This is a genomic window from Geomonas sp. RF6 (assembly GCF_021044625.1).
GTDB lineage: Bacteria > Desulfobacterota > Desulfuromonadia > Geobacterales > Geobacteraceae > RF6.
The window spans coordinates 3,740,027-4,662,772 of sequence record NZ_CP087999.1 but is presented as its reverse complement, the minus strand read 5'-3'; the positions used below and the strand labels follow the sequence as shown (position 1 = coordinate 4,662,772).

Annotated in this window: 746 protein-coding genes, 10 tRNA genes, 7 pseudogenes and 5 riboswitches (2 of these 768 only partly in view); of the genes and pseudogenes, 255 read left to right on the top strand and 508 right to left on the bottom strand. The window is 61.2% G+C overall.

Annotated elements, in window-relative coordinates:
- The 5 genes in view from LPW11_RS19860 to LPW11_RS19840 are tightly spaced (at most 39 nt apart) and all read left to right on the top strand, a layout consistent with a single transcriptional unit that may run on beyond the window.
- Positions 1-531, top strand: the 3' portion of a protein-coding gene (locus tag LPW11_RS19860) for a branched-chain amino acid ABC transporter permease (protein WP_230995601.1). 399 nt of this gene lie to the left of the window's left edge; only the last 531 of its 930 coding nucleotides appear in the window; its start codon lies beyond the left edge, outside the window; the stop codon is at positions 529-531.
- A 39-nt stretch (positions 532-570) separates the two neighbouring features.
- Entirely contained in the window at positions 571-1,344 is a 774-nt protein-coding gene (locus LPW11_RS19855) for an ABC transporter ATP-binding protein (RefSeq protein WP_230995600.1), read from the top strand.
- 32 nt (positions 1,345-1,376) lie between these two features.
- Positions 1,377-2,081, top strand: a complete 705-nt coding sequence (locus tag LPW11_RS19850; protein WP_230998333.1) for an ABC transporter ATP-binding protein — start codon at positions 1,377-1,379, stop codon at positions 2,079-2,081.
- Between the two features lies 1 nt (position 2,082).
- A complete protein-coding gene (locus LPW11_RS19845; RefSeq protein ID WP_230995599.1) occupies positions 2,083-3,024 on the top strand; it encodes a DMT family transporter in 942 nt (313 codons plus the stop codon).
- Positions 3,021-3,626, top strand: coding sequence for a MarC family protein (locus LPW11_RS19840; RefSeq protein ID WP_230995598.1), 606 nt, complete (start codon positions 3,021-3,023; stop codon positions 3,624-3,626). Before LPW11_RS19845 ends, LPW11_RS19840 begins: the two co-directional genes overlap by 4 nt.
- Before the next feature lie 477 nt (positions 3,627-4,103).
- On the opposite strand, the gene LPW11_RS19835 is transcribed toward LPW11_RS19840, so the two are convergent.
- Entirely contained in the window at positions 4,104-5,549 is a 1,446-nt protein-coding gene (locus tag LPW11_RS19835; RefSeq protein ID WP_230995597.1) for an aminotransferase-like domain-containing protein, read from the bottom strand.
- A gap of 192 nt (positions 5,550-5,741) precedes the next feature.
- On the opposite strand from LPW11_RS19835, the gene LPW11_RS19830 reads away from it, so the two are divergent.
- The 7 genes from LPW11_RS19830 to LPW11_RS19800 all read left to right on the top strand — a co-directional run bounded on the left by LPW11_RS19830 (position 5,742) and on the right by LPW11_RS19800 (position 11,187).
- The gene (locus LPW11_RS19830; protein WP_230995596.1) at positions 5,742-6,011 is read left to right on the top strand and encodes a DUF2917 domain-containing protein; all 270 of its coding nucleotides are present in this window, start codon (positions 5,742-5,744) and stop codon (positions 6,009-6,011) included.
- A 52-nt stretch (positions 6,012-6,063) separates the two neighbouring features.
- Positions 6,064-6,552: a YbaK/EbsC family protein gene (locus LPW11_RS19825; protein WP_230995595.1), complete on the top strand. Its 489-nt coding sequence runs from the start codon at positions 6,064-6,066 to the stop codon at positions 6,550-6,552.
- Positions 6,549-7,502, top strand: a complete 954-nt coding sequence (gene rarD / locus LPW11_RS19820; RefSeq protein ID WP_230995594.1) for an EamA family transporter RarD — start codon at positions 6,549-6,551, stop codon at positions 7,500-7,502. Before LPW11_RS19825 ends, rarD begins: the two co-directional genes overlap by 4 nt.
- Positions 7,499-8,401, top strand: a complete 903-nt coding sequence (locus LPW11_RS19815; protein WP_230995593.1) for a DMT family transporter — start codon at positions 7,499-7,501, stop codon at positions 8,399-8,401. Before rarD ends, LPW11_RS19815 begins: the two co-directional genes overlap by 4 nt.
- Positions 8,391-9,095 (top strand): AzlC family ABC transporter permease, encoded by a 705-nt coding sequence (locus LPW11_RS19810; protein WP_230995592.1) that lies wholly within the window; start codon positions 8,391-8,393, stop codon positions 9,093-9,095. Before LPW11_RS19815 ends, LPW11_RS19810 begins: the two co-directional genes overlap by 11 nt.
- Positions 9,088-9,414, top strand: coding sequence for an AzlD domain-containing protein (locus LPW11_RS19805; RefSeq protein WP_230995591.1), 327 nt, complete (start codon positions 9,088-9,090; stop codon positions 9,412-9,414). The genes LPW11_RS19810 and LPW11_RS19805 overlap by 8 nt, the downstream gene beginning before the upstream one ends.
- Before the next feature lie 129 nt (positions 9,415-9,543).
- Positions 9,544-11,187 (top strand): methyl-accepting chemotaxis protein, encoded by a 1,644-nt coding sequence (locus tag LPW11_RS19800; protein WP_230995590.1) that lies wholly within the window; start codon positions 9,544-9,546, stop codon positions 11,185-11,187.
- 207 nt (positions 11,188-11,394) lie between these two features.
- Here the strand turns inward: LPW11_RS19800 and LPW11_RS19795 are convergent, their stop codons facing one another.
- From LPW11_RS19795 to LPW11_RS19785, 3 genes are all read right to left on the bottom strand, one after another.
- Positions 11,395-12,192 (bottom strand): ABC transporter ATP-binding protein, encoded by a 798-nt coding sequence (locus LPW11_RS19795; protein WP_230995589.1) that lies wholly within the window; start codon positions 12,190-12,192, stop codon positions 11,395-11,397.
- Positions 12,189-13,094, bottom strand: a complete 906-nt coding sequence (locus tag LPW11_RS19790) for an ABC transporter permease (RefSeq protein ID WP_230995588.1) — start codon at positions 13,092-13,094, stop codon at positions 12,189-12,191. The genes LPW11_RS19795 and LPW11_RS19790 overlap by 4 nt, the downstream gene beginning before the upstream one ends.
- A gap of 65 nt (positions 13,095-13,159) precedes the next feature.
- Positions 13,160-14,149 carry an ABC transporter substrate-binding protein gene (locus LPW11_RS19785; RefSeq protein ID WP_230995587.1) on the bottom strand — a complete coding sequence of 330 codons (990 nt, stop codon included), beginning with the start codon at positions 14,147-14,149 and terminating at the stop codon, positions 13,160-13,162.
- Positions 14,150-14,412: 263 nt separating this feature from the next.
- Here LPW11_RS19785 and LPW11_RS19780 point away from each other — a divergent pair, with 263 nt between their 5' ends.
- The 3 genes from LPW11_RS19780 to LPW11_RS19770 all read left to right on the top strand — a co-directional run bounded on the left by LPW11_RS19780 (position 14,413) and on the right by LPW11_RS19770 (position 19,294).
- A complete protein-coding gene (locus LPW11_RS19780) occupies positions 14,413-14,847 on the top strand; it encodes a hypothetical protein (protein ID WP_230995586.1) in 435 nt (144 codons plus the stop codon).
- Positions 14,848-15,095: 248 nt separating this feature from the next.
- Entirely contained in the window at positions 15,096-16,826 is a 1,731-nt protein-coding gene (locus tag LPW11_RS19775) for an MASE3 domain-containing protein (RefSeq protein WP_230995585.1), read from the top strand.
- A 737-nt stretch (positions 16,827-17,563) separates the two neighbouring features.
- The gene (locus tag LPW11_RS19770; protein ID WP_230995584.1) at positions 17,564-19,294 is read left to right on the top strand and encodes an aldehyde ferredoxin oxidoreductase family protein; all 1,731 of its coding nucleotides are present in this window, start codon (positions 17,564-17,566) and stop codon (positions 19,292-19,294) included.
- A gap of 141 nt (positions 19,295-19,435) precedes the next feature.
- Here the strand turns inward: LPW11_RS19770 and LPW11_RS19765 are convergent, their stop codons facing one another.
- From LPW11_RS19765 to gap (LPW11_RS19725), 9 genes are all read right to left on the bottom strand, one after another.
- Positions 19,436-19,606, bottom strand: a complete 171-nt coding sequence (locus LPW11_RS19765; protein WP_230995583.1) for a hypothetical protein — start codon at positions 19,604-19,606, stop codon at positions 19,436-19,438.
- 34 nt (positions 19,607-19,640) lie between these two features.
- Complete coding sequence (locus LPW11_RS19760) at positions 19,641-19,829, bottom strand: hypothetical protein (RefSeq protein ID WP_230995582.1); 189 nt, start codon at positions 19,827-19,829, stop codon at positions 19,641-19,643.
- Between the two features lie 240 nt (positions 19,830-20,069).
- A tRNA-Leu gene (locus LPW11_RS19755) sits at positions 20,070-20,156 on the bottom strand.
- Positions 20,157-20,240: 84 nt separating this feature from the next.
- Positions 20,241-21,230: a sigma-70 family RNA polymerase sigma factor gene (locus tag LPW11_RS19750; RefSeq protein WP_230995581.1), complete on the bottom strand. Its 990-nt coding sequence runs from the start codon at positions 21,228-21,230 to the stop codon at positions 20,241-20,243.
- A 714-nt stretch (positions 21,231-21,944) separates the two neighbouring features.
- A tRNA-Leu gene (locus LPW11_RS19745) sits at positions 21,945-22,031 on the bottom strand.
- Between the two features lie 90 nt (positions 22,032-22,121).
- Positions 22,122-22,538: a preprotein translocase subunit SecG gene (gene secG / locus LPW11_RS19740; RefSeq protein ID WP_230995580.1), complete on the bottom strand. Its 417-nt coding sequence runs from the start codon at positions 22,536-22,538 to the stop codon at positions 22,122-22,124.
- A 66-nt stretch (positions 22,539-22,604) separates the two neighbouring features.
- Complete coding sequence (gene tpiA / locus LPW11_RS19735) at positions 22,605-23,360, bottom strand: triose-phosphate isomerase (RefSeq protein WP_230995579.1); 756 nt, start codon at positions 23,358-23,360, stop codon at positions 22,605-22,607.
- 56 nt (positions 23,361-23,416) lie between these two features.
- Positions 23,417-24,613 carry a phosphoglycerate kinase gene (locus LPW11_RS19730; protein WP_230995578.1) on the bottom strand — a complete coding sequence of 399 codons (1,197 nt, stop codon included), beginning with the start codon at positions 24,611-24,613 and terminating at the stop codon, positions 23,417-23,419.
- 291 nt (positions 24,614-24,904) lie between these two features.
- Positions 24,905-25,900, bottom strand: a complete 996-nt coding sequence (gap, locus tag LPW11_RS19725; protein WP_230995577.1) for a type I glyceraldehyde-3-phosphate dehydrogenase — start codon at positions 25,898-25,900, stop codon at positions 24,905-24,907.
- Between the two features lie 267 nt (positions 25,901-26,167).
- Between gap (LPW11_RS19725) and LPW11_RS19720 the strand changes: the two genes are divergently transcribed.
- From LPW11_RS19720 to LPW11_RS19680, 9 genes are all read left to right on the top strand, one after another.
- A complete protein-coding gene (locus tag LPW11_RS19720; RefSeq protein ID WP_230995576.1) occupies positions 26,168-28,219 on the top strand; it encodes an ATP-binding protein in 2,052 nt (683 codons plus the stop codon).
- Positions 28,220-28,470: 251 nt separating this feature from the next.
- Positions 28,471-29,241, top strand: a complete 771-nt coding sequence (locus LPW11_RS19715; protein ID WP_230995575.1) for an MBL fold metallo-hydrolase — start codon at positions 28,471-28,473, stop codon at positions 29,239-29,241.
- 461 nt (positions 29,242-29,702) lie between these two features.
- Positions 29,703-30,998: an adenylosuccinate lyase gene (purB, locus tag LPW11_RS19710; RefSeq protein WP_230995574.1), complete on the top strand. Its 1,296-nt coding sequence runs from the start codon at positions 29,703-29,705 to the stop codon at positions 30,996-30,998.
- The gene (locus tag LPW11_RS19705) at positions 30,991-32,076 is read left to right on the top strand and encodes a mechanosensitive ion channel family protein (RefSeq protein WP_230995573.1); all 1,086 of its coding nucleotides are present in this window, start codon (positions 30,991-30,993) and stop codon (positions 32,074-32,076) included. The genes purB and LPW11_RS19705 overlap by 8 nt, the downstream gene beginning before the upstream one ends.
- A complete protein-coding gene (gene purL / locus LPW11_RS19700; protein ID WP_230995572.1) occupies positions 32,066-35,050 on the top strand; it encodes a phosphoribosylformylglycinamidine synthase subunit PurL in 2,985 nt (994 codons plus the stop codon). The genes LPW11_RS19705 and purL overlap by 11 nt, the downstream gene beginning before the upstream one ends.
- Before the next feature lie 139 nt (positions 35,051-35,189).
- Complete coding sequence (locus LPW11_RS19695) at positions 35,190-36,014, top strand: phosphoribosylformylglycinamidine synthase subunit PurQ (protein ID WP_230995571.1); 825 nt, start codon at positions 35,190-35,192, stop codon at positions 36,012-36,014.
- Between the two features lie 161 nt (positions 36,015-36,175).
- Positions 36,176-37,597, top strand: coding sequence for an amidophosphoribosyltransferase (purF, locus tag LPW11_RS19690; RefSeq protein WP_230998332.1), 1,422 nt, complete (start codon positions 36,176-36,178; stop codon positions 37,595-37,597).
- Entirely contained in the window at positions 37,594-38,142 is a 549-nt protein-coding gene (gene pyrE / locus LPW11_RS19685; protein WP_230995570.1) for an orotate phosphoribosyltransferase, read from the top strand. Before purF ends, pyrE begins: the two co-directional genes overlap by 4 nt.
- 432 nt (positions 38,143-38,574) lie before the next feature.
- On the top strand, positions 38,575-39,201 hold the full coding sequence (locus LPW11_RS19680; RefSeq protein ID WP_230995569.1) for a YkgJ family cysteine cluster protein: 627 nt from the start codon (positions 38,575-38,577) through the stop codon (positions 39,199-39,201).
- 137 nt (positions 39,202-39,338) lie between these two features.
- Here the strand turns inward: LPW11_RS19680 and LPW11_RS19675 are convergent, their stop codons facing one another.
- The 3 genes from LPW11_RS19675 to LPW11_RS19665 form a co-directional block, all read right to left on the bottom strand.
- The gene (locus LPW11_RS19675; RefSeq protein WP_230995568.1) at positions 39,339-39,539 is read right to left on the bottom strand and encodes a cold-shock protein; all 201 of its coding nucleotides are present in this window, start codon (positions 39,537-39,539) and stop codon (positions 39,339-39,341) included.
- A gap of 299 nt (positions 39,540-39,838) precedes the next feature.
- A complete protein-coding gene (locus tag LPW11_RS19670; RefSeq protein WP_230995567.1) occupies positions 39,839-40,975 on the bottom strand; it encodes a trans-sulfuration enzyme family protein in 1,137 nt (378 codons plus the stop codon).
- A gap of 67 nt (positions 40,976-41,042) precedes the next feature.
- Complete coding sequence (locus LPW11_RS19665; protein WP_230995566.1) at positions 41,043-42,176, bottom strand: trans-sulfuration enzyme family protein; 1,134 nt, start codon at positions 42,174-42,176, stop codon at positions 41,043-41,045.
- A gap of 73 nt (positions 42,177-42,249) precedes the next feature.
- A riboswitch (SAM riboswitch) is annotated at positions 42,250-42,355 on the bottom strand.
- Between the two features lie 200 nt (positions 42,356-42,555).
- Here LPW11_RS19665 and LPW11_RS19660 point away from each other — a divergent pair.
- Positions 42,556-43,722, top strand: a complete 1,167-nt coding sequence (locus LPW11_RS19660; RefSeq protein ID WP_230995565.1) for a PAS domain S-box protein — start codon at positions 42,556-42,558, stop codon at positions 43,720-43,722.
- Between the two features lie 375 nt (positions 43,723-44,097).
- Positions 44,098-44,595, top strand: coding sequence for a MucR family transcriptional regulator (locus LPW11_RS19655; RefSeq protein WP_230995564.1), 498 nt, complete (start codon positions 44,098-44,100; stop codon positions 44,593-44,595).
- 409 nt (positions 44,596-45,004) lie between these two features.
- Here LPW11_RS19655 and LPW11_RS19650 read toward each other — a convergent pair whose 3' ends face one another.
- Both LPW11_RS19650 and LPW11_RS19645 read right to left on the bottom strand, forming a co-directional pair.
- Positions 45,005-48,238 carry a PAS domain-containing hybrid sensor histidine kinase/response regulator gene (locus tag LPW11_RS19650; RefSeq protein WP_230995563.1) on the bottom strand — a complete coding sequence of 1,078 codons (3,234 nt, stop codon included), beginning with the start codon at positions 48,236-48,238 and terminating at the stop codon, positions 45,005-45,007.
- Between the two features lie 212 nt (positions 48,239-48,450).
- Positions 48,451-48,536, bottom strand: a tRNA-Leu gene (locus LPW11_RS19645).
- 138 nt (positions 48,537-48,674) lie between these two features.
- Between LPW11_RS19645 and LPW11_RS19640 the strand changes: the two genes are divergently transcribed.
- Positions 48,675-48,750 (top strand) — tRNA-Ala (locus LPW11_RS19640).
- Between the two features lie 68 nt (positions 48,751-48,818).
- Here the strand turns inward: LPW11_RS19640 and LPW11_RS19635 are convergent.
- The gene (locus LPW11_RS19635; protein ID WP_230995562.1) at positions 48,819-49,448 is read right to left on the bottom strand and encodes a cytidylate kinase-like family protein; all 630 of its coding nucleotides are present in this window, start codon (positions 49,446-49,448) and stop codon (positions 48,819-48,821) included.
- Positions 49,449-49,587: 139 nt separating this feature from the next.
- On the opposite strand from LPW11_RS19635, the gene cysE reads away from it, so the two are divergent.
- Entirely contained in the window at positions 49,588-50,409 is an 822-nt protein-coding gene (gene cysE, locus LPW11_RS19630; protein ID WP_230995561.1) for a serine O-acetyltransferase, read from the top strand.
- 6 nt (positions 50,410-50,415) lie between these two features.
- Here cysE and LPW11_RS19625 read toward each other — a convergent pair whose 3' ends face one another.
- The 4 genes from LPW11_RS19625 to LPW11_RS19610 all read right to left on the bottom strand — a co-directional run bounded on the left by LPW11_RS19625 (position 50,416) and on the right by LPW11_RS19610 (position 55,071).
- Positions 50,416-52,050: a methyl-accepting chemotaxis protein gene (locus LPW11_RS19625; RefSeq protein ID WP_230995560.1), complete on the bottom strand. Its 1,635-nt coding sequence runs from the start codon at positions 52,048-52,050 to the stop codon at positions 50,416-50,418.
- Between the two features lie 126 nt (positions 52,051-52,176).
- Entirely contained in the window at positions 52,177-53,151 is a 975-nt protein-coding gene (locus LPW11_RS19620; protein ID WP_230995559.1) for a hypothetical protein, read from the bottom strand.
- A 118-nt stretch (positions 53,152-53,269) separates the two neighbouring features.
- Entirely contained in the window at positions 53,270-53,851 is a 582-nt protein-coding gene (locus tag LPW11_RS19615; protein WP_230995558.1) for a superoxide dismutase, read from the bottom strand.
- Between the two features lie 281 nt (positions 53,852-54,132).
- Positions 54,133-55,071, bottom strand: a complete 939-nt coding sequence (locus LPW11_RS19610; RefSeq protein ID WP_230995557.1) for a phosphatase PAP2 family protein — start codon at positions 55,069-55,071, stop codon at positions 54,133-54,135.
- A 524-nt stretch (positions 55,072-55,595) separates the two neighbouring features.
- Here LPW11_RS19610 and LPW11_RS19605 point away from each other — a divergent pair.
- The 7 genes from LPW11_RS19605 (at position 55,596) to LPW11_RS19575 (ending at position 67,028) form a co-directional block, all read left to right on the top strand.
- Positions 55,596-56,834: an efflux RND transporter periplasmic adaptor subunit gene (locus LPW11_RS19605; RefSeq protein WP_230995556.1), complete on the top strand. Its 1,239-nt coding sequence runs from the start codon at positions 55,596-55,598 to the stop codon at positions 56,832-56,834.
- Entirely contained in the window at positions 56,835-57,557 is a 723-nt protein-coding gene (locus LPW11_RS19600; RefSeq protein WP_230995555.1) for an ABC transporter ATP-binding protein, read from the top strand.
- Complete coding sequence (locus tag LPW11_RS19595; RefSeq protein WP_230995554.1) at positions 57,554-58,783, top strand: ABC transporter permease; 1,230 nt, start codon at positions 57,554-57,556, stop codon at positions 58,781-58,783. Before LPW11_RS19600 ends, LPW11_RS19595 begins: the two co-directional genes overlap by 4 nt.
- A 485-nt stretch (positions 58,784-59,268) precedes the next feature.
- Positions 59,269-60,822 (top strand): TolC family protein, encoded by a 1,554-nt coding sequence (locus tag LPW11_RS19590; protein WP_331001586.1) that lies wholly within the window; start codon positions 59,269-59,271, stop codon positions 60,820-60,822.
- Positions 60,823-61,666: 844 nt separating this feature from the next.
- A complete protein-coding gene (locus LPW11_RS19585; RefSeq protein WP_230995553.1) occupies positions 61,667-63,631 on the top strand; it encodes an MraY family glycosyltransferase in 1,965 nt (654 codons plus the stop codon).
- Positions 63,632-63,755: 124 nt separating this feature from the next.
- Complete coding sequence (locus LPW11_RS19580; protein ID WP_230995552.1) at positions 63,756-64,616, top strand: hypothetical protein; 861 nt, start codon at positions 63,756-63,758, stop codon at positions 64,614-64,616.
- A 354-nt stretch (positions 64,617-64,970) separates the two neighbouring features.
- On the top strand, positions 64,971-67,028 hold the full coding sequence (locus LPW11_RS19575; RefSeq protein ID WP_230995551.1) for a YjbH domain-containing protein: 2,058 nt from the start codon (positions 64,971-64,973) through the stop codon (positions 67,026-67,028).
- A 635-nt stretch (positions 67,029-67,663) separates the two neighbouring features.
- Here LPW11_RS19575 and LPW11_RS19570 read toward each other — a convergent pair.
- Positions 67,664-68,239, bottom strand: a complete 576-nt coding sequence (locus tag LPW11_RS19570; RefSeq protein WP_230995550.1) for a flavin reductase family protein — start codon at positions 68,237-68,239, stop codon at positions 67,664-67,666.
- A gap of 291 nt (positions 68,240-68,530) precedes the next feature.
- Positions 68,531-68,725 (bottom strand): 4-oxalocrotonate tautomerase DmpI, encoded by a 195-nt coding sequence (gene dmpI / locus LPW11_RS19565; RefSeq protein WP_230995549.1) that lies wholly within the window; start codon positions 68,723-68,725, stop codon positions 68,531-68,533.
- A 135-nt stretch (positions 68,726-68,860) separates the two neighbouring features.
- Between dmpI and LPW11_RS19560 the strand changes: the two are divergent.
- A pseudogene (locus tag LPW11_RS19560) lies at positions 68,861-69,178 on the top strand (peptide chain release factor-like protein); the annotation flags it as partial.
- A 4-nt stretch (positions 69,179-69,182) separates the two neighbouring features.
- Here LPW11_RS19560 and LPW11_RS19555 read toward each other — a convergent pair.
- Positions 69,183-70,091 carry a selenium metabolism-associated LysR family transcriptional regulator gene (locus tag LPW11_RS19555; protein ID WP_230995547.1) on the bottom strand — a complete coding sequence of 303 codons (909 nt, stop codon included), beginning with the start codon at positions 70,089-70,091 and terminating at the stop codon, positions 69,183-69,185.
- A gap of 123 nt (positions 70,092-70,214) precedes the next feature.
- On the opposite strand from LPW11_RS19555, the gene LPW11_RS19550 reads away from it, so the two are divergent.
- The 3 genes from LPW11_RS19550 (at position 70,215) to LPW11_RS19540 (ending at position 73,195) form a co-directional block, all read left to right on the top strand.
- Positions 70,215-70,952: a rhodanese-like domain-containing protein gene (locus tag LPW11_RS19550; protein WP_230995546.1), complete on the top strand. Its 738-nt coding sequence runs from the start codon at positions 70,215-70,217 to the stop codon at positions 70,950-70,952.
- A 72-nt stretch (positions 70,953-71,024) separates the two neighbouring features.
- The gene (locus tag LPW11_RS19545) at positions 71,025-72,038 is read left to right on the top strand and encodes a transglutaminase-like domain-containing protein (protein ID WP_230998330.1); all 1,014 of its coding nucleotides are present in this window, start codon (positions 71,025-71,027) and stop codon (positions 72,036-72,038) included.
- A gap of 257 nt (positions 72,039-72,295) precedes the next feature.
- Entirely contained in the window at positions 72,296-73,195 is a 900-nt protein-coding gene (locus LPW11_RS19540; protein WP_230995545.1) for a hypothetical protein, read from the top strand.
- 314 nt (positions 73,196-73,509) lie between these two features.
- On the opposite strand, the gene LPW11_RS19535 is transcribed toward LPW11_RS19540, so the two are convergent.
- Positions 73,510-74,775, bottom strand: coding sequence for an OmpP1/FadL family transporter (locus LPW11_RS19535; RefSeq protein ID WP_230995544.1), 1,266 nt, complete (start codon positions 74,773-74,775; stop codon positions 73,510-73,512).
- 236 nt (positions 74,776-75,011) lie between these two features.
- Between LPW11_RS19535 and LPW11_RS19530 the strand changes: the two genes are divergently transcribed.
- Positions 75,012-75,815, top strand: a complete 804-nt coding sequence (locus LPW11_RS19530; RefSeq protein ID WP_230995543.1) for a class I SAM-dependent methyltransferase — start codon at positions 75,012-75,014, stop codon at positions 75,813-75,815.
- Here the strand turns inward: LPW11_RS19530 and LPW11_RS19525 are convergent, their stop codons facing one another.
- The 11 genes from LPW11_RS19525 to infA all read right to left on the bottom strand — a co-directional run bounded on the left by LPW11_RS19525 (position 75,816) and on the right by infA (position 92,381).
- Positions 75,816-77,750, bottom strand: coding sequence for an HD domain-containing phosphohydrolase (locus LPW11_RS19525; protein ID WP_230995542.1), 1,935 nt, complete (start codon positions 77,748-77,750; stop codon positions 75,816-75,818).
- 78 nt (positions 77,751-77,828) lie between these two features.
- Complete coding sequence (locus LPW11_RS19520) at positions 77,829-79,904, bottom strand: PilZ domain-containing protein (protein WP_230995541.1); 2,076 nt, start codon at positions 79,902-79,904, stop codon at positions 77,829-77,831.
- 283 nt (positions 79,905-80,187) lie between these two features.
- Positions 80,188-82,299: a sensor domain-containing diguanylate cyclase gene (locus LPW11_RS19515; RefSeq protein WP_230995540.1), complete on the bottom strand. Its 2,112-nt coding sequence runs from the start codon at positions 82,297-82,299 to the stop codon at positions 80,188-80,190.
- 134 nt (positions 82,300-82,433) lie between these two features.
- The gene (locus LPW11_RS19510; RefSeq protein ID WP_230995539.1) at positions 82,434-83,810 is read right to left on the bottom strand and encodes a TatD family hydrolase; all 1,377 of its coding nucleotides are present in this window, start codon (positions 83,808-83,810) and stop codon (positions 82,434-82,436) included.
- Between the two features lie 21 nt (positions 83,811-83,831).
- A complete protein-coding gene (locus LPW11_RS19505) occupies positions 83,832-86,612 on the bottom strand; it encodes a hybrid sensor histidine kinase/response regulator (protein WP_230995538.1) in 2,781 nt (926 codons plus the stop codon).
- A 467-nt stretch (positions 86,613-87,079) separates the two neighbouring features.
- Complete coding sequence (bioA, locus tag LPW11_RS19500) at positions 87,080-88,444, bottom strand: adenosylmethionine--8-amino-7-oxononanoate transaminase (protein WP_230995537.1); 1,365 nt, start codon at positions 88,442-88,444, stop codon at positions 87,080-87,082.
- Between the two features lie 33 nt (positions 88,445-88,477).
- Positions 88,478-89,218, bottom strand: a complete 741-nt coding sequence (gene bioD / locus LPW11_RS19495; protein WP_230995536.1) for a dethiobiotin synthase — start codon at positions 89,216-89,218, stop codon at positions 88,478-88,480.
- On the bottom strand, positions 89,206-90,192 hold the full coding sequence (bioB, locus tag LPW11_RS19490) for a biotin synthase BioB (RefSeq protein ID WP_230995535.1): 987 nt from the start codon (positions 90,190-90,192) through the stop codon (positions 89,206-89,208). The genes bioD and bioB overlap by 13 nt, the downstream gene beginning before the upstream one ends.
- Before the next feature lie 339 nt (positions 90,193-90,531).
- Complete coding sequence (gene epmA / locus LPW11_RS19485; protein WP_230995534.1) at positions 90,532-91,443, bottom strand: EF-P lysine aminoacylase EpmA; 912 nt, start codon at positions 91,441-91,443, stop codon at positions 90,532-90,534.
- Between the two features lie 2 nt (positions 91,444-91,445).
- Positions 91,446-92,009 carry an elongation factor P gene (efp, locus tag LPW11_RS19480; RefSeq protein WP_230995533.1) on the bottom strand — a complete coding sequence of 188 codons (564 nt, stop codon included), beginning with the start codon at positions 92,007-92,009 and terminating at the stop codon, positions 91,446-91,448.
- A 153-nt stretch (positions 92,010-92,162) separates the two neighbouring features.
- Complete coding sequence (gene infA / locus LPW11_RS19475) at positions 92,163-92,381, bottom strand: translation initiation factor IF-1 (protein WP_230995532.1); 219 nt, start codon at positions 92,379-92,381, stop codon at positions 92,163-92,165.
- A gap of 245 nt (positions 92,382-92,626) precedes the next feature.
- On the opposite strand from infA, the gene LPW11_RS19470 reads away from it, so the two are divergent.
- The 6 genes from LPW11_RS19470 (at position 92,627) to LPW11_RS19445 (ending at position 98,393) form a co-directional block, all read left to right on the top strand.
- On the top strand, positions 92,627-93,019 hold the full coding sequence (locus LPW11_RS19470; RefSeq protein ID WP_230995531.1) for a hypothetical protein: 393 nt from the start codon (positions 92,627-92,629) through the stop codon (positions 93,017-93,019).
- Positions 93,012-94,319, top strand: a complete 1,308-nt coding sequence (gene rlmD, locus LPW11_RS19465; RefSeq protein ID WP_230995530.1) for a 23S rRNA (uracil(1939)-C(5))-methyltransferase RlmD — start codon at positions 93,012-93,014, stop codon at positions 94,317-94,319. The genes LPW11_RS19470 and rlmD overlap by 8 nt, the downstream gene beginning before the upstream one ends.
- 21 nt (positions 94,320-94,340) lie before the next feature.
- Positions 94,341-95,372: a tetratricopeptide repeat protein gene (locus LPW11_RS19460; protein ID WP_230995529.1), complete on the top strand. Its 1,032-nt coding sequence runs from the start codon at positions 94,341-94,343 to the stop codon at positions 95,370-95,372.
- Between the two features lie 16 nt (positions 95,373-95,388).
- Positions 95,389-95,682 (top strand): HU family DNA-binding protein, encoded by a 294-nt coding sequence (locus LPW11_RS19455; RefSeq protein WP_269145426.1) that lies wholly within the window; start codon positions 95,389-95,391, stop codon positions 95,680-95,682.
- 142 nt (positions 95,683-95,824) lie between these two features.
- On the top strand, positions 95,825-97,519 hold the full coding sequence (locus tag LPW11_RS19450; RefSeq protein WP_230995527.1) for a Na/Pi cotransporter family protein: 1,695 nt from the start codon (positions 95,825-95,827) through the stop codon (positions 97,517-97,519).
- A complete protein-coding gene (locus LPW11_RS19445) occupies positions 97,494-98,393 on the top strand; it encodes a Ppx/GppA phosphatase family protein (RefSeq protein ID WP_230995526.1) in 900 nt (299 codons plus the stop codon). Before LPW11_RS19450 ends, LPW11_RS19445 begins: the two co-directional genes overlap by 26 nt.
- Positions 98,394-98,643: 250 nt before the next feature.
- On the opposite strand, the gene LPW11_RS19440 is transcribed toward LPW11_RS19445, so the two are convergent.
- From LPW11_RS19440 to LPW11_RS19375, 14 genes are all read right to left on the bottom strand, one after another.
- Positions 98,644-99,066: a fasciclin domain-containing protein gene (locus LPW11_RS19440; RefSeq protein ID WP_230995525.1), complete on the bottom strand. Its 423-nt coding sequence runs from the start codon at positions 99,064-99,066 to the stop codon at positions 98,644-98,646.
- A gap of 280 nt (positions 99,067-99,346) precedes the next feature.
- Positions 99,347-99,682: a phage holin family protein gene (locus LPW11_RS19435; RefSeq protein WP_230995524.1), complete on the bottom strand. Its 336-nt coding sequence runs from the start codon at positions 99,680-99,682 to the stop codon at positions 99,347-99,349.
- A 120-nt stretch (positions 99,683-99,802) separates the two neighbouring features.
- Positions 99,803-100,918 (bottom strand): HD-GYP domain-containing protein, encoded by a 1,116-nt coding sequence (locus LPW11_RS19430; protein WP_230995523.1) that lies wholly within the window; start codon positions 100,916-100,918, stop codon positions 99,803-99,805.
- Positions 100,905-104,228, bottom strand: coding sequence for a response regulator (locus LPW11_RS19425; protein ID WP_230995522.1), 3,324 nt, complete (start codon positions 104,226-104,228; stop codon positions 100,905-100,907). Before LPW11_RS19425 ends, LPW11_RS19430 begins: the two co-directional genes overlap by 14 nt.
- Before the next feature lie 615 nt (positions 104,229-104,843).
- A complete protein-coding gene (locus tag LPW11_RS19420; protein ID WP_230995521.1) occupies positions 104,844-105,551 on the bottom strand; it encodes a 4'-phosphopantetheinyl transferase family protein in 708 nt (235 codons plus the stop codon).
- Positions 105,548-106,543, bottom strand: a complete 996-nt coding sequence (locus LPW11_RS19415) for an NAD-dependent epimerase/dehydratase family protein (protein WP_230995520.1) — start codon at positions 106,541-106,543, stop codon at positions 105,548-105,550. The genes LPW11_RS19420 and LPW11_RS19415 overlap by 4 nt, the downstream gene beginning before the upstream one ends.
- Positions 106,540-108,177, bottom strand: a complete 1,638-nt coding sequence (locus LPW11_RS19410) for a fatty acid CoA ligase family protein (RefSeq protein ID WP_230995519.1) — start codon at positions 108,175-108,177, stop codon at positions 106,540-106,542. The genes LPW11_RS19415 and LPW11_RS19410 overlap by 4 nt, the downstream gene beginning before the upstream one ends.
- Positions 108,174-109,085 carry an alpha/beta fold hydrolase gene (locus LPW11_RS19405; RefSeq protein ID WP_230995518.1) on the bottom strand — a complete coding sequence of 304 codons (912 nt, stop codon included), beginning with the start codon at positions 109,083-109,085 and terminating at the stop codon, positions 108,174-108,176. Before LPW11_RS19405 ends, LPW11_RS19410 begins: the two co-directional genes overlap by 4 nt.
- Before the next feature lie 113 nt (positions 109,086-109,198).
- On the bottom strand, positions 109,199-110,242 hold the full coding sequence (locus LPW11_RS19400) for a 3-oxoacyl-ACP synthase III (RefSeq protein WP_230995517.1): 1,044 nt from the start codon (positions 110,240-110,242) through the stop codon (positions 109,199-109,201).
- Positions 110,243-110,297: 55 nt separating this feature from the next.
- Positions 110,298-117,275, bottom strand: a complete 6,978-nt coding sequence (locus LPW11_RS19395; RefSeq protein ID WP_230995516.1) for a polyketide synthase — start codon at positions 117,273-117,275, stop codon at positions 110,298-110,300.
- Positions 117,276-117,277: 2 nt separating this feature from the next.
- Entirely contained in the window at positions 117,278-124,243 is a 6,966-nt protein-coding gene (locus LPW11_RS19390) for a type I polyketide synthase (protein ID WP_230995515.1), read from the bottom strand.
- Positions 124,240-125,898, bottom strand: coding sequence for a PfaD family polyunsaturated fatty acid/polyketide biosynthesis protein (locus tag LPW11_RS19385; protein ID WP_331001584.1), 1,659 nt, complete (start codon positions 125,896-125,898; stop codon positions 124,240-124,242). Before LPW11_RS19385 ends, LPW11_RS19390 begins: the two co-directional genes overlap by 4 nt.
- Positions 125,899-126,230: 332 nt before the next feature.
- Positions 126,231-126,905, bottom strand: a complete 675-nt coding sequence (locus LPW11_RS19380) for an arylesterase (RefSeq protein ID WP_230995514.1) — start codon at positions 126,903-126,905, stop codon at positions 126,231-126,233.
- A 167-nt stretch (positions 126,906-127,072) separates the two neighbouring features.
- On the bottom strand, positions 127,073-127,624 hold the full coding sequence (locus LPW11_RS19375; RefSeq protein ID WP_230995513.1) for an acyloxyacyl hydrolase: 552 nt from the start codon (positions 127,622-127,624) through the stop codon (positions 127,073-127,075).
- Positions 127,625-127,811: 187 nt separating this feature from the next.
- Between LPW11_RS19375 and LPW11_RS19370 the strand changes: the two genes are divergently transcribed.
- Complete coding sequence (locus LPW11_RS19370) at positions 127,812-128,366, top strand: DNA-3-methyladenine glycosylase (RefSeq protein ID WP_230995512.1); 555 nt, start codon at positions 127,812-127,814, stop codon at positions 128,364-128,366.
- 162 nt (positions 128,367-128,528) lie between these two features.
- On the opposite strand, the gene LPW11_RS19365 is transcribed toward LPW11_RS19370, so the two are convergent.
- Positions 128,529-129,149: a lytic transglycosylase domain-containing protein gene (locus LPW11_RS19365; protein ID WP_230995511.1), complete on the bottom strand. Its 621-nt coding sequence runs from the start codon at positions 129,147-129,149 to the stop codon at positions 128,529-128,531.
- 417 nt (positions 129,150-129,566) lie between these two features.
- On the opposite strand from LPW11_RS19365, the gene LPW11_RS19360 reads away from it, so the two are divergent.
- The 7 genes from LPW11_RS19360 to LPW11_RS19330 all read left to right on the top strand — a co-directional run bounded on the left by LPW11_RS19360 (position 129,567) and on the right by LPW11_RS19330 (position 140,760).
- Positions 129,567-131,381, top strand: coding sequence for an AMP-dependent synthetase/ligase (locus tag LPW11_RS19360; protein ID WP_230995510.1), 1,815 nt, complete (start codon positions 129,567-129,569; stop codon positions 131,379-131,381).
- A gap of 50 nt (positions 131,382-131,431) precedes the next feature.
- A complete protein-coding gene (locus LPW11_RS19355; protein ID WP_230995509.1) occupies positions 131,432-133,819 on the top strand; it encodes a 3-hydroxyacyl-CoA dehydrogenase/enoyl-CoA hydratase family protein in 2,388 nt (795 codons plus the stop codon).
- A 46-nt stretch (positions 133,820-133,865) separates the two neighbouring features.
- Positions 133,866-135,038: a thiolase family protein gene (locus LPW11_RS19350; RefSeq protein WP_230995508.1), complete on the top strand. Its 1,173-nt coding sequence runs from the start codon at positions 133,866-133,868 to the stop codon at positions 135,036-135,038.
- Between the two features lie 29 nt (positions 135,039-135,067).
- Positions 135,068-136,846 carry an acyl-CoA dehydrogenase family protein gene (locus tag LPW11_RS19345; protein ID WP_230995507.1) on the top strand — a complete coding sequence of 593 codons (1,779 nt, stop codon included), beginning with the start codon at positions 135,068-135,070 and terminating at the stop codon, positions 136,844-136,846.
- 144 nt (positions 136,847-136,990) lie between these two features.
- Complete coding sequence (locus tag LPW11_RS19340; protein ID WP_230995506.1) at positions 136,991-139,012, top strand: heterodisulfide reductase-related iron-sulfur binding cluster; 2,022 nt, start codon at positions 136,991-136,993, stop codon at positions 139,010-139,012.
- A 34-nt stretch (positions 139,013-139,046) separates the two neighbouring features.
- Positions 139,047-139,823 carry an electron transfer flavoprotein subunit beta/FixA family protein gene (locus LPW11_RS19335; protein WP_230995505.1) on the top strand — a complete coding sequence of 259 codons (777 nt, stop codon included), beginning with the start codon at positions 139,047-139,049 and terminating at the stop codon, positions 139,821-139,823.
- Positions 139,824-139,848: 25 nt separating this feature from the next.
- Positions 139,849-140,760: an electron transfer flavoprotein subunit alpha/FixB family protein gene (locus LPW11_RS19330; protein WP_230995504.1), complete on the top strand. Its 912-nt coding sequence runs from the start codon at positions 139,849-139,851 to the stop codon at positions 140,758-140,760.
- A gap of 73 nt (positions 140,761-140,833) precedes the next feature.
- On the opposite strand, the gene LPW11_RS19325 is transcribed toward LPW11_RS19330, so the two are convergent.
- Entirely contained in the window at positions 140,834-143,506 is a 2,673-nt protein-coding gene (locus LPW11_RS19325) for a PAS domain S-box protein (protein ID WP_230995503.1), read from the bottom strand.
- 643 nt (positions 143,507-144,149) lie between these two features.
- Here LPW11_RS19325 and LPW11_RS19320 point away from each other — a divergent pair.
- From LPW11_RS19320 to LPW11_RS19265, 12 genes are all read left to right on the top strand, one after another.
- Positions 144,150-144,320 carry a hypothetical protein gene (locus tag LPW11_RS19320; protein ID WP_230995502.1) on the top strand — a complete coding sequence of 57 codons (171 nt, stop codon included), beginning with the start codon at positions 144,150-144,152 and terminating at the stop codon, positions 144,318-144,320.
- Between the two features lie 170 nt (positions 144,321-144,490).
- The gene (gene mutM / locus LPW11_RS19315; protein ID WP_230995501.1) at positions 144,491-145,303 is read left to right on the top strand and encodes a bifunctional DNA-formamidopyrimidine glycosylase/DNA-(apurinic or apyrimidinic site) lyase; all 813 of its coding nucleotides are present in this window, start codon (positions 144,491-144,493) and stop codon (positions 145,301-145,303) included.
- 545 nt (positions 145,304-145,848) lie between these two features.
- A complete protein-coding gene (locus LPW11_RS19310) occupies positions 145,849-146,484 on the top strand; it encodes an outer membrane beta-barrel protein (RefSeq protein WP_230995500.1) in 636 nt (211 codons plus the stop codon).
- Between the two features lie 154 nt (positions 146,485-146,638).
- Positions 146,639-146,836, top strand: coding sequence for a Flp family type IVb pilin (locus tag LPW11_RS19305; RefSeq protein WP_230995499.1), 198 nt, complete (start codon positions 146,639-146,641; stop codon positions 146,834-146,836).
- Between the two features lie 101 nt (positions 146,837-146,937).
- Positions 146,938-147,321, top strand: a complete 384-nt coding sequence (locus LPW11_RS19300) for a TadE/TadG family type IV pilus assembly protein (RefSeq protein ID WP_230995498.1) — start codon at positions 146,938-146,940, stop codon at positions 147,319-147,321.
- 27 nt (positions 147,322-147,348) lie between these two features.
- Positions 147,349-148,215 carry a Flp pilus assembly protein CpaB gene (cpaB, locus tag LPW11_RS19295; RefSeq protein ID WP_230995497.1) on the top strand — a complete coding sequence of 289 codons (867 nt, stop codon included), beginning with the start codon at positions 147,349-147,351 and terminating at the stop codon, positions 148,213-148,215.
- Between the two features lie 92 nt (positions 148,216-148,307).
- Positions 148,308-149,768 carry a type II and III secretion system protein family protein gene (locus tag LPW11_RS19290; RefSeq protein WP_230995496.1) on the top strand — a complete coding sequence of 487 codons (1,461 nt, stop codon included), beginning with the start codon at positions 148,308-148,310 and terminating at the stop codon, positions 149,766-149,768.
- Positions 149,747-150,868, top strand: a complete 1,122-nt coding sequence (locus LPW11_RS19285) for a pilus assembly protein TadG-related protein (RefSeq protein WP_230995495.1) — start codon at positions 149,747-149,749, stop codon at positions 150,866-150,868. Before LPW11_RS19290 ends, LPW11_RS19285 begins: the two co-directional genes overlap by 22 nt.
- A 113-nt stretch (positions 150,869-150,981) precedes the next feature.
- Positions 150,982-152,139, top strand: coding sequence for an AAA family ATPase (locus tag LPW11_RS19280; RefSeq protein ID WP_230995494.1), 1,158 nt, complete (start codon positions 150,982-150,984; stop codon positions 152,137-152,139).
- 9 nt (positions 152,140-152,148) lie between these two features.
- Positions 152,149-153,456, top strand: coding sequence for a CpaF family protein (locus LPW11_RS19275; RefSeq protein WP_230995493.1), 1,308 nt, complete (start codon positions 152,149-152,151; stop codon positions 153,454-153,456).
- Positions 153,457-153,461: 5 nt separating this feature from the next.
- Positions 153,462-154,409: a type II secretion system F family protein gene (locus tag LPW11_RS19270; protein ID WP_230995492.1), complete on the top strand. Its 948-nt coding sequence runs from the start codon at positions 153,462-153,464 to the stop codon at positions 154,407-154,409.
- A 12-nt stretch (positions 154,410-154,421) separates the two neighbouring features.
- A complete protein-coding gene (locus LPW11_RS19265; protein ID WP_230995491.1) occupies positions 154,422-155,333 on the top strand; it encodes a type II secretion system F family protein in 912 nt (303 codons plus the stop codon).
- 130 nt (positions 155,334-155,463) lie between these two features.
- Here LPW11_RS19265 and LPW11_RS19260 read toward each other — a convergent pair whose 3' ends face one another.
- On the bottom strand, positions 155,464-155,790 hold the full coding sequence (locus LPW11_RS19260) for a hypothetical protein (protein WP_230995490.1): 327 nt from the start codon (positions 155,788-155,790) through the stop codon (positions 155,464-155,466).
- 207 nt (positions 155,791-155,997) lie between these two features.
- Between LPW11_RS19260 and LPW11_RS19255 the strand changes: the two genes are divergently transcribed.
- A complete protein-coding gene (locus tag LPW11_RS19255) occupies positions 155,998-156,675 on the top strand; it encodes a Bax inhibitor-1/YccA family protein (RefSeq protein ID WP_230995489.1) in 678 nt (225 codons plus the stop codon).
- 78 nt (positions 156,676-156,753) lie between these two features.
- On the opposite strand, the gene LPW11_RS19250 is transcribed toward LPW11_RS19255, so the two are convergent.
- The gene (locus tag LPW11_RS19250; RefSeq protein ID WP_230995488.1) at positions 156,754-157,581 is read right to left on the bottom strand and encodes a CvfB family protein; all 828 of its coding nucleotides are present in this window, start codon (positions 157,579-157,581) and stop codon (positions 156,754-156,756) included.
- A gap of 294 nt (positions 157,582-157,875) precedes the next feature.
- Between LPW11_RS19250 and LPW11_RS19245 the strand changes: the two genes are divergently transcribed.
- Both LPW11_RS19245 and LPW11_RS19240 read left to right on the top strand, forming a co-directional pair.
- Positions 157,876-158,595 (top strand): creatininase family protein, encoded by a 720-nt coding sequence (locus LPW11_RS19245; RefSeq protein WP_230995487.1) that lies wholly within the window; start codon positions 157,876-157,878, stop codon positions 158,593-158,595.
- A 120-nt stretch (positions 158,596-158,715) separates the two neighbouring features.
- Positions 158,716-159,138, top strand: coding sequence for a hemerythrin family protein (locus LPW11_RS19240; RefSeq protein ID WP_230995486.1), 423 nt, complete (start codon positions 158,716-158,718; stop codon positions 159,136-159,138).
- A 542-nt stretch (positions 159,139-159,680) separates the two neighbouring features.
- On the opposite strand, the gene LPW11_RS19235 is transcribed toward LPW11_RS19240, so the two are convergent.
- Positions 159,681-159,986 carry a thioredoxin family protein gene (locus LPW11_RS19235; protein ID WP_230995485.1) on the bottom strand — a complete coding sequence of 102 codons (306 nt, stop codon included), beginning with the start codon at positions 159,984-159,986 and terminating at the stop codon, positions 159,681-159,683.
- 23 nt (positions 159,987-160,009) lie between these two features.
- Between LPW11_RS19235 and LPW11_RS19230 the strand changes: the two genes are divergently transcribed.
- Positions 160,010-160,363 (top strand): molybdenum cofactor biosynthesis protein MoaE, encoded by a 354-nt coding sequence (locus LPW11_RS19230; RefSeq protein WP_230995484.1) that lies wholly within the window; start codon positions 160,010-160,012, stop codon positions 160,361-160,363.
- 56 nt (positions 160,364-160,419) lie between these two features.
- On the opposite strand, the gene LPW11_RS22550 is transcribed toward LPW11_RS19230, so the two are convergent.
- The 5 genes and pseudogenes from LPW11_RS22550 to LPW11_RS19210 form a co-directional block, all read right to left on the bottom strand.
- Positions 160,420-160,527 carry a helix-turn-helix domain-containing protein gene (locus LPW11_RS22550; protein WP_230998328.1) on the bottom strand — a complete coding sequence of 36 codons (108 nt, stop codon included), beginning with the start codon at positions 160,525-160,527 and terminating at the stop codon, positions 160,420-160,422.
- Between the two features lie 131 nt (positions 160,528-160,658).
- Positions 160,659-160,961: pseudogene (locus tag LPW11_RS22545) on the bottom strand (hypothetical protein); the annotation flags it as partial.
- Positions 160,894-161,073, bottom strand: a pseudogene (locus tag LPW11_RS22540) (sigma 54-interacting transcriptional regulator); the annotation flags it as partial. The pseudogenes LPW11_RS22545 and LPW11_RS22540, both read right to left, overlap by 68 nt.
- A 48-nt stretch (positions 161,074-161,121) precedes the next feature.
- Positions 161,122-161,547 (bottom strand): DUF1634 domain-containing protein, encoded by a 426-nt coding sequence (locus LPW11_RS19215; RefSeq protein WP_230995483.1) that lies wholly within the window; start codon positions 161,545-161,547, stop codon positions 161,122-161,124.
- Positions 161,544-162,383, bottom strand: a complete 840-nt coding sequence (locus LPW11_RS19210) for a sulfite exporter TauE/SafE family protein (RefSeq protein WP_230995482.1) — start codon at positions 162,381-162,383, stop codon at positions 161,544-161,546. The genes LPW11_RS19215 and LPW11_RS19210 overlap by 4 nt, the downstream gene beginning before the upstream one ends.
- A 143-nt stretch (positions 162,384-162,526) precedes the next feature.
- Here LPW11_RS19210 and LPW11_RS19205 point away from each other — a divergent pair, with 143 nt between their 5' ends.
- The 3 genes from LPW11_RS19205 (at position 162,527) to LPW11_RS19195 (ending at position 165,609) form a co-directional block, all read left to right on the top strand.
- The gene (locus LPW11_RS19205; protein WP_230995481.1) at positions 162,527-163,147 is read left to right on the top strand and encodes a TetR/AcrR family transcriptional regulator; all 621 of its coding nucleotides are present in this window, start codon (positions 162,527-162,529) and stop codon (positions 163,145-163,147) included.
- 318 nt (positions 163,148-163,465) lie between these two features.
- Entirely contained in the window at positions 163,466-164,278 is an 813-nt protein-coding gene (locus LPW11_RS19200; RefSeq protein ID WP_230995480.1) for a hypothetical protein, read from the top strand.
- A gap of 425 nt (positions 164,279-164,703) precedes the next feature.
- Positions 164,704-165,609 carry a sensor histidine kinase gene (locus LPW11_RS19195; protein ID WP_230995479.1) on the top strand — a complete coding sequence of 302 codons (906 nt, stop codon included), beginning with the start codon at positions 164,704-164,706 and terminating at the stop codon, positions 165,607-165,609.
- 67 nt (positions 165,610-165,676) lie between these two features.
- Here the strand turns inward: LPW11_RS19195 and LPW11_RS22535 are convergent, their stop codons facing one another.
- On the bottom strand, positions 165,677-165,859 hold the full coding sequence (locus tag LPW11_RS22535) for a Rossmann-like domain-containing protein (protein WP_442899796.1): 183 nt from the start codon (positions 165,857-165,859) through the stop codon (positions 165,677-165,679).
- A gap of 92 nt (positions 165,860-165,951) precedes the next feature.
- Here LPW11_RS22535 and LPW11_RS19190 point away from each other — a divergent pair, with 92 nt between their 5' ends.
- Entirely contained in the window at positions 165,952-166,284 is a 333-nt protein-coding gene (locus LPW11_RS19190; protein ID WP_230995478.1) for a hypothetical protein, read from the top strand.
- Positions 166,285-166,775: 491 nt separating this feature from the next.
- A complete protein-coding gene (locus LPW11_RS19185; protein ID WP_230995477.1) occupies positions 166,776-168,410 on the top strand; it encodes an ABC1 kinase family protein in 1,635 nt (544 codons plus the stop codon).
- A gap of 208 nt (positions 168,411-168,618) precedes the next feature.
- Here LPW11_RS19185 and LPW11_RS19180 read toward each other — a convergent pair whose 3' ends face one another.
- The gene (locus LPW11_RS19180; RefSeq protein WP_230995476.1) at positions 168,619-170,052 is read right to left on the bottom strand and encodes a cytochrome-c peroxidase; all 1,434 of its coding nucleotides are present in this window, start codon (positions 170,050-170,052) and stop codon (positions 168,619-168,621) included.
- 1,330 nt (positions 170,053-171,382) lie between these two features.
- Here LPW11_RS19180 and pal point away from each other — a divergent pair.
- The gene (gene pal / locus LPW11_RS19175; protein WP_230995475.1) at positions 171,383-171,982 is read left to right on the top strand and encodes a peptidoglycan-associated lipoprotein Pal; all 600 of its coding nucleotides are present in this window, start codon (positions 171,383-171,385) and stop codon (positions 171,980-171,982) included.
- A 117-nt stretch (positions 171,983-172,099) separates the two neighbouring features.
- Positions 172,100-173,965: a tetratricopeptide repeat protein gene (locus LPW11_RS19170; protein ID WP_230995474.1), complete on the top strand. Its 1,866-nt coding sequence runs from the start codon at positions 172,100-172,102 to the stop codon at positions 173,963-173,965.
- A 156-nt stretch (positions 173,966-174,121) separates the two neighbouring features.
- Here the strand turns inward: LPW11_RS19170 and LPW11_RS19165 are convergent, their stop codons facing one another.
- The gene (locus tag LPW11_RS19165; RefSeq protein ID WP_230995473.1) at positions 174,122-174,412 is read right to left on the bottom strand and encodes a J domain-containing protein; all 291 of its coding nucleotides are present in this window, start codon (positions 174,410-174,412) and stop codon (positions 174,122-174,124) included.
- Between the two features lie 170 nt (positions 174,413-174,582).
- On the opposite strand from LPW11_RS19165, the gene LPW11_RS19160 reads away from it, so the two are divergent.
- From LPW11_RS19160 to LPW11_RS19145, 4 genes are read left to right on the top strand one after another with little or no spacing between them, the layout of a single operon-like run.
- Entirely contained in the window at positions 174,583-175,935 is a 1,353-nt protein-coding gene (locus tag LPW11_RS19160) for a TolC family protein (protein ID WP_230995472.1), read from the top strand.
- Positions 175,932-177,026, top strand: coding sequence for an efflux RND transporter periplasmic adaptor subunit (locus LPW11_RS19155; protein WP_230995471.1), 1,095 nt, complete (start codon positions 175,932-175,934; stop codon positions 177,024-177,026). The genes LPW11_RS19160 and LPW11_RS19155 overlap by 4 nt, the downstream gene beginning before the upstream one ends.
- Positions 177,027-177,035: 9 nt before the next feature.
- Entirely contained in the window at positions 177,036-180,242 is a 3,207-nt protein-coding gene (locus LPW11_RS19150) for an efflux RND transporter permease subunit (protein WP_230995470.1), read from the top strand.
- Between the two features lie 13 nt (positions 180,243-180,255).
- Complete coding sequence (locus tag LPW11_RS19145; protein ID WP_230995469.1) at positions 180,256-180,477, top strand: YgaP family membrane protein; 222 nt, start codon at positions 180,256-180,258, stop codon at positions 180,475-180,477.
- A gap of 255 nt (positions 180,478-180,732) precedes the next feature.
- Here the strand turns inward: LPW11_RS19145 and LPW11_RS19140 are convergent, their stop codons facing one another.
- Positions 180,733-181,179, bottom strand: coding sequence for a response regulator (locus tag LPW11_RS19140; protein ID WP_230995468.1), 447 nt, complete (start codon positions 181,177-181,179; stop codon positions 180,733-180,735).
- Entirely contained in the window at positions 181,172-182,548 is a 1,377-nt protein-coding gene (locus tag LPW11_RS19135) for an ATP-binding protein (RefSeq protein WP_230995467.1), read from the bottom strand. The genes LPW11_RS19140 and LPW11_RS19135 overlap by 8 nt, the downstream gene beginning before the upstream one ends.
- 534 nt (positions 182,549-183,082) lie before the next feature.
- Between LPW11_RS19135 and LPW11_RS19130 the strand changes: the two genes are divergently transcribed.
- Complete coding sequence (locus LPW11_RS19130; protein ID WP_230995466.1) at positions 183,083-183,484, top strand: response regulator; 402 nt, start codon at positions 183,083-183,085, stop codon at positions 183,482-183,484.
- A gap of 93 nt (positions 183,485-183,577) precedes the next feature.
- On the opposite strand, the gene LPW11_RS19125 is transcribed toward LPW11_RS19130, so the two are convergent.
- The 4 genes from LPW11_RS19125 to LPW11_RS19110 all read right to left on the bottom strand — a co-directional run bounded on the left by LPW11_RS19125 (position 183,578) and on the right by LPW11_RS19110 (position 189,803).
- Positions 183,578-185,134, bottom strand: a complete 1,557-nt coding sequence (locus LPW11_RS19125) for a response regulator (protein ID WP_230995465.1) — start codon at positions 185,132-185,134, stop codon at positions 183,578-183,580.
- Positions 185,135-187,039, bottom strand: a complete 1,905-nt coding sequence (locus LPW11_RS19120) for an ATP-binding protein (RefSeq protein ID WP_230995464.1) — start codon at positions 187,037-187,039, stop codon at positions 185,135-185,137.
- A 1-nt stretch (position 187,040) separates the two neighbouring features.
- The gene (locus LPW11_RS19115; RefSeq protein WP_230995463.1) at positions 187,041-187,565 is read right to left on the bottom strand and encodes a YfiR family protein; all 525 of its coding nucleotides are present in this window, start codon (positions 187,563-187,565) and stop codon (positions 187,041-187,043) included.
- A 120-nt stretch (positions 187,566-187,685) separates the two neighbouring features.
- Positions 187,686-189,803, bottom strand: coding sequence for a TonB-dependent receptor plug domain-containing protein (locus tag LPW11_RS19110; RefSeq protein WP_230995462.1), 2,118 nt, complete (start codon positions 189,801-189,803; stop codon positions 187,686-187,688).
- Between the two features lie 474 nt (positions 189,804-190,277).
- Here LPW11_RS19110 and LPW11_RS22375 point away from each other — a divergent pair, with 474 nt between their 5' ends.
- The gene (locus LPW11_RS22375; protein ID WP_269145425.1) at positions 190,278-190,469 is read left to right on the top strand and encodes a response regulator; all 192 of its coding nucleotides are present in this window, start codon (positions 190,278-190,280) and stop codon (positions 190,467-190,469) included.
- A gap of 545 nt (positions 190,470-191,014) precedes the next feature.
- Here LPW11_RS22375 and LPW11_RS19105 read toward each other — a convergent pair.
- The 6 genes and pseudogenes from LPW11_RS19105 to LPW11_RS19085 form a co-directional block, all read right to left on the bottom strand.
- Complete coding sequence (locus LPW11_RS19105) at positions 191,015-191,419, bottom strand: response regulator (RefSeq protein WP_230995461.1); 405 nt, start codon at positions 191,417-191,419, stop codon at positions 191,015-191,017.
- A gap of 59 nt (positions 191,420-191,478) precedes the next feature.
- Entirely contained in the window at positions 191,479-194,472 is a 2,994-nt protein-coding gene (locus tag LPW11_RS19100) for an ATP-binding protein (RefSeq protein ID WP_230995460.1), read from the bottom strand.
- A gap of 398 nt (positions 194,473-194,870) precedes the next feature.
- Entirely contained in the window at positions 194,871-195,275 is a 405-nt protein-coding gene (locus LPW11_RS19095) for a response regulator transcription factor (RefSeq protein ID WP_230995459.1), read from the bottom strand.
- Positions 195,276-195,324: 49 nt separating this feature from the next.
- Entirely contained in the window at positions 195,325-195,801 is a 477-nt protein-coding gene (locus LPW11_RS19090) for a sensor histidine kinase (protein ID WP_230995458.1), read from the bottom strand.
- A gap of 42 nt (positions 195,802-195,843) precedes the next feature.
- A pseudogene (locus LPW11_RS22530) lies at positions 195,844-195,957 on the bottom strand (hypothetical protein); the annotation flags it as partial.
- On the bottom strand, positions 195,930-196,394 hold the full coding sequence (locus LPW11_RS19085) for a response regulator (protein ID WP_230995457.1): 465 nt from the start codon (positions 196,392-196,394) through the stop codon (positions 195,930-195,932). The pseudogene LPW11_RS22530 and the gene LPW11_RS19085, both read right to left, overlap by 28 nt.
- A gap of 174 nt (positions 196,395-196,568) precedes the next feature.
- On the opposite strand from LPW11_RS19085, the pseudogene LPW11_RS22525 reads away from it, so the two are divergent.
- From LPW11_RS22525 to LPW11_RS19055, 6 genes and pseudogenes are all read left to right on the top strand, one after another.
- A pseudogene (locus LPW11_RS22525) lies at positions 196,569-196,769 on the top strand (ATP-binding protein); the annotation flags it as partial.
- Positions 196,770-196,894: 125 nt separating this feature from the next.
- Positions 196,895-198,682: a circadian clock protein KaiC gene (gene kaiC, locus LPW11_RS19075; protein WP_230995456.1), complete on the top strand. Its 1,788-nt coding sequence runs from the start codon at positions 196,895-196,897 to the stop codon at positions 198,680-198,682.
- A 23-nt stretch (positions 198,683-198,705) separates the two neighbouring features.
- Positions 198,706-199,011 (top strand): circadian clock KaiB family protein, encoded by a 306-nt coding sequence (locus LPW11_RS19070; RefSeq protein WP_230995455.1) that lies wholly within the window; start codon positions 198,706-198,708, stop codon positions 199,009-199,011.
- 21 nt (positions 199,012-199,032) lie between these two features.
- Positions 199,033-199,389: a circadian clock KaiB family protein gene (locus tag LPW11_RS19065; protein ID WP_230995454.1), complete on the top strand. Its 357-nt coding sequence runs from the start codon at positions 199,033-199,035 to the stop codon at positions 199,387-199,389.
- Between the two features lie 75 nt (positions 199,390-199,464).
- The gene (locus tag LPW11_RS19060) at positions 199,465-201,237 is read left to right on the top strand and encodes a GAF domain-containing protein (protein WP_230995453.1); all 1,773 of its coding nucleotides are present in this window, start codon (positions 199,465-199,467) and stop codon (positions 201,235-201,237) included.
- 456 nt (positions 201,238-201,693) lie between these two features.
- Complete coding sequence (locus tag LPW11_RS19055) at positions 201,694-202,341, top strand: PEP-CTERM sorting domain-containing protein (RefSeq protein WP_230995452.1); 648 nt, start codon at positions 201,694-201,696, stop codon at positions 202,339-202,341.
- A 70-nt stretch (positions 202,342-202,411) separates the two neighbouring features.
- Here the strand turns inward: LPW11_RS19055 and LPW11_RS19050 are convergent, their stop codons facing one another.
- Positions 202,412-205,798 carry a hybrid sensor histidine kinase/response regulator gene (locus tag LPW11_RS19050; RefSeq protein ID WP_230995451.1) on the bottom strand — a complete coding sequence of 1,129 codons (3,387 nt, stop codon included), beginning with the start codon at positions 205,796-205,798 and terminating at the stop codon, positions 202,412-202,414.
- Positions 205,799-205,949: 151 nt separating this feature from the next.
- Here LPW11_RS19050 and LPW11_RS19045 point away from each other — a divergent pair, with 151 nt between their 5' ends.
- Positions 205,950-206,339 carry a response regulator gene (locus LPW11_RS19045; protein ID WP_230995450.1) on the top strand — a complete coding sequence of 130 codons (390 nt, stop codon included), beginning with the start codon at positions 205,950-205,952 and terminating at the stop codon, positions 206,337-206,339.
- 164 nt (positions 206,340-206,503) lie between these two features.
- Here the strand turns inward: LPW11_RS19045 and LPW11_RS19040 are convergent, their stop codons facing one another.
- The 16 genes from LPW11_RS19040 to LPW11_RS18965 all read right to left on the bottom strand — a co-directional run bounded on the left by LPW11_RS19040 (position 206,504) and on the right by LPW11_RS18965 (position 225,810).
- Positions 206,504-207,418: a GGDEF domain-containing response regulator gene (locus LPW11_RS19040; RefSeq protein ID WP_230995449.1), complete on the bottom strand. Its 915-nt coding sequence runs from the start codon at positions 207,416-207,418 to the stop codon at positions 206,504-206,506.
- On the bottom strand, positions 207,415-209,370 hold the full coding sequence (locus LPW11_RS19035) for a PAS domain-containing protein (protein WP_230995448.1): 1,956 nt from the start codon (positions 209,368-209,370) through the stop codon (positions 207,415-207,417). The genes LPW11_RS19040 and LPW11_RS19035 overlap by 4 nt, the downstream gene beginning before the upstream one ends.
- 270 nt (positions 209,371-209,640) lie before the next feature.
- The gene (locus LPW11_RS19030) at positions 209,641-209,973 is read right to left on the bottom strand and encodes a c-type cytochrome (protein WP_230995447.1); all 333 of its coding nucleotides are present in this window, start codon (positions 209,971-209,973) and stop codon (positions 209,641-209,643) included.
- A gap of 59 nt (positions 209,974-210,032) precedes the next feature.
- Positions 210,033-211,334: a phenylacetate--CoA ligase family protein gene (locus tag LPW11_RS19025; protein WP_230998326.1), complete on the bottom strand. Its 1,302-nt coding sequence runs from the start codon at positions 211,332-211,334 to the stop codon at positions 210,033-210,035.
- Positions 211,335-212,144: 810 nt separating this feature from the next.
- A complete protein-coding gene (locus tag LPW11_RS19020; RefSeq protein ID WP_230995446.1) occupies positions 212,145-212,885 on the bottom strand; it encodes an ABC transporter ATP-binding protein in 741 nt (246 codons plus the stop codon).
- A gap of 96 nt (positions 212,886-212,981) precedes the next feature.
- A complete protein-coding gene (locus LPW11_RS19015; RefSeq protein WP_230995445.1) occupies positions 212,982-213,731 on the bottom strand; it encodes an ABC transporter ATP-binding protein in 750 nt (249 codons plus the stop codon).
- Entirely contained in the window at positions 213,724-214,683 is a 960-nt protein-coding gene (locus LPW11_RS19010; RefSeq protein ID WP_230995444.1) for a branched-chain amino acid ABC transporter permease, read from the bottom strand. Before LPW11_RS19010 ends, LPW11_RS19015 begins: the two co-directional genes overlap by 8 nt.
- A 176-nt stretch (positions 214,684-214,859) precedes the next feature.
- The gene (locus LPW11_RS19005; protein ID WP_230995443.1) at positions 214,860-215,744 is read right to left on the bottom strand and encodes a branched-chain amino acid ABC transporter permease; all 885 of its coding nucleotides are present in this window, start codon (positions 215,742-215,744) and stop codon (positions 214,860-214,862) included.
- 3 nt (positions 215,745-215,747) lie between these two features.
- Positions 215,748-216,854, bottom strand: a complete 1,107-nt coding sequence (locus LPW11_RS19000) for an ABC transporter substrate-binding protein (protein ID WP_230998325.1) — start codon at positions 216,852-216,854, stop codon at positions 215,748-215,750.
- A 243-nt stretch (positions 216,855-217,097) separates the two neighbouring features.
- Positions 217,098-218,237, bottom strand: a complete 1,140-nt coding sequence (locus LPW11_RS18995) for an ABC transporter substrate-binding protein (RefSeq protein ID WP_230995442.1) — start codon at positions 218,235-218,237, stop codon at positions 217,098-217,100.
- Positions 218,238-218,613: 376 nt separating this feature from the next.
- On the bottom strand, positions 218,614-219,045 hold the full coding sequence (locus tag LPW11_RS18990; protein WP_230995441.1) for an ACT domain-containing protein: 432 nt from the start codon (positions 219,043-219,045) through the stop codon (positions 218,614-218,616).
- 140 nt (positions 219,046-219,185) lie between these two features.
- Positions 219,186-220,487 carry a phenylacetate--CoA ligase family protein gene (locus LPW11_RS18985; protein ID WP_230995440.1) on the bottom strand — a complete coding sequence of 434 codons (1,302 nt, stop codon included), beginning with the start codon at positions 220,485-220,487 and terminating at the stop codon, positions 219,186-219,188.
- Between the two features lie 202 nt (positions 220,488-220,689).
- Positions 220,690-221,268 (bottom strand): indolepyruvate oxidoreductase subunit beta, encoded by a 579-nt coding sequence (locus LPW11_RS18980; protein ID WP_230995439.1) that lies wholly within the window; start codon positions 221,266-221,268, stop codon positions 220,690-220,692.
- Complete coding sequence (iorA, locus tag LPW11_RS18975) at positions 221,258-223,018, bottom strand: indolepyruvate ferredoxin oxidoreductase subunit alpha (protein ID WP_230995438.1); 1,761 nt, start codon at positions 223,016-223,018, stop codon at positions 221,258-221,260. Before iorA ends, LPW11_RS18980 begins: the two co-directional genes overlap by 11 nt.
- A 396-nt stretch (positions 223,019-223,414) precedes the next feature.
- A complete protein-coding gene (locus LPW11_RS18970) occupies positions 223,415-224,320 on the bottom strand; it encodes a hypothetical protein (RefSeq protein ID WP_230995437.1) in 906 nt (301 codons plus the stop codon).
- Between the two features lie 281 nt (positions 224,321-224,601).
- Positions 224,602-225,810, bottom strand: a complete 1,209-nt coding sequence (locus LPW11_RS18965) for a hypothetical protein (protein WP_230995436.1) — start codon at positions 225,808-225,810, stop codon at positions 224,602-224,604.
- Between the two features lie 660 nt (positions 225,811-226,470).
- On the opposite strand from LPW11_RS18965, the gene LPW11_RS18960 reads away from it, so the two are divergent.
- Positions 226,471-227,886 carry a S10 family peptidase gene (locus tag LPW11_RS18960; protein WP_230995435.1) on the top strand — a complete coding sequence of 472 codons (1,416 nt, stop codon included), beginning with the start codon at positions 226,471-226,473 and terminating at the stop codon, positions 227,884-227,886.
- A 167-nt stretch (positions 227,887-228,053) separates the two neighbouring features.
- On the opposite strand, the gene LPW11_RS18955 is transcribed toward LPW11_RS18960, so the two are convergent.
- From LPW11_RS18955 to LPW11_RS18925, 7 genes are all read right to left on the bottom strand, one after another.
- Complete coding sequence (locus tag LPW11_RS18955; protein ID WP_230995434.1) at positions 228,054-228,674, bottom strand: PEP-CTERM sorting domain-containing protein; 621 nt, start codon at positions 228,672-228,674, stop codon at positions 228,054-228,056.
- A gap of 71 nt (positions 228,675-228,745) precedes the next feature.
- Positions 228,746-229,483 (bottom strand): PEP-CTERM sorting domain-containing protein, encoded by a 738-nt coding sequence (locus tag LPW11_RS18950; protein WP_230995433.1) that lies wholly within the window; start codon positions 229,481-229,483, stop codon positions 228,746-228,748.
- Positions 229,484-229,985: 502 nt separating this feature from the next.
- Positions 229,986-230,672: a type 1 glutamine amidotransferase gene (locus LPW11_RS18945; protein WP_230995432.1), complete on the bottom strand. Its 687-nt coding sequence runs from the start codon at positions 230,670-230,672 to the stop codon at positions 229,986-229,988.
- A gap of 195 nt (positions 230,673-230,867) precedes the next feature.
- Positions 230,868-232,775 (bottom strand): biosynthetic arginine decarboxylase, encoded by a 1,908-nt coding sequence (gene speA, locus LPW11_RS18940; RefSeq protein ID WP_230995431.1) that lies wholly within the window; start codon positions 232,773-232,775, stop codon positions 230,868-230,870.
- Between the two features lie 41 nt (positions 232,776-232,816).
- Complete coding sequence (gene nspC, locus LPW11_RS18935) at positions 232,817-233,947, bottom strand: carboxynorspermidine decarboxylase (protein WP_442899828.1); 1,131 nt, start codon at positions 233,945-233,947, stop codon at positions 232,817-232,819.
- Positions 233,948-233,970: 23 nt separating this feature from the next.
- The gene (locus LPW11_RS18930; RefSeq protein ID WP_230995429.1) at positions 233,971-235,176 is read right to left on the bottom strand and encodes a saccharopine dehydrogenase family protein; all 1,206 of its coding nucleotides are present in this window, start codon (positions 235,174-235,176) and stop codon (positions 233,971-233,973) included.
- 112 nt (positions 235,177-235,288) lie between these two features.
- On the bottom strand, positions 235,289-235,834 hold the full coding sequence (locus LPW11_RS18925) for a helix-turn-helix domain-containing protein (protein WP_230998324.1): 546 nt from the start codon (positions 235,832-235,834) through the stop codon (positions 235,289-235,291).
- A 434-nt stretch (positions 235,835-236,268) separates the two neighbouring features.
- Between LPW11_RS18925 and LPW11_RS18920 the strand changes: the two genes are divergently transcribed.
- Positions 236,269-236,901: an OmpH family outer membrane protein gene (locus LPW11_RS18920; RefSeq protein WP_230995428.1), complete on the top strand. Its 633-nt coding sequence runs from the start codon at positions 236,269-236,271 to the stop codon at positions 236,899-236,901.
- A 75-nt stretch (positions 236,902-236,976) separates the two neighbouring features.
- Here LPW11_RS18920 and LPW11_RS18915 read toward each other — a convergent pair whose 3' ends face one another.
- The 8 genes from LPW11_RS18915 to LPW11_RS18880 form a co-directional block, all read right to left on the bottom strand.
- A complete protein-coding gene (locus tag LPW11_RS18915) occupies positions 236,977-237,933 on the bottom strand; it encodes a metal ABC transporter solute-binding protein, Zn/Mn family (RefSeq protein WP_230995427.1) in 957 nt (318 codons plus the stop codon).
- A gap of 227 nt (positions 237,934-238,160) precedes the next feature.
- Positions 238,161-240,248 (bottom strand): glycogen debranching protein, encoded by a 2,088-nt coding sequence (locus LPW11_RS18910; protein WP_230995426.1) that lies wholly within the window; start codon positions 240,246-240,248, stop codon positions 238,161-238,163.
- 195 nt (positions 240,249-240,443) lie between these two features.
- Positions 240,444-241,154 (bottom strand): 6-phosphogluconolactonase, encoded by a 711-nt coding sequence (gene pgl / locus LPW11_RS18905; RefSeq protein ID WP_230995425.1) that lies wholly within the window; start codon positions 241,152-241,154, stop codon positions 240,444-240,446.
- Entirely contained in the window at positions 241,148-242,677 is a 1,530-nt protein-coding gene (gene zwf / locus LPW11_RS18900) for a glucose-6-phosphate dehydrogenase (RefSeq protein ID WP_230995424.1), read from the bottom strand. The genes pgl and zwf overlap by 7 nt, the downstream gene beginning before the upstream one ends.
- A gap of 51 nt (positions 242,678-242,728) precedes the next feature.
- Positions 242,729-243,745, bottom strand: a complete 1,017-nt coding sequence (gene gnd / locus LPW11_RS18895) for a phosphogluconate dehydrogenase (NAD(+)-dependent, decarboxylating) (RefSeq protein ID WP_230995423.1) — start codon at positions 243,743-243,745, stop codon at positions 242,729-242,731.
- An 8-nt stretch (positions 243,746-243,753) separates the two neighbouring features.
- On the bottom strand, positions 243,754-244,215 hold the full coding sequence (locus LPW11_RS18890) for an RpiB/LacA/LacB family sugar-phosphate isomerase (protein WP_230995422.1): 462 nt from the start codon (positions 244,213-244,215) through the stop codon (positions 243,754-243,756).
- Positions 244,215-246,305, bottom strand: a complete 2,091-nt coding sequence (gene tkt, locus LPW11_RS18885) for a transketolase (RefSeq protein ID WP_230995421.1) — start codon at positions 246,303-246,305, stop codon at positions 244,215-244,217. The genes LPW11_RS18890 and tkt overlap by 1 nt, the downstream gene beginning before the upstream one ends.
- Positions 246,306-246,553: 248 nt before the next feature.
- Positions 246,554-247,342, bottom strand: a complete 789-nt coding sequence (locus tag LPW11_RS18880; protein ID WP_230995420.1) for an SDR family NAD(P)-dependent oxidoreductase — start codon at positions 247,340-247,342, stop codon at positions 246,554-246,556.
- A 362-nt stretch (positions 247,343-247,704) separates the two neighbouring features.
- Between LPW11_RS18880 and LPW11_RS18875 the strand changes: the two genes are divergently transcribed.
- Entirely contained in the window at positions 247,705-248,181 is a 477-nt protein-coding gene (locus LPW11_RS18875) for a ferritin family protein (RefSeq protein WP_230995419.1), read from the top strand.
- Between the two features lie 15 nt (positions 248,182-248,196).
- Here LPW11_RS18875 and LPW11_RS18870 read toward each other — a convergent pair whose 3' ends face one another.
- From LPW11_RS18870 to LPW11_RS18815, 12 genes are read right to left on the bottom strand one after another with little or no spacing between them, the layout of a single operon-like run.
- Positions 248,197-249,465 (bottom strand): glycosyltransferase family 4 protein, encoded by a 1,269-nt coding sequence (locus LPW11_RS18870; protein ID WP_230995418.1) that lies wholly within the window; start codon positions 249,463-249,465, stop codon positions 248,197-248,199.
- Between the two features lie 57 nt (positions 249,466-249,522).
- The gene (locus LPW11_RS18865; protein ID WP_230995417.1) at positions 249,523-250,776 is read right to left on the bottom strand and encodes an O-antigen ligase family protein; all 1,254 of its coding nucleotides are present in this window, start codon (positions 250,774-250,776) and stop codon (positions 249,523-249,525) included.
- A gap of 7 nt (positions 250,777-250,783) precedes the next feature.
- A complete protein-coding gene (locus LPW11_RS18860) occupies positions 250,784-251,872 on the bottom strand; it encodes a glycosyltransferase (protein ID WP_230995416.1) in 1,089 nt (362 codons plus the stop codon).
- Positions 251,869-252,927 (bottom strand): glycosyltransferase family 4 protein, encoded by a 1,059-nt coding sequence (locus LPW11_RS18855; protein ID WP_230995415.1) that lies wholly within the window; start codon positions 252,925-252,927, stop codon positions 251,869-251,871. Before LPW11_RS18855 ends, LPW11_RS18860 begins: the two co-directional genes overlap by 4 nt.
- A complete protein-coding gene (locus LPW11_RS18850) occupies positions 252,915-254,084 on the bottom strand; it encodes a glycosyltransferase family 4 protein (RefSeq protein WP_230995414.1) in 1,170 nt (389 codons plus the stop codon). Before LPW11_RS18850 ends, LPW11_RS18855 begins: the two co-directional genes overlap by 13 nt.
- Positions 254,081-255,247: a glycosyltransferase family 4 protein gene (locus LPW11_RS18845; protein WP_230995413.1), complete on the bottom strand. Its 1,167-nt coding sequence runs from the start codon at positions 255,245-255,247 to the stop codon at positions 254,081-254,083. Before LPW11_RS18845 ends, LPW11_RS18850 begins: the two co-directional genes overlap by 4 nt.
- Entirely contained in the window at positions 255,240-255,800 is a 561-nt protein-coding gene (locus LPW11_RS22425) for an acyltransferase (RefSeq protein WP_331001581.1), read from the bottom strand. The genes LPW11_RS18845 and LPW11_RS22425 overlap by 8 nt, the downstream gene beginning before the upstream one ends.
- Positions 255,775-256,974, bottom strand: a complete 1,200-nt coding sequence (locus tag LPW11_RS18835; RefSeq protein ID WP_230995412.1) for a hypothetical protein — start codon at positions 256,972-256,974, stop codon at positions 255,775-255,777. Before LPW11_RS18835 ends, LPW11_RS22425 begins: the two co-directional genes overlap by 26 nt.
- Positions 256,975-256,990: 16 nt before the next feature.
- Complete coding sequence (locus LPW11_RS18830) at positions 256,991-258,214, bottom strand: GumC family protein (protein ID WP_230995411.1); 1,224 nt, start codon at positions 258,212-258,214, stop codon at positions 256,991-256,993.
- Positions 258,215-258,234: 20 nt separating this feature from the next.
- Positions 258,235-259,278 (bottom strand): SDR family oxidoreductase, encoded by a 1,044-nt coding sequence (locus LPW11_RS18825; RefSeq protein WP_230995410.1) that lies wholly within the window; start codon positions 259,276-259,278, stop codon positions 258,235-258,237.
- A 25-nt stretch (positions 259,279-259,303) separates the two neighbouring features.
- Positions 259,304-260,584: a nucleotide sugar dehydrogenase gene (locus LPW11_RS18820; protein ID WP_230995409.1), complete on the bottom strand. Its 1,281-nt coding sequence runs from the start codon at positions 260,582-260,584 to the stop codon at positions 259,304-259,306.
- A gap of 46 nt (positions 260,585-260,630) precedes the next feature.
- Complete coding sequence (locus LPW11_RS18815; RefSeq protein WP_230995408.1) at positions 260,631-263,243, bottom strand: SLBB domain-containing protein; 2,613 nt, start codon at positions 263,241-263,243, stop codon at positions 260,631-260,633.
- Between the two features lie 337 nt (positions 263,244-263,580).
- Here LPW11_RS18815 and LPW11_RS18810 point away from each other — a divergent pair, with 337 nt between their 5' ends.
- The 4 genes from LPW11_RS18810 (at position 263,581) to LPW11_RS18790 (ending at position 269,415) form a co-directional block, all read left to right on the top strand.
- On the top strand, positions 263,581-265,461 hold the full coding sequence (locus tag LPW11_RS18810) for a [Fe-Fe] hydrogenase large subunit C-terminal domain-containing protein (RefSeq protein ID WP_331001580.1): 1,881 nt from the start codon (positions 263,581-263,583) through the stop codon (positions 265,459-265,461).
- A gap of 750 nt (positions 265,462-266,211) precedes the next feature.
- Entirely contained in the window at positions 266,212-267,441 is a 1,230-nt protein-coding gene (locus tag LPW11_RS18800; protein ID WP_230995407.1) for a hypothetical protein, read from the top strand.
- A gap of 253 nt (positions 267,442-267,694) precedes the next feature.
- Positions 267,695-267,862, top strand: coding sequence for a hypothetical protein (locus LPW11_RS18795; protein WP_230995406.1), 168 nt, complete (start codon positions 267,695-267,697; stop codon positions 267,860-267,862).
- A gap of 425 nt (positions 267,863-268,287) precedes the next feature.
- Complete coding sequence (locus tag LPW11_RS18790) at positions 268,288-269,415, top strand: DUF3300 domain-containing protein (RefSeq protein WP_230995405.1); 1,128 nt, start codon at positions 268,288-268,290, stop codon at positions 269,413-269,415.
- 89 nt (positions 269,416-269,504) lie between these two features.
- Here the strand turns inward: LPW11_RS18790 and LPW11_RS18785 are convergent, their stop codons facing one another.
- On the bottom strand, positions 269,505-272,837 hold the full coding sequence (locus tag LPW11_RS18785) for a PAS domain S-box protein (protein WP_230995404.1): 3,333 nt from the start codon (positions 272,835-272,837) through the stop codon (positions 269,505-269,507).
- A gap of 232 nt (positions 272,838-273,069) precedes the next feature.
- On the opposite strand from LPW11_RS18785, the gene LPW11_RS18780 reads away from it, so the two are divergent.
- Together LPW11_RS18780 and LPW11_RS18775 are read left to right on the top strand one after the other, a co-directional pair.
- The gene (locus tag LPW11_RS18780) at positions 273,070-273,309 is read left to right on the top strand and encodes a DNA-binding protein (protein ID WP_230995403.1); all 240 of its coding nucleotides are present in this window, start codon (positions 273,070-273,072) and stop codon (positions 273,307-273,309) included.
- 49 nt (positions 273,310-273,358) lie between these two features.
- Positions 273,359-273,658, top strand: coding sequence for a hypothetical protein (locus tag LPW11_RS18775; RefSeq protein WP_230995402.1), 300 nt, complete (start codon positions 273,359-273,361; stop codon positions 273,656-273,658).
- A gap of 100 nt (positions 273,659-273,758) precedes the next feature.
- On the opposite strand, the gene LPW11_RS18770 is transcribed toward LPW11_RS18775, so the two are convergent.
- The 5 genes from LPW11_RS18770 to LPW11_RS18750 form a co-directional block, all read right to left on the bottom strand.
- Positions 273,759-275,681 (bottom strand): PAS domain S-box protein, encoded by a 1,923-nt coding sequence (locus tag LPW11_RS18770; protein ID WP_230995401.1) that lies wholly within the window; start codon positions 275,679-275,681, stop codon positions 273,759-273,761.
- A 51-nt stretch (positions 275,682-275,732) separates the two neighbouring features.
- The gene (locus LPW11_RS18765; protein WP_230995400.1) at positions 275,733-276,224 is read right to left on the bottom strand and encodes a chemotaxis protein CheW; all 492 of its coding nucleotides are present in this window, start codon (positions 276,222-276,224) and stop codon (positions 275,733-275,735) included.
- A 357-nt stretch (positions 276,225-276,581) separates the two neighbouring features.
- Positions 276,582-279,143 (bottom strand): glycogen/starch/alpha-glucan phosphorylase, encoded by a 2,562-nt coding sequence (locus LPW11_RS18760; RefSeq protein ID WP_230995399.1) that lies wholly within the window; start codon positions 279,141-279,143, stop codon positions 276,582-276,584.
- Between the two features lie 218 nt (positions 279,144-279,361).
- The gene (locus LPW11_RS18755; RefSeq protein WP_230995398.1) at positions 279,362-280,288 is read right to left on the bottom strand and encodes a GGDEF domain-containing response regulator; all 927 of its coding nucleotides are present in this window, start codon (positions 280,286-280,288) and stop codon (positions 279,362-279,364) included.
- A gap of 188 nt (positions 280,289-280,476) precedes the next feature.
- A complete protein-coding gene (locus LPW11_RS18750) occupies positions 280,477-281,274 on the bottom strand; it encodes a hypothetical protein (RefSeq protein ID WP_230995397.1) in 798 nt (265 codons plus the stop codon).
- A gap of 284 nt (positions 281,275-281,558) precedes the next feature.
- Between LPW11_RS18750 and LPW11_RS18745 the strand changes: the two genes are divergently transcribed.
- Positions 281,559-281,960, top strand: a complete 402-nt coding sequence (locus tag LPW11_RS18745) for a bacteriohemerythrin (RefSeq protein WP_230995396.1) — start codon at positions 281,559-281,561, stop codon at positions 281,958-281,960.
- Between the two features lie 338 nt (positions 281,961-282,298).
- On the opposite strand, the gene LPW11_RS18740 is transcribed toward LPW11_RS18745, so the two are convergent.
- From LPW11_RS18740 to LPW11_RS18705, 8 genes are all read right to left on the bottom strand, one after another.
- Positions 282,299-283,105 (bottom strand): hypothetical protein, encoded by an 807-nt coding sequence (locus tag LPW11_RS18740; RefSeq protein ID WP_230995395.1) that lies wholly within the window; start codon positions 283,103-283,105, stop codon positions 282,299-282,301.
- A gap of 403 nt (positions 283,106-283,508) precedes the next feature.
- A complete protein-coding gene (locus LPW11_RS18735) occupies positions 283,509-283,745 on the bottom strand; it encodes a hypothetical protein (protein ID WP_230995394.1) in 237 nt (78 codons plus the stop codon).
- Between the two features lie 18 nt (positions 283,746-283,763).
- The gene (locus tag LPW11_RS18730) at positions 283,764-284,144 is read right to left on the bottom strand and encodes a response regulator (protein ID WP_230995393.1); all 381 of its coding nucleotides are present in this window, start codon (positions 284,142-284,144) and stop codon (positions 283,764-283,766) included.
- A 40-nt stretch (positions 284,145-284,184) separates the two neighbouring features.
- Positions 284,185-284,406 carry a hypothetical protein gene (locus tag LPW11_RS18725; protein ID WP_230995392.1) on the bottom strand — a complete coding sequence of 74 codons (222 nt, stop codon included), beginning with the start codon at positions 284,404-284,406 and terminating at the stop codon, positions 284,185-284,187.
- Between the two features lie 290 nt (positions 284,407-284,696).
- The gene (locus LPW11_RS18720) at positions 284,697-285,521 is read right to left on the bottom strand and encodes an A/G-specific adenine glycosylase (protein WP_230995391.1); all 825 of its coding nucleotides are present in this window, start codon (positions 285,519-285,521) and stop codon (positions 284,697-284,699) included.
- Positions 285,518-285,814, bottom strand: a complete 297-nt coding sequence (locus LPW11_RS18715) for a Smr/MutS family protein (RefSeq protein ID WP_230995390.1) — start codon at positions 285,812-285,814, stop codon at positions 285,518-285,520. Before LPW11_RS18715 ends, LPW11_RS18720 begins: the two co-directional genes overlap by 4 nt.
- Positions 285,805-286,347 (bottom strand): nitroreductase family protein, encoded by a 543-nt coding sequence (locus LPW11_RS18710; RefSeq protein WP_331001579.1) that lies wholly within the window; start codon positions 286,345-286,347, stop codon positions 285,805-285,807. Before LPW11_RS18710 ends, LPW11_RS18715 begins: the two co-directional genes overlap by 10 nt.
- Positions 286,348-286,349: 2 nt before the next feature.
- Complete coding sequence (locus LPW11_RS18705) at positions 286,350-286,589, bottom strand: hypothetical protein (protein ID WP_230995389.1); 240 nt, start codon at positions 286,587-286,589, stop codon at positions 286,350-286,352.
- Positions 286,590-287,018: 429 nt separating this feature from the next.
- Here LPW11_RS18705 and LPW11_RS18700 point away from each other — a divergent pair, with 429 nt between their 5' ends.
- On the top strand, positions 287,019-287,711 hold the full coding sequence (locus LPW11_RS18700) for a carbonic anhydrase (RefSeq protein WP_230995388.1): 693 nt from the start codon (positions 287,019-287,021) through the stop codon (positions 287,709-287,711).
- A 48-nt stretch (positions 287,712-287,759) separates the two neighbouring features.
- Here LPW11_RS18700 and LPW11_RS18695 read toward each other — a convergent pair whose 3' ends face one another.
- A complete protein-coding gene (locus LPW11_RS18695; RefSeq protein WP_230995387.1) occupies positions 287,760-288,155 on the bottom strand; it encodes a DUF309 domain-containing protein in 396 nt (131 codons plus the stop codon).
- A 127-nt stretch (positions 288,156-288,282) separates the two neighbouring features.
- Between LPW11_RS18695 and LPW11_RS18690 the strand changes: the two genes are divergently transcribed.
- Positions 288,283-289,332 (top strand): hypothetical protein, encoded by a 1,050-nt coding sequence (locus LPW11_RS18690; RefSeq protein ID WP_230995386.1) that lies wholly within the window; start codon positions 288,283-288,285, stop codon positions 289,330-289,332.
- 37 nt (positions 289,333-289,369) lie between these two features.
- Positions 289,370-290,098 (top strand): class I SAM-dependent methyltransferase, encoded by a 729-nt coding sequence (locus LPW11_RS18685; RefSeq protein WP_230995385.1) that lies wholly within the window; start codon positions 289,370-289,372, stop codon positions 290,096-290,098.
- Here LPW11_RS18685 and LPW11_RS18680 read toward each other — a convergent pair.
- Genes LPW11_RS18680 through LPW11_RS18670 form a run of 3 tightly spaced genes read right to left on the bottom strand, consistent with a single transcriptional unit; the run spans position 290,052 to position 292,438 of the window.
- A complete protein-coding gene (locus LPW11_RS18680) occupies positions 290,052-291,047 on the bottom strand; it encodes a polyprenyl synthetase family protein (protein ID WP_230995384.1) in 996 nt (331 codons plus the stop codon). The two genes, LPW11_RS18685 and LPW11_RS18680, sit on opposite strands and share 47 nt — an antisense overlap.
- Before the next feature lie 37 nt (positions 291,048-291,084).
- The gene (locus LPW11_RS18675; RefSeq protein WP_230995383.1) at positions 291,085-291,810 is read right to left on the bottom strand and encodes a hypothetical protein; all 726 of its coding nucleotides are present in this window, start codon (positions 291,808-291,810) and stop codon (positions 291,085-291,087) included.
- Positions 291,800-292,438: a hypothetical protein gene (locus LPW11_RS18670; RefSeq protein WP_230995382.1), complete on the bottom strand. Its 639-nt coding sequence runs from the start codon at positions 292,436-292,438 to the stop codon at positions 291,800-291,802. The genes LPW11_RS18675 and LPW11_RS18670 overlap by 11 nt, the downstream gene beginning before the upstream one ends.
- A gap of 236 nt (positions 292,439-292,674) precedes the next feature.
- Here LPW11_RS18670 and LPW11_RS18665 point away from each other — a divergent pair, with 236 nt between their 5' ends.
- The 3 genes from LPW11_RS18665 to LPW11_RS18655 all read left to right on the top strand — a co-directional run bounded on the left by LPW11_RS18665 (position 292,675) and on the right by LPW11_RS18655 (position 295,184).
- Entirely contained in the window at positions 292,675-293,763 is a 1,089-nt protein-coding gene (locus LPW11_RS18665) for an ornithine cyclodeaminase family domain (RefSeq protein WP_230995381.1), read from the top strand.
- Between the two features lie 14 nt (positions 293,764-293,777).
- A complete protein-coding gene (rocF, locus tag LPW11_RS18660) occupies positions 293,778-294,668 on the top strand; it encodes an arginase (protein ID WP_230995380.1) in 891 nt (296 codons plus the stop codon).
- Between the two features lie 75 nt (positions 294,669-294,743).
- A complete protein-coding gene (locus LPW11_RS18655; protein WP_230995379.1) occupies positions 294,744-295,184 on the top strand; it encodes a thioredoxin family protein in 441 nt (146 codons plus the stop codon).
- A 143-nt stretch (positions 295,185-295,327) separates the two neighbouring features.
- Here the strand turns inward: LPW11_RS18655 and mobA are convergent, their stop codons facing one another.
- On the bottom strand, positions 295,328-295,960 hold the full coding sequence (mobA, locus tag LPW11_RS18650; protein ID WP_230995378.1) for a molybdenum cofactor guanylyltransferase: 633 nt from the start codon (positions 295,958-295,960) through the stop codon (positions 295,328-295,330).
- A gap of 307 nt (positions 295,961-296,267) precedes the next feature.
- On the opposite strand from mobA, the gene LPW11_RS18645 reads away from it, so the two are divergent.
- Both LPW11_RS18645 and LPW11_RS18640 read left to right on the top strand, forming a co-directional pair.
- Positions 296,268-296,909: an acetate uptake transporter gene (locus LPW11_RS18645; RefSeq protein WP_230995377.1), complete on the top strand. Its 642-nt coding sequence runs from the start codon at positions 296,268-296,270 to the stop codon at positions 296,907-296,909.
- Positions 296,910-297,185: 276 nt separating this feature from the next.
- Positions 297,186-297,893, top strand: a complete 708-nt coding sequence (locus tag LPW11_RS18640; RefSeq protein WP_230995376.1) for a PilZ domain-containing protein — start codon at positions 297,186-297,188, stop codon at positions 297,891-297,893.
- Positions 297,894-297,914: 21 nt separating this feature from the next.
- On the opposite strand, the gene LPW11_RS18635 is transcribed toward LPW11_RS18640, so the two are convergent.
- The 9 genes from LPW11_RS18635 to LPW11_RS18595 form a co-directional block, all read right to left on the bottom strand.
- Positions 297,915-298,286, bottom strand: coding sequence for a J-domain-containing protein (locus LPW11_RS18635; protein WP_230995375.1), 372 nt, complete (start codon positions 298,284-298,286; stop codon positions 297,915-297,917).
- A gap of 100 nt (positions 298,287-298,386) precedes the next feature.
- Positions 298,387-299,442, bottom strand: a complete 1,056-nt coding sequence (locus LPW11_RS18630) for a serine/threonine protein kinase (RefSeq protein ID WP_230995374.1) — start codon at positions 299,440-299,442, stop codon at positions 298,387-298,389.
- Between the two features lie 396 nt (positions 299,443-299,838).
- Positions 299,839-300,447: a CheB methylesterase domain-containing protein gene (locus tag LPW11_RS18625; RefSeq protein ID WP_230995373.1), complete on the bottom strand. Its 609-nt coding sequence runs from the start codon at positions 300,445-300,447 to the stop codon at positions 299,839-299,841.
- Entirely contained in the window at positions 300,444-300,842 is a 399-nt protein-coding gene (locus LPW11_RS18620) for a response regulator (RefSeq protein WP_230995372.1), read from the bottom strand. Before LPW11_RS18620 ends, LPW11_RS18625 begins: the two co-directional genes overlap by 4 nt.
- Positions 300,843-300,871: 29 nt before the next feature.
- Positions 300,872-302,596, bottom strand: a complete 1,725-nt coding sequence (locus LPW11_RS18615; RefSeq protein WP_230995371.1) for a hybrid sensor histidine kinase/response regulator — start codon at positions 302,594-302,596, stop codon at positions 300,872-300,874.
- A gap of 98 nt (positions 302,597-302,694) precedes the next feature.
- Positions 302,695-307,926 carry a trifunctional serine/threonine-protein kinase/ATP-binding protein/sensor histidine kinase gene (locus LPW11_RS18610; RefSeq protein ID WP_230995370.1) on the bottom strand — a complete coding sequence of 1,744 codons (5,232 nt, stop codon included), beginning with the start codon at positions 307,924-307,926 and terminating at the stop codon, positions 302,695-302,697.
- 108 nt (positions 307,927-308,034) lie between these two features.
- Positions 308,035-309,642 carry a sensor histidine kinase gene (locus LPW11_RS18605; protein WP_230995369.1) on the bottom strand — a complete coding sequence of 536 codons (1,608 nt, stop codon included), beginning with the start codon at positions 309,640-309,642 and terminating at the stop codon, positions 308,035-308,037.
- Positions 309,643-309,674: 32 nt separating this feature from the next.
- Positions 309,675-311,261 (bottom strand): transporter substrate-binding domain-containing protein, encoded by a 1,587-nt coding sequence (locus tag LPW11_RS18600; RefSeq protein WP_230995368.1) that lies wholly within the window; start codon positions 311,259-311,261, stop codon positions 309,675-309,677.
- A gap of 29 nt (positions 311,262-311,290) precedes the next feature.
- Entirely contained in the window at positions 311,291-312,649 is a 1,359-nt protein-coding gene (locus tag LPW11_RS18595) for a serine hydrolase domain-containing protein (protein ID WP_230995367.1), read from the bottom strand.
- 979 nt (positions 312,650-313,628) lie between these two features.
- On the opposite strand from LPW11_RS18595, the gene LPW11_RS18590 reads away from it, so the two are divergent.
- The 4 genes from LPW11_RS18590 to LPW11_RS18575 all read left to right on the top strand — a co-directional run bounded on the left by LPW11_RS18590 (position 313,629) and on the right by LPW11_RS18575 (position 317,801).
- A complete protein-coding gene (locus tag LPW11_RS18590; RefSeq protein WP_230995366.1) occupies positions 313,629-313,832 on the top strand; it encodes a hypothetical protein in 204 nt (67 codons plus the stop codon).
- A gap of 105 nt (positions 313,833-313,937) precedes the next feature.
- The gene (locus LPW11_RS18585) at positions 313,938-314,492 is read left to right on the top strand and encodes an HD domain-containing protein (protein ID WP_230995365.1); all 555 of its coding nucleotides are present in this window, start codon (positions 313,938-313,940) and stop codon (positions 314,490-314,492) included.
- Between the two features lie 245 nt (positions 314,493-314,737).
- Complete coding sequence (locus LPW11_RS18580) at positions 314,738-316,648, top strand: SpoIIE family protein phosphatase (protein ID WP_230995364.1); 1,911 nt, start codon at positions 314,738-314,740, stop codon at positions 316,646-316,648.
- A gap of 61 nt (positions 316,649-316,709) precedes the next feature.
- On the top strand, positions 316,710-317,801 hold the full coding sequence (locus LPW11_RS18575; RefSeq protein ID WP_230995363.1) for an AAA family ATPase: 1,092 nt from the start codon (positions 316,710-316,712) through the stop codon (positions 317,799-317,801).
- 61 nt (positions 317,802-317,862) lie between these two features.
- Here LPW11_RS18575 and LPW11_RS18570 read toward each other — a convergent pair whose 3' ends face one another.
- The 6 genes from LPW11_RS18570 to LPW11_RS18545 all read right to left on the bottom strand — a co-directional run bounded on the left by LPW11_RS18570 (position 317,863) and on the right by LPW11_RS18545 (position 323,581).
- Positions 317,863-318,243: a TraR/DksA family transcriptional regulator gene (locus LPW11_RS18570; protein ID WP_230995362.1), complete on the bottom strand. Its 381-nt coding sequence runs from the start codon at positions 318,241-318,243 to the stop codon at positions 317,863-317,865.
- Positions 318,244-318,319: 76 nt separating this feature from the next.
- On the bottom strand, positions 318,320-318,481 hold the full coding sequence (locus LPW11_RS18565; protein WP_230995361.1) for a hypothetical protein: 162 nt from the start codon (positions 318,479-318,481) through the stop codon (positions 318,320-318,322).
- 110 nt (positions 318,482-318,591) lie between these two features.
- The gene (locus tag LPW11_RS18560; RefSeq protein ID WP_230995360.1) at positions 318,592-319,161 is read right to left on the bottom strand and encodes a YcbK family protein; all 570 of its coding nucleotides are present in this window, start codon (positions 319,159-319,161) and stop codon (positions 318,592-318,594) included.
- 77 nt (positions 319,162-319,238) lie between these two features.
- Positions 319,239-319,315, bottom strand: a riboswitch (cyclic di-GMP riboswitch).
- 80 nt (positions 319,316-319,395) lie between these two features.
- Positions 319,396-319,992 (bottom strand): hypothetical protein, encoded by a 597-nt coding sequence (locus LPW11_RS18555; RefSeq protein WP_230995359.1) that lies wholly within the window; start codon positions 319,990-319,992, stop codon positions 319,396-319,398.
- Between the two features lie 17 nt (positions 319,993-320,009).
- Positions 320,010-321,932, bottom strand: coding sequence for a M1 family metallopeptidase (locus LPW11_RS18550; protein ID WP_230995358.1), 1,923 nt, complete (start codon positions 321,930-321,932; stop codon positions 320,010-320,012).
- Positions 321,933-322,252: 320 nt separating this feature from the next.
- Positions 322,253-323,581, bottom strand: coding sequence for a porin (locus LPW11_RS18545; RefSeq protein ID WP_230995357.1), 1,329 nt, complete (start codon positions 323,579-323,581; stop codon positions 322,253-322,255).
- A gap of 569 nt (positions 323,582-324,150) precedes the next feature.
- Between LPW11_RS18545 and lexA the strand changes: the two genes are divergently transcribed.
- From lexA to dinB, 3 genes are all read left to right on the top strand, one after another.
- Positions 324,151-324,756: a transcriptional repressor LexA gene (gene lexA, locus LPW11_RS18540; protein WP_230995356.1), complete on the top strand. Its 606-nt coding sequence runs from the start codon at positions 324,151-324,153 to the stop codon at positions 324,754-324,756.
- A gap of 4 nt (positions 324,757-324,760) precedes the next feature.
- Complete coding sequence (locus LPW11_RS18535; RefSeq protein ID WP_230995355.1) at positions 324,761-325,006, top strand: hypothetical protein; 246 nt, start codon at positions 324,761-324,763, stop codon at positions 325,004-325,006.
- Positions 325,007-325,154: 148 nt separating this feature from the next.
- Positions 325,155-326,390, top strand: a complete 1,236-nt coding sequence (gene dinB / locus LPW11_RS18530) for a DNA polymerase IV (protein ID WP_230995354.1) — start codon at positions 325,155-325,157, stop codon at positions 326,388-326,390.
- Here the strand turns inward: dinB and LPW11_RS18525 are convergent.
- Both LPW11_RS18525 and LPW11_RS18520 read right to left on the bottom strand, forming a co-directional pair.
- Positions 326,387-327,742 carry a putative sensor domain DACNV-containing protein gene (locus LPW11_RS18525; protein WP_230995353.1) on the bottom strand — a complete coding sequence of 452 codons (1,356 nt, stop codon included), beginning with the start codon at positions 327,740-327,742 and terminating at the stop codon, positions 326,387-326,389. The two genes, dinB and LPW11_RS18525, sit on opposite strands and share 4 nt — an antisense overlap.
- Before the next feature lie 668 nt (positions 327,743-328,410).
- Positions 328,411-329,694: a nucleotide sugar dehydrogenase gene (locus LPW11_RS18520; RefSeq protein WP_230995352.1), complete on the bottom strand. Its 1,284-nt coding sequence runs from the start codon at positions 329,692-329,694 to the stop codon at positions 328,411-328,413.
- 307 nt (positions 329,695-330,001) lie between these two features.
- Between LPW11_RS18520 and mutS the strand changes: the two genes are divergently transcribed.
- Positions 330,002-332,620 carry a DNA mismatch repair protein MutS gene (mutS, locus tag LPW11_RS18515; RefSeq protein WP_230995351.1) on the top strand — a complete coding sequence of 873 codons (2,619 nt, stop codon included), beginning with the start codon at positions 330,002-330,004 and terminating at the stop codon, positions 332,618-332,620.
- 16 nt (positions 332,621-332,636) lie between these two features.
- Positions 332,637-333,860: an N-acetylmuramoyl-L-alanine amidase gene (locus LPW11_RS18510; protein WP_230995350.1), complete on the top strand. Its 1,224-nt coding sequence runs from the start codon at positions 332,637-332,639 to the stop codon at positions 333,858-333,860.
- 243 nt (positions 333,861-334,103) lie between these two features.
- Here the strand turns inward: LPW11_RS18510 and gltX are convergent, their stop codons facing one another.
- The 20 genes from gltX to LPW11_RS18410 all read right to left on the bottom strand — a co-directional run bounded on the left by gltX (position 334,104) and on the right by LPW11_RS18410 (position 355,125).
- Positions 334,104-335,501, bottom strand: coding sequence for a glutamate--tRNA ligase (gene gltX / locus LPW11_RS18505; protein ID WP_230995349.1), 1,398 nt, complete (start codon positions 335,499-335,501; stop codon positions 334,104-334,106).
- 77 nt (positions 335,502-335,578) lie between these two features.
- Positions 335,579-335,764: a DNA gyrase inhibitor YacG gene (locus tag LPW11_RS18500; RefSeq protein ID WP_230995348.1), complete on the bottom strand. Its 186-nt coding sequence runs from the start codon at positions 335,762-335,764 to the stop codon at positions 335,579-335,581.
- 79 nt (positions 335,765-335,843) lie between these two features.
- A complete protein-coding gene (locus LPW11_RS18495) occupies positions 335,844-336,488 on the bottom strand; it encodes an SPOR domain-containing protein (RefSeq protein ID WP_230995347.1) in 645 nt (214 codons plus the stop codon).
- A 10-nt stretch (positions 336,489-336,498) separates the two neighbouring features.
- Entirely contained in the window at positions 336,499-338,163 is a 1,665-nt protein-coding gene (gene argS / locus LPW11_RS18490) for an arginine--tRNA ligase (RefSeq protein WP_230995346.1), read from the bottom strand.
- Positions 338,160-338,315: a hypothetical protein gene (locus tag LPW11_RS18485; protein ID WP_230998352.1), complete on the bottom strand. Its 156-nt coding sequence runs from the start codon at positions 338,313-338,315 to the stop codon at positions 338,160-338,162. The genes argS and LPW11_RS18485 overlap by 4 nt, the downstream gene beginning before the upstream one ends.
- Before the next feature lie 77 nt (positions 338,316-338,392).
- Positions 338,393-339,001: an FtsB family cell division protein gene (locus LPW11_RS22370; RefSeq protein ID WP_269145354.1), complete on the bottom strand. Its 609-nt coding sequence runs from the start codon at positions 338,999-339,001 to the stop codon at positions 338,393-338,395.
- Between the two features lie 2 nt (positions 339,002-339,003).
- Positions 339,004-339,939 (bottom strand): UDP-glucuronic acid decarboxylase family protein, encoded by a 936-nt coding sequence (locus LPW11_RS18475; RefSeq protein ID WP_230995345.1) that lies wholly within the window; start codon positions 339,937-339,939, stop codon positions 339,004-339,006.
- A 71-nt stretch (positions 339,940-340,010) separates the two neighbouring features.
- Positions 340,011-341,354: a UDP-glucose dehydrogenase family protein gene (locus LPW11_RS18470; RefSeq protein ID WP_230995344.1), complete on the bottom strand. Its 1,344-nt coding sequence runs from the start codon at positions 341,352-341,354 to the stop codon at positions 340,011-340,013.
- Positions 341,355-341,428: 74 nt separating this feature from the next.
- Entirely contained in the window at positions 341,429-342,253 is an 825-nt protein-coding gene (gene rsmA / locus LPW11_RS18465) for a 16S rRNA (adenine(1518)-N(6)/adenine(1519)-N(6))-dimethyltransferase RsmA (RefSeq protein ID WP_230995343.1), read from the bottom strand.
- Positions 342,253-343,281 carry a tRNA (adenosine(37)-N6)-threonylcarbamoyltransferase complex transferase subunit TsaD gene (gene tsaD, locus LPW11_RS18460; protein ID WP_230995342.1) on the bottom strand — a complete coding sequence of 343 codons (1,029 nt, stop codon included), beginning with the start codon at positions 343,279-343,281 and terminating at the stop codon, positions 342,253-342,255. Before tsaD ends, rsmA begins: the two co-directional genes overlap by 1 nt.
- 447 nt (positions 343,282-343,728) lie before the next feature.
- Entirely contained in the window at positions 343,729-345,045 is a 1,317-nt protein-coding gene (locus LPW11_RS18455; RefSeq protein WP_230995341.1) for a PhoH family protein, read from the bottom strand.
- A 115-nt stretch (positions 345,046-345,160) separates the two neighbouring features.
- A complete protein-coding gene (locus LPW11_RS18450) occupies positions 345,161-346,285 on the bottom strand; it encodes an aminotransferase class V-fold PLP-dependent enzyme (protein ID WP_230998322.1) in 1,125 nt (374 codons plus the stop codon).
- A gap of 78 nt (positions 346,286-346,363) precedes the next feature.
- Positions 346,364-347,404 (bottom strand): DHH family phosphoesterase, encoded by a 1,041-nt coding sequence (locus LPW11_RS18445; protein WP_230995340.1) that lies wholly within the window; start codon positions 347,402-347,404, stop codon positions 346,364-346,366.
- A gap of 329 nt (positions 347,405-347,733) precedes the next feature.
- A complete protein-coding gene (locus LPW11_RS18440) occupies positions 347,734-348,117 on the bottom strand; it encodes a hypothetical protein (RefSeq protein ID WP_230995339.1) in 384 nt (127 codons plus the stop codon).
- A gap of 224 nt (positions 348,118-348,341) precedes the next feature.
- Complete coding sequence (locus LPW11_RS18435; protein ID WP_230995338.1) at positions 348,342-350,972, bottom strand: A-adding tRNA nucleotidyltransferase; 2,631 nt, start codon at positions 350,970-350,972, stop codon at positions 348,342-348,344.
- The gene (gene amrB / locus LPW11_RS18430) at positions 350,972-351,772 is read right to left on the bottom strand and encodes an AmmeMemoRadiSam system protein B (RefSeq protein WP_230995337.1); all 801 of its coding nucleotides are present in this window, start codon (positions 351,770-351,772) and stop codon (positions 350,972-350,974) included. The genes LPW11_RS18435 and amrB overlap by 1 nt, the downstream gene beginning before the upstream one ends.
- Positions 351,773-351,918: 146 nt before the next feature.
- Positions 351,919-352,494 carry an SMC-Scp complex subunit ScpB gene (gene scpB / locus LPW11_RS18425; RefSeq protein WP_230995336.1) on the bottom strand — a complete coding sequence of 192 codons (576 nt, stop codon included), beginning with the start codon at positions 352,492-352,494 and terminating at the stop codon, positions 351,919-351,921.
- The gene (locus LPW11_RS18420; RefSeq protein ID WP_230995335.1) at positions 352,479-353,282 is read right to left on the bottom strand and encodes a segregation and condensation protein A; all 804 of its coding nucleotides are present in this window, start codon (positions 353,280-353,282) and stop codon (positions 352,479-352,481) included. Before LPW11_RS18420 ends, scpB begins: the two co-directional genes overlap by 16 nt.
- A gap of 90 nt (positions 353,283-353,372) precedes the next feature.
- A complete protein-coding gene (trpS, locus tag LPW11_RS18415; protein ID WP_230995334.1) occupies positions 353,373-354,353 on the bottom strand; it encodes a tryptophan--tRNA ligase in 981 nt (326 codons plus the stop codon).
- A 91-nt stretch (positions 354,354-354,444) separates the two neighbouring features.
- Complete coding sequence (locus LPW11_RS18410) at positions 354,445-355,125, bottom strand: site-2 protease family protein (protein WP_230995333.1); 681 nt, start codon at positions 355,123-355,125, stop codon at positions 354,445-354,447.
- A 296-nt stretch (positions 355,126-355,421) separates the two neighbouring features.
- Here LPW11_RS18410 and LPW11_RS18405 point away from each other — a divergent pair, with 296 nt between their 5' ends.
- The gene (locus LPW11_RS18405) at positions 355,422-356,057 is read left to right on the top strand and encodes a hypothetical protein (protein WP_230995332.1); all 636 of its coding nucleotides are present in this window, start codon (positions 355,422-355,424) and stop codon (positions 356,055-356,057) included.
- 563 nt (positions 356,058-356,620) lie between these two features.
- Here the strand turns inward: LPW11_RS18405 and LPW11_RS18400 are convergent.
- The 12 genes from LPW11_RS18400 to LPW11_RS18345 all read right to left on the bottom strand — a co-directional run bounded on the left by LPW11_RS18400 (position 356,621) and on the right by LPW11_RS18345 (position 371,221).
- Complete coding sequence (locus tag LPW11_RS18400; protein ID WP_230995331.1) at positions 356,621-359,593, bottom strand: AAA family ATPase; 2,973 nt, start codon at positions 359,591-359,593, stop codon at positions 356,621-356,623.
- Complete coding sequence (locus LPW11_RS18395) at positions 359,587-360,852, bottom strand: metallophosphoesterase family protein (protein ID WP_230995330.1); 1,266 nt, start codon at positions 360,850-360,852, stop codon at positions 359,587-359,589. The genes LPW11_RS18400 and LPW11_RS18395 overlap by 7 nt, the downstream gene beginning before the upstream one ends.
- Before the next feature lie 539 nt (positions 360,853-361,391).
- On the bottom strand, positions 361,392-362,171 hold the full coding sequence (locus LPW11_RS18390; protein ID WP_230995329.1) for a dienelactone hydrolase family protein: 780 nt from the start codon (positions 362,169-362,171) through the stop codon (positions 361,392-361,394).
- A 122-nt stretch (positions 362,172-362,293) separates the two neighbouring features.
- The gene (locus tag LPW11_RS18385) at positions 362,294-363,850 is read right to left on the bottom strand and encodes a 4Fe-4S binding protein (RefSeq protein ID WP_230995328.1); all 1,557 of its coding nucleotides are present in this window, start codon (positions 363,848-363,850) and stop codon (positions 362,294-362,296) included.
- Positions 363,851-363,865: 15 nt separating this feature from the next.
- A complete protein-coding gene (locus LPW11_RS18380) occupies positions 363,866-364,747 on the bottom strand; it encodes a DUF362 domain-containing protein (RefSeq protein WP_230995327.1) in 882 nt (293 codons plus the stop codon).
- A gap of 708 nt (positions 364,748-365,455) precedes the next feature.
- Positions 365,456-365,821, bottom strand: a complete 366-nt coding sequence (locus tag LPW11_RS18375) for a hypothetical protein (RefSeq protein WP_230995326.1) — start codon at positions 365,819-365,821, stop codon at positions 365,456-365,458.
- Between the two features lie 17 nt (positions 365,822-365,838).
- Positions 365,839-366,354: a DUF1456 family protein gene (locus LPW11_RS18370; RefSeq protein WP_230995325.1), complete on the bottom strand. Its 516-nt coding sequence runs from the start codon at positions 366,352-366,354 to the stop codon at positions 365,839-365,841.
- A gap of 55 nt (positions 366,355-366,409) precedes the next feature.
- A complete protein-coding gene (gene pap / locus LPW11_RS18365; RefSeq protein ID WP_230995324.1) occupies positions 366,410-367,897 on the bottom strand; it encodes a polyphosphate:AMP phosphotransferase in 1,488 nt (495 codons plus the stop codon).
- Positions 367,898-367,922: 25 nt separating this feature from the next.
- The gene (locus tag LPW11_RS18360) at positions 367,923-368,393 is read right to left on the bottom strand and encodes a CYTH domain-containing protein (protein WP_230995323.1); all 471 of its coding nucleotides are present in this window, start codon (positions 368,391-368,393) and stop codon (positions 367,923-367,925) included.
- Positions 368,394-368,701: 308 nt separating this feature from the next.
- The gene (locus LPW11_RS18355; RefSeq protein WP_230995322.1) at positions 368,702-369,574 is read right to left on the bottom strand and encodes an NAD(P)-dependent oxidoreductase; all 873 of its coding nucleotides are present in this window, start codon (positions 369,572-369,574) and stop codon (positions 368,702-368,704) included.
- Positions 369,575-370,337: 763 nt separating this feature from the next.
- Positions 370,338-370,994, bottom strand: coding sequence for an endonuclease III domain-containing protein (locus LPW11_RS18350; protein WP_230995321.1), 657 nt, complete (start codon positions 370,992-370,994; stop codon positions 370,338-370,340).
- Complete coding sequence (locus tag LPW11_RS18345) at positions 370,991-371,221, bottom strand: hypothetical protein (protein ID WP_230995320.1); 231 nt, start codon at positions 371,219-371,221, stop codon at positions 370,991-370,993. Before LPW11_RS18345 ends, LPW11_RS18350 begins: the two co-directional genes overlap by 4 nt.
- 253 nt (positions 371,222-371,474) lie before the next feature.
- Here LPW11_RS18345 and LPW11_RS18340 point away from each other — a divergent pair, with 253 nt between their 5' ends.
- Positions 371,475-372,401 (top strand): PHP domain-containing protein, encoded by a 927-nt coding sequence (locus LPW11_RS18340; RefSeq protein ID WP_230995319.1) that lies wholly within the window; start codon positions 371,475-371,477, stop codon positions 372,399-372,401.
- Here the strand turns inward: LPW11_RS18340 and LPW11_RS18335 are convergent.
- The 9 genes from LPW11_RS18335 to LPW11_RS18295 all read right to left on the bottom strand — a co-directional run bounded on the left by LPW11_RS18335 (position 372,328) and on the right by LPW11_RS18295 (position 381,971).
- The gene (locus tag LPW11_RS18335; RefSeq protein WP_331001578.1) at positions 372,328-373,014 is read right to left on the bottom strand and encodes an MgtC/SapB family protein; all 687 of its coding nucleotides are present in this window, start codon (positions 373,012-373,014) and stop codon (positions 372,328-372,330) included. The genes LPW11_RS18340 and LPW11_RS18335 overlap by 74 nt on opposite strands.
- Before the next feature lie 3 nt (positions 373,015-373,017).
- Positions 373,018-373,956 carry a GTP-binding protein gene (locus LPW11_RS18330; RefSeq protein WP_230995318.1) on the bottom strand — a complete coding sequence of 313 codons (939 nt, stop codon included), beginning with the start codon at positions 373,954-373,956 and terminating at the stop codon, positions 373,018-373,020.
- Between the two features lie 14 nt (positions 373,957-373,970).
- Positions 373,971-374,843 (bottom strand): hypothetical protein, encoded by an 873-nt coding sequence (locus LPW11_RS18325; protein WP_230995317.1) that lies wholly within the window; start codon positions 374,841-374,843, stop codon positions 373,971-373,973.
- A gap of 13 nt (positions 374,844-374,856) precedes the next feature.
- A complete protein-coding gene (locus LPW11_RS18320; RefSeq protein WP_230995316.1) occupies positions 374,857-376,065 on the bottom strand; it encodes an SPOR domain-containing protein in 1,209 nt (402 codons plus the stop codon).
- A 255-nt stretch (positions 376,066-376,320) separates the two neighbouring features.
- Positions 376,321-378,420, bottom strand: coding sequence for an elongation factor G (gene fusA / locus LPW11_RS18315; protein ID WP_230995315.1), 2,100 nt, complete (start codon positions 378,418-378,420; stop codon positions 376,321-376,323).
- Positions 378,421-378,590: 170 nt separating this feature from the next.
- On the bottom strand, positions 378,591-379,355 hold the full coding sequence (locus LPW11_RS18310) for a type III pantothenate kinase (protein WP_230995314.1): 765 nt from the start codon (positions 379,353-379,355) through the stop codon (positions 378,591-378,593).
- Positions 379,356-379,494: 139 nt separating this feature from the next.
- Complete coding sequence (locus LPW11_RS18305) at positions 379,495-380,484, bottom strand: biotin--[acetyl-CoA-carboxylase] ligase (protein ID WP_230995313.1); 990 nt, start codon at positions 380,482-380,484, stop codon at positions 379,495-379,497.
- Entirely contained in the window at positions 380,481-381,311 is an 831-nt protein-coding gene (nadC, locus tag LPW11_RS18300; protein WP_230995312.1) for a carboxylating nicotinate-nucleotide diphosphorylase, read from the bottom strand. Before nadC ends, LPW11_RS18305 begins: the two co-directional genes overlap by 4 nt.
- A gap of 87 nt (positions 381,312-381,398) precedes the next feature.
- A complete protein-coding gene (locus LPW11_RS18295; RefSeq protein WP_230995311.1) occupies positions 381,399-381,971 on the bottom strand; it encodes a DUF4124 domain-containing protein in 573 nt (190 codons plus the stop codon).
- Between the two features lie 272 nt (positions 381,972-382,243).
- Between LPW11_RS18295 and LPW11_RS18290 the strand changes: the two genes are divergently transcribed.
- Complete coding sequence (locus tag LPW11_RS18290; RefSeq protein ID WP_230995310.1) at positions 382,244-383,263, top strand: cytochrome c3 family protein; 1,020 nt, start codon at positions 382,244-382,246, stop codon at positions 383,261-383,263.
- A 403-nt stretch (positions 383,264-383,666) separates the two neighbouring features.
- The gene (locus tag LPW11_RS18285; protein WP_230995309.1) at positions 383,667-384,377 is read left to right on the top strand and encodes a hypothetical protein; all 711 of its coding nucleotides are present in this window, start codon (positions 383,667-383,669) and stop codon (positions 384,375-384,377) included.
- Between the two features lie 199 nt (positions 384,378-384,576).
- Here the strand turns inward: LPW11_RS18285 and LPW11_RS18280 are convergent, their stop codons facing one another.
- Together LPW11_RS18280 and LPW11_RS18275 are read right to left on the bottom strand one after the other, a co-directional pair.
- Positions 384,577-384,828 (bottom strand): hypothetical protein, encoded by a 252-nt coding sequence (locus LPW11_RS18280; protein ID WP_230995308.1) that lies wholly within the window; start codon positions 384,826-384,828, stop codon positions 384,577-384,579.
- 307 nt (positions 384,829-385,135) lie between these two features.
- Complete coding sequence (locus tag LPW11_RS18275; RefSeq protein ID WP_230995307.1) at positions 385,136-385,297, bottom strand: hypothetical protein; 162 nt, start codon at positions 385,295-385,297, stop codon at positions 385,136-385,138.
- A gap of 383 nt (positions 385,298-385,680) precedes the next feature.
- Between LPW11_RS18275 and LPW11_RS18270 the strand changes: the two genes are divergently transcribed.
- On the top strand, positions 385,681-388,641 hold the full coding sequence (locus LPW11_RS18270) for a GAF domain-containing hybrid sensor histidine kinase/response regulator (protein ID WP_230995306.1): 2,961 nt from the start codon (positions 385,681-385,683) through the stop codon (positions 388,639-388,641).
- A 69-nt stretch (positions 388,642-388,710) separates the two neighbouring features.
- On the opposite strand, the gene LPW11_RS18265 is transcribed toward LPW11_RS18270, so the two are convergent.
- The gene (locus LPW11_RS18265) at positions 388,711-389,412 is read right to left on the bottom strand and encodes a hypothetical protein (protein WP_230995305.1); all 702 of its coding nucleotides are present in this window, start codon (positions 389,410-389,412) and stop codon (positions 388,711-388,713) included.
- 346 nt (positions 389,413-389,758) lie between these two features.
- Between LPW11_RS18265 and LPW11_RS18260 the strand changes: the two genes are divergently transcribed.
- Positions 389,759-390,514, top strand: a complete 756-nt coding sequence (locus LPW11_RS18260; protein WP_230995304.1) for a DUF72 domain-containing protein — start codon at positions 389,759-389,761, stop codon at positions 390,512-390,514.
- Between the two features lie 88 nt (positions 390,515-390,602).
- Here the strand turns inward: LPW11_RS18260 and LPW11_RS18255 are convergent, their stop codons facing one another.
- The 13 genes from LPW11_RS18255 to LPW11_RS18195 all read right to left on the bottom strand — a co-directional run bounded on the left by LPW11_RS18255 (position 390,603) and on the right by LPW11_RS18195 (position 406,309).
- Entirely contained in the window at positions 390,603-391,355 is a 753-nt protein-coding gene (locus LPW11_RS18255) for a zinc ribbon domain-containing protein (RefSeq protein ID WP_230995303.1), read from the bottom strand.
- The gene (locus LPW11_RS18250) at positions 391,333-392,307 is read right to left on the bottom strand and encodes a GYF domain-containing protein (protein ID WP_230995302.1); all 975 of its coding nucleotides are present in this window, start codon (positions 392,305-392,307) and stop codon (positions 391,333-391,335) included. The genes LPW11_RS18255 and LPW11_RS18250 overlap by 23 nt, the downstream gene beginning before the upstream one ends.
- 512 nt (positions 392,308-392,819) lie before the next feature.
- Positions 392,820-393,287 (bottom strand): hypothetical protein, encoded by a 468-nt coding sequence (locus LPW11_RS18245; RefSeq protein ID WP_230995301.1) that lies wholly within the window; start codon positions 393,285-393,287, stop codon positions 392,820-392,822.
- A 67-nt stretch (positions 393,288-393,354) separates the two neighbouring features.
- Complete coding sequence (locus LPW11_RS18240) at positions 393,355-396,492, bottom strand: efflux RND transporter permease subunit (RefSeq protein WP_230995300.1); 3,138 nt, start codon at positions 396,490-396,492, stop codon at positions 393,355-393,357.
- Positions 396,493-396,542: 50 nt separating this feature from the next.
- Entirely contained in the window at positions 396,543-397,925 is a 1,383-nt protein-coding gene (locus LPW11_RS18235) for an efflux RND transporter periplasmic adaptor subunit (protein WP_230995299.1), read from the bottom strand.
- A 446-nt stretch (positions 397,926-398,371) separates the two neighbouring features.
- The gene (locus LPW11_RS18230; protein ID WP_230995298.1) at positions 398,372-399,646 is read right to left on the bottom strand and encodes a TolC family protein; all 1,275 of its coding nucleotides are present in this window, start codon (positions 399,644-399,646) and stop codon (positions 398,372-398,374) included.
- 209 nt (positions 399,647-399,855) lie between these two features.
- Positions 399,856-400,974 carry a two-component system sensor histidine kinase NtrB gene (locus LPW11_RS18225; RefSeq protein ID WP_230995297.1) on the bottom strand — a complete coding sequence of 373 codons (1,119 nt, stop codon included), beginning with the start codon at positions 400,972-400,974 and terminating at the stop codon, positions 399,856-399,858.
- A gap of 117 nt (positions 400,975-401,091) precedes the next feature.
- Positions 401,092-401,673 (bottom strand): M23 family metallopeptidase, encoded by a 582-nt coding sequence (locus LPW11_RS18220; protein WP_230995296.1) that lies wholly within the window; start codon positions 401,671-401,673, stop codon positions 401,092-401,094.
- A gap of 3 nt (positions 401,674-401,676) precedes the next feature.
- Positions 401,677-402,093 (bottom strand): heavy-metal-associated domain-containing protein, encoded by a 417-nt coding sequence (locus LPW11_RS18215; RefSeq protein ID WP_230995295.1) that lies wholly within the window; start codon positions 402,091-402,093, stop codon positions 401,677-401,679.
- Between the two features lie 378 nt (positions 402,094-402,471).
- Positions 402,472-403,077, bottom strand: coding sequence for an NUDIX hydrolase (locus tag LPW11_RS18210; RefSeq protein WP_230995294.1), 606 nt, complete (start codon positions 403,075-403,077; stop codon positions 402,472-402,474).
- Between the two features lie 402 nt (positions 403,078-403,479).
- Positions 403,480-405,735, bottom strand: coding sequence for a tectonin domain-containing protein (locus LPW11_RS18205; protein ID WP_230995293.1), 2,256 nt, complete (start codon positions 405,733-405,735; stop codon positions 403,480-403,482).
- Between the two features lie 76 nt (positions 405,736-405,811).
- On the bottom strand, positions 405,812-405,988 hold the full coding sequence (locus tag LPW11_RS18200) for a hypothetical protein (protein WP_230995292.1): 177 nt from the start codon (positions 405,986-405,988) through the stop codon (positions 405,812-405,814).
- Positions 405,989-406,171: 183 nt separating this feature from the next.
- The gene (locus LPW11_RS18195; RefSeq protein WP_230995291.1) at positions 406,172-406,309 is read right to left on the bottom strand and encodes a hypothetical protein; all 138 of its coding nucleotides are present in this window, start codon (positions 406,307-406,309) and stop codon (positions 406,172-406,174) included.
- Positions 406,310-406,949: 640 nt separating this feature from the next.
- Between LPW11_RS18195 and LPW11_RS18190 the strand changes: the two genes are divergently transcribed.
- The 3 genes from LPW11_RS18190 (at position 406,950) to LPW11_RS22420 (ending at position 410,077) form a co-directional block, all read left to right on the top strand.
- Complete coding sequence (locus LPW11_RS18190) at positions 406,950-407,240, top strand: metal-sensitive transcriptional regulator (protein WP_230995290.1); 291 nt, start codon at positions 406,950-406,952, stop codon at positions 407,238-407,240.
- Between the two features lie 291 nt (positions 407,241-407,531).
- Complete coding sequence (locus tag LPW11_RS18185) at positions 407,532-409,874, top strand: heavy metal translocating P-type ATPase (RefSeq protein ID WP_230995289.1); 2,343 nt, start codon at positions 407,532-407,534, stop codon at positions 409,872-409,874.
- 2 nt (positions 409,875-409,876) lie between these two features.
- Positions 409,877-410,077 (top strand): heavy metal-binding domain-containing protein, encoded by a 201-nt coding sequence (locus LPW11_RS22420; RefSeq protein WP_331001577.1) that lies wholly within the window; start codon positions 409,877-409,879, stop codon positions 410,075-410,077.
- A gap of 9 nt (positions 410,078-410,086) precedes the next feature.
- Here LPW11_RS22420 and LPW11_RS18175 read toward each other — a convergent pair whose 3' ends face one another.
- Both LPW11_RS18175 and LPW11_RS18170 read right to left on the bottom strand, forming a co-directional pair.
- Positions 410,087-410,533 (bottom strand): phosphate-starvation-inducible PsiE family protein, encoded by a 447-nt coding sequence (locus LPW11_RS18175; protein WP_230995288.1) that lies wholly within the window; start codon positions 410,531-410,533, stop codon positions 410,087-410,089.
- Between the two features lie 53 nt (positions 410,534-410,586).
- Positions 410,587-413,316, bottom strand: a complete 2,730-nt coding sequence (locus tag LPW11_RS18170) for a cation-transporting P-type ATPase (RefSeq protein WP_230995287.1) — start codon at positions 413,314-413,316, stop codon at positions 410,587-410,589.
- 219 nt (positions 413,317-413,535) lie between these two features.
- Here LPW11_RS18170 and LPW11_RS18165 point away from each other — a divergent pair, with 219 nt between their 5' ends.
- The gene (locus LPW11_RS18165) at positions 413,536-414,351 is read left to right on the top strand and encodes a glycosyltransferase family 2 protein (protein WP_230995286.1); all 816 of its coding nucleotides are present in this window, start codon (positions 413,536-413,538) and stop codon (positions 414,349-414,351) included.
- A 74-nt stretch (positions 414,352-414,425) separates the two neighbouring features.
- On the top strand, positions 414,426-415,946 hold the full coding sequence (locus LPW11_RS18160) for an ArnT family glycosyltransferase (protein WP_230995285.1): 1,521 nt from the start codon (positions 414,426-414,428) through the stop codon (positions 415,944-415,946).
- Between the two features lie 70 nt (positions 415,947-416,016).
- On the opposite strand, the gene LPW11_RS18155 is transcribed toward LPW11_RS18160, so the two are convergent.
- A tRNA-Met gene (locus LPW11_RS18155) sits at positions 416,017-416,093 on the bottom strand.
- A 463-nt stretch (positions 416,094-416,556) separates the two neighbouring features.
- Here LPW11_RS18155 and LPW11_RS18150 point away from each other — a divergent pair.
- The 16 genes from LPW11_RS18150 (at position 416,557) to LPW11_RS18075 (ending at position 432,524) form a co-directional block, all read left to right on the top strand.
- Complete coding sequence (locus LPW11_RS18150; RefSeq protein ID WP_230995284.1) at positions 416,557-416,949, top strand: NADH-quinone oxidoreductase subunit A; 393 nt, start codon at positions 416,557-416,559, stop codon at positions 416,947-416,949.
- Positions 416,922-417,584 carry an NADH-quinone oxidoreductase subunit B gene (locus LPW11_RS18145; RefSeq protein WP_442899794.1) on the top strand — a complete coding sequence of 221 codons (663 nt, stop codon included), beginning with the start codon at positions 416,922-416,924 and terminating at the stop codon, positions 417,582-417,584. The genes LPW11_RS18150 and LPW11_RS18145 overlap by 28 nt, the downstream gene beginning before the upstream one ends.
- A gap of 34 nt (positions 417,585-417,618) precedes the next feature.
- A complete protein-coding gene (locus tag LPW11_RS18140; protein WP_230995283.1) occupies positions 417,619-418,314 on the top strand; it encodes an NADH-quinone oxidoreductase subunit C in 696 nt (231 codons plus the stop codon).
- The gene (locus tag LPW11_RS18135; RefSeq protein WP_230995282.1) at positions 418,311-419,426 is read left to right on the top strand and encodes an NADH-quinone oxidoreductase subunit D; all 1,116 of its coding nucleotides are present in this window, start codon (positions 418,311-418,313) and stop codon (positions 419,424-419,426) included. The genes LPW11_RS18140 and LPW11_RS18135 overlap by 4 nt, the downstream gene beginning before the upstream one ends.
- A gap of 5 nt (positions 419,427-419,431) precedes the next feature.
- The gene (nuoH, locus tag LPW11_RS18130) at positions 419,432-420,421 is read left to right on the top strand and encodes an NADH-quinone oxidoreductase subunit NuoH (RefSeq protein ID WP_230995281.1); all 990 of its coding nucleotides are present in this window, start codon (positions 419,432-419,434) and stop codon (positions 420,419-420,421) included.
- Between the two features lie 155 nt (positions 420,422-420,576).
- Positions 420,577-421,017 (top strand): NuoI/complex I 23 kDa subunit family protein, encoded by a 441-nt coding sequence (locus LPW11_RS18125; protein WP_230995280.1) that lies wholly within the window; start codon positions 420,577-420,579, stop codon positions 421,015-421,017.
- Positions 421,014-421,544, top strand: a complete 531-nt coding sequence (locus LPW11_RS18120; protein ID WP_230995279.1) for an NADH-quinone oxidoreductase subunit J — start codon at positions 421,014-421,016, stop codon at positions 421,542-421,544. The genes LPW11_RS18125 and LPW11_RS18120 overlap by 4 nt, the downstream gene beginning before the upstream one ends.
- The gene (nuoK, locus tag LPW11_RS18115) at positions 421,538-421,858 is read left to right on the top strand and encodes an NADH-quinone oxidoreductase subunit NuoK (protein WP_230995278.1); all 321 of its coding nucleotides are present in this window, start codon (positions 421,538-421,540) and stop codon (positions 421,856-421,858) included. The genes LPW11_RS18120 and nuoK overlap by 7 nt, the downstream gene beginning before the upstream one ends.
- A gap of 34 nt (positions 421,859-421,892) precedes the next feature.
- On the top strand, positions 421,893-423,389 hold the full coding sequence (locus tag LPW11_RS18110) for a monovalent cation/H+ antiporter subunit D family protein (protein ID WP_230995277.1): 1,497 nt from the start codon (positions 421,893-421,895) through the stop codon (positions 423,387-423,389).
- Positions 423,389-423,637, top strand: coding sequence for a hypothetical protein (locus LPW11_RS18105; RefSeq protein WP_230995276.1), 249 nt, complete (start codon positions 423,389-423,391; stop codon positions 423,635-423,637). The genes LPW11_RS18110 and LPW11_RS18105 overlap by 1 nt, the downstream gene beginning before the upstream one ends.
- Positions 423,627-425,477: a Na(+)/H(+) antiporter subunit D gene (locus tag LPW11_RS18100; protein ID WP_230995275.1), complete on the top strand. Its 1,851-nt coding sequence runs from the start codon at positions 423,627-423,629 to the stop codon at positions 425,475-425,477. Before LPW11_RS18105 ends, LPW11_RS18100 begins: the two co-directional genes overlap by 11 nt.
- Positions 425,478-425,576: 99 nt before the next feature.
- The gene (locus tag LPW11_RS18095) at positions 425,577-427,199 is read left to right on the top strand and encodes a complex I subunit 4 family protein (RefSeq protein ID WP_230995274.1); all 1,623 of its coding nucleotides are present in this window, start codon (positions 425,577-425,579) and stop codon (positions 427,197-427,199) included.
- 153 nt (positions 427,200-427,352) lie between these two features.
- On the top strand, positions 427,353-428,774 hold the full coding sequence (locus tag LPW11_RS18090) for an NADH-quinone oxidoreductase subunit N (protein WP_230995273.1): 1,422 nt from the start codon (positions 427,353-427,355) through the stop codon (positions 428,772-428,774).
- Between the two features lie 256 nt (positions 428,775-429,030).
- Complete coding sequence (locus LPW11_RS18085; protein WP_230995272.1) at positions 429,031-429,603, top strand: REP-associated tyrosine transposase; 573 nt, start codon at positions 429,031-429,033, stop codon at positions 429,601-429,603.
- Positions 429,604-430,308: 705 nt separating this feature from the next.
- On the top strand, positions 430,309-430,530 hold the full coding sequence (locus LPW11_RS18080) for a hypothetical protein (protein ID WP_230995271.1): 222 nt from the start codon (positions 430,309-430,311) through the stop codon (positions 430,528-430,530).
- A 332-nt stretch (positions 430,531-430,862) separates the two neighbouring features.
- Positions 430,863-432,524 carry a RecQ family ATP-dependent DNA helicase gene (locus LPW11_RS18075; protein WP_230995270.1) on the top strand — a complete coding sequence of 554 codons (1,662 nt, stop codon included), beginning with the start codon at positions 430,863-430,865 and terminating at the stop codon, positions 432,522-432,524.
- On the opposite strand, the gene LPW11_RS18070 is transcribed toward LPW11_RS18075, so the two are convergent.
- The 3 genes from LPW11_RS18070 to LPW11_RS18060 form a co-directional block, all read right to left on the bottom strand.
- A complete protein-coding gene (locus LPW11_RS18070) occupies positions 432,511-436,905 on the bottom strand; it encodes a PAS domain S-box protein (protein WP_230995269.1) in 4,395 nt (1,464 codons plus the stop codon). The genes LPW11_RS18075 and LPW11_RS18070 overlap by 14 nt on opposite strands.
- A gap of 164 nt (positions 436,906-437,069) precedes the next feature.
- Positions 437,070-437,357, bottom strand: a complete 288-nt coding sequence (locus LPW11_RS18065) for a hypothetical protein (RefSeq protein ID WP_230995268.1) — start codon at positions 437,355-437,357, stop codon at positions 437,070-437,072.
- A gap of 117 nt (positions 437,358-437,474) precedes the next feature.
- A complete protein-coding gene (locus tag LPW11_RS18060; protein WP_230995267.1) occupies positions 437,475-437,981 on the bottom strand; it encodes a DinB family protein in 507 nt (168 codons plus the stop codon).
- 404 nt (positions 437,982-438,385) lie between these two features.
- Here LPW11_RS18060 and egtD point away from each other — a divergent pair, with 404 nt between their 5' ends.
- Together egtD and LPW11_RS18050 are read left to right on the top strand one after the other, a co-directional pair.
- The gene (gene egtD, locus LPW11_RS18055; protein WP_230995266.1) at positions 438,386-439,447 is read left to right on the top strand and encodes an L-histidine N(alpha)-methyltransferase; all 1,062 of its coding nucleotides are present in this window, start codon (positions 438,386-438,388) and stop codon (positions 439,445-439,447) included.
- Between the two features lie 18 nt (positions 439,448-439,465).
- Entirely contained in the window at positions 439,466-442,888 is a 3,423-nt protein-coding gene (locus LPW11_RS18050; RefSeq protein ID WP_230995265.1) for an IscS subfamily cysteine desulfurase, read from the top strand.
- Here the strand turns inward: LPW11_RS18050 and LPW11_RS18045 are convergent.
- The 5 genes from LPW11_RS18045 to LPW11_RS18025 form a co-directional block, all read right to left on the bottom strand.
- Positions 442,816-443,220 (bottom strand): PQ-loop domain-containing transporter, encoded by a 405-nt coding sequence (locus LPW11_RS18045; protein WP_230995264.1) that lies wholly within the window; start codon positions 443,218-443,220, stop codon positions 442,816-442,818. The two genes, LPW11_RS18050 and LPW11_RS18045, sit on opposite strands and share 73 nt — an antisense overlap.
- A gap of 199 nt (positions 443,221-443,419) precedes the next feature.
- On the bottom strand, positions 443,420-443,743 hold the full coding sequence (locus LPW11_RS18040) for a type II toxin-antitoxin system PemK/MazF family toxin (RefSeq protein WP_230995263.1): 324 nt from the start codon (positions 443,741-443,743) through the stop codon (positions 443,420-443,422).
- Positions 443,737-443,991: an AbrB/MazE/SpoVT family DNA-binding domain-containing protein gene (locus LPW11_RS18035; protein WP_230995262.1), complete on the bottom strand. Its 255-nt coding sequence runs from the start codon at positions 443,989-443,991 to the stop codon at positions 443,737-443,739. The genes LPW11_RS18040 and LPW11_RS18035 overlap by 7 nt, the downstream gene beginning before the upstream one ends.
- A 58-nt stretch (positions 443,992-444,049) precedes the next feature.
- Positions 444,050-445,561 (bottom strand): ABC transporter permease/substrate-binding protein, encoded by a 1,512-nt coding sequence (locus tag LPW11_RS18030; RefSeq protein ID WP_230995261.1) that lies wholly within the window; start codon positions 445,559-445,561, stop codon positions 444,050-444,052.
- Positions 445,558-446,307 (bottom strand): ATP-binding cassette domain-containing protein, encoded by a 750-nt coding sequence (locus tag LPW11_RS18025; RefSeq protein ID WP_230995260.1) that lies wholly within the window; start codon positions 446,305-446,307, stop codon positions 445,558-445,560. Before LPW11_RS18025 ends, LPW11_RS18030 begins: the two co-directional genes overlap by 4 nt.
- Before the next feature lie 226 nt (positions 446,308-446,533).
- Between LPW11_RS18025 and LPW11_RS18020 the strand changes: the two genes are divergently transcribed.
- Positions 446,534-446,893 (top strand): hypothetical protein, encoded by a 360-nt coding sequence (locus LPW11_RS18020; RefSeq protein ID WP_230995259.1) that lies wholly within the window; start codon positions 446,534-446,536, stop codon positions 446,891-446,893.
- Positions 446,894-447,522: 629 nt separating this feature from the next.
- Positions 447,523-448,887, top strand: a complete 1,365-nt coding sequence (locus LPW11_RS18015) for a hypothetical protein (RefSeq protein ID WP_230995258.1) — start codon at positions 447,523-447,525, stop codon at positions 448,885-448,887.
- A gap of 91 nt (positions 448,888-448,978) precedes the next feature.
- Here LPW11_RS18015 and LPW11_RS18010 read toward each other — a convergent pair whose 3' ends face one another.
- The 10 genes from LPW11_RS18010 to LPW11_RS17965 form a co-directional block, all read right to left on the bottom strand.
- On the bottom strand, positions 448,979-450,127 hold the full coding sequence (locus LPW11_RS18010) for a glycosyltransferase (RefSeq protein ID WP_230995257.1): 1,149 nt from the start codon (positions 450,125-450,127) through the stop codon (positions 448,979-448,981).
- Between the two features lie 118 nt (positions 450,128-450,245).
- Complete coding sequence (locus LPW11_RS18005) at positions 450,246-451,301, bottom strand: glycosyltransferase family 4 protein (RefSeq protein ID WP_230995256.1); 1,056 nt, start codon at positions 451,299-451,301, stop codon at positions 450,246-450,248.
- Positions 451,302-451,365: 64 nt separating this feature from the next.
- Positions 451,366-452,619, bottom strand: a complete 1,254-nt coding sequence (locus LPW11_RS18000) for a hypothetical protein (RefSeq protein ID WP_230995255.1) — start codon at positions 452,617-452,619, stop codon at positions 451,366-451,368.
- An 11-nt stretch (positions 452,620-452,630) separates the two neighbouring features.
- The gene (locus LPW11_RS17995; protein WP_230995254.1) at positions 452,631-453,821 is read right to left on the bottom strand and encodes a glycosyltransferase family 4 protein; all 1,191 of its coding nucleotides are present in this window, start codon (positions 453,819-453,821) and stop codon (positions 452,631-452,633) included.
- Positions 453,822-453,859: 38 nt separating this feature from the next.
- Complete coding sequence (locus LPW11_RS17990; protein WP_230995253.1) at positions 453,860-455,062, bottom strand: CDP-glycerol glycerophosphotransferase family protein; 1,203 nt, start codon at positions 455,060-455,062, stop codon at positions 453,860-453,862.
- Between the two features lie 4 nt (positions 455,063-455,066).
- Complete coding sequence (gene tagD, locus LPW11_RS17985) at positions 455,067-455,531, bottom strand: glycerol-3-phosphate cytidylyltransferase (protein ID WP_331001576.1); 465 nt, start codon at positions 455,529-455,531, stop codon at positions 455,067-455,069.
- Between the two features lies 1 nt (position 455,532).
- A complete protein-coding gene (gene rfbX / locus LPW11_RS17980) occupies positions 455,533-456,795 on the bottom strand; it encodes an oligosaccharide flippase family protein (RefSeq protein ID WP_230995252.1) in 1,263 nt (420 codons plus the stop codon).
- A gap of 109 nt (positions 456,796-456,904) precedes the next feature.
- The gene (locus tag LPW11_RS17975) at positions 456,905-457,648 is read right to left on the bottom strand and encodes a tyrosine-protein phosphatase (protein ID WP_230995251.1); all 744 of its coding nucleotides are present in this window, start codon (positions 457,646-457,648) and stop codon (positions 456,905-456,907) included.
- Between the two features lie 17 nt (positions 457,649-457,665).
- Positions 457,666-459,954 (bottom strand): GumC family protein, encoded by a 2,289-nt coding sequence (locus LPW11_RS17970; protein ID WP_230995250.1) that lies wholly within the window; start codon positions 459,952-459,954, stop codon positions 457,666-457,668.
- Positions 459,955-460,069: 115 nt separating this feature from the next.
- Complete coding sequence (locus tag LPW11_RS17965; RefSeq protein WP_230995249.1) at positions 460,070-461,122, bottom strand: polysaccharide biosynthesis/export family protein; 1,053 nt, start codon at positions 461,120-461,122, stop codon at positions 460,070-460,072.
- An 867-nt stretch (positions 461,123-461,989) separates the two neighbouring features.
- Between LPW11_RS17965 and LPW11_RS17960 the strand changes: the two genes are divergently transcribed.
- From LPW11_RS17960 to LPW11_RS17945, 4 genes are read left to right on the top strand one after another with little or no spacing between them, the layout of a single operon-like run.
- On the top strand, positions 461,990-465,844 hold the full coding sequence (locus LPW11_RS17960; protein ID WP_230995248.1) for a PAS domain S-box protein: 3,855 nt from the start codon (positions 461,990-461,992) through the stop codon (positions 465,842-465,844).
- On the top strand, positions 465,805-466,950 hold the full coding sequence (locus LPW11_RS17955) for a sensor histidine kinase (RefSeq protein ID WP_230995247.1): 1,146 nt from the start codon (positions 465,805-465,807) through the stop codon (positions 466,948-466,950). The genes LPW11_RS17960 and LPW11_RS17955 overlap by 40 nt, the downstream gene beginning before the upstream one ends.
- A 16-nt stretch (positions 466,951-466,966) precedes the next feature.
- Entirely contained in the window at positions 466,967-467,416 is a 450-nt protein-coding gene (locus LPW11_RS17950; protein ID WP_230995246.1) for a response regulator, read from the top strand.
- Positions 467,416-470,241 (top strand): hybrid sensor histidine kinase/response regulator, encoded by a 2,826-nt coding sequence (locus tag LPW11_RS17945; protein ID WP_230995245.1) that lies wholly within the window; start codon positions 467,416-467,418, stop codon positions 470,239-470,241. The genes LPW11_RS17950 and LPW11_RS17945 overlap by 1 nt, the downstream gene beginning before the upstream one ends.
- 5 nt (positions 470,242-470,246) lie before the next feature.
- On the opposite strand, the gene LPW11_RS17940 is transcribed toward LPW11_RS17945, so the two are convergent.
- On the bottom strand, positions 470,247-472,322 hold the full coding sequence (locus LPW11_RS17940; protein ID WP_230995244.1) for a PAS domain-containing protein: 2,076 nt from the start codon (positions 472,320-472,322) through the stop codon (positions 470,247-470,249).
- Positions 472,323-472,627: 305 nt separating this feature from the next.
- Between LPW11_RS17940 and LPW11_RS17935 the strand changes: the two genes are divergently transcribed.
- The 7 genes from LPW11_RS17935 (at position 472,628) to LPW11_RS17905 (ending at position 480,965) form a co-directional block, all read left to right on the top strand.
- Complete coding sequence (locus LPW11_RS17935; protein WP_230995243.1) at positions 472,628-473,044, top strand: response regulator; 417 nt, start codon at positions 472,628-472,630, stop codon at positions 473,042-473,044.
- A 145-nt stretch (positions 473,045-473,189) separates the two neighbouring features.
- Complete coding sequence (locus LPW11_RS17930) at positions 473,190-474,041, top strand: STAS domain-containing protein (RefSeq protein WP_230995242.1); 852 nt, start codon at positions 473,190-473,192, stop codon at positions 474,039-474,041.
- A 2-nt stretch (positions 474,042-474,043) separates the two neighbouring features.
- Entirely contained in the window at positions 474,044-474,439 is a 396-nt protein-coding gene (locus tag LPW11_RS17925) for an STAS domain-containing protein (RefSeq protein ID WP_230995241.1), read from the top strand.
- Positions 474,423-474,830 carry an anti-sigma regulatory factor gene (locus tag LPW11_RS17920; protein WP_230995240.1) on the top strand — a complete coding sequence of 136 codons (408 nt, stop codon included), beginning with the start codon at positions 474,423-474,425 and terminating at the stop codon, positions 474,828-474,830. The genes LPW11_RS17925 and LPW11_RS17920 overlap by 17 nt, the downstream gene beginning before the upstream one ends.
- Positions 474,830-475,804, top strand: a complete 975-nt coding sequence (locus LPW11_RS17915; protein ID WP_230995239.1) for a SpoIIE family protein phosphatase — start codon at positions 474,830-474,832, stop codon at positions 475,802-475,804. The genes LPW11_RS17920 and LPW11_RS17915 overlap by 1 nt, the downstream gene beginning before the upstream one ends.
- The gene (locus LPW11_RS17910) at positions 475,779-476,894 is read left to right on the top strand and encodes a sensor histidine kinase (RefSeq protein ID WP_230995238.1); all 1,116 of its coding nucleotides are present in this window, start codon (positions 475,779-475,781) and stop codon (positions 476,892-476,894) included. Before LPW11_RS17915 ends, LPW11_RS17910 begins: the two co-directional genes overlap by 26 nt.
- A 129-nt stretch (positions 476,895-477,023) precedes the next feature.
- Positions 477,024-480,965, top strand: a complete 3,942-nt coding sequence (locus LPW11_RS17905) for a PAS domain S-box protein (RefSeq protein ID WP_230995237.1) — start codon at positions 477,024-477,026, stop codon at positions 480,963-480,965.
- 251 nt (positions 480,966-481,216) lie between these two features.
- Here the strand turns inward: LPW11_RS17905 and LPW11_RS17900 are convergent, their stop codons facing one another.
- Positions 481,217-482,233: a sulfate ABC transporter substrate-binding protein gene (locus LPW11_RS17900; protein ID WP_442899793.1), complete on the bottom strand. Its 1,017-nt coding sequence runs from the start codon at positions 482,231-482,233 to the stop codon at positions 481,217-481,219.
- Positions 482,234-482,815: 582 nt separating this feature from the next.
- Here LPW11_RS17900 and LPW11_RS17895 point away from each other — a divergent pair.
- Positions 482,816-483,652: a universal stress protein gene (locus tag LPW11_RS17895; protein WP_230995236.1), complete on the top strand. Its 837-nt coding sequence runs from the start codon at positions 482,816-482,818 to the stop codon at positions 483,650-483,652.
- A 167-nt stretch (positions 483,653-483,819) separates the two neighbouring features.
- On the opposite strand, the gene LPW11_RS17890 is transcribed toward LPW11_RS17895, so the two are convergent.
- From LPW11_RS17890 to LPW11_RS17820, 15 genes are all read right to left on the bottom strand, one after another.
- Positions 483,820-483,896: transfer RNA gene (locus LPW11_RS17890), tRNA-Pro, on the bottom strand.
- Position 483,897: 1 nt separating this feature from the next.
- Complete coding sequence (locus tag LPW11_RS17885) at positions 483,898-484,218, bottom strand: MerR family transcriptional regulator (RefSeq protein WP_331001575.1); 321 nt, start codon at positions 484,216-484,218, stop codon at positions 483,898-483,900.
- Positions 484,219-484,252: 34 nt separating this feature from the next.
- Entirely contained in the window at positions 484,253-484,531 is a 279-nt protein-coding gene (locus LPW11_RS17880) for an integration host factor subunit alpha (protein ID WP_230995234.1), read from the bottom strand.
- Between the two features lie 91 nt (positions 484,532-484,622).
- Positions 484,623-487,028, bottom strand: coding sequence for a phenylalanine--tRNA ligase subunit beta (gene pheT, locus LPW11_RS17875; protein ID WP_230995233.1), 2,406 nt, complete (start codon positions 487,026-487,028; stop codon positions 484,623-484,625).
- Positions 487,029-487,086: 58 nt separating this feature from the next.
- Positions 487,087-488,103 (bottom strand): phenylalanine--tRNA ligase subunit alpha, encoded by a 1,017-nt coding sequence (gene pheS, locus LPW11_RS17870; RefSeq protein WP_230995232.1) that lies wholly within the window; start codon positions 488,101-488,103, stop codon positions 487,087-487,089.
- Positions 488,104-488,338: 235 nt separating this feature from the next.
- On the bottom strand, positions 488,339-488,692 hold the full coding sequence (rplT, locus tag LPW11_RS17865; protein WP_230995231.1) for a 50S ribosomal protein L20: 354 nt from the start codon (positions 488,690-488,692) through the stop codon (positions 488,339-488,341).
- 119 nt (positions 488,693-488,811) lie between these two features.
- Positions 488,812-489,009, bottom strand: a complete 198-nt coding sequence (gene rpmI, locus LPW11_RS17860) for a 50S ribosomal protein L35 (protein WP_230995230.1) — start codon at positions 489,007-489,009, stop codon at positions 488,812-488,814.
- A gap of 88 nt (positions 489,010-489,097) precedes the next feature.
- Positions 489,098-489,616 carry a translation initiation factor IF-3 gene (gene infC / locus LPW11_RS17855; RefSeq protein ID WP_230998317.1) on the bottom strand — a complete coding sequence of 173 codons (519 nt, stop codon included), beginning with the start codon at positions 489,614-489,616 and terminating at the stop codon, positions 489,098-489,100.
- An 11-nt stretch (positions 489,617-489,627) separates the two neighbouring features.
- Positions 489,628-491,538, bottom strand: coding sequence for a threonine--tRNA ligase (gene thrS / locus LPW11_RS17850; protein WP_230995229.1), 1,911 nt, complete (start codon positions 491,536-491,538; stop codon positions 489,628-489,630).
- A 76-nt stretch (positions 491,539-491,614) separates the two neighbouring features.
- Positions 491,615-491,689: transfer RNA gene (locus LPW11_RS17845), tRNA-Val, on the bottom strand.
- Positions 491,690-491,823: 134 nt separating this feature from the next.
- A complete protein-coding gene (locus LPW11_RS17840; RefSeq protein ID WP_230995228.1) occupies positions 491,824-493,152 on the bottom strand; it encodes a hypothetical protein in 1,329 nt (442 codons plus the stop codon).
- A 128-nt stretch (positions 493,153-493,280) separates the two neighbouring features.
- Entirely contained in the window at positions 493,281-494,051 is a 771-nt protein-coding gene (locus LPW11_RS17835) for a glycosyltransferase family 2 protein (protein WP_230995227.1), read from the bottom strand.
- On the bottom strand, positions 494,048-495,115 hold the full coding sequence (locus tag LPW11_RS17830; RefSeq protein WP_230995226.1) for an NAD-dependent epimerase/dehydratase family protein: 1,068 nt from the start codon (positions 495,113-495,115) through the stop codon (positions 494,048-494,050). The genes LPW11_RS17835 and LPW11_RS17830 overlap by 4 nt, the downstream gene beginning before the upstream one ends.
- Entirely contained in the window at positions 495,112-495,309 is a 198-nt protein-coding gene (locus LPW11_RS17825) for a hypothetical protein (protein ID WP_230995225.1), read from the bottom strand. The genes LPW11_RS17830 and LPW11_RS17825 overlap by 4 nt, the downstream gene beginning before the upstream one ends.
- A complete protein-coding gene (locus LPW11_RS17820; RefSeq protein WP_230995224.1) occupies positions 495,299-496,357 on the bottom strand; it encodes an NAD-dependent epimerase/dehydratase family protein in 1,059 nt (352 codons plus the stop codon). The genes LPW11_RS17825 and LPW11_RS17820 overlap by 11 nt, the downstream gene beginning before the upstream one ends.
- A 314-nt stretch (positions 496,358-496,671) precedes the next feature.
- Here LPW11_RS17820 and LPW11_RS17815 point away from each other — a divergent pair, with 314 nt between their 5' ends.
- Positions 496,672-498,105: a DUF6056 family protein gene (locus tag LPW11_RS17815; RefSeq protein WP_230995223.1), complete on the top strand. Its 1,434-nt coding sequence runs from the start codon at positions 496,672-496,674 to the stop codon at positions 498,103-498,105.
- Between the two features lie 33 nt (positions 498,106-498,138).
- Here the strand turns inward: LPW11_RS17815 and LPW11_RS17810 are convergent, their stop codons facing one another.
- The 41 genes from LPW11_RS17810 to rnr all read right to left on the bottom strand — a co-directional run bounded on the left by LPW11_RS17810 (position 498,139) and on the right by rnr (position 542,752).
- Positions 498,139-499,251, bottom strand: coding sequence for a glycosyltransferase family 9 protein (locus tag LPW11_RS17810; protein WP_230995222.1), 1,113 nt, complete (start codon positions 499,249-499,251; stop codon positions 498,139-498,141).
- Positions 499,252-499,344: 93 nt separating this feature from the next.
- The gene (locus tag LPW11_RS17805) at positions 499,345-501,090 is read right to left on the bottom strand and encodes a hypothetical protein (RefSeq protein ID WP_230995221.1); all 1,746 of its coding nucleotides are present in this window, start codon (positions 501,088-501,090) and stop codon (positions 499,345-499,347) included.
- A gap of 17 nt (positions 501,091-501,107) precedes the next feature.
- Entirely contained in the window at positions 501,108-502,145 is a 1,038-nt protein-coding gene (locus tag LPW11_RS17800) for a class II aldolase/adducin family protein (protein ID WP_230995220.1), read from the bottom strand.
- A gap of 11 nt (positions 502,146-502,156) precedes the next feature.
- Positions 502,157-502,906, bottom strand: a complete 750-nt coding sequence (locus LPW11_RS17795; RefSeq protein ID WP_230995219.1) for an HAD family hydrolase — start codon at positions 502,904-502,906, stop codon at positions 502,157-502,159.
- Entirely contained in the window at positions 502,906-504,951 is a 2,046-nt protein-coding gene (locus LPW11_RS17790; protein WP_230995218.1) for a hypothetical protein, read from the bottom strand. The genes LPW11_RS17795 and LPW11_RS17790 overlap by 1 nt, the downstream gene beginning before the upstream one ends.
- Position 504,952: 1 nt before the next feature.
- Positions 504,953-505,552, bottom strand: coding sequence for a hypothetical protein (locus LPW11_RS17785; RefSeq protein WP_230995217.1), 600 nt, complete (start codon positions 505,550-505,552; stop codon positions 504,953-504,955).
- Positions 505,549-506,247: a glycosyltransferase family 2 protein gene (locus tag LPW11_RS17780; RefSeq protein ID WP_230995216.1), complete on the bottom strand. Its 699-nt coding sequence runs from the start codon at positions 506,245-506,247 to the stop codon at positions 505,549-505,551. The genes LPW11_RS17785 and LPW11_RS17780 overlap by 4 nt, the downstream gene beginning before the upstream one ends.
- Before the next feature lie 4 nt (positions 506,248-506,251).
- Positions 506,252-507,919, bottom strand: coding sequence for an NTP transferase domain-containing protein (locus tag LPW11_RS17775; protein WP_230995215.1), 1,668 nt, complete (start codon positions 507,917-507,919; stop codon positions 506,252-506,254).
- Between the two features lie 60 nt (positions 507,920-507,979).
- Positions 507,980-508,120: a DegT/DnrJ/EryC1/StrS family aminotransferase gene (locus LPW11_RS17770; RefSeq protein ID WP_230995214.1), complete on the bottom strand. Its 141-nt coding sequence runs from the start codon at positions 508,118-508,120 to the stop codon at positions 507,980-507,982.
- Positions 508,121-508,133: 13 nt separating this feature from the next.
- Positions 508,134-509,120: an NAD-dependent epimerase/dehydratase family protein gene (locus LPW11_RS17765; protein ID WP_230995213.1), complete on the bottom strand. Its 987-nt coding sequence runs from the start codon at positions 509,118-509,120 to the stop codon at positions 508,134-508,136.
- A complete protein-coding gene (locus LPW11_RS17760; RefSeq protein WP_230995212.1) occupies positions 509,101-510,150 on the bottom strand; it encodes a hypothetical protein in 1,050 nt (349 codons plus the stop codon). Before LPW11_RS17760 ends, LPW11_RS17765 begins: the two co-directional genes overlap by 20 nt.
- Before the next feature lie 2 nt (positions 510,151-510,152).
- Positions 510,153-510,986, bottom strand: a complete 834-nt coding sequence (locus LPW11_RS17755) for a methyltransferase, TIGR04325 family (protein WP_230995211.1) — start codon at positions 510,984-510,986, stop codon at positions 510,153-510,155.
- Complete coding sequence (locus tag LPW11_RS17750) at positions 510,983-511,879, bottom strand: glycosyltransferase (protein WP_230995210.1); 897 nt, start codon at positions 511,877-511,879, stop codon at positions 510,983-510,985. The genes LPW11_RS17755 and LPW11_RS17750 overlap by 4 nt, the downstream gene beginning before the upstream one ends.
- Entirely contained in the window at positions 511,876-512,736 is an 861-nt protein-coding gene (locus LPW11_RS17745; protein ID WP_230998316.1) for a glycosyltransferase family 2 protein, read from the bottom strand. Before LPW11_RS17745 ends, LPW11_RS17750 begins: the two co-directional genes overlap by 4 nt.
- A gap of 5 nt (positions 512,737-512,741) precedes the next feature.
- Positions 512,742-513,686, bottom strand: coding sequence for a methyltransferase domain-containing protein (locus LPW11_RS17740; RefSeq protein WP_230995209.1), 945 nt, complete (start codon positions 513,684-513,686; stop codon positions 512,742-512,744).
- Between the two features lie 54 nt (positions 513,687-513,740).
- Positions 513,741-514,700: a hypothetical protein gene (locus LPW11_RS17735; RefSeq protein ID WP_230995208.1), complete on the bottom strand. Its 960-nt coding sequence runs from the start codon at positions 514,698-514,700 to the stop codon at positions 513,741-513,743.
- Positions 514,701-514,763: 63 nt separating this feature from the next.
- On the bottom strand, positions 514,764-515,465 hold the full coding sequence (locus LPW11_RS17730) for a class I SAM-dependent methyltransferase (protein ID WP_230995207.1): 702 nt from the start codon (positions 515,463-515,465) through the stop codon (positions 514,764-514,766).
- Positions 515,462-516,745, bottom strand: a complete 1,284-nt coding sequence (locus tag LPW11_RS17725; protein ID WP_230995206.1) for an ABC transporter ATP-binding protein — start codon at positions 516,743-516,745, stop codon at positions 515,462-515,464. The genes LPW11_RS17730 and LPW11_RS17725 overlap by 4 nt, the downstream gene beginning before the upstream one ends.
- A gap of 64 nt (positions 516,746-516,809) precedes the next feature.
- Positions 516,810-517,637: an ABC transporter permease gene (locus LPW11_RS17720; RefSeq protein ID WP_230995205.1), complete on the bottom strand. Its 828-nt coding sequence runs from the start codon at positions 517,635-517,637 to the stop codon at positions 516,810-516,812.
- Positions 517,638-517,681: 44 nt separating this feature from the next.
- Positions 517,682-518,443: a glycosyltransferase family 2 protein gene (locus LPW11_RS17715; RefSeq protein ID WP_230995204.1), complete on the bottom strand. Its 762-nt coding sequence runs from the start codon at positions 518,441-518,443 to the stop codon at positions 517,682-517,684.
- Complete coding sequence (locus LPW11_RS17710) at positions 518,440-519,237, bottom strand: glycosyltransferase family 2 protein (protein ID WP_230995203.1); 798 nt, start codon at positions 519,235-519,237, stop codon at positions 518,440-518,442. Before LPW11_RS17710 ends, LPW11_RS17715 begins: the two co-directional genes overlap by 4 nt.
- A 3-nt stretch (positions 519,238-519,240) precedes the next feature.
- Positions 519,241-520,224, bottom strand: a complete 984-nt coding sequence (locus LPW11_RS17705) for a class I SAM-dependent methyltransferase (RefSeq protein ID WP_230995202.1) — start codon at positions 520,222-520,224, stop codon at positions 519,241-519,243.
- 51 nt (positions 520,225-520,275) lie between these two features.
- Complete coding sequence (locus tag LPW11_RS17700) at positions 520,276-521,319, bottom strand: glycosyltransferase family 2 protein (protein ID WP_230995201.1); 1,044 nt, start codon at positions 521,317-521,319, stop codon at positions 520,276-520,278.
- Positions 521,316-522,155, bottom strand: a complete 840-nt coding sequence (locus tag LPW11_RS17695; RefSeq protein ID WP_230995200.1) for a decaprenyl-phosphate phosphoribosyltransferase — start codon at positions 522,153-522,155, stop codon at positions 521,316-521,318. The genes LPW11_RS17700 and LPW11_RS17695 overlap by 4 nt, the downstream gene beginning before the upstream one ends.
- The gene (locus tag LPW11_RS17690; protein WP_230995199.1) at positions 522,152-523,891 is read right to left on the bottom strand and encodes a glycosyltransferase family 39 protein; all 1,740 of its coding nucleotides are present in this window, start codon (positions 523,889-523,891) and stop codon (positions 522,152-522,154) included. Before LPW11_RS17690 ends, LPW11_RS17695 begins: the two co-directional genes overlap by 4 nt.
- On the bottom strand, positions 523,854-524,732 hold the full coding sequence (locus LPW11_RS17685) for an ABC transporter ATP-binding protein (RefSeq protein ID WP_230995198.1): 879 nt from the start codon (positions 524,730-524,732) through the stop codon (positions 523,854-523,856). The genes LPW11_RS17690 and LPW11_RS17685 overlap by 38 nt, the downstream gene beginning before the upstream one ends.
- Positions 524,732-525,616: a hypothetical protein gene (locus LPW11_RS17680; RefSeq protein ID WP_230995197.1), complete on the bottom strand. Its 885-nt coding sequence runs from the start codon at positions 525,614-525,616 to the stop codon at positions 524,732-524,734. Before LPW11_RS17680 ends, LPW11_RS17685 begins: the two co-directional genes overlap by 1 nt.
- Complete coding sequence (locus LPW11_RS17675; RefSeq protein ID WP_230995196.1) at positions 525,613-526,416, bottom strand: ABC transporter permease subunit; 804 nt, start codon at positions 526,414-526,416, stop codon at positions 525,613-525,615. Before LPW11_RS17675 ends, LPW11_RS17680 begins: the two co-directional genes overlap by 4 nt.
- Before the next feature lie 81 nt (positions 526,417-526,497).
- The gene (locus LPW11_RS17670; protein ID WP_230995195.1) at positions 526,498-526,878 is read right to left on the bottom strand and encodes a hypothetical protein; all 381 of its coding nucleotides are present in this window, start codon (positions 526,876-526,878) and stop codon (positions 526,498-526,500) included.
- Positions 526,879-526,939: 61 nt separating this feature from the next.
- On the bottom strand, positions 526,940-527,149 hold the full coding sequence (locus LPW11_RS17665; RefSeq protein ID WP_230995194.1) for a type IV pilin protein: 210 nt from the start codon (positions 527,147-527,149) through the stop codon (positions 526,940-526,942).
- Between the two features lie 221 nt (positions 527,150-527,370).
- Positions 527,371-528,744: a sigma-54-dependent transcriptional regulator gene (locus tag LPW11_RS17660; protein WP_230995193.1), complete on the bottom strand. Its 1,374-nt coding sequence runs from the start codon at positions 528,742-528,744 to the stop codon at positions 527,371-527,373.
- Positions 528,745-528,799: 55 nt separating this feature from the next.
- Positions 528,800-530,407 (bottom strand): two-component system sensor histidine kinase NtrB, encoded by a 1,608-nt coding sequence (locus LPW11_RS17655; protein WP_230995192.1) that lies wholly within the window; start codon positions 530,405-530,407, stop codon positions 528,800-528,802.
- A 3-nt stretch (positions 530,408-530,410) separates the two neighbouring features.
- The gene (locus LPW11_RS17650) at positions 530,411-531,628 is read right to left on the bottom strand and encodes a type II secretion system F family protein (protein WP_230995191.1); all 1,218 of its coding nucleotides are present in this window, start codon (positions 531,626-531,628) and stop codon (positions 530,411-530,413) included.
- Positions 531,629-531,864: 236 nt separating this feature from the next.
- Complete coding sequence (locus LPW11_RS17645) at positions 531,865-532,962, bottom strand: type IV pilus twitching motility protein PilT (protein WP_230995190.1); 1,098 nt, start codon at positions 532,960-532,962, stop codon at positions 531,865-531,867.
- Positions 532,963-532,977: 15 nt separating this feature from the next.
- The gene (gene pilB / locus LPW11_RS17640) at positions 532,978-534,684 is read right to left on the bottom strand and encodes a type IV-A pilus assembly ATPase PilB (protein ID WP_230995189.1); all 1,707 of its coding nucleotides are present in this window, start codon (positions 534,682-534,684) and stop codon (positions 532,978-532,980) included.
- Between the two features lie 33 nt (positions 534,685-534,717).
- On the bottom strand, positions 534,718-535,608 hold the full coding sequence (locus LPW11_RS17635) for a shikimate dehydrogenase (RefSeq protein ID WP_230998315.1): 891 nt from the start codon (positions 535,606-535,608) through the stop codon (positions 534,718-534,720).
- Positions 535,605-537,470 carry a glycosyltransferase family 117 protein gene (locus LPW11_RS17630; RefSeq protein ID WP_230995188.1) on the bottom strand — a complete coding sequence of 622 codons (1,866 nt, stop codon included), beginning with the start codon at positions 537,468-537,470 and terminating at the stop codon, positions 535,605-535,607. Before LPW11_RS17630 ends, LPW11_RS17635 begins: the two co-directional genes overlap by 4 nt.
- Positions 537,467-538,489 carry a lysylphosphatidylglycerol synthase transmembrane domain-containing protein gene (locus tag LPW11_RS17625; protein WP_230995187.1) on the bottom strand — a complete coding sequence of 341 codons (1,023 nt, stop codon included), beginning with the start codon at positions 538,487-538,489 and terminating at the stop codon, positions 537,467-537,469. The genes LPW11_RS17630 and LPW11_RS17625 overlap by 4 nt, the downstream gene beginning before the upstream one ends.
- A 114-nt stretch (positions 538,490-538,603) precedes the next feature.
- Positions 538,604-539,563 (bottom strand): bifunctional riboflavin kinase/FAD synthetase, encoded by a 960-nt coding sequence (locus tag LPW11_RS17620; protein WP_230995186.1) that lies wholly within the window; start codon positions 539,561-539,563, stop codon positions 538,604-538,606.
- 73 nt (positions 539,564-539,636) lie between these two features.
- Positions 539,637-540,473, bottom strand: coding sequence for a twin-arginine translocase subunit TatC (gene tatC, locus LPW11_RS17615; RefSeq protein WP_230995185.1), 837 nt, complete (start codon positions 540,471-540,473; stop codon positions 539,637-539,639).
- A gap of 74 nt (positions 540,474-540,547) precedes the next feature.
- Positions 540,548-542,752: a ribonuclease R gene (gene rnr / locus LPW11_RS17610; RefSeq protein ID WP_230995184.1), complete on the bottom strand. Its 2,205-nt coding sequence runs from the start codon at positions 542,750-542,752 to the stop codon at positions 540,548-540,550.
- 240 nt (positions 542,753-542,992) lie between these two features.
- Between rnr and LPW11_RS17605 the strand changes: the two genes are divergently transcribed.
- The 5 genes from LPW11_RS17605 (at position 542,993) to LPW11_RS17585 (ending at position 549,608) form a co-directional block, all read left to right on the top strand.
- Positions 542,993-545,095 (top strand): transglycosylase SLT domain-containing protein, encoded by a 2,103-nt coding sequence (locus tag LPW11_RS17605; RefSeq protein ID WP_230995183.1) that lies wholly within the window; start codon positions 542,993-542,995, stop codon positions 545,093-545,095.
- A gap of 78 nt (positions 545,096-545,173) precedes the next feature.
- Positions 545,174-545,608, top strand: a complete 435-nt coding sequence (locus LPW11_RS17600) for a MarR family winged helix-turn-helix transcriptional regulator (RefSeq protein ID WP_230995182.1) — start codon at positions 545,174-545,176, stop codon at positions 545,606-545,608.
- A gap of 14 nt (positions 545,609-545,622) precedes the next feature.
- Positions 545,623-546,885 carry a TolC family protein gene (locus tag LPW11_RS17595; RefSeq protein ID WP_230995181.1) on the top strand — a complete coding sequence of 421 codons (1,263 nt, stop codon included), beginning with the start codon at positions 545,623-545,625 and terminating at the stop codon, positions 546,883-546,885.
- Positions 546,886-546,908: 23 nt separating this feature from the next.
- Positions 546,909-547,988, top strand: coding sequence for an HlyD family secretion protein (locus LPW11_RS17590; protein ID WP_230995180.1), 1,080 nt, complete (start codon positions 546,909-546,911; stop codon positions 547,986-547,988).
- 132 nt (positions 547,989-548,120) lie between these two features.
- The gene (locus LPW11_RS17585) at positions 548,121-549,608 is read left to right on the top strand and encodes a DHA2 family efflux MFS transporter permease subunit (RefSeq protein WP_230995179.1); all 1,488 of its coding nucleotides are present in this window, start codon (positions 548,121-548,123) and stop codon (positions 549,606-549,608) included.
- 88 nt (positions 549,609-549,696) lie between these two features.
- On the opposite strand, the gene LPW11_RS17580 is transcribed toward LPW11_RS17585, so the two are convergent.
- Positions 549,697-549,981, bottom strand: a complete 285-nt coding sequence (locus tag LPW11_RS17580; protein WP_230995178.1) for a peptidylprolyl isomerase — start codon at positions 549,979-549,981, stop codon at positions 549,697-549,699.
- A 438-nt stretch (positions 549,982-550,419) separates the two neighbouring features.
- Between LPW11_RS17580 and LPW11_RS17575 the strand changes: the two genes are divergently transcribed.
- Positions 550,420-550,908 carry a hypothetical protein gene (locus LPW11_RS17575; protein ID WP_230995177.1) on the top strand — a complete coding sequence of 163 codons (489 nt, stop codon included), beginning with the start codon at positions 550,420-550,422 and terminating at the stop codon, positions 550,906-550,908.
- A 183-nt stretch (positions 550,909-551,091) separates the two neighbouring features.
- Here the strand turns inward: LPW11_RS17575 and LPW11_RS17570 are convergent, their stop codons facing one another.
- The 13 genes from LPW11_RS17570 to LPW11_RS17510 all read right to left on the bottom strand — a co-directional run bounded on the left by LPW11_RS17570 (position 551,092) and on the right by LPW11_RS17510 (position 565,456).
- Positions 551,092-551,811 (bottom strand): pyridoxine 5'-phosphate synthase, encoded by a 720-nt coding sequence (locus LPW11_RS17570; protein ID WP_230995176.1) that lies wholly within the window; start codon positions 551,809-551,811, stop codon positions 551,092-551,094.
- Complete coding sequence (gene glmM / locus LPW11_RS17565; protein WP_230995175.1) at positions 551,804-553,168, bottom strand: phosphoglucosamine mutase; 1,365 nt, start codon at positions 553,166-553,168, stop codon at positions 551,804-551,806. Before glmM ends, LPW11_RS17570 begins: the two co-directional genes overlap by 8 nt.
- A gap of 61 nt (positions 553,169-553,229) precedes the next feature.
- Positions 553,230-553,604: a hypothetical protein gene (locus LPW11_RS17560; RefSeq protein WP_230995174.1), complete on the bottom strand. Its 375-nt coding sequence runs from the start codon at positions 553,602-553,604 to the stop codon at positions 553,230-553,232.
- Positions 553,601-554,353: a diadenylate cyclase CdaA gene (gene cdaA, locus LPW11_RS17555; RefSeq protein WP_230995173.1), complete on the bottom strand. Its 753-nt coding sequence runs from the start codon at positions 554,351-554,353 to the stop codon at positions 553,601-553,603. Before cdaA ends, LPW11_RS17560 begins: the two co-directional genes overlap by 4 nt.
- A gap of 39 nt (positions 554,354-554,392) precedes the next feature.
- The gene (gene folP, locus LPW11_RS17550) at positions 554,393-555,238 is read right to left on the bottom strand and encodes a dihydropteroate synthase (RefSeq protein WP_230995172.1); all 846 of its coding nucleotides are present in this window, start codon (positions 555,236-555,238) and stop codon (positions 554,393-554,395) included.
- On the bottom strand, positions 555,235-557,067 hold the full coding sequence (ftsH, locus tag LPW11_RS17545; RefSeq protein WP_230995171.1) for an ATP-dependent zinc metalloprotease FtsH: 1,833 nt from the start codon (positions 557,065-557,067) through the stop codon (positions 555,235-555,237). The genes folP and ftsH overlap by 4 nt, the downstream gene beginning before the upstream one ends.
- A gap of 161 nt (positions 557,068-557,228) precedes the next feature.
- Positions 557,229-558,590 carry a tRNA lysidine(34) synthetase TilS gene (gene tilS, locus LPW11_RS17540; protein WP_230995170.1) on the bottom strand — a complete coding sequence of 454 codons (1,362 nt, stop codon included), beginning with the start codon at positions 558,588-558,590 and terminating at the stop codon, positions 557,229-557,231.
- Positions 558,587-559,483 (bottom strand): ATP-binding protein, encoded by an 897-nt coding sequence (locus LPW11_RS17535; RefSeq protein WP_230995169.1) that lies wholly within the window; start codon positions 559,481-559,483, stop codon positions 558,587-558,589. Before LPW11_RS17535 ends, tilS begins: the two co-directional genes overlap by 4 nt.
- Positions 559,476-559,991, bottom strand: a complete 516-nt coding sequence (locus LPW11_RS17530) for a hypothetical protein (RefSeq protein WP_230995168.1) — start codon at positions 559,989-559,991, stop codon at positions 559,476-559,478. The genes LPW11_RS17535 and LPW11_RS17530 overlap by 8 nt, the downstream gene beginning before the upstream one ends.
- A 297-nt stretch (positions 559,992-560,288) precedes the next feature.
- Complete coding sequence (gene opp4C / locus LPW11_RS17525) at positions 560,289-561,137, bottom strand: oligopeptide ABC transporter permease (protein ID WP_230995167.1); 849 nt, start codon at positions 561,135-561,137, stop codon at positions 560,289-560,291.
- 2 nt (positions 561,138-561,139) lie between these two features.
- Positions 561,140-562,120, bottom strand: coding sequence for an ABC transporter permease (locus LPW11_RS17520; RefSeq protein ID WP_230995166.1), 981 nt, complete (start codon positions 562,118-562,120; stop codon positions 561,140-561,142).
- Between the two features lie 16 nt (positions 562,121-562,136).
- The gene (locus LPW11_RS17515; protein ID WP_230995165.1) at positions 562,137-563,765 is read right to left on the bottom strand and encodes a peptide-binding protein; all 1,629 of its coding nucleotides are present in this window, start codon (positions 563,763-563,765) and stop codon (positions 562,137-562,139) included.
- The gene (locus LPW11_RS17510) at positions 563,762-565,456 is read right to left on the bottom strand and encodes a tetratricopeptide repeat protein (RefSeq protein WP_230995164.1); all 1,695 of its coding nucleotides are present in this window, start codon (positions 565,454-565,456) and stop codon (positions 563,762-563,764) included. The genes LPW11_RS17515 and LPW11_RS17510 overlap by 4 nt, the downstream gene beginning before the upstream one ends.
- A gap of 228 nt (positions 565,457-565,684) precedes the next feature.
- Between LPW11_RS17510 and LPW11_RS17505 the strand changes: the two genes are divergently transcribed.
- The 5 genes from LPW11_RS17505 (at position 565,685) to LPW11_RS17485 (ending at position 571,592) form a co-directional block, all read left to right on the top strand.
- The gene (locus tag LPW11_RS17505) at positions 565,685-567,235 is read left to right on the top strand and encodes a bifunctional aminoglycoside phosphotransferase/ATP-binding protein (protein WP_230995163.1); all 1,551 of its coding nucleotides are present in this window, start codon (positions 565,685-565,687) and stop codon (positions 567,233-567,235) included.
- Entirely contained in the window at positions 567,232-567,477 is a 246-nt protein-coding gene (locus tag LPW11_RS17500; protein ID WP_230995162.1) for a hypothetical protein, read from the top strand. The genes LPW11_RS17505 and LPW11_RS17500 overlap by 4 nt, the downstream gene beginning before the upstream one ends.
- Positions 567,477-570,710 carry a SpoIIE family protein phosphatase gene (locus LPW11_RS17495; RefSeq protein ID WP_230995161.1) on the top strand — a complete coding sequence of 1,078 codons (3,234 nt, stop codon included), beginning with the start codon at positions 567,477-567,479 and terminating at the stop codon, positions 570,708-570,710. The genes LPW11_RS17500 and LPW11_RS17495 overlap by 1 nt, the downstream gene beginning before the upstream one ends.
- Before the next feature lie 93 nt (positions 570,711-570,803).
- Positions 570,804-571,142: an STAS domain-containing protein gene (locus tag LPW11_RS17490; protein ID WP_230995160.1), complete on the top strand. Its 339-nt coding sequence runs from the start codon at positions 570,804-570,806 to the stop codon at positions 571,140-571,142.
- Between the two features lie 24 nt (positions 571,143-571,166).
- Positions 571,167-571,592, top strand: a complete 426-nt coding sequence (locus LPW11_RS17485) for an ATP-binding protein (protein ID WP_230995159.1) — start codon at positions 571,167-571,169, stop codon at positions 571,590-571,592.
- Positions 571,593-571,595: 3 nt separating this feature from the next.
- Here the strand turns inward: LPW11_RS17485 and lgt are convergent, their stop codons facing one another.
- The 8 genes from lgt to LPW11_RS17445 form a co-directional block, all read right to left on the bottom strand.
- Positions 571,596-572,369, bottom strand: coding sequence for a prolipoprotein diacylglyceryl transferase (lgt, locus tag LPW11_RS17480; protein WP_230995158.1), 774 nt, complete (start codon positions 572,367-572,369; stop codon positions 571,596-571,598).
- A gap of 284 nt (positions 572,370-572,653) precedes the next feature.
- On the bottom strand, positions 572,654-573,166 hold the full coding sequence (locus tag LPW11_RS17475; protein WP_230995157.1) for a DUF4124 domain-containing protein: 513 nt from the start codon (positions 573,164-573,166) through the stop codon (positions 572,654-572,656).
- Between the two features lie 74 nt (positions 573,167-573,240).
- Positions 573,241-573,585 (bottom strand): histidine triad nucleotide-binding protein, encoded by a 345-nt coding sequence (locus LPW11_RS17470; RefSeq protein ID WP_230995156.1) that lies wholly within the window; start codon positions 573,583-573,585, stop codon positions 573,241-573,243.
- 140 nt (positions 573,586-573,725) lie between these two features.
- Positions 573,726-574,484, bottom strand: coding sequence for a TlyA family RNA methyltransferase (locus LPW11_RS17465; RefSeq protein ID WP_230995155.1), 759 nt, complete (start codon positions 574,482-574,484; stop codon positions 573,726-573,728).
- A gap of 73 nt (positions 574,485-574,557) precedes the next feature.
- Positions 574,558-576,396, bottom strand: a complete 1,839-nt coding sequence (locus LPW11_RS17460) for a UbiD family decarboxylase (RefSeq protein ID WP_230995154.1) — start codon at positions 576,394-576,396, stop codon at positions 574,558-574,560.
- A gap of 381 nt (positions 576,397-576,777) precedes the next feature.
- Positions 576,778-577,950, bottom strand: a complete 1,173-nt coding sequence (gene nifS / locus LPW11_RS17455) for a cysteine desulfurase NifS (RefSeq protein ID WP_230995153.1) — start codon at positions 577,948-577,950, stop codon at positions 576,778-576,780.
- On the bottom strand, positions 577,947-578,801 hold the full coding sequence (nifU, locus tag LPW11_RS17450) for a Fe-S cluster assembly protein NifU (RefSeq protein ID WP_230995152.1): 855 nt from the start codon (positions 578,799-578,801) through the stop codon (positions 577,947-577,949). The genes nifS and nifU overlap by 4 nt, the downstream gene beginning before the upstream one ends.
- Before the next feature lie 295 nt (positions 578,802-579,096).
- A complete protein-coding gene (locus LPW11_RS17445; RefSeq protein WP_230995151.1) occupies positions 579,097-580,521 on the bottom strand; it encodes a phosphoglucomutase/phosphomannomutase family protein in 1,425 nt (474 codons plus the stop codon).
- A gap of 256 nt (positions 580,522-580,777) precedes the next feature.
- On the opposite strand from LPW11_RS17445, the gene LPW11_RS17440 reads away from it, so the two are divergent.
- Both LPW11_RS17440 and LPW11_RS17435 read left to right on the top strand, forming a co-directional pair.
- Positions 580,778-581,071, top strand: coding sequence for a PxxKW family cysteine-rich protein (locus tag LPW11_RS17440; protein ID WP_230995150.1), 294 nt, complete (start codon positions 580,778-580,780; stop codon positions 581,069-581,071).
- Positions 581,072-581,243: 172 nt separating this feature from the next.
- Positions 581,244-581,699, top strand: coding sequence for an NUDIX domain-containing protein (locus LPW11_RS17435; RefSeq protein WP_230995149.1), 456 nt, complete (start codon positions 581,244-581,246; stop codon positions 581,697-581,699).
- A 64-nt stretch (positions 581,700-581,763) separates the two neighbouring features.
- Here the strand turns inward: LPW11_RS17435 and LPW11_RS17430 are convergent, their stop codons facing one another.
- The 35 genes from LPW11_RS17430 to secA form a co-directional block, all read right to left on the bottom strand.
- Positions 581,764-584,160, bottom strand: coding sequence for a putative bifunctional diguanylate cyclase/phosphodiesterase (locus tag LPW11_RS17430; protein WP_230995148.1), 2,397 nt, complete (start codon positions 584,158-584,160; stop codon positions 581,764-581,766).
- Entirely contained in the window at positions 584,160-585,008 is an 849-nt protein-coding gene (locus LPW11_RS17425; protein WP_230995147.1) for a menaquinone biosynthetic enzyme MqnA/MqnD family protein, read from the bottom strand. The genes LPW11_RS17430 and LPW11_RS17425 overlap by 1 nt, the downstream gene beginning before the upstream one ends.
- Positions 585,009-585,265: 257 nt before the next feature.
- A complete protein-coding gene (gene gcvH / locus LPW11_RS17420) occupies positions 585,266-585,658 on the bottom strand; it encodes a glycine cleavage system protein GcvH (protein WP_230995146.1) in 393 nt (130 codons plus the stop codon).
- Positions 585,659-585,661: 3 nt separating this feature from the next.
- Positions 585,662-587,002 (bottom strand): acetyl-CoA carboxylase biotin carboxylase subunit, encoded by a 1,341-nt coding sequence (accC, locus tag LPW11_RS17415; protein ID WP_230995145.1) that lies wholly within the window; start codon positions 587,000-587,002, stop codon positions 585,662-585,664.
- A 146-nt stretch (positions 587,003-587,148) separates the two neighbouring features.
- Positions 587,149-587,622, bottom strand: a complete 474-nt coding sequence (accB, locus tag LPW11_RS17410) for an acetyl-CoA carboxylase biotin carboxyl carrier protein (RefSeq protein ID WP_230995144.1) — start codon at positions 587,620-587,622, stop codon at positions 587,149-587,151.
- 153 nt (positions 587,623-587,775) lie between these two features.
- Positions 587,776-588,843 (bottom strand): M24 family metallopeptidase, encoded by a 1,068-nt coding sequence (locus LPW11_RS17405; RefSeq protein WP_230995143.1) that lies wholly within the window; start codon positions 588,841-588,843, stop codon positions 587,776-587,778.
- 21 nt (positions 588,844-588,864) lie between these two features.
- Entirely contained in the window at positions 588,865-589,308 is a 444-nt protein-coding gene (gene aroQ, locus LPW11_RS17400) for a type II 3-dehydroquinate dehydratase (protein WP_230995142.1), read from the bottom strand.
- Positions 589,308-589,670, bottom strand: a complete 363-nt coding sequence (locus LPW11_RS17395; RefSeq protein ID WP_230995141.1) for a roadblock/LC7 domain-containing protein — start codon at positions 589,668-589,670, stop codon at positions 589,308-589,310. The genes aroQ and LPW11_RS17395 overlap by 1 nt, the downstream gene beginning before the upstream one ends.
- On the bottom strand, positions 589,660-590,739 hold the full coding sequence (locus tag LPW11_RS17390; RefSeq protein WP_230995140.1) for a tetratricopeptide repeat protein: 1,080 nt from the start codon (positions 590,737-590,739) through the stop codon (positions 589,660-589,662). Before LPW11_RS17390 ends, LPW11_RS17395 begins: the two co-directional genes overlap by 11 nt.
- 1 nt (position 590,740) lies before the next feature.
- Positions 590,741-591,823 carry a 3-dehydroquinate synthase gene (aroB, locus tag LPW11_RS17385; protein ID WP_230995139.1) on the bottom strand — a complete coding sequence of 361 codons (1,083 nt, stop codon included), beginning with the start codon at positions 591,821-591,823 and terminating at the stop codon, positions 590,741-590,743.
- Between the two features lie 416 nt (positions 591,824-592,239).
- The gene (locus LPW11_RS17380; protein ID WP_230995138.1) at positions 592,240-592,773 is read right to left on the bottom strand and encodes a shikimate kinase; all 534 of its coding nucleotides are present in this window, start codon (positions 592,771-592,773) and stop codon (positions 592,240-592,242) included.
- A complete protein-coding gene (gene aroC, locus LPW11_RS17375) occupies positions 592,774-593,955 on the bottom strand; it encodes a chorismate synthase (protein ID WP_230995137.1) in 1,182 nt (393 codons plus the stop codon).
- A gap of 242 nt (positions 593,956-594,197) precedes the next feature.
- The gene (locus tag LPW11_RS17370) at positions 594,198-594,995 is read right to left on the bottom strand and encodes a hypothetical protein (protein WP_230995136.1); all 798 of its coding nucleotides are present in this window, start codon (positions 594,993-594,995) and stop codon (positions 594,198-594,200) included.
- Between the two features lie 73 nt (positions 594,996-595,068).
- On the bottom strand, positions 595,069-598,023 hold the full coding sequence (gene pilQ / locus LPW11_RS17365) for a type IV pilus secretin family protein (protein ID WP_230995135.1): 2,955 nt from the start codon (positions 598,021-598,023) through the stop codon (positions 595,069-595,071).
- Between the two features lie 12 nt (positions 598,024-598,035).
- Positions 598,036-598,590: a pilus assembly protein PilP gene (locus LPW11_RS17360; RefSeq protein WP_230995134.1), complete on the bottom strand. Its 555-nt coding sequence runs from the start codon at positions 598,588-598,590 to the stop codon at positions 598,036-598,038.
- Positions 598,565-599,170 (bottom strand): type 4a pilus biogenesis protein PilO, encoded by a 606-nt coding sequence (locus LPW11_RS17355; RefSeq protein ID WP_230995133.1) that lies wholly within the window; start codon positions 599,168-599,170, stop codon positions 598,565-598,567. The genes LPW11_RS17360 and LPW11_RS17355 overlap by 26 nt, the downstream gene beginning before the upstream one ends.
- A 71-nt stretch (positions 599,171-599,241) precedes the next feature.
- A complete protein-coding gene (locus LPW11_RS17350) occupies positions 599,242-599,784 on the bottom strand; it encodes a PilN domain-containing protein (protein ID WP_230995132.1) in 543 nt (180 codons plus the stop codon).
- A complete protein-coding gene (pilM, locus tag LPW11_RS17345; RefSeq protein WP_230995131.1) occupies positions 599,781-600,833 on the bottom strand; it encodes a type IV pilus biogenesis protein PilM in 1,053 nt (350 codons plus the stop codon). The genes LPW11_RS17350 and pilM overlap by 4 nt, the downstream gene beginning before the upstream one ends.
- Before the next feature lie 19 nt (positions 600,834-600,852).
- Positions 600,853-601,059: a helix-turn-helix transcriptional regulator gene (locus tag LPW11_RS17340; protein ID WP_442899792.1), complete on the bottom strand. Its 207-nt coding sequence runs from the start codon at positions 601,057-601,059 to the stop codon at positions 600,853-600,855.
- A gap of 275 nt (positions 601,060-601,334) precedes the next feature.
- Positions 601,335-601,970: a pilus assembly protein PilX gene (locus LPW11_RS17335; RefSeq protein ID WP_230995130.1), complete on the bottom strand. Its 636-nt coding sequence runs from the start codon at positions 601,968-601,970 to the stop codon at positions 601,335-601,337.
- Between the two features lie 59 nt (positions 601,971-602,029).
- Positions 602,030-603,226, bottom strand: a complete 1,197-nt coding sequence (locus LPW11_RS17330; RefSeq protein WP_230995129.1) for a PulJ/GspJ family protein — start codon at positions 603,224-603,226, stop codon at positions 602,030-602,032.
- A 5-nt stretch (positions 603,227-603,231) separates the two neighbouring features.
- The gene (locus tag LPW11_RS17325) at positions 603,232-603,663 is read right to left on the bottom strand and encodes a prepilin-type N-terminal cleavage/methylation domain-containing protein (protein ID WP_230995128.1); all 432 of its coding nucleotides are present in this window, start codon (positions 603,661-603,663) and stop codon (positions 603,232-603,234) included.
- Positions 603,635-604,120, bottom strand: a complete 486-nt coding sequence (locus LPW11_RS17320; protein ID WP_230995127.1) for a pilus assembly FimT family protein — start codon at positions 604,118-604,120, stop codon at positions 603,635-603,637. The genes LPW11_RS17325 and LPW11_RS17320 overlap by 29 nt, the downstream gene beginning before the upstream one ends.
- 290 nt (positions 604,121-604,410) lie before the next feature.
- Positions 604,411-605,043, bottom strand: a complete 633-nt coding sequence (locus tag LPW11_RS17315; protein ID WP_230995126.1) for a pilus assembly protein PilX — start codon at positions 605,041-605,043, stop codon at positions 604,411-604,413.
- A 15-nt stretch (positions 605,044-605,058) separates the two neighbouring features.
- Positions 605,059-606,183 (bottom strand): PilW family protein, encoded by a 1,125-nt coding sequence (locus tag LPW11_RS17310; protein ID WP_230995125.1) that lies wholly within the window; start codon positions 606,181-606,183, stop codon positions 605,059-605,061.
- 18 nt (positions 606,184-606,201) lie between these two features.
- Entirely contained in the window at positions 606,202-606,618 is a 417-nt protein-coding gene (locus tag LPW11_RS17305; protein ID WP_230995124.1) for a type IV pilus modification PilV family protein, read from the bottom strand.
- A complete protein-coding gene (locus LPW11_RS17300; RefSeq protein ID WP_230995123.1) occupies positions 606,590-607,081 on the bottom strand; it encodes a prepilin-type N-terminal cleavage/methylation domain-containing protein in 492 nt (163 codons plus the stop codon). Before LPW11_RS17300 ends, LPW11_RS17305 begins: the two co-directional genes overlap by 29 nt.
- On the bottom strand, positions 607,082-612,409 hold the full coding sequence (locus tag LPW11_RS17295; protein ID WP_230995122.1) for a pilus assembly protein: 5,328 nt from the start codon (positions 612,407-612,409) through the stop codon (positions 607,082-607,084).
- A gap of 326 nt (positions 612,410-612,735) precedes the next feature.
- On the bottom strand, positions 612,736-613,524 hold the full coding sequence (locus LPW11_RS17290) for a prepilin peptidase (RefSeq protein WP_230995121.1): 789 nt from the start codon (positions 613,522-613,524) through the stop codon (positions 612,736-612,738).
- A 303-nt stretch (positions 613,525-613,827) separates the two neighbouring features.
- The gene (locus LPW11_RS17285) at positions 613,828-616,497 is read right to left on the bottom strand and encodes a valine--tRNA ligase (RefSeq protein ID WP_230995120.1); all 2,670 of its coding nucleotides are present in this window, start codon (positions 616,495-616,497) and stop codon (positions 613,828-613,830) included.
- Between the two features lie 226 nt (positions 616,498-616,723).
- Complete coding sequence (locus LPW11_RS17280; RefSeq protein WP_230995119.1) at positions 616,724-617,920, bottom strand: response regulator transcription factor; 1,197 nt, start codon at positions 617,918-617,920, stop codon at positions 616,724-616,726.
- 121 nt (positions 617,921-618,041) lie between these two features.
- Positions 618,042-619,232 carry a serine hydrolase domain-containing protein gene (locus LPW11_RS17275; RefSeq protein WP_442899791.1) on the bottom strand — a complete coding sequence of 397 codons (1,191 nt, stop codon included), beginning with the start codon at positions 619,230-619,232 and terminating at the stop codon, positions 618,042-618,044.
- Positions 619,233-619,375: 143 nt separating this feature from the next.
- Positions 619,376-619,783 (bottom strand): DUF2914 domain-containing protein, encoded by a 408-nt coding sequence (locus tag LPW11_RS17270; protein WP_230995117.1) that lies wholly within the window; start codon positions 619,781-619,783, stop codon positions 619,376-619,378.
- 53 nt (positions 619,784-619,836) lie between these two features.
- Entirely contained in the window at positions 619,837-621,018 is a 1,182-nt protein-coding gene (argJ, locus tag LPW11_RS17265; RefSeq protein WP_230995116.1) for a bifunctional glutamate N-acetyltransferase/amino-acid acetyltransferase ArgJ, read from the bottom strand.
- 213 nt (positions 621,019-621,231) lie between these two features.
- Positions 621,232-624,105 (bottom strand): preprotein translocase subunit SecA, encoded by a 2,874-nt coding sequence (secA, locus tag LPW11_RS17260; RefSeq protein ID WP_230995115.1) that lies wholly within the window; start codon positions 624,103-624,105, stop codon positions 621,232-621,234.
- 256 nt (positions 624,106-624,361) lie between these two features.
- Between secA and mnmH the strand changes: the two genes are divergently transcribed.
- A complete protein-coding gene (mnmH, locus tag LPW11_RS17255) occupies positions 624,362-625,390 on the top strand; it encodes a tRNA 2-selenouridine(34) synthase MnmH (RefSeq protein WP_230995114.1) in 1,029 nt (342 codons plus the stop codon).
- Positions 625,391-625,402: 12 nt separating this feature from the next.
- Here the strand turns inward: mnmH and LPW11_RS17250 are convergent, their stop codons facing one another.
- From LPW11_RS17250 to rfbB, 14 genes are all read right to left on the bottom strand, one after another.
- On the bottom strand, positions 625,403-626,278 hold the full coding sequence (locus LPW11_RS17250) for a DUF2156 domain-containing protein (protein ID WP_230995113.1): 876 nt from the start codon (positions 626,276-626,278) through the stop codon (positions 625,403-625,405).
- Between the two features lie 225 nt (positions 626,279-626,503).
- Positions 626,504-626,956 carry a universal stress protein gene (locus tag LPW11_RS17245; RefSeq protein WP_230995112.1) on the bottom strand — a complete coding sequence of 151 codons (453 nt, stop codon included), beginning with the start codon at positions 626,954-626,956 and terminating at the stop codon, positions 626,504-626,506.
- 704 nt (positions 626,957-627,660) lie between these two features.
- Positions 627,661-628,461, bottom strand: coding sequence for an inositol monophosphatase family protein (locus LPW11_RS17240; protein ID WP_230995111.1), 801 nt, complete (start codon positions 628,459-628,461; stop codon positions 627,661-627,663).
- A gap of 11 nt (positions 628,462-628,472) precedes the next feature.
- Positions 628,473-628,907, bottom strand: a complete 435-nt coding sequence (locus LPW11_RS17235) for a ferritin family protein (RefSeq protein WP_230995110.1) — start codon at positions 628,905-628,907, stop codon at positions 628,473-628,475.
- Between the two features lie 71 nt (positions 628,908-628,978).
- Positions 628,979-630,139, bottom strand: a complete 1,161-nt coding sequence (locus LPW11_RS17230) for a Na+/H+ antiporter NhaA (protein WP_230998313.1) — start codon at positions 630,137-630,139, stop codon at positions 628,979-628,981.
- Between the two features lie 239 nt (positions 630,140-630,378).
- On the bottom strand, positions 630,379-631,917 hold the full coding sequence (locus LPW11_RS17225) for an ammonium transporter (RefSeq protein ID WP_331001574.1): 1,539 nt from the start codon (positions 631,915-631,917) through the stop codon (positions 630,379-630,381).
- A gap of 30 nt (positions 631,918-631,947) precedes the next feature.
- The gene (locus LPW11_RS17220) at positions 631,948-632,286 is read right to left on the bottom strand and encodes a P-II family nitrogen regulator (RefSeq protein WP_230995109.1); all 339 of its coding nucleotides are present in this window, start codon (positions 632,284-632,286) and stop codon (positions 631,948-631,950) included.
- Between the two features lie 310 nt (positions 632,287-632,596).
- On the bottom strand, positions 632,597-634,774 hold the full coding sequence (locus LPW11_RS17215) for a two-component system response regulator (protein WP_230995108.1): 2,178 nt from the start codon (positions 634,772-634,774) through the stop codon (positions 632,597-632,599).
- Positions 634,768-637,197 carry a hybrid sensor histidine kinase/response regulator gene (locus LPW11_RS17210; RefSeq protein WP_230995107.1) on the bottom strand — a complete coding sequence of 810 codons (2,430 nt, stop codon included), beginning with the start codon at positions 637,195-637,197 and terminating at the stop codon, positions 634,768-634,770. The genes LPW11_RS17215 and LPW11_RS17210 overlap by 7 nt, the downstream gene beginning before the upstream one ends.
- A 126-nt stretch (positions 637,198-637,323) precedes the next feature.
- The gene (locus LPW11_RS17205; RefSeq protein ID WP_230995106.1) at positions 637,324-638,010 is read right to left on the bottom strand and encodes a type 1 glutamine amidotransferase; all 687 of its coding nucleotides are present in this window, start codon (positions 638,008-638,010) and stop codon (positions 637,324-637,326) included.
- Positions 638,011-638,056: 46 nt separating this feature from the next.
- Entirely contained in the window at positions 638,057-638,458 is a 402-nt protein-coding gene (locus LPW11_RS17200) for a response regulator (RefSeq protein ID WP_230995105.1), read from the bottom strand.
- A 217-nt stretch (positions 638,459-638,675) separates the two neighbouring features.
- Positions 638,676-639,671 carry a sugar nucleotidyltransferase gene (locus LPW11_RS17195; RefSeq protein ID WP_230995104.1) on the bottom strand — a complete coding sequence of 332 codons (996 nt, stop codon included), beginning with the start codon at positions 639,669-639,671 and terminating at the stop codon, positions 638,676-638,678.
- Between the two features lie 98 nt (positions 639,672-639,769).
- Positions 639,770-640,315 (bottom strand): dTDP-4-dehydrorhamnose 3,5-epimerase, encoded by a 546-nt coding sequence (gene rfbC, locus LPW11_RS17190; RefSeq protein ID WP_230995103.1) that lies wholly within the window; start codon positions 640,313-640,315, stop codon positions 639,770-639,772.
- An 86-nt stretch (positions 640,316-640,401) separates the two neighbouring features.
- A complete protein-coding gene (rfbB, locus tag LPW11_RS17185) occupies positions 640,402-641,505 on the bottom strand; it encodes a dTDP-glucose 4,6-dehydratase (RefSeq protein ID WP_230995102.1) in 1,104 nt (367 codons plus the stop codon).
- A gap of 1,040 nt (positions 641,506-642,545) precedes the next feature.
- Between rfbB and LPW11_RS17180 the strand changes: the two genes are divergently transcribed.
- The 4 genes from LPW11_RS17180 to LPW11_RS17165 all read left to right on the top strand — a co-directional run bounded on the left by LPW11_RS17180 (position 642,546) and on the right by LPW11_RS17165 (position 646,498).
- Positions 642,546-643,106, top strand: coding sequence for a tetratricopeptide repeat protein (locus tag LPW11_RS17180; protein WP_230995101.1), 561 nt, complete (start codon positions 642,546-642,548; stop codon positions 643,104-643,106).
- Between the two features lie 135 nt (positions 643,107-643,241).
- A complete protein-coding gene (locus tag LPW11_RS17175) occupies positions 643,242-644,666 on the top strand; it encodes a nicotinate phosphoribosyltransferase (protein WP_230998311.1) in 1,425 nt (474 codons plus the stop codon).
- Positions 644,667-644,678: 12 nt separating this feature from the next.
- A complete protein-coding gene (locus tag LPW11_RS17170) occupies positions 644,679-645,302 on the top strand; it encodes an isochorismatase family protein (protein WP_331001573.1) in 624 nt (207 codons plus the stop codon).
- Between the two features lie 131 nt (positions 645,303-645,433).
- Positions 645,434-646,498 (top strand): 3-deoxy-7-phosphoheptulonate synthase, encoded by a 1,065-nt coding sequence (locus tag LPW11_RS17165; RefSeq protein WP_230995100.1) that lies wholly within the window; start codon positions 645,434-645,436, stop codon positions 646,496-646,498.
- Positions 646,499-646,791: 293 nt separating this feature from the next.
- Here LPW11_RS17165 and serA read toward each other — a convergent pair whose 3' ends face one another.
- The 6 genes from serA to trpE form a co-directional block, all read right to left on the bottom strand.
- Entirely contained in the window at positions 646,792-648,387 is a 1,596-nt protein-coding gene (gene serA / locus LPW11_RS17160; protein ID WP_230995099.1) for a phosphoglycerate dehydrogenase, read from the bottom strand.
- 82 nt (positions 648,388-648,469) lie between these two features.
- The gene (locus LPW11_RS17155; protein WP_230995098.1) at positions 648,470-649,084 is read right to left on the bottom strand and encodes a phosphoribosylanthranilate isomerase; all 615 of its coding nucleotides are present in this window, start codon (positions 649,082-649,084) and stop codon (positions 648,470-648,472) included.
- Positions 649,085-649,164: 80 nt separating this feature from the next.
- A complete protein-coding gene (trpC, locus tag LPW11_RS17150; protein WP_230995097.1) occupies positions 649,165-649,965 on the bottom strand; it encodes an indole-3-glycerol phosphate synthase TrpC in 801 nt (266 codons plus the stop codon).
- Positions 649,966-650,074: 109 nt separating this feature from the next.
- The gene (gene trpD, locus LPW11_RS17145; RefSeq protein ID WP_230995096.1) at positions 650,075-651,133 is read right to left on the bottom strand and encodes an anthranilate phosphoribosyltransferase; all 1,059 of its coding nucleotides are present in this window, start codon (positions 651,131-651,133) and stop codon (positions 650,075-650,077) included.
- A gap of 9 nt (positions 651,134-651,142) precedes the next feature.
- Positions 651,143-651,730, bottom strand: coding sequence for an anthranilate synthase component II (locus LPW11_RS17140; RefSeq protein ID WP_230995095.1), 588 nt, complete (start codon positions 651,728-651,730; stop codon positions 651,143-651,145).
- 12 nt (positions 651,731-651,742) lie between these two features.
- Positions 651,743-653,218 carry an anthranilate synthase component I gene (gene trpE / locus LPW11_RS17135; RefSeq protein ID WP_230995094.1) on the bottom strand — a complete coding sequence of 492 codons (1,476 nt, stop codon included), beginning with the start codon at positions 653,216-653,218 and terminating at the stop codon, positions 651,743-651,745.
- Positions 653,219-653,556: 338 nt separating this feature from the next.
- Here trpE and htpG point away from each other — a divergent pair, with 338 nt between their 5' ends.
- The gene (gene htpG / locus LPW11_RS17130) at positions 653,557-655,491 is read left to right on the top strand and encodes a molecular chaperone HtpG (protein ID WP_230995093.1); all 1,935 of its coding nucleotides are present in this window, start codon (positions 653,557-653,559) and stop codon (positions 655,489-655,491) included.
- A gap of 1,049 nt (positions 655,492-656,540) precedes the next feature.
- Here htpG and LPW11_RS17125 read toward each other — a convergent pair.
- The 13 genes from LPW11_RS17125 to LPW11_RS17065 form a co-directional block, all read right to left on the bottom strand.
- Complete coding sequence (locus tag LPW11_RS17125) at positions 656,541-657,110, bottom strand: YSC84-related protein (RefSeq protein ID WP_230995092.1); 570 nt, start codon at positions 657,108-657,110, stop codon at positions 656,541-656,543.
- Between the two features lie 153 nt (positions 657,111-657,263).
- Positions 657,264-659,444 (bottom strand): PAS domain-containing sensor histidine kinase, encoded by a 2,181-nt coding sequence (locus LPW11_RS17120; protein ID WP_230995091.1) that lies wholly within the window; start codon positions 659,442-659,444, stop codon positions 657,264-657,266.
- Between the two features lie 168 nt (positions 659,445-659,612).
- A complete protein-coding gene (locus LPW11_RS17115; protein WP_230995090.1) occupies positions 659,613-661,127 on the bottom strand; it encodes a PAS domain S-box protein in 1,515 nt (504 codons plus the stop codon).
- A 1-nt stretch (position 661,128) separates the two neighbouring features.
- Positions 661,129-662,466, bottom strand: a complete 1,338-nt coding sequence (locus LPW11_RS17110) for a hybrid sensor histidine kinase/response regulator (RefSeq protein ID WP_230995089.1) — start codon at positions 662,464-662,466, stop codon at positions 661,129-661,131.
- Entirely contained in the window at positions 662,459-663,511 is a 1,053-nt protein-coding gene (gene cheB, locus LPW11_RS17105) for a chemotaxis-specific protein-glutamate methyltransferase CheB (RefSeq protein WP_230995088.1), read from the bottom strand. The genes LPW11_RS17110 and cheB (LPW11_RS17105) overlap by 8 nt, the downstream gene beginning before the upstream one ends.
- A 61-nt stretch (positions 663,512-663,572) precedes the next feature.
- Positions 663,573-665,801: a hybrid sensor histidine kinase/response regulator gene (locus tag LPW11_RS17100; protein ID WP_230995087.1), complete on the bottom strand. Its 2,229-nt coding sequence runs from the start codon at positions 665,799-665,801 to the stop codon at positions 663,573-663,575.
- Between the two features lie 304 nt (positions 665,802-666,105).
- Complete coding sequence (locus tag LPW11_RS17095) at positions 666,106-667,962, bottom strand: HAMP domain-containing methyl-accepting chemotaxis protein (protein ID WP_230995086.1); 1,857 nt, start codon at positions 667,960-667,962, stop codon at positions 666,106-666,108.
- Between the two features lie 51 nt (positions 667,963-668,013).
- Positions 668,014-668,634 (bottom strand): chemotaxis protein CheW, encoded by a 621-nt coding sequence (locus tag LPW11_RS17090; RefSeq protein WP_230995085.1) that lies wholly within the window; start codon positions 668,632-668,634, stop codon positions 668,014-668,016.
- On the bottom strand, positions 668,627-670,111 hold the full coding sequence (locus LPW11_RS17085; RefSeq protein WP_230995084.1) for a CheR family methyltransferase: 1,485 nt from the start codon (positions 670,109-670,111) through the stop codon (positions 668,627-668,629). The genes LPW11_RS17090 and LPW11_RS17085 overlap by 8 nt, the downstream gene beginning before the upstream one ends.
- Positions 670,112-670,115: 4 nt before the next feature.
- A complete protein-coding gene (locus LPW11_RS17080) occupies positions 670,116-670,604 on the bottom strand; it encodes a chemotaxis protein CheW (protein WP_269145350.1) in 489 nt (162 codons plus the stop codon).
- Between the two features lie 203 nt (positions 670,605-670,807).
- Positions 670,808-671,941: a non-hydrolyzing UDP-N-acetylglucosamine 2-epimerase gene (gene wecB, locus LPW11_RS17075; RefSeq protein ID WP_230995082.1), complete on the bottom strand. Its 1,134-nt coding sequence runs from the start codon at positions 671,939-671,941 to the stop codon at positions 670,808-670,810.
- Positions 671,942-672,008: 67 nt separating this feature from the next.
- Complete coding sequence (locus tag LPW11_RS17070; protein ID WP_230995081.1) at positions 672,009-672,515, bottom strand: hypothetical protein; 507 nt, start codon at positions 672,513-672,515, stop codon at positions 672,009-672,011.
- 93 nt (positions 672,516-672,608) lie between these two features.
- Positions 672,609-674,060: a lipase maturation factor family protein gene (locus tag LPW11_RS17065; protein WP_230995080.1), complete on the bottom strand. Its 1,452-nt coding sequence runs from the start codon at positions 674,058-674,060 to the stop codon at positions 672,609-672,611.
- A gap of 249 nt (positions 674,061-674,309) precedes the next feature.
- Between LPW11_RS17065 and LPW11_RS17060 the strand changes: the two genes are divergently transcribed.
- The 5 genes from LPW11_RS17060 (at position 674,310) to LPW11_RS17040 (ending at position 679,732) form a co-directional block, all read left to right on the top strand.
- Complete coding sequence (locus LPW11_RS17060; RefSeq protein WP_230995079.1) at positions 674,310-674,732, top strand: thiol-disulfide oxidoreductase DCC family protein; 423 nt, start codon at positions 674,310-674,312, stop codon at positions 674,730-674,732.
- Positions 674,729-676,120, top strand: coding sequence for a lipase maturation factor family protein (locus tag LPW11_RS17055; RefSeq protein ID WP_230995078.1), 1,392 nt, complete (start codon positions 674,729-674,731; stop codon positions 676,118-676,120). The genes LPW11_RS17060 and LPW11_RS17055 overlap by 4 nt, the downstream gene beginning before the upstream one ends.
- A 436-nt stretch (positions 676,121-676,556) precedes the next feature.
- Positions 676,557-678,050: an aldehyde dehydrogenase family protein gene (locus tag LPW11_RS17050; RefSeq protein WP_230995077.1), complete on the top strand. Its 1,494-nt coding sequence runs from the start codon at positions 676,557-676,559 to the stop codon at positions 678,048-678,050.
- A 127-nt stretch (positions 678,051-678,177) separates the two neighbouring features.
- Positions 678,178-679,338, top strand: a complete 1,161-nt coding sequence (locus LPW11_RS17045) for an acyl-CoA dehydrogenase family protein (protein WP_230995076.1) — start codon at positions 678,178-678,180, stop codon at positions 679,336-679,338.
- A gap of 238 nt (positions 679,339-679,576) precedes the next feature.
- Positions 679,577-679,732: a hypothetical protein gene (locus tag LPW11_RS17040; RefSeq protein WP_230995075.1), complete on the top strand. Its 156-nt coding sequence runs from the start codon at positions 679,577-679,579 to the stop codon at positions 679,730-679,732.
- A gap of 401 nt (positions 679,733-680,133) precedes the next feature.
- On the opposite strand, the gene hcp is transcribed toward LPW11_RS17040, so the two are convergent.
- Entirely contained in the window at positions 680,134-681,831 is a 1,698-nt protein-coding gene (hcp, locus tag LPW11_RS17035; protein WP_331001572.1) for a hydroxylamine reductase, read from the bottom strand.
- A 284-nt stretch (positions 681,832-682,115) separates the two neighbouring features.
- Here hcp and LPW11_RS17030 point away from each other — a divergent pair, with 284 nt between their 5' ends.
- Both LPW11_RS17030 and LPW11_RS17025 read left to right on the top strand, forming a co-directional pair.
- Entirely contained in the window at positions 682,116-682,640 is a 525-nt protein-coding gene (locus LPW11_RS17030) for an HPP family protein (RefSeq protein ID WP_230995074.1), read from the top strand.
- 382 nt (positions 682,641-683,022) lie between these two features.
- Positions 683,023-683,538: a hypothetical protein gene (locus LPW11_RS17025; protein ID WP_230995073.1), complete on the top strand. Its 516-nt coding sequence runs from the start codon at positions 683,023-683,025 to the stop codon at positions 683,536-683,538.
- A gap of 102 nt (positions 683,539-683,640) precedes the next feature.
- Here LPW11_RS17025 and LPW11_RS17020 read toward each other — a convergent pair whose 3' ends face one another.
- The 3 genes from LPW11_RS17020 to LPW11_RS17010 all read right to left on the bottom strand — a co-directional run bounded on the left by LPW11_RS17020 (position 683,641) and on the right by LPW11_RS17010 (position 696,636).
- A complete protein-coding gene (locus LPW11_RS17020; RefSeq protein ID WP_230995072.1) occupies positions 683,641-684,072 on the bottom strand; it encodes a hypothetical protein in 432 nt (143 codons plus the stop codon).
- 31 nt (positions 684,073-684,103) lie between these two features.
- The gene (locus LPW11_RS17015) at positions 684,104-690,889 is read right to left on the bottom strand and encodes an MBG domain-containing protein (RefSeq protein WP_230995071.1); all 6,786 of its coding nucleotides are present in this window, start codon (positions 690,887-690,889) and stop codon (positions 684,104-684,106) included.
- An 89-nt stretch (positions 690,890-690,978) separates the two neighbouring features.
- Entirely contained in the window at positions 690,979-696,636 is a 5,658-nt protein-coding gene (locus LPW11_RS17010) for a pilus assembly protein PilY (protein WP_230995070.1), read from the bottom strand.
- A 291-nt stretch (positions 696,637-696,927) separates the two neighbouring features.
- Between LPW11_RS17010 and LPW11_RS17005 the strand changes: the two genes are divergently transcribed.
- On the top strand, positions 696,928-698,451 hold the full coding sequence (locus LPW11_RS17005) for a C13 family peptidase (protein WP_230995069.1): 1,524 nt from the start codon (positions 696,928-696,930) through the stop codon (positions 698,449-698,451).
- Between the two features lie 2 nt (positions 698,452-698,453).
- Here the strand turns inward: LPW11_RS17005 and LPW11_RS17000 are convergent, their stop codons facing one another.
- The 6 genes from LPW11_RS17000 to LPW11_RS16975 form a co-directional block, all read right to left on the bottom strand.
- On the bottom strand, positions 698,454-700,751 hold the full coding sequence (locus LPW11_RS17000) for a methyl-accepting chemotaxis protein (protein ID WP_230995068.1): 2,298 nt from the start codon (positions 700,749-700,751) through the stop codon (positions 698,454-698,456).
- A 157-nt stretch (positions 700,752-700,908) separates the two neighbouring features.
- Positions 700,909-702,147 (bottom strand): dicarboxylate/amino acid:cation symporter, encoded by a 1,239-nt coding sequence (locus tag LPW11_RS16995; RefSeq protein WP_230995067.1) that lies wholly within the window; start codon positions 702,145-702,147, stop codon positions 700,909-700,911.
- Positions 702,144-702,905: a L,D-transpeptidase family protein gene (locus tag LPW11_RS16990; RefSeq protein WP_230995066.1), complete on the bottom strand. Its 762-nt coding sequence runs from the start codon at positions 702,903-702,905 to the stop codon at positions 702,144-702,146. Before LPW11_RS16990 ends, LPW11_RS16995 begins: the two co-directional genes overlap by 4 nt.
- Positions 702,906-702,967: 62 nt before the next feature.
- Complete coding sequence (locus LPW11_RS16985) at positions 702,968-705,358, bottom strand: ATP-dependent DNA helicase (protein WP_230995065.1); 2,391 nt, start codon at positions 705,356-705,358, stop codon at positions 702,968-702,970.
- Between the two features lie 247 nt (positions 705,359-705,605).
- Entirely contained in the window at positions 705,606-705,872 is a 267-nt protein-coding gene (locus LPW11_RS16980) for a hypothetical protein (protein ID WP_230995064.1), read from the bottom strand.
- A 16-nt stretch (positions 705,873-705,888) separates the two neighbouring features.
- Positions 705,889-707,007 carry an alpha/beta hydrolase gene (locus tag LPW11_RS16975; protein WP_230995063.1) on the bottom strand — a complete coding sequence of 373 codons (1,119 nt, stop codon included), beginning with the start codon at positions 707,005-707,007 and terminating at the stop codon, positions 705,889-705,891.
- Positions 707,008-707,162: 155 nt separating this feature from the next.
- Here LPW11_RS16975 and corA point away from each other — a divergent pair, with 155 nt between their 5' ends.
- From corA to LPW11_RS16965, 3 genes are read left to right on the top strand one after another with little or no spacing between them, the layout of a single operon-like run.
- Positions 707,163-708,137 carry a magnesium/cobalt transporter CorA gene (gene corA / locus LPW11_RS16970; protein WP_331001571.1) on the top strand — a complete coding sequence of 325 codons (975 nt, stop codon included), beginning with the start codon at positions 707,163-707,165 and terminating at the stop codon, positions 708,135-708,137.
- The gene (locus LPW11_RS22415; RefSeq protein ID WP_331001570.1) at positions 708,124-708,228 is read left to right on the top strand and encodes a Loki-CTERM sorting domain-containing protein; all 105 of its coding nucleotides are present in this window, start codon (positions 708,124-708,126) and stop codon (positions 708,226-708,228) included. Before corA ends, LPW11_RS22415 begins: the two co-directional genes overlap by 14 nt.
- 14 nt (positions 708,229-708,242) lie before the next feature.
- Entirely contained in the window at positions 708,243-709,112 is an 870-nt protein-coding gene (locus tag LPW11_RS16965; protein ID WP_230995062.1) for a nitroreductase family protein, read from the top strand.
- On the opposite strand, the gene LPW11_RS16960 is transcribed toward LPW11_RS16965, so the two are convergent.
- Both LPW11_RS16960 and LPW11_RS16955 read right to left on the bottom strand, forming a co-directional pair.
- Positions 709,093-709,866, bottom strand: a complete 774-nt coding sequence (locus LPW11_RS16960) for an SIR2 family NAD-dependent protein deacylase (RefSeq protein WP_230995061.1) — start codon at positions 709,864-709,866, stop codon at positions 709,093-709,095. The two genes, LPW11_RS16965 and LPW11_RS16960, sit on opposite strands and share 20 nt — an antisense overlap.
- A gap of 51 nt (positions 709,867-709,917) precedes the next feature.
- Positions 709,918-711,126 carry a M20 metallopeptidase family protein gene (locus tag LPW11_RS16955; RefSeq protein WP_230995060.1) on the bottom strand — a complete coding sequence of 403 codons (1,209 nt, stop codon included), beginning with the start codon at positions 711,124-711,126 and terminating at the stop codon, positions 709,918-709,920.
- Positions 711,127-711,852: 726 nt separating this feature from the next.
- Here LPW11_RS16955 and LPW11_RS16950 point away from each other — a divergent pair.
- The gene (locus tag LPW11_RS16950) at positions 711,853-713,142 is read left to right on the top strand and encodes a hypothetical protein (RefSeq protein WP_230995059.1); all 1,290 of its coding nucleotides are present in this window, start codon (positions 711,853-711,855) and stop codon (positions 713,140-713,142) included.
- Positions 713,143-713,162: 20 nt separating this feature from the next.
- Here the strand turns inward: LPW11_RS16950 and LPW11_RS16945 are convergent, their stop codons facing one another.
- The 4 genes from LPW11_RS16945 to gap (LPW11_RS16930) form a co-directional block, all read right to left on the bottom strand.
- Positions 713,163-714,551, bottom strand: a complete 1,389-nt coding sequence (locus LPW11_RS16945) for a sugar transferase (RefSeq protein WP_230995058.1) — start codon at positions 714,549-714,551, stop codon at positions 713,163-713,165.
- 392 nt (positions 714,552-714,943) lie between these two features.
- Entirely contained in the window at positions 714,944-715,624 is a 681-nt protein-coding gene (locus LPW11_RS16940; protein ID WP_230995057.1) for a hypothetical protein, read from the bottom strand.
- On the bottom strand, positions 715,621-717,402 hold the full coding sequence (locus LPW11_RS16935) for an AAA family ATPase (protein WP_230995056.1): 1,782 nt from the start codon (positions 717,400-717,402) through the stop codon (positions 715,621-715,623). Before LPW11_RS16935 ends, LPW11_RS16940 begins: the two co-directional genes overlap by 4 nt.
- A gap of 109 nt (positions 717,403-717,511) precedes the next feature.
- Positions 717,512-718,546 (bottom strand): type I glyceraldehyde-3-phosphate dehydrogenase, encoded by a 1,035-nt coding sequence (gene gap, locus LPW11_RS16930; RefSeq protein ID WP_269145349.1) that lies wholly within the window; start codon positions 718,544-718,546, stop codon positions 717,512-717,514.
- A gap of 304 nt (positions 718,547-718,850) precedes the next feature.
- Here gap (LPW11_RS16930) and LPW11_RS16925 point away from each other — a divergent pair, with 304 nt between their 5' ends.
- Positions 718,851-719,492, top strand: a complete 642-nt coding sequence (locus tag LPW11_RS16925; protein WP_230995055.1) for a hypothetical protein — start codon at positions 718,851-718,853, stop codon at positions 719,490-719,492.
- A 10-nt stretch (positions 719,493-719,502) separates the two neighbouring features.
- Complete coding sequence (locus LPW11_RS16920) at positions 719,503-719,994, top strand: YMGG-like glycine zipper-containing protein (RefSeq protein ID WP_230995054.1); 492 nt, start codon at positions 719,503-719,505, stop codon at positions 719,992-719,994.
- A 433-nt stretch (positions 719,995-720,427) separates the two neighbouring features.
- Here LPW11_RS16920 and LPW11_RS16915 read toward each other — a convergent pair whose 3' ends face one another.
- Positions 720,428-721,876 carry an aminoacyl-histidine dipeptidase gene (locus LPW11_RS16915; RefSeq protein WP_230995053.1) on the bottom strand — a complete coding sequence of 483 codons (1,449 nt, stop codon included), beginning with the start codon at positions 721,874-721,876 and terminating at the stop codon, positions 720,428-720,430.
- Between the two features lie 152 nt (positions 721,877-722,028).
- Between LPW11_RS16915 and LPW11_RS16910 the strand changes: the two genes are divergently transcribed.
- Entirely contained in the window at positions 722,029-722,220 is a 192-nt protein-coding gene (locus LPW11_RS16910) for a hypothetical protein (protein WP_230995052.1), read from the top strand.
- A gap of 64 nt (positions 722,221-722,284) precedes the next feature.
- The gene (locus LPW11_RS16905; protein ID WP_230995051.1) at positions 722,285-722,719 is read left to right on the top strand and encodes a DoxX family membrane protein; all 435 of its coding nucleotides are present in this window, start codon (positions 722,285-722,287) and stop codon (positions 722,717-722,719) included.
- Here the strand turns inward: LPW11_RS16905 and LPW11_RS16900 are convergent.
- Positions 722,706-723,305, bottom strand: a complete 600-nt coding sequence (locus tag LPW11_RS16900) for a hypothetical protein (RefSeq protein WP_230995050.1) — start codon at positions 723,303-723,305, stop codon at positions 722,706-722,708. The two genes, LPW11_RS16905 and LPW11_RS16900, sit on opposite strands and share 14 nt — an antisense overlap.
- Positions 723,306-723,496: 191 nt before the next feature.
- Here LPW11_RS16900 and LPW11_RS16895 point away from each other — a divergent pair, with 191 nt between their 5' ends.
- Positions 723,497-724,513: a hypothetical protein gene (locus LPW11_RS16895; RefSeq protein WP_230995049.1), complete on the top strand. Its 1,017-nt coding sequence runs from the start codon at positions 723,497-723,499 to the stop codon at positions 724,511-724,513.
- Here the strand turns inward: LPW11_RS16895 and LPW11_RS16890 are convergent.
- The 17 genes from LPW11_RS16890 to LPW11_RS16810 all read right to left on the bottom strand — a co-directional run bounded on the left by LPW11_RS16890 (position 724,448) and on the right by LPW11_RS16810 (position 750,339).
- The gene (locus LPW11_RS16890; protein ID WP_230995048.1) at positions 724,448-725,161 is read right to left on the bottom strand and encodes a UbiA family prenyltransferase; all 714 of its coding nucleotides are present in this window, start codon (positions 725,159-725,161) and stop codon (positions 724,448-724,450) included. The two genes, LPW11_RS16895 and LPW11_RS16890, sit on opposite strands and share 66 nt — an antisense overlap.
- Before the next feature lie 2 nt (positions 725,162-725,163).
- Positions 725,164-726,534 (bottom strand): alkaline phosphatase family protein, encoded by a 1,371-nt coding sequence (locus LPW11_RS16885; protein ID WP_230995047.1) that lies wholly within the window; start codon positions 726,532-726,534, stop codon positions 725,164-725,166.
- On the bottom strand, positions 726,512-727,639 hold the full coding sequence (gene eboE, locus LPW11_RS16880; protein ID WP_230995046.1) for a metabolite traffic protein EboE: 1,128 nt from the start codon (positions 727,637-727,639) through the stop codon (positions 726,512-726,514). Before eboE ends, LPW11_RS16885 begins: the two co-directional genes overlap by 23 nt.
- Positions 727,615-728,418 (bottom strand): TatD family hydrolase, encoded by an 804-nt coding sequence (locus tag LPW11_RS16875; RefSeq protein ID WP_230995045.1) that lies wholly within the window; start codon positions 728,416-728,418, stop codon positions 727,615-727,617. The genes eboE and LPW11_RS16875 overlap by 25 nt, the downstream gene beginning before the upstream one ends.
- The gene (locus LPW11_RS16870; protein ID WP_230995044.1) at positions 728,415-728,717 is read right to left on the bottom strand and encodes a hypothetical protein; all 303 of its coding nucleotides are present in this window, start codon (positions 728,715-728,717) and stop codon (positions 728,415-728,417) included. Before LPW11_RS16870 ends, LPW11_RS16875 begins: the two co-directional genes overlap by 4 nt.
- Positions 728,659-729,870, bottom strand: coding sequence for a 3-dehydroquinate synthase (locus LPW11_RS16865; protein WP_230995043.1), 1,212 nt, complete (start codon positions 729,868-729,870; stop codon positions 728,659-728,661). Before LPW11_RS16865 ends, LPW11_RS16870 begins: the two co-directional genes overlap by 59 nt.
- A gap of 18 nt (positions 729,871-729,888) precedes the next feature.
- A complete protein-coding gene (locus tag LPW11_RS16860) occupies positions 729,889-731,034 on the bottom strand; it encodes a cycloartenol synthase (protein ID WP_230995042.1) in 1,146 nt (381 codons plus the stop codon).
- On the bottom strand, positions 731,031-731,810 hold the full coding sequence (locus LPW11_RS16855; RefSeq protein WP_230995041.1) for a YdjY domain-containing protein: 780 nt from the start codon (positions 731,808-731,810) through the stop codon (positions 731,031-731,033). Before LPW11_RS16855 ends, LPW11_RS16860 begins: the two co-directional genes overlap by 4 nt.
- A 193-nt stretch (positions 731,811-732,003) precedes the next feature.
- Positions 732,004-732,687 carry a PEP-CTERM sorting domain-containing protein gene (locus tag LPW11_RS16850; RefSeq protein ID WP_230995040.1) on the bottom strand — a complete coding sequence of 228 codons (684 nt, stop codon included), beginning with the start codon at positions 732,685-732,687 and terminating at the stop codon, positions 732,004-732,006.
- Between the two features lie 86 nt (positions 732,688-732,773).
- A complete protein-coding gene (locus LPW11_RS16845) occupies positions 732,774-742,904 on the bottom strand; it encodes a PKD domain-containing protein (protein WP_230995039.1) in 10,131 nt (3,376 codons plus the stop codon).
- 267 nt (positions 742,905-743,171) lie between these two features.
- On the bottom strand, positions 743,172-744,371 hold the full coding sequence (locus tag LPW11_RS16840; protein WP_230995038.1) for a BatD family protein: 1,200 nt from the start codon (positions 744,369-744,371) through the stop codon (positions 743,172-743,174).
- Between the two features lie 583 nt (positions 744,372-744,954).
- The gene (locus LPW11_RS16835; RefSeq protein ID WP_230995037.1) at positions 744,955-745,761 is read right to left on the bottom strand and encodes a hypothetical protein; all 807 of its coding nucleotides are present in this window, start codon (positions 745,759-745,761) and stop codon (positions 744,955-744,957) included.
- Positions 745,758-746,558 carry a VWA domain-containing protein gene (locus LPW11_RS16830; protein ID WP_230995036.1) on the bottom strand — a complete coding sequence of 267 codons (801 nt, stop codon included), beginning with the start codon at positions 746,556-746,558 and terminating at the stop codon, positions 745,758-745,760. Before LPW11_RS16830 ends, LPW11_RS16835 begins: the two co-directional genes overlap by 4 nt.
- Positions 746,559-746,831: 273 nt before the next feature.
- Positions 746,832-747,830 (bottom strand): VWA domain-containing protein, encoded by a 999-nt coding sequence (locus LPW11_RS16825; RefSeq protein ID WP_230995035.1) that lies wholly within the window; start codon positions 747,828-747,830, stop codon positions 746,832-746,834.
- A complete protein-coding gene (locus LPW11_RS16820) occupies positions 747,817-748,419 on the bottom strand; it encodes a hypothetical protein (protein ID WP_230995034.1) in 603 nt (200 codons plus the stop codon). Before LPW11_RS16820 ends, LPW11_RS16825 begins: the two co-directional genes overlap by 14 nt.
- 1 nt (position 748,420) lies before the next feature.
- Positions 748,421-749,344 carry a DUF58 domain-containing protein gene (locus LPW11_RS16815; protein WP_230995033.1) on the bottom strand — a complete coding sequence of 308 codons (924 nt, stop codon included), beginning with the start codon at positions 749,342-749,344 and terminating at the stop codon, positions 748,421-748,423.
- A 2-nt stretch (positions 749,345-749,346) separates the two neighbouring features.
- A complete protein-coding gene (locus LPW11_RS16810) occupies positions 749,347-750,339 on the bottom strand; it encodes an AAA family ATPase (RefSeq protein WP_230995032.1) in 993 nt (330 codons plus the stop codon).
- 248 nt (positions 750,340-750,587) lie between these two features.
- Between LPW11_RS16810 and LPW11_RS16805 the strand changes: the two genes are divergently transcribed.
- On the top strand, positions 750,588-750,857 hold the full coding sequence (locus LPW11_RS16805) for a CopG family ribbon-helix-helix protein (protein WP_230995031.1): 270 nt from the start codon (positions 750,588-750,590) through the stop codon (positions 750,855-750,857).
- Positions 750,858-750,964: 107 nt separating this feature from the next.
- On the opposite strand, the gene LPW11_RS16800 is transcribed toward LPW11_RS16805, so the two are convergent.
- On the bottom strand, positions 750,965-751,918 hold the full coding sequence (locus LPW11_RS16800) for an HD-GYP domain-containing protein (RefSeq protein ID WP_230995030.1): 954 nt from the start codon (positions 751,916-751,918) through the stop codon (positions 750,965-750,967).
- A gap of 201 nt (positions 751,919-752,119) precedes the next feature.
- Between LPW11_RS16800 and LPW11_RS16795 the strand changes: the two genes are divergently transcribed.
- The 5 genes from LPW11_RS16795 to LPW11_RS16775 all read left to right on the top strand — a co-directional run bounded on the left by LPW11_RS16795 (position 752,120) and on the right by LPW11_RS16775 (position 755,868).
- The gene (locus LPW11_RS16795) at positions 752,120-752,680 is read left to right on the top strand and encodes an Ig domain-containing protein (RefSeq protein ID WP_230995029.1); all 561 of its coding nucleotides are present in this window, start codon (positions 752,120-752,122) and stop codon (positions 752,678-752,680) included.
- Between the two features lie 35 nt (positions 752,681-752,715).
- The gene (locus LPW11_RS16790) at positions 752,716-753,129 is read left to right on the top strand and encodes a fasciclin domain-containing protein (protein ID WP_230995028.1); all 414 of its coding nucleotides are present in this window, start codon (positions 752,716-752,718) and stop codon (positions 753,127-753,129) included.
- A gap of 20 nt (positions 753,130-753,149) precedes the next feature.
- The gene (locus LPW11_RS16785) at positions 753,150-753,539 is read left to right on the top strand and encodes a hypothetical protein (protein ID WP_230995027.1); all 390 of its coding nucleotides are present in this window, start codon (positions 753,150-753,152) and stop codon (positions 753,537-753,539) included.
- A 166-nt stretch (positions 753,540-753,705) separates the two neighbouring features.
- Complete coding sequence (locus tag LPW11_RS16780) at positions 753,706-754,911, top strand: benzoate/H(+) symporter BenE family transporter (RefSeq protein WP_230995026.1); 1,206 nt, start codon at positions 753,706-753,708, stop codon at positions 754,909-754,911.
- A 210-nt stretch (positions 754,912-755,121) separates the two neighbouring features.
- Positions 755,122-755,868 (top strand): 3-oxoacyl-ACP reductase family protein, encoded by a 747-nt coding sequence (locus LPW11_RS16775; RefSeq protein WP_230995025.1) that lies wholly within the window; start codon positions 755,122-755,124, stop codon positions 755,866-755,868.
- A 60-nt stretch (positions 755,869-755,928) separates the two neighbouring features.
- Here the strand turns inward: LPW11_RS16775 and LPW11_RS16770 are convergent, their stop codons facing one another.
- Together LPW11_RS16770 and LPW11_RS16765 are read right to left on the bottom strand one after the other, a co-directional pair.
- Complete coding sequence (locus tag LPW11_RS16770) at positions 755,929-756,324, bottom strand: DUF6632 domain-containing protein (RefSeq protein ID WP_230995024.1); 396 nt, start codon at positions 756,322-756,324, stop codon at positions 755,929-755,931.
- A 407-nt stretch (positions 756,325-756,731) separates the two neighbouring features.
- Positions 756,732-758,105, bottom strand: coding sequence for a phospholipase D-like domain-containing protein (locus LPW11_RS16765; protein ID WP_230995023.1), 1,374 nt, complete (start codon positions 758,103-758,105; stop codon positions 756,732-756,734).
- A 317-nt stretch (positions 758,106-758,422) separates the two neighbouring features.
- Between LPW11_RS16765 and LPW11_RS16760 the strand changes: the two genes are divergently transcribed.
- The 3 genes from LPW11_RS16760 (at position 758,423) to LPW11_RS16750 (ending at position 760,141) form a co-directional block, all read left to right on the top strand.
- Complete coding sequence (locus LPW11_RS16760) at positions 758,423-758,725, top strand: putative signal transducing protein (protein ID WP_230995022.1); 303 nt, start codon at positions 758,423-758,425, stop codon at positions 758,723-758,725.
- 115 nt (positions 758,726-758,840) lie between these two features.
- A complete protein-coding gene (locus LPW11_RS16755) occupies positions 758,841-759,440 on the top strand; it encodes a hypothetical protein (protein WP_230995021.1) in 600 nt (199 codons plus the stop codon).
- A 95-nt stretch (positions 759,441-759,535) separates the two neighbouring features.
- Positions 759,536-760,141 (top strand): HD domain-containing protein, encoded by a 606-nt coding sequence (locus LPW11_RS16750; RefSeq protein WP_230995020.1) that lies wholly within the window; start codon positions 759,536-759,538, stop codon positions 760,139-760,141.
- 2,053 nt (positions 760,142-762,194) lie between these two features.
- On the opposite strand, the gene LPW11_RS16745 is transcribed toward LPW11_RS16750, so the two are convergent.
- Positions 762,195-762,271 (bottom strand) — tRNA-Met (locus tag LPW11_RS16745).
- 258 nt (positions 762,272-762,529) lie between these two features.
- Here LPW11_RS16745 and LPW11_RS16740 point away from each other — a divergent pair.
- The 9 genes from LPW11_RS16740 (at position 762,530) to LPW11_RS16700 (ending at position 769,475) form a co-directional block, all read left to right on the top strand.
- Positions 762,530-762,892, top strand: coding sequence for a cupin domain-containing protein (locus tag LPW11_RS16740; RefSeq protein WP_230995019.1), 363 nt, complete (start codon positions 762,530-762,532; stop codon positions 762,890-762,892).
- A 23-nt stretch (positions 762,893-762,915) separates the two neighbouring features.
- The gene (locus LPW11_RS16735; RefSeq protein ID WP_230995018.1) at positions 762,916-763,743 is read left to right on the top strand and encodes an SCO family protein; all 828 of its coding nucleotides are present in this window, start codon (positions 762,916-762,918) and stop codon (positions 763,741-763,743) included.
- A 72-nt stretch (positions 763,744-763,815) separates the two neighbouring features.
- Positions 763,816-764,763 carry a cytochrome c oxidase subunit II gene (coxB, locus tag LPW11_RS16730; protein WP_230995017.1) on the top strand — a complete coding sequence of 316 codons (948 nt, stop codon included), beginning with the start codon at positions 763,816-763,818 and terminating at the stop codon, positions 764,761-764,763.
- Positions 764,764-764,918: 155 nt separating this feature from the next.
- On the top strand, positions 764,919-766,556 hold the full coding sequence (gene ctaD, locus LPW11_RS16725) for a cytochrome c oxidase subunit I (protein ID WP_230995016.1): 1,638 nt from the start codon (positions 764,919-764,921) through the stop codon (positions 766,554-766,556).
- Positions 766,531-767,136, top strand: coding sequence for a cytochrome c oxidase subunit 3 family protein (locus LPW11_RS16720; protein ID WP_230995015.1), 606 nt, complete (start codon positions 766,531-766,533; stop codon positions 767,134-767,136). The genes ctaD and LPW11_RS16720 overlap by 26 nt, the downstream gene beginning before the upstream one ends.
- A 10-nt stretch (positions 767,137-767,146) precedes the next feature.
- The gene (locus tag LPW11_RS16715) at positions 767,147-767,410 is read left to right on the top strand and encodes a cytochrome C oxidase subunit IV family protein (RefSeq protein WP_230995014.1); all 264 of its coding nucleotides are present in this window, start codon (positions 767,147-767,149) and stop codon (positions 767,408-767,410) included.
- Positions 767,411-767,465: 55 nt separating this feature from the next.
- The gene (locus LPW11_RS16710) at positions 767,466-768,329 is read left to right on the top strand and encodes a COX15/CtaA family protein (RefSeq protein ID WP_230995013.1); all 864 of its coding nucleotides are present in this window, start codon (positions 767,466-767,468) and stop codon (positions 768,327-768,329) included.
- Entirely contained in the window at positions 768,326-769,234 is a 909-nt protein-coding gene (locus LPW11_RS16705) for a protoheme IX farnesyltransferase (RefSeq protein ID WP_230995012.1), read from the top strand. Before LPW11_RS16710 ends, LPW11_RS16705 begins: the two co-directional genes overlap by 4 nt.
- 49 nt (positions 769,235-769,283) lie before the next feature.
- Entirely contained in the window at positions 769,284-769,475 is a 192-nt protein-coding gene (locus tag LPW11_RS16700; RefSeq protein WP_230995011.1) for a putative signal transducing protein, read from the top strand.
- Between the two features lie 3 nt (positions 769,476-769,478).
- Here the strand turns inward: LPW11_RS16700 and LPW11_RS16695 are convergent, their stop codons facing one another.
- Positions 769,479-769,874, bottom strand: a complete 396-nt coding sequence (locus LPW11_RS16695; RefSeq protein ID WP_230995010.1) for a pyridoxamine 5'-phosphate oxidase family protein — start codon at positions 769,872-769,874, stop codon at positions 769,479-769,481.
- Positions 769,875-769,980: 106 nt separating this feature from the next.
- Entirely contained in the window at positions 769,981-770,175 is a 195-nt protein-coding gene (locus LPW11_RS16690) for a ferredoxin (protein ID WP_230995009.1), read from the bottom strand.
- A gap of 439 nt (positions 770,176-770,614) precedes the next feature.
- Here LPW11_RS16690 and LPW11_RS16685 point away from each other — a divergent pair, with 439 nt between their 5' ends.
- The 3 genes from LPW11_RS16685 to LPW11_RS16675 are packed head-to-tail and all read left to right on the top strand — an operon-like array spanning position 770,615 to position 776,082.
- The gene (locus LPW11_RS16685) at positions 770,615-773,893 is read left to right on the top strand and encodes an efflux RND transporter permease subunit (RefSeq protein ID WP_230995008.1); all 3,279 of its coding nucleotides are present in this window, start codon (positions 770,615-770,617) and stop codon (positions 773,891-773,893) included.
- Positions 773,886-775,022: an efflux RND transporter periplasmic adaptor subunit gene (locus LPW11_RS16680; RefSeq protein WP_230995007.1), complete on the top strand. Its 1,137-nt coding sequence runs from the start codon at positions 773,886-773,888 to the stop codon at positions 775,020-775,022. Before LPW11_RS16685 ends, LPW11_RS16680 begins: the two co-directional genes overlap by 8 nt.
- 22 nt (positions 775,023-775,044) lie before the next feature.
- Positions 775,045-776,082 carry a rhomboid family intramembrane serine protease gene (locus LPW11_RS16675; RefSeq protein ID WP_230995006.1) on the top strand — a complete coding sequence of 346 codons (1,038 nt, stop codon included), beginning with the start codon at positions 775,045-775,047 and terminating at the stop codon, positions 776,080-776,082.
- A gap of 50 nt (positions 776,083-776,132) precedes the next feature.
- Here LPW11_RS16675 and LPW11_RS16670 read toward each other — a convergent pair whose 3' ends face one another.
- Positions 776,133-776,675, bottom strand: coding sequence for a hypothetical protein (locus LPW11_RS16670; protein ID WP_230995005.1), 543 nt, complete (start codon positions 776,673-776,675; stop codon positions 776,133-776,135).
- 222 nt (positions 776,676-776,897) lie between these two features.
- On the opposite strand from LPW11_RS16670, the gene LPW11_RS16665 reads away from it, so the two are divergent.
- Entirely contained in the window at positions 776,898-778,004 is a 1,107-nt protein-coding gene (locus LPW11_RS16665) for a CapA family protein (RefSeq protein ID WP_230995004.1), read from the top strand.
- Between the two features lie 218 nt (positions 778,005-778,222).
- Here LPW11_RS16665 and LPW11_RS16660 read toward each other — a convergent pair whose 3' ends face one another.
- From LPW11_RS16660 to LPW11_RS16630, 7 genes are all read right to left on the bottom strand, one after another.
- Positions 778,223-778,618: a response regulator gene (locus tag LPW11_RS16660; RefSeq protein ID WP_230995003.1), complete on the bottom strand. Its 396-nt coding sequence runs from the start codon at positions 778,616-778,618 to the stop codon at positions 778,223-778,225.
- A gap of 292 nt (positions 778,619-778,910) precedes the next feature.
- Positions 778,911-780,389 (bottom strand): dihydrolipoamide acetyltransferase family protein, encoded by a 1,479-nt coding sequence (locus LPW11_RS16655; RefSeq protein ID WP_230995002.1) that lies wholly within the window; start codon positions 780,387-780,389, stop codon positions 778,911-778,913.
- Between the two features lie 9 nt (positions 780,390-780,398).
- Positions 780,399-781,385, bottom strand: a complete 987-nt coding sequence (locus LPW11_RS16650) for an alpha-ketoacid dehydrogenase subunit beta (RefSeq protein WP_230995001.1) — start codon at positions 781,383-781,385, stop codon at positions 780,399-780,401.
- Positions 781,378-782,355, bottom strand: coding sequence for a pyruvate dehydrogenase (acetyl-transferring) E1 component subunit alpha (gene pdhA / locus LPW11_RS16645; protein ID WP_230995000.1), 978 nt, complete (start codon positions 782,353-782,355; stop codon positions 781,378-781,380). Before pdhA ends, LPW11_RS16650 begins: the two co-directional genes overlap by 8 nt.
- Complete coding sequence (locus LPW11_RS16640) at positions 782,348-784,288, bottom strand: aconitate hydratase (protein ID WP_230994999.1); 1,941 nt, start codon at positions 784,286-784,288, stop codon at positions 782,348-782,350. The genes pdhA and LPW11_RS16640 overlap by 8 nt, the downstream gene beginning before the upstream one ends.
- A gap of 43 nt (positions 784,289-784,331) precedes the next feature.
- Positions 784,332-784,751 carry a QcrA and Rieske domain-containing protein gene (locus LPW11_RS16635; RefSeq protein ID WP_230994998.1) on the bottom strand — a complete coding sequence of 140 codons (420 nt, stop codon included), beginning with the start codon at positions 784,749-784,751 and terminating at the stop codon, positions 784,332-784,334.
- A gap of 101 nt (positions 784,752-784,852) precedes the next feature.
- The gene (locus tag LPW11_RS16630; RefSeq protein ID WP_230994997.1) at positions 784,853-785,194 is read right to left on the bottom strand and encodes a DUF488 domain-containing protein; all 342 of its coding nucleotides are present in this window, start codon (positions 785,192-785,194) and stop codon (positions 784,853-784,855) included.
- Positions 785,195-785,690: 496 nt separating this feature from the next.
- Here LPW11_RS16630 and LPW11_RS16625 point away from each other — a divergent pair, with 496 nt between their 5' ends.
- Complete coding sequence (locus LPW11_RS16625) at positions 785,691-787,100, top strand: Do family serine endopeptidase (protein ID WP_230994996.1); 1,410 nt, start codon at positions 785,691-785,693, stop codon at positions 787,098-787,100.
- A gap of 47 nt (positions 787,101-787,147) precedes the next feature.
- Here the strand turns inward: LPW11_RS16625 and LPW11_RS16620 are convergent, their stop codons facing one another.
- The gene (locus tag LPW11_RS16620) at positions 787,148-787,582 is read right to left on the bottom strand and encodes an MOSC domain-containing protein (protein ID WP_230994995.1); all 435 of its coding nucleotides are present in this window, start codon (positions 787,580-787,582) and stop codon (positions 787,148-787,150) included.
- 177 nt (positions 787,583-787,759) lie between these two features.
- Here LPW11_RS16620 and LPW11_RS16615 point away from each other — a divergent pair, with 177 nt between their 5' ends.
- Together LPW11_RS16615 and pta are read left to right on the top strand one after the other, a co-directional pair.
- Positions 787,760-788,971, top strand: a complete 1,212-nt coding sequence (locus tag LPW11_RS16615) for a molybdopterin molybdotransferase MoeA (protein ID WP_230994994.1) — start codon at positions 787,760-787,762, stop codon at positions 788,969-788,971.
- 124 nt (positions 788,972-789,095) lie between these two features.
- Positions 789,096-790,097, top strand: a complete 1,002-nt coding sequence (gene pta / locus LPW11_RS16610; RefSeq protein ID WP_230994993.1) for a phosphate acetyltransferase — start codon at positions 789,096-789,098, stop codon at positions 790,095-790,097.
- A gap of 135 nt (positions 790,098-790,232) precedes the next feature.
- Here pta and LPW11_RS16605 read toward each other — a convergent pair whose 3' ends face one another.
- Entirely contained in the window at positions 790,233-790,619 is a 387-nt protein-coding gene (locus tag LPW11_RS16605) for a response regulator (RefSeq protein ID WP_230994992.1), read from the bottom strand.
- 259 nt (positions 790,620-790,878) lie between these two features.
- Between LPW11_RS16605 and LPW11_RS16600 the strand changes: the two genes are divergently transcribed.
- A complete protein-coding gene (locus LPW11_RS16600; protein WP_230994991.1) occupies positions 790,879-791,820 on the top strand; it encodes a hypothetical protein in 942 nt (313 codons plus the stop codon).
- 2 nt (positions 791,821-791,822) lie between these two features.
- Here the strand turns inward: LPW11_RS16600 and LPW11_RS16595 are convergent, their stop codons facing one another.
- From LPW11_RS16595 to LPW11_RS16585, 3 genes are all read right to left on the bottom strand, one after another.
- Positions 791,823-792,851 (bottom strand): phospholipase D family protein, encoded by a 1,029-nt coding sequence (locus LPW11_RS16595; RefSeq protein WP_230994990.1) that lies wholly within the window; start codon positions 792,849-792,851, stop codon positions 791,823-791,825.
- A 144-nt stretch (positions 792,852-792,995) separates the two neighbouring features.
- Positions 792,996-793,712, bottom strand: a complete 717-nt coding sequence (locus tag LPW11_RS16590) for an MBL fold metallo-hydrolase (protein WP_230994989.1) — start codon at positions 793,710-793,712, stop codon at positions 792,996-792,998.
- A 122-nt stretch (positions 793,713-793,834) separates the two neighbouring features.
- Entirely contained in the window at positions 793,835-794,473 is a 639-nt protein-coding gene (locus LPW11_RS16585) for a response regulator transcription factor (protein WP_230994988.1), read from the bottom strand.
- Positions 794,474-795,131: 658 nt separating this feature from the next.
- Between LPW11_RS16585 and LPW11_RS16580 the strand changes: the two genes are divergently transcribed.
- Together LPW11_RS16580 and LPW11_RS16575 are read left to right on the top strand one after the other, a co-directional pair.
- Positions 795,132-795,599, top strand: a complete 468-nt coding sequence (locus LPW11_RS16580; RefSeq protein ID WP_230994987.1) for a hypothetical protein — start codon at positions 795,132-795,134, stop codon at positions 795,597-795,599.
- A 253-nt stretch (positions 795,600-795,852) separates the two neighbouring features.
- Positions 795,853-796,455 (top strand): methylated-DNA--[protein]-cysteine S-methyltransferase, encoded by a 603-nt coding sequence (locus LPW11_RS16575; RefSeq protein ID WP_230994986.1) that lies wholly within the window; start codon positions 795,853-795,855, stop codon positions 796,453-796,455.
- Between the two features lie 28 nt (positions 796,456-796,483).
- On the opposite strand, the gene LPW11_RS16570 is transcribed toward LPW11_RS16575, so the two are convergent.
- The 3 genes from LPW11_RS16570 to LPW11_RS16560 all read right to left on the bottom strand — a co-directional run bounded on the left by LPW11_RS16570 (position 796,484) and on the right by LPW11_RS16560 (position 800,065).
- Positions 796,484-796,903, bottom strand: coding sequence for a UPF0158 family protein (locus tag LPW11_RS16570; RefSeq protein ID WP_230994985.1), 420 nt, complete (start codon positions 796,901-796,903; stop codon positions 796,484-796,486).
- A 100-nt stretch (positions 796,904-797,003) separates the two neighbouring features.
- A riboswitch (cyclic di-GMP riboswitch) is annotated at positions 797,004-797,080 on the bottom strand.
- 92 nt (positions 797,081-797,172) lie between these two features.
- Positions 797,173-798,792 (bottom strand): glycerol-3-phosphate dehydrogenase/oxidase, encoded by a 1,620-nt coding sequence (locus tag LPW11_RS16565; RefSeq protein ID WP_230994984.1) that lies wholly within the window; start codon positions 798,790-798,792, stop codon positions 797,173-797,175.
- Between the two features lie 445 nt (positions 798,793-799,237).
- Positions 799,238-800,065, bottom strand: coding sequence for a response regulator (locus tag LPW11_RS16560; protein ID WP_230998307.1), 828 nt, complete (start codon positions 800,063-800,065; stop codon positions 799,238-799,240).
- Between the two features lie 311 nt (positions 800,066-800,376).
- A riboswitch (cyclic di-GMP riboswitch) is annotated at positions 800,377-800,453 on the top strand.
- Positions 800,454-800,523: 70 nt separating this feature from the next.
- On the opposite strand from LPW11_RS16560, the gene LPW11_RS16555 reads away from it, so the two are divergent.
- A complete protein-coding gene (locus LPW11_RS16555) occupies positions 800,524-802,773 on the top strand; it encodes a hypothetical protein (protein ID WP_230994983.1) in 2,250 nt (749 codons plus the stop codon).
- A 186-nt stretch (positions 802,774-802,959) separates the two neighbouring features.
- Here LPW11_RS16555 and LPW11_RS22520 read toward each other — a convergent pair whose 3' ends face one another.
- The 3 genes from LPW11_RS22520 to LPW11_RS16545 are packed head-to-tail and all read right to left on the bottom strand — an operon-like array spanning position 802,960 to position 803,610.
- A complete protein-coding gene (locus LPW11_RS22520; RefSeq protein WP_442899827.1) occupies positions 802,960-803,124 on the bottom strand; it encodes a hypothetical protein in 165 nt (54 codons plus the stop codon).
- Positions 803,125-803,136: 12 nt separating this feature from the next.
- Positions 803,137-803,265, bottom strand: a complete 129-nt coding sequence (locus LPW11_RS22515; RefSeq protein ID WP_230994982.1) for a nitrous oxide-stimulated promoter family protein — start codon at positions 803,263-803,265, stop codon at positions 803,137-803,139.
- Between the two features lie 39 nt (positions 803,266-803,304).
- Entirely contained in the window at positions 803,305-803,610 is a 306-nt protein-coding gene (locus tag LPW11_RS16545) for a hypothetical protein (RefSeq protein ID WP_230994981.1), read from the bottom strand.
- A gap of 309 nt (positions 803,611-803,919) precedes the next feature.
- Here LPW11_RS16545 and LPW11_RS16540 point away from each other — a divergent pair, with 309 nt between their 5' ends.
- A complete protein-coding gene (locus tag LPW11_RS16540; RefSeq protein ID WP_230994980.1) occupies positions 803,920-805,263 on the top strand; it encodes a lipase family protein in 1,344 nt (447 codons plus the stop codon).
- Positions 805,264-805,547: 284 nt separating this feature from the next.
- Positions 805,548-805,964: pseudogene (locus LPW11_RS16535) on the top strand (IS30 family transposase); the annotation flags it as partial.
- A gap of 710 nt (positions 805,965-806,674) precedes the next feature.
- Here LPW11_RS16535 and LPW11_RS16530 read toward each other — a convergent pair.
- From LPW11_RS16530 to LPW11_RS16460, 15 genes are all read right to left on the bottom strand, one after another.
- Positions 806,675-807,709, bottom strand: coding sequence for a tyrosine-type recombinase/integrase (locus tag LPW11_RS16530; protein ID WP_230994978.1), 1,035 nt, complete (start codon positions 807,707-807,709; stop codon positions 806,675-806,677).
- 413 nt (positions 807,710-808,122) lie between these two features.
- The gene (locus LPW11_RS16525) at positions 808,123-808,626 is read right to left on the bottom strand and encodes a JAB domain-containing protein (RefSeq protein ID WP_230994977.1); all 504 of its coding nucleotides are present in this window, start codon (positions 808,624-808,626) and stop codon (positions 808,123-808,125) included.
- Between the two features lie 13 nt (positions 808,627-808,639).
- Positions 808,640-808,984: a hypothetical protein gene (locus LPW11_RS16520; RefSeq protein WP_230994976.1), complete on the bottom strand. Its 345-nt coding sequence runs from the start codon at positions 808,982-808,984 to the stop codon at positions 808,640-808,642.
- Positions 808,985-809,064: 80 nt separating this feature from the next.
- Positions 809,065-809,937 carry an ArdC family protein gene (locus LPW11_RS16515; protein ID WP_230994975.1) on the bottom strand — a complete coding sequence of 291 codons (873 nt, stop codon included), beginning with the start codon at positions 809,935-809,937 and terminating at the stop codon, positions 809,065-809,067.
- A 118-nt stretch (positions 809,938-810,055) separates the two neighbouring features.
- Entirely contained in the window at positions 810,056-810,250 is a 195-nt protein-coding gene (locus LPW11_RS16510; RefSeq protein ID WP_230994974.1) for a hypothetical protein, read from the bottom strand.
- Positions 810,251-810,384: 134 nt separating this feature from the next.
- Positions 810,385-810,579: a hypothetical protein gene (locus tag LPW11_RS16505; RefSeq protein WP_230994973.1), complete on the bottom strand. Its 195-nt coding sequence runs from the start codon at positions 810,577-810,579 to the stop codon at positions 810,385-810,387.
- 298 nt (positions 810,580-810,877) lie between these two features.
- On the bottom strand, positions 810,878-811,414 hold the full coding sequence (locus LPW11_RS16500; RefSeq protein ID WP_230994972.1) for a hypothetical protein: 537 nt from the start codon (positions 811,412-811,414) through the stop codon (positions 810,878-810,880).
- Positions 811,411-812,253: a hypothetical protein gene (locus tag LPW11_RS16495; protein ID WP_230994971.1), complete on the bottom strand. Its 843-nt coding sequence runs from the start codon at positions 812,251-812,253 to the stop codon at positions 811,411-811,413. Before LPW11_RS16495 ends, LPW11_RS16500 begins: the two co-directional genes overlap by 4 nt.
- A gap of 30 nt (positions 812,254-812,283) precedes the next feature.
- Positions 812,284-812,880 (bottom strand): hypothetical protein, encoded by a 597-nt coding sequence (locus tag LPW11_RS16490; RefSeq protein WP_230994970.1) that lies wholly within the window; start codon positions 812,878-812,880, stop codon positions 812,284-812,286.
- Positions 812,881-813,132: 252 nt separating this feature from the next.
- The gene (locus LPW11_RS16485) at positions 813,133-814,128 is read right to left on the bottom strand and encodes a hypothetical protein (RefSeq protein WP_230994969.1); all 996 of its coding nucleotides are present in this window, start codon (positions 814,126-814,128) and stop codon (positions 813,133-813,135) included.
- A 271-nt stretch (positions 814,129-814,399) separates the two neighbouring features.
- Positions 814,400-815,461: an HNH endonuclease gene (locus LPW11_RS16480; protein WP_230994968.1), complete on the bottom strand. Its 1,062-nt coding sequence runs from the start codon at positions 815,459-815,461 to the stop codon at positions 814,400-814,402.
- 64 nt (positions 815,462-815,525) lie between these two features.
- A complete protein-coding gene (locus LPW11_RS16475) occupies positions 815,526-816,269 on the bottom strand; it encodes an HNH endonuclease (RefSeq protein ID WP_230994967.1) in 744 nt (247 codons plus the stop codon).
- Between the two features lie 39 nt (positions 816,270-816,308).
- Complete coding sequence (locus LPW11_RS16470; protein ID WP_230994966.1) at positions 816,309-816,653, bottom strand: nucleotide pyrophosphohydrolase; 345 nt, start codon at positions 816,651-816,653, stop codon at positions 816,309-816,311.
- A complete protein-coding gene (locus LPW11_RS16465) occupies positions 816,650-817,570 on the bottom strand; it encodes an HNH endonuclease (protein WP_230994965.1) in 921 nt (306 codons plus the stop codon). The genes LPW11_RS16470 and LPW11_RS16465 overlap by 4 nt, the downstream gene beginning before the upstream one ends.
- A 14-nt stretch (positions 817,571-817,584) precedes the next feature.
- Positions 817,585-818,178 (bottom strand): thermonuclease family protein, encoded by a 594-nt coding sequence (locus tag LPW11_RS16460; RefSeq protein WP_230994964.1) that lies wholly within the window; start codon positions 818,176-818,178, stop codon positions 817,585-817,587.
- Positions 818,179-818,341: 163 nt separating this feature from the next.
- On the opposite strand from LPW11_RS16460, the gene LPW11_RS16455 reads away from it, so the two are divergent.
- The gene (locus LPW11_RS16455) at positions 818,342-819,121 is read left to right on the top strand and encodes a ParB/RepB/Spo0J family partition protein (protein ID WP_230994963.1); all 780 of its coding nucleotides are present in this window, start codon (positions 818,342-818,344) and stop codon (positions 819,119-819,121) included.
- Between the two features lie 90 nt (positions 819,122-819,211).
- Here LPW11_RS16455 and LPW11_RS16450 read toward each other — a convergent pair whose 3' ends face one another.
- From LPW11_RS16450 to LPW11_RS22405, 7 genes and pseudogenes are all read right to left on the bottom strand, one after another.
- Positions 819,212-819,721, bottom strand: coding sequence for an HNH endonuclease (locus tag LPW11_RS16450; protein ID WP_230994962.1), 510 nt, complete (start codon positions 819,719-819,721; stop codon positions 819,212-819,214).
- 1,021 nt (positions 819,722-820,742) lie between these two features.
- A complete protein-coding gene (locus LPW11_RS16445) occupies positions 820,743-822,182 on the bottom strand; it encodes a DNA primase family protein (protein WP_230994961.1) in 1,440 nt (479 codons plus the stop codon).
- Positions 822,183-822,237: 55 nt separating this feature from the next.
- On the bottom strand, positions 822,238-822,711 hold the full coding sequence (locus LPW11_RS16440) for a hypothetical protein (protein WP_230994960.1): 474 nt from the start codon (positions 822,709-822,711) through the stop codon (positions 822,238-822,240).
- A gap of 141 nt (positions 822,712-822,852) precedes the next feature.
- Complete coding sequence (locus tag LPW11_RS16435; RefSeq protein ID WP_230994959.1) at positions 822,853-823,638, bottom strand: hypothetical protein; 786 nt, start codon at positions 823,636-823,638, stop codon at positions 822,853-822,855.
- A 365-nt stretch (positions 823,639-824,003) separates the two neighbouring features.
- A complete protein-coding gene (locus tag LPW11_RS16430; protein ID WP_230994958.1) occupies positions 824,004-825,755 on the bottom strand; it encodes a retron Ec67 family RNA-directed DNA polymerase/endonuclease in 1,752 nt (583 codons plus the stop codon).
- Positions 825,756-825,959: 204 nt separating this feature from the next.
- The gene (locus LPW11_RS16425) at positions 825,960-826,964 is read right to left on the bottom strand and encodes a site-specific integrase (protein ID WP_230994957.1); all 1,005 of its coding nucleotides are present in this window, start codon (positions 826,962-826,964) and stop codon (positions 825,960-825,962) included.
- Positions 826,965-827,063: 99 nt separating this feature from the next.
- Positions 827,064-827,246, bottom strand: a pseudogene (locus LPW11_RS22405) (DUF6538 domain-containing protein); the annotation flags it as partial.
- A 317-nt stretch (positions 827,247-827,563) separates the two neighbouring features.
- Between LPW11_RS22405 and LPW11_RS16420 the strand changes: the two are divergent.
- The 7 genes from LPW11_RS16420 (at position 827,564) to LPW11_RS16390 (ending at position 833,421) form a co-directional block, all read left to right on the top strand.
- A complete protein-coding gene (locus LPW11_RS16420) occupies positions 827,564-828,847 on the top strand; it encodes a tyrosine-type recombinase/integrase (RefSeq protein ID WP_230994956.1) in 1,284 nt (427 codons plus the stop codon).
- Positions 828,844-829,608 (top strand): hypothetical protein, encoded by a 765-nt coding sequence (locus LPW11_RS16415; protein WP_230994955.1) that lies wholly within the window; start codon positions 828,844-828,846, stop codon positions 829,606-829,608. Before LPW11_RS16420 ends, LPW11_RS16415 begins: the two co-directional genes overlap by 4 nt.
- A 110-nt stretch (positions 829,609-829,718) precedes the next feature.
- On the top strand, positions 829,719-830,003 hold the full coding sequence (locus LPW11_RS16410; RefSeq protein ID WP_230994954.1) for a hypothetical protein: 285 nt from the start codon (positions 829,719-829,721) through the stop codon (positions 830,001-830,003).
- A gap of 199 nt (positions 830,004-830,202) precedes the next feature.
- A complete protein-coding gene (locus LPW11_RS16405) occupies positions 830,203-830,904 on the top strand; it encodes a hypothetical protein (protein WP_230994953.1) in 702 nt (233 codons plus the stop codon).
- Entirely contained in the window at positions 830,901-832,154 is a 1,254-nt protein-coding gene (locus tag LPW11_RS16400) for a DnaB-like helicase C-terminal domain-containing protein (RefSeq protein ID WP_230994952.1), read from the top strand. The genes LPW11_RS16405 and LPW11_RS16400 overlap by 4 nt, the downstream gene beginning before the upstream one ends.
- Before the next feature lie 368 nt (positions 832,155-832,522).
- The gene (locus LPW11_RS16395) at positions 832,523-832,747 is read left to right on the top strand and encodes a hypothetical protein (RefSeq protein WP_230994951.1); all 225 of its coding nucleotides are present in this window, start codon (positions 832,523-832,525) and stop codon (positions 832,745-832,747) included.
- A gap of 311 nt (positions 832,748-833,058) precedes the next feature.
- A complete protein-coding gene (locus LPW11_RS16390; RefSeq protein WP_230994950.1) occupies positions 833,059-833,421 on the top strand; it encodes a hypothetical protein in 363 nt (120 codons plus the stop codon).
- Positions 833,422-833,890: 469 nt separating this feature from the next.
- Here the strand turns inward: LPW11_RS16390 and LPW11_RS16385 are convergent, their stop codons facing one another.
- From LPW11_RS16385 to LPW11_RS16370, 4 genes are all read right to left on the bottom strand, one after another.
- Positions 833,891-836,986 (bottom strand): DEAD/DEAH box helicase family protein, encoded by a 3,096-nt coding sequence (locus LPW11_RS16385; protein ID WP_230994949.1) that lies wholly within the window; start codon positions 836,984-836,986, stop codon positions 833,891-833,893.
- A complete protein-coding gene (locus LPW11_RS16380; protein ID WP_230994948.1) occupies positions 836,977-840,396 on the bottom strand; it encodes a site-specific DNA-methyltransferase in 3,420 nt (1,139 codons plus the stop codon). Before LPW11_RS16380 ends, LPW11_RS16385 begins: the two co-directional genes overlap by 10 nt.
- A 259-nt stretch (positions 840,397-840,655) precedes the next feature.
- Positions 840,656-840,732, bottom strand: a tRNA-Arg gene (locus LPW11_RS16375).
- Positions 840,733-840,786: 54 nt separating this feature from the next.
- Positions 840,787-841,302, bottom strand: a complete 516-nt coding sequence (locus LPW11_RS16370; protein WP_230994947.1) for an adenine phosphoribosyltransferase — start codon at positions 841,300-841,302, stop codon at positions 840,787-840,789.
- A gap of 275 nt (positions 841,303-841,577) precedes the next feature.
- Here LPW11_RS16370 and LPW11_RS16365 point away from each other — a divergent pair, with 275 nt between their 5' ends.
- The gene (locus LPW11_RS16365) at positions 841,578-841,787 is read left to right on the top strand and encodes a hypothetical protein (protein WP_230994946.1); all 210 of its coding nucleotides are present in this window, start codon (positions 841,578-841,580) and stop codon (positions 841,785-841,787) included.
- 15 nt (positions 841,788-841,802) lie between these two features.
- Here the strand turns inward: LPW11_RS16365 and LPW11_RS16360 are convergent, their stop codons facing one another.
- The 12 genes from LPW11_RS16360 to LPW11_RS16305 all read right to left on the bottom strand — a co-directional run bounded on the left by LPW11_RS16360 (position 841,803) and on the right by LPW11_RS16305 (position 851,571).
- Positions 841,803-842,807 (bottom strand): sigma-70 family RNA polymerase sigma factor, encoded by a 1,005-nt coding sequence (locus LPW11_RS16360; protein ID WP_230994945.1) that lies wholly within the window; start codon positions 842,805-842,807, stop codon positions 841,803-841,805.
- 30 nt (positions 842,808-842,837) lie between these two features.
- Entirely contained in the window at positions 842,838-843,488 is a 651-nt protein-coding gene (locus tag LPW11_RS16355) for a protein-L-isoaspartate(D-aspartate) O-methyltransferase (protein WP_230994944.1), read from the bottom strand.
- Between the two features lie 59 nt (positions 843,489-843,547).
- Positions 843,548-844,294, bottom strand: a complete 747-nt coding sequence (gene surE, locus LPW11_RS16350) for a 5'/3'-nucleotidase SurE (protein ID WP_230994943.1) — start codon at positions 844,292-844,294, stop codon at positions 843,548-843,550.
- A gap of 376 nt (positions 844,295-844,670) precedes the next feature.
- Complete coding sequence (locus LPW11_RS16345; protein WP_230994942.1) at positions 844,671-844,967, bottom strand: SemiSWEET family sugar transporter; 297 nt, start codon at positions 844,965-844,967, stop codon at positions 844,671-844,673.
- Complete coding sequence (locus LPW11_RS16340) at positions 844,964-845,710, bottom strand: RNA methyltransferase (RefSeq protein ID WP_230994941.1); 747 nt, start codon at positions 845,708-845,710, stop codon at positions 844,964-844,966. Before LPW11_RS16340 ends, LPW11_RS16345 begins: the two co-directional genes overlap by 4 nt.
- Before the next feature lie 17 nt (positions 845,711-845,727).
- Positions 845,728-846,357, bottom strand: a complete 630-nt coding sequence (locus LPW11_RS16335; RefSeq protein ID WP_230994940.1) for a DedA family protein — start codon at positions 846,355-846,357, stop codon at positions 845,728-845,730.
- A gap of 111 nt (positions 846,358-846,468) precedes the next feature.
- Complete coding sequence (locus tag LPW11_RS16330) at positions 846,469-847,308, bottom strand: L,D-transpeptidase (protein ID WP_230994939.1); 840 nt, start codon at positions 847,306-847,308, stop codon at positions 846,469-846,471.
- A gap of 158 nt (positions 847,309-847,466) precedes the next feature.
- Complete coding sequence (gene meaB, locus LPW11_RS16325) at positions 847,467-848,411, bottom strand: methylmalonyl Co-A mutase-associated GTPase MeaB (protein ID WP_230994938.1); 945 nt, start codon at positions 848,409-848,411, stop codon at positions 847,467-847,469.
- Complete coding sequence (locus LPW11_RS16320; protein ID WP_230994937.1) at positions 848,408-849,346, bottom strand: enoyl-CoA hydratase/isomerase family protein; 939 nt, start codon at positions 849,344-849,346, stop codon at positions 848,408-848,410. Before LPW11_RS16320 ends, meaB begins: the two co-directional genes overlap by 4 nt.
- A gap of 339 nt (positions 849,347-849,685) precedes the next feature.
- Positions 849,686-850,090, bottom strand: coding sequence for a cobalamin B12-binding domain-containing protein (locus LPW11_RS16315; RefSeq protein ID WP_230994936.1), 405 nt, complete (start codon positions 850,088-850,090; stop codon positions 849,686-849,688).
- 207 nt (positions 850,091-850,297) lie between these two features.
- Positions 850,298-850,825: a cob(I)yrinic acid a,c-diamide adenosyltransferase gene (locus tag LPW11_RS16310; RefSeq protein WP_230994935.1), complete on the bottom strand. Its 528-nt coding sequence runs from the start codon at positions 850,823-850,825 to the stop codon at positions 850,298-850,300.
- Positions 850,825-851,571, bottom strand: coding sequence for an enoyl-CoA hydratase/isomerase family protein (locus LPW11_RS16305; protein WP_230994934.1), 747 nt, complete (start codon positions 851,569-851,571; stop codon positions 850,825-850,827). The genes LPW11_RS16310 and LPW11_RS16305 overlap by 1 nt, the downstream gene beginning before the upstream one ends.
- A 158-nt stretch (positions 851,572-851,729) precedes the next feature.
- On the opposite strand from LPW11_RS16305, the gene LPW11_RS16300 reads away from it, so the two are divergent.
- Positions 851,730-851,804: transfer RNA gene (locus tag LPW11_RS16300), tRNA-Val, on the top strand.
- Positions 851,805-852,223: 419 nt separating this feature from the next.
- On the opposite strand, the gene LPW11_RS16295 is transcribed toward LPW11_RS16300, so the two are convergent.
- Positions 852,224-856,240: a toll/interleukin-1 receptor domain-containing protein gene (locus tag LPW11_RS16295; protein ID WP_230994933.1), complete on the bottom strand. Its 4,017-nt coding sequence runs from the start codon at positions 856,238-856,240 to the stop codon at positions 852,224-852,226.
- Between the two features lie 156 nt (positions 856,241-856,396).
- Between LPW11_RS16295 and LPW11_RS16290 the strand changes: the two genes are divergently transcribed.
- Positions 856,397-856,543 carry a hypothetical protein gene (locus LPW11_RS16290; protein WP_230994932.1) on the top strand — a complete coding sequence of 49 codons (147 nt, stop codon included), beginning with the start codon at positions 856,397-856,399 and terminating at the stop codon, positions 856,541-856,543.
- Between the two features lie 633 nt (positions 856,544-857,176).
- Here the strand turns inward: LPW11_RS16290 and LPW11_RS16285 are convergent.
- The 7 genes from LPW11_RS16285 to LPW11_RS16255 form a co-directional block, all read right to left on the bottom strand.
- Entirely contained in the window at positions 857,177-862,369 is a 5,193-nt protein-coding gene (locus LPW11_RS16285; RefSeq protein WP_230994931.1) for a trifunctional serine/threonine-protein kinase/ATP-binding protein/sensor histidine kinase, read from the bottom strand.
- 4 nt (positions 862,370-862,373) lie between these two features.
- Positions 862,374-862,778, bottom strand: a complete 405-nt coding sequence (locus LPW11_RS16280; RefSeq protein WP_230994930.1) for a response regulator transcription factor — start codon at positions 862,776-862,778, stop codon at positions 862,374-862,376.
- A gap of 350 nt (positions 862,779-863,128) precedes the next feature.
- A complete protein-coding gene (locus tag LPW11_RS16275; protein WP_230994929.1) occupies positions 863,129-865,477 on the bottom strand; it encodes a methyl-accepting chemotaxis protein in 2,349 nt (782 codons plus the stop codon).
- 36 nt (positions 865,478-865,513) lie between these two features.
- On the bottom strand, positions 865,514-867,175 hold the full coding sequence (locus LPW11_RS16270) for an ATP-binding protein (protein ID WP_230994928.1): 1,662 nt from the start codon (positions 867,173-867,175) through the stop codon (positions 865,514-865,516).
- A 9-nt stretch (positions 867,176-867,184) separates the two neighbouring features.
- Positions 867,185-867,631 carry a response regulator gene (locus tag LPW11_RS16265; protein ID WP_230994927.1) on the bottom strand — a complete coding sequence of 149 codons (447 nt, stop codon included), beginning with the start codon at positions 867,629-867,631 and terminating at the stop codon, positions 867,185-867,187.
- Complete coding sequence (locus tag LPW11_RS16260) at positions 867,624-867,986, bottom strand: sensor histidine kinase (protein WP_230994926.1); 363 nt, start codon at positions 867,984-867,986, stop codon at positions 867,624-867,626. The genes LPW11_RS16265 and LPW11_RS16260 overlap by 8 nt, the downstream gene beginning before the upstream one ends.
- 49 nt (positions 867,987-868,035) lie before the next feature.
- Positions 868,036-868,989, bottom strand: coding sequence for a PAS domain-containing protein (locus tag LPW11_RS16255; protein ID WP_230994925.1), 954 nt, complete (start codon positions 868,987-868,989; stop codon positions 868,036-868,038).
- Positions 868,990-869,214: 225 nt separating this feature from the next.
- On the opposite strand from LPW11_RS16255, the gene LPW11_RS16250 reads away from it, so the two are divergent.
- The 3 genes from LPW11_RS16250 to LPW11_RS16240 all read left to right on the top strand — a co-directional run bounded on the left by LPW11_RS16250 (position 869,215) and on the right by LPW11_RS16240 (position 872,779).
- Positions 869,215-869,724: a hypothetical protein gene (locus LPW11_RS16250; RefSeq protein WP_230994924.1), complete on the top strand. Its 510-nt coding sequence runs from the start codon at positions 869,215-869,217 to the stop codon at positions 869,722-869,724.
- A gap of 198 nt (positions 869,725-869,922) precedes the next feature.
- Positions 869,923-870,918, top strand: a complete 996-nt coding sequence (locus tag LPW11_RS16245; RefSeq protein WP_230994923.1) for a glycosyltransferase family 2 protein — start codon at positions 869,923-869,925, stop codon at positions 870,916-870,918.
- 1,264 nt (positions 870,919-872,182) lie between these two features.
- A complete protein-coding gene (locus LPW11_RS16240; RefSeq protein WP_230994922.1) occupies positions 872,183-872,779 on the top strand; it encodes an NYN domain-containing protein in 597 nt (198 codons plus the stop codon).
- A gap of 564 nt (positions 872,780-873,343) precedes the next feature.
- On the opposite strand, the gene LPW11_RS16235 is transcribed toward LPW11_RS16240, so the two are convergent.
- From LPW11_RS16235 to LPW11_RS16215, 5 genes are all read right to left on the bottom strand, one after another.
- Positions 873,344-875,632, bottom strand: a complete 2,289-nt coding sequence (locus LPW11_RS16235) for a FecR family protein (protein WP_230994921.1) — start codon at positions 875,630-875,632, stop codon at positions 873,344-873,346.
- Positions 875,633-875,834: 202 nt separating this feature from the next.
- A complete protein-coding gene (locus LPW11_RS16230; RefSeq protein ID WP_230994920.1) occupies positions 875,835-876,545 on the bottom strand; it encodes a hypothetical protein in 711 nt (236 codons plus the stop codon).
- A gap of 681 nt (positions 876,546-877,226) precedes the next feature.
- A riboswitch (cyclic di-GMP riboswitch) is annotated at positions 877,227-877,301 on the bottom strand.
- Between the two features lie 79 nt (positions 877,302-877,380).
- Positions 877,381-878,226, bottom strand: a complete 846-nt coding sequence (locus LPW11_RS16225; RefSeq protein ID WP_230994919.1) for a L,D-transpeptidase — start codon at positions 878,224-878,226, stop codon at positions 877,381-877,383.
- A gap of 87 nt (positions 878,227-878,313) precedes the next feature.
- The gene (locus LPW11_RS16220; RefSeq protein ID WP_230994918.1) at positions 878,314-882,765 is read right to left on the bottom strand and encodes a translocation/assembly module TamB domain-containing protein; all 4,452 of its coding nucleotides are present in this window, start codon (positions 882,763-882,765) and stop codon (positions 878,314-878,316) included.
- Positions 882,762-884,525 (bottom strand): autotransporter assembly complex protein TamA, encoded by a 1,764-nt coding sequence (locus LPW11_RS16215; RefSeq protein WP_230994917.1) that lies wholly within the window; start codon positions 884,523-884,525, stop codon positions 882,762-882,764. Before LPW11_RS16215 ends, LPW11_RS16220 begins: the two co-directional genes overlap by 4 nt.
- 423 nt (positions 884,526-884,948) lie before the next feature.
- On the opposite strand from LPW11_RS16215, the gene LPW11_RS16210 reads away from it, so the two are divergent.
- From LPW11_RS16210 to LPW11_RS16200, 3 genes are all read left to right on the top strand, one after another.
- Positions 884,949-885,461 carry a GNAT family N-acetyltransferase gene (locus LPW11_RS16210; protein ID WP_230994916.1) on the top strand — a complete coding sequence of 171 codons (513 nt, stop codon included), beginning with the start codon at positions 884,949-884,951 and terminating at the stop codon, positions 885,459-885,461.
- Positions 885,458-886,594: a M20 family metallopeptidase gene (locus LPW11_RS16205; RefSeq protein ID WP_230994915.1), complete on the top strand. Its 1,137-nt coding sequence runs from the start codon at positions 885,458-885,460 to the stop codon at positions 886,592-886,594. Before LPW11_RS16210 ends, LPW11_RS16205 begins: the two co-directional genes overlap by 4 nt.
- Positions 886,595-886,738: 144 nt before the next feature.
- Positions 886,739-888,004 carry an exo-beta-N-acetylmuramidase NamZ family protein gene (locus LPW11_RS16200; protein WP_230994914.1) on the top strand — a complete coding sequence of 422 codons (1,266 nt, stop codon included), beginning with the start codon at positions 886,739-886,741 and terminating at the stop codon, positions 888,002-888,004.
- Between the two features lie 12 nt (positions 888,005-888,016).
- Here LPW11_RS16200 and LPW11_RS16195 read toward each other — a convergent pair whose 3' ends face one another.
- Complete coding sequence (locus LPW11_RS16195; RefSeq protein WP_230994913.1) at positions 888,017-888,706, bottom strand: metallophosphoesterase family protein; 690 nt, start codon at positions 888,704-888,706, stop codon at positions 888,017-888,019.
- Between the two features lie 168 nt (positions 888,707-888,874).
- Here LPW11_RS16195 and LPW11_RS16190 point away from each other — a divergent pair, with 168 nt between their 5' ends.
- From LPW11_RS16190 to LPW11_RS16175, 4 genes are all read left to right on the top strand, one after another.
- On the top strand, positions 888,875-889,333 hold the full coding sequence (locus LPW11_RS16190; protein WP_230994912.1) for an AAA family ATPase: 459 nt from the start codon (positions 888,875-888,877) through the stop codon (positions 889,331-889,333).
- 1,872 nt (positions 889,334-891,205) lie between these two features.
- The gene (locus LPW11_RS16185) at positions 891,206-892,132 is read left to right on the top strand and encodes a 4Fe-4S dicluster domain-containing protein (RefSeq protein WP_230994911.1); all 927 of its coding nucleotides are present in this window, start codon (positions 891,206-891,208) and stop codon (positions 892,130-892,132) included.
- Entirely contained in the window at positions 892,125-893,426 is a 1,302-nt protein-coding gene (gene nrfD / locus LPW11_RS16180; RefSeq protein ID WP_230994910.1) for an NrfD/PsrC family molybdoenzyme membrane anchor subunit, read from the top strand. Before LPW11_RS16185 ends, nrfD begins: the two co-directional genes overlap by 8 nt.
- The gene (locus tag LPW11_RS16175; protein WP_230994909.1) at positions 893,426-894,703 is read left to right on the top strand and encodes a cytochrome c3 family protein; all 1,278 of its coding nucleotides are present in this window, start codon (positions 893,426-893,428) and stop codon (positions 894,701-894,703) included. Before nrfD ends, LPW11_RS16175 begins: the two co-directional genes overlap by 1 nt.
- Before the next feature lie 146 nt (positions 894,704-894,849).
- Here the strand turns inward: LPW11_RS16175 and LPW11_RS16170 are convergent, their stop codons facing one another.
- On the bottom strand, positions 894,850-895,773 hold the full coding sequence (locus tag LPW11_RS16170; RefSeq protein ID WP_230994908.1) for a transposase: 924 nt from the start codon (positions 895,771-895,773) through the stop codon (positions 894,850-894,852).
- A 503-nt stretch (positions 895,774-896,276) separates the two neighbouring features.
- On the opposite strand from LPW11_RS16170, the gene LPW11_RS16165 reads away from it, so the two are divergent.
- Positions 896,277-896,459: a hypothetical protein gene (locus tag LPW11_RS16165; RefSeq protein WP_230994907.1), complete on the top strand. Its 183-nt coding sequence runs from the start codon at positions 896,277-896,279 to the stop codon at positions 896,457-896,459.
- A gap of 71 nt (positions 896,460-896,530) precedes the next feature.
- Here the strand turns inward: LPW11_RS16165 and LPW11_RS16160 are convergent, their stop codons facing one another.
- The 7 genes from LPW11_RS16160 to LPW11_RS16130 all read right to left on the bottom strand — a co-directional run bounded on the left by LPW11_RS16160 (position 896,531) and on the right by LPW11_RS16130 (position 910,421).
- A complete protein-coding gene (locus tag LPW11_RS16160; protein WP_230994906.1) occupies positions 896,531-899,041 on the bottom strand; it encodes a GGDEF/EAL domain-containing response regulator in 2,511 nt (836 codons plus the stop codon).
- Between the two features lie 65 nt (positions 899,042-899,106).
- The gene (locus tag LPW11_RS16155) at positions 899,107-901,308 is read right to left on the bottom strand and encodes a hybrid sensor histidine kinase/response regulator (RefSeq protein ID WP_230994905.1); all 2,202 of its coding nucleotides are present in this window, start codon (positions 901,306-901,308) and stop codon (positions 899,107-899,109) included.
- Between the two features lie 157 nt (positions 901,309-901,465).
- Entirely contained in the window at positions 901,466-902,521 is a 1,056-nt protein-coding gene (gene cheB / locus LPW11_RS16150) for a chemotaxis-specific protein-glutamate methyltransferase CheB (protein WP_230994904.1), read from the bottom strand.
- Between the two features lie 101 nt (positions 902,522-902,622).
- Positions 902,623-905,025, bottom strand: a complete 2,403-nt coding sequence (locus LPW11_RS16145) for a hybrid sensor histidine kinase/response regulator (RefSeq protein WP_230994903.1) — start codon at positions 905,023-905,025, stop codon at positions 902,623-902,625.
- A 67-nt stretch (positions 905,026-905,092) separates the two neighbouring features.
- Positions 905,093-907,840, bottom strand: a complete 2,748-nt coding sequence (locus LPW11_RS16140; protein WP_230994902.1) for a PAS domain S-box protein — start codon at positions 907,838-907,840, stop codon at positions 905,093-905,095.
- Between the two features lie 24 nt (positions 907,841-907,864).
- On the bottom strand, positions 907,865-908,920 hold the full coding sequence (locus LPW11_RS16135) for a chemotaxis protein CheW (protein ID WP_230994901.1): 1,056 nt from the start codon (positions 908,918-908,920) through the stop codon (positions 907,865-907,867).
- 64 nt (positions 908,921-908,984) lie between these two features.
- Positions 908,985-910,421 carry a CheR family methyltransferase gene (locus LPW11_RS16130; RefSeq protein WP_230994900.1) on the bottom strand — a complete coding sequence of 479 codons (1,437 nt, stop codon included), beginning with the start codon at positions 910,419-910,421 and terminating at the stop codon, positions 908,985-908,987.
- Between the two features lie 322 nt (positions 910,422-910,743).
- On the opposite strand from LPW11_RS16130, the gene aroC (LPW11_RS16125) reads away from it, so the two are divergent.
- From aroC (LPW11_RS16125) to LPW11_RS16110, 4 genes are all read left to right on the top strand, one after another.
- Positions 910,744-911,829: a chorismate synthase gene (aroC, locus tag LPW11_RS16125; RefSeq protein ID WP_230994899.1), complete on the top strand. Its 1,086-nt coding sequence runs from the start codon at positions 910,744-910,746 to the stop codon at positions 911,827-911,829.
- A 402-nt stretch (positions 911,830-912,231) separates the two neighbouring features.
- Positions 912,232-912,942 (top strand): phosphoadenylyl-sulfate reductase, encoded by a 711-nt coding sequence (locus LPW11_RS16120; RefSeq protein WP_230994898.1) that lies wholly within the window; start codon positions 912,232-912,234, stop codon positions 912,940-912,942.
- Positions 912,943-913,087: 145 nt separating this feature from the next.
- Positions 913,088-913,891, top strand: coding sequence for a sulfate adenylyltransferase subunit CysD (cysD, locus tag LPW11_RS16115; RefSeq protein ID WP_230994897.1), 804 nt, complete (start codon positions 913,088-913,090; stop codon positions 913,889-913,891).
- Between the two features lie 93 nt (positions 913,892-913,984).
- Positions 913,985-915,538, top strand: a complete 1,554-nt coding sequence (locus LPW11_RS16110) for a sulfate adenylyltransferase subunit 1 (RefSeq protein WP_230994896.1) — start codon at positions 913,985-913,987, stop codon at positions 915,536-915,538.
- A gap of 84 nt (positions 915,539-915,622) precedes the next feature.
- Here the strand turns inward: LPW11_RS16110 and LPW11_RS16105 are convergent, their stop codons facing one another.
- The 4 genes from LPW11_RS16105 to LPW11_RS16090 form a co-directional block, all read right to left on the bottom strand.
- A complete protein-coding gene (locus LPW11_RS16105) occupies positions 915,623-917,725 on the bottom strand; it encodes an ATP-binding protein (protein WP_230994895.1) in 2,103 nt (700 codons plus the stop codon).
- 49 nt (positions 917,726-917,774) lie between these two features.
- On the bottom strand, positions 917,775-918,845 hold the full coding sequence (locus LPW11_RS16100) for a porin (RefSeq protein ID WP_230994894.1): 1,071 nt from the start codon (positions 918,843-918,845) through the stop codon (positions 917,775-917,777).
- Positions 918,846-918,929: 84 nt separating this feature from the next.
- Complete coding sequence (locus tag LPW11_RS16095) at positions 918,930-919,502, bottom strand: L,D-transpeptidase (RefSeq protein ID WP_230994893.1); 573 nt, start codon at positions 919,500-919,502, stop codon at positions 918,930-918,932.
- 345 nt (positions 919,503-919,847) lie between these two features.
- Entirely contained in the window at positions 919,848-921,008 is a 1,161-nt protein-coding gene (locus LPW11_RS16090) for an acyl-CoA dehydrogenase family protein (RefSeq protein WP_230994892.1), read from the bottom strand.
- A gap of 96 nt (positions 921,009-921,104) precedes the next feature.
- Between LPW11_RS16090 and LPW11_RS16085 the strand changes: the two genes are divergently transcribed.
- Positions 921,105-921,980 (top strand): DMT family transporter, encoded by an 876-nt coding sequence (locus tag LPW11_RS16085; RefSeq protein WP_230994891.1) that lies wholly within the window; start codon positions 921,105-921,107, stop codon positions 921,978-921,980.
- A 20-nt stretch (positions 921,981-922,000) separates the two neighbouring features.
- Here the strand turns inward: LPW11_RS16085 and LPW11_RS16080 are convergent, their stop codons facing one another.
- On the bottom strand, positions 922,001-922,746 hold the 3' portion of the coding sequence (locus LPW11_RS16080; protein WP_230994890.1) for an endonuclease/exonuclease/phosphatase family protein. It continues 331 nt past the right edge of the window; the window shows 746 of its 1,077 coding nt (coding positions 332-1,077); the start codon falls outside the window, past its right edge; it ends in the stop codon at positions 922,001-922,003.

Genomic DNA, 922,746 nt, shown 5'->3' with positions numbered 1-922,746 from the left:
GTGATCCCGATGCCGATCTTAGTCTGGGTGGTGGCGATCCTCGCCATCATCTTCGTGACCTTCCTGCAGTCCTCCCGTTTCGGCAGGGCGCTGAAGGCGATACGCGAGGACGAGATCGCCGCCGAGGCGATGGGGATCAACCTGCCGCGCTACAAGGTGCAGTCCTTTGCCATCGGTACCTTCCTCGCCGGGATCGGCGGGGCGCTCTATGCGCACTTCCTGAGCTACATCAACCCCTCCGACTTCGGCTTCCTGAAATCGGTCGACATTCTGAGCATGGTGGTCCTCGGCGGCCTCGGGTCGATCCCCGGCACCGTCTTTGGCGCCGCGATCCTGACCGCAGCGCCGGAGTTCCTCCGCTTCATGTCCCAGTACCGGATGCTCGTCTACGGCGCGCTCCTTGTCTGCCTCATGGTGTTCCGCCCCAACGGCCTTCTCGGGGGCGTGAACTTCACCGGCCTTCTCATGCGGGCCCTCGGTCGCAAGGCGCACGAGACGCTCCCCCACATCGTGGAGCGCAACGAGCTGTAAGCGGCCCCGGCCGTCACATCAACAAGCAGGGATTTCCGTATGGCTACAATACTTAACCTCGATAAAGTGACTATCCGTTTCGGCGGCCTCGTGGCGGTCGACAAGGTCGACCTCGCCGTGGAGGAGGGGAGCATCCAGGCCCTCATCGGGCCGAACGGCGCGGGAAAGAGCACCCTCTTCAACCTGATCACCGGGATCTACACCCCGACGGAGGGGAAGATCAGCTTCAGCGGCAGCCAGATCAGCGGCAAGAAGACGCACCAGATCGCCGCCCTCGGCATCGGGCGCACCTTCCAGAACATCCGCCTCTTCAACGAGCTGACCGTGCTGGAAAACGTGCTGATCGGAGCCCATACCCAGGGCACCTGGGACCTCATGGGCGCCATCATGGCACCGGCCCCCTGGGTGAAGAAGCAGGAGGCGGAGCTCGTGAAGCTCGCCATGGAGTGCCTCGGCCGCGTCGAGCTCGCCGGGAAGGCTGCGGAGCTTGCCTCCAACCTCTCCTACGGGGAGCAGCGCCGCCTGGAGATTGCCCGCGCCCTGGCGCTGAAGCCGCGCATCATCCTCCTCGATGAGCCGGCTGCCGGCATGAACCCCTTCGAGAAGCAGATCCTCATGGACATCGTGCAGAAGATCAGGGGGACCGGCATCACCGTTTTCCTCGTGGAGCACGACATGAAGTTCGTGATGGGGATCTCCGACCGGATCACCGTTCTCGACTACGGCGTTAAGATCGCCGAGGGGAACCCGGACGAGGTGCGCGCCAACCCGAAGGTCATCGAGGCCTACCTCGGCAAAGCGGCCGTCCACTAGGGACCAAGACCAAGATCGCAAAGGATCAGATGATGCTCGTCGTTGAACAACTCTCGGTAAATTACAAGGCGATCAAGGCCCTCAAAGGTGTCAACTGCGAAGTGAAGCAGGGTGAGATCGTAGCGCTGATCGGTGCCAACGGCGCCGGGAAGACCACCATTCTCAACACCATCTCGGGGATCGTCCCGGCGGCCGCCGGCAAGATCTCCTATAACGGAAAAGATATTACCCAGGTTCCCCCCCACGAGATCGTGAAGATGGGGATCTGCCAGGTTCCGGAAGGGCGTCGCGTCTTCTCCAAGATGAGCGTTCTGGAGAACCTGGAGATGGGTGCCTATTCCAAGAGCGACAAGAAGATGATGCAGGACGGGATCGAGCGGGCCTTTTCGCTCTTCCCCCGCCTTGCCGAGCGCAAGAAGCAGCTCGCGAAGACCCTCTCCGGCGGGGAGCAGCAGATGCTCGCCATGGGGCGCGCCCTGATGACCAGCCCGAAGCTCCTCCTCCTGGACGAGCCCTCCATGGGGCTTGCTCCGATGCTGGTGGAGAAGATCTTCGAGATCATCGGCGAGATCAACAAGACCGGGACGACGATCATGCTGGTGGAGCAGAACGCCCACATGGCGCTCTCCATCGCCAACCGCGCCTACGTCCTCGAGACGGGCGAGGTCGTCCTGAAAGGTGACGCCAAGGAGCTGGCAGCTAATCCCGAGGTGCGCAAGGCTTACCTTGGAGAATAGGGTGCCTGAGGCAACCGTACATAAACCGCTGGTGAACCCCTACCTTGCAGTCCTGGTAGGGGTTTTTGCCGTCTCCTTCTCGGCGCTCTTCGTGCGGCTGTGCACGGCGCCCCCCCTCATTATCGCGAGCTACCGGCTCCTTTTCACCTTCCTTCTCCTGGCGCCCACCACTGTTGCCGGGCGCCTTCGCGGCGTGCGAGCGATGAATCGCCGGCAGCTCCTCCTGTGCGCCGGAAGCGGCGCCTTCCTGGCGCTCCACTTCGTCACCTGGTTCACCTCGCTCAAATACACAAGCGTCGCCAGCTCCGTCGTCATCGTCACCACCCAGCCCGTCTTCGTGCTCCTCGGCTCGTGGCTCTTCTTTGGAGAGAAGGTGCCGCGCATGGCCGTCTTTGGCGGGATACTCGCCCTCTCCGGCAGCTTCGTCATCGGGGCGGGGGATTTCAAGATCGGGATGGATGCCTTCTGGGGGGACGTGCTGGCATTTGCCGCAGCAATCTTCGTCTCCGGCTACATCCTGATCGGGCGGCGGCTGCGGGGGAGCGTGGAGCTCTCCGGGTATACCTTCGTGACCTACGGCGTGAGCTCCGTCGTGCTGGTCGCGGCGACCCTCTTTGCGAAGATCCCTTTTTACCCGTATCCCGCTGCAGACTGGGTACTCGTTCTTGCACTGGCGGGCGTGTGCACAGTCCTTGGCCACACGACCTTCAACTGGGCGCTACGCTACGTGCAGGCGTCGGTCGTCTCCGTCAGCATCCTCGGCGAGCCGCTCGGAGCAATCCTTTGGGCCTCGATCTTCCTCCATGAGACCCCGACCGCGCGCCAGCTTCTCGGCGGGGCGCTGATCTTTGCCGGCCTCTTCATCTTTACCAGGGTCTCGTCCCGCTACTCAAAGAGTGCGGCGGTGACTGGAGCCTCCTCCGCCACGACGGAGGCATCATGAACATGTACGTAAACTTCTTCATCAGCGTGTGGATCAAGTTCTTCTTCCTCCTCACCCCCTTCTTCGTCCTCTCCGTATTTCTGGCGATGACCCAGGAGATGGGAGGGGAGGGGAGGCGCAGGCTGGCGGTCCGCGTCACCTTCGCCGTCTTGCTCGCCTGTTTCATTCTCTATTTCTTCGGCAACCATCTCTTCACCCTCTTCGGCATCACCCTCGACGCTTTCCGCATCGGCGCCGGCGCCCTCCTTTTCCTTTCGGCCGTGCAGATGGTGCAGGGGGAGGCGGTCGCGCCTGGAGAGCGGCAGGACGACATTTCAGTCGTGCCGCTGGCGATCCCGATCACGGTGGGGCCGGCGACGACCGGTGCCTTGATGGTCATGGGTGCTGATCTGCAGGAGTACTGGCAGGTGACGGCGGGATGCGGTGCGCTTGCCGCAGCGGTGTTGTGCATCGGGATAATTCTGTACTGCGCGCAGGCGATAGAGCATGTGATCGGGAGGAAGGGGATAACGATCATGAGCAAGCTCACCGGCCTCATGCTCGCCGCGATCGCCGCTCAGCTGGTCTTTACCGGGATACGGGGTTTCCTGGGGATCCACTGACTATCTCCGGGCTCCGGGGAGATGGCGGCTGCGCCGCCAACGTGGGCGGAGATGCCTGCGCTCCAGCGTGAGGCCCCGGGGCAGTGAAGAGATATCTCAGTGCCAACGAAGAGCTAAATCCCCCCTGTCCCCCCTTCGCGAAGGGTCTTCCGGGAATTCTGGGGAACGCGCTACAAAGAATCCGGGTGCGCCCACGCTGGAGCGTAGGCATCTTGCCTGCGATGGCGGCGCAGCCGCCACAGACCGCGCGGCTGGCGCCGCGGTACAGGCTGGGAAGCCTGTGCTCCAGCGCGGCGCCACTAGTGTCCCCTCACGTCAACGGAAGCGACCGGGCTGAATTCCCGGAATTCCCGGATGAACCTTCGCAAAGGGGGGAACGTTGGGCCTTCTGCAGTGCTTCGTGGCAATGTACCGACCCCGGAATTGCCGGAGGAGCCTTTCAAGGGGGAGGGACAGGGCGGGGATGGGGTGCGCCCCTCAACTCTCCATCGCTGCGGCAAATTTCCCGAGCGTTTCTATCGCCCGTTCCACCCTATCGGACCAGTATCCGGCATTGAGGCGAATGCAGTTGCGGTACTTCTGCATCGCCGAGAAGACCGGCCCCGGCGCGATGGTGATACCCGCCTTCAGCGCCTGCTCGTACAGGACGAGGGAGTCGACGTATTCCGGAAACTCCACCCACAGCACAAACCCCCCTGCAGGATTGGTGATCTTCGTCCCTTCAGGGAAGTAGCGTCCGACCGCCTGCGCCATGAGCGAGGTCTGCCGGGCGTGGATCCGCCTCAGGGTCCTCAGGTGATGGTCGTAGCCGCCATTTGCCAGAAACTCCGCTATCGCCAGTTGCGGCGGGGTGGCGTCGGCTATCGTGGTGATCCCCTTCAGTCTCTCGATCTCCCCCTGAAAGCGCCCCGGCGCGATCCAGCCGACCCGGTACCCCGGTGCGAGCGTCTTGGAAAAGGAGGAGCAGAGCATCACCAGCCCCTTCTTGTCGTACGACTTCGCCACCCGCGGCCGCTCGTGCGAGAAGCTGAGGTCGCCGTTCAGGTCGTCCTCGATGAGAGGGACGTCGTGCGCGGCCAGGAGCTCCACAAGCTCCTTTTTTTTGTCGTCCGGCATGAGACTCCCCAACGGGTTGGAGAAGTTGCTCACCACGAGGCAGGCGCTGATCTTGTTGTGCTCCATGGCGTAGCGCAGGGTGTCGATCCTCATCCCGTCCCGCGGATGGGTCGGTATCTCCAGCGCCTTCAGGCCGTAAAGCTCCAGTGCCTGCAGGAAGTTGTAGTAGCTCGGCGACTCGATGGCGACGGTGTCACCGGGGCGGCAGACGGCAAGGAGCGCGAGATTGACCGCTTCCATGCAGCCGCAGGTGGTGACGATCTGGTCCGGGGTGAGGGTGCAGCCGGTGGAGACGAGACGGCGGGCGACCTGCACCCGCAGCTTCTCGCAACCGGGAGGGCTCTCGTAGGAAACGCTCTGCTCCCGGTAGCGGCGCGCCTCGGTGGAGAGCATGCGGTTCAGCCTGTCCACCGGGAGGTGCTCGGGATTGGGGATCGCCGCGCCGAGCGGGACGAGGGAGGTGTCCCGCATGTCGCGCATGATCATGTTGGAGAGCTCCTTGATGCTCACCTTCGTCGGCTGCGAGCGCGGGGACGAGACCCCTGGCTCGGCAGGGATGTTCCCGAGACGCGCCAGCACGTAGTACCCTGACTGCGGACGTGCCTCGATGAGGCTGCGGTCCTCCAGCAGCCCGTACGCCTCCATCACCGTGTTGATGCTCACGTTGAGCTGACGGCTCAAGGCCCGCACCGAGGGTATCCGCGAGCCGGGGCCGAAGGTGCCCTCTTCGATGAGGTGGGCGACCTGCCCGGCGACTTCTTCATAAAGGGGCGTTTTCGAGCCGTTGACGCTGCAGTTCTTTTCCATGGGCCACATCCTATCGAGTCGGCAAGTCTTGCGACAGTAACAGTTGCGCGAATAAAAATAGGGTACAGTGTCGCGATTGTCAAACTGTTATGGTGACAATTGTAATTTAATGTATCTGTTATTTTTCGCAAGGTACTTTATAGTATCCATCATCAAAGGAATAGCCGCTTCGGTGAAGCGGAAGGGGGAGTCATGGAAATCGGACTCGATGATGGCGCTGTACTGGGGATTGACGGAAACAAGGAAGTGAGGGCCCTGCGCTGTCTGGCGGGATGTCTCTACCTGACGCGGAGCGGGGACCCGTGTGACTACGTACTCACACCGGGGGAACAGATCGAGGTAACCGCCCGTGAACACATCGTCGTGGAAGCATGGGGGGATGCCCGGTTAAAATGTATCGCCGCGGCAGCGATGCCGCACCGTAAACCTGCCGAGGTGTGGCACCTGGTGGGATCCGCCTAGCTCAGCGCCAGGCCCCGCCGCCAATTGCAATTTGATCTCTTTTGGAGTTGATATGGAAGCACAACTGAGCAGGAGCGCGCAGCGCGTGCAGGATGCCCTGACGGCTCTCGGGCTTTCCTGCCGCGTGGAGGAGCGCTCCGAGAGTACCCGCAGCGCGGAAGAGGCGGCGCAGGTTGTCGGCTGCGATGTGGGGCAGATTGTAAAATCCCTCCTTTTCCGCGGGACGGTCAGCGGCAACCCTCTCTTTGTCCTTGCCAGCGGTCGCAACCGCGTCGCAGAGGCGCGCCTCGCCGAAATAGCCGGAGAGCCGATCGCAAAGGCAAATGCTGCTTTCGTGCGTGAGAAGACCGGCTTCGCCATCGGCGGGGTCGCCCCCCTCGGGCACCCGGAAAAGCTTCCGACGGTAATAGATGAGGACCTGCTGCAGTACCAGGAATTGTGGGCAGCGGCGGGGACGCCGGCGGCCCTCTTTCGGCTCACGCCGCAGGAGCTCTCAGTCATAACAGACGGTCAAATCGCCGCTATCAGGGAGAGTGCATGAGTACCGGTGCAACTGAGGCCGGCTTGACCGCTGCGCAGGAAAGCAGACGCGGCGTACTCTGCGGCCTTGCGGCATATCTCGTGTGGGGCTTCTTTCCGCTCTTTTTCAAGCTCGTTTCCCACATCCCGCCGCTGGAGGTGGTGGCGCACCGGATCGTCTGGTCGATGCTCTTTCTGGCCGTACTGGTGACGGTCAGCGGTCGCTGGGGTGAGATCCGCAGCGCGTTTCGCGTGTGGAAGACCTTTGCCACGCTCTGCTGCAGCACGGTTCTCATCGCCGCCAACTGGCTTATCTTCATCTATGCGATAGGGAAGGGGGAGGTGCTGCAGTCGAGTCTCGGCTACTTCATGAATCCCCTGGTCAACGTCCTGCTCGGCTTTTTGCTCCTGCGCGAGCGGATGCAGCGCTTGCAGGCGGTGAGCCTTCTCCTTGCGGTCGTCGGTGTCGCAGTTTCTGCAGTCACCCTCGGCGCAGTCCCCTGGATCGCCATTCTCCTCGCCATCACCTTTGGGCTGTACGGCCTTCTGCGCAAGACAGTGGCCGTCGACTCGCTGGTGGGGCTCTCCATGGAGACCTTCCTCGCGGGGCCGATGGCGCTGGTTCTTCTGGTTAATCTGGGGCTCACCGGGCGCGGCGCCTTTCTCGCGGGACCTGCAGCCGACACCGGCGTCCTCATCCTTTGCGGGGTGGTGACGGCCGTCCCGCTCCTTTTCTTTGCTGCCGCCGCGCGCCGCCTGAGGCTCATGACCATGGGCTTTCTGCAGTACATCACTCCGAGCCTCCACTTCCTGCAGGCGGTCTGGCTTTACCACGAGCCCTTCACTGCTGCGAACCTCGCATCGTTTCTCTGCATCTGGAGCGGGCTCGCGCTTTACTCGTGGTCGGCTATCTCTACTGCCCGGCGCGACATCGTCCTCCGTAACGTACCCGCGGAGGCGCCCCAGGAATGAAAGACTCCACCAAGGGGAGCATCTACGCGCTCCTGGCCGTGCTCCTTTTCGCCACCCTCGGAACGACCTTCAAGCTCAGTGTCTCCCGCCTCGACGGTTACAGCGTCACGGTGTACATGGGGAGCTTCGCGGTCCTGGCGCTCTTTCTGAACCTTTTGCGCACGGGGGAGGCGGGCGGGGTCGTCGCCGAATTTCGCAGGATGCCGCTCTTTTTCATCCTCACCGGCGTCATCGGGCTCGGTGTGCAGCAGCTTCTGTGCATCAAGTCGTACGAGCACCTGCCCGCCGCCCAGGTCGTCATCCTCACCTATACGTATCCCCTCATGATGATCGTGCTGGCCCGCCTGGTGTACCGCGAGCACTCCTCGCTGCGCTCGGTCGCCTTTGTGCTCCTCGGCTTCATGGGAGTCTTCATTCTCGTCTCCGGCGGGAGCCTGCGCGGGTTCGAGATGAGCTCGGGGGTCCTTCTCTCCCTTGCCTGCGCCTTTACCTTTGCGCTCTTTTGCGTCCTCATCAAGCATGCCCGCTTCCATGTCGGTATCGGGATGTTCCTGTTCAACCTTTTCGGGCTCCTCTTTCTTCTTCTCCTTATGCCCTTCTACGGCTTCACCTGGCGCATCGGGGCCGTCGATCTCCTGATCCTCCTCTACATCGGCGTCTTCCCCACAGCGCTCGCCTTCATCCTCTGGAACCGCGCCCTGCAGCTTACCAGGACAAGCCACAGTTCGAACTTTGCGCTCCTCACTCCGGTTCTGTCGCTCGTCTTCATCACCCTCTTTCTGCGGGAGGAGATCGTCCTGTCACAGGTCGTGGGTATGTCGATCATCATCGGGGCAGTCTTTCTGAACCTGAACTTCGGTGACCCTGTCGCGACTGTGGAGGGGAATCTTGGTCAGTGAGCGTCACTGCGTCGTGCGGGACGGCCTTGGCGCCGCCTGGCCTGTCTGTCTCGGCTATCTCCCCATCGGGCTCTCCTTCGGGGTGCTGGCCCAGAAGGCGGGGCTCGGCCCGCTGCATGTCCTTTTGATGTCCGTGCTCGTCTTTGCCGGCGGTTCACAATTCATCGCCGTCGCCATGATCGGCAGCGGGGTCTCGGCAGTCACCATCGTCGCCACGACCTTCGTGGTGAACCTGAGGCATCTTCTTATGAGCTCCGCCATGTCCGTGCATTTTCCCGGGATCAGCAGGCGCTTTCTGGCTCTCTTTGCCTACGGGGTCACCGACGAAAGCTTCGCCGTCAACATGGCGCGCTTCAGGGGGGAAGGGTGGGACCGGTGGCGTGCCCTAACCATGAACCAGGCCGCGAATGCCTGCTGGGTTGTCAGCACCGTCGCCGGCGTCTACATCGGTAACCTCGTCCCCCCCGGCGCCTTCGGCATCGACTACGCCCTGACCGGCATGTTCATCTGCCTGCTGACCTTCCAGTTCCGGGAGAGGCTGCACATCATCACTGCAGTCGTCGCCGCCGTCCTCTCCGTATCCTTCTCCCTGATCTTCCAGGGAAACGGACACATAATCGCGGCCTCCTGCGCCGCCGCGACTATCGGCTTTCTGATAAAGAGACATTCAAGAAAAAGGAAGGTGCATGCCTGATATTCATTACGTACTGCTGATCGTGGGGATGGGGCTCGCCACGTATCTCCCGCGCATGCTCCCGCTGACCCTCCTTTCCCGCAGGCAACTCCCCCGCTGGCTCACCGACTGGCTCGACCTCGTGCCGGTCGCCATACTGAGTTCCCTTGTGGCGCCGGTGCTGGTAACCACCGGCACGCCGCGCACCTTCGATCCGTCGCGCCCCGATCTCCTGGCGGCGATTCCGACCCTCTTCTTTGCCCTCAAGACCCGCTCCCTTGCCGGGACCGTCATCGTAGGGATGGCGCTGTACTGGCTCCTTGGTCTTGTGCTGCGCTAACCCCACTCCGGAGCATGTCTCCTCCATCCCCCTATCAAAAATCCGTTTACACCTCATTAAGTTCTCAAGGTGCCGGCGCTTACGACGATATCTTCTGAATCAGGCTCAGGAAGATAGAGGAGAGGCGTAATGTACAGTTGGATGAATCTGAAGGTGAAGACGAAGTGTCTGGTGCTCGTTGCGTTAGCTGTTGTCACCATGGCTGCGCTGGTGGCCGGGGGGCTCCTCAAGATGCAGGGGATGGCCCGGAGCGAAGAGGATATGAGTGCTGCCGTCCGGCATGTCGGGCTCCTGAACGACCTGAAGGGGCATCTCTTCTCCATGCGGCTCGATGTCGCCCGCATCCTCCTTGTGAAGGATCGCTCAAAGGTCGAGGAACTGGCTCAGGACCTCGAGGTGCAACGGAGCAAGATCGTCGACGGAATCGCGGAGTTCAAAAAAAGCGAACTGGAGCCGAAGGAGAAGGATCTGATAGATATCTTCGCGGCTGGAAGTGAGGCGTACCATGCCGAGGCGGTGAAACTGTCCCGCACCGTGGCAGGGCACCTGGGGGATCCGGCGAAGCGTGAGGAGGACCTGGCCTATGCTACACGAAACATAACTCCGCTGAGCGAGAAGCCCACGAAGGCAATCGTGGAACTTGTGCAGTACAACATCGACGCAGCCGCCGCGACCTACAGGTCCGATCTTTCCGGTTATCACTCATCCATCACCTGGACAGTAGCCATCGGGGCAGCGGCGGCTCTTCTCCTTTGCGCGCTCGGCGTCCTGATTGCCAACTCCATCAGCCGGCCCCTCAGGAGCGTCTTTGGCACCCTGACGGAGGTGGCAGCGGGGGACCTCACCGCCCGATCTTCAATAACGACACGGGACGAGATGGGGATGCTTGCCGGAGAGGTAAACCAGATGGCGCAAACGCTCATGGGGCTCATGCAAAGAGTGGCGAGCAATAGCAGGGCCGTCGCCTCTGCCGCCAGCGACCTGCACGACACCTCGGAGGTCATCTCCAACGGGGCCGACGAGGTCGCCTGCCAGACGGGCACGGTGGCGACTGCCACCGAGGAGATGGCGGCGACTTCCGGTGACATCGCCCAAAACTGCCACCTTGCCGCGGTGGAAGGGAAGGGGGCAACCGCCTCCGCCGAGGCCGGTGCCGCCGTGGTGAAAGAAACCGTGCAGGTTATGTCCCGCATCGCGACAAGGGTGAAAGCGTCAGCCGCTACCGTGGCGAGTCTGGGGCAGCGCAGCGACCAGATAGGCGAAATTGTCGGCACCATAGAGGACATAGCGGACCAGACGAATCTCCTGGCGCTGAACGCCGCGATAGAGGCCGCGCGAGCCGGTGAGCAGGGGCGCGGTTTTGCCGTCGTCGCCGACGAGGTACGTGCGCTTGCCGAGCGGACCACGAAGGCGACGCGGGAAATAGGGGAGATGATCCGCTCCATCCAGGCGGAAACGCGGGATGCCGTGCAGGCGATGGAGGAAGGAGTGCACGAGGTCGGAGCCGGGACGGTGGAGGCGGAGAAGTCGGGGGCGTCTTTGCAGGAGATCCTCGAGAAGGTGTCCGGGGTGACGCTGCAGATCGCCCAGATTGCCACGGCGGCAGAGCAGCAAACGGCGACGACGGCGGAGATCTCCAGCAACATCACGCAGATCACCGGCGTCGTGCAAAGGACCTCCAGTGGTGCCCATCATTGCGCGGGCGCGGCAAGTGACCTTGCAACCCTCGCGGAGGACCTGCAGAGCCTGGTGGGGAAGTTCAAGCTGGCGTAGAAAGGGGTCATGCTTTACGTTGTTGTATGTAGCAATGTAGGCCGGAATAAGCGCAGCGTTTCCGGCAAAAAGCGGCATTGCAGGATCACCAGAGTCTGCCGGGAACGCCTCCGGCTTATCCCGGCCTACATTACATCTGCTGAATGATAAAAAGGCGCCGGAGGATTTCCCTCCGGCGCCTTTTCTCTCTCAAAGATCCCGTTTCTCTCAGTCCTCCGAGAGTAAGGTCCGGTCGTTCTCGAAGCTCTTGTGGCGGATTTCGTGGAACTTCTCGATGAGCCGCTCGACGGTGAGCTCCTTTTTCGCCTGCCCCTCGACGTCGAAGATGATTTCCCCCTTGTCCATCATGAGGAGCCTGTTTCCAAACTCGATGGCGTGGGTCATGTTGTGGGTGATCATCATCGCGGTCAGCTTGTATTCCTCGATGAACTTGTTCGTCAGTTCCAGGACGATCTCCGCGTTCTTCGGGTCGAGCGCCGCGGTGTGCTCGTCCAGGAGAATCAGGTCCGGCTTCGAAAGGACCACCATCAGGAGGGTCAGCGCCTGTCTCTGACCGCCGGAGAACATGGCCAGGTTCTCCTTCATGCGGTCCTCAAGCCCCATCCTGAGCTGGACGAGCTCGGAGCGGAAGAGCTCCCTCTTGGCGTGGTTGAGGCTGCGCTTCAGCCACTTGAACCCCTTGCGGTAGGTGATCATCATGTTGTCTTCCAGGCTCATGTTGCCGGCGGTCCCCAGCAACGGATTCTGAAAGATGCGGCCGATGTACTTCGCGCGCTTGTACTCCGGCTCCCGCGTCACGTTCCGGTTGTTCAGGTGGATGGAGCCGAAGGTCGGCGTTATCGTCCCGGCGATCAGGTTGAAAAGCGTCGACTTCCCTGCTCCGTTGGAGCCGATAACGGTGATGAAGTCCCCTTCTTTCACCCTCAGGTTGATGTTGGAGATGGCCTGGTTTTCGTTCACCGTCCCCTGGTTGAAGATCATCGATACGTCTTTAAGCTCGATCATTTGCTCACCACCCCCCTGGACGGTTTCTTCAGTTTCCTGCTCTGGGTCGCGACAAGGAGGATGATGATCAGGATACCCTTTATGAGGTTCAGGTCGTTCGGTGTCATCTTCACGAGATAGCCGTAGTAGCGCCCGACGTAGAGGACTCCGTGGAAGCAGATCGAGCCCAGGAGCGCGCAGAGGGTCAGCACCGAGATGCGGTTGCTCTTCATGATCAGGAACTCGCCGATCATGACGGAGGCGAGGCCGGAGATGATGATCCCCTGGCCGAGACCGACGTCGGCAAAGCCTAAGTACTGCGCGGCGAAGGCGCCTGAGAGGGCCACGAGACCGTTGGAGAGACCAAGGCCGATTGCCTTCAGCGTCTTCGGGTCGACCCCCTGGGAGACAACCATCTGCTCGTTGTTCCCCATCGCCCCGATGGTGAGACCGAGGTCGGTGCGGAAGAACATGTCGAGCAGCACCTTGATGATGATCGCCACGATCACGAAGAAGACGAGGACCTGGTACTCTTCGGGGACGATTCCCTCGAGCCTCGCGGCAACGAAGGTGAGGACGGTGTCCTGGTTCAGGAGCGGGACGTTGGCGCGGTTGCCGAGAACCCTGATGTTCACCGAGTAGAGCATCGTCATGGTGAGGATGCCGGCCAGCAGGTTCGGCACCTTCAGGTGGTTGTGGATGAGGGCGGTGGCGTACCCGGCGATGACACCGCCGGCAAAGGCGATCAACAGAGCAACCCAGAGGTTTATCCCGGAGAGGATGCAGGTCGCCATCAGTGCAGCCCCCAGCGGAAAGGAACCGTCCACCGTGAGGTCAGGGAAGTCGAGCACCCGGAAGGAGATGAACACCCCGAGTACCATGATCCCGTAAATGAGTCCTTCTACGAAAATCCCTTCGATCATAAAAACGCTACTTCCTTACCTTGGACTGGCGACAGGCGCCCAAGCGGGCGCCGTCGCTGTTTTCACTACTTCTTGGTGAGCGCGCCGTTCTGTACCACCTTGTTGGCGGTCTTCACGAGATCCTGCGGCACGGCAAGGCCGAGCTTCTTCGCCACGTCGAGGTTGATGAGGAGGTCGACGTCGGAAGCCTTGGTCATGAAGCGGGTCGGCATCTGCTCAGGCTTTTTCCCCTTGAGGATAGCGGCGACCATCTGGCCGGTGACGCGCCCCATCTTGTAGTAGTCAAAGCCCCAGGCGGCGAGGACCGGGAACTTCTCTGCGGAGCTCGGGTCCGCGGACATGACCGGGATCTTGTTTTTCATTGCAACGTCGGTGACCGCGCTCAGGGCGGAGACGACGGTGTTGTCGGTGGAGATGTAGAGGGCGTCGACCCTTCTCACGATCGCCTGTACTGCCTGCTTCACCTCGGAGGACTTGGAGACGGTCGTCTCCACGAATTCGATGTTGAGATCCTTGCACGCCTGCTTCACGACGCCGGCGAGGACCACCGCGTTCTCCTCGGAGCTCGTGTAGATGTGGCCGAGTCTCTTCACCTTCTTCATCTTGAGGAGAAGCTCGATCTGCTGCTTTACCGGGGTCATGTCGGAGACGCCGGTGACATACTTGCCACCCTTCGTGAGGGACCTGACGAGGCCGGCCTTGACCGGGTCGGTGACGGCGGAGAATACCACCGGAGTCGTTTTCAGTGTGTTGACCAGCGCCTGCGCGGTCGGGGTCGCGATGCCTACTGCGACGGCCACTTTCTCGGACTGGAATTTGTTGGCGATGGAGGCTGCCGTGTTGGAGTCGCCGTTGGCATTCTGCAGGTCGAACTGCGCGGAGATCTTCAGCGCGGCGAGCTCGTCCTGGAGACCTTTCTCAACGGCATCGAGGGCGGGGTGGGAGACGATCTTGGAGACGCCGATGAGAGGTCTCGAAGCATCTGCTGCAAAGACGGAGGATACGGAGAGGGCAACTGCAAGTACTGCTGACGCCAGGCTTACTCTTTTTCTCACTGGTCAACTCCTATCACCATTGTATTTTCCATGCCGTCGCAAGTTCGCGCCGGAAGGAATTGAATTGAAAGCATGGGAGAATAACACTGCGATTCACGCTGCGTCAACGGCTTTGTCGGTCACAGTTAACAAAAAGTTGTCGCCCCCAAATCACTGGAGACTGTTTTCCAGTTTTTATTGGTGGACTAGCAGAAGTTGTGATAGTATTCATGGGCTTTTATGACTTCTTCTTAACCTCCATCTTCAGACAAGGAGAAAGTGTGATGCAATGTAGTGCTTTTAAATATGGAGCAACGATCATTCTTCTAGCATTTGCGCTGGCCGGGTGCGGCGGCGGAGGCGGGGGTGCCGGGCAGACAGCAGCCGGAACAGCGCCTGCTATCTTCAACCTCCAGTACACACCAAATGCGACCACCGTAAATACCGTCACCAGCGTCGGTTGGCGCTTCGACTTCAGCGATCCGGACGGCGACGTTTCCACCGGTACCTACACCGTGTACAACCCCAGCGGCGCGCAGGTCTTTTCAAAGACGATCACCCTCACAATCCCTTCCGGCAAAACGGTCGGCACCTACAACGGCACAACCACCAACGTCATGTTTCTTACGCCCGGGACGTACACCGCCAGGATGTACCTCACCGACAGCGCCGGCTCCGATTCGAACTCCCTCACCGCGACCTTCAACATCACGCAGTAGTGGACCCACTGTCGGCAGGGAGTTGTGCGATCCGGTGCTGGACATGCCGCGAGTGCCAACAGGGCGCGCGGACGGGACGGCTTTACCCCTTGATTCGAAGGCAAAGGTGAAGGCACAATAGAGCACGGCCAGTTGCCGGCGGGATCCGGTATGGCATCTGGAGGGAGGTTGCCGGACGGTATCGGCCGACGACTCCGCGTCCCGCAATGGGAAACTTTCTATAGCGACCAGGCATCAGAGGTATTGGCGTGGAGTACACCGAGACAACCGAAAAGAAAGGAAGCTTCACCTACTGGATCTTCATGGCCTGCGTCGTCGTCGGCCTCTATTTCACGAGGTCGTTGAGCTATCTCCTCTTTCACAGCATCGTTGAGCTCTTCAGCATAATCGTCGCCGCTTCCGTCTTCATCATCACCTGGAAATCGGTTCGGTACATAAAGAACCCATACCTCCTCATGGTCGGAGTCGCCTCCCTCTTCATCGGGATACTCGACCTGCTGCATACCCTCTCCTTCAAGGGGATGCGGATATTTCTCGACTACGATTACTACGCGAACCAGCTGTGGGTCTCGGCGCGCTTCCTGGAGAGCCTGACGCTCCTTGCCGCGTTCAGCCTCCTGTACACGAAAAAGAGGGTCGACATGCGTGCGGCCATCCTCGGCTACGCGCTCGTCACCTTCTTCCTGATCGCCAGCATCTTCTACTGGAAGATCTTCCCCATCTGCTTCATCGAGGGGCAGGGGCTCACCCCCTTCAAGGTCTACAGCGAATACGTCATCTGCGGCATCCTTATCGCCAGCCTCTTCCTCCTGATGAGAAACAAGGACCGCTTCTCCGCAGCGGTGTACAGGCTCCTCTTCTTTTCCATCGTCTACACCATTGTCTCAGAGCTCTGCTTTACCCTGTACACCGACAACTACGGCATCGCCAACATGGTCGGGCACTACTTCAAGCTCTTCTCCTTCGCCGCCATTTATCAGGCGATAGTTTCCACCGGGATCGAGGAGCCGTACGACCTGATCTTCAAGGAACTGCACGAGACAAACAGGGCTCTCGAGGAAGAAGTGGCGCGCAGGCAGAAAGTGGAGGCGGCGCTCAAGGAGAACGAGGAAAAGCTGCAGGCCTACAACGAAGAGCTGCAGGCGCGCAGCGAGGAGCTCCAGGACCGCAACGTGGAACTTGCGCACCTCTGGGACAAGTCGCGGCAGTCGGAGGAGGCTCTGCAAAAGCTGAATGAGGTGCTCGACAAGCGGGTAGCGGAACGTACCCAGGAGCTGCGCGAAAAGGATCATCTTCTGATGCAGCAAAGCAGGCTCGCTGCGATGGGAGAGATGATCAACAACATCGCCCATCAGTGGCGCCAGCCGCTCAACTCTCTCGGGCTGCTCGTCCAGGAGATTCCCCTTCTGGTAGAACTGGGGGAGGTCGATGAAGCTGCCGTGACGCGGAACTCCGCGAAGTCGATGGAGCTCGTGAAGCATATGTCGCAGACGATCGAGGACTTCAGGAACTTCTTCAGGCCGGACCGTGAAAAGGTGGTCTTCCACATCTCGCACGAGGTCCGCAGGACGCTCTCCCTCATCGAGGGGAGCCTCGAAGGGAAGGGGATCAAGGTCGAGGTCGTTGTCAATGACGATGCCGTGGTCACCGGCTTCCCGAACGAGTTCTCCCAGGTGCTGATCAACATCATCAACAACGCCCGGGACGCACTGGTAGAGCGCGAGGTCGAGGACCCGAGGGTGGTGATCACCGTCGGCACGGAAGAGGGGAGGGCGATTGTTACTATCGCCGACAACGCGGGGGGGATCCCCCAGGAGATCATGGGGAAGATCTTTGCCCCCTACTTCACCACCAAAGGACCGCAAAACGGCACGGGAGTCGGTCTCTTCATGTCCAAGAACATCATCGAGCGAAGCATGGGCGGCCTTCTCACCGTCCGCAATGTGGAGGAGGGCGCAGAATTTCGCATCGTCGTCTGAATCCCCTCGCAGGTCACCTCCTGATTTTCCGCCCCCCGTCACAGTAACGCCATGGAGCCGGTTTCTCAGCATCCCCAACGGTGCTACACGATTGCCCGGTTCGATTCCCTTCCCTGTCTCATGGCACTGTGCTGCGTGAGAAGGTCATTGGGCGGGTCCGGCATCGACATCACAGACCGCAGCAGACGCCGGATGTCGGGGACCGGTGTCAGGAGATGCCAAACGTCAGCTAGCACGTAAGCATCAGCACATTGGCTGAAACTTAAGTCTTCTTTTCCCAAACTCTCACGATAAGAACCTATCCATATTGCCGCTCCCCCTTTACCTTCACTGTGTCGGGACGTGTCTACTGAAGCTCTCAAAGCAGAGTCACTGTTACTTCTCACCGGTCTCCCTCAAAAATAAATCTCCACTCAGTAACTTCACCAGACACCATTACCGCGAAAGTCACAGTGAGTGATATTGCCATCCTGTGAAGTCACCATGCGCATCCACCTCTGTCAAACACTTCTTACAATGCTTCTGCCTCTTTCTGCTAGCACAACGCCGTGGGTTGACTGTTACAGCCTGCTGCGCCCTAACGTCCCGCGGCATAAAGGTTTTGCTGTTGCATGGGCAAATGACGTGGAGTATCTTAGAAGCTGTACTAAGTTCCATGCGACCTTTTTGGAGGAGGGAAAACCGTGCGGTGGCGGCCCTGGCGGGTGCTGGAGCCGCCGACAGGAAGGAGATGGAAAATGGATAAGATTTATCGCGTCAACATGACGGACCAAACCTGCAAGCTTGAAACCGTTCCCGCCGAATGGGCTCCACACGGCGGGCGCGGTCTGACATCCACCATAGTGGCCGCCGAGGTGCCGCCGACTTGCGACGCACTCGGACCCAACAACAAACTCGTTTTTGCTCCGGGCCTTCTGACCGGTACTGCAGCCGCTCAAAGCGGACGCCTCTCGGCAGGGGCAAAGAGCCCCCTCACTGGAACGATAAAAGAGAGTAACGCAGGGGGGACTGCCGCTCAGCAGCTGGCACGGCTGGGGATAAAGGCAATCATCATCGAGGGGAAACCCGCCGACAACAAGTGGTACAGCCTCCACGTCACCAACAGCGGCATCACCGTTCAGGAAGAGAACGAACTGGTGGGGAAAGGGAATTTCGCCGTAATCGAGGCATTGGAAGGGCGCCTCGGGAAGAAAATCGGTGTGATCAGCATCGGCCAAGCCGGTGAGTTCCTCATGACCGCATCGAACATTTCCGTGAAGGACCCGGACTCCAAGATCCGTAGCCACGGCCGTGGCGGGCTCGGCGCAGTCATGGGGTCGAAGCGGATCAAATTCATATCTGTAGACGACGCCGGCGCTCCGGGCGTGGTGGTGTCCGATCCCGACAAGTTCAAGGTTGCGGCAAGGACCTTCGCGAAGGCACTTCTCGACCACCCCGTCTCCGGGCAGGGACTCCCGACATACGGCACGAACGTCCTCGTCAACATCCTGAACGAGGCGGGCGGGCTACCGACCAGGAACTTCACCACCGGACAATTCGAATTCCACGACAAGATCTCCGGCGAGACGATGCACGACATCATCGCCGCCCGCGGTGGCAAGACGAAACACGGCTGCCATCCGGGGTGCGTCATCCAGTGCTCGCAGGTCTACCCGGACCCGGAAGGGAAGTACCTGACCTCCGGTTTCGAATATGAGACCATCTGGGGGCTCGGTGCGGACTGCTGCATCAACGAGCTCGACGACATCGCGAAGGCCGACAACATCATGGACGACATAGGCGTCGACTCCATCGAGACGGCCGTCATGTTCGGCGTCGCCATGGAGGCGGGGATACTCCCCTTTGGGGACGGGAAGGGGGTGCAGCGGCTCCTCACGGACGAGATCGCCGTGGGGACACCCCTTGGCCGCATCCTCGGTAACGGCGCCGGCTCCGTTGGGCGCACCTACGGCGTGGTACGGACTCCTGTGGTGAAAAACCAGGGTATTCCTGCCTATGACCCGCGGTCGGTGAAGGGGATCGGTGTTACCTACGCAACGAGCACCATGGGTGCCGACCACACCTCCGGCTATACCATCGCCACGAACATCCTGAACGTCGGCGGTCACGTCGATCCGCTGAAAAAAGAAGGGCAGGTGGAACTCTCCAGAAACCTCCAGATTGCCACCGCTGCTGTCGACTCGACCGGGATGTGCATCTTCGTCGCCTTCCCGGCACTGGATATCCCCGAGTGCCTGCCGGCCCTGATCGACATGCTCAATGCACGCTTCGGGATCAACCTGACCGGTGACGACGTCATTGCGCTCGGGAAGTACATCCTGAAGACCGAGCATGAGTTCAACAGGAAGGCGGGGTTCAACAACGCCCACGACAGGCTCCCCGAATTCTTCAAGTACGAGCCGGTCGCGCCGCACAATGCCTTGTGGGACTTCAGCGACGAGGAACTGGACGAGTTCTGGAACTTCTAGCCCCGTCCTGATCCGCTCCCGGCGCTGCGGTGGAAGCAGTGCCGGGAGCTCCCTGCATCACGATCTCGTCGCACAAAACAGAAAAGCCCTCGGCGGTGGCCAAGGGCTTTTCTTTACTTCTTCTTCCGGTACCGGCCCGGATCAGTGGCAGGCACTCCCTTCCTGTGAATTGAGGAAGTGAATCACGTCGAGCAGGTTGATCATCCTGCGATAGATGACGTTCTTCTCCCGGATATCCGGTGCCTCATTCAATGCATCCTTCAACTGCTGGTATTGCTCGTTGGCGAGCGCCAGCGCCTTCCTGTTCTTCAAGGGACATCTTTCTTGCCGCTCGCGGCCTGGAGCCTCAGACGCCACCACAGGAGCCGTTGAACTCGACGCTGCCGATGCTGCCTTCGCTGTCGAAGATTTCTTCCTGGACCGAGCCGCAGGAAAAGATGATTTTCTCGCTCACGAGATACCTGCTCTGGCGCTCAACGGTGTGGCTGACAGCGTGGCTGTGGCAGTCGACGCAGGTGCGGGTCTTTCTGGTCATTCTCTTTCTCCTCACGTCTTTCATATGGCGCAACCGTGCGACGGAGCTAACGGCATCCTGGCAACATCAGGTTGCGGTTGGAAGATGGTGTAAGTGCGTCTCTCTGGCACGGCAGGGATGCTCTACCGCAGGGGGCAGGGGGTGGGCGAGGAGCGCAGACTCTTTTTCAAAGTGCCGGAGGGCACACAAAAAGCCCGGCTTTTTAGGCCGGGCTTCGAAGGATCTTTCTGTGTTTCTGGATGGTGCCGAAGACGAGACTCGAACTCGTATGGGCTGTTGCCCGCCACCCCCTCAAGATGGTGTGTCTACCAATTCCACCACTTCGGCGCGAAGAATCAAGTGTGTAACACAGGGCTGATGCCGAAGTCAACAAAATAATTTTCCCGAGGCTCCGTTCCCCTCTTTGCTCCTTCAGTTGCAGGAGCAGGCCATCGGCTGGCGCGGGGCGTCGATGAGGGACCGCAACTTCTGCAATGCCTTCGCCTCTATCTGGCGGATGCGCTCCCGGGTGACGCCGAAGCGCTGCCCAATCGTATCCAGCGTCTGCGGTTCCTCGTCGTTCAGCCCAAAGCGAAGCCTCAGGACTGTCCTCTCCGTCTCCGAGAAGGTCTCCAGTAGGTCGGCCACTGCACGGAAGCTGCTGGCGTCCTCGGAAAGGGTCGCAGGGGAGGCGGTCGAGGTGTCTTCCAGCGTCTCCATCAGGCTCTGGTCGGTATCCTCTCCGCGGGGGACATCGAGGGAGTACGCCTTCCTCATGTACACCATCAGCTTCCGCACGTTCCCTTCGTCGCAGGAAAGTTCCGCGGCGATCTCCCTGATCGACGGCTCTCGCTTCAGTTTCACTCGCAGGGCTGTGGCGACGCGATTCATCCTGCTCACCTCTTCGGCTATGTGTACCGGAAGCCTCACGGTGCGGGACTGGTTCACCAGGGCCCTTTCCACGGCTTGCCTGATCCACCAGGTCGCATAGGTGGAGAAGCGACATTCCTTCTCCACCCGGAAGCGATCCACCGCCTTCATGAGCCCCAGGTTCCCTTCCTCTATGAGGTCGGCAAAGGGGAGCCCCCTGTTCATGTACCGCTTGCTGATGCTGACCACGAGCCGCAGGTTCGCCAGGATCATCTTTTCACGCGCGCTCTTGTCTCCCAGGGCAATTTTCCGGGCAAGTTCCCTTTCCTCCTCTGCGGAGAGGAGCTTTGTCCTTCGGACCTCCAGGAGGTAAAGCTTGATGACGTCGTTGCACCCTTCCATCTCCGGGGCGATCTCTTCCACGTCATCACAGAGGACCTCTTCCGCTTCTTCGGAAAGTTCATCCGCCACGAGCTCCAGATCCTGCTCCGTATCGACGAAAAAGGGGAGCCTCTCGCCGATCACATCCTCATTGATCACATTGCATTCCATACGTCACCTCCCGTCGGTTTTGGACACAGGATTATTTCAGGATGCGTGCCAATGTGCAGATGGGCGATTTGCTTGAGGAGAGGGAGGGGAGGGGGTGAGAAAAATGGATCAGGGCGGGGGATGAGTCGGATTTTGCGACAGGGATGCTCACCTTAGCAAGAGGCCTGCAGTGCCCCCCTTTGAGCAGCCTCGACCCGTGAATTCTGGGGAACCCATAGTCTGTTTCAACGAAGCTCGGCACGAGACCTCGCGTCCCCCCCTTTGCGAAGGGGGGACAGGGGGGATTTGACTTGGCCAGGACCGTCCTACGAAGTGCGCAATCGCTGTGGTCTCAAGCATTTCTTGATTCGAGTGTGCAAAAAAACCGGTGGGGCCTGTGTCGTAGATCTTTAGACTGCCGCAGCACTGTGGTTCGACGACCGAGATGTACTGTTAAAGCTGCGGTTCTGGAGGAGTTGTTCGTATGGTACCAACAAAAAGCAAATCCCCCCTGTCCCCCCTTCGCAAAGGGGGGAACATTGGGCCTTCTGCAGTGCTGCGTGGCATTGGACCCACGCTCCCCCGGAATTCCCGGATGAACCTTCGCAAAGGGGGGAACGTAGCGCGAAAGGGGGGCAGGCGTGCCATACTCATGCAAAGCTGGCGGGGTAGGACACAGAACGAAAACAGCCCGGCTGGTAGGCCGGGCTTCATTACTTTTTAGCGATTTCTAGATGGTGCCGAAGACGAGACTCGAACTCGTATGGGCTGTTGCCCGCCACCCCCTCAAGATGGTGTGTCTACCAATTCCACCACTTCGGCATCAAGTGAACCACTTTATATCATTACGTTTATCAGGAAGTCAATGAAAAATTTGGGACGCTTTTACTTTTTTGCTGCTTCCCGAAAATCCTACTTTGCTGCGGGTGCTGCCGGTGCTACCGGGGTAGTTGCCGGCTGTACCGGTGCGGTGTTCGGCTTCGCAGGTACGGCGCCTGGGCCCGCAGGGGTTGCCGGCTTCTGCTGCAGCGGAAGCCCGCCCATCGGGGCAGGTTTCGCCTTCGGTGCCGTGCGGGAAGACATGATGGAGGAGCCGCCACCCTGACCGGAAAGGTAGGCGAGGGTCAGCGAGGTAAGCATGAAGATGACAGCTGCACTGGTCGTGAGCTTGCTCATGAAAGTGTTGCCACCACCGGCGCCAAATACAGACTGGCTGCCGCTGGCACCGAAAGAGGCGCCCATTTCGGCACCCTTACCGGACTGCAGCAGTACAATTACGATGAGTGCGAAACAAACAATGACGTGCAGTGTTATCAGTACGTAAATCATTAAGGCAATTACCTCCCGAAAATTCGAATACCTCTTTTAGCACATCGCTTTCGAAAAACAAAGCGATTATTCATTGTAGCGTACGATTGAGGCGAAGGTGTCTCCCTTCAGGCTGGCGCCGCCAACAAGCGCCCCGTCTATGTCCGCGCATGCCATGAGCCCCTTGGCGTTGTCCGGTTTCACGCTTCCGCCGTAGAGGATGCGGGTGGCATCGGCGGTCCCCCTGCCGAAGATGTCGGCGAGCACCCCCCTGATGAAGGCGTGTGCCTCCTGCGCCTGCCCTTCGGTTGCGACCTTCCCGGTGCCGATGGCCCATACCGGTTCGTAGGCGACGATGACAGGCTTCACCACCTCTGCAGGGAGGTCGGCCAGTCCGCCACGGATCTGCCTTTCCAGCACCTCGAAGGTCTTTCCTCCCTCGCGCTCGTCGAGCGTCTCTCCTATGCACATGATAGGGATCAAGCCCCCCTTCAGCGATGCCTTCATCTTCTTGTTCACCGTCTCGTCCGTTTCGGAGAAGTACTGGCGCCTCTCCGAGTGCCCGATGATGGTGTGGCTGCACCCTGCATCGAGGAGCATGCGGGGGGAAACCTCGCCGGTAAAGGCGCCTTCCTCTTCCCAGAAGACGTCCTGGGCGGAGAGGGCGATGTCGGTCCCGGAAAGGGCGGTCTTAACAGTCGGCAACACGGTGAAGACCGGTGCCACGATGATTTCCACCTGCGTCACTCCCTTCACCTTGCTCGCCAGCTCGGTGATGAGGGCGAGGGCTTCGTCTTTGGTCTTGAAAAGCTTCCAGTTGCCGGCAATTACGGGCTTTCTCATGGTACCCCTCCTTTGGTAGTTGGTGCAGTAAATGGAATCAGTGTGCTGGTGTACGACTACTTCCCCTTTTCCTCAAGCGCCTTTACGCCGGGAAGGATTTTCCCTTCCAACAGTTCCAGGAATGCGCCCCCGCCGGTGGAGATGTAGCTCACCTTGGAGGCTGCGCCCGCGCGGTTTACCAGCACGTCGGTGTCTCCGCCGCCGACGATGGTGAGGGCGTTGGTGCCGGTCACGGCGGTCACCATGTCGAAGGAGCCCTTTGCAAAGGCATCCATCTCGAAGACCCCCATCGGGCCGTTCCACACGATCGTCTTTGCGTCCTTCAGCGCCTCGGCGAATTCCTTCACCGACTCGGGCCCAATGTCGAGGGCCATCCAGCCGTCGGGAATCTCGTCGACGGAGACGGTTTTCTTTTCGGCGTTGGCGTCGAATTTGTCCGCCACCACGCAGTCCACGGGGAGGTAGAACTTGATCCCTTTCTCCTGTGCCTTTTTGTAGGTGTTGAGAGAGGTGTCGATGAGGGTGTCCTCGACGAGGGAATTGCCGACGCTCTTGCCGAATGCTTTCAGGAAGGTGAAGGCCATGCCGCCGCCGACGATGATCTTGTCCACCTTGTCGCAGAAGGCGTCGAGCACCTCGATCTTGCCGGAGACTTTGGCGCCGCCGAGGATCGCCACCAACGGGCGCTCAGGGTTTGTCATCGCCTTCTCGAAGTAGTTCATCTCGTTTTTCATCAGGAAGCCCGCGGTTACCACCGGGAGGTAGCCGGTGATCGCTTCAACGGAGGCATGGGCGCGGTGCGAGACGGCAAAGGCATCGTTCACGTACACCTCGCAGTTTCCTGCCAACGCCTTGGCGAACTCCTGGTCGTTCTTCTCCTCACCGGGGTAGAAGCGTACGTTCTCCAGCATCACCACTTCACCGGGCTGCATTGCGTCGACGATCCCTTTGACTTCGTCCCCTATGCAATCGGGAGCGAGCTTCACCTCTTTTCCGATCAGTTCCGACAGGCGTTTCGCGGCCGGCGCCATCGAGTACTTCGGGTTCTTCTCACCTTTGGGGCGCCCGAGGTGCGAGGCGATCACGACCTTCGCGTTCTGTCCGAGCACGTAGTTTATGGTCGGAAGGACCGCACGGATCCTGGTGTCTTCGGTGATGTTGCGGCTGTCGTCCAGCGGTACATTGAAGTCGACCCGCATAAAGATCTTCTTCCCTGCCAGATTCCCGATTTCATCGATGTAGCGGATTGCCATAGTGCCTCCTTTGACTGTACTTCCTTATAGGAATTTCGATAGCATAGCATGGTTTTGCTTTTGTGGTGCTTGAGAGGTTCCAGCTCCACCGGCTCCCCAGAAGGGGGAGGGGAGGCATGTAGGCAGGTAGGCCGGGATAAGCCGCAGGCGTTCCCGGCGTCGGCGCAGCCGATAGGTGGCGCAGCAAATTGCCGGAAACGCTGGGCTTATTCCGGCCTACATCTATTCTTCCATCAAACAACAAAAAGGGGGGAAGTTTCCTTCCCCCCGGAGGTGACTTTGAGACATCTTCTACAGGAGGATCTTCATGAGGTCGATGAGCCTGTTGGAGAACCCTGTCTCGTTGTCGTACCAGGAGATCACCTTCACCATGTCCCCGTCGATGACCTTCGTGGAAGGGGCGTCGACTATGGAGGATAACTTGTTTCCGTTGAAGTCGATGGAGACGAGGGGCTCTTCGCAGAAGCCGAGGATGTTCTTCAGCGCCCCGTCGGAGGCGGCCTTCAGCGCGCCATTTATCTGCTGCGCATCGGCCGGCTTGCTGAGGGTGCATACGAGGTCGACGACGGAGACGTTGGGGGTCGGGACCCTGATCGCCATGCCGTCCAGTTTCCCCTTCAGTTCCGGGAGAACGAGGGAAACCGCCTTTGCGGCGCCTGTGGTCGTGGGGATCATGGAAAGCGCTGCGGCGCGGGCACGGCGCAGGTCCTTGTGCGGCAGGTCGAGGATGCTCTGGTCGTTCGTGTAGGAATGCACCGTCGTCACGAGACCCTTCACGATGCCGAAGTTGTCGTGCAGCACCTTCGCTACCGGTGCGAGGCAGTTCGTCGTGCAGGAGGCGTTGGAGATGATGTGGTGGTTCGCCTTGCTGTAGGCGTTGTGGTTTACGCCCATGACGATGGTGATGTCCGGATCGGTGGCCGGAGCGGAAATGACAACCTTCGCCGCCCCTGCAGTCAGATGCTGCGCTGCCTTCTCTTTCGAGGTGAAAAGACCGGTCGATTCGATAACCACATCGATCTTCTGGTCCTTCCACGGCAGTTCCGCAGGATTGCGGATGGCGAAGATCTTGATCGGACGGTCGTTCACGATGAGCTCGTCACCTCTGGCGGCGACTTCCCCCGGATACGTCCCATGAACGGAGTCGTACTTTAAGAGGTGGGCCAAAGTGGTCGCATTGGTAAGGTCGTTTATGGCGACAAACTCAATGTCCCGCTCGGTGGCAGCAGCCCGCAATGCAGAGCGCCCAATCCTGCCAAAGCCGTTGATCGCTACTCTCAATGCCATGTGCTCCTCCTTCTCTTAATTAAGTATTCACTCACAATCGTCCATAGTATACAGGAGGGTCTAGTGCAGTCAATTTTTTTATTCAAGGAAATCGCGGCCATGCCGATGCCGTATACGGGGAAAGTCTTGAGCGCATCTGGGAAAAAAGTCACCGAAAAATTATTTTTGGGGCACCGTCTACATTAAAAAATTGACTTCTCTTTCCTCAAAAACTATGCTGGACTGTCGGCCCAAATCCCTTTTAGAGAGCCAGAAAACAGCCCCTCGATGAAGATGACCCTTGAAAGACGAATCATCTTATTCTCCTTCCTCATCCTCTTTCTGACCATATCCGCCAGTGCCGGCCTCGATATCATGGCCGTCAAGACGGACTACGTCGACTCCCTCAATCTGCGCACGCAGAGTCTTGCGAGGGCGGTAAAGGGGAATATCGAGAAGGTGCTGAACCTCGGGGTCGATCTGAAGGACATGTCCGGGGTCTCGGACAAGTGCCGGGAGACGATCGAGGGGAATCCCGACATCGCCTACTGCGTCATCACGGACCAGCACGGCGAGCCCCTTCACGCCAACGATCCACGCTTTCTCGCATTCCCCCGCACCGCCGTGCAAAGCCTCAGCGTCTTCCGCTCCCAGCTCGCTATCCGCGTCGACGGCAGGGAGCTCAGGTTTTACGACACCTCCGTCCCGATCGTGATGCCGGAGGGGCGCCCGGTCGCCTTCGTGCATGTCGGCTTCCAGGAGTCGGTGGTCACCGGGAAGGTGTGGGGGATGATCTACCGCACCGCGTCCCTTCTCTTCCTCTCCCTCGTGGTTGCCTTCTCCCTCGTCGTCTTCTTCGTGAAGAAGTACGTCATGCGCCCGATCTCCACCCTCTTGAGCGGTGTGAAGCAGATCTCGGAAGGGGCCTTCGACACCCAGATAGGGGAGGTGCAGGTTTTCGAGTTCAACGAGCTGGCCCGCAACGTGAACATCATGAGCCAGTTCCTGCAAAACCGCGATACGGAGATAAAGAAGAATTATGAGGACATGCAGCACACACTCGTGGAGCTGCACGATTCCTACAGCAGGCTGGAGAGCCTCTCCGCCGATCTCGAGCGTTCCGAGGAGCTGTACAAGAGACTGATGGAGGACTCAAGCGACGCCATCGTCGTCCTTGGCGCGGAAGACTCGGTGCGCATGGTGAACAAGATGGCGGAGGAGTTCTTCGGCTACAGCGCGAAGGAGCTCATAGGTCTGCCGCTGACAAAGATGCTCCTCCTCCTGAACATCAGCAACATCCCGAAGTTCCAGCGCATCTTCAAAGACGCCGCGGCAGGCGCCCACGTAGCCCAGGAGATGCAGCTCGTCAAGAAGGGTGGGGGGGTAATGGTGGCGATGCTGCACGCGACCCGCATCAGGAGCGGCAGTGAGGAGCTCGTGCAGGCGATCTTCCGCGACGTCACCCGCGAGCGCGAGATCATCGTGAACCTGGAGAAGAGCTCCGCCGACCTTGCCAGGCTGAACCGGATGAAGGACTCCTTCCTGGGTCTTGCCTCCCACGAGCTGAAGACCCCGCTCACCATCATCATGGGATACTCCGAGCTCATCTGCACCGACATGGCCGACAAGGTGGACAAGACTGTGCTGGAGATGGTGCTGAACATCGCCAACGCCGCCTCGCGTCTGGACAACATCATCAAGGACATGGTGGACGTCTCCATGATCGACGAGAAGCGGCTGCAGCTCAAAATGGAGGACGTCCAGCTGAACCGCCTCATCGAGGGGGCGGTCAACGAACTGCGCTTCTTCTTCTCCATGCGCAAGCAGGAGGTCGTCCTCACCCTCGACGAATCGATCCCCTCCATCCGCGGCGACGCCTTGAGGCTCATGCAGCTTCTCTCCAATATCCTCGGCAACGCCATCAAGTTCACACCGGACGGCGGGAAGATCACCGTCTCCAGTTCCGCGAAGTACCTCCTGCGCGGCCTGCCGGGGAACCAGGGTGCCACCGGGAAGGAGCACCATCTCTTTCTGGAGATCGCCGTCACCGACACCGGGATCGGCATCGACCGGGAGGACCAGCTGCGCATCTTCGACAAGTTCTACGAGGTCGGAAACATCCAGGAGCACAGCTCGGGGAAGGTCGCCTTCAAGGCGAAGGGGGCGGGGCTCGGCCTCTCCATCGCGAAGGGGATCGTGGACATGCACGGCGGGGAGATCTGGGTGGAGAGCACAGGGTACAGCCCGGAGCGGATGCCCGGCTCCACCTTCCACATCCTTTTGCCGCTCAACCCGAACCTCGGGGACTCCACCGTCGACTACACGAAGCTGCTCGGTTAACCATTTCTAGTCAAAATCACCTTGAATCTCCCCCCTCTTTCCTTTATAAAAATAGGGTTTTGACTCCCCGCATCCTCAGATAGTGTCTACAAGACGGGATCGGGGACACGACATGCATCAAGGCCTATTCCGACAGCAGCTTTTGTCTTCCCCGTAAAACTTTTCTCTGCTTCTGTTTATTCATCTGTGACTCTGGCAAAGCGGACCGGCTCTTCAACTTCCCGCTTTTTTCTTTTTGTTTAGGAGGGACCATGCGGCTTTGCCTTCTGGCGAGCGGCAGCAAGGGGAATTCCCTTTTCCTTGAAACCGATTCCTGCCGCCTCCTGGTCGACGCCGGACTCTCCGCCCGGGAGACGCAGTCGCGCCTTGCCGCCATCGGGGTCTCCTCCTCCGATCTGGATGGCGTCCTCATCACCCACGAACACACCGACCACACCAGCGGAGCGGGGGCTCTGGCCCGTCGCCTGAAGATCCCCCTCCTGATGACCGGCGCCACCTACCGGGCAGCGCAGCACACCGTGAAGAAGGTCGACCTGATCGAATTCGAACCGGGAAACTCGTTCACCTTCAAGGGTGTTTCCATCGATCCCTTTCCGGTCACTCACGACGCCTGCGATCCGTGCGGCTTTGTGGTGGAGAGCGGCGAGGGGAAGATCGGTTTTGCCACCGACCTCGGCGTCGCCACGCGACTCGCGCAGCTGAAGCTGAAAGAGTGCCGCGCCCTCGTCCTCGAGTTCAACCACGACGAAAGGATGCTCCAGGACGGGCCGTACCCCTGGCATCTGAAGCAGCGCATCCGCTCGCGCCACGGGCATCTTTCCAACGCCGAAGGGGCCGCCCTCCTGGAGGAGCTCCTGCACGACGGGCTTGAGGGGGTTTTTCTCTCCCATCTTTCCGAGACGAACAACCTCCCGGAGCTGGCGCTTGCCGCGGCGACGAACCTGCTGTCCGGGCAGAACGTGTGCTCGCCGGAGGTCTTCGTGGGGAGCCAGGGAGTCCCGAGCGGGGTACTCGACATCTAGGGGCCTTTCGGCGTAAACTGCTTTTTTGGTCCGCAGATTACGCAGATTAGCGCAGATTACGATCTCGGCGATTCAACTTATTCTGTCATCTTGCAACAGCGACGCACGGCCAGCGGAACTAACGATTTAACTGCAAAAGCAATTTACGAAAAGATGAGGTTTTAAAATCTGCGGAAATCTGCGTAATCTGCGGACAACCTGCAGTTCCAGGTGCGGTTTTATCCGCAGATTACGCAGATTAACGCAGATTACGATCTCGCTGATTCAAACAGTCTCTGCAATCTTGCGACAGCGACGTGCGGCCAGGGGAACTAATTTAGCTGCAAAAGCAATTTACAAAAATGTGAGGTTTTAAAATCTGCGAAAATCTGCGTAATCTGCGGACAACCTGCAGTTCCAGGTTTTAAGGGTTCCGCGTAATCTGCGGAGAAAACACATATTATTCCGAGGAGGAAGCAGTTTTGATCGAACGTTACAGCCGTCCTGAAATGACCCGTATCTGGGAGCCCGAAAACCGTTACGCCAAGTGGCTGGAGATCGAGATCTACGCCTGCGAGGCCCACGCGCAGATGGGACGCATCCCGCAGGACGCCGTTGAGCGGATCAAGAGCAAGGCGAGCTTCGATGTCGCCCGCATCGACGAGATCGAGCGCACCGTCAAGCACGACGTCATCGCCTTCCTCACCTCCGTCGCCGACTACATAGGCGACGACTCCCGCTTCGTCCACCTCGGGCTCACCTCCTCCGACGTTCTCGACACCTCCTTCGCCATGCTCCTTTGCGAGGCGGCCGACCTCATCATCGACGACGTGAAGCGTCTCATGGAGGTCATCAAGAAGCGCGCATTCGAGCACAAGATGACCCCGCAGATGGGGCGCTCCCACGGTATCCACGCGGAGCCGGTCACCTTCGGCCTCAAGATGGCGCTCTGGTACGACGAGATGAAGCGCAACCTGAAGCGCCTGGAGGCGGCCCGCGAGGTCATCGCCTACGGCAAGATCTCCGGCGCGGTCGGCACCTTTGCCAACATCGACCCGCAGGTCGAGGAATACGTCTGCGCGAAGGCGGGGCTCAAGCCTGCTCCCTGCTCCACGCAGGTCCTGCAGCGCGACCGTCACGCGGAATACTTCACCACCCTCGCCATCGTCGCCTCCTCCATCGAGAAGTTCGCCGTGGAGATCCGCCACCTGCAGCGCACGGAGGTCCTGGAGGCTGAGGAATTCTTCTCCAAGGGGCAGAAGGGCTCTTCCGCGATGCCGCATAAGAGAAACCCGGTCCTCTCCGAGAACCTCACCGGTCTCGCCCGCCTCGTGCGCGGCTACGCCGATGCGGCGATGGAGAACCTGGCGCTCTGGCATGAGCGCGACATCTCCCACTCCTCCGTCGAGCGCATCATCGGCCCGGACGCCACCGTCACCCTCGACTTCATGCTGAACCGCGCCATCGGCCTCATCGAGAACCTGGTCGTCTACCCGGAAAACATGATGAAGAACCTGAACCTGATGCGCGGCCTCATCTTCTCCCAGCGGGTCCTCCTGAAGCTCGCCGAGGGGGGCGCTTCCCGCGAGCAGGCGTACGCTCTCGTGCAGAGAAACGCCATGAAGGTGTGGGAGGAGGGGAAGGACTTCCAGACCGAGCTCCTGAACGACGCCGAAGTCACCTCCTTCATCTCCGAGGAGGAGATCAAGGACGCCTTCGACATGAACTATCACCTGAAGCACGTTGACACCATCTTTACGAGGGTATTTGGTGGATAGACTGCTGTACTATCTGAGGATGACCGAAGAGGACGGCCTCTTTTTCTTCTGGACGAAGGAGATCCTGATCGCTCTCGGGATCTTCTTCCTCTTCTTCGGACTCTCCAGAATCGTGCGGACGGTGCTGATGCACAGCGCCCCGAGATTCGCCGCACGGCTCAGGCTGGACGAGGACGGCAAGGTGCTGGGGCAGATCACTGCCCCGGCATCGCTCCTTGTCGTGTGCGCCGGGCTCTACCTCGCTATCAGGGAACTTCCCCTGTCGCCGAAGGTGCACCTCGTCGCCGGCGGCGCGCTCTTCGTGGTGAACGTCATCATCATCACGATCATCGTGACGCGCATCACGGACGAGATGCTCGCCCGCTTCGCCCGCCGGGTCGGAACCGACGATCTCACCCTCCAGCTCATGCCCCTCGCCGAGAAGCTGGTGACGATCTTCCTGATCGGCATGGCGCTCATCATCACCCTGAAGCACTTCGACTACGACATCCTCTCGCTGGTGACAGCCCTCGGGATCGGCTCCCTCGCCATCGGTCTCGCCGCCAAGGACACCTTGGCGAACATGATCTCCGGCTTCACCCTCATGCTGGACCGCCCCTTCAGGATCGGGGATACCATCAAGCTCGCCGCGGGGCAGACGGGGGACGTGATCGACATCGGCCTGCGCAGCACGCGGATCAAGAGCCCTGACAACTCCTACCTGATCATCCCGAACTCCGAGCTTTGCAACACCACGATCGTCAACATGGCCTTTCCCGATATACGGACAAACGGCAAAGTCACCCTGGGGGTAGCCCTCGACACCGATGTGGAGAGCGCCAAGCGTCTCATGGTGGAGGCCGCCACGGCCCTTTATCCCGAAGTACTGGCCGATCCCGCACCAAACGCCTTCTTCGTCGCCTTCGGGGAGTCTTCCATCTCCCTTTCCCTTATCTTCTGGGTCGCCAGCTACCGAGATCTCTTCGGTATCACCGACCGCATCAACTGCGCCATCCTCAAGAGCTTCCAGGAGAACGGCATAACCATACCGTCGGCCCGGACGGTCATTCTAGAAAAGGAAGTAAAACATGCCCCATAGGATTGAAATCGCCCTGAAGGACGGGGTTCGCGACCCGCGCGGGGAGCGGATCAAGAGGGAGATCGAGCATTTCCTTAACCTGCCTGTCAACGCCGTACGCACCGTCGATGTCTACACGGTCGATGTAGCCTTGAGCGACGAGGAGCTCGCAGCCGTCGCCGCCGGTCCTTTCTGCGACCCGGTCATCCAGGACTACAAGATAGACTCCCCGAGCGCCTCCGGGTTTGACTACCTGGTCGAGGTCGGCTTCCGCCCCGGCGTCACCGACAACGTCGGCCGCACCGCTGGCGAGGCGATCTCCTACCTCACCGGCCGCCCGCTGCAGGCAGGGGAGGGGGTGTACACCTCCGTGCAGTATCTCCTCTCCGGCGGCGTCTCCGCGGCCGACGCAGAAAAGATCGCCACGGGGCTTCTGTGCAACACCCTCATCCAGCGCTACCGCATCGTCGATGCGAAGGAGTTCGCTGCCGAGGGTGGCATCGCCCCTTACGTGCCGAAGGTGACCGGAGAGACGAAGGCCGAGGTCGCCGTGGTGAACCTCGAGGTGAGCGACGATGAGCTCATGCGCATCTCCAGGGAAGGGGTGCTTGCCCTCACCCTGGACGAGATGAAGATCATCCAGGCGCACTACCGCGACCCGGAGGTCCTCGCCGCCCGCCAGTCCCTCGGACTCGGCGCCGCGCCGACCGACGTGGAGCTGGAGGCGCTGGCCCAGACCTGGTCCGAGCACTGCAAGCACAAGATCTTTTCCGCGACCGTCGACTACCAGGACGGCACCGGCAAGAGAGAAGAGATCAAGTCCCTCTTCAAGAGCTTCATCCAGAGGACTACCGCCGACGTGCGCGCCGCGCTGGGGGACAAGGACTACTGCCTCTCCGTCTTCAAGGACAACGCTGGCGTCATCCGCTTCAACGACGACTGGTCCCTCGTTTTCAAGGTGGAGACGCACAACTCCCCCTCGGCGCTCGACCCGTACGGCGGGGCACTCACCGGGATCGTCGGCGTGAACCGCGACCCGTTCGGCACCGGGATGGGAGCACGACTGATCTTCAACACCGACGTCTTCTGCTTTGCCGATCCCTTCCTGAAGAAGGAGCTCCCGAAGCGCCTGCTCCATCCGCGCCGCATCTTTGAAGGGGTGGTTGAAGGTGTGGAGCACGGCGGGAACAAGAGCGGGATCCCCACGGTGAACGGCTCCATCGTCTTCGACGAGCGCTTCGCAGGGAAGCCCCTGGTCTTTTGCGGCACCGCCGGGATCATGCCGGCGAAGATCGGCGACCAGCCGGCGCACGAGAAGAAGATCGTCCCGGGCGACCTCATCGTCATGACCGGCGGCAGGATCGGGAAGGACGGCATCCACGGCGCGACCTTCTCCTCGGAGGAGCTCTCCGAGAGCTCACCGGTTTCCGCGGTGCAGATCGGCGACCCGATCACCCAGAAGAGGATGTTCGACTTCCTCATCAGGGCGCGCGACAAGAAGCTGTACCGCTTCATCACCGACAACGGGGCAGGGGGGCTCTCCTCCTCCATCGGCGAGATGTCCGGGGAGTGCAACGGCTGCGACCTCGACCTCTCCCGCGCACCTCTCAAGTACCCGGGTCTCGCTCCCTGGGAGATCCTGATTTCCGAGGCGCAGGAGCGCATGAGTCTCGCGGTTCCGCCCGAGCAGATCGACGAGTTCCTGGAGATGGCGAAGCGCTTCGGCGTGGAGGCGACTGTCCTCGGGACCTTCACCGATTCCGGCATCTTCCACATCCGCTACGGCGAGAAAACCGTCGCCTACCTTCCCCTTGCCTTCATGCATGCGGGGCTTCCGCCGATGCAGATTCCGGCGGTCTGGGAAGCGCCGGTCCACGAGGAGCCGCAGATCGAGCCGGCACAGGACTACACAGCCGATCTCACGGCGCTCCTCTCTTCTCTGAACATCTGCTCCAAGGAGAGCGTGGTGCGCCGCTACGACCACGAGGTACAGGGCGGGAGCGTGGTGAAGCCGTTCACCGGCGTCACCAACGACGGTCCTTCCGACGCCGCTGTCGTCCGCCCGATCCTCGACTCCTTCGAGGCGGTCGTCGTCGGCCACGGCATCGCGCCGCGCTACAGCGACATCGACGCGTACCACATGGCGGCGAACTCCATCGACGAGGGGCTTAGGAACTATGTCGCCGTCGGCGGCTCTCTCGATCTCGTCGCCGGCCTGGACAACTTCTGCTGGTGCGATCCGGTCCTTTCCGAGCGCACCCCGGACGGGCCGTACAAGATGGCGCAGCTCGTGCGCGCCAACCAGGCGCTCTACGACTACTGCACCGCCTTCTCCATGCCGCTCATCTCCGGGAAGGACTCCATGAAGAACGACTTCTACGACGGCAACGTGAAGATCTCCATCCCGCCGACCCTTCTTTTCTCGGTCATCGGCAAGATGGAGGACGCCCGTCTCGCGGTCACCATGGACGTGAAGAAAGCTGGCGACGCCGTGTACCTCCTCGGGGCCACCGCGGACGAGCTCGGTGGCTCCGAGTACCTCGCAGCGAAGGGGTACGTGGGGAACTCCGTGCCGAAGGTCGACGCGCAGGCAGCACTCGCTACCTACCGCGCCTACAGCGAGGCTCTGAAGAAGGGGCTGGTGGCTTCCTGCCACGACCTCTCCGACGGCGGTCTCGCAGTGGCAGCAGCCGAGTCCGCTTTTGCCGGCGGCTTCGGCATGAGCCTCGACCTCGGGAAGGTTGCATTCAGCGGTGAAGGGAAGAGCGACGCGGTACTCCTCTTCTCCGAGTCCGCCTCCAGGCTTCTGGTCACCGTCCGTCCCGAGAAGGCGGCGGCATTCGAGGCTGAACTCGCCGGGACGACCTTTGCAAGGATCGGCGAGGTAACCGACGGGAGCACGCTGGAAATTTCCGGCCTCGGCGGCGCGAAGGTAGTGAACGCGGAGCTTTCTACGCTGAAGGATGCATGGCAGGCGCCGCTCCGGGAACTCTAAAATACATAAACAGCCAATCCGCCGATTACGCAGATCTTCGGCAGATCAAGTGAATCGCGAGCGATAGTAATCTGCGTAAATCTGCGTAATCTGCGGACAAAGCCTTAAGTATTCGGCGGAAATAAAGGAATTGAATCAGATGACAATAGCAAAAGCGCTGGTCATAACGGGAAACGGCACCAACTGCGAGAACGAGGCGGCGCACGCCTGCCGGCTCGGCGGCTTCGACGAGGCCCGCATCGCACACATCTCCGAGCTCATGTCCGGTGAAGTGCGGCTCGACGACTACCACTTTCTGAACCTTACCGGCGGCTTCCTGGACGGCGACGACCTCGGAAGCGCAAAGGCACAGGCGCACCGTCTGCGCCACGCTGTCGTGGAAGGGAAGTCCGAGCGCCTCATCGACCAGTTTCTGCGCTTCATCGAGGACGGGAAGCTCATCCTCGGCGTATGCAACGGCTTCCAGCTCCTGGTGAAGATGGGAATGCTCCCCGCCATCGGCGGGGACTACCTGAAGCAGAGCGCGACCCTTACCTACAACGCGAACGGCAGGTTCCAGGACCGCTGGTGCTACCTGAAGTGCGACACCGCCTCCCCGTCCCTCTATACAGCCGGGATCGAGAAGGGGATCTACCTCCCGATCCGGCACGGCGAAGGAAAATTCCTCGTCGATTGCGAGGCGACGCTGGAAAAGATTGAAACCGGGCACCTTTCTTGTCTAAAATACTCTGACAAGGAATACGACGCTCCCACCATGGAGTTCCCCGAAAATCCCAACGGCTCTACCAACGCCATCGCAGGTATCTGCGACGAAACAGGCCGCGTCATGGGGCTCATGCCGCACCCGGAAGCATTCGTGCACCGCACACAGCACCCGCGCTGGACGAGGGAAGAGCTCCCCGAGGCAGGCGACGGTCTCATCTTCTTCAAGAATGCAGCAGACTACGTAAAGAAGCACTTTTAGCATCAAAGGCGGTTGCACGCGGACACCGGGAGCAGTAATCCGGAATGTCCCGTGGAGAAGCTTTTTCAGGTTCTAGATTTTTTTCTATGTCTCTTCCGGAGCGGGCGGAACTACTCCTCCCGCTTTCGAGCGACATGCAAGGAGCTATATACGTGGAAGAAATGTTGATGCGCAGGCCCGAAGAAGAGTGTGGAATCTTTGGCGTCTTCGGCCATCCCGAAGCGTCCAATCTCACCTACCTGGGCCTTTACGCCCTGCAGCACCGCGGACAGGAGAGCTGCGGCATCGTCTCCTCCGACGGCGCGAACCTGCACGCCCACAAGAGCATGGGGCTCGTGGCGGACGTGTTCGGAAACCAGGAGATCTTCAAGTCGCTCCCCGGCAACTCCGCCATCGGCCACGTGCGCTACTCCACCACCGGCTCCTCCGTGATCAAGAACGTGCAGCCGATCATGGTCGACTACTCGCGCGGCTCCATCTCGGTAGCGCACAACGGCAACATCGTGAACGCGCAGATCATCAAGGACGAGCTGGAGGCGTACGGCTCCATCTTCCAGACCACGATGGACACCGAGATCATCGTCCATCTCCTCGCCACCTCGAAAGCGAGCTCGCTCCTCGACCGGCTGACCGACGCGCTGCAGCGGCTCCAGGGCGCCTACTGCCTCCTTTTCCTCACCGAGACGAGGATGGTGGCGGTGCGCGACCCGAACGGCTTCCGCCCCCTCTGCCTCGGAAAGATCGGCAACGGCCACGTCGTCGCCTCCGAGAGCTGCGCGCTCGACCTTATCGACGCGGAGTTCGTGCGCGAGATCGAGCCGGGTGAGTTGATCTTCATCGAGAAGGACGGCACCGTGCAGTCGCACTTCCCCTTCAAGAAGGTCACCCCGACCCCCTGCATCTTCGAGTTCGTCTACTTCGCGCGGCCCGACTCCACCATCTTCGGGAAGAACGTGTACTCGGTGCGCAAGGAGCAGGGGAGGCAGCTGGCTCGCGAGCACAAGGTGGATGCCGACATCGTGATCCCCATCCCCGACTCCGGCGTTCCCGCCGCGCTCGGCTACGCCGAGGAGTCCGGCATCCCCTTCGAGCTCGGTCTCATCCGCAACCACTACGTGGGGCGTACCTTCATCGAGCCGCAGCAGTCGATCCGCCACTTCGGCGTAAAGATCAAGCTGAACCCGGTGCGCGAAGTCCTGAAGGGGAAGAGGGTGGTGGTGATCGACGACTCCATCGTGCGCGGCACCACCTCGAGAAAGATCGTGAAGATGCTGCGAAACGCCGGCGCAAAGGAGATCCACGTCCGCATCTCGTCGCCGCCGACGAGCTACCCCTGCTATTACGGGATAGACACACCGAACCGCAAGGAGCTCATCTCCTCGTCCCACTCCATCGACGAGATCCGCCGCTACATCACCGCCGATTCCCTCGGGTACCTCTCCGAAGAGGGTCTGATGCAGTCGGTCGGAATCGAAAATACCTTCTGCACCGCTTGTTTCACCGGGGGATACCCGGTCAAATTCCCGCGACTCGCCCAGGAGCCGCAGCTTGCCTTATTTGATAAAGAGTTGGAGGAGCAATGACAGAAAAAGAGCGGTTAAAGAAGATCATCATCGAGTTGTCGTACGAGAAGCGGAAGGTCACCCTTGCCTCCGGCAGGGAGAGCGACTTCTACTTCGACGGCAAGCAGACCACCCTGCACCCTGAAGGGGGGTACCTCACCGGAAAGCTTTTCTTTGAAGCAGTCCGCGATGTCGAGGGGCTCGGCGGGGTAGGGGGGCTCACCCTCGGTGCCGATCCTATTGCCACGGCGACCTCTGTGGTCAGTTTCCTGGAAGGGAAGCCGGTTCCTGCTTTCATCATCAGGAAAGAGCCGAAAGGTCACGGCACAGGAGCATGGCTGGAGGGTAGAAAGAACCTCCCTGCCGGCACCCAGGTCGTCATCGTCGAGGACGTGGTAACGAGCGGCGGATCTTCGCTGAAGGCGATCAAGAGGGCAGAGGAAGAAGGGCTGAAGGTCCTTGGCGTGGTAACCCTCGTCGACCGTGAGGAAGGTGGTCGCGAGAATATCGAGAAGGAAGGGTACTGGCTGAAGTCGATCTTCACCAAGTCCGACATTCTCGCCTAGAGCGGCCTCGGATCAAGCTTGGCGCAAAAGCGGCGGTTCTCGAACCGCCGCTTTTGCTGTTTTTACACGACGCACTCTGCGCACTTCGAAGACCCGCTAACTTTCCAGTAACCGCTACACGACAACCCGCGTCCCCCCCTTTGCAAAGGATCTTCCGGGAATTGTGGGGAACGCGCTACAAAGAATCCGGGTGCCCCCACGCTGGAGCGTAGGCATCTTGCCTGCGATGGCGGCGCAGCCGCCACAGACCGCGCGGCTGGCGCCGCGGTACAGGCTGGGAAGCCTGTGCTCCAGCGCGGCGCCACTAGTGTCCCCTCACGTCAACGGAAGGACCGGGCTGAATTCGGGAATTCCCGGAGGAACCTTTGCGAAGGGGGGATACAGGGGATTTTCCTTGGTAATCGCTGCGTTATGAATAAGATGATTGCAAAATTGGAAGCACTGCTCGGACAGGTGGATGCCTGGTTCTCCCGCTGCATGGAGCTTTACCCCCAGTCCATCGCCTGCGGCAGCGGCTGCTCGTCCTGCTGCCGCTCCCTCTTCGACATCACCCTGCTCGACGCGTACTACCTTAAGCTCGGCTTTGACGCCCTTCCGGAGGAGACGAAAAGGGGTGTCCTGGAGAAGTGCGAGGCGCGGGTTGCGCAGATGCGGCAGGAGTGGCCCGACTTCGAGCATCCGTATTTCCTGAACTACCGCCCGGAAGAGGATTGGTACGCGCTGATGCCCGAGGAGGACGAGACGCCGTGCGTTCTGCTGGGGGAGGATGGAAGGTGCCTCGTCTACCGGCACAGGCCGATGACCTGCCGGCTGCATGGCATTCCCCTCATCGATGTAAGCGGGGAAGTGATGCACGAGGAATGGTGCACCATGAACTTCCTGGACGAGGACCCACTGAAGCTGCAGGGGCTTGCTGCACCGTTTGACGGGATGTTCAGGGAAGAAGTCGCGCTCTTTCGCCTCTTCACCGAGAGGTTCCTCGGCGAACGTTTCAGCGAGATCGACACCTTCATCCCGACAGCGCTCCTGATAAATTTCGACTCCATGCAAAAGCGCTGAAGAGAGGGGAAATGAGAAAGGCCCTGATGGAGCCTCCAAACTTTAGCGGTCGGCGACGTATCAGGGCCTTTTATTTCATGCACAAAAAAAGCTCCGGAGAGAAGCTCCGAAGCTTTTAGATAAGGTATGTGTTGCTCTTAGCCGCGGGTAACGTTGGCTGCCTGGAGGCCTTTCGGACCTTTGACGATTTCGAAGCTTACGCTCTCGCCTTCGGTGAGGGTTTTGAAGCCGTCGCCGTTGATAGCGGAGAAGTGTACGAATACGTCCTCGCCGTTCTCCTGCTCAAGAAATCCAAACCCTTTGCTGTCGTTAAACCATTTTACAGTTCCGTTTACCATTACCTTACTTCTCCCATATTACTTCTTGTTGGTTTGATCCGAGGGACATCCAAGGATGCGGCACTTTATCAAATTCGTCAGTTAGATGTCAAATATAAATTTGACTCAATGACAAAAAATTTTCGATCCTGCGTAAGCTGGCGATATTGTATACAAAAGCCCGCCAATAAAGCGCCCTGCTTTGCATGGATGACGGGATAAATGTAGGCAGGGATAAGCCGCAGGCGTTCCCGGCAGCAGTTGTCGAACCGGCACCTGCCGGAAACGCTCCGCTTATTCCGGCCTACATGGACGGTCTGTTAGCCGTTCAGTACCCGGTCGAGGTCGGCCATGAGGTCGGCGGGGTCTTCCAGCCCGACCGACAGGCGCACCAGGGTGTCCTTTATCCCGCGCGCTTCCCGCTCCTCGGCGGGCATCGAGGCATGCGACATGCGGGCGGGGTAGGAGAGGATGCTCTCGACCCCGCCGAGACTCACCGCGAAGGCGCAAAGTTTCACCCCCTCCAGAAGCCTCTTGGTCAGGATGTACGACTCCAGCTCAAAAGAGAGTACGGCGCCGGCGCCGCTTGCCTGCTCGCGGTGCACCTGGAATCCCGGATGGCTCGGGAGACCGGGGTAGTAAACCTTCGTGACACACTGCTGCGACTCGAGCCACTGCACGATCTGCCCTGCCGCCGACTGGCTCTGCTCCATTCTCACCTTCAGCGTCTTCAGGCCGCGCAGCACCAGCCAGGAGTCCTGCGGCCCGAGCACCGCTCCGAATGCGTTCTGGATAAACTGCAGCCTCTTACCCACCTCCGGATCAGCGGTCACCGCAAAGCCGCACACCACGTCGCTGTGCCCGTTGAGGAACTTCGTGCCGCTGTGCAGCACGATATCGCAGCCGAGCTCCAGCGGGCGCTGCAGGTACGGGGTCATGAAGGTGTTGTCCACGATGGTGAGGAGCCCGTGCCTTTTCGCCAGGGCGGCCGCCTGCCGCAGGTCGGTGATCTTTATGAGCGGATTCGACGGCGTCTCCAGGTAGATCGCTTTCGTATGGGGGAGGATCGCCGCGCCGATGGCGGATATGTCGGTGGCATCCACGAAGGTGACCGTGAGCCCCCAGCGCGCGAAGAGGGTGGAGAGCGCGCGGAAGGTGCCGCCGTACACATCCTCGCACACTACGAGATGGTCGCCGGGGGAGAAGAGGAGAAAGGTGGAGGAGATCGCCGCCATCCCGGAGGCGAAGGCGAGCCCTGTCGAGCCACCCTCGAGGGATGCTATCGCTTCTTCCAGCGCTTCCCTCGTCGGATTGCCTGAACGTGCGTAGTCGAACCTGCCGAAGTGGTCCATCGACTGCTGCGCAAAGGTGGAGGAGTGGTAAAGCGGGTGGCACAGCGACCCGTATTCCGGATCGACCGCGGGACCGCCGTGGATTAGTTGTGTCGCGAATTTCATCATTCCCTCCTTGAGGAGATGTATCAGTACTCAGATCCACCCATGCCGAGGTGCAGCGGATGAAGGCTCACTCCAGTGCCTTGGCCAGATCTGCGATCAGGTCGTCTTTGTCCTCTATACCGACGGAAAGGCGCAGAAGGACGTTGTTTATCCCGAGGCGTTCCTGTTTTTCCGGCTCTATGTCCGCGTGGGTCTGCACCTGCGGGAAGGTGATGAGGCTCTCCACACCTCCGAGGCTCTCCGCAAAGGAGATGAGCTCCGTCTTCAGCAGCAGCCGCTCCACCAGTTCGGGCTCCGTCACCTCGAAGGCGATCATCGCGCCGAATCCCCGGCTGATCCGTTTCATGAGATCGTGCCCCGGGTGCTCCGGAAGCCCCGGGTAGTAGACGCGAGCTACCTTCGGGTGGTTCACCAGAAAGTGTGCGATGGCGTGGGCGTTTTCCTGCTGCCTGTCCAGCCGCACGGAGAGCGTCTTCATACCGCGGATGGTGAGGAAGGAATCCTGCGGACCGAGGACCGCCCCCCCCCCGTTCTGGTGGAAGTAGACCCGTTCGGCTAGCTCTGCGTCCTTCACCGCGACGAGACCGCAGATCGTGTCGTTGTGTCCCGCAAGGTATTTGCTGCCGCTGTAGAGGGCGATGTCGGCGCCGAGATCGAGGGGGCGAAGCAGGTATGGGGTCAGGAATGTGTTGTCCACGATGCTGAGGATGCCGCGCTTCTGGCACAGGGAGGCGAGGGCGGCCACGTCGGCGATCTTCAGGAGCGGGTTTGTCAGGGACTCCACGAAAAGCGCCGCCGTCTCCGGACGAATGGCGCGGGCGACCTCTTCGGTGTCGCTCGTGTCGACGTAGCTGAAGGTGAGGCCGAAGCGCTGGAAGATCTTCTCGAAGAGCCGGTACGAGCCGCCGTACAGGTCTTCGGTGACGATGATGTGGTCCCCCTGCTTGAAGAGGAGAAGGAGGGTGGTGATGGCCGCCATTCCGGAGGAGAAGGCGAAGCCGCGGCATCCTCCCTCGAGACGGGCGAGCCCCTCCTCGAGCGCCTCCCTTGTGGGGTTCCCGGATCTCGAGTAGTCGTATCCGGTACTCTGCCCGAGGCCGGGGTGCCTGAAGGTGGCGGTCTGGTAAATGGGGACGGTCACGGCGCCGGTCCTGCTGGCCCGGTCGAGGCCGATCTGTGCTGCCTGCGTGGCGATCTGCATTCTGTGCTCCTCCAAAATGAAAAGTCCCCATCCGGGGGCGGAAGGGGACTGTCTTGGAGAGATGGTCCGCGCTTCCTTATCTTCCGAAACGTTGCCGTTTCGCAGGATTTGGCACCTTCCCCTGCGGGGAGGTTGCCGCGACGTCACAGGGCCAGTCCCTCGGTCGCTCTAGATAAGTACGTGCTATGTGTGCCGCTTCGGGTGCGGCGATGGGTATAACTAATACTTTATTGCCGTATCGGCGTCAACCTAATTTTCTCTGAAGAGGCGCGCAGATGCTGTGCGCCATATTCAGCTCCATTCTTGTCTATGAGTGAGCGTGCTGTATATCTTATTAACAATGTCTGCAAGCGCGCCGTATTCAGTGCAAGGGGGGAGCATGCGAGGGGCGGGGAGAGATGGCAGGGGAGCTGACGCATCGGGCCGGGGTGCTTCCGGCGTCGTGCATCTCCGGCTCTACCTCGCGGATAATGCACCCGCCTCCACCCGCGCTCTGGAGAACGTGCGCGCCATACTGCTGCAAGTCCCCCCCGAGCAGTACACCCTGAAGATCGTGGACGCCCTCACCTTCCCCGCGGCTGCGCTCGCCGACTGCGTCTTCACGACGCCTGCTCTGGTGCGTGCCACCGAACCCTTTGCTGTAGTCACCGGCATCTTTGCCGAGCCGAAAGAGGTGCTCCGTCTTCTTTATGCTAAGGATGAAGAACGGTTGCCTGCGGCGCAGGAGTCGGAGGAGGCGAGGCTAGCCTTAGCGCGACGCGTCACCGAGACGAAGAACGAGCTGCAGGCACTGGTCGGGGAGGGGGTGGACATGGTCCTCGATCCGGCAGCTGCGGTCCCCATCATTCTTCCTTCCGCACAACAGGCGGTGCACGATGACGCGCAGAACTTCAGGCGCATCTTCGAGGAAGCTCCCCTGGGAATGGCCCTCCTCTCCCACGATTTCACCTTTTTGCGCATCAACCATCGCCTCTCAGGCATAACCGGGCTCCCTCCCTGCGAGCTTCTCAAGATGCAGCTCGGCGATCTTACCGGTGAGCAGGGGGGGACGGCGGAGGAGCTGAAGCTGACGGGCGGGCGCCCCTGCGAGAGCGGATTTTGCGAGGGGGAGACGCTGTACCGCAAGAAGGGAGGGGACCAGGTGTGGCTCCGATTTTCCGTCGGGCTCGTGCAGCATCCCCGGGAGGGGCAGAGCTATTTCCTATTGATGGTCCAGGATGTGACCGGCATGAGGAATGCGGAGGCGGAACTTTTGCGCTACCATAGCCGCCTTGAAGACCTGGTACGTGAGAGGACCGCTGAACTTGCGGCTGCCAACAAGAAGCTCATGAAGGAGATCGAAGAGCGTCTGGAGGCAGAGGACGCTGTCCGCGCCCTCAACGAAGAGCTTGAGGCACGGGTGCGTGAGCGTACCGCCGAGCTGGAGGAAAGTAACAGCCAGCTGGAAACGATGAACAAGTTCTTCGTCGGACGCGAGTTGCGCATGGCCGAGCTGAAGAGGCAGATCTTCGCACTTGAAGAGGAAGTGCGGAACCTGAAACAGTGAGAAGTTGACTGACACAATCACCGGCCGTTTCCTATAAAAGCCCCTCCCTGATCCTCTCGTCCAGATAATCTTTGCGACACCCCGGCTCGTTTATCTTTACCTCTCTTACCGTGGCAGGTCTTCTTCAATTTCCATTGGTGGCGAGGCCTGCATCAGGGCTTAGGCAACACACATTGTAGTCTCATAGTTCCTCCAGGAAGGAGAGGAGGTACGATCATACGCTCTGCTGTAACTGGCGTTCTCTTTGAGAAACACGATATAAAACCTGTAGCACTCAGAAAGCCATAATCGTTTTGCAACAAATCGTGTTGACAATCCTGTGAAACACAGGAATAATCGAGTCAACTGGATTTTTATGATACGGAGGAACACTCGATGGCAACTTTGGTAGAAATTGCGGCTCAGATAGTGGCATCCCATGCTTCTAGTACACCTATGACATCCGAACAACTCATCTTTGAGATTGGGAAAGTGCACAATGCTTTAAAGAATCTCGAGGCTGGCCAGCCTATGGAAGGTCCGGAAGAAGCCAAGCCTTCACTGACAGTAAAGGAAGCATTTAGAAAGGGAGAAGTCGTCTGCATGGTGTGTGGCAAGGGCGGGTTCAAGACGCTTGCGCGTCACCTGAGTACTGCGCACAACATGAAGCCGGGGGAGTACAAGAAGCAGTTCGGCATCCCCAGCAAGCAGCCGCTCTCGGCCAAGAGCTACTCCGAGGCGAGAAGGAAGATGGCGCAGGACAGAGGGCTTGCCGCGAACCTCGCCAAGGCGCGTGAGGTGAGGATGGCCAACATCGAAGCGAAAAAGGGTGCTCCCGCCAAGCCGGCAAAAACGAGGACGAGGGTAGCCAAGCAGAAGGCGGCCACGAAGTAGGTCTTTACGCCATCGTTACACAAGAAAGCCCCTGTCTTGACGGCAGGGGCTTTCTTTGTTGCGGCTGCGGAGCTGGAAGGGATCTGTGAAATGTGCCAACGAGGAGCAAATCCCCCTTCAAAAAGGTCCATCCGGCAATTCCAGGAATTCAGCCCGGTCGCTTCCGTTGACGTGAGGGGACACTAGTGGCGCCGCGCTGGAGCACAGGCTTCCCAGCCTGTACCGCGGCGCCAGCCGCGCGGTCTGTGGCGGCTGCGCCGCCATCGCAGGCAAGATGCCTACGCTCCAGCGTGCGGCACCCGGATTCTTTGTAGCGCGTTCCCCGGAATTCCCGGATGAACCTTCGCAAAGGGGGGGACGCGAGGTCTTCTGAGGCGCTGCGTGAAACATCCTACGGCTTCCCCGCCGTTCACCGCTGCCGCTCTTTCAGGAGAACGGCTAGGGAGCTTTTCAGGTCCTGGATGCTGTATGGCTTCGCGATGACTCCCGCGAAGCCGAAGTGGCGGTGATTGGCCATGATGGCGTCTTCGGAATAGCCGCTGGAGGCCACCGCCAGTGCCGTTGGATCGATCTCCAAAAGGCGCTGCACAGCCTCGCGCCCTCCCATCCCCCCCGGCACCGTCAGATCCATAATAACAGCACAATACGGAGCCCCCTCCGCCTGCGCTGACCGGTACAACTCGAGGAGCTCCCTGCCGTCCTTGCATACCGTCGTCCGGTATCCGAGAAAGTCGAGGGAGTCCTTCGCCAACCCGCGGATGGCAGCATCATCGTCCATGACCAGCACCTTCCCGAAGGTCTGCGGCTCGACCTGTGGCTGCTGCACGACCTTCGGCACTACCCCTTCCTGGGCCGGAAGTGTGATGGCAAAGGTGGTGCCATGGTTCTCCCTCGAATAAACCTTCAGCTCCCCGTCGTGCTTTTTGATGATGGAGTAGACGGTGGCGAGCCCCAGGCCGCTCCCGCTTCGTTTCGTGGTGAAGTAGGGGTCGAAGATCCGCTGCCGGTGTTCCCCGCTTATCCCCACGCCGGTGTCCTTCAGGGTGATGCGGATCTTTTTCTCGGTCGTCTCCGCGTCCAGCGGAAGGACGTTTTCCGCCCGGATCACCAGGAGTCCTCCACCGGGCATCGCCTGGTCTGCGTTTATGACCAGGTTGCTGATAACCTGTCCCATCTGGACCGGATCTATCTCGGCCGGCCACAGGTCGCTCGAGATGTCGAAAGTGCAGCGCACGTTGGACCCGGTGAGCGCGAAGGTGGCGGAGTCCCTGATGATCTGTGCAAGGCAGGTCAGCTTCTTTACCGGGGTCCCCCCCTTGGAGAAGGTCAGAAGCTGCTGGGTAAGCTCTCGCGACCTCTCCGAGGCCTGCTGGGCGCGCTCAAGGTACGGCGCTGCCAGCTCGTCCTGCGACATCTGCATTCTGGCAAGGGAGATGTTCCCCATGATGCCGGTGAGGAGATTGTTGAAGTCGTGCGCGATGCCGCCGGCGAGAATCCCCAGCGATTCCAGCTTTCTTGCCTTGAAGAGCTCCTCCTCGATCGCCTTCTTTTCGGTGACGTCCCGGAAAACCAGCACCACCCCGAGGATTTGCCGCTCCCTGTCGAGGATGGGGGCCACCGAGGTAGCGATGGTGCGCCGCGTCCCGTCCCGCGCCACCAGCACGGTATGCTCGGTGTGCTCTACCGGGCGTCTCGTCCGGAGTACCTGCGCGGCAGGGCTTTCCGCCAGCGGCTCTCCGCTCTCCTCATGCACGACCCGAAACACCTCCGAGAGGGGGAGCCCTGCCGCCTCCACCTGGAGGTACCCGCACAGTTCCTCGGCAACGCGGCTAAGGAGCACCACCCGCTCCGAGTTGTCGACGGTGATGACGCCGTCGCCGATGGAGCGGAGTGTCACCGCAAGCCGCTCCTTTTCGCGCTCAAGCTCGTGTCTCGAGCTCTTCAGCTCGGTGACATCCGCGATGCACCCGACGAGTGCACGCAGCGATCCGTCCGGCTCCACCATTCGCCGCCCGGAGATGAAGCCGAAGAAGTCGCTGCCGTCCTTGCGCCTGTAGCGGCGCTCCGCCGTGACGCAGCGCATTCTCCCGGTTATCATGTCGTCGGTGGCTCGTATCCCTTCCTCTGCTCCTGCAGGGTAGAGCCAGTCGATGTAAAGCGTCCCCATCATCTTGTCGAGTGAGCAGCCGAACATCTCTGCGAGCCTCTTGTTCCCGAAGATGATCCTCCCTTCGGTGGAGAGGAGGATGATGCCGACCTGGCTCGCGTCGAAGATCAGCCGGAGCCGTTCCTCGCTTTCCCGCAGCTCCTGTTCCACCTGCTTCCGTTCGGTTATATCTTCAAAGACGCCGAGGAGCCCCACGACGCAGGCGTTGGCATCGTGCAGGGGGATCTTCGTGGTGTCGATGACGACCTCTCTTCCGTCCCGCCGCAGCAGGGACTCTTCCCCGTGGATCCGCGGCATGTCACGCACCATGACATCCCGGTCTCCCTGCCGGTACCTCTCGGCGACCGCGGTCTCCAGCGGGAGTTCGAAGTCGGTCTTTCCGACGATGTCGGCAGGGGAGGGGAGCCCTGCATAGTCGGCGAACTTCTGGTTGCAGCCGAGGTAGACCGACCGGGTGTCTTTCCAGAAGATCGCCTGCGGCACGGTGTTGATGATGAGAGAGAGCATCCGCTCCCTTTCGCGCAGCGCCTCTTCGGCGCGCTGGTGATTGGCGATCTCCTCCTCCAGCATCGTGGCCTGCAGCTGCAGTTCCTCCTGGATGGCGATCTCCTCGGTAATGTCCAGGACCGCGCCGACGACCGCCAGTGAGGAGGGGTCTCCCCAGGGGACGCGGCATTTTTTCACCGAAAGAACCCGCATCGCCTGATCAGCCCGCCTCGCGCGCGCCTGGAAGGAGGCGGAACCGAGGTGCTGGAGCTGCAGGTCGGTGTTCGCGTCTTGCCGGCAGTACTCCTCCGGGAAAAATTGCGCGGGGTCGGCGCCGGAGAGATCTTCTTTCGCCCGCCCGAGGAACTTCGCGAAGGCGCTGTTGCAGAGGATGAATTTCCCCTCCTGGTCCTTTACGAAGAGGGGGTGCGGTATCGCTTCGGCAAAGGTCGTCAGTTTCGCGCGCCCCTCGCACCGTTTGCACTCCGCCTGCTGAACGACGGCGACAAAACCTTCCGCTCTGCCGTCGGAGCCTTTGACCTCCCTCAGCGCCAGGCGCAGGAGGAGCTTTACGCCACCTTTCTGCTGCAGAGTCCAGTACGCCTCCCCCTCTGCCACGGCCGCAGACTGGGTAAAGGCGACCTCAAGGCCGCAGGCAGCACTCGGCAGGTCGAGCAGCCTGCGCCATCTCTCCACCTCTTCCCTTACAAGGAGGGTGTCATCGCACCTCGATCCCACAACTTCCTGCGCACTGTAGCCGAGAAGATGCTCCGCGCCGCTGTTGAAGCGGGTGATGACGCCGTCACTGTCTGTCGCGATAATGGCGGATTCCAGCAGAGAGACCGCTGTCTCCAGCTCTCTCTTCGCCTGGAGGAGTCCCGCTTCGGATCGTTCCAGCTCGCGGATTCGCTCCTCCATGCGCTGCAGATCGGCCTGCAACTCGTCGGGGTGCACCCCTTCGTCTCGAATGAGATAATTCCCGTGCTGCATATCTGTCCTTCATGCCTTGGCGCCGGGTTACTCGGCGCGAGATCGGAAAAGTGCGGCGCATTGCAGCGTTGCTGGCGGCGCCTTTCCTATCTATCGACGGGAAGGAGAATTACTGTAAGAAAAAGGATCGGCGGGGCAGGGGGAATGGGAGGGAGGCAGATGCCGGAACGAAAAAAGGCCCCGCGGGAGCAGAGCCTTTTCACACTATTTTATGGTAGCGGAGGCCGGGGTCGAACCGGCATGCACTTGCGTGCGGTAGATTTTGAGTCTACTGTGTCTGCCATTTCACCACTCCGCCACAGAAGGGGGGCCGGCAGGAACGAGGAGGGAGTATAGCGAATGGCGTATGGTAGGTCAAGCGGGAAAATTAATGGGTATGCGTGAAAAAAAACGTTGACTCGGAAAAGGCCCTCTGCTATAAACTCCTAGTCATCACGGGGCTGTAGCTCAGTTGGGAGAGCGCTTGAATGGCATTCAAGAGGTCGTCAGTTCGATCCTGATCAGCTCCACCAAATAAGCCAGAAAAGGGTTTGCGGCAATTGCCACGAACCCTTTTTTTATTTAAACCTCCCCATCCTCGTTACCCCCGGATCCTGCGAGCCATGCCGACGATGGTGTCGATCGCCAGGGGAAAGCCTGCCTTTTCCGTATCGATGCAAAGGTCGAAACAGAGACAGGTTCCCCATTTCTCTCCGCTTATCTTTTCGTTGAATTTCCTCCTCGCCTTGTCCGATTCCGTGATCATCTCCTCTGCCTTTTCCGCCCGGTTGATCCGGTACAGCTCCATGATGCGCCGGAGACGGACGTCGTGCGGCGCGTGGAGAAAGACGTTCAGCACCCCCTCGTGCCCCCTGAGGAAGTGGTACCCGCCGCGCCCGACGATGACGGCGCTCTCCTCCGAGGCGATCTTTCTGATGATGCGGGCCTGGCAGCTGAAAATCTGCTCGTCGTAGATCATCGGAACCGGCGGAGGGAAGTACCCGGCGTCGGGCGCACCTACGCAGACGGTCTGCAGGAAGGACTCCACGAAGGAGGAGACCCTCTCGTCCCTCTGTGCCAGCACGGCGGGGTCCTCGTTGAGAATCGTCGCGACCTCGGCGAGGATCTCCCGATCGACGTACCGCACCCCCAGAATTCCCGCCACCTCCTGGCCGATATAGGCGCCGCCGCTTCCCAGCTGCCGTGATATCGTTACCACTACGCGGTTCATTGCGACCTCCCGATCCTCTTCTTCTTATGTCCACGCCTTCATTATAGCCCCGTTGGCAGCGTCAGGCGCATGCCATCTCTTTGCTGTTGTCCCCTCCGTCGTCTTTTGGTGAAATAGTAGGATCGGAGAGGGGATCCGCATGAGAGGTGGCGCCATGATAGGGGAAAGGAGAGAAGGAGATTCGCTGTGGGACGGGCTGGTGGAGGAGGTGCGGGGGATGGCGTCTGCTGAGCCGGCGCTGGCAGGGTATCTCTACCTGAATGTTCTGGAGCACGCCGGGTTCGAGGATGCCCTTGCCTTTCTTCTGGCTGGGAAGCTTGGTGCCCCCCACCTGCCTGCGGTTACGCTGAGGGAGATCTTTCAGGAGGGGATGCGCGACGATCCGGGGATCTCTTTGGCCGCACGGGCCGATCTCCTGGCGGTGCGGGAGCGCGATCCTGCGGCCCGCGGCGTGGCGCACCCCTTTTTGCACTACAAGGGGTTCCATGCGCTGCAGGCGTACCGGGTGGCTCACTGGCTGTGGGGAAAGAAGAGAGAGGCGCTCGCCTACTACCTGCAGAACCGGATCTCCGAGGTCTTCGCGGTCGATATCCACCCCGCGGCGCTGATAGGGGAGGGGATACTGATCGACCACGGCACGAGTGTCGTCATCGGCGAGACCGCGGTAGTCGGGGATAACGTCTCGCTGCTGCACGAGGTTACCCTTGGCGGTACCGGGAAAGAGACGGGGGACCGCCACCCGAAGGTGGCGAGCGGCGTCCTTATCGGGGCGGGGGCGAAGGTGCTGGGAAACGTGAAGATAGGGGAGGGATCGAAAATCGCAGCGAGCAGCGTCGTCCTTGCCGACGTACCCCCGCATACCACTGTCGCGGGGGTGCCGGCAAAGATCGTGGGGCGCCCCTCCACCCTGCAGCCGGCCCTGGCCATGGACCAGGGCTTCGCTCTCGATTTCAGCATCTAATAGCGCCTACGCCACCTTGAACCACGCTGCGGTGTGCTCCAGGTCTGAGGAGAGCTTCGCCAGGATCTCTGCGGATTCCTGGATCCGGTCCGCGGACGACTCGGAGGACCGGGTGCCGTTGGCGATCGTCTCGATGCTCGCCGAGACCTGGGAAGTGACGCCGGACTGCTCCTCCGTCGCTGCAGCGATGGTGTGAATCATGTCCATGCTCTTTGTCGACGCCTCCACGATCCGCTCCAGCGCCCAGCTCGCCTCCTCCGCCTTGCTGAGCCCGCCGGCCGCCTCCTTCCTGCTGCTCGACATGGAGCGCACCGCCATTTCGGTGTCGCTCTGGATCGTCCTGATCATCCTCCCGATCTCTTTTGTCGCCTTCGCCGTCCTTTCCGCGAGGGCGCGCACCTCGTCCGCCACCACCGCGAAGCCGCGGCCGTGCTCCCCGGCTCGTGCCGCCTCGATCGCCGCGTTCAGCGCGAGGAGGTTCGTCTGATCTGCCACCTCTTCGATCGTCGCCACGATGTCACCGATCTGGGTGCTCGAGGCCCCGAGCTTCCCGATCGTATCGGAGGATGCCTCCATCGAGGCGGCAATCTTGCGCATCTCCGACATGACCTGCGCGACGGTGCTGAGGCCGTTCCTGGCCGCATCGCTCGTCTCGCGCGATGCCTCGGAGGCTTTCTCGGCACTGGAGGCGATATCCAGAAGGGTCTGGGACATCTCCAGCACCGCACTTGCCGCCTGCTCAGTCTCGGACGCCTGCTCGTGGGCGTTTCGGTTCATGCTCTGGGTGGTGGCGAGGAGCTCACGGGACTTGTCGGAGAGGGTCTCCACCAGCGTGTTCACCTCACCCGAGAAGCCGCGCAGCTTTTCGATGATCTTTTTCAGCGCCAGGAATATCTGCCCGATCTCCTCCGTGCTCTTTACGTTGATGTTTTGCCGCAGGTCCCCTTCGGCGACCTTTTCCAGCGACTTCAGTGCCCACCAGAGCGAGCGGCAGGTGACTTTCCGCACCATGAAGTTGGTGAACCATCCCCCGATGATGAAGAAGGAAAGGATGAGGAAGATGATGATGTTGCGCGACGTGGTGTAGAGGGTTTTCCCCTCATTGGCGACCGCGCGTGCTCCTTCGGCAAGTACCTTCCCGTCCCGCTCCAGGAATTCCGCCGCCTTGTCGTAGGCGCCTTTGCCGGCTCTCGCCTCTGCCAGCGCCTCGCCACCTTTCCCCTGCCGGGAAAGCTCGACGATCTTTCCGTGCGCTCCGAGATACGCGTTCCACGCCTCGCGAAAGCCGGAGACGAGCCCTCTCTCCTCGCTGGAGATCCCCTTTGCCTCGTAGGCTGCCACCCCCTTCGCCACCCCTTCTATCGCTTCCGCCATGGCGCGCTCGTAGCCCCCCTTTTCCTGCACCGGAGCGTAGATGTGGAGGACCTCCAGGGCGCGTACCTTTTCGGTCCCCTCCTTCAAGTCATCGACGAGCGCTGCCGCAGGGAGGCACTTCTCCGTCATTTCGCTCAAGTTGTGGCTGACCCTTCCCAACGTGGCGATGGTGAAGATCCCCAGGAAGAGACTGAAGGTCATGAGGATGAAATAGGTGGAGAGTAATTTCTTGGCGAGACCGAGATTGTAAAACCATTGCATGAACATGACTGCCCCTTTCCCTGCGCGATAAAGTCTCATGAGCGGCTAAGGCTCACTGCACTCATCGACATGGTATACAGAATCTTTAGCGCTTCCTCGGTTTGGCAGGGGAGGGGGAAAAGAAGGGGTGGGTCAGAAGAGGTAGCCTACTCCGGCGACTATGACGTCGCTGTCGCGGTCGTAATTGGTGACGATGCGGTTCCAGGAGAGTCGCGCGTCGATTCGGCAGGAAAAGCGGTAGGTGCCGCTCAGGGTGACGATGCCTGCGATCCTCTCCGCATTGAGGTCGCGATAGCTCTCTATGTCGAAGTAGGCACCCGCTCCGACGCCGATCCCGAAGCGGTTGTCGAAGAGATCGTCGGTGGCCCACAGCTGCGTGATGAGGCCGTCTCGGCGCACGAGGCGGCTGTCTCCCTCAAAAAGAAAGGAGATGCTCCCCTCGAGGTGAGGCACGAAACGGTGGCGCAGCTCGACCTCGGCAGCGACGGAGTTTTGGGAGTCGAGGCTGTTGACGATCGTCTGGCCGAGCATGACGGTGATCTCATTGTCCGGGATCTCGAGGGGGGCACCCGACGACTCACGCTCCCGGCCATCGGAAGGGAAGCGGTAACCGACTCCGGCAAGAGCCGTGATCGTGTCGATGCTGCCGCCGAGAGCGAGGTAGTTCCCCTGTAGCTGGACAAACCAGTTCCGTTCGCTGTACCAGGCAGCTGAAAGGGAAGTGAGGGCTTTGAATCCGTGGTCGTTGCGGTACCCGGTCGGTGAACCTTCGGCGGTGATGGTGTCGAAGTAGAGGTAGGGGCCGACTCCTGCCGAAAGTTCCAGACGGTCGGCTAGCAGAGGGAGGTGAGCCCACGCCTGCGGGGCGTAGCCGTCGCGATGGTGCCCGGACAGGTGACCCTCGTTAAGATAGGACATCCCCAAGGAAAGGCTTTTCAGGAGCCTGTGCCGATAGTCGATCTGCCAGGAGTAGGAGCTCTTTTCAGCCTCGGCGGAATCGCTGACGCCACCGAGAAGTGCCAGCTCGTTCGCGTGCGCAGGTGCGCTCGCCGCCACGGGGAGGATGGTGCAGCAAAGGACGGCGAAGGTGAGGAGGGCTCGCTTCATGCGGCTCCTGGTTCGTGCGGCGGGTAGGTGCGGGAAAAAAATTGGCCCTCCTGGCTGGGGAGGGCCACTCTCGGCACTGGCTATGCCGGCTGGCTCCGGCATGCCCTCGCCACTTAACCTACTTCAGACGGGCCTCGGCGGCCTGCCACTCGATGGTGTTGAAGAATGCGTTGATGTAGTCCGCCCTCTTGAGGCCGAAGTCGGTCAGGAAGGCGTGCTCGAAGACGTCCATGATGAGAATAGGGGTACACCCTGCCGGATGTCCGGTGTCGTGCTCGTTGATCCAGAAGTTGAAGAGCCGGCCTGTAGTCTGGTCCTGATAGAGGATCGCCCAGCCGATGCCACGGGTCGCCCCGGTGGCCCTGAAGTCCTGCTCCCATGCCTCCTTGCTGCCGAATTCCTGGTGCAGCCTCGAGGCGAGCGTGCTGTCTGCGTTCAGCGGGGTCTTTCCCCCCAGGTTCTCAAAGTACAGTTCATGCAGGCGCATCCCGTTGAATTCCCACCCAAACCGGCGCTTCATCTCTGCGAATTCCGGCGTGGCACTCTTCCCCTCTTTGGAGAGACGGCTCAGGGAGTCGTTCAGGGTATTGGTGTTGGTGACATACCCCTGGTAAAGGGTGAAGTGATTCTTGAGGAGCGTTTCGCTAAAGCCTGTCATACCGATGAGCTTGCTGTAGTCCTTCGCTTCGTACGCTGCCATGACTTTCCTCCCACTTGGTGATGATGCCAAAAGGATAAAGGGTGGTAGCCGTTCCCCGGAGGGTACGTGGAAGTGCGGTACAGGAAGTGGGGATCGCCGGGGGCCCGGCGTCCGGAACCGCATATAGTGTACCGTCGCGGGGGAGGGTGTCAATTAAGAGGAAAAAGGGGAGAGGGGAGAGATGAGCCGGGTCCGTGGGAGCGGTAGGCTACATTGGGGAAATGGAAACCGCACCACCTGGCCCTCTGACTGCCGGAGGGGCGGGTGGTGCGGGGGGGGTACTAGAAGTTGTATCCTACCGTGAGCCCCGTCATCTCCTTGGTTACCTGCGGTGCTATGGTGAGGCGGCCGAGGAGGGGGTCGTTGTCCTTCTTGTGGAAGGAAAGTATGGCCTTGCCGGTGAAGTACCCGAGCGCGCCGCCGAAGAAGACGTCGGAGGCCCAGTGCTTGTTGTCGTAGACGCGTGCGAACGCGGTAAGGGTCGCGAGGCCGTAGGCGATGGGGGGGACGTACCTGTTGTCGGCGTACTCGTTTGCAAAGACGGTCGCTATGGCGAAGGCGTTTGAGGTATGCCCGGAGACAAAGGAGCCATTCTTCACCTTCCACGCCGGGCCGTCGAAGGTCATCGGGCCGTCACCCGTCTCCGGACGGTGCCTTCCGGAGAGGTTCTTTATTCCGCCTGTAAGGACGGAGGAGATCGCGTAGCTCTCCAGTGCGAGGAGGGACGTCCTGCGCGCCTTCATGTCGTCCCCGAAGACGCCGTAGAGGTAGAAGCTGCCGACCATCGCAGGTGCATAGAGGGGGTCGCCGAAGGCGTTCCCGACTTTTGCGAGGCCGTTTGCCACGGAGTTCTGGTTACTCTGTGCGAAGTCCCTGATGGAGCGGTCCGCGAGGAAGAGCCCCGAGGTGATCCCCACGACGGCTCCCGCCTTCGCCCAGTCCCTGGCGTCCCAGTGCAGCGGCGAGGTGATTACCCCTCCTGCGTCGGTAATGACCCCTTTCAGATACTTCCCGTTGATGCGGTAGAGGTCGGAAGTAGACGGCGCGGTTTCCATGTCGGTTGCCGAAAGGGACGCGGCTGCACCCTCATCCACAGTGGCGGTGGCTGCCGCACGCCCTTCCGTAGCCGCCACGACTTCATTCCCCTTCTCCTGCGCCGCTACCTGCGTCTGCGCGGCATGTGCCGGGAGCGTGCCGAGGGAGCCGATCAATAAAGCCAATGCACTCCATTTTCTTACCCTTACCATTTCCTTATACCGTGGCGAGCCCTCATTGTGCTGCCCCCTTCCTGGAGTTGCTCCTTTAGCCTGGTTGGGCGAAAGGGCACAGCGCCCCTTGCAAGGCCTTATCCAAAAAACAGCTACTTAGCGGGTGAAGTTCAAGTATTCCTTTAGCCACACCCGGTGTGAACCTTCAAAAGCAGCACCGGCGCGGGCTCGTGGGGGATGAGGGCCGATGACAAATTTTTGCAGAAGAGCCATTTTTCTTGCACATTCGTCCATTACCTTTCCTGCACGACTCCGGGGAGACCAGGAGTCGCCGTCGTATCTGCGTCAAAAAAGTGGCTAACTCGTCAATTCCCTTAGGTGTTGACAATATCGCTCCTTATTCTGTATAGGATGCAGTGGCCTTATCCGACACTGCTCCCGACGTGGGACGGTGTGGGGCAGGAGCTACTCTGGCGTCCTCTTCCGGTGAGGAAGAAATCGAGGTATCTGGACGCAGAGGAAAGGTGAGGTTTTACGTGAAAAAGATCGTGGGATTCGCCGTCATTTTGGTGCTGGCACTTTCGGTAAGCGGCTACCACTACTTCAAGGAGCCGCCGAAACCGCAATTCAAGTTTCAGAAGGTGGAGCGCGGAGATATCGTCTCCACCGTTTCCGCTACCGGCACCCTCAATGCGGTGGTCACCGTCCAGGTCGGTACCCAGGTCTCAGGTACCGTCTCCAGACTCTTTGTCGACTTCAACTCGCCGGTGAAAAAGGGGCAGGCGATCGCCCAGATCGACCCGTCCCTCTTCATGTCCCAGGTGGAGCAGTCCACCGGTAACGCCCTGAACGCAGAGGCGACCCTTGCCAAGGCGAAGGTGACCCTTGCTGACGCGAAGAGGACACTCGGCCGCAACCGGCAGCTCCTCGAGCAGGGGATCATATCGCAGAGCGACCTCGACGCGGCCCAGACAGCGTACGATTCGGCCCAGGCCGGCGTGCAGGCGGCGCAAGCCCAGCTCGTGCAGAGCTCGGGGGCGCTGAAGCAGGCGCAGACCAATCTGCGCTACGCCACCATAAAGTCACCGGTCGACGGCATCGTCGTCTCCCGCAACGTCGACGTCGGTCAGACCGTCGCCGCCTCCTTCCAGACCCCGACCCTCTTCACCATCGCCCAGGACCTCACCAAGATGCAGATCGAGACGAGCGTCGACGAGGCGGACATCAGCCGCATCAAGATCGGACAGACCGCGAACTTCACGGTCGACGCCTATCCCGAGCGGCAGTTCGTGGGGAAGGTCATGCAAATCCGCAATGCGCCGGTGGTGACGCAAAACGTGGTCACCTACGTCACCGTCATCACGGTGGACAACAAGGACCTCCTCCTCAAGCCGGGGATGACGGCGAATGTCTCCATCGAGACGATGAAAAAAGAGGACGTGCTGAAAGTCCCGGCGGCTGCGCTGCGCTTCAAGCCGAAAACGGACGAAAAACAGGCCCGCAAGAAGGGGAAGGACGCATCGACCTCGCAGCGCGGCAGCACCCATGCCGCATCGCAAAAAGGGGAGCGAAAGATGCCGGAGCGGCCGCAGCAGAAGGTTTTTGTGCTCGACGCAGACGGCAAGCCGAAAGCGGTCTCGGTGGTAACCGGTATTTCCGACAACAGCTTCGTGGAACTCGTGGAGGGGGCGCTGAAGGAGAACGACGACGTCGTGGTGGAGCAGATACTCCCGGCGAAGAAGCAGGCGTCGATGCCGATGGGTCCGAGGTTCTAGATGGAACTCGTCGAGGTTAGCCGGATGAACAAGGTGTACGCCATGGGCGACCAGGAGGTGCACGCCATGCGCGACGTCTCCTTCACGGTGGCGCGCGGCGAGTTCGTCTCCATCATGGGGGCGTCCGGGAGCGGGAAGTCGACCTGCATGAATATCCTTGGCTGTCTCGATGTCCCCACTTCAGGGAGCTACCACCTGGAGGGGGTGAACGTACGGGAACTCTCGCCGAACGATCTGGCCGAGATCAGGAACCGCAAGCTCGGCTTCGTCTTCCAGGGCTTCAACCTCCTGCCGAGAACGACGGCGCGGGAGAACGTGGAGCTTCCGCTCGTGTACGCCCGTGTCCCAGCCAAGGAGCGCCGCGAGCGGGCACGTGCCGCTCTTGAGCGGGTGGGGCTGGCGGGGCGCGAGGGGCACTTCAGTAACCAGCTCTCCGGCGGGCAGCAGCAGCGCGTGGCGATAGCGCGGGCGCTGGTAAACGAGCCTTCCATCATCCTCGCTGACGAGCCGACGGGAAACCTCGACTCGAGGACGACGCTGGAGATCATGGGGATCTTCCAGGAGCTGAATCGCCAGGGGATAAGCCTCATCATGGTGACCCACGAGCCGGAGGTGGCGACCTTTACCTCCCGGCACATCGTCTTTCGCGACGGCGAAATCCTCTCCGATACGCCAAACAGTGCGCCGCGCCTCGTCGGGGCTCCGGAGGTGAGAGTTTCGTGACGACCTTCCTGCAGAGCCTCCTTATCGCCATCCGCGCGCTGCGCGTGAACAAGATGCGCAGCCTCCTCACCATGCTCGGCATCATTATCGGTATCGCCGCGGTCATCGCCATGGTGGCGATCGGCTCCGGCGCGAGCAAGATGATCTCCGACCAGATCTCCAGCATCGGGAGCAACCTGCTCCTCGTCCTTCCCGGCTCCATGACCAGTGGCGGCGTGCGCACCGGTAGCGGCGGCACGCAGACCCTCACCTACGACGACGCAAAGGCGATAAAGAGCGAGTGTCCGTCGGTTGCCGAGGTGGCGCCTACGCTGCGCGGCGGCGGCCAGGTCGTGTACGGGAACCAGAACTGGTCCACCGTCCTCATGGGGGTGACCCCGGCAATGCTCACGGTGCGGGACTGGCCGATCTCCGCGGGGCGCAACATCACCCAGTCCGACGTCGACGGCGCCACCAAGGTCTGCCTGCTGGGGCAGACCGTCGCCGACAACCTTTTCGGCAGCGCCGACCCGCTCGGGAAGATCATCCGCATCAGAAAGATCCCCTTTACGGTGGTCGGGGTGCTGGACCGCAAGGGGCAGTCACCGCAGGGGCAGGACCAGGACGACATCATCTATCTTCCCCTCACCACGGCGCAGAGAAAGCTCCTGGGGACCCAGTTTCCGGCGTCCGTCGGCGCCCTCATGGTGCAGGCGAAGAGCGCGGAGGTCCTGAAGCAGGCCGAGGAAGAAGTGACCGCACTCCTGAACCAGCGCCACCGCATCGGCCCTTCCCGCGAGATCGACTTCACCGTACGCAACCTCTCCGAGCTCCTCGCCGTCTCCGAGCAGGCCTCGAAGGTCCTGGCGATGCTTCTTGGCTCGGTCGCCTCCATATCTCTCCTGGTTGGCGGGATCGGGATCATGAACATCATGCTGGTATCGGTCACCGAAAGGACGCGCGAGATCGGGATCCGGATCGCCATCGGCGCGAAGAGACGCGACATCCTGCTGCAGTTTCTTACCGAGGCGGTGCTTCTCACCACCATGGGGGGGATCATAGGGATACTCTGCGGCATCGCCGGTGCCGCCGTGGTGGCAAAGGTCATCGGCTGGCCGACCCTCATCTCCCCTGCCACGGTGATCATCTCTTTTGGCTTCTCAGCTGCGGTCGGCGTCTTCTTTGGCTTCTACCCCGCGCGCAAGGCGGCGTCACTGAACCCCATCGACGCCCTGAGATATGAATAGGTTCATCCGGGAGTTCCGGGGGAGCTCGGTACATTGCCACGAAGTACTGCAGAAGGCCTAACGTTCCCCCCTTCTGGAAGGCTCTTCCGGGAATTCTGCGGGAGCGTGGGTACATTGCCACGAAGCACTGCACAAGGCGTAACGTTCCCCCCTTTGCGAAGGGGGGGCAGGGGGGATTTTATCTTCAAGTCTCCTCCAGAACCGCAGCCCGTCTGACAGTACATCTCGGTCGTCGAAACCGCCGTGCTGCGGCAGTCTAAAGATCAACGACATAGACCCCACCAGTTGTTTGCAAAGTGGAGTCAAACAAATTGCTTGAGACCACAACAGTTGCGCACTTTGCAGGACGGTGCCGGCCAAGTCAAATCCCCCCTGTCCCCCCTTCGCAAAGGGGGGGACGCGAGGCCTCATGCCGCCTTTCATTGAAACATACTACGGCTTCCCCGGAATTCTCGGATGAGCCTATGAAATAGGGGAGGGTGGACGTGACCGATACCCGCTGCATCTACCGCATCCTCCGAGGAATGAAAATGAAGCACTCCCGCAAGCTGACACTTCTTCTGGGCGCCTCCCTGCTTCTTTCTGCCGGCGCCGCTTCCGCGCAGGAAGGTCCGGTCAACCTGACGATAAAGGATGCGATCCGGCTGGTCGTGCAGCAAAATCCCGACGTCCGCATAGAGCTGTACAACCCTGCCATCGCCGAGGCCGAGCTGCGCCGCGAGCTCGCCATCTTCGACCCGGTACTGTCGCTGCAGGGCGCCTACACCAGGACGACCAACCCCAATTCCAATACCATCAATTTCGGCATCCCCCGCCAGGACCTGGTGCAGCTCGACGCGGGGGCGTCGAAGCTCCTCTCCACCGGCGGCACGGTCGGAGTAACCTTCAACAACAGCTGGACGAAAACCAGCGGCATCCCCTCTGCGGTGGTTTCCGATTACTACCAGTCCGACCTCCTTCTCACGCTCAGCCAGCCGCTCCTGAAGAACTTCGGGCGGGAGTTGACGGAATTGAACATAACCGTGGCGCGCTTCAATAAGGAAGGGTCCCTCGACCGCTTCAGGACGCGCCTTTCCGACACGGTGGCGCAGCTGCGCAACGACTACTTTACGCTGTACACCCTCCGCGAGGACCTGGAGGTGCGACGTACGTCCCTTGCGCTGTCGCAAAGGATCCTTGAAGAGACCCGCGCCCGCGTGAAGGCCGGGGTTCTCCCGGCCATGGAGATCCTCAGCGCGGAGTTCAGCGTCGCCACCCGTGAAAAGGATGTCATAGATGGGGAGCGTCTCCTGAGGGACCAGATGGACGTCCTGCGCTACTCCCTGCAGATTCCTGGCACCTCTGACATCGTCACCGCCGATCTTCCGGAGAAGGCGGAATATCTGGTGTCGGAGGACGAGGCGCTGAAGCGCGCCCTGGCGGCGCGCCCTGAGCTCCAGGCGCAACGGGTGGCTGTGCAGGTAAACGACCTGCAGCAGCGGGTGGCGAAGAACAGGATTCTTCCCGACCTGACCCTGAATGCGAGCGCTGGACTCTCCGGGCTCGATCCGAGCTACTCCAGGGAGATCGGGAACCTGGCGACCGCGCAGCAGCCGACCTGGAGCGTGGGGCTGCAGCTGAACTACCCCCTGGGGAACCGCGCCGCCAAAAACGAGTACACGAGGACGAAGCTCCTCCTCGAGCAGGCGCAGACCCAGCTGAGGAGCCAGGAGTCGGCGGTGTCGAACGAGGTGAGGGCGGCGATCAGGGCACTGAGAGCGAGCTACAAGCAGCTGGAAGTGACCGAGCGGGGGCGGGCGTACGCCGAGGAGCGGCTCCGCTCCTTCATCAAGAAAAACGCCGTCGGGCTCGCTACCACAAAGGATGTCTTCGATGTGGAGAACGACCTCGTGACCGCAAAGGGAAACCAGATCAGGGCGCTGGCGGACTACAACAACGCCATAACGCAGCTGTGGCGTTCCACCGGCGAAATCCTCGAGAGGCAGGGGGTTCGCGTCACGGAGCAGGACGCGGACGCGCTGTATCAGAAGAACAGGTAGCAACCAATCAAGTTAACGCTCTGCTACTACCTCCTCCCTTTGCAAAGGTTCTTCCGGGACTTTTGGGGAACGCGCTACAAAGAATCCGGTTCCCCCACGCTGGAGCGTAGGCATCTTGCCTGCGATGGCGGCGCAGCCGCCACAGACCGCGCGGCTGGCGCCGCGGTACAGGCTGGGAAGCCTGTGCTCCAGCGCGGCGCCACTAGCGTCCCCTCACGTCAACGGCAGCGACTGCGCTGAATTCCCGGAATTCACGGAATTCACGGATGAACGTTCGCAAAGGGGGTAACACCTGGTCTCGTGCCGCGCTTTATCGAGACGTACCCAACCGTCAGAGTTCCGGATGGCCGATGTCTTCCGCGGCTCGCACCTCGTAGTACTTCGTAGGCCGGGATAAGCCGGAGGCGTTCCCGGCGTCGGCGCCAGCCGATAGTTGCCGGAAACGCTTCGCTTATTCCGGCCTACATTTCGACACGTCCAATAAATGAAGAAAAGGGAGACAGCTGCCAGGCCGTCTCCCTTTTCTTTTCCCCTCTCTGTATGACCCGTCATAAGCCACAGTCGACTAGTACCTTCCTTCTTCGCTGCAGTATTAGATCTATTTCACATGAGCGGTCGCAGTATCAGGAAACGCGTGAATACAGTATGCAACCGCAGCTGCATTGTAAAATCTTAACCGTATTCGTCGGATAGCTGACAAAAAAGAGCTAAAGTCGCATAGAACCTCGCCGAAGACTCTTTATAAGTGACGGATAAGTCACTGTTAGTGATTTTTTAAAGAGGGTTTAAGGTAAACCACTGGTTTTAAGAACTATCGCCGGTTCAGTGGTGGAGGTTATTCAGAATGGCGCCGATTTCATACTTCTATGTCTGTCTTGCAGCGTTATTTACGTCGCTGATCATGATCCCACCCGTCTCGAAGATGGCGGTGCGGATCGGTGGCATGGATTGTCGCGACGCCCGCAAGCTCCACGACCGAGAAGTGCCCCGACTGGCCGGAGTCGCCATCTTTTTCGCCTTTCTCCTCGCTTTCATCGTTTTCATCCCGTGGCGGCAGCAATCCCTCGGCTTCGCCTTCGGCGCCCTGATAATCTTTCTCACCGGCCTCATAGATGACCTCATCACCCTCTCGCCGCGGCAGAAGTTTCTCGGTGAAGGTCTGGCAGCTCTCGCGGCAGTCCTCATCGGCGGGATACGCCTCGACTCCCTCGGCAACGTCCTCGGCACCGGCGAACTCGCACTCGGCGCACTCGCCATCCCCTTTTCCGTCATCGCCATCGTAGGGATCATGAACTCCATAAACCTGCTCGACGGCCTCGACGGCCTGGCAGGGGGGGTGACCGCCATCTGCACCGTCGCCTTCGGGGTTCTCGCCTACAAGTCCGGCAACGTGTGGCTCCTCGGCATGTCCGCCGCACTGGTCGGCGCACTCTTCGGCTTCCTGAAATACAACACCTATCCCGCCCGCGTCTTCATGGGGGACTGCGGCTCCCTCTTTCTCGGCTACTGCATGGGGATCTTCGCCATAAGCCTCATCAACGGAAGCGCGGGGAGATACTCGGAGATGACCTCCTTCATCATCCTTGCGGTGCCGATCCTCGACACCCTCTTTGTCATGTTCAACAGGGTCAGGAACGGCAAGGGGGTCTTCTCGCCGGACCGCACCCACATCCATCACCGTCTGCTGAACACCGGGATGCAGCACAAGTCGGCCGTGGTTACCGTCTACTGCCTCAGCCAGATGGCCAGCGTCATGGCTCTCTTCACGAGGAAGCTCCCTGACTTCGCGCTCGCCACCACGCTCCTTGTCGGCGCGCCCGCCCTCTACATCGCCTTCAGGATGCTGATGGCCACCCTCATGCGTCACGGCATTCACACGAGGCGGATCATTCCTTCCCTGTGGGAGGCGCGCACCAGGGCGTGCCGCCGCGCCGTTTATCTCTCGCGCTACCTGCGGGCGACCATAAAGTATCTGACGATCCTCGTGCTCCTTATGTCGGCACTCATCCCGGCGCAGAAGGGGCTGGTTTCCCCGTCTATCGCGGCGATTCTCCTGGCGCTCTCCCTGATTCTTCTCCTGATCACGGGAGACTACTGCAACCGTTTCCTCGTCTTTACCCTCTACTTCGTCGGCGGTTTCCTCGTCTTCTCGCTGGACAACGTTGCACGAAACGAAGTCTTCCTCGGTGTCAGGGTCGTCCTCTTTTCCCACGCCATCTTCCTGGTTCTCTTCGTCCTGGAGGGACTCGAAGTACTCCTGCGGCGTAAAAAAGGGATGCTGGTGAGTTCGGGGCTCGAGTACCTGATCCTTCTCATGGTCCTCACCGTCCCCTTCCTGCCGCAAGCGATGCTGAGCCAGTACCACCTCCTCACGGTGGTGGGGAAATCGATCATCCTCTTTATCGCCTACAAGATGACGCTGACGCGCAGGGCGACCGCGAGCCGCAGCCTCGTGGTGGTTACCCAGCTCGCCCTTCTTGCCTACATGGTGCAGGTGGAGACGGTCTGCCTCCTCGTTCTCTTGGGGTATGGGGTGAAGGTGGGTTTCCTGGAGCAAAGGGAGAAATGGCAAAGGGTCCTCCACTTCCGGCCGCTGCGCCCGTACCGGATGCAGCTGGTGCGCTGGCAGAGGCGCTCTGCCGCCGTATGGCACCCCGAGGCGATATACCGGGTGCTCTGGTGGTTCCAGCTGCAGGATGGCGAATTCGACACGATCGCTGAGCGCCACGGTGCGGGGAGCGGCACACCTGCCCCGGCCGGCCCGATGTGGCAGAAGCGCTACCCGGTTAATTACCGCTCGAGCAGATAGATGAAGCGGCGCGCCGCGACGAAGGTGCGACCGCAAAGATACCGACCCCTGCAGAGCCTTTGGGCGTCGACGGGATCATACACACAGGTGCGAAGCACCAAAAAAACCAAGGAGGCAGGACAAGATGAAAAAAGGATATTTGAAACAACTGGTAGTAGGCGGCTTCCTCCTCGGGAGCCTCGCGGGTCTTGCTGCGTGCGGCTCCGACTCCGGCTCCGCTGTTGGCGTGACCCCCACCGGGAAGGTCGTAAAAGGGCCGGTCTCCGGCGCCTCCGTCCGTGACAAAAATGGTAACGTCTTTGCCACCACCGACGCAAACGGGGTCTTTGCAATCACCGCACAGGGGCCGTTCACCACTACCGGAGGGACCTACATCCCCCTCAACGCCGACGGAACCGCCGGGACCGCTGTCGCCGCTCCCCCGCTGAGCGCTCCGGCTGGGTACTCCCAGATCACCCCGCTCTCCACCATCGTCGCTTCCGCCCCCGCGTCGCAGCAGGCCGACGTGGAAACGCAGCTCGCCGCTGCTCTTGCAAAGATGGGTGTGAGCGATCTGAAGACTGCTGACTTCTCTGTCAAGACCGACGCCAATTCTGCAGCAATCGTCTTTGCCGAGGCCGTCGGGGCCGTTCTCTCGACCGCTGCCAACACCTCCGCAGCGAGCGACGTAAAGAGCGCGATCAACAGCGCCGTTACCTCTGCTCTGATCTCTGCAGTGCAGACCCTCTCCACCGCCAGCGCACCGACCGCTTCGCAGATCACCAGCGCCATCACCACCCAGGTGAGCACCGCCATCACTTCCAACAGCGCGATCGTCAGCGCGGTCCCGGCCCTGGTCAGCACCATCAGCGCCGCCACGACTGCCGCAGCAACCGGCGCCAATGCGCTCCCGGCCGGGGCGCTTCCGGTCCAGAGCGGCACCGGCGGAACGGGTGGAACCACCGGCTCCACCGGCGGAACCGGCGGCACCAGCGGGATCAAGTAAGGTCGGCCCGCTCGACAACTTCAAGGGGGGAGCCTGAGCTTCCCCCTTTTTTTAACCCAGGTTCTCCGCATCTCGTTCCCAAGCTCCAGCTTGGGAACGCGCTTTGCCCCTGGAGGCTCCGCCTCGCAAGGTACGGGCGTTAAAGTTTGCCGCTGACGCGGATGCAAAGCCGGAGCTTTGCACCCAGGTACGTTCCCAAGGTGGACCTTGGGAACGAGACTCGCTGACTCTTCCGCTGAAGGAAGTACATCCGCGTGGCGGGATCAGATATCAACAGAAAAGTCGGCCGCAGCGGTTGGGGAGGGACGACTGCTGCGTCGCCGTCGATCTCAAGTACAAAAGGATTTCCGCCAGATGATCAGCAGATGCCACCATAATCTCGTCGCACTTCTCAGCGGGGTAGCGTTCCTCCTCTTCCTCATCCCTGCCTTCGCTGGTGCAGAACCGTTTTCCAATACCCTCTCCATGCAAGGGTACAGCGGTCTCCTGAACATCCCCGATGCAGGTGTCGTGCAGGAAGGGCATATGGTCCTTTCGTACTCCAACCAGAAAAATGTGGAATGGCCGAAGCAGGTGCCGTACGGTGACAACTACTTTTTCAACGTCGGCTTCTTCTCCATCGTCGAGCTCGGAGGGCGGCTGACAGAGGCGCCCGGGCTCATGCGCGACCTCTCTGCAAACGTGAAGGTGAAGGTCCCGTTCATCCCGAAGGGGTACTACCTTCCCGATGTGGCGTTCGGTCTGGCCGACGTCGGTGGGGGAGCATCCTGGTTGCAGACGAAGTATGCCGTTGCCACCGAGACCCTCGGGCCCCTGCGCGCCACGATCGGATACGGCACCGGGCCGGACCGGATGAAGGGGGTTTTCGGAGGCGCCGAAGTCACGCTGTGCGACTGGGTGCACCTCCTCGCCGAACACGATACCCGCGACACCAACGCGGGGGTGAAGATAAGCACGCCGGGGCTCTTCCGTCGCGACATAAAGCTTCAGTTCACCGCCAAAAGCGCACTGAACCGCAATCCGGGCAACATCGACCTCGCCTTCTCGCTCGACTTCCCACTTTCTCTGAAGGAAAAAGCGCGGGAGGGGACGAAGCGCCGTTTTGAGGCGCGCCATCCTGTGGCGCGGGCGACCGGGGAAGAGGGGGGCGACCAGCAGGCGTCGGAGGCAGCGCCAGCCGATGAGAGTTCACTCTCCGAACTGCAAAAGAGGCTCACCGCGACCGGGCTGCAGGACGTGCGCGTCGGAATCATCGACAGGCACAGGGCCGTCATCGTCTACGAGAACAACGTCTTCAACCACAACGAGCTCGATGCCCTCGGCGTCGTCTTCGGGAGCGCTGCAGAGATCCTCGGCAACGGCATAGACCACGTCAGCGCAGTCATCGAGCGCAAGGGGATAAAGGTGATGACGGTCTCCGCGCCTCTCTCCGACCTGCAGGACTTCTTCTACGGAGACGAAAGAAAGCTGAAGGAGTCCCTTGCCACCGGCACGGAGGCCGACCTTGCACAGGCCCGCTTCGTGGACGGGAAGACGATCTCGTCATACTTCAAGCCGACCGTTGTCCTCTGGCCCGGGCTCACCACTTTCGTGGGTACCGAGGTGGGGCTTTTCGACTACCTCCTCTCCCTGAAGGCGGACCTCTTCGTCACACCGTGGAAGGGGGCGATCGTGAACGTGCGGGGCGACATCCCGCTTAGCTGGAGCGAGAACCTGGAAGATGGCAAATTGTACCGGCGGGCGCGTCACGACCCCCGGCTGGAGCGCGCCATGCTCTTCCAGGCCGTGAAGCTCACCCCATCTCTCTACGCCCAGGCGGGGGTAGGGAAGATCTACGGGGACATCAACGGCACGCTGAATGAGATGATGTGGACCTCTCCCGAAGGGAAGCACCGGTTCAGGCTGAAGCAGGCGTACGGCGAGAATTCCGAAACAAACGCGAAGAGTGAAGTATATCTCGGCTCATACCGCTACTACTTCAGCCCGCTCAACGTCTTCCTGGAAGGGACGGCCGGGCGTTTCTGGGAGCAGGATACGGGGGGGACGGCGGAATTGAAGCGCTTCTTCGGCGACACCGCGTTCTCCGCGTACTACAAGAATGCCAAGACGCAGGAAGGGAAGCGTTGGCAGGTCGGGGGGGTCCAGATTTCGTTCCCCCTCACACCGCGCAAGGACATGAAACCGCTGTATGCACAGCTGCGCGGCACGGAAGAATGGAGCTACTCGCAGGAGACGGTCATATCCACAGGAGGGCCGAACTCCGTGCTGCACCAGTCGATCGGCATCAATCCGGAGGCATCGGTGAACCTGCAGAATGTCTACTTCAACAGGGATCGCCTTAACAGGAGCTACCTCCTGGAGAATCTGCAGCGCATGAGCGAGGCGTACGAGAAGTACCGGCCGAAGGAATAAACAGGCAGGAATATCTAAGAAAGGTTCTTCCTGGAATGGTGGGGAGCCAGGAGTACGCCTCCATAACCGCTGCACGAGGCCTCGCGTCCCCCCCTTTGCGAAGGCTCATCCAAGAATTCCGGGGAAGCCGTAGTATGTTCCAATGAAGGGCCGCAGGAGGCCTCGCGTCCCCCCTTTGCGAAGGGGGGACAGGGGGGATTTGACTTGGCCAGACCGTCCTGCAAAGTGCGCAACTGCTGTGGTCTCAAGCATTTTTTTGATACCAGTTTGCACAAAATTGGTGGTGGCTATGTCGTTGATCTTTAGACTGCCGCAGCACGGCGGTTCGACGACCGAGATGTACTGTTAGACGGGCTGCGGTTCTGGAGGAGACTTGAAGATCAAATCCCCCCTGCCCCCCCTTTGCGAAGGGGGGAACGTTAGGCCTTCTGCAGTGCTTCGTGGCGATGTACCCCCGCTCCCACGGAGTTCCCGGATGAATCTGGGCGAAGGGGGGAACCTAGTAGCATGGCCTCGCATCTTGGAGGGGCAACAAACTCTCGGTCCTGGGAAACTCCCAGATGAAGCAAAAAGAGCGGACGCCTCGGGTGAGGCGTCCGTTTCTGTATCAACGCGCGGAGCGGGGGAGGGGAGTGCTACTTCATGAGCTCCTTGCCGATGGTGAATCCCTGCCCGATGGTTTCGCCGAGGCCGTAGTAGGTGCGGGTGGCAGGGCTGTAGGCGACGGGGCGAAGGAGTTTTGCATCCGGCACGCCACTCTCATTGAGGATTGAGGGATCCGCCTTCACGTCAACGATCTCGCCGATGAACTGCGTGTGAATCCCCACCTCAACGATCTGGAGGAGGCGACACTCGAATACCAGGGGGAATTCCGCCGCGTACGGCGCGTCCACCAGATCGCTTCTCACGGGAGTGAGCCCGGCGGAGGCGAACTTGTCGGTGTCGCGGCCGGATGCGATGCCGGCGAAGTCTGCTGCCACGACCTGCGCTTCATTCGGGACATTGACGGTGAAAGCCTTCCGCTCCACGATGGCGTTGTAGCTGTGCCGCGACTTGCGCAGCGAAATGGTAAGGGCCGGCGGATCGGAGCAGCAGGTGCCCCCCCACGCTACCGTCACCAGATTCGGCTTGCCATCGCTGTCATAGGTCCCGACGAGCCACACCGGGGCCGGCGCCCCCATCGGCTTTGCCCCCAAAGATTTCTTCTCCATCCTTTTCTCCTTTATTAGATATTCATCCGGAATTCAGGGAACGGGTTCAGCCTCAGCCCGTCTTCTGCGAGTAGAACGGGAGCTCAGGCGTCCCCTCCCTTTCAAGGGGAGGGACAGGGTGGGGATGGGGTCAGAGGTAAGGGGCGACCCCCATCCCCCTCCTGTCCTCCCCCTTGAAAGGGGAGGGACGCGATGCCGACGGCCTAGCTTAAATGTCCGCCCTGGGAATCTCCCGACGAGCCCATGAAAGAGGCGGAGCCGCAGGGAGTTCTCCGCCTCGCAAGCCTCACCCTACTTCTTCATCAATGCGGAGAGCTGGGTGCCGCCGACCCCGATGTTGTCCCTCTCCAGTTCCTTGATCAGCACGATGAACTTCTCCTCCGGGATCTTCGTGGCGGCGCTCGCGGCGCTGGTGAGGCTCTTCACCAATTCGGCTTTCTTTTCGCTGCTGTCCAACATCCCGATATCGACTGTAATAACTGGCATTTTGCACCTCCTCTGCAAGCTGTGATTTCAAAGCGCGCACTTTAGCAAAAGATTATGTGAATGTAAAAATAAAGTCACGGGCACATCTGTGCTATCATCGCGCCGGCTAATATTCAGTGACAGGAAGTGAGCATGATCGAGATAAAGGACAGTGATATCAGGGTGGAGTTCTATCGGGCCTCCGGCCCCGGCGGACAGCACCGCAACACCACCGATTCGGCGGTGAGGATAAGGCATCTCCCGACAGGGATCGTTGCGCAGGCGACCGAGAGCAGGTCGCAGGCGCAGAACCGCGAGGTGGCTCTGGAGCGTCTCCGCGAGATGCTGCGCAAAAGGGCGATGAAGGTGAAGAAGAGGATCGCCACGAAGGTCCCACGGGGCGTGAAGGAAAAGAGACTGAAGGAAAAGAAGGTGGTTTCGGAAAGAAAGAAAATGCGGGGGAGGGTGGAATGACTTCCTACCCCGTCGCCACAGTCGCACCTGCTCCTTCTTCCATGATCGCTACAAAGGCGCGGGCCGCTGGGGAGAGTTCCCTTCCCTTTCTCTTTGCGAGAAAGAATTCCCGTGTGATCGTCAGACCCTCAACACGAACCTGAACCAGTGCACCCTGCGCCAGTTCCCGCTCCACCGACTTCGCGGAGACGAAGGAGACTCCGAGGCCATTGAGTACCGCCCGCTTTACAGCCTCGTTGCTCCCGAGCCGCGCAGCTATCTTTAGCGATTCCGGCTCGATGCCGCACCCCCGCAGCGTCTCAAGGATCGCCTTCCCCGTCCCGGACCCCGCCTCCCGCATAACCAGCGGCGCAGAGCATAGATCGCTTGCAGCGATGACTGCATCGCGCCAGCGGTGATCTCCAGGTGCGATCAAGACCACCTCGTCCTGCGCGAGCGGAGCAAAATCGAGAGCGTCGTCCTCGAAACGGGCGCCGACGACTGCAATCTCCACCTCTTCTGCGGCCACCATAGCGAGCACGCTGCGGCTGTCCCCTTGCAGGACCGTGACCGTGATCCCGGGAAACCTCGCACTGAGAAGCGGAAGGAGAGTGGGGATAAGATACTCCCCGGGGATGCTGCTTCCGCCGATCTTGAGCTCGGCATCCTCCACACCTTTGAAGCGTGCTAGTGCTACCGGAATTTCCCGAGCGGCATCCACGACACGCTTTGCCCTTTCCATCAGCACCTTTCCCCCCGCCGTGGGCAAGGCTCCTTTCCCGGTCCTGTCGAGGAGCTTGAGGCCGAATTCATTCTCGAGAGCGGAGATGTGCTGGCTTACGGTTGACTGGGTAATGAAGCAGCTTTCCGCCCCTTTCGAAAAACTCCCGCTTTCCGCCACCGCCAAAAATACTTCCAACTGTTTCAGGTTCATAGGTTCCTATCGTCATTGTCAATGAATGCAATCGGTTCTATCGAATTTATCCATTTGACTGAGGTGAGTCAATAGATTATTAATTTCTCTCACAAAAATGGCTTTGGTAAAAAGGGAGGCTGAATGACATCGCTCAGGACTGTACTCACGTGTGCAGTTGCAATCGTAATGCTCTTTGCCGCTTCCGTGGTCTGGGCAGCAGAGTTCCGCGTCATTTCCACTGAAGGTTTGAAGGAGATGATGGACTCGAGGCGCGACTTCACCCTTGTCGATGCGCGGACCCCGGTGGAGTTCAAAGAGGCGCACATCGTCAACGCCATCAACATCCAGGAAGACGATTTTGATGCCGCGCTCTCGTCACTCCCCAAGGACAACGACGCGCAGCTCGTCTTTTACTGCAACGGCGTCAAGTGCGGCAAGAGCAAGAAGGTGGCGCAGAAGGCGCAGGCGGCGGGGTTTCGGAACCTTCTTCTCTACAGCGAAGGATTCCCGGTCTGGGAAGAGAAGGGGATGCCGATCGTCACAGGTCCTGGCTACGACAAAAAGATCAAGACGGTGAGGGTCGCCCCGAACGACCTTGCGACACTCCTGAAAGAGAAGCAGGCCGAGTATGTGCTGGTGGACGTCCGCGAGCCGAAGGAGTTTACCGGCGGGCACATTCCGGGCGCCGTCAATATCCCGCTCGGGACCTTTGCCGCCAACTCCGGAAGCCTGCCGAAGGATAAAGGGATCATCGTGTACTGCAATACCGGAAAGAGAAGTGCAAAGGCGTACCGCAAGCTGGAGAAGTTGGGATACGACGCGCTCCTGGAAGCAACGTACGTGGACTGGAAGGATGCCGGACTCCCCATTGCCAAATAGGAGCCTGATGGCCGGTGATGAAAGAGAGGCCGCATGAAATCGAAGACAAGAGGAGAAAGTAAAAAGATGGTGATGAAGAAATTGCTACTGATGCTGGTTGCCTTGGCAGCCGTTGCAGCCGCACCTGCCGCGTGGGCGGGAAGCCGCAGTGGAGTCGTGACGGTGGAGGTGGACCTCTCCAAGCAGCCCGCCGGTAAAGAGGCGAAACTCTGGGTGCCGTATCCGGTTTCCGACCAGAACCAGACGATCAGTGATGTGAAAGTGACGGGAGACTTCGCGTCATCCGCCGTCTACACCGACGGCGCGACCGGTACGCCGATCCTCTTTGCCCGCTGGGAGGAGGCTGCTGCCAGCCGCAAGCTGGCATTCTCCTTCAAGGTAGAGCGTCAGGAGATCCAGATGCGTAACCTCTCCAGCGCCGAGCCTCAGTGGAACAAGGGGGACTACGCGGAGTTTTTGAAGCCGACGACCTTGGGGCCGACGGACGGTGAGGTGCAGAAGCTCTCCGCGAAGATCACCAAAGGGAAAAAGACCGTCCTGGAGAAGGCCCGCGCCATCTACGACTGGACCTGCGAAAACATGTACCGCGATCCTGCCACCCGCGGCTGCGGCAAGGGCGATGTCTGCCAGCTTTTGAAGACGCCGGGCGGGAAGTGCACCGACATCTCGTCAGTTTATGTTGCGTTGGCACGCGCTGCAGGTGTGCCGGCGCGCGAGGTCTTCGGCGTGCGCCTCGGGAAAAAGGCTGAAGAAGACATCACCGGATGGCAGCACTGCTGGGTCGAATTCTTCCTCCCCGGCACCGGGTGGGTCCCGGTCGACCCTGCCGACGTGAGGAAAGCGATCCTCGTGGAGAAGCTGCAACTGGAAGACGCGAAGACGAAGGAGTACCGTGAGTACTTCTTCGGCGGGATCGACCCGTATCGGGTGAAGATCGCCTCCGGGCGCGACATCGTGCTGAATCCGCGCCAGGCCGGAGCCCCCCTCAACACCTTCGGCTACCCCTATGCTGAAGTAGGTGGCGCAGCTCTCGACTTCTACGACCCGAAAACCTTCATCTACCAGATACGCTACAGCGAGAAGTAAGGATAAGGGGACAGGCACGAGTCTGTCCCCTTTTTCGTAGGCCGGGATAAGCCGCAGGCGTTCCCGGCGTGGCGCCAGCCAACCATATGATGCAGCACAGTTTGCCGGAAACGCTCCGCTTATTCCGGCCGACATCGAACCACACTTCTGCACGTCGCCCCCCAATACCTCCTCTTCCCCTTTTTACCCTTGTCTCCGCCTCCCGATTGCGTTATTAGATACAGGTTTGTCTGTGACTTCCCCCCCAGGAGGGTACCATGAAGCTCCGCACCATCTTCACCGCTTTCGTCATCACGGCGTCTCTGACGTCCTCTTTCGCCTATGCCGAAACGACTCCTGCCGATGCTCCGGCGACGGAGACCATAGCGACTCTCACGAAGGAAAACCAGGAGCTCCAGGAGAAATTGAAGGTGCTGCAGCAGTGCAGCATTACCTCGTCCGCCCTTGCAGTCAAAACCTGTGCGCGCCTGAAAGAGATCGCCGCCGATGTCCGGCAGCAGCGTCAGGGAATGGCCGACTTCGAGGGGTATGTGAAGTGGATGTCCAACAACATCGCCGGGTACAACAAGTACCTTGCCGCAGGCTCCGCCGCCGCCGGCTTTGCCAAGGTCCTCCCAATCCCCTATGCAGGACAGGCCTCAGGCTTCGCCAAATTCGTCTCAAATGCCGCCATCTCCCTCAGCAACGCCTCGGTATCGATCAATAACTATCTCGGAACCTCGCAACGCTTCATCTCCGGTGTCGATGCACTCGATCCTGCGAAGGGGGTGAGCCCCGCGAAGGTTTCTGAACTGGTGCGGCTGGCGGACGGTGAGCTGCTCAAATCGATGCTGGAGGTGCAGCAGCGTCTTGCCGCCACCTCCGAGCTCTCCTCTTCGTCTCTTGCGTTCCTGGAGAGTATCAATCACTACATCGGCTCCACCGACGAATACTGGGCGAAGACAAAGTCGCTGGTGAAGTCGGGGGAGACGGACAAGAAGGAGAAGGGGTTCCTCGCGGACAGTATTACAGCGCTAAGAAACAGGGCGCAGGGGTTCAACGGCCGGTTCAAGGTCTTTGCCGACACGGTACAGAAAGACACCCCGCTGGTGAAGTCGCTCATGGCGTATGAAGAGTTGATGCGGGATCTGGAGCCGAAGGTGGCGAAGGCGAAGTAGGCCGCGCCCCCACCGCTGCGCTTAAACGTTTCGCACCACTTGGAGATCTCCGTCGAGCCTAAAGAGACTGTTTCCTCTGGTAGAGCAGGAACTAAGGCGTCCCCTCCCTTTCAAGGGGAGGGACAGGGTGGGGATGGGGTAGAAGCTGGTTCTGCAGAACCCCATCCCCCTCCTGTCCTCCCCCTTGAAAGGGGAGGGACGTATTGCCAGCAGTCACGTTGTTTGCCGTCCGCTCAGTGAAGTTCGAAGAGACAAAAAAAGACGCCCCCGATGCGAGGGCGTCTTTTTTTCGTCTACGTCTGCTGCTCCAGCGGTTACCGGAACGGGTAGGTCAGGCTGAAGCCGAAGAGATGGGCGTCGGTGTTGTACGTGCCGTTTGCCTTCAGACCGGCGGGGAGGGCAGGGTCCATGTCGTTGTCCTTGGTGCGCTCAAGAAGCTTCTGGTAGCCGTAGGCGAGCGCCACCCGGAACTTCTTGATCTGCATGTCGGTGCCGACGGTGAAGATGTGGGTGTCGGCATCGGGAATCGTCGGGTCGAAGGTGCTGTCAGGCACGGGAGTGCTGCCGTACACATAGCCGGCCAGCAGCGAGACATTGGGGTTCAGCTTGTACTTCGCGCCGACGTTGGCGCCCCATGCGTCGCTCCAGTCACGCCTCGTGACTGTCCTCGTCGGGGTCGGCGTGTCCACTGTGATGGCGAGTTCATCAAAAGATGACCACCCCTCCCAGCGGAATCCCGCCTCCACGATCAGCGGTTCGGTCACCCGGTAGGCGATGCCGCCTGTCAGCTGCTGCGGCAGCTTGATCTTGCTGTGCCCCGGAGCGTTCACGATCTCCGTGCCGGTAGCGAGAATCTGCGCCTGTCCGGTGCCGTCGACGTCCACATCGACCTGGCTGCGGTAGGAAAGGCCGACGCTCAGGTCCTTGTTGATATCGTAGGCGACGCCGACGTTGTAGCCGACACCGGTACCATCACCTTCAAACTTGTTCGAGGCATCGGTGAATACCCCGGGGGCAACCGGCACGAGGAGGCGCTTTTCCAGCTTTGCGTCCAGAAAGACCACGTCCACACCGGCGGCGAAGGTGAGGGCAGGGGTGATGCGATAGGAAACGACGGGGTTCACGTTGTAGGTGGTGAGCTCCGACTTCGTGGCGAGATAGCGCCCCTCCCACTCGGTCCCCCAGTTTGTCTTCAGCCCGAAGGGGTTGAACACCCCGAGCCCCACGCTCCACTTGTCGTTGAGCTTGCTGGTGACGTACAGGGTCGTCGGGTAGTTCAACTTTGCGTCAGGCTCGTATTCTGTGCCGGTGGTGGAGCTGCGGAATTCGCGACTGGTGCTGATCAGCGTGCTTCCGAAGAAGACCTGCGTGCCAGGGAGCTTGTTGATAAGTGCAGGGTTGTAAAAGACGGCACTCGGATCGTCCGCGTGGGCTGTGACTGCATTTCCCTGCCCCAGGGCAGACGCCCCTTGTGTGAAAACCGCAAATCCTGAGGCGTGGGCCGTGGAAAAGCTGCCGATGGCGGCAAGCATGGGTGCTGTCAGCAGCGCTGCGACGAGCGCCCTTTTCTGAACTTTCATAATCTCCTCCTGAAACTAGCACTGCAAATTGAAAAGGTGTGGCGGGTGTATCTCCCTACATTTCGATTCGGCCGTTACCGGGGAAACTTGAGGCGAAAAAAGATACCATCGTCCGCGCTCCCGTGTAAAGCTCTAATTAAGATGTACGGGAACGGCTATTGTTCCGCCATTGAACAGGATGAGGATCTGTGCTAAGAATGACCGGATACAAATTCCAAACCTCTTGCGGAGAAAGAATGACCTCGAAAAAGTACATTATGGAGGGCTCGGACGAGTCCAAGCGTCTCGACGTGAAGACGGACAACGCGGTAACGGAGAGGCAGGCTCTATGGGCGGGGATCGCTCCGGGGATGCGCGTGGCCGATATCGGGTGCGGCGCGGGTAAGACTACGTACAAGCTGCACGAGCTGGTTCAGCCGGGTGGCTCGGCGCTGGGGATAGACATCGCGGAGCAGCGGGTGAGCTATGCCAGTGCGAACTACGGCGACACCGGCGCCACTTTCGTCTGCCGCGATGCGCGCCAGCCGCTGGACGATCTCGGCACCTTCGACTTTATCTGGGTCCGCTTTCTCCTCGAGTACTACCGCGCCGAGAGCTTCCAGATGGTACAGAACATCTCCCGCATGCTGAAGCCGGGGGGCACCCTCCTGCTCATCGACCTCGACCACAACTGCCTGTGCCACTACGGCCTTTCGGAGCGGATGGACCGGGCGATCCACGCAGTCATGGGGATACTGGAGTCCAGGATGAACTTCGACCCCTACGTCGGGCGCAAGCTCTATTCCTACCTGTACGATCTCGGTTTCAACGACATCGACGTGAACGTCTCCGCCCACCACCAGATCTTCGGACCGCTGAAGGTGTCGGACGACTTCAACTGGACCAAGAAGGTGGAGGTCGCCGCCCGCAACTCAGGGTACGACTTCGCCGAATACCCCGGCGGCTTCGAGGAGTTCCTCCTGGAATTCCAGACCTTCTTCGCCGACCCGCGCCGCTTCACCTACACCCCGATCATCTGCTGCAGAGGGGTGAAGGGGTAGTTACATCGACTGCACGAGCTTGAGGTTGTGCCCCTGTGTCCTCTTCTGGTGGTAGCTGATCAGCGCCTCGACGATTCTCCCCTCGAAGTGGCTGCCGCTCCCCTCCCGAAGCAGGCGGTACGCCTCGGCCGTCGGCATCGGGTCGCGGTAGTGGCGCTTCGAGGTGACCGCCTCGAAAAAGTCGGCGACCGTGATGATCTTCGCCCCCAGCGGAATATCCCTTCCTTTCAGACCTCTCGGATAGCCGGTCCCATCGATCCTTTCATGGTGGGCGCCGGCAATCTCCGGCACCTGGCTGTAGATACCCTCGAAATTAACCTGGTCCAGAATGTCGCGCGTCTTGTAGCTGTGCGTCTTCACGATCTCGTACTCCAGGTCGGTGAGGCGCCCGTTCTTCTTGAGGATTGCGTCCGGCACCCCGATCTTTCCGTAGTCGTGAAGAAGCGCCGCCACCCTTATCATCTCCTGCTCCGCAGCTGACAGCCGAAGCTCCTGGCAGATCCCCACCGCGTACTCGGTGACCTTCTCAGAATGGCCGGCGGTGAGGGGGTCCCTCGCGTCGATGGAGGCCGCCATGACCTTCAAAAAGGAGCTGAACTGGCGGAACTTGGCCTCCATGAGGTTCGCGTTGTGGATACTGATGCCGATCATCGGGGCGATCCCCATGAGAAGGCTGATGTCGCTGTGTACCAGGGGGCGCTTCGACTTCGGGTTGTCCACCGCGAGGACCCCGATCGATTCCCCCTCGCTGATGATGGGGCAGCAGATGAAGGACTCACAGCCGAGCTTCTTCACAAACTCCATGCTGCGCAGGGAGAGGGTCCCCTCGAGCTCGTTCACGTCGTTCACCAGGAAGGGCTTCTGGTCGCGGTAGCAGACGACGAGGACCCCCTGCGATTCGGGGCGGTTCAGGTGAAAGGTCGTGGTGCTGAGGACGCTGAAGGACTTCTCCGGGTAGCCGAAGCCGGCGCGGAAAACGAGGCGGTCCTTCTTCTCGTTGGCGAGGAGGAGCATCCCCCGGTCGAAGTCGAGGCGCTTGCCGAGGACCTGCACGACGCTCGCAAGGATGTCGTCGATACTCGTCTGCCTGCTGATTATCTGGCCGACCTCGTTGGTGACGAGGGCGTTGTTGTAGTTGATGTTTATCTGGTCCACCAGATGGTCACTCGCGCCGTTCAGGCTCTCGAGGTTCGCCAGGAGCGCCCGCTTTTCACATCTGAGCGCGAGGGTGGAAAAGAGGAAGGTGGTGGCGAGAGAGGCGGGAACGACGGTGCCCAGGGCGAGGTGGGGGTCGAAGCGCATGGCGGCCATAAAGAGAAAGAGAGAGGCGAGGGCGGTCGCGTTGCGGGTCATCTCCCAGAAGCTTGACCGGGAGCCTTCCCAGGAGACGACGTAGCGGCAGAGGCTCGCCCCCTTGAAGACGCACTCGGTGTGCTCCACACGCGGCAGCTTGATTCCGAAACCTGTGGCCACCGCCTCGAAAAAGCCGATACGGTTCTGGCACTGGAAGTAGCGCTCCTGGGTCCCGGGGCGCGGTGTCACGGTGATCTCCACCTTGTTGTGGGCGAGCTTTTTGGAGCAGTAGACGGAAGATCTGACGAAGTTTCTGTTCACGGCGGCGCCGACCATCTCGTACGCCTTCGTCGGCCCGACCAGTCCCAGAAAGTACTGGCGCATGACCCCTATGGCGTCGGGGGATGCTGCGTAGCGCCCGGCCTCCCGGGCGATGTCGGGGTTTCCGATCATCTTCTGCAGACGGTCATGGAAGAGGTTGATCTGCTTCTGGGAGAACCAGTGCCCCTGGTCCGCCACTTCGTAGGGGGTCATCTCGGCGGCTTCCAAAAGCTCGCTGATATTCACGAAGTGGTAGCGGCTCTTGATGAGCTTTATGTAGGTATTTACGATCCTGCTGTTGTACAGCGGGGCGTCTTCCATGGAACGTCCTCACAACCGGTTATTTCATCGATCTGTACGCTCCGCCTCGACCTCTCCGAGAGCGCGCCTGCCGCCATCTCAGGGGAGCTTCTTCTTGCCGGAACGCGTCAAAAGCTGCGTCATGTACTTGTAGAAATCCGCCCCGCTGTGGGAGATGTTGAGCGCCCAAAGCACGTACTGCTTCTCGTAGCTCACCCCCTTGGCATCTGCGTACGTCGTCGGATAGATGAGGATCGGAAGCTCGTTTTGCTCGTACTTCACCGTCAGGATCCCGAGGACCTGGTTCAGCACCTCCGTGCCGAGCTCGTCCCCCTCCAGCACGATGATGTGGATGCAGTTCGTCAGGTCCGAAAGGTTCAGCCCCATGTCGGAGAGGTTGATGAGGACGACAGCCTTCAGGACGCCGTCCTTCTTGAGAGCGTAGATGTGGCGCTCCATCTGGAACCCGAGCTGCCGGTATTCGCGGGTGAGTTCGTCGCAGTCGAGGGTATCGGCGTCGAGGTGCAGGGCGTGCAGCATGAGCCCTCCCGAGCTGTGCTCGTAGAAGACCTCCAGCTCCATGAGGTCCGCTGGCTGCGCCTTGGCGAGGCTCCACCCCCTGGAGAAGGTCCCCCCGCCGAGGGTCCCCCTCTGGTAGTGCAGGTAGGCGAAGGTGTCGATGGAGCACCCTTTCTGATCCTTGATGAGCCTCGCTGCCGTGCCAAAGACGCGGTTCGGGAACTTGTTCTCAGGCCGGTAGTAGCACACCACGAAGCTCATGTGCGCCGAGTAGAGGTTGTGCGAGTCGTTTATGGAGCGGGCCAGCTGGTTCAGGACCACGAGACCGGCGTTGTTCGACTCGGAGCGGTTCGCGGCGTGGTGGTGGATGAGCCAGCTGTTCTTGTGGAAGCGCAGCATCGCCATGTGTCCGAGGATGGCGCCGCGCTCCTGGTAGAGGAAGTGACGCGCAATGCTCGGGTGCTCCGTGTACAGGCGGTGGTAGGTCTCCTTGAGCTTCTCCTTATTGGCTTGCACGAAGGCGTACTTCTTCGGGTAAATGAAGCCGGTCTCGAAGAAGAACTGCCACAGGTCGTCCAGGTTCACCTTGTTGCACAGGTAGGAGTTGCGGTCCTTCGCCAGGTACAGGAGGGCCAGGAGACGCACGTGGTCGTTCACGTCCATGTCGAGGAGACTGAGGCCGCACTTGACCCAGCTTTCGTCCGTCCCGCTTTTCTGCACCGAGCGATACACGACCTGCACCACGCACCGCGCGGAGAAGCTGTTGGCGATGTTCAGCTCCACGTCGGGGATCATCATCCCCGGCATGAGGACGGAGGTCTCTTCATCCTCGCACACCGCGAAGCCGGAGCCGGAGAGGTCGAGGACCTTCAGATCGGTGATCTTGTTGCTGAAAGGGTGGCGGAAGATGATGTTTGGCAGCGGCACCAGCTCTTCGCGGATGGCGCGCATCTCCTTCGCGCGAAAGCGGCTCATCTGGGAGGTGGTGGGGGAGAGGACGTACGTTCTGGCCTTCTGGCCGAAGCTTTCGGAGATGATGCGGCACTCCGCGGAGTAGAGGGTGAGCCCGTCGCGAGAGAAGATGATGCTGACCGGCGCCTCCGGGTTCACCCACTCGAAGCGCTGCGGGCGTTTCGCCGAGACCTCGATGCGGAAGGCGACCGCGCTGAAGTCGAGGAGGGTGCCGTCGAAGAGGACGCCGTTTTGTATCAGCCTCGCCTCCACTCCGTCGCACAGGTGTCGGCGCACCTTTCGGTAGCTCACCTCCCGGCACGTCTCCGGCAGGCGGAAGGAGATCCCTTTTTCGCTCATGCCGGTGACGGTCGGCTCCACGACCACGAGCTTCGAGCCATCGATGATGAAGAGGTTTTCGAAGGTCGTTCCCTTCGTCTTGTGCGGCACTTCGGCAGGATCGATCCAGGCGCAGTCGAGCCAGTCGTCCTGGCAGGGGAGGGGCTTTGCCTCCAGGGAGACAACCTGTGAGAACCTGCTGTGTCTGAAGTTCACAAGGAGCGTGCCGTCCTGGAAATTGATGTAGTTAAGGCGGTTGATGAGCTTTTCCCGGCTCAGTTCCTTGTCGCTTTCCTGGGGAAAGTCGATCAAGGATCCGGGACGTACCAACTGTAAAACCCTGCGCGCGCTCTCCATAGGTTCCATCACATGTACTCCGCTTCCAAATATTCTGTTATAGCGTAACTGAAATCAAATATTAGCATTATGTAATCCAGTGAGGATTCAATCGGAGTGATGGCTATTCAAGCGCGGTGGAATACTAACACAGAATGCTTTGATCTTTCATCAATAAAAATACAGAGTGATGGCAAAAACCACCGATTTTTAATCAGTAAACGGTAAAAAGGAGAGAATGAAGGGAGCGGCACTGTGAGAATGGGGCGGTAGAGGGGAGAGAGGTATCCAAAAGTGCAGGGAAAAGGACCTTTCAGCTTTTTCTGCTGCCATCCGAGCTCGCGAGGTAGAGAGGGGGAGCGACAGGCGCCAAGGGGGGTGCAGAAGGAGCTGGGCGCAGCGCCGCATCTTCCAGCACCGGCGCCGGGGTCGCGGCGACCACCCGGTTGCGCCCTCTTCCCTTCGCCTCGTAGAGCGCGACGTCGGAGGCGTGCAGGAGCGCCTCGATAGAGCGGCCGTCCTCCGGGAAGGTGGCGATGCCGAGGCTCGCGGTGACGGTGCCCAGGGGCATCAGTTCCTCACCGTGGAACTTCTCCCGCTCCACCTCCGCGCGGATCCTTTCCGCCACGACGATCGACTCCATCTTGCTGGTGGCAGGTAGCACCGCGCAGAATTCCTCCCCGCCGAAGCGGGCGACGATGTCCATGTCCCTCAACGTCCTCTTGATGATCCCGGCGGTCTTCACGAGAGCCTGATCCCCTTCCAAGTGACCGCAGATGTCGTTGTACGCCTTGAAGAAGTCGAGGTCGATGAAGACGACGGTGAGGTTCAGGTTCTGCCTGAGGCTGCGGTTCAGCTCCTCCTCGAGGCGGCTTTGCAGGAAGCGCCGGTTGTACAGCCCGGTGAGGGGGTCGGTCACGGAGAGCTGCTCGAAGCGGCACGACTCCTCCATGAGGAGGTATCGCTCGATGATCAGGGAGGCGAGCCCGGCAAAGGAGGTGAGGAGCTGCAGGTCCGATTCGGTGAAGGGGGAGAGGTTCTTCTTGTCGGAGAGGTTGAGCACCCCTATGATCTTGTCCTTCAGCTTCAGCGGGATGCACAGGAGCGATTTCGACTTGAAGCGGGGGCGGTTTGCCATCCCGACCCGGTCGTCCGTCTCCACGTCGTTAACAAGGAGCGGCGTGCCGCTTTTGGCCACCGACCCTGCGATCCCCTTGCCGACCTTCAGCGTCAGGCACTTGGCCACGTTCAGGCTCATCCCCTTGGTGAAGACGATATTCAGCGAATCGCCCCCTTTGTCCATGAGCATGATCGACCCCTGCGTCGCGCCGAGCAGGTCTGCGGCGATGCCTAAGGTGATCTGGTAGAGCTCTTCCTTCGAGTTGGCCACGAGGAGGGTGTTGGTAAGAGTGCTCAGCTTCCTGCACAGCCCCCCTACCTGGATCTGCTCCATCTCCTTCTTGATCTGCATGAGGCGGCTGCCGACCCGGCTGGTTATGAGCTCTATCTGCAAGAGATCCGCAGGGAGGAGCTTGCGGTCGAAGAGGGCGAGGAAGCCGAAAAGCTCCTCCCCTTGCTGCAGCGGGAAGCACGCTCCCCAGCGCGCCCTCACCGCGGGGAAAAGCGGGCCCATCTCCTCGAAGGGGAGGCATTTCTTGAGTCTGTCCCCCCGGGCGAAGGCGAGGAACTTGACGGCAGGTATGGTGTCGAGCACTGTCGGGAGTCCCCACAGTCCGGTCACCGAGAACTTCTGCCCGTCGTCGTCTCTCAGCACGAGAACCATGTCGGGGAAGTCGAAAAATTCCCCCAGCGTCTCCGCCGCAAGGGAGATCGTCTCCGCCATCGTGCGTGCCTCGTCCATCATCCCCAGCACGCGGACGCTCCGGGAGAGCCGCTGCGCGAGAAGGGGGGACTGGGACGCGGTGCCGGAGACGGTTTCCCGCTCCTCCGCCGTCACCTGGGCGAGGCGCTTCTGTATCTCGTCGGCAATGCGCTCCATCTCCTCGATGCTGGAGACGGGGAGGGATTCGGCATGGTTCAGGAGAGAGAAGAGATCGAGACTGGTGCTGCGGCAGGCAGCGGAGAGCTGCCACAGGTCGAGCGTTTCGTCCCTGACACCGTCTGCCAGAAGGACGTAGCGTCCGCCGAGCCAGCGGAAGGGGAGGGCAAAGCACAAAAGCCCCCCGCTGTGACGGTAGACACCCGGCTGCTGCACGTCGAGCTGGGAGTAGTGTTGCTCCAGAAGGAAGTGGCGGGTGACCTCGTGGCAGAGGGGGTCGTGCAGCGACTGCGCGCAGGGGGCGGGTGTGACGGGGAGGGCGTTGCCGCAGCTGAAAAGGGTGAGGGTATACGGCGCCAGAGACGGATAGCTCCTCAGCTCCTTCAGAAGGTCTTCCGGCTGATTGTGTGTGCTTACTCCACCCATTCCCGAGCTGCCCCCAGCGCGATGCTGTGCGAAATTTTATTAACCTCTTTTACGCCACATTTTAATTTTGCTCAAGGGAAATTAACGAGGAGAGGGGGAGAAATGGTGATATGGCGTAAAAATCCCCGCAAAACTCACCCCACCTCCGCGCATTCGCGTTCCCTGAATTCCGCTCCCAGGCTCTCCGCCAGCGCCTTCACGCGCCCGATATCGAGTCCCGGCACCGCCACGGCGCTCGCCACGACGCGCTTTATGTGCTGCGTCCCCTCCCGGATAAAGTCGCATACACCCTCGAATCCTGCCGCTCCGTAGGGGGTGCGGCAGAGCCGGTCGTATGTCTCGGCGTCGCAGGCGTTGAGGCTCACCGAGATCGTGTCGATGAAGGGGGCGATCTCCGGCAGGATGTTTCTCCCATGCACGATGTTTGCCTGACCGTCCGTATTGATGCGCACTCGATAGCCGCGCCTCTTCAGTTCGGCCCCTACTTCCTTCACCAGGTCGAGGCGCAGGAGCGGCTCGCCGAAGCCGCAGAAGACCACCTCGTCGAAATCGGGGTACTTCCCGACCTGCGCCATCACCTCGTTGAAGTCCGGCTCGTGCGAGAGCTTGAGCTCGTGCCCCTTGACGATCAGCTCCTCGAATTTCGGGCAGAAGGTGCAACGGTTGGAGCAGCGGTTGGTGATGTTCAGGTAGAGGGAGCGCCTGATCATGTAGGCGATGGTGTCCTCACTCTCCTTTGTCCCGATCCGGAAGAGCCTGCGCGTGTTCAGCGAGGTGATGCGCGCGACATCCTCCACCGAGAGTCCCTTCACCTCGGCCACCCGCTCGGCGGCGAGCGCCACGAGGGCCGGTTCGTTTCTCTTCCCCCGGTGCGGCACCGGGGAGAGGTACGGTGCGTCGGTCTCCACGAGGAGGTGCTCCATCCTCACCCCGGCCACGACCTCCCTCAAGGGATGGTTCGAAGGGTAGGTGACGGTGCCGGGGATGGAGATGTAGAATCCCATCTCGATGCACTCCCTGGCCATCTCCAGGTCGCCGGAAAAGCAGTGCAGCACTCCACCCACCTCGTGCGCATGCTCTTCCTTCAGGATCGTCATGATCCGGTCGTGCGCGTCGCGGTCGTGGATGATGAGGGGGAGGGAGAGCTCCCGCGCCAGCCGGATGAAACGGCGAAACACCTCCTCCTGCGCGTCGCGGGGCGAGCGGTCCCGGTAGAAGTCGAGCCCCACCTCGCCGATCGCCACCACCTTCGGGTGGGCAAGGGCCAGCTCCCTGATCTTCTGGTAGCACTCCTCGGTGACTCCGGCGGCATCGTGGGGGTGGATCCCCACGGAGCAGTAGATCCCGTCGTAGGCGGCAGCAAGCTCCACCGCCTGAATGCTCGACGGGAGGTCTGCCCCGACCGCCATGATGGTGTTGACACCCGCCTGACCGGCGCGCTCCAGCACCTCGGGAAGATCCTCGGCAAACTCCTCACCGTATATATGTGAATGGCTGTCTATAAGCTCCATCTCTGCTCCATGGGGGGCCGGCTACTCCTGCCGCGCCGCCCGGTTTGTCAGTTCAAGCTTCCCAAATACCTGTTGCAGGGCGGTGGCCATCTCCTCGTAGAGGAACGGCTTCGGGATGACCCCGCAGAAACCGTACGCCTCCGGATCGGCCATGACCGGATCGTCGGAGTACCCGCTGGAGACGAACGCCTTCAGTCCCGGATCGAGACTCCTCATCCTGCGGACCGCCTCCTTCCCCCCCATCCCCCCCGGGATGGTGAGATCCATCACCACCGCGGTGAACGGCTCCCCCGATCGCAGCGCCTCCGAGTAGAGCGCAATCGCCTGTACCCCGTCCTTGGCGTAGACAACCTCGAACCCCATGCGCCGCAAGGTGCGCCCGGCGATGAAGCGCACGGCCTCCTCGTCGTCCATGAGAAGGACCTTGCCGTTGCCGGAGAAGGGGAGGGGGGAGATCGCCTCCGCCCCGGACGGGGGGGCGTCGCACGCCGGGAGGTACATATGGAAGACCGTCCCCTTCCCCAGTTCCGACTCCACCGTGATGCAGCCGTCGTGCTTTCTGACGATGGAGAAGGCGGTGCTGAGTCCGAGCCCGCTCCCCTTCTGCTTGGTGGTGAAGTAGGGGTCAAAGATCCGCTTCAGGTGGTCCGGGTGAATGCCGTGCCCGCAGTCCCGAATGGAGATCTTCACGCAGCGCCTCCCCTTCAGGTGCGCCGGGACGTGATCCGGCGCGTCGGTATTCTCGCACACCACCACGATGGTACCACCATCCGGCATCGCCTGGTCAGCGTTAATGACAAGGTTCTGCACCACCTGGCTGATCTGCCCCACATCCACTTCCACGTTGGATAGGTCGGCAGGGATATCGTAGATGCAGGAGACGTTTGAGCCTCGGAGTGCAAAGGCGCACGTCTCCGTTATGAGCTCGCCGACAGTGGCGCTCTTTTTGACCGGCGCGCCGCCGCGGGCAAAGGTGAGAAGCTGCCGCGTCAGGTCGCGCGCCCGGAGCGAAGCGTTCTCCGCCTCACCAAGGAGATGGTACGTCTCCGCATGCTCCGGGGTGAGCATCTTCGATAGGGAGATGTTGCCGAGGATGGCGGCGAGGAGGTTGTTGAAGTCGTGGGCGATCCCGCCTGCGAGAAGGCCGATCGATTCGAAACGGGTGTTCTTTTCCAGCTCCTCCTCGAGCTTTTTGCGCACCGTGATGTCCCGCGCCAGGACAAGAATCGCCGGCTGGTCCTGAAAGGTGAAGGGGATGGTGGCTACGTCGACGTCGGCGACGGTGCCGTCCAGAGCCACATAGCGCTCCTCCATGGAGAGGGGGGCGACGCCGTCCTCGGTGACCGTGCGGACCCGCTCCCGCTCCGCCTCACGGAAGTCGGGGTGGACGAAGTCGGAAAACTCCCTGCCGAGCACCTCGTCGGGCTCAGTCGCCCCGAGGAGCTTGACCCCTGCCCTGTTGCCGAAGACAAGGCGCCCGCCGATGGTGATGTAGATCGCGTTGGTGGAGAGCTCCACAAGGTTCCGGTAGCGCTCCTCGCTTTCCAGAAGGGCGGCCTCGCTCTTTTTCTGCTCGCTGATGTCGCGCCAGACGGTGACGATGGAATCGAGACCGAGGCGGTCCTTGAAGATGGAGCAGGAAATCCCCGCCGGGAAAGAGGAACCATCCCCGCGCAGGAAGGTGATCTCGCCCGTGCAGCTGCCTTTCTCCATCAAGGCATCGAGGTGCGGGCGCAGTCTCGGGTCGGTTCGGTCAATGATCCCGTCTGTGCCGATGGAGCAGATTTCCGCCTCGCTCCTGCCGAGCATCCTGCAGGCTGCCGGGTTGGCGGCGAGTATGGTGCCGTCGGGGCGGCAGAGCTGGATGCCGTCGAGGCTGTTTTCAAAGAGGGCGCGGAAGCGTTTTTCGCTCTCGCCGAGCATCTCCTCGGCAAGCCGTTTCTCCGTCGTGTCCAGGGCGATGCCGCAAACGATCTCCACCTCGCCAAGGTCGTCCAGCAGGGGAAATTTCACCAATTGGAAGAGACGACGCCCCACATTGGATTCCACGTAATCCTCTATATGACAGGCACTTCTCGTGTCGAGGACGGTCTGGTTCGATGCGTTGCAGCGGGCGGCGAAGTCCTTTGCCAGGATGTCCTCCGGCTTGCGCCCGAGCGCCTCCTTGCGGCTGACTCCGGTCACCTCTTCCCACCCGCGGTTCACCAGGAGGTAGCGGTGCTCGCGGTCGCGGGCAAAGACAGGAACGGGCGCGTGCTCGAGAAGCGCCGACATGAACTGGCGCATCGCCTTCAGTTCCTCGTCTACACGCTGGCGCACAATCATCTCCGACTGCAACTGCTCGTTTGCCACAGCGAGATCGAAGGTGCGGTCGGCGATCTTCTGCTCGAGCTCGTCGTGCGCCCTTTGCAGGTCGGTGATGTCCTCCATGATGAGAAGGACTGCGGAATCATGCGAGTCGAGCCGCTCGACCGTTACCTGGAAACGCCCAGTCCCCGTTGCCGTCGTCAGGTTCAGCTGGAGGGAGATTTCGCCGACATTCTTCGCGCGGAAAGAGGAGAGCTCGTGCGAGAGTTGGTCGAAATGCCTCTGTATGAGGGGCTTTTCGTCGGAAGTGGCAAAGAAAGTCCTTGCTGCGGCCTGGTTGATCAGCACGATCCGGTCTTGGTCGTCCAGAATGAGGACTGCCTCCCGCATCCGGTGAAAGACGCGTTTGAGCAGGTCGTAGTCACCTTTACCGTGTCCAGCGCCGTCGCGCATCGCCGCGCACTCCCCCTGTCGACAATCAGAGAGCATTTCCATAGCAGTAACTCCTGGAAGTGTGTCTAATGAGCCGTCAAGCATCTTAATGTACGGAGGGAGAGGAATCTATAAAAAAATATCGATTGCGAAAATATGAGGCGAAGGACTGTCAAAGGAGGGTTCGTGGGAATCATAGAGCATTGGCATGGAGGGAGAAGAGGGAGGCTATGACAGTGATGCGGCGACAACAGTGAAATACAAAGAGGCATGACATGAAGTATTAGAGAGCTGCAACGATAGGGGCGTGGGATGTAGGGGCAGCGGCTTGCGCCGCCAACGCAGGCAAGATGCCTGCGCTCCAGCGCCGGGGCAACGCAGGTCGGTGCCGGGAAACGGGTAGCCGGGAGTGGAGACGAACAACCCGCGCTGGAGGATAGGCTTCCCAGCCTGTCCCGCGGCGGCAGCCGCGTAATCTACAGAGGCCACGCTGCTACAGGAGACCGCAGCGCCAGGACCCGATCCTTCTGCTACTCCGTTATGGCCACAATGGAAGCCTCTATCCCATCCATAAGGATCTTCAACTCCTCCATAGAAATAGAAAGCGGCGGGAAGACGACAATGATATTCCCCAGCGGCCGCAGGAAGAGACCGTGTTTGCGCGCCTCGAGGCACACCTGCACCCCGACCCGCTCCTCCCAGTGATACGGCTCACGGCTCTCCTTGTCCCGCACCAGCTCGATTCCGCCGATCATCCCTTCCTGCCTCACATCCCCGACGTGCGGCAGCCCCGCGAGTCCCTGCAGCCGCTCCGAAATGTACGCGATCTTTTGCGGGAGGCTCTCCAGCAGCCGCTCCGAGGCGAAAAGGTCGAGGCTCGCGAGAGCTGCGGCGCAGGCGATCGAATTTCCGGTAAAGGTGTGGCCGTGGAAGAAGGTTTTCATCTCGGCGTAGGAGCCGAGGAAAGCGTCGTACACCCTTTTGGTGGTCACGGTAACCGCGAGCGGCAGATATCCTGCGCTGATCCCTTTGGAGAGCGCCATGATGTCGGGTGTTACCCCTTCCTTCTGGCAGGCGAACATGGCGCCGGTGCGCCCGAACCCTACGGCGACCTCGTCGGCGAGCATGAGGACCCCGAACCGGTCGCAAAGCTCCCTGACACCTTTCAGGAATCCGGGGGGCTGCACGATCATCCCTCCCGCCCCCTGCACCAGCGGCTCTATGACCAGCCCCGCGAGTTCATGGGCGTGCGACTCCATCAGGCGCTCCAGTTCCTGCAGGCAGAGCATGCCGCAGGTGGAGGAGTCACGCTCCTCGCAGAGGGTGCACCGATAGCAGTAGGGGGAGGGGGCCTTGATGGTCGGGAAGAGAAGGGGGGAGTAGACCTCGTGGTACAGATCGATCCCGCCCACGCTCATGGCACCGACGGTGTCGCCATGGTAGGCGTTGGCGAAAGAGATGAAGCGGGTGCGCTCGCGCTGGCCGGTCAGCATCTGGTACTGAAAGGCCATCTTCACCGCGATCTCCATGGCGGTCGAGCCGTTGTCGGAGTAAAAGACCTTGCACAGGCCGTCGGGGAGGATCTCCACCAGCCGCTTCGCCAGGACCGCCGCCTGCTCGCTCGCCAGCCCGAGGAGGGTGGAGTGCTCGAGGCGGTCGACCTGAGCCTTTATCGCCTCGTTGATCTCCTTTTTGCAGTGGCCGTGCACATTCGTCCAGATGGCGGCGACGCCGTCGAGATAGCGGTTGCCATCGGAATCGATGAGGTAGGACCCCTCGCCGCGGGTGATGACCAGGTTGTCGGCGCTTTCCCACTCGCTCATCTGGGTGAAGGGGTGCCAGACGTAGTCGCTGTCGTATTTTCTCAGGGTGGCGGTATCGAACTCGTGTGCCATGTCCTATTTCCTTATGAGGGGGTACCGGTTCGGCTATGCGAGGAGGGCGGCAAGAAGCCTTTCCGTCTCCGGTTTCCCTGCCAGCTTTCCTGCCAGCTGTTCCACCACCTCGCGGTCATCCCCCCCTGCGACAGCAGGGAAGACGCCGAGTAAGGGTGCCGTGGAGAGTTCCGCGATGAGCGGGGCCGCCGTCTGCTCTGCCTGATCGGGGGCGGCAGGGAAGCGGTTTATGACGACGCCGGCGACGTCGAGCCCAAGTTGCGACGCGCTATAGGTGGTGAGAAGGGTGTGGTTGACGGTGCCGAGATTGGGGCGCGCAACGACCAGGAGCGGGAGCTGAAGCATCCTTGCGAGGTCCGACATCAGAAACGAGCGGTTTATCGGGACCATCAGCCCCCCTGCGCCCTCCACGATCACGAAATCGTACTGTGCACTCAGCCTCTCATAGGCGGCGGCTATGACAGCCGGCTCTATGGTGATGCCGTCCAGTGTCGCTGCAACGGAAGGGGCAAGTGGCGCTTTCGCCAGGTACGGCGCTGAGTCCGAGGTGAGGGGAATCCCCGCACCCCAGCAGAGGAGCCCGGCATCAAGTGATACGAGGGCGCCAGCGCGCTCCTCGCAGCCGCTGGTAACCGGCTTCATCACTCCAACCGAGATGCCTGAAAGGTGCAGCAGTCGCGCCAGCGTGGCCGACACGATGCTCTTGCCGATGCCGGTGTCCGTGCCGGTAATGAAGATACCGCGCCCGGAACCGCTCCCTGCTAATGTTCGCACAGTACCGTCTCCAGCCCGAGGTCGGAGAACATCTGGCGATCGGTATCGACAGAGCGTCCAAGCGTGGTGAGGTAGTTCCCGATCATGGTGCCGTTGGCGCCGGCGAAGAAGATCCAGGACTGCAGGTCCCTCAGGTTCTTCTCCCTGCCGCCGCAGACGGTGATTCTCTTTCCAGGGAGGATCATGCGGTAGATCGCGATGGTCTTCAGGCAGTCCAGGGCGCTGATGTGCGAGGCGCCGGCAAGGCGGGTCCCCTCGATGGGGTTCAGGAAGTTCAGGGGGACGGAGTCGACGTCGAGCTCCTTCAGCGTAAATGCCATCTCCACGCGCTGCGCCGCGGTCTCGCCCATGCCGAAGATCCCGCCGGAGCAGACCTTGAGCCCGACGCTCTTTACAGCGCGCACAGTTTCCACGTCATCGGAATAGGGGTGGGTCGAACAGATCGAGGGGAAGAAGCTTTCCGCGGTCTCGAGGTTGTGGTGGTACGTTTCCATCCCCGCGTCCTTCAGCGCCTGGGCGGTCTCCACGTCGATGATGCCGAGCGAGCAGGAAGGAAAAATGGAGGTCTCGCTGCGGATGCGGCGCAGGGCGGAGAGGACCTGGTCCAGTTCCTTCCCGGCGATGGTGGTGCCGCTCGTGATGATGCCGAAGCATGCGGAGCCGTTCGCTTCGGCGGCGCGGGCCGACTGCACCATGCGCTCCTCCTCGACGAGGGGGTAAACCGGCGCATCGGTCTTGTGGTGGGCTGACTGCGCGCAGAAAGCGCAATCCTCGGCGCAGCGGCCGGATTTGGCGTTGATTATGGAGCAGAGATGGACGGTGTTGCCGACAAAGTGCTCCTTGATGCGGCTGGCGCCGCGGAAAAGATCAAAAACCTGGGAACCGTGCACCTCGGAGAGCGCGACCGCCTCCTCGAAAGAAATCTCGCCCCCCTTGAGGATGCGCTGCGTGGCCCTGCTGATAAAGTCTTCCATTTAAATCCTCCTGCCGGGTGATTTATCATGGGCGACGGAGACTTGTCAACCTAATGTGAAGAGATGTGGTTGACAACTGAAGGGGCCGGAGCTGAGGGTAAAGGAAGGTTAATCCAGGATTCCGCGGCACGGGTCTTACATTCCACGAAGCACCGCAGGAGACGTAAAATCCCCCCCCCTTCGCAAAGGGGGGAACGTTATGCCTTCTGCAGTGCTTCGTGGCAATGTACCCACGCTTCCCCGGAATTCCCGGATGAACCTTCGCAAAGGGGGGAACGTGAGGCCTCGCGTTCCTTGAGGGGTGACCATTCCCTTAATTTCCCTAAAGAGCCGATCTATCTACAGCTCTTCCTGCGTAAATGCCACGACGTCGTCAATCCTCTCCGCATCAAGAATCGTCATCACCAGCCTGTCGAGACCCAGCGCGATCCCTGCCGACTGCGGCATATCGGGGAGCTCCTGCAGAAATCTTTCCGGCAGCGGGTACACCGTCTTTCCCTCTGCTCCACGCAGCGCTGCTTCCGCCACGAAACGCTCCCGCTGCTCCTTTGCATCGGTGAGCTCGGAAAAGGCATTGGCAATCTCCACCCCTGCGATGTACAGCTCGAAGCGCTCCGCGACCTCCGGCTCCCCTGCCTTCAGGCGGGCGAGCGCCCCGCGGCTGGCTGGGTAGTCGTAGATGAAGGTGGGGGATCCGAACCCGAGCTGCGGCTCTATCCGCTCCACCATAAGCTCGTCGAAGAGCCCCCGCTCCAGCGCCTCAGAGGCACTCACATCGGTGTAGCGGCGAAAGGCCTCCGCCACGCTGATTCTCTCCCAGCGCCCGCTGAGGTCGACCGTCGCGCCGCGGTAGACGATACTCTCCGCGCCCGCCGCCGCGCGCACCAGCGCCTCGCATTCCTCCATCAGGTCGAGGTAGTCCGCGTCGGCAGCGTACCATTCCAGCATGGTGAATTCGTTCAGGTGCAAGGTGCCGCGCTCGCCGTCGCGCCAGCAGCGGCAGATCTGGAAGAGGCGAGGGTACCCGGCGGCGAGAAGGCGCTTCATGCACAGCTCGGGGGAGGTCTGGAGGAACCACCCTGCGGAGGGGATGGCGTCGATTTGCGCCTCCGGTGCAGGCGCAGGAATGCGAAAAGGGGTCTCAACTTCGAGATACCCCTTTTGCAAAAAAAAGTTCCTGACTCTTTGCAAGATGGCGCACCTCCCGGCAAGCGCGTTGCGCCGCCGGGAGAGCGCCCAGTTTCCTGTCATTTCTACCCTTTCACCCTCGTGGAGTACTCGCCGGTACGGGTGTCGATGACGATGAGCTCATTTTCCTCAATGAAGGGGGGGACGCGCAGCACGTAGCCGGTCTCAACCGTAGCCGGCTTGGAGTCGCTGCCGGAGGTGTCGCCCTTAACCCACGGGAGGGTCTCCACGACGCGCAGCGTCACGAAGTTCGGGAGCTCGATGCCGATCGCCTTTTCCCTGAAGAGGAGAACATCGACCGGGAGGTTGTCGATCAGGTAGTTCTTGGCGTCGCCGAGCACGTCTTCACCCATGTGGATCTGCTCGAAGGTCTCGTTGTCCATAAAGCAGTAGTGCTCCTCTTCTTTGTAGAGGTACTGCATCTTGCGATCTTCCAGGTGAGCCGGCTCGAAGGTCTCGCCAGAACGGTAGGTGCGGTCCATGGTAAGGCCGGTCATCATGTTCTTCAGCTTCGTGCGGTAGAGCGCCTGGCCCTTGCCCGGCTTCGAGAAGTCAAAGGCGGTGATGATATACGGCTCGTTGTCGATGGTAATCTTCAACCCTTTTCTGAGATCTGCAGCAGTGTACATGTAGCTATTCCTTGTTAGTCGTGGTTTTTTAGAGAATTACACGGCAGCCCGCGCCGGTCGCAGAGGTGCCGTCCATATTCCATCATATCCGAAGTTGGAAAGTAAGCGGATTGAATTGCCTGCGGTCTGCCAGGTGGTCTATGCTCTGGAGGGTTATTTGGCGCGATAGGTTATGCGGCCACGGGTCAGGTCGTACGGGGAAAGCTCCACGGTCACCTTGTCTCCCGGAAGGATCTTGATGAAGAATTTCCGCATTTTACCGGAAATGTGCGCCAGTACCATGTGGTCGTTCTCCAGCTTCACCTTGAACATCGCGTTCGGAAGCGGCTCGATGACCGTTCCTTCTACCTCTATAGCTTCTTCCTTGCTCATTTTAACTCCTGCCCCTTTGTGTGGCGTCTATTTCATAACAACCATACACTTTACAAAAATGTTTTAAAAAAGGCAAACGGTTTTCTCTCCAATCTCCGTTTTTATTATTCCTTATGCCTATTTACAGAATATCTATAACATGTTAAAACGGTGGTGATTTTCCGGAGGCGCTAATGAACGCGGGGCGCCGAACGGTTCCGCTCGCTCCGGAGGACCTGCACCATTTTCCAAGGATACTACCAGGCATGAATAAAGCTGCACACGAAATAACCCTCGCAAACGGAATTACCGTGCGATTCACCCACAAGGCGCGCCGCTACTTCGGCGACTATCACCAGGTGCGGCTGGAAGTGCGCTGCGACGTCGCCGTCACTCCCGAGATGTTTGCCGACGAAGCGTCCTTCAAGGATGCCGTTGCAAAGATCGGCTCCGTCGTGGCGTACCAGCGGGTAGAGGAGCAGATGGGAGTGCCGACCGCCGGGGTGGAGGAGTGCGTGCAAAAGCTTGTCGAAAGCTTCAGCGCCACCGCGCTTCGCTACTTCGAGACCGCGGAGTTTCCCAAGAGGCTCGTGCACTCGGAGCTTGGGAAGGCGTTGCGCCCGAGGCGGCACCTCATGCCGATGCTCTCCAATGCCTGAGCAGAAGATAAGGATCGAAAAGCTCTGCTACGGCGGCGCCGGTCTCGGGAGGATCGAGGGGAAGGCGTGCTTCGTCCCCTTCAGCGCCCCCGGCGACGAGGTCGCAGTGACTGTGGCGCGGGAGAAGAAGTCGTACATGGAGGCGGGTCTTTCCTCCATCGTCGTTCCCGCCCCTTGCCGGGTGGAGCCCCCGTGCCCGATCTTCGGCGACTGCGGCGGCTGCAACTGGCAGCACGTCTCCTATCAGGAGCAGCTGGCACAAAAGACGGAAATCTTTGCCGACACCCTGAGGCGCCTCGGTGGGATCGAGGGGGAGGTGGTCCTCCCGACAGTCGGATCGCAGCGGCAGTACGGCTACCGCTCCCGGATCCAGCTGAAGCTCGCGACCCGGGGGAGCGAGACCTACCTCGGCTTCTTCCGTGGGAGCAGCCACGAGGTTGTCGACGCCCCGATGGGGTGCGCCATCAGCGACAAGCCCTTGAACGATGCTGCGCTGGAGCTGCGCAAGGTAATAAGCCGGCTCCCCGAGAGGGTAGGGGTGACCGGTATCGACATCGCCACCGGGAGCGACGGAGCGACGATCGCCATCCTGCACGGCTCCGCCGCCTCCGAGGGGGGACTGGCAGACGCCCTCCTGAAGGCGCGGGAGGAGCTCCCTTCCGTCACCGGCCTGTTCCTGCGCGGAGGGGCCCGCAAGGTGTTCGGTATCGAGGAGCTTTCCTACACGGTGCCGCAGGGGTTTCTCCCCGCTCTTCCTGAAACATCCCTTTCCTTCGCCCGCGGCGGCTTTTCGCAGGTGAACTACGGGCAGAACCTGCAGCTCCTGCGCACCGTGTGGGAGTGGGGCGCCTTCACCGGCAGCGAGCGACTTCTCGACCTGTACTGCGGCAACGGGAATTTCTCCGTTCCCCTGGCGCGATACGTGGCTGAGGTCATCGGAGTCGAGGGTCACGCACCCTCCGTGGCCGACGCCCGCAAGAATGCCCAGCGAAACGGCATCGGCAACGCGACTTTCATGGTGCTGGACGCGGCCAAAGCGGTAAGGCGATTCCTCTCGGAAGAGGAAAATTTCGACCTCATCATCCTCGACCCGCCACGCAGCGGCGCAGCAGGCGCCGCAGAGATCGCCGGGCTCGGGGCTCCAACCATCATCTACGTCTCCTGCGATCCTCCCACCCTGGCCCGCGACCTGCGCATCCTCTCCGACAACGGCTACACGGTGGAGCGCTCCCAGCCGGTGGACATGTTTCCGCAGACGTATCACCTTGAGAGTGCCACGCTTCTGAAGCGCCGGCACTGAATCCACTACACGGGGCACAGCATGTTTCTAGGGAAGCTATTCAAGAAGGACTACCGCCACTATATGACCCAGGGGGAGAAGTTCCTCTCGCAGGAGCGTTACGCCGACGCCCGCTGCTCCTTTCAGGACGCGCTGGAAAGGTGTCCCGCCGATGCTCAGGGTGAGCGCGCCGAGATCGAGGGGCGGCTGCAGGAGACGGGGAACCGCCTGGCGCAGCTGAACCTCATAGAAGGGGATGGTGCCCTGAACGGTGGGGAGCCCGCGAAGGCACAGGAGTATTTCAACCTCGCGCTTCAACTGGCACATGACGCGGAAATAAGGGAAATCGCTGAAAAAAAGCTGAAGGGTCTGCAGAAAGTGAAGGCGGAGCCATTAAGTAATAATCATAATCACCATGCCGGCCACGCCGGAGGGTGCTCTTCCTGCAAGGGTCACGGCTCCGAACATGAGGAAATTCAAGACGTTGCACCGATGGGTCTCTCTGCCGAGGATACCTTCCACCTCCTCGTCCAGCCGCTGCCGGGCGATCTGCCGACCCGATACTCTGCACTGGGAAAGGAATTTGCAGAGGCGTACCTGCTGATCCACGACGGTAACGACCGCGACGCGTTCCCGATCCTTCAAGAATTACACAGGAATTCCGCCAGCGACGTTGTAATGTACGAGCTTGCTCTTATAATGTTCAGAGCCGGCCGCCTGGGGGAATGCAAGGATCTGCTCGATCGGGCGCTGGCGGCCAACCCCACGAATCCACTGTGTTATCTGTCCCTGGTTCAGCTGGCCATGACAGGCGAACAATTTCCGGAAGCGCTTTCCATTTTGCAGCGCATGCTGGAGCTCGACATCCTCACCGACCAGGCCAGCCTGATGATCGGAGATGTACACGCCGGTTCCGGCGACCACGAGGCTGCGCTGGCCCAGTGGTCGGAGTCACTCACCATCCCCACCATGGCGAAGTCCGCCGCGGAGAGGATCGTGCCCCTTCTGAACGAGCTGGGACGTGGTCAGGAAGCGCAATTTGTCGCCAAACGATATCTGAAAGGTTGCTGCTGAGGAAATTACACGTTTTCTGGAGGTAGGGACGATGAACAAATCGGAGCTTATTGAATCTCTTGCTGCCAAGAAGGGGCTTTCATTTAAGAAAGCGGAAGAAGTTGTCAATGCCATCTTCGCATCGATGACCGACGCCCTCCTCAGCGGCGACCGCATAGAGATCAGAGGTTTCGGCAGCTTCGTAGTGAAGGCGTACGATGCGTACACCGGCAGGAACCCGAAGACAGGCGAGTCCATATCGGTACGAGAAAAGAAGCTCCCCTTTTTCAAGGTCGGCAAGGAGCTGAAGGAAAAGGTCTCGGGATACTAGCCGCTTTCCCGTACCGTCCCGTTTTTGCCACTTTACTCCCATCTTTCGGTGTATGCTGATTCTGGCGTTCCACAAGGTGCACGGGCTGGCGCCGCCTGAAGGAGGCGGCCCATAGCGCCGCAAGCACAACGCTGACTAAATCATGCCTACCATCCCCTGGTCCTACATCACCGAGGCGCTGGGCGGGCTCGCTTTGTTCATCCTCGGCATGCGGACGCTGTCGGAGGGTCTGCAAAAAGCGACCGGCGAGCGTCTCCGGCGTCTTCTCGAAAGGGGTACCGCGAACCGGCTGACAGCCCCGCTGCTCGGAAGCTGCCTCGCGTCCCTGCTGCAATCTGGAAGCGCCGCCTCCATTCTGGTTGTCGGCTTCGTAAACGCCGGTCTCCTCTCCCTGTACCAGGCTCTCGGCGTCCTTCTCGGGACGAGCATCGGCACCTCCATCGCCATTCAGTTCATCGCCTTCAGGGTGAGCACCCTGGCACTCCCTGCGATCACCCTCGGGGTGGCGCTCTCTTTCTTTTCCCGCAGCAGGAGACTCACCTATATCGGACGGCTCCTCCTTGGGGCCGGACTCGTCTTCTTCGGTCTTGCCATGATGGAAGGTGCATGCCTGCCGCTGCGCGAGAGCGCTCTCTTTACGGAGGTGCGCAGAAATCTCCTCTCCGTCCGCTTCTTCGCCGTCCTCTCCGGCGCACTCATCACCTTCGTGACGCAGTCCGGCAGTGCGGCGCTGGGCCTCGTCATCGCCCTTGCCTCCGGCGGCGCCATCTCCTACGAGGCCGCCATCGCCATGGTGCTCGGCGAGGTCGCCGGCGCTTCCGTGATCCCCATCATCGCCTCCCTCGGCGGAAGCAGCACCGCCAAGCGCACCGTCATCCTGTACTTCGTGATCAACAGCATCGCCATCGCGCTCGCACTCGTCTTTTTCCCCCTCTTTGTGCGGGCTGTGCGTCTCGTTTCCCCCGGCGACGCCCTGGAGCTGAAGATCCCGTCGGAGTCCCTCGATCTCCTGAGTTTCACCCTGCGCCCCTACGTAGCTCGGCACCTGGCAAACGCCCACACGATCTTCAGCCTCGCCACCGCGGTCCTTTTTCTTCCGCTGATCGGTTTTTTCGCACGCAGTGCCGACGCCTTTCTCCCAACCAGGCGCTCCGACCACGAGGCGCGCCCCCGCTTCATCGACAACAGGGTCATCAAGACCCCGACGATCGCGCTGGCGCAGGCGTGGAACGAGCTTGGGCGCATGGTGCAGATCGCGGCGACGACGTACCGGGAGCTGGTCTCCCAGTTTCACGATTTCGATCCGAAGCTTGCAGCAAACCTGAAGGAGAAGGAGGTCGTTCTCGACGTGCTGCACCGGGACATCTCGCACTTTCTCATCGCGGTGTCGCGCGAGCCGCTCGGTCCCGAGCGGGCGGTGGAGATCCCTACCATGCTGCAGCTCGTGAACGACGTGGAGCTCATAGGGGACGAGTGCGAGGATCTCATCGACTACCTGTTGCGCAAAAAGGAGGAACGCCTCCACTTCTCCGGCTCGGCGATGGGGGAACTCATCGAATTCGCCAACAAAGCGGGGGACGCGCTCTTCCTTGCGGAGCGGGTCCTTCTGGAAGACAGCCTTGAATCGCACACCGAGCTGAAAATGGAGCTCGCCGCCCTCGAGGAAGCTCTGCAAAAGAGCCATATGCAGCGGCTCAAAGCGGGGAGGTGCACCGTCGTCGCCGGTCTTCTCTACGGCGACATGATCGCCGCCTTCAGCAAGATTGCCCAGTTGTCCTTCAGCCTTATCAACCAGAAAAGAGGTCTCACCGATGTCTCATCCCATAGCCGCGATTGATCTTGGAACCAACAGCGCGCGCCTTCTGATTGCAGCAACAGATCCCTTCCGCCAGCTTCACCTGATTCGGCAAATCACCCGCCTCGGCGGCGGATTCACCCGCGAGTTCGGGCTCTCCGCGGAGGCACAGGAGCGCTCTCTGCAGACGCTGCGGCGATTCGCTGCGGAGATGGCTGCCCACGGCGTGAAAAAAGTGCGAGGGGTGGCGACGAGCGCGGTGCGCGACGCAGCGAACGGCGCCGCCTTCTGCGAGCGGGTCGCAGCGGAAACCGGCATCTCGCTGGAGGTGATCGACGGGACCGAGGAAGCGCTCCTCACGCTGAAGGGGGTCTGCTCGGTGGTGGAGTGCAGCGGCGATCTCTTCGTTTTCGACCTTGGCGGTGGCAGCACCGAGTACACCCTCTCCCGCGGCGGTGTCCCGATCTTCTCCCGAAGTTTGCCAGTGGGGGTCGTGCGCCTCACGGAGGGGAAGGAGGGGAGCGCCCAGATGCTGGAGAAGGTCTCGCGGGAGCTTGCAGGGCTGCGCAGCGAGCTGGAAAGGGAAGGGGTGCTGGAAGCGGCGACCTCCGCGACGCTGGTCGGTACCGCAGGCACGCCGACGACCCTTGCCGCAATCCAGATCGGGATGACGGACTACGATTACCGTCGGCTCAACAACTTTGTCCTGGGGATAGGAGATGTGGAGGCGATCTACGAGCGGCTTCTCCCGCTGACGCCGCAGGAGCGCTTGCAGGTGCCGGGACTGGAGCCGGGACGTGAGGACCTGGTGGTCGCAGGGCTCCTCGTGGTGCTGGAGACGATGCGCAGCTTCGGTTTCCCTTCCCTTACCGTCAGCGACTATGGACTCCTGGAGGGACTCATTCTCAGCATGTGAGCCCCTACACCAGTCAGACCAGTCAGACCAGTCAGACCAGTCGGACCAGTCGGACCAGTCGGACCAGTCGGACCAGTCGGACCAGTCGGACCAGTCGGACCAGTCGGACCAGTCGGACCAGTCGGACCAGTCGGACCAGTCGGACCAGTCGGAAGAGTCGGAAGAGTCGGAAGAGTCGGAAGAGTCGGAAGAGTCGGAAGAGTCGGAAGAGTCGGAAGAGAGGGGGGTGTTCGCCCCCCCCCCGGAAGAGTCAGCAGCAGCCGCAGTACCAGCCGGAGAACTGAGGGAGGAAGACGTTGTCGATGACGTGGATGACACCGTTGGAGCATTCCACATCGGGCCGCACATACTTCGCGTTATCGATGACGGGACGCCCTTCCTCAAGATGCACCGTGAGGGACTTGCCGCATTCGGTGTAAAGCGATTCGTGGGCGCCGATATCTGAGCTCATCATCTTCCCGGTCATGAGGTGGTACAGGAGGATATTGGTAAAAGTCCCTTTGTCCCGCGCCATCTCGTCCACATTCACGCGCCGGAACGCCTCGTCGTTCGGTGCAAAAAAGGTGAAAGGTCCTGCCTCCTTCAGCTTGTCCGCTAGTCCGGTAGTATTCAATGCCGCGATCAGCGTACTGAAAGAACCGTCTTCAGTGAGGGTTTCAAGAATGTCCTTCATGGCCTGCCTCCTATCTCCCACCTAAGGAGTGAATCCTGCCCACCATCAATCTGTCTTTCGTATCGAAATTTATGTATCCCAGGATTTAACACAAGTTTAGGCACGTCAAAAATAATAGTCAAGGTGATACTGGACTCTATCAAATACAGACGGAGGCGCCAATTCTTGCCGAAGATACAGAATTAGCGTCGACTAATTCAATGGCGCGTACGGCTGCTTAGCCTTTTTGTGAGGAGAAGAACGCGGGAGCGAAGGCGATGACGGCGTGCGGGAGGGGGGTCTACATGGCAATGATCCCCAGCATGAAGCTCACCAGGGAGAGGACCAGGCTGAAGAGGAGAGCCCAGATGAACCCTTCAACCTTGAAGCCGGGGACGATGGCGCTGGTCAGCATGATGAGAAGTGCGTTGATGACGAAGGTCAGCAGCCCGAGCGTGAGGATGTTGAGGGGAAGGGTGAGAAGAAGGAGGAGCGGCCGGATGAAGGTGTTCACCAGCCCGAGGATCAGTGCGGCCAGAAGCGCCGCGGAGATCCCCGACAGGCGCACCCCCGGCAGGAGATACGCAGTGATGATGATGGCAAGAGCGGATATGAGCCACCGAATCAAAAAGGACATCCTTACCTCCTACGACGTCCCTGCCTGAAAACGCTGCACATACCACAATTTTACCTGCATTCACGCCGGGTGCAGCGCGCTGGAGTACGTCGTCCCCGATCCGGAGATGGTCTCACCTTGTCACGTCATGGCTAGAAGCTCCAGGACCGACGGGGAGCCCGCCGCATCGTCGCTGTACTCCTGCTTGATGTCGGTAAAGATCGACAGGTTGTCCAGGAAATGGCGCAGGAGCGTCGGGTCGAAGAAGACGCCGTCCCCTTCCTCCATGATCTGAAGGGTCTTCTCGATGCTGAACGCCTTCTTGTACGGACGCTCGGAGGTCAGGGCGTCGAAGATGTCCACCACCATGACGATGCGGCCATAGATGTGGATGTCGGTGCCGGACATCCCTCTCGGGTAGCCGCTGCCGTCCCACTTCTCGTGGTGCTGCAGGGCGATGATCTGACCCGCTTTCAGCACCGGGAAGTTTTGCGACTCGGAGAGGATCTTCCCTCCGATCTCGGTATGGAGCTGCATGATCTTCGTCTCGGAGTCGTCCAGGCGCCCCGGTTTCAGGAGGATGCGGTCCGGAATCCCGATCTTCCCTACATCGTGCAGCGGCGCCGCATGGCGCAGGAGGTCGCATTCCTCCGCGGGAAGCCCCGCCAGCCGCGCCAGCTCCTTGCTCATCTCGCTCACGCGCTGGATGTGCATCCCGGTCTCCAGATCGCGGAATTCCGCCGCGCGCCCAAGCCTCAGCGAGATCTCGAATTCGGCGCGCTGCGACTGCTCCAGCGCTCCTTTCAGGGCGGAGGTCTTCTTGATGACCTCCCCCTCCAGGATGTTGTTCATGTCGTGGGAAAGGTCCGAGAGCTTCTTGCTGCGCAGATGGTTCATCACCCTCAGCTTCAGCTCCTCCGGGTTGTACGGGCGTGCCATGAAGTCGTTCGCCCCCATCCCCAGCGTGCGCAGCACTTCCGACTTGTCGGAGGTGATGACGATGACAGGTATCTCCCGCAGGTGCTCATTCCCCTTTATCTGGCGCAGCGTCTCAAATCCGTCCATGACGGGCATGTCGAGATCGAGGAGTACGATGTCCACGTCCGGGGATCGCTCCAGTGCGGCGAGAGCCTCCACCCCGTTGTGCGCGCCGATGAAGACGAATTGACCGAGGTCCTGCAGGATGAGCTTCACCATCCTCAGGTTCATCTCCACGTCGTCGACGGCGAGGACCGTCACCGAATCAAACATGTTCATCTGCCATCTCCTTCTCCTGGGCCGTGGCCTCCCTGAAGAGCACGAAATTCTCCCTGAACGCGGCCGCCTTCTGCTGCAAGCCGCCGAGATCGCCTGAGCGGGCCAGTCGCTCCATTTCCTCCGCCAGCGCGAACATCTGCTCTGCGCCGATATTCCCTGTCACGCCCTTGAACTTGTGGGCGACCTTTCGTGCTGCCTCACAGTTTCCCGCCGCAAGCGCCGTGTCCAGATCGCTGAAACCTTCATCCACCGTTTCCAGGAAAAGGGTGACGAATTCGGCGACGAGCTCCGTGTGACCTCCGATCCGCTCCAGGAAAGCATTGCGGTTGAAAAGGACAGTACCGGCGCCACCGTTCTCCTCCTTCTCCGGAAGCCTCTTTGACTCCGGTGAGGGAAGAGGCTGGCGGCGTCCGGTTATGCGGTCCAGCACCCCCATCACCTCCTGGGCCTTGAACGGTTTGCTGAGGTAGTCGTCCATCCCCGCGGCCCGGCACTTTTCCCGGTCCTCTTTCAGCACATAGGCGGTCATGGCCACAATGGGGGTGCGCACCGGCCCTCCGCTCTCCAGCTCCCTGATGGCGCGCGTCGCCTGCAGCCCGTCCATGACCGGCATCTGCACGTCCATGAGGACGAGATCGAAGTCCCCCTCGTTCTTCCACACGCTGACAGCCTCTTCGCCGTTTCCGACGATCGTCACCATGTGCCCCTGACGCGTGAGGATCGTCTCGATGAGGGTCTGGTTTATCGCCACATCCTCCGCGACGAGAACGCGCAGGCGCCCCCGGTCCTCCTGCACCGTGTGCCTCGTTACAGGCCCCTCGGAGTCGCGCAGGGCAGGAGGGGAGGCCATGAGCTTCAGCAGGAGCTCGTGCAGCTCACCGTGCACCACCGGCTTCGTGAGGTAAGCATCGACGTTCAGGGCGCGGCAGCGCTGGGAGTCGCCGCGCACGCCGACGCTCGGCATGAGGATGCAGCGGACGGCGTCGTAGGAGCGGTTGCTGCGGATTGTCTTCACCAGCTGCCACCCGTCGCACCCCGGCATCTGTACGTCAAGAAGTGCGAAATCAAAGGGTGCCGAGGGAAGGGACTCCTCGAGCTTCTGCAACGCCTCGGAGGCATCGTGGGCTACTTCCACTTCGATCCCCCAGCGGGAAAGGAAGTGGGCGAGCATGCTGCGATTGACGATGATGTCGTCCACCACGAGGGCGCGGCGGCCGGCGAGCGGAACTGCCGGTGCGGGCTTTTGCTGGACCTGCTGGAGGCCGAAAGCCGCGGTGAAGGTGAAGGTACTTCCTTCCCCTTCCTTGCTCGTGACCGTGAGCTCTCCCTGCATGAGCTTAACCAGGCGATTGCAGAGGGAAAGGCCGAGTCCGGTGCCGGAGTAGGACTTTGTGGTGGAGAGGTCCCCCTGTTCGAAGGGGGCGAAGATACTCCTGAGCTTGGCCTCCGGTATGCCGATGCCGCGGTCCTGGACACTGAAGGAGAGGATGCAGGAGTCTTCCCCTTCCTGTACGACAGAGGCGCTCAGGAGAATCTCCCCCTTCTCGGTGAACTTTATGGCATTACCCACCAGGTTCAGGAGCACCTGGCGCAAGCGCCCAGGGTCGCCCACCAGCGCATCGGGAACCTCCGACGATGGGTCGCAGAGGAGCTCCAGCCCCTTTTCGGACGCCTTCGGGGCGAGGGTGCGCAGCGCCTGTCCCAGCGTCGTTCGCAGCAGGAAGGGAAGCTTGTTGAGCTCCACCCGGCCAAGCTCCATCTTGGAGAAATCGAGTACATCTTCGATTATGGCGTTGAGCGTTTCTGCGGAAGTCTTCACCGCGTTCAGGTAAAGCTGCTGCTCCGGGTTCAGCTCGGTGCCGAGACAGAGCTCCGTCATCCCCATGATCCCATTTATGGGGGTGCGGATCTCGTGGCTCATGTTGGCCAGAAAGGAGGTCTTTGCGTTGCTGGCAGCCTCGGCTGCATCCTTTGCAGAAATAAGTTCCTGTTCCAGCAGCTTTTTCCTGGTTATGTCGCGGTTGGAGCCGCGCACACCGCCATAGCTTCCGTCCTGCAGGATTACGGGGCGGCAGGTGTGGCCGAGCCAACGGGGTTCTCCGCTGCGGGTGACGATGCGAAACTCGATTTCATGCTCCGCACTGGATGAGGCATTGTCGAGGCAGGTTCTAACGTTTTGCAGCAGGATCTCGCGATCCTCCGGATTGACGATCTCGAGGGCCAGTTCTTTCCTTTCGTAGAAGGCCTCGGCGGGATAGCCGGTGATGCCGAGGCAGGAGGGAGAGCAGTAGACGAATTGCCCCTCCGGATCGACCCAGAATTCCCAGTCAGTGGTGAAGTCGCTGAGAAGGCGGAACTTCTCCTCGTTTTTGGAGATGGTGGCATAGAGGCGCTCCTGCTTCTTTTCGAGCCACATGATGAGGGCAAGCCCCGCCAGCACCATCGCGGAGATGATGATGCCTGTGCTCACAAGGACGCTCTTGCGCGCTTCGACGGAGCTGAAGATATCTTCCTCTGCTCGTTGCACAAGCACAGCGAGAGGGTAGTGCCCGAGGCGCCGGTACGCGCACAGCCGGGGAATCCCGTCGATGACGCTTACCACGCGCGCCACGCCGGCAGCGGGCTTTTTCGGGTCGAAGTAGGGACGCTCAGGGGGGGCCATGGCCAGCTTCCTCGTGCCAAAACCGGCAGAGCGCGCCCGGACGACCCGATCTTTCCCGATAAGGGTGAGAACGCCGCGGGGGCCGACATCGAGGGTGGCGAGGTAGCGGCAGAAATATCCTGCATCGACGGTAAGGACGACGGCACCGTGCATCGAGGGTTCGCGGCCGGAAAGCTTGCGGCTCAGATCGAAGCACCAGCGACCAATCTCGGCATCATGGAACGGTTTGCTGATGAAGAGGTCATCGTTTCGGCTGTCGCCATGCACCCGCAACGCCTCGTCACTTGCGAGATTACGCGCGCTGCGGCGCTGCTTGGTGCTGTGCAGGACCTTCCCCGACCTGTCCGCCACCAATGCCTCGACAATGAGCTCGGAGTACTCGTGACGGGCATGGAACTTCAGCATATCGGTGAAGTTGCTGCTGCCGCGCAGATGTTCGTCGCGCAGCTCGAGAAGGAGTGCGTCCAGATGCGTAAAAGTGCTGTCTACCTGCTGTGCGACGGCGCCGGAGAGGTTTCTTACGTCGACTTCAGCTGCAGCGCGGGTCTGACGCCGGTCGTGGTCGATCTGCAGCAGAAGGGCGACCCACAGGCCGACAATGGTGACAAGGCACCCGGTCCGGTACACCACTTTTTTCAAGGAATGCATGAGAGGCTCGTTTTATATAAAAGGGGTACAAGCTGAAAGACTGGGACAACAGCAAGGCGACACTGTGTCGGGGCAGGAAAAACAGAAATAGCATTAGCTTATACCAATAGTTTCTTCTCCTGCTTACGTTCCTTATCGGCTAGAGGGTGGAATAGTACAGTGAATATTTCCTCAGGATTGGCGCGAAAGAGAGAAACAGGGAGAACATTTCCACGAAGCACTGCAGGAGACCTGGCGTTCCCCCCTTTGCGAAGGTTCGTCCGGGAATTCCGGGGAACGCGCTACAAAGAATCCGGGTGCCCCCACGCTGGAGCGTAGGCATCTTGCCTGCGATGGCGGCGCAGCCGCCACAGACCGCGCGGCTGGCGCCGCGGTACAGGCTGGGAAGCCTGTGCTCCAGCGCGGCGCCACTAGTGTCCCCTCACGTCAACGGAAGCGACCGGGGTGAATTCCCGGAATTCCCAGATGAACCTTCGCGAAGTGGGGACAGGGGGGATTTGCTTTTTACGGCTACGAGTTGAAGAAGGGAATGTGTCGCAAGATACCAATGATATGTGAGGGTCTGGATACTACAGGAAAAGGGGGGGCATCTGTCGAGCGGGATTCCTGCGAGTCTCAGGAGTGGGTGAAAGAGCGGACTTCTGCTATCTCACCCTCTACAGCGAGTGCGGCGCAGTAGCCGGGTGGGACGGAGAGGTCGGCAAGGCGCCATGTGGAGGCTTCCTCCGGGGCCGTGCGATGCGAGACCAGAGCCGCGGGGAAGCCGGGCAAAAGGGTGACATCGAAAAGATCGCAGCGCTGCGAAAACCCGCTGCCGGTCCCTTTGAGGTAGGCTTCCTTGCGGGTCCAGCAGCGGTAGAAGGCGTCGAGCTGTTCACTGGGGGGGAGGGTGAAAAGGTCGCGTTGCTCGGAGGCGGAGAAAAAGCTCCGTGCCATTGGAGCGAAATCCAGGTCCTGGCGGACCAGCTCCAGATCGACCCCGACCTCCCGCCCGGTAGTGACGGCGGTGAGTATAAGGTCTCCTGAGTGGGAGGTGTTGAAACGAAGATCGGTGGCGGCGTCAGACAGGAAGGGTTTTCCGTGGGCAGTCACGTCCAGGCGCAGAGAGCGCGGGTGGATGCCGAGGTAGCTGGAAAGCACCTCCCGCACGATCCCTCTCCCGGCAATGAAGCGCCTCCTCTTCTCCTGATCTATCAGCCGGGCGGCGCGGAGATCTTCGTCTGGGGAAAGGTGTTGACGGAAGGTGGCAATGGCGGAGGCGTCCGCTGCAAGGTTTCCCCGCCAGAGGTGGACCGCTCCAGGCTCCGGCGGCGCACTTTTCACCGGCCGGCTCCCGAGAGCCACTCCTGGAGACGCTGCAAGCCTTCTTCCAGCGAGACCTCGGGCACATAGCCGAAGTCGCGCCGGGCGGCGGAGATGTCGAACCAGTGTGCGGTGGAGAGCTCACTCGCCACAAAGCGGGTCATGGGAGGCTCCCCTGCCACATTAAAGGTCCGCCAGATCCCCTCACACACCTTCCCGGCCAGGGAAGCAAACCCGGGGGAGATCGTGCGCTTCACGGGCTCTACCCGTGCAGCTGCAAGAATACGGTTCACCATCTCCCAGAGGGGGATCGGCTCGTCATTGGTTATGAAATACGCCTTGCCGTCCACGGCGGAGCCGGGGGCGAGGCGGTCTGCGGCAAGGAGATGGGCGCTGGCGGCGTTGTCGACGTAGACGGTGTCGACGAGGCAGGGGCGGTTCCCGATGCGGCGCAGCTTTCCTGCGCGTCCCTTCGCGACGATGCGCGGAACCAGGTGGTTGTCACCCGGTCCCCAGATAAGATGCGGCCTCAGCGCCACCACGGCCAGCTCCGCCGAGCGTGAACTCAGCACCAGCTGCTCTGCGAGCGCCTTGGTATGAGGGTACGGCGCCTTGAAGGTGGCGGGGTAGGGGAGGGACTCGTTTCCGCCCTCGACATCGGTGCCGTCGAAGACGACGCTCGGCGAGCTGGTGTAGACGAGGCGCCCGATTCCTTCCTTTTTGCAGGCGGCGACGACATTTTCGGTCCCGGTGACGTTGGCGCGGTAGTATTCGTCAAACTCTCCCCAAATGCCGGCTTTCGCCGCGACGTGAAAGACGACGTCGCAGCCACGGGCGGCGCGGGCGACAGCATCGGCGTCGGAGATGTCTCCGCGCACCTGCTCGGCGCCGATCGTGGCGAGCTCGGGGTAGTCGCCGCGGGAAAAGGAGCGCACCGCGTCGCCGCGGGCAACGAGCTGCCGCACAATCGCGTTTCCCAGAAATCCGCCACCACCGGTCACAAGCGCTTTCACCTTACCCTCCTCGCAGCCCACACCGCGAGCTTCTCGCGGAAAATCTTCGCGTTGTGCCGGATGTCGACCGGAAACGCCGGGTGAAAGAGTATCGTCTCGATGGCGTGGGTGTGGATGTGCTCCTTTGCGATGGCCAGAAGCTCCTGCTCCAGCACCTTCCGTTCCGCCTGCACCCCTTTCTCCAGTTCGACGCACAGGACGGGACGCTGTTCCCCCTTCGGTCCGATCCCCACAAGAGCAGTGCGAAAGACCATCGGATGGGTGTTGAAGACCGCCTCGCACGGAATGGTGAAGAGAGTCCCGGCGCGCGTCTCCACCCGGTGCGATTTGCGGCCGCAGAACCAGACGCGGCCGTCCTCGTCGCGCCCTCCGAGATCTCCCATGCGGTGCAGGAACCCGCCACCCTCGAGATCGACGATCTTGGAGGCGAGGTTCGAGTCCGGGCGGTTGAAGTAGTTCCTGGTGACCTGCGCCCCTTGGACCACGATCTCCCCGATCTGTCCGACCGGAACCTTCAGCGAATCGTCCCACACGTTGATCGGCTCGTCGCTGATCTCGATGACCTCGAGGCGCACTCCCGGAACCGCTTTCCCGACGCAGACGCCCCCCCCGGCCTCCGTAATGGCGCGGGTGGAGCCGAGGATCTCGCGGCTGCCTATGGAGCAGACCGGAAGCGCCTCAGTCGCGCCGTAGGGGGTGAAAATCTCTCCCTCCTCCGGCAAGAGGGAGCGGAAGCGCTCCAACACAGGTGCGGGGACCGGCGCGCCGGCGCAGATGACGCGGCGCAGCGTCGGGAGCTTTATGCCGTGCTCCGCGCCGTAGCGCCCGACGCGGTTTATCAGCGCGGGGGAGCCGAACATGGTGGTGACGCCGTGCTTCTGGATCGCGCCGATGATGTTGGGAGGATGGACGGAGCCGGGACGGGTGAAGTCCATCTCCGGGATCACCGCGGTCATGCCGAGCGCCGGTGCGAAGAGGGCAAAGAGGGGGAAGGTGGGGAGGTCGATCTCGCCCGGCTTGATGTCGTAGATGTCGCGCAGCGCCTCCACCTGGGCGGCAAAGTTGCCGTGGCTGTAGACGGCCCCTTTGGGGCACCCGGTGCTGCCGCTGGTAAAGAGAATAGCGGCGCTCTCGTCGTGCTGCGTCGGTGCGAGCTCGAACGGTGCGTCTGGCGTCCCCTCGATGAGCTCGGCGAGCGTCTCACCCTTCCAGAAGATGCGGCGCCCCACGGTGACGAACGACTGCAGACTTTCCTTCCCCCACCCGAAGAGGGCGCGGGCCGCGTGCGCCTTCGGGATGCCGATGAAGGCAGCGGGCTGGGCCTCGGCTATACAGGTCTTCAGATGTTTCACCCCGATTCCGGGATCGATGAGAACGGGGACGGCGCCGGCCTTGAAGAGGGCGAAGGTGAGGGCGAAGAGATCGGGGCCGGGTGTCACCATCAGGACGGTGCGCACACCGCGGCCAATGCCGTGGCCGACCAGTGCGTGCGCGATGCGGTCGCTCAGCCGGTCCAGCTCCCTGAAGCTCAGGGTCCTGTTTTCCTTCAGGAAGATGATGGCCGGCGTCTCGGGCTGCAGGCGGGCCATCTCCGGGAGGTGGGCGGCTATGTTTACTCTGCTCGTTCCTGTCATGGCTGCATCTTCACCTTTGCCAGGTCGGTACGGGCGAGGAAAGAGGAGATAAGTGGAACGACCTCCTCCTTCATGTCCTCGAGGACATAGTGCCCGGCGTCCGGATAGCGGTGCACCTCGGCCCCCGGGAAGCGCCTCTCCCACTCGGCGAGGAAGTGGCGGTCGAAGACGAAGTCGAGCTCTCCCCAGAAGATCGCCACCGGCAGGTCGCGGAACTTTTCCAGATTTGCCGCCACCTCGTTTATCAGGTCGAAGTTGCGGTCCCCCGCCTTCAGCGGGATGTCCTGCACAAACCGCAGGGTGGCGATGCGGTTTTGCCAGGAATCGTACGGGTACTGGTATGCCGCGCGCAGCTCGGCCGGCATGGGGTTTTTCTTGCAGCCGACGATCGATGCACCGACGCTGAAGGCGTTGAAACCGCGCACCAGAAGCGTTCCCAGGAGCGTGTCGCGGCAGATCTTGAGCCCCAGCGGGAATTTCTTCTCCTTCGGAAGGGGGAAGGCTCCGGTGTTGAGGAGGACGATCCTGGCGATCCCCTCGGGGTGGCGCGCGGCGTAGGCCATCCCGATCATCCCACCCCAGTCGTGCAGGACGAGAGTGATTGGCTCCGAGAGACCAAGGTGGTCGATCAGCCGCTCCAGGTCGTCGACCCGCCGCGGCAGCGTGTAGTCGTAGGCATCGTCGCCGGGCTTGTCGGAAAAGCCGCAGCCGATGTGGTCGGGTACGATGCAGCGATATTGATCGCGCAGGGCGAGGACCAGGTTGCGGTAGTACAGCGACCAGGACGGGTTGCCGTGCACCATGACGACAGGGTGCCCCTGGCCTTCATCGAGGTAGTGGTAGGAGAGGCCCCCAAGGTCGAGGGTGCGCCCGGTGAAGGGGTAGTATTTCCTGATGTCAAAGCTCATGCAGTCGGATCTGTCTTCTTTCTTCCCGAACCCGGGAATGTGGTCAAGTACTGTAGGCCGGAATGTAGGCCGGAATAAGCGAAGCGTTTCCGGCATGTGAAGGCGCTGGAATGCTACCAGTCAACCCCGAGCATGAGGCAATTCAACCCGCTCCCGATCCCGAGAAACGCCACCTTGTCGCCCGGGGCAAGAACCTCGCGCTCATCGGCGAGCGCCGCCGTGATGGGGAGGGAGACGGTCCCAATGTTTCCCAGGAACTCGTAGGTGGTGAAATCCTTCTCCAGCGGAATGTCGAGCGTCTTCAGGATGGAGGTCTGGTGCGCCGAGCCGACCTGGTGGCATATCACGCGGTCGACCTCCTCCACGCTCCAGCCGACCTCCGGCAGGAACGCCTGCCAGGTACGCTGTCCGAGCTCCACGCCGAAATTCATGACGTTCACCGCGTCGGTGCTCATGGTCTGCTGGTAACCGCCGTTCCCGTCCGGGGTCATTCCCCACAGGCAAAGCGCATGGTGCTGCGGCGCCGCCACGGTCACGCCGCCGCGCAGCCGTCGCCTCTTTTCCGAGGAGAATGAGCCGTCGGTGAGAAGGACGGCGACCGCTCCGGATCCGCCGGTGAGGGTCGCCAGGGAGGTGGCGAAATTCGGCATGCTGCACGATTCGAGCATCCGGGAGATGGTGATCTCGTTGATCTCCCGGGCGCTCTCGCAGGAGACGACGAGTCCGGCCCGGATCTGCCCGAGCTCGATGCGGTTTGCCACCTCCAGAATCCCGTTCAGAACCCCGATGCACGCGTTGGAAAGGTCGAAGATGGCGGCATTTCCTCCCACCCCGAGGCCGTCGGCGACACGGCACGCCGTGGCTGGCTCGAACTGCTCCCGGCACACCCCGGCGTAGATAAGGGCGCCGATATCGCTCGCATCCACGCCCGCTGCACGGAGCGCCTTCTTCCCTGCCGCAATCGCGCCGCGCGAGAGTGGATACCCTTCCCCCCACCAGCGCCGCTCGCGGATCCCGGTGAGTGCCTGCAACTGCCCCGGCGCCATGTGGAGGGTGCGGTACAGCGGCTCCAGGCGCGCCTCCAGCTCGGAGGAGCTGACCACCACCGGAGCGAGCTCGAAGCCCAGGGCGTCGATATACACTTTTGAGTATTTCATGTCTTACCTCATCTCCACCGCGCATCGCGTAAGCGGTGGACGGTCCCGACGGCGTTTACCCTGCCTGCACTGCGAAGTCCTTCATCTGGTAGATCGGTCGACCGTCCACCGAGAGGAGGCCGTCGGCGACGATGATCCTGTTGACGTCATCGACGGCGGTGATGACCGCCTCAACCGTGACCTTTCCGTTCGTCGGTACGACCTGGCCGCGGTAGACCCAGCGGTGGCGGCTGCCGAGAGCAAGCGCGACATTGACTCCTTCCTGCCATCCCCAGCGCTTCACCGCTGCGAGCCTCACGAGCTGGAGGAATGATTCGAGCCCGAGCGAACCGGGGGTGACCGGGTCCTCGTAGAAGTGCGCCTTGAAGAACCACTCCTCCGGATTTACCTGCTTCGTTCCCCTCAGGTACCCCAGCTCCTTCGGGCCGCCGTCAGCGATGAAGAGCTCCACCGTGTCGATCATGCGCAGCTGGGTGTCGGGGAAGGGGGGCGCGGCGGGGTAGGGGAGGCTTTCCCCCCTCTCCAGCTCCTGCGCGGACGGCTGATAGTGGGCGGCATCGCGTATGCCGACCTGGTTGGCGAGGGCATCCTTCGAGAAGAAGCCGAACATCGTCTCCCCGTCGTAGACCACACCGTCGCGGTCCTCCACGCGCAGCGTGAACTCCTGAATGATCATGCCGCCGCTGGTGGCGACCTTGGTCATCGTCGCATAGGCGGTGAGGATGCCGGAGTGCGGCGTCACCCGCCGATGCTGCACCGCGTTCCCCCCGAGATTCCTGAAGGAGATGTCGGTGGGGGAGGTCAGGGCCGAGCCGACGTAGGCGGCGAGCCAGCCGCACGGCTGCAGGGCGGCCTCGAGAAGGACGGCAAAGGGCATGAGAGGCTGCCGGTCCGCAGCGAAGTACCAGGCATCCGCCGGGACCAGGTATTGGCTCTCCACCTTCGCGCCGGCGACCATCTGCCACGGCTCGCCGGTGACGGAGGTGACTCGGTCCATGAACTGGAACGGGGGACCGGGGAGGCGTGCGATCTTCCTGCCGGAGTCGAAGATCCGGTAGCGGTCGCCGAATCCTTCGCTCGGCTTGCCGTTGCTGTAGGCGAGGATCTGCTCCTTCGTGTAGAGCGCAGGCTTGAAGCCGTGCGGTTCCGCAGGGGGGACATTCGTCGCGATGGCGGCTCCCCCTTTGCCGCGCCAGAGGTCGGTGAGGATCTCCCTGTTGCTGCCGCTCAGGCGCACGGACATGCTGGTGATCTCCACGATCGGCCTGCCGTCGGCGTACATGAGAGCATCGACAATTGCGTACGGCTCCGGCCCGTAGCCGAGCTCCCGCACGTTCACCTCGTAGGCGACGACGCGGGTCGTTTCCAGCACCTGGCCGCGGCAGCAGAGCCTGCTCGCCACGCCGGGGACCGGTACCCACGCGCAACCGTCCGTCTCGGAGACCCATCCCATGCGCAGCAGGAAGATACGCAGCGTGTGCAGGCAGCACTCGTACATGAGCGTTCCCGGCATGACCTTGTCGTCCACGAAGTGGCAGGTCAGGAACCAGTCGTCCGGGTGAATGTCAGCCTCCGCCCTAATGTAGCCGAGCTGGTAGCGTCCCCCCCTAGGGACCAGTTCCATAACCCGGTGCACGAGCTGCATCCGTCCGGACGGGATGGTGAGGGGGCGCTGCAGCGGCAGAGGGGCGAAGAGCGGCCCGAAGCAGCCGGCGAGGTCGCCTTTTCTCAGGCTCTCCAGCTGCTCGAAGGAGTAGCTCTCCTTCTGCTGCATCGCCACGAGCTCGGTCCAGTCCGCCGGGAGCTTCCCGGTGCGCGGGCGCAGATCGATGGCGCCGTGCACGATTCCTTTACCGGCGGCGAGTTCCGCCTCCGAGAAGAAGCCGGCGCAACCGTCGCGCATGGAGAGGAGGGGGGCGCCGTCCACCGTTGCCTCGAAATGAAAGCGGAAGAGGTAGGTGTCCCCCTGGCGGAAGAAACGCTCGATGTGGATGTCGTAGCGGATCGTCTCCCCCGGGCGCGGCAGCTCACGGTGGAAGGTCACCACCGCGTCGAGGAGGCGGTACACCGCGAGCCCCTTGGTGATGAAGTCGATACCGAGGTAGCCGGAGAGGAAGAGGTCAGCCTGTCCCGCCTCCACCGCGATGCAGGTGGGGATGCGCCCGCCGTCCAGGTACCAGGCGCCGGGGTGGATGTCGTGCTCGGTGACGACCTTGCCGCGCGTCATGGAGCGCGGCTCTCCCTCGACGGAGACGATCCGGTCCACCAGCATAAGCGGCTCATCGGGGAGGCGTACCCGGGTGGGGTAGCTGTCGACCTCGGCAAATTCGGGGCCGAGCATACGGGAGACGGAGCCGATGGCGAACTCAAGGCACATGGCGCGGTCGTAGGCGCACTCGCGAGGCGCCTGCGGCGCGGGCGCTGTCGAGACTGCCGGCTCCGCTGCGGCGGGGAATCCCGCTGCGAGCGCCTCCGTGCAGCGCGCGAGGGTGTCCGCAAAGGAAAGATAGGCCGCATGGGCCTGCATCCGCGCCTCTTGTGCAGCCGCAAAGCCGGAGAAGAGAAGATCGACCGCAGAGGACACTACCGGTGCCGGTGCCGGTGCAGCAGGCGCCACGGCAGGGGACGTCGCTGCGACCACACTCACCGCTTCGTTGCGGGGGACGGAAGGGGAGGGGGTGAGTATCTCAGCAGGACTCTTCGCAGCTGCAGCAAGGGGAACTGGCTGCTGAACCTCTCGCACGGCAGGCGCTGCAGCGACGGGCACAGCTTCAGCGGCCTGCTGCGCGCGTGCCTCACGAGGGGCGGAAGCGCGGCCGGGGAGCTCGGGAGAGAACGCACCGCCGCCGGTAGCGACCTTTACCAGCAGTCGCGGCTTCTCTTCGCTCACGGCGACCGGTGCCGGGCGCCGGTCGGCAAAGAGGGGCTCAAGATCCACCGGCACCCTCTCGGCAACGAGCTGGGCGAGAAGGCGCAAAAGCGCGGAGTTCCCGTCAACGCCCGGAAGGCTCACGGAGCGGGCGCAGTGCGGCTGGTCGCGCAGAATCCTGCCGATCATCCTGCTGCAGGAGCCGCCCGGTCCCATCTCCACGAAGTGGCGCACGCCGTCCTGGTACGCTGCGCGTACCAGCCGCGGGAAGTCGATGGTGCCGACAGCCTGTGCCAGTATGGAATCTGCCGCACTGTCGCGGCTGACGTCGTAGCGCCCTCCGCGTGCACCGCTGTAAAAGGTGATGTCGGCTGGCGGGGTTGTCGGGAAGAGGTGCAGATCCCGGTAGGCACGTGCCACCTGCTGCGCGACTTCGCAGTGCACGGTGGTGACCCCTTCCAGCGGGAAGAAGCGGCAGCCGAGCATCGCCACGAGGTGCTTTACCCATTTGGCGTTCCCGCCGATGACGCACTCCTCGGGGGTGTTCACGATCAGGAGGTACACCTGCGAGGTCGTGCGCAGAGCGCGGCGCACCTCGCGCACCGTCACGTCGACTACACCGATACTCCACTCAACCTCTTTCCCCTCCGCCCCCCAGGCGCGCTGGGCGGCGCGGCATTCGCCGGCGAGGTCTCTGGTGAAGAGGGTCGAATGCTCCATGCGGGCGAGCATCGCGTCGCGGTCACGCCAGGTACGGGTGGCGAAGAGCCCGGCAGATTCACCGAGGCTGTAGCCGATGACCGCCTCAGGGCGCACCCCGAAGGTCGCCATAAGGTCGCTGTAGACGCACCCGGTGGCGACCTGTCCAAAGATCACCGCCTGGTGGTCCTCGTTCAGCTCGGCCGTAGTGGCGCCGTTCCAGAACTTTGCCGCCTGGAACTGACGTGCAAGGTACAGGTTCTCCGCGTCCTGGCGACGGAAGACCTCGGGCCAGCGCGCCGAGATATCGAGCCCCATGCCGGGGAAGTGATTTCCGGAGCCGGGAAAGACGAAGGCGACCTTGCCGTCCCTTCCGATAGGGCGCGCGGAGTAGAAGACACGGTCGCGCAGGGATGGGTGGCAGAAGCTGTTGTCGAGCTCCCCCCCTGCCGCGACGAGGCGCTCCCCCTGGTCCAGAAGGGCTTCGAGCTCCTCGCGGTTGCGCGCCACGAGACCTGCCGCCTTCATCTGCTCCTTCGCCCCGTTCTCCCGGTGCCACTTCGCCGCCAGGGTGGTAAGGTCGGCATGCGCCTCCTCCCGTGCAAAGCTTCGCAGCCTTCCAAGCGCAGAGACGACCTCCGCCTCCGTATCGCCGGTGACGGTGAAGAGTGCCTCCGTCCCGCGCCCAGCCGGAGCGGAGACTTCGAGTTCGCGGCGTTTCTCGTCGCACCCTTCGAGTACCACGTGGCTGCAGGAGCCGTCGATCCCGAAGACGCTGACGCCGGCGCGACGGGGGCCGTCGGCGCGGTTTCTGAGCCAGTAGCGCGGGGTGCGCGGCAGGTACAGCGGGCCCTCGCCGGAAAGCTCTGCCACTGGGGTCTCAACAGGGGTAGGGGGGATGATCTCCTGGTAGAGCGCGAGGGCGCCGCGCACCAGCGAGGTGAGACCGCAAGCGGCGCCGCTGTGACCGATCAATCCCTTGACGCTGCTGACGGCGCAGCTTCTCGCCGCGGGGGATCCGCCATAGAAGCGGGCCAGCGCCTTCGCCTCCATGCGGTCCTCATCGAGATTTCCGCTGCCGTGGGCCTCGACCAGCGACACGGTGGCAGGGTCGACCTGGGCGTCGCGGTAGGCCCGCTCGAGCGCGTGGGCGTAGGCCTCCTCGCCGGGGAGAAGGACTTTTCCACCAGCGGAGCCGATTCCCTTGACGACTGCATAGATGCGGTCGCCGTCTGCCTGCGCGTCCTCCAGTCTCTTCAAAACGAGAGCCGCGGCGCCTTCACCGGCGATGCTCCCATTGGCCTGCTCGTCAAAGGGACGTGCCGTGCCGGAAGCGGAGAGGGGACGGATTTCGTGGTGCCCGAGGAGAGCGCGCACGTCTCCCGCAAGATCGACGGCGCCGACAAGGGCACGGTCGAGCTCCCCCGCCTGGAGCATGCGCACGGCACTCTCCAGCGCCCGGATCCCGGAGCCTTCATCGTTGGAGAGGGTAAAGCTCGGCCCCCCCATGCGGAATTCGCGGGCGATGCGGCTCGCGACGATGCTGCCGAGCGCTCCCATGGTCCGGTTCGCGGTAAGGGGAGGGGAGAGGGTGTCCTGCAGGTTTGCCGTCCACGCCTTCATTTCCTCTGCAGAGAGGTGCAGTCCGAGATCCTCGGCCCACCCCTGCGCCTCTTCCGGAAGGGTCCAGCGGAGCGAGAAATTGGTGCTGTTGAGATCGAGGGCGATGCCGACGAAAACCCCGCACTTCAGCTTCTTCTCGCGCCCGAGGCCGGCATCCGCCATCGCCGCGGCAGCACTTTCGAGCATCAGGAGCTGCTGGGGGAGCATTTCCTCCATCTCGCGGGGGGCAATGCGGAACTCGTCGGCGGCGACCGTCACCTCATCGACGAAGTGCCCGCGGCAGCCCCCTTCCTTCAATCCTTCTTCTCTGAACCAGGCGCTTTCCTGTGCGCCCCACCAGTCGGCGGGGTGAGCCGGCTTTACCTCGCCCCCACCAAGCACCCGCTCCTGGAATTCGCGGAGGGAGTGGTGAGAGCCGAAGCGCGCATCGAGGCCAACGATCGCCACGTCACACGGTTTGGCTGAGCGGACCGGGACAGCTGCGGAGCTTTCCTGCGGCAGGTACTCCTCGACGAGCAAGTGGGCATTTATGCCGCCGAAACCGAACGCGCTGACTGCGGCGCGGCGTGGCGTGCCGGAGTTGCGGCGCTGCCAGGGACGCTCCGATTTGAGCACCTGGAAGGGGCTTTCCTGAAGCGCAATGGCGGCGGGAGGGACGCTGAAGTTGGCGGTGGGGGGGAGGGTCTCTTTTCCCATGGCAAGAAGCACCTTGGTGAGAGCTGCGGCACCCGCCGCGGTGAGGAGATGCCCGATGTTGGACTTAACAGACCCGATGACGCAGCGCTCGCCGGCCGGAGAGGCGCCGTTCCAGAGGGACTGGAGGCTGCCGAATTCGGTGGCATCGCCGACCTGGGTGCCGGCTGCGTGGCACTCCACCAGATCGACGTCCTGCGGCTGCCACCCTGCCTGCGCGTACGCGCCGCGCATGGCCCGCAGCTGCCCCTCGGAAATGGGGGCGAGGAGGCTTCCCCCGACGTCGTTGGAGAGCCCTATGCCGCGGATCACGCCGTAGATGCGGTCGCCGTGGGCGACGGCGTCCTCGGTACGCTTCAGGAGGAAGAGCCCTGCCCCTTCGCCCACGACAAGGCCGTCGCCGGCCGCGTCAAAGGGGGAGCAGATGCCGCGGCGCGACAGGGCGCGCAGCTGCGAGAAGCCCATCTGGGTGTAGAGCGGGTCGGGACGGGAAACGCCGCCTGTGAGCATGGCATCGGCGCGCCCGGAGAGGAGCTCGTCCACCGCAAGCTTGATGGCGTAGAGGGACGATGCACAGGCGGCGTCGAGGGTATAGCTCCCACCACCAAGCCCAAGGGCGTGTGCGAGGAGGCCGGCGGGAAGGCCGGCGACGTAGCGGTTCAGCGCGTTTTTACTCTGTCTCGGCGTGGAGCGCCCGAGGAGCTTCTCCTGGAAGGAGCGCCCCAGAAAGTCGCGGGCCAAGAGCGCGGACGACTCGGTAGGGAGCGCCAGATTGCCGATGATGACGCCGACCCGTGAGCGATCGACGGGGGAGTGGACCGCATCGTGGAAGGCGCGGTTTCCGGCATGGAGGAGCAGGTGGAACAGGGGATCGAGCCCATCCAGGAGCGCCGGGTCTAGCGCCAGCCCTTTGAGCTCGGAAGAGGGGGGGAGCGCGTCGATGAGGCAGGCGCGCCGGGAATAGACCTTGTCCGGCGCGCCCTTTTCATCGCTGAAGACGCTGTCTACGGGGACCCGCCATTTGCCGGGAGCCACCTCGCGGGAGGCGCTTTTGGCGAGGCGGATATTTTCCCAGAAGGAGTCGAGGTCGGGAGCATCGGGGAAGATCCCGCCTATACCTACGATTGCTACGGAACCGCGTTGCTGCATGCTCAAGCTGCCCCCAACTGTGCGGAGCCCGCGGTGGTGAGGCGGTTACGCTGGAAGGCCTTTTCCAAGGCAGGATCGATGACGCACTCGTAGTCCTCGAGGCGCGCGATGAGCTTTCCGGTGCTGCGGTCGAGGAACTCGATGTCCGCGCAGGCGGTGCGGTTGCTCTCCGAGGTAACCCGGATAACGACCTGCGCCCCCTCCTTCGGGAAGGACTCCTGGAACTGGCGGTAGCGGCCGGCGAAGCAGGGGAGGGAGGCATGGCCGAAGCGCTGGAAGCTCCAGAGGATCATGAGCTGGAAGGCGCAGTCGACGACGAGCGGGTCGGTGAGCCAGTTGCTGCGCAGCGGCTGCTTGATCCATTGTGAAGGAGAGGGAGCACCCTTCACCGCGGCTGCTATCCCTGTCCCGGAGCAGCCGTCGACCTGCTCGATGCCGTGCAGGTCCGGGCCGTGGAAGAGGCGCTCGGGGTTGTAGATGAGGCCGCCATGGGGAGCGTAGGGGGTAGCGGGCATCTCGGTGATCGAGCGGATCCCTTCCGGAAGCCTCGCCGCAAGAACGATCTCGGCACGGGCGTGAAGAACCGTGCGCCCGTTCTTGCCGGTGCTGCACAGCTCGACCGGGACGAGGTGGAACGAATCGCGCTTCGTGGAGCGCCCCGCGAGAACCTGGAGCTCGAAGGGGGTCGACTCGTCGAAGGTGACCCCTTTGCAGATGCGCAGGTCGTTGAAGCCGTGCAGGCGCAGCCCGGGGGTGCGGTGCATCGCGCCGTGGGCCAGCCACTCGGCGATCACCGCCATAGGAAGAACGGCTTTCCCGTCCATGACGTGGGAGCGCAGGAAGGGGTAATTTTCCACGGAGAGGGTGAGGGTAAAGGCCTCCTCCAGCGTACTTTCTGCCTTTGCGGGGCGCTTGGCAACTGCCGGTGAGGCGGTCGCCAGGGCAACGATCTCCACCGGAGCGCCGGCGGCGGCGACTTCGCGCACCAGGAATTCCCCGCCGGCGGCGAGATCGATAAGTCCGATCCCCTCGGAGGCGAAGACCTTTTTGAGCGGTGCGCTTACCATTCCGCCATCCCACGGCCCCCAGTTGAAGCTCACGCAGCGGCATCCGGGACGGCGGCGCGCCTCGGCCTGGGCGAGCTTGTTCAGCACTTCGTTGGCAACCGCGTAATCGACCTGGCCTATGCGGCCAAAGCGCCCGGTGCTGGAGGAGAAGAGGGCAATGAAGCGGAGATCGTCTTCGCTGGTGGCGGCCAGCAGCGCACGCAGCCCGTCGACCTTCGTGCGGTAGACCTGTGCGAACTGCTCCCGGGTCTTGTCGACAATAAGGCGGTCGGCAAGGACGCCTGCCCCGTGGACGACGCCGCGCACCGGTCCGTGGGAGGTCCTGATCTCTGCGATGGTAGCCTCGACCGCTGCGGCGTCACGGATGTCGACGGCACGGTACAGGACGCTCCCCCCGGCGGCAATGATGCGGGAGAAGGTGGAGCGGAGCTCGCGACCGGCCATAACGGAGCGGTATTTTTCCTCGATCTCGCGCGGGTGCATCTTCCCGGGGGTGTTGGCCATGATGGCGCGCTTCATCTCGGCTTCCTCGCGAAGGCTCGAGAGCCATACCGGCTCCGGGAGGGGCTCCGGGGTGCGCCCGAGAAGAACGAGACGCGCCTTGTAGCTTCTGGCGAGCGCTACCGCAGTCTCCGCGGTCACGCCGCGCCCGCCGCCGGTGATGACGACGACGTCACCTTCCTGCAGGGGAGGCTCTGTTGCGGAGGGTGCCGGCGGAAGCGAAGCGAGGGAAAGTCCTACACGACCGGCGGCGCTTATGCCTACCTCGACGGGTCCGTCGCGCAGGACTTCGGCTGCTGCCCCCCTGGCGGCCTCGGCGGCATCGGGGAAGGTACCGAGGTCGATCGCCTTGCAGGAGACCTGCGGCCATTCGCGGGCTGCGGTTTTCAGGAGCCCTGCCAGTCCGCCGGAGAGGGGATCGACGACCGTGCTACCCTCGGCAAAGCCGAAAGAGCCGTCCAGCCGCGAGATGGTCACGCAGCGTGCGCCGCCGTGCGGTGCTGCCTGGTTCAGGGCGCCTGCTGCGTTTTGCAGCAGGAGAAAGGCGCTTTCGAGGAAATGGTCATCGGTCCCGGCTGCGGGTGCGCAGATAACGAGGGTGCGCAACTCCCCGGCTCCGGCCGAGGGGGGCGCATCATTCGGGTTCACGTGACGCACGGTGAGGCCGGTGGCGGAGAGGGCAGTGCAGAGTTCCGCGCTGAAGGGGGAGCCGTCATCAGTGACCCAGCACTCCCCGTGGGTAGCAATGGAGGATGCGGCCGGGGTGAGTTCGAGCGGGACAACGACGGCGCTGCTTCTTTCTACCGGGAGGACCGAATCGGCGGCGAAAACGGGCGCCGGGACGACCTCCTCGGTGACTGCGGGGGACGCCTCGACTTCGGCAGGAGCCTCCGGTGCCGCAGCCGCACTTTCTGCGGCGGCCACGGGCGGTGCTGCGGCGCCGCCGGAAAGGTGCCCGACGATATCCCCGAGCGTTCTCAACTCCCCAAGGTGCTCCGGTCCTATGGCGGGGGCGCCGGGAAGGGTCTCCTGCAGAGTGGAGAGGATCTCCACGCGCTTTATGGAGTCGATGCCGAGATCCGCGTCCAGAGCCATGTCCAGCGCCAGCATCTCTGAGGGATACCCCGTCTTCTCGCTCACGACAGAGAGAAGGGTTGCAGCCAGCGCAGCCGCATCAAGGGACGCAGACGGCGCCGTAGGTGCCGCGGCCGCAACCGGCGCAATGGCGGCGGGGTTCGACCTTTGCACCGCGGAGGATGCACCTGCGCAGAGATAATCCGCGATCTCGCCGAGCGTGCTCAAAACCCCGAGGTGTTCCGGACCGACGGCCGGAGCCTGCGGGAGGCGTTCCTGGAGGGAGGAGAGGATCTCCACCCTCTTTATGGAGTCGATCCCCAGGTCCGCGTCGAGCGACATGTCGAGCGCCAGCATCTCCGTGGGATAGCCCGTCTTTTCGCTCACGACGGAAAGAAGCGTGTCGGTAACGTGCGCATGCGGCAGTGCAGGCGCGGCTGGGACACTCGACAGTGCGGCAGCGGCGGGCACCGCAGTCGAAGCGGCCTGCGCCGCTCCCGGGCCGGCGAGATAGCCGACGATCTCCCGCAGCGTGTGCAGCGTCCCGAGGTGCTCGGGCCCGATGGTCGGGGCATTCGGGAGGCGCTCCTGCAGGGCGGAGAGGATCTCCACGCGCTTGATGGAATCGATGCCGAGGTCGGAGTCGAGACCCATGTCGAGCTCCAGCATCTCGCTAGGGTAGCCAGTCTTCTCGCTCACCACGGAAAGGAGGGCCTCTGTCACCGCGCCGTTGTCGACGGCAGGAGCCGGTGCAGCGCTCGCCGCCTGCGAAACGGCTGCAGCTGCAGGTGCGCCGGCAGAGAGGTGCGCCGCTATTTCCCCTAGGGTGTTCAGCGCGCCGAGATGCTCCGGCCCGATCACCGGTGCGCCGGGAAGACGCTCGTGCAGGGCGGAGAGGATCTCCACACGCTTTATGGAGTCGATGCCGAGGTCGGCATCCATCCCCATGTCGAGCTCCAGCATCTCGATGGGATATCCGGTTTTCTCGCTCACTACCTCAAGGAGAACTTTAACTGTCTGATCGCTTGCGGCAGGGGGTGCTGCAAGAGGAGCCGGTGCGGGTGCGGCTGCGACCGGAGGAGCCTGGACCGGAGGCGCAGATGGAGGCGGCGCGACGGAAAGGGAGACCGGAACGGCAGGCGCAGCTACGACGGTCGGCGCCGGGGCCGCTTGGTATGTAACGGCGGAAGATATTTGAGCTGAGGGGATAGCGAAGCGCTGTTGCTGCTCGAGAAGCGCCTGGAAATTGCGGGCAGCGGTCTCCTGCCCCTCGAGGAAGAGTCGGTGCAGGCGGGCGGTCTCTTCTTGCATCTTCTGCAGCAGGGAAAGTGCTTCGCGCGTCGCCTGCAGCGCCGGAGCTGCCGGTGCGGCGACATACTGCGCCTGCGGAACCGGAGAAGGCGCGGGCGCGGCGGCGACAGTCGCAACGGGCGCCGCCGGCGCCGGAGCGGAAACCGCAGCCTGCGCCGCCGGTGCGGCAGGAGCATGAACCGTAGGGTGAACCGGTTCCCTCTTGGCACGGGGCTTCACATAGTTCGCTCCGGAAAGGGGAATGGTGAGAAGCGGCTTCTTCCCCGTCTCCGGCGCGACGAAACCTGCATCCCAGCGGGAGAGCTTGACGGTGTAGCCGTGAGCGGCGAGCTGGCCGATGGTGCGCGCGAGATCGGCGATCCCGGCGCGTCTCCCCGCGGAGGCGTCGACGGCGAGCGCCAGGTGCGGCCTCTTCCCGAGGATCGACTGCACGAGCCCGGTGAGGCGCGCGCCGGGTCCGACTTCGAGGAAGGTGCGCACGCCGGCTGCATACATCGCCTCGATCTGGGCCACGAACTGCACCGGCTTGGCAAGCTGGGCGGCGAGAAGGGCTTTCGCGGCTCCCGGCTCGCTCGGGTAGAGCGCGGCGGTGGTGTTGGCGTACACCGGCACCTTCGCGGGCTGGAAGGCGATCTTCTCCAGCGCCACCAGGAAAGGTGCGGCGGCATCGGCGACGAGAAGGCTGTGGAACGCAGCGGAGACCGGGAGTTTCTTGCAGGTCACCCCCGCCTTGCCGAAGACTTCGCCGGCGCGGTCGATCTCCTTCGTGCTCCCGGAGAGGACGGACTGGGTTGGGGCGTTGCGGTTGGCGATGACCAGATCGAGCTTTTCCCTCATCAGGAGGTCCTGGACCAGTTCGACCGGGGCCGAGACTGCAAGCATCCCCCCCTTGTCGCCGCTCCCTTCCCCCATGAGGGTGCCGCGCAGCCGCGAGAGGGCGTGCAGCGCCTCTTCATCGAAGCACCCTGCGGCGCAAAGAGCGGTGAGCTCGCCGAAGCTGTGTCCGGCGACGGCGTCAGGCTCCATCCCGAAGGAGCGCAGCACCTTCAGCGCACCGAGACTGGTGGCGCCGATGGCGGGCTGGGCAGCACTGGTGGCGCGCAGCGCCTCTTCCTGCTGAGCGCGCGTCTGCGGATCGAAGGGGGAGGGAGGGTAGATAAGGGCGCCGAGGGCGGGGAACCCTTCACTGGCGGCATCGAGGGTATCGAGAAGCTGCGGGAACCGGCAGGCGAGATCGGCGAGCATACCGGTGTACTGCGATCCCTGCCCCGGGAAGAGGATCCCCACTTTCCCTTTCGGCGCGCCGCAGGCGAAGAAGGCGCCGTCGGGGGTACTCCAGTCGGTAGCGGGCTGCTTGGCAAGGAGCGCCTTCGCGTTGGCGACGAGGGTTGCGAGATCCGTCCCTTTCCGCTCCACGACGAGCGTCAGGCGGCAGGGGGCGAAGGCGTCGAACCTGGCGCGGGAGGCTGCGGCAAAGGCACGCACTGCGCCCCAGGCGCCATCGACAGGTACCGTGGAGAGGGCGCCGGAGATCGCGGATGCGTCGCTCCCGGAGAAGGCGAGGATCTGCGTGTCGCCGTCCCAGGCGGTGGCGGGGTCGGCCCCCAGGTACTCCTCGAGGACGACGTGGAAATTGGACCCGCCAAAGCCAAAGGCGCTGACTGCAGCGCGGCGCGGGCTCGTGGAGCTTGCGATCCAGGGGCGCTTCGCTGCCGGAAGATAGAAGGGGGTCCGCCCGGCGCTGACCTCGGGAAGGGGCTTTTGCACCTTGATGGTCGGCGGGATCGTCCTGTGGTAGAGGGCAAGGGCCGCCTTGATGAGGCCGGCGGCGCCTGCCGCAGCCTTCGTGTGGCCGATCTGCGACTTTACGGAGCCGAGGGCGCACCACGGCTGGTCCGTCTCGCCATACACCTCGCGCAGCGCATTGACCTCCACGCCGTCGCCGACCCTCGTGCCGGTGCCGTGCGCTTCAATGAGACCGATGGTGTCGGGAGTAACGCCCGCGCGCTCGTAGGCATCGAGAAGCGCCTTCTTCTGCCCGGCGGCACTCGGGGCGTAGATGGCGTCCCCCTTCCCGTCGCTGGAGGACCCGACGCCGCGGATCACGGCGTAGATCCTGTCGCCGTCGCGCTCCGCATCCTCAAGTCTCTTCAGGACGACGATGCCGAGACCCTCGCCGAGAGTCGTTCCGTCGGCGGAAGAGTCGAAGGGCTTCGCGTCGCCGGAGGGGGAGAGCGCCGGGGTCTTGCTGAAGCACATGTACATGAAGATGTCGTTGAAGGTGTCGATCCCGCCGGTGACGACGATGTCGGCTTTCCCCGAGGCGAGTTCCATCCCCGCGAGGTGGAGCGCGCTGAAGGATGAGGCGCACGCGGCGTCGACAACGCAGTTCGTGCCGCCGAGATCGAAGTGCTTGCTGACGCGCCCGGCGACCACGTTCCCGAGGAGACCGGGGAAGGAGTTCTCCTGCCACGGCACGTACGACTCGGAGATGCGCTGTACCACGTCTTCGGCGACGGCGTCGCTGACTCCAGCATCCTTCAGCGCCGAGCGCCAGATCGGGTGCCCGAGGCGCGCGCCGAGGGGGATCACCAGCTCGAGCGTTCCGGTGACACCGAGGATGACGCTGGCGCGGCTCTTGTCGTAGCTCCGCTCCGGGCCGTATCCCGCGTCCTTCAGCGCCTGCCCGGCGGCCACGAGGCCGAGGAGCTGCGAGGAGTCGATCGCCTCCAGCACGTTCGGCGGGATGTTGAACTCCATCGGGTTGAAATCGACCGGCGAGAGGAAGCCGCCGCGGTGTCCGTAGGTGCGGTCGGGGCTTTTCTGGTCCTTGCTGAAGTAGTCCTTTAGCTGCCAGTGGGTCTGCGGGATTTCGCTGATGGCGTCAACGCCGTCGGTTATATTGGCCCAGTACGCCTCCTTGCTCTCGGCCTGGGGAAAGAGGCAGCCGATGCCGATGATGGCGAGCGGGGCGGAGGGTGTGCCGGAAGGGCGGTTTGCGTCGGTTTTTTTCACCCAAGGTACTCCTTGATTCGTGCGAGTTCGAGCGGTTCCAGCTTGAGTGCCTCGGGGTCGACGGGGACCCCCTGGCAGCGCAGGATGTTTGCGCGGGTAATGGTGGCGGCGCCGTGCAGGATGTTCAGCGCCACCGGAACGACGTGGCGTCCGGCGGCGGGCTCCATGAAGGAACCGGCGACCCACTCGTTGAAGGCGCCCATGGCGGGGCCGCACCAGACCTGGTAGTCGATGCGGCGGCCGGGGACGCCGTCTTTTGCCCAGTGGGCGGCCTGGCCGAGGTACCAGCGGAAGACGAGCGCCATGCGGTGCTTCGGGTCGCGGTCGCCGCGCTCCGCCTGGCTCGGGTCGCGCTTCAGGAAGAACGCGCGGGTATCGTCCCAGACCTTGTCCAGCGACGCCTGGAAGAGCGTCTTTTCCAGCTTCTCCCGCTCGGCGGCGGGGATGTCGTCTATGCCGCGGTAGCTGCGGTAGATCTCGTAGAGCTTCGCGGCGCGCATGGGGAACATGGTGCCGCGCTTCAGGACCTGTACGGTCACCCCCATCTCGAACATGTCGGCGGCGGGGGCCATGGTGACATCTGCCTGGCGCGTCTCGGCGAGCATCTGGCGCACCGTGTCGGAGGTGCCGGATTCAACACAGGCCTGGTTTACCGAGCCGGTCATGAGGTAGGCGGCGCCCATGGCAAACGCTGCGGCGGCCGAGGCCGGCGTGGAGATGCCGCCGCCGAGCCCGACGCGCAGCTTCTGCCGGTAGCGGTGCTTCTCCTCCATGCGCTGCGCGAGCGAAAGGATTGTCGGGAAGAGCGCCATCGCCGGGCGGTTGTCCGTGTGGCCGCCGGAGTCCGCCTCTGCGGTAACATCCTGCGCCATGGGGATCTCTCCCGCCATCTGCGCCTGCTCTGCCGTGATGATCCCGGTTTGCACCAGTTCATGGAGAAGCGCCTGCGGCGGAGGGGCGAGGAATTTCGCTCCGAGCTCCTCTCGCGAGACCTTGGCGATGATGCGATTGGGGGTGCAGATCGTGCCGTCCGGGCGGCGGGAAATGCCATGCACCCGGAAGCGCACCAGCGGCAGGGTAAGGTCGAGAAAGGCTGAAGCCTCGATCAGTCGCACGCCCTTTCGTATATACATCTCCACGAGGGCCTTCTCAAGCTCCGGGTCGTGGGGGGAATGAATCAGGTTGAAACCGTAGGGAAGATCCCCGAGGGAGGCGGCGAGGCGGTCCACGGTGGCCTCGACCTGCTCGAGGGGAAGACCCGCGGCACCGAAGAAGCCGAGCATCCCGGCGCGACCGAGCTCCTCGGCGATCGCTGCGGAAGCGATCCCCTTGGCCATGGAGCCGCCGACGTAGGGGAGAGCGAGCCCGAGATCCCTGCAGAAGGAGGGGTCGCCGAGCTGCTCTATCGGGCAGGGGGGTGCGTATCCCGCGACAGGCGCACCGCCGTCGCTTTTACCGCCCAGTAAAACGGCGCCGTCGACGCGCGGGACGAGGCCGTCGTCCTGTTGCACGAGGTAGAGCGGGTGGCGCACCTGGCGCAGCGCTTCTTTCAGGGAGAGTGCAGCAGCGGATGTGGCGGTCTCGGCTGGACGCCACCAGCCGACTGTACCATTTGTTGCAGGAAGACCGATCGGGTCGGTAGACAGACGGTTCAAACGGGAATCTCCTGTTGCCGGCGTATACATCTTGGGAAAGTGCGATGCCAGAGGGGACGAAGCGACACAAGGGGCTGGGCCGGCCGAGGCAGGTTTCCCCAAATACCCTTGGCTGATTTGGAAGGGGGATCTCGGCTAAGCTATGCAGATACCGCCCGATTAAACACGACACTTTACATGAAAATCCTAAAAATGGCAAGGTAAGACACTCTCTCTTTGCCCATTCTAATCGTTGTAAACGGAGAGCTGGCGGGGGTCCGCGAGGAAGGGGGGGGCCTTCGCCTGCAGGTGCGAAGGCCGATTCGCGGTGGCTATAAAGATCGCCGGGGGAATCAGTGCTCGACCTTCGCCCTTTTGATGGCCTGGGCGACGTAGGGATAGACGGTGTCGGTGACGACCCGGTACCCCTGAGGCAACGGATGGATCCGGTCCCCCTGGTTCAGGGCAACCTGACCTGCCACCCCCTCCAGGAAGAAGGGGACCAGGATGAGGTCGTGATGGCGGGCGAGGTCGCTGTACACCGAGTAGAAGGCTTCCGTGTAGTTCTTGCCGAGGTAGCTGAACATCTTCATGCCGGCGAGGACAACGGTGATCTTCTTCTCCTTCAGGGTCTGGACGATCTGCTCCAGGTTTTTCTTCAGGATTTGCGGGTTGGTGCCGCGCAGCCCGTCGTTGGCGCCGGTCTCCACGATTACGATGTCGGGGCGAAGCCTGAGGATGGAATCGAGGCGGGCCAGCGCCCCGGTGCTTGTTTCCCCGCTGATGCCGGCGTTGATGACATGCCAGCGGTACCCTGCGCTATGCAGACGCTTCTCCAGCTGTGCCGGGTATGCCTCTTCCTTGTTCACACCGTAGCCTGCGGTGAGGCTGTCCCCGAGGGCGACGATGGTTCCTTCGCTTGATGGGGTTGCCGCTGGAGACGGTGTCGCCCCGTGCGCCTCCGGCTTCAATAGTCCTGCACATATAAAAAGGGAGGCGATCGCTCCCAGTATGGCGAGATGGGCCATGGCTTTCCTCCATTTGCTATCGGGGGCCCGGAAGGTGCGGGCCGCGTTTCTAATGATACGCCAAAGAAGCTGCCGGCTGCAATCCCCGCTCAAAATGGGCTCCAGACACAAAAACGCCTGCCGAAGGGAGCGCGGCAGGCCTTTTGTGCCATCGAAGCGGAGGTCACCTAGAGAAAGTGCCAGCTCACCCCGAACATGTGCAGGTCGTAGCCGGGATTTCCGGGGCCGTACATGCCGCCGTTGGAGGTGTGCTGGGCGCGGTAGCTGATCCCTAGGCCGTTGTCGAAGATGTAGGAGACGCTTCCGTGCCCCTGGAAGAGACCGAGCCCCCCGAAGTTTTGCTTCCCGAACCTGTCGCGACCGAGCACCGCGAAGTCGGGGCCAATCTCGAACTGGAATCCGCGCCCGTTCCTGTCGAAGGCAAGGCTCGGACCGAATGAGCCGACGAAACTGGTGGTATGCCCGCCGTATAGCGCGCCGAGTGCGAGGTTGAACTTGGTGGAGACCCCCCAGCCGCTCGCACCGCGCCAGTGCCACGGCAGGCCATACTCCGTGTACACCTCGTATTGGTGGAAATATTCGTCCTTTTCCGTCATGGAAAAGCCGTAGCGCACTCCGACCGCCTGCCACCCCTCGTCCGCCGCATGTCCCGGCACAGCCAGCGAGACGATCAGAAGAAGCAAAAGGGGGATAAGGAATAGGTTTTTGCCGTGCTTCATGAGGTCTCTCCCGGGTATCATTGAGCTAAAGCGTCCAAACTCATTCTAATGGCCCATTATTTGCTGTCAATGACGACCCGGAAAAGGAGTGGCTTTATGAGGAGGAACGGGGGGAAGGTGGGGTAGGGAGTATTGCTAACTTCAATGCCGGGAACGCCTTCGGCTTATCCCGGCCTACATGGTAGACATGAGTCCAAAACTTCCATCTCATTTTTATGAGCGGGACGCGGTGACGGTGGCGCGCGATCTGCTCGGCCAGTACCTTTGCCGCCCGGTGGACGGCGTGCTCCGCATCGGGAAGATCGTGGAGACTGAAGCCTATCTCGGCCCGCACGATCTCGCCGCCCACTCCAGCAAGGGGCTCACCGCGCGCACCAGCGTGCTCTTCGGCCCTCCCGGACACGCCTATATCTACCTTATCTACGGGATTTACTGCTGCCTGAACGTCGTTACCGACCAGGAGGGGAGTGGTTCCGCAGTGCTCCTGCGGGCGCTGGAGCCGGTGGCGAATATCGCGGCGCGGACGCAGGGGCCGGGCCTTCTCTGCAAGGCCCTTGCTATAGACAGGTCGCTGAACAGCTGTGACCTGCAGGGGGACGAGCTTTTCCTGGCGCCCCCTCCGAAGGCAGAGGCGTTCTCCATAGTGGAGGCGCCGCGCGTAGGCGTCGACTACGCCGGTCCCTGGGCGGAGCGCCTGCTGCGCTTTTACGTTCGGGGAAACAGGTTCGTCTCCAGGAAGTAGCTCCCCCGGCAGCCGATCGATGACACCGGAAGGTAAGCCGGCATAACTTGTAGGCCGGGATAAGCCGCAGGCGTTCCCGGCGTCGGCACCAGCCGATCGATGCCGGCCGGGAATGCCGGAAACGCTCCGCTTATTCCGGCCTACATTTCACATCGATGAAAATTACAGCCCGCCCCTATCGACTTCAAATACCGAGGAACTGTCCAGTTCCACCACCTGCGTCTCCGGCGCTGTCGACGCTGCGGCGAGTTCTACCTTTCCTTTCTTCCCGGAAAGCGCTTCCACGGCGGGTGGGGGGGCCGCAGACTCCTTCAGTGCCGCCACCTGCGTCACTTTTCCTTCCTTCTCATCCTTTTGGATCCGCTGCAACTGCTTGAAAACCCGCCTGGCGTACCGCTCCCTCTTTCCCGGTGTCTGGCTGTTGTAGCACCCGATGGCCTGCCAGTTGTACCCGTACTTCTTCACGCATCCCGACAGTATCATCGCGCCGGTCTTGATGTTTGTGCAGGCATTGCCGAGGGAATTCCAGCGCTCGGTGCCGAGGGTGGGGGCCCAGATGGAGTTGATCTGCATCACACCGTAGTCAAAGGTGCCGTTGGTGTTCTTATTGATCGCTGCGGGGTTGTAGTTCGATTCGACTTTGGCGATGGCTCGAAGTATCTGAGGACTGATGCTGTATAGGCTACCTGCTTCATCGAAACAGAGTGTATCTGCCTTGGCGGCTGCGGTTGCAAGAAGGACTGCTGCTACGGCTATTGCTGCACTCTTTATCCATTTCCCCATCAATAAACGCTCCCATTGGTTGGACACCTCGGTTTATCCATGATGTCTGCTCGATCAGGTCCGTCATGCGGTATGGCCAGATGTTGCGGCGTCGTGTGTAGCGCAAAAAATCTTCCGCATGTTACCACACCTGGATCGAATATATCCAGCGATGTCCAAACACGGGCAAAAGGCGCGCCAATCCTGCCGCTACGGCTTTTTGTGTTACACTTGGGCGAGAAATTTCCGGGAAGGGGGCGACGCACGAAGCTGATATTCCGGACGCCGCCCACGCTCCGTCCCGCTCTGGTGCAATGATGCGCAAAGGAGTATCGTGTAAGTATCGCCGTCGCGGCAACTCCGCCGTTTGACAGGGGAAATCCGCCGCCGGCTCACACTGATTTCCCACATTCCACTGTCGCCACCATCGGGCTTCTCATGGAACGCATCCCTTTCAAATCTCTTCCTGACGCGTTGCGCAAGCAGGCGGAAAAGTATGCCCAGAAGCCTGCCCTGAAGTACCGCAAGCAGGGAGAGTACGTCACGCTGTCGTATGCCGCCTTCTACGACAGGGCGCTTATGGCGGCGCGCGGCCTGCGCAAGGTCGGTGTGGCGCCGGGTGACCGGGTGGCGATACTGTCCGAGAACCGGGTCGGGTGGGTGATCGCGGACATGGGGATATTGTGCGCCGGGGGGGTAACCGTCCCGATTTACGCCACCAACACGCCGCACCAGATCGAATACCACCTGAACCACTCGAACTCAAAAGTCGTCTTTGTCTCCGGGAAGTTCCAGTACAGCAAGCTGTTGAAGATCCGGGACCAGATCCCGCAGGTGCGCCTCGTGGTCTCCTTCGAGCGTTTTCTCGGGGAAGAGAGGCTCCCGTTGACGAGCTTTTATCAGCTTTCGGAGATAGACGAGCCTATTTTGCAGGAGGAGAGGGCCGAGTTGGAGGCGCTCATCGAGACGCTGTCGCCGGATGACCTTCTTACTCTCATCTACACCTCCGGTACCACCGGGACGCCGAAGGGGGTGATGCTCACCCATGGCAACATCATGTTCGACGCATGGTACAGCGCCAAAAAAATCGGGAGCATCACGGACCAGGAGACGTTCCTGAGCTTTCTTCCGTTGAGTCATATCTTCGAGCGCACCGCTGGATACTACCTGTGCGTAATGCTCGGGAGCATACTCGCCTTTGCCGACAGCATCGAGAAGCTGCCGGAGAACCTGATGGAAGTACGGCCGACGGTGATGATGACTGTTCCGCGCCTCCTGGAGAAAATCTATTCCCGCATCATCGACACGGTCCACGAACTCCCCCTGTGGAAACAGCACTTCTTCGACGTTGCCCTCGGCATCGGCCAGCGCTACATAAGCGAGCGTTACCTGCAAAAGATAAAGCCTCCGTTTCTCCTGAGGGTCCAATACCGGCTCGCGGACCTTATCATCTTCAGAAAGTTCAAGGGACGCTTCGGCGGCAACCTCCGGTTTTGCTGCAGCGGCGGTGCGCCGCTCGAAAAGACGATCAACGAGTTCTTCTGGATCATCGGACTCCCCATCTTCGAGGGGTACGGGCTCACCGAGACGAGCCCCGTCGTGAGCATCAACAACTTCCAGAGGCTCGCCTTCGGATCGGTCGGGACGGCGCTGGAGGAGACCCACTTTCGCATCGAGGAGGACGGTGAGATCCTGGTCAGGGGGCCGCAAGTCATGCACGGCTACTACAACGAGCCGGAGGCGACCGCGGAGGCGATCGACGGCGAGTGGTTCCGCACCGGAGACATCGGGCGCCTCGACGGGGATTTTCTCTACATCACCGACCGCAAGAAGGAGATCATCATCACCTCGGGGGGAAAGAACATTCCGCCGCAGCCGATCGAGAACGCCCTGAAGCTCGACAAGTACATCTCGCAGGCATACGTGCACGGCGACAGGAAGCCGTTCGTCTCCGCGCTTATCGTGCCGCGCGTGGAGCGTCTCCTCGAGTTCGCGAAGGAGAAGAAGATCCACTACTACGACCTCGAGGACCTGGTGATGAACGAGCAGGTGAGGGCCCTTTTCGCCGAGCGGGTGGAAGGGGTGAACGCCAACCTCGCGCAGTACGAGAGGGTGAAGAAATTCGTCCTCCTGCCGCGCGATTTCTCCATCGAGGACGGCGAGCTCACCGCAACCCTGAAGCTGAAGCGAAAGGTCATCAGCGAGAAGTACCGCAGCAAGATCGAGCGGATGTACAACGAGAATGTGAACTAGCTCAACATCTCCCTCCTCGCCAAGGGGGGGACGCCAAGCGGAGGCATCCGATGCAGAGGATAGAGAAGGTCGCAGTCCTGGGAGCCGGTGTCATGGGGGCGGGCATAGCTGCGCATCTTGCCAATGCCGGGCTCCAGGTGCTCCTCCTCGATGTCCTGCCGCACGAGCCTGACGCATTGGAGAAAAAGCACGGCCTCACGACTCACGACCCCGCGGTGCGAAACCACATCGCCGCGACCGCTGTGGAGAAGCTGAAGTCGGCAAAGCCCGCCCCTCTCTTTCTCCCCGCGTATGCCAAGAACATCGAGATCGGCAACTTCGAGGATGATGCGGGGAAGCTCGGCACCTGCGACTGGATCATCGAGGCGGTGGTGGAAAACATGGCGGTGAAGACGGCGCTTTTTCAGGGAAAGGTTGTGCCTCACCTCAAAGACAGCGCCATCCTGTCGAGCAACACCAGCGGACTGTCGGTGAACGATATGGCCGCCGCACTTCCCGAGCCGGTGAGGCGGCGCTTCCTGGTTACCCACTTTTTCAACCCTCCGCGCTACATGCGGCTTCTGGAGATTGTGCCGTGCAGGGAGACGGACCCAGAGGTGGTCTCTTTCATGGCCCATTTCCTTCAAAAGCGGGTCGGGAAGGGGGTCGTCTTTGCGAAGGACACGCCGAACTTCATCGCCAACCGCATCGGCACCTATGCCGGAGCGATCACCATGAAGCACATGCTGGAAACGGGGCTCACGGTGGAGGAGGTGGACGCCATAACGGGCGTCCCCATGGCTCGCCCCAAAACGGCGACCTTTGCCCTGTGGGACCTGGTGGGGCTGGACACGGTGCTTCATGTGACGGAAAACGCCTTCCGCTCGCTGGTAACGGACGACGAGCGCGAGGTTTTCCGTGTGCCGGAGCATGCTGCTCACATGGTGCAGGAAGGGCTTCTGGGGAAGAAGGTGGGGAAGGGGTACTACTGCAAGGAAGAGCGGGAAGGGAAGACGGTGCGGTACTTCTACGACTACCGGAGCGGGTCGTACAGGGAATCGGCTGCACCAACCTTTCCATCGGTGCAGGCGGCGAAGGGGATAGACGATCCCGCGGAGCGGCTCAGAACTCTCATCTCAGGCGGAGACAACGCTTCCCTCTTCGCCTGGCGGGTGCTGCGCGACACGCTGATCTACGCGGTGAAGAGGATCCCCGAGATCGCCGATGACGTGGTGAACATCGATAACGCCATGAAATGGGGGTACAACTGGGAGCTGGGACCGTTCGAGATCCTCGATGCCCTGGGGGTGCCCGCCTTTGTGAAGCGCGCAGAGGTCGATGGAGCGGGGGTTCCCGAGCTTCTGAAAAAGGTGGAGCGCTTCTATCGCCGCGAAGGAGCCGCGGACAGCTACTACTCCATTCCCGATGGTGATTTCCGCCCCGTGCCGACGACTCCGGAAAGGGTGAGCCTGACGGTCTTGAAAAGAAGCGGCGGAGAAATCGAAAGGAGCAGCGGCGCCTCGATCGTCGACCTCGGAGACGGGATCTTCTGCCTCGAGTTCCACTCGAAGATGAACACCATCGGCCCGGACATCCTCTCCATGATGCACAAGGCGGTACAGCGCGCCGAGCGGGACGGTGCGGGACTGGTGGTCGGGAACCAGGGCACTCTCTTCTCGGCAGGTGCGAATCTCATGCTCCTGGCGACGGCGATCGCCGAGGGGGACTACGACGAGATTGCCCTGACGGTAAAGTCATTCCAGAAGGGGATGATGGCGCTGAAGTACAGCAAGATCCCGGTGGTGGCGGCTCCCCACAACCTCGCGCTCGGCGGCGCCTGCGAAACGTGCCTCCATGCCGACGCCATAAACGCCTATGCGGAGACTTACATGGGGCTGGTGGAGATCGGGGTGGGGCTTTTGCCTGCCGGCGGCGGCACAAAGGAGATGGCGCTTCGAGCGATGAAGCTTGCGGAGGAGAATGAGGCCGACGTGGCGCCATTCATATTCAAGCACTTCCAGCAAATCGGGATGGCGAAGGTGAGTACCTCCGCCGCCGAGCTTTACGGGCTCGGATATCTGCGCCACGGCGACACCGTGACCATGGGAATGGACCGGCTGATCCACGACGCGAAGCTGAAGGCGCTTGCGCTCGCGGCGAATTACCGTCCGGGGGCGCCGGAGACTGATCTGAAGGCGCCGGGTCGGAGCGTTGCGGCGAGCATGAAGGTGCAGTTGTGGAACCTGGAGCAGGGCGGCTACATCTCCGAGTACGACCACTATCTCGCCGCGACGATTGCGGATGTCATAACCGGGGGGGATGTGCCGGGGGGGACGCGGATTACGGAGGAATACCTGCTGGAGCTCGAGCGGGAGGCTTTCCTCAAACTATGCGGGCAGAAAAAGACGCTGGAGCGGATCCAGCACATGCTGAAAAAGGGGAAGGCGCTGAGGAACTGAGGGGACTGTCCCCTTTCCTCCTGCGGGGGCCCGTTTGGAGATAGCGATGAAAAAGGCATACATCCTGGCATCATTCCGTACACCGGGAACGAAGGCGCGGAAGGGGAAACTGAAGGACGTGCGCCCCGACGACCTTGCCGCTTCTGTGATCGCGGGTCTCATAGAAAGGACGGGGATAGATCCCTCAAAGATCGACGACATCATCATCGGGTGCGCCTTCCCGGAAGGGGAGCAGGGGATGAATGTGGCACGCGTCGCGGCTCTGAAGGCGGGGGTGCCTTACCAGGTGCCGGCGCAGACGGTGAACCGCTTCTGCTCCTCGGGGCTGCAGACGATCGCCTCGGCGGCGGAACGGATCATGGCTGGCTTTGCCGACTGCATCATCGCCGGAGGCACCGAGAGCATGAGCCTCATCCCCATGGGAGGGAACAAGTTCAGCGCCAATCCCGGCCTCGTCGCCGGATACCCGGAGACGTACGCCGCCATGGGGATCACAGGAGAGCTCCTCGCGCAGCGCTACGACGTCTCCCGCGGGGACCAGGATGAATTCGCCGCCTCCAGTCATGCAAAGGCCGCCGCGGCGGTAAGGGAGGGGAGGTTCGAGGCGGAGATCATACCTGTCGAAGCGCAGAGCTGCTCCATGGTCGACGGCAAGATGCGCTGCGTGAAGGAAGTCGTGACGGCGGATGACGGGGTCCGAGGCGATACCAATGCAGCCTCCTTGGCGAAACTGAAGCCGGCCTTCAAGTCCACCGGCTCCATTACCGCAGGAAATTCCTCACAGATGACTGACGGCGCCGCGGCAACTCTGGTCGTCTCCGAAGAGTTCCTGGAGCGGACTGGCCAGAAGCCGCTGGCACGCTTCCTGGCCTACGCCGTGAAGGGTGTGGCGCCTGAGGTCATGGGTACCGGCCCCATAGAAGCGGTACCCGCCGCCCTGAAGCTCGCCGGCCTCACGATGGACGATATCGGGCTCATAGAGTTCAACGAGGCCTTTGCCGCGCAGACGCTCGCCTGCACGCGCACGCTGGGGCTCGACCTCTCGCGGCTCAACGTGAACGGCGGCGCGATCGCACTGGGGCACCCGCTCGGTTGCACAGGCGCCAAACTGACGGCAACCCTCCTGCACGAGATGCTGCGCCGAGATGTGCGCTACGGCTGCGTCACCATGTGCGTCGGGGGGGGGATGGGGGCGGCCGGGATTTTTGAGAAGATGTAGGGGGTAGGTGAGCCAGGTCGAGGTGCCGTATGCCAGGAAGAATCTTCAAAGGTGCGGAGTATCTGATAGCCGAGGCTGCGAAGGATGAGGTCTTCACTCCGGAGGACTTCACCGACGAGCAGCGCCAGATCGCCCAGACCACGGAGGAGTTCGTCCGCAACGAAGCGGTGCCGCTGCGGGAAGAGATAGAGCACCAGAATTTCGAGCACGTGGTGCACCTGATGAAGCGCTGCGGGGAGCTCGGCCTCCTGATGATCGATGCGCCGGAGGAGTACGGCGGGCTGGAGCTGGACAAGGCCACCAGCATGCTGGTTGCGGAGAAGTTTGCCGCCAGTGGCTCCTTTTCCGTCGTCTACGCCGCGCACACCGGGATAGGGACCCTCCCGCTCGTGTATTACGGCACAGATCAGCAGAAGGACCGCTACCTGCACAAGCTCATGAGCGGCGAGTGGATCGCCGCCTACTGCCTCACCGAGCCCGGCTCCGGGAGTGACGCCCTGAGTGCGAAGGCCAGCGCCACCCTTTCGGAAGACGGGAAGTATTACCTCCTGAACGGTACGAAGCAGTTCACCACCAACGGGAGCATCGCGAACCTCTTCACCATTTTTGCCAAGGTGGACCGGGAGCATTTCACCGCTTTTCTGGTGGAGCGCGACACGGAAGGGCTTTCGGTCGGGCCGGAGGAAAAGAAGCTCGGGATCAAGGGGACCTCCACCACGCAGGTCATCCTGGAAAATGCGCGGGTGCCGGTGGAAAACCTCCTGGGAGAGATAGGGAAGGGGCACAAGATCGCCTTCAACGTCCTGAACGTCGGGCGCTTCAAGCTCGGCGCAGCGGTCACCGGCGCCGCGAAAAATGCGCTGGCAGAGGCGCTGCGCTACGCGAACCTGCGCAAGCAGTTTGACCAGCCGATCGCCTCCTTTGGTGCGATCAGGGAGAAGATCGCCGACCTCACCGCGGAAATCTTCGCCGCGGAATCGCTCGTCTACCGCCTCGCCGGGCTCATCGACGACCGCCTCGCCACGATCCCGAAGGAAACCGCTGACTACTACGTCGCGTACCAGCGCGGGGTGGAGGAGTATGCGGTGGAGTGCGCCGTCGCAAAGGTATTTTGCAGCGAGGTCCTGGCGCACACCGCGGACGAGGTCGTGCAGATCTTCGGGGGGTACGGCTTCATTCAGGAGTACCCGGCGGAGCGCTACTACCGCGACGAACGGATAAACCGGATCTTTGAGGGGACCAACGAGATCAACCGGCTCCTGATCCCGGGGATAATGCTCGCGCGGAGCATGAAGGGGGAACTGCCCCTTTCGCGGGAAGCGATGAAGGCATTTGAGGCTCTCTCCACCCCTTCCTTTGAGGAGACAGACGAATCCCTTCCCTTTGCCCGGGAAAAGGCGCTCCTGGCGAACCTGAAAAAGGCATTTTTGGTGGTGGCGGGCGCGGCTGCCCAGAAATTTCTGTTAAAGATAAAGGAGGAGCAGGAGCTTCTTTTGGCCCTTGCCGACATCGCCATCAACGTCTTTGCCCTGGAAAGTGCAGTGCTGCGCGCGGAGAAGATGCTTGCCGCGGCGAGCGAGGGGAAAAAGGGAGCGGTCTCGGCCGCTGTGAAGTCCTTTGCATTTACCGCGGCGGAGCGGTGCGCCACCGCAGCACGCAAGGCTGCCTATTATGCGGAGGAGGGGGACACCCTCACGATTCTCCTGAGCGGGATCAGGCGATTTACCAAGTACGACGCCAGCGGGCTCCTGTCGGCCAAACGCGAACTCGCCGCCGCGGCAAGCGCAGCGGAGAAATATATCTTTTAGCTCATTGTGAAATGTAGGCCGGGATAAGCCGCAGGCGTTCCCGGCATCACTCAGCTGACGGCAGCGCGAACGCCGGAAACGCTTCGCTTATTCCGGCCTACATGTGCAACATTTCCAAAGTGTTCTGAGTGATTCGAGGTGGCTATGGAAGCGTCTAGACAGATCTACTGGAACGTCGGCCTGGGCGTGCTGCTGCCTATGTACTTTTTCACCGCGCTCACCTTCGCCGCCGTCGTCTTTGGCTTCTACCGAAGGGTGCAGGTCTACAAGCTCGGCAAGCCTCTCCACCGCCGGGACCAGATCCCCAGGCGCATCTCCATATTCCTCAAGAACGTCTTCACGCAACTCCAGGTGCTGCGCGTCCCCGGCCCCGGCAGCCTCCACGCCTTCTTCTTCTGGGGGTTCTTCCTCCTCTTCATCGGCACACTCCTCATCATGATCCAGGTGGACTTCAGCCAGCCCTTGTTCGGGCTCCGCTTTCTGAGGGGAACCTTTTACGAGATCTATTCCCTCACCCTCGACATCGCCGGTGGATTAGCGATCCTCATGCTGGGGGGACTGCTGGTGCGGCGCTTCGTGGTGAAACCGCACGGGCTCGACACGGTGTGGGACGACTACTTCATGCACGCGCTCATTTTCTCCATACTGATCACCGGATTCATCGTGGAGGCTTTGAGGATGGCTGTTACCGAGATCGGGGTGAACCCGGATCTCGCGCGCTTTTCACCTGTGGGGCTCCTGGCCGGCTATGCCTTTGTCGGCATAGCTCCCCGCTCCCTGGCCTTCGCGCACAAGGTCCTCTGGTGGGTTCACTTCTTCCTCTCCATGACCTTTATCGCCGCGATCCCGCTCACAAAGCTGCGGCATCTCTTCACCACCTCCGTGAACTATTTCTTCAGCGATCTCACGCCGAAAGGAACGATTGTGACGCCGAACCTGGAGGACGAAACGGTCGATCAGTACGGCGCGCTGAAGGTCCCCGACCTTCCGTGGAAGTACATCTACGACTCCGATGCCTGTACGGTCTGCAAGAGGTGCCAGGACCGCTGCCCCGCCTACAACACGGATAAGCCGCTCACTCCGATGCAGGTGGTCCGGCAGGTGGGGGAGATGGCGTTCAACGATCCGCAAGGGGACATGGTGCGCAGGGTGACGGAAGAGGTGCTCTGGGAGTGCACCACCTGCCGCGCCTGCCAGGAGATATGTCCGGCGGGGATCGAGCATGTGAATATCATCATGGAGATGAGGCGGGAGCTCGCCCTCATGGAGGGGGCCTTCCCCGGCGAGGAGGTGCGCAGCGCTGTGGGGCACCTGGAGGTGAACGGCAACCCCTTCGGGCTCGCCTACGCCTCCCGCGGCGACTGGGCGCAGGGGCTCGATGTAAAGGTAATGGCGGAAGAGAGGGACGTCGACATTCTGTACTTTGCCGGGTGCTTTGCGTCCTTTGACAGGCGCAACAAGGAGGTCGCGAAGAACTTCCTGCGCATCTGCAATGCGGCAGGGGTGCGCGTGGGGATTCTCGGCAAGGAGGAGAAGTGTTGCGGCGACCCGGTGCGAAGGCTCGGCAACGAGTACCTCTACCAGATGCTCGCCAGGGAGAACATCGAGCTCTTTCAGGGGTACGGCGTGAAGAAGATCGTCACCACCTGTCCGCATTGCTTCAATACCCTCAGGCGCGACTACCGGGATCTGGGGCTGGAGAAAGAGGTCGAGGTGGAGCACTACTCCCGCTTCATGCACACGCTCCTGCGCGACAGGCGGCTCACCCTGCGCCCGGAGGCGTTTGACCTCACCTACCACGACTCCTGCTACGTCGGCAGGTACATGGATATCATCGATGAGCCGCGGGAGCTCCTGAAGGCGTGCGGCGGCGGGATCCGCGAGATGGGTGCTTCCCGTTACGAAAGCTTCTGCTGCGGCTCTGGCGGCGGCAGGATCCTTGCCGAGGAGCGGGTGGGGACGAGGATAAACGAGAAGAGGGTGGGGATGGCGCACGGGACGGGGGCGCCGATGCTGGTATCGAACTGTCCCTATTGCCTCAGCACCTTCGAGGACGGCATCAAGACCGGCGGGTTTGAAGGGAAGATCGTGGTGAAAGACCTGGCGGAAATAGTGGCGAGCCGGCTGGGCACGCCAACCCCGCCGGCGACGCCGCCAAAGGCGTGACGAGAGGACGAGTGGTAATAGCAGGGGAGGGGCCATGAAGATTTTGGTGTGCGTGAAGCAGGTGCCGGATATGGAGTCGCGCTTTATTCCGGACAAGAATGGTGTCTGGTACTCGGAGACGGATCTTGCCTACCGCATGAACGAGTTCGACGAGTACGCGGTGGAGCAGGCTATCCGGCTGAAGGAGCAGGTGGGGGACTCGGCCGACGTCACGGTACTCTCCATCGGGCCCGACCGGGTCGTGGAGGCGATCAAGAAGGCTTTGGCGATGGGGTGCGACCGCGGCGTTCACGTGAAGGATCCCGAGGTACACCTGAAGGACCCGTGGCAGGTGGCGTCCATCATAGCCGCCTTCGCGAAAGGGAAGGGCTTCGACATCATCTTTACCGGTGTCCAGTCTCAGGATCGGGGCTCGGCGCAGGTGGGGGTGACCGTCGCGGAGCTTATCGATTATGCCTGCACCACGACTCTCGTCGGCTTCGAATACGCCGATGGAGTCGTCACCGCGCGTCGTGAGCTTGAAGGGGGGACAAAAGGGATCGTGAAGCTTCCCCTCCCGGCGCTGGTGACCTGCCAGCTGGGGCTCAACGTGCCGCGCTATCCGACACTTCCCAACATCATGAAGGCGAAGAAGAAGGAGCTCGATGTCATCCCTGTGGCGGATCTCTCCACGGAAGCCCCCCTGGCTCAAACCGTGAGCTTTTATCCTCCTGCCAAGAAGGGAGCCGGGATGATCCTTGAAGGGGAGGCGGGGGACCTCGCGACGAAGCTTTATTCGGTCTTGAAGGAAAAAACCTCCGTGGTGCGGTAGGTGCGGAAAGGTGGGAGGCAATGGCATGAAGGCGCTACTTGTAGCAGAACAAAGGGAAGGGAAGCTTTTCGAGGCGACCTATGAGCTCGCCGGCTTTGCAGCGAAGCTCGGGGCGGAAAGTGCCATGGTGCTGGTGGGCGATCCTGCCGCTGCGCCTCCTTTCGGCGGGAAGGTGTACCTCGCGGACGCCGAGAGATACGGTGAATACAATCCGGACCTGCACCGTCAGCTTGTGCTGACTGCGGTCGAAAAGGAAGATCCCGATTACATCGTCTTCCTCCACACCTCGTACGGCTGGGATCTGGCGCCGCGGGTGGCGGCGCGACTGAAGTGCGGCCAGGTCTCTGAGGTCGTCGCCATCACCGAAGACGGCTTCGAAACGGGCGCGTGCAATGGGAAGATGCGCCGGGCGGTGAAAACGAGCGGCTCCCGTGGAGTGATCACCATTCAGCTCGGAGCCTTTTCTGCGATCGTGACTGACGAAACCCCTTCCGTAATTCCGCTGGAGGGGAGTGGGGAGACGCGGGTGGCCTTTGCGGGGTACCAGCCGGCAGAGGCGAAGACGGTGGACCTGGGACGGGCCGACATCATCGTGAGCGCTGGGCGCGGCATCGGGAAACAGGAAAATGTGGAGGTGATCGCGGCTCTGGCGCGGGCCCTCGGCGGTGAGCTGGCTGCCAGCCGCCCCGTGGTGGACGCTGGCTGGGTCGATCACAGCCGGCAAGTCGGGACAACGGGGCAGTCGGTGAGCCCGAAGCTGTACATCGCCTGCGGCATTTCTGGAGCGATCCAGCATCTGGCGGGGATGAAGCGGTCCGGGTTTGTGGTGGCCATCAACAAGGACAAGGAAGCCCCGATCGGTGAGATAGCAGACGTCCTTGTGGTAGCGGATGTGATTCCACTGGTGCAGGCACTTACGGCGAAGGTCGGGAAGTAAATAGGTTTGTCCCCAGCTTTTGTCGCCTCAATCTCCACCCCCTGCCGTTCGGAACGTCAGGGGGTGAGTCGTTTCATGCAGCCATCCCCTCGCCATGCCGTTCGCCACTCGCTACGCCGCGTCCGGGGCCTGAGAGGGTGAAGTAGAAGGCTGCTCCTTCGTCTACCGCGCCGTATGCCCACACCCGCCCGCCGTGCCGCTCGACAATCCGCTTCACCGTAGCGAGTCCTATACCGGTTCCCTCGAATTCGGAGCCGTGGAGCCTCTGGAAGGGCTGGAAGAGTTTGTCCGCGTACGCCATGTCGAACCCGGCGCCGTCATCCTTCACATAAAAGGCCTGCTTCCCGTCGATCATGGTCCTGCCGAACTCGATGCGCGCGGTGGCGTGCTTCGAGGTGTACTTCATGGCATTTTCCATCAGGTTCTCCAGCACCTGGCGAACCAGGAAGCGGTCCCCTTTCGCCACAAGTCCATCCGCAATCTCGAACTGCACGTCGCGCCCGGCGTACTCCTCACGCAGAATGGCCGCCACCTCCTGCGCGATCTTGCTGATCTTGAAGGGGCCGAGCTTCATTTCGGCGCGGTTGATCCTGGAGAGCTTCAAGAGGTCGTCTATCAGTTTTCCCATTCTGGTGCTGGCGGCGCAGATGCGGTCCAGATAGTGGTGCGCCTGCAGTGGCAGGGCGTCGGCGAAGTCCTCCTCCAGTATCGTGCAGTAGCTGTTTATGTGGCGCAGCGGCGCACGCAGGTCGTGGGAGACGGAATAGCTGAAGGACTCCATTTCCCTTTTGGCGAGGTTCAGCTGCGTTGTCCTCTCCATCACCCTCAGATCCAGTTCTTCGTTCAGGCGTCGCGTCTCCTGTTCAGCTTCCTTCCGCTCTGTTACGTCCTCGATAGTTTCCACTACGCCGCCGATCTCGCCGTCGGCATCGAGAAAGGGGGCGGAGTTTATGGAAAGGAGAATATGGCGGCCGTCTTTCCGCCGGAAGGTGAGGCAGACGTCTCGCTGGGAGCCCCCGGTGGCGATGGCGCGTTGCGAAGGAATCTGCTCAGGATTGAGAGCGTCCCGTTCCGGCGAGGAAAGGCGCTCCAGCATGATGGCGTGGCCGCGCGCCTTCAGCTCTTCTCTGGTGAAGCCGGTGATCTCTTCCATGCGGGGATTGACGAAGGGGATCCTGCCGCTCCTCTCGATGAAGAGGATGCCGACGGGACTGGTCTCGGTGATGAGGTTCAAGAGCTCGTGCTCCTTGCGGAGCATCTCTTCCATCATCTTCCGGTCGCTGATATCGACAAAGGTTCCGACGATCCGGGGAGGGCGGTCGCTCAGGTCGGGAGCGACGGCTTTTCCGCGACTGAGGATCCATTTCCAGGTCCCATCCTTGGAGCGCATCCGGGACTCCACCTCGAACCCCGCCGTCCTGTTCTCGGCGCACTTCCGGTAAGCCTCCACCGTCCGGGGGAGATCTTCCGCGTGCACCAGTTCGAGCCACTCCTCGTCCGACCTCTTGTCCTTTACCGGATCGTAGCCGAGCATGCGATAACACCCCGGGCTGTAGTAGGCGCGCTTCGTCTCCAGGTCGATGTCCCACAGACCGTCATTTGTCGCTTCCATTGCCAGCCGGAACCGGTGTTCGCTCTTTCGGAGCGCCTCCTCAGCCAACTTCCTTTCGGTGATGTCGACGTTGCACCCAAGGTACCCTATGATTTCGCCCTTTTCGTCCAGCAGCTGCAGCGCAGTTCCATGCACCCACACACGCCGCCCGTTCGCAGTGCGGTAGCTGTATTCGGAGGACCATTCCTTCCCTGACTCGAGCGCTTTTTTCCACATGGAAGAGATGCGCTCGCGATCCCTTTCACTTGCAGAGAAATCAGACCCGCGCGGTGAAATTGCTTCTGCCGAAACACCGGCATACTCGTACCAGCGCTGGTTCGCGATGAAATGCTTTCCGTCGGCGTCGGATTGATAGATCCCGACAGGGGCGTTGTGGAAGAGACCTCGGAAGAGCCGCTCCCGGTGGCGCAAGGTCTGCTCCAGCTCTTTTTGGGTGGTTATGTCCTTGAAGTTGGCGTAGATCAATCCCTGGTGGTCCGGGGGGAGCGCCTTGCACTCCAGCCACCGGTAGCTGTTGTCCTTGCAGCGAGCACGGATGGATACATTGAGGACGGGCACGTCCTTGAGGAGGGCCTCGAAAGAGTGCACGGCAGATTCGAGGTCGTCAGGATGTACGAATTCGGTGAAGGAGCGATCGAGGAGCTCTTCCTTTTGATAGCCGAGCATCTCCTCCCAGGCACCGTGCATCTCCCTCACGCGGCCATCGAGTGAAACGATGGCCACGAGATCGAGAAGGGTAACCGGAACTGTTTTCGGATGTTCGACACCGTCGGGTTGGAAAGAAGGAGAGGGGGGGCTTTTGTGGCAGGTGACATCGTGCAGGAGCAAAATGCCGTCGTCGCCAGCAAGGCAATCGACGAGCCTCACTGATCCATCTTTCCGCACCAGGACCTCCCGGTGCGGGGAGCGGCTCCCACCATCGCGGCAGCGTTCCATGCTCTTGCGGTAGAGAGTGTTGAACCACTCCTTGTCGTAACCAATCTCGGTGCTGCCGTACCCGGTCAGTTCCTCTGCAGCGCTATTGAGATGCACAACGTCGCCGTCCTGGAAAAACGCTGCAACAGGTAGCCTCTCAAGAATGGCGCAAAGCGTGTCGCGCGATATATGCATCTTTTGTATCGTCTTTGGCTCCATATGCCCCCCCTTGGTAACGCTCCTGACAGAGTCGGCAGATCAGGACAGATAAATACTCAGTTATCGCATTTTCGAGCCCCTCAGCAAGGGATTTCACATAAACATTAATCGACGATAACTTATTTATACTCATTGTGACTGTCATTTGGCAAGAAGAATTCTTCCAACTCAACTTTTAAAAGTTTACTCGCTGCACTCATAGCTGTCTATTCCAGCACGGAGCCGTTCATTCACAGTTCTCTCATGTCCTAGCTCATAAACGTCCTCATACTCTCATGGCATTGCAACCTATTGAGCTCCCGCGCCCAATCCAGGCGCGCCCATCCCGTGTGCGCCTGCTGCACAGGTAGCTAGGCATTTGGGCTACAGTACAGGCAGAATGACAAGTAATTTTCATAAATTAGCCTTGGAACAATCGTTGCGTGACGAGGTAGTACTATCTGATTTTCACCCCAAAAAATACGCGAACGGCAGTTACAGGAAGATCAGGCTGGATGTCTGGTGATGTCGTCAAATCCAACATCACGGAGGTAACTATGAAAGATGCCGACATCTTTCGCCACGCTAGATCGGGGCCAGGTACGACTGGAAGAAAGCTTGGTGTAGGGAGCGGATGTAACATGAATGGGAACTGGAGGTCGCCATGAAAACTATGCAAGCTCATTCGGCTCAGGAAGAAAAGAGAGGAAGCATGATTTGGGAATATGCCATCATGCTCGCATTGGTTGTAGCGATCTGTGTCGGTGCATTCTTCACCCTGGAAGACATGTCGCCGCACCTTTCTCCAGTTGAAACGACAGTTGTCTCCCCGTGAGCCCTCGCTTGAGGTGGGAGAATGGTCATCCCCTTTCTCCCACCTCCCATTCCCTCGAAACACTCACCCAGCCCTACCGCACCTACACGCGCAGTGAAGCTTATTGGCAAACCTCCCGCATTTGTGACAATATGGAGCCGCAATCATACCCGCACGCGAGAGGTTTTATTATGCCCGAATTGCCCGAGGTAGAGGTTACCCGTCTCGGCATCCGCCATCACGTAGTCGGCAACGCCATCCAGGAGATATCCATCCACAGCCCGAAGCTTCGGTCCTTTGTTCCACCCGACCTCAGTGACACCCTGGCGGGGGAGTCTGTATTGGCGCTGGAGCGCCGTGGCAAGTATCTCGTCTTCAGCTTTGCCAGGGGGGCGCTGCTCCTGCATCTCGGCATGACAGGGCACCTGCGTCTCGTCAATGGCGACCGCACGCCTGGAAAGCACGACCATGTCGACATCCTCCTCAGCTCTGGGATGAAGCTGCGCCTGAATGACGTGCGGCTCTTTGGACGTGTGCACTGGACTGCCAGTAATCCGCTGCAGCATCCTCTCCTCGCATGCATTGGTCCCGAACCGCTGACGGATGGATTTACCGGCGCTTATCTCTTTGGTCGCACAAGACGAAGGAGGGTCGCCATCCAGAGATTTATAATGGACGCCGCCGTCGTGGCGGGAGTTGGAAACATCTACGCCGCGGAGTCCCTTTTCGCGAGTGGAATACTCCCCACCACCATCGCCGCAGATCTTTCTGAGGCGCAGTGCCACACCGTGGTGCAAAAGATCAAGGAAGTGCTGGCCACTTCCATTGCAGTGGGAAGTGCAACAATGGATTTTTGCGCAGAGGAGGAACGGCTAGCTTATTTTCCGCAGGAACTGAACGTTTACGACCGGGAGGGGGAGCCGTGCAGGGTGTGTGAAGATATCATCCAAAGGGGCAGGCTCGGTAACCGGTCCACCTTTTTCTGTGGCCGGTGCCAGAAGTGAGGGTCACCATAAGAGGTACCCCTCCGAACAGCCTGTCCTCGTCTGCCGTCCTGTTAAAGGAGTTTTTGATGTCAGATGCCTTATCGCTTCTTGCAGAGAGAACCGTATATCTTCAGTAATAGAGCCTTATCCCGCACTGTATAATTTAGAAATAAATTCTCACCTTTAGCTAAACCATCCATTGCGAACACCTACAGATACATTACACTACGACTTACTTGATATATGAACTTTTATAAATGAATAGGAGTCGTAGTAAAACATTCCTGCTTTGCTGCCCGTATCGAATCAAAAAAAGAGCCAGCACCTAATACGTCACGTTAACCATGCACGTGGTACGTGTCTATATATGCTGTCTACCTTCTGCAAATTCCAGTGATATAGCAATAGGCACGCGAACGGTGAAGGAAGCTCGTCAGCCGGCAACTTCCAAAATGCGACTTTGGTAGCGGGATGAGTCCATCCGTGGTTGCATCGCCTGAGGCTGTGCGTAGGGATGCGGCGTACGCAGTGTGATCCTGCAGTCAAAAAGAAAGGGGCGGCATATGAGGAAATGGAAGGCTCTACTCGCTGCTATGACGTTTCTAGCCCTTGCCGGCGGGGTGGCGCACGCTGGAAGTATAGAAGGACGCTTCGGCATAACGGGACAGTTGGGCTTCACCGCTGCTCAAAAGAGTAGTTACACCCCCGCGTTTGCCGCGTCCCATGGACTGACGGATCGTGAATTGAAGCCTGACGGCGGCTTTATCGGTGGTGGCAGCCTTATGTTTGGGCTGACTCCCATAGTGGCGCTGGAGGCCGGTGCTCTGTACCAGCCTGATACTGACTACCAAAATGGCGGCGTGGAGGTGTTGTCGATCTCCAGCACCGATGTCTATGTAGGGTTTCAGTTGCGCAACAACGTGTCCGATGACCTGGCAGCGTACCTCGGCGCAGGAGTAGATGTTCTTTTCAGCGATGTAGAGGATGTCAGTGGCCGCAATGGTGACGTGGATACGGTGGTAGGGGGGCATGTGCACGTCGGAGGCGACTACTTCATCACGCCGTCGATTGCGCTCAACCTTGACCTGCGCGCTCTCCTTTTTCCGGACGCCGATGTCAAATCTGCCGGGAGTACCGTAGCGAACTTTAGCCCCATCACCTTTGTAGGTCTCTTCGGAGTCAGGTTTTTCCTCAACTAGTGTCTTCACCTACGCATTTCCCTGGCCGGCCGGGAGACAGCGTTGGGCAGCAGCAGAAGTCGCAGAGGGTAATTGGTGACGTGAGGGCTGACGAGCCCCAGAGCAGCGGAAGCTAAACTTCGACAGCAGCACTAACCCAAAAGGAGGAGAAGCTATGTGTCCCAAGATGAAAAACGTGATGAAAAAGTTGCGCTCCGTGGTGAAAAACGAGAAGGGAGCAACCATGGTTGAGTATGCCCTCATGGTGGCCCTAATAGCAGTAGTGGCATTAGCTGCAGTAACGGCTGTTGGAACCGGCACGAAGAATGAATTTACGACCATCGCACAGAAATTAGGTGTGACGCCGCAGTAGTTGTGTAGCAGGAGAAACAGTGGAGGGGGAGGGGGCTTCCCCCTCCACGAAAGCTGATGTTGAGCAACGTTTCTCGCACCAGCTTAAAATGAGGCAAGGACATGGAACTACGAGACCAAAGAGGATCCGCACTGGTGGAAATGGCCCTTGTGCTCCCGTTCTTGATGCTCGTGCTGTTCGGCATCACGGAGTTTGGCAGGGCTATGTACATTACTAATACACTGACTCAAGCTGCCCGAGAGGGAGTCCGAAGAGCAGCTGTTAGTGAAAAGCCACTGGATGTAGGATCAATCTCAGCCAATATAAAAGCCTCCATTCCCTTTGACCAGAATGGGCTTGCAATCTCGATTACCCCTGCCTCTCCCGCTCATGGAGAAACCATTACTGTAGCTATAAGCCTGCCATTTAGTCCTGTGGTGCCTTTGATCGAAGCCCTAAACGGAATAACTTTAAAGGCTCAAGCAAAAATGATCTATGAGTTATGACTACGAAGTGCAGTCCCGGAGGATCTCATGACCAGGCCGAACGCTGTGACGGTTGTAACTGTGCTGGCACTCCTGCTCGGTGCGAGCGCCTCTCTTTTTGCCTACAACTACCTTAAAAAACAAGGTGTGAAACAATACCAGGGCGTGCCCGTAGTCTCGGCAGCCGTGGATCTTGCCATCGGCACGAAGCTCGATCCTTCAAACGTGAAGGTAGCCAAGTGGCCCAAGGAGGCGCTCCCTCGTGACTACTGTACCGATCCCAATGCCCTAGTGGGGCGGGTGATGGTGCGTCCGGTGAGCGCGGGCGATGTCATCACCCAGGCGAAGTTGATGCCGATCAATACCTCGGGAGGCATCATGACCTATATGGTTCCCCAGGGACATCGCGCCGTTACCGTCTCCGTAAACGAGGTGGCCGGTGTGGCAGGTTTTATCAGCCCCAGCAGTAGGGTGGACGTGGTGCTGACGACGCCGACACCTGGTTCAACGGATGACAAGGACAGTATCAGCAAGATCATGCTGCAGAATGTGCCGGTGCTGGCCACCGGGCAGGTGACCGAGCAAAGGGAAGGAAAACCGGCCGTGGTGCCCACGGTAACGCTCGATCTCGTTCCTGACGATGCAGAAAAACTCATCGTGGGGGCGAAAAAAGGAACACTTCAATTGCTGCTTCGAAACATGGTCGATGTTGCTTCTGTCGATACACGGGGGGCCACTGTTGCCAAGGCTCTCGGCGTGACTGGGCTTCAGAGGCCGGTAGTGGTAACACGCACTGTGGCGGCTCCGCGTCAGCCCGCCGTGCACCGCGCGGTCGCATCTGCTCCAGTCCAAGCGCGATTTACGATGGAGGTCATAAAGGGAGGAGCAAAGTCTACCCGTGACTTTCCTGAATGAAGTGCCTTTCGTTGTTCCAGTTGCCTTGAGTTTGAGCCGCTGAGTCTGTTTTTAGTTTGAGTTGTGTTGAAATCTTTGGGGAGGGATGACGGATGAAAAATGTACAAACGGTAAAGACCCTCTACTTGCTAATAGCCTGTTTGCTGGTCCTCTCCTTTCCCGGGGTTGCCAGTGCGAACATCGCCACCGATGTTGTGGTACATAAAAGCGCGCTGCTCACCCTGCAAAAAAAGTCCGAGCGCGTCTCCATCGCCGCACCGGAGATCGCCGAACTCGTGGTGATCTCTCCTACCCAGTTGCAGATCAATGGCAAAAAAATTGGCTCCACCTCCCTTATTGTCTGGGATGTTGGGGGAAACACCTCCTTTTTCGACATCCGCGTAAAAGGCGACTGTGCGCTGCTGGAAAGCCAGATACAGGAAATAGCCCCCAACGACAGCATCAAGGTGGACTACGCAAACGATACCATCGTGTTGTCAGGAAAAGCCACCAACGAAGAGACGGTTTCCAAGGTAGTGCAGGTTGCCAAAGCCTATGCCGCAACAGCCGAGGGTGCCGGCGATAGCAGACCTGTCGACAACGGCCTAGATACCTCTCTTTCATCGTTTCAGCCGCTGACTCTGTCGGGATTGGGCGGGCAGGGCGACGGTAAGGGGCCCAGCGCGAAGGTGCTGAACCACATCGTGATCGACGATCCGCAGCAGGTGCTTCTCGAAGTCAAGGTGGCCCAGGTAGACAAGTCCGCCCTGAAATCTCTCGGCATCAGCATCTTTATCCGCGGCTCCAGTGGAGAGGGGTTCAGCAACCAGGTAGGAGCACCTTCCGGAGAGCTGGAGATCAACAAGGATGGCACGAGGACGAAATTCACCGGCATTGCCGGGCAATTTCCCGGACTCGCCAGCTTTAATCCTATTGATCAGTACCAGTTCGGTATCTCCATGTTTAAGGAGGGAATCGGCGCGGTCCTCAAGGCTCTGGCTACCAAGAACATGGCAAAGATACTCGCGGAGCCGAACCTGCTGGTAAAGAGCGGACAGATCGGCAAGTTCCTGGCCGGCAGCAAAATACCGATTTCCATCGTTACCGGCGTGGGTGCCGTGTCCGGGACCACGATCCAGTTCATCGACGTAGGGATCAAGTTGAATTTCAAGCCGGAGGTTATGGAAAACGGACTTATTTCTCTGAAAATCGACCCGGCAGAGGTGAGCAGTATTGCGGGGACCCTCGCGGTGAATGGCTATCCCATCATCGACACCCGTGAAGTACGCACCCGGGTGCAGCTTCGGGATGGCGAGAGCCTGGTTCTCGCGGGACTGCTGCAGGAGGACAGGATAAAGACCATGTCTAAAATGCCGCTAATGGGCGATATTCCCATTCTTGGTGCGCTCTTCAGATCGACACAAGATGATATCAAGGAAAAGGAGCTTGTATTTTTCATCACCCCAAGGATTGCAAAGCCCAACGCACCGGGTGACGTCCCTCCGCTTCCGACCGACAAGCCGCTCACTCCGGAGCAGGAAAAGGAGCTGCAATGGATACCGATGCCAAAGTAACCATCGGCCGCAATGAGAAGGGGATGGTCATGGTGTACGTGGCCGTCCTTCTGATCATGCTCTTTGCTTTTGTGGCCCTGGCAGTCGACATGGGATACCGGCACGTCGCAAAGTCGCAACTGCAGACAGCGGCGGACGCTGCTGCTTTGGCAGGTGCCGCGTATCTTCCAGACTACAATCTCGTAAGGTTTTATGCGATGTCTACCGCTCATCGCAACAATGCAGCAGGAAGTCCGGTAAAGATAGAGAACAACGGCACCAACACACTTTCAGACACCAACGACATAACAGTTGGCAACTTCAACCGAAAGCTCAATCCAGCCTATCTGCCGGGCGGAGATCCTGCCGGTACGCCACCACGCCCTATCAACGCAGTCCAGGTACAGGTGCGAAGGACGCAGAACACCAACGATCCTGAGCTACAGTCCAAGGTTGATCTTTTTTTCGCCTCCCTTTTCGGACACCCATCAATTGGAGTTGCGGCAACGGCCATTGCGCAGCGGAAGCCACGAGCGGGTGCATACTTCATGATTAGCAGACTCACCTGCAATCCTGGGGCGATACCGGCGGGAGGCCTTGCTCTTGCCCCGGATAACGGGAACATGGCGTGGACCTCGTTGCTGGTGAAGTCAACCTCGGCTGGGGATGGCCCGGCTCCCGGGGTGGTGAGGGCTCTTATCTGTAAGGACTACGTGCCTGATGTCGATGTCTGCAACGAGTTGTTGTACACCTCCAACGGTGTCGCTGCTGATGTCTTTAAAGATTACGAGGCAAGCTTTTACGACCCCGAGTATGACAGCAAGAACAAGACAATTGTAGACGGTGTAGTGTCGACCTGGACTCTTATTGTACCTGTTGCCGATGTTGACGACCCTTCCAAGCAGCCAGATACAGTCCCCGTCAAAGGTTATGCGAGGATCACATTGACACGGGCCTGCGGCTCTGGTGTAGGAAAAGCGTGCAGGGACTATAGCGCGCCAACGGGCAAGGCAAGTCCTTGCAGCGGAGGTGAAAACGACATCGTCATTTCTGCCATTGAATGTGTGTCGTGTGAAGAAAGTTACAAATTGCTTGGTGCCATTCCTACGCTAGCTGACTGACAAAAGAAATTCACCACCAACAGAGGAGAGAACCTAGGTTTTTAAGCAAAGGCGCAGGCTCGGGCATGCCTGATCTAAGCTGTACAGGAAGTTGCTACTAAGGACCAAATAATATGAATCAACAGCTAAGCACGGTAGTCATAGATAGTGATGCCCGCTCGAGAAATCTGATAGTTGAGTCGCTGAAGACCCTTGAGGGGGCGGTGCGCCTGGTGGCGGCAGCTGGCGACCTGCAGGAGGGGCTGAAAGGAGTGCCTCCCGCGATCCCGCACATCATAATCATGGAGGTTAAGGATCTCGAGTCGGGAGCCAAGGAAATCGAGTTCATACTATCGCGCTCCCCGCAGGCCGCCGTTTTTGTCAGTTGCGTCGAAAAGAGCACCGAGTGGATCCTTGGCCTGATCCGCGCAGGGGCTCGGGAATATTTGCCCCGTCCCGTTTCCCCGTTGGAGCTCATGGCTGCGGTGAAGAAGGTGGCAAGGCTGCAGGCAGTAAAGAGCGGAGGTCAGGCAAAGAGGGGAGAGGTTATTTCTGTATACAATCCTTCAGGCGGAACGGGAACGACCACCATAGCCGTCAATCTCGCCGCAGTGCTCGCGGCGCAAGGAAACAGCACCGCCCTCGTGGACCTCAACCTCTCCAGTGGTGACATCAGTGCCTTTCTCGACCTTTCCCCTCGCTATACCCTTGCCAGCATGCTGCCGAAAAAAGGACAAATCGACTCCACCTTTGTAAAGAGCATCATGACGCCCCATTCCTGCGGGGTACAGATTCTCGACAGTCCTTTTGATCTCGGAGAGGCAAGTCAGGTCCAGCCGGAACTTGTGAAGGAAGTCCTTGCGGTGTTGCGCACCATATTCAAGTACATCGTTATCGACTGCGGGGGGCCGTTGTTCGGATGCAACCTGGCAGCTTTTGAGAGCTCCGATGAGGTCCTTTTCACTACCGTATTGAACCTGCCGGCCTTGAGAAATGCCAAACGGTACCTCGCTGCATTGGATAGTGAGGGTTTTGGAGCCGACAAGGTCAAGGTGGTGATAAACCGCAACAATCCAAGGGACGATATAAGAGTAGCGGATGCCGAGAAGGTCCTAGGGAGGAAGGTATATCAGACTCTCCCCAACTGCTATGCCGACGTCAAAAGCTCCATATTGCAGGGCGTGCCGCTGGTACTGTGCAATCCGAAATCACAGTTAGCCAAAGCACTGGAGCAGTTTGCAAGGCAGCTATGCGTCCAGAAAGACAACGTTCCCAGACAGGTGGGGTTCTAGGAGACTCAAATGGAATTTCCCGGATACACTACTGCAAGCTCGGCCGACCTGCACCTTCTTCCGTTTCAGGAGCTGAAAAGCCGTATCCACAGACTCCTCATAGAGCGGATCGACCTCTCCAAGCTCGACATGCTGCGCAGCGGTGAACTCGAGCATGAAATAGGAGTGGTGATCGAAAGGCTCATTGCTGAGGAAGGGTTCCCGCTCAGCAAGAAAGAGAAGGAAAGGCTAGTTGTCGAGGTGCAGCACGAGACTTTCGGTCTTGGTCCTATAGAGCCGCTATTGAGTTCCCCCGATATCTCCGACATCCTGGTGAACAACTATGCGAATACCTACATCGAGCGGCATGGCAGGCTGGAAAAGGCAGACATCGTCTTTCGCGACAACAATCATCTTCTTCAGATCATCGAGCGGATTGTCACCCGGGTTGGGAGAAGGATCGATGAATCATCCCCCTTTGTTGATGCGCGTCTGCCTGATGGATCACGCGTCAATGCTATCATCCCGCCGCTTGCCATCGACGGACCCGCTCTATCAATCCGTCGCTTCGGTCTTGAGCCTCTGAAGGTAGGTGACCTCCTGTCACTCGGTGCCTTTGACGCCAAGATAATGAAGGTTATCGAGGGGGCAGTAAAGACGCGGCTGAACATCCTGATATGCGGCGGTACCGGTACCGGCAAGACGACAATGCTCAACGTCATATCTGAATACATCCCCGAGAATGAGCGCATCATCACCATCGAGGACTCGGCAGAGCTGCAATTGAAGCAGGCCCATGTGGTACGGCTGGAAACACGGCCGCCCAACATTGAAGGAAGCGGGGAGGTGACTCAGCGCGACCTGGTGCGTAACGCGCTAAGGATGCGGCCGAACAGGATCATTCTCGGCGAGGTCCGCGGCGGGGAGGCTCTTGACATGCTGCAGGCGATGAACACCGGGCATGACGGATCTATATCGACCGTCCATGCCAATACGGTGCGTGACGCCATATCCCGCCTTTCCACCATGGTGATGATGACCGGCATTGACCTGCCGGACCGCGCCATTAAAGAACAGATTGCCTCAGCCATCAATGTCATCATCCATCTGGTAAGATTCCCCGACGGCTCGCGCAAGATGGTAAAAGTCGCAGAGATTACCGGCATGGAGGGGACCACGATAACCATGCAAGACATCTTCTGCTTCGAGCAGCGTGGAGTCGACAAGAACGGGCAGATCCTCGGCGAATTCAAGGCGACCGGCATCAGGCCGCGTTTTGCGGATCGGCTGCAGGCGTTCGGTTTTGAGCTGCCACCAGGGATATTCGAGCGGAGGTAACCTCCATGACAGTTATTGTGATAATGACATTCGCGGCGGTTGTGGTCGCTACCTTCGCCGTTTTTTTCGGCTGGCGGGTGGTGAGCAACTCGATGATGGTGAAACGCAGGCTCAGACAGGTCTCCGACCCGGCGGGTGCTCATTTTGAGCCTGTGGACACGACACTGCTCAGGGAAAGAAGCGCTGCCGATCAAATTCTTGAACGTGCACCGCTGACCAGAGGCATAATAAGGGAGCTGAACTTCTCAGGCGTTAAGCTTACGCCCCTGCAATTGGTGCTGATCAACTGTGCGCTACCGGCCTTTTTCTTCGTCGTAATCTTGGCCTGGAAGGGGGCGTTCCCTGCGGTACTGGCTGCGGTGCTCTCTGGCTTTCTGCCTTACGCCTACCTCCGAAACAGGAAGGAGAAACGAAGGAGCCTTTTGGACGAGCAACTCCCTGACGCGCTCACGATGGTGGCACGTTCACTGAGGGCTGGCCAATCACTCTCTACCGCGGTCGAGCTTGTGGGCGAGGAATTGCCGGATCCGGCGGGGGGGCTGTTCAAGATGGCTCACGAGCAGGAACGGTTTGGTATCCGGATATCGGAGTCCCTCAGGTTGCTTCGCGCCAGGATCGAAAGCGTTGATTACAACTTCTTTGTCACGATCGTCAGGATTAATAGTGAGAGTGGCGGGAACCTCGCGGAGATATTGGAGAAGCTCGCGGAAACCATACGAGTACGACAGCAGATACGCCGGCAGGTAAAAGTCTACACCGCAGAGGGGAGTATGTCGGGATATGTCCTTGCCGGGTTGCCTGTGCTGCTGTTCTGCGTGTTCAGCGTCACACGGCCGGAGTACATGCAAGTCTTTTACACTGACAAGCTGTGCAAGCTGATACTCGGTGTAACCGTGTTGGCGCAGATCGTCGGTTTCGTTATTATCAGAAGGATTGTGGATATCAGGATTTAAGAGGTAGCGATCATGATTGCACTCATTACCTTGTCAACATTTGGTTGTGTGACCCTCCTCACAGGTCTTGTACTTTATCCTATCCTGAGCAGACAGTTTCAAGTCAAGGATCGCATAGCCAAGCTGATGCCTGAGCAAGAGGAAGAACTCACTCTTGTACCAAAGCAGAAGACATGGCAGAGGAATCTGGCCGGAATCGGCGAGAAGCTGCAGATGCGGGCGGCGGATATGCGGATATATCGGGCAGATATTACTGCTGCTGGTTTCCGGAAGGAGGCTGTTTATGTCTTCCTCGGGGCCAAAATCCTGCTCGCTGTGGCGCTGCCAGCATGTTACCTGATTCTGTTCGCTTTGCCGCGATACGTCACCCTCAACAGCACTTCCCTCCTTGTAGCAGTGACGTTAGCGATTGCGGGTTATCTAGTGCCGACCTACTGGATAAGCCGTGTGGCTGCAGAACGAAAGAAAGTGATTTTTCACGCACTTCCCGATGTCCTGGATCTATTGACTGTTTGTGTTGAGGCAGGGCTTAGCCTGGAGGCTGCCTTAGTCAAGACTACTGACAATTTCGAAGACGAAGGCTGTCCGCTTGTGAAGGAAATCAAAACGGTTCTGCTGGAAATGAGGGCAGGAAGGGTACGATCGGAAGCGCTTAAGGCATTGGCAGAGAGAACCATGGTAGAGGATGTGAGATCACTGGTTGCACTGCTGATCCAGACAGAAAAGTATGGCACAAGCCTCGGCAGGACGCTGCGAACCTATTCTGACTCACTCAGGATGAAGCGGAAACAGCTAGCAGAAGAGCGTGCAGCAAAGACCGGTATAAAAATGCTCTTTCCCCTCACTTTCTTCATATTTCCAGGAATACTCGTAGTTATCCTGGTCCCTGCATTTATCCGCATCTACGGAATATTCGACAAATAACTCTCTCTCTTACCATTCGTACAGCCACTGAAGCTATCTTAAGCCTTCCTGCATAATTTCCAGTCCCGGGAGGAAGCTGGCCGGAGCCAGGGAGAAAGCTCCGGCCCAGCTTCATCTAGCAAGGCCGAGGTCAATCGGCTGCGACGTGGATGGCGACAAGAGCTGCAGCGGCCCCTGCCCACCAGAGCCACCGGTAACCGCCAAAGTGAATGTCAAAGAACTCACCGAAGGTGCAACTGGGGCGACTTTTGGTCTCCTTCTGGCCAGCGGTATCGGTGGCGGCACGATCAGCGACGTCATTTACAGCAACCATGACGTTCTTCACCGATGATGATTGAGATGCCGCGACCTGTTCGGTCACTTCTTTCGGCATCAGGGCTGCTGCCAACTGTTGTGCGCCTACCGAAGCCGGCGCAAATGACATAAGGCAGATGAGAACGACAAGTCTTCGCAGCATAGAAACCTCCTGAAAACTCAGTATAGTTGCAGGCAACGGAGGAAAGTATCAGTGACAACCGTGCTACTGTCAAACGAGGGAGTCCACAAAAGGCTTCAGTAGATGGCTTCATCTACAGATACCTTGACAGCCGGGCCAGTACCGTTTACCTTGTCTCTCGGCCTGGATTAACTTGATCGGCAATAGACTCAGTGGAAAGGAGTAACAATGGAACGTAGTCAGGCACAATACAGAACCATAACTGTTCCCCAGAGTGGAGTGATGCGGGGAGTGTACGGCTGGATGGCCGGTGGACTCGCTCTGACGGCCTTCGTATCAGTCCTTACCGTTTCTTCCCCCGCCATTTTGCAGGCGATTCTCGGCAACCGCCTCCTCTTCTACGCCCTTATCTTCGGCGAGCTTGGCCTGGTCGTCGCTCTCTCCGGCGCCATCAGCCGGATCAGTGCAGCCACGGCCAGTGTCCTTTTTTTGCTGTATGCAGCACTTAACGGCATCACCATCTCCACGATCTTCCTCGCCTACACTGCCGAATCAATCGCCTCCACCTTCCTTGTTACGGCGGGGATGTTCGGGGCGATGAGTTGCTACGGGTATCTGACCAAAAGCGATCTGACCTCCTGGGGAAGTTTCTGCTTCATGGGCCTCGTCGGGGTGCTCATCGCATCGTTGGTGAACATCTTCCTGCACAGCAGCATGATATACTGGATCTCCAGCTTCTGCGGAATCATCGTCTTCACCGGACTCACCGCGTACGACACCCAAAAGATCAAACAGTACGGTGCTTATGGAACAAAAGGAGCCGTACTCGGTGCACTCAGCCTATATCTTGATTTCATCAACATGTTTCTCCTCATGCTGAGACTTCTGGGGAACAACCGCAGATAGTTCCTGCCTCGGCCGCCACCACGAAAAAACGCCCCCGAAAGGGGGCGTTTCCGTTTGACTTCGCCGACGAGTCCAGCCTCAGCTGCGCAGCTTTACCCCGTCCTCTGTGATGTCGACCATCCCGTCCTTGTAAAGATTCCCCAAGACCTTTTTGAAGCTCTTCTTGCTGATCTGCAAAAGCTCTGCAATCTCCTGCGGCGGGGTCTTGTCTCCTACCGGGAGGAAACCGCCGGCGTCACGCAAGGCAGCCAGCAGGACGTCCTTTGCTCGGTCCGTTTCCTGTAGACCGGTCTTCCTGAGGCTCACATCGACCTTCCCGTCCTCACGCACCTTCGTGACGTACCCCTTCAACTTTTCCCCTACTGCAGGTCTGCCAAAAAGGTCGCTCTTGAAGAGGAGCCCCGAGTATCGGCCGTCGATGATAACCTTCGCGCCGAGTTCGGTGAAGTCGTAGATAATGAGCTCCACCTCCTGCCCAGACGTGAGGGCAGTCGTGCGCGGCTCAAGAAATTTCGCTATCTTTGCCGAGGCCGCTATCCTTTCAGAACGGTCGAGATAAACCCTTACCAGATGTCTTTCACCTTTTTGCATCGGACGCGGTTGCTCCCCGAAGGGAACCAGCAGGTCCTTCTCGAGTCCCCAATCCAGAAAAGCGCCGACCTTGCTGATCTGCTTCACTTCCAGAACGGCAAAGTCCCCTACCTGGGCCTTCGGAACCTGAGTCGTGGCGACAAGGCGGTCTTCAGAGTCGAGATAGACAAAGACTGAGACCACATCACCAGGGTGCACACCAGGCGCGAGGTACTTGTTCGGCAGGAGTATCTCGCCGAGATCAGAGCCGAGATACGCCCCGATTTGTGAAAGTCTCCTTACTTCGAGTTGGTTGAATTTTCCTATTTCTAGCATCTTGTTGCAGCACTCCGGGTAGCCACGGCTGGCGGTTGGGGTAGGGTAGGGCGGTAAGCCTAGCACTCTACATACCCCCGGCACCTTTGGCAACTCCTATTTGGTTACAACTCCTTCAATCACCGAGCGTGGAGGTACCGCCTAGACACCCGGCAAAGCGACTTCGCTTGCAGTTGCCTGCCACGCGTAGCTCCTCCCAGTCAAAATTCTCTTCATAGACTGGACAACCTGCAGCCGATAGAATACCGTGAGCTTTCACTACTGTAATTAAATCCGGACCGGAGGTAACGCACCGTGCTACTAGAAGAGATGACCATGGCGGAGTTCGAAGAAGGCCTCAGTACCTGCCGCACCGCCTATATTCCCTTTGGCTCCGTCGAGGAACATGGACGCCACCTGCCACTTTCTACCGACACCATTGAAGCATATGAAGTCGGGAAACGCGCCGCTGAAAAAGTCCCTCTCTTCATAGCACCTCCGATCCACTACGGATCGTGCCGGTCGACCTCGCGCCATCCGGGGACGGTGTCCATCAGCACGACGACGCTGAAAGCCCTCCTCAAGGACATAGTGCGCTCCCTCCACCTGCATGGAATTGTCAATTTTATCGTCCTCACCGGACACGCCGGCGGCTCTCACAAGATGGCGCTGCAAGACGCAGGGGAGGAGATACTGCTCGAGCTCCCTGATATAAACGTTGCGGTAGTGACTGAATACGATCTGGCGAAAGAGGCCGGCGCTCATCTCGTGGAGACCCCTGGCGACGCGCACGCAGGGGAGATCGAGACCTCCAGGATCCTCCACTCGCACCCGCATCTCGTGAAGGGAACATCTCCGGAGGAGTATCCCACCTTTCCGAAAGGGATCCTCGTGCGAGACAAGAGAAGCTTCTGGCCCGGTGGAGTCTGGGGTGACCCTGCCAGGGCAACCGCAGAAAAAGGACGCCTTCTCGAGACTCTGGTGGCAGAGAAGATAGTCGAGCTGGTGAAGACCCTCGAGAGCAGAAGATGGTAGAGGGGGTGCGTCTACTTGACATAACCCAAGAGGGTAGAGAAGGGGGTCTTTGCTCGTTTGATAACGCAGCAGCAGTTGTGGTATAAACAGACGCGCACTACAGCAGCAGGGAGGAAGACCATGAAGGTTCAATGGCAAGACAGTCTCGAGATAGGCATCATTGACATAGATATCCAGCACAAGCTCCTTTTCGACAAGGTAAACGCCTTTCTCACCGCGTGCGAAACAAAAGCAGGGTTGGACGAAATCAATCGTCTCTTCTGGTTCCTGGAGGCGTACGCATTGACGCACTTCAGGGAAGAAGAACGGCTCATGCAGGAGATCATGTATCCCGATCTCGTAAAGCACAAGGAGCGCCATCTCGCATTTGTAAAGGAGGTCAACGTGCTCAAAGAGCGCCTGCGCCAGGAGGGTCCCACCGATACTCTCACCGCCAGCGCAAAGCTCTTCATCTCGGAATGGCTCTACGAGCATATCTCGAAGATGGACCGCGCCCTCGAGGAATACGTCGTGCTTGAGCAGAGGAGGAATGCTTTCTCCTAGGGCTCTCAGCTGAATTACTTCCGCAGACTCCAAACCCCGCCTCCACGCTCGATGCGACCCATACCATCCCTAGCGTCACACTTAAAAGTCGGCTCACAGCGCGAATTTGGAGCTCGCTTTTTTGGGGGACATCATGACCAATCACACCCTACAACAAAACTTCAACGAATCCGGTTTAACACGCTGATCACAAAGGGCAGAGGACAGATGTAAGGGAGATCCCGCCGCCATCGCTACAAGAGATGAATATGTACCGACTCCTTTTTCAGAATTAAAGAGGCACGGCGAAGGTTCATATTTTCGGCAGACGTTTCCACTCTCTTAGTGGGAGCGCAGGCCGTGCCGAAAGACCGCCCGCTCATTCTCACCTGCATAAGCTCCCACTTTACTTTACATAATATATCTTATGGGACATTACTGGTTAGCCAGATCTCCGCCATCGTTCTCCGCCCACACATCCATCTGGCACCATCTATTGACCTTCGAGGTCCGATCCTGCCAAGGTGCTTACCCCGGCAGCGCATTTTGCCGTTACAGAATTGCTACCCTCTTAACCCCGCCGATTGAAGCGCCTGAAGAATCTCTGCTCTATCCATATAGCCGTAATGGCGCTTGACCTCTTTGCCGTTCGAATTGAAAAAGACCTGGGTCGGCATCATCCGCACATCAAATCTCTCCCCGATGCGTCGTTCCTTGATGATGTCGACGAAAATTATCGTTGCCCTGCCCTTCACCTCCGCAGAAACAACCTCTAGAATCGGAGCCATCCTTTTGCACGGATCGCAACTACTGGCACCAAGGTCGAGAAGAACAGGCTTCCCCGAAGCCAGTGCCTGGTCGATGGCCACCTCCAAAGCTGAAGGGGGTGGCGATGAGCTACACCCGAGAAGAACGCAACCTAAAAGCACCAGCAGCCTTCGCCATTGTCTTCGTACGGCAGTTCCACTCATATCCTTCTCCTAGCCGCAATAATCGGCAGCTGTACCGCGCGGGAAAGCAGGTTGCGGACTTTTCAAAAGTAGAGCTCAGGCCGCTGTCAGACGACGTCGACGGTCGTCTGCAGGTGATCGCGAAAGAGGCGGCTGCCCGATTCGAGCTCAACCAGGTGCTGGTGGTGCACCGTCTCGGAACGATTGAGGCGTGTGAGTCGGGGCTCCTGGCGATCGTTTCGGAAAAACCCGTGACCGTTGTTTTGCCGCCTGTTCGTGGATCGTGGACGAGGTAAAGCGGGAAGAGTTTATAGAGCTCGTCGAGGTGGCGTAACAGGCAGTCCCTTGAGCCCTACCTTTCCCGGGACCGTCCGTCATCCTCCGGAAAGGATATGCCAAGGCGTTTCATCCTCCTGAACAGTGTCGTCTTGTGGATTCCGAGTTCCCGTGCCGCAGCCAGTCGGTTATTCTTGTTGCGGTCGAGGGCGGCGAGGATCGCCCCGGCAGCATGACCTCGTGGAGGGAGCGCCCCGCCGTCTCATTCGGAGCATAACTCCTGATCTCCTCCGGGAGGTGGGGGATGGCGATCGGCTGGTCACCGCAGAGTATGAAAGCTCGATCTATGGCATTTTCCAGCTCGCGGACATTCCCCGGCCAATCGTGGGCCATGAGGAGTGAAACCGCCTCGGCCACGATGCCAGGTACTGCTTTGAGCTGCAACCGGTTGAAGCGCTCGATGAACTGCTCGACCAGCAAGGGGATGTCCTCCTTCCTGCGAGCCGCGGAGGTAGTTCCAGTCGTACGACGTTGATGCGTAGTAGAGGTCCTCCCGGAACTCCGCCTTCCTGACCAGTTCCAGGAGGTAACGATTGGTTGCCACCACGACTCGTACATCGCTCACTTCGGATTTCAGACCGCCCAGCGGCTCGTACGTCCGCTCCTGCAGTACCCTCAGGAGACGCACCTGCAGGGCGGGGCTCACCTCCCCTATCTCATCAAGGTTCACCCTTTGCCCGCTCTTGACGATTGCTGGTCCCGTTTATATCCCTTGCCATCACCCCACTTTCCCCAACACAAGTGACAGCAGTAAAAGCCCCAGCACAACAGTTGTGATCGCGGTGAAGACGCGGTCCCCCTGGTAGATGAAGCCGAGGATCGAAATTGCGACACGCAATACCGGCGTTGCTATCAGAAGCAGCAAGCCGACCGTAACGATTGCGAGCCCTCTCAACTCCCGCAGGCCGGCGACAACATCCCGCAAGGTATGTGGAAAGGCGGCACCAGGTTCAGTAAGCCTTTGCAGGACGTCTGTTGACGAAACATAGAGGGGATGGCGACAAAAGGTGACGATTGTGCCGCCGACTATGAGCAGAAGGCTCAGGATGACTCCGATGCGCAGAAGTTGGCTGATGGCCAATTCCACCTGCCGGATCCGCTCCTCCTCGACGACATTGACCTGGAGCTCTTCCTTCTGCCTCATCCGCGCACCCCTTTCAACAACATCTGAACGGAGATGACGAGCAGTGTCAGCACAAAGAAGACCCGAAGAGAGGTGGATGTGATCTGCCCCATGATCCGCGGTCCGATTGCCGCGCCAATGAGGACACCGGTTGCCACAGGGGCCGCTATGTACGGGTCGATGTCGCCTCTCATGAAGTAGACGCCGGCACTGGCGGCAGCCGTGACGCCGATCATGAAATTGCTGGTTGCTGTGGACACTTTTATAGGAAGGCGCATCGCGAGGTCCATCGCCGGCACCTTGAGTGCTCCGGAGCCTATGCCGAGAAGCCCGCTGACGATGCCGGCTCCATACATGAGAGCGAGCCCGATCCGCGTACTCACCACCCGGTACCGCACCTCTTCGCCGGTGGCCTTGTCGAAGTAGCTGCTGTGCAAACGGAGGTAGTCGGCCCACGGGGCCGCCTTGGTGATCATGGTGGCTGTTTCCTTCCTCTTGCGCAGCATCACGAAGGAGGAGTACGCCATCATGACCGCAAAGATGATGTACAGCCACCGCCCTTCGAGAAGTCCCGCAAGGTACGCTCCCGTCAGCGCGCCGGACGTAGTCGCGAGTTCAAGGACCATGGCGACGCGTACGTTCGTCATACGCTCCCGCACGTACGCTGCCGCCGCACTGCTCGAAGTGGCGATGACGGAGACTACGGAGGCGCCGATGGCGTACCGGATATCGATCTTGAACAGCAGGGTCAGCGCCGGGATAACGATGATACCTCCGCCCAGTCCTAGAAGGGAGCCGAGGATCCCCGCGATGATGGAGATCGATAAAACCAGTAAATCAAATTCAAGCAGGGTCATTCGCATTCCCTTGATGATGCCCGATCCTCGACAGCGGCTAAGCTACCGGCTTCCTTAGCACCTTGCCCTCTCTCAATCAACCCATTGCAAACATATCACTTCTCATATATTATGTGAATACTAATTCACTTAAGCAGGGACAAATGATAGCAAAAAAGAGCACTAAAATCAGGAAGGAAGAAATCATCCAGGCTGCACTCGATGTGATCGGCAGAGGAGGCGTGCGAGCCCTCACCATAGCTACACTCGCCGAAGCCGCCGGCATGAGCGAAGCGAACATCTACCGGCACTTCGGGAGGAAGGATGACGTCTTCACGGCAGTTGCAGAGTACATCTCCTCGGCCGTGATGGAAAAGGCCGCGACGATAGCGATGGAGAGGCTGTCTCCGATTACCAAGATGGAGGCGATCTTTTTCTCCCACATGCGCCTCATTCAGGAACGCCCCGGCGTGCCGAGATTTGTCTTTTCCGAGGAGGTCCACATTGGCAACGAGAAGGTGGCGCAGACCCTTTCGTCCAGGATCGGGAACTACATCGAGACGGTAACTGGGCTCGTATCGGCGGGGATCCAGGAAGGAGAGTTGAAGGCGGAACTCTCCTCGCGGGAAACGGCTGCCACCATGATCGGGATGATCCAGTTCACGGCGCTTCGCTGGACGATCGGAGGGGGGGACTTCGACATCAGCGTAGAGGCGGCAAGACTGTGGAAGAATTTCTACAACATCATTCGCACGGCACCAGAGATGACGGATTCATTGAGATAGTCGCGGTATGAGAAGCTAACGCAAGGAGGAAAGAGCTATCGTAGTGATAGGAGCGAATGCTGCCGGTGCCAAGGCCGCAGCCAAGGCGAAACGGTGTGACCCGGAGGCGCAGGTGACCCTCGTGGACCAGGGGAAGTTCATTTCCTAAGGCCTGCGGCATCCCCTGCTACGTCTCGGATGCGGTCACGGAGGTCAAGGAGCTCATGACCACGCCGGTGGGGGTAGTGGGAGATCCAGGTTTCTTCAAAAAAGTGAAAGGTGTCGATGTCATTACGGAGACGGAGGCGGTGGCAGGCGGTAGGGGAAGGGGTCGTTGACATGAGAGTGGACGCGGCAGTGGCAGCCATTACTTTTAGGGCGACGGCCGAGCAGCTCTCGCAGCTAGACCTTGCGTATGCCCCGCCCTATTCCGCCGCCATGGATAACCTCCTGGTGGCAGCGGACGTCCTGAAGAACAAGCTGAACGGGCAGTCGCGCGGGATTTCGCCCATGGAGGTAAAGAGAAAGCTTGATGCGGCAGAAGATTTCGTGTTCCTCGACGTTCGCTCGCCTGCAGAGCACGCTGGCGGTGTCCTGACCTGGCCCTACGCAGTGGTCCAGGGCCGCAGTAGACTAAGATCAGTGCAAGACTTCACGGGCCCCCGGAGCATACGCCCGACAATCGAAGACAAGGGAGGCAGCGCGATGAAAAAGGAAAGGTTCATCTGTTTGGCGGCAGCACTTTTCTTCACACTGACGACAGTAGCATACGGCGCCGGTCCCGGCAGAGGCGGCGGCTGGGGAATGGGCGGCTCGTACCAGCGCATGTACAACCCTGCCACCGTCGAGACTCTGACCGGCACGGTCGAGTCGGTGCAGAAAACGACTCCGATGAAGGGGATGAAGTACGGGATTCACCTGATGGTGAAAACCGACAAGGAGACGATCCCGGTACACCTCGGCCCGGGCTGGTTCATCGAGCAACAGGACCAGCAGATTGCCAAAGGTGATAGCATCGAGGTTAAGGGGTCCCGGGTAACGATGGGTGGAAAACCGGTGATCATCGCAGCCGAGGTCAAAAAAGGAGACCAAGTACTGAAGCTGAGGGATGAAAACGGAACACCGGTGTGGGCTGGCTGGAGAAGGCCGTGATCATGGAGGGGCTGCCGCGATCCGGCTGCCCCTCCCATTTCACTCCGTATCGTCTGGATTCTGCTAACATCTACTCGTTGTGACAGCCTCCGTTACAAGGACCAGCAACAATGAATTCGCGATACAGTTCCACACGCTTTAAGGTTGCAGCTGCCGTGCTCGTCGTATGTCTGGCTTACGTTGACTATCTCACGGGACTCCAATTCAGCCTCTTTCCTTTGTACCTTATTCCTCTGGCTCTAGTTGCATGGAACAATGGATTACGTGCCAGCCTTTGTTTCTTCGCTCTTGCCGGTGCCTGCATCTGGGCCAAAGCAGCATTGGAGCATCGCAATCTTCCCGGGCACCTGTGGTACTGGGACACTTTTATAAAGACACTCCTGCTCGTTTTACTCCCCTATTCGCTCTGGAAGATCAAACACCTCTTGATCGAGCTGCAGCTTGCACACGAGGAGTTGTGCAAAACCAACGCCTCTCTTGAGCAGGCCGTTTCCGAGCGCACACGGGAGCTCTCTCTCACCGTCGAAGATCTAAAGAGGGAGGTAGCACAACGCACCAAGCTCGCACTCGACCTGCAAGTCGAAACGGCGGAGCGCCTGCGCGTCCAGGTCGAACTGCGCGAGAAGGACCTTATGCTAATGCAACAGAGCCGACTAGCGGCCATGGGGGAGATGATAGGTAACATTGCACACCAGTGGCGCCAGCCGCTGAATAGACTCGGGCTACTTGCTCAGGACGTGCTCCTGACGCATGAGGCGGGAGGCGCTGATGGGACCTATCTTGAGGACCATGTGAAGAAGACGATGGAGACAATTCATCACATGTCGCAGACAATCGAAGATTTCAGGAACTTCTTCAGGCCGGACAAAGAGAAGACCAGGTTTGATGGCGTCGATGCGATTGAGACTACCCTCTCTCTCCTGGAAGAGGGCCTAAAGAGCCAGCACGTCATAACCGAGATCGACCGGAGCGGGGACGCGTTCGTCTTTGGGTTCCCCAACGAGTACAAGCAGGTTCTGATCAACATCGTTGCCAATGCCAGAGATGCCTTTGCCGAGAGGAAGACGCCTCATCCGCACATCAGATTCACCGCCTGGAGTGAGGAAGGCACCTCATATGTCACTGTCTCCGACAACGCAGGAGGAATTCCTGAAGAAATCATTGACCGCTTATTCGAGCCTTACTTCACCACGAAGGAGCCCGACAAGGGGACTGGACTGGGACTCTACATGTCGAGGATGATCATTGAAAGAAACATGGGAGGAAGGCTGACAGCCCGCAATATAGTGGGCGGCGCCGAGTTCATTATAGCCACGCCAAGCACTGGTTAACTGCCGCATCGCCTTTCGCTGACAAGTGGCGCGCGCCGATCCGGCGACCCCGCGACACCCTTCCCCATCAAAGAAGCACCGTTAAGAAGTCCAGATATGGCTTCATTAGCTGTGCCCCGCCCCCCTCCGAGACCACCCGCAATACAGTCTCCCCGTCACGAACCCTGACTCCCGCGACGTGTGTTATCCCGGTGCCAGCGTAAGCCTCAGGGTCGTGCGCGCCACCAAGAGCTTTTACTGTCGCAGACAAGTATTCGAATTTTCATCGTTTTATTGCTTTACAACCACCGTCATGGCCGTATCATTCTAGAACGAAAAGTCAACAATCCAGGAGGAGTTACTATGGCCTACGTAAAGAGATTACTGTGTAGCACCCTGGCGCTTGTGGCGCTTTCAGGATTGGTCTTTACAACGACAGCCTGTTCCAAAGAGGGTGGCGGGGGTGCGGCAACCGGCGGGAGCACCGAGACTTCAGACACGAGCAGAAACAGCAATACCGGCAGCTACAACACCAGAGGGGATAGCGAGACGGGCGGCGTCACCCGTGGCACCATGAGCGAGGACGGGAGTGATCGCAGCACCGGTGGCTCTGGTGGTGGCAGCACGAGCGGCAAAGGTACCGGCGGGAGCACCGCCACTGGCGGCACCAGTAGCGGCGCCGGCGGTAGGAAGTGACCCCATGTAATTGAGCCAGCAGGTGAAGGCGCACTGACGCATGGAAGGTAAACGAAAGAATAACAGCCACGAGGAGGACTCGCCTCTTCGTGGCTGCAATCGATTAAAAGGGCTTGCACCGCTGAGAATCCGTAGTTGTCTCTTCTTGGAAAAGACCTTCACGCACCTTGGGGTAAGTCCCTGATCCTGCTCTGCATCAACAACGTCTCACCCAAAAGTGACATGCGTCGATGCCTCCCGTCCGCATCTACTCGCCTCGACAACTTTCTTCCCACGATCCCGGAGCTCTACTACACGTATTTTTGCGCCATCCGTGGAACCTGCAGGGTGGAAGGCTAGCGGCGCAAAAACCACAGTAGTCCGAGTGAGATTCCGGCAGTACACTTTTAAAGATACAACGGTCACATATGAGGGTTTACGCCTTGCTTAGCGAGAGATCCCCCGGAGAGAACCTCGTGATTCCCTTGCACTGAATACGCTGAGAGGTAGGTATGGGTGGCGTGATTACCGAGAGGAAGACGGGGCTGTTGCGCACCACGCCACGGCTCCTGCAAATCTTGCGCGTGCTCATCCGGCACAAGTTTCTGGGTGCCATTCGCGGGAAGAATCACTTTCCAGAGCCAAAGGAGGTACGGACGACCTTCGAGGAACTGGGGCTCACCTTCCTGAAGCTCGGACAGGTGCTTGCATTGAGACGGGACCTGCTGCCGGACGAGTATGTCGAGGAGTTGGAGCAGCTACTCGACCAGTTGCCGGCGCTCGATATCGACTCGGTTCGGACTGTCGTTGAAGAGCGACTGGGAGCGCCGATAGGGGAGTTATTTTCCTCCTTCAGCGAGGTGCCTCTCGGTGCGGCAACGATCGCACAGGTGCACGAAGCGACGACACGCGACGGGCGGCGCGTGGTGGTGAAGGTGCAGCGCCCCGGGCTGGAAGAACTTATAGCTACCGATATCGCGGCCATGACGCTTCTGGTGGAAATGGTGGAAGCTCTTCACCCGCGCCTACGGGCACTCGACCTACCTGTCATGGTGAGCGAGTTCGCTGCTAGCTTGGAGCTGGAAACAGACTTCACCAGAGAGGCGCGCTCCATATGGCTTTCTCGCCTGGCGCTCAAGGATATCCAGGAGGTATGGATACCTGACGTTTTGCCGGAGTACTCCGGCAGGGCTATCCTTACCATGGAGTACGCCGACGGCGACAAGATCTATCTCTACGCCAGCGCAAATCCGGAGGAAGCGCCGAAGCTCATCAAGGTACTGGCGAGGGTCCTCCTCCAAACGATCTTGGAAAGCGGCCTGTTTCACGCCGACCCACACCCCGGCAACGTGCTCGTCCTGCCAGATGGACGGCTGTGCCTCATAGACTTCGGCATGACGGGGGAACTGGACGAGCCGATGCGAAAGTCGCTGACCAATCTGCTCGATGCAGTTGTCAGAAAAGATACCCAGGGTGCAACCGAAGCCTATCTAGAGCTGGCTGCTGCGAGCGAAAAGGTGAACCGTGCGGCTCTCATGATCGATATGAAGAGTGTACTGCAAGAGATTCACCGGACCGAGCTTTCAGAGGTATCGATTGGGGAGGCATTTGCTGCACTGCTGCGAGCCGGAAGTCGCCACGGAGTCCACAACCCGGGTGAGTTTTTCCTCCTGACACGCGTTTTCGTCATAATGGAATCGATGATGCGCCGACTGGACCCCAAATTCGACTTCATGCGCGCATTCAGTGAGGAAGTCGAACGGCTGATTTCGCAGCGGTTCACCCATCAGCAGCTAAAGGAGAGGACCACAAGGCTTTTCCATGAAATCGATCGCCTCGTAGATGATGCCCCCTGCGATATGCGGCGCGCACTTCATCGCATTGCAGAGGGGAACCTGGGGAGGGTGCAGGCGCCGGCACTGGAGGCGCTCGGTGGTCGAATCAGTCGTAACATCAAGAGGCTGGTCGGCGCAGTCGTCGCCTGGTCATTGATCAGTGGGGGATCGATCCTGGTCCACGCTCCTCGGGATGAGGGGTGGCATCATAGATGGGGGGAAGCCATGGTCACAGTCGGAGTAATCGGCTCTTTTTGGGTCGTCTTCCGTCTTGTGCGCGGCGACCGCGGTCGCGGACGGAACAGGCGTTGAGCAAGCCCAATCTTGTCGAACCCTACAGTGCGATGAGGGCGGGACACAAGAAGGTAGGTGCGAGCAAGTGATGCGCTGCGTCAACCTGTAGCTGTAAAGAGGGGGATCGGCATATCGGCGGCTTCTTTTCGCGCCGCGGCATCACGCCTTCAGGAAGGGGAAGGGCCGAAATGTCTCGGCCCTTCCCAAAGCAACAGCAGGTGAGGATCTAGGGGGCTACGTAACCGTCGGAAAGCGTCTTCAGGAAAGCAATCAGAGCCATTCCGTCTGCTTGATCAAGACCAAGGTTCCCCAACTGAGTCCGGTTGATATTTTCGTCTACCTCCGGCGCCGGGAAGCACGTGGCGCCTCCCATTGCATCGGTCGGAGGGTTGGGCGTTTTGCAGAGAGGCAGCACATCCCTCAAGTTGTAGAAGTGCACCATTTCCTGCAAGCTCTTGAAGTATCCGTTGTGCCCGTAAGCCTTCGTGAACTGGTCGTTCGGCCTCTTGTCGACGTTGCGAAGCGTCGGCGTCCTGTGCTTCCCTTTGTTGACGGCTGCAAAGGCAGTGTAGTCTGTCGAGGCGCCGCTCGAGCTCTCTATCCCAGCTGTCTTGGCCATAAAGCCCCCGAGCCCCTGATCGATCCACTTTTCACCGTCAGGATTCCACTTGCGTGGCATGGTGTAGAAGGGATTGGCCGGGTTCTTCGGTATTCCGAGGTTATGATATCCGAAGTCGGTGAAGAGGGGTAAGGCGCTGCCATTCATAGGTTGCAGGGTATGGCACGTTGAGCACTTCCCCTTGCCGTTGAAGATCGCGAGCCCTTTTAGCTCCACGTCTGAAAGCCCACGGTTCCTGAATCTGGTCCAGTTCATTGAGTTTATCATCGGCACCGGAGGCATTTTTCCCTGAGAGTTCTTCCAGAAGGTGTCGAACTTGGAGCTGAACAGGCTTACCTCGCCGGAGCGCTCGAACGCCGCTATGGACCGGGCTATGCGCTCGTACGTGCCGTCCACATTCTTGACGCAGTCAAGGGAACCGGGACCCCAGACCTGCTCGAAGAGGAGTGCGTAGTCGGTTCTCATTACGTTGAGACAGACGTGCTTCGCATTGGGGTTCCCCTGCTCCAGCGGATTCAGGAATGGGCCCTGAGCCTGTTCGGCCACCGGGTCACCGAGAGTCCACCCGGTGGCACGCCCATCATAGAAGATGCCTCCCATAAAGGCACCGCTACTTCCACTCCCCATGCCTCCTCCCATACCGCCGCCCATACCGCCGCCCATGCCGCCGCCCCCCATACTGCCGCTGCACATGCCGCTGCACGTCTGAGAGCCCCCCATTCCGCCACCGCCCATGCAGTCGCACTTCTGCAGGATCGGGGCATAGCCGGCGTAGGCGGCAGTTGGGGGCCTGCGGTTACCGAACCGGGTGTGGATGGCTCCTTCATACACCGCTCCCGCGGCGTTTATGGCGGAATCCGGTCCCGTCCACCCTACGGATGGATCATGGCAGTCGGCGCACGATTGGCCGGGGGGATTGGAGAGGGATGGATCGAAGAATAGCTTCTTTCCAAGTGTCTCCACCGGTGAAAGATCTGCGGCACCGGCAGTGACTGCGGCAAACACAAAAGGAACCACTACCAGCAGCTTCGTAGAGATCATGTCTTGTCTCCTAATGTCTTGCAGTCAAATATGAGACACCGCGGATGAATGGAAGTGTCTCGGAAGCACGAGCATCAACGCAGGCCAACGCAGAGCCAAAGATTATGCGGTGGTGCCCGGCTCAGGCACGGGGGGAAGAAGAGCTTGAAGACTGGATGGATGTAATTGCGTCCCATACTGACGGATCCCGCAACGAAATGACGGCGAGGCGGAGTGATGTTGGGGGCTGTAAGAAACTGAGGGGCATGAGGACAAACGGAGTGAATGGCTGGGCGATGGAGAAAAGAGCCTCCCTTCCAAAATTTTGCGGGGGATTCCGGGAGCGTCAGGACGACCCGCAACGTTATCAGAAGTAACGATACGCTCAGTACCCTTCTGTAGGTCGTTAACATCATCGCACCTGCCCTAGTCGGAAGATGGTGGAATCCAACGGCAGTTACAGAGCAACCATCGTGCCGTACAATACACGATTTAAACCACGTGAAATCGACCACTTAGACAGGTAAGTACAAAGGGAGGGGTGTGATGAACCGGAGTAAAAAAAATGCACAAAACCGCCTATACCGCCGGTAAAGAAGAGCTTATCTATGCTGTAGCGAAAGTGGCACCTGTCTCATTTCCACACACCCTTGCGGTGAATGGTTATGGAGAATTCTCCTGCAGCTTGTGTTACTATCGCCGCCTCCGCGCCATGCCACCGCCGTGTTGCTCTTTTGGCTCTGATACGGTATATAACCTTTCGTGCGACCTGCCATAGCGAATAGACCAATGGAACTGTCCTTCACAAAGTATCGCTTCCCGCTCGCGGTAGTTCTCCTCGTTGCGTGTGCATTAGTCTGCGCCGGCATGCGAGTTCCTGATACCTCGCGGCCGCATCGGCCGAAGCCTACACACAGGGCTGTCATAGAGAATCCCGCCAAGGCATCTGCCTGCGCGGTAAAGAAGACGCCGGACTCTGTTGCCGTCGTCGCCGTTGTTTGTGTTGCATCCGTTCCTCCGTCCCAACGCATCCTCGCCGCACGTGCCTTGCGACCCCTTATCTCCCTTTTCAGCCTCCCCAAGCAATCCCGCTCCCCTCCCACTTCCTCTCGCTCCATCTGAAAATCCCGCACCGGTTGCTCTTCGCAACCTCACGACATCACCGTAGACATTTCGTGAATAGTCCCTGTTGCCGCGATTCCTCGCCAGCACAGACGCAAGCACAGGTGCGCCCAGATCTCGTCCCGCGTGAGCGGCCGAAGAAGAGGAGAGGTGCGCCCCGACGTCTATCACGCGTCGCCAGGGAAGATGTGCAGCCACGAGTGTCGCAATCAAATTTCAGGAGAACGCCATGAAAAAGTCCATCTACCGCTTTCTGCCGGTACTTCTCGTTGCCACCCTTGCCTTTGCAGGCTGCGCGAAGCAGCAGGTGATTAAAAAGGACGAGCCACTCCCCACCTCTGTCACCAGGAATGAGACACCTGCTACGTCCAGTCAGGTATCTCCCCCCCTGCCGAGCGAAAAGAACGATAAAGCTGCCAAGGGCGCACCCACACAGCAGCAAGGAGTTGGAATGACACAGCAGGACCTTGCCGCACAACCCGTTAAAGCCGACCTGGAAAAAACACTGAATAAGGTCTATTTCAACCTCGACTCCTACGCTCTGGACGACGCCGCCCGGTCGGTACTCACGAAGAATCTCGAAATATTGCAGAAGGATCCGCTGCGCAAGATACGGATAGAGGGACACTGTGACGAGCGAGGCTCAGATGAGTACAACCTCGCTCTTGGAGAACGTCGTGCCCAGGCTGCCGCACGGTACCTCTCGGCTCTCGGCGTGGCACCGGAGCGCCTTTCCGTCATCAGCTACGGAAAGGAGAAGCCGGCTGACCCGGGGCATGACGAGAAGGCTTGGAGGCTAAACCGCCGCGACGAGTTCATCGTCCAGTAGCAGGACATACACGAAATCAGTCTCGGACTCCCCTCTTCCCGTGGAGAGGGGAGTCGTTCAATCGATTCCGCAGCGGACACCAAACCGCCGTGGACCACCTGCAGCAAGGAGACGTGCGTGAAGAGACATTCCATGCATCGGCTCTTCTTCCTTTTGCTCCCGTTTGTTTTTGTCAGCTCCGGGTTCACCTGGAGTTCAAAAGGGGAAGAGCCCTGCGATACAGCAAAAAAAGTGATTGATGGCATATCGGACGTGACGCCGGCGGCGGACCGGAGTTCGGCGCAAAAGAAGGTTGCGAAACTCTGTAAAGAAGGCGCAGCAGCGGATTACCTGAAAGGAGTTGATCTGGAGGCGGCCAGGGAGGTCGAAGATGCCATCTCCGCCTACCGGTCCGCGCTGAAAAAAGATCCTTCGCTGCCCGATGCCCATGGGCGGCTGGGCCTTCTCCTCTTGCAGACAGGAAAGAGAGAAGAGGGTTCGGTTGAGCTTTTTCGGGCGGTGCGGCAGAAGAAATCGCCTTTGTACGCCAAGGCCCTCGGCGGGCTCTTCCTGAAAGGTAAACTGTACTCCCTGGCCCTGGAGAGTTTCAAAGAGGGCATGCCGGCTTTGAAAGAAGACGTTGCCCTATTCAACGGGATGGGACGCGGCTATCTCGGGCTCGCCGACACGGCCAAGGCTGGCGAGATGTTCTCGGAGGCGCTGCGTCTTGATGCCGCGAACGAGGTCGCACACCTGGGGCTAGCACAGGTTTGTGAACAGGAGAAAAAGTATAAAGAAGCAGTCTCCCACCTCCGTTCCGCCCTTGCCATGACTCCGGATAATCGGGAGAGCCATTACCGACTCGGCCAGCTCCTTGAGAAGATGGGAGAAACCGCGGAGGCAGAAAAGGAATTTGGAGCCGCAGGGGTGGCGCGGAACGCCTCTCCCCCGGATCATCTGGACCTGGCCGCGCGCTACAGCGCCTCCGGGGCATACGACAGGGCTGCTGCCGAGTACGATGCAGCGCTGCTCCAGAATCCCCAGATGCCTGGAATTCGAGAAAAACTCGGGGATGCCCGCATGGCCGCGGGGCACGATCTGGAGGCGATCGCGGCCTTTGAAGACGCAATGCAGCGGAAGGAAGGCAGCGATCGCACCTGTTACAAGCTCGGCATTCTCAACGAGAGGAAGGGAGACTTGGACGAGGCGGTAACGCGCTTCGAGGAGGCCATCCGGCTTAACAATGGCAACGGCGACGCGCGCCGTCACCTGGCGGAGATCCACGGACTGCGCGGCAACGTGCAGGAGGCAATCGATGAATACCGCGAACTGATCCGCCGCCATGGGGAGAATCCCCTCAACTACTTCAAGCTCGCCCGGCTTCTGGAGAAAAAGCGGGACTATAAGGGTGCTACCGACGCCTACTTAAAGGCCATTGCACTCGACGCAGACAATATCGAAGCCCACCGGGAGGTGGCTCGACTATATTTGAGGAAAAAGGACCCTGCCGAGGCTGAGAAACACCTGCGGGAAGTGCTGCGCCTGAAGCCCGACGATTCGGCGGTGCGGGCGAGCCTCGTTTCCATTCTGCTTAAACAGCGGCGATTTGACGAGACGACGCTGCTCCTGGAGGAGGAGGCGAAGCTCACCCCGGCAAACCCGGAGAGCCACTACCGACTGGCGACAATATACGCGTACAGGCAAAAAGACGACGCCGCCGTGGGGGAGTTCAAAAAGGCGGTAGAGCTCAAGCCCGATCATGCCCGGGCACTTAACGGACTGGGGAAGCTCTACCTGAAACTGGACAGGCAACAAGAGGCGAGGGACGCATTTGCAGCCGCCCGCAAAGCCGATCCCAATCTCATCATGCCGGTGAGCTTCGAGCGTGGCCTTGACCGCGACAACCCACGCCCCGTGGTTAAGAAGAAAGCTAAGAAACATCCGAAGTCTCACCCACAGGCAAAGCGGAAAAAATCAGCCAAGAAAAAGCGGGAGCGGAGGTAACACCACAGGCTCTCGACTTCCTTCGATGAGGTTGCGGTTTGGAAACACCGGGGGCTTTACGAGCCCCCGGTACTCATGGTATGGGGAATTTTCCAATGCAGTGTCAAGCAAAGGCAGACAACTCTCTTTAAAACGGGCGATACAGGCTCTGCTTCCCTACCCCTTCCCCCAAAACGGATCGTCCATAAATTGGCGCCTCAACTGCTCGTCCGGATTCTGCTCATAGAACTCTTCCTCGCAAAATGAGTAGCGATACGCCGTAACGTACTCGTCTATCACACGGTAGGCCGCGTTTACTTTGCGGATCATTTCCGGGTCCGCATCGGGAGATGCGTCGGGGTGGTGCGCCTTGATCAACTCCCGGTGTCGCCGCTTGATCTGCCGCAGCGAAGCGCGGTCGCCCAAGCCAAGAACCTGCAGGGCTTCGCGTAGTTGCGTATAGGTCATGACCTTGCCCCCCCTCAGTGACATCCACTTCTTAGGGTGTACTCTATACCGAACCTTCTCGACGGAAGGCCATGCACTGCCCGTCTTGCATTCAGCTTGACAATATATGATTTCTTATATATACCAGCACTACCATACTTTACCACCGTTTCTGACCAAGGAGAACGTCCATGCGCTGTACCATAGCGAGGGCATCTATATTTCTGGTGGGACTCCTCCTTGAGGCGACTGCCAGCATTGCGGCGGAAGACTCGGTCACTCTTGACGAGGCTATCCAGAGGGCACTTGCGAGCAACCACCTTATAAAGGCTGCATCTTCGACCATGAAGGCAGCCGAAGCATCTGTTGACGTTGCGCGAACCAGGTATCTTCCAAGCGTCTTTCTGGATAGCGGCGCGCTAGTCTCTACAACTCCGAGTCGTGTTTTCATGATGAAGCTTGACGAGGGGCGCATCGCTCCAGCCACTGATTTCGCACCGAGCAACCTTAACCACCCTTCCCCCCGCGGCGACTTCCAGACGTCATTCACGCTACAGCAGCCGCTCGTCGACTTCTCCATACGATCTGCCGTCGACGCCGCAGAAAAGGACGCCGCGAGTGCCGACCTGTCGCTGCAGATTCAAAAAGAGCAGGTTACTCTGCGGGTCTACGAGGCGTATCTGGAGGTACGACGTGCCAAGGCTTTCGTTGGGGTTGCCGAGCAGGGGGTGGCCGATGCCGGGGAACATGCACGTCTTGCGGCAACCCGCCACACCAATGGCCTGGGACTCAAGTCTGATGAACTGCGGACCAGGGCCTCAGTCGCGGAAGCCCAGCAGAAGCTCGTGGGAGCGCAGCACGACCTTACCGTTGCCAAGCTGCGCCTCAATCTGCTGACTGGCGGGAACGACGGCATCCTCCTCGACATAGCCGGAGAGCCCGGAGTACCGGACCCGTCCGGTCCTGAAAACTTGGTGCAGCTTGCCCTTATGAACCGCCCCGACCTCAAGGCAGGGAGGACGGCGGTGGAGAAAGGAGAGGTAGGAGTGCGCCAGGCACAGCGTGCCTACTACCCCACGGTATACGCGAGCGCCGGCTACCAGCTAAACGATAGGGACGTGCCCTTTGGCAACGACAATGACTCGTGGAATGCCGGCATCAACCTGAGGTGGGAGCTTTTCGACGGGACGCGTCGATCTCACGAAAAGGCCCGGGCTCTCGCCGCAAGAGACGCTGCGGCAGCGATGCTGGAAAATGAGCGGCGCGAGGTGGCACTTCAGGTGAGGGAAAGCCTGCTGCGCCGCTCAGAAGCGCGGCTCAAGCTCGATTCCGCCCGTGCCGCACTCTCCGCCGCAGAGGAAGACGTCCGGTTGGTGCGCAAGCGCTACGAAAACGGCCTCGCTTCCGTAGTGGAATTGATGGACGCCGAAACAGCTCTCAACACCGCTCGTGCCAACGTCGTGGAGGTCGGAAACGGCCTTCTGAAGGCTACCGCTCATGTCTACTACGCCGCCGGCGTCCTGCTCAAGGAGGTGACTAAATGAACTGGATCCATAATGGAGTGATTGCTCTGGCGCTGGGGCTCGCTATCGGTTGCAGCAAAAGCGGAGGGAATGAAGAACCATCCTCCCCTCCCCGAGTCACGGGCGTAACAGTCGGCACTGTCACCTCCCGGGGCATCCCCGAAACCATCGAAGCCGTCGGATCCCTCAAGGCGCGAGAATCTGCAGCCATAGCGGCTAGAATCAGCGGGACCGTGACCCGCGTGTACATAGCCGAGGGAAGTCCTGTTGCCAAAGGCGCCCTCCTTCTCACCATCGACTCTCCCGAGACCGGAGCGGCCTCAGCCGGCGCGCTTTCGGGCGTGCAGGAGGCAGAGCGAGGCGTGTTCGAGGCACAGGCGCGCAAGAAATTGGCTGACGCCACCTTCGACCGTTTCGAAAAACTGTATAAAGAGGAAGCAGTTACCCGCCAAGAGTTCGAGCAGCGCCAGATGGAACAGGAGACTGCAGCACAAGGGGTCGCCAGGGCCGAGGCACGCCTTGCACAGGCGAGGCAAGGAGCAAAGGGCGCCGGCGCCATAGCCGGGTACGCAAGGGTGACATCCCCCATCTCGGGGGTCGTGACTAGCAAACAGGTCGAGCCGGGGCAGACCGTGTTCCCCAACATGCCGCTTTTGACGATCGAGGGTGAACGCGGACTGCGACTGGAGGTGGCGGTTCCGGAGGGGGCGCTGGGCAAGGTGAAGGTCGGGGACGTGGTCCCCGTTGTGCTCGAAGGGGCTCACGGTAGCGGAAGGATCTCGGAGATTGTGCCGGTGGTTGATCCGGCCAGCCGCACCTTCCTGGTTAAGATCGACACCTCCGGGAGGTCGCTGAGATCGGGAAGCTACGGCAAGGCGCTCTTTCATGTCGGGACGCGGCCGGGATTTGCCGTTCCCCGCAGCGCCGTCGTTGAGCGCGGCGGCCTCACGTCGGTGTGGGCGGTCTCTGCGCAGGGGATCGCGAGGCTGCGCCTGGTGCGCCTGGGGAGGGAGACGGGAGAGATTGTCGAGGTTATTTCCGGTCTCGGCGCAGGGGACCGTATCGTCACCGGTGGCACGGAGAAAGTCGCAGACGGCACAAAGGTCCTTTAGGAGCACACGATGAACAGCATAGGCTTCGCCGGGCGAATCGCCCGGGCCTTCATAGACTCAAAGCTCACCCCACTCATCGTGGCGGCGTCCCTCCTCCTCGGACTCTATTCCGTCCTCGCGACGCCCCGTGAGGAGGAACCGCAGATAACGGTGCCGATGATCGACGTGTACCTCCCCATGCCCGGCTCCTCCCCCAAAGAAGTCGAGGAGCGGCTGGTGATCCCGTTCGAGAAAAAGCTGTGGGAGATCAAGGGTGTCGAATATCTCTACTCCGCCAGCCGCCCAGGCATCGGTATCGTCACTGTCCGATTCCTGGTCGGCCAAAACATGGAAGAGTCACTGGTTAAGCTCTACAACAAGGTGATGAGCAACCGGGGGATTATCCCTCCTGGCGCCGGTGAGCCTCTGGTGGTGCCGAAGTCGATCGACGACGTGCCGATCGTCACCCTCACCCTCTGGTCCGACCGATACGACAACTACGCCCTCAGAAGGGTTGCCCGCGAGCTCTGCGACGAGCTGAAGAAATCGGACGACGTAGGGGAAACGGAGATCAAGGGGGGCCTCTCCCGCGAGGTCAAAATACGAATCGACGGCGGCAAGCTCGCCTCCCTGGGCCTCTCCCCGATCTCCGTTGCCGGAGCCCTGCAAAAGGGGAACGCGGCACAGCGAGGCGGTTCATTTTCCGCGGGCAACCGGGAATACATCCTCAATGCCGGTGATTTCCTCCAGGATCCGCAGGGAGTAAAGAGGCTGGTAGTGGGGGTGAAGGACTCGCGCCCCGTCTACCTGGAGGACGTGGCGACGGTCGACGACTCGGTGCAGGACCCGAAGGAGTATGTATTCTTTGGGCTCGGCCGTGCCGCAGCGGTAAAGGGGCTAAAGGGGGGAGCCGCCGATTATCCAGCGGTCACGATTTCTGTGGCGAAACGCAGAGGCGCCAACGCAACGTGGGTTGCCGACGACCTCCTGAAGCGGGTTGAGTTTTTGAAGGGGAAGGCAATCCCGGACGGGATGCAGGTGACCGTAACTAGGAACTATGGCGAAACCGCGAAGGAGAAGAACAACGAGCTCCTCTTCCACATGTTCCTCGCCGCGATTTCCGTAACGATCCTCATCGCCGTCTTCATGGGTTGGCGTGCAGGTGCGGTGGCGGCGATAGCGATCCCGGTGACGCTGGCGCTCACGATGTTCCTCTTCAACCGCATCGGCTACACACTTAACCGGATCACCCTCTTTGCCCTCATCTTTTCCATCGGAATCCTGGTGGACGACGCCATCGTCGTCGTGGAGAACATCCACCGGTACTTCACCACCACCCGCTTCAAACCGCTGGAGGCGGCGATAAAGGCCGTCGACGAGATCGGCAACCCGACGATGCTCGCGACGCTGGCGGTCATAGCCAGCATCCTCCCCATGGGGTTCGTGGGGGGGCTCATGGGGCCGTACATGCGCCCCATCCCGGTCGGCGCCTCGCTCGCGATGGTCTTCTCACTCCTGATCGCGTTCATCGTGACCCCCTACTATGCCTACCGCTTCATGAAAGGAGAGTCCCACTACGGCAGCGAAGGGGAAGCAGAGGAGTCGCGCATGACCGCCTTCTACCGGCGGGTGATGGGGGCGCTCCTGCATAAAAAGCCGGTGAGGTACGCCTTTCTGGCATCAGTGGTGGTGCTCCTGCTCCTTTCCTGCTCCTTGATCTATTTCAAGGCTGTCACAGTCAAGATGCTCCCCTTCGACAACAAGAGTGAGCTGCAGCTCGTCGTCGACACACCGGAAGGGACAACATTGGAGGGAACCGCGCGCCTGGTCTCGGAGATGGGGGAGTACCTGCGCACGGTGCCCGAGGTCACGGATTTCCAGAGCTACGTCGGGACGAGCTCCCCCTTTAACTTCAACGGGCTGGTGCGCCACTACTACCTGCGCAAGGGGCCCAGCGTGGCGGAGGTCCAGGTCAACCTGGTGTCAAAGAATGAGCGCTCCGACCAGTCCCACGACATCGCAAAAAGGTTGCGGCCTCATCTGAAGGAGATTGCGGACCGGTACGGCGCCCGGCTAAAGGTGGCGGAGATTCCCCCCGGGCCGCCAGTTCTCTCCACACTGGTGGCGGAGGTCTACGGACCGGACCAGGGGAGCCGCCTGCAGATCGCGCGCAAGATAAAGGAGATCTTCAGGAGCACCGCCGGAGTCGTCGATGCCGACTGGTATCAGGAGGACGATCAGCCAAACGTGCATTTCGAAGTGGACAGGGAAAAGGCGGCGCTGTCTGCGATCAGCGCATCGGACGTGGTGCAGACGCTGCAGATGGCATTGGGTGGGAGCAACACCGGGCTCCTGCACACTCCGCGCGAGAAGGAACCGATCTTTCTGAACGTGCGCTTCCCGGAGGCGGCCCGGAGCGACGTCTCCGCCCTCTCCTCCATCTATCTCCCCGGTGCCCGCGGCAACGTACCTCTTTCACAGCTCGTGCGCGTGGTGCGGGGGACGGAAGAGAAGTCCCTCTACCGCAAGAACCTGAAGAGCGTAGTGTATGTCACCGGCGACGTCGCTGGAGTCATAGAGGCTCCAGTCTACGCGATCCTGAAAATGCAAAAGGAGATCGACAAGATCCCGCTTCCCGGCGGCTACCATATCGAGCAGCGTGCCGCCAGCCAGCCGTGGAGCGAGGAGCGGCCGGGTATCAAGTGGGACGGCGAGTGGCACATCACCTACGAGGTCTTCCGCGATCTGGGCGCCGCCTTTGCGGCAGTCATGGTACTCATCTACGTATTGGTGGTCGCCTGGTTCAAGGACTTCACCACGCCGTTGGTGATCATGGCACCGATACCGCTTACCCTAATCGGGATCTTGCCCGGTCATGCCCTGATGGGGGCGTTCTTCACCGCAACCAGCATGATCGGCTTCATCGCGCTGGCCGGCATAATCGTACGCAACTCCATCATCCTTATCGATTTCGCTGAGCTACGGCGGCGGGAAGGGATGCCTCTGGATGAAGCGATCATCGACGCGGGGGCCGTACGGTTCAGGCCAATGCTCTTGACCGCTGCAGCGGTTGTCGTCGGAAGCTTCGTCATCGTGTTCGACCCCATCTTCCAGGGGCTCGCGCTGGCGATGATGTGTGGAGAGATTGCCTCGACGACGCTATCGAGGATAACGATACCAATCCTTTACTACATCGTGGAGTCGTGGAAGGAAAAGAGGAAGGGTGCAATTGCCTAACAAGGAGAACGACATGTACATCGACAGGCTGCTAAGACTCATCGCCGGAACGTTCACGCTACTCTCCCTGGCGCTGGCCCACTTTCACAACCCGAAGTGGCTCTGGCTCACCGCATTCGTGGGATTGAACCTTCTGCAGTCAGGTTTCACCAACTGGTGCCCCATGATGAGCATCCTGGAGAAGGCGGGAGTGCCGCGCATCCCGCCCACGCCCGCTCCAAGATCGACCCCGTGAACCGTAGCGCCACGACGTGCAACCGAACGTGTCGCTCCGTGATGCGCCCCTCGCCATTGAGGACCACAGTGGCGTCAGGTCCCCCTTTAAAAAGAGCTTCAAACAAGCCATCATGCTTCTTGGAGCGAAGCAAAAGAATGCCATCCTTGAGATAGGATGCGTGTTCCACAAAATACTCCTGCTTCCGCACCAGCCCGAGCGTTGCCCTCCGCAAATAAGGAGCACCCTAATAGCCGGCCGTTCCATCGCTTGACCTCATGACCTTGGCAGTTGCGCCATCACAAACCAGTAGTTCTCCAGGCTCCTGATAACCTCCATAAAATCGCTCAGCCGCACCGGCTTGGAAATGAATGTGTTGGCATGGAGATCGTAGCTCTTCAGGATGTCCTCCTCAGACTTCGAGGTGGTAAGGACGATGACGGGAATACGTCTGAGCTCCGGTTCCTCCTTTATCTCCGACAGGACCTCCAGCCCGGTCTTCCTGGGGAGACCCAGATCGAGGAGAATGAGTCCCGGGCGGGGAGCTTCAGCAAACTGGCCCTTCCGGTAGAGGAAGTCGAGAGCCATCTCGCCGTCGGTGACCACGGAGAGCCGGTTGGCTATCCTGCTCTCCTTCAAGGTTTCGCGCATCATGTCCGCGTGTGCGGGATTGTCCTCCACCAGGAGAATCTCCACAGCTTCGAGTTCGTCCTTGTCATGCATTTGCGCCTCCCCGCAGCGTCGGGATGCTGAAGAAGAAGGTGGTGCCCTCTCCCGGCGCCGACTCCACCCAAATGTGCCCTCCGTGATGTTCCACGATCTTGCGGCAGATCGCCAGCCCGATGCCGCTCCCTTCGTATTCCTCGCGGGTGTGCAGCCGACGGAAAATCTCGAAGACCTGTTCGAAAAAGCGCGGTTCCAACCCGATGCCGTTGTCGCGCACCTCGATCAACCACATGCCGCCCTGCCGCTCGCAGGTGATGCGCACCTGCAGGCGCACATCGCGTCTCCTGAATTTGATGGCGTTTCCCACGAGGTTCTGGAAGAGCTGGACGAGCTGGGTGTCGTCACCTTCTACCTCCGGCAACTCCATCCACTCGAGAGAGGCATCGCTTGCCTCGACAGCCTTAGTCAGGTTCCTTAGCGCACTTTCCAGGACTTTCCCAAGAGACAGGCGGCTGAACGGTTTTGCCTTTGTATTGAGACGGGAGTAAGCCAGCAGGTCGTTTATCATGGACTGCATCTGCTTTACGCCGTCGGTCATGTAGCGCAGGTACTTTTCCGCGTCGGAGTCCAGCTTGTCGCGATACTTGTGCGCTATAAGCTCCGTGTAGCTTCCCACCGTCACCAGCGGCTCCTGGAGGTCATGGGAGGCCACGGAGGCGAATAATTCCAGCTCCTTGTTGGACCGCTGCAGCTCGCGGTTCGCCTTTTCCGCGACGTCCTGAGCCTTGACCCGCTGCAGGGCCTCCACCTCCAGCCGGGCGTTCAGCTCCAGCAGCTTCTCCCTCTGGGCCTCCAGTTGGTTATTGGCCAGACGAAGTTCCTCATTGGCCTCGGCCACCCTCTGGGAGTTGCGGAAAACGTCAGCCTCCCCCTGCGCAGCGTCCCCCTCCATGATATTGTGGCCGCGGCGGACGAAGTCTGTGACGTCGTGAGCGCGATGGATGATGTAGTCCACCTCGTACTCGGCGTTGAGCACAGGGGTGTTCACGGCGCTCCAGTAGCGCTCCTCGTAGGCACCCCCCTCCTCCTTCGGCTTTCGAATGTCGTATTTCTGCAGCGGAAGGGTATCCGGGACCTTTCTCTCGAGAACCCGCATGAGGGAGGCACTGACGTTGGTGGCCCCCGTCGCCCCGACTTCAGCGGGATTGACAGGAAATAACTCCATCATGGTCATCCCCATAATCTCCTCCCGCCGGGTCATAGTAACCTTCAGATACTCCTCGTTCACCGCCACTATCCTCAGGTTCCGGTCAAGCAAAAGGCAAGGGTCCGGCACCGCCTCGAACACCCGCTTGAAGTCCGAAGGGGCGACTCCCTCTTTATCCCGCGCCCCTGGTGTCTGCATCTTCTCACCCTGATCAGGCATGCCACACCTCCCGTCCGGCGCCATGCCGCTATTATAAGAATGGCTCTTTTGTCTGCGTTGCGCCATGGAGTTCCCTTTCATTTTATTCCATGCGCGTCAAAACGTCGCGGTATTGAGGAGCCGCGTATCTCCAGTGTCCCCTTGGCGGCACCTGCTCCGGTGTCTCTGCGTAAAGGAGAGCTCCTTTCGCACCTGCCAGAAAAGCGATAACGCGCGGGGAGTGCCGCGCTCTGAGGGATTTTGGGTGGAGGGGAGGGAAAGGATTGCCTGCAGGATGGAGCGCCGAATATCTTTGTCCCAGGAGATGAAGAAGCCGATCTCCCGGTTGTGAAACAAGCTCGAAGCGCGGACGGCCCCATGGCTGTGAGAGTTATCGATGCGCCTTGCGGCAGGTAAGTATTCCTGCTATAAAGGGTAGCACTTAAACGTTGTAACATTGGTACGTTGTCGCCAATCCGTCACACGGACCAAGGTAGAAAAGGCGTCCGTCCCCCCTTCCACAATAGATCACTTGAGTGCATTAAGAGGTGAAACTTGGTAGCTGCCGGCCACAGTCCTTTCTCCCTCCTGATGGCGGAGGATGACCTCGATACACGCGACATCATTCTCCGCATGATTGCCCGGAAGTTCCCTCACTGCACGGTATACGCAGCGGACAACGGCAGGGAGGGGTTGGACCTTTTCAGAAAGCACTCCCCGGAAGTTGTCATCACCGATATCAATATGCCTTTTATGAACGGGATCGAAATGACCAGAGAAATCAGGTCACTCGGTGAGAAGGCGGCGTTTATTATACTCACAGCGTACCGAAACCAGTCCTTCAAGGAGGAAATATCCGATTTAGGGTACTGCGCCTACCTCCTGAAGCCCGTGGTGTTCAAAGACCTCATCGAGGCAATCGACAGGTGTCGTGGTCACCTCGCGTCAGGGGAGTGACACGGTCCCGGGCACTCCTTGTCACTCCAGTTCAATTCTGAACTCTGCGCCACCATCGACATTGCGCGCTGTCAGACGCCCTCCCATTTTTTTCTAAATGACCATTTTCGCCATGTAGAGTCCCAGCCCGAATCCCTCGCCCTGCTTCTTCGTGGTGAAAAAGGGGTCAAATATACTCTCGATAATAGCTTCCTCTATACCACCTGCGTTATCAGCGACTGTCAAAACCTTCTTTCCTTCTTCCTCCCAGATGTTTACTTCTATACGGCCATCTGTCTGCTTTCGCGCTACAATTGCATCTCTTGCATTAACGAGAAGGTTAAGGAGCACCTGTGTGTACTCGTGCGGATACCCCTCGTATCGTAGAGGTGCGATCTTTCCCTTCTCTATGCGTATGCCCTGGAACCTGAAAGTCTCAGAGACTAGCAGCACTGCCTTTTCCAGGGACTCCTCCAGTGTGAAGAGAACGGGCTCGCTGTCGGAGGAGGTGAATTCGCTGAAGTCATCAATCGTCTTTGACATCTGCTGGAGAACGGTCATAGCCGCCTCCACTTTAAGACCCAGCACTTCGTCGGTGACTTCCCCTGTCTCGCTGAGCAGCTCCAATTCCTGAAGATGAACGGCTATGGAGTTCAACGGCTGGCGCCAGTGATGAGACAGGTTGACCAGCATCTCTCCCATGGCTGCCATCCGCCCCTGCTCCAGAAGGAGGCGCTCGCTCGTCCGTAGCTTCTCCTCCGCTTCTTTGAGCATGCTTATGTCAACAAACGCAGTGCGGAACAGGTTGCGCCCCTCCTTCTCTTCCTTGTAGGGAAGGCAATGCAGGTGCACATATACAAACCTGTTCCCATTGAGCCTGATCTCCAGCTCCGCCTGCGAGGGAGTAGCATGTGTGCACTCTTCGCAGGCGGCCTTGAGCAACGCTACGCTATCGGCAGAGAGATATTTACCAATCGGCGTGCCGCGCAGCTCGGCCCTCCTTGCCCCCAGCATGTGGGCGCCGGTGATATTGATCTCGCGGATGGTGAAGTCGTCACCGAGGCTCATGTACCCCAAGGGAGACCAGTTGTACAACGACCAGTACCTGTCGCGCGCCCCCTTGAGGCGGCCCGTGATCTCCGCAAGCTTCTTATTTCGCTTCTCCAGCGCCTGGCGGCTCTCCTCCAGTTCCCTCGTCCGCTCCTCCACCCTCTTTTCCAGGACCGCCGCGAACTGGCGAATCTCCTCGTTCTGCTCCTGGACGCGTCGCTTGAGCTCTACCGTCCTCAGGCTCTTCTCGATAGCGGGGAAGAGCCTGTCGTAGTCTATCGGTTTCAGCACGTAATGGCTGAAACCGGTCTCGATGGCGCTCAAGAGGAAGTTCGTGTCGCTATAGGCAGTAAGGGCGATGAGCTCCGTCTCCGGGTCGATGGCGGCGATCTCAGCGGCCATCCGCAAGCCATCCATCTCCGGCATCAGGATGTCAGTCAGCACCACCTCCGGGCGGTGGGCCTTGAAGAGTTCCAGGCCTTCAGCACCATTGGCGGCCGTGTGGACGGTGATGTCGGGGTACTCCGTGGCGATCGCCTCCCCCACTATCTCCCGCGGTTCCCGCTCGTCTTCGACGTAGAGAAGGGTTACTGTCTTTTTCCCTTCCTGCAGCGCATCCATTCAGACCTCGATCCGGAAGGTTGCACCTCCATCGGCATTCGCCGCGGTGAGACGCCCTCCCATGTTCTTCTCTATTATTGTCTTCGACATGAAAAGCCCGATCCCAGTCCCCTTGTCCGGTGGCTTGGTGGTGAAGTAGGGATCGAAGATCTTGTCTATCACGTCCGGCGCAATCCCGCCGGCATTGTCGGTTATGGTGACCACACTCTTGCCCCCCTCCTCCGCTATTGTAACCGCAATACGCGGGGATTGGACACCCCGTTCCCGGAAGGCGTCGCGGGCATTCATCACTATGTTTATGAGGACCTGCGCGTACTCGTTGCGATAGCCGTTGACCATGACGCGTCGGTCCTGCGCAGCCTGCACCTCCACCTGCACTCCCCGCAATGTTTCGCCAACCAGCGCCACCGTTTTCTCCACCACCTCGCGGACGTCGAAAGGGAGCTTCGTCTTCTCCGGATTGAGGTAGCCTCTGAAATCGTCAATCGTCTGGGACATATGGGTGATGAGCTCCTTTCCCCTGGTGACGCTCTTTTCCAAAAGCTCCTCAGAGAAGGTGCCGCGCTGGTACGCTCTGGTGAGATCCTGCAGCAGCAGTCCCACCACGTTCAGGGGCTGGCGCCACTGGTGGGAAATATTGACGAGCATCTCCCCCATCGCCGCCAGCCGGCTCTGCTGCATAAGCATCTGTTCCCTGCTCCTCAACTCATGCACCGCCCGCAGGCGCTCATCTGTCTCGGCTTCCAGTTCCTCGACTGCCAGCTTCAACTCCGCGGTCCGCTCCTCGACCCGCAGCTCAAGCTCGTCTTTCGCCCTGCGCAGTTCGGCTTCGGCTTCCTTGCGTTTGGTAATGTCGCTTGCGGCGCCGAACCACTCGGTGATCTCTCCGTTGCTGTCCTCAACGGGGACGGCCCGGGAAAAGGTCCAGCCGAGGCTGCCGTCGGCATGCAGCACCCGGTGTTCCAACTCGAAGGTGCTCTTGGTCCTGACCGCCTCACGGATCACCGCCATAACCCCTGCCCGGTCGTCGGGATGAATGTACTTGCCGATCCAGTTGCGGTCCGGCGTAGCGGTTTCGGCAAGTCCTGCCCGGCTTTCAAGCTGGATCATCTCGTCCCAGTCAGGGCTCATGCGGTAGAGCACATCTGAGCTTGCCGCCACCAGCGCGCGAAACCGCGCCTCATTCTTCTGCAGCACCAGGTAGGAATGTGCCAGCTCTGAGACCATATGGTCGAATGCGCCGGCGAGCTGCCCTATCTCGTCTGCCGACTCAACCGAAAAATGGACCGTACGATCTCCGGCGGCTATCCTGTCGGCGGTGCCGGCCAGATGCAAGAGCGGCGCGGAAACCCACCGCTGCAACAACCGCTGCAGGATGAGGACGCTGCCGGCAATGGCTAAGGAAACCGTGAGCAGGATGCCGGCATACCCCTGCAGCCGCCCACGGAGCGGGGCAAGATCCGCAGAAAGGTAGAGACTGCCCAGAGCGCGCCCCTTCTGCCGCACCGCACGCACGATATCCAGGTGCCCGTCATCGGTTCTGGTCCCATCCCTGACATCCAGATGCACCGGAACGGCGGCTGGCGATTCACCCTGGCGAAGGTAGGAGGCCAACAGCTGGCCATCCTTGGTGTACAGTGCGGCAACGACAATGGCAGGCGAGTTTTGCAGGGTGTTTAGTACTTCCTGGGCGGTCTGGGCATCGTCAAAAGCGAGTGTAGGGGCGGCGTTGGCGGCAATGAAAGTGCTGAGGTCGTTGACTTGCTGCGCCAGGCGCGTGCGATAGGTGGTGAGCTCATAGGCAAAAAGGCCGATTATCACCAGCAGTACCGAGACGGCGAGGGTAGTGACAATGATCCCCAGAAGCTTGCGCTGAATCGGCCAGTTGCGAAGGTTAACAGTCATCTTACCTTCCCTCTCCGCAGTCGGTGGAGCGAGCCAGACGTTTGAGCTTCGAGTTAATTTTGAGGCCGCTTTTTGCCGCGGCATCGGCATTGAGATCGAAGCGAACCTTCCCCCCCTCAGTCTTCAGTGCAATCATCCCGCCCTTGCGGCAAAATTGGCCGGTGTCGCGAACGTCGCTGACGATCAGGGCGCTGCCGACTCTGAGCTGGCCAAGCACCTGGTCAACGCTTGATTGCTCCGATTTGCTGATAAAGACGAGGTGGCAACCATGTGCCTCCTGAGGGGTGCGGAGCTCCCGCACCTGTGTCGGATGAGACCCGATCCGCTCTCCGAGTTCTGTTTTCAAATAGGGGCCGAACGGGTCCGGGCCAATCACACAAGCGACAAAAGGGCTGTCAGGGGCCGAGTAGGCCGTCGCAGGCCACTCCACGAAGAGCGCGAAGTTCGCCAGCATCGCCGCCTTCACCTGGTACTCCGGTTCCGCGGCATGCACCGGACGTTCCAGAAGTAGGATCAAACACAACATTATCCGTCCAACCCTTAACACTTCCATGTCACCTTTCCATAGACGCTGCGCCGGATCCTATGGAATTCCGGATGATGGTTAACCAGCAGATTTTGCCCCACTACTGAGAGTCAACGCCCCTCAAAAAAGCCAAGTCGCTTTTCCATACACATTCCGCCGGATTTCAACGACTGGAGTCGACAGCAGGGAAGATGCGCCGAATTCAGGGTGATGGTTGTCAAGCAGGTTTTGCCCCACCACCGAGATCTCGAAATTTTTCCTGAGCCGCCACGCCAGACGGGCGTCCATCGAATAGTAGGCTGGGACTTCTTGAGCAAAACCCTGCAGCTTGCTCACGTAACGACCCATGACATCGAACTCAACGTTTCGGAGTGGATCAACCGAGGCTTGCAGGAAGACTTGTTGCCTCGGATTTCTCTGTTCGATTACTTTCGCTGAGGCCGCGGTCGACGCAGGCAGACCCTCGTCTGCGTGAAGGTCCATCCTCAGCCACGAATAGGCGCCATATAGTCTCAACCCCTTCGCAGGCCGCCAGTCGGCCGCAATTTCGGCACCGTAGGTCCTCCCGTGCATCCCGTTTTCAAAAAGCACAGGCAGAATTTGCGTCCCGGGAGTGGGTCCTGCCTGCGGCGTTTGGGGGACGCCTAAAATAAGCTTTTCGTAATCGTTGTAAAACAGGGCAGCGTCCAGCGAGAATGACTCCACGAGTTGCGTGCGGTAACCGAGCTCGTAGGCGATCAGCGTCTCGGATTCTAGGTCGGGATTGCCGGTGGCCTGGGGAAAGAGGGCACCCCCTGAGGGTAGCGTTGTGGGAGGAGTCTTGAGACGAACACCCTCCTCCACTATGCTAGGTGTGCGAACTGCCCGTGAAACGGAAGCCCAGATGCTGTGTTGTTTGGCCGGGGTCCAGAGGAGGCGGGCTGTGGGTTGGATTTCGAAGCCAGTGAAATCATTGTGTTCAAACTTGGAGCCTAGAATGAGGCTGAGCGTATTAGGGAGCAGACTGATCTCATCCTGCACAAAGGCACTGTAAAGGGACAAATTGAAGTCGTTCTGGTTCCAGGAGAAGACAAACCCGTTATCGGAAAGGGAGTTTCCAACATCCGCACTCTGAAAACGGTATCCCAGACCGTAGGTTACCTTTTGAATTTCCCCGAAAGGAAACTGGTGCTGAAAGTCCAGGTCGTAAGTATCATACTGATGGTTGATGTCAGTAACCGGCTGTGCGGAAGCAAATCTCCACCAGTAGCCCTGAAGAGTCCAATTTGCCTGCTCCCCGGTATTGCGGGTCCATCTGGCAAGGATATTTGAATTATCCGAGATAAACGTGTCTTGGATTATAGTGTTAATCGGCGGGCTCAGTAGTGGGAAGGGGTCCCGTCGTCCTGCGTCGCTATGCACATAGTCTCCTTGAAAGGTCACTAAGTCACTGTCGCCGAACTGCCAATCCGTACGGAAGCCGGTATCTGCTCCCCACCATCCATCATTAGGGTCCCCTTGGGGCGCGAACTGTTCGTAATGGTCAAAGCCCTGGGCATAGATGCGGTAATATCCTTTATCCCTGATCAAGCCGCCATAGCGAACTTCGCCCAAAACGCCTTCAGGCACCCCGCCGTCCGCGCTTAACAGCCCGCCCTGAGTGTCTTTTGCCGATTTGGTAATGATATTTATTACGCCGTTGACCGCGTTCGCGCCCCAAACGCTTGCGCCCGGCCCCCGAATTACCTCGATCCGTTCGATATCCTCAAGTGGGTAGTCAACGGAATTCCAGACGACCCCTGCCAACAGCACGTCGTAAATCGTTCGGCCGTCCATCTGAACCAGCATTTTATTGGAAAACCGGTCGTTGAACCCTCTCGCGCTCGTCGCCCATTTGTTGTTATCTACCCGAGCCACGTCCATTCCTGGGACGCGGCGGAAAAGTTCCGGTATGGTCGTTGCTCCCGAGCGTCGTATGTCCTCCTGGGTTATAACCGTCACTGCCGCGGCAGATTTGCCGATCGTGCTTTCAGTGCGGGTAACGGTAGTGACTTCGAGGTCCATCAATTTTTCCAACCCGAGTGGGGCAAGACGCGACGGAGTTTCCGATTCGGTCGCCGGCGCTCGCGGCTCCATATCGGCTGCGGGGTCGGCAGCGGGAGAGATCGACGGAAGAAGAAAGATGGAAAGCAGCAGGAGCATTAGACGGTAACCCGTCTTATATCGCAGGATAAAACGCGCAGTCTTGACGTCGTCCATGGTCCCCCCCCCCCGCACCTCATATGATCTTCCTGCGCTGCAGGATCAGATAAGACCTGTCCTTGAATGACAAGCCCCTGTTTCTCAATGCAATTAAGACTGTGCCGCACTGAGTCCTTTGCCAAGTCGGCGGCTTAGGCTTGGGAAAAAAACCGTCAACTGGCGGGTTCAGAGGTTCTGTACCATAACAAATGCGCAAACGCAAATTAAGCCGCAGAGTCTTCCAGAAAGAGCGGTCCGCGGTGAAGCTATATACCGCTTCAAAGTCCTTTGGTTTGCCCAGCGAAAGCGGTCGAAGAACAATCAGGAAAAGGTAAAGTCGCAGGATCTCCCCCCCGGCATGAGAGCCGCAGGCATTAGCATCAGGAGCTAACATGAGATTATCTCTTCTTGTCGTGGAAGATGATGAAAAAGCCTGCGAGGTTCTCACTACCTTTACGCTCGTAAGCTGCCGCAAGTTGAGGTGAGACTCGGATACGGCGGCGTGCTGGGCTACAGACGTTTCGTGAGGACCCTGTCAACATCGTGGTGACGGACATTAGGATGCCGGGCATGGACGGGGTTGAGATGGTGAAGGCAATAGAAGAGATGAACGAGAGACAAAGATCACCAACTGTGACAGGCTTCAGCTGGTACCAGAGGGGTGAAAAGCCAGATACGGGTTGACAAGATTGATCAGGAACGTCGGGGACATAGTACAGCCCCGCCCCGGGTGGATACTTCCTAATGACTTTGCGCCGGGTGTTTTCGCCACGGTTACCGTTTTTAGCTATGGAGCATGCTGTATGGGTCACAACACTTCTCGATGTGAGCAAACAGTTCCTTGAAATGCACGGGCTTCATAAGGTAGCCGCAGTGACCTGTCTCGGACAACGCCTCAACGCACCGTTGATTGCGATAAGCACTCAGAACTGTCTTCTGGCGCGAGCCATCTCAATCCCTGTCATTTCAGAAATCTTTATGTCCGGTGATGACGATGTTGGCCGGTGCACCTCGAAGACATGCAACCCTGTTTCTCGTAGTCTGCTTCATAAATTGCCCATCGTGAATTTGCGGGCCTCCATGCGCGCAATCACGAGTTTCAGACCATACTGTTTCACGGCGCACCGGTGCGAGTCACCACATCGTCCTCCACCATCAGCAGGGAACAGGGCGATGTTGCCTCCCTAATCTTGCCGATTGCGTGCCGCCTTAGCGTGGGTATCGCCGAATTATTCACGCTGGGACTGGATCTCCTCGACCAACCGTGCTATGGCCGTCACCATCTCGCCGAAATTCACCGGTTTCAGCAAGTAGTGGCTGATTCCTACGGAGCGGAACTTAGCGACATTGATGCGATCGCTAAACGCGGTCATGACGATGATCCTGGTGTCAGCCTTGATTGCCTTGATCTTCTCGGCCATTTCTACGCCGTCCATCTTCGGCATTTTTATGTCCGTGACCACGATGTCCGGAACGTACTCCTTGAATAGACCGAGCCCCATTTCCCCGTCTACGGCAAGATGAATGTCTGTCTGCGGAAACTTTCGCGGCAGCATCGCACCGAAGACGTCAAGGACCGGCTTGTCATCCTCCACAATGAGTAACGAGAGTCGCGCTCGGCTGATGTCCCTCATCTCACACCTCGACTTATGTGGATTCGATCATCAAGAGTTTCCCTGCGCCTTGCGAATGCTCACACCCTCGGCATGGTGAAGAAAAAGGAGGATCCCTCCCCGGGGAGGGATTCCACCCAGATGCGCCCGCCGTGATGCTCCACGATCTTGCGGCAGATCGCAAGCCCAATGCCGCTACCCTCGTACTCCTCGCGGGTGTGCAGTCGCCGGAAAACCTCGAAGACCCGGTCGAAATACTGGGGCTCCACCCCGATGCCGTTGTCGCGCACGCCAAAAACCCAGTCGCGGTCGCGGCTCTCGCAGGTGACCGAGACACGCGGCGGTATGTCGGGCTTCCTGAACTTTATCGCGTTGCCGATGAGGTTTTGGAAAAGCTGCACCAGCTGAACGTCGTCCCCTTTCACCTTCGGCAGGGCGTCCCGCTCGATCGTGGCGTTGCTCTCCTCTATCGCCCTTCTCAGGTGAGTTTCGGCCTGGGTCAGAACGGAGTCGAGCTCGACCGGAGCAAAAGGCTTTGCCCTGGTTCCCACGCGGGAGTAGGCCAGGAGGTCGTTGATGAGGGTTCGCATCTGCGCCGTGCCGTCCACGATGTAGTGCACGTAGCGGTCGACCTTGTCATCTACTTTCCCCTGGTACCTCTGGGCGAGCAGCTCCGTATAGCTTGTAATGGTATGCAGTGGTTCCTGCAGGTCGTGCGATGCCACCGACGCGAACAGTTCCAGATCCCTGTTGGAACGCTGCAGGTCGGCAACGGCCAAGTCCAAGGATGCCTGGGCCCGCGCACGGGCAGCAATCTCCTCCTCCAGCCTGTCGTTCAATTCCACAAGATGGCGGTTTTGCACCTCCAGTTCCGCCCGCTGCACCTCCAGCTGCTCAGTACGCTGGGCCACCATATGTTCCAGCTCTTCCGTTGCCTGCTGCTTAGCCTTCAGCCGTTCCTCGTTGCGGGCCGATTCCTGCCTAAGTCTCGCCATCTCCAGGTTTACCGACACCCGCGCCACCAGCTCCCGCGCGCTGAAGGGCTTCACCAGGTAGTCGTCAGCGCCCGCCTCCAGCCCTTCCACACGCGACTCCTCCCCCGCCCGCGCCGAGAGCATGAGTACCGGAAGGGAACGGGTCCGTGGATCCTGGCGCAGGCGCGCGAGCAAGCCGAAGCCGTCCAAGCTGGGCATCATGACGTCACTAAGTAGCAAGTCCGGTCTCCGCTCAAGAAGAGACTGCCAAGCCTCTTCCCCATCAGCCACCGCATGCACCTCATACTTGGTCCGGAGCAGCTTGCAGAGGTATTCCCGCATATCAGAGTTGTCGTCAGCCACCAGCAGGTAGCTGGCCTCCCCTGCTCCGGTGGCTGCCACATCGTCGGCTCTCTCCGCGGCTGCGTCACAAGCCTCATCAGGGAGCCAGCGCAGCGCCTCCTCCACGAATGCATCGGCACGGGTCGAGGAGGGTGCCTCACCGGTGTCGATGTGCTCGGCAGGAAGGTGTTCCTTTCCGTAGGGGAATGAGACGGTAAAGGTGCTGCCCCGGCCGAGGGCGCTCTCCACGCGGATGCTCCCGCCGTGCATCTTCACCAGCTCCGCCACTAGAGCGAGCCCGATGCCGGTTCCCTCGTAGGTTCGTCCCCGGGTCCCCTCGATGCGGTGGAAGCGCTTGAAGACGTTGTCAAGCTCGCCTTCCGGGATGCCGCAACCGGTGTCCTGCACAGCCAGCTCCGCATGGTTCCCGCAGGAATAGAGACGCAGGGTGATGCGTCCCTGAAGGGTAAACTTGAAGGCGTTGGAAAGGAGGTTGAGGACGATCTTTTCCAGCATGTCACGGTCCACGTAGACCGGCTCGGTGAGCTGCGCGCAGTCGACGACGAACTCCAGGCCTGCCTTCTCCACGGCTGAGCGGAAAGCGCTGGCAAGGTGGGTGGTCAAGGTCGCCAGTTCGGCGGGGCGGTAATCGGCGCGGAATCGCCCGGATTCGATACGAGTAAAGTCGAGGAGCGAATTTACCAGCTTCAGAAGCCGCAGGCAGTTGCGGTGGGCCACCACGATGTGGTCGCGATCCCCTGCGGCAACACTCCCGTCGGCATGTGCCAGGACGTCCTCCAGGGGACCGAGCATGAGAGTGAGGGGGGTGCGGAACTCGTGACTCACGTTGCTGAAAAAAACCGTCTTGGCGCGGTCCAGCTCGGCGAGCCTCTCGGCGCGCAGTTTCTCCTCCTCGTAGGCACTGGCGTTTGCCACGGCGGCGCTGATGGTCACCGCGAGCTGCTCGTAGAAGACGCGGTACCTGTCGTTGAAGGGCAGGCGCGAGCTGACGCCGGCGATAAAGATGGCAGCCGGGAGCTTCCGACCCGGTATCGATATGGGGAGTGCCAGGGCGAGCGCGGGGGGCTCGGGATATGGGCCGCAGGGGGAGGAGATCTTGTCGCCCAACTGTATCTCTTGCGGGGTACCGGAATGCGCCACCTCTGCCAGCGGCCAGGCGGCCTCTTTGTCATCCACTTCGATGATTGGCGGAGTGAATGGAGTCCCTGCTCCCGTCCCGGTGCTGCTTACCAGCCGTGCCGTCTTCCCCTTCGCGTCGATCGCGTAAAGGATGACGAAGGGCAAGTCCAGGGCGTACGCTTCCAGCACTTCCGCGGCTGCCGTAAGCGCCTCGTCGCTGTTCTTGGCCTTGCCCATTCGTGCCCCCAGGTCCCTCAGGGCACTGATACGCCGCTCCGCAAGCATCTCGCCAGTCGTCTCGTTCACCGGGTGGAAGAGGCCGCCGACCCCTCCAGTCTCGTCGCGGATGGGGCTGAAGGAGAAGGTGAAGAAGGTTTCCTCCAGGTAGCCGTTCCGGTCCAGAAACATGCGCTGATTTTCCAGGTAGGAAGTCTCGCCCGCCAGCGCACGCTGGAAAGCCTCGCCTATTTCCGGCCAGCACGACGCCCAGCACTCGGTGAAGTCCTGCCCCATGGAACGCGGATGCTTGCCGCCGCAGATGGGCCAGTAGCCGTCGTTGTAAATCTGGATGTGGTTGGGCCCCAGGCGAGGGAGATGGGGAAGTTTGAGGCAAGGCACAGGCTGACCGTGGTGCGCAGACTCTGGGGCCACGATTCGATCGGCCCCAGAGGCGTCCGCGACCAGTCCATTGACCGTATCAGCTTGCCCATCTCTCCACCGTCGGCAAGCCAGCTCCGGCCTATTTCGTCATCGCGTTTCGCCATGCTGTGAGATGCCTTCGCTATCGATCCGACTCCCTACCAAGGGAGGGGTAGGGCTTACTATATTATCACGCACAGCAAGAGGTTTGGAATAGGTGGGGCGTACTGCCGCCAGGAAGGCGAGGATTTGAGGGTCAGTACGGGTCCATGCCGGCGACGTGCTCCTGCTCGGCGGGGGACCTGCGGGGCGGAACTCTCCAGCGCCTTGCAGGTGGGGTCATCGTTGAAGGTAGACGCCTCGACTCGACGTTTTAGCTACAGAGATTTCTGACATGAGCCACAACACTTCTCGATATGAGCAAATAATTCCTTGAAGTCGACGGGCTTCATAATGTAGGCACAGTAGTCTATCTGGGACAGTTCCTCGTTGAACCGCTGATTGCCGTAAGCGGTTAACACAATGAACGTCACACCAGCATCAATCTCTCTTATGGCGCGAGCCATCTCAATCCCTGTCATTTCAGGCATGTTTATGTCTGTTATGACGATGTCAGGCCGGTGCATCTCGAAAAGATACAACCCGTCTTTTCCGTTGTCAGCTTCATAGATCGCGCATTTTGGAAACTTGCGCGCGACCATGCGTGCAATCACTGTGCGCGTCACTGCATCGTCCTCAACCATCAGCAGGGAACAGGTCTTTTCAGTGTCATTTGAAGACATGTTGACCTCACCAATCTTGCGACGTCGATGAAAGAAAACCAGCCCCTCCTCAACGCACAGTAAAGTAGAAGATCGCCCCTTTTCCTGGCGTTCCTTCAGCCCATGTGTGCCCGCCGTGACGCTGAATGATCCGTTGCACTGTGGCCAAGCCGATGCCGAAGCCACCCTTCTGCGTACCAGGGAGGCGCTGGAAGGGAGCGAAGATCTTCTCTGCCCGCGCTGCCTCGAACCCTGGACCATTGTCCCGCACGAAGTAGGCGAACCCTCCGTCTATCGCCACCGTCCCAAACTCGATGACCGCGCCACGAAGCCCCTCGGTGAACTTCCATGCGTTTCCAAGAAGGTTATCGAGAACGAGGCGGAGGAGATCCGGATCTCCATCTGCAAAGACACCATCGGGGATCTCGAATATAACCTCCCGTTCGGGGGAGGCGCCTGTCAACTCTCTTGCCGCCTCCTTCGCCATGGCGGCTAAATCGACCCTCTCCCTCCGCAACGCCACCCGCCCGGCACGAGAAAAATTCAAAAGAGAATCCACAAGCCGGCTCATCCGCAGAGCGCCCTGATAGCATTGCTGCAGGTAGCTAAGGCAGACATCGTCAAGCACGGGACCACACATTTCTTCCACAGCTTGGCAGTAGGCGCTGATGGCGTTTATAGGCTGTCGCAGGTCATGTGCCACCGTATGGTTGAGGCCTCCAATTCGTTGTTGGCTTCCCGCAGTTCCTCCATGACTGCCTTCCGTTGCCTGGCATATCGGATGGCACGAGTAAGGACTGCGGCATTGATTTCCCCCTTGATAAGGTAGTCCTGAATGTCCAACTGCAGAGATGAGAGGGCGCTCTCCTCATCATTTAGCACGGTCAGCACCACGATCGGCACTTTCGGGTCTTGCCTGCGCACCGAAAGCGCGCTCTCGAGCCCACGGCTGTCTGGAAGCCCAAGATCGACTAGAATGCAGTCGAAGCTACGATCCTTCATGAGCTCGAGCCCCTTGGCGAGATAATCTACATGATGAACCGAGAATTGCTCCTTGCGGATATCAGAGAGCATCTCCAATATCAGATCCGCCTCCGCCCTGTCGTCCTCGATGATAAGTATCTCTGTCGTTCTCTCCATAATGGTCACTTTGGCGGCAACTGCACGATGCCGAACCAGTAGTCCTCGATGAGTTTTACCAGCACAAGGTTAGTCCGGATTTTTTGCCATTATCAATACTATACTCCATCCCCCCTCTGGCGGCATACCCTGTACGGTACACCGGGAACCGCGACGCCGGCTCAAGCTCAAAGTGTCAGAGACAACGGCATTGGGTTCGACATGGCACATGCCAGGGACATCTTCGAGCCCTTCCGTCGTCTGCACAGTGGTGAACGGGTGGGATGGCTGGGGATCAGTCTCGCGACGGTAGAACGCATCATCAAGCGACATGGCGGCAGGATATGGGCCGAAGGTGAGCCCGATAAGGGAGCAACTTTGTATTTCACGCTATAGGATGCACCCCACGACTGCTCACCCAGGGTGTTGTAGCTATCCCATTAAAAAAGATCGCTCGGAAACAAATAAAACGTTTCTCAGCCACAAAAGGTATGGTACCCTTCCCCGGCCGGAAAGAGCGCATGATCAACACCGAAGAGGAGAAAAGCATGGAGAAGGCAGCCGCACCCGAAAAAGAGGCAACACAGGCCCCCGAGGTGATTCAGAAGGCTCCCAGCGGGATCAAGGGACTTGATGAAATAACCGGAGGAGGTCTCCCCATGGGGCGCCCGACGCTCGTTTGCGGCGGGACCGGTTGCGGAAAGACACTTCTTGCCATGGAGTTCCTGGTGCACGGTGCGACTGAATTCTCCGAACCGGGCGTGTTCATGTCCTTTGAAGAGAAATCGGACGAGCTGGCGAAGAACTTCGCCTCTCTGGGCTTCGACCTCGATGATCTTGCCCGGCAGGGGAAACTGGTACTCGATTATGTGCACATAGAGAAGAGCGAGATAGAGGAAACCGGCGACTACGATCTGGAGGGGCTCTTCATCCGCATGGGGTACGCCATCGACTCCATCGGCGCGAAGCGGGTCGTCCTCGATACCATCGAGGCCCTTTTCTCCGGCCTCGACAACGAGAGCATCCTGCGCGCGGAGCTGAGACGGCTCTTTCGCTTCCTGAAGGACAAGGGAGTCACCGCCATCGTTACCGGCGAGCAGGGGGAGAAGACCCTTACCCGCTACGGGCTTGAGGAATACGTGGCGGACTGCGTCATCTTCCTGGACCACACAGTGACCCAGCAGATAGCGACCCGGCGGATGCGCATCATAAAGTATCGCGGATCTTCCCATGGCACAAACCAGTATCCGTTCCTTATCGACGAGCGCGGCCTGTCCGTCATGCCCATATCCTCGCTCGGACTCGCCCACCCTGCTTCCACCGAGCGCATATCGTCGGGGGTCGAGAGACTCGACACCATGCTGGGGGGCAAGGGGTACTACAGGGGAAGCAGCGTCCTCATAACCGGCACTGCCGGAACAGGGAAGTCCAGCTTCTCTGCCCACTTCGTCGATGCCGCCTGCCGCCGTGGCGAGCGCGCCGTGTACTTCGGGTTCGAAGAGTCCCAGAACCAGATCATCCGCAACATGCGATCGATCGGGATCGATCTGGAGCAGTGGATCGACAAGGGGCTGCTGACCTTCCACAACACGCGTCCGACCCTGTACGGGCTTGAAATGCACCTTGTTACGATGCACAAGGTGATCGACGAGATAAACCCGTCGGTGGTGGTGGTCGATCCGATCTCCAGCCTGGTAAGCGGTGCCAGCGACGCCGAGGTGAAGTCGATGCTCTCCCGCCTGATCGACTACCTGAAGACGAAGGAGATAACCGCCTTCTGTACCGACCTGACGACTGCCGGCGGCAGCCTGGAAAAGACGGAGGTGGGGGTGTCGTCTCTGATGGATACCTGGCTTCTCCTGCAGACCATGGAGGAAACCGGCGAGAGAAACCGCGGCCTGTACATCCTCAAGTCCCGCGGCATGTCGCACTCAAACCAGGTGCGGGAATACCTCCTCACAGACCAGGGGATCCGGCTCCGGGACGTCTATCTCGGCGCCGCCGGAGTCCTCACCGGGTCCGCCCGCACCGCGCAGGAGGCGCGTGATCTGGCGCAGTCCCTGGAACAGCAGCAGGAAATCGAGCGCCGGCAGCGCGATCTCGCGCGCAAGAAGGCGCTTCTGGAAGCCCAGGTAGCTGCCCTGTACGCCGAATACGAGGTCGAAAAGGAAGATCTGGAGATCTCTCTCGCCCGGGAGAGACAGCGGGAGGTAACGATGGCAGAGGCCAGCGCCGTGATGGCGGCAAGCCGCAGGGCGGACTGCGATGCGGCAACGGCGGCGAAATCCGGCCAGCGGGGTGCCCAATGACAGATTGCGGCAGCAGGAGCTCGATGGCACCCGCGCAGCAGGACGCGGGCGAGGAAAAATGGATACTCAGGCTGTACGTGGCCGGACAGACCCCGAAGTCGGTGGCAGCCTTTGCGAACCTGAAAAGGATTTGCGAGGAGCACCTGGAAGGCATGTACCAGATTGAGGTCGTGGACCTCGTGGTGAACCCTGCTCTCGCCAGAAACGACCAGATCCTGGCACTGCCGACCCTGGTGCGCCGGCTTCCGCCACCGATGAAAAAGATCATCGGGGACCTGTCCAACACGGAGCGCGTCCTTGTCGGACTGGACATTCGCCCCCTTCCCTGACGGCGAGGGCACGAGGAAATGATGGAAAAGAAAGAGAAGGACGAATCCGGCGCCTTCGAGGACAGGGCTGAGGTTTTCGAGGCTGCGCTCACGGCTGAGCCGGGATTGTATATCCTGCGGCTGTACGTCTCCGGACTGACTCCGAACTCCGTGAAGGCGATCGAGAACGTGCAGAAGATCTGCAAAGATCACCTCAGCGGCGGCTACCAGCTTGAAGTCGTGGACATCTATCAGCAGCCGATTTTCGCAAAGGAGGGGCAGATAGTCGCGGCGCCGACCCTGGTGAAGGAGCTGCCCCCCCCTCTTCGCAAGTTCATAGGGGACATGTCGCAGACGGAGAGGATCCTGCTGGGCCTTGACCTGCGCACGAGAAAGTAGTGGGATGACCGAATGAGGGTGACCTAGAGTATGCCGACGCCAGACTATAAAGATACTGCTCCAGAAAGGATTGACGTGCAGGCACTGTCCCGGCGTCTGGAAGAGGCGGAACAGATTCTGGAAGCAATCCGCAATGGCGCGGTCGATGCCGTCGTCGTCCACGCTCCCGAAGGAGACAAGATCTACACCCTCCAGGGCGCGGAGCACCCCTACCGGGTTCTGGTCGAGACGATGAAGGAAGGTGCAGCCATTGTCGGTCCCGACGGGAAGATCCTCTACTGCAACCGGCGCCTGGCGGCCATGCTCCAGGTTCCGCTGGAGAAGATGATAGGGAGCTCGCTCTCCTCCTATATCCATTCTGCCGACGCATCGAGTTGTCTGGCACGCGTCATGGACGGCGTACCTCTCTCGGAATCGAGGGAGATTACCCTCGTGCGCGCCGATGGCGCCCTATTGCCGGTACTTCTCTCCTGCAGTCCCGGCGAATTCTCCGGGAGCCCTGCCACAGGGGTGATTATCAGTGATATCAGCCTCCTCAAAAAGGCAGAAAAGACCATATTGCGCTTGAACCGCCTTTACGCCGTGCTAAGCGCAACCAACCACGCCATCCTTCACGCCGCAGATCCGGTGTCGGTATTCAGAGAAGTCTGCCGCCTCTCCGTCGATGTCGGGGGATTTCGCCTCGCCTGGGTGGCTCTGGCGGAGAGCAGCCACGGGGCGGCAACGGTCGCGGCCGCCAGTGGCGAGACGGGATATCTCGACGGCATCGGACTATCGCTGGCAGATGACTCGGAGGGGATGGCGCCGGCAAGCACCTCGATCCGGCACGGCAACCATTACATCTGCAACGATTTCTCCACTGATCCCCTTACCGCTGCATGGCACGCGCGCGCCCACCGGCATGGACTCCAAGCCGCGGCAAGCATCTCCATAAGAGAAGGGGACAAGGTCATTGGCGCGCTGACGCTCTATGCCGGCGAGAAAGATTTCTTCGATGTTCAGCAGGTCGAGCTGCTGCAACAGATGGGAGCGGAGATATCGTTCGCCCTCGATACCCTGCAGCAGTCGGCACTGCGCAAGGAGGCTGAACAGGCGCTGCAAGCCGAGACCTTCGAGCGCCTGCGTGCCGTGGAAAGCCTGCGGCAAAACGAGCAGATGCTGATCCACCAGAGCCGGCAGGCGGCCATGGGAGAGATGCTGGGGAACATCGCCCACCAGTGGCGCCAGCCATTAAACAGGTTGGGACTGCTCGTCCAGCAGACCCAGTTTGTCTACTCTCTCGGGGACTTCGACGGCGAGTACCTCGAAAAGAACACGGAGAAGGCGATGGAGGTCATCAGGCACATGTCGCAGACCATCGATGACTTCCGTGACTTTTTCAGGCCGGACAAGGAGAAGGTCAGGTTCAACGTCAGGAACGAAGTGATCAAGACACTTTCGCTGATGGAGGGGAGCCTGCAGGGGCAGGTCATGAGCATCGATATCGGGGTCGACGTGCAGGACGATCCGGTGGTGGAGGGTTACCCCAACGAATTCTCCCAGGTGCTGCTGAACATTCTCAACAACGCCCGTGACGCGCTCGCCGAGCGCCGGGTGGCAGACCCGAAGGTAACCATCCGGGTGAGGAGCGAAAAAGGGAAGACAGTAGTGTCCATCGCCGACAATGCCGGAGGAATCCCGGCAGCTATCATGGACAGGATCTTCGAGCCGTATTTCACCACGAAGGGACCGCAATGCGGGACCGGGCTCGGACTCTTCATGTCAAAAACCATAATTGAAAAAAATATGGGCGGAGTTATTGTGGCTCGAAACATCGATGACGGAGCGGAGTTCATCATTGAGATATGAGCTGTAATTTAAAAACCTTCCGGAACTATCCCCTGCAGCCCGCCATCGACGGCTCCCCCTCTCCTACCCCCTCCAGCCGCAGCATCCTTTTCGCAAAACCACCTTGCCCAAAACGAGAGCGGGCTCCCCAGCATCCACAGCCCTCCAGTCGCAGTCCTAAATCTGGCGCGGCAAGCCTTAGCGCCGCCGCCTGCTACTTCCCCTTTCCGTCATGAACGCCTGAAGTGCGCGCCGTGGTAAAGAGCGCGGCGGGGGTGGAACACACCTTGCTCTGACAGTACTGGTCGCAGTCGTATTGCCGAGAAATTCAGATTACGCGACAAATAAGCAGGGGGTGAATTACAGCAAAAGCGGTGAATACAGGCCCTCTCGTCGGAAGATCACAGGTTTCGCACGATTTCTGCCTGCTGAAAAGAGATGAAGGACGGTTCAAACCCTAACCAAGGAGGTTTCAAAATGAACAGAAAAGTCTTCTTGTCGTCAGCTGTGGGATTCGTTCTTTATGCCGCCACCACCCTGTCCGCTTATGCGGTCCCCTTTACCGACTCGTTGCCCGACACTCTCGGTCCACTCGACGGCGGATCCCTCGCCTATTCCGTCTCCGCCCCCAGCTTTTCATCTGCTGCGGGGGCCACGCTCACCTTCGACCTCCTGGGATACGGCACGGTGGATGGCGCTCCTCAATGTTACGCCCCGGACACCTTCCGGCTCATCGTGAATGGGGACCTCCTCTTCGAGGGGGGGTTCGTCATGGGAGGGGGCGGAAGCACCTTCGTGAACTACATGAATCCCGGCGTCACCATCCTGTCGACTGCGACCAATGGTTTTGGCAATGGCGGACTCACCAGATTCAGCGTGGCACATACCCTGCTGTCGGGGAGCAACACCTATATATTTGACTACGGCGTCATGCAGGGACTGAGGGATGAAGGGTGGGGGCTTCGAGGGGCGAGCGTAACTGCAGAAATCAACACCGACATGCCTGATCCCGCATCTGTTCCGGAACCGTCGACTGCCGTTCTTCTGGCCGCGGGGCTGACGGCGATTGCGCTTGTCAGGCGTCTGCGCTGCAGCAAGAAGCTGGAAACTCCCACCGCAGCCTAAGCTTCCGCACGGGATGACGCGGCTTTCGCGGATGCGACTGTACCCCTGCGAAGCCGCGCAACCCGCCGCGTCACGCTCCTTCCGGATTCCCCTCCTTTGACAACTCTTGCAGCCTGTCCAGCACCCTCGCCACCTCTGCCTCCAGATGCGCAGCGAGATCGCCGGCCGCGGCGAGATCTCCTTTCTTGCCGCTTTGCTCCAGCTTTTCCGCCATGCATCGCGCCGCCTCCGCGGTGACGAGGGCAAGGGCTCCCTTCAGCCGGTGGGCAGTCTTCTCCACCGCGTCCGCATCCGCAGCCCGCACGGCGGCCACAATATCCGCCATCTGCGCCGGGGCATGCTCCACGAAGGTCGACACCACGATCTGGTACGTCTCCGGGTCCCCCCCCACATGCCCGAGGAGCGAGGCGGCATCGGCGACCGCATTGCCACGCACCCGCGACCAGTAGGCGACCTTGCCGTTCAACGACTCCGCGGTCACCGGCTTCGATAGGTAATCGTCCATTCCCGCATGCACGCACCTATCCCTGTCACCCTCGAGAGCGTGAGCGGTGAGGCCGATGATCGGCACCTCCACCCCCATGCCGCGCAGAGCCCGCGTCGCCTCGAAACCGTCCATCTCCGGCATCTGCACATCCATGAGGACCACATCGAAGCTCCCCGACAGGCAAGCCTCCACCGCTTCGATACCGTTTGTTGCAGCCGTCACCCGCGCCCCTGCGCGCCGCAGGAGCGCTTCTGTCACCGTCAGGTTGACCGGGTTGTCCTCCGCCACCAGGATGTGCCTGCACAAAAGATCGTCCAGCGGGGGCTCGCCCCCCTCGCGAGGTCCTTCCTTCGCCTCGTCGGTGCCGGGAGATTCCATCTGCACCAGCGACTGCAGGAGCGTTTTCCCCCGGATCGGCTTCACGAGGTACGTCTTCATCCCGATTTCGTGCACGCGCCGCGCTCCCTCGGCAATCCTGTCGGACGGGATCATGAGGAGCGCGCACGTCTCGACCGGGAAGCGTTCCTTGAGCATTTCCGCGAGAGAAAAACCCTCCATGTCGGGGAGATGCGCGTCGATCAGAATGAAGTCAAACGGCTCCTTTGTCTCCTCTACCCTGGCAAGCCCGTCCCCCCCGAGAGAGACCGCTTCCACCTGCAGCCCGTACGACCCGAGCAATCGCTCAAGCATGAGGCGGTTCGTCTCGTTGTCTTCCACCACCAGCGCTCGCCGGCCGGAAAGCTTCTCCGCGGTCGGCGCCTTCGCAGTGTCTGCATCCTCGACAGGAATCAGTTCGATGTCGAAGGTGAAGGTACTCCCCTCCCCCGGATGGCTCGACACATGTATCTCTCCCCCCATGAGCTCGACGATCTTTTTGGAGATGGCGAGGCCAAGGCCGGTACCGCCGTAGACGCGCGAGGCCGAGGGATCCAGCTGGGTGAAGCTGCGGAAAAGGAGCCCCTGCTTCTCCGGTGAGATCCCTATGCCGGTGTCCCTCACCGAAAAGAGAAGCCGCCACGCCCCCCCAGCCGCCGGTGTCCCCTCCACCCGCACCGCAACCTCTCCGTGCTCGGTGAACTTCACCGCATTGCCGATGAGATTCATGAGAACCTGCCTGAGCTTCACCGGGTCGCCGCGAAAGCGTTCCGGCACCTCCGGGTCGATCGCCACCGCAAATTCGAGTCCCTTCTGGAAGCCGATGACGGAAAGCGCCTCCGCGACGTTCTGCACCGACTCGTGGAGGTCGAACTCCACATCGTGGAGAACCGCTGCCCCCGCCTCGATCTTCGAGAAGTCGAGGATGTCGTTGACGACAGAGAGGAGCGCGTCTGCCGAGCCTTTCACCATCTGCAGGTACGGCCGCTGGAGTTCGTTCAGCTCGGTCTGCAGGAGGAGCTCCGTCACTCCGATGATGCCGTTCATGGGGGTGCGAATCTCGTGGCTCATGTTTGCCATGAAGTCCGTCTTTGCCTGCGCCGCCGCCTCGGCGAGCTCGCGGGCCACCTTGTGGTCCTGGATGTCGGTGGAGGTGCCGAGCCAGCGCAGGATCTCTCCGGCTTCGTTCCTCACCGCGAGACCTCGGGCGATAAACCAGTGGTACTCCCCGTCGGCGCGCCTGAGACGGTACTCGTCCTCGTACGGTTCTCCGCTGCGCACGCTCTCACCCCAGCGCTCCACGACGCGGCCGACGTCGTCAGGGTGGAGAAAGCGCAGCCAGCCGGCATCGGATGACCCGTCGGGGTCGGAGCCGGTGTATTCGTGCCACTTGGCATTCTGATATTCCGACGAGCCGTCCGGCCGTGCCACCCACACCAGTTGCGGCAGCGCCTCAGCCAGCTGGCGAAATTGCGCCTCCTTTTGCTGCAGCGCGGCCGTTGCCTGCCTCTGCTCCGTCACATCGATCCCCGTCCCGATCCACTCCACGATCTTGCCGCTCCCGTTGCGGATCGGCACCCCCCTCGCGAGTATGTTGCGCCACTCTCCGTCGCGCCTGCGCAAGAGGTACTCCACTTCATATCGACCGGTTTCGGTGGCCTCTTGCCACGCTTTCGCTACAGCCGGCCGGTCCTCGGGGCGAAGCACCTCCATCCAACCGAAACCGCGCGCCTCCTCACCGGTCTGTCCCGTGTACTCCTGCCATTCCTGTATCTCCTGGTCCGCTCGTCCTGCGGCGTCCACCCTCCATACCACCTGCGACGAGGCCTCCACAAAGGAGCGGTAGCGCTTCTCATTGAGGCGCAGAGCCACGGCGGACGCATTGACCCACTTCGCCGTCTTGTACACGATGAAGGAAAAGACGAAGATCCAGGAGAGGACGAGGATACTGGTACCGAAGTAACGCTCGTACAAGCCGAGCCGCTCCCCCTTCAGGCGCAGCCACCCCAGAATTATCGGAAGGATGAAGGCGGCGGGGAGGAGCCGACGGACCGCGATCCCACCCGGGCCGGGGGAGGAGACGAGCTCCATCACCCCCTCCCCCGGGCGGGCAAAGAAATTAAGGAGAATGACTGCAGCGCCGGTGACGGCAAAAGAGATGGCTCCGGGGGGACCCATCCGGTTGGGCGCTGTGATCGCCAGGGCACCGGGAGGCTCCTGCGCGATGAGCTGGTCGATCCCGAGATCCCAGCCGAAGATGTGCTCGAGAAGTGTCAGCGCTCCTATCGACATTGCCGCTCCCCCCATCGCCTGCGCCGCGCACCGCCAGCGCCCTTCTCCTCTCCCCAGGGCGGTGAGGGCGAGGGCAAAGCCGGTCAGCAGCAGGCAAAGGGAGGCATTGGTCTTCATGGTGATGGTATGAAAACCGCGATAGGACATCTCGCCGCCGAGCCAGGCAGCGAAGAACACCGCTCCGATCAATGCGGCCGTCACACCTGCGCCACACGAAGCTATCTGCCATCGCCGTTCGATGACCTGGTCTCTCTGGAACATGACCTCAACCGGCTGCGGTGCACCGTTGATCAACGGCGGCACCAGCAGCCACCCCTCTTTCCGGGGTGTCAAAGGGAAGTACTTGAACCGAAAAGAGTTGCCTAAAGAATATGACTGCCATTATCATACAACCCTGACTTGTTTTCGAGAAGGAAAGACTCGACCGTGCGCCGAAACAGGAGGATGGATGGCCATGGAAAAGAAAGTGCGTGTCCTTGCTGCGGAAGACGATCCGGTGAACGGGATCTATCTCAAGAGCGCCCTCAGGCATTACGGCTTCCAGACGGACCTCGCCCACGACGGGCGGGAAGCGGTCGAAATGTGGGAGAGCGGGAGCTATGACGTGATCGTCATGGACGTGCAGATGCCGCACATGGATGGCCTTGCCGCCACCCGCCAGATCAGGGAGAGAGAAGGAGAGCGCGGGGGACATACTCCTATCGTGGCCATGACCGGAAGCACCTCGAGCGAAGATGAGAAGGCGTGCATGGAGGCGGGGATGGACGCCTGGCTCGCCAAGCCGGTCGATTTGAAGAAGGGGACGGCTCTTCTGAAGGAACTGCTGAAAGAGCCGGAAGAGTAAGCTTCACATCTCACCCTGAAGCGTCTCAGGTACATCACCACGAAGCACTGCAGGAGACCTGACGTTCCCCCCTTCGCAAAGGGGGGGACGCGAGGCCGCCTGCGGCGCTTCATAAGGAAATACTACGGCTTCCCCGGAATTCTCGGATGAGCCTTCTTGCAGGGCTATCCCCCCTCCGCCACCTCGACCCGGTTGCGCCCCCCTCCCTTCGCCGCGTACAGCGCCTTGTCGGCGGCCTTTACCAGGTCGGTCGCGTTCAGCCTTTGCTCCCGGCAGCTCACGGCGACGCCGAGGCTCATGGTGACGGGGATCATGCCCTCCGAGGTATTGAATTCCTTTTCCGAGATCCGCTGACGGATCCTTTCCGCAAAGGCCATCGCACACTGTCTGCCGCAGTCCGGGAGTATTACCAGGAACTCCTCGCCGCCGTAACGCCCGATGGAGTCGTAGGCACGGACCTGGGTCAGCATCTTCTCGGCTGCCACACGAAGGACGGAGTCGCCTGCAAGGTGCCCGTACCGGTCGTTTATCCTCTTGAAGTGGTCGAGGTCGGCCATGATGGCGCCAAGACACTTTCCTTCCCTTTCGGCCCTCGCCATCTCGTGGCTCAGGATGGAGAGGATCTCCTCGTGGTTCCAAAGCCTTGTCAGTGAGTCGCGAGCGGCCTTTTCCTGGAAGAACTCGCGGGCGGCGATGAGCTCGTTTTGCAGGTCGATGATCCTTCTCCCGGTCCGCAGACGAACCCGCAGTTCACTCACCCTGAACGGCTTGGTCAGATAATCGTCCGCTCCCGCCTCCATCCCGGTCACCAGATCCTTGTCACCCTGCTGCGAAGTGAGGAGCATCACGTAGGTGTACACCCCGTGCGCGCGCCTCCTGATCCGCCGGCACAGCTCCGGCCCGTCTATCCCCGGCATCATCCAGTCGAGTATCGCGAGTTTTGGTGCGTCGTCCGAATTGAGTATGTGCCAGGCTTCCGCACCGTCCTTCGTAACGACGACCTCGTATCCCCACTTTATCAGTACATCCGTGAGCAGCCGGCGAAAAGCGGGCTCGTCTTCGGCGATCAGGATCTTCATTCGCGTGCCCCCTGCTCCCTCCCCGGCACAACGTCATCATCATCGACAGGCGCCGCCGCCCCCTCATCAGGCTCAAGGGTGAAGAAGAAGCTCGCTCCCTTCCCCACCTCCCCTTCTGCCCACACTCGCCCACCGTGCCGCCTGATGATCCTCTCGACAGTCGCGAGCCCGATGCCGTGCCCCTCGACCTCGCCCGGCCCGGGAAGGCGGTGGAACGGCTGGAAGATCTTTCCGGCATCGGCGGTGTTGAAACCGATGCCGTTGTCGCGTACGAAGTAGATCGACTTCCCGCCGCTGAGCGTGGCGCCGAACTCGACCCGCAAGGTGTCCTTAGTGCAATTGTACTTCATGGCGTTGCCGAGAAGGTTCTGCAAGACTATGCGCAGAAGGGAAGCATCGCAGTTTCCAACAACCCCTTCGGCGATCTCGACGGCGACGCGGCACGCCGGCGCCAGATACCGGAGCTCTGCCGCGACCTCCGTCGCGATCGCCGAGAGATCCACCGGCTGGCGCGCCAGTTGGGCATGCGCGAGGCGGGAGAAGTCAAGAAGGGCGTCGATCAGACGGTTCATGCGCAGGGTGCCGTTGTACGTCTCCTCCAGGTATTCCTGACAGGTCGGATCGAGCCCCTCCCCGCACATCTCTCTTACGATCTGGCTGTAACTGTTGATGACGTTCAGGGGATTTCGAAGATCGTGGGCAATCATGGAGTTGAACGCCTCGAGCTCCCTGTTGGCATGCTCCAGATCCGCCGCGCGCGCTGCGAGACGCGCATTAAGCAGCTCTATCTCGGCCTCCCGTTCCTTCCGCTCGGTGATGTCGCGAATGACGCTCATGATAAAGGAGCGCTCGTCGAGCTCGAAGGTCGCCGTGGAGAGGAGGCCGACTATAGTGTTACCGCTCCTCGTCCTGAGGCGAATCTCGAGGTTGCGCGCCAGCGTCTCGCCGGAGACTGCCCGCAGCACGCTCCCCCGTTCCGCCTCCCCTTCCCAGACCGGGAGGTTGCCCAGGACGTGCCCCACTATCTCCTGGCGCTGGTACTCCATCGTCTGCAGGAAGCTCTCGTTCGCCTCCACCACCGTGAGGTCACTCGTGGTGCTGATGAGGATCAGCGCCGGGACAGCACCAAAGAGTGTGGCGAACTTGTGCTGGGACTTCTCCAGCGCCCGCACCATGTGCCTGTGCTGGGTTATATCCTCCTTGATGGCGACATAGTGGGAGACCTCGCCGGAGTCGCTGAAGATCGGCGCCACGGAGGCGTGCTCCCAGTACAGTTCCCCGTTCTTCTTCCGATTGAGGAACTCCCCCTGCCATACCTGCCCGGCCGAAATAGTCCTCCACAGCTCCTGGTACGTCTGGACCGGCGTCTGCCCGGACTTCTGCAGGCTTACGTTCATCCCCACCACTTCATCGGCACTGAACCCGGTCAGCTCCTGAAACTTGAGGTTCACGTACTCGATCGTCCCGTCGCGGTCGGAGATGACGACCGACACAGGGCTGTGTTCGACGGCCCAGGAGAGCTTTCGGAGATGCTCGTTTTTCCTGTTCAGTTCTTTCTTCAGGGAGAGGTATTTGAACTTCCGGTCGAGGAGGGCGAAGAGCTTCTCGTAGGACAGGGGCTTCAGGAGGTAACCGTTTATGCCGACGTCGATCGCCTTCACCAGGTACTCGGTGTCGTTTGACGCAGTCAACGCGATTATGACGGCATCCTCGTCCATCGACTTGATTCTCTCGGCGAAGGAGATCCCATCCATGACCGGCATGATGAGATCGGTGATAACGACGTCGGGGTGCTCCCTCAGGAAAAGGGACACCCCTTCGGCGCCGTTTGCTGCCTGGTGGATGCGCAGGCCGGGGTAGCGGCGGCCGAGTTCCTCCACCATCCGCTCGCGGGCGCAGGCATCATCCTCAACGTAGAGGAGCGCCATTTCATGCGGCTTTACCTCAGCCATGACGGCCCCCGGGCGCGAGGTCACGTTCAGAATATGTGAAGCATACCTTGAGCTCCCGCATCTATGATCCTGAATTCCTTACGCAAAGCAGCACCTTACAAAGCGGCGAGTGGCATGCCGCCCCAGCAGCCCTTCCGAGCCTTCATTATATTAGCTATGACGAAAAAAAGGGAGCTTTGCGTATACGGCAGATCGGAGGGTGTGTGCAAAGGCATAAAAAAAGCCTGCCTCCCAAAGGAGCCAGGCTTTTCAGTCCATGTAGTGAATGACCTACTTGAAGGTCTTCAGGATGTAGTCGGCGATGGCCTTCGCTTCCTTGTCGGGCACCGTCTTCGCGTCGAACTTGGTCATGCCGGGGCCGGGGTTGCGCATCTTGGCGATGATGTCTTTCTGGCTCTTCACGCCGTTTTTCGCCATGACCGCCTTGCTGAGGGTTTTCTGCGGATTGGAGACGTTGCCGCCGTTCGGGTGGCATGCCGCACAGTGCTTCTCAAATTCCGCTTTACCGTCGACTTTCTCCCCTTTCTTCGTGTCACAGAAGGCAGAGGTTGCAAAGAGAGAGATCGACAGCATGGCTACAGTAGCAATGGTTCCTTTTTTCATTTCATTCCTCCAGGGAGAGTGAAGTTGTCGTTGCGAAAAAGGCAACCATACTATTTTAACTAGAATTTCCGTTTGTCAATTACCCTTGTGGCTTTTCCTTCAGCGCGCGGTATTGTATTCGGCTCGACGAGTTTGACAGTAGCGCCGACGCCTAACACTGAGTCGATGCGACGCTCTACCTTGTCGAGAAACGCCTTTTGCTGCTTCATCTCGTCGAAGAAGATGTTTTCAGTAACTTCGATGCGCACCTCCAGGGTGTCGAGCGTCCCCTTCCGGTCGACCACGAGCTGATAGTGCGGCTCGCACCCTTCCACGGCGAAGAGCACCTCCTCGATCTGGGAGGGATATACGTTTACCCCCTTGATGATGAGCATGTCGTCGGAGCGCCCCATCGTCTTCTTCATGCGCACGGTGGTCCTCCCGCAGTCGCACTTCCCGTACTCGAGGGAGGTGATGTCCCTGGTGCGGTAGCGGATCATCGGGAACGCTTCCTTTGTGAGGGTGGTGAGGACGAGTTCCCCCACGCTCCCCGGCGGCAGCACCTCTCCGGTGTCCGGGTCGATGATCTCGGCAACAAAAGAGTCCTCGCAGATGTGCATACCCTTCTTGCACTGGCACTCCCCCGCAACGCCGGGGCCTATGACCTCCGAGAGGCCGTAGTTGTCGGTGGCGGAGATGCCAAGCCGCGTTTCGATCTCCCGGCGCATCGCCTCGGACCACGGCTCGCCGCCAAAAAGGCCGACCTTGAGGGACAGGCTCTTCGGGTCGACCCCCATCTTCTCCATCCGCTCGGCGATGGTGACCGCATAGCTCGGAGTACATACAAGAGCAGTCGTCTTGTAGTCCTGCATGATCATGATCTGCTTCTCGGTGTTTCCGGAGCCGGTGGGGATGACCGAGGCGCCGATCATCTCGGAGCCGTAGTGCAGGCCGAAAGCGCCGGTAAAAAGGCCGTAGCCGAAGGCGATCTGCACCACGTCGTCGTGCGTGACTCCTGCTGCGGTCATGAAGCGGGCGACTATGTTTGACCAGGTCTTGATGTCCTGGCGGGTGTAGCCGACAACAGTCGGCTTCCCGGTGGTGCCGGACGAGGAGTGGATGCGCACGACCTCACGCAGAGGGACCGCGAACATGCCGTACGGGTAGTTGAGCCGCAGGTCCTCCTTCGTGGTGAAGGGGAGCTTGGAGAGGTCCGCGATGGAGCGGATGTCCTCCGGCTCCATGCCGATTTCCTTGAAGCGGTTCTTGTAGCAGGTGACATTTTTGCAAACGCGGTTCAGGGTTGCCTGGAGACGTTCCAGCTGGAGCTGCTCCATCTCCTCCCGCGGCATGCACTCGAACTGTGGATCCCAAATCTGCATTGGCATGACCTCTCTTTCAAGAACTGCATCCGGCGCGCGACGGCGTCGGTTTGCCGGGCGGCGGTGAGCCTCTCCGGGCAAGTGACGACGTATCTTACTTTATTCGCCCCCCGGGAAGGACCAGGCATTACGTTCCCCCCTTTGCGAAGGGGGGACAGGGGGGATTTGATCTTTGTCGGCAGATCCGGAGTACTCTCCAGACGCCGCAGTCGTTTCCAGGAAAAACAAATCACGGGCAACAGCAACTTGCCCATCCTCTTTTTGGAAGGGTTACGGCAGCATAGAAATCGAGCACTTGCGCCGTTGAGGGATTGGCCTGATCCGAACGAGAAGCAAATCCCCCCTGCCCCCCCTTCGCAAAGGTTCTTCCGGAAATTCCGGGGGCGCGTGGGTATTGCCACGAAGCAATGCAGACGGCCTAGCGTTCCCCCCTTTGCGAAGGGGGGGCAGGGGGGATTTGATCTTCAAGTCTCATCCAGAACCGCAGCCCGTTTAACAGTACATCTCGGTTCTCGAACCGCACTACTGCGGCAGTCTAAAGATCAACGACATAAACCCCACCAGCTTTTTACAAATTGGAATCTCAAAGAAATGCTTGAGACCACAGTATTTGCTCACTTTGCAGGACGGTCTGGCCAAGTCAAATCCCCCCTGTCCCCCCTTCGCAAAGGGGGGGACGCGAGGCCCCGTGCGGCCTTTCATTGGAACATACTACAGCTCCCCCGGAATTCCCGGATGAACCTTCGCAAAGGGGAAAACGTTAGGTCCCGTGCTGTGCTTCGTGGAGATAGTTTTCGGCGGGCTTTACACCTACCTCTCCCAGATCTCCTTCTTGTCCCGGCCGAGATAGGCACGCTGCACGTCTTTATTCTCCAACAACTCGCTTGCCTGCCCCTCGAGAATCACCCTGCCGGTTTCCAGTACGTAGCCGCGCTCGGCAACCTTCAGCGCGGCTCGCGCGTTCTGCTCCACAAGAAGGATGGTGGTTCCCTCTTCGTCCCGAAGCTTCTGGATCACGCGGAATATCTCCTGCACGACAAGGGGCGCGAGCCCCATGGACGGCTCGTCCAGAAGGAGAATGCGCGGCTTCGCCATCAGCGCCCTGCAGATCGCGAGCATCTGCTGCTCACCCCCCGAGAGGGTCCCAGCCGCCTGGCGCCGGCGCTCCTGAAGCCGCGGGAAAAGAGTGTACATCCGCTCCAGATCCCCTTTTATCTCTTCCTTTTCACCCGCGCGGTAGCGCAGGTAGGCGCCGAGCTCCAGGTTCTCCTCCACGCTCAGGGGATTGAAGACCTGGCGCCCCTCCGGAACCTGGGAAAGCCCGCGCGCCACGACCCTGTCGGGGGAAAGAGCCACAATCGGCTTCCCCTCCAGGACGATCTCGCCGCGCGCTGCGGGGACGACGCCGCACAGCGTGTTGAGGAGGGTGGTCTTGCCGGCGCCGTTTGCGCCGATAAGGGTGACGATCTCGCCGCGCTTCAGATGCAGCGAGACGTTCTTCAGTGCGTGGACCTTCCCGTAATAGGCATCTACATTTTTGAGCTTTAGCATTGTCGGCTTTCAGTACGCGTGAACCCGGTCCCTCGTCTCATCAATGATCCATGGGCGAGGCGGGAATAGATGGCGTTTAGCGGGATCGGCCTGCGCCTATTCCCCGAGGTAGGCGGTGATGACCGCCTGGTTGTCCTGGATCTCGCGCGGCGTCCCCTCCGCAAGGAGGGTCCCCAGGTTCAAAACGACGAGCGCATCGCAGATGTCCATGACGAGGTCCATGTCGTGCTCTACGAGGGCGACGGTCACCCCCAGATCACGGATCTTCTTGATAAGATCGGCAAGCTCAGCCGTTTCAGCGCTGTTGAGCCCTGCTGCGGGCTCGTCCATCAGGAGGAGTTTCGGCCCGAGCGCCATGGCGCGGGCGATCTCCAGCGCCCTCCCCTTTCCGAACGGCAGCGCACCGGCGGTGACGTCCGCCAGATCGGGAATCCCCACGAAGTCGAGCCACTCCAGCGCCTTCTCCCTGATCCTGCGCTCCTCCGCCCTCTGCCACGGCATCCTGAAGGCGCAGGACAAAAGCCCGCTCGAGCTCTGGGTGTGCATTCCCACCATCACGTTTTCCAGCACCGTCATCTTTCCGAAGAGCTCGATGTTCTGGAATGTGCGCACCATGCCGAGCCCGGCCCTGCGCTCGGAGGGGAGCGCGGAGACGTCGACGCCGTCGAGGAGCACTGCCCCCTGCGACGGCGGGTAGATCCCGGTGGCGACGTTGAAAAGGGTCGTCTTCCCGGCGCCGTTCGGCCCGATGATCCCGGTAATCGATCCCTTCGCCACGCCAAAGGAGATTCCCTGCAGGGCGGTCAGGCCGCCGAACTTCTTCGCCACATCGGTGAGCCTAAGCATCGCTTCTCCTCCCTTTCGGCGCAAAGCGCGCGACGAGCTCGGGAATGACCCGCACCAGCCCGCCGGGGAGGTAAATGGTCATCGTCACGAGAAGAAGACCGTACACCACGATGTCATAGTCCTGGAAGGTCCGCAGCATCTCCGGCAAAAGGGTGAGGAGCAAGGCTCCCAGCACCGAGCCGTACACGCTCCCGAGTCCCCCGATGACGACCATGGTGAGGAGCTCGACGGAGATGTGGAAACTGAAGGAGGTTGGGGAGATAAAGGTCATCACGTGGCTGTAGAGGCTCCCTGCGAGGGCCGAGATGAGGGCGGAGAGTGCGAAGACCTGCACCTTCATGAGGCGTGCGTTCACTCCCATGACACGGGCCGCCACCTCGGAGTCGTGGATGGCGCGCAGCCCCCGCCCGAAGCGGGAGTTCACCATGTTGAGGCTGAGGAGAATGGAGACGAGCGCGAAGCCCCAGACCAGGTAGTAGTTCTTCAGATCGGTGTCGAAGACGAAGGTGCCGGCGGCGAGGTTGGGGATGCCGGAGAGTCCCGACGGCCCGCCGGTGAGATCGATCGTCTCGTTGAAAGCGATGTGCGCGATGATCCCGACGCCGAGGGTGGCCATCGCGAGATAGTGCCCTTTCAGCTTCAGGACCGGGAAACCGATGGCAAAGGCGAAGGCGGCGACACAGAGTGCGACGACGATCATGGCGGGCCAGGGGTTCCAGGAAAAGACGGTGGTGAGGACCCCCGAGCCGTAGGCGCCGAGGCCGAAGAAGGCCGCCTGCCCGAGGGAGATCTGCCCTGCGTAGCCGAGGAGGAGGTTGAGCCCCAAGGCGAGCATGCTGTTTATCCCGACAAAGACGAGGACGTTGGTGAGGTAACCGCCGGCGAGAGGCAAGGGAGCCAGGAGCACAACCACGGCAAAGAGGAGAAATTTTATTCGTTCGCTTTTTAACACGGTTACCCTAAACCTTCCAAAGTGACGTGGCTCCGCTCGGTATCGACGACGTACGATTGTTTCACTTTTAAACGATACAACTTCAGCGTCAGTGCCGGGATTCTGCCGGAAACGCTGCGCTTATTCCGGCCTACATGAAGTACATGGATCACATGGACCACATGCACCCGTTTCCGCTACACCCTCTCGGTCTCCCCCTTCTTGAAGAGACCCTGCGGTCGCACAAAGAGAATGAGGAGGAGGATGAAAAAGGCGATGGCGTCCTTGTAGCCGGAGGATACGAGCCCCGCTCCGAGCGATTCGAGGATGCCGAGGATGAGACCACCCAGCACCGTCGCCACCCCGCTCCCCATCCCCCCCATAATGGCGGCGCAGAACCCCTTCAGCCCCAGCATGATCCCCACGTCGTAGCTCGTCATGGTGAGCGGAGCGATGATGACGCCCGCCAGCGATCCTACCGCTGCGCTGATTACGAAGGAGAAGAGGACCATGCGCTGCACGCTGATGCCGACCAGGTTAGCCGCGCGGCGGTTGAAGGAGCAGGCGCGCATCGCCTTCCCCGTGATGGTGTGGTAGAAGAAGTAGCGGTTTGCCACCAGCACGACGACGGTGACCCCGAAGATCCACAGGTGCTGCGGCAGTATGGTCGCTCCTGCAAGATCGATCGGGGTGTTACCCGAAAAAGCTGAGAGAGCCTGGGTGTCTTTCCCCCACAGGAGCATCGTGACGCCGCGGATCAGGATGCTGGCGCCGATGGTGATGAGAATAAGGGAGAGGGGGGTCGCGTTCTTCAGCGGGCGGACGGCGCACCGCTCAAGGACTATCCCCACGACGGTAGTGCCGCAGATCGCTGCAGCCACCGCGAGGATCAGCGGCAGCTGCAGCGTGGAGATGCAGAAGATGGTCAGCACGCCGCCGAGCATCACGAACTCGCCCTGGGCGAAGTTAATGATCCCGGTGGAATTGAAGATGATGGAGAAGCTCAGGCCGATGAGGGCATAGATTGCGCCCGTGGCAAGGCCGGAGATGAGAAACTGCGCTATCTGTGAAACATTATCCATGAATTACTTGACCAGTACCCAGTCCTTCTTGCGCACTTCCACCAGGACGAAGGCGTCCTTGGTGAGGCCGGCGTGATCCGCCGGAGAGAAATTGAACACCCCGCCTATGCCGGCGAAGTTGCGGGTCTTCTCGAGGGCGGCGCGGATCCCTGCCGGGGTGTCACCCCCCCTCTCGATGGCGGACTTGAGAAGCATGACGGCATCCCAGGCGTGGCCGCCGAAATGGTCCCCTTCGGCCCTGAAGTGGGTCTGGTAGTCCTTCACGAAAGCAAGAAGAGACCCCTTCTGCTTGTCGCTGTTCGGCAGCAGGTCGGCGACCAGCACCTTTCCTGATGGGAGGCGCACACCCTCGGCGGCATCACCGGCGAGCTGGATGAACTTCTTCGAGGAGACGCCGTGGCTCATGTACAGCGGCATGGTGAGCCCCAGCTGTCTGGCGTTGCGCGCGACGACCGCAGGACCGGGATTCGTCCCCCAGCAGATCAGGGCTTGAGCCTGGCTGCCGCGGATCTTCGTCAGCTGCGCGGTCATGTCGGTGTCTTTCGGACCGTAGGTGTCGTCGGAGACGATCTCGATGCCGTAACGGGATGCCTGCGCCTTCAGCTGCTCGCGGCCGGAGGAGCCGAAGGAGTCGGAGACGGTGAGGATGGCTACCTTTCTCTTCCCTTCCTTCTTGAGCTGCTCGTAGATGCGGGCGACGGCGAGGCCGTCGTTCTGGGCGGTCTTGAAGACGTTCTTCTTTACCGGCTCGGTGATCTTGCTGCCGGCCGAGCAGGAGATGAGGGGGATGCCGGCTCTCTCCACTACCGGAATGACAGCCATCGTGTCGCCGGTGGTGCTGGGGCCGATGATGGCCACGACCTGGTCGTTCTTGATGAGCTTGTTGGCAAGCTGCACCGCCTTGGAGGCGTCGCCGCCGGTGTCGTAGGTGATGAGCTCGAGCTTGCGCCCTTTCACCCCGCCGGCCTTGTTGATCTCGTCTACCACCATCTGGGCGGTGTTGCGTTCCGGCTCGCCGAGGAAGGAGGCGGGGCCGGTAACGGCAAAGAGGGCTCCGATCTTTATCGGAGCGGCCGCGAAGGCGGCAGTAGAGCAAAGAAGAAGTGCCATTGCCCCAAAAGCTGCGAGACGTTTTTTCACGATAACCTCCCTGGCTGCGTCAATGCATGGTAGTCGGATCATATCTGCTGCGGCACATCGCCCCCTCACCCCTTGCGGGGGAGGGCTGGGGGGGGAATGTTCCACGTTGAAGCATATGGCAGCTTCACCCACCCCCCGTCCCCCACCCGTCAAAGGAGGGGAGCCCCCTGAAGCATGTTCCGCTGTGAAGGGGGAGTCGAGGGTGATTCGCCCCTACTTTACGATCGTCCAGTTCCCCTTCGCGATGCGCAGCATTTCGAAGGCGGAGAGATCGAGGCCGTTGTGGTCGGCGGCATTGATGTTGAAGACGCCGGAGATGCCGACGAGCTTCCCCCCCTTCTCTATTCCGTCACGAATCTGCGCCGGGGTGGTGGCGCCTTTGCGGATTGCACCGGCGATAAGCTGGAAGGCGTCCCAGGCATAGCCGCCGAAGGTGGAGGGCTCAACCTTGTAGGCCGCCTTGTAGCTGTCCACGTACTCCTTCAGGACCTTCGCCTGCGGATCGTTCTTTTTCAGCAGGTTGTACACCGCAAGCTTCCCCGCGGGGAGGACGATCCCTTCGGAGGCGTCGGCACCGGCGAGCTCGATGTACTTCTTCGAGGCGACGCCGTGGCTCTGGTACAGCTGGGTTTTGATGCCGAGCTGCTGCAGGTTCCTGGTGATGACGGCAGGGCCGGGATTGGTGCCCCAGCAGATGATCGCATCCGGCTTCGCGGACTTGATCTTCAGGAGCTGCGGGGTCATGTCCGTATCTTTCGGTGCGTACACCTCGTCGGCCACGATCTTGAAACCGCGCTTGCCGGCCATCGCCTTCAGCTGCTCACGCCCGGACGAGCCGTAGGAGTCCGAAACGGTGAGGATGGCGATGTTTTTCTGCTTCTGGCGCTCCGCCTGGATCAGGATCTTTTCGGCGGCGACGTGATCGTTAGCCGGCGTCTTGAATACCCACTTTTTCACCGGGTCCGTGATCTTCACCCCGGCTGCGCAAGAGATGAGGGGAATCTGCTCCTTCTCCGCAATGGGGATGATCGCCATCGTCTCGCCTGTGGTGCTCGGCCCGACTATCGCGGAGACGCGGTCGTTTTTGATGAGTCTGTTGGCGAGTTGCACCGCCTTTGTGACGTCACCGCCGGTGTCGTAGATGGCAAGCTCGATCTTGCTCCCGTTGATCCCCCCCCTGGCATTCGCTTCCTTTACCAGAAGCTCCAGCGTATTCTTCTCAGGCTCCCCGAGGAATGAGGCAGGACCGGTGACAGCGAAGAGCGCTCCGATCTTGACGGTGGGGGCGGCAAGCGCCGCACTGGAAGAAAGAAGCAGCATCACACCGCATGCCGCCGACAGCAACCTACCCATACTACCCTCCTTGGTACTGGCCACATTGCATGACAAAAAGCCAGCCGGTATCATACCCCATCCCCGTACAATCCCTCACCTTGAAGGGAAGAACTCCCTTGCGAAAGAGACTGGAGGGGCCCAAGGATACTCCTGGTCACTCCTTTTCAGATTCCCATCCCCCGCCTGACCTTCCCCTCGAAGGGAGAGCTATTCACTCTTTCCTTACGGGAAGGGGGGCAGGGGCCCAGGGAGTAGTTTGCTGCGGGACAGCCCGGAAATGTTCTTCCGGCAATTCCAGGGCGGCTAGATCGTACCGTCCCCTCCCGTCAAGGGAGGGGGGGACCTTCCTGACGCTCCCGATTACCCTCCGTAAAAGAAGGGAGAAACACTTTTACTACATGCTGTACAGGCGGTCCCCCGGGAGCACGGTAAAGTTTTTCCCGGTGAGTGTGGAGATAGCCTTCTCCGTTTCGTCAAAGCGGAAGATCATTACCGCGTTCTCCTCGCTGCGCTCCACAAACGCGTACATGTACTCGACGTTGATGCCGTCGGCGTCGAGCGCCTGAAGGACGTCTGCGAGCCCGCCGGGGCGGTCCGGGATCTCCACCGCGACGACCTCGGTCTTGCTGACGGTGAACCCCTTCTCCTTCAAGACGGTCTTGGCGCGCTCCGTATCGTTTACGATGAGGCGCAGGATACCAAAATCGGAGGTATCGGCCAGAGAAAGGGTGCGGATGTTGACGCCGGCATCACCCAGGGTGCGGGTAACCTCGGCGAGCCTACCGAACTTGTTCTCGATGAAGACGGAGATCTGTTCCACGTGCATGTGATGCCTCCTTTGACCGGAAGTTGAAGAATCCAGAGGCGATGAGGCTTTCCGTCCGCGGGTTCACCTGAGCGCCTTTCCTTTGTGCCCTTTGCGTCTTTGCGGTTCGAAAAGCCTTTCAGGCCCTTTCTGATTTTGCCCTACCCTTTCCGCTTGTCGATCACCCTCTTTGCTTTCCCTTCGCTGCGAGCGATGCTCTTCGGCTCGACGAGACGGACGTGGCAGGTGACGCCGAGCATCTCCTTGATCTGCTTCTCGATCTTGCCGGAGAGTGCCTGCAGGTGCTTGATCTCGTCGGAGAAGAGCTTCTCGTTGACCTCGACCTGCACCTCGAGTGTGTCCAGGTTACCCTTGCGGTCCACGATAAGGAGGTAGTGCGGCTCGACCCCGTCGACCCCCATGAGGACGGTCTCGATCTGGGAGGGGAAGACGTTCACGCCGCGGATGATCAGCATGTCGTCGCTTCTGCCGCTCATGCGGGCGATCCGGGCATGGGTCCTGCCGCAGACGCACGGCTCGTAGGAGATGGAGGTGATGTCCCTCGTGCGGTAGCGCAGGAGCGGAATCCCTTCCTTGGTGATGGTGGTGATGACGAGCTCGCCAAGCTCACCTTCGCCGAGGACGGCGCCGGTCTCCGGGTTGATAATCTCGGCGATGAAGTGATCCTCCCAGATGTGGAGCCCCTTTTTCGCCTCGTGGCACTCGATGGCCACACCCGGCCCCATGATCTCGGAGAGGCCGTAGATGTCCACCGCGGAGAGATTGAGCTTCGACTCGATGTCGCCGCGCATCTCCTCGGACCACGGCTCAGCGCCGAAGATCCCCACCCGCAGCTTCAGATCGCGGAAGTCGATCCCGTCCTCCTTCGCTGCCTCCGCCATAAAGAGGGAATAGGAAGGCGTGCAGGTAAGGACGGTCGATCCGAAATCCTGCATGATCATGATCTGCTTTTTCGTGTTGCCGCCGGACATGGGGATGACGGAGGCGCCGAGACGCTCCGCGCCGTAGTGGGCGCCGAGGCCGCCGGTGAAGAGGCCGTAGCCGTAGGAGTTGTGGATGATGTCGCCCTTGTGCACTCCGGCGGCGGCGAAGGAACGCGCCATGAGCTCCGACCACGTCTCGATGTCGTGCTTCGTGTAGCCGACGACTGTCGGCTTGCCGGTCGTCCCGGAGGATGCGTGGATGCGGACGATGTCCTCCATCGGCGCGGCGAAGAGGTTGTACGGGTAGGAGTCGCGCATGTCCTGCTTGTAGGTGAAGGGGATGCGCTGCAGGTCTTCGAGGGACTTGATGGAATCGGGGGTGATGCCTGCCTTGTCGAGGGACTGGCGGTAGAAGGGAACGTTGCTGTAGACGCGGGCAACGAGCGACTTCAGCCTTTTAAGCTGCAGCGCACGGATCGCTTCGCGCGGCAGGGTCTCAAAATCCTCATTGAAGAACATGGCAATCCCTCCAACCAAAGGCCACCGGGGAAAAGGTCCCCCGACATGGCAAAGTATTTCCTTGTAGAGCGGCATGGCATGTAGGCCGGAATAAGCGCAGCGTTTCCGGCGGTCCACACGACGCCGCCTGTGTGCCGGGAACGCCTGCGGCTTATCCCGGCCTACATTTTATCCCGGCCTGCATCACAGCTTCCCGGCAACGCTACAGCGAGCGCCCGAGTGCAAACGCGGCGAGGTTGACCGCCAGCGCCTTCTTCGGCACCATCCGCTCCAGGGCTTCCTGCCAGTATTTCTCCTCGATCTGCAGACGGTTCGATATCGCGCCGAGGAGGACCGTATTGGCCGCCCGCGCGTTCCCCGCGTCCGCCGCGAGCTTCTGGCCGTCGATCAAGAGAAAATCCGGGAAGCGGGCGGCTATCTTCTCCGGAAGCCCCGCCGGATACTCCTGCTGGCCGTTCAGCACCGCAGGAGGGGGAATGCACAGGTCGTTCACCACCACCGTCGCGCCGGGGCGCAGCAGCGGAAGGCTGCGGTAGCTCTCCAGGATCTCGAAGCCGAAGAGAATATCCCCCTCACCTTCGGGAACGATCGGGGAGTAGACCTTGGAGCCGAAGCGCACATGGGAGACGACGCTCCCGCCGCGCTGCGACATCCCGTGGATCTCGCTCTTCTTCACGTCGTACCCGGCGAGCATGAAGGTCTCCGAAAGGATCTCGGAGGCGAGGAGGATCCCCTGCCCACCGACCCCCACCAGGAGGATGTTGGTAACCTTATCGCTCATTTGCTTCTCCGATCGCCGAGAATTTGCACAGCTGCCTGCAGACGTCGCACCCGGTGCAAAGGAGCGCATCTATGTGGGCTATCCCCTTCTTACCCTCCCCCGGAAGCCACTGGATGGCGGGACAGCCGATCTTCAGGCAGGCGCGGCACCCCGTGCAGGAGAGAGGGTCGACCACGTAGCAGGGCCCCTTCTTGAACACCCCTTCCCTCTTGATGAGGACGCACGGCTTGTTGGTGATGATGACCGAGACCTCCGGACGCGCCATCTCCTCCGTTATGACCTTCTCGCACTCGGCGAGGTCGAGGGGGTTCATGGTGCGCACATGCTGTACGCCGACCGCCTTGCACAGCATGTGCAGATCGACGCTGAAGGTCGGGTCGTCCATGAGGGTGTGCCCCGATGCCGGGTTCTCCTGACGCCCCGTCATCGCGGTGATGCGGTTGTCGAGGATGATGACAGTGGAGGCGGCCTTGTTGTACACCATGTCCATGAGGCCGTTGACGCCGGTATGGAGGAAGGTGGAATCGCCGATCACCGCGACGACCTTGCTGCGCTCCTCCTCGGGGATGACCTTCACCACGCCGCTCGCCATCCCGATGGAGGCGCCCATGCACACGCAGGTGTCCATGGCGGAGAGTGGCGGCATGAAACCGAGGGTGTAGCAGCCGATGTCGCCGGAGACGTACGCCTTCATTCTGTTGAGGGTGTAAAAGACGCCGCGGTGCGGGCATCCCGGGCACATGTTGGGCGGGCGTCCCGGAAGATCCTCTGCAGCCATCTGCTGCGCCGCCGGCAGACCGAACCCCTGGCGCAGACGACCCGGTGTGAGCTCGCCGCACAGCGACAGGAGTTCCTTCCCCTTCACCGCGATCCCGAGCGCCTTTACCTGCTCCTCGATGAAGGGATCGAGCTCTTCCACCACATAGAGGGTTTCCACCTTCCCGGCGAATTCCCTGATGAGATCGAGCGGGAGCGGGTGCACAAGGCCGAGTTTCAGGACGGATGCCTCCGGAAGGACCTCGCGCACATAGTGGTAGCTCACGCCCGAGGTGATGATCCCCATGGAGGCATCGCGCATCTCGATCCGGTTTACCGGAAGAGTCGCCGCGTCCTTCGCCAGATCGCTCATCCGCTGCTCCACGACGAAGTGGCGCTTGCGGGCGTTGCCGGGGAGCATGACGTACTTCGCCGGGTCGCGCATCAGGTGCGGCTGCGGCAGGTCGGTCACCGGAGCCGAGGTCTCCACCACCGATTTTCCATGGGAGATGCGGGTGGTGGTGCGAAGCATCACCGGGGTGTCGTACCGCTCGGAGATCTCGAAGGCGAGCTTCGTGAAGTCGAGGCACTCCTGCGAGTCGGACGGCTCGAGCATCGGCACCTTGGCGAATCTCGCGTAGTGGCGGTTGTCCTGCTCATTCTGCGAGGAGTGCAACTCCGGGTCGTCCGCGGTGATGAGCAAAAGGCCGCCCTTCACACCGGTGTAGGAAAGGGTGAACAGCGGATCCGCCGCAACGTTGACGCCGACGTGCTTCATGGCCACGATGGCGCGGCCGCCGCCGAAAGAGGCGCCGATGCCTACTTCGAGAGCGACTTTTTCGTTGGGAGCCCAGGAGGCATTAATCTCGGGGTAGCGGACGATGTTTTCGAGGATTTCGGTGGAGGGGGTGCCGGGGTAGGCACTGGCGACTTTTACGCCCGCCTCATAAGCGCCGCGGGCAATGGCTTCGTTGCCTGAGAGTGTTTCCTTCATATAGGATTGATCCTTTATAAATACGAAGAGAGAGACGGCGAACTATACAAAAGGATTGGTCAATGTGTCAACGTTTTATTGGCTTCAGAGGTTGACGACAGGGTATGGTTTTGGCGAGAACAATCAACTATTTATGGATACGAAAAAGAGGCAGGAAAAGGCTTGTGGCGCGGGCAAAGGAGAGGGCCGCGACAAACGAGTGCCACTTCTTGCGGCAAGCGTAACACTGTTGCATTGGATGCCGAAACGCCCCCTTTCCTGGACCAGGAAAGGGGGCGTCGGGTGGTCACGATGCCGGTGTCATTGTACCTCGATGTACCTCGATGTACCTCAATGTAGGCCGGAATAAGCGGAGCGTTTCCGGCGATCACTCTACCGCTGGCAACAACATCCCTGCTAGGACGGAGCTATGGAAGCAGCGGCAAAGGGATCAGCATCACCGCCGCCGACAGGCTTTGGGAGCTCTACCGCCACCGACGACAGGATCAGCCGATCCCCTTCCTCCGTTACCATGTGCGCGCTGTGCTCGATAAGGTCATAGAGGTGCTGGTACTTTGCCACTTCGGCGCGTTCACAGGTCTTCCGCCCGTAATATCTCCCCGGATGAACGAAGGCATCTGTAGCTACATTTTGGTCATAGATGGCGAAGTCGAAGGAGCTGGCGATCTCCCTTCCGCTGACTTCCACGCTGTTTGGCAGGTCTTCCCGGAAGGCGACCCGGACGTCGATGCCGTCGCGGTGCTGCGCCGCAATGACCTTTAGCACCTCAGCGTCGTTGATCTCGTCACGGGTGGTGACGAATACGCGCGTCACCGATACCCCCCTCTCCAGTGCACGCACATTGGACTGATAGTAGTTCACCAGTGTGGCGCGGGTAAGCCATCCACTGGGAAGGACATCCACGCACCTGATCTGCCGCACCGCCCGATCGGCGAGTTTTGCCCCCTCGAGGTAGAAGTTCATTTCGTCGAGTTGGATGTACCCCTGCTGCAACAGGGTCAAGGCCTTCATTGTGGAAGAAATTATCTCCTGAGCCTGGATCTTGCACTCCGCGTCTGTGATCGCCGCCATGGCACCCGGTATTTCATGGCTCAGCCGGTACTCCTCGACAAGGGCCGATTTTGTCCGCAAGATCTCCTCCCGGATGAGGTAGGTAACGAGCGAGAGCAACGCGCCGACGCCGAAAATGGTATAGGCGCCCTGCTCAAACTTCAGGACCGTGTGGAAAAAGATCGCAAGACCGGAACCTACAAGGAACTCCACAAAGACCGCCATCTCGTGCAACTTCTTACCAATCGTCATCAATTCTCCTCCCGTTTCTGGCAATAGAAAGGCCAGCGAGCCTCATCTCCTCGAGAGCCGGCTCCCCGGCCGATTTGTACACCCGCTGGTTTTCTTCAACGATGAAAAATTGTACCGGAATGACTCTTCGCGTCAACACCTAATGGCTTTTTATCGGATATTTAGACCAGACACCTTCAAGCACAAGGATAGGTTTTCTCCTGCCGTCGAAGCTGAAAAGCCGCATCCACTGTGGGATGCGGCTCATTCCGATGTTTACTCCCGGCGAGTTGCTTCGCGGTTTACTTCTTCTGCCGAAGTTCCTGCACGGGGTGCGGCCCGGCAAGTTCGAGGCGGTAGTCGATGCCGCTCTTCTTCATATTGGCGGTTACCACGTCTTCGCTCGGCACTCCCTGCGCGTTCAGAATGCTCTGGACCTTTGCATAGCGCGGGTTTTCCGGAAGTTTGTTGGCAGGGCCGATTTCGGTGTCGAAGGCGTTGAAGTCCACTTGGGTTGCGAGGATGTCGCGGACGTAGTCGATCTGCGACGCAAAAAGCAACGGCTTCGGGAATTGGGCGGGAACGACCTGCTCCGGATCGATCCCCTGCTGCTGCGCGATCTGTGCGATCGCCTGCAGATGGCTGAGCTCCATGTTGAGATGGGTCTCCCAGATGTTCTTGACCTGCCGGTCGGTTTCCTGCTCGAGGAACGACCAGTAGAGCCAACATTCGTTGTACTCGTGGAGAAGGGCATTCTCGATCCACGGGGTCTTCGGGTCGAGCAGACAGCCGTACTGGGTTACATGCTGCTCCTCGATCTGGGCGATCTCGAGGTACAGGCCGCGCCCCACCTGCTCCTTGAATGTGTTGCCGAGGTTCATGTAGAAGTTCATCGTCTGCTGCTCGCCGGCCACCAGCGTCAGGACGAAGAGCTTCGTCAGCGGGTCTGCAGCCTTGCGATCACACGGCTTGCGGATGTCGTCGAAGGCATGCCGGTGTTCCAGCTTCGTGGGGCGCCCCGGGGTTATTTCGGTCAACTTCCCGACGAGCTGCTCAGCCTTCATACCTTCCGTCATCTGCAGCAGGTTGGAGTAGCGATACAGGTGGTCAAAGTCCTCAAGGAGGCCGAAATCAAATACCTGCTTCACGTACTTGTCCGGCACATTCATCGCGAGAAAGGCCGTGAGATCGACCGCCACCTGCTCGTAACCGATCGTCGTCTCAAGGGGAGTTTCATCACCGGGAGAGAGCCAGTTGATGACCTTTTGTTGCTGCTGCTCGACCCTGCGGGTCAGCGCCAGCTGCTTTTTCAGCTCCATGTTGTCACAGTTGCGGGAAAACTGGTGGGAGAAGATGGCTCCTTCCACCTCGACACCGTTCATGAGGATGATGCGAGCCTTCGTATAGGGGTGGATGTCTTTCTTGTTGTACGGCTTCACGTTGAGCTCGGACCACGACCGCAACTGCTGCTCGATAGGGATACCGCGCTCTTTAAAGGGATTGAAACTCATACGATGGACCTCCTTTTCCTTAGTATTTACAAATTCTAGATGACCACCCCCACATGTCAAAGATGCGATTTTTAAGGATTTCGGACGGGAGGAATTGACGAGCCAGAAAAGGAGCACGAAAATGTGTGTCCACCGTCGCAAAAAAGGGGGGGCTTCCCGGAATTCTGGGGAAGGTGGGTTCAAGAATCCGGGTGCCCCCGCGCTGGAGCGTAGGCATCTTGCCTGCGATGGCGGCGCAGCCGCCACAGATCGCGCGGCTGGCGCCGCGGCTACAGGCTGGGAAGCCTGTGCTCCAGCGCGACGCCACTAGCGTCCCATCGCGTCAAAGGAAGCGGGTCTACTGCGCTGGGTTCCCGGAATTCCCCGGAATTCCCGGTTCTGGGAGAACCAAAAGGGGAACAACGGCAGCATCGCCAGCTGCCACGGTAGAGAGAGTCACTTTTGAAGGTGACATGCTACAAATGAGAGGGTACTATCTGCCGAAAACTACCACGCCCTCCGGAGGTGATGACTTTGAAAGCGTTTCTACCTTGCCTGCTTCTCGCCGCTCTCTTTTTGTCACAACCGATTGCCCATCGTGCATCAGCGGCAGAGCCCCCAAAGGGCACAGAGGAGAGGACAAAGGATAAGGACGGCGCGAAGGAAGCCGCAGCAGAGCGTATGGCAGAGCCCTCGGCTCCTGTTACTGCCAAGGGGACTGTCACGATCGAAGGGAAAAGGGTCAGCTATACCGCTACCACCGGAAGGCTGCCGGTCTTCAATGACGCCGGAGAGAGTGGCGCAGAGATCTTCTTTGTCGCCTACAACGCCGACAATCCCCGAAAGCGCCAGCGCCCGCTCCTCTTTGCCTTCAACGGCGGCCCCGGCGCGGCATCCGTGTGGCTGCACCTCGGCGCCCTCGGGCCGCGCAGGGTGGAGATGCTGCCGGACGGCAACATGCCACCCCCCCCCTTCAAGCTGGTGGACAACGAATCGAGCTGGCTCGACTGCGCCGACCTCGTCTTTGTCGACCCCGTCGGCACCGGCTTCAGCAGAGCGGTAAAGCCGGAGAACACCAAAAACTACGCAAACGTCCAGACCGACATCGAGACAGCGGGCAGGTTCATACGGCTGTACCTTTCACGTTACCAGAAGTGGGATGCGCCGATCTTTCTGGTGGGCGAAAGCTACGGATCGTTCCGCGTTGCGGGCCTCTCCGAGTACCTTGCGGAGCACGGTGTAGCCCTTAACGGCGTAATCCTCGTCTCCACCGTTCTCAACATGCAAACCCTTTCCTTTGACTTCGGGAACGACCTCCCCTACCCCCTATATCTCCCGAGCTACACGGCGACGGCGTGGTACCACAAGAAGCTCGCGCCGGAGTTGCAGGAGAACCTGGAAAAGGCGGTGGCACAGGCAGAAGAGTGGGCGGCAACGGAATACCAGGCGGCCCTCTTCCAAGGGGACCGGCTGCCCCCAGCACAGCGGCAGCAAGTCGTGCAGAAGCTCGCCTCCTTCACCGGGTTGAGTCCCGCCTTCGTCAGCGACCACAACCTCCGCATCGACAACCGCGCATTTTCGAAGGAACTGCTGAGGGACAGAAGGGAAATGGTCGGATTCATGGACAGCAGATTCCATGCGCTCAATTTCGACCTGTCACGAAGTCCCGGCTTTGACGCGACAGTAGCCACCATTCGTCCGCCGTACACCTCTCTCTTCAACAGGTACGTCAGGAAGGAACTGGGATATTCCACCGACCTCGAATACTTCGTCCTCGGCGGCGGGATCGGGCACTGGGACTGGCAGGCGAAAAACAGTTACGCTGATACCAGCGAGAACCTGAGGAACACCTTCGCAAAGAACGGACATATGAAGCTCTTCGTGGCCTCCGGGCTCTTCGACCTGGCTACCCCGCATTTTGCAGCGGAATACAGCCTATCCCAGCTTGGAGTAATCCCGAAATTTCGAGACAGCATCACGCTGCGCCGGTACAAATCCGGACACATGATGTACCTCGATATGAAGTCACTGGCGGATTTGAAGCGTGATGTTGCAGAGTTCCTGCGGAGCTCGCTCCCTCCACCGGATGGCAGATAGGACTGGTCCATATATGGCAGTGGCTTTTTACAGATCTAGTGGAGCCACCTTCAAGGGCGGCGGAACACCTACGGACTGCCCACGGAAAAGGGCGATGCTCTCCATGCATCGCCCTCTTTTCCTGAACCACTTTGTGTTATGCCGTTTCGCGTAACGCGCATGCTGCGCTAAGCTGCTGCGCGGCGCTTTCGGTAAAGCCACCCAAATGCGAGCCCCCCGCATAGAAGAAAGACTGTCCCAGGCTCAGGCACAGTCGGAGGGGGGAGATACTGACCGTCTCCGATAAAGAAGGTTCTTGAGCCATCCCATACATGGGCGGAGACTGCGTAGCCAGCGGTGTTTTCAAAGAGTACGGAGGCGGCATCCGTCCAGTTCCCCCCCAACTGGAAGGTGATCTCGCGAATGCGGTCCCCCGCCTGCCCCCTAATGTTGTTTACCTGGGTGTTGAAACTCCCAAACTCGGAAACATTCCCCCTGTTCGGCCTCGTGAAGTAATCGATTCTGTACAGGGAAGGATTGAGATAAATCCCGTCTTCATTGAGGAGGGTTAGATTGTTGACAAACCCACCAGTCTGGTTGAAGTTGAAAATGCTGGAGTTTAGAAAAAAATGCCCATCTGCCATGTTGGACCTTATGTCGAAGAAGGCACCACTCCCATTTAGAGAAACGTCGACCGTCCCATACAGAATACCGCCTGGTTGTGTCAGATCATAGTGGTAGGTAGGAACAGCAAAACAGTTCGTTGCAAATGTCAGGACCAATATAAAAGTAGTGGTTATTTTTTTCATGGTTCGTCCTTTTGGAAGATGAGATTAGGATGTCTTGGCCATCGTCCCTCTTGCCTTGCAATACCCGAAGGTTATACAGCCGTCATGCGGCGTTTGCTGTAGAGAGTAGCCACGAAAAGGCCACATCCTAGGAGCATCATTGTGCCAGGTTCAGGGACTACAGGGGGAACCGGCGCGCGCTCAACAGTGGCCCACTCTTCATACCCGTCATCTGATGGGTTCGGACTTCCGAAGGCGGAGTAGAGGATAAGGTAACTATCTTCACTGGCGCCAGCAAATACGCTGTTCGGGATGTAGGCCAGCATGTCACCGGCGCCGCTGCCGGAGTTGTTCAAGAGCTCGATCACATTGTCTGTCAGCCTGTCAAGACTCCACACGGGTGTCCCAAAATCCGCGAGATTCTCCGTTGTTGCCCCCCCAGTGGGTCGCAGGAAGAACTGCAGACTGAACAGCGAAAGCGTCTCCCCGGAACCGCCCGTCTCGTTAATATCCAGCAGGAAAGCGCGGTAATCCCCGACAACAGGGATGTCTCCCAGTTGGACATCGTGAGTGAAGTTCTTTCCATCAGCCTGTCCGGACTTGGTGTCGAAGGGCGTCCCCCCACTGGTGTTGTACCCCTGCTCGGTACCCGTTTCCTGGATGCGCACGAAGGAGTCGATTGCACCACTTCCGGTCCCCAGCGGATCTACTTGCTGAAATATCGCCCCGTCTATCACACCAACCGCACCGGGGGAGGTTAGATCCAGTGAAAAGGCATTTGCCGTTGCAGCACATAAAACCAAAATCGAAGCTAGAATTGACGACTTCATTTTGAGCCTCCTTTTCTCTTTACTGCCGCTTGTACCCAACTGCGATAATGATAGTAGAAACCTCTGCATCACACGCCGTCACTGCAATCTGCGCATCTCTCACATCTATGAGCTATCACCTCCAAATTTATTGATCTTTGCCGACGCCAATATAACCGTGAACCTTTTCCTTCTGAACAGGATAAAGGCAATAAGGGTGCCACAGGAATTTTGACAAATCAGGGAGTTACTAGAGACTTCGGATGCAGTCCCTGGAAGGGATGACGACGGAGAGACGACCAGTCGGTCATAAGAGGGATGTGTAAAAGTGTAAAGGCGGGTGGAAATTGTGTTAATTTTTTTAACACGGAAGGGGAAAGTGCAATCGGTGCGGCGGGGCCAGCAAGTTTATAATTCCTTTTTGGCCAGATTCTCAATTAAAGATCATCTTTAATTGGCAGAAGAAAAAGGCGATACCACAGCGGCTCGCCCTTTTGTCCAGCTCTCCACAGGAATGAGAAGGTCAGCGCCCTCGCGTCAGACAGGACAGGATTTCTCCCATCATTGCGTGCCCCGCAGCGTACCTTTCGGGTGAGGCTTCCTTCAGTTGCTCCTCACTTTGTACATAGACGTCCGGCACCAGTTCGTCACGGCAATGCTCCGTTATCGATTCCACTGCCTCCGGGGTCATCTCCAGGTGAAACTGAAGGCCGATGACCCTCTCCCCGATCTGAAATGCCTGATGCTCACATCCTGCGCTGCGAGCAAGGAGCACGGCGCCGGGAGGGAGATCGAAGGTTTCTCCGTGCCAGTGCAACACGACCGCCTCTTCCGGGAAGCGGAACGCCCCCGCCGAAGGAGTAGCCGAAACCGGAAACCACCCGATCTCCCTTTGTGCGTTGCGGTAGACGGCGGCACCGAGCGAGCTAGCGATGAGCTGGGCGCCGAGGCAGACTCCAAGCACCGCGGTCCCCCGTTCCACAGCCTCACGCACGAACGCTTTCTCCGCCGCAAGCCAGGGAAATGCGGCCTCGTCATTCACGCTCATCGGCCCGCCCATCGCCACGACAAGGTCTATTCCCTCCAGCTCCGGCAGCGGCTCGCCCGCGAAAAACCTGGTGCCGGTGACCTGAGCCCCCGCCCCTTCAAGCCATGTGCCGATGTACCCCAGCCCCTCGAACGGGACATGCTGTAAAAAATGCGCTCTCATCTCTTGGTGTCCTTTCAGTGAAGAATGGCTTTTCCAGTGTGCCGACTGTAGCAGAAGCGGTGAACATTTTCCCTGATCGAAGTCAAAAGGAGGAAGCTCCTCTGCCGTCGCTTCAATCAACCAGCCACAACAAAAAAAGGAGAAGAGCACATCCGGCCTCTTCTCCTTTTCAATTTACTCAGGGCTCCAGCATCACTACTCGCCCAGATAGGTGTATGACTGCAGCGTCTTGTCCAAGAGCTCCAGGAAGTGGCTGCTCTCCTCGATGGAGACCTTCTGCAGGGCCACGTCCTTTTCCAGGTTGTTGCGCACCCTCTTCAGGATCTCGCTGCTGTCGTACTGGACGTACTTGAGGCTCTCCCAGGTTGCGTCCCCGTTGATGACTGTGTCGATCTTGTAGTTCGTCTTCTTGTTGAAGGTGATATGCACGGCGTTCGTGTCGCCGAAGAGGTTGTGCATGTCGCCGAGGATCTCCTGGTATGCGCCGATCAGGAAGAAGCCGATGTAGTAGTCCTCGTCGTTGGCCATCTTGTGCAGCGGCAGCGCCTTCGTCCTGCCGTTCGCCCCCACAAAGCTGGTGATCTCGCCGTCCGAGTCGCAGGTGATGTCGGCGATGGAGGCAAGGACGTCCGGCTTCTCGTCCAGCCTCTGGATCGGGACGACCGGGAAGAGCTGGTCGATCGCCCAGGAGTCCGGGATGGACTGGAAGAGGGAGAAGTTGGAGAAATACGTCTGGCGCAGAGTGAGCTGGAAATTTTGCAGCTCGTCCGGCACCGGCTTCATCCTCTCCACGATGCTGCTGATCTTCCTGATGATCTTGCCGCAGATCCACTCCGCATTGGCGCGCTCGTTCATGTTGAGGTAGCCGAGGTTGAAGAGGCTCACCGACTCCTGGATCAGCTGGATGGTGTCGTGGTAGTCCTCGCGCAGGGAGTGGCGGTCGATGCTCTTGTAGATGTCCACCAGCTTCTTGACGGTCGGCGAGAGCTTCTCCTTGTCGGAGAGGATCGACTCGAAGTCCGGCATGAGCGTCTGGGTGTTGTTGTTGAGGACGTTCGTCACCAGCACCGAGTAGTGCGCGACGGTGGCGCGGCCGGACTCGGAGATGATGTTCGGGCAGTCGATTCCCGCCTCGTCGCAGATGTTTTTCACCTGGTACACGATGTCGTTCGCGTACTCCTCCAGGGAGTAGTTGACGCTGGAGAAGTAGCTCGACTTGGAACCGTCGTAGTCGACCCCCAGCCCGCCGCCGATGTCCAGGAACTCGAGATTGACCCCGAGCTTCTTCATCTCCACGTAGATCCTCGTCCCCTCGATGAGGGCGTTCTTGATCTTGTCGATCTTGGTGATCTGGCTCCCCACGTGGAAGTGGAGAAGCTTCACCGTATCGAGGAGGTTGTTGGCCCGCAGCATGTCGATGGCGGCGATGATCTCGGAGATCCTCAGGCCGAACTTCGCGTCCTCACCGCCGGAGGTCGCCCACTTGCCAATCCCTTTGGAGGAGAGCTTCACCCTGATGCCGAGCTTCGGCTTGATCCCCGTCTGCTTGGCGAGCGCCACGATCTTTTCCAGCTCGAAAAGCTTCTCCACCACGATGGTGATGTCGTAGCCGACGCGGGATGCGTACAATACCGTCTCGATGAACTCGGTGTCCTTGTAGCCGTTGCAGATGATCGGGAGCGGATTCCCGGCGGACATGGAGATCGCGGCGACGAGCTCAGGTTTGGAGCCGACCTCGAGCCCCATGTTGTACTTCTTGCCGAAGTTCGCTATAGCCTCCACGACCTGGCGCTGCTGGTTCACCTTGATCGGGTAGAAGGTCTGGTACTTCGCCGGATACTTGTTTTCCGCTATGGCATTCTTGAAAACCCTGTTGATGGAGGCGATACGCCCCTCGAGGATATTCATGAAACGCAGAAGAATTGGCGGCTTGATCTTGCGCTTGATCAGGTCGTCTACCAACGCCCTCATGTCGATGGAGTACTTCGACTCTGGGGAAGGGTGCACGCAGATGTTCCCCTTCTTGTTGATGGAGAAAAGACCTCCACCCCAGTTGTTGATGTTATAGATCTTCGCCGATTCGTTGATATTCCATTTGGGCATCGTTCAGTTCACCGGGTCGAGCGTGAGTGTGAGTGAAAGTATCAGGACAGGCGGCTTTTGAAATCGTCGTAGCCGAAGCTGCGAACGACCGTCAGCTCACCGGTCAGCGGCTCAAAGGTACAGATGTGCGGCAGCTGGATGCCGTTGAAGGTCGTCGTCTTCACCATGGTGTAGTGCGACATATCCAGGAACGGCAGCCGGGTCCCCGGCCGGAGCGGCGTGTCGAAAGACCAGTCGCCGATGACGTCCCCGGCAAGGCAGGAAGGCCCGCCGAGACGGTAGGTGTGCGCCTTTACGCCAGCCTCCGCCCCCCCTTCGATCTCGGGGCGGTACGGCATCTCCAGGATGTCCGGCATGTGGCAGGTCGCGGAGACGTCGAGGATGGCGATGTCCATCTGGTTGTGCACCACGTCGAGGACCTCGCTCACCAGGATGCCGGTGCCGATGACGACTGCCTCACCCGGCTCCAGGTAAACCTCGAGATCGTACTTCTCGCGGAAGTATTTGATGAGGCGGATCAGCCCCTCCACGTCGTACCCCTCGCGGGTGATGTGGTGCCCGCCCCCGAGGTTCAGCCACTTCATCCCCGGGAGGAACTCCCCGAACTTCTCCTCGAAAACCGCGGCAGTCCGCTCCAGCGGCTCGAAAAGCTGCTCGCACAGGGTGTGGAAATGAAGCCCCTCCACCCCTGCGAGGGAACGCCCTTCGAACTCCGCGCGCGGGATCCCCAGGCGCGACTTCGGGGCGCAGGGGTCGTAGATCTCGGTGTGCCCCTCGGTGTGCTCCGGATTGACCCTGAGGCCGATGGAGACACGCCCCGCCTCCTTCTCCCACAGGGGGCGAAAACGCTCCAGCTGGTTGAAGGAGTTGAACACCAGGTGGTTGGAGGTCTGGAGCAGCTCCCGCACGTCCTCTTCCTTGAAGGCGGCGGAGAAGCTGTGCACCTCGCGGCCGAACTCCTCGCGGCCGAGCCTCGCCTCCCACGGCGAGCTCGCGCAGACGCCGTGCAGCGTCTCCCTGATCACCGGAAAGGTGCACCAGGTGGAAAAGGCCTTCAGCGCCAGGAGGATCTTCGCGCCGCTGCGCTTTTGCACATCGTCCAGAATGGCGAGATTGTGCCGCAGCCGGCCGAGGTCAACCACGAACGCCGGGGATGGCGCGAGACGCGTCATCTCTTCAACGTGCAGCTTTGTCACTACGTAAGCTCCAGCCAGTCGCCGCCATCAACGACCTGCCACGGAAGACCCATCTCCGCGAGGGTCGCCAAAAACGGCTCCGGATCGAACTGCTCCATGTTCCACACGCCAGGCGCGTGCCACTTGCCGGTGAGCATCATGAGGGCTCCAACGACCGCCGGGACGCCGGTGGTGTAGCTGATCGCCTGGGACTGCACCTCTTTGAAGCACGCCTCGTGGTCGCAGATGTTGTAGATGTACACCTGCTTCCTCTGCCCGTCCTTGATCCCCTTGGCGACTACGCCGATGCAGGTGCGCCCCTTGGTGAGCGGCCCGAGGCTCCCCGGATCGGGAAGGACCGCCTTCAAAAACTGCAGCGGCACGATCTTCTGGCCGTTGTACTCGACCTCGTCGATGCGGGTCATGCCGACGTTCTGCAGCACCTCCAGGTGCTTGAGATAATTGTCGGAGAAGGTCATCCAGAACTGCGCCTTCTTGATGGTGGGGATGTGCTTCACCAGCGACTCCATCTCCTCATGGTACATGCGGTAGATGTTCATCGGGCCGATCCCCTCGGGGAAGTCGTAGCTGCGCTTCGTGGAAAGGGGAGCGGTCTCGACCCACTCGCCGTTTTCCCAGTGACGGCACGGAGCGGTCACCTCGCGGATGTTGATCTCCGGGTTGAAGTTCGTGGCGAAGGGCTGGCCGTGGTTGCCGGCGTTGGCATCGATGATGTCGATCTCGTGCACCTCGTCCAGGTACTTCTTCGCTGCGAGAGCGGTGAAGACGTTGGTGACCCCCGGATCGAAGCCGCTGCCGAGAAGCGCCATCAGCCCCTTCTCCTTGAAGCGGTCCTGGTAGGCCCACTGCCAGCTGTACTCGAACTTCGCAGTGTCGAGCGGCTCGTAGTTGGCGGTGTCGAGGTAGTCGACGCCGGTCTCCAGGCAGGCATCCATGATGGTGAGGTCCTGGTACGGCAAGGCGACGTTGATGACGAGGTTCGGCTGCTCGGCCTTTATCAGCGCCACCAGCTCCGGAACGTTGTCCGCATCGACCTGAGCGGTCTTGATCGGGAAATCTATCTGGGCGGCGATCGCCTTGCACTTCGACTCCGTGCGGGAAGCGAGGGTGATGGCGCTGATGGCGCCGGTAGCCGCGGCCTGGGCGCATTTGTGGGTGACGACGCCGCCGACTCCACCTGCCCCTATAATCAATACTTTGCTCATTATCGCCTCTCCTTGAAAACAGCTTTAACAGACCGAAGGCTGAACACAGGGGAAAATGTCCGGCAGCGTGCCGGCTTTCCATCAGTCTTCAGCCTTCACCCTTCAGCCTTGGTTAATAGTAGAACGTGGGGGGCGTCACCACCCAGAGGAGCTTTGCCTGCCCCTTCCCGACGTTTTTCACAGAATGTCTCTTGTCGGAGACAAAATAGAAGCACTCGTCCTTCGTTACAGTGTATACCTTGTCGTCGAGCTTTAACTGCACCTTTCCGGAAAGGACGTACGCAAATTCCTCCCCCTCGTGAAAGGGCTGCTCATCCATCTCTTCCCCGGGATCGAGCGTCACCAGCACCGGATCCATGTCGCGGTTCTGGGCGCCGGGTACGAGAAGCTCGACCTTTACGCCGTCGCTGTCCGCAGTCGCCTGAACCCGCGCGTCCTTTCCAAAGACGATGTCCTGATCGATGTCCTCGCTGAAGAACTCCTGCATGCTGATGCCGAAGACGTCGACGATATCCTTCAGGGTGGCTATGGAAGGGGACGTAGCATCGTTCTCGATCTGGGAAATGAATCCTTTGGTGAGGTCTGCGCGACTGGCCAGCTCTTCCTGAGTCAGGGAGTTGACCATCCTGAGCCGCTTCAACCTCTCACCGATCTTCACGAGGTCCTCCGGTTTAGTAAAGGTAAACATCTTGTATATCCTGACGCACTCTAGCAGTTACATTCCCCGCCGTCAACACAAAGTTTAGTAATGGTATACTTTCTGTTTATAGATTAGCGCATTCACATCATGATCCGAACAGCAGTGCACCCGAAAAGGTCACATAGTTAACATGTTACAGGTGACAGCCACCGCTGCCTCCCTCCCCTGCGAGCCTGCCGAAGCGGACCATGCCAGGTTGAAGCCTTTAGGATCTTTCCCTCACGCACAACTATTTCCCTTTACCAGTCCGGCTGTTGCCGCATTTATGGACCAGGAGTCAGTGGTACAACGAAGAAAAGAGAATCCTTCTTGTATTGCCAAAGAGCCAGAAAGGTTTTATGCTTTGTCCCTTGCACGAGCGGACACACATTCTGCATGAGAGAGAGGGAACCATGAACAAAAGAGTTGCGCTGCTTCTGAACCTGGCTATCGCGGCACTACTGGCAGGATCCGCCTATGGAGCGGAATCAACAGCCCCGGCGGCATCACAGAAGGCTCCGGCGACATCGGCTCCGGTCTTTGCATCGCTTTCCTCCGCAAAGACTGCGACTCCCGCCCCATCTTCTTCAGTCAAAGTCGGCTATGTCGACCTGACCAGGGTGGCAACAGAGTCTGAGACCGGAAAGGCCGCAAAAGCCGAATTGATAGCGAAGTCCGACAAGGCCCGCGCCAAGCTGCAGGCAAAGCAGAGCCAGCTGGAAAAACAGAAGAAGGCGATCGAGGCGAAGCTCCCGACCATGACTCCGCAGCAGCGTGAGGCGAAAGGGAAGGAATTTCAGAAAAAGGTGGAAGAGTACCAGAAAGTTCTGAGGGCGACCGAGCAGGAAATGATGGGGGCCGAGGACAAGGTAAAGGGGACGGTGCTGAAGGGGATCAAGGCGGCCGCCACTGAATACGGCAGGAATAACGGCTTTACGGTCGTCGTCGCCAAGGAGGAAATCCTCTTTCTCAGCGACTCCGTAACGACCGAGGACATCACCGACAAGGTGGCAAAGCTCCTCGACCAGAAGGGCACAGCGAAGTAAGCCTCACCCGCCGAAAATACGTCGAGACGCCCCGCGATGGAGCGTCTCGACGCACACCTTTCTTTTAAAACTCTCCTACTGGCATTCCAGTCCCAGCCGCAGGCTCTCCAGGTTTTTCTTCATCAAAGGCACAAACCCCACCCCCTTCTCCAGATCGTCCCGGCTTATGTTGTGCGAGGCATTGAGGGTCAGGACCTTGGCACCGGTCTCGCGTGCGATCATTTCAGCGGTGGCAGGTGAAAGGAGCTCTTCGGTGAAGACATAGTGCAGGCGGTTTTCCTTCATGAGCCTTACGAGAGCCGCCAGCTTGTCCGGGGTGGGCTCCGCATCGGGATTCAGCGCCTGCGCGGACTTGTAGGTGAGGTGGTAGCGAGCAGCGAGGTACCCGAAGGCGAAGTGCCCCCCCTCCAGGAAAATCTTCTTGCGGCAGTTGGCGAGCCCCGACCTGTACTCGTCATCGAGTTTTCTGAGCTCTTCCTTCAGCCCCGCCGCGTGCGTCTGATAATACTCCCGGTTCGCCGGATCCTTCGCCACCAGACCTTTGGCGATGTTGTCCACCATAATCTGTGCGTTACCAAAGTCGAGCCAGATATGGGGATCGACCCCTCCATCGTGCTCCGGCGCGGCGCCATGCTGATGCGCGTCGACCGCCCCACCGTCCCCCTTGAGGAAGTTGACCCCGATACTCGAATCGATGATGGCAGGATCGTGCGACAGCGTGCCGACGAGCTTTGCCGCCCACGGCTCCATGTACTCATTCGTGTAGATGATCACGTCCGCCTTGTTGAGGCGCACGATGTCGTTCGGCTTCGGCTCGAAGCTGTGCGGCTCTATCCCCGGCGGAAGGAGCATGACCACGTCCGCTCTGTCTCCGGCAATCTGCCTGGTGAAGTCGTACAAGGGAAAGAGCGTGGTGATAACAGTGAGCTTTTTCGCCCCGGAAGCCGGTGCCGCAGCCTCTTTTTTGGTGCAGCCGACGGTACAGGCGATACAGAGGATCAAAAGGATCATGACCAAAATAGTGCGTTTCACAGCGCCTCCTATATGACATGTGAAAATGTGCTTGTTCTGCAATTCAGGAGAACGTGGCTTAGTCGAGGGCATCACGTTCCCCCATTTCCGAAGGTCCATCCGGGAATTCCGTGGGAGTGTGGGTACATTGCCACGAAGCACTGCAGATGGCCTCACGTTCCCCCCTTTGCGAAGGGGGGACAGGGGGGATTTGCCTTTCAGGCCATCACCCGACCACTCCTTTCCGATCACACCGGCACCGCGCCGACCAGCACAACGACGGACCGCGCCCGCACGAGGTACTTCCTGGAGCTAAGTACCGTCGGCCCGTTCTGGTCCACGATATCCTCCGGGCTCGGCAGGCTGGTATCGACGACGCGTCTCCACTCTCCCGGCTTTTTCTCCTGCACGATAAAGGGAAGGTCCTCCCAGTACGCATTGATCATGACGTAGATGTCGCAATCCCTCTGCGATGCGCCGCGCAGGCAGAAGGCAACCGCGTGCGAGTCGTCGCCGTAGTCCACTCCGCCGCTGGCGCCGTACCAGCTCACATCATCCCGCCAGAAGCGGCTGCGGCCGAGGGAGGGGTGCGCCTTCCTGAAGGAAATCATCTCCTTGAAGAAGCGGAAGATCTCCCTGTTCTTTTCCAGCAGATTCCAGTCGAGCCAGCTCGTCTCGTTGTCCTGGTTGTAGGGGTTATTGTTGCCGTGCTGGGTGTTCATGAACTCGTCGCCGGCGCGAAACATCGGCGTGCCGTTGGAGAGAAAGAGGATGCAGCAGAAATTCTTCACCTGCCGCCTGCGCAGCTCCAGCACCTCCGGCGGCGCCCCTTCGTCCCCTTCCCACCCGCAGTTCCAGCTCAGGTTGTAATCGGCCCCGTCCTCGTTGTTGTGGCCGTTTGCCAGGTTGTGCTTCTCGTTGTACGCCACGAGGTCGTAAAGACAGAAGCCGTCGTGCGCGGTGATGAAATTGACGCTCTGGTAAGCGTGGTAGGCGTCGGCCAGGTTGTCCGGGAAGAGGTCGTCGCTGCCGTACAGTGAGCTCATGAAAGAAGCCACCCGTCCGCGGTCCCCACGCACGAAAGCGCGTACCTCATCACGGAACCTGCCGTTCCACTGCAGCCAGGTGATCCCGGGAAAGTCGTGCCCGAGCTGGTAGCTCAGAGGATCCCACGCCTCCGCGATCAGCCGGATCGGCGCGTAGAACTCGAGGCCGCTGATGGCGGAGATGATCGGCGGGTCGTCGAGGTTGACCCGCCCTTCCCTGTCGCGCGTGAAGATCGTGGCAAGATCGAAGCGGAAGCCGTCGACCCGCATCTCGTGGGTCCAGTAGTTCAGACTGTCCACGATCATGCGCTGCACGCCCTGGTTGGAGCTGTCCAGCACGTTGCCGGTCCCCGCGTCGTTTCTGTACTCTTTCCCGTCCGCGGACATGAGGTAGTAACTGCGGTTGTCGATACCGCGGAAGCTGTAGGTCGGCCCGCGCTGGTCCCCCTCGGCGGTGTGATTGTACACCACGTCCAGCACAACCTCGATTCCGGCTGCATGAAAGGCCTTCACCATCTCGCGGAACTCCCGCAGCACCGCGTCGGGGGCGCCCGCCTCTTTACCGTAGGAGACATGGGGGGTGAAGAAGTTGAGGGTCATGTACCCCCAATAGTTCCCCTCCTGGGGGTCGTACTGGTGCACCGGCAGAAGCTCGAGGACCGTCACCCCCAGTTCCTGGAGATAGGGGATCTTCTCGGCCAGCCCGGCGAATGTCCCCCTTTTTTCAGGGGAGATCTGGCCGTCGAGCTTCGTGAACCCCTTCACGTGCAGCTCGTAGATGACCGTGTCGTGCCCGTGGAGCGGGCGGCGGTCTCCGCCCCAGTCGAAGCTCTCTTCTTTCCGCGGGATGAGGCCGAGCGGCGCGCTCCCGTCGTTGCTCCCCTCGGAGCGTGCCAGCTCGCGCGAAAAATTCTCCGGGAAGAACACCCCTCTCGCGTGCGGGTCGAGGAGCACCTTGTCGGGGTCGAAATAGTGCCCGCGGTCCGGGTCGAGGGGCCCCGTGACGCGATAGCCGTAATAACCTCCTTCCGGCACCTGGCTCGCCGGAATCCGGCAATGCCACACCCTCCCCGTCTTGTTCTTCAGATAGTTCATCGGAAAGGAGAGCACGGGGATGACCACGTCCTGCGGGGAATAAAGGAGCAGGGTCACGCCGGTGGCGTAGCGTGAGTAGAGCGCGAAGTTGCAGGCATTCCCCTGATCCACCCAGACCGCGCCCAGAGGCGTCGGCGTCCCCTCGATGCGACCCCAGTTGTTCGATCTTCTCTCGACGAAGGCTTGACCGTACACGGAGATTACCCCTCTCGACTGCAGTATGGGGGACTGGCTCCTTTGTCAAAAGGTGCCTGTCCCCCTCCGATCCGGCACTCATGAATCTGGCTGCTGCAGAAAGCTGTACCATAGAGACGGGAGATGGGAAAGCCATTAATGACGTCTTTCACACATCGAGTGAGGCGAGATATGCTGCAGGGAACGGCAAGGGTGTCACTCCAGGAGCCGGGCGGCCTCGCGGTCCACGAGCCAAAGGAGCTCACCCCGCACCGGGGCTATGAGTCGGGCCGGGAGCTGCGCATCCCCTTCCAGCACTTCTTTAAGGACGGCGGCCTTTTCACTCCCTGACACAATGAAAGCGACCTTCGCCGCCTGGTTGAGGATCGGCGCCGTGAGGGTCACCCGGTTCATCTTCGCCCCCTCCTGGTACACCGGTGCGACCCAGCGCTCCGCTTCGTCCAGCGCCGGAGTGCCCGGAAAAAGGGACGCGGTATGCCCGTCCCCCCCCAGCCCCAGAAGGACCAGATCGAAGCGGGGGGGTCTCCCGGCGAAGTGGTCCATGAGCATCGCCTCGTAGCGGGAGGCGCACCGCTCAGGCTCACCCTCCGTGGGTATCGCGCGAATCTGGGACTCGGCGAGCGGGACGTGATCGAGCAGGGCCCGCCGCGCCATCTGCACGTTGCTGCGCTCGTCGGCGTGAGGGACGAGCCGCTCGTCGGCGAAAAAGACCTGCACGCCGTGCCACGGGATGTGGGAACGCAGCGGCTTCTCGGCAAGGAGCTGGTAGGCGCGGCGCGGCGTCTCCCCGCCGGAGATGCAGACGGAAAAGGAGCCGGCCGCCGGCACGACCCGGCGCGCCTCCTGAGCGAAGAGTTCCGCCGCGGCCCGGCTCAGGGTTTCGTGGTCGTCATAAATCTTTAACACTTCATCACCCCTTCCTCCTGCATCACCACGGGCTGCACCCAGCTGTGACCGCTCTTGGCGATGAGAAGATCCGCGCTCTCCGGCCCGAAGCTCCCTGCGGGGTAGTCGGGGAAGGAAGTGGGCGGAACCGAGTCCCACACTTCCAGAATGGGGGAGATAACGCTCCAGGCGCTCTCCACCTGGTCCGCCCGCATGAAAAGCGTCGCGTCGGCGCGTATGACATCCAGAAGGAGCGTCTCGTACGCCTCGGGGGGCTCCGTCCTGAAGGCCTCGCGGTAGCGAAACTGCATCTCCGCGGGCCCGAGAAGCACCCGCGTGCCGGGCTGCTTCACCTGGATCCGGGTCACGATCCCCTCCTCCGGCTGGATCCTGATCACCATCCGGTTCGGCTGCCAGCTCTCCACGGCGGCGCTCGGAAACATCTGGTGCGGCGCGGGGCGGAACATGATGGTGACCTCGGAGGCTTTGGTGTGCAGCCTCTTTCCGGTGCGAAGGTAAAATGGCACCCCCTGCCAGCGCCAGTTCTCCACGAAGAGCTTTAAAGCGGCAAAGGTCTCGGTGAGGGAATCGGGCGCCACCCCCGGCTCCTCCCGGTATCCCGGGACCGTTTCACCGTTCATCTCGCCGCGCCGGTACTGTCCCCGCACCGCCACCGAGTGCACCTCTTCCGGCCGGATCGGGCGGATCGCGCGCAGCACGTCGACCTTCTTGTTGCGCACCTCATCGGCGGCAAAGGAGACAGGAGGCTCCATGGCAACGAGGCAGAGGATCTGCAGCAGGTGGTTTTGCACCATGTCGCGCAGGGCGCCTGCCCGCTCGTAGTACTCGCCGCGCGACTCCACCCCCACCGTCTCCGCCACCGTGATCTGCACGTGGTCGATGTAGCGGCGGTTCCAGATCGGCTCGAAGAGGGAGTTGGCGAAGCGAAAGGCCAGGATGTTCTGCACCGTCTCCTTCCCGAGGTAGTGGTCGATGCGGTAGATCTGCGACTCGGCGAAGAGGGAATCGATGAGGCGGTTCAGCGAGCGGGCGGATGCGAGGTCGCGGCCGAACGGCTTTTCGATGACGATGCGGTCCCGGGTGCAGTCGCGGCAGACTCCGAGCTGCTCCAGGTGGCGCGCCGCCGCTTCAAAAAGCTCCGGAGCGATGGCGAGGTAGTAGACGCGGTTCGCGCGTTTGCTCCAGTGGCTGTCCACCTCGGCAAGCTTCTCGCCGAGGGTGTTGCCGGTGGGGGGAACGCTCAAGTCCTCCGAGAGGTAGGTAATGTTTGCCGCAAACCTGTTCCACTGCTCGTCCTTTGTCGGACCGCGCCGGGAAAATTCGTCCACCGCTTCACGCAGGTGCTGGCGGTACGCCTCGTCGCTCAACTCCTTCCGGGAGACGCCGATGATCGAGAAGGTGTCGGGGAGGTAGCGGTCCAGGAAGAGGTTGTAGAGCGCAGGCACGAGCTTGCGCCGGGCGAGATCCCCACGCGCTCCGAGAATGACAATCACCACAGGGTCGAGGTTGAGATTTCTGGGCATGTTTTTCCTCTGTTGCAGTCGGACCAGTCGCGGTCAGACCAGTCAGACGTGTCAGACGGGCTTTTCCAGGTGTCCGCCAAAGCCGAATCGGAGCGCCGACAGATACCTGTCGGCAAAATCCGCCTCCCCGCGGGAACTGAAGCGCTGGTAGAGTGCGGCGCTCAGCACCGGGGCCGGCACACCCTCCTCAATGGCTGCGATCGCCGTCCAGCGCCCTTCACCCGAATCGGACACCCGTCCCTGGAACTCCGAGAGATTCGGGCTCTGCAGGAAAGCCTGTGCGCTGAGATCGAGAAGCCACGACGCCACCACACTCCCGCGCCTCCACAGCTCGGTGATCTGCGCAAGATCGAAGTCGTATCGGTACATCTCCGGATGGCGCAGCGGCGTCGTCTCCGCATCGACCGCTCGCTCGGCTTCTCCCGCATTTGCATGCCGCAGGATGTTCAGCCCCTCCGCATACGCCGCCATAAGCCCGTACTCGATGCCGTTGTGCACCATCTTTACGAAATGACCTGCGCCGCTGGGGCCGCAGTGCAAGAACCCCTGTTCGGCGGTGCTGCTCCCCTGTGTCTCGCGCCCCGGGAGCCGCGGGGCGGCCGCCACCCCGGGAGCGAGGGTGGCAAAGACCGGCGCAAGATAATGCGCTACCTCCGCATCCCCCCCTATCATGAGGCAGTAGCCACGCTCCGCCCCCCAGATCCCCCCGCTCGTGCCAACGTCAAGGTACCTGAGCCCCCGCGGGGCTAGCTCGCGGGCGCGCCTGACGTCGTCGTGGTAGTATGAATTCCCACCGTCGATGACGATGTCTCCGGCCTCGAGTAACGGCACGATATCGGCAAGAAGCCCGTCCACCGCAGCAACGGGGACCATGAGCCACACGACGCGAGGCTTCACCAGGCGAGCGACAAAATCCTGCAGGGTGCGTGTTCCGACTGCCCCTTCCTTTTCAAAGGCGGAGACCACCTCATCCCGCCGTCCAAAGACGACGCATTCGTGCCCCCCCCTGATAAGGCGGCGCACCATGTCGCCACCCATGCGACCCAGACCGATCATTCCTACTTGCATACGACCTCCTACTCCACCTGGCATTTCGCCTCTTCCACTTTCGCTATCTTTCCCAGGCGTCGCCGATGGCGCTCCGCGCCGCTGAACCGCGCCCCCAGGAAGGTCTTGATGAGATCTACGGCGTCCGCGCATCCGGAGAGGCGACTCCCGAGGCAGATGACGTTCATGTCGTCGTCCTCCACACCCTGCCGTGCCGAATAGGTGTCGCAGATGAGGGCTGCCCGCACCCCCGCGACCTTGTTCGCCGCAATGGAAGCCCCCACCCCGCTGGTGCAGATGGCGATCCCCCGCTCGATAGAGCCCTCCGACAGCGCCTTTGCCAGAGGGAGCACGAAATCGGGGTAGTCGTCCGAAGGCTCCAGCTGGAAGGCGCCGAAATCAACCACCTCGTGCCCCTCGGAGGCGAGCGCCTCGGCGACGCGGGATTTGAGGGCATACCCGCCGTGATCCGCCGCAACCCCCACGCGCATCAGGCACCCTCCCCCGCCATCCCGATAAGGGCGAAAGCCCTCTTGCACACGTTCTCCACCGTGAAGCCGTACGCCTCCAGAGCTGCGGTGCCGGGGGCGGAAGTGCCGAAATCTAACACTCCAAGGACGTCGCCATGGTCGCCGACGTAGCGCTGCCACCCCATCGGACTCCCCGCCTCCACCGCGAGGCGCGCCGTTATCTCGGGGGGGAGTACGCCGCGCCGGTACTCCGGCGGCTGCTTCTCGAAAAGCTCCCAGCTCGGCATGGAGACCACCCGGGCCCGAACGCCCCGCTCCAGGAGCTTGTCCTGGACGCCCAGAACGAGCGGAAGCTCGGAGCCGGTGCCGATGAGGATGATCTGAGGCTTCCCTTCAGGCGCCTCCGAGATAATGTAGGCACCGTGGCGTACCCCTTCCGCACCGGCATACCGTGCCCGGTCCAGGGTGGGGACGTTCTGGCGCGAAAGGATGAGGGCGGTTGGCCCCGCCTTCCTCTCCAGGGCGAGAAGCCAGGCGACCGCCGTTTCGTTGGCGTCTCCCGGGCGCAGCACGACGACGTGCGGGATCGCCCTGAGGGAAGCGACGTGCTCGACAGGCTGGTGCGTCGGCCCATCCTCTCCGAGAGCGATGCTGTCGTGGGTGTAGATGTGGATCACCTGCAGCTCGGAGAGCGCGCCGAGGCGCAGTGTCGGCCGCATGTAGTCGGAGAAGGTAAGAAAGGTCGCATCGTAGGGGATGAGCCCGCCGTGGGCGGCGATGCCGTTCGATATCGCCCCCATTGCATGCTCCCGCACCCCATAGTGCACATTTCGCCCACCGTAACCCCACTCGCCGCCGACGGCACCCTGCCGGTCCTTCGGGGCGAACCCGGGGGCTTCCAGGTCTCCGAGTCCCTGAAGAGCGGTAAAGGTGGAGGGATTGAGGTCAGCCGAGCCGCCGAGAAGATTCGGCACCTTCGCCGCGAGCGCGTTCAGTACCTTTCCGGAAGCGATACGCGTCGCCATACCTTTTGGATCGGCCGGGAAGTTCGGCAGGGATCCTGAGAGATCTCCCGGGATCTTTCCGGTGATGGTATCGCGCAGCTCCTTCGCAAGGTCGGGGTATTCGCGCGAGTATCTTTCAAAGAGCTCCTCCCACGACTTCTCCAGCTCGGCCCCCCTATCCACCGCCTTGCGGAAATGTTGCTGCGCTTCCGGTGGAACGAGAAAGGGGGGATCAACCGGCCATCCAAGCCGCTCCTTGGTAAGCCTCACTTCGTCCGCCCCGAGCGGCGAGCCGTGCGCCTCGAAGGTGTCCTGCTTGTTCGGGGAGCCAAACCCTATGTGGCTGCGCACGATGATGAGGGAGGGGCGAGTCGTCTCCCGGCGCGCGGCTTCCAGCGTCTTTTCGAGCATCATCAGCTCGTTTGCGTCATCGACCACAAGAACCTGCCAGCCGTACGCCTCGAAGCGCCGCGCGCGGCTCTCGGTGAAGGTAAGGTCTGTGGAGGAAGCAAGGCTGATCCTGTTGTCGTCGTAGAAGTAGATCAGCTTGCCGAGCTTCAGGTGCCCGGCGAGCGAGGCCGCCTCCGATGCCACCCCTTCCATCAGGTCGCCGTCGCTGGCGATGCCGTAGCTGTAGTGCTCGATGATGTCGAACCCCGGACGGTTGTACCGCGCCGCGAGGTGCGCCTCCGCAATTGCCATCCCGACGCTGTTGGCAAATCCCTGCCCGAGCGGCCCCGTCGAGACCTCCACCCCCGCGGTCCGCCCCCGCTCCGGATGCCCCGGCGTTCTGCTACCGAGCTGACGGAAGTTTTTCAGGTCATCGAGGGAAAGATCGTAACCTGTCAGGTGCAGGAGAGAGTACAGGAGCATCGAGCCGTGCCCCCCGGAGAGGACGAAGCGGTCACGGTTGAACCACGCGGGGTTGCGGGGATTGTGCCGGAGAAACCGGGACCACAATAGATAAGCCATCGGCGCTGCGCCGAGCGGGAGGCCGGGGTGGCCGCTGTTCGCCTTTTGCACCGCATCGACGGAGAGAAAGCGGATGGTATTGATGCACAGCTGGTCGAGATCGGAAGGTAAAAGGTCTGCTGAATGACTCTGCATTGCCGGCTCCTGTTGCGGTGAAATAAGAAGAACGGCAAGCGGTTGACCGAGCCGTTCTGACCGAAGCTCACCAAATGCTAAACAAAAGGGGCGTGATGTCAAGCCAGGCGCGGCTTTTCACCTTTTCCCAGGCTTCCCTGAAAAGGGGGCATCCAGGCAAATCCCCCCTGTCCCCCCTTCGCAAAGGGGGGAACATAAGGGCTCATGCCTCCTGAAAAAAAGAGGAACTGTCTCACAACTTGAGGGTTCTAAAAACACGCCCGCACCACTCCGCCGTCCACCCGCAGTGCTGCGCCGTTTGTGGCGGAGGAAAGGGGGCTGCACACGTAGGCGACGAGGTTCGCCACCTCCGTCGCCGTGGCGAAGCGCTTTAGCAGGGAGGTGGGACGGACGCGCTGGAAGAACTCCTCCTCGAACTCGGAAAAAGGGCGCCCCCCGCTCAACTTGGCGGCAAACTCCTCAACCCCTGCCGAAAGGGTCGGCCCCGGCAGCACCGCGTTGGAGGTCACCCCGGTCCCCACGCACGTCTCGGCTATCCCCCTCGATACGGCGAGCATGGCGGTCTTCGTCATGCCGTAATGGATCATGTCGGCAGGGATCTGGATGCCGCTCTCGCTGCTCACGAAAACAATGCGCCCCCAGTTCCTCTCTTTCATCCCCCGGATGTATTCCCTGGAGAGTCGCACGCCGCTTAGGACATTCACCTCGAAAAGCCTCAACCAGTCCTCGTCCGGTATCTCCTCAAAAGGCTTCGGTTCGTAGATCCCGAGGTTGTTCACCAGTATGTCCACAGAGGGATAGCGCTGCAGCAGCTCCATTGCTGCCGAAGCAGTCGCGAGATCGCCGGCAAAAGGGTGGAGGCTTGCACCCGGTGCGGCAGCGGCTATCTCACCGATCGCGGCTTCAACTCCGCCCTCCGAGCGCCCATTGACGATGACACCGCACCCTTCAGCGGCCAACACCTTCGCCACGGCAAGACCTATCCCTTTCGTCGAGCCGGTCACCAGAGCCAATTTTCCGTTCAGCATCAGGTCCATAGCTTCCTCCCATACCGTTTAGCGCGGCGCATGCGTGCACCCCGAACGAAGAGATTGTACCGGTCACGCCACTGTTGTCGAATACCGCGGCTCCAGAATGAATCGGAACAGTGTCAGGAATCACGGATACAGGATTGAAGAAAGTGGTTTCATTGAAGTTGTTGCCTGACAAAGGAGAGGTCCCATGACAGTGCATGACAGGCACAGTGACACGGGCTCAATGAGCTACTGACAAAGAAGAGAAAAGTGAAAAAAGGGATGTATACGGAGCAAGCGCAGGTATTTCTTGAAAACGGGGATGAGAGAAGTTATTATTAACCAGATCCAATGTCATCAATAGCAGGTGGCTGGAGGGCGAGACAATGGGACATTTCATTGAGGAGATTCTTCGAGAGGCAATTTACAACGAGAAGAAGAGCCACGACTTTTGCCATCTCGCTGCAACCCTTGTGACAGACAAAAGGACCAAAGAGATCTTCTCACAGCTGGCGGATGAGGAATTTGAGCACGCAAGGTCTTTCTTCGTACTCTATACCGGCAGCGAGTTTGCCAGTACCGACCTTCTTTACAAGCACCACCGGTCGGAAGATCCCATTTTCGACCAGCTTCTCCAGGCGGTGGAGACCGACGACCGCGAGCGCCGGGCACTGGAGATCGCCCTGAGCGGCGAAAAGTGGTGCATCGACCGCTACAGCGTGCTCGCCCGCACCGTCCGCGAGCCGAAATATCGGGCGGCCTTCATAGAAGCGCTGGACCGCAGCCGCATGCAGTACGAGGTCATCGAGGAAGAGTACCGCCGCCTCATGGGAGCGGCAGGCTCAGCCTGGACGACCGCCTGAAAGGTATCCCCGGCTCTAAAGCCCCTTCAAAACGCCCTTGGCAGGGACCGCAGCATCTTCCTCTCTCCGCGGCATCAGAACCGCAGCGATCCGCCCCTTTTTAGCACCCTTTTTCGCCTCGACTGACTCAGCAGAGGGAGCCTCCCCGAGCTCAAGCCCCACGATTCCCGCAACGACCGCCCGGTAGCGCTCCAGCACGATCGTCTCGCTGAACTCCTCGGTCATCTTCAGGCGCCCCAGTACCCCCATCTCCCTGCGCTGCTCCGCTCCGATCTCCAGCATCGTATTCATCTGCCGCGCCAGATCCTCCGCATCCCTCACGGCGCACACCAGACCGGTCGTCCCGTGCTCCACCACGTCGCGGCACCCTGGGGCATCGCTGGTGATGAGAGGCTTACCCATGCTTGCCGCCTCCAGAAGGGTCCGGGGCACCCCCTCGCGATACGACGGGAGGACCACGCAGTCGGCCCCGGCAAAATAGGGGGCGACCGAGTCGGTAGAGCCCAAGTATTCCACCACCCCCTCATCCACCCACTCCTGGAGCTGCTTCGCGGATATGGCAGCCGGGTTGCCGTCGTCCAGCGGCCCCAGCAGACGGAAAACGACCTCCGCGGAAGTGGAGCGCACCGAGCGAGCCGCCTCCACATATTCGCCGATACCTTTGTCCCACAAAAGCCGGGCGCACAGAAGGAAGACGAAAGGAGCGCCCGCCCCCTGGCGTGGCACAGGCACAAAGCGCGTCGTGTCGACGCCGGAGCCGGGGAGCCGTTCCGCGAGGTGCGGCTTGACGATCCCCTTCTCCACGAAGATGGAAAGGTCGTCGTTGTTCTGGAAGAAGACCTTCCGCGACCAGGCGAAGGCGGCGCGGTACAGGAAGGTGGCGACCAGTTGCAGCACCCCCTTCCTGATGAAGGCGTACCCCAGCCCCGCGACGTTGTTCACGATGGGAATTCTGCACGCCCTGCAGGCGAGCGATGCGTAGATATTAGGCTTGGGAGTGTAGGAAAGGACGACGTCGGGCTTTAGCATCCGGAAGAGACGGCAGAGTTCCACTACCGTGCGCCCCTCGGCGAGGAAGTTCTTGCCGCGCCGGTTCAGAGGGATCGACACGAAGCGGATCCCCGCCTCTTCGATGCGCGTTGCGTAGCTGTCCGCCGGAGCCATCGCCACCACCTCGAGCCCCTGCTCCTGCAGCATCCGCATGAGCGACATCCTGAAATTCCAGAGGTACCACGTTGTATTTGCGATCACTACGACGCACGGACGCTTCTTCTCTGCAGACATCACCACTCCTGTACGTAATGTGCCGGGCAAACACCCGGATGAACCTTTTCTTCGCTGCTAACGCGCTTCGACAAGGGGGGGAACCCGCTGGAAGGAAGCAGGAACGGCAGCTTCTTGACGCGCCTGCCCATCGAGGAAGAAGGGGAGGAGGAAAAAGAACCAGAAGAGAGCACCGTTGAGGTTGTTGTGGGTCAGTGAAAAGGTCACCGTCCCGAGCCAGACGCTGAAGAGGTACTCCGCGCCGAACCCCTTGCGCCTGAAGATCTTCACCAGCGCCCAGAGCGAAAGGGCGACCGTCGCGAGGCACGCCACCCAACCGAGCTCCGCCAGGATGCGCACGAGGTCGTTGTGGGTGACGCGCCGCTCCTGGTCGGAGACGTCGATGGAGCCGGAGTCGGTGAGCATCTTCTCGGCTCCCGTGCTGTAGGCCCCGAACTCGCTGACGAAACGCCCCCACCCGACCCCGGTGAAGGGGTGGTCGTTCGCCATGCGCAGGGCGATCATGGCGAAGATGATCCTTTCCGCGTCGCTCCCCTGGCTCGCTTCCGTGTCGGAGAAGCGGGTGAGGTTCAGGGAGAGGAGTATCCCCACCACAAGCGCGCAGGCGCAGAGGTACCCGAGGGTCCGGCGCACGTTTCCGGTGCGGTAGGCGCTCCAGGCGACCTGCAGCAGGGGGAAAAAGAGAGCGCTGCGCGATCCGCTGACCAGGATCCCCAGCATAAGGATCAAAAGGGCGAGAATCCGGCGCATGCCGCGGCACTCCACCGCCACGAGACAGCAGCCGAGCCCGAGGACATAGCCGTAGTAGTTCGGGTTGTTCATCGTCCCCTCGGCGCGGGTACCCGGCGCGAGCAGAGACTGCGCGATCCCGGCGAGCGCGAGAGCCACGGCGAGAAAGGCGATGAACCTCATGAGCTCCTGCAGCTCGCCCTTTTCCTGACAGGAGAGGTACAGGTAGTTCAGTACCCCCACCACGGAGATGATGTTCACCAGCTGGACCCGAGCGTCAGCGTCGAGCGGCGCAAAGGCGAGAGATATCCCGATGAAGATGGCGAGGACGGCGAAGATGGAGTTGCAGCGCAGCACCCGCCAGGAAAAGATGGTGGAGAAGACCGCCCCGGCGATGAGAAAGACCTGGATCAGCTGGTGCACCTGGCGGTAGCACAGGCTGAAATTCTGCGAGCAGGCCACGGCACTGGTGAAAAAAAGCGCGGCCCCGGCGACGCGGCGGCTGGCGGCGCGCTGGGCGAAGATGAACCAGATGATGAAGAAGAATGGTGGCGCGCACGCCTTGATGATGTCCGGATTCATCCCTCTCCTACCTCGCAGCGGCGAACGGCGCCGCCGACACCCCGTCGTACAGCGCCGCATGGGCGCGCGCCATCCCTTCGAGGCTGTATTTCCCGGCCACCTTTTCGCGCAGCCGGTTGCCGCGGCGCCGGGCCTCCTGGTAATCGTCCAGCACCTCGTCGAGCGCACCTTCGAGGAGTCCCGGTTCCGCGAGAAAGCCGCAGCCGTCGCCCAGTATCTCCGGAATAGCCCCCACCGGCGGGGCAACGACCGGAATTCCGGCGGCGCCCGCCTCCAGAATCACCATCGGCAGCCCTTCCCACAGAGAGGACATGACGAAGCAGTCCGCCCCCTGCATGAGGGACGGCACGTCGCCCCGCACGCCGAGGAGCCTGACGCGGTCGCCGACGCCGCATTCCGCGATGGCGCGCGTCACCTCGCCGCGCAAGGAGCCGTCGCCGACCATCCACAGCTCGCAGTCGCGGTGGCGCATCCTGGAGAAGGCCTGCACGAGGGCCACCGGGTTTTTGGGGCGCTCCAGCCTCCCCACAAAGAGAAAGACGCGCCCACCCTCACGGGGGTCGACCGTTTCCGCGCCCTCCCCGGGGAGTGCGACCCCGTTGGGGATCACCGCCGTCCTGGCGCAGTTGAAGCTCACGTGCTGCCGGCTGGAGAAGACGACGTCGGCGTCCCGCACCCCCTTCGTCAGATTGATGAGCACGCTGCGCAGCGGAGAGAAGCCGCTGAAGCTGTGACTGGTGAAGACGACGCGGCTCCCGGGGAGGAGGAGACGGCAGGCGACGGCTACCACGAGGGAGTGGAACATGTGGGCGTGCAGGACCCGCGCCCCCTCGCGCCGCGCCAGGCGTACGATCTGCGCGCACCCCCGCAGGAAAGACCAGGGGTTCTTCTTCATGACCAGCGTATGGACCGGGACGGAGAGCTCCGGGTACTGGGAGAGGATGCCGTCCTGGCTGCCAAGGCTCACCACGATCGGGCGGTACCCCTCCTTTTGCAGGCGCGTGGCGAGCTCCAGGACGACCCGCTCCGCTCCACCGACGCCGAGACCGGTGACTATCTGGAGGACCGCTCCCCCTTCTCCCCCTCCCCTCTTCATACAGCCTCCATCCACCCGGTGATGCGCCGGGCCACCTCGGGCCACACGTGACGCCTGCTCTCCTGCCGGTTTCGCTCCCCCATCTCCTTCAGCCTCTCCCCCTCCGCGAGGAGCCCGCGCAAGAGCGCCACGTAGCGCTCCGGGGCGAACCCCTCTACCACGTAGCCGTTCTCCCCTTCCCTCACCAGCGTTCCGTAGTCGTTGGAGGCGGAGATCACCACCGGCAGCCCGCACCCCATCGCCTCCAGAAGGGCGGTGGGAGTCCCCTCCCTGAGCGCGGTGGAGAGAAAGACCCTCGACCCGGCGAGGGCGCGACGCACCTCCGGTCCGCTGAGACGCCCGGCGAAGAAGACGTTGGCGAGCCCCGAGGTCAGGCAGTGCTCCTCGAGGGGGGCGCGCAGCGGACCGTCCCCGATAAGGAGGAAGCGGCGCTCCGGCAGGGCCCGGGCGATCTCAAGGACCAGCGCGTGGTTTTTGACCGGGAGGAAGTTGGCAACGCACACCACGTCGGCAAGCGTTTCAGCGGGCGCCGTAACCCCCTCGAAAAAATGCTCGTCGACACCGCTGTTTTGCCAGCACGCGGGGACTTTGCAGCGCTCGCGCAGATACGCCGCGTCCCCGGCGCCGGTCGTGTACACCACGCTGTACCCCTTGAGGGCCGCGCGGTACACCAGGTGCCACCCCTTGCGCGGCGGCGCGCAGTGCAGGCTCGCCACGGAGCGGGAAGCGCCGGTGATCGCGCGCACCAGCCGCCCCAGGAAAAAGGCGCTCCAGTCGCCGTGCACGTGCACGACGTCGGCGCGGATCCCGGTTGCCGCCGCCTTCAGCGCCACCGCGAGGTAGTACAGGAGGTCGCGCAGCGCCTGCGGGCGCACCTTCCGGAGGTTGAGCCAGGACAGGACACGCAGGTCGCAGGGTGCGGTCCCCTCCCCCCGGTTGAAGAGGATCGTTACCTGGCACCCGAGGCGACGCTGCTCCTCAGAGAGGCGCTGGATGTGCCTCTCCATCCCACCCGGCAGCGGGGGGAGAAAGGGGTAGAGCCTCAGGATACGCACGGCGGCAGCACCTTCGGGCCGGAAACGGGGGGAGCGCAGGAGAGGATTTCGCGCCGGTAAAGGGCAAAGACGCGGTGCCACTCGAACTTCTCCTCGATGGTGCGGCGCGCCCGCCGCCCGAGGGACTCCCGCAGCGGCTGCGACTCGAGCAGGCGCCCCAGCGTCGCGCACAGGTCGTCGCCCCACGGCTCCTGCAGCAGCAGCGCGTTCTCCCCGTGCACCAGGACACCGTTTATGTAGCCGACGGGGGTGGAAACGACGGGGAGCCCCGCCGCCATCGCCTCCAGCACCGCGCGGGGCACCCCTTCCGCGAGGGAATAGTGAACGTAGAGGTCGTGGCGCACCAGGAGGTCGGCAAGCTGCGCGTGGCTCAGGTTCTGGTGGATCTCCAGACGATCCGCGATCCCTAGCTTCTGCGCCAGCTCCACGATCGCCCCCTTCAGAGGCCCCGCCCCGACGAGGGAGAGCCTGAAGTCGATCCCACACCGGTGCAGCGCCTCGACGAGCGCGAGCTGGTTCTTCACCGGGTAGAAGCTCCCCACCATGACGATGCGGACCGCCCCCTCGATGGAGTAGCAATCCTTCGCCCTCGAGAAGACCTTCAGGTCGACGCGGTTTGGCACCACCACCGCCTTCTCCACCGCCCCGGCTCCATACACGCGCCGAAGCTCCTGCGTCATGTGCTCGGAGAGGGAGCGGATCTTTTGCGCCGCGGCAAAGGAGATGGGGGAGAGGAGGCGGTAGCAGAGGTGCTCCAGCCGGGAGGCGATCCGTTCGGTGGTAGGGACGAAGTAGTGCACCCCGTGCAGCTCCATGAAGAGAGGAATCCCGAAGAGCTTCGAGCAGGCGCTTGCCGCGAGCCCCCCCAGCACGGGGCACTGCGCCACGAGATGGGTTGGTCGGTAGCGCAGCACAAAGAAGGGGAGCGCCCAGCTCAGGAGGAAAAAGACCCACATCCGGCGCCCCCAGGCGGGGAGAAGGTGCAGGTGGATCTTGCCGTGCACGGAGTGCTGGTAAGAGTTGATCCTGCCGCGGGCCACCAGGTGATACTCATCGACACCCCGGCTCAGCTCCTCCCAGATGCGGCGCGTATGGTGCGTGGCGGGAAAGGGGTCGTACTGGTTGCCACTGACGTGGAAGAGGACCGTCTTTTTCATGCGAAGAGCACCTCCTGGTACATGGCGGAAATCTCCTCAGTGGAGTAGCGCTGCACCCACTGCAGGTTCTCCCGGGAGAGCCCCTCCCTGAGGGCGCGGTCCCGCACGAGAAGCGCGAGAATTTCGGCAAAGGCGGCCGGCTCGTCGCGGCTGACCACCAGCTCCCCCTGCACAGGTCCCAGGAGCTCGCGGGTACCCCCCGCGTCGGTGGAGGCGATAGGAAGCCCCGCCGCCATAGCTTCCAGCACTACCCTCGGGAACCCTTCGTTGTAGGTGGGGTGCAGGAAGAGGTCCGACATGCCGTAGAGCTTCTCGATCTCCTTGTTCGCCACGTTGCCGAGGAAGATGCAGCGCTCGGAGACCCCCGAGTCGGAAGCCGCCGCGCGCACCGCGGGAAGCTCGGGCCCTGCGCCGGCCACGACTACCACCACATCTTGAAGGAGACCCTCATCCTTCAGCGGAGCGAGGCAGCTCGGGAAGTAGAGGAGCGTCCTTCGCACCGGCGACATGCGGTGCACGAGGAGCATGAGGAGCTCGTCGCCGCGGTAGCCGAGCGACTGCAAAAACTCCTGCTTCCCCTTTTTCCTCTCCGCGGAGGGGGCGAAGCGCCGCACGTCGATATCGTTGTAAAGGAGCCTGATCTTGTCGCGGCGCACCCTGCCGACCGTGGCGTAGTAGTCGACCATGAAGGAGGGGCCGGTGACGAAAAAGTGCACCAGGCGCCGCGCCGCGCAGTTCGGGAGGTGGGAAGTGACAAACCACCGCGCCTTCTTCAGGGACCAGGGCTGCTCCCGGTCGTACTCCAGCGTCGTGCCGCTCTGCCAGAAGAAGACAGCACCACCGAAGATCCTGTGCGCTGCCGTGGCGGTGAGAGCCGCGGGAGCCGCTATCCTCACGAAGGTGGAGGTGTACCCTTCCTTGATGAGGGCGCGAATGGTGGCGAAGAGCTCCAGGAAACGGCCGACTCCCTTGCGGCGCCGCAGGGGGATCACCCTGACGCGGGGGGTGCGGAAGGCGGGGATGCTGTCGGCCTTCTCGATTACCAGGGCGATCTGGCACCCCTGCTCGGCCATCGTCTCCAGGAGGCCGAGAATGTGGTGGAAGTGGCTCGCTTCCGCCGCCCCGTAGCGGTTCAGTATGTACACCAGCTTTTTCTCAGACATCCTCTTTCCTCCTGAACACCTTCCCGTGCCCGAGCCGGGTGTACACGAAGGGATCCACCTCTTTCCTGAGCGCCTCGAACTCCTCCACGTTGCGGTACTTCACCACCTTGCCGGGATTTCCGACCACCACGGCGCAGGGGGGGACGTCGCGCGCCACCACCGCTCCGGCGCCGATAACCGCACCGTCCCCTATGGTGACACCGGGAAGGACGGTGACGCGGGAGCCGATCCAGACGTACTCCCCCACCGTCACCGGAGCGGTCAGCATGACGTTGTCAAAGGGGAGCGCCTTCAGGTCGCGGTCGAAGTTGTGGGAGCGCGAGTAGATGTACACCCCGGGGGCGAAGATGGTGCCGCGGCGGATCTCGATGCCGCCGGCGCCGTCCAGGTGGCACCCCGGCCCGATGTGCACGTGGTCCCCCAGGGAGATGTTCTTCGGGTAGGCAAAGGTGTTGCGGGCCCGGGGGTAGCGCACCCCCTCCCCCTCCGAACGGAAAGTGATCTTGCGAAAGCGCGCCAGGAGGATGCTAGCCAAGAGCTTCAGGTACTTCATTTCTGCTCCTTTCCAGGTAGTAGATGGTGCCCAGGCTCCCCAGCTCGCAAAGGAGGAGGACGAAGGCGAAGGCGCTCCCCGAGGTCACGCCGAGAGAACGCAGGGAGGTTGCGGCGGCAAGGGAGATCGCTATGTAGGCGACCAGGCTCGCATTGATGCTGGCGAGGTGATACTTCGAGTACGCCTGCGCCCTGAGGAGCACCGAAAATACGTAGGGCCACACCATGAGGCTCAGCACGATCACCGTCTCGAGGTAAAGCTCCTCGCTGCCGGAGACGAGGCAAAGCGCGACGGAGGCGGCGATGCACAGAAGCTGGCAGCAGAGGGCAACGATTACGGAGTTGACAAGGGGGAGGCTCAAGGCCGCGCCGAGCGTCTTTCTGTGGTTCAGGAGCCCCTCCACCACCCTGATCTGCCCGCAGGTGAAGGAGATGCCGCGGTAGGCGAGGAAAAAGGCGCCGGCCGCCTCCTTCGTGGGGAAGAAGCTCCCGGCGAGGAGAGGCATGAGGTTGTCGCGTACCCTTTTCACCCCGATCCCCAGGTAGTACGGGGTGTAGGCGGCGCGGTCGCGCAGCAGGGGGTGCCAGGTCGAGCTCCGCAGGACAAGGAGGAACGGCTTCAGCTCCGAGCGGTTGCGGGCGAACCAGAACGACTGGGCGAGGAGAACGGAGAGGGAGAGCGAACCCCAGAGCGCCGTCGGAGAGGCGTACCCCGCCCAGAGGAGCCCCCCCATGAGGCCGAGGCGCAGCCCGGCGGCGGCGGTCTCTATCTGGAAGAACTGGGCCAGGCGCCCGCTCGACTGCAGCCTGATGTCGAGATAGCGCTTCACCGCCTGGAGCGCTCCGTACCCCGCGATCCAGGGGGAGAAGGCATGATAGGAGCCGAAGAGATCGAGGGCGAAGAGGAGGATCGCGATGAGGAGGGCGCTCAGGCAGGCGAGGCCGGCGGCGCCGTGCACCAGCTCGGGGTCGTCCTGGACCCGGAAGACGAGGTAGGAGCTCGGCACGACCTCCAGGAGGATCGTCACCAGGGATACGGTGGCGAGGTCCATGGTGTAATCAGCGTACGCGGCGGTGCCGAACCACCTGACCAGGAGGACGGTGCAGCCGAGGTTGCACCCGGAGAGCAGCCCGTTCAAGAGGGAGACCGATGCGAACTTTTTCAGCAATGCCACGTGGTACCCCGCTCCTTCATGCCTGGCGCCGGCGCCGCAACCCGAGCGCCTCCCCGATCCGCTGCAGGCGCTGGCGATCCTCCTCCCCTACCCGGGTGAGGGATGCACAGAGAAAGACGTAGACGACGGAGAGGAAGGATCCCGCGGCGGCGGAGAGGATGACGATGCGGCTGCGCACCGGCTTGCTCTTCTTCTCCGGCACCTTCGCCATCTGGAGGAGCTGGAAGGGGGCAGTGTCCTTCAGGGAGTTGATCTTCACCATCTCGTACTGCTTCGTGAGGGTCTCGACGAGCGCCTCCTGGATCTTCAGCTCCCGCATCAGCCGCACGTACTCCTGCCCCATCTGCGGCATGCTCCCGATGGACGGTATGGAGCCGAGGGCGCCGCCACCCTCCTGGCGGGCGATCTGCGCCTTCAGCGTGCCGATGGCAGCCTTTACCCCCTTCACCTCCGGGCTCGTGTCGGCGAACTGGCGCTGCAGCGAGGAGAGCTGCACCTGCTGCATGGCGAGCTGGGCCTGGAGCTGGGCCACGCCCTCGATGGAGGCTTTTGCCTGCTCGGGTACCGCGACCACCTTGTTCTTCGACTGGAACCCCTTGAGCGCCTCGTCTGCGCGGGCAAGGTCCGCCTTTGCAGCGGTGAGGCGCTGCTCCAGGAAGCCGCGGCTGCTACCCGCCCCCTTCATGCTGAGGTTCGTGGTGAGCTTGCCGAGCTCCTCCACGTAGGCGTTGGCGATCGCGGCGGCACGCTTCGGGTCCTCGTCGCTGTAGCTTATCGTGATGACCCCGTCCTTCTTCCCCGCGGAGATCTCCGCCCTCGCGTTCATCGCGGCGTAGGCGTCGGAGCGCAGCCTTGCCTCGTACACCTGCATGAGGCGGAAGCGGTCTATGATTGGGTCCTTCACGGTGTCGGTGGAGAGCATGGTCAGGTACAGGTCCCCCTTCGTCGGCCCCCCCATGGAGCCGCCCGCAAGGGAGGCAAGCCCTCCGAACTGGGCGAGCATCGCCCCCACCCCGCCGCTGTCGTCATCGCTCACCACCACGAGGGCGCTCGCGGTGTAGAGGTTTGGCAGCGTCATGCTGAAGAGGGCGCTCCCCAGCGCCACCACGAAGGTCGTGCACAGGATCAGGAACTTCCGCTCCGCCACGATCTGGACGTATTCAAGGATATTCACCGTCCCTGCACCCCCGGGACGCTCCGCTGGCTGTTGCATCGCTACTCCGTTTTCCCTTTCCTTCATTCTCTGCTCCCGCGAATCTCTCAGCAGGAGAGCCCGGCCCCGCCGGCGCGAGCCACGTACCACGAAAGCGCGGCGTCTAGCCCCTCTTCGATACCGTGGGTCGGCGCGTACCCCAGGAGGCGCACCGCGGCGGAGACGTCCGCCTGCGAGTGAAGGACGTCGCCGGCCCGAAAGTCGCGGTAGGTGGGGCAAAAGTTCTCCAGGTGCGGGAAGCGCGGAGCGAGGCGGCGCCGCAGCATGTCGAAGAGCTGGTTCAGGTCGGTGCGGTCGTTCAGCGCGACGTTGTACACGCGGTTCGCCCCCTCCCCCGCTGCCGTCGCCGCCAGGAGGTTCATCTGCACCACGTTCTGCACGTAGCAGAAGTCGCGGCTCGTCTCCCCGCTGCCGTTGATGAAGACCGGCTCCCCCGCCATCATGGTGGCGACCCACCGGGGGATCACCGCGGCGTACGGCCCGTCCGGGTCCTGCCTGGCGCCGAAGACGTTGAAGTAGCGAAGCCCGGTGCACGACAGTCCGTAGTGGCGGGAGAACTGCGCGGCGTAGAGCTCGCAGACGTACTTGCTTACCGCGTACGGCGACAGCGGCTCCCCCAGTGTCTCCACGAACTTCGGCAGCGCCGGGTGCGTGCCGTACACCGACGAGCTCGAGGCATAGACAAAGGAGCCGACCCGCGCGTCGCGCGCGGCGGTCAGCATGTTGAGCGTTCCGGTGACGTTGTTGTCGTTCGTGTCGCCGGGGCGCTCCAGTGAGCGGGGGACCGAGCCGAGGGCGGCCTGGTGCAGCACGAAATCTGCGCCGGCGCAGGCCCTTTCGCAATCTGCAGGCTCTCTTATGTCACCCTCGATGAAGTGGAAGCGGCGCCACTTCTCCTCCCCAACCAGGGCGCGCACCTCCTCCAGGTTCTCCCTCTTCCCCGTGGAAAAGTTGTCGAGCCCCACCACCTCCTGGCGAAGCTCCAGGAGTTTTTCCAGCAGGTTGGAACCGATGAATCCCGCCACCCCGGTGACCACCCACTTCTTCGGGGCGCGGCGCAGCCCCTCCTGTACTTTCTCAAACGCAGTCATTCCCTTTCCCCCTTTCCCCGCCGTGCTACAGGCGCCAGCACTCGATACCCGCCCCCCGCATCGCCTCGCGCGGGTAGCTCCCCTTGACGTCGATGAGGACCCCGCCCTCGGTGAGGAGAGAGGAGAGCTCGGCAGCGCCGAGGGCGAGGTAACTGCTGTGCGAGACCGCAGCCACCACGGCGGCAGCGGGGGCAAGAGAGTCGAAGGGGGTGAGTTCCACCCCGTACTCGTGGAGCGCCTCGGCCGGGTCGGCGAGGGGGTCGTGAACCTGGACGGTGACGTCGTAGTCCCTGAGCTCGTCGATGATGTCCACCACCTTGGAGTTCCTGAGGTCGGGGCAGTTCTCCTTGAAGGTGAGGCCGAGCACGGTGACCAGCGCCCCCTTGATGCAGTGCCCCGCCTTGATCATCTCCTTGATGGTGCGCTGCGCCACAAATCTCGCCATGCCGTCGTTGATCCTGCGCCCGGCGAGGATCACCTGGGGGATGTAGCCGACCTTCTCCGCCTTGTGGGTGAGGTAGTAAGGGTCGACCCCGATGCAGTGACCTCCCACCAGCCCCGGCGTGAAGCGGAGAAAGTTCCACTTGCTCCCCGCCGCGGCGAGGACCTCACCGGTGTCGATCCCCAGCCGGTCGAAGATGATGGCGAGCTCGTTCATGAGCGCGATGTTCAGGTCGCGCTGGGTGTTCTCGATGACCTTCGCCGCCTCGGCGACCTTGATGCTGGAGGCGCGGTGCACGCCGGCGGAGACCACCGACTCGTAGACCCCCGCCACGATCTCCAGCGTCTCGGCATCCTGCCCGGAGACGACCTTCTTGATCTTTGTGAAGGTGTGCTCCTTGTCCCCCGGGTTGATGCGCTCCGGGGAGTAGCCGACCTTGAAGTCGCGGCCGCAGGTAAGCCCCGAGACGCGCTCCAGGATCGGTACGCACTCCTCCTCGGTGACCCCGGGGTAGACCGTCGACTCGTACACCACGATGTCGCCCGGCTTCACCGCGCGCCCCACCGTCTCGGAGGCCCGCAGCATCGGCGTTAAGTCCGGCTGGTTCGCCTCGTCCACCGGGGTCGGCACCGCGACGATGTGGAAGTCGGCCGAGCGAAGCTCGTCGATGCTGTCGGTGTACCAGAGATCCGCCGCCTGGAGATCCTCGGCAGTGACCTCGCCGGTGCGGTCGTAGCCGTCACGCAGCTCCTTTACCCGCTCTGCGTTGATGTCGAAACCGACCGTGCGCGCCGACTTCCCGAAGGCGACCGCCACCGGGAGTCCGACGTAGCCAAGGCCTATGACGGAGATTTTGCGTTTCATGCTGAGTAGCCCCTTCTTTCTGTATTTGTTTCCTTCATTCCTGTCGCTACAGCCCGGCTGCCAGAACGACCCCCGCCGTCACCGCGATCTGGCCGAGGATGGTGGCGATGTCCTTCAGGTCCCGCATCCAGGCAACCTTCTCCATCCGTTGCGGCACGACTACGGTGTCGCCGGAGTCGAGTGCCTTGGAGAGGAAGCCGCCGAAGCCCAGGAAACCGCCCCCCGAGCTCTGACGGCTGACGACGCTGCCGTCCGCCTTTATGAGGTAGATGTCCCTCGTCTCGGCCTCGCGGGTCAGCCCGCCGGACCGCTTCAGGTACGCCTGGACGTTGTCGCCGGGGGTGTACACGAAGCTCGTGGGGTTGAATACCTGCCCCAGCACGGAGACGGTCTGCGGGTCGGAGGGGACCTCGATGACGTCGCCGCCGTTCGCCTCCAGGTCAAAGGGGGTCCCTTCCAGTTCCTGCGGCTTTTTGAGGTGGATCACCAGGCGCCCTTCCGCCTTTTTCTCCTTCAGGAGGTCGATCGACTTCATCATCGACTCGATGGAGGCCTTAGTCGCCTCCAGCTCCTCCTTGGAACTCGCCTGCGAGGAGAGCTCCCCCTGCTTTTTGAGAAGCTCGGCCTCGGTGCGCTGCAGCATCTCGTCCATCCTTTTTTGCTGCAGCTCCCGCACCTGCGTCCTCAAAAACTTCGCCCCTCTCAGGAACGCCTTGTCGGTAAAACCGCCGGCACGCCGGATGACGCTGCTCAGCCGCTCGCCGCGGTAGATGGGGTACGAACCGGGGAAGACGAACTCCCCCTTGAGGGTGATGTAGCGGTCCGTCTCCTCCGCCCAGTTGGGGATGCGGCGCACGTACAGCTCGTCGAACGGCTCCAGCTTCTGGTTACCCTCCCCTTTCAGTACGCTCGCCAGGTCCACCGTTACGGAGTAGGAGGTAACCGCGGAGCCGCTGCGCCTGAGCCTCGTGATCTCGGCGTTCTTCAGATAGGCGGTAGCCTTCACGTTTCCGGCCTGCATGAGGAGGTCGCGCACCGTCATGTTGTTGAAGAGGCGGAAGGTCCCCGGCTTTTGCACCTCGCCGCTCACCCGCACCGTCGGGAGCTCCTCCATCTCCCACCGGGCGAATACCTTCACCTTGTCGAACTCCGCAAGGGCGAGGTCGTGCTCCGGGTCGCCGCTCATAGCCCGATCCACGTTGAAGTAGATGATTTCCGGATGGAGGTCGGGAGGGTAGAGCCTGGTGATCTGCCCCGCCGCTGCGTAGTACTCCGGGAGGGGTTCCGCGGCCTTAAGGAGCGAGCTCAGCCTCGTCTCCTTCGCCAGAGCGTAATCGCCGGGACGCAGCAGGTACCCCTCGAGCCTCACGTAGTCACGCATGGTGTTGTCGATCGGGAAGATCTTCACCATGTCCATGTCCTGGATCGCGATGCCGGCGGTGACCTGCTCCACGCTTTTCCCCCGCTGGGGGTCGAGGCTTACGTCCTGCACCACCTTCTTCGCGTGTGCCTGCACCCGGGAAAGCTGGACCCTCTGCAGGTACCCTGTGGGGTTGATGCCGTCGGCGAGCTCGAGAAGTTCCTTCAGGGTCCGCTCACCCTTCAGCTCGTAAAGCGCCGGACGCCGCACGTTCCCTGCGACCCCGGCGACGGGGCCGATCACCGGGACGAGCACGGTGTCCCCCGGCTGCAGGCGGATGTCGCGCCCCTTGTTCCCCTTGAGGAAGAAGTCGTAGAGGTCGACCGTGTCTATCACCTTGCCGTTGCGGTTGATCTTTATATTGCGCAGGGAGCCGTTCTTGGTGGGGCCCCCTGCGGCGGAGAGGGCGTTTATGAGGGTGGACATGGAACTTACGGTGTAGTCGCCGGGGGCATTGACCTGCCCGACCACGTAGACCTTGATGAGCCTCGTCTTCGCCATCGTGACGCTGAGCTGGAAGTCGCGGTAGGTGCGCCCCAGTTTTGCGCGGAAGAGATCGGGGAGGGAGCCGAAGGGAAGACCCGCCACCTTCACGGCCCCTCCGCGCGGCAGCACGATCTCCCCGCCGCGGCCGACCTCGAGCTCGTAGCTCCCGTCGAAGCTGCCCCAGATATTCACCACCAGCCGGTCCCCCGCCCCCACGACGTACTCCGGGCCGACCGGGACGTCGGTCTGGGGCGCGAAGCCGGTGCTGTCGGGACGGAAGAAGGAGTAGCCGAACTGGGAGATCTCCCCTATCTGAAACTGCTGCGACTGCATGACCTTGTCGCTGCGGGGGACGTCCTCGGCAAGGGCGCGCTCGAGGGGTGAGCGCTGCTCGGGCTGCGAGGCCGCGTTCTCCGCAGGGGTCCCCTGCCCCCCCGCCTGCGCCACGGGCTGCTCCTGGGACCCTCGCTGGGACGGCTGCGTCTGAGGCTGGACCGGGGGGGCGGGTTCAGGGCGCGCGGCAGGCACGGTGCTCTGCGGCTGCTGGTTCGGCACCCCGGAGCGGAGGGTGAGCCCTGCACCGGAAACCGCGCCGGACAACGCGCCGGCGGGAAGCTGCGGGGGCTGCGCCGGGAAGGCGGAAAGTGCGGTCGTTTGCGCAGGGGACGTAGCCGGAGGAAAGGTTGCGGCCATCGAGGTGCTGGTGAAAGAGGTAACAAGAGCTAAGGCAACGGCAGTAAAACTTTTCTTCATGTCCAGTCCTATTGCGGGGTATTGAGTGCTGCAGCCAGCGATGGCCGTTCCCGCAGGGCGCGCGGCTAAATGAGAGCCACCACCGCGACACCCTAATTAGCAACGGGCGTGCCAAGGGGCGGAACCACTGTAGTCGCTGAATTTACAGGTTATCAGGGGGCGGAGGGAGGATGGGGAGTCAATACTTTGGCTCCACCTTTTTTCGGTACGCGTCAAAATTTTGCAACGATGCGCCCCCCCTCCCCTGAAGAAGACCTGCGTGGGGATTTCCCCCTAAAGTCCTACTAGAGGGAGACCGATCAGTAACAGAGGACGACTATGAGCAGGGGGGCAGGTCATGAAGAAGAAACTGGCGAAGGTTATCGAAGTAAGCAGTGACAAGTGTGTGAACTGCCACGCCTGTATCACCGCCTGCCCGGTGAAGTACTGCAACGACGGCAGCGGCGACGCCGTGGAGATCGACCACGACATCTGCATCGCCTGCGGCAGTTGCCTTACCGCCTGCACCCACAATGCCAGGTTGCCGCTGGACGACTTCGACCTCTTCCTGCGCGATCTGCAGGGGGGGGCGAGGATCGTGGCGATCGTCGCCCCGGCTGTGGCGGCAAACTTTCCCGGCGAATACCTCCAGCTGAACGGCTGGCTGAAGTCACTCGGGGTGGAAGGTATATTCGACGTGAGCTTTGGGGCCGAGCTGACGGTGAAGAGCTACCTTGAGCACATCGATAAGAACAAGCCGCGCACCGTCATAGCCCAGCCCTGCCCCGCCATCGTAAGTTTCATCCAGATCTACCGTCCCCAGCTCATAAAGCACCTTGCCCCCGCAGACAGCCCGATGCTGCACACGGTGAAGATGATCAAGCGCTTCTACCCGCAGTACAGCAACTACAAGGTCGCCGTTCTCTCCCCCTGCCTCGCAAAGAAGCGGGAGTTCGAGGAGACCGGTCTTGGCGACTACAATGTCACCTACCGCGCCGTGGCGGACTATCTCGCCGCCTCGAAGATCAGGCTCGCCGACTTCCCCCCCCTCGACTACGACAATCCCCCCGCCGAGCGGGCCGTCCTCTTCTCCACCCCGGGAGGGCTTTTGCGCACGGCATCCCGGGAGGTACCGGAGATCGGGTTGGTGACCAGGAAGATCGAAGGGGTTGCTACGATCTACCACTACCTGAAGAAGCTCACGGAAGGGATAGAGAAAGGGAGCGCGCCGCTCCTGGTCGACTGCCTGAACTGCGAGATGGGGTGCAACGGCGGGCCGGGGACCCTGAACCAGCAGAAGTCTCCGGACGAGGTCGAGGAGCTGATCGAGAAGCGAAACCAGGAGATGCAGGGGAGACACCGGAAGAGCGGCCCCTTCGCGAACGCGCGGGGGAAGCGGGCCCTGAAGAAGCTGGTGGAGAAGTATTGGGAGCCGGGGCTGTACCAGAGGAGCTATCTCGACCTGTCAGGGAACAACACGCTCAAAAAGCCGAGCGAGCGCGAGCTCTCCGAGGTGTACCGCAGGATGGCGAAGTTCTCCGAAGCCGACCTGTACAACTGCAGCGCCTGCGGCTACGGGGAATGCAGGGGAATGGCCACCGCCGTTTTCAACGGGCTGAACAAGCCGGAGAACTGCCACTACTACAAGGAACATCAGATCGTGGTGGAAAAGGAGCAGATAGAGGAGCTGAAAAGCACCATCGAAAGCAGGCGGGAGGACGAGATCGCCATCGCGGGGAACGTCACCACGGCCCTCACCGAGATGGACGCCACCAACGCCTCGGTGGCACAGATGTCCAGGGCGCTGATGGAGCTTTTCCAGAGCCAGGAAGCGGAGTTCGCGCAGCTCGTGAAGGAAGTCCAGGGCTCCAGCGAGACGACGGAAAAGTTCGCACCTATCGCCACCGCCATAGAGGACATAGCGGACAAGACGAACCTCCTCGCGCTGAACGCCTCCATCGAGGCGGCACGTGCCGGCGACGTGGGGCGCGGCTTTGCCGTGGTGGCAAACGAGGTAAAGGCCCTCGCGGAGACCTCCCGCAAGGAGGCGGCGAAGATAAAGCCGTATTCCGACGAGCTGAGGATCGTGTACGGCAGGATCAGGCAAAAGGCGGAAGCCGCCTGCACCAGCTTCGCCAGCACCGCACAGCTGGTGACGGACGTGAGCCGTTCCACCGAGCAGATGTCACAGGTAACGACCGAGATAAGCAGCGAAGCGCAAAAGCTGACGCACAGCTAGGGAGTCCACCGGCGTCCATGCAGGCCGGGACAAGCCGCGAGGCGTTCCCGGCAGTCCACCCAAGGTAGGCCGGGATAAGCCGCCAGGCGTTCCCGGCAGTCCACCAAACGTAGGCCGGGATAAGCCGGGAGGCGTTCCCGGCAATCCACCCAAGGTAGGCCGGGATAAGCCGCCAGGCGTTCCCGGCAGTCCACCAAACGTAGGCCGGGATAAGCCGCGAGGCGTTCCCGGCACTCCACCAAACGTAGGCCGGGATAAGCCGCCAGGCGTTCCCGGCAGTCCACCAAACGTAAGCCGGGATAAGCCGCGAGGCCTTCCCGGCAATCCACCCAAGGTACGCCGGGATAAGCCGCCAAGCGTTCCCGGCAGTCCACCGCAGACGAAGCCGCAAGCAGCGAATGCCGGAAACGCTAGCGCTTATTGCGGCCTACATGGCAGTGTGCCACTGCCGACGTTGAAAGTATAACTTTCACCAATGAGTTCACTCACCTCCGCACCTTCTCCGCACATATTCATCCATTGACACCGGCACTTTGGAAAGGGTAGTATGAGTCCGCCAAATCGGCGATTTTAATGATGACGGAGCAGAACCAAGGTTAACTCCCCTGCAGCAGGTCCCCCCCGACCTCCCGGGTCGCCGTCGATCAAACCAGCTAAACAAAAACCTCATCGAACCCGCGCCGCGACGGCAGAGGCTCCTCTGCGCGCCTTCCCCCGCCCCGGCACACTACATTTGAAAAGGAGCTTTACGTGAAGCCTACCCACGCGGCTTGCACCCACAAAACCGCCGGCATCGCCCTCCTCTGCCTTATTCCGCTCCTCGTTACCGGCTGCGGCGACCGCAAGATCGATGCGAAGAAGATCACCGCCTCCCCCGGCGCCACGGCCGCCCCGCCGGTGATAACCGCAAATCCTGCCGCACCGGCCCCGGCCGCACCGGCTGCAACCGCCCAAACGGCTGCCACGGCTCCCCACGAGGCAGACGACAACGCCGGAGCAGCGACAGGTGGCACCACCGCCCCTGCCGCGACCGCCGCGGCACCCGCGGCGACCGGTACCGCCGCGACACCGAGCGAGAAGAAGGCGGCAGGCGTGAAGGGGGCGAAGGAGCCGGGGAAGAAGTTCCTCGCCGGTGAGGACCCCGAATTCGCGAAAGAGAAGGGTTGGCCCGTAAAGTATCCGAAGCCGCTCCCGGGCGCCATCCTCCCGTCGAAGCGAATCGTCGCCTACTACGGCAATCCCCTCTCCAAACGGATGGGGGCGCTCGGCGAGTTCCAGAAAGACGACATGCTGCGTCGTCTGAAGCGCGAGGTGGCCCGCTGGGAAGCGGCGGACCCGGGGGTCCCGGTCCAGCCGGCACTGCACCTCATCGCCGTCGTCGCGCAGGGCGAGCCTGGAAAGGCCGGAAAGTACCGCATGATCATGCCGGACGCCGTGGTGAACCAGGTATACGGCTGGGCAAAGGAAGCGGGGGCGATCCTCTTCATCGACATCCAGACCGGGCACGACAACATCCGCACCATACTGCCGCGCTTCGAGTGGCTCCTCAAGAACCCCGACGTGCACCTGGGGATCGACCCGGAGTTCAACCTGATCAAGAGCGGTGCCCGCCCCGGTTCCAAGATCGGAACGTACGACGCCGCCGACATCAACTACGTGAGCGAATACCTCCAGAACCTGGTGCAGAAGTACCACATCCCGCCGAAGGTGCTGACGGTGCACAGGTTCACCAGGAACGGCGTCACCAACTACAGGAAGATTGCCCTGCGACCCGAGGTGCAGATCGTCATGAACATGGACGGCTGGGGCGCTCCGTGGCTGAAGCGCGACTCCTACAAGGACTACATCGTCGCCGAGCCGGTGGAACTGACCGGGTTCAAGCTCTTCTACCACAACGACACGAAGAAGGGGGATCCGCTCCTCACCCCGCAGGAGGTCCTCAAACTGACCCCCAAGCCGTTCTACGTCCAGTACCAGTAGGATAAAAGTTCCGTCATTTAGCGCAGGGCCGGCGCCCGGAGAGCCGATTCTCTCCCCGCCGGCCCTGCCTTTTGGCAGATTAGAAAGTCTCCGCGTCCCTCCCCTCGATCCAGCCCCTCCCCTCTTTTGACACTCCTCCGCAACGACACGCATTACAAGCGTAAACATGCGATTTTTCAAGCACATAATACTCCTTGACAACGCGGGCTGCGGTGATTATATTTGCTGCAGATCATTTCTTAGGAGGATTATAATGAAGAAGGTTGATCCACTGGTTGTAGTAAACGAACAGTATCAGCTTCTGAAAGAAAGATTGTATGCGGCACGAAACGCACAGGAAAAAAACGTGATATTGCGCAGGCTGGTAAACCTCCTCGGAGTCATGCAGTTCCTCATCACCAGCAGCAAGGTCCCCCACTGAAGTGATCCGGCCGCGTGAGCGTCGGCCCTCCCCCATTCATCCCTCCGACACGACGCCGACACCTCTTCATGCAGCTAGAGCTCGCAGGCCCCTCCGTAAGGACGGGGCCTGTTTTTGTATCCTGCCCTGGGGTCAGGCTTTGCATTTGGGGATTTGCGGGGTCCCCCACAGCCAAATAACCAAATGCGAAGCCTGACCCCACGCATGACCTTCCGGCACGACGCCGACACTCCATGACGCTGGAGCTGACAGGCCCCACCGCAAGGACGGGGACTGTTTCTGTATTCTGCCCGGGGTCAGGCTTCGCATTTGCGCATTTGCGGATTGCACCAAAACCAAATACCCAAATGCAAAGCCTGACCCCAGGCCCTCTCCGTGGTAAACTGAAGTGTCCGCACATCCCCATTCCATCGCCGGAGCGTGCTATGAAAAAGAGCCTCGTCGCAGTCCTGGTTCCTCTCTGCCTCCTGGTGTTACTCACCGGCAGCGCAGCGCACGCCGACAGCGCTCGCCCCGGGTACCAGTCGACAGGAAGGCTGGCACCGGAGGAGCTGGAAGAGCTGCTGGCGCCGATCGCGCTCTACCCCGACCCGCTCCTCGCCCAGCTCCTTCCCGCCGCCACCTTCACCGACCAGATCGTCTACGCCGCCCGCTTCCTGGAGCGCTACGGGAGCTCTGCGCGAATAGACGGGGAGGAGTGGGACGTGAGCGTGAAGGCGATCGCCCACTACCCGGAGGTCCTCTTCATGATGGAGCGGGAATACCAGTGGACGGTGACCGTGGGGCAGGCGTTCCTGAACCAGGAACCGGAGGTGCTGGACGCGATCCAGCGGCTGCGCGAGAGGGCTTACGCAGCAGGGAAGCTCCGCTCCACGAGGGAGGAGCAGGTCATCGTGCAGGCCGGATATATCCGGATCGTCCCCGCTGACCCGCTCTATCTCTACGTGCCGCGCTACGACCCTCGGACCGTGTACCTGGAGGAGCGCCCCGACGACGCGCCCCCCATCACCTACGGATTCGGCTTCACCATCGGATCCTGGCTGAACAGGGACTGCGACTGGGGGGGACGACGCGTCTACTACCACGGCTGGCGCGACCGCGGCTGGGTGAAACGCTCGCGCCCCCACGTGCAGCTCCGCAACAAGGCGTACGTCGGCGACAAGGCAAAGGAGATCAGGATCGACCGCTCCGTCGCCGCGCGCGACAACAGCCGGTATCGGCAGGAACTGCGCACTTCCTCCAGGAGCGCCGCGCGCCCGGCGGAATCACCGGCGGTGAGGGTCCGCCGGGGACCGCAGCTGCGCCCGCCTGCAGGGGGAGCACAACCGGGGGGGAATGCCCCCGCAGGAAGGGAAGCTCCGCGCACGCACGCCCCCGCTACATCTTCCCACTCACCTGCTTCCCCCTCCCCTGCGTCACCGTCACCGTCACCGTCACCGGCGACGACGGCGCCCGCGCCGACGACAGCGCCAGCGGCACCCCCAGCACCCGCCCCCGCGACGCCGGCGGTTCCCTTCCCCCACGCCATCGCACCGGACACCCGCGGCAGATAAGGTCAGGCGTCGCAAACTCTCCCTGATACAGAAAGAGCCCGGAGGGTCTCCCCCGGGCTCTCTGCGTACCGGCTGCAATTCCTGCCTGCTCAGGCGTCCAGCATCTCCCGTACCTTTCTCGCCAGGGCCGTCGCCTGGACCGGCTTCATCATCAGCTCGACCCCTTCCGCCAGGATCCCGTGGTCCTCGATCCTGTCCGCGGTGTAGCCGCTCAGCAGGAGGACGCGCAGTGCCGGGTTCATGGCGCGCAGCTCGTCGCACGCCTCCTTGCCGCTCTTTTTCGGCATGATCACATCGAAGAGGGCGAGATCGATCTCGTCGGCATGCCTGGAATAAAGCTCGACCGCCTCCGCCCCGTCGTGCGCCACCATGACCTTGTAGCCAAATTCCTTCAGCACGGTGCGCACCAGGTCGCGCACCGCCGGCTCGTCTTCGGCAAGAAGTATCGTCTCCTTCCCCCCTTCCGGGCGCGGCAGGGGCACGGTCTCCACCTTTTCCTCGGCAGGGGCGATTTCGGGAAGGTACACGCTGAAGGTCGTCCCCACCCCTCGTTCGCTCACGACCGTGATGTAGCCGCCGTGCTGCTTCACGATGCCGTACACGATGGAGAGCCCGAGCCCCGTCCCCCGCCCCGTCTCCTTCGTGGTAAAGAACGGCTCGAAGATTTTCTTCAGCGTCTGGGGATCCATCCCGGTACCGGTATCGGTGACGGTAAGAAGCACGTGCCAGCCCCGTGCGGAGCAGCCGTGCTCGCGGCAGAAGTCGTCGTCAAGTTCCACCCTCTGCGTGCCTATGCGCAGCGTCCCTCCAGACGGCATGGCGTCGCGCGCATTGGTCGCGAGGTTCATGAGGACCTGCTCGATCTGCCCGCCGTCCGCGAGGACCACGAGCGGCTGCTCCCCAAAATCGCTGTGCAGCGCGACGTCCTCGCCGATGATGCGGCACAGGAACTTCATGTGCTTGCGCCCGAGGGTGTTCAGGTCGGTCGGTACGAGGAGCATGTGCTGCTTCCTGCTGAAGGCGAGGAGGCTCCCGGTGAGGTGCGAGGCGCGGCTTGCGGCGGCAATGATCTGCTCCATGTGCTTGCGCCGGAAATCCTCCTTTTCCAGGGAATGCTGCAAAAGCTCACCGAACCCTATGATGACGGTGAGGATGTTGTTGAAATCGTGCGCGACGCCCCCTGCCAGCTGCCCTACCGCCTCCATCTTCTGGGATTGACGCAGCTGGGCCTCCAGCCTCTTTTGCTCCGAGATGTCCTCCTTGAAGGCCATGAAGTTGGCGATCTCGCCGGTGCTCTTCCTGACGGGAAAGATGGTGGCTCGCTCCCAGAAGAGCTCCCCGTCCTTCTTCATGTTGTGTATCTCGCCGCTCCAGACCCTGCCGGAGCGCACCGTCTCCCACAGGGAGGCGTACACCTCCTGCGGCATCTGCCCCGACTTGAAGATGCGCGGGTTCTCCCCTATGACCTCCTCCGGAAGGTACCCGTATACCTCGGTGATTTTCGGGTTTACGTACTCGATGGTGCCTTCGGTATCGGTCACCAGGACGCCGACGGGACTCTGCATCAGCGCCTGGGAGAGCATGAGGAGCTGTTCTTCGGCGCGCTTTCGCTGGGAGATGTCGGTGAAGGTCACCACCGCGCCGACCAGGCGGCCGTCCTCCACGATGGGGTTACTGGCATACTCCACCGGGAAGCTCGTGCCGTCCTTCCTCCAGAAGACCTCGTCGTCCGCATGATGGGTCATGCCGTCCCTGAACGTCGCGTAGATAGGGCACTCCTCCACAGGGTAGACGCCGCCGTTCTCCCTGGAGTGATGTATCGTCGAGTGCTGGTGCGATCCGAGAAGCTCCTCCTGGGAAAACCCGCTCATTATCGCGGCGGCCGGATTGATGAAGGTGACGCGCCCTTCCAGATCGAGCCCGTAAATCCCCTCCTCCACCGTATCGAGGATAAGCTGCATCTGGCGCCTCGTCTTGTCGTGCGCCTCCTCGGATCGCTTCCGCTCAGTTATATCGAGGAGTGACCCGACGATCCCGCCGGGAGAACCGTCGGCAGCAGGGTAGATCCCCTTGTGGAAGATAACGTCATGCTCGGTGCCGTCGGCGAACGCTACCCGCGCCTCGTAAACCTGCACACCGCGCTCTCTCAGCAGCGCCTCGTCCGCCTTCTGGTAGATTTCGGCAAGGTGGTCCGGCTGGAAGTCCGACGCCATCTTCCCCACCAGCCGCTCCATCGGCATGCCGAAAGCCCGCTCAAAGGCCTCGTTGCACCCGAGAAAGACACCGCTGGTGTCCTTGTAGAAAAGTGGAAAGGGAATGGTATCGATGAGAGCGCGAAAGAACCTGAGCTGCCGCTGCAGCTCACCCTTCTGGGCGTCGAGCTCCGAGAGCACAGCATTGAAGGCGTCCGCCAGCACCCCGATTTCGTTCTCCGACTTCACCTCGATGCGGTGGCCGAATGCCTCCTTCTTTTCCGAGAGCTCCCGTACCTGCGCAGTTACCCGCAGCAGCGGCGCCACCAGGTGGTTGGTGCAAAGGGATACGCCGAGAACGGAAGCGGCCAGCGCCAGCACGAGGGCGAGGAAGACGTAGCGCTGCGCCCCGTACACCGGGGAGTACGCCTCGGACTGCGGCAAATTGCCGCCGAGTATCCACCCGGTGGAGGAGAGCCGCTTGAAGGAGGCTATCATCGGCACTCCCCTGGAATTCACAGTCTCCCCCGTCCCTTCGAATCCGCGCGTCGCCGCGTCGAAAAGCCGGTTTTTGCCCGGGGTGGTGTCCCTTTTCAACACACGCGAGGGATCCGGGTGCATTAGGAGCGTTCTGGAGCTGTCAAAGAGGTAGAGATACCCCTTCTCCCCGAGTTTCACCGACGAGAGGGCGCCGACGAAATTCTTCTTCAGGAGATCGATGCTCCCGCCGAGCACCGCTATGACCTTTCCGTTTCGATCGAGTATGGGGGTGGTGAACATGATGACCGGGCGGGGGGCGTTCTGGTTCAGAACGAACGGATCGGGGATCTGGGGCCGGCCAGTCGCTACGGTCCTCTTAATGCAGTCTCTGGCCCGGAGCTCCTCTCCCGGCAGTGATACCCCCTCCGGCACCGCCGCCATGACCTTTCCGGCAGGGGAGAAGAGGTAGACGCCATTGTCGAAGATGGCAAGGGAATCGGGACGCGCTGAGATGTAGCTCGCAGCACCGGCCGGCTCGGCGATCATCGCGGGGGTCAGTCCGAAAGCCAGACCGTGCAGTTCCGTCTGCAGGGTACGCAATTTATCATCGACCTGGGCGGCCACCGCCGAGATCATGGCGGACTGCTGGGAAAAAACCATCTGCTTGAGATGGTTTTCCAGGTAGCCAAGCGCCAATAGCGCGCACGCGGAGAGGAGCACAGCCAAAAGCGCGGAAATCGCCACAGTCATCTTCGTTCTCAAGCTCACAAAAGCCACTGACTTCTCGGCCCTCCACCGCTTCGCTGTATTGCACTGCCAGGGACGCCACTTCTGTGAACGTTTCTTAGGCAGCTTCCTGCCAGGGAGCCTGCGCCTCAGGCACCTCCACGCGTCCCCACCCCGTTCGGCGGGGGGTGGCACCGGTGGCACGCTCCATGTATGTGTGACTCCGGGAACCAACCCCGGATAAAGGAGAAAGAGGATGTCCACGGAAAAAGAAGACCAGACAGCACAGATCTCCGCCGAGGCCGCTGCAGCACGGCTCGGCACGACGCCACTGAAGATCCTCATGCTCCTCAAACAAAAAAAGCTGGAGGGCGAGTGCCGTGAGGGAAGCTGGTGGATCACCGAGTCGTCGCTTCAGTCGTACCACCCGGACGAAGCTGTCGGCGCGACGACTTCCTGCCGGACTGGCTGCAGCGGCTCCTGCGGCTGCCACTAGGGTCGGGACGGAGACCGAAGCGCATCAACTGAATCAGGAGACAAAGGATATGCCCCTCGTCATCAAACCATCGGATCTGAAGTACCGCTACCCTAGGGTGGTGGAAACGCGAGACCTGCCGAAGTTTCGGGGGAAGCCGGACGATGCCCCTTTCAACCGCAACGACCTCTACGAAGTCCTCCCGGTGCTGGAGGCGGTCATGGACGACCTGCGGCGGGACGACGCCGACACCCTCCACCTCCTGGAGGACCTGATGAACCAGGACCTCCCCCGTTTCATCGCCACCCGCGGCGAAGTCTTCGACTTTCTCTCCAACTGTGCCCGCGACTCCCTCGCCGCAGACCTGTAGTCCCCGCCTGCCGCGCCTGGACGGAGGTTCATCCATCAGTTCGCAGGAACAAGATATTGTTTTCCACGAAGCACTGCAGAAGGCCCAACGCTCCCCCGGATTACGATAACCTCAGCGCACGGGGGGAGCGCCCGCGGTCGAGGAGGAGTCCCGCCCCCTTCTTCTGCCGTTTCACCTCGTACATCAGCGCGTCCCCGCGCGCCAGGAGCTCATCGATCGAACAGGGGTGCGCCGGGTCGTAATGCGTTATGCCGAAACTGAGTGAGAGGGGATAGCGCAGTCCCGGGCTTTCGTTGTGCGCTGCGACCGCCTGCTGGAGCCTCGCTGCGAGCGCTTCCCCGGTCGACTCCCCCCCCTCCAGCGACATGGCGGCGAACTCGTCCCCGCCAAGGCGGGCGATGACGTCGGAGCTGCGCAGGGAACCTCGCAGGATCGCCGCGGTATCGACCAGTGCCCGGTCACCCTCCCCGTGCCCCAGCGTATCGTTTATCCACTTCATGCCGTCCAGATCGACATAGATGAGGAGAAACCCCTTGCGGAGACGGTTCGATACCTTTATCTGCTGTTCCGCCAGCACGAGGAAGCCGCGGCGGTTCGAGAGCCCGGTGAGCTGGTCGCAGAGAGAGAGCTCGCGCAGCTTCTCTTCCGTCTCCTTCTGCTCCGTGATGTCTTCCTTTACCGCCACGAAACCGGTGGTGACGCCATGGGCATCGAGGACAGGAGCGATATACGCCCGCTCCCAGTAGAGGGAGCCGTCCTTTTTCCTGTTGCAGAATTCCCCGCGCCACGGCTTTCTCTCCCGCAGCGCAAGCCACATATCCCGGTACACTTCCACGTCCGTGAGTCCAGTCTTCAGGAGGCGGGGGTTGCGGCCGAGTACTTCCTCGGGGGAGTAGCCTGTGAGCTCGGAGAATTTGGGGTTTACGTAGGAGATGCTCCCGGAGAGATCGGTAATGACCACAGACACGGGGCTTTGCTCCACCACGCGGGAGAACTGGCGCAGCCTTTCTTCCGTCTCCCAATGGGCTGTGACATCCTGGATCGTCCCCGCGCTGCGCACCCCCCTCCCCCTCTCGTCGAGGTAGGTGCGGCAGTGCTCATGCAGGTGCTTTATCCTCCCGTCTGGGAAAAAGAGGCGGTGCTCGACGGTACAGAGCTCCCCGCTCTCCCGGCAGCAGGCATAGTCATGGACAATCGCCGCGCGCTCCTCAGGGTGGTGCAGCGAAAGGAAGTATTCCAGCGAAGGCTTAGCACCCCGCTCGAGCTCCACGATACGGCACAGCTCGTCGGACCAGGAGAGGGTGCCAGAGAGGTGGTCGAGCTCCCAGTTCCCGACGTGGGAGATCATCTGCGCCTCTTTCAGTCGCTGCTCGCTCCTGGAGAGCTCCGCCGCCCTCTCGGCTACCAGCGACTCGAGGTCGTCGCGATGGCGTGCCAGTTCCTCCTCGGCTTTTTTCCGCTCCGAGATATCCTCTACCACCGCGATGAGATAGGCGACCTTCCCGTCCACACTTCGGAGGGGAGCGAGGGTGAGGGAAACCCATATCGCGTGCCCCCTCTTGTGCAGGTAGCGCTTTTGCAGCGTGTAGCTGGGAAGCTCATCGCGCAATACCTTGCGCAACTGCTCGTCGCTCACGGCCATATCGTCCGGGTGAGTGATCTCCCGGTAGCCGAAGGAAGTGAGCTCCCTGTCGCTGTACCCGAGCATGGAGCAAAAGGCGCAGTTTACCCGCAGCCACGATCCGTCCGTGGAGAGGTGCGCCATTCCTATCGCCGTCTGCTCGAACGTTGCCTCGAAAAGGTCCTGTGTCTCACGCAGGGAGCGCAGCAGGAGCCTCTTCAGGGAAATGGCGGAGACAGTCAGAAAGAGAAAGCCGCAAAGACCGCAGACCACATACCTCGTGACTTCGCTCTTGATCAGCGCGCCGATCAAGGGGAGGCAAAAGAGGATCCATCCCGCACCCCCGACGACGTAGAGGGACAGGAAGCGAACTGTGCTGGAGGGGGACCTGTTACTGTCCATCGTTTCCTCAAAGGACGGCCCCTTGCCGGATGCCCTCCAGAAGCTGCAGGCCTAGAAGGCCTCGAACGCCCTCTGCTCCCATTCGGAGAACATGCGGTCCAGCTGGAGCAAGATGAGAAGCTGGTCGCCGTGATGTATGACTCCCGATATGACGTCAGAGTCGACACTGGAGGTCACCAGGTTCGGAGGGGGCTGAATGTCGGAGCTGGCGATGCGGATGACCTCGGAGACGCCGTCCACAACGAACCCCATGAGGGTGCCGGCCACGTCCATCACCATGATGCGGGTGTGCTGGTCGTGGTCGGCCGGCATCATGTTGAAACGCCCCCTGAGCGAGACAATAGGAATGACCTTTCCGCGCAGATTGATGATCCCCTCGATGCAGTGGGGGGTGTTTGGGACGTGGGTAATGGCGGTCATCCGGATGATCTCCCGAACCCTCAGCACCTCGACTGCGTATTCCTCGTTTGCCAGCCGGAAGCTGACCAGCTGGATCAAGGCACCACTTACCCCCACCTTCCTTGCTACCGTGTCTCTAGACATCGTAACCGTTCCTCTTTTCCGTCCTGGTAATTTTGACCTATTTAATGAACCAAAAGCCTCATAATCGCCATTCTTACCTCTTCGGCGGAGGCAGGGAATGGCAATTTAGTGCCTGAATGTCGTTCTCTAATTATAACTTCGACAAGGAACGGGAAATCTTGAGCGGCAGGCACGTTTTAGGCAGAAAAAAATGATCTGGGAGAAATGTAGGGCGGAATAAGGGAAGCGTTTCCGGCAGTCCGATGGGGATGGACGCCGGGAACCCCTGCGGCTTATCCCGGCCTGCAACTACAACTGATAAAAAATGGGCGGGCCGCCGTGATGGCGCCCGCCCCTTTTCTCTCGAGAATGGAAATGCTACCCGAAGGAGCGCTCCCGCTCCTCCAGGTGGTGTTCTGCTGCGTCCTCTTCCTGGGACCCCCTTTCGGCTTTGACCCGATCGAGATGCCAGATCCCCTCGTTGTACTCAGCGATGGTGCGGTCGGTGGAAAACTTCCCGCTATAGGCGCTGTTGATGATGCTCTTGCGCGTCCACCCCTCCCTGTCGTGATAGGCGGCCGCGACCCGCTTCTGAGCCTCGACGTAGCTGCGGAAGTCCGCCGCCACCATCCAGGGGTCGCGGGGTGAGGTGATGGCCTGCACGATGGGGTCGAAGATCCCGGTCTCGAACATGCTGAAGTGGCCGCTCTGGAGGAGCCAGATCACCCGGGCGAGGTCCGGATCGCTGGCGATGACCGCATGGGGATAATAATTCGGCCTGAGTTGTTCCACTTCCTGAGCGGTGAGGCCGAAGCGGAAGAAGTTCTCCTCCCCCACCTCCTCGAGGATCTCTATGTTCGCGCCGTCGAGCGTCCCGATGGTGAGCGCGCCGTTCATCATGAACTTCATGTTGCCGGTGCCCGACGCCTCTTTCCCGGCGGTGGAGATCTGCTCTGAGAGATCGGTCCCCGGGCAGATGTACTCCATGGCGGTGACCCGGTAGTTCGGGAGGAAAGCGACCTTCAGGAGGTCCCCCACGTCCGGATCGTCGTTTACCACCTTCGCCACGTTGTTCACGAGCTTTATGATGAGCTTCGCCATGTAATAGCCGGGGGCTGCCTTCCCCGCGATCAGCACGCAGCGGTTCGTCCACCCCGCCGTGTCACCGCGCTTGATACGGTCGTAGAGATGGATCACGTGCAGCACGTTCAGAAGCTGCCGCTTGTACTCGTGGATCCTTTTCACCTGCACGTCGAAGAGGCTTTCGGTGTTGAAGGTGACACCGCACTTCGCCTCCACGAGGGACGCAAGCCGCGCCTTGTTCTCCTGCTTTACGCTGTGCCAGCGCTCGCGGAAAGCCGGGTCGTCCGCATATGGGGCGAGCTCCCTTATGCGCCCAAGGTCGGCCACCCAGCCGTTCCCGATGGTATCAGTGATGAGTCTGTTCAATCCGGGGTTGCACCAGGCAAGCCAGCGGCGCGGCGTCACACCGTTCGTCTTGTTGTTGAACTTCTCGGGCCAGAACTCGTAGAAATCGCGGAAAAGCCCCTCGGAGAGGAGATGGGAGTGCAGCGCCGCGACGCCGTTCACGGAAAAGCTCCCCACGATCGCGAGGTACGCCATGCGCACCTGCTGCGGCTCCCCTTCCTCGATTATGGACATCCGTCGCAGCCGGTCGCTGTCCCCCGGCCAGCGCTTCGCTACCTCTTTCAGGAAGCGGGCGTTGATCTCCAGCACTATCTCCAGGGAACGGGGGAGGAGCTGCTGAAACATCGGCAGCGGCCACCGCTCCAGCGCTTCGGGAAGGAGCGTATGGTTCGTGTACGCCATGGTGCGGGTGGTGATTCCCCACGCCTCGTCCCACCCAAGACCATTCTCGTCCATGAGGATGCGCATGAGCTCCGGCACGGCGCAGCTCGGGTGGGTGTCGTTCAGCTGGAAGCAGTTCTTCTCTGCGAAGTCCGCGAAATCCTCCTTGTGCGCCTTCCAGCGGGCGACGACGTCCTGCAGGCTCGCCGACGCGAGGAAGTACTGCTGGCGCAGACGGAGGGCCTTCCCGTTTTCGCTGGCGTCGTTCGGGTAGAGGACCATGGTGATGTTTTCCGCCTCGTTCTTCGTTGCGACGCTTTCGGTGTAACTTCCCGCGTTGAATTCGTCGAGGTCGAATACATCGGTCGCCGCCGCCTTCCAGAGCCGGAGCGTGTTCACCGTGCCGTTGCGGTAGCCGGGAATGGGGATGTCGTACGGAACCGCAAGAACGTCGCGGGTGTCGGCCCAGCGGTAGGAGGTCTCTCCGCTCTCGGTGCGGAAGCTTTCGCAACGCCCGCCGAAGCTGATGCGCTGGGTGTACTCGGGGCGCTCCACCTCCCAGGGGTTGCCGTCGCGCAGCCAGTGGTCAGGCTCCTCGACCTGCCTGCCGTCCACGATGCGCTGGCGGAACATGCCGTACTCGTAGCGGATCCCGTACCCCATGACCGGGAGCTCCAGCGTCGCGCAGCTGTCCAGGAAGCAGGCTGCCAGCCTCCCGAGACCACCGTTTCCGAGCCCCGCATCGATCTCCTCGGCGGAAAGGTCCTCGAGTTTCAGGCCGAGTTCCAGAAGGGCCCTCGACGCCTCGTCCGTAATGCCGAGGTTCAGCAGGGCATTCCCCAGCGCCCGCCCCATGAGAAATTCGAGGGAGAGATAGTAGCCGTGCTTGCAGTCGGCATCGAGATAGGCGTAACGGGTATTGTTCCAGCGCTCCATGAGCCTCTCACGAATGGTGAAGGCGAGCGCCTTATAGTAGTAACGGGGGGACCTGCAGTACTTGTCTCGCCCCAGGTGGCAGGTATAGTGATGCCGGAACCCTTCCTTGAGTCCCGGCACGTCCATCGGCAGAGGCGGCAGCTCGGTGAGTCCCGGGCTGTACACGACCTTCTTCCGCTGCTTGATGCTCTGCATCGTCCAGTCTCCTTTTCTGCGGCTCTGTGGTTCAACCGTCGACGGTTATTCTAGCAGGGTGCTGCAATTACTAAACCATAATAAATACTAAGGTTTGCTGGGGTTTTTGCAATGGGAAATCTGGCGCGGCGACCGCTCCGGGAGGGGGGCAGCAGCGCCGGGATCGCATGAGAGAAGGGTTTACCTGAGGGGGTAAAAAGAGGGGATTTCGGGTGAAGCTAGCGGGGGACGAGCATCGCCTCGACGCGATTGCGCCCACCGATCTTCGCCCGGTACAGCGCCTCGTCGGCGTGCCGGAACAGGGACTCCACACCGTCCACCAGCGGCGAAGGGTAAGTCGCCACCCCGAGGCTGACCGTCACCGCGAGGTCCCGCATCGGCGCGGGCCACGAGATTGCCTGCACCGCCTGACGCAGACGCTCGGCAACTACCACCCCGTCGGAGAGGGAGGTCGAGGGCAAAAGGAGCACGAACTCCTCGCCGCCGTAGCGGGCAGCGATGTCGTAGGTGCGCAGCGACGCTTTCGTGACCGCCGCGATCTCCGCAAGGACGGCGTCGCCGCACTGGTGTCCGTAGGTGTCGTTTATCTTTTTGAAGCGGTCGATGTCCAGTATCACCAGCGTCAGCTCCTGGCTGCTGCGCTTCACCCGCACGAACTCCTTTTCCAGCACCTCGGTAAGGTAGCGGCGGTTGTACAGGTTGGTGAGGTGATCGAGGTTGTTGAGCTCCTTCAGGAGGGCGTTCGCCCTCTTCAGCTCGTCCTGGAGGGACTTTATCTTCATCTGGACGCGGACCCGCGCCACCAGCTCGCCTGCGTCAAACGGCTTTGTGACGTAGTCGCTCGCCCCCTCGTTGAGACCGCGGATCTTCGACTGTGGATCCATGGCGACGGTCAACATGATGATCGGGATGTCGGAGAGCTCCGGGCGGGAGTTCACCAGCTGCAGGAACTTGAAGCCGTTCATGCGCGGCATCTCCACGTCGCAAATGACGAGATCGCTCCCCCCCTCGACGAGGGACTTGAACCCTTCCAGCCCGTCGTGGGCCACCCGGTATTGGTCGAATAGCCCCTCGCTCCTCAGGGTGCAGACAACCTGCTCCCGAATCAGTTGAGAATCGTCTATCACCAAAACGCTGCTGGGCATGGGTACTCCGGAGAAGTATCGTTTGGCACGGTAGCAGTAGAGGCCCGGGGCCGGCCCGCGACCCCGGTAGCGAGCGGGGTCCGGACGCTCGCCGGCTCGATCAGGAGGACATCATTATCATCTTTTCTAATTATAAGCAACTAGGAGCTGGCGAAGCGGAACGGCCTGAGGCGATTTTTTCCATTCCCCTACTGGCTGCGAGCGGGCTTTCGCCCCCTCTCCCCGTCGTTTCGGGGGCGCGGGTTCGGTTTCGCCGGGTGCTGCGCGGGCTTGTTCTGCTGGGATTTCTGCGGCTGCTGCGCCTTCTGTTGCTGCGGGTTTCTTTGAGGCTGCTGTGCCTTTTGCTGATTCCCCTCTCCCCTGCTGTACGATTTGAGGCGCCCGATGATCTCCCTGGACCAGGCGATATCCCCCTCGCAGCAGTGCTGGGCTATGAATTCCACCTCCTGCGGAGCGGCTTTTTTGGAGCGCAGCTGATGGAGAATGCGGATCAGTTCCCTCGACCAGAAGTATTCCTTTATCTTCTTCCTGCCGTCTATCTCTTCGTAGGTGTAATAGGTGCACGGGACGACGCTTTTAAGCCAGGCGGCGGAGACGCGCAGGCGGTTTGCAGCGGCGACGATCCCGAAGGTGTCCTCCCCCTCTTCTTCCTCGGGGGAAGCGGCAACAGCCACTCCCTCCTCACGCTCGGCAAGATGGCCAAGTTGCGAGGAGATCTCGTCCAGCGCTTCGCTTTGCAAGTCGGACGCGGCGACCTCGCAGCGGCGCATTTCCCCTTCCCTCCCGAAACGCAGAGCCACAAGGGGCACCCCGTCCCCTTCGCGGGCAGCGAGGACAACCTCAAATTCAGCCGCCTGCGCGACAGACGGGTCCTCCTCCGCAGCCGCATTGAGGAGGGTCTCCTTCAGCGGCCCCTCCTTCAACTGGAGATATGCCTCTCCCTGCAGCTTTTCCAGACACTCTGCGATCTGTTCCAACTGACTCATGAAACCCCCTGGTGCGAAAATGTTCCCGGCTGCACTCACGATGCAAAGGACGATTCGTCGACTGAAAGCGCGAATACTTTTTCCATTTACACCGACCTCAAAAAAGAGTAAAGAGCGGAGCCGGAGAACCGAGGAGTGATTATAAACCTGAAGCGGTGAGAAAGTCCACGGCAACCGACGTAAAGATGCCAGGACGGCCTCGACGCAGTGACACCGTGCCGGAAGGCTTCAGGTGCGGAACCTGAAAAAGCACGCGAGAAGCAAGGACTTGGAAGGAGAATGTGATGTCCATCGAGTGGAATGACGATCTGAACACCGGAGTGAAGGAAATTGATGCCCAGCACAAAGAGCTCTTCAGCCGTTTCAACCTCCTGCTGACGAGTTGCAACGAGGGGAAGGGAAAAGAGGAGGTGCTGCGCCTCCTGATCTTTCTGGGGGATTACGTAAAGACGCACTTCGCCACGGAGGAGGCGCTTCAACTTAGCCATGCCTACCCCGGCTATCAGGAGCACAAGGCGCAGCACAGAAGCTTTACCAGCGAGGTCGACCGTCTGACAAAGCAGGTTTCCGAGGAGGGGGCCACCCTCTCTTTGGTCATCCTCACAAACAAGACGATGGTGAAATGGCTCCTGGAGCACATAAGCAGGTCGGACATGGATTTCGCCGAGTTCCTCGCAAAAGAGTAGTACAGGCTGCCGTCACATGGTTGTGACGACCTCCCTCCCCTGCGCACCATCGATGTAGGCCGGAATAAGCGAAGCGTTTCCGGCAGCTCCGTCCGTGGTTGTACCTATGCCGGGAACGCCTGCGGCTTATCCCGGCCTACAACACCTCCATGCACCTGACAGAATGTAGGCCGGAATAAGGGAAGCGTTTCCGGCAACTCCGTCCGCGGTTGTACCTATGCCGAAAACGCCTGCGGCTTATCCCGGCCCTACAACTACAACACCCCGATTTGCCTCACACAAAAAAGAAGGGGGGCTCGACGGAGCCCCCCACTGATTGCATCAAAGGGAAGAGATGACTACGGGAAGTTGATGTCGAGCTGCGTCGTGAAGGTGTTGTTCCCCGCCGCCTCTTTCCTGTTGTAGATGTCGTAGCCAAAGATCACGGAAACGTTCTTCGCAAATGCCCAGGACGCGCCGATGTTGAGGGCTCCCATGGCGCTGTGGCCGCCCTGGTAGTCGACCGCGAGCCACAGCTTGTCCGAGATCTCGCTCATGGTCCGGTCCCAGGAGAGGAGCACGCCGTCGTTGGAAGGAGCGCCGGCGTTGGAGACGAGGGCACGCTCGGAGCCGCTGAAGTAACCGGCGGAGAGCCTGCCGAGGGAAGGGATCGCGCCGATTGCGGGGATCGTTTTCGCCACCAGGCCGTAGGCGATGTTCTGCCCTGCCACGACGCCACCTGCAATGTCTTTCCTCTGGGAAGGGCCGACGTTGTACATACCCGCGGCGAGTGCGGGGGAGCCTTTGAAGAGTGAATCTTCCGGGGTGCCGAGCTTAAAGTTCCCGCTCCAGGGATGGTTGTCATTCGGGGCGCTGGCGATGACGAGGTAGTCGAAACCGATCTCCATCTGGATCTTTTCAAAAGGGAGGACCCCCACCGTCGCGCCTATGTCCATCGTATTGGCATCCCGGGTGCCGGTGTTGCCGGCCATCTTCGGGGTGGCGGAGGCCCTGAAGTAGTTGTCGATCCCCAGGTGAGCGACCTTGAAGGGCTGCACGTCGGTGGAAGGAATCCAGATCTGCGTTGACGGCGTTGCCAGGGCGGAACCTGCTGCTGCCAGGGAAAGTGTCATTGCCAAGCCCAGAATTCTAGCGATTTTTGTCATCTCTTACTCCTTTGTAATGGGATTGAATAAGGCGTTTCTTTTCACATCGACTCCTTTCCTACCTACTACGACCAGCCCTCCTTTCGGCTATGACTCAACAAAGACACCTTTACCGCTCACTGTAAGGCCCCTTGCCTGTTGAAACAGTTATCCGGGGATAGCACGACACATGCCATCTGTAGCTTCAGAGAAAAAGAGTTGCTCTTTTGAGGGGTTAGAAGGAGAAAGTCGCGAGGATTTTATGCAGGAGGATATTTAATGAGCACAGCGGGATGGGGCGTGGCTACTTTTTAGGCATCAACACCGAGAGACGGCGCCGCGTAAAATAGTTTGAGGGCGGGTAAAAAAAAAGAGGCCTCCCTCTGTGGAGACCTCTGTGGTATCTGATGAACGTTGCCGGATCCTATTCGGAGCCCATGGTGGTCGTCGTCTTTTCCTCAACGGGCTGCGGTTTACCGGCAATCCCCTTCGCGATTCCGAACATGACCAGGACCGCCGGGATGACCTGCACGACGATGATCAGGGCGCAGAAACCGAGAAAAGCCCACACAAAGATACCGCTCCCATCATCCGGTTCCGCTGCCGCATAGGCATTGGCTACCGTTCCGAAAACTACGCCGAATGGAATTGCTCTTTTCATGGCACCCTCCCTTTCGCGTTAAAAGGCTGAACAGAAACCCTTATTTGCAAAGGCGCATTTTACCGCCTGCCTGATCTCGTCACGCCCGAAAGGCTTCAGGACGTGGTAGAAGATCCCCTCCTTGCGCACCTTGCGAACCAGCGCGAGGGGGAGATCGTCGGAGACGAGGATGATGCTCATCTCCTTGTTCAGCTGCTTCAGTATCGGGACGAGCTCGGCAATGCCGGCATCGTCGAACTCCTCCCCGAGCAGGACGACCTGTGCGCGTTTCTTGAGAACGAGGTAGAGCGCCTGCGCAGCCGACCCGGTGACGCTGACCTCGTATCCTTCCTCGGTGAGGAGTTCCGCCAGCATCTTCCTGGCGCTCTGGTCTTTATCCACCACCAGCACATTGGTCATATGGCCTCCACATGCGGCGGGAATGCGCCCGCAGGCACGATCAGCTCTTCGCCTCTCTCCCCTCCTTTCGGGCGGAAAAAAGCCCCTTCAACATCCCCCCGAGAAGTACCACGGCCGGGACGAACTGAAAGGCGATGATGAGGGCGACAAAACCGCAAAAGGCGGCGATCAGCATCGGGCTGCCACCGGTGGAGCCGCCTGCTGCGTTGGCGGGAGTTGCTGCAACGGCAGTTGCCAGGGTCGCTTTGGCGAGTGTTTTCATGGCATCCTCCTGTTGTCTTCCATACCTTTGAAGGTGCAACAGGAAAGCCACTTTTACGGCCGTGCGGTATACGTTTAAATACCTGTAATTCCGGCACTTTTGAGCATTATAGCGTCTACAAGAATGGTTGTATTGTATAGCGGAAATATACGAAAATGGCGGTAGCTCGCCGCCGGCGTGCTCTCTCGGGAGACGTTTCGTCCGTTATTCCGGTACCTTCGGGCGATCCGTTGAGGTGTATAAAAAAAAGATACGGCGGGTGGATAAAAAGGAAGGAACGAGCGGGTGCGTCAGGCGATGTGAAAGCCGCCCCGCTCCTCTCTCAGGAACCCTTCCCGCTGCAGCTGGTGCAGGTTTTTGAGGAGGGAATCGGGCTCGAGAGGAAGGGCGAGGAGAAGCTTCTCGGCAGTGCTGCCGGGATCGGCGAGGAGCGCCTTCAGGATCCAGCTTCGCTGCTCGCGATTGGAGCCGCAAAAGGGGGACTGTCTGGTGTGGTGGGCGCTCCTGCGCCCGGGATTTGCCACCTCCCTCTTCAGCAGCGCACCTGCATCCATGAGGGCGTAGTACCAGTGCCGGGGATCGATGCGGTCCACGGTCTGTGCGACGAGCGGGAGGATGGCGCGGTCGGGAACCGCCTCACTGTCGGGAAAGAATCGGTGCAGAAAGAGGGCGCGTATGTTTGTCTCGATGAAAACGGTCGGCTCCCCAAAGGCAAAGGCGGCGACGGCGCGGGCGGTGTATTGACCGATCCCCGGAAGGGTTTCGAGAAGCTCCACATCCGCCGGAAGCTCCCCGTCAAAGCGCTCCATCACCTCCCCGGCACAGCGCTGCAGAAAAAGGGCGCGCCGGTTGTACCCGAGCCCCTGCCACCGGGAGAGGACCTCCGAGAGGGGAGCGAGCGCCAGATCGCGGAAGGAGGGGAAGCTCGCCAGAAAATCGGCGTATTTCGGCACTACCCGCTGCACCTGGGTCTGCTGCAGCATCAGTTCGGAAACGAGCACCGCGTACGGGTCGTGCGTCTCGCGCCACGGGAGCTTCCGCCCGAACTGGCGGTAGTGGCTGTACACCTCTTCCCTGAAGCGTTCCACCTGCTCAGCGGTAAGAATCCCTGTCACGACGCCCTCCGCAACTCCACCAGAGTAGCACCCCACCCCCCCCCGTCGTCCCCGGCGAGGCGGAAGGAGGAAACTTGCGGGAGCCTGCGCAAAAGTGCGTGGGTACTCTCGCGCAGCGTCCCGCTTCCCTTGCCGTGAATGATCCTCACCGAAAAGATGCCGCGGGCGACGCACTCGGCGAGATAGTCGGGGATGAGGTCCTTTATCTCACGCGGGTTGAAGAGGTGCAGGTCGAGAACGCCGTCGATGGGGAGGACGACGGCATCGTCGTGCTCGGGAGGGTTCAGCGCCACGGCTCGTGATAACCGTTGTGGCGCACCTTGCCGTACTCCAGCTGATCAGCAGGAATCCCCTTCTTCATCTCGTTCGGGTGCCCTATTCCGATGACAGAAAGGACGTGCATGTGCTGCGGGATCCCCAGAAGCTCGCGGACGTACTCCTCGGAACTCTTCCCGGAGGCGTGCGAGCGCAACCGGATCTGCACCCAGCAACTCCCGAGCCCAAGGGAGGTCGCGGTCATCTGCAGCAAAATAGCGGCAAGGGACGAGTCCTCGATCCACACGTCGCACTTCTGCGGGTCGGCTATCACCACGACCGCCAATGCGGCATTTTTGAGAAATGACGCGCTGTGCGCCTTCGACTGGGCGAGCCCGTTCAGAAGCTGCCGGTCGTCCACCACGATGAACTCCCACGGCTTGAGGTCGCGCGAGGACGGGGAGCGCAGCAACGACTCCACCAGGAGCGCCACGGACTCCTGGTCAACCGGCTCCGGCGTGTAGGAGCGGATGCTGCGACGCTTGCGCAGCAGCTCTATCATACTCTCCATCTCTACGCCCCCTTTATGGAATAGATCACATCGTACTCGGGCACTTCCGGCAAGTGCGGGTGCTGCTTGCGCACGTATTCCCAGGTCCAGATATTGCCGATATACCCCTCGCAATCGTCGTAGCCGCAGGAGTACCCCGCTCCCCCTTTGGAGGCGCGTTCACACTGGCCGCACCATTGCCAACCCGCGGCCGAGTCGCCCCCTGCCAGCTGCGACTTCTTCTGTACCGACTTTTCCTCCATCGCATATCTCCTTTCTTCGTCCGAAGCGGTTACGGCCGATTCAGGCGCACCGCTCCTTTTACCACTTTCCGGCAGCGATAATCGCATAGAAAGAGGGCGCAGAAAAGGGAAAAGATGCAGGAAGAACGGCCGTGTGAGCGCCCCGGCACCTTCTGGGGTCAGGCTTTGCATTTGGTGATTTGACTCTTCCAGATACCCAAATGCAAAGCCTGACCCCGGCAATGGCACCCCTCTTCTTGCCCCGCCTGGAGCCGGGCCTGGGATGGCTCGTTCCGGAAGAGGTGAATCTCTGCGTCCAGAAAATCATTGACCTCGACTAACACAAGTGGTACCTAACCAGATCTGCGGCGAGAGCTCATCCGCGTACACCTGAAGTCGGACCACCATGCATCTCGGGGCTTCCCCGATTACATCACAGGAGGGAAAGATATGACCAAAAAAGGGATCGTGTGCAAGATTGTTTCCCTGGCCGCAGTAGTGGCCGCAACCGCAGGACTGGCACTTGCCTCGGCAGGGGGCGCCGGCATCAGCGCAGACGAGGCGCTGCAGAAGCTTCTGGACGGCAACAAGAGCTACGTAGCGAACAAGCTCGGCACCTGTGCCGCCACCGACACGCAGGCTCGCCAGAAACTGGCCAAGAGCCAGCACCCGTACGCAGTCATCCTCTCCTGCTCCGATTCCCGCGTCCCGCCCGAGCTGATCTTTGACAAGTCCGTAGGCGAAATTTTCGTGGTCCGCGTCGCAGGCAACGTGCCCGACCCGATCGTCATCGGCAGCATCGAATACGCGACCGAGCACCTCGGCTCCCCGCTGATCATGGTCCTTGGCCACGAGCGTTGCGGCGCGGTGAAGGCGACTGTGGACGCGAAAGGGAAGCCGGAAGGGAACATCGGCGCCATCGTGAAGGAAATTCTCCCGAACGCGAAGAAGGCGAAGCAGATCAGCAAAGGGAAGAGCGCAGAAGAAGTTGTTGAGTGCGCTGTAGAGCTCAACGCCAAAGCTGTCGCAGCTGCCCTGACCAAGCGCTCCAAGGTGCTCGCAGAGCAGGTGAAGGAAGGGAAGGTCAAGATCGTGACCGCAAAGTATGACCTGGACGACGGCCAGGTGACCCTGCTGAAGTAGTATCACCACGAAAGACCAAAGGGCCGGCAAATGCCGGCCCTTTTTCTGTCAATCCTCTGAAGGAGAGGTTAAGGTGATAACAGGGAGGAGCGAGCGGTCGACCTGCCACATCCGATCCGCCCCCAGCTCCGACAACGCCTGCCGCAGCCTCAGCGCATCGTCCACCACCCGGACGACATCCACCCCGTAGCAAACCTGCCGCACCTTCTGCAGATACTGAGCCCCACCCTTCAGGAGCGACAGGACACCGCCATAGTTTCCGCTTCTCCAGTGATGCAGCGCCACGGCGATCTGCAAAAGCCCCTGGTAAAAATCACGCAGTTCCCCCTGCTCGCGCACCCAGAGCTCCTCCAGCGTTTCGTGGCACTCGAACCACTCCCTTTTGTTGAACTCGTCGATCGCCTTCACGAGCTCCAACGGCGCGCTGCCGCTTCCGCACTCCATGGTTTCTCTCCTTTTACCGATCCACTGACAGAGTATACGATGCCGTGCCGGAAAGAAGAAGATACTTCCGGCCTCCTTCCTTTCGATCCTCACTTCGTCTGCTATAATTTTTCCCGCCGGAGATCTGATGACGATGGAGGGGAAAATCGTGCCGCCAGGAAGGAGCAGGCTGAACGTTGCCGTTGCAGGCGCCGGCATGACTGGTGCCTACCTGTACAGGCTGCTGACAAACGCAGGGTGCCGCGTTCACCTCTTCGACCGGGAGCAAAACACCCAGTGCGGCCTTACACCGTGCGCCTGGGGGACAACCTCCGATTTCACGAGGCTCGTACAGAAAGCCGGCCTCGACCCTGCGAAGTACATCCTCAAAAAACTGGAGACCGTAGTCATCGACGGGCTGAAGGTGAACGCAGAGCTCCTCACTTTCGACAAGCCCGCACTGATCCACGACCTCCTCGGCGGCGCGACCTATTGTTGCGCTCCCCCCCCGACGACCGGCTACGACAGGATAATAGACGCAACCGGTGCTCACAGGGCGCTCCTGCCGCCGATCGAAGACGATGTCATCCTCAACTGCTGCCAGTACCTGGTGGAGACCGACGCCCCGCTGGAAAACCGGGTCCGCATCGTCGGCGTAGGATATGCCTGGTGCTTCCCCCTTTCCGACCGGCGCTACCACATGGGGTGCGGCACCCTCCTGGAGGACCCCCGCGCCGTACTGAAGAGGATGGGGTGGTTCCAGAGCGAGACGGAGCGGTACAAGATGCAGACCCTTTGCGGCTGCCTGGGGACAATTCGTCTGACAGGACCGCACCAGTCCCTCCCCTTCGTCGTTCCGGGCACTCCCTCCATCTGGGGAATTGGCGAGGCGATAGGGTGCGTGGCGCCGCTGGTTGGCGACGGCATCGCCCCCGGGATGCGCAGCGTTGAGCTGCTCCTCGATAACTGGGAGAAACCGGCAGGATACCAGGAAGCGATCCTCTCGGAGTTCCAGTGGATGAAGGAGGAGCGCGACGTGGTGGATGCGCTGAAAAGGGGTGAGACGGTGGGAATCCGGGAAGCCCGCATCCTCCTGAAAAACTCCCGCCGCATGAACCTGCAGGTCGGCATAAAAGAAGTGTGGGGCATTCTGAAGATCCTGGCGGCAAACTACGTCACCCGCGCCAATCCCGGCTGATCCGCCGAGCCGCGCTCGCTTCCGTGAAGGAGATACGATGGAAGAAACAGATCTCACAAGGCTCGAGACTGTCACCCGCTTCTTTTCCGGCACCGGCTTCTCCTATGACCAGGTCGTCAACATCTGCACCGCCGGCTTCGACCGGTACTGGAAGAAGGTGATCCTCGAGCAGATCCCTCCTTCACCGACGCGCATCATCGACCAGGCATGCGGCACCGGCATTCTGACCTTCGCCATCGCGCGCAGGTTTCCGCAGTGCACCGTCACGGGGGTGGAACTTCGGGAAGAGTATCTGTCGCTCGCCAGGGAAAAGGCACAGCGGGAAGGGATCAAGAACGTGAAGTTTCTTCTCGGGAGAGCGGAAGAGGTAATCGTCCCCGGGGAGCAGGATTGCATTACCTCCTCGTACCTCGCAAAGTATGCAGACCTCGGGGAGCTCGCAAAAAACGCCCGCCGGATGCTGCGTCCCGGGGGGGTGATGGTGCTGCACGATTTTACCTACCCCGCCAACCGTGCCGTCCTCCCCTTCTGGCATGGCTGCTTTACCCTCATGCGCAGCTTCGGCGGGCGCTACTTCCCGGAGTGGCGCACGGTCTTTGAGGAACTCCCCGGTTTCCTGCGCGACACCCGCTGGCTTCCAAAGACCCTGGAGGCGCTGGAGTCTCACGATTTCTGCGAGATAAAGACCCGTTCCCTCACCTTCGGAAGCGCAGCCCTCGTCACGGCACGCAAGCCCCCCGCGACGCAGCATCAAAAAGATCTATAAGCTCCCACGGTGTTCGCAGCGCCACTTTCCCCAGGTGATCGTCCCTGAGATCGGCTGCGATCTCGGCGACCGCATCCTGCAGCGACCGTTCCCGCTCCTTCTTCATGCCACTCGCCACATCCTCGAAAAGCTCCCGCACCTCGCCGGAGACTTCCAGCTCGCCGCCGGAGAGCCCCAGCACGATGTGCGGCAGCAGCGCTCCCCCAAAGAAGAGGAGCGCGGGAGAGAGAGCGGTGAGATCGTCTGCGCGAACAGATCCCCTCTGAAGTGCGAGCTCCACCTCCTGCAGGTCGTCGGCGATCTGGTACGCTGCGCCGATCTTCACGCCATACTGGCGCCAGCGGCGAGCCGCCTCCTCGCCCCCCTTCGCCGCGACCGCCCCGAGCTCGCAGGCGGCGCCGAAAAGGATGGCGGTCTTCAGGTGGATGAGCTTTCGGTAGACCCCCTTCGTCACCCTCCCCTTTTTTAACTCCCCGAGAAGCGCATCGACTCCGAGCGGCTCCTGGTAAGCCCCGAGCGCGACCTCCGCGATCGCCTCCGACACGATGCGGCCATCCTCGCGCCCAAGTTCGCTCATCATCCTGATCGCGGAGGCGAAGATCACATCCCCGAGGAGCACCGCACGCCGGGCACCGTCGAGGCTCCAGAGAGCGGCATGGTCCCGGCGGAAACGGTGCTGATCGACGAAGTCGTCATGTATGAGTGAAGCGGTATGTATCAGCTCGACGGCGACGGCTCGCGGCAAGGCGGCGGGGAGTTCCCCGCCAAGGGTCTCCGCCACCAGGCAAAGGAGAAGCCCCCGCATTTTCTTCCCGCTCTTCAGGGGCGCCATCTCGCCGGTGAAGCCGAAGGGGGCGGAAGCATCCAGGAGCCGGTCCAGCGTCAGATCAAAAGCTGCATCCAGGCGAGGCTTCACCCCCTCTGCGTACTGCAGGAACCCTTCGCGCATTGAACCTCCCGTCCTTTTGAACCTTCGCTCATCTGGTTTAGACACCGAGCCTCCAGAGGAGCATACCGAGGCCGAGGAAAATTACACCCAGGCTTATGCATTTAAGGACCGTCTCGTAGCGCGCCATGAGGATCGACTCAGCGCTCCCGTGCGGGGGGGAGATCCGCCGCAGCTCCTTGTAGGGGCGCGACACCTTTATCTCCACGAGGCTGATGAACGCCATGGAGAGTGCCACGACGAGCGCCGTCAACGAGAGACGGTTGGTCTGCATCACGTAACCGGAAAGGACAGGGAGCGCCCCCCAGGAGAAGGCAAACCAGCGGTCAGTGTGGAAACGTCCCTCGAACAACTCCAGGTTGTAGGCAAAGGCAAAGAACCCTTCGAGGAGTGCGAGGATGGAAAGGAAGGGAACCGCGACGACCATGTAGTAGATCGCCGGAGCGTAGGCAAGCGCAAGGGCGATGATGGCAAGTCCCCACAGCTCCCGCCGGCTGAATACCTCCCCCCACGGCTTCACCCCGCGGCTGCCGAGGGCGTCCAGCGCGTGGGCGGCGACCCCGAGCCCGAAAAAGAAGATGAAGACGATGGCAAAAACCCTGTCGTAGCTGACCTCCGCCGCCAGCAGGGAGCCGATGACGGAAAAGGAAAGGACCATGCCGGTGTAAGGGAGAAACAAAAGCCCGAGGAAGGTGCGCAGGCGCTTTGGTCCCCGTTTCGGCACGTACCACTCGCCAAGCCTCTCAACAGCACCACTATCTGCCACCGCCCCCCCTATCCTCCCGGTCCGATATGAAGAAGCCGGGAGGGAAGTCCGAAAGAAGATTTACCGTGCCGAATGTCACCACCCTCTTCAACACCCCTTCAGGGGTCAGCTCCACGACCTGTGCCGGCAGCCACGTCCCCTTCTCGATGACAAATCGGTACCGCGTCAACACCCCGGGGAGGAAGTGATCGCTCGCCACGCTCTCCACGACCAGTCGCCCCCCCTCGTCCGTCACCTTCATATCTCCACGGCGCTGGTCGGTGAGGCTGTGGCCGATGTTGCGTATGAGGAGGCCGAGATCCGTCTGGTCGATGCGTTGCCCCGAAGGGTCAGCCAGAAGCCGGTTGTCCGGTGAGAGCCTCTTTTTGAAGACGGCGCCAATTCCCCCGGGGCGCACGAGGATCTTTCCTTCGGCGTCGCAGCAGATGAGGGAGGTGCCGCGGTGAGGGTGATGCATATCGATGCGGAAGTCGCGCGGCTTGCGAAAGCTGTACAGGAAGCTCTTCGTGATCTGAAGCTTGCCGTTTCGGTACTCAGCCACCTCCGTCTCCGTCTGGTATCCGCGAACCTTCTGCCACGAGCTGTTCAGATGAGAGATTATTTCCACCGCTGTCGGTCCCGAGCCCACGTTTTCTCCAGGCGATGCGGCTGCGAGAAAAGACGGAGAAGCTACAAGGAACAGAAGTGGGAGAGCAATCCCCTTTATCATTTCCCCCTCCCCTCCCGGACAAAAAGATTCAGCCTCTTTCTTAATTCACGACTATCGCGGCGTCGATGAGGTTATCGCACCTTCTCATTATTGCCATTTACGCGGGCGATAATAAAATCAAGACAGGTTCCAGTCCCCGACGAGGCGAGGCGGCAATGTCCATCATCCCTGTCTATATTCCTCCCGATTTCGACACACCGGAACTCTTGCAGGCGCGCACGGTGCGCACAGAGCCCGCTCCCGCCGACGGCGTCGTCCCGAGAGACTTCCACGGCACCTCCAACCACCCGGAGTACGTGCACCTCGGCGGCGGTCACTGGCTTCTCGCCCGCGAAAGCCGCATGGACGCCGTGATGGTTCTCAAGGAAAGCGCCCTCGAAGTGGTGGAGGCGCGCCGGGTAAGGAAGGGAGATCCCGTCGTCATCGGGAGAACGGAAAACGGCGAAGAAGGGATCTACGTGCACAGCACCGGGTTTGTGTGCGACGATCCTGAACTTTGCGACAAGTTCACCTTCCGCAGCCGCGGCACCAGGGAGACCCCCTTTTCACGCTCCTATGACGAAATGTACCGTGTCCTGCGCCACGACCGGGAGCACGGCCACATAGTGTGGGTACTCGGCCCCGCCGTCGCCTTCGACAAGGATAGCAGGGATGCCATGCAATTCATGGTGGAGGCAGGCTATTGCCACGCGCTCCTTGCGGGGAACGCGCTCGCCACCCACGACCTCGAGGCGGCACATTTCCGCACCGGACTCGGGCAGGACATCTACACCCAGACGCTGCGCCCCAGGGGACACTACAACCACCTGGACATACTGAACGAGGTGCGGCAGGCAGGCTCCATCTCGAAGGCGATCCGGGAACTGAACCTGCAAGACGGCATCATCGCCGCCTGCGAGCGGTGCCGGGTTCCCTACCTCCTCGCCGGCTCCATACGGGACGACGGGCCGCTCCCGGAGGTCATTTCCGACGTCTACCAGGCGCAGGACGCCATGCGGCAGTACGCGCGCCGCGCCACCACGGTCCTCGCCCTGGCGACACAGCTGCACAGCATCGCCTTCGGCAACATGGTGCCGAGCTACCACGTCATGGAGGACGGCACGGTGCGCCCTGTCTTTTTCTATGTGGTGGACATGACGGAGTTCTGCGTCGACAAGCTCGCCAACCGCGGCTCCGCGCAGGCGATGGCCATCCTGACGAACGTGCAGGATTTCATGGTCAACATCTGGCACAACCTGAAGTAGCAGCGAGAGCGATCATGACAGGCACCATAGAAATCATAGGGGTACCGATCGACCTCGGACAGACCCACCGCGGCGTCGACCTCGGCCCAGGCGCTGTGCGCTATGCCGGACTCGCCCATCGTCTCGCCTCCCTCGGGTACCACATCCACGACAGCGGTAACCTCGCGGTCCCGATCAGGGAGACGGTGAACGAAGAGCGCGGGCAGCATTACCTCCCGGCGATCAAGCAGACGTGTGAGGCCGCCTATCACGCCGGTCGCGCTGCTGTGGAAGGGGGGCGGGTCCCGATTTTCATCGGAGGAGACCACACCATCGGCATCGGCTCCATAGGGGGGACAACCCACATATCCCCCGCGGGACTCATCTGGATTGATGCGCACGGCGACTTCAACACGCCGCAGAGCTCCCCTTCCGGCAACATCCACGGTATGACCCTCGCGGTGCTCCTGGGGCACGGGTACCCACAGCTCGTCGAGGTGGGGCGCCCCGGGGCGAAGGTTTCCCCCGAGGACGTGGTGGTGATCGGGATCAGGGACCTGGACGCCGAGGAACGGACGCAGCTGCGCAAGAGTGGCGTCGCCGTCTACACCATGAGGGACATAGACGAGCGCGGCGCCGGTAACGTCATGAGGGAGGCACTGGAGCGACTGGAGCACCGGGACCGGCTTCACGTAAGCCTCGACATGGACTGCATCGACCCCCTGTCAGCCCCAGGGGTAGGCACCCCCTCCCCCGGCGGATTCACCTATCGGGAGGCGCAACTTCTCATGGAGATCATCGCCGATGCCGGCCGCCACTGCGCGCTGGACATCGTGGAAATAAACCCGATACTGGACGAGAAGAACCGGACGGCGCTACTGGCCGTGGAACTCGCGGCCTCGCTTTTTGGCAAAAGGATCTACTAGGGATAGAGGCACCGTGAGGAGCGGGGCGCGGCACGGAACGGGAGAGGAACTATCTGGAGTAAAAGGAGGCAACCGATGGGAAGCTTTCTGATCACATGCACTTCCTGCGGGACGGAGAACCGCATCCCGGAGGAGAAGGAAGGGGTACCCGGGCACTGCGGCAATTGCAAGGCGGAGCTCCCCCCTCTGTACGCGCACCCACGGGTGCTCTCCGAGGCGGCCTTCGACGACTTCGTGAGCAGCTACAGGGGACCGGTCCTTGCCGAGTTCTGGGCGCCGTGGTGACCGCACTGTGTCTCGTTCGCACCGGTGGTGCGACAGGTTGCAGAATCAATAGCGGGAAAGGGTGCGGTGGTGCAGGTGAACACCGATGAAAACCCGAATCTGGCGGGGCGGTACGGAGTCCGGGGCATCCCGGCCATATTCCTGATTAAGCAGGGGAAGGTGGCGGATCAACTGACGGGAGCGCAGCCGCTGCAGGCCATTCTAAGCTGGTTCCAGCGCCACGCTGGGTAAAGGGTACTGCAGGCTTCAACTTCAAAGGGATGGCTGCTTGGGCACCGAGCGCAGGCAGCCGCCGTGCGTTTATTGCACCAGAGGTGCAGCTCAACGGACTCGCGGCACGCCGCAAAAACCCTCGCCGCGTGAGGGTACCGCAACTATCCCCTCTTCCCCTTCCCCTGTACCCCCTGCAGTATCATCTCGTACTCCTCCGGCGTGTTCACGTTTCGAAAGGAAAGGAGGTGCGGATCGATCCTTTCCACCTCCTCGCAGGAAACCTTCACCACCGAAAGGGTGTTGAAGCAATCGATGATCCGGTATCTCCCCTCCGAAAGACTTTCCTGCATCGGGTCGCAACAGCGCCTGCTATACACGGCGTGCAGCGGCTCTACTCCGCCATGGTTCTCAGGGATGATGATGTCCCCTTCCTCACCCCTCCCGCACAGGTAACGGATCAAGCTTTCGTTCAGAAATGGCATGTCGCAGGCCACGACGAAAACGTGCTGCGTGGCGGCGTGCATGAGCCCTGCATGAATTCCAGCGAGCGCCCCTGCGCCGGGGTAGAAGTCGGGCACCTTCGGGCACGGAATAAAGTCGTAGAGCTCAGGCGTGTTCGTTACCAGGAGGAGCTCGGGGAATAGTACCTTCAGCTTCCGGTAGGTCCGACCTATGAAGGTCTCCCCTTCAATGGGGAGTAGGGCCTTGTTCCTCTTCATCCTGCTGGAAGCCCCCCCTGCCAGGATGACCCCTGTAATGCCGGAGAGTTCTCCCCCCCCTCCTGGAATAACCATGCTCCCTGCTCCTTGTATACGGCTTAATCCTGTTGCTTATAATTGCAAAGCTCTGTACTATGGCCGCATGATTTCAGCGCGAAAAACGCTTATGCGGCGGGACTTTGCGGGAAAAAAACGTTTTTTTGTTCCGGTAATGTATACCTGGTTGACAACTACTAAGAAATACATTTAATTATCGCCACCATATTTGCGCTTTCCAAACAGCGTAACATGCTGGGTAAACAGGACTTCAGCCAGGCGTCTAACAGTTCGTGATCCTATATCACCACCCTCACTGATACAACAATTAAAAAAGGAGAACTGCATGGAAAAAGCGAAGGTCATCGCCATTGAAGAGGAAATCAGCGAAAGAGAAAACGGTGTTCGTGAAATTCGGGACACCACGGCAAACCCTGCCCCCCTCGGACTCCTTGGCTTCGGCATGACGACCATCTGTCTTAACTTGCACAATGCCGGCTTCTTCCCGATCGACACGATGATTCTCGGCATGGGGATTTTCTACGGCGGCATGGCACAGGTCATCGCCGGTATCATGGAGTGGAAGAAGAACAACACCTTCGGCACCACCGCCTTCACCTCTTACGGCCTCTTCTGGCTTTCCCTGGTCGGCATCCTGGTCATGCCGAAGCTCGGCATCGGGCAGGCTCCGAGCACCGCGGCGCTCGTTGCCTATCTTGCTCTCTGGGGCTCCTTCACTGCAGTCCTCTGGCTTTGCACCTTCAGGCTGAACCGTGCGCTTCAGGTGATCTTCGGGCTCCTGACCGCCCTCTTCTTCCTCCTTGCCATCGGTGACGCGCTGGAAAACCCCGGCATCAAGCTCGTGGCCGGCTACGAAGGGATCATCTGCGGTCTCTCCGCGGTGTACTGCGGCCTTGCCCAGGTCATCAACGAGGTTTACGGCAAGACTCTCCTCCCCCTCGGCCCAGTAGGAAAGTCCGCCCACTAACAAAAGGCCACATAATCCAGAAAAAGGGGAGCTTCAGCCGGCCAAGCCGCGAAGTTCCCCTTTTTTTGTCGTGGGGGATAATCATTTTTTGTCCGCAGATTACGCAGATCTCGCAGATTTAAATCTGAAGCATGACGTACGAGATAAGTGCAGCTCCTGTAAAAATGTGCGTAATCTGCGAAATCTGCGGATAAGGGTGGTTTATACTTTGCCATTGTAATCGGAGGTCATTCGCTCCAGCCATAGCACCACACCTACCCGAAGGGAGGGATGAGCATGAGCACTGAAGCGGACGGAGAAAGACCCTGCTCTTCCGATGCGGAGCAGCAGAAATTCATCCAGCGCCTGCAGGAGTTGCACGCCTTCCCGGAACCGGCGCCTATCACCCTCACCAACGTCTACAAGGAGATCCCCATATCGCACCCGGCGACGATACGGGAAGTGAATGGAAAATATGTGGAGTTGAACACTTCCGAGCTCCAGCTGGCGAGCATCTCACAGTGCGACGAGGCATACCTGCAGTCGCCCCTTCTCGACTGGACGCTGCTCGGCCGACTCTGCAGCATCGACATGAGGCGATCCTCCGTGAAGCTCGGCGACTTCAGAGAGGCAGAGCTGGACGTGTTGAAAAGAAAGACGGTAAGGGTCCGGCTGAAGAAACCGGTTACCGTGCGGCTCAAAACAGAGCACGAAACGATTGTGGGGGCGGTGCACGATGTCTCTCTCGGGGGGAGTTGCATCAACACGGTGGTAAGAGACGGCCTTTCAGAAGGGGGGACGTTGGAGATGGAGCTGTCACTGCCGGCGCTCGATACCGACTGTCTGTGCATCCCGTGCAAGGTCGTCGCGATCGAGGGAGATGCCCCCCCTTTCCGGTGCAGTTTCAGTTTCGACCATACCAGCAGAAGCGAGCAGGTCCTGTCGGTCTTCATATACCAGCGACAACTGGAGATCGTCAGGGAGCTGAAAGAGGCCCTCTGCTAGGGAGCACCCCTCGGGAAAGGGCTACTCCTTCTCCAGCTTCTTGAGGAGTTTCTCCTCGTACTCAGGGAGGAGGTCGAGGGAGAGGGGGCGCTTGCGCATCATCTCCAGCTTCATCAGCTTGAAGTTGAGCTCCCGCACCTTCTTCGTCCGTTTTTCCCCCTCATCGAGGTCGAGTACGAGGCGCCTGAGCGAAGAGACCTCGTTTGTGAGCTCCACCTCCGGAGGGACGCAGCCGGCGTTCTTCAGGATCTTGTACGCCATCCGCAAATCTTCCGGTACGCCGCTCAGATCCTCCATCTCCAGAGGTTGCCCTTTGCCCCGCAGGTTTTTGAACTCGCCGCGGTCGATCGCTTCCTGGATCCTGCGTTCAGCTATGGCAGCAAAAATGTCCATAGATACCAGTCTTGCAGATTGTTCTTCGGGAAGTCAAGGGGGGGGAGGTGAAGGGCGCCGGCAGCGCTGCAACAGCTGCCGGCGGCACTTTGGCAGGAACTCATTCGCGCTCCTCTTTTTTTTCCCCCTTCGTCCTCTTCCGGTCGGGCTCCTTCTTCTGCTGCGCCAGATCGTCTCCTTTCTTCACCGCGGTCTTCCGGATCGGCAGAAGACCCGGAAGGGCACCCCCGGGAGAGGCGTCGCTCTCGCTCCCCCGCTCGACTACTCCCTTATGCGGCACCTTCGGAAGATCGGTCTTGCGCGTCATGGTGGCGAAAACCAATGGCACCAGCATGAGCCCGAAGAGGAGGCCCCACGACACTCGCCGCCCGGGAAAACGGAGCAGGGGGAATATCTCTGTCTCATCCCGCCTCCCCCCCCCACAGAGCTCCCCCCTTCCCTGCGGCAGTCGCTCAAGGTCCGCCAGAAACTCCTCCGCGGTCGGGTATCGATCTGCACGATCCGGCGCGAGCGCTTTGGCGATGACCGCCTGGATCCCTGTGCGCCCCCCCCCCTGCGCGGCGCAGCTGGAACTCGGAGCGCCCCCACTCGCAGAAGACCCCGCCTTTTCCAGCCGCTGCAGGAGCTCACCCACGGCCTGGAGATCGCCGGCGACATCGCCATCCGCTCCTTCCCCACTTTTCCCCGCGCAGCTCCGTCTCACCCCCCAGCTGGTGAGCTTTGGAGAGCCGTCGCTGGCAAAGGCCACCGTCTCCTCGCAGATGTTGCCGTGCACGATCCCGTTCTCATGCAGGAATTTCACCCCCTGCAGGAGGGCCCGGCCAACTGCCACTACATCTCCGCTGCGCACACCCCCCTCCCTTATCAGGTGATCCCCCAGGGAGGAAGGGAAATGCTCCGTCACCAGGAGTATCGTGCCGGAGACCTCCCTGCAGAGGTGGACCGCGGCGAGATATTCAGTCGCGTGCCTCTGTACGATCTTCGCTGCCCTCAGAAACCGCTCCCTGGAAAGGTCATCGGTAAATACATCTGAAGGGATCTCCCTGATCGCAACCTTGCGCCCGAGGACCGCATGAACTCCTTCAAAGAGCCTCCCGGGGCCGCGGAAGGGGATCTGGTCTTTCACCCTGTACGGCCCGATTTCTCTGTCGATCATGGCGTCACCTCATCGCTTTGCACTCGCTGGATACCCACGACGCCTCACCCACAAAAGAGAGAGCTACACTTCACCTGGCTCTTCAACTGTCGCTACGTATACCATCGATTTCACGAGGACCTGGAGCTGCGAACAGTTGAGAGCGGAACCAGGAAAAAGAGGAGGGGAAACGTAAAAAGGTTAGAGCACCGGGATTGCTAGTCAAGTTTGCTCACCCTTTGCGCACTGAATATACGGGCGGATAATGTGCTGAGGAAACAGGAGGTTGGAATGTCTTTCCTGGAGAAGTTCTGCAGGGAGGAGGAGAAAAAAAGGGGGGCAAAATTGTCGGGGCAACAGGTGGTTGGAACGTCAAGGGGGAGCGCCGGCGCCGGCTGCTCCCCCTCGGATCGGTACTTACCCCGCCGCCCGGCTCTGCACCGGCTTTCCTTCCTCGAGCGGCCCGAGGATCCTCACCAGCTTCGCGGCAATCTCCTTCGGCGAGAGTACGTAGTCCACTGCACCGGTATCGGCGGCAGCCTTCGGCATGCCGAAGATGATGGAGGTTTCCTTGTCCTGGGCGATGGTGACGCCGCCGATCCCCTTTATGTGCCGGATTCCCTCGGCGCCATCCTTACCCATCCCGGTGAGTATGATGCCGATAATCTTCCCCCCGAAGAACTGCTTGTCCAGCGACATCATGGTGACGTCCACAGCGGGCTGCACGTAATTCACCCGCGGCCCGTCGATCAGTCTCACCTGCTGGTTCTTGTCGAGGGCAAGGTGGTACCCGCCGGGGGCGACATACACCTGGCCGTCCCAGAGAAAGGCACCATCCTCTGCCAGCGAGACCGGCATGGCAGAGACCTTGTCCAGAGCCTTCGCAATGCGTGAATCCATGATGGCGGCCACATGCTGCACCACGATGATGGCGCCCTTTACAGGGGGGAGCTCGCTAAAAAGCTCTTCCAGCGTCGGGGGACCGCCTGTCGATACCCCGATTACCACCACATTTCTCTTGCTCATGCCGCAACCTCTGCATCTGCCTCTTTCAGCAGGCTGGTGTAATAGTTCAGGGCCGCGATGAGGGTGGACTGCCCGAACGGCTTCGTCATGTAGTCGGTCACGTACTCCTGCAGCCCGTCCATCTTCTCGTCCGGCTCCCCCTTCCCGGTCAGCATGACGATGATGTTCCCGTCGTAGAAGCCGCGGGCGACGATTTCCCTGATGGTGTCCCAGCCGTCCAGCCCAGGCATCATGATGTCCATGAGGATAACCCCCTTGAACCCCTCCTCCAGGCGGGCGAGGCAGTGCGTCCCGTCCTCGGCTACGGTAAGGTCGATCCCTGCCGACTGACAGATGATCTCCACCGTTACACGCACACCTTCGTTGTCGTCGACGATCATTACTTTCTTGCTCATAAGTTCCTCTCTGTGTATGCTCCGGATTTTCAAGCTGCGAGCTTTAATGTGAAAAAAATCGTGGTTCCCTGCCCAGCCCCCGGGCTCTCCGCCCAGATGCTCCCCTTGTGGTTTTGAACGATCCGCTTGCAAAGTGCCAGCCCCAGTCCCTGCGTGTTCACGTCGTGGCGGGCGGTGTCCGCCTTGAAGAATTCGTCAAAGATCAGTTCGCAGTGCTCCGCGTCGAGACCGACCCCGTCGTCCTCCACACCGATGGTGACGGTCTCCGTCGCCATGATCCCCCAGACCCGGACCTTCCCCTGCTGCGCCGCGTAACGGGCGGCATTGGAGAAGAGGTTCTCGAAGAGGAGCGCGAGCTGGTCGGTGGCTCCCAGCACGGTGAGGGCCGGATCGAGCTCTATGCAGCAGGAGACCCCGCGCTCCTGCAGGAGAGGAGCGCTTCTGACCACGGCATCCTGCACCACTGCCGCCAGCCGCACAGGGGCCAGTTCCACCGGCACGGAACCGCTGGAGAGGCGCACCAGTTCGACGACCTTCGTGGTGAGCCCGAGGATCTGGTTCGCGCTTCTCTCGCAGACCTCCAGCATCCTCTGCACCGACTGGTCGTGCACCTTCTCCTTCACCATCGGAAGGAGGGCGAAGAGAGGCGTGATCGGCGTCCTCAGGTCGTGGCTTAGCTGAACCATGAGGGAGCGGACGAGGCTGGAATGGCGAAGCCGCGCCTCGAGCTTCGTGCGCTCCATTTCCGAATTGCGCAGATCCGTTATATCGCGCAGCGTCTGGATGCCGCCGACCCGGTTCCCCTGCATGTCGTAGAGAGGAGCGGCCGCACTCCAGAGGAAACGCTCCTCTCCCCGCACCAGGAGCTTCACTTCCGCCGACAGCGTCTGGCCGTCCCTGCGCAGCCTGTCGTAGCAGACATCCTCCTCCCCTTCCTCCTCCAGAAGGTCGATGAGGATTCTCCTGCGCATCCCGTAGAAGGGGACGGCGTAGGCGTAGTCACCGTCCCCGAGGACCTTTTCCTTCCCGACCCCGGTGAGCTTCTCCAGCGCCCGGTTCCAGGCGATCACCCTCCTTTCCTCGTCGACCACAAAGGTCGGGTCAGGAAGGAATTCCAGGATATCGGCAAGACGCTGGTACGAGTCGCGAGCCTCCCGCTCCGCCGCCTCGCGACGGACGATGTCCTCCTTCAGCGCCTGATTCGCAGCGGCGAGCTGTGCCGTGCGCGCTCCCACAACCTCCTCGAGCCCCGCCATCTTCATTTCGGCCTGCAGCGAGAGGTGCCACTTTGCGGTCAGGGTGCTGGCGAGCTGGCACACCTCGATGGCGTCGAACGGCTTTTTGAGGATCAGCAAACGGTCCCCGACGTCGAGGCGCTTCGTGAGCTGCTGCCAGGAGTAGTCGGAGTAGGCCGTACAGATCACCACCTGGACCTTCGGGTCGATCTGCCAGAGGCGCTCCACCGTCTCCATCCCGTCCCACCCCGGCGGCATCCTCATGTCGACGAAGGCGAGGGCGTAGGGGCTACCTGCTTCCAGCGCCTCCCGCACCTTCGCCACCCCCTCAGCCCCCTGGTAGGCGGAATCGAGGGTGAAACGGACCGGAGAACTCTGGAGCTCCACCCCGAAGAGGGCAGCCTCCATCTCCTCAAGATCCGAGACAGCCTCCGGGGGGAGGAGGATCTTGCGGAAGTCCTCGTGGATGGCTGGGGTGTCATCGATCAGCAATATGCGGCGGTTCTCTTCCGTGTTCATGTGGCTCCTCCCCCTCTCCGGGGGTGTTGGTGAAACTGGCGCCGGGACGGTGCCCCGCGGTGAACTTCGTTGCGACCTCGCCGGTCGCGCTTTTCCTGTCAGGAGTGGTCTAGCGGGAGCTCCAGGGTGAAGATCGCCCCCTGTCCGCGACCTGCGCTGGAGGCCGTCAACGTCCCCCCCATCTCCTTTGCGGCGAGGGCGCAGCTGTGCAGCCCGAAGCCGTGCCCTTTCTTTCTGGTGGTGAACCCGTGGTTGAATACGCGGTCCAGGTTCTCCGGGGCGATCCCCTCCCCTTCGTCGCAGACCTGGATGCGCAGCCGGCTCCCCTTCGTGTCGAGACGGAGAATCAGGCGGTGCGAACCGTCCGGGACTGCGTCCATGGCGTTCTTTGCGTTGCTGATGAGGTTCACCAGTATCTGCAAGACGCGCCCCTTGTCGAGGGGGACGACCGGGACCTCGGCAAACTCCTTCACCACCGTCACCTGGTGGCGCGTCAGGGATCCCGCGTTCATGCGCAAGGCATCCTCCAGGAGCTCAGCCACCTGCACCGGCTCGATCAGTCGCGACGAGCCGGCGTACGACTGCTGCGTGGAGACGATCTCCTTTATGTGATCGACGCTCCTGGTAAGCCGCGCAAGCTCCCCCTGGAGCGCCTCCTGCTCTTCGGCCATCGCCATGGAAAGCTTCTCCAGGTAGCCGGGGAGGAGACGTCCCCTCGGATCCTCGGTAAAGAAGGCGCCAAGATCGTCCGAGCGGGACTTTATGAGCTCCACCGCGCGCTGCAGCCCCACCCCCTTCGGCTCGCTGAGGGCGCGCTGCAGGACCGCAGCTGAAACATTTACGCTGTTCAACACGTTCCCCACGTTGTGCAGCACGTTCGTGGCTATCTCCGCCATCCCCGCCTGGCGCGCTGCCGCGAGAAGCTCGCTCTGCGCCTCGGAAAGCTCACTCGTCCGCTCCCGCACCCGCTCCTCCAGCCTTTCGTACAAAAGGGCGTTCTCCAGGGAGACCGCGAGCTGCCCCGCCATCAGGCGCACCGCATCGAGCCTCCCGGTGGAAAAGACCCCGCGGCTCAAGGTGTTTTCCAGGACAAGGAGGGCGCACGGGGCTCCGTGGCTGAAGATCGGCACCAGCATCAGCGAGCAGCGATCCATCCCCTGGAGGTACGGGTCGCGGCAGAAGCGCTCATCGTGCACCGCGTCGTCGACAAGGAGTGGCTCCCGTGTGCGCTGCACGTAGCGCAGCGGTGCCAGGGGGATAAGGGATCCGGCATCCTTCACCGCAATCGGCGCCGCGTCCCCGGAACGGACAACAAACCACCCCTTTTCCTCCTCGGACCACAGGACAAGGCGCACGGCGGTCGCGCCGGTCGCCCCCTTCAGCACCTCCTCGAGCCTCGTGTGCAGCCCCTTCAGACTCCGTTCCGAGCTCAGTGCCTGGGAGGCGGCCAGCACCGCCAGAAGGTCGAGGGAGTCGGTGGAGACCGATGCGCCGATCTGGCCGTCCTCGGAGCGACGCTGCTTCACGGCACCGGAAAGGAAGGGGAAAAGCAGGTCGAGCTGCTGCACCTTCCCGGAGGCTCCCCATGCCTCGTAGAGGTATCGCGCCTCCACCATGAGCTTGCGCCCCGCCCGCTGCATCCCCGACTCCAGGAAAAAGAGGGCGCCGCGCTCCGCTATCAGCGCCCGGTGCCACGGGCGCTGCCGCTGTTCCGCCGCGAGGAGCGCCTCGTCGAAGGAAAAGGCAGCCCTCGCGCGTTCCCCCAGCGCCCAGTGCTCCTCCGCTTCCACGAAGTGAACCAGATGGAGGAAGTTCTCCGGGATCTCCGCGGCCCGCGCTCTCAGCCACCCCTTTTCAGCGGCGAGAGCCTCGATGAGCACTTCGCGCTCGTCCCCTGCCGCGCCCCGCACCCTCCGTGCGAGGGCGAGTGCCTGCAAAAGGTGACCGAGCGCGCTCTTGTAAAACCCCTCGATATAGGGAAGAAGCGGGTACGCCTGTGCCGCGTGTCTCGAGAGCCCCTCGTCATCGCCAAAGATGAGGGCGCACAGCGAGCGGTGGATGTGGTATTTCGCCTTCCCCAGCGGGAAGCCGGCCATCTCCGCCTCGAAGGAGGCTTCGTCGAAGGAGGGATCCTCCAGGCTCCCGAGTGACGAGGTCTCCCCGACGAGCGCCCGCCACAGCTGCAGGCTGACGCGGAAGACCGGGTGGGAAAAGGTGTTCCCCGTGCGCGTGGCAAAGTCGAGGGCGCGGTCCAGTTCTTCCCTGAAGGAGGCGAGGGTCGATGCGCTGTCGAGGATCGCCGCCAGGGCAGGATGGAAGGTAAAGCAGGCGAACTGCAGGTCCCCCTTGCGCAGGAGCCCTTCGCGCGCCAAGAGCGCCTCCCGCACGCTGAGCTCCAGAAGCTGCCCCCAGTGCGCCGCGATCAGCGCGAAGCAGTGTCGCACCCAGGCGGTTTCCAGCTCGTACCCGCGGGCCTCCCCGATCGCCAGGGCACGCTGGGCGATGCGCCAGCCGGTGACGAAATCGTTCCTGAGGGCCATGGTGACGAGGGGAGCCGCGGCAAAGCCGATGAGGAGCGAGGCAGAGGGGCCGTGCTCCATCCAGAGACGCTGGCTCTGGAGCTGTACCCGGAAGCAGAGCATCGGATCGCTGAAGAAGGCCGGCGCCACCATGTGGTGCAGAAGACGTGCGGCGGCAAGAACGAGGGGATCGCGCACCTCCGGCCGCTCGTCCGCATCCTCCCCCTGCGCCCAGAGGTAGAGCCGCTCAAGCCCCCCGGCGATCTCCGCCTCGTCGGCACCGGGAGCAGGGAAACCGAGCCGCTGCAGGAGAGCGAGCCCGAGGAGCACGCCTTCTGTCTGCCGCCCCCGATTGGTGAGGCTGCTTATCTGGATGCAGGCAGCCTCCACCAATTCGAGCGCAGTGCTGCACCCCTCGATGGAGCGGTATACCCGGTCCCCTTCCTCCAGTCGCCCGAGGCTGTAAAGGGCGTTATGCCACGCCGTCTCCAACAGGGCGAGGAGCGGCTCGCTGCGGAGTTCTTCTTCCTTCTCGCAGCAGCGGATCGCCCCCCGGAGGAATCGCTCCATCGCAGCGTAGTCGGCGGTCACCTTGGCGTCCTGCGCCCCTTTCCAGAAAAGGAGTGCAGCAGAGCGCAGCTCCTCCAATCCGTTCAGAAGGTCGAGGCAGCGCAGGTACTGCTCGGCGGCCAGAAGGGCGAGATGCGGCAATGGCGCCAGACGGCGGGCGAGCTCGAGGTGCAGCCCAATCCGCTCTTTTTCCCCCATGCCGTCGTAGACGCACTGCTGCCAGCGGTCGTGGCGGAAACGGAGGGCATTGCCGCCGTCGGTGCCTCCTCCCTGCTCCAGGATGAGGACCCCGTCCTCCAGCGCGGCGGCGAGTCCCGGGAGCCCGCACGAGCCGGAGGCGACGGAGAGGACCCCCTCGTCCACACTCCCCCCGAGAGCGGCGACCGTTTTCAGGACCATTGCCGCTTCCTCCGGAAGGGAGGCGAGCCGCTGCGAGAGAACCTCCAGGACGTCGCCGCTGCCGAGGTAGTGCCGCACCGCGCTCTCGTCCCAGTTCCACCCCTCCCCGCCGAGGCGCAGTATGCCGTCGTTTCTGAGGGCGTTTACAAATTCCAGCGTGTCGTAGGGGTTGCCGCCGGTGCGGGGGGCTACGGCGCGCGCGAGCGCCGCGCTCTCCCGGTGCTTCAGGCGCAGCATCTCCCCTAAGAGACGTTCCACCCCCTCCGCCGGAAGGTTCTGGAGCCGCAGCACGAGTGCTACCGAGGGGAGAGCTTCCCAGCGGCGCAGCAGGGGGGTCAGCGGGTGGGTGGCGTCGACTTCCGGCTCCCGGTAGGCCCCGACGAGAAGAAAGCCGTCCAGCTCCTGGTCGGAGAGGAGATCGTCGAGAAACGCAAAGGAGCTCTGCCCGGCCCACTGCAGATCGTCGAGGAACATGACGAGCGGCTGCTCCGGGGAAACGACCGTGCGCAGCACGGTCAGCGCCCCCCTGAAGAGCCGGGCCTGCGCCTCCACCGGATCGTCCGGCATGAGCTCGGGGGGGACTGAAAGGACCGCCGCAAACTCCGGGAGGGACCCGGCGACGAGCCCCGCACTCTGACCGAGAGCCGCCAGGAGGCGCTCCCGGCAGGAGGAGAGGCGCTCCTCCGGCTCCGCGAGGATAAGGCGCCCCACGGCGCGCAGCGCCTGGACCGTGGCGGTGGAAGCGGGGTCGCGGCGATACTGGTCGAACTTTCCGGAGACGAACCAGCCGCGGCGCGCAGTGACGACCGCGCGGAGCTCGTTTACCAGCGCGGTCTTCCCCACTCCCGCCCCGCCGGCAATGAAGGCAGCCGCCCCGCGCCCCTCCAGCGCACCGTCCAGGACTTCGGCGAGAGCGGCTATCTCCCGGTCGCGACCGATGAGGCGCGAAGGGGGGGTGAGTCGCAGCGGGAAGTCGCGCTCCCCGAGCGGAAAGGATGAGGCGGGATCGCGCAGCAGCCGTTTCAGGTCGTGGGCCACCCCCGCCGCGCTCTGGTACCGGGCATCCGGCTCCTTCTCCAGGAGTCGCATGACGATGGCGGAAAAAAGGGGGGGGAGCGCCTCGTTGACCTCACCGGGGGGGAGCGGATTCCTCCCCAGGATGTCGTGGATCAGTTGCAGAGGGTCTGAGTGCTGGAAAGGGGGGCGTCCGGCGGCGAGCCGGTACAGGACGGCGCCGAGGGCGTACAAGTCGGCGCGCTCGTCGACGGAGCGCCCGGTGCGGCCGGTCTGCTCAGGTGCGAGGTAGTGAAGGTCCCCCGCGATCTCGTTGTGGTGCACAAAGGGAGGGCGCTCCTCTGCGAAGGTCGTGGCGAGGCTGTAGTCTATGAGGAGAGGGGCGAGCCCTGAGCCGCTCAGGAGAATGTTTCCCGGGGCGATGTTCTTGTGCGCCACCCCCGCCCGGTGCAGCGCGGCCACAGTGTCGGCGAGGCGCGTGCAGATCGTCAGGCACTCATGGAGCTTTACCCCCTGCTGCAGCAGATCCTCCAGAGGACGGGCGCTGCTGTCCTCCATGGCGATCGTCCCCGCGGGATATTCCCCGGCGGCAAGCCGCGGCACCCCCGCGATCCCCGCGAGGCGCTCCATGATCCCCCTTTCGTGCTGGAAGCGCTTCAGGGAGTTAGGTCCGAGGATCTCCTTACAGACGACGCTCCCACCCTGCGGCAGCCACAGACGATAGACGCGGGTCAGCTCACGCCGGAAGAGGACCTCTTCGCGGGGGGCCGGTGGGGCCCCTTCCCAGGCAGGGTATTCGTATGCATATGCTCTTTGCGCTGGAGTCATTGTCGTCTGTTGCCACTTCGGCGTGGCCCGTTCAGTGGGACTATCCCCTCTGCACTCGTACCGTCCGTGCTCTATCGGCACAATGTCGGGAAACTTTACTCGAAGACCTTAATGAGATGCGGGCACAGAGGGGATCTCCCCCTGCACCGGGATCTCCAGGGTAAAAGCCGCGCCCCGCCCTTCCCCATCGCTCTCCGCATGGAGGACCCCCCCCATTTCCTTCGCGGCCAGTGCGCAGCTGTGCAGCCCGAAGCCGTGGCCGTCCTTTCTGGTGGTGAAGCCATGAGTGAAGATGCGCGACAGGTTCTCCGGAGCGATCCCCACTCCGTCGTCGCGCACGCAGACCCGCAGCGCCCCCTCCGATCCATACTCCACCGACAGGGTCATCCGGTGCTCCCCGTGCACGCCGTCCATGGCGTACTTCGAGTTGCTGATCAGGTTCACGAGGATCAGAAGGACCCTCGACTTGTCCAGCGGCAGTGGCGGGACCTCGGTGAATTCCCGCACGACCTGCACCTGGTGCCGCTTCAGCGCCCCCTCGTTCATGGTGAGGGCGTCCTCCAGAAGCTCCGTTATGCGCACCATCTCCACCAGCGCGCCCCCACGGGCGTACGACTGCTGGGTAGCGACGATCGCCTTTATGTGCTCCACGCTCTTTGTAAGTTGCCCGAGCTCCACAAGGACGGTCTGCTGCTCCCCTTCCAGGGCGAGTGCGAGCTTTTCCAGGTAGCCGGGGAGGATCTTCCCCTTTTCGTCCTCGGACAGAAAGTGCGGCAGATCCTCGGCGTGCTCCTTCAGGAGCGACACGGCCCTGGCGAGCCCGGCGACGCGGGAGTCGCGCAGCGAGTTCGCCACGATCCCTGCGGAGACGTTGACGCTGTTTAAGACGTTCCCCACGTTGTGCAGCACGTTCGTGGCTATCTCCGCCATCCCCGCCTGGCGCGCGGTGGCAAGAAGCTCGCTCTGGGCCCGGTGCAGCTCGCCGGTGCGCTGCGCCACCCGCTCTTCGAGCTTGTGCACGAGCTCGTCCTGGGCCTGGGCAAGGCTCGCTGTCATCTGCACGATGGAGGAGCGCAGGCGCCCCAGCTCACCGAAGAAGCCGGCAGCGGGGAGCCTCGTGTTGCGGGAGCCGCCGGCGCTCACCTCGGCGGCATACGTCTCGATGGCGCCGAGTGGTCGCAGCAGTATCCGGCGCAGGAGCTGGAAAAGGATCAGTACAAGGCAGCTGTTCAGGGTGACGATCCCCGCAACGGTGCTTACAAGGAAGTCGCGCAGAGCCTCCTGCATGAAGCGCGGCGTGACGTAGACCTCGACCGTACCGATCCGGCTCCCGTACCTGATGATCGGGGCGGATGCCTTCAGGAGCTCTTCCCCTTTCAGCGGCCCCGTTACCTTCGCCACATGCCACTGCGCGTCGCGGCCGGCCCCGGTGATGACCGCGCCATCGGAGGAGTACACGACCACGCCGTACACCTCCCCCTCCTCCAGCGAGCTCGTCACGACCCTCTCCACCTGCTCCATGTCGAAGTTCCAGAGGGGAAGCTCGAGACTGGTGGCGAGCTGGGCGGCGGTGCCGTTCATCTCCTCGTGCAGCTCCACGGTGCGCACGCTCTGTTCGCGGCAGAAGTTGAATACCGCAAAGGCGGACCACACGACGGTGGAGACCACAAGGAGTGTGAATATGACGATCTGGCTGAGGGATCTGTTCTTTTGCATGATCTTCCCGAAAGGCACGACAGCGGGATCCCCTACGGGGAAACCTTCGCGCTCCCCTGCTGGTATTTCACCCTGTAGCGCTCCAGCTCCTGGAACCATTCCGCCGGGACCTTACCCGCACCGTAGTACTTCTCCAGGATGCGCAGGTAGCTGCCGTTCCTGATGATCCTGGAGAAGGCCTCGTTCACCTTCTCTCCGATCCTTTTCCCGTCCGGGTAGTGGGCGCTGATCATGATGGTGATCGGCCCGGTCGCGTGCGGCAGCTCCAGCGCGGTGAAGAGCTGCGCCTCGCGGGGAAAGAGCCTGCGCGCCGTGTACTCGCCGGTCTCCCGGATGACCCCGCACAGGTCGAGCCTGCCGTCCTTCAGCATCCGGAAGAGGGACTCCTCGGTGTCCACCTCCGTGACGGAGATGGAGTTCTTCTCGAAGTACTCCCGGTTTTCCAGGGTGCCGCGCAGGACGCCGATCCGGTACCCCTTCAGGTCCTCGGGGGAATGGAACCGTATCCCCTTGCGGTGTCTTGGGGCGTAATAGAAGAAGGCGGTGCGGTACAGGGCGACCGGAACGATGGCGCTGAACTGCTGCCCCTGGAAGTTTTCCGGGTCCCCCAGGTGGTTGTTCTGGTGGTCGGTGTACAGCCTCTTCAGGGGAAAGTAGCGGATCACGCTCTTCAGGTGCATCTCGGTAAAGACCGCGTGCACGATCTCCCCGGCCATCCCGTCCCCGGGGAGGCTCGAGGCGTAGAAGGGGGGTGTCTCGCTGGAGCCGAACTCGATGACCCCCTGCGCCCCCAGGGTGGAGCGGTACGTCTCGCTGCTGGGAGCGCCGTCGGACTGGTACAGCGCCACTATTTCCGCGAGGCGCCCGCTTTTCCTGAGCCGCGCCACACCACGCAGATACGCCTCTCTGATCTTCCCCCCCCGCGCATCGCTGCGGTTCACGATGAGGGAAAAGGAGAGGCTCTCTGCGCGGGCCTGCAGCGGGCGGAGCTTCAGGCTTTCGTCCGCGGCGTATTTGCGGAGGAGCTGCTGCGAAACGATTTCCGGGAGGAGCACGAGATCGATCTCGTTCTCCTTCACCTTGCGCAGGAGCGCCTTCGGCTCGTCGCTCACAACCTTCATCCCCGCCAGCGCGGCAGGGGTCTCCTCCCCCTTCACGACGCCGATGCGATACCCCTTGAGAGCCCGGACATCCCCTTTCCAGGTCAGCAACTCGCGATGCGCCCCCTCGCTGAAGTAGTAGAACTGCCTGAGAGAGCAGCACGGCAGCACCGTGAGCTTTGCCAGCTCACCTTTGCTAAAGAGGGAAGGAGAGCCGAGAAAAGCCGGAGCCCCGTCGAAAAGGAGGGAGCGCCTGGCGAGGCTGCGCACCGGGAGTACCTCCACCTCCACCGGGAGGCTCCCCTCCTGCATCGCGGCCTGCACGATCGCTGCAGCCATACCAAGCCCGGGGGTCTGGGAGTCGATCACGGGGGGATACTGGTACGATGCGACCTTCAGCGCCTCGTCACGGACGATGAGCTTCGGGCCGAAGCGGGGCGCCGTCGCCCCCGCCGTCCCCGGGAGGGAGAGGAGAAGCGCAGCCAGTGCCGTAAAAAGAATGACCGTTCTTTTTCTCATAGAGATTCCTGTCTTTCCCGCACCGGGGGCTAGTCCACCACCGCAGCGGCAGAGAAGGCGTTCACCTTGTCCCACAGCTCGATGTGCATGCTGAACGGGTTGGTCTGCGTGAGGTAGATGGTGATCTTCTCCTCTTTCGGGTCGACGCCGAACCTCGTGGAGAATATCCCTGCCCACTCGAACACCCCCACGCTCCCCGCGTCGACGTCGTGCCCCCGTTCAGTCTCGATGGCGAAGCCGAGCCCGAACTTCCACCCCTTGCCGTGGAGAAGGGTCTCGTCCAGATCGCCGATGTGGTTCGTGGCGGTCATCCACTCCACCGTCTTGCGACCGAGGACCCTCACACCGTCAAGCTCCCCCTTGTTGAGGAGCATCTGGCAGAAGCGGAAGTAGTCGGCAGCAGTCGACAGAACGCCTGCTCCTCCGGAGTTGTAGGTGCGGGGCCCGCTGTACGGAAAGCTGGCGGAAAAGTAGTAGTTCCCGTCCTGCTTCACCCCGTCGGAGAAGGGGGTCACCTTCCCGTCCCTGCTCTCCCAGAGGGCCGAAAGGCGCTCCCTCTTTTCCGGCGGAAGGAAAAAGGAGGTGTCGGTCATTTTCAGCGGCTTGAAGAGCCTCTCTTCCAGGAACTCCGGCAGCGTCATCCCCGACACCACCTCCACCACATAGCCGAGTACATCGTAGGAGAGGCTGTAGTCGTAGCTCTCGCCAGGGTGCGCCATGAGCGGGAGTCGCCCCAGAGTCTTCACCATCTCCCCCATCGTCCCCTCCGTCTCGCTGAGACCGTCAGAGATCCCCGCCTCGCTGTACAGTTCCGCGAGCCCCTTGTGCCGCGCATCCGGAAGCCAGTTCGCCAGAAAGCGGTAGGAGAGACCGGCTGTGTGGGTGAGCAGGTCGCGGATGGTGATCTCGCGCTTGGCCGGGACGAGACGATAGGGGAGCTTCGAACCCTTCGGGGGGGCCACCATGACCTTCGGGTTCTTGAACTCGGGGATGTACTTCGACACCGGGTCGGAGAGGAGGATGCGCCCCTCCTCGTTCAGCATCATGATGGCGGCGGCGGTAAGGGGCTTTGTCATGGAGGCGATCCGGAAGATGGTGTCCTTGCGCATAGCCCTGTCGCTGTCCGCCCGTCCGAAGTTGTTGAAGTAGGCGATCTTGCCGTGGCGGGCGATGAGGACGATACCGCCGGCGACCTTCCCCTCGTCCACGGCGCGCTTCAGCATGGCGTCGAGCTGGCCGAGCCTCTGCGGCGAGAGCCCCACCGCGTCCGGCGAAGCGGTCGGGAGAGGGTCCCCGGCGCGCGAGGACGCGGGGAAGCAGAGTCCGATAACGAGCAGCGGCGCGACAAGCAGCGACGTGGCACGGGAAAAAATCGTTCGACCAGTCATCACAGGTACTCCTCCCTATCCTTCCAGCCGCCGAAGCGAACGATTTTGATGCAGCATTCTGCAAAGCTGCCGCTTTTCAAACAGAAGCTCCCCCTGCCGTCGTGGCAGGACTTCCTTCCTTCGTGTATATCGGCGAAAGTGGTGAGAAAAAAAGGACTACAGCGGGGTGGTTCGATTATTTTCCCTTCATTTCGGGAAGCCCTTCGCCTCGGGAAGGATCAACAGCGCCGCCCGGGCATCCACAAGCCCTGCGAGAACCCGCGTCCCCCCTTTGCGAGGTCGGCGCGTGGGTACATTACCATGAAGCACTGCAGAAGGCCTCACGTTCCCCCCTTTGCGAAGGTTCATCCGGGAATTCTGGGGAAGGGTGGGTACATGGCCACGAAGCACTGCAGAAGGCCTAACGTTCCCCCCTTTGCGAAGGGGGGCAGGGGGGATTTGATCTTCAAGTCTCCTCCAGAACCGCAGCCCGTTTAACAGTACATCTCGGACATCGAACCGCAGTGCTGCGGATCAACGACATACGCCCCACCAGTTTTTTGCAAAGTGGAAATCAAAAAATCGCTTGAGATCACAGCAGTTGCGCACTTGCAGTAGGGTCCTGGCCAAGTCAAATCCCCCCTGTCCCCCCTTCGCAAAGGAGGGGACGCGAGGCCTCGTGCCGCCCTTCATTGGAACATACTACGGCTTTCCCGGAATTCGCGTAAGAACCTTTGCGAAGGGGGGGGATTTGAACCGCAGCGGTTCCACAATACCGGCAGGTTGTCAATTGAAGGACCATCAACGGCCGGGGAGTAAAGGTTTCGCACCATCCTTGCGCCCCCAAACAGGCGATTTTAAGTTGAATTTCATCCCCGACTGTACTAGATTCTTCTGGTCAAACACTGCCCACGCCTGAAAGTCCCGATGAAGCGCGGTTTTACTCGCACCAGGCTCCCCGGAAGAACGGGGCTGGCCCCGCGGTGCATGGGAGGAAGGAATGCGATCGACTTCGTATGTGCACTTTGACGACTACACCTGCGAGGTGAGAAGCCACTGCCACCTCGAAAACCTCGAACAGACGATGGGGCACAACCGCTCTGACGCCGGCAACTGCCACGATCCGGAAACGTCACCGCAGGAGCACTCGGCAGAGCATCCGACCCGCTTCGACCAGACCACCCCCCACAGGGAAAAGCCCTAGATGAGTCTCGGGGGGGCGAGCCGCCCCCCCTCCCCTCACGCTTTCCTTGCCTCCCGGCCGGAAAGCTCCTACTATAAGAAGTAGGAATCGAGATCGGAGCAGCCCGTGTCCCCTTTGAAAATCCTCCAGAAATACTTCGACGGCAACCTCATCGGGTTCGAGACGGTGAGCGAACACAGCCGCATCGTTGCCGACAAGGCGCTCTCCATAGCGCGCTCGCAGCGGCACCTCGCCCTCGACCTCCCCTTCATCGAGGAGGCAGCCCTCCTGCACGACATCGGCGTCTCCCGGATACATGCCCCCGACATGCACTGTTTCGGGAAGGCCCCTTACATATGCCACGGCATTCTCGGCAGGGAGATCCTGGAGCGCGAGGGGATGCCGCGCCACGCCCTGGTATGCGAGCGCCACATCGGGGTTGGACTCACTGCCCTGGAAATCGTCGCGCAGAAGCTCCCCCTGCCCCAGAGAGAGATGTCACCGATCTCCGACGAGGAACGCATCGTCACTCTCGCCGACCTCTTCTTCTCCAAGAAGCAGGGGGAGCTGGACAGGGAGAAGAGCGTGCACGAGGTGCGCAGGTCTCTGGCCCGTTTCGGCGAGGAGAAGGTTGCCATCTTCGACAGCTGGCTCGGCCACTTCGGCATCCTCCCGACCTGACTTTTTCCCTGCAGTTGTTAATTAACAAAATCCTCCCCCCCATCCCCCTTTACTTTTTCCGTAAGCAATTTATGGTATAGTTGGCCTGACTTTCGGCGCACTCGTCAACGCCACCCCGCGTCGCGGCGCCTCTGCCAACGCCCACCCCCTCTTGCGGCTATTGCTCATTGCAAAAGTCAGGTGCCGATCCTCCCTCACGGGGGGAAGGCGCGAGCGATCGATCAAAGCGGAAAGGACCTCTTCCCATGGCGAAGCCGCTGCACGTCCTCATTGTGGAAGACTCCGAGGACGACGCACTCCTTCTCGTCTTCGAGCTGAAGCGCGGCGACTACTCCCCCGTCGCCAAACGGGTGGAGAGCGCTGCCGCGATGGAGGCCGCCCTCCAGGACGAGAGGTGGGACGTGGTGATCTCCGACTATGTCCTCCCCGGTTTCAGCGGACTGGATGCCCTGAACCTCGTGCGCAGGAGCGGGCTCGACCTCCCCTTTATCATCGTCTCCGGGAAGATCGGTGAGGACACCGCGGTGAACGCCATGAAGGCGGGGGCGAACGACTACTTCATCAAGGGGAACATCTCCCGCATCGTCCCCGCCATTGAGCGGGAGATGCAGGAAGCGGAGGTGCGCCGCAAAAGACGCGAAGCGGAAGCGGCGCTGGTGCGCAGCGAGAGGCGCTACAAGAGGCTCGTCGACGCGGTCACCGACTACATCTACACGGTGAAGCTGAAGGATGGCCAGGTCGTGAAGACCTCCCACGGGCCGGGGTGCCTCCCAATCACCGGCTACAGCCACGACGACTACGTCAACAACCCCTTCCTGTGGTACCAGATGATCGTGGAGGAGGACCGTCCCGCTGTCATGCACCTCACCGAGGAGCTCCTGAAGGGGAAGGAAGTGCCGGGGCTGGAACACCGGCTCGTGCACAAGGACGGCTCGATCCGCTGGGTCATCAACACGATCGTTCCCCGGCACAACGATGCGGGGGAGCTCATCGCCTACGACGGGCTCATAAAGGACATAACGGAGAGAAAGCGCGCCGAGGAGAGTCTGAAGCTGCAAGGGGCGGCGCTGGAGGCTGCGGCGAACGCCATCGTCATCACGGACAGCGAAGGGCACGTCATCTGGGTGAACCCCGCCTTCATCAAGATGACCGGGTATCAGGACGAGGAGGCGATGAAGAAGCCGCTCAGCTTTCTGAAGTCGGACCTTCACGACCTGAAGTTCTACCGCGAGCTGTGGGCCACCATAAACTCCGGAAAGGTGTGGCACGGCGAGATGGTGAACCGGCGCAGCGACGGCTCCCTCTACCCGGAAGAGCAGACGATCACGCCGGTAACCGACGAGAAAGGGCGTATCCAGAACTTCATCTGCATAAAGCAGGACATAACGGAGCGCAAGGCCGCGGAGCGTGCACTCCTCGAGAACGCGAGCATGCTGAAGGAGATGGAGATAGCAAAGGAGATCCAGCTCTCTCTCCTCCCCTCCACCCCTCCACCCCTCCCCGGCATCGAGTGCGCCTGCCGCTGCGTCCCCGCCACCCATATAGGGGGGGACTACTACGACCTCTTTCTGCAGAACGAGGAGGTCGACATGGTGATCGCCGACGTATCCGGGCACAACGTCGGGGCGGCACTGATGATGGTGGAGACCCGCAGCGTCCTGCGCGCCCAGCACCAGACGCAGCAAAGGCCCGCTGAGATTGTCTCCTCGCTGAACGAAATCCTCTACGGCGATCTGAGCCGCGCCGAGCTCTTCATCAGCATGGCGTACCTGAGCTACAACATGGAAACGCACCTCTTGACCTACACCAACGCGGGGCACCCTCCCCCCCTCCTGTACCGCCCGGGGAGTCACACCTTCTACCCCCTCGACGCGGATGGGCTGATCCTCGGTGTGCACAGCGGGGTGCGCTTCGACGAGCTCTCCATGCACACCGAGAAAGGGGACATCCTCCTCCTGTACACCGACGGCGTCACCGAGTCGGAAGGTCCGGAGGGAGAGCTCTTCGGCCTGAAGCGCCTGCGCGATGTCCTCTCCGCCTGCCACACCCTCTCCTCGGAACAGATCATCAACTCCGTTCTGGATGCAGTGTACAGTTTCACCGGCACGAAGTCCTCCAACGACGACATCTCCATGATGTTGTTGAAGTTTGTATGACTGTGCTTGACGTCGCCCCTGTCGGCATGTAAACATGATGCATCCAAAAGGGGTGGCATAAATGGCAAAGAAGATTTACGTGGCCGCGACCGGTCAGAACTGCGGCAAGACCACAATCAGCATCTCCCTCATGCATCTCGCCCGGAAGAAATACAAGCGGGTGGGCTTCATCAAGCCGTTCGGCCCCAAAACTCTCATGCACAACGATTTCCTGGTGGACATGGACGCCCTCCTCATGGCGAAGGCATTCGGCATGGAAGAGGACCTGCCGATCATGTCACCGGTGGCGCTGCACAAGGACTTCACAAAGCTCTATCTGGCGGGGAAACTCGACGGGCTGTCGCTGGCAAACTGCGTGGTGCAGGCGGTGCGGGAGATGGAGGAGAAGTACGACTTCCTCATCATCGAGGGGGCGGGTCACGGCGGCGTGGGGGCGGTGATCGGGCTTTCAAACGCGAAGGTGGCAAAGCTCATCGACGCGCCGGTCATGATCGTTTCGGAAAGCGGCATCGGACGCGTCATAGACGCGGTGCACCTGAACCTCGCCCTGTACGAGCGTGAGGGGGCGGACGTGCGGGGAATCATCGTCAACAAGCTGATCAGCAAGAAGAAGGACGTCACCAAGAAGTTCCTGCAGATGGCCTTCGCCCCGATGGGGCTTGGCGTCATCGACGGCTTCAACTACTCCGCGGTTCTCGCCAACCCCACCCTCGCGCACATCTGCAAGCTCTTCGACCTGCCGCTGCAGGGGGACCACAACGAGCGCAGCCGCATCATCAACAACATCCACCTCGGAGCCGCCTCCTCCCAGACGGTCATCGACTCCCTGAAAGACTCCACCCTGATGATCCTGACAAGTTCCCGCGACGAGCTCATCGTCACGCTGTCGAGCTTGTACCACATCCCGGCCTACAAGCAGAAGATCGCGGGACTCGTCGTCTGCGGCCACACCCCCGTTTCGCGCATCAGCCAGCAGATCCTGAACGACAGCAACATCCCCTATATCCGTGTGGAGAGGGAAACCGCCTCGGTCTACTCCGCTCTCGCCGAGGATGTAGCGAAGATCACCTTCGAGGACGAGGAGAAACTCGCCTGGATCATGGCCAATGCCGAGAACAGCATGGACCTGGAGGCGATCGACGCGCTCCTGTAGCGCCCCTCCCCGGCGCCCGTTTCTGCTGCCGCGCCCCGCGTTCAGCGCGCATGGCGAGGGTCTAGATTTTCGACGCCGGGGGTTTTTCCTCCTGCTCCGACTGGCACTGCACGCAGTGTGTCGCGTACGGCATGACATTGAGGCGGGCGATCCCGATCGGCTCGCCGCACTCCTGGCATATCCCGTACGTCCCCTCTTCCAGCTTGCGCTCCGCCTCTTCGAGCTTCGTCAGCTCCTCCCGCCGCACATCCGCGACGCCGAGCCCCTCGTCGGTGAGCTCGGAGAGCATGCTCGCTTCCCCGTTGTCCTGGGGGATGTCGTACTGACTGCTCAGGTCCTCCGCCCTGTTGTGAAAGACTTCCTCCCTCAGTTCGGCCCAAAGCCTCCGTTTCCTTTCCAGCAGAAGGTTCTTGAGCTCCTCGGCATCCTGTTCCTGTGACATCGCTGAATCTCCTTGCAAAGGTGCCAGAGCCGGGACCTGCCTCCTCGGTTCTTGCCGCGCCGTTACCGCCCCGCCCTCAGGGGGCCGCGTTCTCCTCGCAGACGGGGCAATGCAGTTCGCCGCTCTCAGGTTCGATCTCCAGCTCGGATCCGCAAACAGCGCATACCCTTTCGGTCTCCTTGATCTTGCTCACGACCTCGGTGAGAGGGATCCTGCTGTTATAGCGACTTCTCCTCATAGTCAAACCTCCTTTCCGGCAGGGTAGCGAACCGTACTAGTATACCCGAAAGATTGGAATTGCTACCTCGCGACTCTTTTCCTGTGAATCCCCCTCCTCCCCTGCTCCAATCAGCTCCCGGACCAAATCCTGAAGCCTCCCGAATCGATGTGCACAAACCCTTCCCTCGGGTAGTAACCGACCCCGCCGCAGGCGAGAGAATAGGCATATTCCCTCAAGGTATCGGTCGCGATGCCGGGGATCATGATGTCGATGGCCCTTCCCTTCGTATGCAGGCTGCTTTTCGCCACCCCTCTGCTCTCGCGCCCCAGCAGGGCGTTCAACTCCGGCGAGCGGTAGCCGGAGACCACGTGGATGTCGTTCCCCCCGCCGAGGTTCTTGTCGATCAGGTTCAGGTATTCGATGACCTGGACGTCCATGGAGGCACTCTTCCCCGTGTAGCGGCAGCGCAGGATGTTGTTGATCGCTTCCATGGCGGCGGCGTCGTAGTTGCCGAAGAGGTCGCGATAGGTGACAGCGAGGCGCTCCCTGCTATGGATATTATAAAAAGAAAGCCTCCCTTCTGGAAGCGTTCCGTATCCAGCCGTCTCGGCGAGCGCCGGGAGCCCCCTCAGAAGAAACGCGGCACCAAAAAGCGCCCCCTTCAGAACCTTTCTTCTACTCCAGCTCAGGTTGAACAATAGACCCTCCTCTCTTGGCTGCACAAACGCCTGATCCCGAAAAATGAAAAAGCCGGGGCCGAATATCGCGTCGATATTTCGGCAACCCGGCTGTCTCGGTGAGACCCTGTAGGCTTTCCGTCACTTCCTCGCGGAAGTTTTAGTATTTTCGATTAACCATATCTCCGGCGGAATGCGGGGGAGGATAGCACGGCAGCGGGAATCACGGTGTGACCGCTGTCACGCTGGCGGAGGTTACCGGCCGCGCCGCCCCCCGTTTCTTAGGTAGATGTCCAGGTTCACCCCCGGAGGGAGGGGGTCACCGTCCATGGTGGGAGGAAGTGTCGGTGTCGCGGAGCTGCTCCCCGTGGCGTAGTGGACGACGCAGGCGCGCCCGTCGTCGTCGAGCCAGAGTGTCTCCCGGTCCTCTACCCCCGTCTCCTCGCCGGAGAGATATTCCCGCGTCCCCTTGCGCTGGCATTCGAGCGGGTCGTAGACCTCCTGCAGCGACTCGAGGCAGCGCTCCAGACGGCGGGCCCGCGCCAGGACATCCTTCGTCGCCTGCGCGAGTTCTTTCTTCCCGGCGAGCTCCCGGAACTCCATGGTGGCAGAGAACCCCTTCTCGATCCACCCCATCCCCCCCTGTTCCACCCCCCAGGCGGTCACCACGACACCGGATGCGGTCGTCTCCACCGAGAGCTGCGGACAGCAGGCAGGTGCCTTCCCGGACCAGGTGCGCGTGCGGCTGATATCGGCGAAGACCGCGGTGCTGCAGCGCGCAAGGGAGGAGATATCTGCGGCGCCCGCCACGGCAGGAACGAGGAAAAGGAGGAAAGAAAGTGCGCGTGCCATAACAGCCCTCCCCTACACTACTCGAACTCCACCACGCTCGGCCCGGGTGGAGGGGCGAACGACCCCTTCCGCTTGATCCCCCCACCCGAGAAGAGGAGATAGCCGTATTTGCCGTAGTGGGTGATCTTCTGCACGTACTTATCGGCAGCGCTCTCCGACAGCGGAAGGAAAAGCGCCGCGATCTTCCCCGGCGCGAGGCGGTTCTCGCGCACCAGGAAGAGGAGATCGTCCCCGCCGGAAAATTCCTCCCCCTGAACCGTGAAGGTCCCGCGCGAGACAGATACCTCCCGCGGCAGTGCCGGGAGGAGGCCTGCCGCGGGCTCGCCGCAGATGAGGAGGTCGTTCGCCGCGAGGATCTCGCGGCCGGCGTTTTCCTCGTACAGAACGATGGAGTCACCCTGGTCGAGTGAACGAAGGAGGAGCTTCAGCGTCTCCGGCTTCGCGCGACACCCTTTCGTCACAACCGTTACGACGCCGCGCGCCCCTTTCAGCCTGTTGACCGTCGGCGGCAGCTCTGCCTGGGAGAGGAGGCGGAAGACCTCCGCGCCCGGGTCGAGAAGGAGGCGGCTCGGCGGGGTCTTCGTGCTGAGGGTGAAGGGGTTGCCGGAGGCCGCTACCTGCACGACTGTCCCCGTCTCCTCCCTCTCGCCCTCCACCCGCACCGGCACCTCCAGCTCGAAAGTGGGGCGAGCCTGCTGCACCGTTCCGGCCACCTGCCACTGGCTACCGGAGCGGCTGCGCGTAGCGTTCGCAAGGGAGAGCTTCGGGCCGCCCGGGCGCTCCAGCCACTGCTTCATGAAGGGAGCGAGGTCCTTCCCTCCCGCGCGGGAAAAGGCGGCGATGAAGTCGTCCCAGCTTGCAGTTCCATACATCCTCTTCTGGCGCACCTCGCGAAGCGCCTGGAAGAAGGGGTCGTCCCCGATCTTTCGCCTCACCATGTGAAAGAGCATGGCGCCTTTTCCGTAGCCAATGGCACGGGATGCGGAGTCGACCCTTCCGATAAAACGCCGCAGGGGGAACTCCTTTTCCGGAGTGACGAGGGAGGCGTAGTCGGAGAGAATCTGCAGCCGGTACTCGCGCGCCTCCTGGGGAGACTCCTTCTCCTTCAGGAGGTAATCGGCGAGGTAGGTCACCAGCCCTTCCGACCAGTTGCCGGTCTCGAGGTCCGCCTCGATGCCGTTACCCCACCAGGAGTGGGCGATCTCGTGGGGAAAGCTGGTATTGATGATGAAGGGGAGCCTGATAACGGTACTTCCCAGGAGCGTGTAGGAGGGAAGGCCGTAGCCGGTGGGGAAGAAGTTTTCCACCACGGCGAACTTCTCGAAGGGATAGGTGCCAAAGAGCGCGCTGTAAAAGGTGATGTAGCGCGTCGCCGCGTCCAGGTACCGGTCGGAGAGCGAAGCGTTGTCGGGGTAGAAGTAGGTGTACAGATCGATCTCGCCGAGCTTTCTGTGCGCGATCCGGTACGGACCTGCGGAGAGGGAAAGCTCTCCCACCGGATGCGCCTCAGCCCATTCAGAGCGGGACACTCCCCCTTTCGTCTCATGGGAGATCCTGCGCCCGGAAGTGAGCGCCTCCGTTCCGGCCGGGGCCTCCACCCGCACGGAACGCGCCAGAGGCACAGCGGGAGGGGTCGGGTACCAGTGCGACCCGGCGCCGAGGAAGGTGCCGCGAGAGGTGATGGCTCCGCTCACGCCGTAGGTCGGCTCCTCACTGCTCGACGGATGTTCCGCTACCTGGTCGTTGAATTCTGCACGGAAAGCTATCGTAAGAGCTGCGGGACCTTCCGTTCCACCGAGGTCGACGGAAAGAATGCCGCCGTGGAAGGTGAAGGGAACCTTTTTCGAGTGAACTGACACGCGCTGGACAGTCGCTGACGGCGCGAGGAAGAGTTCCACTTTACCAGGAGAAGCAAGGGTGACGGTCGTCTCTCCCGCCACGAGGTGCTTCTCCGGCTGCAGGGAGATTGAGAGCTCTTGCCGCAGTACCGGAGATGCGCCCCCTGGGGCTGCGAGAAGAATGGATGGAAAGGAGAAAAGGATGCAAAAGAGGAAAATGCTGACTGCATAACTTCTTCCTTCACTCACGGACATTGGTGAAAAGCGCACTACAGCACCTCCGGCAATCACTGCAACAAAGAACATGGAGGCATTATAAGAGAGAGTCGGAGACGGTCAAGTGATTACGCGGCAGTTATGAGAATAACGGTTTCCACTGTGACTTTGTCAGGAACTTTGAGAGGAAAATGGTGAGGGGGGGACTACCACTCCTTGTTCCAGGTGAGGATGATGCCGCTCCCGGACCTGCCGTCCCGCACGAAGCCTGAATCCCACGAGTACGCGAGATGAAGGGACGAGTCCCAGAAGAAGCCGGTGTCGAAATTGGCGGAGAGGGCAAACCCTTCCCTTTTGCTGAATACCACTTCATTCCCGTCCGTGAGCCGGGCAAGATCCCCTCCGATATAGGAGGCGCGCAGCCCGAGGTAGCTGAAAAAGGTAAGCTGACGGCGAAATTCAGCAGAGGCGAGGAGGTAGTTCGCGACGATCAGCTCGTTGAACATCGTTCCTTCATAATCGGGACGGTACAGGTCGTCAGTCTCTGTCGGAAAGGGGCCGCCGCTGATGCGGAAGGCGTTGAAGCGGTCGATGCTGCTTGTCTTGGCGGTGCCGCCGTGGATGCTAAGGAGGAGCCGGTTTTTTTCCGAGAGCCCCGGGATGTCGGCAGCCGCCATGGCATATCCGGAAAACTGGAGGTAGTCGCGGGTGTGCGCCTCGCTAAAGACGGTGCTCCCCAGGGTATGGAAGTCGGACCAGCGGTCGCGGTGCATGAACTGGAGATCGAATCCGGCGGCCGTGCCGCGGTGCGGCAGCTCGAGGATGTTGCGGATCATGCCGTCGTAGCGCAGGCGCAACTTCGTGCCGTAGAGCATGGTGTCGGGGGGGACCACCGCATCGGGAGCGGTATCGCTGCTCTTCTTCGCGTAGAAATAGCCGACATTGGCCAGGAGCTGCACCCGGATGTCGTTGTCGATCTCGTAGGGGGGAATCGGAAAACGGAGGCCGGGGCCGATCGACCCGATGAGCGTCCCCCAGTACAGGGAGGATCCGTTGATTTCGCGGTTGTTAAGAACCTCTTTCCGGTCGAATGGCCGGGTGTCGTTCTCGAAGCGCAGCACCAGTTCCAGCGGCCCCTTTCCCCGGTCGTACTCCAGGTCGTTCACAAAGCCGCTGACGAGATCGCGCGTGCGGGAGTTGGCCCAGAAGCGCCTGAAAAAGAGGCTGAAAATAGGGGTGCCGTCCTGGTTGCCCACTTTCGGCATGGCGTACGCCCCGCCGAGAGTGATGGCGGACACATGACTGCGGTCCCTCGGCGGGATCTCCACCTCTCTACCCATGAAGAGAGTGCGGTACTCCCTCCCGGCGAGTGGAGTCTTGTTCGGTGCCATTGCCAGGAAGGGGTCGTGGGTTTCGGGTGAGGCTTTTGGTTCCTCGGCACGAGCGAGATCTTCAGAGGTCAGCAGAGGCAGGGTAAGAAAGAGAGGCAGGGAAATAAGCAGGATCTTTCCTATGGATAAGAGCAGGTTCAGCATCTCCCCCCCCGTTTTGATAGCAAAATTTGAGCCCTCTCATGCTTTGCGGCAACCAAAGTCTAATGCCGTCACTCGGAAATTCAACTCCCTTTCCATCTGCATATGCTGGAGTCCGGTGAGGCCTGTATCCTTCAAGGAACCTGTTCCTTTAGCAGGGCACGAGCTCAGGCGTCCCCTCCCTTTCAAGGGGAGGGACAGGGTGGGGATGGGTAGAGTTGGCCGCGCCGACCCCATCCCCCTCCTGTCCTCCCCCTTGAAAGGGGAGGAACGCGCTGCCGGCGGCTTGCTCTCACTCATCTCCTCCACGCCAGTGGCGCCGCGCTGGAGCACAGGCTTCCCAGCCTGTAGCCGCGGCGCCAGCGGCGCGGTCTGTGGCGGCCGCGCCGCCATCGCAGGCAAGATGCCTACGCTCCAGCGCGGGGCAAACTGATCTCCTGCAATGACCTTCCCCTCTATTCCAGAGTGAACCATTAGATCCCGCTGCGTCTCGCAAAATCCTGCATATCCCCCTTGACACCCTATGGTTACCATCTGGTAAGGTTACCATACGATAAACAATTGGAGGCGGTATGGAGCAGCTCACCTCCCGGCAGCAGCAGGTGCTGGACATCATCACGGAATACTTCAACGAATACGGCTACCCCCCGAGTCTGCGCGACATCGGCAAGAAGCTCTCGGTGAGCGGGACACTGGGGGTCATGAAGCACCTGGAAGCTCTGGAGAAGAAAGGGTACATCCGCCGCCACGAGGGGAGTTCCCGCGGGATCTCTCTCGTTCAACAGGCCCAGGGGACAGCGCTCCCGATCGTGGGCACGGTACGCGCCGGAGCGCTGCACCCCGCCTTTGAGGATATACAGGGATACTTCGCAGTCGACCAGTCGCAGCTGCGGGGCGGAGGCTCCTTCTTTCTGCGGGTAAAGGGGGACTCCATGATCCACGCCCACATAAAGGAAGGGGACCTGGCCCTGGTGCGCCCGCAGCCGACCGCTGCGAACCGCGACATCGTGGTGGCTATGGTGGAGGGGGAGGCGACGCTGAAGCGCTTTTACCGCGAAGGGCGCCAGATCCGCCTCCAGCCTGAAAATCCGAACTACTCGGCCATCATCGTGAAGGAAGGGGAAGGGGAAGTCTCCATTGTGGGAAAGGTAGTCGGCATCTACCGGCAGATGGAGTGAGCCGATGGAGAGGCACGGGGAGATGATACGGGTCGCAGCGATCTTCGCACCCGGCAGCACCATAAGGCCGGTGTGGTTCGAGTGGCGCAAGAAGAAACATGCAGTGACGGAGCTTTCCTACTTCTGGAAGGACAGGGAGGGGGATGCCACGAGGTTGCATTTCGCGGTAAGCGACGGCGCGAACCTCTTCGAGCTGATCTACAACTCGTCCGACCACAACTGGACCCTGGAGGGGGTGGTGGACGAGTAGGCCGGCGGGTGCGCGGCTGGCCGCGGCCGTTTCGGCTGCTCTATCGCCGCCCGCCGCGCCTCGTGCGGCAGCACAAAACCTTTGTTTTTTCATCCCCTCTGCGCTACTCTGCCCTCTCTCGTTTTATCATTCAGAGACGGAAGAAGCCATGAGCCTGGAGCACACCCGCACCATCATGCACATCGACATGAACGCATTCTTTGCGTCGGTCGAGCAACAGAGCAACCCCAATCTGCGCGGCAAGCCGATCGCCGTCATCGGTGCGGCGAAGCGCACCGTCATCACCACCTGTTCCTACGAGGCCCGCGCCTTTGGGGTAAAGACCGGGATGAACACTTGGGAGGCGCGCCAGAAGTGCCCGGAGCTCATCCTGGTGGTGGGAAACAACCGTAAATACACCTACACCTCGACGCAGATCGTGGCGATCATGCGGGAGTACACACCGATGGTGGAGGTCTTCTCCATCGACGAGGCATTCCTCGATGTCACCGGATCGCTCGCCCTCTTCGGCTCCGCAGAGGAGATAGCCCGCGCCATCAAATCCCGCATCCGGGAGCGGTTCGGCCTTACCTGCTCCGTGGGGATCGCCCCCAACAAGCTCCTCGCGAAACTTGCCTCCGACATGCAGAAGCCGGACGGGCTCACCGTCATCGCCCCCGATCAGGTCAGGAAGGTTCTCGAACGGATGCCGATCAAGGAGCTGTGCGGCATCGGGTCGAAAATGCAGCAGCACCTCGCCAAGTTCGGGATCCGCACCTGCGGCGAACTTGCCAGGTTCCCTGTGGATATCCTCAGGAAGAGCTTCGGTGTGACCGGCGAAAGGCTGCACTACATGGCGCTCGGCGTAGACGACTCGCCTGTCGTGCCGAGCGAGGAGGCGGAAGAGGTAAAAAGCGTCGGGCACAGCACGACGCTCGACCACGACCTGACCGAGCGGGACGACATCGTGCGCTACCTCCTGCAGCTCGCCGAGATGGTCGGACGCCGCGCGAGGAAGTACCAGGTCGCAGGAAAGACCGTCACCCTCACCGTCCGCTATGCCGACTTCACCACCTTCGGAAAGCAGACCACCCTCCCCTCCCATACGAACAACAGCGACGAGATCTACCGCGCCTCCGTGAAGCTTCTGGACACCATCGTCCTCACGCAGCCGGTGCGCCTCCTCGGGGTGAAGATCAGCAATCTGCGCTACCACAACCAGCAGCTCGCCCTCTTTCCCGAGGAGCAGAAGAAGGCGGCCCTGGCAAGCGCCATGGATGACGTAAACAACCGCTTCGGCGAGTTTTCCGTTACCTTTGGGACGCTGCTCGGGAGTGATGGCGGGTCGAAGGTCATCTCTCCAGCCTGGCGGCCGGAGGGGGTGCGTAACGTCGATGTGGACTAGAAGCCGGGAATGCCGGCGGGCACCTGATCCCAGTAGGTGACAGAACCGTTGTGCCACTTCACGATCTGAACGTTCCCGTCGTGGGAGATCACCAGCACGATCGCCTCGTGCAACTCCTGGCAGAGACGGTACGCGGCACGGTGGCGGGTGCCCACCCCTTCACTGGAGACAGGCTCCACAACGGACCCCTCTATATCAAGAGCGTGATTTACCGTCGCCACCTTGTCGATGTCCCCCGAAATGACCCCGCCGAAACCGAGAAGCTCCTGTCGCTTCGTTATAACCACCGCCCCGTCCACCGCAGCAAGCACCCCCATGAAGTGGGCCACATCGAATATCGCCTCATCGAGCAGGGCTATAGCCTCGTCGTTGCTGGTCACATACTCCTGCCACCCCACCATCTTTCCAGCCTCGTACGGGCCATGCACCTCTGCCATGGTGTTCATGATCTGCAGCGTCAGTCTGCGGAAGCGCTCGCGCGACTCGAGTTCCAGGAACTGGTACTTGATGGTCATGTAGCGGTTGTCGCCAAGAATCTCCTGGGTCATTTCCGGCGGGAGATAGACCAGCATGCCGCCGTGATGAGAGTTGCGCACCACGCTGACGATGCGTCGCATGACCTGTTGCCCCACGTTCTTCCCGAATTCCGGATCGAGCGTGGCCCACCGCGTCTCGGAGCGTGCGCGGGCGGCGAGATGCATCTCCCACATCTCCGCTCGCACCGTGGCGAGGCTGTCGGCGATCCAGCGTGAGTTGAAGACATCGAGAGTGGGGCAATTGATCTGTCCACCGATGAGAGAAGCGACGATCTCCGAGCCGACGCAGACAGTGATGTGGCCAGGGCCGGTTACATAAACCACGAGGGCGAGGGGAAGGGGTGCGAACGTCTTGCGGCCGCCGTACACCGACTGCATCCAGCGCGCGCCAGAATGCACGAGACCCCAGATGTGGGCGCCGTCGCCGGAGACGGTGGTCACACCGATGAGGGTCCGGTGGAAATCGGCAGCGGGGGCGAGGCGATGGAGCTCATACTCGTTGAAAGGGCGGAGCTTCGAGAAGATGAGGCGATGCAGCCCCGTTGGGGGCCCCTCCTCCACCGGGAAGAGCTCCGCGTCGCGCAGGATGAGGCGAAACATGATAGGGCGCTCTTCCTCCCGCAGAAGGCTCGCCTGGTAGCAGATGGAAATGACCTGTTCCAGGACCACGGGATCGGGGAGCTGCAGAGAAGTATCACCCCCTGCGCAGCAGAGTCTCTCGATGAAACTGGGACTGCGCCATTGCTGATAGATGAACTCGACGAGATCGTGCGGGTAGGCATGCCCTTCCGTTCCTTTGCATACCGAAGTGTACATCCTCACCTCCCTGCCATTGACCGCTCCCGTTTTCGCCTTAGGAATCAGTATATTCCTCTGGCGGAGACATTGGCAACAGAGGGAGCAAAGAGTGCAGCGGGAGGAGGGAGCGGCTCCCTGCTCCCCATGGTTACGCGGCTGGCGCCGCGGCACAGGCTGGAAAGCCTATGCTCCAGCGCGACGATCACCGTCACATGTAGGCCGGGATAAGCCGCAGGCGTTCCCGGCATTGCTGTAAAGCTGGTACGAGATCCCCCTTCCCGCACCATGGGGCGCCCCACGCTGGAGCACAGGCATCTTGCCTGCGTTGGCGGCGGAGCCGCCACAGGTTACGCGGCTGGCGCCGCGGCACAGGCTGGGAAGCCTATGCTCCAGCGCGGCGATCACCGTCACATGTAGGCCGGGATAAGCCGCAGGCGTTCCCGGCATCGCAGTGAAGCTGGTACGAGATCGGCCTCCCCGCACCACGGGGCACCCCACGCTGGAGCGCAGGCATCTTGCCTGCGTTGGCGGCGAAGCCGCCACCGCGGCTCACGCCCCCGCGGAATGGGGTAAGAATCTTCGGCAGGATATACTCGGGTAACTACCTCTGGGGAAACGGTGGGGCTTCCAACGAGAGAGCCTGCAAGAAACCGGCGCGCGGATGCGCGCCAGCGGTCATCGCTAGCCTACAGGTTCCACACCCTTACTCCCGCATCGAGCATCGCCTTGCTGTCGTACATCCCCTTGACGTCAATCAGCACGGGGTTTTTCCCCATTAGCTTCACCACCTGGTCAAGGGTCCACTTGCGGTACTGCGCGTGAGCAACAGCTGCCACAACTGCGACGGCAGGCTTCAGCTCTTCTGGGCTGAGCAGCTTCACCCCATACTCCCTCGCAGCCTCTTCACGGTCCGCCAGCGGATCGCTAACCTGCACCTCGGCCCCATAATCCTGCAACTCGTGGATGATGTCGAACACCTTCGAGTTCCTCAGATCCGGGCAGTCCTCCTTGAAGGTCAGCCCCAGCACGGTGATGCAATTTCCCCGAACGCTGTGCCCGGCACGTATCATCTCCTTTACGGCGCGGTGTGCTATGAAGCGCCCCATCCCGTCGTTGATCCTCCTGCCGGCCAGAATTACCTGCGGGATGTACCCCGTTTTCTCCGCCTTGTGCGTGAGATAGTACGGATCGACGCCGATGCAGTGCCCCCCTACCAGTCCGGGCTTGAACTTCAGGAAGTTCCACTTGCTCCCTGCGGCGGCGAGCACCGCGGTCGTATCGATCCCCAGCCTGTCAAAGATGAGGGCGAGCTCGTTCATCAACGCGATATTCAGGTCGCGCTGCGTGTTCTCGATGACCTTCGCAGCCTCCGCCACCTTGATGGAGGGAGCGCGGTGCACGGCGCAGACAACCGAGGAGTATACCGATGCGACGATCTCCAGCGTCTCCTCGTCCTGCCCCGACACCACCTTCGTAATCCTGGTGAAGGTATGCTCCTTGTCGCCGGGGTTGATCCGCTCCGGGCTGTACCCGATGGTGAAATCCCTCCCGCTGGCAAGCCCCGAGACCTTCTCCAGTATCGGGAGGCAGACCTCCTCCGTCACCCCCGGATAGACCGTCGATTCGTACACCACGATGTCGCCACGCTTCAGCGCCTTCCCGACCGTCTCCGTCGCCTTCATCAACAGCCTCAGGTCCGGCTGCTTCGCCTTGTCCACAGGCGTCGGAACTGCGACGATGTGAAAATCCGCCCTCTTCAGATCTTCCACACTGTCGGTGAAGAGGATGTCCGCGGAGCCAAGATCCTCGCTCGTCACCTCACCGGTCCGGTCTATTCCATCTCGCAGTTCCGCGATCCTTCTCGGATTGATGTCGAACCCGACCGTGCGCCGCACCTTTCCGAAGGCAATGGCTACGGGAAGGCCGACGTATCCGAGCCCCACCACCGATATCTTCCTTTCAGAACCCATAATTTCACTCCTCTCCAGCCAGATTGCATGGCACTGGTTTTGTCTGCCCGGACAGCGCCGGGGCTAACTAAAACATTAGCATGCAGTAATTTTTTAACCATGCAGGGGGTGATACCAGTGCGCGTCAGGGGGTGCCCCCTCTGCATGAACCGACAGATGATGCAGGCGCGCCATCAGGGTAAAGGGGGACCGTGGACAACAGGGGAAACCTCAAGAAAAAGAGGATCTTCAGGAGCCCCCGAGCTTTACACTCTGCCGTGATTTTGCTACTATGTGGCCGCTTTTTCCCCCTTCAAAAGGTTATGTAATGTCTGAATTGACTCCCATGATGCGCCAGTACCTTGAGATCAAGGCCAACTACCCCGATACCATCCTTTTCTTCAGGCTCGGCGACTTCTATGAAATGTTCCTCGATGACGCGCTGAAAGCGTCCCGCATCCTCGGCATCACCCTCACCTCCCGCAACAAGAACTCCGACGGAGCCGAAGTCCCCCTCTGCGGCATTCCCTACCACTCCTGCACCCCTTACATCGCGAAGCTGATTGAGGCTGGCGAAAAGGTGGCGATCTGCGAGCAGACGGAAGACCCGAAGGCTGCCAAGGGGATCGTGAAGCGCGAGGTGGTAAAGGTCATCACCCCTGGTCTCGTGGTTGACGACGCATCGCTCTCGCCGAAGGAGAACAATTTCCTCCTCGCCCTCTTTTGCGACGACGCGCGCTACGGCCTGGCCTTTCTCGACCTTTCCACAGGCGACTTCCGGGTCACCGAGCTAGAGGACCTGCAAGGGGCGCTCGCAGAGGCGGCATGCATTGCCCCGCGCGAAGTGATCCTTCCCGCTGCGTTTCGCGAGCCGAAGATGGCGCGGGAGGTCGCGACCCTGACCGTGGAGCGGGCCATCACCTACTTCGACGAGTGGGTGTACGACCTCGACTACTGCCAGCGGCTTATCGGGAACCAGTTCAACGGCGCGACCGCGGCGACGCTCGGGTGCGAGGGGCTCACATGCGCCCTTCCCGCCGCCGGAGCGATCCTGCACTACCTCCTGGAGACGCAGAAAGGGAACGCGCCGCACGTCACCGGAATCAGCCGCTACCAGCAAAACGAGCATCTTCTCCTCGACGAGTCGACGAGACGAAACCTGGAGCTCACCGCCACCATCTCCGAGGGGAAGCGGCGGGGCTCGCTCCTTGGCCTCATGGACCGCACCATCACCGCGATGGGAGGCAGAAAGCTCAAGCAGTGGATCAACTATCCCCTCATGGATCTCGGGCGCGTCGTGAAGCGCCAGGATGCGGTGCAGGAACTTATGGAGGCGCCGGGTGCGCGCAGGGAGCTGCGCGAGCTCCTGGACGGCGTCTATGACCTGGAAAGACTGAACGGCCGCATCAGCCTGGCGTCCGCCTCCGCAAAGGACCTCGCCGCGCTGAAGGATTCCCTCCTGCGCGTCCCCCCCATCAAGGAGAAGCTCGCCGAACTCTCCTCCCCTCTCCTTCAGGAGGTGAACTCGGGGACCGATCCGCTGGAGGAGATCTCTGCACTCATCGGCGCGGCGATCGTGGAGAATCCCCCCTTCGTCCTCAGGGACGGCGGCATCATCGCCGACGGCTTCAACGCGGAGCTCGACGAACTGCGTGCCATCAGCCGCGAAGGGAAAGGGTTCATCGCGCGCCTGGAGGCGCAGGAGAAGGCGCGCACCGGGATCGGATCCCTGAAGATCCGCTACAACAAGGTCTTCGGGTACTACATCGAGGTGACGAAGACAAACCTCGCTTCCATTCCCGAGGATTACATCCGGAGGCAGACGCTCGCCAACGCGGAGCGCTTCGTCACCACCGAGCTCAAGGAATACGAAGAGAAGGTGCTCGGCGCCGAGGAACGGATCAGGGAGCTGGAATTCTCCCTCTTCCAGGAGGTGCGTGAGGCGGCAGCGGCGCAGGGGGAGCGGATCGCCCGCACCGCGGACCGGCTGGCCACCCTCGATGTGCTCGCCAGCCTCGCCGAGCTCGCCCACGACCGCGGCTACTGCCGCCCGCTCATGCACGAGGGGCACGAACTGGTCATCACTGACGGCCGCCACGCGGTCATCGAGGAGATGCACCAGCAGGAGCGCTTCGTCCCGAACGACACGGTGCTCGACAACGGCGAGAACCAGCTCCTCATCATCACCGGCCCGAACATGGCCGGCAAGTCGACCTTCATGCGCCAGGTCGCCCTCATCGCCCTGATGGCGCAGATGGGGAGCTTCGTGCCCGCCGCCGAGGCGCGCATGCCCCTCATCGACCGCATCTTCACCCGCGTAGGCGCTTCCGACAATCTGGCGCGCGGCCACTCCACCTTCATGGTGGAGATGATGGAGAGCGCGAACATCCTGCGCGGCGCCACGAGCCGCAGCCTGGTGATCCTGGACGAGATCGGGCGCGGCACTTCCACCTTCGACGGCGTTTCCATCGCCTGGGCGGTCGCCGAGTTCCTGCACGACAACAAGAAGCATGCGGCGAAGACGCTCTTTGCGACCCACTACCACGAGCTCACCGAGCTCGCAGTGACCCGAAGCGGCATCAAGAACTTCAACATCGCGGTCCGGGAGTGGAACGACCGCATCATCTTCCTGCGCAAGATCGTGCCGGGGGGCGCCTCCCACTCCTACGGCATCCAGGTCGCCCGTCTCGCCGGTCTTCCGTCAGAGGTGATCGAACGGGCGAAGGAGATCCTGCAGAACCTGGAGAAGGGGGAATTCGCCGAAGAAGGGGTGCCGCGCATCGCTGCAGGGCGGAAGAAGTCGAGCCCCCCCTCCCCCCAGCTCTCCCTCTTCGGGAGCGGCGAGGATCTGCTGAGAGAACGGCTCAAGGGGGTGGAGGTGACGACCCTCACACCTCTGGAGGCGCTGAACCTCGTCGATGAACTGAAAAGGATGATGCAGCCATGACTCACGGGATAAATCGATGAACCGTCGAGACTTTCTGAAATACGCGGCGCTCTCCGCGCCGTACCAGCAGCTCCTGCTGCGCCAGTTCCTGACCCGCGAGGCGCCCCTTCTCCTCGCCCCCTTCTTCCCGGCTCTCGCCCTCGCGCAGGGGGGCACCTCCGTTACGGAGCTCAAGCACTGGTCCACCCCCGACTACACCCGGCTCTCCATCGCGGTGAGCGAGGAGGCACGCTTCGAGTACCACAAGCTCCCGGGGCGCCTTTATCTGGACATTTTCGGAGCGCGGATCGCTCCCGGCGTGAAGGACTTGAGCGTCGGGGACGGGTTGCTGAAGAGCGTGCGGATCGCGCAGTACAACGCCTCCACCGTGAGGGTCGTCCTCGATCTCGACAGCATCAAGGAGAGCAAGGTCTTCACCTTCTCCGATCCCTTCCGCATCATCGTGGACATAAAGGGGGAGCGCCGGCAGGAGATATCGGCGACGAAAGAAGTCATCGAGACGGCGAAGCCCGAGCCGGTGGCGGAGAAGGCGAAAAAGCCGAAGGAGCGCTTCAAGGCAGGGAGGATCAGGAGGATCGTGGTAGACCCGGGGCACGGCGGGCACGATCCGGGCGCCGTGAGCCCGACGGGGACGAGGGAAAAGGACATCGTGCTGCAGGTCGGCCTGAAGCTCGCCGAGAAGATCCGGGAGGAGCTGGGGATCGACACGGTCATGACCCGCTCCACCGATGTCTTCATCGAGCTGCAGGAGAGAACCGCCATCGCAAACCGCGTCGGGGCGGATCTCTTCGTCTCGGTCCACGCCAACGCCTCCTTGAACAGGAATGCCAACGGCATAGAGACGTACTATCTGAATCTCGCGAAGACAGAGAAGGCAGCGCAGCTGGCCGCGAAGGAAAACGGGACGAGTCTCGAGAAGGTGAGCATGCTGCAGGCGGTACTTTTCGACCTGATGGCGAACTACAAGCTAAACGATTCTGCGCACCTGGCGGACGAGGTGCAGAAGTCGCTGCACAAGAAGGCGCTGACGGCGTACCCGGGGGTGAAGAACCTCGGGGTGAAGCAGGGGCCTTTCTACGTACTGGTGGGGGCGACGATGCCGAGTATCCTGGTGGAGACGGCGTTCGTCTCCAACGAGAGGGACGAGCAGAAGCTGAAGGAGCCGGAGTACCAGGACGTGACGGCAGAAGGGATCATGCTCGGACTGAAGGGGTATATCTCGTCGTTGAACAAGGCGTAGGGCGCCGCCGGACTGGTCGGACTGGTCGGACTGGTCGGACTGGTCGGACTGGTCGGACTGGTCGGACTGGTCGGACTGGTCGGACTGGTCGGACTGGTCGGACTGGTCGGACTGGTCGGACTGGTCGGACTGGTCGGACTGGTCGGACTGGTCGGACTGGTCGGACTGGTTGGACTGGTTGGAGAAACGGAAAGAGGCGGATCCTTACGGACCCGCCTCTTTTGCGTTTGCAGCTTCTGCTCTTTACGGCTTGATCGTCGCCACCGCGCGCTCGATCCTCTTCTTCGTCTCCTCGACCCCGAGGACGTGGATCATCTCGTAGATCCCCGGAGACGCCGTCACCCCCGAAAGAGCTATGCGCACTGCCGGTCCGATCTGGCCGAGCTTGATCCCCTTCTCCTCGCAGATCTCCTTGAAGAGCTGCTCGATCGCTTCCACCGTCAACGCAGGGAGCGCCTCCAGCTTTGCCACCAGGGCACCGAGAAGCTCGGGCGCCTCGGCAGTGAAATGCTTCGCAGCCCCTTTCGCGTCGTAGTCGAAGTCGCTGTTGTAGTAGAAGATCGCGCCGTCGGCGAGCTCCAGCATGGTGCGCGCCCTCTCCTGCAGCGTCTTCACGACCTCCACGAGGCTCGGCCCGGTGGCGGGGTCGACCTGGCGCTGCTTCAGGAACGGGGTCACCAGCTGCGCCAGGCGCTCCGGGTCACCGGTCTTTATGTAGTGCGCATTGAGCCACAGGAGCTTATCCGGGTTGAAGACGCCGGCGGATCTGCCGACGTTCTCGATGGAGAATTTCTCCACCAGATCGGACAGCGTAAAGATCTCCTCGTCGCCGTAGCTCCACCCGAGGCGCACCAGGTAGTTCACCATCGCCTCCGGCAGGTACCCCATGTCGCGGTACGCCATGACGCTCGTCGCCCCATGCCGCTTGGAGAGCCTCGTCTTGTCCGCGCCGAGAATCATCGGCACGTGTGCAAAGTGCGGCACCGGGAATTCCAGCGCCTCGTAAAGGAGGATCTGGCGCGGCGTGTTGTTCACGTGGTCGTCACCGCGGATCACGGTGGTGATCCCCATGACCGCGTCGTCGATGACCACCACGAAGTTGTAGGTCGGGGTCCCGTCGCTGCGCTGGATGATCAGGTCGTCGAGCTCCTTGTTTTCAAACGAGATGGTTCCCTTGATGAGGTCCACCCAGGCGGAGGTCCCGTCGTGCGGCGTCCTGAAGCGCACCACGTACGGCTTCCCCGGCTGGTCCGGCAGGTCGCGGCACGTCCCGTCGTACTTCGGCTTCCCTCCTGCCTTGAGCGCCGCCTCCCTCTTCGCCTCGAGTTCCTCGGCGGAGCAGTAGCACTTGTACGCCTTGCCGCTGGCCAGAAGCTTCTCCACATACTCGCGGTAGATGGGGAAGTTGTCGGACTGGTAGAACGGCCCCTCGTCCCAGTCGAGCCCGAGCCAGGTCATCCCTTCCAGAATGGCGTCCACCGACTCCTGCGTGGAGCGCGCCACGTCGGTGTCCTCGATCCTCAGGATGAACTTGCCATGCTGCTTTCTGGCCAGGAGCCAGTTAAAGAGGGCGGTGCGCGCACCCCCGACGTGGAGGTACCCGGTGGGGCTCGGTGCGAAACGCAATCGTACTTCGGACATGAGAGTGACTCCTTCGGTTCAGTAAAAATATCAACAAGTACAGGTGGCAAAGGCGCTGAAGCGCGTCAACCTAGCGGTTATTCGTCCGAATCGTCATCTTCGCTCTGCGGCGCTTTCTCCCCGGGGACGCGATACCCCTCGGAGGCCCAGGTGCCGAGATCGATCATCTTGCACCGTTCGGAACAAAAGGGGCGCCAGGGGTTGTTGGTCAGCGTCGTCGACTTGCGACACTGGGGACACCGGATGATGGTCGGTGTGGTCATTTTATCCTCTCCGTAAATAATCCCCCAGCAACGCGTTGCTGGAGGATTGATTATCGGTTCAAAGGTCTGGTAACAGCGTCTACTCGGGAAGAACGATCGCGCCCTTCCCGACTTTCGCGGAAATCCCCTCCGCATCCTCCTTCGAAAGACGTTTCCCGATCCGCAGCCGGTACCATACCCCGTTTTCCTGCGAGCGGGATTCGGCCACATAGGCGGCGAGCCCCTTTTCCGCAAGCTTCGCCTGGGCCGCATCGGCCTCCGCCTTGTCGCGGTAGGAGGCCACCTGCACCACGAAACGCCCCTCGGCGGGAGCTGTCTTCGCGGCACTTTCCGCATCCGCTGCAGGTGCAGGCGCGGCGGACTGGGCCGGGGGAGCCTCCGGCTTTTTCAGGTTGGTATTGATCCCGCTGCCGATCGCCCCTTTGCTCCCTGCCGGGAGGGTATTGTAGAAAGTCAGGGACGGCTCCGCCGCCGGTGCCTTCGCCTGTGCAGCGGCGGCATCTTCCTTCTTCGGTGCGGCCTGCGCCACCACGGGAGGTGCTGCAACCTGCGGAGTGCGGTACAGGATCCGCCCCGTCAGAAGCCCGGCGCCAAAGGAGAGCGCCAGCGCCGCCACGCCTGCGACCAGGAAGACCCCGTACGACTGCCTCCTCGGCCGGTTCTTCTGTACTGGCTTCCTGTCGATCTTCTGGGTGGTTCGCTTGTCGTGGTAGTCAAGCACCATGATGTTGCCCCTACATGCGCTCCGGAGCGGAAATCCCGAGGACCGTCAACGCGTTCTTTATGGTGATCGCCACGCAGTGCAGGAGGAAGAGCCGGGCGTTGGAGAGCTGTTGCTCTTCGGGAATGATGACACGACTTTTGTTGTAATAGCTGTGGAACTGGGCCGCAAGATCCTGCAGATAATAGGTGATGCGATGCGGCTCGAAGTTCACCGCGCTTGACTCCAGCGTCTCCGGGAAGGTCGCCAGCGTCTTGATGAGGGACATCTCCTCCGCGGTCTGCAAGAGGTCGAGCTGCGGCGCGGAGAGATCGACGGTCACCCCCTTCTCCTGGGCTGCCTCGAAGATGCTCCTGATGCGGGCGTGCGCGTACTGCACGTAGTACACCGGGTTGTCGGTGCTCTGGCGCTTGGCGAGCTCGAGGTCGAAGTCCAGCTGGCTGTCGGAGCGGCGCATGAGGAAGAAGAAGCGCGCTGCGTCGCGGCCGACCTCGTCGACGACTTCCTTCAGGGTGTCGAACTGGCCGCTCCTGGTGGACATCGCCACCGGTACGCCGTCGCGCAGGAGAGAAACAAGCTGCACGAGGATGATCTTCAGGTCGTCCGGGTTGCGCCCGAGCCCCTGCACGATCCCCTTCAGGCGCGGCACGTAGCCGTGGTGATCGGCGCCCCAGACGTCGATGACCCAGTCGAAACCGCGGCCGAACTTGTCGCGGTGATAGGCGATGTCGGAGGCAAAGTAGGTAGTGACCCCGTTGCTGCGCACCACGACGCGGTCCTTGTCGTCGCCGTAGTCGGTGGTACGGAACCAGAGGGCACCTTCCTGCTCGTAGATCAGCCCCTTTTCCTGCATCTCCTCGATGGCTGCGGGAACCTTCCCGTCGTCAAAAAGGGACTGCTCGGAGAACCAGTGATCGTGGCGCACACCGAAGGCAGCGAGGTCGTCCTCGATACCCTTCAGGATCACGTTGCCGCCGTATTTGGCGAAAAAGGCCACACCTTCATCTTCGGAGACCTGGAGATAGCTGTCGCCGTATGCCTTCACGGCATCGGCGGCGATGTCCTTGATGTAGGCGCCCTGGTAGCAGTTCTCCGGAAAGTCGACCTGCTGACCGAGGAGCTCGCGGTAGCGCAGGAGGACTGAGAGACCGAGGGTGTTCATCTGGTTTCCGGCGTCGTTGATGTAGTATTCGCGCTGCACCTCGAAGCCGGCGGCTTCCAGGAGAGAGGCAACGGCATCGCCGGTGGCGGCCCCCCTGCCGTGACCGATGTGCAGCGGCCCCGTGGGGTTGGCGCTCACGAACTCCACCTGGACCTTCTTCCCGCGGCCAACGGTGCTCTTGCCGAACTCGGCGCCGGCGCCGGAGATGACGTTCAGCGTCTCGCGCCAGGCGGAAGGCTTGATGCGGAAATTGATGAACCCGGGTCCCGCGATCTCGACGGAATCGACAAGCTCTGTGCTCCCCTTGAGCTTCGCGACGATGATCTCCGCCACGGCGCGCGGAGCCTTCTTCTCACCTTTTGCCATCAGCATGGCCACGTTGGTAGCGAAGTCGCCGTGCTCAGGGTGAGACGGCTTCTCCACGACAATGGCAGGGGCCGTTGCGCTGGCAAGCGTGCCGTCCGCGATACACCCCTCTATTCCTTTCCGGATGCACGCCCTCAGCTGCTCCTTCATGAATTACCCCCCTTTTCACAGTCCGCCGCGCTGTCGTCGACGGCCTTTATGCTGATGTCTCTACTGAAATCGGGGCAGCGTGCCCCGAGGTCCGTTACGCAGAACTTTTTGGCGCAGTTCTCGCGCCAGGCGCAGATTACACAGCTCTGCATGCTCATTTTCCGTTCCTTTCTGATGCTGACGCCCCCTTCCCTTCCGGGAGGAGAAGACGTCTTCTGTCCGGAGGGGGCTACGGTTCGGTCTTTTGCGCCCCTCTCTTGTCGACCTTCGGCTCCGACTTCGCCTTCTTCTCAACCTTCCCTGCGGATTTAGGGGCTGCCTTCGCCGCCGGCTTCTGCTCCGCCTTGGCAACAGGCTTCTGCTCCGCCTTGGCAACCGGTTTCTGCTCTGTCTTTGCGACCGGTTTCTGTTGTGCAACCTTCGTTGCAGGCTTCGGCTCCGCCGTCTGACTACTTTCCAGCACCGGTTTCGGGGGTGCCTGCTGCTGCCCCTGTGCCGCGCTTCCCTCCACCTTCTGCGCCGTCTGCACAGGTTTCTGTGCTGAGGGCGGGGCTGCCCCCTGTTCCGCGGCGGGAAACTGGTAGATCGTCTCGTTGCTGCGCACAAGACCGAAATCGCGACGTGCGATGCTCTCCAGGTATCGGCGGTCGGTCTGCAGCGCGGAGACTTCCCGTTTCAGCTTCTCATTCTCTCCCTTCAGTTCAGCCAGGCGCTGCTGCATCTCGTCACGGTCGCGGTGCAGCCGGCTGATCATCAACAGCCCGCGGTCACCGAAGACGGTGAAGAAGAGGATGAACGCCATGATGGCCGCCGGAGCGAGGAAGAACCGCTTCTGCATCGTTACCCCGCGGAAATGACAGAGGAGAAGTACTCGATCGTCTTCATGAGCCCCTCGTCGACGACAACCTTCGGCTCCCACGCAAGCCTCTTTTTTGCCAGCGTTATGTCAGGCTGGCGCTGGCGCGGATCGTCGGCGGGGAGCGGCTTGTAGGTTATGCGCGAGGATGACCCGGTAAGGGCGATGATCTTCTCGGCAAAGTCGAGAATGGACGTTTCACAGGGATTGCCGAGATTGACGGGGCCTATGAAATCGGGGGCTTCCATCATGCGCACCAGCCCCTCCACGAGATCGGAGACAAAGCAGAAGGACCTCGTCTGCTCCCCTTTCCCGTACACCGTGATGTCCTCGCCGCGCAGCGCCTGCAGAATGAAGTTGGAGACCACCCGGCCGTCGTTTTCCGCCATGCGCGGCCCGTAGGTGTTGAAGATGCGCACGATCTTTATGTCCACCCCGTTCTGCCGATGGTAGTCCATCATGAGGGTCTCCGCGACCCTCTTCCCTTCGTCGTAGCAGCTCCTGATCCCCAGGGTATTCACATTTCCCCAGTAGTCCTCCGTCTGCGGGTGGATCTGGGGGTCGCCGTACACCTCGGAGGTCGAGGCCTGGAGGATTCTCGCCTTCACCCTTTTGGCGAGGCCGAGCATGTTTATCGTCCCCATGACGCTCGTCTTGATCGTCTTCACCGGGTTGTACTGGTAGTGAATCGGAGAGGCGGGACAGGCGAGATTGTAGATCCGGTCGACCTCTAAGAGGACCGGCTGGGTAATGTCGTGGCGGATGAGCTCGAAACCGTGGGAATCAAGAAGATGGGAGATGTTGCTTTTACTGCCGGTGAAAAAGTTGTCCAGGCAGATAACCTCGTGACCTTCCTTCAACAGCCTTTCGCACAGATGAGAACCGATAAAGCCGGCGCCGCCGGTCACGAGAACACGCATGAAGCCTTTTCCCTCCACTGTCGCTGCACGGCTCCGGGTCATCCGACCCGAAGCCGTTCAAGTGATCTTCCTTAGAATCCGGCCTTGCCGTTCCTGCCGATAGGCTGGTACTCGAACCCGTTGCTGCGGATCCGTTCCGGCTTGTACAGGTTCCTGCCGTCGAAAATGAGCGGGTTGACCAGGAGGTTCTTGATCCGCTCGAAATCGGGGTTTCTGTACTCGTTCCACTCGGTGATGATGACGAGGGCGTCCGCCCCCTTCAGGATGTCGTACATGTTGTGGCTGTAGGAGATCCGGTCCCCGAAATGCTTCTGTGCTTCCTTTATCGCCTCCGGGTCGTGGGCGCGGACCTGCGCCCCGAGCTCGAGGAGCCGGGAGATGATCGTCAAGGACGGCGCCTCGCGCATGTCGTCGGTGCGCGGCTTGAAGGAAAGGCCCCACACGGCGAAGGTCTTCCCTTCGAGCGGTTTAGCCCCGCCGGAGCCGAGGCGCGCCTCGATCTTGTTCGGCAATACCAGCTTCTGCCGCTCGTTCGCCTCCTCCACCGCCTTCAGGAGGATGAAGTCGTAGTTGCACTCCTCGGCGGTGCGGGCCAGCGCCTTCACGTCCTTCGGGAAGCAGGAGCCGCCGTAGCCGACGCCGGGGAAGAGGAAGTCGTAGCCTATGCGGGAGTCGGAGCCGATACCCTCGCGGACCGCCATGACGTCCGCGCCCATCTTGTCGCAGAGGTTCGATATCTGGTTCATGAAGGTGATCTTGGTCGCCAGCATCGCGTTCGCCGCGTACTTGGTCATCTCGGCGCTGCGGATGTCCATGATGATGAGGCGGTCCGACTTGCGCATGAAGGGGGAGTACAGCTCCTTCATGAGCTCTGCGGTGCGCACATTGTCCGTACCGATAACGACACGGTCCGGTTTCATGAAGTCATCGATGGCGGCGCCTTCCTTCAGGAATTCGGGGTTAGAGACGACGTCGAACTCGTAGTCCACACCGCGCAGCGCGAGCTCCTCCGCAATGGCGGCGCGCACCTTGTCGGCGGTCCCCACCGGCACCGTCGACTTGTCCACCACAATCCTGAACCCGGTCATGTGGCGCCCGATGTCGCGCGCCACCCCCAGGACGTACTGCAGGTCGGCGGAGCCGTCCTCACCGGGAGGGGTCCCGACCGCTATGAAGTTAACCAGGGAATCCTTGACGGCGGCGGCGATATCCGTGGTGAAGGTAAGGCGACCTTCCTCGCAGTTTCGCAGCACCATCTCCTTTAGTCCCGGCTCGTAAATGGGGATTATTCCCTCTTTGAGTCCGTTGATCTTTTCTTCGCTGATGTCGACGCAGACGACGTCGTTACCGCTTTCGGCAAAGCAGGTTCCCGCGACAAGACCGACATAACCGGATCCAACTACGCAAATCTTCATCTGGATTACCTCCATGGACCGCGTGTGCGGCCCTGTCTGAGATTAGCAGCTCTATATACCACAAAAGGAAGTTACTACGCCAGACTTTTCCCGGACAACAAAGCCCGTGAAAGGGCAGCGAATTCAGGCAACGAGAGGGTCTCGCCGCGCCTCCCTCCGTCGATACCACTCTTGGCAAGCCCTTCCAGAAGGGCCTCATCTGTCTCCACTACGCGTGCGCCGCGCAGGGCGTTGTAAAGGGTCTTTCTCCTCTGGCTGAAGGCGCCTTTCACCAGGAGCCGGAAGAAGCGGACATCCCCCACCTCGACCCGCGGAGCCGGCAGCGGCGTGAAGGTAAGAACCGCCGAATCTACCTTCGGGATCGGCCGGAAGGAACCGGGCTTCACGATGAACTCCCTGCGGATGTCGAAGTGCAGCCCGAGCAAAACAGTGAGTATCCCGTAGTCCTTGCACGCCGGCGGCGCGACCAGTCTGTCCCCCACCTCTTTCTGGAGCATGAGGGTGAGGCTCTGGAAGAGGTCGCAGCAGTCGAGGAAGCGGAAAAGAACCTGGGAGGAGATATTGTACGGCAGGTTCGCCGCCACCTTCCACTTTCCGGCGCTGCGCTGCGTGAGGATCTCCCGCAGGTCTACGCGCAGGATGTCGCCATGCTCCACCTCCACGTTCTGCGCGCCGGAGAATTCAGCTCCTAGCACGGGGATGAGCTCGCGGTCGAGCTCCACGGCGAGAAGACGCGCGCCGCTCTCCGCCAGCAGACGGGAGAGAGCCCCCCGCCCAGGTCCGACCTCGAGGATAAAATCCTCCGGAGTCGGCTTTACGCAGGAAACGATGCGCGTGAGAACACCGCTGTCCACCAGAAAGTTTTGGCCCAGCGCTTTTTTGGCGCGAATTTTCTCCATCACATCCCCTCCGTAAGTCGTGCCGCCAGGCGATCCAGGGGCCACACCGGGAGCGCGTCCAGGTCAAGGCCGCTCGAGATCCCGGCGGACAGGTAGAAATCCCCCGGCACCGCGATCATCGCCGCGTTGTCGGCACAGAGCCTGGGGGTGGGGATGTAAAGCTCGACCCCTTTCTCATCGCACATCTTCTGCATGGAGAGGCGAAGCGCGCTGTTGCACGCGACACCGCCGGCAACCACGAGCCGGTTCAGCCCCGTCTCCACGAGGGCCGCGGCAGTCTTCTGGGTAAGGACGTCGCAGACCGCCCACTGGAAAGAGGCCGCAAGGTCGTGAATGCCCGCTTCCGCCGACTCGGGGTGCTTCTTCACGTGAGTCAGCACCGCAGTCTTCAAGCCGCTGAAGCTGAAATTGTAGCTGCCGTCATTGAGGAGCGGGCGGGGAAAGCGGATCGCTCCGGGATCACCCTGGGCTGCCAGCCGGTCGATCGCCACGCCGCCGGGGTACGGCAGACCGAGGAGCTTCGCCACCTTGTCGAAGGCCTCACCTGCAGCGTCGTCCACCGTTTGTCCGAGCGTCCGATAGCGCCCGACGCCGTCCACGCGATAGAGGTGGGAGTGGCCGCCGGAGACTGCGAGAGCGAGAAAAGGGAACTCCACCGGGCGCTCCAGCATGACTGCCAGCAGGTGCCCTTCGATGTGGTTCACCCCGATGAGGGGAATGCCGCATCCGAAGGCGAGTCCTTTGGCGGCGGAGAGCCCCACGAGGAGCGCGCCGGCAAGGCCCGGCCCCTGGGTCACCGCAATCCCCTTCAGGTCGGCGGGGGTTACGCCCGCCCCTTCGAGGGCTTGCGTGACGACTGTCGAGACAGCTTCGAGGTGCTGGCGGGAGGCGATTTCCGGGACGACCCCGCCATATTCGGCATGGACCGCTATCTGGGAGGAGACGATGTTGGAGCGGATAACACGACCGTCCGCCACCACGGCGGCAGCCGTCTCATCGCATGAAGATTCTAGAGCAAGTAAAAGCATATAAATCGGAACCCGAGCAAAAGTGATGTATCCAGTAAATTATTGCACGATTCGAGGACATACGAAGTCCTTCTATCGAATGATCAGTGGGAAGAAGGGGCATGCGCCGGCTGAACTGGAACAGACGCGGCTCGCGCCGCGGGACAGGCTGGGAAGCCTGTGCTCCAGCGCGAGTTCAACATTCGCCGCGGGAGACCAACTTCTTCCCTCTGCCGACGTACGGTGCCCGCGCGCTGGAGCGCAGGCATCTTGCCTGCGATGGCGGCGTCAGCCGCCATGGAAGCAGACGCGGCTCGCGCCGCGCGACAGGCTGGGAAGCCTGTCCTCCAGCGAGGGTTCGACATTCGCTTCCGGAGATCATCTTCCCCTTCAGCCGCCGCATCCGGGAAAAAGCAAAGAGGGCACGAGCAACCGCGCCCTCTCCTGAAAACTTCCCGCAGCACCGGACTACAGCAGGTTTGCCGCCAGCTCCGCGAGCTCGGAGCGCTCACCCTTCGTCATGGTGATATGCGCCGAGATCTTCTGATCCTTCAGCCGCTCCACTACGTAGGTGAGACCGTTACTCTCGGCGTCGACATAGGGGTTGTCGATCTGGTACGGGTCGCCGGTCAACACGATCTTCGTCCCCTCCCCCGCCCGCGTCACGATCGTCTTGATCTCATGCGGAGTGAGGTTCTGCGCCTCGTCGACTATCATGTACTGCATCGGGATGGAGCGCCCGCGGATGTAGGTGAGGGGCTCTATCTCCAGGATTCCCATCGCCATGAGCTCTTTGTACCCCTTGCTGTGCCGTTTCTCCCCTTCATGCCCCGTCAGGAGGAGCTCGACGTTGTCGAAGATCGGCTGCATCCAGGGGGTGAGCTTCTCCTCGATGTCCCCCGGCAGAAAGCCGAGGTCGCGACCCATCGGGAAAACCGGGCGAGACACGAGGAGCCTGTTGTACACATTCTCCTCCGCCGTCTTCTGCAGACCGGCGGCTATGGCGAGAAGCGTTTTTCCGGTCCCTGCCTTCCCCATCAGCGTCACGATCTTTACCTCGTCGTCAAGGAGTGCGTCGAGCGCAAACGACTGCTCACGGTTCCTCGGAAAGACGCTCCAGACCCCTTCCTTCCCGACCCCGCGCAGCGGCACCACACGGCCGGACGAGCTATCCAAACGTCCAAGCGCGCTGTGGCCGGGGTTGCCGAATTCGCTGAGCGCTACGAACTGGTTCGGATGCAGCCCCGCGGGCCAGTCGAGCCACCCCTGGCTGTAAAAGCGGTCGACGAGGTCGGCGCCGACCTCCACGCTGGCATAGCCGGTAAAGAGGGAATCGATGCTCACCTTGTCCGACTCGTAGTCCTCGGCGCTGAGGCCGAGAGCGTCCGCCTTGATGCGCAGGTTCGTGTCCTTTGTGACCAGTATCACCGGGACGTCCGGGCGCTGCGCCATGAGGTCGACGGCGACCGCAAGGATCCTGTTGTCGCCGCGCTCTTCCCGCAGCTCGGGGGGGAGCATCTTCAGCACTTTCTCCTCGCAGATCTCCACCCGCAGCGTCCCGCCGCTTTGCAGCTGGATCCCCTTGATGAGAGAGCCCCCCTTGCGCATTTTGTCGAGGATGCGGGAGACCTGGCGGGCGTTTCTCCCCGTCTCGTTCATGTCCTTCTTGAACCTGTCGATCTCCTCGATGACGGTAATGGGGACGATGATCGAATGTTCCTCGAACTTTTCCAGGGCCTGCGGGTCGTAGAGGAGGACGTTGGTATCAAGAACAAATGTTTTCATAGAGGCCTCAGTGAAAAAGTGTCGGTGGTCAGGAATGGCTTGCAGCTCTGGGGTGCCGGAGTACACCGCAACCTTGGAGGAGCCTTCACTGAAGACGTAACGGCAGTGGTCGTAGTCAATGCAGCGCCTTCAGAAAGCGCTCGATGTCCTGGGGCGTGTTGAAGTAGCCGGGGCTTACCCGCACCGTCCCCGTGGGGAAGGTGCCGATGGTCCTGTGCGCGTCCGGTGCGCAATGAAGTCCCACGCGTACGCAGATGTCGTGCTCGGTGTCGAGAGTGTAGCCGATTTCGGAGGGGTCCCGCCCTTCGATGGTGAAGGAGAGAGCGCCGCCGCGGTCGCCGCTCTCCGGACCATACAGCGTCACCCCCGGAATCTTGCGCAGCCCCTCCACAAGCTGGTCCACAAGGACTTTTTCCTTCTGGCGGATCGTCTCAAGCCCCACCTCCTGCACGAACTCCACACCCGCCTTCAGCCCGGCAAGGGCATGGGTGCTCATGGTGCCGCTCTCGAAGCGCTCCGGGAGCTCTTCCGGCGGCTCCGGGCTCGATGAGCTGGCGCCGGTGCCGCCGACCTGCAGCGGGTCGAGCTTCACCTCTGCACCGAGGGCGAGTATCCCGGTCCCCGCGGGACCAAAGAGAGCCTTGTGTCCCGGAGCGGCGAGAAGATCGATGCCGAGGGCCGCAATGTCGATCGGAAGGTAACCTGCGCTCTGCGCCGCGTCCACCAGCACAAGCGCCCCACTCCCCTTGGCCACCTTCACGATCGCCTCCAGAGGCTGGATCGTGCCGGTCACGTTGGAGCAGTGCGAGAAGGCGACAAGCCTCGTGTTTTTCTGCATCGCCCCGGCGATGGCGTGCTCGGATACGACGCCGTCCTTCCCTGCGGGAACGAAGGTGACCTCGACGCCGCGCTTGCGGGCAAGATACAGCGGCCGCACGAGGGCGTTGTGCTCCATGGAGGTAGTAACGACGTGGTCGCCGGCGGCGAGAAGCCCGTTCACGGCTATATTGAGGGATTCGGTAGCGCTGTGGGTGAAGATGAGGCGGGAAATCTGCTTGACGCCGAAGAACTCCGCGAGGAGCGCCCGGGTCTCGAATACAAGCCTGGACGCGGCGAGTGACTGACCGTACCCTCCCCTCCCCGGCGCGACCCCGATCTCCCTTATCACCTTGTCCATGGCGAGGTACACGGATTCCGGTTTCGGGAACGATGTTGCGGCGTTATCGAGGAAGAGGGACATAACCATGTACTAACATTTTACCTCTTGTTTGGCAACCGCTTTCATGAGTATCTGCGCGCACGGCGCAGGCTAAGCCGGTCAAGGGATGAGACATTCCGGCTCCCCCTGCACCACACCGAGGTACTCCAGGAAGCGCCGGATCATGAGCCCCTCCGTGGCAGTCATCGCTTCGTCGCTCTCATCTGTCTCGTTGAGTTTCCCGCCAGCCATCATCCCATGACCGCCGGCGCTCCCGTAGCCGTCGACAACGGTCCTGAGGAGCTCCCCCGCGTTCAATTCCTGCGACTCCGTCCTGATGGAGAGGATCATCTGGCGGTTCACGTGCCCCATGCAAAGCGCGGTCTCGACCCCTTCCAGCCGCACCACCAGGTCGGCAAACTCGGCGACGACTTCCGGGAACTGCACATGCTTCAGCGATGCCACCAGCACATTGCCGTAAATCCGGGCGTGCCTGAGACCGGAGTGCAGCGCGGCAAAGTACTCGCGGGGGAGTCTCGGGCGCACGATGGAGTTCAGGAGGACCTTGTTGGCCAGGGGAAAAAGGGTGAGATACGCCTCGCGGTCGGGGCGCTTCGCCTCCCTCCCCAGATCCTGCGTCTCCGACTTGATGGCGTAGAAAAGAGCGGTGGCGAGCTTAGTACCAATAGAGATCCCCTGCACCCGCAGATACTCGTAGAGGATGGTGCTGGTGGCCCCGTAGTCGGGCCGGATGTCGATCCACTTGCAGGTGGCGCTCCCCTCGCGCATCGGGTGGTGGTCGATGACGAGGTCAACGCGGGCGCCGGGGGGGAGCGCGTTGTTCCCGGTGCCGGGCTGGCTGTCGAGGAGGCAGACGACGGGGAAGGCCTTCAGTTCGATCAGTTGAAAGGGGGTAAGGGGGATCTGGAGATTCTTGGCCATCGCCAGGTTTTCGCTGCGGCCGATCATCCCGGAAAAGGCGATGATCGCTTCCCTGTTGGTGCGCACCGCGAAGAGGTGGCGAAGAGCCATCGCGGAGGCGAGGGCGTCGGGATCGGGGTTGTCGTGCACCACGATGAGTATCTTGCCGCGCCCCCCCACCCAGTTGAGGAGGGCATCGGTGTACCCTTTGAGGTCCGGAAGTCTTCCGTTGAGAGCCAAATCTGTCCCCCCCTTCTGAAGGGAAGTATAACAGGGATGCGCGAAGGGGAGCAACAGAGCGGGAATTGCAAAGGAAGAAGCAGACAATGTAGGCCGGGATAAGCCGCAGGCGTTCCCGGCAATGTCGGCGACACGTTTGCGGCAGACTGGCAGGGAACTGGAGCGGCACCCGCAAGAGGAAATCCCCCCTGTCCCCCCTTCGCAAAGGAGGGAACGTTAGGCGGGCCTGCTCTTTTATGGCACCCCCTCACCGAGCTCCGCAGAACGACCAAAAAGGACGCGAAAACGGGATCATGACTCCCTGCCACTGTCCAAAAACTTGACTTACGTCAAAACTTTCCATGCAGCAACTGCGCGGTCACCACGAAGGGGGTCTTGCCGTTCGACTTTGTCTCCTGTATATCGGGGATGACGGTGGGGATGGCAAATTTCACCTTGCCGTTCTCCACCTCCGCAAACGATTTTACTGAACGGACCGTACCGTACGCTGCGCCGAGGAGCGCCCCCCCTCCGAAACCGTAGCCAAGGTACTCCAGGTGCCGGCTCGGCTCCTTCGTGAACGCCATCACGGCGGCACCGATGAGGCCGCCGGTGATCCCGCCGTAGAGCGCATCGAGGAAGACCTCTTTGAAGTTTTCGGCAGCCGCGAGGCAGGGTGAGGACACCAGACAAAAGATCAAAGCTGCCACTGTGGACTTTTTCCAAGACGTCACGAAACTCTCCTCCATCAGAAACAAGTGCGGGATCACGACCTCATCAGCAACAAACGGGCCGATTCCTTTCTCAGGGGGAGTTTTTTTGAAGAAAAGCTGCAACGGAGCACCAGGCGCGGCGCCACCGAGATGTGAGCGGAGGGAGCGGGAGGGTTGCGGAGAGGAACGACGGAAGGACGAGACGATAACTACGCCATTTAGCGCAGCTTTCTGTTGCGGATTCGCTACAGTGCGGCAAGCAGCCCCTGGACCAGGCGCAGTTCATCCTCCTTGCTGGAGACCGTTCCGTTCAGCCGCGCCGAAAGGGCGGCATCGAGGAGCTCACGGTAGCGAGGTCCCTTCTGTACGCCGAGACGCTGCAGGTCCTCGCCGTTGATGAGCGGGCGCACTCCGCTTAGCTTCGTGAAATAAAGAGAGATCGCCCGCTTGACCTCGGCGTGCTGGCTGCGGGCCATGAGGTAGAGGAGCACCTCCACGGTCAGACTGCGCAGGAAGAAGTAGATCTCGCTGTTTTCCAGCTTGCCGTTGGAGTAGATACGCTTTTCCATGGCAGTCACGAGGAGCGCTCCGTCCTTTCTCATCTCGTAGAGCTTTTCCTTGTAATGCTCCGCCACAGAGAGTCGGGTGCAGGTCCCCCAGAACTGCTCGTCTGTGAGGGGATCGCACATCGCCAGAAAGTACACGGCCCACCGCTCGTAGGGGCGCTCCAGGAAGAGGAGGTCGAACCAGGAGAGGATTTCCCGCACACCCTCAAGCACATTCTGTACGGCGGGGGTGAACTCCAGATCGGGGCGGATGAAGCGGAAGAGCCCGAGGTTCGCCATCCGGTAGATCCCCTTCAGCGGCTCCTTCTCTTTCAGGATATGCACCAGCTCCGAGAGGAGGCGCCGGCCGCCGAGCTTGTCGAGGAATTCCATCTTCACCGCGTTCTTGATGAGATTCTCCGTGTGCTTCGCGATCCTGAAGGCGAGGCGCTGCTCAAAGCGGATGGCGCGAAAGACCCGGGTGGGATCCTCCACAAAGGAGAGGTTGTGCAGCACCCTGATGACCCCGTCCTGCAGGTCGCGGTTGGCGCCGAAGAAGTCGATGAGCCTCCCGAAATAGGCGCTGTTTAGCCGGATCGCGAGGGTATTGACGGTGAAGTCGCGACGGTAGAGATCCATCTTGAGGGACGAGCGCTCCACGGTCGGCAGCGCTCCGGGAGAAACGTAGTATTCGAGGCGTGTGCTCGCCACATCGATCTTTGAGCCGTCGGGGAAGACGATGACGGCGGTGCCGAACTTCTGGTGGCTCTTCACCCGGCACCCGTACTGCGCCGCAAAGGCGTCGGCGAATATGATTCCATCCCCCTCCACCGTGACGTCGATATCCTTGTTCACCACCCCGAGGAGAAGGTCGCGCACGAAGCCGCCAACCGCGTAGACCGGGAGCTCCAGCCTGTCGCCGACCTCCCCCAGGTTCCTGAGGATCGTCACCACCCGCGGGGGGAGGTGCTTGTTCATGAGACCCACGATCTCGCGACTCTTCACCGGGAGGGAGTCGCGCGCCAGATCGTACAGCGCCTCCCCTCCGTAGCCGTAGCGCAAGAGGTCGGTACGGGTGATCACCCCGATAAGCTCCCCCTGGGCGACGACTGGCACCAGACGGGCGTCGTTGCCGACGATGTAGGTCTGGATCTCGGTAATCGGCGTCTCAGGGTCGGCGATCATGAACTCGGTGTGCATGTAGTCCGCGACCGATACCACGCCGAGGTTGTGGTACATCGCCTTCTCCACCGTCTTTCTGGAGATGATCCCCTTCACCTTCCCCTCGACGTCCACGACCGGCATGGCGGTGACGTTGTAGCGCACCAGGAGCTCCCGTGCCTCCTCTATCGTCGTCTTCAGAGGGATCGACTTCACCGGTGCGGACATGATGTCCTGCGCGGTCCGCCTCGGATTGACGCGGCTTCGCAGCACGGACTCGAGGAGCTCCAGTGTCTGGATGAGGGTGAGCCCCTTCACCGTGGCGGAGGCGGCGGTTGCGTGCCCCCCTCCCCCCAACTCCTCCAGTATCTCCCCTACCCGCACCTCCGGAATGCGGCTGCGCGCCACGAGGTAGATCCGGTCCCCCATCCCCACGACGATAAAGAGCGCGTTCAGGTTCTCCATGTCACGCATCATGTGGGCAAGCCCCGCGATATCACCGACGTAGTGATCCAGCGAGGCGTGAGCTATGGAGACGTCGACCCCTTTTAGCGTCGTGGTCTTCATCGATTTGAGGAGGTCGTTCAGCAGGGAGACCTGCTCCACCGTGAGTTCGCGGCTGATGGAGTCCGCCACCTCGTTCAGGTTGGCGCCCCGCTCGAGGAGCCACGCGGCGGCGACATAGTCCTCCGTCGTCGTGGAGGGGAAGGTCAGGTTCCCGGTATCCTCGTAGATGCCGAGCATCATTACCGTCGCCTCCTGGGGGGTCACCGCTGTTTTCCGCTGCTGCAGGAGGGTCACCAGAAGGGTCGTGCTCGAGCCGCAGGAGCGGATGCTGCCGCCGCTTGGGTCGAGGTCCCCTGCCGCCTTCGGGTGGTGGTCGTAGATATGGATCTCCAGGCCGCGGCGGCGCACGATCTCGGCAAACCTGGCGATACGGGAGGAGTGCTGGCAATCGACGAGGATGAGCCGGGTGACGGCATTGAGGTCGAGGTCCTTCAGGCGGGTGAATTCGGCGGCAACCGCGGGGAACTTTACGAAGAAGTCCCGGACTCCCTTTTCCTGGGAGCCCGAGAAGACAAGGAGGGCTTCAGGGTAGATCTTCTTTGCCGCGACCATCGAGCCGAGGCAATCGAAATCGGCGTTCACATGGGTGGTGATTACATCCATCAGAACAGGGTGACCCCCGCGTACGCGACTACCCGCCGCCGGTCACCTGTTACATCACCGCTGGTGGCGTAAGAATCGAGCCGCGCTCTCGTCGCCCCGAGAGCCTTTGCAGCCACCATCATCACCGTCGTGGGGACGACGCCGCACATGCTGATCCACTGCTGGCGGCAGGAGGTGAGGAGCCCCTCGGGGTTGAGGGCGAGGACCTGGCTGAGCGCTATGTCGTCCTTCACGCGCGCCGCGTCGTCCGATTCGTAGTGCGTCATGTCGGAGCTCGCGACGATGAGGACCTCTTCGCCGTATTCGCGAATCGCCTGGACGATCCCCTCACCGATGTCGCGGCAGCTCTCGAAATCGTAGCTGGAAAGGCAGAGTGCGGCGATGCTGACCTCGGGGTTTCGGTACATGAGGAAAGGGAGTTGCACCTCCAGGGAGTGCTCGAAGCGGTGGGCGAGCTCGTCTTCCTTCAGGAGGGGGACATGCTTCAGAATGAGCTTCGAGAGCCTGCTGTTGATCGGGACAGGACCGAGGGGGGTGTCCCACTGCCCGGTAGGGAAAAGGGCGGCGGCGGACCCCATGCCGGTGTGGTTGGGGCACAGGACGATGACGGAGGAAGGGATCTGCAGCTGGCCGTACACGGAGCCTGCGACCTTTCCTGAATAGATGAAGCCCGCGTGCGGGGCGACGATGCCGATCGCCTTCTCCGAGCCGTTTTTCGGCATGAGCTCCGCGAGTTCCTCGCGCAGCGCCTCGGCATCCGATTTGTAGAACCTTCCTGCTACCGCCGGCTGACGTACCATGTGCACCTCCTGGAGATCACTATGGGGGACACGGGCAGCTTTCCCGAGATGCCCTCTGCCTGAAGCACGGCGACGCTTCCGCCTATCACATTTCGTGCCTGAGGAAGCTGGAACCGATACCCGTAGAGATTCTAGCGCAGTAGCCCCTATGCATCAATAGCGTCAAGTGGTAATGCCGGCTGCTCGGCGTTTGGATCGTGCGGGGCGAGCTCCTGGATTTCCTTCAGGGATGGGAGCCCGCCGAGGTCCTTCAGGCTGAATAGCTCGAGAAACTCGCGGCTCGTCCCGTAAATGAGAGGCTTGCCGGGGACGTCCTTTTTCCCCATGATGCGCAGGAGCTTCTTCTCCAGGAGATTCTTCAGGACCCCCCCGGAGTCGACCCCGCGCAGGTATTCTATCTCGCCGCGGGTGATCGGCTGACGGTAGGCGATGATGGAAAGGGTCTCCAGTGCCGACTGGCTGAACTTCACCGTCTTTGTCTTCGTCAGGCGCCGCAGGAAATCGGCGTTTTCCGGGCGACTGCGCAGCTGGTAGCCCCCCCCGACCTGGCACAGGGTGATGCCGCGCTCCCCCTGCTCGTACTCCTCCATGAGCTCCTCGAGGGCCTCGCGTATCTCGGGGCGCTCGTACTCCTCGAGGATCGTGCAAAGCCGGTCGAGGGTGAGCGGCTGGTCATGCACAAAAATCAGGCTCTCTACGATCGATTTCAGGGATCTTGCCAAAGAGGCTCCTCCGTAACCGCCTCCTGCTCGCGGCAGGAGATCCAGATCGATCCCAGGCTCTCGGCCTGGACGACCTTTATCATCTTCATCTTGCAGAGCTCCAGGATGGAGAGGAAGGTCACCACCAGGAGCTCGCGGGTGGCGCCGTCGGGAAAGAGGGACTCGAAGCTCATGCCGTCACCGCCGTGCAGGATGGCAAGGACCTGGCTGATCCGCTCCGCGATGCTGATCCCGTCCGCCTCCACCTCGTGATAGGCGGGGACCGAAACCTTGGAGAGGACGCGGCGGAAAGCCTCGACGAGCTCGAAGATCTCCACCTCCGCCACCTCTTCCAGCGGCTCGATGTCGGCGAGCTCGGGAGAGGGAAATTTTCTCGCGAAGGTGTCGCGACCGAGCAGATGCCGCCCGGCAAGCTCCTGCCCCGCCTCCCGGTAGCGCTGGTATTCGAGGAGCCGGCGCACCAGCTCGGCCCTCGGGTCCTCCACCGCCCCCCCCTCCTCCTCTTCCTGCGTCAGCGGGAGGAGCATGCGCGACTTGATCTGGATCAGGGTCGCCGCCATGACGAGGAACTCCCCCGCGATGTCGAGGTTCAGCTCCTTCAGGATCTCCAGGTAATCGAGATATTGCCGCGTGATCTCCGCGATGGGGATGTTGTAGATGTCCACCTCGTTTTTCTTGATGAGGTGGAGGAGGAGATCAAGAGGCCCCTCGAACTCCCCCACCTTTATCTGGTAGGCGCTCTCAAGGGCGTCCGAAAAGAGGGTGGTTTGGGGGTTCTCCAGTGGCAAGAATCGAATCTCCGGTTCGGTGCAATCAGTACTCGCAGGAAGGGCGAACGGGAAAGCTCCCGTCCGCCCCGCGTGTGTCGAACGAAATAACTACAGTTTGAGCGCCTCGCGCACCTCTTCCATCGTCATCTTGGCAACCGCTTCGGCCTTGCGGGCGCCGTCGGCGAGCACATCCTGGACGAGCCCCTTCTGCGCCGCCAGCTCTTCGCGGCGGGCACGGAACGGCGCCAGGGTCTCCACGACCGCCTCGGCGAGGATCTTTTTGCAGTCGACGCAGCCGATCTGGGCGCCGCGGCAGGCAGTCACCACCTCCTCTCGCTTCTCTTCCGCCACATAGAGAGAGTGGAGGGTGAAGGCGACGCAGCGGTCCGGCTCACCCGGATCCTTGCGATAGACGCGCTCAGCATCTGTCACCATCCCCATCAGTTTTTTCCTCGTCTCTTCCGCCGTCTCGCCGAGGAAGATGGCATTGTTGTACGACTTGCTCATCTTGCGGCCGTCCAGCCCGAGGACCTTCGGCGTCTCCGTGAGAAGAGCGGCCGGCTCGGGGAAGACTTCACCGTAGAGATAATTGAAGCGGCGGGCGATCTCCCTGGTGATCTCCAGGTGCGGCAGCTGGTCCTGGCCGACCGGCACCTGCAGCGCCTTGTACACCAGGATGTCGCTGGCCATGAGGACCGGGTAGCCGAGGAACCCCATGGTGGAGAGGTCCTTGGTGGTGAGGTTTTCCTGCATCTCCTTGTACGTCGGGTTTCTTTCCAGCCAGGAGACGGGGGTGATCATGGAGAGGATCAGGTTGAGCTCCGCGTGCTGCGGCACCCTGCTCTGCTCGAAGATGACGCTCTTTTCAGGATCGATCCCGAAGGCCAGCCAGTCGAGCACCATCTCGTAGATGCTCTCGCGGATCCCCGCGGTGCTGGCGTACTCGGTGGTGAGGGAGTGCCAGTCAGCGACGAAGAAGAAACACTCGTAGGAACGCTGCAGTTCCCTCCAGTTGGAGAGCACACCGTGGTAGTGCCCGAGGTGCAGTTTTCCGGTAGGTCTCATGCCGCTAACGATGCGTTTGCTCATTCTTTTACGACTCCTTTTTGAATTCCAGCTTTAGCAGGGGGAGCTTGAACCGCGCTCCGCCCGAGAAGGATTTATTATGGTGCGGGAATAATCACCGCATCATCAACCGCGTCACGCCAAACACCATCCCGCTCTGAGGGCCTGCGAGGAGCTGCACCCCGAAGGTCAGCGCCGGGAGAAGGAGGTAGCTGAAGACATCGGTGAAGAAGACCAGCAGGACGATGAGGACCATGCCGAACGGCTCTAGCCGCGCCAGGAGCATCGATTGACGGTACGGCAAAAGCCCCACCGCGACCCTTCCGCCGTCCAGGGGGGGGACCGGGATCAGGTTGAAGATCGCCAGGAGCAGGTTGATATACACCGAGAAGGCGAGCATCAGGGTGATCGGGTCAAGGAAAGTCGCGAGCGAGGAGCCGCCGGGGATGGCGCCATCGAGGAGCACAATGCCGCGCAGCGCGAGTGCCGATGCGGTGGCGAGCAGGAAATTGGTGACTGGTCCCGCGACCGCGACCCAGATCATGTCGCGTTTCGGCTTGCGCAGGCGGCTGAAGTTCACCGGGACCGGCTTGGCCCACCCGATCCCCACGAAGAAGACCATGAGGGTGCCGAGAATGTCGAGGTGTTTCAGGGGGTTCAGGGTGAGCCGTCCGAGGGAGCGGGCGGTATCGTCTCCGAACCGGCTGGCGATATAGCCATGAGACACCTCGTGGCAGGTAATCGCCATGAGAGCCGGAACGAGCATGATGGAAATCTTCAGGAAAAACGATTCCATGAGGTCCTTTTTGCGGGGAAATCCTGCACTTGAATCTTTCTTCTCTAGCAGATCGGGGGAGGAAAGTCAATGAAGCAGCAGGAATGTGAAGATACTAAGAAATGTGCATTGACAGATAGAGAAAAACTTTTCCGGGAAAGCGCAAAAGACGTGGAGACACAGAGAGGATCTAGAGAAATTTAACCTGCTCCTTGAGCAAAAGTCGTGTCATTCAGGAATGGTCATGATATAAAGCGTCTGCTAAAGCAGGTACCGCGCAGCTTCCGTGCGCGGCAGAAAAAATGTGGTGGTGGCGGATGAGACGAACTGCACTATCTTCTCTTATTTTGGCGGCACTTCTTGCGGGGTGCTCCGCGGTAAATACTGACGGACTCGTAGGCAACGTCCGCCGCGAGTATTACGTCAGTCCCACCGGGAATTTCAAGGTCCACGTCCCACCGCTTCACGAAGATGCCACTGTCAGAGACTACTCGCGCCCCGACCGCTCCGGCGTCCTCTTCGAGGACACCTACTGTCGCCAGTATGTGATCTGGGAGGAGCCGACCGATCTTGGTGGCCTCTCCTTCGAGGAAGGGATCTATCGCCCCGCGCTGGAGGCACTGAAGTACGACGGCGCGACCATCATCGACAGCGATATCGTCGAGACGCTGCACGGTCAGGCCGCTTCAGTGCGCTACAGGCAGCGCGGGACGCCGTGCGTCACCCAGTCGGCCGAAAGACATGACGGCAGCATGGCACAGGCGCACCAGGAGTCTGAGATACTGGAGTACATCCTTTACAAGGACGGAATAAAGTACGCGTTGAGCTACGTGCTGGGGGATCCTCGAAACATCCACCAGGACGCCTCCCTGAACAAGAAACTCGACCCATTCCTTGCAGGCTTCGAGATCACCCGCGAACCAGAAGAGACGGCGCCAGCCCCGGCGGAGTAAGTCCGGCCCCTTCCGACCTCAAGGCAAATCCCCCCTGTCCACCCTTCGCAAAGGGGGGAACGCGAGGTTCCGTCCCGCGCTTCGTTGAAACATCCGCCTCGTTCCCAAGCTCAGGCTTGGGAACGCGATTGCCCGCGAGGCTCCGCCTCGCCAAACGCGCGACTCCGCTGACGCGGATGCAAAGCCGGAGCTTTGCACGCAAGTGCGTTCCCAAGATGACCTTGGGAACGAGCGGGTGACGACGCCGGCATGCACGGTAGCCCTTCCCCTCTTTCAGCCTTTCCTTTGCGCGATTTTCTTTGCGCCCTTTGCGCCTTTGCGGTGGGGGTGACTCGTTCCCAAGCTCCAGCTTGGGAACGCTATTGCCTGCGAGGCTCCGCCTCGCCAAACGCGCGACTCCGCTGACGCGGATGCAAAGCCGGAGCTTTGCACGCAAGTGCGTTCCGAAGATGACCTTGGGAACGAGCGGGTGACGACGCCGGCATGCGCGGTAGCCCCTTCCCCTCTTTCAGCCTTTCCTTTGCGCGGTTTTCTTTGCGCCCTTTGCGCCTTTGCGGTGGGTGCTAAAGGTTTTTCTCCCCCAGCTGAATCATCTGATCCGTAATCTCGGTAAAACTCACATCGTGACTCACCAGGAAAAGCTGGTCGTACCAGTGCTCCGTCACTTCCTCCTGCCCGACATCTATCGCCCGGAAGGCCCGCGCGAGGTTCTCCCTCCTGTCCGCGTCCAGGTTCGAGGTTGGCTCGTCGAAGAATGCCACCCGGGCGCCGATCGTCTGCAAGAGAGCGAGACGCAGCGCCACGACAGCGCTCATCATCTGCCCTCCTGAAAGCTGGTCGTCGGTCCGCTCCCTCACCGAGCCCTCCACCAGGTCCTTCAGCACGACCTGATAGTTCTCCCCCCAGTACAGTTCCTCATCCGACTCGGCGATGTTCCGGTAGATCCTGTCTGCCCGGAAGCTGATCTCCTCCCTGAAGCGCTCGGAAAGCTGCGCGGAGACATTCTTGAAGACCTGGTTGCGCAGAAACTTCACGAGGGCGCCCTGTTCGTTCAGTTCATCTATCGCGCCCTTCTTTTTCTCAACCTCCTGCGCCAGAGCCGTGAGGAGCGCCACCTCTCCCTCCAGGCGGCGGGCACTCTCGGCGAGGCTGACGAGCTCGGCGCTGAGCGTGGCAATCCGGGTCACCAGAATCTCCCGAGAGCCACGGGCGGCCTCGTGCCTGTCGGCGCAATAGGCCCCCTGCAATGTCTGTATCTCCTGCGAGCGGGCCACACGCTCCCTCTCCAGCGCTGCCAGGCGATCCTGGTACTTCGCCAGCGTATCCTCGCGCTTTGGCAATTCTTCAGCCGCCTTCTGGTTTGCGATGTAGCTGTCGCGTGCTTCCCTGAATTTGGCGAGGTCAGCCTCGGCGGCAGCGATTCCGGCGTCTACCCCGTCGTAGCGGGAGAGGGACTCCTTCACGGCTACGTGCACCCCCCGTTGCGACTCCAGCTTCTTCTCCTGCTCCGAGATTGCGTCCCCGCGGGCCTCCAGCCTCTTTCTCCTGGCCGCGAGTTCCTCCTGCGCCCTTTTCAGCTCGTCCCCTTTCGCGCGCAGTTCCACCTCTTGCCGCTCACACCGCTGGACCGGCTCCTCGGCGCTCACCAGCCGAGCGGAGAGAGCCTCCTGCAGGGAGGCAACAAGATGGTGAACCCGCGTCCTCCACTCCTCCACCTCGCGCCGCCGCTCTGCTACCGTCTCAGGGAGCGTCAGCTGCAGCGCGGTTTGAAGTTGGAGAAGGTCGGCGGGAATTCCGGACGCCGTGCCCCACACCGCTGCCGCAGCAACGAGCCCTTCCGGTGCAACGGGCTGGAGCGCACGGGAAAAATCGAGCTCCGCCTTCTCTTGATCAGCGGCGAGCCTCTGGAGGTCAGCGCGCACCTTCTGCAACGAGAGGAGTTCCTTCTCCGCGCTTTCCGCCTCGGCAAGAGCGGCCGCGACCTCCCGGGCTCCGGCGTCCAGCTCCGCCATCTTCCCATCAAGGAGATCGAGCCGCGCCTCGAGGTCGGCGCCGCCATTGGAGGAGAGATTCTGGCACGCCTCGTGGAAATACGGGCACTGACCGGAGGCGAGCTTCTCTCTCCCCTCGACAAGGCTCAGCTTCCGCCCCTGCAGTTCCGCCCTCTCGGCGTGTACCTTTTTCAGCTCCTCCTTCAGAGCCGGCAGCCTCTCTGCCCTGGAGCGCACATCCCCTTCCGTCTCGAGGAGCTTTCCCTTTTCCCGCACCTCCACGGCTATCGCCTCCAGCCGGTCGAGGGAGGCGAAAAGATACGGCACCGCCCGCTCCACCTGGTGCAGCGGCAAGAGCCGGAAGTCCGCCGCCACCTGCTGCGCTTCGGCCAGTCTCCGGCGGCACTCCTCCCCTTCCGTCTTCAGTGCCGCCGATCGCGTCGCAACAGCGGTTTCCTCTTCGGAAAGGCGCGCTGCATCCTGCTCGATCTGCTGCGCACTCTCCAGCTGCTCTCGCCGCTCGATCTCCAGCCTGCCGGCGAGGGTCGAGATCTCCTTTTCCAGCGCCGCACCCTGGCGCTCCAGCTGAAGCTTCGCCTGCTCTTCCTGCCGCAGCGTTTTCAGGCGCTCCTCCGCGAAATCGTAGCTTTCTTTCCCTGCGGCGGCCTCAGCAGTCGCGGCAGCTGCGGCACGGGACTGCTCCACCAGGAGTTGCTGGGCGGCGACGTGGTCCTTGCCGGAGGCGATCCGCTCCTCTACCCCCTTCAGCTCACCAACCGAGAGATCGAGTTTCCTCTTTTCCTCATCGAGTGTGGCAAGCTCGGCGGAGATCTTTTCCAGCCCTGCATTCTGCGATGCCAGCTCGGCACGTCTGGCCGCCTCGCCATCCCTCACGGCAGAAGCCTCGGCGAGCTTCGCAGGGAGGGCAGCGACCTGCTCCTCGCGCCCGGCCACCTCGGCCTTCAGCGTCTCGGCCTTTGCCTGAATGGCGCTCATGAGGGTCTTCGTGCCGTCGAAGGTCTTGCGCCAGGCGTCGATGCCGAGGATCTCATCAAAGGCGTCCTGGCGCTTGGTCGGCTGCTTGATCACGAAAGGCCCCAGGAAATCGTTCTGGAACGGCCCGATGACGAGCTTGAACTGGTCAGCGAGCGGACGGCCGTTGTTCAGCCCAAGGAGCGTGGCGATGCGCGCCTCCGTCTCCTGCAGATTGGCGTGATCCTCCACCTCGAAGACATCCCCCACCTTCTTCGCCAGAAGCCACTTCGCCGCCGCTCCCACCGTGCGGGTGGCACGGTAGAGCTCGCCATCGGCTGGCTGGAAGACGACGCTGATCTCCCCTTTTTTGGCTCCTATGGAGAGGAAACGCTCCGCGCGCGAGACGAAGTCCTGGGCATTGACCCCGAAGAGGCAATAACCGATCGCCTCGAAGATGGTGCTCTTGCCGACGCCGTTTGGCCCGCACAGGACGTTGATTCCCGCGGAAAAGGAAAGGACGGTGTCGCGGTGCGACTTGATATTCTTCAGCTCCAGCGACAGTATCAGCATCCGTTCGTTCTCCCGTTGGAGAGGAGGCCGAGGAGTTCCTCACCCTCCACGTCACCCTTCAGAACCCGGTCCCGCAGGTCGAGACAGAGGCGGACAAGCTCTTCCTCGCGCCCCTGGTAGGAGCTTTTGGCGGCTATGAGCTCGGAAAGGACGTCGCGCTCTATGTCCGCGAGGCTCTTTTTCACCGTCTCTCCTTCGCCGCTTCGGGCAACGAGCGAGAGATTGTTCTTCACCTCGATGTGGAGGGGGTCGCAAATCGACTCCACCGCGAGCTTCAACCTCTCGCGTCCCAGCTCGAAGGGGTGGAAGCGCACGCGCCCCGAAAGGCGCAGCTCCAGGAGAAGCCGGCGTGGATCATCCCGCCCCGCCAGTTTTTTCTGGAGCTGCTCCGTGAGTCGCGATAGCGCCGTCTCCACACAGTCGGCGCCGTCGAGATCTATCGATGAGACGATCATCGGCCGGGGGGACGTCTCGCGGAACTGGTGCTCCGCCGTGCCGCACGGCTGCAGCGTCACAAGGTAGTATCCCTTGGGGTAACGCTCCTCCCCGAAGTTCACGCACTCCGGAGCGCCGGGGTTGAAGGCGAAGGGACGGCCTTCGGGAGTGTGCACGAGGTACGGCTTGTGCCCGTGCCCGAGCGCCAGGTAATCGAAGCACGACGCCAGCGGCAGCGCCTCGTCCGGGTGCATGTTGCCTATCTCCACCGGCGAGTACGACCAGATGCCGACGTGGAAGAGAAGGATGTTGCGGCTGGTGGTGATCGCCTCGCAAATCCGCTCCACGTGCGCTCCCGCCTGGGAGCCGACATATCCTTGCCCGTAGATGTTGACCCCGGCGATCTCGATGTGGCCGCCGCTCCCGGTTTCAGCGTCAAAGGTGTCGAAGCGGTAGCCGCCGGCCTCGGTGCGGGCCGGGCGCAGGAGGCGGATGTACCCGAGCTGGGAGAGAGCCTCCATCCAGGAGACGCTGTCGCGACGGTGGATCCAGTCGTGGTTCCCTTCCACCGCGACGCAGGGGATACCGGCATCGCGCAGCGGCTGCAGCGTTTCGATCGTCCTTGCGAAGGTCCTGGGGAGGATCTGGCCGGTATGGAAGAGATCGCCGCCAATGAGGACGAAGTCCACCTTTTCGGCAACAGCGTCCGCCACGATACCGGAGAGGACATGGAAGAAATCGCGGTAGCGTTCCGCCTCGCAGCCAGAAGAGCGGTAGGTTTTCCCGAGGTGAATGTCGGAGGTGTGGATGAAGCGAACGGACATGCAGGGAGCCCCTCCAGGAAAGCTTGAAGAAATCCCGACAGAGCGGGACGAAGTGCACAAAAGAGACGTAACGGCAGGGAGTTGTGAAACCGTAATTGCCGGAATAGGAGGTTATAGCCCCGAGGTGGTGTGGAAGTCAAGGGCGGAGGGAGCCGCGGTGCATTAAGAGGGTTGCGTAGGTGCGGGGTCAGGAGCGGGGTCAGGCTTTGCATTTTGCGATTTGACGATACTCGGGGGATAGAGGAGTGCGGGGGCAGGCTTTGCATTATGCGATTTGACAAAAAGGTCGGGGGAAAACTCTTACTGAACTCCTCAACTGCGAAGCCTGACCCCACAGATGGTGTGACGCCACAGATGTGCCCCCATAGATGAAGAGGGATGCAGCGGCGTATTTACCTAGGGTGCGGGGTCAGGAAGGGGTGCGAGGGCAAGCTTCGCATTTTGCGATTTGACGATACTCGGGGGAGTATACTGAAATCCCCAAATGCAAAGCCTGACCCCACACATGACCCCAGACACAGAGGGATGCAGCGGCGTATTTACCTGCGGAAGATCTCGGAGAAGAAGAGCTTCATATGCTCCCACGAGCGCCGGTCGGCTGACTGGTTGTACGCTACACCCTTGGCAGGGTCATTTCCTGAATCGGGATTGGTGAAGCTGTGGACCGCGCCACCGTAGGAGATCATCTGCCAGTCGACCCGGGCAAGACGCATCTCTTGCTGGAAGGCTACGACCTGATCATGCGGCACGATTGGATCGTCCGCGCCATGAAGCACCAGAATCTTCCCCCTTATGTTCAGCGCATCCGCGGGAACGGGAGTATCGAGGCCGCCGTGGAAGGAGACGACGCCGGCAAGCGGTGCCCCGCTTCGCGCCAGTTCAAGGGCGGCGGTTCCTCCAAAGCAGTAGCCGATGGCGGCCAGACGGGTCGGATCGACTTCCGGCATCTTACGTAGTTCATCAAGGGCAGCCCTACCGCGGTCCCGGAGGAGCTTCCGGTCGGCCTTGTACTTCCCTGCTTCCTTGGCGGCAGCCTCCGGAGTGGCGGGGCGGATTCCCTGGCCATAGACATCCGCCGCAAACGCCACATACCCCATTACCGCCAGCTGGTCGACCCGCTTCTTTACATAGGGCCCGATCCCGGTCCATTCGTGAAAGACCAGGATTCCCGGGCGCTTCCCTTTCACCGAGTCGTCATAGGCCACGTATCCTTCCAGCACCGCGCCGCCCTGCCGGTAGGTCACCGTCTTCGTCACGAGCTTCGCCTCCACTGTCTGAGCCACGAGAAGAAATAGAAAGCTCCACACCACCGATCTCATCTGTCACCTCCACTGGAACTGTCGAAGCAGCATGTGCTGCTTCATCTGGAAGTCTAGCATGAGATCACAGAGTCTTCCCTCAGATCAAGGAGGCAAGATCACGGCGATATGCGGCAACTCTTTTACTGGTACGGATCCGCCCACTCCTGCTGCTGTGCCTCCCCGGCCGCCACCTTCAGCGGCGTCTTGTCATGCACCGCGAGCACCTCGATCCCTGCCTTACCCTCCAACGGGCAGACGTTCTCGCATATCCCGCACCCGTTGCAAAGATCGTCCACTACATACGGCTGCTTCAGCTCGACCGGCTTCCCGTTCAGATCCGTCGTCCGCACCGTCTCGGCCTGAATCGCCTTCTTCGGCATCGGACAGTGCTCCTCGCACACAATGCAATTTGTCTTCTTCGCGAAAGGGAGGCAGACATTCTTGTCAAACGAAGCCTTCCCTATCACCGCCCGCCTCTTCTCCTCGACCGGCAGGCTCGGAATCGCCGCAGTGGGGCATACTTGCCCGCACAATGTGCAGTTATACTCGCAGTATCCGAGCCTCGGGATCATCATGGGAGTAAAGATCCCTCCAACGCCGCCGTGCAGCACGGAGGGGTACAGCGCACCCTTCAAGCACACCTTCATGCACTCCCCGCAACGCACACATTTATCGAGGAATTCATCCTCATCCTTCACCCCAGGAGGGCGCAACATTCGCGCATTTGCCTCCGGGGAGCGGAAGCGGAAGGCACCGGCGAGGAGAAAACCGGAAAGAGCGCCGCCGATCAGTACCCGGCGCTCCGGAAGGAAGGGACGCCCCTCCCGGCGAGGGGGCTCAAGAACGAAATGCGCCTTCCGCTGCCGGCACCAGTCGACGCACTCCAGGCACAGGAGGCACTCTTCCTTTAGCTGCACCCCCTCGCGAAACGTCGACGGACAGGCGCTCTTGCACTTTGCGCAGTCGTCGCAAAGGGTGGCAGGGACGCGGCTGAAAATAGAGAAACGTGACAGAAGACCTAGGAGCGTGCCGAGCGGGCAGATGTTTCTGCACCAGTTGCGCCTCTCGTATCGCTCAAGGAAGATGATCCCGCCGAGCATCAGCGCGGAGAGGAAGGCGAGCGGGTAAAAGGTCTCGCGGAAGGGAAGCAGGTAGTCGTGCAGCAGGTTGTAGGCGGGCGCGATGTGATCGCGGCGTGCGCCGATCAGGCGATACACCCCGACCCACCCCTGCCGTGCCGTGTCGCCGATGAGGGGGTACAGGAAAAATGTCAGTCCACGCACAAGAATCGCCAGCGGGTCGAGAAGCCCTGCGAGATTGACCCGGAAGAGAGCCGCGAAAAGGAGCGGGAGTAACAGCCAATACTTGAAGTTCCCCTTGAGAAGCTGGATCGGCCCCGATTTCCTGATGCGGCCGGTGACGAGGTCGAGGATCGTGCCGAGCGGACAGATCCAGCCGCAGAAAAAGCGCCCGAGGAGCGCTGTGAAGAGGAGCATCAAGAGGGCGGGGAAAAGGAGCCAGGTAAAGGAGCGCGCGGCAGCGAGGTATGTTGCGAGGACAAGAGGGTCGCTTCTGAAAAAGCTGTTGATGGCGGCAGGGACGGTGTCACTGCCGCGATACTCGGTGCTGACAAAGAGAGCGAAAAAGATGAAAAGGAAGAGGAGTTGGCTTACGCGCGCCATCCGCATTTTCTTCATAAGCTCATCTACCCCCTACACCTGCATAAGGCGCACTTTCTTCAGGTCGATCTCCCCAAGGCCGCGCCTGTGCGCCGCCACAGTCACCGCGATATCCTCCGGCTTCAGCCCGAAAAGGGTGGTGGCATAGGCGTCGATCGCGACGATGTCGGTGGAGGCGAGGACCTTGTTAAGGATCTTCACGTCCGCAAGGTTCCCCCCTTGCGGCCCGTTGTCCGTCAATATCCTTGTGGCGTCCACGACCACCAGGTGGCTCTTCAGCACCCTGTTCACATCGGCGAGGGACTCGTCTATCTTGCGGTGGATGGAACCGCGATTCCTGCCCATCACCCCCATGACGTTCTTCAGCCCGGCTGTGACCCTGGTGAGGCCGTGATTCTTGGCGACCGGCACGTTGATAAAAACATTGGCATCCAGCGCCTCGTCGTACAGGTCCCACTCCGGGAGCGCCTTGCCGTTCAGGGTCACCTTCCTGTAGCGCTCCACCTCCATGAACTTGAGCTCCACGTTTTTCATCCCCGCCAGTGCGGCCTTGATACCGCTGTTGACGTAGCAGCGCCTCTCGTCGTTGCAGGGGCGGTCGAATACCTTCACCTTCTTCGCACCGGCCGCCAGCGCCTCCTGCACGACGGTCTTTACCACAGTGGGGTTTGTGTTCGCCGCCTGCTCCGGGCTTCTGTCCCATCCGATGTTCGGCTTCACCACGACTACATCCCCTTTTTTCACAAAGCGCTTCATGCCGCCGAGGGCGGCAATGGCGCTGCGTGTCGCTGCAGCATGATCGCGATTGGTCGCCACGGCAACGACAGGACCTTGCGCCGCGAAGAGATCACGCACAAAGAACCGGTGGAAAAGAGCAGCAAGCCCAGCAAACTTCAGAAAAGCACGCCGTTTCATACTCGTTCCTCCTCTTGAAAAGAAAGGTGCGCAACTGCAAAGCGGAGCCTGCCGGCGGCAGACGCGCGGGGGTAAATAATCAACAGCGAGAGCACAGCAGATCAGGTTGAGAATGGATTAGGTGGCAAGCAGGATGTGACGCCTGTAGTGAAACGTGCTTAATATACTCTGATAGGGCGGAGTGTCAACCAGTCGTGAAGGTGGGGTCAAAAAGGGGCTGTATAAAGAGGAAAGTCTGTGGCCGGGGGGGATCGGGGGAGCGTGGGTACATTGCCACGAAGTGCTGCAAAAGGGCCAACGTTCCCCCCTTTGCGAAGGTTCTTCCGGGGATTCTGGGGAACGCGCTACAAAGAATCCGGGTGCCTCCACGCTGGAGCGTAGGCATCTTGCCTGCGATGGCGGCGCAGCCGCCACAGACCGCGCGGCTGGCGCCGCGGTACAGGCTGGGAAGCCTGTGCTCCAGCGCGGCGCCACTAGTGTCCCCTCACGTCAAGGGAAGCGACCGGGCTGAATTCCCGGAATTCCCAGAAGAACCTTTGCGAAGGGGGGGACGCGAGGCCTCGTGCGGCCCTTCGTTGGAACATGCTACGGCTTCCCCGAAATTCTCGGATGAGCCTTTCGCAAAGGGTGGGAGGTAATAGCCCTGCCTACCCATTTGAGGGACAGTGACCTGGCTCCCCAGAATTCCGAAGAGCCAAGTGAGAGGGATCAGCTTGCTGCTGGAGAGGTTTTTTTGCCGGGCTTGTCCGCGCAGACGTGGAGCTGGCAATGGAGGCACTTCCGGAGATAGAGGAGGGACATGCCGTTCATGTGGAAATAGTTGCCGCAGCGGGGGCATCTCGCGAGGGCTGAGTAGGTCATTATCACGATGAGGAGCGCGAACCACACCCAGAAGACAGGAAGAGCATCCCAGAAACTGTGAGTTAGCCGCTGTGCGATCCACATGAGCGGCATGTACACCGCTATGAGTATCCACAAGAGGAGGCGCCGCTTTCTTACCTTCTGAAGCCCCGGACCCCAATCTTCCACCGTCTCCTGCGGCACCCCGTCCTGCTCGTCACGATCCACCTGCATTTTCTCCGGTCCTTCGCCTACGACGCCTGCCCCTCCCCGTTTTCGGGGTTCTTCGTCTGGGACGGCTCCTGCCGATACCGGATGGTGAGCCCTTTCAGGAAGTTCCTCAACACCTGGTCGCCGCACGGCTTGTAGTTTTCATGCCCCTCTGCGCGAAAGAAGGCGTTGACTTCCGATTTTGAGAGCTTCACCTGGGCGAGCCTCAGGACGTCCATAATATCACCATCCTTCAGCTGAAGCGCAACTCTTATTTTCTTCAGAATGGCATTGTTTGAAAGAGGGATCGCACTTCCCGGCGGATCTCCCTTTGTAGCGCTCTGGGCGCCGCGCTTTTTCAGTATCAGGCCGTCGAGAAAGAGACACAGTGTCTGTTCGCTGCACTCCTGGTAACCTTCCTCCCCCTCTTTTCTGAGATAAGAAGTGATTTCGGACTGCTTCACACTGTGGCCCACCAGCCGGAAAATCTCCACCATTGCCGTGTTGTTCAGACTCAGTGCGTAGCGCACTCTTCGTATTACGTCGTTGCAGTTCAACTTCGTCTCCTTTCTTGGACCTCTACCTTACGCCCGCTCCTCTGCCTATTGAGCGCTAAAGCGCCTGCAGCGCGCTTTCGATGCGGCGGCAAAGGGTCTTCAGCACCTTGATACGCGCGTAGTACTTGTCGTTTGCCTCTACAAGAACCCACGGCGCTATTTCCGTACTGGTGCGGTCCACCATTTCGCAGACAGCCGTCTTGTACTCGTCCCACTTCTCGCGGTTGCGCCAGTCATCCTGCGTGATCTTGAACCGCTTGAACTCGACCTTCTCGCGCTCTTCGAACCGGCGCAGCTGCTCATCCTTGCTGATCGCCAGCCAGAACTTCACCACGATCATGTGGTGGCGCACCAACTGCTCCTCAAAGTCGTTGATCTCGCTGTAGGCGCGCGTCCAGTCCGCGTCGGAGGCAAGGTGCTCGACCCGCTCCACAAGGACCCTGCCGTACCAGGAGCGGTCAAAGACGGCGAAACGCCCTCGGCGGGGAAGCTTGCGCCAGAAGCGCCACAGGTACGGCTGCAGGCTCTCCTCTTCCGTCGGTGAGGATATTGGGACGACCCGATACTGCCGGGCGTCGAGCGCCTGCGTGACGCGCCGGATCGCTCCCCCCTTCCCTGCCGCATCGTTCCCCTCAAAGACCGCCACCACTGAGATCTTGTTGAAATCGGGGTGGCGGGAAAGAAGATTAAGCGTCCCCTGCCACTTTGCCAGCTCGTCCTCGTAGCGTGCCTTCGGGAGCGACTTCGTAAGATCGAGCGCGCCGATGATGCACAGCCCGTCAATCGCGGTGGTGACCGGCGGAAAGTAATCGTGCGCCGGCTTGCCGTTTTGTGCGTCGAGCCGCTGGCGCAGCGCCTGCTGGATCGTCTTTGCTATGGCCAGACTGCGGTAGCGGGGATCGCTCCCTTCCACGATGATCCAGGGAGAGCTCGCGGTGCTGGTACTGCGCAGCATCCGCTCGGAGACCTGGTGAAACTTGTCATAGAGCTTGTAGTGCTCCCAGTCCGTCTCGGTGACGCGCCACCTGGTGCGCGGGTCCTTCTCCAGCTCCTTCAGCCGTATTTTCTGCTGTTTATCGGAAAGATGCAGCCAGAACTTGAGAATCAGACCACCTTCGTCGCTCAACTCCTTTTCAAAGCGCACGATCCGCTCCAGGCGCTGGTCGAGCTCCGCGTTCTTTATCTGCCCGTACACGTTTTCCACCAGGGGTGCGGAGTACCAGGTGCCGATGAAGATAGCGATCTTCCCCTTCGGGGGGAGCGCCCGCCAGTAGCGCCACAGCGGCGGGAGCTCCCGCTCTTCGTCCGTGAGGTCTCGCAGCGCGTGCGTCTCGATGTGGCGGGGATCCATCCACTCGTTGAGGAGATTTACCGTCTCCCCCTTCCCGGCGCAGTCGACGCCGGCGATGAGAATGAGCACCGGGAACTTGCGGGACTCGAGAAGCTCGTACTGCGCATCAAGGAGCTCCCGTCTCAGTGCCGGGACTTCCCGCTTGTACGCCGCTTCGTCAATCTTGTGGCCGAGCTCTGCGGATTCGAACACGGGCGCGCCTCCTGGGACAACGGGATCACTGCCACTTGCTGTATGGGTGCAGCACCAGGCTCGCATTGGCATAGCGCCTGTCGTCGCTCACCTCGTCCCCTGCCCAGGGGGGAAGCTCCACGTGCTGTCCGGCATCCTCCAGCTCAACCTCCGCCACGATAAGGCCTGCGTTCTCCCCGGAAAACACATCGACTTCCCACTTCAACCCGCTGTGCATCACCTCGTAACGCACCTTCTCGATGAGAGGGGGAACACACAGATTCTGCAGCATCTCCTCGGCGTCGAAAAGAGGGAGCGGGTACTCGTACTCGAGAGCGGTGTTCCCGTGTCGCGCCCCCTTGATGGTGATGACCGCCATCTCTCCCACAACCCTGACCCGAACGATGCGCTCCTTGTCGAGGGAGAGGTATCCCTGCCGGTAAGCTTTCCCCTCCCCGGCGAGGGCGCGCCAGCTGTCGTCTTTCACCAGAAACTTCCGTTCGATTTCCTTCGGCATCACGGTTCTCCCTCAGACACCCTGAGCACCTCTTATATAGTCGGCAACACAATGCACAAATGAAATCTTTTTTTCTCTCTTTGAAATTATGCCATCGCTCCCGCGCCTGAACATCGCTTTGCAAAAGGAGATGACATAGCACGGTGCAGGAGAAGTGAATCTATTGTGACATATAATCTCACCTGAGTGTGAGAGCGGCATCTTGTGGAGAGTGCTCGCCGCCGGACAAAAAGAGGGCGCCCCAGTGCAGGACGCCCCTTTTCTTTGTTGCTGTTGATATCGGTCGATTCGTCGGAGTGGCCGCGCAGCTATCTCCGGAGGACCTTTACCACCGCGGAGTAATCCTCTTCTCCGCGGCCGTCCAGCACAGCCTGCTGATACTGCCTGCACACCGTCTCTGCAGCGGGCAGGTCGAGATCGACCGCGCGTGCCGTCTCGATGACCTGCTTGAGCTGGTCGTGCACGTATTTGAGCGCGAGGTTCCTGGAGAAATCCCCCCTGGCGATGCTGCGCCCCTTGGAATGGAAAAGAGGACACGCCACCCCGCCGGAATCGAGCACCTCCAGGATCTTGTCCGCCTTGAACCCCATCTTCTCGCCGAAGATGATCCCCTCGGAGAGGGCCTGTATCAGTTCTGCCTGCACCATGTTCACGACGAACTTCATGCGGGTGGCATCACCGACGTTGCCGCCTATATGGATGATATTGAGGCCGAAATAGGAGAACGTTTCACGGCAGCGGCCGAGGAGTGAGGCATCCCCGCTGGCGACGATGGTGAGGAGTCCGTTTGCAGCATGCTCCTTGGTGCCCCACACCGGTGCCTCGAGGAACATGACGCGCCGTTCAATGGCGGCTTCGGCAAGTTTCTTCGTCGTATCAAGGGAGTGGGTCCCCATATCGACGAAGATGGTTCCAGGGTCGATCCCCTGGAGGACGCCGCCCTCGCCGAAAATGAGGGAGTCCACGCCGCCGAGGCATTCGGGGAGGATCACGATCACCATGTCCTGCCCCTTGGCGGTGTGGAAGGGAGATACACCAGCCGTCGCCCCACGCTTCACGAGGTCCGCGACGGCCTCCGCATCCGGGTCGTACACGGTGAGATCATAATCCGATTTGGTGAGATTGGCCGCCATGTGCCGCCCCACCGTCCCCAACCCAACGAAGCCGATCTTCTTGATCATACGACCCTCCTAAATGGCAAGTTAATAGCACGGCTGGCGGACGGATAAATTAACGGGGATGCCAGGCGGGTCACATTATACCGGAACAATGTGAAGTGGCAAGACTTGTCTCTGGGAGGAGCGGAGTTGCTGAAATAGGAAATTGATCTTCAGGGGCAGAATGTTGCAGCCACGCTGGAGGATAGGCTTCACAGCCTGTCCCGCGGCGCCGGCCGCGCAGAGCCCGGTGGCGGCTGCGCCGCCATCGCAGGCAAGGATGCCTACGCTCCAGCGCGAGGGCCCCTTCCCGTGGCTCAAGGAGAGAACGTGGTCTTCGGGGCAAACGCTGAAGCCACGCTGGAGGATAGGCTTCCCAGCCTGTCCCGCGGCGCCGGCCGCGCAGAGCCTGGTGGCGGCTGCGCCGCCATCGCAGGCAAGGATGCCTACGCTCCAGCGCGAGGGCCCCTTCCCGTGGCTCAAGGAGAGAACGTGGTCTTCGGGGCAAACGCTGAAGCTACGCTGGAGGATAGGCTTCCCAGCCTGTCCCGCGGCGCCGGCCGCGCAAAACCTGGTGGCGGCTGCGCCGCCATCGCAGGCAAGGATGCCTACGCTCCAGCGCGAGGGCCCCCTCCGGTGGCTCAAGGAGAGAACGTGGTCTTCGGGGCAAACGCTGAAGCCACGCTGGAGGATAGGCTTCCCAGCCTGTCCCGCGGCGCCGGCCGCGCAAAACCTGGTGGCGGCTGCGCCGCCATCGCAGGCAAGACACCTGCGCTCCTTGGCACAACTACCGCGATTTCTGCACCCCTACCCGGTCGCACAGGTGGAAGAGGGGACAGGTGGAGCAAAGAGGGGAAACAGGAAGGCACTGGTTCTGCCCGAAGGTCACCAGCAGGTCGTTGATGGTGAGCCAGTACTGGCGCGGCAGTTCGCGCCGCAATACCTGCTCCGTTTCATCCGGGGAGTTGGTGACGACATACCCCCACCTGTTGCAGATTCTGTGCACGTGGATATCGACACAGATCCCGGGCTTCCCATACCCCAAGGTCACCACGAGATTTGCTGTCTTTCTCCCTACCCCTTTAAATTTCAGAAGCTCGTCGATCTCCTCCGGAACCCTCGAGCCGTACTTCTCCACCAGCTCGCGGGAGATCTCCTTGATCTGCCCTGCCTTGTTGCGGTAGAAGCCGACGGGATAGATCGCCTGCTCAATCTCTTCAACGGAAAGAAGCGCCATCTGCTCGGGGGTGTCGGCAAGGCGAAAGAGACGGTCCGAAGCTTCTCCTGTCGTCTTGTCCTTGGTGCGCAAGGAGAGGATGCAGGAGACCAGCACCTTGAAAGGGTCACCGCTGCGCTGCGAGACGATGGTGACCGCGGGTGTCACCCAGGCGGTCACGGCTCCGGCAAGGAGAGCCATCGCCTCGTGGATCTGCTCCCCCTTCAACGAAGCCCCCTGTTGCGGCAGATGCGCATGATGAGCACTCCGAGGATGGTGAGTGAGAGTCCGCCGCAAACCAGCAATATCCCGATGCTCGTTCCGCTGCCGAGCCCCCATAGATCCTGCCCGCGCACAAAACCGAGACAGGCGAGCCCGGCAAAGGTGGCGATGCCGCCGAATAAATAGATGCCCAACGCCACGAAGGCCCACGCCATTCCGGGACTCTTTGCCATAAATCCTCCTCTCCTTTCAGCTGCTACCTCTTTATACAGTTTGATGGGCAAGCAGGCAACAGCGGAGTAAGGCGCAAGCGACTCTGAAATACTTTCCGGCAGCCGTTGCACAAAATATCAAAACCCCTATAATGATCCGTGCCCTTTTTCCAGAAATCTCACCGCGGACAAATGCTCCTTCAGCATACGCGCACGACCCTATCTCCCACAGGCGCCCTTCCCTACCCCAACCGCCTACAAGGAAGCCAACTGCATGAAAAAACTGGTCGACCTGCACGTTCACTCCACTTTCTCCGATGGCGTCTGCACCCCTCAAGAACTTGTCTCCATGGCGAAGTCGGCCGGTCTCACGGCCATCGCCATTGCCGATCATGACACTGTCGCCGGCGTCGACCAGGCTATAACGGCAGGGATAGCGGTCGGCGTGGAGGTGCTGCCGGCTATCGAATTCTCCGTCGAGTTCAAGGGGTACCGGGACGTGCATCTCCTCGGATACTGCCTGGACCACCGCGACCCCATTCTCCTCGATACCCTCGATGCCTTCAGGGAAAAACGGGAGAAGCGCGGCGGCGCGATCGTGGAGCGGCTCAATGAAAAGCTGCGCTTCGAGGGGAGAGAGAGGATCTCGCAGGAGGCGGTGTCGGCGCTGGCAGGCGGGTCGCTCGGGCGCCCCCACATCGCGCAGATCCTGATCAGGCAAGGTCTGGTGAAGGACATGCAGGAGGCGTTCGTACGCTACCTCATTCCCTGCGACGTGCCGAAGCGCTACTTCCCCATAGCCGAGGCGATCGACCTCATCAGGAGGCTGCACGGCGCGGCCGTGCTCGCCCACCCCATGCACATCACGAAGGAGCACTGCGAGCTCGTTTCCATAATAGATTCCCTCGTTCCGCTCGGACTCGACGGGATCGAAAGCTGGCACAACGGCGCCACGGCAAACGACAGCGCCTTTCTCTCGGCAGTCGCGGAAAAACGGGGGCTTATCTGCACCGGAGGGTCCGACTTTCACGGTATCGAGGAAGGTGTTGCCATGGGGATCGGAAGGGGTGAGCTGCAGGTGGGATATGAGAGTGTCGCCCTGCTGAAGGGGCTGCACGAAGGGCGCCTTATTCCAGGCGCACCCTCTTCACCCCCTCCAGCGCGCCGAGGCCGTGCAGGAGATCGGCGGGAGTGTCCTTAGAAATCTGCTTCACCTGAAAATCGACGCCGATACGCTGGTGCTCCACGTCCCGATCGAACCGAAGCTGCAGCGCCGTCAGGTTTGAACCCGCCAAAACAGCCTCCACCCTCGAGATGAAGCTCGGGGTATCCTCCCCTACAACCCTCACGCTGATGTAGGTATCGCGGCTCAACTTCTTCTCGACTTCCTTCAAAAGGAGGAGATTCGCCAGGGCGACGGCGGTGGCAACGACCGCGAGGCCGTACATCCCTATGCCGCACGCGACGCCGAGCCCTGCCGCAACCCACAGGCAGGCGGCGGTGGTGAGCCCACGCACCGCGGCCTGGTCCCGGATGATCGCTCCCGCACCGAGAAAACCGATGCCGGTCACCACCTGGGCGGCGACGCGTGCAGGGTCCACACCGACCGGGACCTTGCCGGAGAAGTTTCCGAAAATGGTGTAAAACTCGATGGAGCTTGCTACAAAAAGGCAGGAGCCGAGCGAGACCAGAAGGTGCGTGCGAAACCCCGCGGGGCGGCCGTGGATCTCCCTCTCCAGCCCGATGATCCCACCGAGGAAGGAGGAGAGAAGCAAGCGCCCCGCCATGACCAGATCCAGGTCAACCGAATCCACGACCTACTCCTCCTGAATGCTCAGCTGCAGCGTCACCGTCTTCGAGCGGGATCCGGAGCGGATTACCAGCGGCAGACGCAAAAGCCCCTGGCTGAGCTCCGCGGCTCCGGAAAGCTCGAGCGACAGCCCGCCCTCCTCTTCCGCTGCGACATGCGACTCTGGCGCCTTCACCTCCGGCGCCTTCACTTCCGGATAAAGGGGTATGTCAGGCGCCGCCACCGGGTGCTCCTCGTAGTGCGGCATGTGAGGCTCTTCCTGCGCTGCCGGAGCCTGAGGCTCCTCTACCGGTGCCACAGGCTCCTCGACCGGAGTCTCTACAACCTCCTTCATGCTCTCCGGCCCGACGATCCCCTCCAGCCCCTTGCGGCGCAGATCGAGCAGCACCGACTTCACCAGCGCGAGGAGGGGCTGGATCACCCCTTCCCCCTCCTGGCTCGACGCCTCGAAACTGGGCATGCCGGAAGCGTTCAGCATCCGGTTCAGGTCGGCGGCCGGAAGCGCATCGGGGAGATCCTTCTTGTTGTACTGGAAGACGGTCGGCACAGACTCGAGGCTCGTGCCGTACCCGCCGAGATGGGCGTTCAGCTTCTCCAGGCTTTCGCGGTTGGCGGAGACGCGGTCGATGGAGGAGTCGGCGACGAAGACGATACCGTCGGCCCCCTTCAGAACCATCTTCCACGCGGCGGCGTCGATCGTCTCTCCGGAAATGGTGTACAGATGGAAGCGGACGCGAAACCCGTGCACGTTGCTGTCCCCCGGGGGGGTGAAGTCGAAGAAGAGCATACGGGCGTCCTTCACCTGCATCCCCTTCATAGCGCCGCGAAACTCCGGTTTCAGCTTCCCGAATATGTGGCGCAGGCTGGTGCCCTTCCCGGAGAGCCCCGGTCCGAAGTACACCACCTTTGCGTTGATTTCACGTTTTGCCTGATTTACCAGAGCCATCTAAGCCCCCTTCATTACCTGTCTTTTTTTGCCAAGAGAATCCTGCGGGCCTGCGTGGCGACCACGGTGGAGACGTTCTTGCTCTTTGCCACCGCGGCAAGGTCCTTTTCCGAGAGGGTCGCCACGAAGCGCAGCGCCGTCTGCAGCGGCGTCTTGTGGTTCCACGCCAGCGCCCGTCTGATCTGATAATTCTTCACCCACTCCTTGTTGGCGCAGATGACGCGCATGATCTCGTCGTTTTGTACCGCCGACTTCGCTACGGCGAGTACCTCCGACTCCGTCAGGCGCGGGTTTTTGACGACTGCCGCAGAGACGAGCTTGTTGGAGTCCTTGATGAGGATGCTGCGCCACTCCTTGTCGCCGGTGAGCGCCATCTTGATCTTTTCCGAGACCTTCATGTCCTGGGAGAGCTGGTACTTGGAGCGGAACTCCTCGCTCTCCTCGTCGACCTCGCCGTCATCCTCTTCTTCAATCGGAGACGCGCCCTCACCATCGGGGAGCTCGGGAAGTGCCAGCGAAAACACCCCCTGCTGGACGAGAAAGGTAGCGGTCTGCTCGCCGAGATGCGGATGTTCCCGGAAGAGTCCGGCGAGCTCCGGCTTTCCGTAATGGAGCCGGGCGAGCGCGTCGACGAGCCGCGGGTGCAACTCGGGGTTGGAGAGAAGCCGGGTGAGTACCGGGAGGTCGAGTCCCTTCAGCGTCCCCATCGCCCGTGCCTTCACCTCCGGGTCCGGGTCGTGGCAGAGGTAGTATACCAGCAGCACAAGATCCGTCTCGGGCAGTTGCACCGCCCCGGCGGCCGCCTGCAGCTTCGCATCCCTGGAAGCAGCCGCCCCGACGTAGGGAGCGGCTGCCGCGGAAATGGTGAAAGTCTTCGCTGTGCTCACGACGCTCCGTTCGCTACTGCTGGGCCTTAACGACCTGCCCTGCTATACCGTTCGTCTTCAATGTGCGAGCAGCCTTTTCGGCAGAGACGCGGTCCGGGAAGGCGCCGGCGCGCACCTTGGTGACCGACACAGGGGTATTCGCACTCTTCATGAGGAGCTTTATCCCCATGTCGAAAAGACGGTTCTGCTCGAGAGTGGCCTTCTTCTCGCGCAGGTACGAACCTGCGTAGACGGCATAACGCCCGTTCTCGGGGAGGATGAAAGCGCTCGGCGCCACAGTCTTTAGACGATCGAGCTGCTCCTTTGCCTCGTCGTGGTCGGCAAAGTCGGCAAGGAAGAGGCGGTGCATCGTCTCCCCCTTCTTCACCTTCGTCTTTACCACCTTCGGAATGCCGGCCTTTTTCACCTTTGCCACCACGTTGTCGACCTCACTCTCAGGGAGGTCGCCGATCTCCACGGCGTAGGCGGCACGTGCGGGAGTCGCGGCTGCCTTGGCGCCCCCTGCGGTACCTTCAGGCGCTGCCTCCTTCCCTTTGGCGCCCTGGGGCGCTGCAGTCTGGGCGGGTTTCCCTTCCTTGGCGCCTTTGGCTGCTGCGGCACCCTTGGAGCCGTTTGGCTGTGCAGCTGCCGTCTGCGCCTGTTGCGCGGGCTTGGCGGCGGGTTTGGCAGGGATCGGCGCCTTGGCGACTGCGGCACCTTTGGCCGGAGCCGGTGCCGGAGCGGGTTTCGCGGGGGCCGGCTTCGCCGCCTGCTGGGCGGGTTTCGCAGCGGCCGGTGCGGCAGGTTTGGCAGCAGCGGGTGCGGCAGGGGCGGGCTTTGCGGCGGCGGCTGGTGCAGGAGCCGGTCTCGCGCCGTGAGCAGGAGCGCCAGGCTGCCCAGGCTTGGCCGCGGGCGCCGCGGCCCCTTGCGGTTGCGGCTTCGCACCCTGGTCCGCGGCAGGCGCTGCGGCGGGAGCGGGATGTCCCGCCTGGGCAACCTGGGCGGGCGCGGGCACAGCCGCCGTCTGCGCAGGGCGCGGAGGAAGCGGTCTCTTCACCTGCACTGTCGAAGTCGGCGCCGGTGCCTGCTCCGGGGCGGCTGCCTCCTGACGAGGCTTTATAAGCCCGGTAAAGAAGTAGAGGTAGACGAAGGCGAGGATGAGCAGCAAGAGGACCAGCAACTGCTTGGAGCTCTTCTTTTCTGCACCCTGCCCATCACGACCCGAAAAAAATGACTTCGCCATCGACAACTTCCTCCCTTGCGTTTCCTTAAGTGATACTTACTGCCTGGCCGCCGGAACCACGCGGTGCATCTGCAGCTTTCAAACGTGTGATGTTAGCACTTTACAGCGGAATTTGCTGCGCCCGTATCAGCACAGACGGCGGCCCCGCCGGAACTTCCGGACGGCTTTTTTGGCTGCGGCAAAAACAGGCAAAGCGCGTTCGGGGGAACGCGCCGCCTTGGGTAGTGCGTTTCTTTTGAGGTGAACCGTGCTTCCCTAGTGTCCGTTCTTCCCGTTCGTGGCACCCTTCTGTGACTCCGTGATGATCTTCTGGCTCAGGTGGGACGGGACCTCTTCGTAGTGCGAGAACTCCGCCGAGAACATGCCGCGGTCACTGGTCATGGAGCGGAGGTCGTTGGAGTAGGTCAACACCTCCGACATCGGGACGACGGCACGGATGATCTGGGAGTTCGCTTTCGGCTCCACCCCCACGACCTTGCCGCGCCTGGAGTTCAGGTCGCCGATGACGTCGCCCATGTTCTCGTCCGGCACCGTTATCTTCATATTCATGATAGGCTCGAGGAGCACCGGCTTGCACTGCTCCATCGCCTTCTTGAATGCCATCGACCCCGCGACCTTGAAGGCAAGCTCTGAGGAGTCGACGGTGTGGAACGAACCGTCGAAAAGGGCGACCTTGAAGTCGACCACGGGGTAGCCGGCGAGGAACCCCTCCTTTGCCGCATCCTGGATGCCGCGGTCGACAGCGGGGATGTACTGGCGCGGAATGACGCCGCCCACGATCTTGTCCTCGAACTGGTACCCTTCGCCGCGCCCGGTCGGGGTGATCTCGATCCAGCAGTCTCCGTACTGGCCGCGCCCCCCCGACTGCTTCTTGTATTTCCCCTGTACCTTCGCGGAGCCGCGCACCGTTTCGAGGTACGGTACCTTCGGCGTCTTCAGGATCACGTCGACGCCGAACTTGCGCTTCATCTTCTCCACGATGACTTCGAGATGCACCTGCCCCATCCCGGAGATGATGAACTCCTTCGTCTGGGGATCGCGGTGCGTCTCCATGGTCGGCTCTTCCTCGATGATGCGGGCGAGTGCGGAGTGGATCTTGTCCTCGTCCGCCTTCGTTTTCGGCGCGATGGCGTAGGAGATGACCGGCTGCAGGAGCTTCGCGGGCTCATAGACGATCGGCTTCCCCTCTTCGCAGAGGGTGTCTCCGGTAACCGTCTCCTTGAGCTTCGAGACCGCCACGATGTCCCCTGCCACCGCCTGCTTTATCGGGTGCTGCTTCTTCCCTTCGAGCTCGTAGATCTGCCCGATGCGCTCCTGGACCCCCTTGGAGGAGTTGTACACCACCGAGTCGGAGTTGAGCACGCCGGAGAAGACGCGGAAGATGGTGATCTTTCCGGTGTAGGGGTCGGAGGTCGTCTTGAAGACCTGCGCGGAGAACGGCTCGCTCTCCGAGGGCTTGCGCTCCAGGATCTCGTCGGAGCCAGGCTTCGTCCCCACCGCCGGGGTGCGATCAAGCGGAGAAGGGAGATAGCCGCATACCGCGTCAAGGAGCTGCGCGACCCCTATATTCATGGTGGCGGAACCGCACAGTACCGGGGTGAAGGTGTTGCGCAGCGTGCCGACTCTGAGCCCGTCGAGAATCTCCTCCTCGGTCAGGTCCCCTGTCTCCAGAAACTTCTCGGTAAGGGCGTCGTACGCCTCGGCCACCGTCTCCACCATCCGCTCACGCAGGCGCGTTGCCTCGGCAAGGTACTCCGCGGGAATTTCCGTTTCGCCGAAGCTTCCCGAGAGGTCCTTCTCGTAACGGTACGCCTTCATCTTCACGAGGTCGATGACGCCGGAGAAGTTCTCCTCCGATCCGAGGGGCATCTGGATCGCCACGCCGCGGGCCCCGAGCGCCTTCTCCATGTCGTCTATGGCGCGCAAGAAGTTCGCCCTCTCGCGGTCCATCTTGTTGACGAAGGCGATGCGCGCAACCTCGAATTCGTTCGCCCACTCCCAGACCTCTTCGGTCTGCACCTTCACGCCGGAGATGGCGGAGAGGAGAACGACGGCGCAGTCGAGAGCCCTCATGCAGGCGCGGGTGTCGGCGATGAAGTTGCCGTAGCCCGGGGTGTCGACGAGGTGAATGGAGCAGGTCTTCCACTCGCAGTGGTCCAGCGAAGAGGTGATGGAGATCTTTCTCTTGATCTCCTCCGGTTCAAAATCCATCGTCGAGGTGCCGTCGTCGACCCTGCCGAGGCGGTCGATCATGCCGGTGTTGAAGAGAATCGCCTCCGCAAGCGAGGTTTTTCCCGCACCTCCGTGAGCTACAATACCCAGGTTTCTCAGCCTCGATGTCTCATACCTTCCCATAGCGCCCCCCTAAACGATTACAGTTAGAGTCGGTTTGAGTTTTCCCAAACCGTTACAGACGTGAGCAAGAACAACGACTGACCTTCAACGATGTGCTGTGATGTGCGTGATTTTTTCCCGGAAACCTCCTCTCATCCCTGTTTCAGATTTTGAACTTCACCCGGAGCGTGCTACTTGTTCCTCTGGTAGATGATCCTCAGCCCCTCGAGGGTGAGGAACTCGTCGACCTCCTCGATGGTGTTCGACTCCGGCGCGATGAGGGAGGCGAGCCCGCCGGTGGCGATGACCTTTGCCGACTCCTTGCCGTCCGCCTGCATGCGCTGCACGATGCCGTCGACCAGTCCCACGTAGCCGAAGAAGATCCCGGCCTGCATGGAGTTCACCGTGTTCTTCGCGATGATCGTCGGTGGGCGCACGATCTCAACCCGGGGCAACTTGCTCGCCTTCTGGAAGAGCGCCTCCATGGAGATCATGAGTCCGGGGGCGATGGCGCCGCCGCAGTACTCCCCCTTCCTGTTGACGTAGTCAAAGGTGGTGGCGGTGCCGAAGTCGACGATGATGAGCGCCCGGCGGTGTTTCTCGAACCCCGCGATGGCGTTCACGATGCGGTCGGCGCCGACTTCCTTCGGGTTGTCGTAATGGATCGGCATCCCTGTCTTGATGCCGGGTCCGACGATGTAGGGGGTGATGCCGAAGTACTGCTGGGCGAGCCTTTCGAGGACGCCGGTGAGGGTGGGGACCACGGAGGAGATGATGATATCGCTCACATCGCCGAAACCGATGTCGGCGAGGCGAAAGAGATCGTGAAAGAGGATGCCGTATTCGTCCGCGGTCCTCGATTTGTCGGTGGACACGCGCCAGTCACGGACAAGCCTCTTCTCGTCGTAGATTCCCAACACGATATTGCTGTTGCCAACATCGATCACCAGCAGCAAAAGATACCCCTCCTCACATAGCAGTGCTTCAATATATATACTTCGGCGGACCAGTCAGACCAGTCAGACCAGTCAGACCAGTCAGACCAGTCAGACCAGTCAGACCAGTCAGACCAGTCGGACCAGTCCGATCTCGGTGCTACGCCCTCTTCTGCAGCGTCACATCCCCGGAAAGCACCGTCTCCACGGCGCCATCCGGCCGCTCCACCAGCAGCGCGCCGAACTGGTCCACCCCGCGCGCCACGCCCTGCAGGACCCGGTCCCCCATGACAACTGTGACTCCGCGATCCCGCAGGTCCGAGCGCGCCAGCCACTCCTCACGCACCGGCCTCTCCCCCTGGGTGAGGAAAAGATCGTACAGGGAGTCCAGCTCTTCCAGGAGAACGCGGGTGAAAGCTACCCGGTCGACGGCGACTCCACCCTCTTCCATCAGTGAGGTCGCCGGGTGGCGCAGCCCGTTGCCTAACTGCTCCGCGGTCATGTTCAGGTTCACCCCGATCCCCAGCACCACGAAGTTCACCTGCTCTGTCTCCGCGTTCATCTCGTTCAGGAGACCGCATACCTTCTTTCCCGAAACGAGGAGATCGTTGGGCCACTTGATCTCGGAGACCAGTGTGGTGCACTTTTCCACGGCCCGGGCCACGGCAACCACGGAGAGAAAGGTTAGCTGACAGGCGGCAAGCGGTGCAATGGGTGGGCGCAGTATCACCGAGCAGTAAAGATTGACTCCGGGGGGGGAGAGCCAGGTGCGCCCGAGCCTCCCCTTCCCCGCTGTCTGGGTATCCGCCAGCACGACGGTCCCCTCGGCGGCCCCTTCTTCGGCGAGCCTGAAGGCGTGGGTGTTGGTGGAATCGATCTCCTTGAGGCAGATGATCTCACGCCCGACCCGGCGGGTGGCGAGCCCGGAGCCTATGTCCATCGGGGCGAGGAGATCGGCGGGGGACAGAAGGGAGTACCCCTTCGCGGGGACCGCGTTTATCCGGTACCCCTTCAGGCGCAGCCCCTTGATGTGCTTCCAGATGGCGGTACGGGATACCCCAAGACGCGCGCTCAACTCTTCACCGGAAAGGAATCCCTCGGTCTCGCGCAAAAAGTGCAGTATCCTCTCGTCCACCCCTGCTCTGCTCAATACTCCTCCATCAGCATGGAGATATCCATCGCGCGGACCGAGTGGGTCAGAGCCCCGACGGAGATGATGTCCACACCGGTCTGGGCGATCCCCCTGATGGTCTGGAGGTTCACGCCGCCGGAAGCCTCCACCAGCGCCCTCCCGGCGATAAGTTGCACCGCCTCGCGCATCTCGTCATTGGTCATGTTGTCGAGCATGATGATGTCGGCGCCCGCCTCCAGCGCCTGCTTTACATCGTCCAGCGTCTCCGTCTCCACCTCTATCTTCAGGGTGTGCGGGATGTAGGCGCGGGCCATGCGCACCGCATTGGCGATCCCCCCCGCTGCCGCGATGTGATTTTCCTTGATGAGAACTCCGTCGTAGAGCCCGGTGCGGTGGTTCGTGCCGCCGCCGACGCGCACCGCGTACTTCTCCAGCACCCTGAGCCCCGGGGTGGTCTTCCTGGTGTCCACGACGCGCGCCGAGGTACCGTCGAGCTCCTGCACGTACTGCGCGGTCTGGGTGGCGATGCCGCACATGCGCTGCATGAGGTTGAGGCTCACCCGCTCCCCCTGCAGGAGGGATGCGGCGTCGCCGGTTACTTCAGCTATCAGGTCGCCCTTGGCGAGCTTTTCGCCGTCGGAAAAATGCGCCTGGAACGAAAGGGAGGGATCGACGAGCTCGAAAACGCGACGCGCAACCGCTATCCCGGCAAGGACCATCGGCTCCTTCGCGATGAGGCGGGCACGCATGGTGCGCGGCGCGGAAAGCACGGCAAGTGTGGTAATGTCGCCAGTGTGAATGTCCTCGGCGAGCGCATTCTCAATAATACGGTCAAGTCCCTGCATCTATTACTCCTCGTTGTAAAGAGGCTTTTTTTATAGCACAGGTTAACATACCCCGCAACCGCTATTAATGACAATGCAGAGCCCCGCCTAGCGCCATTCCGCGGGCACGCCGGCGCGGTCAGCTTCCTGCTGGAGGATCTTCAACTCCTCCTGAAGCTCCGTTATCCTCGCCTGGTCCTTGTCGATCTCCGCGGCGAGCTCGTTCGAGGCGACCCGGTCCTTCGGACGCTGGAAAATGACGTGTCGCCGGCGCGACTCGGTCAGCCGCTGCTGCTTTGCCGAGAGGCCGTTTTGCAAGGTGGCGATCTGGGTGCGCGCGGTCTCGAAGCGGCTGCGCCACCAGAGCCCGGTGCGGCCGCCATAGGTGTCGCCGGAAGGTTTTCCAACGACAGAGGGAAGGGTCTGTGCGGGTGCGGTGGAGCCGCCAGGCGCACCGCCGGTACCCCCACCGACCGCCCCGCCAGGCGCACCTTGCGGCGACGGCTCCGGCGGTCCGAAATCGCGCACCCGGACCTTGTCGCGATAGCTGTTTGGGACGTTCTTTATGTTGTCGGTAAAATGAAGGACGCCCCGGCTGTCTTTCCACTCGTATACCGGGGCGCCCTGGCAGATGAGAGGCATCTGCAGCAACAGAACTGTGATAAGGGCTACTCTTCTCATGACTTCCCCCACGACCTGCGACTCCTCGTTTCCTCTCCCGCCACCGTCCTCAAAAGGTGACCGGTCGGGAGAGATGCGGCTCTTCCAGTACCTACTATAGATAGTACTGTGAGCCCCGCCAAAGTGCAGGAAAAAGAGGAGAGTTGCAGCAGTAATCTGCGGTATTAAAAGACAATTTTTTAATTTGACGCCCCCTGAGCGGGTGTGTATACTACCCGGCTGTTGCCCCGCCGACACCTCTTTATTAATCCCTGTTTTCAAGGAGTATCTTCATGCAGTTTCGTGTCGCCATCCTCACTGTACTACTTCTCTGTGCCGCCCCGCAGATGCTCCTTGCGAAAGAGACCAAGGACATCAAGTATTCTTTCAAGAATGCTGATCCTGTCACATTCAGTCACGACATTCACCTGAAGCAATATAACAACAATTGCCGGATCTGCCACAACACCATCTACGATCTGAAAGATCGTCGGCACTACACCATGCAGGAGATGGAAAAGACCAAGTCCTGTGGTGCGTGTCACACCGGTGTGAAGGCCTTCAGCGTTGCGACTGACAAAGACTGTGTCAACTGTCACAAAGGGAAGGCGCGCGACATAGAGTACAGCATGAAGGGCGCGCCCGACGCGACCTTCAGCCACTCCTCTCACCTCGCAAAGCTCGGCGGGAAGTGCAAGGCGTGCCACAACGGCAAGACGATCATTACCGGACAGCACGTCACCATGGCCGAGATGGAAAAAGGGAAAAGCTGCGGCGCCTGCCACAACGACAAGAAGGCGTTCACCGCTGCCGGAAACTGCGGCAACTGCCACAAGGGGATGAAGACGCGGGAGATCACCTTCAAGTCCAAGGGGATCGCCCCTGCCCTCTTCAGCCACAAGGTTCACACCGCCGCCTACAGCTGCAAGGAGTGCCACACGAAGCTCTTCCCGTACCAGGCAGGGGTGAAACACGCCACCATGGCGCAGATGGAGAAGGGGAAATCGTGCGGCGCCTGCCATGACGGCAAGACCACCTTCAGCGCGGCCGGCGACTGCAACAAGTGCCACAAGGGTTACAAGCCGGGGAACATCACCTTCAAAAACCCCGGCGGCCCGGTGAAGTTCAGCCACGAGTATCACCTCGGCATGTACAAGTGCCAGGACTGCCACACCAAGATCTTCCCGTACAAGGCGGGGGTAAAGCACTACACCATGTTCCAGATGGACCAGGGGAAATCGTGCGGCGCCTGCCACAACCAGAAGGACGCCTTCGGGTCGACCGGCGACTGCGACAAGTGCCACACGAAGTAACCTCGAGCGAGGCGCTCTGACGTTAGATACTGAGCAGTAAAAAGAAGGGGCGCGTTCCCAGGACGCGCCCCTTCTCCTTTTCCGGACTCCGCTGAAACGTGCCGGAGATCCCCCCTCCCTCGACGATCCCCCCTTTTCCGCCATCAATGTGCATAGCAGGTACAGGCGCCCCCTCATCGTTCAAGTTCTGAACACCACCCCAGCCAGCGACCAACGTCCCATCGACCAGTTCCTCCATGATTCCCGCGCGGTTCCTCCCTCTCTCCCCCATCCGCATGTGGCACCCGTATTGAAGAATCCTCATGCAGCACATGAATGATTTGCGGTTCGACCGAAAAGCGTCCTGCCGTCTGCACAGGGGGGTAAGCGAGAAAAACAGGGGCTTCCCTGCAGAGGAGGAAAAATGAAGACATCGGATCTAACAGTGATGCTATGTGCCGTGGCTCTTGTAGGCGCCGGGGGAACCGTTCTGGGAACGCCGGTACAGCTGCTGAGCGGGAGCTACTTCAAGGCTGGTGCGGGGATACAGTCGACCGGCGGCTACGAGGAGAGCAGACGGTGGATCCCCGATTTCGAAGACGAATACTTTGATGTGGCCTCGATCAGAAACGGCCCGCAACAGTCGCAGACGTCTCTCACCATTGACGACGGAGACAGATACCAGATCCACTTCCAGACCCGCCACAGCTACGAACGGGGAGGTTTCAGCGACTCCATCCTCGACCTTCTCCTTCTGGTGAACGAAAAGACCACTTTCTCGGTGACCGGATCATTCGTCCCGGGAGGGACGGTGACCTGGTACGGGAACACCTTTGCAATCACTGATTCCGCAACACGGGAGGAAGTCGTCGGAAACACTCTCGAGCCGGGGAGGTACCTCCTCAGCTTCCACGATTACATCACCTACAACGAAAATGCGCTGTCCAGCAACGGGAGCGGGGTCGTTCAGGTCCCGGCGCACGGCAACTCCACGGGGGACTACACCGTTACCTTTACCCCCGCCACGCCTCCGACACCCGGTCGCGACCCCACGAAGATCCTTATCCTGGGACTCTGCGTGGCAGGGGGGACCGTCGCCGGATTACTATGGAAGAGACGGTCACCGACGCAGTAACCGCCGAAAAAAGCCTGTGGCACATTCGCCACAGGCTTTTTTCTTTTATCGAGAATGAAGCACGGTCTTCCGGTCGTACGCGCCACGGGATCTGCCGGAAACGCTCCGCTTATTCCGGCCTACATGTGAAATCGGCACCGGCGAGGCATAAAAAAGGCCGCATCCGAGGATGCGGCCTTTTGTGCTCTAGCGAGAGAAATTACTTCGCTGCGGGAGCTGCAGCCGGAGCTGCCGGTGCTGCCGGAGCTGCTTCTTCTTTCTTGGCAGCTTTCTTTGCTTTCTTCGCTTTCTTTGCTTTCTTGGCTTTTTTAGCCGGAGCTTTTTCTTCTTTCTTCACTTCAGCAGCCGGAGCAGCCGGAGCAGCCGGAGCGGTGGTGTCAGCAGCGAAAACAACGCCAGCAAAAGCAACAGCAACGAGAGCAGCAACGATGGAGGAAACTACTTTTTTCATTTTGAGACTCCTAAAAAATTGATAAAGGCGCAAACCTTTTGCTCTTCATTTAGCACGCGGCATGCCAATCGCCTTCACCGAGATAACACCTTGAAATTACAGGCATGCAAATTGAGTGAAGCAGCGCGACGCACTGAAGAGCACCCTGTATGCTCCAGCTGCCGCCTCATTTGAGGTAGCTGGTGCCGGTCCTCATGAGAGGGGGCGCCGGGGGGTTATTCCTCCTTTTATAGCGTGACATCGGGATTCGGCTTTGTGCTATTATGGTGAAACTGAAGGAGTTAAATATCGTTAGAAAGAAGGTGCCTTAGATGAGAACGAAGGAGTCGGGAAGCAGCCGCAAGTCCACCAGCACGACGAAGGCGAACTCCAAAAAGCAGATCACTGCAAAAAATCCTTCACAGCAGAAAGGCAGAACCAGCTCCAGCAGTAAGAGCAGCCAGACGGCACGCAAATCCTCATCGGGCAAAAAGGGCTCTCAAAGGTAGCCCATACGAACGAACATACAAACCGCATCAGGAAAAGCCCGCGCAGGCAGACTGCACGGGCTTTGTTTTTTGGCATCAACAAAAGATGCACAGAAGCAGCACCATCCTCCCTCCTGACAGTGCAGAACTGTACGGGCAACATTAATTTACCGTGTGTAAAAAAAACTGATAAAAGTTTGGTAGAGTCATTAGCTTGTAGTGTACGTCCTTCTCCAAAGTTGCTATTATTCCCCGGGTCTTACCTGCACCCCGTCAGCTATGACTTCATATGTGTGACGGCAGGCGGCAGAAGTCATCTCACCAGACGAGGAACAGTTTCCGGATGGCAGAATCCACGGAAGTCAGAAAAGCTGCGAGTTCTGCAATGGATGGGTTTACGCAGAGGCCTTCCCATGGCTATAGAACGGCCCCTAATCCTTCCAGCCCCACCCTCACCGTTCATACACCGGTCGACGCGGACGCTGCGGTCTTGGCGGCGGAGCAGCAGATCAGGGAACGTTACGTCCCGCCGTACATTGTAGTTAACGACAGGTTCGAAGCTGTCCACCTCTCCGGTCATGCCTCCACTTTCCTCCACCTCCCATCAGGCGATCTGCCGCGTGACCTCCTGAAACTTGTCGACGAGAAGTTGCGCTCTCCCCTGCACGCACTTCTTGCGAGTGCGTTCGCTGAAGGGAGAGACGTGTCGCTGCGCGGCATTAAGATGCACGGCAACGGAGCCGAGGCCATCGTCAATCTCGTCGCCACCCCTCTTCTGCAGCCTTACGCGGCGGAGAAGCTGGTGATGCTCGCCTTTGAGCCCGATTCACCACCGCCCCCTACGACTGCGGCTGTAGAGCACTTCCAGATCGCATTGCAGGCGGCTCGGGCAGCGACGTGGGAATGGGACATCGTGAGCGACAACAGCATGTGGTCGCCTCAGCTCTGGGAGTTGTACGGACTCGAATCGGGAAGTTGCCCCGCCTGTTTCGAGTCGTGGATAGCGGTGGTGCACCCCGCCGACCGCGCCGAGGCGGTGCTCCACGCACGGGAAGCTGCGCGGCAGGGTATCGAGTTTGATCTCGAGTACCGCATCCTCCGTCCAAACGGAGAGACGCGCTGGTTGCAGTGCCTGGGGCGGCCGCTTTGCAATGAGGAAGGGGCGCTGCGGCGCTACGTGGGGATCGTGCTCGACGTCACCGGGAGGAAGCGCTCCGAGGTTGCGTTGCGGGACGCCATGGCCCAGGTGGAGCAGAACCGGTCGCAGTTCGAGGCAGTCTTTGATTCCGTCGCTGACGGAATCGTTATCTGCGACATGGAGGGAAGCTTCATCTTCGTCAACGCCGCGCAGGCACGCATCAACGAATTCGCCAGCAGAGAGGAAATGAGGCGCGTTCTGGAGGACCGCGCCGGCCAGATTTTCGAGCTGCGCACGCTGGAGCGGGAGGTCGTCCCGCAGGAGGAGTGGCCACTATCGCGGGTGCTAAAGGGTGAGTCGGTGGTGGATGTGGAGTTGCACTGCAGGCGACGCGACACCGGGCGTGAGTGGTACTTCAGCTTCAGCGCGGAGCCGGTGCGGGATAAAAACGGAGAACAGATCCTCGCGGTCGTGATAACCCGGGACATCACGGAGCGGAAGGCGGCTGAAGAGGCGCTGCAGCGCAGCTCAGTGAGGATGAACATTCTGGCCGAGACCGCAAGCGAGCTCCTGGAGAGCAAGGACCCCCAGAAGGTGGTGGAGAAGCTTTGCCTCAGGGTGATGAAGTTCCTCGATTGCCACGTCTTTTTCAACTTCCTCCTCGACGAGGAGACGATGCGCCTGCGCCTCAATGCCCATGCCGGAATCCCCGAAAGTGAGGCGCGCGCCATCGAGTGGCTGGACCTCGGTGTTGCCGTGTGCGGTTGCGTGGCACAGGAAGGGTGCCGCATCGTTGCGGAAGAGATCTCCACGACATCGGACCCCAGAACTGCGCTGGTCAAGTCGTACGGTGTGCAGGCCTACGCCTGCCACCCGCTCGTGTCGGAAGGAAAGGTAATCGGCACCCTGTCTTTCGGCACCCGCAGCAAGAGCGCCTTCACGGAAGACGACCTGTCCCTCATGAAGGCGGTGGCCGACCAGGTCTCCCTTGCCATGGAGCGAAAGATAAACGAGAAGAAGCTGCGCCAGGCGAAGGATGCCGCAGAGGCGGCGAACAGGGCCAAGAGCCGCTTCCTGGCAAACATGAGCCACGAGCTGCGCACCCCGATGACCGGTGTCCTCGGGATGATCGAGCTCGCGCTCGGCGGCACCCTCGAAGAGGAACAGCGCGAACACCTGGAGACGGCCGACCGCTGCGCCCGGTCGCTGCTGAGAATCCTCAACGACATCCTGGACCTTACCAAGGTGGAGGCAGGGAAGATCTCCCTGGAGAGGAAGCCATTCCCCCTGGAGAAATGCCTGCACAGCGCCACGGAGATCCTGGTGGCGAAGGCTCGCCGCAAGGGATTGCAGCTCACGACGTCGTTGCAGGCGGGGCTCCCGGAAATCGTGGTGGGGGACCAGGTGCGGCTCAGGCAGGTCCTGACGAACCTGCTCGGCAATGCGGTGAAGTTCACCGAACGCGGAAGTGTCGATCTGCGGGTAGAGTCGGGGGAGCGCTCCGGCGACGGCACAAGGATCTTCACCTTCTCCGTCACCGACACGGGGATCGGCATACCGGACGACAAGAAACATCTTCTTTTCAGCTCCTTCAGCCAGGTCGACGACTCCAACACCCGGTTGTACGGGGGGACCGGCCTCGGTCTCACCATCTGCAAGGAGCTGGTGGAGCGGATGGGGGGAACTGTTTCCTTTGAGAGCAGGGCCGGGGTCGGCAGCACCTTCTCCTTCACCGTTCCTCTCGAGGAAACCCCTCCCGCCGATGACGCGGCACCGGATCGTGCGCACCTCCCTGTCCAGAGCGAGCCGGCACAACAGGGGGGCGCGGTCTCCCCTCGCCTCCTCGTGGTCGAGGACGACGCAGTGATCAGGCACCTTCTCGCCACCATGCTGGGACGCCTGCAATTCGAGCTCGACATAGCGGAAGACGGCGAGCACGCCGTAGAGATGTGGGAGGAGAAAAAGCACCACCTCATTCTCATGGACATCCAGATGCCGCGCATGGACGGGTTCGAGGCGACGAAGGCGATACGTGAGAAGGAGGATACGGAGGAAGGGGCCCGGACCATCATCGTGGCGATGACCGCCCATGCATCGCAGGAAGACGAGGGGCGATGCCGTGCGGCAGGGATGGACGCCTATCTGACGAAGCCGATCGATTTCAAGAAGACGGTGACGATGATCAGGGAGCTTGTGGCGCAACGGTAGGAGCGATGCCCCGACAGGCCGCGCCAGGGGGCGCTTCAGCCGGGACATCGCGTAAGGCAGGAGGAAAGGTCAGATAGGGGTCTGCTTCAGTCCCTTCACGATGCCGGCGCCCTCCGGTTTTTTACCTGTGCAGCTCACCGTCGCCTTTTCCCACGCCTCCGCTAATTTGCCGCTGTCATCTTTTGCCGTCCCGTCTTCCATCTTCTCCAGAAGAGCCATGGCGTAGTTGTAGTCCGCGTTGCAACGCGCCTCCCTGGCATCGGCGCCTGTGCAGGTAGCGGCCACCTTCGCCCACGCCATGGCAGCCGCCTCGGTATTGTCTGCCTCCTCAAAGTCTGCAGCGCGGTTCCATTCGGCTGCGCACCTGTAGATCCCGGCATTCTCCGCCGCCTCCCTCGAAATGTCCCCCGTGCACATGGCCGCGGCGCTCTCCCACGCGCTGGCGGCGCGCGTGAGGTCGCTGTCGGTATATTCCTTTCCTCCCGAAACTTCCTCAGCGTAGAGGCACCCGGACAGACACCGGTACAGGCCGACCATCCCCGTGGCAAGGAAGGAGATTTCGGTGGGGCAGCTGGCGGTGACCTTGTCCCAGGCGCTGGCCGCCCGGTTCGCCTCGCTGATGGTCATGGTCTCGGCATCTTTCTCAGATGCGCTCCTCGCCCTGTTGAGATCGGCCTGGCAGTCGGCAAACGCAAAAGCTGGAGTGATTACCGAAAGAAGTGCCGCGAAGGACCCGGCGATGATGCGCAACTTGCAACTCGTCCTTTTCATGGTGACCTCCTCTTAAATGGGTAAACCGAACCCGCCCTCTGAGCTATTCCCTTTTTTCAAGACCCGCTTCTGGGTGCAAACAAATGGCATTAGACGTTACTAAGCTGTATGCGTGCCAAGAGTAAATCCCGAAGCATCAACCACTTACACTTCAGGTGGCGGCCACGATGAGCGACAGTTGAACAACAGCAAGAGACATAGATGCACAACTGGCCGCCACCCACTCGGAGCAGCAGGAAATGGGAGATGCCTTTCTGGAACAAAAGGTGGAGGGGGAAGGCCGTGAAAAGCTCGCCTAAGGAGGGGGTGTATAATTTCCACAGGACCCATGCTGGGAGGTATGTCAATGGCCGAGGTCTATATCGGTTGCAGCGGTTACAGCTACCGCCACTGGCGGGGAAACTTTTACCCGGATGATCTGCCCACGAAGAAATGGTTTTCTCACTACCAGACGTTGTTTTCCACCGTCGAGCTCAATGTCACCTTCTACCGCACCCCCAACGCCGAAACCTTCAGGCGCTGGCACGATGAAAGCCCGGGCCACTTTGTCTTCGCGGTGAAGGGGAGCCGCTTTATCACCCACATCAAGAAGCTTCTGGATCCGGAGGTGAACCTGGAAAGGTTCTTCCTCCCGGCCTTCGAGCTGAAGGAAAAGATGAGCGTTGTACTCTGGCAGCTCCCACCGAGCTTCAAGGTGGACCTGGAGCGCCTCGCCCCCTTCCTCGCCCAGTTGGACAACTACCGGGTGCGCCACACCATCGAGTTCAGACACGAGAGCTGGTTCATCCCGGAAGTGACCGAGCTGCTGCAAAAGCATGGCGTCACCTTCTGCATGGCGGACTGGCCCCCCTTCCTCGACGCTCCTCCGCCGACGACAGATTTCGTGTACATCCGCAGGCACGGCTACCGCGGCACCTACAACGGCAACTACACCTCGGAAACTATCGCGCAAGACGCAACGCGGATCGAGCAGTATCTCGCCGAGGGGCGGGACGTGTACATCTACTACAACAACGATCTGGGGGGGCACGCACCGAGAAATGCGGTTGAACTGTCGGGGATCCTGCAGGAAAGGGGGAGAGAGAAAGAGGCGCAGCGGTAAGCGTTCGTTACTGCGGGCTCCCCGATGCGGGACAGCCCCCCCTGCCCGGTGGAGAGGGGGAGCCATCTATTGAGGAGGAAATTGAGACCTACTTCAGGAGTTTGATGACGTACATGGTGACGACCATGTTCAGCGCCGTGAATAGAACGATTCCGAGGGAGATGTAGAAAATGTAGTCCACCGTGCCGCTGACTCTCTCAGCGGCATCCGAGCTACCCTGCTTCGCTGCCGTCACCTCGGTGATCGCAGAAGCCTTCGCGCTGTTTAGTCCATCGACCACCCCTTTCATTTCGCTGCTGAAAGTGGCGGCGATCTCCTGCATTCCCTGCAAGGTCTGCTGATTATCCTGCTTGAGCTGCTCGATGTGCTCCAGAAACGTCTGCACGTCGCCTAAGAGGTCATTGAGCGAGCTTCCCTTGCTGTTCTTTATCTCTTCGAGGCAGCTCGCGATCCTGCCCACAAGCTGCTCCAGTGTAGTTACCTGCTCGCCGGACAGCGTGGCCGGGGAACTCCCCTCCCCTTCCCCTTCCACAACGGGAGCGGTCAGCGTGAATTGGGGGGCCGAGGCAGCTGCGGCATGCTTCAGCATCGCCGGAAGCTGTCCCGCCTGCGATGTCACAGAGGCGTCTGCCGAATCGACTTCATCCTCCAGCAGCAACTCTTCCAGCGCGTCGTAGGGAAAGCCGCACTCGGGGCAGACGCCGCCGGTAAAGACGACGACATTGGAGCATTCCGGACACTTTATCGGGGGCGTGTCCGCAAAGTGGAAGCCGCATTCGGGACAAAGATCGAGGCCGTCGGGGATATCGGATTTGCACTCAATGCAGGTGGCGCTGGACATGATCCATCCTTTCAATGACGGTGAGAATCGGGGCGTTGTAGCCGTTCACCAGTACGAAGCCCCCCAGCGCTGCCAGGCAACAGAGGGTCAGGAGGGTGAAGGCTGCCAGGAGGGACAGCGCGGACTTTTGCCGACGGTAGAGATAAACCGGGACCAGCAGGGAAAGCCAAAGATCAGCGGCACCGACCGCCTCCCCCGCCTTTTTGCGGGCGCGGAAATCGAGACAGCAGGCGGCGGTGACAAGGAGAAGGACCGACCACCAAAGATGAGCCTGATATGCCAGGGGACGGTATCCCAGTGTCACCCAGATCTGTGTCGCGACGACCGGGACAGCGCTCCCCCAGAGGGGGGAGGAAATGACGATCCAGGGGATCATCCCGGCCCCTTTTCCGGCGCCGGCTTTCGGACTTGCGGCTTCGTCTGCCTTCGCCTTGAGGTATTGAGCGAAGGTGAGCCAATCGGAAGTCCCCTTCCTGGACACCATGGTGTTGAGGTCGAGGTCGCCGTCGGAGACCATCTGATACATGAAAGAAATCGGTACCGGGCCGGTCCGGCCGTCGCCGGTGAGATAGTAGAGATCCTCGTTCTCGGCCTCCTCCAGCTCAGCGGGCGCCGCCTGGAGCTCCGATACTTCCTCGACCTCCCCCTCCTCTTCCGATGGCTTTCTGCGTTTGAAGCGGCTCAGGACCCTGGCGAGGACTCCCTGCGTGGGCGCATGCGCTTCCTCGGCATCCTGCGCCGCCGTCGCGTCGGGAGGCCCGAAGGAAAAGTCTCGATCTATGGGAAATGAGGACGCAGCGGCAGCGGCGAAAGCCGCCTTCGCCGCAAAGGGAGGGGGTGAGGGAGTAGACGCAATAGGAGGGGCGACTTGCGCTGGAGCAGCGCATTTCGGGCACCTTCTCGCCCTCGAGGAAATCTTATGACCACAGTTGTTGCACTCTACCAGAGCCACGCGCGCACCTTCCTTGCCAGTTGCACTCTCACCCGCCGGCGACGGCTAAATCGTCTACTGCCGCGCCCTTTGTGGCGTCACACACCGATCGAGATGAGGTCAAAGGCTTTGCAGCAACTACTGTGCCACTAGCAGGGATGGGGATTCGGCAGGAAAATCAGGGGGTTTAAGGGACGCAAGTCAAACCTTTGGCAGAAAGTGGAATGAGCGTGAGTCAATTTTTTGGGCGATTGCCGGGAACCTGGAGCTATTCACCAAGCGCCGCACGAGGCCTCGCGTCCCCCCCTTTGCGAAGGGGGGAACGTTACGCTTTCTGCAGTGCTTCGTGGCAATGTACCCACGCTCCCCCGGAATTCCCGGAAGAACCTTCGCGAAGGGGGATAGGGCGGGACAGGGGGGATTTGCCCTTGGGATTGCAGGTGGGCAGTCCCCTCCCAGGGTGGGAGGGGACGCGGGTCGAGCATCGTGCAGGGGCCGATCGAGCCGCCCCCGCACGCCGAGGCGAGACGAAACTACTTTGCGGTGTACCAGAACTTGCTGGAGCGCGTCTTGCCGTCCTTGAGCTGGAACTTGCTCATCACGCCGTACTTCCCTTTTTTGGAGAGGTCGAAATCGGCGCCGAAGTGCCCCTGCATCGCCATGAGGTCCTTCGTCTGGGTGCTGCCGTCCGGACCCTGAACCTTCACCGTCGCGGTACCTTCGGTGATCGGCTTGCCGCTCTTGGCATCCTTGAACTCGGCGGCGATGTGGTGGGTCTCCTTCATCCCCTTCGGCATCTCCATCTTCATCGCCTTCATGTGCTCCTTCATGCTCATGACCTTGAAGGTTACCTTTACCCCGTCAACGACTTCCTGATGGGCGACGTCACCCATATCGTGGCCATGCTCCATGTTCATGGAGCCGTGATCCATTGCCGCGAACGCTGCGAAAGGTGCCGAAAGTGCGAGAATTGCTGCGACTGCTACGATGATCTTTTTCACTGGTGTTGTCTCCTTCCTGTTGTTGGATGTAGTGAACTCAATGGTATTTGCGGCACCCGGAGAGGTGCTAGTGCTTCATGCCCGAGTACTTGAGAACTCCGCGTTTCAAGTCGCGCTTTTTCATGAGGACAAAGATCACCGGGGTCATGATCAAGACGTGGACCGCGGAGGAGATCATGCCGCCGATCATCGGCGCCGCGATCGGCTTCATGACGTCCGCGCCGGTGCCGGTGGACCACATGATCGGGATCAGGCCGAGAAGAGCGACCGCGACGGTCATCAGCTTCGGGCGAAGCCTCAGGACAGCTCCCTCGAATGTCGCCTCGTAGATATCCTCCTCGGTGACCGGCCCCTTCAGGAGCCGCTTGTCGAGAGCCTCATGCAGATAGATTACCATTACCACCCCGGTCTCGACCGCAATGCCGTACAGAGCGATGAAGCCGACCCACACCGCCACCGAGAGGTTGTAGCCGAGGGCAGCGACGAGGTAGACCCCTCCCACCAGCGCGAACGGCACCGATAGCATGACCATGCTCGCCTCGAGGGCGGAGTGGAAGGTGAAGAAGAGGAGGATGAAGATGATCACCATGCCGAGAGGGACAAGGACCTGCAGCCGCGCCTTGGCGCGGATCTGGTTCTCCCACTGACCGGACCACGTTACGTAGTATCCCGGCGGGAGCTTCAGGTTTTTCTCCAGGACCGTCTTCGCCTCGGTGACGAAGCTCCCCATGTCGCGCCCGCGTACGTTGAGGAAGACGAGGGAGCGCAGGAGCCCCCCTTCCGAGTTGATCTCGGGAGCGCCGGTGGAGACCTTCAGCTTCGTCACCAGGGAAAGGGAGACCTGGGCGCCTTCCATGCCGGAGACGAGCATGCGCCGGATCGCCGGGATGTTGTCGCGGTAGTCGCGCATGTAGCGGATCCGGATCGGGAAACGGTTTCGCCCCTCGACGGTGGTGGAGAGCATCTCGCCGCCGAGCGCGGTCTCGATTACGTCCTGCACGTCGCCGACACTCACGCCGTAGCGCGCGGCAGCTTCGCGGTCGACGTCGATGTCTATATAGTTGCCGCCGGTGACGCGCTCGGCGACGACGTCCGCCGCCCCCGGAATCGGCTTCAGGATCGCCTCCGCCTGGACCGCGAGGTCCTTCAGGACGTTCAGGTCGGAGCCGAAAATCTTCACGCCGAGGTCGGTGCGCACGCCGGTGGAGAGCATGTTGATGCGGTTGATGATCGGCTGGGTCCAGCCGTTTCGCACCCCGATCTGCTGCAGCTTCCCGTCCAGTTCGGAGACGATGTCAGCCTTGGTGATCCCGGCGCGCCACTGCTCCTTCGGCTTGAGGATGATGATGGACTCGAACATCGATACGGGAGCCGGGTCCGTGGAGGTCTCTGCACGCCCCACCTTGCCGAGCACGTGCTCCACCTCCGGCACGCTCTTTATGATGGTGTCCTGCACCTGAATCAGGCGCTTCGCCTCGGTTATGGAGACGTTGGGTAGCGTCACCGGCATGTACAGCAAGGAGCCCTCGTCGAGCGGCGGCATGAACTCGGAGCCGAGGCTCATGAACATGGGGACCGCGAGCGCGAGCGCAAGGATGTTCAGCGCTATGGTCGTCTTCTTCCACTTGAGGACCCAGCGGATCACCGGCGAGTACAGCCTGATGAAGAAGGTGGAGACCGGGTTCGAGCTCTCCGGCGGCATCTTGCCGCGCATGAAGTAGTACATGAGGACCGGCACCAGGGTGATGGCGATGAATGCCGAGCCCATCATGGAGAAGGTCTTGGTGAAGGCCAGCGGATGGAAGAGCTTCCCCTCCTGCCCCTCTAGCATGAAGACGGGGACGAAGGAGAGGACGATGATGGCAAGGGAGAAGAATATGGCGCGTCCCACCTGCTTCGCGGAGGTGATGACGACCTCCAGGCGCCGTGCTGCGCGCTCCTCCGGCGGCATCTCCGAGAGGTGGCGGTAGCAGTTCTCCACCATGATGACCCCGGCGTCGACGAGGACCCCGATGGCGATGGCGATACCGCCGAGCGACATGATGTTGGAGGTCACCCCCATGAGCTTCATGGTGATGAAGGAGATCAGCACCGAGATCGGCAGCGTGAGGACGATGACGAGCGCGCTCTGGAAGTGGAGGAGGAAGACGAGGATGACGAGCGAAACGACGACCGACTCCTCCAAGAGCGAGTGCTTCAGCGTGTCGATGGCCCGGGCAATGAGGTCGGAGCGGTCGTAGGAGACCATGATCTTCACACCGGGAGGGAGACCCTTCTCCAGCTCCGCGATCTTCCCCTTCACGCGCTTTATGACGTCGTGGGCGTTCTCGCCGTAGCGCATGACCACGATGCCGCCGACCGCCTCACCCTCCCCGTTCATCTCCAGAAGGCCGCGCCGGATGGCGCCTCCCATCTGCACGGTGCCGAGGTTCTTGAGGTAGATCGGCGTCCCCCGCATATCGGCGCCGACGACGATGTTCTCGAGGTCCGCGGTGGACTTCACGTAGCCGCGGCCGCGGATCAGGTACTCCGCGTCGGACTGCTCCATGAGGCGGCCGCCGACGTCCTTGTTCGATGCCTTCACGGCATCCATGACCTTGTTGACCTTTATGTTGTAGGCAAAGAGCTTGTTGGGGTCGAGGTCGATCTGGTACTCGCGCACAAACCCGCCGATGGAGGCGACCTCTGCGACGCCGGGGACCGTATTGAGCTGATAGCGCACGAACCAGTCCTGCAGCGTTCTCAGCTGCTCGAGATCGTACCCTTTCCCCTGGATGGTGTACCAGAAGACGTGCCCGACACCGGTGCCGTCAGGACCAAGTGTCGGCACGACACCCGGCGGGAGGAGCGACGCCGCATAGTTCAGGCGTTCGAGGACGCGTGTGCGGGCCCAGTAGATGTCCGCCTTGTCCTCGAAGATCACGTAGATCATGGAGAAGCCGAAGGCGGACGAGGCGCGCACCGCACGCACCTGCGGGAGCCCCTGCAGGTTCACCGCCAGCGGGTAGGTCACCTGGTCCTCGACGACCTGCGGCGAGCGCCCCGGGTAGTCGGTGAAGACGATGACCTGGTTGTCCGAGAGGTCCGGGATCGCGTCGACAGGAGTCTTGTACACCGACCAGACGCCCCAGGCGATGATCAGGCCAAAGAGCATGAGGACGATGACCCGGTTGCGGGCGGAGTATTCGATGAGTTTTTCGATCATAACGTTACGAGCCTTTCCACAGGGGTGAAACGATACGCCAAAGGCTTAGATTACATCTTCATGTCGTCCATGTTCATCGACCCGCCGGCCGGCGCCTTGCGTGCCGGAGGGGTCGCCGGAGCGGCAGGCGCGCCCCCCTTCTGATCGGTCTTCATTCCCGGCATATTGCTGTGATCCTGACCGCTCCCGCCTTTCAGCTGCGACTCGGAGTCGATGAGGTACCCTCCGGAGACCGCCACCTTTTCCCCGGCCTTCAGGCCGGAAAGGATCTGGACCTGGTCGTCGGTCTGCTGTCCCACCTGAACGTCGCGCGGCTCGAACATCCCCGGCGAGGTCTCCACCCACACCACCTTTCTCTTCCCGGTGTCGATGACCGCGCTCATGGGGACCACGAGAGACTTGCCGAGGGGCACCTTGATGACGGCGTTGACGAACATGTCCGGTTTCAGCCGCATCCCGGGGTTGGGCATCTCCACCCTCACCTTTACGGTCCTCGTCTTCGGATCGAGGAAGGGGTAGATGAAGGCGACGCGCCCCACGAAGGGCTTGCCGGGGAAGGATTGGGAGCGGATCTCCACCCTCTGGCCGATGTGGATGTTGGGGAACTCGTTCTCGTACACCTCCACCTCCACCCAGACGGTGGAGAGGTCGGCGATGTTGAAGAGGACGTCGCCGGTGTTGACGTACTGCCCCTGCTGCACCATCTTCTCGATGACGACGCCGGAAAGGGGGGTGTAGATCGGCAGGCGGATCGTCGGTTTCCCCGCCCTCTCCAGCTCGGCGATCTGGCTGTCCTTCACCCCGAAGAGCTGCAGCCGCTGTCTTGCGGACTGCACGAGCCCATCGCCGTTTTGGGAGATGGCGGTGATGGGGGAATTCTTCAGCTGGTCACGGCTCTTCACAGCCAGGAGGTATTCCTGCTGGGTCGCCAGGAGATCGGGGGAATAGATCTCCGCCACCGGCTGGTTCTTGCTTACCATGGCCCCCACGGCATTCACGTTTAGCTTGTCGATGCGCCCCGCGATCCACGCGGTCACCTTGCTTTGCCGCGACTGGTCGAACTGCACGATACCGACCGCGTTAACCTCCTTGGAAAGAGCGCTCTCTCCGGCGGTCACCGTCGCCACGTTCGCCATGATCTGCTGGGTGGGAGAGACCGAGACATGCCCGAGCATCGCCTGCTGCTCGGCGCTCGGCTGGCCGCCGGCAGCATCGACCTTCTTGATCAGGGCCATGCCGCAGATCGGGCATGTCCCCGGCTTGTCCTTGATGATAAAGGGATGCATCGCGCAGGTATAAAGTACCTTCCCCTCCGCGACCTTCTGCTGCGCAGGCGCTTTATGCTTCCCCTGCCACAGGTACCACCCGCCTCCGGCAGCGGCTGCAAGAACGATGATCGCGATGGGAATTGCCACTCTCTTGTTAAGGGCCATCAATCAGTACCTCATAGGTAGAATCAAAAAAAATCACAACACCCACCGCAAAGGCGCAAAGAGCGCAAAGAACAGCCGCAAAGAAACATCTTTGCTTCCCTTTGATGCATTCAGCCTTTCTTTGCGTGGTTCTCTTTGCGTCCTTTGCGTCTTTGCGGTGGAAGTTCGCCTTTTCCTTTTATCCGACTCGTTCCGACTCGTTCCCAAGCTCCAGCTTGGGAACGCACTTGCCCGCGAGGCTCAGCCTCGCCACTTGAGCGACCATTGATTATCCGCTGCGCGGATGCAAAGCCGGAGCTTTGCTCCCAACTGCGTTCCCAAGATGACCTTGGGAACGACCATGGAGCAGCGGCATACGCGCTAGCCCCCATCCCTCTTTCGGCTTTTCCTTTGCGCGATTTCCTTTGCGTCCTTTGCGTCTTTGCGGTGGAAGTTCGCCTTTTTGTTTATTTCAGCCCGCCGACGAGAGCTTCCAGCTGCGCCAGCTGCATCTGGTACTCCGCCATCGATTCGTAGTACTCGCGCTCGTAGCCGAAGAGGGTATTCCTGCTGTCCAGTAGCGAGAGGAAATCGACCTTGTTGACCCGGTAGCCGATGGTCGCCGACTCCAGCGACTGCTCGGCCTGTGGGATGATCCCGGTCTTGTACAGCTCCACCAGTCTGCGCCTCTTCTCAAGCTTTGCGAGAAGGTCGGCTATCCCGGCATCGACCGTGTTACGGAACATGTTCACCTCGGCCGTCGCCATATTGATCTCGGAATTGGCCTCCGCCACCATCGCATGACGTCGCTTCTGCTGCACCGGGAGGTTGAAGGTCACCCCGAGGCTGTACATGTCGAGCCCTTCATCGTTCATGGAAGGCTGGCGCTGCATGTATTCCAGCGACACGTTGAAGTCCGGGTAGAATTCCCGCTGCGCCAGTTTGCGCCCCGCGGTCGCCTTCTCGATCTGGGCCTGCAGCCCCTTTATCTGCGGGCGCCTCTCCAGAGCGCGGTTTCGCAGCTCCTCTGCGGTGAGAGCCAAAGGAGTGAGCTCGAAATCGGGGATGGTGCCGACCGGCGTGGTGGCCGGGCGGTAAAGGAGCGCATTCAGCGCCGCCACGAGGCTCGCGCGCTGCTGCTCCAGGCCGATCCTCATGTCCAGCATCTTCGACCTCTCCACCTGGGACTTGAAGACGTCCTGCTGCATCCCCTGCCCCACCGAGTACTTCGTCTGGGCGAGGGTGATGAAGTCGTCCATGATCCGTATGTTCTTGTCCACGATGGCAAGCGCCTTGTCGGTGAAGTAGATCTGGTAGTAGTTCTCCTTCACCATCCTGGCGAGCTCGAGCTTGCGCTCCTCATGGGTCCAGTGCAGCGCCTCCGCTTCCCTCGCGGCTACCTCCCCTTTGAGAGCCCTTTTGCCGAAAAACGGGATCTGCTGTGAGATGCCGATCACCTTCTGGGTCATGGGGTCCTTGCTGAAGTTGAACGGATCCGTGATGATGCCGTTTTGCACCTTCAGCATCAGCATGGGGTCTTCGAACGCTGTCGCCTGCGCCGCGCGGTTGGTGAACATCTGCCAGCGCGCTTGCGATCCGGCGAGCTCCGGGTTGTTGCTGAGCGCGGTCTCTACGAGGGCACCAAGGTTTTCAACTGGCGGCTTCGTTTCGGCGGCAGATAGAGTGCCGGCAGAAAGAAGCAGAGTTACGGCAAGGGCGCACAGTCGGAGTCTAGCGTTCATTGTTTAACCTCTCCTGAATTCATGAGTACGGCATGAGCAGGATGTATGCCAAAAGGTAAGTATCTATTTTAGCAAGGCATATTGGGATCTGAAGCGGTAAGAGCAGCAGAGACCAGAGAATATTCTACAGCAGGCCCCAGAATATTCTTCATGCTCATTAGCGTAAGACGTCGGGGCAGCCTGTCGCACTGCGCCACATATCTACCCACCTAGGCCGCTTTCGGCCGCTCCATCGGAAGAGAAACCTTTACCATAGTCCCCTTCCCCAACTCGCTCTCCACCTGCAACATCCCACGATGGCTCTCTATGATCTTCTTCGTCACCGCGAGGCCGAGTCCGGTCCCGTACGTCTTCGTGGTGTAGAACGGCTCGAAGATCTTTTCCAGCATTTCGGGATCGATCCCGGGGCCGGTGTCGCGAAACCGTATCTCGCACATCTCAGGGGCCTGCTCCCCCCGAAGTTCCGTGGAGATGGTGAGACTCCCTCCCGGCGGCGTCGCCTGGAGCGCGTTGATAACGATATTGAGGAATGCCTGCCGCAGCTTCTCGCCGTCCGCCGTGAGTACCACCGGCTCCGCAGGCCTTTCCAGCACAAGGGTCACCTGCCGCTTCTTTGCATCCGCCGCAGTGAGGGTCGCTATCGTTTCCAGCTCCTCCTGGAGGCTGCACGCCTGCATCTCCGCCGGCTGCGGTCGCGCCATGTTGAGGAATCCCTCCACGACGCGGTTCAGCCGCTCCGTCTCCTTTATCTGGATCTCGATGAACTCGTGCTTCGGATCGGCCGGAGGGTAGTCGTCTCTGAGGATCTCCGCTGTGCCGCGGATGGAGCCGAGGGGATTGCGGATCTCGTGCGCCAGCACCGCAGCCATCTCGCCCAGCGTTGAAAGCCTCTCCGAGCGGCGCAACTGCTCCTCAATCGCCATGATCCGTTCCGACTGCTGCTGCAGCTTCTGATACGACTCCTCGAGCCCCCGCGCAGTCTTTTGCAACTCCACCGCACGCTCACGCTCACGTTGCGAGAGGATCCCGGTCACGCCGCCGACGATGTTGTAGAGGATGATTTCCAGGTACTTCTCCATCTCGAGGGTGAGTTCCCCGCCCCATTGAAAGAGTACGTGCGGAGCATAGGCGAAGCTCACAACGATCGAGCATACGAGCCCCCCTCTGAATCCGAACCACAGGGCGGCAAGGATTATCGGCAGGTAGTACAGTCTCTGGAATATGTCGTGCAGGTAAGGGAGATGGAGAGGAGTGAGATAGTGCAGCAGACTTATGGCTACGATGAAGGAAAGGAGGAGAAACGATCTGGTTATAGTTGATCTTTCCATAGGACCTTTTGCTTGTGTATCACGGGGAAAATTTCTCTATGACACTTTTCGGCAAGATTGGGCGGGACTAAAGTATCATCAGCGGCGTATTGTGTCGAGGAACATCGTAGCCGAGCCTTAGCCTCCCTTTCCTCCATCGGTTTCAGGCAACGTCTCTCTGATCCTGCTCAGGATGGAATCCATTGCCTCGTCCATCAGTAGTTCCTGCTGCCGCCTCTTATCGTTGCGGAGAGCCTCCTTTTCATTCGGAACCTGCTCGATCCTTGCAGTCTGAGTGATCTCCCCTTCACCATTGAGCACCTCGTAGTGCACATGCGGACCGGTCGACCTGCCGGAGTTCCCGGAATAGGCGATGACGTCACCGGCCGCCACACGCGTCCCCACCGGCACGGCCAGAGAAGAGTTGTGCCCGTAGAGCGTGCTCTCGCCGTTTTCGTGCTTGATGATGACTGTGCTTCCGTGGCCGCCGTGCAGGCCGGCAAAGGAGACGCGACCGCTGCGGGTTGCACGGACCGGGGTCCCTGCGGGGACGGAAATGTCGATACCGCGGTGAAAGAGGAGCTTGCCGCTACCGAAGGGGTCGACCCGCCACCCCACGCCGGAGGTGACGGTGCCAGTGACGGGGAGGTTCAGATCCGCGCGTGCCAGGAGGGGAAAGACGCAAAGGAAGAATGCTGTAGCGATGCTGCGAACGATCATCTATCAGCTATTCCCGCCACAACCGCCCTTGCCGCAGCATCCAGACGTCGCCGTGGCGCTTTTTCCGACCTCGCGCCCGGTGACCTGCTTGAAATGCTCAGGAGTGACAACCGCATAAAGGTTACTCTTGAAGCCGGCGCCCGTTACCTTCTGCACCAGAGCATCCGGCTGCAAAGCCTTCTTGTCGTAGCCGACAATGACCCACCCCCCTTCCACGTCGACCTCCGTGACCGCGACCCCCTTGAGCTTCTGGAGAGCCGTCGAGATCTTTTTGGAGCAACTGCCACAGGTCATCCCCTTCGTCTCGAGGATGGCAACGGAGTCAGCAGTCGCGCCGACCCGGACATATGATGCGAGGACGCCGAGGAGGACAACGACGGTAATGATGAGAACGGCGCTGAACAGCTTTTTGCTTTTCATAGAATACTCCACAGTGCGTGGGGGGACCCCCGGTGGTACAGCTTCGCACCAGATAATCAAGGGTCGTGCCAATCCGTTCTGTCGAGTGTAAAGGCAGTCATGGCGCGGCGGGACGGCTAGGCGGGTGACGGATTAGAGAGGGTGACCGAACAGACTGAAGAATATTCTCTCGCAGGTGCAGAATATTCTCCACGATGCCGCATGCGCATGGGCCTCCGTGCGCGGGGTCAGGCTTTGCATTTGGGGATTCCGCTAAGCAGCAAACATCAAGCACGGGGTCATGCGCGGGGTCATCATGCGCGGGGTCAGGCTTTGCATTTGGGTATTCCACCTAAGCAGCAAATCCCCAAATGCAAAGCCTGACCCCAGGGTGCTCATTCATCCCCCATCAAGGCTAAGTGGATCGACGGAAAGTCCTTGCGGAGCGGCGGAGTCCCATAAAGGCATGACGCGGGCAAGGGATAACAGCGCCAGAGAATGCCTAAGACGCCCCTCCCTTATCTCCCTGTGAAGTTCCTGCGGCAGAAAGGCTTCGACTACTATGTCCTCACCGGCATCCATTTCACAGGCTTCAGTTAGCGATGCATCCTTTGCCAGCCACATGTGCAGGCGGTTGTTCTGATACGCGGGGTTCGGCTCGGCCCAACCAAGGTACACCCAATTTGACGAGCAGTAACCGGTTTCCTCCCGCAGTTCCCGCCTGGCGGCTGCCTCATGCGTTTCCCCCGGTATGACTAGCCCGGCTGGAAGTTCGACAGTGAAATCTCCGACGCCGAACCGATACTGTCTGACCGTTACGACGCGGTTGTCGGAGGTAATGGCGACAACGCTGACCCAATCGGGAAAATCAAGCACCACTGCCTTGAGAACGCAGGCGTTGCGCGGATTTTCCATCCAGTCGAAACGGACCTTGAATATTGGCAACTCGGGTCCCGGTTCAGAGCCCAGCAGCTTCCACCTTTTTTGATCTGCTTTATTGACCATACCTGGTTCTGCCCCTTTGGTAATTGCTGGATAATTTATGACTTTTCTTCAGCAACGTCTAGATCATTGGCCTCACCTTCAACGCTTCATAGATGCTGAGCAGATAAACCAGACATACCACAGTCACATCAGGCCGCAATGTCATGCGATTGCTAAACCGTTTCAGCTTTTTTCGCTCCTACACCCCGATGCCTATAAAAGTATTAGCTCAAGCGATGATAAACATCGCCAAAGCCAAGGAAAGAGGAATTTTGATGCTCCACGCAGCAAAGATTTGGGAATGGGCCAAAACCCCTCGTAAATAAGTACAGATAAAAGACCCCCCTTGGGAAATGCGTCCCCAAGGGGGGTCCGTCCGGCTCACGGTGTCGGCAATCGCTTCGTCACTCTCGAAGGCGATACCTATTTAGGTGTCGCTGCCTTTCCCGCCTCCTTGGTTGGCGCTTCCCCCACGCCGATATCGAGCTTTGCAACCCCGGCGGGACCGGCTCCAGTGAGCTTCTGCCAGCCACTCCACGGCGCCGCGTGCGGTACCGTCTGCCAGTTGTGATACAGAGCGTTGTCCTTGCCGATCCCGAATAGTTCCGCACGCCCGTCAGAGTTCACTACCGCCGATATCTGCTTGATGGAGCCGCCCAGCTTGTTCCAGCTGCTCCACGGCCCCGTGTGCGGCTTTGTCTGCCAGATGTTATAAACCGCGTCATCTGAGCCGATACCGAAAACCTCGAGCCTCCCGTCGCCGTTGCGGATCACGGCGATCTGCTTCACTATCCCCCCCAGCGAATTCCACGCGCTCCATGGCCCGCCGTGCGGCACCGTTTGCCAGATATTGTGCAGCGCCTTGTCTGGGCCAATGGCGAAGATTTCCAGCCGCCCGTCGGAGTTCACCACAGGAACGATCTGCTTCGCGGCGCCCCCCAGACGATCCCAGCTGCTCCATGGCCCCGTGTGCGCGGCGCTCTGCCAGATGTGGTACAGCGCATCATCCGAACCGATGCCGAAGACCTCCAGCCGCCCGTCGGTGTTGACGGCAACCGCTACCTGCTTGACGAACCCGCCCAGCCGGTTCCACGCGCTCCACGGTCCCGAGTGGGGAGCAGTCTGCCACATGTTGTACAGCGCGTTGTCGGAGCCGATGCCGAAGAGCTCGAGTCTTCCGTCTGTGTTGCAGGCGACGCAGATGTCCTTGACGATCCCTCCCAGCCTGTTCCAGTTGCTCCATGGGCCGCTGTGCGGGGCGAGCTGGTAGTTATTGTACGCGGCATCATCCTTCCCGATCCCGAAGATCTCCAGACGGCCGTCGTTGTTGAGCGCGGTGCACAACTGCTTCACATTGCCGCCAAGGTTGTTCGGTCCGCTCCACGGGCCCGCGTGCGGAACCTGCTGCCATACATTCCAGACGGACCGATCGCTTCCGATGAGGAAGACCTCCAGCCTCCCGTCGCTGTTGATTGCGGCCCTCGCCGTGCTGAAGGGGACGCTGAGTGGGCCGGTGAGGTACTGGGACTTGCCGCACTGCGAGGGTTTGTCCGCATAGACAGGCGAGTCGTAGGGGTCCTTCACCGCATCGGCATAGACAAAAGCGTCATCCGCCGAGGCGGGCACCGGCACGATGCGAGAAAGAGGGGTCCCCTCAGGATTGTGCCCGGTGACCCCGGCGATCCAGTCCCTGGCAAAGGGATCGAAGGAGGCGCCTCCGATGGAGCTCGCGTCGGCTCGACAGGCGGCTGCAAAGGATGTAGAGGCGGCCGTGGTATTTTCCATGACCGCGTTCTGGAACCCGCCGGAATGGCACTGCTCCATCATCACCACAAGTGAATTGAACTTCGGCAGGGTGTGCAGCTTCGTGCCGAAGTCGGAGGCCGTGTAACTTGCCCAGTCGGGATAGCAGCAGATCCAGGCTTGGGGGTCGTACGGCTGGCCGCCGCCATGGTTGTTGATGTGGATAAGAAGCAGATCGTCCGCCTTGAGCAGCCCCCCCACCTTGCTTATCGCCTGGGCGAGCGCCGTATTGCTCCCCTCTCCGTTCACCTTTATCCGATACGGCGTGTTGTCTCCCGGCCACCTGTCCACCGGCTGGGGATCGCCGCTGTAGTTCACGGTACCGTCGTAATTGAGGACGGTGATGTTGGCGGGATCAAAGTGGTAGATGTCCAGAAGCGTCCGGTACAGGAACTCGAGGTCGTTGAGATGCCGATTGTTCGACATCCCCGAAAAGAGGATGGCGTGCCGGGTGCCCGGTGCGTTGGAGATCGCGGTGCGCAGCTGGGGGATGTGCTGCGGCACGTCGGGCATAACCGGAGCCTTCGGCTCTACCGGACCGTGCACAAGCTGAAACGCCTTCGGCGACTCGAAGTAGGCGTGGGGCGGAAACTGCGCGGGTTTAACATCATAGTGGTCACCCGTGGTAGCGTCGTAGAGATGATGCTCGCAGGGGTGCCCCCAGTTGTGATGGGGCTTCAGGTCGACCAGCGCCATTACGGTCGGGCGCGGCAGAGTGTAGCTCTTCGCAAGACCGGTAACGAGCTTCACGCCCGCGTTGAGGGGTTCGGTGTTTATGGACAGGTGAGTTCTGTCGGCGCGCAGATCGTTCCTGGCGTTGAGCTTGCCGAGGGCGTGGTTCTTGATCTTTTCATAGATGTTCTGGGGTATCGGCATAGTCCTCCTCCTTTGGTTCTGCGTGTGTCTGGTTGTGATGAAACCGTTCAAGAAGCGTCCGGAAGGAGCCTTCTCTTCACTCGAGCATCAGCTCGCGGTACGTCTCGGGGTAATCATCCAGATGGGGCGGGAACTCAGTATGGAAGAGTTGCGTCTTGTTGCCGTCGGAGCTTATCAGCAGAGAGAAGGCGGGGTGGCCCCAATTGGCCTTCGGCATGAGGTCGACGAAGACGTAGTATCCGTCGAAAGGCATGGGCTCCTCCTTGCGCCCCACCCTCACCATCACGCCGGCTTTCTTTTGTTGGGTGTCCCAGTGAATGAGGCACCGAGCCTGTTGCTCGCCGGGAATGTGTTGTCGGACGATTTTGACGACATCGGATTCTGATAAGGACATGCTGACCTCCCTGACTACCACCTCCGTGGTGGACCGGCACGTTCAAACGCCGACGTAGAGCGATGTCTTCTGGGAGTTGCGGTAGATGGAGGCACCAAGCACGAATGACTTGAGCCACGCAGGAGCGACGCTTCTCCCCAACGCCGGAGCACTCTCGAACGTCTGATTAAGTCCATCCACAAATATATACTTCGAACTTTTAGTGTCAATGTAGTGGGTGCGTTTGTTCAATGAAGAACGGAGACAAGGAGTAAAAATAATGACCTGTGTAAATATATTTAACATCAGGAGCAGATAGCGCCTAGCACGAAGAAATGCCGCCTTTTATTACGAAGAAGGAATAAAAAAAACAGGCACATCAGGCAATAGCGTCGAATCAGTCGTTGTGTTGCCAATAAAGCATATCGTTGTGCGACTGAATGATCCGCTAAAAAAGGCAGTGCTAGCGGCGTAGTAGAGCGGGACAGTCACGATTAAACAGGATTCGGCTTTTGCCACCGCTCCCACCTTAAGGCAAAGGGGGACAGGCACCTGCGGAGCCTGGGTATAAACCGAGAGTGAACCCGACGTATGGCATGTAAAATCAGCTGGGTAGGCTTTGGTATTCGGAGAAGATGGAACCATAGAGGTGGCAAAAAAATGAGTTTAAATACAAGAGGAGCCAAAAATGTTGGAGGGGAGGAGGTTGATATGTGCCTGAGCGGGTGATGGGATACGCGGAAGCCACTCCCCGTCACTGCAGATTCTCCTCTTGACTTCATATACCCACCGGGGGTATTTTAATACCCAGTGGGGGTATTCACGAAAGCGGGAGAAGCAGATGGCTACAACACCTACGGATAAAGTTTCCACTCGCCTCAAACGAATCGCCGGGCAGGTTGCGGGGATCCAGCGGATGGTCGAGGACAAGCGCTACTGCGTCGATATCTTGAACCAGGTTTCCGCTGTCCGTTCCGCGCTCGACGCCGTCGGAGTGGAGATCCTCACCCGCCACCTCGAGATGTGCGTGGTGAAGCATGGCAGCGGGACTGAACACGAACATGCGAAGCCGATGACACAGGAAGAGCTTCTCGACGAGGTAAAGACTGCGCTCTCGAGATTCCTGAAGTAAATACTGCGCGGGGTCAGGCTTTGCATTTGGGCATTTCCGCAACGCAAATCACCAAATGCAAAGCCTGACCCCAGTAGGCCGGAATAAGCGGCAGCGTTTCCGGCATGCGCTGGTATGCGGCTGCGTCTGCGGTGGACTGCCGGGAACGCCGTGCGGCTTATCCCGGCCTACATGACCGGCTCAGCCCCATCCCCACCCTGTCCTGCCCCCTGAAAGGGAGGGGACATTTTGGCGGGTGAACCCTCGGAGGCTCAGCGCGCGAACGAAGTTTTAGCGGAAGGGAGATATGCGATGTCTGCAGATCATCAAAAAGATGAAGTAAACACGGGAGCACAAGGAACGCCGAACGCTCCCGCGGGAGCCGACCGGTGCGAGCTTTCCCTTACCGGCATGCACTGCGCCTCGTGCGCCGGCCGCATCGAGAAGGCGCTCTCGGAGGCGCCGGGTGTCTCGGCTGCGAACGTGAACTTCGCTACCTCGCGTGCCACGGTGAGCTACCAGCCGCAGCAGACTGATGTGGAGTCGCTGCGTCAACTGGTGCGCGACATGGGGTACGGGGTCATCGTCCCGGCCTCCGGCGGCGCGGAAGGTTCTCCGGAGGATACCTATGCGGCGGAGTCGAGGCTGCGCGAGGAGCAGTACCGCACCCAGAAGACGCGCTTCCTCGTGGCTCTTGCCCTCACCCTGCCGGTCGCGGTGCTGGCGATGGGGGGCCATCTCCTGCCCGGGGCGGCAGACGTCTTCAACTTTTCCGGCAGCGCTTGGGTCCAGCTGATCCTCACCACTCCTGTCCTCTTCTGGGCCGGGCGCGAGTTCTACACCGGAGCCTGGGCGGCGGCGAAACATCGCACAGCGGACATGAATACCCTCGTCGGTCTGGGCACCCTCTCGGCGTATCTTTTCAGCCTCGCCGCTACCGTCGCCCCGTGGCTCATCCATGGCAGCGCGGGTGGCGGTCATGCGGGGGCACCCGCTGTGTACTTCGAGGTGGCGGCGATCATCGTTACCCTCATTCTTATGGGACGCCTTCTGGAAGCGCGCGCCCGCAGCAAGACGAGCGGAGCCATTCGAGAGCTCATCGGGCTGCAGCCAAAGATGGCGCGGGTTGAGCGTGACGGCGTCGTGCAGGATCTCCCGGTGAGCGAGGTACTGGTGGGGGACCTTATCCTGGTGCGTCCCGGCGAGAAGGTCCCGGTGGACGGCGTGCTGGTGGACGGAGCCTCGGCGGTGGACGAGAGCATGCTTACCGGCGAGCCTTTGCCCGTTGAAAAGGGGGCTGGTGACACGGTAATCGGAGCGACCATGAACAAGACGGGATCGTTCCGGATGCGCGCCACGAAGATCGGTCGGGACACCGTCCTGCAGCAGATCGTGCGCATGGTCCAGGAAGCGCAGGGGAGCAAGGCACCGATCCAGCGCCTTGCCGACATCATCGCGAGCTACTTCGTCCCGGTCGTCATCTGCATCGCCATCGCCACCTTCGTTGTGTGGTTCGACGTCTCGCCGCCGGAGACGCGGGTCTCCATGGCGGTCCTCACCTTCGTCTCCGTCCTCATCATCGCCTGCCCTTGCGCACTCGGGCTCGCCACACCTACAGCCATCATGGTCGGCACCGGGCGCGGCGCCCAGAGCGGCATTTTGGTAAAGGGGGGCGAAGCGCTGGAGACTGCACACCGGCTGACCACCATCGTCCTCGACAAGACCGGCACCATCACCCGTGGAGTCCCCGCCGTGACCGATGTGGTGCCGCTGACAACGGACGAGGCGACGCTTCTTCGTATAGCGGCGTCGGCCGAGTACGGAAGCGAGCACCCTCTCGGTGAGGCCATTGTGCGGGCGGCGGACGAGCGTGCCCTCCCCCGCTCTCCTGTGGAGCAGTTTCGGGCCATCGCAGGTTTCGGGGTCGAGGCGGTGGTGGAGGGGAAAAATGTCGTCATCGGGACGGCGAACCTCATGCGCGAGCGAGGGTTGGTCCCCGAGGAGGAGACCTCGCATCGCCTGGCGGACGAGGGGAAGACGCCGATCTATGTGGCGATCGACGGGGCGGTAGCAGGGATCCTCGCCATTGCCGATCCCGTAAAGGAAGAGTCGCCAAGGGCGATCGAGCGGCTGCGGCACCTCGGCCTCGAGGTGGTGATTCTTACCGGTGACAACAGGCGCACGGCAGCGGCGATCGCCCGGCAGGTACGGGTCGACCAGGTGCTCGCGGAGGTCCTCCCCGAGGGTAAAGGGGAAGAGGTAAAGAAGCTCCAGGCGCAGGGGAAAGTGGTGGCCATGGTCGGTGACGGCATAAACGACGCTCCGGCTCTCGCCCAGGCAGACATCGGTATCGCCATGGGGAGCGGCACCGACGTCGCCATGGAGGCGGCAGATATAACACTCGTGCGCGGAGACCTGAACGGAGTCGTCTCCAGCATCGCCCTCTCCAGAGCAACCATCGCCAATATAAAGCAGAACCTCTTCTTTGCCTTCATCTACAACATTCTCGGCATCCCCCTCGCCGCCGGGGTATTCTACCCCCTGACCGGGTGGCTGTTGAGCCCGATCGTGGCATCGCTGGCGATGGCGCTTTCATCGGTGAGTGTGGTAACGAATGCTTTGAGGCTTCGCGGCTTCAAGGTTGAGAAGGGATAACTATGGACTTGTCTCAGATTGTAGTGACCGGCGGCGGGATAGTATTGATTGCATTGACGCTCTGGTTCTTCTTCGGTAAGAGATCGAAGAGTTCACCTGCGGCAAAGGAAGGATTATACGCCTGTCCAATGCACCCGTGGATCACCAGCAATGATCCAGGTGCGGATTGCTCCGTGTGTGGCATGAAGCTGGTGAAGCAGTGACCTAAGCCCTCACTCTTTCACCTTCTCCGCCATATGCTCCCTCTTTCCCAGGAGGTAATAGCTGACACTCAGCCCAACGACAACGGCGGCAATCCCCAGCAGGGCCGTGCCGCCGAGATCCTTCACGTCCAGCGTAATCACCTTTCTCGCTATGGCGATGATCGCCACCGCCACGACTATGCGGGCATGATTTATCGATTCCTCCACGTACGTCTTGATGATCGTCTGCAAGAGCTCGATCCCGATCAGGACGAGCATGAAGAGACCGTAGATGTCGAGCAACTCGTCGATCTCCAAAAGGAAAGCGGGGGCGGAGATGATGTCGGCTAAAATGATCCACCCGAGCTCCACGGTCCCCAAGAGAAGCACCAGCGCCATCATTGCCACGAGAACCAGGATGATCACGGACTCGAGGCGCTTCATGTGATCGAGCAGGGCCTTCCCTCCCTTTTCCATTTCACCCTCCGATGAGCCTCTTAACCGCTTGTCATCGCGGCAGGCGCCTCAGGTCACCCCTTCGGCGCTCGCCGGCTCCTTATCCATTTCTCGAGGGATATCACCGGCAGCACGATCGCCCCCGCGATGAGTGCGTCGAGCAGGGCCTGGGCGTCGAGCGGAGCGAAGTCGAAGATCTCCCGCAACGGCGGCAAATAGACGAAACATGCCTGCAGCAGGAGAAGGATGCCGATCCCCACGAAGATCGTGAGGTTGCTGAAGATTCCCTGGGCAAAGAGGGAATCGCGCAGGGACCGGCAGTTGAGGAGATAGAAGGACTGGGTGAAGATGATGCTGGTGACACAGATCGTTTGCGCCTCCGCGAGGGCGAAGCGATAGCGTGCGGGGGTCACCGGCTCCGGTCCCAAAACACGGTAGAACTCCCACAGGAAAAGGAGGCAAGCCGTCGCAGCCATAACGAGCGCCACCATGACGATCCGTGCCACGATGAACCGGGAAAAGATCGGCTCGTCCGGGGAGCGGGGCTTGCGCTGCATGGCGTTCGGCTCCAGGACCTCGAAGGCGAGAGGCACCGACAGCGTCACGCTGGCAACGAGGTTGATCCACAGGGTCTGGCTCGGCGACATGGCCATCAGGAGCTCGTGCACCCCGGCGACATCGACGGCCGGGAAGAAGAACATGGCGATGGAGAGGGTGCATGCCAGCCCGAGGTTCGTGGGTAGCACGAAAGCGAGGGACTTGACGAGGTTGTCGTACACCCTGCGCCCCTCCTCCACCGCAGCTGCTATGGAGGCGAAGTTGTCGTCCATGAGGACGACCTTCGCCGCCTCTTTCGACACCGCGGTGCCGGTGATCCCCATGGCGACGCCAATATCCGCCCTCTTCAATGCCGGAGCGTCGTTCACACCGTCGCCGGTCATCGCCACCACATGCCCTCTCGACTGGAGCGCCTGCACGAGGCGGATCTTGTGCTCCGGCGCCACGCGGGCAAAGACGTTGCTCCCCGTCACCGCCTCCTGAAGCTCATCGTCGGAGAGGCGGTCGAGCTCACGCCCCTGAACGACCCTTTCTTCCCCGTGCAGGAGGCCGAGCTGGCGCCCTATCGCTTCCGCCGTGACGGGGTGATCCCCCGTTATCATCTTCACCGTGATCCCCGCCCTCCGGCATGCCTTGATGGCGTCTACCGCTTCGGTGCGAGGCGGGTCGATCATGCACAGAAGCCCGGCAAAACCGAGCTCACTTTCCACCATTGCGGGGGAAAGCTCCTCGGCATCGACATCCCCGGTGAGGGCAAAGGCGATCACCCGCATTCCGTGACGCGCGTACGTCTCCATGGCGTCCTGCACGAGTGACCTTTCGACCTCCGCCAGCGTCGAGCGCGCCACCACGGTCTCCGGTGCCCCCTTCACCAGCACCCGCTTCCCCCCCGGGTACCGGTTCAGCGTCGCCATGAACTTCGTGTCCGACTCGAAGGGGATGACGTCCAGGCGCTGGTGGCTCGCGCGCAATGCCTGCTCGTCGATACCCCCTTTCCGTGCCGCGACGACAAGGGCGCCCTCCGTCGGATCCCCGGTGATCCCCCACTCGCCCCCCTCCTCGTGCACTGCCGCATCGTTGCACAGCACCGCCATCGTCATCAGTTCCCGCAACGGCTCGGGGAGCTCAACGAGGCGCCTGCCGTCATGCTCCATCTCCCCTGCCGGCGCATACCCGGTGCCGGAAAAACGGTACTCCTGCCCCTCCAGCCATGCCACCTGCACCGTCATCTCGTTTCGGGTCAGCGTTCCCGTCTTGTCCGAACAGATCACCGAGGTGGACCCGAGAGTCTCCACCGCGGGGAGATGCCGCACCACCGCGTGGCGCGCGGCCATCCGGCGCACACCTATGGCGAGGCAAATCGTTATGACGGCGGGTAGCCCCTCCGGGATCGCAGCCACCGCAAGGGAAATGGCCACCATGAGGGCTTCGTCTACGGGCGCATCTTTGACCCAGATGCCGAACCCCAGGAGGACGACGATGAGGATAATGATGGCGACGGTGATGCCGGTGGTGACCTTCGCAAGCTGCCTCGTCAGGGGAGTCTGCAACTGCGCGCTCTGGTTCAGCAGCCCGCTGATGCGCCCAAGCTCGGTGGCATCCCCTGTGGCGACGACGACGCCGGTGGAGGTGCCCTGCACCACCATCGTCCCGCTGTACGCCATTCCCACCCGCTCTCCGAGGGGGGCATCAGGCGCGACTGCGTCGGTCCGCTTCGCAACGGGAAGGGATTCACCGGTGAGAGCGGCCTCCTCCACGAGGAAATTCTTCACGCGCAGGAGGCGCAGATCGGCGGGGACCTTGTCGCCGCTTTGCAGGGTCACCACGTCCCCCGGAACGAGGTCCTCCGCAGAAATGGCGACCGGACTGCCGTTTCGAAGAGCGGTCGCAGAGTCCGGCACCATGGCGGCAAGGGACTCGATAGCCTTCCCCGCGCGGTATTCCTGCAGGAACCCGATGATGGAGTTGATGACGATCGCTCCGAAGACGACGATCGCATCTTTTTGCCTGCCGAGGAAGAGCGCGAGGGTGCCGGATGCCAGAAGAAGCCAGGCGATCGGATTGTTGAGCTGTCGCCAGAAGATCGTCCACGGTCCGGTGCGATCGCTGCGCGAAAGGGTGTTCCTGCCGTATCTCGCGGCACGCTCGGCGGCGTCACGGTCGCTCAGTCCCCCTTCGGTCGATCCGAGCTCGCCAAGGACCTCGGGGCAGCTTCTGGCATGCCACGCACTTTCCGATCGTTCCATGCGTCCCCTCCTCGTAGGCAACCTCCGCTTCATCTCCTTCACGTGACAATATTATACAAGCCTCACTGACACTGGGGAAATCATACTCACTGACCCGCTAAAGATCGGCAGGAAAAGTGGCAATCACCATTGATATTGCAATAGAGTTTGCTAGCATACTGCACGTGCATCTTCGGGCGTCAAAGAGCTTCCTTACCTATACTGGGAAGAGGTGATCAATTGCTCAACGCTAAAAAGATCGTGGTGGTGCTCCCGGCTTACAACGCGGCACAGACGCTGGAGATGACATACAGGGAAATCCCTTTCGAGTTTGTCGACGAAGTTCTTCTTGTCGACGACGCAAGCAGTGACCAGACAGCTGAAGTAGCATCGCGGCTCGGCATCCACACCATCATTCACCCCAGCAACAAAGGGTACGGCGGAAACCAGAAGACCTGCTACAGGGCGGCCCTCGATCTTGGCGCCGACATCGTGGTGATGCTTCACCCGGACTACCAGTACACCCCGCGCCTCATCACAGCGATGTGCTCGATGATCGCCTACGGCGAGTTCGATGCGATCCTTGGCTCGAGAATCCTTGGGACCGGCGCGCTGAAGGGGGGGATGCCTCCTTACAAGTATGTGGCGAACCGCCTGCTTACCTTCATCGAGAACCTCCTCCTCGGGCACAAGCTCTCCGAGTACCACACGGGGTACCGCGCCTTCTCGCGAGAGGTCCTCCACTCTCTCCCCCTGGAGGCGAACTCCGACGACTTCGTATTCGACAACCAGATCCTTGCGCAGATGATCTGGTGCGGATATCGGATCGGCGAAGTGTCGTGCCCCACCAAATACTTTGCCGAGGCTTCCTCCATAAACTTCCGGCGCAGCGTGGTCTATGCGCTCGGCGTTTTGCAGACGGCACTCACATTCAGGCTTTGCAAGCTGAAGGTGTGTACTTCTTCTCTCTTTGCGCAGCCAGCAACAGCCGCCCAGCCGCCCTTTACCGGCACTCCAGCCATGTGCGAGGCAATCGGCTCGAGAAAGGCAGAGTAATGGGAAGGACGGGAGAGAAAAAAGGTTTGCCGCCTGCTGCCGCATCAGCGCACCCGGACCCCATGGAACGGTGGGTGACCAGTTTCGGGTGGCTGGTACCGGTGTGCGTGGCGCTGGCGGTGTATCACGTTGCGCTGAACAACTTCTTTACCTGGGACGACTTCATCTGGCTCGACAGAGCCCGCACCTTCAAAAACGACTGGCTACAAATCTTCCGGATAGACGTAACGTACTTCGACCCGCTGGTCCATCTCATGTTCCTCTTCGATTCCGCCGTGGGGGGGCTCGACGCGAGGTGGTACCACTGCGTGGACATCGCGCTTCATGCGGCGAACTCCTGCCTCGTGTACAGGTTCGTGCGGCAGCTGAGCGGCGACGCCAGGTCGGCGCTCTATGCAGGAGCTCTCTTTGCGGGCTCGTTCGCGGTCGCCGACGCGGTGCTGTGGTCTTCGTCGCGGGTGGATCTTCTCTCCACCCTCTTCGCGCTGGAGGCGTTGATACTCTTTCTGAAGTACCTCCGCAGCGACGCCAAACGCGACCTCCTCTTCGCACTCATATCTTATATATTGGCGCTCGGCTCCAAGGGGACCCCGCTGGTCCTCCCCGCCATCCTCTTCTGGCTCATCATTCAGGAGAGAAAGGGCCTTGAGCGCGCGGCTGCACTGGTGCCGTTCGTAACGGTCAACGTCCTGTACGTACTACTTCTGAAGGTCAATAGCAGCCAGGCATCGATGCCGATGGAGAAGATGCATCTCAACATCCGCAATCTGCTCTACGCCTTCTGCGACCTCCTTATTCCGGAGGGGACGCTGGCGACACTGGATTTGGCAGCTACAGCGACTGTTCTTTTCATAGTTGTTACGGCGCTGGCGGTGATTTCAAAGCATGAGAAGACGAGGGGCGAGCTGCGAAGGACAGGCTACTGCATCCTTGTGGCTGCACTGGTGCCGGTACTTGTCACGACGGAGTTCAGGCTGCTGGAAAAGGAGGGCAACCCGATCGCCCTCCTCCTGAGCCCCAGCCACCGGATCTATCTTGCCTCGGCAGGAGCTGCGATCTTCGCCGCGGGTGTGCTGCGCTTCCTTGAGGGAGTCATCGCGAGACTCAGTCCAACGGTTGCCACAACTGCGGTCGTGGCCATTCTTGCCGGCGTGATAAGCGTGGACGCCTCGGTGACGCGTGAACGGGATTTTGTGTGGGAATGGAACGGGAAGATTACCCGCGTGGCCTTCGAAGGGCTGCGCGCCTACAGGGATGAGATCGGCGAAGGGGCGCAGCTCGGGCTTATCAGCTTTCCCGGCTCCAACGGATTTCTGACACCGATGGCGAAGGTATGTCTTGGCCGAAATGACCTCACGGTGCTGCAGAAGGCGCAGATGGGGGTTATCGATGAAGCAGAGACAGTCGCCAGGGCCGAAAGGAGCTACCTATTCGTGCTGGGGAACGACTTGCGCATCCACGACAAATCGGTGAAGTTCAGGGAACAACTAGTGCTAAACAGGATGGCGCTGGCGTTTCCGGAGCGGAAGGATTATGCCTTCATGTGCAACAACGCCGGGAAGACGCTCGTGGCGGAGATTACACCGCTGCTGTAACGGCACCAAACGCAAAAAGGCCCTGATCTCTCAGGGCCTTTCTGCTTGACCGTATTTTCCGGCTATGTAATGGTGGCGGTGCAGGGACTTGAACCCCGGACAACACGGATATGAGCCGTGTGCTCTAACCAACTGAGCTACACCGCCGAGCTCTAAATACTACATATATCCTGACTCGCTGCTTCATCCTTCGCTGCGCCTCAAGAGCCTCCGTTTATAGTTCAATCCCCTTTCTTTGTCAAACAAAAAAATCGCGCACACCCCTCCCCTCGGGCAACCGGTTTGCAACCCCGCAAAACTCCGCCGTTTTTGTGACGAATAACCTTGGCAGCATCTTCCGTATCGAATAAGATGTCCCTGTTGCAGATAACCAGTCCCCGTATGCTTTCTTCCTTGTAAACGTATACGCGAAAGGTGTAAACTGCAGTCTGATTTCTGCTTGACTTTTTTTAAGAACTATAATAATTATGCCTCCGTCCTTCCAAGGCAGCTCCAGCAATCATCTGTTTTTAAAATAATCAAGCATCGAAGGCCTATTACGTTTCCGTCTACACCACAGTGATGTAGACGGAAATTTAATGTAACGCTGTTTCATCAGGAGTCTTGTGTAATGACAGAACAGTATCTGATCGATTACATGTACGTGTTTGTCTTCTTGGGACTAGGCGCCATTGCAGCTGCGTCTCCTCTCATCATCTCCAACCTGATCGGTCCCCGTTCAGTACAGAAGAAGACGCTTGAGACCTATGAGTGCGGTATGGATCCGTACGGCAACGCCTGGGACATCAGGTTCAATATTGCATACTACCTGTATGCCCTGATCTTCCTCGCGTTCGACGTCGACATCCTGTACCTCTTCCCGGTCGCAACCGCCTATGACAAAGTCTCCGGCATGCGCGGCATCGTGGAACTGGTCCTGTTCATTGTCATTCTCTCTCTGGCAATCATCTATGCCTGGGTTAAAGGAGTATTTTCGTGGGCGAAGAAAAAGAAAGCTTACTAAGGGTTCATACCTACGCGGAGCTGGCCCATCAGCGCGAGACGAGCGGGCAGCTCTACCACAACCCGGAAGTTCCGTCCGACCAGAAGCCTCTCATCAGCACAGCGATCTCCGAACAGATACTCGATATCTGCCGCGCCAACTCCCTCTGGCCCATGACCTTCGGTCTCGCCTGCTGCGCGATCGAGATGATGTGCCTCGGTATGGCGCGCTTCGACATGTCCCGCTACGGGTTCGAGGTGTTCCGCCCCTCCCCGCGCCAGTGCGACCTGATGATCGTTGCCGGCACGGTGAACAAGAAGATGGCTCCCGCCGTTATCACCCTGTACGAGCAGATGCCCTCCCCGAAGTATGTCATCGCCATGGGGAACTGCGCCATTTCCGGCGGCCCCTTCAAGGTGGAAGAGAACTACAACGTGGTGGAAGGTGTCGATCAGCTGATCCCCGTCGACGTCTACGTTCCCGGTTGCCCGCCGCGTCCGGAAGGGCTCCTGCAGGGGCTCCTCGAACTGCAGGCGAAGATCGCCGGCAAGAAGTACCCGCTCCCGCAGTTCCCGGTCAGCGATACCCCGAAGCGCGTGGTGAAGAACTACGTAGACGAAGTCCAGGAACTCAAGGCCGCCGGCAGACTCGGCTAATTGATCCAAAAACCATATTGAGGCTCAACAGACGATGAGTGCAAAAGACCAGCTGATCAAAGACCTCAAGGCGCTTAAGGCGACGGTAGAAGAGGTCGACTACAAAAGACGCGGCTTCCATGTCGAAGTTGTCCTGGAAAACGACCAGGTTCGCGACTTCGCCAAAGTCATGCGCGACAATGACTTCTACCTCGTGTTCGTAGGTGGCCTGCACACCGCCGAGGGGCTGGAAGTCAACTACCAGTTCGCATCCTTCACCATGCCGTGCCGCATCCAGAGCCGCGCGCCGGTCGATGGCAGCGGCGCCGTCGACACCATTTGCGACATCTTCGATGGCGCGAACTGGCACGAGCGTGAGACGAAGGACATGTACGGCATCGTCTTCACCGGACACCCCTACCTCCAGCCGCTCCTGCTGCCGGAGGAGGACGCCGACCTGAAGCCGCTCCTCAAGTCGGAGAAGAGCGTGAAGGCTGCAGAGAAGGTGCGCTGGGTTGACCCGGAGATCGCGAAGGCAGCCGAGGCTGCAGCAAAAGCGGCAGCGGCAGCAAAGGCTGCAGCAGCAGCGAAGGCCGCAGCGGAAGCGAAGGCGGCAGCCGAAGCGAAAGCGGCAGCAGCAGCCGAAGAGCAGCCGGGCGCAGCCCCCACCGCCGACAAGCCGCTTGAGCCGGTCGCCAGCCTCCAGGCTTCGGCTGAGGCAGAGACCAAGCAAATCGTGGAGCAGGTATGAGCCAGTTAGAGCAAACCAAAAAAGAGCATACGTTCTATCTGAACATGGGCCCGCAGCACCCCTCCACTCACGGGGTTCTGCGCGTACTCCTGGAGATGGACGGCGAGCACTGTCTGGAGAACGAGCCGGTACTCGGTTACGGTCACCGCATGCAGGAGAAGATGGGGGAGTCCCGCACCTGGGCCGGCTTCATGCCGAACACGGCGCGCATGGACTACCTCTCCGCGCTGATCTACAACCACGGCTACGTGGGGCTGGTCGAGCGGATGCTCGGCATCGAGTGCCCGCGCCGCGCCGAGTTCATCCGCGTCATCACCGACGAGCTGAACCGCGTCCAGAGCCACCTCCTCTGGCTCGGCGCCTACCTCCTCGACCTCGGCGCCTTCACCCCGATCATGTACACCTTCGATGACCGCGAGCAGATCCTCGACATCCTCGAAGACGTGACCGGCAGCCGCCTCACCTACTCCTACCACAGGGTCGGCGGGGTTGCGCGCGACATCGACGACAAGTTCATCGACGCCACCCGCGCCTTCATCAAGCGCCTGAGAAGCCGCTTCGTGATCTACGAGGAGCTGGTGAACGGCAACATCATCTTCCTGAAGCGCGTGAAGGACATCGCCTACTTCACCGCCGACATGGCGAAGCGCTACGGCCTGACCGGTCCCTGCCTCAGGGGCGCGGGCATCCCCTACGACATCCGTAAGGCGGAGCCGTACTCCATCTACCCGGAACTCGACTTCGAGATCCCGGTCGGCGAGAAAGGCGACTGCCTCGACGCCTACATGGTGCGCTTCAAGGAGATGGAGCAGAGCCTGCGCATCATCGAGCAGTGCCTGGACAAGCTCCCGGAAGGTCCTTCCCGCGTGAAGGTTCCGCGCCGCGCCAAGATCCCCCAGGGGGACGCCTCCTACTCGGTGGAGACCGGCCACGGCGAGCTCGCCTACTACATGGTTAGCGACGGCACCGACGTGCCGTACCGCCTCAAGATCAGGGTGCCCTCTTTCTCCAACCTGAGCCTCTTGCCGGAGTTGTGCCGCGGCATGCTGCTCGCAGACCTCGCGATGACGATGGGTACCCTCGACTTGGTCATTCCGGAAATTGACAGGTGACGTCTATGGAATTACTGAACATTTTACCGCCTGAGCTGCTCAGAATCGTGATCACCGCGGTCATCATCGTGGCCTTCACCTTCCTGAACTGCATGATCCTCGGTTACGCAGAGAGGAAGCTCGCGGGCTTCTTCCAGATGCGCCCCGGCCCGATGGAAGTCGGCCCCTGGGGGATCCTGCAGCTCATGATCGACGGCGTGAAGCTGATCGCGAAGCAGCTCATCATCCCGAAGGACTCCGGGAAGTTCCTCTTCAGGATCGCCCCGCTCCTCGCCTTCATGCCGGTTGCCCTCTCCTTCATCGTGATCCCCTTCTCGGAGAAGCTGCAGGTGCGCGACCTGGACCTCGGGCTCGTCTTCATGCTCGGCATCATGGCGCTGCATGTAGTCAGTACGCTTCTGGCTGGGTGGGTCTCCAACAACAAGTACGCCCTCTTCGGCGCGATCCGCGCCGTTGCGCAGAACATCGCCTATGAAGTCCCGATGCTCCTGTCGCTCCTTTCGGTCGTGTTCATCAGCAACACCCTGAGCATGCAGGGGATCATCAAGGCACAGGGGCCGCTCTGGAACATCTTCGTGCAGCCGCTCGCCTTCATCATCTACTTCGTGGCAGCGATCGCCGAGACTAACCGCGCACCGTTCGACCTCCCCGAGGCCGAGTCGGAGCTCACCGCGGGCTTCCACACCGAGTACTCCGGGATGGGCTTCTCCCTCTTCGTACTCGGCGAGTACACGAACATGTTCTTCGTGTGCGCCATCGCCACCGTCGTCTTCCTGGGCGGCTGGTCCGGTCCGCCGCTGCCGTTCTTTGCCTACTCCGGGATCATCTGGTTCTTCGCCAAGGTCTACTTCCTCCTCTTCGTCATGATCTGGGTGCGCTGGACCTACCCGAGGACCCGTTTCGACCAACTCCTCAACTTCTGCTGGATGTACCTCATCCCCTTCTCGCTGGTGAATCTGCTTCTTACCGCGGTGGGAGTGAAGCTGGTAAAGTAGCCCCTCCCCTTCTGGCGGGAACCCAGCCTCTCTAGCTAGATCAGGCGGCGGCGAAGGGAAACCGAAGCTGCCGACGAGAGTAACGGCGGGAAACTAAACGCATAGTCTATATCCGCGTCATCGGCGCGTCACGCGCGAGTGCGAGGTTCTAAGGTATGAAAGAGTATTTCGGACAACTATTCACGGGCAGTAAAAGCCTCCTCATCGGACTGAAGGTCACGCTGAAGCAGATGTTCGCTCCCAACGTGACGGTCCACTACCCGCGGGAGAAGATTGCCATCTCCCCGCAGTTCCGCGGCCACACCGACCTGGTGCTGAACCCGGAGACCGGCACCCACAAGTGCATCAGCTGCAACATGTGCGCGCTGGACTGCCCCTGCGGCTGCATCAAGGTCGCCAGTGAGACCCGCGAAGGGGTAAAAGGCAAAGTGCTCACCAGCTACCAGCTGGATTTCACCAAATGCAGCCTGTGCGGCCTTTGCGTCGAAGTCTGCCCCACCTCCGCCCTGGAATACAGCCAGGAGTACGAGCTGGCCGGCTTCACCCGCGAAGAATACCACTACGACCTGCTCAAACGGCTGGAGGCCCGGGGATGATTTACTATCGCTACATAGCCGAACTGCTCTTCGTGCTGTTCACCCTTCTTGTCTTTACCGGGGGCTACATCGCCCTCACCGCCCGTTACCTGATGAACGCGGTCCTCGGCCTTGCCCTGGCGCTCCTCGGTGTGGCCGGTCTCTACTTCCATCTGGGGAGCCCCTTCCTGGCGCTCATGCAGATACTGATCTACGTCGGCGCGGTGTGCATCATCATCGCCTTCGGGATCATGGTAGGTCCCAGGCCGAACCAGCTTGCCGACAAGCGTGCCATGGGGCCGCGCAACGTCTGCCTCTCCATCGGCGCCTGCGCCGCGGCGGCGGGACTCCTCGGCAGCCTCGTCGTCCAGACCGTCTGGGTCCCCGCTGCAGCGAAGGTCGGTGACATGAGTGTCAAATTCATCGGCGAGAGCCTCATGTACCAGTACTGCCTCGCCTTCGAACTTATCTCGGTACTCCTCTTGGCCGCCATCGTCGGCGCCATCATCATCGCGGGTATCGGAAGGGAGGAACCGGGCAAATGCTAATGTTAAGCGATAACCTGAACACCTATCTGATCATCGCCATCCTGCTCCTGGCGCTCGGCGTCTTCGGCATGGTGCGCCACAAGACCTTCATCGGGATGCTGATCTCGGCGGAGTTCATCCTCGCCGGCGCAAGCCTCAACTTCATGGCTTTCAACCGCTTCCTGGCGCCCAATCCGGCGGTGGGGCAGATCTTCACCCTCTTCATCATGGGTCTTGCCGCGGCGGAAGCAGCAGTCGTCGTCAGTCTCGTTCTCATGGTCTATCACCAGTATCGCTCCATCGACCCCGCTGAAGTGCATGACCTGCAGCACTAACGGCACCCGAATTTAAGAAGGAAAAGGGAAAGGCATGGCTACCATAACCACCAGTACACTCTTAGTGGCTCCGATGATTCCGGTGATCACTGCTCTGCTCCTCATGGCGGCGGGCGCGATGAACAAGCCGAACCTTCGGGAAGCTTGCTCCATAACCGGTGCGATCATCACCTTCGTCACCGTCATGAGTCTGTTTCCGCACGTCCTGAACGGCGGGAGCTACGACTACAACCTCGCGACCATCTATCCCGGTGTGTCGGTCAAGTTCCACCTGGACGGCCTCGGACTGATGTTCTCCGGCGTCGCCTCCACGCTCTGGATCTTCGCCTCGATCTACTGCATCGGGTACATGAGGTCCCTGAACGAGCATGCCCAGACCCGCTTCTACGTGTGCTACGCCGTCTCGGTGGGCGCCGGTATCGGGGCCGCCTTCGCCGGCAGCGTGTTCACCCTGTACCTCATGTACGAGATCATCTCCGTGATGACCTACCCGCTGGTCATGCACCACCAGGACTCCGAGGGGTACGAAGGGTCGCGCAAGTACATGATCTACCTCTTCTTCACCTCGAAGGCGTTCCTCCTTCCGGCGATGTGCATCCTGTACGTCCTTTCCGGTACGCTCGACTTCAACTACAGCGGCGTGCTGAACGGGATCGTCCCGGGTACCGCGAACTCCGTACTGGTGGCCCTCTGCTACTTCGGCTTCTTCTTCGGCTTCGCCAAAGCGGGTGTCATGCCCTTCCACAACTGGCTCCCTGACGCGATGGTCGCTCCGACCCCGGTTTCCGCACTTCTCCACGCGGTCGTCGTTGTAAAGGTCGGGGTCTTCTCCATCTGCCGCGTCATGCTGTCGGTCTTCGGCGTGAACCTGCTGCAGTCCTCCGGTCTCGGCCTCTTCACCGCATACTTCGTCTCCGTGACGATTCTCCTCGGCTCCTGCATCGCCCTTACGAAGACGAACCTGAAGGCGCGACTGGCCTACTCCACCGTGAGCCAGCTCTCCTACATCATCCTCGGCGTCGCGATGCTGACTCCGCACGGCATCACCGGCGGTCTGATCCACATCGCCAACCACGCCTTCTCCAAGATCACCCTGTTCTTCGCGGCCGGCTGCATCTTCTGCGCTACCGGGAAGAAAGAGATCCCCGAGCTGGGGCAGCTCGGCTACCGCATGCCGATCACCATGGCAGCCTTCGGCATCGCGTCCCTCTCCATGATCGGCGTGCCGCCGGTCGCGGGCTTCACCTCCAAGTGGTACCTGGCGCTCGCCTCCATGGACATCCACAACGTGATCCTGCTTAGCGTGCTGATCCTCTCCAGCCTCCTGAACGTCGGCTACTTCGCGCCGATCGTCTACACCGCCTTCTTCGGGCAGCGCCCCGAGGGTGAGACCGCGGTGGGCACCCTGGAGACCCAGCCCCTGATTGCACTCATGGTAGTACCCCTCGCCATCACCGGCACCATCTCGGTGCTCATCGGGGTCTATCCGAATCTCCTGCTCAACATCACGAAGCTGATGGGAGGGGCATAATGCAAAACATCATCGTTGCACTGTACGAAAAGAGGGAGATCTTCAGAAAGATCTTCTTCGGGATCCTCGGCTCGGTGGTCGTCCTCGACCTCCTCGTTGAACACCCGCATCACCCGCATTTCTTCGGCGACAAGATCTTCGGCTGGTGGTCGATCTGGGGCGTGGTGATCTGCCTCGCGATGATCATCTTCTGGAAATGGCTTGCTCACGGATTCTTGGAAAGGGACGAGAACTACTATGATAACTAGCGGAATTTTCATGCATCCTGCGGCATGGTTTATTCTCGGCGCTCTTCTTCTGCCGCTCGCTGCGAAGCTGAAGCTGCAGAAGGCGCTCCTGATCGCCATCCCGGTCATCGCCTTCACCCAGATCTACGCCCTCCCCCAGGGGCACGACTTCCTGGTCGGGCACTGGCTCGGCGCCGAGCTGATCTTCGGGCACGTCGACAAGCTCTCCTTCGTCTTCCTCCACGTCTTCACCCTGATGGCCATCATCGGCTGTATCTACGGGCTCCACGTGGAAGAGACCGAGCAGCACATCGCCGCCTTCCTGTACGTCGCGGGCTCGCTCGGCGTCACCTGCGCCGGCGACTACCTGACGATCTTCATCTTCTGGGAACTGATGGCATTTGCCTCCACCTTCCTCGTGTGGTTCCGCAAGAAGAAGAAATCGACCGACGCAGGCTTCAGGTACCTTCTGGTGCACGTGGCGGGCGGTCTGATCCTTCTGGCAGGCATCTTCCTGCGCTACCAGAACATCCACGACCTGCACTTCACCCGCATCCTCGCAGAAGGCGCCACGATCGCCGATTACTTCATCCTGGTGGGCTTCGCGCTGAACGCCGCTGTTCCGCCGATCCACGCCTGGCTCCCGGACGCATACCCCGAGGCTACCGTGGCGGGCGCAGTCTTCATGTGCGCCTTCACCACGAAGACCGCAGTCTACGTCCTCGCGCGTGCCTTCCCGGGCTTCGAGATCCTCATGTGGGCCGGCGCGATCATGACGCTGTACGGCGCAGGCTTCGCTACCATCGAGAATGACGGGCGCCGCATCCTCGCCTACCACATCATCTCCCAGGTCGGATACATGGTGTGCGCGGTCGGTATCGGCACCGAGATGGCGATCAACGGCGCATGCGCCCACGCCTATGCCCACATTCTCTACAAGGCGCTCCTCTTCATGGGTGTCGGCTCCGTCCTGCACATGACCGGCAAGTCCAGGCTCTCCGAACTCGGCGGCCTGTACAAGTGGATGCCGATGACCCTTCTCTTCACCGTGATCGGCGGCATCTCGATTTCCGGCTTCCCGCTTACCTCCGGCTTCGTCTCCAAGTCGATGATCGTGGAAGCGGCCGGCGAGCACCACCACCTGGCGATCATGCTGATGCTTCTCGCCGCCGCGGTCGGTACCTTCCTCTCCGTCGGTCTGAAGCTCCCCTACTTCATCTGGTACGGCGGGCGTCAGTCCTCCTTCGAGGCGAAGGATCCGGGGTGGAACATGCAGCTCGGCATGGGAATCGCGGCCTTCATGTGCATCTTCATCGGCTGCTACCCGGACTTCCTGTACAACATGCTCCCCTTCCCGGTCGAGTACAAGCCGTACTTCGGGTACCACATCTCCGAGTCGCTGCAGATGTTCGCCTTCACCGGGCTTGGCTTCTACCTCCTGATCAAGAAGCTCACCCCGAAGCGCACCGACGTGGCCGCCGAGCACTTCACCGGCCACCTGGAGACCTCCACCGGGCACAGCCATCACCCGACCGGTCCCCTCATCAACCTGGACTTCGACTGGTTCTACCGCAAGGGGGCGCTGGTGGTGATGTGGATCTTCAAAAACCCGCTCTCCGGGCTTAACGAGATCGTCTCCAACATCTACCGCACCGTCGGCACCCGGATGACCATGGCGATCGCCAAAGGCTCCTCCTGGTTCGACTGGAACGGGATCGACGGCTTCATCGACGGCTCCGCCCGCGGCGTTGTCGCCATCGGCGACAAGACCAGGATGCACGTCACCGGTAACCTGCAGCACTACATCGGCGGCTCCGTATTCGGCGTCTTCGTGATCCTCGCCATCGTAATCTTCACCTGATAGGCAACGCACCCCTCCCCTCGCGGGAGGGGGAACGCTTCAGCAGTTGGGCGCGACCCACGAATAAGCATCGCATCCTATAAACGAACGTAGGTACCCATGGAAAAGTATCTGATTGCCAACACTCTAAGCTACCCGATCCTCTCGACGATCATGCTCATCCCGGTGATCGGGGCCTTGATCACCCTCTTCCTCAAGAACGACACGGTGCTCAAAGCGTGGGGTTTAATTGTCACCATCGCCACGCTCGTGGTTTCGTACCCGCTGTACACCGCGTTCGACTCGAGCACCGCGAAGTACCAGTTCGCCGAGGTGCGCACCTGGTTCCCGTCCCTGAACCTCGACTACGTGATCGGGGTTGACGGCATCAGCGTCCTTCTGGTACTCCTGACGACCTTCGTGATGCCGCTGTGCATCCTCTGCTCCTGGAAGTACATCCAGGTGCGCATGAAGGAATTCATCTTCGTCTCCCTCCTCATGGAGACCGCGATGATCGGCGTCTTCGTCAGCCTGAACACCGTCCTCTTCTACATCTTCTGGGAAGGGATGCTGGTGCCGATGTACCTGATGATCGCCGTGTGGGGTGGCGCACGCAAGGACTACGCTTCCATCAAGTTCTTCCTGTACACCTTTGTCGGCTCCATCTTCCTTCTGGTCGCCGTCATCGCACTCTACGTCACCACCGGCACCTTCTTCATCCCGGAGCTGATGGATCACCAGTACAGCTACATGTACCAGATGCTGGTCTTCCTCTCCTTCGCGCTCTCCTTCGCGATCAAGATGCCGATGTACCCGGTGCACACCTGGCTGCCGGCCGCCCACGTCGAGGCGCCGACCGCAGGCTCCGTCATCCTCGCTTCCATCCTGCTGAAGATGGGGGGCTACGGCTTCCTCCGCTTCTGCCTGCCGCTGGCGCCCTCCGCGACCCTTGACATGGTACCGTGGGTCATCGGCTTCTCCGTCCTCGGCATCATCATCGGCGGCTACCTGGCTCTCGCGCAGCAGGATATCAAGAAGCTTATCGCCTACTCCTCCGTCGCCCACATGGGCTTCGTGACGCTGGGGATCTTCCTCCTCAACTCCGTGGGGATCAAGGGCGCGATGCTGCAGATGATCAACCACGGCATCACCACCGGCGCACTCTTTATCTGCGTCGGCCTGATCTACGAGCGTACCCACAGCCGCCAGATCTCGGACAACTCCGCGCTCGGGATGGAAATGCCGATCTACGTGACCTTCCTCGTCATCTTCGGCCTCTCCTCCTTCGGCTTCCCGGGGACGAACTCCTTCGTTTCCGAGTTCATGGTCCTCATCGCGGCCTTCGAGAAGTACCCGGTAGTCGGGGGCTTGAGCATCCTCGGCGCCATCATGGCAGCCGCCTACATGCTGAACCTGCTGCAGAAGATGGTCTGGGCGAACTCCGACGGGCACGCACACGGTCACGGCGATCACGGCGACGCCCACGGCGATGCGCACGGCGCACATGGCGACGCCCACGGCGATCACGGCCATGCACGTCACCTCTGGGACTGCAACCTGCGCGAGATCGGCACCCTGAGCTTCCTCCTCTTCTTCGTGTTCTGGGTCGGCTTCAACCCGAAACCGCTCCTCAACATGATGGACACCAGCGTAAACCACCTCCTCCAGCAGGTCGAGACCGGCAGCAAGGCCCCGACCGCCAAGACCGAGAAGCTTCAGGTCTCCCAGCTGGTGGCTAAATAAGAGAACCGGATCCGAGGCCGGTGGCAGCACCGGCCTCTCTTCAAGAAGTCAACCGAACGTAACAAGATCGTGAGCTGCACAGACTGGGAGCGTTTCCCCCTCCCCCGAGCCCTCAGTCTTCAGCCTTCAGCCTAAAAAAAAGCGAGATCAACTATGCAGATTACCCTGTTGCTCCCCGAGATAGCCCTGTCCCTCATGGTGCTGGTGCTCTTTGCGACGACCCTTGGCAAGTTCAAGGGTGGCACCCTGAATCTCCTGGCTCTCGCCCTGTCCGCCGTCTCCCTCTTCGCCGCCGTTGCCGGCATCGGCGCCAACGGCGTGCTCTTCTACGACGCCTACCGGGTGGACGCGCTGTCCCAGATCTTCAAGGTCATCACCACCCTGGGTCTCTTCCTGGTGATCAGCTCCAGCTCCGGGCTGCGCGGCATCGCTGAGGAACTGAAGGCGGAGTACTACCTCTTCCTCTCCATCGGCTCCTTCGGCCTTGTCTCTCTGGCGAGCTCCGTGGAACTGCTGACGATCCTGATGAGTCTCGAGATCTCGGCTTTCGCCCTCTACGTGATCATCCCCTTCCGTCACGTTGCCGATTACCGCAACCACATGGAAGCGGCGGTGAAGTACTTCCTCTTCGGCACCATCGCCACCGGCCTCATGCTCTTCGGCATGAGCTACATCTTCGGCGTGACCGGGACGACCTACCTCGCGGAACTGGCGAAGGTGGTACCGGGTCTGCTGCACACCAGCCCGCTGGTCGTCGTCGGCATGGTCCTTCTCTTCTGTGGCTTCTTCTACAAGCTGGCCCTCTTCCCGCTGCACTTCCTCGCACCGGACGTGTACACCGGCGCCGCCAACGAGACCACCAGCTTCATCGCCACCGTGCCGAAAGCGACCGCCCTTGCCGTCCTCATCAGGCTGGCGCACGTGACCGGCGCCGAGATCGGCCAGATCACCTGGGTCCTCGCCGTCTTCGCGGTCGGCTCCATGACGCTCGGCAACCTCTCCGCCCTCGTGCAGAAGGATCTGAAGCGACTCCTCGCCTACTCCTCCGTGGCACACGCAGGGTACGTCATGGTCGGTGTCCTTTCCGCCAACGAGCTCGGGCTTGCCTCCGTCATCTACTACATCGGCGGCTACCTGCTCATGAACCTCTCCTGCTTCTACGTCATCTACCAGCTGGCGCCGGCAGGTGAGAACCTGACCTTCGACGATCTGAAGGGTCTGTACAAAAGGTCTCCGCTCCTCGCCTTCGTACTGGCAGCAGGCGCCTTCGGCATGACCGGCATTCCGCCGACGATCGGCTTCACCGGGAAGCTCCTCGTCTTCACCGCCGCCATCCAGAAAGGCTTCTACGCACTGGTCATTCTCGGGGTCATCAACGCAGCGATCTCCGCCTTCTACTACCTGAAGCTGGTTCGCGCCTCCTACAGCCCCGTCGAGGAGACCGGTGAGTGCGTCTGCCTCTCCATGCCGGCGAAAGTACTCGGCGTCTTCTTCATCGCCTCCATCATCCTCACCGGTGTGCTCCCGCAGAGCTTCATCGCCATGGCGAAAGAGGCAGTTGCCGGGATGATCTAAGGCAGCAGACCACGGTTCACGAAAAAGCCCTCTTCCGAAAGGAAGAGGGCTTTTTGCGTTTCGGGGCGCTCGCACCTCCGAAAAGTTCCACGAAGGGGCACGCTCCCCTACGTACCGCTGGCGCCATTCACGCTGGAGCGCAGGCATCCCTGCCTGCGATGGCGGCGCAGCCGCCACAACTCCCTCAGCTCACCTTGCCTTCTGCCAGACATACGCGAAGATGTAGAAAGGTGCACGAATTAAGGGGAGATGCATTATGCACATTCCCAAAGAACCATACTGGCACAGACGCTGCCTGCCCCATTTTGAAGGCGGCAGCCGCCCGCAAGGAGTAACCTTCCGCCTGGCCGACTCTCTGCCACGCCATCTCCTCGGCGAGATCCAGTCACGCCCGTCCCCCACCCGCAGCATCGAAGAGATCAAACGCATGAACCGGATTCTCGACAAAGGTTACGGAGCGGCCTGGCTGTCCATACCGACGGTTGCGTCCATAGTGCAAAATGCCCTCGTATTCTTCGACGGAGATCGCTACAGGTTACACGCTTGGGTCATCATGCCCAATCATGTCCATGTTCTCTTTACTCCAGCTGAAGAATGGACCCTCGACAAGATTCTCCACAGCTGGAAATCCTATTCCGCGCGAGAGGCCAACAAAGGTCTGCTGCGCCGAGGGCGTTTTTGGCAAGAGGAGTATTTTGACCGAGCGATCCAGGATCCACGGGATTTCATAGCTGCTATTCGCTACATTGAAAACAATCCTGTTAAAGCAGCTCTGTGCGAGGAGCCGCACCAGTGGCCGTTCAGCAGCGCATTTTCCGAGACTCGGTAGTCGGCTTCTATGGCGGCTGCGCCGCCAGGACAGGCAAGATGCCTATCCTCCAGCGCGGCGCCGCCCTTTCTGCTGAAGGCCGCTACTTCGAAAGGTGCAACGGAGGTAAGACCTCTCACCTCGCCGCCGCTAGCGCCATTCACGCTGGAGCGCAGGCATCCCTGCCTGCGATGGCGGCGCAGCCGCCACATGTCGCGTACATTGTGGCGCCTGCGCCGCCAGGACAGGCAGGATGCCTATCCTCCAGCGCTGCGCCACCCTTTCTGCTTGAGTCCGCTGCTTCGAAAGGTACAACAAAGTAAGACCTCTCACCTCTCAGCCACTGGCGCCGTTCACGCTGGAGCGCAGGCATCCCTGCCTGCGATGGCGGCGCAGCCGCCACATGCCGCGTACATTGTGGCGGCTGCGCCTCCAGGACGGAGAATATGCCTGTCCTCCAGCGCCGCGCCACCCTTTCTGCTGAAGGCCGCTGCTTCGAAAGGTGCAACGGAGTAAGACCTCTCACCTCGCCGCCGCTGGCGCCATTCACGCTGGAGCGCAGGCATCCCTGCCTGCGATGGCGGCGCAGCCGCCACATACAGTTACCAAAAATTCCTCACAAAATAACCGTTTAGTCGCTGCGAAATCCGCCGATACGTCTACAAAACACTTTCGCAAAACGAGGCGCATCCGTCACTACGGGATGACCTCAAAGGGAGGGGATGGATGTACCAGGCAGCTCCAGATATTTTCAAGGTTGATGACGAAGACGGCATGGTGACCCTTTACAAGAGGCTGGAGGAAAGCTTTCTCGCCGTAACCTTTGGCGACATCTGCGTCCCGGTGAAACTCATCGGTCACGCCACGGCCGAAGAGGCCGCCGCCATTGCTTCATTCAAAGAGATGATCAAAACGATGGCTTCAAGAGAAGCAGGCGAGGCAGCGTAGCCCCCTTCTCCTGAGCCCGACCGATAACCCGCAGCTCCTCAACCCGCAAAGACGCAAAGACCGCCAGGAAATCGGTAAGAGAGAATGAAGTCAGAATTCTCCTTTGACTTTTCCCCCCTGGCGACCTTTGCGTCTTTGCGCTTCACCTTTTGACCCTTCCGCCATACCCCTCCCCAACACGATTGCCCTATTTTTTCAGCAGTTATATGCTATGAGAAGTGTACGATCCACCCCGATCCCGCTGCCGTTTGCGGCACACGCGCGATCCCCGAGTGCCGGGAGCGCCTGCGGCTATCCCGACTCACCTATTTCATCTAAAGGGCCTATTTCCCATGCCATACAACAAGGAAGAGTTGAAGCGCGAGGCGCGGGAGCGCTTCGGAGTCACCGAGTTTCGCCCCGGGCAGGCAGAAATACTGAACGCGGTCATGTCAGGAAGGGATACCCTCGGCCTTCTTCCGACAGGTGCCGGCAAGTCGCTCTGCTACCAGCTCCCCAGCCTTTTCCTCCCGAAGCCGACCCTCGTCGTCTCCCCCCTCATCTCACTTATGCAGGATCAGCAGGAAAAGCTCGAGGAGGCGGATGTGGAAGTCGCGCGCCTCGACTCCACCCTCACCGCATCGGAGACGCGCGAAACAGTCGAAGAGATCTCCCAGGGGGAGCAGACCATCATCTACGTGACTCCGGAGAGGCTGGAAAACCCTAAATACCTGGAGGTCCTGGCAAGCCACGGCGTTTCCCTCTTCGTGGTCGACGAGGCTCATTGCATCTCGCAGTGGGGGCACGATTTCCGCCCTTCCTACCTGGCGCTCCGGGACGCACTCCGGCAACTGGGACGCCCTCCGATTCTCGCTGTCACCGCGACGGCCACACCCGATGTGGCAAACGATATCGTCACTCACCTGGGGATGGACAATCCTCTGATTGTGAGTACCGGCGTCGACCGCGCCAATCTCTTCTGGGAGGTGCGGCGCACCGTGAATTCCACCGAGAAGGCGCAGCAGCTCTCCGAGATCCTGCGCTCCGAGACGGGATCGGGGATCATCTACGTCGCCACCGTGAAGCTCGCGGACGAGCTGTACGAGACGCTGAAGACGAACGGCTTCAACGTCGCCAGGTACCACGGAAAGATGCCGACCAAAGAGAGGGAGGAGACGCAGCGCGCCTTCATGGACGGGGAGTACCAGGTCATCGTGGCGACCAATGCCTTCGGGCTCGGGGTGGACAAGGAGGACATCCGTTTCGTCATCCATTACAACTTCACCAACTCGCTGGAGAGCTATTACCAGGAAGCGGGGCGTGCAGGAAGAGACGGGAACCGGGCGCGGGCGATCCTCCTCTACCGGCTGGAGGACCGCAGGATCCAGGCGTATTTCCTGGGGGGGAAATATCCGAAAAGGGAGGAGTCGCTGAAATTCTACCGGCTGGTGGGCGCCGACCCTGCCCCCCTCAAGACCCTCGCTGCGGCGGCAGGGACAGGAGAGCGGCGGGCTCGCGTCCTGGTGGCGCAGCTGGAGAGCGCCGGGATCGTCTCCCGCTCGAGGCGCGGCATCCACAAACTCCGCGATTTCGCCTCAACCGACGATTTCGACAGCTATCTCGCCGCCTACGAAGAGCGTCACATGAGCGACAGAAAGAAGTTGCGCACCATGATGGACTACGCCGAAGGGACCATGTGCCGCACCATCTTCATAAGCCGCTACTTCAACGAAGAGCTCACCAGCGATTGCTGCGAGCACTGCGACAACTGCAGGGACCGGGCCGCCCGGAGGCTGCCGCAGGTGCGCCGAGCCGAGGTCGGGGCAAAGAGCGTGCGGGAGCCGGAAAGGAGCCAGTGGCATGAGGGGGACGAGGTCGCGCACCGCCAGTTCGGGAAGGGAAAGGTGGAAAAGGTGGAAGGAGAGAATCTCACTGTTGCGTTTTGGGACGGGGGCACACGCAGGGTGCGCTCTTCCTACGTAAAGCCGGCACCCTCCCCTGTCACACCTCGATGAAAAATTCGGCGCCCTCGCCGGTGTTTCGTGCGGTGAGGGTGCCGTGCATGTTCTTTTCGATGATCGTCTTCGACATGTAGAGACCGACGCCGGTCCCCTTGTCCGGCCCCTTCGTGGTGAAGTAGGGGTCGAATATCTTGTGCAGTATCGTCTCGGGGATTCCCCCAGCATTATCCCTGATCGATAGGACTGACTTGCCACGCTCCTGGTATATCCCGATGGTGACTTTGGGGTCCGCGATCTGCCGCTCCATGAAGGCGTCCCGGGCATTCAGCAAAATGTTCAGAAGTACCTGGGAGTACTCGTTCGGAAAGCCGAAAATCACCGGGTCTGCTGTAGCAGAAACCTCGACGTTGATCCCGTACTTCTTGAAGCTCCCTTCGATGATGCCGAGGACCTTCTCCAGCGCCTGCGCCACGTTGAAGTAGTTCTTCTCCTTGTCCGGACTGAAGAAGGTGCGGAAATCGTCGATAGTCTGCGACATGTGGTAGACGATCTGCATGATGGAGTCGATGGAGCTGTCCAGGTATTCCTTGCTGAATTCCCCCGACTCGTGGGCGAGGGAGAGCTCCTGGATCATGAGACCGAGGGAGTTGAGAGGCTGCCTCCACTGGTGGGCGATATTTCCGAGCATCTCGCCGAGGGCGGCCTGGCGGCTTTGCTGCACCAGGAGCCGCTCCTTCTCACGCAACTCCTCCACCGCGCGCAGACGCTCCAGCGTCTCGTCGCGCAGCGCCTCCTCCGCCTCGCGCCGCCTCGCCTCGCGCAGGAGATTCCCGAGGGCAAAGGAGAGGTCCCGCCCCATCTGGCGCAGCAGCGTGACCTGCTGCACGTCGAAAAAGTTGAACTCGGAGGAATACAGGGTAAGCGCTCCCACGACCCGCTCTTCCTCCTTCAGCGCAATAGACGCGGAGGCCCTGATGCCGTGCGCCTTGGCGGCCTCCTGCCACGGCGCGGTGCGGGGGTCATTCTCGAAGTCGTTGCTGACGTAGTAGGTTCCGTTGCGTATCGCGATCGCCATCGGACCGTCGCCGGTCGCTTCGCTGCCGACCCCTACGTGGATCTCGTCCAGGTATTCGGTCGCGCCGCACGCAGCGACCCTGCGCACGGTGCGGTGCTCGTCGTCGACGAGCCCCACCCAGGCAAGGGGGAAGCCGCCGTGTTGAACCGCTATGCGGCAGAAGTCCTCGAAGAGGGAGTGCCAGCCGGAGGCGCGGATGATGGCCTGGTCGATCTCGCTCAACACCTCATAGAGCCGGTTCAGCCGCCGCAGATTCTCTTCCGCAGCAAGCCGCTCCCGGATCTCCCCCTGCAACGTCGTAACAGCGGCTGCGAGCTCTTCCGTCCGCTCCTGCACCCGCTGCTCCAGCTCGTCATGAGCCCGGCGCAGCGTCTCCTCCAGGCGCTTGCGCTCGCGGATCTCCCGCCACGCCACGATCCCCCCGGTGATGGCGCCGCTGCTGTCGCGGATCGGCGCTGCGTCGGCAAGGAGCGGCATCGATTCCCCCCGCGGGGTAACCTGCACGAGCTCGAAGTCGCGAACCGTCTCCCCACCCAGCACCGCCCGCCGCATCGGCAGCTGCTCCAGGGGGAGGGGGGTCGCCCCGTCCGGGAGAAGGGCCTGGAGGCGCCGCACATACTCCTCCACCAGCATCCCCCTTTCTAGTCCGATGAGCTCCCTCCCGTAACGACTGACTCGCTGGACCTGCATCCCTGGAGCATCGGCAATGGTGATGCCGAGCGGAATGTACTCCATGAGGGCGTCGAGGATCTGCTTCCCTTCTTCCGCCTCGGATTTCGCACGCCTGAGCTCCTCTTCCACCTCTTTTCTCTCGGTGATGTCGTAGTTCACCCCGATGAGGCGCACCGGTTTCCCCGACGGGTCACGAAAGACCTGGAAGCGCGCAAAGAGCCAGTGGACGCTTCCGTCCGGCCACAGCACATGCCACTCCCCCTCCACCGGCTCGGTGGTGCTGAAGGCCTGCTGCAGGAGGCATTTGGCGTCCTCCCTCCCCTCCGGGTGCAGGCGCGCCTCCCACTCGGTAAGGGTCCGCGGCTCCCCGGTGTGCTCAACGCCGTACATCGCCTCCATCTCCGGAGACCAGCGGGTGAGCCCGCTTTGCACGTCGTAGTCGAAGGTGCCGATGCGCGCCGCCTGGTACGCCAGGCGCAGTCGCTCCTCGCTGTCGCGCAACGCCTGCTCCGTCCGGTGCCGCTCGACCGCTATCGCCACCTGCCCCGCCACGGCCTTCATGACGGCGAGCTCCTCATCCCTGAACCGGCTCCTCGTGCGCGTACCGAAGGAGAGGGTCCCCAGCACCCGCCCCCGTACCGTAAGCGGATGGCAGGCAAATGCCTCAATGCCGTGGGAGCGGGCGAGCTCGTGGCGCGGGTCCCCGACGCCGGAGGCGTCATCCGCGACGACGGAGCACACCCCCTCTTCCGCGCAATTGCAGATGGACGAGCCGTACGGGAGGTAGGCAACGCGTTGCGCCTCCTCCTCGGTGATGCCGCCGTAGGCGCTCAAATAGAGGCGCTCGCTCTTGCGGTCAGCGAAGTAGCTGAAAAAGAGATGGCAGTCGAGAAAATCCATGACCCGGTGGCCGATGGAGGTGAGCGCCTCCGGAAGTGACACCCCCGCCAGGAGCTCGCCGGCACTTTCCGCAAGAAGGTTCAGTCGCACGTTGCTGCGCTGCAGCGCCTCTTCCGCCTCCTTTTTCTCGGTGATGTTCCGCACGATCTTGGAGGCTCCGATGATGCGTCCCCCGCCATCTCTCAGGGCGGAGATGGTCACCGAGGCGAAGAAATGTGTGCCGTCCTTCGTGACGCGGACAGTTTCGAAGGGCGGGACGCGGTCCCCTGCCGTTACGATGCGCAGGATATTCTGTTCCTCGCTCTGCAACTCGGTGGGGATGAGGGTGGAAACGGGCCTGCCGATGATCTCCTCCGGGCGATAACCGAACATCCGCTCAGCCCCGGCATTCCAGGTGCGGATGACACCGTGGAGGTCCTTGGCGATGATGGCATCCTCCGACGACTCCACGATCGCCGCGAGCCGCGCCTGCGCCTCCTCGTCCTTCCTCCGCTCGGTGATATCGATGATGGATATGACGGCGAGAAGCGGCCTCCCCTCCCCGTCCCGGGCGAGCCTGCCGCGATAGCTGAAGGTACGCTCCCACTTCCTGTCCAGCCGCCGCAGGCGCAACTCGAGGCCGCGCAGCACCTCTCCGTCGAGGATCCGGCACAGCGGCCATTTCTCGTTCGGGACGACCTGGTCGCCGTCCAGAAACTCGAATATCTTCTTGAACTCGGGCATGGTGCGCACGTATTCCTCTTCGTCCCGGAACTCGTGCATCGCGACAGCAGCGGGATTCCAGTGGAACGGCTTCCCCTGCAGGTCGCTTATCACCACCCCCTCGGTCAGGTTGTCGAGGATCGCCTGCATCTGCGCGAGGTTCTCCTCCGCCTTTCGGCTGGTGGCACGCAGCGCCTCTTCCGCCTCCTTCAGATCGGTGATGTCCTCCGCAAAGATAACGATGCCGCCGACAGCGCCTGAAGCGTCCTCCCACGGCCGCAGTTCCCAGCGCACCCACTGCACGGCACCATCCGCCCGCTCGAACGGCTCCCCCTCGGAGCGGAGTACCTCGCCGGCAAAGCCGCGGGCGTGCGCCTCCTTCCACCTCTCAGGTAGCTCCGGGAAGAGGTCGTAATGGCAGATCCCCCGCACGTCGCGCCCCTGCAGGCCGTAGTCCGACAGCCAGCGATTGCTCGCGTAGAGGTAGCGCATCTTCCGGTCGAACATGGCAAGGGCTGCGGGAGCGTGGTCGATGAAAAGCCGCTGCCGCGCCTCGACCTCGCGCAGGGCGTCCTCGGTGCGCTTGCGGTCGGTGAGATCGATGACGGTGATGACGACACCCTCCACCTCCCCTTCGTTGCCGAGATACGGAAAGAAGCGCATGAGAAAGTGCCGGCCGTCCGGAAGGGTGACGTCCCGTTCGCGGGGGGTGCTTGTCTGCAGCACGATCTCGGCATCGTGGGCCAGAGCGCCCCATGCGAGATCGCCGGTAAAGAGAGGGAGTTCTTCCCCTATGGAAGCCGGGGTCAGGTTGAAGATGGAGCCGAAGGCGGGGGTGTACCGTTTGATGCGCAGTGAGCGGTCGAGAAATACGGTGGCGATCTGCGAGCTGGAGAGGACATTCTCCATGTCGCTGGTCAGCCGGTCCAGAGCCTGCACCTTGTCCTGCAGTTCCTCGTTCAGGAGCCTCAGCTCTTCCTGGAGGCAGACGACACCGTCAGCGTCGGCATCGGAGTGCGCCTGACGGCAGCTCTGGCGGTTCTCCTTAAGGATTCCTGCGCTGGCCGGTGCTTTTTTCCGTATCATCGTAGCCTCGAGAGGTGCATCTCTCACTTTGACGATGATAACAGCATTTCGGGGGATTCAAAAGAGGCGGGAAGATTCGGTGGGGCCGCGCCACGTGCGGAATTGCGCGGGGAGAGACGACTGCGGGACCCCTCCCGGATGACCGGGAGGGATATCGTCGGAATCTACAGAGCGGGGAGGGTGTACCCCTCACCGGCGTACTGGATATTTGCCGCATCGTCGCAGCGGGGAGGCGAGACGGCGTGGACCCCGCCGCAGGCCGGGCAAAGAGCGACGAAGGTGGTCATTACAAAGGGGGCGGCGCATCCCTGGCAGCTCGTGGAGAGCCCGCCGCCGGGAACGGCGCGCTCCCTCAGAGAACCGCCGTGCGCGCGTGCCACGAAATCGACCAGCTCCCTACCCTCAGCGTACGGCCCGGCCCCTGCGCCGTGCCCACATCCGCAACTTCCCATGCGAGACTCCTTTTCTTCATGTGGTGGTGAAACTGACCGCAGGATAACCGATGGGGAGCAGTAATTAATTGATGCAGGTCATGAAATAGAAAGTAATGCCGAGAGTGCATCGCCGCTTCATTCATCCGGCGTGCCTGTGAGGTAGCGGTTCCCCGCAGGCCACAGCTCCATCACCTGGCGCATTATCGCCAGCTCCCCGATGTGGTAGGCATTGTGATCGGCGGCGACGAGTATCTCCCTGAGGATGGTGTACTCCGGCGCATGGGGGATCGGGGCCAAGAGATCGGAGCGCCGCGCCATCTCCCGCAGGGCGTCCAGATCGGAATGAAAGCGACGGCAGCTCTCCTGCCACCCTTCCTCGTCCGTGATCTCGTCGGGATGCGGACGGTACCCCTCGGGGTAGCGCGGCGAGACATGCTTCGGGTTCCTGATGAACTCCACGATGTCCCACTGCGCGATGCGAATATGCTCGATGAAGTGCCAGAAGGAATACGGCGTGTTGGGCGGCTTCGCGTTGATGAACTCGAGGGGAAAATCGGCGAGCACCTCATCAAAAGACATGTGGGCGTTGCCGCCCTCCAGAAGCGCCAGGAGTTCCTGCCGCAACGCGGTGTCGACCTTCATGGCGTTACCTCCTTGTTCATGTAGGCCGGGATAAGCCGAAGGCATTCCCGGCATTTCCATTGGGCGCCCGGACAAATAGGTTCCAGCTCTTTCGCTAAAAGTACGCGGCTGGCGCCGCGGCACAGGCTAGGAAGCCTATGCTCCAGCGCCGCGCCACCGTCTCGTGTGGTTGGTTCATGTAGGCCGGGATAAGCCGAAGGCGTTCCCGGCAGTCCACGCGCAGCCGGTAGTGAGGGTAGACGCAGCTACCCCGTACCGATGGAAATTCCCAAAACTGTACTCCCCGCCGCTCCAAAATCAAATCCCGTCTGCAGCGTCCGACGGTCGTTTGACCATCCCCCCTGCCATAATTATAATTTTCTAAGGACTTAACAATCGCCCCTCACCCGGCAGAAGGAGCAGACGTGAATTTTCCTTCAGAGATGCAGATCGCGCCGCTGCGGCGGAAGTTCCGGAAGGCCGCCCTCGGCAGCGGCGTGACCATACTCCGCGGCCTCTCCCATTCCGACCCCGTCCTCGATTTTGCCCGCGCCGCTGCTGCAGGTCTCAAGGCACCCCCCTACCGCCTCGAGTCGCGCTTTCTGTACGACGCGCAGGGGAGCGCCCTCTTCGACCTCATCACGCAGCAGCCGGAGTACTACCTCACCCGCACCGAATCGGCACTCCTGGCAGCGCACTCGGGCGGAATCAGGACGCGCACCGGTCCCGTCCCCCTCGCCGAACTCGGTTCCGGCAGCTCGGTGAAGACCCACCACCTGCTCCAGGCGTGGCTCGATTCCGCCAGTGCCAGTGGGCGCGGGACCCCGGTGCGCTACATCCCCATCGATGTCTCCGAAAGTGCGCTAACCAGCGCCTGCCAAAGCATCTTCGCCAGCCACCCCGCAGTCCGCGTCATCGGAGTGAACAGCGAGTACCACCGGGCCTTCCCCCTCTTTCACGAACTCTCTCCGCTCCTCGTCCTCTTTCTCGGCAGCAGCATCGGCAACTTCCCCGAAGAGGAAACAGCCCCCTTTCTCGCCACCCTGGCAGACGCACTCTCGCCGGGGGACTTCTTTCTTCTCGGAGTCGACCTCGTGAAGGACCGCGCCACCCTCGAGGCCGCCTACAACGACGCCGCCGGGGTCACCGCGCGATTCACCCGCAACATCTTTGCCCGCATGAACCGTGAGCTCGGGAGCGACATCGACGTCTCCGCCATCGAGCATATCGCCTCTTATAACGAGCTCGCGGAGCAGGTCGAGATCTACGCACGCTTCACCCGTCGCCAGCGCCTGCACATCGCCCCCATGCGAACCGAGATCACCATCGAGGCGGGGGAAAGGATCCGCACCGAGATCAGCAGGAAGTACCGCCTGGAGACGCTTCTCCCCTACCTGGAAAGGTCCGGCTTCAGCACCGTGGAGGTCTACAGCGACGAGCGCAAATGGTTCGCGCTCCTCCTCCTGCGGCGCAACGCGCAGCGATAATCCACCCCGGAGGTAGCCATGGCTGAGGATACCTGTGACATCCGCCACGGCTTGTGCGGCATCTGCCCCGCAGGCTGCTTCGTGACCGCATCGCTCGAAAACGGCAAGCTCGTGCAGGTGGAGCCCCGGGAGGAGCATCCGCTCGGTATGCTCTGCCACATCGGGCGCCACTCCCCCCAGGTCGTCCACGACCCCGACCGCCTCCTCTATCCGCTGAAACGCACCGGCGCGAAGGGAAGCTACGACTTCGAGAGGATCTCCTGGGACGAGGCGTTCGACACCATCGTGCGCCGCTTCAGGGAGATAAAGGAAAAATCGGGGCCCGAGGCGCTCGCCATCTACACCGGGCGCGGCTCCTTCGACATGGCCCTTTGCGATCTCTTCCAGCCCGCCGATGCCGTCGTCTCCTCCGCCTGCTCGGTGCTGTTCCCCTTCGGCTCGCCGAACACCCTCGGGGTCGGGGCGCTTTGCTACGTCTCCTACGCCATCATCGCGCCGCACACCACCATGGGGGAGACCCTCCTCACCCTGGAGACCGACCTGGAGCAGGCCGAGCTCATCGTATTGTGGGGGACCAATCCTGCGACGGACTCCCCGCCTCTGGTGCACCGCCAGGTCCTGAAGGCGCGGGAGCGCGGGGCGCACGTCGTCGCCATCGACCCCCGGCGCACAGAGACAGCGCGCGAGGCGGGTGCTGAGTGGATCCCGGTGCGACCCGGCACCGACGGCGCCCTCGCCCTCTCCCTCATCGGCGTCCTCATCGACGAGGAGCTCTATGACGAAAAGTTCGCGCGGGAGTGGACGGTCGGCTTCGACGAGCTCGCCCAGCTGGTCCAGCACTACCGTCCCGACATCGCCGAGGGGATAACCGGCGTCCCCGCCGAAACGATCCGTCAGCTGGCGCGCCGCCTCGCCTCCGTGCGCGGCGCCTGCCCCGTCATGTACACCGGCCTGGAATACTCCGACAGCGGTGTCCAGGCGATCAGGGCGGTATTTACCCTATGGGCGCTGGCGGGGCAGCTCGACGTCCCCGGCGGCCTCCTCTTTCGCATGAAGGAGAACATCTTCCCGCAGAACCGCTCCAGGCTCGTGCCGAACCCCGATCTCAAGAAGGCGCTCGGGCGTGACCGCTACCCTGTGTACAGCGCCTACCGCGGCGAGTCCCACGCAGTCGTCCTCCCGGAGTCGGTCCTGGAAGGAAAACCGTACCCGATCCGCGCCCTCACCATTCTCGGGGGGTCCATCATCACCGCCTGGCCAAATCCGGGGATCTGGCGCCGCACCTTCGAGGCGCTGGAGTTCATGGTCTCCATAAACCGCTACCATACCGCGGACTCGGCCTACGCCGACATCGTCCTTCCCGCCACCACCTACTACGAAAACACCTCCTACATGCGCTACGGCCCTCTTTTCAAGATCAGGGAACGACTGGTGGAGCCGCAGGGGGAGTCGCGCAATGACTTCCTGATCCTGGCCGAACTCGCAAGACGCCTAGGCTACGGCGAGCTCTACCCCCAAAGCGAAGAGGAGCTCCTGCGCTTCGCCCTCCAGGGGACCGGCTTCACCCTGGAGGAAGTGCGCGCCGCAGGTGGGGAGGCGCGCCTGCCGACCGTCATGATGCAGTACAAGAAGTGGGAAAAAGGGGGGCTGCGCGAGGACGGGAAGCCCGGCTTCAACACCCCGACCGGGAAATTCGAGATCGCCTCCTCCGTCCTTGCCGAACACGGTTACGCCTCGCTCCCCGTGTACACGGAACCTGCGGAGGGGCCGCTCGCCAACCCTGATCTGGCGCGGGAATTCCCCCTCGTCTTCAATTCCGGCTCCCGCACGGTTCATGACTTCCGCAGCCAGCACCACGGAGTGCGCGGCCTGGTGGACCAGCACCAGGAACCGCCGGTGACGGTGAATGCGACGGACGCACGGGAACTGGGGATCGCTGAGGGGGACAGGGTATGGGTAGAGACGCCTCGGGGGCGCGCCCCTTTCACCGCGCGGGTCACGGACGACATCGTGCGCGGCTCCGTCGATGCGGCCATGGGGGGCGGCGGCCCGCTCGGCCCCGGAAGGTGGCAGGAGTGCAACGTTAACGAGGTCACCAACCTCGCCCACTGCGACACCATCTCCGGTTTTCCCGTGTACAAGGCGCTCCTGTGCCGCCTTGTGAAAGATGCGGACGCAGCGAGCGCGAGCTCCGCAGGTGGCGGTCTCGCAGAGGGGGGCGTCTCGTGCAGCGTGCCTGTCGGGCTCTACCAGGAGAAAGGGGGCGCGGCGCCGTCACGCAAGGTCTATCTCGACAACAATGCGACGACGCAGGTCGCCCCGGAAGTGCGGGAGGCGATGATGCCGTATCTCGCGGAGGACTGCGGCAACCCCTCCAGCATCCACACCCTCGGCACCCGTGCCCGCAATGCCGTCGAGGGGGCGCGCCGCATCGTGGCCCAGGCGCTGAACTGCACCGCGCGCCGCATCGTCTTTACCGGAGGGGGTTCCGAGGCGAACTCCCTGGCTCTGCGCGGCGTCGCAGGCGCGTACGGAGACTCGAGGCGGCACCTCGTGGTGAGCAGCATCGAGCACCCCGCGGTGCTGGAGCCTGCCCGGGCTCTCGCTGCGTCAGGTTTCGAGCTCACCGTCCTCCCGGTGAACCGGAAGGGAGTCGTGGAGCCGAGGCACCTCGCGGAGGTCTTGCGCCCGGACACGCTCCTCGTATCGATCATGCTCGCCAACAACGAAACCGGTGCGGTCCAGCCGGTGGCTGAACTCGCCCGTCTCGCCCACGCAAAGGGAGCGCTCTTTCACTGCGACGCCGTGCAGGCCTTTGGGAAGATAGCGGTGGACGTCGCCGATCTGGGAGTCGATCTTCTGACGGTCTCCGCGCACAAGCTGCACGGTCCGAAAGGAGTGGGCGCCCTCTATGTGGCAAAGGACCTCGCGCTGGACGCACTTATCAAGGGGGGCGGGCAGGAGCGCGGGCTGCGTGCGGGGACGGAGAACGTGCCGGGGATTGTGGGATTCGGGAGAGCGGTGGAGCTTGCCGTGCAGCGACTTTTTGGCAACGAGCACGAAAGGGTCGCGCAGTTGAGGGACCGCCTCGAGAAGGAGCTGATGGAGCTTGTGCCGCGAGCGCGGCGCAACGGACCCGCGGTGGAGCGGCTGCCGAACACCCTCAGCATGACGCTCGGGGACATTCGGGGAGAATCGCTGGTGCTTTTGCTCGACCGGCGCGGGGTAGCATTCTCATCCGGCTCGGCCTGCAAGTCGGGGAATCCCGATCCCTCACACGTGCTCCTCGCCATGGGGCTCACCCCGGAGGAGGCGCACTGCTCCGTCCGCTTCTCTCTCGGAGCGGGGACGACAGAAGAGGAGATCGACTACGTGGTCGAGTCGTTGAGGGAAGTGCTGAGGGAAACGCGCAGCGCAGTGCGCTTCGTCCCCTGCCGATAGCGGATCTTGCAGAGGAGCGGCAGGCAGCGGGAGAAGAAGAGGAGGCGCCATGCGGAGAGGCGGCTGTGCACGATAAGGAGGAAGACGGCGCCGGAGCCCGCAGTATTGCCGGCGCTGATGAAGGTGAAGAGGGGATCGCGGACAAAGTACCAGGCGTAGAGGGCGGTGATGAAAGACCCGACCGTCCAGCCGCCGAAGGTGACGACAGAGAGGGAACCCGCCTGCTCCTTGTCTTTCCAGGCGCGGATGATCTGCGGCAGGTAGAGGAGAACAGCGAGAAACCCGTTGGCGGCGTACAGAGATTTGAGGGTAAAGAGGAATTGCTGCGACACGATGACATCCGGAAAAGGGATTCCCCGGGCGCTCCCGAGGTACCCCCACAGTACCCGATCCGGCAGAGGAAGTCAGTGCAGCAGGTCACACTGTCGCCACTGTGGGTGGACCGCCGGGAACGCCTCACGAATATCACGCCAGGGTGCAACAAGCGGCATTGTTGCCCTGAAAAGGCCCCCGGCATCAACCGGGGCCTTTTCACTCCGCGAACATGTCGGACAACACTGCCAGCACATCCTGCTGAGTTTGTGGTTTCACCTTTCCAAGCTTTTGCACGAGCCGGATCTTGTCCACCGTTCTCAGTTGATCAAGCACTACGTGCCCGTCCTTTCCTTTGAACGAGCAAGGTACCCGCGTTGGGTAATCCCTTCCCTTAGTGGTCATCGGCGCAACAATTACAGTTGCAAGAAAACGGTTCATCTCGTCCGGAGAGATTATGAGACACGGTCGGGCCTTCCGAATCTCACTTCCGACAGTCGGATCAAGATTCACCAGATAGACCTCGAAGCGCTTTGTCACCATTCCCATTCATCCTTATCCCACTCCGTCTCTTCCCCAGCGCCCGGGTCCAGCAGCCGGTCGTCACCCTGCTCTGCCATGAGTTTAAACTTTTCAAGCCAGCCCTGTCGTGGTCGGGATACCGGCCGAATCACTATCTTGTCGTCTTCGACTTCGAGTTCAACCTCACTTCCGAGTCTCGTTTGCTCAAGAAGGAGCTTTGGGATCCTTATCCCCTGAGAATTCCCGATACGGATGATACTTGCCCTCATGCCCTACCTCCGGACGCTCCATAGCGTAAGCACATTGTAATTACTTCGCCCAAAGCCGTCAACTCATATTCCGCTCCTCCCCTATCCTCAACCCCTTCGGCACCACCACGCGCTCCGCGAGCTCGAAGAGCGCCTGCACCAGGAGGGCGAGGAGAGCGGCGGGGACAGCACCCTCCAGGATCAGCGCGGTGTCGTCCAGGCGAATCCCGGTGAGGATCGGCTGACCGTACCCTCCTGCTCCGATAAGGGCACCAAGCGTCGCGGTCCCCACGTTGATGACGGCGGAGGTCTTCACTCCCGCGAGGATCTCGCGAGACGCCAGAGGAAGATCGATGAGCCAAAGCCGCGCCCGTAACGGCAGCCCCAGAGCCTCCGCCGACTCCCGGCACTCCGGCGCGATCCCGCGCAAACCCTCACAGGTGTTGCGCACAATGGGGAGGAGACTGTACAGAAAGAGCGCCACGACGACCGGGAGGCTCCCGATCCCGAGCAGAGGGATCATGAAAACGAGAAGGGCAAGCGATGGGATCGTCTGGATGACCCCCGCCGCGCCGAGAATGGGCTGCCTTACCCGCGGCTTGATGGCGGCAACTATCCCGAGGGGAATGGCTACCACCACGGCCGCGCACAGCGAAAGGGCCACCAGGTACAGGTGCTCCGCGGTGTGCCTCCGGATGCGCGCGCCCCTCCCCTCCTCCGCCACCCCGCCCTCCAGCGCCAGGTGCTGCGCCAGGAAGTCGGCAGCGACCTTCGCCTCGGGGACCTTCCCGATCTTTACTCGCTCATTCATGGCGATCATCGAGGACTGTGAGATCCGCCCGGCGAGCTTCGCCAACGCGGCGCGCACCGCCCCTCGCTTCTCCAGATCCGCCCGGTACAGGAGGACCGCGGTGTAGCGCGGGAAGTAGTGCAGGTCGTCCTCCAGGACCCGCAGGTGGTAGTAGCCGATCTCCGCATCGGTGGAATAGAGGTCGGTTGCGGCAATGGCGCCGCTGTGCAGACCGCGGTAGGCGAGGTCGTGATCCATCCCGAAGACCCGCTTCTGGGGGAGCCGGTAGCGCGCGCGAAGTCCGGGCCAGCCGTCGCCGCGATCCATGAATTCGTTACTGAAGCCAAGCGCCAGGTCTGGGTGATGCTGCAGGTCGGAGAGCTTGGCGATCCCGAGCCTTCTGCAGAGGGCGTCCTTCATCCCGATGGCATAACTGTCCTCGAAGCCGAGAGACTCCGTCATCCTGATCCCGTGGCGCGCGAGCGCATCCCTCATCTCGGCGATGCTGCCTACCCCTTTTCCCGCCAGGATCTCTTCGCTGATCGTGCCGGTGTACTCCGGATAAATGTCGATCTCCCCCTTCAGCAAGGCGCCCCACAAAACCCGCGTCCCCCCGAGCTGCCGCCTGTGCAGCGCGCTCACCCCCTCGTGTGACAGGAGTTGCGTCGTCACCTCTCCGAGTACCACGGATTCGGTGAAGACCTTCGATCCGACGCGCACAGGCGGAGAGGCCGCCAGAGCATGAACGGGAAGGAGAAGGAGCAGGAAAAGGAGGATCTCTTGTCGCCGCACCGTCGTCACAGGCTCCCCCCCACTTCTTGGGCGAGTGTCCGTTGCGCATTGATGAAGCGGGTAACGAACGGATCCGCAGGGGAGCGGAAGAGATCTTCCGGCGACCCCTGCTGAATGATGCGCCCTTCATGCAGCAGGACTACATGGTCGCCGAAGAACATCGCCTCCCCCATATCATGGGTAACGAGGACCACCGTCTTTTCCAGCGCTCTAAAGATGCGTTGCAGGTCCCACTGAAGCTCGGCGCGGATCATCGGGTCGAGTGCGCCGAGAGGCTCGTCGAGGAGAAGGAGGTCGGGATCCAGCATCAGGGCCCGCATCAGGCTCACCCGTTGGCGCTGTCCGCCCGATAGCTGGGACGGGTATCGATCGAGCCCCTCCAGCGGGAATCGGGTAAGGTGCGCGAGCTCCGCGATGCGCTTCTCGATCTTTTCCTCCTCCCAGCCGAGAAAGTGCGCCATCAGCGCCACGTTCCCCCGCGCTGTGAGGTGCGGGAAGAGGCCGCCCTCCTGGATCACGTAGCCGATCTTTCTTCGCACCGTCTCGAGCTCTTCGGGGCGCAGCTCTTTGCCGCGGAAAAAAACCTGCCCCTGCTCCGGCCAATCGAGCCCGATCATCAGTCGCAGCACGGTCGATTTCCCGGAGCCGCTCGGGCCGATGAGGACGGTGGTAGCGCCGGGAGTGATGGAGAGGCTGAAGGAGTGGAGGGCGTGAACAGCAGCAAAGGACTTGGAGACGTTGCGTAACTCGATCATGGCGGCCTCCGATATATATGCGCACTGTGCATTGAAACAGAGATAGAGCCGGGTTCAATGACCCTTGCATAAATTCTCCCAGGAAGAGGAGGGAACAAGAGGAAACAGCATACGCCTGGATATTTTGCAAAAATGCAAGAGTAGTTCTCAGTACCGCGGCACATTGTGCTTGACCAAGAAAGGGCGACAGACTATTCTTCGCTGAACTATCGCCTGGAGAATGCAGATGAACGTGACGATCATCAGTAGCAAAGACAAGCAGGAATATGCCGTCATCCGTTATGACGAATGGATAAAACTAAGATCATTGCTTGAGGAGCTTGAGGAAAGATTTGATTCTCAAATACTGTCGGCAGAGATAACAACCTATCATGACGAGACCTTCGGCGAGGACGACTTGGAGACAGCTCTGACGGATGAGCAACCGTCGCAAATACTTGCTGATTTCGGCAGACCACCTGTAAAAACTACAACTTCATCGCCGGTGGCGAGGGAAAAGAGGCAACGGGAGAAAGATTTGTCGCTGCTGAACCCCCTTGCAAAAGCGCTGAAGTGCGAAGTCGAGGACCTTATCCTCTTCAGGTAACCCTGCTCCCTCTTCACCCGCTACGCCGTCACGTCCCGGCAGTGACATCGACGTCAGAGTGGTGCACCGCGGCGCCGTGGCTGCTGCAGCGACGGCGCCTCTTCCCTTCACCTCAAGCCACTTCACGACCCCGAGGTTCCCGCCTCGCCGTCCGCAGCCCCGCTCCGCAAAATTAAAAAAAGTACATTCACGCCAACCAGCTTCTCTCATAGTTGCTATACTGTGTGAGCTTTCTTCGAGGGATCCGTGAATTTCATGGCATTCGGCCCTCCAAGCCGAACAGCCTCTGAGTTATCTAGTCGCCGCGTCTCTTCTCCACTGTGCCACTCACAGTCCCCTCATTTCATCAGGCTTCTGAATCTGACTAACCTCCACTGTTCAAAAGATTAGATCTGTGCACAGACTGAAACTTACCTAAGCTCCCGTTTTATCACTGAGAAGCTTGCAGGTCTGTGAGTCAGGCGCGCCGACGAAACAGAGACATTTTGAAAGAAAGAATCAGCTGACTCAGAAACAGCAGATGATTCTCCTTAAAAATCGCGTCGGTACCACCTCCAGTGCAGCGAAATGTTACATGGCATCTTCATTGAAAATCTTCTGCTACCGCTAACGGCAAGGGGGAGACTGAAATGGCATGGACGATTTCTGGCAGCAACCGTAGAGGCAAGCGACAATGGAAGGCCCTCCTGGCAGCGGCAGCTCTGACGCTCGTGACGGGATGCGGCGGAGGTGGATCCTCGACTCCTGCCGCAATCACCATGTCTCCGACAGGTTCCACCGCGGCGGACCAGCCGTTCCGAGAGCTGGTCGTCGGCGTCGGAACTCATATCGGGGGACAGGACATCGACAAAAACATCGCAGCACTGACAAGGCTCGGGGTCTCCTCAGTGCGGGACGACTTCTTTTGGAGCGGCTTGGAAAAGGTACCGGGCGAGTTGCAGATCCCCGACAAACTGCAAAGGTACAACGCAATGCTCGAACAGTCCGGGATCTCGCAACTGGTAATCCTCGACTACGGCAACAGGTTTTATGACGATGGCGGCAAACCTGTCACAGACGAGGGGATCAGAGCGTTTGCCAGGTACGCTGGATATGTCGCCTCGCAGGTTGCCACCACCAGCAATATCGAGATATGGAACGAGTGGGACAACGGCAAGGAGCCGAAATCAGCCGAGTCTTACCTCAAGCTCGTAAAGGCGGTTTCGCCGGCGATCAAGGCTGCCAGGAAAGATGCCGTCATCCTGGGAGGCAGTGTCACCACGGCTGGAATAAGGAACGGGTGGGCTGTCGAACTGGTACGGGGGGGTATCCTCGACTACGTGGACGGCGTCTCCATTCACCCGTACGTGCACTGCGATCGGGACAGCAGACCGGAGGCGTGGATACGGCTCATCGATGAAACTGCGGGAGAGTTGCAGAGAGCGAACGCAGAAAAGGAAGTGCCGCTGTACATAACGGAGATGTCCTGGCCTAGCCACTCGGGCGCGTGCGGCAACAGCGCGGAGACGGTAGCGAAATACTCGGCCCGTGCCCTTCTCCTTGTGCGTACCATCCCTTCAGTCCGGGGGATCTGGTGGTATGACCTGACCAATGACGGAATGGACCCCCAGGAAAGGGAACAGAACTTCGGCCTGCTCCAGAACGACTACACCCCGAAACCCGCCTTTCCGGCATTTGCCGATGCAGTTTCAGCCATAAAAGGAGCGAAAAGGGTGACGCGCCTCCTCTCCCCTTCCGGGGTGGTATGTGTTGAGATAGAGGATCAGGGGGGGGAAAAGGTGTTTGCCCTGTGGGCAGACAACGGAAGGGCGGCAGAAATAGCAGCGTCCATCGAGTCGAAGGAGGGAGCAGCGTTAGCAACCCTGGTGGTGGGAACGGGGGCGCGGCAACCGCTCCCGGCACCGGCAGGGCGCGCAGTGATAACCATTGACGACACGCCCCGGCTGCTGTTCGGCGTCCAGAAGCTCGCGCTGGCCGAGGTAATCTGGAAGTGACAGGGATCGACCAGCCACCGCGGTTTATTACCGCGGTGGCTCCCGCCACAGATTGTCTCTCCTGCAAAAAAGCACCTGCCTCATGTCATCATCACTCGCCTGAAGGTGCAGCCTCTGCTGCGTATCCCCCACGTGTGCCCAGGTACGGTTCGGCAAGAACGAGGCTGGAATAGAGCCGAAGGAGCTCGGTGTTCAGGCGGTCAGCAAGGTATCGCGACTCGAAGAGGAGTCGAGCCCTTTCCCCTAACCCCCCGAGATCGGCTTCCGCACCCATACACTCCCGCATCCTTTCGGCCAAAGCCGCCACGGAGCCCGGTTCGAACAGAAAACCGGTCGATCCGTCGGCCACGAGCTCGCTAAGCCCACCGACACGCGCTGCTATTACGGGCCTGCCGGCACGCATCGCTTCCAGGGCGATAAGCCCGAACCCCTCCCAGCGGGAAGGAACGACGACGACATCAGCGCTGGCGATATAGTGCTGCACGACCGGGCGCGGGACCCAGTCCACGACCTGCACATTGGCCGGCAATGAAAAGGAAACCTCGTTTACAACAGGACTCCCCACCAGGTAGGCAAAAGCCCCGTCTCCCGTGCGCTCCATCGCCTCGACAAATAGATCGACCCCTTTCTGCCTGTCGAATCGCCCCACAAAGAGAAAGCGGCGCTTCCCCTCAGGCCACTTCACCTCGCTCGTCTCATCCTTGCGCTGCGATATGCCATTGCGTATCAGCACCAGGCGATCCGCTGGGATGCCGGCAGATAAAGCCGACTCATAGTCGTGTGCCGAGATGCACACGATACTGTCGGTCCAGCGGGAGAGGAGAAGCTCCATCCTGTTGACCAGGAAGTTTTTCCACCGGGCGCAATCACGGTCGAAAGCCCAGCCGTGAGCGCAGTACACGACCTTCACGCGCTTGCGCAAAAGCCGCAGGCACAGTCTTCCGGCGACTCCGGCAAAGGTGCTATGGAGGTGGACGACATCGACGTCGCGCTCTTTCATCACGCGATAGATCGCACAGATGAGTCTAAAGACGTTGCCGCCGCGCCAACGCGATTCGACGAAGGTGTCGATATTGTCGTTGAGACAGGAAGGTAACTCTTCAAGCTGTGCAGCAGGTGCCAAGACGTGCAGCCGCCCGGCTCCGATCCGGGAAAGCTGCTCCGGTAATATCTCCTCCAAGTATGAGGCGATTCCGCCCCGCAGGGTTTCTGCGACGTGCAGAACTGTGATCTGATTCAAAAGCCCCCCAACCATTGCATAGTGCAAGAAGCAGCGCCACAGGCGCTGCCAAATCAAAGAGAAAAAATGTTGCGCTGGAGCGCCGTTGTGAAGGAACGCACTCCGGGGGAGGTACACGCTATGAAAGTCGCGCTACTGAGGACGCAAGGCGGGCCGCACTTTCGTCCCACCTGAAGTGGTCAGCCTTCTCCTTCCCCTTGAGGGTCATCTCCTCTCGGAGCGCTTCGGACTCAAGGACGCGGGACATCTGCCGGGTGAATTCCGCAGCAGAGTGCGGCGAAGCATAGAGCGCGGCATCACCGCATACCTCGGGAAGACTTGCAGCGGAGGAGGCCAGCACCGGACAGCCACAGCGCATCGCCTCCAGGGGCGGTATGCCAAACCCTTCGTACAGCGAAGGGAAGAGAAAGCAGGTCGCGGCACTGTACAAGGCCTTCAGCTCGGAGTCAGTGACATACCCGAGAAAGCGGACGTGATCGCTGGCATGACCGGACTGCGCAAAGACCTGGGAGTTTCCACCGCCAGCCACCACGAACGCCACCCCTTTCCCGGCAAATGCCTCTGCTACCTCCATGAATATCTTGAAGTTCTTGTTCGGGTGCAGGCTGCCGACCCCAAGGACGAAGGGGCGTCCGCACAGACGGAACTTTTCCAGGGCACCCGGATCGCTCACGATCCGGTCGATGTGGTCCGTGCCGTTCGGAACTACCTCGATCTTGCGAGGATCCGCGCCACAGTATCTCACCAGTTCCCCCTTGGAGAACTCCGAGACGGTCAGAACCAAACGCGCACGGCGGCACAGCCGTGGAAGCAGGTAGCGGTACCAGGCGAGAAAAGGTCCGGAAAACCCTGCCGCAGCGGCAAACACAGCCGCATCGTGCACTGCGGGCACCTGGTTTGAGTGGTACAGGGGCCCCGTATTGCACAAGCTCAGAAGAAGCTCCTTCCTTGAAAAGCGGGGAAGTTCAAGCTGCTCCCATAGATGCCCGTTCAGGATGCCTACCTGCCGCGTCTCAAGCGACGGGACCAAGGGGTGTGCATTGGCAGGAGTCAGGACATGAAAGGAGTCGGCTCCGTTGCGGCGCGAGAGGGCCGATACCAGCTCTGTGGCATACCGCTGCACGCCGGTCACACCTTGAGAAAGAAAACGGCCGTTAACAACGAGTGAAGACATGTGTGAACCTGTAGACCCCGGGAGGGCCGAAGAAGGAAAAGGAAAACGCCATCCGCAGGCTCGGCTAAAGCCCACCGGCACAGGGAGGACGGCTGCTGTTCCACATGGCGAGGGCTATCCCAAGGAGGAGTGCGAAGATCTGGGACGAAATGACGTCAGTCGTTAGAGACGCAGCCAGCAATGCCACCAGGACAGGAGCAAGTGACCTCTGTAAAGGGCCGGGAGAGGCATAGAGTCCGAGGGCAATCTGTGCGATGAAGAGATATATCGCAACAGCGGCAATGCCGAAACATCCGTACAGATAGAGCGCGAAGTTGTCGGCGAAAGCAAAGACTGCTTGGTTTCCCTCAGCGAAATACTTCGCCCCCGGCCCCACCGCACCGAACCCGACCCCGGTAACGGGGTTCCCGTAGTGGGATACCGCTGACAAGAAACCGGGCCAGGTGTTGACGAGCCTGTCCTCAAAGGAGGAGAGAACCAGCATGCTCGCTGCGTCATCGAGGTCAAGCGCATAGGTATGAAAGAGCACTGAAACGGGAAGTACTACCCCCACCCCCCCCAGCAGCAGGACCAGGATCTTGCGGAGCTGACAGAGCCACGCGGGCACCATGGAGACGAGCAAGCCGCAGACAAAGCCAAGGATGCTGGCCTTGTTGGTCGTCGCCAGCAAAGCAGGAAAGGCGAGGGACACGATGAGGCACCTGAGCGCCACCGACCTGCAGTAGCTGAACAAGAACAGCGCAGTGCAGACAAGATAGCAACCGGCGGAGGCGGAGAGCCGGGTAAACCCCGCGACGCGCTCGAGCCCCATGGTCGTCCACTCGCGGGAGCCCTCTATCTCGGCATTGTTGAGACTATAGACAAACCCCTTCCAGGGGAAGTCGATGGCGTAATCGATGAAAACTCCGGCAGCAGTGACAGCGAAGACGACGGCCACCAGACCGACGAAGTACTTCTCGTGCACGAGCAGGTAGTGCGGAGAGATCAGGCCGAACAAGAATGGCAGGAGCGCGAAAAAGGCGAAGGCGACAGCTTGCAACCCGGTTCCGTTGATGACTCCCAGCACAGAGGAGGCGCCGAGCCACAAGAGGACGACGCAGAGGAACCTGCTGCAACGTCCCGAGAGGAACTCGAAAAAGAGGACAAGAAGGCACATTACCTTCGGGAGGTAGACAAGCGACTCCAGCCCGAGAAGGGACGAGTAGTACCTGAAAGGGCCGGCGAGCATGTCCAGGGAAAGCAACAACGTCATCGCCGCCAGGGAGAGCGTGCCCTGATTTATGAAGGCGAAGAGCCTCCGGCTTTTCAAGGTGTACACCAGCGCTCCTCCTAACGCGGCCGCATCGCCTGGCGGTACGTCTCCAGCCATTGATCGTTCCACAGCTCCCTGTTCCTGAAAGCGGCAGCCTTGCCGATGATTTCCCCTCGTGACGCACGGAAAAAGTCGATGCTGTCCTCTAGCTGTCCCATTGCACCCACCAGTGATGCCGTCTCCTCGGGGTTGAAAAGAATCCCCGTCTCGCCGGGGGTTATCATCTCCGGTATCCCGCCTCTGTCGGAGCCGATCACAGGGACCCCGAAAAGCATCGACTCGAAGACGACGCCCGGGAAGGTATCTTCCCACATGGAAGGGGTTATGGTCGCATCTATAGCTGGAAAGAAGCTGGCAGGCTCGCAGTGGCCGAGATAGGAGATGCGCGCGTCGCTGTAACGGCTCTTCAGATGCCGCTCATACTCTTCCTTTCCCGCGCCGGCAACCAGCAGGCGCCAGCTGTCCCGCGCTTCGCGACAAAAGGTCTGCAGCAAGACATCTATCCCCTTGTTCGGGGCGAGTGACCCGATGAAACCGAAGACGATCTGGTCATCCGGCTTTCTCGGCTGAAGGGCCGCGGGATCGAAAGGGAACTGACGCGTGTTGTGGATATGGCGCTTGAAGGGGGTTCTCGCGAAGTACCCGTTCCGCAACAGCTTCTGGAGGATGAAGTCGCTGACCCCCACGACAGATGTCACCGCGCTGGACTTCTCCCTGTGGGGGAAGCGCATCATGGCGCACACAGTACACTGCGACTGACAACAGGAGTTGTCCGCAAACATGGTGGTTTTCGGACAGAGGAGGTACTGGTCGTGGAGGACCTGCACGATGGGAACCTTCTGTGCGACGAGCTCATCCCACACCGCGATGGACCAGCCGGAGATGTTGTGGCACGAAGCGACGTCCGGCCTTTCAGCTTGGACGACCCGCGAGACGTACTTTTTCACCAGCGGGTTGTAGATATCCAGGGCATGCCACAAGGTGCGCTGCCAGGCCGCGGGGTGGCGTTTGCCGTGCGGGAAATAGAGGTTGCGAATCCCCGCACGCCACACCGTGACGCCATCGACCATCTCCCGCCTGAGGCCGGGGTCGGGACCGAGGCACAGAACCGCCACCTCCACCCCTGCCCGCTGCAGGGCCCCGGCGTGTTCCTGCACTATAATCTCGGCGCCTCCACCGATATGAGGCGCATACATCGTGTTAAGCAACAGAATCTTCATGTCGTTGTGGAGAGGCGCAAGAGGCGCTACTCGAATACCCCCCGAGCCGATAGCTGGTCAAAGATGTTCCTGCAAAAGGGGACGGGAACCTCGCCGTTGTAGAGGCTGAAGCTCGGGGCGGCGCCGCGCCCTTCGCTACTGCTGTGGGCGACGGTATCGATAAAGGTGAAGAAGTCGCTCTTGCTGGAAATGTCAAAAGAGTTGAACTCGCTGAAGTCGAGGGAAAACGCGAGACCGCGCAGCGACTTTTCCGCGATGGAGCGGTCTATCCCTATTCTTTTCCCGGTGAGCATGTAGTCGAAAATCACCGACGACACGTCGGAGATGAGCGCCTCGGAATTCCCCAGCGCGCTGTAGAGCCCGCTCCCGAGAATCCGTTCGTCGTTCCACTTGATGACGACGATGTTTTCATAGCTCGGCCACTCGAGATCGTTGCGCACGTCGTAAGGGTGAAGTTTCAGCAAAAGCTTCATCCCGCGGCTGCCGAGATGCGAGTCGAGGACGGGAAAGTCGCTCAAGTTGAGGACGCCGAAGCTGTCGGTCGAGACGTCGAAATCCTTTCCCTTGTACCCCTTCCCCACTTCCGGAGATCCCCTGCTGATGGTGTAGGTCGGCATCCACATTATGTACGGCGAGAATCCGGCCGCCCTGTTCCCGGCAGGAGTCCCGCCGAGCATCCAGTCGTTGCGGGGCTGCCCGGTGCAGACGATCCTGTCGGAGGAGACTCCCAGTCCGCTCGAGAGAATCGGAACGAACAGACCGGCAGACGCTACCACAAGATCGCTGTCGGTCTGGAACGCGGAGCCCTCGTGGGTGTCCTGTCCGATCCGCTTCAGGGGGCTGCCGTGCCAAAGGGACATGTGAAACCCCTTCCCTATGCCGCACCGTGGCAGGGTGAACGACCCGTGGGAATCGACGCAAAGCCTTGCCGCGCAGCTCCAGAAGTGGGCGGCGACGGAACCGGCCTTCAGTAACCTCACCCTCCCGTCCACACGGATTCCTTCCGCCTCCAGCTGCCCCCTCGCGCCCTCCAGATCCTGAACCAGCCAGACGAAGGACCATTCGCTGCCGAGGGTCCTGTGGAGATAGAGGAAAAAAGCCAGGGGATTGTCGGAAAGCTGCGGGTCGGAGCGGAAAACGGCTGTCCTGTGCTCGCCGGCAAGGCATCGGGCAAGGAGGTTGAAGGAGAATCCGACGAGGTATCTGAGAATTTTCTTCAAGATGCGCATCTGCCTATTCCAGATCTCTCTTCAGCTGTTCCAGTATGTCGAGGGCTCTGATGATCTCCTCTTTCGGCACTGAGAAGAACGACTTCAGGGACGACTTCAGCTCGGTGCTGGAGATATCCTGCGTCCGATCCACGTAGAGAACCTCGCAGTGCTCCTTGAGAAAGTCGAATTTCCCTTCCCAGTCATTTCCAATGACGAAAAGATCCACATCGTACTTCTTTATGTCTTCGACCTTCTGCTCCCAGGTGCATTCGGGTATTACTTGATCGACGTAGCGGATGCTTTCCACGATCTTTGCCCGCTGCTCGTACGGTATCAGGGTTCTCTTCCCCTTGAGGGAGTTGAAGTCGTCGGTGGATACGGCGACGATCAGCCTGTCGCCCATTGCCTTCAGCCTCTGCAAAAGATTCAGATGCCCGACGTGAAAGAGGTCGAAAGTTCCGTAGGTAATGACAGTTTTTGAGCTCATGTTAGCAATTCCACAATTTTGATTTCTGCACACCGTAGCTTCTGATGGAAAGAACTATCAACTCCGTGATCAGGACCATGGCCGCCACGCTGGTGACCGTCATCTTCCCCAGCACGGCGAGTATGGAGAGGACGATGATATGCAGCAGCGCCCCGAGGATGACACTATAGTTCGCAATGCGCTTGTGCCCGAGCGCGGCAAGAAAGGGGTAACCCAGCATGATGGACGGCACGACAAAAAGGGATGCGGCAAGAAGAATCTGCAGCACCAGGGTACTTTCCACAATGGAGTGCCCCGAGACGATCCGGATCACCCGGGCTGCCGAGAGAAAGAGAAGGCCGACGAGGAGGAAGTTGAAGAAGTTGGCGTAGGCGAAGAGCTTCTTGAAGAGCCGGATATTGCGCTGCTTGGCGATGTAGGGGTACAGAGACTGTACGATCGGCTGATACCCCTGCTGCAAAGCGTTGTAGATCTTTTCGGCGATGGCGTAGTAGCCGACCATCGTATGACTGGTGATCAGCCCCAGGAAGAAGACATTGCTCGAGGTGTAGGCCGAGACGGAAATGCGGGAAAAGAAATACTCGGAGCTCTCCCTCAAGTGGGATTTCAGCACCGCGGGCGCGCAGAAGGTGAAGCGCTGCCCCATCTTCTTCATTACCAGCCACAGGGAGCCGAGACCAGAAATGATGAACCCGAGCCCATTGAGGAGCGGGACGATCAGGTAGTCCCCTTCCCTCCTGACACAGACAAAGATCATCACCGTGAAAAAGACCTTTGCGAAGATGTTCAGCAAGGTCATGAACTTCATCTTCTCCATCCCCTGGAAGTACCAGACGGGGAACAGAGCCTGCCCCACCACAAGGGTGAAGGAGAGAAAATACACCTCCCACTCATGCCGGAAGCGCTCAAAGCCGAAGACCGTGGCACAGAGGATGACAAAGGAGAGCACCAAGAGACACATCTTGATCGTCATCACGGCGGAGAAGATCTCCGTCACCTTCGCCCTGTTCTCCCTGTTGATGGAAATTTCCCGGGTGGCGGAGAGGTTGAATCCGTAGTCGACGAGGATTCCCAGGTACGTCACGAACGACTGGGAAAACATCAGCAGCCCGAACTTTTCAGCGCCGAGCACTCGAACGAGATACGGGAGAGTAACCAGCGGAAGGGCATAACTTACGAGTTGCAACGTGGAAAGAGAGAAGAGATTCGAGGCAAGCCGTGCATACTCCTCCTTGCCGAAAACCGCCTTTATGCTGGAGACCATTACATTCCTTCGAAAAATCTACTATAGCCGATGAACAGCGGCGCAGAAGCACCACCTGGGCTCGCCTGATCCTGTTCAATTGTCTTCACTAACGCACCGGCGCGTGCCGTCAGGCGCGCCACTGCAGGAGAGCGGCAGCGCCCTCTTTCCCTACTGCTTCCTCCACCGTCGCGATCCCGCGGCGCAGAACCGCCTCCAGCCGGTCGACGCGGTGGGCATCGCTGCCGAGGCAGGAATAGATGCCATTTTCCAGGAAGAGAATGGCCCGCTGCCGGATGTCCTCGCCGTACACTCCGGCAAAGCTTCCGAGATTCCCCTGATACCTGCAGCCGCGCTCCTTCAGCTTTGCCAGGAGCGTCCCCTCTACCACAGGGCCTTTCCGCTTCCCCAAAATACCGGAGAGGAATCCTCCGCCGGAGGAGGCTGGCGCAAAGGCCGCGCACCGCTCTGGGTGCGCAAAGAGGGGGACGAATCCTCGCTGCAGCAGGTGATCGGCATGTGCGGCAACGACATCTGCTGACGCTCTGAAGGGCGCTTCCACGAGCAGACAGCGGGATTCACCCACCGTCACCGCTTCATCAAGAAAATCCCCCAGGTACTCGTCGAGATAGTGCTCGGTCCCCGGCACGAGCTTTAGCGCGATCCCTGCCTCGTCATAATGCTTCTGCAGGATCGCGGTCAGCTCCCTCACCCGCCCCGGCGCGGTCTCGTACGCGCCCTTTATCAGGTGCGGCGTGCAGTGCGCGACGGTGAACCCGACAGCCACCAGGGCCCGCGCCATGGCGAGCGATTCCTCCAGCGCATAGGCGCCGTCGTCAATTCCGGGCAAAAGGTGGCTGTGATAGTCGACCATTGAGATCCTTGCCGCCCCTAGAGGATGCGCCACCACGGCTTCTTCTTCTCTGCGCCTGCGCCGTAGCCATACCCGTAACCGTACCCGTATCCGTACCCGACGGAGCTCTTCCGCAGGTCGGCGAGGACGAGACCGGCCACCGGCGCGGCGGAGGTGGCGAGCACTTCCTTCGCCCGGTGCGCTGCCTTCGCAGGCACCTTGCCGGCCTGCAGCACCATCAGGACGAGGTCGGACACCTGGGTGAGCACCGGCGCGTCGGTTACCGCGAGGGCGGGAGGCGCGTCGATGATCACATGATCATACCTGCCGCGCATCTGCTCCACAAAGGCCTTCATCGACTCAGATCCCAGGAGCTCCGCCGGATTGGGGGGCACCACACCTGCAGTCAGCAGGTCGAGCCCCGGCACTGAGGTACCCTTTATGGCGGCGTCCGGGGTCGTATCGCCGGCAAGAACACCGGTGAGCCCGTATCCGTTTTCGCAGCCGAACTTTTCGTGCAGCGTGGAACGGCGCAGGTCGCAGTCCACCAGCAATACCTTCGATCCCGCCTGCACCAGCGTTATGGCGAGATTGGAGGCAACGGTGGACTTCCCCTCTGCCGGGAAGGTACTGGTAACGAGCAGCACCTTCTTCTCCTTGTTGACGGCGCAGAAATGAAGCCCGGTGCGCAAGGAGCGGAAGGCCTCCGAGGCTGGGGACTTCGGGGAGAGGTGCGTCACCAGCGCTTCTGCCCCCTCTTTCCTGGAGATGAAGGGAACCACCGCCAGAAGCGGCAGGGAGAGGAGGCGCTGCGCCTCGTCCGCTTCCTTCACCGTGTCGTCCAGGTACTCCTTGAAAAAGCAGAGGCCGACGCCGCACATGAGCCCCACGATAAGGCCGAGCGCCAGGTTCTTCCCTTTTTTCGGGGAGACCGGGAGATCCGCGGCGATGGCGGGATCGACCACACTTATGTTGTTTATGGTAGACGCCTTCGCGATCCGCGCCTCTTCGTGCTTTTGCAACAGAAAGGTGTAGATGTCGGCATTCACCTTGGCCAGGCGGGTCAGGCGCGCGAGATCCCTCTCTGCAGCGGGCAGCTTCTTCAACTGGGCGTCGTGGCGGGAGATCTCCCCGCTTATGTCCTTTTCCTGCTTCTGGACGTTTTTGAGCGTCGTCTCGTACGTCGCCTGGATCTTCTGCTCCAACTCCTCTATCTGCGCCTGCACGCTCTTCACCCCCGGGTGGGAGGCGGTGCTTTCCGAGAGCTGCCCCTTTTTCAGAACCTGCAGCTCGGCGAGCTTCGAGGCCATCCCCGCAAGAACCGGATCCTCCCGCATGACGGAAGGAGAGTAGTCCCCTCCCCTGCGCTTCGTTTCCTTCAGGGAGGTAAGGGCGAATTCCGCCTGCTTTCTCTGCAGGGTGGCGAGCGCCTTCTGCTTCTCCGCCTCGGAGAGGGTGGTGATCAGGTTCTGTGCTTCCGCATCGAGCTGGATGACGCCGGAGGTGCTTTTGTACGCCTCGAGGTTCTGCTCGGCCCCCTCGAGCTCCTTCTTGATCCCCTGGAGCTGCTCTTCGACGAATCCGACGGTGCGGGTCGCCTCTTCGGCACGCAGCACCAGCCCCTGGTCGAGATAGGCCTGCACGAGGGTGTTCACCACGTCGCGGGCGAGTTGCCGGTCGTTGTCCCGGTAGGTAACAGCCATTATATTGGTCTTTTTCCCCACCTCTTGTGCCTTCACGTCCTTGCGCAGAAGGGATACGGTCTCGTTGAACGGCAGGAGCGAAAGCCGGAACGAATCCCCCTTCTCCCCCTTGAGATCCGTGATGAGGAGGGAAACCCCTTTCGCGCGCAGGAGCGACCCCGCGGTGCCGGACCCGATGAGGTTCCCGTCGCCGTCCTTTACCGTATAGGCGCCGGGGGCGGTGATCTCGATCCGGTACACCGGCTCCTTCGCGGTGGAGCTGAACTCGAGGAGCTTGCAGTCGACGTCGGAGGAGGAGCGCTTGTCGATCTTCCAGTCGAGGTGCAGCCGCGCCACCACCTTTTCCATGTTGGAGCGGGATTTCAGGATCTCGAGCTCGGAGTCGACCGGGGTGGCGTTGTTGAGGAGGAGATCCCCCATCTGCCCGACCTTTCCCTTGTTGTCCTTGACAAAGAGGGTCGCGGTAGATTCGTATTGCGGAGGTGAGAGGAAGGTGAAGAGGGCAACCCCTGCAAAGACAGCAATGAAGGAGGTGACGAAGGTGCCTTTGCGCCGCACGATTACGTTGACGTAATCCTGGAGGTGGATTTCCTCTGCGACTGGCATCGGTAGCTGCTGGTTCATGAAGAGCCCTCTAAAACAACCGGAGGCAGGTGGATCCCCTGTCGCTCCGGCAAAAATGCATTGAAATCTATCTTTCCGCGGCGCGGGTGCGGCGCGACGGAGTTTCCGCCCTACCCTACTCCTTCAGGAACTTGATGGAGACAAACGGCTGCAGGACTGCACTGACCGTCTGCAGGGAGGGGAGAATGTCGGCGATGACGTCGTTCCAGGTGCCAAAGCCGCTTTTGGGAACGTAGATGATATCCCCCTGCTCCAGCGGGATCGGCAGCGCCTGGCCGCGCAGCACCCTGTCGAAGTCGACGACCTGAAGCTCGCCGCGGGTGGCGGAGATGGAGCGGATGATGCGCACGTGATGGAAGTCGTATCCGGTCTCGCGCAGCTCCGCGCTGGCGATCGCCTGTGCGAGGTTCAGCCCCCCCGGAGTGATGGGGACCGGCCCGGGCTTTTTCACGGCGCCGAAGATGAAGACCTGCTGGTTCCTGTTGTCAGGGATGTAGATCGTGTCCCCCCCCTTCAGCCAGGCGTTCTGCGTCGTGTCCCCCCCCTGGAGGAGGTTGTAGATGTCCACCGGGAGAGTCTTGCCGTTGCGGATCAGGCGCGCCCCGGAGAGGCTCGCGGTGCTGTCGAAGCCGTTTCCGAGCGCTATCCCCTGGAGGAGGGTCAAAGGACGGTCCATGTAGTAGGTGCCCGAGGCGCGGAACTGCCCCAAGAGGTAAACCGGCTGGCTCTTGTACTCGAGGACTTCGGCGACCACCCAGGGGTTCTGGAGATACTTCCTGAATATGGCGGAGAGTTTCCCCTCGATCTCGGAGAGGGTGAGGCCGCCGACCTGCACCGCCCCCGCCATCGGGAGATGGATGTTCCCGGCGCCGTCTACCCGGCTCCCCTGCGCCTTCCCGTTGTTGCCGGGAGTCGCGACGATGAACTCCGGCCTCCCGTTCACGTCGATGAGGAGGATATCGCCGGGGCCGACGCGGTAATCGCGCGCGGGCGCGGCCTCGGGGGGGAGAGTCTCCACGGTGACCTTCTCCGTCGAGACCACCGCCGAAGAGTAGATCGGGGTGCGGGTGCCGGGCGCTATATCTTTGTAGGTGGCACAGCCGGTGAGAGAGAGTATGGACAGGATAAAAAAGAAATGAAAACGGGACAGTCGCATTGTGGTCGTCATTACATTACATCCAAGACTGTAGAAAACGGCAGTGATGTATACAGTGTGCAGCGGGTAATTGAACAGACGCGAGCCAATGAAGGGAGGAATTCCGCGCGAGACAATCAATCGGACTGCTTGAGAGAGTGGCAACTACCGCTATAAAAGCGGTTAATCATTTACCACCTCGGGCCACCCCAAGTCAAAGAAATAATGCCGAAACCGGCTTAAAATACGCCAATTAATGCCACGAATTCGGGTAGTTGCAGACGCCGCGAAACGGGTGGAACCGCGACCGCAGATGGGAAAAAAAGCAGTCGGCAGCGCGTTCCTCCCCTTTCAAGGGGGAGGAGAGGAGGGGGATGGGGTCGCCCCACCTGACCACCGCTACCCCATCCCCACCCTGTCCCTCCCCTTGAAAGGGAGGGGACGTCTGGGCTCCTCCTCTGCTAAAGGAACGGACGTCGCGTTCATTCCCGCTCTGGACGAGGCGCTTGCCCGGATTATGAGGTGAACAACGGGGGGACGTAGTTACCCGCTTACTCCTCTGAGAGCACACAATCGTGGTTCCCGTAATTCGAAGTACCCGGGGGCGGATGTGGACTGCCGGGAACGCTTCGCTTATCCCGGCCTACATTTCCCACTACCACATGTACGTACCGCCCCCCTACCCCCTCGTCTTTTCGGGATTTCAAGAAAGAAAATGTCGCAGTTCCGGCCACTTTACCTGCCATTTTTACACTAGGACCTTAAATTCCAACTTTGCTATGATGGTTCTGGTTCCCGCTTTCCGGCGATTGCGGCGAGTCCGCATCGCCCTTCTCTGAACGTGCGACTGAAGCGCCACCACAGGCCGACGGTCGGTCTTTCAAAATAGAGGACATGCGGATGAATAGCGATCATGAAAATGATGCAACGACTGCACGACCTGCACAGGGGAATGCAGCGTCGGACGCTCTCCTTGCTTCCCTGGTCTCTTCCTCCGAAGACGCCATTATCAGCACCACTCCCGAAGGATTCATCCTTACCTTCAACAGTGCGGCGGAGAGGCTGTACGGCTACAGCGCCGAGGAGATTGTCGGACAGCCGATATCGATCCTCATCCCCGAGTCGGACCGGGAGGAGCACAACGACAGGCTCGCCAGGGTGCGCCACGGAGAGCGGGTCGAGCACTTCGAGACGGTGCGCCGCAAAAAGGACGGCGAGATCATCGACATCTCCCTCAGTATCTCCCCCATCTACTCACCGTCCGGCGAGATAGCCGGCGCCGCCTCCATAGCACGGGACATAACGCGCAAGAAACGGGAAGAGGAGCAGCAGCTCACTACCTTCAAGTACGCGCGAAGCCTCATCGAAGCGTCCCTCGACCCCCTCGTCACCATCTCTCCGGAAGGGAAGATCATGGACGTGAACGAGGCGGCGACGAAGGCGACCGGGGTACCAAAGGAGGAGCTTATCGGCACCGATTTCTCCGACTACTTCACGGAACCGGAGAAGGCACGCCTCGGATACCAGCAGGTTTTCGCCAAGGGGTTCGTCACCGACTACCCCCTCACCATGCGGCGCAGGGACGGCAACGTAACCGACGTCCTCTACAACGCAAGCGTCTACCACGACAGTCGCGGCAACGTCCTTGGCGTCTTCGCCGCGGCGCGCGACATCACCGCTCAGCGCCACGCAGCGCAGTACGCCAGAAGCCTTATCGAGGCATCCCTCGACCCCCTCGTCACCATCTCGCCGGAAGGAAAGATCACCGACGTCAACGAGGCGACCATGAAGGTTACCGGGGTCGCCCGTGACGAGCTCATCGGCACCGACTTCTCCGACTACTTCACCGAATCGGACAAGGCGCGCGAGGGGTACCTGCGGGTATTCGCGGAGGGGTTCGTCACCGACTACCCCCTCACCATACGCCACAGAAACGGCCAGCTCACCGACGTCCTCTACAACGCGAGCCTGTACCGCGACGTGCAGGGGAACGTCCTCGGCGTCTTCGCGGCGGCACGCGACGTGACCGCACAGCGCCACGCGGCACAATACGCCCGAAGCCTCATCGAGGCCTCCCTCGACCCCCTCGTCACCATCAGCCCGGAAGGGAAGATCACCGACGTAAACGCCGCCACCGTGAAGGTCACCGGGGTCGCCCGCGACGAGCTCATCGGCACCGACTTCTCCGACTACTTCACCGAGTCGGACAAGGCTCGCGAGGGGTACCAGCAGGTCTTCGCAAAGGGATTTGTCACCGACTACCCACTCACCATCAGGCATAAGGACGGCTACCTGGTGCACGTCCTGTACAACGCCTCCGTCTACCGCGACGTCACCGGCAACGTGCTCGGTGTGTTCGCGGCCGCCCGCGACGTCACCGCCCAGCGCCATGCCGCGCAGTACGCCAGAAGCCTCATAGAGGCATCCCTCGACCCCCTCGTCACCATCAGCTCCGAAGGGAAGATCACCGACGTCAACGAGGCGACCATGAAGGTCACCGGCGCGGCACGGGACGAACTTATCGGCACCGACTTCTCCGACTACTTCACCGAGCCGGAGAAGGCGCGCGAGGGGTACCAGCAGGTCTTCGCGGAGGGTTTCGTCACCGACTATCCCCTCACCATCAGGCACAGGAACGGGCAGCTCATGGACGTCCTGTACAACGCGAGCGTCTACCGCGACGTGCAGGGGAACGTCCTCGGCGTCTTCGCAGCCGCACGCGACGTCACCGCGCAGCGCCAGGCCGCGCAGTACGCCCGAAGCCTCATCGAGGCCTCCCTCGACCCGCTCGTCACCATCTCCCCGGAAGGAAAGATCACCGACGTGAACGCCGCGACCGTGAAGGTCACCGGAGTGGCGAGCGACGAGCTCGTGGGGACCGACTTCTCCGACTATTTCACCGAGCCGGAGAAGGCGCGCGAAGGGTACCAACAGGTCTTCGCAAAGGGATTTGTCACCGACTACCCGCTCACCATCAGGCACCGCGACGGGCAGCTCGTGGACGTCCTGTACAATGCGAGCGTCTACCGCGACGTGCACGGCAATGTCCTCGGCGTCTTCGCCGCAGCCCGCGACGTCACCGCTCAGCGGCAGGCCGCCCAGTACGCCCGAAGCCTCATCGAGGCCTCCCTCGACCCGCTCGTTACCATCTCCCCGGAAGGAAAGATCACCGACGTGAACGCGGCGACGGTGAAGGTTACCGGCGTCGAACGTGACGAACTCGTCGGCACCGACTTCTCCGACTACTTCACCGAGCCGGAGAAGGCGCGCGAGGGGTACCAGCAGGTATTTGCGAAAGGTTTCGTCACCGACTACCCCCTCACCATCAGGCACAAAGAGGGGCAGCTGGTGCACGTCCTGTACAATGCCTCCGTCTACCGCGACGTCACCGGCAACGTGCTGGGGGTCTTCGCGGCAGCCCGCGACGTCACCGCCCAGCGCCATGCCGCGCAGTACGCCAGAAGCCTCATCGAGGCCTCCCTCGACCCCCTCGTCACCATCTCCCCGGAAGGGAAGATCATGGACGTGAACGAGGCGACGGTGAAGGTGACCGGGCTCGAGCGGGACCAGCTCGTCGGGACCGACTTCTCCGACTACTTCACCGAGCCGGAAAAGGCGCGCGAGGGGTACCGCCGGGTCTTCGCCGAGGGGTTCGTCACGGACTACCCCCTCACCATCAGACACCGCGACGGCCACTTCACCGATGTCCTCTACAACGCAAGCGTCTACCGAGATGTGGAGGGGAACGTCCTCGGCGTCTTCGCGGCTGCGCGCGACGTGACCGAGACGAAGCGGGTCATGAGGGAGTTCGCGGAGACGAAGAACTTCCTCGACAACATCCTGCAGAGTTCCACCAAGTACTCCATCATCGGCAAGGACCTGAACTACCGGATCCTCTCCTGGAACGAGGGGGCCCGGCGCAACTACGGCTACAACGAGGAGGAGATCATCGGGAAGGAGTCGACTGTCCTGCACTCCCCCGAGGACATCGAGGCAGGGGTGGTGGAAAGGATGCTGAAGACCGCCTACGACAAGGGGCTTGCCGAAGGTGAATTCCAGAGGGTGCGCAAGAACGGCTCCCGCTTCGTGGCGAGCGTCGTGGTCACCCGCAGGAACGACTCCGCGGGGAACCCGATCGGGTACCTTCTCATGAGCACGGACATCACCGAGAAGAAGCAGGCGGAGGAGAAGCTGCGCTACGCCTCGCAGTATGCCCGTTCCCTCATCGAGGCGAGCCTCGACCCGCTGGTGACGATCAGCCTGGAAGGGAAGATAACGGACGTGAACGAGGCGACGGCGAAGGTCACCGGGGTGCCGCGGGAGGAACTGATCGGCACCGACTTCTCCGACTACTTCACGGAGCCGGAGAAGGCGCGCGAAGGGTACGAGCAGGTCTTCTCCAAGGGGTACGTCACCGACTACCCGCTGACCATCCGGCACCGGGACGGGCGCTTCACCAGCGTCCTTTACAACGCCTCCGTGTACCGCGACGCCGCAGGAAACGTCCTCGGTGTCTTTGCCGCGGCCCGCGACGTCACCGCCCAGAGGGAGGCGGAGGCGAAGGTCACCGAGCAGAGGTCGCGTGAAGAGCAGCGCGCCCGCGAACTGGAGCGCCTCGCCGAACTGGAGCGCTTCCAGAAGCTCACCGTGGGGCGCGAGCTGAAGATGGTGGAGCTCAAGAAAGAGATCGAGGAGCTCCGGAAAGAGAGGGAGATATGCCGGACCCAACACCAACAGCAGCTTATGAGGGGCTGAAAAAGGATCCCGCGGCGAAAAAGGAGATCTCCCTGGAGCAGAGGAGCGCCGAGGACTTCAGCCGCGCGATGCTCAACATCCTGGAGGATGCCGAGGAGGAAAAGGGTTTCCTGGAGGAGACCCAGCACGCCATCCTGAACATCCTCGACGATGCGGCCCAGGAGAAGGCGCAGCTGGAAGAGATGCAGCGCGCGGTCATGAACATCCTGGACGACGCCACCGCCGAGAGGGAGATGGCCAACGAAACGCAGCGGGCGCTCACCAACATCCTGGAGGACTCCACCAGGGAGCGCGAGGGGCTGGAGGAAAACCAGCGGGCCATGCTGAACATCCTGGAGGATTTCGACACCGAGCGGCTGAAGAGCGAGGCGGCAAACCGGGAGATAAACGAGGGGCTGCAGTCGCTCAAAAAGGCGAAGGAGGCGACCGACACGGCAAACCGCGAGCTGGAGGCGTTCAGCTACTCCGTCTCCCACGACCTGCGCACTCCCCTGCAGTCGATCGACGGCTTCAGCCTCGCGCTCCTGGAGGACTACGGCGACTCGCTCGACGACCGCGGAAAGGACTATCTCCGGCGGGTGCGGGTGGCGACGCAGAAGATGGCGCAGCTCATAGACGACCTCCTGAAGCTCTCCCGCCTCACCCGCAGCGAACTCACCGCCACGGGGGTGAACCTCTCCGCCCTCGCCTCCCGCGTCGTCTCGGAGCTGCAGAGCAGAGAGCCGGAGCGGGTCGTCGAGATCCGCATCCAGGAGGAGGTCGAGGCAACCGGCGACCCCGACCTGCTGAAGGTCCTCTTCGACAACCTCCTGGGGAACGCCTGGAAGTTCACCGGCAAGACCCGCGACGCGGTCGTCGAGTTCGGAAGCACCGAAATCGACGGAAAGGTCGTCTACTTCGTGCGCGACAACGGGACCGGCTTTGACATGGCCTATGCCGACAAGCTCTTTTCCCCCTTTCAGCGCCTGCACCTGGAGAAGGACTTCCCCGGCACCGGAATCGGGCTCTCCATCGTGCAGCGCATCGTGCACCGGCACAACGGCACGATCTGGGCGGAAGCGGCGGTCGGCAAGGGTGCGGCATTTTTTTTCACGCTCGAAATCTGAAAGTACCGGGGGCGTCATGAACTACAACAGCACCATACTCCTTGTGGACGACAACCCGGACTTCGTGGAGCTCGCCAGGCGCGCCTTCATGAAGGGGAATATCGTCAACAACCTGGTAATCGCCGAAGACGGCGTCGAGGCGCTCGACTACCTCTTCGGTACCGGCCAATGGCAGGACCGCGACACCGCAGAGGTGCCGGTGGTGGTCCTTCTCGACCTGAAGCTTCCGAAGGTAAACGGGCTCGACGTCCTGCGACGGATGCGCAACGACCCGCGCACGAGCCTTATCCCGGTCGTCGTACTGACCACCTCCTCCGAGGACCGGGACATCACCGAGGCCTACGCCCTCGGGTGCAACAGCTACATTCGGAAGCCTGTCGATTTCACGAAGCTCTCCGAGGCGTTGCAACAAACCGGGCTGTACTGGCTCGTCCTTAACGAGCCGCCGGTACTGGAGCGGAAGTAATGGGTAAAGCGATCCGCCTCCTCATCGTCGAGGATGTAGAGGACCACGCGCTCCTCATCGTGCGTGAGCTGGAAAAAGGTGGCTTCGCCCCGCAATTCGAGCGGGTGGAGACGAAGGAGGAGCTGGAGAGGGCGCTGGAAGCGGGGGGGTGGGACGCAGTGATCTCCGACTACAACCTCCCCGGCTTCAACGGCGCAGATGCGCTGCAGATGGTGCAGGCGAAGGGGGACATCCCTTTTCTCCTCGTCTCCGGGGCGATCGGGGAGGAACTCGCCGCCGAGCTCATAAAGGGCGGCGCCCACGGCTATATCCGGAAGGGAAACTACGCGCGGCTCGCCCCGACCCTGGAGCGGGAGTTGAGCGATGCCTCAGTGCGCCGGGAGCGCAGGCAGACCGCCGAGGAACTCGCGAAGTACCGGGAGCACCTGGAGGATCTGGTGCACGAGCGCACAGAGCTCCTGGAGCGCGCCAACGAGGCGCTGCGGCACAACGAGGTCCGCCTGAAAGAGGCGAACGAGGCGCTGCGCCTGCACGACGACCGGCTGAGAGTCGCCCTGAAGGCGGCGGCGATGTGCACCTGGCGCTACCTCCCCGATTCCCTCGAGCGGATCTGGGATAGCCACTGCTACACCTTTTTCCACCTCCCCGAGGACCAGCCCCTCACCCACGAGCGTTACCTCTCCATCATCCACCCCGATGACCGCGAGATGCTGGCGGCGAACCTCCACGAGGCGCTGGCGGGGCGGCGGCCGTACAACTTCGAATACCGCATCGTCCTGCCGGACGGCTCGCTGCGCTGGGTGATGACCCGCGGCGAGTTCACCGGCGAGCCGAAGGTGATGACCGGAGTCCTTCTGGACATCACCAACAAGAAGATGGTGGAGGCGGAACTGGTGGAGGCCAAAAAGGCGGCGGAGGAGGCCGCGGTGGCCAAAAGCTCCTTTCTGGCGAACATGAGCCACGAGATCCGCACGCCACTGAACGGGGTGCTGGGGATCACCGACCTCGTGCTGGAGACGGAGCTTAACCAGCTCCAGCAGCAGTACCTGCAGATGATCAGGAATTCCGCCGAGGTCCTCCTCTCCGTGGTGAACGACGTGCTCGACTTCTCCAAGATCGAGGCGGGGATGATGCAGCTCGAGGAGGTGGAGTTCGACCTGCGCGACGCCCTGGAAAAGGTGGTGGAGATGCTCGCCCTGCACGCGCACAGAAAGGGGCTGGAGCTCTCGCTGGACATAGACAGTGAGCTCCCCCCCTTCTTTTTCGGCGACCCTTTGCGGCTGCGGCAGATCCTCACCAATCTCACGGTGAATGCGGTGAAATTCACCGACGAGGGGGAGATCGTGGTTCGCCTGCGGGGCGCGCCTGCCGAGGGGAACCGCTGGCGCATCACCTTTTCCGTCACGGACACCGGGATCGGCATCCCGCAGGGGAAGCTCTCCCTCCTCTTCAACAGCTTCACCCAGGTCGACCCCTCCATGGCGCGCTCGCAGGGGGGGACGGGGCTCGGGCTCGCCATCACGAAGCGGCTGGTGGAGCAGATGGGGGGGCGCATCTGGGTGGAAAGCACCGAAGGAACGGGGAGCTCCTTCATCTTCGAGATCGAGCTGAAAAGGAGCGGGCGGGAGAGGGAACGGGAGCTCGTCGCCACGGAGATGGAGGGGTTGCGCACCCTCGTTCTCGACGACAACGAGACGAACCGGCAGCTCCTGGTGCACTGGCTCTCGCAGCGCGGCGCCCTCGTGGAGACCGCCGCCGCCGGCAGGGAAGCGGTGAGGATGATGACGGAGGCGGCCGCGGCCGGCACCCCGTTCGAGCTCGCCCTCCTGGACATGAACCTCCCGGACATCGACGGCTTCCAGGTCGCCGAGGAGCTGCGGGCGCACTTCCCGATCTCAGAGCTCGGCATCATGATGCTCACCTCGGAAGACATCGGCGAGGGGGCCCGGCGGGCGCGGGACATGGGGATGGTGGCGTACATCATAAAGCCGGTGCGCCCCGCCGCCCTCATGGAGGCGGTGTACAAGGTCCGCTCCTTCCGCTCCGGCGAGACGACCGTCGTGCGGGACCAGCCGCAGCCCGAGCCGGTCCGCCAGCTCCCCTTCTGCACCCGCGTTCTGCTTGCCGAGGACAACACGGTGAACCTGACCGTGGCCGAGGCGATGCTCCGCAGGTCGGGGGCGAAGGTCACCCCCGTCATGAACGGCGCCGAGGCTCTGGAGGCGATCGAGGAGGGGATCTTCGACGTCGTCCTCATGGACGTGCAGATGCCGGGGGTGGACGGCCTGCAGGCCTCCAGGCGGATCAGGGAGTGCGGGTGCGACGTCCCGATCATCGGCCTCACTGCGCTCGCCATGCCGGGGGACCGGGAGCGCTGCCTGGAGGCGGGAATGGACGACTACCTGTCGAAGCCCTTCTCCGCCGACGACCTGATCATGAAGGTGGCGCTCTGGATGCAGCGGCGCCCGCGGGCCGCCGCAGACACGGAGGTCATTCTGCGGCAGGTCGGGGGGAGTAGCGAGATATTGGAGTGCGTGGTGGCGACCTTCAGGGAGAACGCGGCGCTGCAGCTGGCGGACGTCCGGAAGGCGGTGGAGGAGATGGACCACGATGCGCTGGAGAAGGCAGCCCACCGGCTGAAGGGGGCTGTCATGGTAGTCGGGGCGGAAACGGCGAGGTGCCTCGCGGAACAGCTGGAGCTGGCGGGGAAGGAACAGGAGCTGCAAAAGGCGAGGCCGCTCCAGGAGCAGCTTGCAGCGGAGATAGGGAGGGTGCTGGAGAGTCTGGGGGTGCCCCCCTGCTGCGGCGCCAAGGAGCGCGACTGAGGCCTTCAGCCGGCCTCGTCGTCACCGGGGGACCCGGACCGGCATCCGCCACAGACGCCCTCCCCCGCTGGTCCCAATTCGATGCGGAACTCGGCGCCTTCTCCGCAGTTCTGTACGCAGAGTTTCCCTCCCATCTTTTTCTCGATGATCGTCTTTGCCATGTACAGCCCGAGCCCGGTACCCTCGTCCGGCTTCTTCGTGGTGAAGTACGGTTCGAAGATCGAGCCGATGATCTCAGGAGCGATCCCCCCGGCGTTGTCCGAAAGGGCCACGACCTGCTTCTCCCCTTCCGCAAATACCCGGACCGTGATACGCGGCTTCGGCGTCTGGCGCGCCACGAAGGCATCCCTCGCGTTCATCAGTATGTTGATGAGGACCTGGGAAAACTCGTTGGCAAATCCCTCCGCGACCGGATCATCCTCGACCGCGACTTCGATTTCGATGCCGTGCTGGCCGAGGGAGCTCTTCACCATCGCAAGGGTCTGCTCAAGCGCGTCCTTCAGAAGGAAACGATCTTTCTCCTTGTCGGTACGGAAAAAGCTCCTGAAGTCCTCTATGGTGCGGGACATGTGGCCGATGAGCTCCAGCCCCCGCTTCGTGCTCTCCTCGAGAAGTTCCGCGGAGAAGGTGCCGCTCCTGTATGCAACGGTGAAATCCTGCAGGATCAGCCCGAGGATATTCAGGGGCTGGCGCCACTGGTGGGCGATGAACCCGATCATCTCCCCCATCGCCGCCATGCGGCTTTGCTGAATCAGCATCTGCTCCTTCCCCTGCAACTCCTCCAGGGCGCGCACCCGCTTCTCCGTCTCTGCCTGCAGCTGGGTGACCGTGGCGCTGAGTTCCGCCTCCCGCTCGGAGACGGTTTCATGCAGCATCTGCCTGGAACGCTGCAACTCCTCCTCGGTCTCCCAATGCTTGGTGTTGTCGAAAACCACCGCGACCCACCCGTCGAGGACTCCGGCCGTGTCATAGACCGGCATGCAGCGCCCCGAAACCCAGCGGTACCCGATCCCGCGAAACTGCACTCCCGCCTCGTACACGACGGGCTGTCCGGTGAGAACCTGGTCGAGGTGGGGGGCAAGGACCTCATACGCCTCGTCGCCTACGATCTCCCGTATGTCGTGACCGGCGATCTCCTCGGGTGAGAGTCCGTGCCACCGGGCATATTCGGGGCTCACCCAGACGTATCGGCGGTCGCGGCTGCAAAGGGCGACGCCGACCGGCATCGTCTCCGTAACGACCTGCAGCTGCGCCTGCGTCGCCCTCAGGGCGCGCTCTATGTGGGTTTTCTCGGTGATGTCGCGCAAGGTCATGACGCCGAGCACGACCTCCCCCCTCTCCCCCAGCACCGGGGTGCCGCTGAAACTGCGAAACCAGGTCTGCCCCGAATCCTTCCGCCTTACCTCCACGTCCTGCCCCTTGAAGCGCTCTCCGCGCAGGGCACGCACCATCGGCCACATCTCGTACGGGACCGGTCTCCCCTCGAGGTCGTAGAGCTCGAAGACCTGCTGCAGCTCCGCAAGGGGCCTGCGCGCCTCCGCGTAATTGCACTGGTAGAAGCTCAGCGCCTCCCTGTTCATGTGCAGGATCATCCCTCCGGCGTCAGCGATGACCACACCCTCCGCGATATTTTCCAGGACCGACTGCAGCTGCAGCAACAACTCTTCACAGGTCCGCTGCGCCATCTGCTGCGCAAGGGCGTCCTTCTTCCTTTGAACGGCGTATCGGATCGACCGGGTCAGGAGGCTCCCGGTCAGCTCTTCCTTCACGAGGTAATCCTGGATATCGAGCTGCAGCGATTGCAGGGCCTGGTCATCGTCCTGAAAAGTGAGGACAAGGAGGGCGGCGGTCCTGTTCACCGAGCGAAGGGCGAGGGCCGTTTCGATGCCGAGGCTGTCCGGGAGGGTCAAGTCGACGATCATCGCATCAAAGGTGCGGCCGCTGTGCAGCGCCCTCAACGCTTCAGAGAGGTTGTTGGCCACATCGAGCACAAAAGGGGTGGCGGCAAGCATCTCCCTCAGCCGTTCAACCTCCGCGACGTCGCCGTCCACAAGCAATACCGACAATACGGGCAGAACCATGCATGCGCTCCGTCCCCTCCGGTAGCAGATGCCACAGGGAACCATCCCTGCACCCCGTCATTTCAGTCACTTCCACTTCCTAGTTTAACCCTTCTCGAGCGCCCGTGGGGGAAGTGCATTCGAGAAGGTAACGGCTTTACGGAGCGGAGGGAGTTGGGGGGGACGCGGGTTTGTCGGCTCTTGTTGCTTTCCCGTAAGGGTTGAAACTATCATAGCATTAAGGGATGGCACCCCCGCCCCCGCACTGAAACGCCCCTGGAAGCTGCACCCGTACCGCAACCTCAATGAGCATCGCAGGGTGAAAGATGGCAAAAGAGAGCAGAGCAGTCCGAAAGCCACACGTCCTGGCGGCGGAAGACGATCCGGTGTCCCGGCAGTATCTAAAGAGCGTCCTCGACCACTACAAGTTCGAGACGGACGTGGCGACGAACGGCCGGGAGGCGGTCGAGATGTGGGAAAACGGCAGGTATGACGCCATTGTCATGGACGTCCAGATGCCGCAGGTGGACGGCCTGGCGGCCACGAGGGAAATCAGGGAAAAGGAGCGCACGCGCGGCGGGCATATCCCGATCGTCGCCATGACAGGGCACACCTCTGCCGAAGACGAAAAGGCGTGTCTGGAGGCCGGGATGGATATCTGCCTCTCGAAGCCGGTCGACCTGAAGGCGGCAGCCCGGTTGCTACACGACCTCATGGAGGAGCGTGACGGGGAAGCCGGGTAGTACCGGTAACCCCTTCCCCGTTGGCGCCGGACCCGCTAAAGCTGCCATGCCGCACACCATGCGGCGCCGGAGGTGAAAAGGAGCGGAGGGCCCGCAGCTGGGGTATACTTTTGACGGTATTACCAATACTTACGGAGGCGCAGTGATGGACGCTACCCTCGATTACCTCGAGCTCGCCAACGAGCTGAAGAAATATCAGTCGGATATCCTCCGGCTGTGGATCACCCAGCTCTTTCAGAATTCCAGAACGCTCGTTTCCATGGCCGGAGAGGAAAACGTGAAAAGGATGGCTTCCCAGCTTCTTGACGACACGGTGAAGGCTCTCCCGGGAGGTTCCGACGTCAAGTCGGCCACTTACGCCGATGTAAGGAAGACGGTGGAGGCGATCAGCGGAGAGCTGGCGGCACGGGACATCACCCCTTCGGAGACGGCGATGCTCATCTTCTCCATGAAGGACGCGTACCTGGCGACGCTGCAGAACTACTACACCGACAGGGAGCGCCTCACCGAGGTGACCATAGCGGTAAACCGCATTCTGGACGGTATCGCAGTTATTACTTTCGAATCGTTCGGCCACAAGAGGGAGCACGTCATAAAAGAGCAGCAAAACGCCCTCCTGGAGCTTTCCACTCCGATCGTGAAGATCTGGGACCGCATCCTCATGATTCCCCTTATCGGAGTCCTCGACAGCGCGCGCACCCAGACCGTCATGGAGAGCCTCCTCACCGCGATCGAGTCCACCCAGTCGAAGGTCGCCATCCTCGACATCTCCGGCATACCGATAGTCGACTCCCTGGTGGCGAAGCACCTGATCCGCACGGTATCTGCTGCAAAACTGATGGGCGCCCAGTGCATCATCACCGGTATCCGCGCCCGCATTTCCCAGACCATGATCCAGCTGGGGGTTGACCTGAGCGATGTCATCACGCGCGCCACTCTGGCAGACGGGCTGAAGGTCGCCCTCGATATCACCGGGCTCAAAATCGTGCAGAGGTAGCCATGTCGGAGATAACGATCCTCAAGATGGGGGACGACATCATCGTCCCGGTGCAAGAAGAGCTGCATGACAAGGCGGCGATGCGCCTTCAGGAGATGATCCTGCAAAGGATCGAGGAGACGGAGGCGAAGGGGCTCCTCATCGACATTTCCTCAGTCAGCATCGTCGACAGCTTCCTGGCGCGCCTCATGGGGGACACATCAAGAATGGCCAGGCTGATGGGTGTGGAGACGGTCCTGGTGGGGATGAAGAAGGAGGTCGTGGTCACCCTCATCGAGCTCGGCATGGTCCTCACCGGCATCCACACCGCCCTGAACATCGAGGAGGGTCTCGAGTATCTGAAGCAAAAACGGCAGGAGTCGGAGTACCTCGAGGAGGGTCATGAGCTCCAGGTCTGAGATCGCCCGCATAGAGATGACCACCGACGAGTCGGTCGTGGTGGGGAGGCACCAGGTACGGACCGTGGCTCAGCAGATGGGACTAAGCCTTCTGGACCAGACACGCCTGGTGACCGCCGTCTCCGAGCTCGGGCGCAACGTCATCGTGCACGGGCGCGGCGGCACGATGACGGTGAACCGGCTGCAGGAGGAGGACAAGGAGGGGATCGAGGTGATATTTTCCGACAACGGCCCGGGAATCCCCGACGTGAAGCTCGCCATGACCGACGGCTACAGCACGGCAGGCTCCATGGGGATCGGGCTGCACGGAGCGGCGCGCCTGGTGGACGACTTCAAGATCGACAGCGAGGTGGGGGTGGGCACCACAGTGACCATCAGGAAGTGGATCTGATGGAAGAGCGCGTCATGGTGATACTGGACTCGGACGTGCTGAAGTCCCAGCGCCTGGCCCGGAGCATGGCGGCGAACCTCGGGTTTGCGGAATCCGAAGCCGAGGAGGCGGCAATCATCGCCACGGAGCTCGCCCGCAACCTCATCAAGCACCGCACCCTGAACGGCGAGATCATCCTGCGCAGCATCAGAGACGGGGTGAAGGAGGGGATGGAGATCGTCTCCCGCGATACCGGCCCCGGCATCGAGGACCTTGATCGTGCGATGCACCGCTCCTCCGTGGGGACTCTTGGTATAGGGCTCTCGGGGGTAAAGAGACTCTCCGACGACTTCGACATAGCCTCCGGGCGAGGCGGCGGAACGGTGGTCACCGCGGTGAAGTGGCTGAAAGACCCGGTCCTCAGGAGCTTGCACTTCTCGGTCATGTCGCGCCCCATGCCGGGGGAGGACGTAAATGGCGACTCCTGGTTCATAAAACACATGTCCCATTCAGTCACCTTCGGCGTCATCGACGCGCTCGGGCACGGACATGACGCCTACCTGACCTCGCTCGCCGCGCTCGAGGCGGTCGAGGAGAACTACCGCGAGCCGCTGGAGCTGCTGATCAAGCGCTGCCACGACAGGCTCAGGGGGACGCGGGGGGCAGCGATGTCGGTGTGCCATGTCGACTACCTCCAGAAACGGATGAGGCACGTCGGGATCGGCAATGTGGAGACCCGCATCTTCTGCAGCGACCGCAACATCCGCCCCTTCTGCTTCAACGGGACGCTGGGGATGAGGATGGAGTCTTTTCGAGTCATCGACTATCCGTACCACGAAGGGGAGCTGATCGTCATGTACAGCGACGGGATCACCGGGCGCTTCGAAAACGATACGGGAAGGATCTGCCTCCTCTCCCCCCAGGAGATAGCCAACTGGATCTTCCAGAACTTCATTCGGGAACACGACGATGCCACCATCCTTGTCGGGCAGTAAGGCTACCTCCATCGACCTCGACATCGCCGCCAGGAAGTACATGGAGGCGCTGGAGGACTTCTTCAACCGCCGCGAGGAGAAGGCGCTGTACAGCGTCTCCAATCTGGGGAAGGAGCTCGTCATGGCGCGGCACGGTCCGGACATCCTGCTGGAGATCCACGCGGCCTCACTGAAAAAGCTGGTGCAGAAGCTCGAGCCGGAGGCGATCAGCAGGCTCGTGATCAACGCCAACGAAGTCCTTTTCTCCGGCATTATGGCGTACGCCTTGAACTACTACAGCTATATCGACCTCCTGGATATGGAGCACAGGAAACTCGAGGGGGTAAAGCTGCAGCTGGAGGAGCAGGCCCGATCGCTGGAGGAGGCGAACCGGAAGCTCCAGGAGGTGGACCGGGACCGCGAACAGACCCTCATGCAGCAAAGCCGGCTCGCGGCGATGGGTGAGATGCTGGTGAATATCTCGCACCAATGGCGCCAGCCCCTCAACGTGCTCGGCATGATCCTGCAGACTCTGCAGATCTCCTTCGAGTCGGAAGCGATGACGCATGAGTCCGTGGAGCAGGGGGTGACCCGGGCGAGGCAGCTTATCGCCCACATGTCGGAGACGATCGACGACTTCAGGAACTACCTGAGCCCGGAGAAGGCTATGACCGATTTTGATGTCACGCAGGTCGTGGAGAAGGCGGTCTCGTTGGTCGGGGAGACGCTCCAGGATGTACAGCTCGAGATGGTGCGCCCCGCGGAGCCGGTCGTTGCCACCGGGTACCGCAACGAATACGTCCAGACCCTCATCAACATCTTCGTCAACGCGCGCGATGCCTTCCGGGAGCGAACCGTCGCGGAGCCGAGGATAACGGTGTCCATCGGGAAGAAGGGCAACAGGAGCGTGGTGACGATAGCGGACAATGCCGGAGGCATCCCCGACGACGTCATCGGAAGGGTCTTCGACCCGTACTTCAGCACCAAGCCTCCGGACAAGGGGACCGGCATCGGGCTTTTCATGTGCAAGACGATAATAGAGAAGAACATGAACGGGTCGCTGAGCGTCCGAAACACCGCAGAGGGTGCGGAGTTTCGCATTGAGATATAGAGGACGGCACATGCGACGCCACACCCTTTCTCAGCAGCCTCCCCGTTATCACCCCTCTCCCCACCTGCACTTCTTTACCCCTCCCTCCCCCGTGACGCGGGACTCCTTCCGCGCGAGGGAGGTGTGACGATGGGACCATCAGGCGCCATAAAGCTTCTCTATGTGGAGGACGATGCCGAAACGAGAGGGCTTGTCACGAACGAGCTGGCCGCGACGTACCCGGAGCTGCCGCTGTATACCGCGGCGGACGGGGCGCAGGGGCTCGAGCTCTTTCGCGAGCACCACCCGGAAATCGTCATCACCGACGTGAGGATGCCGGTGATGGACGGAGTAGCCATGGCCGGTGAGATGGTGGCGCTCGACCCGGACACGCAGATCATCGCCCTCACAGCCTACAGCGACACATCATCTCTCCTCGGTGCCATTGAGGCCGGAATACATCACTACGTGCTGAAACCGGTCGACTTCGCAAAGCTCGCAGCCGCCGTGGAAAGGAGCATTGCCAGCGTTGAGCTAAGGCGGCGGGTGGAGAGGCAGCATGAGGAGATCCGGCAGGGGGCCGCGGGGCTTGAGAGGCTCCTCGTATCGGAGCGGCGCAGTGCCGAGTCGCTCAGGCAAAGCGAGGAGAAGTTTCGGGCAATCTTTGACAATGCCGGGGTGGGGATTGCGGAGGCCTCCGGCGGCGACCGCTTCGTCGCGGTGAATGGACGTTTCTCGGAGATGCTGGGCTTCAGCCGGGAGGAGCTCCTTGCTCACTCCGTGCACGACCTGACCGCCCCGGAGGACCGCCCGCTGAGCGACGAGATGGACCGCCAGGTACACGACGGGGTGCTGGAGCGGGCGGCCTACGACAAGAGATTTATCAGGCGGGAGGGGAGCCACCTCTGGGTGCGCGTCAACGTCTCCGGCATCAGGGACGAAGAAGGCAGGTGGCTGCGCTCCGTCTTCACCATCGAGGACATAAGCGACCGGAAGGGTGCGGAACAGAGGCTAGTCGAGAGCAAGGAAAAGCTGGAGGAACTCACGACGCTCCTCGATCACGCCCCGGTGCTGGTGCGGAGCGTTGCGGGGGAGATTTCGGTGTGGAACCGGGGCATGCAGTCACTGTACGGTTTCCCCCCTGAGGAGGCGCTCGGAAAGGTCTCCCACCAACTCCTCAATACCGTCTTCCCCGCCCCCCTGGAGAAGATCGAGGCGACCCTTCTTGCAGAGGGGAAGTGGCAGGGGGAGTTGCACCACACGGCACGGGACGGTCGGGAGATCGTCGTGGCGAGTCTGTGGGTCGTGCACCGGACGGCGGAGGGGAAGGTTTCGGTAGTAGAGGTCAACAACGACACAACGGACCTCTGGAGGGCGCAGGCAGAGATACGGACCGGCGAGGAGAGGCTGCGCTTCGCGGCAGATGCCGCGCAGATCGGGACATGGCACTGGGACCTGAGGACCGGACTCTGGATCTGGAGCGACTGGTGCGAACGCTTCTTCGGCGCCGGGCACCCCTGCCGTGGCAGCTACCAGGAGGCCTTCCTGCAATTCATCCACAAGGAGGACAAGGAACGGGTCAAGAAGACGATAGCGAAAGCGCTGCAGGAAAAGAGCGACTTCACCGTAGAGATGCGAGTAAAGCTTCCTGGCGGTGATACGCGGTGGACGCTCTCCAAGGGGCGGGGGTATTACGACGCGGAGGGGCTCGCGCTGCACGTGCACGGCGTCTCCATGGACGTAACACGGCTGAAGCAGGCGGAAATGGTACGGCTGCGCCTCGCGGCGATCGTGGAATCTGCCAGCGGGGCGATCATCGGCTTCACGAAGGATCTGGACGGCACCATCCAGACCTGGAACAGGGGGGCGGAGAGGATATACGGCTACACCCCTGAAGAGGCGATCGGCGAAAACATCTCCATGCTCGTCCCGCCCGGGCATCCGAACGACACCATCACGATCCTGGAGCGGGTGGGGAACGGAGAGCTCATCGAGGACTACGAAACGGTGAGGATGAAAAAAAACGGGGAGCTCGTGCACATTTCCCTCACCGTCTCCCCCATCAGGGACACGGAAGGAAAGGTCATAGGCGCGGCCGCCATCGCCATCGACATCTCCCGCAGGAAGGCGGCCGAGGACGAACTGCGCCGCTCGGAGCGGCAGTTCCGGCAGCTTGCGGAGGCGCTGCCGCAGCTGATCTGGATGGCGGGTCCCGACGGCTCGGTGACCTATGTGAACCAGAGGTGGAGCGACTACACCGGGGGGACGCTCGCTGAGACGGAGTCAGGAAAGTGGGTGGAATTCCTGCACCCGGAGGACCGGGCAGCCACGGCGCAGGAGTGGTATCACAGCGCCCGGACCGGCGCGCCGTACGAGGTGGAATACCGCCTGCGGCGCTTCGACGGCGAGTACCACTGGTTTCTGGCCCGCGGGCTCCCACTCGTCGGCGAAGACGGAAAAATCGTCATGTGGTTCGGGAGCTGCACCGACATCGAGGACCAGAAGCGGGCCCGCGACGCGGCAGAGGGCGCCGTCCGCGCAAAGTCGGAGTTCATGGCGAACATGAGCCACGAGATCCGCACCCCCATGAACGGGATCGTGGGCGTTACCGAGCTCCTCCTCGGCACCGACCTCGACGCGCTGCAGCGTCAATACCTCCATATGGTGAAGTCCTCCGGTGAGGCGCTTCTGGCCGTGGTGAACGACGTGCTCGATTTTTCCAAGCTGGAGGCGGGGGCCGTCGCCCTGGAGAAGATCGATTTCGACCTGCGCGAGACGGTGGAGAAGGCGGCGGAGAACCTGGCCATCAACGCATTCCAGAAGGGGGTCGAGTTGACGGTGGCGGTGGAGCCTCCCCTCCCCCCCTTTTTCCTCGGAGACCCGGCGAAGCTTCGGCAGGTCATCCTGAACCTGGTCTCCAATGCTGTGAAATTCACCGCAGAGGGGGAGGTGACGGTGCAGGTATCGGGAAGGCCGACGGAGGCGGACTGGTGGGAGATCACCTTCTCCGTGCGCGACACCGGGATCGGGATTGCGCCGGAGAAGGTACACTCCATCTTCGACAGTTTCACCCAGGCCGACAGCACCATATCGCGCACCTACGGGGGGACCGGCCTGGGGCTCGCCATCTCCAGGAGGATTGTCGAGCAGATGGGGGGGCGGATCTGGGCGGAGAGCCGCGAGGGGGCGGGCAGCACCTTCTCCTTCAGGATCGAGCTGCAGAAGGCGGAGCATCCAGGGAAGCAGGAGCATGAGCCGGAGGGTCTGGCAGGGGTGCGGGCCCTGGTTGTCGACGACAGCGGGGCGCAGCTGCAAAAGTCCCGCTCGGGGGTCGGGGAATGGCAGGACGAGGTTCCGGAGCGGCCGGGGAAGCTGGTGATCCCAAGATGCAGCCGCGTCCTTCTTGCGGAGGACAACCCGGTGAACCTGACGGTGACGGAGACGATGCTGAGGCACGCCGGAATACGGGTGACGACTGCCAGAAATGGAGCGGAAGCGGTGCAGGCGTTTGAAAAGGGGACCTTCCACGCCGTCTTCATGGACGTGCAAATGCCGCAGATGGACGGCCTGGAGGCTACCCGCCAGATCCGCAGCAAAGGGGGGACCGTGCCGATCATCGGGCTTACCGCCCATGCACTCGAAGGGGATCGTGACCGGTGCCTTGCAGCGGGGATGGACGACTATCTCCCGAAGCCGGTGACGAGCCAGGCCCTCGTTGAGAAGGTGGCCTACTGGATCAGGGAGCGCCCCCTCCCCGCCGCCCGCCCCGAAAGGACCTTGGAGCAGATTGGTGGAGACATAGGCACGCTGGACATCGTGATCGAGACCTTTCTGGAGAGTGCGCCGATGCAACTGGAGGAGGTCAGGTCGGCCGTGGCGGCGCGCGATCCGGAAATGCTACAGAAGGCGGCGCATCTCATAAAGGGTGCCCTCTCTGTCGTTGCCGCGGACGGCGCGCGCTGCCTTGCGGAGGAACTGGAAGAAGCGGGCAAGGTGGGTGATCTCGCCCGCGCAGCGGAGCTTCTACCCCAGTTGGAGGCGGAGCTCGAGCGAGTCTTGAGGGAGCTTGAGGAAACCCGCTCCCGCTGGTGAGCCCTGGTGACGGGCTTGTGAATGTGGTGCAATGTAGGCCGGAATAAGCGCAGCGTTTCCGGCATTGACGGTTGCCACCACCGAAAAGGCCGGCTGCCTGCCGCGAACACCTGCTGGCGGGGACAGGCCCCCATAAGCATGCGGCCTGTCCCCTTCCATGCGCCACCACAGAAAAGGGCGGCGGTCTGCCGGGAACGCCTGCGGCTTATCCCGGCCTACACTGCCTACATTGCCTACGTTACCTCTTCCTGCTACCTCTTCGCCGCAGAGAAGATCTGATCAAAGAGGCCGCCATCGGCAAAATGGATCTTCTGCGCGTTCTTCCACCCACCGAAGACACCATCGATGGTCACCAGGTTGATTTTCGGAAAACGCGACGCATACTTCGCGGCGATCTTCTTGTCCGTCGGACGGTAGTAATTCTGCGCCGCGATCTCCTGACCTTGCGGCGTGTACAGGTACTTCAGATACTCCTCGGCGACCTTGCGGGTTCCCTTACGGTCGACGACCTTGTCCACCACTGCGACCGGCGGCTCGGCAACGATGCTGATCGAGGGGACCACGATCTCGAACTTGTCCTTGCCGAGTTCATTCACCGCCAGAAATGCCTCGTTTTCCCAGGCAAGGAGCACATCACCCTGCCCGCGCTGCACGAAAGTGGTGGTGGAGCCGCGCGCGCCGGAGTCGAGGACCGGGACGTTTTTGTAAAGCGCAGTCACAAACTGCTTCGCTTTGGCATCAGAGCCCCCCTTCTGCTTCAGCGCGTAAGCCCAGGCAGCAAGGTAGTTCCACCGCGCGCCTCCGGAGGTTTTGGGATTCGGCGTGATAACAGAGACCCCCGGTTTCACCAGATCGTTCCAGTCCTTGATCTGCTTCGGGTTCCCCTTTCGCACCAGGAAGACGATGGTAGAGGTATAGGGGGAGCTGTTGTGCGGGAGCCTCTTTTGCCAGTTCTCCGGGATCAGCTTCGCCTTGTTGTGTATCTCGTCGATGTCATAGGCGAGCGCCAAGGTGACCACGTCCGCGTCGAGGCCGTCGATTACCGCCCTCGCCTGCTTCCCGGAGCCGCCGTGCGACTGCTTAACGGTGACATCCTGCCCCCCCTTCTGCTTCCAGTACTTCGCGAAGGCGATGTTGAAGTCCTGATAAAGCTCGCGGGTGGGGTCGTAGGAGACGTTCAGCAGTTCCGTCGCCGCGAGAGCGGCGAGCGGTGTTACCGTCAACGACAGAGCCATGATCACTGCTGCGATTATGCTGTTCCGCTTCATTTACTCCTCCAGTCTATCAACTTAGTAGTCTTTACAGCCAAAAAAATAAGCCTCTGGCGTGAGGCTCCCATAGCGGATGACGCCCCAGTGGCCCCACCAGCTTCACTATTAAGTCTACCGATTTAATAGTGTGATACTTTTATACCTCCCATCCCGCTCATAGTCAAGCAGTTTTATCGCGTCCTCTCTCACCGATGTGCGGATCGGCCTGAGGAGTCGGAAAAAGAAATGCCCCGCCCGACCTTCATGTCGAGCGGGGCATTGTCAGCAAAATACAGTGTGCGACTGCAGCCTACCTGCCGGCGCTCACAGTTACCGTGGCACCGGCGGAGCTTGAAGAACCTGTGACAACTCGCGCTGGAGCGCAGGGATCCGCGGCCTGCGTTGGCCGGGCGCAGCCGATATCCTACGCGGCTATCGCGGCGGGACAGAGCTGAAAGCCTATCCTCCACCTGGCACCGGTGCTAGGGTCAGAAAGGGGGGTGCAGAAGCTGATGAAGCTCACACCATAGGTTATGATTGACGGTAGAAAAGCCTGCCGCAACCATGCACAATTCGGGCGGGCGAGAACTGGAGGCCACCATGTTCAGGAAGATCCTTGTCTGCTCTGACCTCTCTCCAGCGTCCGACGCTCTCGTCCGGTGTGTTGAGGAGTTAAAGACCGTCGGCATGAAGGAGATCGTCCTTGCGCACGCCATACCTTACCCCGAATTTCCCCTCAGGCAGGAGGCGCATCAGGCCCTTGATCGCCAGGTGAAGATGCTCGGGGAACACGGAGTGAGGGTGCTGGTCAATATACCCTCCGGCCCCGCCGGACAGATCCTCGCTGAGACGGCGGAAAGCCAGGAAGTCTCCGTGATTTTCATCGGCTCCCACGGCAAAGGGATCCTCCGGGCCGCAGCCCTTGGGAGCGTCTCGAACGACCTGCTCCATCACGCCCGGCGACCCGTCCTCCTGGCGCGGATAGCGCTGCTCGAGGGGGACGAGTCCCTCGCTGTGTGCCGAAAGATCTTCAGCAATATCCTTTTCGCCACCGACTTCTCCGACACGGCGGAAAACGCGCTGAAGTACGTGGGGGTAATCGCCCGGGAGACCGGCGCACAGGTCACCCTCCTCCATGTGCTTGAACCAGGTGGGAAGGACCCGGCAGAGGAGCGCCAGGCAGAAGAGATGGCACAATATCTCCTCGAGGCGAAGAGGGAGCGTGTACGGGGTGCCGGCGCGGCCGACGTGACGACCGCACTCGTGAAGGGAAACGCTGAAAAAGAGGTGGCCGCTGTCGCGCGAAAAGGGAGATACTCCCTTATCGTCATGGGGTTCAGGGGGAAAGGTGTAGTGAAGGAAATGATGGGAAGCGTTGCAAGTGAAGCGGCTCGTCATGCGGGAGTGCCGGTCCTCTTCATCCCCGCCCCTGACTAGGATCAACAGCAGATACGTCAGATACGTGGGGATCAGCAGGAAGACTCACCGTCCCAGTCAGCGAGGGACGCATGGAGCTGCCATGGCTGCGAGGGGTGTAGCAGGGGTGTAGCAGGGGTGAGACAAAAAAAGAGGGACTTACGAAATGCCGTAAGTCCCTGTAATAATGGTCGGTGCGAAAGGATTCGAACCTTCGACCCCTAGACCCCCAGTCTAGTGCGCTACCAGGCTGCGCTACGCACCGATTATGCCTGATTAACCAGAATATCCCGCATTTCGCGGAGTTCCTCTTTCACTTCCCTGAGCAACTCAGCCAGCCCGTTGGGGACGGGTGCGGCTTCCTGGGCTTTCAACTTCCCTCCCAGACGTTTCCTCGCCCCCTCTATGGTGAGCTTCTCGACGTACAGGAGTTGTTTTATCCGGACTATCAGCTCCAGATCTTTCTTCGTGTAGAGCCTTTGACCGGTACTGCTCTTCTTCGGCGTCAGAGACGGGAACTCCGACTCCCAATACCTGAGCACCGACGATGGAAGCCCCGTTAGCTCGGAGATCTCGCCGATTCTCATGTACAGCTTGTCTGGTATCCCCGCGTCCACCGTCTTACTGGGTGTTGATGGCTGCTTTCAGAACCTGGCTCGGCTTGAAGGTCAGGATCCTGCGAGCAGCGATGGTGATCTCTTCGCCGGTCTGCGGATTCCTGCCACGACGGTCTGCCTTCTCCTTCACCACGAAGTTGCCAAAGCCGGCGATCTTTATCTTGTCCCCTTCTTCCAGGGTGGTCTTAATGAGATCGAAGACGGTTTCTACAAGTTCTGCAGACTCTTTCTTGGAGAACCCTACCTTCTCATAAATTCTTTCTACGATGTCCGCTTTGGTCATAACCCCCTCAACAGATTCAGCATTTCAGATTTTCCTTGAATCGACAGCGGCTTAAGTATTTACCACAGGGTTTTTGATTTAGCAACCCTTTTTATCTAATGGTTACATTTAATTTTTTCTGCAACGCGGCGATGACGCTCTGGTGCAGACGGGTCACTTCGTCGTCGGTGAGGGTGCGCTCGCGCGACCCGTACCGTACCCGGATGGCGATACTCTTCTGCCCCGCGGGGATGTTGCCACCCTTGTACAGGTCGAAGATTTCCACCCCCTGGAGCTCGGCCGCCTTCACCCCCAGGACGCAGGAGGTGATGTCCGCGGCGGCGACCTCGTCCGGGATGAGGAGCGCGATGTCGCGGAAGGTGTCGGGGAAGCGGGAGGGCGCCTGCACGGAGGAGCGCTTCGCGCGGTTGGCCAGCAGCTTCTCGAAGTTCAGCTCCAGGTAGAAGAGGGGCGTGTCGATGCCGTAGTTCTCCTGCACGCTCGGGTGAAGCTCGCCAAAGGAGCCGAGGGTCTGGTTGCCGCGGGTGATCCGGCAGGACTTCCCCGGGTGGAAGTAGGCGTCGACGCCGTCAGCAAGGTAGTTGACACCCTTCACGTTCGCCACCTCGAGAAGGTTTTCAACCATCCCCTTCACGTCGAAGAAGTCGATCCCCCCCTTCGCCTGGTTCCATCCTTCCGGATCGCGTCTCCCGGTGAAGAGCGCCGCGAGGTACAGCGGCTCGATGGGGAGCTCGCTCCCCTCCTCCGGGAGATACACCCTGCGCATCTCGAAGATCTTCAGATCGAGCGTGCGGAAGCTGATGTTTTTCAGCGCGGTCTCCAGGAGCCCCGGAAGGAGCGTCGTGCGCATCACGGAGAGTTCGTCGGAGAGCGGGTTCAGAAGGGCCACACCCTGGCGGCGGAAGTCGTCTCCGGCAAGGAGGATGCGGTCGCAACTGGTCGGGGAGACGAAGCTGTAGTTGATAACCTCGGAGAGCCCCTGGGATACCAGGAGGTCGCGGATCTTGCCTCCGAGGCGCTGCCCCTCGGAGGGGAGGTCGGAGAAGACCGACGCGCTCGGCAGAGTCAGGGGCACCTTCTCGAAGCCGTTCAGGCGCACGACCTCTTCCACGAGGTCGATCTCGCGCTCCAGATCGACGCGGAAGAGCGGGACCTGCACCTCGAACACCCCTGCCGACGTCTCGCAGACGCAGAACTCGAGGCGCTCGAAGATCTCCTTCACTTCGGCGGCGCTCAAGGAGAGACCGGAGATGGCGTTGATCTTCTCCAGGCGTGCGTTGATGGTGCGCGGCTGCATCTGGGTCGGGTAGACGTCGATGATCCCCTTGGCGATCGTGCCGCCTGCGAGCTCGTGGATGAGCTCGGCGGCGCGGTCGAGGGCGCGCACAAGGCCATCGACATCGGTGCCGCGCTCGAAGCGGTGCGACGACTCGGTGTGCAGCCCCAGTCTCTTGGAGGTCCGCCTGATGGCGGAAGGATCGAAGTAGGCGCTCTCCAGGAGGATGTCGACAGTGGAGTCGCTGATCTCGGAGTTGCCGCCACCCATGATGCCGGCAAGAGCCACGCCTTTCTCCGCGTCGCGGATGGTGAGGTCGTTGGAATTGAGGATCCGCTCCTGACCGTCGAGGGTGCCGAAGCGTTCCCCCTCGGCTGCGCGGCGCACGACTATCTTCCCGCCGGCCAGCAGGCGGAAGTCGAAGGCGTGCAGCGGGTGGCCGTACTCCAGGAGGACGTAGTTCGTTATATCCACCACGTTGTTGATGGAGCGGATCCCTGCGTTGCGAAGCCTCTCGGCGAGCCACGCAGGGGACGGCGCGATGGTGCAGCCGGAGATGTAGCGCGCGGTGTAGCGCGGGCAGAGGTCGGCGTCCTCGATCGTCACGGAGGCGGTCTCAGCGATAGGTGCCCCCTCCTCGACCGGAGCGATACCGGGGTAGTGCACCTTCGTCCCGAGCTTTGCCGCGACCTCCCGGGCGATACCGACGACGCTCAGGCAGTCGGCGCGGTTCGGGGTGAGACCGATCTCGAAGATCGTGTCCTTCAGCCCCAGCGCCTCGAAAAGGGGTACGCCGAGCGGCGTCTCTTCCGGCAGTATCATGATGCCGGCGGACTCGTCGGAGAGGGCGAGCTCCCTCTCGGAGCAGAGCATCCCGAAGGACTCCTCACCCCTGATCTTGGAGCGCTTGATCTTGAAGTCTCCCGGCAGCACCGCGCCGATCTGGGCGAGCGCCACCTTGTCGCCGGACTTGAAGTTCTGCGCGCCGCAGACGATGGCGAAGGTCTCCTTGCCGTTGCTCACCTTGCAAAGGGAGAGCTTGTCGGCGTTCGGGTGCTGGGCCCTCTCGAGCACCTGCGCGGTGACGACGTCGTCCATCCCGGCGCCGAGCGACTCCATGCGCTCCACTTCGAGTCCGAGCATGGTGAGAAGATCTGCCAACTCCTGGGGAGGCAGGTCGCAGTCAACGAATTCCTTGAGCCAGTTGTAGGTAACTATCATAGAGATTCCACTTTTCTTGAAGAGATCGGACCGGTCGCTGGGATCGGTCGAATGATTGTCAGAACTGTTTCAAGAACCTGAGATCGTTCTCGAAGAGAAGCCGCATGTCGGCGATGCCGTACTTCAGCATGGCGATCCTCTCGATCCCCATACCGAAGGCGAAGCCGGAGTAGGTCTCCGCGTCGTAGCCGACGTGGCGGTACACCTCAGGGTCGACCATGCCTGCGCCGAGGATTTCCAGCCACCCGGTATTCTTGCAGACGCGGCACCCCTTCCCCTTGCAGATGACGCAGGCGATGTCCACTTCGGCGGAAGGCTCCGTGAAGGGGAAGAAGGAAGGACGCAGCCGCACCCCTACCCCCTCGCCGAAGAGCTGGCTGATGAAGAGGGTGAGAATCCCCTTCAGGTCGCCGAAGGAGATCCCCTTGTCCACCATGAGCCCCTCGACCTGGTGGAACATCGGGGAGTGGGTGGCGTCGGAGTCGCAGCGGTACACGGTGCCCGGCGCGATGATGCGGACCGGCGGCGGCTGCTTCAGCATGGTGCGGACCTGCACCGGAGAGGTGTGGGTGCGCAAAAGCACGTTCTCCCCCACGAAGAAGGTGTCCTGCATGTCGCGCGCGGGGTGGTCCTTCGGGAAGTTCAGCGCCTCGAAGTTGTAGAAGTCGTGCTCCACCTCGGGACCTTCGGCGACGCCGAAGCCAAGCCCCGCGAAGATGGAGACGATCTCCTCGGTAACGAGGGTGATCGGGTGCTTCGAGCCGACGGCGCGGCGGCGTCCCGGGAGGGTGACGTCCACGCGCTCGGAGGCGAGCCTCTCCGCCTTGGCGGCCTCGCGCACCTCGACGGAACGCTTCTCCAGCGCCTCCTCGAGCTGTGCCTTCACCGTGTTCACGACCTGCCCTACCAGGGGGCGTTCCTCTGGCGAAAGGGAACCGAGCCCCTTCATGACGGAGGTGATCTCCCCCTTCTTGCCGAGATATTTGACCCGCAGTTCCTGGAGCGCGTCTTCCGACTTCACGGCTGCGAGTTCGGCGACGGCTGCACTCAAAAGCGCTTCAAGTTTTTCCTTCATGAGCGATGACCTTATCCGTATCGAAGTAGTTGTATATCTATGGCTGGAGGCAGCGCCCCCTCCCCTCACCGTCGGGGACTGGACGGGGACTGGCTCCGCAGGTGCCTGTCCCCCTGCTCCCGATCCCCTGACGGCAGAAGGGGTTGAGTATCTCCGTCTCCAGCCTGAATCTTCCGCATAAAAAAAGAAATGAGACATCGCTATCCCATTTCTTTTTTTACTGCCTCGGAATGTGTTAGAGACTTGCTTTAGCTACGGCAGCGATCTCTGCGAACCCTTTCGGGTCGGAGACGGCGAGGTCCGCCATCACCTTTCTGTCGATCTCCACCTTGGCTACCTTCAAGCCGTGGATCAGTTTGCTGTAGGAAATCCCGTTGATGCGGGCTGCAGCGTTGATCCTGGCGATCCAGAGGGCACGGAAGTCCCGCTTCTTCACCCGGCGATCGCGGAACGCGTAGTTTAACGCGCGATCGACCGCCTCGGTGGCGCTCCGGAAGAGTTTGGACCTCGCACCCCGGTACCCCTTGGCAAGCTTCAACACCTTGTTCCTTCTTTGTCTCGCTTTAAAACCGCGCTTTACTCTTGGCATACATACTCCTTGTGGGTTTTATTTTGCCGGATCCGCAAGGGGAGACGTTTCCTCACGGTTCTCGGACTTTGCTAGGCGACGCGCCCTGTGCCCAGGGGGACGCCGGATACCGTCAGCCCTTACTTGTACGGGATGAGCATCGAGATGTTCTTGTGATCCGATGCGGCCACGATGGCGCCCTTACGCAGGTTGCGCTTGTTCTTGCGCGTCTTGGAGGTAAGAATGTGGCTGGTGAAGGCGTGGCTCATCTTGATCTTGCCCGTGCCGGTCTTGCTGAAACGCTTGGCGGCGCCCCTATGGGTCTTCAATTTAGGCATTTTAGGTTACTCCTTGTCGTGATGTGTAAATGAAAATAGGACCGACGGGCTCTATAGGCCCCACCGGTCCTATTGCACTTCCAAACGGTTACTTCTTTACCTTCGGCGCCATGATCATGAACATGGAGCGCCCTTCCATCTTCTGCCGCACCTCGACGATGGCTACATCGGCGAGCTCGTTGGTGAACTTTTCCAGCGCGGCGAGGCCGATCTCCTGGTGCGTGATCTCGCGTCCGCGGAAGACGACGGTGACCTTCGCCTTGTTCCCCTCTTCGATGAAGCGGCGCACGTGCTTGATCTTGAACTCCAGGTCGTGCTCGTCCGTCTTCGGACGGAGCTTCACTTCCTTGAGCTGGACCTGCACCTGCTTTTTCTTCGCTTCCTGCTGCTTCTTGGCCTGCTGATATTTGAACTTGCCGTAATCCATGATACGGCAGACGGGCGGTACGGCGGTAGGCGAAACCTCCACCAGGTCGAGCTGCTGGCTCTCGGCCAGCGCCAGCGCTTCGCGCAGCGGAAGGATTCCCAGCTGCTCGCTGTCTGCTCCGACGACCCTCACCTCTTTGGCCCTGATGGTAGTATTGATGTTTACTGTCGGTTTAGCTATGACGCCACCTCCTAACGATAACTTTTGACTTCATCCTGAATGAAGGCGATGAACTGCTCCGGCGTCATCGACTCCAGGTTCTTGCCGTCGCGGAAGCGCGGAGCCACGAGGCCCGCCTCGACCTCCTTGTCCCCCACCACCAGCATGTACGGTATCTTCTGCAGCTGGGCTTCCCTGATCTTGAAGCCGAGCTTTTCGTTTCTGAAATCCTTCTGCACACGCACCCCTGCGGCCCGGAGAGTGTTGAACGCGGTCTCCGCGTAGGGGATCTGGTTATCCGTCACCGTAACGATGGTCGCCTGCACGGGAGCCAGCCAGGTGGGGAAGTTTCCAGCGAAGTGCTCAATGAGGACCCCTATGAACCTCTCGATGGCGCCGAGAATCACCCGGTGAACCATGACGGGACGCTTCTTTTCGCCGTCGGCATCCACGTAGGTGAGCTCAAAACGCTCGGGGAGGGTAAAATCGCACTGGATTGTAGCACATTGCCATCTTCTGTCAAGAGCATCGCGCAGCTTGATGTCTATTTTCGGGCCGTAGAATGCGCCGTCACCCTCGTTGATCTCGAACTCGCGGCCGGAATCCTTCAGCGCCGAAAGAAGTGCGCTGGTGGCGCGCTCCCAGTCCTCGTCCGAGCCGATCGACTTCTCCGGACGGGTGGAGAGCTCCATCTCGTAGTCGAAGCCGAAGATCCCCATGACGTCGCGCACAAAGGAGAGAACACCCTTGATCTCCGCGTCGAGCTGGTCCGGGGTGCACAGGATGTGGGCGTCGTCCTGGGTGAAGCCGCGCACGCGAAGAAGGCCGTGCAGGACGCCTGCGCGCTCGTGGCGGTGCACCGTGCCGAGCTCGAAAAAGCGCAGCGGCAGGTCGCGGTAGCTTCTTAACTGAGACTTGTAGATCATCATGTGCGACAGGCAGTTCATCGGCTTGATGCCGTACCCCTGCTCGTCGATGGTGGTGAAGTACATGTTCTCGCGGTAGTTCTCGTAGTGGCCGGAGCGCTGCCACAGCTCCGTCTTCAGGATCTGCGGACCGAGAACGATATCGTAGCCGCGCTTCAGGTGCTCGCGACGCTCGAAGTCCTCGAGGATCGTGCGCAGCATCGCCCCTTTCGGGTGCCAGATCACCAGACCTGCGCCGACTTCGTCGTTGAAGGAGAAGAGATCGAGCTCACGCCCGAGCTTTCTATGGTCACGCTTCTTCGCCTCCTCGATGCGGGCGAGGTAGGCCTCGAGCTCCTTCTTGTCGGCAAAGGCGGTACCGTAGACACGCTGCAGCATGGCGCGCTTCTCGTCGCCGCGCCAGTAGGCGCCTGCAAGAGAGGTAAGTTTGAAGGCCTTGCACAGGGAGGTTCTCGGCAGGTGCGGGCCGCGGCAGAGATCGACGAAGTCACCCTGGCGGTAGAGGGAAACGCTTTCCGCGCCGAGGTCCTGGATCAGCTCGACCTTGTAGTCTTCCCCCATCGTCCTGAAGAGTTCGATGGCGTCGGCGCTGGAGAGCACCTCGCGCTCGATCTTCAGATCCGCCTTGGCAAGCTCGCGCATCTTCGCCTCGATCTTCTCCAGGTCTTCCGGAGAGAAGCTCTTTTCCAGATCGAAGTCGTAGTAGAAGCCGGTCTCGATGGCGGGACCGATGGTGACCTTTGCCTGCGGGAAGAGCTGCTTCACCGCCTGGGCCATGAGATGGGAGGTGGAATGCCTGATGATGTGGAGGGCGTCGGGGCTCTTTTCGGTCACGATTTCGACCGTGGCGCCGTCGGCGAGAGGTGTCTGGAGATCTACCAGGTTGCCGTCGACCTTCCCGGCGATGGCCGCCTTGGCGAGGCCGGTGCCGATGGAGGCAGCGAGGTCGAGGATGGTAGCACCCGCGGCAAGCGATCTTTTCGATCCGTCCGGCAACGAAACCGTAATCTCATTCATGCTGGCCCCCTTAAAGAAAAAAGGCATCAAACCTTCGATGCCTTCTTCGATCCGTTTGGTTAACGGTTGGTTTAAATGGTAGGCGCGGGCGGTCTCGAACCGCCGACCTCTACCGTGTCAAGGTAGCGCTCTCCCCCTGAGCTACGCGCCTGCTGTTGAACAGATGACGTTATACCAATTGGACTCGGCAAAGTCAAGGCTTTTATTAAAACGCAAAATCTTTCTTTTAACCCAAGCCTCCCCCCGGAGCGCACCGTACCGCGCAAGACATAAGTGTACCGCATTTCATGCAACGGGGGTGGCCGGCTCGTGCAAGGGCGTACGCGCTCCCTCCGCGCCCTTCTCGGCGCAGACGCGATAAAGCCCCAGCAGATGAAGCGCCGTAAAGCCGAGCGCAAAGAGGGCGTTCCTGTATTCCTCATCGGGGAAAAGGTACGAAGGAAGCAGAGGGAATAGCCGTGGCTGCCCGTTGAAGCCGATTGGGAGATGGCATGACAGGATCAGGAATCCGGCGATGATGAAATAGTAGTACATCTCTCTGTAATGATCTTTATGGCACAGGACCACCAGGCAGAAGAGTATCCCCATATTCATCCTGTCGAGACTTCCTGCCAGGAGCATGACATTAGTAAAGAGGAGCACTACCGCGGCAAAAGCATCTTCCACGTGAGATCGCCTACACCTGAGAATGACCCCGGCGGCAACGAGATAGACGACTATGGTCGCGCTGCGCAGGTACCCCCAGTGATGCGGCAGGAGATCGACGAAGACGCGCCATATCGAGGCGTGGATGACACATTTCGTGTCCATGTTTCCGGAGAGCCTGCCAGACATCATCTGCGTCAGGCCGGCGAGAAAGGGCAGGCAGGTCAACATCAGAACGGAGAGAACCGAAGCAGCAAAGGTTATGGCATCCCTGCATCGCGTGCGGCTCCAGATACCGCCACTGCCGCCCTCCCCTCCGTTCAGGACGGCATACCAGAAAACCAGCGGCACGATGAAGACCCCGATCCCCTTGTATGCTATCGACGCTCCGGTGAAAACTCCGGCGAGGATGAGCCTCGCGACCTTCCCCTCGGAACGGGCAAAGTACAGGGCAAGGAGCATGAAAGCCACCTGCAGCCCCTTCTCTTCCGGGAGTATGGACCCCTGATAGAGCAGGATCGGGTTAAGGACAGCGGTAAATAAGATCGCCGCCAGCTTGAACAACAGCGACCTCTTCTCCCAGAACCTCAGGATGTACATGGCGATCACCACGCACAGGATGCTGTCAAAGACGGCAAAGCAGTACCGGTAGAAGGTTGCGGACGCGTATCCCGACCCGTCGAACCCGGCAACGATCCAGAGATCTTCGATACCGCCCAGAATCAGCACCGTCAGAGGCAGGTTGCTCCCTGCGTAATGGTTCCACCTCTCCTGGGTCTCGCTCACCCACGAGTTGTACGCGTCATTGTTCGTTCTTAGCTTCTGCCTTATCTCGTAACCGTCGGAGGAGTCATACGGGTTGATGTGGTTTACTACGAGCTGTCCGCTGTTGCGATAAATTCCCAGGTCGATGTGATTGTCCTGCCCAGGAGTTACTGCTGTGGCATACAGTCTTACGTCCAGTGACAACAAGAACACGCCGCAAAGGATCAGGAAAAAGTATCTACGGGAAAGGATTGACACGCTACGGCTCCGAAAGCAGACGGGAAAAATGGAGAAAGGGAGAAATCCGGGAGGGATGGAACGGCGCCGCCATATCAGGGAGTCTTCCTCATGTAATCGCCGCGGGAGAGGTATTTTTCCAGCCAGATATACAGGCAGATGAAGAGGTACCGGCTCCCCATCTCCTTGATCTTCAGCTTTGCTTCTCCCGTTCTTCGATTGCGCCAGGTAATTGGGATGATCTTCCAGGAATAGCCACGCACGATGGCTTTTAGAGGGATTTCCACCGTGAGGTTAAAGTGCGGAGAGATGAGAGGGCGGCACCCCTCGATGACTTCTCGACGGTACGCCTTGAAAGCGTTGGTGGTGTCGTTCAGTCTTATCCCGAAGACGACCTGCAGGAATTTGTTGGCCATCCGGTTAATGGCCAATTTGAAGCGCGGGTAGTCGATGGTCCCCCCGCCCTTTATGAAGCGGCTGCCGAATACGCAGTCGCAGCCATTGTTCAGTTCCTCCCAATAGCGCACCACGTCACGGCAATCGTCGGACTCGTCGGCCATCATGATCACCACCGCGTCGCCGGTCATGGAGTCGAGCCCGCGGATGATGGCCCTGCCAAAGCCGTGGGGGGCGCAGTTTTGAACCGGTCTCACCCCCGGTATCCGCTCCTTGAGCTGTTGCAGCAGTTGCCAGGTGTTGTCGCTGCTGCCGTCGTCGACAACGATGATTTCGTGGGGCACTTCGTTCAGGCGCAGTTCCAGGTGCAGGTGCTCGACGGTGGAGCAGATGCACCCCGCCTCGTCCCGGGCAGGGATGACTACGGAGAGAAGAGCGAGCTTTTTCGGGTGAGCAGCGGATGTGGTCATAGCGATCCTGAAATCTCCAGCCATGCGGGGTGGGCCTCGGCGTGCGTGGCGATCTCGTCGAGGATCGCCTCGATCGTGGTCGCAGGTTGCCACCCCCAGAGGTCATGGGCCAGGGAGGAGTCCATGACGAGCCAGGGGATATCGTTGCGCCGGATCTCGGGAACAGCAGATACCAAGTGCTCGCCATACCGGTCCCTGCACCAGGCACTCAGGTTTGCCAGGGACATAGCGTTTGCCACCCCGCCGCCACAGTTGATGACTCTGGGGGCGCCAGCTCCTGCGCCCATCTGCTTCATGAGAAGCGGAACCAGGTCCCTGGGGTGCAGGCAGTCGCGCACCTGGTACCCCTTGCCGCCGAAGCCGATGTAGGCGAGTGGCGCGCGACGCAACCAGGCGTTGATCCAGTAGGCAAAGATCCCCTGGTCGGGGCGGCCGAACTGCCCTGCTCCAGCGAGAACACCGCAGCGGTTGATCCAGACGGGAAAACCGAAGGTGTCGCCGTATTCAAGCGCCAGCATTTCCGATGCACGCTTGGTGCTCCCATAAAGAGAGACCGGAGGGTCGGTGCTGAAGGACTCGGCGACTCCGGCTGCTGTCAGCCCTGAGGGGAAGGTGGCGCCGGGCTTCAGGGAAAAGGCGTCTGCGACGACTGCGACCTCGGCCTGGGCCAGCGGCGCAATGGAATAGACCCTGCTGGTGCTGATCAGAATGAAACCGGCACCGTAGCGCTTGCAGTACTCCAAGAGGTTCACCGTCCCCCAGAGGTTGTGCTCGACAAGCTGCCTGCTGCTCGTCTGTCCGTCCGTGCCGGCAAGAACGCTCGGATTGGCGGCAGCATCGATGACGTAGTCCACCGGGGGGAGAGCTTCGAGATCGGAGGCGTGGCGGATATCGCCGTGCTGCACGGCGACCCCCATCTCCAGAAGGCGTCGCCGGTTCTCCTCGCTCCCTGGCCGGATAAAATTGTCCAACCCGTAGAGTTCCGCATCGGGCATGGACTCCAACAAGGAGGAGGCCAAAGAGCTGCCAACGAATCCGCAGATTCCGGTGATGAGGATCCTCATGCAGGCACCACGTCGATGGAGGCGTCCGCTACCTGCCATGTCCTGGCACAGTCGGCCACCGTGGCGCCTGCTGGCACATAGCGGGAAAAGAAGGCGCTCAGTTCCTTCCATACCGAGGCCCTGTACGCCTCGGAGCCGGCAAAACGGGCCTGGTACTGCCTCTGGAGGGCCAGAGGCGCACTCTCATCTGGCATGGAGACGCTCCTGCCACGACTCCACAATTTCCCGCACCGTTTGATGCAAAGGCTTGGAGATATCCCAACTGGGGTAGTGAGCCTTCATCTTCGAAAGGTCGCTGTAGTAGCAGATATGATCGCCGATGCGGTTCTCCTCCACATAGCTGTAGACCTGCTTTTTCCCGCTGTACTTTTCCGCGAGCGCGAAGGCCTCCAGGATGGAGCAGGAATTTTCCTTTCCTCCGCCCAGGTTGTACACCTCCGCGCTGCGTGGCGACTGGTAGAAGGCATGGATGAAGCGGGCGACATCGTGGGAGTGGATGTTGTCACGGACCTGCTTCCCTCCGTACCCGAAGATGCGGTATTCCCGCCCCTCGAGATTGCACTTCACGAGGTAACTCAGGAAGCCGTGCAGTTCCACCCCGGTGTGGTTGGGCCCGGTGAGGCACCCCCCGCGCAGGCAGCAGGTCGGCATGCCGAAGTACCGGCCGTATTCCTGCACCATCACATCGCCGGCGACCTTCGAAGCGCCGAAGAGGGAATGTTTGGACTGGTCGATGGAAAAAGTTTCCGGGATTCCCTTTTCGTAGGCCGGATCGTCATAATCCCATCTCTGCTCGAGCTCCTTCAGCGCAATGGTGTTCGGGAGATCGCCGTAGACCTTGTTGGTGGACATGTGAATGAAGGGGGATTCGGGACAAACCTGGCGGGCGGCTTCCAAGAGATTCAGGGTGGCGACGGCGTTCGTCTCGAAGTCGTCGAAGGGAATGTCGGCTGCCCGGTCGTGAGAGGGCTGTGCCGCAGCATGGACGATGCAGTGAGGCTTCAGCTCCTTCAGGAGCGCGAGGACACCGCCCCGGTCACGGATGTCGATTTCGTGATGCCGGAAGTTCGGGAGCGTCTCCTCCATCCGTTTCTGGCTCCAGCGGGTGTCCCCCTGGGGGCCGAAGAAGACTGCCCTCTGGTTGTTGTCTGCTCCAAAAACCTGGAAACCTTCTTCATGAAAAAACCGGACAACTTCCGAACCGATAAGACCTGAGGAACCGGTGACAAAAATCTTCTTCATCTGAAAGCGAATACTCCTTTCGGGAAACCATCTGGGGAGACGTCTCTCCGGCGGGTAAAGCTACCACAAAGAGCTCTCCTTAAAAAGCGGAAACTGGTCAGTGATGAACCGGCGGCCGTTCCGCTGCGGGAGGAGACTCTCCGGGGAAACGCCCGCCCCTGAACTTTAAGGCCAGGGCACCGGCATCGCGTGAAACGACAATTGGCGTATCACATTGACAGATATGCCGAATGACTGTAATAACTGGGCTCCTTGTCTTCCCGCTCTTCCTGAGAGGGAGAATCTGCCGGTTGAACAGAGGGGAATCTAAAAAAATGCTACCTACAGCCTCCACACTCCCGTCCAGGGCAAAGCTGCACCTGATGGTGGTCGTGCTTTTGCTGGCGATCTCCCCGTTCCTGGTCAACTTTTACTTCGTCCATCCCCAGACGGACGATTTCGCCTACTCCGCCATATCGATGGAAAAGGGGTTTCTGGAGGCGCAGCATCACTGGTACACGACATGGACCGGACGCTTCACATCGAGCGCGCTCCTTAGCCTGAACCCTCTGGTATTCAACTCCATCACCGGCTACAAGCTCTCCCTGGCGATCGTTGCCGCAGCACAGATCGCCGCCCTGTACCTTCTGGTTGCCGAAGTGACCGCGAGGGCCCTCTCCCGGCAGCAACGGCTCATCTTCACGCTCGCCCTGGCCTTTGCCTTTCTCGACCAGATGGACGACATCAGGTCGGGCCTCTATTGGATGGCAGGAGTGGTGACATACCAGGTAGCGGAGTCGCTCCTCATCCTTTACCTTGCGGCTCTTGTCCACATCGTCCAGGGTCGCAGGGACGACAATCTCCTCCTCAAATTCCTGACGCCGATCCTCGGCCTCCTCCTTTGCGGAACGAACGAGATCGTCGCCGTAGTGACGCTGCTGGCGACGGCGCTCGCACTTTACCATGCTCATGCCGCCACCAAGGCTATCGACCGCTTTCAGGTTGTCACCGTCGCCGTTGTGGCCGGCGGGAACTATCTGGCGCTAATGGCCCCCGGCAACTTCGTCAGACTCGGTCAATATACGCAGCACAAACCGGTACTGGTCACCGCTGTGGAAACGTTGCGCTACGCCTTGCCACTGCTCCAGACCTGGGCGACCGCACCTGTCACCCTGATCCTCATGTACATGGTCTTCAGCGCAGTCACCGGGCACCCGGCGCTGCGGCAGACCTTCCGCTCCTTCAGGATCGCCGGATCGGCACTTTCCCTCTCTGTGCTCCTCTTCGCAGCCTTTTTCATCCCGTATCACAGTACCGGGGCGCCGCCGCAGAACAGGGTCATCAACATGATTTACCTCTTCTTCCTCATCGGCTGGCTGCTGAACGTGGCACTATTTTCCGCGCATTTCGGCGAGAAGGTCGTAGCCCTCATGAGGCGGGTTACGTTCAAGGGATCGGGCCTTGTTGCCTCAGCGCTTATTATCCCCCTGATCCCCCTGCAAACCTCCAACTTCGCCCTGGTAGCGAACGACGTGCTGAGCGGCAACTCCTCCCGGTACCACGAAGAGCTGCAGCGCAGAGAACTCCAGGTGATGACGTCGCACGAAGAGACCATCATCGTGGAGCCGCTCACAGCCACCCCCGGGAGCCTCTATTTCTACTTCGTTAGCCTTGACGGCAAATACTGGGTCAACAAGTACTATGCCGCCTGCTTTGGAAAAAAGAGCGTCGTCCTCAAGTCCCGGCACACGGTGCGCGCCTCCCTGTGATGGAAAGCCGCAGCTAGCGGTCCGTTCGGAGCGTCATTCTTCGCCGCTGTCACGTCTTGTGCCGAGCGCCGCACCCCACAGAGGATGCCCCGCCATCCGTTCCAGGAAATCCCCCACCGAGATCTGCTCCATGCATTTTTCCTTCGCCGTGCAGCGTGGGATCGTGCCGAAGGAGGAGCAGGGGGCGCACTGAAGATCCTTCGCCACCACGATGTGCGACTCGCCGCGCGGCGCCCACTTGCGCGGATCGCTCGGGCCGAAGAGGGCAGCGGTCGGCTTGCCGAGTCCTGCCGCGATGTGCAGGAGCCCGGAGTCGCCGCTGATCAGCCCCTCCCCTCCTTCTATGACCGCGGCACTGACGGCGAGAGAGGTCGCTCCCGCCAGGTTGAGCGCCCCGGTTCCCCGCGCGACCGCCTCCGCTGCCGCCACGGTGTCCTTCCCGCCGAGCAGCACCACCGCGACCCCCCTCCGGTTCAGCAGCGAGACCACCTCCCGGAACCGTTCACCATTCCAGAGCTTCTCGGGGGCGCTGGCACCGGGGAAGAGCGTGATGTAGCGCCTGTCTCCCAGTTGCGCCAGGAGGCGCGCCCCCTCCTGCCGGTCGGAGTCGGAAAGCTCCACGAAGGGGGTCTCGATCAGGGGCGGCGCCGTGATGCCGAGCGGCTCAAGCAGCCTGAAGAAGGCGTCGGCTTCGTAGAATTCCCGCGGATACGGCACCGAATGAGTAAAGAGCCGCCGCCTCTCGTTGGTGCCAAAGCCGATGAGGACCGGCGCGCGGGTCAGCCTCGCCACCACGGCGGAGAGGTGATACCACTGCTCGGTATCGATCACCACGTCGTAGCGACAGCGCAGCACCTCGCCGAGCCCCCGCGCCGAATCGTAGCAGCGAACCGAGCCGAGGCCGGAGATGAAACGGAAAGCACCGGCATTGCGTCTCTCGGCAAGGACATCTATGCGACAGGCAGGAAAAGCGCGCTGCAGCGCCCTCAGTGCGGGGAGGAGGAGCACAGCGTCCCCGATCCCGCCGGGGCGGATGACCAGGATGGAGCGTGGAGAAGGTACCGGCCGCTGTGCCGGAGGAGGGAGGCACATGGTAGCCCCCTTCCCTGCCACTCTGTCCACCAGCTTGATAAGCTTGATCTTCATCCCCGCCAGTACCCCTCCCCCGCCACCGCTACGCACCCTTGTCGTGCTTCAAGACGCCCCTGCATCGCATCAGCCGACCGCAGCATCCTTTGATCATTCGCCTCGTGCCACGAAAACCTCGCCGCCATTTGGCAATCTCAGTCGGCGCTCGTACCGTTTGTCATACTCTGAGCCCTCCGCGAGGGTGGGCGCAGACCCGGGGGAGCCATTCGGAACCACGCTGCAAGGTGCGTTGTCTTTGGCGACCACAACGACGTCCACCCCCTCCCCCCAGTGAGGCCCCTCCCCCCAGAACTCCGTAATCTTGTATTTCGGGCAGCTTACAGGAATGAACAGGGACGGGTCAAAGGAAACGGACACCGCCCCCTTTTTCCCGTCCGCGTAACCAGCCAAAAAATCTGTGAGCTTCAGATACGACAGGTAATCGTCCCGGTACTGGGGAGCGGCGGTCCGTCTGGCCAGCTGCCGGTACTTCTGGATGCTGAGCGGAAACCACCAGCAGACGGTGATGACGGCAACCAGTGCCAGTGCGGAAAGAGAAAGATATCTCCCTGCGCTGCGGTCCTCCCTCCCGGGACAGCATCCCTTTTCCGGGAGGTGTATCTCCACCAGGCCGAAGAGGCCGACGAGCGCCAATATGGTGCCGGGAAAAAGGTAAAACCCCCAAAGCCGGTGCACCCCGCTGAAAATAGCGAGCACCAGCGCGAGACCGCTCAGCAAAACGAGGGCGGGAACCGCGTCAGCCGCCCCTTCCGGCACCCCACTCTTTTGCACCTGCCTTATACCGAAGCAAGCAAGGAGCGCCAGGACGATCGCCAGGAGAAGCGCGGTGAGCGCAGCCGGCGCGACCATCCAGTCGTGGACGAAGAAGTCGACCCAGCTCCCAAAGCCGATGCTGCGGAGGTCACTGCCATGACCGGTGTTCAGGAAGGTGTTCCCTACCCAAACCGCCAGGCCCGACCCCTCCCCCAGGTAGATGGACCACCATGCGGCGAGACCGTTGCCGGCGATGAGGAGGGCGGCCATGGTGACGTTGGCAGCAGATTGGGGGATGCGGAGCTTCCTGGTAACAAGCGTGTCAAAGAGGCAGAAAAGGAGCAGGGAGATCGCCACCGGTTTTAGCAAAATGGGGACAGCGAGGGCAAGCCCGGCAAGGAAAAAGCCCGCCGCACGCAGGAGCTCACAGACAGATTGATCCAGACCGCGCCGGGAGAAGCCCTTGATGATGGCGGCCGCCCCGAAGACCCCGACCAACGGCAGGGCGGAGATCTTCGTGCCGAAAGCGAGGCCGAGAAATATCCAGTAGCTCCCCCTGAAGCTCATCTCCTCCTTCCTGAAGAAGTACAGGAAGATGGCGATGAAAAGCATCTGGAGTGGCTCCGGTTTCGGCATGCTCATGTAGTAATCGGCATACGGCATCGCCAGAAGGGATGCCATGAGCAGAAAACGCAGATACCACCGCTTCACAAAGGTGAAGGTGAGGACGAGGAAGGCGGAAAGAAGGATGACGACGCCGCTCATTCTCCCTGCGAAGATCTGCCCCGGCTCCCCGAAGAAGTACTCCGGCAACGCGCAGAAGAGCGCCATGGAGTTCCACAGCGACCGCCCGTAACGATGGTCGCCGCCGTCGGCGATGCTCCAGAGGAAATGGGACCAGCCGGCGGGATGCAGGATATTCTTGACGCCGTCGAAGGTGATCCGCTCGTCCATGAAGAGCGCGAAGCGCCCCACCGTCAGATCGGCATTGGCCGCCCCCGCCACGACGAGGTAGAAGAGGACCAGCGTCGCCACAAGAAGGAGCCAGACGGTATCTTTTCTGGAGAGGGACAGGTTTGTCATGGCAGAATCTCCCTTCCTCACACCGTGCCCCCTTCCCCCCTGGCAAGCTGCTGCCTGTAACGCTCTGCATCCCACGCGAGCAGCTCCGCAACCTGGTAGCAGTCGAGCGTGTGCAGAGGGGAATCGGGTGACTGGCGCGCCAGCACATCGTAAAAGCACTGGAGCTGAACCCGCTGCGCCGCGCTCAGAGTGGGCGCCGAGTAGACCCCCTCCCCTTTCACAAAGAAGAGTTCGGAGTCATTTCCCCTCTCGATGTCTTCAAGGACGTCATCGAGCGACGGGTAGCAGGCGGGACGCCCTCCAAGAAAAACCACATGGTCGGGGCAGAGCGCCCAGTCGCGCTCCAGCCGGTCAAAGAAAAGGGGATGTGACAGGTTCTGGATCCCGGCGCCGTCGACAGGAAGGTAGCACCTGCCGTCCGGCGCCAGCAGCGGCTCCGGCATTTTACCTTCCGTATCTCCGTGTGCCGCACCGGCAAGAGCGGCGCAGGTACCGGTCACCGTGGAGATAATCACCTCCAGGAGAGCATCGACCTCTTCCACATCCTTTCCACCGACCACCAGACCGTGATTCCTCAGAAATACCACCGCTGCCCCCGGGACTTCGACAAGCGCAGCGCGTACCGCCGCAGCCAGCGCGGCTCCCGGTTTGTGGTACCCCACGAGTGTCCAGGGAAGGGAAGAGCCGAAAAGGTCCTCGAGTTCAGCGCCGCAGGTGCTGCGCACAAGACGGGCCACGACTTCCACAGGGTGCAGATGCACGACCACGCGCTGCGGCATCAGGGCGTGCAGTAGCGTCTCGATCGATGGCCTCAGGGAGGATTCCCCGCGCACCCTGGGGCGCACCGAGAAATCGCCGAGGCTCAATGCTCCCCGCAGATGCACGAGGTCTACCGGCACGAAGATCTCTTCCTGCCCGGCATGCGCCAGCCAGGTACCGGAAGCCTTCACCCACAGGGTGTCGCCTTCCTTCCAGGAGACGTTCCCCCCGGCGCCCTGCACGAGCAGAGGATCCCCCCCGAGTCGCGAGCAGTAGCGGACGATCGATTCCCTCACGGCATCCCCCTTCACCGTGCGTCCTGCAGACGGGCGACGAGACGCCTCAGCGCGGCAAACTCCTCGAAAGCGGCATCAGGCGCGTCTTCACCTCTCCCCAGTTCAGCTCCGGGATGGAGTTTTTGCAGGGTCACCGCATTGATGTGCTCACGGCCGCCGCGGATGTCGTTCACCGGGTTGTCGCCGATCATCCAGATGCACTCCCCCTTCGGGCGGATCTTCTGCAGGGCCAGCCGGAAAGGCGCCTCGTGCGGCTTGTCGTATCCCGCCTCCTCACTGGTGACGATGTAGTCGAAATGATGATCGAGGCCAAAGTAGACCACCTTGCGGAACTGAATCTGGGCGGTGAGATCGGTGACGATGGCGGTGGGGATCCCCAGCAGCCGGATGTCGTCGAGTAACTCCCGCACCTCAGGAAAAAGGACGGCGTGGTTCAGAAAGCTCCGCCAGTACGTCTGCTCGAAGTCGAGGGCATGGAGCACCTGCGAGCCGAGCCCCATGATCTCCAGCATGCGCTGCACGTAGAGGAGGCGGCTGTGCGAGGATGCAGTGTTCTTCAGTCCCGCCTTCACCTGCTGGCGCGCCTCGCTGAATGCCCGGTCGAACTGCGCCTCCCCGATGGAGAAGGTGCGCACCACCTTTTCCTTCAGCGCCTGCTGCGCCGCCGCATGAGCGGGGTCGTACGGGTAGAGCGTGTTGTCCGTGTCGAAGATGATGGCGTCGGGGAGACGGGTGAGGCGGCCGGGATTGAGGATTTTCACTAGACGAACCTCCTGGTCAGTGCCTGGTTTATGTGGGTGAGGGTGACCAGCTGCATGAGACCGAGTGCGCCCCCCTCCCATCCCGGCTCTATGTCCAGGAACTCGAGGATCGAGGGGCAAAGCAGGCGGGCAGCCAGGGCGATATCCTCCGAGGAGGCGTCATCCTGGACGGAAAGGACAGCTACGCCCCCCTCCCCCTCCGCGATTTCCACGTGGAGCCCGCAGACCCCAACCAGCACCCTTCTCAGAAGCAGATCGTCCATCCCCAGACGCGAGCGCGCCACGAGCTTGAAAGTGAGGGGCTTTTCGCCGGGGTGCTCCAGGAGCCCCTCATGGGCCGGCTGGAGAGAGAGTATCAGGTCGGCGTGCTCCGCCTGGGGGCGGATGAAGCGCGCCGCATCCGGCTCCCTGCGCTCGAACGACTGGAGGACAGCGGCGGTGCTGTGCCCCCTTTGCTCGACGTCGCGCACCACCTTGAAGTGACGGCGCAGTCCCTCGTCGATGTCGAGAAAGATGCTCAGGTCGTAGCGGTCGCGCAGCATCGGCAGGTAGAGGGCGTGCAGGCCGCTGGCGATGATGAAGTCGTTGCTTTTTACCGTGAAGGGCCTGCTCATCTTGCCGGAGCCGTGGTCGTAGTGCCGGGACTGAATGCTCCTGCCGTCGGTGAGGGCCACCACCGCATTCACAAACCCCTCCAGGTCGTTCGCCTTCGGATTCAGATGGGTCATGACCTGCCACATCGGCTTCTGCCTGTCCCACAGGTGATAATCGTCCCCGGAGACGGTGGCGACGGAGTGACTGCCGAAAAGGGCGGCGAGCGCGTCGCAAAAGGTATCCTTCCCGGCCCCTGAGTCGCCGGCCACCCCGACGACAAACGGCTTGCGGCTCAGCCTGAAGTAGTCGTTGCGGGTGACCCCTTCACGCCAGATGCGCAGGGTCAGGATGACGCCGCTCGCCACCATGACGGTGTGCAGAAGGGAGGCGGCATGACTCCCCTCCCCCGCGCTCAGTCGGAAAGCGCCCAGCAGGTCGAGCGTCCCCCACCCCATGAGATGCAAGGGGGTGGTAAGGAGGGTGCTCAGCAGATAGAGCCCGGAAAAGACTCCCGCCAGGGCTATCCCCGTCGTCCCGCTCATCGCCTGGTACGATACGAGCCACGGCAGCGCCCAGATGAACCACCCCGGTGCCGCCGGGGTCATGAGGACCACCAGGAGAAATACCATGCCGAGGGTGGCGTGAAAAAGCTCGTAGTTGAGGCGTCGTACCCGCCAGACAAGGTACAGCATCACCAGGTAGATCAGGGGAACGAGGTAGATGCGGGTGTCCGCGCCGACATCGAGGGCCAGGCTGTAGACCCTGCCGATCTCCCGGTTGCCAAAGACCATCCGCCACCCGCTGTCGGAAAAGAGAAAAGGGAGGACGAGCACCGCCGCGGCGAGGAGCGCCCCCCTGACAAAGCGCGGCAACAGCTGCCTCAGCGCCCGGTTGTTGTACAGATAGATGACGAAGAAAGGGACCGCCAGCGCCATGCTCAGCTTTGCGGAAACGGCGGCGATGCAGGCGGCCCCCGCGCTTTGCAGGCGGAGCTCTCGGGTGAAGTACAGCGCGAGGACCAGAAGGAGCGCCGGGAGCACGTCGTTGAATCCGAGCCCGTAGCTTGCGAGGATCACGATGGGGGAGAGCCAGTAGGCCCCGAGGAGCAGCCGGTCCCGCCCGGGGAGCAGGCGGCGCAGCACGGACAGGAGGGCGCAGTCGCCGGCAAGGAGCGTGAAGCCGTAGGCGTACTGCAGGGGGATCCCGAGGACCTTTGCCGCAACGGTCAGCGGCAGGAAAAGAAACCACATGGCGTAGCCGTAGGGGAAGGCGAGCCCCGTCCCCCCGCCGTGCATCCAGAGGGACCACGGGTCCAGCGTGAAGCGCTCCGTCGTGGCGTCGAGAAAGGGGACGAACCAGTCTGTTACGGCCGAGGAGACGCTGGTAAAGATGAGGGCGAGGCGGATCGCCAGACCGAGCAGAAAAAGGAGATGCAGCGGCAGCTTCTTCACGTCACTGCGCCACCCTTTCCCAGAGATCGGGGCGCTTCGTGCACACCGCGTCCGCTTCGATCCCCCGCCTCCCCAGGAGCCGGACCAGCTCGGGTACCTCGGTGTCGGGGTCGCGCCCCTGGAGCTCGGGGGAGACGAGACAGAGCCGGAACCCTGCATCCTTCAGCCGGCAGGCATCCGCACCGGAGAGGGGAAAAGTGCTGAAGCAGTCGACCCAGACCCAGCGTGCCTTGCCGGCCAGGGCGAGCGCGGTTTCCACCGATTCGAACTCCGACACCCGTACCGCGCAGCGCCCCTTCAGCGCCGGGGCCCATTTCAGGAGGAAGGGGAAGGACTGATCGAGAAGGAAGTAGTCCTCCATGCCGCGCGACTCGAGGAGCTCGAGGAGGCGCCCTTCCAGTCCTTCCTCCTTCACGTTGAGGATGAGGGTCCCGTGCCTGTAGGCGCCGAGCCACTCCTCGAAAGGCTCCCCGGAGGCGAAGGGGTCGTGGTGGATGATGAGCTCGTCCCCGCGGCTGCGGATGTCCACCTCCACGCCGTAGCAGGCGGGGGTCGCCTTCAGCTCTGCCATGGTGTTCAGACGGTGCCGGATAATTTTCATCGTTTGAGCCTCTTTTTTAGCTGCAGGCTGAAAGAGACTGTCCTGCGGATGAATTTGCGCCTGGCGCTCCAGCTCACGTTCCAGTGGGAGACGCCGTGGGCCCGCTCCCCGAAGCGTACCGGAAAACGGCGCACCGCCATTTGCTGGCAAAGCGCCTGGTGGTAGGCGTAGAGATCGAGGGAGAAGTCGTGCGGCGGCTCCTGCCAAGTGAGGAAGAAGGCGCGCGGGAACATGGTGGGCTGGGCATTGATGTCCCACATCCTCTTCCCCAGAAGGGCGGTCTCGAAGAGGCTCATCCCGACGGTGAAGAAGGTATCCCCCAAGGGGCGGCCGTGGCGGCGTCCCTTTACCAGAAGGTTCGGGGCCTCGCCGTCGAAAAGCTCCAGTCCGCGCAGCGCGTCCAGAGGATCGGTCTGCAGGTCGGCATGGGTCCAGGCGAGGATCTCCCCTCTGGCATCCTCGAGCCCGGCGAGTATCCCCTTGCCGTACCCCTGATTCACCTCCACCGTGACGCTGCGGCAGCCGGGGTAACGGGGGAGCAGGTCCCGAAGGATGGCAGCGCTTTCGTCGGTGGAGCCGTTGTCCACCACGATGACCTCCACCCCGGGGACGCGGCTCACCTCGCCGCAGCGCTCAAGGAGGAGAGGGAGGTTCGCGGCCTCGTTATAACAGGGGATGATCAGGGATAGCCGCACGGTGTCACATCCGCGGGAGCGGCACTTCGGGGACGAGGGCCTGATAGCGCAGCGTAAGGGAGGAAAGCGCCTCCGGAGGGATGCGTCCGTCGAGCTCCATCAGGTAGCTGTGGCCGGACCACTTGTGGAAACAGGACTGCCAGTACTCGAAGCTTTTCAGGTCGTTCGGAGTCCCCCACGACAGATAGCCGTCCACCTCGAAGAGACGGCAGGTCAACCCGAGCTGGAGGGCGTCGTTGATGCACGAGTCGAGGTAGAACTCGCCGTTCACCCGGCCCTCCCGGCTCATCAGGCGCTGCACCACCCGGCGGAAATCCGCGGCGCTGCGGAAGGTGAAGGTGCCGATAACGATGGGGTCCGTTGCGGGGTCACCGAGCGGCTTTTTCACGGAGATCCCGCGAATCGCTCCTCTTTCGGCGTCGATCCAGCCGAACATCTCGGGGCGGCGCACGGCGTTTGCGTGGCCACGCGCGCCCCAGACGACGACGTCCGTTTCGGGGTCGTCGAGGAGGCGCCTCAAACGCTCCGGGTCGTAGAGGACGCCGTTGTCGCAGGCGCCGAAGGTGACGGGACCGGGCACCTCCCCCAGCGCGCGCTCCAGCGCCTCGAGCCCGGCCAGAGCTGTGCACGCCTGCCCTTCAGTTACGCCGGGGAGGGTCTCTATGACGGCGCCCGGATAGGTGTCGGCGAGCGTGCGGGAGATCTCACGGTGCCCCGGCATGTCGCTTCGCACGACGAAGACGTGGTTTGCAGCGACGGGGAGGTCACGGGTGGCCTGCACCACCATCGGCTCACCGGAAACGGGGATGAGCGGCTTAGGAACGGGGTACCCTTCCTGCGCAAAGCGCTCCCCCAGCCCCGCCATCGGAACCACCAGCGTCCCTGCCGGCAGGGACGGCACCTTTTCCGCCGCCAAATCCCGGAAAGCCGCGGACCACCCCCGGTATTCGGCGACATCCTCCGGGGTCCCCCACTGCATGAAGTGCTGCAGGGGGTACACCGCCACCGGAAGATCGTGCGCGAAGAGATGCCTGTAGGCGAGGCTCACGTAGTACTCCCCCCCTACCTGCCACCCCTGCTCCACGGCGGCGCGCAGCGCGTCGCTCATGAGCCTTCCCGAGGCAAAGTAGTAGGTACCGCTGGAGGCGAACTCCTGCATGCGGTCGCAGGTAAAGGGCTCCTTTTCGCGGATGTCGGAAACCCACCCCCCCTCTTCGCGCAGGTAGGCGTAGTTGGTACTCCCGAGGGAATGAGGGTGAAAGCCCCGGTAGGCGGGTATCGCCCCGGCACAGGCGGTCCGGGCGACGAAGGAGCGGAAGTGATCCCAGTCCCAGTAGCAGGTAAAGTCGCAGTAGTTTATCAGCACGGGGCGATCGGGATCGATCAGGTGCTCGACCTGCCGTACTGCGTGGACCGGACCGAGCTTGTGGGGGGGGATGCCGGCAATGCGTCCGGAGGGGGCATGGAGACGGAGCGTCTCCTCCATCCGGTAGTCGGGGTGCCGGAGATGATCCTCGTTGCAGATGAAGAGGAAGTCGGATTCGCCGGGGAACATCTCCACGACGTGCGCGATGATCGGTTTCCCGTCGATTTCTATAAGCGGTTTCGGCTCGGTGTACCCCGCGCGGCGAAAACGCTCGCCGAAGCCTGACATTGGAATGACGATCTGCACAAGGACCCTCTAGCTTTGCTGATTTTGCTGCGACACATTAACACCAGCCACGGGCAAGCGTCAACAATTCAGGGGAATGGAGCTAGGAAAGACGCCAAGGTTCTTGCTCGGGTAGAAGCTGAAGGCTCCGTAATCGCCGATGGTGCCGCAGCTTTTGCCGTTCCAGCGGGAACCGGTGGCCTGGGCCACGTCCTCGACCACGGCCAGCCCTCCATCACCAGTACTCGTGCCGGTTCTTGCGGTAGTAATCGAGGGTGCATTGCAGGCCGTCCACGAGGGGGACCCGGGGGTGCCATCCGGTGCAGCGGGAAAACTTGTCGTGGGAGGCGATGTAGTCGCCGATCTCGATCGGCTTCAGATCCTGGGGATATGCCACCAGCTCGTAGGCGCCGGAGCCGTTCAGGGTGATCAGCTGTTCCACGAAGTTCACCAGGGAGAGCGGCTCCCCCCCCAGGTTGTACACCTGGCCGTCGGTCTCGGGGGTGATCATGGCGAGGAGGAGCGCCTCCACCACGTCTTCTATGTAGTTCGTGTCGCGGATCTGGGAGCCGTCGCCGTAGATGCGGATCTTCTCTCCCTCGATCACCTGGCGCACGAACCAGTTCAGCACCCCCTGCCGCGCGTGCCTCATCTGGTGCCTGGGGCCGTAGGTGTTGGTGAGCCTCAGGGAACAGGCCCTGATGCCGTACACCTCGCTGTACAGGAGATGGTACTGCTCCCCCGCAATGTTGTTGATGCCGTTCACGTCGGTGGGGCGCAGGGGGTGCTCCTCGTCCACCGGGAGGTAGGTGGCGCGGCCGAATTGACCGCGGGTGCCGGCGAAGACGATCTTTACCCCCGGATTGTTCTCCCGGCACGCCTCCAGTATCCTCAACTGGCTCACGCAGTTGATCTCCAGGTCGGTGAACGGGTCGCGCATGGAGTCGATATGACTCAGCGTCCCCGCCAGGTTGAAGAGGAAGTCCTGTCCCTGCACGAGGTAATTGATGCTGCTGCGATCCCGGACGTCGGAGATATTGACCCTCAGGAGATCCTTCACCGGCTCCACGTTGAAGAGGTTCCCGCCGTACTGGGGAATAAGGGAGTCGATGACCGTCACCCGCGCCCCCAGTCCTACCAGGCGCAGCGCGAGAGAGCTCCCGATAAAACCGAGACCGCCGGTGATCAGCACCTTCTTTCCCTTATACGACTCGAACGACATGGTAATTCCCCTTTGCTTTCCTGTACAGGTAGCTGATGGCGCGTGCCAGCGGATGGCGGTCCGGCATGAGAGCCGTGGCGAAACCGGGGCACAGGAGCGCGACTTCCCGTTCCACGGTCGCCAGCCGTCTCAAGTACGGGAGATACAGGATCTCCACCGCCTCGCGTGGCAGCGGCAGGTACCCAAGGTCGATCCTGCCGCTCACGAATAACTTCACCATGTGGAAGTGGAAAAAGAGGACCGGAACCCCGTCCACCGTGGGCGCCTCGCTGCTGCCGGCAACCCGGTACTGCCGCACGTTCCAGTTCGCCACCCCCGCTCCGATATGCGAGCTTACCCGCACCCCCTCAAAGCGCTCCAGCCAGTCGTCCAGGTACTTCTGGTCGCCGAAGCGCCCGTCCTCCAGCCTGTCGTGGCACCACTCGAGGGTGCGCTCACACCACCAGTCGAGCGCCTCCCTCCCCCTGCGGTCGTTTCTGAAGGTGACGAACTGCACGCAGTAGCGCCCGTACTCCAGGTGGCTTTCAAAGAGCGGGGCGAAGCGGTGCTCGGTCAACAGTACCGATCCCTCCGTTGCGTCGTATTCAGCCAGCACCGAGGAGGGGGGGCGGTAGAAGAAGAGATCGGCGTCGAGATAGGTCACCTCCTCCAGCCGGAAGCGCTCCAGCACATAGCGGATCACGTGGCTCGCGCAGGTCCAGCAGTACTCTGCCCTGGAGCGGCTCTTCTTCACCTCCCGCAAAGGGGGGGATTCGAACTCCTCCAGCGCAATCGGCACCAGATGCGGCAGGGCGAGGCGCTGCAGCACTTGCAGGGAGAGGGGGTCGAAACAGACCACGTAGAGGGTGAACGGCTCGCCGGCCTCCATGAGGGAGCGGTGCATCAGCACCCCCCGGGTGAGATAGTTCGCGTCGAAAAGGGTGCAGAAATTACGCATCGGTACCGTTGCCGCACCCTGCTCCGGGGCGCACTCCCTGGCCTGCCATCGATCACCCATCGGTTCCTCGTCCTCCACTCCAACGCCGCGCATTCTCACCCCCTGGAGCTCCCCCGCTTCGCGAAGAGAAAGCCCTTGAAGCGCGCCACCTCGTCTCCCAGGTCGATCTCCCCCCCCAGGGCGTCAAAGCGCGCAATCACCTCGTACGCTTCGCTGAAAAGCTCCAGGAAAGGGTCCTCCCCGAGCATCCACGCGGGATAGCTCCCCCCGTAAATCTCCTGCGGCACGACCTGCACGGTGAGACGGTCCCCCCTCCCCTCGATGAAGGGGGTCCTGTCCACTACGACGTAGGAAGGGGCGCGGCTCAGGATGTCGCTGACGGTGCGATGCGGGCTTTCGAGGTACGGCAGCACGCTGGAAAGGAGGACCACGTCGGGATTGCGGTCGCAGATGCATTCATCCAGCGAGTAGTAGAATCTGAGCACCTCGTCCTCGAAGAGCTCCCTACCGCGCCTGACAAACGCTTCCTGTTCGACGATGCTCCACCTGAGCTGCGGGAGATGCTGCAGAAAGGCGCGGCACTGATAGTAGCTGCTCCCGAGAGAACCGCCGAAGTCCAGCAGGTTCAGCCGGTGATCCTCCCGGGAGGCGATCCACAGCAGTCCCGCCAGCAGGGGCCAGGCGTGCTGCACCTCGTCGAAAAGGACCGAGTCCCTCTCATAGACCGCCACCCCCTGCTTCACCTTGAGCAGTGACGCGCACACCTTTTCCAGGATGTGGCCGGAGTCGTAGCCGCCAGAGGCCCGTCTGGCGTCCTCCCAGCAGGAGTAGTCGCCGAAGTAGCCATACACCCTTTTCCTGCGGGCGAGGCAGTCGACGAGGGCGGGGGGGAGCCACCTGGAAAGCCGGTTCCTGACACGGTGCATCATCGGAACACTCCCGCCAGACGGGCGAGGAGCCTTTGGCAACGCGACGGCCGGATTTTCCTGAAGTAGCACTCGAAGGCATGCAGAGCGAAGCGGTCCTCCTCCGGCGGCAGGGGCGCCAGAGAGATGGGGCGGCTGGACATCTCCGTATCGTAGCAACGGACGTTGTCGCAGTGGGTGCCGCTCAGGTCGTTGCCGATATTGTGCACCAGCGACCTCCCGGGGTAGAGGGTCAGCCTGTCGTGCAGGAGGGCGCTGGCGTACCACCTGATGGCCCAGGAATCGTTCCGCCCCGCGATCTGATCCTCCAGGAGGCGGCAGTACGGATAGGTGCCGTTGAATTCGAAGCGCCGCTCCAGCTTGCGGGCGGCGAGAGCGGCCTGCAGCTTTCTCCCGTCCGGCTCGAAGAGGTCCCACCCCCGCTTCCAGGTCGCCCACCCCCAGCAGTCCGCGCCTTTGAGGAAAAAGGACTCCGGCAGCGTCTGCGCCACCGGGTAGAGATAGCCGTGAATGCTCACGACCTCCTCCACGTCGCGGTACAGCCGGAGGGCGTCGTTCATGTACCCCAGAAAGTGGGGGGAAGTCACCAGGTCGTCCTCGACGACGATGGCCTCGCCGAATTTCCCGATGGCATCGGACACCCCCGCAATGACCGAGCGCGCCACCCCGAGGTTCTCCTCCCGTTCCGTTACCTGCACCGATCTGAAGCCGCGGATCGTTTTCAGGTAGGCGCGCACCTCCCCCACCGCCTCGGCGGCAGCCGCTGTCCTTGCGGCATCGGAATAGACAAGGAGATCGGATTCCGGAGCCAGGGGGTTCCTTGCGAGGGCCTCCACCGTCTGGCGGGTGTGCCAGGGGCGGTTGTACACAAAGAGCACGATCGGTGCGGTGGTCATAGGTTCGTCCCCGGGGTCTTCCAGAAAAATGAGTGCGACATGGCTCGCCCCACTTTCCTGAGGGCAGTCCCCCACAGCCACACGATATTGCGCAGCATCCAGCGCGAGGGGCACGCCAGCACGATGAAACTGGTCCAGCACAGGAGGTTATCCGCCGACTTCATGGAGCAGAACTTGACGAGGCACTCTCTCAAGGAGTCGGCGCCGAGCGCGTGGTGGCCGGTCGTCTCCACGTTCAGGAAGAGCCGCACCTCCGGGGTGGTGGCCAGGCGCACCCCGCGGCGCCTGGCGCGCAGGGTGAACTCGTAGTCGGAAAGGTAATGGGGGAGCAGTCTCGGGAAGAACCCGCCCGTCTCCCTCACGTCCCCCATGCGCATGAAGAGCCCCCGCGTGGAGAAGCAGCCGATATCGTCATCGCTGAAAACCTTCTCGATACGCAACCGCGGCCAGTCGATCCGCACCCCCCGGTCGCACAGCACCCCGGTCGCCGCATCGAAGGCGTGCGCCAGAAGGAGGGTGCGCGGCCGTGCCGCAAGAAATGCCACGGCGCGCTCCAGAAAGTCCGGGTCGAAAGCCGTGTCGTCGTTGGCGAAAAGCACCACATCGGAGTCGGGGACCCCCTGCCGCTCAAGGAATCTGCACCCCTGCTGCAGGCACCCGGCCCACCACCACGACCCGCTCCCGGTGATCACGGTGACCTCCGGGATCTCCTCCCGCACCATGGCGGCGGTGCCGTCCCCCGAGCCGTCATCGACGAGCACCAGGCGGAAATTCCGATAACTCTGCGCCTTGAGGCAGGCCACGAAGCGCCGGGTCAGCTCGCGACGGTTGTGTACCGGGAGCAGGATGTGGATCATCACGGTCACGGCTTCCTCAGGAAAAAGAGAGAGTTGTCCCCCGCACCGCAAAGGTCGGCGACCCTCGTGAGCAGGTGGTTCACCTTCGTGCGATGCACGAGACGAAGGAGCGCGAGCACCGGACGCGCCCCCTTTCCGGTAACTCCCCCGGGGGACCAGAATGGCGACGCCACCCCCTGCCTCGGGCAGGTGACAAGATGCACCCACTGGTAGTAGAGCCATTCCGAAGAGGTGAGGGTGCGAGCCTCCACCAGCTCCAGTCCCGCCATCCCTGCGGCGAGCTCCATGGAGCGCCGCGAGAAGTGCTGCAGATGGTACGGCGCGTGCCAGTTGATCCAGCGACGGCCGAAGATGCGGGCACCCCAGCCGCCGGAGTTGGGGGTGCTGGCTACTACCACCCCTCCCGGCTTCAGCACCCGGGCGATACCGCGCAGGGTGGCGACGGGATCGGGGAAGTGCTCCACCACCTGATCGAGGGTGACGTAATCGAAGCTCTCCGGCGCGTACAGTTCGGGGTCGAAGAGACCGATCTGCACCTCGAGCTTCAGCGCCTGCGCGATGTGGCGCACGTTTTCATCCGCTTCCACGCCGTGCGCCTCGCACCCGCGCGCGCTGTGGTAGGCAAGGGTGGCACCGACCCCGCAGCCGATGTCCAGGACCCGCACCCCGGCCGGGACCCAGAGGTACGCGGCACAGCGCATACCGCCGAGCCACCCCCTGAAGCCCCGCGCCTCGGGGGCGGGGGAGAAATCGGCGAGATCGAAGGAGCCGCGCGGGTAATAGCGGGTGTACAGCTCGCAAAGCGCCGTCGCGTCCATATCCCGGAGGGCGAGCGCCTTGTGGCCGCAGGCGGGGCAGCGCGCCAGGGGAAAAAGTCCCGGATAGCCGTAACGGTCGTCGTACACCCGCCGCACCACAGCCATCGCTTCTGCGCAAATCGGGCATTGCATCCCGTCTCTCCCGGCGGTCGCCCCCAGCCCCCCCCTCTTCCGATGCGCCACGAGCTACCCCTTGACCCTTCTTACCGCCGCCGCCAGCCGCGCCACCGAAGCGGCGAGCACCCTGCGCGCCAGGCCGTCGCGGCCGGTAAAGCCGTGGGCGAAGGAAGGGTCGTATAGTGCCACCTGCGACATCGCCCGCTTCAGGGCATCCTGATACGGCTTGTAGACGAGCGCGAGCTCGTTTCCGGTGAAGGTGTAGCCGACGGCAGGCTCGAAAGCGCGCCGCGAGTAGATCCGCAGGGCGTGAAAGTGGTAGAAGACCAGGGGGTCGGCGTCCACCAGCACCCGGGCGCCGCATTTCTGCAGGCGGTAGTTCTTGATGTTCCAGGGGGCGAGCCCTCCCCCCTTGTGCTGCAGAATGTGGATCCCGGGAAATTCGCGGGGCCAGGCGTCGAGGTACATCTGGTCGCCGAAGCGCCCCTCCTCCTCCCGGTAGTAGCACCACTCGTTGCACTGGGAGCGCCACTTCGTGAGGACGCTCATGCCGATCTCGTCCCTCTTGAAGACCAGAAACTGCACGTTGAAGCGTCCGCTGGTCTTTTCCCACGCCTTGCGCTCCTCGCTGTAGCGATGCTCGATGACGAGCACCGAGGCGTCTCCCATCTCGCGGTACAGCGGCTCGGGATCGGAAAAGAAGAAGCAGTCGGCATCTATGTAGGTGACCGCGTCGATCCCGGCATCTTCCTTCAGGACGTACAGAGGGAGGGAGGGGCTGAGCGTCCAGTAGTACTCCACCGCGGAGCGATTCCTCTTCGCCCGGCGCAGTTCCTCGTCCTCCAGATCCTCCAGGCGGACCAGCCTGACGTTTTCCAGGGACATGCGCTCCAGAAGCTCATACGCCTCATCGCTGAGCGCCAGCACCCAAAGAGTGAAGGTCGGGGTGAAGGCCCGGAGCGAATGGTACAGGGCGAGCCCTTTGTAGAGGTAATTGTGGTCGAATAAGGTACAAAAGGTGCGATGCACGTAAGCTTCCTTAAGCCATCTTTTTTTCTGGGTTGAAGCCGCTCGCCGGCTCCTTCTTCAGGCTCACAAGCCGAGGCAGTTCTCCTGGCGGTAAAAAAAAGTGGTACACGAGGTGGAGGAGCAGCCGGGATTGATGCCCCAGAAGTCGATGTGCCTGAACCCCTTTTCCGAGACGAGCTTCCTGCCGGGGAGGTAGCTTTCACGCTGCGAGTCGTCGAGAATCAATACCCCAGCCGGCTTCAGTGCCTGCACTGCGTGCGCAAGGCAGTTGACCCGGTCTCTGCCGTCCACCACGATCAGGTCGTACCTTTTGCCGTCCGCGAGGCAGGTGCGGCAGTACCCCCCACCATACTCCAGCTCCGAAAAGATGAGCCGGACATTGGGCGCCATCCCCTCTTGCACCCTCTCAAACCAGACACGGTCGTGTTCAACGGCACTCACCGATTGGACCCTGTCGGCATAGAAAAGGGTGGAGTTCCCGCAGCCGTACTCGAAGAGATCGAAGTCGCGATGCAGGCGCTCCTTCAGAAAGCTCACGGCAGGATAGGTGAGCCAGGGAACCGGCTCGTTCTCCGCCCCCACCGGCATCCCTTTCTCGTAGGCGTTGAACCAGCCGATGTCATCCAGGTATCCCGGCTGCGCGAGAGTCCGGGCCGCGGCCTCCCTCGGTTCGAGGACGACCCGAAGGACCCGCTCCCTCATCAGGGGGTTCGCCAGAAGGGCCCTCGCCGCATGGTGGCAGATATTCCTGATCCTTTCTTTCATGGTTGATCCTGCTCTTTCAGGTCGAAGTCGTAATTGGCGTAGAAAGAACCCTGGCTGTGCGGCGGCAACCTCCCGGTCCTGTAGTAGTCCCCCCCCTCTACGAAGAAGGCGCCGGCGTTCTGGATCCAGTCGACCACTTCTCCGCCTGCGGAGGCGAAGATGGTAAAGAAGTACCTCCCCGGGGAGAGTTGCAAACGCGGCAGCGTTATCTCCACCGCAAGCGCGGAGGGCCCCACCTCACGGAAGACCTTGCCGAGGGTGTCGTTACTCATCCAGAAGATGCGCTCCCCGGCACTGTTGTCTATCCCCAGGTCGACTCGCAGCTCCTTCACGGTGGGGGCACCCCTTTGAAAGCTCAAGATGAGTTTGGCGCACTCACCGCTGGCGAAGGAGGCCACCTGGTCCCCCCTCTCGTTTACCAGGGTGACCTCGGTGAAGCGAATGGCGCCGTTCCCGGTGCGGTCTGTGCGATCACGAAGCGAAATGGCGGCCTGCTCGTTCACCCCGGCAAGGTAGCGCTCAATCACCACGGAGGTGTCGCCGTCGGCGCACACGGACCCCTTTTCCAGCAGGATGGTGCGGTTGCAAAGACTGCTGATGGTGGCCATGTTGTGACTGACGAAGACGACCGTGCGCCCCCCCCTGGCAGATACCTCCTCCATCTTTCCCAGACATTTCTTCTGGAACTGGGCATCCCCCACCGCCAGCACCTCGTCCACCAGGAGTATCTCCGGTTCCAGGTGGGCGGCCACCGCAAAAGCGAGCCGGACGTACATCCCGGAAGAGTAGCGCTTCACCGGAGTATCGAGAAACCTCTCTATTTCGGCAAAGTCCACTATCTCGTCAAACTTTTTTCTGATCTCCTGGCGCCCCATGCCGAGGATGGCGCCGTTCAGAAAGATGTTCTCGCGCCCGGTGAGCTCCGGGTGAAACCCTGTCCCCACTTCCAGCAGCGAGGCTACTCTCCCCCTTATGGAGACCGATCCGCTGCTCGGGTCCGTGATGCGGCTGAGGATCTTCAGGAGGGTGGACTTGCCGGCACCATTGCGGCCGATGATGCCGATACGGTCCCCCTGCCGGATCTGGAAGGAGACGTCCCTGAGCGCCCAGAATTCCTCGCACGGCGCATGGCTCCCGCCACCTGCGCCGATGATGCGGCGCCCCACGCGTTTCGCCCCCTCGCTCAGCATCTCCCGGAAGGACCCCGACGCTGCCCCCTGCCCCGCGTGCCGCAGCAGGTACTTCTTCCCCAGATTTTCCACGTTGATGACAGTCGACATCAAAGGCCCGTCCACCGGATTCTGCAAGGGAGTGTAATGCGCCGCCGTGCGGCCATGCGCTCTCTCATATCACGTCCGCAAAGCTGCGTTCCATGCGGCGGAAGTAGAGGATCCCGCCAGCGAAGATGAAAAGGACGAGGGCGCAGGAGAGGAAAAAGCCGGACCAGTTCACCGGGAAGGCATCCCCAAGGAGCGCCCAGCGGAAACCGTCGATGACGCCGACCATGGGGTTCAGGAAGTAGAAGAAGCGCCACTCCTCGGACACGATCGCGCTGGAGAATCCCACAGGAGAGACGTAGAGGCCGAATTGCACCAGAAAGGGGACCACGTGGCGGAAATCGCGGTACTTCACGTTGAGCGCAGAGAGCCAGAAGCCCGCTCCCGAGGCGGCGAGACAGGCCAGCAGGAAAAAGACCGGCAAAAGCAGAATCTTCAGGTCGGGAACGAAACGGTACCACGCCATGATCCCGCAGAGGATCAGGCTGGAGATGAGAAAATCGACCACGCTGACGATGACGGCGCTGGCAGGGACGATCACCCTCGGGAAATAGACCTTCGTCAGGAGGTTTGCGTTGTCCAGCAACGAATTGCTGCTCTCGGAGAGGGAGTTCGCGAAGAGCTGCCAGGGGAGCATCCCCGCGTACACCATGACCGGGTAGGGAACGCCGTTGGAGGGGAGCTGCGCCACCCTTCCGAAAATCAGGGTGAAGACCACCATGGTGAGGAAGGGGCGCAGCACGCTCCAGGCCACGCCGATCGAGGTCTGCTTGTAGCGCACCAGGATGTCGCGCCAAGCCAGAAAGCAGAAAAGCTCCCGGTAGCGCCACAGATCACGCCAGTAGTTCGCCGACGCAGAGGTTGGTGTAAGGATCAGATCGTAAGCCTCTGCCATGTCATTGCTCGTTTCAGCACTTCCGTGAAGGTTCTTCAGCCGGATCAAGAGAGCACCCCCTTGAGGGTGCGCGAAAGGAACCGGGCGCTCCTCGCCAGCAGGCGGCCGCAGTTCTTCAGGTAAAGGGGATGGTGACGCACGATCAGGAGCCCCATGGTGGCGATCTTGTGGCGAAGGCACATGGAGCGGTCCCGGGAGCCGGCGCGAATCCGGTAATAGTATAGTATTTCGGGGAGCTTGATAACCTTTTTGTTGAGCCGCGACAGCGAGATCCAGAAGTCCCAGTCTTCCCAGCCGTAGACGAAGCGGGGAGAGTATCCCCCTACCCTCTCCCAGTCCCCCTTGCGGTACATGGCGCAGGAGAGGATCAGGTTGTCGAAGAGGAGATCGGTGGCATCGTAGGGGGGGAGAGGCGGCACCCCCTCCCGTGCGCCGAACATCTCCTGCTCGCAATACACCACCCCCGCTGCGGGATCCGCATCGAGAATCGCCACCGCCTTTTCCAGGTACCTCTCCCCGATGAAATCGTCCGCGTCGAGCGGCAGGATGTATGCGCCACGGGCGCTGCTGATCCCGGCATTCCTGGCGCGGGAGACGCCGCAGTTTGCCGTGTGGATGACTCTCGTCTTCGGCCTTTGGTACTTCCGGAGGAGCTCCACCGTCTCCGGGTCGCTTGAGCCGTCGTTCACCACCACGATCTCGAAATCCTGATAGCTCTGGGCGAGCACCGACCCCACCGCCTGGTCCAGGTAGGCGCCGTGGTTGTAGCAGGGGATGATCACCGAGACCTTTGGGGCGGCACTCACGCGTCACCACCGGTGGCGCCGTCGGCTGAGGCGGCGAGCCGATTCATGAAAAGGCGGTTCAGATGCCGCTTGACGAGGTACTCGATCCGGTACGGAAGCCGCCACAGGCCGCGCTCCTCCAGAAAAGCGCAGCGTACCCGGAATTCCTCGGCATAGGCCGCTGCAGCCTGGGCGGTAGAGCGGCTCCCCCCGTGCACCCTGAAGGAGGCGAGCGCCTGCGGCACGAGGATCGGGTTGCCAAGCGCACCGAGCCTGAGCCAGAGGTGGTAGTCCATGCAGAAGCTCAAGGAGGTGTCGAATCCCCCGCAGGCGAGAAAGGAGGTGCGCCGCACGAAAGTCGCCGGGTGCAGGAGTATGTTTGAGTGGATCAGCCTGCGGCAGGAGTAGCGCCTGACCTTCACCTCCCTCAGGAATCGCCCCTCCCGGTCCACGAGATGGACCCCACCGGTGAGCCAGTGGGGGTCACCATGCTCCACCCACGCCGAGGCCACCGCCTCCAGTACTCTCTCGTGCGGATAGAAATCATCGGAGTGCAGGTGGGCCACTATCTCGCCGCTCGCCATGCGCACCCCCTTGTTCATGGCATCGGAGATCCCGCCGTCCGGCTCGGAGACCCAGCGAACCCTCGGGTCACGGGCGGCGTGGGCCTTGATGATCTGCACCGTCGCGTCGCAGGATCCGCCGTCCACGATGATGTACTCCAGGTCGCGGTACGACTGCCCGAGAACGCTCGTGATGGTCTGCTCAAGATATGAGGCGCTGTTGTGGCAGACGGTGATCACCGAAATCCGCATCGATCAGTTCCTCACCATCCAGAAGGAGCCGGGCTCGCACCCGCTCTCGGTCGCCATCACCGGGCAGCTCGCTGCCAGCTCCTCGAAGTGGTGGTGCTTCAAATAGTTGAGGGCTCCGATGATTCTGAAATGGTTGTTGAGAGTCAGAAAAGCTTCCAGCAGGTACTGTTCGTTCCAGAACTTCACCTCGTGCACCACCCACCTCTCGAAATAGTCTTTCGGTGACAGGACGTCGTGGACGTGCACGAGCACTCCCGATCTGAGGAGGGGGAGGATTTCGAGGTAGATGGCGAGCACGTCCCCCTGCGGTTTTATGATGTGGGAGGAGTCCACAAAGAGGATGTCCCCTGCTCCGAGCTCCGCGAAGAGGGCGCGATCCACCGTCTCCACCCGCTCGCGAATCACCTCGACCCCGGCCTGCTCAAGCCAGGGCATTTCGTACGGCTCGATGCAGACGTGCCTGCAGCGGTACCCCTCCCGCTCCTGCGCGTTCTTTTTCAGTGCGTTTCTGACCATGAGAGTCGAGTTGCCGCTGCCGATCTCGATGACGGTGCGCGGGGTGAACCGTCGTACCATGGAGTAGAGGAATTCCGAGTCCCCTGCTCTGAAGAAGGGGTTGTCGTAGCAGTATTCCAGAGGTGAGCCGCTGCGGGTGGGGAATTGCAGGAGCTCGGCGCCGTAGTGCAGTTCCCGCAGCAAAGCGAGCTGTTCCTCCACATTGAGATCCACCCCCGGGAGGGTCCTGTCCTCCCCGAGCGGGCGGGTCAACTGCCGGTGGTCGAACTGCGGCTCGTAGTAATGACGCACGACGGGAAAGACGCCGACCTTCAGAAGGATCTTCCTGGTGAGAGGCATCCTGTCGATCTCCCCCCTCCTGATGAAGGAGAGGAGGAGCGCGCTGAAGAGGGTAAACGGAGCCAGGAAGAGCTCGAGCACAGGGGAGATCCTGTGCAGCGCAGAGAAAAGAAGCGACAACGCTTTGTTCACAACGGGTCCTCGAAAAAGAGATCGCAATAGAAGGTGTCTATGCAGGGCGCCTCAGCCGGGGCGGACGACGGGGCGCGCGTCCTCCCCGCCGCAGAGAAGCCTGAGGAGCATCGCCGCCCTGTCCCATTTGCCGAGGAGGAGCCGCACCGCCAGGGTCCCCAGGAGTCCCAGGTAGACGGTGGGGAGCGCCTCCGGAAACCATCGCCGGGTAAAGAAAATCCTGTTCCTCGCGTTCCAGTAGTCGCAGGCTGCGCTCTTTGCGGCGGGATTGCTGCTTGTCCCTACGCTGGCACCGACCTTGTGGTACACCACGCTCTCGGGAGCATAGACGACGCCGTAGCGCCCGGCGGCGCGCAGCACCCAGTCGAGCTCCTCGAAATAGAGGAAGTACTCCTCGCACAAAAGCCCGACCTCCTCGAGGAACCCCTTCGACACCATCATGGAGGCGCCGACGGGGTAATGCAGGAGGCGCTCGATACGGTCCCGGTCGGGGCGCGCCGGCCACCTACTGAGCCGCCCGAGGTGCCAGGCAAGCCCCAGCCACTTGCAATACCACCCGCCCCCCAGCGCCTGCACCCGGGAGGGGTCGTGGTAGTGCAAAAGGGTGGCGGCACAGAGCCCCCCCTCTGCGCTCTCCGCGAGGCGCGCGGCCATGGCTCTCATGGCATCCGGCTCCACCACGGTGTCATTGTTCAAAAGCCAGGCATGGTCGAAATCGCCGCGGGCAAGGGCGTAGCGCAGCGCCACGTTGTTCCCGCCGGCAAAGCCCAGGTTTTCCCCGCAGTCGATGAGGACGAGGGGCGCTTCCTCCCCCACCTCCCCTCCCGACTCCGCAGCGCGGCGGTCGTAGCGCGCGAAGGGGAGCGCCCTCACCCTCGGGGGGTGATGCAGCCTTGCGAGGGTGCCGCGCCGAGCCGGAGGGAGCGAGCGCCCCCCCTCAGCCCACTGCGCGATTTTGTCCAGAGATCCGTCACCGGAACCGTTGTCGCAGACGAGCACCCGAAAGCGAGGGTAGTCGGAACGGAAGAGGGAGTCGAGGCAGGCTACAGTATCTTCCCAGCCGTTGTAGTTGACGAGCACCACGTACACGCTCATCGGTAGATACCGAAGGCGGTCAGCACCACCCACAAAAGCCCGGTGACGCAAAGGGGGAGGTCCTTCAGGAGCGCGTCCGTCGGGTCCCCTCCCCCCCCCGCCTTCACCCGCAAGGTGTAGCGCAGCAGACCGAAGGTGCACAGCGGCACCGTGTAGATGAGCGCATGGCGGGAGAGGGTGTACATGGCGTAGGTGACGAGGACCGCGGCTCCGGTGATCCCCATGGCGAGCTCCAGAAACCCCTCCGGGTACCCCTCCAGGCTCTTGCGGTGGTTTGCCGCATTGTCGGCGAGCCCCCCCTTTTCGCACAGTCTCTTACCGGTGCTGAGAAAGACGGCAAGGAGAAAGACCGACAGGAAGAGCCACTCCGAAATGATCACTCCGAAGGCGGCCCCTCCCCCCTGCAGGCGCAGCACGAATCCGGCGGCGATACAGAAGATGTCGACGACGGGGAGGGCCTTCAGCCCCAGCGTGTAGCAGGCGTTGATGAGGAGGTACGCCGCGAGGAAGGGGAAAAACCCTCCGGGAACACGGCTGCCGCAAAAAAGGGCCCCAACGAGAAGGCAGACCCCGAAGAAGGTGGCGCGCCCCCGGGAGATTTCCCCGCAGGCGACCGGCCTCCCCTTTTTAACCGGGTGATGGCGGTCCCTCTCGGCATCGTGCACGTCGTTGAAGACATAGGTCGCGCTGGAGGCGAGACAGAAGGAGAGTATCGGCAGCACCCCCCTTTGCAGCAGCGCAGGTTGCAAAAGCGCGCCGGAGAGGAAGGGGGGGAAAAGGAGCATCAGGTTTTTCAGCCACTGGTGGGCGCGCAGAAGGCGCAGGTACGGGGTCATTGCTTCCCCCCCAGTCTGGCGGCGAGCTTCGCGGCAGCCTCCTTGTAGAAGGCCTCCTCCGGAGCGGCGGCACAGCGGGCGAAGCAGGAGAGAGCCCGCGCCTCGTCTCCACGCCCAAGATGGAGCTGGCCGTTGTTGTACAGAAAGAGCGTGTCGCCGGTTTCAGCGTAGAGCCGGTCGCCAACCTCGATCAGTTCGCTTGCCAGGGAGTCCCGCTCCCCCCCCGAAGCATGGCGCAGCATGGCGTAGTCTTCGTCCCGCAGGATTCTGAGGAGATCCGGGTCCGTGCGGACCCTGTCCCATCCGTACCCCAGGAGGAGGGTGCGCCGCTCCTGCGGGGTCTTCGCCATCTTCACCCGGATGAGGATCCGGTTGCGCCGGATCAGTCCCTGCACCAGCTCGCTCGGGCGAAGGGTGGAGGCCACCTCGAGTTCCTTCTCGGCCTCGGCCAGCCGGCCGGAGGTCGCCAGGGCGGCGGCGAGCTCGTTGTGCAGCATGCCGAAGTCCGGGGTCTTCGACACGGTGTCGGTGAAGAGGGAGAGATTGGAGTGCCACACGGTCGTGCGCTGCACCGTGGAAAGGGCGGCAGCGGCGAAGAGAAGCCAAAGAGCAGGAGCGGCCATCGGGCGCAGACGCAGGCGCTGCGCCACCTCGTGAAGGTAGCCGACAACAGCAATGGAGAAGAAGGCGCAGGGAAGGTACAGATAGCGCTCCGCCACCACGGTCCAGGTCATGTCCAGCACCCCCACGAGGATGGCGGGGAGGAGAAAAAAGGCCCCGGTGCAGAACAGGAGGAACCACGGGCTTCTTTTACGGGCGCAGCCAAGAAGAAGGAGAGCAGCCGCCCCGGGAACCGCGTACCACGGCGATACGGAGGTGATGGCGAAGCAAAGGGGCCAGGGAAAAACCATCTTCTTGAGGTAGAAACCCCACACCGACAGGAACAGCACGAGGGAGTCCAGGCCGTGCAGCATGGCGCCGCCGGTGACACCGGCAGCAAGCTTCGCCGCACTGTTATGCCCCCCCAGGCGCGAGGCGAGGACGACGGCGGCCCCGGCGCAGAGGCAAAGATAGAGTCCGGCAAGTACCGTCACCTGCTGCCGGAACCGGTCGCAACGCTCGGGGTGCAGTGTGCGCCAGCAGAAAAGGAGAACGAAGGAGGCGGGGACAAAGAGTATCGCCGTCTCCTTGGCCATCACCCCCACGAGGAGGAGGAGTACGGAGAGTACTGTGTACCTTGCCCTCCCCGTCTCGGCGCCGCGGCACAGGGAGAGGGCAGACCCGAGCACGAAGACAGCGGCCAGCGGATCGGTGCGGCCGGCGATCCAGCTCACCGCTTCGGAGTTGACGGGGTGCACTGCAAAAACGAGGGCTGCCAGGAAGGGAAGACGGGGAACGGCAGTCCCGAGAAGGCGGCAGGCCAGCAGGTACAGAAGGACTACGTTCGCGCCGTGGATCAGGACGTTTTCCAGGTGCATCAGGAAGGGGGAGTGGCCGAAGATGCGGGCATCGAGGAAATAGCTCAGGGCGATCAGGGGGCGATAGTAGTACCCCTCCCCCGCCCTGAGCACGTCGAGAAGGGACAGCCGGCTGCTGCCGTAGAATCTCATGATCGCGGCGTCGTCTATGGAGACGATCGTCCCCCACAGGGCACCGCAGTACACAACAGCGACGGCCGCAACAAGAAGAGCGATTTCCTTACTTTTTGACGGCAACGTCGTCTGCGAGAACGTCAAGTAGATACGCCTCCATATCCTTGCGCTGCGGCTCGATCCGCTCGATGACGGCGCCGCTAGCGCAGAGCTCCCCGAGAACCTGCTGCAGACGGGACTTCTCCACCGCCAGCTCCTCGAAGGTGCCGGTCCGGTTCACCTGCAGGAGGTAACCTTCGACGCCACTTTGCAGGATATTGGCGACGCTGTCAACGGCCCGCAGGCGCCCCCCGCCAACGATCCCCACCCTGTCGCACACAACCTCGATGTCCGCCGTGATGTGGGTGCTGAAAAAGACCGTTTTCCCGCTCGTTTTCAGCTCCTTGATGATCTCCTTCACGAGCGCCCTGCCGATGGGATCGAGCCCGCTCATCGGCTCGTCCAGGATGTACAGGTCCGGGTCGTGCAGCATCGCCTGGGCGAGCCCCAGCCTCTGCACCATCCCCTTGCTGTATCCCCTCACCGGGCGGTCCGCGGCGGAGGCGAGATCGAGGAGCTCCAGCACCTCATGGCTGCGGGTCCTGATGGCGTCCTCGCTCATGCCGAAGATGCGCCCCACGAAGAGGAGATATTCGCGGGCAGAGAGAAAGTCGTAGAAGGAGGGATTCTCCGGGAGATACCCCACCCTCAGGCGGGAGCGGGGGGAACGGGCCGGCTCACCGAAGATGGTGATGCTCCCCGACTCCGGGCGCACGAGCCCGATGATCGACTTTATGGTGGTGCTCTTTCCGGCGCCGTTCGGCCCCAGGAAGCCGAAGACCTCGCCGGGACGCACCTCCAGCGAGAGGTCCTTCAGGGCGGTGACCTTCGCGAGCTTCTTGCCGCGGTAGGTCTTGGAAAGGCCGGAGATCTCGAGTGCATTCATCAATCCATTCTCCTGCTGGGAACTCCCCCCTTCTGCTGCGGGGGGGTGGAGGGGCGGGCGAACTTGCTGGTGCTGCGCACCACACCCTTTTCGTCCAGGTAATACTCGCCGCCGTACGGGTCGCGGGGGATGCTCTTCAGGACCCCCTTCGCGACGAGATCGGAGACGCGGGCGGGGGGGGTGCCGAACCTGCGCCGGTATTCCTCGGCCCCCTTTTGTACCGTCAGCGCCCCGATCAGCGCCTGCTTCCGTATCTCGTACAGGGCGATCATCTTCCGGTCCGTGGTGCGCCTCTGCATGAACTCGATGAAGCGCAGCGCCATCTCGTTTTGTCCCGACTCGGAGAAATAGCGGGCGGAGAGGTTCACCATGAGAGGGTCGTGCGAGAGCTTCGCGGCCTTCTCGAAGTACGGCGCGGCGGCCGCGTAGTCCTTCCTGAAATAGGCGTTGTTGAAGCCCAGGAAGAAAGGGAGCTGGTAGTCCCAGGTGCGGTAGCGCATGCCGAACTCAAGGAGTCGGTTCACCTCGTCGATCCTGCGCAGCTCCCAGGTGAAGGCGGCCTGGGTGAAGTAGTACACGTCGCTGTTCCAGGGGTCGAGCTTCGCCGCCGTCTGAAGGGTGTCGAACATGTTCTCGTACTCCGGCTTCAGGTAGATCTTTTCCCTGAATTTCTCCACCAGTGTCCCGTAGTAGAAGAGGACCTTCACCACCGCGTACTGCGCGATGAACTGCCTGTTTCCCCCGGAGAGGGGACGCAGCACCTCGGGGCTCGGCATGGTCCCCAGCTTCACCGCCAGCGGCCGGTGTGCTACCGCGGTGGTGAAGGGAACGATGACGGCGAGATAGCCGCAGAGAAAAAGGGCGCAGACGATCCTGCCGATCATGCCAGCTCTCTTCTGGAGAAGCTCCACACAGCCACCGAGAGAGCGAGTCCCGTGTAGCAGACGAAGTAGATGCAGGTAAGAACGAGTGTGCCGGGGGAAAGGGGGAGCGCGTAGATCGCCTGGGTCTTCAGGTCGAAGGCGGAGAAGTTCGGCAACAGGTAGTAGATCCCCTTGATCAGGGCCCGGGACGAGGGGAGGAGCGCCTGCCCGTAGGAGCCGCTGAGCATCTCGAAGACGTCCTGGCTGGCGCTTCCTGCGAGATAGATGGCAAAGGAGGCGAGAAAAGGGAAGTAAAAGGAGGTGCTCACCGCTGAAAAGAGAAAAGCCAGGGAAAGAAGCATCACGTTCTTCAGATACTCGAAGCACACCGCCGCGGCGAAGACATCCCAGCGCACCGGGATGTCCGCGGGGTACGACGCCGCCGCCACCTTGATGGCGAGCACGGAGCCGAGTCCGAAAAGGGCGGCGATAGCGGCCAGCAGCGTAGCGATCGCCAGGAACTTCCCCACCACAAGGGCGCCTCTGGAGACCGGAAGACCGAGAACGGAGGCGGTGTAGCGTTTTTCCACGTCGCGCCAGAGAGAGGAGGCGCCGGTGAGGACCGCCACCACCAGGAGGAGGAGCGAGAGCGCCGACAGGGAAAGGGTCACCGAAAGCTCCTGGACCTGGCGCAGGGAAAACATGCTGAAAAGCGGAATCAGCAGGAGCACCAGGAAGGCCAGGGAAAGGAGGAGATAGAGCAGCCGGTCACGCAAAAGGGAGGTGATGCTCAACCGGAAGAAATTCTCGAATGTCGACATGTGCAGCCCCTTCAGGCACTCGAAAAAAACGGGGTGCACGTGGTGCACCCCGCAATTGAAAAAGTAACGCTTCTTTCTGTCTTACTTGCTGGCGGTCCACCCTGCGCCGAACGCGGTGGATGCGGTTGCGCTCGTCGGCTTGGTGGGGGCTGCGGGGGTGGAGAGTGCCACGTTGATGCCAGGTGCAGTGATGTCGGTGTAGTACACGTTGGTATCGACAGAGCTCGTAGCGTACGCCTTGTTCCCCTGTGCATGGTAGGCGCCCACGGTATAGACGGTGCCGCCGGAATCGGTGTCGTAGGACATGCCCACGTTTGCAGAGGGTTTGAATGCGAGCTGGGTAGCGGCGGTGGCGCCGAAGGTGTATGTTCCTGCGGTACCATAGCCCCAGCCGTTGGTGACGGCGTAGGAGGTGCCTGCGGCGCACGCGAGGAGAGCGGCTACAGCTAAAATCTTTTTCATATCGAACTCCTTTATATTCTTTTTGTAAGTAATAATCAGGCTGATTATGCGGAACTAAACCTTATTCCGGATAGTGCTGGTTGTCGGCGTAGTAGGACTCGAGGGCGGTCTTCGAGTTCTTCAGGTCGCTCAGTGCGGCGGAGTTGTACGCCTTCTGGCGGTACGCGGAGAACTGCGGGATGGCGATTGCCGCCAGGATGCCGATGATCGCCACGACGATCAACAGCTCGATGAGCGTGAAGCCTTTGCTGCTTTTGAGTTTTCTTAACATGCGCTTCTCCTTTTGGTGATGTGATGGCGAGCCTGACGTGACTGCGACCACCTATTGAACATTAAAGTCTGAAATATCACCTAGCAATATGCACGCCAAACCGGAAAGGAGTAAAATCCGCCTCAAAAGGGGGAAAATAGGGGGTAAAGGGGCCACCAGAGGGGAGACGCGGGGGAGAGGTTGACAATTTACGTCGTCGAGGGGTGACGTTTTTCGTCACCTCAGTCGTCGTCCATGCCGAATTTTGCCAGACGGTAGCGGAAGGAGCGGAAGGTGAGCCCCAGCAGGGAAGCGGCGCGCTTTTTTACCCCGCCGCTGCGCTCCAGTGCCTGCACCAGCATGCGGTACTCCAGGGTGTCCAGGTACCCCTGCAGGTCCATCCCACCCTCCGGTATCTCGAAGGCCTCCGCGGCCGGGGGGGCAGCCTGGTAGTCGCGCACCTTGGCGGGAAGACACTCGGCCGTGATGACGCGGCTGCCGAGTACGACGCAGCGCTCCACCAGGTTCTCCAGTTCCCTCACGTTCCCTGGAAAGGGGTAGCTCATCAGGAGCTGCAGCGCCTGCGGGGTGATGATCTCCCCCGCTCCGGACCAGTGGGAGTACTTCCGGTAGAAATGCTCCACCAGCGGCAGGACGTCCTCCGTACGGTCCCGGAGCGCAGGCATCTTCACCTGCACGACGTTGAGGCGGTAGAAGAGGTCCTCGCGGAAGGAGCCGTCCTGCACCTGCTCCTCGAGGTTTCGGTTGGAGGCGGCAACGATCCTCACCTCCGCCTTCACCGACGAGGTCCCCCCCACGGGGCGGAATTCACGCTCCTGCAGGACCCGAAGAAGCTTCGTCTGCAACTGCAGCGGCACCTCCCCTATCTCGTCCAGAAAAAGGGTCCCGCCGTACGCCTGCTCGAAGAGGCCGGGGCGGTCGGAGATGGCGCCGGTAAAGGAGCCCCTGGCGTGCCCGAAGAGCTCGCTCTCGATGAGCGTCTCCGGGATGGCGCCGCAGTTCACGGCGAGGAAGGGGGCGCTTCTGCGCGGACTGTTGTAGTGGATCGCCTTTGCCGCGAGCTCTTTCCCGGTGCCGCTCTCCCCCTGGATGAGGATGTTGGCGGTGCTCCCGGCGACCTTCTCGATCAGCTCGTACACCTCCCGCATCTCCTTGCTTTTCCCGATCAGCCCGCTGAAGCTGAAGCGCTCCTGCACCTCCGCCTTCAGCCGCCGGTTCTCCTCCACAAGGGAGCGCTTCTCCAGTGCGTTGGCGACGAGGACCTTCACCTCCTCCACCCGGAACGGCTTCGCGATGTAGTCGTAGGCGCCGAGCTTCATCGCCTCCACCGCCTGCTCCGCTGTGGTGAAGGCGGTGATCATGAGGACCGCCGTCTCAGGGGAGCGGCTCTTGATGCGCTCGAGGAGGGCGATGCCGTCAAGCCCCGGCATGCTGACGTCTGAAATCACCAGGTCGTAGCTTTTGTCTTCCATCGAAAGGAGCGCCTCTTCGGCGCCGGAGGCCTGGTCGACAGTGTACCCCTCCCCTTCCAGGAGTATCGCCAGGAACTCCCGCATGCTCAGTTCGTCATCCACCACCAGAATCTTTGCGCTCATTTGCCCGCCCTTCCCTTCACAGCCGCGATGCCGCGGCGACAAACCTCTTTTCCCCTCAGGCGGGGAGATCTATCGTCACCGTCGTCCCCGTCCCGCGCGCGCTCTCCACGCTGATCCGCCCGTGGTGCGCCTCCACTATGCGGTACACGGTGGCAAGCCCGAGCCCGGTGCCGACCTGCTTCGTGGTGAAGAACGGCTCGAAGACGCGCTTCACCTCCTCCGCGTCCATCCCCGCCCCGTCATCCGTCACCCGGATCCGTACCAGGTTTCCCCCCTCCTCGCGCTGCGCCCCCGCCTGCACCACGATCCTCCCTCCGCCGCTCATTGCCTCCGCGCCGTTCACGAAGAGGTTCCAGAAGACCTGTTTGAGCTGGTCCCGGTCGGCCACGAGGGAGAGCGCCTCCGGCACCCGGTTCTCTATTGCTACCTTCTCGAGCCTGGGATCGCGGGAGAGGAGCGCGCAGAGGTCCGCCATAAGCTGTCGCAGCCCGAAGGGGGTCTTGTTCGGCGTGTTCGGGCGAGCATAGGCGAGGAACTCGCGCAGGAGGCCGTCCAGCCGGTCCGTCTCCCTGAGGATGATGGAGAAGAGCTTTCTGTCCTTCTCGTCGACCCAGTCCCTGAGCGCCACGAGCTGCACGGAGCCGCTTATGGCCGCGAGCGGATTGCGGATCTCGTGGGCGATGCGGGCGGAGAGCTCCCCCACCGCCGCGAGCCGGTCGGCACGCTTCAGCTCCAGGGAGAGGCGCTTCATCTCGGTGAGGTCGCGCAGGTCGAGGATGGCCCCCTGGTCATCCCCGTCTATTCCGACCAGGGGGACCGACTTGCAGGAGAGGACGAGACGGGTACCTGAGGGTGCGGTGTGCTCGCACTCCCCCTGGCTCACGCCGAAAAGCTCGGGGAGCCGCGCCGAGAGCCCCGGGAGGACCTCCGCCAGCGGACGGTCGTACGCCTCGAGCTGGGAGCACCCTGTGAGGATCTCGGCGTAGCGGTTGAAGACGCGAATGCGCCCCTCACGGTTTATGGTGAGGAGCGCACTGTCGATCGTGGAGACGATGGAGCTGTTCAGCCGCTCCAGCTCCTCGAAGTCGATGACCTTCTCCTTGAGTGCCGTCTCCGAGAGACGCGCGCGCTCCGAGAGGTGCCCCGCCAGGAAAGCCGTGAGGTAGAAGGCGGAGCTGTACAGAAAGATGAGGTAAAAGAGGTAGGAGGCGCCGAACTGCTGGGCCGGTATCTGGCTCAGCCCCAGCGGGGCGAGGCGTCCGTAGAACTGCAGGTCGAGTATGGAGCCGTGCAGGATGACGCACAGCGACGCGGTGTAGTACGCCTGCGAGCGGGCCAGAAGGACACTCGCGCTGATGATGCATAGAAAGAAGAGAAACGCGTACGGCGAACTCACCCCACCGGTGAGGAGGATCAGTACGGTGACGAGGATCACGTCCCAGACGATCTGTGCGTAGGTGAGGGTCCTGGTCACCCTGTCGGTAAGGGCGAGGGTGACCAGGGAAACGAGAGAGAAGAGATAGGTGGCGACGGTAAGCCGGACCAGGCCAGAGAGGGAGACGACGCTGTCCTGGAGGTCGAGGAAGATGGTGGAGACGAGGAATACGGAGATCGTCAGCACCCGGAAGAGGATGAACCAGCCTACTTTTCTCCTATCGAGCATGCATCAACCGCCCACCGTGCTCGCCAGCTTGAAGATCGGGAGATACATGGCGATGACGAGCCCCCCCACGGTCGTGCCGAGGAAGACCATGAGAAGAGGCTCCATCATGGCGGTCATGGCACCCACCGCATCGTCGACCTCATCATCGTAGAAGTCCGCGATCTTGTTCAGCATGGCGTCCATGGCACCGGTCGCCTCGCCGACTGCGATCATCTGCACGACCATCGGCGGGAAGACCCCGCTCTCCTGCAGCGGCTCCGCGATCGTCTTCCCCTCGGAGATCGACTGGCGCACCCGGTAGATCGCCTCCTCGACGATCTTGTTTCCGGCCGTCCTCGCCACGATGTCGAGGCCGTCCATGATCGGGACGCCGGAGCTTATCATCGTGCCGAGGGTCCTCGTGAACTTCGCCACCGCGACCTTGCGCACCAGGGGGCCGACGATCGGCGCGTTCAGGGCAAAGCGGTCGATGTTCTTCTTCCCGGCAGGGGTGGCGTAGTACTTCGAGATGCCGAACTTCAGCCCAAAGAGAGCTGCGATGATGACGACGAGGTACTTCGTGAGGAAGCCGGAGAGGGCGATGACGAACTTCGTCGGCGCGGGGAGGTCCCCGCCGAAGTCGGCGAACATCTTTGCAAAGGTCGGGATGACGAAGACGAGGATGACGCCGACGACGATGACCGCGATCGCCATGATGGTGGTCGGATAGACCATCGCCCCCTTCACCTGCTTCTTCAGCTTCATCGCCTTCTCGATGTAGGCGGCGAGCCGATTCAGGATCGTGTCGAGGATACCGCCGACCTCCCCTGCCGCCACCAGGTTCACGTAGAGCTGGTCGAAGGCCTTCGGATGCTTCGAGAGGGCGTCGGCGAAGGTGGAGCCGCTCTCCACGCTCTCCTTCACCTTCACGAGCACCTCCTTGAACGTCTTGTTTTCCTGCTGTCCCGAGAGGATGTCCAGGCACTGCACCAGCGGGAGGCCGGAGTCGATCATGGTGGCGAACTGCCTCGTAAAGACGACGAGCTCCTTCGTCTGGATCTTCTTCTGGCCGCTGCCGAACTTGATCTCGCGCCCGAGCCCCTTCCCCTCTTCCTTGATGGTAATGCCGGTGAAGCCGTAGCGCTTTAGTTGAGCCTCGACCTGCGCGCTGTTGGTGGCCTCCATGACCCCCTTCTGCACCGAACCGGCCTTGCTTCTCGCTTCCCAACTGAACTTGGGCATGAGCTTTTCTCCTTGAAAAGGTGGCTAGACGAAACACCCGTCCCTCCCCTGCCCCTCCGCTAGCGGAGGGGGGGCAGAGACTGCAACTGGCTGGACTGACGGAAAGCGGCAGGGGGGCTAGTCTGGCTCGAACTGCGATGTAGATGAATTCCCGATAGTACTGTACCACGACCGGCGCCACCCTTCAGTGACCGGGGGCACCATTGCACGCGGGGGACGCCCCCCGGAAAGATTCCCTACCTCATCGGCCGGCGCTGCCCCATGGCGGCCCCGCCGGGAGAGAGCATCTGCTTCAGCTCGTCCGGGTCGGGGGAGCGGGCGATGGCGTCATCGATGGAGATGTTCCGCTTCGCGAGGTGCGCCACGAGAGACTGGTTCATCGTCTGCATGCCGAACTTCTCCTGGCCGACCTGCATCTGGGAGTAGATCTGGTGCACCTTGTCCTCCCTGACGAGGTTCCTGATCGCCGGGTTCGGCACCATGACCTCCAGCGCCAGCGCACGCCCTCGGCCGTCGGAGCGCGGCACGAGCATCTGGGAGAGGACCCCCTCCAGGACGAAGGAGAGCTGGGTGCGCACCTGGGTCTGCTGGTAGGAGGGGAAGACGTCGATGATGCGGTTTATGGTCTGGGCGCACGAATTGGTGTGCAGCGTGGCGAAGCAGAGGTGCCCCGTCTCGGCGAGGGTGAGCGCCGCCTCGATCGTCTCCAGGTCGCGCAACTCGCCGACGAGGACGACGTCCGGGTCCTGGCGCAGCACGTACTTAAGCGCATGCTTGAAGCTCTTCGTGTCGGCCCCTACCTCGCGCTGGTTCACGATGCACCCCTTGTGCGGGTGCAGGTACTCGATCGGGTCCTCGATCGTCACGATGTGGTCGTGCCGGTCCGTGTTGATCTTGTCGATCATGGAGGCGAGTGTGGTGGACTTCCCGCTCCCCGTGGGGCCGGTGACGAGGATAAGGCCGCGCGGCTTCCCGCACAGCTCCGTTACCACCGGCGGCAGCCCCAGTTCCTCGAAGGAGAGGATCCGGTACGGGATGACCCTGAAGACCCCTGCCACCGCGCCGCGCTGGATGAAGATGTTGCCGCGGAAGCGGGAGAGCCCCTTTACCCCGAAAGAGAGGTCGAGCTCGTTCTCCTCCTCGAACTTGTGTTTCTGCGCGTCGGTGAGGATGCTGTAGCACAGCTGCTTCGTCTCGATGGCGTTCAGGGGGGGGATGTCCATCGGGGTGAGCTTCCCGTCGATGCGGATCTGCGGCGGCGTGTTCGTGGTGATGTGCAGGTCGGAGCCGCCCCGCTCCACGAGATCCTTCAGTAGCTGGTGAAAGTTGATCATCTAGTACCTCGCCTGTCAGTCGTCAGCCACGGTGACCCGCAGCACTTCCTCGAAGGAGGTGACCCCCTCCTTTAACTTCGTAAGCCCGGACTGGCGCATCGTCTTTATGCCGAGGCGCATGCTCTCCCTCTTTATCTCGGCGGTGTTGGCGCCGTTCAGGATGAGCTCCCGGATCGGCTCCAGCATCGGCATGACCTGGTAGAAGCCGACGCGCCCCTTGTAGCCGGTGCCGTTGCACACGGAACAGCCGCGCCCTTTGTAACAGACGAAGTCGGCCGCTTCCGCCGCGGGGACCCCTGCGTCCACGAGGGCCTGCACCGGGATCTCGTCCAGCTCCTTGCACTCGGAACAGACGCGCCGCGCGAGGCGCTGGGCGGTGATCAGGTTCACGGCGCTTGCCACCAGGAACGGCTCGATCCCCATGTTCAGGAGACGGTTGATGGTGGAGGGGGCGTCGTTTGTGTGCAGCGTCGAGAGGACGAGGTGGCCGGTTAGTGCGGCCTTCACCCCGATCTCCGCGGTCTCGAAGTCACGGATCTCGCCGATCATGATGATGTCAGGGTCCTGGCGCAGGAAGGCGCGCAGCGCGGAGGCGAAGTTGAGCCCTATGTCCTCGTGCATCTGCACCTGGTTGATACCTGCGAAGTTGAACTCCACCGGGTCCTCCGCGGTGGAGATGTTCTCCGTGACCTTGTTCAGCTCCGCAAGGGCCGAGTAGAGGGAGACGGTCTTTCCCGAGCCGGTCGGTCCGGTGACGAGCACCATCCCGAACGGCTTGTGGATCTCCCTCTGGAAGGAGGCGAGCGCGTCCGGCTCGTAACCGAGCTTCGTCATGTCGAGCTGCAGGTTCGACTTGTCCAGGAGTCGCAAAACGATCTTCTCGCCGAAGAGGGTCGGCAGCACCGAGACGCGGAAGTCCATGTCCTTCCCGCCGCCGAGCTTGATCTTTATCCTGCCGTCCTGGGGAAGGCGCCGCTCGGCGATGTCGAGCTCGCTCATGATCTTTATGCGGGAGGTGATGGCGTTTTTGAGCTTCATCGGCGGCTTCATGACCTCGTAGAGGACGCCGTCGATGCGGTAGCGCACCCGGAAGCTCTTCTCGTACGGCTCGATGTGAATATCGCTCGCCTTTTTCTTGATGGCGTCGGTGAGGATGAGGTTCACAAGCTTCACGACCGGCGCGTCCTCGACGGCGCGCTCCAGGGAGCCGAGATCGACCTCTTCCTCGTCCCCCACCACCTCGAACTCCTCCATCTCGAGGCTGTCCATGACGTCCGCCAGCGATGCGGACTGGTCGTAGAACTTGTCGATGGCGTTCTTGATGGCGCTCTCCGGCACCACCACCACCTCGACGTTGTACCCGGTCATGAACTTGATATCGTCGATGGCGAAGATGTTGGAGGGGTCGCTCATGGCGATGATGAGGGTCGACCCCGCCCTGTTCACCGGCACGATCTGGTACTTGTGGGCGATCTCGGCGGGGATCACCTTGATGACGCCGGGCTCCACCTCGTGGTCGGTGAGGTTCACCGTCGGGACCCCGTACTGCTTCGAGAGGAAGGAGGTGAGCTCCTCCTCGGTGATGAGGCCGTCCCGGATAAGGATGGAGCCGAGGCGCATCTGCCCCCCCGATGCCTTCTGCTCGGCGAGGGCCTGCTTCAGCTGATCCTTCGTGATCATATTGTGTCCGACCAGGAGCTCGCCCAGTCTGCTTATCTGCATAGTAACCTCAAGGCTTTTGACATCCTGTGAATACTATTTTGATTGTCGGACGATGTCAAGAGTTGCCGCCCCTATCCCCTCCAGGACGGCGCGCTTCATGCATCCGGCGGGAGGCTGTTGACCGGTCCAGATCGTGAAGGCGGCCTCCCCCTGCGCCACCAGCATCCCGATCCCGTTCGCCACGGGGAGCCCGACCCCCCTCCCCTGCTCCATGAGCGGAGTCTCCAGCGGGGCGTACACCATGTCGTAGATCGCCGCGTGCGGAGGGAGCCCCGTAAGCGCGAGGTCCCCGAAGGCGCTCCCCCCCATCCCCACCGAGGTCGTGTTCACCAGCAGGTCGAAGCCGGAGAGGAACCCGGCGTCCGAAAGGAGCGTAAAGGGGGCGCTCTGAAGGAGCGTTCCCGGGAGGTGCGGCGCCACGGAGGCGACCAGTTCCTCCCCCCGCTCCTTCGTGCGGTTTGCCACCACGACCCGTGCGGCGCCGGCAAGAGAGAGCGCGGCGACCGCACTGCGCGCCGCGCCGCCGGCCCCGAGCAGAAGGACCGAGCGCCCCGCCGGGTAGAAGCCGAATTCCCCCTCCAGCGCCCGCAAAAGACCGATCCCGTCCGTGTTGTACCCCGTGAGAAGACCGTCCCTGTTAAGGACCGTGTTCACCGCCCCGATCGCCCGCGCCTCCGGGGTTATCTCGTGCAGGAGCGGGAGGATCGCCACCTTGTGGGGGATCGTCACGTTGAACCCCCGCACCCCGAGTGCGGCGAGCCCCGCCACCCCCTGGGGGAGCGCCTCCGGCGCCACGGAGAAGGGGAGGTAGACCATATTCAACCCGAGCTCCCCGAATGCCGCGTTGTGCATGAGGGGGGAGAGGGAGTGGGAGACCGGGTAGCCGACGATCCCCGTGAGGGCTGTCCTGCCGTCTACCGTCACCGGCATGAGGCACCGTAGCGGGCAAGTATCTGGTCGATGTGCGGGGCGAGCTCCGGCGAGATCTCTTTCCCGAGGCACAGCTGCTGCGCGCCGGTCACCTGGGCTCCCCCTCCGGCCGAGAGGAGGATCTCCCCGGACTCCATGAGGGCGGCGGCGTAGATCTGGATCGCCTTCCCGGTGTCGAGGTCGCGGAAGAACATGTCGCTCGCACCGACTACACCGCGCTGCGTGTACAGCGCCCAGACCCCGGAGTCCGGGAGGGGGAGAGGCTGCGAGGCGGGGATCAGCTGGTACACGATGCCGTGCTGCAACGCCTGGTAGCCGGGGAGCGCGACGGAATACTTGGTGGAAAAGTCGATGAACACCGGCCGGCGCGGGAACTGCTCCGCCACCGCCACGAGGAGGGCGTCCTCAGGGGCTGTCTGGTCCACGAGGGAGCGCAGCCTGCTCCCCCGGAAGAGCGCCGGGAAGCCGTCCAGGTACCACTCGAAAACGAGGTGCGGGGTGTGCAGGAGGTCGAGGTCGTCGCGCATCCGCTCCACCCCTTGGATGTACCAGAGGGGAAAGGCGCCGCTGTCACCCCAGGTGAACATGACCGCCCCCTGCGGCAGGGAGCGCAGCGAGTTCTGCGCGTAATCGCTGGCGATGTAGTTCTCGTGCTGGTCGTTCTCCACGTAGTGCAAAAGGACGACCGAGAGGGGGAGGACGAAAAGAAGAGCGGAGAGCCCGAGCGCGGGGACCTTTCCCCGCACGCGGAAGGCGGAAAGGAGAAGGCGCAGGAGCCCGAAGAGGGCAAGCCCTATGACGACCGCGCTCAGGAGGTACAGCGGGGTGAAGAACTCCTCGGTGAGAAAGATGAGCTCCCCCGGCGTGTTGAAGTACCCTGCGATGATAAGGAGAAAGGTGAAGAGCGCGATCAGGTACGAAAGGACGATGTCCCTCTTCGTGCGAAAGAAGAAGACGAGCCCCGCGATGAGGAGCAAAAGCCCGACGACCGTGAACTCGTACTGGACGTTGAAGGCGTTTATCTGCGACCAGAGCAGCGAGAGGTCGCGCTGCGGCTTCTCGGTGGGGTACCCCTTGCGCAGCAGGTTCCAGAGGAACTGCGTCAGGTTCTTCGAGTCCCCCCAGTTGAGAAGCGGCTTCGCGAGCGCCCGCACGATCAGGTGCAGGTGGATGGAGAAGCCGAGGATCCCGAAGGAGAGCGCGATCAAAAACTCCTTCATCCTGAAGATAATGCGCCACTCCTTCGAGAGGAGGAGGAACGCGTACGCCGGGATCATGAGGACCATGATCTGGTGTGCGCCGGTCCCCAGTCCGCAGAGGAAGGCGCCGAGGTAGACGTAGGAGGGGCGCTCCTCCCCCGCGTCGAAGCTGTCGCGCCAGCGCAGCATGAGGTAGAAGACCGCGGCACAGATAAAGGAGAGGAGCGGATACGGCTTGTCGTGGTTCGACTGCAGCCACAACCGCGCGGTGCCGCAGAAGGCGAGCGCCGCCGCGAGCGCGGCAAGGGAGGTCACAAGAGGCGCCGGGACACCCTCCGGGAGCTCCTCGTCCTTCAGGAGGTGCTTCGTCACGAGATACACCCCGAAGCAGGCGAGCGCCGCGGAAACCGCGGTGGCGAAGTTCACCCGGAAGGCGATGGAGCCGAAGGGGAGCCAGGTGAAGGGGTGCGCGTAGTTTATAAAGAGCGGGTACCCCGGGGAGTGGGCGGTCCCCAGAGAGGCGACCGCGGTCAGGAACTCGCCGCTGTCAAAGAAGGTGACGGTGGGGGCCAGGGTCAGAAGGTAGATAAAGAGGGGGATGAGGAACGAGAGCGCGGCAAACGGCTCGATCCCGGCGCGCCGGAAGGTCTCTTTCACGCGGAGGCTCCTGTTTCATGTTCGGCATCTTCAGCTGCACTTAGCTTCTTCAGTGAGAGCTTGTCCCGCCAGAGGCAGAAAAGCCCGATCACGGTGACGGGGAAAAACCCCATGCCGTGCATGACAATGGCGACGCTAAGAGCGCGCTCCGGCGCCACGTCGAAGGCGGCGAGCGCGCTCACGCAGGCGTAGTGGTACGTCCCGACGAACCCGGGGGAGGAAGGGACCATGACGGCAAAAACGAGGAAAACCATGATGAACATGGAGACCGTGAGGGGAAAGTGCAGGTCGAAGGAGGCGAGGAGAAAGTCGAGCGGCCAGATTGCGGTCCCCCACACGAGGAGGGAGAGGGCGAAGATGGTGGCGATCTCCCGCGGCGAGGTGGAGAGCTGCAGCCCCTGTATGAACGATTCGGCCAGGTGCGCGAGTTTCTTTCCGAGCTTTGCGGGGGGAATCGCCGACAGGGTCCGTACCGCGAGCGCCGGCTTCTTCTTCAGGACCGCCAGAATCGCCAGCGCCGTCAGGTACACCGCAAGGGTGATGTAGCCGCCGGTGGCGAGCCCTTCCTGCATGTGCTCCTTCCCCGCCGGGAGGCGCACGGTGAAGAAGGTCACCAGAAGGACCAGGAGCATGGTGAAGCCGTCCCAGAGGCGATCCACCACCAGTGTCCCGAAGACCGCACTCGTCTTTAGCTCCTCTTTCTGCGCCAGGGAGTAGGCGCGCACGAACTCCCCGAGCCGGGCCGGAAGGAGGTTATTCGCCATGTACCCAATGAGGGTGGAGGGAAAGAGGTTGGAGAGCCTCGTCTTCTTTATCGGCAAAAGGAGATACTTCCAGCGCAGCGCGCGGAAGAAGTAGCTCACCATGGTGAGAAGAAGAGCCGGCAGGAGGAAGCGGTAATCCATCTGGCGGAAGGCGGCGACGAGCTTTCCAGGCTCGATCTGGCGGCCGAGGAGAAAGAGGAAAAAGCCGCTGATCGCGATACCCAGCCAGAGTTTCTTATCAAATACGTGTTTCAAACGTGCAATGCTCCGAGGTTGGGGGAGCGCAGGAGGCTCCCGGGTTGCAGGATGCGGATGTTCTGTTCGTGCCGGTCGGACTGGTCGGACTGGTCTCAGGGAGCGCGCAACCCTTCAGCACGTCTCCGCGGTATGGCAGTCGATGAGGGTCGCACTCTCCAGGAGTTCGCGGCAGTGCTCCACGTCCTGGGCGATCGCCTGGCGCAGGGCGTCCACTCCGGGAAAGCGTTTCTCCCCGCGCACCCTGTCGATGAAGTAGACGCAGATCGTCTCCCCGTAGATGTCCCGGTCGAAGTCGAAGAGGAATACTTCCATGGAGAGTTTCGCGTTGGCGAAGGTAGGGTTCGTCCCCACGTTGCAGGCGCCGTCGAAGAGCTCGTCGCCGAGGCGCACCTTCACCGCGTACACCCCGGCGCAGGGGACGAGGTCCTTCTCCGTCTTCAGGTTCGCGGTGGGGTAGCCGAGGGTTCTGCCGCGGTGGAAGCCGTGCACCACCTCCCCGGCCATGCAGTAGTGCCTCCCGAGAATCGCCACCACCCCCTTCACGTCCCCGTGCTCCACCATGCGGCGCACCGCGGTGGAGCTGTACACGATCGTCCCGTTGGAGACGGGGTTCAGCAGTTCCACCGAGAAGTTGTGGCGCTCCCCGAGGAGGCGCAGGAGCTCAGGCTCCCCTTCCCGGCCGCGCCCAAAGGCGTAGTCGTACCCGATCACCAGGAGCTCGACCCCGATCCTTCCGACCAGTACCTCCTCCACGAAAACCCGGGCGGGCGTCGCAGCGAAGGCGGCGTCAAAGGGGATCTCCAGGAGGTAGTCGATCTCCGAGGCGGCGATGAGGGCTGCCTTTTCGGCGGGGGTGGTAATGAGTTTCAGCGGCACTCCGGGGGAGAGAACCTGCAACGGGTGCGGAACGAAGGTGATCACCACCGAGACCCCGCCGCGCCTTTGCGCCTCCTCCCTCACCCGGGAGAGGACCTGGCGGTGCCCGAGGTGCACGCCGTCGAAGTTGCCGATGGTGACGACCGGGTGCGGCAGCCCGGCCGGTAAGTCGCTTATCTGCCTGTAGATGATCATGACAACGCCACTTTACCTCTCGAAGGGGCTCTCCACCCTCCCGCTGCCGGCGGGGCGCTCCCCGCCGCCAGAATCACTCCTGCACCACGGCAGGCTGCCGCTTCTTGCCGAAGAGGAGTGCCACCCAGACGCTCACCTCGTACATGAGGTACAAAGGGATCATGATCACGAACATGGTGATCAGGTCGGCGTGGAAGGCGGCGATGATCGAGCTCGCCAGGAGTGCGTACTTGCGCCGCGTGGCGAGCATCTGGTAGTTCACGATGCCGAAGCGGGCAAGGAGGAAGGAGAGAATCGGCAGCTCGAAGATGAGCCCGAAAACGAGAATGAGCCTTAAGCAGAAATTGATGTAGGCGGAGAGGTTGAACCAGCTCTGCAGCCCGGCCGCCTCGTAGGAGAGGGAAAAGTTGATGATGACCGGCCAGATGACGATCAGGAAGAAGCCTCCCCCCAGGAGAAAGCTGAAGGAGGTGGCGGTCACGAAGGGGACGACGAGCTTTCTCTCCTTCCTGGTCAGCCCCGGCGCCACGAAGAGCCAGATCTGGTGGAAAATCACCGGAAGGACGAGGACGAACCCCGCCAGCATGGAGAGCTTGCACTGGACGAAAAACGGCTCCAGCGGAGCGCTGTAGTTCAGCTTCCTCTTCTCCGGTGTCGCGTTCACCTCGTCCGCCAGCTTGTAATGCTGGTACACCGCGGGGAAACGGGTGCGCACCTCGCCGTAGATGATCTTCTTCACATTGGTGAGGTAGGTCTCCCCGGTAAGGGGGCGTTCCACCAGGTCGAGGAGGTTGTCCGAGAAGTTCCAGCACACCCCCATCCCTATCACCAGCGCCACGGTGCACACGATGAGCCGCTTGCGCAGCTCTATGAGGTGCTCCATAAAGGGGAGAACCTTTTCATCACTCATTACTTATCCCTTCTCCTTGAGGAGCCGACAGTCTGCCCTTATAGCACAGCGCCCCGCGAAAACTCAAGCAGCTTTCAGCGCCGCCTCGACTTCGGGCGCTTCCCCTTGATCGCTACCCGCGGATAGCTTTCGGAAACGGTGCGCGAAACGGCGCCGCGCTCCTCCAGCGTCTCCACGAGGGCAAACTCCACCTGGCGGGCGAGCTCGCGCACGCCGGCCACCCGTACCCGCACCTTGTCCGCGATGCGGTACATGACGCGGCTGTGCTGACCGACGAGGGCGTGGCTCTTCTCCATGTGCAGGTAGTAGTCGACAGGAAGGGTGGTGACCGGCACCATCCCCTCCACGAAGAGATCGACCAGTTCCACGAAGATGCCGAAGGGGGCGACCCCGGTGATGAACCCCTCGTACTCCTCTCCCACCTTGTCCCTCATGAACTGCATCTTCTTCAGGTCCACCATCTCCCGCTCCGCCTCCATGGCGATCCGCTCGCGGCGGCTGGTGTGCAGCGCCACGTCGTCGAGGCGCCCGGCGAGACGGGTGCGCTCCCCCTCCTTCAGGGGGGCGGAGAGGAGGCGCCTCAGGATGCGGTGCACCACGAGGTCGGGGTAGCGCCTGATGGGGGAGGTGAAATGGGTGTAGCAGGGGGCGGCGAGGCCGAAGTGCCCGAGGTTCTCCGCGCTGTAGCGCGCCTGCTTCATGCAGCGCAGGAGGACCTCGTTTATGAGGCGCTCCTCGGGCTTACCCTCCACCTCGGAGAGCAGCCTCTGCAGCTCCTTCGGGGCGACCTTCTCCTCCTCCACCTTCAATGTGTAGCCAAAAGAGAAGACGAACTCGGCGAGATCCACGAGCTTCGCCGGGTCGGGGTTTTCGTGGACGCGGTACAACGACGGGCTCCCCTGTCTCTCGATGAAGGTGGCCACCGCCTCGTTCGCCGCGAGCATGAACTCCTCGATGATGCGGTGGGCGAAGTTTCTTTCGGCGCGCACGATCGCTGTCGTCTCCCCCTGCAGGTCGATGATGATCTGGGGCTCCGGGAGGTCGAAGTCGATGGAGCCGCGCCCCTGCCGCCTCCCGTTCAGCTTCAGGGCGAGCTCCTTCATGAGGTTCAGATCCGCCACCAGATCCTCGTGGGCGGCGATCGCCTCCGGCTCTTCGTCCACCACGATCCGCTTCACGATCGTGTAGGTGAGGCGCGCGTCGCTTCTGATGACGCTCGGGTAGAAGCTCGAGGAGACGGGGGCGCCCCCCTCGTCGAAGAGGATCTCAGCCGTCATGGTGAGGCGGTCGACCTGGGGGTTCAGGGAGCAGATCCCGTTGGAGAGCTCCTCCGGGAGCATAGGGATGCAGCGGTCCGGGAAGTAGACGCTCGTGCCGCGCTGGTAGGCGTCGAGGTCGAGCTTCGACCCCTCCGTGACGTAGTGGGAGACGTCGGCGATGGAGACGAAGAGGCGGAGGCCGCTCCCCTCTCGCACCACGGAGACCGCGTCGTCGAAGTCGCGCGCGGTCTCCCCGTCGATGGTGACGGTGCGCCGCTCCCGCAGATCGGTCCTCCCTGCGAGCATATCCTCCGACACCCGCTGCGGGGCCTTCGCCGCCTCGGCGAGTGCCCCGTCGGAGAAGGCGTAGGGGAGCTCGAACTTGCGCACCACCGTCATGACCTCCACCTCGGGGTCGGAGGGGTGTCCGAGCACCTCCACGATCTTTCCGGACATCCCGGAGTGGGGGGTGGGGTAGGAGACGATCTCCGCCACGACCGTCTCCCCTGTGAGGGCGTTTCCGGCAGCGCCGGGGGGGATGAAGACGTCGCGACCGAGGCGGTCGTCGTCGGGGATGACTCTGCCCCCCCGCCCGGCCGCCTCGTAGCGGCCGACGACGCTGGTGACGCCGCGCTTCACGAGGGCGGTGACCCGCCCCTCCCTCTTGCCGTCGCGGCGGGTGGAGACGACCTGCGCCTCCACGGTGTCGCCGCTTAAAGAGTCGCGCAGGTAGCGGGCGGGAATGAAGAGGTCGTCCCCCCCGTCCTCGGGGACCACGAAGCCGTACCCTTCCCGGTGGCACACGAGCTTCCCGCGCACCGTGCCCCCTGCGCCGGCGAGGGAATAGAGCCGCCCGGGGAGACGCACCACGTCACCGCGATAGACCATATCGTCAAGGAGGGACTCCAGCCGCGGGCGCTGGTGCTTCGGCACGGCGAGCACCTTCAGGATCTCCCGGAACTGCAGCGCGTCCCTCCTCCCCTTTAACAGTTTCAGCACGACGTTTTTGTCGATGCGCATGGTAAACCTCCGGATGGAATCGGCAACTTTGAGGCTCGCCCTACCTCGGATAATGAAGAAGGGGTGAAGAATTGTCAATGACTTTGCCCCGTTGCGCCACTGCGGGGGTGCGCGGGGCGCCGTGCGCCGGAGCACAAAAGGGGCAAAAAGCCTTTGCAATTTGAGGGAAGCTCCGGTAACAATAGCTGGTTTGTTCCACCCCCCTCCCCGGGGGGCGCCGTATATAAATAGGAGTCTCCCATGCCCTGTCGCCTCTTTGCCGCCGTCCTTGCCTTCATCGCCCTTGCCCTCGCCATCCCCGCCTCCGCCCTCTCGCCGGGAAGGTTTTCCGACCCCGCCGTCGTGGCGGCTGCGGCGCGCCTGAAGCTGAAGGACTACCGCGGGGCCAGGGAGGCGGCTTTGAAGGCCTCCGACCCCGGCGTGCGCTCCTTCCTTGTGGGGATGACCGACGTGAAGCTGGAGTTCTATGAGGATGCGGCTCCTCAGCTCGCGGCGGCGGCGCAGTACCTCCCGCTCCTCGGGGACTACGCACTGTACAACCAGGGGCTCGCCCTCTCGAAGCTCTCCCGAACGGACGAGGCGCTGGCGCCGCTGCAAAAGCTCGTAAAGACCTTCCCGGGAAGTCGCCTCGTGCGCCCCTCCCTCTTCCTGAGCGCGGAAACCCTCTTTTCCTGCGGCCGCTACAAAGAGGCGCTCGACGCCTACAGCGCCTTCGTAGAGCGGTATCCCCTGGGAAGCGACTCGCTAAAGGCGCTCCATGCCTCGGCGCTTTGCCGGGAGAAGCTCGGTGATCCCGCCGGTGCCGCAGCGATCTTGCGCGGCATCTGGATCAGGAACCCCGGCTCCGGCGTCGCGCAGCAGGCGGCGGACGAGATGTCGCAACTGGCAAAGACGGGGGTGGCGATAGCGCCGTACACTGTCGACGAGCTCTTCAGGCGCGCCAGCGCCCTGTACGATCTCGGGCAGTACGGGAAGGCGGCGGCCGCCTTCTCCGAGATCGCCTCCCGCGCCGAGAGCGGGGAGTTTGCGGCCAGAGTGCGGCTAAAGCTCGGGCTGTCGCACTTCAAGGCGCGGCACTACCACGACGCGGAGGAGACGCTGCGCCCCCTCGCGGAGCGTCCCGGGTCGACGGAGGGAGCGTACTGGTACGCCCGGGCGCTGGAGAAGTCGGGGAACCCGGAGAAAGCCTACACCCGCTACCTCGCCCTCTCCGAGCGGGGCGTGGGGGGGAACCTCGCGGCCGATGCCCTTCTCGATGCTGCCTACCTCAAGCGCTACCAGGGGCACACCGCCGAGGCGCTGCGCCTCTTCCAGAACTTCCTGAACCGCTATCCGGACGCTGCAAAGCGCCCGGCAATCCTCTGGGAGGTCGCCTGGCTTAGCTACCAGTCCCGCGACTACCGCTCCGCCGTCGACTACCTGCAAAACCTCTCCCAATACCGCGAGCAGAGGGAGAAGTCTCTCTACTGGCTGGGACGCGCGCTGATCCTCTCCGGGGACCAGAAAGGGGGAGAGGCGCAGATGGCGGTCCTCTGCTCCGACTACCCTTTCGGCTACTACGCGATGCTATGCAACTCAGGGCGCCCCTCGGCCGAGCCGCCGCGCCCCCCGCAGAACCTCGCCGGGGCCCTTCCGATGCCGGCGGGGCTGGAGAGAGAGAAAGCGCTCATCGCCCTTGGGCTGTACGAGGAGGCGACGCGCGAGCTCTCCCTCATCAAGAAGCCGAAAAACCCCTTCTCGGTGGCGAGGCTCTACCTGGAGATGGAGAACTACAACGCCGCCTACCACCTCACCGGACAGGACGTTCCGAAGGCGGGAGACCCGGACGGCTCCCTCCTTTGGGGGGTGAACTTCCCCCTCGCCTTCCGCCAGGAGGTGGCGAAGGAGGCTGCGGCAAGTAACGTCCCGGAGAGCCTCGTCTACGCGGTGATACGAGCGGAGAGCAACTACCTGCCGAGTGCGCTCTCCCCGGTCGGCGCGGTAGGTCTCATGCAGATCATGCCGGCCACGGCGGAGAGCATCGCGAAGGGGGGCTCCGCGCGCCTTACCTCCCCTGATCTCAACATCCGCCTCGGCGCGCGCCACCTGAAGGACCTCCTGGAGAGCTTCTCCGGAAACATCCCCCTCTCCATCGCGGCGTACAACGCAGGGGGGGGGAACGCGCGGCGCTGGCAGAGGAATTTCGGCACCCTCCCCCTGGACGAGTTTGTGGAGAGCATCACCTTCAAGGAGACCCGGGAATACGTGAAGAAGGTCACCAGCGCCATGGCCCTGTACCAGAGTCTTTACGCCCTCCCCGCCGTCTCCCCACTCACCCGGGAATTGAGATTGACAGCACACTGATTATATGCATAATGCCTTGTCGTACCCGCCACTTGCGGCGCAGCTGCCGCCCTGTGCGTGGCGGGGGACGGGATCGTCATGAACACAAAGCGAACAGAAATTCTCGATATCGAGCGAAGCGTCGGCTTCCTCCTGGCGAAGGCCTACCAGCGCGGCTGCGCAGTCTTCAAGGAGGAGTTCGACCGCCACGAGGTAACGCCCCAGCAGTTCGCGGTTCTCGCCTTTCTCTGGCAGGAGGATCGCCTCACCCAGGCGGAGCTCTCGGCCCGCAGCCAGATCGACCGCACGACCGTCGGGGGGCTGGTGGACCGCCTGGAGAAGGAAGGTCTCCTGTCGAGGCAGAGCCATCCGGAGGATCGCCGCGCCCACCTCATCTGTCTCACCGAGCGCGGCAGGAGCCTGGAGGAGGAACTGTGCGCCCAGGCCGCCATCGTGCAGGAGCGCTGGCTCAAGAAACTCCCCCCGGACGAGGTGGAGACACTGAAGTACCTTCTGGAGAAAATCCGCAGCTGACGCTGGAGCACTTCATGTACAAGATACTGGTCATAGTAGGTGCACTTCTCATCGCAATCCCGCAAGTGCACGCGGAGCCCCTGGAGCTGAAGCACTTCCTCGAGAAGGCTGCCACCTCGAACAGCTCGCTGAAGGCCGCGGCCCGGGAGCAGGCGATCGCCCTCGAACAGGAGGGGGTGGCGCGCAGCGGGCACCTCCCCCGCATCGACGCGCAGGGGGGGTACCAGGCGCAGCTCGATCCTCAGGCGGTGGAGTTCAACGGCCTCGCCCTCCCCACCCAGGACGCAGATTTCCCTTTCTTCAGCCTCTCCATCTACCAGACCCTCTACGACTTCGGCAGAACCCGCTACCGCACCGAAAGCGCGAGGCTGCAGACCGACGCCGTGAAGGGGCTGTACCGTGCCAGCGAGCAGGACGTCTTCCTGCAGGTGGTGCGCGCCTATTACGGGATCCTCGAGGGGGGGAAGGTCGTGCAGGCGGCAAAGGACGAGCTCGACCAGATGCTTTCGCACCAGCGGGTGGCCAAAGCGCTGTACGAGGAGGGGGTGGTGACCCGAAACGACCTGCTGCAGGCCGAGGTCCGGGTCGCGGCGAGCCGCCAGAAGCTCCTTGCCGCCCAAAACGCGGTGCAAAACGGCTGGCTCCTCCTCAACTACCTCGCAGGGTACCCCCCCGATTTCCGCGGCGAGCTCCGGGAAGGGACCGAGACAGCCGCGCTCCCCTCCCCCGCCGCTCCGGTCGACTTCTCCGGACGGGGGGAACTCGTCGCGCTGCAGGACACCGTAAAGGCGGACGAGCTCACCGTGAAGGAACTGAAGACCGGGTGGTACCCGGAGTTCTTTCTGAAGCTCTCGGCGGACTACGTCAGTAACAGCGCGGTGACGGAGCAGACGATCATGGCCGCGACTGCCGGGTTCCGGGTAAACCTCTTCGACGGCTTCGCCACGACCTCCAGGTTGCGCGCCGCGGTCGCCGCCCGTTCCCGCGACGAGGATCGGGTGCGCGATCTGAAGGAGCGCCTCTCCCTCGAGCTCGCCACGGCACGAAACGACATGGCGGTCGCCCAGGAGAGGATAAAGGTTTCGGAAACGGCGATCCAGCAGGGGGTGGAGAACCTGCGCATCACGAAGGACCGCTATCAGGAGAAAGTGGGCACCGCCACCGAGGTGGTCGATGCCCAGACGCTGCTCACCCAGACCCGCACCGACTACTACAGGAGCGTGTTCGATCTGGAAGTCGCGGCGGCCCGCGTGAAGCGGGCGATGGGACAGCTTTAGCTACCGACACCCCGGGGGGTTTTATGGCAGAGGAAAACGGCAACGGTCAGGCCGTGGATGAAAAAAACGGTGGGAAGAGGCTGAACAAGAGGCAGCGCGGCGCGATCATCCTGGCGATCCTGTGCATCGGCAGCGCAGTCTTCGGCGTGCACCAGTGGGTGAAGAGCAAGACCCACATAGAGACGGACAACGCCTTTATCGAGTCTCACGTGCACTCCGTCTCCAGCCGCATCCCGGCGCTCGTGAAGAGGGTCGCCGTGGTGGACAACCAGTTCGTGCACAAGGGGGATCTCCTGGTCGAACTGGACACCTCCGACTACCAGGCCCGCGCCGAGACGGCAGCCGCAGCGCTCGATCTCGCCAGGAACGAGACCGCCGGCGACGCGGCGCAGCTCGAGGGGGCCCGTGCCACGGTGGGACTGGCGAAGGCGCGCCTGGAGCAGGCGGAGATAGATCTCAAGCGCGCGGAGGCGCTCTTTGCGAAGGAGGTCATCCCCCGCGAGCAGCTCGACAAGCTGAAAACCGCACGCACCGTCGCTCAGATGCAGCTCAGGGAATCGCAGGAAGGGGAGCGCCGCGCGCAGGCGACCCTCGGGATGACCTCGCAGGGGAAGAAGGACGCGAAGGTTGCCCAGAGGCAGAGCCAGCTCGCAGAAGCGAAGCTCAGCTTGAGCTACACCCGCATCGTCGCGGTCTCGGACGGCTACATTACGAAGAAGTCCGTGGAGCCGGGAAACTACGTACAGCCGGGGCAGCCGCTGATGGCGCTCGTCAGCCTGCAGGACTCGTGGGTGACCGCGAACTACAAGGAGAGCCAGCTCACCGACGTGAGGCCTGGGCAGCGGGTGGAGTTCTCCGTCGACGCCTATCCCGGCCTCTCTTTCAGGGGTAACGTGGAGAGCCTCATGGCGGGGACCGGAGCGGCCTTCTCCCTCCTTCCGCCGGAGAATGCCACCGGCAACTACGTGAAGGTCGTGCAGAGGGTTCCGGTGCGGATCGCCATAGACGCCGCCTCCGACCCGAACCACCTTTTGCGCGTCGGGATGAGCGTCGTGCCCACCATCCTCACCGGGAAGAGCTTCCGGCAGGTCCTCGGGCTGTAGCCCTCACCGGAAGCGGCACCACCCGGTCCGTTCCCCGGGTCTCGCGGAGGTTCCACCCTGACCAGCAAAAAGGAAAAAGAGCAGAACATCAACAAGTGGCTCATCACCATCACGGTGATGCTCCCCACCATCATGGAGATCGTGGACACCTCCGTGGCGAACGTTGCTCTCCCGCACATGCAGGGGAGCCTGAACGCCGGGACCGACGAGATCACCTGGGTCCTTACCTCCTACCTGGTGAGCAACGCCATCGTCCTCCCGATGACCGGGTGGCTCTCCCGCATGTTCGGCAGGAAACGCTTCCTCATCACCTGCATCACGCTCTTTACCCTCTCCTCCCTCCTTTGCGGCGCCGCGCCGAATCTGAACTCCCTGATATTCTTCCGTGTCGTGCAAGGAGCCGCCGGAGGAGCGCTCATCCCGATCAGCCAGGCGATCATGATGGAGACCTTCCCGCCGCACCAGCAGGGGATGGCGATGGCGATCTTCGGGGTCGGAGCGATGTTCGGCCCGATCATCGGCCCCGCCCTCGGTGGGTGGATCACCGACAACCTGAACTGGCGCTGGATCTTCTACATCAACATCCCGATCGGGATCATCGCCGTCGTCATGGCAACCTTCTTCATCTTCGACCCAAGCTACCTGAAGAGGGAGCGGACCGCCATCGACTACTGGGGGCTCACCTTCCTGTGCCTCGGCCTCGGGGCGCTGCAGATCGTCCTCGACCTGGGGCAGCGCGACGACTGGTTCAACTCCCCCTTCATCGTGACCTGCTCGGTGGTCTCCGCCATTTCGCTCGTGGCGCTGGTGGTCGTCGAGCTCATGCATCCGCACCCGGTCGTCAACCTGCGCCTTTTCAAGAACGTCTCCTTCTCCGCCGGGAACACCATCATGTTCTTCGTCGGGTTCTGCCTGTACAGCTCCATCATGCTGATCCCCCTCTTCCTGCAGACCCTCATGGGGTACAACGCCACGATGGCGGGGATGGTGCTCGCGCCGGGCGGGGTGGCCACCCTCGTCACCATGCCCTTCGTCGGCGCGGCGATCCAGAAATACGACGGGCGCAAGGTCGTGTTCGGCGGCCTCATCATAGGCGCCACCTCCATGTTCATCATGCAGCGCTTCTCGCTGGAGGCCGCCTACTGGGACTTCGTGTGGCCGCGCGTGATCCTCGGCATCGGGCTCGCCATGATCTTCGTGCCGCTCACCACCGTCACCCTCGCCACCATCAGCAAGGAGGAGATGGGGAACGCCACCGGCATCTTCAACCTGCTGCGCAACATCGGCGGGAGCGTGGGGATCGCCATCGCCGCCACCATGCTGGCGCGCTACTCCCAGTTCTACCAGACGACGCTCGCCGCCCACGTCACCCCCTACGGCCTCGTCACGCAAAAGACGATCTCCGCCATGACGCAGGCAGCCGCCTCGCGGGGACTTGATCCGGCGAGCGCGCAGAATGCCGCCCTGGCGATGATATACGGGACGGTCCGGCGCCAGGCTGCGATGCTCTCCTACAACAGGATCTTCTTCATCGTGGGGCTCGCGTTCCTGGTCATCATCCCCCTCCTGCTCCTCCTGAAAAAGCCCGACCGGCACGCCCCACCCCCGCCAGTCCACTGACCTTGCGGGAAGGGCAGATCGAGGACGCAAAAAAGGCGCAGAGGAGAGACCCTTTGCGCCTTTTTTCCTTCGTGTCACACCGGGGAAATTACGGCGTACGGCTGGTAATCTCGATCAGATGGTACCCGAACTGGGTCTTTACCGGGCCGAGCACCTTCCCGACTTCGCCGCTGAAGACGACCTGGTCGAATTCCTTCACCATCTGTCCCGGCTGAAACTCCCCGAGCGCACCCCCCCCGCGCTTCCCGGAAGGGCACAGCGAATGCTGCCGCGCCACCTCTCCAAAGTCAGCACCTTCTTCGATCTGCTTCTTCAGATCCAGACACGCCTCCTCGCTGGACACAAGGATGTGGCGCGCACTTGCCTTCGTCATGGAAATCTCTCCTTTAGTAATGTGGTTGCCCTTCCGGGCCAGAAGCCGGATCACGCCAAGCCGCCCAATTCGGTCCACTATATCTTAGAGTAGCGCCGAACCACAAGAAGAATACCCCCGCTCGTCGATCGGCTGGCCATCTTGCTCCTCCCGGAAAAGATTTTTGGGCGAGGGAAATTTTTTTTGCCGTACCTGTCTTCCAGATTTCCGGACGGTCAATGAAGGATGTGGAAAGCACCGCTCTTTCACTTCTTTGGCCAATGAAAAGAAAAGACTGTGCCGCTGAAACAGAGTTACCGGCAAATGAGACCCCGCGACAGGAACCGCCTTATTCCGGCAGGCACAACTGTCGGATCTGCAAGCAGAAAACCCATTTTACTCGGCGCAGATGCCCTATACTTTTTATATAGGGAGTAACGACAAAGGAGGAGATACTCTATGGCCAGTGTGAAAAGATTTCTGTTCGGCACCCTCGCGCTTGTGGCGCTTTCCGGTTTCACCCTCTCTATGACCGCCTGCAGCAAAGAAGGCGGTGGCGGCGGGGCAACGGGAGGGAGCACCGACACCTCCCGCAGCAGTGGCAAGAGCGGCACCGGTACCACCAGTGACACGGGCGGGACAGGGGGCAGCTACGGCACGAGCGGTACCGGAAGCGGCACGGGTGGTAGCACAGGTGGCAGCACCGGTGCCGGTGGCAGCATGGGCGGCACCAGCGGCAGCGGCACTGGTGGCAGCACCAGTGACACAACCGGCGGCATGAGTGGCAGCGGGACCGGCGGGAGCACCGGCGGCAGCACCGGCGGCAGCATGGGTGGCGGGACCGGCGGCAGCACCAGCGACACCGGCGGCAGCATCGGAACCGGCAGCGGCAGCGGCAGCATGGGCGGCGGCACTGGGACCGGTGGTTCCAGCGGCGGATCGCGCTAGCAGGTGACACGCAGACCAGCGTGAAAAGAGAGAGCCCGATGACTGCGAAAGCAGCGCGGGCTCGCAAAGTAAGAGGGGCCCTAAACCAGGCCCCTCTTCGTTTTCTGCCGCTGTAGTGGCGTTACGCACCTTATAATTCAAGACCTGACCCGGGGTCAGGTCTTGAATTTTGGCGTTTTCCGATCAGGCGTAGCGCACCAGCTCCACCATGTCGCGCACCGCGCGGTCGAGACCTACCAGAACCGCCTTGGAGATGATGGAGTGCCCGATGTTGAACTCCTCTATCCCGCCGAGGGCCGCCACCTTCCGCACATTGCTGTAGTTCAGGCCGTGCCCTGCATTGACTCCCAGATCGAGCTTCTGTGCGAGCTTTATGGCATTCTCGATCTTCACCAGTTCCTTCTCTTCCGCACCGATGTCGGGGGCGTCGGCGAAGGCGCCGGTATGGATCTCGATATAGTCGGCGCCGGTCTTGTGACACGCCTTTATCTGGTCGGGGTCGGGGTCGACGAAGATGCTCACGATGATCCCCCCCTCCTGCAGCTTCTGCACCGCCCCCTTCACCGAGTCGAGGTTCAGGCGCACATCGAGCCCCCCCTCGGTGGTCAATTCCGCCCTCTTCTCCGGGACGAGGGTGCAACAGTCGGGCTTCACCTTCAGGGCGATGGCGATCATCTCCTCGGTGGCAGCCATCTCCAGGTTGAGGCGGGTCTGCACCGTCTGGCGCATGAGGGTGAGGTCGCGGTCCTGGATGTGCCGCCGGTCCTCCCTCAGGTGGATGGTGATACCGTCCGCCCCGGCAAGCTCGGCGATGGCGGCGGCGGTGACCGGATCGGGCTCGGAGCCCCCTCGCGCCTGCCTTATCGTCGCCACGTGATCGACATTGACACCGAGTCTAGCCACGTCCTTCACCTCCGAGGGCACCGGCTACGGTGGAGGCGATCTCGTTGGCCCACCCGGTGATCTGCCCCTCATCGGAGCCTTCCAGCATGATGCGCAGGAGGGGCTCGGTTCCGGAGTAGCGGATCAGCACCCTCCCCTCCCCCTTCAGCTTCCCTTCCACGTCGCGCACGAGCGTCGCCACTTCCGGCACCTGCATGATGTCTGTGCGCTGCGCCAGCCGCACGTTCACCAGCACCTGCGGCAGCGGGGTCATGACCTCGGCAAGCTCGGAAAGCCTCTGTGAGCGCCTCTGCATGATGGCAAGGACCTGCAGCGCCGAGAGGACGCCGTCGCCGGTGGTGTTGTGGTCGAGGAAGATCATGTGACCGGACTGCTCCCCGCCGAGGTTGTACCCCCCCTTCAGCATCTCCTCCACGACGTAGCGGTCCCCCACCGCTGTCTTCAGCACGGTCCCCCCGACCCGCTTCATGGCGATGTCGAGACCCATGTTGCTCATGACAGTGGCCACGAGGGTGTTCTTTTTCAGCGTGCCGTGCTTGATCATGTCTGTGGCGCAGATCGCCATGATCCGGTCGCCGTCGACGACGGATCCGTGCTCGTCGACGAAGATGACGCGGTCGGCGTCACCGTCGAGCGCGATCCCCAGATCCGCCCCGTGCGTCTTCACAGCGGCCGAGAGGACCTCCGGGTGCAGCGAGCCGCATTCCGCGTTGATGTTCGTGCCGTTCGGCTTCACCCCGATCGTGATGACCTCGGCGCCGAGTTCCTCGAAGACGGCGGGAGCGACCTTGTACGCCGCGCCGTTGGCGCAGTCGAGAACGATCTTCAGACCGGTGAGGTCGAGGTCTTTCGGGAAGGCGCTCTTCAGGAAGACGACGTAGCGTCCGGCGGCATCGTCGATGCGGTACGCCTTCCCCACTTCCGTGGCGGTCGGGCGCAGGCTGTCGATACTCTTGGAGAAGATCAGTTCCTCCATCTTCAGCTCTATCTCGTCCGGAAGCTTGAAGCCGTCGCGGGAGAAAAACTTTATGCCGTTGTCCTGGAAGGGGTTGTGGGAGGCGGAGATGACGACCCCTGCGTCGGCGCGCATGGAGGAGGTGATGTTCGCGATCCCGGGGGTAGGGAGCGGACCTACCAGGAGGACGTCGACCCCCATGGAGCAGATCCCCGCCACCAGTGCGCTCTCCAGCATATAGCCGGAAAGACGGGTGTCTTTGCCGATGACGATCCTGTGACGGTTCTTGCCGTTCTTGAAGATGTAGGCCGCAGCACGACCGATCTGCATGGCCATCTCCGCCGTCATCGGGTAGACGTTTGCCACCCCGCGAACGCCGTCGGTACCGAAAAGTTTCTTCATATCTACTTGCTCCTCAAAAGGGTAATTTTGTGTACTGGCAATCAGGTAATTGTAGCAGATACTAGCGGTGCGCCTCCCGCCCCAGCGTCACCGAAAGGGGACTCGGGTGCAGACGCGACACCCGGATCTCCCGGTCGAGGCCGAGCGCCGTCTCCACCGGGCGGAAAGTCACCGTCCCCTCCCCTGCACCGGAAAGGTCGAGCCGGCACACCGGGGGACTTAGCGGGACGCGGGCCAGCAGGATGCGCGGCCCGGAAAGAGTGACCGAGACGCGTGCCGGAGCTGCGACGACCGCAAGCCCTGGCGGGAGATGCTCCAGTTCCACCGGGACCGAGAGTGAGAGTTCCTCGGTCCGCTCCGCCGCCACTGCGACCCACAGAAGGGCCGCCAGAAGGACCGAAAGGACCCATCGCCCTGTCGCGCCTTCCCAGCTCATTTGAGCCACCTCGGATCGACCAGCCGCTTCAGCATGCGGCGCAGCCCCTGCAGGTCGAGTCCTGTCCTCTTCCCCCCGAGCATGACCGAAATCTGCCCCGTCTCCTCGGAGACTACGATCACCACCGCGTCGACGAGCTCGCTCAGCCCCATCCCGGCCCTGTGCCGGGTCCCCATCGTCTTGCTGACCTCGGGGTTCTGGGTAAGGGGGAGGAAACACCCCGCTTTCGTGAGCTTGCCGCGCTGGATGATGACGGCCCCGTCGTGGATCGGGGAGTATGGCAGAAAGATGGAAGAGATGAGCTCGCTCGTCACCTTCGCGTCGATCTCCGTCCCCACCGCGAGGTAGTTGTCCACCGGGATGCCACGCTCGATGACGATGAGCGCGCCGATTTTCTTCGCCACCAGCCCCTCGACCGCAGTGACGATCTCCTCGAAGGCGTCCCCCATGCCGTACCCCTTCACCTCGCGGGTCTTCCCGAGGTTCGCACAGGCGCGGCGCATGTCGGTCTGGAAGATGACGGCAAGAACCAGGACGGAGGAGGCAAGGAGCGTGTCCAGAAGAAGCCGGACCCCCTGCAGGGCGAAGATGCGTGCCACCAGATGCCCCGCCAGGAGACCGGAGAGCGCGAGCATGATGCGCACCGCGAGCGCGCTCCTGATGAGGCGCGACAGTCGCTGGATGATGCACGCCATGAGCGCCAGGTCCACGAGATCCCGAAAGAGCGCTATGTAGGGGAGAGATCGCATCAATCGCTTCCTGGGGTGGCCGGGTGCGGGAAAAGCCGGTCAGGAAGCGGTGAGTGCCCTCGTGAGGTCCACCACGTCCCTCATGGCTGCTACGTCGTGAACCCTGAAGATGGAGGCGCCGTTTATGAGGCCGACGGCAACGGCCGCCGCCGTTCCGAAGACCCGCTCTCCGGTCTCCCTCCCGAGGATGCGCCCGATGAAGGACTTCCGGGAAGGGCCGATGAGGAGCGGGCGCCCCAGGGGGAGGAACTCCCCGAGACGACGGATCAGCTCCAGGTTCCCCTCGGCCCCCTTGCCGAAGCCGATCCCGGGATCAAGCACGATCCGTTCCGGCTTCACGCCGGCGGCGACCGCGGCGGCGAGTGAAGCCGCCAGGCTCTCCCGCACCTCGTTGATGAGGTCGGCGTAGCCGGTATCTTTCTGCATGGAATCGGGACGTCCCCGGGTGTGCATGAGGACGACTCCGGCGCCGGCGTCTGCAGCCACAGACGCCATCGCCGGATCAAAGGAGAACGCGCTCACATCGTTGATGATTTCCGCGCCTGCGGCGCAGGCGGCGCGGGCGACGGCGGCCTTGTAGGTATCGACCGAGATCGGTGCCTGCACCTTCCCGGAGAGCGCCTGCACCACCGGGAGGACCCGGGAGAGTTCCTCCGCCTCGCTCACCTCGGGGGCGCCGGGGCGGGTGCTCTCCCCCCCGATGTCGATGATGTCGGCGCCTTCCTCCACCATCTGCAGCGCCCGCTCCACCGCAACCCCGGTGGAGAAGTAGCGGTTGCCGTCCGAGAAGGAATCGGGGGTGACGTTCAGTATTCCCATGATCAGCGGGCGGGAGAGAGAAAGCGTCCTGCCGGAGAGTTCCCAGGTGGCCGGGGCCTCGGTCATACCGGCGTGGCCCCTTCCGGTTCTTCACCTGCGATGATGCGGTCGACTTCCTCGCCGGAGAGGTTCTCCTTCTCCACCAGGGCAAGGGAGATCTTGTGCAGCGTATCGATGTTTGCGGAGAGGAGCTCTATCACGCGAGCGTAGTTCTGCTCCACGATGCGGCGGATCTCGCCGTCGATCTCCACCGCGGTCGACTCGGAGTAGTTCTTCTGTACCCCCATCTCGCGGCCGAGGAAGATCTGCTCGTCCTTCTTCCCGAAGCTCACCGGGCCGAGTTTCTCGCTCATGCCCCACTCGCACACCATCTTGCGGGCGATCTCCGTGGCGCGCTCGATGTCGTTTCCGGCACCGGTGGTGGTGGAGTTGAAGATGATCTCCTCCGCGGCGCGCCCCCCCATGAGGACCGCGATGCGGTCCAGCAGCGAAGTGCGGGAGTAGGAGTGCTTGTCCTCGATCGGGAGCTGCATGGTGACGCCGAGCGCCCTGCCGCGCGGGATGATGGAGACCTTGTGCACCGGGTCGGTCCCGGGGATGAGCTTCGCCACCAGCGTGTGCCCCGCCTCGTGGTAGGCGGTGTTTTTCTTCTCCTCCTCGGAGATGACCATGGAGCGGCGCTCCACACCCATGAGGACTTTGTCCTTCGCGTCGTCGAAGTCGGACATCTCCACGAGGCTCTTCTCCTTGCGGGCAGCCAGAAGGGCCGCCTCGTTCACCACGTTGGAGAGGTCGGCGCCGGAGAAGCCAGGCGTCCCGCGGGCCACGACGCCGAGATCGACGTCCGGGGAGAGCGGGGTCTTCTTCGTGTGCACCCTGAGGATCGCCTCGCGACCCTTCACGTCGGGACGCGGCACCACGACCTGGCGGTCGAAGCGGCCGGGGCGCAGCAGCGCCGGGTCGAGGACATCCGGGCGGTTTGTCGCGGCGATGAGGATGACCCCTTCGTTCGACTCGAAGCCGTCCATCTCGACGAGGAGCTGGTTCAGCGTCTGCTCCCGCTCGTCATGCCCCCCGCCGAGCCCAGCGCCGCGGTGGCGGCCGACGGCGTCGATCTCATCGATGAAGATGATGCACGGCGCGCTCTTTTTACCCTGCACGAAGAGGTCGCGCACCCTGGAGGCGCCGACGCCGACGAACATCTCTACGAAGTCGGAACCGGAGATGGAGAAGAAGGGAACCCCCGCCTCACCAGCGATGGCGCGGGCGAGAAGCGTCTTTCCGGTGCCCGGAGGCCCCATGAGGAGAACCCCCTTCGGAATGCGCCCGCCGAGCTTCGTGAACTTCTTCGGGTCCTTCAGGAAGGAGATGATCTCCTCCAGTTCGTCCTTAGCCTCCTCGATGCCGGCTACGTCTTCAAAGGTCACTTTCCCCTGCGCCTCGGTGAGGAGCTTCGCGCGGCTCTTCCCGAAGGCCATCGCCTTGCCGCCACCCCCCTGCATCTGGCGCATGAAGAAGATCCACACCGCGACGAGGAATATGATCGGGAACCAGGAGACCAAGAGGGAGAACCAGGAGAAACGCTCCTCCTCCGGGCGGGCCGAAAGGGCGACACCTTTGGAGATGAGGCGATCGGTCAGGTTCGCGTCCGCCGGCTTGTAGGTGCGGAACTCCTTCCCGTCGTTAAACTTGCCGATGATCTCGTTCCCCTGGATCACCACGCTCGTCACCCGCCGGTCCTGATTCTTCACCTTCCCGGTGTCCACAGCGGTTATGAAGTCGCTGTAGTCGAGCCTCTCCTGGGTCGGCTTCGGCTTGTTGAACAGGTTGAACAAGAGGATCATCATCAGACTGATCACCAGCCAAAGCGCAAGATTTTTATAAAACTGATTCAAGTTTCCTCCCGAAGTACCTGACTGTGGGGACACCTTTTCTCTACCCGGCAAAGCGGCCGGTTCGGCGCCCCAAAATCTCGCTGCCTCACCCGCAATCCCGCGCGGGCAGCGGATTCAAATGAAGAAAACTACCACAATCCCCCCGGTATGACAAGAGCTTTTCAGGGAATAATATCAAGAATTTCGGCCCTTAACACCGCATCGCAGCAGGGGGTGACGCGCCCCTCCTCGGAGCTTCTGTATCCGCAGATCCACAGGAGCCTTCCGGCGCTGAAAAGAAGGGGCACCCGGCGCCGGCGCTCGAGCTCGACCTTGTTGTTGATGAAGAAATCCTTCACCTTCTGCTTTCCGGATAGCCCGAAGGGGGTGAAACGGTCGCCGGGAAGGAAGGGGCGCACGAGCCACGGAAAGGGCGCCGCTTCCGGCGCAAGGTAGACGACGGTACGAGAGCCGGAGTCGAGGTTGGCGGGGAGCGCGATTCTCTCCACGCGGAGCCGCCCCCCCAGGGGGAGCGGGTGGATCCCGGGAGCCGTTATCTCAGCCTCAAAATACTCCGCGGCGGGGGGAGGAGCGGGAGAGACTGTAAGGACGCTGTAGCTGCGCCCCACCCTGGCGCCGCCGGGGAGCGAAAGGCGAGCCTGGGGGCGCTCGCCGAAGACGAGGTGGTCGATCGCCTCAAGGTGGACACGGCCGATCCGCTGCAGTCCCCGCACCTGTGAGAGTGCATGTCGGTAGAGGCGCATGCGCAGAGCGACCGGGTGGGACAAAAGCACCTTCAGGTCGAGCTGCACCGAGTCGCCGGAGACGGCGGCGCAGCGGGCATAAGCCTCCTCGGTCACCTGCTGCAGGAGTTCCTCGTCGGCGGCAAGGGTGCGGGCGGTGTCGGCAAGACGCGCGCATACCTCCGGGTTGTACCGCCTGAGGACCGGGATCAGCTCGTGACGGATCGAATTTCGCAGCACTCTCGTGTCGAAATTGGTCTCATCAGTCCGGTAGCTTACCCCCCTCCCCTGCAAGTACTCCTCGAGCTCCGCGCGGGTGACCGAGAGGAGGGGGCGCTTCAGGATGCCGCTTTGCGGGCTCATGGCGCTCAGACCGCTCCCCCCTGCCCCCCGCAAGAGGCGCATGAGGACGGTCTCCGCCTGGTCGTCGCGGTGGTGCGCAAGAGCGATGCTCGTCGCCCCGATCGCTTTAGCGGTTTCATGGAGAAAGAGGTAGCGGGCCTCGCGCGCCGCTTCCTCCAGGCTCATCCGCCCCTCCCGCGCGAGTGCGGGGACGTCGACGGAGCGGCAGTAACAGGGGATCCGGTAGGAGGCGGCAAGTTCCTCCACGAACGCCTCGTCGCCATCCGCTGCCTCACCGCGGATCTGGTGATTGAGGTGCGCGACGGCAAGCTTCAGGGGGAGCCTGCTCAAGAGATCGAGGAGGGCGACGGAATCCGCCCCCCCCGAAACCGCAACGAGCACCGTCTCCCCCTCGCGGAAGAGCTTTTCCTCTACGATTTTCTCAAGAAGGGGATTCAATCAGGTGAGCTTCCGATAAGGAGACGACCGGCCAGGTCCTCCACGAACTGCTTCGCGGCGCGCCCGGAGCGCTGCCCCTTGTGCAGGGCCCAGCGCAGCGCCTCTTTTTGCAGCTCGGGATCGCTCACGTCCAGGTTGTGCGCCCGGGCGTGGCGCTCCACGATCGCCAGATAGGTCTGCTGGTTGAAAGGTGTGAATGAGAGGTTGAGCCCGAAACGGTCGGAAAGTGCGAGCTTGTCGGAGATCGCCTCCTCCGAGTGGATCTCCCCCCCGAGGTTCAGGTTGTCCTCCATCCGCTCCGGCATGAGGTGGCGCCGGTTCGAGGTGGCGTACACCAGGAGGTTCCCCGGGCGCTCCTCGAGCCCCCCGTCGAGGAGGACCTTCAGCTCCTGGTAGGAGGTGTCCCCCTCGGCGAAGGAGAGGTCGTCGCAAAAGAGGATGAAGCGGTACGGGACCGCGCGCAGAAGCTCGCTGATCAGGGGGAGGGACTGCAGGTCGCAGCGCTGGATCTCGATGATGCGCAGCCCTTTCCCGGCGAAGCGGGAAAGGAGCCCCTTCACGCAGGAGGACTTCCCGGTGCCGCGCTCCCCCCACAAAAGGACGTTGTTGGCGGGAAAGCCCGCGACGAACTGGGCGGTGTTTCGCAGCAGCGATTCCTTTGCGTAGTCGACGCCGACCAGGAGGTCGAGATCGAAGAGATGGGGGTGCGGTATGGCCGCGAAGGTCCCCCCCTTCCCCCGCTTCTCCCACCTGAAGGCCTGGTACCGCTCGAAGAGCGCGGGGTCGAGGTGAGGTTCGGGGTCATGCCCTTCCAGCAGGCGCTCCACCTTCAAAAGGACTCGTTCCAGGTGCTGGGCGGTCTCCATCCATCGTGCGGTACCGGTGTCACTCATCTTTTAAGGTGCACTCCCGTTCCCAGGCGCGGTACCCGTCGCCGGTGATATCCCAGAAGGATGCGATCCTCCCGGTGTAGAAGTCAAGGTCAGCGCACTCCCCCTCGATGACCTGCAGGAAGCGCGGCGAAATGAGCTGGTGTCCGTACAGGAAACGGTAGAACTCCCTGATCCCGGCAAGATACCCCTCCAGTTCCTGCGCGTTCGGCTCGAGGGTGTTCACGATGTACCAGTTGCCGGCGAACTGCCGCACGATCCCCGGGGTCTCCTCGAAGATGCTGCGCGACTTGATGGAGATCACGAAATCGCGGACAAAGTAGTCGGCGCCCCGGGCAAGGGCGGTCGCCTGCTCCGGAGTGAGCCCCGACTCCATCCTTTCGCAGTAGAAGCGATGCAGGAGATCGCTGCACAACTGGTCCACGCGCAGCTCGTCGTCGAGCGTCATTACCACGAAATCCTTCTTGTCCACCTTCAGCTGTTCGAATCCTTCTTCACAACGTTCTGCCATACAGACCTCTCAAAAAAAATAAGTCCAACCGGGAATTCCGGGGGAGCCGCACATGGCCACCCCCCTTCCGTTGATGGGAGGGGACGCTAGTGGCGCCGCGCTGGAGCACAGGCTTCCCAGCCTGTAGCCGCGGCGCCAGCCGCGCGCTCTGTGGCGGCTGCGCCGCCATCGCAGGCAAGATGCCTACGCTCCAGCGCGGGGGCACCCGGGTTCTTGTAACCACCTTCCCCACAATTCCAGGAAGAGCCTTTGCGAATGGGGGACACTGTGAATTTGCATTTTGCAGGTCAGCGGAGGCTACCTTCTCGGGTCGAGCGCGTCGCGCACCCCCTCCCCCACCAGGTTGTAGGAGAGGACGGTGACGAGAATGGCGAGCCCCGGAAAGAGGGAGAGCCACCAGGCGAACTCTATGTAGTCCTTGCCGGAGGTGAGGATATTCCCCCAGCTCGCCACCGGGGGCTGCACCCCGATCCCCAGGAAGGAGAGCGCGCTCTCCGTCAGTATCGCCCCCGCCACCCCGAGGGTAGCAGAGACAAGGACCGGAGAGAGCGCATTCGGGAGTATGTGCCGGAAGATCACCCGCTGATCCGACGCCCCGAGCACCCTCGCAGCGAGGACGAAGTCCCTGCTCTTCAGCGAAAGGACCTCGGCGCGTACCAGGCGCGCCACACCCATCCAGCTGGTGAGCCCGATGACCACCATGATGTAGCGGATTGAGGGCTCCAGCATGGCGATGACCGCGAGGATGAGGAAAAAGGTCGGGAAGCAGAGCATGATGTCCACGATCCGCATGAGCACCGAGTCGACCCAGCCGCCGTAGAAACCGGCGAAGAGCCCGACCACCGTTCCGATGACGACGGAGATGCCGACCGCCACAAAGCCTACGCTCAAAGAGACCCGCGCCCCGTAGATGACGCGGGTGAAGACGTCCCTTCCGAGTTCGTCCGTCCCGAACCAGTGGGTCCCCGAAGGGGGGAGGAGGACGTGCCAGGCATCTATGGCATCCGGATCGTACGGCGTGATGTACGGAGCGGCAAGTGACACGAGGAAGAGAAGGACCACCACGCAAAGCCCCGCAAAGGCAAAGCGGTTCTCCACGAAGCGCCTCCAGAGATCCCAGTAGTAGCCGTGATTTCTCCCCTTCATCCTCACCCCCTCCCGTGCCGGATGCGCGGATCGGCAAGCGCGTAGCAGACGTCCGCCAGGAGGTTTCCGAGGAGCGTGAGGCAGGCGCCGATCACCAGGATCCCCATCACCAGGGGGTAGTCGCGCCCCATGACCCCCATGTAGAAGAGCTGCCCCATCCCGGGGATGGCAAAGATCGTCTCGAAGATCACGCTCCCGCCGATCAGCGCGGGGAGGGAGAAACCAAGAAGGGTGATCACCGGCAAAAGCGCGTTTCTGAGCGCGTGCCGGAAGATTACCGTCCTCTCGCGCACCCCCTTCGCGCGCGCGGTGGTGACGTAGTCCTGGGAGAGGACCTCCACCATCGTGGAGCGCATGTAGCGGGAAAGCCCCGCGAGGCTTCCGAAGGTCGCGATGGAGACGGGGAGTATCAGGTGCTTCGCCATGTCCAGGAGCCAGGGGAAGAAGGAAAGCCGCCCGCTCCCGAGGGAGTGGAGCCCGGAGATCGGGAGAATCGGGTACTTCACCCCCAGAAGGTACATGCAAAGGAGCGCGAGCCAGAAGGTCGGCACCGCGAACCCTATGAAGACGAATACCGATATGCCCCGATCGACCAGGGTATCCCGCTTCACCGCCGCGATCACCCCGATGGGGAGGGCGAGGCCGAACTCCAGGATGAGGGCGATCACGTTGAGGGAGAGGGTCACCGGGATGCGCTCCACGATCTTGTCCCTCACCGGACGGTTATCGGGCGCAAAGGAGCGCCCGAAATCGAGTTTGGAGAGGCGGGAGAGCCAGAGGCCGTACTGCACGTAAAGGGGCTTGTCCAGCCCGTAGAACTCCCGCAGACGCGCGCGCGCCGCGGCAGAGACCTTCGGGTTCATCGCCACCTGCATCTCCACCGGCTCCCCCGGAGCGAGATGGATCACCGTGAAGGTGATAAGGGTGATGCCGATGAGAAGCGGAAAGAGCATCACTATGCGTTTGAGGAGATATTTGGCCATATGTTGGGCTCTCTGGTTATTCCGTCATGACGGCCTTGCGCTGCTCATCCTTCGGCACGTACCACTTTATCAGGTTGTGCATGATCCCGGCGGGTGCGGGCTCTATGCCGTGAAAGCGGGCGGAGACGACGGGAAGGGCGTCCGGCACGTAGAGGAAGGTGTACGGCTGCTCCTGGGCGAAGATGTCCTGGATCCTGTAGTAGCAGGCGCGCCTCTTCTCCATGTCGAAGGTCCCCCTCCCCTCCTCGATGAGGCGGTCGACCTCGGCGTTCTTGAAGCCGACAAAGTTCAGCTCCTTCGGTCCGGTCTTCGAGGAGTGCCACACGTCGAAGAGGTCCGGATCCTGCCCGATCGTCCACCCCATGAGGAGCGTCTCGAATTTCCCCTTGTCGATGAAGTTGGTGAGAAGGGACGCCCACTCGAGCACCCGGATCTTCACCTCGATCCCCACCCACTTCAGACGGCGCTGGATGATCTGGGCGCACTTCAGGCGCTGGTCGTTACCCTGGTTGGTGATGAGGGTGAAGCTCAGGCGCCTGCCGTCCTTTACCAGCACCCCGTCCGCCCCCATGGTGTACCCCGCCTCCTTCAGGAGGGCGCGGGCACGGTCGGGGTTGTAGTTGAAGTCCTGGACGGTCGGCTTCCACTGCCACGTCCCCGGCTTGTAGGGACCGTGGGCGATCTGCCCCATCCCGAGGAGCACCCCCTGCACGATCTCCTCCTTGTTGATGGCGGAGGTGATCGCCTGGCGGACCCGCTTGTCCTTGAAGAGCGGATGGCGCAGGTTGTAGCCGAGATAGGTGTAGGCGGACGCCGGATAGCGGTACTTGTTGAAGCGGTTCAAAAACGCCTGACTGACCGTCTGGCGCTGGAACTGCACAGGGGAGAGCCCCATCATGTCCACCCCGCCCGCCTTCAGCTCCAGGTACATGGTGGAGCTGTCGGGGATGATGCGGTACAGGTACCCGGAGAGGTAGGGGCGCCCTTCGTAGTAATCGGGATAGGCGGTGAGGGAGATCTTTTGCCCCGGAATCCATTCCCGGAAGATGAAGGGGCCGGTCCCCACCGGGCTCCTGGCGAGGGGGCTCTTCGTGATCTCCTTCCCCTCCAGGAGGTGCGCCGGCAGGATCGGCATCCCCCAGGAGGCGAGGGCCGGGGCAAAGGGCTTGCCGTACACCGCCCGGAAGGTATAGGGGTCCGGCGCCTCCGCGCTCTTGACCTGCTTGAAGTCCTCGGCATAGGCGGTGGGGGTCTTCGGATCGACCGTCACCTTGTAGGTGTACATGACGTCGCGGGAGGTGAACGGCTTCCCGTCGTGCCACTTCACGCCGTGGCGCAGGTGGAAGGTGATGGTGAGCCCATCGGGGGAAACTTCCCACGATTTCGCGAGGTCCCCCTCGAGCTTCAGGTTCTTGTCGTAGCGTACGAGGCCGTTGTACACGAGGCCGGAGATGTCGCTGGAGGCGGAGTCGGAGGCAAGTATCGGTATGAGGTTGGAAGGCTCCCCGATGCTCCCCGTAACCAGGGTGTCGCCGTAGGCAGGGGGGGCGCTGGAGCGGGGGGCCGGGCGCTCGGAAACCTCGGCGCCGCACCCGGCGAGGAGCGCGAGGAGAAGCAGGAGGGAAAGGCGCCCGGGACGGATCATTTCTCTCCCGTCTCCGGCCGGCAGTGCTTCATCCGTTCGACCACGTCCACCCCTTCGGGATCCATCTGCTGCAGCTTCTTGAAGAGGTGCAGCCCCTTCTTGTAGTGGCGACCTGCGCAGTAGGCGTCGGCGAGGTGCCCCACCACGGTGCTGTCGTCGTCGGCAAGCTGTGCCGCCTGCTCGAGCTGGTAGATCGCCTCGTCGTAGCGCTTCATCTTGTAGTACACCCAGCCGAGGCTGTCGAGGATGAAGCCGTCGTCCGGGCGCAGCGACGCCGCCTTCTTCAGGTAGCCGAGCGCCTCATCCAGGTTCGTCCCCATCTCCGCAAAGGTGTAGCCCAAGTAGTTCAGTGCCTGCGCGTCCTCCGGGGAGCTCGCGATGACCTTGCGCATCATCGCCACCGACTGGTCCTTCTTACCCATCTTGTCGTAGAGGACTCCGAGCCTGAAGCTCACGCGCGGGTCCGCGGCGAGGGTCTTGTCCATGGAGGTAAGGACGTTCACGCCGTCCTCATAGCGATCCATCGTCTCGTAGAGCCCGGCGAGGTGCAGATAGGTCTCCACCCGGGACGGGGTGCGGGCGATCTCCTCCTTCAGCAGCGCAATCCCCTTCTCCGGCGCCCCCTCTTCCTTGTACAGGTAGGCAAGGTGACCGACGGCATCGGTGTAGTAGGAAGACTCCCGCGGGATCTTTGCGAATTCCTCCACCGCGCGCTGGGTGTCCTCCATCTCCTCGAAGGCGGTGGCGAGATAGAAACGCACCTGGTGCGCCTCCGGCTCCTGCTTCAGAATCTCCTCGAAGGTGGTCACCGCCTCGTCGTAGCGCTCCAGCTCGAGAAGGAGGAGGCCGATCTTGCGGCTGTTCTCCACGCTCGTGCCACCCGATTCCTGCAGCAGGGTGAGCGCCTCCTGAAGCTTGCGCTGCTGGATATAGAGCTGCGCCAGGTGCTGCACCACGTTCACGTTCCCGGGGTTTGTCTGCAAAAGGGTGCGGTAGGTCTGGATGGCGTCGTCGGTGAGCCCCTGGGTCTCCTGCGAGATCCCCATCTCGATGATCGCCTGCTCGAAGTCGGGCTTCACCTCCACCGCCTTCTTGTAGTAGGAGAGCGCCTCCTTCGGGAGCTTCATCTGGTCGTAGCTCTTCGCGAGGTAGTAATAGCCGAGAGGTGACTCCGGCACCGCCTTCACCAGCGCCTTCAGCGTGTTTACCGCCTGCTCGTACTCGAAGTTCTTCAGGTAGTACACCGCGAGGTGCAGGTACACCTCCTCCTTCGTCGGGTCGAGCTCGATCACCTTCTGCAGGTGTGGCACCGCCTCTTTCACCCGCTGCAATGAGACGAGGATGTTCGCGGCCATGAGCTGCGTGTTCACCGAGTTCGGGTCGATCTTCAGCGCCCTCTGGCATTCGGCGAGCGCCTCCTCGCCGCGCCCGAGCTGCAGGTAGAGCTGCGCCAGTGCCGTGTGCAGGGAGGGATTCTCCGGATCCTGCTGCAGCGCCCTGTTCAGGGGGACGAGCGCCCCTTCCAGGTCGCCGTCGGCGGCACGCAGGCGCGACTCGGCATAGTAGGCGAGGGAGCTCTTCGGGACGAGCGACTGCGCCGGAATCGCTGCAGGGGCAATTTCCGTACGGTGTTGGGCCGCGCAGGCGGGGAGGGAGGCGAAAAGGAGAAGGAGCGCTAACTTCCTGGTCATGGGGTACCTGTGGTTTCTGTGACGCTTCGGGCGGCTCAAGGGGCGAAAAAAACCGCGGCACCCCGTCGGAGAACCGCACTCCGCGGGACAACGCGACTTTTTAGCACTTTGAAAAGCTAACACAAATAGTAAAGAGCGTCAAACTACATTTAAGGCGGCTCCCGCTGTTGATTCCGGGGCACCGTATGCTACTATTTCGCAAGTGAAATCATAGCGTTAGGGCCTCCGATGAACCTTAAGCTGAAAAAATCGCTACTTAAGCCAGAGGCCTATCCGGAGCCCACCACTTCCGTGCGTCTCATCGAGACCCACGTCTCCCTCCTCTTCGTTACCGACAGCTACGTCTACAAGGTAAAGAAGCCGGTGGATTTCGGCTTCATCAACTTCTCCACGGTGGACCGCCGCCGCTTCTACTGCGGCGAGGAGGTGCGCCTCAACCGTCGCCTCTCCCCCGACCTGTACCTCGGCGTGGAGGAGATCCGCGAGAGGAGCGGAGCGTTCTCCATCGGCGGCACCGGGCAGGTCGTCGACTACGCAGTGAAGATGAGGCGACTCCCGGAGGAGCGGATGCTGCACCGGCTCATCGACAACGGGGAGGCCGGCGAGGAGGAGCTTCGACTCGTCGCCGGGACGGTGGCGCGCTTCCATCTCGAGGCGCCGCGCGCGGGGGTGTCCCAGAGCTTCGGCACCGTCGCGGCGGTGCGGGAGAACTGGGAGGAGAACTTCCGGACGGTGGAGGGGATGCCCTGGATCAGCCGTGCCGACTTTGCCCTCATACGTGACTTCGTCTCCCGCTTCGCGAAAGAAAAGGCGCACCTCTTCGAGGAGCGCCTGCACGCGGGCTTCGTGCGGGAGTGCGACGGCGACCTGCACCTGGAGAACATCTGCCTGACGGACCGGGTGTACATCTTCGACTGCATAGAGTTCAGCGAGCGGCTGCGCATCTGCGACACCGCCGCCGACATCGCCTTTCTTCTCATGGACCTCGAGTATCACGACCGGGGAGACCTCTCCCCCCCCTTCCTGCAAACGTATCGGGAGATCACCGGCGACAGCGGGATGGACCCCCTTCTTGATTTCTACAAGAGCTACCGAGCCTTTGTGCGCGGGAAGGTGTCGGGGCTCCTTTTGCGGGAAAAGCTGGAGGAGCCCGAGCGGCTCCGTGTCGAGGGGCGCGCCCGGCGCTACTTCCGCCTCTCCCGCGGCTGCGCCCTGCGCGGCAAGCTCCCCCCTTCCCTCTTCCTCACCTGCGGGCTCACCGGGAGCGGGAAGAGCACGATCGCGCTCGAGCTCACAAGGCAGCTCGGCTGCGAGCTGTACCAGTCCGACCCTGTCCGAAAGCGCCAGGCGGGGATCCCGGCGGGGGTCCGCGCCGACGCCCCGCATGGCGAGGGGATCTACTCAGCCGATTTCGACCGCTCCGTCTATGACGAGCTGCTCGGCTTGGCAGCGGAAGCGCTCCGGCGCGGCAAAAGCGTGGTCGTCGACGCCACCTTCAGGCGCGCGGCGGACCGCTCCCGCTTCCGCGCGCTCGCCGGGGCAGCCGGGGTCCCCTGCCATATCCTGGAGGTGCGCTGCGACGAGGGGACGGTCAGGGAGCGACTTGAGCGCCGCCACGCCGACCCGCGCGCCCCCTCCGACGGCAGGTGGGAGATCTACCTCGCGCAGAAGGAGCGCTTCGAGCCCCCCCGGGATGAGGGGGAGATCCTCCTCGACGGGGCGCTGCCGCCGGAGGAGTGCGCCGACCGGGTCCTGCGCGCCGTGGGGGTGCTCACGTGAAACGCCTGAAGGAAATGGTGCTGAAGCGCCTCTGGCTGCGCGACACCTGGGTTATCGCCTTTCTCCTCGGTTTCCTCGTCCTTAACTACCCCTTCCTGGGGGTGTTCAACAAGCCCGCCCTGGTCATCGGCATACCACTTCTGTACCTCTACCTGCAGCTCGGGTGGCTTGCCTTTCTCTTCATGGCCTACTTCTTCAGCAGAGCGCAGGAGCGAAAGCACGATGACGAGAGGCGGACCTGATGCTCACCGTCGATCTCGTCTGGGGGATAGCCCTTCTATACCTCGCGCTCCTTTTCCTTGTCGCCTACCACGCCGACCAGATCCACCGCTCCGGTAGCAGCGTCACCGCAAACGCCACGATCTACTCCCTCTCCATCGCCGTCTATGCGACCTCCTGGACCTACTACGGCAGCGTCGGGAGCGCCGCCACGACCGGCGTCGCCTTCCTGGCTCTCTACCTCGGCCCCACCCTTGCCGCCTTCTCCTGGTGGTTTCTGCTGCGAAAGATCATCCGCGTCTCCAAGGAGAACAACATCACCTCCATCGCGGACTTCATCTCCTCACGCTACGGCAAATCGCAGCGGCTCGGCGCGCTGATAACGGTCGTGTCGCTGGTGGGGGTCATGCCGTACCTCGCCCTGCAGTTGCGCGCGGTCTCCACCTCCTTTGCCGTCATTACCGGCAGCCACACCTTTTACCTGTCGTTCCTGGAGCACTGCGACATCACCCACCCGGGTCTGACAGCGGCACTGATCCTCGGGATCTTCAGCACCATCTTCGGGGCGCGCCACCTCGACTCCACCGAGCGCCACGACGGACTCGTGGCCGCCATCGCACTCGAGTCGGTGGTGAAGCTCGTCTCCTTCCTCATCGTCGGGGCAACCGTCACCTACGGCATCTTCGGCGGCATGGGTGACATCTTCGGGCGCCTGCAGCGGGGGAATCCCGCCCTGCTAGCCGAGCTCTTCACCCTGGGCGGGAGCGGGACACGCTCCTACACCTCCGTCTTCACCTTCCTCATTCTCTCCATGAGTGCGGTCATGCTGATGCCGCGCCAGTTCCAGGTCATGGTGCTGGAAAACTCGGACGAGAGGCACGTCACGAAGGCTGCCTGGGCCTTTCCTGCCTACCTCTTTCTTTTCACACTCTTCGTCATGCCCCTGGCGTGCGCGGGGATACTCCTCACCGGAGGGGCAACGGGCGCCGAGTACTTCGTCCTCAACCTGCCGCTGATGGAGGAATACCCCTGGCTCGCGCTCCTCGTCTTTATGGGGGGATTCTCCGCATCCGCCGGGATGGTGATGGTGGAGTCGGTGGCGATTTCCACCATGGTGCTGAACCACGTGGTGATGCCTCTCGTTCTCCGCATGACCCCGGGGGGGTGGTTCCCGGTCCTCCTCATCAGCCTGAAGAGGGGGGGGATCTTCCTCGTGGTCCTCACAGGGTACCTCTACCAGATGGTCGTGCCGGCGGAGTACCCCCTGACGGAGATGGGGCTCGTCTCCTTCGTGGCGGTGACCCAGCTGGCGCCCGCCTTCTTCGGCGGCATGTACTGGCCCCGCGGCAGCAAGGGGGGCGCGCTCGCCGGGATCGCGGTCGGCTTCGCCGTGTGGTGCTATACCCTCCTCTTCCCGAGCCTTCTTCCCGCCGGTCCCTTCAGGGATACGCTCTTCTCCCCGGGGCCTGAAGGAATGGGGCTCCTCAATCCGCACGCCCTCTTCGGCCTCACCGGGCTCGATCCGATCAGCCACGCACTCTTCTGGAGCCTCTTCCTGAACCTCGCGGCGTACGTCTCCGTCTCCGTCATCGTCGGGCAGGAGGAGGGGGAAAGGGAGCAGCTCGGCAAGTTCGTGAAACTCGCCTCCCGGAAGGAGGACCACCCCCGCTGGGAGACGAAGCGCCTCTCCAAACCGGTGACGATCGTGCAGTTCGTGAACCTCATGGCGAAATTCATCGGCGAGCCCCAGGCGTACAGCGCCATCAGCGACTACCTCGGTGACCGGGAGATCGACAGCAAAGGGGGGGTGTCGGACTTCGAGCTCCCGAGCCTGAAGCGCTTCGTGGAGAAGACGCTCGCCGGCTCCCTCGGCGGTGCCGCGGCGGGGGCGGTGGTGGAGAGCTTCCTCTCCGACGTGGGATCGCGCCTGGAGCCGGTGTACGACATCTTCTCCACCGTGCGCACCTCCCGGGACGAGAGCAGGGAGGCGCTCTTCGTGAGGCTGCGCGCCTCGGAGATCATGAACCGCACGCTCGATCTCAACATCATAATGGAGGACCTGCTGACCCTCCTTTTGCGCGAGTTCAAGGTGGACCTGTGCGTCATCAGACTTGTCGACCGGGGAGGTGTGCTGAAGGTCGCCTGCGCCAAGGGTGAAGGTGGGGAGCGCATAAAGGTGGAGGACCGGCTCCCGGAGATCGAGAGCCACATAGGGGAGGCATTCCTCGGCCGCCGCACGGAGTTTTTCAACGACGCCGACTACGTCACAAAGCCTGCCTCCCGAAAGCTCGTGGCGGAGGAGGGTATCAGATCCTTTGCCCACATCCCCATCGCCAGCGAAGGGGCACCGGCGGTCGGCGTCCTCTCCGTCTACTCGCGCTCCATCGTCGGGCTCTTTACCGAGCAGTTCGTGGAGCTGCTGGAGAGCCTCGCCGGCCAGCTCGCCCAGGCGGTGCGTATCGTGGAGGAGCGGGAAGCGAGGGAGCAGGAACGCCGCCAGAAGGAGGCGGCGCAGCTGGAGCACGCGAAGGTCGTGCGCGACCTGGAGCTCGCAAAGCAGATCCAGCTATCCCTCCTGCCCGACAGCCCGCCGGAGGTGAAGGGGGTGGCGCTCGCAGCCCGCTGCATCCCCGCCACCCACGTCGGCGGCGACTACTACGATTTTTTCCAGCGCGGCAACGGCCTTGTAGACCTCGTCATGGCGGACGTATCAGGGCACAGCGTCGGCGCCGCCCTCATCATGGTGGAAACCCGCTCCGTGCTGCGCGCCCAGATGCAGCGCACCATCACCACGGGCGAGGCGCTGAACGTCTTAAACGAGCTCCTCTTTGATGATCTCTCCCGGGCCGAGCTCTTCATCACCATGTTCTGCGGCAAGTACGATGCCGAGACGCGCACCCTGAGCTACTCCAACGCAGGGCACACCCCTCCCCTTCTCTTCAGGGGAGAGAGGTGGGAGGAGCTCGACGCCGAAGGGCTCATCCTCGGGGTGAACCACGACGTCCTCTTCGAGGAGCGCCAGGTCCGCCTCGAAGCGGGGGACCTTCTCTTCGTGTACACCGACGGGATCATCGAGGCGCAGGACGCTGCCGGCGATCTCTTCGGAATCGACAGGCTCTGCTCGACACTGGTGGCGATGCTGGAGGAGAGGGACCCCGAGCGGATCGTGGAAGGGGTCCTTCAGACGGTGCGGGGCTTCACCGGGAGCTCGGCTTTACAGGATGATGTTTCCATGGTAGTCATGAAGGTGCTTTAAACCCGGGAAAGGCCGAGGGGCAGGCTCTTGCTAAAGCAGGCGCAGTAATGCACAATACAGCTAGGAATTGGGACCTTTACGGAGGAGGGGGCCATGAATCTGCACACCGAAATGCGCAACGAGATAGAGATCATCTACGTGAAGGAAGAGCGCCTCGATGCCCACAACTCCGGGGAGCTGAAGGTGGTGGTGCAAAAGCTCTTCGAAGAGGGAAAGAAGAACGTCCTCATCGACCTGAAGGAGGTGCGTTTCATAGACAGCTCCGGGCTCGGCGCGCTCGTCTCCGGCTTCAAGAACGCCATCTCCCACCAGGGAAACCTGAAGCTCTCCTCACTGCAGACCCAAGTCAAATCGATGTTCGAGCTCACCCGCTTGCACCGGGTTTTCGAGATCTTTCCATCCAGCGCGGAGGCGATTGACAATTTTCAATAGGAACGCGTTTCAGCGAGGCGCATGATGGAAGGAAATCCCGTCGAGGTGGAGATAAAGGTTCCCAACAAGACCAGATACCTGAGTCTTATCGGGCGCATAGGCGAGGACATCGCCAAAGAGCTCGACAGGTATCAGGGGGACCGGGAGACCCTGGCCTACCACCTGAACCTGGTGCTCACCGAGGCGATGGTGAACGCCATAAAGCATGCAGGCCCGGCGGAGCCGGAGCGGATGGTGCGGATCGTGATACACATCAGGTCCGACGAGATCACCATCAGCGTCTACGACGACGGCCAGGGCTTCGATATCAACTCCATCCCCCCACCCAACTTTGAGGAACTGGAAGACCGCGGCCGCGGCATCTTCCTGATCCGCTCCCTCATGGACACCGTCTGCTACCGCAAAAAGTCCACCGAAAATATCCTGGAGATGAAAAAGAAGCTGGTGTGACCTCTAGCCGCGCCTGAGCCGCTGGATCACCATCCCGCCGCCGATGAGGAACATCGGAAGGCTCAGGAGCTGCCCCATGGAGAGCCCCCCCATGAGGAAGCCGAGCTGCGCGTCCGGCTCCCGAAAGAACTCGAGGCAGAAGCGGAAAAGGCCGTACAGGCAGATGAAACCCCAGAACACGACACCGTCCTGGCGAACCTTCCGCGAGACCGCGAAGAGGATGACGAACATCAGCACCCCTTCCAGGAGCGCCTCGTAGAGCTGGGAAGGGTGGCGCGGCACCTCCCCCCCTCCCGGAAACACCATCCCCCACGGGACGTCGGTGACCCTGCCGTACAGCTCCCCGTTTATGAAATTTCCTATCCTGCCGAGCCCGAGGCCGATCGGGGCGGCGAGAAAGCCGAGGTCCGCCAGCGGATAGAACGGGAGCTTGTGCTTCCTGATGAAGTACACCCCGGCGACGGTGGCGCCGATCAACCCGCCGTGGAAGGACATCCCCCCTTCCCATACCGCAAAGAGCTTCGCGGGGTGCGCGAGGTAGTAGTCCAGGTTGTAAAAGAGGATGTATCCGAGACGCCCGCCGAGGACGATCCCGAGCGCGACGGTGAAGACGAGATCGGCCACACCTTCGGTATCGAGGGGGAGACCCTTTCGCTTCACCCCGGAGCGGATGATGAAGTAGGCGGCGAGAAAGGCGCAGATGTACATGAGGCCGTACCAGCGAAACTCCAGCGGCCCGAGCTTCAGGAATACCGGGTCGATGTGGGGGTAGGTCATGAGGTTCTCCTGAGGGTAAATTGGCAGGTAAACCTAGCAGCAAAAGGCAGAGGTGTCAATCGCCGCGCCGCCGGTGCATGGGACAGCGAAGCGTGGCGGTGGTCGGATGTTCCGGCGAAAGGCAAATCCCCCCTGTCCCCCCTTCGCAAAGGGGGGAACGTAGTAGCACTCGCCTCCTTTCAGGACACACAGACTTTGGTGCGCCGAATTACGGGAGGACCATAGAAAAAGGCCCGAGCGGTTGTCACCGTCCGGGCCTCTCGTACATCTCGCGGGGGATCTTTCTACTGGCGCAGATCGCCGGGGAGATCCGCCTTATCCGCCCGGGCGTTCAGCTGGTCCAGCTTCTTTTTCAGGTCCTGCACCCTGAACTCGGCGTGCTTCAGGGAATTCTGGATCGTGAGATACTCGGTGCGGGACATCCTGGAGGTATCGGAAATGCGGGCCCGCAGCTCCGCCTCGTCCTTCTCGGCAGCCTTCAGATCGGCATTGGCGCGTCCGAACTCCTCGCGCCAGACCTTCTCATCCTTCCCGCCGTACACCTTCTTTTCGGCGCGGGCCTCGGAGCCCTTTCCCTTTCCTTCGGCCCCCTTCCCCTTCGCCGGCTCCGTCTCTTCCGTGACCTGCGGCGCGCCGCTCTCTTCGCCGATGAGCTTCGCTTTCTTGCGATACTTCGGTGGGACCTTCCCGAGATCCTCCGTGAAGTTGACGGTGCCGCGCTCGTCGGTCCACTCATAGGTCTGGGCAATGAGCGGAAGGGCGTAGAGGAGGATTGCTGCAACAAGCCACTTTTTCATGTGCATCTCCTTCGATGACTCTAGACGACTCTAGACTGTGCGATCCTGCCGAAGGTGCTGCAACCTTTCCGGGGCTACCCCGGAGGCCAGGTCAGCCTGCGACCCGCAAGCAGGTGAAAATGGATGTGGAAAACGGACTGGCCGGCGCCGGCGTTCGTGTTGTTGACGATCCTGAAACCGTCTTCGGCGACGCCCCTCTCTTTCGCCAACTGCGCCGCAACGCGAAAGACCGAGCCGATGGCGGCGTCGTGCTCCCCCTGCAGATCGGGTGCGTTGGTGATGTGTTCTTTGGTAATGATGAGGAGGTGTATCGGGGCTACCGGATTGATGTCTTCGATGGCGAAGAGGTGCTCATCTTCGTACACTTTCTTTACCGGAATCTCGCCGCTGGCCATCTTGCAAAACAGGCAACTGCTCATCGTCCCTCCCCTTCATAACATCGGCATAAGGTACAGCCGGTTTAGCCGATTCATCAAAAAGCCGGAGATCGGTCTCCGGCGAAATATCCTTCAGGTTCGACCTTCCAGCGCAGCCATACTAGCATTTGCCGCCACAGGCGTCAAAGTTTTGTATCGCTATCTGCACACTTTTTTTGCAGGTGAATGAGAAACTCCTTGTTCCCCGCGGGACCGAGAATCGGCGACTCGCAGACTCCCAGTACCTCCAGACCGAGAGACGCGGCGAGGGCGGAGATATTTTCCACGACCTCCGCGTGCTTCTTCTGGTCGCGCACCACCCCCCCCTTCCCCACCTGTCCGCGCCCGACCTCGAACTGCGGCTTTATGAGGGCGACGATGACGGCGCCGGGGAGAACGAGGCGCAGGGTAGACGGGAGGACCTTGTCCAGCGATATGAAGGAGGCGTCGATGACCGCGATCTGCGCGAGCTCGGGGACCCCCGAGGGCTCCAGATGGCGGATGTTCGTCTTCTCCAGGTTCACCACCCGCGGATCCTCGCGCAGCTTCCAGGCGAGCTGGCCGTAGCCGACATCGACCGCTATGACCCGGCGGGCGCCGCGCTGCAGGAGGCAGTCGGTGAAGCCTCCGGTGGAGGCCCCGACATCGATGGCGGTGAGGTCCGTGACCTCTATGCCGAAGGTCGCCAGTGCGTGTGCCAGCTTCAGGCCGCCGCGGCTCACATAGGGGAGCGGTTCACCCTTCAGGCGGATCTCCGCCTCCAGCGGGACAAGGAGCCCAGCCTTATCTGCCAGGTGGTCGTTAACCACCACCTGCCCGGCCATGATGAGCGCCTTCGCCTTCTCCCGCGACGGCGCGAGCCCGCGGTCCAGCACCAGTTTGTCCAGTCTTTCCTTGCTCAATACGTCCTCTGCTGATTTAGCTCCCCCCCCTGCACGAGAGGGGAGAGCGCGTGCCAATCTCCGATAGCCTTATTTATATAATGCCGTGCAGCGGGCGGCCGGGGGCGCCGAGTTCATCGACGGTGCGCTCCACCTCGGGGTCGTCAATCAAAGGGGGCGCGTGGTGCGGCTTCACCCGGGCGTCTATCACCAGAGGTCCGCGGCACCCCCACTTCTTCCGCACGGTTGCCGCCCCAACCCCGTAGATGTCGGAAGCGGGATCGGACCGGGTGAAGGTGACCCACAGGAAGTTGTTGAGAGAAGCCGCAGTGAATCTGCTGTCGTCGACCACCACGAGGAGCGGGATGGAATCCAGCCCCGCCACCCCTTCCAACGAGCGGCACAGCCTTTCCATATCCGCGTCGCCATCCCCCGTGGCACTTCCACATAGAGGCCCCTGCACGGCGACGACCCCGGGGAGGCACAGATGCGGCGCGGTGAATCCGTCCGGGAGGCGGAAGTCCGCCGGCAGCTCCGTGGCGAGGGTGCGCCTCTTCTCTCCCACAGCGGCGAAGACGACCTTCGAGCCGCTGTTGAGGGCGCCCCCGGTGTAGTCGAGGGTATCCATCGTGGTCGCGGTCTGAAAGTGCAGGTCGCGCGTGAGATCGATCCGCTCCAGCACGTGCCGGAGGAAGGAGGCGATGTCGTGCACGTCGAGATGCGGATCATCCTCGTGGCACGATATCATCAGGTACTTTGCCAGGGAAAGCTGCCCCTGCCCGAGAATGGCGTTGGCGATGGTGAGAAGCTCCTGCGGGGTGTTCCGCTCGGCGTACGGCACGTACCGCTCGCTCCCTATCGCCAGCAGGAGCGGATGGACCCCTGCCGCATCGACCGCGTGCACCGCTTTTACCCCTGGAATGACGCTGGGGATGAGGGGCCCGGTGAGCTCGTGAATGAAGGCTCCGAAGGAGGTGTCCTCCTGCGGGGGGCGCCCCACCGTGGTGAAGGGCCAGATCGCCCCGGGGCGGTGATAGACCGCCTCCACCTTCAGGACCGGGAAGTCGTGGCACAGGCTGTAATAGCCCAAGTGGTCCCCGAACGGCCCCTCCGGGAGGGTGCGCCGCGGATCGATGCTCCCGACGATGCAGAAGTCGGCCTCCGCGGGAAGAGGGAGGTGCCCGGGAAGATCCACCATGTCGATGCGATGGCCGGCGAGCAGGCCGGCGAAGGAAAGCTCCGGCATCCCTTCCGGGAGGGGCATGACGGCGGCGACCGTCATCGACGGCGCGCCCCCCACGAAGACATTGACGCGGAACGGCACCCCCTCCTCCAGTGCCTCGGCGTGGTGAAAGCCGATGCCGCGGTGGATCTGGTAGTGCACGCCGGCTTCGTTCGCCGCGTAGCTGTTGCCGGAGATCTGCACCCGGTACATCCCGAGGTTGGAGTGGCGCACGCCGGGTCGACGGACGCTTTCCGAGTAGACCTGGGGCAAAGTGACGAAGGCGCCGCCGTCCATCGGCCACGACTTCAGCTGCGGCAGACGGTCAAGGGAGATGCGGTGCGCCAGCGCCGCCCCGCGGGAGACCTTTCGCGGAAGGAGGTGCAGCGCTGCGGGAACGACGCTGAGAAGGGCCTGCGGCTCCTTCAGGAGGGTGCGCGGGTCGAGCTTCAGCTGGACGAGACGCTCCACCGCATGGAGGGTGTCGCGGAAGATGTAGCGGGTGCGGTCGAGCGTCCCGAAGAGGTTTCCGAGCATCGGGAAGGGGCACCCCTTCACCCGGGTGAAGAGGAGAGCCGGGCCCCCCGCCTGGTAGACCCGCCGCTGTACCGCACCGATCTCCAGATCGGGGGAAAGCTCCTCATCTATCCTGATCAGCGCCCCGGTCCGTTCCAGGTTCGCCACACACGACTGCAGATTACGATACCCCAACAGCCCCTCCACTACTGCGATTTGACAAAGCTTCCCACTATTAATGCAGCGTCGTGGTCAAGTCAACAGAAACATGCCCGCTTCGGGAGGACCAATCCGGGAATTCGGACCAGCGCGATCTGCCAGAGCTAAGTCGTGGGCAGTGCGTCCCTCCCCTTTCAAGGGGGAGGACAGGAGGGGGATGGGGTTCGCCCCCCGCCACCACTGTTGTACCCCATCCCCACCCTATCCCTCCCCTTGAAAGGGAGGGGACGCCCGGGCTCCTGCTCCACTAAAGAACGGCGCCATGACTCGCTCCTCCGGACTCCGAAGGAAACATAAAAAGAGGGGGAAGCACCAATGGCGCCTCCCCCTCTTGTGACATCCGCAAAAAGTCAGCGGCTATTTCTGCTGCAGGAACTCCCTGCCGAACGGCGACATCTCGCGCAGCCGCTTGATGATCGGCGGCAGCTCCCTGATCACGGTATCGATCTCGCCGTCGGTGGTGAAACGGGAGAGGGAGAAACGGATCGAGCCGTGCGCGCAGGTGAAGGGAACACCCATGGCGCGCAGGACGTGGGACGGTTCGAGCGAGCCGGAGGTGCAGGCGCTACCGGAGGAGGCGCAGATGCCCTTCTCGGAGAGAAGGAGAAGGATCCCCTCCCCTTCCACGAATTCCATGGCGATGGAGAGGGTGTTCGGAAGACGCTCGGCTTCGCCGCCGTTGATCCTCGTGTTCGGGATAAGGGAGGTGAGCTCCGCCTGGAGCCTGTCGCGCAGGGCGCGCACCCTTGTCGTCTCCTCTTCCATGTACACATGAGCGAGTTCGCACGCCTTCCCCATGGCGATGATCGACGCGGTGTTCTCGGTACCGGCCCGGCGACCGCGCTCCTGGTGCCCGCCGACCAGCATCGGGCGAAACGGGGTGCCACGCCGCACGTACAGAACCCCTACCCCCTTCGGCGCATGGAGCTTGTGTCCGGAGAGGGAAAGGAAGTCGATGGAGCTCTCGGCGAGGTTGATAGGTATCTTCCCTACCGCCTGAACGGCGTCGGTGTGGAAGAGCGCGCCCTTCTCCTTCGCCAAGGCAGCCGCCTCTTCGACTGGGAAGATGACGCCGGTCTCGTTGTTGGCCCACATGAGGGTCACGAGCGCAGTGTCGTTGTCGAGCGCCCGCTCCAGCTCCCCCATGTCGAGGCGCCCCTCGCCGTCGACGTTCAGCTCGGTCACCCGGTAGCCGCGCTTGCTCAGGTTGCGGCACTGGGTGAGGACCGCGGGGTGCTCGACGCGGCTGGTGATGATGTGCTTCTTCTCGGGAAAGACCTCCAGCGCGGAGCGGATGGCCGTGTTGTCGCTCTCGGTGCCGCAGGCATTGAAGATGATCTCGTCCGGATGTGCTCCGAGGAGCCCAGCAACACGGCTGCGCGCCTCGTCGACCTTTTTCTGCACCTGGCCGCCAAAGAAGTGCATGGAGCTCGGGTTGCCGTAGAGCTCGCAGAAGTAGGGGCGCATCTCCTCGAAAACCCGCTCGTCCACCTTGGTGGTGGCGTTGTTGTCCAGGTAGATCTCTTTCATCCCTGAACCTCCTGGACGACAATGTCAGGAGATACCATCTCGCGCAGCTTCTGCTCCACGAATTTCGCGGTGTAACCGGAGGAGGCGCAGCCGGCGCACGCCTTGCGGAATGCGACCTGGACGACGGCGCCGTCGATGTCGATCAGTTCGAGATCACCACCGTCGGCCCAAAGCTGCGGACGGACCTCGTTTTCGAGCGTCTCCTGGATGAGCTGCATCTTGCGCAGGTTGGTAAGCTTCGCGGCCGGCTTCGCTTCGGTTTTCTTCTGCTCGCCGGTTACCTCAGCGATGAGCTCCTTGATCTTCGGGATGCACCCGCCGCAGGCGCCCCCCGCCTTGGTGAAGTGGGTCACCTGCTCGGCGGTGTGCAGCTTGTTGGAGGCGATGACCTTCTTCAGGAAGACATCGGTAAGACCGAAGCACTTGCAGACGATCTCCCCCTCGCTCTCCACGTGGTCGTGGCCGTGCTTCGGCACGTCGACGCCGCGATACTTGGCGATCGCCACCTCGAGAGCCTCCTGACCCATGACGGAGCAGTGCATCTTTTCTTCCGGGAGCCCCCCCAGGAAATCGGCGATCTCCTGGTTCGTCACCGCAAGCGCCTCGTCGAGGGTCTTCCCTTTCACCATTTCCGTGAGGGCGGAGGAGGAAGCGATGGCGCTGCCGCAGCCAAAGGTCTGGAACTTGGCGTCGACGATCTTTTCCTTCTTCTCATCCAGCTTCAAAAAGAGTTTCAGTGCGTCGCCGCAGGCGAGACTTCCGACCTCACCAACAGCATCTGCATCAGGTATTTCACCCACGTTCCTCGGGTTGAGGAAGTGTTCTTTGACCTTATCGGTATAGTCCCACATAGACCCTCCTCGTTTTAATGATGAGCAATCATAACGTAAAGCTCACAAAAAGAGCAACCCCCAAAACTCCGCGATTGCGTCAAGGACGGCAGCAACTTCGGTATACACCTCTGCAGGACATGCGTATGAAATCGATGTTTGACGCGATGAACCAGAAAGGGGCGAAGTCGTGGTTACGAGGGGCAGAGTCGGGGTATTGAGACGTCGGCCCTGTGCCTGCCGAAGCGCTTCACTTTCTCCTCACGGAAGAAGCCGGAGCTTCGACAGGCTCAGGACGAACAAAGGGTGGAAAGTTCTAGCCGTTCCCGAGGATGAACTCGCGCCCGGCGGCGACAAGCGCCTGCAGACGCTCGTCGGACGACGCCTCGCAGTAGAGGCGCACCACCGGCTCGGTACCGGACTTCCTGAAGAGGAGCCAGCTGCCGTCCTCGAGGATGAACTTGTTGCCGTCGATGGTGACGAGCTCCTGCACCTTCATGCCGGCAAAGCTCTCCGGCGTCGCCGCGATCCGCTCCGGGAAGGCCGCCTCCAGCTCGGGGGAGAGGACGATGTTGACCCGGCGCGTCAGGTAGCGGCCAACCTTCTCGTACAGGCGCTCCAGAAGCGCCTTCACACCGATCCCTTCGTGCGCCACCATCTCCGCCACGAGGAGGCAGGCGAGTATCCCGTCCTTTTCGGGGACATGTCCCTTGATGCTCAGCCCGGCGCTTTCCTCACCGCCGATGATGATCCTGTCCTGGCTTATGAGCTCTCCGACATACTTGAAGCCGACCGGCGTCTCGAAGACCTCCACACCGTGGCTCTTCGCCACCGCGTCAATGAGGTGGGAGGTGGCGACGCTGCGGGCAACGCCCCCTTTAAGACCGCGCACCCGGACGAGGTAATCGAGAAGGAGGGCGATGATGTAGTTCGGCTCGATGAAGCTGCCGTCGGCGTCGATGATGCCGAAGCGGTCCGCGTCCCCGTCCGTGGCGATGCCGAGCTCGATGGAGGGATCGTTCTTTACCAGGGTGATGAAGTCCTGGATGTACTTCTCCGACGGCTCGGGGGGGAACCCGCCGAAGTAGGGGTCGCGCCTGTCGTTTATCTGCACCACCTTCACGCCGTGGTCCCGCAGCGGCTCCGCGAGGTACCCGCGGGCGGTCCCGTACAGCGGATTTACCGCCACCGACTTCAGCTTCGCAATCTTTGCGAAATCGACCTTCGTGGAGAGATCCTTCAGATACTCCCCCATCGGGTCGATCTCCACGAGGAGCCCCTTCTGCAGCGCCTCGTCGAGGGGGCACTCGCTATAGCACACCTCCCCCATCATCTCGTTCGCGCGCCGCTCGATGTCCTTCGTGGTCTGGGGGAGCGCCGGCCCCCCCCAGGAGGGGGAGAACTTGATGCCGTTGTACTCGGGGGGGTTGTGGCTGGCGGTGAAGTTTATGGCGCCGGCCGCACTGCGCCGGAGGATCTCGAAGGAGATCACCGGCGTCGGGGTGTCGCGGGTGAGGAGAAAGGTCTTCACGCCGGCGCCGGTCAGAACCCGCGCAGCCTGACGGGCGAACTGCTCCCCCATGAAACGGGAATCATACCCCACGATGATCCCTTTCTCCGCCTCGCCGCTCGCCTTCACGTTATCTGCAATGGCCTGGGTGACCACTTTCACGTTCTCGAAAATGAAGTCCTCACAGATGATGCCGCGCCAGCCGGAAGTGCCGAAGGTAATACGCTGCATGATAGCCTCCTTATTAGAAATACAGCCGTCTCCCGCAGTGGAAATTGTCGCTCGATAACTGTAGACGCGCGCCAGAAGCGGCGGGAGCAGGCAGGATAAAGAACTGCTAAAGGTTAAAGCATACGTTTTGCCGAGTCAAGGAGAAGGGGAAAAAAGTGGCTTTTCGGTGAACTTTTTGGTGTTGACATTTTTCTTTTAAAATTGTTAGAGTAACCGAGGTTTAAGCAACTACGCGGATTTATACAGGAGGTTTATCATGCAGTGTCAAACAGTGCTTCCCGGTACCGAGTGTACTTTCATGGGTAAGAATGGTTGCGTATTCACCGAAGGTGCATGCCAGGTAATCGTGGAAAACTGCGAGGGGTGCGAGAGGGTCGTTGAAACCCAGATCGGGAAAGTTTGCGGTAGCTACCCTGCTCCGGAGAAGAAATGGAGCGGCGGTCTTTGCAACTTCGCCACGCACGTGAAAGCAGAAATCAAGACCGAGGATGCGAAGATCAACCCGCTCAAAGCATCCAAGAAAGCTGCCGGTTCCAAAAAGAAGAAGTAACCGGGCTGCCTCGAAGTCCCGAAGGGGAGGAATTTTTTCCTCCCCTTTTTTTGTGCCCGCGCCTCGCTGGAGGAGCTTTGGCTGGTACAATCTCTCCCGTTTGCGATGCTGCAGACGGTGCCGCCTCTTCCAAAGGTGCCGCGCCCGAATGTGAGAAAGAAGGAGGCCCCTCATGTCATACGATTACCTCTCCTGCCCCTCCTGCGGTGAAAAGGTAAGGTCCTACAGCAATCCTTTCCCCACAGTCGACGTCCTCATCGAGCTCCCGGAGGGGATCGTCCTTATAAAGCGCAGGAACGAACCTTTCGGCTGGGCCCTCCCCGGCGGGTTCGTCGACTACGGCGAGTCGCTGGAGGCTGCTGCGGTTCGCGAGTGCGAGGAGGAGACGGCGTTGAAGGTGACGCAGATGAAGCTCCTTGGGTGCTATTCGGATCCGGCCAGGGATACCCGCTTCCACGCCATCTCCACCGTCTACGTGGTGAAGTGCAGCGGCACTCCGAAGGCGGGGGACGACGCAGCGGAATTCGGCGTCTTTCAGCTCGACAACCTGCCGAGCCCGATCTGTTTCGATCACGAGAAGATTTTGTCGGACTACCGGGAGAGGAGAGAGGCGGGGACGATCTGGTAAGGGAAGGAGCGTGAGAGGGGGCGCCGTGCCAGCAACGGCTGCGCCTTATGCCGGCCTACATGGACTACACTGAGGCATGTGAAGAGGTGAGTTCCCCCTCCCCTGCCAGGAGGGAAGGCGCCGCGGACTCGTCTTTCACTCTTGAGCTGTCCTGCCACAAAAGCTCAGTCACCCCGCCCCGCACAAAGTCGAGCACCCTCTCGGGGGGGAGCGGCCTGCTCACGAAGTACCCCTGCAATTCGTGGCAACCCTGCCTCTGGAAAAAGAGGAGCTGTCCCTGCGTCTCCACCCCCTCCGCGGTCACTCTCAGCTTCAGGGCACTCCCCAGGTCTATGATGGAGCTCGCGGCCTGGGCCGCGGCGTCGCTGTCCTCCAGCGCTGCGGTGAAGCGGCTGTCGATCTTCAGGGAGCGGACACCGAGGAGCTTTAGCCCGGCAGCCTCACCTTTACGGGTATAATCGTCCAGCACAACTCCGACGCCAAGTCGGGAAAGAGCGGCAAGGACCCCCTTCACGTATTCCGGATCATCGATGAGTGCGCTCTCGGCAACCTCCAGTTCCAACAGGTGCGGGTCGAGCCCCGCCTTCGCGACCGCATCGCGCACCCGGTCCACCAGGTCGCCCTGCTTCAGCTGGCACAGCGAAAGATTTACCGCCACGCGCAGCGGCGCTCCCCCTTCCTCCTGCCACTTCCTGTTCTGCTGACAGGCGCGCTCCAGGACCCAGCGCCCGATCGGCTCGAGAAGCCCCGCCTTCTCCGCCAGCGGGAGAAACTGCGCCGCAGTCAGAAGGCCGAAGCGAGGGTGCTCCCAGCGCACGAGCGCTTCCACGCCGCTCACCTGTCCGGTCACCACTTCCACCTTCGGCTGGTAGTAGATGCGCAGCTCACCGCGCTCCAGCGCCTGCTCCAGTGCATCGGCCAGGAGCGTCTCCGTGTGAAAGGAGAGCTCTCTCGAGTAGCTGCGGTACCCTCCCCTCCCCTTCTCCTTGGCGAAATACATCGCCACGTCCGCCTTCCTCATCAGCTCTTCGAGCTCGTCGCTGTCGTCCGGGTAGATGCTTATCCCGATGCTGACTCCCGCCTGGAGGGAGTGATGGTCGACGAGACACGGGGGCTCCAGCGCCGCCAGCACCTTGCGAGCCACCACCTCCGCGCCGTGGGAGTCGCGCAGCTGGCCGAGCGCGATCACGAACTCGTCCCCACCGATGCGCGCCACCGTATCCGTCTCGCGCACGCAAGCCGAGAGCCGCTGCGCCACTTCCTGGAGCAGCTTGTCCCCGACGCCGTGCCCGAGGGTGTCGTTGACCCACTTGAAGCGGTCCAGGTCGAGATAGAGCAGCGCCATGCGCTGACCCATGCGCTGGGAGACGGCGCGCATCTGGCGCAGCCGGTCCAGGAAGAGGAGACGGTTGGGAAGCCCGGTCAGGGGGTCGTGGTGTGCCCTGTGGTAAAGCTCCTCCTGGGCGCGCTTTCGCTCCCCGATGTCCCGTCCGATACCCCACACCGCAACCGGTGCTGCTCCATCGTAGGTGCAGGAAAGATTCCCCTCCACCGCGACGGGGGCGCCGTTTCGCGCGATGTAGAGGTGCTCGCAGGAGCGGCTCTCCCCGCCGGAAAGGACCCGGTCCAGTTCCTCGCGGTAGCGCTGCAGGCTCTCCGGGTGCAGCACGTCCTCCACGGTAAGAAAGTCGAGATGATCGCGGCAGTACCCCATGGTGCGCAGCCAGGCGTCGTTGGCGTAGAGGAAGCTCCCGTCCGGGGCGTTGCTGTGGATGAGATCGTTCGTGCGGTTTAGAAAGCTGTACAGCCGCTCCTCGCTCTCCCGAAGGATCTGCGTTTCCCCGCGCAGGGCGGACATGAGCTCGCAGCCGATGATCGCGATGGCAGCATTGAAGACGGTGGCGAAAAACCAGATCAGGAGGAGGTAGAGGACATCGTCCTGCACCCTCTGGTCCACAAACGGCATCGCTATGTGCGGCAGAAGCCGCCCGTGCTCCAGGAAGAGGAGAGTGCCGTGGCTGAACGCGGCTCCGAGCCAGGCGCAGCAGATCTCTTCGCGCCGCTCCAGGAGATAGACCGCCTCGATGGTGACGACGAGGTAGAGGGGCCAGAGCCAGCTGGCCGCCCCTCCGCTGAAATGGATCAGGACGGTCACCAGGAAGGTGTCGATAAGGATCTGCAGGTGGTGAAAGAAACGGAAAGGGGAGAGCTTCGCGTAGGCCTGCTGGTAGGAAAGGTTGTAAATGACCACCACGCAGATGGAAAGCGCAAGGAACGCCCCTTGCGACCTGGTGACGAAGAAGCCGAAACGGCTGAAGGAGTAACAGGTACCGGCACAGAGGGTGTACACGGCAAGAAGGAGGAGCATCAGCCACTTCGCGCGCATGAGCACGGTGATGGGAGGGGCCGAGCCCTCCCCCATGCGCGCGGGCCACAGGATCGCCTCTCTCCCCACCCCCATCAGGCGGCGGTCACCTCTGCTCCTTGGGGAGCAAAAAATCGCAGCTCAGGCTCTGCCGGGATAAGGGAGAGTTCGAATGCATAGCGGAAAAAGGTGCGCACCCCTTTCAGATGGGCGGGGGTGAGATCGTAGGAGATGGTGCGCCAGTAGTCGACGAGGTCGTCAGATGACAGCCATCCCCTCTCCGCACACCCGGCGGCAATGGCGGGGTAGGAGTGGTAGGCGAGCTCCTTTGCCGCGACAAGATCGCGGGCGAGCTCCGAGAGTTCCCTCCCCTTCGTGGCCGCCGCCTCGCGCCGCACAATCCAGAGTGCGAAAACAAAGGGTAGCCCGGTGAAGTCGTACCAGAGCTCCCCCAGGTCGTACACCCGGTAACCGTGCTCGATGGCGGCGCTCTTGAGCGCAGCGTCACCGATCAAAAGGAGCGCCGGATAGCGGGAAAGCGCCGCGTCGAGGGGAAGCTCGGTCCGTTGAAAGCTGTTCTCGAAGCCGTACTTTTTGGCGAGGAGAACCTTCAGAAGGTTCACAGAGGTGTCGGAGTGCAGCGTAAGACCGACCGTGCTGCCGTCGAGCTCCTCGATGGGGAGGCGGGAAAAGAGGAGTACGCTCTTTACCTTGCCGATGGAGCTGATGGAGAGGTCAGGGAGGAGACAGTACTTTTCGCTCGCCTGGGCGTATTCGATGGAGGAGGAGGGGCTCACCTCCACCTCCCCCCTGCGCAGCTTCGCGTTGAGCTCTGCAGGGACGCCGTCGACGAAGGTGTAGCGGCTGCAATCGAACGAGGCGGCCAGGGCGGTGAAGATGGGGGTACAGTTGGCGTACCTGATATGTCCGATCTGCAGCGTCAAGGGGAAACTCCGGAATCTCTACTGTGCCGGACCAGCGGGGGCGCGGTCGGCGGGGGTAGACTATACCAATGTAAACATGAGATCAAGGCAAAACGCGCCGATATATGACGCCGGGAGAGCTTCCCCTTTTCCTCCGCCGCCGAAAGTGAAAAGGCGAGAGAGACCCCTCGCCTTTTCCTGAGCTGCTGGTAGAAGCTTATAATTCAAGACCTGACCCCGGGGTCAGGTCTTGAATTATAAGGTTTGTATACGGGGCGCTACTCTTCCTCGGCGACCGAGACGAACTCCTCGTAGTGCTCTGCCGACATGAGGAGGTTCAGCTCCTCGTGATCGACGACTTCCACCACCACCAGCCAGCCGCCGTCGTACGGGTCGTCGTTCACGATTTCCGGGGTGTCCACTACCTCGTGGTTCACCTCCAGCACCGGGCCGGAGAGGGGGGCGTAGAGCTCCGCCACCGTCTTTCTCGCCTCCACGGACCCGAAGGAGTCGTCCTGATCCAGGTCGTCACCCGGATCGGGGAGCTCCACCGCGGTGATGTGCCCGAGCTCGTGCTGCGCGTAGTCGGTGATGCCGATGACGGCGCGGTTTCCTTCCACGCGCACCCAGATATGTTCCTTGCTGTACTTCAGTTCATCAGGAAAGTCCATACCTTACTCCAGTACCAGCCTCTCGATGAAGCCGGTGTCGATATTTCCCTCGATGAAGTCCTTGTTGGACATGATCTTTTTGTGGAACGGGATGGTGGTCTTGATCCCTTCGACGATGTACTCGTCGAGCGCGCGGGCCATCCTGGTAATCGCCTCTTCCCTGGTGTCGGCATGGACGATGAGCTTCGCGATCAGGGAGTCGTAGTGCGGCAGCACGGTGTAGTTCGTGTACACGAAGGAGTCGACGCGCACTCCGAGACCGCCGGGAGTGTGGTGGCTGGTGATCCGTCCGGGGGACGGGGTGAAGCGGACCGGGTCTTCCGCGTTGATGCGGCACTCGATGGAGTGACCCTTGATCTTGATGTCGTCCTGCGTGTAGCGCAGCTTCAGACCGTAGGCGGAGCGGATCTGCTCCTTCACCACGTCGACGCCGGTCACCATTTCCGTCACCGGATGCTCGACCTGCACGCGGGTGTTCATCTCCATGAAGTAGAAGTTGTTCTGCTTGTCCACCAGGAATTCGATGGTGCCGACGGAGGAGTACCCTACCCCCTTGGCGGCACGCACCGCAGCGTCCCCCATCGCCTGCCGCAGTTCCGGCGTGGTGACGGTGGAGGGTGCTTCTTCGATCACCTTCTGGTGACGGCGCTGGATCGAGCAGTCGCGCTCGCCGAGGTGCACGACGTTGCCGTGCTTGTCGGCGAGGATCTGGATCTCCACGTGGCGCGGCGACTCGCAGTAGCGCTCGATGTACACCTCGGGGTTGCCAAAGCCGCTCTGCGCCTCGGCGCGCGCGGTGGCAAAGGCGTTCGGAAGGGTCGCCGGGGAGTGCACGATCTTCATGCCGCGCCCGCCGCCGCCGGCGGTAGCCTTGATGATGACGGGGAAGCCGATCTCCTTGGCGACCTTTATCGCCTCGTTCACGTCGGCCACCCCTTCCTTCGTGCCGGGAAGGATCGGCACCCCCTGCTTGATGACCGCCTGGCGCGCGCTGATCTTGTCACCCATGATGCGCATGCTCTCGGCGGAGGGGCCGATGAAGGTGATGCCGCAGTTTTCGCAGATCTCGGCAAAGGCGGCGTTCTCGGAGAGGAAACCGTATCCCGGGTGGATCGCCTCGGCGTCGGTCAGTTCCGCGGCCGAGATGATGGCGTTGATGTTGAGGTAGCTGTTGATGCTGGGGGCAGGACCGATGCAGACGCTTTCGTCGGCAAGCTTCACGTGGAGCGAGTCCTTGTCGGGGAGGGAGTAGACGGCGACCGTCTTGATCCCCATCTCCCGGCAGGTCCTGATGATGCGGAGGGCGATCTCCCCCCTGTTCGCTATGAGCACTTTATGGAACATACTTTTGTGGTTCTCCGGTCTGCGTGCTCCTCCGGTTTCCCGAAAAAGCCGCGACAATGCCGAATGGAGAGGGAAATGCCGGTACGGGGCTCACCGGAAGGGAGCGGCCGCTGCGGTATCCTGCTCCATGCAATGGATGGGCGGTACTAGAGCCTTTCCACCACGAAGAGGGGATCGCCGTACTCGACGGGGGAAGCGTTCTCCTTGCAGACCTTCACGATCTTGCAGCGGAACTCCGCCTCGATTTCGTTCATGAGCTTCATCGCCTCTACGATGCACAGCACCTCCCCTTTCTCGACCACCTGCCCTACTTCCACGAAGAAGGCGGCTTCCGGGGACGGCGCACGGTACAGGGTGCCGACGATGGGGGATACGATGACTTCACCCTCTTCCGCCTCGGCTTCGGCTGCGGGAGCGGCGGGGGGTGCTGCTACGGGGGCGGGAGCGACAGGCTGGGGCGCGAAGGGGTACTGCGCGGGGTGCTGCGGCACGAACTGGGGAGCACCTGCGACGGCGCCCCTCTTGATGACCACTTTCTCGTCGGCGCTCTCGAGCTCGAACTCGGTGATGTCGGTCTCGGTGACCATCTTGATGAGCGTCTTCAGGTCTTTTATATCCACGTGTTTCTCCTTTTCATTACAGTTAATCGCACGTCTGCGCGCAAAGATCCGGCCTTCGCAGGGTCTTCCCGTGGGGGCACCTCGCGCCGGCCGGCAAAACGGAAAGTACAAAAGAACGCGGAGACCGGGGGACGGTCCCGCATCTTTAGGGAGCTATAAAACGATCAAATCCTTCGGGACCTTCGTGATGCACCGGCACCCGTCCTGCTCCACGACGACGGTATCCTCGATGCGCACCCCCCCCCAGCCGGGGATATAGATCCCGGGCTCGATGGTGAAGACCATACCCTCGGTAACGGTCCCCTCTCCCCGCGGGGAGACGGTGGGGTGCTCGTGGATGTCGATGCCGACGCCGTGGCCGAGCCCGTGCCCGAAGTAGCTGCCGAAGCCGCGGCTCTCGATGTAGCTGCGCGCCAGGGCATCGACTTCCTTCAGCGTCATCCCCGGGCGTGCCCCCTTTATCGCGGCTTCCTGCGCTCCCCGCACCGTCTCGTACACCTCGACCTGGCGGGGATCGGGTTTCCCCACGCAGACGGTGACCGTCTCGTCGGAGCAGTATCCCTGGTACAGCGCGCCGTAGTCGAGGGTCACCAGCTCGCCGTAGGCGATGACCTTGTCGGAGGCCTTGCCGTGCGGCAGGGCGCCCCGCTCACCGGAGGCGACGATGAAGTCGAACGATATCCCGTGGGCGCCGCGGTGCCGCATGGCGATCTCGAGGGCGAGAGCGACGTCGCGCTCGACGGCGCCGGGTCGTACCTGCGGGAGGATCTCCTGCAGCGCTTCCGAGGCTATCTGCGCCGTCTGTTCGAGGAGACGAAGCTCGCTCGCGTCCTTGACCGTGCGAAGTGCCTCCAGCTCCTTGTCGACGGGGATGAACTCGAGGTTGGGAAGGACCGAGCACAGATCCTTGTGCGCGGCGACAGTGGTGTGTGCCGCCTCGAAGGCAATCCGCTGCGCCCCCTGCTCCTGAAGAAGCCTCTTCACCCCTTCCAGGCGCTGCGCATATTCGATTACCTGCACCCCCGGGGCCTCTGCGGCCGCCTGGGAAGTGTAGCGGGAATCGGTAAGGAGAAAGGCCTCTTTTTCGGAGACGACAAGGAGAGCACTGGAACCGGTAAAACCGGAAATATATCTTATATTACTGAGGCTTGTAACGATCAAAAGATCGGCGCCGGACCCCTTCAGAGCACCCCTGGCCGCCGAGATTCTGTTATCTAACATAAGAGCCCCCATCTTGACAATCTATTTTTCCAGGTGGCTCACCAGTGCGCGCAGCCCCAAAAGATAGCTAGTTGCGCCAAATCCGGAGATCTGTCCGAGGGCGATCGGGGCGATGTAGCTCCTGGTGCGAAACTCCTCCCGGGCGTGCACGTTGGAGAGGTGCACCTCCACAGCCGGGAGGGCAACGGCGGCGATTGCGTCGCGGATGGCCACACTGGTGTGGGTGTATGCCGCGGGGTTGATGAGGATGCCCTGGCAGGTGCCACGCGCACCCTGAATGGCGTCGACCAGCGCCCCCTCGTGATTTGACTGCACAGTGGTAAGTTCCACGGAGAGCTCGCGGGCGAGTTCGGCGAGGGAATCGTTGATCGTCTCCAGCGTCGCAGCCCCGTAGATCCCCGGCTCCCTCGTTCCCAGGAGGTTCAGGTTCGGGCCGTGCAGCACCAGTATGCGATGCGCCGCCATTACTGGAGCGCCTCGCGCAGTTTCCAGGCGTCGCGCTTCAGGAGGTAGCGCCCTTTGCCGTAATTGCCGTCTGCCGAAAGTACGAGGGCAACGAAGAAGTCGTCGCTCACGCCGCGCACGATGACCCGGCACTGCTCGCTGGAGATGGAGACCTCTTCCAGCTCCCCGGTCTTCAGGACCCCCACCGTCCTCTTGATCTCCTTCAGTACAGAGGCGTATTCCACCGCCAGAAGGTGCACGTCGAGTTCATCGCGCTGCGCCTGGTACTCGTCGATGGCGATGCCGTCGTACCCCATGACGATCCCGCCGAGACCTCCGCCGCTTTCCTCCACGATCTGCTGCAAGATGCTCTTAAAGGGCATGCTGCTTCCTCCTTCTTATATTCTCTAGCCACTCCTCGAGGATTTCCACTGTCTGCTGATCACTTTTGGCAAGATGAGCCGCGGAGGGGACGGGAGACGCGGCAACCGGCGCCAGCGGGGGGACGACAGCGGGAGCTTGCTCCTCTGCCGCGGCAAAGGGCGCCCATTCTTCAGCGCCTGCAAGAGCCCCCTCGTCACCGGCTGCGAAAGCGGCTTCCTCTTCGGCGGCAAAGGAAAGCTCCCCCTCCTCTACGTTCGGGAGATCCTCTTCCTCGACTGCAGGGACCCCGGCTTCGGCGGCAGCGGCAATGGCACGCTCGAGCTCGGCCGCACGCCTTGTGTACGTCAGGTTAGCCGGGTCGTCCTCGAGGAGCGCGCGGTAGATGCGCAGCGCCTTCTCCGGAAACCCCTGCGAGAGGTAGAGTTCAGCCATGGTGGCGGTGGAGAGCGGATCCTTCCCCTGTGCCGCGACCGGCGGGGCGGGAGCTTGCGGCGGCTCCGGCTCCTCCGGCAACGGCTCCTCGAGGTCGAATAGTTCCTCCATCTCGAAAAGCTCCTCCGGCTCCAGTTCGTCGGTCAGTTCCTCGACGAGCTCGACCTCCTCCAGTTCCACCTCCTCCACTGCGTCTTCGGCGGCGGCCGTCACGGGCGCGCTGCCGGAGAGGGTGCGCAACAGGAGCGCGCTCTCGGCGTCGTCGGGGTTGTCGGCGAGAACGCGCCGGAGAGCCTCGCGCGCCAGATCGGTCTCTCCCGCCTCGGCGTAGACCTGGCTCAGGAGCTTCTGAGCCCGCAGGTTGTCCGGGTTCGAGCCGACCACCCGCTCCAGGGCCTCGCGCGCCGCCCCCTTCTCCCCCTTGTCCAGGAGGGCTGCGGCCAGCGCCAGAAAGCCGCCGGCGTATTCGGGGTGCAGGGTGCACCCTTTTTTGGCGACGGAGATGGCATCGTCCAGAAGCCCGAGCTTGCGGTACAGCTCCGACAGCGGTGCAAAGCAGTACGAGCGGGGATCCGCTTCCAGCATGTCCTCGTATCGCTTTATGTCAGCCCAGAAAGAAATGGCGGTTTCTATCATCTCATGCTCCTATGCCGCAGATCTTCAGCAGCTTCCCGGGATCGGTTACCCTCTCGAGGGAAAAGTCGCCGATCCCTTTGTTGCAGACGAATGTAAGACCGGAGTGGCGAACCTTCTTGTCGTGGGAGAGCGCCTCTTCGTACTCCTCGAAGGGGAAGAACGGAAGCTCCAGCGGGAGACGCAGCTTTTGCAGGAGCGCCTCTATCCGGCGGCACTCCTCGTCGCCGCAAAGCCCTAAGGAGCGGGAGATGCGGGCAGCCTGCACCATGCCGATCGCTACCGCCTCGCCGTGCAGGAAACGGCTGTAGTGCGTGAGGGTCTCCACGGCGTGACCGAGGGTGTGGCCGTAATTGAGCACCGCCCGAAGGCCCGACTCGCGCTCGTCGCTCTCCACAACGCGGGCTTTCAGCGCGCAGGAGCGGCCGACTGCGTGGATCAGGGCGTCCTTGTCGCGCGCCAGGAGCCGGTCGACGTTCTCTTCCAGAAAGGTGAAGAAGGGGGCGTCGAGAACGGCGCCGTACTTCACCACCTCCCCGAGTCCGCTCAAGTACTCGCGGTCCGGCAGGGTGTCCAGGAGGGCGACGTCGATCAGCACCCCCTTCGGCTGGTAAAAGGCGCCGATCAGGTTCTTACCCTTCGGGTGATTGATGCCGGTCTTCCCGCCAACGCTCGAATCGACCTGCGAGAGGAGCGTCGTGGGAACCTGGACGAAGGGGATGCCGCGCAGATATGTCGCAGCAGCAAAGCCCGCCATGTCGCCGATGACCCCCCCCCCGAGAGCTACTATGAAGGAGCCGCGGTCCAAGGCTGCCTCCACCAGGGAGTCGTAGATGAGGTTCAGTGTGCCGCTCTCCTTGAACGCCTCGCCGTCCGGAAGTTTAACCGGAACGGTGCGATAGCCGGCGGCCGCGAGGCTCGCGCAGGCCCGCTCGAGGTAGAGGGGCGCGATCGTCCGGTTCGTCACGACCGCGGCGGTCCCGGAGAGGGAGAGCGCCTTGCACCTGTCACCGAGAGTATGAAGATTGCCGGCGCCGATGGTGATGTCGTAGCTGCGCTCGGCCAGATCCACTTTTATTCTTTCCACTGTTACCTCGTACAAAGGGCGGGGACGTTTCACCGAAGCGCCGCACGCGACCTCGCGTCCCCCCCTTTGCGAAGGGGGGACAGGGGGGATTTGACTTCGCAAGGAAGCGTCCGCGTAAGGTGCGCAAGCAAGATGTCAGACTCGGTGGTAACTGCTGCCGTCACAACAAATTAAACCGGCCAAAACCGCTGGAGCCTATACCATTGATTTTTATACTGCCATAGCAGTGCTACGACCGAGAGGTAATCAAATCCCCCCTGCCCCCCCTTCGCAAAGGGGGGAACGTCGGATCTCTTGCAGTGCTTCGTGGAAATGTACCCGCGCTCCCCGGAATTTGCGGATGAACCTTCGCACATGGCGGGAACCCAAGCCCTTGCCTTATCCATGCACGGCACACAAACCGTCGTTCGAATTACCTAGAACAGGGGCTCCGTTCGAGAGTTCCCCTCCCCTTCCATAAAGTGCACAATCTCCGCGGCGATCGCCTCCACCGTCTTTCCAGTGGTGTCGATGCGCAGATCCGCATCGGCATAGTACCCTTCCCGGCTCGCCATGAGCGTCGCGATCCGCTCCCCCGACGGGTCATCCTGCAGGAGGGGACGCTCGCTGTCGCCGGAGAGCCGCTCCACAAGCGCTGCCACGCTCGCCGTCAGGTTCACAATCGTCCCGTGTTGCCGCATGACGCTGCGGTTATCCTCGGCGATAACGGCACCGCCGCCGGTACTCACGATGATCCCTTCCTCCTGCGCCACCTTCGCGAGCACCTCGCTCTCGAGGCGGCGGAAGGCCGGCTCACCCTCCCCCGCGAAGATCTCCTTCACGGTCGCGCCGGCCTCTTCAACGATGGCGCGGTCAAGGTCGACGAAGCGGAACCCGGTGATCGCAGCGAGCACCTGGCCGACGCTCGTCTTGCCGCACCCCATGAAGCCTGTAAGAAAGATGTTCCTCAATCAGAACTCTCGCAGGTACTGGAGGTAGGAGGTGAAATTCCTCCGGGTCTCCTCGATGCTGTCTCCGCCAAACTTCTCCATGAAGGCGTTGACGACCTCGATTGCCACCACCGACTCCGCAACGACGGCAGCAGCGGGAACCGCGCAGACGTCAGAGCGCTCCACCGTCGCCTCGAAGGGCTCCTTGGAGAGGATGTCCACCGACCGCAACGGCGTGTACAGCGTGGGGATCGGCTTCATGGCGCCGCGCACGATCAGTTCCTCACCGTTGGTGATCCCCCCCTCCAGGCCCCCCGCCTTGTTCGTCTTCCTGAAGAAGCCGCTCTGCGCCCCGTTAGCTACCCTCTCCCCGTCGAAGAAGATCTCGTCGTGCACCTGGGAGCCCGGTGCGCGGGCGGCATCGAAGCCGAGCCCCACCTCCACCCCCTTGAACGCCTGGATGCTCATAACGGCAGCGGCGAGACGCGCGTCGAGCTTCCGGTCCCATTGCACATGGCTGCCAAGCCCGGCGGGGAGGCCGTTTACCCGCACCTCGACGACGCCGCCCAGCGTATCGCCATCGGCCTTTGCCTTGTCGATGAGGGCGATCATCTTCTGGTCCGCCTCAGGGTCGCAGGTGTACAGCGGGGAAGCCGCGATGATCCTTTGCAGTTCCTCGGCAGGGAGAGCGGGGCGCTCTGCCTTTATGCCGCAGAGCTCGGTGACGCACCCGGTGACCGTGATGCCGAAGGCGGAAAGGTACGCCTTCGCCACGGCGCCGACCGCCACCCGCACCGCGGTCTCGCGGGCGCTGGAGCGCTCCAGGATGTTTCGCACGTCGTCGTGCCCGTACTTCATGGCGCCGGGGAGGTCCGCGTGCCCCGGGCGCGCCCGGGTGACCCTGATGCTGTCGTCGCGGTCCTCCTCTAGGGGGGACATGCGCTTTTCCCAGTTGACCCAGTCGCTGTTTATTACCGCTAGCGTGATGGGGGAGCCGAGCGTCTTTCCCCAGCGCACGCCGGAGAGAAGACGCGCCTTGTCCGTCTCGATGAGCATGCGACCGCCGCGGCCGTAGCCGCCCTGCCGCCTTGCCAGGTCCTTGTTGATCTCTTCTTCGGTAAGGGAAAGCCCTGCGGGAATTCCTTCTACTATGGCGGTAAGCTGCGGGCCGTGCGATTCCCCCGCGGTGAGGTACCTGAACATGCATTCTCCTTGGTGCGAATTACTGGGGTGCCCGTACTGCCTTTCCTGCCTTCTCCGGCACCGGCCCTCTGGCGCCGCCATACCGGGGCGCGCGACAGGTGCAGCGGGATATTAGCAGTTATTCCTGCGGCAATCAAAGGTTATCGCGATAGCACCTGCCGAGCTCCAGTTACACAAATGCCAGGGGATGTCCCCTGGCATTTGCTTCGTACCGGTATTTGCCACCCTTGTCGGAGAGGGGGCTAGGGCGTAGTGACAGGGGCGTTCGTGGTCAGGCTGACGGCGGTCGTGGTGTTGCCTGTCAGCCCCCCCGCCAGGGGGACTGCCTGGTTGTTCACCACGGTGAGCTCGGTTACGGTCCAGGTGACGGTGACGGAAATGGTGTTCGACGCCGCAGGAGAAGTCATCGTCAAGGTAGCGCCCGGGAAGTCACCGGTGCCGGTGGCTACAATCGTCGTCGTGTTCGTGCCGGTGTCGGCAAAGGTCACGGTGGCTCCGGCCGAAGTCGGGGCGACGGTCGCGGTGATCTTGAACAGATGCGTGGAGGAGGTATCGAACGGATCGTTGACGGTAAGGAAGCCCGCCTGCGACGGGATCGGGATCTCGGTCGAGGTGTTTGCCTGGTCGCTGGTGACAGCGAAGTCGACCGCGGGAATGGGGGTCAACGTCATCGCCACCCCGGAAAGGGAGACGGAGGCGAAGTCGGTGAGCTTGTCCGCCTCCACCTTCACGGTCACCGTCTGCGTGCCGGTGAAGGCGGCGGGATGGAAGGAAACGCTTACGATGCCGGAGTTATTGGTATGGTAGGTGCCGAGATCCTGGTATTCGCCGTTTCCGACGCGGAAGGAAAACTTGATCGGCTGCCCGATGAGGTTCGTCACCGTCGGGTTGGTGTACTGTGCGGTGGCCTTTATTTCCGTACCGGTGGCAGCCACCGTAACAGTTACCGCGCCGTTTAGCCCGTCGCTACCGCCACCGCACCCGGCCAGCGCCACGGTGAATAAAGAGAAGACTGCCAACAAAAGGGACCTGAATCTCATACTCTCTCCATTTTCTCCATTTCATGCTGGGGGAGCCCCCCAAGATTAAACCGCTGTCCTCGGTGCCCGCGGATCAGATCACCAGCTTCGGCGTAATGAAGATCAAAAGCTCCGTCTTGATCTTCGACTTTGTGTTCGACTTGAAGAGCCATCCCAGGAGCGGGATGTCGGACAGGAACGGCACCCCGGTGTTGGTGTCGGTGTCGCTGTCCACGTAGATCCCGCCGATGACCGTCGTCTCGCCGTTGGCTACCACGAGTTCGGTGGTCGCCTCTTTCTTGTTGATCGGCGGCGGGGTACCGGAGCCGGGGGAGTTGTTGCTCGCCTTGATCTTCATGCTGACGGAGCCGTCGGGGGTGATGTGCGGCGTGACCTCGAGGGTGAGGGCCGCCTCCACGAACTCGGTCTTCGTCCCCTCCGCCGAGGTCGTCTGGTACGGAATCGACTGCCCCTGCGAGATCTTCGCCGCCTTGTTGTTCAGCGTCACGACCTTCGGGGTGGAGATGATCTTTACCTGGCCGATGGTGGCCGCAGCGGAGAGCCTCATGTCGATCTGGATGTTGCTGGTGAGCTTCCCGAACGACATCCCGGTGGCAAGACCGCCGGTGGTAAGGGTCGGCAGCACCGTGGAGACAACGCCGCCAAAGCCGGTATCGAGCGTGTTGATGCCGGCGGTGGAGGCCGACGCGTCCTTGTAGTGGATCGCCCACTGCACCCCCAGGTCGCGGGTGAAGTTGGAGGAAGCCTCCACGATGCGCGCCTCGATCATCACCTGCTTCTCCGGGGTGTCGAGGGTCTTCAGGAGGTTACGCATCTCGTCGATCGCCATCGCGATGTCTTTTACGATGACCTTGCTGGTGCGCTCGTCCTTCGTGATGAGTCCGCGGTCGCTCTTCAGGGCGGCAAACTGCATCATGACGTCGGAAACGCTCGCGTAGTTCACGTCAAAGACGGCGGTTCTGAGCTCCATCGTCCGCTCCCGCGCCTTCTTCGCGGCAGTCTCCTCGTCGGCCTGGCTGAGGATCCTCCCTTTCGGCTTGATCTGGACGATGTTCCCCTCGCGCTGCATCCCGAGACCCTTGTTGTCGAGGATGACGTCCAGCGCCTGGTCCCAGGGGACGTTCACGAGCTTTATGCTGATGGTCCCGGTGACATCGTCCGCCACAAGGAAGTTCAGGTTGCTGACCTCGGCGATAAGCTGGAAGATCTTGCGCACATCCGCATCGGAGAATTCAAGGGTCACCCGGCGCCCCTTGTACACCTTCTTCTGGGCAACAGTCGAGCCGACCGTCGGGGGAAGCTCCACCACACCGCTCTGCTCCGCGGGTGCGGCGGCGAGTTCCTCCGCTGCAGGGGGAGCCGCCTTCTCGTGGCGCGGCGCCACGGGCGCCACCGGCGCCTTCGCTGCAGCAGCAGGTTTTGTCTGCTCTATCTCCAGAACGAAGGTGTCCCCTTCCTGGAAGGTGGTGAAGGGGGAGGACTCGCTCATGCGCACCTGCACCCTCGCCTGGTAGCCGGTCTTCGCCTTCACCTGGTACGGAACGACCGAGAGGACGTTGGAGCCGAAGCCGGAGGTATCAAGTGAGCGCTGCAGCTTTTTCGGTACCTGGCAGTTCCTGAGCACAAGGGAGATTCCCTCCGCCGTACGGACCGGTTTCCCCGCCTGGCAATCGCCGGCGAGCTTCAAAAGGACGCGCGCCCTGTTCTCCACAACCTTGAAGTCGACGGCCTCCAGTGCCCCCTTCCCTTTCTTCAGAGAGGTGGCCGGAACTTCTACCTGCGTCTTCACAGGGGCCGCGATGCGCTCGCGGGAGGCAGGGGTCGCAGCCGGAGCGGCCGGAGCCTTCGCTTCAGGCTGGGGGGGCTCGGCCGGCGCACCTTTTTCGACCGGCGCCGCTGCGACCGCTGCCGGCGCCTTACCCTTGAAACGGATACGCAGACCGTTGTCGGTCGGGCGCACCTCGAACGGCGCCAGCCCTTCCGGCGCATCGAGGACGACGCGGACCTTGTCGGGGGTGATCCCGATCCGTGCGCTGCCGATGCCGTACGCCTCTATCGGCACCACACTCTGCTTCACCTTGTTTTTCACGCCGAAGAGGTCGAGCACCAGGCGGTCAGGCGCGCGGAGCTTGAAGGCGCTGAAGGTCTCGATCCCGCCGGCGATGCCGAGGTCAATCCCGTCCGGCGAAACTGCCACAGAGGTAAGGAGGCGCTGCGGGGCACCTGCAGGAGCGGATGGGGCGGGGGCGGCTTTCGACTCCGGCGCACCCGCCTGTGCGCTTTTCTGCTCGGCAGGTGCCGGCTCCGAGGTTGCGGCCTGCACAGAGGGGGCGGGGGCGACTCCGCCTGCGGCGCCGTCCGGCGCTGCCGCCTGTGCGACGGCTGCGGGGGCCGGGGCCTCCTTGGCGGCGGGAACCGGCTCCTCCGTGACCCTTCTTTCTTCAACTTTCGGCTCGGCTGCAGCAGCGGAGGGGGTAGCGGACGCGGCAAGGACGGGGTGCTCCGCGTTAGCCTCACCTTTGGCGTCCGCCGGCGGCGCCTCCTGCTTCACCTCCGCCTGCGGCTGGGGCGCTACCGCCGCGGCAGGTGCGAGCTTCACGATGAGCTTCCCCTTGTCCTGCGGGTCGGTGTTCACCTCGAACTCCGCATCGGAGCGAAGCGCGATCTCCATGCGGGTAAGGACCCCGCCGCCGACCGGCTGGCGCATCAGGTCGATACGCTTTATATTTCCGGCGTTGATCTCCTGGGCGGTCGCCGCGGCGCCAGGCTCGGTCTGGGAGAGGTCCACAATGACCTTCGGCGGCGCATCGAGCTTGTAGGAGGTGTAGGTGAGGGGCCTGTCGCTCTTCAGCTCCACCTGGGAAGCGTCCTGGGAGACCTGCACCGACTGTATCGTGGCGTAGCTGGAGCGTTCCGCCGGAAGCGGCTCGTTCGCCGCGGACATCCTCTTTACGCAGCCGGAGCAGGCCGCCCACAAAGAGATGAGTGTCAGCGCCTGACAAAGGGTTCTGCTTGGGTACATTCTCATCTGAAACGCTCCTTACCTTTTCTTGGCCAGCGTAAGCACTATGGTTCTCTTCTTGACGTGTCCGGCTTCGTCGCGGTAGCGCTCCACCACCTCAACCGACGAGGGGGTGATCCGCGTGATGCGCCCCTGGTGGTTTCCCACCACCATCCCTACCTGCACGACGTACGGTTTCCCCTGGGGGTCGACCAGAAGCGCGCGGTTCTCCTTGATCCCCGCGATGATCCCGGTGACCCTGAACTTGCTCACCTCGAAGCTCTGTATCGGCAGCTCGTCCCCTTTCGGGCGCAGCGTCTCCCCCTGCTGCTCGGCGGGCTTCTGCGGCTGCGCCTCCAGGAAAGGCTTGAAGGGGTCGCGGCGCGCCTTGAAGTCGCCCTGCCCTCCACCCTGCGCTTGTGCGGAGGAGTGCTGCTTCTGTACCGGTGCCGCCTGCGGGGCGGGAGCGGGCTGCGGCGCCGCGGGGGTCGCGGGCGCGGGCGCTTCCTCCTTCTTCTTGCAGGCAGGAAGGAGCGCGACCATGAGCGTGAGCGCGCACAAAAGCGCCCTATTTCGGTGCGGGAGTCTTTTCATCCTTGGTCTCTTTCTGGTCAAGGAAACGGAAGGTGGTGGCCAGGCAGTTCACCTTCAGGGTGGTGCGCCCACCAACGGTCTTGAAGTCGGAGAAGTTCACGTTGTTGATGTTGACGATGCGGGGGAGATTGCCGACGGCGACGAAGAAGTCTGCAACCTGGTAGAAGGTGCCGGAGACGGAGATGTCTACAGGGACTGCGGCGTAGAATTCCTTCTTCTCCTCGGGGCGCGGCTTGAAGAGGAGAAACTCGAGGCCTGCGCTCTTCCCGGCGTTGGAGATGCTGGTGAGAAGCGAGGGGATCTCCTTGGAGTTCGGCAGCTCCGTGAGGGCGTTGTCCAGGTCCTTCTTCAGCTGCTCATAGTCGCTCTTGAACCTCGGCAGGTTGTTGGCGATGCGGCGGCTTTCGGCGATCTGGCGGTCAAGATCCTCCACCTGCGTCTGAAGGCTCTTCAGCTCCTCCATGCGCGGCCTGTACAGGAAGTTGTACAGGAGCGCACCCTCCAGGAGCACCATGAGGCATAACAGCGCCACCTTCTGTTTGGTGGGCAGCTTCAGTACTTTCTCTATTGACGGATCCATGAAAAGCCCCTGCTGACCGCAGTTGTACTAAATGTAGGTAAGGTGGGAACGGTCCGGCCTGCGCGCCGGAGCTACTTCCCCTTGATGCTGAAGTTGATGTCGAAGCGCTTCGCCTTCACACCCGCCATCTCCGTCTGTTCGGAGACCTGGAGCTCCACGTTCGTGAAGGCGGGATTTCCCTGCAGGTTGCGCATGAAGGCGGCGATGAGGTCCTCGCTGAGCGCGATCCCCCCGACGGACACGTTCGCCCCGTTCTCCGAGTATCTCGTGAGCCAGAGCTTCTCCGGCACCGCGTCGGAAAGGGCGGCGAGGCGGCTGGCCGGACCGGTCTTCTCCTTCCTGAGGCTATTCAGGACGTCGAGCTTCTTCTTAACATCTGCCTGCAGCTTCTTTATGTTGTTGATGGCGCCGATCTTCGACTTCAGCGACGTCAGCTCGCTCTCCGAGGTCTGGATCTTCTCCTTTGCCGCGGCGATTTTCGAAACGGTAGCGAAGTAGAGAGCTACGCCGATCAACAGAACCAGGACGAGGGTGCCGGCCGCGATGGAGATCTGCTGCCTGATCGTCTCCTTCTTTTTGGAGGCGCGTACCGGTAAGAGATTGATGCGGATCATTTATCCCCTCCCCGCCTCAGCGCAAGGCCCATGGCGACCGTCATGAGGGGCGCGATCTCCTCCAGGTAGGCGGGGTCGAAGTCTTTCTCGTTCACCGCCACCTTCGTGAAGGGGTTTAAGATTTCCACCGGCAGCTGCAGCTTCTGCTGGACGGCATCGATCAGGAAGGGGGTCTTCGCCCCACCCCCGGAGAGGTACACCTTTACGATCCGCTCGTCCCCTGCCGTGGAGTTGTAGAAGTCGAGGGAGCGGCGCATCTCAAGGGAGATGGAGTCGTTCACCCGCTGCATGATCTCCTTCAGACGCGCGTCGCCGGAGGCGAAGGCGCCGACTTTCATCGCCTCGGCATCCTCCGTGGAAACCCCGTACTGCTTCTGGATCTCCTCCGTGTACAGGTTCCCCCCCATCTGCACGTCGCGGGTAAAAAGGGAGACCCCGCCGCGCACGATGTTCAGGTTCATGATGCTCGCGCCGATGTTCACCAGCGCCACGACCTCGGTGAAGCCGTCCTCGTAGTTCGCCTCGTAGGCGTTTTGCACCGCAAAGGAGTCGACGTCCACCACCACGAGCCTCAGCCCCGCCTCCGTGAAGACAGTCTGGTAGTCGTTTATGATGTCCTTCTTGCTCGCCACCAGAAGGACGTTCATCTTGGAGGGGTCGTGCTCGTCCGGGGAGAGTATCTGGAAGTCGATGTTCACGTCGTTGATGTCGAAGGGGATGTACTGCTCCGCCTCCCAGTGGATCTGGTCCTCCAGCTCCTCCTCGGGCATGACCGGCAGCGAGATCTTCCTGATGATGACCGCGTTGCCGGAGATGGAGCACGCCGCCTCCTTCGCTTTTATGGAGAGGCTCTGCAGGAGGTTCTTGATCGTCTCCACGATGGAGGAGCTGTCCATGAGGGTGTTGTCCACGATCGCCTCCGCCGGCAGCGGCAGGAGCCCCACGTTGGAGAGCTGGAAGCCCCCCTTCAGCGACCTCAACTGGACCAGCTTCACCGCGCTGGAACCTATGTCGATCCCCACTATCTCTTTTTTTCTTGTGAAGAGCATTGTGCGTCCTGTTGAACGGTTAGTCCTGAAACACCTTGTCCTTTTCGGAGAGTGAAAAACCGAGCGCCAGCAGGATCTTGCGCTTCGTCTCCATCCTGCACTCCTCACCACGCTCGATCCTGTCGACGGTGATGGGGGAGACGCCGGCCAGGCGGGCCAGCTCGGCCTTGCTCATCAAACGCTCTTCCCTCAACTTTTTGACGCTGTTGCTAACGATTATGGGCATGCCAGCACCTGACTCCGGACAGATTTTGGCGCAGATTTACAGTAATTAAAAGAAAAGTCAAGAAATTGTTTTAAGTTATATGTAATTATGTTCTTTGGATGTAAAAGATAATGAGTGATGATCTCTGATGAGGCAAATTAGATGGTACCAATAAAAGTTTCAAGTGCAATTACACCCCTCCCCCGCCGCGGAGCCGCTCTGGGCGGGGAAATGCCGGATCTGCGCAAAGTCTGCCCGATAACGGCCCGATCTATCAGCGAAATATTTTTTGTATATCAGTAGGCATAGAGAACGGAAAGGCGGGCCTTCTCCCTTAGGTCCGTCGTCTCCCCCTGCACCCCGATGCTGTACAGATAGGGGACGTGCTGCGGGTAGATCTCCTCGTCCTTCCAGTCGACCGCGCCGCCTGCGTCGAGGTCGAAACCGCCAAGGAAGGAGTTGCCGGGGACGGTGTCCACGATCTTCGTCGATACCTGGTACTCCTTCGAATGCCCGGTCCCCTGGAGGACGAAGCTCACGTCGGGGAGTGTCGCGGGGTCCGAGCTCTTCCCTTCCGCGGTGCAGGCGCTCCACTCCTCCGTGCGGGTGGAAAGCTTCTGCTGCAGGCACTGCGCGCTCCCCCCGGGAAAGCTCACGTCGAAGGAGAACATGTCGTGCACCTGCTCCAGCGAGTCCGAGGTCAGCGGCCCGTTCATCGCCTTCAGGAAGAGTTGCGGAATGATCTCCTTCGCCAGGACATCCACCCCCCCTTCGGCCGCTGCGAGCGCGGTACTGTAGCGCTTGTGGCTCGCGGTGCTCTTTATCCCCTGCGTCACGGAGTAAAGGAGCGCCGTCGCTATCACCAGAGAGAGGAGGGTCAGAAGGAGCGCCGTGACCAGAGCCGCCCCCCCTTCCCCGCGCACCTTCGCCATGATCCCCCCTTTTTCGCCCCGACCTCCCGGAACTCTGGGCACTTTCCGCATACCCCTTTTCACTCGAGGTTCTTCGGCTGAACGACGATCCTGAAGATCTTCCACCGGTAGTGGCGCCAGTCCCCCCCGAAGGTTGCGGAGAGCTCGGAAGCCTTCCGCTCCCGCGTCTGCTCCGGCGCCTCCGCCTCGTCTCCGACGACGATCGCTTTTTCCGCATCGGGCACCGGATAGAGGAACGAGGGATCCCTCCCCCCTTCCTGCGCCAGTATGTACACCCTGATCTCCTTCACCTGCTCGCGGATGGTGCGCGGGTCGAACTCGTTCACGTTCATCAGATCGTCGGTATGAAGGTCGATGTCGCCGTCGCCGTTTGTGTCCAGCCCCACCACGACCTGAAGGTCCGCGACGCAGTCGAGGAGCGGAAAAACCGTGAACTGGCTTCCGCTGGCATCCCCCTGCTGCTTCAGCACCATCTTCGAGAGTCGCCCCGTTCCCTTCGCGCAGCGCGCCGGGAGATCGTCGGGGGTGCTTATGAAGTAGTCCGCCCTGTTGAAGGGACGTGTCAGCGGGGTGGCTGTGTCAGGATCGACCCCGTACACGACGAGGCGGTCCTGCGGATTTTTCGGGAGGTACGCCACCGGCAACGGCTTGCTGTAGGGGAAGGAAAAGAGGCTCCCCTGCATGACCAGCTCCTTGCTCACCACCCCGTTTTTCACGCTGTCCCGAAGGGCGATGACGCGACCGCTGTCGGTGCCGAGGTAGAGCTCGCTCTCCGACCGGCTCGGCTTCACCACCGCGTGAAGGGGGCTGCTGTAGGTGAGAAAGCTCCACCGCCGCGCGACCCGGCTCATCCCGAGCGCCGCCCCTTTGAGGACGAGATAGTCAGCCCCCTTTATTCCGGTCCCCGTGCCGCGGCGGACAAGGACAGCCCGCGGCGCCATGAACTGCCCCGCCGTGCCGTCGAACGCCTCGTTGAACGCATCAGGATCGTTATCCCCTTCCTGAGCCTCTGCATACCCTGCGTACCCGGTCGTCTGGTACGACCAGGGGAGCCCGAGCCCTGCGTTTTCCAGGTCGATGCGCAGGAGTTCCAGCCCGATCATCCCCTCGATCTGGGTCTGCTCGGACCTGACGAGGTGGCTGGAGGTGGAGACGATACGGTTGAAGGTGAGGGTGGTGAGGGTCATGACGATGGCAAAGACCCCGATCGCCACCACCAGCTCGGCAAGGGTGTACCCCCCCTCGTCACGGCACATGGCGCTCACCTGTTGCTCTTGATGGTGTATATCTCATGCTGGAGCCTGTCCCCCCTGTAGTTGTAGCTCACCCGCACGAGGAGCCTTCGCGACTTCCCCCCCGTCGACTGGTACTCCCTTGTCACGGTGAAGAGGCGCCCTCCCCCCCGGATCTGCAGCGGCACGTCGATGGTCGACTCCTCCTTTGTGCGGTCGCCGAAGGCCGCCATTTTGAAATCGCCGTCGTTCTGGTGCCCGGCGGCAAGCCTGAAGGCGTTCATCTCCTTCTCGGCGAGGCGCACGGACTCCTCGCGGAGCACGTTGCGGGTATCGTACTCCAGCGCCACGATGACCGCCTGCAAGAGCCCCAGGAGCCCGATCATCATCACGAGCAGGGCCGCCAGCATCTCGATGAGGGTGAAGCCCTCTTCACTTGACGGTGATGAACTCCGAAGCACAGTCCTTCCCCTCCTTCCGGCTTCCCAGGTTCACCCTGGTGTAGTAGAGGACGACGCTGTCGGTGAGGTTCCTGTCCCCGGACTCCTCCATGCAGATGGAGCGAAAGGGCGGACTGATGATCCCCCGGTCGTCGATGTCGATGGCGGTCCCGGTGCAGTTCCAGGTGATCGGGTAGTTGAGCTGGAGGCGCACCCTCGGAGAGGCGCCATCCTCGTCGTCCTGGGTGGAGGAGTACACCTCGAAGGAGGTCCGCTTCAGCTTCACCCGCCTCCCCCTCCTCTCCGTCAGGGCGGCGAGTCTCGCCTGCATGATCTCTGTCTGGATCATCCTCGTCTGCGCCTCCTTCCTGCTGCGCCGGATATAGTCACTGAACCTGAGGACCGCTATACCGAGCAGTATGGAGACGATGCAGAGGACCACAACCAGTTCTATCAAGGAGAATCCGCGCTCTCTCATTTTTTCTCACTCCGACAGTGACGAAAGGCGCTAAAGACATAGCAGAAGGAGTGTGACAGAAAAAGATCCGGTCCCCTTCCCTTGTGCCGTGGTTGGCATGCGGAGTGGGCGATCGGTTCTCTCAAAAGCGCCTGCGCGGCGCGGCGTGTGTCAGGAACGGCTGCCTCTTGTGAGGCAAATGAGGGTGGGTTAGAGCGGGTTATGACTTTAGTAGTATAACCTCGAGACGGCAAAAAAAAAGCCGGCCCCGCATATACGGGTCCGGCTTCTCATTGTGCGTCAGGCGATTCTCAGTAGGCGTACAGCACCGAGAGGTTCGCTTTTTCTTTCGGATTCACCGCCTTCTCCCCCTGCACCTCGATGGAGTAGATGTTGGGGGTGCGCGGCGACTGGGTGCTCGCGCCGGCACCGGCGACGCCGATCCCCGGGTCGAGGTAGTCGACGCCGCTCGTATCGAGGAGGCCGACCCCGGGGACGGTATCCACGATCTTGCTGTACACCTTGAAGTCCGGGGCGCCGGTCTGCCCTTTCAGGTTGAAGACGACGTCCGGCAGCTCCTTCGGATTCAGGCTCTTCGCGGCGGTCCCCCCGGTCCACGAGGCGGTCGGGGTGGTGAGCTTCTGCTGCAGCGCTGCGCCGCTGGGGAGGGTGAGCCCGAGCTTGTCGGTCCCACCGAAGTCGCTGAGAAGGGAGGTGCTGCCGCTCGTGAAATCATCGATGACGCGCGGGATGACCGTCCTGGTGAGGAACTCGGTGCCGCCGTAGGACGCCTCCAGCGCGTTCTTGTAGCGCGCCTGGGCGGCGGTCATCTTGCTGGCGCTCATGACGAGCTCGAGGAGCAGGAGGATCATCGCCAGGCTGATGAGGGTAAACATGAGGCTCACCACAAGGGCGATCCCGTCTTCGTTTCGTACAACTCGCATAAAATTCCTTCGTGCCTACTGGATCAGGTTCTTGGGGCGCGCCACGATGGTGTACACCTTCCACCGGTAATGCTTGTATTCGCCGCCGATGCGATCATTGAGGTTGAAGAGCCTGCCGTGCGTACCCCCGAAGTCTTCGCCGACCTTGATCGTCTCGGAGGGATAGGTATAGGAACGGTCCCTCTTCCCCTCGTGGGCGAGTATGTACACCCTGATCTCCCGCACCTGCCTGCGTACGTCCGCCGCATCGGTGGGGGGCGCGTCCACGTGGTCGTTCACGAAGCCTGCGCCGGAGGTGTCAAGCCCGTACTCCACCTGCATGTCCGCGACGCAGTCAAGAAGAGCGGTGCCGGCGGAGAGCCTGCGGGTGGCGTGGTCGAGCACCGACTTGTACAGGATCCCGGTATGGGGGGCGCAGTCCTGCGGCATCCCCGATGCCGGGGTCTTCACGTAGTAGTCGGCCCTGTTGAAAGGGGCCTTCGGGTCGGCGGTGGGGTGCACTCCGTACACCTCGAAGGAGTCGCCGTCCTGGTGGCGCGAAATGATCGTGGAGTAGGTGCCGAAGGGGCGAAAGTATGAGCCGGTGCTGGAGTCGACCATGAGGAGCTGCTTCGGGGGGGTGCTGGCCAGCGAGTTCTTCACCACGATGACCCGCTCGTCCGCTCCGAAGGCGGCATCGCGCACCGGGTTCCTTGCGCGCGTCCCCCCGGAGAAGGCGACGGTCGTCCACTTCTTCGCGGTGGGGGTGGAGCCGACGACGGTGCTCTTGATGACCAGGTAGTCCGAGGCGCCGCTGGCGTCCTGGTTGAAGGTGGACTGCGCGCTCGCCACCGCACGCGGGGCGTTGCTCGGGGCGTCGTTGAAGGAGTTCACGAAGGCGCCGTCGTCCGCCTCCTGGTAGTTCGGGTTGCTGCTAAAATCCCACGGAAGCCCGAACCCCGCCTGCTGCAGGTCGGCGCGCAGGAGCTCGAGGCCTACGATCCCGGCGATCTGGGTTTCGGCGGACTTCGACTGCTGCCCGGCATGGGTGGTGACGGTGTTGAAGCTGTCGGCGGTGACAATGATGATCGCCATGAATATGGCCATGACGACGATGACTTCGACGAGGGTATATCCTGCGGTAGTGCGCAAATGCTTCATGTCTTCCTCTGACTGCCGTTACTGCAGGGGCCTGGAAACGGGGGAGATGACCCTGTTCTGATACTGCACCCCCTTGTACGTCCACTTCACCAGCACCTGGAGCTGGCGCACCGTCGCGCCCGTGCCGTCCACCGAGAGGGCCGGGGCGCTGCGGTCCACCACGAAGGCGCCCGTCCCCCCCCGTGCACTGCCGGTGACCGACATGGAGGGGTAGCTCGTGCTCAGGTTCTCAAAGGGGGAGTTGCGCAGTTCGTTCATGTACTTCTCCCCCATGTACACCGCCTCCTCGCGCATCTGGTTGCGCAGGTTGTGCTCGAAGGCTATCCCCAGCGCCTGCAGGAGACCGATCATGCCGACCGCCATGATGACGAGCGCCGCCATGACCTCGATCAGGGTAAATCCTCTGCTATTTCGTAGCGATGCTGCCGACTTCACAAGCTCCTCCCTCCCTTTTGCCGAGTTTGACCCGGGCCGCGGAGACGACGAGGCTGTCCACCGTCGCCGGATTGGCCGTCGCGAGCGACCCGTCCGGAGCGACGCACAGCGGCACGTCGCTCTCCACGAGACCGCTCGCGTCGAAGTTGATGGTGAGGGAGCTGCTGTCGGGGGTCCACTTCAGCGGGTAGGCGAGGGTCTTCGTGCTCGCCGGCGCGATGGAGGTGTCGTTCGTGTTGTAGACCTTGAACTCCGTACCGCTCACGACGACGCTCCGCGCCTGCTTCGTGTACAGCGCATCGAGACGCACCGCCATGAGATCGGCGTACACCGTCTTCGCTTCCCTTTCTATGGCGGTCTTCCTGTTCATGTCGCCCCAGTTCAGCGTCGCCACGGAGAGGAGTATTCCTATCAGCGCGATCACCACCATGAGCTCCACGAGGGTGAAACCCTTCTGTTGCATTTAGTGCTCCTGGATGTGCAGGATCTTCTTCACCGGCCTGTTCGTGCTCGAACTGATCACCGGCGGTGCGTCTGAGGGGGGTTTCCCCGTCAGCGGAGTCGCCATCCTGCGGTTCAGCTTGTCCGTGAAAACGGTCGAGAGGTCGACCTCCTTGAACTCCCCGGTAGAGAGCTGGATCAGCGCCTTTCCGGTGAGGGCGTTCGCCGGAGGGGCGTCGCCGGTATCGTACTTCACCCCCCACAGATACGAGTTGCCGCCGTAGCCGCAGGGGTCCATGGTCGGGGAGAAGGAGGTGAAAAAGACGGTGCCGTTCACCAGCGACACCGTGTCGGTAACGAGACGCTCCGCCCCGACCGACGACGTGCTGGCATCGAGCTTTATGCGCCACCCTGCGTTACCCGATCCCACGGAGGAAATGTCACTTGTCTGGTCCACCAGCGCCCCGGCAGCCCCTTCCAGAACGGTCCCGGTATAGCCGTCGGTGCAGGCCTTGTCCAGGTAGTTTCCGATGTTCGCCTTGTTGTAGCACGGCTCCTTCACGCCGAAGAGCATGCGGCGGGAGGTGTTGTCGTCGAGCCCCACGCTGTCGCGGTAGAAGTACCTCCCGGTGCCGCCGTAGAGCCAGAGATTGCGGTTCTTGCGGTCCTGCAGCCTGGAAATCGCGGTGGTGACCGGGCCGATCCCCTCGAGGATGGTGCTCCATTTCCACACCTCATCGCTCTGCAGGTTCGCGGTGGTCGGCTCCTCCCCCTGGTCCCGGTTTATCATGATGCGCCCGAGCCCGCCGTCGGTCCAGGCGGTGCTCGTCCCTGTCTGCTTCACGTACCCCACGTACACGGCATCGTCCTGGTAGTTCCCGAGAGAGATCGGATCCCAGCGGTCGGCGTCGATGGCCCCGCCGGTGAGGGAACCGGAGAAGGCGTTCGCGATTCCGGTGTCGATCTGCTTCACCAGTTCCCCCGTCTTCAGGTCGACAACGAAGAACCTGAGCTGCTGCCCGGAGCGCCCCTGGAACTGGTGCGTGGTGGTGTCGATCGGCCCCGTCGGTCCCGAGCCGAAGATGGCGAACCACCTGCCGTTTTTCTGCGAGTCACCGATGCGCACCACCGCCGGCCCCGTCGTGGAGTAGCCGAGGTACGGATTACTGAATTCCCACAGGAGCTTCGGGGTGGCGGGGTTGGTGACGTCGAGGGCGAAGTAGGAGGAGTAACCGAACCCGTTGCCGTCGTTCGCCGGGTCGTTTATGGGGGTGGTCACGAAGTTCGTGGTGGAGGTCTTCGCGGACGCCCCCCCGAGTCCCATCCCGCTGATCAGGATCGTGCGCCAGGTGTTGTTGGAGGCGAGGTCGTTGCTCGAATCGGTTACCTTGCTATCCGCCCCCATGGTGGGCTTCAGGCAGTTCCAGTAGTTCGTGCTGTTGCACGCCGTGGTGCCGAGGTCGCCGATGCTCGCGTCCACCAGCACCGTCTTTCCGTCCACCCCGTACAGGTGCTGGTAGTCCGGGTCCTGCAGGTACTTGAGGTACGGCAGGTAGTTTTTGGGGATGAAAGCCCACTGCTCCTTCCCCAGATCGGTCATCGGGTCGGCGGTGAGCGTCGCCTTTTCATACCCGGTCGACTTCACCGAGAGAAGCCCGAGCTTGAAGGCGTGCAGCATCCCGTCGTTCGCCCCCACGTACACGGTGCCGCGGCTTTGGTACTGGTTGGAATTGACGAAGGAGAGGTACGAGGCGTCGTTGTACCCCCCCGGAGGCGCCAGGTTGTAGGTGCCGAGGCGTACGGTCGACTGCACCCTGGGGGTCGAGGAGATGATGTCCCCGAGTTTCCAGGTGGAGGCGGCGTACGTCTTCATCTGCACCGTCCTGCTCCTCATGTTCGTAATGTCGAATCCGTACACCCACTGCATGATGTCGTTCGCCTCGGAGCGGCTCCCCGCCTGCAGGTAAGGGATCAGCGCGTCCTTCGTGGCGTTGCTGTTGTAGTCGAGGAGCATGAGGCCGCTACCGGTGGAGGTCAGGGTCCCGCCGGAGATGTACGGGGTGTAGATCTGCCGGGTGCCGGGGGAGCGCAGGTAGAGGAGCTCGCCTGCGCGCCAGAGGGAGTGTACCTCGTCCGGGTCAATGAGGGCGCCGACTGCAGTGTCCCCCGTGCCGTTGCCGTCGCTGTCCTGGTAGAGCTGCACCATCGCCTTGTTTGAGCTGTTGTCGAAGGTGAAGCGCACCACCTTGTCCTGCAGGAGGTTCAGCTTGTAGTCGGTCTGTCCCGACAGCGGCGTGTCCTCCCTGATGGTGCTGTTATTGATATAGGGGTCGACGTAGTACCAGAGGTTCTGCATCTCGCCTATCCAGTTCACCGAGGTGGAGTTGTTGAAGATCTTCTTCGGGTAGAAGACCGCCTGCAGTATGTTCGCGCCGCTCCCCTCGCTGTTGCTGAGGATGGAGGCGGCGGTCCCCGATGCAGCCTTCGCGGCGACATCCTGGAAGACCTTCGTGAGCTGCGTGCTTAGTGTCGGGAAATCCTTCGCCATCTTGATCTGCGTACCCCCCTTGGTGGCCGCCTCGGTCATCAGAGTAACCGAGTTGCAGTCCTCCGCCGCGCCATTCGACTCGCCGTTGAAGACGATGTAGGTGGTGATGGAGTCGCGTGCGTTGCTGGGGGTCAGGCTGAAGTTGGTGATGTTGCGGTTCTTCGCCAGCCACGTCATGATCGGGAAGTTGTTGTTACCGCCGTAGTCGATGACCTTGTTCCTCGCCGCGGTCGTGCAGCTTCTCTGGGTGATCCCCGCCGAGGATGCGTAGCTGTTGGCGAGCGTGGTGGTGGAGCTGTTGAGGTCCGCGGTGGAGGCGCCGTCGCTGACGAGCAGCACGTAGTTCTGCTGGCAGCGGTACTCGGACGGATTGTAGTTCTCGTCGAAGTCTCCGGTGTTCAAGCGGACATCGGTGCGGCTCGTGCCGGTGGCGGTGCGGGCGTAGTAGCCGATGGCGTTGTAGAAACCTTCCGCCAGCGGCGTCCAGGTCTCCGCCTTGACGTCGTCGATCTTGCGGACGAGCGAGGTGCTGGAGGTGTGCAGCCCGGCGGGGTCGGCGATGCACGCCTGGTTGCTACCGGTGCAGTTGGAGAGGGTAGTGCAGGCGGTCTCTCCCTTCACGCCGCAGTACCCCTCAAGGCAGGTCTCCCCCGACCCGGTGCATTCGCCGTTCACCTTGCAGGGAACGCTGGTCATGGTGGCGCAGGAGCCTGATCCAATCTTGTAGAGGATCGTGCTGCCGTCGAGGTTCGTCCCCGCCGGCGTTCCTATGGAGGTAAGGGCAGTCTCGGAGGAGGAGCCATACTTGTTGAAGGACATCGCCCCGAGGCGTATCTGGTCGGAGAACTGCTGGACCAGCCCTTCCGGCGCGGTGGAAGTGGCGATCTTCACCTTCATGGTGATGATAGGCGAGCCAAGCTGCGCTTCGACGCTGGTGCCGCTCAGGATCGCCGGGACGTTGTCGGTTGCCGGGGTGTTGGACGGCGAGTCGGTGGGGTCCATGACGTTCGGTGCGCTGTTCGCGGAGCAGTAGGTGGCGTACACCTTCTCCTGGCACGTCTCGAAAGTGTCGCCGGAGGCGCAGGCGCTAGGGAGCGTGGCGGGGAGTGAGCTCCTGAGCACCCATGCGCTCCCGCTTTGCTGGAAAAACTTCCCCATGTAGCTCGTGCCGCAGATAAGCGCGGGGTTCCCCGCTGCGATCGCAGCGGGGCCGGTGACGCAGGCGATACCTTCGCCGCAGTCGGCCGTGGCGGTCGCGGTGGTGCACGTCTTCTGCGCGTTGTTCGCGCAGGTGGCAAACCCACCGTAGACGTCGGAGCACTGGTTGTTGATCGTCTTTATCTCGTCGGTGCCGATGGCGTGATTTTCCCGCACCTGCCAGCACGCCTGCATCGACTGCTGAAAGGAAACCTTCGTTTTCACTACGGCCTGCTGCGTCGAGGTGACACAGGGGCCGACGTAGTTGGAGGTGCAGGGCCTCCAGTCTATATCCGAGGTCTGGCAGGTGCCGTAGTCCTTCGTGGAGGCGGCGGCGTACCCGGTGCAGGAAGCGGTGTAGGTGGTGGTGACTCCCTTAAAGGTGTTGGTAATGCTGCACTCTGCATTGGTCCGGCAACTGGAGGGTATGCTGTTTTTCAAGCTGCTGGGGAGCACCGGGGAGTAGCTCCCCTGGGTGCCGCAGGTGCCGAGCCTCTCCGGGATGTTGACGACACCGCACCCGAGCGTGCACAACCTGGTCGTGTCGCCGGAGCAATACCCCCCGGTCACCGTGCAGTTGGAGTCAGTGGTGCAGCTCTGGGCGGGGTTGCCGCTGCAGACAGAGCTCGTCTGGGGCAACGCGGTGTTGAGCTCGCAGTCGGTGGAGGTGATGCACTGCAGGGAGCTCTTCTGCTGGCAGCTGCCGTAGGCGGGGGAGGCATCCTGCAGGCACGCCCCCACCGTCGTCTTTATGGCGGCGTTGGTGCCGCTGTCGATGGCTGCATACGCCGCATCGCAGGCCTCGGAATCGTACACCTTCCCCGGTGTGGAGAAGATGTCGATGTAGGTTTGCCCGCCAACGGAGGGGGCACTGGGGTTCGCCGTGTCCCACGGCCCCTTCACCCTGAAGGTGACCCCCAGCGGCACGTTGGGGTCAGAGGTGGTGTAGTTTACGAAATCCCCCGCCAAGGCGTCCTTCACGTACCCCTGCCCCACACAGCCGCGGGATTCGGGGAGGAGAAAGCTGCCGTTGAACTTGCCGCCGGTGAGGATCTTCTTCTCCACGTCCATCTTCGAGGCGCTGAGCCAGTTGAGGTAATCCCCCTTGGCGACAAAGCTCACCAGCGCCTTCGGCGAGGTGGTGAATTTCAGGCACATGATCCCCGGGATCGATCTGGTGACATAGGAGGCGTCCGTGGAGCAGCTGAGGGTGCCGCCCGCTTCGGGCGCGAAGTCATCTGTGAGGGGGCGGTAGGAGTAGTAGGTGGTGCGGTCGAAATAGCCGTAGTACTCCTTACCGCTATGGAAGGTCTCGTCGTAGCAGAAGGTCGGGTTGCGGTCGACGACGCTGCATGTCCCGCCGGGACATTCCGAGTCGTCCGCACACGTCTTCGTGGCGTCGTTGGAGCAGTGCTTGAGCCCTTTGTCGATGTAGGCGAGGTCGTACATACTGGCCGAGTTGTCTATCATGAGGAGCAGATTCGGCTTTATGTTCGCGGTAATGAAGGCGGGGGTGATGCAGTAGTTGTTACCCGGGTCGCCATGGGAGACGACGGGGACCGAGAGCAGAGCCGATACCAGCAGCAAGTTTCGCCACATCTTCATGTCACACACCTCTTTATTGATCCGGGCCGGGATGACCGTCACCCCCCCCCGCATGCCAGGCTGCCATACAGGCAAAACACGTGCCGCGACAGCGTCTCATGATAGCAAAGTGCACCGGCGAAGGGAACATCCAGAACCCCGCGCTGGTGACAGGGCGCACCAAAGCGTCACAAAATCAGGGACTTTCCGCGCGAACCACCCCTCACCGGTTGAAGTGCGGGGAGCCAACAGCAGGAAAAGACGCGAAAAGTGACGCGGCATCATACCAGAGTCGCGCGGCAAAGAAAATCTCTAAGTGATATTCCGGGCGCCCCCGTGACCCGGCCTTACCTGATACCCGATACGGTACCAAGGTACCAGAGGATGATGGTCCTGCCGAAGAAGATATAGATGATCGCCGCACCCGCGAGGAAGGGGCCGAAGGGGATGGCGAGCTTCGAGTCCTTCTTCTGCGCCACCATCAGGGCAATCCCCACGACCGAGCCGATGAGGGAGGCGGCGAAGATGATGAAGAGGATCGACTTCCACCCGAGGAAGGCGCCCATCATGGCCAGGAGCTTGATATCCCCTCCCCCCATCCCCTCTTTCTTCGTGAGGAGCTCGTAGCCGTAGGCGACGATAAGGAGGCTTCCCCCTCCGGCGAGGATTCCGAGGAGGGAGTTGAGCCAGCCGAGCTGCGGGATGAAGAAGGAGATGATAAAGCCGATGACGATACCGGGGAGCGTGATCACGTCCGGTATGATCTGGTGCTCCAGGTCGATGAAGGTGATGGTAACGAGGGCGCTGCAGAAGATAAAGAGGACGGCGAAACCGAAGCTCGGGCCGAAGCGCAGGAAAAGGAATAGAGTGAGGAAGCCGTTTATGAGCTCGACGACCGGGTACTGCACGGAGATGGGGGTCTTGCAGGAACGGCACTTCCCCCCGAGGAGGAGATAGCTCAGGACGGGGACGTTGTCGTACCAGCGTATCCGGTAGTCGCAGTTGGGGCAGTGCGAGGGGGGAAATACGACCGATTCGTGCCTCGGCAGGCGATAGATGCAGACGTTGAGAAAGGAACCGACGACGGCGCCGAAAATGAAGGAGAAAGTGGAAAACAGAAGGTGTGCTGCGGTCAACGCCCCTCCCTTGGGCGCGGATGCGCCTTCGCTGTGGTAGGTAATACGGGATCCACCTTTTCGGATAACTGCAGGTAGATATGTGCGGGTGCTCCCGGTCTCACTGCTACTGGATGTTGTGAGAATACCGGGGAGAGGCGCCAGGGACGTCCCCTCCCCCCTCGCGGGGGAGGGACAGGGTGGGGGGGAAGATGCCGCAATGCACGAGATGGCAGCTTCACCCACCCCCTGTCCCCCTCCCGTCAAGGGAGGGGGGACCTCGAAGCCAGCTTCACCCTGCAGTTCCCCGAGAAGCCTCTATTGCTACTTGAGCCGCCTGATCTTTTCCAGGTTTTCCTCGAGAAGCTGCTTTTTGTTGGCAAACTCCGCAATCTTCTCGCGCTCCTTCTCCACCACCTCGGCGGGTGCACGCTCCACGAAGCTCGGGTTCTCAAGCTTCTTGGAGAGGAACTCGATGTCCTTCTCGATCTTGGCGATCTCCTTGTTGAGGCGCTTCTCCTCTTCCTCTACGTTTACCAGGCCGCGCAGCGGCACCACGATCTCCACGTCGCCGGCCACCTGCAAGGAGGCCTCCTCGGGGCGCTCCACCCCTGTCCCGATGGTGAGCTCGGAGAGGCGGGCGAGGCTTGTCACGTACGCCCTGTTCTTCTCGAGGAGCTCCAGGCTCTCACCGGACTTGCAGTCGAGGATGACGGCGATCTGCTTGCTCGGCGGCACCTCCATCTCACCCCTGATGTTCCTGATCCCCTTGATGACGTCCATGACCAGTTCCATCTCGGTGGCGGCTGCAGCGAGCCCTTCCCACTCAGGCACAGGGCGCGGGTACCGGGAGAGCATGACCGTCTCCTCGCCGCGTGCCGCGGGGCCGCCGATCGCCTGCCAGATCTCCTCGGTAATGAACGGCATGAAGGGGTGCAATAGCCTCAGGAGGTGCTCCAGGGTGAGCCACAGGACGTACTTCGCCGTCTGCTGCCGCTGCGGGGTGCCGTTGTACAGGTCGTCCTTTATGAGCTCGATGTACCAGTCGCAGAACTCGCTCCAGGTGAAGCGGTACAGGTCGCTCGCCGCCTCGTTGAAGCGGTAGGAGGTAAGGGCCTCCTCCACGGAGCGCGCCGTTTCGTTCAGGCGGTACAGGATCCAGCGGTCCGCATTCGAGTAGACGAGTTCATCTTCCTTCACACTCGCGGCGTCGAACCCTTCCAGGTTCATGAGGGCGAAGCGGGAGGCGTTCCAGATCTTGTTGGCGAAGTTGCGGTACCCCCCGATCCGCTCCTCGGCGAGCTTCACGTCCCTCCCCTGCGCCGCGAAGGCGCACAGGGTGAAGCGGAATGCGTCGGTGCCGTAGGCGTCGATGACGGTTAAGGGGTCGATGACGTTGCCGCGGGACTTGCTCATCTTCTGCCCCTGGGCGTCGCGCACCAGTGCGTGGATGTAGACGTCGGTGAAGGGGACCTCGTCCATGAAGTGCAGCCCCATCATCATCATGCGGGCGACCCAGAAAAAGAGGATGTCGAAGCCGGTGATGAGGCACGACGTCGGGTAAAACGCCGCGAGCTCCGGGGTCTTCTCCGGCCAGCCGAGGGTGGAGAAAGGCCACAGCGCCGAGGAGAACCAGGTGTCCAGAACGTCCGTTTCCTGCCGGATCTCGTCGCTGCCGCACTTCTCGCAGCGGGTAGGATCTTCCTTGGCGACGGTCACCGCGCCGCAGTGGTCGCAGTACCAGGCGGGAATGCGGTGTCCCCACCAGATCTGGCGGGAAATGCACCAGTCCCTGATGTTCTCCATCCAGTCGTAGTAGGTCGCTTCCCACTGCGCCGGGACGATGCGGGTCTTTCCGTCCTTCACCGCCGCGAGGGCGCGCTCGGCGAGGGGGCCTACCTTTACGTACCACTGCAGGGAGAGGTACGGCTCCACGACCGTCTTGCAGCGATAGCAACCGCCGACGGAGAGTGCGTGGTCCTGGATACGCTCCAGAAGCCCCGCCTTCTCCAGGTCCTCGATGATCTGCTTGCGGGCGGCGAAGCGGTCCATCCCCTCGTACTGGTGGCCTGCGGCGTTTACGATCCCCGACTCGTCAAAGACGTTGATCTTGTCCAGCCCGTGGCGCGCACCGACCTCGAAGTCGTTGAAGTCGTGGGCCGGGGTGATTTTCACCACGCCGGTGCCGAATTCGAGGTCGACGTACTCGTCCGCAACGATCGGAATCTCCCGGTTCACCAGCGGCAGGAGGACCTTCTTGCCGACCAGGTGGCGGTAGCGCTCGTCTTCGGGGTGCACGGCAACGGCGGTGTCGCCCAGCATCGTCTCCGGGCGGGTGGTAGCGACCACCAGGAACTCGTCGCTGCCGATGACCGGGTAGCGCAGATGCCACAGGTTACCCGCCTTCTCCTCGTGTTCTACCTCGATGTCCGAAAGGGCGGTATGGCAGCGGGGGCACCAGTTTATAAGGCGGTTGTCCCGGTAGATGAGCCCTTCCTGGTACAGGCGGACGAAGACCTCGCGCACCGCGGTGGAGAGGCCGGCGTCCATGGTGAAGCGCTCGCGCTCCCAGTCGCAGGAGGCACCAAGCCTCTTGAGCTGGTCGATGATCTGCCCCCCCGACTCACCCTTCCACTTCCAGACCCGCTCGATGAAGCCGTCGCGGCCGAGCTCGAAGCGGTCCTTCCCTTCCGCGGCGAGCTGGCGCTCCACCACGTTCTGGGTGGCGATCCCGGCATGGTCGGTCCCCGGCATCCACAGGACGTTGTAGCCGCTCATCCGCTTCCAGCGGCACAGTACATCCTGCAGGGTGTTGTTCAGTGCGTGTCCCATGTGGAGGACGCCGGTGATGTTCGGCGGGGGGATGACGATACTGTAGGAGGGCTTGTCAGAGGGGAGGGTGGCGTGAAAGTACCCTTTCTCCTCCCACTCCTTGTACCATTTCTGCTCGACGCTTTTCGGCTCGTAAACCTTTTCCAGCTCTTTCTGTGCCATCTACACTTTCCTTATGTCGTTTTCCAGTTGCGGTCGTATCGGTTGCGGGAACATCTTCAGTTCCAGCGTAGCTTTGATCATTTCGGCGTATGGAAAGGGGATCGGGACCTCGCGAGGCTCCTCCCCTTCTCCGCGGAGTGTAGCAGAAAGCGGTAGCGAAACACATTAAAAAAGGGGATGTGAAATCCCCTTCTCAACTACCTGTGGTGGCAACCGCGGCTCGCTCCTACTCCTTGCTTCCCGCCTTTATCTTCCTGATTTCTTCCTTGATGAGCGCTTCCGCAAGATCGGGCACGACCTCCCACACGATGCGCTCGATGACGTCGCGGGAAAGCTTCGAAAGTGCGGCCACGAGCTGCTCTTCGGTGATTCCCGTCGCCGCAGGTGCTTGGGGCGCCTGGGCAGGGGGTGCGGCTTCTCTCTCGGCCGCTGCCACTACAGGTTCCGGAGCGATCTGCGCGAAGGTCTCCTCGACTGCCGGCTTCGCGGGAACCGCCTCTTCCACGACCTCGAACGGCGCCGGCTCCTCGTACGACTCCTCCTGGAAGGAGAATGACTCGGCAGGAACCTCCTCGATGCCCCCCTCCTCCTCCAGGGGCTGAGTCTCCTCTATACCCTCGGCGTCCTCTTCGAAGGTGAAGAACTCTTCCACCTCGTACTCGGCCTCCGGCTGGATTGCCGCCTCCAGGGAAACGGAGGGTTCCGCGGCAGGCGCAACCGGCTGCGCTGCGGGTGCTGCGGCCGCTGCCGGAGGGGCCGGTGCAGGCTCTTCCTCGACTTCATCAACGAGCTCGAATGCTCCCCAGAGATCGTCCTCCAGGGTCGCTTCCTCGATCTCTTCAACAACCGGCGCGGCAGGCGCAGGAGCGGCCTTCGGCGGCTGAGGCGCAGCGGCGGGTGCTTGCGGGGCTGCAGGCGCCTTGGGGATGATGGCAGTCTCTGCCGCCAGCTCTCCCCAGATATCTTCATTCCCAGCAGGTGCGGGAGCTGCAGGCGCAGGCGCCGCAGCGGCAGGAGCCGGCTTCGCGGGGGGAGCCTCTTTCCGCTGCCGTCCGACCTCCAGCAATTCCTTCACCCGATCGATCAGCTGCTGCGACTCGAAAGGCTTCGTTATGGAAGCGTCGGCGCCACATTCGCGCGTCTTCTCCTCGTCGACGGGGTCGAAGGCACCGATCAGCAAAAGGAGCGGTGTGGCGGCAAGAGCCGGATCGCGTCGCACCTCCGCGCACACCTCGTAGCCGGACTTCCCGGGCATGAGGGCGTCCACCAGCATGACGTCGGGATGGATCTCACGCGCCTTCTCCAGCGCAGCGGTCCCGTTGTCTACCACCGTGAGCTCAAACAACTCCTCGTTGGCGAAGATGATCCCTACGACCTTCTGGATGGTGATGCTATCATCGGCGAGGAGCAGTCTATTCCCCATCGATTCCTCCTCTTGTGTGGGAGCGTATGGCAGCGCGACAGGCCTGCGGAGCGCGAAACGACGCGGCAAAAGCTAGCATAAAGAACATCGGGGTGTCAAGGCTTTTGCCCCCCCTTATTAGTCAAGGATCATTGAAATCAGCCATCTCCTGCAGCACCGGCGGCACCCCGAAAAGGGTGCAGGCGATGGTCGAGAGATCGCTGCGCAGCTTGCTGAATTCCTTCGTTCTGTGGTAGTCGAGCCGCGCCGTGAGGAGAATGACGAAGGCGTCCGATTCCGGGTCGATCCAGATGGACGATCCGGAGTAGCCGGTGTGCCCGAAGGAGCCGTCGGAGAAGCGGTTGCCCCGCGGCGACGAGTACGGGGAGGCGATATCCCACCCGAGGCCGCGCACGACCTGGCCGTGGCGGGAAAAGTACGGAGCGGTCATCTGCTGCACCGCCCGCTGGTCCAGGACCCGGCGGCCATCCAGCTCACCACCGGAGAGCATCATTCGGCAAAAGCGCGCGAGGTCCTGCGCCGTGGAAAAGAGCCCTGCGTGCCCGGCTACCCCTCCCAGCTGTCGGCACAGGAGATCCTGCGGCTCCCCCGTATAGATGCGGTCGTCGACGACCGTGGAGGCGCAGCGCTCTTTCTTCGCGGGGTTGAACCCGGTGTCGTTCATGGCGAGCGGGTGATAAAAGGAGGCGTAGCTGAAAAGGTCGAGGCCGGCACCGGTCGCTCTCTTCACCACTTCCGCCAGGAGGATGAAGTTGATGTCGGCGTACCTGAAGCGGCTCCCCACCTCCCCCTTCAACTTCTGCAGCGCGGACCCCTCGATTGCGCTCCCGAGAGGGTTGACTGAGGCAAGTGAGAAGTCGTCCAGCCCGGAGGTGTGAGTGAGGAGATGGTACACCAGCACCTGATCCTTGCCGTGTCCCGCGAACTCGGGGAACCACTTCTGCACCGGATCGGTGAGTGAGACGCGCCCGTCCGCGGCAAGCTTCAGGACCGACGGAGTAGTGGCGATGACCTTTGTGAGGGAGGCGACGTCGAAGACGGTATCGACGGTCATCGGACGGGCATCAGGGAGTGCGGAAACGCGGCCGTAGGCGCGCTGGAAGAGAGTGCCGCCGCGGTTGCCGACGAGGACGACGCCGCCGGCGATGAGCCCCTTGCCGATCGCCTCCTCGATAAGGCGATCTATCGCGGCGGGCTCCCCGGCTGCCAGAGCTTCGGTGGAAAGGGAAATCAGGAGGAAGCAGATGATGATTCTAAGAAGGGACACGATTACTGCACCTGCGTTCGCACCGGGCGAACGATTCCATTGCATGAGTCGGAGCTCCCCCCCGGACGAGGGGGACGCATCTTTGAGCTATGTAGCTGTAGGCCGGGATAAGCCGAAGGCGTTCCCGGCGGTCCACCCACTAGCGGTACCGGCCGGAAACGCCTCCTCTTTTCCTGCAGGGTGGCGTTCTAGTTCATGGTGAAACTGACCGACTTCAGCACCTTCCCGTCGGCGTCGACCGCGTCGCAGCGCCACTCGCCGGAGAGCCCCTTCTCCACCGCCCTCTTCGAGTAGGTGCGCCAGCGCCCCCCCTTCACCGGGAGGACGTATTCACCCACCGGCTCGTCGTTTAGGTACCAAACCTGCTTGATCGTCGTGTCGGTGTCCTCCGGGGAAGAGATCCTGGTAAAGCAGTACAACGCCTTTACCGAGGTGGAGGAAATGCGGCGCACCGAGTCGATCGGGTTTCCCTTCACAATCTTTGTAGTCACCGCCATCTCGGTTATCTTCAGGTCCGCCGCATGAGCGGAGCCGAGCCCGGAGACGAGCAGGGCCAGGGCCAGGGCAGTAGTGCAAAAACGCCTCGTAACAGTCATGGTACCTCCAGCTGGTGCGCTGCGGGGTGTTTTTTGGCGGTGGCGGTTTTCTGTCAGGTCCGGTAGTCCGCGTTGATGCGAACATAGTCGTAGGAGAGATCACTCGTATAGACAACCGCCTCCCCTTCTCCGGCACGAAGGTCAATGATAACGGCAATTTCCTTCTTTTTCAACACGTCGCTCCCGCGAGCCTCCGCGTCCCCGCCGGCAAAGACGCCCCTGGAGACCATCTGGACGTCGTCGAAGAAGAGGTCGACCTTCGACTGGTCCATCTCGATCCCGGAGTAGCCGAGGGCGCAGAAGATCCTCCCCCAGTTGGCGTCCTGGCCGAAAAAGGCGGTCTTTACCAGGAGGGAGTTGGCGATGGCAAGAGCCCCCTGCTTCGCCTCGGCGTTAGTGACTGCGCCGCGCACCCTGATCTCCACGAACTTCGTGGCCCCCTCTCCGTCCTTTACGATGAGCTTGGCAAGGGAAAGGAGGACGTCGTGCAAGAGCGCGGTGAATTCCTTCGCCTCAGGTGTTCCCGGCACGATGGTGGGGTTGCCGGCGGCGCCGTTTGCCATGATGAGGGCGGTGTCGTTCGTGGAGGTGTCGCCGTCGACCGTGATGGCGTTGAAGGAGCCGTCCACCGCCTCCTTGAACGCTTCCTTCAAAAAAGCCGCATCGACGGCGGCATCGGTGACGAGAAAGGAGAGCATCGTCGCCATGTTCGGCTGGATCATCCCGGCGCCCTTGGCGATTCCGGCTATCCGGTAGCTTGCCCCCCCGGCACTCCCCTCCCGCACCTCCATCTTTGCGAAGGTGTCGGTGGTCATGATGGCGCTGGAGACGTCCTCGAGCGTCCCGGAGGGAAGGTTTGCCACCAGCGGCTCGATGCCGTCGCGCAGGCGCTGCACCGGGAGGCGCTGGCCGATGACCCCGGTGGAGCAGATGAGGAGGTCGTCTTCGGCGATGCCGAGAGTCCCGGAGGCGAGCCTGCCGTACTCAAGGGCGTCGGCCATCCCCTCCTCGCCGGTGCAGGCGTTGGCGTTCCCGCTATTGACTATGAGGGCGCGGCAGACGCCGTTTTTGGCGCGCTCCATGGAGATGAGAACCGGCGCGGCCTTCACCTTGTTGGTGGTGAAGACGGCGGCGACATTGGCAGGTGACTGGGAAAAGATGAGAGCCAGGTCGAGCCGCCCCGGCTTTTTGATGGCAGCCTCAACGGCTGAGAACTGGAAACCTTTGACGTTCATATTCCCCCCTGGTGAGAATAAAGGGTTTTTGGAAATTGCCGGTAGATGCCGCAGGACGTCCCCTCCCCCCTTGCGGGGGAGGGACAGGGTGGGGGGGAAGGTGCCTCCGTTACAGCAGATGGCAGCTTCACCCACCCCCTGTCCCCCTCCCGTCAAGGGAGGGGGAACCGCAGGCACTTTTTCCCCGAGTTCCAAGTACCACGCATTACAGGACTACTTGCCGCAGCACTTCTTGTACTTCTGGCCGCTGCCGCAGGGGCACGGAGCGTTGCGGCCGATCGCCTTCTTCACCTTCACCGGCTTTTGTGCGTGCTCTTCTTCCGCAAGGTTGAAGACAAGACGCTGCTGCTGGCGCTGCTGCTCCAGCTCCTGCTCACGCTCCAGCCGCTCCATATCGTCCTCGTGAGCCACCTGCACCCAGAAGATCTTCTCCACCACCTCTTCCCGGACCCTCGCCATCATGTCCATGAAGAGCTGGTACGCTTCCCTCTTGTATTCCTGCTTCGGATCCTTCTGGCCGTAGCCGCGCAGGCCGATCCCTTCCTTCAGGTGGTCGATGGAGAGGAGGTGGTCTTTCCACTGCGCGTCGATGACCTGCAGCATGATCACCTTGTGCAGGTGGTCCATGAGCTCCTCGCCGAGCTGGTCCAGCTTCTCGGTGAAGCGCTGACGGGCGGCGTTTCGCAGCATATCCTCCAGCGCGGGGGGGGTGAGACGGTCCAGCATCTCGGCGGAGATGTCGATGTGGTAGGCAAACGCCTTGTACACCGCCTCCCCTATCCCCTGCCAGTCCCACTCGCGGGCCGGCACCTTGTCGATGGCAAAGGCGCCGACGAGGTCGGTGATCAGGTCGTCGACCATCCCGAGGAAGCTCTCGCGCAGCCCTTCGCCGGAGAGGATCTCCCTTCTCTGGCTGTAGACGACCTCGCGCTGCTTGTTCATGACGTCGTCATACTCGATGAGGTGCTTGCGGATCTCGAAGTTGTGAGCCTCGACCTTCTTCTGGGCGTTCTCGATGGCGCGGGTGATGAGGCCGTGGGTGATCGCCTCCCCTTCCTCGATCCCGAGCTTGTCCATGATCGCCGACACACGCTCCGACCCGAAGATGCGCAGCAGGTCATCCTGCAGCGAGAGGTAGAAACGGGAGGAACCGGGGTCCCCCTGACGGCCGGAACGGCCGCGCAGCTGGTTGTCGATGCGGCGCGACTCGTGGCGCTCGGTGCCGAGGATGTGCAGGCCGCCCAGGGTCACCACCTCATCGTGCTCCGCGGAGCACACCGGCTTGTACTTTTGCACCAGCACCTGGAACTGCTTCGTGAGCTCCTTCAGGACCGCTCCCTCCACATCGTCGTCATCCGGGTCATCGTCCGCAAAGAGCGGGAGAACGACCGGGGCGAGCTGCGGGTACTCCTCCTGCAGGGCGGCCTTCTTCTCCTCGGCGGTCTTGTCGTAAAGCGACTCGTAGAACTCCATGAAGTCGTGGGTCTTCGTCTCGGGGCTCCCCTTGAACTCCTGGCGAGCGAGCCCGTCCGGGTTCCCCCCCAGGAGGATGTCGGTACCGCGCCCCGCCATGTTGGTGGCGATGGTGACCATCCCCTTGCGCCCTGCCTGGGCGACGATCTCCGCCTCCTTCTCGTGCTGCTTCGCGTTGAGGACGAAGTGCGGAATCGCCTGCTGCTTCAGGAGCTCGGAGAGCTGCTCGGACTTCTCGATGGAAATGGTGCCGACGAGAACCGGCTGCCCCTTGGCGTGCAGCTCCTTGATCTCCTCGATCGCCGCGTTGAACTTCTCCCGCTCCGTCTTGTACACGACGTCCGGGAAGTCCGGGCGCAGCAGCGGGCGGTTGGTGGGGATGACCACGACGTCGAGGGTGTAGATCTTGTGGAACTCCTCCGCCTCGGTATCGGCGGTACCGGTCATGCCGGAGAGTTTGTCGTACATCCTGAAGTAGTTCTGGAAGGTAATCGTCGCGAGGGTCTGGTTCTCGTTCTCGATCTTCGCCCCTTCCTTCGCCTCGATCGCCTGGTGCAGGCCGTCGGACCAGCGGCGCCCCGGCATGAGGCGGCCCGTGAACTCGTCGACGATGATGACCTCGCCGTCGCGCACGACGTAGTCCACGTCCCTCTTGAAGAGAGCGTGGGCGCGCAGGGCCTGCTGGGTGTGGTGCAGGATCTCCATGTTGCGCGGATCGTAGAGGTTGTCGACCTTCAGGAGCTTCTCCACCTTCAGGACCCCCTCCTCGGTGAGGGTCGCGGACTTCGCCTTCTCGTCGACGGTGAAGTCGCCGGTGTAGTTCTTTCTCTTCCCGGAGAGGGTATTTGCCTCCACCTCGATCACCTCGCCCTTCTTCAGGAGGGGGATGATGCGGTCGATGATGTAGTATTTGTCGGTGGAGTCTTCGGTCGGACCGGAAATGATGAGGGGGGTACGCGCCTCGTCGATGAGGATGGAGTCGACCTCGTCGACGACGGCGAAGTTGAAGCCGCGCTGCACGTACTCCCCGAGGTCGAACTTCATATTGTCGCGCAGGTAGTCGAAGCCGAACTCGTTGTTGGTACCGTAGGTGATATCGGAGGCATACGCTTCCCGCCTTTCATCGTCGTCCAGGCCGTGCACGATGACACCGACCTCGAGACCGAGAAACTTGTGAATGCGCCCCATCCACTCGCTGTCGCGCTTGGCGAGGTAGTCGTTGACGGTAACGACGTGGACCCCTTTGCCGCTGAGGGCGTTCAGATAGGAGGGGAGCGTCGCCACGAGGGTCTTCCCCTCCCCTGTTTTCATCTCGGCGATCTTGCCGGCGTGGAGAACCATGCCGCCGATGAGCTGCACATCGAAGTGGCGCATGCCGAGGACCCTTTTGCCGGCCTCGCGGCAGACGGCGAAAGCCTCGGGGAGCATGCTGTCCAGGGTTTCCCCTTTGGCGTAGCGCTCCTTGAACTCAAAGGTCTTGCCACGCAGCGCATCATCGGAGAGCTTGGAGACTTCGGCTTCGAGGCTGTTGATCCGTTCCACAACAGGCCACATGCGCTTCAGCTCCCGCTCGTTTTTGCTCCCCACGAACTTCTTGATAAGTGCAGCAAACATCTATAAATCTCCTTGAGTTACGAAAAAAAAGGGATCAAAAAACAGTGTAAGATACCATAACAGTGAGAACCGCTCAATAGAAAAGGCGGCAGCGGCGTAATATCTTTAATGAAACAAGGGGTTTCACCTCCATTCTATCCCATTCCCCCTCGCAAGTGGTACATCGTCCCCCTCCCCTGCGCTGCCGAGGTTGTGCATCCCCTTCTTGCAATAACGGGAACGCCTTCCTATAATGGCAGCCGCAAAGGAGAAGTGTGTGCCCCCTACCATAGAATTCGACGAAACCCTCCTCGACACCCATCTGGTAGTCGATGTGCGGACCCCGCTGGAGTACGCAGAAGATCACCTCCCCGGTGCCATCAACGTCCCCCTTCTGAGCAACGAGGAAAGGGTGGAGATCGGCACCCTTTACAAGCAGACTGGGCCGCACGCCGCGCGGATCCGGGGGCTCGAGCTCACCGCCCACCGTTTCCCGCAGATCGTCGGCGAGATCGCCTCGCAGGGAGCAGGAAGACCGATCCTCGTCTACTGCTGGCGGGGGGGGCTGCGCAGCAAGACGGTGGCCTCCATACTGCAGCTCACCGGCCACAACGCGCGACAGCTCATCGGCGGGTACAAGGCGTTCAGAAACCGCGTAGCGGAACTCTTCGAGCCGTTCAACCCGCCGATGCCGCTAGTGGTGCTGCACGGGATGACCGGCACGGGAAAGACGACCTTCCTCCTGCAGCTCAAGGAGAAGGGATTCTCCGTCATCGACCTCGAAGGGCTCGCCTGCCATCGCGGCTCCGCCTTCGGGCAGCTGGGACTTGTCCAGGACCTCACCCAGAAGCGCTTCGAGACCCTCCTGTGGGACGCGCTCCGAAAGGCGCCGAAGGGAGAGCCCCTCATCGTGGAGGGGGAAAGCCAGCGCATCGGCAGGGTATCACTGCCGGGGAATTTCTACGAAACGATGCAGCAGGGGATCAAGGTCTGGTGCCACGCATCCTCCGAGACGAGGGTGGCCCGGCTCATGGAGGAATACGGGCTGCCGGAGTACCGCCAGGAGATGGCGGACGCGCTGGAGCGGATCAGGAAGAAGCTCGGCGGGGTGCACTACGAGGAACTCGCGGGGAATCTGGAGCGCTGGGAGATGGCGCCTTTCATGAAGGGGCTGATCGACAACTACTACGACAAGGTCTATTACAAGACGAGAACCTGGACAGAAGACCACCGTCTCTCTCTGGAGGACTACGATCTGGCGGCGGTGGAACTGAACGATTTTCTGCGAAAGGCGATCCCGGCGTAACCATCGGAAGGCTCACCCCTTCTTCGTCACCCGATACTTTTTCACCAGCTCGTACGGATGGTAGGAGAGCTTCGCGCTTCGCAGGCTCTCCTGCCCCAGGTCCTGCTCCCGGTTCACATAACGCATCCCCGTGAAGAGCAGCCGCGCGAACTCACGGTTCACCAGCTGATAGACCCCCTCCATGAAGACGTCCCCCTTCTCGAAGTGGCAGACGGCCGTCTCCGCATTAAGCGCCTCCCCGAGAGCAAACCCCTTCACCCGCCCTTCCACCAGCACGACAATCCCCGAGAGGCCGAGTTCTTCCGACATCTTCAACGCCTCCGCAGTCCCCTCCGCCTCGCCAATCATCGAATCGGAAAGTTCCGTGCGCACCCGCAGCCATTCTTCGAGAAGCTCCAGGCAAAGATCCCGGTGTCTCGGCTCGTAGATTTCCGTGGTGTAGCGGTTGCGGGCTGCAAAGTAGTTAACCCTGTTTTTCTTCTTGTGATACCTCTGCCCCGGAAGGGTCGCCAGCTCCTCCCTCAGGTGGAGATAGTCGAAGCTGTCGCGGTCCTCCGCGATTACCACATCCTTTCCCTGTAAAAAGCGCTCCACGAAAGGATCCCCGGCGCCGTAGAGCGTCATCCCCTCGGAAAGAAGGCGGTCAAGGGCATCCTCCACGGTCCCCAGCGGCGGCAGGAAGTACTCCGTGCCGTCATACCCCCGGCCAAGGATGACGATGGCGTCGCCGAGGGCAGTGATCTTGTAGGCATGGACGGTGCGGAAGAGATAGAGATTGGCGAAGGTGAATTCGGAGATGCGCGGCTGCATCTCCCGGAAGATCCGGTCCAGAAGGGGCTTGTCTTCAAGGTCGAGCGGTCTCGATACGGGATATCGCGGTATCTCCATTACCTCTCCACAGCAGGCGCCTGCGGGCGCGCCTCAAGCTACCTCGCTTTAACAGTCGGGATCGGTCTCAAGCGGCGAACCGAAACCTCCCGACGACAGTAGCAGATTTGGGGGGAAAGTAAAATTTCTCCCGGATTGCACGGGAGTGCCGACACGGCGTGAGGAGGGTGAGGCGGGAGGGGAGCAGCGGGTCAAGCCGAACGCCGCGTTTAGTGGCGACAGTCGCTACCGTACGAGGTAGACAGAGCACTTGGCGCCCTTTACGACCTTGTGGGAAACGCTTCCAATCACCTTGCGCTTCAGGAACCCTTTCCCGGTGCTGCCGATGATGATGACGTCGATCTCTTCCTGCTGCGCGAGACGGAGAATTTCTTCGGCAGGGTCCCCGTGCGCCACCGCCGTTTCGAGGTCGACCCCTTCGTCGGAGGCCTGCTTCAAGATGACGTTGAAGATCCGCTCCTTCGGATCATGCCACTCGTCGGTCTCGGCCTCAGGGTCGGCAGGTTCCAGGTCGGCAGGACTCTCGCTATCTTCCTCCGGGATCACCAGGAGCGCAAAGACCTTGCTTTTGAACCTGCTCGGTGTCCCGGCAGCCATACGGATCGCCTCCTCCCCGGCCTTATCGGAAAGAGGAGAACCATCCATGGCGACGAGAATCTTCTTACGCAGGCAAATCATTTACTCCTCCAGCGGTCGGGTCGGGTAAGACAGGGAAAGATCCCGGTGAAGGAACTATAAATCATGAAGCGGTTTTATCAAAACAGTTTTTTACCATATCGCCAAAAACCTCTTAAAACCACCCACCGCGCCAATCAAGGATTCACGAGCACCAAACTCGCTCAAACAGTTAGCTAAAGCATGATTTCCGGGGACGGCATCAGCCCATCTACCGTCTCCCATAAAACAAGGTCAGAAAGAAATGTATACCTCTTAAGGAACAAAAAAAGGTTCTTCCGGAAGTTCCGGCGAACCAGGCTTTGTGCCCCCTCGAAGGAGCAGGCGAAGCTACTACGCCCCCTCTTGGCGAAGGTCTTCCGAAGAAAGTGGGGAACCAGCGACAGTGTGCCCACAAGGGAAAAGCGAGCCCCTACGTCCCCCCCTTTGCGAAGGTGTCTTCCGGGAATTCTGGGGAACGCGCTACAAAGAAACCGGGTGCCCCCACGCTGGAGCGTAGGCATCTTGCCTGCGATGGCGGCGCAGCCGCCACAGACCGCGCGGCTGGCGCCGCGGTACAGGCTGGTAAGCCTGTGCTCCAGCGCGGCGCCACTAGTGTCCCCTCACGTCAACGGAAGCAGCCGGGCTGAATTCCCGGAATTCCCGGATGAACCTTTGCGAAGGGGGGACAGGGGGATTTCGCCTTTGTTGCCTCTGCGCCCCGGCCACTACCCCCCCGACGAACGCGCCAACACCCCTATCATGTCTTTATGTATCCTGCCGTTGGAAGCAACGACCCGATGGTCGTAAATGGAATACGCCTCTCCCGCATAATTGGTGACGACCCCGCCTGCCTCGGCGACGAGAAGGACTCCCGCCGCGACGTCCCACGGTTTCAGCTTGCACTCCCAAAAGCCGTCCAGCCTGCCGGCGGCCACATACGCCAGGTCGAGTGCCGCCGCCCCCGCCCGCCGCACGCCCCGCGTCTCCATGTGAAAGGCGCAGAAGTGGTTGAAGTTGTTCTCGTTGTCCCAGGTCCGGTCGTAGGGGAAGCCGGTGGCGAGCAGGCACCCCTTCAGCGGCTCGTGCTGCGAGACCTGCATCTTTTTGCCGTTCAGGTACGCCCCCTTCCCCCTGATGGCGGTGAAAAGCTCGTCCATCATGACGTGGTAGATCACCCCGAGGACGGGTGAGCCTTCCACCTCAAGCGCTATGGAGACGCAGAACCAGGGGAACCCGTGCGCATAGTTGGTGGTGCCGTCGACAGGGTCGATGACCCACCTGTGGCTCGTGCTCCCGTCCTGGTACTGGTTCTCTTCGGCAAGGAAGCCGAAATCGGGGGTAGCCTCCCTCAGCCTCGCCACCACCATCTCCTCGCAGCGACGGTCCACCTCGGTGACGAGGTCAACCTCCCCCTTGTGAGAGATGGAGAAATCGCTCCAGAGTAGCTCCTTCTGGAGCTTCCCCGCTTCCCGGGCGGCACCGACCGCCGCCTCCAGATACCGTTGCAGATTACCTTCAGAAAACATCAACTACCTCTCTATGGTCCCGGATCGAGGATTTCGCGCAGATTTTCCAGCAGGGTGAAGTGCATCTCCTCTTCCGCTGCTATCCCCCGGAAAAGCTCTTTCTGCCACCCGCTGCTCTCCTCTGCCAGCCGGGCGTACCTTTCGGCGCTGGCGGCCTCCATGTCCATGGCGCGGTAGAAGACCTCCAGCTCTTCATGATCGCCGGAGGCCGCGTCCACAAACGACAGCCGCCGGAGGATGAAGCGGGCTTTTTCCAGGGTGGCGGAAGGATGAAGGGTCGCCTGCGCCCCCTGCTCCAGATCGGATATGGCCAGCCGGTGCCGCTCCTCATCTTCCGCCAGCATGGCGAAGAGCTGGCCGCTGGTTTCCGGCAGACCGGCGGTGGCGTTTTGGTAGTACCGCTTCACTTCCTCTTTCCTGCGGAGTGCTCCCTCCATTGCGCTCATAAGCCCTCCCCTGATCGATTCCAACGGGGAAAAGGTACCAGAAAAAAGCGGAATATCAAAAAAAGCTCACGTCAAAATTTCCCGACCCCTCGCCGCCTGACCTTGCACAGCCGGGCTACCGCAAACGCCGGGATCGCTATGGCAATGCTGAAGAGCGCCCCCATCTTCGCCCCTTCCTGCAGGAGCGGATCTGCGAAGGCCTCCCCCGCGATGAAGAGGGAAACGGTGAACCCTATGCCTGCTATCAGCGCCACGAGGACCAGGTCGAGCCTCCCCATGCCGCGCGGCCGCGTCCAGCCAAGACGCCCGGCGACGAGGCTCGCGGTGACAATGCCGCCCGTCTTACCGACCAGGAGGCCAAGAAAGACAAGCCATGTCACTACGGAGACCCCCGAGAAAAGGACTCCGGCATTAACGAGCCCGAAGAGGAACATCCCGAAGTCCACGGGAAGGCGCCAGTGCCGCACGAACCGCGCCAGCGGCGAGTCCTCCCGCTCGTCCTCCTCGAAAAGATGCGCCCGTTCCCGCGTCGCGTGGGGAAGGAAGGGGACGACGCAGGCAAGGGCGAGAGCCGGGTGGAGATTGCCGAGGTATAGCCCGGTCCAGCATGCACAGCCGCCGACGACCAGGTACGGCATGTACCACTGGACGCGCGCCCGGCGCACGAGCCAGGCGAAGATCATCCCGCAGGGGATGAGAAGGAGCCACACCGGCTCCGGCGGCTGATGCGGATTGGGGTAGAAAAGGGCGATGATGATAAGCCCGATGGCGTCGTCGGCGATCGCCAGCAGGAGGAGGAAGGCCACCGCCGGGTGATGGCGCCCGAATATCGCGCGCGCCACGAGCCACGCGAGGGCGATGTCGGTGGCGGTCGGAATGCCCCACCCTTTCACCAGCAGCGGCGAACCGAATACGGCGTTCAGCGCAAGGTACACGACGGCGGGGCCGATCACCCCTCCCGCGGTCGCGGCCAAGGCGTTCAGCGCCTTCCTCGGAGGATTGAGGTCCCCCCCCGGCAGGCAACTCTCCGTGATTTCCGCCGCAGCGATACCGAAGAAGAGGACCATAAAGAGGTCGTTGGTAAGAAAGTGCAGGTCGAAGCGGAGAAAACGCGGGGCATGCACGAAATGGTGGTAAGACTCGGGGTAAAGGTTCGCCCAGAAAAGGGCGAGCGCCACCCCTGAAAGGAGGGGGATGGAAAACTCGCGCAGAAGATTCAGATGCTTGCCCACTCGCATGGTAGCCTCAGGTCGTTGTAGGTCGGTGGGTTCGCGTCAGAGCCATCGGAGAAGTGCCACTCGCAAGTAAGGCACGGACGGGTCGCAAGGGGAAGGATTCTAGATGAGAGGGGACAAAGGTGTCAAGCGGCTTTGGACGCCTCATTTTTCATGCTGTTCGAAGGCTTTCCACAAAAAGGCGGGGAGGGGCAACAATTGCCCCTCCCCGCCCTATTCCATTTTTGTGCAACCCTCTAGTTGTAGGCGGTCTCGGAGTGCTGCGTCTGGTCGAGGCCGATGATCTCGTCTTCCTTCTCGACCCTGAGCCCCATGATCTTGTCGAGAGCGAAGCAGATCGCCAGGGTGACGATGACTGCGTAGGCCCCTGCTGCGGCAACCGCAATCAGCTGGGTGACGAACTGCCCCATGTTGCCGGAGAGGAGCCCGGTAGCGCCGACGGTGGCGAAGACGCCGGTCAGGATGGCGCCGGTGGTGCCACCTACGCCGTGGACGCCGAAGGCATCGAGGGAGTCGTCGTATTTCAGCTTCGCTTTCAGCATCACGCCGCCGTAGCAGACCACGCCGCCGATGAGCCCCATGAGGATCGCGGCACCCGGCTGTACGAAACCGGCTGCAGGTGTGATGATAACGAGGCCCGCCACGACGCCGGAGCCAAAGCCGAGGGCGGAAGGCTTCCCTGCGTGGATCCACTCGGCGAACATCCAGGAGAGGCCGGCAGCAGCCGGTGCAATCGTCGTGGTGGTGAGGGCGAGGCCGGCGAGCCCCCCTGCCGCATCAGCGCAGTTCACCCCGACGATGGCCGAACCTGCGTTGAAGCCGAACCAGCCGAACCAGAGGATGCCGACGCCGGCGAGTGTCAGCGGCAGGCTGTGCGGAGCCATCCGCTCCGTGGGGAAGCCGCGGCGCTTGCCGAGGAAGAGGAGGAACGCAAGGGCGGAGATACCGGAGGAGAGGTGAACGACGGTACCGCCTGCGAAGTCGAGCGCCCCCTTCTTGAAGAGCCAGCCGTCCACCATCCAGACCCAGTGAGCGAGCGGATCGTACACCAGGGTCGTCCACAGGAGAACGAAGACGCAGTAGGCGGAGAACTTCACACGCTCGGCGAGGGCGCCGGAGATCAGCGCCACCGTGATCATGGCGAACATGCACTGGTACATGGCGAAGACGTATTCGGGGATGGAGCCGGTTTCTGTGGGGACATTCTGGAAGAGGGTGAAGACAGGGTTGCCGTCCTTGAAGGTGATCAGGCCGTGCAGGAGGACCTTGCTCAAGTCACCGATGAGGCCGTGCCCTGCATCGGCGCCGAAGGCGAGGGAGTAGCCGAGCACCGCCCACTGCACCCCGACGATCCCCATCGCCACGAAGGAGTGCATCATGGTGGAGAGGACGTTTTTGGAGCGGACCATGCCGCCGTAGAAGAGCGCGAGGCCGGGAATCATGAAGAGGACGAGCGCGGTGGAGATGAGCATCCATGCGGTGTCGCCGGTATTGAGCACCGGGTCCACGTTTTTCGGCTTCTCGGCCGGAGCGGCGGCTGCAGCCGGTGCAGCGGCAGCCGGGGCAGCGGTGGCCGCCGGGGCGGTCGCGGCGGGGGCGGTAGCAGTTGCGGCCGGCGCGCCCTGCTCTTCGGCAAGGACGGCTACAGGAGCCGCGAGGAGACTCGCGGCGAGGACGAGCTTGGCAAGGGAAAGTCCGACGGTACGGAAGGAGGAAGATGCGCTGCGCCCGGACGCAGCTGTCTTAGCCAATTTAGAGACACTTCTTCGTATCATTTTCATTCTCCACTTTTTAGATTTGGTCGATTAGATGGCTTCTTCGCCTTTTTCACCGGTTCTGATCCGTACGGCTTCCTCAAGTGAGAAGATGAAGATCTTTCCATCCCCGATCCTCCCCGTCTTTGCCGTCTGCTCGATCGCCTCTACAACCTTCGGCACCAGCTCGTCGCTCACAGCGATCTCCAGCTTTACCTTCGGAATAAAGTCGACGACGTATTCCGCTCCCCGGTAAAGCTCCGTGTGCCCTTTCTGCCGACCGAAACCTTTGACTTCGGTTACGGTGATCCCCTCGATCCCTATGGCATTCAGGGAGTCCTTCACCTCATCAAGCTTGAACGGCTTGATAATCGCCTCTATAAGCTTCATTGCTTACCCCTCCTCCTGTTTTTTGTTGTGAAACGAAGATCTTGCACACCATATTGCAGCATTGATACCAACCCTGAAAAAGCAGCAAATGCCTGCAGTTACATCACTGAGAGCACCACCCGCTGCCGCCTGTTTAGGCAAGGCGCACAAAATGGAGGCACCGGAAACGAGGTCAGCGGGATTTTCAGCCACAGAATTTGCGGATGGAGGAGAAGAGAGACGGCAGGAGTACCTGTCAGGGACACAGGAAGATCAAAGGGAGGGCCCCCCTCCTCTGGAGGGGGGAATGAAGTCCTTCCGGATAGGGAGGTCAGGCGACGCTGGTGCAGATCTCCTGCAGGTCGTTGCCGCAGTGGTCCTGGTAGTTCGCCAGCATGGGGGGGATGTCACCGGGGGGGACCGGCCGGCTGAAGAGGTATCCCTGGTAGACGTCGCAGCGGTTGATGCGCAAAAACTCGAGCTGCGCCTCCGTCTCCACCCCCTCGGCGATGACCTGGAGCTTCATGGTGTGGGCCATTTCGATGGTGGCGCGGGTGATCGCCGCGTCGTCGGGATCGGTGATGATGTCCTTTATGAAGGTGCGGTCTATCTTCAGGACGTCCAGGGGGAAGCGCTTCAGATAGGAAAGAGAGGAGAAGCCGGTGCCGAAGTCGTCGATGGCGAGGCGCACCCCGCGCTCCTTCAGGGCAAGGAGGGTGGCGATCGTCTTCTCGGTGTGCGCCATCAGCACCCCCTCGGTGAGCTCAAGCTCCAGGAGGGTCGGCTCCATTCCGGTGGTCTGGATGACGCGCAAGACGGTGTCCAGGAGGTCGTTCTTCGCAAAATGCTGCCCGGAGATATTCACCGCCAGCGTCACAGGGGGGAGTCCCGCGTCCATCCAGCTCTTGTGCTGGCGGCAGGCGCGCTCCATGACCCATTCGTCGAGCGGCACGACCAGCCCCGTTTCCTCTGCAAGAGGCAGGAAGCGGCCGGGCTCCACCATGCCGCGCTCCTTGCTCTGCCAGCGTACCAGCGCCTCCAGACCGACGACGCGTCCGGTGACGCTTGAGACCTGGGGCTGATAGTAGACGGTGAATTCCTCTTCCTTCAGGGCGCGGTGCAGCTGGCTCTCCAGGATGATCCTCTCCAGCGCCTTCGCGTTCATCGACTCGTCGTAGATCTGGTAGCCGTTTCTCCCCTGCTCTTTCGCCTGGTACATCGCCCCGTCGGCGTTCCTGATCAGGTCTCCCGCGTTGCAGGCGTCGAAGGGGTAGAGACTTATTCCTATGCTGGTGGAGATGAAGATTTCCTGCCCGTCGAGAAGGAAGGGCATGGCCACCGCCTCCAGGATGCGCCGGGCCACCTTCGCCACATCCTGAAAGTGATTGATGTCGGAGAGAAGGATGGTGAATTCGTCGCCGCCGAGGCGGGACACCAGGGAGGGGGGGCCTCCCGACTGGGCCCGGTCCTCCTCGTTCACGGCGAGGATGTCGCTCTTGCGCACGCACCGCAGGAGGCGGTCGGCGACGTCCTGCAGGAGCTTGTCCCCCACGCCGTGGCCGAGCGTGTCATTCACCCGCTTGAAGCGGTCCAGGTCCAGGAAGAGTACGGCGAGCATCTTGTCGTGCCTGTTCGCATGGTGCAGTGCCTGCTCCAGCTGCTGCAGGAAGAAGCGCCGGTTCGGCAGCCCGGTAAGGGCATCGTAGTAGGCGAGCTGCCGGATCTGCTCCTCGGCACGCTTGCGCTCCGTTATGTCCTGCACCGTCCCTGTCAGAAGGACCGGCACGGAGTGCTCGTCGAGGACCGGCACGAGCTCCGCGTGCAGCGTGCGCTCCACCGAGCCGGCCAGGAGCACGCGAAAGTCGAAGCTCGTGGGGGCCTTCCTCTCCAGCGTCTGGTTGATGGAGCTCTCCACAAACTCGCGGTCGAGCTTGTGCACCGACTCCAGAATGGGGTTCCTGCTCCGCTCGTCTCCGGCACAGCAGATGTTGTACACCTCGTCGGAGCAGCGGATCTCTCCGCTGGCGAGGTCCCATTCCCAGCTCCCTATGTGGGCCAGGCTCTGGGCGTGGGCGAGCCCTGCCCTGCTCTCCCGCAACTCCTCCATGGCCTTCGAGGAGCGCAGCATGTAGCTTACCCGGTAGCTCAGGATGAACCAGTTAATCGGCTTGGTAATGAAATCGGTGGCGCCGACCTGGTAGGCGCGGTTGATCGATTCGAGATCGTCCAGCCCGGTCATCATGAGAATGGGGGTGTCGCAGCCGCTGCGGGAGCGGCGGATCGCACCGCAGACGCCGAAACCGTCCACGCCGCCGGGCATCATGACGTCGAGGAGAACGATGTCGGGCCTCACCTCCTCGAAGGCGTTCAGCCCATCCTTGCCGCTTTGCATCTCCACCACGGCGTACCCCGAGTGCTCCAGCGTTTCTCGCGCCAGGAGGCGTACCGCGGCATCGTCGTCGACGACCATGACCAGGGGGGTGCTCCTCTTCACCTTCCGCGTCAGCATAAGCTCCCTCCCGAAAGGGCATCCCGCACTGCGAGATACTCCTCTTCCACCCTCATGAGCAGAGGCAAGGCCCCCTGGGTCGAGCCGGCACGCCCGAGGGCCTCAAGGTCGCTGCAGGCGCCAGCAAGGCGGACCGCACCGAGGTTGGCGCTGCTCGACTTGAAGCTGTGTGCCGCGGCCTTCAGTTTTTCCGCGTCCCCTCCCGATTGCGCTTCACGCAGCGTCTCCAGCAAGGTAGGGGTACTGTCGAGGTAGAGTTGCACCACCTTCCTGAGGATCTCCATACCACGCTTTCCGGGGAGCGTCTTGATAATCTCCAGTGCGGGAGCCGAGGAAGGTATGGACGGGTCCACGTGCTCCCGGGCGGCGATCGGAATGGTGGAGTGCGGATCCAGACCCGCGGTCGCGGCGGGGGGTGGTGCGGCCGGAGCTCCAGCTCCGATCGTCCCTGCCCCGGCATCGTTCCGAGAGGTGGGAGCTTTGAGCCCTGCCTCGTGTGCCGGAGGGCGCTCCCCCCCTGCGGTATGCTCGCCGTTCAGGTATTTGGCCAGGAGACGGGAGAGCTCCGATCTGGAGAACGGCTTGGTGAGATAGTCGTCGGCACCGGCGGCGAGGCAGCGCTCCTTGTCACCCTGCATGGCGTAGGCGGTAAGGGAGATGATGGTGGTGCGACGCCCCTTCTCCCAGCTGCGGATCGTGCGCGTCGCCTCCAGCCCGTCCATCTCCGGCATCTGGCAGTCCATGAAGACGAGATCGTACTCCTTCTGCTGCACCGCCTCTATCGCCTTGATCCCGTTTTCAGCGATCTCAACCCGGCACCCGAGGCTCTCCAGCATCCCCCGCCCGACCTCCTGGTTCACCTCGTTGTCCTCCACGACGAGGACAAGGGGTGAGGAGAGGGAAGCACTCATCTTCCCCTCCCCCCCCCATCCGGCGGGAAGCTCCATACCGAGCGCGCACACGAGCGCCTCGTACAGCGCCCCCTGCTGCACCGGCTTCTGAAGGGAGGAGACGATGCCGGCGCCATTGAGGATCTCGGCGTCCGGGGCGCCCCCGGCGGGGGTGAGAAGAACGAGCCGCACCCAGCGGCCGGCTGGGTGGTTGCTGATGGCGCGGGCAAGGGTGATGCCGCCCCCCTCCGGCCCCTCCTCGTCCAGGATGGCCAGGTCGTACGGCGCGCTGCCGATCATGCGCAGCGCCTGGGAAGAAGACTTGGCAGCGTCCGCCTCCATCCCCCACACGGCCGCCTGCCGCAGGAGGACTTCGCGCTGGCTCCCGTCCCCGCCGACTATCAGAAGCCGCTTCCCCACGAGGGAGGACTCGGCGTCCAGTGACGCGGGGTGGCACTCCGAGACCGGCTCCAGGTGAGCGGTGAAGAAGAAGGTCGATCCCTGCCCCGGCTCGCTCTCCACGCCGATCTCACCCCCCATGAGCTCCGTCAGCTGGCGTGCGATGGCAAGACCGAGGCCGGTCCCCCCGTAGCGGCGGGTCATGGACTGGTCGGCCTGTGAGAAGTGGTCGAAGATCGATGCCTGTACCTCGCGCTCGATGCCGATCCCGGAGTCGCGCACCTGGAAGAGGACGAGTCCCGCCTCCGGCGCAGGAGCAACCAGAACATCCACCTTCCCCTGGTGGGTGAACTTCACCGCGTTTGCAACCAGGTTCACCAGGACCTGCCTGAGCCGCCCGGCATCGCCGCAGAAAGAGCGCGGGAGCGCAGGGTCCAGGTGGTAGGAGAGAACCAGCCCCTTCTTCTGGGCGTCCTCGCAAAAGAGCTGCACCGCGTCTGCGACCGTCTCCCCGAGGTCGAAGGGGATGATCTCCAGCTCCATCTTTCCGGCTTCTATTTTCGATATATCGAGGATGTTATTGATGATGGTGAGGAGGGCCTCTCCGGAGCGGCGCACCGTTTCCACGAAACGGGACTGCTCGGCGGAGAGCTCGGTATTCATGAGAAGCTCGGTCATCCCCAGCACCGCGTACATCGGCGTGCGGATCTCGTGGCTCATCTGGGCGAGGAAGTCGGACTTGGTGCGGCTGAGGGCCTGCGCCTGCTGCATCGCCGTCCGCACCTCCTCGAGGCTCTCGGCAAGCTGGCGGTTCACCGCGGAGAGCTCCTCCGTCCTTTCCGCCACGGTCCCTTCGAGCTCCTCGCTGCGCTGCGCCATGGCGGCCTGACCGTCGGCGAGCCCGGTGATGATCCCTTCCAGGCGAGTCAGGAGCAGGGTGAGCTCATCATAGCCGCGGGGGGCCTCCGCGCTCCCTCCCCCCTTCCCTCCGGCCACTATCTCCATACGCTGCACGAGCGCCCTGACCGGGTCGAGGAGCCGTCTCTGCAGCTTCGCGGAGATGAACCTGAGCAGGAAGGCGACGCCGAGCAACTCGGCAAGTAGCACAAGGAGCATTGAGGATCGAGTTATCACACACCCCCCCTGCAGCAAGCCAAGCGTTAGAAAAATGAACAAAGTGCCCGAAAGTAGGAAAAAAAAGGGGAGCTTTCCAGGGGTCCCGGGCGCACGATTAGAACTTTACAATAGTGACTCAGGATTTCAAGGACGGCGGGCGTTGATGGCGATGCGGATGAAATTGGAGAGGATGGTGTGGTTGTGCGCCTCGAAGACCGGACGGGCGGCATCAAAGGATGAAACGATCGCGGGGGCCTCCCCGGACGGCGAGCTCCACCCGGAGACGATGGCGCGGTCGACCTCCGGGTGGAACTGCACCCCGTAGGCATGGTCGCAGCAGCGGAAGGCCTGCCACGGGCAGCGGGAAGACGACGCAAGAAGTGTCGCCCCTGCCGGAGGGAGGAAGCTGTCGTAGTGCCACTGGAAGGTCGTGAAGGTCGCTGGAACGCCGGAGAAGAGGGGGTCGGCGCACCCTCCGGAGGTAAGGGAGACCTGGCAGATACCTTTCTCGCCGTGGGGGGAACGAGGGGTGACCGAGCCGCCGGAGGCGTGCGCCAGGAGCTGGCCGCCGAGGCAGATCCCCAGCAGGGGGACCCGGAGCCGCAACGCCCCCTTCATGAAGGACTCCACCTCTGAGAGGTAGGGAAATTCCTCCCTTTCGTGCACCCCCATCGTTCCGCCGAGGACGATGATGCCGCCGAGGGAGGCGGGGTCCGGGAGGGGGTCGTTGTCGCAGGGGAGGAAGGTGCGCCCCTCCGCCCCTGCCGCGCGCAGCAGATCGGTGCAGGAACCGGCAGGTACTTCGGGGTCGTTCTGAATGATGGCGAACATGAGGCTCACTCTGGCTGTCGATGGAGGGGAGGCCGTTGCCGGGGGGCTACCCCGAGGGGGACTCCCTCTTCGTGGTGAGTGCCTTTACGATCCCCTGGTACACTTCCTTCGGCGCGAACGGCTTCATGAGTGTTCCCCTGGCACCGACGTCGATGGCCGCCTGGGTATCGCTGTCGAAATCTGAGGCGCTGCATACGAGGACTGCGGCGTTCCTGTTCAGGGCGATCATCTCCCTCGTCGCCTCGATCCCGTTCTTCTCCGGCATATATATGTCCATGATCGTCACGTGCGGGCGAAACTGGCGAAATTTTGCCACTGCCTCGTTGCCGTCCGCAGCCTCCGCAACGACGGTGAATCCCATCTTCGTGAGCATGTCGGTGAGAACCCGACGGAAGAAGAGCTCGTCATCTACAACAAGTATCCGTATATCCTTTAGCGCCACACCCATTCCTGCCTCCGAATATTGCGCCCACTGGGGCCGCCATCAAAAACAGATGCTGCGGAAGGTTCTGAAAAGGAAGCACCCTCCGGTTCCCCTGAAGAGGGGGTCCCTGCACATGCTCATCGGCAGCCGTTCCATTTTACTTTATAGCGTAGGGAGAATTCTGCGGATCGGATTAAAATCTTCCTCCCCCCTCTCCCCCCCGGCGCGTGCGCTGGAGGTTTTAGCCGTGCATGTCGATGATGGAGTGGTCCCCGACATTGAGGCGGCGAGAGGAGCCGGTAAGCTGGATTGCATCCCCGAGGATGGAATCGTGCAGCACCATGTTGCGCACCTCGCTGTTGCTGTTGACGATCGACTCCCGGATGATGGAGTGCTCCACGACGCTTCCCGCCGCGATGGAGACGTGCGGCCCGATGATGCTATCGCGTACCACCGCACCCTTCTCCACGTGCACCGGCTCGATGAGGACGGAGTTCACCACCTCCCCCTCGGAGCTGTGCCACCCTGCGAGGAGATAACGGTTCGTCTCCAGGAGCGTCTCCGGTTTTCCGCAGTCGAGCCAGGCATCGATCTCCGGTGCCCTGAACTTCCTCCCGGCGCCGATCATGCGCATGAACACGGAGGGGAGGTAGAATTCCCCCTTCACCATGTCCCCCGCGGCGATTGTCTCGGCAAGGAAAGCCATGAAGGAGGCGGCGTCCTTCAGATAGTAGAGGCCGACCTGGGCAAGGCGCGAAACGGGGGTTTCCGGCTTCTCCACCATGTTGACGATGAACTCCTCCTGCAGCACGTTCACGCCGAAACGCTGGTAGTCCTCGACCTCCTTCGAATATATCAGGCCGTCGCAGTCGCGGCAGAGGGAGGGTATGAGGGTAAGGTCGGCGACGAAGATGGTGTCGTTGAAGACGACCAGAAGATCATCCCCGGGGGCGACGAAGGGAGCGGCCAGATGCACCGCGTGGGCCGGTCCCTTCCGTTCTTGCTGAACCACGTAGCGGCAGGTGGCGGCGGAAAACTTCTCCTCCATGAAATCGCTTATCTGGCTGCCGTTCTCGTCGACGATGAAGATGAGCTCTTCCGGCTCCAGCGGCAGGAGGCGGCTGACGATGTGTTCCAGTACCGTCTTTCCTGCGACGCGGACCAGCGACTTTGCTTTCGTGTGGGTGTGGGGGCGAAGCCTGGTGCCTTTGCCGGCGACCGGCAGAATGATCTTCATGTGCTTTCCTTCACAGTGGGTGAACATCTGCGTGCAACGAAATGGATCGGTTCAGCGCGTTGTGGAGCAGCGGGGGCGGCGCCGACGCTTACCACCGATCAGGGGTAAGTCTCCGCAGCACGGAAGGGGAGACCGGCAGCGTCCTTCTTCGCAAGAACGGGCTCCCCCGCCAGGGGCCATTCGATCCCCAGCTCCGGGTCGTTCCAGATGATCGTCCGCTCGTGCTCCACGAACCAGTAGTCGGTGGTCTTGTAAAGGAACTCCGCGACGTCGGAAAGTACCACGAATCCGTGGGCGAACCCCTGTGGCACCCAGAGCTGCCGCTTGTTTTCGGCGGAGAGAACCACCCCCACCCACTTCCCGAAGGTGGGGGAGCTGCGGCGGATATCGACGGCCACGTCGTACACCTCTCCGAGGGTGGCGCGCACGAGCTTCCCCTGGGAGTGCTCGATCTGGTAATGCAGGCCGCGCAGCACGTTTTTGGTGGAGCGGGAATGGTTGTCCTGCACGAAGTCCGTTTTCAGCCCGGTCAGCTCCTCCCAGGTACGCTGGTTGAAGCTCTCATAAAAATAGCCGCGCTCGTCGCCGAAGACTCGCGGCTCCACGATCAGGACGTCGGGAATATCTGTGGCTATAACTTTCATCGCACCCTCACACGAAGCGGAAACTTTTCAATAGTGGACGGGCGCCGCCCTCGGGGAGCGCCCTTTCAGCCGCGGCGGGAGAGGCCTCACCCCGCCGGCGCAGCTGACTCCCCTCCCCTCTCCTGCAGCCGCTCGCTGTACATGGAGCTGTAGTAGTCCTGGTAGCTGCCGCTCAGTATCGCGGCACTCCACTCGGGGTTGGCGAGGTACCAGTCGATGGTGCGCCTGATCCCCTCCTCGAAGGTCACCTCAGGGGTCCACCCGAGATCGTTCCGGATCTTACCGGCGTCGATGGCATAGCGCTGGTCATGCCCGGGGCGGTCCTTCACGAAGCGGATCAGGGAGCGGCGCGGCGCGTTTCCCGACAGCGGGGGGGCGACCTCGTCCAGGATGTCGCACACCGTCTCGACGACCTCCAGATTCCGTTTCTCGCTGTTCCCGCCAATGTTGTACGTCTCGCCGACGACACCGCGCTCCAGCACCGTGAGGATGGCGCGGCAGTGATCGGCGACGTAGAGCCAGTCGCGCACGTTGCTGCCGTCGCCGTAGACGGGAAGTTCCTGCCCCTTCAGGGCATTGAGGATGATGAGGGGGATGAGCTTCTCAGGGAAGTGGTGCGGCCCATAATTGTTGGAGCAGTTGGTGATCAGGACCGGAAGGGCGTAGGTATGGCAGTAGGCGCTCACCAGGTGGTCCGAGGACGCCTTGCTGGCGGAGTAAGGGGATCTCGGATCGTAGGGGGTGGTCTCGGTGAAATACCCGGTCTCCCCGAGGGAGCCGTAGACCTCGTCGGTGGAGACGTGCAGGAAGCGGCGCTCCCCGGCGTCCTTCCCGCCGCCAAGCCACGCGCTGCGGGCCGCCTCGAGGAGGGTGAAGGTGCCGACCACGTTTGTGCGCACAAACTCGGCGGGACCGTCGATGGAACGGTCCACATGCGATTCGGCGGCAAAGTGCACGATCCTGTCGATCGACTCTTCTGCGATGATCCGGTCGACCACTTCCCTGTCGCAGATATCGCCCTTCACGAAGCGGTAGCGGGGGTCGCCGGAGAGGTCGGCGAGATTGCCGAGGTTTCCGGCGTAGGTGAGTTTGTCCAGATTGACAAGGCGGAAGGACCGGTCGCTTTCCAGCAAGAGGCGGACGAAGTTCGAGCCGATGAAGCCGCAGCCACCGGTTACCAGGATATTCATTGCACCTCCATGATGCTTACTACTGAGCCCCTTGCTCAGGGCGGTCATAACAGTATGAGTCGACGCTTCTAATGGGAATCGGCGGCTTCACTCATTACCATTTCACCCCCTGTGAAGTCAAACAAATAGTAGACAGCAGAGGGGGAGCCGACCGGAATTCGACTGCAAAAACGAAGGGTTCCCGCCCCGCGCACTTCCCCCCCAACCCTTCCGAATGGAATTAAAAAGGTTTTACACTTCCTTTACACTCAAGGTAAAAAAATACTCATTTTACCGTTGACACTATTTATGCCTCTGCTAGAATGACTCCCAAGCATGGCAACATGCGATACGCGCTCTGGCATACAAGTAACGATCGGTTGGGTCCCTGACTACCTTTTCTTCCGAAAGTCTCCCGAGTACAGATGTGGTGAGCAAGCCCTTAGCACCCAAAGGGAAGCCTAAAGCATCTTCACGGGCAATGTTGCAGCAGAGGTCAGCTACCCCAACACCCGCTACGGTATACCGGAGCACCAAAAGACTGGCGTTATTTCGGAACGATGAAGTTCACCGCAGGTGCACAAAGTCCTCCGAAATAACGCCTACAAGAAAAAGACCCGTGAAATGGCCGTCACGGGTCTTTTTTTGTCTGGTGTACCCGATTTATCCACCGCGGCTTATAGTAACATTTCCAGCACCTTACACGCTCGAACCTGTCATGTTGCTCGATTCTTCCACAAAAGCTGTGGAAAACTCTGTGGGAAACGCGTGATCATCCCCTCCGGGTAGCCCAGAGGCGCACCATGTAGCATTCTGCACAAAAAACAGGCACACCTTTCAGCACTCACAACTTCGCTTCTGGTACCGCTTCGGGAGCAGAGACGGCACACTCCTTCCTGTTTCATCAGCATCATCTTTCCCGCTCGGATCCACCCCACTCTCGAACTCCCAAACCATGAACTTTCAGTCCCTTACGACCGCACACTTCAACAGGACCGTGAAGAAAAAGGATGCTAGAATTAAAGCAGGTAAATCTACCGCACTGCCGAAGGAGAGAAGAGATGAAACGTCCGTGGGTGACGCTCCTTTTTGTCGCCATGGTCCCGGCCACGCAAGCGTTTCCGGGAGTGGGCCAGGCGAGCCATCCTGTCCTGCAGCAAGAGGAGTACTGGGATGCCTCCGACTGGTATCTCTCCGGGCTTGCGCTGAACAGTGCAGGGATGTACCCGGAAGCCGCCGAGGCCTTCCGCATGGCCCTTTCGATAGAACCTCGCAACCCGCTTTGCTGGCTCAATTTCGGAACCGACCTCGCGCTGGCGGGAGATTACCCCGGCGCCATCCACGCACTGGAGCGCTCCCTGAAGCTCAGCCCGGACCTGAGCCTCGGGTACTCGAACCTCGGCGAGGTGTATTTCCGGGCGGGACAGTTCAGGCGCTCCATCGAGACCTTCGGCACCCTGCTCGAGCTGCAGCCTCAGGATGCCAACGCGCGCTACAAGCGGGGCCTCGCCTTCCTCCTTCTCGGAGAGAGGACGAGCGCGCTCACCGAGTACGCCCTGCTGCGCGACGTCGACCCGATCCTCGCCGGACGCCTGCTGAAGGCCATCGACCACAAGGAGTAGCACCTCCTCACCACGGCGCCCCCGGAGCGTATCGGGAAAGGGTGTGGAGGCGCTTCTGTGGTAGACTGGTTGCGGCGCGCCGCGCGGCTCCACCCTCTTTCCCCCTACCGTCACGGCAGCGCCTCCGGGGGTGCCATGCGCTACTCACCACTTCTCACAGACCTATATGAACTCACCATGGTGGCGGGGTATCTTGAAGAGGGGATGGAGGAGGTTCCCGCCGTCTTCGACCTCTTCTTCCGCCACAACCCGTTCAACGGCGGCTACGCCGTCTTCGCGGGGCTGGATACCGCCCTCTCCTACCTGGAGAACCTCGCCTTCGACGACGACGAGCTGCGCTACCTGGAAAGGCTCGACCTCTTTAAACCCGCCTTCATTTCCTATCTGAAAGGATTCCGCTTCCGCGGCACCGTCATCGCCCCTCCGGAGGGGAGCGCCGTCTTTGCCGGTGAGCCGCTCCTGACCGTGGAGGGGGGACTCGCGGAGGCGCAATTTGTCGAGACGGCGCTTCTCAATATCCTCAACTTCCAGACTCTGGTAGCCACGAAGGCCGCGCGCATAAACCGCGCTGCCCAAGGGGCCGCCGTACTCGAATTCGGACTGCGTCGTGCTCACGGTCCGGATGGAGCGCTTTCAGTCGCGCGCGGCGCATATGTCGGCGGAGTGCGCAGCACCAGCAACGTTCTCGCCGCGAAGGAATTCGGGATCCCCGTTCGTGGCACCCACGCCCACAGCTGGATCATGGCCTTTCCCGATGAGCTTTCCGCCTTCCGCAGCTACGCCCGCCACTTCCCCGACAACTGCACCTTGCTCGTCGACACCTACGACACCCTGAAAAGCGGGATCCCGAATGCCGTGAAGGTGGCGGCCGAGCTCCGGGCCCAGGGGCACGAACTGGCGGGGGTGCGCATCGATTCCGGCGACCTCGCCTTTCTCTCCCGCGAGGCCCGCGCCGTACTGGACCGGGCGGGATTCCCGCAGGTGAAGATCGTCGCCTCCAACGAACTGGACGAATTCGTCATCGAGTCGGTCCGAAAGGACGGCGGGAGAGTGGACATCTACGGGGTCGGGACGCGGCTCGCCACCTGCTGCGGCGAAGGGGGGGGAGCGCTCGGTGGAGTGTACAAGCTCGTCCGCCTGGATGGCCGCCCGAGGCTGAAGGTCACCAGCGACGTCGCGAAGGCAACGTTGCCGGACAAGAAGAGGCTTCTGAGGGCGATCGCCCCCGACGGCACCTTCATACAGGATGTGATAGTCCTTGACGGCGAAAGACTGAGCCCCGGGACGATCGTGTTCGACCCGACGAATCCTTTGAGGTACAAGGCTATCCCCCTCGACGCCCGCCTCGTCGACCTGCGCGCACCGGTGATGGAGCGGGGGAAAAGATGCGCACCGCCGGCGAGCCTGGAGAGCGCAGCGGAAACCTGGGCCGTACAGGAGAAGTTTTTGCCCGCCGGCACTGACCGGCTCATAAACCCGCACGTGTACAAGGTTTCCATCAGCCCCGGCCTCAGCGCGCTGAGGCTTAGGCTGATCGAAGAGATTCAGAGCAAGCTGTGAGGGGGTGACAAGGTGACAAGAGCGGAAGCTTCGTTGCGCAGGAGGGGTGCCCTGATCGTGGTGGACGTCCAGGTCGATTTCTGCCCCGGCGGGGCGCTTTCGGTCCCGGAGGGGGACCGCATCGTACCGGTACTGAATAGCTACATCACCCTCTTTGCCGAGAGGGGATGCCCGATCTTCGCCACCAGGGACTGGCACCCGCAGCGCACATCCCACTTCAGGGAGTTTGGCGGCGTGTGGCCGATACACTGCGTGCAGGAGAGCGAAGGGGCACGATTCCACCCCGACCTCGTCCTCCCTCCCGGGACGATCGTCATCTCCAAGGGGCACACCCCCTGGGAAGACGGCTACTCCGCTCTGCAGGGGGTCACCGAGAACGGGACCCCGCTCCCGATGCTCCTGCAACGGATGGAGCTTGACCGGATCTATCTCGGCGGGCTCGCCACCGACTACTGCGTGAAGGAGACAACGCTCGGCGCGCTGCAGCTGGGGTTTGAGGTGACGGTCCTTGCCGACGCCATCGCCGGAATCGATCTGAAGGAGGGGGATTGCGCCGCTGCCCTCGATGCCATGCAGATGCGCGGGGCACGGCTTGCCACGCTGGAGGAAGTGCGGCAATCGCTGTGGAAAAAATGAGTGGCGCCCACCGCGCCAGCGGGCGCTGTTTCTCCGGCAAAATAACGCTCCTGGAGCTGTAAACCTTTGACATCGGTGAGGAAAAAGGCTAGATTAGCCGCCGTCAAAGAGCCCACGCCCAGGAGCAGTCGATGATCAAGACCAACAACCTGAAGATCAAGAGCATCACACCGATAATCGCGCCGGCCGATCTGAGGCAGGTATTCCCCGTTTCTGCCGAATCGGGAGCCTGCGTCAGCAGGAGCCGTGAAGCGATCACGCGGATTTTGCGGGGCGAGGATCGCCGCCTCATGGTAGTAGTCGGCCCCTGCTCCATTCACGACCCTCAAGGGGCGATGGAGTACGCAAGGCGCCTTGCCACCCTGTCGCAGGAGGTCGGGGAGGAACTCCTCCTGATCATGAGGGTGTATTTCGAGAAGCCGCGCACCACCATCGGGTGGAAGGGGCTCATCAACGATCCCGACATGGACGGCACCCACCTCATCTCCAAGGGGCTCGGCATCGCCCGCGCGCTGCTGTGCAAGGTGACCGAGATGGGGCTGCCGGTGGCGACGGAGATGCTCGACCCCATCACCCCCGAGTACCAGGCGGACCTCCTCTCCTGGGGCGCCATAGGCGCGCGTACCACCGAGTCGCAGACGCATCGGGAGATGGCGAGCGGCCTCTCCTTCCCCATCGGCTTCAAAAACGGCACGGACGGGAACCTGCAGATCGCCATCGACGCCATGAAGGCGGCGCAGCATCCCCACTCATTCCTGGGGATCAACCGTGAGGGGCTCACCTCCATCGTCCAGACACAGGGGAACCCTGACGTGCACATGGTGCTGCGGGGGGGGAAGAAGCCGAACTACAGCCCCGAAGACATAAGGAAAGCGGAAGAGATGCTCCTGCGCGCCGGGCTCAACCCGACCGTCATGGTCGACTGCAGCCACGGGAACTCCGAGAAGGATTACAACAAGCAGCCGGGGGTCATGCAGAGCGTCGTGGACCAGATCGCGGCAGGAAACCGCTCCATCTCCGGGGTCATGATCGAGAGCTACCTCGAGCCGGGCAACCAGCCACTGGCGAAGGACAGGACGACCCTGAAATACGGCGTTTCGGTAACCGACAGTTGCATCGGGTGGGAAGCCACGGAGCAGATGCTGCGGGAAGCACACCAGAGGCTGAAGGCGTGCGGCGGAAGGCAGCTGGGGTAGGCAGGCGCGCCCTCAACACCCTTCTCGAAGCTCGTTCCCAAGCTCCGGATTGGGAACGGAGTTGCGCGCGAGGGTCCTCCTCGCCAAGGCCGTGCTTTGCACGGTATCCGCTGAGGCGGATGCAAAGCTTGAGCTTTGCGCCCAAGTGCGTTCCCAAGGAGGACCTTGGGAACGAGCACGTTGAGCCAGTTTCCTTGTTGAGCAGAGAGCCTCGCCCCCATAGCCTCCTTATAAAAAGGCCCTTGGCATACACCTGCCAAGGGCCTTTCCTTTTGCTCCAAATAAGAAGACGACTACAGCGTGGTGATGTGCAGCGCCTTGATGAAGGCGGCGTCGGTGGCGGCCTGCACTTCTTCGGCGACTGCCGACGGCACCGGGGAGTCGACGGAGAGGATAACCATCGCCTCCCCTTTCTTCTCCCTGCGCCCGAGGTTCATGGCGCCTATGTTGATGTCGGCCGCGCCGAGGATGGTACCGATCTTCCCGATCATCCCGGGGCGATCGGCGTAGGCCAGGAGCAGCATGTGCTCTTCCGGACGGAAGTCCATCTGGTAGTCGCGCAGCCTGATGATGCGCGGCACCCCTTCGAAGAGAGTCCCGGAAACGATGCGGCGCTCCCCTGCCCCTTCGATCGTCACGGTGATGACGTTGGCAAACGACTCATGCTGCGAGCTCCTGAGCTCGTCCACCACGATACCCATCTGGCTCGCCACAAGCTGCGCGTTCACCATGTTGACGTCCTGGTTCACCTTGCGGTTCAGCAGCGAAGCAAGTCCGGTGACGGTGAGCGGGGTGCAGTCGTGGTGCGCGATGGCGCCGGAGTAGGTAAAGGTGATCTTGTTGAGGTGGCTCTCCACCAGCTGGATGCTGAAGTCCGCGAGGACCTGCACAAGCTTCAGGAAGGGGCGCATCTGGTCCATGAGGGACGGGTCGAACCTGGGGATGTTCAGCGCGTTCTCCAGCGGCTGCTCGTTCAGGTACTGCAGGATCTCCTTCGCGACGTCCACCGATACGTTCACCTGCGCCTCGAAGGTGTTGGCGCCGAGGTGCGGCGTTACGATGAGCTTGTCGTTGGCGATCAGGCGCTTCAGCACGTCGGTGTTCGGCGGCTCCTGGCTCCACACGTCGAAGGCGGCCCCTACGACCTTCCCCGATTCCAGCGCCTCCAGCATCGCCTCCTCGTTCACGATCCCGCCGCGGGCGGCGTTCACGATGATGACGCCGTCCTTCATGCCTGCCAGTTCCTTCTTGCCGATCATGTCGCGGGTCTCTTCGGTGAGAGGGGTATGGAAGGTGACGATGTCGCTTACCTTGATGAGCTCCGCCAGGGAGACGAGCTTCACCCCGAGGTCGTGCGCCCTCTTCTCCGCGATGTACGGGTCGTACGCGACCACGTCGCACTCGAACGCTTTCAGGCGGGTGGCGACACGCCCCCCTACCTTGCCGAGGCCGATAACGCCTGCGGTCTTCCCTTTCAGCTCATACCCGGTGAAAGGTGCGCGCTTCCAGGCGCCCCCCTTGAGGCAGTCGTTGGCCGGGACGATGTTGCGGCACAGGGAAAGCAAAAGGGCCATTGCGTGCTCTGCGGCGCTGTTGGTGTTGCCAAGCGGCGCGTTTACCACGATGACCCCTTTGGTGCTGGCGTAGTCCACGTCGACGTTGTCGACCCCCACACCGGCCCTCGCCACCATCTTCAGGTTCTTCCCGGCGTCGAGGAGCGGCTTGTCCACCGTCGTGCCGCTTCTGGTGATGATGACATCGTAGTCGCCGATAATGGAGTGCAGTTCCTCCGTCTTCAGCCCCAGCTTCACATCGAGCTGGATGCGCGGGTCCTGCTTCAATAGATCCAAACCTTCCTGGGCAACCTCGTCGGTAACGATAATCTTCATTCCTGCTCCTTTTATTGACGGTCCCCCCTTCCGAGGGGCCGTTTTACGCTCTACGCCCTCCGCCATCGGAGGGTGGAACGTCTTACGAAACTTTTTTTGCTTCCCTGATGAACCGGCGCACCTTCTCGTGATCTTTCCGTCCGGGTGCAGACTCGACGCCGCTGGAGACATCGACGGCATAGGGGGAAACATGGGCGACGGCGCTCGCCACATTCTCCGGGGTGAGTCCCCCCGCGAGTATCACCGGCCCCGCCTTTTTCGCGGCGCTGACGCAATCCCAGTCGAAGGTCTCGCCGGTGCCGCCGTAAAGATGTGGGGACCAGGCGTCGAGCAGATACCCCGCCACGCGGTACGACGTTAGTGACGCGAGGCTCTCCGCCCCCTTCACCCGGAACACCTTTATGACCCTTCTGGAAACCGAAAGACAATAATCCGGGCTCTCGTCGCCATGTAACTGGACGAGGTCAAGGCCGCATTGTTCTGCCGTGGTGTTGACGAAATCGAGCGGGGCGTTGACGAAGAGTCCGACTGCCTGCACGAAGGGGGGGATGGTCGCGATGATCTGAGCTGCCCGCGACGGGTCGAGATTGCGCGGGGATTTTTCGAAGAAGACGAAACCGAGCGCATCCGCACCCGCCTCGACGGCGATGAGTGCATCCTCGACGCTGGTTATACCGCAGATCTTTACCTTTGTCATTTCTGTATACCTGTCAGACGCCGAGGGACCTCAACGAGATCAAGGACTTCTAAGATTCTCTCACCTTTTCGGGGCGGAGTCTATCCGGCAAGCTCCCGCAGCTTGGCGCCTATGTCCGCCTCCCGCATCAGCGATTCGCCGATCAGGAAAGCCGCGATTCCGCACTCCTGAAGGTGCACGATCTCCTCTCTTCTGGTGATGCCGCTTTCGGCGACAATGGTGTGCCCCTCCGGGATGAGGCGCGCGAGACGCTCCGAGAGGGAGATGTCCACCACGAAGGTGCGCAGGTTGCGATTGTTGATCCCGATGAGACGGCAGCCGGTTTCCAGCGCCATCTCCAGCTCCCTCTCGTCGTGCACCTCGAGAAGGACGTCAAGGCCGAGCTCCCCGGCGTACCCCTTCAGGTCCTCCAGTTGGGAAAGCTCGAGCATCGCGGCGATGAGGAGGATTGCATCGGCCCCGGCCACTTTAGCCTCGTACACCTGGTACGGGTCGAAAAGGAAGTCCTTGCGCAGCAGGGGGAGGCTCACCCGCTGGCGGATCTGCCGCAGGTAGGCGAGGTCGCCGAGAAAGAAGTCCTTCTCGGTGAGAACCGAGAGACAGCTCGCACCATTTGCCTCGTAGAGCTGCGCGATCCCCACCGGGTCGAAGTCCGCCCGGATGATCCCCTTCGACGGTGAGCCCTTTTTCACCTCCGAGATGATGGCAGTGCGCCCACCGTTGCGGGAGCTCTCCAGCGCCGCGATAAAGCCGCGGGGGGCGTCCTGGACTTCCGCCGCCCTCGCCCGGACCTCGCTCAGCGGGGTCTTCGACTTCACCCCGGCGAGTTCCTCCTTTTTGCGGGAGACGATCTTCTTGAGGATATCCGGTATTTCTGTCATGCAACCTTCCTTTGACTTGTTCGACCTGCCAGCGTTCGTGCCGATCCTGGGAAAGAGGCCAAAATTCAAGACCTGACCCCGGGGTCAGGTCTTGAATTATAAGGTCCTGCTACTCCACTTCGTTGGTGAGCGTCACCAGCTTTTCGAGCTGAGCGATCGCCCGGCCGGAGTCTATCGCCTCGGCGGCCATCTCGACGCCACCCCGCACATCGGCTGCTTTCCCGGCCGCCACGAGGCCGTATGCCGCATTTATCAGCACCACGTCCCTCTTCGGTCCCTTCTCCCCACCGAGGACACCGCGCACAATGAGGGCGTTCCCCCTGGCGTCGCCGCCGCGCAGCTCTGCCATGGAGCAGCGGGAAAAGCCGTATTCCTCCGGGGAGACGGACGAGGTTGCCACCCCCTCGGGACTCACCTCCGCGACGCGGGTGGCACCGGTGAGGGTGATCTCGTCCATGCCGTCGTTGCCGCAGACCACGAACCCCCTGCGGCATCCGAGCCTTTGCAGCACGTGCGCGAGCTTTTCCACCAGGTCTTCCCGATATACACCGAGGACCTGGCAGTCGGCGGCGGCGGGGTTCGTGAGGGGACCGAGGATATTGAAGATGGTACGGACACCGATCTCCCTGCGCGGACCGATGGCGTGCTTCATGGCGCCGTGCAGGGCGGGGGCGAAGAGAAAGCCGATGCCGATCTCGTCTATGCAGCGCTCCACCATCCCCGGAGTCACGTTCAGGTTCACCCCGAGCGCCTCCAGGACGTCCGCGCTGCCGCACGATGAGGATACGGAGCGGTTGCCGTGCTTTGCCACCCTGACGCCGCAGGCGGAGATGACAAAGGCGACGGTGGTGGAGATGTTGAAGCTGTTCGTTCCGGAACCGCCGGTGCCGCAGGTGTCGAGGATCGTCTCCTGGTCCAGGTTGATGTCGTCGCGGTCGAGGTCGAGCACCTTCTTCCCCACCCGGATCGGCGTCACCCTGTCGCGCATTACGCGCGCCGCGCCCGTAATTTCGTCGACCGTCTCACCTTTCATGCGGAGTGCGGTGATGAAGGCCGCGATCTGGGCGGGGGTCGCCCCCCCGGACATGACCTGGTCCATCACGTCGATCATCTCAGCCTCGCTGAGGTCCCCTCTCTCTACAACCTTGGCAATCGCCCTCTTGATCATTGCATTCTCCTACCCTTCGGTGGCAGCCTCGCGCGACATGACGAGGAAGTTTCTGAGAATCTCCATCCCCCCCTCGGTGAGGATCGATTCCGGATGGAACTGCACCCCCCAGATCGGGAGAGTGCGGTGCCTGAGCCCCATGATCTCACCCTCGGCGACCCAGGCGGTCACCTCCAGCTCTGCCGGAAAGGTGTCGCGCTTCACGACGAGGGAGTGGTAGCGGGTGGCGGCGAAAGGATTGGGGAGCCCCTTGAAGAGCCCCTCGTTGTCGTGCAGGATCGGCGAGGTCTTCCCGTGCATGAGCGTCGCGCTCTTCACGATCTCTCCGCCGAAAGCGTACCCTATCGACTGGTGACCGAGGCACACCCCGAGGATGGGGATGCGCCCGGCGAAGCGGCGGATCGTCTCCACCGAGATCCCCGCCTCGGCAGGGGAGCAGGGTCCGGGGGAGATGACGATGCGGTCCGGGGCGAGCGCCTCGATCTCCTCAAGGGTGATCTTGTCGTTTCGATAGACGTGCACGTCCTCGCCCAGTTCCCCGAGGTACTGCACAATGTTGTAGGTAAATGAATCGTAGTTGTCGATCATCAAGAGCATCGGTATTCCTCCCTAGGCCAGCCCGGCTTCCGCCATCTCTATGGCCTTCACCACTCCCATCGCCTTGTTCACCGTCTCCTGGAATTCGGCGGCAGGGTCCGAGTCGGCGACGATTCCGGCACCGGCCTGGAGATGCACCTTCCCCCCCTGCACCACGAGGGTGCGGATGGCGATCGCCATGTCCATGTTCCCTGAGTAGGAGAAATACCCGACCGCGCCGCCGTAGACTTCGCGGCGCACGTTTTCCAGCTCCTCGATGATCTCCATGGCGCGCACCTTCGGCGCTCCGGAGAGGGTGCCCGCAGGAAAGGTAGCGCGCACGACGTCGAAGGCGTCCTTTTCCGGGAGGAGCTCGCCCTGCACGTTGGAGACTATGTGCATGACATGGGAGTAGCGCTCCACCACCATGAGCTCAGAAACCTTCACGCTCCCGATGCTGCAGACGCGCCCGAGATCGTTGCGGCCGAGATCGACCAGCATGACGTGCTCCGCCCTCTCCTTCGGGTCCGCCAGGAGCTCCTGCTGAAGGAGCCGGTCTTTTTCGGCATCGGCGCCGCGGGGACGGGTCCCGGCGATGGGGCGCAGTTCCACCCGCTCCCCTTCCTTTCGCACCATGACCTCGGGAGAAGCGCCGACGACGACCGTCTCGTCGAGCCTCAGGAAGAACATGTAGGGGGACGGGTTCAGCGTCCTCAGTGCCCGGTAGATCAGGAAGGAATCAACGGAGAGCTCGCCGGAGAAGCGCTGGGAAAGGACGACCTGGATGATGTCCCCTTCCCGTACATACTCCTTTGCACTGGTGACCCACGACTCGAACTCCTCGCGGCTCACATTGGAGGAGAAATTGGTCTTCTCCGCCACCGGTGCCGAGTGCTCGAGAGGGAGAGGAGTCTTCAGTCTGGCGATCAGCCCCTCGATCTTCTGCAGCGCCTCGGCATACGCATCCTCCGCGGAGACGCCGCCGTCGAGGTGGGCGTTGGAGACGACCTTGATCTTCTGGCTCAGGCTGTCGAAGATCAGCATCGTGTCGGTGATTATGAAGTAGGCGTCGTAAGCGCCGATCGCCTCCTCGTTCTTCTTTGGCAGGCGCTCGAAATGCCGCACGCAGTCGTAGCCGAGATACCCCACGGCGCCGCCGAAGAAGCGCGGAATACCGGGGACCTCCACGGGGCGGTAGGCCGCCATGAAGTCGCGCAGATAGCAGAGGGGATCCCCCACCTCCACCCGGCGCACCTCTTCCCTCTCCACCACCTCGACCCACCCTTCCTTCGCGCGGATAACGACTGCAGGGGACGAGCCGAGGAAGGTATAGCGCCCCCACTTCTCACCCCCTTCGATACTCTCAAGGAGAAAGCCGTAACGGCCGTCGTCGATCTTCTTGAAGGCCCCAACCGGGGTGTCCAGGTCGGCCATGATCTCGCGGTACACCGGGATCAGGTTTCCCTGTGCGGACAGGTCTTTGAATGTGGCTAAATCTGGGTAGTACATGAGGCTCCCGCATGGTGGTAGAGAGAACGGTTCGGAGGGGGATCCCGGCGCCGCCGGGAAGTGTAGCCGTGTTTATTAACATACGGCGGCTGAAGGTGTCAAGGAAAGGGGGGCGTGAAAAGGGACGGAAAGGGCTCATCTTTCATGGGTTTCGCAGGAGATTGTATACCGGCGCCATTCGAATGGGCAAGGCCTTCTGCGTTCATCACTCCCGTCGCGACACAGGGGCCGAGTCACGTCCCGGGAGCTGTGGTCATTTTCACCCTTGAAAAAGCGGGACCCGATGCTTACGTTGAAAAAAGGATTGTTCAAAATGGCGTTAAAGGAGATCACCACCCATGGGTAAAACCGTCAAGAAATTTGAGACCGAAGTCCAGCAGCTTCTGGACCTGGTCATCCACTCCCTCTACTCCAACAAAGACATCTTCCTGAGAGAGCTGATATCCAATGCCTCGGACGCCATCGACAAGCTCAGGTTCGAGTCCCACTCAAACATGGAACTTCTCGAGGGGAACGCCGAGTGGAAGATAAAGCTGCACGTTGACAAGGCAGCCGGGACCCTCACCGTCACCGACAACGGCATCGGGATGAGCATGGACGAGGTCGCCGACAATATAGGCACCATCGCAAAGTCCGGCACCCGCAATTTCCTCGCCGCCCTGAAGGAGAAGAGCCTCGCCGATTCCCCGGAACTGATCGGTCAGTTCGGCGTCGGCTTCTACGCCTCCTTTATGGTCGCCGACAAGGTTACCCTCATCACCCGCAAGGCTGGCGAGAAGGAATTCGGCACCCTGTGGGAGTCGACCGGTGACGGGAGCTACTCCATCGAGGAGTGCACCAAGGAGACCCGCGGCACGGAGATCACCCTGCACCTGAAAGAAGAGATGAAGGAGTATCTCGAAGAGTGGCGCCTGCGCTCCATCGTGAAGAAGTACTCCGACTACGTGCAGTACCCGATCGTCATGGACATTACCCGCACCGAGCAGGTAAAGGGCGCCGACGGAGAGGTCATCGAGGGTGGCGGCACCATCGACAAGACCACCGAGGAAACGCTTAACTCCATGAAGGCGATCTGGACCCGCCCGAAGAGCGAGATCACCGAAGAGGAGTACGAGGAGTTCTACAAGCACATCTCGCACGACTACGACAAGCCGCTGCGCACCATCCACTACTCCGCGGAAGGGGTGAGCGAGTTCAAGTCGATCGTGTACATCCCCTCCCACAAGCCGTTCGACCTCTTCCTGCGCGACCACAAGAAAGGGGTGCACCTCTACGTGAAGAGGGTGTACATCACCGACAACTGTGAAGCGCTCCTCCCCGACTACCTGCGTTTCATCAAGGGTGTGGTCGACTCCAGCGACCTGCCGTTGAACGTCTCCCGCGAGATTCTGCAGGAAGACGTGCAGATCAAGAGGATCCAGAAGAGCCTGGTGTCGAAGATCCTCTCCACCCTCGCCGAGATGAAGGAGAAGGAGCCGGAGGATTACCTGAAGTTCTACGCGGAGTTCGGGGTCGTCCTGAAGGAAGGGGTTCACTTCGACCACGCCAACCGTGAAAAGATCCAGGACCTCCTCCTGTACGAGAGCTCAAAGACGGAGAACGGCAAGTATGTTTCGCTGAAGGAGTACGTGGAGAGGATGCCGGAGGGGCAGAAGGAGATCTATTTCATCACCGGCATGTCCCGCGCGGCGGTGGAAAACTCCCCGTACATGGAAGTGTTCAGGAAGAAGGACTACGAGGTCCTGTACATGACCGACCCGGTCGACGAGTGGGTCGTACAGGCGCTGCACAGCTACAACGAGAAGCACCTGAAGGCGATCGACCGCGGCGACCTGGAGCTTGAGACCGAAGAGGAGAAAAAGGCGCACGAGGCGAAGAAAGAGGAGGCGCAGAAGGAGTACGGCAGCATCATCTCCTTCATCCAGGACACCCTGAAGGACCAGGTGAAGGAAGTGCGACTCTCCTCGCGTCTCACCGACAGCGCCTGCTGCCTCGTGGCGGACGAGATGGGGCTGAACGCGAACATGGAGAAGATCCTGAAGGCGATGAACCAGGATGTGCCGGAGGCGAAGAGGATCCTGGAGCTCAACCCGGACCACCCGATCATGCAGGTCATGACCTCCATGTTCGAGAGGAACAAGGAAGACGCGAAGCTCAAGGACTACTCCGAGCTTCTCCTCGACCAGGCTCTCCTCACCGAGGGCTCCCCGATCAAGGATCCGCTACGCTTCGCGAAGCTGGTGAGCGAGCTCATGGTGGCAAGCGGGAAGTAGGACACCAGCAGCGAGAGAGGCAGCGGGAGGGATCGAGACAGGTCCCTCCCGCTTTTTTTTTGGTTCGTCCAGGGGGCGTCGTCCGGGGGGGCGTTAGGCGGGTTCATCCAGGAATGCCGCGATTTGGAGAACCTTTCCACGACTCGCTGCAGAACCCGCGTCCCCCCTTTGCGAAGGCTCATCCGAATTCCGGGGAAGCCGCAGTATGTTCCAATGAAGGGCCGCACGAGGCCTCGCGTCCCCCCCTTTGCGAAGGGGGGAACGTTGGGCCTTCTGCAGTCCTTCGTGGCATGTACCCACGCTCCCCCGGAATTCCAGGATGAACCTTTGCGAAGGGGGACAGGGGGATTTGCGTTGGTCAGTATGGGCGGAGCATGGACCGCCGGGAACGCCTCCGGCTTATCCCGGTCTACAAAACCACCAGCGGCGTGTCATGTGGTCATGTAGGCAGGAATAAGCGAAGCGTTTCCGGCATGCGCTTGCGCACACAAGCCCCCGATCAGGCGCAAAAAAAGCGGGACGAATCTCTCGTGATCCGTCCCGCTTCTTTCCTGCCAGCTGATGCCCTAACTATTAAAACTGCATCCTCCATGGCAGGTAGTCACGCAGGGAGTCGTGCTTCTCCGCATCCTTCGCGGCGCTCACTGCACCCTGGCACGGGTACAGCGGAAAGATGCTGTGGCCGCTTCGGTTACCCGCGGAGGGGGACAGCCTGCAATTCTGGCATCCAGCGCTCCAGCCGGACCTTTGACCGCGACAGTGGGAGGAATGTGATTGGTGCATGATCTCTCCTGGCCTGTGCACACCACCGCCGGTGCACTTCCCACCGGAGGTCAGCACAAGCCATGCCACTCCTTCCCATTCTCAGAAGTCAAAGTCCCTAGGCTACTTATAGCACCACATCCGCTCCCGGCGCGGAAGCGGCGAGAGGCAAAGTGTCGCGAAATCAGGCACTCGCTGCCTTTACCTCGTGAAATCGCATCGTTCCGGGTGCCTCTTTTTTTAACAGAGCGGCAATTAAATCGCCGCTCCCTCCCCGATGCCCAGGCTCACTTCGGGTTGATCTTGGTGATTTTCGAGCCCTGCAATCCGATGCCGGCCATCAACCCTTTCTGGGAGAAGATGAAGGCGTAGATGTCCTCCTTCAGCGTCGTCGAGGTCATGCTCTTGCCAAAGGCGGCGGCCGTCTCCTTGTCGACGATGACGATGCTAGGGCCGACGCCGACCTCCCATCCCCCGCTCTTGTGCAGGTACTCCAGCGCCTTGTCCGTCATGAAGAACATGGCGTAGCCGAACTTCTGGACGCCCGCCTGGAGGCCGTACGAGGCCGCGACGGAGTTGTAGTACTCCACGACCTCTCCGTTTTTCACCAGCCCGCCGTCACCGTAGGCACCGCCGATAATGAGTCCACCCTTCACAATGCTCGGAAAGACCAGGACGGCCTTTGCCTTCTCGGCAACCATTTTTGCCGCAGGCGTCTTCTCGCAGAGATCCGCCAGTGCGGCCTTGACTTCACGGTCGAGCTCGGCCTTGGTAGCGGCCACGGACAGCGCCGGCGCGAGCAGCAGACCTGCGGCAACGAAAAGCATGACTACCTTGGAACGAATGGAATCGAACATGGGGAAAGCCTCCTTACCGTTTATGGGGGTCCTTACAGTATTAAATATACTTTATCCATCGCCGGCCGCTCCCCGTTCACGTCCCGCCACAAAAAAAGGCACCGCAGCGATTGCCGCGGTGCCTCCACATCCCCGGTCCGGAACCGGACCGTTTCACCCTCCGGCGGGGAGGCGCACCTGGAATGTGCTCCCCTTCCCCGGCTCCGAGTCGAAGGCCAGCACCCCCTTGTGCTCTTTCACAATGGACTGGGAAATGGAGAGCCCGAGCCCCGTGCCGCCGCGATCGAGCTTCGTGGTGAAAAACGGCTCCATGACCCTCCCCTTCTCTTCCTGGGTGATCCCGCACCCTTCGTCACGCACCGTGATAACGATCTCCTCTGCCTCCGCGTCGAAACCGGTGCTCAGCCATATTCGTGAGGAGCGGGAAGGGAGCGCCTGACAGGCGTTCATCAGCAGGTTGATGGCGACCTGCCCCAGCTGCTGGCTGTTTCCCCTCACCGGCGGCAGATCCCCCGCCAGCTCCAGGTGAAACTTCTCCGTGTGCTTGGCGAGCTCGTACTGCAGGATCGAGACCGCGCCCTGCACCGCCCTGTTCACATCTACCTGCTCAAGACCGCCGCCATGCCTGGCGAAGCTCTTCAGGTTGTTGATGATCTCGTTTATCCTGCGCGAACCGTCGACCACTCCCTCATAGAGCTCCGGAATATGGGAGGATATCTGGTCGAAAGGGAGCCCCCCCAGGATGAAGTCGCCGTGCTCCTTGCGGTACTCCTGCAGGATCTTCAGGGCGTCGTCCCAGACCTGCGCCAGGAGCTGCGAGTTGGCCAGGATGAAGTTATTCGGGTTGTTCACTTCGTGGGCGACCCCGGAGACGACGAGGCCCAAGGAAGCCATCTTGTTGATCTGGATGAGGCGTGCCTGCATCTCCCGCGCTTCCTCCTCCAGGCGAACCCGCGCGGTGATGTCCCGGAAGGTGCAGTACGCCAGACTCACCCCCTGCAGCGTCATCAGCCTGCCGCGAATGGAAAGGAAAAGATCCCTGCCGTCCCTGCGGCGGTGCGCTACGCAGTGAAGCCGCGAGGTGCCGCCGTTGCAGCCGCTGATCATCGTCGTCAGTGCCGGGAGATCCTCACGGTTCACCAGCGCCTCCACCCCTCCACTGCGCAACTCCTCCTTGGAGCAGCCGTACAGCCTCGCGGCGGTGTCGTTGAGATCTGCTATGCCACAGCTTTCGGGGTGAAAGAAGATGATCGCGTCGTCGCTTTGATGAAAGATCTGGCGGAAGCGCTCCTCGCTCTCCTGAAGCTCCCGCTGCATCCGGCGCCGCTCGCTCACATCGCGCATGACAAGGAGAAACTCCCCGGCCCCTCCGACCGTTACGCGGCTGACGGAGATGTCCATGGTGAGGAGCGCCCCGTCCCTCCGGCTGGCGATCAGTTCGTGCGAGAGCGCCTTCCCGCCGACTGCCGGCGTCGCCATTTCCAGAAGGGTGTGGAGGCACTCCCGCCCCCCCTTGAAAAGGACATCGGCGTTTTCCCCCGCAAGGTCCGCGGCGCGGTAGCCGAAGATCCCCTCCGCCGCGCGGTTCACCGTCTTTATGGACCCGTCGCCGTCGAGGGTTACCACTGCATCTATGAGCTGCTCGTACAGCGCGCTCACCCTGGCGTGCTCGGAAAGGGCGGAGCGTGCCAGCGGGCGCACCACCAGGAAAAAGAGGACCGGGGCGAAGAGGGAGGTCACCAGGAGGGCGTCGAGAAGCTCGTTCCACTGCTTCGACAGGGAAGGGAGAAGAAGCGCGCAGAGAAACTCCTGGAGCATGGTCAGGAAAAAGACCATAAGCAGCAGGACCAGGTAGAGGCGAAGGGGGGTCTGCAGGAGCTCGTCGCCGCTGCTGCGCCGCTGCCGCATCTCCTTCCTGAAAAAGAGCCACCACAGGAACGGTGCGCTGCCAAGAGAGGTGCAGAAGGCGTCGGCGATCTTTTGCAGGCGCAGCGGTAGCATCGGCAGCGTGAGGGGGAGCGCGATCATGACCAGGTACTCGATGGAGAAGAGCACGGCCAGGGAGAGAAAAAGGAGGACCCCCGCGGGAATGGCGGGTGGCTGAGCGGGCGCCGGGGGGTAGAGGGGGCGCACGAAAAAGAACCAGAGCGGCAGGATGAAGAGGACGGTCAGGAAGAGGGAGTCGAGAAGATCCCATGAAAAGGGGTTCAACCGGGTGAAGAGGGGGGCGCAGAGACCATCCAGCACGAACTCGGTACAAAAGATCGTGAGGATAAGGAGGGCGAAGAGTCCCCATTGGCGGTCTGCTCTGGCGTCGGTATTCGTTGGGCCCATGGCGGCCTCCTCCACTTCCCGCGGTACCGGCAGGCACTCCGCGTGAGGGAGGGGTGCCACTTTTCGCCGATTGTAGCTTTTTTTCCTCGCGGAAAAGAAAGCGCCCGGCTGGTACCGGTGGCGGGAGACGGAAATGGTCCCGCCGGGGATCCGGGGGGAAAAGGCGCGTCAGCCAAGGGTAAAGTAGAAAGTTGCCCCCTGCTCGACCGCACCTTCGGCCCACACCGTTCCACCGTGGCGCTGTATCACCCTGTGGACCGTTGCAAGCCCGATGCCGGTTCCTTCGAATTCGCTGGTGGAGTGCAGCCGCTGGAAAACCTTGAAGAGCTTCTTGTAGTAGGCCATGTCGAATCCGGCGCCGTTGTCGCGCACGAAGTAGACGCTTTTCCCCTCCTTTTCCTCGCTGCCGAACTCGATGATCGACTCCTCCTTTTTCGCGCTGTACTTGCAGGCGTTGCCGAGGAGATTGGTGAGCGCCACGCGCAAGAGATCCGCGTCACCCACCACCTCGAGGTCCGGCGCGATCCGGAAATTGAGCCGGCGCTGAAGGTGCCGCAGCTTCAGATCGGTGGCTATGGAGCCGGCAAGGGCACTGAGATCGACGGGGCCGCGCTTCAGCTCCTGGCGGGCGAGGCGAGAGAAGTCGAGGAGAGTCTTTATCAGCTTGCTCATGCTGAGGGTCTCCGTGAGCATGATCTGCACGAACTCCCGGCACTGCTCGTCGAGCGATTCCCCGTACATCTCCAGGATGACCTGGCAGTATCCGTTTATGTTCGTGAGCGGTGTGCGCAGGTCGTGGGAAACGGTGTAGCCGAAAGACTCCAGGTCCTGGTTCGCAGCTTCCAGTTCGCTGGCGCGTGCCGCGAGCTTTCGGTTCAGGTCCTCGATTTCCTGCTGCGCCCTCTTTCGCTCGGTTATGTCTTCCTTCACCGCCACAAAGTTGATGACCCCCCCTGACGAGTCGAGGATCGGGGAGATGGAGACCGACTCCCAGTACAGCTCCCCGTTCTTCTTGCGGTTTTCCAGCTCGCCATGCCACTCCCGCCCGGACATGAGCTGCACCCAGAGTTCCTCGTACGTCTCCTCCGGTGTGGTGCCGGCCTTGAGGAGGCGCGGGTTCTCCCCCACGGCCTCCTCCGCGGTGTAGCCGGTGAGTGCGGTGAACTTCGGGTTCACGTACTCGATCGTCCCTTCGCGGTCGGTGATGATGATGGTGGAGGGGCTCTGCTCCACCGCGCACGACAGCTTCGCGATGAAAGCCTGCTGCCGCTGCACCTGCCGCTCCAGCTCAATCCTCGTGATGCAGTTCTGGATCGCGGAGAAGAGCTTCTCCCTCTCGATCGGTTTCAGCACGTACTGGCTGATGCCGATCTCGATGGCGTCCATCAGGAACTCCATGTCGCTGTGCGCGGTGGTGACGATGATCGGTATGTTGCTTCTGAGCCCCTTGATCTGGCGCGCCATTTCGATCCCGTGCAGCACCGGCATCTTTATGTCGGTGATGACGAAGTCCGGGTCCTGCTCCAGGAAGAGCTCCATCCCCGCCTTGCCGTTTTCGGCGGTCACCACCACAAGCTGCGGAAATTTCCTGCCGACGAGGGTGCACACGACTTCCCGAGTGATCGGCTCGTCCTCCACGTAGAGGAGCTTCAGGGGAGCCTCTTTTGCGCCGGTACCCGCCATGCTACACCTCGATCCTGAATTGCACCCCGACGGGGGTGTTGCACACCGTGAGGCTCCCGTTCATGTTTTTCTCCACGATGTTCTTCGCCATGTACAGCCCCACCCCCGTCCCTTTCCCTTGCTCCTTCGTGGTGAAGTACGGCTCGAAGATCCTGCCGATGATCTCCTCCGGGATGCCGCCCGCGTTATCCTCCACCAGAACGAGCGCCCTCCCCTCCTGCGAAGAGAGGGTCACCTTCACCCAGGGATTCTCCGTTTTCCTCTCCAGATGGGCGTCGCGGGCGTTGCTGAACATATTGAGGAGAACCTGGGAAAATTCGTTCGGGTACCCCGTGATCGTCGGATGATCCTGTGCCACGACCTCGCGGCGGATCCCTTTGTCGGAGAAGTCCCCCGCGACCAGGGTCAGGGTCCTCACCACCACCTGGTGCACGTCGAAGGAAACCTTCTCCTTGTCCGGCATGAAGAAGTTCCTGAAGTCGTCTATGGTCTGAGACATGTGCTGGATGAGCTGCATGATCTTTTTGGTGGTCGCCTCCAGGTACTCGCGGCTGAAGTCGCCGTCCTCAAAACAGAGGGTGATGTCCTGGATGAGGAGCCCCACCCCGTTCAGGGGCTGGCGCCACTGGTGGGCGATGTTGCCGATCATCTCCCCCATCGCCGCCTGACGGCTTTGCTGCATGAGGACCTCGTCCTTGCGGCGCAGCTCCTCCAGGGCGGCGAGGCGCTCTGCCGTCTCGGCAGAGAGGGCGGCACTGCGCTCCGCGACCCGCTTTTCCAGCTCCCGGTTCAGCACCCTCAGCGCCTGCTTTGCGCTGTTTAGCTCCTGATTCTTGTCCACCGCCATCTCGTAGGTGGCAAGGAGGAGGTCGACGATCTGGTCTTTTTCTGCGGGGATGGAGTAGTGGTGGCCGCGGTACTCCACGTCGAGCCTCGCACCGCCCCCCCCCGAGCGGTCGGGGCCGCGCTCGATGCTCGCCCTGATGCGGGAGAGGAGGAGCTCCCTGTTGTACGGCTTGGAGATGAAGTAGGTAGCCCCCGCCTCCAGGGAGCGCAGGACGTCGGCCGGGTTGTCCAGCAGGGTAAGGAGTATGATCGGAATCCCCCCCACCCCCGCGGTCTCTCTCACCCCTCGGCACAGCTCGAAGCCGTCCATCTCCGGCATCATGATGTCGCTTATGAGAAGATCCGGTTGCTCCGCGCACACCGTCTCGAACGCCTCCCGGCCGTTGTGCGCCACGAGGACCCGGAACCCCTCCTGCTGGAGGATCTGCTCCAGGAGCTTCGCCTGGGTCGGGCTGTCGTCGACAACGAGTATCGTGTGGGGGGAGCTACCCATTGCCGCCTCCCTGGGGAGCCGCCAGCTTCGTCAGGAGCGCCACGATCGCGGGGGGGGGCAGGACGTAGCTCGCCGCCTTCAGCCTGATCGCCTCCCCCGGCATCCCGAAAACGACGGACGTCTGCTGGTCCTGGGCTACCGTCACGCCACCGCCATCCCGGATCAGCCGCAGCTCTTCCGCGCCGTCCCTTCCCATCCCCGTCAGGAGGACGCCGACCGCGCGCTTTCCGTACACCGCCGCCACGGAGCGGAAGAGGTGCGCAACCGAGGGTCGCAGCCCGTTGTCCGGAGGGGTGGGACTTAAGATAATGCGCTCCCCCGCCCCTACCCCGAGGTGCTGTCCGTCCGGCGCCACGTACACGGTCCCCGGCAGGGGACGCGCGCCGTGCACCGCGAGATGGACCGGTAGTCGCGAGGAGTGATTGAGCCAGTTAACGAAGTTCACCGTAAAGCCCTCCGCCATGTGCTGCACGATGAGGATGGGGACAGCGAGGTCGGCCGGTAGCGCCGAAAGGATCTCTTCCAGTACCGGTGGCCCTCCCGCCGACGCCCCTATGGCGATGAGCCCGGGGCGTATCGGCTCAGCAATCGGCGGCGCCGGCGGAATGCGGGTCTCCGCACCTCCCCTCTGGATCCTGCGCACGACCTTTATCTCCGACATGAGCTTGATGTTGCGGATCAGCTTCGCGACCGTCTCTTCCCGGTCCGGATGGCCAGGGGGGGCGGGTTTGGCGAGCACCATGAGGGCACCGGCCTCCATGACGCGGAAAAGGGTCGCGGAATCCTTCGGGTCGAGCTGACTCGTCACCACGACGATGGGGGTGGGGGCGACCGACATGATGGCTCTCGTCGCCTCAAAGCCGTCCATCTCAGGCATGTTGATGTCCATGGTGATGAGGTCGGGGCGCAGGTTCATGGCGGCTCTCACCGCCTCGGCGCCGTCGGACGCCGTCCCCACCACCGTGATCTCCGGGTCGGAGTTCAGGATGCTCACCAGCGCCTGCTGGACTGTCTTTGAATCTTCTACGACGAGAACACGGATCACTTTGGTACCTTCAAGGGTATGTTAGGGCCGGAAAGGAAGGAGAATTCCCCTCCCCCGGCTGTCAGGCCAGCTTCCCGATCGTCTCCACCAGCCTGCTCTGATCGAAACTGCTCTTCACGATGTAGGCGTTCGCCCCCACGTCGATCCCGCGCTCCCGGTCCTCGCGCGATTCGAGCCCGGTCACCAGAATCACCGGAAGCTCCGAAAGCCTCCTGTCCGCGCGTATCGCCGTCGTGAGTTCAAACCCGTTCAGCCTCGGCATCTCCACGTCAGACACGACGACATCGAAATCCTCCTCCCGAAGGATCGCGAGGGCGTCGCTCCCGTCGATGGCGGTTCTGACCCGGAAGCCGGAGGCCTCGAGGATATTCTTCAGAAGGGTGCGCGAGGTGATGGAGTCTTCAGCCACCAATACCGACACCACCTTTCGCTGCGACGGGGCGGCACCGGCGGCACGAGCCCCCCCCGACACCGAGAGGGCGGAGCGGAAGAGGTCGTTGGTGTTCAGAAGCGGCACTACGCTGCCGTCCCCGAGGACGCACGCCCCGGAGACGTTGCGCACCCTGCGCAGCTGCGGCCCGAGCGGCTTTGTCAGCACCTCGAGCATTCCCACCACCTCGTCCACCGCAAAGGCGATCCGTTTCTCCCCCGCCGCGAGGACCACCACCGGCTGCTGCCCGCGCTCGCGGTCCATCCGCTCGGTGAGCTCCAGGAGCTCGGAAAGGCGCACGAAAGAGAGTGTTTCCCCCTCCACGCGGACCGTCTCACGGTTCTCCACCGTCCTTATATCCTCGACGGGGATGCGGGCGGTCACCTCCACGCTGGCGGCCGGGAGGAGGCAGGGGCGCCCGCAGCACTGTACCAGCAGAGCCTTCATCATGGCAAAGGAGAGCGGGAGCACCATGCGAAATTCGGTCCCTTCTCCCTTGCGGGATGCGACCGTCACGTGCCCGCCGAGCTTTTCCAGCGCCTCACGCACGATGGCGAGCCCAAGCCCGCGCCCCGAGAGGTTCGTGATCATGGAGCTCGTGGAGATGCCGGACTCGAAAACAAGCGCCAGCGTCTCCGCCTCGCTCAAGTGTGCGGCCTGCTCGGCCGTGATCGTCTCCTGGGCCACAGCGGCCGCCTTCAGCCTGGAAGGATCGATCCCCTGGCCGTCGTCCGATAGGGTCACCTCCGCCCGGTTCCCGTCGAGGTGCCGCACCCGGATCGTTATCCTCCCCCCGGCGGGCTTCCCGCGCCGGCGCCGTGCTTCGGGAGATTCTATGCCATGATCGAGCACGTTGCGCAACAGGTGCAGGAAGGGCTCACGAAGCTCGGCGAGGATGCGCCGGTCTACCTCCAGCTCGCCGCCGTGGCAGAAGAGCTCCGCCTCCTTCCCGAGTTCCGCCGACAGGTCGCGCACCATCTTCGGGAATGAGCTGAAGAGAGAGCCGAACGGGAGGAGGTGCAGCTTCTTCATGTCGTCGAGGAGAGCGTCCACCATCCCGGACAGAGCCCTGAGGCTCCTGTCGGAGCGTCCTGTGAGGGAAACGATCCGGTGATCGAGCTGCCCCTCCCGCTCCAATGCCCCCTTAAGAAGCGCCGCGAGCCTCCCCTCTTCGGCGTCCGCGCCGCGACGCAGCACCTTGTGCGCAAGCTCGAGCCCGCGCGCCCTTTCCTCCCTCAGAGCGCTCAGTTGCCCGCTCATGGAGGCAATTTCCCCCCCCAGGTGGGACGCCATGAGCTTTGCGGAGAGAAGCTCCTCAGCCTGCACCAGGAGCGCCTCGAGGAGGTGCGTCGGCACCCTCACGCTCTCCTGCCCCCAGCTCCTCTCCGGACCGGCCCCGGCGGCGCCCTCGTGCTCGGTCCGCGGTTTCGGCCGCGCTCCTTCCGGAGGGGGTTCGATCGGCACACCCTTCTCTATGGGCTCGGCGACGGCGGCGAGTGGCGCCGGAAGCGTGCCGGCCAGTGGATGGCTCTCCCCGAAGAGAGCGGCCGAGATGGAGTTGATCTCCGAGTGCAGGGTGGTGAAGAGCTGCCGCTCCGGGTGCAGCTCACCCCGCTTTAGCGACGCGAATACCCCCTCCAGCGACTGGCAGCTCTCCGCCACGTCGAGAAGGTTCACCGCATGTGCCGCCCCCTTCAGGGTGTGCATCCGGCGGAAGAGGTTTTCCACCAGAGGCTGGCGCTTCTCGGGGAGCGCCTCCTGCTCCAGCGCGACGAGGAGGGTGGAGAGCGACACGAGGAGATCCTCCGCCTCCAGGCGGAACGTATCCAGGAGCTCTTCCAGTAAATCGCTGTCTGCCATTATCCCCCCGACTCCGTAACCGCCTGCTGCCGTGCTTTCTTTCGTCCCTCCCCTTCCCGCCCCTCCTTCACGGAGGTGTAAGTCCGGAGACGGACATTCAGGCGAAGCAGACGGCAGCGCGTCCCTCCCCTTTCAAGGGGGAGGACAGGAGGGGGATGGGGGGCGCGCCCTCACCAACCTCTACCCCATCCCCACCCTGTCCCTCCCCTTGAAAGGGAGGGGACGCTTGAGCTCATGTTCTAGTAAAGGAAAATCGTTTTCCTTGATCTCGCCCGATCCCTCGCCGGTGCGAGCGGCTCCCCTTCTATGCCACCTTGTAACGCCCGACCAGTTGCTGGAGCTTCTGGTTCAGCTCGAAAAGGTTCCTTGCCGCCGCCTCGATCTGCCGCGACCCGTCCACGTGCTGGTTGCTCGCCTGGTTGATGCTCTGGATGGCGATGGCGATCTGGTCCATGCCGATCGCCTGCTCCTGGGTGGAGGTGACGATCTGCAGCGTGGAGTTGGAGGAGTCCTCGATGCTGGAGGCAAGGAGCTTGATGGCCTCCCCCGCCTCGCCCGACTGCTTCACACCGGCCTCCACCGCCTTGCTCCCCTGCTCCGTGGCAAGGACCGCATCGGTGGTGGCCTTCTGGATATAGCCGAGGATGGAACGGACCTGGGAGAGCGCCTGCTTCGACTGGGTCGCCAGGTTCTTCACCTCCTGGGCAACTACCGCGAACCCCTTGCCGTGCTCTCCGGCCTTTGCCGCCTCGATCGCGGCGTTTACCGCCAGAAGGTTACTCTGCTCCGCGAGGTCGTTGACGGTGGCGATGATATCGGCGATGGCGAGGCTCTGCTCGCTCAGGTTGACGATGCGGTCGGCGATGAATCCCATCCGCTCCTGGATGCCGTGCATCCCCCCTATAGCCTCCTGCACCGACTGCCTCCCGCTGTGCGCCACATTGACCGAGCGCTGGGATATCTCGTAGACCTGTTTCGACTTCTGGGAGGCGAGATCGGTCGTCTGGCGCACCTCCTGGACCGTCGCGTTCGTCTCGCTGATGGCGCTGGCCGTCTCCGAGGAGCTGGAGGCGAACTCGGTGACGGTAGACATGATCTCCCGCGCGGAGGCTGCCAGGATGTCCACGACCTGGCGCACCTCCAGGTTGAGGGCCCGGTGGTTCTCTACCATGGTGGCAAAGGAATGCCCGAGACGGTCGCGGTCCGAGGCAAGAGCGACCTGCACCGTCAGGTCGCCGGTGGCGATGCGGTCGGCGGTCGCCGCCATCCTTTTCAACGACTCCACCATGTTGCGCATGGAGAGCCCGAAGATATCCCGATCGGAATGAGGAACCACCTCCACCTCCAGGTCCCCTTTCGCTATGCGGTTCGCGTTCTCCCCCATCTTGCGCAGGGAGGCGATCATCCTGCCGAGCGACCGCAGGAGCTGCCCCGTCTCGTCCTTGCTCTGCACCGCGACACGCGCCGAGAGATCCCCCACCGCGAGCCGGTCAGCTGCATCCACGGCGACCTGGAGCGGCTTTACGATGGAATCGGTGATGAAGAGGGCTATGGCGACCGCCAGCAGTATGGCGATACCGAATACGATGGAGGTGGCGAGATAGGTGCGCTGCTGGCTCTCCGTGGAGAGTTTCACGAAGGTCTCCGCCTTGTTGCGGGCGAACTGGAGCACTTCCCCCACCAGCGTCTCGATCTTCGTCACGATCTGCCGGGCGTAGGTCCTGTGGAAGGTGATCGCCTCCTTCACCTTCCCCTGCTGCACGAGCCCGATAGTCTTTGCCCGCACCGGTTTCCATTCATCCATGAGGGCACGGATCTGGTCGATCTTCGTCTTGTCGCCGAGGAACTTCTCCTTGGCCACCGCAAGTTCGTCGTACACCACCTTCTCGGAAACGTCGATCGCCCTGATGGCCCGGTCCATTTCCGCTGCGTCCCCCGCGTAGAGCACCACGTCCTTCATGCTGCGATGGATCCGTATGATGTGGGACTCCGCATCGCGCATGGCGCTCGTCACGGTGAAGGGGTGGTTGTACAGTTCCCCCATGAAGGTGCTGAGCTCTTTCTGGTTCTTGAGGGAGATGACCCCTCCGATGAGGAGAAAGAGGACCACAATCCCGAATCCGGCCATCAGTCTCGTTCTAATCCTGAAGTTGTTCAGCATCTACCCCTCCGGGTTCTAGTAATAGCGTTAGCAATGGTACGTTGGGACTGGTCACTCCACATCCTGCTGGACGACCACTCGCGGGTCGGCGAGGATCTTCGAAATGTTCAGGAGAGCCACCCTGTCGCCGGTGATGCCGGTCAGAAACTCCTCGCGGACACCGGTAAGGGTCGGCAGCGGTGCCTGCAACTCCCTCACCGGGATCTCCCTGATCCCCTCGATGGTGTCGGCGACCATGCCGAACTCCATCCCGCCGTCCCGCACGAGGATCACCCGGTTCAGGTTGGAAAGCCCCACCGTCGGCAGCTCGAAAAAACGCCGCAGGTCGACGATGGAGACGATCCTGCCACGCAGGTTCGTTATGCCGAGGACAAACGGAGGGGTACAGAAAAGAGGGGTGAACTCGCTCAGCGGGAAGGTCTCGTCGATGAAGGAGGTCTCCACTGCGTACCGCTCACCGGAGAGCTCGAATTCCAGCGCTGTCACGCGCGCCCCCCCCTCCTCGAGCGCGGGGACCTCGGCAAGCTTCGCCGCCCGCCTCTTCAGGAGCTCGCGTGCTGCCGGGAGGGGTCCTGCCCCCTCATCGAGTGCGCTCCTCAACGCCTGAAGCCGGGAGTGGACAAATGCCCAGTCTATTTTTCCTTCAGCGTGCACGGCTTTCTCTTCAGGCATGTGCACTCCTTCCCTCCAGGGCGGCGCGGATCATCTCCGCCAGGCGCCCCGCCGTCAGCCCCGCGGCTTCGGGGACTACCTCGTGCTGGTCGCGCCGCTCCAGAAGATGCAGCGCGTTTGCGAAATGCCGCCGGCACTCCTCTTCTTTGCCGAGGTGCCGGTGCAGCTTGCCGAGAGCGAAATGGGCGACGAGGAAGTCCTGGTCGAGGTAAAGGGTCCGCTTCAAGGCCGCCGCGGCTTCATTCAGGAGCCCCTGCTCCTCCAGGATGATGGAGAGGAGGTAGTGGGTATGCGGCCGCATCCGGTCCACGGCTATCGCCGCCTCGCAGTAGTGTCGGGCCTCCACGATTCTGCCGAGGCTCGCGTAGCTTCTGGCGAGGAGCTCGAGGGCGCCGGAATCGGTGCCCTCCGCGGCCAGCGGCGCCACGGCATCGACCGCCTCCTGGTACCGTCCCCGTGCGGCAAGGGCCGAGGCTTCTGACAGTGTTCTCCCGGGTGCGGAATCGGTTTTACCCGCGACAGGTTCGGAACCGCGCGCCGCAGGTGCGGAAGGTGGAGCGGGCGAAGGGGGTACGGCTTCCGAAGCGAAAGGGGTGACCACCACCGCAGGCTCGGGGAGCCGGGAGTTATCCGCTTTCTCCCCCTTCGTGAAGACCAGCGCGCCGGAAAAGCGTCTGCAGCCAAATTTCGAGAAGATGCGGTGGTCGACCTCCGAGGGGCTGACAAAGAGCGAGCCGCCATCCCGAAGGACCCGGTAAAGCCGGTCCGCCACCGCGACCCGGAGCTCCTCATGAAAGTAGAGCATGACGTTTCGGCAAAAGAGTATATCGACAGTTCCATCGGCAAAGAGGGAGCTGTAGTCGTCCGTGGCGAGGTTGAAGGGTGTGAACTCCACGAGCCTTCTCGTCTGCGGAGGCACCTCGTAGCGCCCGTCATCGAGCTTTACCAGGTGATCGAAAAGCCAGGCCGGCGCATTGCGGAAGGACCAGTTGCGGTAGACCCCTCTCTGGGCCTTCTCGAGCGCCTCCCGGTTCAGATCGGTGGCGCAGAGCCTGATGTCCCACTCCTTGAGGTCGGGGATGAGCCGCTCCAGGAGGATGGCGATGCTGTACGCCTCCTCTCCGGTGGAGCACCCCGCGCTCCAGATCGTGAGCCTCTTCTCCCCTTGCCGCCGGGCCTCCAGCAGTTCCGGGAGGAGTTCCTCCTGGAGGACCCGGTAGCTTTCGGCGTCGCGCAGGAAGTATGTCTCCCCGATGGTGAGAAGCGGGGCGAGGATGTCGAGCTGATTTCGGGAGAGAGGTGAGGACATGAGCCAGATGAGGCACCCCTCGACGTCCACGTAACCGAACGCGCGCGCCGCCTGCTCCATCTTCTGCAAAAGCTCCGGCACGCGCGGAGGGGGGAAGTGCAGCCCGGTATGTTTCACCAGGTAGCGCCTGAAAAGGGTGAGGGTCTTTGGCGAGACTGCGGCACCCATATTCTCACCCCTCACAGTGCTGGAGGGCCGCCGCCAGGGTGGCCTCCTCTTCCAGCGAAAGAAAGCTCTCCAGATCGTGTATCAGCACGAGCCCTGCTGCGGTCCTCGTGACGCCGGAGAGGTACCCGGTTCCGTGCTGGATCTGGTCAGGCGGGATGATCGCATTCTCCCCGCAAAGCACCTCCGTTGCCTCATCGACCGCGAGAACGACGGTGCGTGCTCCCGCCCGGGCAATGATGAACTGATCGTCCGGCAGGATCTCCCTCTCCGGCAGGGCAAAGCGCTTCCTGAGGTCGAAAACCGGCGCCACAGTCCCCTGAAGATCGAGAATGCCGAGGACAACCGCGGGAGCCTTCGGCAGCGGTGTCACGGCCGCAGCCCGGACGACACGCTGCACGCTCTCCAGGCGCAGGGCGTAACGGTTTTGATCAAGAGAGAAGGTGAGTAGAGAGGGGGCGCTAATAACTCTATCCTCCGGCACGGGAAGCGGCATCACAGTCAAAGCGCGTACAATTTACACTCCTGCTCCCCCTGTGATCAAGGATATTCTGCCGCTGGATCAGTAAAATGCCTTAGGCGCTCATTAGCATGGGCCGTTTGGGGTGAGGGAGCGTGATGGGGATGCTGACGGAGGGCCCTGCCCCGCTCGACCGGGGCAGGGGCTTTCTCGATGCAACGGAGACAGACGGGGGGACCTCAGAGTGGAGCGGCGTACGCTTCCCCGGTCGCTTCATGACGGCGCACTTCCCCTTCGAGAAGTCTCTGCCAGATCCGCTCCGAGGCCTTGCCGTCCCAAAGGGGCGGGAGTTGTGCCCTCTTCTTCTTTTCCAGGCTTTCGCGATAGCCGGAGATGATCCCTTCGGTGGAGCAACCGGCGAGGACGTTGCTGCCGATTTCCACCGTTATCGGACGCTCGGTGTTCTCACGAATGGTGACGCACGGGACCCGCAGCGCCGTGGTCTCCTCCTGCAGCCCGCCGCTGTCGGTAAGGACCGCCTCGGCGTCCTTCCAGAGAAAGAGCGACTCGCTGTATCCGAGCGGGGAGAGAAGCTTCACCCGCGGGGAGAAGGCGATGCCGAAGGAGTCGATCGCCTGGCGCGTTCGCGGGTGCACCGGGAAGAAGATGGTCCTCTGCTCGGCAAGCTCGTTCACCGCTTTCGCTATCGGTGCAAAGCTCTCCCGGCTGTCGACGTTGGAGGGGCGGTGCAGGGTAAGGAAGAGATACGGCCCCCCCTCCATCTTCAACGGGTAGACAGGGAGCCGGGTCACGTCGAGCTGCGCGAGGCGCTCGAGCTGGCGCAGCAGGTTGTCGATCATGACGTGCCCCACCGAGTGGATCCGCTGGGGCGATTTCCCTTCACGCAGGAGGTTTTCGACTCCGCTCTCCTCCGTCACGAAAAAGTGATCGGTAATAGAGTCGACGACGATGCGGTTGATCTCCTCAGGCATCTCCATGTCGAAGCTGCGCAGACCAGCCTCGACGTGGGCCACGGCAATTCCTCCCTTCTTCGCCACGATGCTGCAGGCGAGGGTGGAGTTCACATCCCCTACCACCAGCACCAGGTCTGGAGAGTCGGCGCTGCAGACCTCTTCGAAAGCGATCATGATCTTTGCCGTCTGGGTGGCATGGGAGCCTGAGCCGACCTCCAGCGAATAGGAAGGCGCCGGGATCTCCAGGTCGTCGAAAAAAGCCTGGGACATGGAGTGGTCGTAGTGCTGTCCGGTGTGCACGATCTTGCAGGTAACTTGGGGGTGACGGAGTGAAGCGCGGTAAATGGGCGCAATCTTCATGAAATTCGGACGCGCGCCGGCAACAAGGAAAACTTTCATGGTAGCACCTCGGGCGGAAAAGGATGGAGTGGGCGCCGGCTTCTCTCGCCGGCTCCCGAAAAGCCGGTCAGTTATCGTGGTATTCGTCGAGCGAACAGATGCTCTGGCTCACGTTGTAGTGGGGACCGACGGCGTTGGCGAGGGTGTAGGTGAAGTCGATGATGACCTGCTCCCCCTGCCTGCAGCTTTGATAGGGAAACTTCATGCGGAACGGCATCGAGGTTTGCTTGCGGACGATCATCGGGAAGTCGACGAAGGTCTGGCTGTCGACGACGGTTCCCTCCTCATCGAGGAGAGTCACCGTCATGCACAGATTCTGCAGGAAGACGCGACCGTTGTTGCGCAAGACTCCGTCGAAGATGAGCTCGGTGCCGACGTGCTGCTCCCGCCAGGTGACGTCCAGGTCATCATGATGGACATAGTGCACCGGCAGATCCGGCTGGGCCCCCTCCCCCTTCGTGGTGCTGCAGGCGCTGAGGAGAAAAGCGGCTGCCATGAACGTCGCGTAAAGGACGATGCGAGCAACAGATCCCGCAGGCTGGGGCGGTCTTCCTGTTCTTTTCCCGTTGCGCATAAGGTGCCCCCCTTTCATGTGCTACTACCTGAAATTCCTTAGAAAGGAATAGCCCAGCGGCAGCTAATGTCAAGAAAGGCGCGGCGCGCCCCCCTACTCCACCTCCTCCATGATGGAACGGAAGGTGGGATCGGTGAGGGAAACGGCAGGGAAATAGATCCTTGCCAGTTGTCGCTGCCACAAGAGCCCGGTGCGCCTCTTCTCCTGCGGGGTGCTGAAGCGGTACCGGTAATGGAGCGCCCGGATCTGGCGCGGCGGAGCATGGGGGAAAGGATTCTCCTTCAGCAGAGAGAGGGTGGCCTCATCCCCTTCCAGGAGACGCTGCAGGAGCCGGATAAACCACCGGTCGAGATACGGCGAAGGCATGGCGGCGAACCACATGAGCCAGTCGAGTCGCAGATGGTACGGCGCGATCTGCGCAGGGGTCGCCGCGGGGTCTCCCGGTTTCCCCTTGAAGCCGTACTCCTTCCAGCGAGTGTGTGGGGTGGTTACCGTGTCATCGGTACCTTCGATGACAATCTCATAGCGCTCGCGCGTGATGCTCCCGAATGCCCCGTAGGTATTGACGAGATGCAGGGAGTCGAAGTTCGCGTTCATGAGCTGCTCTCCGGAGAAGAGGTTCATTACCGGCTTCACGCTCAGAAAGGCGACCAGGAGCAGGAGCGCCCACACACCCCCGACCTGCCAAACCTGGGGCGAGGCGAGCTCCGGTGGGACGAGGTGGATCACCTTGCCGAGGAATCCATCGTCGAAGGTGGAAAAGGCGATGACGAGGGTGAGAAAGCTGAGCCAGGAGAAATTGCCGCTCACGATCAGTATCCCCTGGAAGATGAGGACGGAGATCCCGGCAGCGGCGGCAAGGGGTTGAGGGGCAACGTAAAAGAAGGGGGCGACGACTTCCGCAAAATGGTTGTACAGCACTCCCCCCCTCAGGAGGGGCCTGGGGAGCCAGTGGAAATACCAGCTCAGGGGGTTCGGCATCGGCTGCGTTTCGAAGTGGTAAAAGAGGCAGGAATAATCTCGCCAGCACGGGTCGCCGCGCAGCTTGATGAGCCCGGCCCCGAACATGATCCGGAAAAGGACCCATCGGAAGAGCCAGATCACGATCTCCTGCGGCTCGGTGCGGGCGTCACCGAGGAAGATGGCAAGAAAGCCGCTTTCCAGCAGGATCGACTCCCAGCCGAAGCCGTAGAAGGTCTGCCCTACAGTGACGAAGGAGAGATAGATCAGCCACAGCAGGAACCACACCGACATGGAGAGGATGCTGCCGTAGCGTTCGGAAAAGCCTGTGACCGCCAGGAGAGAGAGGGCGACACCGGCCCAGCCGAAAAGGGTGAAAAAGGTATCCCTCGGGAAAAGGTAGAAGATGCTGGGGGAGTCGCGAAACGGCACCTCGCGCATGTATTCCGGCGCGGGGAGAAGGCCGTGCTCGCCGCACAGGGGGCGGAACTGGTTCACCACCACGAGGAAAGCGATCAGGTAGACAAGCCCAAGCCCCCGCTGGAGCAGGAGCCTCGTCAAATAGTACCCTGAGGAGTCGTCCATTTTTCTTTGCCATCCCCTCCCCCCTTGCGGGGGAGGGCCAGGGTGGGGGGGGATGTGGCGGCACATATGGCAGCTTCACCCACCCCCTGACCCCCTCCCGTCAAGGGAGGGGTACCTCCGGTTACCCCCTTTCATACGGATTCAGCGCCTATTTCCGCTGTGCCGCAGGTATACCTCAATTAACATTATGACCCATGATGTTATATTTTTTAACAGAGGGTGCCGCTTGAGTAGCCAGCGGAGGGACAGATGCCTGAGGCACCAGAATTCCCATTGAAGGTTTTCTACGATGGCTCCTGCTCCGTCTGCTCCAGCGCGATAGAGGTGTACATGCGCATGGAGCACGGCGGCCGGCTCATCTTCTTCGACATCAGCGCCCCCGATTTTCAGCCCGAACTGTACGGAATCCCGCTGCACCGATTCATGCACGAGATGCACGCCATTGACCGGAGGAACCGGGTCTTTCGCGGTGTGGAGGCATTCGAAGCGATCTGGCAGGCGCTTCCCCCCGGCACGTTCTATCGCATCATCGGAACCTTCCTCGCCCTCCCCGGTATCGACCTCATGGCACGTGCCGGATACTGGTCCTTCGCCCGGATCAGGAGATTCCTCCCCAAGACGAAGAACAGCTGCCCGGGCGGCGTCTGCGGCCTCCGAAGGAAGGGGCCATGACCTGGTCGGTGCAGCACTTTCTCCCCTGGCTCTTCCCGAAACTCCTCGGTGGCGTCTACTGCATCGCCTTTGCCTCGCTCCTCTGGCAGGTCCTCGGCCTGTACGGCTCCAGGGGGATACTCCCCATCTCCGAATACCTCGGCGCGGTACGAGACGCGGTCGGAAAGGAATGCTACACCATCTGCCCTACCCTCTTCTGGCTAAACAGCGGCGACAACTTCCTCTTCGTGGGATGCCTCCTCGGGGTGGCCCTCTCTCTCCTGCTCCTCGTCGGATTCAGTCCGTTGCCTCTCCTCATCATGCTATGGCTTCTCTACATCTCCTATACCTCGGCGGGGCAGGAGTTCCTCGGCTACCAGTGGGACGCGCTCCTTTTGGAGACCGGCTTCATGACAATATTTCTCTCGCTGGCTCCGGACTCGCCACCGCTGGTCGTCTTCACCTACCGGTTCTTCCTCTTCCGCTTCATGTTCTCCTCCGGAATGGTGAAGCTTTTAAGCGGCGACCGCACCTGGCGCGACCTCACCGCCCTTGTGCACCACTACCACACGCAGCCACTGCCAAACCGGATCGGCTGGTATGCGGGGCACCTGCCGGTGCTGGCTCAACGTTTCTCCACCTTCGGCACCTTCTTTTTCGAGCTGATCGTCCCCTTCCTCGCGCTCGGATCGCAACCTGCCCGACTTCTCGGGTTCTGGCTCTTTCTGGGGTTCCAGGGGCTCATCTTTGCCACCGGCAACTACGCCTTCTTCAACATCCTCACCGCCGTTCTGGCAGTTTCCTTGCTGGACGACGAGCTGCTGCACGGCATCGTCCCCCCTAATCCGACACCCGGTCCGGATATTCCGGCTCCCTTTACGACAGCTATTTTCGCCGTATTCCTCGCGCTGAATATCTGCCAGCTTCTCGCCTTGTTCTACAGGCCGAAGTGGCTGAACCGGGTGTTGTCGGCACTGGCACCGTTCCACATTTCCAACCACTACGGGCTCTTCGCGGTCATGACCACCCATCGCTTCGAATTCATCATCGAAGGGAGCAACGACAAGAAAGAGTGGCGGCCGTACGAGTTTCGCTGGAAACCAGGAGACCCGCACCGCGCCCCCGGGCAGGTGGCACCCCACCAGCCGCGGCTCGATTGGCAGATGTGGTTTGCAGCGCTCGATCCGCGCAGTCTGGAGCCGTGGCTGGCGAACCTGGTGCTGCGACTCCTGAAACCTTCCCCACATGTGCTGCGGCTGCTAAAGACAAACCCTTTCCCGGACTCTCCTCCAATCTTCATCCGTATCTCCGTCTACAGCTACCGGTTCAGCGACCACGCCACGAAGCGCAGGGACGGGGTCTGGTGGGAACGGAAACGCGTAGGCCACTTCCCCCCAATGTCCCTCTGATGCAGCCGTGTACTGTGGTGTACTGTGGTGTACTGTAGGCCGGAATAAGCGGAGCGTTTCCGGCACATCCCCTTGCTGCAACCGACTCCGGAGACCCAAGGGCTCCTGAGACCCAAGGGCTGCCGGGAACGCCTGCGGCTTATCCCGGCCTACATGGACAGATCCCGGCCTACATGGATTGTGGTGTACTGTAGGCCGGAATAAGCGGAGCGTTTCCGGCACATCCCCTTGCTGCAACCGACTCCGGAGACCCAAGGGGCTGCCGGGAACGCCTGCGGCTTATCCCGGCCTACATGGACAGATCCCGGCCTATGGACATGTCCCGGCTTCCATTCCTTCCTCCGCAAACCGCCGGCTGCCGCGGGCCGAGCGCTCGCTCGCGCGGCGACACGGTATGGTATATTTGGGTGGGACTAAAAGTGCGAGGGAGGGATCCATGAAAGAGCTCAGAAACTTCATCGGCGGAACCTGGCGCGACCCGCGTGGCTTGAAACGCTTTTCCAGCATGAATCCGGCCGATGGGCGCGAAACGGTCGCCGATGCGCCCCTTTCCGGGCGCGCCGACGTCGACCTTGCCGTCGAGGCCGCCCGTTCGGCAGCGCCTGCCTGGCGCACCCTTCCGGCGCCGCGCCGCGGCGAGATCCTCTACAGGGCCGCGCAGCTTATCGCCCAGAACAAGAGGCGGCTCGGGGAGCTCGTCACCACAGAGATGGGGAAGGTACTGCCGGAAGGTTTGGGAGACGTGCAGGAAGCGATAGACATCGCCTACTACATGGGAGGGGAAGGCCGCCGACTGCAAGGGGAAACGGTACCGTCCGAGCTGCCGAACAAGGATTGCAAGAGCCAGCGTGAGCCGCTCGGGGTGGTGGCACTGGTGACGCCATGGAATTTCCCCATCGCCATTCCGGCCTGGAAGATGACGGCGGCGCTGATCTGCGGCAACACCGTCATCCTGAAGCCGTCCTCGGAGACGCCGGCCTGCGCCGCGGCGCTCGTGGAGATACTGGCAGAGGCGGGGGTGCCGCCGGGTGTGGTGAACCTCGTTTTCGGGTCGGGCGAAGAAGTCGGCGAGTACCTGATGAGCCATCCCGGTGTCGATGCCGCCTCCTTTACCGGATCGTGCAACGCAGGGGAGCGGCTGGAGCGTGTGCTCGCACCACTCCATCGCCCGCTCGCGCTGGAGATGGGGGGAAAGAACGCCATCGTGGTAATGGATGATGCGGACCTCGAGCTCGCCGTCGACGGAGCGGCGTGGGGGGCGTTCGGAACGAGCGGCCAGCGCTGCACTGCCACGAGCCGCGTGGTCGTGCACGAGCGCGTCTACGACGCCTTCGTCTCACGCCTTGCCGAGCGCGCAGGTCGCATGCGGCTGGGGAACGGGCTGAAGCCGGAAACAGAGGTCGGCCCGGTCATAAACGAGCGCCAGTGCGCGAAGATCCTCGATTACGTCAGGGTGGGGAAAGAGGAAGGGGCGAAGCTCGTCATCGGTGGAGAGAGGATCACCACCGGGGAGCTGCAGCACGGTCTTTTCATAGCGCCGACGATTTTCGCCGGGGTGAAGCCGACCATGCGGATCGCCCAGGAAGAGATCTTCGGCCCCGTCCTCAGCGTCATTCCATGCACTTCGTTCGACGAAGCGGTCAGCATCGTGAACAGCTCGCGCTTTGGCCTCTCCTCCGCGATCTACAGCCGTGATGTCAATATAACCGCACGGGCAGAGAAGGAGTTTGCCACCGGCATCGTGTACATCAACGCCTCCACCATCGGCGCCGAGGTCCAGCTCCCCTTCGGAGGCTGGCGCCACTCCGGCTCCGGCCACCCGGAGGCGGGTGGCAAAGGGGGTGCGGTGGAGTTCTTCAGCAAGGTAAAGGTCATCTACCGGGACTACAGCGGCAGATTGCAGAAGGCCCAGATAGACCGGGAAGCATGAAAATGGAATGAGTGCCTGCGGCATGGCGCTGTGCCCTCACGCAGGCGCTCCCTTCGCTCCGGCGATGCCGCCACTCCCTGCGCCGCGAGAGGGCGTTACGCCATTGCACCTGAAGCAGGAGGGCCTTATGCCAAACCCGACCGACTACTTCGACATCGAGAGCGATCTGAGCTCCGATGCCCGCCTCGTGCGCGACACCACCCGATCCTTCGTGCAGAAGGAGTTCATGCCCCTGGTCCGGGAACACTACCGCGCCGGATCCTTTCCTCTTTCTCTCGCCCCTCGCCTGGGAGAGCTCGGCATGCTCGGCGCGAACCTCTCCGGCTACGGTCTCCCCGGCCTCGATGCCGTCTCCTACGGCCTCCTCATGCAGGAACTGGAGCGGGGGGACTCGGGGCTGCGAAGCTTCGCCTCCGTACAGGGCGCACTGGTCATGTTCCCCATCTTCGCCTTCGGGACAGAAGCGCAAAGGAGCTACTGGCTGCCGCGCCTCGCCAGCGGCCGCACGGTCGGCTGCTTCGGCCTCACCGAGCCCGACTACGGTTCCGACCCTTCCCGCATGATCACCCGCGCGGTGAAGGACGGAAACAGCTATCTCCTCAATGGCGTGAAGATGTGGATCACCAACGGGACGATAGCCGATGTCGCTGTCGTGTGGGCAAAAGTGGATGACACGGTCCGCGCCTTTCTCGTCACCAGCGATACCCCTGGTTTTTCCAGCCGCGAGGTCAGCGGGAAGCTCTCCCTGCGCGCCTCCGTCACCGCCGAGCTGGTACTGGACGATGCGCGGATTCCGGAGGAGAACCTCCTCCCCGGCGCCCACGGTCTGAGAAGTGCGCTGGAGTGCCTCACCCAGGCACGCTACGGCATCGCCTGGGGCGCCCTCGGTGCTGCGATGGCCTGTTTTGAGGAGGCGCTTTCCTACAGCAAGGAACGGAAGGTCTTCGGCCGCCCCGTAGCCTCATTCCAGCTGACGCAGGCAAAGCTGGCGGACATGGCGACGGGGATCACCCATGGGCAACTTTTGGCGTTGCAACTGGGACGCCTGAAGGACGCGGGGCGGCTCCGCCCGGAACAGGTGAGTCTTGCCAAGCGCAGCAATGTGAGGATGGCGCTGGAAACGGCGCGTAGCGCCCGCTCCATCCTCGCGGCGAACGGGATCATCGACGAGTACCAGTGCATGCGCCATATGTGCAACCTGGAGACGGTGGAAACCTACGAAGGGACGTATGAGGTGCACACACTGGTCGTGGGGCGCGATCTGACCGGATTCGACGCCTTCTCCTGAAGGAACAGCTCTCCCTCGTTGCAAAAACAGGGGAAAGGAACTATGTTGGCTCCTAATGAAGGACACCCCCCTTTCCTGGCGCCACCCCAAACCCCGAACCGTTACCTTTATCGAAAGGCGCCTTTGTTGACGCCGGTCAAGCCGATCCGGCGCGCGATGTGTTTATATCTACTTGACGTTGATGAGCAACTGGAAGAAAAGGAGCCCCAAGAGGGCGCGCAAACAGGAGGAGAAGAAAGTGGACGTGGTAATCAATGTATTGAGCATCATCTATGTTTTGGTAGTCGGTGTGCAGCTTCAGGGGTATCTTTCCCACAAGAAGAAGGGAATCGCGGCAGAAAGGACGATGGAGCGTTATGCAGCACCGGAAGAGGGCGAAGCGTCCTTTTCCTGAGCCGCACAAGATAAAGAATTCGCAGCAGGACGAAAGGCAGAGGTGGATCCCACCCCTGCCTTTTTTGCGCCTATAGAGCTCCGGGCGAGCCCATGAACCCTCGTTCCCGGCCTGGGAACGAGCATATGACCCTGCGGCGGCGCCTGCGCTACCAAGATGAAGGCAAGCCGGCAGCACGTCCCTCCCCGTTCAAGGGGGAGGTCAGGAGGGGGATGGGGTTCGGCGGCCTCAACCGACTTCTACCCCATCCCCACCCTGACCCTCCCCTTGAAAGGGAGGGGACAAGTGGGGTGCTGCATCGCTGAGGGGACAGGTAATCACAGCCGCCGTGCACACCATGAACGCGAAAAGGCCCCGGTTGATGCCGGGGCCTTTTCTGTTGCTGTTATGCTGCCTACTCCTTACCCGAGGATCTCCTTCAGATCTCCTTCGGCGGTGCCGATCGGGCCGATGTTGAAGTTCTCCACCAGGAAGTTCAGCACGTTCGGGGTGATGAAGGCCGGCAGGGTCGGCCCGAGCTTGATGTTCTTGATCCCCAGGTGCAGGAGGGTCAGGAGGATCGCCACCGCCTTCTGCTCGTACCAGGAGAGGATCAGGGAGAGGGGCAGATCGTTCACCCCGCACTTGAACGCTCCCGCCAGCGCCACCGCGATCTGGATCGCGCTGTAGGCGTCGTTGCACTGGCCGACGTCGAGGAGACGCGGGATCCCGCCGATGTCGCCGAAGTCGAGCTTGTTGAAGCGGTACTTGCCGCAGGCAAGGGTGAGGATCACGCAGTCGTTCGGCACCTTCTCGGCGAACTCGGTGTAGTAGTTACGCCCGCTTTTCGCGCCGTCGCACCCGCCGATCAGGAAGAAGTGACGGATCTGCCCCGCCTTCACCGCGTCGATGACCTTGTCCGCGACGCCGAGCACCGCGTTGTGGCCGAAGCCGGTGAGGATTTCCTTCCCCAGGTTCTCCTCGAAGCCGGGGAGCTCCTGCGCCTTTTTGATCACCGCGGAGAAGTCCATCCCCTCGATGTTTTTCACGTCGGGCCACTGTACGAGCCCCCAGGTGAAGAGGCGGTCCTTGTAGCTTTCCGCCGGGCGCTGGATGCAGTTGGTGTTGAAGATGATCGCGCCGGGGAAGTTCACGAACTCCTTCGCCTGGTCCTGCCACGCGCCGCCGAAGTTGCCGGCCAGGTGGCTGTACTTCTTCAGCCCGGGGTAGCCGTGGGCAGGGAGCATCTCGCCGTGGGTGTACACGTTCACGCCGGTCCCCTCGGTCTGCCTCAGGAGTTCCTCCAGCATGCGCAGGTCGTGGCCGGAGACGAGGATCGCCTTCCCTGCCTTCGTGCCGAGCTGCACCGGGGTCGGGACGGGATGACCGAAGCTGTCGGTGTTCGCCTTGTTCAGGAGCTCCATGGTGACGAGGTTGATGCGGCCGCACTCCATGGCGAGGCCGACGAAGTCCATGAGGCCGAGGCTCTTTTCGAGGGTCGCGGCGAGGGCCTTGTGGGTGTAGGCGTAGATCTCCTCATTCTCGAGGCCGATCACCAGGGCGTGGTGGGCGTACGCTGCGTACCCCTTCATGCCGTAGATGATGATCTCCTGCACCGATTTGACGTCCGGATCGATCGTCTCGTCCTTCACGCCGTGCTGCTGGCCGAGGGCCACGAGCTCCGAAGTGGTGGCTGCAGCGAACGGCTGCGCGGCGGCGGGGACGGTCCCGGCAAAGGGTGCGCCGTTTGCCTTCTCGTACAGCTCCTGGGCTGCATTGCGGATGGCGGCGCCCTTGCGGACGAGCTTCGCGATCTCTTCGGCGTCGAAGTCGACGTTGGTGACGGTGGTGAAGAGCCCGTCGATCATGAAGCGGTCGATCGCTGCGTCCTTCGCCCCCTTCTGGCGTGCCTTATCGGCCCAGAAGGCGATCCCTTTCATGGTGTAGACCAGCTGGTCCTGCAGCGCCGCTACCTCCGGCTGCTTCCCGCATACACCGACTTTCGTGCAGCCACCGTTGGCTGCCTGCTCGCACTGGTAACAAAACATGGACACGTTCCCCTCCTTCCCTTTGGTATCTGTTGTCGAACCCTTGATCCACTTCATAAGCTGCTTGACCATCGTTTCCTCCGCCTGCCGTATTTTTTTCGTGAGCGGCGCGTCAGCGCCAGCTCCCTCACTGCGTCAAATCGATGGTGCGACTTTACCCGCAACTGAGGGCGGATTCCTTGACGCAAGTCACAAAAATGCACAGGCTCATTTCTCCCCCCTTCTCCCTCCCCTCAGGTAAGGACAAAAGTATGAAAATTTGACCTGAGTCAAGTCGCCCTGCGCTCTCAGCGGCTAACGTCCGGCTTCTTTGCAGTTGAACAAATCGCACCATGTGCAGCGACGGGAGGGAATGAATGAAAAGGCGGCTGGCTCGTGTGCCTCACAAGATGAAGGGGGAGTTGCGCGGAAAAGGGGGGCCGTTGTCGCTGAAATATGCGCTGTGGGGGATGCTCAGCAGCACCGCTGCGATTCTCGCCATCTTCGGCGTGACCCACCTCGCCGGCTCCCCTCTCCTTATCGGCTCCTTCGGGGCTTCCGCAGTCCTCCTCTTCGGCGCTGTGGAATCCCCCCTGGCACAGCCGAGGAACCTCGTCGGAGGGCACCTTGTATCCGCAGCGGTGGCTGTCGCCATCGTTTCGCTCGGCGGAAGCGGTCCGGTCGCCATCTCCATTGCAGTAGGAAGCGCGATCTGTCTCATGTACCTCACCCGCACCCTCCATCCCCCGGGTGGCGCCACCGCCCTCATCGGTGTGCAAAGCCATGCCGCCCCGGCCTTTCTCCTCGTGCCGGTTCTCGCCGGAGCGCTCATCCTCCTCGTCATGGCACTTTTCACCAACAACGTGGTGCATCACCGCCAGTATCCAAAGCACTGGCTTTAGCCCCCCGCCCCCCCGATCTCCCGCGAGTGCCGCACCTCCATACCGGCACTTCTGTCATAGCACCCAGGATCTCTGCACCACGGAAAGGATAAAGTAGGGAAAAGACACACACTAGCCGCAATTTTCTGACATTGGAGAAACTCCGGAGGGCTCCAGGCCATCTTTCTCTCTCATTCAGGCGCTACGGGGAAAGATCACATTGCTAGAAAATTATTAAACCCTGTTTACTTATCTAAAAAAACGTCCTATACTATCCGCATTCGATCCCATGACCGAATCGGAAGGACTTTTGACAGTGACAAACTGCGCGAGCGCCTCTGCGAGACGCCCTTTTGTTATTTTTTGCTGCGCTGCAAAAAGATCTGTCAAGGAGGAAGGACTGATGCGAAGATTCGTGATGGTGCTGCTGACGGGATGCCTGTTAGCCACTGCCACGGCTGCCCTAGGCGCGGGGCTTGCCGATCCGCTCGAAGCGGTGGACAGGCAGTGGCAAGGGCGTCTCCATGTGAGGAAGGTTTTCGGAAAGCCGGAGAGGGTCGGTCACTTCGCCCTGGAAACACGGGGGCTCTTTGGTGCGGGGGAAGACGAAGCTCCGTCCAAGGTGCAGTTTTTCCGGGGAATCAGGAAACTGATGCCGCCCAACTTCAAGTTTCTCGCGGGGTATCTCCGGAAGTCGACGGCCGAGGAGGTGTACACCTTCCGCTCCAGTGCGCTGAAATCCATCGAGTCGAAAGAGGCCGACGCGAAGAAAGGGACTCTGTACGGCAGCAGGCCCGGCACCTTCACCCTCGTCGTCAACCGCGACTCCGACGGCAACCGCATCGCTACCTGCACCATGCATCTCGGCCTCCCCGAGGACTTCTCCGGGGGGAGCATCCTCAGCAACCCCTTCATGTGACGGTGGGCCATAAATGGAGAGGGGCGCCAGCCGCGCCCCTCCCTGCAAATCCCCCCCACTCCCCTCACAACGTTCGCAGCGAGTAGCGGCAGGTCACCCCGCTCATGACAGCTCCGTTCTGGTCTCGCGCGCTGAACCCCTCAACCGCGTAACTCCCCCCCCCGCCGCAGGATCGTGGCAGAGAAGGGTCGCCAGATCGCCGGGGGGAAAGCCTGCAGCATCCGCGATCATGATGACCACACTCCCCGGCGTCGTTGCGGTCGCCGGAGTGTAGCGGGCCGAGGCGAGCGCGGCGCTGTCCTTCACCAGCAGCTGCCCCGCAGCGACCTCTCCCGTTGTCGCGTCCGCTGCCACCGTCGCCCCGGCAGGAAGCCGTACCGTGAGTTGCACCCCGTAAATGACCGTCTGCACCGAGGGGGCCTGCGTCGTCAGGTCGACGGCGACCGTCCCGCTGCTGACGCTCCCGCCCCCTCCCCCTCCGGACCCGCACCCCGCCAGAAGCAACGCCAGAAGCACCGCGCATATCCGCCCCATTTGTGCACCCCCTTTCAAGCTCGGATGACGATCAGAAGTTCACCAGCCCCACAATCTTTCTCAAAAGGACCACCACGTCACCGACATCGATGACGCCGTCCGGCTGCGGAACGCCCCCTACCAGCGGCGCCACGTCGGCGTGAGCGAGCGCTGCCGGCGTCAGCGGCTCCGTTCCGATGGAGAGGGAAAGGACCCGCATGGCGTCGCGGATGTCGACGGCACCGTCCCCGTCGAGATCCCCCCGGACAATCTGGGAGCGGATCACGTTGCGGAAGGCGACTGAGGAGCCGCCGTCGGGTCCGGTGGCGGTGGCGCTGACACGGTAGGTGCCGGGGGTAGCGAGGGTCAGCTGCTGCTCGAAGCTTCCCCCGGCTCCCAGCGGCGGGCGGTAGCTCGTCCCGTTCACCTGCACGACGACCTGGAGAGCTCTGGGAGCGGCGCCCCGCAGCACGGTGCTCCCCCCCTCGGTCATCACGTCCTGCACCGGATCGGTAAAAGCGACCACCGGCTTTCCGGGCGCGTAGGCTATACTCCGTTTCCCCCTCGACTTCGCGCCGCCGTTCTCGGCGCTCACCTCGATGGTATTTACCCCCTCCACGAGGATCGCCGTGGCGCTGAAGGCGCCATTTAGGAGCGCCACACCTTGCGGGGCCGATCCGTTCACGCTGACGGAGACGGAGCTCCCCTCCTGCGCGGTCCCCTGGACGAGGACCTGCGGCTCCGCCACGACGGAGTTGTCCGGAGGTGCGGTCAGCGCGAGCGCCGGGGCACTCCCCTGCAGGAGGACGGTGCGCGTCTCCGTGGTCCGGTTCCCGGAGGTGTCCACCGCGGAGACCGTTACGGTGTTCGAGCCGGCGCTCAGGGGGAGCGCGGCGCTAAAGAGGGAGAGGTCACCGCCGATCGTCTCTCCGTTCACGGTAACCCCCGTTATCCCTGAGGCATCGCGGCAGATCCCCTCGATGTTGAGGACCGGGTTGGCGGTCGTCGCACCGGACGAAAGGGTGGAAAGGAGCACAAGGGGGGGGGTCCCCTCCTGCGCGACGGTGAGGGGTTGGGAAACGGGAGTGGCCTCTTCGTAATTGACGCTCCCCCCCTGGCGCGCGGTGATGACGGTTGTGCCGGCGCCGATGATCGTGACGGTGCTTCCGGACACCGCCGCTACGGTCGGATCGGAGCTGTCGTAGCTCACGGAAAGTCCGCTGGAGGCGGTTGCCGCCAGCTGGAAGGGGGGATCCCCCACCGCCTTCTGCGCGAGGGAGGAAAATTGCACCTGCTGCCCCGCCCTGTGCACCACGACCGTCTGGCTGATTTCGTCCGCGCCGTAGTAGTTCCCGTCACCGCTTGTTCTTGCGGTTATGGTGACGCTTCCGGTCCCGACGACCGTGAGGGTGTTGCCGTCGACGCGGATGATCGAGGGGTCGGAGCTCACGAAGGTAACGGCGAGGCCGCTGCAGGCCGCGGCGCTTATGGCGAAGCTGTCCCCGTACGTCCTCTCCCCGATGAGCGGGAAGGTGATGCATTGCCCGCTGCGGGTGATGCTGAGGGTTCCGGGTAGAAAGAGGAAGGTGTAGTTTCTGGCATAGAGATTCCCCCGCGCGACGGTGATCGGGTAGCTTCCGGCGTCGCTCGACCAGAGCGCGGTGGTCGAAAGAAGGGGCGCGCCGGAAAGGACGGACACCCCCTCGCCGTACACAAAGCCGGAGTAGCTGAAGGTGAATGGAGGGTCCTGTGTCTTGTACGGGCGCGACTTGTCGTCCCCCTGCACGGTGAGTTGCTTCGGGAGGACCGTGAAGGTCTGCGGGACCTCCGGCGCGTCGTTGTAGCTGCCGTTCCCCCCCTGGGTCGCGGTGATGACCGTCGTCCCGGCCCCGGTTATGTGAATGATGTCATTCTCCGCGACCGCGACCGTGGGGTCGGAACTCAAATAGGTCAGCGGGAGCCCGCTTCCGGAGGTCGCGCCGGTCGGGAAATCGGGATCGCCGTACGTCTTCGTGGGGAGCGTGCCGAAGGTCGTCGTCTGGTCCATCTTCCCGGCGGTGAACGACTCGTCGTTTCCCCAGGAGAGCCCCTGCGCGTTCCGTGCGAAGGCCCGCACGTGGTAGCTTCCACCGGGGACGAGCCCCGATATGGTGGCGACGAAGGTGTTACCTCCGGGACCGAGGGTAGTGCAGCTGTCCGCAAGACCTGGATTCTCCGCGCTCCCCCAGCAGAACCCCCGCTCGGTCGGGGGGTAGTAATTGTGGTAGATGGCGCCCCCCACAACCGCGCCGCCGGTGATCTTCTGGGTGATCGCAGCCGTCTCCAGAAGGGGCGCGAAGGCGCCGGAGCCGACCCAGTTCGAGGTCTCGCCAGAAAGTGAGAGGCCGGAGAGGACCCCGTCGTTGGCAAAGGGGGTGCGCTCCGGAACCGCTGTGATTCCACCGTTACTCCCCTTTGCGGTCCCCTCGTCGAAATGGTAGTAGGCGACCAGGTTCGTCTCCGCCGCGGGGTCGATTATCTCCGAGGCGACGTGCCTGATCTCCTCGACTGTGCGCGCCACCTTCCAGAGACGCACCTCGTCCACCTCCCCCTTCAGGTAGCGGCCGCCGCTGCGGTCCACCCCCACCAGGAGCTCCGCGCCGTCTTCCAGTGTCCCCACCCCGGCAGGGAGCGGGAGGGTCCGCTCCAGATGCCCGTCGAGGTAGAGGCGCGCCACCTGCTCGGAGCGGTCGACGGTGAGGGCCACGTGATGCCAGAGGTCGTCGGCAAGGGAGGTCTTCCCGACGAGCCCCTGGTCGGGGCCGAGGAGGTCGCTCCCGGCAAACTCCGCCGCTATCTTGTTCCCGTACAGGACGAGGGCGTATCCCGGGGCTCCCCCCCCTCCCCTGGATACGATCCCGGTGCCGTCCCCCTGGCTCCCGGAGAGGTGCAGCCACGCCTCGATCGTGAAGCTCTGCGTCGCGCCGAAGGAAAGGTGCGCCCCCCCCGCGACCCGCACGACATCGTCCACGCCGTCGAGGGCTATCCCGTTCCAGGGAGGAGGATTCACCGTCAGGGTCTTCGTTACGCTTTGCGCCTCGAAGTACTGCCAGTTCCCCCCCTGGCTCGCGGTGATCTCCGTCGTGGCGGCTGAGAGCCCCGGAGACTTCACCCGGATCCGCTGCCGCCCGAGTGAGTCGGTGACGATCTCGGCAAGGTCGCTGTCCGCGCTCTGGTAACTGACCGTCAGCCCGCTCGGGACCGCCGTCGCGCCGGGGAGGAAATCCCCTTCTCCGTAGGTGTGGGGGCGGATCGGGAAGTTTATGTTCTGAGCCATCTGATCCGCGACGTAGAGGGTCCCCCCGACCAGCCTGAAGGTGTAGTTTGTCGAGGAGAGGTTCCCGATGGCGATCGTTATCGGATAGGAGCCGGCGGGGGTCGAGTCGTCCGCCGCCGTATGGAGCTCGGGGGCGCCGGAGAGGTCTGCCGCCCCCTCCCCGGCGGCGAAGCCGCTGTAGCTTGCCGTGAGGGGAGGATTGGGCTTCCCGGCTGACTTGTACTGGTCGTCCGCCCGGACCGTCAGCTCTTTCGGGGTGATGGCGAGGGGGGCGGAGAGCCAGGTGATCTGGTAGTTTGCCGGGGAGCCGACGCTGAAGACCGCCGCGGTCGGGGTGATGGTATGGATGCTGCCGACCGGGGACCAGGTGTTCGCGGAGCTAGTGAAGGTCACCTTGGCGATCGTGTCTGAAAAGAGGAGGCCGCTGCTGGTGAAGGTCCCGGCGGGAACCGCGTCGCCGTAGGCGCGGGAGGCACTCCCGGCCGTGACGGTGAGGGGGGCTCTGGTGACGGTGAAGGGGGAGTCGGCGGCGACGAGGGTGTATTTCGCCGAGGCGAGGGTCCCGAGGGAGGCGGTGATGGTGTGCGTGCCCGCCCCGGTGGTGAGACCGACCGAGGTGGAGAGGACGGCTGCGCCGACGAGGGAATTGGCCGGAGTGTCTCCGTCCTGGAAGCCGAGGTATTCCACCTCCAGCGTCGGGTTCCCCTCTCCGTAGACCTTCGTGAGCGCCTTCGGCCGCACGGTGAGGACCGGCTTCAGGTAGTAGAGTCTCTTTTCCTCCACCAGCACGTTCGTCTTGGAGGAGGTCACGGCGTACCCCCTCCCCCGCAGGTAACGGTTCTGGCGGGTGACCGGGTTCGGCACCTGCACCCCCCACCCCCCCTCGATCGGGACGCCGCTCCCGAGGACGGTCCAGTTCGTGCCGTCGGGGGAGTCCTCGAAGAGTACCCCGGTGAGCTCCGGCGCCGCCCCCCCCCGCAGCCACCTCACCGAGGCGTGCGAGCCATCCAGGGAGATGTCCAGGCTTTGCACCGCCGGCTTCGAGGTGGCAAAGCGCGCCAGGGAGTGCCGGCTGTCGGTGCGGGCGTTCATGCTGGTGAACTCCCCGGCGACGATGACCTTCCCATCCGGCTGCAGGACGATCGACTGCACCGTCTCGACCGGGCGGTAGTTGTCGAAGACCCCGAGGCTGAAGGAGCGGTCGACGGTACCGTCGGGGCTCACCCGTATCACGTAGCTCTCGGGAAAAGTTGTGGTGCCCAGCCGATCCCTCGTGGAACTGAACGTCCCGGCGAGGATCATGGTCCCGTCCCCCTGCAGGGCGATCGATTTGATCTCGGCGACGTACCAGCACCCCCCCCGTGCATCCTGCTCCTCTGTGCAGTACACCGGATGCCTGAAGACGGTCTCCAGTGCCAGCGAATCGTCAACGGTGCCGTCAGGATAGAGTCGCACAAGATTTTGCCGGTACGTCACCCCGTCATGCACCACCGGGTGCTTGAAGAGCCCCCCCACCACTATCCGTCCGTCGCGCTGCACCACGATAGTATTGACGCCGTCGTTGAAGAGCACCGGGGGGAAGGTGGGGTCGAGTTCGCCGTTTGGAAGGAGGCGCAGCACAGCGCCCCTGTTCGTGAAGAAGTCGTCCGCTTCCGATGGGCCGGTGAGGGCGACGAGGAGCTTCCCGTCCCGCTGGAGCGCCAGGGCGGTGACCCAGCCGCGCTCGCTTTCGTACCCGGCGTAGAGGCCGAACCTCCCCTGCATCAGTTCCGGCGGATTGAAGGACGGATCGCGCTCGCCAGTCGCGGTCATGCGGAAGAGGTGGTACTGCGAGAGTTCCTTGTGCCCCCAGTCCCCGATGAAGTACCCCCCGACGTACGCCATCCCCTCGTAGGGGGAGCCGGGGGGGGGGGCGACCATGGACATCACCTCCCCGGTGCGTTCCCGCATGACGGTGTGCACGTTGTCCCAGAAGGTCTTTCCTCCCAGGTCCGTAGAGGGGTCGTAGTGGCCGGCCGTGTCGATCCGCTGCAGGTTCGGGCGGTGCTCCGGACTTCCCGATTCCGCGTCAACCCAAGGGAAGAATCCCCCGCTCCACATGCGCAGATCCGGCTGCAGGACGATCGCCTCGGCGGTGTACCCGGTATCGAGCGCCGCGTCGAAACTCGTGGCAAGGGTCCAGTCGGGATTGAAGCGCGCCACGTACTTCCTCGTCGTCCCCCCTGTATAGTGCGTCCCGGTACCATCCCTGTACTGGGTGCCGCCGACGGTGACGAACTCACCGCCGGCGGTGAGCTTCCCGTCCGGCTGCAACGCAAGCGACATGGTGTCCCCATCCGTCATGAGGCCGGTCGTGGCGACGTCCCTGTCGAGCGTCCCCTCCGGATAGAAGCGCACCACCGCGCCACCGGCACTCGGACCGGCGAGAATCTTTCCGTCCGGCTGCACCGCTATAACATAGAGCGTACTGACGAGCGCACTCCCCGGATCGAAGCTGTCTATCGTGCCGTCCTGGTTTATCCGGACGAGTCTCTGGCGGGGAAGCCCCCCCGCATTCGAAAAATTCCCCCCTGCCAGTATCTTCCCGTCCGGCTGCAGAGCCAGGGCCAACACCCCGCCGAAGCCGACGTTCGGATCGAAGTCGTCCACCTCACCGAAGCGGGTCAGACGCGCGATGCGGTTGCGCGTCTTTGCAGCCCCGCCTCCATGCGGGGTGACAGAGGTGAATGGCCCCCCTATCACTATCTTGCCGTCAGGCTGCACCTCCAAAGCCAGTACGGCTGCGCCGGCGTTCACGCCGGGGGCGAAGCTCTCGTCGAGCGTGCCGTCCTCGTTCAGCCTCATGAGGTAGGTCCGGTCCCTGACCACCCCGCCTGTGGTTACCTTCGTGAACAACCCCCCGATCACGACCCTGCGGTCGTCCTGCACCTTCATGGCGAAGACGTTCGTATTCGGTGAGGGGTAGCTTGCGTCCACCGCCCCGGTTTCCAGCGAGATCTTCGCAAGGTTCGCCTTCCCCATGAAGTTGGCGAAACTCCCCCCCACGAGGACGCTCTTGCCGTCCGGCAGGAGCGTTGCGTCCCAGAACGACCCGCTGAAGGAGTCCCCCCCGGCTATGAAGCCGTCCGGCCTGCCGTACTGATCGAGCCGCGCGACCCCGTGCCTCGTCACCGTCCTCTGGACTCCGGACTCGTCGAGGTAGCTTACGGTCGTGAAGTTGCCGATCATGAGCACCCCGCGGTCGGGGAGAAGAAAAACCTTTACAACCAGGCCGTCGGTCGATGCGCTGAAGGAGGTATCGAGGGTGCCGTCCGTGAAGAAGCGGGCAATGTTCCTCTGGGTCCCCACGGGGTAGCTGGAGCTGCCGCCGACGATGATCTTCCCGTCCCACGGCTGCACGACAATGCTCCTTACCGGTGAGAAAGGGATCGGCGGATTGAAGCCGTCCGGAACCGCCGCGACGGCGGCCCCGCAGCAGAAAAGGGCCAGGAGGAGCACGAAGGCGGAAGGTATCCTTGTCATCGACGTTCTCCTTTCACGGTCCGCCGGGTGCAGCCGCTCCGGCAGATCAGCTCCACCCCGCCACCCCCTCGGCTACCGGGTCAGGGGCATCAGCGTTCCTGCATGTGCAGGATCTTGCGCACCGGCTTCAGGCCGCTGTTGGAGACTATCTTCACCCCCCCCGGCTTTCCGATCATGGCGGAGCTGCGCCTCCCCAGGGCGTCCGGGAACGATTTCACCCCGAAGGCTGCCAGGGTGCCGGTGGAGAGATAGGTGAGCGCCTTGCCGTTGAATGCCGCGGCAGTCCCCGCAAGGGCCGCGCCGGTATCGTACTTGAGCCCCCACAGGTACGACTTCCCCCCCATAAAGCAGCGGTCGGTCGACGGCTTGAAGGAGGTGAAAAAGACCGCTCCGGCAGTGCTGGAACTCGGCATCGCCAGCACCCTCTCGCTGCCGAAGCCGCTTTCCGGCTTGTTCGCCTCCTCGAGCTCCACGTACCACCCCTTGTCCTGCGTCAGGTTCAGCTTGTCCGAGGACTCCCTTGTCTTGTCCGTGAGCTCCGAGACGCTGCGGGAGAGGGTGCAGGCCTGGTCGAGCCGGTTCGGCAGGATGATGTCCCTGCTGTAGCACGGCTCCTTTATGCCGTACAGCGCGCGCGCCCCTGAGATGTCGTCCTGGTTGTAGCTGTACCTGCCGGTGCCGAAATAGAGCCAGAGGTTCTTCCTGGTCCGGTCCTGGAGCTTCGTTACGCCGCCGGTGACCGGGCCGATGCCGTCTATGACGGTGCTGGCGACCCACCTGGAGGGGTCGGAGGGATCCTCCTTCGTCACGAGGCGCAGCACACCCCCCTTGTTCCACTCTCCTCCTTCACCTTTCCGGGTGTAGCCGATGTACACCGCGTCGTCCTGGTAGTACCCCCCCTGCCCCACGTCCGCCTTGTCCACGTCGATCGCTCCGCCGGAAATGCTCCCGGCAAAGGCGTTCTCTATTTTCGTGTCGATGACCCAGTAGCTCGTCCCCTCCACCAGCGGACCGTGTGCCCCGATGTCCACCACGAAGATCTTCAGCCGCTGGTCGGAGGTCCCCCTGAACTGGCAGCTGTCGCAATCGATGGGGCCGGTAGGGCCGGAGCCGAAGACGGCGAACCATTTCCCGTTCCGTTCGCGGCTCGCGAAGTTGCGCGTGTCGCGGGCGCTGACCTTCACGATCGCCGCGCCGGAGGTGGCATATCCGAGGCCGGGAGGGGCGAACTCCCACAAGAGCTTCGGCTCGGTTGTGCCCTCCGAGCTCTGCCCCGTTACGTCGAGGGCGAAGTAGGAGGAGAAGCCGACCCCCTCCGCGGGGGTCTTCACGCAGCTCCCGGTGGCGGTGTCCGAGCAGGAGTCGCCCGGTCCCCTCGTCCCCCCCCCGAGCCCCATCCCGCCGATCAGGACGGTGCGCCAGTTGCTGCCGTTCTTTGCGTCTTTCAGGCAGTGGGAGTAGTCGGAGCTCGTGCACAGCTCGGGCTTTCCGATGCTGACGTCGGAGAGAGTGATGCCGCCGTCCACGTAGTAAAGGTGCGTGTAGAGCGGGTCCTTCAGGTACTTGAGATAGGGGAGCGCGTTCTTTGGCACGAATCCCCACGCCTCCTCCCCGAGACCGGCCCCCGACAGCGCCCCCTTCTGCGTCACCGGCCAGGGATCCTCCGCATCATGGGGGTGGGCGGAGGAGACGTCCTGCGGCACCGGGCCGAGACGCAGCTTTCCCAGGCGGAAGGCGTGCAGCATTCCGTCGTTGGCACCGACGTAGACCGTCCCCCGATTCTGGTAGGAGGGGGAGTTGATGAAGCTGTCGTAGGAAAGGTCGCGGTAGCCGCGCGGAGGGGGTAGCTGGTAGCTGTTCAGCGACGACTGCGCCTGCACCCGCGGGGTGGAGGAGATGATGTCTCCGAGCTTCCACACCTTCTCCGTGCTCTCCGCGGCCGACATCGCCACCGACCTGTCCCGCACCCCCGATGGCGCCTCGTTTCCGAGCACGAAGTCGATGATGGCGCCCGCCTCATCCTTCCCGGCGGCCTGCAGGAGGGTGCGGTTGGTGGAGGAATCGGTGTCGAGCGTGCTGAAGTCGACGAGCGTGCGGTCGTCTGTCTGGGTGTACACCTTCCGTGCCGCCGGCGTCTTCTTCCACAGCTCGAGCCCGGCTCGCCAGATGCTCTGCACCTCGTCGGGATCCTTCACCAGCGGAAAGCCGGACGGCTGCGGGACGTCGATCTTGCCGTCGCCGTTATTGTCGGAAAAGAGCTTCGCCTCGGAACGGTTCTGGTCGCTGTTGAAGGAGAACTCCACCACCCGGTCGGTCTTCAGGTCGAGGAGGTGCTCCCCGCTCCCGCTGTACCCGGTATCCTCCCGTATGGTATTGGCGCTTCCGTCCGAGTTCCCGAGCATCGGGTCGAGGTAGTACCAGAGGCTCTGCAGCTCACCGATCCAGGAGACGGAGCTCTTCCCTTTGTCGAAGCTCTTGCGGGTGTAGAAGAGAGGCTGGAGGAAAAGGGCGCCGTTGCCGTCCCCGGTGGAGAGGAGGGTGGCGTCGCTCCCGGCGTTGCTCCCTCCGGAGATGAGCTGCAGCATCCCCCTGAACGCCTCGTCGAGCCTGGAGGCGTCCGGAACGGGGGTGAAGCGCCCACCGCTCACGTCCGCGGCGTGCCTGAGGAGCGTCGAGGGGTCGCACTCGCCGGGGGGAGCCGTTTTCGGATCGGCGGTGGGACCGAGGTAGATGGCGTGGGTGGTGATCTGCCGGCTCGCGTTGCGCGGCGCCTGATCGGAGGCGCTTGAGGTGGTGAGGTCCTTGATGTCTCTGTGCGAGGCGATCCAGACGAGGTCGTCGAGGTTCCTGCTCCCCTGGAACGCGGGGCAGTTATTGACGGAGTCCCTTCCGGTCCCCCCCTCCTCCGCGGGGTTGTACAGCTTGGCAATCGCCTGGACGCTGGAAGTGCGGTACGTCTCGACGAGCTGGCTTACCCTGCTGTTGTTGTCGGCAGTCGACATCCCGTCGCTGAGGATGAGGACGTTGTTCATCTGGCAGCTGTACTGGGTGGGGGGCATCTTCTCGTCGAAGTCCCCCGCCTGCAGACGCAGATCGGTGCGCCCCGCGAAGTAGCCGATGGCGTTGTAGAATGCCTCCGCAAAGGGGGTCCAGACGTTCGCGCTCGCCCCGCTGCTGGAGCCGATGTTGTCTATGGCTGCGATAAGCCCCGCTCCTGAATGGTCCCCCACCGGGGTGTAGTTTAGGTGGGCGATGACCTTGCCGCCGTCAGTGGGCACCTCCGGTATGCAGCTCTCCCCGTCTTCGCAGTCCGTATTCTGGTAGCATTCTTTGTGCTTGATGGAGCAGTGTGCGATGCAGGGGATGATTTCGCTCCCCTTCCCGCACTCGGAACCGGCGCCGTTGTGGAAGACCATGGCGCCGATGTTCATCTCGCTGCTGAAAGCCTGGATCTGTCCCCTCGGGGGAAAGGGGAGCGAAATCTGTGCGAAGAAGGTCCCTGCGGCGCTTCCGAGCCCCGCGGTGCCGGCCTCCAGCACAAAGCTCCGTATGCTGGCAGTCTCCCCCTCGCTGGCGCTGGAGGTCGCGGCCGGGTCGGTGATCGTCGGCTGCTTTATCTCCAGGCAGTAGTCCTTCACCTGGTCGCCGGCGCACTCAGGCCTCGTATTCCCCGAGGCGCTGCAGTTCCCCAGAAAACCGGTGGTCGAGCCGGTTGCCGAGGCGGTGCCGCCGAGGATCGTGTGGAGGGCATGGGATACGTTGTTGGCGCACACCGTATCGTTCAGCTCCGTGGCCGTCCCCGCCCCGCCAGTGGTGGAGAACCTGGCGGCGCACCCCCTGGCCAGCTCCGTGTCCTCGGGAACAACGTCCGTCTTCAGATAATAGAAGCAGTCGTTCATGACGAGGCTGTAGACCCTGCTCTTGGTCGGCTGCCCCGAGCTCTGGACGGGGTGGTCGAGACAGTTGAAGATCTGCTCCTTTACCTCGCGCAGGACATCATTGTCTCCTTCCTTGCCGTTGTCGCTCCCCCCCTTCACGGTGAGCCAGCTGTCGATCACCTCCTGGCAGGCGTCGCTCTGGTACGCCTTGTCATAGACCTCTATCCGCGTCGCCCCCCCGCGGCTCGCGTCGTACGGGAAGTCCGCCTCCCCGTTGAGCGGGCCCCGCACCGCGAAGGTGATGGGGGGGTAGCTCCGGTCCGACCTCCTCGGGAGGAGCTTTACGTAGCGCTTTCCCTGGCAGCCGCGCGATTCCCCGACGAGCTTCCCGCTGGTGGCGCTCCCCTGCGCCACGAACTTTCCGCCGGTGAGCACCCTTTTTTCCACATCGAGCTTAGACGAGGTGAGCCAGTTCAGGAACTTTCCGCTCGCAACGAACCTTGCCACCGTGCGGGGAGACCGCGATCCGTTCATCTGCAGGCAGAGATAGGTCGTGGATATGCCGTTGCAGGAGGAGGGGAGGGTCGCCCCCGCGACGAAACTCTGCGAGGCGTCGTCGTAGGCATACACCCCCCCCTCGTCGAAGTACCCGGCATACGACGAGGTGTTGCTGTAGCTGTCATCCACGCAGTAGTTCGCGCCGGTGTAGGCGAGATCGTACATGCTCGCGGAGTTGTCAATGAGAAGGAGGAGGTTCGACTTCACGCCGGAGGCGACGAAGGGGGGGGCGTTGCAGTAGTTCTTCATCCTCGCCCCTGCGGGCCTGAAGGTAACGTCGATGGAATGGTTTCCCTGCACGTTTGGGAAGGTGTAGGTGGTACCGGTGGACTGCGAGATGCTGTCGACGGTGACCGTGTCGACGGTGAAACCGGATGCCGGGGTGAAGGTGAACGTCCTCGAGCTCCCTGCGGCGACGGGGACGGCGTCCTTCGGCGAGATCGTGCCGTTCGCGCCGGCACTGGCGATTATGGTGTACCCCCTGGCGGTGACGACCTTCAGCTCGCCGTTCTGGGTCACCGGTTTCAAGGTGTACTTGTGGCTGGGATCGCACGGAATTTCCCCCGTCGGGGTGGTCACCTGGACGCAGGTAAACCCCGCACTCGGCGTCACGGTGAAGGTAGGGGTGTCCCCCTCCGCGACCACGACGGCGCTCCCCGGCGAGACGGTCGCACCGTCGCCGTCCTTTATGGTCGCATCGGAGGCAGAGACCGTGATGTAGTAGGCGGTGACGAAGGGGATCACGACGTTCACGTCACCGGACACGTTACTGAGGGTGTACAGGAAGTACGTCCCCGATCTGGTCAGCACCCCCTGTGCCCTCCCGGCGGGGGAAATGGTTGGGGGGCCGACGGTGTACCCCGGATTCGGCTCGAGCCTCAGGACGCAGCTTCCCCCCGGCGGCACGGGGCCGTCGCACGACGGCGTCACCGTCCCGTAATCGTTGTGGGTGGTGGTGATGGTGTAGGCGGCACGGCTCATCTTGACGGTGATGATGAGCGAAGCCTCCCCCACGGTAACCGTCTGTCTGCTCGCGCTTCCGACGCTTCTGGAGTCGACGAGGATGTCGTCGATGACGCAGTTTGACGATGAGAAGGTGAAGACGACGTCACCGGGAGAGTAATAGTCCGGATTCCCTGACCCCCATTCCCCTGGGGGAGTGGCTGTGAACTCTTCTCCGCAGGTATCTTTGGCGGGAAATACGATGTTGACCGTGCCGGCGCGCGCCACGAGCGGCTTCAGCAGACAAAGAAGAAGGAGACAGAAAAAGGGGATCAGTGCGACGCGGCGTGGAGACGGCTCCCTGGTCATGGCCTGATGACCTCGCAAAAGGTGTTTTTTTCGCCCTCCTGCCACCTTTTGCAGGGAGCAGTAGAGAAAAAGAAATTGCAGTGATTCAAATTATAACTTTTGAAGTATATCCATCGGAGAGAGAAAAAAAAGGACCCCGCCCCCCTCTCTTTCACTCAAGATGACGACCACCCCCCGCGCCCGCCTGCGATGGAGAGAGAGGATCTACAACGTCGCAAAGCGTGTGGAGCCGCTCCCCAAACGGGGTGAGGCGTGCTATATTTTGGCGATAAATCTGAAAGGGGACGCCAAGTGACGACGGAGAGCGCCGGCAGCGGGATCGACAAGGAAGAGGAAGGTGGTGCCCCCTGCGAGACCGCCTCCGGCGCCGCTGCCGCTACGGGAAAAGGAAGCGCGATCCGGGGGCTTCTACGCAACCTCCTGACGGGGGGGAGGATTTCCCTTTTTCTGCGGACAGGAGTGGCAGATCTGGCGGTATCCCCGTCCGCCCTGGCGCTTCTCGTCCTGGCCGACGTCCTCACGAACATCCTCGTCTCGGTACTCCTGTCAGGCCCGGATGGCACCCCCGCCTGGTCCTCCTTTCCCTCTTTTTTCTTTCACCTCCCGCTCATGCTCCTTTACGGCTTGCTGACGGCGAGACTCCTGCAGCGCCCCGAGCTTCTCGTCGCCCTCCCGGTCGCCTTCATATCGCTGAGCATACCGGTGGAGCTGTACCACTGCGCCCTGGAGGGGCTCGTGAGGCTCCCTGTCCTGCGCTGGCTGCAGGAGTACCTGGAGGCGCCGAACTACTACCGCTTCTTCTGGTGGTGGAGCGCGGCGGCCCTCCTCTTCCTGCTGCGCCTGCGCGAGGCTCCGCTGCCGCGGCGCATGGCGAGCGCCGCCCTTTTCCTCGTGCTCATCGTCCTTCCACTCTGGGCCTTCCCCCGCGGGGACCTTTGGGTCGCACCCTCCACGGGGAGCGAAAGCGGCGAGATGCACCTCACCGAAGAGGTTCTCTCCGCGCAGTCCCGCCTCCTCGGCGAGGAGCTTGCCGCCCTCCTCCCGGGGGGGAAAGGGACCCCTCACCTCTACTTCGTGGGATTTGCAGGGGACGCCACGCAGGACGTCTTCATCAAGGAAGCGGGCGCCGTAGAGCAGCTCTTCGCCACCCGCTTCGGCACCGCCGGCCGCTCGGTCCTTCTCGCCAACAACCCGAGGACCGCGACCACCCTCCCCTTCGCCACCCCCGGAAACCTGGAGCGGACCCTCGTCGCGGTGGGGCAGGCGATGAACCGCGACAGCGATGTCCTCTTCCTCTTCCTCACCTCGCACGGCTCCCCCGAACACGTCCTCGCCGTGGACAATCCGCCGCTGGAGCTCGACGGGGTGACTCCGGAGATGCTGCGGCGCATGCTGAAAAAGTCGGGGATACGCTGGAAGGTGATCGTCGTCTCCGCCTGCTACTCCGGCGGTTTCGTCGATCCTCTGAAAGATGCCGACACCCTCATCATGACCGCGGCGGATGCCACCCACGAGTCGTTCGGGTGCGGCTTCGGGGAGAAATTTACCTGGTTTGGGGAGGCGCTGCTGAACGAGGCGCTGCGCAGGACCTGGTCCTTCCCGGCGGCGTTCGAGGAGGCGCGGACGACGATCAGGAAGTGGGAAACAGAGCAGGGAGAGACCCCGTCAAACCCGCAGATCCACCTCGGGTCAAAGGTGGCCCCGGCACTGAAGCGGCTGGAGAACTCGCTTCGCGCGCAGAAGGAGCCTGCGCACCCGCCCCCTCCGCGGGGAGAGACGAAGGGAAGGGACCTTCCCGGCTCCGACGAGGGGTAGCACTACCATTGCAGTGCGCGCGAGAGGAGATCGAGCGTCTCCCCGAGCTCTTCCAGTCGTTTCAGAGTCTTCTCGAGCCTCTTTATCCCCTCGACGTTCTGCTCGCTCGCCTCGCGAATGCTTTCCATCGCCCGCGCAACCTGGTCAAGACCTACGAGCTGCTGCTGGCAGGAGGCAGCTATCTGCAGCGCTGCCTGGGCGGAGAGATCGACACTCTCCTCCATCTGCCTGATCGCCTCCCCGACCTTCTTCGCCTGCTCCACCCCCGCGGCGGCAGAGTCCTTTCCGTGCTGGGAGACGAGGACTGCCCCGTCTGTCGCGCGGCGGATGTCGTCCAGAATGGAGCGCACCTGGGCCGTCGCGGCCTGCGACTGCTCCGAGAGGTTCTTCACCTCGCGCGCCACGACGGCGAATCCCTTCCCCTGCTCCCCTGCCTTCGACGCCTCTATCGCCGCATTCACCGCCAGTAGATTCGACTGCTCCGCCAGGTCGTTCACGGTGGCGATGATCTCGCCGATGGTACGGCTCTGCTCGCTGAGGCGGACGATACTTTCCACCGAGCCGGTTACCTGCGACTGGATACGGATCATCCCCGCGACCGCCCCCTGTACCGCGGTGCGCCCCCCCTGGGCGACGTCTGCGCTGCGCTGCGCCGCGAGGGAGACGTGCCGCGACTTCTTGTTCGATTCGAGCGCGGTCTGCCTCACCTGCTCCAGGGCGGCGGTGGTGTGGCTGAGCGCGGCGGAGGTGTCGATTGCGCCGCGCACCGCCAGGTTCGTCATCTCACGCAGGCTGCGCGAGGTCGCCGCCACCGCCCCGGCCCCCTCGACGACCTCCAGCGCCCGGGAAAGAAGCTCCTCGCTGCGCTGCGCCACGCGCTCCTCCAGTACCCGGTTCAGTTCCCGCAGCTCCGCCTCTATCGCCTGCCGCTGCGTCATGTCGCGTGCCGCGGCAAAGGCCCCGGCGACCTCACCCGCCTCGTCGCGGTACACCACCGCGTTGTACAGGACCTCGGAGAGCTGCCCGGAGAGAGAGCGCAGCGTCAGCGGATAATCGCGCAGCGACCCTTCCGCGAAAACCTTCGCGCGCACTTCCCGCGCCTTCTCCGGATCGGTGAAGTGCTCGGCAAAGAAGCTCCCCACGAGGGCCTCCCTGCTCCGCCCGGTCAGTGCCATCATCGCCTCATTCACGTCACTTATCTCCCCCTGCGGGCTCATGGTCAGGAGCGGGTCCGGGCTCGACTCGAAGAGGGTCCGTGCATACGCTGCGGCGGCGGCGATTTTCCTGTCGGAAAGCTCATGTTGCGTGATGTCGCGTATGGCGGCTGAAACGATAAGCCCCTCCCCGGTGCGTATGGGGCTCAACCCTATCTCCACCGGAAACTCCGAGCCGTCTCTGCGAAGCGCCACCAGCTTCAGCCCGTGCCCCATCATCCGCCTGCGGGGGGCACTGAAGAAGTCGGAGACATGCCCTTTGTGTCTGGTAAAGCTCTTCGGCACAAGCATGTCGACGTCCTTTCCGAGTACCTCCGCGCGCGGGTAGCCGAACATGAGCTCGAACTGCTCGTTGACGAGGATGATCCTGTGACTCTCGTCGACGACCACCACGCCGTCCGCGGAGCTTTCCAGAACCCCCCGGTAGGTATTCTCGCTCTCACGTAGTGAAGCGATCGCCTGCGCATCTGCGGTGCTGTCGCGCAGGCACCAGATTCTGCCGTAAAGAGTGCCGTCGGCGGCGCGCAGGGGGGCGGTGTAGCGGTAGAAGACCCGCCCGTCCAGAAGATGAATTTCATCGTGGGATTCCGCCTGTGGCCTCCCCGCCAGCGAGCGAAGCTGCACCAGCAACTCCTCCGGATCGGAGACCTTCTGAAGGAGAGGCTCGACGGCCTGCAGGAAGGGGAGCGGCTCCGAGGCGGTGGGGGTATCGCCCCAGAGGTCGGGATGGCGGCGGTTGTGAAAGACCACCGTATTGGCGCCGTCCACCACCATGATGTCGTCGGGAGCATTTTGCTGCTGCAGTTCCAGGAGGGCGCAGCGCTCGGCGAGCGTCGCCACGACCTGCGCCCGGTTCGCCAGGAGGCAGCGGAGATAGAGAAGCACCATACCGCAAAGGAGAAAGATGGCGGCACCAGCGAGACAAAGGCCGCGAAGCCAGCGGGCGGAATTTTCGATTTCCGGAAAGAGGGAGGAGCTTCCGAAGGAGACGAGATAGAAGCAGAGAGCAACGACGGCGCTGCAGGAAAGGAATGACAGTGCGAGAAGTATCTTTGGCTGCATCCTGGGAGCGGAACACAGCTTCATGAAGGCTCTCCTGGGGCGCCGTACGGGCAGACGCCCCTTTGTTCAGGTCGATTGTCACACTTTGCCGTTCTTTGTGCAACAGTGCTACGGCGTGCCGCTGCCCCGTAGCGGCGCCCAGCCGCCGGTGAACTCAACCATGCGCCGCACCAGACCTCGCTTACTCCTTTCTTAGCTCAGACATCGGGGTTTTCTCCGGAATCCCAGAAGAGCCTTTCACCAGCCGCGTCACCATGACAGCCGCCACGTCGTCGCCAGTGGCGTTTATCAGCGTCGCCAGCGGGTCGATGAGGACGCTGATCGCCACCAGAAGGGGGAGGGCCTCCTGGCCGAATCCGAAGACGCTCAGGATGAAGAGTTCTCCGATCATCCCGCCGCTCGGAATGGCTCCTATCACGACCCCGACGACTACTGCTACGGCTATCGTCATGACGAGGCGCTGGGGGGTGAGTTCCAGATGAAAGAGGCTCAGTGCGAAAAGGACCTTCACCACTCCGCCGATAACGGAGCCGTCCTTGTGAATGACGGCACCGACCGGGATCACCAGGTCGCTCACCTCGCGCGGCGCTCCCATCGCCGGAGCTGCCTCCAGGTTGGCCGGAATGGTAGCCATGCTGGAGCACGTACCAAGCGCAGTGAGGGAGGGGGTGAGCATCTGCGACCAGAACCGCCTCACTGCGACGCCGCCACCGGCGCACCAGACATAGGCAGAGAAACCGGCGAGAAAATAGAAGGTCCCGAAGAGATAGTAGGCGGTGAAAAGAGCCAGGTATGCCCCGGCGAGCTGGGCTCCCGTTTCCGCCACGGTCGCAGCGAAGTAGGCGAAGAGGCCGGCGGGAGCGGTCAGCATGACGTAGTCGACGAGCTTCAGCGCTACCCGCGAGCCGCTTGCGAGGATGCGGGCCAGCGGCTCACCCTCCGAGCCGAGGCGGCGCGTCGCCACGCCGACGGCAGAGGAGAAGATCAGGAGCGGCAGCATCGCCCTGTGGGAGAGAAGCTCGGCGAAGGTCGGCACCGTCACCGTCTTTACCAACTGCGCCAGAGGGTGGGGAGGCTCCAGGGGCGCCGCGAGCTTGAGGACGATTCCCACGCCGGGTGACGGCGTAACCACGAGGAGAAAGAGAAGAGAGGTGACGGCGGCGATGACGCTGGTGAGGAGGAAAACGCCAAGCATGCAAAGGGATATGCGCGAGACGGTCGAGCCGGGGGAATTGGCGATGCTGGAGGATACGGAGAAGAAGACGAGCGGGACGATAATCATGAAGATGAGGTTGAGAAAGAGATCGCCGACCGGCTTTATGGCGGCGGCAAAGCCGGGCGCAAGCTGCCCCGCCGCGGCGCCTGCAATGATGGAGGCGATCATGACGAGCGAGAGGCGGTAGCTCCGCAGCACCCTCATCGCATCCCCTCCTCCCTTCCCGGCGCCGCAGCGACAGCGGCGTCTCCCATAAGGATCATCGGGTGCTCACCAGGGTCGAGCCAGCTTATGAGGGAGACGATCCCCGCCTCATTGAGGGCGACGCACCCGGCCGTCGGCCGCCCCATTTCCAGCCACTCGTGGATGAAGATGGCGCTCCCCCTCCCCTTTACGACCGGGTCGCGATTGTAGCCGATCACCACCCCGTGGCGGTAGCGATGGTCCGGGAGCTTCATGAGCTCGAAGGACGAGGCACTTGTTTCACCCCTGCGCACCCACGTGTTGTAATCGGGGGAGCTTGGGTCATCGACCCACAGATCATTCTCCGTCGCCTGCCGGTACGGCATGCGGGTCGGCGCACTGGCAGCGTAGCCGAAGACGAACTCCAGGGGGAAGAGCCCCGAGGGGGTCTTGCCGTCCCCTTCCCTTTTCTCGCCGATCCTGGCGAAGCCTTTCTTTCCTATCGACGCCTCGAGCGGTCCCAGCCGCGTATGCCAGCCATCCGGCGAGCGCTGCAGTGCGTACACCGTCGCCCGCGCGCCACCGTCGTCGGCCACCACGACAAGTTGTGCAGTGGACGCCGGGAGATCGCGCGGCACGAAGGTTGAGGCTTCGTGGTCGGGGATATGCGTTGCCGATCCGTGCGGGACGGTTGCGCAACCGGCAGCAAGAAAAGCTACAAGGGCGATGAGAGGGAAAAGAAAGGGGTGAGGAATGCGGCAACGGTGAAGCGACGGCATGTACCTCTCCTGAAAGGTGATGGTGCAGAAGTTCGATGCGGGGAGGATCCGGGGGGGGGAGGCTACCTCTCCCAGAACTCCCCGACGTCCTGCAGTATCCTCCCCGACACGATCTCGGCGACATCGGTATCGAACCAGTCGGCCGGCATGCAACGGGTAAAGCTCGTCTGGGTGAAGCGGTTGTCCATGAGGACGATCAGTCCCCGCTCCGTCTCGGACCGGATGACCCGCCCGGCAGCCTGGACAGCCTTCGCCATTGCGGGGTAGATGTAGGCGTAGTCAAACCCAGCGCCGTATTCCCTCTGATAATACTCCTTCATCTCTTCCCGTTCCAGGTCATAACTCGGCAGTGGCGGCCCCACCACGAAGGCACCGATGACCGACTCCCCTGCGTAATCCATCCCCTCGGAAAAAGATCCCCCTTGCACCGCAAAGACGATGGTGGGAACGGTCTGCGCTCGCAGATGATCGACCACCGCCTCCACGCGGGCGGCATTCATACTGCGCTCCTGGAAAAGGAGCGTAAACCCGTCCGGCGGTCGAAAAAGAGCGGCGACCCTCTCCAGAAATTCGAAGCTGGGGAAGAAGACGAAGTAATTTCCCCGCCGCAGCTCCGCCATCCTGCGCACCGCCTCGGCGACCTTCGGGTAGTTGCGCTCCCGGTCCGCGTATTTGGTGGAGATCTGGGGGATGATGAGGAGCTTTCGCAGCTCCTTCGGAAAGGGAGAGCCAAACTCCGCCGTCGTGGTTTTTCCAACGATGAGGCCGGAAAGCTTCGCGTAGTACTCGAACGGTTTCAGCGTCGCGGAAAATCCCACCACCTGCTGGTATTCCGCGTAACACTCCTTCAGCATGGCGGAGGCGTCGCAGCAGGTAATCTTGACGGTCGCGCCGGTGGGGTGCGGGTGACAGGTGGCGAAGAATTCCGTTCTGTCTCCGTCCGAGAAGTACTCCAGCGTCTCCGTGAAGCCTGACCAGTAGAAGGAGAGCGCCATGACCGGATCGCCATGCTCTATCTCCAGGTCCGAATCGAGGTAGCGCGAAAGGAAGGCTCGCAGCGCTGCGTCCTGCTCCAGGAAGAGAGCGACGGGGGGATCGATCCGCACCCCTTTCCCACCTTTCCCCCCCTTCCCGCCGGCGCAGGAAGAGACGATGGCGACGCAGCGGTCGAGAAGATCGTCCGCCTCCCGCCTGAAGCGCGGCTGGAGCTCGGCAATCTTCGGCCGGAGCCCCTCCAGCACTGCCGTGGAGAGCGCCGGCGAGTAGTAGTCCATGGCACGGGGGGGGAGGTTGTGCGCCTCGTCGATCACCAGGTTCGGCTTCCCCGTCTGGTCCACCTCGATGCCGCCGACGCGGCGCAGGGCGGAGCGCGGCGCGAAGACGTAGTTGTAATCGCAGATCACCACGTCCGCCTCCTCGATGCAGTCGAGCTGCAGCTCGAAGGGGCAGAGCTGGTGAGCTTCGGCGACCTCGCGGAACATGCGCGCCTTCAGCTTCCTCTTCTTGGCGAGCACTTCCCGGATCCCGCTTTCGAAGAACTTCTTGTAGTAGTCCCGGGCGTACTCGCAGTAGTCCGGGTCGCACAGCGGCTCGTTCTTGAAGCAGATCTTCCCCTTGGCGGTGATGGAGAGGGACTTCACCTTCGCCCCCGTCTCCTGAAAACGCGCCACAGCGTCTTCCGCCACGGAATGGAGGCTGTTTTTCGGCGTCAGGTAGATCACCTTCTGCCCCCGCCCCAGCGCCTCCTTCAGGACCGGGTAGAGCACCCCCACCGTCTTGCCGAGTCCGGTAGGAGCCTGGAGCAGGATCGGCTGCCCGACGAGCATCCCCTCCTCGATGGTGCGCAGCAGGTCGAGCTGTTTCGGACGCGGGGTTGAAAAGGGAAATTTGAAGTCGGCACCGATCTTGCGCCTGCGCGCCGCCCGCTTCTCGGCGAGGGTCGCCTCCACCGCAAGCTCCGCAAGGCGCAGTTGGAGCCACTCCTCGTAAGCCTGAACGTCCAGCACGAGAGGGAGGTCGATCGACTCGCCGCTCCGGGAGGAAACGAGGTGAAAAGTGAGGGTCGGTATGACGGAGTGCTCCCGCCAGTAGAGGTAGCCGTAGGTCAGAAGCTGGAGGCAGTAGGGATGGCCGAAGGGGGCATCGGAGAGGCGGCGGGCCAGTTCCCGCACATTGAAGGTTCCCTTGATCTCCTCGATGGTCGGAGTGCCGTTTCGGAAGATGCCGTCCATCCTCCCCTGGACATGGAAGCGGAACCCTTCCCGGTCGAAGCTGCCGCTGATCGGCACCTCCGCCTGATAGGAAGGGTCGAGCTTCACCCTCTGCTTTTGCACGCGCTGGTGGATTTCCTGCCCTTCGGCAGCGGAACGGCCGAATCCGGAGTTCGCTTCAATGCTGCCGACGCGCGGCACCGGCAGCGCAAACTCGCGCAGCGGCACGGTAATGACTTTCATCGGGACCTTGCTGTTGGGGAGAATGAGGCGGTCGCGGGAACCGACCGGATCAGACAGAAATAGCACCGCCACGCAGGCGAAGTCAAAGCAAAAGGTTCTTCTGTAATACCGGGGACCAGGGGGCCATGTGCCCTCCAAGGGGTGAGCGCGGCCTCGCGTCCCCCCCTTTGCGAAGGGGGGAACGTCTGGTCTCCTGCAGTGCTTCGTGGCAATGTACCCTCGCTACCCGGAACGAACCAAGAGCTTTTTAAGCAACCTTCCCGAGCGCCCCCTCGAATACCTTCAGCGCCTCGGCAAGCGTCCCCTCGATATCCTCTCCGTAGACCGTAAAGTAGAGCCAGTCCCCCGAGTAGTGATGCCAGTTAAGATCCTCGACCTGGAGCGTCCCGAGGAGGCGCTCCATCTTCTCGTATGGGTAGAAGGGGTCGCCGTTTGGCCAGGTGCGCCGCAGCTTCCTCGCCTGCGCGTCGGTGAGAGGAATACGGTACCTTATGGAAACTACTTCCGCTTCCACGTTGCCTCCTTCCGGGCTATCCCCTCTCCGCCAGAAGCGCCGAAATGGAGCGCCACAGCCGGTAGCTGTCGGATAGCATGTGGTGCCCGAGCGTCACGTGTTTCAGCCCGTGCACGAGGTAAAGCCTCGCCTGCCCCGGTGGGAGCTGTCGGCTGAGGGCGATGCTCTCGGTGTAGGGGATGATGTCGTCGTCATACCCGTGGACGAGGATGAGTCTGGCCTTGAGCCTGGAGAGGTCGCGGGCGGCGACATTGAGGTCGTCGATCTCCCGGCGGATCGGGAGCGGCAGCCGGTCCATGAGCGCCGGCGCCTCCCTCGGGTCGCGGTTTTCGATGAAATCGTAGAGACTGCGTCCCTCCGGGCCGAGCCGGGCGGCGAGGTCATCCACCGGGGCGTCAAGGTTTTCCAGCTTTCGCTGCGCAATCTGCTGGAAAAGGAGCCTGTCGTTCCGGCTGGTTATCCTTCCGATGTTGCTCTGCACAAAGACCCACTTCCCGTAGCTGTTGGGCTGGAGGAAGCGCCACTCGCCGTCGAGCCGGAAGTATCCGGTGGTGAAGAAGACGAGGACGTCCTTCACGCTGTGATAGCCGCCGATGGACATGAGGAAGGAGACCCGTCCCGCAGCAGGAGGTTCCAGCGCGGCCAGTAGCGCAGGGCCGGAGGCGTAGCTCAGGGAGAAGATCCCGGCCCTCCCTTCGGGGGCGAGATCTCTGTGCGAAGAGAGCCAGGCGAAGACGCGTGCGGTTTCGCCGATGTCGCTGCTGCCGACCTGGAGGGAGCGAAAGCCGACCATGTCGGGGACGAGGACCGCAAAGCGCGCCCGCGCCATCGTCACAGCCAGAGCTACGAGGCGCGGATCGTCCTTCCCCCCCTCAGCCGCACCGGGTAAAAGGAGGAGACCCGCGAGGGGCTTGTCGCTGGTGAGATAGAGATCCGCTGTACGTGTCGTCCCGGGGCCAGGAAGGGCGACCGCCCTCCGCGCCGGCTGCGGCGTCGTCGCCTTCAGCCGGCTCTCCTTCGTCCCCGCCGCAATATCGCCGAGAACGAGCGCAGCGTCGTATTCTCGCCGGATGTCGCAGCCGGAGAGGAGTACGACGATGACTGCGAGGTAGATGGAATAGAGCGCTGCACGCATCGATTTCTCTCTTCCAGGATGGCGGCGCGAGCCGCCACATGAAATCGCGGAAAGCGCGGGTTTGACACCACTTTCCCCCTCGTTAAACTATGACTTCGCACCGATGGTGCTTCAAGAGAAATCTCCGCATCGCCCAGAAGATTCCCGGAGCCCCGATGTCCAAATCCCTGAAGAAAAGAGCAAAAAAGGTCGGCGCCGCGCCGGGAACGCTTATGCATCTCGGCCGGGAGAGGGGCGGGTCTGTGGCGATCGAGGTGATCGAGTACGATCCCGAGCACCTGCAAAAGCGGCAGGTGCAGGACGTAGGGGAACTCTTCCCTTCCCACCCCCCTCCCCTCATTACCTGGGTCAACGTCGAGGGGCTCCCGGACGCTCATCTCCTGCAGCGCTTCGGCACCGGCTTCGGCATTCACCCCCTCGTCCTGGAGGACGTGCTCGCGACGGACCAGCGCGCGAAGGCGGACGATTATGGCAGCTATCTCTTTGTTGTACTAAAGATGCTCGCCGCCGGGGAGAAGGGGGCGGAGATCAGAAGCGAGCAGGTGAGCTTCGTCCTCGGCGAGCGGCTCCTGATCTCCTTCCAGGAGGGGATCGATGGGGACGTCTTCGGGCCGGTCCGGGCGCGCCTGGAAAACCCGCAGGGGCAGTTGCGTGCCAGAGGCGCCGATCACCTCCTCTATGCCCTCATGGACATCACCGTCGACAACTACTACCTCGTCCTCGAGGCGCTGGAGGACAAGATCGAGGCGCTGGAAGATGAGGTCCTCGTGAACGCTTCCACTGCGACGGTGCAGGAGATCAACCGGCTGAAAAGAGAAATGCTTTTTCTGCACAAGGCGGTGTGGCCCCTCAGGGAGACCGTCGGCTCGCTGCAGCGGCGCGACTCTCACCTCATCGAGGAGGGAACCTCCATCTTCCTGCGCGACCTCTACGACCACACGGTTCAGGTTCTCGACACCCTGGAGACGCTCCGCGAGATGCTCTCGGGGCTCCTCGATATCTATCTCTCCAGTGTCAGCAACAGGCTCAACGTGGCCATGAAGTTCCTGACCGTGATAGCCACCATATTCATGCCCCTTTCCTTCATTTGCGGCGTGTACGGCATGAACTTCAAGTTTGCCGGAGCTTGAGTGGCGATACGGCTACCCCGCGGTGATGCTCCTCATGCTGGTGCTCGCCGTCGGCATGCTGGCCTTTTTCCGGAAAAAGGAGTGGCTGTGAAACGTGGAGGTGCCATGGAGTTCAGGTCCTCGATAGACTCCCTCGTCAGGCAGCGCTACTCATGCAGAAGCTACTCCTCCAAGCCGATCGGCAAGGAGACGCTGCGCACCCTCTCCCGCTTCTTTGCGGAACACCGCACCGGTCCATTCGGCGGGGAGGCGCGGTTCGAGCTTCTGGCGATGACCGAAGAGGACCACGAGATACTGCGGGGGCTCGGCACCTACGGTTTCATCAAGGGGGCGACGGGGTACGTCGTGGGTGCAATGAAGAGGGGAGCGCACGACCTGGAAGAATACGGCTACCTCCTGGAGCAGGGGTTGCTCCTTTGCACCGATCTCGGTCTCGGAAGCTGCTGGCTCGGGGGAAGCCTCACGAAGAGCCGCTTCGCCGAGAGGATCCGGCTCGGCCAGGGGGAGATAATGCCGGCGGTGGCTTCGGTAGGATACATAAAGGAAGGGACCCGGGAAAAGGATGGCATCCGGCGCCGGGCAGGTTCCGATCGGAGGCTGCCGGCTTCGGAGCTCTTTTTCGACGGGGGTTTCGGGGTGCCCCTTCACGCTGCGGAGGCAGGTGCATACGCAGGGGTGCTGGAGATGGTGCGGCTGGCGCCTTCCGCCTCCAACAGGCAACCGTGGCGTATCGTGCGCGGCGACGGTGCATGGCACTTGTACCTGCAGCGCACGAAGGGGTACGGCAAAGGAACGCTCCTGTTCACCGTCCTCGGGCTGGCGGACCTGCAGCGGGTGGACATGGGGATCGCCATGTGCCACTTTGAGCTCGGCGCGAGGGAGATGGGGGTGCAGGGGGGGTGGATCGTGCAGGAGCCGGAGATTGCAAAGCCGGGCGAAGGGGTGGAATACACCGCTACCTGGCAATCTCCATAGAGTGCGCGACCTCCTTCAGGTAGTCGTCGAGGTCGGCGTTGACGAGGTGGCGGTGGCTCGCAGTGCCAAGGCCTATGGAGCCCCTGTTGATGATGATGGTCGGAGCATTGGTGACGTAGGGAAGAAGCGAGGCCGGGGTCACGTTGAGCGACGACCCGAGAACCAGGAGGAGATCGCACTCTCTGATGAGCTCCTCCGCCTCGTCGTAGCGGTAGACTGCCTCTCCGAAAAAGACGATGTCCGGCTTCAGCACTCCCTTGCAGCCGCAGCGCGCCACCGGCTTGTCCGGACTTTTCCCCATGAGATCGAGCCACCAGCGATAGGTCAGGTTGAAAAAGCGCTGCCCGCACTTAAGACAGGTTGCGGAGCCGAAGGAGCCGTGCAACTCGATGACGCGTTCGCTCCCCGCTTCCTGATGCAGCAGGTCGATGTTCTGGGTGACGATGCCGCAGAGGATCCCCTTCCCGGACAAGGTGCAGAGGAACTCGTGGCTGAAGGTGGGGGTGATCTCACTCGCCATGGTGGCAAAGTCCCAGGCGAATTCGTAAAAGTAGCTCGGATCGCGTCGAAACCAGCTGATCTCGAAAACCTTCTGAGGATCGTAGCGCCGCGACACGTACAGCCCCTTCGGGCCGCGAAAATCGGGTATCCCTGCGGAAGTGGACAATCCCGCTCCGGTCAGCGCCACCACTTTTTTCGCCTGCTTGAGCATCTCGGAAAGTTCGCCGGGGGAGATCGAGGCGTCTACACTCATTGGATGGGGTCCTCAGCTGATCTGGAAAGATTTGATGCGCCAGAAGACAGTTTACCGTCCGAATACGATTCCGGCAAAGAGGCGGGCGCCGAAAGAAAGGGCCCGCTCGTCGATGTCGAAGTGAGCGCTGTGCAGAAAGGGATTTGCCGACGGGTCGCCATCGGTGCCTGCCACGCCGAGAAACATGAAGGCTCCCGGCTTTTCCTGCAGCATGTACGAGAAATCTTCCGAACTGAGAGCGGGCTTGTAGTCGTGCAGGAGGTCGGCGGGTTCGACGAAGCGAGAGAGGAACGAAGTGAGGTTCTCGACCACTGCCTCGTCATTTACCACTGCGGGGCACTCCGGCTCATACTCGATCTCCACCCGGCATTGCGGATGAACTGCCCGCGCGGAGCTATGGCAGACATCGAAAAACATCTCCCGGATCGACCGCTGCACCTTGGTGGAAAAGGTCCGCACACTGCCGCAGAAGTCGCCGACTTCGGGAATGACCGCCTTCGCCGCACGGTCCCCCGCACTTACCTGGCAGACCGACAGTACCGCCTGGTCAAGCGCCCCCACCCTTCTCGCCACGATGTACTGAAGATCGCAGACAATCTTGCACAACGCCAGAACCTGGTCGCTGGAATTTTCCGGCGCAGAGCCGTGTCCGCCGGTCCCATGCACCTTCACGCGGAAGACGTCGATCGCCGCGCAAAAGGGGCCCTTCCTGTAGGCGACCTGCCCCACTTTCAGGGTCGGCAGGCAATGCAAGGCGTACACCTCATCGATCCCCTCCAAGTACCCTGCCTTCACCATCCGCTGTGCGCCGCCGTACCCTTCCTCGCCGGGCTGAAAGAGGAGCCGCACCGAGCCGCGCAGCTCTTCCCTGTGCTGATAGATCAGCTTTCCCGCCCCCACGAGGATCGCGCAGTGGGCGTCGTGACCGCAGGCATGCATGAGGCCGTCGACCGTGGAGCGGAAACCGAGCCGCTGAGGAAGATGGTCCGGGGAGTCCGACTCCGTCAGGTGCAGGGCATCCATGTCGGCACGCAACGCGAGCGACGGCCCCGGCAGGGCCCCTTTTATTTCCACCACCAGCCCCACCTCACCCGGCCCGTGGCGCAGTTCCACCTCCATCCCCCGGAACTGTCGGTCAAGATAGGCAACCGTCTCGGGTTGATCCACCCCCGCCTCCGGGTGGGCGTGCAGGTGGCGCCGGAGCGCGCTCAAGTACGGCAGTGACTGTTCCGCTTCAAAAAGTAGATCCCCTACCTGCATGCAACCTCCCGTTGCATCGGCCCGCGATCATCGATGGAAACCGGGACCGGCGGCGACCGCATGTAGCTCGACCGAAGCCAAAAAAAAGTCATAGTACACTCAGCCGTACTCTTTGGGTAGGGTATTTGTGACACAAGGCCGGGAACAGGGTCGCGCGGAACGGTACTAGAAGGAGCTGATCCTGCTTGGTGGCACGGGAACGCGATCGCTCAACCACTCATTGAAGTTTTCATCCTGCCACATCTTAACTCTTTGAGTAATGAGAGTACCTCTGTAGCAGTGTGCTGGCGCTAGCGCGTGCTGCTGGAAATCAACATACGCTCCAAAACCGTGCGATTGATATACTGAAAGAAGGGATGATTCCGATGCGGGGGGGTGCGGCCGGTCGCAACGTAGGCCGGGATAAGCCGCAGGCGTTCCCGGCGTCGGCGCCAGCCGATCGGTGCTGCCGGAAGTGCCGGAAACGCTCCGCTTATTCCGGCCTACATGGAAGCATCGTGGCGTTGTAGGCCGGGATAAGCCGCAGGCGTTCCCGGCGTCGGCGTTAGCCGATCGGTGCCGCCGGAATTGCCGGAAACGCTCCGCTTATTCTGGCCTACATGGGACATCGTGGCGTTGTAGGCCGGGATAAGCCGCAGGAGTTCCCGGCGTCGGCGTTAGCCGATCGGTGCCGCCGGAATTGCCGGAAACGCTCCGCTTATTCCGGCCTACATAGGGGGATCACTTGTGGAACACAACCATCTCGCGACTGTGCAAAGGATAATGCTGTATTTCACTGAAGAAACCGGAATACGAGGAGGTGCCCCTCCGCGCCGCTACCTCTGGACCGATGCCTTCGCCGTCTGCAACTTTCTGGAGCTGTACCGGCAGACGGGGGAGGAGAGGTGGCGCGACCTGGCAATACGGCTGGTGGACCAGGTGCACCACGTACTGGGACGGCATCGCCCGGGAGACAGGCGCACCGGGTGGATCAGCGGCCTGAGCCAGGAGGATGGGGAAAAGCACCCTACCCGCGGCGGCTTGCGCATCGGGAAGGATCTCGATGAGCGCACCCCCCAGGAACCGCCGGACGACCAGCTCGAATGGGAGCGGGACGGGCAGTACTTCCACTACCTCACCAAATGGATGCACGCGCTCAATGCGATGACCCGCGTTACCGGCGACAGCAGGTATCTCGTGTGGGGAATGGAGTTGGCGCAGGTAGCCCATGCCAAATTCAGCCACACCACCGTGTGGGGCGCAAAGCAGCTGTACTGGAAGATGAGCATCGACCTCACCCGTCCGCTGGTCCCTTCCATGGGGCTGCACGACCCGCTCGACGGGATGATCACCTGCTGCGAGCTGCAAAGTGCGGCAAAAGGGCTCCTAAAGGAGCGCCAGTCCACGCCCCCTCCCCCTGAACCTGCCACTGCTGGCCCCGCTCCGTCCACAAATTATCCACTGGATACGGAGCCCCCTCTGACGCCCCATCTGCATCACAGGGAGGTTCCCCATGCGTCCCCTCCCCCTCCGGAGGATCCCATCCACCCGCCTTTCACCGACCTTTCCGCCGCCATCGAAGACCTCTCCAGCATCGGCCGCGGCATGACGTGGGAGACGGACGATCTCCTCGGCATAGGAGGACTGCTGTGCGATATGTGGCGGATGGAGCAGCTGGTGGAGCGAGGGGAGTTTCGAAGGCGGGAAGTGGAGGAAAAGGTGCTGAGGGCGGCGCTTCGCGGCATCGGACAGACCCGCGGCATACTCTATCTTCCGCACAACTACCGGCTCCCCTTCCGTGAGCTCGGTTTTTCGATAGGGGTCCACGCGGCGGAGCGGCTGTGCGCGAGGAACATGGCGGAGGGAGGTTCCCGCGACATGGCGCGGCTGGGGAGCTACTTCTTTCTGGCGGAGAAGGTGGAAAAGCACTGGCTGGAAGAGCGAAACCAGGAAACGGAAAGCTGGCGCGAGCACAGGGACATCAACATGGTCATGCTCGCCACTAGCCTCGCGCCGGAAGAATTCCTGCGGGTCTGACCGGGGCGCCGCCCACGGCGTCAGCAGGCCCCTTCCCGCAAAAAGATCACCTTCACGGTCCTCAGGATCAGCCTGAGATCGAGGAAGAAGCTCCAGCTGTCGATGTACTCGATGTCGAGGCGCACGACCTCGTTGAAATCGGTGATGCTGTTCCGGCCGCTGACCTGCCAGAGCCCCGTTATCCCCGGCTTGATGCAGATCCTCTTCCGCTGCCAGTTTTCGTACCCCTCCACCTCGGCGGGGGTAGGCGGCCTCGTCCCCACAAGGCTCATCTCACCCTTCAGCACATTCCAGAACTGCGGCAGCTCGTCGAGGCTCGTCTTCCTCATGAATGCACCGGTGCGGGTGATGCGCGGGTCATCCTTGATCTTGAAAATCGCCCCGTTCATCTCGTTGAGGTGCATGAGCTCCTTTTTGCGCTCCTCCGCATCCTGATACATGGAGCGGAATTTCCAGCAGGTGAAGGTACGGCCGTTTTCGCGCACCCGGGTCTGTCCGAAGAAGAGGGGTCCCGGAGATTCGAGCTTTATGGCGAGGGCGATGAAGGGGAAGAGGATCGCGGAGAAGAGGAGGCCTACGCTTGCGCCGGCGATATCGAGGCAGCGCTTCAGAAAGAGCTGGTCGAGGTCGAGCGACACCGGACGGAAGGTAAGAAGGGGCACCTCGCCGTGCAGCATCCCCAGCTCTCTGTGGCAGTCAAAGCGGTAGTAGAGGTTGAGGACGGTGCGGGCCGTGATCCCCATGGTGTCGAGCTCCTCGATGTACTCCGCGAGCTCGAACCTGCACTCCTCCTTGCTGTCGCAAAAGATGACCTCGTCCACAGGGTACGATTTGCAGACCTCCACCATGTCGGTGAGGTTCCCCACAACCCGATGCTCGAGCGCATGAGAGACGTGCTGCGGCGAGGTCTGCAGCACCCCCACCACCTGGAGCCCCCACTCCCTGTGCCTTTCGAGGAGCTCGAAGACCCTCTGGGCGCTGACGCCGGTCCCGACGAGCAGGATGTTTCGGAAGTTGTACCCCTCGAGGCGCAAGAGGCGCAGCGCGAAGCGCACCAGAAGCTGCTCGGTGGCGAGGATCAGAAATGACAGTATGAGGAAGGTGCCGAAGAAGCCACGGCTGAAGCCGTGGGGCTGCAGGAGGAATATGGCGGACGAGGTGACGACGCCGCCGATGGCGGTGACCTGAGCGAGAGAGCGCAGCAGTGTCCAGGGGGAGGTGAGCCGGTGCGAGCGGTAAAACCCGTAGCGGTCAAGGAGGTAGCCCCACACGGGAACGGCGATGAGGAGAACCCAGCTGTAGTAGTCGAGGTCTTCGAGCCCCCCGAATTGGACTCGGAGATTAAAGGAAGTGACAAAGGAAACTACAACAAGCGCCGCATCGCAGACGACGTTGGCTTTTTTAATCAAGCCAGCCCGCTCTTTTAACATCATACCCCCGCAAAACACACGGCGGACCTATCGGTGCGGTATGGCTCGGCAGCATTACAGTACACACAGATCCGTCATAACAATGACGGGGTTTATACATCAATAATGACTAAATATCAATATGTTTACGCAAACGAGACGAGATAGTAGGTAGTAGGTACAGTGCGGGTTGAGCAGCGGATCAAAAAAGGGGACAGGCTACGTTTCGGTGTGAAAAGTAGCCGGTCCCCTTTTCATCTGGCCTAAGCAAGGCAAATCCCCCCTGCCCCCCCTTCGCAAAGGGGGGAACGTTAGGCATGCTGCAGTGCTTCGTGGCAATGGGGGAACGCGAGGTCTCGTGCAGCGGCTCCCCTTCTCACTTTGTAGCGAAGTCAGTTTCCGGAGTAGGAGACATCGAAGAGATGTCCGCCGCGGGAGAATCGGACGCGAGTTTCCCTTATGTCCACGATGCGGGCGCCGGCAACTTCAGCCCCCTCTCCGACCAGCGCGCCGTTCACCACAGCGCGCCTCATGCTGCGCTCCTCCTGCCAGGCGATGCCGGAAACAGTGATGTCAGAGGCACCACGAAAATCCTCCACAGCGGCGGCCTGCTGGGGCGCTTCCACCTGGGCGGACTTTGCCGACTTCGCCGCGCGACGCTCGACCGCAACAGGGGCCGGATATGCGGGGGGCGCTTTCGGCGCAGCGGGGGGTTGAGCCACCACGGGCGCCGGAGCTGCGGCAACGGGAGCGACAGGTTGCGGCGCTACGGCTTCAGGGAGCGGGGCCGGGGGAGCGGCATGGGAACCGGCGGCGGGCTCCACCACTGCGGCAACGGTCGCCTCTCGCGCCGGTTCGCTGTGGGAACCGCGATTGAAAAAGACTCCGGCGCCGACCCCGCCGGCGAGCAGGATCACCGCAACGACAATCTGCAGATACGGCTTTCGTTCCCGCGGCTGGGGCGTGCTCGAGCTGCGATAGCGCAGCACCTCGGGGCGGATGTCCACGCTCCCCCCGAGCCGGCTCTTCCGCTCCTGCTCCATCTTTCTCAATGCGTCGAGTATGAGACTCATGCGATCTGCTCCCCGCGGTGAGCGCGTTGGGCCGCGCCACCCGCGTCTGTTCTGGCTGGAGCGGAAGAAGGTTTCCCCTCTTTCCGAGCCACCCCCGGCGGGAAAAATCCTCCCGCACGGCGGTATAAAAGGATGAGGGTCTGACCGGCAACCTTCCCGTCCACGGCGAGCCCTTCCCTGCGCTGGAACAGGGCGATCGCCTCCACCGTCTTTGGCCCCATGGTGCCGTCCGGAGTCCCTTCGTAGCATCCGGCACCCTGCAAAAGCCCCTGAAGGAGCGTCACCTTCTCCGTTTTCTCCACTCCCTTCCCATTGGTGGTGATGCCGTGAAAGTCCTTCCAGAGGAAGGTGGCACCTCCGCTCCAGATCGCTGCCAGCTCGTCGCGGGTCAGTACCGAGCGCCCTCCGATTGCCGGAACAACCGTAACGGTTTCTTTTCCGAGCTCTGTCAGAGCGAGGAGACGGCTCCCGCCGTGCGGCAGGGGCACGTGCAGCAGTGCGGGTGCGTCGAGGCGTGCCACGGCGTCTATCCCGCCGGTCACCCTCGTCGCCGTAAGCCCACGCCGGCGCGCCAGCGCCTTCAGATTTCCCCCCTTTGCCTCGGACGGCGACATTGCCGGGGCACGCCACTCCGCAAGGACAGCATTGAGGGCGGAGACGAGGTTCTCGTCCTCCGAAAGGGAGCCGAGCCCGGCAAGGGCGGCATCACGTGAAAGGGGGGAATCTTTCGCTGTCACAACCGGAGCAGGCGCACCTTTCGCGACGGGGCTTGCCGGAGCAACGGGGGCGGCGACAGCGGCTGTCGCCACTTTTTTTGCGGCTGCGGCCTGCCCCCCAACCTTCTCCGGGTGCTGTGCAATGGGCTCGCGTGATGCGGGAAAGAGGACGAGCGCAAGGGCAACAGCGCAGAGAGCGATCCCCCCCCCTCCCCAGGCGGCGACGCGGCGCGATACCACAGGGCGGTGCACATCCTTGCGCAGATCCGCAATGGCGAGGGCGGCCATGGCAGGCGTCACCTCGTATGTCTCGCGGGTGTACGAAAGGAGAAGCGCCCTGTCGCACACGCCGTTGATAAGACGCGGCAGACCGCCCGAGAAGCGATAGATCCGCTGCACAGCGCCTGCGGAAAAGTGCAGCGGCTCGCGCCCTCCCGCGGCAAAGCGGATGCGGTGCCTGATGTATTCACCGGTGTCGGCGGACCCCATCGCTTTCAGGTGGTAGCGCACCGTGATGCGCTGGTCCAGCTGGCGCAGATCCTGGCGGGCCAGGAGCGCCCGCAACTCGGGCTGACCGACGAGGACGATCTGGATCAGCTTGGAGCGCTCCGTCTCCAGGTTGGAAATGAGGCGGATCTGCTCCAGCACCTGCACGGAGAGGTTCTGCGCCTCGTCGATGACGAGGACCACCGTGCGCCCCGCCCCGTTCTCCTCCAGGAGAAAGCGGTTCAGAGCCTGATGCAGCTCGTGCATCTCGTCTCCCGCGCCGCTCACGCCAAGCTCGGTGCAGACCTCTTTCAGAAGCCCGATGGGGGTGAGTGTGGGGTTGAAGATGAGGGCGGTGCGGTAGATCTCCGGGTCCAGCTGGTTTAGCAGCGTGCGGACTATCGTCGTCTTGCCGGTACCGACCTCGCCGGAAAGCTCGATGAACCCCGCCCGGTTCTCGATGGCGAAGAGGAGATGGGCAAAGGCCTCCTGGTGCGGAGAGCTCAGGAAGAGGAAGGCGGGGTTGGGGGTCAGGGCGAAGGGCGGCTCGTTAAACCCGTAGTGTTCCCAGTACATAGTATTTGGCCATGGGGCCCCAGGGGGGCAAAAGGGGAGTAGTGAGGCAAACCATACTAGCTATAGAGTTTTTGAACCGGAAGTGTCAAGGATTGTTTGAAAAGGGGATCTAGCGCCCCCCCCGGATCAGGGTCATCAGGTCGACGAGACGGCTGGCGTATCCGGCCTCGTTGTCGTACCAGGCGAGGATGCGCACGAGGTTCTCCCCCACCACCTGGGTGAAGGGGGCATCGAGGATGCAGGAGAGGCGGTTCCCCCGGAAGTCGCAGGAGACGAGTTCCTCCTCGTTCACGCCGAGTATCCCCTGGAGTCCTCCCTCGGCCGCAGCGATGAAGGCATCGTTCACGCCGGCGGCGTCGACCGCAGAGTCCAGCTCGGCCACGAGGTCGATATTGGCGACCGCCGCCGTCGGCACCCTCAGCGCCATGCCGTGCACCTTCCCGGCAAACTCCGGCATGACCTGCTGCAGAGCCGGGACTGCGGTGGTAGAGGTCGGTATCATCGACCGCCCCATCCCCCGCGCACGCCTCAGGTCGGGGTGCGGGTCGTCGAGGAGCGACTGGTTGTTCGTGTAGGGGTGCACGGTGGTGAAGAGGGTCTTGCGCACCCCGAAGCTGTCGTGGAGCACCTTCACCATCGGGGCAAGGCAGTTGGTGGTGCACGAGGCGTTGGAGATGACCCGGTGCCGCTCAGGGTCGAAGAGGTGGTCGTTGACACCGAGGACGACGGAAAGGTCGGCGTCGGCCGACGGCGCGGAGATGACCACCATCCCTGCCCCTGCGGAAAGATGCCCCGCCGCCTTCGCGCGGGCGGTGTGGTGCCCCGTCGCCTCGATGACCACGTCGACCGCATGCTCCCGCCACGGAAGCGCCTCCGGGTCGCCGCAGCTCAAGAGTGGAACCGTGTGCCCGTTCACCACGAGGCGGTCATCAGCGAGCACCACCTCTCCGGGGAAGGGACCGCGGGTGGAGTCGTATCTCAGCTGGTGCGCTATTGTTTCGCTATCGCAGAGATCGTTGACGGCGACCACCTCGATCCCCTCCCTCTCCAGGGCATAGCGGAACATCGTCCTGCCGATTCTGCCGAACCCGTTGATGGCGATGCGCAATGGCTCGTCATGACTGCTGCCTGCAAAACTCTTCACGTTGCTGCAAACTCCTCTTTCAAAAGCACTTCCTCTGTGACTCCGGTCGGGACGGGGGAAATTCATGGAGCGACCGGTGCCCCTTTTTTCAATAGGGGGAAAAGGTTCAATAGCCCCGCTGGCCACATTCTGTCAAGGAAATTCCCGGACTCCGTTGCCGTCGCCAGAGGTGATGCCGTCCTCCGAGAGAGGTACCGCAGCCGGGGCGCCATTGGGGGTAAAAACCCTGACAAATTGATATAATAACGGTAGTTGGGGAACAGAAAGGGGGCGATCCTGGTTGAGAAAGATTAGCAGCCTCGTAGTGGTCGGGCTGGCAGTGGCGACTTGCGCATTGCCGGCATTTGCCGCCTCAAGGGGCGGAGGGGGAGGTTACAGCGGAGGATCGAGGGGAGGAAGCATCAGCACCGCACCATCCACGGGGGGCGGAGGTATGACCGCCGCGCCGCGTGGAGGACCTGCATTCCGGGACAGAGGTTTCGGCGGCGGAACGTACCAGGGAGGTCAGAGCGGTGGCACCCAGGGCGGAGGCAGTTATCACGGCGGGCACGGCGGAGGCCAGGGCGGAGGCGGCTACGTAGGAAACGGGTCGAGGTACGGTGGAGGTGGCGGTAACAACTGGCATGGCGGCGGTTACTACGGGCATGGCGGGCACCACGACGGGTATTATGGAGGGCATGACAACTACTACGGCAGCGTCTACATCGGCCCCGTCTGGTCACCGTGGTGGTACGACCCCTATCCCTACCCCTACCCGTATCCGTACTACTACACTCCTCCGCCGGTTGTAATTGAGAGCGGCCCGCAGGAGTACATCTATCAGGAAAGCAAGCCTGCGGAGCAGGCCTACTGGTACTACTGCAGGGATTCCAAGGCGTACTATCCCTATGTGAAACAGTGCCCGGGAGGGTGGGAAAAGGTTGAGCCGTCGAACCCACCGGAGTAGGAGGATGACCATGAGAAGGGATGCTGCGAAATACTGGCCTGTTCTTTTCCTCCTCTTCCTTGCCGGATGTGCCACTCCTCCGCTGGGCCCAAGCGTCATGGTGCTCCCCGCCCCCGGAAAGCCGTTTGAGCAGTTCGTGGGGGAGGACTCGGTCTGCAGGCAGTGGGCCGCGCAGCAGCTCGGAGAAAAGCCGGATGGGAAGAAGCACACGGCAACGGGAGCGGCAGCAGGGACGCTGATCGGAGCCGGAGCCGGTGCAGCTCTCGGAGCCGCCGCCGGAGATCCCGGCACAGGGGCCGCAATCGGCGGCGGCACCGGGCTCCTGATGGGGAGCGCGGCAGGGTACAGCTCAGGTCAGAGCTACGCTTCCGACATGCAGCGCAGGTACGACATGACCTACGTGCAGTGCATGTACGCAAAGGGGAACCAGATTCCCGGCGTGGTGTCTCGCGGAGTGAAGAATTCGCCACCCACCCCGCCCCCGCCGAGCTCCAGCAAATGAAGCATCCGATCCGTTTCACGGTTTCAACATGTAGGCCGGAATAAGCGGAGCGTTTCCGGCATTGCGCCAGCATTATCCCGCCGTCGCCGATGCCGGGAACGCCTGCCGGTTCTTCCGGAAATGAGGCCTTACCTCCCCCCCTTTGCGAAGGGTCTTCCGGGAATTCTGGGGAACGCGCTACAAAGAATCCGGGTGCCCCCACGCTGGAGCGTAGGCATCCTTGCCTGCGATGGCGGCGCAGCCGCCACAGACCGCGCGGCTGGCGCCGCGGTACAGGCTGGGAAGCCTGTGCTCCAACGCGGCGCCACTAGTGTCCCCTCACGTCAACGGAAGCGACCGGGCTCAATTCCCGGAATTCAGGATGAGCCTTTGCGAAGGGGTGACAGGGGGGATTTAGCCCTTTTGTAGGCATTTCCATCCACAATGCCCCCTTCTACCTCTTCAATATCTCCAGCAGGAACTCCCAGAACTTCTCCACACTTCCGATGTAGATCTTTTCTTCGGGGGAGTGCACGCTCACCAGAGTGGGCCCGAAGGAAATCATGTCCAACCCCGGGACGCGCTCCCCGAGGATGCCGCACTCGAGCCCCGCATGGATTGCCTTCACCTCCGGCTCCTTTTCGTACAGGGAGCGGTAGCTATCCTTTGCTACCTTCAGTATCGGCGACTCCAGGTTCGGCTTCCACCCGGGGTACCCGTCGCTTGACTCCACCTGCGCCCCCGAAAGCTCCATCACCGCCTGCACCGATTGCACCGCCTCGGTCAACCGCGAGGGGGTTGCGCTGCGCTGGCTCGTCACCAGCGTCACTTCCGTCTCGGTTGTAGCTACCACGGCAACGTTGGTGGAGGTGTCCACCAGCCCCGGAATCTCGGCGCTCATGTGCAGCACGCCGTGGGGTAAAGCAGCGATGGCCCGGCAGAGAGCATCCTGGGAACCTTGAGTCAGCACCGTCCCCTGCACCTCATCCGCTTGGGCCAGCAGAAGGACCAGATCGGGCTCCACACCCTTGTACTCCTCCTTGAAGAGCGCGTCCAGATCCTGCACCAGCGCCCTTGCGGTATCGAGCTTCTCCGCCGGCACGAAGAGAACCGCACTGCACTCGCGGGGGATCGCATTGCGCATGTTTCCCCCGTGCATGGAAGCCAGCCGCCCCCCTGCCGCAGAGAGTGCCAGGACCGCGCGGTTGACGAGCTTTATGGCATTGCCGAGTCCCTTGTCGATGTCCAGCCCGGAGTGCCCACCCCTGAGCCCCTTCAGCGTCAGCGTTAGCGGCGCGAGGCCTGTCGGGACCCTCTCGCGGCTCACGCTGTACCGCCCGACGGTGTCCCTCCCCCCTGCGCACCCGACGTAGACTGCCCCCTCTTCCTCCGAGTCGAGGTTCAGGAGGATCCTGCTCTCCAGGAGCGTCCCGTCCACATGCTGCGCGCCGGCGAGTCCCGTCTCCTCCTCGACCGTGAAGAGGAACTCCAGGGGTCCGTGCTCAAGGGTGCGGTCTTCCATGACAGCTAGTGAGGTCGCCACCCCGATCCCGTTGTCAGCGCCGAGGGTGGTGCCGTTTGCCATCAGCAGATCGCCTTTGCGCACCAGTTCGATCGGCTCCTTCAGAAAGTCGTGCTCCTTCTCCGCATTCTTCTCGCACACCATGTCGAGGTGAGACTGCAGGCATATGGGAGGGGCACCTTCCCTTCCGGTAGAAGCAGGCTTTTTCACGATGACGTTGCCGCAGGAGTCCTTCGTGGCGGGCAGACCGAGTCTCGCTGCGGTCTCCATGACGTAGGCGGCGACTTCGGCTTCGTGCTTTGAGGGGCGGGGTATGCGGGCAATGGCGGCAAAGTGGCGCCATAGTAGCTCGGGATGCAAGCCGGCTATTGCTTCTGACATAGAGTTTCCTCCCTGGGGTCGGTTTTGTGTGTCAGGCTGGAGAAAAAGAGGGTACCTCAGCGACAGCGATTAGCATACAATAGCTTTAGCCGCTCAGCCACCACTTTAAAACAGGCGCGAAACTCCACGAAAGAGCGAAATGAGGAGAGACAATGAAGGAATTGACACCTGACGGGCAGGATCTAAGACAGGCGGTGAAATGGGTATCGGAGAAATTGCAGGAGCACCCGGAGAAGAAGTTTCAGCATTTTGTCCACGATGCAACGTTGAAGTTCAACCTGACGCCGAAGGACTCGGAGTTGCTCATCGACTTTTTCGTTCAGCGAAAGGAACACGAGAAATAGCAGCACTCTTCGGGCCCCACTCCGGCCGGAGCGGTGGACTCGGCACTTGAAGGAGGGTAACCACATGTCCCTCGATCCCCGCAGATTCTTTCTCCTGGCGATCCGCATCTACTTCGGGATCTGGCTTCTCTACGTCGGCCTCACCAAATGGATCCTCTTCGGGCCGGCAAACTTCATTGCCATGATCACCACCACTTTCGACAAGACGTGGTCTCCCCATCTTCTGAACGTTGCCCTCGCCTGGCTCATCATGATAGCAGAGCCGCTCCTCGCCGTCCTCATCCTCTGCGGCAGGAAGGAACGCGCCGTCTGGACCGCGGTTTCACTTTTCCTCTTTATGCTCACGATGGGGCAGACGATCCTGATGAAGCCGGATGTGATAGCGAACTGGCAGTACCTGGTGCTGGCGGTGGCTTGCGCGGCGCTGAGTGAGCCGGAGCCGCGAAAGCAACGTCCGGCGCAGGTGGAGAGGTACGATCGGGAGACTAGCGGAAGGTAGACCCGATGTTGACGGTAAAGCTCCTTTCGGAGAGGCGCCCCTGGTAACCGCCGATGGTGGCCCGCACACCCTGCCCGTCGTCCCGGCTCTTTCTCTTTGCGACAGCAGTTCCGTCGGCGGGAGTCTCGCCGAGACGATCCGACAGGTCGACCGGCGCGTTCTTGTCGCAGGCAGGCTTCAGAGTCGCCACGTCGATCCCGTCGCCGCCCGGCGGAGGCAGAGGCATGCCGAGGTTCGTCAACTGCGGCGGAATCTTCGCTACGCATTGGGGGTCCGCACCTTCCGTGGCAGGTGCGCTTTGCAGGGGCATTGCCGTGTGCGGATGAGGTGGCGCCTTTCTCGCGCCCCGCTCCGTCCTGGCGGCCGCGGTTCTTTTTGCAGCGACTCTTCCAGCAGGATCATTCTGCACGGCTTTCACCTGCTGCAGGTGAACGGCCGGGGGCAAAGCCCCCCCGGTTGCTGCGGTTTCCGGAGATCTTCTCTCATGACCGGCAGGCAACAAAGTCAGCGATGCCGCCAGCACCCCACCCGCAGCCACCAGAAGAACCCAGCGATGTATCCACTTCTCTTTCTCATTTGTTGCCATGCACGTCTCTCGCCTCATCGATAGGTCCGCAACAGCCGCACCACCCGGTCAGAGTATCTGCGGCCGTCTGGAAGCGCAAGACTTTTCGGGTGTTGAAGCTTGACCTCGCCCTCCTGATGTGCAACCATTCCCGGCGCTAGCCGCCACGGGAGCGGGAGAAGTCTTGTGGTGCGGTCTCGATGGAGGGAAAGATGCAAGGAAAGATCACGCAGAAGGGGATGCAATTCCTGTCCGTCCTGCTGGTGGCCGGGATGTTTGCCGCTGCAGAATACTTCCACGAAAGCGCGCTCATCTTCCCGGAGATTGCCGCCCTTGCCTGCGGTGCATGGGTGATGAAGCCGGCTCCGTGGAGGTTCACGGCGCTCACTGTATGGGTCTCGCCGACGGTCGCTGCCCTCACGGGGGTAGCGCTGCTGCGGTTTTTTCCGGCTGCGCCACTTTTCCTGATCTGCGCGGCTTTCGTGGCGGTCGCCGTGCAGCTGAAAGTGATGCGTTCGGCGGTCATGCCTTCCATCTCTGCCGCCATACTGCCGATCCTCACGAAGGCCGACACGCTGCTCTACCCCGCCTCGGTCTGCGCCCTCACCGGCCTCATTGCACTCGTGCACCTCGCGCGGGGCGGCACCCTTCACCCGGAGGAGACGCTCAGCAAGCAGCAACTCCCCGCCCCGGCCGCCGCAGGGAGCGAGCTCGGGAGGTGGGGAAAATTGACGGCAGGAATTTTTCTTGTCGCAATCGTGGCACTCCGGTCAAACGCTCTCTTCATGATCGCCCCGCCGCTGATCGTTACCTTCGTCGAACTCTCAAAGCCGGAAAGCCCTCTTCGCCGCAGGATGTGGCAGGTTCTTTCCCTTCTCTCCCTCGCCTCACTGGCAGGGGTTCTGGAGCTGCACCTCCTCCACTATCTCCTGCACTGCCCCCTCGCGCTTTGCGCCGCGCTCACCCTTGCCACCGTCTATCTCCTCTACGGCGCCCTCGATCTTCCCTTCCCCCCCGCCGCCGCCATCGCCCTCCTCCCCACCATAATCCCGCGCGACCTGCTCTGGTACTACCCGTGGCAGGTTCTGGGAGGCAGCGTCGCCTTCCTCGCACTGAGTGCCGCCATTTTCAAAGGTGAAGAAGTGATTGCCCCATCGGAAGAGCTAGTCGCCGCGCACGAAGCGCTGTCCGGCGAGGGTGAGGAAGAATCCGCCCGCGCCGCAGAGTAGCCAAATCGGCTTCAGGAAGAGTGCCAGGAAGATCCCGTCCAGAAGGGAGATACCTGCCAGCATGAGGGGGATGAGAGGGAAGGAGGAGCCGCCCCTTGCGCTCTCGCAGCGGGCCGCTACGCTGATCGCCACGACGTACGCAAACTGCCCGAGTCCCGCGAGCGCGACCTGGGGGGGCAGGTGCCCGGAAAGAGCGATGGAGACGACCGCAAAGAGGAGGAAGCGGCAGGAGCCCATGATAAGGACGCTGAAGGGATTCCCCTTGTGGTGCATGTCGTAGACGGCGATCGCCGCGCAAAGCACGACTCCCCAAAGGAGTGCGCTCTTGTGTGGTGCAAAGGTGAGCGCGCCGAATCCGATACCGACAAGGAATGAAGTAAGACGGACGGCATCACCGATGGCGATCTGCCCCGAAGGGAGCGGGCGCGACGGCCGGTGCGCCTCGTCGTAGTACCTGTCGCACAGGTCGTTCAGCGCCATCCCGGCGAGGTAGAAGGATGAAAGGGACAGGACAAGGAGAAAGAGGGAGCCAGGGGGTGGTGCGGCGTCGGCTAGGAAGGCGGCTGCCGCCACGTTCGTCCACACGGTGGGGAGGTTACTGACCCTACACAGATCAAGATACGCCCGTACCGTCGCCACCCCGCCCATGCCTACTCCTCCGTCAGGTGCCGCAAAAGGAGGTGATAGACGTCTGTTGCCTTCACTGCGCCGCTCTCGAGAAATCGCGGCTCGCTGGTCATGAAAAGGGGTCCGGCGCCGGGGGTGGCGGGGATCCTGCCGTGGGAGCCCTTCACGAGGGAGGCATCGAGCGGGATGACGTCCATGAGATAACGGAAGCCGCACACCTTCTTTGCCAGGGTCCAGCCGATCTTCAGGCGGGGGAACCGGATCGCCGGGTCGATGAAGAGCTCGCACGGGTCGTAGCCGGGCTTCGCATGTATGTTGACGGTGCGGGCGTAATCGGGGGCGCGGGCATCGTCGTGCCACCAGTAGTAGGTGAACCAGCTCCCCCTGTCGGCGACGATAAGGAGCTCTCCGGAGCGCTCGTGGTGCATGCCGCAGTCGCGCTTGCCACTTTCGTCGAGCACCCTCTCCACCCCGGGAGTCGCGGCTAAAAGCTCCCGCACCTCCGGCAGGTCTTTCCGGTCCCTCACATAGATGTGCGCCACCTGGTGGTCCACTACTGCAAAGGCCCGGCTGGTGCCCGGATCGAGATACTCCCGCCCGAGGTCCACCTTGAGGGAGAGAAAGCCGGCATCGCGCAGAATCCGGTTCGGATGGACCGGGCGCGTTGCCTCCTCTATCCCGTACTCCGAGAGGACAACGATCCGGCACCCCTTGCCGCAGAAGTAATCGAGGAGTTCCCCGCACACAGCGTCGATTTGCGAGAGGTCTCTGGCGATCTCCCCCTTTGGCCCCACCCTTTGCAGGCAGTAGTCGAGGTGGGGGAGGTAGACGAGCTGGAGGGTGGGATCGTACCTTTCGTCGATCCCCTTCGCCGCCCTGGCGATCCATTCGCTGGAGACGATGGAGGTGGCCGGTCCCCAGAAGTGGAAAAGGGGGAACTGCCCGAAGTCGTCGTTGAAGAAGTCGCGCAGCTCCGCAGGGATGCTGTAGCAATCGGGAAGCTTCCTGCCGTCCGAGAGGTACAGCGGTCTCGGCGTGATGGCGTAGTCGACGTCGGTGACCATGTTGTACCACCAGAAGGTGTTGGCGACGGTGAAGTGCGGGTCGCGGCAGCGGGCCTCCTGCCAGATCTTCTTCCCCTGCACCAGCCGGTTCGACTGGCGCCAGAAAAGGACCTCGCCGAGGTCGCGGAAATACCAGCCGTTCCCCACGATGCCGTGTTCGGAGGGGAGCGTGCCGGTAAGGTAGGTTGCCTGCACCGGGCAGGTCACCGCTGGCATCATGCTCTGGATGGTGGCACACCCGGAGAGGAGAGTGTTGAGGTTGGGGGTATGGGGGCCGCCGAGGAGGTCGGGGGTCAGCCCCACCACGTTAAGGACGACAGTGCGATGCATCGGTTTCCTCCTGCAGCCACTGTAATTCCTTGATCACGTCCTCGCTGATCGTCTCCCCGCGCAGGTTCTGGGGAAGGACCTGCCAGCTGTAGGTTTCCACCTCCAGGAGGATGCCGGGGTCCAGAAGGGGAAGGAGCTTTTCGGCGAAGAAACGGGTCGTGCAGTACGGCCCACTCTCCTCCATAAAGAGGGGAATGTGGAAATGGCAGCGCCACTCGTCACCCTCCTCGCCACGGTGGTACATGAGGGCGTAAGGGAGGTCGCGGTATCGCGACAGCGTCCCTGCGGCGCTGCGGACCACCACCTGGTGCAGGTAGCACGGCTCCACGAAGGGGACCAGGAGATCCCGCGACGCGTGCTGCACGCGCAGCGCGGAGGAGACGTGCACCTTTGCCACCGGTACCCCCTCGCGGCGCAAAAGCGCGAGCGCCTCGGCCGGCTCCTCGAACTCCACAGCGAGATGGCAGCAGTCGAGGCAGATGCCGAGCCGCTGCCGCAGCTTCGGGGGTAGCTCCAGGCGCCCGAGAAAGATCGCCAGATCCGCCGTCGTCTCCAGGTAGCACGCCGGCTCCGGCTCCAGGGCCAGCACTATGTCCCTCCCCTTCTCCTGATAGATGCGGTCGAGGACGGCCAGCGCCTTCAGGATGTTCCGGCGCACCGCGAGAAGGTCGTCCTTTCCGAGGTGACGCCCGAAAGAGACGGGAACCGTGGAGAGCGAGCCGGTGATCCCTTCCGGCATCCACTCCGCCAGAAGGGAGGCGGCAAGGGTGGTGTACTCGCAGCGCTGGGCGCAGCGCCAGTCGGGAAGATAGACCTGCTCCTTGAGCCGCCCACCGTGGAAGATGCCGAATGGAAAGATGTTGAGGGTAGGAACAAAGAGGCCATTTTCGTCGAGCCAGCGGGAGAACGCCGCTGGCCCCTGCGCCGTCGCCGAGCGCACCGCCGCCGCCGAGAGGCGCAGACCCACCGGAAACGGCTCGTCAGGAGAGACAGCCCCCTTTATCTTCGGGAGATGCCTTTTCAGGGACGAGAGAGTCTCCCCCCACGACTCCGCCGGATGGATATTGGTGCAGTAGGTTATCAGGCGACGCTGAATTTCGGACACTGGCCCAGGAACTCCTTCGGGTTGTGGTAAAAGATCGTGCTGATGAGGTCCTCATGGTAGCCGCGCCGGCGCATCTCGTTCGCCGTCTTCAGTGTAGCGAGGGGATCGCTGACGCTCCAGTCCGCCGAGGAGTTGATGCACAGCCGCTGCGGACCGAATATCTCCACTGCGTCGACCGCGCGCGCCGGGCTCCCCTTTGAATCGGGATAGAGCGTCATGCCGAACCAGGCGCCGTAATCGCGGATCATGCCTATGGTGTGCTCCTCCGCGTGGTCGATGAGGACACGCTCGGGGCTGATGCGCGGCTCGTTCCTGAGAAGCTCGATGATGATCCGCGTCCCTTTAAGCTTGTCCTCAAGATGCGGGGTGTGGATAAGGAGGAGCTCGCCGCGCTCCGCCGCGAGGGCGACCTGCCGCTCCAGCACCTTTATCTCGTTGCGGCTGTTCTTGTTGAGCCCCACCTCACCTATTCCGAGCGCGGTCGGGCGATCCAGGTACTGCGGGAGTATCGTCAGCACCTCCTCCGAGAGGGAGAGGTTCTCCGCCTCCTTCGCGTTCATTCCGATCCAGCAGAAATGCCTGATCTTGAAGCGCGCCGCCCGGGCAGGCTCCGTCACGGTGAGCTGGTTGAAGTAGTCGTGGAAGCTCGCCACCCCGCTCCTGTCGAAGCCGGGCCAGAAGGCGGGTTCGCTGACGGTGTGGATCCCCGAGCAGGCCATGGCGAGGTAGTCGTCGGTGGTGCGGGAAACCATGTGGATGTGGGGATCGATGACCTTCATGCCCCCCCTCCCTGCCACGCCCCGATCGCCTTCAGCCCCGCGGCGCTCTCCAGCGGCTCTGAGCTGTCGTCGCTCAGGCTGATCTGCACCCCCTTCGTCCGCTCCCCCTTTTCCTCCAGCACGATCGAAAGTGCCCGCACAAAGGAGCGGTAGCGGAAGTCCCTCCCCTTTTCCGCCGCGTCCGGAGCCCTGTCTATGCGATCGAGGAACGCCGCGATCTCCAGGAGCCTCGCCCGGTTCTCAAGAAAGTAGATATCGAGGATCTCCGCTGTCTTTAGAGGAGAGCTGTCTCTTTGCATGCGTTGTCTCCATCCTCTGCTGCCGTTCTTCGAGGGTGCCGATGCAGCGCCGGTACAGGTCGGCATCGATCTCGTGATGATCCACCTTCGCGCCGATGCCATTCAGGAGAGGAATCGAGAGCTCCCCGCCGAGGTGCTCGCGGAATTCCCTCAGCGCCGCCGGGACGTCGATCCAGTTGAGCGCGAGGTGGTACAGCTGGAAGCCGATCCCCTCCAGGGTGTCGAGGATGCGGCGCAGCTCGATCTCCCCGATGAGCCGCTGATGAAAGGAGTAGAGGGCATCGAGGGCAATCCCGATCGCCACCGCCTCGCCGTGCCTGATCTCGCCGCCGGTAAGATCCTCCAGCTTATGGGCGGACCAGTGACCGAAATCAAGGGGGCGGGAGGAGCCGAATTCGAAGGGGTCGCCGCCGGTGGCGATGTGCTCCAGGTGCAGCTCGGCGCAGCGGGTGACCATCCGCTCCATCGCCTGCGGCTCGAAATGGGCGAGTCTCTCCCGCGCGTAGTGGAGGAAGTCGAAGAAGGCGCGGTCCCTGATGAGCGCCACCTTCACCGCCTCCGATATCCCTGCGCGCAGCTCCCGCGGTGGGAGGCAATCGAGGAAGTCGAAGTCGTTGATGACGGCAAAGGGGGGGGCGAAGGAGCCTGTGAAATTCTTCCGTCCGAAGGCGTTGATGCCGTTTTTCACCCCGACGCCAGCGTCGTTTTGCGCGAGGGTCGTCGTCGGCATGCGGATCAGGCGCACCCCCCGGTGGGCCGTCGCCGCCGCAAACCCCGCGGCGTCGAGAACAGCCCCTCCCCCGATGGCGAGAATAAAGGAGTGGCGGCAGAGGCCGTGCTTCTCCACGAGGGCGTGGATCCTCTCCACCTCCTGCGGCTGCGTCTTGCAAATCTCGCCGCCACGCATGATGAACGGAGGGAGGATGAAAGAGACCCTCCCCCGGTGCTTTTCAGCGAAACGGCTCAACTTCTCTAGTAGCGACGGGTAAGCCGCCACGACCTGAGCATCTATCACCGTGAGGACTTTCACCCTCTCCTCTCCGTGCCCGGAAAGGAGCTCCGCCAGGGGGGAATCGTCGCTGCCGAGGACGTCGCGGGCGAAGAAGACCGGAAAGGAGTACTCCACGCTGAAGCTTTGCCGTATCGTCTTCATCTCGCCTGTCCCCTTCCGCTACAGCCCGCGGTGCACGATCTCGAGGGTGATGAGCGCGTAGCTCGTGACGAGAACCGGGTCCCTTTCCCACCACCGTCCGCTCTGGTTGATCCACAGACCGTCCGGCTGCTGCAGGTCGAGGAGGCGCTTGGCGAGGTCCTTGCGCCAGTTCACCTTCTTGCCGTCCTTCATGACGAGGGTGTCCACCCCGTATATGCTGAGGGCCTTCGCCATGGTGTGGTAGTAGTAATAGAGCCCTTCCTTCCCCATCCCCGGGTTTTCCTCCAGGGTATAGTTCCTGGTGAGCCAGCCGTAGACCTCTTTCACCCGCGGGTCCTTTTTATCCATCTGTGCATAGATGTAGCTCAATAGCCCCGCGTAGCTCCCGCTGCCGTAGGAGCGCAGCGCGACCTTTCCGTCCGGCAGCGTCGTCTCCCCCGCCTTCGTGTTGCCGGGGAAGTACACGAAGCCGCCGCGGTTCTCCTGATCCCCGGTCACCCACTTCTGGTCGTTGGAGCGGGGGAGGTTTTGCGTGCGGGAGATGAAGCGGGCGGCGGCCTTCCAGTCGAGGTCCTCGGCATCGCTGCCGACGTCCTTTGCGAGGTACTTCGTGTAGTGCAGCGCCTCCAGTGCGAAGGAGGTGTTGATGATGTCCGAGTTTTTGTAGGTGCCGCCGTAGCCGATCCCGCCGTCGTAGGGGGAGTCGCTCTTTCTGTCCTGGAGCCCGATGAGATACGAGCGCCCCTTCTTGAGGATCGCCTCGTACTTCGGATTGTTCGCGGTGAGAAGCGCCATCATGCAGATGGAGGTGTTGTAGTTGGCGAGGTCCTTGGCGTAGATGGAGCCGTCCGGCTTCACATTGGTGAGGATGTAGTCGTACCCTTTCGCGACCTGGCCCTGGTATTTCTTCCTGTAGTACCCGGAGGGATCTCCCTGGAAGGCGGTAAGTGCCAGACCGGTGAGGGCGGGATACTCAGCCTGCGACCAATATCCCGCAGGAGTCTGCTTCGAGGCGAGCCAGCCGAGCCCCTTCCCTATGGCGTTTTCCACCTCGAGCTTGAGAGAGGTGTCCGGCTTAGACGTCGCCACCACCTTCTCCACGGCAGCCGAAGTCAATGGAATGGCCAGGAGAATGAACAAAATATATGCTGCTGCCCTTTTCATCTTCTCTCCCCTCTCTCCTCTACGCGTGCTCCAAAGCCGGGTACGTCACCCCCCGAACTCTCCTGCCGATAGGCCCCATTCACCTTCCTTATCACCACGGTAACCGGGGTTCCGGGTGGGGGAACGGCGCCCTCCTTCACGTACCACATCTTGTCCGTCTCCCCGCCCTTTGATGCGTTGTCGATGATAGCGACGGGGTCGTGATAGACGGCGACCATCGACCCGTCAGCCTCGGCGGCAAATCTTCCGTTCACCACCATGGAGCCGGTAAAGATCCAGGTCATCGGCGGGACCGGCTTTTTTGCCCCGTTCACGAGGTTTATCATCCACTCTTCAGACGGCTGGCTCTTCCTCTCTTCGCTGGAGAGAAAAATCTCTACCTCCTCCCCAGTCGGGCGCTCCGGTGCCCCCTGTGCCGCCAGCGGTGCGCTCGTTCCCTCGAGCCCGAGGAGGAGGCACGCCAACTGGAGCGTGTACGGCTCCACCTTCGTGCGGAGCAGGCTTTCGTGGGTCTTCCCCTTGCTGTGCACGAGAAGGTACTCCAGAAGCCCCTTGTCCATGTTGACCTCTGCCGGGAAGGTGAGCGTACCGCCCCGCTTGTCGATCTCCACAGCCCCCAGCCGATATCGTCCCGGGGCGACCTTCTCCACCGGCGGGATCGTGGTCACCTCCCCCACCTGCCCCGGTTGCATCGGGTCGCCCGGTGCCGGAGGTGCTGCGGGATCCGCTCCCGATGCAGATGCACTCAGAGAAAGGGCAGCCGATAGTATGAACATCACCCTCAAGACGCTTTTTCTGAGAGATCTCGCCATCGCCGACACCATCCACAGTCAAAGAAAATTGTAATTAGTCTTTCACACATTAATGTAAACTTGTCAATAGTATAAAAAAGGCGGGAAATATTCTCCCGCCTTCTGGCTGTGACTACCCTTGCAGAATTTGATTTGTGATTGAAGCAGAGGGAACTAATCAACTTTTGCAGCGTCTCCTCCTGAAGAGGGCGAGACCTGTCATGGAAAGACCGACAAGCGCAAAGGTCGACGGCTCGGGAACGGGATTTGTGTCAGACCACGGCTCAATGGTGATGTTACCCGAATAGTAGAGGGTGTCAGAGAGCAGGTCGTACTTCCCATACGGATCAAGTTCATCGCCGCTATAGACCGCGTCCGTATGGGTGAGGACATCCCCTTCCCCCGGAACCGCATCCCTCACAAGATAGCTCACAGTTGCGCGCTCCCCCTGCTTAAGCGTGAAATTGAATCCCATGGCGACGGCCACATCAGCCGGAGCGGTGTTTATGGTGCCGTTCAACGTCCCCCTGGTGAAATTGTCCCACAGTGCGGCTGGAGAAGCGATTTGATAGGTGAAGAGGGGATTTCCTTTCACCCCCCCGAACTCGGGATCGAAGCCGGTGCCCTCGGCGTCAATCTCGTTGTCGATGAAGGAGAGTACTGTGTAGGTGCCAGGGGTGTTGTAAACCCCTCCACTGAATGTTCCTCGGCCGGAAAAATCGACCGCGACCGGATCGGAGACTGCCTTGCCGTCCAGGATGACGTTAAGGAAGGTGTAGCTGTTGGTAACGATCGACGCCTGCGCTCCGCTTGCTGCAAGGAGCAGCAACCCGCAAAAGATAGAAGTAATCACTTTTCTCATAACATCCTCTCCTTTCATGTAGGCCCAAAAGAAATTTCTATCCACATTTCACGTTATCCTTCAATCCGCTCCCCCCTCCGAATGCTCTAGAAGAGCGAGAACGGCTTTGCCGAGACGACTTTCGAGCTGCAGTACCCGGCGGCGGGTGCCAGGGACTTTTCGATCCGGTAGTAGTACGTCGTGCCGTTCACCAGTCCGGTATCTAGGAAGACGGCATAGGTATTGGTGTAGCCGCTGCGGATCTTCGTGAAGCCGGCGGCGGGGTTCGTGCTGCGGTAAATGTCGTACCGCGTCGTGGGTGTGTGCTCGGATGCACCCCAGTTGAGCTGCACCTGCGTGCTCTTTGCCTTCGCCACGAGCGTCGTGAGGCAGGAGGGGACGGCGACAGTCACCACTGCGGTGTCGGTGCCTGTCGCGCCTGAGTTTTCGCGGACCGAGACAGTGACGGTGTAGCTCCCCTGTGCCGCGTAGGTGTGGCTGAGCGGGAAGCTCTTGTCCCCCCTGAGGGTGAGGCTCTGCACGCCGCTGCCATCGCCGTAGTCGACGCTCCCGGTCCAGCTGTCCGCGCCGGGGTCGGTGAAGGAGCCGCTGGAAGAGAAGGTCCCCCCTGCAGCAATCGCCGCATCCGGTCCGGCGTTGACCGCCGGAGCGACGTTCCCTACTGTCACCGTCGCGCTGTCGCTTCCGGTGCCATTGTCGTTGTCGGTTACCAAGACGGTGACATTGTAGACTCCGTCCTGCAGGTAGACGTGGCTGAGCTTGAAAGTCCCGTCCGCGTTGAGGGCGAGCGGCACGGTCGCTGAGCCGTCGCCGTAATTCACCGTGGCGGTCCAGCTGGTGGAGCCCGGGTCGCTGAACGATCCGCCACTGGTGAAGGTTCCCCCCTCAGCTATTGCCGCATCGGGGCCGGCATTTACCGCAGGCGCCCTGTTGTTTATGGTGACCTGCGCCGTGTCTGTGCCGGTCGCTCCATCGGAATCGCGCACCGTGACGGTGACGGTGAAGACCCCGTTGACGGCATAGGTGTGGGAGAGAGCAAAGGTCTTCGCCGCGGTGAGGGTCAGGGGGTGTACCCCCGTGCCGTCGCCGTAGTTCACCGTCGCGCTCCAGCTGTCACCCCCCGGATCCGTAAAGGAACCGGCACTGGTAAAGGAACGGGTTTCGTTCAATGTCGCATCCGGGCCGGCATTGACCACAGGGGCCACATTACCGACGGTGACGACGGTCGTCCCGGCCCCGGCGCCGCCGTCCTTGTCGGTCACCACGACCGTAACGGTGTAGGTGCCGCTCTGGGCGTAGAGGTGGCTCAGGTTGAAGCCCTTTCCGGAGAGGGTGAGGGGGTGGACGCCTGAGCCGTCACCGTAGTCCACCGTTGCGCTCCAGGTGTCGGCACCGGGGTCGGTGAATGAGCCTGCTGCCGTGTAGCTCCCCCCTTCGTTTATGCTCCCCGTTGCCGGTTGCAGCACCGCCGGGGGAACGTTGGTGACGATGACCGTGGCAGTCGAGGAGGACTCCAGCCCGCCGTCGGATACCTTCAGCCTCACGGTGAAGGTGCCGTTATCCGGACGGCTGAAGGGGCGCGTCGTCCCGGTGGTCTCGAAGGTGCCGTCGTTATCGAGATCCCAGGCGTAGGTCAGTGCATTCCCGTCCGGGTCGGCCGAGGCCCCGCCGTCAATCTGCAGTGAACTCCCTTCTGCCACGGTGTACGGTCCGCCGGCGTTGGCGGCCGGGGCCCTGTTCGTTGCCACGTCTACCGTCGTGAAGGCGAATGCCTCGAGCCGGACGCCGTTATTCATGACGCCGTTGTCCGCCACCTTCAGGCCGACGTTTTTCATCCCCGGTGTCGTGAAGACCGCGGCAGGGTTCTGTCCGCTGAGGTCGCCGTAGCTCCTGTCACCGTTTATGTCCCACTCATACGAGGTGATCGTATCTGTGGGGTCTATGTCGAACGAAGCACCGCCGTCGAGCTGGCAGGGGACTCCGGTGAAGCAGCGGTACGGGCCGCCGGCGTCTGCTACCGGCGGGTGCGGCGGTACCGCGATGGTGATCTTCGCGCTGTCGGTGGAGGACTTCGGAGGATCGTTGTCGTCCGTCACCCTGAGTGTCACCGTCACGACCTTTGGCAGCGCGCTCTCTGGGTACTTCTCCCTGGTATAGATGTGGCTCGTTTTCGGATCGCTCCCCTTGGTGTCGAAGGTGCCGTCGCCGTCGAGGTCCCATTCGTACTGCACGATCTTGCGGAACGGGTCGAGGTGGTATGACCGGGAACCGTCCAGGGTAAGGGGGACGTCGACACCCCACACCCTGTCCTCGCCGGCATCACCGACAGGGGGCTGCACGAAGAGGGTCGGGGTGAGGATGATGACCGACCAGGCGGTGGTGAGGTCGTATCCGACGTACCACCCCGGATCGCTGTCCTGCGGCCAGCTGCCGTTTGTCTGCTGGCGGTCGATGATCCTGCGCGCCATGCCGCGGGTGCTGTCCTTGTACCAGTCGAGCCCGGTCGCTTTCAGGTTCACCACGGGTTTCGGCTTCGCGGAGCGCATCGCCTTTGCGAAGGCGTAGTAGCCGTAGTAGGTGAAGCGGTTGTTCAGGCTGTAGTTCGGATACCACCAGTTACCGGACCAGTTGTTCGCGATGTACGCTTCCGCGGTCTTCCAGCGGGGGTCCCGCTCGTCTTCCGGGGTGGCGGGGTCGTCGTAGCCGACAACGTCGTCGAAGGCGAGCTGGACCAGTCCGGACGGCGTTGTGTTCGTGCCGTTGCCGGGGCCGCTGTAGCCGAACCCGGTACCGTCCCAGGTGTAGGTCATCCAGACGTCGTTTCTCTCCTTCACCCAGCGTGGTGCCTGGATCTTCCACACTTCCTCCGCCGCGAGCATCCCGATCGCGGCCCACTGCGCAGCGGAGTTGTCCGAGTCGCTGTTCCAGCTGTAGCGCCACCCCCCCCCGTAGCTGGAGGTGTGGTCGGTCTGCCCCCAGGAGTACATGTCCACCATGTCGGTGACGAGGTCGAAGTAGCTCCTCCCCTTCACTCCGGCGGGGCCGGTGATGGCGTAGCTGTAGGGGCTGCCGCTCGAGACAATGCTGTCCATCACCTGCCCCATCTCGTAGATCGGGCGCCCCTCCACGGTCTGCACGCCGATGCCGTTCCCGTTGGTGTCGGGATCACCATAGGTCTGCACCCCGATGCTCGCGGGGGAGAGACGCGAGGAAGTGAAGCGCAGGCCACGCGCCACCGTCTCGACGTACGGATCGCGGCGCACGTCCCCGAGCTCCAGATGGCCGTTCACCTGAAATGCCTGGATTGCGGACGCCGTCGGGGAGGAGGTGTACACCCCGTTCACCCCGCCGCCGGCGTCGCCGTTCCAGCCGCCGGCGTTGTCCCAGTAGCCGTTATCGATGACGGCGCTGTCGTAAACCCCCTTCGCGAAGGAGGAGCGGTTCTGGTTCACGTGCAGCCACCAGAGCCCCTCGTCGATGGAGACATTGACCTCCACGTCGATCGACTTCGCCCTCAGCCGGACGAGGTACTGATCGCTGCTTGATTTGCCGTTGGCGTCGGTAACCGTGAGGGTGGCGATAAAGGGCTGCCCGTCGACGCCGGTGTAGGTGTGCTTCGCCTCGATGGCGCGCTTGTCGGCGACGGTGCCGGATACAGGGGGAGTGCCGTCGCCGAATTCCCACTTGTAGGTGAGCGGAGTCTGCAGCGACCAGGCCGCCCCCTTGAGGGTGATTTCCTTGCCGCTCCATGCGTCGTGCGGCATCTCGCTGGTGCCGCTGAACTGCCACGGCACGCACGCCACCACAGGGTCCGCGGTGACTGTCGCAGTGGTGGTGTCGGTCGCGGAGTGCCCCGCATAGTCGGTGACGGTGAGGGTGACGGTGTAGACGCCGCTGCGGGTATAGCGGTGGTCGACCCAGGGGTTGCGGGTGGTCATCCCCTCCCCGTCCCCGAAGTCCCACTGGTAGGAGCGGATTCCGAAGTCGTCGGTGGAGCCCCTCGCGTTGAAGCGCGTCGGCACATCTTCATTTGTCAGGTACGGTCCGCCGCTGCTGGCGACCGGCGCCTCCCCCGCCACCACCGTTATCGTGGTGCTGTCGGTGCTCGACTGCGAGGCGTGGTCGGAGACCTTCACCGTCGCGGTGTACGTCCCGGGGGTGTTGAAGGTGGCGGAGACAGCGGATTTTTCCGTCACCGACGCCGGGGGAAGCTGAAGCGCCCCCTGCGGCGTGGAGAAGGCGCCCAGGGAGACGAGGCCGCTGTGGACGGTAGCGCCTACCCTCAGCGGGGTGCCGTTTGAGTTTGCCGACTCGTACAGCTTCGTCCAGGACGAGGTCCCGGCCGGACGGTAGTAGTAGATCGCGCCGCTGCTCTTTGTGTCTATGCGCAGGTCGTAGCTCGCGTTGTCCGTGTACGTCCCGTACTTGCCGCGGTTGTTCCCGAGCTCGTAGATATTTATGTTTCCGTTCTCGAAGTAGATGGCGTGGTAGAACTGGGTGTAGTTGTTGTCCGTCGAGCTGTTTTTGAGTCCCCACATCATGTGGCGGTTGCCGTTGCCGGTTACCGTCACTCGCCCCGTGTAGCTCTCATCTGCCTTCCTGGTGAAGAGGGTGTCACTTACGAGGTAGCGCGCGGTCCAGGTCGAGCCATCCCCCCACACCAGCGCCTCGTCGCCGATTCTCTCCATTCCGGAATAGGACCAGGTAGGGAGGTCGAAGCTCCAGCGGTAGGAGCGGATGCCGAAATCGTCCGTAGAGGCGGCCGCGCTCAGGGTCGCGGGGAAGCCCGCCTCCGTGACCTTGCCGGCTCCCGCCTCCGCAACCGGCGCGCTGTTCCCGGCTACCGTGACCGTGGTGCTGGCGCTATTCGTCTGCCTGCCGTTGTCGGTTACGGTGAGGGTGGCGGTGTACGTCCCGGCAGCGGGATAGAGGTGCACCGGTTTCGCCCCGCTCCCGGTCGTCCCGTCGCCGAAGTTCCAGTCGTACTTCCAGATCCCGTAGTCGTCGCTGGAATTGCTCCCGTCGAAGGTGACGGTCCACTTCCCGTCCTTTGCCCCCCCCTCGTCGACCGTGTACGTCCCGCCGGGGCGGGAGACCGGCAGCGCGTTCACGCTCACCGTCGCGGTCGTAGTGGCGCTGTGGCTCTGCATGGCGTGGTCACGCACGGTGAGGGTCACCGTGTAGGTGCCGGCGGCCGCATAGGAGTGGGTCGGGGTGGCGCCCCCCGCCCCTCCGCCGTCCCCGAAGGTCCAGTAGTAGTCGTAGATGCCGAAGTCATCGGTGGAGCTTCTGCCGTCGAAGGAGACGGTCCACTGCCCGGCGCTCGCCCCCTTCTCGTCCACGAGGTACGGCCCCCCCGGCTTCGCCTGCGGCAGCGTATTTCCCTTTGTGGTGACCGTCGTGGTGGCGGTGCTGGTGAGCCCCGAGCGGTCGGTGACGGTGAGGGTGACGGTGTACGTCCTGGCGCCGGTGTAGACGTGGCTCGGTTTCGCGCCGGTACCGGTGCTGTTGTCGCCGAAGTCCCAGAAGTACGACTCGATGCCGGTGTCGTCGGTGGAAGCCGACCCGTCGAGGGTGACGCTCCACCGGTTGGAATTGACAACGTTCTCACCGAAGGTGTACGGGCCGCCAGTGTTCGCCACCGGGGGATTCCCCTTCACCGCCTGGACGCTAGTGGATGCGGTCGAGCTCTGCCCCGCCTTGTCCGTTACCTTCAGGCGCGCGGTGTAGCTCCCTTCCGGGTAGAGGTGGGTCGGCTTCGCCCCGCTGCCGCGGGAGGTGACGGAGAGGTTGTCGAAGCGGGCATCGCTGTAGTAGGTCGAGAAGCCGACCCGCCCCGCGGGGTGGGTGGCGTCCGTCACGGTGAGTAGTTGTGCACCGTCCACGTAGCACTTGAAGTTGCTCCCGCTGGCATCGACCTTCAGGTGGTACCAGGTGTTCAGCTTCGGCGCGAAGCCAAGGGGCGCGGAGGCGAGATTCCAGGAGCTGCCGTTCTGGATCTTATAGAAGAGGACGTCGTTGTACCCCCTGCCGCGGAAGATGAATTCGTAGTGGTTGTCCTTGTCGGCCCCGCGGAAGAGGAGCTGCACCTCCTGCCCCGTGCCGGCAAGGAGCATGATGTCACCCTCCACGGTGTAGTCCCCCCCCTTCGGGTTCCCCGTGAAGCTGTCGGACCTGTCGATGTTGATGTTGCTCTGGCGGTACCCGCCGTCGACGACACTCCACGTCCCCTGGGCAGGGGTCCAGCCGGTTGAGTTCCCGTCGGAGAAGTCGTCGCTGAAACCATCCCCGAAATCCCAGTCGTAGCTCGCGATGCCGGCGTCGTCGCTCGACCCCGAGCCGTCCAGGGTGACGCTGTAGCGCGCGTTGCTGGCGGCGGCTTCCCCCACCGCGTACGGTCCCCCGGCGTTGGCGACCGGCGGCGCTCCAAGCGCTTTCACCTGCGCTGCGTCGACCGCTTTATGCCCGGCGTCGTCTGTGACGGTGAGGAAGGCGCGGTAGCTTCCCTCGGCGGCGTACGGGTGGGCAGGCTTCGAGCCGGCGCCGGTAGCGCCGTCCCCGAAGTTCCATCCGAAGGAGACTATCCCCCCCTGCGCAGCGTAGGAGAAGGATCCGTCTAGCCCCGCGCTGGAGCCGACCGCGGCCGTTCCCTCTTTCGGATAGGCCACCGCGACGGGGAATCCGGGAGCCCGGGTCAGATAAGGAGGGGCGGAAACCGAAAGGAAGTTGTTGCTGCTCGTCCCGAGCTGAACGGGGGGAGCGAAGGTGCCGTCCCCCTTGCCGGGATAGAAGAGGAATCTCCTGTTATAGTAGTCAGTCTGCACGATGTCGGCGTTGCCGTCGTTGTTGAAGTCGTAGGCATCGATCGAGCTGTGGGTCCCCACATCGGCGGATCCGACATAGACGCCGCCCTGGAACGATCCGTCACCCTTCCCTTTGAAGAGGAAGGCATCCCCGTTGGAGCTTCCGCTCACGATGAGGTCGAGCTTCCCGTCGTTGTCGAAATCTGCCGCCGCGAGGGCGTAGTTGTCGCTCGCCGAGGAAGTGGCGGTCCCGACCGGGGCGCCGGTGAATTTCCCGGTGCCGTCGCCGCGGTACACCCAGGTGTCGTTTGTCCCGTAGAAGGAGATGGCGAAGTCGAGGTTGCCGTCGCCGTTGAAATCGCCGGCATCGAGGCCGCGGCCGGTATAGCTGGTCGTTATGGTCGTGCGGGTGAAGCCGCCTTTTCCGTCGCTGAGGAAGACGGCGGTGACGTTGCTGTTCCCGTTGGCGACGAGATCGGGGAAGCCGTCGTTGTTGAAATCCCCCGCTGCCAGCTCCATGATCCAGCCGCCATGGTTCGGATGGGTCCCCACCACCCCTTTCCTGGTAAAGATGTCGTTGCCGTCGTTGGTGAAGAGTATGAGGGAGCCATTGCCGTTTCCGACGATGAAGTCGAGGTAGCCGTCGCCGTTGAAGTCCTCGATGGCGATGCCGCGAGAGGAACTGCCGTCCGCATAGCCGAGGGTGTGGTAGTTGCTGAAGGTGCCGTCTCCGTTGCTCTTTGCGTAGTAGATCCAGCCGCTGTCGTCGAGCCCGAGGGCGAAGGTCTTCGACCAGTTGTCCGGCGTGGCGCTGCTGCAGTCCTCGTCGATCCCGTTGTTGGGGAACTCCCGCGCTCCGCGGTGGGCGAAGGGGTTGGCATCGTTGCAGTCGAGCGCATTCGTCACCGTCCCCGCCGGCTGCAGGCATGCCTGGACGGCACTGCCCGGGTCGCCGAAGCCGTCGCCGTCCGCATCGCGGTAGTAGGTGGCCAGGGTGTTTCCGATGGCGGCACTGGTGTCGTTACAGTCGGCGCTGTTGGCCACGTACCCTGCCGGAGGGGAGCAGGCGACGATGGAGCTGGCCGGGTCGCCGAAGCTGTCGCCGTCCCCATCTCGGTAGAAGGAGGTGCTGGCCTTCCCGACCGCTGCATTGCCGTCGTCGCAGTCAAGAGTGTTGGTGACGTATCCTGCCGGTGCAGTGCAGGCGATCTTCCCCCCTGCGGGGCTCCCGAACCCGTCTCCGTCGGCATCGAGGTAGAAGGTGGCAGTCGCCTTCCCTGTGGAGCGATCGGAGTCGTCACAGTCGAGGCTGTTGGTGACGTACCCGGAGGGAGGGGTGCAGGCAAGGGTCTTTGCCGCGGGGTCCCCGAAGGTGTCGTTGTCCGCGTCGAGGTAGTAGGTGTTCTTCGTGGTGTCGTCACTCGGGTCGCAGTCGAGGTACATCGTCACGATCCGCCCCTCGACCGCCTGGGCCCCCTTGCCATCGCGCACCGTCACCATGAGGCGCTTGGTCCCCTTTGTGGCCGGGGGAGGTGTGAAGGTGTAGTTCGTCCCGGTGCTGACGACTGCGCCGTCCAGTTTCCATTCATAGCTCAGGGAGTCGCCATCCGGGTCGGTGGCGACAACAGCGAAGGTCCCGGGGGTGGAGACGCTTACCCTCGGAGAGCTCGCAGCCGGCGTGAAGGTTATGACCGGGGGGTGGTTGGCAGAAGTTACCGTGATCTTCCCGTAGGCAACCGAGCTGTTGCCGGAGCCGTCGGTGACGCGCAGGCCGACGAGACCGGTGAACGGTTTCTCCCAGGTGCGCAGCACGGTTTTTCCGGTGGCGTCGTCAAAGAGCCCGTCGTTGTTCAGGTCCCAGGCGTAGGCCAGCGTATCGGCGACGTCGGGGTCGGTCGATCCCGAGCCGTCGAGCATGATCTGCGTCCCGGTTAGTCCAGTGTAGGGGCCGCCGGCATTGGCCTTCGGGTAGTGCGGGGTGAATTCTGCGGCAAGGGTGACCATGGCCGATTGGGAGGCCGCGGCGAACCCCTGCACCGCCTGGATCGTCGGCGCCACGAGGTCGATCTGCGCGTTCAGCGCGCTGTCGGTGGTGTAGCTCTCGGCAGGGATCTTCATCGCCTTTACGTAAGACTCGACGAGGGCGACTTGCGCGTCGGAGAAACCTACCCCCTTCAGGGAGGCGATCTCATCTGCCGAGAGCCCGTAGGTGGTGACGCGCGCCTTCAGCGCCTGCATCATGGAGACGTCGTAGACAAAGGTGTTCTGTCCGGCAGCGGCCATGGCGTCGCGGTACGACTGCAGGGCGAGCTTCGTCGCCGTAAGGTTGTCCGTCAAAAGCCCCGCGAAGTAGCGCACCATCTCCAGCTGGCGGTAGGAGTACTCGTAGTCGGAAACAGCGTAGGCTCCCTGGTACTTCTCGTACGAAACCCTCAGGGCCTTCACGATGGCCGCCTGCTCCACCGACCTGTTGGCGAGTTCTATGAGAGCTGCCTCCCGCGGATCGCTTCCTTTCATGGCGAAGGGATAGCTGCCGGGGACCGAGGCGGCGGCGAGTTCGGCGTTTACTCCGGCGAAGTCGAGGGTGGCGAAAACCTTGTAGTTCGCGTCAGCGGGATCCTCGTAGAGGTCGTACCACTTCTTCGCCACGTTCCCGTAAATCCCTGACGCCTCCTGCGGGGTCTTGTTCGGGTCGAATGCCCCGATGAGCTTTTGACCCTGGGAGATCGCCCAGTCGTTGTAGCTTGTCGGTATGCCGGTGACGAGGCCGAAGGCACCGATGGCCGCCCCGAGCGGATCGCCGGACCAGAGGCTCAGCCCGATGCCGAGGACGTTCAAGGCGTCGCAGAAGCTGCCGATCTGGGAAATGGAATTGCTGTAGCCGGTGGAGATGTCGTGGGCTCCCTGCTTCAGGGTGGCGACTGCAGAGGCATCAACCGGCGGATGGCCGAAGTCGCGGACCTCGAAGCCGTAGGAGAGGCCGGGGTCATCCACCTCGTCGATGGCAGGGTCGAACTTGCCGTTCATGTCCGCGTCGGTCACGAGGTCGAACTTCCCGACCTTTATCTTCCCGGGGAAGGCGATGTGTTCTTCAAAGACGGCACTCCCCCCCAATTGGGTGCACACCCTGTTCTCGGAACCCATCGCGTCGGCAAGCGTCTCTCCCCCCGACCAGATCCGGTTGTCCATGATGTACACGTCAGCACAGATCGCCGGAAAGCTGTAGGTCCCCTGGAGTGACCCGGAGACACAGATCGGTTCGTTCTTGTCGAATACGCTTTTCGGCTCCAGGATGGAGTTACAGTCGGAGGTGAAAAACCCGTTCAGCGCAAAGACGGGACCGCAGACCGCGAGCGCCAGAAGCAGCGAAGTGATCATTGAGGCGAGCCATCGATTCGGGTGACGAGTCTTCATGTTCCCTCCATCACACTGCCAGGATTGAAAAGGGCGCGGGACAAAAAAAGTGGTTTCTAATCGAAGCAGAAAGGGTGCCGAAAGCTAATCCATTGAAATCGCAGAGCATTTCAGAGGAGGGGGGTGGGCACTGTCGGATTTGACGACACTGCCCCTTCTAAATGGGCGATTTTCCGTGCTCACACTTCTGGCCGCACCGGGCGATTTGTCGGGAAACTTTACACTGCGGCGAGTTCTTTTAATCTTCGCATCAGGAGAGGAGGGAGCCTAAGGACAGGTCCGCTCTTTGAGGGGGGCGCTCGAGGAAGAAAGAAGGAAGGCCGCGGCAGAGTAATCGTTCGACATCTCGGCGACATCGGGCTGGTATTGGCCGTAGCGCACCCGGTCGCAGCGGGAGAAAAGAGGCGCCAGATCATCCTCTGTCCCCACCGGTGGCGCGGCAATGCCAGCGGAAGCGAGCTCTGAGCGTGTTGCAGCTATGTGCTGCACGACGCGAAAGAGAGCGGAATAGAATGCTTCCACATCTTTTCCCGCCAGCGCCGCAGCCGCCTCCGCAAGACGATCGGGCCCCGGTGGTGCCGGGTGCTCCAGCGTCGAGTGGCTTCTTCGACAAAAAAGGAAGAGACCGGCAGCGGTCGCGGCAAGAAGGGAGGCAGCAGCGGCTTCACCATAGCGCGAGGTATAGGTGGGGCGTATGGCAAGGGGGGCGGCAGGGGGCGGCTGCATCTCCGCTCGCGGCAAGGGCGCTGCTGTGACGGTTAGTGGAACAAGCGGGGTTTCCACGGTGCGGTACCCCCTGCCCGATGGATCGAAGAACGAGATTTCCGCAGGAGGAATCCCGTGCACCGCCGGGGTTTCCGGGACCAGGACCTGTTCACACGCAACGGCACCCCCCGTGAATGAGCGACGAGGGGGATAGGCGTGGAAACCGGGGGCGGAGACAGGTTCGCAGGAAAATGCATCCACGTTCCCTACCCCCCTTATGACGGTGCGCACGGTAACAGGGTCTCCCACGGCAACCGCTTGCGGAGCGGCGCTCCTCGCGACAGTGAAGCTCCCGACTGCGCCGCTGAAGCGGGGGGGCCGCCCTGCGGCGGGAAAGTCGAGTACAACGAGAGAGTGTGGATCCGAGGTAACGGTGACCGCTCTTCCTTCCATGCCGCCGAAGAAGGCGCCGGAGCCGGCTGCTGCAGCGAGGATTTCGCAGCGGAGTTCAGCGGGGCCGAGTTGACCAACGCCTGGGCGCAGTGCCGTTACCGTCGTCGCAAAATCGTACGCCGCCACATCCCTCCCGTCGGCCATCAGATGCCGTTCCACCGGCAGCCCGAAGGGGGCCATGGAGAATCGCCCGGCTTTGATGCGGGGGTACTGGATGTTTCGCACCTGTACCCCATCCACGAGCAGTGTAAAGACCACCGACAGCGGTTCCCCGGGATACACCTGCGTTTTCGCCGCTCTCACCTCCACCGATAACCCCTCCGGTGTAGTCCCCCCCCCCTGCTCCTCGCATCGGAGCTCGGGCACTACGAGGAGAAGGAGGAGGATAGCGATCCACGCGTTTGCTAGATTCGTCCGGGAAATACGTGGAAAACCGGATGAGTGTGCTATCAAAGGAGTAGGCGAGGCTATTACGTCCCCCCCTTTACGAAAGTTCATCCGGGAATTCCTGGGGAGCGTGGGTCCATTGGCACGAAGCAGTGCAGAAGGCCCAACGTTCCCCCCTTTGCGAAGGGGGGACAGGGGGGATTTGATCTTCAAGTCTCCTCCAGAACCGCAGCCCGTTTAACAGTACATCTCGGTCGTCGAACCCCGGTGCTGCGGCACTCTGAAGATCAACGACATTGGCACCACCAGTTTTTTGCAAAGTGGAATCAAAGAAATTGTTTGAGACCACAGCAGTTGCGACTTTGCAGGACGGTGCTGGCCAAGTCAAATCCCCCCTGTCCCCCCTTCGCAAAGGGGGGGACGCGAGGGCTCCTCCAGCGCTTCGTGAAAAATACTGTGGGTTCCACCAAATTCCAGGAGCCTATTTTGAGATACCCAGCCACGCCTACCAATCCTTTTCCGTGGGTCGGGACAGGCCTCCCCCTTTCCCTGCCACTACACCTTGCATCCCCTCGCGGCCGCGGGCCTCGGAAAGCATCTGCTCCGCTTGCTGCGGCGTCAGATTGCGTGACCTCTTGCCACGCCCTCTGCTTTGCCCCTCTGCCTTCTTCCCGTAGGTGGCAGCGCCTCTCTCTGCCGGATCAACCTTTTCCGTCTCGCCCTCGCCTGTCTTTCTCTTTCCTGTCGCTCCCCCCCTTCCGGTGGCGTCAGAACCTTTCCTCTCTCTCTCAGGACGAGGCGTCTCTCCCGCCTTTTCCGCTGCACTTGTGATTCGGGCCAGCCTCTTTCGCACTACCGCCAGGTTATGGCGTGCATCGCCAAGCCCCGGAGCAAGAGCTGCCGCCTCACGGTAGGCAGCCTCCGCCTCCGCGTAGAGACGCCGCCCACCCTGCTGGTCCTTTACCACAAGCTTTGTGGCCAGCTGATAGTCGCAATTTCCCTTGTTGTAAAGGGCTGTCCCCTTCGCCTGGCCATCCGCGGCTGACGCAGCAGCATCCGCGAATCGTTTCCGTGCCTCCTCAAATCTTTCCAGCCTGTACAGGGCGACTCCGGCATCGAAGGAAACGGCTTTCGGCGGGACGATCCACTTCTCGGCCCGGTGCAGCAGCTCCAGCGCGGAGAGGAAGTGCCCCTTTCGCAGTTCTTCCCGGGCCTGAGCCCAGAAGTGCAGCGCCAGATCGTAGCGCAGCAGCATGGCGAGGAGAGCGAGCATAATCAAACACCCGATGGAAATCCTGATCCGCCGGGTCATCTTCGCCTCCTGAACCCCAGCAGCGGCTCCGCCGCAAGAAGCCCCACCGCGAGCGTCAGCGGTATCTGGAACCGCTCGCGGATGCGCTGACGAGTCGTTGCCGAAGTCTTTTGCTCCAGCGAGGATAGCTCGGTGCGGTACAGCGCTGCCAGTTGCCGAGCCCCCTTTTCAAGCTCCACTACCTTTCCGCCACCGGCAGCGGCAATCCTCTGCAATGAAGCGGGCTCCAGGCGACTCTTCACCACCATCCCCCGCCGGTCCTTGTGAAAGGTCCCCTTTTCTTCGGGAATGAGCCCCCCCTGCAAACTGCCGACGGCGACGGGGCAGATGAGGATCCCTTCCTGCCGCAGCCGGGCCGCAGCGGCAGCGGGATCCGGGCCGTGATCCTCGCCGTCGCTGATGACAACAAGGACCCGCCCTCCCCCTTCCCTCGGTGGAAAGGCGCGAGCCGCCTCCTCCAGCGCGGCGGCGAGAGAGGTCCCGCCGAGGGGGATGGTGCCGGGTCCCGCGTCGGAGAGGACGGAGTTGAAAAGGGCGTAGTCGCTGGTGAGGGGGCAGACGGTGAAGGCGCTTCCGGCAAAGGCGATGAGCCCGATGCGGTCGCCAATCAATCCAGCCACAAGATCGGCCACGGCTTCCTTGGCCGCGGCGAGGCGGGTGGGGACGGCGTCGTCGGCGCCCATGCTCCGCGAGACATCGAGGGCGATGACGATGTCGATCCCCTTTGCCTGACGAGTCTCGGCGACCGCCCCCCACTGGGGACGGCAGAGCGCGGCGATAATGAGAACGACAGCCATGGAGAAAATCGCGCCGCGCGCAATCGCAACTCCTCTCCCATCTAGATGTAGGTCGAGAGATCCCGGAGATGCCGACGAACCCCATCCCCACCCCGACCCTCCCCTTGAAAGGGAGGGAGATGGACGGGAAGCTCCTTTCGGCCGGACGGGGCCCCGTGTAGGATAGAGATTTTTCAGCTCCAGCCGGCTTCGCCTTGCTCCCGCGGCGACGAGGGCTGCCAGCGGGATAGCCGCAGCCGCCAGCCACAGATATGCCGGCGCGCCCCACTCCATTTACAGAACCCTCCGCAGTACGGTGCACTTCAAGGAAACCTCGAGACACAGCAGCGCCAGGGCCGCGACCAGCAACGGAGGAAACCATTCGCTGTAACTGAAAAAGACCTTCTCCTCGACAGGTCGCTTCTCCAGACGGTCTATCTCGGCAAAGACGCGGCGGAGGACACGGCTGTCGTCGGCACGGAAAAAGCTCCCGCCGCTCCCGGCTGCCACCTCCCGAAGCGTCGACTCGTCGAGATCGGCGTCGATCTCCGTGTACGTCGTCCCCCCCAGCGGCGAAGGAACGGGAATCACCACCGCGCCCTTCGCCCCCATCCCCACCGTGTGGACCCGTATTCCCAGCGCCTTTGCCGCTGCCGCCGCCTCTCGCGGGGAGACGCTCCCGGCGTTGCTGCGGCCATCGGTCACAACGATGACGGCACGGCTGCGCGTCCCGGCATTCCGGAACCGGTTCAGTGCACAGGCGATTCCATCTCCCAGCGCGGTCCCGTCTTCTACCGAAGCGGTGTCGAGGCGGCCGACCGCCCTTTGCAACCACTCGTGGTCGAGGGTCAGCGGAGCCGCCGGGTACGCCCTCGCCGCAAAGGCGACGAGCGCGATGCGGTCACCGGCGCGGCCGCGGATGAAATCCGTCACTACCTTCTTCGCCATGACGAGGCGGTTCTCCCCCATACCCCTGCCGGAGAGGTCTTGCGCGAGCATGCTGCTGGAAAGATCGAGCGCCACCACCAGGTCCACCCCCTCGGTGCGGACCTTCCCCTCCCGCTCGATCCCCTGTGGACGGGCGAGCGCGACGATGGCAAGAGCAAGGGGAAGCAGGCGCAGGTACGGAAGGACGCGGGCGAGGCGGCTGCGTACAGTCTGCGGCAGGTGCTCCCCGCTGAGAGCGGCCGGGAGAGGGAATGCCTCTGCATTTTTTGCTCGATGGCGGAGCAAGAGGGTCAGAGGGAAAAGGAGAAGAAGGATGAAGAGGATGTGGGGATCATGGAACCTCATGCCGCCCCTCCGCGAGGTTCGTCACGAGCCGCCGGGCAGTTTCGAGAGCTCCATCTAGTTCCACCGCTTCCGCACGATGATTTGCAAATTTCACCCGGTCGCACAGCGCAAGGAGTTCACGGGCCGCCGCATGCTCCGGGCCAAGTACCGTGCGCACGCCAGGCTGGTCCAGAAGCTCCTGCGTCGTCAGGCACTCCGCCGGCACGCCGCTTCTGACCGCCACCCCCTCACGGAAGATCTCGGCAATTCGCCTGCACAGCTCTGTCCGGTCCACCTCTCCCAGCCGGTACTGCGCCGCGAGTTCCTCCACCACTCCACTGGGGTCCCGCTCCGTTGCCTCTGGCAGCACAACCGTCTTCTTCTGCTGGCGCAGCCGTCGGCGAAAGAGCGTGAGGGTGGCGCAGGCAAGAAGCCCAGCAGCGGTAAGGGTAAAGGGAGGGAGCGTCGGACCGGGAGCGGACGACCGGATGTCCCGGATCGAGTCCGCTGCCAGGTCCGCGCCCCCGGGGGGAACAGAGGCAGCCGCAGGAGAGGTCTGCACCAGCAGCGCGACGGCGAGGATCACCAGGAGAACGCGAGAGGCCGCCACGTTACCCCCTTCCCCAACGCTGCCGGGTCCTGAAAAAATGGGCAAGTGCATGCAGAGGCGGGACTCCGGTCTCCACCTCCAGAGAGGTGACGCCGGCCGCGGCGAAAGTCTCGCGCAACTCGCGTTGCCGGGCTCGCGCCCCCCTCTGGTAGGCATCCCGCACGGCCGTGGAAGTGCCATCGATTATCGTGCGCGCCCCACTCTCAGGGTCGGTCACGTCAAAGAGCCCGACGCCCGGGAGATCCCGGTCGTGGCTGTCGGTGACGGCGATCGCCACGACGTCGTGACGGCGGGCAGCAGCAGTGAGCGGATGCCGGAAAGCCGGAGAGAGGAAGTCGGAGATGATACAGACGGTGGCGGCGCGCCTGGTGACGCGGTCGAGGTACTGCAGCGCCGCGCCCAGATCTGTCCCTCTCCCGGCGGGCGGTGTGGAGGTGAAGGCGGCAACGATGCGTTCGGCGTGGCGGGCCCCTTTTCCGGGGGGGATAAATTCTTCGATACGGTCGGTGCAGGTCAGGAGACCGACCCTGTCGTTGCTGCGCGCCGCCGCGAAGGCAAGGAGCGCACAAACCTCCGCTGCGGTCCTGCTTTTGGAACCGCGAGGGGACGGGCAGTCGAGGGAGGGGGAGCGGTCCAGGAGGAGCATGACCGTCATCTCCCGCTCCTCGGCAAACCGCTTCACGAATGGGCGGCCGGCACGGGCGGTGACGTTCCAGTCGATGGTGCGCACGTCGTCTCCCGGCTGGTACTCCCGCACCTCCTCGAACTCGATGCCGCGGCCGCGAAAGACACTCTGGTACTCCCCGGCAAAGATCCCGCTGGCCAGACGTGAGGAAAGTATCTGCAGCCGGCGGATCTCTGCCCTGGACCAGCCGCCAGGCTGCGACACCCCTGCGCCGTCTTTTTGCAGAGCGTGCCGGAGCATGATCAGGGAACCTCCGTCTCGGCAAAGAGCCGCGCCACAATCGTCTCCACGGAGACCCCCTCCGCGTCCGCCTCGTAAGTGGTGATGATGCGGTGCCGGAGGATGTCCGGCCCGATTTCCTTGATGTCCTGGGGGATCACGTAGCCGCGCCCGCGGATCAAGGCGACGGCGCGGGACGCGACGGTGAGATAAATGCTCGCTCGCGGAGAGGCGCCATAGGCGATGAAACGCTTCAGATCGGGGAATCCATGACCGGCGGGGTCACGGGTGGCAAAGACGAGGTCGAGGATGTACTTCTCTATCTTGTGGTCGAGGTAGACGGCATCCACCAGCGAACGGGCGCGGACTATGTCGGCAGGATCGATAAGGGGACCCAAAGGTGGAGGGCGGTGCGTCCGCGCCGCGCGCTGCATGATCTCGCGTTCGTCCTCCCGGCTCGGGTAATCGAGGCGCACCTTCAGCATGAAGCGGTCCATCTGCGCCTCGGGGAGGGGGTAGGTCCCTTCCTGCTCGATAGGGTTCTGCGTCGCCATGACCAAAAACGGCTCTGTCAGCGGGAACGACTCCTCGCCGATGGTGACCTGGCGCTCCTCCATCGCCTCGAGAAGGGCGCTGTGCACCTTCGCGGGGGCGCGGTTCACTTCGTCGGCAAGGAGGATGTTGGCAAAGATCGGCCCCTTCTTTGTGCTGAAGGTGCCATGCTGAGGGTTGTAGACAAGGGTACCGACAAGGTCGGCGGGGAGGAGATCGGGGGTAAACTGGATGCGGTTGAAGCGGGCGTCGATGAGGCTGGCGAGGGTCTTTACCACCGTCGTCTTGGCAAGTCCCGGCACCCCCTCGATGAGGAGGTGGCCGTTGGCGAGGAGCGCGACGAGTATCCGCTCGATAAGGGGACGCTGCCCCACGATGACGGTCTCGAGGGCAGCGATGACCCGCCGGAGGAACTCCCCCTCCTGCTGCACCCGCTCGGTGAGACACTCGATGCTGCCGGCCATCCTCCCTCCCCAACAGAAACGGCATAACGCATATCAGGGTTAGCTCAAGGCTATAACTTCTACACCAAAAGATTTTTTAAAACAAGGGAAACGAGGAGAGTGTGCTAATTTTAAATCGTTCACCATAGGGAGAATATTACGGGTGAACCAGCTTAAAGAGCAGACCCATCCGGCGGCCGAAACAAGCTGTTGAGAAGCGTCTGCATGTGATACATTGCTTCAGGAATGTTACGTTGGAGGTATAGCCGATGAGGTCTGCATCGATCAATCTGAAGATCGAGCCGAGTATAAACGACCGGCTGGAACAAATGGCTCGCAGCACGAAGCGCTCCAAATCCGCTTTGGTCGAAGCCGCTATCCAGCAATACCTTGATCAGAACGAGTGGCAGCTAAGGGAGATTGAGGAAGGAGTTAAAGAGATCGAGGATGGCCGTGTCATGCCGCACGCGGAATTACTAAAGCGGTGGGAAGCAAAAGGTGCAGATCAAATGGCTGAGGGCCAAGCCCGACTCCATTGAAGAAGTTCATCCATATCAGAAGCAAAGAAAGCCTCCGGGAACCATGCTCACGGAGGCTTTCTGTATTGTGGCTGCCGAGTCGGCGTTAGCGCGGGCGCACTCTTCCCTTATTCCTTCCGAGCATTCACCAACTCCACAAAGCGGGACAAAAGCTCCGGGTTGAACCCCTTTCCCGACTCCTGAAGCATCAGCTTCACCGCTTCGTCGTGGGACTTCGTCTGCCCTTTCACCTTTCCGAGCGTAAGGGAGCTGTAGGTGTCGCAAAGGGCGGAGAGCTGCGCGCTGCGCGGGATGTTGTTCCCCTTCAGCCCCGCGGGGTAGCCGTCGCCATCGTACCGCTCGTGGTGGTGCCGCACGACGGTCAGAGCGACATCACCGTACACATTGGTGGCTTTGAGGTCCTCGTACCCCTGCTGGGCATGCCTTTTCAACTTGTAGTACTCGATGTCGGCAAGGGAGTCGGCCTTGCGGGCCAGGTCTCCGGTGAGGGAGGTCATCCCGAAATCGTGCAGCAGGGAGCCGACCCCCACGTCTGTGAGCTCATCCGGGTCGACGTTGAAAAGAACGTCGTGCGCCAGCAGGTTCAGCGCGGCGACCTGTGCGCTGTGGGCGAAAATATAGAAGTTGTGGTTCACTATGCTGCCAATCGAACGGAGTGCGGCTGCATCGGTGGCGACGAAAGCCATGAGATGATTGACCAGGGTGCGGCTGCGGTCGAGGTTGGAGGCCTCCTCCGGGTCCTCGAAGACGTCGATGACATAGTTGATGGAGGTCTGGTAGAGAATCGCCGCCTTCCTGTCACTGTCGATGTCGTCGCGGGAGAGTGCGTCCTTCAGTTTTTCCTCCAGGTACTTGGAGATTTCCTGCATGTCGCCGGCCCTCACGTACATGAACTGCGTGCCGGTCCTCTCCATCCGGCTGCGGTCGGCGGTGGTGAACTGCCTCTCGGCGTCCTTGTAAAGAACATAGTTGCCCGAGGTTTTCATAAAGAGCGGAATGGCGGGGAAATAATCGGTATCGATGCTGTCGGTGCTAATGGCGCGCCAGAAATGGTCTTTCATCGTGTCTACTACCTTTCCTGATTATGAGTGTGGCAGGTTCCGTTGCACCACCCTCATCGGCAGCGTCTACCAAAACTTCAGTCGGAAAATTCCGTAGAGGGTGCATTGCCTCCCGGGAGGGACCATCTTGCTACAATGCCAACTTCGGTTACTCTTTTTGCGGGCGATGTGGTGGAAATCCTTCATAGCGGGAGGGGGATTGTGAATAAGATCCTTGCGGGCGCATTCTTCCTGGCGACCCTTGTGGCATGCGGGGTGGAATGGTTCCCCAGCAACGAGGTCAGCACCTCATCCGTATCGATATCCACAAAATCGCTCGCTGCAGGGACGGTGGGGACGCCATACAGCCAATCCCTTGTCGCGACCGGCGGTACCTCTCCCTATACCTGGACCGTCAGCAGCGGAGACATCCCAGCGGGGTTGTCACTAAGCACCGCCGGCGTCATCTCCGGTACTCCCACAACCGCGGGGACCTCAACCTTCACCGTACAGCTATCGGACTCCACCACTCCTCCCCTGACGGCAACACAGGAGCTCACCATTGTCATGGCCCTTCCGGGCGCCCTCGCCGCCGGGCAGACCGCAACATTGAGGAGTAACGATTCCATCATGGTACCTCCCGGAACCACCATCACAGCAAATGGCAACAGCATCACAGTAACCGGACACAACGGCAGACTTATCACTTCACCAGGAGCGGTACTGGCCGTCCCGTCGGACGCAACAGAGACTGCAGACAACGTCGTCATCGCCTCGCTGTGAGGAGGATGGACGCAAGCCCCAGAGGAGACATCAGCATGAAAGACATCATTGAGACGCTGCAGGAAAGCGGCCGATTCGGCACGATCCTCTCACTGCTGCACAAGACCGAACTGACCGAGACACTGAAGGGTGCCGGCCCTTTTACCTTCTTTGCCCCCGATGACGACGCCTTTCAGAGGGTGCAACTCGATAGCATCACCGCCGATCCCGACTATCTCCTTTCACTCCTCCACTACCACATCGTGCCGGACAAGTGCCCCGCCTGCGAGATAGCGCAGAAACTGGAGCTCGGGACCATGAGCGGCAAGTCCCTTACCATTCAGCTGGAGGAGGGAGAGCAGGAGGTGGACAACGCCCGTTATGTAATGACTGACATCGAATGCTCAAACGGCGTCATCCACATCATCGACAACGTCTTCCTCCCGCAGTTCTCCGGGTGGTACGACTGACGGAGAGGACGGAGGTAGTAATGTCTGATCGGAAGAAAGTCCTGCTGGTCGGCATCGACCCGTCGCTGATCGACTTCTCCTCACCTGAGTACGCGGCGTTTCCCGGACTGACTGCTGAGAAGGTCATGGCGGGTCTGAAGGAGTCGGAGGAAAAGCTCTCCGAGCTCGGACTCGAAGTAGAGCTTTGTCTGACGGACTTCGGGGAGACGGCCGAGGCGACGGTCAGGGACCGCCTGGAGAGAAAACGGTACCACTGTGTGCTGATAGGGGCAGGAATACGGGCGATCCCGCGAAATCTCCTTCTCTTCGAGAGGCTGATAAACGTGGTACACGCCTGCGCCCCGGAGGCCAAGATCTGCTTCAACACCATGCCGAGCGACAGCGCCGAGGCGGTGCAGCGCTGGCTGTGATCCTTTACCCTCCTTTCGCGAGACCCCTCAAATTGTTTGACTCCCTATGCCATTTATGGAAACCTTAGCCCCCTCTCGCAAGGGAGGGGCGCCCCCCCTGTAGAAGCACCTCACCTTCTTCTTCATCCCGGCAATGTGTTGAGGAATCAAAATTCAGGAGTACCTGTTGAGACCACTAAAAGATCTCTCTTTTTCCGCCGTCGTTGCCGGTTTTGTCGCGGTCGTCGTCGCCTTCACCAGCTCCGCCGTCATCGTCTTCCAGGCCGCACAGGCCCTCGGCGCCAACCCCGATGAGATCGCCTCCTGGATCCTCTCCCTCTGCCTTGCCATGGGCGCCACCACCATCGTCCTCTCGCTGCGCTACCGCGTCCCCGTCCTCACCGCCTGGTCGACACCTGGTGCCGCCATGCTGGTCACGAGCGTTGCCGGCGTATCGATGCGCCAGGCGATCGGTGCATTCATCGTCTGCTCCGCGCTCATCGTGCTATCCGGCGTCACCGGCTGGTTCGAGCGGGCGATGCAGCGCATCCCCCTGACCCTCGGAGCGGCGATGCTGGCCGGGGTCCTCCTGAGATTCGGGTTGCAGGCATTCTCCTCCATGCAGACCCAGCCCATTCTCGTCGGCTCCATGTTTGCGGCATACCTTGTCGCCAGGCGCTGCTCGCCGCGGGCCGCCGTCCCCCTCGTCCTCATCACCGGGACACTCCTGTCGCTCTTACAGGGAAGGCTGCATCTGGAGGGGGTGCCGATGCGCCTTGCACTGCCGCTATTCACGATGCCCGACTTTTCCTTTTCCGCCATCGCCAGTGTGGCCATCCCCCTCTTCATGGTGACGATGGCGTCGCAGAATGTGCCGGGAGTGGCGACAATCCGGACCTTCGGCTACCGTCCTCCGATCTCGCCGCTCATCACCTGGACCGGCGCCTCCTCTCTCCTTCTGGCGCCCTTTGGGGCGTACGCGATAAATCTAGCCGCTATCACCGCCGCTATCACCATGGGGCGCGAAGCTCACCACGATCCGGACAAGCGGTACATGGCGGCGGTCGCCGCTGGGATCTTCTACCTGGTCGTCGGTCTCTTCGGGGCATCCGTCGCCGCCCTCTTTGCCATGTTCCCGCACGAGATGATCGTCGCCCTCGCCGGCCTCGCGCTCCTCGGCACCATCGGCAACGGTCTCGCAGCCGCCCTGCAGAGCGAAAAGGATCGGGAGCCCGCGGTGATCACCTTTCTGGTGACGGCCTCCGGTCTCACCCTCTTCGGTATCGGCGCTGCTTTCTGGGGAATCGTCGCCGGGATCGTGGCGACGCTGGTGTACCGGAAACCGCTCCTTGAGAAGGTGGAGGCGGGCGAGACGGTCGGTGAAAGTGCCTGAAGAAAGAGTCCCGAACCTATCACCCTCTCCCACCGCTTCTCCGATGTCACCCCTGCCGTAGCACCGATCGTGTAGACACACTCACGGACTGACACTCCTTCTTGTTGAAGTATCATTTAGGTGGCGCGCTGCAAAACGGGAGATCTTTCTCCTCTGCGGAAACGATTCACGCGCCGCATTCCCGGATGGAACGGGAGGAAGGAGAAAAGGATGAACGGTCGACTCGAAAAGAAACGGGCGCTGGTTACTGGCGGCAGCCGCGGAATCGGAGCGGCCATCGTGAGACGTCTTGCCAGTGAGGGGGCAGATGTCGCCTTTACCTACATCAGCAGAGGGGACCAGGCGAAGGAAGTGACACAGGCAGCACGCGCCTTCGGAGTGAATTCCTTTGCCCTCAGGGCCGACAGCGCCGACGCGGAGGCGGTCATCGCCGCCGTGGAGAGAACCGTGCGGGAATTCGGGGGGATGGACATACTGGTCAACAACGCCGGAATAGCCGTAATCGCGCCTGTCGAGGAGTTGCGACTGGAGGATTTCGACCGCTCCTTTGCCGTGAACGTCCGCGCCACCTTCGTCGCCATTCAGGCCGCGGTGAAGCACATGCAAAGCGGTGGGCGGATCATCAACATCGCGAGCTGCAACGCCGAACGCGTCCCTTTCACGGGGGGCGCGGCCTACGCCATGAGCAAGTCTGCGCTTGTGGGGTTGGTGAAAGGGCTGGCGCGCGACCTCGCGCTGCGAGGGATCACCGTCAACAACGTGCACCCCGGTCCGATCGAGACGGAGATGAATTCCGCCGGTACCGAATTTGGAAAGATGCTTCTCGAGCACGTGCTGGCACTCCCCCGCTACGGAACCGCCGAGGAAGTCGCGGGAGTGGTCGCCTTTCTGGCAAGCCCGGAAGCCGCCTACATCACCGGAGCAGGGATCTCTATCGACGGCGGTTTCACCGCCTGAGCCGGAGTCTCCCTTCATGGAGGCAGGGTTGACCGTCACGCAGCCGTGCCGCACAGGTAATCAGACGTTGCCCCGATCGCGTGGGGTGAGGAAGCCGAGTATAGCCGCCACCACAAGGAGAGCCGGCACATCCGCGACAAGATGAGCATGATGCTCGGGCCCCGAAAGGGCCTGTGCCGCCATGATTGCCCCGTGCACGACGCTGGACCATACGGTGAACCAGATGAGGCTCAGGTGCTCCAGCGGATTTCTGGATGCGCGAATGAGGAAGATGCCGAGCGTGAAGTAGATCCCCACCATCATCTGCTCGTAAAAAGCCTGGTGCGGCGCCCAGCGCCACCCGAAAGGCCACACCAGCATGAGCGGCCCGACCAGCAGAAATATCCCCCCGAGGATGAGAAGCGCGATGCGCAGAGCCTTCAGGCGTTGAACCTCTCTATCCGATGAACCTTCCATGACAGTCTCCCCCGTTGTTTCGTCCCAGATCGTTGTGCTTATTCCGGCCTCCATTGGCCTTACAGCATATCTGTAGGCCGGGATAAGCCGGAGGCGTTCCCGGCGGTCCACACGAGCCTACGCCGGAATCCCAAGCTGTCACAAAACGTCGACAAGATACGCGGCGCAGCCACCATAGCGCAAGGCCAGCTTATGGTTGTGCTGCAAGCGCCACCACAGGCAGTGACGATGGCGACCGTGCAGGTACTCCTGTGTAAAGTCTGACGCTGCGCAGGATGGTGTCCAGTCTCCAGTTGGAGGGGCCTCGGTGGAAACTTCTCGGCGCACCGTGAAGCTGAGAAGCGGCAGGGATTTTCTTGATGAGGAGGGTTGCGGCTGAAAGCCGGGGGTGCTGGAATGGAGCGCTGCTACATGATCGGGGAGAGCAGGTGGGCGAAGAACTCCTTCGTCTTCTGCGAGAGGGATCTTTTCTTCCACTTTGCCAGGGTGACCTGTTCCGATTCCGACAGGTCGGCCGCAAACATCTTTCCCATTTCCAGTGCGAATTCACGCCCGATAATCACTGCGTTGATCTCGTAGTTCTGCGACAGGCTCATTGGGTCCATGTTGGTGGAGCCGACGGTTGACCACACGCCGTCGATGACGGCCGTCTTTGAATGGAGCAGCGCCCTTTGCCTCTCGTACAGCTTCACCCCCGCCTTCAGCAGGTACTCGTAGTTGTATCGCATCGCGTGGAGCGCCACCTTCGAGTCGCTCACTGAAGGGAGCACGATCTTTACGTCCACCCCGCGCTTCGCAGCGTCGGCCAAAGCCTCCAGAGTGCGCCGGTCCGGAACGAAATAGGCATTGGTGAGATGTATGGAATGCTCTGCAAAAGCGAGTGCTGCAATGTAGGAAATGTAGTTGATGCGATTGTTTTCTCCGGGGGTGCTGGAGATCGCCCGGACAAGGTCATCCCCCTCTTTCTTGAGCTTCGGGAAGTAATTCCTCCCCGCTAGAGGGGAACCTTGCTGGTTTGCCCACATTTCCAGAAATTCCTTCTGAAACTGTGCCACGACCGGCCCCTCGAGCTGAATGTCAGTGTCACGCCAAGGCACCGACGGCCTCTTTTCCTGCTTCTTCTTGAAAGGGGTGCTCGCATACACCCGGCTGATATTGATCCCTCCCGTTATCGCCACCCTCCCGTCCACAACCAGCAGTTTTCGGTGATCGGCATGCACCGTCGGAACATTCTCTCCATTTTCCGCACCGAGCGGGTGGACCGCGACCACGTTGATTCCCGCCTGCCGGAGCCGGTCGAAGAAGGAAGCGGGAGTAGTGATGCTCCCCATGCTGTCGTACATGAAATTGACCTGCACTCCCTGGGACTGCTTCTTCAGGAAGACATTGGCAAAGGCGCGCGAAATCTCGTCGTCGTCGATCTTGAAGGTCTCTACGTTGATGGTCTCCCGGGCACTCTCCATTGCCTTGAACATGGCCGCATAGGTGGATCTGCCGTCGATGAGGAGCGTGACCTTGTTCCCGGCGGTGAGGGGGTGGCCGCTCACCATCTCCAGCACGGCATTGTGGCGCTGCAGCAGATCAGTCGGCTTCGCCCCCTTCTGCAGCCGTTCCATGAGAGCTCTGCTCTGTTCGCGGGACAACATCCTTTTGGAGGTGAGGATCTTCGGAGCGGCTTGTGCGGGAGCGTGGTCGGTGATCTTGGACGCGTCCGGCAACGTAGCGCAACCAGCACTGTAACTGACAATGGCAGTTGCGATAATCGACCTAAATGTAGTCATGTAAGTCACCATATCTGAATTGTAAACTATCTGCGGGCGAACTTCCTGTCGTGTCGTGAGTTATGCCTGCAAGGGAGAAGGGTTTTGTCACAGTGCGGGAGGACTTCTCTTCTGGCGTCGTTCGGGTGACGGCTCAGTTGAGGGAACAGCTGGAGCCGATGAGGAAACTACGTGCGTATGGGACTTTTCAAGAAAGGGCCTCACGCGCTTTACAAACTGAACGAGCAGTGGCAGAACACGTGCCCTTTTCGCTACAATAGGAGTGCCTTCACGAGGACCTGGCGCAGGTCCACCAATAAGAGAGATCCGGAGAAGAGATGAAAGTAATCTACAGCGCGCAGAACATTTCGCTGGTCAGCGTGATCCAGAGCATTATCGAAGGGGAAGGGATCAACTGCTGGGTGAGGAACCAGTACCTCTACGCCGGGATGGGGGAGATCCCGCCGATAGAATGCTGGCCACAACTGTGCGTGGACGACGAGGATTATGCTCGGGCACGGAGCATAGTAGAAGAGGCGATGGCAGAGAAAGATCTGGCACCGTGGCGATGCCCCTCCTGCGGCGAAGAGCTGGAGGGGCAATTCTCCGAGTGCTGGAAGTGCGGAAAAGGGCGGCCGTGAGGAGCGAAGAAGGTGGAAATGTAGGGGGATAAGCCTAACTGCTTACGCAGATTGCCCGACTCCAGCGAGCGTAATAAGCCTTAACTCGCCCTGCTACAACAAGTAGGAGGAAAGTGTGTTGCGTGTCTTCAGTCTTCACGCCATAGCCCTTTTGTCCCTTGCTGCCAACGCAGTCAAAGCCGACGATAGTGTTACTGCACCGGAGTGCTCCGCTGATATCTGCTTTTTTAACGTTATCAAACCGAAGGTTATAGATGCGCCATGTGTTGGTGCGTCGGTTCTCGTGGCCTACAGTAAGTCGAGCGGCACCACGATCATACAGTGCAGCAAGCCGTTCTATCCAGATGAAAACAAAATCTTATTATATGATCGCTTTAATCAGTCTTCGGGATCATTTGAGTTAGAGGGGGGAAGGTTCCTACGTACAGATTTTTTTCTAAGCGAAGGACCTGAAGGGATTCCGGACAAATTTGGACCGGTACCTCTATGCGGCACCAAGCATCGAGAGCCGCCAGCAGACGGTGTGCTTGCTCTGGTAAAAAAACGGCCGAATAATTCGGAAGAAGCCCCATATTGCTATGAAACCTTTTACGCGAGGGTTCGGAAGGGGCTGACGCTCCAGAATGAGTCGGGTCAGGAACAACCGCCCGCCTCAAAGCGTGCCCGCGCAAAGTGGCACGCGCTCCAGAGAAAAATAAGCAGTTATATTAAGTAATTGTCCTATCCTCCCGATAATGTCATAACGCCAGAGCGGAGTCAAAATCGAGACTCGACTCCTCTGCTTTCTATAACTTCATCAGGAGAAGTACAATGCACTTTGTAACCGAAGCGATGACGCAGATCGTGGATTTTATACTTGAGGTGGACAAGCTAAAGAGCGTAACTCGCAAAAACCGCCCGCTGGGGCTCGACCGCTACGAAAACTCGGCGGAGCACAGTTGGCAGATTGCTCTGCTCGCAATGTCTCTTGCGCGGTACGCCGGCCCGACCATCGACATGAACAGAGTGATCGCCATGCTGCTAGTCCACGACATAGGAGAGATCGACACAGGGGATACCCTTGTCTATGCGACAGACGGCTGGGAAGAGCGTAAAGCTGCAGAACTCGCTGCGGCTAAAAGAATCTTCGGCATTATGCCGGAACCGCAAAGCTCGAAATTTCTGGACCTTTGGCTGGAGTTCGAGCAGGCTGAAACGGCAGAGGCCGTTTTCGCGAACGCCGTGGATCGTGCCATTCCGGCTCTACTCAATCTGGCTCAAAACGGACAAAGCTGGCGCGAAAACGATATCAGTTACGAAAGAGTGGTAAATCGCATCGGTCCGCCGATCAAGGCGGGCTGTCCTCCGCTGTGGGAGTATCTGCTTTCCCGCCTCAATGTGGAGCGCGAAAAGGGATGGTTCGGACCTGAAGGCTGACAGGAGTAGGTCTCGCCCTGATCGGAACGTGCAAGCATGGTCAGATGGTAGACATGGGAGGCGCGGACACACCCTGGTGCACACGACACGAAAAAAGGGGTTACCCTTAACGGATAACCCCTTGATTTCTTATGGCTGCGGGGAGAGGATTTGAACCTCTGACCTTCGGGTTATGAGCGCAACCTCCCGCCCCTACCCCACCCCAAGAAAATCAGCGACTTGCTGCCAATCCAACAGGTTAGCCAGCTTCCGACGGCTTCCTAAGTAACACATGTTTACCATCTTTGCAAGGTCATAGGGTACGGGTTAGGGTACAGGGCACGCCCGAGGGGTCTCTAGCGGAACTGACAAGACTCGCAATCATCAAAGGCGCACAAATGCCAAACAGCATATCGTTACCTATGCAGCAATTCTCGGTCACTCGGTCTTGGTATCCCTCTACCTCTTTGTGCCAGGGACGCCAAAGCATTCTGACCGGCCTCCGTCTCGACAAGAACCATTGAATGCCCGCCGCACTTTGGACAATGCCACACCTTGTGGAAAAAGGCGACATCAGTGAAGAAGATCAGGTTCGTGAAGAACTCCACCAAAAGCCGGCCAAAGCTGACTCTCGGTCCTCCCCTGTAGAGGCATTGAGTGCAGATATGATTATCTTGTTTTGCCATCTCTTTGTCCACTTTCCGGTTTAGAACCCAATTAACGTAGGCCATGAGTGGATTCATTCTCACTAAGTCATAAATATAAGAGTTGGCGAATCGATCCACATAGCTCCATACGTGCAGACCCCACCAATCACAAAATCTGAAAAGCAAATCGAAAGGTTCATCCACTGTCTTTTGAAAAGAAACGAAATTCCTTCGACAAGTTTAGCTAACATGAATATAAATATGACTAGTAGCAAAACTACTTCAGCTGGAATCAGAAGGCTGGAAGTATATGGCTCTGGACTCGTTACATTTAGCTGGAGTCGATGCAACGTTGCCATTATAAGAAGCCCCCCTCCAGGAACAGTGAGCATCCACCTCCGAAGATGCAACGTACTTTTTCTGAGTACCTTATTCATAAGTTGTTATGCATTCTTTCCCTTCTCAAAAAGGATGTTGACGGCGCCCGGCTATTGCATTGCGAGAGTCAGCCAAAAAAAGCCAAAAGCTACAGACCATACAATGGGCTAGGTTAATTCCGATTGCGATATTGTTGCGTCGCTCCTGGCTCCAATAGCATCTCGAAAAGAGATAAACTGCCGACGCAGCATACGTCACTATGAAAATGCCGGAACAGGTGGCATCAGTTAAGCCGAGAAGTGCACTAAGAGCAGCCATAAAAGCAAAGCCACTAACACCGCAAACTCTTCGATGGGGCTGGTGATGTAGTGATTGACGTGAAGGCACAGTGCCGCAAGGAAAGGCGGAAGCATGATGATCCCGATCTGCACTGCGACATACCGGCTTTTGGTCATCGTCGATCTTGACCCCCTTTCCTTTTAATGGCTGCCCAACGCTTACTGAGCAATTCATGGGCTCGCCAGCAAATTGCGATTTGGCGACCTTGGTCGGAGGTGCATACCACAATTGCAAATTTTTTAAAAGTCTATTACAACCGCACCTCCTTCTTGAACGGCTCATGCTCAGACGATCAACAGCCATGGGGCTAGCCTGGCATCCGACACGCAAAAAAAAACGGGGCTCGCCCACCGCTGCCGATGGCAGCGACGGGCAAGCCCCGTTCACCTATTACTTGTAATGTTTTGTGACGCCCTCTCGGCCATGCCCGAGGTATTCAGCGATATCCTTATCGCTCTTCCCTTCGCGGCCAAGATTCTGGGCCTTTTCGTGACGCCACAGAGGACAGGGGGACGTCCATAACTTCATAAGTTTCTGCAGCAGCTAGGGAGGACGTCGATAAGAAGAGAGGGCTGAGGGGGACAGACACCTTTGACGTGTTGAAGGAAAGGGGGGGACTCGCACCTGTAGGCCCCCCAAGCGTGCACAATGGTGATACAAAGAAAGCAAAAAAGGGATCAACCGTGATGGTTGATCCCTTTGTGTTTGTTTGGTTGCGGGGAGAGGATTTGAACCTCTGACCTTCGGGTTATGAGCCCGACGAGCTACCGGACTGCTCCACCCCGCGTCGTGAGACAAACCTTTTACCATACCCTTTCCGGCTGCGTCAACTATTAAAATCACTGCTGCTACTTTTATACTTTCTCCCCCCACCACACACTGACTCTGCCCCGACATGAACTGAGCTGTACCCCCATCACATACCCCGCCAGCGTTGCGCCCGACTCCACCGCCCCGCCTTGCTTTTGATCCGGTAGATATTAGAATCTCTTATGGAATTACAGTTCTGTGCGCGAAAAGCCGCACCATTTAACGGAGTCTGGTCATGCTGAAGGCCGAGATGAAGAGCTTTGTGAATCCTGATGAGGTCCGCACCTTTCCGAAGGGGAGGCTCGACCTCATTACCCTCGGTGACGTCACCGTCGGGCGGCTCACGCTGGAACCGGGGTGGAAGTGGTCGACCTGCGTCCAGCCGATCGTGCAGACGAAGAGCTGCGAGGCTCCGCACTTCCAGTACCATCTCGCCGGCACGCTGATGGTGATTATGGACGACGGCAGGGAGTTCCTCTGCAAGGCCGGAGGTGTCTCACTTCTGCCGGAGGGGCACGACGCCTGGGTGGTGGGAGACGAGCCGGTGGTGATCGTCGACTTCCAGGGGATGCTCGATTACGCGAAGCCGAAGGAGTGAACGACAAAGACGGAGCAAGTGCCATGTGTAAAGCTGGCTGGGCAAAAATTGGCGCCGCTCTGGTCGCGGCACTGCTTCTCACTCTCTCCACCCACACCGCACAGGCGCGCGACCCGCAGGACATCGTCTTCGATTCTGTCGGGGTCGACGAGCATCTCGCTTCCCACGTCCCGCTCAATCTTCCCTTTGTCGATCAGACGGGGAAGAAGGTAACGCTCGCGAACTATTTTACCGGCACCCCGGTCATCCTCACCCTCAACTACTATTCCTGCCCCACCCTCTGCCCCCTCATCTTCCGCAACCTCGTCGATACAATCCACGGGATGAAGGGGCTTTCCCTCGGCAAGGATTACCGCATCGTTACCGTAAGCATCGACCCGGAGGAGACGACGGCAGCTGCCACCCACAAGGCATCAATGACGTACGGGATGCTCGGGGGGGGGGCCGACGCCGGGCAGAAGTGGAGCTTCCTGCTCGGGCAGCAGCCGGAGATAGATCGCCTCGCAAAGAGCGTGGGCATGCGCTACATGCGGGTGGGGCACGAGTTCGCCCACCCGAGCATCATGGTGATCCTCACCCCGGACGGCACGATCTCCCGCTACCTCTACACGGTGGACGTGAAGCCGCGCGACCTGAAGATCGCCCTTCTGGAGGCCTCCGACGGCAAGATCGGCGGCTCGCAGATATTGAACCAGGCCCTTCTTTTCTGCTTTCACTACGACCCTGTCGGTAAAAAGTACGAGCTTATAGCCACCCGCATCATGCTGGTGGCCATGATCGGCGTTCTCGTCATGCTGGGGATGCTGCTGGCTGTTCTTTGGCAAAAGGAAAAAAACAGTCCTCAAACATGAGGCAGGCCCTCTCCCGCCGCGCGGGAGCCGGACCGGTGTCAGCGATAGAGACTATCAACCGGGGGGGACAGCATGCCGGACCTAAGCTCCCTTTACAGCGAAGCCTCACTGGCAGCCCATGACGTGGACGCGGTTTTCGTGTTCATCACCATCATCTGCGCCTTTTTCTTCGTCCTTACCCAGGGGCTTTTGATCTACTTCGCCCTCAAGTACCGCCGGAGAAAGGGGGTCGTGGAGGAGACTCCGTACATCAGCGGTCACACCATCCTCGAGATCATCTGGGTGATCGTCCCTTCCCTCCTGCTGGTGGCGATCTTTGCCTACGGCTTCATCGTCTTCGTAAAGATGAGGACTCCGATCCCCGGCGCCACGGAGATTCAGCTCTCCGCGTCCCAGTTCTCCTGGAACTTCAAGTACCCGAACGGACACACGTCCCTCAACGAACTGCGCCTACCGGTGGGGAAACCGGTGAAGCTGGTGATGACCTCCACCGACGTCCTCCACGGCATGTTCATCCCCGCCTACCGGCAGAAGCAGGACGTGCTCCCGGGTCGCTACACCTACCTGTGGATCCTACCGAAGCAGACGGGGAAGTTCGACATCTACTGCTCGCAGTACTGCGGCAGCGGCCATTCCCTCATGCGCGGCACGCTCATCATCATGAGCGATCAGGAGTACGCGCAGTGGCAGGCGCACGAGGCGCAGGAGGCGGCTGCCCAGGCGACCCAGCCGCCGGAGAAGAAGGGGGAGGAAGCTGTCGAGCACGCCGGCTGTCTCGGCTGCCACTCCATTGACGGGATGGCTAAGGTGGGACCGACACTGAAGGGGGTCTTCGGCAGGAAGGTCGAGCTTGCCGACGGCAAGACGGTCACCGCCGACGAGGAGTACCTGAGGGAATCGCTCGTGGATCCGAACGCGAAGGTCGTGAAGGGGTTCCAGCCGATCATGCCGAGCTTCAAGGCGACGCTGAAACCGGATGATATCTCGGCCGTCATCGCCTATCTGAAGACGCTGAAGTAAACCGCGGGCTTCTGACCCGGGTGCTGCAGCCGGACCTGCAATGCAGAAATCGTGTGGGGGGAAAGGGATGGTCCAGCCTCGCGCTGGATCCTGACGAAGATCCGCCACCACAGCGCGGTCCGAAGGGACGGCGTGCTAGATTCGGGGAAACGAAGATGTCAAATGAAGCTGTCGCAGCCCATGCGCACCATGAAGACTACCTTGCGCACAAGGGGTTCCGCTCCTGGGCTCTCACTCTGGACCACAAGCGCATCGGGGTCATGTACCTTTTCACCACCCTCTTCTTCTTCCTGACCGGTGGGGTACTCGCCCTTCTGCTGCGCCTGAAGCTCCTGACGCCGGGGCCGGCGCTTTTCACGGACCACACATACAACGTGCTTTTCACCATGCACGGGGTGATGATGATCTTTCTCTTCATCATCCCGGCGATCCCCTCGTCGCTGGGGAACTTCTTCATACCGCTCCTGATCGGCGCGCGCGACGTCGCCTTCCCGCGCCTGAACCTCTTGAGCTACTACGTCTTTCTCGCCGGGATCGTCGTGACCATCGGCTCCCTCGTCAGCCCGATGGACACCGGGTGGACCTTCTACACGCCGTACTCCGCGCGCACCGGCGCGGCGATCACGACCCTCACGTTGGGCCTTTTCCTCGTGGGGATGTCCTCGGTGCTGACGGGGCTCAACTTCATCGTGACGATCCACACGCTGCGCGCCCCGGGGATGAGCTGGTACCGCATGCCCCTCTTCATCTGGGCGATGTACGCCACGAGCGTCATCCAGGTCCTCTCCACCCCCGTCATCGCCATCACCCTCCTCCTGCTCGCGGCGGAGCGGCTCTTCGGCGTCGGCTTCTTCGATCCCGCCAAGGGTGGGGACCCACTCCTCTTCCAGCACTTCTTCTGGTTCTACTCCCACCCGGTGGTGTACGTGATGATTCTCCCGGCGATGGGGATAATTTCGGAAGTCATTCCGGTCTTCGCGCGAAAGCCGATCTTCGGGTACCGGGCGATCGCCTACTCGGCACTGGCCATCGCCTTCATCGGCTTCCTCGTCTGGGGGCACCACATGTTCGTGAGCGGGATGTCCACGACCGCCGGGGTGATCTTCTCCTTTCTGACCTTTTTCGTGGCGGTCCCTACGGGGGTGAAGATCTTCAACTGGATCGCCACCCTCTACCGCGGCTCCATCGCCCTCGACTCCCCCATGCTCTGGGCGCTCGCCTTCATCTTCCTCTTCATCATCGGCGGGCTTACCGGGCTCTTCCTCGGCGCCCTTGCAGTCGACGTGCATGTGCACGATACCTATTTCCTGGTGGCGCACTTCCACTACACCATGATGGGGGGGACGGTGATGGGGCTCTTCGCGGGGCTGCACTACTGGTACCCGAAGATCAGCGGAAAGATGCTGAACGAGAGGCTGGCGAAGATCGCCTGGTGCCTGATCGTTCCCGGCTTCAACATCACCTTCTTCCCCATGTTCATCCTCGGCGTGCAGGGGATGCCGCGGCGCTGGGCGGAATACCCTGAGAAGTACCAGGGTCTCAACACCCTCGCCACCGTAGGGTCGTGGATTCTCGCGGCGGGGATCATCATCATGTTCGTCAACTTCTGGCGCTCCCTGCACAGGGGCGCGACCGCGCCGGCCAACCCGTGGCAGGGGAACACCCTTGAGTGGCAGATCTCCTCCCCTCCCCCCGAGGAGAACTTCGAGGTGATACCGACGATACACGAGTGGCCCTACAACTACGGGACCGATCGGAGGGCGCACGATGGCGAGCACCACCGACAAGCATAACGAAGCACCGTCCGGCGCCCACAAGGAAGCACCTGTCAGCGCGCGGCTCGGGATCTGGACCTTCCTGGCGACGGAGCTCCTCCTCTTCGGTGGACTTTTCACCGCCTACGCCCAGTTCCGCGGGATGTATCCGGAGCTGTTCCACCTTCAGCACCTGAAGCTGAGCCGCCCGCTGGGAGCGCTGAACACGGTGGTGCTCCTCACCTCGAGTCTCACCATGGCGGTTGCCATCGGTGCGGTCCGGCGGGCCCGGCAAAAGACGATGAACCTCTGCCTCATGCTGACCCTGGCGCTGGCGGGAGTATTCCTGGTGATCAAGTACATAGAGTGGAGTCACGACTTTGCCGAGGGGATCTTCCCGAAGACGAACATCTTCTGGGGGCTTTACTTCGTCATGACGGGGCTGCACGGTCTGCACGTGGTGGGGGGGATGGCCGTTCTCGCCGCCCTCATCGTGCTGGCGAGAAAGGACAGGATCAACGCCGAGCACAGCGCGCCGGTGGAGGTTTTCGGCCTGTACTGGCACTTCGTGGACCTGATCTGGATCTACCTTTTCCCGCTCCTGTACCTGATTGGCTAGAGAGGGGATCATGGCTGCTTACAAGACATATATTTTCGTGTGGGTGTCCCTCCTCGTGCTGACGGTGGTGACAGTACTTGTCTCCTACGTCAACCTCGGGCTCTGGAACGCGGGGGCGGCGCTGACCATCGCCTCCGTAAAGGCAGGGCTCGTTGCCTACTACTTCATGCACCTGCGCCACGAGACGAAGCTCGTCGTCGCCTTTGCAATCTTCCCGCTCCTGGTGCTCGCGCTCATCCTTTTCGGCACCCTGATAGACGTCTACACCAGGTGATGCGAGTCAATCCGTACCCGGTGGCGGAAGGTACCGGGTCTCATGGAGGTGGACCATGCTCGGCCGCATAACCGCAGGACTCTTTTTCATACTGCTCCTCTGGGGGAATCTCGTGGCGGGGATGAAGGCGGGGATGGCCTGCCCCGACTGGCCGCTCTGCCAGGGGAGAGTCCTTCCGCCGCTGCAGCTGGACGTCTGGATGGAGTTCACCCACCGGATCCTTGCGGCGCTGGCCACACTGTGCCTCATCCTCCTCTCCCGGCAGCGGCTGAAGAGCTACCCCGGCTTCAACAAGGCCATACCGATTGCGGCTCTCGGCCTCATCACCACCGAGATCGTCATTGGGGGGATCGTCGTCCTGCTCGAGTTGCCGGTGCAGCTCACCACGCTCCACTTCATGACGGCGCTCACCATTTACCTCCTCGTCCTGTACATGACCGCCTGTGACGGCGAAGGGGAACCGGTGGTCTTCTCCTTGAGCGGCTACGCCGGGGTCTTCTTCTCCCTCGTGGTCCTCGTCTTCTCCCAGGCCTCCCTCGGGGCCTACCTGCGCCACTCAGCCGGTGGCCTCGCCTGCCCCGACTTCCCGACCTGCAACGGTGAGTGGATACCGACAGTGTGGAGCTGGCAGGTCCTCGTCAACTACTCGCACCGTGTTGTGGCGCTGGCGCTCTTTCTGACCGCGGGGTTGGTCTACCTGGTTTCGCTGCTGGACAAGCGCCTTGCCAGCTGGCGCGCCGATTGCCTCATGCTGACCTGCCTTCTCGGCCTGCAGATCGGAGTAGGCTTCGTGGTGGTCCGCTCCGGTCTCCTCTACTCGGTGACCGCCCTTCATCTCGCGGTCGCCCTGGCGGCGGTGTGGTTCACCTTGCGGATGTGGCTCGGGAGCACCCGCCAGCTTAAGGATCTTCCCGAATGATGGAAACCGCGGCAGATACGGTCCAGGTAAAAGAGGGCGCGGCCCCTTCCACAGGTGTCGCGCTCTTTTTGCTCATGAAGCCGGGTATCGTCGCCGCCGTCACCCTCGCCGGCTACGCCGGGATGGTGGTGGCCGCCGGCGCAGCGCCCCCGGCAGCCCCGGCACTCCTGTGCCTTGCCAGCATCGTCCTCGCTGCCGCCGGGTCGGCCATGATCAACAACGTCCTCGACCGGCGCATCGACCTCCTCATGGAGCGCGTGCAAAGGAGAAGCCCCGCCATCGCCGCACTCGGAACCGGCCGCGTCGTGACGTGCGCCCTCGCCCTCATAACCTCGGCACTGGTACTGAGCGCCTTTCATGTGGGGATCGCCGCAACAGCCTTTCTTCTTGGCGCCGTCGCAAGCTATACGCTCTACTACACCCTCTACCTCAAGCGCCGCTCCCACTGGGCCGCGATTCTCGGCGGTATACCGGGAGCCCTCCCGGTCCTCATCGGCGGAAGCTCCGTCGCACCCCCCTTTGCCACCGCCCCGCTCATCCTTTTTATCCTCATGCTCCTTTGGCAGCCCCCACACTTCTGGCTCCTCTCCCTCGCCCACCAGGAGGAATATCGGCGCGCGGGGATCCCCGTTCTTCCTCTCGTAAAGGGGGAAAAGTTCACCGCGGTCGCTGTTCTTTCGGGCGCCGGCCTGCTGGTCTGCACCCCCCTCCTTTTGTGGGTGTACGGCCCGTGCTCGAAGTGGTACGCCGCGTCTGCCGTCGTGATCGGAATTTCCTTCTGGGGAGGATGCTGGCTCCTTCTCGCAAAGAGGCTCTACCGCTGGGCGTTCACCTCCTCCATCGCCTATCTCACGGCGATACTGGGAGCGGTCATCGCGGACCTCTGTTTGCGCCGAGTCTTTTGACAGGAGAAGAAAGGGGGAAGCCCCCCGATATCTTTGAAAGGAGAGACCAATGGTGCGCTTTTACGATCCAAGGGACGAAGAGGACCTCGCCCGCGTCGAAAAGCTCTTGCGGGAGGGGGGAATCGAGTACTTCACCAGCACCGTACGCTCGGAAGGGGGGTACCCGGTGGAGATCCTCGTGGCGGAAGAGGATCTGCCCCAGGCGGAAGCGCTCCTCATGCGCTCCATCGAAAGGAAGTGAAGCCTACTCTATCGGCTGGTCCGTATGGGCGCCGGCAGTGAAGGCCATAACCCTCTGCACGAGCACCGTCAGGCTCGACTCGACCTGCGGCGTCCCCGGAGGCTCCTCCCCGGGGGCCAGCCCGTCTGCAAAAGCAGTCGCCGTGACCCCCTCCATCCGCCCCGCCAGCTGGAACCCCTCACCGCTGACAGGATCAACGACCGCAAGGGTGACCTGGGCATTCTTCTCCAGGTTGTGCAGCGTGACGTTGCAAAACCAGGCGCGAAAGACGATGTGCTCCGGGTCCGGGACCATGAGATCCCTCCCGGCGGCAAGATGCGGTACCCCTCTCTCGTCTGCCGAGGCTACCAGTGCGTAGTCGTGCTTCTGGATGAAACTCTTTACCTTCTCCGTGATCATGCCCTTCTCCCTTTTCCGCACACTAAAAAGCCGCTGCAATCGGGAACTCCCCTCTCACCAGCGGCCTTCCAGTTTTCCATGTAGCTTCTTCACCGATCGCGTGACGCTATTCCCCTTCCCAATGGATGCAGGTTACCGGACAGGCATCCATCGCCTCCTGAATCTTATCCTGAGGAGCTCCTGCCGGGTTGTGCACTTCCGCGAGGTTGTCGCTGCCCATGCGGAACACGTCAGGCACCATGTTGACACACATCTCACAGGCGATGCATACGTCCTTGTCCACATACGGTTTACCTGCCATCTCCTTCCTCCCTTTCCCGCCCTGCACGGTGCGGGCTCAGTAGTTTGTGGCGCGCCAACCTCCTTTTCGGAGGCCAGCAGCGCCGGTAAACATAAAGACTTTTAACACTGCCTCAGCCATAGTCAAGCTGAACGAGACCCGGTGCAAGTGGGTGAGGGAGGTCGGTACGGCCGTTCCGGCAATGGGGCGCATCATGCGGACGGCCCCGAGCGCAAAGCGGACAACCATGATCTGCCGGGAACGCCTGCGGCTTATCCCGGCCTACATGATAGACATGACATGGTTTTCCTCGTCGAGAAAGGGTAAAGGGGGGGTGCTATGATAGACTTTTCTCATGATTTTGGAAGGTTACGCGTGCAGTATCTGAAAGAGGTTGAAGCGGCACTTCCCGTTCGATATCTCCGCCCCGTTTCCTGATCCTTCCTGAAAAGAGGGAAGTATGTGGATCGTCCGCCTGGCGCTGAGGCGTCCCTACACCATCGCAGTCATGGCGCTCCTGATGCTCGTCCTTGGCGCCCTTTCCGCCAGCAGGATGATCGTCGACATCTTCCCCGTCATTGACATCCCCGTCGTCGCCGTCGCCTGGAGCTATCCGGGCCTGTCCCCCGAGGACATGGAACGGCGCGTGGTCCTCATCGCGGAGCGCGCCTACTCCACCACCGTGAACGGCATCTCCCGCATAGAGTCGCAGTCCATCCCCGGCATCGGTCTTCTGAAGATCTACTTCCAGCCGGGGACGGAGATCGGCGCGGCGATCTCCCAGATCTCCTCCGTTTCCAGTACCCTTCTACGGGTGGCACCCCCCGGGATACAGCCGCCGGCGATCGTGCAGTTCAATGCCTCGAACGTACCGGTGGCGCAGCTCACGGCCTCCAGCAGCACGCTCCCCGAGGAGAAGATCTTCGACTACGGCCTGAACTTCATCAGGGTGCGACTCTTCACCATTCCGGGGCTCTCCACCCCTGCCCCGTTCGGAGGGAAGAGCCGGCAGATCATGGTCGATATCAATCCCGCCGCGCTCACCGCCCGCGGCCTCTCCCCCGCCGACGTCATGACGGCCCTGCAATCCTCCAACGTCATCATACCCGCCGGCACGGCGCGCATAGGGACGACCGAGTACAACGTCCTCATGAACACGAGCCCCCGAGCGGTGGAGCAGTTTAACGCCATCCCGGTGAAGGTCGTGGCAAATCGCCCCGTCTACCTGGGGGACGTGGCTCGGGTCACCGATACTTTTGCCGAGCAGACGAATGTGGTACGGGTAAACGGCCGCCGCGCCACATATCTCGCCATTCTGAAACATGCCGACGCCTCAACGCTCGCGGTCGTCGATGCCACCCGCGACGCCCTTCCACTCATCAAGGAGACCGCCCCCGCCGGGCTGGAGCTGAAGATAGACTTCGACCAGTCGATATTCGTGCGCAGCGCGGTGACGGGCGTGGTGCACGAGGCGCTTCTTTCAACCGTCCTCGTCTCCCTCATGATCCTCCTCTTCCTCGGCTCCTGGCGCAGCATGGTCGTCGTCTCCGCCTCGATCCCCCTCGCCATCTGCACCGCACTCATCGCCATGTACCTGAGCGGGCAGAGCATCAACATCATGACCCTTGGCGGTCTCGCCCTCGCCATAGGAATGCTGGTGGACGACGCCACCGTCGAGGTGGAGAACATCCACCGCAACTTCGACATGGACAAGCCGACGACCCTCGCCGTGCTGGACAGCGCGCAGCAGATCGCGGTCCCGGCAATTGTCGCCACCCTTGCCATCTGCGTCGTCTTCTTCCCGGTGGTTCTCCTGTACGGGCCGGCCCGCTACCTCTTCACCCCCCTCGCCTTTGCGGTGGTCGCGGCGATGCTCGCCTCGTACCTTCTGTCGCGCACCCTCGTGCCCGTGCTGGCGCGCATGCTCCTCGCCAGCGAGAGACGCCACTACGAGCGCCGGCCTGAAGATGAGGAGAATGCCGCGACGCACAGGTCGTGGCTCAAGAGGACAAACGAGCGACGGGAAAGGGCCTTCGAGCGGCTGCGGGAACGGTACAGCGCGGTTCTTGCGGTCGTGCTGCAGCACAGGGTCTTCACCCTCGTCGTCGCGGCTGTCGTCGGGGTTCTGAGCATGGCGCTCCTCTTCGTGGTCGGCACCGACTTTTTCCCCTCCGTCGATGCCGGGATCATGAAGCTCCACGTGCGCGGCCCCTCCGGGACGCGGATCGAGGAAACGGAGATGCTCGTGCAGCGGGTCGAGACGCGCATCCGGCAGCTCATCCCCGCGGACGAGCTGGAGACGTTGAACGACATGATCGGCGTCCCCACCTTCTACAACCTCGCCTTCGTGCAGACGGAGAACATCGGCGGCATGGACGCAGAGATCCTCATCTCCCTGAAGCCCGGGCACCACCCGACCGACTACTACCGGTCGCTCCTGCGCCGGAAGCTTCCGGAAGAGTTCACCGGTGCGAGCTTCTACTTCCAGCCCGCCGACATCGTGACACAGGTCCTCAATTTCGGCGTCTCCTCTCCCATTGATGTCCAGATCGAAGGTGCCGATTTCACTGTTTCGCGGCGCTACGCCCTGAAGATGCGCGACGCCCTCCTCGCCATACCCGGCGCGACGGACGTGCACATAAACCAGGTGCTCGACTACCCGTCACTGCAGGTCGACGTCGATCGCACCCGCGCCGCCCACTTCGGCATGAGCGAGCGCGACGTCGCCACCAGTGCGCTCGTCGCCCTCTCCACCAGTGCGCTCATCGCCCCCTCCTTTTTCCTCAACCCGGTGAACAACGTGAACTACACCGTCGCGGTGCAGATCCCCCGTCAGTACTTAAGCAGCATGGAGGGCCTTCTCGCCATGCCGGTCACCCCTCCCTACTCCGGTGTGCTGCAGCCGGTCGCCACTCCCGAGCTCTCCGCGCGCCCGCAGGTGCCGGCCCAGCCCTTGGGAAACCTCGCCCTCGTCTCGCACCGGGTCACCGCCGAGAACATCAGCCACTACACCGTGCAGCGGGTCCTCGATGTGGAAGCGAGCGTCGAGGGGCGCGACCTGGGATCCGTGGCGGGTGAGATCGAGCAGGCAATCAAGAGGCTGGGAAAGCTCCCTCCCGGCGTGCACATCACGCTCCGCGGGCAAAACGAGGTGATGCACCATTCCTTCAGGAGCCTCGCGATCGGCCTCATCCTCGCCACGCTCCTCGTCTACTTTCTCATGGTCGCCCTCTTCCAGTCCTGGATCGACCCGTTCATCATCATGACGGCGGTACCGGGCGCGCTGGTGGGGATACTGTGGATCCTCTGCCTCACCGGGAGCACGATCAACGTGGAGTCCCTCATGGGCTCCATCATGGCGGTGGGGATCGCCACCTCCAACTCCATTCTCCTGGTGAGCTTTGCCAACGACCTGCGGGTGGAGAAGGGGGTAACGCCGGTGGAGGCCGCTCTCGCCGCAGGGAGCACGAGGCTGCGCCCTGTGCTCATGACGGCATTCGCCATGATTATCGGCATGACACCGATGGCCCTTGCTCTCGGGGAGGCGGGAGAACAGAACGCCCCGCTGGGGCGCGCCGTCATCGGCGGACTTCTCTTCGCCACCGTCTTCACCCTCTTTGTCGTCCCCGTGATCTATTCGCTGCTGCGCACGAAGCTCCCCTCCAAGCACCTCCTCGATGAACGGCTGCAGGCGGAGCTGGAAGGGAGGCCACACCCGGGAGATGAGCGCCATGACTGAGAAGAGCGCGCCCTCCACTGCCCGCAAGATGTATCTGGCCGGCGGGATCGCAGTAGCCGTTTCACTCCTGCTCATCCTCGGGCTTCTCCTTGCGAGGCATCGCTCCGTCTCTGCCGAGGGGGAAGAGCGCCGGGCGCGCGTGCAGGCGGGACAACGGATCCAGGTGGCGGTCGCTACCCGCTCCGGGACGACGCGCACCGTCACACTCACCGGCGAGGCGCGCCCCTACACGAGCGTGACGCTCTATGCCAAGGTGAGCGGCTACCTGAAGGAGATCAGGGTGGACAAGGGGGACAAGGTTTCGGCAGGAGAGATCCTGGCGGTCCTGGAGAGCCCGGAACTGAACAGCCAGTACCGGGCGGCGCTGGCCGACGCCCGAAACAAGCGGCTCTTTGCGCAGCGGGAGATGAGTCTCCTGCAGGAGGGGTTCATTTCGCAGCAGGAAGCTGACAACGCCTTAAGCGCCGCCCGGGCGGCGGAGGAGACCGCGGCGGCGTACAGGAGCACCAAGGGGTACCAGATCCTCAAGGCCCCCTTCGAAGGAGTCGTGACGGCACGCTTTGCCGACCCCGGAGCTCTCATGCAGGGGGCAACGGGGGGGCAGGCGGGTGCCCTTCCGGTGGTAACGGTGTCGCAGACAAACCGGCTCCGCATCTACCTCTACCTGGACCAGAAAGCCGCCGCCCAGGTGAAGAGAGGGGACATCGCCATCATCTCGGACCCGGCGCGGCCGCAGGTCCGCATCCCCGCGCCGGTGAGCCGGATAAGCGGAGAGCTCGATCCGAAGAGCCGCACCATGCTCGTGGAGCTCGACCTCATGAACCAGCCGCAGCGGGTCCTCGCCGGTGGCTTCGTCGACGTATCCCTGACGCTGGAGACTCCCCCCTACCCGCAGGTTCCCGTCGGGGCGCTCCTGACACGCGCCGAAAAATCGGTCGTCGCGGTTGTCGGTCCCGATGAGCGGATATCCTTTCGCGAGGTAAAGGTGGTGGACAGCGACGGGAAGATGCTGCGTATCGGGGAGGGGATACAGGAAGGGGAGCGGGTGGCGCTCCAGCCGGGGACGAGCCTCGTGGAGGGGGACCGGGTGCAACCGGTCCTCGCGCCTGCGAACAGAAAGGGGCAATAGCATGAGGCGACGGGTGCTGTCGATGACGCAAAGAAGCAAGAGGCGCCGCTCGCGCTGGCTCTCCCCTTTTCAGGTGACGCGGCAACTGCAATCTGCAATACTGTGCCGCATGGAGAGAGAAATCGACCTTAATGAAGAAGATGTGGAGTGGCTGGCTGTCGCGCCCGAGACGGTCGATCGTCACAGCACGGGGCCTCTCCCTGTACGGAGCGCGAAACTGTGGTCACTGGTGCTGGAGGCGCGCTACCTCCCGGCGCGGCTCGAACCGGACGGAAACGGGTGGCGCGTCATGGTCCCCGCACCGCGCCTTGCGGAGGCGGAGCGGGAGTTGCGCCTCTTCGTGGAGGAGAATCGCCACTGGCCCCCCTCCCCTCCCCCCACAAGGCCACAGATCAACAACGCCCTTGCCGCTCTCTCCGTCCTTCTCCTCGTTGCAACCTTCTACAATGTCACCCTTCTTCCGGTGACGCTCCCCGACGGGCAACCGCTCGACTGGCTCGAGGCAGGGAGCGGGAAGGCAGGGCGCATCCTCGATGGAGAGTGGTGGCGGCTAATCACGGCTCTGACGCTGCACGCGGATCTCACCCACCTTTTCAGCAACCTGGCCATCGGCGGGATTTTCATCGTCTATCTTTGCAGCGATCTCGGCTCAGGGCTAGCCTGGGCGCTTCTTCTTTCCTGCGGCGCGCTGGGGAACCTGGCCAATGCCTACGTGCAGTTGCCGAGCCACGACTCCATCGGCTCCTCTACACTTGTCTTTGCAGCCGTCGGCGTTCTCGGCGCAAGCAATATGGTCCGCCACCGGCACCACGCCCTGAAACGCTGGCCCCTCCCGGTGGCGGCAGCCCTCTCCTTGCTGGTCCTCCTCGGTACCGAAGGAAAAAACACCGACCTCGGCGCCCATCTCTTCGGCTTCCTTTTCGGGGTACTCCTCGGGGCCGTCACCGCTCACGTTGCCGGCACCCGCGGCCGCCCCGGCACCCTCCTGAACGTTCTGCTGGCGCTTCTGAGCATCGTGGTGGTTGTCGGCGCGTGGTGGTGGGGGATTATGGCAGCGTAGCCGACAATCGCCCCACCGTTCCACACCTTGACCTCTCACCTCAGCTCCTGTCAATGCCGACCATGCCCTCCGCCATGACCTCTGTCATCGCCGCCGCCGTGCCCACCACCATTCCCGCGTCCCCCTCCGTGCCCGCTTCCTTCGCCGTGCTTGCCTCCGCCGCCGCGACCGCTCTCACCTCCTCCGTGGCGGCCGTGCTCCTTCTTCCACTGCCCGTAGGGGATATGGCGCTCGCGTGCGTAGACCCGACGGTAATCATGAGGAACGTGGCGCACCGGTCCCGGGACGTACCGGTGTTCGATCACCCTCCACGGGCCGTTGTAGCCGGGCGCGCGATACCAGTTGTCACCGCGCGGCGACCACCAGTAGCCGTTGTAGAAAAAGATGTCGAAGGAGAGTCCGGGCACGAAGTATGTCCCGTAGTTCGGCATGAAAACGACTTCCGGTGGCGCGGAAACGATGACGGGTGGAGGGCCGATGTTCAGGTTCATATTGACGCTGACTCCCGCCTCAGCATACTTCCCCTCCCCGCAGCAGAGGATGAAAGCCATGGCCAGTACCGGCCGAGCTATCTTGCCTACATTCACTCTCATACCATACCTCCTTGTGTCTTATGAACAAGTACCTGTTATGAAAGTCTACCTATCACTTCTTTAGTCAAACCAGAAGACAGGCACGTTCCTTCGACAGTAATGCCCCCTCACAGGAACAAGATGGAGATTAATAAGCAGCAACTGATGATACTCTTTTGGCTGTGACTCTTTGTTACACTATAACAGAAAGGGTATTCCAACTACAACAGAGGTGCCTTTGTTATGACTGATTCAATCTCCATCTTTCTGTGTGGCGACGTCATGACCGGGCGAGGCATCGACCAGTTGCTTCCGCATCCGAGTCCCCCTCACGTCTTCGAGCCGTACGTGAGAGACGCCCGCATCTATATCGAGCTTGCCCAGAGGGCAAACGGCCCTGTCGAGAAGCCGGTACCGTACAGCTACATCTGGGGGGACGCCCTCGATGTACTGCGAAAAAAAGCCCCCGACCTGCGCATCGTGAACCTGGAGACATGCATCAGTACCAGCGAGGAGTACTGGATAGGGAAAGGGATCAATTACCGGATGCATCCTCAGAACCTCCCCTGTCTCACGGCACTCCGCATCGACGCCTGCGCTCTTGCCAACAATCATGTACTGGACTGGGGGTATCGAGGGCTTGAAGAAACCCTGGAGGTGCTGGAAAAGGCGGCGATCAGAACGGCAGGGGCCGGGCGAAGCGAGGCGGAGGCGGCCGCTCCGGCGGTACTCGATGTCCAGCAGAAAGGACGGGTGCTTCTCTTCAGCTACGGCTCCCCCACCAGCGGCGTCCCGTACCAGTGGGGTGCCGGCCGTAAGAAGCCCGGTGTAAACCTGTTACCTGAGCTTTCCGTTGCGGTGCAGCACATTGCCGCGCAGGTCGCCAGGGAGAAGAGAGAGGGAGACACCGTCATCGTGTCCGTGCATTGGGGGGCGAACTGGGATTTCGGCATCACGGAGAGTGAGAGGAGGTTCGCGCAAGGTCTGGTTGAGGAGGCGGGAGTCGATGTCGTCTACGGCCACTCGTCGCATCATGTGAAGGGAATAGAGGTGCACCGGGGGAAGCTGATTCTCTACGGGTGCGGTGACTTCCTCAACGACTATGAGGGGATAAGGGGGTACGAGGAATTCCGGGGGGACCTCGGGCTGATGTACTTCGTCACACTGTCGCCGCGCGATGGAATGCTGCAGCGGGTGGAGCTGGTGCCGACGAGGTTGAAAAGGCTGAGGGTGAATCTCGCCGAAGGCGAGGATGCACAGTGGCTCGCGGCGACTTTGAACCGGGAAGGGAAGTGGCTGGGAACCTCGGTGGATATGTCAGCAGAGAGGAGTCTCCTCCTTCGGTGGTGACAAAGGTGGGAGCACCGCGGCTTCAACATTTCCCCCAGGATGAAGCCCCTCCTTCAGCGGACGCCAGGTGCCCCCGCGCTGGAGCGCAGGCATCTTGCCTGCGGTGGCGGCGCAGCCGCCATAAAGGACGCGGCTAGCGCTGCGGGACAGGCTGGAAGCCTGTCCTCCAGCACGCGATCACATTTGCCCCTAAGGGTGACGCGCACATCCCCTGCCGCCTACTTCTTCCGCCCCAAACCGAGCTTCCCGATGACGTTGAACAGCCCGTCCTTGGAGATCGGTTTTACCAGATACGCGGCAGACTGCGCGTTGAAGAAGGAGTCCATGGCATCGGTGGGAGAATTAAGCGCCGTCAGCATGATGATTTTCACGCCCCCCGCCTTGCGCTCCTTCTCAAGTGCCCGTATCTCCTTCGCCACGTCATGCCCGCTCATGTCCGGCATCATGATGTCGAGGATGATCAGATCGTAGGGCGATCCGCTCTCCAGAGCCTCCGTGTACTTTGCTACTGCTTCCTTGCCGCTCCCTGCCTGCCGGCACTCGGCAATGTCCTTCAGCAAGGTTGCCACAAACTCGCGGCAAAAGATCTCGTCATCAACTATGAGACACTTCATGCAGATGGTCCTTTGGACCGGGATCCTGCTCCCGGGTGATTGGCCTCGTCACTGCGCGGGAGCACACAGAATCCCCCGCCGCCTAAGCCATATCGGCGACCGTGGCCGATCCCTTAAATTATTTTCTGGAGCAGGCATCTGAAACCGGAGGAAGGAATGACAAAAGGATCAGCAAGAAGGGGAGCAGTCGATGTGCTGCGCCAGGCTCAGCACGAAAGGTGGCGGGACGGACAGGGGAGCACGTGCCGGAAAGGGCGAGGGGCGCCTCGCGGCGCCCCTCGCTGGAGCAGGCTTAAATGAGGAGCCTCAGCGGGTGCTCGAGGATCTCCTTTAACTTCTGAAGAAACTGTGCGGCATATGCGCCATCGACGACGCGGTGGTCCGCCGAGAGAGTCACCTTCATCGTCTTTGCGACGACAGGGATACCACCCTTGGCCACAACCGAATCGGCTACCCCTCCGACGGCGAGAACGCCGGCATGGGAGGGGTAGATGATGGCGCTGAACTGGCTCACCCCGTACATGCCGAGGTTGGAGACGGAGAAGGTGCCGCCGGTCATCTCCTGCTCCGTCAGGCGCCCGGAGCGGGCCCGCTCGACGAGTGCACGGCAGCGCTCACCTATCTCCTTCAGGGAAAGCTCCTGACAGCGCGAAACGACCGGCATCACCAGACCATCGGGCACCGTCACTGCAATGCAGATGTTTACATCGGTCCCCTGCACGATCTTCTCCCCCGCAAATGAGGCATTGAGCTGCGGGAATTCTTCGAGGGCGAGAGCGGCACCCTTCACCACCAGGTCGTTCAGCGAAACAGCCAAGCCCCCCTCTTTCAACTGCTGGCGCAGCTTTTCGGCCTCGTCCATCAGCACATCCATGGTGACACCGAAGTGCGGGATGGAGCGCCACGATTCGCTTACGGTACGGGCGATTGCACTGCGCTGCTTGCTGAGCGCCTGCGGCTCACCGCGTGGCGCTGCCGGCGCCTTCCTTTCCTCAAGGGGCGCCTCTTTCTCTTCACGGCGCTCCGGCTCCTTCCCTTCTACACCTGCCGCACCGGAGTACTTCTCCAGGTCCTCAAGGAGGATCCGCCCCTCGGGCCCCGTCCCGGGCACCTGCGAGAGCTCTATCCCCAGTTCCCGCGCCCGGCGCCGCACCACAGGCGCCGCCCGCTCGCCAGCCCCCCCCTCCTGTGCGGGCCTCCCCCCTGCGGGGGCCTTCCCGGCGGATGACTCTTCTCCCTTCGCCTCCGGCGGGGTAGGCGCCCCGGGAGCCACCGGCTCCTTACCTGCGCCACCGACGACCGCGCTGATGAACTCCTCCCCCGGCTCGGTGTCACCCGCTTCCTCGGCGGGTACGGCTGCAGCACCTTCCTTCTCCGCTGGCCGCTCCTGTACCGGAGTCGCCGCCGGCTCCCCCCCCTTCTCGCCAGCGGCAGCCGTAGCCGGCTCGGCCGGTCCCTTCTCCTCTTCCGGTGGAGCGGGCGCTGCAGGAGGAGCCTCTTTTTTCTCCGCACCGGCCTTGCCTGCCGCGGCCTCCTCGGGGGAGCCGATCCTGCCGATTACCGTCCCTACCTCGGCCGTCTCTCCCCCCTCGATCAATATCTCCAGCAGGACCCCGGAGGAGTACGCCTCCAGCTCCATGTTCGCCTTGTCCGTCTCCACTTCCGCGATCACGTCGCCGCGCTTTATGGTGTCCCCCACCCTTTTCTTCCAGCTGATGAGCTTCCCCTCCGTCATCGTGTCCGAGAGCTTCGGCATGACAATCTCTTTCATGGCCCCCCCTCAATACTTTTCGGAATAGAGGTCGTGCACAGCCTGTACGATGGTGTTCACCTGCGGGATGCATATCTTTTCGATCTTGCGGGAATACGGCATCGGCACGTCCAGTCCCGAGACCCGCTTTACCGGTGCCAGAAGCCTGTCGAAGCAGCGCTCGGAGATCCGCGAGGCAAGATCCCCCCCGAGCCCGCCGGTGCGCCAGCACTCCTCCACGATGACGGCACGCCCGGTGCGCTGCGCCGAGGAGATGAAGCTCTCCTCGTCCAGCGGATTCAGGGTGCGCAGGTCGATGACCTCGCAGGAGATCCCGGCCTTCTCGAGCTCCGCCGCGGCCTGCAGCGCGAGGATGGACATCCGCCCGTACCCGACGATGGTCACGTCGCTCCCCTCCCGCAGGATCGCCGCCTTCCCGAAGGGGACGAGGAACTCCGGGTCGTCCGGGACGTACCCCTTGCTGTTGTACAGGATCTCGTGCTCCAGGAAGATCACCGGGTTGTCGTCTCGTATCGCGGTTTTCAGGAGTCCCTTCGCATCGGCGGGGGTCGCAGGGTACGCCACCCGCAGCCCCGGGCAGTGCATGAAGTACGTCTCGAGGCTCTGGGAGTGCTGGGCGCCGAGCTGGCTCCCGCCGCCGCCGGGCATGCGGATCACCATCGGCAGCACCGTCTGTCCCCCGAACATGTAGCGCACCTTCGCCATATGGTTCACGATCTGGTCCATGGCAAGGAGGGCGAAGTTCACCGTCATGAGTTCCGGGACGGGGCGAAGTCCCCCCATCGCTGCGCCGACGGCGACACCGACTATGGTGTTCTCGGAGATGGGGCAATCCCGCACCCGCTCCTCCCCGAACTCGGAGAGAAGCCCTCGCGTCACCTTGAACGATCCCTCGTAAAGCGCCACGTCCTCGCCGAAGATGACGACGTTCGGGTCGCGGCGCATCTCCTCCTTGAGCGCGAGGTTGATCGCGTCACGGTACGTCATGTCAGACATAGATATCCTCCCAGACCGCAGAATCCTCAGGCCAGGGGGATTCCTCGGCGAAGCGCACCGCCTCCTCCACCTCGGTCGCGCAGCGGTCCCGTATCTCCTTCAGCTTCCCGTCGTCGGTAATGCCCGCCTCGATGAGCCTTTTTGCAAAGGCGGGAATAGGGTCGCGGCTCCGCCACACCTCCTGTTCGGCGCTCGGCCGGTACTTCGCCGGGTCCGCCATGGAGTGCCCCCGGAAGCGGTAGGTGAGCGCCTCGATGAAGTAGGGGCGCTGCCTTTCGCGCACCCACGCCGCGGCCCTGTGCACCGCCTTGTACATAGCGATGACGTCCATCCCGTCGACCTGTTCGCTCGGGATGTCGTAGCCGCAGGTGCGCCGGTGCAGGGAGGAAAGGGCGGAGGCGCGCTGCACCCCTGTCCCGATCCCGTAGAAGTTGTTCTCGCAGATGAAGAGAACGGGGAGTTCCCATACCCTCGCCCAGTTCAGAGACTCGTGCCACGTCCCCTGGTTGATGGCGCCGTCGCCGAAGAAGCAGACGGAGATGCGGTTCTCCCCGCGCATGCGAGAGGCGTAGGCGAGCCCGACAGCAATGGGAAACTGGCCGCCGACGATGGCGTACCCCCCCATGAAGTTGTTCTCGCGGTTGAAGAGGTGCATCGATCCCCCCTTCCCCTTGCACATCCCTGACGCCTTCCCGAAAAGCTCCGCCATGACCTCTTTCGGATCGGCGCCCCTGACGATCGCCTGGGCGTGATCGCGGTAGGCGGAAAGGACGTAATCCTCCTTCTCCACCCCTGCGATCGTCCCCACCGCCACCGCCTCCTGCCCGCTGTAGAGGTGCAAAAATCCGGTGATGTGCCCCTTCGTGTACTGCTCGGCGCAGCTCTCCTCGAACTCGCGGGAGAGGACCATCTGCTCGTAAAAGCGCAGCAGATCCTCGTCCGACAAAAGCTCTTTCAGTTCATCAGCCATGGCTCCCTCCCTGCCTTACGAGGTTCAGGAGCCCGCCCGCCACCAGTTCCTGGCGCTCCCGCTCGGAGGCGGACAGAAGGGTGATGATGGTGCGGCCGTTCACCTCAACCGGTATCTCCTCCGCGCCGCTCGCGATGAGGGTGCGCACCCCCTTCAGGCGAATGCGGTCCCCCTGCTGCAGCATGTCGTAGTCCGCCGGGTCCTTGAAGGTGAGGGGGATGATCCCGAAGTTGAAGAGGTTGGAACGGTGGATGCGGGCGAACCCCTTCGCTATCTTCACCTGGATTCCCAGGTAGCGCGGGGCGAGCGCCGCGTGCTCGCGCGAGGACCCCTGCCCGTAGTTCTCGCCGCCGACGACCGCGCCGCTCCCCTTCTCCTTCGCGCGTGCGGCAAACTCCGGGTCGAGCTGCTCGAAGACGAACTGGCTGATCGCCGGTATGTTGCTCCGGTACGGGAGAACCTTGTTCCCCGCCGGCATGATGGCGTCGGTGGAGATGTTGTTTCCCACCTTGATGACGACTTCGAGCTCCAGGTCTTCCGGAAGCGGGGGGAAGTCGGGGAAGGGGACGATGTTCGGGCCGGTGACGATCTCGGTCTTTTTCCCCTCCTCGGAGGGGAAGATGATCCCGGCGTCGTCGACTACGTACTTCTCCGGGTTGGAGAGTGCCGGCCACGGGAGGAGCTCCCCGAGCTTTCTCGGATCGGTGATGACGCCGAAAATCCCTGCCGCCGCGGCGGTCTCCGGGGAGCAGAGGTAGACCCGGTCGTTCAGGGTGCCGCTGCGCCCCGGGAAGTTGCGCGGGAAGGTGCGCAGCGAGACCTGGTTCGTCCCCGGCGCCTGCCCCATCCCGATGCAGCCGAGGCAGCCGGACTGGTGGATCTGGGCGCCCGCCAGGAGAAGCATCATGAAGCCGCCGCGGGCAACCACGTTTTCCAGGACCTGGCGGCTTCCGGGGTTGACGTGGAAGGAGATCCCCTGCGCGACCTTTCTCCCCTCCAGCACGAGGCACACGTTCATGAGATCCCTGAACGAGGAGTTTACCGAACTCCCCACCAGCACCTGGTCGACCTTCGTCCCCTCCACCTCCCGCACCGGCACCACGTTGTCCGGCGAGGAGGGGCAGGCGATAAGGGGTTCCACCGCGCTCAGGTCGATCTCCTCGTACTCGTCATAGGTGGCGTCCGGATCTGCGGAGAGCTCGAACCAGGAGGAGCCGCGGTCCTGCGCCTCCAGGAACTCCCGGGTGCGCTCGTCGCTCGGAAAAAGGCTCGTCGTCGCCCCGAGCTCCGCCCCCATGTTCCCTATCGTCGCACGGTCGGTGGCCGACAGGGTGGCGACTCCCGGGCCGTAGTACTCGATGATCTTCCCGACCCCGCCTTTCACGGTGTGGCGGCGCAGCATCTCCAGGATTACGTCCTTTGCCGAAACCCACGGCTGGAGCTGCCCAGTCAGCTTCACCCCCCATATCTTCGGGCAGGTGAGGTGGAAGGGGTGACCGGCCATGGCGAGCGCCACATCCATCCCCCCCGCACCGATGGCGATCTCGGCAAGCCCTGCCGCCGTCGGGGTATGGGAGTCGGCGCCGAGAAGGGTCTTCCCGGGGACACCGAAGCGCTCCAGGTTCACCTGGTGCGAGACGCCGTTTCCCGGCTTGGAAAGGTGGATACCGAAGCGCTGGGCTGCGCTGGTGAGGAAGGCGTGGTCGTCCGCGTTCTTGTTGTCGGTCTGCAGGAGGTTGTGGTCGATGTACTGGGCCGCCAGCTCCACCTTCACCTCCGGGGTGCCGGTCGCCATGAACTCCAGCATCGCCATCGTGCCGGTGGCGTCCTGCAGGAGGGTGTGATCGATCTTTATGGCAATCTCGGTGCCGGGGACGAGCGCCCCCTCCACCAGGTGATTCTCCAGGATCTTCGTTGCGAGGTTCTTTCCCATGACATCTCCTTGTTGCTCCGGACGAGGTAGCAGAGGTCGCCGGCTAGCCGACGACGATCTGACCGTTGGAGACGGTGAAAGGGAGCTTCGGAAGCGGTTTCGGCGGGGGACCGGAGAGCACGTTCCCCTGGGCGTCGTAGTGGCCGGCGTGGCAGGGGCAGACGAGGTTCTGGGTCTGCTTGTCCCACTGCACGATGCAGCCGAGGTGGGTGCACACCGCGGAGAGAGCGACGACGCCGCTTTCCTTCGTCCTCACCACAACGGCGGAAGAACCGGCGTACTCGAAGAAGCGCGCACCACCTTCCGGCACCTCCCCCTCCGGTATCTTCACCTTTTCCGCCCCTCCCGTGGCGCCGCGCGGCGCGAGATAGCTGTATATCGGATAGATGGCGGCGGCACCGGCAACGACAACGGCCCCTCCGAGGCACGCGCCCAAAAACTTTCTCCTGCTCTCTTTTTCCATGTGCATCCCCCAGATGGAGGCCGGGCGTCCCAGCCTTCGTCGCATCTCTATTATAAATGAGCCCGCCATTCCCGCGGAAGCCCCGCGGCAGGAAAGACCGGCTAGCGTTCCAGGATCTCTTTCAGGACGACGGCGTTGTTGTGCTCCTCGTCCCTCGCCGCGTACAGGAGGGTAACGGTCCCCTGCCGCGCCATCCCCCGAAGCTCCCGCACCAGGTCCCCCTGCCCCTCGAGCTCCCCTCTGTAACGGGCCTTGAATTCCCGCCACTTCTCCCGATCGTGGCCGAACCAGCGGCGCAGCTCGTCGCTCGGGGCGATCTCCTTTGCCCACAGGTCGACTGCACCCTTCTCCTTCGTAAGCCCGCGGGGCCAGAGGCGGTCGACCAGCACCCTGCGGCCATCCCCCTCTTCCGGCGCATCGTAGACCCGCTTTATCTTCACCATTGTTTGCTCCTTGCGGAGTCGCCGGCGGGAGCACCTGGAAGCAGGAGGTGCCGTGAAGGCTGGGGAAAGATGAGCGTCCGGCGGAGCCGAAGCGAATGCAGGGTTGAATGCTATGAGGAGCGTGTAGGGCGGAAATCCGCTGCAGCGTCTCCTGAAAGGTCTGCCGCACATCGACTCCGGCGAAATGCTGCCCCCCTCGCAGAGGAGTTCCCTGCGCACCCTCTTCCCTGACTCCAAGACCGTCGGGATAAAGGTCGCAAAGGAGGTCAAGGATGCCCCTCCCGTACTCCCTTTTACCGCCGAAGGCGCGCGTATCAAGGCCTCCCGGGAATCCAGCATCTACTTTACCCGATTGTTTTTGTACAGCAACGTGTTATAAAAATTTTAATGCGCACCCGACTCTCCCCTTCCACCGGCGCACCCGCACTCGGAGCATCCCGCACCTGCATAGCTCGCGAGCTTCCTTTCAGCACATGCCGTACCCAAGGAGAAGGCCATGCATACCTCCCCTTTTGCCAGAGTGATTTCGTTCCTCCTGCTCGCAACGCTCCTTGTCCCCCTGCCGGTTCGCGCAGCGGGTAATGCGGGGGCAAAGACGGAGCTTTTCCCGTCCCTTGCCGATCTGGCGGAAAAGATCCGTCCCGCGGTCGTCAACGTGAGCACCGTCTCGACCGTCAAGGTCCCCGACGACCACTTCCGCTTCTTCTTCGGGCCGGGGCAGAACCCCTTCGGGGAGAACCGCCGCTTCTTCGAGGACAAGCCGGATCGGGAGATGAAGCAAAGCGGCCTCGGGTCCGGTTTCATCTTCGACCGCGAGGGGTACATCATCACCAACAGCCACGTGGTGGAGAAGGCGGATGAGATCAAGGTGCGCCTGAGCGACGGGAGGGAGTTCACCGCGAAGGTCGTGGGAAGGGACGCAAAGACCGACCTCGCCCTCATAAAGATCTCCTCCGAGGCGAAGGATCTCCCCTTCCTCGTTCTCGGCGACTCCACCCGCGCCCGCGTGGGGGACTGGGTCCTCGCGGTGGGAAACCCCTTCGGCCTTGAGCACTCGGTAACCCACGGCATCATCAGCGCCACCGGGCGCGTCATCGGGGCGGGCCCGTACGACGACTTTTTGCAGACAGATGCGGCGATCAATCCCGGAAACAGCGGCGGGCCCCTCGTGAACCTCCAGGGTGAGGTCATCGGGATCACCAGCATCATGATTTCGGGGGGACAGGGGGTAGGCTTTGCCATCCCGAGCAGCAGCGCAAAGGTCGTCATCGCCCAGTTAAGGGAAAAGGGGAAGGTGGTCCGGGGGTGGCTCGGCGTGACGATCCAGCAGGTGACCCCTGAGATCGCGGAATCGTTCACCCTGAAGGAGCCGAAGGGGGCGCTCGTCGCTGATGTGGCTCCGGGGGGGCCTGCAGAGGCGGCGGGAATTCTGCGTGGTGACGTCATCCTCTCCTTCGACGGAAAGGAAATCAAGTCCTCCTCCGATCTCCCCCGAGTCGTAGCGGCAACCCCGGTCGGCAAAGAGGCGAAGGTGCGCATCGTACGGGAGGGGAAGGAGATCACGAAGAGCGCGAAGATAAAGGAACTCGCCGAAGAGGAAGCTGGAGAGGCGACGCCGTCGACGAAGAGCGAAGGGGTGCTCGGGATGAAGCTCGAGGACCTGACGCCGCAGATACAGAAGGAGCTGGGGATATCGGAGAAGGATGGGGTGCTGGTGATCGCGGTTCAGCCCGGAAGCCAGGCTGACGAGGCGGGACTGGAGGCCGGCGACATCATCAAGGAGGTAAACCGAAAGGCGGTGCGCACCGTGCGCGAATTCGAGGCGGCACCGATGAAAGGGGAGAAAGTTCTCCTCCTTGTAAAACGCGGGAAGGAAACCTTCTACATCTCGGTGCCCACGAAGTGACGATAGCGGTTGCGGGGGGACGACCTCCCCCCGCAACGGAAGGAGCGCTACGGGAGGATCTGCACCGTGTCGCCAGGCTGCACAACGCCGCCGGTGAGGACCCTGGCAAAGATCCCTTCCTTCGGCATGACGCAGTCGCCGGCCTGGTGGTAGATGGCGCAGCGGGTGTGGCATTCCTTGCCGATCTGGGTAACCTCCAGAAGGGAGTCCCCGATCGTCATCTTCGTCCCGATCGGAAGGGTCACCAGCTCAACCCCGAGTGTGGTGATGTTCTCGGCAAAATCCCCCTCCTTTACATCGAGCCCCATCGCCTTCATCTTGTCGATGCTCTCCATGGCAAGAAGACTTACCTGGCGATGCCAGTCCCCGGCGTGGGCATCCCCCTCTATCCCGTGTTCCACCAGGAGCGTTACCGAAGGAACCGGTGTCTTTCTCTGACCCTTCTCAAGACTTACATTGACCGCCACGACCTTACCACTCATGCTGTCCCCCTGCCGATTTTGTGGTTGCAACGATCGCTATCTATACCACGTTACTCCTCTTTCCGGGTAATTAATTTCCATTTTTGTTCGAAATATGCTATTGAGTTTCGTGAATTAACGGCTATTCCCGGCCGGCCCCTCCCCGGCGCCGGTGCGGGTTGGTGAAAAAGGAGCACGATGAAAAGCTTTGAAGAAGCCCGCGAGCTTGTGCTCGACAAGATAGTGCCGCTTGGGACCGAACGGGTGCAGCTCCTCGACGCAGTCGGAAGGGTGCTGGCGGAGGACGTGACCGCACCGTGGCCGATGCCGCTATGCGACAACTCCGCCATGGACGGCTTTGCCGTCCGCAGCGCCGACTGCGCTCCCGGGGTTACCCTGAAGGTCACTGACTACATCCCCGCCGGGGCGACCTCCGAGGCCGCCGTCACCGCCGGGTGCGCCGCGCGCATCATGACCGGCGCACCGATCCCCCCGGGAGCGGACGCCGTCGTCCCCTTCGAGGAGACGAGCGAGGGGGAGGGTACGGTCACCCTTCAAAAGGAAGTGAAAAAAGGGGCGCACCTGCGCTTCACCGGTGAGGACGTGGGGGTGGGGGATACGGTACTCGCCGCGGGGACCGTGCTCGGACCGGCCCAGATCAGCATGCTCGCCTCCTGCGCCGCGGCGCTCGTCCCGGTCTACCGCATTCCGCGGGTGGCAATCCTCTCCACCGGCGACGAGCTGGTGGAGCTCGGCACCACCCCCGCCAGGGGTGAGATCCTGAACAGCAACACCTTTGCGGTCGCCGCAGCCGTCCGCCTTGCCGGAGGTGAACCGGTGATCCTCGGGATCGCGCGGGACGACCACGAAAGCCACCTCTCCCTCCTCTCCGAGGGGCTGAAGGCGGACCTCCTCGTCACTTCCGCCGGCGTCTCTGCGGGGGATCGCGACCTGGTGCGCGATACCCTCGCGGAGCTCGGGGTGGAGGAACAGTTCTGGAAGGTCGCCATCAGGCCGGGGCAGCCCCTCGCCTTCGGGATGAAAGGCACGGTGCCGGTCTTCTCCCTTCCGGGGAACCCCGTTTCCACCATGATCACTTTCGAGGAGTTCGTGCGCCCGGCGCTCCTGAAGATGATGGGGCACACCTCGGTGAAGCGCCGCACCGTACGCGGCATCCTTCAGGAAGAGGTACGGAAGAAGGCGGGAAGGACCGCATTTATCCGGGCGCGGGTGAGCGTGGAGGAAGGGCGCTTCCTCGCGAGGATCAGCGGCGATCAGAACACGGGGATCCTGCGCACCATGGTGGGGTCGAATGCCCTCCTGATCCTCCCGGAGGAGGGTTCCCTCTTCCCCGCAGGCTCCGAGGTCTCCCTGCACCTCCTCGACCCATCTCTGCACCTGGAGCCATAGGGAAAGCTGAAACACCATTACGTAGTGAGAAAGCCGGATGCAGCGCTGCAACGGCTTTTTTATTGACCGTGTCAATCCGTTGCTATATACAATCAAAAGAAGTTTTACAAATGGAGGTCGTATAATGCAATTAATGGAGAGCATTAAGGAAAAGGCACGCAAGAACCAGCAGACCATAGTACTGCCCGAGAGTTATGATACCCGGATGCTGGTGGCGGCTCAGCAGATCGTGGAACAGGGTTTGGCGAAAATCGTCCTTCTCGGCAATCCGGAGAAGATCCAGGCGACTGCGAAGACGAACGGGGTGAATCTCGCCGGCGTGGAGATCCTCGATCCGGTGACGGCACCGAAGCTGCCGCACTACATCGACCAGCTGGTGGAACTCCGCAAGAGCAAGGGGCTCACCCCCGAGGGGGCGCAGCAGCTCCTCACCGCCCCCGACCACCTCTACTTCGCGGGAATGATGGTTCGTCTGGGTGACGCCGCGGGTGAGGTCGCCGGCGCGACAGGCACAACCGGAGACGTGCTCCGCGCAGCATTCCAGACGGTCGGGCCGGCAGCGGGAATAAAGACCGTCTCCTCTTTCTTCCTCATGGTGACGCAGACGCCGGAATTCGGAGAAAACGGCGTCATGCTCTTCGCCGACTGCGCCGTCAACCCGAACCCCGATGCGCAGGCGCTCGCCGAGATCGCGGTGGCGACCGGGAAGAGCTGCAGCGCCTTCCTCGACGTTCCGGCACGGATCGCCATGCTCTCCTTCTCCACCAAGGGGAGCGCACGCCATGCCGACGCGGAGAAGGTAGTGCAGGCATTGCAGATCGCCCAGCGCATCGATCCGAAGCTGAGCATCGACGGCGAGCTGCAGGCGGATGCCGCCCTCATCCCCGCGGTTGGCGAGAAGAAGGCCCCCGGGAGCGAGGTGGCGGGGAAGGCGAACGTCCTCATCTTCCCCACCCTCGATGCAGGGAATATTGGGTACAAGCTCGTGGAAAGGCTGGCGGGCGCGAAGGCGATCGGGCCGGTGATCCAGGGTCTGGCGAAGCCGGTGAATGATCTCTCCCGCGGCTGCTCCGTGGCTGACATCGTGGACGTGACGGCTATCACGGCGGTGCAGGCGCAGGGTTAGGACGAACCAGCTACCATAGCTGATTGGATGGTGCTTTCGCACCACGCGCCCTGCCGGGCGCACAAAAAAGAGCCCCGGGCTTAGGTGCCCGGGGCTTTTTCGCGCTCACGGCATGAGTCGCGGGAACTGCCTCTTTTACATGCCCAGGATGGCAACCACCTCCGCAATCTTGTCGATGAGCTTCTTGACGTTCAGCGGCTTGCCGAAGATCTCGTTGATGCAAAAGTGACGAAGGTTCGGTTTCAATGCCTGCAACGCCGGGCTGTTTTCTGCCGTAACGAAAAGTACGACGGCATTGGGCTTCTTTTCACAGATGGTGCGGGCTATCACCAGTCCGTCATCCTTTTTCGGCACCCTCAGATCGGTCACGACGATGTCGTGCTTGTTCTTGTCGAACTGAGAGATAGCCTCCTCCGGGTTTGTGGCGGTGTCTACTCTAATTTCCGGAAAACTTGCCTTGATCATCTTGCTGTAGAGATTGAGCGTCTCCACGTCATCCTCAACGATCAACAGAGCCAGCATTCAATTGACCTCCTCCCAGGGTGGCTTCAGCCCACCCCCGCAAGGCGCCGCCGCATATGTCGTCAAGCGCCGCCGAGTCGGCACCGGCAACCCCTTGAAAGATAAGAATTTGCCAAGCATCCTAGCACCCCGGCCCTCTAATTTCAAAGCCGTATACGGCGCCCTCCCCTCTGGGGCCATGTAATGTCGCAGAAGACTCAACACTCGTCAGATGCTGCCGAAGAGATAGTCGACGCAAACGCGCCGCATCGGAGATGACATGGAGACGACAGTACACGGAACAGCAGATAACCCTCAAAGGAGCTCTTTTCGGGTTCGCACTTACCCGGCAATCCCGGCACCGGTGTACTTCGAAGCGGAATCCGATCTGGGCCTCGACCTCGACAGCAGCGCGCTCATTCGCGCCATCGGCATCGGGCGGACCGGACGAAGGAACGCTGAGCTGCTGGCAAGGAAAGTCCCCGGGATGACGTGCCACGAAATCATTCCCGCACCTCACGCCGGAAACGATTGCGAGGAACTGGAATGCCTCTTGACTGCGATCGGGGAAACGGACCTTGCCTTTGTCCTGGCCGGTGCCGACGACAAAGGGGGCAATGCGGCAAGGGCGATAGGGACTGTACCGCGGGCGAGACCGGCCCTGACGATCGCGGTAGTGGCAGACGCCGGGGGTGCAGGAACGTCTTCGGGATTTTTCCCCGGGGAGGAAGGGGGGTGGTACGACACGCTCTTTGGCGTATCGGAGCAGTCGCTACCGGAGCAGGATGAGCCGCGACTGCTTCAAAGGGAGGAACTTGCCGGCTACGCCATGCGACACCTGGTGGGGACAGTAACGACGCTCATCACGCACATGAGCGGCATCTGCATCGATTTTGCAGACATCAGGTCGATCATGCTGAGTGGAAAGGTCGGCTCCCTCGGCGTCGGGATCGACTCCGGCCCTACTCGCGGCGCTGCTGCGGCTCTGCGCGCCCTCGACCGTCTGAAGGCGCAGGGGGTCTCAATAGCTGAGGCGAAGGGGGTACTGGTGGCCGTCCACGGCTCCTCTACCCTCACCATGGACGAATTCGACGATGCGAGCAGGGTCATTCATGGAGCTGTGGACGAAGACGCAAATATCGTGGTCGGACTTGTCAGCGAGGAGCAGGCCGGGGGCAACGTGAAGGTGACGGTGATGTGCACGCACGGGATCCGGCGGTAGTCTCAGGCGCGGATCTGCCCTTTCTTCAGATACGATTTCATTCGTTCGATCAGGAGGGGGACGCCGTCCAGCGAATCCTTCAGGCGAAACTTCTCCAGGCTCTGGACCAGATACTTCGCCACATCTTCATCCTGCACCGCCTTGCGGAATGCGTTGGCTATCTCCTTCGTTATCTCGAATGGGGGGGACGGCACGGGGAGATCGCTTCTTTGAACTGCGCATTGCGGATAGCCGTAGCCGGGCTCGACGACGCCGTTCTTGAAAAGCTCGTGAATGTAAAGCCAGTACGGTCTCTTAGCGGACGGCTTTCCAGAACCGGTAATGTGCCACAAAAGAGCCCACTTATGCTTCTGAACCTGGTCTCCCTTTGCGAAGTGGATGTCGTTGGCGATGACGCTTTCAATCGCCTTCACGTCTTCCGAAAAAGCGACTTCGACCGGCTGATACCACACCACGTAGAAGTCGTCGCGCCCGACAAGCTCGAAATCCAGAAAAGAGCTGCCGGACCGCGTCTCGGCCATTGCTCCGCTTACCACCGCCGCGTTCCAGACGCTCTGCAGCTCTGCTATCTTTCTCTTCTTTGCCTCCTTATCGGGATACCGCTTCTCCGCCCTCCTCCTCAGCTCTGAAAAGAGCTCAGTGAGAACCCGCAGCTCCCCTTCGTCTCGTATCTCCACGCACGCCTCGATCAGCCTGAGGCCGCTCAGGCCGTTTTTCGTCAGGTTGGCGCTGCCGACGACTGCGGAGGTTTCCCCGATGAAGATCTTTGCGTGAAGCTCATCGAGCAGAAAGATCCTCTCCCACCCGATCGTCTTTGCGAGATCAGTCACCGCGCGCGGATTGGTGCCGATCGTGGGGGACACAATAACCGCTGCGAGTTCGCGCGGATTCTCCACGTACTCCTTCCAGTCGGTACCGATGAAGGCGACTGCGATGCAGGTAGGCGCGCACTTCCTGACCGACTCAGCGATCATCGCGGTGTGCGGATTCTTTACGGCCGTCGTTACGGCGCTGTCGAGGAGTATCCGCATTCTTTCCTCCTTTTGGAATATTCATCGTGTTCCGTGGCAGGGAGTGAGCGAGGCCGTTACGTTCCCCCCTTCGCGCAAAGGGGGGGGCGCCAGGTCTCGTGCGGCGCTTCCCCGGATGAGCCGTTCGGAAGAAATACGGAGGAATCAGTAACCTGCGTACACCGGTCCCGCCTCGAACCTGCGCCTCCACTCGTCGTAGGGGACGACGTAGTTGTAGCCGCAGACGGTGCTGAGCTCTTTCCCCTGCAGTAGTTTTGCGATCTGTACACCCCCGGCAACGGTACGATCGGCGGGCCCGAACGGGTTGTACTTCATGCTCTCTCCGTCCAGAAAGACGTAGTCGCAGATGAAGAGGACATCCTCAAAGATGTACATGGTGAAGCCGGGGGTATGGCCGTCGATGTGGAACGCCTGCAGCCCGTGCTCCAGGAAGTCGGCGCCGAATGTGTCGTCAAAGATAAAGGGGCGGCAGATCTGGTGCCAGGAGTCGTCGTGATGGATGCGCACCCGCGCCCCGAACTGCTCGCGGTACAGATTGCAGGCGCCGAGGAAGTGGTGGTGGGTAAAGAGGATGGTGTGAGCGCGGGGCGCTGTTTTGTCGAAGCACGAGGGGCAGTCGATCCAGATGGCGCCGCCTGGGGTGTCGATGCAGTAGGCGGCGTGCTCGATGCCGAGGGAAGGGGTGGAGTTTAGCCGGGTGACGTGCTTGTGCACCGGCGTCCCCTGCACCCGGTACCGTGCAGAGCACTGGTCGGCGGTGATGAAGTTCTCCTTTCCCGTGCCGCAGAAGGGGCAATGATCGGGATGAAAGCCGACCATGTTGAAACCGCACACCAGGCAGACGTACTGTTCACCGTGCATATGCCACCTCCTTTTTCCAAGGTCGTGGTGCCTGGGGCGCTCCCCCCCTGCACCGGTGGCAGGGAGGGAGGCGCCGTCTCTTTCCACCGCGCCTGCAATACTTCCCCCGCCGGAGTGCGACGTTACACAAATCCCCTGTCGTGGGCATGCCGGATCAGGGCGACGCGGCCATCGACCTTCACCTTCTCGTAGATATTGTGCAGGTGCACCTTCACCGTCCCTTCACTGAGACAAAGGTGGTTGGCGATCTCCCTGTTGCGCAGCCCCCTCGTGACCATGCGCATTATTTCCATCTCCCGCGGGGTCAGGAGAGAGCCGAATTCCAGTGTACCGCTTTCCCGCCTCAGCATCTTCTCCAGCGCCTGAACGGCGGAATGGTGTTCCACCCAGCTTTCACCGGCGTAGACCTTCCGCATGCACTGCATGATCAGGTGCAGTGCCATGTTCTTCAGGAGGAGCCCCTGCACCCCGATGCGGAGGGCTTCAAGTGTTTCCTCCTCTTCCAGCTCGGCGGTGAGCAGGACGATGCGGCTGTTTAGCTGTTCCCGACGTATCTGTCGGGCAGCCTCTAGGCCGGAGGTTCTCGGCATCTTGATGTCGAGCACAGCTATGTCGGGATGGTGCAGGCGGACGGCCTCGATCGCTTCCTCACCGTTACTGCAGGTTGCCAGCACCTGAAATTCGTTGTTGCGCTGAAGCACGGTTGCAAGCCCGTCCAGGAAAATGGGGTGGTCATCTGCTAGCACGAGTGATATGGCCATAGCTCCTCCAGATATTGCAACTCCCGAACGTGCTTGACGGAAGCATGTATTGTAACCGGCAGAGATGTTAACTTACTTAACAGGCGATAATTTTTTCACCAAAAAACCGCCTCGCAAAGAGTTTACCACGCCCTGTCCTCTGATAAAGATCTCCGTGAAATCATTGCACCTTCAGAGATTCTACCGTTGCAACAGCTCCCGCGCATCCACCAAAAGGTATAGAAAAAGATATCTGGGGGGATATTTTCGCGCAAAGCACTGACTGCTACTGTTTTCTCGACCGATGTGATGTCACGGCCCCGTCAATAGGGGCAGGAGTAACTGTGCCGCCCAGGCAAGGAGGGGAGCTATGACAGTACGGTTCTCCGCAGTCATTCTGACAATCCTGTGCGCTTCTTCGATGGCAGGTGCGGCTGTCGCACCTGGAGGTGTCGAGACGGTCGTTGAGAGGCCGGTGCCCTGCAAGGGATGGCAACGAACCGAGGCCCCGAGGATGCACGACAAAAAGAGCTACAGCCGGGACGGTGGCACCGTGTGCGCTTCCGGCAGGAGGGCGCCGTCCACCTTCTTCCACTATGACAAAATGGCAAAGGAAGAGGCGGGAGACACAGCAGGAGACACTGCAGGAAAGGTGCTCCCCCGTGGTAGGGAGGGAAAGATGAGAATGATTCCAAAAGAGTGCGATCATGCATTCGAAACGGCTTTCGGCGTGCGCCACCCGTGGCAGCTGTCGTCGATAGCCATCAGCAAGGAAAAGATGCTTTTTGAGGTCGTCTTTGACTACCGAAGTTGCGGCACGGAGCGGTGCCCCTTTTGCGGAGAGAATCTCATTGACCTCTTTTTCTCCACGAAGAGGACGTGGAGCCATGTCAAATTCTTCGGCTACGATACGCGCATGACCGCCTGCCTCCCCGTTTTCCGCTGCAGCAATGGACGGTGCGTCGCCAGCACCGACAGGGAGGCGGTGCTGAACACCCTGCTTCTGGACGTCCTCTTGATGGTATCCGACTCCGGGCCGCACAACGCGCTCGGCACCCTGCTGGCTTCCGCCGCACCTCAGGAAGGCATGGAGATATACGGAGGTTCCGACGATGCTCATACCGCAAAACATCATCACCCAAGCTGATCTCACGTCGCACACATCAAACGGGCTTCAGAGCACGATGTACTTTCGGGTGACCGATAGCGTCCTTATCGAATTGGTAAATGTACCGGGCGACGTCATGGTAAGCCTGAAGCCTTTTGTATCTCGCAGGTCGTGAAGCAGAGGAAAAGGCTGAAAGGCGTCCACCACGGAGGCCGCTGCGCCTCGTGCGGACGCAGCGGCCGACTCGGCAGACTCTCTTCTCGTGCCCTATCCATAGAGGAGTACATGATATATGGCGCCAAAAGAGTACACGGAGCCCGAGCAGGTTACCTGCACCTGCACGATAGAAACTCCGCTCGGTATGATGACTGCCGCAGCCGAGGAGACCTTCTTGACCGGCCTGTGGTTCATCGGCCAGAAGCACTACCCGATGGAAGTATCCGATTGGGAGACGCGGCCGGACATCGAGGTGTTCAGGTGGTTGAAGCTGTATCTCAAGTGCTACTTTGGCGGCAAGGTCGGAAACCACGACTTCCCCCTCGCCCCTCGCGGGTCCCGGCAGCAGCTGGAGGTATGGGAAGCGCTCAGGACGGTGCCGTACGGTCGGACCGTGCGACCGGAGGCTCTGCTGCGGGATGTAATCCGGCAGAGTGGATGCGAGACGCTCACTTCACAAGGGCTCCAGGCAGCGATTGAGAGAACCCCTATTTCCATTCTGATCCCTTCGCACAGGATACTCAGGTCGGTCGGAAGCCTCGCCGACTATCCCGGCGGTCCGCAGAGGAAGGAGGCCCTTCTGGGGGTGGAGGGAGTTCTCAGCGTTGGGAATGTCCTGCGGCACAGTTCAAGCAGAGCGGTGCAGGAACTGACAGGGTGGCGGTACGGAAAGCTCTAGGCAGATGATCGAAAAAGGCGGGCTGCGGTCAGGAACGATCTTCAAGGTCCACCCCGCTTTCCCTGCACCACGAAAGGAGCGACTCCCCGAGCCGGTCCATCTCGAAGCAGTACCATTCCTGCAGAAGCCCCACCTCGGAAAGAAACGACTTGTAGCGGCTGTAGGCGCCCGGACGCGAGAAGATACCGCGTACGGTGTCCATATGCTCTGTGCAGCGGGTACGGACAAAGTCGGTGACGACGGCGATGCCGAGACAAAGGTCATTCTTGTGCGGTATCTCCAGGTAGTCGTCCTCGTTGCGGTCCAGGTCATCCGGCAGGTGGTCGTGTCCGGCAAGGTCGGAGCCGAAAAAGAGCTCGCCGGTTTTGCGGTTCAGCACGGCAACGTGATCGCCGGGAGCGGCGCTGCTTACGAAATAGAAGGCATCTTCAATCTTTCCGAATCTCATTGCGGCCCTTCTCGATCACCGGCGACACGTCCGGGGGCACACAAAGGAGCACAGCGGACGCAAAAAAAGCCGGAGCGAATATCATAGAGTGCGCTGATATTTCGGCAACCCGGCTGTCTCAGAGAGACCCAATAGGCTTTCCGCCCCACCCTCGCGGATGGTTGAGTATTATCGTCTATCGCTGATTGTATGAAGCGAGCCGCATTATGCATATATACACCGCAAAGTCAATGTTGGAGACGTCGCGCCTTTCAGGAAGCTTCCCCAGCTCAGGTAGTGCCGCTGGCCGGTAGGACCCTTTCCAGATCCCCCCTCTCCTTCCCTTCCCTGACAGCATCCCAGCCAAGCTCTCGCGCCATCAAGCAAATTACGACTTCCGCGGCGGCACGAGCCGCGACAGCGTCTATCAGCGCCAGCGGCAGTCGGCGGGCAAGCACGTCGGCGGCAGAGAGAGCGAGCTCATGGCGCACCGCATAGAGTACCTCTCCCTTCAGATACGGATGCCCCTGCACCAGCGCTTCCGCAAGCTCGCCGTGACAGAGGCTCGCCACCTCCTGAGCTTTCGCTCCATACGTTCTGAGAAGATGACGCGCACTCTCCGCAGGGAGCGCCCTCCCCTCCGGCAGGCGTAGCGACGCGTGCGGGTCGAAACCTTCCGCCCCTGCCAGCAGAATCTTTTCCGTGCAGCAGGGGGAGCACTGCGGCAGCGAGTGACGAGTTACCGCAGCGTCGACCGCATCCATCGCCATGCGCCGGTAGGTGGTCCACTTCCCCCCTGCCACGGTGATGAGGCCGCTGGAGGACACCGTCACCAGGTGATCCCGGGCCAGCCGCGCCGTCATTGCCAAAGGGTCGCGAGACAGGAGCGGTCGGAGCGCCGACCAGGCCGCCTTCACGTCGGAGCGCTGCACCCGCACGGAGAGGTAGCGGTTCAGGTGACGCAGCAGGTACTCGATCTCCCCTTCCGTGGCAACCGGGTCGTCGTCGCAGCTTGCCGGCTCGTCCGTAGTGCCGACAAGACAATGCCCCTGCCACGGCAGCAGGAAGAGAACCCTGCCGTCTTCAGTGCGCGGAATGGTGATACCTGCATCAGGCGGTGCGAATCTGCGGTCGAGCACGATGTGCACCCCCGAGCTGGGGCGCAGGAGCGGAGCTGCCCCGGCGTCATCGAGCAGGCGCACCCGATCCGCGCGAGGTCCAGCCGCGTTGATCACCCCCCGTGCCCGGATGCGGAAAGTCTCTGCCGTATAGGCATCACGCGCCACCGCACCCGCCACCATTCCCTTTTCCTTCAGCAGAGATACCGCCTCGACATGATTGACGACCAGCGCGCCGTGCTGGAGAGCGGTAAGGGCCAGCGCCAGGTTCATGCGGGCGTCGTCGAACTGGCCGTCATAGTAGAGCACGCCCCCCTTGAGCCCCATCCCGCGGATCGCCGGACACCGCCGCAGCGTCTCGGTCCTGCTCAGCAGGCGGCTGGGGCCGATACCCATCTTTCCCGAAAGAGCGTCGTATATCTTTAACCCTGCGAAAATGTAGGGAAGCTCAAGGTTCCGATACACCGGAGTGACAAGGGTGAGGCGGCGAGTGAGATGCGGGGCGAGACGCAAGAGAAGGGCCCGCTCAAAAAGCGCCTCGCGCACGAGGCGAAACTGGACCCGGTCAAAGCGCAGCAGAGCCGCCTCCAGGTAGCGGACACCGCCGTGCAAAAGCTTCGTGCTCCGGCCGCTGGTCCCGGAGGCAAAATCCCCCTGCTCCACCAGCGCCACCGAAAGCCCGCGAGTGGCAGCGTCAAGGGCGATGCCGCATCCCACGCTCCCCCCGCCGATGATGAGCAGATCGAAGACTTCCCCCTCCCTCAGGCGCTCCAGGAGCGCGTCGCGTATCATATGAACTCCCCAAAAAGCGCACTGACCGACAAGACCTCGCGTCCCCTTCACAAAAGTTCTTCTGGGTATTCCGGGAACTCAGCGTAACGACCCCCTTCCGTTGGCGTGAGGGGACGCTAGTGGCGCGGCGCTGGAGCACAGGCTTCCCAGCCTGTAGCCGCGGCGCCAGCCGCGTGGTCTGTGGCGGCTGCGCCGCCATCGCAGGCAAGATGCCTACGCTCCAGCGCGGGGGCCCCCGGATGCTCTTAGCGCCTTTCCCCAGGATTCCCGGAAGAACCTTCGCAAAGGGGGGACGCGAGGCCTCGTGCGCCCCTTCATTGGTCAACTTTCCCCTGGCTTGGCCAGACGACGACAAGTTGCACACACAGAAAAGGCTCGTGGTGGCGGCCACGAGCCTCTCCTGCGATGGAATTATTACAGCCCCATCAGGGGCACGCCAGGAGATCTAGGCTCCTGCGCCATTTGCCGAGGTGTTCACCGGGCAGACCCTCTTGCTTTCCGCACGATTGGCGACATCATCCAGCACCGCTACATAGTGGGTGATCAGGCCGCCGTCACCTGAAAGGGGGAAAATGCAGACATCCTGAAAGAGGAACTCGCCGTTCTTTCTGCGCCGCAGCACCTGCCCACGCCAGTGCAGACCGCGTCTCAAGGTGCTCCAGATAATCTCGTAATTGTCGAAGGGGCGCGCCTCGGAAAAGATGAGGCGCAGGCTCTGCCCGAGAATATCCTCCGCGGCAAAACCGCTGTCGCTCGCAAACCTGCTGTTCACGTATTCGATGGTGCCGCGCGCGTTGGCGACAATGACGCTGCTGGGACTCTGCTGTACAACGTGCGACAGCTTCCAGAAAAGCTCCTTTTCCACCTTCATCTCCCACTCCAACTCGACCCTGGAAATGGACTCGCGTACCGCCTGAAGCAGGGAGTTGAGATCCAGCGGCTTGAGCAGAAAATGGGTCACACCGACCTTGATGGCGTCGAGCAGGAATTCCGAATTGTTGTAGGCAGTGGCGGCGATAATAAGCACGGTGGAGCTTTCGGCGCGCACATGCTTTGCCATCTCCATCCCGTTCATCCCCGGCACCATGATGTCGGTGATGACGATCTGTGGACGGTGCCTCTCGAAAAGCTCAAGCCCCTCTTCCCCCGTTTTCCCGACAAGAACGTCCAGAGTGGGAAAGCTCCTGCGAATGGCGTCGCTCACGACTTCCTGCGTCGTCTGATCATCTTCGACGTAGAGGAGGGAAACTTTCGGATTTGCCAGGTTGTTCATCTCCACGAGTAACTCCTGTTGGCGCAGACGCTCTCATTGAAAGCTGCTGCAGTGGTGACATGCATCCTTCTGAGAGTGTGGGCGAAGATTGGATGCCACTTACTATGCCATACTTTAGCAACAATTCACTTTTTGTCAGGAAGCTGTCACGGCCACTGCGCGCGATCTGCTCCGAAAGAAGTTTTTCCCGCCCCTACGCACCGTCTCATCCCGAAGGGTTAGAGGCGCCCTAAGTGGCAGAGATCGGAGCGAAATCTCTATTGCATTCTGCTCCCCCTTTGCTATATTTGGCACCCACATAACATTCAGATACACGACAATACTAAACCATCCGCGAGGGTGGGGCGGAAAGCCCACGGGTCTCACGTCAGACAGCCGGGTTGCCGAAATATCATTTGCGGCAACCCGGTTTTTTTGCGCCGGAACCGTTACATAGGCTGACTTGCCTAGGGAGCGTCATGTTTGCGCTGAATACCGCACTGAAGTGGATAGAAGAAGCGGAGTCGGATGTACTGGAGATCTTTCAATCGGACCCTCTCTCCGTCTCCCTGAACGGCTCGAAGCCGGAGAAGAGGACCGCGTACGTCTGCGCGGTAAAGAAGAAGACGAAAGTGCAGGTGTATGTTGCGTTCACCTCCCGGCATGGTGAGAGCGTCATCTACACCAGGACCGGCGCGAATGAAAGCGTGAAGAACTACGGCGAATCTGTGGAGGAAGGGATCGGATTTGCCCGGTCGATGGGATTTGCGCTGGAGCCCGTCAATCTCGACTACAGCCCCGCGCTGCGGGAGGTCGTGCTGCAGGGGCTGAAGATATTCACTCCACCGCGGACTTTCGCGAAGAACGAGCGGGTGAAGGACGCCCCATACGCCTCGCCCCAGGATATCTCAGAAGTCGTCCCACCAGCACCACAATCGGCACCGATATCTCCGCCATCTGCGGCACCGGTACCCGCGGGAGCGGTCGCAGCCATTGCCCCGGTTGCCGCCGGTGCAGCGGCTGCAGCCGTGGAAACGCTGGCAACGGTAGCAACGCTCGCACTTCTCGCCGAAGAAAAGAAGGAATCCGAGCAGGAGAGGTCGGCGCAGGCCCTGGAGGAACTCAGAAAGGAACTGGAGAAAGTGGGCTCGGAGAGGGATGACCTGTCGGCGCAGGTGCATAACCTCTCCGCACTTCAGCAGACCTCAGCCGCGGAGCTCACCAGCGCGCAGGCGGCAAACCTTCAACTGGCGGCGGAAAGGGAGAAGCTGGCGCAGCGTCTCGAAGAGGTTTCCGCTGAGACGACGGCACTACGCGAAGAGGCCGCTCTTCTTGCCCGGCAGCGCGTCGATGCCGACCGCTGCAACAAGGCATTCGTCGAGGAAACACGGCACCGCGTGGAGCAGGAAGGGGCAACGGCGAAACTCATATCGGACCTGCGAGATTCGCTCGAGGCCGTGACGGCGGAGAACCAAGCTCTATCGGCAAAGGTGCAGGAAGTATCGGCAGGCCAGGCGCACATGGCGGCGGAGCTCGAAAAGGCGGAACGCGAAAGGAAGGCCCTGACAGAGGAAAGGGACAAGCTGGCTCAGTCGGTGCTCCACTTTGAAGGCACTTCATCAGAGCTGACGGTCCTGCAGGAAGAGGCCGCCCTTCTCCGCACGGAGCGTGACGAGACGGAGCGGCGTAACAAGGAGCTCGAGCAGGAGAACGCGGCGCTGGCGAGCGCTGCAGCAACCGCGAAGCAGGAAGCTGCGGATCTCGCCGTCGAGCGCGATGCCGCAGTGAAGAGAGCAACGGAGATCACAGCAGAGAAGGAAACGGCCAGTGCCGGAACCGATACCCTGCGGGAGACAGTGGCGGCGTTAACCAAAGAACGTGCCGCAGCGCTGTCGCGACTCCGGAAGCTCCAGGAAGAGGCCTCAGCCAAAGACGCCGAACTGGAAGCGCTGCGTGTGGAGATCGCGGCGCTTCGCGCGGGACAGGAGACGCTGCACGAGGCCGCCGCCGAGCGGTCGCAGCGCCTGGAAAAGATCGAGGCAGAGCTTGAAGAGTCACAACGGCTCCTCGACCAGATGCAGCGGCAGCAAGGTGCAGCGACTGCGCCGCCGGAGAGTCCATCCGGCATACTCGGCAAGGAAGAGGCGTCTGCAACCGAAGCGGCAGGGGGCGGTGATCGCTACCACGCATTCGTCGAGCCGGCGGGAGCTGGTGAATGGCTCTCCGCGATGCCCGCCATGCCCGTGCTGCTCCCCCCCGAGGCCGCCGACTTCTCCGCACCGGATGGCGGCTCCTTTTTCCCCTCCTTTTCCGAAGAGGGAGGAGCGCCTGTACTCTTCCTCCTGGAGCGGGGCCGTACAGCAATCGAGTACGAGGCACCAGACGACGTGGTCGAGGTGCACCGCTCCACCAACTTCGCCAGCATCGCGCCGGACGGCAAGGGACAGGAAAGCTGCCAGGGATTCATCTGCTCCGTGAAGGAGGGAAGTGGAGTGCGGATATACGTGGCGCTGCATGGGAAGCAGAGCGGAAAGACGACAGTGTACAAACCGGAGACCGAGAGCGCTGACGACGGCTCCGTAGCGGCCATCTTTGCAGGCGCAGTAAGCTTTGCGGAGCAGGTGGGACTGATGATGGAGCCGCTGAAATTCCGTTCCCCCCAGCAGCGCACCGAATTCATCGGGCAGTGCCCCGTCCTCAAGAGAAGGGAACAATGTCGGCCGGAATAAGCGAAGCGTTTCCGGCACAAGGTGGCAGTCAGGGTACCGCCGAAATCGGAAAGGTGCCGGGGCCTATCCCGCTCCCCCTATTGGTGGGCACCCCCTCCCCTGCCGCCACGGACCGCATCGCGGAAGTGGGCAAGCGTCAGGTCAGGATCGGATGGCGAAGCCACATGCGTTACAGAACCTTATAATTCAAGACCTGACCCCGGGGTCAGGTCTTGAATTATAAGGTTTTTGCAGGGGCCCGCTCTCCCGCATGATCCGGGCGAACTGCTGACGCATCTCGTGCTGGAAAAAGTTGGAACGGCACACCCCGCACGCCGCCTTCCTTCCGCCAAGGTACGGGCACGCCTCTATGCGCTGGTAGCGCTAGCGCACGACAGCAGTACACTCCGCACAAATCCCCGATGCGACATGCCGGTGGCAGGCGCAGTAGATCTGCACCATGTGCAGGATAGTCCGCTTCTCCCGCTCGATTTGCCTCACACTTAGTGGCAAGTCCCCACCCCCTTCCATAGATTCGACCGCGCCGCCAGGCTATCCTTTGTCGGCCTCCTTCATTTTCGCCGCTACAAATAGAGACCGTGCGGCACCATCTATCGGTACATTCTGTCTCTGACACCACGCCAGGAGCAAGTCTAAATCCACCGGCACCTTTTTCAGCGAGAGTCCCTGCCGGGTCAAGTCCTTCATTGCCCGCATTGCAAAGCGCTCCCACTCCGCATACGTCTTCTCAAGCACGTCCCGATCATCGGAAATCTCCAGAAGCCGTTCCCACTGATCCGGGCTGTACCAGGCGACACCATGCACCATCCTCGCTTTCTGCTGTCCCTTCCATTTCATAGGCAGTGACCTCCCCCAAAAGGGCCTTGAGCTTCTGACAGTCGGGAGATTTAATATCATATTCGAAAGGGAAGGAAATAGAAAACTCTCCGCTGACAGCCCCGAAAACCTTGCAGGGCTGCTGAAGTGATTTAAAAAGGTGCGATCTATCTGTATCTTGAGAAGACTGGCAGAGGGATCGTGCTATGCGTGCGCAGCGGGAAAAATCTTCAATGGCAGGAGGTAATGATGCCGTTATGACTCCGCGGGATATACTGAGTGTTGGCATTGAGCAGCTATCCCATCCGCCGTACTCAGGAGGAAACAGTCATGACCAGCTCACCTGGCATCAGGCGCGCATTCCACGTGGCAGTTGTCGCCATCACCCTCTTCACCACAGGCTGTGGGTCCTCCTCCTCATCATCATCGTCGGAAAACGGCGGCACGGTCAACATAAACGCCGGTGCCCTGCTCACCAGCATCAGCAACAGCATTCAGCAGCAGACAGACGCCGCATTAAAGGGGTGGGACTGGACCAGTTTCATCACCAGCTTCGGCAGCTTGCTCTCCAGTGCAAGCTATGATCTGGAGATGCGGAAGGTGACCTATCAGTCCACCGGCGCCGACGGCCAGTTGCACAGCATGACCGGCCTGCTTATCCTTCCGCAGCGCTCAAATTCGAAACCGTCAGTGCCAATCCTCATGTACCAGCACGCGACCGAAACATACCGCCCCTTCTCACCGTCCCAGTACCTGCTGCACCGGGACAGGCCTACCGATTACCCCGAAGTGATGGTTGCAGCGGCGATAGCCTCAACAGGCTATGCCGTAGCCATGCCGGACTATGAAGGGATGGGAGACAATACAGATCCCCACCCTGCCGTCCATGGCGCCTCGCTGGCCCAGCAGGTGATCGACATGCTGAGGGCAAGCCGCGACATCATCACGGGGAGCAGTGCCCCCTGCACCTGGAACAGCCAGCTCTTCCTTATGGGATATTCAGAGGGGGGGTACGTAACAATGGTTGCGACCCGACAGTTACAGCTGAATCACGCAGCGGAGTTCCCTGTCACCGCCTCCGCCCCCCTTTCCGGCCCTCACGACCTCTCCGGCACGATGCGCGCAGTCATCCTGTCCGATGCCCCGTTCAAAGCCCCTTACTTCGTTCCGTTCCTGCTGACGGGCTACAACTACGCCTACGGATCGGTGACGAATGTTTTCAGCCCCGCATTCGCGCTGAAGGATCCAACTATCGCAGCGCTGGTAAACGGCAACACTCGGTCGGAGGATATCAGCAAGGCGATGGGAATGAGCTTCAGCCCTGTACAGCTGATCGTGCCAAAGAGCAGCCTGACCCAGCAGTTCATAGACCAGCTCGCCAGCGACACAAGCCAGGTGGTCTCGATCCTGAGGGAGAATGACTCCTACCGCGGCTGGGCTCCGAACGTGCCGATGAGGATGATACACCACCGAGAAGATGACCTGGTTCCCTTCGCCAACTCACAAGTAGCCTTCAATGCCTTCAGCACCGCCGGCGCGAAGCAATGGGTATCACTCGTTGCGGAGCCGGCAACCATCAGCATCTCCGACAACCCCGTGCAGACAGTGCACTTCTCTGCCGCCGTCCCCGAGCTGAGTAACGGGTGGCGATGGCTGGACAGCTTCAAGCAGTAGATCCGGCGCTTTCCCCCTTGGAAATCAAAAAAGGGGCCACACATATCATCTGTGGCCCCTTTTTAGTGGTCGGTAACGGCAGGTCGCGCAACCTCGTTGCCATGCCCAATGGCGCCCTCATCTTGCTTTAGAGCAATCGAAGCAATCAAGAGCAATCGAGGTGTCAGCAATCGAGGGGTCAGGTCTGGACTTGGAAAAATCGAACGCTTCTCACAGACTTACCAGGACGTGTCAATGTCCAGACCTGACCCCTCAGGTGGTGCACTTAAGAATAGAATCCACCTGCTACATACGTCGAGCGGAAAACGCGTTTTTTAGTGGCTGCGAGGCTCGCAGACAGAAAGGCTGCGACGATGACGGAGGAAAGTGCCAGATCCTTCCAGCGCCTTCCTCGCAGACTTCGCCAGACCCTAACCGTGGATAACGGCAGCGAATTCTCGCAATTCAAAGAACTGGAAGCCAAGACAGGTTTGACCGTGTATTTTGCAGATCCTTACGCTGCCTGGCAGCGGGGCACCAACGAAAATACCAACGGGATCTTGAGACAGTACTTTCCGAAAGGGTTCGACTTCCGGAAGGTCTCAGACGAAGAACTGGACCTGATCGTCAGACAGGTGAACGAACGACCTAGAAAGTGCCTCGCCTACCGGACGCCTGCCGAAGTTCTGCGAACATCAGTGCGTGGTGCACTTACAACTTGAATTCAGGTTCACAACCGAGGCTTTTGCCCTCCTTCGCGTCATCGAAACTCCAGGCTCTGTCCGTTCCAACGTGTTCAGCCCTTTGCCGGTTGGTTACTCCGGCTCATATGGCCTCTGCTGACTTCTGCCGAACATGGGGCAACCTGTCTCCAGGTCGCCCTGCTCCGGGATTTCGCCTAGTGCGGGACGGCAGACCTCCCCGGGTAATGCGCGCGACCTTCACCCCATATACCCGCCGAATATACAGCCGTATCTTCCCGGATGGTTATCGGGCTTCGAAGATCATTGCCTTCTCGCCCAGATGCGACTGCCTCGTATGCGATTCCTGTTCGTCAGGCCGGGGCTTTGCCTGCTTCCTGCAGATTCCGGGTCGCCCCGGACACCCTTGCCGTTCGGCTAACGGTTCCCACCATCAGGGTCCGTAGAGGACTTTCACCTCCAAGTCACCTGTCCGCCACCACGGCTGACAGGATGGCGCGTGCGCGCCACGCGCCCTGCCGGGCGCACAACAAAAAAGGGTTACGGCCTAAGCCATAACCCTTTGATTCTTTTGGCGTCCCCGAGACGATTCGAACTAGACGCCCTTATCCTAGGGGGGAGGTCCCCCTAACTAACTGATTCTCTTACCTATCCACCAACAGATATGGGTAGTAAGCTGGAGCCTCCGATGCTCCCATCTGCTGCTTTTATACCCAATTCTATACCTAACTTCAAGCCCTATCTCGCGAAAGGGTTTGACACCTTGGCTCCTCCAGCACCTCCACAGCGTGTAGCAACTTGTTTGGGTTGAGGTGAGCGTACCTTTCTGTTATCTGAATAGTTGAATGCCCCAACCACTCTTTCACGACATAAAGGTCTACTCCGCGGTTCACCAACCTCGATGCGCACGTATGCCTCAAGGCATGTAGGACGAACTCCTTGTCATGTTGAAGGTTCATTTGCCTCCGGACCCAGCCCCATGCATACTCTACCTTGTTGATGGAGATGGCAAACGGCTTTACTACCTCAGCCTGTCTTGTCTCCAGGATGCCGCGTACCCTGCTCGTCATCGGAATGCTCCTCGGTCGCTCCCCCTTGTTGATCCATATGGAGATGAGGCCAGTATCAAAGTCCACCTCCTCATACCGGAGGTTCAGCAGCTCCGACAGCCTGCAACCGGTGTCCGTAAGCACCTCTACAAGGTCCGCAACCTCTCCGAAATACCGCCTACTATCGGAGTGATGGCTGTCACGCAACAACGTGACAACCATCTGCTCCTCATCCTGGGATAGTACTCGGATTCTCCCCTTCCGCTCCTTCTTGAGCCGGATATGGTCATACGGTTGCTTCTTATATTTGAGAATAGTCTTCAATGTTGCCAGATACCTATTGACCGTGGCGGTCTGTACGCCCTTCACCTCAAGCATGGACATGAGAGCTTCAACGGTGTCCTCCGTTATTGAGCGGATAGGTATGTCCCCTATCAGTCCGATAAGGCCCTGTGCCCGCCTATACGTACCAACTGCGTCCTTGTTAGCCTTCCATTTCGCCTCATGTGTCTGCTCAACAGCTTCGCTAAGAAGCAACCGCGACGACTTCTCAACAGGTGGTAACGTCGCCTCATCTCTAAGGCGCTGCTTGTCGGCAGCTTCAATGAGCTTGGCGTCACGCTTGGTGTACTTGCCAGTTGTCTTGTAGACCCTCATGCCCTTATAGACGTAATCCATGTAGAACACGCCGTTTTTGCTTCGTCTGTAGACTGACATTGTGATACCTCCGTATATTTGGGGCATAAAAAAGAGCCCCTTGGCTCTGGTTTAGTTTCATTATGAAAGGTGTGCAGGCTGCCTTTACCTTGTCTCCTTGCACGCTGTTATCAGATGCTGGAGGGCTATCTGATCCGCACTCGGTAGCTTGCCAATGTTGTGAATCAGCAGGTATCCGTTCCTCATGAGTTGTGAAAGCTCCGTCACCATTCTGAAGATGGTCGGGTATGGAAGAGCACGCGTGTCAAGGGATGAATAGACGTACTGCAAGAGTTTGCTTCCGCACGATTCACAGAAAATGACTTCCGCAGAATCGCGGGCTGCTATGAAACCAGACGCTGCTAAGGTCCCGGACCTGATCCCTTGTAACGTCTCCCCAACCCTAAGTGTCTTCCCGCAATATTCACAGGTTGTCATATGACACCTCTCTCTGAAAACGAGTAATAGCTGTCTCCGATCACAATATGGTCAAGCACCTTGATACCCACAAGATCGCCAGCGTCCCGCAGCCTACGGGTAACCTCCATGTCTTCAGTGCTTGGTATGGGATCACCTGAAGGATGGTTGTGGATCAAGATGATAGCTGCTGCCGAAGACAGGAGTGCAGTCTTGTAAACCTCTCTGGGATGGACAATGCTCTGATTCAAGCTGCCGATGCTGCATATGTCCACCGCCAAGATCCGATTCTTACCGTCCAGGTGCAAAGCAATGAAGTACTCCTTTGTCTCGTCCTTCAGGAAGGCGAAGGTATCAAAAACTTGCGTAGGTGACGTGTAGCGGATCTTCGATGACAGGTAGTTGCCGGTTCCCTCCGCTACCGTGATAGTTTCATATACTGCCTTGATCGTCTTGAGTTTGATGGTCCTGGGCTTGGTCGCCGGGACTTCTGCTGGTCCGAACAGGGTATCTATAGTCATGGGATTATCCTCCTTAGATTAGGCAGTCCATCAGGTTTTCGAGCATTTCCGTCGGTGATAGTTGCTCCCACTCCGCCCCCAGGTGGTCGATGATCTCTTGGGGTGTGTGCATATAGACCCCGTTGATCGCATCAGGTTGAGGCACCATATAAGCGTTCAGCCGCATGTGACCTAGGCCCTTATTGGTAGCGAGCACGTAAATCGCTATGCTCTGGGTAAAGACGTAGATGGTATCTCCTGCACTTCCAGGCAACTGGTAGTTGTTACCTTGGTGTTCGAGGATGAATCCGTTGATGTAGGTCCCTTGGTCGAGTTGGCTGCTGTGGACCTTGATGCTCGGGCAGTGGATAGGTTGCATGTAATTCTCCATATAAACGACGGAAGGGGCACGCCCTTGGTAGGCGATGCCCCTTCCCCTGTGGTGGTCATAATGGTTCGTTAGTCTGCTAAGTCTTCATGCGGCATAACATTCAAGATGTAGTCGGACGCCTTCTGAGCCTGTGCTGCTGCATGCACCAGAAGCGTCTTATCGTTCTTGAGGTTACGTAGCCAGCCCTGGATATAAGCAGCACTGTTCTCGATGATCGGTTGCTCGATGCCAGCATGAGCACACAAAAAGGTAGCCCCCATTTCGGCAACAAGTTCCTCCTTGCTGTACTCGTGGCTACCGAAGTATGAAGGCTCAAGGATACCCTTGCGCCCTAACCTGCTCGCGTGACCGGTAGCATGCGTAAGCTCGTGCAGGTACGTTGCATAGAAGTCGGTAGGTGTCTCAAATGCTTCAGGCTTTGGCATTTTTACTACATCGAGCAAGGGTGAGTATGATGCTCTGTGGCCACCGTAGTGAACAGTCGGCTTCATCGGCATGCCAGCTATGATCTGCTCTGCCTGCTCAATAAAAGTGAACCGGTGAACTGTCTCCGTTGCCGGTGGTGGCTCAATTCCATCTACCTGCTCCAGGTTGAACACTGAGTAGTACCTGAGCATGGGAATCTTGCCATTACCCGTGACAGCTTCCTCGCCTTCAACATTGGCATCCTTACGGTCCAGCCACTTCCAGAACACGACAGGTGTAGACTTCTCGCCTTTACGCACGAAGCCGCCTTTGTCCTGGGCTTGCTTGAAGGTTAGCCAGTACGGCGAGCTATAGGGCATGCATGCCAGAAGGAACACGTTGACACCGCGATAGTCCTTCTTGGTAATCAGGTTCTTAGGTTGATTGGTGGTAGCGTTCCAGGTCTTGCGCCAGGGTACTGTCCCTTGGGCTAACAGTTCCATAATGCGAGTGTTGATGACCTCGTAGACGTTCATCATTGGCTCCTTCGGGAGGTAGACGCACGTATCCCATGTACGGCTGGTAGTGTGGCTATCTCCCTTGTCGTGGTATGGGTTGTCTGGTGGTGTGGCTTAGGTTAGTCTGGTGGGTGTGTTACTTCTGAAGCTGAGCGGTGACCTTGGCCAGCACCTTCTCTTTGAGGTCGTCCCTGAAGGAAGGCATGTTGTCCTTGATGATCTGGTGCCCGATACCGGACACCTCCTTGACCACGGATGCTTTGATCTTCGCCTGCTGGCAGGCACGGTCGGTTGCGACGATTGCTTTGGTAATGAGAGTAGAGATGCACATGGTGATACCTCCTTAGCCGTTGGAATGGTCAGGCTTCTTCGATTGGCCTGACTCTATGGCTAAGAAAAAAGGGGGCATAAAGCCCCCTTGAAGTAGTTGTGCTGTGGTAGGTTATTTGGTGATAGGAGCCTGGGTTAGCTCTTCTGGAGTGAGTTGTTTATCTTGTCGAGCAGTTTGGCCTTAAGATCTTCACGATATTCAGGCAGGTTCTGTTTGATAATGCCGTGAGCTATGCCAGCGACTTCTCTGACTATTTCGGCTTTGACACGTGTTTGCTGTACAAGGTTGTCTGCGGATACGATTGTTCTGGTGATGATGGTCGTCAACATGGTTGCCTCCTTAGCCGTTGGATTGTCAGGCTTCTTCGATTGGCCTGACTAATGGCTAAGAAAAAAGGGACGGCAAAGACGCCGTCCCTAAGTGTAGTTGTTTGGGTAAGTTGAAGGGTGGGGTCGCGCCTAGCTGAGCTAGATGGGACCCGTTATGAGCTTACCTCCCTTTATGTATTTTTCGCCAGTGTATTTGATCCCCCCCCCGGGTCTATCCGCAAATCAGATTTACGAGATTCGATTTTAAAAATCACAAAAATGAAAATCAAATTTGAAGGTCACTACTTATGGATGCGAATTACGACTCAATTGCGCTCGACAAAAATAACAAACCATACAACATTAAAACAATCATTTTAGTAAACAATGCAAGGATAATAAATTTTATAATAGGAATAGTCCAGAAGGTAGACTCAAAAAAACATCCAGGCAAAGATTCTGGGGTTAAAAAAGAAAATACCAATAAATATAAAGCCAGTTTAATGCATTTAAAAAAAATTGCTCCCCCAACCTGCTTGTAATTGTAATTACATCCTTTAGGCTTTGCAGAAATACGATCATTATTAATTGAAATAAGAATCGTAGCAGCAGCAATTAAAAAACCGGTCAAAGACGGCAGGATTGCAATAAGGCTACTAATCATCTTGGTTAATCTAGTGTGCAATACCATAGATATGCAGTAAAAGGCAACCGTCCCAACAAGTGGTATCCACCACTGCAATATATTCTTATATTCACCCAACCCGCTGTTAAGTATACGCTGTTGATCCAATACAGAGGTCAATAAATTTGCATAAATTTTTTTGGTTTTATGGAGGGAGCCCTTTGATATCATAGCTTGCCTTGGTTGTCCTGAATGATAAGTAGGTCCATCTTTTCAGCGATCATCGTTTGCACTTTCTCAGTTTTCGTATTGAGTGGCAACTCTACTAACAGCCCCGTTTCACATTCTGGCTCATCGAAGTCCAAGGAAATCTTCATTCCAGCTTTATTTACGATGGTGACAATTGTTTTCACACCATCCTTCTTACTGAATGTAGGAATGAACCTATTAACCAACTTTTTACCAATCGAGCCTCTGGGGATCGCCTTAATTTCAAATGTGCTTTGGACTGTAAAGGTTTTATCGTCCTCATTGTGATAGCCGGGTATATTAGGCATGTCTGGTTCGTTATCAATTTGTTTTATTTCAAGAACACGTTTTGCGTTGTTGATTTCTTTCACGTAATCACTTACTACCCTTCTGCCTAACTCAAAGTACTCAGATGTTCCCAAGACGTAAAAAAACAGATTGTACAGCGACCCGAACCTAAACATCCGATTTTTTTCTGCGATTACTGAGTAGCCATCAAGCCTCTTGGTCTTGCTAATTGCTACATGTGTGAAATCTGCAAGAACTTCTTTGGACTCGTCAATGTTGATTTTCTGAAAAGACTTTCCGACTTTCTTATCCCTCTTATAATTCGAGGCATCTGCGTTGTCCTTACCAAATAAGACGACAAAACAGTTTGACATGTCTTGAACATCTTTAACATAGATAACACCACTGCTTGTCGTATATGGTGAACCCGATTTATATGCAGATTCGAAGGCATGCTGTAATTGTTTAAAATTCAATTTAGCGGGTTTGGGCAGTTGCAACTCGTACACACGGCCATAATTCTTATCTGACATCATTCTCCTCACTTCAAAAATTATTTATCATCAAACATTAGGCCAAATCGCTTCTATGAACGCCAATTCAGCAGATATCATTGCATCTACATATTTAGAAGAGCCAGACTCGGTGATAAGCTTCGAATTCCGAACATCAAGTATCGCCATTACCGTGTCTTCAGAGCAATAGGGTCTTAGGGACCTTTCCATCAGGTGCAAAACAACATCAATCCTGCTCTTAGGGATTTCATCACACTTAAGATATAGCTTGATGACATACTTTTTATTATCGAAGGCAAGTCCTAATTCAGGATTGACCCCGATTTGAAAAGAATTATAGACATACGGATAGTTAGGCGGGGGGAACCAGGCAATTTGCTTTTTACCCCACCACTTTACATACCCATGTGCTACTGAACCAAAATGTTTTAGCTTCTTGGTGTCGCTAACATACCCTAGGTCCAACAGGTATTCTCTATCATGGTCTCCTTGGTGTATTGAGATTAGCCTTTCCCTCATTTTTTTATAGAAATCTGTTGCTGGGTTATAACCTGTCCTATGCTTTACTTTGGCAATCTTGGCTGCTTTTTCAGTTCCAGCTTTCGAAACAATTTCCACAAAGTCAGTCAGCGACATCTTAGGCATGATGACCTCCGCAGTCGATTACAAATGTAAGCTACAAATTATCAATCTCAACAACCTTGGCTTTTTACGTAGTACTTCCTATAGAAGCTTTCTCCTCAGCGCGGGCAATGCCGCACGTCATCAGCAGCATGATGTTAGTCTTTGAAGGTAATCGCTATGCTGTCGCCTGCAGGCGAAATATCACAACGAGAGATGATGTGAAATATACTTTTACATTTGACTGGGCGACAATAAGATAGCAAACCTAGAAATCTAGAATGCCTCATCTAAACTGCTAGCGGCTTCAAGTCTAGCCTTAGAGGTGTACCTTGGGCATTGTGGAGCCTTCACCTTGCCTTTAGGGACAAGACGGATTGGCGTAATTTCTTGCGCAGGTGACGCAAAGTTGAGAACATACTTGGCGGTATCTTCCCACTGCTCAATAGATAAGACAGGTGCAATATGGGTAATCGCTGATTCCGGCGCTACTCGATATACCGCTATGTGCTTGATCTTAGGTCTCATACTCGGATGGATTCTGATCTGATACCACCGATTTTCTCCAATAAAAGTTTCGAGGAAGCCATCTTCCCTAGCAGGGACTACGATCGTATCTATTTCTGAAGGATCTAGCTGTAATGTTGTCAGCGAAGCCTCTTCCCCAGCACCAACAATATCTACAAGGAAGGGCTGAAACTGGAACATTTTGTCACCAGAGCTTGTGCAAAACCGCTGGAGGGTGAGGATTTCAACTGGAAACTGAAAACGTGAAATTAGCACTTTCTCAAGCTCGTCCGACAGAGAGTCTATTATGACGAGTGCATTGAATCGGTCTTTACCATAGATAATCTTCTCCAATAGGACATCCAGGTTTTCGAAGTTATTCTCCGTTACATATTTTTGACACTTCGCGTGTACAGTCGCATTTGAAACTATTTCCGTTTTTAAAATGTTCTTTAAAAGATACGGCGATGTCTCGAACGACAGAGAAAATTCGAGTATTTGCACAGCAATATGTTTTAGAGGATCGTGCTTGGCAAGCTCATTTTCTACGACGTATAGTTTAGGCTCCTTTTTACTGGATAGATCGATGAGGTAGCCGTCAGGAATGTTGTTAGTCTTCCCTTTTGCGCCAATCTTCTTCTTAACATCGATGTAAATCCGCTTCTCTCCAAAAAGCTGATCTGCTGCATCAACTATCGCAGCCTCAAGCTCGGCCTCGGTTTCGAATGGTGCCTCTTCATATGATGCAATTTTAGACCAGAGCATAGCCTCACCTATTAAATTTTCAATAACACTTTTCAGGTATTACCTTTGGCTGAAAAACATTTATTATTTCGAAGCGGTCGGTGCCAAGCATTCGAGTAATTTCTGGTAACACTTGTTTAGCTGCCTGATGCGTGTCTAATGCATCGTGAATATCAACCATAATATGATGGCATATACCATCACCTAACTTCCTATACTCCACCTTAAAACTATATACATACATAAAGTTGTTGTACCCTCCATCATATATCCATTCCATAATGCGCAAATATTATGGATATCTTTTGAGAATAATTCCTTTCACATCGTCTACTGAGAGCATCTCATCCGACCGGCGGTGTATCATTCTATGACAATTGCAGCAAACTGTAATTAGATCTGTTCTCGGATCAACATGCTGTTCTTTCCCAAACGTGCTGATTGGTTTAATATGATGGACCTCTATGTAACCACTACCTCTCTCCCCATACATCTTTTCAAAATTAAAGCCACATATGTTACATGCTAAGCCGTGATGCTCTATGGCCTTCTGGCGGTTGATGGCATCACGCTCATATCTTCTGCCGTAATACTCCTTTACTCCACCCTCCAGCCTAGGGCCCACGTCTTCTACCTGCTCAGCCTCAACATCTTTGGTTATATCCTGTTCCGATACCTTCGCCCCAAACATTACTGCATAGGAGCGATAGCCATTAATACGTCCCAATTGCATCACGATTTGCTTGCTCGGCTGTTGATCTGTTTGGTACTGGCGGAGGTGATGCGGGTATGATGTGTGTAGCAGCGAGGTAAAGGCGGCATCCCAGAAGAGCCGGGTACGTGCGGTTCCCTGAGATTCCATCGTTATATTGGCAGAATATACCTCGCCTCCGACAGCCAGTGTGATGTCCACCCTCTCCCCAGGACCAAGTTGTCCTTCTAGGAAAAATGATCTTATCTCCTGTGGAATACCAGTACCTCGATGTAGGAAGGACGATTTGTCTAAGATTTTCGTAACATTGTTGTCATCTACAATTTTCCAAGAGAAAGACTTAACTCCTTGTTTTGATATGATTTCAAACCCTCTGTCTCTAAGGAAGCTATTAGTTCTCGGTCCACCCGAGAATTTTTCGTGGCTGTATTCATACCCCAGCGCATACTTTCCAGCAATGGATATGACGTATTTGGGCGGATAATCCTTTCCCTCATGTCGCAGTAGCCACACAGTAGATTCCCTTTCTGGAGGGACCCCGTCAGAGTCAATTTCTTTTATTGCATATAAAAGGTGGTCCCTTTTTATCTCTCTTGGTATCACTAATGAGTCCTTTTGCAGACTGCTGGCAACTTCCTTCAAGAACGACGCACTCTCTGGAGTGTCAGTATCTCAATACTACATGCATTAAATTTGGTGCCACTCCTTACACTATTTTCCTTGCTTCAAACATTGACACCTTAACCTGTTCTATCGACAATACATTGTTAGGATCTCTATGAATCATGGAATGACAGTTAGGACAGACGGGCCTCAAATCCTTTATAGGGTCTACTATATATTCCGTACCTATTGAGGAGATCGGGACCAAATGGTGAACATGAATGTAGTTCATGCCTATGACTCCGTACAGCTGCTCCATACTGACTCCACATGCAGCGCATTTAAAACCGTAGTGAGCAATACATTTACGTCGAGCATCAACGTCTCTTTCATAAATATTTACTCGCACAGTTTTTGAAGCGCCTTCTTTATGTATAATTTCTTTTGGCACATCGTCTGGATATATTACTTCGTTATTGTCAAAACGAGAGTCTACAACTTCCCAATTGAAATCTGCAGCCTTCCGTATCTCACTCTCCCACCACGCAAAATCCTCATCTTTTTTACCGTAAACCTCAAAGTATCCCCTTCCGGGCATAAAGGAAATTTGAGTAATAATGACGCCCGTTATAGCGGGATATCCTTTCTCGTATATCCATTCTGCAAGCTCACGCATGCCTTGATGTTCAAGGCTTTGCCCGACGGTCTGTCCCCTCATAGACAAGCCTAATGCGTTATGTACGTTACTGTAAGACAAGTAAGTTTCTGGTTTACCTGGCTTTACATAACCAGCTTTAAGCTGTGAGACGAGGTAGTTGAGCAAACTCTTAGCTTCAGGACTTAGCACAGAATACTCCTGGACAAATTTGTTGTTGCAAACGATCTCCTACTTCCGATCTGCTACCCCATAGAACGTTTCTACTGGATAGTTTGCTAGATTTACAGCAAGTTTCCTTTCTGCAGCAGAAACTAAATCTATTCCAACACGTTCAGCCAGCAACAAAAGTGCGATATATACGTCACCGAGCTCGTATTCAATGCGTTGCCTCTTTTCGCCTTGCTTTAGTACTGAGTCTGCTTCGGCATTGGAGACCCATCTTAGTTCTGCCAACAGTTCTCCCACTTCGGAAGCCAATAGCATGCTAAGATTTTTGGGGTCATGAAATTGGGTCCAATTCCTATCAGCTACGAAGCGTCTCAGGTTTTCCAAAAGATCTTGCTGACTTGTCATAGCCCACTCTCTCTTTTATGCTTTTCAAGCGCAGGTCTCGCTGGCCATAGCGTTTTGTCTTTAGGTACAGAGACCATTTTCCCAGTCAAATAGCTGTAATGCCCTGCTCGAAGCTCTGGATGAAGTATCACTCTAAAGTCATGTGGAGATATCGTGATCTTTCCGAGATCAAACAGGGTGTGGATATCGGCCCTAAGCAAGATTCCATTTGGCACAGTGTTGGTGTGCGCCCCTAAATAGGGCGTAATATGGGCAGCTTCAAGGGCATCAGAGGAATCACAGCCTGTGATAGCACATTTACCACCATAGGCGCTCATCAGCGCCTGCCGAAACTGCGGTTGCCCTTGTCGCCTTACTATTGACGCCATAGTTTTCTTCCTAGCGTCTTCTTCACTACTAGGGAAAGAGTCACCATCAGTCTCCGCTAACAGGGCATTTGCTGGTGGAGCCTGTTTGACGAGGTCAATTGGAGAAGTCTTGAAAGTTTTGTATTTAACTATCTGAGGTGGAAACTCAAGCCCATAATCTGAGGGCGTTTTTTGGTGGAGATCAGGAAGGAATATGCACTGGTCAAGGAGAATGCAACCTATTTTTGGGTCACGATCGGACGTTTCTTGAGATCGTTTATCCCTGTAAGCATTGAGCCTACCAACCATATCGTCATAACTTGCAGCGCCATTTCCAATGTCATAACGCTTCCAAGCCTCACTTGCTGAAATCAATTCATAACGAAGGAAACGCCCCCCTCCTCCAATCTTTCTAGGTTCACTGCCCTTAAGAACGAAGTACCAGTAGTCACCTTTGTGTAAAGTGGCTATATTCCAGTCAGTCGGAGTCCAGAAGTTTACCACTGAAATTTCAGGACGTTTCCGGAGAAACTGAAACCAATTTGTATCAGTCGGAGAAAGAGCAATCACTTTGGACCTCCTTACTACAGGCTTCTTTTCATTCGTACATATTTCCTGAATTCCCACGGAGGCTGAGGGTTGTACTGTTGCCAAAGGCCCAATTTATTATTTCTAGCTCTGTCCTCTGCACTTACGTATTCAGAACTATACGCGCCACCCAAATACTCCCTGTAGGCCCATGCCCATCCCTCAGCAACCATTTCTCTGTTGATACTCCGACTCCCAATCCAAACTAAACAAACGAGCCGTTTGTAGCGATCTATACTCATTACATCAAGACGCACAGCCTGATGGTAAACCTTATTGCCCAAAGCTTCCCATGCTTGATTCGCATAGGGTTGTCCAGGACTTGATACCTTTCCAGTTTTTGTATTTGACTTTTCAGTCTCAGGTGCATCTATGCCATAAAGGCGCACTTTGACCTTCGTACCAAGAATATCGTTAACCGTTATGGAATCTCCGTCTGTTACTTTGCTGACGGTGCCCTGTATGGAGCGGATCGGATTTTTCGCCAGTGAGGAATTTGGAAAAACTAAAAGAAGAGGTACAAGAAACGTGACGAACCAGGAGGAGAGAAAACTGTGCGATGCAGTAGGGGGTGGAGTTCTGAACTGCAAGATTCGTCCTCCAAGTAAGATTGTGACTATATAACAGTTTTTTTTAATCATGTCTACCTAAACATTTACACGTTCGTGTCATTCAAAATCGTCACATATTCTATTGAAGTTAGGAGAAAATTAGGATACTTTCCCTTAACACAAATTCTGAGGAGGTGATTAAATGACGACAACACCTAAAGAGACAGCTTTGTTCAAGAAAGGCAAGCTCTACAGCATTTCCCTCAGCGACCTCAAGCCTGACCCGTCTCAGCCTCGCAAGCACATAGATGATTCAGAGCTACAAGAGCTTAAGCAATCCATCGAGGTACATGGTCTTCTCTCACCTATCATTTTCAGACAGGATCACGACAAGAACCTGATCCTTGTAGCAGGAGAAAGAAGATTTAAGGCTTGCAAATCTTTAGGCAAGACCACCATCAATGGGATCTTCATTGACACCGAAAAGTACGATGAGATAGCCCTCGTGGACAATATCCAGAGGGTTGATCTGCATCCTGTCGATGAAGCTGAGGCAGTTAACAACCTCAAGACCAAGTACGGCTACACTCAAGAACAGCTAGGTAACATGGTAGGTAAGGCCCAGAACACCATATCTGATATCTTAGGGTTGATGGCCTTATCAGAGGAAATACGTGAGGATGCTAGAGGAAGGAAAGAACTTAGTAGAGGCGTATTACTCAAGATAGCCAGGATCAAAAGACCTACATCCCAGAAGAAGGCTTATGATGCCCTTATTGCCTCCCTTGGTATGCCCAAGAAGGAGATAAAGAGACCTAGACTGACTATCACCAAGAAGGCTATTACCTCTAGTGACAACACCCTTAAGTGCATTAAGGGTATAGACCTCGATGCCCTTGGTGATGATAGGGAAGTATTCATCGACAAGCTACAGGAATTGTTGCATGAGATTCAAAATAAGCTTGGGAGTATAGGTGCTTAGGTTGGATCGGCATACCGATACTCGCTGGTGATCAGGTACAGAAAGGCCCTATCAATTAAATCGATAGGGCTTCTTTTGTGTCAGCATTCCCTAGGCAGCCTGTCTTAACTCTGGCTCTCGATATCTTCGTAACAGGGACTCCACCCCCATTGGTTTAAGACCAAACCGTTCCCCTACTACGTCAATTGGGATACCCTGCCTTACCATTTCAACCACTTTTATCTTCTCCGAGGGGTGGATGATCTGCCGTGGATACCTTCCATTCTCAAAGGCATGTGTATGGTTCTCCAGGCATGTTACCCACTCTAAATTGCTAACTCGATTATCTGTTTTAATGCCATTCTTGTGATTTATCATCGGTTTATTTTCTGTATTTGGGATGTATGTCTCAGCTACCAACCGGTGAACGTAGTATAGCTTTGTTCTGTCTTCCCCGCTCAACACGACTCTTACATAACCATGGTAGGTCCCAACTTCTTTCATGACCAGCAACTTGGGACTAAATTTTCTTGGCAAGCTATAAACCACACCATCTCTCGTAATCGCATATAACCCCTCAAAACCAGGGATTTCTTTCGCACCATCAATCATAGTAACCATTATTGTCTCCAGATATTTTAGTTCTAACCGTGGTTAGGTACTTGTTAATAACTGGATAATGGTTCCTTAGGTGAAGGAACGAAATCTTGCAAATCGGGAATGAATACTAGTATGTGCCGTTATTATCAATTATGGGCAGAAAGTACGTCTGCTCCCAAAATAGTGGCTATTTCATAAGCACAAGCCCCCGCAATTAAACACCCTGGGGCACATGTCTTAATGACGTTTTAAGGGTGAACCGACCTCGCAGTATCGGTACAATAAATGAGCTGCACACTCCAGATTTCACGATGTGTCCTAGAGATTAGTTCTGCGGGAGATAAAGGGAGTTCAACTGTCAGCCTAGCCGCGAGTGCAGTTGACGTGCGGTAAAACTAGACCTGGGCGCACCTTTCCTTATCTAATTAGTGGTGTAATTACACCTCTCCTTGTTACAACTTTCGATTTTTTTTGATTTCGATGGTGTACAGGGGGGGGTGTATCTTGAGGATGGTTGTTTGCTTCAATGTTACGATCGGGGTGTCGTTACAGGGAAGTTACTTAGCAGCATTAAGACAACCAGTTAGACATGCTCTAATGGCCATGAAGGCCATGTGTGTGCTTACGTTACATGACAACAATGCAAATAATCAACAAACGTGCAACTATACAAATCAAGCAAGTTGACCTGACGAACATCCTAGCCACTGTACTGACAACTAAGACGCTATACAAATGCGTATCATAAGCACAAACAACCAGTGTATTCATATACTGCAAGACTATGTATGTTTAAAGTCTCTGTAAAAGCTCAGATGTTTACATATACGGCAATCGCGCATACTCGTTTCAAGTGGGTAGTCTCGCAAGCACAGTTATCGGGATCGCGTTCACAATCCGTAGAATGTTTGTTTCGTGAAGGCGTGAAGGATATACTTCTCTATTTTTTAAAATAATAAATGTATTTCTGAAAGTAGCACCTTCACACCTTCACAGAGTCATCACCCGTAGGGGGCGTGGCCACTAGGTTGCGTGCTGCATACTAACCGGTTGGTGTTGATGTGAGAGCAATTCCCACCCGTTCGTTATAAGCTCTTCCATGATCGGGAACGTAACCTAGATCACTAAGATGACGGTAAAACGTACTCGCAGGTATAACATCGCTGCCGTCCGAAATCCGAGCATGGTATCCGGTATATGCTTCATACAACGCCGAGGAGCCACACCGCAAACCTTCACCTACGCAGCAACACGTGTTCACAAAGTGTTCGATGCTGCTTGCTGGACTAACTTCTGCAGCAGGGCGCTCTTCCAGAGGTATAGCACCAAGGCCCTCATTGGCCCACATTACGCTGCCCTCTACCGCCCATGCAAGTATTCCTTCACGTTCCTCTGCTAGAAGCTCGTCCTTGAAATGCCTGTTACGTTCATTTTGTGGTATCGATACCAGGAACGGGATAATTACTACTCGTTCAACTAAAGCCGGATCGTTCAAGTTCAACTTAGGGAGGTGGTTTGTCGCTATGAACAGTTTGAACTCTGGAACGAACTCTACCTCGGAAGCTCTTAAGGGTCTGGCTGTAATAGCATCACCTCCAGACATCCCCTTGATCAGTCCTTCATCAAACTGGTACTGCCTATGCGTCTCCGATGCAGACGCAAACCTGTGTCCTTGAAGCCGAACCAAGTCTGTTCTGATTGGGTTCTGGAATCTCCTCGTCAACAGAGTCTCAGCCGCAATCATCACACTGTAGTCTGGGCCTAGAATATCCCTCATCACGTTTATAATCATTGATTTACCGTTATTTCCTCCAGGCCCCCAGCAGATGAAAAAGCATTTTTCTCCAGTGTCACCCGTTAAGCAGTATCCGATCACTTTCTGAAAATACCTTATCAACCTCTCGTTTCCCTGAAAGGCCATGTTAAGAAAAGCATGCCATTTTGGACACGAAGCGCTACGGCTGAAATCTATTTCACAAAGTTTAGTAAAATAGTGATCCCTATTGTGTGGAAACAGTTCACCTGTACGGAGGTCAACAGTCCCATTTTGAACATTGAGGAGATATACCTCCTTGTCTAGCTGTCCTGGTGATGGTAACTCACCTCGCGCCATCTCAACGACACTGTTGATCCTCGTCTTATTCAAGCTCTTTGCAATCCATTTTGTGAGGCGTCCTTTCTGATCAGGATCGTGAAAGTGTGGCAATTCGACTTCACGGATTTTCATTACGCTTTCTGTCGCAAGCTGCTTGATGCGTTCCCTAGAATCCACCTCCCAGCACCTACCGTTCCAAATAAACCACCTTTTACTGTGATGGTCATAAAAAACATCCTTTCCGAAATGGTGAACAAATCGAAGGCAGTTCCCATAGTCAGTTGTTATGGCATCTTCAGGAACTGAAAAGCGATTAACAGGTGGCGTAGGTACTCCTGAAACATTTTGCATCGCCAACCGCGACATCACCTCGTATATATTTCGCATGTTCTTTTCCCTTTAAATGTGGCGGGGGATTCCTCCCCCGCATTAGTTGCGAAGACTAAGCCAGGTATTCTTCGTTTATGACCGCTGATTTCCCGTGTTTTGCCTCGTACCGCCTCTGAGCCTCTTCCATGATTTGCCGCTCAGTTACCAGTTCGGGCATAGTGCGGGATTCCCGAGCCTTACGGTATGCGTCACGCTCAAGCTCGCGGGATGCATGAGTGAAAAACATCTGGAAAGACTTATCATCAGATACAGGAATAATCAGAGCCTCTTCCAATTTCTCGATACGCTTCGGATTGCTCATGTAGAAAGCACTGCTCGATGCCTTGTTTAGCTTCTGATACAAGGTTGCTACGACTGCTGGATCAATGGTGGTAGTGGGGCCTGAAACCGGTGCCGTGGAGGATGCGCGTTGCTCCTCTTCGGCATTGGTGGTCGGCTGGCCGCCTTCTGCCTGAAGCTGGCCAGAAGGGGTGTCTACGGCGGGGTTAGCGGTGTTGTTCGAGTCGTTGATAATTTCCTGTGTCATCTCTCTGTCTCCCTCATCTTTGTGATTGCTGGCGAACCAGCTTGATGGCGAGGACAGTACACAGAAATAGGGACTCAGAGAAGACGATGAGGTGGGTTATGCGTCGCATAAGGGGGGGTATGGGGTCCCCTCCTTGACATTCTACTTCTTAAATTCTTTTTGGTGAACGGAGCAATCTTTACAATCCTTTACCCCAGGCATCCCCTTTATCCTGGATATGCCTTCTGCCTCAAATACTACCTTAACTGTCTGTATCACTACTTCTTCAGAAACTTTTGCATCATCTGCTCCTTCCAGCAAATATTCTCCTGTCTCTTTATCAACTGACTTTTCGTATATGAATCTACCAAGCTGTGCATGATTACACATACACCCATCAGCAACAGTTTCAATGACATACTTTGTTATCTTATTCTTAATACTTCTGTTTGCTGACCACTTTTCATTAGCACCATACACACATTTTCGTGTATGGTCTGAATTTTGAGCTGAAACATGAATTAGATCATGGTGTCCCTCATGACGGCTAACTTTAACGGCATTTTGAGCACAAAATAGGAGTCTTTTAAGTGCAACAAGATCAACGTCAAGCAAGTTGTTATCTTCAATGCACCTTAACAGCACATCTCGACTAAAGGTTGTCGTAAGCGGGTCTATTACATATTCTGGATACTCCCCGTACAAGTCCTCCATTTCTTCGTACACTTCTTTCGGGGTATGGTAATGGAGTATCTTATTTACCATCATTTTAGTAAGGTACAGCCTGTACTTGTTTTTAACTTTGTCGAAAATGACCTCGAAGTTTTGCCGTTCAAAGTAACCTTTGTTTTCCATTTCGAAGCTGGTCAATATATCCAACGACTTGGATAAGTGCCAGGTATCTTCGACCCCGAATATTTCATAATCAAACTGCTCAAACCTGACCATTCCGGCTCCTAACGGATTACATATCCCTTTTAAAGCGTGCAATATCGTACACTTACACCCAAGGGAACGGGATATTTTACGGGACTTTACCAAATACCAGCTTATTCATGCAAACGTTATGTAGATGAAATTGCAGGTTTTTGGGCCCGGTTCGAAATCGTTATCTGCCTTTTAGATAATGATTGAGAAGCGGAACTGGTGATCTTGGCATAGCGCCTGAAAGCCATCACAGCCGTCAATGCATCTGTGACAACAACCACCTACGCCCCACCCTTGCGCCAACTGGAACAACTACAGCGCTCAAGGGTTGCAGCGTCCTTATCGTTTAAACGCAACCGTTGCAAATCTAGGCCAGTGTATAATTATTAGGATGTAACACTTTGAGTTTGTTGTTTGTTATAGTCTACAATTACAGCTTCGAACTGTTGCAAAATACTGTCAAATCCACTGAAATCTATGTTTTGCTGATTTGCTTTTATCACCTTTTCTGCAAAAACTATCTTTCCGTACTCTGTTTTTGGATTAAGCTCGGCACTACTGTTAAACTTCTTTCCGTCAATCGTAGTCGATAACGTTTTTGCGTCGAACAGATGCTCTATAGCCGTTTCTTCTTGTCCAGGTTTATTAGGAATTAGTATGACATAAAGATTATCAGCATAACGATGAAATGTTTTTGCGGGGTTTTTGTGATCAATCTTCTTCTTAATTTCTTTGGCACCTGAATCGTTATCGACAAGCAGAATAACAGGATGTTTTTTACCCTCACCTTCAAAGCCTGCCATATTTTTATGGAAATTCTCCATTATACTGGCTAGCCCAGGCGTACCTTCTGACATAGCAAAAACTTCCTTAAGATTTTTACTCATATTCAGAAAGCTTACTTCATACACAAATTCTTTGCCATTTAACTTGATTAAACTAGGGTGGCTTTTACCTAATTGCCTCAAGGCGCATTTCAAATATATGACATCTGTTTTTCCTTCGCATATTATAAGGGGCTTTTGTAATACAAAAAAATGTTTGTAATGAAGAAACTGCCTATACAACTTCATTACAGCTGAAGGGTAGCTCCTTTTAGCGCAAGTCTTCCGCTGGTCGTGAGATGCTTTAACACTGTAAATGTAACTGAGTACACCCTCCAAGTAATTTAAAGTGCCACTTTTTGCATGCTTCTCAGCACTTGCTTCCGCCTGAACATCACTGCTCGCTACAGGTTGTTCAATTGTGCTGACATGATGACTCCCCCTGTAAAAGTCACCGTTCAAAAACAGGGAGTAACACATTGATCTAGCTTGTTTGTAGTATTCACGCCGGACGTTTACCTTGTCATTGACTACAAGCCCAGTGGCAATTTGTCTCCCGGTGGAATTTTGTAATGATGTTTTCCTTTCATTAATCGTAAAATCAGCTCGCTTAAGTTCTTTCAACAGCCCTGGACCTGCTGTCCATTCTTTGTCACTTCCTTCTTTTAGAACAGCAATAAGATCTGGAAATTCTTTGCGATTGGTTGAAAATGTTAAGTCATCTGCATATCTCGAATATGTACACTTGGCCTTTTTAGCCAACGTAGCCATTCTTATATCTAAGTGCCCGGCCACAAGGTTTGATATCACTGGAGAACATGGACTCCCCTGAGGCAGTTCGTCCCCACAACAAGCTATTTGAGCAATGACGGTTGCCACTTTAGGCTCAAGCGTGAAGTGCACATTCTTAATAAAAAATCCTCTCACTCTGCCAAAATGGATTGTGGGAAAGAAGTCTTTGATATCCGCATTAAAAACATGCCGTCTATTGACATGATTTTCCGCATTTGTCACAATAGAAAATTTTTTTCTGAAAGCGTGACATAAAGGATTCTTATGAGGACCTTTGGTATATATTTCCTCATAGCACTTGCCTAGATGATCAGCCAAGCGTTTCTGTAATCGCTTTAACTGCTCTGTAGGTGCTTTTATTGTACGCTCACCACCACCCTTCTTGGGTATGGTAAATACTGTATATTTTTCTTCAAGCGAGAGCTTGTATAGTATGTAAGATACTGCTTTAGGCTTATAACCAAGAAGGACTGCTAGATCGCTGAGAGTAACTGCTTTTTTCAGCTTTTCAAGAGATGACATGAGGATCTTACCTGAGAATTGTACGCGGCTCGTAGGCACTCTTAAGCGATAACGTCAAGTAACGTAAAGTCATAATGCTAGTAGCCAAAGTGCGGTACGTCTGTGGGAAGCAACACTCCCTGACTTTGGTTTCTTATATTGCGATTCACAATAACAAATCTGCCTACAAGCCGCGCCTCATAAAAACATATTTTTATTAAAATTTCAAGTTTCTTGTCGTTTTTTCCTTGCAGGAAAGACAACTTCGTAACTCAACTGCGACAATGCATCCAGTAGCACCTTAGGCTGGTACCGCTTACCATATCTACCACTGGTAATACTCGCGTGTGAATGCCCTAGTATTTCGGCTATAATTCCCTCTGAGACGCCTTTTTGCTTTAGGGCATCAGCTACGGTATGCCTCATGCTGTGAAAGACCTTCTTGGGGTCTTCAGTGACGTATTCGCGGTTGAATCTTTGATACCACTTGCCGATCCCGTTGGTATACCCATGTAGCCGTATATGCTCAAGATTCATCCACAGCCGGGGATATTTGCCCTCCTTCATCTTTTCCACATGCTGAAGGAAGCCAAGGTCTATTAATGCCGGGTGAAGAGGTATAACTCTGGCACTTGCCGCATTCTTAAGCCGCTTGTCACCGATACCATTGATATTGAAACACCAATGGCCCTCAACATTTAGAACGTCTTCCGTATGAAGCTGACAGATCTCGTTTAACCTCATCCCCGAATACAGGCCTATCAGCGGTATCCAGTATCGTTCAGGCGTAGCGGCATCAAGTGGCAGGTTAGCGACAATCTTCTTGATGTCTTCAGGGCTATACGAGCTCCTCTCTTCGTCGGCTCTCTGCTTCTCGGACAGTTGCAGTCCTGTACCGGGGTTATTGGGGATAAGGCCATGCTCACAGCAGTACTTGAGGAGGCTGCCAACCCTGGCCATATGCTTATTCACGGACTTAATACTTATCCCCGGCCCGTCACTTGACGCTACAGCCTGCTTCACCGACTTGCCTGGGTTCCTCTTGTAGAAATGTGGTGGTACTCGCAGCAGCGATGACCTCAGCTCTACCAACATTGGTCTGGTGATCGTCGTTATCTCAATGTCGCCGAGTATATCCACCAGCAGCTTGAAGACGCCTTCCACCTCTATCTTGGTCTTATCTGTCCAGCCTGACTCCTTTTCAGCCGTGTACGTCTTGATGACATCCATGACCGTCTTCCCCTTGGGTCGCTGTTCCTTCTGTACAGGCAGCAAGCTATTCACCACCCGCTGAGCCTGGTCCGGTGCTAACGTACCAGTCCTTAGCAATGCGAAGGCATTGTGAGTCTTGAACTCGCAATACCGCAGCATGGTCTTAGCAGCGTGCAACTGGTCTGTCTGGAGTGACTTCTTGATGAACTTGCAGGGGAACAGATGGGACAGGTCAGCAGGGACTTTAATCTTGTAGTAGAACCGCCTATTGACCGTGATTAGGTGTGTTGGATATGACAAAGCCTCTCGCTCCTTGTATACCTTGTTGTATACCTAGCATTGAGAGGCTTTATTTTTTACCAGCTATATCAGCTAGTTATGAAATTGGCGTCCCCGAGACGATTCGAACGTCCGACCCCTTCCTTAGGAGTTCTTCGGCACACCACCCAATGGTTTATCCCCTTCCTTCGTCTGTTGCTAAAAAGGCTTGCATAACGTGGGGTTGGTAGTATATTGGTTGCTAATTGCAACCCAAAGGCACATCAACTTTACCGCAACCCGGTTGCAACCCACGCCACAATCTGCAACCCAATAGCAACCCTAAGGGAGACCTCCGAATGGCGACGAGATTTAAGCTGACGAAGGACCGCGTCAACAAAATGCTTGCTGAGCACATGGCTACAGGTGCAGCACGCAGGGACGTGTACGACACTGAGATCAAAGGTTTCCTTGTACGGCTCAGCGGGACCAAAGCGGTCTACTGCGTGGCGAAGCGGTGCAACGGCAGAATGACCCGCGTCGTGATCGGCGACCATGGTGTGTTTCTTCCCGACCACAATGACCCAAAACTCAACGCCAGGAAACGAGCCGCGGTGATCGTCGCCGATATCGAGGCGGGTGTGAACCCGAATGAGGCAAAGAAGACTCGCCGAGAGCAGGGCATCACGGTGGCCCAAGCCCTTGAGAACTACTTTCTGGACAACCCGAACTTGAAAGAGAACACGATCAAGATTTACCGCGGGCTGTTGCAAAATCACGCTGCCGATTGGATGAACAAGCCGGTGAAGAGCATTACGCCGGAAATGGTTTTGAAGAAGCATACCGAGATAACGCGAAAGGGCTTCAAGGAATCTGCGAACAAATTCGTTCGCACCGTTAGAGCCGTATTCTATGCCAACAAGCGCCTGTTACCTGAGAACCCGGCAAGGATACCACGGACCAAGTGGAATCCGTCCGAGAGGCGAACCGGGGTCGTGCAGGCACATCTGCTGCCAGCGTGGTACCTAGCGGTCATTGACTACCGCAACCAGGACATCGCTGATTATTTGATGCTGTTATTGCTAACGGGCCTCAGGCGCAGTGAAGGTTTTTCCCTCCGCTGGGAGGATATAGACCTGAAGGGGAAGACGTTGATCGCCAGGGACACGAAGAACGGGAAGGACCATACACTCCCCCTCTCTAATTTCCTATGCGACCTCCTCAAGCAACGAAAAGAAACCAAGGTGAATGAGTACGTCTTCCCGTCTCTTACGAGCGAATCGGGACACCTCGTCGAGCCCAAGAAGGCAGTAGCCGCAATATCCGAGGCTGCCGGATTCAAATTCAACCCGCACGACTTGCGGCGTACGTTTATGAGTGCGGCGGCGAGTCTGGGCATTTCAGAGACATTGATTAAACGGCTCGTAAATCACTCAATCACTGACGTGACAGGTGGCTACATCTTCGATTTTGAGAACAGCGGTCCCCATCGCAAAATGCAGGAAATCACTGACCTCATACTCGGTTGCGTCACTCGGCCGGTCTCTGTGCTCCTTGCCGCAAAAACACTTATTGAGAAGCAACAGAAGCAGGTGACTAAGATCGTGAATCTTGAGGAAAGGAGAAGGGTACCTTCCCTATGAGCGATAAGAAAGATTATGCAGCCATCGTTCGGAAGGATTGGAACGATTTAGACACACCAGCGAAGCAAGAGTTAAAGTTTATGCTCCTGTTTACAGACAAATTTGCTGACTTTGAAAGGCTAGATGCTAATAAGCAAAAATTCTTTCTCCACCTTGCAGAAAAAATGCTCTTTGATGAGCATAGAGGAGTGCCCAGTGGAGCGGCCATCAAGAAAGTCTTGAAAGATTTTCCTGCTGAAGTCACACGAGCAGTCTGCAAAGTTATTAAACCAAAGGCCTACGATGTGCTGTGGGACGGCGGCACTACGACTTACACCTACAGCAAAACTAAAGGCGCAAGACAAACCAGAAAAGAACTAAACGCCACGATAAAACGCATTTCTTCCCATATCAAGGCGTGCAGCGAGTCCAGATTTTACCCGACAGTAGTACTTGAGCCTTTGCAAGAAGCACTTGCTTTGGCCACAGCTTATCGTGACTTTTTAGACACTGAAATTAATGCAAAATCAAGATACAAGCCGGATGGGTCGGAATATAAAAGCATAACCAGCCGTACTGAGTGGAATCCAATTATAAAGCAACTCGTTGAAACTATGAAGAAGGCATTGACCGGTAGAGAGGTAGGAGAATATGGCCGGTATGATTACTACACCCTTTCGGCAAAACTTTTAGAAGTAACATACCCGTGGTGTTGGGGGAAGCTGGGACACGCCAAAGCCACACAGACAGTTAGAGAGAGGTACGAAAGAATCACCGCGTAAATTTGAATCACTGGTAGCCCGCAAGAACGCCTTTTTCACCGACACTTTAGAAATCCGGTTACATCCGTTAGCAACAACGGAAGCAACCGGATTTTTTTTGGAGGTGGAAAATGAGTAGGAAACCCTATAAGGCATCAACACCGGAAGAGAAGAGACGGCGTCGGGCTGAAATGTTTGCGGAAAAACGTGCCGGCGCCATGGAGAGGCTGTCCAGTAAGGTCCAAGCCCTCGGCGATGACGCCTTGTTGGATGAGTTTGAAGCCGCAGCGTATCTCACGAAGTCTGTCCAGTGGCTGCGACTGGACCGACTCAACGGCGGAGTGTCCCCCCAGGTTCCGTATATCAAAGTTGGGAACGGTGTTCGGTACAGATTTGGTGCACTAAAAGCTAGGTAAGCCGGCTGGTTCTAAAACTTGGAGGGCATCCTGTGAATCGATCATACCCCAAAAATAATTCACCTAAGATCGCAAGGCCGGAGCCGCCGCACGGCAAGGTGATCGGCTTCTATGCCGTCGTCTATGATCGCCACATCCGCCGGGAGATCATCATTCCCGTTAGTAAACTCGACCTTCTGAAAGGAATCATACCCCTGCCATGAGTGCCGCCGGATGGGTAAAACTGCACCGGGTGCTTGCAGATCATGATCTATGGCTTGGTGAGCCTTTCACCAGGGCGCAGGCTTGGGTAGACCTGCTTTTGCTCGCAAACCACAAGGTCGGCCACATCCGAAGGCGCGGAATCAAGATCCCTGTGCGCCGCGGGCAAGTCGGCTATTCCCAGGAAGCTCTGGCGGATAGGTGGAAGTGGAGCAAGGGGAAGGTGATTAGATTCCTCGCCGAACTGAAGGCTGACGAGAGAATAACGCAAGAAATAGTACTGAAGAATTTGGCGGTAAGCTCCTTAATTTGCATAACAAATTATGACGAGTACCAATGCGGCAGTACCGAAGATGGAACCGAAGCCGGTACTAAAAACAGGCCGAAGGCAGTACCGAAAACGGTACCAGAACAAGAAAGTAAAGAAGGAAAAGAACTTGATATGTCCAAAAGGTTCACCGTACCGACAGAAGAAGATGTTCAAGCCTACATGGAAGAGATTGGCTATGACGGCAACGCTCAACACTTTGTTGATTTCTACGCCTCGAAGGGGTGGATGGTCGGCAAGAACAAAATGAAGGATTGGAAGGCCGCCGTCAGGACCTGGCACCGGAACGATGCCACTCGCATCAAGCGAGCTCTAGGCTGTACCCCCCAGGAGCGCAGGAAAACAAAGGAAGAGGTGATGGAATTGCTATGAAAGCGCCAAGTTTTGCAGATGTTGCAGCCGAGCGTGAAATTATCGGTGCCCTCCTCATGGACCCGGAAACTTTCCTGGACGTCCGGGGCATCCTCAAGCCCGAGATGTTTCACCACCGCCAGCTAGGCTTGACGTTCAAGGCTTTCGTTATGCAGTACGAGAAGAAGGCACTGACCGACCTCAGGACCCTGGCAAAGGTTGCCGAGGTTTCGCCGCAGATGCTGGCCGAGTGCCTAACAGAGGATATCATCCCTTCCCTCGTCCTACCAAAGGCCCGGAAAGTGCGCGACCTTTTCCACAAGCGACACATTACCTGGCAGATTCAGCAGACGCTAGCCCAACTGGAGACGCTGACGCCCGAGGAGATAGCCAAGAGATTCTCAGACCTCGCTGCAGAGGTAACGATCAGCAACAACTCCAAGGTGGTCTTCGACGCCGCAGCTCTATGCAGGCGCGTGATGAAGCTACAGGAAGGACGCGAAGACCCGGACAAGCCGGACGGACCTGGCACCGGGTACTCCCTCCTCGACAAGCTCCTCCGCGGTATCAGTCCCAAGAGGATGACGGTCATTGCCGCCGCTACGGGATTTGGGAAATCCACTCTTGCCCTCAACCTCTTCTTCAACCTGCTCACCGCTAGACACCGGGCGCTCTTCATCTCCAACGAGAATGACGTTGACTTGAACCTTGATCGTATGTGCGGGATCCTTTCCGGCCTGAAGGTGAAGGACATCGAAAGTGGCAACTGTCCAGAAATAGCCGTAGCTTTCGGCAAGGAGTTCTACACGACCGGCATGTTCATGACCGACAGCAGCCCACGCACCATCGAAGAGATCACCTCCCTCATCACCCGGTATGTGATCCAACACAAAATCGAAGTCGCTTTTGTTGACTACATCGGCGAAATCAGCCACAGCGGGGATTCGAAGGAGACGGAAGAGGCGAGGCTCGCGAGGTTTGCCCAGAAGCTGGTGGACTGCGCGAAGGCACTTGGAATCCACATCGTAGTGATGGCCCAGCTAAACAGGCAAGGCAACGCGAAGGGGCGCCCTACTAAAGCCGAGCTCGCAGGGTGTTTCAAGATCGCCCAGAAGGCTCATAGCCTCTTACTGTTCTGGCAGGACGACAAGAAGCGCGACATCCTGACCATCGACAAGAACCGCCAAGGCCCCGTAGGGCTCGACATCGAAATGCAGTTTGACCGAACCACGCAACGAATCACTGAAATTCGGATTCTGACAGCCGATTGAGCGATCAGATGGAGCTGAACTCAAAAGATAGCCCAGGACATGAAAATTGTAGCGTTTTTGGCATTTCTCACGCATTTTTGTAGCGGAGTAAACCGAATTAAACGAACTGCCTAGGGAATTTTCCGACTCCATAAAAAAAGCATTTGCAGAGTCAAAAGGTCAACCGGGGCAACCACCTCACCCTCTGCGAGCGAGCACAGAGGGTGATGAGTTTCTACTAGGGAGGATCCTGGAAGAGAAGTGCGAGCCCCTTCTCGATGCTGACCACAGCTCAGCATGAACCCTCTGAAGGAACCGATATCACGCCATCATTTTGCGGCTGCGGCTTTACTACCTTTAAGGCAACCCACGTGAGGAGGTAACGACGCATGTCACCGCAGGCACTTTACGAGCGCCGGAAAGGTAACACAATCCGAGACGGAATGATCGACGGCACCGAGGACCTACTGGGAGAAGACACCCTGGAAACCGATTGGGACCTCGCAGGGGGTGCTGTTCCGCCGCCAGGATTCTGGAACGGGACCCACACCAGGGAGGGCAGCAGGATTCCTGGTTTTATCGACGAGGAGTACCAGGAGGGAGAATCGTGGTGAAACGGGAGTGTACGTCTACGCCAGAAGAGGAGAAGTACCGGCGTAAGATAGAACTGTTGAAGCGAGCGCTTCGGTTTGCTGACGATATGGACAAGTCAGACAAAGAGAGGGAGAAGGATAAGTCCATCACCCAGTTGCCGCGATAACATCCGGTAGGACTACAGGCGTTCTTGCCGATCTCAGCGACAACGCTGTGAGGCTAGCGTAGCGCCGTTGCATCAAAGGGGACGGGGGAAAAACCCTCAAGGTCATAAGCCTGCACGCAAAGCGTGCAAAACCTGTAATTCTCGATTATCCAAGGAGGGATAACTATGCGGAGATTGGTGATAGGACTGATCATCCTGGTGCCGGTGATGGCGTGGGGAGGAAATACCTCTAAAACAGACGAGCAACAAGCCGCAGAAGAGGATATCTGCGTGGCAAAGGCAGAATACGCTGACGCGAAGAACCTCTTTTACACGCAGACCAGCGGCATGGTAGATATGAACTCGTACCAGGCGCAGTACCTCATGGACTACAAACGGAAGCGTCTTCACTATGGGCAGCTGCTGCAGAGGTATAGCAAGAAATTCGGGAGGGAGTTCGACGGGATCTGCACGGCAAGCGGCAAGGTGTACCACCCCACCGAGGCAGAGAAGGAAGCTATACGCCGTGCAATGACACCTCCTCATTGATCGTGAAAAAAGTAGTCGTGTCAGAACGTATGGAATGAAAATCACGATGCAGACTTTAAAAGGTGAGGCCCCATTGAGGCATTGGGGCCGTGGGATGAGCTCGGATCGATTCAGATTAGCGGACCGGGAAGGGAAGCCGCTGCGGAGTGGCTAGAGGTTACCCCCGGTGCTTTCGGGCACTTCATAGGCACCTATGGACCGCACTTGATCTGCATTGCGCCGCGGTCAATCTCCAAGCAAACCCGCTCCCCCGACATGACGCTGCTCGGCATAGAGGGGGAGCCCCAAGAGTATGTCTCCAAAAGTCCCCGCGATGCGGTCACATAAATTCCGCAAAAGACAACGCTTTGCAATTGTCCAAGACGGGCTGCATTTCTTCACGCGCCTTTGCGCGGGATGCGGTGACGGAAAAAGCAGCTTTCCCCATCGGGCGAGCTCTGGTTAGCGTCGTTACCCCTCGCAGTCGCGATCAAATCAACTGCTCAAACATAAAATCAAGGTACGTCTTTCCATCCCAATACGCTGATTGGTTGTCACCCGCCTCATTCCGAGCGTGCCAGTCCAGTCGAAGTACATGCTTTGCCTTCATCTGTTCGACCATTTTCAGTTCATCAGCAGTCGGAGTGAGTGCTTTCAGTTTACCCATCGGCGACGAATCCCTCAGCAGGATGAACGAATCGACCTTGAACTGCTTGCCGTACTGTTGAGAGAGCCTCCGCGCCAGCTCCGGCAGGTGGTTTCCCGTAGAGATGCGTACCTTCTCGTTCTCCTCCAGTTTCGACCAATCGGTGATGCCCGTCTGCCCCTTAGGATCGATCAAGAAGATGTGGGTCCGGTCCTTGTGCATTACCCAGAGGACGAAATCGGGGAAGAACGCCCGCGTCTCACTCTCCAGGTAGACGCCAACAGAGCGGAGGCTCTGCACGTTGCGGAGCAGGTAGAATTCGTGCTTGTCATACCGCCCCTTCATGACAGGATCGTGTAGATAGTCGTGGAGATCCTGGACAAACTTCCGTTCTCCGGCGTTGAGTGAATCGGGCGAAATTGTCAGTTTCAGGGAGTTTGGTTTCAGCCCCAACTCTTTCTCCAGCGCTTCCCGGTCCTGGTTCAGGAGAGGCGCATAGACCGTGCGGGGATCGTTGAAGGAGAGTTTAAGCTGCTCCGGGACATCCGTCGGATATGTGGTCTCGAATGCTGCCTTCCGCGCCTGGTCGGGGAATTCCAGCGTAACCTGATACCGATCTATGAAATCCCCGTCCCCCCCCGGAGCGGCCTGGGTCATCAGCTCGTCGTAGCGGTAGCGCCTGGTGTTGATGTCGTAGATCAGCTTATGATGGATCTTATCCAGCGTATCCTGAACGGTCTGGAACAGAAGCCGTTCCACGGCCGGCCAGCTCCGCTCGTCCAGATGAGCCTGGTAGTAGACCGCGCCGACCAGTTCGAGCAGCCAGTCGATGGTAACCGGAAGGAGCTTTTCGTCATTCCCGTGATACAGCCGGATGCGCCGCGACTCCTGCCAGCGCTCTAGCAGCCGGTGCAACTCCACCATGGGAAGGAAAGCTGCCTGCTGCCGCACCCGCTCCAGCAGTTCGGCGGCGATATTGGCCCCTCCCGCCGTGGTGTCAGCTCGATAGTCGAGGCAGATGGAGAAACTGGGCATCTCCTCGCACAGTTCGCTGCCATCGCCCAGATAGCGCCAGCACCAGCGGCCAGATTCGGCCCGCACTGCAATCAGGGTCGGCTCGTCTCGGTGTTTCCCCACCTTGAAAACCTTCAGCTTGTCGCGGTAGTCGTCGAACTGGACTGTTTTCCACTTCGTCCGCCCCCCCACCCAGACCGCGGCCGGGGCCACCGGTACGGAACGCTCCACGGTCCACGTAGGAAGATCGGCCTCCAGCGCCTTTAGAAAGGTATCAAGGTAGCTCTTTTTCAGGCTGAAGATGTTCAGTGTCTCCAGCCGCCGCAGGCGGCTCACCGGCGTATCGGGGAGCTTCAGCCCTTCGTAGTCGTCATGGTGCGCCGGCTCATGGCGCTTGCCGTCGTTCTTCAACCCTTTCAGCCGTACCCCGCGGCCGAAGATCTGGATGATCTTGTTCCCCTTGGTGGACCCGAGATTCACCAAGCCGATGACCGAGAGCCGGAAACAGTTCCACCCCTCGGCAAACTTCCGGCTGCCGATGAGCACGGTGATGGGGCTCGCCGCGGTGTCCAGCTGGGAGAAGTGGAAACGGCTTTCGATGATCGGGCTCTTGCGCAGCTGCGCCAGCATGCCACCGTCTGGGCCCTTCAGGTCGGGGTGGTCCTTGGAGTCGTTGAAAAACTTGTCGCCGTTACCGACGTTAATGATCCCCCAGTATTCGCCATCCCCCCAGGAGAGGAGGATTTCGTCCGTCACCGCCGGGCAGCGGGTAAGGGTCAGGGGGCCGGCGATCTGGCCGTTAAATACCTCCAGCAACTGCTCCTTCTCCTCGAAGGTGAGCCGGGCCAGAAAGCCGAGGAGCTTGCGGATGTCGGAGACCTCGTCGCTTTTCCCCTCGTCCTTCGAGTCCTCCACCGTGCGCCCCATGAAGGCCAGGAGCGGCTTGTCCGGAAAGAAGCCGGTGAAGGGGAGCCCCTCGGTGCCGGTGGCGAGGCTCACCCGCAGCTCCTGGTGGATGGCCAGCTTATCCGCCAGGGTGCGGAAGGCGGTGGTGAAATTTTCCCAGCATTCGCGGCCAGCATCGAAGGCGTCGTCGGCGATGCGGGCCACGGAGAAATCCTTGCCGTAACCGTCCTTGAAAAAGCGATAGTAGTTGTAGTCGTAGACGATCTGCTCGCCATACTCCTCGATATGCCGGTCGGCAATGCCGTGGTAGGTGGCGGAATACTCGAACAGGAAGGCGTTGGGGTAGTCGGCCAGATTGTGGCGCAGCTCCTTGAACTTCCCCAGATCCGTACCGCTGCTGGAGAGGCCAATGTGCCCTTCATCCACCAGCACCAGTCGGAAGACCCGCTTGTGGTCCGGCAGGTCGAAGAAATGCTTTTCCCGGTTCAGAAGCGACTGAGTCGAGTCGATGGTGAGCCTGATGCGGCCAGCACACTGCTGGTTGAGCTTTTCGATGAGCGGAACCACCTCGCGGCGATGCTGCTCGATCAGGTTGACCCCCGGCGTGGTCAGGATAATCTGCAGCTCGTCGAAGGCCCGCCAGCCGCCGATATGGTCGATGAACTGGAGGATGTTGAGGTGCATCAGCAGGGTCTTGCCGCTGCCGGTGGCCATCCAGTAGGCCAGCATGGTCCGGCCCTGATATCCCTTTTCCCGGTTGCGGATCTTGCGCAGCACCGCCTCGGTAAAATAAAGGGCGAGGATCTGGTAGTAACGGAGCTGCACCGGCCGGGCGATGAGCCGGTTGTAGAAAGATAGCCACCCTTGGATGCTCTGGGAATAGGGGCGAGGAATCCCCGACTCAGTCTGCGGGGCGTAGCGCTCCACCACCCCCTGGTAAACGGTGACGTTCTGCTCGGCGGCAGTTGCCAAGTCGCCCAACAGCTCGCGCTTCAGCCGGTTGTAGAGCTTCAGCTCCATGAAGCCCCCCGGTCGAAATCGGTCGCCTGCACCAGCGATACGGGCAGCTTCACCCGTCGGATGTCGGCGTCGCAGTTCACCTCCAGCCGGGTCACAGTAAATTCGCCGCTCTCTCCCTTGTAGCGGTCGATGATGGCGTTCAGTGCCGCGCTGTCATCCTCGCCGGTATCGATGTCGCGGAAGACCACCAGCACGCCGATGGTGGTTTCCACAGCGAGGTAGGTTTTGTCGCTCTCGGTGTAGACCCGCCGTGACTTGACCCAGTACCCCTGTAGGTAGAGCCAGCTCTCCATCAGGTCGATGGTCTTCTCTTCCCGCGCCTTGCCGGCCTTGATGGTCTGGCTGAAGGGGCGGGAGAGATCGAGGCTCGCCACCAGCCTGTTGTGCTCAGGCCGGAAAAGGTACTGCACCGGCAGACCCTTAGGGAGCGTCTCGCCGTCCCAGGCGGTCTCCAGGTTGGCCAGCAGGTCTTCGTACTGCTCGAGGTGCTGAACTTTGATAATATGAGGCTGTCGTCCCGGCATGACCGGAGCGCCGTCCTTCCAGTGGGTCGAGTAGAGCACCCGCATGATACGGGGCTTGAGGATTTTGTCGAAGTAGTCGCCCATCTCCGTCAGCATGAACCGGCGCTGCTCGTCACTATGCAGGACGGCATGTCCGGTAGTGCCGGAACCGGCGAAAAAGTCCAGCACCCATTCACCGGTAGAGGTGGTCTGCTGAACGAACCGTTCGATCAGGGTTGTCGGTTTTGGATTTGCAAAGCTGTGTGTTTTTCCGGTAAGTGAGGTAAGTTCCTTTTCGCCATCAGTGTAATCAATAACTACCGATCTGCCGACATTCGTGTCCACTTCATGAATAAAACGCTTTACCTGTGGGATTTTGTCTTCATTCGCCCCGTAAGCAATTCGCTTATCAGCATCCAACTCCTCAAAAGACTGGCTGAAACCTGCCAATGGTTTTCTCGGCCAAACCCAACCTCTCTTAGGTGCCGGACAGGGCTTTCCGGTTATTTCGTGTGGCGGAGTATAAAATCGATAATTGGGATCGTTTGGGTCCCTCACGCTCGGTTTTTTCGAACCTGCAGACACCAAAGGCATCGACGTATCGCTTTCTCTCCAAATCCAGATCCTTGATTTACGACTTCTCGCTTCTTTTTCGGACACGAGTTGGCCCTTCTCATCCCTATACTCGGCATGCTTATAGTTGTAGAGCCCCTTCCAAAGATCAAGATTCTTGTCAAACTCAACCCCCTGCTCCTCCAGCTCAGCCCGGAACTCCCGCCGATGCTGCTCGAACAGCTCGGCGATTGCCTTCTCTATCACCTTAATTGGGGGGTACTCGGGATTGAGCCGTTCCACCAGTTCCATCATTTCGGCATAGCCAGGTTTCGGCTCCCGGAACATGGTCGGGTCGGCCTTGACCCGGTCCAGGTCGGTGGCGAACACCTGGACATACTCATGGTTGTTGGAGTAGGTCGGCGACTGGTTTTTCGTGGAGTTCTGCGCCCAGATCAGCTCCTCGACCCGGTTTCCCGAACCGAAGGTTTCCCTGAGAATGGTCTCAAGCTGTGTCCGCTCCTTGTCGTCGCTGCTGGCGAACAACACCCCATCCCGGTTCAGCAGGGCACTGGCGAGCTGCAACCGGTCCGCCATCATGGCAGCCCAACTTGAATGGCGAAACGAGTCCTTGTAGAGGAAACCGTCACCCCCCGTGTTGTACGGCGGGTCGATGTAGATGCATTTCACCTGCCCCCGGTACTTATCCTGCAATAGATTCAAAGCCTGCCAGTTCTCCGAGTGAATCAGCACCCCGTCGGTCTGCTCGTCCAGGTTGTCGAACGCCGGGTCGGACAAGAGCTCTAGCGCCCACTCGGTTGCGAATAGCGACGTATCCACCACCAAGGTCGGATGCTCCTTCAACTGCTCCAGGCTCTCGATGGCGACCCCGTACATCTCTCTGAACTGACGCACCTGCTCTGCATTGGCGGAAATAGCGCCATGAAACCGCTCCGGAATTTTCCCAACGGAGATGAGCCAGTGGGTGTCGATCACCTTCTTCTTTAGGGTGAAGATATTCCGCTGGAAGGTCTCCAGTGTGTCGAGGAATTCGATGATCCGGCTGGCCACGGCGTTGACCCCCCGGCCGATGATGAGAGTGGTGTTGTCGATATTCCGGTTGAGGAGCGTATCTAAATCGGAAAAGATGACGTTCTTGATGAAGCGGTCCTTCTCCCGTGTCAGGAAGCCGCGCAGATCCTTGTGGATGAAGTAGTCGGCGTCGTTCCCCACGTAGAACTGGTTCAGCGTTGTGTCCAGCCGGTAGAGGGCGGCGGCGGTCGGATTGGTTCGCAGCGCCTCGACCCGGTCGGACTCATTCTTCCCCAGTCCGGCGAACTCGGGCCGTTTGGCCAGCTCCTTGTAGTAGCTCTCTTCCTTCAGCCGGAGTTGGTTGACCCCCTTCACCTGTCCGCCTTCGGTTTTGTCGAAGTCGGAGGCCAATTCGTTGAAGACCGGTTTGCCACCGTCGCCCGCTCCCTCTTTCCTGAAGAGGTACGGGGTGAGGTCTGCTTCGGCGTCGAACAGGGCCGCCCACACTTTCGAGTAGAGCTCCGTTTTCGGCGTCCCCGTCTTCGCCAGATGGAACACCACCTGCCAAACGCCGTCCTGCTCCTCAATCCGCGCCAGCCGGTAGAGCTTGATCTCCTTGTCTTTGTTGTTGTTCTGTGCCGTGGCCTCGGCTTCGCTCTCGCCGCCGGATTCCAGGCGGAACTCTAGCCGCTTCCCGGCCAACTCGCATTTCACACTGGGGAAGCTCGCCCCGGTCTTGATGTAGTAGCTGTCCTTGTGCTTCCAGTGGAAAAAGGTGTCGGTGCCGTCGTAGTCCGCCTCGTACGGCACCTTGAAGGCGTTGGCGGCACGGCTGTTGTAACCGAAATCGCCGTTTTGGTAGTAGAGCTCGAAGAAGTTCAGCAGGTAGTTGTAGAGCCGCTCTTCAATGTTGGCCGACGAAGTCTGTTGTCCGGCAACCCAGAGCGCTACCTTTTCCCTGGCCGCTTCCGCCTTGTCTGCATTCTCGTCCAGGGCGTCTATGGCCGCCTCCAGCCGGGTTTTCAGGTCGGCATTGAGCGGGTCCTGCTTCAGGGCCTGCCACGCCTCGCGGGTCCGCTTGCCCAAGTCCTCGCAGTAGGGCTCCAGCCACATGAAAGCGGCTTCCACGTCGGTGTTTTCCACCCGCGCCAGTTCACGGGCAACGGTTGCCTTCAGGTCGTCCGGACCGTCGCCGCTGATGAACTGTTCGATATAGGTCCGCTTCAGCTTCAGAATCTTGAAGATACCGAAGTCCAGGTCGTTGGTGTCGTACTGGAACATCTCCCGGAGGAAGTCTCTAAATTTGTCAAATGCTGAAGTCATGAAGGTCCTTTGTCTCCAATGAGCAAGTTACGGTCACAAATGAGGGCGCCAGATTACCACAGATCAAACCGCCCGGATAATTTTTGTTATCGCGAAAAGCAACTCCGAATGTTTTCTCTAGGGCTTCCCCGCGTATTAACAGATTTCAGCGGAGTCATTACTATGCACTTCACAAAACCGCAAACAGCTACCTTGCAACCCATACGCAACCCAGCATAAAAAAAGGGTTACAGCCTAAGCCGTAACCCTTTGATTCTTTTGGCGTCCCCGAGACGATTCGAACGTCCGACCCCTTCCTTAGGAGGGAAGTGCTCTATCCTGCTGAGCTACGGGGACTTGAAGTCAGACGATCTATATACTATAGCATCGCCTGCTTTGCAAGTGATTTCATTAGTATTTCAGCAGCGAGAAGACCTTCCCTTCGGGCAGTTTCTTCTGGCCGTTCAGGAATTCCAGCTCTGCCATGAAGCAGCACTCGAAAAGATCCCCCCCCATGGTCTGCACCATGTCCACGACGGCGGCCATCGTGCCGCCGGTCGCCAGAAGGTCGTCGGCAATCAGCACCCGCTCCCCCGGCTTGATGGCGTCGGTGTGGATCTCCAGGGTGTCGGTGCCGTACTCCAGCGCATACGTCTTTTTGAAGGTCTCGGAGGGGAGCTTCCCCGGCTTCCTGACCAGTACTATGCCGGCTCCGAGTTTGTATGCCAGCGCTGCGCCGATGACGAAGCCGCGCGCCTCTACCCCGACGACTTTGTCGATCTTCTCGCCGATGTAGCGGTGGGCCAGAAGGTCCACCATGCGCTGGAACGACTTGGCGTCGGCCAGCAGGGTGGTGATGTCTTTGAAAAGGATCCCCTTCTTAGGGAAATCCGGGACGTCCCGGATGATGTCTTTCAGTTGGTCCATTGGACTGTTGCCGCTCCTTGTCTGCTTATTTTATTGCAATGCCCGTGGCGGAAGGTTGCCTGGGTTGTTACGCTGCTGTGAAACCCCATCCCCACCCTGGCCCTCCCCTTGAAAGGGAGAGGACGTTGGGCGGGGCGTCTCCGGTGAGGTCGGCGGGGGATGCCGGAAACGCTGGCGCTTATTCCGGCCTACGGTGGACCTCAATTCCCCCCTGCACCTCGCTTCTATCCTGAGGGGACCGTTGGGCCCGGCGTCTCCGGTGAGGCCGGCGGGGGATGCCGGAAACGCTGGCGCTTATTCCGGCCTACATGGACCCCATCCTCCCTGCCCCTCTCCTCTGTACTGAGGGGACGTTGGGCGGGGCGTCTCTGGTGAGGCCGGCGGGGATGCCGGAAACGCTGACGCTTATTCCGGCCTACATGGGCCCCGTCCTCCCTCCCTTCGTCGTTACCGAAGGGACGCTTGGGGGCGGGAGCCTCCCGTGAGAGGCCCCCCCTTCCCTATTTCGTCGGTGTCGTCGTGTTGGCGGGTTGCTGCTTCCCCATGATGTCAGTCGCTTCCACGATCTTTCTCAGCTTCTCCAGCGACTTCGCCTCGATCTGCCTGATCCGCTCGCGGGTCACGCCGAAGCTCCTGCCGATGGTGTCCAGCGTCTGCGGATCCTTGTCGTCGAGCCCGAAACGGAGCGTCAGGATCTTCTTCTCGCCGTCCGAAAGGGTGTCAAACCACTTCGACACCAGTTCGTACTTGTTCAGGTCTTCCAGCAGCACCGCGGGCGAGACGGTGGAGGTGTCCTCGATGGTGTCGATGAGGAAGTAGTCGTTGTTCTCCCCCATCGGCCGCTCGATGGAATAGGTCTTTTTCAGGAGCACCATGAGACGGCGCACGTAGGTTACGTTCACGTCGAGGGCGTCGGCTACTTCCTTTATCGACGGCTCCCGGTTCATCTTCTGCACCAGCTCACGGGTCACCCGCAGCATCTTGTTGATGTCGTCTGATACGTGCACCGGAAGGCGGATGGTGCGCGACTGGTTCACCAGCGCACGCTCGATCGACTGCCTGATCCACCAGGTGGCGTAGGTGGAGAAACGGCACTCCTTGCTGAGCTTGAAACGCTCGACCGCCTTGATGAGCCCCATGTTCCCCTCTTCGATCAGGTCGAGGAAGGGGAGCCCGCGGTTGATGTAGCGTTTGGCGATCTTTACTACCAGCCTCAGGTTGGAAACAATCATGCGGTCTCTGGCCGCCTTGTCCCCGTTGTCGATGCGCGCCGCGAGCTCCTTCTCCTCGTCTGCGGTGAGGAGCTTCGTCTTCTGGATCTCGCGCAGGTAGAGCTTGATTGCGTCGTCAAAGTGCTCGACCACCGCCGCCTTTATCTCTTCCTCCTCTACTTCGGCGTGGGTGTCCTCTTCTTCGACTTCTTCCAGTTCCAGGGCATCGGGGTCCTGGTCGCCATCCATGAACAGCCCGTCTTTTTGCTCCTCTACGATTTCGTCGTTCTGCATGCTCAGGCTCCTTATGAGAGAGTCGTCAAGCTACGGCTCTTCGCTCCAGCCATGTTTCCCAATCAGACGTACGAATCGACAATCAAGAGATACATCCCCGACGACTGAGCCGTCCGGATTTCTGACCACCCTCACCAGCCGCTGGTCCGTCCTGTCCCCCACCGGGATGACGAGCCGCCCTCCAATAGCGAGCTGGTCGACCAGACACTGCGGCACCTCCGGGGCGCCTGCAGTAACGAGTATGGCGTCAAAGGGTGCTTCCTCAGGCCACCCTTCGGTTCCATCGGCAATCCTTAAGTTCACATTCAAAAGGCCCAAGCTGTCCAGGGCTTTCCGCGCCTTCAGGGCCAGCGGGCGAATCCTCTCCACCGTGTACACCCGGTCCGCCAGGGTGGCGAGCACAGCGGCCTGGTATCCGGAGCCGGTACCGAGCTCCAGCACCTTTTCGCGCCCGGTGAGCTCCAACATCTCGGTCATCTTCGCCACCATGAACGGCTGCGAGATCGTCTGCTTCTCTCCGATGGGGAGGGACCCGTCGCTGTAGGCCTGCGCCGACATCGCCTCCTCCACGAATATGTGCCTCGGTATGTTGAGCATGGCTCCTATGACCCGCTGGTCCGTGATCCCCCGCTTCACCAGTTGAGCCTCTACCATCCTCTTTCGTGCTACCGCAAAATCCATCTTCCCCCCGATCTGATGCAGGGGGAGTTTATAGCAAATGAATCTCTAAAAGTCCAGCTTCAGCGCATCTGCCAACCCTTCACCGCCTCCAGCGACGCGTAGTTGGTAAGGTCGAAATGAAGGGGGGTTACCGAGATGTGACCGCGCGAAACGGCGTGGTAATCGGTCCCCGGAAGGTCCTGCAGATTGAGGTCGGCGGTGCCGATCCAGTAGTAGCTCCTGCCGCGCGGATCGACCTTGTCGACGATCGTCCCCTCGTAGCGCCTCTTCCCCTGGGAGGTGATGAGGGGCGGCTGCAAGGTGTCGTGCGCGAGGTCCGGCACGTTCACATTGAGGAAGGTGTCGGGGGGGAGCCCCTTCTCCACGACAGTGCGAGCGAGCCGGGCAGCGAAGAGGGCCGCGGCGTCGTAGTGCTCCCCATCCCCGGCGGTAGCGAGCGAGATCGCAAAGGCGGGTATCCCCATCAGCGTCGCCTCGAGGGCCGCGGCCACCGTTCCAGAGTAGGTGACGTCGTCGGCGAGGTTGGCGCCGCGGTTCACCCCGGAAATGACCAGGTCCGGCTTGAAGGAAAGGAGGCTGTGCACCCCGAGGTTGACGCAGTCGGTCGGGGTGCCGTCGACGGAGAATACATTCTCGGAAACCTTCACGACGCGCAGCGGATGATGCAGCGTGAGGGAGTGGCTCACCGCGCTCTGCTCCCTGTCCGGTGCCACGACGACAGTTTCGGCAATCTCGGAGATCCGTTTCCTGAGCGCAGCGAGGCCGGGAGCGTGCACTCCATCATCGTTGGTCAAAAGTATCTTCAACTGCCACCTTCTTTCTGAGACTTGTATGCAATGGGGATCAAAGTGTTTTTGCGAGAAGATCATCAATGCTGCACCGGTTTGAACGACCCTCGATCGGAAAAGACAGTGGACAACTAAGGCCTCTCCCCCTCCAAAGAGTAACAATCTCTAACATCTGGCAAGCACGAAAATTACTTTAGCATATTTAACGAAAGAATGGGCTTTTTTTAACAATTGAAAGAGGCGGTAGATGGGGGAATGTTGGCGGAAACCTTTGTTAAAGGGGAGATGATGGAAAACGGAACCTCCTCAAAGAGAGTACCGAACGGCGGGAAAGAAGGCGCAGCGGGGCGGGTTCGGTGATACGGCAGAAAACGCCGCCGGTGCGTGAGCGCGCTTACTCCGGATCAAACTCAGCCCGACACGGCAGATCCTCTTCCCTGCCGTAGCGCACCTTCATGACGATAAGCGCGCTGTAGCAGATGATGGAGAAGGAATTCGCGGCGATGAGCGGGAGATCGTTCAGGAGGAGGCCGTAGGCGAGCCAGAGGGACATACCGATATCAAGGAGTATCGGCTGCCAGATCGAGAGGTCGCGCACCTGCTTCGTGCGGAAGGTGCGCAGGACCTGGGGGATTGCCGCGCCGCTGGTGATGGCCCCGGCCAGGAGGCCGAGGGAGGTATCTACCGTCATTGCTGTCCTTTTTTCCCCTTGAACTCGGACGCTGCCCAGTCGATCTGCGAGAGCATGCCGCGCAGCACCGACACCTCGCGCTCGTCCAGCTCCGCCCGGGCGTAGATGCGCCGCATGGTGCGCATGATGTGGTCCGGATTTTGAGGGTTCAGAAAGCCGATGCGCAGGAGGGTGCGCTCCATCTGTCCGTAGAGGTGCTCCAGCGCCTCAGGACCCGCCAGTTCCCTCACGGCGACGGGCTCTGCGGGAGCCGTTACCGTTCCCCTGAAGAGCTCGTAGCAGAAAATCAGCACAGCCTGGGAGAGGTTCAGCGAACCGTATTCGTCCCCGGTGGGGATCGTCGACTGCCAGCGGCAAAGCGCCACCTCCTCGGTGGTGAGGCCGTTGTCCTCCCTTCCGAAGACGAGCGCGAGCCTGCTGTGCGGGGGGCACGAGGCGAAGCGGGAGACCACCTCGTCCGGGTTCTGGATCTCCTGGCGGTATTTGCCGTGCCGCCTTGTGGTGGCGACGGAGAATTCGCAGTCGGCGATCGCCTCGGGGAGCGACGTGAATATGCGCGCCGACTCCAGGAGATCGCGCGCCGAGACCGCGAACTTCAGCGCCTCCGGGTGATTCACCTCGCATGGGTTCACCAGCCGCAGGTCGTACAGCCCCATGTTCTTCATTGCGCGGCAGACCATGCCTATGTTGCCGGGGCTCTGGGTCCCGACGAGGACGATGCTCACTCTATCTTTCAGCTGCATAAAATAACAGATCCTCCTCACCCCGCCTGCGAGGTGTCATTTCTGCTTTCGCGCCGTTTCTTCAGGCGCTGGTATCTCTTCCTTCTGCGCCAGCAGTGGGCGAGATAGTGGGCGATGTAGGCGCAGACCACAAGAAGCGCCAGCGCGAGGAGCAGATACGGCTCGTACCGCTCCAGGTCGTCGAAGAAAAAGGATGCACCCTTCCCGAAGAGGAAGCCGCAGAGCGCAAAGATGATCGACCAGGAAAGGGCGCTGACCAGGTTGAGGATCAGGAACTTGCGGCTGGAAAAGGTGGTCATCCCGAGGATGATGGGGAGCAGTATCCTGAAGCCGTAGGTGTAGCGCGAGGCGAAAGCGACGAAGTTGCCGTAGCGCTCGATGAGCAGGAGCCCCTTGCGGAACTTCTTGGAGACGGTGGTGAAGACCCTGAGGAGGAACTGCCCTTTGAGGCGCCCGAGGTAGAAGTACGCCTGGTCCCCGAGAAAAGAGCCGGCAAGGGCGGCGAGGATGACGCCGTAGATATTGAGGTATCCCTGGAAGGCCATGAACCCGGCGAAGATGAGGATCGCTTCCCCTTCCAGAAAGGTCCCGAGGAAAAGGACCCAGTATCCGTGTACCTGCAGATAATCCCTGAGAAGCTCTTGCACGAAGACTCCGGCAGTTCAAGTAGGTTCGGTTCAGCTCGCTTTCAGGCTTTACACATTGTCCCCCCTACCCCCCGCCGAGGTCAAGGCGCTATCGCCCCGCGACGTCCGCTGTCACCTGCGGTAGACCGGGTTGGCCCCCCGCACCTCCACCATCGGGCCGTCCTCCACGAGCTCCAGTTCGCCCGAATCCGCTTCCTCGTAAACGTCGTCCCCCACCGCCCAGGCGTAGAGGCGCTCCGAGTCCAGGAGCACCGGGCGCTCGGGAATGCCGTACACCCGGTTCTGCATCCCCTCGTCGTAGAGCCCGACGCATCCGTGCGAGGCGGGCTTCCCGGGGAGGTCCCTCGCGTGAATCCAGTAGGAGACGTTGTCCGCCCCGACGTGAAAGCGGATCGCATTGTCCATCGGGTACTGCGCAGTCTGGTCCTCGGTCTTGTACAGGGAGGAGGTATGATTCTTGTGGCGGGCGTCGACCTGGAAGATCCCGACCGGCGTCTCATGACCCGCGGCACCGGTCGCTGCCGGAACGGAGAAAACGAGCTTGCCGTACTGGTAGGCGCCCATCCACTGCTCCGTCAGATCGATGAGGATGTATTTCTCGTGATTGCGTGCCGGCTCGTATTCCTCGGGCATCGGCGTGTACTTCCTGCAGGTATTCATGTCCAGGGGGACCTTGATGGTCATCCCCGGGTAGACGTGACGACGGTCGATGCGGTTGAAACGCGCCACGTAGGGCCAGTCTTCGCCAAAGAGAGACTCCAGCGTCTCCGAAGGCATCATGAAGTGCGGCCGCCAGGCGATACCGGCGAGGCTTGGGTATTCCACGCGGGAAAGGTCCTCACGGGCGGGGTCTTTGGGGTTGGCGCCGGGGTCCGACGTTGCCAGCGGATTGTACACCACGATGCCGGCGAAAATAGCCAGAGCGAAAAAGAAGGCAAACTTACGAAGCATTTACTACATTCCCCCAAAAACATAATGGGGCTCTCGCCCCATGGTCCTGCTCGATTCCAGATTTAGCCCCGGCCGCCGCAGAAGCCGGGTGACGCTAACTAACAACCATTCAGAAAAAGCCTGCTGCGTCGCAGTGATAACACTTTTGCCAAAGTGGGTCAAGTAAAAGAAGTCCGCGCCATGACCTCTTCTACGGCACTGTACGGATCGGTGGCGCGACTGTGCAGCCGCTGCATGAGCTCATTATACGCGCCGCTCTCTATCAGCCCCTGCAGAACCATTGCGTAGAGCTCCTCTTTCAATGTCTCCCCAAAGACCCGTGCGTTCCGTTCCTCTATTACCCTGCGCAAGGTGTCGGTCTGAGAGAGGAACGCGCGATGCGCCTCCAGCTCCTGCACCAGCTCCTCGACACCGACCCCCCTGAAAGCCTCCGTCTTCAGCACGCGGGGCTGCCACGCCTCCGGCGCGGGGTGGCGCATCTCCAGCATGCTGCGCAATTCGCGCACCGTCCGCTCCGCCCCGTCGCGGTCCGCCTTGTTCACCACGAAGAGGTCGCCGATCTCCAGGATCCCCGCCTTGATCGCCTGGATATCGTCCCCGAGCCCCGGCACCATGACGACGACGGTGCTGTGGGCCGAGCCGGCGATGTCTATCTCGTCCTGCCCCACCCCGACCGTCTCCACGAGGACCACATCCATCCCCATGGCATCCATCACGTTCACCACGTCCATGGTCGATCGGGAGAGCCCGCCGAGGGCGCCGCGGGTAGCGAGACTGCGGATGAAGACACCCGGATCCTCCGCGTGCCGGTTCATGCGCACGCGGTCCCCGAGAATGGCCCCGCCCGTGTACGGGCTCGTGGGATCGACCGCGACGACCCCGACGCGCAGCCCCCTCTTCCGGTATGCCTCGATCATCTGGTCCACCAGGGTCGACTTACCCGCACCCGGCGGACCGGTGAGTCCGAGGATGTAGGCCCTGCCCGTGTGCGGGTGGAGGGACTTAAGCTCCTGCACCGCGCTCGGCATGCGGTCGTCGATATCGCGCATCAGGCGCGCCGCGGCCCGCACATCGCCGGCCAGCACCCGTTCGGCAAGGCTCATGAAATGGTCCCTTTCGTAGCAGTCGCACCTTTTGTGAGGATGCTTGCAGTTTTCGGGGAAGACGCGGCAGAAACGTCCCCTCCCCCCTTGCGGGGGAGGGACAGGGTGGGGGGGAAGGTGCCACCGTTGCAGCAGATGGCAGCGTCACCCCCCCCCTGTTCCCCTCCCGTCAACGGACGGGGAGGATTGACCTGCGTTCCGCCGGAATCCCCCGAAGAACCTTTTTTGCGGGCGACGTAAGAGGCGCGCTCCAGGGCGCAGCCGCTTTTGAGCTCCACGTCCTCGGCGCAATTCACCAGCGTCTTCGCAGTGGCAAGGAGCTCCACGGGGCGTTGCGCCAGCGCTTCCGCGAAGGCCGTCACCTCCTGCCAGAAGGTCTCCTGCGGAAATACGCGGCTCACATACCCCATGGCGAGAGCGTCTGCTGCGTTATAGGTTGCAGCGGTCATAAAAACCTCCAGCGCGCGCCCCCTGCCGATAAGTCGTGGCAGCTTCTGAGTTCCGCAGAAGCCGGTAAGTATCCCGAGCCGCGCGCCGGGATGGGCAACGCGGAGGCTGTCGCTGGCGAGTCGCAGGTCGCAGGCAAGGGAGAGGTCGCATCCCCCTCCCATGGTTATGCCGTTGAGGGCAGCGATGACAGGCTTATCCGCGTCCTCCATCATCTCAAAGAGAGCCTGCCCGACGTCGGCAAAAGCCAGCGCGTCACCGGGGGAGAATTCCAGCATCTCAGCGATGTTGGCACCGACGGCAAAGGACTCCCCGGGAAAACCGGAGATGACTATAACCGTCGCCGCCGGATCCGCCGAAAGCTCTTTAAAGGCAGCGGAGATCTCCCGCAGCGTCCCGATCGAGAGGGTATTGAAGCGCCCGCCGGAGTCGAGCATCAGGTATCCGACGCCGTTTGCAGTAGTGATGGAGAGTTTGGTATAGGACATAGTGGTATTTGGTAACCGGCAGGAAGCAATCATCATCTGGTGCGGATGGCGAAGGAAAGGTTACGAAGCGGATCCGTGCATCGAGCTGCCCCGTAAGCCGCCACCCGTCGAAGATCTCCCTGTAGCCCCGCCCCTGCTGAAGCCGCGAGAAAGGCTGTCCGCATCGCTATTCTTCATCGGCGGTAGTGCTGGCCATCGCGCTGGAGCGTAGGCATCCTGCCTGCGATGGCGGCAAAGCCGCCACAGGTTCTACGGGATGGCTTCGCGATGGCGACGACCCAAGCGAGCACGGCCGGGTAGGTTTTGCGCCAGACCCAATCCCGCATCCAGGCAACTCGCCTACGTCCGCGGCGGAACCTGCTCGCGCAGCCACGCGACGATCGCCTCAGTGGAAGCGCCCGGCGTGAAGACCTCGCGGATTCCCGCCGCCTTCAGCCCCGGGATATCCTCTTCAGGGATCACGCCGCCGGCAAAGACGACGATATCGTCAGCATCCTTTTCCTTGAGGAGCGTACAGATATGGGGAAGAAGCGTGTTGTGGGCGCCGGAAAGGATGGAAACGCCCATGCAATCCACATCCTCCTGGATCGCGGCCGCGACCAACTGTTCCGCAGTCTGGTGCAGGCCGGTATAGATAACCTCGAAACCAGCATCGCGAAAAGCGCGCGCAATGATTTTCGCCCCTCTGTCATGGCCATCCAGCCCCGGCTTCCCGACCAGCACACGCAATCTTCTTTCAGCCACGCGCAACCTCCTCTAAGAACCTCTAATAACAAATCAGCTGTAACCGTCCATGGAGCCATCGCTCTCCAGGAGACTTTGCGACGACGAAGCTTCAGGCGGGCCATCAAGCACGCCCCCGCAACCGTAACCCCATCTTCAGCCAGAGCCCCGTCCCAAACGTCCCCTCCCTTTCAAGGGGAGGGACAGGGTGGGGATGGGGTTCCGCACCTACATCTCAATCCCGACCCGAGCCTTGACGCCCGCCTTGTAATAATGCTTTATCTCCCGCATCTCCGTGACAAGATCCGCCACCTCGATCACCCTTTCGTGGGCATTGCGCCCCGTCAGCACGAGCTCGACATGCTTCGGCTTTTCGGCGATGAGCTGCAGCAGGTCCTCCACGGGCACCAGCCCTTTCGACACCGCACCATTTATCTCGTCGAGGATAACGACATCATAGGCGCCGCCTAAAACCACCTCCCGCGCCAGCGCAAACCCTTCCGCCGCGAGATCCCTGTCCGACTGCGTCGGGTTCTCCCTCACCCACCCTTTTCCACCGGTCTGCACGATGGTGAGGAAAGGCGCGAGCTTCTCCGCCGCGAGGTGCTCCCCGTACGGGCCGCCACCCTTCATGAACTGGATCATGTACACCATGAGCTCACGCCCGGCAGCACGCAGCGCGAGGCCAAGGGCGGCAGTCGTCTTCCCCTTGCAGTTGCCGGTATAAACCTGCACGTAGCCTTGTTCGAGACGCATCATTTTCCTTTGAAATTGGCGGGCCTGCGCTCGAGGAAGGAGCCCATCCCCTCCCTCTGGTCCTCCGTCGCGAAACAGAGCGCAAATGCATCCCGCTCAAGCAAGCAGCCGCGCCTGAGGTCGAGGCCGTGCCCCGCATCCACGATCTCCTTCGCCATCCTGATCGCCAGCGTCCCCTGATTACAGATAGTCGCCAACAATCCGCGCGCGGCGGAGATTACTTCATCATCCGGATAGATCCTGTTCACCAGTCCGTGCGCCAGCCCCTCGTCCACGCCGATCGCGGCTCCTGTAAAGAGCATCTCCTTGGCACGCGCCTTTCCGACCGCCTTGGTGAGCCTCTGCGTCCCGCCGAAGCAGGGTAGCTCCCCCCGCAGGATGCCGGGAAAGCCGAAGCTAGCCGACGGCGAAGCCACAATGAAGTCGCAGGCCAGGGCAAGCTCAAAAGCAGCGCCGACAGTCGGCCCGGAAGCCGCAGCAATGACCGGCTTCCCCACCCCTTCCAGCGCAAACATCACCTGCTGTCCAAGCTGGGCATACGCAGACGGCGCAAGAGAGTGCGGCGCATCCGCCTCCGGCCCGAAACTTGTTATAAGGATACCGGCGACGTCACGATCGCCCGCGAGGCGCGCAAAGGTATCGCCGAGTACGCGCAGCAGGTCGACGTTGAGAGGACACTCCTTAAGAGAAAGGGTGACAATCCCCTCTTCCAGTACCAACTCCAGCATGTCGTTTTCTGTATACATACAACCTCCGGCCGGGCCGAATATAGCAACAGCTAACGAAAGGAGTCAAGGCGAATCGCAACTTGCGGAAGTTACGGGGGGAGAGACCGACTCGTCTCCCTGCGGGGAAAATTAACGTTGACAACCAAAGGGGCATCTGTTATTTAAGTTGACCACATGGGCGATTAACTCAGCGGGAGAGTGCTACCTTCACACGGTAGAAGTCACTGGTTCGATCCCAGTATCGCCCACCATGAAAACAGCAAAAGCGCCGAAAGGCGCTTTTTTCGTTTCTGCATCACCATCCCCGTCCCGCCACCCATTCGCTTCGCCTCCCCCTTGTAAATCTGTACAGTGTCCGCGGAATACGCCGCATCTCTGTGGAAATAGAAGGGGTCGGAAATAGAAGGGGTCGGGGCTCCACATTCCACGCACTTCGTGAATTGTGGAGCCTTGACCCCTCCCTCTTCGCCATCCCGGCGCCCATAGAGTTTCCCAGGCTCTTTTCCGCCATCGAGACATGCATTCGCGGAGTCGCTGCCAGAGGAGAGAAACACGAGGCAGCAATGTCCGGCTCTGGGTCCCCTCCTTGCCACGAAAGCTTTCCCCTTCTCCATCCCGCCGTGAAGATGTCACGCAGCACTCACGGCGCCGGCTCAGCCTCATGACTCCTCTATTGCCACGGCCATTCGCTGCAAATTTCGTTGGCCGCCTGGATGACACCCTCCACCGTCACGGCGTCAAGCACTGGACCGGCGAAGAGGTGCCGGTCCGCCAGGAAGGAAAGAACCTGAGCGCGCGACTCTTGAGGTCCGTGATGCAGGGCATCCGCCAACTCTCCCCGCACGAGCGCCAAAAGCGCTTCCTTCTTCGAAGCGGCGGCGGGCAACAACCGCGCCATGACCTTTGCCCGGTCCCGGGACAGCGACAGCCGTTTGGCCGCAGCCCAGGCCGTGTCGTGGGCGCGGCCGAAGACGTGCCCGGAGATTAGCTCCAGCAGGGGCACGCGGCAAGACTCGTCGGCGATCTCCTCGGCTGCCTCCGCGATTTTCAGCATCTCGTCTTCACCGAAAGGGCGCACCAGCAACTGCAGCAACTCAGCCTTGGTGCTGTCGTTGGTGACACCCCGCACCGCGGCGAGCGCATCCTCGAGGTTATCGGACTGCACCAGCGGAAAGAACGCCTTCAGGGCACGGATGCGCCCCCATTCTTCGAAAGCCGCTACGCCGTGTAACAGCCGGGTCACGAGTGACAAGGTCAGAACGGGAACAAGTTGCTCGATGATACAGGCGCGGCGGTCTGCATTCGCCGGACCAGGCTCGAGAAGAGCCGCGACGGCCTCGCTCGCCGCCCGGTCGCGCTCCCCGCCGGCAAGGCGCAGCGAAAGCGCGGCGAGAGGTTGCGACCTGTACCAGCCGTCGTGAATGCCGGCGGCGATGCGCCACGGCTCGTGCAGGTTGGCAACCGGGAGTTGCGAGATGAGCGGTAGGAGGGCATGGGTCTTTTCTCTCTCGCTCGGAAGTTGCTCGACCCTTTGGAGTTCCAGGGAAAGCTGTTCAGCGTCCATGGGCGGCGCGCCCGTTTTCAGCAGCCAGCTGCTCCCCATACCGGAGTCTCCATGATCCGTGGCACCGGGGAAAGTGTCTGCCCCCCCTTCGCTGCCGCCGATCGACTGAAGATCGGCGAGCGCCCACGACTCCTCGTTTGAGATCTCTTTTGCATGATCGAGAGCTCTCGTGACAATGGCTTCTGGTAGGTGCGGCGCAAGCTTGGCAAATTCGGAAGGCCACCGTTCATTGCCGTAATGAAGACGGCGACGTTCCAGTATCTCCTCGAAGAGCGCCTCGACATCACGGTCCGTCAGGGGAAGACCCAGTTCAAGCAGGACCATCCGTACGGAGAGTTGGCTAGGGCGACTCTTCTCGATGACCGCCCTGAGCTCCGATAACTCACCAGGAAAAAGTGAAGGAACCAGCAGTGCGAGCAGAGGCTGTACCTTCGGGATCAGCACGTGGCCTGTCGCCCATGCCTCAGCCTGATTCTCGCGCTCGATCGCCACGCAGCGCAGCGCGAGTTCCACGCATTGCCGGCGCCGATCGTCATCGAACTGCGCTACGGCCCCCACCAGGCAGAAAGCGCGCCATGGTTCGTCGCTTATGGACGCCGCTTCTTTCCAGATGTGGTCGAGAAGCTCGCGCCTGTCGTCGGCACCGGCATGGAGGGAGATGGCGGAGAGGGCAAAGAGTCTTTCCTGCTGGTTTTCGACCTCTCTCGCGGCCTTGAGCGCCTCGAGGTAGCAGGTGCGGCCGGCATCCCCTTCAGTTACTTTCATCCACGCAGCCAACGCGTGTGCACGCTCCTTGACATCCGTCATGCCCCGGGCGATGCCGAGGCCCTCCGCGGTGACCGCCTTGCGGTCCTCGCAGGCCAATCGTCCCGCCAATGCGGCGAGAGCGTGCGCGAGCTCCCGCTCCGAAGAGTAGGAGTCACGGATGCCCAGCGACTCTTGGTCGCGCGAAAGGGCGGCAAAGGTCGCCACGTTGTCTCTGGCGGCTTTTAGCGCCTGCCGCAGCACGGCGTCCCGCTGCGCGCCCTGAAGACGGTCGGCCAGCTCGGCCAGTGCATAAACCGACGGTTCCCGCCATTCCAGAGCCGTTTGTACTGCCAATCTCTCAACGTCCTTTCGGTAGTTCGCCAGCCCCGATCCCATGTCCAGGAGACGCTGAAGCATGCGCACGCGATCGGACGGGTCGGGCACGGATGCGGCGATGCTGACGAGTTGCAGCGGAGTGCGAAGCCCGAGTTCGACTGCCCGCATGGCGAGTTCGGTAGGTAGTCGATTGGCGAGCCCATATACCGTGGAGCGCATCAGACGGTAGCGCGCGAGCTCGACGACCGCGCCTGGTGGGTCGCCGGCCGCGATCCAGGCTCCGGCGGCATCGAAGGCTGCATCGGAGGCCTCTTTCACGTCGGCGAGGAGGCCGTCGTAGGTACCGGAACGCTGGGAAAATCTCGCGAGAAACCAGCGCGGATCCTTGAAGAGGGCGTGGAGCGCCTGGCCGTCCCCGCCGGATCGCAGGTGGTAGGCGAGGTGGTCGTAGAGGTAGCCGTCATCCGCCACGCCGTCGGGAGTCGCGCCCGGCGGGAGATAGGAGCCGACGAGCAGGCGGTGCACCTCCTTCACGCACGATGCCGACAGCTGTGCCGCCAGGTACTCCCGCAGCGCATCGTGGAAGCGGAGGGCGAGGGAGTCGCTCTTCCCTTCCGCGGCGAAGCGGAAGAAAGTCCCTCCGAATTCCAGCAGCAGGCGCTGCCCCGCGAAGTGCTTCATCGAAGAGGTGGCCGACCACAGCCGCAGGGCCACCTCCTCGGGGATCCGCTCCCCGGGAGGGAAGACCGCCAGTTCGAAGAGCCGCCGGCGTTCAACTTCCGTGTACGGCCTCAAGCTCAGTTCCACGCTTTTGCCGAGGGCGGCGCTGCGGTCCTCGGAACTGCGACGGTCGAAGGCGGTGAGTCCCACCTCCTCCAGCCCTTCCTGAAGCCATTTTACGGCGGCGAGGAAGCTTCGGCGGCGCACCTCGATCTCCGTCCGCAGCGTGCCGCCGAAGATACCGAGAAGGAGCGGCCACTCACCTAGTCTGCCGGCGAGGACGGCGAGGGAGGATCGGACCGTTTCACCGTCGGCGTCGAGGTCCTTCGACGGCAGGAAGTTGAATAGGGTGTGGGCGGCTTCCTCCGGTTCCATCTCGTCCAGGAAGCATACGGAGGCATCCTTAACAGCCACCGCGTCGGCACTGCGGGTGGTGATGAGACGGGCGACGTGCATCGAGGCGAGAAACGGCGCGGCGTGGGCTGCGTCCCACACGTCGTCCAGCACGAGAAGACAGTCGCGCGCCGCGAGAAGTCCGGTCAGCCTCGGTTCCCCCTCCTCGGGAGTGTTGAAGGCCACCGGCGCTCCGCTGAGTGCGCTCACCAAGGCGTTCATGCCGGAAAGCGCCCCCTGCCCGTGCTCCCCGAGGCTCACCCACAGTATCCCGCCGGTGAAGGCTTCCACGATCTTCTGGTCGTGGCAGACCTCCTGCGCCAGGACCGTCTTCCCGAAACCGGGCGGCCCCTCCACGATTGCGGTCGCAAACGCCGGCTCTTCCCCTTGGTCATCGAGGAACGACCGCACCAACGAGCCCCTGGGGCGGTCGCGAGGGACGAACTCCGGAGGCAGGCCGGGGACCATGAAGGGGACGGGGCGGATGGGCGGGGGGCTCTGGATCTGGTCCGCGAAGCGCAGCCAGGTGGTGGCGAGGTCCGGATGCCCCGGCGCCAGGACGAATACGTCCACCTGCCCCAGCCATCGGGGCGCCGACTTGAATACCTCAGCGTCGGCGGTGACGGGAAAGCAGGGTGTGCCGATGCGGCGGGCGTGCAGCCACTCGCGATGAACCACCGGAGACTTCATGGCGGCAGGGGTCACCACCAGCACGGCCGTGTCCGCCTGCCTGATGCGGTCCTCTATCTGCACCCACCAGTCCTGTCCGCCTGCCATGTCCACCGTGTCCCGCCACACCACGTGCCCCAACTTCTCGAGGCGTTCATGGAGGTCTTTCGCGAAGTCGCGGCCGTCGGCGCGCGCATAGGACAGAAAAACCCGGCGCGGTGCAACCGGGAGGGGTGACTGCTCGGTTTGGCCTGTCATTGATGCCTCCGGGAACGGGGGCCGGAAAGAGTCAGCCGCTCGTTTTCATCCTGAATTGGCTAGGTCTGCAGAACCGGGGGAGACAGAGGGACGCCCAGGGGATACAGAGGGACGCCCATAAGAATATCAGTTTCCGCATCAGAAACTTATCAACTTATGGGCGTCCCACTTTACCCCCCCAGCACCTCCTATACGGTGGACTCCCCTTACAACAAGAACCGCACCCTCATCGCCTACTTCACCCCCGCCACCTGGTCGGTCACCCTTTCCCAGGCTGCGGAGGGGACGCCCATAAGTTTATAAGTTTCGGCGACCCCCCAACTTATAAATTTATGGGCGTCCCCCTCTTCTTTTACGACCCGGACATCTTCCTGCCCCCTCCCCCTGTCGAGCTTAGCCCGCCCCTTGGTTTCGATGGCAAAGACGCCATTTTCTGGGGAGACAGAGGGACGCCCATAAGAATATTAGTTTCCGCAGGGAGACAGAGGGACGCCCATAAGAATATTAGTTTCCGCAGCAGAAACTTATTAACTTATGGGCGTCCCACTTTACAGCAGAAACTTATTAACTTATGGGCGTCCCACTTTACTTTACTTTATGGGCGTCCCACTTTACTTTGTGGGCGTCCCACTTTACCTTGGGCGTCCCACTTTACCTCCCTCGTCAGATGCGGGTTTACGGGTTCGCTGGTGTACGGGCAAATGCTGTCGCAGGAGTTCCTTGCTCGATCGCCCAGCCCCTGATCACGCACCGCTCCGCCACAACCCGCAGCCGTGTCTCCAGCAGCAGTACGATCCCCGGCTCCCTCTTAAGCAGAAATGGAAAAAAAATCGGTTTGCGAATTGGGAGTAACGGGCCCAGGGTCAGCAAGCACCGCGTCCTCTGTATGCACAACGGCTGAGGTCGGCAAAAGCTCGGAGCGTCCTCGCCTCCGCATTACACCATTATGGTGAATCGCGCTCCTCCTTCAACGTTATGCACCGTCAAACGCCCTGCCATATTCTTCTCGATGATTATCTTGGAAAGGAACAGCCCGATGCCGGAGCCCTTGCCTAGCTCCTTGGTGGTGAAGTAGGGGTCGAAGATTTGTCCGATGATGTCCTCGGCTATCCCCCCGGCGGTGTCGGTGACCGTCACGATGATCGTTGAACCTTCCGCGCGGGAGTCGATCCGAATGAGGCGTTCAGCTATATTGCGCTCCAAGAACGCGTCGCGGGCGTTTGCCAAAAGGTTCAGTATGACCTGACTGAAGTCGTTGGGCGAGCCTAACGCCTGGAACGTTCCATGAAGGTCCTGCTCAATGGCAATCATGTGGTTCTTGAAACTCTCCTCCACCAACGCCACGGTTCTCCCTATGATGCTGTTGACATCAAAGTACGTCTTCTCCTTTTGCGGCGTCAGAAGCTCGTCAAAGTCGCTGATAGTCTGGGACAACTGACCGATGATATCCTGAACCTGCGCGACGTTTTGCTCCATGACCTCTTCTGTGAGCTCGCCTAGCTGGTGGGTAAACCCGAGTTCCTGCACAAGGGCGCTTACCACGTTCAAGGGCTGACGCCAGTGGTGCGAAATGTTCACCAGCATATCTCCCATGGCAACCTGACGACTTTGTTGTATGAGCATCTGCTCCTTTTCGCGGACCTCTTCCACCGCGCGTATCCGCTTCTCGGTCTCCGTCTGAAGCTCTTGGAGTGCTGCGGAAAGATCCGCCGTTCGCTCTTTTACCCGGTCCTCCAGTTCATCCTTGGCCTTAAGCAACTCGCTGAAAAGATGCGCGTTTTGCAGTGAGATGGCGGCCTGGGCCGCGAGAACCTCGAGAAGGGAGAGGCGGCTCCTGGTGAAGGTGCCCACGACCAGATGGTTCTCCAGGTAGATAATTCCCGCAACAGTCCTCTGTCGCACAATAGGCAGGCACGCCACGGACAAGGGGTGATGGTCACCGAAGTATGGATCAGTCATGTAGGGAGAGGGGGTCCTTGCATCATCGAGGAGAACCGGTTCCCCCACACGCTTTACAAAGTTAACCACCTGGGAGGGCGTTTCCGCCCGTTCATTCCCCGATGTCCGCTGAAGGACCGCCACCTCCCCCCCCCTCTCTACACCAGCTTTCGCAACGGCAACTGCCTCGCCCTCATGCATCATGAGAAGGACGCTGCGGTCAGCGCCGCTGTGCTCCATTACCACCCGAAGAAGGGTGTCGACGACTTGCGACAACTCCATCTGCTGAGAAATAGCCTGTGAAGCCTTCACGACGGCCAAGAGATCGAGCTGTTCCGGAGTCACCGCCCCTCCTTGCCTTTCCTCACGCAAAAGTGCCGGAAACTCAGCGTTCAGCGCAGCGACCTTTGCAGTCGCACCCCAACGCGCAAAAGCATACCTCGCTCCAAAGAGGTACCTGCGCGCACTCTCCTTCTCGTTGCGAGAGACGTGGAAGCGGCCGGCGAGCTCCTGGGCGAGCCCTTCGTGCTGCAGAAATCCCTGCTTGCGTGCGGCGGCTATGGCTTCGTCGTATAAGGGCCCCGCTTCGTCAGGGCGGTCCTGCAACCTATACAGTTCCGCCCGGACCAGGAGCTCACGATGCCTAAAGTTGTCCGGCCCGTGAAGCGTCCACCCCGCCAATGTCTCCAGGTGAAGGGCAAGGCGAGAGAGGTAATCGCTCCGGGTCGATGGGGGCGCCTCGGGGAGGTGACCTGCCAGCGCCAGTGCAGAGTAGTAGACGTAGTCGGTGTAGTTGAGCTGGGTCATGAAGCTGGAGACCAATGATGCGAGTTCCTCGAGAACGTTCACCGCCTGGCCATGCTTCCCCATGAGAACGCATGCCTGCAGTTTTGCCACGAGGTACCAATCCACCACTAATGCGGAGCGATTCTGCCTGATATGCTCCCCAAACCGGTCGTCATCTGCGACTTCCTCACTCCAAAGAGCGGGCCCTGGCACCTCTGCCCGGATCGTCCCGATAAAGCGTTGCAGCGACCTGATTATGTCCGCCACCTCTTCGTAATTCGCAGCGCTGACAAATTCCAGCAGGGTCTGCGACTCCGCATAGACATCCTGGAGTGGTGCAGCAAGGGCGATCCTGTAGGTGACTATGTGCATGCAGGCGTAACAAGCATAGGGAAGATCCCCCACCTCGTTCCCCGCCTTCAAGCTGATGCGGGCGTACTCCAGCCCCTGCCTGAGATGCACCACCCAAAAAGAGGTGCTTATGCCGAAGAGATCGCTGACCCGCGCCTTGAGAGCGACAAGCTTCCGTTTTTCCACCAGGTCGTATCCGGCCTTGCCGAAGTGGTACCCGTCAAGGTGCCGGCCGAACTTCGGTCCCAGCAACCTCCCTAACGCGGCGTACCCCATCGGTGACGAATCGGAGTTGCCATACTCGAGGCTCAGGTTGACCATGCGGCAGGTGACCAGCAACTGCAGATTGAGGTCAATCCAGTAGGCAGGCAGGTACAGCTCGGCGAGGATCTCCATGACTGTCGTTACAGTAGGATCAGTCATCGCCGGGAGGTCGACGAGAGCAGCTATCTCCCGATTTCCTAGCCGGGACCAGATTTCCTCATACTCCCTCTGCACCTCCTCGGGCGAGGGATGAGCAGGCCAGGCGATGCCGAATGCTCCCAAAGCGTCCAAAATCTTAACGGCAGCACCGGAGGGATCACCCCGTGTCATGGCAACTTTGCTCTGCACCAGGAGCATTTCAGCCTTTTCGGCGCCTTCAGCGCGAGCAATCTCCTCCTCCAGCAGCCTGTCCGCTTCCCCGACTTCTCCTGCCAACCAGGCGCATTTAGCCATTTCAAAGGTGAGTGCACGCCCCAATGCGGTATGCACCGTCCACCGTAAGTCCCCGAGGATCTCCAGACCCGCGCCAGCGTACCCCTTTCCTGAGCGATAGGCTGCCGATGCCTGCGCCCTTCGCGCTGCCTGCAGGTTCAACCCTGCAACCCTCACCCTGTCCTCGGCGCTGTCGATGAGGCGGTGTCCGCGGTTGAAGTGCCCGACCATATCAAAGAGGAGGTCCTCGTCTGCGGCCTCAGAAAATCGTTCGAAGTAGATCCGGCCGATCTTTAGATGAGCGGACTCCCGCTCGTCTTGCGGGCTGAGGGAGTACGCGGCTTGCAGGACCCTGTCGTGAACGAAGCTGCAGGAGTTCTCCTGGCGAAAGAGCAGCCCCTCCTGGATCGCGTACCAGAGGGCGGCGTCTATCTCTGCCTCCGTAGAGCCGGCGACAGCGCGAAGAATCCCGAGATCCGTTTGGGTCCCCACGCACGCCGCGATTTGCAGTGCGCGGCTCACCTCTTGCGGCATTCCGCGCATCTTCTGAACAAGGAAGGTGACTACGTTATCGGTGTACTGCTGCAGTCCAATCCGGTCCAGATCCCACTCCCATGTGCCTTGATCCGGATTGCAGGTGACCAGCCCGTCCCGGTGCAGGGTCGACAGGAACTGGATGAGGAAGAACGGGTTGGCCCCCGTCTTTTCCATGATAAGGTCCGCGAGCGGTCGGGTCCGTTGAAGATCTGCTCTGAGCGAGTCGGCCACCAGCCGCTGCACCTCCTCCTTTTGCAGCGGCTCTAGGATGACGTCGCTCAGGGCGACGCCGGCGCGCCTGATGTCCTCCACGGCAAGCATCGCCGGGTGGCCGGGACCCACCTCATTGTCCCGGTACGCCGCTATCACCATAATGGAGCGGGTATCGGTCCGAGGCAGGATGTAGGTCAGAAGGTTGAGGGTGGCGGGATCTGCCCACTGCAGGTCGTCTAAGAAAAGAACAAATGGCCGCCCCTTGAAGCAAAAAAGCTGGAGAAACCTGTGCAGGAGAAGGTGAAATCGTTGCTCCCCCTCAGTCAGGGGGAGGTCCGGGACCTCAGGCTGGCGGCCGAGAAGATGCTCTATTTCGGGCACCAGCTCGACAAGGAGCCTGCCGTTGACCCCGACCGCCTCCTGCATCCTATCCCTCCACGTCGCTAGGCGTTCCTCAGGCTCCATAAGGATTTGCTGCACCACTCCTTTCAGCGCCTGCGAAATTGTGGCGTAGGGCTTCCCGCTCATATACTGCTCAAATTTCCCGGAGGCGAAGAAGGCGCGGCCCTTGATGAGGGGAGCGTGGAGCTCGGCGACCAGCGCCGACTTGCCGATCCCCGCATACCCCGTTACCAGGGCAAGGCGTGGGATTTCGGTCTCCCGCACCTCTTCATAGGCGGCCATCAGGGCAGCGACCTCCCGGTCCCGGCCGTAGAGATGCTGTGGGATGTACAAGCGAGAGCACACGTCTCTTTCGCCGAGTTCAAAGGGGATTATGTCGCCGTGCTCCATGAGGCTGTCACGGCAGCGAACGAGGTCGGCATGCAGCCCTGCCGCCGTCCGATACCTCTCCTCCGGCAGCTTTGCCAAAAGCTTCATGAGGATGTCAGATAGAACACGCGGCACTTCGCGGCGCCGCTCACACGGTGCCACCGGAGTTACCGCCACTATACAGTGAATCTGCTCCAATAGGTCCGTCCCCAGGAAGGGCAGATCCCCCGTCAGCATCTGATAGAAGATGACACCGGCGCTGTAGAGGTCGGTGGCATCCTCTATCCCGCGGTTGATCTGGCCTGTCTGTTCAGGAGCCATATAGGAGGGGGTGCCCTGCAGCAGGAATGGTGAACCGGCCGGGGGGGCATGCGGGGGACGGGGAGTGGCGATCCCGAACCCGGAAATGCGCAACTCACCACTGTCGCGATCGATCAATACATTAGGCGGCTTGAGGTCCATGTGGACCAATCCAGTCTTGTGAAGCGACCGAAGGGCCGCGGCGAATGCTATGGCGACATCCAGGAAATCTTTTACTGTAGTCGGAATGGTGAGGGCGGAGAGTGGGGCACCGGAGAAGCCATGTAGCACTAGGGCGCTCTGTTCCCTGTACTGAACAAGTTCAATCGGTTTGAGGGCCCAGGAGGGCTCCAGGAGGCTGGCGAGCTGAAACTCGTGGTCCAGGCGCGTGAGGATTCTCACCTCAGGATATTGGGCAGACGGAGCTCTTATGTAAACTGCAGCGCCATCCGTAAGACGGATGGCGCGAAATAATACGAAATCGGCTTCTTGCGAAGCGACCGCCCTAATCTCGTATCCTGGAGCCTCTACTGTCAAAAGATCAGCCTCCGCCCCCGCTCTTACCAACGCAACTCTCAATGATGGTGAACAGTTCCTTGAAGTTAACTGGTTTTAGGAGATAGGCGCAGAATCCGATTTCGGTGAAGGTCTGGAGGAAGCTTTGGTTGCCGTATGCTGTAAGCACGATAAACCTGGCATCCGGGTCTATCGTCCGTATCTCGCGAGCCATGTCGATGCCATTCATCTCTGGCATGTTGATGTCGCTGATGACTAGTTCCGGGGAATGCTGTTTATAAAGCTCCAGCCCTTCCCTTCCGTTCTCAGCTGTATAGATTGTGCACGCGGGGAATCTCCTCTCGACCATTCGGAGAATCACATTTCTCGCGACAGGGTCGTCTTCGACCATGAGGAGTGAAATATCGAGATCCGATTGAAGTGTTGACATAGCGGCAGCTCCTTTGCGGTCAAGAACAGTCTTATTTGGAAGTCCAGTATACCCTATCCCGTCGCGCCGCTCTACTTACCCTTCAGCGCGTCTTTCACCCTCTCCATCTCAGCCTTCACCTCCTCAACTGACTCCTTCAAACGCGTTTAGGTTGCCGCCGTTTCCGCTTTTCTCCAGCTCCCCGGCGACGCACCGGGCCGTTTCCGCGGCCACCGCAGCGAGTGCGCCTTTGAGTCGGTGGGCTCTCCTGGTGAAGAACAGCCACACCTTAGCGTCATCATATCATGCTAAGGAAAGGGATTGGAAATGGGTGACCCGCCGCACAGGCTGGGGCAACGGAGCGTAACGACTCAATATTGCTCAACTAGCTGCTTGAGCTTTTGACCGAGGGCGTGCAGGTTGTGCAGGGTCTCTTCCACCTGCCTCAAGCCGGAGACGTTCTGTTCGCTCGCTTGCTTGATGTTGTCCATCGCACTGGAGATCTGATCCATTCCGGTCACGTGTTCCTGGCTGGAGGAGGCGATCTCGGCCGCGGTTTCCGCTGAATCCTCTATGCTCTCGGCCATGTGGCGGATGACCTCGCCGGCGTCGCTTGTCTGCCGTACCCCGGCCTCCACACCAAGTCTTCCCTGCTCCGCGGCCAGCACAGCCGCCTTCGTCGCCTTCTGTATATCGTTCAGGATGTCACGCACCTGGGCCGTGGCCTTCTTCGACTCCGCAGCGAGCGATTTTACCTCGCGTGCAACCACGTCGAACCCCTTCCCAAGCTCTCCCGCCTTTGCCGCCTCGATAGCGGCGTTCACCGCCAAGAGATTACTCTGCTCGGCAAGATCCTTCACGGTTTCGATGATCTCCCCTATTATCTCGCTCTGCCCTGAGAGCCCGGTGACGGTTCGCGCAATCGACGCCATTTCTTCTTGAATCCGGCCCATTCCGGTCACAGAGTCATCGACCAACCGTCTGCCTCTTTGTGCCATCGAAACCGCCTTTTGCGCCACGTCACGGACCGTTTGGGCCTTACTTCTGGAAGAATAGGCCGCCACCTTCACCTGCTCGGCGACCGCGGTTGTTTCGCTAACCGTGGCTGCGGTCTCCCTGGCGCCGGCGGCCACCTGCGCCATCGTGGCCATGATCTCGCTGGAGGCGGCGGCAAGGATATTGGCGGCTTCCTCGAGTTCCTCGTCCAGCCGCTTTCTGCGGGTCACGTCGCGGGCCGCGGCAAGAGCGCCAAGGACGTTGCCCGAGAGGTCCCGATACACCGAAGCGTTGTACAGCACCTCGGTCCGGGTTCCGTTTCGGTGCCGGATGGTGAGCGGGTAATCTGTAAGATGCCCGTCGCTGAATACCCGCCGGTATCCCTCCTGAGCCAGGCGCGGCTCCGTAAAGTGGAGGGTGAAGTCGCTTCCCACCAGTTCCTCGCGAGACATACCCGTTGCCTTGATCATGGCCTCGTTGACGTCGGTGACCTTCCCCTCCGTGCTGATGGTCACCAGCGGGTCGAGGCTGGCCTCCACGAGGCTCCGGGCGTAAAGCGCCGCCTGGCGAACCTTCTCCTCCGCCGTTTTTCGGTCCGTTATGTCGCTGCTCATCAAGAGGTAGCCGATGGGACGCCCAGCAAGGTCGTCGCGCCTGGTCACCACCACGCTAGCCTCAAAGTGGGACCCATCTTTGCGCAGTCTGGTGAATTCCCCCTCCGCCACACCTTTCTCCCACGCACGCTTCAACAGTCTGTCCACAGCACCCGACGCCCTGTCTTCCGGAGTATGTAATAGCCGCATGTCCTTGCCGACGACCTCCTCAGCCGAATACCCATAGTTGCGATGTCCTCCCTCGTTCCACGAGATGATGCGGCAGTCGAGATCGATCCCTACGATCGAGTACTTGGTGGAGCTCTGCAGGATGTTGTCGAGGTACTTCTTAGCCTCGGCGAGTTGAGCCGTAAGGGCATTGGCAGTGGTCACGTCCCGCGCCGCGACAACGGCGCCGACCGCCTGCCCCTCTGCGTCTCGAAGAACGGTCCCGCTCACGAGTACCTCGGTAGCGCCTCCATAAAGCCGCTCAAAGGAGAGAGGGAAATCATTCACTTTCCCTGTAGCCACGAGGTCGCGCTGAAATGTAACCGCTTTCTCCTTTTCGGTGAAGCACTCGGAAAAGAGGGAATCGACGAGCGAGCTGCGAGGTATACCGGTGGCCTGGACGGCGGCTTCATTGAGATGGGTAATCCGTCCTTCGGGGGTCAGTGTAAATACCGGGTCGGGAAGACCTTTAAGAACCCCTATTAGCTGCTCTATTTGTCGCTGCTGTGCGGTTACGTCCCGAATTGCAACAACGAGGAGCTCTGCACCACTGCTTCGGACAAAGGCGAGGCTGATCTGCACCTGGAGCCGCGACCCATCTTTGCGGACGGCGCCTCCGGCCCGGGCTGCAGCCATGGGACTCGATGACGGATCTGCCGCAAAACGGGCACGCTGCGCCAGGTGTATCTCGCGTGAGGCTTCACCCACCAGCATTTCTATCTCACGTCCGACCAGCTCGCTGCGGTCGTATCCGAAGAGTCTCTCGCACTGAGCGTTCACCAGAATGATGCGCCCCTCGCCATTGAGGACCACAGTGGCGTCAGGTCCCCCTTCAAAAAGAGCTTCAAACAAGCCATCATGCTCCTTGGAGCTGCCGCGACCGAAGATTCTGATCGAAGGCATGGCTACCTCGTGCCAGGGGAACAGCTCTCCCCGCCATTACGGCCGAGCCGCAGACGCCGGTATCTCAATGGTGAATTCGGCCCCGCCGTTACTGTTGCGAACGCTAAGTGTCCCGTTCATGTTCCTCTCGATGATGAGCTTTGCGATGTACAGGCCAATCCCCGTCCCCTTCTCCGGCCCTTTGGTGGTGAAGTATGGATCGAACACTCTCTCGACTATTTCAGGTGCGATGCCGCCGGCGTTGTCGGCGACGGCGATGACTGCCTTTTCTCCCTCCGTCCAGATACGGATGGCAACGAGTGGATGCGCCACCTTCCGCTCAAGGAAGGCATCCCTTGCGTTAAGCAGTATATTGAGAATAACCTGCCCGAATTGCGTGGGGAATCCATGTGCCATAACGGCATCTGCGGCTACAAACTCCACCTTCAGGGCGATGTCGCGGAAGTAGGCATCGATGATCTTCATCGTTTTCGTCACTTCCTCCGCCACACCGAATGCGACCTTTTCTCCCTCAGGCTTAAAGAAGTCCCTGAAGTCGTTGATGGTCACGGACATCTGTTGCACCACCGCCATAGTTTCCGCCACTCGGCTCTCGAGGTAATCCTCGGTCAGGTCCCCCGCCTGGAACGCCAGTTCGACCTCCTGAATAACGGCTCCCAAAACGTTGAGCGGCTGGCGCCACTGGTGGGCGATGAAGCCTATCATTTCTCCCATGGCAGCCATGCGGCTCTGGTGAATCAGCAACTGCTCCCGTTCCTGGAGTTCCCACGCCGTTTCCAGGCGCTGCCTGCTTTCCTCGTGCAGCGCATGTTCTGCTTTACGCCGTGCCGCCACCTCCTCGCGCAGCTTTCCTATGGTGGCGTGGAGGTGGGCCGTTCGCTGAACAACCCTTGACTCCAGTTCCTCCTTGGCCAGCCGCAATTCCTCCTCCATCGCTTTACGCTGGGTGATATCGTTCATCGTCCTCAGAATTGCCAACGGCACCCCCTGCTGGTCTCGGTACAAGACCCACAAGGTCACCACGGGAACCGGCGTCCCATCCTTCTTGTGATGCACCAGCTCCCCCGTGTAGAACCCGCTCTCGAAGACAGTCTCCTCGATCTGCTCAAGCGGAGACTGAGACACCGTCCGCAGCAGCTCGTGCGCCACCGCGCCGATCGCCTCTTCCCTGGACCATCCAGAAAGTTCCTCCATCCCGCGGCTCCAGTGGGTGATCCGGTGCTCGAGGTCGCAGGCCAGAGCCGGGGAAAGGTCGAGCATGTGTGCCATCTCCCGCCGGCTGGCGTTGGCCACTTCCAACTCCAGGGCGATCTTTTTCCGATGGATGGCGTACCCGATCGTTCGGGAGAGGGTGCTGCTGGTGATCTCTCCTTTGATTAGGTAGTCCTGTATATCCATCTCCAGGGCTTTAAGAGCGGTTTCCTCATCATCGAGGACAGTGAGGATAACAACAGGAATCTCCTGCGACTCCCTTCTGACCGCGACTGCGCTGGCCAACCCTTGGCTGTCCGGGAGCCCCAGGTCCACGATCACCACGTCGAAGGGCTGCGCGTGCAGCAGAGCGATCCCCTCCTTCAGGTACGAAGCATGCTCCAAAACGTACTCCTGCTTCCGCACCAGCCCCAGCGTAGCGCCGATGAACTCCGCCTCCGCCATATTATCTTCAATCAGCAGGACCCTCGTAGCCGGCCGTTCCATCGCTTAACCTCATGACTTCGGCAGTTGCGCCATGACGAACCAGTAGTTCTCCAGGCTCCTGATGACCTCCATGAAATCGCTCAGCCGCACCGGCTTCGAAATAAATGTGTTGGCATGGAGATCGTAACTTTTGAGGATGTCCTCCTCCGACTCAGAGGTGGTAAGAACGATGACGGGAATGCGTCTGAGTTCGGGATCCTCCTTTATCTCCGACAGGACCTCCAATCCGGTCTTCCTGGGGAGTCCCAGATCGAGGAGAATGAGTCCCGGGCGGGGAGATTCCGCGAACGGGCCCTTCCGATACAGGAAATCGAGAGCCATCTCGCCGTCGGTGACCACGGAGAGCCGGTTCGCTATCCTGCTCTCCTTCAAGGTTTCGCGCATCATGTCGGCGTGTGCGGGGTTGTCCTCCACCAGGAGAATCTCCACAGTTTCGAAGTCGTCCTTGTCATGCATTTGCGCCTCCTCGCAGCGTCGGGATGCTGAAGAAGAAGGTAGTCCCCTCTCCAGGCTCCGATTCCACCCAGATGTGCCCTCCGTGATGCTCCACGATCTTGCGGCAGATCGCCAGCCCGATGCCGCTTCCTTCGTATTCCTCGCGGGTGTGCAGCCGGCGGAAGATCTCGAAGACCTGTTCGAAAAAGCGCGGCTCCATGCCGATGCCGTTGTCGCGCACCCTGATCACCCACATCCCGCCCTGCCGCTCGCAGGTGATGCGCACCTGCAGGCGCACATCGCGTCTCCTGAATTTGATGGCGTTTCCCACGAGGTTCTGGAAGAGCTGGACGAGCTGGGTGTCGTCACCTTCCACCTCCGGAAGCTCCATCCACTCAAGAGAGGCGTCGCTTGCCTCGACAGCCTTAGTCAGGTTCCTTACCGCACTTTCCAGGACTTTCCCAAGCGGCACGCGGCTGAACGGCTTCGCCCTCGTATTGAGCCGGGAGTAAGCCAGCAGGTCGTTTATCAGGGACTGCATCTGCTTTACGCCGTCCGTCATGTAGCGCAGGTACTTCCAGCTTGTCGCGATACTTCTGCGCTATAAGCTCCGTGTAGCTTCCCACCGTGACCAGCGGCTCCTGTAGGTCATGGGAGGCCACGGAGGCGAACAATTCCAGCTCCTTGTTGGACCGCTGCAGCTCGCGGTTCGCCTTGTCCGCGGCATCCTGAGCCTTGACCCGCTGCAGAGCCTCCACCTCCAGCCGGGCGTTCAGCTCCAGCAGCTTCTCCCTCTGGGCCTCCAGTTGGTTATTGGCCAGACGAAGTTCCTCATTGGCCTCGGCCACCCTCTGGGAGTTGCGGAAAACGTCAGCCTCCCCCTGTGCAGCGTCCCCCTCCAGGATGTTGTGGCCGCGACGGACGAAGTCTGTGACGTCATGGGCTCGATGGATGACGTAGTCCACCTCGTAATCGGCGTTAAGCACAGGGGTGTTCACGGCGCTCCAGTACCGCTCCTCATAGGCGCCCCCCTCCTCCTTCGGCTTCCGAATGTCGTATTTCTGCAGCGGCAGGGTATCCGGGACCTTTCTCTCGAGAACCCGCGTGAGGGACCCACCGACGTTGGTGGCTCCGGTCGCCCCGGCTTCAGCTGGGTTGACGGGAAACAACTCCATCATGGTCATCCCCATAATCTCCTCCCGCCGAGTCATAGTAGCCTTCAGATACTCCTCGTTCACCGCCACTATCCTCAGGTTCCGGTCAAGCAAAAGGCAAGGGTCCGGCACCGCCTCGAATACCCGCTGAAAGTCCACCGGAGGCGAAACGGCCTGTCGATCACCATTTCCTCGCGCCTGCCTCTTCTCACCCTGATCAGCCATGCCAAACCTCCCTGTCCCGGCGCCACCGTGCTCCTGCAAGCCTGCCACTCTTCGGTCTGGGACCACCGTGGATTTCCTCTCTATTTTATTACAAGCGGGGTAAAAGGTCCTCGGTATCAGGCTCAGCACCGATTGCGGCTTCGCGACCGCGAGGCACTCGCCGGATGGCTTTAAGGTGCGCACGACTGCATTTTCGGCGCCGCCGGCCCGTGCATCGGCTGCCACATGACCTCAACAAACAGCCACTCCTTCTCCCCCGTAGGGCGGGACGGGAGCGGGACCATAGCGACGATCCGCAGCACCTCTTGCGCGCAGTGCCACAAGGGGCCCGCGTATCTCGACGCCGTAAGAATGGCGACGCGGGAGACCAAGTTCGCCGCATCGCTCCTCGCGCTGCAGAAGGTGCTGGAGGGGCGCGGGATCTACTACTCCGAAGCATCACCGTACTTCTTCAAAAGTGCAGGAAGCACTGACGCGGTCAACGCCTTCACGGCCTGGGGCAGCGCCGACACCATGGGCGCCGCCTTCAACTTTTCCCTCCTGAAGCACGAGCCTGGGGCCTACGCTCACAACATGCTGTACAGCAAGAGGCTCATCTACGACTCCATCGACTACCTCGACGACGGCGCATTGAACGACACGGTCGTAGCCGCCATCAACGCGCTGCCAGATCTCGACATGTCCCTGAAGGGAGCAGCCGCGGCCTATCTGGGGCCCATGGGGCGAAGGCCGTAATCTAAGGGAGCGGCAACGGAAAGCAGCCTCCTTTGTCCACGGGGGTAGGCACCAGGGCCGCTCTTCTTCGCACCCGCCGCGCCCACTCAGGGAGTCGATCGCCCCTCCCCTTTCGGCGGCACGAGTTGCTCTTATGCCGTGACGTGTTATGTAATGTACTGGCGTTCCTCAACGTCCCCCTTCAGGAGGAGAGGAGTGATGACCAGCCCCTGCCAGACCATTTCCGTTATTATCCCCTGCTACAATGCAGAAAAATATTTGGGCGAAGCGATCGAGAGCGTCCTGAGCCAGAGTGTGCCGCCTTACGAAGTGCTCGTCGTCGACGACGGCTCAACCGACAGGACTCCAGACGTGGTGCGGCGTTTTGGTGCCCGGGTGCGCTATCTGGCCCGCGCCAATGGCGGGGTAAGCAGCGCGCGCAACGCGGGGATCGGAGCAACGACGGGAAGAAATCTCGTTTTTCTCGACTCCGACGATCTCCTCATGCCGGACGCCCTGCGCACCCTTGCGTCAGCACTCGCAGCCCACCGGGGAGCCGGCATCGCTTTCGGGCTCTTCCACCAGTTCGAGGAGGACCCTGCAAAGCCGCTCCCCTCTTCACCGTACGTCGCGCAGCAGATCGAGAAGACTCCTCACGACACCCTCCCAGATGGAACATACCTCTACGAGGGCCTCTTTTCCGCGCTGCTCAGGGGGAGGTTCATCCCGATAGGCGGGACAATGGTCCGGCGTTGCGTCGTGGAGGCCGTCGGCGCCTTTGACGAGCGGTTCCATGTGGGGGAGGACCGAGACCTGTGGCTGCGGGCAACGGTCATTTTCCCCTTCATCTGCGTCAATCGGCCAGTATTGAACCGTCGGATCCACAGCAGCAACCTGTCCAGCATCCGGTACCAGCAGTTGTACAACGACTTCAACATCGAGATTGCCCGCAAGCTCATAGCGGCCTTTCCTGAGATGCAGCAGGATGACCAGGCATACCTGCGGCAGATGGCGGCAGAATGCTCGCGCGTCTCCGCCCGGCACTTTCTGGGCGAGGGAAAGGCGACCGTCGCGCGAAACTATGTCCTCGAATACGGCCGGTGGCAGGGATGGCACAGCGAAGCGGCATTCCTTCTTGCATTATCCCTGGTTCCGGACTCCCTCCTTGCGCCCATAGCGCGCCTGCGTGAAAAGATGGTGAATCCGGCGTACTGAGGCACACGAAGCCGCCGGCTTACGTTACGGCTCAATGTAGGCCGGAATATGCGGCAGCGTTTCGGCAATCGGTGCCGAACCGGCGTGTGCGGGTGGACCGCCGGGAACGCCTGGCGGCTTATCCCGGCCTACATATCACGCTGTCCTCCCCCTGCCAGTCCACAACGAAGATCACCCTCCGCGTCAACCAACCTCCTATTTATATAGCTCACTCCCTCACGGACCCGGAGGCGACATGTAGGCCGGAATAAGCGGCAGCGTTTCCGGCAATCGCTGCCGCACCTGCATGTGCGGGTGGACCGCCGGGAACGCCTGGCGGCTTATCCCGGCCTACATATCACGCGGCTCCAGCCTGCCAGTCCACAACGAAGGTCACCCTCCGCGTCAACCAACCTCCTATTTATATAGCTCACTCCCTCACGGACCCGGAGGAGACATGTAGGCCGGAATAAGCGGCAGCGTTTCCGGCAATCGCTGCCGCACCGGCGTGTGCGGGTGGACCACCGGGAACGCCTGGCGGCTTATCCCGGCCTACATATCACGCTGCCCCCCCCTGCCACCCCACAGGATCGCCCTCCGCATCATAACCAACCTCCTATTCTATAGCTTCACTCCCTCACGGACCCGGAGGAGACATGTAGGCCGGAATAAGCGGCAGCGTTTCCGGCAATCGCTGCCGCACCGGCGTGTGCGGGTGGACCACCGGGAACGCCTGGCGGCTTATCCCGGCCTACATTTCACGCTTCCCCGCGCCTGCCAGTACACATCGAAGGGTCCCCCTCCGCGTCAAAACCAGCTGCCTATTTTGTAGGCAAAAGGCTAAAAGGTCGCGTTTTAGGTGGGTCTAAAGGGTTCCGGCGCAAAGTTATGAACACAGTTATCCACATAAATGTGGATTGCGAAGCCGCATGAATAGGTGCTGTACGCATAACTCCCAATTGTTTATGCACTTTTTTGGTGATTACAGCATCAGCGACAGATTATTGACGATCCATGGAGGCGCATAAGTAGCTTTAATCACTGCTTCACGGTTCGGGATCTTGAAAATGAGGTAATCGGAAAGTCACATGAGAGGGGCTCCGTCCTTCGAGGGAGGTGCACAGGGATGGGTGAAGCTGTCAAGGGAGCGATCGGGGAACGGCGTAGAGGGATGGGCCGTCGAGTTTCATCGCATCCCAGCACCTCAGCGGCAGTGGCTTGTAAAGGGAGGGTAATGTGATATAGAAAGCCTAGTCGTTCTCCCTACATCAGAAAGGAGCGCAACATGACTAACCGCAGGCTATGGCTCATAGACGCTGGGTATCTATTCAACAGCAGGCATAGCGTGACGGCCAACTACCAGTTCTCCTACCTGAAGCTCAGAAACAAGCTGGAGCATGACGGCCCGATTTGGCGGGCATACTACCTGAACAGCACGAACAACCCGCCGAGCGAAGCTCAGGACAACTTCCACAACTGGCTCAGAAGCGCCCCCCCCAACGGCCCGAAGATCATCACGAAGCTGTACGAGTTGAAGACCCAGCGGGCCGACAAGGCCTACTGCGAGATATGCGGCACGAAAGTGAACCTCTCCTGCCCCAACCAGTCGGAAACAACGCCGCTGCACAAGATAAACAACGAGATCCAGAAGGGAGTGGACGTCGGCATCGCCACCCTCTCGCTTATCCACAAGGAAAACTACGACACCCTCATTCTCTCCTCCGGCGACTCCGACCTGCTCGACGCCATCGAGTTCCTCTCCGAGATAGGAAAAAAGGTGGAGCTCGTGGTCTTCAAGACAGCTGTGTCGACTGAACTGCAGAGCCGCGCGGACCGCGTCTACTGGATCGATGACTTCTCGAACGAAATAGCAGCGAACTAGCAATACGCCTGCAATAAACGGGAAAGGGAGCCTCGCACTTGAGGCTCCCTTTTTGATTTCGTCCCGATCATCGGCAGCTTACTTTGAAAGGAGTGCAGTTCTGGAGGAGAATGTCGGCAAAAATTCAAACACCCGCTGTCACCCTTCGCAAAGGTTCATCCGGGAATTCCGGGGGGAGCCGTGCATGGCTAACCCCCATCCGTTGACGGGAGGGGAAGCTAGTCGCGCCGCGCTGGAGCACAGGCTTCCCAGCCTGTAGCCGCGGCGCCAGCCGCGCGGTCTGTGGCGGCTGCGCCGCCATCGCAGGCAAGATGCCTACGCTCCAGCGCGGTGCCACCCGGGTCCTTGTAACCACCTTCCCCACAATTCCCGGAAGAGCCTTCGCAAAGGGGGGAACTACAGCCGTGGCCTGCGCGTTGATGGGCACACATGCCCTGAGGTTCCGATTTCCCTTTTGATGCCAATCCTGCACACGCGTCTGTAAATGTAGGCCGGAATAAGCGAAGCGTTTCCGGCAACTGCGACAGCAGTAACGTGCGCCAAGATGGAGATGTCATCCTGGCGTCATCGGTCCCCTCCGCGCCCTTCCGGCATTCCCGGGCGCGGCGCCGCCGGCTGCACAGGTACAGGAGTCGGAGCCGCGCCCGGAGCCGCCCCGGCGGCCGGCGTCGCCGGAGGTGCGGGAACTTCGCGCGGACCGGCCGCCGGAGTCCTCGTCCTGTACGATTCACGAGGCGGCTGCCCGCCCCTCTGCACCGGCGCGGCCGATGGCGCGGGAACAGCCCGCTGGGCCGGAGGAGCCGCCGGCACCTCTACCGCCGGCCGCGACGGGTGCTGCGAATGCGGCCGCACTGCCGGCGCGGGTGAAACCGGCGTTGTCGGAGTAGCTCTCTCCATCGGTCCCCTGCGCTCGTGCTCCCTTCTTGCCGGGGACGCTGGCGTTGCTGGGGTCGCCGGAGCGGCGGGACTCGCCGGAGTCGCGGATGTCGCAGGAGTCGCGGATGTTGCCGGAGTCGCACGTCTTGCCGGCTGTGCAGCCGGGGGTGCGGCAGAAGGCGCGGCGCCTGGGTCGGACGATGCCCCGCCCGCCCTGCCGGGGCGCACTCTTCTGTGCGGAGCGCTTTCGTGAGGGGCGGGAGCCGCCGGAGCGGAGGAGCGCGCCGCAGGCGTCGAAGACGGCGCCACCGGTGTTGCAGTCGGTGCCGAAGGTGCCGCCGAGGCAGCAGGCGGAGCGCCCTGCGGCGCGTCTTTTCTCTCCGGCACACCTGCGCGTCGCCCTGCTTCTGCCGGGTTCCGCCTGCGGTGCTCCGTCGTGTCCCGCTGGGGCGGCACCGTCGCCGGAGCACCAGCCGTGCCTGAACGCGTCCCTTCAGGAGCGCGCACATCTGTGCGAGGAGCAGGAGCCGCACTCGCCGGAGCGACATATTTAAATTCGGGTCGCCCGCTACCTGGCTTTCTCCTCGTCTCCACGTTGCGCACCGGGAGAGTCTGCACCGAGCCTCCAGGTGTCAGCACCGAACGCTGTGGCTCCCTCACGAGTGGGCGTTCCCTTCTCAGCTCCCGCACCTCCATCGTCCTCACCCGTTGAGGCGGGAGCTTCCCTTGCGGTACCGGTCGCGCCGACAGGAGCTCGCCTCCACGTGAGGGACGGATGTCCGGAGCGCCCGGACGCGCCCGGCCGCTGGCCAAAATCCTGTTGCGCACGAAGTTCTGATCGGCCCGTACCCTCCTGGGAGAGGCGGTGGCAAAGGTGTCGCGCCGCACGGCGGTGACGCAGTTGTGCACGTGGACGTTGCGGTAGACGTTGGTGATCCTCACCTCAGTCACGTTCACGTTGGTGATGTTCACGCTGTTGGGGCCGTAGTAGCCGCGTCCGTAATAAACTTCCCCCGGCGCCAGCGGAACCCAGGCGACATGATCGGAGGTGGTCACCCACCCGACATATCCCGGCCCCCAGTACACCGCGCGTCGCGGAGGCGGAACCCAGCACCACCCGACCCTTCCGACGTAGGCCCACCTGCCGTAGTGGTACGGCGCCCATCCCCACGGCTCGTAGCCGATCCAGACGTAATGCCCCCCTCTCCAGACCCAGCGCCCTTCCCGGTACGGAGACCAGTCCGCCGCTATCACAGTCGGCGTCCAGACGTTGCCGTAGTCCTGGACATACACCCACCTGCCGTTACCGTCGAAATCGGGCGCGTACCACCTCAGCTCCTCCGGAAGGTACGTCACGCTCCTGCTGCTTGCCAGATAGCGCCTGTTGCGCGTCTTGTTCCACGCCTCCCACTCGTCCGGCGGTCCCATCGGGCCTATGACGGCGTCGGAGTTCTCACTCAGGGAGAGCATCTCCCCTGCGCTTATCCTCCGCATGCCGACCCGGTTCTCCGCCTCGACGGACCCCTTGTAGACGGAGACGTCGCTAAACTCGCTCCCCATGTCGATGCGGTACACGGTGTTGTCGAAGGCGCGGGTCGAGGCATCCGGTGTGTCCACCTGCAGAACGTTGCCCCCCGGCGGGTTGAAGTTCACGTACACCCTCCCCTGTGCGAGGTAAAACTGCGACGAATCCTCGTCGAGGGAGAGTATCTGCAGCGATGAGTCCCGGTCCAGCCGGAGGAAGCTTCCGCCGTTCAGTTGCAGTTCCACGCGCCCGCCGGCTGGCACCCACACCTGGTCCCCTTCGGCCAGTGGCGCGTTCACGACGGCGAGCCCCCATTCACCCGCCTCGGGGGTCTTTACCTGGACATCCCCCTTGAGGTAGCTGATGCGCAGGTGCCCAAGCCCGGCGGCCAACGAAAGTGCGGGGGTAAGGAGGAGGAATGCTGCAACGAGGAAAGCCTTTGCTGTTTTCATGGCGCCACTCCGACAAAGAAGGATCCTTCAGACGAGATCAGCATAGCATACGGTTCAGCCGAAAATTATGGAATGAATGTGGAACCATTGTGGAAATGGGAGAAAAGGGGGGTGAAGCGGCAGGGAAAAGGTAGGCGGCGCCCCCACCTCGAGGATCGTGGTGAGGGCGCCGTATCATGAGAAACAGGCGGAAAGGGAATTGCTAGTAGCGGTCGTGGCGCTCGCCGCGCTCCTCCCGATCTCCATGCTTATCCCACTTTTCAGCGTGCTTCTCTTCCTTGCGACGCTCCTTCTCCGCGTGCCGCTCCCACTTGCGCTCTTCCTTCGCCTGCTTGCGTTCCCATTTCCGCTCTTCCTTCGCCTGCTTGCGTTCCCATTTCCGCTCTTCCTTCGCCTCCTTGCGCTGCGCCTTCCACTCCTCCTTCCCGGCACGGAAGTGTTTGCCGCGATAGTTGTCGTGGTCGTGGCGGTAGATCTCGTACTCTCTGGTGCGGCACTCGCGGATCCGGTCGATGCGGTACTTGCGAAGCCGCGGCGGAAGCTCGCGGTAGCTCGTCACCGCCCACGGACCGTGGCTGCTGGGCGCGTAGAGCCACCTGCCGTCAGTGAACATGTAGTAGCGGTTTCCGAGGAAGAAGAGGTCGTACGGTACGCCCACCGCCACGTAGAAACCGAGCGACTGCGGGAAGATGAAATCCACATCCTGTTCGATCACGATCTCGCGCACCGGCGGACCGACCACGACAGGAACGGGTGGCGGGGGCGGCTGGCGCACCACCACTTCGCGGGGCTGGTCCCCCACGTGGATGTTGACGTCCATCCCGACGCCTGCCTGCGCGACAGATGCGGCGAGCAGAAGGGAGACGACCAACTGCCCTCCCAAAACGGTGCTCCTCATATGCTTTCCTTTCATGACATCACCTCTTTTTTTGATTTCCCTTCGCCACCTTCCGGTGGAAAAGCCCCCGCTGTGTCGCGTACGACGGGGTCAGGTCTTGAAATATAAGGTTTACCTCAGGTATGACCGGGGGTCAGGTCTTGAAATATAAGGTCATTGCCGCCAAACCCTCCTTGTGCTCCTTGTGTGACTTCCAGAGTGAGACGGAAAAACCGAATCATTGTAACTGCAAAGGGTTGGAAGGCAAGAGAGACAGCCCACGGGGACGCGGGGTTCAGACGCGGGGTCAGGTCTTGAAATATAAGGTCTTGCTGCAACGCAATCGTTACATTCCATACCCCCTGCGCCGGTGACATGCATGGCATGCTGCAGCTAAAGGTGATAACAGTGCCTTACGCCAAGAGTTCCGCCACCGGCCGCTCCGCCTTCTTTAAAAACTGATATTTCAAGACCTGACCCCCACTATGTGGTCTTGAAATATAAGGTTTTGCTGCAACGCAATCGTTATATTCCATACCCCCTGCGCCGGTGACATGCATGGCATGCTGCAGCTAAAGGTGATAATACAGTGCCTTACGCAAAGAGTCGCGCCAACGACCGCTCCGCCTTCTTTAATAACTGATATTTCAAGACCTGACCCCCCTCTTGGGTTCCGGACGCAAAAAAGCCGGGGCCTTAATATCTTCTGTTCGATATTTCGGCGACCCGGCTGTCTTCGTGAGACCCTAGGCTTTCCGTCCCATTCTCGCGAATGGTTTAGTATTGTCGTCTATCTTATGCTGGTTCTGCACACCCTGTTTAGCTCACCTGCAGATGCAAAGTCAAAAAAAACATTTTTAACCAGCGACGCTTACGGACCGGGGGCGCCCACCGGCCGCCCCCCCGGCGTCACCTTCACCCCCGGGGGAGTCCCCACAATCTGCACCTTCGGGCCGTTCTCCACCTTCTGGAAGCTCTTCACCTTCGCCCGCTCCCCGGTCACCCATTGGTAGAGCCACTTCGCGTCCTTTAGAAGGGGTTTTCGCGGACTCTTGAAGTACTCCTTCTGCATCTCCTCGTCGTAAAGCCCTACGCAGCCGTGGGAGTCGGGATAGCCCGGGACGTCGCGGCCGTGGATCCAGTAGGCGGGCCACCTCTCCTCCCGTTTGTCCTGGAAGAACCGCAGCGCGTAATGCATCGGGTACGGACGATCCGTCCCCTCCACCGGGTAAAGGTTTGAGGAGTGCGTCCGGTTTGCCGCATCTACCTGAAAGGTGCCGGTCGGGGTGGGATACCCCTCTATCCCGACGGCAACGGGGGTGGAAAAGACGAGCTTCCCGTTTTCATACGCCCCGAGATAACCCTCTGTCTGGTCCACCAGTATGAACTTCGCCTCCCGGGCGGCGCTCGGGTAGGTCGCCGGCAGCGGTGTGAAGCCGCGCAGCTGTTCCATCTTTAGCGGAACTTTCACAGACACCCCGGCTCCGAAATGGCGCCGGTCCATGCGGTTGAAATGAAGTCCGTCGCGCCAGTACCGACCAAAGATCATGTTGGGGGTATCCCCCTCCTGCAGTTCGACGCACTCCCACGGAATCCGGGTGTCGCTCGGGTAGTAGATGTCGCACAGCGACTTCACCTTCATCTTCGCTGCGTCGGCGACGGAAGCGCAGCAAAGAGTCAGCAGCATTACAAGGAGTTTCAGCGCGCGGGTTCTCATTTCCTTCCCTCTGCGGTCGCAAACTCCCTCCCTTTCCGGGGGCGGGTCGTGCCCCGCACGCGCCGAAGGGGGGCGCAGTTTGCTTCACTACTTGAATTGTATCTTGTAATAGATGTCGAGGCCGCTCTCTGTGCCGGTCTGGCTCTCGATCTGCCAGTGTTTGGAGATATCGTAGCGCAGCATGAAAAGACTGCTTCCGGTGAAGAGGGAGCGGCCGTAGCTGAAGTAGAGCTTTGGCGTCAGGTATTTCCCTACCGTCAGCATCGACTGGGTGGCGGGGGCCGTCTTGCTGGGCGCTCCGGTCGGGGTAACGGCAATCTCCTTGTACCCCATCCTTCCCGTCGTCTCCGGCGAGGCCGTCTGCAGCTCGAGAGTACTCAGCCCGAGCCTGCTCTTGATCTGCTCCTGCAACGACGACGACTGCCCGGTGGAAAAAAGGACCCCGGCCGCCTGGGCGACCAGACTCCCCTGCTCTGCGCTGCTCGTGCCGAGCGGGTGCCCGATGACCATGTAGGCGAGGATGTCCACGTCCGGCATGGCAGGCTCGGAATAGAGCTTCACTACCGGCTCCTGCAGAATCCCCCCGACCGTCACCCCCGCCTTCACGTCGCTGATGGTGCGCAGCGCCAGTATGTCGAGGGTCGGCTGGTCGATCGGCCCTCCGGCATAGTAGATGCGCCCCCGCACGATGTCGAGGTCGAGGCCGTAGGCGCGGTAGCGCCCTTTCACCACGTTGATCTCCCCGCTGCTCCGGATCTTGTCCAGGCTGGTGAAGAATATCTCCATGCCGCCGCCGAGCTGCGCGTCGATCCCCTCCGTCTTCACCTCCACCTTCTCACCGAGGACGACCCGCACCCTCACGTCGAGGTCGACAGGGAAGGTGCGCTTACCCTCTTCAGGGACCCCTTCGATGATTACGTCCCTGCTCTCCGATACCGCCTGGTGCGGCGGGGGACCGAGGACGTGCATCTCCGGGATGCCGACCTGCCCGCGCAGCACAAGGTGCTTCTCGTCCCCCTGGAAGGTCAGCTGGGGCGAGCTCAGCACCCGGAGCTCGGGAAGATAGAAGGTCTGGAAACGCTCTCCGCTGAGGGTCCCGCGGTAGCGGCGCAGTTGCCAGCCGTCCACCTCCGCCTGGAGGACTGCCACGATCTCGCCGGGACCGGACCGGGCCCGCAGCGTCTCCACCCGGACGACGTCCTTGGCGAGGCGCAGCGCGAGTGTCACATCGGTGACCCGAATGCCGAGGGAGGGAAGGTAGCCGCCGCCATCGGTGAGCCCCACTCTCCCCTGCACAACCGGATCGCGCCATACCCCTCCGAGGGCGAGATCGAGATCGAGGTTCCCGTGGCTCTCCCGCACCATCCCCGGGAGGAAGGCGCTCAAGACCCCCTGCTCCTGGAGCCTCCCGGTCAGCGAGCCGCTCACGGCTCCGTTCTGGTCGAAGGCGATCGGGAAGCGCGCCGGAAGTGGCAGCTGAAATTTTCCCTGCGCCTGACCGGCGCCCGAGAGTACGAGGGAGAGGTCCCCGGCAATGCATTCCTCGCGCCACGTGAAGTTGACGCCGGCGGAGCGCAGATTCGCCTGCATCTCCCCCTTTTCCCCATGCCATTTCGCGAGCCCTCCGGAGAAGAGTGCATTCCCCGCCATCTCGAAGCGACTCCCCGGAAGGAGGTTTCCCGCCACCTTCCCGGAGAGATCACCCTCCAGGTTTACCGCCCCCGGCAGCCAGGGCTGGAGGATGTGCGGATCGAGGTTGGCGAGAGTCAGTTCGAACCGGCCGCTGTCGGGGACGTCGAACGACGCGGGGCGATCGGAAGCGAGAACCCCCTTCACCACCCCCCTCCCTTCCGGGACCGCCTCGAAGACGACGCGCGTCCCGCGGGAGCCTGCGTCGAGCGAGAGGAGAGCGCGCAGGAGGGTGAGGCGCCTCCCCCCTTTGCTGTAGGTGCCGGCGCCGGCCGCGCTCCCCGTCACCGCGATGCGTGCGCCGCGGATCTTCCCGGGGGTGATCCCCCCCTGCCAGGAGACCGATATCTCGGAGCGCTGCAAGGCGGCGTCGAGCGACTGGTCCTCCTTCGTCCAGTGCACGATCCCCCCCTCCAGCGAGGTGCTCCCCTTCAGGTCGACGGTCTGCCCGGGGAGGAGCCTCCCCGCCACCTGCCCCGCGATCGTCCCGTCGACGCGCGTCCCCGGCGGGAACCACGGCGCGAGCTCCTTAAGGTCGAGGTTCGCCCAGCGGGCGTCGATAGCGCCGTCGTCCGGAAGCGCAAGACGCGCGGCATCAGGAGAGGTGAAGCGCGCCTGCACGACCCCGCGCCACAGGTGCAGCTCGACCTGAGCCGAGAGCCCCCGCTCGTCGCCGCCGAGGCTGATCAGCCCCTTCTCCAGCCTGACCTCCTTGCCGTCGAGGCAGAAGGAGCCGCTTGCCACGGCTTTTCCCGCTATGTCCACGCGGCGGTTCGGCAGGAAGCTGAGCTCCAGGTCGCCGTTGCTCCCGCCGGTGAACTGCACTCCATCCGCCCAGCTGTTGGCACGGGAGAGGTTAAGCCCCCCCCAGCTTAGCGCCACCCCCCCGAGCCGGGGCTTCCCGACGGCGGCGCTGATGGAGAGGAATTCACCTGCGACCCCGCGCACCAGCAGGGGGGAAAGGGTGAATCCGCCGGAATCGATGCCGAGTGTCGCGGGGGCGGCGAGTCCCCACGGGCCGACGGCATCATGGCCGGAGAAGTCGGTGATCTCCCCCCGCCACCTCCTGTCCCGGTACCCGCCGGTGAGGGCGAGGCGCGCTTCGGCCTGAGGTGCGCAGACGACGAGGGTGGCAGCGTGAGATTCCACGCTTCCATCCGCCGTAAGCGTCGCGCTGTTTGCATAGACCTCTCCGATCGCCACCTCTGCCAGCGAGGCATCGAGATGCAGAGGGTAACCGGCGGCATCCGACAGGGCGGCGGAAAAGGTGCCTTCCCGGGCGGCGACGCCGCCGACGACAAGACCGGTCGCAGTACCGCCTATCTCCCCCGCAAACCGCCTGTTGCGGTACCGGAACCATCCGTTCCCCTGCACCCCCCCCTCTGCGGAGGGGAGGAGGAGGGAAAGGTCATCGGCCGCGAGGCTGAAATCGACGCGACGGCTGAGCTGCCCCGAGGCGGAGAGATCGACACCTTCGCCGCGCAGAAAGAGGCGCCTGAGGAGGATGTCGCCGTCCTTGGAGCGGGCATCGACCTCCCCCGAGAGCTCCTTCCCCTGCAGACGGCTCTCGAGGAGCCTCCCCTTTACCTTCCAGACCAGGGTCGTGCCGCGCGACCAGGCGAGGTCGCCGACGGCGTTGAGGTTGACGAGGCCTCGCCACTTCGGCGCCACGCGCTGCGGATTTATTCCCCGCGCCGCCAGCTCCGCGCGAACCGTCACCACCTCCCCCCACCCCACGTCGACCACTCCCCGCACGACTCCGCTGAGGACACGTGCGGTGACGGGGGCGAGCCTTATCCCCTTCATGCCGCCGGCAAGGGTGCCGGAAAGGGAAAGCGTCTCCCACCCCTTTCCTTTGTTGGAGAGAGAAAAGTTCCCCCGGTACCTCTCGAGGTTACCGGTAACGTTTATGATCCCGGAGAGGTCGGTGCGCCGGCCGATCTGCGGAGCGAGGTCGAGGTCCTTTCCCTGCACTTTCAGCGCTGCCACCGGCTCCTCCCCCGAAAGATCGACATCGCCGTCCACCGTCACGGTCCCCGGCTGCCCGCTCTTTTCGACCCGCACCCCGTGCAGCACGAGAGAAGTCCTGGTAACCCCCAGGCCACCGGCCACTGTCAGCAGGCGCTTCTCCCCCCGCTTCCCCACGAGGTTCACCGTGCCCGCGACCTGCTCCGCCCCCCTGGCACGACCGAGACGGGCCTGGAGCGAAAGATAATCGAATCCGGATATCGGCTTCGCGGGCGCGGCGATCAGGTCGAGACGGAGGGAGGGGCGCTTCAGCCCGGCGACTATTTCTCCCGCGAGAAGCCCCGCCGGGGCGACCGCCCGGAGGTTACTCACCAGGAGAAGGGTGTAGCGCCACGAAAGGCTCGCGGAGAGTGCGCGTACCTTCACCTCGGGACGCTGCAGGCGCTGGTAGGTGAGATCGTTGATCCGCAGATGGGTGACGCGGGCCTCGAAGAGGTCGGCAAAGCCGGGGAGGCGCGGCCAGGTAAGATCGATCGGCTTCTTCGTGACCGGCGTCCGATCATCCACCCTCACTCCCGACAATGAGAGCTCCCCTATTGCGAGTTCGCCGGAAAAGAGAAGAAGCGGCTGCCAAGTGAGCTCCACCCGCTGGGCGGTCGTCGTCCTCTGCCCCGAGACGACGCGCACACCGGAAAGGACCAGGTGGTCGAGGAGCCGCCCCTCCACCCGGCGCACCGTGAAGGACGCCTGCGGCGTGGAAGGGACCCGCTGCAGCGCCCACTTGGCACCTGATGGGGTCCAGAGGAGCCACCAGAGCGCCCCGAGGAACACGAGCAGGAGGATGAGCCCCGCAAGGACGGTATAGGTGACGGCTCGTCTCATAGCTCGAACCCCACGCTGACGTGGATGTAGTACGCCCTCTGCTCGTCATTTACCCGACGGGCGACGGCAAGGTTTATGGCACCGACGGGGCTGTAGTAGTGGGCGCCGATCCCTGCCCCCTCCTTCAGCCTGATATACCCTGGATCATTAAAGGCATTTCCCGCGTCGAAAAAGAGGGAGACCCCCCAGTTCTTGAAGAGGGCGCGTTCTATTTCCAAGCTCCCGACGAGGAGGTTCCTGCCGCCGACGACCTGCCCGGTGTCGTCACGGGGGCCGAGCGACTTGTAGGAGTAGCCGCGCACGCTCTGATCCCCTCCGGCAAAAAAGCGCAGAGACGGCGGGACCTCGGAGAGGGGCTCCGAAAGGAGGCTCCCGGCAGCCATGCCGCGCACCCGCAGCCCAAGGCGCCACGGGAGGGGGATTATGGTGAGGCCCTGCACGATCCCCTGCACGAGGCCGGTATCGGAGCCGAGGAACGGGTGGGTGCCGCGGGCCTCCAGGCTGTAGCGGAAACCGTTGGTGGGGCGGGTCATGCTGTCAAAGCGCTCCTGGGTGTAGCGGAGACCGGGGAGAACGAGGCGGGAGCCGGAGTTCTGGCTGCCGACGGTAAAATTTTCCTGCTGCAGCCTGAGGTACGCGGTGCCGAGGGTGCCCCTCCCCAGGCTGCGGTTGCGTGCCGCTTCCAGGGCGATGAGGCGGCTCATATAGGCGGTCACGTCCTCCCGTTGCAGGTTCAGCTGGAAGGTGGTGTTGGTGCGGATGTCTCTCGGGCTGGGGATCAGATACTGCACCGCAACCCCCTGCAGGCTCTCCGAAAGATAGAGCTTTGCGTTCAGATCGTGCCCGGCGCGGAAGAGGTCGAGGTCCCGGTACCCGACCGAGAAGCGGATCCCCGTGTCGGTGCCGAATCCGAAGCCTGGGCGGATCGTCACGCGCGGCGCCGGTGTGAGCTGCACCACGACCGGCACGTGGAAGTCCTTCGCCTTCTCCTTCTCAGGGGTCACCAGCACCTGCTGGAAGCGCTCGGCGTTGGTGAAATTGAGCTGTGTCTCGCCGAGCTTCGCATAGGAAAAGACCTCCCCTCTGTGGAAGGAGAGGTAGCGCCGGAGGAAAGGGTCGGGGTACTGCGGGGCCCCCTCGATGGTGGCGTCGTCGAAGAAGTACTGGGCGCCTGTGTTGAAGACGAGGTTGATGCGGGCGCTGGTGAGATCGGGTGAGATACGGATCTCGTGGCGGGAGAAGTCGGCGTCGAGGTACCCCAGATCAAGAGCCCGCGATCTGAGCCGCGACTTCGCGTTCTCGTACTGCGGCTGCAAAAGGACCCCCCCCTTGCGCAGGGGGAATTCCCGCACCATCCTTTTCAGCGCTTCCTGCCCGGCACCTGCCCCATCCAGCAGCACGGAGACCTCCGAGACCGTCACCGGGCTCTTCAGTTCCACATGCACCTTCAGGAGGTACTCCCCTCCCCCCCTTGGCTCCACGGAGGAGGATGCCTCTGCGCGGTAATACCCGAATGGCTTCACCGCATCGGTCGCCTTTTCTCGCGCCTGCACGGCGAAGCGGTCGAGCCAGAGCCGGTCGACCTTCCCCTCGGTCACAAGTCCGGTCGGAAGCGCCAGGGCCTGTTCCACATTGGCACGCGCATCCCCCTCGACACCGGAAACCTCTATCTCCACAGGATCGGCAAAGGCAGGTGTCACCAGGGCGCCCCACAGGAGAGCCAGGAACGCGACGCGGTGTAGTGGGGAAAGCCTTGCCATCGGGAGCCTTTCGATCTCTGGATGTCGTGGCGCCGCGGCGTCACGGGATGCAAGTGTATCAAAGAAATGGCGCGATACCGCTCCAGGCCTGCAAATAGAGGGGGGCGCGGGTCGCTGCCGGACCCACCCGCAGCTGACGTGCCTCCCCTCTGAAAGATGGCTCATCCGGGAATTCCAGTGACGTCGGTCCGGCGTCCCCTCCCCCCTTGCGGGGGAGGGACAGGGTGGGGGGGAAGGTGCCTCCATTTCAGCCAGATAGCAGCTTCACCCACCCCCTGTCCCCCTCCCGTCAAGGGAGGGGGGACCTCCACTCGCGCGCCCCCCTTTTTGCGTCACATTTCTTCGGGGTATATACTAATTACGGCCCGAGGAGGGAAAGGACGCGCAGGGGCTGCAAACCCATGTAAATTGCCGAGGTTTAGCATGTCTGAGACGACAACGGAACCGAGCGAGGAGGCAGTACGAGTCAGGGAGATGATCATCGACGACCTCTCGGAGGTCTTCCACATAGGGGAGATGGTCTTCACCGCGGACTATTCCCAGAGCCTGTACCGCACCTGGGACGAATATGAGATAACAACCCTCTTCAACTCCGACAACGAGCTCTGCCTCGTCGCGGAACAGGGGGACAGGGTCCTCGGCTTTGCCCTGGGGACGACGGTGAAGAAGCACAATTCGCCGTGGAAGTACGGCTACCTCGTCTGGCTCGGGGTGCGCAGGGACCTGCAGCAGGCGGGAGTCGGGGAAAGGCTTTTCCGGGAGATGAAGCGGCGCATGCGGGAGCAGGGGGCGCGGATGATCATCGTCGACACCTCCGCGGACAACCTCCCGGCGATCCGCTTCTTCGAGAAGCACGGCTTCAACAACAAGCAGGAGCACGTGTACATGACCCTCAACCTGACGCGCAAGACGAAGAAGAAAGGGGCGAAGAAGTGACGGCCCTTCTGGAGCGGGTGCTGCAGGGGGTGAACGAGGAGCGCCTCAGAAAGAACCTCCTGGAGATGCTGGACATCTACTCCCCTTCGGGGAAGGAAGAGGACATCCAGCTCTACCTGGAGGAGGTGCTGAGCTCCGCCGGCTGCCGGGTCGAGCGCCAGACGGTGGAGGAGGACCGCTACAACCTGAAGGTCGTCCTCGGCAACGGTGATCCGGAGCTCTTTCTGGTGGGACATGTCGACACGGTGCACGCCTGGGACCTGGAGCAGGTCGGAGCGCAGGAGGAAAACGGCGTCATCCATGCGCTCGGCAGCGCCGACATGAAGGGTGGCTGCGCGGCGATGCTGGAGGCGTTCCTCGTGCTGAACGAGGTTCTCTCCCCGCTGGAGCATCCAAACGTCGGGCTTCTCCTGGTGGTCGGGGAGGAGGAAAACGGCGACGGCAGCGCGACGTTTCTGGAGAGCGCCACCCCTCCCTGGGTGGTGATCGGGGAGCCGACAGGACTTGCCGGCTGCTTTTCCCACTTCGGCTACCTCGAAGCAGGATTCGTGACCCACGGGCTCAAGAGACACTCGTCACTCCCGGAGCTCGGGCACAACGCGGTGGAGTCGATGCTGCGGGTCCTTTTGCACCTCGGGAAAGACCCCCTTTTCAACCGGGACCGCTCGCAGGTGGTCTATTCCATCCGGGAGATGCACTCCTCCCAGAAGGGATTCGTGGTCCCCGACCGCTGCGAAACCTGGATCGACCTCCATCTCCCCCCCGACAGGAGCCCCGTCGACGTGCAGGAAGCGATTCGCCGCGTCGCGGAGGATGCGAAGCTGTACATCCCGGGGCTGAAGATGACGGTGGACTTCGATTTTGCTGCCGCCGGATACAACCTCGGCACGGAGAACCGCCCCGCCGAGATCCTGCGCAAGCTCTACCCGCAACTCGGGCTGAACCTGCATCTTGACGCCTTCAGGTCGCATTCGGACGGGAACCTCTTCTTTGCCGCCGGAGTGAAACCGCTCATCCTCGGCCCCGGCGCGCTCGAAACAGCACACACACCGGACGAGCAGGTCCCTTTCCGGGAGGTCGTGGCCGCCGCGCGCATTTACGCGGCGCTGTGCCTGCTGATGGGAAGATCGTAAATCCCCCCTTTAACTACCCCCTTGCCCTGAGTCACAATTCGGCGTATCTTTGGGCGTTTGTTTATCCCGATGCTGCCCGCCTTCGCTGATCCCTGCACTTTCCCCGCACGGATTCCGACACCTCCGTGATCTTCCGGGGGGCGCATGCGTCGTGACCCTAGGCGGCTCATGATGATTCACCCTCTCCGGTTTCCCCTCCTCCTTATTGCCATATTCTGTATCGTCCCCACTATCTCCCACGGTGCCCCGGTCAAGACGGGAGCCGAGGTCGTTGCCGAGGAGCGCTTTCAGCCGCTGGCAGGGAAGAAGTTTGGCCTCATCACCAACCATTCCGCCGTGGTAGGGGGTGTCGAGTTGACGAAGCTTCTCCGGGCAGGAGGGGTCGCGCCCGCCGTCATCTTTACCCCGGAACACGGACTCGAAGGGCGCGCGGAGGACGGCGTGCGCCTCGGTGACGGCCTCGTTGCGGGGATCCCCGTAAAGAGCCTCTACGGCGCCACCAGAAAGCCGCGCCCCGAGGACCTGAAGGGGCTCGACCTTCTCGTCTTCGACATCCAGGACATCGGGGCACGCTTCTACACCTATATATCCACCATGGGGCTCGCCATGCAGGCGGCGGCGGAAGCGCACATCCCGTTCCTGGTGCTGGACCGCCCCAACCCGCTCGGGGGGGAGTACATCTCCGGCTTTGTGCGGGAGGAACTTCCCCCCTCCTTCACCTCGCTCTATGCCATTCCGGTCGCGCACGGCATGACCGTTGGGGAACTCGCCACCATGGTAAAGGGGGAAGAGATGCTCCCGGGGGTGGGAGAGCTCGAGCTGGGGGTAGTGCGGATGAAAGGGTGGCACCGCGCGATGCGCTGGCCCGATACCGGTCTTTCCTTTGTGGGGACCAGTCCCAACATCGACTGCTTCGATGCCTGCCTCTTCTATCCTGGCACCGGTCTTCTGGAGGGAACGTCGGCAAGCGAGGGGCGCGGCACGAAGGAGCCTTTCCGGCTGGTGGGGTGGCCGGGGATCGACGCGCAGGGGGTGGCGGAGAGACTGACACGTCTCGCCCTTCCGGGTGTGCGTTTCGAAGCGGTGCACTTCACCCCGGTGAGCATGCCGGGGAAATCGAGCGCGCCGCGCTACAGGGGGAAGGTGGTAGACGGGGTGCGGGTGACCGTCACCGATTACCGCCAGGTGCTCCCTGTGGAAACAGGGGTTGCCGTGTTGCGGGAGTTGTGGGAGGCGCTCCCCCCTGAGCTGCGCAAGGGGTTCTTCAGAAAAGGGTTCGATGACATGGCCGGGTCGGGCAGGCTGCGCCAGGCGGTCGAGGCCGGAGCCGGCGCGAGGGAGCTTTTCCAGCTCTGGGACGAGTCACTCGTGGGGTTCGAGAGGATGCGGCAGCGCTACCTCCTGTACTGACGCGCACTGCCGTCAGAGGCGGTCTACGTTTCGCTGCACGAAGAGCTCTCCCGAATCGAGGTCGAGTGCCAGGAGATTGCCGAGCCCCGGGTAGCGCGCGCCGAGCACGCACCCGTTGTCCAGACGGATCTTGTCGGAATTGAGGGTCGAGCGGATCTCGTCGAGGGAGAGAGGGGTGTGACCGGTGACGATCCTGCGCCCGCCGAGCCTCCGCTGATCCCCTTTGCCGGAGCGGTCCCAGAGCATGGCAGTCGTACCGGCCTCGCTGAAGGGATCGGGGAGGGAGAAGTCGAGCCCCGCGTGGACGAAGACGAAGCGGTCGGTGATGATGAAGAGAGGGAGTCGCCGCAGGAAATGGAGGTGCTGTTCCGGCATCTCCGAGGGGTGGCGCACCCCGTAGCTTCTGAGGGTTGCGTGCCCTCCCTGTTCCATCCAGTCGATCAGATCGTCCGCAAGCCCCGTCTCCAGCGCACCGAGGAGCATCTCCTCGTGATTGCCCCGAATGGGGCGCACGTCGAATCCGTCCCGCTTCATGCGCACGATCGACTCGATGAGGCCCCGGGTCGAACTTCCCCGGTCAATATAGTCGCCCAGAAGAAAGAGCGTATCATCGCGCTGCAGGTCCACCCTGGCCAGGAGAGCCTCAAAGGTGCGCGAGCAGCCGTGAATGTCGCCTACGACTATTTGCCTTCCACCCGCCATGAAAACCGCCCTCCTCAACCATTCCGTTCTCTTACATTCTAGTGACGACTGTTTTAACATACCAGTTGAATCGCGAGGGGCTTTCGGCGCGGCAACGGTGTCGCTCCTCCCTTACGGGGATCCTTCCCACTGAGCTTTGGCCGTCTTCTTTGTACATGGAGTGGAGAAATGAAACAGGCTTCTGCCGTGATCATGATAGGAATTCCGGCCAGTGGGAAGAGCACATTCTACAAGAGCTTTCTCTTCGACAGCCACGTGCGCATCAACAGAGACATGCTCCGGACACGGCATCGTGAGAAGCTCCTGCTGGAGGCATGCCTTGCGGGGAGGCAATCGTACGTGGTGGACAACACCAATCTCACCAGGATCGGCAGAGCCCGCCACATCGGCATGGCAAAGGAGGCGGGATTCAGAGTCATCGGGTACTATTTCCGCTCGAAGGTTGACGAGTCGATGGAGAGGAACAGGCTGAGGCAGGGGAGCGCACGCGTCCCGGACCAGGCGATCTTCGGCCTCGCCGCCCGCCTCGAACGCCCCTCGCTGAACGAGGGGTTCGACGAGTTGTGGTATGTGTATCTCAATGAGTCGGGGGGCTTTTTGGTGGAGAAATGGCAGGAAAACGGTTGAGGATTTTGCATCTCGATCTTTTTTTGGCCTGCAGCCGGAATCTCGCGTCGTAGCTAATTCATGATGCTCCCGCGAACGTAGCAGCATAGTTCGCAGCGCCCCAACCACCTCCCGCGATCGACTCCACCTTCCGTCGACACCGCGCTGGAGCGCAGGCATCTTGCCTGCGTTGGCGGCGCAGCCGCCATGAATCGCGCGGCTCACGCCGCGGGACAGGCTGGGAAGCCTATCCTCCAGCGTGCTGCCTACTTTGACCTCACGGGAAGAAGCACCTCAGTAGCGCCTATCGTGCTGTAGCCGCCCACCACCTCACGCGAGGAAAACCACCTTCCGTTGGCGCCGGGCTGGAGCGCAGGCATCCCTGCCTGCGTTGGCGGCGCAGCCGCCATGAATCGCGCGGCTCGCGCCGCGGGACAGGCAGGGAAGCCTATCCTCCAGCGCTGCTGCCTACTTTGACCTCACGGGAAGAAGCACCTCAGTAGCGCCTATCGTGCTGTAGCCGCCCACCACCTCACGCGAGGAAAACCACCCTCCGTTGGCGCCGCGCTGGAGCGCAGGCATCCCTGCCTGCGTTGGCGGCGCAGCCGCCATGAATCGCGCGGCTCACGCCGCGGGACAGGCTGGGAAGCCTATCCTCCAGCGTGCTGCCAACATTCACTCTTCGGAAAAGGCACCCACTCTTCCTGCCGTAGGCACCCCACCGCCTTCATTGAAGCACCCCATTTTTCTTCAACGGCATCACGCTGACCTCATCGGCCGAGCTCCTCTCTCGAAGAACCTTTTTTCTTCTGTGTCACAAGTACAGCTCAGGCACCAGGGACTGTGTGAATTGTGGTGGTCAGGCACCAACTATTATGTCTTATGTGTTACTCAGGCACTAACTTCTCTTTGTTGTAAACACGTTTACTGTCAAATGTGATGCCCAGGCACTATTTTTTGTCAATGTACTGCTCAGGCACATACATTTTCTGTCTCTTTCATTCCGTTGACACTATTTCATTATTGTTGTTGTACAGCTCAGGCACCTACAATGTGAAATGTCAACACCTGACACCTTTGAATCAATCAATAATCCCTTATCAATGCCGTACATATTCATCGAGATATAGAATGTAAACACTATTAGCTTTGACTCAAAGTGTGAAATGTCATTGCCTGACACCAATTGCTGGCAGCTCATACAGTATTGCATTTATCTATAAGAGGAAATTTTAAAGTGTATACATTAAGCATTTATTTACAAAGAATGTGCTGGTGCTAATGTACTCCCACAAAGCAACTCCACTCACAAGACAAAAGGAGGAAACAGTCATGTTACTAATACTGGCATCGCTGGTGATCTGTGGAGTAGTTACTTGGGAACTCTTTTGGCTGGGATATTTTGCTGTATGTGTCATCCGTCTTATGAAGGAAGGATTAGCCAAACGGGAAGAGACGACGGAACGCGTCTGAGTTAGCGCTTCGAGCAATCAAGCTCCTGTCAGAGCCGTCGGCAGAAAAATGCATCGAGGATAATGTAAACACTGCCTGTGATTGACACTGTACTGCCTCGCATTACTATTGGTTGGAACCTTTTAACCCAGTGACAGTAGAGGTCCATCCTCAGCCGGGGGACCAAAAGCCAAAGCAGTAGAAGCCCGGCAGATGCAGGAGAAGTACTTTTGATGCCATGACTTGTGATGTCTGGGGGGAGAGAATGTCGCATCTGGCGAGAGACTCTTTAGTCGCAAACGAGACACGAGCCGCTCCTGGCCACTCTATCAGTGCCGGGGCGGCTCTTTCCTTTTCACAGCAAGGCGGCTGGTTCTGTCTCACAACCTGGAAAAAGGCTCCATCTGCAAGTTTTGTAATGCTCATTCCTTGGAGGAGACTATGAAAAAACTGAACAGGCGGCAATTTCTAAAGGGGACAGTAGCCTTGGGCGCCGCCACCTTGACCGCGACGGCAACGCAAGCCGAAGCGGCGCCCAAAAATGTACTCTCTCCGGACCGCATGGGGGTCCTGGTCGACACAACGGCGTGCGTGGGGTGCAGGCAATGTGAGTTCGCCTGCAAAAAGGCTCACGACCTCCCCACCGGCAACCTCGAAAGCTACAGCGACAGAAGCGTGTTCAACACCATGCGCCGTCCGAGCGACACGGCGCTGACCGTAGTGAACGAATTCCGCAGCGGCAAGGACGACGCCCTTCCCACCAACGTGAAGGTCCAGTGCATGCACTGCGACCACCCGGCCTGTGTTTCGGCGTGCATCGTGGGAGCTTTCACCAAAGAGGAAAACGGCTCCGTTATCTGGGCCACCGAGAAATGCATAGGGTGCCGCTACTGCATGGTGGCGTGCCCCTTCCAGGTGCCGGCCTTCGAATACCAGAAGGCGCTGCAACCGTTGATCGCCAAGTGCGACTTCTGCTTCAACAGGACGAAAGAAGGGAAATTGCCGGCATGCGTGGGGACCTGCCCGGTGGAGGCCCTTACCTACGGCCCGCGCAACGAGATCATACGGGTCGCCAGGGAAAAGATCAGAAGGGAGCCGGAGCGCTACCGCACCCATATCTTCGGGGAGCACGAGGTCGCGGGGACCTCCTGGATGTACCTGGCCACCAACGACTTCACGGAACTCGGCTTCCCGAAGCTGCACAACAAATCGGCCCCCGGCGTCTCCGAGTCGATTCAGCACGGCATCTTCGCCTCCTATTTCCCCCCGGTCTTCTACTACTCCCTCATCGGGTCGGTGATGTGGCTGTCAAAGAAACGGCACGCCGCGGATGAATCGGAACATCACAAGGAGGACGGCCATGAGTGAGAAACCGCTCGCACTTTCCGGCAAGTACAGAACAAAGAACTATTTCACCCCCGGCGTCTGCGTCCTCGTCCTCCTGGCACTGAACGGTTTAGGATTCCTCGCCGCCAGGTTCTTCTTCGGGGTAGGCGCCGTCACCAATCTGAACAACCAGTACCCGTGGGGGATCTGGATCGGGATCGATGTCGCCGCCGGCGTCGCCCTTGCGGCAGGCGGCTTCACCTCCGCCGCCATCGGCCACATCATGCACAACGACGAGTACCACGCCATCCTGCGCCCGGCGCTCCTTACCGCTCTCCTCGGCTATATATTCGTGGCCATCGGCGTCTGCGTCGACCTCGGGCGCTGGTACTACATCTGGCATCCCCTCATCATGTGGAATCCCAACTCCGCCCTCTTCGAGGTCGGCATCTGCGTCATGATCTATCTCAACGTCCTCATCATAGAGTTCATCCCGATCGTCACCGAAGGGTACTTCAGGGACAGGGAGACCGGGAGGGTGCAGCTGCACGGTTTCCTGAAGCGCTTCAACGAGCCGGTGGACAAGATCCTCAAGTTGTGGGACCGGGGGCTGGACAAGGCGATGTTCCTTTTCGTCATTGCCGGCGTCGTTCTCTCCACGCTGCACCAGTCGTCGCTCGGCACCCTTATGGTCATCGCCGGACAGAAGATCCACCCCCTCTGGCAGACCCCGATCCTGCCCCTGCTCTTCTTCCTCTCTGCGGTGTCGGTGGGCTTCCCGATGATCATCTTCGAGTCCCTCATCGCGTCGCGCTCTTTCGGGCTCAAGGCGGAAATGCACGTCCTTTCGAGGCTGGCAAACAACATCACCCCTCTCATCGGCGTGTACCTTTTCTTCAAGCTGGGCGACATGTTCGTCCGGAAGACCTTCGTGTACCTCGACCTGTCGAGCACCCAGAGCGTCATGTTCCTGGTCGAAATTGCACTCTTCGTCGTCCCCTTCTTCCTTTTCATGTCCGACCGGATCATCAAGTCGCAGGCCGGCCTCTTTTGCTCATCGGCCCTCGTTATCTGCGGCGTCCTGGTGAACAGGATCAACAACTTCGTGGTCGCCTACACCCCCCCGTACGCCACCACCCCCTACTATCCTTCCATAGGGGAGATCTCCGTGACGGTGGGGTTTGTCTGCCTCCTCGTGCTGATCTATCGCCTCATCGTGATGGTCTTCCCGGTGATCTGCGTGGACACCGCAGAGCTGGAGAGTGCCAGGGTCCCGAAGACCGAGGCGGTACCGGTCGCCGACCTTGTCGCCAATCCCCTGGGAGGTGAACAGTGATGAAAAAGGTACTCTTGACTCTTGCCATCGTGGTGGCCCTTCTGGCCGCCTTTACCCTCATATCGGAGAGCAGCAACAAAAGCAGCAAGGAGACGAAGAAGCCGACCGTGGCGGCGTCCCACGGGGACCAGGGCGAGGAGGCGACTCAGGACGAGGCGCCGATGCAGCCGCAGGCAAAGCCGCCGCAGGGGCACGCGACCGGAAAGATCAACTGCAAGACGTGCCACGACTGCGAGTACCCCACGAAGGAAAACCCCTGCCTCGTGCGCTGCCCGAAGAACACCGTCTCTGTGTATCACTCCGCGGAGCAGGCGCCGGAGGTGCTCGTCCTGAACGATCTGTCGGAGAAGTACGGCAGCGTCGTCTTCACCCACAAGGTGCATGCCCAGATGTCCGAGATGAGCCACGGCTGCAACGGGTGCCATCACTACAACACCACCGGCCCGGTGCTGAACTGCAAGAAGTGCCACGGCAAGGAGAGAAAGAGGGAGGACATCGGCACCCCTGACCTCGAGGCCGCCTACCACAGGCAGTGCATGCCGTGCCACCGCAAATGGAGCAAGTCCACCGACTGCGACTCGTGCCACCAGCTGAAGTCGGCAAAGGGTGCGAAGACCCAGCAGGAGAAGATCTCGAAGGCTACCGGAAAGACCCATCCGCGCTCCCAGGAGCCGACGCGGGTCGTGTACGACACCACCTCCAGCACCGGCCGCTACGTCACCTTCTACCACAACGAGCACGTGGCGAAATTCAACCTCCCCTGCACCGGGTGCCACAAGGACGAGAAGTGCATGAGGTGCCACGAGGCGAAGACCGCGGACGGACACAAGAAGAAGGTGGAGAAGGAAAAAGCTGCGAAGGCGGATTTCGGGACGCGCCACAAGCAGTGCTCCGCCTGTCACGACACGCGCAACTGCAATACCTGCCACGCCGAGAAGGTAGCGGCACCATTCAACCACACGGTAAACGCCCGCTGGGACCTCGGCAAGTTCCACTCGCGCCTCTCCTGCGACAGGTGTCATGGAAAGCGCGCGCCGCTTAAGAAAGTCGATTCCCGCTGCGCCTCCTGCCACTCCTGGAAGCTCGGATCGTTCAACCACAGCGTCACCGGTCTTTCTCTCAGCAAAAACCACCAGGAGATCGACTGCAACAGCTGCCACCCCGGGAAGGACTTCGCGAAGAAGCCGGTGTGCAAGGAGTGCCATGACGACAAAGATTTCCCGAAGGCGCTCCCCGGCAAGCGAGGTGGTAAGGGACGCGCATCGACTTCGCTGTAGGGGTTTGCATATTTCGGATAGGTGAAGGAAATGCCCCACCGGCCACGCCGATGGGGCATTTCTTCGCTGGGGCAGTTGGGCAAATCAAAAAGCCCCGTCGGCATAGCCGATGGGGCTTTTGGTGGATCGTCCGTATCTCCACCATCTCAGGTCGGAAAGAGGCTCAGTCTCTCCTCGATCTCCCGCACCGACCTGGCGAGCTTCCGGTCGCTGTTTATGGCATCGGCAAGCCTGCGGCTCGTCTGGGAGATCGCGGATTCCTTCTTGTCGAAATATTCCCCGAGGTCCCTGAGGGTGGCGCCGCTGTGACGATGGGCGAGGTAGATCCCTACTTTCTTCGCGATCCTGGCGTCGTCAAAGGCATGCTCCACTTCGTAAAGGATCCGCTCGATGGTGCGTGCCTTCGTCAGTTCCCGGAGAGCCGGCAGATGCTCTTTCCCGCCGAGATGCGCCCCCACCACATCCTCGACGAAGGCGTGGCTCCCGAGAAAGGTGGAGGCTGCGGTATTTTTCAGCGGACTCTGATACTCCGCCTCCCCCATGAGCTCTTCCACGTACTTTCGGTACTCGGCACGTTCGGCGAAAGTGTTCAGGATGCGCCGCGTGGTGAGCCACTCGGGAGGGGTCCGCTCGCCGATGAAGTCACGGTAGCTCGACCACGGGTACTCTTCCGGGCGGGAAAGCATCCCGGTACGCACCGGGTTCAGGTGCACATACCGTGACAGCTCCACGAGGTATTCGTCAGGGTTTATGAGGATCGCCTTGTAGCGCCCCTGGAAAAGGTGCCCCACCCTGTTGCGCTTCGAATTGAAGTAGTGCGTGTAGGCGCCGTTCAGGTGCTGCATGACTTCGGAGAGGTTTCCCTTCGTCGTTTCCACCAGCAGGTGGTAGTGATTGGTCATCAGACAGTAGGAGTGGAGGAGGACGCCGTACCTGGTGATCGACGTCTCCAGATACGACAGAAAGCGCTCTATGTCGCCGCGCGTTTCAAAGATGTCCCTCAGTTCGTTGCCGCGAGCTGTGACGTGATAGTGAGCTCCGGGGAACTCTATTCTAAGAGGTCGGCCCATGAATCATCTCCATTGACTGATTTAGGTGTGCCTCAGCTGTTCCAACGCCATTGCTCAATCCGTATACCGTGAAATAGAATTACCTGTGCACGTTGAATGATTCCGCTTTCTTTTTTGACATAGACCATAAAGAGCAAGATGATCTCTGACACAACTGGAGCCGGCGATGATCTTATACCATTAAAGTACACCAACGCAAGGGGGAATTAGCGGCTTATGGTGATTTTTTTTACATAAACTTAACCTTCACTGTAAAAAAATGCATCAAAAACGTATACGAGACAGTGAAAGTGTCACTCATTGACAGAGAACCGGTCCGCGGTGCACGTTCTGACTAGGTGTACGGCGCAGCATGTCAGAGCAGAATGAATCTCTGTGAGACCCGCACCCTTGCCGCGACAGGTCCTCGTGATACTATAGTTAGTAAACATTCACCTGCTTCAGAGAAGGGAGGTTTTATGAGTCCGGCATACTCAGACACTCAGATTAAGGCAGGCGATCAGGTGAAGGTAGTAGCGAGAATAGACAGACTGCATCAGCCGCACCGCGTCCCGGTAGGAACGGTGGCGAAGGTACTGTCAGTCTGGAAGGGACAGGATGCCCCGTATCAGCTGGAAGGGTACGAATCATCCCTCATGGAGGACGACGATCTGGAACTGGTGTGGCGCCCGAAGGAGAGGAACTAGAGGCGCTCGTCACTCGTTGCCGCATAGTCGGATAAAGCCGCCGCTCCCGAGAGACCGGCGGCTTTTTCCTTTCAGTTGCCGCGCATCCGTACCCTTTGCCCCTGCTCCAAAAGCCCCTCCTCCGCGTTGCGCACAAAGACCGGGAGCTTCTCCGCCGCAATCGCCCTGCTGAAGTAGGCCCCCTGGATCCTGTCGCAGATCTTCGTGCTGAAAAAGTCGAACTGCGCCTCCGACTCCACCCCTTCCGCCACCACGGAGAGGTTCAGCGTCTCCGCCATCCCGAGGATGGTGTTCACTATGGCAACGGAGTTTGCGTCCTCCGGGAGACTGGTGATGAAGGAGCGGTCGACCTTCAGCTCGTGGATCGGCATCGTGCGCAGGTAGCTCAGTGACGAATAGCCGGTCCCGAAGTCATCGATGGAGAGGGAGATGCCGAGATCGACGAGCGCCCTCAGCATGCGCACCGTTTCGTTCATGTCCTGCATGAGGATGCTCTCGGTAAGCTCCAGGTTCAGGAGCGCTGGGGACATGCCGAAATCGTGCAGCGCCCGCTGCACCATCTCCGGCAACTTTCCGCTGCGGAACTGTCCGCCGGAGATGTTCACGGACATGGAGAAAGGGTGCATCCCCGACCTCATCCACGATGCGTGCTGCCGGCACGCCTCCCTCAGCACCCATTCCCCGACCGGGACGATCAGCCCCGTCTCCTCCAGAATCCGCACAAAGCGCTCCGGAAAGATCATCTCCTCACCGGGGGGGGACCAGCGCAGGAGCGCCTCCACCCCGCTCAGCCGCTTCGTCTTTATGTCGATCTGCGGCTGGTAGTAGAGGACGAACTCCTCCCGCTCCAGCGCCTTGTACAGACGGCTCTCCAGCGAGAAGCGCACGTTTGCCTGCTGGTCGATCTCGTCGGTGAAGAAGACGACGCTGTTCACCCCTTCCTTCTGCGCCTTGTGCAGCGCCGCCTCGGCGTTCTTCAGGAGGCTCTCCACCCGCACGGAGCTGTCGACACAGCAGGTGGCGATCCCGATACTGACGGTCACGAAGATCTCGTGGAGGTTCACGTGGAACATGGCGTTCAGTTCCTTCCCCACCACGCGGGCGAAATCGTACGCCGCCGCATCTCCCCCACCCCCCTTTCGCACGAGCACGAACTGGTCCCCCATGAAGCGGGCGAGAATGTCCTCCTCCCCGATGAGCCCCTTCAGGCGCTGCCCCATCTGGCGCAAGACCTCGTCCCCCTGGGAGTGCCCGAGGGTGTCGTTCACGTACTCGAAGTTGTCGATGTCCAGAAGCATGACGTAGAGGCTCTCCCCCTGGGACATCCGGTAGGCGAGCTGCTCCGAGAGGAGGTAGCGGTTCGGCAGTCCGGTGAGTGCGTCGAAGTTCGCCTGCCGGTACAGCCGCTCCTCGAAGCGCTTGCGCTCCGTTATATCCTCGCCGATCGCCACGTAGTTCATGATCCTGCCGCTCCGTTCCTTGATGGGAGTCACGGTGGTCAGTTCCCACACGAGCTCCCCGTTCCTCCCGGGCTTGCATATCTCGCCGCGCCACCCCTCCCCCCTCTCCAGCTGCCGGCGCAGCGAGTGGAAGAAGTCGGGGGTGTTGGCGCCGCTCTTCAGGAAGGTCGGGTGCTTCCCCATCGCCTCGGCGGGAGAGACGCCGGTGGTCTGGTAAAAACGCGGGTTCAGGTATTCGATGCGCCCCTCGGTGTCGAGGATCATGATGGAGTTCGCGCTCTGCTCAACGACAGTGGAAAGTTTCAGTATGGAGGCGTCCTTCAGCTTGCGCTGGGTGATGTCCCGGATGATCCCCTGCAGGTGCATCGTGCCGGAGAGCTCGATCCTGTTCAGGCTGATCTCCGTGTCGAAGCGAGCACCGCTTTTCTTCACGAACTGCCACTCGAAAAACTGCGCCTCCCCTCCGAGCGCCTTCTCCACGAGGGACGCCTCGCGCGACTGCGACGGCGTCCCGTCCGGCTGCGCTTCGGGGGAGAGCTCGGCAAAGGGGGCGGTAACGATCTCCTCGCGGGGGCGGTCGAAGAGCTCCAGCGCCTTGTCGTTGCAGCCGACGATGCGCCCGTCGTGGGCGAGGATGATGGCGTCGTTGGCGGACTCGAAGAGGGTGCGGTAGCGCCGCTCGCTGTCGCGCAGCTCCTCCGTGCGCTGGCGCACCAGCTCCTCCAGGTGCTCGCGGTATGCCTTGTTCTCGGCGATGAGGCGCGCCCGCTCCAGGACGCGGTTCGCGGTGATCTCGATCTCCTCCGGCTGGCGCAGCGGCTTCGTTATGTAGTCCCAGGCACCGAGCCTCACCGCCTGGATCGCATCCTCGAGCGTCCCCATCCCGGATACCACGACCACCGGGGTCTCGGGGCTCACCTTCTTCAGGGCCCTAATAAAGGCGAGCCCGTCCATTTCCGGCATGCGCAGGTCGGTGAAGACGACGTGCGGCTTCTCCCTGGCAAAGACCTCCAGGGCGTGCCGCCCGTTCTCCCCCTCCACCACCAGATAGCCCAGATCCTCGAAGACCGCGCGCAGGTTCATGCGCAGGAGTTCCTCGTCATCGACAATCAGTACTTTCACTGTTCCTTCCATGACATCTCCCTGTCTCCGGCCTCAGGAAACGGCCTGCACCCTTTCTTTCACCGTCACTCCTCGTCTCTTTCCGTCGGCTGCCTCTCCTCGATGGGGAGGCGGATCACGAAGCAGGTACCGACGCCGGGGGTCGATTCCACCGTAAGGCGCCCGCGGTGGCTGCTGGTGATGATCATGTACGACACCGAGAGCCCGAGCCCCGTCCCCACCCCCGGTTCCTTCGTGGTGAAAAACGGTTCGAAGACGCGGCGCCGCAGCCCCTCCGGAATCCCGGGGCCGTTGTCCTCCACCTCCATGACGCCGTAACGCCCGTCGGTCCGGAGCCGGAGCGTGATGCGCGGCTTCTTCTCCGGGGGGTTCTCCATCATCGCCTGCGCCGCGTTGCGCAGGAGGTTCAGGAGTACCTGCTCGATCTCCACCGAAACGACCGGGACGGGGGGGACGTCGGGCTGGTACTCGCGCACGACCTCCACGCTGCGGAAATCGTACTTCTTCTTCAGGTCGTAGTCGTTCGCGGCAAGCTCCAGCGCCTTTTCCATGATCTGCTCCAGCGGCTCCGGCTGCTTCGTAGTGGAACTCTGCCGGCTGAACTGCAGCATGTTGCTGACGATCCTCGCGGCGCGGGCGGCCGCCTCCTGGATACTCTCCAGGAACTGGACGATCTGGCGCCGTTCCAGGTAGCCGCGCACCTGCTCCAGGTCGATCCCGAGCTCCCCCGCGATGTCGCGGTTGGCGGGGAGGGCGCTGGAGAGGCGGCGCTCCACGTTCTGCACCGCCTGCACGATGATCCCCAGCGGATTGTTGATCTCGTGCGCCATCCCGGCTGCGAGCCCACCCACCGACATCATCTTCTCGGTCTGCACCATGAGCTCCTGGATGCGCGCCCGCTCGGTGACGTCCTCTATGCGCACCACCGCGCCGGCACTCGGATCGGTGGAGAGGGGGTAGAGCATGAGGTCGTAGAAACTGCGCTCCCCGTTTCTGTTCATCAGGAGCTTCTCCATGGTGGCGGAGCGCCTCGGCTGCACCTGCGAACGCAGCGTCTGGATCCACGGATAGAAGTCGGGGAGGACCTCCGCCACCGGCCTGCCGATCGCCTCCGCGGCGGAAAGACCGGTCACCCTCTGCGCCTCCAGGTTCCACTGGGTGACCTTCTCCTCACGGCAGATCCCCACGAGAAGGGACGGCATGGAGTCGACGATATCGGAGAGGAAGTTCTTCACCTGCCGCAATTCCTGCTCCTGCCGCTTCCTCTCGCTTATGTCCCGCACGATCCCCACCGAGTGCCACTCCCCGCCGATGTGCATCGCCGCGAGAGACAGCTCGATGGGGAACTCCCTCCCCTCCTTGTTGAAGGCCGTCACCTCCATCGTCTTTCCTATGAAGGGGCCGACGCCGGTGGCAAAGAAGCCGCGCAGCCCGTGGTGCCCCTTCTTGCGCTGCTCCGGAGAGGTAATGATATCGTACAGATCCTTCCCGAGCACCTCCTGCGCCGAATACCCGAAGATCTCCTCCGCCTTCTTGTTCCACAGATAGATCGCCCCCGGGGGAGCTATGCAGATGATGGCGTCGTTCGCCGTTTCCATGATGATGCGGTACTGCTCCTCGCTCTCCTTTAGGGCATCCTCCATCCTCTTCCGCTTCTTCAGCTCCTCCGAGAGCGCTGCGGTCCGCTCCGCGACCCTCTGCTCGAGCCTCTCGTTCACCGATCTCAGCTCGTCCTGGATCTTGGTGAGCTCGCTGTTTCGGCGCATGGCGATCTCGTAGGAGGAGAAGAGGAGGTTCAAGACACTTACGCGGTCGGAGGCTATGAAATGCTTCTCCCCCGCCAGCACGATCTCCACCCCCGGCTCGGTCCCCGCCCCTTCGTGAATGGGGATGTTCTCCATGGTGTACCGGATGCGCGACAGGAGGTAATGCTCGTCGTACGGCTTCACGATGAAGTTGTCCGCGCCGCACTCAAGCGCCCGGACGATGTCGCGCGGGTCGGAGAGGGAGGTAAGGAGAATGACCGGAATGCGGCGCAGGGCAGGGTCCCCCTTGATGCGGCGGCACAGCTCGTAGCCGTCCATCTGCGGCATGATGACGTCGCTTATCACCACGTCGGGGCGCTTCTCCTCGATGAGCTCGAGGGCGCGGACGCCGTTTCCCGCCACCCGTACCGCAAAATCGTGGCTTTCCAGGGTGAACTTCACCTGCTCCGCCTGGGTCGGGCTGTCCTCCACCACCACAATGTCGGTGAGCTTCCCATCCATAAGGGACCTCTTCAAAGGCTACTTCTCAGTACTCCTCCCCCTACCTCATTTTACCCCTCAGAACCGGGAGGGGGATAGCGGGGGGTCGTTTGGGGCATCTCCCGGGGGGGAGCCCGCATCACGTCGCGTCACTTTCCTGCTGCACCACTCCTTTTCCCTAAAAGGGAGCCGTCGTCTTTCCGCCGAGGACCGTCAGCATGCGCAGGATGGCATCGGGTGGGAGCACATGCTGCGCCGCACCGAGCTTTACCGCCTCCCCCGGCATCCCGAAGATGACGGAACTCTCCTTGTCCTGGGCGATGGTGATCGCCCCCTTCCCCTTCAGCCGCTTCAATCCCTGTGCGCCGTCCGATCCCATACCGGTGAGGAGCACCCCCACCGCATGCCTTCCGAAACTCTGGGCGACGCTGTCGAAGAGGTGCCCGACGGTGGGGCAGTGCACCGCTCCGGCCTTGCCGCGGGCCAGCTCGATCTTCCCGTGCCGGTCGATGCCGAGTTCGAATCCGCTCGGGCCGACATAGGCGACTCCCGGCGCGAGGAACTCTCCATGGGAGCCGACCTTTACCCGTATGGCGCACGCCTGCGCCAGCCATTCGGCAAACCCTTCCACGAATCCCTCCGCCATGTGCTGGACCACGAGGATCGGTATCGGGAAGGTGCGCGGGAGCCCGCTCAGTATCCTTTTCACCACGATCGGCCCTCCGGTGGAGGCGCCGATGGCGATGACCTTGATGTCGGGTGCGGTGAGCGCCTCCTCCAGCGCTGCGGAGTGCGGTCGCGCGATGCTCGTGCGCGGCTGGAAACGGCGCACGACCTTCACCTCGCTCATAAGCTTTACGGTCTGCACCAGCTCGGCCGCCGCCCGCCTGTGCTCCGGATGCTCCACCCCCGGGGGGCGCAGGAGTATAGCGACCGCCCCCGCCTCTATGGCCTGGAAAATGGTGGTGTCGAGCTTCGGGTCGATCGATCCGGAGACGATCACCACCGGGACGGGACACTCGGTCATTATGCGCCGGGTCGCGACGAAACCGTCCATGCCGTGCATGTGCAGGTCCATGGTCACCACATCGGGGCGTTTTTTCTCCAGAACCGCGATCGCCTCCGTACCGTTTCGGGCGGTGCCGATGACCTCGATCTCCGGATCGGATCCGAGCACGTGCACCAGAAGGGCCTGCGCCACAGGGGAATCGTCTACTACCAGCACCTTCACCATACCGCGCCTCCACATCCAATTCCCGCGCCGCCCGCGCGGCAAGAGGTGGTTCTCCCACCCGCCATCGTATCCTTTTTGCCCCCCTTCACTCCGTCAGCAGCTCACACCAGCCTGCGGATCGCCTCCAGAAGGTCGCTCTGGTCGAAGCGCCCCTTCACGATGTAGGCGCTGGCGCCGACGTCCATCCCCCTTTCCCGGTCCGCCTGCGAGTCGAGAGAGGTCACCAGTATGACCGGGAGCTCCGCAAGATCGTGGTCCCCCCGCACCTTTGCGGTGAGATCGATGCCGTTCATGCGCGGCATGTCCACGTCCGAGATAAGGAAGTCGAAGCCGCCGCTCTTTAGCTGCGTGAAGGCATCGACCCCGTCCACCGCGGTGCTCACCCTGTACCCTGCGCTCTCCAGTATGTTCTTCAGCAAGGTCCTCGAGGTGATGGAGTCCTCCGCAATGAGCCCCGTCTTCACCTCTTCCGGTGCGGCCGTGCTGGAGAGCACTCCCCTCTTCTCCGTTTCCCCCTTCATGGTGGAGGACATGAGGTCGGAGACGTTCAGGATGGGGACGACGCGGCCGGAGCCGAGGATGGTGGCGCCGGTGACGTTCGGGAGGCGGGAGATCTGCAGCCCCAGGTTCTTTGCCAGCACCTCCTGCTCGTTTAGCACCTCGTCCACCTGGTAGGCGACCGTCTTCTCAGCCATCGTCGCCAGAACGACCTGCACCCGCTCCCCCCCCGGGAGATCCGGTGCGATCCCGAGGAGCCCCGCCAGACGTACCAGCGGAACGATGCGCCCCTTGAAGCGGATCATCTCCTTCCCTTCGGCGCTGCCGATCTCCGCGCTCTTCACCCTCGCCACCTGCTCCACGTGGGCCGCCGGAAAGGCGAAGAAGTGGTCAGCCACCCTCACGAGGACAACGCGGAAAGAGGAGACGGTAAGGGGGAGTGTCATGCGAAAGAGGGTCTGCGCCCCTTCCGTCGTCTCCACCGCAAGGGTGCCGCTCAACCTCTCCACCTTCTCCCTCACAATCGCCAGTCCGAGCCCCCTGCCGGAGATCTCGTCCACCGTGCTGCTGGTCGATATCCCGGAGACGAAGAGATAGGAAAGGAGCTCCGCCACGTTGAGCTCCTCGATCCTGTGCACCGGGACGAGCCCCGTGCGGCGCAGCGCCCCGCGCACCCCGGAGAGATCGATCCCGCGGCCGTCGTCGCACACGGTAAGCTCCACCTTGCTCCCGTCCTTCGGGGTGATGGCGATGGCGATCGTGGCCCGCGGCGGTTTCCCCGCGGCCTGCCGCTCCTGCGGAGTCTCGATGCCGTGGTCGATGCTGTTTCGCACGAGGTGCACCAGGGGATCCTTCATCTCCTCCAGTATGCGCCGGTCTATCTCGATCTCCCCCCCCTGCACGGTCAGGGAGACCTCCTTGCCGCGGTCGCGGGCGAGATCCCGCACCATCTTCGGAAATATCTCCAGAAGGGAGGAGAAGGGGAGCATGAGGACCTTCTTCATGTCGTCCAGGAGGTTGCTCACCATCCCGCCGACGGCGCGGGCATCCCGGTCCGTCTGTCTGAGCACCTGCTTTGTGCGCTCCTGAAGCTCTGCCATGAAGGAGGCGTTCCAGTACAGAAAATCGCAGAGGCGCTGCACCTGGGACTCGAGGGTCCGGCGCTCCTTGACTCCGTTTTCCTCGGTGCGGCAGATCGCGTCTACAAGGGGCGTCACCATCCCCCACTCCTTCCTCCAGGTCGAGAAGGAGGCATTGACCTCCCGCAACTCAGCGGCCCGCTGGCTTGCCGACAGCCTCGCAGTCAGGAGTTCCTCCGCCTGGAGAAGAACCGTGGTGAGACGGGAAGTCGCCACCTTCACCGTTTCCAGAACCGGCGCCGTCGCGGCCGCCGAAGGAATCGTCTCTGCGTGCACCGCCTCCGGCCGGGGCGGCTCCCCACTCTGCTGCGCCGAAGCGGGGAGCGGAGGCTCGCCAGCCGGCTGAGCTTCACCTGTCGCCGGAGCCACGGAGGGAGTCTCGGGCGCCGGTGCGGCAGAGGGCGCCTCGGCCCGTGGCGGTGCGGCGGGGGTCACTCCTTCGAGACGGGGCGCGAGCGCCCCCCTCGCAGCCTCGTGCAGCAGTGCTGTCAGCGCGTCCTGCTCCTCCTTCCCCGGTGCAATCCCCCCTTCCATGGCGAGGAGGAGATCCTTCAGGAAATCGACCGAGTGCTGCATGAGGTCGAAAAGCTCCGGCAAAAGTTCCACCTCCTGACGTTTCAAGGCAGCAAGGAGGCTCTCCAGCGCCTGGCAGAGCATCTCTATGCGCCCGGCATTCACCGCCCGGGCCGCCCCCTTCAGGCTGTGCGCCTCCCTGAAGACGGTTTCCACGAGGGACGCGCACTTCTGCGGCTCCGAGCACCCCTCCAACTCCACCAGCCCCGAGGCGAGCTGGTGCACATGGTCCTCCGCCTCCACCTTGAAGGTAACCAGGAGCCTCTTCTGGAATTCCGCCTCGCGATCAGTCACGACCTTCTCTCCGGCGACTGTGCGCCATGCACACGACGTCCCCTTCCGGCCTCACCGACAGGGGGCTCTACACCTTGTACCGCTCCACCAGCTGCTTCAGCTTCTGCCCCAGTTCATGCAGGTTCTGCAACGTCGCCTCCACCTGCTTCATCCCCGTCACGTTCTGCTCGCTTGCCTGTTTTATGTTTTCCATGCTTTGTGCGACCTGGTCCATCCCGCTTAGCTGCTGCTGCCCGGAAGCTGCGATCTGTGCGGCAGCCTGCGCCGAGACCTCGATACTCTCCTCCATCTGCCGGATCGCGTCGCCGGCCTCCTTCGACTGCTGGACCCCGGCCTGCACCGCCTTGTTCCCCTGCTCGGTCACCATGACCGCCACGTTCGTCGCCTTCTGGATGTCGTTCAGGATGGTGCGCACCTGCGCGGTCGCCTCCTTCGACTGCTCGGCGAGGCTTTTTACCTCCTGGGCCACGACGGCGAAACCTTTCCCCTGCTCTCCCGCCTTCGCCGCCTCGATCGCCGCGTTCACCGCCAGGAGGTTGCTCTGCTCGGCGAGATCGTTCACCGTCGCTATGATCTCGCCGATCGTCTGGCTCTGCTCCGCAAGGCGGATGATGCTGTCCGCGATCGACTCCACCTGGTCCTGGATGCGCCCCATCCCGGAGATCGATTCCTCCACCGCCTTCCTCCCGCGCTGGGCCACCTGGACCGTCTTTTGAGCGGTATCGGAGACGTTGCGCGCCTTCTGGCTCGCCACCAGTGCGGTCTGCTTCACCTCCTCCACGGTGCTCGTCGTCTCGCTCACCGCGCCGGCTGTCTCTATGGCGGCGGTGACGACCTGGTTCGTGGTCTCCTTGATCTGGCTCGAGGCCGCCGCGAGAACATTCGCCGCCTCCAGGATCTCCTGGGTCTGGCTGGAGAGGTACTCGGTACGCTCCGCCACCCGCTGCTCGAGGACCCGGTTCAGCTCCTTCACCTCGTCCTCCATCCGCTTCCTCTGGGTGATGTCGCGGGCGGCCGCGAAGGCCCCCTGGATCTCCCCCGCCTCGTTTCGGTACACGGTGGCATTGAAGAGGACGTCGGTGACCCTTCCGGAGGCGTCGCGCAGCGTCAGCGGGTAATCGCGTATGTAGCCGGTGGCAAAGGTCTGCCGGTACACCTCGCGCGCCTTTTCAGGCTCCGTGAAGATGACGGCGAAATCGGCGCCGAGAAGCCCCTCGCGGGTGTTCCCGGTGAAGCGGACCATCGCCTCGTTCACGTCGAGCATCTTCCCTTCCAGGCTGATCGTCACCATCGGATCGAGGCTCGCCTCGAAGAGGGAGCGGGCGTAGGCGGCGGAGGCGGAGAGCTTCTTCTCCGCCAGTTTGCGGTCCGTGATGTCCCTGATGGCGGCAGAGACGATCAGTCCCTTGGAGGTCTGCATCGGGCTCAGGCTGATCTCCACCGAGAACTCGGTTCCGTCCTTTCTGAGGCCGAAAAGCTCCAGCCCCTTCCCCATGAGCCTCTTGCGGGGCGCCTCTATGTAGCCGCGTGCGTAATCCGCATGGTGGCTGAAGCGCGACGGGATGAGGACGCCGACGTATTTTCCGATCAGCTCGGAGCGGTGGTAGCCGAACATCGTCTCCAGCTGCTCGTTCACCATGAGGATCTCGTGCGCCTCGTTCACGATGAGCATCCCGTCCGCCGCCGATTCCAGGAGCCCGCGGAAGTTCGATTCGCTCTCAAGGAGCGCCCTTTCCGCCTCCTTCCTGCCGGTGATGTCGCGCAGGTACCAGATCCTGCCGAAGTAGTGGCCGTCTCTGCCGGTCAACGGCTCGGTGTAGCGGTCGAAAACGGTACCGTCCTTCAGTACGATCTCGTCGGAGGTGCGCTCCTCGCGGTGCTCCATGAGGTAGCGCACCTTCTGCAGGAACGCCTCCGGCTCGGCGAGCTTGTGCAGGAATGCCTGGATGACCTGCATGAAGGGGCGCCCCTCCACCTCCTCGCCGGAAAGCCCCCACAGCTCGTCATAGCGCCGGTTGTAGAAGAGGATCGTCCCTATGGCGTCGACCGCCATAATGTCGTCGGGGGAGCTTTGCTGCTGCACGGTGAGAAGGTCGTTGCGGGCGCGCATCTCCCTTTCCGCCTGCTGCTCCTGCTTGAGGAAGCGGCGCAGCAGGAACGCCAGCGCGCCGGTCAGGAGAAAGCAGAGCGTTCCAAGCGCCAGGAGGGTGCGTAGAATCCGGGCGGCGGAGGCCCCCACCGTCTGGAGCTCCTGCTGCAGCCGGTGGTCGATCTGGGAGATCATGTCATCGAGCGCCGTTCTCAGCTCGTCGGAACGTTTCGCCTGCGCCCCGAGCGCCATGGCGCGCCCCTGCGGGTCGCCGTCCATGATGAGCGGGATCTCCTTCTGGTCCCTCTCCGTGACGTACTGGTTGCGTACGGCAAGGAAGCGCTGGAACTTTGCGTTCAGGTCGGGGAACTCCTTAAGGCTTGAGGAAAGCCTCTCGATCGCGGCGTCGACGCGCCGTGTCCTGTTCACGATGTCCTGCAGCTGCAGGTTCTGCTGGTAGCGGTCCTGGGTCAGCAACATGGAAAGTACGTCCTGGCGCTCCGCCGCCCTGCTTCCCCGCAGCTCCTTCAGATCGGTGGAGATGGCGATCTCCCTGCGGTTCAGGGAGTTCATGGAGCGCTCCATGTTCGTGAGGCTCAGAAAGGCGCCTATTGTCACGATCCCGGCGACGGTCATGGTGGCGAAGAGGATGAGAAAGACCCTCCCCTTCCTCTGCAGTGTGCCAGGCAGCTTCATCTTATCCCTCACCGTCTCTCTCTCTCGCATCGTCTGACCTTTCCTCTCCCCTCGCTACACTTCCATATGCACCACAAGCTTGCGGTCCGAAAGAATCTTCTCGCCGTCCAAAAGCGTGACCCCGTCCCTCGTCACCCCCTTCACGTAGGCGGCGCGCGCCCCGGTGAAGGTCAGAAGCCCCGGCTGCAGCTCCGCCAGCGGCACCGACGCGACACCGAGGATGGCGTCCGCGACGATGCCAAAGACCATGCGCGGGCTCTGCAGGATGATCACCTTGCTCAAGAGGTGCGATCCCTTCCCGGGGAGATGGAAAAACCTCCGCATGTCGAGGACGGAGTGGATCTTGCCGCGCACGTTCATGATTCCGAGGAGGAAGTCCGGGGAGCCGGGGAGCGGCACCAGTTCCTTGTACGGGTAGACCTCCCGCACGTGCACCGATTCGATGCCGTAGCGCTCGGAGGCGAGGGTGAAGTGCACGACCTCGAGCTGATCCTCCGGGACTATCTGCTCCGGGGGCTCCAGCGCGAGCCTGCGCGCCCGCTCCTTCAGTACCCCTCGCAGCGCGCCATCCTCTGCCGGATCCCCCCCCGGCGGCGGGAGCGCCCCCTCCTCTTCAGGACGCGACTCCACCTCCGCGATGAGCCCCCTCTCCTCCGCGGAGAGGATGTGGTCGAGGTCGCACAAAAGGACGAGCCGGTCCCCGCTCTTCAGAACGCCCGTCACATACTCCATGCCGGGGAAGAATTCGGGCGCGGGGAGAGGCTCGCTGGCGGAGCGCTCCACGATCTCGCCGGCGCTGTCGGCGACGAGTGCGACGGTCTTTCCGGCGCTGGCGGCGACCACCAGGACGTCGCCGGCACCGGTCGGGCGAGCCGGCATCCCGAAGCGGGGACGCAGGTCGAGAACGGGGATGATGCGCCCCTGCAGGTTCATGAGGCCGAGAACCGTCCGCGAGGAGGGGAGCGGGGTGATCTCCACCATGCGCACCACCCGCTCCACAGCGGCGAGCTTCAGTGCATAGCGGCGGTCATCGAGATGCAGGATGAAAAGCTTTTCCATCGGCAGGTTCCCCGATAAATCCTCGGCGATTCCGGTTTTCATTCTCATCATACGCGCTATCGTCGCACCTTGGCTACCGCTTCCGGCGGCTGTGCGCCCGGGGAGGGCCCCGGCACTAGCGCCCCAGGAGCGAGTGGATGACTTCCTTGAGCCGTGCCGCCGTCATCCCCTCGGACTCCGGGAGGGTGTCGTCCGGCGCCATCCCCTTCAGGAGGGCGAGGGCGTTGTGGAAGTGCTTCGCCGCCTTCCCCTTCCCCTCTCCCATGGCGATCTTCCCGAGGGCAAAGTGCGCCAGCACGAGATTCGGATCGAGGTAGAGGGCGCGCTGCAAGGAGAGCCGCGCTTCCTGCATCTCGTCCTTTTCCTGCAGGATGACCGCCCGCAGGTAGTGGAACTCCGCAGTCAGCTTGTGCACCGTGATTGCCCGCTCGCACCAGTGGAGCGCCTGGTCCAGCGCCCCCTGGTTTGCGAAGCTGCGCACGATGAGAGAGTAGCCGTGGGCATCCCTTCTGCCGTCCTGGAGGAGCTCCTGGAGTGCGGCAGCGGCCTCCCCGTATCTCCCGGCGCGGAAGGCATCACCAGCCGCCGCCAACGAATCCTCCGCAGCATGAAGGGGAAGGCTCCCCCCCTCTGCCCCCCCGTTCCCGGCCGGGAAGGGTGTGGCGATCGAGGCAGGCGCCTCCACGGAGCGAGCCGGAACGGAGTCGGCGGATTTCCGGTAAACGGTGGCATCGGGAAAGTTCACTCCCTGGAAGGAGGAGAAGGTCTGCGGGGAGACTTCGGCCGGGCTCACCAGGAGCCACCCGCCGTCCATGAGGCTCTTGTGCAGCCTCTCCGCGACCTCCTGCGCCAGCTGCTGCGTGAAGTACATGAGGACGTTTCGGCACAGGATGAGGTCCATGGCGTTCGTATTGGTGACGAGGGAAGGGTAGTCGTCCCTGGCGAGGTTCAGGTAGGAGAAGGAGACCATTTGCCTGATCTGCTGGGAGAGCTCGTATCGCCCCGCACCGGCCGGGCGGAAGAAGAGATCCTTCAGCCAGTTCGGAGTTCCGCGAAAACTCCAGTTGCTGTAGATGCCGCCGCGCGCCTTGTGCAGGGCACGGGGGCTTATGTCCGTGCCGAGGATGGTGATGTGCCACTCCTTCAAATCCGGGAGCATCCGGTACAGCATGATGGCCAGGGTGTACGCCTCCTCACCGCTGGAGCACCCCGCGCTCCACAGTCTCAGTCGCTGGTCCCTCCCCCGGCGCTCATGCACCAGCTCTGGAAGGATGACCGACTCCACCACCTGCAGCGACGCGGGCTCCCTGAAGAAGTACGTCTCCGGAACGGTGAGGTGGCTGGCGAGAATCTCGATCTGCCTCTGGGTGAGCGTCTGGTTCACCAGGCGACCGGCACAGGCCGCCACGTCAGGAAACCCCATCTCGCGAGCCGCCTCCACAAGCCCCCGCTCAAGGTCTCCCCAGCGCTGCTTCGGAAAGTGCAGTCCCATCTGCGCGCCGAGAAAGTCGCTGACCCGCGTCAGGGTAGCGTCTGAAAGGGTAGTCGCCATATCCCTTCTTACTTCACGCCTGCCGCTGCGCAGCCGTCGGCGCTGCAGGGGTCGCTCGAGAGGCTCGTACCGGTGAAGCCGCGGGAAAAACTCTTTGTTCCTTCATCGTATACTCCATCCACACATTATAATGCCGCGCAATATCGATTACTAGGCAAGCAGAGACCGTTGCGACGGTCGACAGCACGAGGTGAGAGAACAATTAGGCGGTACACATTCAGTCGGCGGCAGGCATTGACAAAAAGAACCTCCCCTTTCACTCTATGAAGAGGAAAGCACCTTTTAACCAGCCTCATCTGCCCCAGATGAAAGCGGAGAGAACATGTCATCGACATTCGGGAAGTTGTTCAAGGTCACCACCTTCGGAGAGAGCCACTGCGCGGCGGTGGGAGCGGTCGTCGACGGCTGCCCCGCCGGGATCGCGCTCGGCGAGAACGACATCCAGCCGCAGCTGGACCGGCGGCGTCCCGGGAAGAGCGAGCTCGCCTCCCCGCGCAGCGAGAAGGATCTGGTCACCATCCTTTCGGGGGTGGAACGGGGGGTCACCCTCGGCACCCCCATCGCGCTCACGGTGCGCAACCACGACCAGCGCCCCGGCGACTATGCCGGGATGCAGGAGGTTCCCCGCCCCTCCCACGCGGACTACACCTACCAGCAGAAGTACGGCGTGCGCGCCTCCAGCGGAGGTGGGCGCTCCAGCGCGCGGGAAACGATAGGGCGGGTCGCAGCGGGAGCGATCGCGGAGAAGCTTCTGGCCGCCCGCTGCGGCGTGCAGATAGTCGCCTGGGTGAGCGCTGTCGGCGAGATCGAGTCGGGGGCGGTCGATCTCGACCACATAGACCGGGCGCAGGTCGACGCCACAGAGGTGCGCTGCCCCGATGCGGAGGCGGCGCGCGCCATGATCCGCCTCATCGAGCGCACCCGCGAGGGGAGCGATTCGGTCGGCGGCGTGGTGAGCTGCGTGTGCCGAAACGTCCCCGCGGGACTGGGTGAGCCGATCTTCGACAAGCTGCAGGCGCTCCTCGGCCACGCCATGCTCTCCCTCCCGGCGGTGAAAGGGTTCGAGATCGGCTCCGGCTTTGCCGGGAGCCGCATGCTCGGGAGCGTGCACAACGACCCCTTCGTGCTGAAGGGGAGCAGGCTCGGCACGGTGACGAACTTCAGCGGCGGCGTGCAGGGGGGGATCTCCAACGGGGAGCCGCTGTACTTCCGGGTCGCCTTCAAGCCCCCCGCCACCATCGCCCGCAAGCAGGCGACCGCCGACTTCACCGGGCGGGAGGTTGTCCTGGAGGGCGCCGGTCGGCACGACCCCTGCGTCGTGCCGCGGGCGGTCCCGATTGTGGAGGGGATGGCGGCGCTCGTCCTCATCGACCTCCTGCTGCGCCAGGAATACCGGCGCCGCGGGTAGCTTTCCCGGTTACCCTCCTCGCTGCCTGATGAAGGTCCCCTCCCCTCTCGCGGGTGAAGGGACAGGGGGAGGAAGGTGCCACCGTTCCGGCAGGTGGCAGCTTCACCCACCCCCTGTCCCCCTCCCGTCGAGGGAGGGGGGACCCGATGGGCGGCTTTTCCCCTTGCCTCAAAAGTGCGTCCTCGCATACACTTATGGCGTGGACGAACCCCCTCCCCCATAAAACACACCCGATAGGTAGGAAATACCCTCCTGCACGCGCGGATTTATTCTTGACAATTTAACTGCGATACAATATCCTCCCCTCACCGTTTGATTTCAGAGTACGCAGCCGTACAATACTCTGCCCACAGAACTACTATCGGCCCACCGGCCAATTTTTTCCTCTGGAAGGGAGACAGCATGAGCATTGAGACCGCACCCGAGATCGTGATTCCGCAACTTTCCGCCGACGCCACAGCAGAAGAGATCCTCCAGGCCGCCGTGGCAGCCGCTGCCGGCCCGGTGCAGATCGCCTGCTCCTTCTCCGTCGAGGACCTGATCATCATCGACAAGATCGCCGCGCTGAAGCTCCCGGTGGGGATATTCGCCCTCGATACCGGCCGCCTGAACGAGGAGACGTACGAGGTCGCCGAGGGTATCGCTGCCCGCTACAACATCCCCATCACCTGGTACTTCCCGAAGCACGAGTCGGTGGAAGCGCTCCTGCGCGAAAAGGGTCCCTACTCCTTCCGCGAGTCGCTGGACAACCGCCACGAGTGCTGCCGCATCCGCAAAGTGGAGCCGCTGGGGCGCGCCCTTGCAGGGCTGAAGGGTTGGGTCACCGGGCTTCGCAAGGAGCAGAGCGTCACCCGCACCGACCTTCCCGCGATCGAGATCGACAAGGCGCACGGCAACATCCTGAAGATCAACCCGCTCTTGAACTGGACCGAGGACGACGTGTGGGCCTACGCGAAGGCAAACCGCCTCCCGGTGAACCGCCTCCACGCACAGGGGTACCCCTCCATCGGGTGCGCGCCGTGCACGAGGGCCGTCGCTCCCGGCGAGCACCCGAGAGCGGGTCGCTGGTGGTGGGAGAACCCGGAGCACAAGGAGTGCGGTCTGCACCGCTAGAGGAAAGAAGGTCCCGTGACGGCTCCCCGCCGGCCGGATCCCTCCGGAAGGGTTTTCCCCTTTCCGGGGAGCGACAGGCGGCGCAAGGCTGCACGGGGGGACAAGACTGCAACACCGGCCTCAGGCCGAGGAGGGATTTGAGAGAATGTACGACCACCTGGACGAACTCGAAGCGCAAAGCATCTACATCTTCCGCGAGGCATACCGGAAGTTCGAGAACCTCGCCATGCTGTACTCCATCGGCAAGGACTCCACCACGATGATCCACCTGGCCCGCAAGGCCTTCTTCGGGAAGATCCCCTTCCCGCTGGTGCACATCGACACGACCTACAAGTACCCCGAGATGATCGAGTACCGCGACCGCATGGCGCGTGAGTGGGGCGCGGATCTCATCGTCGGGCGGAACGAAGAGGCGATCAAGGAAGGGATGAGCCCCGAGGCCGGACGCCTGGTGTGCTGCGGCAAGCTGAAGACCGACGGCCTCACGAAGGTCATCGAGGAGAACGAATTCCACGGCCTCTTCCTGGGGATCCGCCGCGACGAGGAAGGGAGCCGCGCCAAGGAGAGGGTCTTCTCGCCGCGCGACAAGAACTTCGAGTGGGCCTACAAGGACCAGCCGCCCGAACTGTGGGACCAGTTCAACACGAACTTCGAGGCGGGGACCCACATCCGCGTCCACCCGATCCTGCACTGGACCGAGCTGAACATCTGGGAGTACATCCAGCGCGAAGGTATCGAGATCTGCCCGCTGTACTTCGCCAAAGAGGGGAAGCGTTTCCGGTCGCTGGGGTGCATGCCGTGCACGAAGCCGATCAATTCGGACGCCGCCACGGTGCAGGAGATAATCGACGAGCTGAAGGTGATCAACACCCCCGAGCGCGCCGGTCGTGCACAGGACCAGGAGAATGCCTACGCGATGCAGAAGCTGCGCGCCAAGGGGTACATGTAAGGCGTGTTCTACCATGGGGCGGTTCTCCCGTTCCACCCCGGAACCTGCAACCTCGAACGGAGAACCTCTTTTCGATAAGGAGCGGAGAAGATAATGAAGCAAGATGAAACGCTTAAGATAGTAATCGTCGGACACGTTGACCACGGCAAGTCGACCCTCATCGGGCGCCTCTTTTACGACACCGGGAGCATCCCGGAGACGCGCTACCAGGAGATCGCCGCGACCTGCCGCGCGCAGGGGCGCGAGTTCGAGTACGCCTACCTCATGGACGCGCTGGAAGAGGAGCGCGACCAGAACATCACCATCGACACCGCCTCCACCTTCTTCAAGACCGAGAAGCGCCCGTACGTCATCATCGATGCGCCGGGGCACAAGCAGTTCTTGAAGAACATGATCACCGGCGCCTCCTCCGCCGACGCCGCGATCCTCCTGGTGGACGGCGTTGAAGGGGTGCGGGAGCAGACGAAGCGCCATGCCTACGTCCTGTCGCTCCTGGGTATCAGGCAGGTGGTGGTGACCATCAACAAGCTCGACATGGTAGGGTACGACCAGAAGGTGTTCCGCTCCGTGGAGAACGACATCCGCGCCTTCCTGCACTCGGTGGACATCGTCCCCTCCTACGTGATCCCGATCTCCGCCCGCGACGGCGAGAACATGGCGACCCGCCACGGCGGGACCCCGTGGTACACCGGCCCGACGGTACTGGAGGCGCTCGACACCTTCGAGAATGTGCGCGCCGACAGCAACCTCCCGCTGCGCCTCCCGGTGCAGGACGTGTACAAGTGGGACGGCAAGAGGATCTATGCCGGCCGCGTGGAGACAGGCTCCGTGGCGAAGGGTGACGAGGTCATCTTCCTGCCGTCCGGGAAGATCACCCGCGTAAAGAGCGTGGAGAAGTGGCAGTGCCCGGACCTCCCGAGCGCCCGCGCCGGCGAGTGCATCGGGATCACCACCGAAGACGAGCTCTTTGTGGAGCGCGGCGAGATCATCGCCCATCGCGCGAACGCGCCGGTGCGCACCCGCGAGCTCCGGGCGAGCATTTTCTGGCTCGCCGACCAGCCGTTCAAGGCAGGGAAGACATACACGCTGAAGCTCGCCACCAGCGAGGTGCAGGCGACGGTGCTGGCCATCGAGGAGCGGCTCGACTCCTCGTCCCTCGAGGTGACCGAGAGGTTTGCGGTCGAGCTCCTGCCGACGGAGGTCGGAAACGTGCTCCTGTCGCTGAAGGGGGACATCGCGGCAGACGTCTTCAGCGAGAACATCCGCGTCGGGCGCTTCGTGGTGGAAGACGGCACCATGATCGGCGGCGGCGGCATCATCAGGAGCTTTGCGGACAACTCCGGGGAGAGCGCGCAGCGCATCAACCTGAGCGACCAGTTCATCGCCGGGGACGAGGGGAACCTCATAGACCTCACCGGGAAGCGGGGGAGCATCGACTTCGACGTCACCGTGAGCTTCCTCGACACGCTGGTGAAGGGAAACCGCATCCTCTTCAAGCTGCGCGACCCGAGCCAGATCGAGCCGGTGGCGCTCATGGCGTACGAGCACCACCTGAATTTCACCTTCAGCCGCGCAAAGGACCAGGTGAACCTCATCCTCTTCAAGGACGACATCGTGAGAACGGTGGACGAAGTGCACGGGCTGTAGACCTCGCCGAAAAAGTAGCTGCAACGACGAAGGGCACCGCGAAAACGGTGCCCTTCTTTCGTACCGGTTGCTGCAAATCCCCTTTCACACCTCTATCCGGAACTCCGCCCCGTCGGGGGTGTTACGCACCGAGATCTTCCCCCCCATGTTCTTCTCAATGATGGTTTTGGCCATGTACAACCCGATCCCCGTCCCCTCCTGCGGACCTTTCGTGGTGAAGTAGGGGTCGAAGATCCTGCCGATGATCTCCTCGGGGATCCCGCCGGCTGTGTCGGCAATGGTGACGACACACTTTCCCCCTTCCGTCGCCACTGTGATGCGGATCTGCCGCGCTCCCCCTCCCCCGGCCAGCAGTGCGTCCCGTGCGTTGATGATGATGTTGAGGAGGGCCTGCGAAAACTGGTTCCGGTAGCCGCGCACCACCGGGTCGTCCGCCGCATCGATCGTCGTGGAGATTCCGTGCGCGTTCAGCCCCCCTTCCAGCAACGAGACGACCTTTTCCACGACCTCCACCATCCTGAAGTTCTGCTTCTCCACGTCGGTGCGGGTGAAGTCCCTGAAGTCGTCGATCGTCTTCGACATGTGCTGGATGATGTCGAGCATCCGCTCCACCGTCGCCTCGAGGTATTCCGCGGTAAAGGTATTTCGCTGGTAGAAGAGCTGCATCTCCTGGATGAGCAGGCCGAGTATGTTCAGCGGCTGGCGCCACTGGTGCGCGATATTACCGATCATGTCGCCGAGCGCTGCGAGGCGGCTTTGCTGCATCAGCATCAGCTCCTTCTCCCGCAGCTCGGCCTGCACGTTCAGGCGCTCCGCGGTTTCCGCCTGCAGCGCCTCGGTCGTCCGGACCCGCTGGGCGATCTCTTTCCGGAGCATCTCCACCGTGCGGTTCAGATCCGCCGTGCGCTGTGCGACCCTCTCTTCGAGCTCGCTCTGGGAGGACCTGACGCTGCGGGTCATTGTGCCGAGGGCACGGCTCAGCACGCCGATCTCGTCAGAGCGCCGGCTCTCCTTCACATCGGGCCACTCCCCCTTTGCTATCCGAAGGGCATCCTCGGTCAACTCCTCCAGGGGGCGCAGCGCCCGGTTCACGGTCCAGAGACCGGCGCCCAGTGCGGCGGCAATCAGCACGGCCAAAAGGCCGAGCGAGAGGTGGCGGGCGTGGCGCACCGCCGAAACGAACTCGGAAGACGGGAGAGCGGAGACGATGACCCACCACCTGTGCTCCACGATCGGAAAAATCTCCACCCCCGCGGAGACGTCTCCGAGAAGGGGGTCTTCAAAGACAAAGGCCTGAGTCCCCTTCTCGGCGCGGGCGACGATCTCCGGATGGAGCTTGAGATGGCGCCCCACTGCGGCCACCACCCGGTCCGCACTCTCCTCCGGCCGCACACGGTGCTGACGCCCACCGGCATCGACAGCGACTGGAGATACCCCTCCTGACGAGGCGATGAGGTATCCGTCGCTGTCGGTGAGAAAGGCGCGACCGGTACGCCCGAGGAGCTGTCGCCTCATGAAGTCGGATAGACGCGTCAGGATGAGGTCGAGCCCGTACACACCGACGACGGCACCGTCCTTCCCCGTGACCGGCGCGGAGAGGGAAACTCCGAGGATCGGCTCCACAGAGCCCAGATACGGCTTTGTCCAGGAGGACCGTCCCGTCTCCTTCGCCGATATGTACCACTCCTTCCCGCGGGCATCGAAGAAGCCGTCGGACTTGCGCAGCGCCGCGGGGTCGCCATCGGGGGAAACATGGTACTCGCGCACGATGCCGGCCCTGAAACCGTCGCTCAGGAGGAAGACGAAGCTTCCGTCGTCCAACCGCCCGGTGGAGACAATGCCCCCTGCCTCGTTCGCAAAATACACCCAGTCGACCCCGTGCTCCTCTTCCAGCAGCCCGTAAAGCTCCCGTCCCACGGCCCGCGGATCGGAAAGGGGGACGTGGTGGCGCGCGACCCCTTTCTGGACGCGTGTCAGCATACGGCGCGGCGCATCCATCATGAAGGAAACGTGGTCGCGGATGCTCGCTGTCATGTGCAGTATCAGCTGCCTGGACATGGTGTCGACCACCGTATCTTCCGCCCAGTATCCCACCGAGACGAGCCCGACGCTGAGCATCACCATGATGGCCACCGCCGGTACCACCAGTTTTGCACGCAGTGAATATGTGGCTCGCGGTAACGCCATCCCCCACCCTCTCCGTCGGACTCACCTCTGTCCTGTGCCACAGCGACAGTCAATCTCCAGGCAGCGATACCTCGAAACGGTAGTACACCCCGAGCATGAATTCGCTCCTCCGGAGGTAGGCATCGTCCGCCGCGCGGTTTGCCACATTCGCCTGCGCGAAAAGCGAGGCGCGCTCCGAGAGGAGGTACGTGTAACGCACCGTCGATATGCTCACCGTCCCCCCCCTCTCCGGGGCCATTATCTGCTCCAGCAGCACGACCCTCCCCGCGCGTCCCGCTGCCATCTGTGCACCGAGGGCGAAGGTCCTGCTCGCGATGGCGTCATCCGACGACAGGTCGAGGTTGACGTCGTCCGATGAGAAACCGGCCACCAGCGTCGCCCCCCCCACCTCGCAGGAAGCAGCCACGTTCCAGAAATTGTACACGGCGCCCGGGGTGCCGAAAGCGGAGGTTTTCCACGACTCGAGCGACGCCCCGGCCGAAAGCCGCTTCGTGCTGTACAGGACGCCGGCAGTCCAGGTGGAAGCACCGACCTCCCCACTCTTCTTGCCGAATGCGTACCCCAGGCGAGCCTGCACATCCCTCACCTTGGGGGAGCTATAGATGAGGGATCGTTCCAGCCTGTCGATCTGCCAGTAGAACTGACTCTTGTAGGCGCTCAGGACCCCCGGCAGGGCGATGTCCACGAGGCTTGCAAGGGGATCGGAAACAGGGTATTGCCTCCAGTACGTCAAGGTCCCCAGCGGGCTCTCGATACCGCCGTAGGCCTGGCGGCCGAAGACCTTATCCTGCATGAGCCTGAATTTGCCGTCCTCCGTCCCGAAGCCGCTCTCCAGGTGGAAAAGGGCCTTGGTTCCGCGCCCCACCGCGACACTCCCCCTTACCCCGGCCCGGCTCCCGTTCCAGATGCCGTAGGAAAGGTCCCGTGGGGAGGTGCCGTCCCTGTAGTAGGTCACGTCGAAACTTCCCCTGCCGTAGAGTGTGAGCTGGAAGGGGGAACGCTCCTGTCCCTTCGAAGTGGACGTCTCCACCGCCGCAGATGCGGACTCCTCAGATGCCCCTGCCGAAGGTCCGCAGAGGCCACCGGCAAAAAGGATGAAGAAAGCGATTCCTCGACGCATCGATTCTCCCCGCAGAGGGTGCATGGGTCCTGCGCAGAGGAGTGTGCGGGACAGGCGGTTTCAGGAGAGGAAACGCCCCTGCACTCAGGGAATGATGTTAACGACGGTACCCACCTTGATGGTGCGAGCGAGCTCCAGGCCGTCCCTGTTGTGCATGACGAAGCACCCGCCGGTCACGCGTCTGCCTACCCTGTTCGGATTGTTGTTGCCGTGGATGCGGTAGATCGCCCCTTTCCACGTCTTGTGCGAGAGGGAGATCTTGACGGGCCCCATGTAGTTCAGGGGATCACCGGGAGGGACGGCGGGCGGAAGGACGATGCCGCGGCCGCGGAAGATCTGTCGCGAGTAGGGGGTGGGGTGCCACCAGGGGTCGAACTCGATCCTGGTGACCTTCCCTTCTCCGGTAGGGTAGGTGTTGTTGCCGATTGCGACGGTGCCTACCGGATACTGGCGAATCTGCACCGGAGCCTCCCCTTCCCTTTTCTCGTAGAGGGTGAGCATGCGTCCGGTGATGCTTATCTCCACGTAGTAGGGGGTGGCTCCCTTCCCTCCGTCATGCGGTTGTGCAAAGGCAGGCGAAAAGGGGGGGAGGAAGCAAATGAAGAGGAGAAGGGGAAAGAAAAGAGAGAGACTTCTGCTGAGGGGATGGCGATTCATAGGTCTCACCCCAATGCGCTCATACTACCTGAAAACCATCGTTACCTCCTATAGTATCATGAACAGGATGGCAGACAGCAACAGGCACGGTGCAACCGGCCGATGGCGGCGTCATGTTAGGCCGGGATAAGCCGCCAGGCGTTCCCGGCAGGCCGCTGCCCGTCAGCACGATGGACCGCCGGAAACGCTTCGCTTATTCCGGCCTACATTCACATCGACCACATAGCGTCCACCGTAGGCCGGGATAAGCCGCAGGCGTTCCCGGCGAGTCAGACCAGTCGGACCAGTCGGACCAGTGTCGACCGTTCGCGGGACCGTGGATTACACGGCGGCTTGTACCCTCCGCTATCCCTCGAACCCCCGCACGATCTCGCGGGCGATGATGAGCCGCTGGATCTCGTTCGTCCCTTCGTAGATGGATGTTACCCGCACGTCCCTCGCGTATCGCTCCACCGGGAAGTCCTGGATGTACCCGTATCCCCCGAGCATCTGGATGGCGCTGTAACAGGCGCGGTTCGCCGCTTCGCTCGCGTACATCTTCGCCATGGAGGCTTCCTTGAAAAAGCTCCTCCCTTGCTCCTTGCGAAATGCCGCCTGCATGAGCAGGAGGCGCGCCGCCTCAAGCTCCGTGTACGCTTCCGCGATCTTCCACTGCAGCGACTGGAACGACGTGAGCTTCTGGCCGAACTGCACCCGCTGCGCGGCGTACCGCGTGGCATACTCCATTGCGGCCAGCCCCACGCCGAGTGCCAACGAGCCGATGCCGATGCGGCCGCCGGCCAGTTCGCCGACGGCAATGCGGTAGCCGTCATTCACGGTACCAAGAACCGCGTCAGCCGGCACCCGGCACTCCTTCAAGAGCACCTCGCACGTCGCCGACGCCTTCTGCCCCATCTTGTGCTCTTCCTTCCCCACCACCAGCCCGGGGGTTCCCGCCTCCACGAGAAAGCAGGTGATCCCCTTCCCTTTCGGAGCTGCCTTGTCCGTCACTGCCCACACGAGGAAAACGCCGGCATACGGAGCGCTGGTGATGAAAACCTTTGCACCGTTAAGGACGTAGCCGTCTGCTGTGGGAACCGCCTCCGTCGATATGGCGGCGGCGTCGGAGCCCGCTCCCGGTTCGGAAAGGGCGAAGCTCGCAGCAGAATACTCGCCGGAACAGATGCGCGGCAGGTAGCGCCGGCGCTGCTCCTCCGTCCCCATGGCCGCAATGACCTCGCAAACCATGTTGTTGACCGAAAGGGTGACCGCCGTCGAGGCGCAGGCGCGGGCAATCTCTGTGACCGCGACGCTGAAGGCGACCGCACCGGCTTCGGCCCCCCCGTAGCTCTCCGGGATGTTCAGCCCCATGAAGCCGAGGTGGGCGAGTTTTTTCAGGTTAGCCAGAAAAAGCTCCCTGTCTCCCGACTCGTCGAGCCTCGCCGCCACCGGCTGCAACTCGGCCCGGGCAAACTCCCGCGCGGTCTCCTGTATCAGCTTCTGCTCTTCCGTGAGATCGAGATTCATGGAGCCTCCTGGATGTGAACAGGGTCTTCCCTTTTACATTGATCCTCGGGAGGTAATCGGGTACCTTGGCGCGAATCCCACCACGAAAGACCTGATATGACGACCAAGGAAATCCGCCTCGCCTACGCCGCGCTTGCCTGTGGCATTCTCTGCATAGGGTGCTCCGCGCTCTTTGTGAAGATCGCCGCACTCCCGGGAACCGTTTCCGCCTTCTACAGGCTCTTTTTTGCTGCCCCGCCCCTCGTTATGGCGTGGGTTGTGGGGAAAAAGACGCTCCCCGCGCGGCACGACCTGCTCCTCATCGCCGCCGGAGGCGCCCTCTTTGCCGCCGATCTCACCTTCTGGAACTCGGGCCTTCTCCTCACCTCGGCTGCAGCGGCCACGCTTCTAGCCAACAACGCGCCGATCTGGGTGGGGCTCGGCGCACTGATCTTCTTCCGGGAGCGGCTCGCACCGAGGTTCTGGCTGGGGCTCGGGCTTTCCCTCATCGGCATGGCCCTCATCGTGGGGCCAAACGCCCTGCGGGAGCTCACCTTCAACCGGGGAGATCTCTTAAGCATCGGAGCGAGCATCTTCTACGCCGCCTACCTCCTCACCACGCAAAAGGCACGAGGCGCCAGCGACACCCTGACCTTCATGACCATCTCCGTCATCGCCGGGGCCGCCCTCCTCCTGGTCGTGAACCTCGCCCTCGGACTCCCCCTCACCGGCTTCAGTCCGAGGAGCTGGTGGGCTCTGGCGGGCCTCGGACTCGTCTCCCATCTCGTCGGCTGGCTCGCCATCAACTATGCCCTGGGGCACCTGAAGGCATCGTCGGTGTCGGTCTCCCTCCTCGGGCAGGCAGTGGTGACCGCTCTCCTCTCCATCCCCGTACTAGGAGAAACTTTGGGAGCGACGGAGACGATCGGCGGGGTGCTCGTCCTCGGCGGAATTTACCTCGTGAACAGTCGAAAGGAAAAAAGGGTGCCGTGACGGAGAGGGCGGCGGTCTCCTCAGCGCCCCCTTCGCTCCGCACCCTCATCCCCTCGCAGTACCAGGTCCGCCAGCACCGGGCGATGCTCCGAGGACTCGCCGTTGCCGGTCCAGCACGACAGCGTGCGCAGGTCGTCGCTCATCATGATGTGATCGATGCGCATCCAGGAGACGCGGATCCAGGGGAGCCGGTGCTGCAGGAGCTTGTGGCCGTAGCTGTACCCGTACCCCCTCCCCCCCTCTGCGAAGGCATCGTGCAGACCCGCATCGCGCAGCATGAGGCAGGTCAGGGAGGCGTCGGGGGAGTTCAGGTCGCCCGCGAGGATCACCGCCCCCTTCTCCCGTTCCAGCCGTTCCGTCAGGGCCCGCGCCTGCGCCAGCCGCACCTCCACGTTCCCCTCGAACCGCTCCACCGCCTTCGGGAAGTACCACGGGCGCCTCTTCACCTTGCGAAAGGCGTTCAGCCCCGCACGCGGCGTCTGAAGGTGGACGTTATATACCGACACCGGCTTCCCCCCCACCATCAGGCGCACCCGCAGAAAATCCTCCTTTTCCCCCGGCACCTCGATGCGGAAGACCTCGAACTCCGACAGAGGGAGCTTGCTTGCCACCACATACTGGCCGTGGTAGCGCACGTGCCACGAGCGAAGGATCTTCCCGAGCTCGCTCTTGCGCACCTCCTCGGCGTCCTGGAAGAGAAGGAGATCGGGGCTGTAGCGGTCTATGTCGGAGATGAGCGCGTTTGAGGGGTACTTGCCGTACTTCG

What these genes read in the sequence shown, in the direction of transcription:
- LPW11_RS19855 (WP_230995600.1), top strand. Translation starts at nt 571, where the DNA reads ATGGCTACAATACTTAACCTCGATAAAGTGACTATCCGTTTCGGCGGC.
- LPW11_RS19850 (WP_230998333.1), top strand. Translation starts at nt 1,377, where the DNA reads ATGCTCGTCGTTGAACAACTCTCGGTAAATTACAAGGCGATCAAGGCC.
- LPW11_RS19840 (WP_230995598.1), top strand. Translation starts at nt 3,021, where the DNA reads ATGAACATGTACGTAAACTTCTTCATCAGCGTGTGGATCAAGTTCTTC.
- LPW11_RS19835 (WP_230995597.1), bottom strand. Translation starts at nt 5,549, where the DNA reads ATGGAAAAGAACTGCAGCGTCAACGGCTCGAAAACGCCCCTTTATGAA.
- LPW11_RS19830 (WP_230995596.1), top strand. Translation starts at nt 5,742, where the DNA reads ATGGAAATCGGACTCGATGATGGCGCTGTACTGGGGATTGACGGAAAC.
- LPW11_RS19825 (WP_230995595.1), top strand. Translation starts at nt 6,064, where the DNA reads ATGGAAGCACAACTGAGCAGGAGCGCGCAGCGCGTGCAGGATGCCCTG.
- rarD (WP_230995594.1), top strand. Translation starts at nt 6,549, where the DNA reads ATGAGTACCGGTGCAACTGAGGCCGGCTTGACCGCTGCGCAGGAAAGC.
- LPW11_RS19815 (WP_230995593.1), top strand. Translation starts at nt 7,499, where the DNA reads ATGAAAGACTCCACCAAGGGGAGCATCTACGCGCTCCTGGCCGTGCTC.
- LPW11_RS19805 (WP_230995591.1), top strand. Translation starts at nt 9,088, where the DNA reads ATGCCTGATATTCATTACGTACTGCTGATCGTGGGGATGGGGCTCGCC.
- LPW11_RS19800 (WP_230995590.1), top strand. Translation starts at nt 9,544, where the DNA reads ATGTACAGTTGGATGAATCTGAAGGTGAAGACGAAGTGTCTGGTGCTC.
- LPW11_RS19795 (WP_230995589.1), bottom strand. Translation starts at nt 12,192, where the DNA reads ATGATCGAGCTTAAAGACGTATCGATGATCTTCAACCAGGGGACGGTG.
- LPW11_RS19790 (WP_230995588.1), bottom strand. Translation starts at nt 13,094, where the DNA reads ATGATCGAAGGGATTTTCGTAGAAGGACTCATTTACGGGATCATGGTA.
- LPW11_RS19780 (WP_230995586.1), top strand. Translation starts at nt 14,413, where the DNA reads ATGCAATGTAGTGCTTTTAAATATGGAGCAACGATCATTCTTCTAGCA.
- LPW11_RS19770 (WP_230995584.1), top strand. Translation starts at nt 17,564, where the DNA reads ATGGATAAGATTTATCGCGTCAACATGACGGACCAAACCTGCAAGCTT.
- LPW11_RS19760 (WP_230995582.1), bottom strand. Translation starts at nt 19,829, where the DNA reads ATGACCAGAAAGACCCGCACCTGCGTCGACTGCCACAGCCACGCTGTC.
- LPW11_RS19750 (WP_230995581.1), bottom strand. Translation starts at nt 21,230, where the DNA reads ATGGAATGCAATGTGATCAATGAGGATGTGATCGGCGAGAGGCTCCCC.
- secG (WP_230995580.1), bottom strand. Translation starts at nt 22,538, where the DNA reads ATGATTTACGTACTGATAACACTGCACGTCATTGTTTGTTTCGCACTC.
- tpiA (WP_230995579.1), bottom strand. Translation starts at nt 23,360, where the DNA reads ATGAGAAAGCCCGTAATTGCCGGCAACTGGAAGCTTTTCAAGACCAAA.
- LPW11_RS19730 (WP_230995578.1), bottom strand. Translation starts at nt 24,613, where the DNA reads ATGGCAATCCGCTACATCGATGAAATCGGGAATCTGGCAGGGAAGAAG.
- gap (WP_230995577.1), bottom strand. Translation starts at nt 25,900, where the DNA reads ATGGCATTGAGAGTAGCGATCAACGGCTTTGGCAGGATTGGGCGCTCT.
- LPW11_RS19720 (WP_230995576.1), top strand. Translation starts at nt 26,168, where the DNA reads ATGAAGATGACCCTTGAAAGACGAATCATCTTATTCTCCTTCCTCATC.
- LPW11_RS19715 (WP_230995575.1), top strand. Translation starts at nt 28,471, where the DNA reads ATGCGGCTTTGCCTTCTGGCGAGCGGCAGCAAGGGGAATTCCCTTTTC.
- purL (WP_230995572.1), top strand. Translation starts at nt 32,066, where the DNA reads ATGCCCCATAGGATTGAAATCGCCCTGAAGGACGGGGTTCGCGACCCG.
- LPW11_RS19695 (WP_230995571.1), top strand. Translation starts at nt 35,190, where the DNA reads ATGACAATAGCAAAAGCGCTGGTCATAACGGGAAACGGCACCAACTGC.
- purF (WP_230998332.1), top strand. Translation starts at nt 36,176, where the DNA reads ATGTTGATGCGCAGGCCCGAAGAAGAGTGTGGAATCTTTGGCGTCTTC.
- pyrE (WP_230995570.1), top strand. Translation starts at nt 37,594, where the DNA reads ATGACAGAAAAAGAGCGGTTAAAGAAGATCATCATCGAGTTGTCGTAC.
- LPW11_RS19675 (WP_230995568.1), bottom strand. Translation starts at nt 39,539, where the DNA reads ATGGTAAACGGAACTGTAAAATGGTTTAACGACAGCAAAGGGTTTGGA.
- LPW11_RS19670 (WP_230995567.1), bottom strand. Translation starts at nt 40,975, where the DNA reads ATGAAATTCGCGACACAACTAATCCACGGCGGTCCCGCGGTCGATCCG.
- LPW11_RS19665 (WP_230995566.1), bottom strand. Translation starts at nt 42,176, where the DNA reads ATGCAGATCGCCACGCAGGCAGCACAGATCGGCCTCGACCGGGCCAGC.
- LPW11_RS19660 (WP_230995565.1), top strand. Translation starts at nt 42,556, where the DNA reads ATGCGAGGGGCGGGGAGAGATGGCAGGGGAGCTGACGCATCGGGCCGG.
- LPW11_RS19655 (WP_230995564.1), top strand. Translation starts at nt 44,098, where the DNA reads ATGGCAACTTTGGTAGAAATTGCGGCTCAGATAGTGGCATCCCATGCT.
- LPW11_RS19650 (WP_230995563.1), bottom strand. Translation starts at nt 48,238, where the DNA reads ATGCAGCACGGGAATTATCTCATTCGAGACGAAGGGGTGCACCCCGAC.
- LPW11_RS19635 (WP_230995562.1), bottom strand. Translation starts at nt 49,448, where the DNA reads ATGAACCGCGTAGTGGTAACGATATCACGGCAGCTGGGAAGCGGCGGC.
- cysE (WP_230995561.1), top strand. Translation starts at nt 49,588, where the DNA reads ATGAGAGGTGGCGCCATGATAGGGGAAAGGAGAGAAGGAGATTCGCTG.
- LPW11_RS19625 (WP_230995560.1), bottom strand. Translation starts at nt 52,050, where the DNA reads ATGTTCATGCAATGGTTTTACAATCTCGGTCTCGCCAAGAAATTACTC.
- LPW11_RS19620 (WP_230995559.1), bottom strand. Translation starts at nt 53,151, where the DNA reads ATGAAGCGAGCCCTCCTCACCTTCGCCGTCCTTTGCTGCACCATCCTC.
- LPW11_RS19615 (WP_230995558.1), bottom strand. Translation starts at nt 53,851, where the DNA reads ATGGCAGCGTACGAAGCGAAGGACTACAGCAAGCTCATCGGTATGACA.
- LPW11_RS19600 (WP_230995555.1), top strand. Translation starts at nt 56,835, where the DNA reads ATGGAACTCGTCGAGGTTAGCCGGATGAACAAGGTGTACGCCATGGGC.
- LPW11_RS19585 (WP_230995553.1), top strand. Translation starts at nt 61,667, where the DNA reads ATGGCGCCGATTTCATACTTCTATGTCTGTCTTGCAGCGTTATTTACG.
- LPW11_RS19580 (WP_230995552.1), top strand. Translation starts at nt 63,756, where the DNA reads ATGAAAAAAGGATATTTGAAACAACTGGTAGTAGGCGGCTTCCTCCTC.
- LPW11_RS19575 (WP_230995551.1), top strand. Translation starts at nt 64,971, where the DNA reads ATGATCAGCAGATGCCACCATAATCTCGTCGCACTTCTCAGCGGGGTA.
- LPW11_RS19570 (WP_230995550.1), bottom strand. Translation starts at nt 68,239, where the DNA reads ATGGAGAAGAAATCTTTGGGGGCAAAGCCGATGGGGGCGCCGGCCCCG.
- dmpI (WP_230995549.1), bottom strand. Translation starts at nt 68,725, where the DNA reads ATGCCAGTTATTACAGTCGATATCGGGATGTTGGACAGCAGCGAAAAG.
- LPW11_RS19555 (WP_230995547.1), bottom strand. Translation starts at nt 70,091, where the DNA reads ATGAACCTGAAACAGTTGGAAGTATTTTTGGCGGTGGCGGAAAGCGGG.
- LPW11_RS19550 (WP_230995546.1), top strand. Translation starts at nt 70,215, where the DNA reads ATGACATCGCTCAGGACTGTACTCACGTGTGCAGTTGCAATCGTAATG.
- LPW11_RS19545 (WP_230998330.1), top strand. Translation starts at nt 71,025, where the DNA reads ATGAAGAAATTGCTACTGATGCTGGTTGCCTTGGCAGCCGTTGCAGCC.
- LPW11_RS19540 (WP_230995545.1), top strand. Translation starts at nt 72,296, where the DNA reads ATGAAGCTCCGCACCATCTTCACCGCTTTCGTCATCACGGCGTCTCTG.
- LPW11_RS19535 (WP_230995544.1), bottom strand. Translation starts at nt 74,775, where the DNA reads ATGAAAGTTCAGAAAAGGGCGCTCGTCGCAGCGCTGCTGACAGCACCC.
- LPW11_RS19530 (WP_230995543.1), top strand. Translation starts at nt 75,012, where the DNA reads ATGACCTCGAAAAAGTACATTATGGAGGGCTCGGACGAGTCCAAGCGT.
- LPW11_RS19525 (WP_230995542.1), bottom strand. Translation starts at nt 77,750, where the DNA reads ATGGAAGACGCCCCGCTGTACAACAGCAGGATCGTAAATACCTACATA.
- LPW11_RS19520 (WP_230995541.1), bottom strand. Translation starts at nt 79,904, where the DNA reads ATGGAACCTATGGAGAGCGCGCGCAGGGTTTTACAGTTGGTACGTCCC.
- LPW11_RS19515 (WP_230995540.1), bottom strand. Translation starts at nt 82,299, where the DNA reads ATGGGTGGAGTAAGCACACACAATCAGCCGGAAGACCTTCTGAAGGAG.
- LPW11_RS19510 (WP_230995539.1), bottom strand. Translation starts at nt 83,810, where the DNA reads ATGGAGCTTATAGACAGCCATTCACATATATACGGTGAGGAGTTTGCC.
- LPW11_RS19505 (WP_230995538.1), bottom strand. Translation starts at nt 86,612, where the DNA reads ATGGAAATGCTCTCTGATTGTCGACAGGGGGAGTGCGCGGCGATGCGC.
- bioA (WP_230995537.1), bottom strand. Translation starts at nt 88,444, where the DNA reads ATGGCACACGAGTTCGATACCGCCACCCTGAGAAAATACGACAGCGAC.
- bioB (WP_230995535.1), bottom strand. Translation starts at nt 90,192, where the DNA reads ATGGAAGACTTTATCAGCAGGGCCACGCAGCGCATCCTCAAGGGGGGC.
- epmA (WP_230995534.1), bottom strand. Translation starts at nt 91,443, where the DNA reads ATGACAGGAAACTGGGCGCTCTCCCGGCGGCGCAACGCGCTTGCCGGG.
- efp (WP_230995533.1), bottom strand. Translation starts at nt 92,009, where the DNA reads ATGTACACTGCTGCAGATCTCAGAAAAGGGTTGAAGATTACCATCGAC.
- infA (WP_230995532.1), bottom strand. Translation starts at nt 92,381, where the DNA reads ATGAGCAAGGAAGAAGCTATAGAGGTAGAAGGAACGGTCATCGAGCCG.
- LPW11_RS19470 (WP_230995531.1), top strand. Translation starts at nt 92,627, where the DNA reads ATGAATAAAGCTGCACACGAAATAACCCTCGCAAACGGAATTACCGTG.
- rlmD (WP_230995530.1), top strand. Translation starts at nt 93,012, where the DNA reads ATGCCTGAGCAGAAGATAAGGATCGAAAAGCTCTGCTACGGCGGCGCC.
- LPW11_RS19460 (WP_230995529.1), top strand. Translation starts at nt 94,341, where the DNA reads ATGTTTCTAGGGAAGCTATTCAAGAAGGACTACCGCCACTATATGACC.
- LPW11_RS19450 (WP_230995527.1), top strand. Translation starts at nt 95,825, where the DNA reads ATGCCTACCATCCCCTGGTCCTACATCACCGAGGCGCTGGGCGGGCTC.
- LPW11_RS19445 (WP_230995526.1), top strand. Translation starts at nt 97,494, where the DNA reads ATGTCTCATCCCATAGCCGCGATTGATCTTGGAACCAACAGCGCGCGC.
- LPW11_RS19440 (WP_230995525.1), bottom strand. Translation starts at nt 99,066, where the DNA reads ATGAAGGACATTCTTGAAACCCTCACTGAAGACGGTTCTTTCAGTACG.
- LPW11_RS19435 (WP_230995524.1), bottom strand. Translation starts at nt 99,682, where the DNA reads ATGTCCTTTTTGATTCGGTGGCTCATATCCGCTCTTGCCATCATCATC.
- LPW11_RS19430 (WP_230995523.1), bottom strand. Translation starts at nt 100,918, where the DNA reads ATGAACATGTTTGATTCGGTGACGGTCCTCGCCGTCGACGACGTGGAG.
- LPW11_RS19425 (WP_230995522.1), bottom strand. Translation starts at nt 104,228, where the DNA reads ATGCATTCCTTGAAAAAAGTGGTGTACCGGACCGGGTGCCTTGTCACC.
- LPW11_RS19410 (WP_230995519.1), bottom strand. Translation starts at nt 108,177, where the DNA reads ATGACAGGAACGAGCAGAGTAAACATAGCCGCCCACCTCCCGGAGATG.
- LPW11_RS19405 (WP_230995518.1), bottom strand. Translation starts at nt 109,085, where the DNA reads ATGAGCTTTGACATCAGGAAATACTACCCCTTCACCGGGCGCACCCTC.
- LPW11_RS19400 (WP_230995517.1), bottom strand. Translation starts at nt 110,242, where the DNA reads ATGAAATACTCAAAAGTGTATATCGACGCCCTGGGCTTCGAGCTCGCT.
- LPW11_RS19395 (WP_230995516.1), bottom strand. Translation starts at nt 117,275, where the DNA reads ATGCAGCAACGCGGTTCCGTAGCAATCGTAGGTATAGGCGGGATCTTC.
- LPW11_RS19380 (WP_230995514.1), bottom strand. Translation starts at nt 126,905, where the DNA reads ATGGCCCATCTCGCCATACTGGGAGCGATCGCCTCCCTTTTTATATGT.
- LPW11_RS19375 (WP_230995513.1), bottom strand. Translation starts at nt 127,624, where the DNA reads ATGAAGCACGGCAAAAACCTATTCCTTATCCCCCTTTTGCTTCTTCTG.
- LPW11_RS19370 (WP_230995512.1), top strand. Translation starts at nt 127,812, where the DNA reads ATGAGTCCAAAACTTCCATCTCATTTTTATGAGCGGGACGCGGTGACG.
- LPW11_RS19365 (WP_230995511.1), bottom strand. Translation starts at nt 129,149, where the DNA reads ATGGGGAAATGGATAAAGAGTGCAGCAATAGCCGTAGCAGCAGTCCTT.
- LPW11_RS19360 (WP_230995510.1), top strand. Translation starts at nt 129,567, where the DNA reads ATGGAACGCATCCCTTTCAAATCTCTTCCTGACGCGTTGCGCAAGCAG.
- LPW11_RS19355 (WP_230995509.1), top strand. Translation starts at nt 131,432, where the DNA reads ATGCAGAGGATAGAGAAGGTCGCAGTCCTGGGAGCCGGTGTCATGGGG.
- LPW11_RS19350 (WP_230995508.1), top strand. Translation starts at nt 133,866, where the DNA reads ATGAAAAAGGCATACATCCTGGCATCATTCCGTACACCGGGAACGAAG.
- LPW11_RS19345 (WP_230995507.1), top strand. Translation starts at nt 135,068, where the DNA reads ATGCCAGGAAGAATCTTCAAAGGTGCGGAGTATCTGATAGCCGAGGCT.
- LPW11_RS19340 (WP_230995506.1), top strand. Translation starts at nt 136,991, where the DNA reads ATGGAAGCGTCTAGACAGATCTACTGGAACGTCGGCCTGGGCGTGCTG.
- LPW11_RS19335 (WP_230995505.1), top strand. Translation starts at nt 139,047, where the DNA reads ATGAAGATTTTGGTGTGCGTGAAGCAGGTGCCGGATATGGAGTCGCGC.
- LPW11_RS19330 (WP_230995504.1), top strand. Translation starts at nt 139,849, where the DNA reads ATGAAGGCGCTACTTGTAGCAGAACAAAGGGAAGGGAAGCTTTTCGAG.
- LPW11_RS19325 (WP_230995503.1), bottom strand. Translation starts at nt 143,506, where the DNA reads ATGGAGCCAAAGACGATACAAAAGATGCATATATCGCGCGACACGCTT.
- LPW11_RS19320 (WP_230995502.1), top strand. Translation starts at nt 144,150, where the DNA reads ATGAAAACTATGCAAGCTCATTCGGCTCAGGAAGAAAAGAGAGGAAGC.
- mutM (WP_230995501.1), top strand. Translation starts at nt 144,491, where the DNA reads ATGCCCGAATTGCCCGAGGTAGAGGTTACCCGTCTCGGCATCCGCCAT.
- LPW11_RS19310 (WP_230995500.1), top strand. Translation starts at nt 145,849, where the DNA reads ATGAGGAAATGGAAGGCTCTACTCGCTGCTATGACGTTTCTAGCCCTT.
- LPW11_RS19305 (WP_230995499.1), top strand. Translation starts at nt 146,639, where the DNA reads ATGTGTCCCAAGATGAAAAACGTGATGAAAAAGTTGCGCTCCGTGGTG.
- LPW11_RS19300 (WP_230995498.1), top strand. Translation starts at nt 146,938, where the DNA reads ATGGAACTACGAGACCAAAGAGGATCCGCACTGGTGGAAATGGCCCTT.
- cpaB (WP_230995497.1), top strand. Translation starts at nt 147,349, where the DNA reads ATGACCAGGCCGAACGCTGTGACGGTTGTAACTGTGCTGGCACTCCTG.
- LPW11_RS19290 (WP_230995496.1), top strand. Translation starts at nt 148,308, where the DNA reads ATGAAAAATGTACAAACGGTAAAGACCCTCTACTTGCTAATAGCCTGT.
- LPW11_RS19285 (WP_230995495.1), top strand. Translation starts at nt 149,747, where the DNA reads ATGGATACCGATGCCAAAGTAACCATCGGCCGCAATGAGAAGGGGATG.
- LPW11_RS19280 (WP_230995494.1), top strand. Translation starts at nt 150,982, where the DNA reads ATGAATCAACAGCTAAGCACGGTAGTCATAGATAGTGATGCCCGCTCG.
- LPW11_RS19275 (WP_230995493.1), top strand. Translation starts at nt 152,149, where the DNA reads ATGGAATTTCCCGGATACACTACTGCAAGCTCGGCCGACCTGCACCTT.
- LPW11_RS19270 (WP_230995492.1), top strand. Translation starts at nt 153,462, where the DNA reads ATGACAGTTATTGTGATAATGACATTCGCGGCGGTTGTGGTCGCTACC.
- LPW11_RS19265 (WP_230995491.1), top strand. Translation starts at nt 154,422, where the DNA reads ATGATTGCACTCATTACCTTGTCAACATTTGGTTGTGTGACCCTCCTC.
- LPW11_RS19260 (WP_230995490.1), bottom strand. Translation starts at nt 155,790, where the DNA reads ATGCTGCGAAGACTTGTCGTTCTCATCTGCCTTATGTCATTTGCGCCG.
- LPW11_RS19255 (WP_230995489.1), top strand. Translation starts at nt 155,998, where the DNA reads ATGGAACGTAGTCAGGCACAATACAGAACCATAACTGTTCCCCAGAGT.
- LPW11_RS19250 (WP_230995488.1), bottom strand. Translation starts at nt 157,581, where the DNA reads ATGCTAGAAATAGGAAAATTCAACCAACTCGAAGTAAGGAGACTTTCA.
- LPW11_RS19240 (WP_230995486.1), top strand. Translation starts at nt 158,716, where the DNA reads ATGAAGGTTCAATGGCAAGACAGTCTCGAGATAGGCATCATTGACATA.
- LPW11_RS19230 (WP_230995484.1), top strand. Translation starts at nt 160,010, where the DNA reads ATGAGCTACACCCGAGAAGAACGCAACCTAAAAGCACCAGCAGCCTTC.
- LPW11_RS19215 (WP_230995483.1), bottom strand. Translation starts at nt 161,547, where the DNA reads ATGAGGCAGAAGGAAGAGCTCCAGGTCAATGTCGTCGAGGAGGAGCGG.
- LPW11_RS19210 (WP_230995482.1), bottom strand. Translation starts at nt 162,383, where the DNA reads ATGACCCTGCTTGAATTTGATTTACTGGTTTTATCGATCTCCATCATC.
- LPW11_RS19205 (WP_230995481.1), top strand. Translation starts at nt 162,527, where the DNA reads ATGATAGCAAAAAAGAGCACTAAAATCAGGAAGGAAGAAATCATCCAG.
- LPW11_RS19200 (WP_230995480.1), top strand. Translation starts at nt 163,466, where the DNA reads ATGAGAGTGGACGCGGCAGTGGCAGCCATTACTTTTAGGGCGACGGCC.
- LPW11_RS19190 (WP_230995478.1), top strand. Translation starts at nt 165,952, where the DNA reads ATGGCCTACGTAAAGAGATTACTGTGTAGCACCCTGGCGCTTGTGGCG.
- LPW11_RS19185 (WP_230995477.1), top strand. Translation starts at nt 166,776, where the DNA reads ATGGGTGGCGTGATTACCGAGAGGAAGACGGGGCTGTTGCGCACCACG.
- LPW11_RS19180 (WP_230995476.1), bottom strand. Translation starts at nt 170,052, where the DNA reads ATGATCTCTACGAAGCTGCTGGTAGTGGTTCCTTTTGTGTTTGCCGCA.
- pal (WP_230995475.1), top strand. Translation starts at nt 171,383, where the DNA reads ATGAAAAAGTCCATCTACCGCTTTCTGCCGGTACTTCTCGTTGCCACC.
- LPW11_RS19165 (WP_230995473.1), bottom strand. Translation starts at nt 174,412, where the DNA reads ATGACCTATACGCAACTACGCGAAGCCCTGCAGGTTCTTGGCTTGGGC.
- LPW11_RS19160 (WP_230995472.1), top strand. Translation starts at nt 174,583, where the DNA reads ATGCGCTGTACCATAGCGAGGGCATCTATATTTCTGGTGGGACTCCTC.
- LPW11_RS19155 (WP_230995471.1), top strand. Translation starts at nt 175,932, where the DNA reads ATGAACTGGATCCATAATGGAGTGATTGCTCTGGCGCTGGGGCTCGCT.
- LPW11_RS19150 (WP_230995470.1), top strand. Translation starts at nt 177,036, where the DNA reads ATGAACAGCATAGGCTTCGCCGGGCGAATCGCCCGGGCCTTCATAGAC.
- LPW11_RS19145 (WP_230995469.1), top strand. Translation starts at nt 180,256, where the DNA reads ATGTACATCGACAGGCTGCTAAGACTCATCGCCGGAACGTTCACGCTA.
- LPW11_RS19140 (WP_230995468.1), bottom strand. Translation starts at nt 181,179, where the DNA reads ATGCATGACAAGGACGAACTCGAAGCTGTGGAGATTCTCCTGGTGGAG.
- LPW11_RS19135 (WP_230995467.1), bottom strand. Translation starts at nt 182,548, where the DNA reads ATGCCTGATCAGGGTGAGAAGATGCAGACACCAGGGGCGCGGGATAAA.
- LPW11_RS19125 (WP_230995465.1), bottom strand. Translation starts at nt 185,134, where the DNA reads ATGGATGCGCTGCAGGAAGGGAAAAAGACAGTAACCCTTCTCTACGTC.
- LPW11_RS19120 (WP_230995464.1), bottom strand. Translation starts at nt 187,039, where the DNA reads ATGACTGTTAACCTTCGCAACTGGCCGATTCAGCGCAAGCTTCTGGGG.
- LPW11_RS19115 (WP_230995463.1), bottom strand. Translation starts at nt 187,565, where the DNA reads ATGTTGTGTTTGATCCTACTTCTGGAACGTCCGGTGCATGCCGCGGAA.
- LPW11_RS19110 (WP_230995462.1), bottom strand. Translation starts at nt 189,803, where the DNA reads ATGGACGACGTCAAGACTGCGCGTTTTATCCTGCGATATAAGACGGGT.
- LPW11_RS19105 (WP_230995461.1), bottom strand. Translation starts at nt 191,419, where the DNA reads ATGAGGGACATCAGCCGAGCGCGACTCTCGTTACTCATTGTGGAGGAT.
- LPW11_RS19095 (WP_230995459.1), bottom strand. Translation starts at nt 195,275, where the DNA reads ATGTCTTCAAATGACACTGAAAAGACCTGTTCCCTGCTGATGGTTGAG.
- LPW11_RS19085 (WP_230995457.1), bottom strand. Translation starts at nt 196,394, where the DNA reads ATGGAGAGAACGACAGAGATACTTATCATCGAGGACGACAGGGCGGAG.
- kaiC (WP_230995456.1), top strand. Translation starts at nt 196,895, where the DNA reads ATGATCAACACCGAAGAGGAGAAAAGCATGGAGAAGGCAGCCGCACCC.
- LPW11_RS19070 (WP_230995455.1), top strand. Translation starts at nt 198,706, where the DNA reads ATGGCACCCGCGCAGCAGGACGCGGGCGAGGAAAAATGGATACTCAGG.
- LPW11_RS19065 (WP_230995454.1), top strand. Translation starts at nt 199,033, where the DNA reads ATGGAAAAGAAAGAGAAGGACGAATCCGGCGCCTTCGAGGACAGGGCT.
- LPW11_RS19055 (WP_230995452.1), top strand. Translation starts at nt 201,694, where the DNA reads ATGAACAGAAAAGTCTTCTTGTCGTCAGCTGTGGGATTCGTTCTTTAT.
- LPW11_RS19045 (WP_230995450.1), top strand. Translation starts at nt 205,950, where the DNA reads ATGGAAAAGAAAGTGCGTGTCCTTGCTGCGGAAGACGATCCGGTGAAC.
- LPW11_RS19040 (WP_230995449.1), bottom strand. Translation starts at nt 207,418, where the DNA reads ATGAAGATCCTGATCGCCGAAGACGAGCCCGCTTTTCGCCGGCTGCTC.
- LPW11_RS19035 (WP_230995448.1), bottom strand. Translation starts at nt 209,370, where the DNA reads ATGGCTGAGGTAAAGCCGCATGAAATGGCGCTCCTCTACGTTGAGGAT.
- LPW11_RS19030 (WP_230995447.1), bottom strand. Translation starts at nt 209,973, where the DNA reads ATGAAAAAAGGAACCATTGCTACTGTAGCCATGCTGTCGATCTCTCTC.
- LPW11_RS19025 (WP_230998326.1), bottom strand. Translation starts at nt 211,334, where the DNA reads ATGCAGATTTGGGATCCACAGTTCGAGTGCATGCCGCGGGAGGAGATG.
- LPW11_RS19020 (WP_230995446.1), bottom strand. Translation starts at nt 212,885, where the DNA reads ATGCTAAAGCTCAAAAATGTAGATGCCTATTACGGGAAGGTCCACGCA.
- LPW11_RS19015 (WP_230995445.1), bottom strand. Translation starts at nt 213,731, where the DNA reads ATGCTTAGGCTCACCGATGTGGCGAAGAAGTTCGGCGGCCTGACCGCC.
- LPW11_RS19005 (WP_230995443.1), bottom strand. Translation starts at nt 215,744, where the DNA reads ATGGATAATGTTTCACAGATAGCGCAGTTTCTCATCTCCGGCCTTGCC.
- LPW11_RS19000 (WP_230998325.1), bottom strand. Translation starts at nt 216,854, where the DNA reads ATGGCACTTCTTCTTTGCTCTACTGCCGCCTTCGCGGCCGCTCCGATA.
- LPW11_RS18995 (WP_230995442.1), bottom strand. Translation starts at nt 218,237, where the DNA reads ATGGGTAGGTTGCTGTCGGCGGCATGCGGTGTGATGCTGCTTCTTTCT.
- LPW11_RS18990 (WP_230995441.1), bottom strand. Translation starts at nt 219,045, where the DNA reads ATGCACGTGGAACAGATCTCCGTCTTCATCGAGAACAAGTTCGGTAGG.
- LPW11_RS18985 (WP_230995440.1), bottom strand. Translation starts at nt 220,487, where the DNA reads ATGTTCTTCAATGAGGATTTTGAGACCCTGCCGCGCGAAGCGATCCGT.
- LPW11_RS18980 (WP_230995439.1), bottom strand. Translation starts at nt 221,268, where the DNA reads ATGAGCGATAAGGTTACCAACATCCTCCTGGTGGGGGTCGGTGGGCAG.
- iorA (WP_230995438.1), bottom strand. Translation starts at nt 223,018, where the DNA reads ATGAAGGAAACACTCTCAGGCAACGAAGCCATTGCCCGCGGCGCTTAT.
- LPW11_RS18970 (WP_230995437.1), bottom strand. Translation starts at nt 224,320, where the DNA reads ATGACGATTGGTAAGAAGTTGCACGAGATGGCGGTCTTTGTGGAGTTC.
- LPW11_RS18965 (WP_230995436.1), bottom strand. Translation starts at nt 225,810, where the DNA reads ATGAGTTTCAATCCCTTTAAAGAGCGCGGTATCCCTATCGAGCAGCAG.
- LPW11_RS18960 (WP_230995435.1), top strand. Translation starts at nt 226,471, where the DNA reads ATGGCAGAGCCCTCGGCTCCTGTTACTGCCAAGGGGACTGTCACGATC.
- LPW11_RS18955 (WP_230995434.1), bottom strand. Translation starts at nt 228,674, where the DNA reads ATGAAAAAAATAACCACTACTTTTATATTGGTCCTGACATTTGCAACG.
- LPW11_RS18950 (WP_230995433.1), bottom strand. Translation starts at nt 229,483, where the DNA reads ATGAAGTCGTCAATTCTAGCTTCGATTTTGGTTTTATGTGCTGCAACG.
- LPW11_RS18945 (WP_230995432.1), bottom strand. Translation starts at nt 230,672, where the DNA reads ATGAGAGCGCATTTTTTACAGCATGTCCCGTTCGAGGGGCTGGGGTAC.
- speA (WP_230995431.1), bottom strand. Translation starts at nt 232,775, where the DNA reads ATGCCCAAATGGAATATCAACGAATCGGCGAAGATCTATAACATCAAC.
- nspC (WP_442899828.1), bottom strand. Translation starts at nt 233,947, where the DNA reads ATGACGCGTCTCGCGCCATCCCCGGCGTTCGTGGTTGACCTCGGCCGG.
- LPW11_RS18930 (WP_230995429.1), bottom strand. Translation starts at nt 235,176, where the DNA reads ATGAGCAAAGTATTGATTATAGGGGCAGGTGGAGTCGGCGGCGTCGTC.
- LPW11_RS18920 (WP_230995428.1), top strand. Translation starts at nt 236,269, where the DNA reads ATGAACAAAAGAGTTGCGCTGCTTCTGAACCTGGCTATCGCGGCACTA.
- zwf (WP_230995424.1), bottom strand. Translation starts at nt 242,677, where the DNA reads ATGCCCAGAAATCTCAACCTCGACCCTGTGGTGATTGTCATTCTCGGA.
- gnd (WP_230995423.1), bottom strand. Translation starts at nt 243,745, where the DNA reads ATGCAAGTAGGAATGATCGGTCTGGGTCGCATGGGTGGCGACATGGTG.
- LPW11_RS18890 (WP_230995422.1), bottom strand. Translation starts at nt 244,215, where the DNA reads ATGCGCGTGGGGGTTGCGGCGGATCACGGCGGGTATGCCCTCAAATCC.
- tkt (WP_230995421.1), bottom strand. Translation starts at nt 246,305, where the DNA reads ATGCAGAGTCATTCAGCAGACCTTTTACCTTCCGATCTCGACCAGCTG.
- LPW11_RS18880 (WP_230995420.1), bottom strand. Translation starts at nt 247,342, where the DNA reads ATGGACCTGATGCTGAACGGAAAATTGGCTCTGGTGACCGGCTCGACG.
- LPW11_RS18875 (WP_230995419.1), top strand. Translation starts at nt 247,705, where the DNA reads ATGGGACATTTCATTGAGGAGATTCTTCGAGAGGCAATTTACAACGAG.
- LPW11_RS18870 (WP_230995418.1), bottom strand. Translation starts at nt 249,465, where the DNA reads ATGTCTGCAGAGAAGAAGCGTCCGTGCGTCGTAGTGATCGCAAATACA.
- LPW11_RS18865 (WP_230995417.1), bottom strand. Translation starts at nt 250,776, where the DNA reads ATGAATCCGGACATCATCAAGGCGTGCGCGCCACCATTCTTCTTCATC.
- LPW11_RS18860 (WP_230995416.1), bottom strand. Translation starts at nt 251,872, where the DNA reads ATGAAGAGGGGAGGGGGAGAAGGGGGAGCGGTCCTCCAGATAGTCACC.
- LPW11_RS18850 (WP_230995414.1), bottom strand. Translation starts at nt 254,084, where the DNA reads ATGAAAAAGACGGTCCTCTTCCACGTCAGTGGCAACCAGTACGACCCC.
- LPW11_RS18845 (WP_230995413.1), bottom strand. Translation starts at nt 255,247, where the DNA reads ATGTCTGAGAAAAAGCTGGTGTACATACTGAACCGCTACGGGGCGGCG.
- LPW11_RS22425 (WP_331001581.1), bottom strand. Translation starts at nt 255,800, where the DNA reads ATGAAGTACCTGAAGCTCTTGGCTAGCATCCTCCTGGCGCGCTTTCGC.
- LPW11_RS18830 (WP_230995411.1), bottom strand. Translation starts at nt 258,214, where the DNA reads ATGAAGGAAAGGGAAAACGGAGTAGCGATGCAACAGCCAGCGGAGCGT.
- LPW11_RS18825 (WP_230995410.1), bottom strand. Translation starts at nt 259,278, where the DNA reads ATGACTGCGTTTGAGAAAGTACAGGAGGGGCTGCGCCGCGCCCCGAAG.
- LPW11_RS18820 (WP_230995409.1), bottom strand. Translation starts at nt 260,584, where the DNA reads ATGAAACGCAAAATCTCCGTCATAGGCCTTGGCTACGTCGGACTCCCG.
- LPW11_RS18815 (WP_230995408.1), bottom strand. Translation starts at nt 263,243, where the DNA reads ATGAAGAAAAGTTTTACTGCCGTTGCCTTAGCTCTTGTTACCTCTTTC.
- LPW11_RS18810 (WP_331001580.1), top strand. Translation starts at nt 263,581, where the DNA reads ATGAAGAAGAAACTGGCGAAGGTTATCGAAGTAAGCAGTGACAAGTGT.
- LPW11_RS18795 (WP_230995406.1), top strand. Translation starts at nt 267,695, where the DNA reads ATGAAGAAGGTTGATCCACTGGTTGTAGTAAACGAACAGTATCAGCTT.
- LPW11_RS18790 (WP_230995405.1), top strand. Translation starts at nt 268,288, where the DNA reads ATGAAAAAGAGCCTCGTCGCAGTCCTGGTTCCTCTCTGCCTCCTGGTG.
- LPW11_RS18785 (WP_230995404.1), bottom strand. Translation starts at nt 272,837, where the DNA reads ATGACTGTGGCGATTTCCGCGCTTTTGGCTGTGCTCCTCTCCGCGTGC.
- LPW11_RS18780 (WP_230995403.1), top strand. Translation starts at nt 273,070, where the DNA reads ATGTCCACGGAAAAAGAAGACCAGACAGCACAGATCTCCGCCGAGGCC.
- LPW11_RS18775 (WP_230995402.1), top strand. Translation starts at nt 273,359, where the DNA reads ATGCCCCTCGTCATCAAACCATCGGATCTGAAGTACCGCTACCCTAGG.
- LPW11_RS18770 (WP_230995401.1), bottom strand. Translation starts at nt 275,681, where the DNA reads ATGGACAGTAACAGGTCCCCCTCCAGCACAGTTCGCTTCCTGTCCCTC.
- LPW11_RS18765 (WP_230995400.1), bottom strand. Translation starts at nt 276,224, where the DNA reads ATGTCTAGAGACACGGTAGCAAGGAAGGTGGGGGTAAGTGGTGCCTTG.
- LPW11_RS18760 (WP_230995399.1), bottom strand. Translation starts at nt 279,143, where the DNA reads ATGCAGAGCATCAAGCAGCGGAAGAAGGTCGTGTACAGCCCGGGACTC.
- LPW11_RS18755 (WP_230995398.1), bottom strand. Translation starts at nt 280,288, where the DNA reads ATGCCCAGCAGCGTTTTGGTGATAGACGATTCTCAACTGATTCGGGAG.
- LPW11_RS18750 (WP_230995397.1), bottom strand. Translation starts at nt 281,274, where the DNA reads ATGAGTCAGTTGGAACAGATCGCAGAGTGTCTGGAAAAGCTGCAGGGA.
- LPW11_RS18745 (WP_230995396.1), top strand. Translation starts at nt 281,559, where the DNA reads ATGTCCATCGAGTGGAATGACGATCTGAACACCGGAGTGAAGGAAATT.
- LPW11_RS18740 (WP_230995395.1), bottom strand. Translation starts at nt 283,105, where the DNA reads ATGACAAAAATCGCTAGAATTCTGGGCTTGGCAATGACACTTTCCCTG.
- LPW11_RS18735 (WP_230995394.1), bottom strand. Translation starts at nt 283,745, where the DNA reads ATGAAAAGAGCAATTCCATTCGGCGTAGTTTTCGGAACGGTAGCCAAT.
- LPW11_RS18730 (WP_230995393.1), bottom strand. Translation starts at nt 284,144, where the DNA reads ATGACCAATGTGCTGGTGGTGGATAAAGACCAGAGCGCCAGGAAGATG.
- LPW11_RS18725 (WP_230995392.1), bottom strand. Translation starts at nt 284,406, where the DNA reads ATGAAAACACTCGCCAAAGCGACCCTGGCAACTGCCGTTGCAGCAACT.
- LPW11_RS18710 (WP_331001579.1), bottom strand. Translation starts at nt 286,347, where the DNA reads ATGGAGAGTATGATAGAGCTGCTGCGCAAGCGTCGCAGCATCCGCTCC.
- LPW11_RS18705 (WP_230995389.1), bottom strand. Translation starts at nt 286,589, where the DNA reads ATGGAGGAAAAGTCGGTACAGAAGAAGTCGCAGCTGGCAGGGGGCGAC.
- LPW11_RS18700 (WP_230995388.1), top strand. Translation starts at nt 287,019, where the DNA reads ATGACCAAAAAAGGGATCGTGTGCAAGATTGTTTCCCTGGCCGCAGTA.
- LPW11_RS18695 (WP_230995387.1), bottom strand. Translation starts at nt 288,155, where the DNA reads ATGGAGTGCGGAAGCGGCAGCGCGCCGTTGGAGCTCGTGAAGGCGATC.
- LPW11_RS18690 (WP_230995386.1), top strand. Translation starts at nt 288,283, where the DNA reads ATGACGATGGAGGGGAAAATCGTGCCGCCAGGAAGGAGCAGGCTGAAC.
- LPW11_RS18685 (WP_230995385.1), top strand. Translation starts at nt 289,370, where the DNA reads ATGGAAGAAACAGATCTCACAAGGCTCGAGACTGTCACCCGCTTCTTT.
- LPW11_RS18680 (WP_230995384.1), bottom strand. Translation starts at nt 291,047, where the DNA reads ATGCGCGAAGGGTTCCTGCAGTACGCAGAGGGGGTGAAGCCTCGCCTG.
- LPW11_RS18665 (WP_230995381.1), top strand. Translation starts at nt 292,675, where the DNA reads ATGTCCATCATCCCTGTCTATATTCCTCCCGATTTCGACACACCGGAA.
- rocF (WP_230995380.1), top strand. Translation starts at nt 293,778, where the DNA reads ATGACAGGCACCATAGAAATCATAGGGGTACCGATCGACCTCGGACAG.
- mobA (WP_230995378.1), bottom strand. Translation starts at nt 295,960, where the DNA reads ATGGTTATTCCAGGAGGGGGGGGAGAACTCTCCGGCATTACAGGGGTC.
- LPW11_RS18645 (WP_230995377.1), top strand. Translation starts at nt 296,268, where the DNA reads ATGGAAAAAGCGAAGGTCATCGCCATTGAAGAGGAAATCAGCGAAAGA.
- LPW11_RS18640 (WP_230995376.1), top strand. Translation starts at nt 297,186, where the DNA reads ATGAGCACTGAAGCGGACGGAGAAAGACCCTGCTCTTCCGATGCGGAG.
- LPW11_RS18635 (WP_230995375.1), bottom strand. Translation starts at nt 298,286, where the DNA reads ATGGACATTTTTGCTGCCATAGCTGAACGCAGGATCCAGGAAGCGATC.
- LPW11_RS18630 (WP_230995374.1), bottom strand. Translation starts at nt 299,442, where the DNA reads ATGATCGACAGAGAAATCGGGCCGTACAGGGTGAAAGACCAGATCCCC.
- LPW11_RS18625 (WP_230995373.1), bottom strand. Translation starts at nt 300,447, where the DNA reads ATGAGCAAGAGAAATGTGGTGGTAATCGGGGTATCGACAGGCGGTCCC.
- LPW11_RS18620 (WP_230995372.1), bottom strand. Translation starts at nt 300,842, where the DNA reads ATGAGCAAGAAAGTAATGATCGTCGACGACAACGAAGGTGTGCGTGTA.
- LPW11_RS18615 (WP_230995371.1), bottom strand. Translation starts at nt 302,596, where the DNA reads ATGAACACGGAAGAGAACCGCCGCATATTGCTGATCGATGACACCCCA.
- LPW11_RS18610 (WP_230995370.1), bottom strand. Translation starts at nt 307,926, where the DNA reads ATGACTCCAGCGCAAAGAGCATATGCATACGAATACCCTGCCTGGGAA.
- LPW11_RS18605 (WP_230995369.1), bottom strand. Translation starts at nt 309,642, where the DNA reads ATGCAAAAGAACAGATCCCTCAGCCAGATCGTCATATTCACACTCCTT.
- LPW11_RS18600 (WP_230995368.1), bottom strand. Translation starts at nt 311,261, where the DNA reads ATGAGAAAAAGAACGGTCATTCTTTTTACGGCACTGGCTGCGCTTCTC.
- LPW11_RS18595 (WP_230995367.1), bottom strand. Translation starts at nt 312,649, where the DNA reads ATGACTGGTCGAACGATTTTTTCCCGTGCCACGTCGCTGCTTGTCGCG.
- LPW11_RS18590 (WP_230995366.1), top strand. Translation starts at nt 313,629, where the DNA reads ATGCGATCGACTTCGTATGTGCACTTTGACGACTACACCTGCGAGGTG.
- LPW11_RS18580 (WP_230995364.1), top strand. Translation starts at nt 314,738, where the DNA reads ATGGCGAAGCCGCTGCACGTCCTCATTGTGGAAGACTCCGAGGACGAC.
- LPW11_RS18575 (WP_230995363.1), top strand. Translation starts at nt 316,710, where the DNA reads ATGGCAAAGAAGATTTACGTGGCCGCGACCGGTCAGAACTGCGGCAAG.
- LPW11_RS18570 (WP_230995362.1), bottom strand. Translation starts at nt 318,243, where the DNA reads ATGTCACAGGAACAGGATGCCGAGGAGCTCAAGAACCTTCTGCTGGAA.
- LPW11_RS18565 (WP_230995361.1), bottom strand. Translation starts at nt 318,481, where the DNA reads ATGAGGAGAAGTCGCTATAACAGCAGGATCCCTCTCACCGAGGTCGTG.
- LPW11_RS18555 (WP_230995359.1), bottom strand. Translation starts at nt 319,992, where the DNA reads ATGGCACGCGCACTTTCTTTCCTCCTTTTCCTCGTTCCTGCCGTGGCG.
- LPW11_RS18545 (WP_230995357.1), bottom strand. Translation starts at nt 323,581, where the DNA reads ATGCTGAACCTGCTCTTATCCATAGGAAAGATCCTGCTTATTTCCCTG.
- lexA (WP_230995356.1), top strand. Translation starts at nt 324,151, where the DNA reads ATGGAGCAGCTCACCTCCCGGCAGCAGCAGGTGCTGGACATCATCACG.
- LPW11_RS18535 (WP_230995355.1), top strand. Translation starts at nt 324,761, where the DNA reads ATGGAGAGGCACGGGGAGATGATACGGGTCGCAGCGATCTTCGCACCC.
- dinB (WP_230995354.1), top strand. Translation starts at nt 325,155, where the DNA reads ATGAGCCTGGAGCACACCCGCACCATCATGCACATCGACATGAACGCA.
- LPW11_RS18525 (WP_230995353.1), bottom strand. Translation starts at nt 327,742, where the DNA reads ATGTACACTTCGGTATGCAAAGGAACGGAAGGGCATGCCTACCCGCAC.
- LPW11_RS18520 (WP_230995352.1), bottom strand. Translation starts at nt 329,694, where the DNA reads ATGGGTTCTGAAAGGAAGATATCGGTGGTGGGGCTCGGATACGTCGGC.
- mutS (WP_230995351.1), top strand. Translation starts at nt 330,002, where the DNA reads ATGTCTGAATTGACTCCCATGATGCGCCAGTACCTTGAGATCAAGGCC.
- LPW11_RS18510 (WP_230995350.1), top strand. Translation starts at nt 332,637, where the DNA reads ATGAACCGTCGAGACTTTCTGAAATACGCGGCGCTCTCCGCGCCGTAC.
- gltX (WP_230995349.1), bottom strand. Translation starts at nt 335,501, where the DNA reads ATGTCCGAAGTACGATTGCGTTTCGCACCGAGCCCCACCGGGTACCTC.
- LPW11_RS18500 (WP_230995348.1), bottom strand. Translation starts at nt 335,764, where the DNA reads ATGACCACACCGACCATCATCCGGTGTCCCCAGTGTCGCAAGTCGACG.
- LPW11_RS18495 (WP_230995347.1), bottom strand. Translation starts at nt 336,488, where the DNA reads ATGGTGCTTGACTACCACGACAAGCGAACCACCCAGAAGATCGACAGG.
- argS (WP_230995346.1), bottom strand. Translation starts at nt 338,163, where the DNA reads ATGAAGGAGCAGCTGAGGGCGTGCATCCGGAAAGGAATAGAGGGGTGT.
- LPW11_RS18485 (WP_230998352.1), bottom strand. Translation starts at nt 338,315, where the DNA reads ATGCAGAGCTGTGTAATCTGCGCCTGGCGCGAGAACTGCGCCAAAAAG.
- LPW11_RS22370 (WP_269145354.1), bottom strand. Translation starts at nt 339,001, where the DNA reads ATGCAGAAGCGGTTCTTCCTCGCTCCGGCGGCCATCATGGCGTTCATC.
- LPW11_RS18475 (WP_230995345.1), bottom strand. Translation starts at nt 339,939, where the DNA reads ATGCGTGTTCTCGTGACCGGCGGCGCCGGCTTTATCGGTTCTCATCTG.
- LPW11_RS18470 (WP_230995344.1), bottom strand. Translation starts at nt 341,354, where the DNA reads ATGAAGATTTGCGTAGTTGGATCCGGTTATGTCGGTCTTGTCGCGGGA.
- rsmA (WP_230995343.1), bottom strand. Translation starts at nt 342,253, where the DNA reads ATGGAGAAAATTCGCGCCAAAAAAGCGCTGGGCCAAAACTTTCTGGTG.
- tsaD (WP_230995342.1), bottom strand. Translation starts at nt 343,281, where the DNA reads ATGCTTTTACTTGCTCTAGAATCTTCATGCGATGAGACGGCTGCCGCC.
- LPW11_RS18455 (WP_230995341.1), bottom strand. Translation starts at nt 345,045, where the DNA reads ATGAAAACATTTGTTCTTGATACCAACGTCCTCCTCTACGACCCGCAG.
- LPW11_RS18450 (WP_230998322.1), bottom strand. Translation starts at nt 346,285, where the DNA reads ATGTCCCTCTTCCTCGATAACGCCGCAACATCGTTCCCGAAACCGGAA.
- LPW11_RS18435 (WP_230995338.1), bottom strand. Translation starts at nt 350,972, where the DNA reads ATGGATGTAATCACCACCCATGTGAACGCCGATTTCGATTGCCTCGGC.
- amrB (WP_230995337.1), bottom strand. Translation starts at nt 351,772, where the DNA reads ATGGTACGTCAGCCGGCGGTAGCAGGAAGGTTCTACAAATCGGATGCC.
- trpS (WP_230995334.1), bottom strand. Translation starts at nt 354,353, where the DNA reads ATGAGCAAACGCATCGTTAGCGGCATGAGACCTACCGGAAAACTGCAC.
- LPW11_RS18410 (WP_230995333.1), bottom strand. Translation starts at nt 355,125, where the DNA reads ATGGAATCGTTTTTCCTGAAGATTTCCATCATGCTCGTTCCGGCTCTC.
- LPW11_RS18405 (WP_230995332.1), top strand. Translation starts at nt 355,422, where the DNA reads ATGAGACGAACTGCACTATCTTCTCTTATTTTGGCGGCACTTCTTGCG.
- LPW11_RS18400 (WP_230995331.1), bottom strand. Translation starts at nt 359,593, where the DNA reads ATGCTGATACTGTCGCTGGAGCTGAAGAATATCAAGTCGCACCGCGAC.
- LPW11_RS18395 (WP_230995330.1), bottom strand. Translation starts at nt 360,852, where the DNA reads ATGTCCGTTCGCTTCATCCACACCTCCGACATTCACCTCGGGAAAACC.
- LPW11_RS18390 (WP_230995329.1), bottom strand. Translation starts at nt 362,171, where the DNA reads ATGAGATCGGTGGTGTGGAGCTTTCTATTTCTTCTCGTGGCTCAGACA.
- LPW11_RS18385 (WP_230995328.1), bottom strand. Translation starts at nt 363,850, where the DNA reads ATGAAGAAAATGCGGATGGCGCGCGTAAGCCAACTCCTCTTCCTTTTC.
- LPW11_RS18380 (WP_230995327.1), bottom strand. Translation starts at nt 364,747, where the DNA reads ATGAAACGGCGTGCTTTTCTGAAGTTTGCTGGGCTTGCTGCTCTTTTC.
- LPW11_RS18375 (WP_230995326.1), bottom strand. Translation starts at nt 365,821, where the DNA reads ATGCAGGTGGATCGTGACGAGCAGGACGGGGTGCCGCAGGAGACGGTG.
- LPW11_RS18360 (WP_230995323.1), bottom strand. Translation starts at nt 368,393, where the DNA reads ATGCCGAAGGAAATCGAACGGAAGTTTCTGGTGAAAGACGACAGCTGG.
- LPW11_RS18355 (WP_230995322.1), bottom strand. Translation starts at nt 369,574, where the DNA reads ATGATCAAGAAGATCGGCTTCGTTGGGTTGGGGACGGTGGGGCGGCAC.
- LPW11_RS18345 (WP_230995320.1), bottom strand. Translation starts at nt 371,221, where the DNA reads ATGGCAAAGAGTCCCGGAATGGCGTGGGCCTTCGTGGCGTTGGGCATC.
- LPW11_RS18340 (WP_230995319.1), top strand. Translation starts at nt 371,475, where the DNA reads ATGAAAAAACTGGTCGACCTGCACGTTCACTCCACTTTCTCCGATGGC.
- LPW11_RS18330 (WP_230995318.1), bottom strand. Translation starts at nt 373,956, where the DNA reads ATGGCTCTGGTAAATCAGGCAAAACGTGAAATCAACGCAAAGGTGGTG.
- LPW11_RS18320 (WP_230995316.1), bottom strand. Translation starts at nt 376,065, where the DNA reads ATGGCGAAGTCATTTTTTTCGGGTCGTGATGGGCAGGGTGCAGAAAAG.
- fusA (WP_230995315.1), bottom strand. Translation starts at nt 378,420, where the DNA reads ATGGGAAGGTATGAGACATCGAGGCTGAGAAACCTGGGTATTGTAGCT.
- nadC (WP_230995312.1), bottom strand. Translation starts at nt 381,311, where the DNA reads ATGCAGGGACTTGACCGTATTATTGAGAATGCGCTCGCCGAGGACATT.
- LPW11_RS18295 (WP_230995311.1), bottom strand. Translation starts at nt 381,971, where the DNA reads ATGAGAAGAGTAGCCCTTATCACAGTTCTGTTGCTGCAGATGCCTCTC.
- LPW11_RS18290 (WP_230995310.1), top strand. Translation starts at nt 382,244, where the DNA reads ATGCAGTTTCGTGTCGCCATCCTCACTGTACTACTTCTCTGTGCCGCC.
- LPW11_RS18285 (WP_230995309.1), top strand. Translation starts at nt 383,667, where the DNA reads ATGAAGACATCGGATCTAACAGTGATGCTATGTGCCGTGGCTCTTGTA.
- LPW11_RS18280 (WP_230995308.1), bottom strand. Translation starts at nt 384,828, where the DNA reads ATGAAAAAAGTAGTTTCCTCCATCGTTGCTGCTCTCGTTGCTGTTGCT.
- LPW11_RS18270 (WP_230995306.1), top strand. Translation starts at nt 385,681, where the DNA reads ATGGATGGGTTTACGCAGAGGCCTTCCCATGGCTATAGAACGGCCCCT.
- LPW11_RS18265 (WP_230995305.1), bottom strand. Translation starts at nt 389,412, where the DNA reads ATGAAAAGGACGAGTTGCAAGTTGCGCATCATCGCCGGGTCCTTCGCG.
- LPW11_RS18260 (WP_230995304.1), top strand. Translation starts at nt 389,759, where the DNA reads ATGGCCGAGGTCTATATCGGTTGCAGCGGTTACAGCTACCGCCACTGG.
- LPW11_RS18255 (WP_230995303.1), bottom strand. Translation starts at nt 391,355, where the DNA reads ATGTCCAGCGCCACCTGCATTGAGTGCAAATCCGATATCCCCGACGGC.
- LPW11_RS18240 (WP_230995300.1), bottom strand. Translation starts at nt 396,492, where the DNA reads ATGATCGAAAAACTCATCGAATACTCCGCCCGCAACCGGGTCATCGTC.
- LPW11_RS18235 (WP_230995299.1), bottom strand. Translation starts at nt 397,925, where the DNA reads ATGGCCCTTAACAAGAGAGTGGCAATTCCCATCGCGATCATCGTTCTT.
- LPW11_RS18230 (WP_230995298.1), bottom strand. Translation starts at nt 399,646, where the DNA reads ATGAACGCTAGACTCCGACTGTGCGCCCTTGCCGTAACTCTGCTTCTT.
- LPW11_RS18225 (WP_230995297.1), bottom strand. Translation starts at nt 400,974, where the DNA reads ATGGAAAGATCAACTATAACCAGATCGTTTCTCCTCCTTTCCTTCATC.
- LPW11_RS18220 (WP_230995296.1), bottom strand. Translation starts at nt 401,673, where the DNA reads ATGATCGTTCGCAGCATCGCTACAGCATTCTTCCTTTGCGTCTTTCCC.
- LPW11_RS18215 (WP_230995295.1), bottom strand. Translation starts at nt 402,093, where the DNA reads ATGAAAAGCAAAAAGCTGTTCAGCGCCGTTCTCATCATTACCGTCGTT.
- LPW11_RS18210 (WP_230995294.1), bottom strand. Translation starts at nt 403,077, where the DNA reads ATGGTCAATAAAGCAGATCAAAAAAGGTGGAAGCTGCTGGGCTCTGAA.
- LPW11_RS18205 (WP_230995293.1), bottom strand. Translation starts at nt 405,735, where the DNA reads ATGCCGATACCCCAGAACATCTATGAAAAGATCAAGAACCACGCCCTC.
- LPW11_RS18200 (WP_230995292.1), bottom strand. Translation starts at nt 405,988, where the DNA reads ATGCCTTTCGACGGATACTACGTCTTCGTCGACCTCATGCCGAAGGCC.
- LPW11_RS18190 (WP_230995290.1), top strand. Translation starts at nt 406,950, where the DNA reads ATGGCTACAACACCTACGGATAAAGTTTCCACTCGCCTCAAACGAATC.
- LPW11_RS18185 (WP_230995289.1), top strand. Translation starts at nt 407,532, where the DNA reads ATGTCTGCAGATCATCAAAAAGATGAAGTAAACACGGGAGCACAAGGA.
- LPW11_RS22420 (WP_331001577.1), top strand. Translation starts at nt 409,877, where the DNA reads ATGGACTTGTCTCAGATTGTAGTGACCGGCGGCGGGATAGTATTGATT.
- LPW11_RS18175 (WP_230995288.1), bottom strand. Translation starts at nt 410,533, where the DNA reads ATGGAAAAGGGAGGGAAGGCCCTGCTCGATCACATGAAGCGCCTCGAG.
- LPW11_RS18170 (WP_230995287.1), bottom strand. Translation starts at nt 413,316, where the DNA reads ATGGAACGATCGGAAAGTGCGTGGCATGCCAGAAGCTGCCCCGAGGTC.
- LPW11_RS18150 (WP_230995284.1), top strand. Translation starts at nt 416,557, where the DNA reads ATGACAGAACAGTATCTGATCGATTACATGTACGTGTTTGTCTTCTTG.
- LPW11_RS18140 (WP_230995283.1), top strand. Translation starts at nt 417,619, where the DNA reads ATGAGTGCAAAAGACCAGCTGATCAAAGACCTCAAGGCGCTTAAGGCG.
- LPW11_RS18135 (WP_230995282.1), top strand. Translation starts at nt 418,311, where the DNA reads ATGAGCCAGTTAGAGCAAACCAAAAAAGAGCATACGTTCTATCTGAAC.
- nuoH (WP_230995281.1), top strand. Translation starts at nt 419,432, where the DNA reads ATGGAATTACTGAACATTTTACCGCCTGAGCTGCTCAGAATCGTGATC.
- LPW11_RS18125 (WP_230995280.1), top strand. Translation starts at nt 420,577, where the DNA reads ATGAAAGAGTATTTCGGACAACTATTCACGGGCAGTAAAAGCCTCCTC.
- LPW11_RS18120 (WP_230995279.1), top strand. Translation starts at nt 421,014, where the DNA reads ATGATTTACTATCGCTACATAGCCGAACTGCTCTTCGTGCTGTTCACC.
- nuoK (WP_230995278.1), top strand. Translation starts at nt 421,538, where the DNA reads ATGCTAATGTTAAGCGATAACCTGAACACCTATCTGATCATCGCCATC.
- LPW11_RS18110 (WP_230995277.1), top strand. Translation starts at nt 421,893, where the DNA reads ATGGCTACCATAACCACCAGTACACTCTTAGTGGCTCCGATGATTCCG.
- LPW11_RS18105 (WP_230995276.1), top strand. Translation starts at nt 423,389, where the DNA reads ATGCAAAACATCATCGTTGCACTGTACGAAAAGAGGGAGATCTTCAGA.
- LPW11_RS18100 (WP_230995275.1), top strand. Translation starts at nt 423,627, where the DNA reads ATGATAACTAGCGGAATTTTCATGCATCCTGCGGCATGGTTTATTCTC.
- LPW11_RS18095 (WP_230995274.1), top strand. Translation starts at nt 425,577, where the DNA reads ATGGAAAAGTATCTGATTGCCAACACTCTAAGCTACCCGATCCTCTCG.
- LPW11_RS18090 (WP_230995273.1), top strand. Translation starts at nt 427,353, where the DNA reads ATGCAGATTACCCTGTTGCTCCCCGAGATAGCCCTGTCCCTCATGGTG.
- LPW11_RS18085 (WP_230995272.1), top strand. Translation starts at nt 429,031, where the DNA reads ATGCACATTCCCAAAGAACCATACTGGCACAGACGCTGCCTGCCCCAT.
- LPW11_RS18080 (WP_230995271.1), top strand. Translation starts at nt 430,309, where the DNA reads ATGTACCAGGCAGCTCCAGATATTTTCAAGGTTGATGACGAAGACGGC.
- LPW11_RS18075 (WP_230995270.1), top strand. Translation starts at nt 430,863, where the DNA reads ATGCCATACAACAAGGAAGAGTTGAAGCGCGAGGCGCGGGAGCGCTTC.
- LPW11_RS18070 (WP_230995269.1), bottom strand. Translation starts at nt 436,905, where the DNA reads ATGATACGGAAAAAAGCACCGGCCAGCGCAGGAATCCTTAAGGAGAAC.
- LPW11_RS18065 (WP_230995268.1), bottom strand. Translation starts at nt 437,357, where the DNA reads ATGGGAAGTTGCGGATGTGGGCACGGCGCAGGGGCCGGGCCGTACGCT.
- LPW11_RS18060 (WP_230995267.1), bottom strand. Translation starts at nt 437,981, where the DNA reads ATGAAGGTCGACACCGCGTTGCGGCAGGAACTCCTGGCGCTTCTGGAG.
- LPW11_RS18050 (WP_230995265.1), top strand. Translation starts at nt 439,466, where the DNA reads ATGGCTGAGGATACCTGTGACATCCGCCACGGCTTGTGCGGCATCTGC.
- LPW11_RS18040 (WP_230995263.1), bottom strand. Translation starts at nt 443,743, where the DNA reads ATGGTGACAAAGCGCTTCGAGGTCTATCTGGTGAATCTTGATCCGACT.
- LPW11_RS18035 (WP_230995262.1), bottom strand. Translation starts at nt 443,991, where the DNA reads ATGAGGGCAAGTATCATCCGTATCGGGAATTCTCAGGGGATAAGGATC.
- LPW11_RS18025 (WP_230995260.1), bottom strand. Translation starts at nt 446,307, where the DNA reads ATGATCGAGTTACGCAACGTCTCCAAGTCCTTTGCTGCTGTTCACGCC.
- LPW11_RS18020 (WP_230995259.1), top strand. Translation starts at nt 446,534, where the DNA reads ATGAACGTGACGATCATCAGTAGCAAAGACAAGCAGGAATATGCCGTC.
- LPW11_RS18015 (WP_230995258.1), top strand. Translation starts at nt 447,523, where the DNA reads ATGGCATGGACGATTTCTGGCAGCAACCGTAGAGGCAAGCGACAATGG.
- LPW11_RS18005 (WP_230995256.1), bottom strand. Translation starts at nt 451,301, where the DNA reads ATGTCTTCACTCGTTGTTAACGGCCGTTTTCTTTCTCAAGGTGTGACC.
- LPW11_RS17990 (WP_230995253.1), bottom strand. Translation starts at nt 455,062, where the DNA reads ATGCGCATCTTGAAGAAAATTCTCAGATACCTCGTCGGATTCTCCTTC.
- tagD (WP_331001576.1), bottom strand. Translation starts at nt 455,531, where the DNA reads ATGAGCTCAAAAACTGTCATTACCTACGGAACTTTCGACCTCTTTCAC.
- rfbX (WP_230995252.1), bottom strand. Translation starts at nt 456,795, where the DNA reads ATGGTCTCCAGCATAAAGGCGGTTTTCGGCAAGGAGGAGTATGCACGG.
- LPW11_RS17975 (WP_230995251.1), bottom strand. Translation starts at nt 457,648, where the DNA reads ATGGTCGACTATCACAGCCACCTTTTGCCCGGAATTGACGACGGCGCC.
- LPW11_RS17970 (WP_230995250.1), bottom strand. Translation starts at nt 459,954, where the DNA reads ATGAACCAGCAGCTACCGATGCCAGTCGCAGAGGAAATCCACCTCCAG.
- LPW11_RS17965 (WP_230995249.1), bottom strand. Translation starts at nt 461,122, where the DNA reads ATGACGACCACAATGCGACTGTCCCGTTTTCATTTCTTTTTTATCCTG.
- LPW11_RS17960 (WP_230995248.1), top strand. Translation starts at nt 461,990, where the DNA reads ATGAATAGCGATCATGAAAATGATGCAACGACTGCACGACCTGCACAG.
- LPW11_RS17955 (WP_230995247.1), top strand. Translation starts at nt 465,805, where the DNA reads ATGCCGGACCCAACACCAACAGCAGCTTATGAGGGGCTGAAAAAGGAT.
- LPW11_RS17950 (WP_230995246.1), top strand. Translation starts at nt 466,967, where the DNA reads ATGAACTACAACAGCACCATACTCCTTGTGGACGACAACCCGGACTTC.
- LPW11_RS17945 (WP_230995245.1), top strand. Translation starts at nt 467,416, where the DNA reads ATGGGTAAAGCGATCCGCCTCCTCATCGTCGAGGATGTAGAGGACCAC.
- LPW11_RS17940 (WP_230995244.1), bottom strand. Translation starts at nt 472,322, where the DNA reads ATGGTTCTGCCCGTATTGTCGGTATTGCTTGTGGACGGCGACGTCGCG.
- LPW11_RS17935 (WP_230995243.1), top strand. Translation starts at nt 472,628, where the DNA reads ATGGCAAAAGAGAGCAGAGCAGTCCGAAAGCCACACGTCCTGGCGGCG.
- LPW11_RS17930 (WP_230995242.1), top strand. Translation starts at nt 473,190, where the DNA reads ATGGACGCTACCCTCGATTACCTCGAGCTCGCCAACGAGCTGAAGAAA.
- LPW11_RS17925 (WP_230995241.1), top strand. Translation starts at nt 474,044, where the DNA reads ATGTCGGAGATAACGATCCTCAAGATGGGGGACGACATCATCGTCCCG.
- LPW11_RS17920 (WP_230995240.1), top strand. Translation starts at nt 474,423, where the DNA reads ATGAGCTCCAGGTCTGAGATCGCCCGCATAGAGATGACCACCGACGAG.
- LPW11_RS17915 (WP_230995239.1), top strand. Translation starts at nt 474,830, where the DNA reads ATGGAAGAGCGCGTCATGGTGATACTGGACTCGGACGTGCTGAAGTCC.
- LPW11_RS17910 (WP_230995238.1), top strand. Translation starts at nt 475,779, where the DNA reads ATGCCACCATCCTTGTCGGGCAGTAAGGCTACCTCCATCGACCTCGAC.
- LPW11_RS17905 (WP_230995237.1), top strand. Translation starts at nt 477,024, where the DNA reads ATGGGACCATCAGGCGCCATAAAGCTTCTCTATGTGGAGGACGATGCC.
- LPW11_RS17900 (WP_442899793.1), bottom strand. Translation starts at nt 482,233, where the DNA reads ATGAAGCGGAACAGCATAATCGCAGCAGTGATCATGGCTCTGTCGTTG.
- LPW11_RS17895 (WP_230995236.1), top strand. Translation starts at nt 482,816, where the DNA reads ATGTTCAGGAAGATCCTTGTCTGCTCTGACCTCTCTCCAGCGTCCGAC.
- LPW11_RS17885 (WP_331001575.1), bottom strand. Translation starts at nt 484,218, where the DNA reads ATGAGAATCGGCGAGATCTCCGAGCTAACGGGGCTTCCATCGTCGGTG.
- LPW11_RS17880 (WP_230995234.1), bottom strand. Translation starts at nt 484,531, where the DNA reads ATGACCAAAGCGGACATCGTAGAAAGAATTTATGAGAAGGTAGGGTTC.
- pheT (WP_230995233.1), bottom strand. Translation starts at nt 487,028, where the DNA reads ATGATAGTTACCTACAACTGGCTCAAGGAATTCGTTGACTGCGACCTG.
- pheS (WP_230995232.1), bottom strand. Translation starts at nt 488,103, where the DNA reads ATGAAGGAAAAACTTGAAGCGCTTTTGAGTGCAGCCGTCGCCGAACTC.
- rplT (WP_230995231.1), bottom strand. Translation starts at nt 488,692, where the DNA reads ATGCCAAGAGTAAAGCGCGGTTTTAAAGCGAGACAAAGAAGGAACAAG.
- rpmI (WP_230995230.1), bottom strand. Translation starts at nt 489,009, where the DNA reads ATGCCTAAATTGAAGACCCATAGGGGCGCCGCCAAGCGTTTCAGCAAG.
- thrS (WP_230995229.1), bottom strand. Translation starts at nt 491,538, where the DNA reads ATGAATGAGATTACGGTTTCGTTGCCGGACGGATCGAAAAGATCGCTT.
- LPW11_RS17835 (WP_230995227.1), bottom strand. Translation starts at nt 494,051, where the DNA reads ATGACCACATCCGCTGCTCACCCGAAAAAGCTCGCTCTTCTCTCCGTA.
- LPW11_RS17830 (WP_230995226.1), bottom strand. Translation starts at nt 495,115, where the DNA reads ATGAGGATCCTCATCACCGGAATCTGCGGATTCGTTGGCAGCTCTTTG.
- LPW11_RS17825 (WP_230995225.1), bottom strand. Translation starts at nt 495,309, where the DNA reads ATGCCAGATGAGAGTGCGCCTCTGGCCCTCCAGAGGCAGTACCAGGCC.
- LPW11_RS17820 (WP_230995224.1), bottom strand. Translation starts at nt 496,357, where the DNA reads ATGAAGAAGATTTTTGTCACCGGTTCCTCAGGTCTTATCGGTTCGGAA.
- LPW11_RS17815 (WP_230995223.1), top strand. Translation starts at nt 496,672, where the DNA reads ATGCTACCTACAGCCTCCACACTCCCGTCCAGGGCAAAGCTGCACCTG.
- LPW11_RS17810 (WP_230995222.1), bottom strand. Translation starts at nt 499,251, where the DNA reads ATGAAGATCAAGCTTATCAAGCTGGTGGACAGAGTGGCAGGGAAGGGG.
- LPW11_RS17805 (WP_230995221.1), bottom strand. Translation starts at nt 501,090, where the DNA reads ATGACAAACCTGTCCCTCTCCAGAAAAGATACCGTCTGGCTCCTTCTT.
- LPW11_RS17785 (WP_230995217.1), bottom strand. Translation starts at nt 505,552, where the DNA reads ATGAAAATTATCCGGCACCGTCTGAACACCATGGCAGAGCTGAAGGCG.
- LPW11_RS17765 (WP_230995213.1), bottom strand. Translation starts at nt 509,120, where the DNA reads ATGTCGTTCGAGTCGTATAAGGGAAAGAAGGTGCTGATCACCGGCGGT.
- LPW11_RS17760 (WP_230995212.1), bottom strand. Translation starts at nt 510,150, where the DNA reads ATGCGCGGCGTTGGAGTGGAGGACGAGGAACCGATGGGTGATCGATGG.
- LPW11_RS17755 (WP_230995211.1), bottom strand. Translation starts at nt 510,986, where the DNA reads ATGATGCACCGTGTCAGGAACCGGCTTTCCAGGTGGCTCCCCCCCGCC.
- LPW11_RS17750 (WP_230995210.1), bottom strand. Translation starts at nt 511,879, where the DNA reads ATGACCACCGCACCGATCGTGCTCTTTGTGTACAACCGCCCCTGGCAC.
- LPW11_RS17745 (WP_230998316.1), bottom strand. Translation starts at nt 512,736, where the DNA reads ATGATCCACATCCTGCTCCCGGTACACAACCGTCGCGAGCTGACCCGG.
- LPW11_RS17740 (WP_230995209.1), bottom strand. Translation starts at nt 513,686, where the DNA reads ATGCAATGCCCGATTTGCGCAGAAGCGATGGCTGTGGTGCGGCGGGTG.
- LPW11_RS17730 (WP_230995207.1), bottom strand. Translation starts at nt 515,465, where the DNA reads ATGAAAGAAAGGATCAGGAATATCTGCCACCATGCGGCGAGGGCCCTT.
- LPW11_RS17725 (WP_230995206.1), bottom strand. Translation starts at nt 516,745, where the DNA reads ATGTCGACTGTCATCAACGTGGAAAATCTGGGGAAGAAGTACCTGCTG.
- LPW11_RS17720 (WP_230995205.1), bottom strand. Translation starts at nt 517,637, where the DNA reads ATGGCAGAGGCTTACGATCTGATCCTTACACCAACCTCTGCGTCGGCG.
- LPW11_RS17710 (WP_230995203.1), bottom strand. Translation starts at nt 519,237, where the DNA reads ATGCGGATTTCGGTGATCACCGTCTGCCACAACAGCGCCTCATATCTT.
- LPW11_RS17700 (WP_230995201.1), bottom strand. Translation starts at nt 521,319, where the DNA reads ATGAGCGTGTACGTGGTGCTCGTCAACTACAACGGCTGGGAAGATACT.
- LPW11_RS17695 (WP_230995200.1), bottom strand. Translation starts at nt 522,155, where the DNA reads ATGACCCCGTACCTGCGCCTTCTGCGCGCCCACCAGTGGCTGAAAAAC.
- LPW11_RS17685 (WP_230995198.1), bottom strand. Translation starts at nt 524,732, where the DNA reads ATGAATGCACTCGAGATCTCCGGCCTTTCCAAGACCTACCGCGGCAAG.
- LPW11_RS17680 (WP_230995197.1), bottom strand. Translation starts at nt 525,616, where the DNA reads ATGATCGGCAGGATCGTCTGCGCCCTTTTTCTCTGCGGCTATCTCGCC.
- LPW11_RS17675 (WP_230995196.1), bottom strand. Translation starts at nt 526,416, where the DNA reads ATGTCGACATTCGAGAATTTCTTCCGGTTGAGCATCACCTCCCTTTTG.
- LPW11_RS17670 (WP_230995195.1), bottom strand. Translation starts at nt 526,878, where the DNA reads ATGAAAAAGATTTTAGCTGTAGCCGCTCTCCTCGCGTGCGCCGCAGGC.
- LPW11_RS17665 (WP_230995194.1), bottom strand. Translation starts at nt 527,149, where the DNA reads ATGTTAAGAAAACTCAAAAGCAGCAAAGGCTTCACGCTCATCGAGCTG.
- LPW11_RS17660 (WP_230995193.1), bottom strand. Translation starts at nt 528,744, where the DNA reads ATGAGCGCAAAGATTCTGGTGGTGGATGACGAACTGAGCATGCGGGAG.
- LPW11_RS17655 (WP_230995192.1), bottom strand. Translation starts at nt 530,407, where the DNA reads ATGCTCGATAGGAGAAAAGTAGGCTGGTTCATCCTCTTCCGGGTGCTG.
- LPW11_RS17650 (WP_230995191.1), bottom strand. Translation starts at nt 531,628, where the DNA reads ATGCCCAAGTTCAGTTGGGAAGCGAGAAGCAAGGCCGGTTCGGTGCAG.
- LPW11_RS17645 (WP_230995190.1), bottom strand. Translation starts at nt 532,962, where the DNA reads ATGATCAACTTTCACCAGCTACTGAAGGATCTCGTGGAGCGGGGCGGC.
- pilB (WP_230995189.1), bottom strand. Translation starts at nt 534,684, where the DNA reads ATGCAGATAAGCAGACTGGGCGAGCTCCTGGTCGGACACAATATGATC.
- LPW11_RS17620 (WP_230995186.1), bottom strand. Translation starts at nt 539,563, where the DNA reads ATGATCATCTACAGGCAGATAAGCGACTTACCGGCCGGGCTGCCGCAC.
- tatC (WP_230995185.1), bottom strand. Translation starts at nt 540,473, where the DNA reads ATGAGTGATGAAAAGGTTCTCCCCTTTATGGAGCACCTCATAGAGCTG.
- rnr (WP_230995184.1), bottom strand. Translation starts at nt 542,752, where the DNA reads ATGCGCATCGACAAAAACGTCGTGCTGAAACTGTTAAAGGGGAGGAGG.
- LPW11_RS17605 (WP_230995183.1), top strand. Translation starts at nt 542,993, where the DNA reads ATGCCCTGTCGCCTCTTTGCCGCCGTCCTTGCCTTCATCGCCCTTGCC.
- LPW11_RS17600 (WP_230995182.1), top strand. Translation starts at nt 545,174, where the DNA reads ATGAACACAAAGCGAACAGAAATTCTCGATATCGAGCGAAGCGTCGGC.
- LPW11_RS17595 (WP_230995181.1), top strand. Translation starts at nt 545,623, where the DNA reads ATGTACAAGATACTGGTCATAGTAGGTGCACTTCTCATCGCAATCCCG.
- LPW11_RS17590 (WP_230995180.1), top strand. Translation starts at nt 546,909, where the DNA reads ATGGCAGAGGAAAACGGCAACGGTCAGGCCGTGGATGAAAAAAACGGT.
- LPW11_RS17585 (WP_230995179.1), top strand. Translation starts at nt 548,121, where the DNA reads ATGGAGATCGTGGACACCTCCGTGGCGAACGTTGCTCTCCCGCACATG.
- LPW11_RS17580 (WP_230995178.1), bottom strand. Translation starts at nt 549,981, where the DNA reads ATGACGAAGGCAAGTGCGCGCCACATCCTTGTGTCCAGCGAGGAGGCG.
- LPW11_RS17575 (WP_230995177.1), top strand. Translation starts at nt 550,420, where the DNA reads ATGGCCAGTGTGAAAAGATTTCTGTTCGGCACCCTCGCGCTTGTGGCG.
- glmM (WP_230995175.1), bottom strand. Translation starts at nt 553,168, where the DNA reads ATGAAGAAACTTTTCGGTACCGACGGCGTTCGCGGGGTGGCAAACGTC.
- LPW11_RS17560 (WP_230995174.1), bottom strand. Translation starts at nt 553,604, where the DNA reads ATGAGCTGGGAAGGCGCGACAGGGCGATGGGTCCTTTCGGTCCTTCTG.
- cdaA (WP_230995173.1), bottom strand. Translation starts at nt 554,353, where the DNA reads ATGCGATCTCTCCCCTACATAGCGCTCTTTCGGGATCTCGTGGACCTG.
- folP (WP_230995172.1), bottom strand. Translation starts at nt 555,238, where the DNA reads ATGACCGAGGCCCCGGCCACCTGGGAACTCTCCGGCAGGACGCTTTCT.
- LPW11_RS17535 (WP_230995169.1), bottom strand. Translation starts at nt 559,483, where the DNA reads ATGAGTGACACCGGTACCGCACGATGGATGGAGACCGCCCAGCACCTG.
- LPW11_RS17530 (WP_230995168.1), bottom strand. Translation starts at nt 559,991, where the DNA reads ATGGCAGAACGTTGTGAAGAAGGATTCGAACAGCTGAAGGTGGACAAG.
- opp4C (WP_230995167.1), bottom strand. Translation starts at nt 561,137, where the DNA reads ATGAAGGGGAGAAATCACGGCTACTACTGGGATCTCTGGAGGCGCTTC.
- LPW11_RS17520 (WP_230995166.1), bottom strand. Translation starts at nt 562,120, where the DNA reads ATGGCCAAATATCTCCTCAAACGCATAGTGATGCTCTTTCCGCTTCTC.
- LPW11_RS17515 (WP_230995165.1), bottom strand. Translation starts at nt 563,765, where the DNA reads ATGATCCGTCCCGGGCGCCTTTCCCTCCTGCTTCTCCTCGCGCTCCTC.
- LPW11_RS17510 (WP_230995164.1), bottom strand. Translation starts at nt 565,456, where the DNA reads ATGACCAGGAAGTTAGCGCTCCTTCTCCTTTTCGCCTCCCTCCCCGCC.
- LPW11_RS17505 (WP_230995163.1), top strand. Translation starts at nt 565,685, where the DNA reads ATGAACCTTAAGCTGAAAAAATCGCTACTTAAGCCAGAGGCCTATCCG.
- LPW11_RS17495 (WP_230995161.1), top strand. Translation starts at nt 567,477, where the DNA reads ATGCTCACCGTCGATCTCGTCTGGGGGATAGCCCTTCTATACCTCGCG.
- LPW11_RS17490 (WP_230995160.1), top strand. Translation starts at nt 570,804, where the DNA reads ATGAATCTGCACACCGAAATGCGCAACGAGATAGAGATCATCTACGTG.
- LPW11_RS17485 (WP_230995159.1), top strand. Translation starts at nt 571,167, where the DNA reads ATGGAAGGAAATCCCGTCGAGGTGGAGATAAAGGTTCCCAACAAGACC.
- lgt (WP_230995158.1), bottom strand. Translation starts at nt 572,369, where the DNA reads ATGACCTACCCCCACATCGACCCGGTATTCCTGAAGCTCGGGCCGCTG.
- LPW11_RS17475 (WP_230995157.1), bottom strand. Translation starts at nt 573,166, where the DNA reads ATGAAAAAGTGGCTTGTTGCAGCAATCCTCCTCTACGCCCTTCCGCTC.
- LPW11_RS17470 (WP_230995156.1), bottom strand. Translation starts at nt 573,585, where the DNA reads ATGAGCAGTTGCCTGTTTTGCAAGATGGCCAGCGGCGAGATTCCGGTA.
- nifS (WP_230995153.1), bottom strand. Translation starts at nt 577,950, where the DNA reads ATGAAAGAGATCTACCTGGACAACAACGCCACCACCAAGGTGGACGAG.
- nifU (WP_230995152.1), bottom strand. Translation starts at nt 578,801, where the DNA reads ATGTGGGACTATACCGATAAGGTCAAAGAACACTTCCTCAACCCGAGG.
- LPW11_RS17445 (WP_230995151.1), bottom strand. Translation starts at nt 580,521, where the DNA reads ATGCAGCGTATTACCTTCGGCACTTCCGGCTGGCGCGGCATCATCTGT.
- LPW11_RS17440 (WP_230995150.1), top strand. Translation starts at nt 580,778, where the DNA reads ATGCAGTGTCAAACAGTGCTTCCCGGTACCGAGTGTACTTTCATGGGT.
- LPW11_RS17435 (WP_230995149.1), top strand. Translation starts at nt 581,244, where the DNA reads ATGTCATACGATTACCTCTCCTGCCCCTCCTGCGGTGAAAAGGTAAGG.
- LPW11_RS17430 (WP_230995148.1), bottom strand. Translation starts at nt 584,160, where the DNA reads ATGGGGGTGGGGAGAGAGGCGATCCTGTGGCCCGCGCGCATGGGGGAG.
- gcvH (WP_230995146.1), bottom strand. Translation starts at nt 585,658, where the DNA reads ATGGACTTTCCTGATGAACTGAAGTACAGCAAGGAACATATCTGGGTG.
- accC (WP_230995145.1), bottom strand. Translation starts at nt 587,002, where the DNA reads ATGTTCCATAAAGTGCTCATAGCGAACAGGGGGGAGATCGCCCTCCGC.
- LPW11_RS17405 (WP_230995143.1), bottom strand. Translation starts at nt 588,843, where the DNA reads ATGTTAGATAACAGAATCTCGGCGGCCAGGGGTGCTCTGAAGGGGTCC.
- aroQ (WP_230995142.1), bottom strand. Translation starts at nt 589,308, where the DNA reads ATGGCGGCGCATCGCATACTGGTGCTGCACGGCCCGAACCTGAACCTC.
- LPW11_RS17395 (WP_230995141.1), bottom strand. Translation starts at nt 589,670, where the DNA reads ATGCCCTTTAAGAGCATCTTGCAGCAGATCGTGGAGGAAAGCGGCGGA.
- LPW11_RS17390 (WP_230995140.1), bottom strand. Translation starts at nt 590,739, where the DNA reads ATGATAGAAACCGCCATTTCTTTCTGGGCTGACATAAAGCGATACGAG.
- aroC (WP_230995137.1), bottom strand. Translation starts at nt 593,955, where the DNA reads ATGTTCAGGTACCTCACCGCGGGGGAATCGCACGGCCCGCAGCTTACC.
- LPW11_RS17370 (WP_230995136.1), bottom strand. Translation starts at nt 594,995, where the DNA reads ATGAGATTCAGGTCCCTTTTGTTGGCAGTCTTCTCTTTATTCACCGTG.
- pilQ (WP_230995135.1), bottom strand. Translation starts at nt 598,023, where the DNA reads ATGAGAATGTACCCAAGCAGAACCCTTTGTCAGGCGCTGACACTCATC.
- LPW11_RS17360 (WP_230995134.1), bottom strand. Translation starts at nt 598,590, where the DNA reads ATGAAAAGACTCCCGCACCGAAATAGGGCGCTTTTGTGCGCGCTCACG.
- LPW11_RS17355 (WP_230995133.1), bottom strand. Translation starts at nt 599,170, where the DNA reads ATGGATCCGTCAATAGAGAAAGTACTGAAGCTGCCCACCAAACAGAAG.
- LPW11_RS17350 (WP_230995132.1), bottom strand. Translation starts at nt 599,784, where the DNA reads ATGATCCGCATCAATCTCTTACCGGTACGCGCCTCCAAAAAGAAGGAG.
- pilM (WP_230995131.1), bottom strand. Translation starts at nt 600,833, where the DNA reads ATGCTCTTCACAAGAAAAAAAGAGATAGTGGGGATCGACATAGGTTCC.
- LPW11_RS17340 (WP_442899792.1), bottom strand. Translation starts at nt 601,059, where the DNA reads ATGCCCATAATCGTTAGCAACAGCGTCAAAAAGTTGAGGGAAGAGCGT.
- LPW11_RS17335 (WP_230995130.1), bottom strand. Translation starts at nt 601,970, where the DNA reads ATGGCGAAGGTGCGCGGGGAAGGGGGGGCGGCTCTGGTCACGGCGCTC.
- LPW11_RS17330 (WP_230995129.1), bottom strand. Translation starts at nt 603,226, where the DNA reads ATGTGCCGTGACGAGGGGGGGTACACCCTTGCCGAGCTGGTGGTGGCG.
- LPW11_RS17320 (WP_230995127.1), bottom strand. Translation starts at nt 604,120, where the DNA reads ATGAGAGAGCGCGGATTCTCCTTGATAGAACTGGTTGTGGTCCTCTGC.
- LPW11_RS17315 (WP_230995126.1), bottom strand. Translation starts at nt 605,043, where the DNA reads ATGCGAGTTGTACGAAACGAAGACGGGATCGCCCTTGTGGTGAGCCTC.
- LPW11_RS17310 (WP_230995125.1), bottom strand. Translation starts at nt 606,183, where the DNA reads ATGAAGCATTTGCGCACTACCGCAGGATATACCCTCGTCGAAGTCATC.
- LPW11_RS17300 (WP_230995123.1), bottom strand. Translation starts at nt 607,081, where the DNA reads ATGCAACAGAAGGGTTTCACCCTCGTGGAGCTCATGGTGGTGATCGCG.
- LPW11_RS17295 (WP_230995122.1), bottom strand. Translation starts at nt 612,409, where the DNA reads ATGAAGATGTGGCGAAACTTGCTGCTGGTATCGGCTCTGCTCTCGGTC.
- LPW11_RS17285 (WP_230995120.1), bottom strand. Translation starts at nt 616,497, where the DNA reads ATGGCACAGAAAGAGCTGGAAAAGGTTTACGAGCCGAAAAGCGTCGAG.
- LPW11_RS17280 (WP_230995119.1), bottom strand. Translation starts at nt 617,920, where the DNA reads ATGGGGAATAGACTGCTCCTCGCCGATGATAGCATCACCATCCAGAAG.
- LPW11_RS17275 (WP_442899791.1), bottom strand. Translation starts at nt 619,232, where the DNA reads ATGCAATGGAATCGTTCGCCCGGTGCGAACGCAGGTGCAGTAATCGTG.
- LPW11_RS17270 (WP_230995117.1), bottom strand. Translation starts at nt 619,783, where the DNA reads ATGACTGTTACGAGGCGTTTTTGCACTACTGCCCTGGCCCTGGCCCTG.
- argJ (WP_230995116.1), bottom strand. Translation starts at nt 621,018, where the DNA reads ATGAACGTCAAAGGTTTCCAGTTCTCAGCCGTTGAGGCTGCCATCAAA.
- secA (WP_230995115.1), bottom strand. Translation starts at nt 624,105, where the DNA reads ATGTTTGCTGCACTTATCAAGAAGTTCGTGGGGAGCAAAAACGAGCGG.
- LPW11_RS17250 (WP_230995113.1), bottom strand. Translation starts at nt 626,278, where the DNA reads ATGGAGATACCGCGATATCCCGTATCGAGACCGCTCGACCTTGAAGAC.
- LPW11_RS17245 (WP_230995112.1), bottom strand. Translation starts at nt 626,956, where the DNA reads ATGATTTGCCTGCGTAAGAAGATTCTCGTCGCCATGGATGGTTCTCCT.
- LPW11_RS17240 (WP_230995111.1), bottom strand. Translation starts at nt 628,461, where the DNA reads ATGTTTTCTGAAGGTAATCTGCAACGGTATCTGGAGGCGGCGGTCGGT.
- LPW11_RS17235 (WP_230995110.1), bottom strand. Translation starts at nt 628,907, where the DNA reads ATGAGCGCAATGGAGGGAGCACTCCGCAGGAAAGAGGAAGTGAAGCGG.
- LPW11_RS17225 (WP_331001574.1), bottom strand. Translation starts at nt 631,917, where the DNA reads ATGATACGAAGAAGTGTCTCTAAATTGGCTAAGACAGCTGCGTCCGGG.
- LPW11_RS17220 (WP_230995109.1), bottom strand. Translation starts at nt 632,286, where the DNA reads ATGAAGCTTATAGAGGCGATTATCAAGCCGTTCAAGCTTGATGAGGTG.
- LPW11_RS17215 (WP_230995108.1), bottom strand. Translation starts at nt 634,774, where the DNA reads ATGCTGACGCGGAAGGTGAAGAGGAGCACCCCCCTGGTCATGGTCGTC.
- LPW11_RS17205 (WP_230995106.1), bottom strand. Translation starts at nt 638,010, where the DNA reads ATGTTCGCCATCATTCAGAACGACCCCGAAGTACCTGCCGGTTCCTGC.
- LPW11_RS17200 (WP_230995105.1), bottom strand. Translation starts at nt 638,458, where the DNA reads ATGGGTGTGGCGCTAAAGGATATACGGATACTTGTTGTAGATGACGAG.
- LPW11_RS17195 (WP_230995104.1), bottom strand. Translation starts at nt 639,671, where the DNA reads ATGAAGATCATTCTGCCGGTCGCCGGCAAAGGCACCAGGCTTCGCCCC.
- rfbC (WP_230995103.1), bottom strand. Translation starts at nt 640,315, where the DNA reads ATGAAAGTTATAGCCACAGATATTCCCGACGTCCTGATCGTGGAGCCG.
- rfbB (WP_230995102.1), bottom strand. Translation starts at nt 641,505, where the DNA reads ATGAATATCCTGGTAACCGGTGGCTGCGGCTTCATCGGCTCGAACTTC.
- LPW11_RS17180 (WP_230995101.1), top strand. Translation starts at nt 642,546, where the DNA reads ATGAAACGTCCGTGGGTGACGCTCCTTTTTGTCGCCATGGTCCCGGCC.
- LPW11_RS17175 (WP_230998311.1), top strand. Translation starts at nt 643,242, where the DNA reads ATGCGCTACTCACCACTTCTCACAGACCTATATGAACTCACCATGGTG.
- LPW11_RS17165 (WP_230995100.1), top strand. Translation starts at nt 645,434, where the DNA reads ATGATCAAGACCAACAACCTGAAGATCAAGAGCATCACACCGATAATC.
- serA (WP_230995099.1), bottom strand. Translation starts at nt 648,387, where the DNA reads ATGAAGATTATCGTTACCGACGAGGTTGCCCAGGAAGGTTTGGATCTA.
- LPW11_RS17155 (WP_230995098.1), bottom strand. Translation starts at nt 649,084, where the DNA reads ATGACAAAGGTAAAGATCTGCGGTATAACCAGCGTCGAGGATGCACTC.
- trpC (WP_230995097.1), bottom strand. Translation starts at nt 649,965, where the DNA reads ATGACAGAAATACCGGATATCCTCAAGAAGATCGTCTCCCGCAAAAAG.
- trpD (WP_230995096.1), bottom strand. Translation starts at nt 651,133, where the DNA reads ATGATCAAGAGGGCGATTGCCAAGGTTGTAGAGAGAGGGGACCTCAGC.
- LPW11_RS17140 (WP_230995095.1), bottom strand. Translation starts at nt 651,730, where the DNA reads ATGCTCTTGATGATCGACAACTACGATTCATTTACCTACAACATTGTG.
- trpE (WP_230995094.1), bottom strand. Translation starts at nt 653,218, where the DNA reads ATGTACTACCCAGATTTAGCCACATTCAAAGACCTGTCCGCACAGGGA.
- htpG (WP_230995093.1), top strand. Translation starts at nt 653,557, where the DNA reads ATGGGTAAAACCGTCAAGAAATTTGAGACCGAAGTCCAGCAGCTTCTG.
- LPW11_RS17125 (WP_230995092.1), bottom strand. Translation starts at nt 657,110, where the DNA reads ATGTTCGATTCCATTCGTTCCAAGGTAGTCATGCTTTTCGTTGCCGCA.
- LPW11_RS17120 (WP_230995091.1), bottom strand. Translation starts at nt 659,444, where the DNA reads ATGGGCCCAACGAATACCGACGCCAGAGCAGACCGCCAATGGGGACTC.
- LPW11_RS17115 (WP_230995090.1), bottom strand. Translation starts at nt 661,127, where the DNA reads ATGGCGGGTACCGGCGCAAAAGAGGCTCCCCTGAAGCTCCTCTACGTG.
- LPW11_RS17110 (WP_230995089.1), bottom strand. Translation starts at nt 662,466, where the DNA reads ATGGGTAGCTCCCCCCACACGATACTCGTTGTCGACGACAGCCCGACC.
- LPW11_RS17100 (WP_230995087.1), bottom strand. Translation starts at nt 665,801, where the DNA reads ATGGCAGACAGCGATTTACTGGAAGAGCTCCTGGATACGTTCCGCCTG.
- LPW11_RS17095 (WP_230995086.1), bottom strand. Translation starts at nt 667,962, where the DNA reads ATGCTGAACAACTTCAGGATTAGAACGAGACTGATGGCCGGATTCGGG.
- LPW11_RS17090 (WP_230995085.1), bottom strand. Translation starts at nt 668,634, where the DNA reads ATGCCTGAAGAGAAAGCCGTGCACGCTGAAGGAAAAATAGACTGGGCA.
- LPW11_RS17085 (WP_230995084.1), bottom strand. Translation starts at nt 670,111, where the DNA reads ATGGGTGCCGCAGTCTCGCCAAAGACCCTCACCCTTTTCAGGCGCTAC.
- LPW11_RS17080 (WP_269145350.1), bottom strand. Translation starts at nt 670,604, where the DNA reads ATGCCGCTTCCCGTGCCGGAGGATAGAGTTATTAGCGCCCCCTCTCTA.
- wecB (WP_230995082.1), bottom strand. Translation starts at nt 671,941, where the DNA reads ATGAAAGTTTTCCTTGTTGCCGGCGCGCGTCCGAATTTCATGAAGATT.
- LPW11_RS17070 (WP_230995081.1), bottom strand. Translation starts at nt 672,515, where the DNA reads ATGCGCAACGGGAAAAGAACAGGAAGACCGCCCCAGCCTGCGGGATCT.
- LPW11_RS17065 (WP_230995080.1), bottom strand. Translation starts at nt 674,060, where the DNA reads ATGGACGACTCCTCAGGGTACTATTTGACGAGGCTCCTGCTCCAGCGG.
- LPW11_RS17060 (WP_230995079.1), top strand. Translation starts at nt 674,310, where the DNA reads ATGCCTGAGGCACCAGAATTCCCATTGAAGGTTTTCTACGATGGCTCC.
- LPW11_RS17055 (WP_230995078.1), top strand. Translation starts at nt 674,729, where the DNA reads ATGACCTGGTCGGTGCAGCACTTTCTCCCCTGGCTCTTCCCGAAACTC.
- LPW11_RS17050 (WP_230995077.1), top strand. Translation starts at nt 676,557, where the DNA reads ATGAAAGAGCTCAGAAACTTCATCGGCGGAACCTGGCGCGACCCGCGT.
- LPW11_RS17045 (WP_230995076.1), top strand. Translation starts at nt 678,178, where the DNA reads ATGCCAAACCCGACCGACTACTTCGACATCGAGAGCGATCTGAGCTCC.
- hcp (WP_331001572.1), bottom strand. Translation starts at nt 681,831, where the DNA reads ATGGTCAAGCAGCTTATGAAGTGGATCAAGGGTTCGACAACAGATACC.
- LPW11_RS17030 (WP_230995074.1), top strand. Translation starts at nt 682,116, where the DNA reads ATGAAAAGGCGGCTGGCTCGTGTGCCTCACAAGATGAAGGGGGAGTTG.
- LPW11_RS17025 (WP_230995073.1), top strand. Translation starts at nt 683,023, where the DNA reads ATGCGAAGATTCGTGATGGTGCTGCTGACGGGATGCCTGTTAGCCACT.
- LPW11_RS17020 (WP_230995072.1), bottom strand. Translation starts at nt 684,072, where the DNA reads ATGGGGCGGATATGCGCGGTGCTTCTGGCGTTGCTTCTGGCGGGGTGC.
- LPW11_RS17015 (WP_230995071.1), bottom strand. Translation starts at nt 690,889, where the DNA reads ATGACAAGGATACCTTCCGCCTTCGTGCTCCTCCTGGCCCTTTTCTGC.
- LPW11_RS17010 (WP_230995070.1), bottom strand. Translation starts at nt 696,636, where the DNA reads ATGACCAGGGAGCCGTCTCCACGCCGCGTCGCACTGATCCCCTTTTTC.
- LPW11_RS17000 (WP_230995068.1), bottom strand. Translation starts at nt 700,751, where the DNA reads ATGAAGCTGTGTTCCGCTCCCAGGATGCAGCCAAAGATACTTCTCGCA.
- LPW11_RS16995 (WP_230995067.1), bottom strand. Translation starts at nt 702,147, where the DNA reads ATGAGGGTGCTGCGGAGCTACCGCCTCTCGCTCGTCATGATCGCCTCC.
- LPW11_RS16990 (WP_230995066.1), bottom strand. Translation starts at nt 702,905, where the DNA reads ATGCCGTCGCTTCACCGTTGCCGCATTCCTCACCCCTTTCTTTTCCCT.
- LPW11_RS16985 (WP_230995065.1), bottom strand. Translation starts at nt 705,358, where the DNA reads ATGAAAGTCATTACCGTGCCGCTGCGCGAGTTTGCGCTGCCGGTGCCG.
- LPW11_RS16975 (WP_230995063.1), bottom strand. Translation starts at nt 707,007, where the DNA reads ATGCGTGCAGCGCTCTATTCCATCTACCTCGCAGTCATCGTCGTACTC.
- corA (WP_331001571.1), top strand. Translation starts at nt 707,163, where the DNA reads ATGTCCAAATCCCTGAAGAAAAGAGCAAAAAAGGTCGGCGCCGCGCCG.
- LPW11_RS16965 (WP_230995062.1), top strand. Translation starts at nt 708,243, where the DNA reads ATGGAGTTCAGGTCCTCGATAGACTCCCTCGTCAGGCAGCGCTACTCA.
- LPW11_RS16960 (WP_230995061.1), bottom strand. Translation starts at nt 709,866, where the DNA reads ATGAGTGTAGACGCCTCGATCTCCCCCGGCGAACTTTCCGAGATGCTC.
- LPW11_RS16955 (WP_230995060.1), bottom strand. Translation starts at nt 711,126, where the DNA reads ATGCAGGTAGGGGATCTACTTTTTGAAGCGGAACAGTCACTGCCGTAC.
- LPW11_RS16940 (WP_230995057.1), bottom strand. Translation starts at nt 715,624, where the DNA reads ATGAGTCTCATACTCGACGCATTGAGAAAGATGGAGCAGGAGCGGAAG.
- LPW11_RS16935 (WP_230995056.1), bottom strand. Translation starts at nt 717,402, where the DNA reads ATGTACTGGGAACACTACGGGTTTAACGAGCCGCCCTTCGCCCTGACC.
- LPW11_RS16920 (WP_230995054.1), top strand. Translation starts at nt 719,503, where the DNA reads ATGAGAAGGGATGCTGCGAAATACTGGCCTGTTCTTTTCCTCCTCTTC.
- LPW11_RS16915 (WP_230995053.1), bottom strand. Translation starts at nt 721,876, where the DNA reads ATGTCAGAAGCAATAGCCGGCTTGCATCCCGAGCTACTATGGCGCCAC.
- LPW11_RS16910 (WP_230995052.1), top strand. Translation starts at nt 722,029, where the DNA reads ATGAAGGAATTGACACCTGACGGGCAGGATCTAAGACAGGCGGTGAAA.
- LPW11_RS16905 (WP_230995051.1), top strand. Translation starts at nt 722,285, where the DNA reads ATGTCCCTCGATCCCCGCAGATTCTTTCTCCTGGCGATCCGCATCTAC.
- LPW11_RS16900 (WP_230995050.1), bottom strand. Translation starts at nt 723,305, where the DNA reads ATGGCAACAAATGAGAAAGAGAAGTGGATACATCGCTGGGTTCTTCTG.
- LPW11_RS16895 (WP_230995049.1), top strand. Translation starts at nt 723,497, where the DNA reads ATGCAAGGAAAGATCACGCAGAAGGGGATGCAATTCCTGTCCGTCCTG.
- LPW11_RS16890 (WP_230995048.1), bottom strand. Translation starts at nt 725,161, where the DNA reads ATGGGCGGGGTGGCGACGGTACGGGCGTATCTTGATCTGTGTAGGGTC.
- LPW11_RS16885 (WP_230995047.1), bottom strand. Translation starts at nt 726,534, where the DNA reads ATGCATCGCACTGTCGTCCTTAACGTGGTGGGGCTGACCCCCGACCTC.
- LPW11_RS16875 (WP_230995045.1), bottom strand. Translation starts at nt 728,418, where the DNA reads ATGAAGGTCATCGATCCCCACATCCACATGGTTTCCCGCACCACCGAC.
- LPW11_RS16870 (WP_230995044.1), bottom strand. Translation starts at nt 728,717, where the DNA reads ATGCAAAGAGACAGCTCTCCTCTAAAGACAGCGGAGATCCTCGATATC.
- LPW11_RS16865 (WP_230995043.1), bottom strand. Translation starts at nt 729,870, where the DNA reads ATGAAGACGATACGGCAAAGCTTCAGCGTGGAGTACTCCTTTCCGGTC.
- LPW11_RS16860 (WP_230995042.1), bottom strand. Translation starts at nt 731,034, where the DNA reads ATGAAAAGGGCAGCAGCATATATTTTGTTCATTCTCCTGGCCATTCCA.
- LPW11_RS16855 (WP_230995041.1), bottom strand. Translation starts at nt 731,810, where the DNA reads ATGTTCATACTATCGGCTGCCCTTTCTCTGAGTGCATCTGCATCGGGA.
- LPW11_RS16850 (WP_230995040.1), bottom strand. Translation starts at nt 732,687, where the DNA reads ATGAGAAAAGTGATTACTTCTATCTTTTGCGGGTTGCTGCTCCTTGCA.
- LPW11_RS16845 (WP_230995039.1), bottom strand. Translation starts at nt 742,904, where the DNA reads ATGAAGACTCGTCACCCGAATCGATGGCTCGCCTCAATGATCACTTCG.
- LPW11_RS16835 (WP_230995037.1), bottom strand. Translation starts at nt 745,761, where the DNA reads ATGACCCGGCGGATCAGGATTTCCATCGGGTGTTTGATTATGCTCGCT.
- LPW11_RS16830 (WP_230995036.1), bottom strand. Translation starts at nt 746,558, where the DNA reads ATGGCTGTCGTTCTCATTATCGCCGCGCTCTGCCGTCCCCAGTGGGGG.
- LPW11_RS16825 (WP_230995035.1), bottom strand. Translation starts at nt 747,830, where the DNA reads ATGAGGTTCCATGATCCCCACATCCTCTTCATCCTTCTTCTCCTTTTC.
- LPW11_RS16815 (WP_230995033.1), bottom strand. Translation starts at nt 749,344, where the DNA reads ATGCTCCGGCACGCTCTGCAAAAAGACGGCGCAGGGGTGTCGCAGCCT.
- LPW11_RS16810 (WP_230995032.1), bottom strand. Translation starts at nt 750,339, where the DNA reads ATGGCCGGCAGCATCGAGTGTCTCACCGAGCGGGTGCAGCAGGAGGGG.
- LPW11_RS16805 (WP_230995031.1), top strand. Translation starts at nt 750,588, where the DNA reads ATGAGGTCTGCATCGATCAATCTGAAGATCGAGCCGAGTATAAACGAC.
- LPW11_RS16800 (WP_230995030.1), bottom strand. Translation starts at nt 751,918, where the DNA reads ATGAAAGACCATTTCTGGCGCGCCATTAGCACCGACAGCATCGATACC.
- LPW11_RS16790 (WP_230995028.1), top strand. Translation starts at nt 752,716, where the DNA reads ATGAAAGACATCATTGAGACGCTGCAGGAAAGCGGCCGATTCGGCACG.
- LPW11_RS16785 (WP_230995027.1), top strand. Translation starts at nt 753,150, where the DNA reads ATGTCTGATCGGAAGAAAGTCCTGCTGGTCGGCATCGACCCGTCGCTG.
- LPW11_RS16775 (WP_230995025.1), top strand. Translation starts at nt 755,122, where the DNA reads ATGAACGGTCGACTCGAAAAGAAACGGGCGCTGGTTACTGGCGGCAGC.
- LPW11_RS16770 (WP_230995024.1), bottom strand. Translation starts at nt 756,324, where the DNA reads ATGGAAGGTTCATCGGATAGAGAGGTTCAACGCCTGAAGGCTCTGCGC.
- LPW11_RS16765 (WP_230995023.1), bottom strand. Translation starts at nt 758,105, where the DNA reads ATGACTACATTTAGGTCGATTATCGCAACTGCCATTGTCAGTTACAGT.
- LPW11_RS16760 (WP_230995022.1), top strand. Translation starts at nt 758,423, where the DNA reads ATGAAAGTAATCTACAGCGCGCAGAACATTTCGCTGGTCAGCGTGATC.
- LPW11_RS16750 (WP_230995020.1), top strand. Translation starts at nt 759,536, where the DNA reads ATGCACTTTGTAACCGAAGCGATGACGCAGATCGTGGATTTTATACTT.
- LPW11_RS16740 (WP_230995019.1), top strand. Translation starts at nt 762,530, where the DNA reads ATGCTGAAGGCCGAGATGAAGAGCTTTGTGAATCCTGATGAGGTCCGC.
- LPW11_RS16735 (WP_230995018.1), top strand. Translation starts at nt 762,916, where the DNA reads ATGTGTAAAGCTGGCTGGGCAAAAATTGGCGCCGCTCTGGTCGCGGCA.
- coxB (WP_230995017.1), top strand. Translation starts at nt 763,816, where the DNA reads ATGCCGGACCTAAGCTCCCTTTACAGCGAAGCCTCACTGGCAGCCCAT.
- ctaD (WP_230995016.1), top strand. Translation starts at nt 764,919, where the DNA reads ATGTCAAATGAAGCTGTCGCAGCCCATGCGCACCATGAAGACTACCTT.
- LPW11_RS16720 (WP_230995015.1), top strand. Translation starts at nt 766,531, where the DNA reads ATGGCGAGCACCACCGACAAGCATAACGAAGCACCGTCCGGCGCCCAC.
- LPW11_RS16715 (WP_230995014.1), top strand. Translation starts at nt 767,147, where the DNA reads ATGGCTGCTTACAAGACATATATTTTCGTGTGGGTGTCCCTCCTCGTG.
- LPW11_RS16710 (WP_230995013.1), top strand. Translation starts at nt 767,466, where the DNA reads ATGCTCGGCCGCATAACCGCAGGACTCTTTTTCATACTGCTCCTCTGG.
- LPW11_RS16705 (WP_230995012.1), top strand. Translation starts at nt 768,326, where the DNA reads ATGATGGAAACCGCGGCAGATACGGTCCAGGTAAAAGAGGGCGCGGCC.
- LPW11_RS16700 (WP_230995011.1), top strand. Translation starts at nt 769,284, where the DNA reads ATGGTGCGCTTTTACGATCCAAGGGACGAAGAGGACCTCGCCCGCGTC.
- LPW11_RS16695 (WP_230995010.1), bottom strand. Translation starts at nt 769,874, where the DNA reads ATGATCACGGAGAAGGTAAAGAGTTTCATCCAGAAGCACGACTACGCA.
- LPW11_RS16690 (WP_230995009.1), bottom strand. Translation starts at nt 770,175, where the DNA reads ATGGCAGGTAAACCGTATGTGGACAAGGACGTATGCATCGCCTGTGAG.
- LPW11_RS16685 (WP_230995008.1), top strand. Translation starts at nt 770,615, where the DNA reads ATGTGGATCGTCCGCCTGGCGCTGAGGCGTCCCTACACCATCGCAGTC.
- LPW11_RS16680 (WP_230995007.1), top strand. Translation starts at nt 773,886, where the DNA reads ATGACTGAGAAGAGCGCGCCCTCCACTGCCCGCAAGATGTATCTGGCC.
- LPW11_RS16675 (WP_230995006.1), top strand. Translation starts at nt 775,045, where the DNA reads ATGACGCAAAGAAGCAAGAGGCGCCGCTCGCGCTGGCTCTCCCCTTTT.
- LPW11_RS16670 (WP_230995005.1), bottom strand. Translation starts at nt 776,675, where the DNA reads ATGAGAGTGAATGTAGGCAAGATAGCTCGGCCGGTACTGGCCATGGCT.
- LPW11_RS16665 (WP_230995004.1), top strand. Translation starts at nt 776,898, where the DNA reads ATGACTGATTCAATCTCCATCTTTCTGTGTGGCGACGTCATGACCGGG.
- LPW11_RS16660 (WP_230995003.1), bottom strand. Translation starts at nt 778,618, where the DNA reads ATGAAGTGTCTCATAGTTGATGACGAGATCTTTTGCCGCGAGTTTGTG.
- LPW11_RS16655 (WP_230995002.1), bottom strand. Translation starts at nt 780,389, where the DNA reads ATGAAAGAGATTGTCATGCCGAAGCTCTCGGACACGATGACGGAGGGG.
- LPW11_RS16650 (WP_230995001.1), bottom strand. Translation starts at nt 781,385, where the DNA reads ATGTCTGACATGACGTACCGTGACGCGATCAACCTCGCGCTCAAGGAG.
- pdhA (WP_230995000.1), bottom strand. Translation starts at nt 782,355, where the DNA reads ATGGCTGATGAACTGAAAGAGCTTTTGTCGGACGAGGATCTGCTGCGC.
- LPW11_RS16640 (WP_230994999.1), bottom strand. Translation starts at nt 784,288, where the DNA reads ATGGGAAAGAACCTCGCAACGAAGATCCTGGAGAATCACCTGGTGGAG.
- LPW11_RS16635 (WP_230994998.1), bottom strand. Translation starts at nt 784,751, where the DNA reads ATGGAAAAAGAGAGCAGGAGAAAGTTTTTGGGCGCGTGCCTCGGAGGG.
- LPW11_RS16630 (WP_230994997.1), bottom strand. Translation starts at nt 785,194, where the DNA reads ATGGTGAAGATAAAGCGGGTCTACGATGCGCCGGAAGAGGGGGATGGC.
- LPW11_RS16625 (WP_230994996.1), top strand. Translation starts at nt 785,691, where the DNA reads ATGCATACCTCCCCTTTTGCCAGAGTGATTTCGTTCCTCCTGCTCGCA.
- LPW11_RS16620 (WP_230994995.1), bottom strand. Translation starts at nt 787,582, where the DNA reads ATGAGTGGTAAGGTCGTGGCGGTCAATGTAAGTCTTGAGAAGGGTCAG.
- LPW11_RS16615 (WP_230994994.1), top strand. Translation starts at nt 787,760, where the DNA reads ATGAAAAGCTTTGAAGAAGCCCGCGAGCTTGTGCTCGACAAGATAGTG.
- pta (WP_230994993.1), top strand. Translation starts at nt 789,096, where the DNA reads ATGCAATTAATGGAGAGCATTAAGGAAAAGGCACGCAAGAACCAGCAG.
- LPW11_RS16605 (WP_230994992.1), bottom strand. Translation starts at nt 790,619, where the DNA reads ATGCTGGCTCTGTTGATCGTTGAGGATGACGTGGAGACGCTCAATCTC.
- LPW11_RS16600 (WP_230994991.1), top strand. Translation starts at nt 790,879, where the DNA reads ATGGAGACGACAGTACACGGAACAGCAGATAACCCTCAAAGGAGCTCT.
- LPW11_RS16595 (WP_230994990.1), bottom strand. Translation starts at nt 792,851, where the DNA reads ATGCGGATACTCCTCGACAGCGCCGTAACGACGGCCGTAAAGAATCCG.
- LPW11_RS16590 (WP_230994989.1), bottom strand. Translation starts at nt 793,712, where the DNA reads ATGCACGGTGAACAGTACGTCTGCCTGGTGTGCGGTTTCAACATGGTC.
- LPW11_RS16585 (WP_230994988.1), bottom strand. Translation starts at nt 794,473, where the DNA reads ATGGCCATATCACTCGTGCTAGCAGATGACCACCCCATTTTCCTGGAC.
- LPW11_RS16580 (WP_230994987.1), top strand. Translation starts at nt 795,132, where the DNA reads ATGAGAATGATTCCAAAAGAGTGCGATCATGCATTCGAAACGGCTTTC.
- LPW11_RS16575 (WP_230994986.1), top strand. Translation starts at nt 795,853, where the DNA reads ATGGCGCCAAAAGAGTACACGGAGCCCGAGCAGGTTACCTGCACCTGC.
- LPW11_RS16570 (WP_230994985.1), bottom strand. Translation starts at nt 796,903, where the DNA reads ATGAGATTCGGAAAGATTGAAGATGCCTTCTATTTCGTAAGCAGCGCC.
- LPW11_RS16565 (WP_230994984.1), bottom strand. Translation starts at nt 798,792, where the DNA reads ATGATACGCGACGCGCTCCTGGAGCGCCTGAGGGAGGGGGAAGTCTTC.
- LPW11_RS16560 (WP_230998307.1), bottom strand. Translation starts at nt 800,065, where the DNA reads ATGAACAACCTGGCAAATCCGAAAGTTTCCCTCCTCTACGTCGAAGAT.
- LPW11_RS16555 (WP_230994983.1), top strand. Translation starts at nt 800,524, where the DNA reads ATGTTTGCGCTGAATACCGCACTGAAGTGGATAGAAGAAGCGGAGTCG.
- LPW11_RS16545 (WP_230994981.1), bottom strand. Translation starts at nt 803,610, where the DNA reads ATGAAATGGAAGGGACAGCAGAAAGCGAGGATGGTGCATGGTGTCGCC.
- LPW11_RS16540 (WP_230994980.1), top strand. Translation starts at nt 803,920, where the DNA reads ATGACCAGCTCACCTGGCATCAGGCGCGCATTCCACGTGGCAGTTGTC.
- LPW11_RS16530 (WP_230994978.1), bottom strand. Translation starts at nt 807,709, where the DNA reads ATGTCAGTCTACAGACGAAGCAAAAACGGCGTGTTCTACATGGATTAC.
- LPW11_RS16525 (WP_230994977.1), bottom strand. Translation starts at nt 808,626, where the DNA reads ATGACTATAGATACCCTGTTCGGACCAGCAGAAGTCCCGGCGACCAAG.
- LPW11_RS16520 (WP_230994976.1), bottom strand. Translation starts at nt 808,984, where the DNA reads ATGCAACCTATCCACTGCCCGAGCATCAAGGTCCACAGCAGCCAACTC.
- LPW11_RS16515 (WP_230994975.1), bottom strand. Translation starts at nt 809,937, where the DNA reads ATGAACGTCTACGAGGTCATCAACACTCGCATTATGGAACTGTTAGCC.
- LPW11_RS16510 (WP_230994974.1), bottom strand. Translation starts at nt 810,250, where the DNA reads ATGTGCATCTCTACTCTCATTACCAAAGCAATCGTCGCAACCGACCGT.
- LPW11_RS16505 (WP_230994973.1), bottom strand. Translation starts at nt 810,579, where the DNA reads ATGTTGACGACCATCATCACCAGAACAATCGTATCCGCAGACAACCTT.
- LPW11_RS16500 (WP_230994972.1), bottom strand. Translation starts at nt 811,414, where the DNA reads ATGATATCAAAGGGCTCCCTCCATAAAACCAAAAAAATTTATGCAAAT.
- LPW11_RS16495 (WP_230994971.1), bottom strand. Translation starts at nt 812,253, where the DNA reads ATGTCAGATAAGAATTATGGCCGTGTGTACGAGTTGCAACTGCCCAAA.
- LPW11_RS16490 (WP_230994970.1), bottom strand. Translation starts at nt 812,880, where the DNA reads ATGCCTAAGATGTCGCTGACTGACTTTGTGGAAATTGTTTCGAAAGCT.
- LPW11_RS16485 (WP_230994969.1), bottom strand. Translation starts at nt 814,128, where the DNA reads ATGCTCTGGTCTAAAATTGCATCATATGAAGAGGCACCATTCGAAACC.
- LPW11_RS16470 (WP_230994966.1), bottom strand. Translation starts at nt 816,653, where the DNA reads ATGACAAGTCAGCAAGATCTTTTGGAAAACCTGAGACGCTTCGTAGCT.
- LPW11_RS16455 (WP_230994963.1), top strand. Translation starts at nt 818,342, where the DNA reads ATGACGACAACACCTAAAGAGACAGCTTTGTTCAAGAAAGGCAAGCTC.
- LPW11_RS16450 (WP_230994962.1), bottom strand. Translation starts at nt 819,721, where the DNA reads ATGGTTACTATGATTGATGGTGCGAAAGAAATCCCTGGTTTTGAGGGG.
- LPW11_RS16445 (WP_230994961.1), bottom strand. Translation starts at nt 822,182, where the DNA reads ATGCGAAATATATACGAGGTGATGTCGCGGTTGGCGATGCAAAATGTT.
- LPW11_RS16440 (WP_230994960.1), bottom strand. Translation starts at nt 822,711, where the DNA reads ATGACACAGGAAATTATCAACGACTCGAACAACACCGCTAACCCCGCC.
- LPW11_RS16435 (WP_230994959.1), bottom strand. Translation starts at nt 823,638, where the DNA reads ATGGTCAGGTTTGAGCAGTTTGATTATGAAATATTCGGGGTCGAAGAT.
- LPW11_RS16430 (WP_230994958.1), bottom strand. Translation starts at nt 825,755, where the DNA reads ATGTCATCTCTTGAAAAGCTGAAAAAAGCAGTTACTCTCAGCGATCTA.
- LPW11_RS16425 (WP_230994957.1), bottom strand. Translation starts at nt 826,964, where the DNA reads ATGGATGTCATCAAGACGTACACGGCTGAAAAGGAGTCAGGCTGGACA.
- LPW11_RS16420 (WP_230994956.1), top strand. Translation starts at nt 827,564, where the DNA reads ATGGCGACGAGATTTAAGCTGACGAAGGACCGCGTCAACAAAATGCTT.
- LPW11_RS16415 (WP_230994955.1), top strand. Translation starts at nt 828,844, where the DNA reads ATGAGCGATAAGAAAGATTATGCAGCCATCGTTCGGAAGGATTGGAAC.
- LPW11_RS16410 (WP_230994954.1), top strand. Translation starts at nt 829,719, where the DNA reads ATGAGTAGGAAACCCTATAAGGCATCAACACCGGAAGAGAAGAGACGG.
- LPW11_RS16405 (WP_230994953.1), top strand. Translation starts at nt 830,203, where the DNA reads ATGAGTGCCGCCGGATGGGTAAAACTGCACCGGGTGCTTGCAGATCAT.
- LPW11_RS16400 (WP_230994952.1), top strand. Translation starts at nt 830,901, where the DNA reads ATGAAAGCGCCAAGTTTTGCAGATGTTGCAGCCGAGCGTGAAATTATC.
- LPW11_RS16395 (WP_230994951.1), top strand. Translation starts at nt 832,523, where the DNA reads ATGTCACCGCAGGCACTTTACGAGCGCCGGAAAGGTAACACAATCCGA.
- LPW11_RS16390 (WP_230994950.1), top strand. Translation starts at nt 833,059, where the DNA reads ATGCGGAGATTGGTGATAGGACTGATCATCCTGGTGCCGGTGATGGCG.
- LPW11_RS16385 (WP_230994949.1), bottom strand. Translation starts at nt 836,986, where the DNA reads ATGGAGCTGAAGCTCTACAACCGGCTGAAGCGCGAGCTGTTGGGCGAC.
- LPW11_RS16380 (WP_230994948.1), bottom strand. Translation starts at nt 840,396, where the DNA reads ATGACTTCAGCATTTGACAAATTTAGAGACTTCCTCCGGGAGATGTTC.
- LPW11_RS16370 (WP_230994947.1), bottom strand. Translation starts at nt 841,302, where the DNA reads ATGGACCAACTGAAAGACATCATCCGGGACGTCCCGGATTTCCCTAAG.
- LPW11_RS16365 (WP_230994946.1), top strand. Translation starts at nt 841,578, where the DNA reads ATGCCGGAAACGCTGGCGCTTATTCCGGCCTACATGGACCCCATCCTC.
- LPW11_RS16360 (WP_230994945.1), bottom strand. Translation starts at nt 842,807, where the DNA reads ATGCAGAACGACGAAATCGTAGAGGAGCAAAAAGACGGGCTGTTCATG.
- LPW11_RS16355 (WP_230994944.1), bottom strand. Translation starts at nt 843,488, where the DNA reads ATGGATTTTGCGGTAGCACGAAAGAGGATGGTAGAGGCTCAACTGGTG.
- LPW11_RS16345 (WP_230994942.1), bottom strand. Translation starts at nt 844,967, where the DNA reads ATGACGGTAGATACCTCCCTCGGCCTCCTGGCCGGGGCCATCACCAGC.
- LPW11_RS16340 (WP_230994941.1), bottom strand. Translation starts at nt 845,710, where the DNA reads ATGCAGCTGAAAGATAGAGTGAGCATCGTCCTCGTCGGGACCCAGAGC.
- LPW11_RS16330 (WP_230994939.1), bottom strand. Translation starts at nt 847,308, where the DNA reads ATGCTTCGTAAGTTTGCCTTCTTTTTCGCTCTGGCTATTTTCGCCGGC.
- meaB (WP_230994938.1), bottom strand. Translation starts at nt 848,411, where the DNA reads ATGAGCCTTGCCGAACGGGTGCTGGCCGGCGATGTGCGGGCCGCGGCG.
- LPW11_RS16320 (WP_230994937.1), bottom strand. Translation starts at nt 849,346, where the DNA reads ATGTCCTATACCAAACTCTCCATCACTACTGCAAACGGCGTCGGATAC.
- LPW11_RS16310 (WP_230994935.1), bottom strand. Translation starts at nt 850,825, where the DNA reads ATGCGTCTCGAACAAGGCTACGTGCAGGTTTATACCGGCAACTGCAAG.
- LPW11_RS16305 (WP_230994934.1), bottom strand. Translation starts at nt 851,571, where the DNA reads ATGTATACAGAAAACGACATGCTGGAGTTGGTACTGGAAGAGGGGATT.
- LPW11_RS16295 (WP_230994933.1), bottom strand. Translation starts at nt 856,240, where the DNA reads ATGACAGGCCAAACCGAGCAGTCACCCCTCCCGGTTGCACCGCGCCGG.
- LPW11_RS16290 (WP_230994932.1), top strand. Translation starts at nt 856,397, where the DNA reads ATGGGCGTCCCACTTTACCCCCCCAGCACCTCCTATACGGTGGACTCC.
- LPW11_RS16280 (WP_230994930.1), bottom strand. Translation starts at nt 862,778, where the DNA reads ATGTCAACACTTCAATCGGATCTCGATATTTCACTCCTCATGGTCGAA.
- LPW11_RS16275 (WP_230994929.1), bottom strand. Translation starts at nt 865,477, where the DNA reads ATGCCTTCGATCAGAATCTTCGGTCGCGGCAGCTCCAAGGAGCATGAT.
- LPW11_RS16270 (WP_230994928.1), bottom strand. Translation starts at nt 867,175, where the DNA reads ATGGAACGGCCGGCTACGAGGGTCCTGCTGATTGAAGATAATATGGCG.
- LPW11_RS16265 (WP_230994927.1), bottom strand. Translation starts at nt 867,631, where the DNA reads ATGCATGACAAGGACGACTTCGAAACTGTGGAGATTCTCCTGGTGGAG.
- LPW11_RS16255 (WP_230994925.1), bottom strand. Translation starts at nt 868,989, where the DNA reads ATGGCTGATCAGGGTGAGAAGAGGCAGGCGCGAGGAAATGGTGATCGA.
- LPW11_RS16250 (WP_230994924.1), top strand. Translation starts at nt 869,215, where the DNA reads ATGACCTCAACAAACAGCCACTCCTTCTCCCCCGTAGGGCGGGACGGG.
- LPW11_RS16245 (WP_230994923.1), top strand. Translation starts at nt 869,923, where the DNA reads ATGACCAGCCCCTGCCAGACCATTTCCGTTATTATCCCCTGCTACAAT.
- LPW11_RS16240 (WP_230994922.1), top strand. Translation starts at nt 872,183, where the DNA reads ATGACTAACCGCAGGCTATGGCTCATAGACGCTGGGTATCTATTCAAC.
- LPW11_RS16235 (WP_230994921.1), bottom strand. Translation starts at nt 875,632, where the DNA reads ATGAAAACAGCAAAGGCTTTCCTCGTTGCAGCATTCCTCCTCCTTACC.
- LPW11_RS16230 (WP_230994920.1), bottom strand. Translation starts at nt 876,545, where the DNA reads ATGAAAGGAAAGCATATGAGGAGCACCGTTTTGGGAGGGCAGTTGGTC.
- LPW11_RS16225 (WP_230994919.1), bottom strand. Translation starts at nt 878,226, where the DNA reads ATGAGAACCCGCGCGCTGAAACTCCTTGTAATGCTGCTGACTCTTTGC.
- LPW11_RS16220 (WP_230994918.1), bottom strand. Translation starts at nt 882,765, where the DNA reads ATGAGACGAGCCGTCACCTATACCGTCCTTGCGGGGCTCATCCTCCTG.
- LPW11_RS16215 (WP_230994917.1), bottom strand. Translation starts at nt 884,525, where the DNA reads ATGGCAAGGCTTTCCCCACTACACCGCGTCGCGTTCCTGGCTCTCCTG.
- LPW11_RS16210 (WP_230994916.1), top strand. Translation starts at nt 884,949, where the DNA reads ATGTCTGAGACGACAACGGAACCGAGCGAGGAGGCAGTACGAGTCAGG.
- LPW11_RS16200 (WP_230994914.1), top strand. Translation starts at nt 886,739, where the DNA reads ATGCGTCGTGACCCTAGGCGGCTCATGATGATTCACCCTCTCCGGTTT.
- LPW11_RS16195 (WP_230994913.1), bottom strand. Translation starts at nt 888,706, where the DNA reads ATGGCGGGTGGAAGGCAAATAGTCGTAGGCGACATTCACGGCTGCTCG.
- LPW11_RS16190 (WP_230994912.1), top strand. Translation starts at nt 888,875, where the DNA reads ATGAAACAGGCTTCTGCCGTGATCATGATAGGAATTCCGGCCAGTGGG.
- LPW11_RS16185 (WP_230994911.1), top strand. Translation starts at nt 891,206, where the DNA reads ATGAAAAAACTGAACAGGCGGCAATTTCTAAAGGGGACAGTAGCCTTG.
- nrfD (WP_230994910.1), top strand. Translation starts at nt 892,125, where the DNA reads ATGAGTGAGAAACCGCTCGCACTTTCCGGCAAGTACAGAACAAAGAAC.
- LPW11_RS16175 (WP_230994909.1), top strand. Translation starts at nt 893,426, where the DNA reads ATGAAAAAGGTACTCTTGACTCTTGCCATCGTGGTGGCCCTTCTGGCC.
- LPW11_RS16170 (WP_230994908.1), bottom strand. Translation starts at nt 895,773, where the DNA reads ATGGGCCGACCTCTTAGAATAGAGTTCCCCGGAGCTCACTATCACGTC.
- LPW11_RS16155 (WP_230994905.1), bottom strand. Translation starts at nt 901,308, where the DNA reads ATGGATGGGAAGCTCACCGACATTGTGGTGGTGGAGGACAGCCCGACC.
- cheB (WP_230994904.1), bottom strand. Translation starts at nt 902,521, where the DNA reads ATGGTGAAGGTGCTGGTAGTAGACGATTCCCCTGTGGCGCAGGCCCTT.
- LPW11_RS16140 (WP_230994902.1), bottom strand. Translation starts at nt 907,840, where the DNA reads ATGCGAGAGAGAGAGACGGTGAGGGATAAGATGAAGCTGCCTGGCACA.
- LPW11_RS16135 (WP_230994901.1), bottom strand. Translation starts at nt 908,920, where the DNA reads ATGATGAGAATGAAAACCGGAATCGCCGAGGATTTATCGGGGAACCTG.
- LPW11_RS16130 (WP_230994900.1), bottom strand. Translation starts at nt 910,421, where the DNA reads ATGGCGACTACCCTTTCAGACGCTACCCTGACGCGGGTCAGCGACTTT.
- aroC (WP_230994899.1), top strand. Translation starts at nt 910,744, where the DNA reads ATGTCATCGACATTCGGGAAGTTGTTCAAGGTCACCACCTTCGGAGAG.
- LPW11_RS16120 (WP_230994898.1), top strand. Translation starts at nt 912,232, where the DNA reads ATGAGCATTGAGACCGCACCCGAGATCGTGATTCCGCAACTTTCCGCC.
- cysD (WP_230994897.1), top strand. Translation starts at nt 913,088, where the DNA reads ATGTACGACCACCTGGACGAACTCGAAGCGCAAAGCATCTACATCTTC.
- LPW11_RS16110 (WP_230994896.1), top strand. Translation starts at nt 913,985, where the DNA reads ATGAAGCAAGATGAAACGCTTAAGATAGTAATCGTCGGACACGTTGAC.
- LPW11_RS16105 (WP_230994895.1), bottom strand. Translation starts at nt 917,725, where the DNA reads ATGGCGTTACCGCGAGCCACATATTCACTGCGTGCAAAACTGGTGGTA.
- LPW11_RS16100 (WP_230994894.1), bottom strand. Translation starts at nt 918,845, where the DNA reads ATGCGTCGAGGAATCGCTTTCTTCATCCTTTTTGCCGGTGGCCTCTGC.
- LPW11_RS16095 (WP_230994893.1), bottom strand. Translation starts at nt 919,502, where the DNA reads ATGAATCGCCATCCCCTCAGCAGAAGTCTCTCTCTTTTCTTTCCCCTT.
- LPW11_RS16090 (WP_230994892.1), bottom strand. Translation starts at nt 921,008, where the DNA reads ATGAATCTCGATCTCACGGAAGAGCAGAAGCTGATACAGGAGACCGCG.
- LPW11_RS16085 (WP_230994891.1), top strand. Translation starts at nt 921,105, where the DNA reads ATGACGACCAAGGAAATCCGCCTCGCCTACGCCGCGCTTGCCTGTGGC.